Raw genomic sequence first — 922,746 nt, 5'->3', positions numbered from 1 at the left:
ACCGTCATGCTGGGCATCGCGGTGGCGCGCTTCAAGAAACGTCTGGATTGAGCGGATTCGGGGCGGTTACCTTCAAGTCATGGATTACGTCGCCGCGCCCAGCAGCTAGACTTGGCCCTTCAATACGGGGGCGTCATGGGCGAACAAGCACAAGCAGAGCGCGCGCAACGATTTCGTGCCCAACACGCCAAAGGCACATTCGTCATCGCAAACTGCTGGGACGGCGGCTCCGCGAGAATCCTGAGCTCGCTGGGTTTCCCCGCCTTGGCCACCTCGAGTGGCGCCGCCGCCGGCACGCTCGGCCGGCTCGACCATGGCATCTCCATCGAAGAATCGCTGGCGAACGCGAAACTCATCTGCAGCTCGACCACGCTGCCGGTGTCCGCGGATCTCGAGAAGGGTTTTGGCGATGCGCCGGATGCCACCGCGAAAGCCATCCGCATGGCCGCCGGCGTGGGCCTGGTCGGCGGCTCGATCGAGGATGCCACCGGGCGGAAAGAGGCGCCGATCTTCGATCTGAGCTTCGCCACCGAACGGGTTGCTGCGGCCGCCGAGGCCGCGCGCACCTTGCCGTTTCCGTTCACGCTCACCGCGCGCGCCGAGAACTATCTACACGGCCGCAACGATCTCGAAGACACGATCAAACGCCTGCAGGCTTACGAGAAGGCCGGCGCGGATGTGTTGTTCGCACCGGCGCTGCCGGATCTCGACGCGGTCCGCACGGTCTGTTCGTCGCTCGGGAAACCCGTCAATTTCATGGTCGGTATCCGCGGCAAGTCTTTTTCCGTAGCGGAACTCGCCGACGCCGGGGTGCGCAGGATAAGCCTCGCAACCTCGCTGTATCGTGCCGCCATGAGCGGCTTGATCGGCGCCGCCAAGGAGATTCGCGAGTCGGGCACCTTCGGATTTCTCGACAGCAGCGTCGCGAGCGGCGATCTCGCCAAGTACCTGCAGAGCTGAACGATGCCGAACTGGTCGCGCCGCGAAATTCTTGGGGCCGGTTTGTCGGCGGGACTCGGCGCCGTACCGTTGCGCGCCGAAGATCTCGTGTCCGAGTCCGGCGCGGACTCGCTCGAATCCCTGGCGCACGCCAAAGGCCTGCACTTCGGCGCCGCGCTCGGCGGGCGTGGCCTCGCGGATCCGCGATATCTGGAACTGGTGCGCTCGCAATGCGGCGTCATCGTTCCGGAGAACGCGTTGAAGATGCCGTCGATCCAGCCGGCGCCGGGCGACTTTCAATTCGAACGCGCCGAAACACTGCTGGCCTTCGCCGAGTCGAACAGGATGCTCACGCGTGGCCATTGCCTGCTGTGGCATCACCCGCGCTGGTTGCCGAAATGGCTTGACGATTACGACTTCGGCGCCGAGCCGGCCAAGGCCGCCGAGGCGCTGCTCACCGAACACATCACCAGGACCTGCACGTTTTTCGGCACACGCATCGTCTCGTGGGACGTCGTGAACGAAGCCGTCGACAACGTCACCGGCGAGATGCGCGAGACGATGTTGTCGAAGGCGATGGGTTCGCCTGACAAGGTTTTGCAGACGGCGTTTCGCGCCGCGCGCGCGGCGTTGCCCGGAACCGAGCTGGTCTACAACGATTACATGGGCTGGGAACCCGACAGCGCCGCGCATCGCAACGGCGTGTTGCACCTGCTCGAACGCTTCCGCAAGACCGGCGTGCCCGTCAATACGCTCGGAATCCAGGCACACATCGGCTGCGGGAACCAGGCCAACAATGCGAACCGCGTGTTCGACGCGCGCGATGAAAAGGCCTGGCGCAAGTTTCTCGAAGATGTGACGGGCATGGGTTATTCGCTCGCGATCACCGAGTTCGACGTCCACGATGCGACGCTGCCCGCGGATTTCGGCGCGCGCGACAAACAGGTCGCGGCGCTCGGCCGCGCATTTCTCGATCTCACCTTGTCGTTCAAACAGGTGAACGTGGTGATGTGCTGGGGTCTCGTCGACAGCCACTCGTGGCTGCAGGGCCGCACGCCGCGCAAGGATGGGATGCCCAAGCGCCCGACTCCCTACGACAACCACTATCTATCGAAGCCGCTGCGCGGCGCGATCGCCGCCGCGTTCCGCGCCGCACCGCTACGCAAGCCCGCGACGATCGCCGGCATTCCCGCATGAGTCATTCTCAATTGAAGATGGGCGCATGAAACTCGTCCGCTGCGAACCGCAGCGTCATTCCGCCGCCATCCTCGCGATCTTCAACGAAGCGATCGCGAATTCCACGGCGTTGTACGACTACCAGCTGCGCACCGACGCGGACATGGCCCGCTGGTTCGCCGGCAAGGCGGCGAAACTCTATCCGGTCATCGGCGCAGAGAGCGATGCAGGTGAGTTGCTGGGCTTCGCGAGTTATGGACAGTTTCGCGAGCGGCCGGCGTACAAGTACACGGTCGAGCATTCCGTGTACGTCGACACACGGTTTCGCGGCCAGGGCGTGGGGCGGGCTTTGCTCGAAGCCATCGTGGAGGCCGCGCAAGCGCAGGACTTCCACGTGCTGGTCGGCGGCATCGACGCCTCGAATGCCGTCAGCATCAGGCTGCACGAGCGGCTCGGTTTCACTCACTGCGGCACCGTCAAACAATCGGGTTTCAAGTTCGGGCGCTGGCTGGACCTCGCGTTCTATCAGCGCATACTCGCGACGCCAGCCCGGCCTGAGGATGGCTGAACACAGCGGCGACCGCGCCGGGCCCGTGTCACGCCCCCTTCGCAAGACAGGAAGAAAAATGCGTAACAGATTTCTCGCGCTCTGCGCGTTCGCCCTGATCAACTCCGCATCCGCCCAGACACCGGTGGCCAATCCGGATGCGGACAAACAGGACTGGATCGTGATGTTCAACGGCAAGGACCTCGCCGGCTGGACGCCGAAGATCGCCAAACACGAAGTCGGCGACAATTTCGCCAACACGTTCCGCGTCGAGAATGGTTTGCTCGAAGTGCGTTACGACAAGAAGAAATATCCGACCTTCGACAACCAGTTCGGACACCTCTTCTACAAGGATCCGTTCTCTTACTACCGCCTGGTGGTCGAATATCGCTTCGTCGGCGAACAGGTTCCCGGCGGCCCGGCCTGGGCGCTGCGCAACAGCGGTGCCATGCTGCATTCTCCGGATCCGCGCACCATGCCGCGCGATCAGACCTTCCCGATCTCGGTCGAAGGGCAATTGCTGGGTGGCAACAGCGACGGCAAGCCCCGCTCGACGGCCAACATGTGCAGCCCGGGCACCGAGATCGTCTTCGAGGGCGCGCTCTACAAGGATCATTGCCTCAACTCCACCTCGCCCACGTTCGATGGCGATCAATGGGTGCGCGCGGAATTCGAAGTGCATGGCTCCGGAACCATCACGCATTTCGTGAACGGCAAGGAAGTGTTGCGCTACGAGCTGCCGCAGTACGGCGGCGGCGCCGTCGATGGGTACAACTCGACCACCAAGCCCGATGGCACGCTGATCGACAGCGGCTATATCTCGCTGCAGAGCGAGTCGCACCCGATCGACTTCCGCAAGGTGGAGATCCTCAACCTCGCCGGCTGCATGGACAAGGCGGCGGCTAACTACAAGAGCTACTACATCAAGCCTGTCCCCGAGGACTGCAAGTTCGCCGACGGCGTTAAGCCGCTCATGCGCCGCGCCGGTGAATACGCGCTGACGGCCGATTCGCTGCCGCAGGAAGGCATCCCGAAGGGCCGCCTCGAAGGTCCATTCGAATTCCGCAGCAAGATCATCGCGGGCACGGTACGGCGGTACTGGATCTGGGTGCCGGCGCAGTACAACCCGAAGAAACCCGCGAACGTGCTGGTGTTCCAGGATGGCCAGCGCGCGACGAATCCGAACGGTTCGCTGCGCGTGCCGCAGGTGATGGAGAACCTCATCGGGAAGGGCCAGATGCCGGTGACGATCGGAATCTTCATCACGCCGGGGAATCTCAGCGAGACCTATCCCACCGATCTCGACATGAAGAATCCGGATCATCGCAAGGAGGAATACGACGCGCTCGACGATACGTATGCGCGGTTCCTGATCGACGAGATGCTTCCCGAGGTCGGCAAGAAATACAACCTGACCAACGACCCGGAAAAACGCGTGATCGGCGGCACGTCGAGCGGCGCGATCTGCGCGTTCACGGTGGCCTGGCAGCGGCCGGATGTGTTCCGTCGCGTGATCAGCATGATCGGCAGTTACACGTCGATCGGCTACATTCCGGCCGCCGACGGCAAACCCATGGTGCCGGGCGGCGATCTGTATCCCACGTTGATCCGCAAGAATCCGATCAAGCCGATCCGCATCTATCTACAGGATGGCGAACACGACCTGTCGAACGAACACGGCAGCTGGTTCCTGGCGAACCAGCAGATGTTGTCGGCATTCGAGTACGCGAACGCCAAGGCGGACAAGGACAAGGCGCTCGGCGCGCGTTACGAGGTGCGCCACCAGTGGGGCGACGGCGCGCATTCGGATGCCCATGGCGGCGTGTTGCTGCCCGAGATCCTCAGGTGGATCTGGACCAACGACTGAACCCGCGGCTGCAGACATTCACGCACCAGTCGTCCATCGGGCACTGGAGCGTGAGTGTCTGGCAGACCGACCCACGCCTCGCGGAAATCGTCGCGAGCATGTGGTTCGGCGAAGGCAAGACCGCCTATCAACGTGACCGCATCCTGCCCTCGGGGCAGAGCCAGCTGCTGATCAATCTCGGTCCACCGCAGTATCGCATCGAGCCCGGGCCGCCCGAGAATCGCGTGCCATTCGTGGACGTGTGGTACTCGGGCCTGCACCAGGGGCCGATCGACACCGAGGCACCGCACGGCAATGCCTTGTTAGGTGTGGCGTTCACCGCGCGCGGCACCTTTCCGTGGCTCGGCGAACGCATGGATGGCCTGTCGGATCGCATCATCGCGTTGGCCGATGCGCTCGGCGACGGCGCGTTGCGCCTGCGCGAGCGGCTGCTGAACACGCCGTCGCTCGAAGCGCGCTTCCGCTGTGTCGAGCGCTGGCTGCTCGCCCGGCTCAAGCCGCGCACCATCGTCCATCCAGCCGTGCGCTGGGCGGTTGATCGCATCGCGGCCAGCGGCGGTCGCATCTCCATCGAGGATCTCGCGACGCAGACCGGCTTCACGCGCAAACACCTCGGCAATCTATTTCAGCAGCAGGTGGGTTTGACGCCGAAGGCATTGGCGCGCGTGCATAGATTTCGCGGCGCGCTGGTTTTGCTCAATACGGCCGACGGACATGTGCCCTGGGCCGCGCTGGCCGAGCAATGCGGCTACTACGACCAGTCGCATCTCATCAACGAATTCCGCCGTTTCACCGGCTTCTCGCCCGCCGAGCTGGCACGCCGCGACCGCCCCGACTCCCAAAGCGTCGTCATCCGGTAAAGGGGACATGCCTATTTTTGGAGCTGGGGACATTCCTCATTTCCTGGCACAGGGCGAAATGAGGAATGTGTCATCTCCGAAAATAGGCATGTCCCCTTTTCCCATTTTTCCAAGACGGGCCGGCGGACGGCGGGCAGAATCTCTCCACAACAAAAGGGAGGCTCCATGCCTGAAATCAACTATCTCGCCGTCGTCGCCGCGGCCGTCGCGTGTTTCCTGCTCGGCGGTCTGTGGTATTCCCCGGTCCTGTTCGGCAAGGCCTGGCAACGCGAAGCGGGGCTCAGCGACGAACAGGTCAGAAGCGGCAGCGCCGCCGTGCGGCTGGGTGCCACGCTCGTGCTCGCACTCCTGGCCGCGTGGAATTTCGCGAATTTCCTCGGGCCGCGGCCGAACGTGATCTTCGGCACGGCCGTGGGCTTCTCCGCGGGCCTGCTGTGGGTCGCCGGCAGCTTCGGCATCAACTATCTATTCGAGCGCCGCAGCTTCAAGCTGTTCCTGATCAACGGCGGTTATCACACGCTGCAGTTCACCATCATCGGCCTGGTGCTCGCGTTGCTGCCTTGCAAGGATTGCGCGCAACTTCCCTGCCCATGAAGGTCGAACGCAAATCCGACCACGCGGTGAGCGAGGCTTCGTGCAAAGAAGCCACCGGCAAGACGCTCGCCGAGTGGTTCAAGGCGCTCGACAAGAACGGCGGTGTCGCGCCCGGCCGCCGTGCCTTGAGCGTCTGGATGCGCGACGACCAGAAGGTCGCCGACGCCTGGTGGGTGACGACCATCGTCAATGAATACGAGATCGCGCGTGGCGATCTCGCCAGGGACGGCAAGCCGAAAGGCTTCGCCATCTGCCCGACCAAGAGCATCAAGGCGAGCCCGGCGAAATGTTTCGCGGCCTTCGCGACCGCCAAGGCCCTCGACCAGTGGTTCGGTCCGAAGCACGACCTGAAACTCGTCGACGGCGGCCACTGGCGCAACGCGGACGGCAACCGCGCCACCATCAAGAAGGTCACGGCGGGCAAGAACATTCGCCTCATCGCGGAGGACGAAGGGCTCACGCTTCCCACCCCCGTCGAAATCAAATTCGACGGCACCGGCCCGAAATGCACGGTGATGGTGAGCATCGATCGTCTGCAAACCCGCGCCGAGGCCGATGGTTATCGCCGCGCCTGGAGCGAGGCTCTCGAGCGGCTCAAGGCGATCGTTGAAGCTGGCTGAACCGCCACGAGCTTCCCCGTGCAGCCGGACCTGCTATAAACCGGCCAGCCTCCATCGCTGGACCATGACAAGATGAAATACGCCTACGTGCTGCTCGCCGCCATCGCCTTGGTGGCCTGCAATTCGAAGCCACCCCACCCGGCCGCCGACATCGTGATCCTGCACGGCGATATACGCACGATGAACCCCGCCGCACCAATCGCCACGGCGCTTGCCATGTCCGCGGGCCGCATCGCCTTCGTCGGTGACGACGCCGGTGCGAAGCAGTGGATAGGCGCCGGCACCAAGGTGATAGACGCCGCGGGCGCGACGGTGCTGCCCGGCCTCATCGACAGCCACATCCACGCCGCCGAAGGCGCGCTGGCGCGCGGCGGCTGCAGTCTGGAAGACGAGCAGCTCACCATCGACAAGGCCATCGACAAGGTCCGCGGCTGCTTCGCGGCGGACAAGGACTCCAGGTGGCTGGTCGTCACCGACGTGAACGGGGCGGGATTCAAGGCGACCCGGCAGCAGCTCGACACCATCGTGCGCGACCGGCCGCTGTTCCTGTGGGGCGCCGACGGCCACACGGCCTGGGTGAACTCGCGCGCGCTGGAGCTCGCGAAGATCACGCGCAAGACACCGAACCCGGACGACGGCCGCATCGAGCGCGACGCGAAGGGCGACGCCACGGGTTTCCTGGTCGACGGAGCCGTCGGCCTCGTGACCTCTGCGATGGACCAGCCCACGCCCGAGAAACGGCTGGAGAAGCTGCGCTGGGTCCTGCCGCAGCTGCACGCGGCCGGCATCACCGCCTACCTCGAGGCGAATACCGACACTGAGACCGTCGCCGCCTACGCGAGCCTGGCGAAACTCAAACAACTCGACGCGCGCGTCACGATTGCGCTCGAGAGCAGCGGCGACAACACCCCGGCCGAATTCGCGCGGCTCGCGAGCCTGCGCGCCCAGCTGGGCGACGATCCCCTGGTGCGCGCCGACTTCATCAAACTATTCGCCGACGGCGTGCTGGAATTCCCGACGCAGACCGCCGCCGTGCTCGAGCCCTACAACAAGGCCGACGGAAGCCCGGGCACCAGCAAGGGCAAGCTGTATCTCGCGCCCGACGCGATGGCCGCGTTCATCAAGCAGGCCGATGCCAACGGCTTCAATGTGCATATCCATGCGATCGGCGACGCCGCCGTACGCGAGTCGCTCGATGCCTTCGGCGTCGCGCGTGCCGCGGGATCGAAGCGGCTCTACAGCATCGCGCACCTGCAATTGATCGACCCCGCCGATCTGCCGCGTTTCGCGGCGCTCGATGTGCTGGCGTCCCTGCAGCTGCTGTGGGCACAGCCCGACAACTACAGCATCGATGCGTTGACGCCATGGCTGGGCCCGGAGCGCATGGCCCGCCAGTATCCGGCGCGTTCGCTGGCCGACAACCACGCGGTGATCGCCGGCGGCAGCGACTGGGACGTGTCGTCTTTCAATCCTTTCGAAGCCATGGGCAACGCGATATCGCGCATGAATCCCGGCAAACCAGAGCGCGGCGCGCTCAACGCCAAGGAAGCGCTCACGCTCGATGAGATGCTGGCGGCGTACACGATCAACGCGGCCCGCCTCATCGGGCGGGATTCGGAGATCGGCTCGCTCGAGACCGGCAAGGCCGCCGACGTCGTCGTGCTCGACCGCGCGTTCACCAAGGAAACTGCGGCCGACACGGTCCGCGCCACAAAGGTGGCGCATATCTTCTTCGCGGGCCGGGAAATCCCGCAGGTCGCGAAGGCCGATTGAGCACGCGGCGAACTCTCGGGCCCGCTTTTACAATCTTGTTCGCCGGCTCCCGTCGTTCGCCAACGACTAACCAGCGCCCTGTTTCGGCTCGGGCCGCGAACCGCGATTGGCGCGCACCAGCAGGAACCGCGTGAAACGCGGAAGGTGGCGCGCCATGAACACGATGACCTTGCCGTGGAACGTGACCACGACCTCGCGCCGGCCGCTCAGGATTCCGCGCGCCATGATGCGCGCGGCTTTCGCCGTCTTCATGCGCAGCCACGCCGGGATCGGATCGCTCGCCTGCGCATGGAAGCCGCCGCGGTTGTCGACCCGGCGGATATCGGAATCCACGAAGCCGGGTGAGATCAGCGTGCAACCCACGCCCGCGGAGCGCAGATCGCCATGCAGGGATTCCGCCAGCGCACGCACCGCGAATTTGCTCATCGCATAAGGCGCGCCGCCCGGCACCGACAGGTGTCCCGACACGCTGCCCATGATGACGAAGCGGCCGCGCGTGGCGCGCAGGGCCGGAAAGGTCTCGTGCAACGTCCGCAGCACGCCGAACACATTGGTGTCGAACTGCCGCTGAAAGTCCGCGAGCTCGAGAGTCTGCGCCCGGCCCACGACGCCGAAGCCGGCATTTGCGATCACGATGTGGGGAGTGACGCCCTGCGCGGCAAGTTCAGCGACGACCCGCGCGATGTCTCCGTCGAGGGTGACGTCCGCGCGATGCGCGCTCGCCTGACCGCCGCCCGCGCGCAACTCCGCGGCCAGCGCCTCCAGTTGCTCGACGCGCCGCGCGACCAGCACGACACGTTTGCCACGGCGCACGAACTCCCGCGCCAATCCGGCGCCTATCCCCGAGGATGCGCCGGTGATGAGCACCGTATCGACTGTCATCGACACGTTCAGTCGTCTTCCCAGGCGTTGATCTCGGAATTCGCCGGAACGGAGAAAGTTTTACCGAACACGTACGCACCGGAATCTTCATTGGAGAACGGCATGTAGAACGCGACGTTGACACCCTGCCGGTGCTCCAGCAGCACCTTGATGGCAAGGACGGGCTCGCCGCCACTCTGGTTGACCGTGACTTTTTCGGCGACGCCCACCGCCTTGAGGTGAGTTTCGCTGGCCATGGTGCGCAGGCCGTCGCGCAACAGCGGCTTGATGTAGTTGGAGTCCGCAACGCCATCGGACCTGTTGCACATCGCACCTACCAGCGTGACCTTCCCTGCCTGCGTCAGGACGGCGGCGTGCGGCAGGAAATTCCCGCGTTCGCGCAGGAAGCGTCCGGACAATTCGATCAGCGGATCCGCGATCGCGCCGAGATCGGGCTCGATGTCGGCGTACAGGTCCTGGATCTTGGTCATCGGGTGTTCTCTTGGTGGAACTTGCCAAGTGCGCGCGGACTTCAACACGGGCGACCCGTACCGTCAACGACGGACGCAAATTGCGTCGATTTTGGTTGACAGTACTGTCTCCCTGCCGACATATCCGCCTCTAACCAATCGCCCCTGTTCGATCCATGAAACACTGGTATTCGCGCCCCGTCTTCTTCGTGAAGGACACGTCCGCTTCGCTGGCTTTCTTTCGTGGAAAGAGCCGGCTTCCCGCTCGACTGGAATCATGACCCGGTGAACCGACGCCTGAATGTCCTGCTCGCATCGCTCGGGTTGCTGGCCAGCGCCGCGGCTGGCGCCTGCCAGATCCATTCGGATCAGTCGATACAAGCGGCCTACGCACAGCGGCGCCTCGAATCCGCGCTGCCTGCTTCTCCGCGCTGCGAGGTCACGCTCGCGGTGGACGCAAAACTCGGCGCGGAATCCTTCTCGATCGCCGCACGCGATCGCCACGTGGTCATCACAGGCGGCGACGCACGCGGCCTCATCTACGGCGCGCTCGCGGCCCGCGAGCAACTACGCGACGGCGTCGATTTCGCGAAGCTCTCGGCCCGGCCGGTCAAACCCGCGGAGAGCTTCCGCGGCATCAAGTTCAACACACCGTGGGACACCTACCGGCCAAGCTCCGCGCTCGATCAACATTTCGACACGGTGCGCGACCTCGCGTACTGGGAAGCCTTCCTCGACATGATGGTCGACAACCGCTTCAACGCGGTGAGCCTGTGGACCATGCACCCGTTCACTTACATGATCCGGCCGAAGAACTTTCCGGAAGCCAGCAAGTGGACCGACGCCGAGTTTGCGCAATGGCAGCATCTGTATCGCGAAATATTCCGCATGGCCAAGGAGCGCGGCCTCGACACCTACGTGGTGTTCTGGAGCATCTTCGTCAGCGAGGAATTCGCCAAAGCCCACGGTGTCGCGAAGCAGAACTTCTACCCGCACTACTACGTGCCGGGCGACACCTCCGACATCACCAAGCGGTACCTGCGCGAGAGCGTGACGCAGATGCTGGAGGAGTACCCGGACCTCGATGGCATCGGGGTCTCGCACGGCGAAGGCATGGCGGAGATGACGCCGCTGCAGCGCCAGCAGTTCGTCGATGAGGTCTACATCGCCGGCGCGCTGAACGCGAAACGCAAGCAACCCGTCAAACTCATTCATCGCGTGCCGTTTTCGTCAGGGCTGTCTTCCGGCCCCGGCGTGAGCACCGATGTCGAGCAGATGACGCGCGCGGCAATGGAGAAACTCGGCAATCAGTTCGACGGGCCGATCTGGGTCGAGATGAAATTCAACTGGTCGCACGGCCACTCGACGCCGAAGCTGGTCAAGGTGCATGGCGGCAAGCTCGGCGACACGTATTTCAAACCGACGCCGTCCAACTACAAGATCGTCTGGCAGGTCCGCAACGAGGATTTCTTCGCGCTGCGTTGGGGTGTGCCGGATTTCATCCGCGAACACATCCGCCTGAATGGCGCGCAGGATTACGTCGGCGGTTATTTCATCGGCTCGGAGACGTATATCCCCGCGCTCGACTACTTCACGGCCAGCGACCAGCCCGTCGACTGGAAGTGGGCCTTCGAGCGGCAGTGGCTGTTCTACGAACTGTGGGGGCGATTGCTCTACGACCCGACGACACCCGACTCCACTTTCCAGGCGGACTTTAAGCGCCGCTACGGGCCGAAGGCCGGGAACCTGTTGCGCGCGTACGCGCTGTCTTCGAACACCCAGCTGCGGCTCGCTTCGCTGTTCGATTCGCGTTGGGACTTCACGCTCTACAGCGAGGGATTCCTGGCGCTGCAGGGTGAGGAGACGCATTACATCGGCGTCGACGCGTTGATCAAACAACCCACGATGGATCCTGCCTACGTTTCGGTAGCCGACTACGTGCAGGCGTTGCACGACAAACAGACTTTCGCGGCCGACCGCGTAACGCCACTGCAACTCAGCCAGATGCTCGAGCGCGATTGCCGCGAAGCGCTGCGGCTCGTGCAAGGCATCGATACATCGCGCAATGCCTCGCTCATGTACGAAGTGGCGGACGTGCGGACCTGGGCGTTCCTCGGCCTGCACCTGGCCGAGAAGCTGCGTGGCGCGGTCGAGCTCCAGACCTTTCGCAGCAGCGGCGGCGAGGGCCATCGCCGGGCGGCGATCGGCCATCTCGAACGGGCCTTGGCTTACTGGGACGAGGTGATCCGCATCACGCGGCCTATCTACAAGGACATGAAGCTCACGGCCTACAACGGCAATTCTTTCGATGCCAATCCGGACAACCTGTTCCACTGGGCGCGGATTCGTGACGAAGTCGCGCGAGACGTCGAAGTCGCGAACGCGGGGGCGCCGGAAAAGCCGGCCGGCAACTGAAAGTCATCGTCATCATCGATGTGCCCGGCCCGCCGCCGGCGCCATCAGGCGACGCGAGAAGGTTTCGCGTCGAGCGCGGCGAGTGCGCGCCGCGTCGCAAAATGACGGAAGCTCTCGACGACGAATTCGCGCAGCTCGCGGGAATTGGCGCCGCCCGCCAGGTCGAATGCGATCCAGCCGTTGTGGCCAAGATAGGCGGGAATCCTTAAACGCGGATCCATTTCGAGCGGCCCCTGCCGCTCGATGCCCACCCAGAATGATGTGGTGAGTCCTTTTCCGTAGTCGTACAGCATCAGGAAACTGCGCTTGCCGGTGCGCCAGGTCACCGATCCCATTTGTGTGCCTTCGTCGGCTTCGGGCAACGCGGCGCAGATTTCGCGCAGCAACTTGAGTGCTTTCTGCGCCTTCGGCGCCAGCATCCGGTCGATGTCGGCCGGTTTCATTTTCACCGCCGGCGCGGCAATCGCTGGAGTCTTCGCGACCCGGGCCACGAGTTTGGCCGGCGAGCTGTTCGCATACGCCAGACGCACGAGTTCACACACCTGCTTCCAGGACACACCCTTGTTGAGCTCGACGCCGATCCAGCCCGACGGGCCCACGTAGGGCGGCTTGAAGATGTGTTGCGACGACGCCAGCAGGCGCGCCTGCTCGAGCGCGGGCGTATTCAGCCACAGCGCCACGTGCCCGTCGCCATGGTGATTGAGCGCGAACATCGCGAAGACCCGGCTCTTCCTGGCGCGGTAGTTGGGAGCGCCATGCGATTCGAATTCCTCGGCCTCCGGAAACGCGAGGCACAACTCGCGTACCGCCTTCGGAATGGTGCGCGCGCCCTTGTCAGCCATCGCAGCCCTTCAGCTTCGCACGGTTGAAATCCTTGCCGAAGTTGAACACGAACACCGGACCCAGCTCGATGACCTGCTTCGCCGCCGCAAGGTGGATCGACACGCTGCCTTTTTTCTCCGGCAGCGTCGTGGTGGCAACGCGATGGGCGCAGTAGCTGTTCCACTCGCCCGTGATCGGCGCATTGAATTCGAGCGTGGCCGTGTACGGCGAGCTGTCGAGCTGCACCCGGGCGGTCAAGGAACTGCCACCTTCGGCCGGCTCGGCGGCACGCGCGTAGTACATGAGCATGACCACGTCGCCTTCATTGATCGCGCCCTGCACCGGCGAGCTGGCCTGCAAGTCCCACGGGTTCGCACCCTTTTCTGCCTTGATACGAAACGCGTGCTCGCCCGGAACCCCCTTGTCGACGAAGTACTTCGCCTTCGGTTTCTCGGGCTGGAAGTTCCAGGTGCCGTTCGAATCGTTGTTGATGGTTTTTTTCCAGATGTCGAAGTCTTCGGCGACAGCGCCGCCGGCCGGTGCGAAGGCCACCAGCAGAAGAGCCAGGAATCTCATGACTACCCCCTGCTATCTATTCTTCCTTTGGAATCTGCGGTTTCAGATTGGCATCGAAGAACGCAATCGTGCGGCTCCACGCAAGCCTGGCTGCCTCGTCGTTGTAACGCGCGGCGCTCGAATCGTTGTTGAAGCCGTGGTCGGTACCCGGATACATTTCGATCGTGTAGGTGGCGCCCTGCGCATCGAGCGCCGCCTTGAATTCCGGAATGCCGGCGTTGACGCGCTCGTCGTTGCCCGCGTAGTGAAGCAGGATCGGCACGCGTAGCCGCTTCGTGTCCTGCGCCGGCAACTGCTTGCCGTAATACGCCACCGCGGCATCGACGCCGATGTTTTCAACCGCGGCGCGCAACGCCAGACCGCCGCCATAACAGAACCCGACCACGCCGATCTTGCCGTTGTTGGACGCATCACCCGCCAGCCACGGCACCGCCGCGAGGATGTCCGACGCGATGCGGGCGCCGTCGGTCTTCGCGAACAGATCGCGCGCGGCTTCCTGGTCCGCCGGTGCCCCACCCGCGGACGAAAGACCGTCCGGCGCAACCGCCATGTAGCCGGCGAGCGCGACGCGCCGGGTGACGTCTTCGATGTGCTCGTTGAGGCCACGATTCTCATGGATGACGAGGATGCCGGGGATCCGGTCCCTGCGGCGCAGCTTGCGGGGTCTGGCGACATAGGCCTTGACCGGCCCGTCCGGTCCGTTGAACTGCAGCTTCTCGGTGGCGAGCCGCTTGTCGTCCGGCTCGGTCTGGCGCGCCTGCGCGTAGTTAGGCTCGATGAGCGGCAGCACCGCCAGCGCGGCGGCCGTGCCGCCCGCGATCTTGACCAGCCTGGTCATGAAATCCCGCCGCGGCAGCGCCGAGTGCACGTATTCGTTGTAGAGATCGATGATGCGCTTGTCGATTGTCATTGCTGAACTCCTGCGCCGTGCCGCGTCCGCGCCCTATTCCCAGTAGACGTGTTTCTTCATCTGCGAGAGCGGCACACAGCCGTGGTACGCGCCGGGCACCGCGACGTAATCCATGTTCTCGTCGATCCCCACCTGCGAAGTGAAGAACCCGAGCAGCGTGAGCTCGCGCGCCATGAGGATGAACGGCTTCGGCTCGCGCTCGCCCGCCAGCGCGGCTTCGAGGCTTTGTTTGACGAAGGCCGCGCGGTCGGCCGGATCGCGGTCGAGGAACGATTTGTCCGCGGCCTTGGCGGCTGCTTCGAAATCCGCGAGTCCCGCCGTGAAGCGCTGCTGCGCATCCTTGGGATAAACCGCATCGAGTACCTGGTCGATGAAGGCCGGCACGCCGGCATCCTTCGCGCCGCTCGTGGTGGTTTTCGGAATCATCGTCTCGGCTATTTCGGCGACCAGCGCGAGTTGTGCGGCGCTCAACACTTTCAATGCCACCGGCGCCGCGGTGTCCGCATCCTTCGCCGAGCAACCCTGCAGGATTGCGAGCGCCGCGGGCGCCGAAATGGCACCGCCCAGCAACCAGGCCGCGCGCTTGAGCAACTCGCGCCGCCGCAGGATTTCGGGTTCGTGCGTATTCATTTCAGGCGCGCTCACAGGTTGCCCTTCTTGAGTTCCGACACCGCGTGATCGGCCGCGCGCGCCGTGAATGCCATGTAGGTGAGCGAGGGATTCTGGCAGCCCGACGAGGGCATGAACGAGCCATCGGTGACGAACACATTCTTGCAGGCATGCACCTGGTTGAACTTGTTGAGCACGGATTTTTTCGGATCCGCGCCCATACGCGCCGTGCCCATCTCGTGGATGCTGTTGCCGACGTTGTACGAATCGCTGCGCACTTTCACGTCCTTGAAGCCTGCGGCGGTCAGCATTTCGGCCGCGTCGTTCTTCATGTCTTCTTCCATCTTGCGCTCGTTGTCGCGCACGATGGCATTCACGACCAGCAGCGGCAGTCCGTATTTGTCCTTCTTGTCGCGATCGATGCGGCAGTGGTTGTCGTGATACGGCAGGATCTCGCCGAACGCGGTCATGCTGATGTTCCACGGCCCCGGTTCCTGGAATTCCTTCTTGAGGTCTTCGCCGATCGCCGCGCTGTCGTTGAAGCGCGCGTAACCTGCGCGCGCCGCACGGCCCTGGTAGCCGAAGCCGCGTAGATAGTTGCGTTTGTCCTTGCCGACGTTGCGATAACGCGGAATGTAGAAACCATTCGGCCGCCGGCCGGTGTACGCGACGTCGAGATATCCCTCGACGCTGGCGTTCGAACTACCCGGCTTGTTGTGATCCATGATGTTGTGGCCGAGCTCGCCCGAATCGTTGCCGAAGCCGTTCGGGAAACGCGCCGAAGTGGAGTTCAGCATGATGTAGGCCGAACCGAGGGCCGAGGCGCACAGGAAGACGATCTTGGCGAAGTAGTCGGTCTGATTGCCGGTCTTGGCATCCAGCACGCGCACGCCGGTGGCCTTGCCCCGGTCGTTGTCGTAGATGAGCTCGTAGACGATCTGGTCGGCGAGCAGCGTCATGTTGCCGGTGCGCTCCGCCGACGGCAGCGTCGCGGAGACGCTGCTGAAGTAGCCGCCATACGGGCAGCCGCGAATACACAGGTTGCGCGCCTGGCAGGTGCCGCGCTGCGGGCTTTCGTTGTGTGTGAGCGGCGCGGTGAGATTGGCGCAGCGGCCGATGATCAATTTGCGGCCTAACTTGTCATCGAGCCGCCGTTTGAAATCGGTTTCGACGCAGTTGAGATCGTGCGGCGGGAGATATTTTCCGTCGGGCAGTTGATACAGGCCATCTGCGCTGCCGCTGATGCCGGCGAAGATCTCCGCCTTGTCGTACCAGGGCGCGATCTCGTCGTACGTGACCGGCCAGGGAACGCCGACGCCTTCCTTGCCGTTGGCTTCCATGTCGAGCGGACCGAAGCGATAACTCTGACGCGCCCACATGATCGAACGCCCGCCCACATGATGGCCGCGCATCCAGTCGAAGGGCGCCTCTTCGACGAAGGGATTCTCGAGGTCGTCGATCATCCAGTGTTCGTTGGCGGGCGTGGGGTATCCGGTGCGCGACCACACGTACTTGTGCTTGCGCGTTTCCTGCGTGATGCGGTTGCCGTACGGCAGATCCCAGGGATTCTTCGTGGCGGTCGGATATTCGCCGTGTTTGACCATGCGCCCGCGTTCGAGCACCAGGGTCTTCAGGCCCTTTTCGGTGAGCTCCTTGGCGGCCCATCCACCGCTCATGCCGCTCCCGACCACGATCGCATCAAACGAATTCGTTTCCATGCTCTACTTCATCCCCCGCGTAGCATGAGAGTGATGCCGTGGAAGTGGTGCCGGGGTGCAATTCTCGTAATTGAACAGACGCTGCTACTTGTTTGAACGCCTGCTCAATTACGAGAATTGCACCCCGGCACCACTTCCACGGCACGGCGCCGCATTATGGACTACTTGCGCGTTCTACTGGTTCCGTTCAGTCCGACCAGCTTGTTGCTGGTGGGTACGTTTTCCGTACTCATGACCATCCTCGGGATCGGCGGCTTGTACGGAATGATCGGGTCGCTGTTCCTGCAAATCTGGGTGCTCAAATACGGCTACGTGCTCATCGAGCACATCGCCGATGGCGCATCCGAGCCGCCGGTCATGTCGGTCGACACGCTGAGTCCGTTCGAATCGCGGCCTTGGTTGCAACTCGGGATCATCGGGCTCGGTGTCTGGCTTTGTTATCTGCTTGGCGGCAAGGCGGGCATCGTGCTCGGCATCACCCTGCTGCTGTTGCTGCCCGCATCGATCGCCGCACTCGGCATGGGCGAGCCCGCGTACCAGGCGGTGAATCCACTGATGCTGCTGCGCGTCGTGCGCGGCCTCGGCCCGTATTACCTCGCCATCCTCGTCTCCATCCCGATCTATCTCGGACTGCTCGCGCTACTCCAACGCCTCGGTGCCTGGGCCCTGTTCTCCCACGCCGCCCGCCTGCTCTGCGAAATCTCCTTCTTCAGCCTGATCGGCGGCTGCCTCTACCTGCGCCGCGCGCAGATCGGTTACGAACCGAGCCGCAGCCCCGAACGTGCCGCCGCACGCGAGGAGTACGAACGGCTCAAGGTGCGCGCGCGCATGCTCGACGAGGTGTTCCAGCTCGTTCGCATCGGCAAACACGTCGACGCGACGCGCCCGCTGGCGCGCTGGCTCGGCGATCTCGACGAAACGTTGATCGTGCGCGACAGCCTGTACGTCGCCGAGCAGGCCGCGCGCTGGGACTACACCGCCGGCCTCAACACGATCGCCAGCACCTTGATCAGGCACCTGTTGCGTGCCGGCCGCGCCGACGCCGCGCTCAGCGTGTTCGAGCTGCTGCGCACGCGGGCGCCGGGTCTCACGCTCGATTCGGCACCCGATCTGCGCACGCTCATCGACTATGCCGAAAGTGTCGGCCGCGCCGAACTGGCCCAATCCATGCGCCTCGAGACTCCGGTCTTTCAGCCGCGCAGGTGACAACTGTCAGGAGACCCGGCTGACACGCGGGACTTAAAAATCACCGCCCCTTTCGACATGCTGCCCTCCATGGGAGAAAACATGTCGCAAACCCCGCTGGCCAGCCTCGAGGCGGTCCGTAAACGCTTCGGAAAGATCACCGCGCTCGACGGACTCGATCTCGCGGTCCGGCGCGGCGAGCTGCTTGCCCTGCTCGGCCCCAATGGCGCGGGCAAGTCCACGGCGATCTCCCTGTTGCTGGGGCTGCAGCGGCCCGACGAAGGTTCCGCCACATTGTTCGACCAGGATCCCCAGGAGGTCGCCGCGCGCCGTCGCATCGGCATCATGATGCAGGAGGTCGCGTTGTCGCCCGTCATGCGGCCGCGCGAATTCCTCACCCAGGTGGCTAGCTACTATCCGACGCCCTACGAAGTGCAAGCGGTGATCAAGCGGCTCGGCCTAGAGAAGGTCGCGGACCGGACTTACAAGGATCTGTCGGGCGGGCAGAAACGGCAGGTGCAGTTCGCCATGGCCATCGTCGGCAGGCCCGAGCTGCTGTTCCTCGACGAACCCAGCGTCGGGCTCGACACGAATGCGCGCGCCGCGCTCTGGCAGGTGGTGCGCGATCTCATCCACGAAGGCTGCTCGATCGTGCTGACCACTCACTATCTGGAGGAAGCCGAGGCCCTCGCCGATCGCGTCGCCGTGGTCGCGCACGGCCGGCTGGTCGCCGGCGGCAGCGTGGATGAAATCCGCGCGCACGTCTCACGCAAGACCATCCAGTGCCGCAGCTCGCTCCCGCGCGCCGAGATCGCCGCCTGGCCCGAAGTCGTCGAGCTGAGCGACGAATCCGGCCGGCAGTCGATCGTGACGCGCGACGCCGAAGCGGTATTGCGCCGCCTGCTCGGCGGCGACGCCGGCGTGCGCGACATCGAAGTGCGGCGCGCCGGCCTCGCCGAAGCGTTCACGGAGCTCACCAACACGGCCGGCGCGCGTCCGGAGGCGGGAACATGAACACGGCCGTCCACCATTCACAGATGAGCGGCGCGCGCCTGGTAGCCGCCTATTTGGGCGACATCCGCTTCGAGCTCGTGAAGATGCTGCGCACGCCCGCCTTCGCGCTGCCGACGCTGCTGTTCCCGGCGATGTTCTATCTGCTGTTCGGCGTGTTGATGGGCAGCGCCAAGGGTAATGCCGGCGCGGCGCTGTATTCGTTCGCCGGCCTGTCGGTGTTCGGCACGATGGCGCCAGGCCTGTTCGGCTTCGGCGTCTCGCTGGCGTTCGAACGCGAGTACGGCCTGCTGGTGTTCAAGCAGGCGCTGCCGATGCCGCCCGGTGCCTATCTAGTTGCGCGCATGGCGATGGCCATGATCTTCGCGAGCATCATCTCGCTGCTGATGCTCGTGCTCGCGAAGTTCCTCGGGCACGTGCCCTTCGGCTTCGTGCAGGCCCTCGAGGTGTATGTGATCGGCGTCCTCGGCGTGTTGCCGTTCTGCGCGATCGGCCTGTGTGTGGGCGCGTTCGTCTCCGGACAGGCGGCGCCCGCCATCGTCAACGTCATCTATCTACCCATGGCGTTCCTGTCCGGCCTGTGGGTGCCGATGCCGCTCCTGCCGCATGTCGTGCAGCAGTTCGCGCCGCTGTGGCCGGCGTTTCACCTCGCGCAGTTGCAACTCGACTCGCTCGGTGCGCCCTCGATGGGCACCTTCGCGAGCCACGTCGCCTCGCTGGCCGGAATCACGATCGTGTTCTTCACCATCGCGATGCGAAAGCTCGCCAATGGCGGCTTGCGGATGTTCGGCGGCGCCGACGGCGCGCGGCGCGCCGGTGTCCCGCTACAACGGCTGCTGTCGCGCGCGGTCTTTTTCGCCGGCCTCGGACTCATCGTCGCCGGCATCATGGGCGGCAGCGTGCAGAAGACGCCGGACGATGGCGCGGGCCCGGTCGGCGTTCCCGCGCCTACCAACCCTGTAGTCGCCAGCTTCGACGACGGCACGCTGAACGCGAGTTACGGCGTCGGCTGGATGGTGGCGGACGACAAGACCCGCGGCGGCAATTCGACTTCGTCCGTGCAGGTCATCGCCGGCGGCGCGGAACACAGCCAGGGCGCGCTCGAAGCGAGCGGCACCGTTCGCGACGCGATCGAGTATCCGTTCGGCGGCACGATCTTCTTTCCCAAGGGCACCGAAGACGGCGCCTTCATGGACTACTCGAGCAAGAAGACCTTGCGCTTCCACGCGCGCGGTGACGGCCGGCAATACACCGTCCTGTTCCTGGTCGGCGCCGAGGGGCGCGCTGGCATTCCACCCATGTACGCCTTCACCGCGGGCCCGGAGTGGAAGGAAGTGCGGATCGAGCTCGACACCCTCGCCGGCATGGACCTCAAACGCGTGCATGGCGTCGTGATCGGCGCGATGGGTCCGCCCGGCGACTTCCGGTTCGCACTCGACGACGTGCGCCTCGAGTGACCGGGAGTTAGGATGGCGCGCACGTGAGGACCGCATGAACCTCAAACAGTTGATACAGAACATCCGGGAAGCGCCGCCCGATTCGATGGTCGGCTACATGACGCACGGGAACGGGCGGGCCATGCGGTTCATGCCGTTCATGATCCTGTTCAACCTAGCGTGGTTGTTTCTCTGGGCCGTTCTCGCCGATCAGTCCTTCACGCGGGTCATCCTTCCGACACTGCTGACTGTTCCGGTCTTCCTGTATTTCCATCTCTGCACGTACTTTTACGGCGGCCCACATCGCAAGCGGCTGCGTTACATCGCGGGCACTTTCACGCTGGCGTATGCGCTGGCGCCGTTCAATGTGGCCTCGCTCGGGTATCTCATCTTCGGGTTCTTTGCCCTGTCGTTCACGCTGCCGACGCGGATCGCCTGGCGGCTGATCGCGCTCTCCATCGTGTTGTTCGTCGCGGAGATGATGTTCCTCGGGCACGACCGGACGACCGTGCTGAGCGTCGGCCTGCCCGGTGTGCTGCTCGGCATTTCCGCGGTCTACACCGCGTACACCACCGAGCAACACCTGCACCTGCGCCGCAGCAACATCGAGATCATGCGGCTCGCCACGCTCGCCGAACGCGAACGGATCGGGCGCGATCTGCACGATTTGTTAGGCCACACGCTGTCGGTGGTCGCGCTGAAATCGGAGCTGGCGCGCAAGCTCATCGACCGCGATCTCGACGCCGCGCGCAACGAAATCGGCGAAGTCGAACGCGTCGCGCGCGATGCGCTGTCGCAGGTGCGTAACGCCGTCTCCGGCATTCGCAGTACCGCCCTCGCCGCCGAATTGACCGCCGCCACGGCGTTGCTGGAGGCGCAGGGCCTCAAGGTGAATTGCGAAATGGAGAACGTGAAGCTGCCGCACGATCGCGAGACGGCGCTGGCGCTGTCGTTGCGCGAGGCGACCACGAACATCCGGCGTCACTCGGGCGCCACGGGCGTCACGATTCGCGTGCGGCAAAATTCCGCGGCGGTGATCGTGGAAGTGACCGACGACGGCCGCGGCGGACGCATCGTGCCCGGCAACGGCTTGAACGGCATGCGCGAGCGGCTCGGCAGCGTGGGCGGCACGCTGCTGCTCGAGGCCGGCAAGGATGGCGGCACGTTGTTGCGCGCCACCGTTCCGATTGCCGCATGATCAAGATCCTGCTGGCCGAGGATCAGGCCATGGTGCGCGGCGCGCTCGGCGCGCTGCTCAGGCTCGAACGGGATATCGAAGTGCTGGGCGCCGCGGCGGACGGCTTGCAGGCGTTGTCGGAATGCCGGCGGCTCAAGCCTGACATCGTGGTCACGGACATCGAGATGCCCGGCATGACGGGGATTGAACTGGCGCAGAAGATCCAGGCGGAAGGGCTTCCCAGCAAGGTGGTGATCGTCACCACGTTCGCGCGCCAGGGCTACCTGCGGCGCGCGCTCGATGCCGGGGTGAAAGGCTATCTATTGAAAGATTCGCCGGCGGAGAAACTGGCGGAAGCGCTGCGCAGCGTGCATCGCGGTGGCAAGGCGATCGACCCGGCCCTGGCCGTCGAGGCGTGGAACGAATCGGACCCGCTCAACGACCGCGAACGGCAGACGCTGAGATTGTCAGGCGAAGGATTGTCCGCGCCGCAGATCGCGGAGCAGCTCGGGCTGTCGGCCGGCACGGTGCGCAATTATCTTTCCGAGGCCATCGGCAAACTCGGCGCGAGCAATCGGATCGAAGCGTATCGCCTGGCGCGCCAGAGAGGATGGCTATAGGAAAGTGGTGCCGGGGTGCAATTCTCGTAATTGCGCGAACGCTTGCGCACGAGCGGAAGTTCGCGCAATTACGAGAATTGCACCCCGGCACCACTCATCCGCGGCCTATATAGGCCATCTTCGTCGCCAGGATGGTCATGAACTGCACATTCGCCTCGAGCGGTAGTTTGGCCATCTGCAATACCGCGTTCGCCACGTGGTTCACGTCCATCATCGGCTCCATCTGCGGCAGCTTCGAAGCAAGCTCGGTCAGCGCATTGCCGATGTCGATCTGGCCGCAGGCGATGTCGTACTTGCGCCCATCGAGCGAGGTGGATTTCGTCAACCCCGTGATCGCATGTTTGGACGCGGTGTACGGCGCCGAATTTGCGCGCGGCGTATGCGCCGAGATCGAGCCGTTGTTGATGATGCGCCCGCCGCGCGGGTCCTGATCCTTCATCAACCGGAACGCCTGCTGCGTGCACAGGAACGCGCCGGTCACATTGGTATCGATCACCGCGCGCCATTGCTCGTAGCTGAGCTCCTCGAGCGGAATGAATGGCGTGCCCACGCCCGCGTTGTTGAACAACACGTCGAGCCGGCCGAACTTCTCGCGCGTGGCGTCGAACAACGCACGCACCGCGGCCGGGTCCGTGACGTCCGCCTCGAACACCAGCGACTGCCCATCGCCCGCGGACCTGGCAACCTCCTCCAGGGCATCCCGGTGCCGTCCCGACACCACCACGCGAAAGCCATCCGCCAGGAATGCCAGCGCCGTCGCCTTGCCGATCCCGCTGCCCGCGCCCGTGATGAGCGCCACCCGCTTTTCCATTTCTAACTATCTCCGCGCCGCGTCAGGACTTCGGCAAGCGCGCCGTTTTCATCCACACGAAGCTCCATCTCGATGGGCTGACAACAAATCTGACAATCTTCGACATAAACACACGGACCCGCGCTCACGTCGGCGGTAGTCTCGAACGGCTCGCCGCAATACGGGCAGCTGACAGTGACGAACTCCGCCGCAGCGGATTTGTCCGTTCCAATGGCGTCCGCGCCGATCACAGGCTCGAGCCCGTAAAGCTCGTCCACTTCGGCGTCGGTCAGCGGTTTTTCCGGAGGCACCATGTTTATTTCGGGCCGAATGATGGCACGACTCGCCTTGCTCGTCGGCGTCGTTTTCTGCACGGCGGGCGCGCAGTACAGCTGCAGCTCCGACGGCAACGGGCTCATCACCCATCGCGACATCGACAGCGGCAATGGCCCGACATTCAGCACGACGTTGGCCCTGCGCGATTCCGCCGGCACCGAGTCCTATCGCTTCGCGCGTACCGAGCTCATCACGTTCGAACTCACCGTGCGCAATCGCACGGATCACCCCGTGACGTTGCAGATGCCATCTACTGCCGCGGCCGAGTTCCTGATGTTCGCGGAAGGTGGAAACTCACCACGCTGGCGATCGAATGAAGGCCTCGCGTTTCCCACCGTCGTCAGCGAAATCACGTTCCAGGCAAGCGAAAGCAAGGTTTTCGAGCTCGACTGGACCCAGGAAATGCGCGACGGCACCTTCCTCGACCGGGGCCGCTACGAGGCGCGCGGCGTGCTGGCAAAGGTCGGTTTCCCCGCCAATCCGCTCGCACCCCATGAACTGGGCTCCAATCTGCGGGTTTTCACCATCGACTGAGCGACTGCAACCCGGCGGGGCCCCTGCTCGTATGGAAGGCAGGGACATTCAAAACAGGAGCCCGCCGTGAAATTCCCCGTCTTCCTGGCTGCCAGCGCAGCCGCCGCCGTTCTCACCCTGCCCGCGGCCTCCCTGGCCGCCACGCCCCATCTCGATATCCCGAGCTTCAATCACCTGCGGGCCAAGGCCAACGATTCGGTGAACATCACCATCGGCGGACCGTTGCTGCGATTCGCCTCCCGGATCGCCGCGAGCAGCGCCAACGAAGGCGCAGACGAAGAGGAAAAGGCTGCCCTCAGCGTCCTCCAGGAAGTCACCTCGGTGCAGGTCCGCAACTTCTCGTTCGACGAAGAAGGTGCCTACTCGATGGCCGACGTCGACAGCGTGCGCAAACAGCTCGATGCGCCGTGCTGGAACCACCTGGTGCAGCAGCACAAACGCGAGCCGCGCGAAGATACCGATGTCTACATTTGCCTCGAAGACGGCAAGATCAAAGGTATTGCCGTGATCGCCAGCGAGCCGCGCGAGTTCACCATCGTGAACGTGATCGGCAACATCGACATCGACAAGTTGTCGAAGCTCGAAGGACAATTCGGCATCCCCAAGGTGGCCCAGGAATAATCGCGCCGGTGACGACAGAACGCCGTGTTGACCCAAACGCAGCCCGTGCCTGACGACCTGCTGCTGCGTGCACGCGCCGGGGAAGCGGTGGCGTTCGCGGAGATAGTCGAAGCGCACCAGGGCTCGGTGTTCAGCATCGCGTACCGCATGCTGAACAACCGCGCCCAGGCCGAGGACCTCGCGCAGGACGTCTTCCTGCAGCTGTACCGCAAGCTCGACGGCATCGAGTCGCTCGAACACCTGGGCTTCTGGTTGCGGCGGGTGGCGTCGAACCTGGCCATCGACTGGCTGCGGCGCCTGCCCTACACCACCACGCAGCCGCTCGACGAGGGCGCGCACGTCGCAGCCGCGGCGGCCGACGACGACCCGCTCATGAGCCGTGAGCTCGCGCGATTGTTAGGTGAACTGCCACCCGCCGCGCGCGCCGTGATGGTGCTGCGTTACCAGGAAGACCGCGACATCGCGGAGATCGCCACTGCGCTCGATATGCCCGTGAATACCGTGAAGAGCCACATCAAGCGTTCGTTGACCGCGCTGCGAAGCCGGATGATCGGCGCGAAACTCATCACGGCGGAGGAATTGTCATGACCGACCACTTCGAAGACGAACTGCGCCGCGCACTGCGCCCCGTGAAAGCCCCCGCGGGCTTCGCGCAGCGCGTGATGCGGGCGCTGCCCGAACGCCGCGACAGCGTGGTGACACCCATCGCGATGAAGTCCGTGTCGGCGCGCCCGCCAAACTACTGGCAACGCCTGGGCGCGCCCGCGGCACTGGCCGCGTCGCTGGTCCTCGCGGTGGTGCTCGGCCAGCAGATGGCCTTCCACAACCAGCAACGTGAAGACGCGGCGGGCCGCGCTGCGAGCCTGGAGCTGCTGCAGGCGCTGCGCGTCACCAGCCAGAAACTCGATCTTGCCTATCAAGCCGTGAAGAGCCCGCCGGACGCGGGGACTGAGGAGAATCGCTCATGAACGCCCGCGCCGCGTTTCTTGCCGTTGCCCTGTTGTCGATGGGCTGCGCCTTCGCGCAAAGCTCCGCCCCCGCGCAGAATCGGGGCCAACTGCGGCTGCCCGAATTCGCAGGCTTGACCGAGAAGGCCAGCGAATCGGTGAACGTCACCTTCGGCCCGGAGCTGCTCGGCATGGCGTCGCGCTTCCTGAGCGGCAACGATCCCGAGGAGGCCGCCGCGAAAAAACTGGTGTCCTCGCTCACCGGCATCTACGTGCGCAACTACACTTTCGACACCGACTTCGCGTACCCCAAGGCCGATGTCGACGCCGTGCGCCGCCAGTTGAGCGCACCGGGCTGGACGCGCATGGTGGAGACGCGCAGCAAGAAAGAGAACACCGATGTCGACGTCTACATGCTCATCGAAAACGGCCGGGCGCAGGGCCTGGCCGTCATCGCGAGCGAGCCGCGCGAGTTCACCATCGTGAACATCGTCGGCAGCATCGATCTCGAGCAGCTGCACGACCTGCAGAAGCTGGGTGTGCCGGATCTCGAATTGGAAGCCGGCAAGAAGCCCGTGCCGGACAAACCCGCAGCGACGAAAGCGCCGGCAGCGAAGCCCGCGGCCGCACCGCCGGCCGGAAAGTGATCAGACCTTGTAACGCAGGATCAACGCAGCCACGGCCGGCACGCCGAACAGCAAGAGGAAGATCGGCAACTCTTCCATAAAGGAATAACCGGCGCGCGTGACGCCGATGTACATGTTCGTCGCGGTCGCGACGAACCACAGGCCGATGAACACCAGCGCCGCCAGTTTCAATCGCGGCGCGCCGCCCAGGAGCCAACCGGCTCCTGCGCATGCGCCTAACAACAAGAATCCGATGCCGAGAATGATGGCGGTGCGCATGGCGTTCCTCTAGAAATCCGCAGGAACCCGCAATATGCCACCGCAACCGCCCCGCGCAAAGGCGAACACCGGCGCGGGATGCCGAGCGCGACGTGCACGGAGGAAAGTGCCCGCCTGCCCGCGTGCCGCTGGCTACTCTTCGACTCCGAAGAGCAGGCCGATCATCACGAGCGCCCAGAACACTCCGCCCACGACGATGCCGAACCAGTTCCAGCCGCCAAAGCGTTCGTTGCGATCGTGGTCCGGTGAGGCAGCCACATTGATCTCGTTGACGACCTTTTGCGCCACGACCACCACGACGGTCGTGAGGAAACCTGCCAGCCACCAGGGATCCGGCGCGCGCCAGATGAAGTTGCAGAGGATGAACACGGTGGCCAGGGGCCCTGCGGCGAGGCCGCCCGGTACCTGGTGTTGCGCGGCATCCGAGCGGATGCGCTGAAAAAGCGGATACACGAAAATGATCGCGAAGATCGCCCGCGGGACGGGCCAGATGTCCGAGCGATCGCGAACGCGCACGAAGTTCCATTGGCGGTAGAACCAGTAAACCTGGTAGATGCCGAAAGTCACCATGTTCATGACGGCAAGCTTGACCAGGCCGACGGCGAAGTACGGATTGGACTGGTCGACGAGCCCACCGTGGCCCACGTCGGCGACGGGGGCGGTGGGCGGCGAATAAGGGTTGTTAGTCATTGTTTTTCCCCTGGGCGATCGGACATCGTTCGAAAGTCTTTGCCGCGCGGGCTGTCTCTGCCGTGTGCCGTTCAATCTTCACAAGCCGCGCGCGATGACCTCTTTCATGATCTCGTTGGTGCCGCCATAAATGCGCTGCACGCGCGAATCCGCGAACAGCCGGCAGACGAGGTATTCGTTCATGTAGCCGTAGCCGCCGTGCAGCTGCACGCATTCGTCCAGCACCTGCTGCTGCATGTCGGAGACCCACCACTTGGCCATGGACGCCGTTTCGGTGTCGAGCTTGCCGGCCACCAGGTCCATGACACAGCGGTCGGAGAACACGCGTGCGATGCGCGTGATGCTCGCCACTTCCGCCAGCTTGAAGCGCGTGTTCTGGTAGTTGAATACCGGCTGCCCGAAAGTCTTGCGTTCGCGCACGTATTTCAGCGTCTCTTCGAGCCCGCCTTCCATCGCGCCCACGGCGCCGACCGCGATGACGGTGCGTTCATACGGCAGGTCGTGCATGAGCTGGTGCATGCCCTTGCCTTCCACGCCGCCCAGCAGGCAGTCGACCGGCACGTTGACACCCTGGAAGAACAATTCTGAGGTGTCCTGCCCGTGCAGGCCCATCTTGTCGAGCACGCGGCCGACGCGATATCCCGGCAGATCCTTCGTCTCGACCATGAGGATGGAGAGGCCCTTGCTGCCTTCGGCCGGATCGGTCCGGACCACCAGCATCAGCAGCGTCGCGAGCGAGCCGTTGGTGATGAACGTCTTCGCGCCATCGACCACGTAGTGGTCACCCTGCTTCACCGCGCGCGTGCGGATGCCCTTGAGGTCCGATCCCGTGCCGGGTTCGGTCATGCAGATGGCGCCTATCAACTCGCCCGACGCCAGGCGCGGCAGCCAGCGTTGCTTCTGCACTTCCGTCCCGTGGTTGAGCACGTAGTGCGCGCACATGCTGTGCACGCCCTGGCCGAACGCGCCGATGCCGCGGCGCGCGAGCTCGGTGTACATCACCGCCTCGTGGCGAAAATCTCCACCGCCGCCGCCGTATTCGGCCGGCACATCTAACAACAGCAGCCCGGTCTCGCCGGCCTTGCGCCAGGTCTCGCGGTCGACGTGGTGCTGCTCGCGCCAGCGCGCGTCGTGCGGCACCATTTCGGATTCGATGAAGCGGACGACCGTGTCGCGAAAGACTTCGAGATCGTCATCCATCCAGGGAATGATGTAGGGATTCATGCGCCAAGGGTAACGCGCCGCTCGCCGGCCGCGCCTGCTTTTTGCGGTTCCGGCCGCTTCAGGCGAATTCGACGTTGCCTATCCAGTTGCGCTGGCGCCTCGCCAGGCGGTCCCCCTCGCTCTCGCCATCGAACGATGCCGGCTTGCGATCGAGCCGCTCGGGCGCGATATCGTGGAGGGCGTTGACGCTCACCACCGCGAAAACCCGGCCTTCGATGGCGCTGGTCACGACGGGCACGACGCCGCAATTCGTACAAACATGGAATTGCGCGGTTTTCGTGCCGAATTCATAGCGGCTCACGCGCCCGGGATCTACTACGGCGATACGCAGATGCGCCGTCGGGCAAGCCGTCCAGACCCCGCCGTGTTTGACGCAGAAGGAACAGCCGCAGGCGCGCGCGGGAATCGTCGCGGGCTCGGGTCGCCAGTCGAGGGTGAAGGCGATGTTTCGGCAATGGCAGCTGCCGGTCATCAGCATCGTCGCTCTCCGCCGCGCCCGTTCAAGGAAAAGGACAACCAACCGCCGCGCCGCGCGAGAACGAATAGGACCCGCCGCGGCTCGCCATGAACTTGCGTTTGTCCAGGGCACCTTCGGTCTTCACGCTCGCATCGAAGCCGCGAGTGAAGAGCGCTGAGCGCACATTGACCGGGCCCGCATGTCCGGTCGTGAATGAAAGTTTCACCGGACCGCAGGCATCCCATTCGATGCCGACCGTGACATCGCCACGCGCGCGAATTCCACTGACGCTGCCCTTCGGCCACGATGCAGGCAGCGCCGGCAGGATCCGGATCTCGCCGCCCTGGCTCTGCAACAGCATTTCGATCATGCCCGCCGTGGCGCCGAAGTTGCCGTCGATCTGGAACGGCGGGTGCGTGTCCCAGAGATTCGGCAGCGTGCTGTCGCGCAGCAGGCCGGCCAACAATCTGTGCGCGCGGTCGCCATCGCGCAGGCGCGCCCAGAAGTTGATCTTCCACGCGCGGCTCCAGCCGGTGCTCGCGTCGCCGCGCGCATCGAGTGTAGTGCGTGCTGCCGCCGCGAGCTCCGGGTTATTGTCCGGATCGATGGCATTCGCCGGGTGCAGCGCAAACAGATGCGAGACGTGGCGATGATCGTCTTTCATGTCGTCGATGTCGGATTTCCATTCCTGCAGCTGGCCAGACTTGCCGACACGCAGCCCCGGATCGAGATTCGCCAACGCCGCGGCGACACGTTTGCCGAAATCCCGGTCGCCAGCCAGCGGCGCCGCCGCAACCGTATTGGCGAACAGGTCCGCGACGATCTGCTGCGACATCGCGGCACCGGCGGTAAACGGCCCGTGCTCCGGCGAGTAGCTCGGGCTCACGACCAGCTTGCCGTCGTGCGGATCGATCACCAGCGCATCGAGCCAGAACTGCGCCGCGCCCTTCATGACCGGCCAGGCGCGTTGCCTGAGAAATTTCTCGTCGCGGCTGAATAGATAGTGCTCGTAGTAATGCTGCGCGAGCCACGCTGCCGCCTCGGGCTGCCAGAACGAGGTGGGCCAGTCGATGAGCCCCACGTATCCCCAGACATTGGTGTTCAGGAACATCGTCCAGCCGCCGGCACCGAAGTAACGCTGCGCGGCGATTTTTCCGGGCGGCACCAGCTGATCGACGAAATCGAACAACGGCGCTGCCGTTTCCGAAAGGTTGGCGGTTTCCGCCGGCCAATAGTTCATCTGCAGGTTGATGTTCACGTGGTAGTCGGCATTCCACGGCGGCGTGGCCTTGTCGTTCCACACGCCCTGCAGGTTGGCGGGCAAGGAGCCGCTGCGCGAGGCGCAGATCAGCAGATAACGGCCGTAGTTGAAATACAGCTGTTCGAGCGCGAGGTCGGCAGACATATTGCCGCTGCCGTACTGCGCACGCAGGCGGTCGGTGGTCATCTTTCCGGGCTGAGCGCCGCCGAGATCGAGCTTCACGCGCTGGAACAATGCCTGGTAGTCGCTGATGTGCGGGCCGTAAAGACGCGCGTGACCGGCAGTTCCCACCGCAAGGGCATCCTTCATCGCCACCCCGGCAGGCTCGACGTCGGCCGCACGATAGTCCGGGTAGTGCATGCGGTAGTTGGTACGCGCAGCGACGAGGACGGTGATGGCGCACTCGGTCTCGATGCGCAAGGCATCACCGTCACGCGTGACAGAGCCGCAGTCGGGAACCACGCGCACGTGCGCGGCATATCTGAGCCCGTTGGATTTGAGCGCACCCGAGATGGTCAGACCCTGCGCGCCGACGTCGAACTGCGCGCTGCGATTGTCCGGCACCGCGAAGCGGATCTTGAGCTTCTGCGCGCTGGTGCTGTACCAGCGCACGACCAGCAGCTGGTCGGGATAGGAGATGAAATACTCGCGACGGTAGCCGACTCCGCCCTGCTTGAAACTCACGCGCGCGATGGCGGTGTCCAGATCGAGCTCGCGGCGGTAGTCCGTGACCGGCTCGGCTTGCGGCTCGCGCTCGATCACGAGCTCGCCGAAGCTCTGGTAGTCGCCGTAGTTGTGCACCTTGCGGCCGAGTTGTTTGGCCACGTCTTCGGGCGCGAGCTGAGCGCCTTCCACCAGTTGTTTGCCGATGCTTCGCACCAGGTCGACCTGCGAGTCGGCCGGAAGACCGTAGCTGTAACCGTCCTCCGAGCCCGGCCCGCCGGTCCACAGCGATTTTTCGGAGATCTGCAGCCGCTCGGTATCGATGCTGCCGAACACCATCGCGCCGATGCGGCCGTTGCCGATGGGCAGCGCTTCTTTCTCCCAGTCGGTCGCTGGCTGGTCGTACCAGAGAATGGTGGCGGTCTTGGCCGCCTCACCTTGCGCGAGCACGACGCCGCCGCACAGCGCGAGCATGAATGGGGTCGCCAAGGCCGCGAGCGCGGACAAGGAAGTCAGGCGAAAGAGCTGGCGCATGGATCCCCCCGGAACGAAGAGATCATAACCCCAATGGACGACGCCGCTTCGGCGCCGTTTTCCACCGTGGCGCGCAGCGCCTGTCTAGGCGTTGACGGCCTTCAGCACGCGTTGCGGCTGAGCGATGCCATAACCTTGCGCGTAGTCGACGCCCAGCGAGGTGAGCATCTGGATGATCTCGGCGTTCTCGGCGAACTCGGCGATGGTCTTCTTGCCGGTGAGATGACCGATTTCGTTGATCGAACGCACCATCTCGCGATCGATCGGGTCGTGCAGGATTTCGCGCACGAAGCTGCCGTCGATCTTGAGGAAGTCGACCGGGAAATGTTTCAGGTAACCGAACGACGAGAGGCCGGTGCCGAAGTCGTCGAGCGCGAAGCGGCAACCCAGCTCCTTCAACGCCTGGATGAAGCGGTTCGCCTGGCTGAAGCTGGCGACCGCCGCGGTCTCGGTGATCTCGAAGCAGATCTTCGAGGCGTCGATGCCGCTCTTGCTGAATTGTTCGATGACGAACGGCAGGAACTTGTCGTCGCCGAAGCTCTGGCCAGATAGATTGATCGAGCACATGGCGAGCTTCTCGCGCTCGTCCGCCTCGCTGACCAGCCAGCGCAGCGCGTTCTCGACCACCCAGCGATCGATCGCCGGAGTCAGGCCGTAGCGTTCTGCCGCGGCGATGAAATTGTCGGGCGACACCATGCGGCCGGATTCGTCGCGCATGCGCAGCAGCAGCTCGTAGTGCTGGCCGGGCTCGGGGCGCTGCAACGGCTGGATCTGCATGCGATACAGCTCGAAGCGGCCCTCTTCCAGCGCCGCGTTGATACGCGCCGCCCATTGCATCTCGCGCCGGCGGCGCATGAGCTCGATGTCGTTCTCGGCGAAACTGTGCACGCGGTTGCGGCCGGCTTCCTTGGCGGCGGCGCAGGCGCTGTCCGCGGCAGAAAGAATCGACGCCACGTCTTCGTTCTCCGCCGCGATGGGCACCACGCCCACCGACGCGCCGAGCCGGAACACGCGGTCCTCCCAGGTGAACCTGAAATTGCGCACCGCTTCGCGCATGACTTCCGCCGTGCGCAGCGCTTCGTCGAGCGAGCAGGCTTCCAGAAGAATTCCGAACTCGTCTCCGCCGAGGCGCGCGAGAGTGTCACGCCAGCGGACCTTGCTCTTGAGCAGCGCGCCGACCTGGCCTAACAACACGTCGCCCGCGGAATGGCCGCAGGTGTCGTTGATGATCTTGAACTGGTCGATGTCGAGGTAACACAACGCATACGACGACTCGCGCGCCTTGGCGCTCTTGAGCGCGCGTTCGACGCGGCTTTCGAACTCGCGGCGGTTCACGAGGCCGGTCAAAAGATCGTGCGAGGCGTGGTACGACAGGCGGCGATTGAGCTCGCGGCTCTCGGTCACGTCATGGAACACGAGCACACCGCCGGACACGGCCCCGGCGCCGTCACGAATCGGCGCCGCGGTGCTTTCCACGTACAGCTCGTTGCCGTCGCGCCGGATCAGCAACATCGGGCGCACGCTCTTGATCGGCCGCGTGCGGCGGATCGACACGCTCAACGGATTCTCGAGCGGCTCGCAGGTTTCCTCGTGGAACGCGCGGTAGATTTCTTCGATCGGCCGGCCCATCGCATCTTCGAGGCGCCAGCCGGTCAGTTGTTCGGCGACCGGATTGATGTAATCCACGGTGGAATTCGCATCGGTCGTGACGACGCCGTCACCGATCGACTGCAGCGTGATCTGCGCGCTCTCCTTCTCGCGGAACAGCGCCTCTTCGTAGAGCTTGCGCTCGGTGATGTCGAGCTCGACGCCGACCAGCCGCAACAGCCGGCCATGTTCATCCACGCGCGCCTTGGCGCGGCTCACCACCCAGCGCCAGTCGCCGTTGCGGTGCTTCATGCGATGCACGCTTTCGAAAATCGGCGACTTGCCGGCCACGTGATCGCGGATCGCGCTCTGCACGCGCGACATGTCTTCGGGATGAACCAGGCTGCGCCAGTCGGGTGAATCCAGCAGCGCATCCACCGGGTAACCCAGCATCTGTTTCCAGCGCGGGGAGAAGTGGACTTCGTTGCTTTCGATGTCGAAATCCCACAGGCCATCGTTGGCGGCGCCCTGCGCGAGTTCGAGGCGTTCTTCGAGCTTGTGCAGCCGGTTCTCGACCTTGAGCTTCTCGAGGCCGCTGGCGAGGGAGTTGCCGAGCAGCTTCAACAGCAGCTGCAGGTTCACGTCCCAGGCGCCGCGCGGCAGCGCGTTCGCCAACCCGAGGATTCCGGCCGGCACACCGCTGACGCGGAACGCGATCATCAGTACCGAACCGATCTGCAATTCCGCGAGGCGCTTGGCTTCGATGGCCTGGTCCTTGCGGGCCACCGAGCTGTCGCGGATCTCGGAGAGGCGCAGATGCTCGAGGCGGCCCTTGAACCACGGGAACGCTTCGAGCGAGGTCGAGCGCCAGGCCTCGACACGGCATTGGGCCAGCGCGCCGTGAGCGGCATGGATCTCGTCGATGGTGTGGCCGTCGGCGTTGAACAGCCAGACGAAGGCGGTATCGACGCCGGAGGCGTCACGCAGGGAGTTGAGGCTCTCGCGGATGCAGCCGTCGACGGCGCCTTTCCGCATGTTCTGCAGATCGATGGAAATCTTGGTGCAGGCGATGTCGACGCCAAGCGTCTGCTTGCCACCGCGCGCCGACCATACGCCCGTGGAGAAAACGTCCGAAGCCGTCAGATCCGCAGGATGTTCAGGTGCTTGAGCCACTCTTCTCCCAATCTTTGGTCGGAGCGAAGAGCACGCTACGCCTTTGATCTGTAAGCAACGGCGAACCGCGCCACAGATTCCGGCAACTGCTTCCTCCCAAAGTTGCGAAGCATTCTGTCATAAGTTTTGAGGAACACAAGCTAAGTGCATGCTCCTCAACAGAATAGGACTCCGCCCGCGGTCAACGCTGCGTGATTACGTAACGAATCGCCCGTCGCGCGTCGCCCTTCTCCGCGCACGCATTTGCCGCCGGAGCCCGCACCAGCGACCAATCCTCGCCCGACGTGAAGCCCGCCTTCGCCACGTTTGCGACGAAGCAAGGCGCGAGCTGATCGGCCGGCACGAGCAGCACCCGATCCGGTGCCGCGTTGAGCCAGGCGGAGGCGTCGAAGGATTCCTGCGGCCCCTCGAAGACACGCCGGTGCCCGAAGTTCACGATGGGCCGGTCGAGGTAGAGCAGGAATTGCTCCTTGTAAGCGACCAGGGCGAGCTGCTCGCCGGGTTTGACCTGCGCGAGCGCGGCGCGCGTGAAATCCCCGCCCGATCGTTCGCCGTTCATCGAGGGCGCGATGAAATACGAGAACACGACCGCGAGCGAACCGATCGCCACCGGCCAGGCAGCCAGCGGCGCACGTGTGAAGGCGTAGACAAGCCCCGTGCCGCACAGCGAAAGGTAGACATAGACGGCGCCCGGACCGTCCAGGTTGGCGGCCGCGAGCGTATCGACGGCGAACTTCGCGTGCGTCGACCAGGCAATAGCGAATGCCGCCGCCACGAGGAAGAAGGCCGAGCCGAGCATGAGCCCCGCGCGCCGCACGCCAGCGCGCGCCAGTACGGCCTCGATGAACGGCAGCGACGCGAGGGCCAGCGCCGGCAAGGCCGGCGTGATGTACACGCCGCGTTTTCCCGGGCTCCACGAGAAGAACAGCAGCACGAGCAGCAACCAGCCCAGCGGCAGCCACACGCGCGCGTCGCGTTCGCGAAACGCGGTCCTGAATTTCGGCACCAGCCAGAACAGCAGCAGGCTGAACGGCAACCACAACGGCGGGATGACTTCGACGATGAAGTAGTACCAGCCCTTCACGTGATGCCACGAAGCCGCATAGCGGCCCACGGTCTGTTTGAACAGCAGCTCGTCGCGATAGGCCGCGTACTCGGGCGCGCCGCTCGCGGCGACTGCGAGCAGCATCGGAATGAACCACAGGCAGACGGCGAGCAACATCGCGGCCGGCGCGAGCCACCAGCGCCAGCCGCCCCGGCCCGCGTCGATGGCCGCGAGACCCTGCCAGCGGAACCCGCGCAGCAGGAAAAACGGAATCAACGCCAACAGCGGCAGGAAACCCACGCCCTTGGTGAAGATGCCGAGCCCCGCGACGAAGCCGCCGAGGAAATACCAGCGCCAGGCCGGTCCAAGCAACAGATGGCGCAGCAGCGCGTACAACGACAACGTCGTGAGGAAACACAACACGGGATCGATCTGCGCGCCGCGGAACACCATCACGAACTGCAGCGTGAAGCACAGCACCAGCGCCGCGGCGAATCCGGCTTCACGGCCGACGAGCCGTCGGCCCAGGTCGTAGACCAGGAACAACACGCCGCCCGCAGCGCTGAAGGCGGGAATCAGGAACGACCATTTGAGCGAGCCGGTCAGCGTGAAGCAAACCGCGAGCAGCCAGAAGAACAGCGGCGGCTTGTCCTGGTACAGATCGCCGCCGACGCGCGGGAACAGCCACTCACCCGTGGCGACCATGTCGCGCGCGACCACCGCGAATCGCGGCTCGTCCGCGGGCCAGGGGTCGCGGATGCCGAGCCCGGTGCCGATCACGACTAACAACGCGAAAGCCAGCCACAGCAGATCGCTCCAGCGGATCGGCGTCGGCATGGAGATCAGCGGCCGGGGCGCGACTGCCGCGGGCGGAACGGGCGTCGGCGGGGGCACAGGTTCGGGCGCGTATTCGCTGCTTGCGGCGGCGAGCGCGGTCTGCGCAGATGTCACGCTGGATTGAGCGGACGCCGTCGGTTCCGGCGCCAGCGACACCGGCACACTAACTATCGCGATGGGCGCCGCGGCGACCGGCGCCAGGAAGTGCGCGGCAACCGCGACTGCCTCCGCGCGCGCGAGGGGCGCGGCGGAATCCGCCGCATCGCTCGGCGGCACCGCCGGAAAAGACGGCGCAGAAACACGCGGCACTGGCGGCGGAACGACACGCGGCCCAGGCGAGCCCCCCAACAAACCGATATCAGGCATTGGCGGCCGCGCGTCCGGACTTGATGTCCATGATCAGGTTGTAGAACGCCACGGACGCGGGCAGCAGGTTGGTCAACACGCCGACCGCGTCGTTCTTACCCCAGATGAAATACGACGTGACCATCGCGCTGCCCGCGAGGCTGATGACCCAGAAGCTGCGCGGGATCGTCGGCTTGCCGTGCCGGCGCGTCGCCAGCGCCTGGATGATCCAGCGGCCCGCGAACATCAGCGCGCCGAGAAAGCCCACGAGTTTCCAGGGCGTGACCGTGATGCCAAAGGCCACGAGAATGACTTCTTTCATGCGACGCCCCTTCCTTCTCAGTCTTCCCGCACCAGCAGGCCGCTCTTGTAGCGGCGGCGCAGCCACATGACACCCGCGATGTCGACGATGCCGACCCACAGACGATTGAGCATCCCGTACTTCGACGTGCCGCGCGTGCGCGGCCGGTGGCTCACGGGCACGGAGATCACCGACGCGCCGTGCCGCTGGAACAGCGCCGGCAGGAAACGGTGCATGTGATCGAAACGCGGCAGCTCGAGGAACAGGTCGCGCGAAAAGAGCTTGATGCCGCAGCCGGTGTCGGGCGTGCCGTCGCCTAACAAGGCGCCGCGCACGCCGTTGGCGACGCTCGATTGCAGCTTGCGAAAGGCGGTGTCCTTGCGGCTGGCCTTGCGGTTGCCCATGAACAGCTGCACGCCGCGGTTGGCCGCCGCATCGCGCGCCGCGATGAGCTTCGGGATATCGGCCGGATCGTTCTGCCCGTCACCGTCGAGCGTGGCGATCCACGGCGCACGCGCCGCGCGCACGCCGCTCGCCACGGCCGCGCTCTGGCCGCTGCGAAACGAATGGCGCAGCACGCGCAGCGCCGGCAGCACGCTCTTGAGTTTGAGCAGGATGGCGGCCGTGTCGTCGGTGCTGCCGTCGTCCACGAAAATCATTTCGTAGGCGCGGCCGCCGAGCGCCGCATCGATCTCGCGCGCCAGCGGCTCGACGTTCTCGGCTTCATTGCACACCGGCACGACGACGGAGAAATCCACGCTCATGCCGCCACCCGCTCGCTCAATGCATCACGCGCGACGCCGAACAATCTTTTCAGCTCGTCCGCGAGCTCGGCCTGCAGTGCGGTGAGTGCGGCCGGCTGGATCGCGCGCGGCACCTGGCGCGGCGGCCCCACGGCAATGACGATGCGCGAGAACGGCCAGGGAATGACGAACTTGTCCCACGCGATGAGCCAGGCGCGGCTCGCGGCATAGGCCATCGGCAAAATCGGGCGCTGCGACATCTGCGACAGCAGGATCGCGCCCGGCTTGAAAATGAAGCGCGGGCCTTTCGGCCCGTCTGGCGTGATCGACGGCGAAACACCCTGCTTGGTCAATGCGTCGTAGTAGTCGCGCAGCGCGCGTGCGCCGGTGTGCGTGGTCGAACCGCGGATCGACGTGCCGCCGAAACGCGAGACGATCATCACGCCGATATCTCCGTCGACCGACGGGCTGATGAGGAAGCCGAGCTTCAATCCGCGCGCCGATTGTTCGAGCAGATATTTCGAGCAGAACAACTGGTGTTGATGCCAGTACACCGGGATCAGCGAAGGCGCCTTCGCCAGCGCCTGTGCCGTGTGTTCATCACCCACGATGCGCACGACGCGACAACTGCGCCAGAAAAGCCGGATCAACCCCACACCCACGGCCGCGACGATCCGCCAGGCGAAGCGACGCATCGGAGTCATCCGACGCTTCGACCGGGTCTCCTTCTTGTAGAGGGTATTGCGCAGTCCGCCTGCGTCTTCGGAATCGTTTGGCATCCGGTTGAGGCCGGCAAAAGAGGCGCGAATTGTCGGTGAATCCGCCGCTGGCTGCAATGAAACGTCGGCGATTGATCGAGCCCAAACCCGCCGTCTAACCGCATTGCTATATCATTCCGCGCAATGTCACCGAGCCCTGCTTCCGCGCCACTGCCGCCGCTGGCGGACATGCAATTCGACATCGGCGCCGACGATGACGCGATCCACCGCATGACCGGGCTCGCCGCCCGGCACGGCGATACTTACCGGTTTTATTCGCCCGCGCGCCGCGCCGAAATGTGGGTGATCAATCATCCGGACGACGTCAAGCGCGTGCTGGTGTCGAACCACAAGAACTACACCAAGGGTTCGGGGCTGGACCGCGTCAAGATCCTGCTCGGCCACGGCATCATGACCAGCGAAGGCGACCTGTGGAAACGGCAGCGCTACATGATGCAGCCGGCTTTCCATCGCCGTGTCATCACGGAATTCTCGAAGCTCATCGACGCCTGCAACGAGCGCTTCATCGCCAAGTGGGAAGCACAGGCCGCCCGCGGCGAGATGGTGAACATCACCGACGACATGAGCGAGCTCACGCTCGAGATCGTGCTGCTGTCGATTTTCGGCACCGACCTCGAAAGGCTGTCGAAAGAGATGGGCGGCAACCCGTTCGACATCGTCACCAAGGAACCGGCGCGCGATCTCAAATTCGCCTACAAGTTTCGCCAGCTGGCGAAGCTGGTCGGCAGTCTCGCGGTGCGGCGGCGCGCGGAAAAAACCGAACACTTCGATTTCCTGCAGATGCTCATCGATGCGCGCGACAAGGAAACCGGCGCGCCCATGTCCGAGCGCGAGCTCATCGACGAGGCGATGACATTGATCGTGGCCGGTCATGAAACGACCGCCAGCGGTCTCAACTGGACCTGGTACCTGTTGTCGCAGAATCCGGAAGCCGAGAGACTGCTGCACGCCGAAATCGATGCGGCGGCGGAGAAATCCGACCCGAGCCTCGCGGAAATGGAGGCGCTGGCCTACACAAAGAACGTGGTGGACGAGGCGTTGCGGCTGTATCCGCCCGGCTGGCTGCTGTCGCGCCGCACGATCGGGCCCGACGTGTTGTCCGGCTTCGCGGTGCCGGCCGGCACCGACGTGTTGCTCTGCCCCTATCTACTGCACCGTCACCCGCGTTACTGGAAGGACCCCGATGCATTCCGGCCCGAACGCTTCGACGCGGCGCACGAATCCGAACGTCCGCGTTTCGCCTACATGCCGTTCGCGGCCGGGCCAAGGCACTGCATAGGAGAAACCCTCGCCTTGTATGAAATGTACATGCACTTATATAAGGTGGCGCGCCGGTACCGGCTGCGCTACGTACCCGACCGGGAACTCGAGCTCGAAGCGCAGATCAATCTGCGCACCAAATACCCGTTGATGATGACGCTGGAACGCAGGAACACTCTTTGAACACGAGCGCACAAACACTGGCCGAATTGATCACCGTGAACCGCACGGTGAAACGCACCATCAGTTATCTCGAAACCGAGACCAGCGAACGGGTGGTGAGTTACGGCGAATTGTACGAGCGCGCGCTCGGCATCCTGCACCACCTGCAGAAACTCGGCGCCCGGCCCGGCGACAAGCTCATCATCTATCTCGCCAACAACGAGCAGTTCCTGGATGCGTTCTGGGCCGGCATGTTGGGCGGCATCATTCCGGTGCCCGTGGCGCTGGGCATCAGCGACGAGCACAAACACAAGCTGCTGCGCATCGCGCGGAAGCTGGGCACGCCCTTCATCTATACCGACCGCAAGACGCTCGATCGCATCGGCGCGTTCGCGGGCGGCGCCGGCGAGCAGGCGACGTTCGATTCGCTCAACACGCGTGCGTTCTTCGCCGAGCAGGTCGACGACATCTCGAAAGCCGGCCAGGTGCACGCCGTCAAACCCGGCGATACCGCGTTCATCCAGTTTTCCTCCGGTTCGACCAGCGAGCCCAAAGGCATCGTGCTCACGCACGACAACATCCTCAAGAACGCGCGCGGCGCGGGTGAGGCATCGAAATGGGGCGAACACGACACGAATCTCACGTGGATGCCGCTGACCCACGACATGGGCCTGATCGGCATGCACATCATGATGTTCGCGCATCGCATGCAGCTGAACGTGATGCCCACCGAACTATTCATCCGCCGGCCGTTGCTGTGGATGACGTTCGCATCGCGCAAGCAGGTCACGGTGACGAGTTCGCCGAACTTCGGTTTCCGGCACTACCTGAAAGTGCTCGGCGAACGCGAGCTCGGAGATCTCGATCTGTCGACCGTGCGGCTCATCTACAACGGCGCGGAACCGATCTCCGTCGAACTCGCGGACGAATTCATGACGCGGCTGGCGCCGGCGAAACTGCGGCGCGAGGCGATGTACCCGGTGTATGGCCTCGCCGAAGCCACGTTGGTAGTCAGCTTCCCGCAGCCGCCGGGCGAGATGTACGAATCCATCTCGGTGAATCGCCATGAGCTCAACGTGGGCAAACAACCTGCCCTGCTGCCGGCCGATCACGCCGATGCATTGTCGATCATGGCCGTGGGCCAGCCGGTGCCCTTCAGCAAGGTGCGCATCGCGGGCGACGACGATCGTGAACTGCCCGAGAACCACATCGGCCACATCCTCATCTCCGGCGACAACGTCACGAAGGGTTACTTCGAAAACCCGGAAGCCAATGCCAAGGGCTTCACGGCCGACGGCTGGCTGCGCACCGGCGATCTCGGAATGATGAAGGGCGGCAAACTCTTCATCACCGGCCGCGCGAAGGAGATCATCTTCGTCAACGGGCAGAACTACTACCCGCACGACATCGAGAGCATCGCGCAGCGGGCCGACGGCCTGGAGCTCGGCAAGGTGGTTGCCGCCGGCGTGCGCCCGAAGGGTGCGAGCACCGACGACCTCATCATCTTCGTGCTGCATCGCATGGACATGAAGGAGTTCATGCCCATCGCCGCGCAGGTCACGCGCCTGGTCAACGAACATACCGGTCTCGAAGTCGCGCACGTGGTGCCGGTCAAACGCGTGCCCAAGACCACCAGCGGAAAAATCCAGCGCGGCCTGCTCGCCGCGGATTACGAGAACGGCGTGTTCGCCGCGGAGATGGCCGAGATCGGTTCGCTTCGTGCACAGCTCGAAGCGGCCGGCGGTGCGAAGGCCACGAGCACGGAAATCGAACTCCGGATCAAGGACATCTGCGATGCCGCGCTGGAACGCAACATCGACGTGAACGACAACCTGTTCGAGATCGGCGCCAGCTCGCTCAAGCTCATCGAGATCCACGAGCAGATCGATCGCGTCTATCCGGGGCTGGTCGACCTCACCGAGCTGTTCGACTTCCCGACCATCGCCGAGCTGTCGCGTCACCTCGAGGGCAAATTGGCCGCGACCGTCTGATCCTGCTGCTCGTGCTGCGTCCGCGAGGCGGACTGCTTCCCCGAGGCTCCACCTGAATGGTTGGACCACAACACCGCTCCCACCAGCAGGGCGAGCGGCAGCAACACGGCGAGCGGGGAACGATCGACCAGGAACATGGTAATGACTCCTTTGCGCGGTGTGTAACCTAACCGGCGCATTGGGTTTCAAAAACCGGGCAAAACGTAATTCATTGTCCGGTCCTGCCATACAATCCAGGCCCATGGACCAACTGCTCGGAATGCGGGTTTTCGCCCGGGTCGCGGAATTCGGCTCGTTCGCGCGCGCCGCGGATGCCATGGACCTGTCGCGCGCCATGGTCAGCGCCCACGTGGCGCAGCTCGAGAAACACCTCGGCACACGCCTGCTGCACCGGACCACGCGCAAGGTTTCTGTTTCGCCCGAAGGCGCGGTCTATCTCGCGCATTGCCAGCGCATTCTCGCGGAGGTCGCGGCGGCGGATGACGAGATGCGCCTGGCGCGCGACCGCCCCCAGGGGCGCCTGCGCGTCGATGTCCCGGTCGCCTTCGGCAAACACCTGCTGACCCCCGCCCTGCCGCGCTTCACGCAGCGGTATCCGCAGGTCGCGATCGAAGTGCGTTACAACGATCGCTTCGTGGACCTCGCGGCCGAAGGCGTGGACGTGGCGGTGCGCGCCGGCACCATCCGCACTCCCGATCTGATCGCGAAGCGGATCGCAACTTCCCGGCTCGTGACCTGCGCCGCGCCGGCCTACATCGCCGCCGCAGGTGTGCCGCGTACACCGGCCGATCTCAAGCAACATCGCTGCATCGGTTACCTGCGCGCCGATGGCGCCCGGCCTGCATGGACGTTCAAGCAGGGCAACGGCGTCATGAAGCTGCGTATCCAGAGCACGCTCGCATTCAACACGACGGAGCCCATCACCTCGTCGGCGCTCGAGGGCCAGGGGATCCTGCAGAGCTCCGATCTGCTGGTGGCCGGGTATCTCGCGGAGGGCAGACTGGTGGAGATCCTGCGCGAGTTCTCGTGCGAGGGACCGGCGCTCAGCGTGGTGTATCCGCGTGCCACCCAGCATCTGGCCAAGGTGCGCGTGTTCGCCGAATTCGCCGCCGAACTACTGCGCGACTACCAGGCGCGTGTACGTCATCTGCCGGAGCGCCCGGCGCGCTGACCCGCCGGCCGCATCGCGCGCGAGGGCATCGTCTACGTCGGAGCCGCCGCCCCGCCGTCGGGCGAGCGCTGCCTGCCGCAGGCAAGGAACTCGAACGTGTCGATGTGTTCGGGTGAGCTCAGCTGAAACCCCTGCGCATAGTCCACGCCCAGCTGCGTGACCGCGCGCAGCTTGCCGGTGGAATCCACCTGGCTCGCCACGGTGCGCATGCCCAATGTGTCGGCCATGTGCACCAGGCCGTTGATCAGCGCGCGCGAGACGATGTCGTCCGATGCGCCCTGCACCAGCGAGCCGTCGATTTTGAGGATGTCAGCGTTCACTTCGCGCAGGAATTCGAAGCGTCCGCTGCCGGTGCCGGCATTGTCGACCGACACCTCGCAGCCGCGATCCGCCAGCGAACGTGCCAGCGACGCGAACTCCTGCGGCGCCAGGCTCATGTCGAGCTCGGCGATCTCGAAGCGCAGCGAGGTCAGCGGCAGGCCCGATTTGTCGAGGCAATTTTCGAGATAGTCGCGGAAATCCGGGCGCACCACCGATCGGCCGGACAGGTTCACCGAGAACACCGCGTTGACATCGGCCCAGCGCTCGCGATTGCGCTGCATCCAGACGAGCAGCGCGCGAATGACCCAGCGGTCGATGGCCGGCATGCGCCCGTGGCGTTCGGCCGTTTCGAGAAAATCATGCGAGGCCAGCACGCCGAATTCCTCCGTGGGAAGGCGGATCAGCACCTCGACGATCAGCTGTGAAGTCTCATCGCGCAGCGAGACGATCGGCTGCAGGTGCAGCGCGAATTCGTCGTCGCGCAGCGCGACATCGATGAGCGAGAGCAGCCGCTCTTCGCGTTCGAGAGTCGCCAGGTCCTCGGCCAGTTCGTCGCGTGCGCCCCCTTCCGTCGAAGCAATATTCTCGAAGCGCAGCGCCGCGATGACCGTGGTGTCGGAGGCCACACGCGACGGCGGCGGAGCCGGTTCGGGCTCTTCGGACTTGAGCATCCGCAACGCCTTGCCGAGCACCGGCAACACCGGCGCAAGTTCGGTGACCCGCTCGCCGCGTTCGCTCTCGCCCGTGGTCAGGCCCGAAAACACCACCAGCGTCACGCCGCGGAATTCCGCTCCCTCGAATATCGCAAGTGCACAACGTGCGCGAGCGGTATCCGCGCTCTCCCACCACAGGCCGTCGGAGCGCCCGCGCACGTCATGCGGATCTTCGACCACTTCCGCGATCAGCGCGCAGTCTTCCGCGAGCAGGAAGTCGCCGCTCGACCAGAGCGCATTGCCACGCGCGTCGTGGATCGACAGGGAGAGAATTTCTGGAGCGCGGCGCATGAGGCCACGCGCCAGCGGCGCGAGCAACGTAGCTGGAGTTTCATGGGAAGTGGTCGTGTTGTTCATACGTGGCCCCAGATTAAGGGCCCGTGGAAACACCGGCGCCGTCGCGACGCAGCGACGTAGGGTTCGGGAGACTAACAACCCGATCGGCGCATTAGGTCAAGTCAGTTTGGACAATAAAGCGGTTTTTTGAGCTTCCAGCGCTTGTGCGACCAGGGCCAGTCCGCGGGCGCCGCGCGGATCTGCTCCTCGACCAGGCGGGCATAACGCGCCGTGAATTCGCCGGCGGGCAGCTGTTCGCCCGCCTCGGCGAGCTTCACGAACTCCACTTCGTACCGGCCGCGCGCCTTGCGCCGCAGGCGCAGGAAAAACGCCGCGTAACGCGTCGTGCGCGTGATCTCTTCGGGCCCCAGAAAAAACGCCGTATCGCGATTGAGGAACTTGAGCCACTGCTTGCGCTCGCTCGACACCGGTTCCTGGTCCGCCACCATGGCGATGGCGCGTGGCACGCCGCGCTGCCTGATGATGTCGCCTAACAACTCCTGCGCCGGGATCAGCCGGGCGCCGAACCGGCCGCGCAGCTTGCGCATCTCGACTTCCGCCCAGTTGTCGATCAGCGGCTTGTAGGCGGCGTCGACCGGGATGCCGAGCTGCGTCGAGAGCCCGAGCAGCATCCACTCCCAGTTGCATTGATGCGCGGCCACCAGCAGCACCGGCTTGCCGAGCGCCACCTGGTCGCGCACCAGCTCGGGATTGACGAGCGTCACGCGGCGCTGCAATTCGCAGGGCGTGAGGCGCAGCGAATGCATGACCTCGACCAGCATGTCGGCAAAGCCGCGGTAGTAGTCGCGGATCACGCGTTCGCGCGTGCCCTCGTCCCATTCGGGGAAAGCCGCCTTGAGATTGGCGTCGACCACGTGACGGCGATACGGGAACACACGCCAGGCGCACCAGGCCATGAAACGCGCGATCGGGTACCACAGCGCGAGCGGGATGCGCGAGAAGACGCGGATCCACATCGAACAGCGCGCGGGCTGGTCATCGCCTGCAGGGTTTGGGCTCGCCGGCCCGTCTGGATTCACCAACAGTTTTCCTGGAACGCCTTGATGGGGTTTGCTCGAAAGCGAAGGCGTTATAACGCACGGCAGATGAAAAACAAGTGCTCAAAACGCAGATTCGGACCGGGAAAGCCCGTAGGAGCCGGGACGGCACCGGCCCCGGTCCGGCTCGACGCCTGCCGCGTCGGCCGCGAGTCGAAGGATCCGGCCGGGCTGCTCGCCCGGGGCGCGGCAGTACTAACTACCGGCCCGGCCGCCACCGTGCGGTGGCGATCGCATCGCGAAAAACTGGTGCCCTCTATCTGATTCGAACAGATGACCCCTTCATTACGAATGAAGTGCTCTACCAGCTGAGCTAAGAGGGCGAATTCGGCAGGGCGCGCATTCTAATGGCGCTGGGCTGGCGATGGAAGCCGACGATTGAGTCAGGCGACCTTGCGGCGCAGCCGGATGATGAGCTCGATGCCATCCACCTGCATCCCGGGCGGCGGCTCGGGCAGCTTCTGGAACTCCACATCTCTCAGGGAGACATCCATCAACGCGCCGGTGTCGAGGTCGTGAAAGTGATAGTGCGCGTCGGTGTTCGAATCGAACCAGCAGCGGTCGTTGCCGACCGAAAGCTGGCGGATCAGGCCGGAAGCCGCGAACAGGTTCAGCGTGTTGTAAATCGTGGCCTTTGAAACCCGCAGCCCGACGCTGCGCAGGCCGGCGAGCACCTGTTCGGCGGAGAGATGTTGTGGACGCCCCAGGAGCAGCGAGGCGATACGCAGACGCTGCGCGGTGGGTCTGACGCCGTGCCCCAGGAGCCGCTTGTTCAAGCTTTCGACCAGGGCCGGATCGAGGTCCGTCATTGGCATGGGCGCGAGTATACGCGCGAGGGCAGGCCCGGCAATGCGAAATGGCTCGAATGCAGCCCTTTTGCCGCTCCACGGACCGGTGGCGAGGAGCTCAGAATTCACGCCATGCATACGCGGAATGGAAGCCGGGGCATCACCCTCGTCGAGTTATGTTTTGGCCTCGCGGTCGTCGCCACGCTCGCCGGCCTGGCGGTGCCGGGTTTCCGGGCGGACCTGCGCGCCGGCGCGGTCCGCAGTGCCGCCTACGAGCTGCTGGCGGGGCTGCAACAGGCGCGCGCCGGTTCGATCCTGGAAGGCCGCACGGGCGTGCTGTGTCTGAGCGACGCGGCGGGCCAGTGCCTCACCGCAGGCACTCAAGCCGGACATTGGCAGGTGTTCCTCGAGGTGGATGGGCGCCCCGCCCTGCTCGCCGCGCAGTCCCTGCCTCCGGGCGTGGTGCTGCGTTCGTCGCGGCTGCGCCTCTCCTTCTGGCCCGACTCCCTCGCCGCCAGCACCGGCACTCTAACTATCTGCGATTCGCAGCGTATCGCGCGGCCGCGCGCCATCGTGGTCAGCCAGGGCGGCCGCGCGCGCGTCACCAGCCCCGCGGAAACGGCCTGCCCATGAGACATCGCGCCCGCGGTTTCACGCTGGTCGAGGCGCTGATCGCGCTCGCGGTGTTGTCGCTGGGTCTGCTCGGCGCCGCGGCCATGTTGCTCGACAGCCTGCGCTCTCAAGGGCAGTCGCTGCGCCTGGTGGCCGCGACCCATCTGCTGCGCGACATGGCGGAACGTATCAACGCCAATCCCACGGCCGCGGCGCGCTACGCCACGGCCCGCGCGGAAATGAGTGCGTCGCCGTGTGATGCCGCGGGCTGCGATGCACCGCAACTTGCCGCCGCCGATCTCGCCCACTTCGCGGAAAGGGCACTGGCCACGCTGCCGGGAGACAGCCTCGCCGTCATCGAATACGCGCCCGCCACCGGCTCAGTCGAACCCGGCCACCTCGTCATCTCGTTGCGTTGGCAGGATCCGCGCTTCGCCGATGCCGAAACGGTCTCGCTGCAAGTGCCGACACCGCCGGTGGCGGGCTGAGCGTGCCTCGTCCGCAGGGCAACCAGTGTGGCTTCAGCCTGCCGGAGATCATGATCGCCATGGTGCTCGGCCTCGTGTTGCTGGCTGCGTTCCTCGCCGTGCTGCAACGCTGCCGCGATCAGTTCGCGACCAACGAAAGCCTCGCGCGCCTGCAGGATTCCGCACGGCACGTGTTGTCGGTCGTTACCGGCGATCTCGATCACGCCGGCTTCTATGGCTTCAATCCGTCGCCGCGCGTACGCGTAGTGCGCGGCGGCTCCGTGCTCGCCGCCGGAGACGCGTTGCGCCAGCCGGATGCAGCTGGCGCCGCCGCGGTGGGTCAGATGCCAGCCGGCGCGCACGACTGCGGCGTCAACTTCGCCGTGGATCTGGAGCTTCCGGTACAGGGCTCCAACAATTCGTTCGCGCTGGGCAGCGGTGCACTCGACTGCGCTCCCACCGCGAGCGCCGGCGGCGCACGCGCAGGATCGGACACGTTGACCGTGCGTCACGTTTCCTCGAAGGCCGTTGCGCCGCATGCGGGGAGACTGCAGCTCTACTCGCAACGCCTCGCCGCGTTCGGATTCCAGGATCTGTTCTTCGACGGGCACGCGCCCGGCCCCGTGAACGAAGACAACGAAGTGCGCGATCTCGAGGTCCGTACCTATTACATCGCCAACAATTCCGTCGGACACGCCGCCTGGCCTTCCTTGCGGGTGAAGGCGCTGACCGAGGCCGGCGGCGCGGCGCAGTTTCGCGATGAAGAAGTCCTGCCCGGCGTCGAAGACCTGCAGGTGGAAATCGGCATGCTGGCAGACGGCCTCGTGCGCTTCGTGCCGCCCGACGTCGCCGCGCTGCGCGGCCAGCAGGTCATCGCCGTGCGTGTCTGGTTGCGTGTGCGCGCCGATGTCACCGAGGGGGGCTACTTCGATGGGCGCACCTTGCGCTACGCCGATGTGACGTACGTGCCCGCGGCCGCCGAGGCCGCGCAGCGCCGGCTGCTGATCGAGCGCACGGTGGCACTGCGCAACCTGCGCGACGCTCCGTTGCCAGCGCCATGAATGCGCCCCGGCAACGCGGCACGACGCTCGTCATCGGCCTCATCCTGTTGTCGCTCGTGACCCTGTTAGGGCTCGCCGGCGCGAGCACCGCCCACGTCGAGCGGTTGCTGGCGCAGAACGCGCTGTTTCGCGAGAATGCCGCGTCCGCCGCCAGTGCCGGCATCGAATCCGCCATCAGCCGTATCGTGAACCTCTCTGCTTCCCCGGCCGATCCCGCCACTGCTGCCGTCAGCGGCTCGGGTTTCATGCCGGGCTCGGCGGATCGTTACGAAACCACCACGCGTTTCGCGGGCTTCGAAGCGGCGCTGCCGCAGTTACCCGGTGCCTCATTGGCCGGCGCCCACTTCGAGATCGTGAGCACGGGGTTCGCCAGCCGCCGCGCCGTGGATCGTCAGCGAGCCGATGTCATGTGGGTCGTCGATGGAGTGGCCGGCGCAGGCGACTGTGCACCGGCCGTTCCCGTGCGCTGCTTCGAACGCGGCGACCTGGCGCGGCTGTCCTGGCAACGCGTGGCCGTGGAGTAGCGCGTTGCACTCTTCACGGCACTGTGCGCGCGGCTTCACCCTCGCGGAAATCCTCACCGCGCTCATCGTCATCGCCGTGCTCGTAGCGCTCGCGATCCCCCTGTGGCGCACGCACCAGCTGCGCGTTCACCGCGCCGACGGCCGCGCGGCGCTGATCGCCGCGCAAAGCGCGCAGGACCGGTTTTTCGGCATCCACGCGCGTTACGCACAGGGCGCCGAGATCCTTGCGCCCGCGCCCGCCGGGCTCGGGCTCGAGCCGGTCTCCGAACACGGTTTCTACACGATCGGAGTCCAGGCCAGTGCCGACGGGCTCGCCTATGTCGCGACCGCGCGCGCGTCGCAGGCCCGCGGCCAGGAAAGTGATGCGAGATGCGTCGAGTTGTCGCTCGATCAGAACGGACGGCGCAAGGCAGTTGATGCCAGCGGAGCGGATCGATCCGCCGACTGCTGGCGTTAGGCCGCTGGCCTCAGGCCGCGCTCAGCTGCGCGGCGCGCTGGTGCGCAACGCGCGCGGCAACGAGAACACGACGTGTTCTTCGCGCCCTTTCAATTCGTCGGCCTGCGTTCCGCCCCATTCGCGCAAGCGTGCCACGACCTGCTGCACCAGTTCTTCGGGCGCCGACGCGCCGGCGGTCACGCCCACGGCATTTTTGCCCTCAAACCACTCGCGCTGCAGAAACGACGCGTCGTCGATGAGATAACCCGGCCGGCCGGCGCGCTCCGCCAGCTCGCGCAGGCGATTGGAATTGGAGCTGGTGATCGAGCCCACGACGATCAACACGTCGCAGCTCGCGATCAGCTCCTTCACGGCATCCTGGCGATTCTGCGTGGCGTAACAGATGTCTTCGCGGCGCGGGCTCGCGAGCGAGGGGAACCGCTGCCGCAGCGCATTGACGATCGCGGCCGTGTCATCCACCGACAACGTGGTCTGTGTGACGAAGGCCAGCCGCTCCGCGTCGCGCACTTCGAGCTTCGCGGCCTGCTCGATGTTCTCGATGAGATGCATGCGCCCGCCGTTCGCAGTATCGAAGCGCCCCATGGTGCCTTCGACTTCCGGGTGCCCGGCGTGACCGATCAACACCACGTCGCGGCCCTCACGCGCATAACGCGCGACTTCCATGTGCACCTTGGTGACCAGCGGACAGGTGGCGTCGAACACCGTCAAGCCGCGGCGCGACGCTTCGTTTTCCACCGCCGCGGGAACGCCGTGCGCCGAGAAGATCACGGTGGCGTTGTCGGGCACCTGGTCGAGCTCGTCGACGAACACCGCCCCGAGGCGGCGCAGTCTATCCACCACGTGCACGTTGTGAACCACTTCGTGGCGTACGTAGATAGGCGCGCCGAACAACGCGATGGCGCGCTCGACGATGTCGATGGCACGATCGACGCCGGCACAGAATCCACGCGGATTGGCGAGCAGGATTTTCATGCGGTGCCGGTCACTTCCCCTGGTTTGCCTTGAGCGCCTGCTCGCGGCGCCATTCGCGCAACGCGTCGAGGACCACCAGCACGGCGCCGATGCTGATGGCCGAGTCGGCCACGTTGAACGCCGGAAAATAATGCGGCCCCCAATGCGCGTAGACGAAGTCGACCACGTATCCGTGTTCGATCCGGTCGATGACGTTGCCGATGGCGCCGCCGAGTATCAGCGCCAGGCCGGTCGCGAGCAGACCGTGCGTGGCGCGCGCGATGGTGCGCAGCCAGTAGATGAGTCCGATCGACACGCCGACCGCGAGCACCGAAAACGCCCAGCGCTGCCAGCCGCCCGCGGTCGCGAGGAAGCTGAACGCCGCCCCCGAGTTGTGCGCACGCACGATGTCGAGCACCGGCAGCACCGCGAACGCATCGCCCAGCGCCATCGTGCGTTCGATCCACAGCTTGGTCAGCTGGTCGCCGGCGATCACCAGCACGGAGATCCACAGCAGGCGGATTCCGCTCGCGCCGATCGGTAGTTTGACGGCGTCGTTCATACGTACTTCCGCGATTCGCCCGGCCCCGTGACGTTGGTCACGCACCGTTCACACAACGTCGGATGCTCAGGCAGAGAGCCCACCTCGGGCCGGTGATGCCAGCAGCGTTCGCACTTGGGCGCGCTGGTCGGCTGCACGCGGATCCACAACCCGCCTTCCTTCGCGATCTCGGCCACCTTGATGGCGCCGACCGGCGGGCCGGCCGCATTGCTCACGCGCTTCACGCGCGCCTCCGAGGTGATCAGCAGGAACCGCAGCTCCTCGCCGAGCGCCTGGAACTTCGCCAGGTAGTCGTCCTTGCAGAACACTTCGACTTCGGCGTCGAGCGGCGCGCCGATGGTGCCGGCGACGCGCAGCTTTTCCATCTCCTGCGAAACCGCGGTCTTCAACGCGATGAAGCCGTTCCAGTCGATCGGGTCTTCGGCGACCTTCGGCAGTTCGTGCCAGGTCTCGAGGAACACCGATTCGCTGCGCTTGCCGGGCAGGAACGCCCAGATCTCATCGGCCGTGAAAGACAGGATCGGCGCGAGCCAGCGCACCATGCTTTCGGCGATGTGAAATAGCGCGGTCTGCGCGGAACGCCGCGCCACGCTTTTCTTCGGCGTGGTGTAGAGGCGGTCCTTGAGGATATCCAGATAGAAGCCGCCCAGATCCACGATGCAGAAGTTGTGAATCTTCTGGTAGATCAGGTGGTACTCGTACTTGCGATACGCGTCGGCGATCTCCTCGTGCAGCGCCGCGGCACGCGCCAGCGCCCAGCGGTCGATGGCGACCATCTGGTCCGCGGGTAAGAGGTCCGCGGCCGGATCGAACCCCGCGAGATTGCCTAACAGGAACCGCACCGTATTGCGCATGCGGCGATACGAATCCGAGATGCGCTTGAGGATTTCCTCCGACAGGCTCATCTCGTTCGCGTAGTCGGTCGCGGCGATCCACAGGCGCATGATGTCGGCGCCGAGTGTGGACATGATCTTCTGCGGCGCGATCACGTTGCCCAGCGACTTGGACATCTTGCGACCCTTCTCGTCGACCGTGAAGCCGTGCGTCAGCACGCCCTTGTAAGGCGCGCGCGCGTACAGCGCTTCCGAAGTCAGCAACGAAGAGTGAAACCAGCCGCGATGCTGGTCCGAGCCTTCGAGATACAGATCGACCGGCGGCTTCACGTCGTCGGGATGGGTGTGATGCACACACTCGTGCGACAGCCCCGAGTCCATCCAGACGTCCATGACGTCGGCCACTTTCTCGTACGAGTCGGCCTCGTCGCCCAGCAACTCGCGCGGATCGAGCTCGAACCAGGCTTCGATATTGTCCTTGTCGATGCGCGCGGCCACCTGCTCGAGTAGTTCGGCCGTGCGTGGATGCAACGCCTGAGTCTGCTTGTGGACGAACAGCGCGATCGGCACACCCCAGGTACGCTGGCGCGAGATGCACCAGTCCGGGCGGTTCTCGATCATGCCCGCGAGGCGTTGCTCGCCCCAGGCCGGCGTCCACTGCACCTTCTTGATGTCGCGCAATGCGTGTTCGCGCAAATGGTTCTGGTTCATGCTGATGAACCATTGCGGCGTCGCGCGGAAGATCACCGGCGTGTGGTGGCGCCAGCAATGCGGGTAGCTGTGCTTGATCTGCTCGTGCTTGAGCAGGCGACCGCGGCTCTCGAGCTCCTTGATCAGGACCTCGCCGCCCTCGTCTATCTTCATTCCCGCGACGAACGGCGTGCCTTCGCGGAAGCGGCCGTCGCCCATCACCGGGTTGTCGACCGGCAGGCTGTACTTCTGGCCGATGATGAAATCGTCCTGGCCGTGCGCGGGCGCGGTATGCACGGCGCCGGTGCCCGCTTCGAGCGTCACGTGCTCGCCCACGATCACCGGTACGTGTTTGGGCAGGAATGGATGCTGCAGCTGCAGATGTTCGAGCGCAGCGCCTTCGAACTGCACCAGCACCTGGCCCTTGTTCAAGCCATAACGCGTCAGCGAAGCGTCCAGCAGCTCGTTTGCCAGGACTAACAACTCGGACTGCCCGTTGCGCGACACCCAGAGCAACACGTATTCGATCTTCGGCCCGAGGCTAACTGCCTCGTTCGCCGGCAGCGTCCAGGGTGTGGTCGTCCAGATCGGAATGGAAACTGGAAACGCACCGATGACATCGGGGCTCACGCCGATGCGGCGCGCCAGATCGCCGTTGTCGGCAACGCGGAACTCCACGTCGACCGCCGCGGAGATCTTGTCTTCATACTCGACTTCCGCCTCGGCGAGGGCCGAGCGGCAATCCAGGCACCAGTGAACCGGCTTGGCGCCTTTGTACAGATGCCCGTTGCGGATGATGTGGCCGAGCGCGCGGATCTGCTGCGCCTCGAAGTGCGGATCCATCGTGAGATAGGGATGTTTCCAGTCGCCCCACACGCCGAAACGCTTGAACTCGCTGCGCTGCAGCTCGACCTGTTCGGTCGCGAACTTGCGGCAGGCCGCACGGAAATCTTTCGCCGAAATCTTCGCGCCCACGCGCCCGACTTTCTTCTCGACGGCGTGTTCGATCGGCAGCCCGTGGCAGTCCCAGCCCGGCACGTACGGCGAATCGTAACCATCGAGCGAGTGCGACTTGACCACGATGTCCTTGAGCACCTTGTTCACCGCGTGACCGAGATGTAACGCGCCGTTGGCGTACGGCGGTCCATCGTGCAGCACGAAGCGCGGCCGGCCGCGCGCGATCGCGCGCAATTTGCCGTACAGGTCGCCGGCTTCCCAGGCGGCCTGCATTTTCGGTTCGCGTTGCGCGAGATCGGCCTTCATAGGAAAGCCGGTCTCGGGGAGATTGATCGTGCTCTTGTAGTCGGCCACTGCGGTCACATTCCTCTAACTAAACAGTCTTCTGCAGAATCTTGCGCGCCTCGGCTGCGTCCAGGTGCATCTGCCGCACCAGCGCATCGAGGTTCTCGAACTTCTCCTCGTCGCGGATCTTCGCGACGAACTCGATCTCTATCTCACGTCCGTACAGCGTGCCCTCGTAATCGAACACGTGCGCCTCGAGCAACGGTTCGGTGCCACCCACCGTGGGGCGAAACCCGAGACTCGCAACGCCGTTGCGCGCTGTATGTACATTGCCCTCGTCCACGCCGCGCACGCGCACCGCGAAAATCCCGCTCAACGGCAGCTTCGCGCGCCGCATGCGGATGTTGGCCGTCGGATAACCCAGCCGCCGCCCCAGCTTCTCGCCCTCCACCACGCGGCCACGCATCGAATACGCGCGGCCGAGCAAATCGCGCGCCCGGCGAAAATCTCCTGCGGCCAGCAGGGCCCGCACACCGCTCGAGCTCACCCGCGTGTCGTCGATACATACGGACGGCACCAGCTCGAGCGCGAATCTCCCGGCGTCCGCCGCCGCGCGCAGCAAGCCCACGCTGCCAGCGCCACCGCGGCCGAAGCGAAAGTCCTGGCCGACCACCACTGCCGAGGCAGCAAAGCGCTCCGACAACAGGCTCACGAACTGCTCACCGGTGAGCGACCGCAGCTTCTCGTCGAAGCGCAGCACGCACAGAAAACTCAAATCAGACCGTTCGAGGACCCGCCAGCGCTCGCGCAGGTCGGTCAACCTGGCCGGCGGATCCTGCGGCGCAAGATATTCGCGCGGCAGCGGTTCGAACGTCAGCATCATCGCGGGCCTTCCGGCCTGGGCCGCGAGCGCGCAGGCACTCGCGATCAGCGCGCCGTGTCCGAGATGAATGCCATCGAAGCTGCCCACCGTGATGGCGGCGCCGCGATGCCTCTCTTTCAGACCCTGCAATCCGCGAACGATTTCCATCGGGGATTATGCGTGGCCGCCGCGCATCTGCGCCAGACGCACACCGGAAACGTACAACGCGGCGAAGTAGGCCGCGGCAGCCCCGACGACGCAGACGGCCAGGCGTGCCGCGCGATGCAGCGGCGGCAGCGCCAGCCAGTCGGCGGTGCTGCCCGCCATCCACACCAGCAAGGCGGCCATGACCGCGTTCGCGAACACGATGCGCGCGAGCAGCACGCCCCAGCCGGGTTTTGGCTTGTACACACCGATCTTTACCAGCCCGCGCCACAGCAGCGTGGTGTTGATGGCGGCGGACACACAGGTGGCCGTGGCAAGCAGGATATGCGGCGCGGGGAATCCGAGTTTCTTGGCCGGCAGGACGACCGCGATATTGAGCGCCATATTGCACCCGAGCGCGATGAACCCCACGCGCACCGGCGTGCGCGTGTCCTGGCGCGCGAAGTAACCGGGCGCGAGCACCTTGACCAGCGAGAACCCGATCAGACCCCACGAATAGGCCATGAGCGCGTAACTCGCCATGTCGACGTCGTAGGCGCTGAACTTGCCGTAGCCGAACGTGGTCGCGGTCAGCGGGCCGGCGAACGCCAGCATCGCCACCGCCGCCGGAGACACGAGCAGGATCACGAGCTTCAGGGCCCAGTCGAGTGTGGCGGTGAAGCGCTCGGGAGAATCCGCGGCGTGGTGCTTCGACAGGCCCGGCAGGATCACGGTCGCGAGCGCGATGCTGAAGACGCCGAGCGGGAATTCCATGAGCCGGTCGGCGTAATAGAGCCACGAAACACTGCCGGTGATCAGGAACGAGGCGATCTGCGTGTCGAGCAGCAGGCTGACCTGCGCCATCGACGAACCGGCGATGCCGGGCAACATCAGCTTGCCGATGCGTTTCACGCCCTCCGCGGCCGGCCGCCACCGCGGCCAGCGGAACAGGCCCAACTTCATGACCATCGGCACCTGGAACCCGAGTTGCAGGATGCCGCTCACGAACACGCCCATCGCCAGCGCCACGCCCGGGTTCGCAGTGTGCGGCGCGATCCACAGCGCCACGACGATCATGACGATGTTCATGATCACCTGCGTGTATGCGGGCAATGCGAACTTGCCGTAGCTGTTGAGCACTCCCGAGAACAACGCGCTCAGCGAGATGAAGAATAGATAGGGAAACGTCCAGCGCAGCATCGAGACCGCGAGGTCGAACTTGTTGCCGTCGGCATGCCAGCCCGGCGCGAACGCGAGGATGATGAGCGGCGCGGCGATCACGCCGATCAGCGTGATGACGAACAACACGACGCCGAAGGTGCCCGCGACATCGTCGACCAGACCGCGCACTTCGTCCTGCGGGCGCTTGTGTTTGTACTCGCTGATGACCGGGACGAAGGATTGGGAGAACGAGCCCTCCGCAAACAGGCGGCGCAGGAAGTTCGGAATCTTGAAGGCCACCAGCCAGGCGTCCATGAAGGCGCTGGCGCCGAAGGCCTGCGCATAAATCATCTCGCGCGCCAGGCCCGTGATCCGCGACACCAGCGTCGCCACGCCGGTCACCGCCGTGCTCTTGAAAATCGCTCCGCTCACCGTGCAAGCACCCGAAAAATAAAGGAAAACCTCAAGTTGGGGCGCACTATACCGGACTCGAATGGGGTAAAAGTGGCGAGCGTTGACAAGGCGGGGGTCGCTCAGCACACTACGCGGCCTCAAAACGACCCCGTTTCTGGAGATTGCTTCGTGGCGAATACCAAGTCGGCCGAAAAAGCCGCCCGTCGAGCTGAAACCAACCGCACCCGCAACGTGGCGCTCCGTTCACGCATGCGCTCGGCCCTGCGCAAGGTCAGCGACGCCGTCACGGCCGGCAACAAGACCGATGCCTCTGCGGCACTCAAGGATGCCCAGCCGTTGATCGATTCGCTGGTCAACAAGAACGTCATTCATCGCAACAAGGCCGCGCGCCACAAGAGCGCCCTGTCGGCCCGCATCAAGGCGATGGGCAAGTAAGACCGCTCCGAACTCCGGCGCCGTTCTTCAACGAAGAATGGGCGCGACGCAAAAAAGCCGGCTCAAAGCCGGCTTTTTTGTTGGTCGCGTGTACGTGCCCGCGGCCGTTCGATCCGCTCGAGGAACGCGGGTCTCTTCTAGTGAATCGGTGTCAGCACGAAGCTGTGAAAATTGCGGCACTTCTTCGAGTAGTCGAGCAGCGGGTTGTCGTTCTCATCCCAGGTGAGCACCGGGCATTCTGCGAGCGGTTCGGCAGTCCTGAATCCGATGACGGCGATCTGGCCTTTGTGGTTCACGCCCACTGCGCGCGTCAACGTTATTCCCAGCCAGCCAGGAATCAGGCTGTTGAGATCCGTAACGCGCCGCGACTGCCAGATAACGGCTCGTTCTTCTTCGCTATAGGGCTTGTCGCAATACAGGCCGGGGCCGGATTGACCGACGACCTCGTCGTCACCGATGGCATGTGCACGGCTGGACGCCTGCCCGCGCAAATGCGGCAAGATTTGAATGCGGCCGTCACGATCCCAGCTTGCGGCAGTTGCCTGTCCGCAGAACTTGTTCTGCTGGCTGAGATAGCCGGCCACTTCACCGTCATCGTTGATGTCCTGGGCGCGTCCAAATGTCGTTGCAGTACCGGCGAACAAGACCTGCGTACGGCCCGACGGCACCTGCACTTTCACCGCTGCGCTGCCGGCATCGCCCACGGCGACGTTGCGCACATTGAGGTCCCAGGGCTGACCGCCCACCGGCCCCTCGGAGATGGCACCCCACGGCGCGCGGATCAGCCATTTGACCGAACACGCACCAGTCGCGACATCCGGCCGCAGTCCCCACGCCACGGAAAAACCAGTGAGGCTGCCGGCGACTGCGCCGTCGATGGCCCCGCAGCTCGAACCCGTGAAGTTGCGCTGATAGGCGCCATAGGGCGCCCACTGAACGCCATAAGCCTCGCCCGAGCTGGTGATTTCCCGGCCGAATACCTGGCCCCAGTCGTTGACGCTTTGAGCATGCACGCCCTGTGAGCCTGCGGGTGTGGGGATGGCCTGGGCGCCAAGAAAGCGCGACCAGATGAAGCCCTTGCCGAAACTCTGCACGACTGGCGCGTTCGCACTCACGACGTAGCAAAGATAGTCGGCGGCCACGGTGCCGAAATCGTTGATGCCCCATGCGACGGTGCGCACCGCGTGGCCGGGCAGACAGGCCGGATCCGACAGCGCCGGCGATTCGACGTTCGTAATCTGATAGCGCGACGACCGGCCGGTGGCACCCGCCTTGCTCGCAAGACTCAGAGCGATGCAAAGGCATACAAGTGTGGCGTACTTCATTGGATGAGGCTCCCCTGGTTCGGTGAACGGACGTTCCCGTTCTCCTCTGCCGCATCCCGCCGATTTGCGACAGCCATGCCTGTCGCGGAGCCCACTATGTCCGCCTTCGTCTGCCTAGCTACCGGCGACGCGGATTCCGGCGCGTGCCGGCCTTCTTCCTGGCCTTTGCTTTCACGGCCGTGGCGGCCTTGCGCTTCATTCGCGGTGCCTTCTTGACCGCCTTCTTCGCCGCCTTCTTCGCCGTTTTCTTGGTCGCCTTTTTAAACGCCACCTTGCGGGCGCGCTGGACCGGGACGGGAAGCGGCAGGTTTCCCTGCGCCGGCGCTTCGCCGGACTCGATGAAGCTCATCACCGCCTCGGTCAGGTCGGTCGTACCCGCATGCGTCGCACCCGAAATCAGGAACGCCGGCCCGCGGTATTTCAACGCCTGCGCGATCGACACCGCTTTCGCCGCGGCTTCATCCGGCAGCATCAGATCGCTCTTGTTGAGCACGAGCCAGCGCGGCTTCGCGAGCAGATCCTCACTGAACTTGCCGAGCTCGCCGACGATGGAGATCGCATCGCGGACCGGATCCGCATTCGGATCGGTCGGCGCGATGTCGACCAGGTGCAGCAACACGCGCGTGCGCTGCAGATGTTTGAGAAAGCGGATGCCGAGACCGGCGCCGTCAGCGGCGCCCTCGATGAGGCCCGGGATGTCCGCCATGACGAAGCTGCGCTGGTTGCCGCAGCTGATCACGCCGAGATTCGGATACAACGTGGTGAACGGATAGTCGGCGATCTTCGGTCGCGCGGCGGACACGGCGCTGATGAGCGTGGACTTGCCCGCATTCGGCAGGCCCAGCAAACCCACATCCGCGATCACTTTGAGCTCGAGGTCGAGCGTGCGCTGCTCGCCGGGCAGCCCCGGGCCGAACTGGCGCGGCGAACGATTCTTGCTGTTCTTGAATCTCTGGTTGCCCCAGCCGCCCTTGCCGCCCCGCGCGACCAGCAGCTCGACGTCCGCTTTCGCCAGGTCGCCCAGGACTTCGCCGGTATCCGCGTCGCGCACGATCGTGCCCACGGGCACCATCACCAGCATGTCTTCGCCGCCGCGGCCGAAGCAGTCGCGGCCGCCGCCCGGCTCGCCGTTCTTGGCGCGGAACGTCCGCTCCACGCGGAAATCGACCAACGTGTTGATGCCATCCCGCGCGCGCAGCGTGATGCTGCCGCCCATGCCGCCGTCACCGCCGTCGGGGCCGCCGAAGGGGACGAACTTCTCGCGCCGGAAGCTCACGCAGCCGCGGCCGCCATTGCCTGCCTGGACCTTTACGCGCGCTTCATCGACGAATTTCATGGAGTGGAACCTGCCCTAACAAAAAACCCGGCGCGAGGCCGGGTTCAGTGCTCGCGAATGCGAGTGTAATTACTCGGCGTCGATGTTCACGAAGGTGTGCTGCTCGGCGCCCTTCTTGCTGAACTTGACGGTGCCCGCCTTGAGCGCGAACAACGTGTGGTCCGTGCCGATGCCGACGTTGGCGCCCGCGCGCATCTGGGTGCCGCGCTGGCGGACCAGGATGTTGCCGGCGAGAACGTTTTCGCCGCCGAACTTCTTCACGCCGAGGCGTTTGCTGTGCGAATCGCGGCCGTTACGAGTACTGCCGCCTGCCTTTTTATGTGCCATGAGAGTCTGCTCCGACTAATTAGCTAGGGAACCAGCGCTCAGGCGCTGATGCCGGTGATCTTGACCTGCGTGTAGAACTGGCGATGCGTGCCCTGGCGCAGGTAATGCTTGCGGCGGCGGAATTTGACGATGACTTTCTTCTCGCCCTTGCCGTGTTTCTCGACCGTGGCCGTGACCTTGCCGCCCTTGAGCATCGGCGCGCCGATCTTGATGTCGTCGCCATTGCCAACGAGAAGGACTTCGCCGAATTCGACCGTTGCTCCCGGCTCAGCGTCGAGCTTTTCGACCTGGAGGACGGTGCCGTTTTCGACCCGATACTGTTTGCCGCCCGTGGCGATGACCGCGTACATCGTGATAACTCCGGAAACCCGTTCGAAACCAAAGCCTTAAGCCCTGTGCCATTTCGAAGGGAGGCGCATTCTACGTACGCCCCCTCCATCGGTCAAACAGGGCGGCAAAACATAAATAATCCACTAGAATCAACGCCCTAAATGAGCTCCAAGGTCACCCCTCTGCCCACCTCGCGCGCCGCGCCTCGTGCCGTCGACGCTCCCCTCATGCCTCTCGAAGAGATTCGCGGGCTGGTCCGCGCGGATCTCGCGGCCGTAGATACCATGATTCGCGCGCGTTTGAAGAGCGCCGTGCCGCTGGTGGACCAGGTTGCGGAACACATCATCGGCGGCGGCGGCAAACGTCTGCGCCCCCTGCTGTGCGTGCTCGCGGGCCGCGCCTGCGGCATCGATACGGAAAAACACGTCGAAGCCGCGGCTTTCATCGAGTTCGTACACACGGCCACGCTGTTACACGACGACGTGGTAGATGGATCGCAGAAACGCCGCGGCCGCGCCACGGCTAACAACATCTTCGGCAACCAGGCGAGTGTGCTGGTCGGCGATTTCGTCTACTCGCGCGCATTCCAGATGATGGCCACCGTCGGCTCGCAACGCGTCATGGAGATCATGGCCGACGCGACCAACGTGATCGCCGAGGGCGAAGTGCTGCAGCTCATGAACGCGCACGACCCCGAGACCACCGAGCAGCGTTATCTCGAGGTGATCTACCGCAAGACCGGCCGGCTGTTCGAGGCGGGCGCGGAAGTCGCGGCGGTTCTCGCTGGCGTTTCGGTTGCGCAGCAGGCGGCCCTGGCGCGTTACGGCAAACATCTCGGCACCGCGTACCAGCTGATCGACGACGTGCTCGATTACAAATCCGACCCGGCGACGCGCGGCAAGAATCTCGGCGACGATCTTTCCGAGGGCAAACCGACGTTGCCGCTGTTACACGCGCTGCGCCACGGCAATGATGAACAACGCGCGCTGATCCGTCTGGCAATCGAACAGGGTGGGCTCGCTCAACTCGGCCCGATCGTCGATGCCATCGAGAGCACTGGCGGGCTCGACTACGCCGTCGGCTTCGCGCAACGCGAAACGAGCCAGGCACTCGAGGCGCTCAAAGCCCTGCCCGAGACGCCGTACTCACACGCACTCGCGGCACTGGCCCGCTTCGCGCAGGAACGCACGAGCTGACTAGACATGAGATCAGCTTCCGGAGCGCATCGACGGGCGTTCACCATACGTAAATGCCCGCCACACCCATTCCGCCGGACCGTACGCATAACGCCCTAACCACCAGCGGCTGACGATCACCTGCGCGCTGAAAAACACGACGACGATACCCGCGATCGCCGTAGCGCCGATTCTTCCCGCCAGCCCCAACCCGGGGCCCACGCCGAACAGCACGAACCCGAACACCAGGCTTTGCGTCAGGTAATTGGTCAGTGCCATGCGGCCCACCGGCGCGAACCAGCCGAGCACGCGCGACGCGCGGCCGTGCAGGCCGGTAACGATCGCGGCCACGTATCCGGCCGCGAGCACGGGCACGGCCACCAGGTGAGTTGCCCAGGCGAGTAGTTCGCGATGCGCGAAATCCGTGCCGCGATCGACGTCCGCCAGCAGAACCGCGACGCCTTCCAGCACCAGCCCCGCCGGCAGCGCGACACTGCGCACACGGCGCCACAGCGGCAGGAAGCGCACCGAATGCTCGACGAACCCACGGCGGCCCACCCATGCGCCGATGAAAAAACGCCCGAGCGCGTAGGCGAGCCAACCGACCAGCATCCCCGACAGCAAGTAGTCGCCGATCATCTCGTCCTTGAAGTGACGCACGAGACTCCAGTAGTCCCCCGCGCTCGACAAAGTCTGCCGCTCGAGCACCATCGCGTCGGAATACCAATCGGTGCCGCCAGACCCCGCGGAGAACTCGAGCATCGTCTTCACGGCCGTGCGTCCGAAAATGGCCAGCAGCAGCCCCACGACCACCAGCGCGCGATCGCTCATGCGGCGAAACGCGAGCAGGAAGAAACCTGCGAGCGCGTACAGATGCAGGATGTCCCAGTTCCAGAAGAAGACCAGGTGCAGCACGCCGATGATCAAGAGCACCGTCAGCCGACGGCGATACAAACTCTGCGCATCGGCGCCGCGCGCCTCGAGGCGCGTCATCTGCAGGTAGAACCCGAGGCCGAACAGGAATGCGAACACCGTGTTCGCCTTGTCCCTGACCAGCCAGTCGAAGACGGAACCGAGTGCGAAATCGAATCCCGCGCTTGGCAGTGCCAGCAACTGCGACTCGGTGGCCATGAGGTTCGCGCCCGCGAAACCCTCGAAGTTCATCAGGAATACACCGAACAACGCGACACCGCGCAGCACGTCGAGTGCTTCGACGCGCTCCGCGGCGCTGACCGGTGCGGGATCGCTCATTAGAACGCGAACAGGTCGCCGGTCCACGGCTTCGACGCAACGTAGCTCGCAAGACGCGCCTGTTGCGAGGCCGTTTCCCAGCCCAGCTTCTGCGCCATTTTCAAAGCCTTGTTCTGATCCTTCTGCGCTTCCGGGAATTTTCCGAGCATCGCATTCGCAGCGGCCCGGATTTCGAATGCCGTCGGATCCACGTCGACGTCGTGCATCACTTCTTTCAGCACTTTCAACGCGCGTTCCGGATCGCGTTTGCCGGGATCGGCGCCCGCCGCGAGCAGCCCCGCGAGATAGAACTTGCCATCGTGATTGCCAGACGCGGCGGCGCGTTCGAGCCACGTCTGCGCCTTGCCGATCTCCTCCGGGCCAGGATCGCCTCGCAGTAGATAGTTCGCGAGCACCACTTGCGCATCCGACTGGTCCGACGCCGCGGCCTTGTGCAACCAGACGAGCCCCTTCGGCTCATCACATTCGCACCCCCATCCCTGCAGCGTGCTGTAACCCACCATGAACTGCGCCGTGGGCAAGCCGGACTGCGCCGCCTTCAGGATCCACGGCATGCCATCGCTGCGCGTCTTCTTGAGCTGGGGCAGCCCCGAGATCGCCAGCCCATAGATCAGCTGCGCCGAAGGATCGCCCGCATCGGCCTTCGTTTTGAGGCCTTTTACGTAATGTTCGAGTTCCGTGTACGCATCGTTCTCGGCGTTCTGGATTACGAATCGGACCATCGTTCCGATCGTGCAATCGACCGGCACTCCCTTGATGCGCGCCGGGCTGAATTCCGAAACCAGGATCGTTTCGCGCGCCGCTTCGTCGAACACGTCACCCGGCACCGCATACACCACGCGCGGATTACGCGCGCGGCCATCGGGCATCACCGTAAATTCGACGTACGCCTCTCCCTGGATGCCGTCTCGCAGCGCCCAATTCGGGTACGTCGCCTTCGTCGGACCCTTCGACAGCTTGCAGGGCTCACGATCGATGTAGTTCACGCCGGCGAAGATGTTGGGCAGGATCCGTTTTCGCAATGCGGGCGTGGCGAACTGCGCCCGGACCTCGTCGATGCGGATGCGCGCCTTGTCGTTCAGGTGCGGTTCGAGCTGCGAGATGATGTTCTGCGTATTTTCGTTGTTCACGCCATTGTCGCGCGCGATGCTCGCCCAGGCGTACCCGAGCACGTTGTCGCGTTTGACGCCGAGGCCTTCGACATAGAACGCGGCCACCATCTGTTGCGCATAGGGCTGCCCGAGTTCCGCGAGATCTCGATAGAGCTGGAATGCCCGCTCATAGTCTTTCTTCGCGAGCGCCTGATTGGCGGTGTAAAGATCCGCACGCGATAACGGGCTCACGAGGCAGACGACGAACAAAACCAGGACTTGGTACCAGTGTTTTGCCTTCATTCGAGATCTCTCGTCAGTAGAACGTCAACAGAGCGCCCATCCATGGTTGGCGTGTTGCGAGGGCCGCCAAGCGTGTGGTCAGTTACCCTGAACCCGGGCTTTCTCACCAAGCTCCCCTCCAGCCGACGCCCCGGGGGCGTATTTCATACTTATATATGTGACGCCGGGGAGATTTTGTGATCCTCCACCGCCGGCAAGCCTTCGATTTGAATGGCGGCGATGCCTTGAGTAGACTGCGCGGCCCGCTGTCACCCGCCCAGGCATCCACCTTGGCCGGCATCGGGTCTGCAATTTCGGGGTGTAGCTCAGCCTGGTAGAGCACTACGTTCGGGACGTAGGAGTCGAAGGTTCAAATCCTTTCACCCCGACCATTTCAAATCAGGACGATTTTCGGTTGACGCTACTTGACGCGTTCCGACACGTTGATCGAATTCCATTCCCAGGTTCTGCCCTCATCCGTTGAGAAGGCCTGACTCCAGATCGGCCGCTGAGGATTTCGCACGTCCCATCGGAAGAGCACAATGATGTTCTGTCCTTTGTACGTGTCGCGCGCAAAGAAGTGGCCCACTTTGTTCGCGAATGACCCAACGACAGGAGGGTCAAGCGCGCCCGAATTGCTGTCGGCCCAGTAGATGCTCCAGAGCTTTGTCCTGGCATTGAACAGTCGCAGCGCCACACCTTCGTAAGGCTTGCCGCTCACCGACTCGGTGTATTTGTCGATGTTGCCCATGCCGCCGAGAATCGGGTGCATCTCCACCGCTGATTCGAACGCCATCCATTCGTCCGAGTGCGTAAGGCGCGACTTCAGTTTGCGATTTCGCAATTTCCAGTCGCCGACGAGGAAATCGAAGTCGTGTTCTGAAGATGTTGCCGAAGGCTGAATAGCCAACGCGCCGGCACTGTCGAATTGCAACGGTGGAATCGGGATGGAGGTATCCGGGATCAGCTCGCGATCCGCGCCGGGAACCGGGTCCGCGAGAGCGAGCAGCGCTGCCAGAACCATGAACCCGAGAACCCACGAGTTCTTCGTCAGGACGCGACGCGCGTTGTGACTCTTGCTGGCCATCCCCACTCCCCGATTCGACAAGGAGTCCGATGATACGCAAGAAACTGCGCGGGTCGCAGGCGCTGAAGACCGGAAGCCCTATTCAGGGACACCCGACTAGCTACCACTGAGATTAGTCTTTCGTCTTGCCGTTCGGATCCTTGAAGTAGTCCTTGTCCAGCAGCGCAGTGACCCGGTCATATAGACCGTCGTAGCGCTTCTCGGCATCGAGCAGAAATTTCTTCAGGCTGGCGTCTGGCTCGGCTTCGGCCATCACCTGGCACAGATGGCGCTCGTGGTTCACGCCGTTGGCGAACCCGATCAGCACCGTGCGCTCGTATTCACGGCCGCCGTGGCCGACGATGGGCGCGAAGTACCGCGCACGGTCTTTGGCGATCGCGGCGCGCTTGCGTTTCTCCATTTCCGGCAACGGATCGAGATTGATTCGCACACCGGGATGGTCCTTCGCGATTCGCTCCAGGTCCTTCTTCATTTGACCGCCAACCTCAGCAACGGCGGTAACGACCTTGTCCACGGCATCCGATTCGACCTTCACGTAGAGGATCAACTCCGTGAGATCGAGAGTGCTCGCATCCTTGTAAAGCATGCTGTAGCCCTCGCTCAGCGCGAGCCGTTGCTTGCTCGATTCAGCGGCTTTGGTACCGTGGGTTTCAGCATTGACGGCACAGCCCGTGGCGAGACCGGTCAGCAGCAATGTGAATAAGGTCCGTCGCAACGAGTCATGCATATCCATCTCCGAAAGAAGCGGAACTGCATCGACAACGCAGCGGTGTGGTCAAGGTTCGACCTCACCGCTTTCTATACCACGCGTGTTGCTACGACGTATGTGAGCAAAAGCCTCCACCTAACCAGACTTCACCAGGGATCTGCGCCGCCAATCACCCCAGTCATTCCTGGTTGGTTTGGCCTACTTGTTCACGGCGTTGCGGATCGCGCCCACGATGGCAAGCAGAACGCCGCCACCCACGCCACCACCGGCGATGCTGCTGACGATCGAGCCCAAGTCCATGCCGCCGGCAGAATTGCCACCGATCCCGAACACGTTGAGCAGCGCACTGCCCAGGCCGCCACCCAGGATTCCGACGATCGAATTTCCCACGGTTCCAAGGCTGAGTTTTTTCAGCAATCCGCCGGCGACGTTTCCGCCGACGGCGCCGCTGATGAGTTGCACGATCAAGCTGGTGATATCCATGATTCTTCCCTTTGTTGTCGAAGCAGTGAAATTGCGGGACTTCTCCCGCCCGAGTCATGACACCTCTGACTACCGGGGCGGCTCACGGCGAATGCCGCAAGCCGCACCGGAAGTTGCCCACTATCTGGCTTCTTCGGCCTTGTTGACCTGCACGTCGCCCGGATTGTCGAGTACGTCCATCGCGACGCGGCGATTCTGCGCCCGGCCTTCGGCGGTGGTGTTGTCTGCGACCGGACGCGATTCGCCGTAGCCCCGCGCCGCGAGTTGCGCGACCGCGACGCCTCGTGCGACTAGATAGTCGCGTACCGAATCGGCCCGGCCCTGCGAGAGCTTGAGGTTGTAGGCATCGGAACCGACGCTGTCGGTGTGGCCCTGCACCTCCACTTTCAGGCGCGGATACTTCACAAGATCGGCCGCCACCGCGTCGAGCATGGCCAGCGACTGGCTCACGAGCTTGGCGGAGTTGTTCTCGAAATTCACACCCACCAGCGTGATGGTGCCCTTGCGCGGACAACCGAACTCGTCCACCGCCGTGCCGCGAGGCGTTACAGGGCATCGATCCTGCTCATCGAATACACCGTCGCCATCACTGTCGACGGGCTGCGGCGCAGCAACCACCGGAGCCGGTACAGGTGCGGAGGCAACCTGGGGAGGGGCCACCGGCTCTGGGGTTGCCGCGCGCACAGTCGGTGCGCCGAAGGCGAATTCGAACGCCACGGCGGCAATGACGTCGCGCAGTTTGCCGGCGCCACCAGCATCGTCCCAGCGCAGCTTCACCTCGGGGCGAATGTTGAAGGCGCTCGAACCGTCGGCGTTCTCCCAGGCGCGAAACAGGAGTCCGGCGCCCGCCTGCACCATGAAATCGTCGCGCTTGGCGCCGAGGTCTGGATCGTTGCGCAGCGCGCCGACTCCCGCGGTGAGATAGGGCGACACACGGCCGGCGCCGTTGAAGCTGCGCAGCACGTCGGCGGAAAACGCGGACAAATCGAGATCAGGTGCTCCATCGCCGTCGTGACCGCCGCGCAGCACGTTCAGCTCCAGCGCCCACGCGTCATTCAGATGCTTGCCGAAAGACAGTCCGGAAGCGAACGCGTCGTCGACGTTGCGGTCGCTGTCGGCGAAGGTGTATCCCAGCTTCGGCGCGATATACCAGCGACTGTCGGCGTCCTGTGAAAATGCCGGACCGGCGAGCAGTGCCAGACTTCCCAATGCGATCAATTTTTTCATGTATGCGTCTCCTTAATTCTTTGCGAGCAGATTGCGAATTTCTTCGAGCAGGATTTCCTGGCGTGGCGCAGCGGCTGGCGCCGGCGCGGCAGCGGGCTTCTTGAGCCTGTTGATGCCTTTGAGCGCCATGAAGATCACCAGCGCGACGATCAGGAAATCAAACACGGTCTGCGCGAACGCGCCGTACTTGAACAGCACCGCCTTGCCGGTGGGGTCATCGCCCAGGTGCACGGCGAGGTCGCTGAAGTTGACGCCGCCGACCACGAGGCCGATGGCCGGCATCAACAAGTCCCCCACCAGCGAGGAGACGATCTTGCCGAAGGCCGCGCCGATGATGACGCCCACCGCCATGTCGACGACGTTGCCCTTCATCGCGAATTCCTTGAACTCGGATACGAAACTCATTACCTGCTCCCGTTGAAGATGCGAATCAGAATGCGTAGACGAGATTGACCGTCTCGACGGTGTCGCGCCGTTTCACGCCCGCGGGCGGATTGCTGTTGTCCTGGATGCTCACGCCCAGGCTCAACGCGAGCGTGTCGGTCATCTTGACCTCGAGTGCAAACGTGTCGCTGAGCAGCGTGTTGCTCGAGCCGTACTCGGCCAGCAACCGGTTCGAGAGACTGGTCGTGCTCGTGAGTGCGTGCGAATAGTCGAGGCCCGCGGTCATCACTGCCTCATCCACCGTGTCGAGCGGAGTGCGCGTGATCACCGCGCCGCTGGCGTCCTTGACCAGCAGCTCCGGCCGCAGCTTGCGATAACCGGCGCCCACCTGCCCGGTGAGCTTCACCGCTTCGTTGTCGATGAACTTGTAACCGACGCCGGCCGACGCCGTCGCCTGGTACTGAAAGCCGCTGAACTTGTCGCGCGCGTAACGCAGCGCGCCGAACGCAAACGTCCTCTCGGTCAGTAGATAGTCACTCTGCCAGCCCGCGCTCCAGCGCTGCGCCGAGGTGACCTCGCCGCTCTGGCCGTAAAGCGCGGCCGCGTTGAAAGCGTGTTTCCAGGCGCCGCTGGCGCGCGCCAGCTCGAGCGCGGCATTGGCGGATTTCGCCGCGGCGTTCCCCTGCGAAAGCAGCAGGCCGGCCTGACCCTTGCCGGTCCAGAGGTCCGTGGCGCCGGGCGGCGCACTCCAGGCGGCGGCGCATGTGAGCATTGCCGCGCATAGAAACAAGGGACTCGATTTCACGTGAAGGCTCCTGCCGCCGATGGATTCGTCGCGGCAGGAGTATTGCCGGCAGGAACGTCAGAGATTGTAAAACACTGTCAAATGCCTGCCCGCGGCACGGTTGCTAACTAGCCGGAGCTTCCCGCGGCGCGGGTGCCAGCGCCAGGCAGAAAATCGCGCCGCCCGAGCCGCCGCTTTCCATCCATGCCCGCCCGCCGTGTTTCTCCGCGACCACTCGCACGAATGCCAGACCCAGTCCCGCGCCGCCGGGATCGGAGTCGCCATCGTGCAGGCGGCGCGCAAATCTGTGGAACAGCAGCGCCCGCGCTTCGGGCGCGATACCCGGGCCGCAGTCCGCGACGCGCACCAGTCCACCGCCCCCTCGCGCCTCGCAATCCACGCGGATGCTGGATCCCTCGGGCGAGAACTTGAGCGCATTGCTCAGCAGATTGCCGATTGCGCGCGCCACCAGTGAACGGTCGCCGTGGATCAGGATGCCCGACATGGCCGAGCCCATCTCGATCGGCACCGCGCGCGCCCGCGCCGCGGCCCAGATTTCGTCGTAGGCGTCCTGGACCGCGTCGCGCAGGTCGAATTCCTCGAAGACTCGCGGGTCGGCGGATTCCGCGCGCGCCAGCGCGACGAACCCGTCCACCAGCGTGAGCAGGCGTTGCGCCAACAGGTCGAGGCGCTGCGACAACTCCGCCGGCGGCAGCGCGCGTTTCGGATCACGCTGCAACTGCGCAAGTCCGAGCAGCGATGAAGCTGGCGTCTTCATGTCATGCGACAGGAAACGCAGCACGTCTTCGCGTTCGCGCTGCGCGGCACGCAGCTCGGTGATGTCGGTGATGCCGATGATGGTGCCGACGCGAGTGCGCGTGCCGTCGAAGAACGGCACGGTGCGCACCAGCACATTGCGCCCGTCATCCTGCAGCACGGCTTCGACGGTTTCGGGTGCGCTCTGCGCGAGCCGTGCGAACCGCAGGTTCACATCGCCGACACGCTGGAAGAGCTGCGAGTCCACGGCGCTGCCCTCGAGTACACCGTGTTCGGCAACCCTGAAAAGTTGCGCAGCCGCCGGGTTCGCGATGACGATTCTGCCGCTGGCATCGGCGAGCAGCGTGGCATCCGGCAAACCGTTGATCGTGTCGGAGAACAGGCGCCGGACATCGCGCGAGCGCTGCACCGCCTGCCGCACGACGTGGATGCGGCGTTCGACCACGTCCGCGAAACGCGGCGATTCGGCCAGCCGCGGCGCCGGCACGAGAAACGGGAACGGCTCGACGGTGAGGCGCGCCAGCTCCTCCTCCAGGTACGCCTGCGTGGCCTCGAGCCGCCGCCAGCTCCACAGTGGATAGATGACGAGCAGCGCGGCCAGCGCGGCCGTCGGCGGCCACCACCAGCCCGCCACGCGCAGCACCAGCAAGCTCGCGCCGAGAGTCGCGAGCCACACCAGCACCGTCAACAGCAGCGACTGGCGGGGCGTGAAGCGCAGAAAACCCAGCGCCACGATGATGATGGGGATCAATGCGAACAGCACGGCCACCGGCAACGGCAGCGGCCGTATGTACGTACCGCTGCGTATGGCCTGCAGCGCGTTGGCCGCCACTTCGACACCGGGCATGGCGACACCGTGTCCGGAGCGTGGCGTGGGGTAAGCGTCACCTACTCCCTGCGCAGTAACTCCGACCAGCACTAGTTTGTCGCGCAGCGCGTCCGACGGAACGCGGCCGCGCAACACGTCGACATACGACAGCTGTGTGAAGTGCCCCGGTGGACCGAGAAAAGGAATGTACATGCGATAGTCGCGCACCCACACCGCCGGCGCCCCGGCGAGATCCGGATGGCGCAGGCCCCGCAACACCGGCGGTTGCAGCCCCGGTGCGTGCTCGAGCAACGCCAGCATCAGATGCGAACGATGCGGAGCGCCCAGACCTTCGCGCAGGAACACGCTGCGTCCGACGCCGTCGCGATCGAGCTCCAGGTGCGCGTGACCCACGGCTGCGGCTGCATCGGCCAGTATCGGAATCGGCAGCAATTCGCGCAGCGGACTCGCCGGCCGCGGCATCTCCACCAGCAGCGGCAACACGGTAGGTGGACCCCGCCGCATCGATTCGGCCAGAGCCGCATCGCCCTGTGGCGATTGCGTGTCCGGCTCGGTGAACACGACGTCGAAAGCGACGGCGCGCGCGCCCGCCGCGCGTAGACGATCGAGCAACTGCGCGTGCCACTCGCGCGGCCAGGGCCAGCGACCCAGCGCCGCGATGCTGGCGTCATCGGCGGCTACGATCACCACATCGCCTGGCGCGGGACCCGTGGGCAAGGCCGCATCGTAGATGGCGAGATCCGCGCGCCAGAACACGTCGTAGATAGCCACGAGCGTCGTGCCGGCCAGCAAGGCGCCTAGCAACCACGCCCATTGAACCAGGACGGGCCGCGCCCAGCTCGCCGCTTTCATAAGAGGAATGGAACCAGGATCGTGGACGACAGCAGCAGTTTCATCCACCGCGGCATCGCGACATCGAATGGGCGTGCCGCGCCGAAAGGATCCGCGTTGCCGGCGGAATCGATCGCCTGCACGCGCGCGTAGTAAGTACCCGGCGCGAGTTTGGGTATGGTCAGCTCCGGCACAGTGCGACTCTGATCGATCACGATGTGTTCGAATGCCGCGTCGCGCGCCACCTGCAGGCACCAGGAGTCACCCGCGCCTCCTGCCCAGCGCAGCGCAACCGCACGCCGCTGCAGGGTCGGCGGATCCACCGTGGGCGGCGCGGGGCGCTGCACATATGACTGCGCCGCGCTCCACTCACCCGTTTCACCTTGCACGCTGTCGCTTGCCACGCGCCAGAAATACGCGCCCGGCGTCATCTGCTCGACCAGCAGCTGGTTCGTATCGAGCACGCGGCGATCCGCGACCAGGTCGGTGAACGTGGCATCACGCGCCACCTGCACGCGATAGCCGGCGGCGTTGCCGACGGCGCGCCACTCATGCGTCGCCGGGTTGACGATGCGCGCATCGGGTCCGGGCGCGAGCAATGCGGGCGACTCGGGCAAGACATGTTGTGTGATCTGCCTGACGGCATCCGCGCCTTCGATGCCATGCCGGTCGATCGCACGCGCGCGCAGCCAGTAGCCGCCATCGCCCAGTGCGGCGACGGTGAAGTCCGGCTCCGTCGACAGCGCATCCACGGAGATCGCATGGAACTGCGCGTCGGCGGAAAGCTGCAGACGATATGACGTCGCGCCCGGCACCGGCGGCAGCTGCACACGCAGTGTGGCCTGCGAATGCGCCTCGGAGATGTTAGACAGGTCCGGCGCCGGCAGCAGCGGCTCGGGGGACAGCGCCAATCCGCCCTTTTCGACTCGCGTGCCGAAACCCGCCGGCACTGTCACCTCGTTTTGCGCGGCGACCTGGACGGTGCCTTCGAGTGTTTCGGTAGTTGCATCGCCACTCACGGCATTGAAGCCGGTGCGAAACTGCGTGCCGCGAACCGCGGAGACAGCCACCGGCGTGACGATTTCGAAGCGCCCGACATCGCGCTTGGGCTTGATTGAAGTCTCGACACGACCCGATTCGAGTTTCAGCCGGGCGGCATGTCCGTCGCTGACGCCCTCGACGCGCTGCAACTGCTCCAGGCGCAGCACGCTGGATTTCTGCAGCGTCGCCAGCGATCCGTCGGCGAATTCAAGGGTTGCCGATCCGTCGTCGCCCGTGTGCAGCACGCTGCCGGACGCGAGCACTTCCCCCGCCAACACCGGCGTACCGTCGCGCGTGACGGTTCCCGACACGGTCAGCACGCGCGCGGTATCGGCGCTGAGTCTCAGCCACGAGTACGGAATCCGTACCGGTGTGTCCGGCGGAATGTTGTGCGGGTCGGCGATGTGATTGCGCGATTGGAGCTGCGGCCAGCGCTGTGGCTGCTGCAACAGGCGGCGGCTGACGCCGATCAAGGTATCGCGCGGTCGGAACCGATACACGAACTCCGCTTCGCTGGATGCCGCCTGGGCGGCGGCGAGTTGCGGCATGGCCCAGCACGCCAGGGCACAGACCAGCACGAATGACACGGCGCGAAAACCGGGCACGGTCGTCATCCAGACTCGACGCGCGTGTGCTCGAGACGGTACCCGTAACCGTAGATCGCCGTCAGCCGCAGTCCGATTGCCGCCGACAGGCCAAGCACCTGGCGCACGCGGCTCACGTGCATGTCGACGGTCCGTGTGGTCGTGGCGTCGCCGTGACCCCAGATCGCTTCCATGATGTGGCGGCGCGATAACACCTGGCCGATATTGCGGAACAGCAGCACGGCCACTTCATACTCGCGGCGCGTCATCTCGAGCGGCACGCCACGACGTTCGATCGAATGCCGCGCAAGATCGATGCGGAATGGTTCCACCTCGATGACTTCGGCCGATTCGGCGGCTCGATAACGGCGACTCAATGCGTCCACGCGCGCCAGCAGCTCCAGCTCGCGCGCCGGCTTGATCAGGAAATCGTCGGCTCCCGCCCGCAGCGCCTGCACGACGTCGGCCTCGCTGTCGCGATGCGTGAGGAACAACACCGGCGTGCGCAGATTCATGCGCGCGCGGATGGTCTGCAACACCTCGAGACCCGAGACTCCGGGCACTTCCCAATCGAGGATGATCAGCTCGTAGGTCTCGCTGCGCAGGCTGTTGAGCAGCGCCCGGCCGCGGCTGAAGGCATGCACGCCGTGGCCCGCATCCTGGAGCAGCGCCGTGATGCGCTCGGTCTGATCCAGCTCGTCGTCGAGAAACGCGACACGCATGCGGGCTGCCGGCAGGGAATTGCTGTGTGGTGCGATTTGCGAAGTACTCACCCATGAACTCCGACTGACTATCCCCGCTCAACCGCCACCGGACAACCAGCGCCTCAGCCAGCCGTCATGCCGAGAGTGCGCATCACTTCGGCGCCCTTTTCCTTCGCGGCCTGAGCCTTCGCGACCGCGTCCATCACGTTGCCGGAGGTAAACGCGCCGCTCGCCTCCGCCCAACCCGCCTTGATCGCGTCCAGACCCGACTTCGCCGACTGGAAAGCCGCCGGTGCAATGTTCGCAGGCAATTTCTTCGACTGCGAGAGGATATCAACACGGCTCTGCAGCGCCGCGATCATCTGTGGCAGCTCGCTGCCGAGCGAGTTCCACTGGCCGGTCGCCGTGGCAATGGCGGACTCCAGCGCAGCTTTCTTTTCGGCCACCGTATCGCCCAGTTTGCCGATCGCAGCGGTGACGCCCGGCACCGCGGTCACGACTCCCTGGTAGTTGCCGGCCGCGAGATCGTCCTTGAGCGTCTTGACCTGCGTCTCGACGGACGCCAGCGCTTCCGGTGCGTATCTCGCGGCCGCATCCTTCACAGCCGCGAGCGAGGACTCGGCCGTGGCGACGGCCTGGGTCGCCGGCTCCTTCAGGTTGGAGCAGCCGACAGCGAGAGCCGCCGCGCACACGGCGGCCTGCCACATAGTTTTTTTCATCATTGACTCCTTGAGAGTTGCGGACCTGCGGCTACGGAATGCGCAGTTTCTGTCCAGGTTTGATCTTGTTCGGATCGGCAAGAATCCCGCGGTTCGCCTCGAAGATTTTCGCGTAGAGCATCGCATCGCCGTAATACTGCTTGGCGATCTTCGAAAGCGTGTCGCCAGGCACAACGACGTGGAACTGCGCGTACGGATTATCCGCCCCGGGTAGTTTGGTGTCATCGCTGCTCATTCTTCCTCCCGGCACGTCGTGCGGAGAATGAGACTAACCCCTGCTGTCGGCGAAACGGCGGAGCTGCATGAAATTTTACAGTTCGATGGCGCATTGTCAGGCGCGGTGGCACGCGCAATCGGGGGTTACCATGAAAACGGCGGCCAGACAGCCGCGAGCCTGGAGGACTCCCGTGGCACCCGTCACAGGTCGAGCGCCGCCTGCATTCGTCGCTGAGCCTTGAAATTGTGCAGCACTCCGGAAGCTGGAGAGATAGGCTTTGGCATGGGTGTGCTGGATAGTCATTAGATAGTGGGGGCTTTCATATGAATCCCGGGCCGAGCTTCCGCTCCATTGCTTTTTTTGCCCTTGCGACAATGCTTTCTGCCTGTGGAGGTGGTGGTGGCGGCGGTGGCACTACGACACCGCCGGCGACGCCACAAAGCCAGACTTTGAGCTTTGCGTCCGCAAGTGTTGTCGCATACAGCGGTGAAGAGCTGAGCAACAAAGCCACTGGCCAGGGCACGGGGGCGGTCTCCTACAGATCCGCGGATTCAACAGTCGCCACGGTAGATAGCCAGGGGAAAATCACGGCGGTGGCCCCCGGAAAGACCACCATAACCGCTTCCATACTGGGCGATGCCGCGTATCTCCCGGCCAATGCCAGCTCTGCCCTCGAAGTGATTCCAAAATATATCGCGATGTCGGCGTGGATTGGACCTGACGACTCCGAACTTCATTTTGGCGATGACGCCAATACCATGGCGCTATATCGCTCCACCGACAACAACTGCAATTTGACCGATTACATTCACTGTCCTTTTGGACAAATGAACGACATCAACGGCGTACCGATCGTTGATACGTCGGCGCAGCTCGCTCGAGCGGCCTTTTTTTCGCTGCACAAGGGCAACCGGAATGCGACCCAGGTGGTCGGCGCCCTGAAATTCTCGCCACGAAAAATGCATCAGGCGGTCAGCTTCAAAAACAAGCTGTGGCTGATTGGCGGCGCCGCCAACTACCAGGAATGGCAGTTGTCCGGCAACCGGAGCGACGTGTGGTCATCCGTCGATGGAATCAGTTGGGTCCAGGAAACTGCCGCTGCAGCGTTTTCGCCCAGGCATAGCCACCGGGTTGTTTCATTCAAGGACAAGTTATGGCTCGTCGGTGGGAGCAGCGCGTCGCAGGTCATGGGCGACGTCTGGTCCACGAGCGATGGCGTGAACTGGACGCAGGTGTTGGCCAATGGACCCTTCGGATCCAGGGCGAATCACCAACTCGCCGTGATGGGAAACAAGTTGTTTCTCATCGGCGGATCGTCGGCCGGCACGGAGAAGAATGATGTCTGGTCGACGCTGGACGGCGTGGCCTGGACTAACGAGACAGGTCAGGCGGCATTCGAGCCGAGATCCGAGCACGTGGTGATCAACTTCAATGGCAAGCTCTGGCTCTACAGTGGCAAACACAATGGCGCCACCCTGGACGATGCCTGGTCCTCGGCGAACGGCGCCCTGTGGACGAGGGAAAATCTGCCGGCGCGAGTCATCGACCGAAATGGATTCCAGATCGCCGGCATCAACGGCAAGTTGGTTTTGCTGGGCGGCGAATGGCACGCCTACGACACCAATGCCTGGACGTCGACCAACGGCGTGGACTGGGTTCCCACGTATGTCGGCGGAGAATTGAGTTACCGGAGCTTCCACCAGATGCTTGCCCACAACGGCGCTCTGTATGTGTTAGGCGGGAACGGAGCCTTTGGCCTGGAAAACGATGTATGGAAGTCGAGCGACGGCCTGCAGTGGACCGAAGCCACATCGAATGGCGAATTTACCGCGCGCTACAGCAGCGCGGTTGCGGAATTCAATGGCAAGTTGTGGCTGTCAGGCGGGCGAAACAGCAGCCAGGACAACACCAACGACGTCTGGTCTTCAAAAGACGGCATTTCGTGGACTCGTGCAACCCAAAGCGCGGAGTTCCCCGTACGACTTGGCCACCAGATGATCGCCTTCAACAACAGGCTTTGGGTGATCGGCGGCTTCTTCGATAGCCATGCCACCAACGATATCTGGTCGTCTGACAACGGAGTGACCTGGACAAAAGAAGCCGACCATGCCGCCTTTCCTGCGCGCGGCAATTTCAAGGTTCTCAGTTTCAGAGGCCGATTGTGGTTAGTCGGCGGCCAGGACTATGTCGACATACGCAAGGATGTCTGGACTTCAAGCGATGGAGTGATATGGACGCTGGTCGCCGACAATCTTCCCGTACTCAACAGACAACATTTTGGTGCCGCCGCATTCCACGACAAACTTTGGATATCTGGCGGTTTCAACGGCTTCAGCCTCGATGATGTCTGGTCCTCGCCCGACGGAATAAGCTGGAACTCGGTTACCGCGGCCGCCTTCCCGGTCCGCAACGGACATCAACTGCTTTCCCACGCCGACAAACTGTGGATCATCGGTGGCATCGGCAATGGCGCGCTCAGTGACGTCTGGTCGTCACCAGATGGCGCGACCTGGACGCCAGCCACCGCCGCGGCGGCATTTGGCGACCGCCACCTGTCCAATGCCATCAGTCATGACGGCGCGCTGCTGCTGCTTGCCGGCGTGAGCGGCAACATCAATCAAAACGACATTTGGTCATCTCGAGATGGCGCCGTTTGGAAAAAGGGGTTTCACACCACGTTTGATTTTTCGCAACATTGAGCACCGCGAAATCAATCGCAACGGGATGACCCGTGCCCGATTTTCGTAAATCTGCTAGCTAGAATTTCGGCACTTCTCAGGGTTGCTGGCTTCGAGGAATGGATCCCCTCGACCCCTTCGCGGCATGTCGCGCGTAGTAAATCACCGCCGCGACCCCCACGAGCGCCGCCGTCGCAATCATTTCCTTCAACGCCAGCGTGCTCAGCAACCAGCAGATGATCGCCGCCGCCGCAATCGGCACGACCGGTCCGCCCGGCACCACGAACGGCGTTCCGCCATCCGCGATCTTCCTGGCCCGGAGCCGCAGCACGCCGAGGCAGCAGATCATGTAGAGGACCAGCGTGCCCGCCACCGCCAGCAAGGCGATCTGCCGGAACGAGCCCGACGCCGCGATCAGGATGACCGCGGTCGCGTAGAGCGCAATCGCCACCGCCGGCGTCTTGAAGCGGCGATGCTCGGCGCCGCACATGCGCGGCATCTGCCCCGAATGCGCGAGCGCGTACACGACGCGCGGCGAGCCCAGCATGTCACCCGCCATGAAGCCGAAGGCAGAGACCAGCGTCAGCAGCACCAGCGCTTGCGCGCCCGGCGCTCCCAGCACCACACGAGCCGTATCGACGAGCGGCTGTTTCGAAGAAGCCAGTGCCGCTCCCAGCACACCCTGCGTCACGGTCTGCAGCCCGATGTACAGCAGCGCGATCATGGCGATCGCCATGGCGAGTGCGCGTGGAATCGTCCGCGCCGGATTCTTCGTCTCACCCGAAATGCTGAGCGCGGACTCGATGCCGACGAACGCGAAGAAGAGGATGAGCGTGGCATCGCCGATCTTTCCGGCCGCCGGCAGCTCGGTCCACTTGAGGTTCGCCGGGATGACGAAGAACGCCCCGACGATGACCAACAGCGCCAGCGGGATGAACTTCATGAATCCGATGGCGATGGTGAGCCAGTTGCCGTCGCGCGTGCCAATGATGTTGACCAGCGCAATGCTGCCGTAGAGCACGACCATCGCCGCGAAATTCCACACCGGATCCGCGAGAAATGGCCACACGCCGGTCAACGTGTCCATGAAAAACCGCGTGATGGCAGCGGCGCTGCCGATCGAACTCGCGAAGATCATCAGCACGCCCGCGACTCCGCCCACGACGGGTCCGAACGCGGCGGAGGCGTACGCGTAAAGTCCGCCAGCGTCCGACACACGGCTGCCCGCTTCCGCGAGGCAGAGCGCGATCAAGCCGAACAGGATCAGGCAGACCACATACGCCAGGACTGCCGCCGGGCCGAGCACGCCCGCCACGATGCCGGGCAGTCCGAAGATGCCAACGCCGACGACACAGTTGAATGCGGTGAATGCGACGCCGGAAACGCCGATGACGCGCGGGAGGTTCGAAGTGGTCACGGGAGGTTGGGTCCTCTTCTGATTTACCCGGAGTGTCGCATATCCGCTCGAATCGAAGCGTACTTCTGGACACGCCGCTGCGGACTGACGGTGGACCGGAGGCGAGTCGAAGGCCAATACACGGCGGATTGAACTAACTAGCTGCCCACTGATTCGGATAGTGCCCATTCGACACCTGGGCCGATTCAACAGCGCCGGCTGGTTCCTCGAGTCCGCTCGTACCCGCTACTCTTCCCCCGCCCCCACACTGGGCGCCAACTCCACGAAGGAGTCTGCAGAGATCAGGGGCTGCGCCTGCAGACAGAACACCGCGGCGACCTGCTGCTCCATCGATGTCTGCGGATCGGCGAGCGTATAGCCCTGACAAATGCGCCGCAGATACCGGGGGAAATCCAGCAGCAGGCGCATTTGCAGTCGCTGGGCGACTGCTTCCAGCTCATCGGTGATTGACTGTGGCGGCGCCTGCTTGAACGCGAACAGCAATACATTTGCGTCGCCCGAGACCGGAACCAGCAGCAGGCTTTCACCAAACGCGGCACGCGCCTGGGCGAGATTATCGACGTAGCGCTCGCACGGGCCCCAGAAGTTCATGACGAGCACGCCGTTGTCAGTCAACTGACGTGCGGCAGCGGAGTAGAAGTCGAACTTGGCCAAAGACAGCGCGATGCCTTGCGCGTCGAATGCATCGACCAACAGGACATCCATCTGTTCGTCGAGTCGCTCCACGTATCGGGCGCCGTCATCGTGCACCACGCGAAACCGCTCGTCGTCCTTCGGGACGCAAAACTCTTCACGCAGCGCGATGACATCTTCGTTGATCTCGACGACCGTGATCCGCGATCGTGGCAGATGGCGATAGCAGAACTTGGGCAACGAGCCCCCGCCCAGCCCGATCATCACGATGTGTTCCGGGTTTGGGTTGAACAACAGGAACGCCATCATCTTGCGCATGTACTGGGCGATCAGTGCATCGGGATCGGAGAGCAGCATTGCGCTCTGCGTCGCATCGTTCGTGAAATGCATGCGGCGCTCGAACGGCGTCTCGAAGATGTATGGCTGAGTCAGTTCGTTGCGCCAGGCCCTGTTCGACAGATCTTCACGGCCGACGCCTGATTCCGGTTGCATCACCCGAACCTTGCCGGGCTGGCAAGCCCAGGGACTCGCGAATTCCGTCCAGTGAAACTTTCCTGACTTATGCACCTGCGAACACCTGCGCACCAACGGGTTATGGCCCGGGCCTAGTGTTGCAGGATGACGCTCAAATGTGAATATTATGATAATGTGATTCGCATCCATTCACTCGAGGCAATCTCCTTGGCCATGGAAGAACGCACCGCGCGCCTGACGATCCTGATCGACCCGCGCAAGAAGGCAGTGTTCGAGCGTCTTTGCGCCGAAGAGGATTCGACACCCTCCCAGGTCGTGCGAAGGCTCATGCGTTCATACATCGAATCGCGCACCGGTAAGCCCTGGTCGCCGGAAGCGGACGCCAAGGCCTCGTCGCGCCGAAAGAACGGCTAGTGCGCGCGGCAGTTTCATGAGTAGTTTGGCCAGAAGATATCGCAGCGGCGGCGCCGACCGGCCCGATCCGGGTGTGCTGATGCCGCCGAATCTGCGCACGCTCGCCGTCGCACCCTTTGGCGACCCGCAACGCGCCCGCCTGCTTGCATGGTTGGGCGAAGCCGCCTGGCCGCGTGAACACATGGAAATTGCGATGCTCGAGGGTTACCTGGTAGCGCTGATTGCGTGGCCCGTGGACATCTCCTCCGGAGCGTGGCTGCCGCCGATCTGGGGTGAGCGCGGCTGGAAAGTGCCGACAAAAATCGCGGCGCGATCGCAATACGAGGAATTCGTCGCATTGATCGTCGGTTTCATGCAAGACCTCGATCGCAAACTTTCTACCCGGCCTTCACGATTCGAATCGTCGGTGCTTCACGGTCTGAAAGAAGGCGCGCGCATCGAGGCACTTCACGGCTGGGGAAAAGGATTCATGACGGCATTGACGCTGGGCTCGCAAGGACTCAAGTGGCGCAGCGCCAGCGCAAGCGTCGCCGTTCGGGCTATCGCTGGCAGTACGTCGGCATCGGCGCCCTTCGGCCCGCATGCGATTGAAGAAGTCGTAAACGCCGTCATGGCGTTGATGGAGCAACGCGCTTCCCGGGGACCTTTAGGCCCCCTCGAGGTCGCTGCCCCGGTCGATTCGCCGATCAGGCGTGCGACACTCGCCGAGCCGGCTGCGAACTCGCGGAACGTCGCCAAACGCCCAGACTGATCAGGGCCGTCGGCGGGCCGCGTTTATTGCAAGTGCAATACGTGCCCGTCCAGCAGATGCCATTCACGCGCGTCGACCAGCATCGCAAGGTGCGCGAGGACGATGTTGGGTGTGCGCAGCTCGATCACGAGGAAGCGGTCGATGACTTCGCCCGGCGCCGCGTGCAGCTCCGGATCGAAAAGCCGCGGCTGAAAAATGCCGCGTTCAAGCCCTTCGAGGCTGTGCGGCCAGTGGAATCCGAGCGGACAGATGCCGAACACGTGCGCATCGGGCAGTCCCAGGGTCTTTGCCCATTGGTACCCCACGAAGCGCTTTGCGACCGCGGCAAACTCTTTCGGCCAGTCGCTCTCGGATTGGAGGACGGCGACATCGAGGCTCGAATTCCATCTGACGTAGCTGCCGAGCATGTCGGCTAGCGAATGCATATAGCGTCGGACGGGCAACTGGTGGCACCGCCCGGAGCATCGCGCGCGTGATCGGGAGGCATCTGGATAGTAAGACGAGCGAGAAGCGCAAATCCCTACCCGGAGACTCGCCTTTCGTCAGTGGCGCAGTCTTTCGGTCTGAAGGCGACTCTTACGACGTACCCTTCCCGCCGGTTTTCGCCGCCGTCCCCCCACAAAAATACTTCATGCGCTCGCGCACCAGCCGCAGCCCGTATTCCTGATCGAGCTGCGAGAGCCGTCCGGAGCTGCGGATCTTCTCGGCCGTCTCGAGCACCTCGCGATAATTGCCGCAGGCGAGCTGCACCTGTCCCGCATCCGAGCGCACGTCGCCCAGCATGGCGAGCGCGATCGAATAGTCGCGCGCCGCGCTCCAGTTGTCCGGTGCATCCAGCCACAGCTGTCGGCGGTGCGCCACGGAGCGCTCGAGCACCGCGATGGCTTCCGCAAAACGATGCAGCGTTGCCAACGACTGCGCGTGCGCGTTGGCGATGATGTCGAGGCCGTGCGTCAGGTCGCGATCGTCGGGCTCGAGCATGTTCAGCTGTTTGTAGAGTTCATGTCCCTGCGCGAGGATGGTTTGCGCTTCAGCGCCGCGCCGCAGCTCCAGCAGCGTCGAGCCCAATTGCCAAGCGGACAGTGCGAACGCGCGGTTGACCGACATATCCGCGGGCAACGCCGCCGCCATTTTCTCGAGCCATCCATATTCGTCGCGGTAGACGCGTTCTGCCCCGGCCGCGTCGCCGCCGTAATAGATGCTGTCGGCCATGATGTTCATCAACCGCGCGCGCTGCAGGATCAGGGCACGATTTTCGACCGTGGGGGCAATGGCTGGCGTCATCTGCGCGAGCGCGCGCTGCGCGACGGTCTCCGCTTCCTTGTACTTGCCGCCCCATTGCAGGATGGCCGACTGCTCGACGGCGATGTCGCGACGCAACGCCAGCAATTGCGCATCGGCGGCCGATTCCGGACTCAGCGAATCGAGCAGTGCCGTCGCCGCATCCAGCGCACGCTGCGCCGCAGGGAAATCCTGATCGCTGGTGCCCGCAATCCGGGCGCGCGCGAGTTCGACCCGCCCCAGGACCAGCGCGCGATTGAACGCAAACTCACGATCGGTCGGCAACATGCGCGCGAGCTGCGCCGCCAGGTCGAGATTGGCGCGCGCATGCGCCACCTGATTCAGGCTCGCCCTGCCCGGCTCGGCCTGCACCTGCGCGAGCCGGCGCAGACCTTCGATCACTTCCAGGCGCACCAGCGGCGGCGCATTGGGATCGTGCGCAAGCCGATCCAGATAACGTTGGCCGGCCTCGGCAATATCCCTGCGCAGCGCCAGTGCGCGCGGCACGCCTTCGAGCCGGTCGTAAATATCGAACAGCACGTAGTGCGAGAGCTGGCGCGCATCCGCAAAGCGCTGATCCGCGCGATCCCGCGCCGCCTCCGCGCGCCCGAACAACACGGCGAGCGCAATGGCCGCGGCAAACAACGCCGCGGCGCCCACCATCGCGGTGGTTGCCGCCAATCGATGGCGCGACAGCAGTTTGCCGAACGCATAGAACCAACCGCCTCGATAAGCCTCGACAGGCCGTCGACCGAGCCAGCGATTCAAGTCGTGGCCGAGCGCCTCCACGGACGGGTAGCGAAGCTCGGCATTCTCATCGCGCGCGCGCCGCACGATCGCATGCAGATCGGCGGGGATTTCCGGGCCGCTGCCCAGCAGCTCTTCGAGCAACACCCCGAGCGAGTACACGTCGTCGGCCGTGGTCGGCACTTCGCCGCGGCGACGCATGGGGCTGGCGTATTCGCGCGTCAAGGCGAACGGCACGGGCATCGCGTCGACGCCGGCATTCGCCATTCGCGCGACGCCGAAGTCGAGCAGCTTCACGCTGCCGTCACCGGTCACGAGGATGTTGTTCGGCTTGATGTCCGCGTGCACCACGAGACGCGAGTGCGCGTAACGCAGCGCCGCGCAGATCTGCATGAACTGCCGGATCTTCGCATTGAGATCGAGCCGCTCTTCCCGCACGTACTGCGTGATCGTGCGTCCCGCGGCGAGCTCCATCACGAAATAGGAATGACCGTCTTCGGTCACACCACCGTCGAAGAGCTGCGCGATGTTCCGGTGTTGCAGCCGCGCGAGGATCTGGCGTTCGCGCGCGAACTGCTCGGCCCCCACGCCCGCCGACACGGCGCGGCGCATGAGCTTGATGGCGACGGTCTGCTCGAACACGCCGTCGTCGCGTTCCGCGGCGAACACGCGGCCCATGCCGCCGCGTCCTAACAACTCTCCAATGCGATAGCGGCCGATCCGTTCCGGCGGCGGCCCATCGAACTCGGCAACCGCCATCGGCAGTACGGTAGGCAGATTGTGATTGACGGTCCCTGTCGCTTGCAGCAGCTCGAGCGACTCCCGCGACAGCGCCGGATCGTCGGCCGTCTTCTCCCGCAGCCAGGCTTCGCGCAGGTGCATCGGCAGATCCAGCGCGGCCTCCACCAGCTCGAGGATGAGGCGTTCGCGAACGACGTCCATTCGTTCTCGCGCGTTACCGGGATTGCGCGGTGCGCGCCGCCTGCGAGATGTCGCGCAGCAGCCAGGCGCGCGCCACATCCCACTGCCGCTTGACGGTGGCCGGTGAGATATCGAGAACGTCGGCAGTCTCCTCGATGGTCAGGCCGACGAAGAAACGCAGCTCCACGAGCCGCGCGCGTTCGGCGGACACCGTGCTCAGGCGCTGCAACGAATGATCGAGCTTCTCGAGGTCGAGATCGATCGTCGCGACGCCCTCTTCGAACAACGTGGTGAAGACCGAAGGCAATTGACGTTTCTCGGCGCGGAAGCGCCGTACTTCATCGAGCAGCGCCTGCCGCATCACGGTCGCGGCAGTCGCGAGAAAATGTGCCCGGTCCTGCCATTTCATGACATCGAGCTTGAGCACGCGGATCGCCGCCTCGTTGGCGAGCTCGGTCGGCTGCAGATGCAACGACGCGGCATCACCCGCGAGCATGCGCCGCGCGAGCCGGCGCAATTCCGCGTAACACATCTCGAGCAGGCGATCGCGGGCCGGAACGACGCCATCACGCGCCTCGCGCCACAAAACGCCTGCTTCGGATACGAGCTCGGCCTGATTCATCGGCAGTGGGAACGATCGGAATCTGCGGCGATCACGGGTTATTCTCTTGGACGCAGTCGCGTGTGAACGATATCGAAATCCCCGCGACATCGTAGCAGCGGCACCCGGTGCAGCACCGCGAACGCAGTTCAAGAAAATGACGTCCGCCGGCTTTTTCGCCGTCGCGTTCTGACAAGCGTCGAATATCTTTACAGTCCGTATGGCATCACAAACGCGTCGGGCGCTCCTCGGTACCGCACTGGTGTTTGCGTGCGGTGTGCGGCCTGCGATCGCGCGCGCCGGGAAGCCGCTGCTGGACATCCCTCTCGGCAAAGATGCCGCCGGCCGCCTGCTGGCACCCGTATATGTCAACGGCCACGGTCCGTTCCGCTTCATGCTCGACAGCGGCGCGAGCCATTGCGCCGTGCCGCGCGACCTCGCGCGGCGTCTGGCGCTTGCGCCCGCGAGCACCGGGACGATGTCGATCGACAGCACGACGGGCCGCTCGAGCACGCAGGCCGTGGCGGTCGACTCGCTCGAGGTGGGCTCGTTACGCATCGAGCGGATGTCGATGCCCGTCATCGACGCGGCCGAAGGAATCATCGGCGCCAATGCGCTCATCGGCACGCGGCTGGATGTGAACTTCGACACCCGGCGAATCGTGCTGTCGGGCGGCGCGGACCAGACCGCGCCGGACACACGGACGGCCATACCGCTGCAGCAGCGCTTCGGCGGCCTGCTGCTCGCGAGCGGGAAGATAGGAACTCTGGATTGCAGTTTCATCATCGATACCGGCGCGCAGCGCACGATCGGCAATCCCGCGCTGGCACAGCGTCTGAACATGTCCGCCGCCGCGCGCGCGTCGGATCCACTGATCGTCGCGACACCCGATGCGGCGATCGCAGCGACGCTCACGCTGCCGGCGTTGCCGATCGCCATCGGCGCCGGCGCCGCAACGACCATGCGCATCGCCTGCGCCGACCTGCCGGTCTTTGCATTGTGGCAACTCACCGAACAGCCGGCAGTCCTGCTCGGCATGGACTACTTCTCCCGCTGCGCGCGTTTCGTCATCGACTATCGGCATTCGACACTCGCCCTGCGCAGTCGCTGAAAAACTCACGGATGCGGCAGGAAGGCCGGCGAACCGACCAGCACCGCGCCCGTCTCCTGGTCGACCACCACGAACAGCACCGGCGTCGGCAGGTTCAGTCCGAGCGACCGGTACACCGAGTGGAATCCATTCGCGTACTCGATCGACGCACACAACGGTCCCGGCTCGAACAGGCATTCGGTCACGGCCGCGTGCGGTGAAGGCGTCTGGTAGACGTTCTCGAGCTCCTCGCGAATGCGTTGTTCGGCGTCGGTCAATCCGTCCAGCTGTTTCTTGCTCTTCTTGTAGAAGTCGGTGAGACCGTCGTACACGTCGTCGAGGTTCTTCGCCTTGGCCACATTCGTGGCGCTGCTGCGCAGGCCACCGAGCGCCTTGATCTTCTCGACGATGTCGGAGAACACATTGAACAGCTCGGGCCCGATGATCATGACCTTGTTGAGTGCCGGATGCGCACCGTTCAAACCGATTCCCTCCATCGTGCTGTACGGCGCCTCGAAGATGTTGATCGACAGCGACGAGGCGGTGGTGACGGTCAGATCCGCGGCGCCCGTCTCCGCCTTGATGTGGTGGGCGGCCGCCAGGATCGCCGCGCCACCGATCGCACTCGTGGCCGCGGCCTGATAGAACTTGCGCACGGTGTAGCCGTCGCCCACCGCATCCACCGCCGCCTGCACGGCCAGCGTCGTGAGCTGCTCGGCGAGCGTGGAGAACAGATAGACCTGTTCCGCGCCGGCAGCCGGCAGCGCGGCGCGCTGCGCAACCCAGACGTGGCGCGCCGCATCCGGCTGCAACGCCGCGACGCTCGCGTCGTAGTCGATCAGTCCGGGGAACGGCCGCCGCCGCGCGGGCAAACCGAACGCCGCCGCCACATCGTCGACCAGTGCATCCATCACGCGCGGAATCCGCTGCGACATGAGCTCGGCATACAGCCCTTTCGCAGCGACGATTCCATACTCGCCCGGCGTGACGGATCGCAGCCGCTCGGCACGCGCGTTGAAGGCGCGGAACGCAGCGATGATCTGCGTGTATGGCTTGTTAGGCTGGCGCAGCGCCGCCTCGAGGTCCTCGAGATCGTCCGCCGCGTCCGTGAGGATCGTTTTGTTGAGCGCATCGTCCGGCGTCTGTGTGACACCGAACGCGGCGAGATCGGCCAGCGACGGCGGGAAACCGTCTTCGGTGACCACCGGCACCGCGAGGCTCAACTGATCGATGTCGAGCGCGCGCCAGGTGTTCACCCAGTCCGTCATGCGCGCCGTCATCGTCGCGGTCTCACCAGCCAGCCGCGCGGCATTCGCCTCGGCCAGCAGGCGGTCCATCGTGAGCAGCGTGGAGTCCAGCTGCGCGAACATCGCCAGCTGCGTGGGTTTCGCTTCGGTATTCGGCTGCACGACCACGAACTCGGCCACGGCGGTGCGCCCGCTGCTGATCACCGTCAGGCGATAGCGGCCGCGTGTCGCTGTTCCGAACGAGATCGCGCCGCCGGACACCGAGGGCAAGGGACCGGATGCTGCGGACACAACGCTCACGTTGAGACTCGCCGCCGGTGTGCCGATGACATGCCCGTTCAGATCGGTTTCAGCCAGCGTGAACGCGATCGGCTCGTTGGCCGGCGTCACGATGCGCGACAGCTGCAGGTTCAGTCCGTTGCCGGACGACACGACAAGCGTGAGCGCACCGGGCGGCACTTCCGTACCCGCGACGATGGATTGCGATACGACGACGCCCGCCTCCACCGTCTCGCTGAACACGCGCGTGACCGTCGGCGTGAAGCCCAGCGAGGTCAGCGCGGCCGACGCCACGGCTTCGAAGCGGCCGACCACATTCGGCACGATCGCCGGCGCCGGGCCTTTCGATACGGTGACGAGCACCGTCGTGCCCTGCGGCTGCGAGGAACCCGCGGCCGGTGTCTGCGCGATCACCGTGCCCACCGGCTGGCCGCTGAACTGCTCCTGCAGCACGACGCCGTTGAATGCCAGCGCCCTCAGCGCCTGGATCGCCGCGGTCTTTGCACTGCCGACGACATCCGGCACGGCCGCAGGCGCGGACGTGGTGACGTTCACCACGAAGGACTGCGTGGTCTGCGCTCCGCGCGAATCCGTCGCCGCGAGCACCACCGTGACGCGGCCGTAATCACACGGCGAGCCGTACGATCCGCACGGACCGGTGTCGAAGCGCACCGCGCCCGTCGCGGCGGTGATGCTGACCCACGACGGCGCGTTGACGATCGAATACGTCACCGTGTCGCCCGCGTCAGGATCGGCGGCGGCCAGCTGATATAGATAGTCCTCCGCGCTGCTGGCCTGGATCGCCGTCGGCGGCCGCGAGGTGATGACGGGCGGCTGATTGTCCGGCGCAAGCGTGATGAACACGCGCGCCGCGTTCGACGTGCCCGAGCCATTGTTCGCTGTGTAGTCGAACGACGTGCCGCCCGCCTCGCGCGCATCGCGGATCGTGCCGAGCTGGCGCGGATTGCGGAAGCTGCGGTCGATAGCCGGGTTGTAGAACACGTGACCGCTGTCGTCGACGTCACCCACGCGGTATTGCGTCTGGTGGAACGTCTTGCCCGCCGGGAGCCAGTCGTTGTTCGCGGCGCTCAGCACGAAGGAGCCGTCGCCGCCGAGCGTGCCGTTGCCCTGGCCGAACGACACGACGTCCGCGTGCCCGTCGTTGTTCCAGTCGGCGACGAACGTCATGCGCGGCACCGCGCCGCTCGCGATGCGCTGGCCGGCCTCGAAGTTGACCTTCGCGGTGCCGTCGCGGCCGTCGAGGATGTGAACGCCGAACAGCGAGGAGACCACCACTTCCCTGACGCCGTCGCCGTCGAGGTCGTAGACCTGCACGTTGGTCTTGGTGGTCTGGCGGTATTCGCGATACGGCGCGGGATTCACCACGCTGTCGGGCAACACGAAGGTCCACTTGAGGACGCCCTCGGTGCTCATTGCGTACACCATGGAGTTGGAAGTGACGAGCAGCTCCGGCGTGACGTCGCCATCGACATCGGCGATCGTGACGTAACTCGACATGTACGCCGGATGCAGCGGGATGCGCCGCTGCTCGACACCATTGGCGTCATAGATGATGAACCCCGAGAATCCCGGCAGCGGCTCGCCGTTGTACGGTCCCATGCCTTCACGCACGTGGAAGTGCACGACCTCGGCACGGCCGTCGCCATCGAGATCGGCGACCGCGACCTGCGAAGGTTCGGCGGCGGTTTGCCAGGCCAGCGTCCACTGGCCGTTGACCAGGCGCCACACATCGCTGCCCGAAACGATTTCGACCTGGCCGTCGCCATCGAGATCGGCGGTGAACGGCGCCTGGAAATCGCTGGTGAAGGGGCCCGCGTTCGCGAGACCCGACCCGTCCAGGTAACGCGGCGGCGCGGTCAGCACCTGCTGCACGCTGCCGTCGACGGTCGACAGGATGAAGGTCGCGCGGCAGCCCTTGGCGAGATCCGCATCGTTGCCGGTGACGAGCGCACATCCATAGCTGTGATACGCGAGCGGACCTTCCGGTGTGGGCGACAACGCCGTGCCCGCGTCCGCCGTGACAGTGCGGCGGAACAGGATCACGGGCCGCGAGTTCGGCGTGAGGCGCGCCACGGACGGAGCGACCCTGCCGAACGTGTCGTACGGAACCGGCGTGGCTTCGGGCGGGCAATATCCGTTGCCATACGCGCAGAAGATCGCGAGGTAAGGCTTGGTCGCGGACGGCGCGACCCACTTGGTATGCCCGTTGTGATCCGCCGCGACGAGCCGGATCTCATTGCCGCATTGGGAGAAGTACACGTATTCCGATTGACCGTCGTCGTCGATGTCGGCCAACAGGCGGTGCAACGAAACGCCGAGCCAATCGAAGCAGCCCTGGATATTCGCGCGGTCGGCGTGCCACAGGATCGATCCGTCGCGGCCGCTGATCGCCGTGTGGTTCTGGTTGAACCAGTCGTAAACCAGATCGGGGAATCCGTCGCCGTTCAGATCGCCGATGACCGGCGCCGTGTACACATCGTTGATGAAAATGCTGCGCGTGAGCGGACGCGCCGTGACCGCGAACGGTGGGCGCGGGTTCGTCGCTGGCGCCACATACGTGAAGCTGCCGTTGGTGTTGAACGTGGTGAGCGTTCCGAGCGCCGGATCGCTGCCGCGGATCGCGCTCAGGGGCGCACCATCGGCATCGGCGTCATTGGCGAGCACGCCGGGCGCCGTCACGGAGAGCGTCTCGCCGAATTTCACGTGATAGCTGTCGTCGCGCGCCAGCGGCACGGAGACGGAACCGACGGTGAGCTTGAACACACCGGCAGCCGTTGCGTTCGCCGGATCGCGCACGCCGACCTTGACGAAGTAGGTGCCGCGCTGCGCGGCGGGCCAGCGCAGCGTGTTGCCGGCCAGGCTCATGCCCGCGGGGCCCTCGATCAACTGGAACGTCAATGCATCGCCGTCGGGATCGGTGGCGCTGAGAGTCTTCTGGTAGTTAGCTCCCGCGCCGATGGCGTCGTCGCTCAATGCGCCGAGACTCGGCGCGCGATTGGCGCTGACGACCGTCACATGGAACGTCTTCGTATCGGAGAGGCCAGCCGCATCGCGCACCGTAATCGAGAAGGTATGCGCGCCCACCTGCGTCGTGCCCGGAGTCCAGGTCAACGACTCGGGCGCGCTCAGCGTCGCGCCCGCAGGGCCTGCATCGATCGTCAACGACAACGTATCGAACGGATCGGCGTCGCTGACGCCGAGATGGAGCGACAACGTCGCGCCTAGCGCGAGGGTGCGATCTCCAATGGCAAGCAGCGTCGGCGCGGTGTTCGTCGCGGCGGCCACCACGACGCTGACATCGTCGCTGGCCGTCACGGCGCCATCGTTGGCCGTGAGGCGAAATACATAGCTGCCCGTTGCGGACAGTTGAATGGACGTAGCCAGAGACGCCGCATTGCCGATCGCGGCGACCGCCGGGCCGCCGATCTGCGACCAGCTCACCGTCAGATGCGCGGGCGTGGGCAAGCCGTCATCACTCGCGGAACCCGACAGCGCCAGCGACGCGATGGCACCGCTGTATGGCAACGTGACGAGCTGATCCGCACCGGCATTCACGTGCGGCGGCGCGTTCGACGCGCCCACGACCGTGACGGTAACCGTTGCGCTGGCTGTCAGCGCACCGTCGGTCACCACGTAACCGAACGTCGCAACGCCGGCGAATCCGGCAGCCGGCGCAAAACGCAGACCGCCGCTGACCGCCGTCACGGCGCCGCCGCTGGCGGGCTGCGTGAAGCTCGCAATCGACAAGGTCTGTCCCGCATCGGGATCGCTGTCGTTGGCCAGCACATTGATCGTCACCGCCGTTCCCGCCGGTGTCGATGCCGCGTCCGCCACGGCAACCGGCGCACGATTGACCGGCAACGGCACGGTGACGACCGCTGTATCGGGCACGCTGTTCATCAGCCCGTCGTTGACGATGAGTTGCCCGACATAGAGACCGGCCTTGTCGGGCACGAAGCCCGCCACGGGCGTATTGGTGGCACTCAACACCGACGCGCTGGCCGCCGGACGCGATTGCCACGACCACGAGAAACTCAGCGCGTCATTGTCCGCATCGCTCGAGGCGCTGCCGTCGAACTGCGCCCGCACACCGATCGCCACGGTTTGATCCGGCCCCGCATTCGCGACCGGCGCGGAATTCTCGGTGCTGATCGTGACTTCGTCGGGACTGCTGGAGAGCTGGCCGTCGGAGACGACCAGGCGGAATCGGTAACTGCCGGCGCGTTCGAGCCGCACGGTCGGGCGCACGGTGTTTGCGCCGCTGAGCACCGCGGTACTGCCCACGGGCGCAGACACGAGGGTCCACGCGAACGACAGCGCATCGATATCGGGATCCGACGAGGCGGAGCCGTCGAGCGTGACGAGACTGCCGCGCGCGACCGTACGGTCGACTCCGGCATTGGCAGTCGGCGTGGAATTGATCGTGGAGATGCGGACCTCGTCCGCGAGGCTGCTCACCCGGCCGTCTTTGACGACGAGGCTCAGCACGTAGGTGCCGCCGCGATCGGGCCTGAACGTTGGCATGCCGGCGGTGCTGGATGACAACACCGCGGTGCTGCCGGCGGGACGCGACACCATCGTCCACGCATAGGTGAGCGGGTTGCCGTCGGCATCCGTCGAGCCGGTGCCGTTCAACGCGACCAACGCGCCCGTGCGCACTGTCTGGTCCGGCCCGGCGTTCGCGATGGGACGCGTGTTGGCGGATACCGCATTGATCGTCCAGTTCAACCGGGCCGGATCGAACGCGACGCGGCGATCCTGCCGCAACGTGAACGTATCGGTGCTGACGCTGGTGCTGCCCGCGGCGAGCGTGCCGAGCACGACGTCGTTGTCGAGGAGGGTCGTGGTGGCGATGGAACTCGTCACGCTCGCGCTGGCATTCGTCAGCGCACCTCCCTGGTTCACGACGCGGATGCGGTACGTGAAGTCGCTCAGGTAGCTCGAATAACGCTGACTGGAAACCAGCACGAGCTCGGTGACGTAGGCGGACGGCGTCTGCGCGACGCCCGCGCCGGCCCAAGACAGCGACAACAGAACGAGCAGCGCATTAAGGGACCACGAACGGACGGCATCACGCATGAGCGCGGGTCTCCGCAGACGCGCGACGGCGCAGCGCGATGAAAGCCAGCAAACCGGCGCCAAACAACGCGAGCGGCGCCGGCTCGGGAACCGGCGTCGCCGCCGCTGCCAGCGACGTGAAGCCTGTGTCGATGGTCGTGAAAGACGCGGGATCGATGATGTCGAAACGCTGCGAGCCCGGCGCCCCGTCCAGCAGCCAGTCGAACAGGATCGAGAAGGAGCCGAGACTCTGCCCCGGCAGCACGCCCCCCGACAGCGCGAGCACGTCGATGAAGCCGTCGTCCGGCAGTAGCGGATCGGGTTGGGCGATGAAGCCGTCCCAGTCGCCGGGCAGGCCGAGCCCGCTGAGATTGGCGTACTGACCGAGGCCGAAGAAGATCGTGAACTCTTCTATTGGAGCGGTGAGCGTGTCGTTGTCGACGGTGTAGTCGTAGCGCCAGGTATTGCCACTTACCTGGGTGGCTTCGTACTTGATCAGCGTCGCGAAGCTCGGCGCGGAACACGCCATCGCGAGCAACCCGGCGAAAACATGCAAACGCAGCCGACGGCCGACGCCTGGCCAGAATTTCGATACGCCCATCTCTGCCTCCCCATGCCACCGGCGCGCAGCGCCTGATGGACATAACCCATGGATCCGAACCGGCAGCCGAATGGGCTGCTCTAGGATCAATAGGCGCAGTGGCGGGAAAGTCGGCTCAAAATAAAACGGCCGGGTGTTTTACCGGGATCGCGGCGCTGTCCCGGGCCCGATCCGGATCAGCAACCACAGGCCCGCGCCAATCATGGCGAACACCGATCCGCTGGCGAGCGTCGCCAGCCAGCCCAGATGATCCACCATCAGTCCAACTACCGGCGCCAGGAAACCGGCGGCATTGCCGCCCGTATTCATGACACCGGTCGCCGCCGAGGTGTTGGGACCCGCGACATACGTCGACGCCGACCAGAAGGCGCCTTCGGTGAACTGCGTGAAGCCGAAACACAGGGAGAGCAGGCCCACCGCGACATACGGATTCGATACGTCGACGCCGGCGATCAGGAAGATCGCCACGAGGATCAGCCCGGTCATCGCGGGCAACCGGCAACCCCAGGTCGCGCCGATCCGTTTGCACAACGCATCGCAGACGAAGCCGCCGAGGCCCGCGAGCACGGCGCCGGTGGCAAACGGCAACACGTACAGCCAGCCGCTCTCCAGCAGCGAGAAGCCGCGCGCGTTCACCAGGTAGGTGAACAACCATTGCGCGAACATGTAGAAGACGTAGTTCATGCAGAAGTAGCTGGCGGCGAGCAGCAGCACGTCGCGGTGCACGAGCATGCGGCGCCAGGCGCCGCGCTCGCGGGCCGCCGGTTCGCGATCCGGCCGGTCGCCCTCGATCAGCCGCACTTCTTCGGCCGTGATGTCGGGATGCTGCGCGGGGCGGTCGCGACCGTACCAGTACCACCAGGCGCCGATGACGAGGCCGAGCGGCGCGAAGACATAGAAAGATCCGCGCCAGCCGTAGTGCACGATCAGCAAGGTCACGATCGGACCGATCGCCGCCTGCCCCAGCGCAAGACCCACGCTCAACATCCCGTTCGGGAAACCCCAGCCTCCCTCGGGAAACCAGCGCGAAAAGGTGCCCGCGATGACCGGAAACAGCGGCGCGTTGGTGGCGCCGAGGATCAGTCGCGTAACCAGCATCGAGACCATCACCCCGGTGGCCGAGGCGGCAAACAGTGTCGGAATGAATCCGGTCAGGAAGGTGAGCACGCCCCAGGTCAGGGCGATGAAGGTGAGAGCCCGGCGCGGGCCGTAGACCTGTCCGAAGATGCCGCCCGGAATCTGCAGCAGCGCATAGCTGAAATTGAAGCTGCCGAGGATCCAGCCGATTTCCGCGTTGCTGAAACTGAATTCCTGCTGGATGCTCGGGATCGCGATCGACAGGTTGTTGCGCAGTAGATAGTTGACGAAACACATCACGAACAACACGCCCATGATCCGGAATCTCACCGGGATCGCGCGCGGGCTGCTCATGTGCACCTCACGCGTTCATCGCCTGGCGCAATTCGCGGTGGCGGGAGCGGTCGGACAGGATGCGGTGCGCCGCGTTGAATCCCGGCGCGCCGGTCACGCCGCCGCCCGGATGGGTGCCGGCCCCGCACAGGTACAGCGCGCGGACCGGTGTCGCGTAACGCGCATATGCCGGCACGGGCCGCATGAAGAACAATTGGTCCGGGCGCAGATCGCCATGGAAGATGTTGCCTTCGGTGATGCCGAACGTGTTTTCGAGATCCGCCGGGGTATAGAGGCGGCTCGCCACGAGCGAACGCCCGACCGCGGGGACGTGTTCGGCCAGGTGCGCGAGCAGCTGGCGCCGCAGCGGCTCACGCGCGTTTTCCCAGCCTTCGGCCGGCTTGCCCGGAAGGTACTGCACGAAACAGGTCATGACGTGTTTTCCCGGCGTCACGAGCGAAGGGTCCAACAACGAGGGCACCAGGCAATCGATCCACAGGCGCTCGTGCACTCTGCCCTGTCGCGCGCTCTCGTAACAGCGTTGCGCTCCTTCGAGCCAGGGCACGAGCGTGAATTGCGCGTTGCGCAGGGTGTCGGCGTCGGGATCGCCGCCTGACAACTTCGGTTCTTCGTCCAGCACCAGGTTGAGCTTGCCGCAGGGCCCGTCCATCTTGATGCCGCGCACGTCGGCGCGGAACTGATCGTCGAGCTCATCGGCCTCGACCAGATCGAGAAACGTCCGCTTGGGATCGGCATTGGAAACGACGATCGCGGCGTCGATCTGCGTTCCGTCCGCCAACACCACGCCTTGCGCGCGGCCCGATCGGATTGTCACGCGATGCACGGGCGACGAGGTGCGGATCTCGACACCTTGCGCCACGCATGCTGCGGCCATCGCCTGCGTGATGGCGCCCATGCCACCCATCACGTGCCCGACGAAGCCCTGCTTCGCCTCGGCACCGCCGCCTAACAAGTGGAACAGCAGCCCGAACAAGGTGCCGGCGTCGTAGGGTCCGCCATGTTTGCCGTACAGACTGTTGGACAGCACCAGCGACTTGAGGTGCGGCGACTCGAGCGAGCGATCGAGAAACTCGCCGAGGCTGCCGGTGGCGAAGGCGATGAGATCCGCGACCTGCCGGCCCTTCAGCCCGCGGAATTTCCAGCCGAAGCGCAGCAGCTCGGCCATTCCCGCGAATCCGCCGCGCTGCAGGTCGGGCGGCGCCTGCATGAACAGCGGCTCGAGATGACGCGCGAGCCCGCTCAGACGCACATCCAGCGACAGGAAACGCTCGCAGTCTTTCGGCGCAACTCGCATGAGGAGAGCACGCATGCGCTCGCGATCGCTCCACCACGGCAGGATCACGCCGTCGGGCATCACCGCCTGGACCGTGGGCTCCGCCGCGATCATCCGCAATCCGTGCCGATCCAGTTGCAGGTCGCGGATGATCTCCGGGCGCAACATGCTGGCCATGTACGACGCGGTGGACACGCGGCACCCGGGCGCCGCCGCGGCATCGATTTCCTCGGTGACGCAACAACCACCGACGATCTCGCGCCGCTCGAGCACCAGCGTGCGCAGCCCGGCGCGCGCCAGATAGAACGCGGTAGTCAGACCGTTGTGTCCTGCGCCGATGACGACGGCGTCGTATCGGGATGTCACGTGAGTCCTCAGCTCACCTTGGACAGATCGCCGAGGTGGCGCTCGAGATAACGCCGGATGTCGAGACTCGGATCCTCCATCGGCGCATAGAAGCCGCCGCGAAAGCCGCGCGACTTCATCCCGTCCTGCACCGACTCGCAGATCTGCCAGTCCTGTTTGTTGACGATGTCCCAGAAGTCGACGACATCGGCCGGGTCAAAAGATGCCTTCGCGATCTCGTCCGGATGGAACAGGAATTCGCAGGCGATGCGCGTGTGATCCGGACCCATGGGCCAGAGCGTGAATGCGGCAATGTGTTCCGCCGCGGCGCTCAGCAGCAGGTTCGGGTATGCGACTTCGCCCTTGTGATGATCCTTCTCCTTCTCGGAGAGCCCGGGAAACGGCGCGCGACTGGAAGTGCCACTCATCGTGAAAGTCCAGGCGCCTGCGCGGTGCGGAATGCCATCGTCCCACTCGAGGCCGGCACCGCCGCGCTCGCGGAATGCCGGCACCAGCGCGCACAACTCCGGGTGCACCGGACCGCAGTGATAACACTCGTTGTAGTTCTCCATGATCACTTTCCAGTTGGCGCGCACGTCGTAGACGATCTGCGCACCGCGGCGCAGCTGCGCGAGCCGGTATCGCACCAGCTTGTTCTCCGGCACCGCCAATTGCTCGTGCAGCGACTGGGCCGGCGTGGTGGAGAGATTCACGAAGATGAAGCCGCCCCAGGTGTCGAGGTGAACCGGCACAAGAGAGAAATTTTCCTTCGGGCAGGACGCATCGAACTGCACGTACGGTGCCGCGCGCAAGCCGCCGTCGAGGTTGTAGGTCCACGCGTGATACGGACAGACGACACCGGTTGGCATCGAAGTCGAACGAGTGGCTGCCGGCTGTTCCGGATCCGGCAGCGGCGCCGTGCGCACCAGCCGGCTGCCGCGATGCCGACAGACGTTGTAGAACGCCTGCAGCGAATCGTCCTTCTGCCGCAGGATCAACACGCTCTCGCCCGCCACGTGCACGTGCAGACAGTCGCCGCGCGCCGGCACCTGCTCTGCGCGGCCCACGCAGAACCACTGCGCATGGAACAGCCGCTCGCGCTCGAGCGCGAACACGCTTTCGCTCGCATAGAAACGCGCCGCCAACGCAGGTTGAAACTGCTTCGCAAACACGCCTTGTTCGGTGGGATTCACGGCAACCTTTTATCTCGTTTTGCTCAGATGGCAGGACCCGGATGTATCGGTGAGCCGTCGAAAAACCGCTGCAACCGAAAAGACCGTACCTCGTCGCCATCGGCCACACCCCGGACCATGTCGGCGATGAGTCTACCGGCGCCGGGACCAATGCCGAAACCATGTCCGCTGAATCCGCTGGCCACGAGGAACCCGTCGTGTCCGTCGACCTGCGAGATCACCGGCAACACGTCGGGCGACGACTCGATGATTCCACCCCAGGTTTCCACGAATCCGGCGGCAGCGATCTGCGGGAAACAGCGCCCGAGCGCCGCCTGCATCTGGTGCAGCACCTGCTTCTCCGGCTCCGGATGCAGCATTCGACGCCGCTCGAAGGGCGAGACCTCATCCATCGCCCAGCTCGAGGGCGTGCGCAGCGCCTCGAAGAACCCGCCGTTCAGCCGGGCGCGGATCGAGTCGTGACCCTGCAGAAAAGCCGGCCAGAACTTGCGCGCGTAGCGCAACGAGTCCGGGGTCAATGAATGCAGGAACGAGCCGCCGTGCGCGACGGTGTAGCCACCGTCCGCCCGGCGGCGGATCGCGATGGCGGGGCACCAGGCTTCGCCGGCGAGAATTTCCCGCGCCGGCGCGGTGCGGGCGACGGTGCCTAACACCGTCAATTGCGGGAAGTCGATGCCCAGCGATCGGCAGAAGCTGCGCGTCCAGGCGCCGCCGGCGCAAACAACCATGGACGCCGCGACGCGCCCTCGTTCGGTGATCACACCCTGGACGCGGCCGGCGGCGCGATCGATGCCGCGCACCGCGCAATGGCTGAAGATCTGCGCGCCGCGCCGCTGGGCGGCACGCGCGATCGCCGGCGCCGCGCGGCTGGGTTCGGCGCGTGCGTCGCTCGCGGTGTGCAACGCGCCGCTCCAGCGGCGCGCCTCGCTTCGCAGGATTGCCGCGAGCTCCCGCGCATCGAGCATGCGCGTGTCGAGCCCATGCTCGCGCGCGACGCTCAGCCATTCCGCCAGCGCCGCGAGTTGCGACTCGTCTTCGGCGAGGTAGAGCGATCCACCCTGCACGAAGCCGATGTCACCCAGTTCCTCGCGCAGCTCGAGCCACAGCTGCAGGCTGCGCATCATCAGCGGTAGTTCGATGGGTGAACGGCCTTGCTGCCGCACCCAGCCCCAGTTCCTGCCGGATTGCTCGCCGGCGATCCGGCCTTTTTCGAACAACGCGACGCGCAGGCCCGCGCGCGCGAGAAAATACGCGGCCGAGCAGCCGACGATGCCGCCGCCGATGATCGCGACGTCCACGATCCCGGGCAGCACGTGGGCATCGCTCCACGTCCACTCGTCTTTCAGAGTCGCCTGGACCTGTTGCTCGCCGGGCATGCGATTATCCGGTCATTCCTGCGGCAGCGGCGGCGGACCGTCGGGTAGATAGGCCTTGAAGACCGCCCCGCCGCGTCGCTGCTCGAACTCCGCGCGCACCGCACGCAGCGCCGGCGGCTGCTCGTACAGATCCACCATGGTCGCGGCCAGCGTCTTCGCGGCGACGATCATCCCCTTGTGGCCGATCGACATGCCGCCGGTGGCCACCACGGGCCAGGCGTGCCAGGGCGTGGCCTTCGGCGCGGTGACCACGGTGAGATTCAGCGTCGGCACGACCCAGCTGACGTCGCCCACATCGGTGGAACCACCCTCTTCGATCTGCCCGTCGAGCGACTCGATGCCGCGATCCATTCCGACCGCGGACACCTCCGTCGCGGCCTGGATCTTTTTCGCGAACGCGTCCTCGTCGGCGGTGTAGGTCGGGGTGCCGATCCAGCGCAGGTTCGCGTCGAGCAGCTGCGCGCCGGTCTTGTTCAACAGCACTTCCCAGCTGCCGCTCTGCAGTTTCACGTCGACCTTCGTCTCGGTCATCAGCGCTGCGCCTTCGGCGATCTTGCGGAGGCGCCCGTACAGCTGTTCGACTTCACTGCGCTTCTGGTCGCGCGCCCAGATCCACACCGCGGCGTGATCGGGCACGACGTTCGGCACGTCGCCGCCATCCGTGATCACGTAGTGCACGCGCGAGGACAAGGGCATGTGCTCCCGCATGAGATTCACGCCGTGCGTGAAGGCCTCGACGCCGTCGAGCGCACTGCGGCCGTTCCAGGGATCCGCCGCCGCGTGCGCGGCGCGGCCGTGGAACTCGACGCGCAGGTCGACCATGGCCTGGGCGGTCACCATGTCGGCGCGGGACGTGTCGCCCGGGTGCCACGCGAACATCACGTCGACCTCATTGAACACGCCGTCGCGCGCCATGAACGTCTTGCCGCCTACGGCTTCCTCCGCCGGCGTGCCAAAAAAGATGACGCTGCCCTTGAGCTTGCCGGCGGCAATCCGCTCTTTGATGGCAAGCGCGGCGCCGAGGCTGGCCGCACCGAACAGGTTGTGGCCGCAGCCATGGCCGGCGCCGCCCTCGACCAGCGGGCTCTTCTCGGCCTGCGCCTTCTGCGACACGCCGGGCAACGCGTCGTATTCGCCCATGATGCCGATGACGGGTTTGCCGGTGCCAAACCGCGCGACGAAGGCCGTCGGCATGCCCGACACATTGCGCGTCACGGAGAAACCCTGCGATTCGGCGTAGTCGGCCAGCAGTTTCGAGGACCGGTGTTCGCGCAGCGCGGTTTCCGCGTATTCCCAGATCTGGTCGGACAACCGGGTGAGCTCGGCGGCATGCCGGTCGACGGCGGCGACGGCGGCACGTTTGTTGGGGCTGGGTGTTGCGGCGGCGGCTGCGAGCGGCCAGACGGAGAGCGCGGCCACGGCTACGGTCACGAGACGGGTTCGCATTGTTGTTCTCCCCGGAATTGCGTCGAGTGTAACCCGCGAAACCGGCGTGCTGAATCGAGAACCCTCTTGCGAACGCCAAGCTCCCGCGTGTTCGTCCATAATCGCCCGCATGAAAGAAATCCGTCGCAGCAACGAGCGCGGCGCGGCCGATCACGGCTGGCTGCAATCGCGTCACAGCTTCTCGTTCGCTTCCTACCAGGACCCGCGGCATACGCAGTTCGGACCCTTGCGCGTGATCAATGAAGATCGCGTGCAGGCCGGCGCCGGCTTCGGCACGCACAGCCATCGCGACATGGAGATCGTGAGCTACGTGCTCGAGGGCGCGCTCGCGCACAAGGATTCGACCGGAACGAGCTCGGTGATCCGTCCGGGCGACGTGCAGCGCATGAGCGCGGGCAACGGCGTGAGCCACAGCGAGTTCAACGCGTCGAAAACCGAGCCCGTGCATTTCCTGCAGATCTGGATCATTCCCGACCGGGTGGGCATTCCTCCCAGTTACGAGGAAGCGCATTTCGCGCCGGCCGAGCGGCGCGGCCGCCTGCGGCTGATCGCCTCGCCCGACAAGGCGGACGGCTCGGTGCTGCTGCACCAGGACGTGAATATCTTCAGCGGACTGTTCGATGGCGATGAACACGCGACGCTCGCGGTCGCGGGTGGCCGGCACTCTTATATTCATGTGGCGCGCGGCTCGCTGCACGTGGCGGGGCTGCATCTGGAAGCCGGTGATGGTCTCAAGATCACGGACGCGGGCGACCTCGAGTTCAAGGAAGGCAAGGCGGCGGAAGTCATTGCATTCGATCTGCCTGGATGACGGGTCGCGCCGTCGAGCCCCCTTTTATGAGACCCCCTTTCGAAGGATAGGCGTCATCGCGCGCGAGGCTTAAGGTAGCGGCATGAATCCCGCTCTTGCCCGATCGCGAGGTGTGCGTCTCGAGCGTGTGGCCGCCTCGCCGCGCTGGGATGGCGAGCGCTTTCGCAACACGCATCCGGCACCCCGCGGCGAAGCCGGCGTCGCGATGCCGTCGCTCGGCGACTTCGTCTGCGGCGGCGACCGGCGCGTACCGCAAGGGCCGCTGCCCTCGCTCAACCCACTCGACACCTGGACCCGCACGCCACAGAGCGGACTGCGTGCCACGTGGTTAGGTCATTCCACCGTGCTGCTCGAGATCGACGGATTCCGCGTGTTGACGGACCCGGTGTGGGGTCCGCGCGCGTCGCCGTCGCGGTTCATCGGGCCGAAGCGGTTTCAGCCCGTGCCGGTTTCGATCCGCGAGCTGCCGCGGCTCGATGCGGTGCTGGTCTCGCACGATCACTACGATCACCTCGACTACACGACGATGCGGCTGATGCGCCGGATGGAGGTGCCCATCGTCACGTCGCTCGGCGTGGGCGCGCATCTGGAAGCGTTCGGGATCGCTCCCGGGCGCATCGTCGAGCTCGACTGGTGGGAGACCTGCCGCTTGCCGGGCACGGATCTGGTGTTGACCGCGGTGCCGTCGCAACATTTCTCGGGCCGCGGATTGAAGGACGGCAACCGCACGTTGTGGTCGTCGTGGGTGGTGGAATCGCAGCGGCACAAGGTGTTTTTCAGCGGCGATACCGGGCTGACGCCGGAATATGCCGGGATTCGCGAGCGGCTCGGTCCGTTCGATCTGAGTCTGCTCGAGGTGGGCGCGTTCCACCCCGCCTGGGGGAACATCCACCTGGGCCCGGCGAACGCGCTCAAGGCGCACGAGTTGTTAGGCGGCGGCGCGCTGCTGCCGGTCCACTGGGGCACGTTCAACCTGGCGCTGCATCCCTGGGACGATCCGATCGAGACGCTGCTGCGCCTCGCGCCGCACTCGGCATCGCGATTGATCCTGCCGCGGCTGGGCGAACCCGTGGAGCCCGCGCAGGACCACGCGCTCGAGACCTGGTGGCGCGGAATAGACGACACCGCGCGCAAACCGAGACGGGCGGCGAATGCGCGCATGCCCAAGGCGATGCCCTGGCCGATCGATTGAGAGCCTACCGGTACGCCGCCACCATCGACGACATCTCGCGCAGGAAGTCCTGCGAGCGCACGTGTCCCGGCGCGGACGACGCGAACGGCTCGCGGTACCAGGGCCAGGCGTATTCAACCGTGCGCTGGGGGCGATCGGCGCGCAGCAACGTGAACTTGCGCGTGCTGAAACCGCGCCGGATGGTGGTACCGACGCTCTCGGCGCTGACCGAATACACGGCGCCATCGACCAGCACGAACAAGCCGGCTTGGTAGTTAGGCTCGGCGTCGAAGCGCTCGCGCGACGCGGCGAAGTACGCGGCGAACACGGGACCCTTGACCGACTGGATCTCACAACCGACTCCCAGCACGTGGGCGGTGTTGCGCGGCTCGCTCATGGGCTCGATCTCCGCACGCGCGGAATGAATTTCGAGGCTATAGAAAATGCGGGTCCCGGCGGCCGCAGCCTGGAGTCCCGCCACGCAGACCCGACCGGAGTCGGGCAGGTGACCGGTGTCATTTACGAACATGGAGGAGTTAGTACCACGAACCGGCGGAAATGTTTTCGCACTGCGGAAATTATTGTCCCGGCAGTGGCGACAAGACAATAACCCAGGCGCGCTGTCCGTTCGATTTCGAAGTTCGATACGGCGCCGCGGCCCGGGCGAACTTCCGTGCGGTCGCCAGCCCGGCCCGATGCCACCCGCCTCCCGGCCGTCCAAGGCCGCCGGCCGGTTTCCCGAGCGGCAGCCTCAAAGCCGAAAGCCGCCCCACGAATTCCGCCGAGCAGAAAAATAGGCATGTCCCCTTTTCGTCACTTCAGCGCGGCGTCGACGATGGCGCGCGCGTCCTCCTGGATCCGGCGCAGGTGATCGGCGCCCTTGAAGCTTTCCGCATACACCTTGTAGACATTCTCGGTACCCGACGGACGCGCGGCGAACCAGCCATTCGCGGAAACCACTTTGAGCCCGCCGATCGCCGCATCGTTGCCCGGCGCGCGCGTCAGGATCGACACGATCGGATCTCCGGCGAGCGCGGCCGACTTCACGTTCTGCGGCGTCAACGCGCCTAACAACTTCTTCTGCTCGGGCGTGGCCGGCGCATCGACGCGCTGGAACACCGGCTCGCCCAGTTCCTGCGTCAGCCCGCGATACAACTCGCCCGGATCGCGCTTCAGCCGCGCGGTCATCTCGGCGGCCAGCAGCGCCGGCGCCATGCCGTCCTTGTCGGTGGTCCATACCGTACCGTCCTTGCGCAGAAACGACGCGCCGGCGCTTTCCTCGCCGCCGAACCCCAGCGTCCCCGCCAGCAATCCATCGACGAACCACTTGAACCCGACCGGCACCTCCAGCAGCTTGCGGCCGAATTTCGCGGTGACGCGCGCGATCAGGTCGCTGCTGACGATGGTCTTGCCGATCGCCGCATCCGCGGCCCAGCCCTTGCGATGCTCTAGTAGATAGGCAATCGACGCGCTCAGATAATGATTGGGCGGCAACAACCCCGCGCTGCGCGTGACGATGCCATGCCGGTCGTGGTCCGTATCGCAGGCGAACGCGATGTCGAACCGCGTCTTGAGACCGATCAGGCCCTGCATCGCATCGGGCGAGGAAGGATCCATGCGGATCTTTCCATCCCAGTCGACCGTCAGGAAGCGAAACGTGGCGTCGACTTCCTGGTTGACGACCGTCAACCGCAACCCGTACTTCTCCGCGATCGCGCCCCAGTAATGCACGCCCGCGCCACCCAGCGGGTCCACGCCCATGTTCAGGTTCGACGACCGGATCACGTCCATGTCGATGACCGAACCCAGATCGTTCACGTAGGTGTTCAGATAGTCGTGGCGATGCGTCGTCGGCGCCTTCAACGCCTGCTCGTACGCCAGGCGCTTCACGCCCGCAAGTCCGTTCAGCAGGAAATCGTTGGCGGTGTTTTCGATCCACTTCGTGGCATCGGTGTCGGCCGGCCCGCCGTGGGTCGGGTTGTATTTGAAACCGCCGTCGGCGGGCGGGTTGTGCGACGGCGTCACGAGGATGCCATCCGCGAGCCCGGTCTTGCGCCCGCGGTTGTAGCCGAGGATGGCGTGTGAAACCACCGGCGTCGGCGTGTACTCATCACGCTCGGCGATCATGACCTCGATGCCATTGGCGGCCAGCACCTCGAGCGCGCTCGCGCCGGCGGGCGCGGACAACGCATGGGTATCGAGCCCAAGGAACAGCGGTCCATCGATGCCCTGCTTCCGCCGATACAGACAGATCGCCTGCGTGATGGCGAGCACGTGGTTTTCATTGAAACTGCTGTCGAATGCGGAGCCGCGATGCCCGGAGGTGCCGAAGGCGACGCGTTGCGTCGAGATGCGCGCATCCGGCGCGAGCGTGTAATACGCGGTGATCAGCCGCGGCAAATCCACCAGCAGGGAATGCGGAGCGGGCTTGCCGGCGAGGGGATTCACAGGGGGAGTCGCGGTCATGGATTTCCTTATCTTGTTGAACTTCTTTGACGGGAATTTATAACGTCGTGGTGAACCCTGCTGTCCAATGCGACGTCAGCGATGTAAGGTCGGCGCAGAGGTTCAGCATGCAGCAACTTGGGATGATCGGGCTAGGCCGCATGGGCGGCAATATGGTGCGGCGCCTGGCCGATGCCGGCATCGAGTGCGTCATTCATGACGCCAACACGGCGGCGATGTCGGCGCTGGCGCGTCCCGGCGTCATCGGCGCGCCCACACTCACGGAGTTCGTCGCCAAATTACGCGCGCCGCGCGCGATCTGGCTGATGTTGCCGGCCGCCATCGTCGACCAGGAGCTGGCGCTGCTGCTGCCGCTGCTCGGTGCGGGCGACACGGTCATCGACGGTGGCAATTCCTACTACCACGACGACATCCGGCGCGGTTCCGAGCTCAAGGCCCGCGGTATCCACTATCTGGATGTGGGCACGAGCGGCGGCATCGCGGGGTTCGACAACGGCTATTGCCTGATGATCGGCGGGGAGAAATCGCAGTTCGACCGGCTCGAGCCGATCTTCGCGGCGCTCGCGCCGGGTGCGGATCCGGGGCTCGATCCCGCCGTGGCGAAAGGCACGCTGAGCACCGCGCAGCGCGGTTACCTGCATTGCGGGCCGCAGGGCGCGGGTCATTTCGTCAAGATGATCCACAACGGCATCGAATACGGCGTGATGGCGGCGTTCGCCGAAGGCATGAACATCCTGCGCAATGCGAACGTCGGGAAACGCACGCACGCGGCCGATGCGGAGACGACGCCGCTACGTAATCCCGAGCATTATCAATTCGACCTCGATCTGGCGCAGATCGCCGAGGTCTGGCGCCACGGCAGCGTGATCCGTTCGTGGCTGCTCGACCTGACGGCACAGTCGTTGCGCGACGATGCGAACCTCGACGCATTCGCGGGGCGGGTGTCGGATTCCGGCGAAGGCCGCTGGACGGTGACCGCGGCCGTTGAAGAAGGCGTGCCCGCTCCCGTGATCACGACCGCGCTGTTCAGCCGCTTCGAATCGCGTGGCAACGCCGACTACGCCGACCGCTTGTTGTCGGCAATGCGCAAGCAATTCGGCGGCCACGTCGAAAAGAAATAAAGGGGACATGCCTCTTTATGAAAAAGGGGACATGCCTATTTATTGACGGAATGGCCGGCCGTTCACGAGCGCATTCCATCAATAAATAGGCATGTCCCCTTTTTCATAAAGAGGCATGTCCCCTTTTGAAGCCGAAGACATCGTCGAGGTCGTGTGCGCGGCCCTCGATGCCGGCGCGGATCATGTCCCCGGCATGCACGCTGTACGTGATGCCGTTGCCGCCGTAACACAGCGCGAACTGCAGGCGCGGGTTCATTCCCGGCACGGCGCCGATAAAGGGCAGTCCGTCTTCTGTCTCCGCGAAACTGCCAGCCCACGTGTACGCCACCGGCGGCAGCTCGCTGCCGAACAATTCCTCGTATTTGGCCGACAGCCGGCGAATGTTCCGCGGCAGCAGCGCCTCGCGTGCGGCCGCGCTCTTGAACGGTACGTCCTCACCGCCGACGATGAGCCGCCCGTCGCTGGTACCGCGCACATACATATAAGGAGTCGCGTTTTCCCAGATCAGCGGCAGCCGCGTCGCACGCGCGGGCTCCGCCAGCGGCTCGGTCACCAGCGCGAAGGTGTTGTGGATTTGCGCGACATCGGATTCGAGAAAGCGCAATGACTCATAACCCGCGCACACCACCACGTGCGCGGCGCTGACCGCATGCTCCCCGACGCGCAATCGAAACACGCTGCCCGCCTCGTCGATGGCATCGACCCTCGAGCGCGCGAATACCTTCACGCCATGGCGGACGGCGCCCGCAAATATGCCGCGCGCAAGACGGAACGGGTCGACCTGCCCTCCCAGCTCCGAAAGAATGCCGCCCGGCCGATGGCAGCCGAATCGCCGCCGCAGCTCATCGTCTTCGACCCACGACACCTGCAGCCCCATCGACTGCCGCGCCGCGAGTTCGACTTTGAGCTCCGCGACCCCGAAATCGTCCGCCGCCAGATACAGACTCGCACGCCGCTCGTAATCGGAAAGCTGCAGCAACTCCGGCATCCGTTTCTCGAGCAGGGAAAAGCTGCGCGCGCAGGCGGCGTAGGCACGCACCGCTTTATCGGCGCCCACCAGCCGCGCAAGCTCCGATAGTTTGGTATCCACCTCGTACTGGAGCAGCGCGGTGGATGCGCTGGTGCTGCCCAGCGCAATGTCGCGCGCATCAAGCACCACGACCCGCAGACCCGTTTCGATCAGGGCGTCCGCAACCAGCGCACCCGTGATGCCCGCGCCAATGATCGCGACGTCGCATTCGAGCGAGCGGTCGAGCGCGGCTCCCGCCGCACCAATGCCGTTGCGCAGCAGCCAGTAGGGTTCGCGTGAGCGCACGGCGGCGGCGTTGTTTCTATGGAAAGGCCACACCGAACGACCCTAGATGGCTGGCAAACTTGCGGCTGTAAGACTCAGCCGGGTGACGGCGTGATCATCCGGACCGAGTTCAGCTCCCGCATACCGCATGGATGCGCCGCCGCGATGCAAACGAGATCACGCCTAACAACCCGACGATCACTGCGACCGCGATCCAGGGCCAGTGGGCGACTCCAGCGACGAAACCCCCACCGGGTTCACCCGCGTTCGAGACGCCCGCGAAAGACAGGCCAGCGGCAAGCAACGCCATGCCGGCAGGCCACGAGGTAATTTTGGTCGGTATCCAGCGCATGAGCGCACCGTACCCGCCAGCCTGACTCCTGTCTGTGCGGAAGGACGCTTAGGCGCGAATGGCCGCTTGGAGAGGCCCGCGGCGCGGAAACCCCACCATGCGCTGCAGATCGTCGTCCCACAGCTTCATGCGGGCGCAACGCAGGCTGCCCAGCAACGTGAGGCGCGTCGCCACGCGCAACCGCGGGCTCGATTCGAACGCCGCCCGCAGATTGTAGTTAGGGATGCCGGGCTGCAGGTGATGGATGTGGTGATACCCGATGTTGCAGGTGAACCAGCGCAACACCACCGGCAGGTCGTAGAACGAGCTGCCCTCGACCGCGGCGCGGTGCGCGTCCCAGCCCCCGCCGCGCGCGAAATACGACGCCTCGGCTCCATGCTGCACGTAGAACAACCACACGCCCAGCGCGCCGGCGATCACCACCACCGGCAGGTGCACCATCAGGACCAGGCGCCAGTCGAAAAACGCGGCGACCACCCCGGCCGCGGCCAGCAGCGCCAGGTTGTTGAGCCAGACACTCGCCCACTCCGTCTTCCAGGCGCGCGGCAGATCCACCGGCAGGCGATGTTTGGCGACGAACTGGTAGATAGGCCCGATGATCAGCATGACCGCCATGCTGCGGTAGAAGCGATAACAGAATCTCAGCCAGCGGGATTTTCCGGCATACTCGCGCAGCGTCAACACACGCACCGCGCCGAACTCACGCCGGTCGAGGTTGCCCGAGGTGGCATGATGCACCGCGTGTGTCTTGCGCCAGTAGTTGAAAGGCGAAAGTGTCAGGAAGCCCAGCGCGGCGCCCAACCACCGGTTGGCGGGTCCGTTGGCGAAGAACGAGCCGTGGCCGCAGTCATGCTGGATGATGAAAAGGCGTACGAATAGTCCTGCAACCGGGATGGCCAAAAGGAGTGTCCAGGCGTAGTTCCATCCGACACTCACGCCGTACGCCATGAGCGTCCATAGCACCACGAATGACGTCAGCGTATTGGCAAGCTGCCACAATGCCCGCGGCAGCGAAGGCTTTACGAATCGCGCACATAGAGCGCGTACAGTCGCGGCTTCGGAACGGTTCATGTTGATTCGGGCGCAATCGCGAAGGCGGCCATGGGTATAACACACGGCGCCAACGTCCCGGGTTCGAGGCAATTACTTACATAATGATTCGACGCATTCTCGAGAAGTTTTCGCACGACGCAGCCTGGGACAACGACCAGATCCTGCGGGAAGAGATCTTCAGCATCGAGCGGCTGGAGCAGCACGCGGCCAGCCTCGCGGCGGCCCAGCCCATCGCCGAACGGCCGCTGTTCGAGAGGTCGCTCAGCGCGCGGTTGCGCGACAATGAAAAGGCGCTGCTGGCTGCCTACCGGGACATCGCCAAGGCGGTGGACGCCGGCCGCAGCATCACCCCAGCCGCCGAGTGGGTGCTGGATAACTACCACCTGGTCGAAGAACAGATCCGCGAGATTCGCGAGGATCTGCCGCCGGGCTTCTACCGCCAGCTGCCCAAGCTCACGACCGGCCACTTCGCCGGACTGCCGCGCGTCTTCGGTCTCGCCTGGGGATTCGTCGCCCACACCGACAGCCGCTTCGAACCCGAGACGCTGCGCCGCTTCGTGCGCGCGTATCAGACCGTCCAGCCGCTCACGATCGGCGAACTGTGGGCCGTGGCGATCACACTGCGCGTGGTGCTGGTGGAAAACCTGCGCCGGGTCGCCACACGAATCGTGACCAGCCGCGCGGCACGGCAGCGCGCCGACGCGATCGCCGACCGGCTGCTCGGCGTCAACGGCCAGACCGCGGATCCCGATGCATTGCGCGCCTGGAAAGCGGGCGCGGAACCGCTGCCACCGGCTTTCGCCGTGCAATTGGTGCAGCGCCTGCGCGACCAGGATCCGAAGGTCACGCCCGCGTTGTTGTGGCTGGAAGAAAAACTGCATGCGCAGGGCACCACGTCCGAAGTGCTGGTGCAGGACGAACACCACCGCCAGGGTGCCTCGAACGTCACCGTGCGCAACATCATCACCAGCATGCGTCTGATGACCGACGTCGACTGGTCGGAATTCTTCGAGAGCGTGAGCCTGGTGGACGACCTGCTGATCACCGGCAGCAACTACCCGGCGATGGATTTCGCGACGCGTAACCTGTATCGCAGCGCGATCGAAGACCTCGCCCGCTTCTCACCGCACACCGAGCTGGAGGTCGCGCAACGCGCGCTCGCCGCGGCCGCCGCCGGTGGCACCGAGCGCGAACGCGAGCCCGGTTATCACCTGATCTCCGACGGCCGGCGCGTATTCGAAAAATCGCTCGGCTACCGGCCCTCGCTGGCCAATTTCCGCAGCCGCATCGCGTTCACCGTCGGGGCGCGCGACTACGTCGCCGCGATCGGCTTCGTGAGCGCGCTGCTGCTGTCGATTCCGCTGTGGATGATGCAGGACCGCGGCATCCACGACGGCCTGCTGCTGTTGTTAGGCGTGCTCGGCGCGGTGCCGGCGATGGACATGGCGGTGGCATTGATCAACCGCGCGATCACGCGCGGCGTGGGCGCGAGCCGCCTGCCCGGCCTCGCGCTGCGAGAAGGCGTCACCGAAGATCTGCGCACGCTGATCGCGGTGCCCGTGTTGCTCAGCTCGCGCGCCGCGGTCGAGGAATACCTGCATCGTCTGGAGATCCACTACCTCGCCTCTGCCGACGACCAGCTGCATTTCGCGCTGCTTTCCGACTGGGTGGACGCGGACACCGAATACCTGGGCAACGACGAGACCTTGCTCGACATCGCCATTCTCGGCATCGCGCGCCTCAACCGCCGCTACGGTGCGGCGGCCGGCGGCGAACGTTTCCTGCTGCTGCATCGCAAACGCGTGTGGAGCGACAGCGAGCAGCGCTGGATGGGCTGGGAGCGCAAGCGCGGCAAGCTGCAGGAGCTCAATCGCCTGTTGCGCGGCGCCACCGATACGACCTTCGTCACCAGCAGCGGGCGGTCGCCGTGGGTGCCGCAGGGCGTGCGTTACGTGCTCACGCTCGATGCCGATACGCGGCTGCTGCGCGAAACCCCGCGCCGGCTCATCGGCAAGATGGCACATCCGCTCAACCGCGCTCATTTCGATGCACGGCTCGGCCGCGTCGTCGAGGGCTACGCGATCCTGCAGCCGCGCGTCGCGTTCTCGTTACCCGTGAGTTCCGAAGCCACGCTGTTCCAGCGGGTTTTCTCGGGCGCGGCCGGCGTCGATCCGTATGCGGCGGCAGTTTCGGACGTCTATCAGGACTTGTTGGGTGAAGGCTCGTTCGCCGGCAAGGGCATCTACGACGTCGACGCGTTCGAGGCGGCGCTGGCGGACCGGGTGCCCGCCGGCACGTTGCTGTCGCACGATTTGTTCGAAGGCATCTTCGCGCGCGCCGGCCTCGCTTCCGACGTCGAGGTCATGGAGGAATTCCCCTCGCGTTACGACGTGGCCTCGATGCGCCAGCATCGCTGGGTGCGCGGCGACTGGCAGTTGCTGCCGTGGATCTTCGGCCGGCGCGATGCCGGCGCCGACGCGCATGGCCGCGGCCACAGCCGCCTGCCGCTGATCGGCCTGTGGAAAATGCTCGACAACCTGCGCCGCTCGCTGTCGGCGCCGGCCAGCGTCGCGGCCCTGCTCGTGGGCTGGACACTGCCGCTGCAGGCGGCGCTGCCCTGGTGTGCGTTCGTGTTGATCGCGTTGTCGCTGCCGACGCTGATGCCGATAGTCGCGGCGCTGCTGCCGCGCCGATCGACCGTCACCTTGCTCAGTCACCTGCGTGCGCTGGCGGTGGATCTGGGCCTCGCGGTGGCGCAAACCGCGTTGCTGATCACGATGCTGGCCTACCAGGCCTGGCTCATGGGCGACGCCATCGTGCGCACATGGTGGCGCCTCGCGGTCAGCCGCCGGCACATGCTCGAGTGGATCCCCGCCGATATGCTCTCGGGCACGCGCAGCGACTTCGGCAGCTTCTACCTGCGCATGAGCAAGAGCGTCTGGCTGACGCTGGGCCTCGCGGCGGTAGCGGCCGCGTTCTCGGCGGGCAAACTGCCGGGCCTCGCGTTGCCGTTCCTGCTGCTGTGGGTGGCCGCGCCGGTGATCGCCTGGCGCATCAGCCGCACGCCGCCCGCGGCGGCGAAGTCGGAGCTGTCGGGCGTCGAACAGCGCGAACTGCGCCTGATCGGCCGCCGCACCTGGCGGTTCTTCGAGACCTTCGTCGGCCGCGAAGAAAACCACCTGCCACCCGACAACTACCAGGAAGACCCCAAGGGTGTGCTCGCGCACCGCACCTCGCCCACCAATGTCGGTCTCTATCTACTCTCGATCGTCGCGGCACGCGACTTCGGCTGGTGCGGTCTGCGCGACGCGCTCGACCGCATCGACTCGACGCTCGCCACGATGGCGCGCATGCAGAAATTCCGCGGCCATCTGTACAACTGGTACGACACGCAGGATCTGCGCCCGCTCGAGCCGCGTTACGTGTCGTCGGTCGATTCGGGCAACCTGGCCGCGCACCTGATCACCCTCGCCGGTGCATTCCGCGAATGGCAGCACGACGCGGCGCCGCGCCTCGAGTCGGTGGCGGGGCTTGCCGATGCACTCGATCTGGCGCGCGAGGCATTGCGCGAATTCGAGTTCCCGCCCGGCCTGTCCATCACGCGCGGCATTCTCGAAACCGCCTTCGACGATCTCGATCTCGCGCTGCGCCCGAAGGACAAACCACTCGATCCGGCCGCCGACGCACTGGCGGCCGCCGCGGAGCGCGCCTCGACGCTGGTCGACATGGTGCGCACGCTCGCGAGCGAGACCCACCAGGACCGCAACGCGGAACTGGTCTACTGGGTCGAAGCGACGCGGCGCACCATCGACAGCTGGCGCAGCGACCTGCTCGCCCGCGACCCGGCCGGCTACATCGTCGAATATCTCGAATCGCTGGCGGGCCAGGCGCTCGAGCTGGCGAACGCGATGGAATTCGGCTTCCTGCAGGATCCGCAGCGCAAGCTGCTGTCGATCGGATTTCGCGCCAACGACGGCACGCTCGATCCTTCCTGCTACGACCTGCTGGCCTCCGAGGCGCGGCTTGCCAGTTTCATCGCAATCGCCAAGGGCGATATTCCGGCGCGCCACTGGTTCCGCCTCGGCCGCACCGTCACGCCGATCGGCGCGGGTGCCGCGCTGGTCTCGTGGTCGGGCTCGATGTTCGAGTACCTGATGCCGGACCTGGTGCTGCGCGCACCGGGCGGTAGTTTGCTCGCGCAGACCAGCCGGCTGATCGTCAAGCGGCAGATCCAGTACGGCGAGGAATTGAAGATTCCCTGGGGCGTCTCGGAATCGGCGTACAACGCGCGCGACCTGGAGCTCACCTATCAGTATTCGAACTTCGGCGTGCCGGGCCTGGGGCTCAAGCGCGGCCTGTCCGAAAACAAAGTGGTCGCGCCATACGCCACCGGCCTCGCCGCGATGGTGGATGGCAAGGCCGCGCTGACCAACTACGCAGCGCTCGCGGCGATGGGCGCGCGCGGCGCCTACGGCTTCTACGAGGCCGTCGATTTCACGCCCAGCCGCCTGCCGGAAGACGCTTCGCGCGTGTTGATCCGCGCCTACATGGCCCACCACCAGGGCATGAGCATCGTCGCCATCGCCAACGCGCTGCTCGACGGCCGCATGCGCGACCGCTTCCACTCGGATGTCTCGATCCAGGCAACCGACCTGCTGATGCAGGAACGCACGCCGCGCGATGTCTCGGTGGCACATCCGCGCGCCGAAGAAGTGGGCACGGCCGCGCGTGTGTCCGATCTGCAGGTTCCCGACGTGCGCCGGCTGCACGGCGCGCACGATTCCGCGCCGCAGACACATCTGCTTTCCAACGGCCGTTACGCGGTGATGATGACGGCCGCGGGTTCGGGTTACAGCCGCTGGAACGACCTCGCGGTCACCCGCTGGCGCGAAGACTCCACGCGCGACGACACCGGCAGCCACTTCCTGCTGCGCGACGTCGACAGCGGCCTCACGTGGTCCGCGGGTTATCAACCGAGCGCGGTGCAGCCCGACAGCTACAACGTGAGTTTCACCGAGGATCGCGCCGAGATCATCCGCAGCGACGGCGACCTCATCACCGTGCTCGAAGTGACGGTTTCGTCCGAAGACGATGCCGAGGTGCGGCGGCTGTCGATCAGCAACACGTCCGCGCATGCCAGAGAAGTCGAAATCACCTCGTACGCGGAAGTCGTGCTCGCGCCGCAGGCGGCCGATGTCGCACACCCGGCCTTCTCGAAGATGTTCGTGCGCACGGAGTTTCTCGAACGCCAGGGCGCCATCGTCGCGACGCGCCGGCGTCGCGACCCCGACGAATCCGAGGCCTGGGCTTCGCATCACGCGGTCACCGAAGGCACCGTCACCGCCGGACCGGAATTCGAAACCGATCGCGCGCGTTTCATCGGCCGCGGCCGCGAATTGCGCGCGCCGCTCGCCATGCTCGCGGGCCGCACGTTGTCCGGTGCCACGGGCACGGTGCTCGACGCCGTGTTCGCGCTGCGATATCGCCTGCTCGTGCCACCGAGTGGCACGGTGCGCATTTCATTCTGGACCTGCGTCGCGAACAGCCGCGGGCGCGTGCTCGAGCTGCTCGACAAACATCGCGATACGAATGCCCACATGCGCGCCTCGACGCTGGCGTGGACCCAGGCGCAGGTACAGCTGCGCCACCTCGGACTCGATGCCTCGCAGGCAAACCTGTTCCAGCAATTGGCTGGCCACGTCCTGTTCACCGATGCACTCGCCCGCCCCTCCAGCGAAACCATCCGCCGCGGTGCCGGCGGTCCGCATGGTTTGTGGGCGCAGGGAATCTCCGGCGATCTGCCCATCGTGATGTTGCGCATCGAGGAGATGGAAGACCTGGAAGTCGCGCGGCAGTTGCTGCAGGCGCACGAATACTGGAGCGTCAAGCGGCTGTCCGTGGATCTCGTGCTGCTGAACGAACGCGGCTCCTCGTACGTGCAGGATCTGCAGGTGGCGCTCGAAGCCGCCGCGCGCGTCAGCCTGGCGCGGCCGCGCATCAGCGGCATGGAGACGCGCGGCAAGGTGTTCGTGTTGCGCAGCGACCTGATCAGCGCGGAGACCCGTGCGTTGTTGTTGGCCGTGTCGCGCGTGGTGTTGTCCGGCCGGCGCGGCAGCCTGCGCGACCAGGTCGAGCGCATGCAGTCGGCGCCCGCTGCCGCACCGCGGCAGCCGCGGCGCGCCGCCGCCGCGGCGGTGGCCGCGGATCCGGAATTCGCGCGCGACCTCGAGCTCTACAACGGGATCGGCGGCTTCGGTGCATCGGGACGCGAGTACGTCATCAACACCGCGGGCTCGCAAACCACGCCGACGCCGTGGATCAACGTCATCGCGAATCGCGGTTTCGGCTGCCAGATTTCCGCCGAGGGCGCAGGTTACACCTGGGCGCGCAACAGCCGCGAGAATGCGCTCACGCCCTGGAGCAACGACCCGGTCACCGATCGGCCCGGTGAAGCTATCTACCTGCGCGACGAGGAAACCGGCGAGTTGTGGTCGCCGACCCCCGCGCCCATTCGCAATGAGAACGCGCACTACTCGTGCGCACACGGCCTGGGATACAGCCGCTTCGAGCAGCGCTCGCACGGCCTGGCCCTGACACTCACGGTATTCGTGCCGCTCGAAGACCCGGTCAAGATCTGTCGCCTCGTGATCCGCAACCAGTCGCCGCGCCGCCGCACGCTGTCGGTGAGCGCGTACGTCGAGTGGGTGCTGGGCCCGTCGCGCGCGCCGGGCGCGCCGCATGTCATCACCGAATCCGACAACGCCACGCGCGCGATCTTCGCGCGTAATCCCTGGAATGCGGCGTTCGCCGACACCGCGTTCGCGGACCTCGGCGGCAAACAATCGGAGTGGACCGCCGACCGGCGCGAATTTCTCGGGCGCCATGGCGCGCTCGACGCGCCCGCGGCTCTGGTCGCGGGAACGACGCTGAGCGGCCGCACCGGCGCGGCGCTCGACGCCTGTGCCGCGCTGCGCACCCAGCTCGAGCTCGACCCGGAGCAAAGCACCGAGATCGTATTCCTGTTAGGCCAGGCGGCCGGCACGGAAGCCGCGCGCGAGCTCATCAACCGGTATCGGGGCGCCGATCTGGATGCAGTCCTCGCATCGATCGGTGAGTTCTGGACCGAGCTTTCCGGCCACGTGCAGGTCAAGACTCCGGACCGGTCGTTCGACGTCATGATGAATGGCTGGCTGCTGTACCAGACGCTCGCCTGCCGCACCTGGGCGCGCGCCGCGTTCTACCAGGCGAGCGGCGCGTACGGCTTCCGCGATCAGTTGCAGGACGCGATGGCATTGGGCGTCGCGCGCCCCGCGCTGCTGCGCGAGCAGATCCTGCGCGCGGCTTCGCGCCAGTTCCCGGAGGGCGACGTGCAACACTGGTGGCTGCCGCACAGCGGCCAGGGCGTGCGTACGCACATCTCCGACGATCGCGTGTGGCTTGCCTACGTCACCGCGCACTACGTCCATCTCACCGGCGATCGCGCCATCCTCGATGAACCGGTGGCGTTCATCGAAGGGCCGGCGCTGCCGCGCGAGAAACACGACGCATTCTTCGAACCATCGGTGAGCGAACAGTCGGCGAGCTTGTTCGAGCATTGCCGGCGCGGTCTCGAAGGCGCCTTGTACATGGGCAAACACGGCCTGCCGCTCATCGGCACCGGCGACTGGAACGACGGGATGAACCGCGTCGGCGAACAAGGCAAGGGCGAGAGCGTGTGGTTAGGCTGGTTCCTGCACGCGACGTTGAGCGAATTTGCGCCGCTCGCGCACACACGCGGCGAACTGGCGCTGGCAACGGCCTGGCTCAATCACGCCGGCAAACTCAAGACCTCGCTCGAGACACATGCCTGGGATGGCGAGTGGTACCGGCGCGGCTTCTTCGATGACGGCACGCCGCTCGGCTCGAACGCCAACGACGAGTGCCGCATCGATGCCATCGCGCAGTCCTGGAGCGTGATCTCGGGCGCCGGCGATCCTGCGCGCACCGCGAAAGCAATGAGCTCGCTCGAGTCGCAGCTGCTCAAGCAGGATCCGCCGCTGGCCATTCTCTTCACGCCGCCGTTCGAGAAATCCGCGCAGGAACCCGGCTACGTGAAAGCCTATCCACGCGGCATCCGTGAAAACGGCGGGCAGTACACGCACGCGGCCATCTGGACCGTCATCGCGCTGACGATGCAGGGCAAGGCCGACAAGGCGATGGAAGTATTCGCGATGTTGAACCCGGTCCGCCGCGCGAGCACACGCGAGGACGTGCAGCGTTACAAGGTGGAGCCGTACGCCGTGGCCGCGGACGTGTATTCGGAAGCGCCGCACGCGGGCCGCGGCGGCTGGACCTGGTACACCGGCTCGGCCGGCTGGCTGTATCGCGCGGGGCTCGAATCGATCCTCGGTTTCAAACTACGCGAGAACCAGCTGACGCTGGCTCCCTGCGTGCCGTCGAACTGGCCGGGGTTCGGCATCACGTATCGCCACGGCGCGTCTATCTACGAGATCAGCGTCGAGCGGCAACCGGCACCCGGCGCCATGGCCCAGTTGACCGTCGACGGGCATGTGCAGAATCCCGGACGCAACCTCGTCGACCTGGTCGACGATGGCGGCAGGCATACCGTCCATCTGGCGTGGCTCGGCGCAAACAGCTGAGCCGGCTTACTTCTTTCCCAACCAGCGGTAGACGCCGCCGGCCAGCACCGCACCGAGAATCGGCGCGACCCAGAACAGCCACAGCTGCGAGATCGCCCACCCGCCTACCAGCAACGCCGGACCGGTGCTGCGCGCCGGGTTCACCGAGGTGTTCGTCACGGGGATGCTGATGAGGTGGATCAACGTGAGCGCGAGACCGATCGCCAGCGGCGCGAAACCCGCCGGCGCGCGCGCATCGGTGGCGCCCAGGATGATGAGCAGGAAGAAGAATGTCATGACCAGTTCGGTCAGGAACGCGGCCGCCAAGTCGTAACCGCCCGGGGAATGCTCGCCATACCCGTTCGAGGCCAGCGTGGTGGCGATGGCATCGGTGCCGTTGCCGCTGACGATGTGCATGAGCACGTACGCGGCGAGCACGCCGCCGAGCACCTGCGCGACGATGTACGGGAGGGCGTCGGCAACGGGGGTGCGGCCACCCGCGACCAGACCGAGCGTCACCGCGGGGTTGAAATGCCCGCCGGAAATGTGGCCGACGGCATAGGCCATCGTCACGACGGTGAGGCCGAACGCGAGCGCCACGCCGACGAGGCCGATGCCGACTTCCGGAAACTTCGCGGCCAGCACCGCACTGCCGCATCCGCCGAGCACGAGCCAGAAGGTCCCTAACAACTCGGCGACGGAACGCTTGAGAATGGGCATGGCAGCTCCCCTGTCCTTGTTATTCGAGCGCGCACACTAGCCGATCGTGCCGGGCCTCACAAGCGCAGGCCCGGCCGCCTCTTTGCGGACGCCCGGGGCTTTCGCCAGAGTCGATGTAGCGCTAACAACGCCCGGCGCGATCGTCGGCGGTCGACAACTTCTACTTCGCCAGACCCTCTTCGATGACGTCGAGCGCTTCCTGCGCGTCCCCCGCCATCGTCAGGTCGTCGCCGTGATAGATAGCCTCGCGGATCGTATTGCGGATCGCGCTCTGGGGATCTCCCTGGTTCAGCGCCAGATCGCGCAGCGACTGCAGCGCCAGCGGCCGATCGACCGCCGCTTCGCCGTTCATGAGTACGCGGCGCAGGATGGGCAACGCCTGCTCGACCGGCGCCCGCGACAGCGCCGTGATGGCGGCGGCTCGCTTGTCTGCGTCGCCACCGGTTGCATCGGTGGTCCAGCTCGCGACGTCATCGGGAGTGACCGCCGCGGGTGCCTTCGTCTCGACCGCAATCGCGGGAACCGCGACCGGCGCCGACACCGCAGGTGGCTGCACGATTCCAGCCGTCGTTTCCGCGGGAATCTGCGCACCGTCCGTCGCGAAAACGAAACCGAGAATTCCACCCACCGCGAGCAGCAACACGATCCCGATCACCAGTCCTTGCTTCATGGATATCACGCTAACTGAAAATCGCGGCCATACGCGCCAGCGACCAATATGCCGCGAGCGCACCGATGCCATACAGCGCCGGCACGCGCCCCAGCTGCACCACGGGGAAGCGATGCAGCAGCCGCCATGCCGCCCACGCCGCGCCGACCGCGAGCAGCTGCCCGAACTCCACGCCGAGATTGAATGTCAGCAGCGCGGTGGCGAGATGCGATTGCGGCAACCCGATTTCCTTGAGCGCACCGGCGAAACCAAGGCCGTGCACCAGGCCGAACAGGAACGCCACCATCGCCGGCAGGCGGCGCGCGAATGTCTCGCGCGTATGCAGCGCCTCGGCGGCCACCAGCACGATGGACAGGGCGATCGTCGCTTCCACCGGCGCGGAACGCAGCGTGAGCCAGCCGAGCGCCGCGCTCGCGAGCGTGAGGCTGTGCGCGAGTGTGAACGCGCTGATCGTCCAGATCAGCTTGCGCCGGAAACCCACGAGAAACAGCAGCGCGGCGACGAACATGAGGTGATCGACGCCGCTCAGGATGTGCTCGACGCCCAGCACCAGATAGGCGCGCGCGATCTCGCCGCGCCCGCGCGTGTCGTCGGCCGAGCCGTACAGGTGCACGGTGGGCTGGCGCGCGGTCAGCGTGTACACGCGGCTCTGGCCGTCGCGCCAGAACACCTTGACCAGCGCGGCCGAGTATTCCTTGCCGACGCCATCGATCGACATCACGCCGGTGAGTCCGCCTTCGCCACAACGCAGCATGTTGGTTTCCGCGGCGCAACCTTCGGGCCAGCGGGGCGTGAGCACGTCGGCGATCGGCTTGGCGCCGCTCTGGCCCCACTGCCACAGGAATTCTCCGGCGCGGGTCTCGCGCAGCTCCATTTCCGCCATCGTCATTTCATGCGCGGGCGCGGGCATCGCCGCGAACCCGATCAGACCCAGGGCGACAATACGTGCCAGCAATCTCATGGAGCCGCACCGGCGATTTCAACTTTGTACTTCTTCGTCAGCGCACGCACCGCGTCGCTGCGCTGCTCCGACAGTACGGAATCGGTCCAGTCCTGCAGCACCGCCGGGCTCACCACCTGGAAGTCGGCGGGTTTGGCCGGCGTGAACGCCTTCAGCCGGATCGCGCGCAGCCCTTCCTTGCTGGGCAGCGCCTGCCATTCGCCCGCCGGCACCGTCTCGAGCGCCGCGACGAATTCCTTGCCGTAACTCTGTTCGATGTTGTCGCGCGGCCGCGCGCTGAACACGCGCAGGCCCGCCTCCACGTCGCCCGGCGCGCCCGCGTTCAATCCCTGGACGAAGGCACGTATGGCGGCCTCCGAACGCTCGCCCGCCAGCACGCCCTCCTCGAAATCGAAACGCGGCGGCTCGTCGTACTTGTCGCGATGCTGCTCGAACCACGCGCGCAGCATCGCCTCGTCGACCTTCGGTAGTTTGACGCCGGCGTCGACCACGGACAGCGCCTTGAAGATCACGCGTTCGCGGATGGCGTTGTCGCCCTTGTCGAGGCCGAGCGCGATGCCTTCGCGATACAGCACTTCGTTGTCGAGCCATACGCGCCGCAGCGCGTACAACTCCTCGGCATTGGGCGCGTGCCCACGCGCATTCTTGAAAGTATCGATGGCATGCCGGTCGACTTCGGCGTCGACCACGATGCGGTGCGGATCGTCCGCGCGCGCCGCGAGCAGATGGTCGATCCCGAACAACAGCGCGCCGAGCACGACGAAGTGCAACAACGGTTCGCGCATCCAGGACGGCGCCTTGAAGCCCGCGCGTTCGGTTGTCGGACGATTGTCAGCAGCGGATTCGAGCACAGTGGTATTCATGAGTACTTGTTTGCAGATGTGAGAAAGCGCCGCGCGTTGCCGCGCGGCGCTCCTGAGGTCGCGATGAAGTCGCGACCGCTTACTTGACGCCGGCGACCAGCGTCGAACCCTTCACTTCGATGTAGACCGGATTGCTGTAGAACCACAGGTCCGACCACGCGGCCACGTCGTAGGCCACCATCTTCTGGCCGTTGACCACCGGCAGATGCGCCGGGCAGCCGTTGATCGCGGTACCCGTGTAAACCACCGCCGTCGCCGGAACATTGGTCCCCACCGTCTTGCACGGAATGCGCAGGTTGGCACCCGCCGGAACGCCATCCGCACCGCCCGACAGGGTCGGGTTGATGGCAGCGGCGTTGGTGGAGATGTCGGCCAGCGGATTGCCGTCGGCATCGGTCTCGTAAGGCACCGAGGCCGGCAGGTTGCTGCCGCGCAAACGCAGATACTGGGACTTGGCCACATCCTTGATGCGGAACACCATCGTCTTGTATTCCTTGTCGCCGCGCACCGTGTTCCAGTTGGACTGGTTGAACGTGCGCAGGATCGCCGCGCTCAGGTTCTTCGCACCCTCGGGAACATTGGCGAGATCCGGCGAGCTGATCCAGTTCCTCGGCCATTCGCCCGAGTAGTCAGGCGCGCCCGGGGTCTTGTAGCCCGTCACCTGGCCGCGGATCACGTCGATGTGATCCAGCACCGGCTTGTTCAGCTGCTGGCTGATCCCCACCTGCGCGAGTGAGGGATTCGGGAAGGTGTACGGCGAGTAGTTGGTACCCGACGGGTCGCGTACCGCGATCGCCACCACCACGTCCTGGCCTTTGCGCACCTGGAGCTTCTCGCCCATCGTCGCGCAGGTCCAGTCGGCGTCGACATCGGTGTTCTGCTTCGCGGCCAGCAGCGCCGCGCCTTCCACCAGGTCGTTGCCAACACGGTCGTTGAGGCGCGTATCCGCGCACACCACGAACGACAGGCGGTCGACGAGTTGACCGCTCGCCGCCCAGGCGTTGCCGGTGCGCAGACCATCGACGATGGCGTCGGGAGTCAGCACCTTGTTCTTGCCACCCTTGCCGCCCTTGTCGTTCGAGTCGAAGAAGTGGCCGCGATCGTCATCCTTCGTGCGGACCATGACTGCCGTGCGCTGGTATTCGCCCGGATAGAAATCCTGCGAGGAGCGGCGGTCGTCCGGGCCGAACATGCCGCGGTTGTGCCAGTCCGAGCTCGCGAAGAACCACCAGTTGCGGCCTTCACCGAGCAACGCATCCCATACGCCGCCGACCTGGCCGGCATACACGCCGGTGCCGCCCCACGTCGTGCCGCCGACGCTGTCGACGTTGCCGATCGTGCCGCCGAAGTTGTTGCGATGGACCGTGTATTCGCCGCGCGCGTCCGAGGCGCCGTGCCCGGGCTGCGATTCGAAGCCGAACGCCACCTTGGGCGCCACGTTGTTGAAGTCACGCAGGCTCTCGATGTTGAAGCCGTTGTTGCCGTCCGGATTGAACGGACCGGCGCGCTCGAGATGGGCGGGGACGTAGTAGCTCTCCTCGCCGTACTTCTGTTTCATCCACTTGAGCGCTTCGACGGTCTTGAGATGGCCGAGCACACCCGTGCCCGCGCCACCGGCCGGAATCAGCTTCTGCGCCGTGGCATTCCAGCTCGCGTCCGCCTCGTTGGCACTGCCACGTACCGAGCAGTTCCAGTTGTTGCCGATGCCGCTGCCGACGGTCGTGTCGCCACGGCTCGTGTCCGTGTCGCCGCGATCGAAGCAGTACGACCACTGCGCGAGCGCGGTGGCGTTGCCCAGCGGCGTGTAGCCCGCGGTCTTCGGCAGTTTTTGCTTGTAGATGGCAGCCGGCAGCTGGCCGGTCACGACGGACATCGAGCTGTGCTCGTGACCGGCGACGACGGACTCCATGCCCGAGAACGTCGGCAGGCCCTTGAGCGCGGCCAGGTATTCCATCAGCGGGTACTGGTATTCCTGCAGCGACTGCCAGCGCCACATGACCTGGTTCGGCGCGTTGCCGGACACGAGGCCCTTCGGCGTGATCGCCGGATTGCTTTTCTGCCAGCTGGTGTCCGGGCCGAGCAGCGTCGTGCCGTCGGTGGCATACACGAGTGGATAGGCAGGCGTCGCGAGCGTGGCGTCTTCGGCCAGCGTGCAATTGCGATTGCCGTTGCCGCCGTGGCCGGCCTGGACGAACCAGTCGAGACCCCAGGGCGTGTCCGATTTATCGGTCGACTTCTTCACCAGCTTCTGCATCGAGATCGAACCATCCGAGCAGGTCGTATGGTTGTGGAAATCGCCCGTCACGTAGGTGCCTTCGCCCTTGTCGACGATGGGATTGTCGAAGCCGCCGTGATCGTCATGATCATGACCGCGATTGTCGTGACCACGGTCGTCGTGACCGCGATCATCGCGACCGCGATCGTCGTGGCCGCCGTTGGCATAGGCGGCGCTCATCGCCACGGCGCCGAGCACGGCCGCCACCGCCAGCGCGATCTGCTTCTTTGCAACTTGAATCTTCATTGAACGGATTCCCCTGACTTAGGTTGAAGTACGTGGGGCGGCACCCTAGGCGTTGCATATGACCGGGAAATTAAGGCGCCATGTCCGGCGTTCGGCCGCCGGACGGATATTCCGCGCGGTCATCAATCTGTCGCACAGATGTCATTAAACTTCGCGGCTCACATGTCCGCGGCGCCAAAACCAGAAGTCATCGGACTGTTCCCCACGCCGTTCCTGCGGGCGCCGCGGATACTCGGCGCCGCCCTGGTCGAAGGCCTGGTCCAGCATTTCAGCAAGACGGTCGATCGTGCGAACAGCTCGTCGCCGAACCTCTCGCACACCGCCCTGCTCAAGCCCGGCGATTCGCCGTTGCTGGTGGAGGCCGCGGCGGTGCTCACGCCGTTGCTGCCGCAGTTCGGCGCGCTGCTGTTCGGCGAACAGCTCGGCTGGGCGCTGAAGGAGATGTGGGTCAACGTGCTCGACACCGGCGGCCGCCAGGCGATGCACAACCACGCCAACAGTTTCATCTCGGGCGTCGTCTATCTGACGGCCACCCATCCGGATGCACGCACCGTGTTCATGAAATCTCCGGGCGGCACCGACTTCACCTTCAAGAACGATCACGCCAGCGTGGCAACCGGCACCTACAACGCCGACAAGTGGATCAGCCCGCCGCCGGAACCCGGCGATGTGGTGTTGTTCCCTAGCTACTTGATGCACGCGGTGCCGGTGAACCCGGGCGCGCGGCGCATCACCCTGGCGTTCAACGCGATCCCGACACACCTCGATTCCTGGGGCTATCGCATCTCCTTCAGCGGGTGAGGCCGTGAACCCCGCGGCCGGCCGCGCGCTCCTGCTCATGATGGCTTCCGGGTTCGCCGCGCTCGGCTACCAGATCATCTGGACACACCAAGCCGTGTTGTGGCTCGGCGCGGAAGCCGCGGCGGTGCTGGCGGTGGTCGCCGCCTTCTTCGGCGGCCTGGCTCTCGGCAGTCTCGCGCTGGGCCCGCGCATCGACGCCAGCTCGCGCCCCGTGTGCTGGTACGCGGCGTGCGAGGCAGTGATCGGCCTGTGGGGCGTGGCGCTGGTTTTTCTCATGGCGCCCGTGGCGGGCTTGCTGTTCACCCTGCTCGGCACGCAACCCGGCGCGTTGTGGCACTGGTCGGTGGTGTTCTGCGGCACTTTCCTGCTGCTGCTGCCGGCGACGGCCGCGATGGGCGCAACGATGCCCGCCATGGAGCGCATCCTCGCGCGGCTGCCGTCGCGCGCTGCGCCGCTCGCCCTGCTCTACGCGGGCAATACCGCGGGCGCGGTGATAGGCGTGCTCGCCGCCGCATTTTTTCTCGTGCCGCGGTTCGGCCTCACGGCTTCAGCCGCGGTTTGCGTGTCGATCAACTTCGCATGCGCCATGGCGGCTGTTTGGGTGTTCGGCGCGCGGCAAGCCTTGCAGCCGCCTGCCGCCGCTCGCGCCGCAGACACACATTCCCAACTCGCCGTACTGACGCTGACAGGATTTCTCGGCATCGGCTACGAAGTGCTGGTAGTTCGTGTGCTGAGCCAGATCGCCGAGAACACGGTGTACACCTTCGCGCTGCTGCTCGCCGTGTACCTGATCGGCAGCACCGCCGGCGCGGCGGCCTACAGCCGGTGGGGCGCGCGTTTGCCGCAGGCGCGCGACCGCCTCCTGCAGGGGCTGTCAGTGGCGTGCCTGCTCGGCATCGTCGCGCTGGCCAATGCGGCCGCGATCAAGTCGGCGGCCCATGCGGCATTCGGGCCCGGCATGGGCGCCGCGCTCGGCGTCGAAGTATTACTCGCGGCCAGCGCGCTGCTGCTGCCGACGATTCTCATGGGCGCGCTGTTCAGCCACCTGGCAAGCGCCGCGCGCGCGGACGGCGTCTCCTTCGGCCGCGCGCTCGGGGTGAACACGCTCGGCGCCGCGCTCGCGCCGCTGATTTTCGGCGTGCTGCTGCTGCCGCGTATCGGCTCCACCTGGACGCTGCTGATGCTGGCGTTCGGCTATCTACTGCCGGTGGCGCGGCGAGCGTGGCGTTCGGCTCCGCAGTGGGGCGCCGTGGCCGCGGCCGCGGGTTTGGCCGCGTGGAGCCCGTCGCTGGCGCTCATCGAGATTCCCGCGGGCGGACGACTGGTCCACTACGCCGAAGGCGTGAGCGCGGCGGTCAGCGTCGTGGAAGACGCCGACGGCGTGGCGACGTTGCACATCAACAACCGCCAGCAGGAAGGCAGCAGCGCAACCCTGTTTGCCGACGCGCGCCAGGGGTTGTTGCCGATCCTGTTGCACCCGGCGCCGCGGCGCGCACTGTTTCTCGGGCTCGGCACCGGGCTCACCGCGAAGTCCGCCAGCGAAGCGGCTGGCCTCGACGTTGATGCGGTCGAACTGTTGCCCGAGGTGATCGCGGCGTCCGGCTACTTCGCCGCGAGCGAGCCGCAACATCCGCGCCTGCACCTGTTCGCCGCGGACGCGCGCCGCTTCGTGCGCGCCGCACCCGGGCGGTACGACGTGATCGTGGCGGACAACTACCATCCGGCGCGCAGCGGATCGGGCACCTTGTACACCACCGAACACTTCGCGGCGGTGCGCGCGCATCTGGCGCCGGGCGGGTTGTTCTGCCAGTGGCTGCCGTTGCACCAGCTCGATCTCGACACCTTGCGCAGCATCGTGCGGACCTTTCACGGCGTCTATCCACGCAGCTGGGCGATGCTCGCGACCAACAGCCTCGAGACGCCGGTACTCGGGCTCATCGCGCGCCGCGACGCTGAGCGGTTCGAACTCGCCGAGATCGACACGCGCCTCGCCAGCGTTCACCTGCCGCAACCCCTCGCGCGGTTCGGCATCGACGACGATTTCGCGCTGCTGGGCGGATTCGTCGCCGGGCCCGACGCGCTGGCGCGCTTCGCGGGCGACGCGCCGCTGAATACCGACGATCACCCGGTGGTGAGTTACCGCGCGCCGCGTATCACCTACGCGCCCGACTCCGCGCCGCGCGACCGGTTGCTGGAGCTGATTCACGCCGTCGCGATCTCACCCAGCGAACTGCTGGCTCACGAACCCGCCGCGCACGGACGCCGGTTGTCCGCGTACTGGAGCGCGCGCGACCGCTATCTAGAAGCCGGTCGCGACGTGCGGCCGACGTCCCGGCTGCACGAGATGCTCGCGCAGGTGCAGGCGCCGCTGCTCGCGGTGCTGCGGATCAGTCCCGATTTCCGGCCCGCGTACGATCCGTTGGTTCGCATGGCGGCGCAGCTGGCGCAGAGCGATGCGAATGGCGCGCGCGCACTGCTGGTGCAATTGGCGGAGATTCAGCCGGCGCGCCCGGAAGCGCGCGATGCCCTGCACGCGCTGGCGGAGGCGCCGCAGACGCGTTGAGCGTCGAACACGTACACTCGCACGATCTTCGTGGACGTGGTTCAACACATGATTCAGTCGCGCTGGTTCGTCCTTGCCCTGCTCTGTGCCCAGGCCTGCCATGCCGCATCTCCGGCACCAGTTGCCGCGGAGAACGGCATGGTCGTCACCGCCCAGCAACACGCCACGCGCATCGGCGTCGAGGTGCTCAAACGCGGCGGCACGGCGATCGACGCGGCGGTGGCGGTCGGTTACGCGCTGGCCGTGGTGTATCCGGCGGCCGGCAATCTCGGCGGCGGTGGTTTCATGACGGTGCAGTTCGCCGACGGCCGCAAGACATTCATCGATTTCCGCGAAGTCGCGCCGCTCGCCGCCACCGCTCACATGTATCTCGACGCGCAGGGCAACGTCATCCCCGATCTGAGCTCGCGTGGTTATCTCGCGGTGGGTGTTCCCGGAACGGTGTCGGGCCTCGAGTACGTGCGCGAGAAATACGGCACGTTGCCGCGCGCCGCGTTGATCGCCCCGGCGATCCAGCTTGCCGAGGCGGGCTTCGTGCTCGACCAGGGCGATGTCGACATCCTTCACGAAGCGACCGGCGATTTCCGCAAGGACGCGCCGAGCGCCGCGATCTTCCTCGCCGGCAACCAGCCGCTGGAGGCCGGCGCGAGGCTCGTGCAGAAAGACCTGGCGCGCACCTTGCGCAACATCAGCCGAGCGGGTGCGGCCGGCTTCTATCGAGGCGAGACCGCGGCGGCCCTGCTGGCAGCAAGCCGCGCGGGCAAAGGCATTCTCACGCAGGCGGACTTCGATGCGTACCGGACGCGCGAGCTGCCGCCGATCGAATGCGACTACCGCGGCTTTCACATCGTCTCCGCGCCGCCGCCCTCCTCGGGCGGAATCGCCTTGTGCGAAATCCTCAATGTGCTCGAGGGTTACCCGCTCGCCGACTATGGCTTCGGCTCCGCGCGCGCGGTGCATTTCGAAATCGAGGCGATGCGTCACGCCTACGTCGACCGCAACAACTTGTTAGGGGACCCGGCGTTCGTGCGTAATCCCGTCGAACAGCTGCTCGACAAGGACTATGCGAAACGGATCCGCGCCAGCATCGACCCCGGGCGCGCGGGCAACTCCGGCACGCTGAAACCCGGCATCGCCGCCAGCGAAGGCATTCACACCACGCACTACTCCATCGCCGATCGCTTCGGCAACGCGGTGGCCGTCACGTACACGCTGAACGACTGGTTCGGCGCGCGCGTCATGCCCGCGGGCACCGGTGTCCTGCTCAATGACGAGATGGACGATTTCACGTCGAAACCCGGCGTGCCCAACATGTACGGGCTGGTGCAGGGCGAAGCCAACAAGATCGAGCCCGGCAAGCGGCCGCTGAGCTCGATGACGCCGACCATCGTCACGCGCGAGGGAAAGCCGTGGATGATCGTCGGCACGCCGGGCGGCAGCCGCATCATCACCGCCGTGATGCTCACGATCATCAACGTGATCGACTACGGCATGGATGTGCAGGAAGCCGTGGCGGCGCCGCGTATCCACCAGCAATGGCAGCCCGAAACGACCTACGTCGAAGCGCGCGCGTTGAGCGCCGATACACGGCGCATCCTCACCGGCATGGGACACAAGCTGATCGAGCCGCAGCCGGAGAACCATGTCGCGGCCATCCTCATCGGCGCGCCGGCGTTGAACGCCGCGCCGGTGGGCCGCAATCGGTTCTACGGCGCCGTCGATCCGCGCCGCAATACCGGGCTCGCGCTGGGTTATTAGGCCAGAGACCTCTTTCTATTTGCTGCAACAGCCGATCAACGCCGGGAGGGTTGGCACTGAGGGGGTGGCTGTTGCAGCAAAAAGAAAGAGGTCTCCGTCAGTCCTTCCAGCCGCCGCCCAGGGCCTGGTACAGCTGCACGCGGTTGCTGGCTTCGGCGAGGCGCGTCTCGATCAGCGCGCGCTGCGCGGAATACAGGTCGCGCTGCGCGATCAATGCGCCGAGGTAACTATCCACTCCGCCGCGGTAACGCACATCCGCCAGCCGGTAGCTGTTCTCCGTGGCACTGGTCAACGCTTCCTGCGCCCGCACCTGCTCTTCGAGCGTGCTGCGCGCGATCAGCGCGTCCGCCACCTCGCGGAACGCCACCTGGATCGACTGCTCGTAACGCGCGATCTCGATGCGCTTGCGCACGTTGGTGAGATTCAGCGTCGCGAGATTGGCGCCGCCCGAGAAGATAGGCAGCCGCACCTGCGGCACGAAACTCCAGCTCGTGTGTCCCGTCTGGAACAATGCCGACAGGTCGTCGCTGGCGTTGCCGTAGAAGCCGGTGAGCTCGATGCTCGGGAAGAATGCCGCGCGCGCCGCGCCGATGTCCGCATTGGCGGCCTTGAGCGCGTGTTCGGCGGCGCGCACGTCGGGCCGGCGAACCAGCAACTCCGCGGGCAGCCCGGCGGGCAGCGCCTTGCTGAATGTCTGCGCCTCGAAGGCGTGGGCTCCGCCGCCGGTCTCTCCCGCAAGCGGCTCGCCGACCAGCAGGGCCAGCGCATTGCGATCCTGCGCCACACGCCGGGTTTGCGCGGCGATGTCGACCTCGGCCTGCCGCCAGGTGATCTCGGACCGATGCAGATCGATCTCGCTCGACACGCCGGAATCGAAACGCAGCTTCGTCAGGTCGAATGACTTGCGCTGGCTGTCGCGCGTGCCTTCGGCGAGCCGCAGCAGTTCGCGGTCCGCGATCAGCGTCAGCCAGGCGTTGGCGACTTCCGAGACCAGCAGCAACTGGGCCGCGGTGCGGTTCTCCTCGAGCGCGAAATAATCCTCGAGCGCCGCACGCCGCAGGCTGCGCACACGCCCGAACAGATCGAGCTCGAACGCCGGCACGCCGAGGCCCGCGGAATACGTGCGCGTGAGCTCACTCTCACCGGTGGGTGATACCGACGCCGGCGTGCGCTGGTTGTTGGCCGTGCCCTGCGCCTCGATGGACGGCACCAGGTCCGCGCGCTGGATGCGGTACTGCGCGCGCGCCGCTTCCACATTCAGCGTGGCGATGCGCAGATCGCGGTTGTTGGCGAGCGCGCGTTGGAGCAGATCCTGCAACTCGGGATCGGGGAAGAACTCGTGCCAGCCGATGTCCGCGGCGGGCACTGCGGCCGTTTCGGCAGCGGGCACCGCCGCAGCTTCGTACTCCGCCGGCACCGGCGATGCCGGCTGGTGATACCGCGGCGCGAGTGTGCAGGCGCTGAAGAGCGCAGCCACCGACAACACGACAATATTGCGCAAGAGATTCATCGTATTCACGTCGCACCCGCCCGGTCCGAATCCGAGAACGGCAAGTCCGCGGTCGCCTCCTCGACTTTCATGGTCACGGGTTTCACCTTGAACCTGCGCAGGATCACCACGAAGAACACCGGCACGAAGAACACCGCCAGGAAGGTCGACGCGAGCATGCCGCCGATGACGCCCGTGCCGACCGCGTGCTGCGCGCCGGATCCGGCGCCGCTGGCGATGGCCAACGGCAACACGCCGAACATGAACGCCAGCGAGGTCATGAGGATGGGCCGCAGGCGCTGCTTGGTGGCGTGCATCACCGAATCGACCAGGCCCATGCCACGGTCGAAATTCTCCTTGGCGAATTCCACGATCAGGATCGCGCTCTTGGCCGCAAGGCCGATGGTGACGAGCAGGCCGACCTGGAAATAGGCGTCGTTGGTGAGGCTGCGCGCCAGCGTGGCGATGACCGCGCCGAGCACGCCGAGCGGCACCACCAGGAGCACCGTGGCCGGAATCGACCAGCTTTCGTACAACGCCGCGAGGCACAGGAACACGATGGCGAGCGACAACGCATACAGCAGCGGCGCCTGCGAGCCGGATTTCTTTTCCTCGTACGACAGCCCGTTCCATTCAAAGCCGGTGCCCGCCGGTAGTTTGGCGACGATGGCTTCCATCGCGTCCATGGCCTCACCCGAGCTGCGGCCCGGCGCGGGCGCGCCCTGGATCTGGTATGCGGGCACGCCGTTGAAGCGCACGAGTTTCTGCGGACCGTAGGTCCATTCACCCGTGCCGAACGCGGAGAACGGCACCATGCCGCCGTCCTTGTTGCGCACGTACCAGCGGTTCATGTCCTCGGGCTGCATGCGCGACTGTGGGTCGCCCTGCACGTACACGCGTTTGACGCGGCCGCGATCGATGAAGTCGTTGACGTAGGTGGACGCCCAGCCGGTCTGCAGCGTCTGGTTGATGTCGGTGATCGATACGCCGAGCGCGCTCGCCTTCTCGCGGTCGATCTGCAGCTTGAACTGCGGTGCGTCCTCGACGCCGTTCGGGCGCACGCCGGCGAGCAGCGGATTCTTGGCGGCCTCGCCCAGCAACTGATTGCGCGCGGCGAGGAAGGCGTCGTGGCCGAGGCCGCCGCGGTCCTGCAGCATCATGTCGAAGCCGGCGGTGTTGCCGAGCTCGAGCACCGCCGGTGGCGGCACCGCGATCACGTTGCCTTCCTTGATGCTGGAAAAGTACTTGTTCGCGCGCGCGAGGATGGCGCCGACCTGCTGTGAGCTGTCGGTGCGCTCGTCCCAGTCGCGCAGCTTGATGAAGAGCAGGCCGGAGTTCTGGCCGGTGCCGGCGAAGTTGAATCCCGCCACCGTCAACACGCCCTCGACCGAATCCTTCTCCTGGGTAGATAGATACTCCTGCGCCTGGTCGAGCACTGCCTGGGTGCGCTCTTTCGAGGCGCCGGGTGGCGTCTGCACCTGGCCGTACATGAAGCCGGGATCTTCCTGCGGCAGGAACGAGGTCGGGATCCTGCCGAACAGCAGCGCGACCACGAGCACCATGCCGAGATACACCAGCATCGAACGGCCCGGGCGGCGCAGCATCGCGGCGAGGCCGCGTTCGTGCTGGTTGCGTCCGGCATCGAAGCGGTTGTTGAACCACTTGAAGAAGCCCTTGTGCTCGACGTGACCCGACGGCGGCAGCGGCTTCAGGATGGTGGCGCACAGCGCCGGGGTCAGCACCAGCGCCACCAGCACCGACAGGCTCATGGCCGACACCAGCGTGATCGAGAACTGCCGGTAGATGACGCCGATGGAACCGCCGAAGAACGCCATCGGCACGAACACCGCGGCGAGCACCAGCGCGATGGCGACCAGCGCGCCCGTGATCTGGTCCATGGATTTGCGCGTCGCCTCGCGCGGCGGCAGGCCTTCCTCCGCCATCACGCGTTCGACGTTTTCCACGACCACGATGGCGTCGTCGACCAGCAGGCCAATGGAAAGCGCCATGCCGAACATCGTCAGCGTGTTGATGGAGAAGCCGAACGCCGCGAGGATGCCGAACGTACCGAGCAGCACCACGGGCACCGCGATGGTCGGAATCAGCGTGGCGCGCGCGTTCTGCAGGAACAGGTACATCACGAGGAAGACCAGCACCACCGCTTCGAACAGCGTCTTGACCACTTCCTTGATCGAGGTGCGCACGAACGGCGTCGTGTCCAGTGGATAGACCACCTCGAAGCTGCGCGGGAAGAACGGCGCCAGGCGGTCGAGCGTCTCGTGGATGCCCTTGACGGTGTCGAGCGCGTTCTGCCCGATCGCGAGGCGGATGGCGACACCGGCGGCGGGTTTTCCGTTGTACTTGGTATCGCGGGTGTAACTCTCGGCGTTGAGCGAGACGCGCGCCACGTCGCCGACGCGCACCTGCGATCCGTCCGGATTCACGCGCAGCAGGATGTCGCGGAATTCTTCGGGCGTGGAGAAACGCGTCGGGCCGATGATGCTGGCGTTGATCGCCTGCCCCGCCGTCGCCGGCAGGCCGCCGAGTGCGCCGACCGAGACCTGCACGTTCTGCGCGCGGATCGCCGCGACCACGTCGCCGGTGGTGAGGCCGAAATTGTTGAGCTTGGCGGGGTCCACCCAGATGCGCATCGCGTACTGCGAGCCGAAGATCGTCACGTCGCCCACGCCCTTGGTGCGGTTGAGCGGGTCCTGCAGGTTGCTCGCGACGTAGTCGGTCAGATCCTCGTTCGACATGCTGCCGTCGTTCGAAATGAACCCGAGCACGATGAGGAAGTTGCGCGCCGGTTTGTTCACGCGGATGCCGGCCTGCTGGACTTCCTGCGGCAGCAGCGGCAGCGCCAGCTGCAGCTTGTTCTGCACCTGCACCTGCGCGGTGTCGGGCACCGTGCCCTGCGCGAACGTCAGCGTCATGACCGCCGAGCCGTCGGCGTTGCTCTCGGCGTTGATGTAGTCGAGGTTGTCGATGCCGTTCATCTGCTGCTCGATGACCTGCACCACCGTGTCCTGCACGGTCTGCGCCGAAGCACCGGCGTAGTTCAGCTGGATGCCGATCTGCGGCGGAGCGATGGCCGGGTACTGCCGGATGGGCAACGTGAACACCGCGAGCACACCGGTGATCATGATGATGATCGCGATGACCCAGGCGAAGATCGGACGGTCGATGAAGAAACGCGACAGCATGGAAAACCTCTAACTACCCCGTATTCAGCGCTTCACGACTTCGGCGGGCGTTTCCGCCTGCAGGGTCGCGTTCGCCTCGCCCGCCGGGATCGGCTTGACCTGCGAACCGGGCTTGGCCTTCTGCAGGCCGTCGACGATCACGCGTTCGCCGGCTTCGAGTCCGGCGGTGATCAGCCATTCGCCGTTGATGGCGCGATCGGCAATCACGACTTTCTCCGCGACCTTGTCTTCCTTGTCGACCACGAGCACGGTGGCATCACCTTTCGGGTTGCGCGTGACGCCGCGCTGCGGCACCAGCAGCGCGGCCGAACGTGTACCGCGCGTCAGCTGCGCGCGCACGAACATGCCGGGCAGCAGCTCTCGCTTCGGATTCGGGAACACCGCGCGCAGCACGACGGAACCGGTGCCCGGGTCTACCGAGACTTCGGACACCTTGAGTTTGCCGCGCTGGGCGTAGGCCGTGCCGTCTTCGAGCGTCAGCCCGACTTCAGCCTGGTTGTCTTCGGTCTTGACCAGCTCGCCGCTCGCCAGCTGGCGCTGCAGGCGCAGCATCTCGGTGCTCGACTGCGTGATGTCCACGTAGATAGGGTCGAGCTGCTGCACGGTCGCGAGCGGGCTCGGCTGCTCGGAGGTGACCAGCGCGCCTTCGGTCACGAGCGCGCGCCCGATGCGGCCCGTGATGGGCGACAGCACCTGCGTATAGACGACGTTGATGCGCGCATTTTCGACCTGCGCCCGGGCCGCAGCCACGTCCGCTTCGGCGCGCGCCCGCGCGGCGATGGCGTCGTCGTTCTCCTGCTTGGAAACCGCGTTCGCGGCGATCAGCGGTCCATAACGCTCCTGCAGCAGCCGGGCACTCACGGCCTGCGCTTCGGCACGTTGCAAGGCCGCTTCCGCGGAATTGAGCGTGGCGCGATAACTGCCCGGATCGATCTGGTAGAGCTGCTGCCCCGCCTGCACTTCGCCACCTTCGGTGAACAGGCGCTTCTTCACGATGCCCGTGACCTGCGGACGTACTTCGGCGACGCGGAACGCGGTGGTGCGGCCCGGCAATTGATCGGTGATCGAGATGGCGCGCGGCTGCAGCGTGATGACGGTGACTTCCGGCGGCGGTGGCGGACCGCCCGCATCCTTCGCGCAGGCGGCGAGTAATGCCGCGGCCACCAACAACCCGGCCAGCGCCGGCTTCTTATTGCTTTTCAGCATCACGTGCTCCATTGGCGATCATTCGAGCGAGAAAATCGTTTAATTGCGCGAGTTCGTCTTTCTTGAATCCGTCCAGATGTACGTGCATCCCTTCCACCACGATGGGCCAGATCTTCGAGGCGATCTTCTTGCCCTTCGGGGTCAGGTGCAGGTTCACGACGCGGCGGTCGAGTTCGCTGCGCTCGCGGCGCAGCAGTTCTTTTTCCTCGAGCCGGTCGAGCATGCGCGTCATCGCGGGGAAACCCATCTGGCTGACACGCGCCAGTCCGGCAACCGTGTCCGCACGTTTGAGCCACAACATCATCACGGGTTCCCATTGCATGCCGGTCAATTCGAGCGGCTGCATGTGTTCGTCGATGCGCCGCACCAGCGAACTCGTCACCTGCTTGATCTGCCGGCAGATCATGCGGTGCGCGTTGTCCTCGCTGGGCGGGACGGGATCGGTGTTCACACGGATCCGGCGGGCGGTGGCTGCCATGGGGGTTCGCGATACGGGGTTTCGGGGGCGCGCAGTTTTGACTGCCCATGCAATAGTTGTCAAGGCAACTATTGCATGGGCATGTGCCAGGTCACGTTCAGGCGGCCTGGCCGGAGGGCCTCGACAATGCCGCAGTGTCCTGAATCACCACGGAAAATCGGTCAGACAAAGCCGCGAGAGTGCCGGCCAGGATGATTTCCGCGGACGTGACACCGGCGCCAAAAGGGTGCGGCAGGTCACGCGTCGCGGTCGCCCCCGCCACCACGGTCGAGCGGAAGCCGTGATCCAGCGCCGAACGTGCCGTCGCGCTCACGCACATGTGGGTCGCGAAACCCGCGATCACGATTTCGGTGCGTCCCGTGGCATGAATGTGGGTTGTGAGCTCGGTGCCGGCGAAGGCGTTTGGCAGGGATTTCACCAGCGCCGTTTCTCCCGCGACCGGCTCCAGCTCCGGAATGAAACGCGCGCCGTCGCTGTCGGGCGCGAACACGGCAGCGCCGGGGCGGCTGCGATGCAGTACATGAATCACCGGCATGCCCGCAACGCGCGCGAAGGCCAGCAGGCGCGCGCCCTCTTCCACCGCCGCATCGATGCCGTGTAACGGCAGCAGCCCGGTGGTGTATTCGCGTTGCGGATCGATCATGAGCAGGACGGAGCTGGCGGGATGGCTGGGCAGCGGCGACAGGCCGCCGATCCGGGCGAGAGTCTGGGGCATGGGCTTCGCGGTCATGACTGGTTCCTCTTAACGATGGATTAGAAGAGTTGTTTGTTTGCCTGGATGCGCCCGCTCAAAGTACCGCCGCACAAAACACGACGGAATTCCACAAAAATTCACGATGACCGACAAGAAACGAACCGCCAGCCTCGATTGGGAAGACGTGCGTTTCTTCGGCGCGTTGGCGCGCCACGGCACGCTGGCCGGAACGGCTCGCAGCCTCAAGGTGACGCACGCGACCGTCGCGCGCCGGCTCGCCAACCTCGAATCGACGCTCGGACAACCGCTGTTCTCGCGTAATGCCCACGGGTTTTCGTTGAACTCGACCGGCGCCATCGCGCTCGCGGAAGCCGCGCAGATGGAAATGGCGGCCTGTGCGTTGATGGAACGTCGAGAAGCTGCAAGCACGATCGCGGGCCTGGTGCGCGTCACCATCGCGCGCGTATTCGCCGACGGATTCCTGGCGGAACGCCTGGCGCCGTTGCAGGTACTGCATCCGCAACTGCAGCTCGAGCTGGTCGCGACCTCGCGCAACCTGAGCCTGGCGCGACGCGAAGCGGAAATCGCGCTGCGCCTGGCACGCCCCGCCTCGGGCGAACTGGTCGCGCGTCGCGTCGCCACGCTCGCATACGGTTTCTACGCGTCGCCGGAATACGCGGCGAATCTCGCCACCGGCGCGCAACCGGCATTCATCGCTTTCGACGACGCGAGCGAGTACGTGCCGGAAGCTGCGTGGGCAAAACGATTCATGGCGGGCAAACGCGTGGTGTTGCATTCGAACAGCCAGACCGCGCAGGCCGCGGCGGCCCGGGCTGGCGTGGACGTGGCACTGTTGCCGGCGCTGCTGGCGCGCACCTCGGGCGGGCTCACGCCGCTGGATTTCGCCGAGCAGCCGCCGCCGCGCGAACTGTGGATGTTGATGCGCCCGGACGTCGCGCGGCTGGCGCGAGTGCGCGCGGTCGCGGATCATCTCGTCCAGGTGTTCGAGGAAACTTCATCAGGGAGTGAAGACGCATGATTCGCCGTGACTATCCGATTTTCGCGCTGGGCCTTGGAATTGGAATTGCCGCAACCGTGCTGGCAGGCCAGGCCAGGCAGCCCGAGCTCATGAACTCCGGCGTGTATGCCTGGGAATCGCTGCCGGTCGAAACCACGGCCACCGGCGAACGCCGCGCAGTGTTCGACTCCGCCACCCGCACGCTGGACAGGCTCGAGACACACGTCACCACGGTGAAGCCCGGCACCGCGTTGCATGCGCCGCACCGTCACCCGGACGAGGAGCTCATGTTCGTGCGCGAAGGCGTGCTCGAGGCCAGCATCAACGGCACGACGCAGCGGGCGCCAGCCGGTTCGGTGATCTTCTTCGCCGCTGGCGACCTGCACGGCGTGCGGAATGCGGGCGATACGCAGGCTAGCTACTTTGTGTTGCGCTGGACGTCGCCCGGCAAGGAGGGCCCCAAGCCCGGCGGGTCGAAGTGAGCGCAGCCTCCGCCGAGGCCGCGCCCGGAATGAAACGCGGCATGATCCTCATCATGGCCGCCGCGGCCGCGATCCTCATGATCACGATGGGGATGCGCCAGTCGCTCGGGCTGTACATCGCGCCGATCATCGAGACCACGGGCGTGGGTTACGCCGCGATGAGTTTCGCGTTGGCCATCGGCCAGCTCATGTGGGGCGTGGCGCAACCGGCGTTCGGCGCGATGGCGGACCGCTACGGCGCGGGCCGCGTGCTGCTGATCGGCGCGTTGCTGTTGGCCGGCGGCACGGCACTGACGCCGTTCGCCCACAATGAATTCATGTTGCTCGCGACCATTGGCGTCCTGACGGCGGCGGGCGCGGGCGCGGGCAGCTTTTCGGTGCTGATCGGCGTCGTCGCGCAACGTGTACCGGCTTCGAATCGTTCGGTGGCCGCCGGGTTCGTCAATGCGGGCGGAAGCATGGGCCAGTTCGTGTTCGCGCCGCTCAATCAGCTGCTCATCAGCACGTTTGGCTGGATGGTGGCGATGTGGACGATGGCCGTGACGGCACTCGCGACCATTCCGCTGGCGCGGCCGCTGCTGCGCAAGCGCGAGGCCGACGCCACGGCGATCCCGGGGACGGCCGGCGCGCCAATTGCAAAGACGGTCACGTTGCGCGAACAGCTCGCGATCGCCGCGCGCGACCGCAGCTACTGGTGCCTGCACGCGGGCTTCTTCACCTGCGGGTTCCACATCGCGTTCCTCGTGACGCACCTGCCGGGCGAAGTGAAATTGTGTGCACTGCCGGCGTCCGTGGCCGCAGCTTCGATCTCCATCATCGGGCTCGCGAATGTCGCCGGTAGTTTGACGGCGGGCTGGGCCGGCGGCGTGGTGCGCATGAAGTGGCTGCTGTTCGCGATGTACTTCTCGCGCGCCGTTGCCGTGGCCATCTACCTGGCCGCGCCCAAGACCGAGGTCACGTTTTACGTGTTCGCCGCCGTACTCGGCTTCACCTGGCTCGCGACGGTGCCACCGACGGCCGGGCTGATCGGCAAGTTGTTCGGCGTGCGGTATCTCGCCACGCTGTTCGGCCTTGCAACGTTGACACACCAGGTCGGCGGATTCTTCGGCGCCTGGCTCGGCGGCATCGCGCTGGTGAAGTTCGGCGACTATTCGTGGATGTGGTACGCGGACATCGCGCTGGCGCTCGCCGCCGCGTTCGTCAATCTGCCGATCCGCGAAGCGCCCGTACGAACCGTCGCCGCCCCCGCGTAAAGGGGACATGCCTATTTATTGGAAAAAGGGACCTTTTTCCAATAAATAGGCATGTCCCCTTTACCTCCGCAGCAAGCTGTCTACCCAGCGCTTCACCTGTGGCTCGACGTTCGCGGCTTCGAGCGCGTCGCTGGCGCCACCCTTCTTCATGCCGAGCAGCCGGCCGTCCGCATCGAACAACGCCAGCGTGGGGTAATTCTTCACGCGCACGCGGTCGATCAGATCGCGCGCGTCCGGAACGACCCGCCACTTCACGCCGAAACGCTGCACGAATTGCCGCGTCTCCTTCGCATCGTCGAACGTGACCGCCAGGAAATTCATCTGTGGCCGCGACGCGGCGAAACGATTGAGCGGCTCGACTTCGAGAATGCAGGGCTTGCAGGTCGAGAAGAAAAAACTGATCAACGTCGGTTTGCCGCGCAGGCTGTCGGACGTCACCCGCTTGCCGGAAAGATCCCGCAGCGCGAACGGTGGCATTTCGGTGATCGGCGGATACGGCGAAGGACACGAAACGTTACCGCGCAGCCGCACGGTCATGGTCAACGCCGCACCGTCGGGCGAGCGATCGACGTCTGCGTGTGCGCCGGGCGCATGCATCGCCTCGGCGAAGCCATCAAAGTTCACGGGCTTGCACTGAAGATCGCGGTACGCCATACGCACGTGTGGCGCGATCTTCATCGTCTCGCGGAACGCGTCCTCCGTAAGTTTCGGCGGCGCGGCGAGCGCGGCGGTGCCGCAGAGCGACAGCAGCAAGCAGGCGGTAATACGCATGCGCGCCATTATGGCGGAACGCTCAAAAAAGGGCTGCCGCGCTCCACAAAACGCAATCGCCGATGCTGATCGCGCGACAGCCCGATGCGCGTGGCGACCTGGATGTCCGGAGCCGCCCCGCGCGGGCTTTCGAGGAACAAGCGGTCGCTGGTGCACAGATCCGTGCCGCTGAGCTCGCGCCCGATGCCAAGCGCGGCGCACACACGGCCCGGGCCGCGCGCCAGGTCGGCCAGCCGCGACGCGGGCCGGTTGCGCAGCATCCGTTCGATGCCGTCGGTGGGTTCGAGCGCGCGAATCAGCACCGCCGCGCCCACGCCCTCCTCCTCCGACGCGATGTTGAGCGTGAGGCACGTGCCGTACACCATGCGCACATATCCAAAACCACGCACGCGGAACAGCGGCGCGTTGCTGGTAGTTAGTCCGGGACGCGCATAACCGGTCGGATCTCCCGGTGGATAGGCTTCGGTCTCGACGATGCGTCCGGCAATCCTTCCGGCGGGCGTCGCATGCACCAGCCGCTTGCCGATCAGAAACCGCGCCAGTGCCACGGTGGCGACGGGCAAGGCGCGGCGGCGAATCTGTGGCATGCGCGCAAGTTTCTACGAAGCGGCGCGAATTGGGTATGCTGCCCGCCGGATCACGAGGGGAAAGCCGTGAAATCGAATCGCCTGGCGCAATGGATCGGGTTCTGCACGCTGCTGACGCTGGCCGGCGGTGTACATGCGCAAGCGGCGGAACCCAACCCGCTGCTGCCGGACTGGCTGTTCCCGATCGATCCCGCTTCCCTCATCAAGCCGCGCCCCAACGCGCCGCCGCCGCCCAAACTCGATGACGTCGAGCTGCTCGGCATTCCCGACAGCACCGAAAAATACACGCTGGCGCGCATCAACGACCTGTTCAACCCGCCCGACTGGCATCCGAACGACCACATCCCGATGCCGGAGATCGTGGCGCACGGGCGCAAGCCGAATGTCACCGCCTGCGGGTTTTGCCATACCCCTACTGGCCAGGGCCGCCCGGAAAATTCCGCGCTGGCCGGCTTGCCCGAGGCCTATATAAAAGAGCAGCTGCAGGACTTCCGCAGCGGCGCACGCAAGCCGGTCGGGCCCGAAGCCTACAAACCCAGCCGCGGCATGCACGTGGTCGCGGAGCACCTGACGGACGCGGAAATCGACGAGAGCGCGAAGTACTTCGCGCAGCAGAAGTTAGGCCGGCGGGTGTGGGTGATCGAAGGCATCCGCATCCCGCGCGCGGAACCGGCCCACTGGGTCTACGAAGAGGTCGGCGGCACTGAAGACCTGGAAGATCGCATGCTCGAGGTGGCGCCCGACATCGAACGCCACGAGCGCCGTGACGACAAGATGCAATACACCGCCTACGTGCCGCCCGGCAGCATCGCGCGCGGCAAGCGGCTGGTGGCAAGCGGCGACGGCGGCAAGACGCAGGTCTGCGCCACCTGTCATCTCGGCAACCTCAAGGGTACGGACAGGATTCCACCCATCACCGGCCGCTCGCCCACCTACGTGTTGCGGCAGCTGTTGTCGTTCAAGGCGGGTGGACGGACCAACGAAGCGTCGAAACAGATGACGCCGGTGGTCGAAAAGCTCGAGCTCGCGGACATGATCGACATCGCGGCGTATCTCGCGACGCTCTATCCGCAGTAGTTCTAGGCTTTGGGCTGGCGCGAATCGCCGCCGGCCAGCGCCACGTCGAGATTGTGCATGAGCTGCAGCGTGCCGCGCTCGCGGCTGCCGCCGTCTTCGTGGCCATCGAGAAACGCGTGTTGTTCGGTGACCAGCAGCTTCGTGCCCTTGCCGGCCGCGACGAACTCGATGCTCGCAAGCGTCACCGAAAGCTTCTTGCCCTGGAAGTACATGTCGTAGACGTACACCAGCCGTTTTTCGGGAACCACCTCTAGGTACTGCGCCTCGAAGCGCGACTCGCTGCCGTCGATGAACTTGCCGATCAGCACGTCTCGTCCGCCCACGCGCACGTCCATCTGGCGCACGGACTCGGTCCATTTGTCGACCGGGCCGTTGAACCAGCGTGCCTTCGCGTCCTGCTGCGTCCAGGCGCGGTAGACCAGTTCGGGGCTGTAGTCGAGCCGGCGCTCGATGACGAACGAGCCGTGCTTGATGGACCTGGCGCTCGAGTGCATTGCGGCTCCCGGAGTTTGTTAGTCGCGGATTCTACCGCGTGCGCGCCGCAGCCGTGGCGAAACCGGGTTGAACGAAGCGGCGCAGTCTGGTAAACGAGACGGCATGGATGTCATTGATCAGCGCCGTCGCGACCTCGGCGGCTTCGAAGTCGGGCGCGTCCTGCCGTTCACGCGCCGGCACATGGTCGGCCCGTTCATCTTCTTCGATCACATCGGGCCGACCAGCTTCGCGCCTGGCATCCCGAAGACGGTCGACGTGCGCCCGCACCCACACATCGGGCTCGCCACGGTCACCTATCTATTCGCCGGCGAGATCATGCATCGCGACAGTGTCGGCGTGCAGCAGGCCATCCAGCCCAACGAAGTGAACTGGATGATCGCCGGCCGCGGCATCACGCACTCCGAACGTTTCGAGAAGGCGCGCGCGCAAGGCGGCCCCATGCACGGCATCCAGGCCTGGGTGGCGTTGCCGCGCGAACACGAGGAAACGGAGCCGTCATTCGGGCACTTCGGCGCGGAGGCCCTGCCCGTTCACGAAGATTCCGGCGTGCGCACGCGTTTGCTGGCCGGCAACGCCTTCGGCCTGACAGCCGGTGTCAAAACCCACTCGCCGCTCTTTTATGCGCACCTAGAAATCCAGCCCGGCGCGCGGGCGGCGCTGCCGCCGGGTTTCTCCGAACGCGCGTTGTACATCGCGGCCGGGGAAATCGAAGTGCGCGGGCAGCGCTATGGCGCGGGCAAGATGCTGGTCTTCGAGAACGCCGAGGACAGCAGCTTCGCCGCGACGCAGGCCGCCACGGTCATGGCGCTCGGCGGCGAACCGGTCGGCGAACGCTTCATCGAATGGAATTTCGTGTCTTCGTCGAAGGCGCGCATCGAACAGGCCAAGGCGGATTGGCGCGCCGGCCGCATGAAACTGCCCGACTACGACAACCAGGAATTCATCCCACTCGCATGAAGACACATTCAACCCTGCTGGTTTTCGCGGCCGCCGTTCTCACCGGCTGCGGCACCACGCTGACGGGCGCCCCGCTCGCGCCGACCATGACCAACCAGATCGTGATCCGCCAGGCGCCCTTCACCCCCGACAGCGGCTCGATCGCCATCCTGTGCGGCAAACTAGTCGACGGCAGCGGTGCCGCGCCGCTCGAACGCGCGCTGGTGGTCATCCGCGATGGCCGCGTCAAGAGTGTGACCGGCGACAGCAGGCGAAACGCGGCGGCGGCAACGCATCTGCCCGTGCTGGACCTCAGCGACTACAGCTGCCTGCCCGGCCTCATCGACATGCATACACACCTGACGGACCGGCCGGAGGACACGGCCGATCTCACGGTGTATTTCCGACGGACGGCTGAAGAGACGCTGCAAATTTCCAAGGAGAACGCGGCGGCCACGTTGTTGGCCGGCTTCACCAGCGTGCGCAACGTCGGCACTTATGTGCTCGGCGCGGACTTCGCGCTGCGCGACGCCATCAACGAGGGCGAAGCCGTGGGCCCGCGCATGCAGGCCAGCGGGCCGTATCTCACCATTCCGCAGGGCGGCGGCGATCTCTACGTCCCCGATTTCAAGGAGCCCGCCGACAACGCGCGTTTCCACGCGGGTGTGGCGCGTGGCCCGGATGACTTCCGCAATCGTGCCCGAGGGCTCATCGACGACGGCTCGGACCTGCTCAAGGTCATCGCCTCCGGCGCGGTGCTGGCGTTCGGCGGTGTGCCGGGCGCGCCGGAAATGTCGCAGGAGGAAATCGCGGCCGTCGTGCAGGTTGCGCACGCGGTGAACAAGAAAGTCGCGGCGCACGCACACGGCGCCGAATCCATCGCCATGGCGATCAATGCCGGCGTCGATACCGTCGAACACGCCTCTTATCTGGACGACGCGGGCATCGCGCTCGCGCTCAAACACGGCAACGTGGCGTTTGCCATGGACGTCTACAACGGCGACTACATCGACACCGAAGGCCGGCGCCTCAAGTGGCCGGAAGAATTCCTGCGCAAGAACACCGAGACCACGGAGATCCAGCGCGTGGCGTTCACCAAGGCGGTCAAGGCCGGCGTGCCGATTGTTTTTGCGACGGATTCGGGCGTGTTTCCGCACGGTCTCAACGCGCGGCAATTTCCCATCATGGTCGAGCGTGGCATGACGCCCGCGCAGGCCATCGCGTCGGCCACCACCGTCGCGGCAAAATACATGGGCTGGAGCAACGACGTGGGCGCGCTCGAGCCGGGCAAGTTCGGCGACCTCATCGCCGTTTACGGCGACCCGCTCACCGACATCAAGACTCTGCAAAGCGTCGAAGTCGTGATCAAGGGCGGGATCGTCCTCAAACTACCTGCGGCGAAGTAGTTCGGTGGATTGGGCGGCGACTTACTTGAAATAGCCCGCGTATTCGGCCGGCATCGCGGAAATCGGCCGGATCTCGATGTCCTTGTAGAACACTTCCGCCGCTTCGCTCTGGATCTGCAGCTTGCCGGCGGTCAGTGGCAAGGATTTTCCGTCCTGCCTATAGCGTGAGTTCGCGAGCGCCATCACCACCTTGCCATTGACGATGTGCACGCAGTTGGCGCCGTAACAAATGAGTTCGATCTGGTTCCAGGTGCCGGGCTTGTCTTCGTCGGAGCCGGCCAGCGCATGATTGTTGGGCCCGTCGAATACCTGCCACGGCGCCGCGGGATTCCACTTCGGCGCATCCGGGCTGCGGTCGGGACTCGGCTCCTTGGGGCCGACGCGGATGTCGAACGCGGACGTCGCCTGCCGCCAGTATTCACCGAGGCCGTGCTCGATCACCTGGAATTCCTGCGACAGCGCCCAGCTCTTCCAGTAGTCGACGCCGAAATCCCCGATGCTGTGATAGAGGATGCCGGAATCCTTGTTCTCGTTGAGCCGCGGCTCCCACTTCTTCTCCCCCCAGGTCGTCTTCGCGCGCAGGTGGTAGTTGGAGAAAGCTTCCCTGGTCACGAGGCAGCCGTAGTATTCGCCCGTGATGCGCAGTGCCAGCGCGCCGTCTTTCTGCACGACGGAGAACACGTTCTGCGACGGCGGATTGAGGCCGACCGGCGCGAGGTCCGCGGGCGCGGTGCCTTTCAGAACGCCGAGGATCTGATCGCCGCGGTAACTCAGGTAGACGTCGAACTGCGAGAGTGCTGAATCGAGCAGCGGCCGCCAGGCGACTGGCTCTTCGGCACCTGCGGAGCCCGCCGACATCACGACGAGCGCGGCAGCCAACGATATTCTTCTGGCCATCGTCGAGGACATGCAGCACCTTCCCGCCGTGAAGACCCGCGCATGATACAGACGGGCGCGTAGCGGCGGCACGGGTTTCGCCCGCGGGTGCCGCGATCAACGCGGCCGTGCGAGGTATTGCCGCCAGCCGCCGAGCTCGCTGATGTCCTCCGCGCCGGCGACACCCAACGCCTCGCACATGAAGCCGCTGACCTCGGTGCCGTCTTCGAGCTTCACCTTGCCGATGCCGAGCGGCGCGGGAATCCCCGCGACAAACGAACCGAAGTGTTCGACCGGCATGCGCCACACCTCGCAGTCGACGGCTACGCCGCCCTCCGCGACCTGGATCAGCCCCGGACGGAATGGCGGCCCGCCGGGCAACGCATAGAAGCGATATCGCGGCGCGGTGCGCGTGCTGGCCAACCGCCATGCCCCTCTATCTACCAGCTGCCAGTTGAGCGGCAGCCCGGTGAGGTGCGCGCCACAAACCATGACGTCGACGAAACCCGGAGCCGTCACGACGGGCGGAGCGGCCGGCAGCGGCAAACCGGTCGCGCCCATCGTGTTCACGCCGGCTCGCTGCAGCCGGCCGCCGAGCGCGAGCAGATCGTCGTCGCTCCAGGCCGGCCCGATCAACGAGACACCGAACGGCAGCTTATGCAGTGTGAACCCAGCGGGCACCGCGATGGCGGCCAGGTCCATGAGATTCACGAAGTTGGTGTAACGCCCGAGCGTGCTGTTGAGCCGGATCGGATCGGCGGTTTCCTCGTCGATGCGGTAGTGAGTGCCTGCGGTCGGCAACAGCAACACGTCGGCCGCGGCCCACATCGGCTCGGCCCGGCGGATCAGTTCCTTCAGGCGATACTGGGCGCGAAATGCAGCGGTCGCCCGCGGTTCAGCGCCGCCAGCGATGATCTTGCGCGTGACCTCGAACATCGCCGCGGGGTTTTCCGTCAACAAGGATTCGGTCGCGAGATATCGCTCCGCCACCCACGGCCCCTCGTACAGCAGGCGCGCGGTTTCGAGCAGCGGCTCGATGTCGACCTCCACCGCGTCACCGCCCAGGGACTTCAGCCGCTCGATCGATTCCGCAAACAAAGTGGCGTAGGCCGCGTTGCCGAAGAACTCGAGTTGTCCGGCTTTCGGAATCGCGAAGCGGAACGACGGCGCGTTTCCCCACCCGCCGCGCCGCGGCTTTCCGGCCACCCGCGACCAGGCGTCGGCCGCATCGAACCGGATCGCCACCTTGGCGATACTGGCGGCATCCTCGGCCGTGAGCGCGAAGATGGACATCGCATCCAGCGAGCGGCAGGCGGGCACGACCCCGCGCATGCTCAAACTACCCAAGGTGGGTTTGTAGCCGATCAGGTTGTTGAATGCGGCCGGTACCCGCCCGGAACCGGCGGTATCCGTACCCAGCGAAAAACTCGCGAGGCCGAGCGCCACGGCAACGGCCGACCCGCTCGACGATCCGCCGCTGATGTAGGCGGGATCGAAGCTGTTGCGGCACGCGCCATAAGGAGAGCGCGTGCCGACCAGACCGGTGGCGAACTGATCGAGATTGGTCTTGCCAAGCACGATGGCACCGGCGTCGATCAGCGCCTGTACGGCCGGCGCTGAAACCGGCGGTTGGAAACCGAAGGCGGGACAGCCGGCGGTGGTCGGCAGCCCCGCGAAATCGATGTTGTCCTTGACGGCGAACGGCACGCCGTACAGGGGCAGCGATCCCGGGCCGCGCTCCATCAAGACACGTGCCTGCGCACGCAGTGCTTCGTCATCGACCTGGCTGATCCAGATGTTGTGCGCGGCGTAGTCGCGCCGCTTCGCGATCAGCTGTTCCACCAGGGCCAGCGGCGTCAACACGCCACTCTGGTAGTCGCGCCTCAAGGCAAACAACGACAGGTCGAGAGTCATGGCTGCTCCGGTTTCAGGACCAACAAGGTATCGCCGGCATTGGCGGGCCGCCCCTCGGCGGCGCGGACTTCGAGCACGGTACCCGCGAGCGGCGCGACGATACTGATTTCCATCTTCATGGACTCCATGATCACGAGCGTTTCTCCTTTGCTCACTGCCTGATCCGCCTGCACCTTGAGTTGCCAGACGCTGCCCGACACGCCCGAGGTCACGGCAATGCAACCGTCGGGGATCGCGGTGGGTTCGGTTCGTCGCGGGGGGTCGACCGGCGCGGATTCGTCGAGCCCCGCCTGGCGCCAGCGCTCGCGTTCCGCGCTGAAAGCCGCACGCTGCTGCACTCGAAATGCTTCGATGGAGTCGCGTTCGCGCTCGAGGAACGCCAGGTACTCGCCCAGGCTGAGCGTCGATTCCTCGATCCGCAGCGGAAAACGCCCGTACGGAAAGCCGGCGCGTAATGTCAGTAGTTCGTCCGCGCTCACGGGATAGAAGCGGATCTGATCGAAGAACCGCAGCAACCATTGGCGGCCGTCACGGAAATCCGCGCTTTCGCGGAACCGGTTCCACATCTGGATGGTGCGGCCGACGAACTGGTATCCACCCGGCCCTTCCATGCCGTACACACATAGATAGGCGCCGCCGATGCCGACCGCATTCTCCGGGGTCCAGGTGCGCGCCGGGTTGTACTTGGTGGTGACGAGGCGATGGCGCGGATCCAGCGGTGTCGCCACGGGAGCGCCCAGGTAGACATCGCCCAGTCCCATCACCAGGTAACTGGCGCTGAACACCACGTCGCGAACGGCGTCGCGGCTCGCAAGTCCATTGATGCGCCGGATGAACTCGATGTTGTCAGGACACCAGGGCGCATCGGCCCGCACGGATTGTTCGTAACGGCGCGTCGCCGCCTGCGTCGCCGGATCGTCCCACGAGAGCGGCAGATGGACGATGCGGCTCGGCAGCTGCATGTCTTCGACCGCGGGGAGCCTGTCTATAGTCTCTGTCAGCCAGCCGAGCAGGGACTCGAGCGGCGCACGCGCGGAATCGAAATGCAGCTGCAGGGAACGGATGCCGGGCGTCAGATCGAGAACGCCCGGGCGCGCCGCCTGCTGAAGTGCCTCGAGCAGCGCCTGCACCTGGAAGCGCAGAACGAGATCCAGCTCCGCGTCCCCGAATTCCACGAGTACATTGCTCTCGCCCGCGCGGCGCACGCAGATCGCCGCGTGTCTCGAGGTTGCCGGCAGTTCGAGCAGGATGGACGGATTGCCCGCGCGTGCGCCGGGCTTTGCCACGCGCCGGAATCGCACGCGATCGCCGGGACGCAGTTGTCCGAGCTTCCACAATTCGCTGTCGATCAATGTGGCCGGGCAGACGAAACCGCCGAGACTCGGACCATCGGGACCCAGGATGACGGGCATGTCGCCGGTGAAGTCGACGCTGCCGATGGCGTAGGCATTGTCGTGGATGTTGGAGGGATGCAGCCCGGCTTCGCCGCCATCGGTGCGGGCCCACGTGGGTTTCGGCCCTATCAATCGCACGCCGGTGCGGCTCGAGTTGTAGTGCACTTCCCAGTCGGCGGCGTAAAACGCGTCGATGTCGGCAGGCTGGAAGAAATCCGGCGCGCCGTGCGGGCCATCCGTAACGCCCAACTCCCACGCCGATGTGTACGCCGGCCGGTCAGGCGCCGCGATACTCACGCAGCCCGCGAGATCCTTGGCCGTACCCTTCAGCCGCAACACATCGCCGGTGCGCAGCGCGCGGCCACCGTGACCGCCGAAGCGGCCGAGTGTGAACGTCGATCTGCTGCCGAGATACTCGGGGACGCCGAGTCCACCCTGCACCGCCAGATAGCTGCGTTGTCCGGCACCGACGATGCGCCCGAGGCGCAGGGTACTTCCCGCGGACACGGCGATCGGTTCCCAGAAACCAACGGGTTCGTCGTCGAGCCAGGCTTCCATCGTCGCACCGGCGAGTGCGATGACCGTATCGCTGGCGAATTTCAACGTGGCGCCGGACACCGTCATCTCGAGCGCCGCCGTGCCCTCCGGGTTTCCCACCATGCGATTGGCGAGCCGCAGCGCGAGCGCGTCCATGGGCCCGGACGGCGGAACCCCCACGTTCCACAACCCGACCCGGCCGGGCAGATCCTGCACGGTAGTTAGTGTGCCGGGGTCCAGCACCTCCGCGCCCGGCGACTGCAGGTGATGCGTGGCCAGCAGCGCGGTCGTCTGTTGCCCCGCGCGGAATACCGGCAGCCCCAGCACGGACACGAGGTACGGAAGATTCGTCTCGATGCCATCGACGTACGAACCGCTCAAACCATCCGACAACACCTCGATCGCCGCCTCGCGTGTATCGGCATGCGCGATCACCTTGGCCAGCAGCGGATCGTAGAACGCCGTGACCTCCGTACCCGTCTCGACCCAGCCATCCACGCGCAGGCCGGCCGGCAGCGCAACGCGCGTCAGCAAACCACTCGACGGGCGGAAATTGCGCGCCGGATCTTCCGCATAGATGCGCGCCTGGATCGCGTGGCCGCGCGGGCGATGCAGGTGCGCGCCAAGGTCCGGCGGCTCGCCCGCGGCCGTGCGGATCATCCATTCGACCAGGTCGATGCCGCCGACTGCCTCGGTGACGCCGTGTTCCACCTGCAGGCGCGTGTTCACCTCGAGGAAATAGAACGCGCCGCTCTCGGCATCGAACACGTATTCGACCGTGCCCGCGGAGCGATACCCCACCGTCTCACCGAGCCGCACCGCGGACTGCGCCAGTGCGGCGCGCGTCGCTTCGCTCAAACCCGGCGCCGGCGACTCCTCGATCACTTTCTGATTGCGCCGCTGCACCGAGCAGTCGCGTTCGCCGAGCGCGATGACTTTGCCGCGCCCATCTCCGAACAACTGCACTTCCACGTGCCGCGCGCGCCGGACGAATTTTTCGAGGAACACGCCGGCGTCGCTGAAATTGGTCGCGGCCAGCCGCTGCACACTGGCAAACGCCGCGCTCAACTCCTCTGCCGAATCGCAGCGGCGCATGCCGATACCGCCGCCGCCCGCGGTGCTCTTGAGCATCACCGGGTAGCCGATCTGCGTTGCTGCTTCGAGCGCATCTTCCAGCTGCACCAACAGGCCCGTGCCCGGCAACAGCGGCATACCGCACTGCCGGGCGAGCTCGCGCGCCGTGTGTTTGAGGCCGAACGCGCGCATCTGTTCCGGCGTCGGCCCAATGAACGCGATGCCCCCCGCTTCGCAGGCTGCCGCGAAGTTCGCATTTTCCGCGAGGAACCCATATCCCGGATGAATCGCCTCGGCGCCCGTCGCATGCGCGACTTCGATAATCTTCGCGGCGTTGAGATAACTCTCGGCGGCCGGAGACGGGCCTAACAAACACGCTTCGTCGGCCAGCCGCGCGTGTGCCGCCTGGGCGTCGGCTTCCGAATACACGGCGACCGAAGCGACACCCAGCTTTTTCGTGGTGCGGAGAATGCGGCACGCGATGGCGCCGCGATTCGCGATCAGGACTTTCTTGAACATTGCGCAGGTCCACCCTTCGGGGTGCTGCGCCAGGTCGTCCCGGCGGTGACGGAGATTCCAGACAGGTCGTCCCGCTGGCGGGAGCGCGCGTTCAAGCGCTCTCCCAGGTCATGACTCGGATCGGAGTCGGATTGTAGGCGTTGCAGGGATTGTTGAGTTGCGGACAATTCGAAATCAGTACCAGCGTATCCATCAACGCGCGCAACTGCACGTGGCGGCCGGCGGCGGAGACGCCGTCGGCAAAACGTAGCTGCCCTTCCGGGGTGACCGGCACGTTCATGAAGAAGTTGATGTTGGACGGCAGATCCCGTTTCGTCAGGCCTTGCTCGTGCGTGGCCAGCGCCAGCAGGAAGCTGTCGCGACAATTGTGCATGGAGCGCTTTTCGAGCGCATAGCGCACCGTGTTGCTCTCGGCCGAACAGGCGCCGCCGAGGGTGTCGTGGCGCCCGCAGGTGTCCTCTTCTATATGCAGCATGGGCCGGCCGCGATTGGACAGCAGCACCGTCCCGGTCGTGAGGTAGATGCCGCGCTGCGCCTGGATGGTGTTCTGTGCGCTGTAGTGTTCGGCGGTGTCCCGCGCGTTGTAGAAGAGCGTGTCGACCGCCTGGTTGCCTTCGAGATCGACGATGCGAAGGCGCTGGCCTCGCACCACGGTTCCCATCCACGGTTCGCCAGCCGGAACCACGGTGTCGAAGGTCGCGCCCGACGCGGTCTTCATCATGCGTACGATCTTTCCGTGTTGATGAATCCGCGCGTGTTCTCCGGACAACGCACGCGGCAGGCATCGTCCGCCGCCGGTGCTTCACCGCGACTGGCCCGCAGCGATATGGCGGAAGGCGCATACGCGCCGCCGGAGTCGAGCGGGTGCGGACCGGCGTGCAGCAACACCAGCGCGTCCATCTCGAAGCGCAGATCGACGAAGTCGCCGGCCTTCGCGTGACCGGGCACAAGACTCAGCGCGCCGCTTTCATCGGCAACTACCTTGCTGAAAAAGTTGATGTTGGCGACCAGATCGCGTTCGCCGAGGCCGAACTTGCCCAGCTCGACCAGCATCGCTTGCCGGCCGCTGACGTACCGCGCGTTGCGTTGCTCCTGGAATCGCGTGGCGCCGTACCTTGCCGCGATCAGGGCGTCGTCGGTGAGTCCGCACAGCGGATCGTGCCAGCCGCAGCTGTCGGCGACGATCGAACAGACGATCCTGCCCATGTCCGTGTAACAAACGCATCCGGTGGTCAGATGCGCCGTGTGCTGCGCCTTGAGCGTATCGGCCATGTTGTAGCGCTCGAGCGGTTGCTCGCGATTGAAGAAGAGCGCGGCGACATTGGCGTCGGCGGCGGCCGCGGTCAGGCGCAGCACCACGCCACGGCGTATGACCCCCGACCAGTGCGAGCCGCCCGCGATTTCTTCTTCCCACAACAGCGTCATGCGGATTGGCGTGGTGCAAGGTATGTACCAGCACGAGCACACACGCCCCGAACGCGGGCAAAGGATTCGGGCGCGAAGCCGCCCTCTATTCGTGCGCTTGTTAGCGCCGCTGCTTGCGCATGGTGCAGCAAAGCACCTCTTCCCGACATCGAGCAGTCCGGCGCGGCCGAAGTGCCGCGGCACATCTCTTGCAAAAACCAAGGCCAGTAATGTGCGCCTAGGGTTCCGGTCGAGTCATCGACGCTGGTCCGAGAGACGCAATCCAGTGGTACGCCAAGCTGTGCCGGGGATACACGGCGGGACAAAAGCCCGGGAGATGCCTGATGCACTAACAACACGGGAGACTCTCATGCGCCTGATCCACTCTTCGGTCGCGTCGGCACGCCTGCTGACGCGAACGCTTCTGACCTTCACGATCGTCTGCATCGCGGTTCTTGCGATGCAACCCGCCAAAGCGGCGGAAAAAACCAGTTTCAAAGTCGCCTGGAGCATCTACGTCGGCTGGATGCCATGGGACTACGCCAACCAGAGCGGCATTCTCAAGAAGTGGGCCGACAAATACGGCATCAAGATCGAACTGACGCAGATCAATGACTACGTCGAGTCGATCAACCAGTACACGGCCGGCAAGTTCGACGGCTGCGTCATGACCAACATGGACATGTTGACCATCCCGTCCGCGGGCGGCGTCGACTCCACCGCGCTGATCGTCGGCGACTACTCGAATGGCAACGACGGTGTCGTCCTCAAGGGCGCAGGCAAGAAGCTCGCCGACATCAAGGGTCAGTCGGTCAATCTCGTCGAACTATCCGTATCCCACTATCTGCTCGCGCGCGGCCTGAGTTCGGTCGGGCTGGCCGAGAAGGACATCAAGGTGGTGAATACGTCGGACGCCGATATCGTCGGCGCGTTTGCGACGCCCGGTGTCACGGCCACCGTCACCTGGAAGCCGCAGCTGGCCGAAGTCGCCGCGATGCCGAAAACCACGCTGGTGTTCGATTCGAGCAAGACTCCTGGCGAGATCCTCGATCTCATGGTCGTGAACACCGCGACGCTCAAGGCCAATCCCAAGCTGGGCAAGGCCCTGGTCGGCGCGTGGTACGAGACGCTGGCCGTGATGCAGGCAAAGGATGCGAAGGCGACCGCCGCGCTCACGTCGATGGCCAAGGCGTCCGGCACCGATCTGGCCGGCTTCAAGGGCCAGCTCGCGACTACCTACCTGTATGCGACCCCGGTCAGCGCGGTCGCGGCGACCACCAGCCCGGACCTCGTGAAGAAGATGGACCTGGTGCGCAAGTTCTCGTTCGATCACGGCTTGTTGGGTGAAGGCGCGAAGACCGTGGACGCGGTGGGAATCGAATTCCCGGCGGGTGCGTCGCTCGGCGACAAGGCCAACGTCAAGATGCGCTTCGATCCGACGTACATGAAGCTGGCGGCTGACGGCAAGCTCTGATCGCACGATTCCGTGCGGCGACTGATCAACCAGCACCCCGGGCGAGGCACGAGCATCGCCCTGGGTGTACTGCCCTTCGTGGCGTTGCTGTTCATCTACGTGATCGCATCGCACCTGCGGCTGGCCGAAAATCCCAACGACAAGTTGTTGCCCGCGCTCGGCACCATCGCCGACACGTTTCACAACTACGCCTTCGAAGCAGATAAACGCAGTGGCCATGTGCTCTTCTGGGTGGACACCTGGGCCAGCGTGCGGCGTATCGGCATCGCACTGTTGATCTCGGCCAGCAGCGCACTGGCTCTGGCGCTTGCGATCGGCGTCGTGCCGCGCCTGCGCGCGTTGCTGTCGCCGCTGCTCTCGACGGCGGCGATGATTCCGCCGCTGGCCGTGTTGCCCATCCTGTTCATCGTGCTGGGGCTCGAGGAAACGTCGAAGGTTGCGTTGATCGTGATCGGCACGGCGCCTTGCATCGCGCGGGACCTGGCATTACGCGTCGGCGAGCTGCCGAAGGAGCAGCTGATCAAGGCGCAGACGCTGGGGGCATCTACCTGGCACATCGTGCTGCGCGTGGTGTTGCCGCAGATGTGGCCGCGGCTCATCGATTCGCTGCGGCTGTCGATGGGTTCGACCTGGTTGTTCCTGATTGCGGCGGAAGCCATCGCGGCCACCGAAGGTCTCGGCTACCGGATCTTCCTGGTGCGGCGCTATCTGGCGATGGACGTGATCCTGCCATACGTGTTGTGGATCACGTTGTTAGCCGTCGGAACGGATGCGTTGTTGCGGCTGCTGCGCTCACGCGCCTTTCGCTGGGCCGAGCCGGGGCAATAGGTGGCCACGGTCTCCATTCGAAACGTCTGGAAGGAATACGGGGCCCAGGTCGTGCTCGAAAACCTGCGGCTCGAAATCGCCGATCACGAGTTCGTGACGATTGTCGGGGCGTCCGGCTGCGGCAAGACCACGTTTCTCAAGATGTTGCTCGGCATGGAGCAGCCGTCGCGCGGGCAGATCCTCATCGATGGAGTTCCGATCCGTCCCGAGCCCGATCCGGCGCGAGGCGTGGTGTTTCAACGTTACTCGTCGTTCCCGCATCTGACGGTGCTCGAGAACGTGATGCTGGGTCTCGAGCTGCAGCGCTCGAAGTTCATGGGCAGGTTGTTCGGCAGCGCGCGGCGTGCGGCACGCGACTCGGCGCTGGAAATGCTGAACTCAGTCGGACTCGCGCCCGCGCGCGATCGTTATCCCGCGCAGTTGTCCGGCGGCATGCAGCAGCGCCTGTCGATCGCGCAGGCCGTGATCTGCAAACCCAAGATCCTGCTGCTGGATGAGCCCTTCGGCGCGCTCGATCCGGGCGTCACCTCGGACATGCACGAGCTGATCCTGAAACTGTGGTCCGATAACCGCATGACGATCTTCATGGTGTCGCACGACATCCAGGAGAGCTTCATGCTGGGCACCCGTCTGCTCACCTTCGACAAGCTGCGTCACGATCCCCAGTCGCCGGAACGGTACGGGGCGAATGTCACCTACGACATGCCGCTGACGCGGCGGAGTGGTGCCGTTTAAGGTGCCGGGTGGGGAAAGTGGGGAAAGCGCGCCCGGTTCTCGCACGACCTGGCCGAACGGGCGCTTTCCCCACTTTCCCCACCCGGCACCTTAAACGGCACCTACGCCGCTTCGTCGTGCGGATCGGCGGTCACTCTTGATTCCAGATTCGAGATCAGCCACTTGCGCGCCTCGGCGGCGGACCAGCCCTTGCGCGCGGCGTAGTGCTGCATCTGGTCGAGGTCGATCGGGCCGACGGCGAAATACTTCGACTCAGGGTTCGCGAAATACCAGCCGCTCACTGCGGCGGTCGGATACATCGCGTAACTCTCGGTGATCTGGATCCCCACGGCCCGCTCGACATCCAGCATCTGCCACAACGTGCCTTTCTCCGTGTGATCCGGGCAGGCGGGATACCCCGGCGCGGGCCGGATGCCCCGATACACTTCCTGGATCAGCTGTTCGTTGGTCAGACGCTCTTCCGGCGCATAACCCCACAGTTCGCGGCGCACGCGCAGGTGCAGCGCTTCGGCTGACGCCTCGGCCAGGCGATCCGCGAGCGACTTCAACAGGATGTCGTTGTAGTCGTCATGCGCCTTGGCAAACCGTTCGAGATGTTTCTCGATGCCGACGCCGGCCGTCACCGCGAACGCGCCGATGTAGTCGACCTTGCCCGAATCCTTCGGTGCGATGAAATCCGACAACGCATAGTGCGGCTGGCCGGACGGTTTGCCCTTCTGCTGGCGCAGGTGATGCAGCCGATGCAACACACGCGAACGGGTCGCGTCGCTGTACACCTCGATCTCTTCATCGACGCTGTTGCACGGAAAGAACCCGACCACGGCGCGCGCCTGCAGCCAGTGCTCGCGCACGATGGTCGCAAGCATCTCCTGCGCATCCTTGTACAGCGAGGTCGCCGCAGGACCGCGCAGCGGATCGCTCAACACGTCCGGAAACCTGCCGGTGAACTCCCAGGCATTGAAGAACGGCATCCAGTCGATATAGGGCGTCAACGCGCTCAGCGGCACATCTTCGAACACCTTGGCGCCGAGGAAACGCGGCACCGGCGGGTTGTAGTTAGCCCAGTCGCAACTGAAACGGTTCGCGCGCGCCTGGCCGAGCGTAAGTTGCGCGCCCTTGATCTTCTTGCCGGCGTGTTGCTCGCGGCGGCGGATGTTCTCAGCCTTCACCTCGGCGACGTACGCAGGCTTCATTTCCGGCGTGACCAGCTGCCGGCACACGCCCACGGCACGCGAGGCATCCTTCACGTAGACAACCGGCCCTTCGTAGTTGGGATCGATCTTGACCGCGGTATGGGCGGGCGACGTGGTCGCGCCACCGATCAACAGCGGCACCTTGAACCCGCGCCGCTGCATCTCGCTCGCGACATGGCTCATCTCTTCCAGCGACGGCGTGATGAGGCCTGACAACCCCACCATGTCCGCGCCCAGCCTCTCCGCGGTATCGAGAATCTTGTCGCAGGAGACCATGACGCCCAGATCCACGATCGCGAAGTTGTTGCACTGGAGCACGACGCCGACGATGTTCTTGCCGATGTCGTGCACGTCTCCCTTCACGGTGGCCAACACCACCGTGCCATTGGTCTTCTGCACGCCGTCGGCCAGCGCCTCGATGAACGGAATGAGATGCGCCACCGCCTTCTTCATGACACGCGCGGATTTCACCACCTGCGGCAGGAACATTTTGCCCGACCCGAACAAGTCGCCGACCACGTTCATGCCTTCCATCAACGGGCCTTCGATGACATGCAGCGGATGCTCCGATGCCAGCCGCGCCTCTTCCGTGTCTTCGATGATGAATTGATCGTTGCCCGAAACCAGCGCGTGGCTCAGCCGCTCCTTGACCGGCAACTGCCGCCAGGCGAGATCTTCCTTGCGCTCGCGCGCACCACCGTCTTTGTAGTTGACGGCAATCTCGAGCAGGCGCTCCGACGCGTCGGGGCGCCGATTGAGGATCACGTCCTCGACGCGCTCACGCAGGTCTTTCGGAATGTCGTCGTACACGGCGAGCTGGCCGGCATTCACGATGCCGAAATCCATGCCCGCCTGGATCGCGTGATACAGGAACACCGAGTGCATGGCCTGGCGCACGGGCTCATTGCCGCGGAACGAGAACGACACGTTGCTCACACCGCCCGAGATGTGCGAATGCGGGCAACGCTTGCGGATCTCGCGCGTGGCCTCGATGAAATCCAGGCCGTAGTTGTTGTGCTCTTCGATGCCGGTGGCGATCGCAAAGATGTTCGGATCGAAAATGATGTCTTCGGGCGGAAAGTCCAGCTTCCCCACCAGTAGTTTGTAGCTGCGCTCGCAGATCTCGATCTTGCGCGTGATGGTGTCCGCCTGGCCCTTCTCGTCGAATGCCATGACGACCACCGCGGCGCCGTAGGCCTGCACCTTGCGCGCATGCAGCAGGAAGGCCTCTTCGCCCTCCTTGAGCGAAATGGAATTCACCACGCCCTTGCCCTGGATGCACTTGAGACCCGCTTCGATGACCGTCCACTTGGACGAATCGATCATCACGGGCACGCGTGCGATATCGGGCTCGGCGGCGATGAGATTCAGGAAGCGCACCATGGCCGCTTCCGAATCGAGCATGCCCTCGTCCATGTTGACGTCGATCAACTGCGCGCCGTCGACCACCTGCTGGCGCGCAATCGACAACGCCTGCGGATAGTCGTTGGCTTCGATCAGCTTGCGGAACTTGGCCGAACCCGTGACGTTGGTGCGTTCGCCCACGTTCACGAAGCGGATGTCGTCGGTCAGGTTGAACGCTTCGAGGCCGGACAATTCCAGGCGTGGCACATGTTCTTTCTTCTGGCGCACGGGCTCGCAACGCACGCGATCGGCGATCGCCTTGATGTGCGCGGGGGTCGTGCCGCAACAGCCGCCGACGAAATTCAGATGGCCGGCGTGCGCCAATTCGCCGAGCACCTTCGCGGTGTCTTCCGGCGCTTCGTCGTATTCGCCAAACGCATTGGGCAGGCCCGCGTTCGGATACACGCCCACATTCGTATCGGCGAGCCGCGAGAGCTCCTCGACGTACGGGCGCAGCTGCTTGACGCCGAGAGCGCAGTTCAGGCTGATCGTGATCGGCTTGGCATGGCGCACCGACGCCCAGAACGCTTCCACCGTCTGGCCGGATAAGGTACGGCCCGAAGCGTCGGTGATCGTGCCCGAGATGATGATCGGCAGGTCGACGCCTTCGGCATCGAGCGTCGAACGCACGGCGTAGATAGCCGCCTTGGCATTGAGCGTATCGAAGATGGTCTCGATCAGGATGGCGTCCGCGCCGCCGGCGATGAGGCCGCGCGTTGCGTCGCTGTAAGTGGCCACGAGCTGGTCGAACGTCACGGCGCGGAAACCGGGATCGTTCACGTCGGGCGAAATAGACGCCGTCCGGCTGGTCGGCCCCAGCGCACCCGCCACGTAGCAGGTACGGCCTAACTTCTCCGATTGCTGCGCGGCGACGGTGCGCGCGAGTTTCGCGGCTTCGAAATTGAGCTCGTAGACCAGCGCTTCGAGGCCATAGTCCGCCAGCGACAGTGAGGTCGCGTTGAACGTGTTGGTCGCCACGATGTCCGCGCCGGCTTCGAGGAACTCGCGATGGATGTCAGCGACCAACGCGGGTTTCGTCAGTACCAGCAGATCGTTGCAGCCTTTGAGGTCGCTCGGCCAGTCCTTGAACCGTTCGCCGCGGAACGCCGCTTCATCCAGCTTGTGCTGCTGGATCATGGTGCCCATCGCGCCGTCGAGGATGACGATGCGTTCGGCGAACAACTGGCGCAGCGCGGCGGCGCGCTGGCCTTCAGCCGCGGGCTTATTCATTCGCAGCCTTCCGCGGTTTGTCCGCATGAACGTGCGGACGCACGCCGAGCGCATGGCAGATGGCGTAGGTCAGTTCCGAGCGGTTCAGCGTGTAGAAGTGGAACTGATCCACGCCGTGCCGCTGCAGCATGTGCACCTGCTCGATGGCCACCGCGGCGGAGATCAGCTTGCGCGTCTCCGGATTCTCCTCGAGACCGTCGAAGCGGTGCTCCAGCCAGTCGGGGATCGACGCACCACAACGCTTCGCGAAACGCGTGACCTGCGGGAACCGTGTAATCGGCAGAATGCCCGGCACGATCGGCACGCTGATGCCGCGCGCCGCGCAGTTGTCGCGGAAACGCAGGTACAGCTCGGTGTCGTAGAAGAACTGCGTGATCGCGCGCGTGGCGCCGGCGTCGATCTTGCGCTTGAGGTTGTCGAGATCGAGCTCCGCGCTTTCGGCCTCGGGATGTTTCTCCGGATACGCGGCGACTGAAATTTCGAATTCGCCGACAGACTTGAGGCCCTTCACGAGATCGGCGGCGTAGGCGAAGCCGTCTTCGCGCGGCTCATACTTCACCGTGCCGGTCGGCGCGTCGCCGCGCAGCGCCACGATATGGCGGATGCCCTGGTCCCAATACATGCGCGCGATGTCGAGCACTTCACCGCGGCTCGCGCCGATGCAGGTGAGGTGCGGAACGCAATTGAGCGAGGTTTCCTTCTGCACCCGCGAGACCACGTTGTGCGTGCGTTCCCGCGTGCTGCCATCCGCGCCATAAGTCACGGACACGAAGCGCGGGCTCAGCGGTTCGAGGTAACGAATGGATTCCCACAGCGTCCTTTCCATGGCGTCGTCGCCAGGCGGAAAGAACTCGAAGGAAACAGAGACGGGGCGTGAGCGGGACATGGAATTCCTGATGACAGTCATATAGTTACGTGATGCGAACCTTATCGCACTAGCCGGAGCGCGTTAACGCCAATCCTTGACTATTTCTGGCCGCCTTTTAGCATGTTTGCCCTACTTTCAGCCGGAATCACGGTCATGGCGCCACAAAAACTGGACAAGGTCGACGCAAAGATCATGCAGATCCTCTCGGAGGACGGCCGCATCAGCTGGCGCGACCTGGCCGAGAAGATCGGACTGTCGCTGACTCCCACGCTGCGCCGAATCAGACGACTGGAGAGCGATGGCGTCATCACTGGCTACAGCGCGCAGTTCGATGAACAGAAGCTGGGCTTCGGCATCACCATGTATGTCTGGGTCTCGCTCGAACGGCAGGTCGAAGAGACGCTGAAAGTTTTCGAACGCCGCATCGCCGACGTGCCCGAGGTCATGAGCTGTTATCTGATGACCGGCGAGGCGGACTACGTGCTGCGCATCGTCGTGCCGGACCTGCCGAGTTATCAGCGATTCATGCTCGATGTGCTGACGCGTATTCCCGGCGTGTCCCGCATTCAATCGGGACTGGCGATCAAGCCGGTGTTCCAGCGCGCCGCCCCACCGATTCCGCGCTGAAATAGGAACGCGGCTCAAAACCAATCACGAGACCACTGATGCAACTCCGCCATTTTCTTTCCCGGGTTTTCGCCTCCGCCCTCGCGTTGTTTCTGGTGCACACAGCGCACGCTGCGTCGCCCGCGGGTGCCGACACCGCCCTCGCCAGTCTCGATCCCCTCTTCGAAAAGTTCATGCAGGAGAACCATGTACCCGGCCTCGTGTACGGCGTAGTCGCCAACGGCCAGTTCGTGCGCGTGAAGTCCTTTGGCGTGCAGGACCTGCAATCGAAGACGCCGGTGAGCGCCGATACGGTCTTTCGCATCGCCTCGATGTCGAAACAAATGGCGGCTCTGGCGACACTCAAACTACGCGATGCCGGCAAGGTGTCGCTCGACGCGCCGGCGGAGAACTACATCCCGGAGTTACGCGCGTTCAAATACCCGACGGCCGACAGCCCGAAGATCACGGTGCGCGACCTGTTGTCGCACGGCGCCGGTTTCGTCACCGACGATCCCTGGGGCGACCGCCAGCTCGACATGAGCGAGTCCGATTTCACGCGATTGCTCGAGCGCAGCGTTCCGTTCTCACGCGCGCCCGCCATGGCCTACGAATATTCGAACTTCGGCTACGCCCTGGTGGGGCGCCTCATCACCAACACCGCCGGGACTAACTACGCGGAATACGTCACGGATTCGCTGATCAGGCCGCTAGGCATGACCTCGACGGGCTACGACATCGCCCGCGCGCCCGCCAGCCGCCGCGCCCTCGGTTACCGCTGGGAGGACGACGCATGGCTCGAGGAACCCACCCTCGGGCCCGGCGTCTTCGGCGCCATGGGCGGCCTCACTACCACCGCGAACGACTACGCAAAATACGTACGTTGGGTCCTCGGCGCCTGGCCGCCGCGTGACGGTGCCGACGGCGACATCCTGCGCCGCGCGAGTGTGCGCGAGATCGCACGCCCCGCGAACTACTCGCTGGTCGCGCCGCCATTGATTCCCGGCGAATGCCCGCGTTCGATGGCGTACGGTTTCGGCATCGTGTCGTACAGCGATTGCCAGCTCGGCGTGCACTTCGGGCATTCCGGCGGATTGCCGGGATTCGGTTCGAACGTCCTGTTCATTCCGAATCGCGGTCTCGGTGTGTTCGCCTTCGCCAATCGCACCTACGCCCCGGCTTCGCGCGTGGTGCGCGAAGCCGCCGATGTGCTGGCCGCGTCCGGAGCCTTTCCGGAACTGCAGGCGCCGCCGGGCAGCGCGCCGCAGGAAATGTCCGCCGCGGTCGGTCGCATGTATTCGTCGGGCGACGTCCTGATCGCGCGCGCCGCGCTGGCGATGAACTTCCTGCTCGATCGCAGCGCGGCGCTCAGGAACCGCGACATCGCCGACCTCAAGCGCAAGCTCGGCGCCTGCCAGCCCGCAATTCCGGCCGACACCGACACGGCGATGTCGGCAACGCTGACCTTTGCCTGCGAGCGTGGCACGCTGAGCGCGAAGATCATCCTCGCGCCTACTTCACCGGCCACGCTTCAGACCCTTGAGTTCACTGCGCGGAACTGACGAAAAAGATCGCGCGCCATTGGTTGACTCGAACGCCACACTGTCTTCGTTAATTAGGCATGTCCCCTTTTTCTCAGCGGTCTCGGCGCAGGACGCCGATCGCCGTGGGGCCGTTGTCGGTGATGAAGAAGGTGTAGATGGAGTTGTTCTGCAACGTCACGCCGTTGCGCGTCAACACGTTCGCGGCCGTCGAGGTACTGGAGATATCGATCTGCCGGTCGGTGCCGCCGGTCAACTCGACTTCGTCGGAAATCTCACCCGTCAACGTGCCCTCGATGAGCGGCGAGAAATCCACCGACAAGGTCAAAGGCGCGGCCAGCGTCGACATGCCGTTCAACAGGCGCAGCTTGGTGCTGCCGGAGGTGGGCAGCCGGTTGTCGTCGACGATCAGGCTGACCCGTGGGCCATCGGCATTGCTCCAGGCGAGCAAGGTGTAGTCCGCGCCCGCCTGCAGGTCGATGTTGGGCATCGGCACGGCGACGCCGTTCACGGTGAGCGTCACGGGCACGGAACCCGAATCCAGCAAGGTGTACTTGCTGCCGATCACGCCGGCCGTGGCCGCCGTCACGATGCTGCGCCCCTGGACCTGGATGGAGGCGTTGGCGCCGTTGGCCACACCGACCGCGCCGCGCAGGCGTGCCTTGGTATTCGCCAGCTTCGTGGGCTGACCCTCCTGCGGTAGATAGATGGCATTGGCCAGCATGCCGCCCTGCGTGGAGGTGAGGATCAGCGATGCGACGCCGCGATCCGCGAGTGTCAGGGTCGCGATGTCGAGCCGCACGTCGGCGGTATCGCCGGCCGCGGTCACTCTGAGCCGGTAGTTGCCGCTGTCGAGCGTGACCTGCGCGATGGAACCGCCGACCGACGACAACACCGGCGTGGTGTCGTCCAGATCGACGTCCGGATCGGTCAGGTACACGTCGAGCGCGCCCGCCGAGGAGACATTGGCGATGCCGAGCTTGCTCTCGCCGGCGTCGGCCTCTTCCAGCGTGTCGTCGATGCGTAACGCGCCGAAGGCGCCCACTTCTCCATAGGCCACGTACGTGTTGATCGTGCCCTCGACCAGTTCCTCGCCGGCGAACGAACGCAGGATGCTGCCCGAACCGGTGCGGCGCAGCTTGATGGTGTAGTCATCGGAATCGAGCTCCGCGTACTGACTCACCGCGTTGAGCGCCACCGACGCCGCCTGCGTCTCATCGTCGTCGTCATCGTCGGCATCGAGGTTGGTCATCATGTCGAGCGTCGGATAACCGACGCTCAGGTTGAGCAGCCGGATCTGCGGATCGCCGCCCTCCTCTTCGTCACCCTTGCCGCCACAGGCGACCAAGGCGAATGCCGCGAACACGGCCAGTACGGGCACAGCGAGATTGCGAATGTTCATGTCTTCTCCGAGATGGTCAAAACCGGCCGTCAGAACGCCTGACCCACCGAAAACTGGAATTGCTCGAGTTCGTCGCCGAATTCGCGCCGCGTTTCCTTCTGGTAACGCAGCGGAATCGCGTAGCTGAAGCGGAACAGCCCCATGGGCGAGAGCCACTGCACCGAGATGCCGCTCGACACGCGCAGATCGCCGAGGTCGAACCGGTAGTCAGTCCGATCGCCGCGCCGATTGCGGAATTGCGTATCGCCTAAGAAATACGACTGCCCGGCATCGACGAACAGCGACAGCCGCCCGGCGCTCGCGAGCTTGCCGCCGAGCGGGATGACGGCCTCGAGCTGCGCGGCCACGCCGGCATCGCCGCCGTACGGATTGCCGAGCGAATCGCGCGGCCCGAGCGTGCCGTCGCGAAAGCCGCGCACCGTGTCGCTGCCGCCCGTGAAGATGTGGCGGTGCGGCGGTACGTCGGTGGTGTCGCCGAACGCGGTGCCCCAGCCAAGATCGGTCGAAATCGAAAAAGGGATCCGGTCGATCAGCGGCAGTGGCAGGCGGAAGAACTGCTGCGAGCGGAAGTTGGCCGTGGCGAAACTGACCGAACTGCCGGGCGGTGTCGCGGTGAGCGACAGCCGGTACGAACCGCCGCGTGTCGGGAACAGCGTGCGGTCGCGGTTTTCGTACACCCAGCCCGTGGTCAGCTCCAGCGTATCGAGCACGGTGCCGAGAATCGGATCGCGGCCGATGCGGCGGAAATAGCTGTCGCCGTTGTTGCGCACCCAGTCGCGCAATTGTGTCGACGAGCTGAAAACCGTGGCGAGGTCCTCGTGACTGAACGTCAGGCCGAAATTGATGCCCTGTCTTTCCGTGATCGGATAACCGACGCTGGCGCCCGTGCTGTAGGTCTGCGTGGTGAACTGCGAGAAGGAAGACGTGAGGCGTTCGCGCTCGATGTAGGAAGCGCTCAGGCTGCGCCACACACCGTTCGCCGTGAAATAGGGATCGGTGTGCGTGACGCTGAATACGCGGCTGTACGAACCGCCGTTCACGTCCAGCGCGAGCCGCTCGCCACTGCCTAACAGGTTGCTGTCGACGTAGTTGGCGTTCAGCAGGAACGATTGCCGCTCGGAATATCCGACACCGGCGCCGATCTGCGACGAAGGTCCTTCCTCGATGGTCACCTGGACGTCCACCTGATCGGGCGACCCTTCCACGCGCTTCGTCTCGGTCTCCACCGACTTGATGTAAGGCAGTTGCTGCAGGCGCTCCTCGGAGCGCGTCACCGCGGCGTTCGACAACACGGCGCCCTCGAGCTGGCGGAATTCCCGGCGCAAGACGTCGTCGCGCGTGCGTTTCACGCCGAGCAACTCGATGCGGCGCACGTAGGTGCGCGCGTTGGGCTCGATCTGGAAAGTCAGCGCGATGTTCCCGGCTTCATCGGTGGACGGATAACCCGTCACCTCGGCGAAGCTGAACCCTTCCTCCGACAGGCGATTGCGCAGGGCTTCCTCGGTCTGCGCGATCAAGCGCCGCGAAAAGACATCGCCCTGCCGGACGTACACGTACCGGTCGAGGACTTCACGCGGCACGACGAAGCGCCCCGCGAGTTTCACCGCGCCCACGATGAACGTGGCGCCCTCGAACACATTCACCGTGATGAACAGGTCATCTTTCTCGGGCGCCAGCGCCACCTGCGTCGAGGTGATCTCGAAGTTCGCGTAACCGCGATCCATGTAATGCGAGCGGATCTTCTCGAGATCGCCTTCGAGCGATTCGCGCGAATACTTGTCGTCGCCCTTGTAGAACGACAGCAGGTTGGTCCGCTTGAGCTCGAGGTCTCCGAGCAGTTCGCCATCGGCAAACCGATCGTTGCCGACGATGTTGATCTGGCGGATGCGCGCGCGTTTGCCCTCGGCGATCTCGATGTGTACGTCGACCAGGTTGCCGGGCTGTTCATCGACCTTGGCGTCGACCCGCACGTCGTAGCGGCCGCGCGAGAAATACTGTTCGATCAGGAACTGGCGCACGTCCTCGAGCGCGGAACGGTTGAGGATCTTGCCGTTGGCAATGCCGATGTTGCGCATCGACTTCAGGAGGTCCTCGGTCTTGACCTCCTTGTTGCCCTTGACCTCGAAGCTCCTGATCGTGGGCCGCTCCTGCACCACCAGCAGCAACACGCCGCCGTCTTCGCGCCGGAACTCGACGTCGCGGAAGAAACCCATGCCGTTCACCGCGCGCAGTGCCTCGCGCACGCGCCGCTGGTCCAGCCGGTCGCCCGGATTCACCGGCAATTGATTGAACACCGTGCCTTCGGTGATGCGTTGCAGGCCCTCGATGCGGATGGCGGTCACTTCGAACGGCTCGAAAGGTTCCGCCGTGGCGTCGCGCGGGCTAACTACTACGGCGAGCAGCGCCAGCAGCCGCGCGGTGTGTCGAATCGTTTGGATCCCTGTCATCCCGGGGTACGACCGGCGTACCCGCAACAGGTTCGGACGAAATTGTTCGAGATTGTTGACGGATGTAACGATCTGTAGCCGCCGCCGGGAAAATCTCCGCGATGGAACTTTTCGCGCTGCCCGTGGCAATGAGTCAGAAGGTGATGTCCAGACAACGGCACGTGTTGATCGTCGACGAGGACCGCGAATCGCGCACGGCGCTCGCGCATACGCTCGACGTGCGGGGGCTGCGCGTCAGCGCGGCGAACGGCGCTGCCGCCATGTATCGCGCGCTGGAGCGCACCCGCGTCGATCTGGTCGTGCTCGATGCCGCGCACCAGGACGCGCTGCGGCTGTGTCGCGCGCTGCGCGCCGCGAGCGACGTGCCGGTCATCATCCTCGCGCGGCGCGTGGACGAGGTGGATCGCATCCTGGGGCTCGAAATGGGCGCGGACGAATACCTGGAAAAGCCGGTCAATTCACGCGAATTGCTGGCGCGTATCCACAACCTGCTGCGCCGCTCGAATGACGCGGGCAGCGCCGCCACGCCGGCGCGGGCGCGCCGGTACCGCTTCAGCGGCTGGTGCCTGGACGTCGTCGCGCGCGAACTCGCAGACCCGCAGGGCAGCCCGACAACCTTGCGCAGCTCGGACTATCGCGTGCTCGCGACGCTGCTGGCGTACGGCAATCGCGTGGTGTCGCGCGAAAAACTCGTCGAACACGCGCGCGGCCGCGACGCCGCGCCGTTCGATCGCAGCATCGACGTGCGCATCAGCCGGCTGCGGCAGGTGCTGGGCGACGACGCGCGCGGTCCGCGCATCATCAAGACGGTACACGGCGAGGGTTACGTCATCGGCGTACCCGTCGAGCGGGGCTGATCGTGTCCGCGCATTTCATGACCGCCCCAAACGCGGACCGCAGGAACTTTTTTCGGCGGCGCCGCCCCAATGCCGGGTGTCGTGTGTCGCGGCACACCCGGGAAGCAGCGAACAAAATGAGAACAGCTGTCGACGATTCCACACAAATGGCGCGGCTCGCAGCGGGCGATACTACCGCCCTGCGCGAGTTGTATGAGTGTCATGGACGCGCACTGCTGCGGTTTTCCTCGGCCATGTGCCGTTCGCGCCAGGCCGCCGAGGACCTCGTGCACGACACCTTCGTGGCGTTGCTGCGCGAACCGAACCGGTTCGATCCGGCGCAGGGCAGCGTGTTCGGTTACCTGTGCGGCGTGCTGCGTCATCGCATCAGCCGCCATTTCCGGCACGAGAAGCGGCTCGTGGCACTCGATCTGGACGATGAAGGCGCGCAGGTGCAGGTGAGCTCCGGCGACAGCCCCCTCGACGAGATCGCGCGCGGCGAGCGGACCCGCGCTTTCCGGCGCGCCATCCTCGAACTGCCGTTGCAACATCGCGAAGTCATTGCCTTGTGTGATCTCGAAGAGCTGCCCTATGCCACCGTCGCGGGGATCCTCGGTTGCCCGGTCGGCACCGTGCGCTCGCGGCTGCATCGAGCGCGCGCCCTGCTCACGCTGCGCCTGGCGTCGCTCGAGCTGATCGAGCTCGCCGAAGAAACGACGCTCGTGCAGGAAGGATTGTCATGACCCACAACCTGCACCCCCAGGTGGAAACGCTGGTGCGCCGGTTCTCGCGGGAACTGGCGCAAATATCTCCCTCGGAAGACCTGGATGCGCGGATCGACCAATTGGTCGCAGGTCATCGGCCGGCGTCGCGCATTCATCCGGCCCGGCGCCTGTCGCGCTTGCCCCGGTGGGCGGCCGCGGCCGGCGTGGCGACCGTCGCCATCCTCGTGGGCGTGTTCGCCGGCGTGAACCTCGAGCGGCGCGCGCATCGCGAAGCCGCGGCGGATTCCACGCGCGAACCCGCCTGGCCACCGGCGAATTTCTCCATGTGGCCCGCGGATTCTGTCGCACTGCAGATTCCCGCGGAATATTCGCCGGCCGGCACACTGGTAGCCGTCGATCCCGAGGCGAAGGCCACCGGCAAGCGTTACTGGATCGACGTCATCGTTTCGAACGACGGCACGCTGCGCATCGAGAAGGTCGTGCCCGCCGAAGCCGCGAAGAACCCGGATAAAGGAAACCGCGATGGCATCACGCTGCAGACTCAGTAGAGCCGCCGCCGCGGTGGCGGGCATCACGCTGCTCGCCGCCGCGGCGCGCGGCCAGGAGCCGGCCACCGCCTGCACTCCTAACAACGTGCGCGTCATCACCGGCGCGCCGTATTCGGCGCTCGGCACGAGCGAAACCGTCTCCGTGTTGCCCGACGGCAATCGCATCGTGCGGCAGAACACCATCCGCCAGTGGCGCGACAGCGATGGCCGCACGCGCGCCGAATATTCGCTGTCGTCGATCGGCGGCCCGACGCCGCTCGAAGTGCACACCACCGTCACCGTCATCGACGACCCGGGCGCGCGCGAGCGCTACATGCTGCAGCCCGGCGCGAAGGTGGCCGTCACCATGCCCATCGTGCCCTGCAGGGCCGGCGCGTCCTCGCTCGAGCCGGACATCACCGTCGGTCCGCCGCGGCCGGCGCATCTGCCGATGAAGGTGTCGGCGCCCGTCAAACTCGGTGAACGCAAGCTCGACGGTGAGACTGTGGCCGGCAGCCGCATCGAGGCCACCATCCCGGCTGGCGCCATGGGCAACGAACAACCGATCCGCATGTCCGCGGAGCAGTGGTACGGAAAGGACCTGCAAGTGGTCGTGGAGGCTACCTACCAGGATCCGCGCACCGGCGAGACGAAATACAAGTTGAGCGACATCGAACGCGCAGAACCGGATGCGCAGTTGTTCAAGGTACCGGACGGCTACTCGAAGGAACCCGCGCCGGCCAACGTGCGCAAGCGGCGCTGAAGGCCCACAAGCCGGCGTGGCGACTAACCCGGCGCCGGCGGCCGCGGCGGCGCTTCCGCGAATTGCGGAATTCCATCGTGGATGTCGAACCACGACACCTTCGACGACACCCACTGGTGCGCCATCGGATGAATCTGCGGATCCGTGTCGAGCGCGCCGACCGGCACCACCGCGACTCCGCCCGCCACCGTGCGCCGCGGCAGCGCGCCGCCACAGGCCGAACAGAAAGACGTGCCGAAATACTGCGCGCCCGGCATGGCGAAGTCGGTCAACAGCGGCTCGCCCTCCGTGTAACGCAGCGCTTCGATCTTGTAGAGCACGTTGGTCGAGTGCGCGCCGCCGCGTGCATGCTGGCAGCGGCTGCAATGGCAGTGATGCATGCGGAACGGCCGGCCATCGAGCTCGAAACGCATTTGTCCGCAAGCGCAGCTGCCGCTGGTCACGCCTTCGCGCCCGGATCGCGGCGGAGTATCGATCCCCTGCGAGCCCCACTCCGGTGGAAAGGCGTCGTGTTTCGGCAGCCCGTCGTGCAGCTGGTGCAGTGCCGATTTCGAACCCACGAACAAATGCATCTGCGGGCGCATTCCAAGGTCGCCGCCGACGGCGCCCGCCGGCATGAACACCTGCTGCGACGCGTGGTCGACTCCCGGCACCTTCGAGCCGCACACCGAGCAGAAGCTGCGCCGTCCCTGCGCCGAGGATTGCCAGGTGACGATCTTTTCCGTGCCGCCGCGCCAGCGGCAGGTAGTTAGCGGGCCGGCCAGGAAGGTCGCGAACAACGTGCCGTGCTGTTTGCGGCACACCGAGCAATGGCAGTGCAGCATCGTGGTGAACGGAGCGTCGTAGGACCAGCGCACCGCGCCGCACAGGCAGTTGCCGCGAATACGCGCGGAGAAGGTTTCGGCCGGAATGACCCATGTATCCGTGTGCATGTCGATCCTCCCGAGATCCCGGCCACACTAAAGCCTGATCGACGCCCGGTCCAGATTGGCGGTCAAACTGTCGGCTGTCCGTCACGATCCCGCGGACAGTTGATCGGCCGCGCGTAGTGCGAACAGGATCAACATCAGCGTCGGATTGGCGCTGCCGCCGTTCGGAAACACCGCGGTACTGAGCACGCGCAGATTGGGAACACCGAAAACACGCAGGTCCGCGTCGACCACGCCGTTCGACCGCGTCGCCGCCAGACGCAGCGTGCCGCCGGGATGATAAATGCCACCGCCGCGCATCAGGGACTCCGCCCATTGATCACGCGGATAAAGCGCGAGGTCGCCCAGCAACGCGCGGGCATTGCCGGACCAGTACTTTGCAAAAGCCGCCAGCACGCTCTGCGCATTGCGCAGATCCGTGTCGCTCACCCGCCACTTGATGTGCGCCAGCGGCACACCGAATGCATCGCGCTGATCGGGACTCAAACTGATGCGATTCCCCGCAACCGGCACCTGCTCGATCACGAGATGAGTCTCGAAGTCGCAGCTGTCGGGCGGCAACACCCGCTGGTGCACGAACCGGGTCCACGCCGCACGCGACAGCCAGCCTGCATTGACCGCGAGTTGCCCAATGTCGGCGGCCGACGGCAGGGCGCGCCGTTGCACGGAGCGATAGATCCCGCGCAGGGCGTCGAATCCATCTGCGGTGCGCGAATTCGATGCCACGTGGACGAATGCCCCGGGCAAAGCGGCCTCGCGACGCATTCCGCCATCGAGCTCGAAGCGCACATTGCGCATCGCGGATCCTTCGAAGCGAAATCCGGTAAGCCGCGTCAACTCGCGCCGTCGCGGCCTGACTATCTGCGCGACCGGAGCAGACAGGTGATCGTGGAAATAGCGCCCGAGACAATCGCTCCCGTTCGACAATCTCCCGCCGAGGTCCGCATCCAGCTTCAGCAAGAGGCGCGTGCTTTCGATGGCGCCAGCGGCAATCACGACCTCGGATGCCGCAAGCCGCAGCGCCGCGTGCGAGCCGCGCGCTTCGAGGCCGGACACCCGGCCGTTGTCGTCGAGTTTCATCGCGGTGAGATGGGCGTTCAGCCACACCGCCGGTCCGCCCGGCGATTCCAGCGAGGTTTCCAGCAGTCGCGCAACGTTGCGGCGACGAAATCCCGGCCACTTTGCGGCGCGCACACGAAACTGCGCGGAACTCGCGCCGAGCGCCCGGTCCTCGGCGGCCAATTCGTACGGTCCATGCGGCACCGCGAACAATCTTTCCGCGCGTTCGAGCTGCGCTGCGAGCTCTGCGAAATCGAGCGGCCAATCCGGCTCGATGTCCTCGCGCTGAAAGGGAATCAGCGCGCCGCCCCAGCGGGTCGAGGTACCACCAAGGCAGCGAAAGCGCCCGTGCTCCGCACCGCGGTATTCATCGGCGCCCTGCACGACCCGATTCAGTGGATGGGTTTCGCCTTCCTGCGTGCGGCCTCCGCTCTCGAGCAGCACCACGCGGCGGCCGGTGCGGGCGAGCTCGCAGGCCAGGATCGATCCCGCGATTCCGGCGCCAACCACTGCGACATCGCAGCTCAAGGTGCAGTCCGCACTTGCCTCGTTGAGGTCGAAGATCACGCGGGTTGATGCACGGCGCCCTGTGGCGCGACGGCGGCGGCAGCGGCCGCACGGGCGAACTCCGCCAGACGTTCGATCCGGCGTGTACCCAGCAGCAAGACGGCTTCCGGGAAACTGGCGAGTGCAGCGCCGAGCGTCTTCGAAATGGGGACTTCGACATTTCTTCCGGCCAGATGCCCGTAGGTGATCTGCGCCGAACGACGCACGCCACTCAGCGCGGCGAAATCCTGTGCCGAAAGGGTGGCGCCGGTCTGGATCACGGCCGCAAGCTCACTGCCCGAATGCACGAAGGGCCAGATCCGCGCAAATTCTCCCGCCACTCCGATCGCACCGATGCGGTCGCGATCCGCCGCGAGCCAGCGGCGCCACTCGTCGGTCGCTACGAGTTCGCTGCGCGGCTCGTGCAGCAGCAGTAGTTCGACACGTTCGCGCTTCAGGCGCCGCAAGCTGTCGTGCAGGCTGCGGCGTGCACGTTCGACGGCGAAATCCACTTCTGGCCGAGACAGCGAGTGGAGTAGTTTGCCGAGGCCTTTGCGCAGCAGCATGCGTGTGTGCGACCCATGCGCACCACCGGGTGGATAGAGTCCTACCTTGGTAGCGATGGTTGCGGCGCGGCCGAGCCCGGCGAGCGCGATTTCAGCGAGTCCGTGTCCGTAGTAGGGAGAGGTGTCGAAGTGAGTGATGCCGTGGTCGAGCGCCGCGTGGACGAGGCGCTCGCGATCGGCGCGGCTGCCGAGGTGATGCAGTGCCGCGGTGCCGAATCCGATGCGGGAGAACGACAGGTTCGTACCCGCGAGAAGGATTTTCTGCATGCCCCGGCTCGCGCGGCGGGCGGATCAGGCGCCGCGATGGGCGATCAGGTGCGAGGCATCGAGCCAGCTGGTGCGAAACCCGTGGTTCTTCAGCAGAGCGACGATCGTCGCGGGCGCATGGTCGTTTCCCCGTTCGTGCAAGAGGCCGAAGTGCACTTCGACGAATACGGCGCGCACCTGCGGGCGCGACAAGACACCTTGCAAGCCCTCGATGACCTCGAGTTCATACCCTTCGACGTCGACCTTGATGACGTCGGGCACCGGCAATGAATATTCCGCCAGCGCATCGTCGCCGCGCAAAACCGGCACTTCGATCACGGCGCCGGGCCCGCTGCCGCCGAGCTTGTTCACCGGCGAGGAGCCATCCGCGACGAAATTCGCGCTGCCGCGCGTGTTGGACAGGGCCGCCGGCACGACGCGGACGCGGCGGGCCAACGACTCGTCGGAAAATCGCCGGCCAAGTTCAGCAATGGCCGCGGGGGCCGGTTCGAAACACACCACGAAACTCGCGCCGCGCTGCAGGAATTTCTCGCTGTACAACCCGACATTGGCGCCGATGTCCCACACCACGTCGTTCATACCCACCGCGGCCAACAGCGCACTGCCGAAGCGCTGTTCGTAGCCGTCGCGGCCGGCCCACAGGCGATAAACGCCGAGCAGCACCGTATTGCGGCGCAAGCGGTTGCGCCAGGCGACCATTCTCGGGTGCGCCAGCAGGGAGCCCTGGATCAATTGCATAGGCCGACGAAGGTAGGGGCGTCAGATTGCAAATTGCGCTCGAACTTGTGACATTCCTGTGACGCCCTCGCACCGCCGGCGTACTCAGATCTTCGTCAGCGCCTGTTCGAGATCGGCGATCAGATCGTCGGCATTCTCGATTCCCACCGATATGCGGATCAACGCGTCGGTCACACCCATGCGATCGCGCGTTTCTTTCGGCACACCCGAGTGCGTGGTGGACGCGGGATGCGAGATCAACGTCTCGGTGCCCCCGAGGCTCACGGCAAGTTTCATGACCTGCAATGCATCCAGCATGCGGAAGGCCTCGGCTTCACCGCCGCGAATCGAAAACGCGAAGGTGGAACCGGCACTCAGGCACTGGCGCTGGAAGACCTCCAGACGAGGATCGCCGTTCTTCAAGTGCCCGAGATAGTTCACGCTCGCGACTTTCGGATGCTGCGCGAGATAACCAGCCACGCGGCCGGCATTCTCCGCCGAAGCACGCATGCGCAATGCCAGCGTCTCCATCGACCGCATGATCATCCACGACGTGTTCGGATCGAGCTGCGTGCCCAAACTACTGCGCAGCGCGCGTACCGGCTGCACCATCGCCTTGGTGCCGACGACACCGCCGGCGACGAGATCCGAATGACCACCGACGTACTTCGTCAGCGAATACATGATGAGATCGCCGCCGTGTGCGAGCGGCTTCTGGAACACCGGCCCGAGGAAGGTGTTGTCGACCGCCACCGGCGGACGCACGCCGCCCTGCTGGCCCGCGATCCATTCCGCGGCTTCGCGCCACAGCTGCAGATCCACCAGGCTGTTGGTGGGATTGGCCGGTGTCTCGGTGACTAACAACCCGACCTTGCCACGTTTCGCCCTCGCCTTCTCGAGCGCGGCCTTCGCACCGGCCATGACCGCCTCACGGTCGATGGCATCCGCCACACGCACTGCGCCGATGCCGAACGCCGGCATCGTTTTGTCGATGAGGGTTTCCGTGCCGCCGTACAGCGGCTCGCTCATGAGCAACACATCGTTGGGCTTGAGATACGCCCACAACGTGGTCGAGATGGCCGACATGCCGCTCGAGAACACACACGCAGCTTCACCGCCTTCCCACAGCGCCAGACGATCTTCGAGCACTTCGAGATTGGGATTGTTGAAGCGCGAATACACCAGGCCCGCGGCCTGGCCCGGCGGCGGCGCGCGCCGTCCGGAGGTGTAATCGAAGAAATCCTTGCCGTCCTGCGCGTTGCGGAAGACGAAGGTGGAGGTGAGGAAGATGGGCGGCTTGAGCGAACCTTCGGAGAGTTTGGGGTCGTAGCCGTAACCCATCATCTGGGTTTCGGGCGTCAGCACCCGATTGCCCAGCTTGCGCTTGTGGTAGCTGTCGGCGCTCATGCAGCGCTCCTTAGAAATTCAAGATGCCCGATCCTATCTCGATCACGTCGCCGCCGACGAACACTTCGTTGTCGGCGTTGACCTCGAGCTTGAGAATGGAGGGACGCCCGATCAGCTCGCCCTGGGACACCTCGAAATCCAGCGGTGCCCGGCGGCCCATGGCGATGAACCACGAGCCGAGATTCGCGCAGGCGGACCCGGTGGCCGGGTCTTCGAGAATCGCGCTGCCATCGGGAAAGAAAAACCGGCTCAGGATCTTCTTCGCGCCCGTCGAGGCGAACACGTACGCCTGCCCGGCGCCGTCGCTGCTCTTGAGTTTCTCGAACAATTCCGCCTTCGGCTTCACGCGGCGCACGGCCGCTTCGCTGGTGAGCGGGATGATCAACTGCTCGCGCCCCGCCTTCACCCACAGCGGCTGGAAGCCGATGTCGGAAGCCTCCAGGCCTAACAACCTTGCCAGCTCGGGCGGCTGCACTTCGACCAGGCGCGAGGTGGCTGCCGTGGCACGCAGTGTCCAGTGATCGCCGTCGGAGGTGACCGGAATGATGCCGGCGCGCATCTCGAGGCCGAGCTGGTTGCCGCCCAGGCCCAGCGCGCGGCAGACGTGCGCCGTGCCCAGCGTGGGATGACCGGCGAACGGCATCTCGTATGCGGGCGTGAAGATGCGCACCAGCGCGGCGGCGCGTTTGGAGGGCAGGATGAACGTGCTCTCGGAGAGGTTCATCTGCCGTGCCAGCGCCTGCATTGCGGCCGGATCGAGCTGACTGCCGTCTTCGAACACGCACAACGGGTTGCCGGACAGGCGTGCGCCGCCGGCCGTGAAGACGTTCAAGATTCTGTACTTCAGTTCCATTGGCCGCGAATCGTCCTCTTAAGTAAATAATTCCGAAATATCTGCTACTTAGGCTGGAAGCCTGATGTCATTCAGGAGCTCCAATGCCGCATGCCAACGCCTCCGCAGCACCCCAATGAGGCCAGCAATCTGGCGCTGCGCCTTGGTTGCAGCGCCTGATGGCGAGGTTCGCAGGCGTCGGCGCCCTGAGAGCCATATATAAGAGTATCGGACCGACGCAAGGGCCAGTCGAGTTCGCCAAGCGTGCGCTGGCCACGATGCGTATCGAGTGCGAGCCCTCCGAACAATCCCTGGCGCGCATACCCGCCACCGGCCGGGTGATCATCGTTGCCAATCATCCCTTCGGCGCGCTCGACGGACTGGCGGCGATCCGCATCGTCGGTGCAAAACGCCCCGACGTGCGCGTGCTGGCCAATGGCGATCTGACCACCATTGCCGAACTGGCCCCGATGATCTTCGCCGTCGACCCATTCAACAATGCCGGCAGCACGGCGCGTAATGCGCGCGCCTTGCGCGAAGCCTGGCGCTGGCTCGAAGGCGAACATGCGCTGGTGATTTTCCCCGCGGGTGAGGTCGCGCGTGATCCGCCGCAAACACGGCCGCGCAGGTCTCTACACCACCACGCTCTTCAACTACCGCGACCCATTCTTTCTCATGCTCGGGCCGGCACTCGAGCTCGGCCGCTCGTTCGTTCGTCCGGAATATCAGCGCAGTTTCGCGCCGCTCATGTTGTTGTGGAAGGGCATCGCGGAGTTCGTGGCGCGTAATCCGCGCTACGCGCGGCTCATCGGACCCGTCAGTGTCAGCGGCGAATACGCCGAGACTTCACGGCATCTGATGGTGGACTTCCTGCGCGGGCAACGCTTCGATCACCTGCTCGGAGGGCTGGTCAGCGCGCGCAATCCATTTCCGCGCTCGCGCGCGCTGCGGACGCTGGCCAGCGAACTCGCCCTGTTGGGAGCGCTCGAACCGTTGTCGGCGCTGGTCGAAGACCTCGAGCCCGACGGCAAAGGTGTGCCCATCTTGCTGCGCCAGTACCTCAGGCTCGGCGGAAGCGTGTTGGGATTCAACGTGGACGCGGATTTCGGCTAAGCCATCGATTGTTTGTTGCTGGTCGACCTGCGCCAGACCGAACCGCGCGAGCTGCGCAAGTACATGAGCCGGCATGGAGCCGCGAGGTTCGAGCGCGCGCACCGCGGTTCGCGGCTCGCGACCGACACCACCGAAAAGGATCAGGACGCGGCCTGACCCCGGGGAGCTTCAGCCTCCCGGACCTGCTGGCTTCGCCGCCGGCGGCGCACCGGCCTCCGCCGGAGGGATGAGCGCTTCATCCGCACGCGCCCGGTAGTCATCCGCGAGATTCTCGAGTTGCGTGCGCTTGATGCGCGTGAACGGCTCGGCCTTCGCCATGCTGCTGAAGAAGCCCTGGTCCGCCAGCCGCGTCAGGATCTCGTCGTTCATCGTGTAGAGCTGCACGTTGCGGTCCACGCAGGACTTGAGCTCGACGGTCTTCGTTTCGAGCTGCTGTCGTGTGGTGTTGCGATCGGATTCGACCTCGCGCAGGCCGGTCACGGTTTCACGGAACTTGCCGACCAGCTCCGCCATGCGCGACTTGTACTGCTCGAGCTCGCTTTCGACCTGCTTGCGGTCGCCGGCGGCGCGAATGGCCGCGCCTTCGGCGTTGCGCAGCTTGCGATCGTTGCCGTCGCGTTCGCCCTTGAGCGCATCGCGCTCTTTTCGAATCTCGTCGAGCTCGCGCTTCATGCGCGCATTCTCCGTCTGCAGCGACGTGCGCTCCGCGGCCATCTGCTGCATCTGCTGCATGAGCTGCGCGTTGTTGCCGCCGTCCTTGCGGGCCGATTGCGCGAAGGCGACGCCACTCACGGCGACGATGCACAGGCATGCGAGCAATGTCGGGCGCATGTGGATTCCTTCAGAATGAAGCGTTCATGTCGAGCTGCAGCACGTCGATGCCGAGCGGCAGACCGTCGATCTCGTTGCCTGAGAGGTATCGCAGCCGGGCAAAGACGCGCGGTGAAAACGCGTAGTCCGCGCCGATGATGAATCCCTTGACGTCCGTGCCGCCGAGGCGGAAGTCGGAATCGGTGAAGGCATCGAGCACCGCGTCGCGTTCCACGTAGCGATAACCCACGGATGCGCGCCAGGCATGCGCTTCGTTGAAACGGGCGCTGCCGAACGCGATCTCCGCCAGGTAACCGCGCGTGCGCTCTTCGGCATCGATGCCCGATACGGCCAGCACCGTCTCGCGGTCATAGCCGACGTTCTCGACGGCATCGGCGGTGAACGTCAGCCGATGGGCCGGTGACACGCGCCAGTCGAAGACCGCGGTGAGATTGGCGATCTGGTACTCGCCCGCCAACGCCAGCAGGTTCGTGGTGTCGTCCGAGTCGAAACGGATGTCGTACAGCGTGTTGCCGCGCTGCGCGAATACCGGCGCGGTGTAGTCGAGCAGGTTGCTGCCGAACCCGTTGCGCACGCCGGTGATGTTGCGGTAGTCGTAGTACGCAGCCGCGAACCGCAGCCGGCTGCCGTTGACGGTGCGCCAGTCGAGGCCGGTCTGCCCGGCGAACAGCCATTTGTCCTTGTCCGAGAGCTCCACTTCCTGCAGCGGGAATGCGCCCGCGGTGAAAAACCAGTTGCGCACGAAGGGCTCGTCGCGCGACAGGCTGTAGCGGTAGTTCGTCGCGACGCCTTCGAACATCAGGTCCTGGTCGAACACCAGGTCGGTGGACAGGAACGGATTGCCGATGCGTCCGCCGGCCAACGCGAGCGACTGCCGGCTGCTGTGACTGGTGCCCTGCCAGCGCACGAAGGCCTGGTCGAACCCGACCGTATAGCGGCCACCGTAATTGCCGAGCGTCTGGTTGGTGGATACCGCGTCGCGCAGATTGCCGGTCGTCAGGCGCGCGCCGGCAGTCCAGCCCCAGCCGAGTTCCACGTCGAATCCGACCCGCGCGCGCAGGCGCAGGCGTTGGCGGTCTTCGGTGGTGTTGACGAACGCCGCATTGCCCGCCTTGGTGATACCGCCGCGGTCGTTGACGTTCAGCACGTCGATATAGGAATTCGGCAGGTTGTCTTCGGCGTACGTGTCGCCCTGGCCACGCACGCGGAAGTCGCCGCTCCAGCGCATGCGGCGCGCCCAGTCCGGCAGCGCGCGCGCCAACGCGTCCGTGGAACTCGCTTCGGCGACGATCTGGTCGGTCAGCGCGGGCGTCATTTCGGCGATGACCTGCTTGCGGATCTCGTCCTTCACGATCTGCGGCACGTACGGTACGCGCACCGCGCCCGCCTCCGCCTGCTCGGTCGCGGCGCGTGCCGCCGCCTCGGTGGCCGCGTCCTTCTCGGCTTTGGACTGTGCGCTCGACACCATGAGCTCGGCCTGTTCGCGGGTCAGCACGCCCTTGTCGACCAGCGCCTGCAGCAGGTTCTCGACGGTATGTCGCAGCTCGGAGAGATGTTGTTCTTCGGTGACGGCGGCTTGCGAAATCGACGCCGCGCCCATCAACAACGCCAGCAGGCGGGTACGCTTGGATGAAATCATGCTCTTGAAACGATGCGCAGACTCACGGGTTGGGGCATATCGGCGGGCGGCGTCTGCGAAACACGACCGATGCGGGATAACGCACTCTCGATGTCGCGGTCGCGTTCGCGGTCGCCGGTCGACTGGGCGAGACGGATCCGCTCCACCGAACCGTCCGGACGCACCCAGACTTTGATCGACACCGAGTAGGCGCCGCTGCGCGCGGATTTCACGCGCTGCAACTCATCGAGAATCTCGCTCTTGAGCAGCCCGGCGTACCAGGTGAACGCGCTGCCGCCGCTGCCTAACAAATCGCGGCCGCCCTTGCGGCCGAGCAGGCCGAAGCCGTCGCTGCCGGCACCGCCCTCCGCGTCGAGGCCGAGATTGCCCGGCGGTGGTTCGTTCGACGCCACCGGATCGGGCTCCGGTTGCGGCTCGTTCAGGTCGACTTTTTCTTCGGGCGGCGGCGGTGGCGGCGGTGGCAGCTCCTCCGGCGGCGGCGGACGCACGATCCGGATTTCCTGCACGACCTTCTTCGCCGCAGGAGCTTCGCTCGAGAGAAACCCGCGTATCAGCAACACGGCGCAAGCGCCCACGGCCGCGATGCCGAATCCGATGATGACGAAGGGCAGCATCGCATTTCCAGCTTGTTTGCTCACGCGCGCCTCACTTGACGATGCGCTGGGTCACGAGACCCAGCTGGGTGATTTCGAGCCGTCCGACCAGGTCGAGCACCTCGACGACTTTCTGGTATTGGATGGTCGAATCCGCCTTGATGATCACCGGCAGGTCCGGCGTCACCGCCTTGTACTGCCGCAACAGGTTCTCGAGCTCCGGCATGCTCACCGGGAATGTGTCGAGGTAGATGGTTCCATCGGCGGTGATGCTGATGGCCTTGGTCTTGTTCTCGGCCAGCGACGGCTGGGCGCTGGCCTTCGGCAGGTTGACCTTGATGCCCTGCACCGTCGCGGTGGTGAGAATGATGAAGATGATCAGCAATACATAGGCGAGATCGAGCATCGGAGTGATGTTGATCTCGTCGTATACGTCCTTGTCGCCGCCACCGCCTGCCATGTCATTCCTACGAGTAGGTTTCGGCGATGCGCGTGACGAACTCGTCGACGAACACGTGGTTGTCCGCGCCGATCTCCTTGATGCGCGTGTTCAGGTAGTTGTAGCCGAACAGGCACGGGATGGCGACTCCAAGGCCCGCGACCGTGGCAACCAGCGCGGCCGCCGTACCCGGCGCGATCGCATTGACGTTGACGTCGCCGGCGACGGCGATCGCGGCGAAGGTGATCATGACGCCGACCACCGTGCCTAACAAACCCAGGAACGGGCCACCCGCGATGGAGATGGTCAGCCACACCATCTGGCTCGACAGCTGCTGGCCCATACGTGTGTGCGTGGCGTCGAGCGTGGCGCGAATCGCCTCGATCGATTGCGCGGACAACGTCTTTACACGGGCCGCGCCGGCAGGCTGACCCTCGACGCGTTTCATGGTCTCGCGCATGCCGTGGTGGTACAGGCGCCAGAGCGTGGAGGTGCCGAAACTCGCCGGGTCTTCTTTCGAGAAGATGGACGGCAACGCCGCCTCGCCGCCCTCTTCGAACGCGTCGTCGCCGCCCACGCCTTTCGCGCCGCCGCGGCTGCGCTCGAGCGCCGCCGGATCGTCGCGCAGCTTGCGGAACTCCCGCAGGAACTGCTTGTTGCCGCGCTCGACGCGATTCAGGAACGCGAACTTCCCACCCATGATGGCGATCGAGAGGAAGAACAGCACCATGAGGATGCCGATGATGATCCAGCCGTCGACCGTGACGTTACGCAGCGACGTGCCGATGTACGACGGGCCTTCGGCGTCCTCGTTCTGCGCATCGCCGCCATATACCACGAGCGGTGCGATCACGCCCTGGCTGCGCGCCGCCGCCTTGATCCAGTCGGTGCTGCGCGCGACATTCGAGACTTCGAACTCGTCGAGCTCGCCAGCAAGGTAGTTCGCACCGGCGGCACTCGCGCCGACCGTGAGCGCACCGCCGATCTCGTTGAGAGTGACCGGCGCCTTGCCCGCGCTGTCGCCGTCGACGAACAATTCCAGCTGGCCGTTGCCGGCGGCGAGCGCGAGGTGATGCCACTCTCCGGTCGACAACGCGACCGTGGAACCGACCTGCACCGGCGTACCGTCGGTGTAGCGCGCGAAGGCCTGGGTGCCTTCGATGCCGAGGATCAGCTCGCGACCATTCTCCGCGAGTTGCGCGACGTAGCTCTGCGACTGCGCGGACTCGATACGCACCCATGCCGACAGCGTGACGCCCTGGGCCGAAACCAGCCGCAACGATCCGGACGCGGGGATCGTGAGGTTCTGCGCGCCGGCGAACTTCAAACCCGAACCGATCAGCGAGGCGGACGTCAATTCCGCGCCGAAATTGGTCGGCTCGTTCTTGTACGCCGTCGCATCCTGCGCGGCATTCGCCGCCGCGCCGAAGTGATAGACCAGCGCCTGGTTCTTGTCGTAGCTGCCCGCGACGTCCGCCGCGGCCGGTGCATCCTTGTTGCCGTAGTAGAGGAACACCTTGTCGGTGTTCGCGCCGGCCGTAAGCTGCGGGACAGTGACCCACACGAACGCGATCTGCGCCTGCGGGTCGTAGCGCTCGATGTGAAATTTGAGCGGCGTCTTGTCGTCGCTGCCGATGAACCGCAGGTCCGAGCCGTCGGGCTTCGTGTCGTTGAAATAGCCGAAATTGCCGAGGCTCAACCGGATGAGCATGGGCACTTCGCTGGCGGTGCCCGGAATGGCGGCACCGGTGGGGCTCAGGTCGAAGGTGATTTCCTTGCGGAACGACCAGTCGTCATTCCACCACGCGAAGGCGCTCGGGCTCATGAGCGCGGCGCACAGGAGCACCAGACAGGTATGGACACCGCGGAATCGTCTCATGGGCCTTCTTGCACACTCTTATTAATAGGCGTTGGCACGGTCGCCGCCGGCCCGCTGAAGCCTCGCGATTATTCAGGCGATTTATGACAGTCGTGTTGCCTGCCGGGGGCCGCGAGCCCTTGCGCGCTTGTTGCGGCCCGCACCATGGGCCGGGAAATCGTGTTAGTCATCCGGCAGCTGGCGGCCGCGCGCTTACACGGGTACGACACAAACGCTGCGTATCTTCGGCGCATGCATGTCGCTGCCGTGAAGCCTGCTCACCCATGAATTCGGCTACCGTGCGCGACGATTCCCCGATACGCGTGTTCATCGGCTTCGATTCGCGCGAGGCGGCGGCGTTTTCCGTGCTCTCGCACAGCATTCACCGCCACGCCTCGCGACCGGTGAGCATCGCTCCGCTCATGCTGTCCCAGCTGCGCGATTCGTTGTGGCGCGAGCGTCACATCTACCAGTCCACGGACTTCTCCTTTTCGCGCTTTCTCACTCCTTATCTCTGCGGCTTCGAAGGCTGGGCGATCTTCCTCGATTGCGACATGCTGGTGCGCGACGACATTGCGAAACTCTGGGACCTGCGCGACTCGAACTACGCGGTGCAAGTGGTCAAACACGATCATCGCCCGCGCGAGACGACCAAGTTTCTCGATCAGACACAGACGCGGTACGAGAAGAAAAACTGGTCGAGCGTGATGTTGTTCAACGCCGCGCGATGCCAGGCCTTGGTGCCCGACTACGTCAATCGCGCCACCGGCCTGGAGTTGCACCAATTCAAATGGCTGGGCGGCGACGAGCACATCGGCGATTTGCCCGCGCGCTGGAACCGGCTGGTCGGGTATGACCAGGACGATCCCGATGCCGCCCTGCTGCACTTCACCTCGGGCGGCCCGTATTTTCATCGCTACCGGGACTGCTCGTTCGCCGGGGAATGGTTTGCGGAACGCGACTCGATGCTCGCCGTCGAGGACGCGCTGTCGCGCCCGCTCGGAATCGCAGCGCGCTGAGGCGTGGCCAACGAACATATCGGCCGCGTACCTCTTCTTCCTGCACGTCGGGCCAGACGTGACAGGGCCCACGCTGCTGCCGTGCGTACTTTGCGCTTATGAATGCCGTAGTCCCGCAAGCCACCGATGCCGAACGTCAATATGCCATCGGGCGGCAACTGAAGGCGCGCGGCGACCTCACGGGAGCCGAGATCGCCTATCGCGCCGCGCTGGATTTGCAGTCGCGCTTCTTCGACGCCTGGCTCAGCCTCGGCGTCCTTCTCAAACAGCAGGGACGCGCGGCGGAGGCTGAAGCCTGTTATCGAAAGGCCATCGACATCGATCCGGTCAATCATCTCGGCACTGTCAATCTTGGAAACCTGTTGCAGCAGCAGGGAAATTCGGCCGCCGCCGCGGAGTGTTTCCTCGCTGCGTTGCGGCTCGATCCGGGTTGCCAGGAGGCTCATGTCAACCTTGGCTACCTGCTGCTGGCCGAGAAGCGGCGGACCGAAGCCGCAGGTCATTTCGCCGCCGCACTGTCGCAAAACCCCCGTCTATTCGAAGCCGCGGCAGGACTCGGAGAAGCGCTGCTCGACGAGGACAACTACCAGGATGCGCTCGAGCCGCTGCTCGTCGCCAACCGCCTGCGGCCTGACGTTCCCGAAGTCAAACTGCTGCTGGGCCGCGCACTGGGAGGGGCTGGCGATTACGCCGGCGCCGCCCGTCAATTCGAGGCAGCCTTGAATGCGAAACCGCAAAGCCGCGGCGCGCTGTATGGACTCGCGACATCACTCGTCTACCTCGGTCAGTTCTCGCGCCCGCGACGTCTGCTCAAGCAAGCGGTCGACGCGGCGCCCGACAATTTCGCGGCACGCTTCGCCTATGCCACCTTGTTGCTGCGCGCGGGCGAACTTCGCGAAGGCTGGACGCACTATCACGCGCGTAGCACGCTCGAAACCCTCGCGCCACGCGAGTTCGCACAGCCACGCTGGCAAGGCGAGGACCTGGCTGGCCGTACATTGCTGATTGCGCGCGAGCAGGGGCTGGGCGATGAAATCATGTTCGCCTCGCTGTTTGCGGAGCTCATCGGCGCCGCACGCCACTGCATCGTCGAGTGTGACCCTCGCCTCGTCGGGCTCTACGAGCGATCCTTTCCACAGGCCACGTTCGTGGGAGTGGCGCCCGGCGAAGTATTGCCCGGCGACCTGCCGCCATTCGATTGCTGGACCCGGCTCGGGGATCCGCCCGGATTTCTGCGCAACGATCGCGAACGGTTCCCACAGCACGCGGGTTATCTGCGCGCGGACGAATCGCGGGTGTTGGCGTGGCGCGCACGGCTGGTCGAGCAATTCGGCTCGAAGCCGGTCGTCGGCATCAGCTGGCGCGGTGGCGCTGCCCGTACGCGCTCCGGCGAGCGCTCGCTGTCGCTGGAACAACTGCAGCCTCTGCTGGAATCCACGGAGTTCGCCTGGATCAGTCTGCAATACGGCGGCTGCGCGGACGAACTCGAGGAGTTTCGCCGCCGCAGCGGAATCGAGATCGCCCACTGGCAGTACGCGATAGACGATCTCGACGAATATGCGGCGCTCGTAACGGCGCTGTCGCTGACGCTCAGCGTCTGCTCGGCCGTGGTCCACCTGAGCGGCGCGCTCGGACGGCCCGCCTGGGTGATGGCGCCGCTGGTGCCGGAGTGGCGTTATGGCCGCGAGGGGGAAACCATGCCCTGGTACCCGAAGGTGCGCATTTTTCGCCAGGAGAAAGCGCGCGAGTGGCGTCCGGTCATCGCCGGCGTGAAGCGCCAACTGCGCAGGTTCGCCGCCGCACACGGCGCGTTTGCGGAACCATCGTGAGCGAGACAACCACCGCCGGCACCGCTGCCGCGGCGGCTTCCGCACCGGCCCGTGCCGAGGCCGGCGATGCGGAGCGCGAGTACGCCCGCGGTCGCGGCGAACGCGCCGCCGGGGACGACGCGGCCGCGGAGTCGAGTTATCGACGCGCGCTCGCGGCCCGGCCGCAGTATATCGACGCGTGGATCAGCCTCGGCATCCTGCTCAAGTCCTCGGGCCGCCTCGCGGAGGCTGAGGAAGCGCAACGCCGCGCCGTCGCGCTCGATCCCGCTAACTACCTTGCGCGGCTCAACCTCGCGAACGTCCTGGTCGCGCGCGGGCGCGACGCGGACGCGATCGACGAGTACCGCGCCGCGCTCGAATACGACCCGCAATGCGCCGAAGCGCACCACGGTCTCGGCCAGCTGTTGCTGGCGCGAAACGCGCGCGCCGAAGCCGTACCGCACTTCGCCGCGGCGCTGGCGGCGCGCCCCGGGCATTTCGAGGCCGCGCTCGGCCTGGGGCAAGCGCTAGTCGATACTTATCAGTGTGAAGCGGCGATCGAGCCCCTGGCCATCGCTGCACGGCTGCGCAGTTCGGATGTGAACGCCAAGCTGTGGCTTGGCCGTGCCTGCAGCGGCGCGGGCCAATACGCATCCGCGGCGCAGGAATTCGAAGCAGCGCTGCGCGCGGATCCGCAACACCCCGACGCGTTGTGCGGCCTGGCCACCGCGCTCATTTATCTCGGTCAGTTTTCCCGTCCGCGCGCGATTCTCGATGCGCTGGTCGCCGGCGCAAGCTGCCGCCTCTACCATCGATTCGAATACGCGACGTTGCTGCTGCGCTCTGGAGAGTTCCGCGAGGGCTGGAGACATTACGAATCGCGCTCGATCCGTTTTGGAAAAGCTCCCGGCGCGCCACGCTGGCAAGGCGAGGACATCACAGGCAAGACGCTGTTCATCGCGCGTGAGCAGGGTCTCGGCGACGAGATCATGTTTGCCTCGATCATCCCCGAAATCCTGCCGCTTGCCCGGCACGCGGTCATCGAATGCGATCGCCGGCTGGCGGCAATCTACAAGCGCTCCTTTCCGTTGGCCACGATTTCCGGCGTGGACCTTGCGACGCCTCACGACGCCGAACTTCCCGACAGACCGCTGCGAGATGCAACGCAGACCGACTGCTGGATCCGGCTCGGCGACCTGCCCGCCCGACGGCGCAATACGCCGGAGGATTTTCCACGTCACGGCGGGTATCTGTCGGCCGCTGCGGATCGCGTCGCCCTGTGGCGTTCGCGGCTGTCGCAAACGTCGCTGCGCGTGGGTATTGCGTGGCACGGCGGTGTCGCGCGCACACGCACCCGCGAACGCTCCATAACCCTCGAGGAACTCGCGCCGCTGTTCGCCGTGCCGGGAGTCCAGTTCGTCAGCCTGCAGCACGGACCGCACCGCGAAGAGCTGGCCGCTTTTTGCAGCCGATCGGCGGTACGCGTGGAACATTGGCAGGAATCCATCGACGATCTCGACGAATGCGCCGCCCTCATGGGTGCGCTCGACCTCGTGATCAGCGTTTGCTCATCGGTGGTCCACCTCGGGGGCGCACTCGGTCGCCCCACCTGGTGCCTGGCGCCGCTGGTGCCGGAGTGGCGTTACGGGCACGAGGGCGAGTCGATGATCTGGTATCCCGCGGTGCGGATGTTCCGCCAGGACAAGTCGCGCGCCTGGAATCCGGTGGTGGCACGCGCGCGGCGCGCGCTGCTCAAGCTGCCACGCGCCGCAACCGCCGCTCCAGTCTAACTATTGCTTCGGCCGCTGCTGTTCGCGGTTCAGGCACTCGGTGTCGTTGGGTTTGCAGACCGCCTCGCCGAATCCTTCGAGGAATACGTCGAGCCAGCCGACCGCGCTTTCGGCGAGCGGCGCCGACTGCGACTGTGAGCCGCCGCCGATGTCCTTCGACGCCGCGCTCGACGCGCTGCTCGACACTGCCGAGACACCGGACAGCGAAGCGCCGAGATTGCTGGTCTCCGCCGGAACGCCGGTCGAGGCGCCACCGACCTGGATGTTGTCGAGGCCCACCACCTGCTGCGCGGCCACGTTGAGATTGCCTGCCGAGCCGATGCCCGCATCACCCGCATTGACGATACCCGCAGGCGCGATCAGGTCGACGTCGCCGGGCTTGACGGTTTGATCGGTGAGAATGGCGCGAATGCCGCTGCCCGCGACCGCGCCGGACAAATCGACCACCACCCTGCCAGAATCGTCGACCACCACGCGCGGCGGCGGCGCCGAGATCGAGCTCTTCGCGCCGCGGCCGGCATCGATGTCCCCGCGCGTGGACCAGATCGCGATGTCGCCTCCCAGCAGCGTGAAAACGCGCGATTGGTTCACGAGGACGTCGCCAGCCGAGTAGATCCGCACGTCGCCCGCGCGCTGCGCCACGATTCCGAGATCGGACGGAGTGCGCGTCGGGGCCCCGATCGCGGGCGGTATCGCGAGACCCACGTCGACGATGCCACCCGGCACGAGCAGCGAGATATCGCCCCCATCCAGCGTATAGATGCGGCTGAAAGCCAGCTTGAGATCGCCGGCGTAGGGATTCGTGAACGGTTTGCCGCCGCCCGGATCGCGGCTGGCCGGGAACAGGCTGTCGATGGCCGCGTAGCCGCGCTCGAAATTGCTGCCGGGAACGGTGTTCGCTTCGCGGCCCGCGAGCACCAGCTCGCGGAAGAATACGTCGAAGAGGAACGGGCGCTTCCGGTCTTCGCGGAACAAATTGAATTGCGCGCGCGCGATGTCGTACGTCAGGTCCTGCGCGCCGGACTGCGATTCGACGTACTCGACCAGCAGGTCGCGATAGACCGACGACGGCGCCACGATGTCGTCCGTGAATCCATCGGTATCGAGCGGCTGGCTGAAACCCGCCATGGCCGTGATGGCCGCGCCGCCCACGCGGCCCAGATTCGGGTTGCGCAGCGAGCCGATGGTCGAGATGCCCTTCGAGAATCCGAGATCGATGTTGCGGCCCGCGAGTACGTCGAGGCGGCCTGGTCCGCCCACCTCGATATTGGCGTTGATGGCCGCGCTCGAGATCGTGAAATCCCGTCCCGCGGCAATCAGCGTCTGGTCGGTGGCGCGCAGGTTCTGGTTGGTGAGCGTGAAATCGCGGATGTCGCGACCGGCCTGCACGCGCGCCGCCTTGGGAAGCGCGAGGTCGCCGCCCAGGATGTCGCGTCCTGCCGTGATGCGCGCGGGTGCCAGGTCGTTGACATGGTGCAGCGCCTGCGTAAAGCGCGTGAGGTCGGTGACCGCGGGCGAACCCGCGGGCCGCGTCGGGATGGGCAAGGTGTTGAATGCCGCGTCCGACATGCGGATGCTGCTGCCGCGCAAGTTGAGGTCGCGACCGGCAAACAATTCCAGGTTGGAAGCGGGCGCCGGGAACAGGATCGGCGCGGTTCCCAGGGTGATATCGCCATCGAGCGCGCGTAATGCCAGGCTCGGTGGCGCATAACGCAGCGAGGCGCCACTGTTGTTGGCGACCTGGTTGCCGATGAAGGCGCCCACGTGTGATGGACTGGTCATCATCGACAAGTCGCCGCTGACGCTGCTCGCCGAAAACCCGGCATCGTCGCCGTAGGTGAAAAAGTAGCTGCGCTGCGAGGCAGGGACCTGCGTCTGCACCAGCATGGTTGGATTGAAGATCGTTTCGATCGCGACATCGCCACGCGCGAGCACGTCGAGGCGCGCGTTCTGCATCGAAAACAATGCGCCAAGCAACTCACCGTCCACGGAAGCGATGCGGGTGCGCGCCAGGTCGCCGCCCGCGCTTACGCGGTTGGAACCGGCCGTGACATGCAGAAAGGGACTGCCGACATCCCGGCCCGCCTCGATCGACATCACACCACCCGCGTACCGCGCCACGCTGCCGTCGGGCAATCCATAACCGGAGTCCGCGGTGGCGGCCGTGAGGTCGCTCACGTCGCGGCCTGCCTGCACCGACAGATCGCCGCCGCCCAGCGTTCCGGCATTCCAGCCGAAGGCGTTGACATCGACGCCCCAGCGAACCGGCTCGACGGCGCCCGTCAAGCGGCCGCGGCGCGGCTGCCATGCCCCGACGGCCTGCACGACTTCGGAGCCCGCCACGTCGCGGCCCGCGCGAATCGCGAGAGCGCCACCGCCGGTCGGAAACTCGACCAGCGTGGTTCCGGAGATGTCGAGGTTCGGCTGGCCCGCGAGGCCAGCCGTATAGGCGCTGGCGCGTGTACCCGCGAAGACCACATCGCGCGCGGCGATCAGCGACAGCTCGCCGGTGCCAGTGCGCACGACGGCATCGATCAGACTCAGGTCGGCATTCGAAGCCGCGTTGACGGTCTGCACATTTGCCGCCGTAAAATCCGCGCCGGCGATCAGGCTCAGCGTCGCCGAGCGGCCCTCGCCGAGGACGTAGCGCGAATCGGGCAGCACGAAGCCGTCGCTCAGGTCGCCGTTGACGGTAAGCGCGCCGCCCGCGCGGAACGTGATCGCCGCGGGTTCGCCGTTGAAACGCCAGCCGCTGAAATCGGCGGTAGATAGTTGCAGGTCGCCGGTCCGGCGCAGCTCGAGGTTCGGCTGCAGCAGCAGCGAAACGCCGGGGCTCGCATTCCCGAGGCGCGCCTGGATCAGCGCGGCTGCCGTGTCGTACCACGCGTGTGCCGTGGCCGCGTAGCCATCGAGCGCGAAGGCATCGAGAAATTCAGGCACCGCATCGAAAGCCAGTGTCGGTTCGAGCGTGATGGCATTCGTGCCGCGCACGGTGGCGCCGAGACGGTCGACCGCGATGTCGTTGGCCAGCGCCGGTGCGCGCACGGTGACGCGTCCCGCCTCATGAGTGCCGGTTACGTCGAGTATGGCGCCCGGCGCGAGATCCACGCTGCCACCGCTGGCGGAAACCGTGATGACTCCGCCGCGTCCCAATGTGCCGCCGCCCGTGGCCGAGAGCCGTGCGCCGCTGCCCACTGTCACGCCGCGACCGCCAAACAACGAAATGTTGCTGCGCTCGTTGTCCGAGTCCGCACGCAGGCTGCCGTGCACCCGCACTGCCCCGCTGTCGCTGGCGAGACTGATGTGGCGCGCGTTCCAGGAAAGCCCCGCGCCGAATTCCAGGTCTCCCGTGCGCATGCGCACGTCACGGTTGCCGCGGAATCCGCCGGCTTCGACGCCCGCGGCGAGCGCTGCGAAATCGGGCAGCGAACCGGCATCGATGATCAACGCGCCTCCCGCTGCGCCAGCATCCGACCGCGCCTGCATCGCTCCGCGTAATTGAACCGTGCCGGGGCTCGAGATCGACAGGCGGCCCGCCGCTGTGCCCGTGCCGCCATTCAGAGCCAGCATCGAGCCTTCGAGGCCGATCAGTTCCGTGCCCGCGCTCAGCGTGATCCAGCCGCCGGGCGAGCTGACACGGTGATCGGCGCTGACCACGTCGACGCCGCTCACGTCAATGCGCGCATTCGCACCGAGCCGCAGCCGCTGCGTTGCGTTGAGTGTCGTAAGTCCCGACGGCAGCAGGATTTGCCCGTCGATGTCGAGATTCCGCCCGGCGAGTTGCAGCTCTCCGCCGAGGCCGGGTGCGCGGGACGAAGCAGCCTGCGTACTGCCGCGCAGCGACAGATCGCCAGTCACCTTCAGTTCGGCATTGCCGCCCGAGGCCACGGACAGCTGGCCCGCGAAGATGGAAAGATCGGCCGGCGCACGCAACGACACGGCGCCATTCGCCAGCAGCGTATCGCGGGCTTCGAAGTTCAGCATCGAGAAGCCATCGAAATCGATGAAGCCCGGCTGCAGGTCGATCTGCTCCGCCGCCAGCGAGAAGGTTGCGCCGCCCGCGGCACCCGCGGCACCCGGGGCGTTCGCGCCGCCGAGTTCGATGCGATTCGCTGCAAACGCGACGTCGACCGAATCGGCGGCACGCAGCATTCCGCCGACCAGCGCGATCGAGCCCAACGGAGCGGCGTCCGAACCGAGCTGCACGGACTGCAGAAAATCGATGACGCCGCGGCTTTCGAAACGCAGCGCGTCGGCGCTGCGGAGCTGATCGAGCACCTGCGAAGTGAAGGTCAATCCTTCGGTGGCCAGTTGCTCGCCGAAGGTCAGACGGTTCGAGACCAGATCGACTTCGGCGCCGGCCGCAACGATCTCACCATCGAGCGTACCGTCGGCCGCGTCGATGAGTAGCGAGCCCGTCGTCGTCAGGCTCGAACCCGCGGCGAGAATTGCGCGGCCACTGCCAGTCGCGGTGGAAGCGTCCGGCCGGCCGATCACCAGCCGGTTGCTGCTGGACAACGCGAGAACCGCGGGGTCGGCGCCGCTGGCCGAAGTCACGTCGATGGCGCGCTCCACGAGCGCACTGCCGCCGGCGGACGTGCCGAGCTGCGCGCCGTTCGCGACGGTGATGCTGGAGTCCGCGACCGCGATCAGCTCCGCGCCGCCGAGCGTGGCGCCGTCGTCGAACAGTATCTGGTCGGCGACCGATTCGATGGCGGTGCCATTCGACGTACGCCGGCCGCCGAACAGCACGCTCGCTGCATTCCAGCTCGAGATCCGCTCGGCGTCGATGCGTACCGCATCGGGCGAGTGACGCGTATCTCCCGGGCCGATCTCGAGGTTGTGCGCGGCAATGTCCACCAGCGCGCCGCGGCCACCCGTTGCCGCCGCGGCGCGCACGTTACCGAGCGCAGCTAGCGTGGTCGATGCGAACAGGCCCAGAGTACCCGCATCCTGGGTGCGCGCCACCGCGCCGAGATCCAGGCGCTCGGCGCGCGCCGGGAAGAACGTGGACGCGCGAAAATCCTCGTAACTCGCCAGCTTGCGGACGTCGGCATTGGACGTGACGGCAAAGCCGCTAAAGCGGGTTTCGCCCAGGCCGCTCGATGCGAAAGTGCGGTAGCCCGCGATGACCGACGTGCCATCCGGCAGGCGCGACGCGCCGCCGGGCACGATGTCGGTGAACCCCGCGACGCGACGCACCAGCACGGCACCCGGCAGCAGCGCGTAGCGGGGCGGCAGCAGTGGATAGACGCCGGCCGCCAGACCGGCGGTTCCGGATAGATAGACGCTGTCGCCGGCGCGCAGCGGCGAGCCCGCCGATTCGACCGGATCGTAGGGCGCGAATCCGCCGCGCAGCGACGGCAGGACGGCGTAATAACCATTACCCGCCGCGGCATCGAGCACGTCGACCGAACCGCCCGTGCCGGGCAGGAAGTTGTAGCCGTACAGATCGCCGCCGCCGCGCAGGTCGATGGTGGCGCCGGCGGCAATGTTCACATTGGCGGAATCAACGGCGACGCGCCGCTCCGGGATGGACTGCTGCTCGACGCCGTTGTAAAACCATTGCTCGCCCAGCTCGACCCGGCCAAACGGCACCAGCAGGTCCGTCGCGGCCACCGAGGTCACGCTGCCGTCCTGCAGGTCGACGCTCTCGGTTCCGTTGAGCGTCAGCGTTCCGAACGGCGCGAGCAACGTTCCGCCCTGCTGGATCTCGCGGGCCGACAGTGTCAGCGAGCCGCCCGCGCTGAGCGGCGTGGTTGCATCGCCGCCGCTGCGTCCGATACGCAGCACACCTTCGGCACCGGCATCCAGGCGAAAGACGCTCTGGGTCGACGGATAGATTTGCGACGCCGTCAGCGCCAACTCGCCGGCCGCCTGCAATGAGCCACGGTTGATGCCGGCCGCATCCTGCACGCCGCGCAGCCGCATATCGCCGCTGCTGTGGAGGCTTACGTGATCCGCACGCTGGAAGACGAGATCGCCGATCGCGTCGATGAAACCGGCGTTGACCTCGAGGCTGCCGCTGCCGGAAGTCGCCGCCACCACGCGAGCGGGCGCGAGCGTCGGACCGAGCGCAATGTATGGCGCATCGAGCCGCGTCGTGGCGCCCGGCGCCAGATCGATGACGGGCGATTCGAGCCGCAGTTGCCGCCCGAGTGAAAGAGTCACTCCGGCATCGAAACTCAGTATTCCATCGGTTTCGAGGTGCAGGGCGTCGAAGCCGTTTTCGGCAATGCGCTGCGATTCGATCACGGCCAGGCCGTTGCCAGGCTGGCCGGCGAAAGAATCCGGAATCACGCGGATGACGCGCGGCGTGGTCGGATAAGTCTCGGCGACTCCCGGGTCGCCCGCCGCGAATCCGCGCCGCCGCGTCAACTGCACGCTCAGCGATCCGCCCGGCGCCGCGAGTGCGCCGCCGCTGCCGGCGAAGCCGCGCATCTCTCCCCCGAGCAGGATCGATTCGGGCGCGCGCACCGTCAACGCACCGCCGGCGCTCGCGATGGTTTGGCGCACATAACCCGAATTCTCCGCACCCGAAGGCAGATCGAGGCTTGCGGACGCGCCGGACACATTCACGCTCGAACCGGAACGCAGGAATACGGAGCCACGATCGGCGAGCAGGTTCACCGAGCCGCCGGCGAGCACATCTCCCAGTTTCAGATCGATATCGCTGGGACGCAGCAGCGTGCCGCCGGACACGTCGAGCCGCGCGGTCGACGTCAACTCGAGTTGCAGCTCCGGCAGGAACCCCACGTCGAACGCCGGGGCGGCATTCGGCACCGACACATTGATGGTGCCGCCCATCGAATACACCTGCCCGGCCAGCCGCACACCACCGGGCGAGGCGAAGCTGAAAGTGGAACGCGAGGCGCCGGCGATCACCGAGTTCTGCTCGACATTCAGCCTGCCGACCGGCCGCCCGAACAAGTCACGCGGATCGACGCGCAGCGCGATGCTGACCGGCGCCTGTTGGTATTCCGGGGCGAGCACGTTGCGCGTGAATCCCTCGACCGTCGACTCCGCGCCGCGCAGGTTTTGCGCGCCATCGATCTCGAGCCTGCGGACGCGTGCGTCGATCGAAGTACCCGCGAGGACGGTCAGCGCGTCGGGAAGTTCGGCTGATCGTGCCGGGCCGGTGGCGATCAATTCGAACGTGGCGAACCCGTGATCGCGGAACAGCGCATCGCCGAGCCTCAACGAGGAATCGAGATCGGCCAGGGGATCGAAATCCTGGGCGAACGACCAGCTCTCCTGCGTGCCGATTTCCAGGCGGCGCGTCTCGAGCGTGAATCTGCCGCCACTGGCACCCTGGACACCGAACGCATCGAGGCAGACGTTTTCGCCGATGGCCAACGCGGAATCCTGTGAACCCGAACGCAGCGAAATGCGACCGCCCGCGCCTCCGGTCAATACGCCGCTCGCCGACATCGACGCGCCGCCGCTCGCCCGCAGCATCACGCCGTCGCCGAGCTGCAGGCGGCCGATACCGTCCTGGAATGAACGCACGGCCAGGTCGATGCTGCCGCCATTGCGATACACCGGGCCGAGCGGATCGACCAGGTCGTTCTGCCAGCGGCCGCGCACGTCGAGTGTCACGCCGTCGCCGATGGTGATGACGGGCGCGCTCAAACTCGCGCCGGGAATGTCCGCGGTGAAATCGGCCGCAAACTGCAGCGAGCCCGAGCTGGCCGTGATGTCGGATTGGATATCGACCGCGCGCGCCCGGATGTTGAGCGTACTGCCCGGGGAAAGTGTCAGCGGCGTGTCGGCGCGCAGCGAGACTGTGCCATTGCTGTTCAATTCGGCGGTCGTGAAACCGCCGCGGGTCAGGAATTCGACCGGCAATTCCAGTGGCACGTTGCCAGGCAGAGGCGCGTCCGGACCGACCACCACCGTCGGGCGGCTGTTGACCAGCGTGATCGACGGCGCTCGAAAATCTCCGGTGTCGCCGAACGGGCTGGAGGCGCCGATGATCAGCCGCCCTCCGGCCGGGATCGTCGCCGGATCGCGCTGAAAAATGCCGGGAGTCGCATGACCCTCGAAGTTTCCGTTGAGCAACATGGCGGGCGCCTCGATGCGCACCACTCCGGCTGCACGGCCTTCGACGTAACCCGGATCGTAGTGGCCGAGCTGCGGACCCGAGATCGTCTCGACCACGCCCCACCGGTCGAAACGCCGGGTGACCTGCGGATTTATTACACCGACGTAGCGGACGTTCGGATCGGCATGCCCGATGTCCACGGCCTGGCCATTTTCGGTCACCAGCATCGAGGTCTGGATGACGCCGGGCCGATACACGATGGCGCCGCCGGACACATCGACGCGCGACCCTTCGGTCATCACCACGTCACCCTGCGACTGCAACTCCACCGTGCCGCCGCGCGAGGTGCGCTCGGCGATGTCGCGCGGCAGGGACGCCAACGCGCCCGATACGTCGCCGAACGGAGTACCCACGCGCGCGTCGACCACCACGGCGCGGCCGCGCACCACGCCGTCGCGCTGCAGTGGCGAGTCGCGCAGTTCGTTGGCGCGCATCTCGACCGTCACCAGGTTTCGCTCCACCGCCGCCGATGCGGTACTGCCGGCGACGTCGATGACCGCCCCGCTGCCCATGCGAATCTGCGACTGCGCGTCGTTGCCAATTCCTGCGGAGGGATCGGCGCGCGCCTGCAGGGTCACCGTGCCGCCCGGAGCGACGATGCGCGCGCCGCCCGTCAGCGCGATCCGCTGCGCGCTGATCTCGACACGCGATGGGTCCTGGGCCTGGTCGTCCACCGCGGTGGCCTTGTCGGTGAGCTCGGGCAGCACCGTGGTCGAGCTGCCGGAACCCAGGGTGACGCTGCCGCCGTGGGTCGCGTTCAATGTGATGTTGCCGCCCTGCGTCTGCGTCCGCACCGTGTCGCGGCCTAACAATCTGATCGAACCGTTGGCCGACACGGTGGTGGTCGCCGAGATGCGCCCGTCCTGGTTCACGGCAAGACCGGCGATCGTGACGTTGCCGCGCGCCGCGCTGATATCACCGGTCAGCTGGTTCCAGGCCGTGCCGCCCGAATCGACTTCGACCAGCAAGCCACGCAGGGACGCATCGCTGCTCGGCACCAGGTAGACCTTCTCACCGGCGGCCACCAGCACCTGACCATCCGGAGTGTCGATGCGGCCGGCGTTCTCCACGTTGCGCGAAGCGAGAATCACGCGCCCGCCCGAGCCGGTGGTGAGCTGCGCGCCCTGCTCGACACTCAGCTTGATTTCGAGTGGTTTGCCGTCGGCGCCGCGCACCGGATTTCCCTGCGCGTCGATCACCGACGCACGGCCATCGGAGAGCAGCGCCGGCCGGCCGTTGCGCACCAGGTCGGGCGACACAATGCCGCTCGCAAACACCTCGTCCGAGATGTTGAGGGTCGACGCCAGCAGGCCGGCCGTCTTCACCTTGGCGCCCGCGCCGAAGATGATGCCGTTCTGGTTGACCAGATAGATCTGCCCGTTGGCTTCGACCGCGCCAAAGATGCGGCTCGGCGATTCCTGGTGAATCCGGTTCAGCGCGATGGAGCTGCTGTCCGGCTGCGTGAAAATCACCCGGCCGTCGGCGCTCACATTGAAACTGCGCCAGTTCAGGATGGCGCGATCGGTGGTCTGATTGATGTTCAGCGTGTTACCCACCGCCGTGGCACTGGCCTGGCCCGACTGCACGAATGCCGGAACCTGCGGGCCGCACGAACCGGCGATACAGGGAATGGGCAACTCAGCCGCCGGCACGCTGGCGAGCGTGCAGAACTGCATGAATGCCGCGGCCGCGCAGACGGTGAGCCGGCCGCCGAGGTTCGTTCCACGCATTACCACGAAGCACGCAGCATGAAATTCAACCTGGAGTCCCCGATTTCGGTACGCGAGCCGGGCACCAGTGGATAGGCCCAGGCGAATTGCCCCTGCAGGTAGCGCGAGAGCAGGAAACGCATGCCGGCGCCCCAGCTGGAAAGGTCCGCCTCGCGCGGCTCGTCGGGCAGCGGCGCGACCACCGAGATGCGGCCGGCGTCGAAGAACAGGAACCCGGTCAGCGTGGAATCGGCGAAACCGAGCGGCAAGGCCGCCGTCTCCAGCTGCAGCGAGCCGCTGAAACCGATGTCGCCGAGTTGCTCGGCTTCGAGGTAACCGCGCACGCTGTCGGCGCCGCCGATGGTGAACTGTTCGTTGCCGATCACCGGCTCGACCGTGTACTGGCCGGCCAGCCGCGCGGCGACGGCCAGACCATGCCAGGCCGGCGTACGGTAGCTCGCGCCCGCCCGCAGATAGAAATAGTTAGGCCGCCCGCGGAAGCGCTTGTCGGCGAATTCCTGTTCGGTGTTGATCCCGCCGCGCACGCCGAAATTGACGGTCGGACTGATGGAAAACTCGTGACCCGAGAAATTCCAGGTGCTGCTGCTGCCCAGCGAAAAATTCAGATAACTGATCGGCGTCGCGAAGGCACTCTCGGCATCGAGGCGGATGTTCTCCAGGAAATCCTTGTAGTCGACTCCGAGCGTGAGCGCATGGGTGGAATCCGTGCCGGACGAGAACGGCAGGATCAGCCGCGAGCCGTAGACCTTGCCGCGGCCGAGCACGCTCAAGGTTCCGAGCGCGGCCACGTCGCTGTCGGAGTCGACGAAGAACAATCCAAGGCGGCGGCCGGCCCCGAGATTGCGGGTGTAGCTCGCCACGAACACGCCGAGCTCGCCGGGTTCCTCGGGCGCCGTCTGGTATTGCAATCCCACGCTGTCCAGGCGATCGAACAGGTTGTCGTAGCTGAATCCGACCGTGGCGCGCAGGCGCGACGTGTCGGCCGTGTACTGATCATTGAGCTCGGCGGTCGCGTGCAGCGGCAGATGATCGTCCACGCGCAAGGTGAGGTTCACGGTCCCGGGCACGGAACCTGCACCCAGCACCGGCACCACGCTGCGGTCGGCTGTCTGCACGTTCAGTGTCGCGAGCTCGCGCTGCAGTTGCGGCAAATCCGGCACTTGCGCCTTGTCGGCTGCCGGAAGCGCGGCGAGGATCTTGCGGCCGGAGAAAAAACGCGCACCCTGCACGCGGATCTGCCGCAGCCGCCCTTCGGTGACCTTGAGGCGCACGATTCCTTCGTTCACATCCTGTTCGGGAATATCGACGAACACCGTGCCGCGGCCGGCGGCGCGATACGCATTCTCGAGCGCGACCCGCGCACTCTCGACGTCCTCGAGTGTTTTTTGCGGACCTAGATAGGGGTAGACGGCGGCTTCGACCGCGGTGACCGGCAACACCGTGTTGCCGAGCACGCGAAATTCGGCAACGTCGAAATGCAGCGGCGCCTGGGATGCGGGTGCACCGCCCGCTTCGGCCTGCGCGTGCAAGACCTGCGGTGCGAGCAGCACTAGCAACAATTCACCCAGCAGCACGCGCAAGCGCTTGTTGTTATGGATCATCACGCTGCAAGACCGTAGAAAAAAAGGGCCGACCCCGGTGGGTCGGCCCAGTCTATGAGGACAAGATTACAGTTCTGCTTGAGATCTTATTGCGGCTGCATCGGACGGCAAGACTGTCCGCCGCGCGACCCTTTGGCGGTCGGCTGACCGTTCGGCGAACCGAGCTCACCGGAATCGTTGTCGGACAGGCCAGGAATCGCGAACACGGCGGTGTTCACCGGGATGCGATTCACGTCTTGCGACAGCGTGATCAGGCCATTGGCCAGATCGAACGGCACGGAGCCGCTCGGCAGCACCGCATTTCCCGCCAACGTATAAGTGCTTTCGTAAGCAAACTTGTACGACAGGTCGGCCGCGCTCGTGTTCAACGGCATGACACCGTCGATGCTCAGCGTCTTCGTGTTGGAGACGGCCGAGGAGCCCGTCTTCAGGATGTTGATGCCGATCGCGTTGGCGGTCGTGGGAACCGTGCTCTCGAGTACGCTGGAAGAAGCGGCCTCGAAGACGTGGTCGCTCAGGCCCACCGCGGTGTCGGTGGCGAAGGCGAAGTTGTCACCGCAACCGGCGCGTGTGAATTCCACACCCGCGGCCACCTGCGTGCCCGAACCGGGTTCGCGGCGAACGATGTTGATCGCGGCCAGGGTACTCGGGCAACCCGCAATGGACGGCCGAATCGTGCACCAGTTCGTGATCGTCTTCGTGAAGATGCCGGTGAGCTCCGACGAGGTGAGATTCGTCAGCGCGGCATCGTCCGTGAAGCTGTCAGCGGTCGCCGGATTGTTGTTGACGATGATGCTGAACACCTGACCGAATCCCTGCGAGGCGGTGCTGCTGATCGCCTTGAGACGATCGACAACCGGCGCCGCCGCCGAGAACTTCTGCGTGGGGCCGTTCGGCTTCGCCGGGTTGTTGGTACCCGTGAACAGCTTCGGTTCGACGTCGGCCGTGCCGAGCTGCGTCTGGCGATTGGCGAGACCGGCGATTGCCGCCGCTTCGCCGTCGGTCAGGATGTCGTAGCCCGCGACCGCGCACTCGTGCACGCGCACGAGAACGCTGTCAACCGTGGTCAGGCTCGAGGTGTTGTTGCACGTCGTGCCGGTACCGAGATTGAGCTGCTTGATGCCGACGAAATCCGGGCCGATGTTGTTGCCCACGATGGAGTCGACCACCGAGCGCTGCGCGATCGAGTACGGACCCCAGGCCGAGCCGCCTTCCGAGCGGTAGTACACCAGCACGTTGGTGCTGGCGGAGCCGCCCAGAGTTTCGCCGATCGAGCCTTCGCCGGTGTCGCCCACCGTCGTGCAGCTATAGGCGCGGAAGTCCTGGTTCGAGGTGGGCGAAGCACGATACAGATCGAGCGAACCCGACGCGCACACGTCGGAGTTCATGAGCTGCAGGAACGCGGTGCGCTGCGCGGAAGCGCCAGCGACCGTCAGCACGTTCGGCTGGCCGGACGCGTTGGCCAAGCCACTGGTGGTCGCGAAATCGAGAGCCGACGCAGTGCCGGTGCCCAGCGCCATGGCGACCGCGGCCGCGATTGAAAGGGAGCGAGTGGAAATCATCTGAATATTCTCCTAACTATGTTCGATTGGAAGGCGCGCGATCAGGCGGCCTTCGCCTTCTTGCGACGCGCGACACCGGCCAGACCCGCGAACGCGGAACCGAGCAGGTACAGCGCCGGGGGCAGCGGAACGGCCGCGACCGACGACAACGTGCCGTCCATGCTCAGCTGCAGGTCGGTGGCGACGAACAGCCGCGCGCGGGCCGTGCCGCTATCGGCGGTGTTCACCAGCACGAACAGATTGGCGGTCGCACCGAGATCGTTCTCGCTCGACGTGCCGGCGCTGCCGAACCAGCCGGTCGCACCTTCGTACAGGCCGCCAGCGGAGCCCCACAGACCGTCCACCTGCGTGGAATTCTGAGGTCCGCTATCGGGCAACGCGCTGTTCAGGTCACCCAGCATGGTGTTCACCTGCGACCAGGAACCGTTCAGCGAATTGTTGTTCGGCAACTGGTTGTTGGCCGTGAACTCACGCTGCGTGGTCGTCACGTAACGCTGCGAACCGGGGCCAATGCCATTCTGGGAGGACGCCATGATCGTCCACGAGTAGGTCGCACCGGCCGCACCCGCATTGAAGAACGCGGTCAGATTGGCATCCGGACCGATGGGCGACGGAATGGTGAACGGGATCGACTGCGCGAAGGCATACGTACCGTTCGCCGCCGCCTGGGTGAGCACGCTGTCGACCGTCAGGTCGAGGCCGCGCGCATAAACCCGGTTCGGATTGGCACCCGGGGTTGTGTCACGAATGAACAGCACCAGGTTGCTGCCGGTGGGTGCGGTTGGTAGAGCGATGTCTGCCTGCGCCAGCCCGCCACTCAGGGCGAGCGCCGCGACGGCGGAAAATTTCCAGATAGCCTTCATGCAATATCTCCTGTCGATTGTTTTGAGACCCAAGTACGTCGTCGGGCCCGGTCCCCATTCACCTGAGTTACCCGACGGCTGGGTGCGAAACTAGAGTTCGCATATGACAGTTCGGCAAAGAAAACGTGAAGTGTGTCGTGTCGTTATGTCGCCCGTCGGCGTCGCAGACGAATGTATGACACTTGCAGACGGGCGCTGGCGTGCGCCGTAATCTAACTACATTGCGCCGTTTCGGCGCCAGATACCTAACTATCTTGACGCGGGGCGCGCGGGGCGCGCGCGGCGCGCGACCGCGGAAAACAGCAGCATTCCGAGCACCGCCAGCAACGTGCGCGGGTCGAGCGAGCCGCTGCCGCCGCCGGCACCACCGCCAGACGCCGGACGCACCTCGACGGTGATGGTTTTCGCGGTATCGCCGCCGCTGCCGGTGCAGGTGAGCGTGTAGGTGGCCGCCGTCGTGAGTGCCGCCGTGCGCTCGGTGCCGCTGGCCGCCTTGGCGCCCGTCCAGCCGTTGGAAGCCGTGCAGCCGGTGGCGTTGGTGGCGCTCCAGCTGAGCTCCACGGAATTGCCGGTGATTGCCGATCCGGGTGTAGCGGTAAACGTGACCACGGGCGCCGGCGGTTTCTCCGCAACCGAAATGGCGTAGGTGCCGAAACTTTCGTTGGCTTTCGGCCGGGCGATGACGTTGATGAAATAGTTGCCGGGCGTGGCGCTGAAATCGAACTTGCCCGGGCCGAAAATGAGGCCGACCCGTTCGCTGCCGCGCGTCACGGCGGCTGCGAGATCGTCAAATCCCGCAGGAAACCCCACGTCGGACAGTGTCACGTCGTAGCGCGCCGCGGCCGTGACGCTGACTTTGCGCGCGGTGAACAGCTGACCCACGCCCTGCGTGGTTTCGATGGACGTTGCGCCGCCGCCGTTCGGAACGAGGTCCACGCCGAACAAGCCGCCCGACGGAGTCGCGCGCGCGAATACCAGCAACTGTACGCGGCCGGCACCCGTCGTCACATCGAATGCGCCCGGCACCATCAGTGGCGTACCAAGCACGCTGCCGTTCTGTGTCGCGGCGATTCCCACGGAGGTGAACGCCGCCGGAAACTGATAATCGGCCAGGCGCAGCTTGTAGGTTGCCGCGACCACCGGGCCATCGAAGGTGTAAGGCGTTACGCCGCTGCCTGGCAATGCCACCGGCAACACGCCGCTCAGCACCGCGGGCTGTCCCTGCGGCTGGATTTGCGCGCGCATGCTGCCCGCGCCATCGGTCAACGTGGGCTCCAGGAAACCGAACGCCTGATGGAGCCCGGCGACCGCAGTGAAAGCAGTAGTGCCAACGGCGTTCGTCGAGGCAACGCTCTGTCCGTCGCGGAGCACATGCGCTCCCAGATGCGCGGCCGCGGCCGGAAACCCCAGGTCGCCGACGACCAGCTCGTGCGCGCCCGCTGCCAGCACCTTCTCGCCGAGCAGCGCGACTCCGGCAACGCCCACGTTGCGCTCGAACGGCACGCCGCCGCCACTCACACGCAACGAATACAAACCACCCGCGGTGGATGACAACGGCTCGGCGATCGCGAACACGTGATACTGGCGGCCCGCGACCAGCGCGATCGTCTGCTGGGCCGGATTGCCCGCCACGCCGTCGAGCGCGGCCAGCAACGGGCCACCCTCTTCCACGACGGCTGCGATCAATGTCGTCATGGCCTGCGGCCAGACCAGATCGCGCAGCACCACGTTGAAGTTGCCGCTCAGGGGGACGGTGAACGAGGCGTCGAATACATACTGCCCGGAATTCGGCGCGCCGGGAGGCGGCGCGAGAACGTCGACGAACTCGTCGATCACCGCGGTCGCGCCCGCCGCGCGTAACTGAACTCTGAACAATCCCGCCCCCGGCGCGCCGCCCGGCCGGCCCGTGACACGCACGACGTGGTCGCCGACTTCGGTCGCGGTGAAAGCCAGTACACCTGGATCGGTGCGCGGAATTCCCAGCACGGTCTTGCCACGCGTGATCGCCAATCTTATTTCCGCAAGAGGCGCGGCGGGCGCGCCCAGATCCGTCAGGACGAGTTCGTAGTTGCCAGCTGCGGGAATACTCATCACGCGTTCGACCGGCGCGGGCGCGTTGTCCGCGCCCACCGTGCGCACTTCATCGAGCAACGAGTTTTGCGCGAAGACAGTTCCGTGAGTCAGCAGCGCGAACGCCGCCAACAGCCTGATCGGGTTCTTCATTCTGGCCTCAGCTGCTGCTGCGTTTGAGATTCTCGAGCGCGGCGCGCGCGGCCTCGCGCCCCGAGAAATTCGCGTCGTCCTTCAGCACGGTTTCGAGATTGCCGCGCGCCTTCGCGTGCTGGCCGGCCTCGATCTGCGCCATGGCGAGGTGATACCGGATCACGCGCGACTCCGGTGCGCGACTTGCCGCGCGCTCCAGCAACGGCAACGCGTCGTTCACGTCTCCCGCCTTCAGGCGCACCCAGCCGCTCGTATCGAGAAAATTGCCCTGCTCCGAATTGGCGAAACCTGCCGTAAGCTGCTTGGCGCGCTCGAGACTCGCCTTGTCGGTGCGGTGGCTGACCAGCAGCATCGCCAGGTTGTTAGCCGCGATTTCCTGGCGCGGATCCCGCCGAACCACGGTGTCGTACAACGCGATGGCCGCGTCGGGTTTGCCCTGCTGCTCGTAAATGCCGGCCAGGTCGAACACCAGCTCGGGCGCATAGTCGGTCGCCTTGACCCCGGTTTCGTAGGCGGCCAATGCGCCTTTCTGGTCGCCCAGCGAACCCATCGTCAACGCCAGGTTGCGATACGGCACCGGCCATTTGGATTGGTCGACGATCGCCTGGGAAAACTGGTCCGCCGCTTCGCGGTTGGATTTTCTCGCGACCAGCAACTCGCCCAGCAGATTGCGAGCGATCACGTTGCGCGGCGATTTCTCGAGCAGCGCCCGAATGCGTTTCTCGGCATCGGCGGACTTGTCCTGCGCGAGATCGAGCCGCGTCAAGGCCACCTGCGCATCCATGGCCTCCGGCTGCAGCTCGAGCGCATGCGTGAGCTCGCGGCGCGCGTCGTCGGCACGGTTCTGCGCCAGGGCAATGACACCCGCGAGATACGGCCCGCTGGACGCTTCCGCGCGCAGCGTTTTCAGATCTTCGGCCGCGGTGCGTGCGGCGGGCAAATCGCCGGTCGCGATGTAGGCGCGCACCAGCATTTCGCGCGCGGCAGCGTCGGCCGGCTGCTGGTGCACGGTTTCCTCGAGCAGCGTCACCGCCTGGGGGGCGCGATTCGTTTGCGTGAGCAGCTGCGCGAGATCGATGCGGATCGCAGCATCGTTCGGTGTCTGCCGCAGCGCCTCGCGCAGCGCGTCCTCGGCCAGCGCCGGTTCGCCGTTCGCCAGGTGGGCGCGCGCCAGCGCGCGACGTACGATGTGCGCCTGGGGCTGCTCGCGCAGGACGGTGCGCAGGTCGGCGATCGCCGCCGCGGGATCGTTGCGCTCGAGCGCGAGGTTGCCACGCAGCGTGAGCGCGTCGAGATCGCGCGGATTTTTCTTCAGCACCTCGTCGATGGTCTGTTGCGCCTCCGCCAGTTTTCCGCTGGCGGCCTGCATCGAGGCGATGCGGTTGCGCGCGACGAGAGATTTCGGGCTCTCTGCGTCCCGATCGATCATCTGCCGATAGACGGCAACTGCTTCTTCATTGGCGCCGGTCCGCTGCAGCAGCGCACCCAGACCGAGCCGCAGGTCATCGTTGTCCTGGTCCGCGGCGATGAAATCACGCAGTGTTTTCTCGCCCTGCTCGCGCGAGCGTTGACTCGCGACGAAATCGACCAGCTGCAATTTTGCCTGGTCGTCGGTTGGCATCGCCTTGACCGCATCCGCCAGGACCTGCTGCGCGTCGTCGAGGCGCCGCGCGCGCGCCAGGTAGAGCGCGAGGCGCGTACGCCGGGCGAGCTCATTGGGCCGCAGCTTGATGACTTCGCGCATCTGCTCTTCGGCCTTGGCCCCCTGATCGGACGACGCGTACATGTTCGCCAGCACTTCGCGCAGGTCCACCGATTTCGGATTCCGTTCGACCGTCTCCCGAAGCAAGGCTTCGGCGCGCGCCGGATCGTCGGACTGCTGGTAGAGCGCCGCGAGGATGGCGACGGCATTTTCGTTTTGTGGCGCCACTTTGTGCGCCAGCTCGGCGTCCGCGAGTGCGCCTGGCTTGTCCTTCTGGACCACCCGCACGGCCGCCCGCACGGCCAGCAGATCCGCGTCCTGCGGAGTTTTCGCTAGCCCCGGCTCGAGCAGCTCGAGCGCCTGCGCCGGATCACCGGCAAACAACATGATGCGCGCTAGCGCGGCGCGCGCGGCAACGTTGTCCGCATCGTTGGCCAGCGCTCCACGAAACGCGCCCACCGCCGCCTGGTAGTCACCGCCGAGCTCGGCCACGCGCCCGGACAACACGCGCGCCTCCACGTTCTTCGGATCGATCTGCAGGGCGTTGCGGAATTCGACGCCGGCCTTCTGGTAGTTCGCATCGTCGAGGTACTGCTTGCCCTTTTCGATGTGCGAGGCCATGCGGGATTGCGCACCACCGCACGCGGTCAGTGCGGTGGCGAGGAAAACGACAGCGCAAGCGAAGCCGAGGCGCCTCAGGCAACCATGGATCATCTGTGAAAATCCCCGACTATTATTGGTCGGGCGACTCTATAAACGGGTCGTGACCAACGTGTGACACCGTACCTACATTGCGATTGCGGCAAAGCCGCGCAGCGCCACGGCCGCGAAGGTCAGCGCGAGAACGGTGCGCGGCAGAGGTCGCCGCAGCTCGACACCCAGAAGTAGTTCGACCGCGTAGAGCAGCACGACGGTTTTGGCGATTCCGCCGGTGAGCGCGGCCGGCAGCTGGACCGGCCCCGGCAGCAGCGGCACGACCACGGCGACGAACACCACCAGCATGTCGAGCGATGTGATCTCGAACCCCTGCTGCCTGGCGAATGCGAATCGCAGCAAGGCGGCGGCACCGATCGCGCCCACCACCGCCCAGCTCAAGGTGTGCCAGCCGTTGGCGGCCAGCGGCGAGGTCTGATCGAGATAGACCAGCAGCACCACCGCGACATACGCGAGCACGCGTTCGATCCAGGGGGCGGAATCGAGCCGGCGGCGCGCGCCGAATGCCAGCGCCACCAGCAAGGCGGCGCACAGGATGCCGAGATCCATGCTGATTCTGCCCGCGGCGGCGATGGCCGTGGCCGCGTATACCACGATGCCGAGCCCCATGATCCAGATCGTCAGCGCATCGAGCATGGCGGAGCGCACCCGCCGCAGGCGCGCGATCAGCGCGCTGACCAGCGGCAGCGCACGGCCCGAGTGTGCGCGCCAGGCGGTGACGCTCGCCCAGTGCAGCGCCGACAGCGCCGTGATCGCAAACAGTACGAACACACCGAAGATGACGACATCCGACTCGAAGCGCAGGAAATACGCCACCAGGAACAGCACTACTTGCAGCAGGTACACCAGCGTCACCGCCTCGGCATGTGCGAACCCCAGCCCGAGCAGCCGGTGATGCAGATGATTGCGGTCGCTCGAGAAAGGCGAGCGACCGCTGCGCACGCGATTCCACATGACAGCCGCGGTATCGAGGATCGGCAGACCTAACAACAGCAGCGGCAGGCCGGCGCTCACGGACGTGGTCTCACCCTGGGTGGCGAGAATCGCCAGCACGCCGATCGAATATCCGAGCAGCTGGCTGCCGCTGTCGCCCATGAAAACCTGCGCCGGATGCGTATTGAAGCGCAGGAAGCCGAGGATGGCGCCGCACTCGATGAGCGCGATCGTCACCACCAGCATGTTGCCGCTGACGGAGGCCAGCAATGCGACGGCGCACAGGCACAGCAGCGACATGCCGCCCGCCAGTCCATCGAGCCCGTCGGAAAGGTTGACCGCGTTGGTCACGCCGACCAGGAACAGGAACGTGAGCGCAGTGCCGACCCAGTGCGGCAGCGCCAGCCGCTCGGTGATGGTCACGCTCTCGATGCGCACCTCTCCCAGCCACATGCAGAGCACGACGGCGAGAATCTGGCCGACGAACTTCGCGCGATAGTCGAGCGAGACGCGATCGTCCCAAACGCCGAAGGCGACCAAGGTGATCGCACCCGCGAGGAATCCGGTCAACGGACCTTCGAGCGGCTGGGTAATCAACACCGGCACGAGGATGCCGACCGCCATGGCGACACCGCCCACGCGCGGGATCGGCGTGAGATGCACCTTGCGCGGCCCCGGCCGGTCGGTGAGGCCGAGGCGCGGCGCGAGCCGCACCAGCGGCGGAATACAAGCCGCCGCCAGCAACAACGCGAATATGAATTGCAGGAACACCGGCACCAGCGAATCCTCTTGAACCACGCTTCCGCGAGGCGCGCGGCAAGGTAACCCGCTCGTTACGACATTGTGATGACGCGTCTTACACCGGCAGCCCGCGCGCGCGCCGCTGCAATTCGAAGTACTTGCAATCGATCATGTATTCGTACCAGGCGCGCAGCAGGCTGAACGTCAGGCCGGCGCGGCCCTCGATGATTCCGCCGCGAAAAAAATACAGCGCAACGAATACCAGCAGCGGCCGGCCGGGCATGCGGTACAGCGTCGCCTTGAGCGCGCGGCGCCGCTGGACGGAATCCCCGGAGAACAGCTCCGCGGCTCGCCCGCCCGTGCCGCCCGCGATACGCAGCTTCGCCTCCATGGTCGAATAACGATCGTGCTTTTCGATCCAGGCTGCGAAACCCTTGTTGAAAGGAAAATGATGCAGGTGCGATTCGAGCTCTTGCACCGCGCCGTCGGCGTGATATTCCTCATTGATGGCGCGCTCGACGCGCACTTTTCCGGGCCGCACCAGCCGGCCGAACCAGGTCGGATATCCGCTGCTGCCGCGAATCCAGCGGCCGAACAAATGATCCTTGCGGCGCATGCGAAACATCGCGAGGTTTTCGGGCGCGGCGGCCGTCGCGGCGAGCATCTCGCGCTGCAGCTCCACCGGCACGCGCTCATCCGCGTCGAGCATCAACACCCAGGAGTGCCGGTAGGCGACCTCGTGCAGCGCGAAATTGCGCTGCTTCGCATAGTCGTCGAAGGCACGCCCGACTACTCGCGCGCCGTATTGCGCGGCGATGTCGGCGGTGGAGTCGACACTGAGCGAATCGACGATCACGACGTCGTCGCACCAGCGCACCGATTCGAGACAGCCGGCGAGATTCGCTTCTTCGTTGAGCGTGAGGACCAGGACCGAGATGCTCATCCGCGCGTTTCCAACGGGCGCGTGCCGATGACGCGGGCCGGGTTGCCGGCGACGATCGCGCACTCCGCCACGTCGCCGACGACCACCGCGCGTGCGCCGACCAGGGCGCCCGCCCCCACGGTCACGCCGGGGCCGATGAACGCCTCGGTACCGATCCACGCGCCGGCCATCAATTCGATCGGCGGCTTCAGCAGCGGCAGTTTCGGATCGTTGAAGTCGTGCGTACCCGCGCACAAGTGCGCGCGATACGACACGGTGCAGTGCGCGCCGATGCGTACACGGCCGAGGCAGTAGATATAGGCCTGATCCCCGATGGCAGCCCAGTCGCCAAGCTCGAGGTTCCACGGCATCGCGATGTAAGTGCCCGGATACACATGGGCCTCGGCGCCGACCCGCGCCCCGAACAGCCGCAACACGCCGCGGCGCCAGCCGAAACAAGGCCGCGGACTCAGGCGCAACAGCCAGATTCCCGCCGCCCACATGACGCGCCGCAGCTGTTCGCCACGCGAATACTTGCGCGCCGCGCGATTGCCGGCGCTGTCGAGTACGAAGGGCGGAACTGGGCTGTTCATTACTTTCTTTAAAAATTCCCCGGGCCACATGCGCCGCCCCGGCGCGTCAGCGTTCCACGCCTTTCTTGCGATTGCATGACAGGTCCTGACGGGCCGGCGAAGTTTGTAACCGGATCGTCTTACGCATCCTGCAGGATGCCGACTCCTTCCGCACCGAACTACAAGAAGATGCTGCGTCTGCGCTTCTCGCCTCTGGCCTACCTGCTCATTGCGGTTGCTGCGTTGCTCACGGTCCTGCCGTACCGTGAAGCGCTTTCGCAGTTCGTCGACATCTGGAACCTGCAGCCAGAGTACAGCCACGGCGTGCTGATCCCGTTCCTGTCGCTGTATCTCGTCTGGCGGCGCCGCGAGGAACTGCGCGACCTGCCGTTCACCGGCTCATGGCATGGCCTGTGGCTGATCGGCTCGGGTGTGCTGCTGTGGCTGCTCGGCGAGCTTTCGACTATCTACTGGCTGGTGCAGTACGGCTTCCTGCTGGCGCTGTACGGCGCGGTCCTGTCGCTGACCGGCGGCAAGGTCTTTCGCAAATTGTGGATGCCGCTGGCGATCCTCGTCTTCATGGTTCCGCTGCCGGCCTTCTTCGGCAATTCGTTGTCGCTGCAGATGCAGCTGTGGTCGTCGTGGCTCGGCGTGGCCTTCATCCGCCTGGCCGGCATCAGCGTGTTTCTCGAAGGCAATGTCATCGACCTTGGCACGATGCAACTGCAGGTGGCCGAAGCCTGCGACGGCCTGCGTTACCTGTTTCCCTTGATGACGCTCGCATTCGTCATGGCACACCTGTTCCGCGCGCCGCTGTGGAAACGCGTCCTGCTGTTCGCGTCCAGCGTCCCCATCGCCATCCTCATGAACAGCCTGCGCATCGGCGCCATCGGCATCACGGTGGAGTACTGGGGACCGAAGATGGCCGAGGGGCTGCTGCACGATTTCGAAGGCTGGGTGGTCTTCATGTTCAGCACCGCGGCACTGGTCGGCGTCGCGTGGCTGCTGGTGCGCACATCGAAACCGCGCATCGACCTGCGCGATGCCTTCGCACAGCCGCCGGAGGCGAGTCCGGCGTCCGCCGGACCCGAACGCCAGCCGCTGCCGACGCCGTTCATCGGCGCCGTCGCGTTGCTCGGCGTCGCGGCGCTCGCGGCCTTCGTCATGCCGGCGCGCCTCGAAAGCGTGCCACCCAGGCTCACGCTGGTCGAATTCCCGACGCACCTGGGTGCCTGGCGTGGAGAGCGCGGCTCGCTCGACAGCGTCTATCAGGACGCGCTGCTGCTCGACGACTATCTATTCGCAAACTACCAGGACGGCAATGGGCACCCGCTCAATTTCTATGTCGCCTGGTACAACTCGCAGCGCGCCGGGCGCTCGGTGCATTCGCCACGTGCCTGCCTGCCCGGCGGCGGATGGATCATCCGTTCCCTCGAGCAGACGAAACTCGAGGCCGGCGCGGCCGGGCAGCTGGCCGTCAACCGGGCGCTGATCGAGCTCAATGGCCGGCGCCAGGTGGTCTACTACTGGTTTGAACAGCGCGGCCGGCAGCTCACCAACGAGTACCTGGTGAAGTGGTTCATATTCTGGGACGCACTGACGCGGCAGCGCACCGACGGCGCCCTCGTGCGCCTCTCCATTCCGCTCAGCGAGACCTTCGACGAACGGCAGGCGGACCAGTCGGTGGCGCGGTTCGCGGCGCAGGCCATGCCGGAATTGCGGCGCTACGTTCCCGACTGAGCGCGCGCCAGCAGCGGCTCGCCGCTCTCCGTCTGTTCCGGCAAAGTCGCCAACAGCGCCAGCCACGACTTGAGCGCGCGCTGGCTGCCGTGGCGGTCGACGGCCTGTGCGCGCGCATTTGCCCCGAGCCGCGCGAGTAGTTCGGGATCGGAGTGTAATCGGCGCAGCTCGCGCGCCAGCGTCTCGCTGTCGCCCGGAGCGACCACTACACCGGTGTCCGCCGCGCGAATCTCGCGCGCCAGCTCGCCATCGCCGTCGCCGATGAAGATAGCCGGCCGGCCTGCGGCCAGGATGCCGTAATACTTGCTCGGCACGATCAGCCCCTCGAGCGCGGGCAGCAGGCTCACCAGGTGCACGTCGGCGGCCGCCATGCTGGCGGCGAGCCGCTCCGCGGGCTGATGCGGCTGGAACCGGAAATTGTCGAGACCGGCGGCGGCGACCGCCTGCCGCAGCGCAGGCAGCAGCGCACCTCCGCCCGTGACGAGAAAAACGAACGCGGACGACTCGCGTAGCAGCAGCGCCGCGCCGAGGAACGTCTCGAATTCGTGCGCGCGGCCGAGGTTGCCCGAATAACCGACGACAAACCGGTCGTCGAGTCCGAGCGTGACGCGAATCGGATTGCCGATCGTGGGCTGGGGCGCGATTTCGGCGGTGTCCGCCCAGTTGGGAATCACGCGGATCGTGCTGGCCGGAATGCCGCGCGCCGCGAGCCGTTCCGCCATGCGCGCGCCGATCGCGACGTTGCAGGCCGCGCGCCGCAGGCTCGCATCGCGCAGGCGCAGCAACACGCGCGCCAGGAACGCCGGACGCACGGCGATGCCGAGCTCCTGCGCCACTTCCGGAAACACGTCCTGCAACCAGTTGACGAGGATCGCGCCGCGAGCCCGCGCAGCCAATGCCACCGGCAACGACAGCAACGGCGGGTCGGTCTTTGCGATGACGACATCGCCGGCATTCAGGATCTTGCGCAACCGCCACCAGGCGCCGATGTAAAAGCTGAGGTAGTCGAGCGCCCGGCCGGCGAGCGTGCCGCGGCCGCGGCGCGCGGTGTTCACGCGATGGACGATGACCCCGTCGACTTCAGCGTGCTCCGGCAGCAGCGCCGCCGGATCGTCGTAGAGCTGCCGTGACGTGACGACCGCGACCTGTTGGCCGGCGCGTTTCAGCCGGCACGCCAGGTCCGAGACCATGCGGCTGGTGGCGGACTCGTCGGGATGAAAGTAGCGGTTGACGAACACGAGCTTGCGCGGCGCATGCTGCTCTTCGAGCAGCCCGCCCAATCGGCGCGCGAACGCCGTTGCGGTGAAACAACCGTCTGCGGTCACGTTGGCGCTGGCCGCGGTGCGCAGCCGCGCGGCAAGATCGTGGTCGGTGAGTACGCGCGTGATGGCCGCCGCCAGCGCCGTGACGTCGCCATAAGCCACGAGCATTCCGGTTTCGCCGTCGCGCACCACGTCGATGGCGCCCTTCTCGCGCGCCGCCACCACCGGTGCGCCGAAGAACATCGCCTCGAGGAACACGATTCCAAAACCTTCCTGGCCGCTCGGCAGCACGAACGCGCGGCACTCCCGGTACAACGCGACGAGCTCCTGATCGCTGACCGCGCCCGGAAAATCGACCCGGTCGGCAACACCGAGCCTGCTGGCGATGCGGCGCAGAAATTCGCGATCGTCGCCGTCGCCGGCGATCACGTAACGCAACGATCGGTCGGCCAGCTGCGAGAAGGCCTCGAGCGTCGTGATGATGCCCTTCAGCCGGTCATGGCGCGAAAGCCGCGCAACCGAAAGGATGAATGGCGCCCGTGTGCGCGCGGCCTCGTCCGCGCCGAGCCGGCCCATCTTATCCACCCACAGATCCGCCAGCGCATTGGGGAAAATCGCGAAGCGCTCCGCCGGAATCTCCGGTGCCTGCGAACGGATCGAGCCGGCGGTGTAGTCGCTCACGCAGAGGATGCGGTCGACGCCTGCCAGGTGGCGGCGCCGCGTGCCACGGATGCGATCCCACACTTCGACGCCGTGCGCCACCAGCAACATGCGCGGCCGCCGGCGACGGAACAGCCGCGCGCTCACCGCAAGCTCGAGAAAATGCACGTGGCCGATGATCACCTCATCGTATGTGCCCGTTGCGATGGCGCGCACCGCGGCCGCGGCAAACATGGGTTTGTGGCGCGCAAAGGTGCGGATGCGCAGCGGCCCGTCCGCGCGGTACCAGCGCGCGCGCGCCGCCTCGTTGTCGGCGAGCGTGTAGACGTCGCAGTCGATGCCCAGCTGCTCGCAGGCCGCGAGCAGCGTGCGATTGAAGCGCTGGATACCGCCGTGCGCAAAAACCTCCGAGAGCAGCAGCAGGACGCGGCGCCGGCTCATCTTTCAGCCTGCCGGGCGCCGAGCGCGACATCGAGAACCGTGCGCAGCCGCGCTTCATAGGTGTGTTCGCGATGCGCGCGGCGCTGACCGGCAGCCGCAATCGCCCGCGCCTTGTCCGGATTCCTGACGTAGTGGCGAATCTTGGCGACCAGTTCGTCCGGCGTGCGGAAGGTTTCTATTTCCTCGCCGGGACGGAAATGTTCGGCGAGTACCGGCTTGAAATCCACGATCTGGAACGCGCCGATTCCGGCGAGCTCGAAGGCGCGGCAATTGAGGCCATCGACCTCGGCGTAGTGCAAAGTGTTGAGCGCCACGGTGGCAGCGCGTGCCGCGTGCACCTTCTCGTCGCCGCGCACCTCGCCGCGAAACACACCGGGCGGCAGCCGATCGACCAGCCATCCCGGCTTGTTGCCATAGACGCGCAGGTCGAATTCGCCGAGCGCGCGCAGGATCTCCTGCCGGTAGTAGTAGACCGTGCCGGCGATCATCACTTCGCAGCGGTATCGGGCCTGCTCGTCGGTACTGGACGCGAGCGTGCGGTGCACGCGTGGATTGCACGCTTCGGGTAGATAGTGAAACTGCGTCGCACGCAACATGCGCCCGAACTGCTCCTGCAGGTAACGGTCCTTGACGAAGACCGCGTCGTAACCGGCGCCGAGCAGATATTGGCGGCCGATCGTCGTCATCTGGTCCTGGCACCAGCAGACGATCGGTGCGCGCGTACGGGTGCGCAGCAGCGCAACGGTTTTGGGTGACAGCTGGTTGCCCAGCAGCACCAGGATCACCTGCGGCGCGAATTGCTCCACGACGCGCGCGAGGCGTCGCTCGATGCGCCGCTCCGGCTCGCGCAGCAGCAGGTTGCCGCATTTCTGCACGGCCTTCTGCCAAGGGCCGCGCGACCCGCCGAAACCGCTGGCGGCGAAAAAGTCCACCGTGCAACCGAGCGCGCGCGCGGCGTCGACCGTGTGCCATTCCATCGTGTCGTCGAAGTACTGGCTGCCAATCACCAGCACACGCGGCGCCGGCGAGAGCGCGGCGGGTACCGGCACGGGCGCCGGCAGCCTGACGATACTGCTCACGCCGCGCGCTCCGCGGTCACCGGCACGTCGGGCAGCGTCATGCCGCGCTCGTGCCGCGCCACATGACTCACCAGCATCAGCGCGGCCCAGAGCAGAGGATGCGCGTCGCGAGCGCCGCTGCAATGCAGTCGCAGCAGCTCCAGCAACTTCGGCCGATCGAGCGGCAGGCGGTTCATGGTGGACGTGTCGTTGAACAGCTCCTGCGCCCAGGATTTGAGCGGTCCGCGCAACCAGGCTGCCACCGGCACGCCGAAGCCCTTCTTCGGCGTGTACACCAGCTCCGCCGGCAGGTATCGCGCCAGGAGCTTCTTGAGCAGGTACTTGGTCGTGGCCCGCCGCAGCTTGTACTTGAGCGGCAGGCGCATCGCCCACTCGACCAGCTGGTAATCCGTGAACGGACAGCGCGCTTCGACCGAGTACGCCATGCTCGCGACATCGACTTTCTGCAGGTAGAGATTGGGCAGCAGGAACCCGGTGTCGAGCCGCATGCCGATTTCCGCACGGCGCAGATCCACCGCGAGGGACGCCGCGAATTGCGCGAACAGCTGACGCGAATCCGTCGCGACTGCGAGCACTTGCTCATCGAGCACCGGGCCGAAGTCCTTGCCTATGCCACGCAGGAAGTGAAACTGCTCGACTGCGGTTTCCGGCTGCAGCGCGCCGGCCAGCAGCTTGAAGCGATGATTGGGCAGCCGCCCCATCGCGCGACCGAAGAAGCGGCGCGTGTCGGGGCGCCAGTCATCGGCGGAACGCAGGCGCTCGAGCAACCCATAGTAATGGTAGCCGCCGAAGGCCTCGTCGCCGCCGTCACCGCTCAGCGCGACCTTGACGTGCCGCCCGGCAAGCCGCGCTAGCGCCAGCGTCGGAAAGGCCGAGCTGTCCGCAAACGGCTCGTCGTATTCCTCGACGAATTGCGGCAGCAGCGACAACAGGCTCGTGACACTCAGCGTCTCGGTCGTCTGCTCGATTCGCAGATGCCGGGCGATGCGCGCCGACGATTCACTCTCGTCGTAGTCGCTTTCGGCGAAGCCGATGGTGAAGGCGCGCGGTGGCGCATTCCCTTCCCCGCACATGCAGGCCGCGATCAGCGCACTGTCAACGCCGCCGGAGAGGAATGCGCCGAGCGGCACGTCGCTCATGAGCCGCAGGCGCACGGCGCGTTTGACGAGCTGGTCGAGCTCATCGAGCAGATCGTCCTCGGACCGCGCGCTCCACGACGGGTCGGGAACGAGGTGGCGAAAATCCCAATAGCGCACCACGCGCACGCCGCGCTCGTCGGCCAGTAGATAGTGAGCTGGCGGCAGTTTGCGCACGCCTTCGTGCAACGCGAGCGGCGCGGGGATGTAGCCGAGCTCGAGATACACACGCAAGGCATTGCCGTCCATCGGCGAATGCAGCCGCTCATCGAGGGCACGCAGCGCGCCGGGTCGCGAGGCAAAGGCGATCAGGGAGCCGCGTTCGGCGTAATAGAGTGGTTTGACACCGAGACGGTCGCGCGCCACGAACAGGCGTTTCTCCACGCGGTCCCAGATCGCAAACGCAAACATGCCGTTGAGTCGCGCGAGGCATTCCGGACCCCAGGCCTGGTAGGCCGCGAGCAGCGTTTCAGTGTCCGAGGATCCGCGCCAGCCACCCACCGGCGCGAGCTCGTTGCGCAATTCGGCATGGTTGTATATCTCGCCGTTGAAGGTGATCACATATCGCCCTTCGGCCGAGATCATCGGTTGATGCCCGGCCGGCGACAGATCGACGATGGCGAGACGCCGGTGCCCGAACAGGACGCGATCGTCCTGCCAGGTTCCGGCGCTGTCCGGTCCGCGGCGGCGCATGAGCTCGAGCGCGGCCTGCATGCGATCCGCATCCGCCGCAAGACCCTGGCTGTCGAACAATCCGGCGATTCCGCACATATATCCAGTTCCCGAGGCAGCGCGGCAGTCTAGCGCCCGCATGTGTCGATTTTGTTCAGGCCGTCCGCGTCAACGTCACGGGGTCGCGATCGGGCGCGGCGGCGGGCACCTGGGCAAAAGCCGGCGGCAGATCCTCCGGCCACGGCTCGCGCCCGGTCCGCAACAGGTCCCGGTAGGGTGCGCCGGCCAGCAGCTCGAGCGTTGGTGACAGGCCGCCGATGAACCGCGATCCATTGGCGATCCACGACAGATGTTCGGCGGGCCGTTCAGCACGGGCGAGAGCGGCGATTTCGGCGCGCGCCCGCGCACGGTGCCACCACGCATGCGCCCGCGCGTTGAATCGCGGCGGCGCATGGGACAGTAGTTTGGCGAGTGCATTGCGCAGCGCAGCGCTGCTCACCAGGCGGGCACCGCGCCGTAACATCGCGCGCAGCGGATCTACCTGTGCCGGCTGCGGGACGATGCGCGGCACGAACGACGGCAGGCCTGCGATCGCACCTTCCGCTTCGTGCACCGCGCGCCAGCCGAGCTGCGGGTGGCTCATGAGATCGTAGATGCCCGGCGCGACGCGCGCGGACGCGATCAGGCGGATCGCCTCGAGAAGGGTCACCGTGTACACCAGATTCGAAGGTGTATCGCCCGCGGGCAGCAACACCTCGCCCGTCGCAAGCGCGCTGCGCATCTGCTCCGAAATTCCCTGCAACGCACCGCCGACATGGCCGAGCCGCAGGATGTACAGCTCCTTGCCGAGGCGGCGCGCGCGGCGCACGCCGCTGCGCTCGGTGCCGAGCTTGGCGCGCCCGTACGGACTCAGCCAGCGGACCCGACGGCCGGGATTCGCATCGCCGTACACCGACTGCGTGCTGAAGTGGATGACGCGCGCGCCGGGCGCGGATGCCGCGAGCGCGTTTTCGATGATGGCGTCCTCGGTGGCGCGGATCTGTCGCGGCGTGCCGCTCGCCAACGCCGAATTCACGATCACCTGGCAGTCGCCCAGCAAGGCACGCGCCTGCGCTGCATCCGCGCAGCTGCCGTGACGAACGGCGATGCCGTGCGCACGCAGGAATGCCGATCCGCTGCGCGTGCGGCACACCGGCACCAGCGCGACATCGGGCTCGCGCGCTAGCAGCAGGCACAGCTCCGCGCCGACCTGGCCGTTTGCCCCGATGACGGCGATCCTATTCATGGGCGCGGATACCCGTGTCCCTGATCATCTGCGCCAGTCCGGTGGTCGCGAGCGCGGAGCGGGCCGAGACGCGCGACTCGCTGCCGCTGTCGAGTCCGGCCAGAAATTCACGCCATTCGAGCGCAAAAGCCTGGTTCATAGTCGTGGCGCCCTCGACGGACGCGCCGAGTTCGAGCGCCTCGCGCGGTCGCGCGGCATCCCCGAGGAAGACGCACGCATCGGGCGCGATGCCCATCCAGACGCTCGCGTGGGCGAAGTCGAGTTGGAGGCGATTGGACTGCGGCGCCAGCCAGCTCACGGCGTAGTCGAGCTGCGTGGAAGTGGCACCGATCCGCGCGGATGCCTGCGCGTGGCGATCCACCTTGCCGTCGAACGTGATCTCGGCATGTTCGACCCGGCTGTCGCCATCGCCGGCGAACTGCAGCGCGAGATCGAGGGTGTGCGTACCGAGATCCATGAGCACCCCGCCCGCCGCGGCGAAGCGCGGATCGTCGAGGAAAGAATGTCCGCTGCCGCTGCCGCGCGAGCGCGCGCCTTCGGCGATGCGGATCGCGCGCAGATCGCCGAGCCAACCCTGCTTCAGCAAGTGATCGACGATCCGAGTCGAGCGGTAGAAGCGCCGCATGTATCCGCAGCCGAGCCGGTGGGGCGCGAACCATTCCAGGTAATTGCGGTGCTCTTCAAGCGAGAGCGCAAATGGCTTCTCGCAAAAAACCGCGGTTTCGCGGCGCGCGAATTCCTGCAGGTACGCGCCGCGCGCCGGCGCGGGCACCGCGAGCAGCACCACATCGCAGGCGGGAAGCTCCCGCGGACCTTCGGCCTCTGTGACGCGTACGCCGTAGGCGTCGCCGACCGCGCGGGCGCGCAGCGGCGCTGCGTCGTACAGCCACGCGATGCGTACGTCGTCGAGACACTGCAGCACGGGCAGGTGCAATTTGCGCACGATGTCGCCGGCGCCGACGATTCCGATCGAGCGCGTCATGCGGCACGCAACGCGCGCAACGTGGTGACGATCTCGGAGCGCAACGTACGCTGCAGCGCCGGGTGCACCACCAGCAACACTGCGGCGACCGCGACTGCGCACAACACGCCCTCTGCCGCGAGCGCCGCCCACGAAGTGGCCAGCGGCAGCAGATTGAGGAGTGCCGCGGCGGCGATGCAGGCTACGGCGCCGATGAGGGCGACTTCGCCAAGAGCGCCGCGCAGGCTGGCCACCGGGCGCGCATCCGCCGCAACCTTGCCCCACGCAAGACTTCCCCAGCACAAAGAAGAAACCACCAGGGCAAGCGGCGCACCCCACGCTCCCAGCCAGCTCAGAGCCGCGACCAGCATCACGACATGCAGCACGCTGCCGATCGCGAATATGCGCGCGATGAAGGAAAACTCGCCGCGTGCCAGCAATGCCTCGTAACCGACGTACGCCAGCGAAGTCACCCACATCGCCACCGCCATCAGGATCGTGAGCGTCGCTCCGCCATACGCGTGAGATCCCACCCACAACGAAACGAACGAGTGATTGAGCACGGCAACGCTGACTGCGCCGACCGCCGCAAGTGCCGCCACGAGCGGCAACAGGCTGCGAATGACCGAATTCAGGCGATCCAGGTTTCCAGTACCGGCCAGGTGCGCGAGCACCGGCCCGAAAGCGGAGTTGAGTTGCGCCACGACGATGAGCACCGTTTCATGCGCGCGCACGGTGAGCCCATAAACCGCCGCGACTTGTGGTCCGAGCACGCTGCCGACAAAAAGTATGTTCGCCTGGCTTTGCAGTCTCATGGCGATGGAAGTGACGAAGAAACGCGCCGAATCGCGCCACATATCGAGCGACTCGCGCCAGCGCGGCCGCCAGTCGTCCTTGGCGTGGCGAAAGATGCTCGCGAGCGAGGCGACGGCCCCGACCGCGGCGATGCCCGAGCGCGCCAGCAGCCCGTAGGCGATCGCGTACAGGTCGAGCCCGGCGTAGAGGCACACGAGCGTCACGATCACGCTGGCTACATCGGCGACCATGGTCACACTGCCCGCCGCGGCCGGACGCTGCGCGCCGCGCAGTGCGGCCAGCGCCGCCATCGAGAAGACACCGCAGGCATTGGCCGCCACCGCAATCAAATAACAATCGAGCACCCGCGTGACTTGTTCCGGCCGCAAGCCCTGCGTGGCCGGGAGCCATGCCGCGACCAGACTGCTGGCCGCCGCGAGCGCCAGCCCGAGCACGATGGCATTGGCAAGTCCCGCGCTGATCAGCGCCCGCATCGCCGCCAGATCCGCGCTGCCCGCGCGCATCGCGACCCGCTGCGTGATCACGCCGGAGAGTCCGAAATCTGTGACCAGCAACTGCACCAGCGCACCGCCGGTGGCAAGCCATGCGCCGTACTCGCCGAGGTCGATGTGCTGCAGGTACAGCGGCACCAGCAGCACGTTGCGCACCAGCGTGAAAACCAGGCCGCTGTAGCCGAACACGGCGCCCCAGAGAAATACCCGCCTGCGCCCTGTGCCTGACGCCGTCATGAGGGGGCCACCGCAGTCAATGGCAGTAGTTTGGGCACGGCAATTTCTTCGTAGACCTGCTCCATCTGCGCGGCGATGGCGTCCCAGGACAGCACGGCCTCGACGGCAGCACGGCCGCGCGCACCGCACTCACGGCGCAGCGGCCCGTCGGAGGCGATGCGATTCACCGCGGCAGCGATGTCGACGGGTGTATCCCCGCATACCAGCCCCGCCCCGTACTGCTCCACCAATGGCGCGACGCCTACCGCGCGCGTCACGATGACAGGGCAACGCATTGCCATGGCCTCGGCCACCACATTGCCGAAGTTCTCCGAATACGACGGCAACACGAAGAGCTGCGCGTTCTCGTACAGCGCCCACTTGTCGAGATCGCTCACCGGTCCGAGGAACACGACACGATCCTGCACGCCTTCGCGGCGTGCGAGTTCGGTGAGTTCCGGGATCAGCCCCTCGTAGTCATTGCCACCGATCACCAGCGGCAGGTACGGCACGTGTTTCCAGGCGCGTATGAGCCGGTCGAGGCCCTTCTTCCAGCTGATGCGGCTCAGGAACAGCGCGTACTGCCGTGTGATGCCGGCGTAAGGCCCCGAGCCGAGCGAAGGATGTGCGCGCGGCCACTCGACGCCATTCGGCACGCAGTACGCCGCCGCGAATTTGAGCCCGAGCGAGCGCACGTCCTCGATCTCGATCTCCGCGGTGGCATGTAAACCGGCCGCGCGCGCCAGCGTGCGGCGCTCGAACAGTTCGATCCACGCGCTCTTGATCCAGCGGCTCCGTCCGCGTATCACGTCGCGCACCAGCATGCCGCGTGGCGCCAGTAGATAGGGAACGCGGGCACGCCGCGCCGCTCGCGCCGCGGCCTGCAAGGGCCACACGAACACCGCGTGCAGATGCATGACGTCGAAGTCCGCGGCCGACTCGCGCAGGGCGCGGCCCATGGCAGGCGACCAGGCAAGGCGGCGCAGCGCGGGGACCGGAAAATAGTGCACGTTGACGCCGTCGCGCACCACCGGCCGGTCCAGGGGCACGTCGAGATTTTCGTCGCCGTCCATGTTGGTCGTGAATACGTGGACGTCGTGGCCGCGGCGCGCGAGCGCGCTCGCCAGCCCGTGCACCGAACGGATCGGGCCGCCGTATCGGACCGCCGGGTAGTAAGTCGGGACGACGTGCAGGATGCGCCGGCGTTGAACCGGCTGTGGCGCTTCAACGCCCTGGGTCGGCTGCGGGCAGCTCATAGAGGGACGCGACGTCAAAGGGTTTGCCGAGCAGGCGGTGGCGGGTGAGCAGCACCACCGCCTCCACGGCGTCGCGCCAGCGGCGCGCGCGGACGCCGAGCGATCGCAAGGAAAAGTTGCGCCGCAACGGCATCATGTCGAGCTCGTAGAAATCGAGCAGCGAAAATACGCCGTTCGCCACGGCGAGTTCGGCCGGCGAGCGCAGGCGTATCCGCAGCCGCTTGGAAGCGGTCCACGCCGAGAACATCCGCACGCATACGCAGTCGTTGAACACGGTCACGGGAACGTCGATCACCGGCCCGCCGGGATCGGGCTGGTCGGCGCGCCGCACGGTCGCGGTGGCGAAATCGAGCACCCAGCAGTGCGCGCCCGCCGCGTCGCTGACCCGGAATGTCAGGCGCCAGCGCGGCCGCAGCAGCGTGGGCAATGCGCGCAGGAAGCCGGCGAAATACCGATCGGCGCTGTCGTGATCGACGCGCGCCGCGGCTTCGAGGTCGTACTGCGCGGCCAGCGTACCGGCATGTTTGTCGCGCAACGCTTCGATGTGCGCGCTGCGCCCGGCGTAGTCGAATGGCACGACGTCGAAACCCGACTCGTCGCTCCAGCTGCTGCCCGGGGTCATCACGACGCACTCGCTGTCGCTGCCGGAACTGCGCGCCAGCTGCGTGTAGTAGGCACGCACATCCTCGGGCGATACGGCCGTGGCGTTGAACGCGTAGGTGTCGCGATGAAGGAAACAATGATTGCTCGCGAACGGCACCGCATGGCGCGCGCGCACGTGCAGCGCGAAACGCGAGAATTCCTCGATGTAGTCGCGTGGCGAGCGCAGGTTGGGAAACGCCTCCGTGTAACCGTCGACGCAGTAGGGAATCGGCGACGCGCTCGAGTGGCTGCGGAACACGAAATCGAAGCGCGGAAAGCGGTTCGTGATCTGGCGCAGCGGCAGGCCGAAATGTTTGCAGTCGTTCGCGTTGAGCAATACGCGGCCGCCGCCCGCGAGCACCATCGCGCTGTCCACCGCGGCTCCGAACTGAAAGGAAGAAAGCGTGAAGTCCTCGCCGAGCTGAACCGTCGCGCCGTGCGGGATTTCGCGCACGTCTTCGAAACCCAGGTAGGCCAGATCTTCGAGCATGCGGCGGGTCGGCACCTTGGGCACGAGCACTTTCACGAACGGGTTGCGCGCCAGCAGCTTGCGCAGCGACGGTCCGTGGAAGTGGTCCCAATGCAGGTGCGTGAGGTAGATGTAGTCGACCTCGAGGGAATCGGCAATGCCCGGCGGAGGTTCGGGGTAGTTCCACCAGCTGCGCCAATAACATGAACCGAGCAGCCAGGGATCGGAAACGATCCGCGTGCCGCGGTGTTCGACCAGCAAACCCGCGTGGCTCAGCACCGTGAATTTCATCTCAGTGCTCCACGCCGAATGCGAGTGCGTCGGACTCGCGCGGGACCGGCTCGCCCAGCGCCAGCAATCCACCGGCGCTGCGGTCATCGAGAACATCTGCCACGATGCCGGCATCGACCGGCGAGCGCTGCTCGCCGAAGGCATACACCAGCGCCGTGTCGCACACCTGGTTGATCAGCCGCGGTACGCCGCCGGTGCGTGCATGCACCAGTTCGACGGCCTCCGCGGCAAACAGCGCGGGATTGCCGCCCGCCACGCCGAGCCGATGGCGCACGTAGGCATGTGTTTCTTCGCGCGACAGCGCCTCCATGTGGTATTCGATCGCGATGCGCTGCGCGAATTGGCGCAGCTGCGGCTGGGCGAGAGTCGCCCGCAACTCGGGCTGGCCTATCAGGATGGTCTGCAGCAGCAGGTCCTTGCCCGTGTTGACGTTCGACAACACCCGCAACTGCTCGAGCCCTGCGGCGCCGAGGTTCTGCGCTTCGTCGATGACCAGCACGACGCGCCGTCCCGCGGCGTACTCCGCGATCAGGAAATCCACGAACTTCTCGTACAGCTCACTCTCGGACGGCGCGATGTCTTTCATGCCGATGGCGCGCGCCACCCAGGGAAGCAGGTTGCCGAACCCACTGTGGGTGTTGGAGATCAATCCGACGGTGAACTCCTGCGACGCGCGCGCCAGCACGCTGCGTATGACCGTGGTCTTGCCGCAGCCGACCCGGCCTGTCACGAGCGCGAAGCCGGTTCCGCTGCTCAGCGTGTAATCGAGCAGGATCATCGCGCGCCGATGATGGCGGCCGAGAAATAGGAATTCCGGGTCGGGCGCCAGTGCGAACGGCTTCTCACGCAAGCCGAAGAAAGTCTCGTACATGGGCGGCCTCAGTACGCGCGCGCCTCGGCTTCCGCCGAGGAGTTGAGCACGGTGCCGATGACGGGCGTGCTCCGCAGCAACTCGAACACGCGCTGCAGATCTTCGCGCCGGGTTTGTTCGGCGGTCACCACCAGCACGATTCCGTCGAGCAGCGGCGCGATCGTGAGCACGTCATCCGAAAGCAGCGCGGGGGGCAGGTCGACGAGCACGAGCGGATCCGAGCTCACGCCGCGCAGCGTCCGCACGAGTTCCCCGGCGGCGGGCCCGGCCAGGATCTCCGAGCTGTTGGACACCGGCGCCAGGGTCGGCACGACCACCAGCCGTTCCACGGATGCGAACCGCCGCCAGACTTTTTCCACCGGGTCGACGCCTGCGAAATAACTTTCCAGCCCACGTTCGGCGTCGAGCCCGAGCGTGGCGGCTACCGACGGCTTGCGCAGGTCGAGATCGACCAGGATCACGGACTGGTTAGGGTCGGCCGCGAGGCTCAGTGCCAGGTTGATCGCGGTCAGCGTCTTGCCCTCGCCGCTGGCCGGACTGACGATCCCGATGGTGCGCATTCCATGCTGGCGCGTACGCTGCAGCACCTGGGCGCGAAGCATCTTGTACGCGGCGGTCGCGAGCCCCGCATCGTCCGGGAACACGACGTAGCGTTCGCGCAGCACTTCGCGCGCCGGCAGCTCCACGGCGGGCGCATCGTCCAGACGCAACGTGGCATGTTCTTCCGCCAGCGCCTCGCTGAACGACGGCGCCGCGATGCCACTGGCCGGCACCGCCACGGATGCCGGCACCGCTACGGAGGCGGGCGCCGCGTCGCCCTGCCGGCGACGATGCAGGCGGGCGACTTCGAGCGCTCGTTCGATGCGTTCCATGGAGCTCCTAGATTCCGAGTTTGCGGATCACTGCGAACCACAGGGAATCGAGCGGCCGCAAGAAGACGTGCAGCGACGTGAGCGCCAGCGCACAGCTCAGCACGGCGGCGGCGGCCGTGGTGTAGCGGAAGCGGCGCCTGGCCGCGCCGCGCCCGGCCGCTGTGACGATGCGCGGCACGATGGCCAGCGGCGCGACGCCTAACAGCTGCAGCAGGTCCTTGCGGCCGCGCACGGTCGAATCGAATCTTTCGAGGGCAAAGACCAAGCCCGCCGCCAGCAGCGAGCTCAGTGCGATGCCGAGCACCAGCAGCGCGCCGCGATTCGGGCTCACCGGCTTCTCCGGCATCATCGGCGGCTCGATCAACGTGAAGCGCTCGCCCTTGCGATCGGTCTCGAGGTTCTGCGCGGTCTGCGCTTCCATCTGCTTGGCGCGGACGTCCTGGTACTTGGCGCGCGCGTTGTCGTAGTCGCGCGACATCTCGCGATACTGTTTCTCGATCTGCGGCGACACCGAAATCTTGCGCCGGTACTCGAGGATCTCCTTGCGCATCTGGCCGATCTGCGCATTCAGCGAGCGCCGGTCGTTGATGTTGGCGGACAACTGCGCCTGGATCTGCACGAAGGCAGGATTGTCGCCGCTCACCGGCCTGAACTCGGCGCCGGGAGCCGCCGCGGGTGCGGTCGCGGCGAGTTTCGCCTCGAGCGCCGCGACCTCGCGATCGAGCCGCACGCGATCCGGGTGTTCCGGACCGTAGCGGTTGCTCGCGGCGGCCTGCGCAGCGCGCGTCTCTTCGAGACGGCGCGTGATGTCGTTGTAGTCTTCGGCGACCGGATTGCTCTGCTCGAGCCCGGCGATCTCGCGCCGCAGGCGCGCGATGTCCGGATGGTCGGGCGCGTACAGCGCCTGCGCGCTGGCGAGCTGCGAACGCAGCGTCTTCAGCCGGTCGTTGGCGCTCAGAATGCGCTCGCCGGTCTCGGAGTACACGGCCGAGTTCGGCTTGAGCTGGGCCAGCTGGGCCTCGAGGAACACGCGCTGCTGATCGAGCGAGGACTGTTGCGCCTCGAGCGTGCGGATCTGCTGCTCGGTGCGATCGAGCAACTCGAGATTGAACTGCGCGAGTTCCGGCAACGTATCTGCATTCTCTTCCTTGAATTTCGCCAGATCCGTTTCGAGCACCGTGATGCGCGTGTTGATGCGATCGCCCTCCTCGCGCAGGAACGCCGACGCGTCTTCTGCGAGCCGTGCGCGTTGCGAGAGATTTTCGTTGAGGTACAGGCTCGTGAGATCGTTGGCGACGCGCACCGCGAGCTCCGGTTCGCGGCTGGTGTACGACACCGCGAATGCGATCGTGGCCGCCGTCGGCCGTCCGCTGCGCGGATCGATGACATCCGCGCTGATCATGTGGAAATCGATGTCCGAGCGCATGCGCGAGATGAGTTCTTCGCGGGTCTCGCTGGCACGATCCTTGGCGTACAGGTTGAACTTGTTGATGAGCTTGAGCAGCGTCTCGGTGGTCATCACGCGCTGGCTGATCACCTGGATGCGCTGGTCGGCGAACGAGGTCACCGTCGAGCGCACCAGGTCTGCGGGCAGCTCCTGCTGTTCGATGAGAATCGTGGCCGTGGATTGATAACGCGCGGGCAACAACAACGCCAGCAGCATGGCCACGACCAACCCGGTCGCAAGGCAGATGGACGCCGGAAGGCGCCGGCGTACCAGCGCCCTGAATACGTCGCGCAGGTCCGGAGTGACGGGTGGTGCGGCGGCATTCATGGGATCAGTGTCCGAACACGCGGCGTGCCGGCGACCAGTAGCTGCGCAGCGCCACACTCCAGCCGCCGAACGTCTCCGGCGCACCCAGAACCGTCGCATCGGCGTAACCGCCGGCGATGGCGGTCGACCAGGTCTCGTTGATCTGCCAGCGCAATTCGCTGTCCGCGAAACGGTAGGTGCGGCTGTCGAACGTGATGCCGAAACCGGCGTCTTCGTTGCGCGAGAAACCCACCCGTGCGGTGGCGGACAGACGCGAATTGAAATCCTGACGCAACGACAGTTCGGCGGTGTTGCGTTCGGTCAGCACGCCGGTTCCGAAGGGCACCAGCGAATGCGCGGCGGTGAAATCGACCGTGCGCGTCTCGCCGCGGTACTGCAGGCTGAAATCGCCCGTGGTTCCGTTGCTTTGCATGCCGTCGATGTCCCGCCGGCTGCCGCCGAGCGTGCCGGCCATGTTGAGCCGTTCTGTCCAGGCAAACGTGAAGCCCAGCGATATTCCCCGTTCACCGCTGCGACTGCCGCGCGTCGGGCTGTCGAAATTCGAGACGAAAGTGCCCAGGGTGAGCGCCCAACGCGGCGAGAACATGAATCTCTCGTTGGCGGAAACGGCAGCGTAGCGGTAGCCATTCAACTGCGTGGCGAAGCCACCGGAATAGCTCACATCCTGAAAGCTGGCCGACGCGCTGAACTCGCGCGAATCGGAATGCGCGAACGTCCACGCAGCGCTGGTGCCGCGCGTGGTGCGCGAAGCGTCGGCGCGGATCAGGCCGGTCTCGGCGAGCTCGGTCGTGAGCGTGCTCTCGTCGGCATACTCCGCGTCGAAATAGAGTTGTCCACGTTCGAGATCCAGGCGCAGCGCGGCCATCAGCCGCTGATCGTCGATATCGGGAATGGAATCCCCTGAAAACCTTTGCGCGTAGTAGTGAGGCAGCAGGCTGAATTCGCTGGTCTCGGTGCGGCGCACGACACCGAGATCGACACCTGCCGACAGCGACTCGCTCGATTGCCCGATTGCGCGGAAGGTGCGGTTGCTCTGGTGATCGGCGTCGAAGGTGAACAACGGGGCCACGGCCCACTCGGCCGCAAACGACGGCAGACAGCACAGGCCGAATCCGCCCGCGAACACAACTTTTGCAGCGGCCCTTGCCATTGGATCGATCTTTTCCTTCAGGGAACCACGACGGTGTCGCCACTCTGGAGCAGGAAGTTCTGCTGCAGGTTCTTGCCGCGCTCGACATCTCCGTAGCGGAAAGGCAGCGCACGCTGGCCGCTATTCTCCCGGCGTAAAATGACGATATCGTTGACCTGCGCGAAGGGAGTTGCGCCACCCGCGAGGCTGAGCGCCTGCATGACGTCGACGGAACTGCTGAACGGGAATTCTCCCGGCCGCGCGACCTTGCCGATGACATAAACCCGATTTCCACCGATCGCCTTGACCGCCACGGTGACCACCGGGTCGGGGACATAACGCTTGAGTCGATCGACCAGCTGCACGCGCAATTCCTCCACGGTCCTGCCGTCGACGTTGAATTCACCGGCGAGCGGAAAAGACAGTGCGCCGTCCGGACGCACCAACACTTCCTGTTGCAGGTCCTGCTCCTTCCAGACCGAGACCGTCACCACATCGCCGGGCTGGAGCCTGTAGGGGGGACGCATGGAAGTGGGCGCGGCCTCATCGGCGAAGGCAACCGTGCAGAAGAGGAAACCCGAGAGAAGCAGATTCGCAATTCGCATGGGGTTTCGCACGCCCTATAGTTGTTTGACAGTTGTCATACTAAGCGCCGCAGATGACGCTTTCGTTGCTCGCGCGATGGCGAGTCGGCGCGGCGCCGAGAACGATTTTCAGGCCAGGCGTTCGCCGTTGAGCGCAAAACGAAGCGCCGGCCATGCATGCCGGCGCACGCCGAACAAGCCGAGCACGGAACCGAGCAGCCACACCGCCCCCGGCAACGGCACGAGCGAAGCGGCCGACTCGAACGTCATCCGGATCGAGAACAGGCCGAGATTGAAGCGGCCCTGCGAGCTCGCGAGCACACTGGCGTAGAAGGATGCGGGCCCCGTGGAGACGAACTTCCACTCGCCGCTGCCGGCGAGACCCTCCATGAAACCATCCTTCGAAAAGATAGAGCAGTCGAGCTGGGACAGACGTTCTGGCCAGGAGATGTTCTCGAGCTTGATGGTGAGAACACCCGGCCCGTTCACATTCAGCGTGAATACCTCGGAGTAGCTACCGAACACCTGCCGCGTGTTCTGCACCTGCGAGCTGCCGACCGTGTCGGCCCTGGCATTCGGCGCGAGCAAGGCGCACAACACGAGCACGCCCGAGACGATCCGCACCACGCGCCGGAGCGGAGTTTTAGGTACCAGGCTATTCATGATTCGCTCCTGCTGCGAGTCGAAGTGGTGGGGTGTGCACGGTGCCGTTGCGGTACACGTATTTCTCGTAGAGATAACGACGCAGCGAGCTCGACAGCTCGCCGCTGCCCTGCGTCGATTCATCCTGGTGGTTGAGCTCGGAAAGCTTGAGCGCGGCAAACGGATCGTGGCCGCCGGTAAGCGCCAGCAAGGCGATGTCCTCGCGCTCCACGCGACGTTCGCTGCCGGTCGAGTCGTTGATGATCGCCTCGAGCCGCGCGGCGTCGAGGTCGAAGTAGCGCAGCAGCTCGGCGCCTGATTCGACGAACACCGGCACGAGGTTCCGTCCGCGCACCTCGGGATCACACAACGGCACCAGCCGCTGCAGCATCGTCTTGAGCGCGAATCGCACGATGTCGGAGTCGCGCACCCCGAGGCGCTGCGAGAGCCGCTTCACCTTCGACAAGTCGCCGGCGTTGATTCTGATCGAAACCGCTCTCTTCCGGCTGTCGCTCACATGCGCTCCCTTTGTTACAGAGATGTCTCCCTGTTTGCATAACATTGTCGGAAGCAAGTATTTCAATGTCTTGTCATTTCAGTGACGTTGGCGGCGCGATCGCATGCACATCGTGGTGGTGGTGGTGTTTGCGCGTCGCGTACGTTGCCTGCGAAACGCACACGCGCGCCGCCGGACGGCGCCCACGGTCTGCGCCGGACGATGACTCGCTGTGTGATGTCCGCGTCTAGCTACGCGCGCGCGGCCTCCCGCCGACAGTCGCGCGCGGGAGTTTTGCAGCCGCGACGCTTCGTGGATCTGGCGTTGCTCGCGGCATTACGCGGCAGTGGGACTTCCGAATTGCGGCACGAGAGGATCGGGGCTCGGCCGTTTCTCCGACTCGCGGATGGGGGCGATGCTGCGATTGCGATTCAGCGCCGGAATTGGCGCGTTTGCACGGAGCGCGCTCGTGAAGTCAGCTCGCGCGACAATGTGCCGGGCCGCGTTGCGCGGCTCACGGAATCAGCGGCTAGTGTCCGGCGCTGCGCCGGCCACGCGCGCTCAGCGTCGCGTCAGACGCGCTTCCGAATACGAGAGAGGCCGGTCGAGGAAGGCGCGGTACGTATCGGCGAGGCCCTGCTCGAGTGGAATCTTCGGCTGCCAGCCGAGCGCGCGGATACGCGCCACGTCCAGCAATTTGCGCGGAGTGCCGTCCGGCTTCTGCGCATCGAAACTGATCGGCGCCTCGAGGCCGACCACGCGCCGCACGATGGCGGCGAGCTCGGCGATCGTCACGTCGTCACCGGCGCCGATGTTGATCGGCAGGTCGTCCGAGTAGTTCTCGAGCACCGTGACGATCGCATCCGCGAAGTCGTCGGAATGCAGGAATTCGCGGCGCGGCGCGCCGGTGCCCCACACCTCGAATTGCTGGGCCTTCTGCAGGCGGGCTTCGTGCATGCGGCGGATCAGACCCGGAATGACGTGCGACTCACGCGCGTGATAGTTGTCGTTCGGGCCGTACAGATTGCTCGGCAGGACGGAAACCGCATCGAAGTGGTACTGGCGCCGGTAGGCCTGGCACATCTTGATGCCCGCGAGCTTGGCGACGGCATAGGCGTCGTTGGTCGGTTCGAGCGCGCCGGTCAGCAGGTATTCCTCGCGCATCGGCTGCGGCGCCAGGCGCGGATAAATGCAACTCGACCCGAGGAACACGAGCTTGCGCGCGCCGAAGCGATGCGCGGCATCGATCACGTGCGTCTGGATCTGCAGGTTGTCGCGGATGAACTCCGCCGGCCGCTCGGAATTGGCGATGATGCCGCCCACCCGTCCGGCCGCGAGAATGACCGCGCTCGGGCGCGCTTCGTCGAAGAAGCGATCCACCGCGCGCGACTGCGTCAGGTCGAGGCGGTAGTGAGGCTCGCCGACCACGTTGGTGTAACCCTGGCGTTTGAGCGCCCGCGTGATCGCCGACCCGGCCAGGCCCGTATGGCCGGCGACGTAGACGATCCCGTGCCGATTGACCGCAGGAGCGTTCATTCCCGTTCGTGCGCCACGCGGTAACCCCGTTCGGCGAGCGCCGCGTCGCGTTCGGCGAGCATCAGGTCGTGGCGCGCCATCTCCGCGACCAGCGCCGCGAAACTCACGCTCGGCTGCCAGCCGAGACGCGCGCGCGCCTTGCCCGCGTCGCCTAACAAGGTATCCACTTCGGCCGGGCGCAGGTAGCGCGCATCCAGGCGTATCACCGTGCGGCCGGTCTTCGCGTCGATGCCCTTCTCCTCCGGCCCACTGCCGGTCCAGGTGATGCGCATGCCGAGCTCGTGCCCGGCCAGCTCGACGAATTCGCGCACGCTGTGTTGTTCGCCGGTCGCGATCACGAAATCCTCGGGTTCGTCCTGCTGCAGCATCAGCCATTGGGCGCGCACGAAATCGCGCGCGTGGCCCCAGTCGCGGCGCGCGTCGAGATTGCCCAGATAGACGCAGGGTTGCAGCCCGGTGCGTACCCGCGCCAGCCCGCGCGTGATCTTGCGCGTCACGAAGGTCTCGCCGCGCAGCGGCGACTCGTGGTTGAACAGGATGCCGTTGCAGGCGTACATGCCGTACGACTCGCGGTAGTTGACCGTGATCCAGTACGCATACAGCTTGGCGACGCCATACGGCGACCGCGGGTGGAACGGCGTCGTTTCGCGCTGCGGAGTTTCAGCCACCTTGCCGAACATCTCCGACGAGGACGCCTGGTAAAAGCGTGTCTTGTGGGTGAGCCCGAGGATGCGGATCGCCTCGAGCAGGCGCAGCGTGCCGGTGGCATCCGCGTTGGCCGTGTACTCGGGCGTTTCGAACGACACCGCCACGTGGCTCTGCGCGCCGAGGTTGTAGATCTCGTCGGGTAGTACCTGCTGGACGATACGAATCAGGTTCGTCGCATCGGTCAGGTCGCCATAGTGCAGCGTGAAGCGGCCGTCGGACTCATGCGGATCGGCGTACAGATGATCGACGCGATCGGTGTTGAACGACGACGAGCGGCGCTTGATGCCGTGCACCTCGTATCCCTTGTCGAGCAACAGCTCGGCGAGATAGGCGCCGTCCTGACCGGTGATGCCGGTCAGCAATGCACGCTTGCGTGTCATGCGGCGCCACGTGGGCGTCGCGCCACCCAACAGGCCGTGTGCCAGGCGGCATGCCCACGCTGCGCGAGCAAAGCGCGGCGCCGGTGGCCCGACGTGCGAATGCCCGGCGGGGACTGGGCCGCGGCGGGTTCATCAGCGGTTCTCAGGCGCGAGCGGCAATAGGCTGCGAAGGTCAGCGCCCAGCGAGGCGTGGAATACACTTTGTTTGCTCCGTACGATTTCGCGTACGTTCTACGCGGCCAACACGACAGCGGTGTGAAAAGAGCACACCGCTGTTGGCGCCTTTATTGCGGCTTGCCGCCTCTGCGCCGGCGTGCCGCCGCAAGTACGCCGAAGCCCAGAATCAGCAGCGGCGCGGCCGCGGGCAGCGGCACGGCCGCCGGAGGCTCGACGGTGAAGTTGGTCAGGAAGGTGACCTTGTCGCCGCCCGACAGCGAAAAATTCAGGAACGTGCCGATGTTGGACACGACCGCGGGTCCGGGCAGCGTGGGGCCTGGCAGTCCGTCGTCGAAAGAAATGGTGCTGCCGCAACTCGGGCCGCTGCCGCCGCAGGTCACGCTGCCCGCGAACAGCGACAACACCGTGACGCCGTCGATGGTGCCGCGGTAGATGGACGGGCTCATGCTGTTGGTCCCGAGGAACGCCGAACCATCGCCATTCTGGTCCAGCAGGGTTGCGTGCACCGAGCCGCCGAACAGCGACGGTGAAAATGACGGCGTGATGGGCAACGACAGCGTCAGATTGAAGCTGCGGGTGTCGGTGGCGAGATTGGTCAACGTCAGCGAGCCGATGATGAACGGGTCTTCCTTGACGGTAAGGTCCCATTGCAGGTTCCAGGAGAAACCGCCGTTGAACGATCCGCCTGCTTGCGACCCGGTCAGCTGAAAAGATCCGTCGGCGTTTTCGTGCACGCTGCCGTTCAGCGGCTTGTCGCCGAGCAGGACGCGCGCGTCGGGGGCGGTTTCTTCCGGAGGGAATGGCAGCAACGACTCGGCGTGGGCAACCCACGAACCGCCAACCATGAAAATGGCGGCTCCCGCACCCACACACCTGCGAATCTTGCGCGTCAGCATTGCTGCCCACCTCACTGTCGATTCCAGCGATTGCAGCATCGCTTTATGTAAGTTGCGGGTCAGCCCGGTGACATCGCTCGAATCAGGCGGCGGCTTCGACCAGCGGCTGCTCCCGCAGGCCGTCGCGCATCTGCGCCCAGTTCCAGATCGCCAGCCGGCCGTTCATGTCCTCGACCAGCGCCGAACAGCTTTCGACCCAATCGCCGTCATTGCAGTACTGCACGCCGTCGATGTCGGTCATCTCGGGCCGGTGGATGTGGCCGCAGACCACGCCATCGACACCACGCTTGCGCGCCGCATGCGCGACGGCCTGTTCGAAGCTCGCGATGTATTGCACGGCTGTTTTCGCCTTGTGCTTGAGGTAACTGGCCAGCGACCAGTACGGATAGCCGAACATGCGGCGGATGGAATTCACGTGTGTGTTGAGGCTCAGGATGAAGTCGTACACCGAACTGCCGAGCTTCGCGAGCCATGGACTGCATTTGACCACGGTGTCGAACTCGTCGCCGTGCATGACCAGCAGCTGGCGTCCGTCCGCCGTGTCGTGCACGAATTCCCGGTGGATTTCGAGGTTGCCGAACACCGTGCCGCAGAACTCACGCATCTCCTCGTCGTGGTTTCCGGGGATGTAGATGACGCGTGTTCCACCCTTGGCCTTGCCGAGGATGGTGCGCAGCACGTTGTTGTGTTCCTGCGGCCAGTAGAAGTTCTTGCGCATGGCCCACAGGTCGACGATGTCGCCGACCAGGAATAGATAGTCCACTTCGACGGATTTGAGGAACTCGAGCAGCAGGTCTGCCCGGCAACCCTTCGAGCCCAGGTGCACGTCCGAGACAAAAACAGTCCGCAGCCGCATCGTCGTTCGGGATCCACTGGAAACCATGTCAGCCTCGCCGGGTGGGAAATGGCTGAGCGGTAGAGTGCACGATCGGCATTTCAGCTTTATGAACCCGCCACTTACAGATTTGTCTTAAGCGACAGTCGAGAGCCGTGCGGCAGTGCCGAAAACCGGTATCCCGAGCCGCGCACCGTCTGGACGTAGTCGGCGCAGCCGATGATCGCCAGCGCCAGGCGCAGACGCCGGATGTGGACGTCGACGGTGCGTTCCTCGACCCGGACACTCGACGGCCACAGCCGCTCGAGTAGTTGGGCGCGCGAAAAGACCTTGTCCGGTGCGTTCATGAAGAATTGCAGCAGCCGCGCCTCGGTGCGGCCGAGGTGCACGGCCCCTTCGCCCACCGTCGCGCGCGCACCGGCCACGTCGAGCGACAGGCTGCCGAACTCGCAACGGGGCTCGACCTCGGCATGTTTGCGCTGGGCAAGCAGGGATTCCACCTGTTCGACCACGCGCCCGAGCGAGATGGGGCGCAGCAGGGTCGCGTCGGCCAGATAGTTAGGCCGCAGGGCGAGCGCGGCGCCGCTGGTCAGCATCACGATGGCGGTGCGGGCGCGGCACTCGGGCGAGTCGAACAATTCGCCGGGCGCGCAATCGAGCAACAAGTCGGAGAGCACCATGACGTCGGCGCCGCCGGTCTGCAGCCAGCTGCGCGCGGCGAGCGTGCCGTCAGCGCCGTGAGCCTCCAGACCCACGAAACGCAGGCCCGCAATCAGCGCATCGCGCACTGCGCGATCGCCATCGACGACCAGCACCTTCGACACCTGCATGTAGGATCTCTCCCTCGAGCGCAGGCATTAAACGTTTCGCAAGTTGCAGATTCATTGTGAAGAACTGTATCGAATGTATGACAAATGTGTACGCCGGCCCGAGAACCTACAGATTCACGATCATCTTGAAGCCGCCGAACACAATGCGTTTGCCGTCGAACGGCATGGCTTTCGGATCCATCATGCATGCGAGCCTGGGGTCCTTCATGGCCCTGGCATTCACGCGATCGCGGTCCTTGCGCGTCTTGTAGACGATCCACGAGAACCACACTTCCTCGCCTTTCCTGAGCTTCACGCCCTGCGGGAACGAGGTGTGTTTGCCGACCTTCACGTCATCGGCGACACACTCGTGATAACCGAGCGCGCCGTGGTCCATCCACACCTTGCCGGCCTGCGTCGACATCTTTTTGTACGCGGCGCGATTCCTGCGCGGTACGGGAATAAGGAATCCATCGACATAAGCCATGTGAATTCTCCTCAGGCTGCGTCTTCGCGTGCGCCGAATTGTAGCGCCGCGAGTCGCGCGTACAACGCGTTGTCGCGCAGCAATTGTTCATGGTTGCCCATCCCGACGATGCGGCCGCGCTCGATGACGACGATGCGGTCGGAGTTGATGGCGGTGGCCAGCCGGTGCGCGATCACCAGCGTGGTGCGATTACGCATGAGTTTCTCGAGCGCGTTCTGCACCAGCCGCTCGCTCTCGGAATCGAGCGAGCTCGTGGCCTCATCCAGCAGCAGGATGGGCGGATTCTTGAGGATCGCGCGGGCGATGGCGATGCGCTGCTTCTGGCCGCCCGAGAGGCGCGCACCGCGTTCGCCGAGGAACGTGTCGTACCCCTCCGGCAACTTGCCGATGAATTCGTCGGCGGCCGCCGATTGCGCCGCGGCTTCGATCTCCGCGTCACTCGCGCCGGGCCGCCCGTAGCGGATGTTTTCGCGCGCGCTCGCGCCGAAGATCATGGTTTCCTGCGGCACGAGCCCGATGCGCGCGCGCACCGCGGAAGGATCCGCGGCGGCGATGTCCACGCCGTCGATGAGAATGCGGCCCGCGCCCGGGTCATAAAAACGCAGCAGCAGCTGGAACACGGTGCTCTTGCCCGCCCCCGAGGGCCCGACGAACGCCACCGTTTCCCCGGGCGCGATCCTGAGATCGAAACCGTCGAGCGCGCGCGTGTCGGGACGCGACGGATAGTTGAACGAGAGATGTTCGATCGCGATCTCGCCGCGCCCCGGCAGCAGCGCGACCGGATTGGCGGGCGTCACGATCGACGGCCGCGCCTGCAGCAGCTCCACCGTGCGCTCCATCGCGCCCGAGGCGCGCTGCAGCTCGCCCCACATCTCGGACAGCGAGGCGACGGCGGTGCCCATGAAGATGGCGTAGCTCAGGAATTTCGCCAGATCGCCGCCCGTCATCGTGCCGTGCAGCACCGAGCGCGCGCCCAGCCACAACACCAGCGTGACCGAGGAGAACATCATCATGATCGCGAACCCGATCAGCCAGGCGCGCACGCGTGTGCGCTTGATCGCGGTGTCGAAGCTGGTTTCGACCATGTCGTCGTAGCGTTTGCCCTGCAGCCCTTCGAGCGTGAAGGCCTGCACGGTCTGGATGGCATTGAGGGTTTCGCCGGCCAGGCCCGAGGTGTCGGCCACGCGGTCCTGCGAGTCGCGCGACAGCCGCCGCACCCGCCGCCCGAAGATCAGCATGGGCGCGAGCACCGTGGGGATGAGCGCGAAGATGATCAGCGCGAGTTTGAGATTGGTGAGCAGCAGCAGCACCAGCGAGCCCAGGAAACTCACCGTGGAACGCAGCAGGATCGACAGCCCGATGCCGGACAGGGACTGGATCAGCGTCGTGTCGGTAGTTAGCCGTGAGAGGATCTCGCCGGTCTTGGTGACTTCGAAGAATGCCGGATCCATGCGCAGCACGCGCTGGTACACCGCGCTGCGCAGGTCGGCCACCACGCGCTCGCCGATCCAGTTGACGAGATACATGCGCAGCGAGGCGAACGCTGCGAACACCGCCGCGGCAAGCAGCAGCAACAGGAAGTAGCGATCGACCGCGGCCGCATTGGCCTCGGTGAAACCCTCGTCGATGACGTTCTTGAGCGCCTGCGGCAGCGCCAGCATCGCGGCCGCGGCCACCAGCAGCGCCAGCAGCGCGACCAGCATGCGTGCACGGTACGGCGCGATGAACGGCAGCAGCGCGGCCAGCGGTTTTAGGGATTTGCCCTTGGGGCGTTCAGAGGTGCTCACGGAACTTGAGTTTGCCCAAGTTCAGATCCCACCACATGCGGAAATCGCCCGCGAGACTGTAAAAAGGAAACTGGAAGGTGGCCGGCTTGTTGCGCTCGAAGCGGAAATGTCCGATCCACGCGAACGTGTAGCCGCACACGAACGCACCGAGCAGCCACAGCGGCTCGGCAAGCGCGATCAACGCGACGATGCAGAGGATGACGCCCCAGGTGCCGATGTAATGCAGCACGCGCGACACCGGGTGACGGTGCTGGTTGATGTAGTACGGATAGAATTCCGCGAAACTGCGGAAACCCGAATCCTTGGGTTTTGTTCGAGAATCCATGGGACCGGATCATCCGGTACTCTGCAGCCCCTCGGCAATGCCCGCGATGCACGCCAGCAGGGATTCGAACAAATCGCGGTCCTGGCGGCCCGATTCCCTCCATCGTCTTAGTAGATCGACCTGCAGCAGATTGATCGGGTCGACGTACGGATTGCGCAGCTCGATGGAGCGCTGCATCGTCTGGTCGCGGTCGAGCAGCGCCTTGCTCTGCTTGATCGACAGCACCTGCTCGGCGACCAGCTGGAATTCCTCGCGCACTTTCGCCGCGAAATGACGGTGACGCGTTTCCGCCAGCTCCTCGTAGGCCGCCGCGATCTCGAGATCGGCGCGCGCGAGCGTGGTTTCCAGATCGTCGATGAGCAGGCTGAAATAGTTCCACTCGGCATAGGCTGAACGGGCCGTTTCGAGGCCCAGCTCTTCGATCGCGGTGCGCAAGCCGAGTCCCGCGCCATACCAGGCGGGCAACATGTGGCGCGACTGCGTCCACGCGAACACCCAGGGCACTGCGCGCAACGCATCGAAACCTTCCTTGCCCGGGCGCACGGCGGGCCGCGAACCGATCTGCATGCGCGTGATCACGTCGATCGGTGTCACCGCCTGGAACCAGACGTAGAACTCGGCATCGGCGTGAACCAAGCGGCGATAGTGCTGACGGCTCACCGAGGCAACACGCGCCGCGAACTGCACCTGCTCCGAAGCGGCTGCCGCGCCCTTCGCGGCACCCCCGATCGACAGCACCACGGCATTAAACGCCCGCTCCAGCGTCCGCATGGCGATGGGCCGCAGACCGTAACTCTGGTTGATGACCTCGCCCTGCTCGGTCAGGCGCAGCACTCCATTGACCGTACCCGCGGGCGCGGTACGTACGAGGGTGTCGATGCGCGAGCCGCCGCGCGCGACGCTGCCACCGCGCGCATGGAAGATGACGTGGCGTTCGTTGGCGGCGGCCAGCGCGGCGGACAACTCGGCCTGCGCGCGGTACGCGGCGAAGCGCGAGGCGCAGATGCCGCTCTCCTTGTTGGTGTCGGAATAACCGATCAAGGCGCACTGCGTGCGGCCGCGCGCTTCGAGATGCCGGCGATAAAGCGGATCGCCTAACAAGGTGCGCATCACGTCGCCGCAATGTTCGAGCGCATCCACCGATTCGAACAGCGGCGCGATGTCCACCGCCACCTCGCCGCTGCGCTTGTCGTAGGCCTCCGCCCAGCGCGCCAGCAGCAGCGGTGCGAGCACGTCGTCCGCGCCGCTCGTGCCGCTCACCACGTAATAACCGATCGCGTCCTGGCCGTAGCGATGCCGCGCCTGCAGGATCGCCTCGAAGACGCCCAGCGTGCGCCGGCCGAGCGCATCGAGCTCCATCTTCACGCCGGTGTCGCGTTCGATGGCCGCGACCAGCAGGTCGTGCCGCTCGGAGGCGGTGCGCACCATCCAGTTCGGATCGTCGAGCCCCTGGCCGATCACGCGGTGATGGATCTCGGCGTGCTGGCGCAGGTCGAGTGTCGCCAGGTGAAAACCGAAGGTTTCCACGCGGCGGATGAGCCGCTGGACGTTGCCCCAGCCGGCATGGAAACCCTTGTTGGCCTTGAGGCTGGCGGCGATGAGTTTGAGATCGCGCAGGAAGGCCTGGGGAGTCTCGTAACCGTTGGGCCGCCCTTCGTACGTGATGCGCAGCCGCTCGGCGATCTGGCCGAGGAACACGCGATACGGCATGCGGTCGTGGCGCATCGGCGTGATGCCGAGCGCGCCCGGGATCAGCGTCGCGTACAACTCGATGCGCTGACTCAGTTCCGGCAGCACCGCGGCGCGGCTCGCGCTCTGCGACAGTAGTTGGGCGAGCCGGCCGCACTCGCGGAAATAGGCGTTGACGATGACCTGCTGCTGACGCGCCAGGGTCTCGCGGATGGTTTTGGCGTGGACGTCGGGATTGCCGTCCATGTCGCCGCCCACCCAGGTGCCGAAGCGCACGATGTTCGGCAGCTCGAGCGAATCGGGTAACACGCCGTATAACTTGGCCAGCGCCTCGGCCAGTTCGTCGTAGAACGCGGGCAGGATGCGATAGAGGATCTCGGCCAGATAGAACACCACGTGTTCGCGCTCGTCGGCGACGGTCAGCCGCTCGCGCGGGTGGTCTTCGGTCTGCCAGGCCGTGGTCAGCTCGGTGCGTACCCGGCTCCAGTTCTTGCTCAGCTCCTGCGGCGTGAGCGTGGGGTCGAGGCGATCGAGCAGCAGCTCGGCGATGTGCTGGTTCTTGCGCAGCATCGTGCGGCGCGCGCTCTCGGTCGGATGCGCGGTGAACACCGGCTCGATGCGCATCTTCTTCAACAACTCGAGCACTTCGGCGAGACTGAGACCCCGCTCCTTCAGCGCGCTCAACGCAGCCGCCACGCCGCCCGGTTGCGGGCGATCGCTGGCTTCGAGGAAGTAACCGCGGCGGCGGCGGATCCGGTGCACCTTCTCGGCGAGATTCACCGCGCGGAACCACATGGAGAAGGCGCGCGCGAGATCGCGGGCCACCTGCGGCGCGCGCCCGCGCAACTGTACCGACAACTCGGCGGCCGCTTCCTTGTCGCCGGCGCGGCGGCGGATAGATAGACGGCGGTCCTTTTCGACCAGGTCGAACAACGCGTCGCCGCCCTGCTCCTTGAGCACGTCGCCAATGAGCACACCCAACACGTGCACGTCGTCGCGCAGCGCGGTGTGTTTTGCAGGGAACTGGATGTCGTCGCGCCTCACGAAGCGCGCCATTCTACAGACATCGCCCGATTCATTGGCGTATGTAAGCCGCCTCTGGAATCATGCACTTATGGATTCAAAGCACGATACGCGCGAGCGGCGACTGGGAATGTTCTTCGTGGCGGCCGCGGCCATCCTGTTTGCCAGCAAGGGGCTGTTCAGCAAGGCGCTGTACCAGCGCGGTGTGGGCTTCGAACTGCTGGTCGCGGTGCGCGCGGTGCTGGCCATGCCGTTGTTCGCCTGGTTTGCGTTCCGCGCCAACAAACCAGCCGCAGGCATTGGTGAGGGCGCACATGCCCGAAGGGAGATGAGCGGCCGCGCAGTCTTCGCGGCGGCGGCCGCCGGCATCATCTGCTACTACGTCGGCGCGCTGCTCGACTTCTGGGCGCTGACGCTGATCGACGCGTCCATCGAACGCGTGTTGCTGTTCAGCTATCCGGCCCTGGTGGTCACCATCAGTTCGTTCATGAGCCGGCGCGCGCCCGACGCCAAACTCGTGCTCGCCATGCTGGTCACTTACGCCGGCATTTTTTTCGTGATGGGTGGCATCGACCTGCACGAGTTGCGGCAGAACCTGTTCGGCGCGGGGCTGGTGCTGATCGCCGCGCTGACCACGGCCATCTACTTCCTGATCGGCGAGCGCTACACGCGCGAGCTCGGCAGCACGCGTTTCGCCGCGATCGGCATGAGCGCGTCCGCGGTCGTGCTCGCCATCCACTTCGCGTTGTTCCGCTCGTTCGACGAGTTCCATGCGCTGCGGGCGCACGACTGGATGTTGCTCGTGGTGTTGTCGGTGGCGTGCATGTTCCTGCCCGGGCTGATGCAGGCGGAGGGCGTGCGGCGCGTCGGTGCGCAACGCGCCGCCATCGGCAGCACCGTGGGGCCACCGACCACCATCCTGCTCGCGGCACTGTTCCTCGATGAACGTCTCAACGCCTGGCAGCTGCTCGGCACCGCCATGATCGTCGGCAGCGTGCTGGCCCTGAGCCTCGGCAAACGCCAGGAAGTCACCGAGGCGGTGGCGCGCGAGTAACACGCGCCGGCGCCGGCGCGGCGAGATTTGGCTTACGCTGCGCACGGCACACCTCACGAGGGACCCTGCATGACACCCGCCAAATCGAGTTCCTGGTTCACGCGTTTCGCCAAAGGCATCGCGCGCGCCACCGGCCAGCCCGTCACCTTCGCGCTGGCGCTGTGCGTGGTGCTGGCGTGGGCCATCAGCGGCCCGCTCTTCCACTGGAGCGATACCTGGCAGCTGGTGATCAACACCGGCACGACCATCGTCACCTTTCTCATGGTGTTCCTGATCCAGAGCACGCAGAACCGCGACTCGGAGGCCGTGCAGATCAAGCTCGACGAATTGCTGCGCATCTCGCCCGGAGCGCACAACGTGCTCATGAACCTCGAGGAGCTGGAAGAACGCGAGCTCGGACGCATCCGCGCGGTGTACGTGCGCCTGGCCGAGAACGCACGCAAGGGCGTCGACGACGGCATCAGCGACGAAGGCGTGCCGGACATCGACGACCTGGTCGAGAAGCAGAAAAAGGGCGAGCACCGCTAGCCACTGGATTGTCTTGGTCAGCCGGCGAGCAACACCGCCTCGGCATGCTCGAGCTGCTCGGGCGTGCCGTAGATCACGACGATGTCGCCGTCCTGGAATTGTGTGTCGCCGGAGGGCTCGCGCCCCATGATCCCGTGCCGGCGGATGCCCGTGAACGCCACCTGCGCGCCGGCGCTGCGCACGTCGTCCAGCGTCTTGCCGATGCACCACGAACCCGGCGGCAGCACGATGGAACGCACGGCCTCGGTGATCGCCGGGTGCACCGGAGAACTGTCGGTGCTGGCGATGATGTCGCGCAGCATCTCGTAGCGGTTGCCGCGCAACTCCGCGACAGTGCGCATCACGGTCGCGGGCGCGACCTTGAGCGACATCAGCACGTGGGAAGCCAGCATGAGGCTGGCCTCGAAGGCTTCGGGAACCACTTCGGTGGCGCCGGCCGCCTTGAGTTCCAGCAGGCGCGAATCGTCGGGCGTGCGCACCAGCACCGGCACGTCGGTGCGCAGGTCGCGCAAGCTGCGCAGGATGGCGAGCGCGGTGCTGGTATCGGAGAACGAGATCACCACGGCGTTGGCATTGGCGAGACCGACTTCTTCGAGCACCTGACTGTCCGCTGAATCGCCGTACACCACCGGATGACCGACCTGGCGCGCCGCGCGCACGCGTACCGGGTCGAGATCGATCGCGATGTATTCGAAACCCTGCGCCTCGAGCACGCGCGCGACGTTCTGGCCGACGCGGCCGAAGCCGCACAGGATGACGTGTTCGCGTTTGGCCAGCGCGAGTGTCGCGGCGTCCTCGCGTTCGATCGCCGTACGCGGCGGGCCGCGCTCCCCTAACAACAGCCGCGCGATGCGTTTGTTGTTGGCGAGGATCACCGGCGCCAGCACCATCGCGACCACCACGGCCACCAGCAGCGGCTGCGCGATCGCCGGATCGATGGCGTGGTTCTGCAGCAGCAGCGTCAGCAACGCGATGCCGAACTCGCCGCCGACGGCCAGCGTGACGCCGGTGCGGATCGCCTTGAAGTTGGAATCGACGAACAGGCGCGTGGCGAACCCGGCGATGACGCCCTTGATGAGCACCATCGCGCCCACCAGCGCGATGATCAGCCAGAACTCGCTGAGCAGCGCCTTGAAGTCGAGCAACATACCGACCGAGATGAAGAACAGGCCGAGCAGGATGTCGCGGAACGGCCGGATGACGCTTTCGACCTGGTGGCTGTATTCGGTTTCCGCCAGCATCATTCCCGCCAGGAACGCGCCGAGCGCCATCGACAGGCCCGCCATCTGCGAGGCCCAGGCCGAAGCCAGCGCCACCAGCAGGACCGCCAGCGTGAACAGCTCGCGCAGGCGGCTGTTCGCGATCACGTAAAGCAACGGCCGCAGCAGCCAGCGGCCGGCGGCCAGCACCAGCAGCACCGCGGCGGTGCCTGCGGCCACGAGGCTCAGCGCGCCGCCCACCGTGAAGGCCTCGCCCTCCGGGTTGAGCGCCGCCGCCAGCGCGAGGAATGGCACCACCGCGATGTCCTGGAACAACACCACGCTGAATGCCAGCCGGCCGTGCGTGCGGTTGAGCTCGGCGCGTTCGGTGAGCTGCTGGACGATCAATACCGTCGAGCTCATCGCGACCACGCCACCGAGCACGATGCACTGGGCCCAGCCCAGATCGAGCGTGACGCGCACCAGCAGGGCCACCGCGGTCGCGGTGCCGAAGACTTGCAGGCTGCCGAGCCCGAACACTTCGCGGCGCAGCGCCACCATGCGCGGCCAGGAGAATTCGAGGCCCAGCGTGAACAGCAGGAACACCACACCAAGCTCGGCCAGCAGGTGCGTGGTGCCCGATTCGGGAAAGATGCCGATCGCGTGGGGCCCGAGAGCCAGGCCCACCGTGACGTATCCCAGGATGGAGGGCAGCCCGAGCCGGCGCGCCAGCGTCACGACGAAGACCGAGGCAGCTAACAGGACGAGAATGAGAGACAGCGGTGATTCGAACATTCGGTTCAGAAGTTAGCAGATGCAGAAAAAGGGGACATGCCGAATATTCGGCCAAGTCGGTGTCAGGTGGGACTTGGAACGATTGAGCAAGTACTGTCGCAACGCCTACTCTAAGTCCCACCTGACACCGACTGACCTGGAAATTCGGCATGTCCCCTTTTTCGCTGACGGACACTTTCAACCGCTTCGTGAGATCCGAACAGTTCGGGGGCATCCTGCTGCTCGCCTGCACCGTTGTGTCGCTGGTGCTCGCGAACTCGCCCATCGCGGCTGAATACATCGCCTTCTGGCACACCAAAGTCGGCCCGCTCAGCATCGAACACTGGATCAACGACGCGCTGATGGCGGTGTTCTTCCTGTTGATCGGCCTCGAACTCGAGCGCGAGCTGTACGTCGGCGAGCTGTCGAAGCTGCGCAATGCGCTGCTGCCCGCCTTCGCGGCCGTCGGCGGCATGGCCGCACCGGCGCTGATCCACTACGCATTCAACGCCGGCGCCGCCACGCAGGCGGGCTTCGGCATTCCGATGGCGACCGACATCGCCTTTGCGCTTGCGGTGCTCGCCATTCTCGGCCCGCGGGTACCTGCGGCGCTCAAGGTCTTCATCGTGGCGTTCGCGGTGATCGACGACCTGGGCGCCATCGTGTTGATCGCCGCCGTTTACACCGCGGAAATTTCCGTGGCGTATCTGTCGGCAGCGCTGGCGCTGTTCGCGGTGCTGATCGCGCTCAATCGGGCTTTTCGCGTCATGGCGCTATGGCCTTATCTGCTCGGCGGCGCTGCGTTGTGGTGCTGCCTGCTGAATGCCGGCATCCATGCGTCGATTGCCGGGGTCCTGCTGGCGTTCGCGATTCCGTTTTCAGCGCGCAAGCCGGGCGAAGAATCGCCCTCGCACCGGCTCGAACACCGGCTGCACAAACCGGTCGCATTCGCGATCCTGCCGTTGTTCGCGCTGGCGAATACCGGGGTGCCCATCGATGCCGCCGCGCTCGAGCAGTTCGGCAGCCCTAACAACCTGGGGATCGCACTGGGCCTGCTGCTGGGCAAGCCGGCCGGCGTGGTGGGGCTGTGCCTGGTGGCCGTGGCGTGCGGGGTGAGCTCCTTGCCCGAGGGTGTGCGCTGGCGTCACATCGTGGGCGCCGGGATGCTGGGCGGCATCGGCTTCACCATGTCCATCTTCATCACCAACCTGGCATTCGCCGGAACACCGGCGCTGGTGAATTCCTCGAAACTCGCGGTGCTGGTGGCGTCGCTGCTCGCGGGTGCGGCGGCACTGATCTGGCTCCGAGTGGTGCCGGGAAGGGGGTTCCGGGGTTGAGCGGCTCAACCCCGGAACCCCCTTCCCGGCACCACTAACTCAGGAACACCGTCGTGTCGTAGCGCTCGAAGTTCTGCAGCGCGCGCCGGTACGCGGCGTGGATCATCCGCTCGGCCACCTTGTCGGCCCGCGCACCCAGCAGCATGCGGATCACCGCCTCGTCGTCGGGACGCGTGCGGTCGTCCCCGAGGTATTGTTCGATCAGCTTGGTGATGCGGTTGCACATCTCGTTCGTGAACCGCAGCCGGGCGGCATCGTGCACGTTGTCGAGCGTGGGGCCATACGTGGCGCGCGCCTCGACGGTGAGCTCGGACAGAAAGCTCGCCATGAGGCGCGCCTTGTCGATCGTTCCCATCTCCGCGTAGAAACTGATTTCCGACTGGAGGTTCACCGCGGCGTCTACGCGGCCGGGAAGAAGTCGATCGGCTTGCTGACCGTAAGAGGCTCGACGTCCGCAGCCTTGAAGCGGATCAGGCGCACGCGCGCCACGATCTTCTTCTCGAGCTCGGGATCCTTGAGCTCGCTCGAAACCACGCGGCACATCGTGATCTCACCCGACGGCGCGATCGTGAATTCCAGCACCAGCTTGCCCGCGAGCTCAGGAGCATCGCGCAACGCGCGGCCATACAGCGCGTACAACGCGCCCTTGTTGCGATCGAAGACGATTTCGACTTCCTCGCGCGCGCGCGACGCCTTGCCGCTGTTGCCGGTGCGCTGCACCTTGCCGCCGGCGTTCGGATCGAGCCCCGCGCCGTGCTGGACCTGCGTCGTGGTATGCGTGCCGATGGCGCCGGCGCCGCCGCCGAAGCCACGTGCCATGTTGGCGGTGTTGATGCCGCCCGAAGCCCGGCCGACGGACGAGGTGATCAGATTGCGTTCCGAACGCGCATCCTCGACCGGCGTCTTCATCTGCGGATCGGCGAGATCGAGATTCTGGTCGCGCAACGCCGCCAGCTCATCCTGCATCGCGAGCAGGCCCTGGTTGCGCACGTTGGGCTTGGGCTTCTCCACCGGTTTCTCGGTGGGTTTCGGCTTGTCTTCCGGCTTCGGCTTTTCTTCCACCGGCGGTGGCGGCGGCGGTGGCGGTTTCGGCTTCTCGATGATGAGCTGCGCCACGCGCTCTTTCAGTTCTTCGGGCTTGATGCGTTCGGCCTCGCGTTTCGGCAGCAACGCGATGAGGATCGCCAGCAGGGTGGCGATGATCAACAGAATGCGTACCAGCCTCTTGAAGCGTGATTCGCTCTCCTCGCCAGGCGCCCACGGCAGCTCGAAGCGGCGGAAATAAGGTGCCAGCATCATGCGCCGCCTACCTCGCGCTCACGCTGGATGACTGCCAGCGAAACCTTGCCGTAGTCGGCGGAGGTGGCCGTGGCCATCACGCGCTTGAGCACCGCGAACGGCGTGCCCTTGTCACCCATGATCGTCACTTCGCGATCCTTGACCGCCTCTTCCGAGGTTTGCCGCAACACGACGTCGGCCTGCGCCTTCAGCGCCTCGAGCAGCAACGGAATGATCATCTTGTCGTTCGGCATGTTCGCGACTTCGGCGACCTTGCCGACGCTGCGGCCATTCACCAGCAGATCGTCCTTGGTGACCATGATCACGACGGTCTCGTGCGGTTTGAGATCGGCAACCGACTGCGGAATGCTGATGTTCTTGGTGTTCGGCAGGATTTCGACGTCCGAGCTGTGCAACAGCAGGAACACCACGAGCATCGTCAGCATGTCGATGAACGGCACCAGCGCCATGTGGCTGTTGTGATGCGCGCGTTTGCGATGTTTCTTGATGCGATACGGGATCATTTCGCGGCTCCCGCCGGCGCAGCGGCCGCCGTCGCGGCTGCACCCGTGAGCGGAGCGTCACCGACGGAGATGTCGGGGAACAGCTCCACCTTCGTGAAATTCGGCGCGTCGTTCATCTCCCACAGGCGCACATTGTCCATCGTCTGGACCAGCACGTCGTAGGGGATGTCCGATTCCAGCAGCACGCTGGCCTCGGTGACGGTCGGATACTTCGCCTTCACGAACTGCAGGTACTCGGACAGCCCCGCGTAGTCGTACGCGTTTTCCTTCATCGGCAGCGATCGCAAAATTCCCGTGTTGCGATCGGCGATGTCGATGGAGGCCTTGCGCACGTGGATCTCGAGCTGCAGCCCTTTCGGCAATTCCGGCACCGAGGAGTTGGGCGCCGGCAGGTTGAGCTCGAGAATGTTCGTGTTGGAGAACACCGCCGTGAACAGCAGGAAGAACACCAGGATCACCATCATGTCGATCATCGGCACGATGTTGAGGTCGTTGCGCCCCTTGTACTTCGCATGGTTGCGAATTGCACGGGCGGCAAGCTTGGATGAAGACATCTGCTGTTCCTCTGCTGTGGCTAGCGGTTGCGACTAGCTATCAGGCAGGACGCGGAGCCGGAGCGCGCGGCGCCATGGCGGGCGCAGCGGGAGCCGGTTCCGAATATCTCTCCGTGATGGAGTTCAGGAACTTGACCACCGCGATTTCCAGGCTGTCGATCAGCGAAGTGGTCTTCGCCTCGAGGAACATGTGCGTGGACAGCAGCGTGATCGCGACGAACAGGCCGGAGGCGGTGTTGTTCATGGCTTCCGAGATCGCCGAAGCGAGCAGCGCGGCCTTCTCGGCCGGGTTGGCCTGCGACACCGTGGCGAACGCGTGGATCAACGCGATGATGGTGCCGAGCAGACCGACCAACATGCCGATGTTGGCGAGCGAGCTCAGGTAGTGCGTACGTTTTTCGAGACGCGGCACGATCTCGAGCAGCGACTCTTCCATCGCCTGCTGGATGTCGTCGCGGCGACGGGCGGAGGAAAGACGGGCCAGGCCGTATTTCAGCACCGTGCCGATCTGCGCCTGCGAATTGTTCGCGAGCGTGATGGCCTGTTTGAAGTTGCCGGCACCGAGGTGCGGGGCGACGTCGTCCCACAACGAACGGTTACGTGACGTCTCGAGGGTCAGATAGATCCAGCGTTCCACGCTGATCGCGACACCGACGACGAAGATGATGACGAGCGGGTACAGAAAGAACCCGCCGTCCTGGAAAAACTTGATGATTCCGGAAATAGACACGGTCGACTCTCCTCAAAAAACGGCAGCGCTTACGGGCAAGCGCGCCAAGATTGCGTTACATAAGTGACAAAAACTGTTAATCACTTCTCAGGCTTACTTTTCAGGCTTTGGGGCAGGCGTTGCCTCATTAGGCTGCAACGCTTCGAAGTAGCGGTTCTGTCGGCGAAAAACGTCACGATCGACAGGCTCCAGCACCTCGTCCAGCAGGCTGTTCACGGGACGCCCGACGAGGTCGCCGAGCTCCGCGCTGCGCCACGGGACGATGTACAGGACCTTCGGCAATTCTCTATTGCCGGTGATCTGCGTCGAATCGAGATCGAGGCGATCCTTGGCATTCCCCTTGGGAGCCGCTGCGGTGCCTGCGGCGGGCTTCGCCCCTGGCTTGTTAGCCGCGGCTGCGGCGGGCTTGGCAGCGGCGGGCACGGGGCTGGCCGCGGGCGCGCTGGTGGCCGGCGCGGCCGACTGCGGCGCCTGCGCCGATGTATTGACGCCGGGCTCCATGTCGTCGCGCGGCGCGGCCGGCGGCGGCGTCTGCGCCACGGCGGCTCCACCTAACAACAACGCGGTCACGATGAGCAGCTTGTTCATGTTCGGGCTCCTTTGGGCGCGGCCGCCTCGGGTGCTGTCTCGGGCGGCGTTTCGGGCGCCGCCTCCGGCGCCGGCGCGGATTCGGCCGCCGGTGCCTTGCCAGAGACGCGGTTGCGCGACTTGAGCTCGGCGATCCAGCCGCTCACGGGTTTGTCTTCGTTGGTGAGCGTCTTGTAGGTCTCGAACTCGGTCTGGGCGGTCAACGAATCGTCGAGGAACAGGTCGAGCAGCACTGCCAGATTGCGGTGTGCCGGCGCGTAAGAAGGATTCACCTTGACCGCGTGTTCGTATGCGGTGCGCGCCTCGGCGAACTTGCCCGCCTGGCGCAACGTGACGCCATATTCATTCCAGGTGGCGGCGTCCCAGCTGGCGCGCTCGGTCGCCTTCGCGAAGGCGGCTTCCGCCTCGGGCAGCTGGCTGGCGTTGCGATACAGCAGGCCGAGGTTGGCGTACGGCCCCGGCAGATCCGGGTACGTCTGCGTCATCAGCTGGAATTCGAGACTGGCCTGCGTCGGATCGCTGCGCATCAATTGCAACGCGCGCGTGAAATCCGCGCTGGCGCGCGCCGGCGCTTTCGGAACCACCGGGCCCGCAGGAGCGGCGGCGGGCGTCGCATTGTTAGCCACGGCAGGCTGGGTTGGGTCCGCGGGAGTCGCGATGACCGGCTCCGGCGCCTGCACGGGCGGCAGCGCGGGCACGACGGCATCGAACGACGTGCCGATCATCTCGGTCTTGCCGTAGCGGCCGGGCTTGAGCTCGGCCAGCGCGGCGAAGCTCTTCTTCACGCCCTCGTCGTACACGGCTTCGCGCGTGCGCGCCGTGTTGATCTCATGTGTCTTGATCGCCTGCTCTTCGAACGGGAACGCCTGTTCTTCGAGCAGCGAGTTGTACTCGTCCAGGCTGTCGCCGGTGAGTTTCTTCGGCCGCTCGGACTTCATGATGTCCTTGCCGAGCTGGCGGTAGATCTCCGCGATCTCGAAAGTCGCGAGCGTGGTCACTTCGGCGACGCGGTAGTCGGCCGCCGTCTTGTACGCGCCAAGCGCCGCTTCCATGGCCTTGCGTTTCTTCGCCAGCGACGCCTTCAGGGGCAGCGCCAGCGGGATGCTGCGGTATTCATCGCGAGTCGGCGATGCGAGCGCGAGCTGCGATTTGGCGGCGAGATACTGCGTGCGATCGGTGCGGTTGGGCCCCGCATTGCGATCGGCGGCGACGATCTCGCGCTGCCAGCGGCGCTGGCCTTCGATGTTGCCGGCGTTGCCCGCGATGTCCGCGAGCTTCTGGCGCGCTTCGATCGAATCGCTCACCGGCGTGGGATAGGTGACGACGAAGCGCTCGAGCATGCTCACGGCTTTCGGCGTGTTGCCGGCCTTGGTGTACAGATCCGCCGCGCTCAGGTTGGCCTCGCGCTGGATGTCCTTCGACTCCGCCGGATTCATCGCGATGCGTTCGAACTCGACCGCCGCCTGGCCGGCCTGTCCGGTCTCGCCGTAGGCGACCGCGAGCTTGCGCGTGACATCCGCGGTGTACTCGCTCTTCGGATTGTTGGTGCGGAACCGCTCGAGCACCGTGATGGCGCGCGGGAATTCCTTGAGGATGATGAGCTGCGCGCCGGCGTCGTATTCGGCCTGCGCGGCGATCTTGGAAGTGCCCGCGACCTGCGAGATGCGCAGGAAATCGTCGACCGCTCCCAGGCTGTCGCCCGCCTTCTGTTTCGCTTCGCCCTGGCGATAGACCGCCGAGGCGATGCGCTCGGTGAGATCCGCGCGCATCTTGTCGTTGGGCGGCAGCAGGTCGCGCGCAGCAACGTACCCCTGCTCGGCTTCCGGGAACTGCAGCAAATCGAAATTCGCCTGGCCGATGATGGTGTACGCGATGCGGCGTTTCGGCTGATCGGCCGGCGGCTGATGCGCCAGCACGAGGTTCGCCACTTCGATCGAACGCTGCAGATCCTGTGTGGCGAAGATGTCTTCGGCGGCGCGCGTCAACACACCCGAGCTGTCCGGATGTTCGGGGAAACTGGTGCCGAACTTCACGCCCGCATCGACCGCGAGCTTGTGCGCTTCGATTTTTTCGGCCGGCGGCAGTTTCTCTTCGTACTTGGCGTACGAACCGAGCGCGGCATACGCGGCTGCCGCCGAACGGGGATTGCGCGGGTAGTTGTACGCGGCCTTGGCGAATTCCGTGGCGGCGCCCTGATAGTCCTCGCTCGAATAGAGCGCCTCGGACAGCAGGTAGTTGGTGCCGAACGATTCCGGATCATCCGGGAAGGATTCCAGATAGGTGCGATACCAGCGCGCCGCCTCGCGGTACTGATCCACCTTCTTGGTCTTCTGCGCCTCGGCGTGGAAGTACTGCGCCACGTCCTTGAGGTTGGTCTTCAGTTCCTTGGCGATGTTCGGGTAGTCGGCCTTGTTGCGGCCCTGCCAGAACGAGGTGCCGTAGTTGTACAGCGCGACGTATTCGCGTTTGCCGTCGAGCACCAGCTCGGTGAAGCCGCCCTTGCGATACGCCTCGATGGCCTGCATCGAAAGGCCGGGCGAGTACTCGCTGTTCGGCTCGCGCTGCGCGAACGCGCGGTACACACTCGCGGCATCCTGGAAGCGCTCCTTCTCGACGTACAGGTCGCCGAGACGCGCATAGATGATGGGCGCGTACGCAGGATTGCCGCGCGCGGAGAGGAATTTGTCGATCGCGCCGATCGAGTCGTCATCGTAGGAGAACGTGACCGCCATGACGCGCAACGTGTCGTCGGCGAGCTCGCGGCTGGCGCGCGGTAGTTTGTCGATCGGGATGAGCTGGTGCGTCTGTTTGGTCAACATGGCGCGATCGAGCACGCCCGCGAACGACGGCAGGCTTTCTTCGTTCAGGCCCTGCTTGAACAGCGACCAGCCGTGTTTGTACAGGCTCTGCGAGAGGAACGCGGCCTTGTCGCCCTTGGTGACGACGAATTGATAGGCGTCCTGCGCCTGGCGGTATTCCCTGGCGGAGAACAGCAGCTCACCGCGACGGAACTGCACTTCGTCCATCTGCGGCGAGCGCGGATACTTGCGCAGCACTTCGTTGAGCGTCGCCAGCGCTTTTTCCGGCTGGCCGGTGGTTTCATAGGCGCGCGCGAGCTGGTAGAGCACCTGGTCGTTGCGCGGATAGTCGGGGTAGCTCTTGAGCAGGCTGGTGTAGAGCTTGATGGCCTCGCCACCCTGCTGGTCGATCGCGTTGGCCTCGGTCGCCATGCGATCGCCCTCGCCCGCTTCCATATTGAGGTCGGCGAGACGGCGCAGCGCTTCGGCGCGCAGCTGCGGATCGGTCTTCTGCAATTCGAGGAAGCGGCGGTAGTTGTCCATGGCGCGCGCGGCGCTGGCTTCCACCTTCAGATCCGGCTGCACGACCACGGGGCGCGCGCTGAGCTCGCCGATGGTCTTTTCTTTCTTCTTCGGCGCGGCAGAGGCGTCGAGCGCGAAACCCGCGCACAACGCGGCCACCGCCAGCGCGAGTAGTTTGTTCGGAGCGTTCACTTCGGCGCCTCGGCCGGAGGCGGCGCCGGATCGACGGGTGCAGTGGTGTCTGGAGCGGGTTGATCCGCGCGCGGCGGCGCGGCGCCATCGAGCGGCGTGGCGGAGTCCTGCGGCACTACTTCGAGCTCGCCCTGAGATTCCTGCGGCGCGCTCTCCCTGGGCACGGCGGCCGGCGGCGCGGCGGCGCGATCGTAGATGGACGCGAGCGCGAAACGCGCCTGGATCTGGTACGTGCCGATGCGCTCTTTCTGCTGTTCGAGTTCGTTGCGCGCCAGCGCTTCGAGCAGGCCGTTCTGTTGCTGCGCGACACCGGCCAGGCGCTGCTGCGCGGCCTCGAGCCGCAGGCGCAGCGCCTCGACACGCGCGGCGAACTCGCCCGTGTTGTTAGGCATGGAGCTGCGCGCCTTCTGCACGCGGACCCAGCGGTTCTGCGCTTCGCGCAGCGCCTGATCGAGATCTTTCAACGTGCGGCGTTCGTTCCAGACGCGTGCCTTGAAGGATTCCGCGAGCCGCCAGTACAGAACGCCTTTCGCGAGCCGCGTCTTCTCGCGGATCACGTTGGTTTCTTCGTCGTTGGGCGCGGCCAGCAGCGCGGCTTCGAGCCGCACGATGCGCGCCCACTGGTCGCGCTCCTCCGCAGTACCGAGCGCGGAAACGTCCTGGCTCGCTTCGACCTGGTCGAGCTGCCCGCCGGTGTTGGCGCGTTCGGCGCCGTACTTGTCGAGCCGGCCCGAGGCGAGCACGGCATCGGCCTGCGGCACACGCTCGGCGTAGGCGCGCTCGCGCGTGTCGAGCATGTCGTCGAACGCGACGATGCTGTCCTGCCACTTGGCGAGCGTGCCGCCGAGAAACGCGAGGTCGCGATAGTTCTTGAGGCCTTCCTGGAAATCGTGACCGGCCAGCAGGTGATAGAGATAACGCGACTGCGGGGCGTCCGGCACTTCGCGCAGCTGCCAGAACCAGCCGTAGTGGTCCTTCTCATCGCGCTTCAGAAGTTTGTCGAGCATCGTGCCGTCGTTGATCTCGGCGATCGAGGCGTCGAGGTTCATCGTCTCGCTGTCGAACGACTTGATGGCGATTTCGTAGTTCTCGGCAGCCTGCGCATTCGCATTGAGCTTGGCGAACGCATAGGGAATCGCGAGATAGGCTTCCTGCACGGCGGAATCGAGCAAGTTGCGGTCACGCAGCTCCATCCACGGCGTCAAGGCTTCCTGGAACTGCCCTTCCGCGGCATCCGCCCAGCCGACGCCTAACAGGGCCTTGTTGGAATACGGACCGTCGAGACGCACGCGCTCGAGTGCGGGTTTGGCGAGCACGGGCTGGTTGTTCTGCAGATAGGCGTAGCCGAGCGCGAGATTGGCGCGGTCACGCAACGAGCGCAGCTCGCGCCGGCCGGACACCAGGGTGCCGACGGTGGTGAGGAACGGATCCGCCTCGGTCACCAGGCCCTTGCGGACCAGCGCGACACCCAGGTTGTACTGCGCGTAGGCCAGCCAGTCGGATTGATCCTTGCGGCCGCGCCAGGCGTTGAGCAGAGCGATGGCTTCGTCGAAGCGCTGCTGGCGCATGAGGATGTTGCTGAGCAGGTGCAGGCGCTCGGCTTCGAGATCCGGCGTGAGCCGGCCCTGCACTTCCTTGATGGCGCGCTCGGCGCGGTCGAGATAACCGCGCGCGTACCAGATCTTGCCGAGATAGAACCAGGCGCGATTGCGCACACCCTCGGGCACGGACTGGGTCAGCAGCGTTTCAAAACGTTCGCCGGCCTCGTTGTGCAGACCCAGCGATAGATAGAGGCCGCCGAGCAGCAGGTCGGTCTCCGCGTCGTGGTGCGGCATGCGGCCCCACTGACGGTACGCCTGCAGGCGCGTGATCGCTTCGAGATCCTGCCCCTGGTAGTAATAGAACAGCGCGTCGCCGAAATGCAGGTCGCGCACCACCGTCGGCGACAACTTGTCGACCTCGGGTTCTGCGGCCATTGCCGGCAAAACCAGGACGGACGCACACACCAGCGCGGCGGCCGTCTGCAGAGCGATGCGTGCGAATGCCTTCATCGTGGACCGCGCCTGCGCTCTTATTCCCAGTCCTTGATGGCGAACTCGGGCTGCGCCTTGCGCTGCCGATCGGTGATCTTGAGCTCCAGGTATTTGGCCCCGACGCCCTTCTCGAACTTGAGGTTCGCGCCGCGTTTGTAGTCGCGCTCGTTCGGGCCCTTGCCGCTGAAGAACGCCACCAGCTGGTGTTCGCCGACCTTGAGATTGCCGAGGTACACGCGGTGTACGCCGCCCTTGAGCAGGGCCTCGGCCTCGCGCGGCGTGTATAGGTAGTTAGCCACTTCCTTGTTGTCGATCTTGAGCGAGAGCGAATCGAGCGCGAAGAACTCGCCGATGTCCATGGAGATGAATACCGCGACCTGCGTGTTGGCCGGGAACAGCAGCTCCTCTTCGAGGACGAACAATTCCTTGTTAAGGTCGACGACGTCCTTCTTGAGGCCCTGCACCGTCTCGTCCAGCGCACGGGTGTCGGCCGGCGGCTCGCCGGCGGCGGGCGGCGGCGCATCGGCTTCCGCGGGAGTGCCGACGATCGAAGCGCCGGCGGTCTCGCCCGTGGCGGCATCGGCCGGCGCGGTGGCGTCGGACGACGGCGCGGCCGGATCGATCGATGCGGGGGTGGCCGGTTGCGGGTCCTGCGCGAATGACGGCGCGGCGAACGTGGCCACGGTCAAGGCCAGGCCCAGGACGGCGGCTGCACGGACCAGGAGTTTGGATGTCGGCATAGGTTTACTCGTCTAACAATTTGCGCAGTTCGCGCACGTACTGGGCTTCGTCACGGGCCTTGAATTCGCGGTGTGCTGCGCGCAGCACACCTTCTCGATCGACAAACACCATCATCGGCAGCCGGTCGACGCGATAGTCGCGGCCGGTGGCCTCGGGCGCGGCGATCAGCAACGGGAACTTCACGTCCTGCGCACGGGCGAACTTCTCGGCGCGCGGCAGGTTGTCGTCGAGGTTGACGCCGAGCACCACCAGCCCGGCGCTGGCATAGGTCCTGGAGATGCGGTCGAGCGCCTCGAGCTGGGCGCGGCAGGTGTTGCAGCTGCCGCTCCAGAAGCTAACTACCACCACCTCGCCGCGGTGCTCCGAGACACGCACGTTTTCGCCCGTGAGGCCGCGCGCCACCAGGTCCGGCGCGGGCAGGCCGACCAGGTCGTATTTTTCAGCCGCGAGCGCTCCGGCCAGCGGCAGGAGGCAGATCGCAAGCGCAGCAAAACGCACCTGCAGGGCGGCTCGGGAACTCACTAACAAACTAGTGCTCACGGTTAAGAGACTCATGCGACACCGGACAAGCAATACCCGGTTTCCGCGCGATCGGATGCGCGAAACCTTCCCATAGCCCACTTAACAATGTCAACGAAACGCGCCGCCCTTTGAGACGCACATCCGGTTGACTGGACAGGCAAAAACGCCAAGGGAGCGTCGGCAACACGCGACATCGCGAGTACCGACGCTCCCTTGATCGATCGAAGCGAACTGCTAGACCGGGTTGCTGATCGTGCCGTTACAGATGGGCTCGAAGATCGTCAGCGCTTCACGCGAGGCGCTCGCACCCAGGCCATGCCGCGGGAAAAACGCGGGCTGGTCGAAGTTGTTCTGCTCGCCATGCAGCGCCATGTAATTGAGCAGCACGGTTTCGACCAGCAGGTTGACCGCGTTGGCCGCCGGACTGGAGGTGGTGACCACGTCGCCGGCCGCGTTGAACGAGCCGATCTGCCGGCGCGCCGCGCTCTTCAGCACCGGCCTGCCGCCGGGGCGGTACACCAGCACGAACGGGCACGCGGTCGACTGGTTGTCGCTCGCATAGTCGAGCTTGCCGCGTCCTTCGACGCTGTTGTTCACCACGCCGTTGGCCGACAGCGAACCGTCGCTGAACACGTAGATCATGAGCGGCTTGTTCTTGCGCGCGGCGTATTCGAGCGCCGCGCCGATGCAGCGGCCGGCGCGGAAATTGCGCGTCTCGGCCGTGTTGCGGCCCTGGCCGTGATAGTCGTAACCACCCATCGTCACGGTGCCCGCGCCCGCGTAGCCGCTGATCACCATCTTCATGATGGCCGCGGTCTTGCGGAATTCGTTGTCGGCGTTGTATTCCGCCTGCGTGAAGATGCTGTCCGCCTGGCCGACGATGAACGGGTCGACGTCGGGGTTGAGCGCCGCCTTGTCGCGGAACTGATCGGCGAGGTACGTCGACTTGACGTAGCCGCAGCGCACCAGCTCCTTGAGCGCGACGTCGTTGGCCGACAAGGAATTGGCGCCGAGCCTGGTCTTCGCCAGGTCCACTTTCACGTGGCCGAGGCGTGTCATCGATTCGAGCACGGCGACCGCGTCATCCGTGTTGCTGAACAAGGTACCGAGTTCGCCGGTATCGACGAGGCCGGTGACGTCGCTCGAACGGTCCACCTTGGTGGGGCGAGCCGCCGGATCCATCATCGCGATCGGCGCCATCGAGTTGCCGCCCGAGTCGGTGTTCTGCGAGCCGATCAACGTCAGCAGCTGCCCGTCCGCGCCGATGCGGTTGATGCCGTACATCGGGTTGTGCGGGTTGTTGCCGGTATCGTTTTCCGAACGCGCGGCGATCGGGAAGCCGTCGACCTTGGCGCGCGTGGCCACCTGGGTCGAACCCAGCATGCCGCGCAGGATGGCGCCGTCCGAGTGCCAGGGCGCGCCGAATTCCTCGTTGATGAAATCGGTCGTGGCGCTGGCCGGCGTCATGTTGCCGGGCAGACCCAGCTTCGCGTAACCCGCGGTTGAGAGGAAGTTGAGCGGATTGCCGCTCTGGCCCGCCAGGATTTCCGAGCCGGTCATCGCCGCGCCGCCCGCGAGGTCGAAGCAGATGAAGGGAATCTTGCCCGCACCGTCGGTGATGCCGCAGGCGTCCTTGAGTCCGCTCAGGTCCGGCGACAGCGCCGCGGCCTTGTTGGACATCAGGAGCGCGAGCAGCGATGGAGCCGCGACGATGGCGGGACCGGTGCGCAGACCCTGCGCAATGAAGTCGCGCCGCGTGCGCGGAGCCTTGTGGCTTTCGTGCCGGATAGGTTCATCGAGTCCCAGGGTACGGGGGCTCTGCTTTAGGATGTACATGACTCTCGTCTCCCTGATTACTGGATGAGCGTGCTGCCGCTGCCGAGCACGGCGCCGCACGCTGCTTTCATGACCGTACGACCGCCATTCGGGTCGGAGCCGGTAGGACCACTGACCAGGCGATTGACCAGGCCCGGGAAGTTGCTGTCGTTGGGCTGCTTGCCCGAGATTTCGTCCCGCACCTGCAGTGCGGTCGGCTGCGAGAGCAGTCCCGTACCGACGGCCTTGCTGACCAGCGCGTTCACGAGCGTGGCCCGGTTTGCGTTGGCGTTGTCGCCCACCGCACCGAACGCCGCCGTACCCGTGCCGGCGCCGGTCAGGCCGCCGAAGAAGTTACTGCGCAGTGTCGCGTCGTCGACCATCACGTTGCAGTACTGGATCGCGAGCTGCGCCAGCGCCGTCTGCTGCGCGGGGCCGAAGGCGCCGAGTTTCTCGATGGTGGGCAGCGCCTGCTTCACCGTCTGGAAGGTGTTCGACACCTTCGCGTTCGACTGCGGCACGCCGGTGATCACCGACAGCGTCGCATTGAGCTCGTCGAAGGTGCGCAGGCCGACATCCGCTTCCGGATCCGAATCGCCCGGCGGTGGCGGCTGCACGACGACGACCGGCGGCGGCGCATGCGTGCGCGTGCCGATCTTCTCGAAGGACAGGAAGAACAGGTCGTCGAGCACGCCCTTCTCGAGGCCGATGACCGTGCCGATGGGCGACATCTGCTCGCCGGTACTGGCGCTGTAGTTAGCTCCGACGTTCGCCGCGAGCGGCGAGTAGGCCTGACCGCCGTGGCGGTCCGAACCGTTCAAGCCGATGCGCACACCCTCGATGGCGAGGTTCGCGACCGAGGCGTTCGGATCGAGACTGATGAAGGTCGGCTTGGCGAACTGCAGGCCGAAGCTGTCGAGCTGGCTGGCCTCGAGCATCACGTACGCCTGCGGCACGTCGACCAGGTGGCTGACGTTGAACAACATGTAGTACTTCTCGCCGACACCGGCTTCGAAGTTCTGTTCGATCTGCGTCGCGGTCAGGGCGCGATTGTGGATCGCGACCAGGCGCAACACGCCTTCCCACTGACGGTTGGTCGAAGTCTCGTTGCCGAGCACCAGTGCGAAGGTGTCGTCCCAGTCGGCGAGCGAGCCGCCACCCTGGGCATCGACATCACCGGTGTAGATGCCGTTGACGTAGATGCGACGGCCTTCGACCGGGCTGTACGTCAGGACCACGTGCTGCAACGCGGCCTGCGCGTCCATGTCGGCGGCGCGCGTGAGCAGCACCGGGGTGCCGTTGTTGGTGGTCTTGCCACCGCCCACGCGCGTATACGCTTCGTACTGGTACATGCGCTGCGCGAGCGTGACGTTGCGCGCGTTGGCGCCCGCCGAGTAGCTCACGATGAAGGCGTTTTCCTGGGCGACGTTGGCGTTGTTGACCCACGCCTCGATCGAGAATTCGCCGGTCGACTTGATGAGGTCGGCGAGTTTCTTCGACGCGGCCGAAGTGCCCTGCGCCTTGCCACCCGGCTTCACGTTGATGCCCCAGCCGCCAACCCAGTCGACGGCGCCGGAGATCGTGAGATTCAGCGCCGGCTCGTGGCCGCTGGTGTCATAGATGATGTTGCCCATGCCGGTCTTGAACTCGTATTTGGCAATAGTCGCCGCTTCGTAGCGGTTGCCACCGGCGGCCACGGTGCCGTCGTACAAGGTCAGGCCCTTGGAGATGAGCAGATCCGCCGGGACTTCCGTCACCGGAATGCGGTCGGCGAAATTGTTGATGGCATCGAGCATGGTCTGCGCATTGGCCGCGCAACCCGCCGCGCCCCAGCAGTTGTGCGATTCGTCGCGCAGACGCACGACCAGCCGCGACTGATCGGGGTTGTCGAGATTGATCTTCGACTTGATGGCCGCGTACGCGGTGGCCGCATCGGCATCCGCAAAGAACGGCTGCTGCATCGTGGCCGAGCTCGAGGAATGGCAACGCACGCAATTGGCGGTACCCACATCGCGCACCAGGGCATACAGCGCCGAAGGCGGCGGACCCGCGAACGACGAGTTGTCGCTCGGCGGATTGACCGGCGAAGTCGGCGTCGCCGGGAACGATTTGCTGCCGCCCACTTCCTTGATGGCGGGCGCCTGCAGCTGGATCTGCGTGCCGCCCGTGGCACTGGAGCCGGCCCAGTTGCGGATCCACACGGTCAGCGTGTCGCCGCAGGCCGCGGGTGACTGCAACCAGCAGTTATGGCCGCCCGCCACTTTCAGCACCATGCGGGACTGATCGGGCTGCGTGAGATTCACGACGCCGTTGGCCGCCTGGTAGGCGAGGTTCACGTCGTCGTTGCGGGCGAACATCGGGGTCTGGCCACCGGCGTTGTGGCACGAGCCGCAACGGTTGTTAGCCTTGATGTTCTCCCACAGGTTGATGCGGAAGGCCTGCACGTCGGCGTTGGCCGAGGCGGGACCGGTGTAATCGGTGACCGGGGGCGCCGATGTGACCGGGTTTTCCGTGGTCGGCGCACCGCCGCTCGAACAGCCGGCCAGAACGGCGGCCGCCAGCGCGGCGCTGATCCAGCGGAGACTCTTTGACTGCATAAAGTTCATGTGTGTTTCCTCACTCGCCCATGCAGCGAACAGCGGCTTCGGCGAACACCGCTTTCAGGTGATGACCGTTGCCCAGGTAGAGAGTCTTCAAGGCTTCGACGTCCGCGCGGTCCGTCGCATTGCCCGGCGCACGGAAGCACACGGTCTTGTAGATCTTCTCGACCTGGCATTGAGCGAACGCATCGCTGTTGGCGAGCTCCTGACCCATGGACTTGGCGCCATCACCCGAACCGGGTAACGCGGTGTTCCAGCCCAGCAGCGAGTTCTGGCCCTTGCGCCAGCGGTTTTCCCACTTGGCATCGGGAGTGCGGAAACCCGGCGCAAAGTTGGTGTCGTTGTTGAAGTACTTCGGCTGCACGACGCCCGGCGTGTACACCAGCCGCATCGTGCCCGGCGCTTCCGCCGTGCCGTTGTCGAAGTCGTAGAACGCGAAGGCGCGCGACAGCGGATCCATGCCGCTGTGACAGCCGATGCAGTTGTTGAGGAAGATGCGGCTGTCGCCACCGGGCGAGCGGCTCACGTCCTGGCGGATCATGTCCGGCGGCAGCGAGGTGTCGTGCACCTGCTCCATGTCGCGGCACATGTGGTTGATCATGGTGAAGCGGAACATCGCGCGGTTCGTGCCGTCGATGAAGAAGGCTTCGGAGGCGGCGCGCGAGGTCAGGAAACCCGCGGTGGCGTCTTCCGGAATTCCCTGCACGGTCGATTGCTTGCCAGACTGCAGCGCGGTGAACAGATTCATCTGGTTCGCTTCCGCGTTGGCGTAGTGATCGTTGCTCGCGGCCGAGGCCGCCGGCGTCGAGCCCATCACGGTATAGGTCAGGTCGGCAGAGAGTGCGGTGCTGAAATCGGCATCGTCACGCACCATGCCGATGAAGGTGGCCACGTAATCGTTGAGCGGCGCGAACACCGTCTGGTCGCGGTTCGTCCACGGCACCGCCATGTTCTTCAACGTGACGTTGTAGAAGGAAGGCGCCTGGGTCGCGAGGTCGGCGGCGGCCCGGGCGTTTCCGCCGGCCACCAGCGCTTCCATCGCGTTGAGGGTCGCTTCGCTCGGCGGTACGCCCGCGATGCGATCGTGAATGCGCTTCGCCTTGTCGCGATCGTTCGCCGCCGCGGCGATCGCCACGACTGCGAGCAGACACGCGAGAGCGACCTGTTTCGAACTTGAAACCTTTGGGGTCTTCATATTGCTCATCCACATCCCTTTTGACGGAGGCAGTATCCCTCCCCCCGTGTCGACACTTGTTTGTCTCCGCTCCTGTACGTCTCCAAGCGGCGACAGCACCATTTATTACGTACTTCCTTTAGCCTTCTGCCCCAGGACTGCGAACCACGTCACGCCGTAAGCCTGCCTGCGGCCCTAACTACAACAGTCGACAAGAGAACCGCGTTGTCGGACTGGTTGCTGTGACGGCGTCGGCAGATCGTAGTGGCCTCAAGCGGGATGATTGCATTACGTCACATGCCTGTGCGGCAATGCACATGCAGTGACAGTGGAGGACGCAGTGAATCGACCTTTTCAAAACGCGAACCGGATCACGTTCGGCAACCTCGCCACGAGCCTGGTGATCGGCGTCTGCGGCTTGTTGGCGGCGTGCACGGAAGGTCCGGGCGGCGGCGGCATCGGCATCGGCAATGGCCAGGACCCGGATCCGGCCACCGTCGATTTCCCCATTTTCTACATCCGGCACCAGGTGCCGGAGGATCAGGACAACGTCACCCGCGTGCGCCCGTTCGTCGAAGACGACGACTACAGCGCCACGCTGTGGAAGCGCGACCGCGCCTCCCCCGGCTCGCCCGAGGTGGAGCTCACCGCGCGGCTGCGCGTCGAGCCGCTGGGTGAGCCCGAGGATCGCTACGACATCAAGGATCTTTCCGTCGCGCCCGACGGCCTGCACGTGGCGTTCGCCATGCGCGGCCCGCTGGACGACGCCGACGATGAAGACGAACCGCCGACCTGGAACATCTGGGAATACAACATCGAGACCGACACGCTGCACCGCGTGATCACCTCGGACATCATCGAGGAAGAAGGCCAGGACGTGGCTCCCGCCTATCTACCGGACGGTCGCATCCTGTTTTCCTCCACGCGCCAGCGCCAGTCGAAGGCCATCCTGCTCGACGAAGGCAAGTCGCAGTTCGAGGCGGCCACCGAAGCGCGCAACGAATCCGCGTTCGTGCTGCACGTGATGAACGCCGACGGCACGGGCATCCACCAGATCACGTTCAACCCCTCGAGCGACCTCTACAGCACCGTGCTGCAGAACGGCCGGGTGTTGTTCACGCGCTGGGACAGGGCCCCGGGCCGCAACGGCTTGCACCTGTACACCACGAATCCCGACGGCACGGACACGCAGCTCTACTACGGCGCGGTCTCACACAACACGGGCAATGACGGCGTCGTCCACACCGCCGCCAACCCGAACACCACCAACGTGGAGTTCATGCGCGCGCGCGAGATGAGCGATGGCCGCATCATGGTGCTGACCCGCGATCGGACCGACGTCGATTTCGGCGGTGCGCTCACCATCATCGACGGCAACCGGTTCGTCGAGAACAACCAGCCCCTGCTCGCCAGCGCCGGCATGCCCGGCCCCGCGCAGCAGCCGGCGACGCTCAATGACGTGCGTACCGTCGAGGGTCCCTCGCCCGGCGGACGCTTCGAGTCCGGCTTTCCGCTGTGGGACGGCTCGGGCCGCATCCTCGTGAGCTGGACGCAGTGCCGCCTGTTCGCCGAAGCCGATCCGACCCGCATCATTCCCTGCACTTCGCCCGATGCGGCCACGCCGCCGGTCACCGCGCCGCCGCTGTACAGCATCTGGATGTTCGATCCGGCGCAGAACACCATCCTGCCGGTCATGGCACCCGTCGAAGGCGTCATGGTCACCGAAGCCGTGGCCGCGCAGCCGCGCGTGCCGCTGCCCGCCGTGATTCTCGACAAGCAGGCGCCGGCCGATCTCAATGCCGACCTCGTCGCCGAAGGTGCGGGACTGCTTTCCATCCGCAGCGTCTACGACTTCATGGGAATCGACACCGCGCGTCTCACCAACAACGCGCCGAGCACGATTCAGAATCTGTCGAACGCGACGAACATCCCAGCCACTTCGCGCCTCGTCCGTTTCATCCGCATCGAGAAGCCGGTCTCTCTGCCCGACGACGACGACATCGCGGACCCTGACAACTCCGCCTTTGGTCCGAGCGGTGTGATGCGCGAGATCGTGGCGTACGCGCCGGTGGAGCCGGATGGCTCGGTGCGCATGAAGGTGCCCGCGAACATCGCGTTCCAGCTGAGTCTGCTCGACGTGAACGGGCGGCGCATCAACGCGATGAACAACCGGGAAATCCTGCATCGCGCCTGGCTCAGTGTGCGGCCGGGTGAAGTCCTCGAGTGCAACGGGTGCCATACGCGCACGCTGCCCGCAGGTTCGCCCGCAGGCACCGCACCGCCAGTACACGGGCGCAAGGGCTTGTTCGACTCCGCTTATGCCGGCGCCGCAAACACCGGCGAGGCGTTCCCGGGCACCGTGGCCACGATCTCTCCCGAGATCGGCGACACGATGGCACGGGCTCGCTCACGCGCGGGTTCGTCGTGCATCGACGCGACGACGATGACCGAACACTGCGGCCTGCAGTCGATCACGCCGAGCGCGAACGTCGTCTACGACGAGATCTGGAAACCGTCGCCGCTGCCAACGGAGTCGTTCGCCTACAGCTATCAATTCCTGTCGACCGCTCTGCCGACGAATCCGGGGTGTTTCCCGGTGTGGAGCCCGACCTGCCGCATCACCATTCACTACGCGACGATCGGAACTCGCCCGGGCCACATTCACCCGCTGTGGTCGGTGCCGCGTCCGCTCGGCGGCGTCGATGATGGAACGGGCAACGTCACTTTCCCGAAGACCTGCACGGTCTGCCACAACCGGCTGGATGCAGCCAATGCGCCGCAGTTGCCCGCGGCTTCTCTCGAGCTGACGGATGAGCCTTCGGACGAAGACGCGATGCAATTGCGCGCCTATCGCCAGCTGCTGTTCGCCCGCCCCGAGCTCTTCCTCGATGCCGGTGCCGTCGTCCCCCGACTCGTGCCGCTGGTCGAGGACGGTGTCCCGGTCGTCGACGACAACGGCAACCCGGTTCTCGTGGCCGAGACACTCACACCGCCCATGGCACAAGGCAATGCACGCGGCTCGCGGTTTTTCACCGTGATGAACAATGCGACGCATGCAGGTATGCTCTCGACCGCAGAATTGCGCTTGCTTTCGGAGTGGCTGGATATTGGAGCCCAGTATTACAACGATCCGTTCCCGCCGACTCCGCAGAACTAGTCTTGGCTTCGTCGTCCTCGCGTGTTTTCTCTCGGTCGCAGCGCTAGCGAAACAGACCGAAGCAGAAAAGGCCGCCAAGGAAGCAGCGGCCCAGGAAAAACTGCTGCAGGTGTTCGTCAGCGAGCCCTATCTCGAGCTGTCGACGGGACCCGGGCGCGGCTACCCCGTATTCCACGTGGTCGAGCGCGAGGCCTCGGTCGACGTGCTCTATCGGCGCACTGACTGGTTCAAGGTGCGCACCGAACAGGGTGTCGAAGGCTACGCGCGCGCGCGCGACATGCGCCGCACCAAACTCGCCGACGGCACGCCCTTCGTCTTCAATCTCGGCGACATGGCGGGCTTCACGACGCACGACTGGGGGATCGGCATCGGCGGCGGCAACTACGGCGGCGCCAGCCTCATCAATGCCTACGGCGCGTATTCGCTGACCGACAACATGAAGGTCGAAATCACGCTGTCGCAGTTCCTCGGCAACTTCTCGAACGGCTACAAGGCCGAAGCCGGCATCACCCACGTCATGTTTCCGGAGTGGCGCATCTCGCCGTTCCTCGAGCTCGGCACCGGCATCGTGTACGTGGAGCCGCGCGCAACGATTGTTCTGCCCGAAGACCGCACCGACCAGACCGCCTATGCGGGCGCGGGTATTCGCATGTATCTCACCCGGCGCTTTTTCCTGCGCGCCGATTATCGCTGGCATACGGTTTTCACGAGCCGCGATGACAACCAGGAGTTGGAAGAATGGAAAGTCCTAATCGCCTGCTTCTTCTAACCACTGCGCTGTGCGCGACGCTGCTGCTCTCGGGCTGCTCGTTGCTGCGCTGGCCGTGGTCCGGGAAGAACAAGAACGTCGAACAGCAGCAGACCGAGGAACAGGCTGCCGCGGAGGAAGAGGCTGAAGACGCCGATGCCACGCCGCCGCGTGTCATCGAGCCGAACGTTGCGCGTCGCAAGATCAAGACACCCAAGATCGACAACGAGAACTGGGAAATCGGCGGCGGCGCCGGTTTCGTTTCGATAGAGGACTTCGGCACCAGCTCCACCTACGCCGGGCAGATTTCCTACCATGTGACAGAAGATTTCTTTTTCCGGGCCGACGTAGGGCAATCCACGGCCGGAAAGACCAGTTTCGAGACGCTGGGTGGCGACATCGAGCTTCTGACCGGAAATCAGAGACGCTTCACGTATTACAGCCTCTCCTTGGGCTACAACTTCCTCCCAGGCGAGGTCTATCTCGGTCGCAAACTCGCCATGAACAGTGGTTTCTACACTTTGGTGGGTATCGGTAGCGTGAAGTTCGCCGGCGACAACCGGCTGACGGTAAATCTGGGCGCGGGATTCCGCGTGCTGCCGACCGACTGGCTGGCCATTCATATCGGAGTCCAGGACCGCGTGTTCAACTCCGACTTGTTAGGCGAGGACAAGGTCACCAACAACATAGAGATGCTGCTCAGCGCGACCGTCTTCTTCTGACGGAGTGAGCCTTATGTCGGTACGCACAGTGAAGGGATTTACAAAGGGGCTGGCGCTTGCGGCCGCATTCGTGTTGCCCGCGTTCGCCGCCACGTCTTCCGGTCCCGCGCCGGCCTTCCAGCTCTCGGGTCGCGGCGGCAAGGCCATCGACCTCACGCAGTTCAAGGGCCAGGTCGTGATGATCAATTTCTGGGCCACGTGGTGCGGCCCGTGCCGGCAGGAAATGCCGCTGCTCGAGGACATCTACAAGAAGTACAAACCCATGGGCTTCACGCTGCTCGGCGTCAACGTCGAGCCGGATTCGAAAGGCGCCGAGGCGTGGCTTTCGAAACAGAAGCCGGTGAGTTTCCCGATCGCTTTCGACACCGAGAGCAAGGTCAGCAAGATGTACAACGTGGCCGGCATGCCGAGCACCGTGTTCGTCGATCGCAAAGGCAACATCCGCATCATGCACAAGGGCTACAAGCCCGGTGACGAGAATCTGTACCTGACGCAGATCCGCTCGATGCTGAAAGAATAGTAAGGAGTGAAGACCATGTTCATCCGCGGTTTGTTTGTTCTGTCCCTCGCCGTCGTGTCGGTGGGCTGCAGCTCGATCGAGCCGTGGGTGAAACCTTACGATCGCGAGAACCTCGCCGATCCGATCATGGCCTTCACTCGCGCGCCGATCTCGCAGGACTTCCTCGATCACGTGTTCGAGTCGCGCGAAGGTTCGCGCGGCGCCACCGGCGGTTCCGGTGGCGGTTGCGGCTGTAACTAGTACCAGTAGTTAGTGAGCCGCTTCATGTCCAGCAAAACACACCCAGGTCTCGCCCGATTCGTCATAACCTGCCTCGCCCTGACCGGCGTCGCAGGCGTCTGCGTCGCGGGCGTATTACCCGAGGACCGCGCCGACCTGCTCTACTTCCGTTACGAAGGCGGCGGCGTCACGATCTCCGGCCCCTCGATGCTGGTGCAGAAGAGCATCGGCGAACACGTCTCGCTCTCGGCCAACTACTACATCGACATGGTGTCGTCGGCCTCGGTGGACGTCGAGACTTCGGCCAGCCCGTACGAAGACGAGCGCACGCAGTCGAGCCTGTCGGCGTCGTTCCTGCTCGGCAAGTCCACCTACAGCGTCGGCTACGTCAACAGCGACGAGAGCGACTACCAGGCCAAGACGCTGATCATGGGCGTCAGCCACGACATGTTCGGCGACCTCACCACCATTTCGTTCGGTTACAAGGAAGGCAAGAACGACGTCTTCCGCAACGTGAAGATCGACGACGTGAAGGTCAACGATCCGAATTTCGAAGAACACATGGAGTCGAAGGGTTACACCGTCGGCATCTCGCAGATCGTCACCAAGAACCTGCTGCTCTCCGGCCAGTTCGAGGTGGTGACGGACGAAGGCTTCCTGCGCAGCCCGTATCGCTCGGTGCGTTTCTTCGTCGATCCGTTCAACCAGGGACGCCAGGACGAGATCTACCCGAATACGCGTTCGAGCAACGCCGCGTCCATCCGTGCGAAATACTTCCTGCCGTATCGCGCCGCCATCGACGGCATGTACCGCTTCTACACGGACACCTGGGGCGTCATCGGCCACACCGGCGAGCTCGGCTACGTGCACCCGCTCGACCTGCCGCATTTCGGCGGCCAGTGGATCTTCGAAACCCGCGTGCGTTACTACACGCAGACCGCCGCGGATTTCTACCAGGATATTTTCCCGCGTGCGGATTTCAGCAACTTCATGGCGCGCGACAAAGAGCTGGCAACCTACAACGCGATTACCGCGGGCCTCACGGCGACCTACGAGTTCAAGATCGAGCGGTTCCCGTGGCTGTCCAAGGGCTCGCTCAACCTGCGCTACGACTACATGACGGTCAACTACGACAACTTCCGCGACGCGCGCTACAGCCTCGGCAGCTTCGGCGAGTTGCCGGAAGAGCCGCTCGCACCGGGCACCGAGCCGCTGTACAAGCTCAACGCGAACATCTTCCAGTTCTACATCTCAGCGTTCTTTTAGATGGAGCACGGAGCCGCGGAGCCAATGCCCCACGGGGCCTTGCAGGTGTCATCGCTGCGCTGCTTTGCGTGCGAGCTCGCACACGATCCCCGCGTCCTGCAAAGTGTTTGCCGGGCTTGCGGTCAGCCACTGCGCGTCGACTACGATCTCGGATCTATCCGCTTGTCACGCGCGGATTTGCGCGACCGGCCCGCCACTCTGTGGCGATATCGCGAAGTGCTGCCGCTGGCCGCGGAATACGCGGTCAGTCTCGATGAAGGCTTTACCCCACTGCTGAAGGTCTCCGAGCGGGTCTGGGTCAAGGACGAGGCGCGCAATCCCACGGCGTCGTTCAAGGCGCGCGGCATGACGACCGCGGTATCGATGGCCCGCTACCTCGGCGCCAAAGCCTTGTCGGCTCCGTCGGCGGGCAACGCGGCCGGCGCGCTGGCCGCGTATGGCGCACGTGCCGGCCTTCCCGTGACCGTCGCGATGCCCATCGATACGCCGGCGCCGTTCTTCGCGGAATGCGAGCTGTATGGCGCCACCGTCCATCGCGTCACAGGCACGATCTCCGATGCCGGCAAGCTGCTGCGCGAACTCGCACTCCCCCACACCGTCGACGTTTCAACGCTGCGGGAGCCCTATCGCATCGAGGGCAAGAAGACGATGGCGTACGAGCTGGTCGAACAATTCGACGGCGAGATTCCCGATGTCATTCTCTATCCAACCGGCGGCGGCACCGGACTGATCGGCATGTGGAAGGCATTCGGTGAGCTCGAAGCCCTCGGCTGGATCCCGCGCGGCCGCAGACCGCGCTTTGTGTCCGTGCAGGCAGACGGTTGCGCACCGGTGGTCAAGGCATTTCACGCCGGCGCGGAGCGCACCGAGCCGTGGCCCGACGCGACCACGTTTGCCTACGGCCTGCGCGTGCCCGCGCCGCTGGGCGGCGCGCTTTGCCTGCGCGCACTGCGCGAAACGAACGGCACCGCCATTGCGATTGGCGAGGAGGAGATCGAAGCCGCCACGCGCAGCCTTGCGGCGCATTCGGGACTCGATATCTGTCCGGAAGGTGGCGCCGCGTGGGCGGCGCTGACGCGCTTGCGATCAGATGGCTGGATCGGCGCTGACGAGACCGTGGTTGTCTTCAACACCGGCAGCGGGTTGAAGTATCGATGAAGCAAGCGGCTGATCGATCAGCCCGCCCGCTTCGCCAGTGCCACGCTCTTCGCCTCGATCTGTCCGAGCAGCGACTTCCACGACTTCATGAACGAATCCGCGCCCGCACGCTGCAGATCCGCGGCCAGCGCATCCTCGTCGATGCCGTGAGCGGCGAACGCGGCTAACAACTTTTTCGCTTCGCCACCGTCCCGCGGCAGCGCCGCGCCGACCGCGCCGTGTTCGGCGAACGCGATCAAGGTCTGCTCCGGCATGGTGTTGATGGTGTCGGGCGCCGCGAGCGCCTCCACGTAGAACGTATCCCTGGCTTTTGGATCCTTGGTGCCGGTGCTGGCCCACAGCAGCCGCTGCATGAGCGCACCCGCATCGCGCAATTTTTTCCAGCGCGCGGAATCCTGCAGCTCGCAGTACGCCTGGTAGGTATGCAGGCCCACGGCCACGCCGAGTTTGTTGCGCAGCTCGGCGGGCACCTTGTCCTGCACGGCGACATCCCAGCGGCTGACGAAGACGGATGCCACGGACGCCACCCGCGGATCGAGACCCGCCTCGATGCGCCGCTCGATGCCGCGCAGGTAGGCCTCGGCGGCACGCAGGTATTGCCGGCGCGAAAACAGCAGCGTGACGTTCACGGGAATACCGGCGTAGATCGATTCCTCGATGGCCGTGGCACCGGCCTCCGTGCCGGGAATCTTGATGAAGAGGTTCGGCCGCCTGGCGCGCGCGAACAGTTCCTTGGCCGCCTTGACGCTGCCATCGGAATCGTCCGCCAGCAGCGGCGACAATTCCAGCGACACCCAGCCGTCGACGCCGCCGGTCGCATCGTGCACCGCGCGGAACAGATCCGCCGCCTGCGTGAGGTCTTCGAGCGCAAGGTCGTAGAACAGGTCTTCGCCGCTGAGCCCGGCGCCGACCTTCTCGCGGATCGCGGCGTCGTAGGAATTCGCGGCCTTGATCGCATTGTCGAAAATCGTGGGGTTCGACGTGAGGCCCGTGACGGAGAAGTCCCGGATGTATTCGCGCAGCTTGCCGCTGGTGAGCAGCGCGCGCGTGATGTTGTCGAGCCAGATGCTCTGGCCGAGATCGTGCAGTTCCTGAGTGGCTCGCATGTCGTCTCCGTTTGGCAATTCGCGGGCTGGGGAAGCGGCGATATTTGCTGCCTCCACAGCATGACCGTCAAGTGCCGCAGCTGTCATTACACGCGCGTCACGATGTCCGCCCTGGACTACACGGATCGCCTGCCGGCCCGCCGCGACGGGCGGCTGCTATTCCGGCGCGGCCAGTCCCTTCGAGTAAAAAACCCGGCCGTCGGGCGAGACGGCCACCGCGTCCACATCGCTCAGGGTGTCGATGAACTTGATGCCCTCTTCCGGCCCCATGATGAAGACGCTCTTTGTTAGCGCGTCGGTGCGCGTCGCGTTCCCGCTGATGATCGTGACGCTGCGGCACTTGCGCGCCGAGTCGCCGGTCTTGGGGTCGATGATGTGGTGGAACCGCTTGCCGTCCTCGTCGAAGTACCGCTCGTAGTCCCCCGAGGTCGAGAACGCGGTGTTCTCGAGCGGCATGCGCAGGAAGGTCTTGCCCTCGTGATCCGGATCGCGGATGCCGACCACCCACGGCTTGCCGAACCGATCGCCGATGATGCGGGTATCGCCCCCGGCATTCACCATCGCGCGCGTGATGCCCTGCTTCTCGAGGATCTCGATACCGCGGTCGACCGAGTATCCCTTGGCGATACCGCCCAGATCGATCCGCATGCCGGGCCGCGTGAAGTAGACAGTGGTCTTCTTCGCGTCGAGCTTCATGTGCCGCCAGTTGATGCCCGGCAACGCCTTGTCGATGGCCTTCTGGTCCGGGTGAACGCCTTTCTTGAAATCGTATAGATAGCCCACGCTGGCGTAGGTGATGTCGAAGGCGCCCTGCGTGAGCTCGGAGTACTGCACCGAGGTCACCAGCAGGTCGAACAGTTCCTTGCTGATCTTCACGGGATGTCTGGACGCCTCGCGGTTCACCTTGGAGATTTCCGTGTCCTCCTTCCAGGTGCTCATGAGGCGATCGATGCGCTTCATGTCGTCAAAAACCGACGTTATCGCGGCCTCACCGGCGGCCTTGTCCTCGCTCCAGAGCTCCACGGCGCAGCGTGTGCCCATGATCGCCTCGCTACGCGTCATCCATTCGGCATGTGCGAGGTCAGGCGCCAGCATCAGGCCAAACACGAGGCGGAACCCGATTGCGCGAATGCGGTCGAAAATGCATGTTGGGGTTTGCATGGTGGCGATTATGCCGCATGCGTTAAGCTCCCGGCCCAGCTTGCTATCGAGGACCACCGATGAAAAAACTTCTCCTCACCTTGTTTGCGACTGCCATCGGTGCCACGTGCACCATCCAACCCGCATTTGCGAGCGCGCGCGAAGAAGCACGGCTCATCGAAGCTTCCGGCGTACTCGAAGAATTATTCGCCCAGCGTGACACCTCCATCCCCGATCGCCTCATGGCGCGCGCCTATGGCATCGCCGTCATCCCGAATGTAGTCAAGGTCGCCGCGGTAGTCGGCGGCCGGCGCGGTTCCGGCGCCATGGTCGTGCGCGATGCCAACGGCCGCTTCACCGATCCGATCATGGTCTCCATCACCGGCGGCAATGTCGGCTGGCAGATCGGCGTCCAATCCACCGACATCGTGCTGGTGTTCACCTCGCGGCAGGGCATCGAAGGCATCACCGACGGCAAGCTCACGCTCGGCGCGGATGCGTCCGTCGCGGCGGGCCCGGTCGGCCGCGCGGCCTCGGCCGGCACGGATCAAACCTTCACCGCCGAGGTGTATTCCTACTCGCGCAACCGCGGCCTGTTCGCCGGCGTCTCGCTCGACGGCAGCATCATCTCCATCGACAGCAAATCGAACCGTGGCCTGTACGGCAAGACGGCGACCGCCGCCGACATCATTGCGCGCAAGGTGACCACCGACGCCGATTCGGCCAAACGCTTCGAGCGGGCCATCCAGAACAGCACGGGCCGCAGTACGGTGGCGGGCAGCACACCCAGCAATGCCAAGGTCGCGCCGGACTCGGCCGCACCCGCCCCGGCAGATGCCGGCGCGGCACCGGCCGGTGCCACCACCTTCCCGATGGAAGACGCCCAGCCGGGCGCCGAACCACCGAAGTAGGTCCCGAATACGGGCGGTGTGACCCGGTGCATGCCGCCCGCCTTTCCGTTTCGGCCATACTCGCCTCATGTTCGCGCCCCGCAATCTCAAGCTACTGACGGTGCTGCTGTGCGCAGCCCTCTTCGTGCTGCGCATCGGCGGAACGCATCTGCATCTGTGCTTCGACGGCAGCGAAGCGCCCGTCAGTCTGCATGCCACGGATTCCGGCGTGCATCACGGCGAAGCGGTGGCGAGCCTGCCGCATTCCGACCAGGACATCTCCGTGGGCGTCGAAGCGCTGGTCAAGAAGTCCTCCGCGGCGCTCGACCTGCTCGCGCTGACGTTCGCGTTCTCGCTGCTGCTGTTCTTCCTGCCGCGTTCGCGACACCTGCCGCCCGATTTTCTCTCTCCTCCCCGCCTCTCGCCCGCCCGCATCCGGCTGCGCCCGCCCCTGCGCGGCCCGCCGCGCTGACTTCCCGCGTCGATAGTTAGACGTAGCAACCGGCATGGCTTCCGTTGAAGCCGGCCGTGGGAGGCAACCATGGTTTTCTCGAAGGCATGCGCCCTGGGCGCATGCGTATTGTTGTTGGGCGGCGCCCGGGCGTTCGCGCTGGACGATCTCACGCTGGCGCGGGCGCTGGACACCGCGCTGGCGCGCAATCCGGAACTCGCCGCAAGCGCGTTCGAGCTGACGGCCGCGCAGGCCCGGCTCACGCAGGCGCGGTTGCGGCCCAATCCGGAGGTCTCGCTCGAGCTGGAAAACTTCGGCGGCGATGGCGCGCGACGTGGCACGGAGGCTCTCGAAACCACGCTGGTATTGAGCCAGGTGGTGGAGCTCGGCGGAAAACGCAGCGCACGCATGGCGGTGGCGGATTCCGGCTTCGAGCTCGCTGACATCGAGCGCCGCGCGCATCAGCTGGACCTGCTTGCCGAGACCACGCGCCGCTTCATCGACGCGGCCGCGGCGCGCGAGCGGCTGGTGTTCTCCCGCCAGGCGGCGCGGCTTGCGGCCGAATCGTTCAGCGCCATCAGCCAGCGCGTGGACGCGGCGCGTTCGCCGGTCGCGGAACGCAGCCGCGCCCGCATCGCGGTGACACGCGCGCAGATCGATCTGCGCCAGGCGGAACGTCTGGCCCGCAGTACGCGATACGAGCTCGCCGCCACCTTCGGCGACGCCGAACCGCAGTTCGCCGAAGTGAGCGCGGACCTCTACGGCTTTGCATCGAGCCTGCCCTTCAACGCCTGGTTCGAGAAGCTGGCGCGTAATCCCGAACTACTGCGGTTCGCCAGCGATACACGGCTGCGTGACGCGCAGTTGCGTCTGGCGCAGGCACAAGCCCGGCCCGACTTGAGTGTGAGCATCGGAGTGCGGCGCTTTCAGGACAGCGGCGATGCGGCACTGGTGGCCGCCGTCTCGATGCCCATGGCCTGGGGCAATCGCAACCAGGGCGCCATCGCCGAGGCCCGCGCGCAGCGCGCGCAATCCGGCGCCGAACAGGCGGCCGCGCTCAATCGTCTGCGGTCCACCTTGTTTGCCCTGCACAGCCAGGCGGAGGCGGCACGCGAAACCGCGCTGGCGCTGCGCGACGACGCGGTGCCGCAGGCGCGCGAGGCGCTCAGCCAGACGCAGGCCGGCTACGACGTCGGCCGCTTCTCGTTCCTGGAGCTGGCCAGCGCGCAAGCCGAACTACTCGAACTGCAGGGCGCCGCGATCGACGCGGCCGCCGATCATCACCGCCTGCGGGCGGAACTCGAACGCCTCACGGGAGAGGCCACCCCATGAAAACCATCTGCCTGTTGATTCTCGCGGCATCTCTCGCGGCCTGCTCCCGCGAACCAGCCGCGGCGCCCGATGCCGCGCCGGAACACGAGCCGGCGGAATCGCTCGAACACACCGGTCCGATCTCCGGCATCGAAACCGTGGCGGCGGGACCGCGGCCATTGCGCGTAAGCGTCTCGACATACGGCACGCTGGTGCTCAACGCCGAACGCACCCGCAACGTCTCGGCACGGTTCGCCGGGCTGGTGCGGTCGGTTACCAAGTCACCGGGCGACCCGGTCGCGGCCGGCGAGACCCTGGCACTGGTTGAAAGCAACGAAAGTCTGCAGGTGTACGCGGTCAAATCGCCGATCGCCGGCGTGCTCACCGCGCGTAACGTCAGCCCCGGCGAGACGGTCGAGTCACAGAGCCTGTTCACGGTCAGCGACCTATCTACCCTGTGGGCGGAGCTGGCGGTGTTTCCGCGCCAGCTGGCACGCGTGCGGAGAGGCCAGACCGTGCTGCTGCGCTCAGGCGATGGCGCACAAAGCGCGAGCGGCAAGATCAGCCACATCGCCCCCGTGAGCACCGGCGGCTCGCAGGCGATCATGGTCCGGGTACCCGTCGACAACTCCAGTGGTTCGTGGCGGCCGGGGCTCAACCTGTCTGCGGAAATCGTGGTCGCGGAAACCCTGGTGGCGGTCGCGGTGCAGGCAACGGCGCTGCAGACCGTCGACGGACAACGCGCGGTATTCGTGCCGCACGACGGCGGCTTCGCGCCGCGCCCCGTGCAGGAAGGCCTGAGCGACGACGCGTTCGTCGAGATCACGGCCGGCCTCGCGGCCGGCGAGCTGTACGTGCCGCGCGACAGTTTTCTCATCAAGGCCGAGCTCGAGAAAGCCGGCGCCGCGCACGAGCACTGACATGATCGACTCACTGCTCAAATTCTCCGTCGAGCGTCGCTGGCTGATCGTCGCGTTGACGGCGCTGGTCGCCTGCTTCGGCATCTACGACTACCAGCGCCTGCCCATCGACGCGGTGCCCGACATCACCAACGTCCAGGTGCAGATCAACGCCTCGGCGCAGGGATTCACCCCGCTCGAAGTCGAGCAGCGCATCACCGTGCCCGTGGAAACCGCGCTCGCCGGACTGCCGCAGCTCGAATACACGCGGTCGCTGTCGCGATATGGCCTTTCGCAGGTCACGGTCGTGTTCAAGGAGGGCACGGACATCTTCTTCGCGCGCCAGCTCGTCAATGAACGTATCGGGGCCGCCGCGGACGAACTACCGCCGGGAGTCGATGTCGCGATGGGGCCGGTCGCCACGGGACTCGGGGAAATTTTCCTCTACACCGTGCACGGCGACGGCTACGACGCGACCGAGCTGCGGACGCTGCAGGACTGGGTGATCAAGCCGCAGCTGCGGCAGGTGCCCGGCATCGCCGAGGTCAACAGCATCGGCGGCTACGCGAAACAGTTTCACGTGACGCCGGATCCGCAACGCCTGATGGCGCTGGGACTGTCCTTCGATGAACTGGCCGAAGCGCTCGAACACGGCAACACGAACTTCGGCGCGGGTTACATCGAACGCAATGGCGAAGAGCTGCTGGTGCGCGCGCCGGGCCAGGCCCGCGACGCGGCGGACCTCGCCAACCTCGTGATCACCAGCCGCGCCGGCCAGCCCGTGCGTGTCAGCGACGTGGCCGAGGTCGCGATCGGCCGGGAGCTGCGCACCGGCGCCGCGACGCGCGATGGCGCGGAGACCGTGCTCGGCACCGCCATCATGCTCACGGGCGAGAACAGCCGCACGGTGAGCCTGCGCGTCGCCGAAAAACTTGCGCAGATCAACCAGACGCTGCCACGCGGCGTGCGCGCCGAGACCGTGTACGACCGCACGGTGCTGGTGAACGCGGCCATCCGCACCGTGCAGACCAACCTGCTCGAGGGCGCGATCCTCGTCACGGTCGTCCTGCTGGTGTTGTTAGGGAACGTGCGCGCGGCGCTGTTGACGGCGCTGGTGATCCCGCTGTCGTTCCTCATGCTCATCAGCGGCATGGTCGCAAGCCGCGTCAGCGCCAACCTCATGTCGCTCGGCGCGCTCGACTTCGGCCTGATCGTCGATGCGGCGCTGATCGTGGTCGAAAACTGCCTGTTGCGGCTCGCGCAGGAGCAACAACGGCTGCGGCGCGTGCTCGACCGCCCGGAACGCCTGCGCACGGTGCTCAAAGCCACGCGGGAGGTGTGGAAGCCGAGCCTGGTCAGCGTGGCCGTCGTGGTCCTCGTCAATCTACCGTTGCTCGCGCTTTCGGGCGTGGAAGGCAAGATGTTCAAGCCGATGGCGTGGGCGGTCATCATCGCATTGCTGGCAGCGCTGGTCCTGTCGCTGACGTTCGTGCCTGCCGCCTGCGCGCTGCTGTTGAAAGGCCCGATCCGCGAACACGATGGGCGCGTGCTCGCCGCGGTGAAACGCGGCTATACACGCGCGCTCGACTACGCGTTGTCGCATCGCGGGCCCGTCCTCGGCGCGGCGCTCGGCGTAACGGTGCTGGCAGCGTTCGGCGCGACCCGCCTCGGCACGGAGTTCATTCCGCATCTCGACGAGGGCGATCTCGCCATTCAGTCGATGCGGATTCCGGGCACCAGTCTGTCGCAGTCGGTGCGCATGCAGGTCTCGCTCGAGCAGGCGCTGCTGAAAGTGCCCGAAGTGAAAACGGCATTCGCCCGCGTGGGTACGGCGGAAGTCGCCACGGACCCGATGCCGCCGAGCGTGTCCGACGGCGTGGTGATGCTCAAGCCCCGCTCGGCGTGGCCCGATCCCGGCAAATCCAGGCAACAACTGCTGGCCGAAGTGGAACGTGCGATCGCGGCCGTGCCCGGCAGCAACTACGAGGTGAGCCAGCCGATCCAGCTGCGTTTCAACGAGCTCATCTCGGGCGTGCGCTCCGATGTCGGCGTCAAACTCTACGGTGACGATCCGGCCATCCTGCTGGCGCAGGGACGGCGTATTGCCGCCGCGCTCGGCACCGTGCGCGGCGCCAGCGACGTGAAGGTCGAGCAGATCGCGGGTTTGCCGGTGCTCGAGATTTTGCCGCGCCGCGAAGCGCTGGCCCGCCACGGCATCCACCTGCGCGAACTGCAGGACGTCGTCGTGACTGCGGTCGGCGGCCGCGGCGCGGGCCACCTCTACGAAGGCGACCGGCGTTTCGAAGTGATCGTGCGGCTGCCCGAGGAGCAACGGTCACGCGTGTCTTCGCTCGAACAGCTGCCCGTGCGGCTCGCCGATGGCAGCGGCTTCGTGCCGCTGTCCGAGCTCGCGGAAATCCGCGAGACGATCGGCCCCAACCAGATCGGCCGCGAGAATGGCAAACGCCGGCTGGTGATTTCCGCCAACGTCGCGGGCCGCGACCTCGGTGGCTTCGTGCGCGATGCGCGCGCCGCGATCGAACGCGACATCAAACTACCGGCGGGATACTGGCTCGCGTACGGCGGCACGTTCGAGCAGCTGGAGTCGGCGTCGGCACGGCTGGTATTGCTGGTGCCGGTCACGCTCGCGCTGATCTTCGGCCTGCTGATCATGACCTTCGGCTCGGCGCGCGACGCATTGCTGGTGTTCAGCGGCGTGCCGCTGGCGCTGGCCGGCGGAGTCGCGGCGCTGGCGCTGCGCGGAATTCCGCTCTCGATCACCGCGGGGGTCGGGTTCATCACGTTGTCCGGCGTGGCGGTGCTCACGGGCGTCATCATGGTCACTGCATTTCGCGACCTGCTCAAGGCGGGACGTGGACTGGACGCTGCGATTCGCGAAGGCGCACAGCTGCGGTTGCGGCCGGTGCTGATGATCGGCCTGGTCGCCTCGCTCGGCTTCCTGCCGATGGCGCTCAACACGGGCACCGGGGCGGAGGTGCAGCGCCCGCTCGCGACCGTGGTGATCGGCGGCATTCTCTCGGCAACCCTGTTGAGCCTGTTCGTCTTGCCGGCTTTGTATCGCCTCGCGCATCGTGCGACGGCTCCGGTCGCGTCTGTGTAACATAACTCACTCTTCTATATACGTAGAACCCGGGGGACACATGCGCGAGCAATACATCGAGTGCCGCGACAGGCCATGCGGCGCGGGAAGGCTCGTCGAACGCAAGTCGCGCCGGCTCGCGGCCGAGACCTTACGGATTCACGGAACCGAAAGTGCAGGCCGAGGTACACACGCTGCATGGCTGCGACGAAGCCGGCGAGCGCCTTTCGACAAACGCTGAACGAGTTTTTCACCGCAGTCCTCAAATAGGCGGCTATCACGCGGCTTGCGTGATAGCGTCGTCACAGCCCAGTCGGGAGCGCAACGAATGAAGAAGTTTTCCGTCATCGTGCTCGTAGCCGCGAGCCTGCTGTTCGCGGGGTTTGCCGAAGCCGCGAAGCCCAAGAAGAGAACCCGCAATGCCAATCGCGTGGGTGCCTATGGCGCGCTGTTGATCGGCCAGGCGCGATTCAGCGGCGATCAATCGGCAGTCGAACAGGATCTGATCGATTTCTTCGAGAACCGCTCAGATCCCACGCGCAACATCTCCACCTCCTCCAAAACCGAGGACATCGGTTTCCAGGCAACGTTCGGATATCGCTTCAATCGTTACTTCGCCACCGAACTCGGGCTGGTGCAGTTCGGCGAGTTGTCGTCCACCGTGCGCGGCGAGGTCGACCAGGGCCAGGGCTTCATCCCCGCCAACGTCAAGTACGCATTCAATGTCGGCGGCCCGCTGATTTCCGTGGTGGGAATCCTGCCACTCGGCGAAAAGGCCGAGTTCTACGCGCGGCTCGGCTATCTATTCGCGAGCTCCGAGCGCGAGCTGTCCGCGCGGGTGGATGGCCAGAACGGCGGTGCCAACAGCGCGAAGGGAGATTCGCAGGAACCGGTGTATGGCGTGGGTTTTGCCTGGCATATCAATCAGGTTTACTCGATCCGCGCCGAGTATCAGAAGCTCGACGGCATCGGGCAGGAAGATCGCACCGGCACCGAGGATCTGGACGTCATCGGCCTCGGTTTCGTGGTCCGCTTCTGAGAAAAGGGGACATGCCTATTTAAAAAGGGGACAGATCTATTTTTTGGCGCCCGCCTCGCAAGCGGAAAATCGGTCGGTCAAAAAATAGATCTGTCCCCTTTTTAAATAGGCATGTCCCCTTTTCTCAGACCTCGCCCTGCAGCTCTTCCAGCAATGCGGCGTCGTCGTTCTTCGGAGAATTCACCCGCCCGCTCACCTTGAACGCGCGCAGCAATTCGCCCGGAAACGGCGTGAGCACGGCGCGTGCCGCATTCGGCGTGCCGGTCAACCACGTCTCGGCGTCTTCCCTGCGCAGGATCGCCGGCATTCGTTGCTCCTCGTTGTCGATCTTCGCCATCAGATCGTTGGCAGGCAGCGTGATGATGGCGACACTTTCGATCACCAGGCCATCGCCCCGCTTCGATCGTTCCCACAGCCCGGCGAACGGCAGGATCTCCTTGTCGGCCAATCCAATGAACCAGGGTTGTTTGGGCCGGCCTAAAGGCTGATGCCACTCGTAAAAGCCGTCGGCCGGAACGATACAGCGTTGACCTTTCTTCCACGCGTCGCGAAAGGCAGGCGAGGTCTCCATGGTCTCCACGCGCGCGTTGAAGGTGGAGTACTTCGGGCTCTCGCCTTTGAGGAACGGCGGGATCAGACCCCAGCGCATCATCACGCCTTCGCGCTCGTTCTGCCCGGCTTCGCCTGAAACGACGCGGATCACCGGCACTTCGCGCGCCGGCGCGATGTTGTAGCTCGACGTCTCTAACCATCGCATCCGCTGCACACCGAAGGTCGTCGCGGCCTTGGCTTGTTGGGCAAGAATGTAGCGTCCACACATAGGGACAGCAGCTTAGGGTGCGCGCTTGACCGCGGCAATCGCGTTCGCCAGCATTCGCTCCTGATTCAGGAGAGCAACTACGATGAAAAGTTTTCTGGCGGTGCTTGCCGGCCTCGTGTTCACGATCGTGGTATCCACCGGCTTCGATCTGGTGATGCACTCGACGGGTGTGTTCCCGAAAAACGTGCCGGAAACGGTGCCCGACATGACGACGGGCCAGTGGCTCATCGCCACGTCCTATCGGCTCTTCGCGGCCATCGGCGGCGGCTGGATCACCGCGCGGCTCGCGCCCGCGCGGCCGATGTTCCTCGCGCTGTTGTTAGGCGGCATCGGCACGTTTCTCGGCTTGCTGGGTTTCATCGGCGCGTGGGTTGCCAGCCCGAAGTTGGGGCCGCTGTGGTATCCGGCCGTGCTGGTGATCACCGCGCTGCCCTGCACGTGGCTGGGTGGAAAGCTGGGTCGACCCACCGTCGTGCGCACGCCGGCCTGATCCGCAGATCGTGGCAGATCCCCGCGTCGCATCGTCGCTCGCCTGGCTCAAGAAGCATGCATCGAAATCGATTCGCGACGGGATGTTGCGGTATGGGATCCCGAACGACCATGCGCTCGGCGTGCGTATGGGCGACATCCAGAAGCTCGGCAAACAACTCGGGCGCGATCACGCGCTGACGCTCGAATTGTGGGACAGCGGCGTTTACGAGGCGCGCATGTTGTGCGCGTACGTGGACGAACTCGACAAGGTCACGCCAGCGCGTATGGATGCGCAGGCGCGCGACTTCGACAACTGGGCCATCTGCGATACGTTGTGTTTCGCATTGTGGGTGCGTTCGCCGCATGCGCTCGCGAAGATCGAAAAGTGGGCGGCGCGACGCGAAGAATTTGTGAAACGCGCGGCATTCGCGCTGCTGGCGTGCGTCGCGCTCAAGAACCGGGACGTCGAGGATGCGGCGTTCCTGAAGGCGCTGAAGCTGATCGAGAAAGCCGCCGGCGACGAGCGGAATTTCGTCAAGAAGGCGGTGAGCTGGGCGTTGCGCGGCGTGGGCGAGCGCAATCTCAAGCTCAACAAGGCGGCGGTCGCGCTGGCGAAGAAGTTAGGTGATTCGAAAGATCCGACGCCGCGCTGGATCGGAAAGGACGCATTGCGTCAGCTGGCCACCTCCGCGACGTTGAAGCGGCTGGCCCGGAAGGCGAAGTGAAGGGATGCGAAAAGGGGACATGCCTATTTAAAAAACGTCCGTTTTTTAAATAGGCATGTCCCCTTTTCGCATCCCTTTCACAGCGGCCGGCGGAAATAGACGACGCGTTCGGTTTCTTCGAATCCCAGCGCGCGATGCGCGCGTTGGCTCGCTTCGTTTTCCAGCAAGGCATCCGACGCCAGCTCACGGCAACCGCGCGCACGCGCCCAGTCGCCGATCGCCGCGAACAGCTGCCGCGCCACGCCTCTGCGGCGCCACGCCGGCACGACGTACACACCTTCGACGAACCCCACCGGCGAAGTCTCCGTGCCGTTCACGTAGTCGCCACGGATGGACCCTTCGATGAACCCGATGGGCTCGTGCTTATCGTCATACATCATCAGCTGCAGGAACCGCTCGGGCTGCGCGAGCGAGATGGCCATATAGCCGCGATGATCCTCGGGCGTCGCATCCGCCCACAACGCGATACGCATCGCGAGCCAGCCGGGCTGGTCGAGCGATGCGCAGCGTTCAATGGTTGTTTTCATGGATTTGCGATGAGATTAGCAGGCGAACCCAAGGTTCATACAGGGGGGCAGCCATACCGGGGCTGGATGGACGCGCGTCCCAGGACCGGGGAAAAATCCCGTGCATGCCGCTACCCGCCAGCTCCGTCGACAAACTTTCAGATCACTCAGGGTCTTACGTGATCTGCGTAAAGTGCCGTAAATGCGCGCACGAACGCGAAATCGATCCGCGCGCGCTAGCTAACATCCTCGGCTGGAACACCACGCTCAAGCAGGCCTGCACGCGTTTGCGCTGCTCGAAATGCGATTCACGCAGCTGCGAAGTGGAGATTGCATTCAACCGCAAACCGCGCGGGTGGAAAGCCAACCCCTCTTAAAGGGGACATGCCTAATTAACGGGAACAAAGACAACACGCGCGAACAATCGCGTGTGTTGTTTTTGTTCCCGTTAATTAGGCATGTCCCCTTTACTGCGCGGTGAAACGCAGCGTCGTCAGCACCGATCTTCCTGCGCCGCCGCAATCCACGGTGCCGCGCGTCCCGGCCTTCGCAACCTGCTCCACGTTCACCGTGCACGCGGTCACGTCGATGGGCGGCACGATGCGGCCGTTCAACACCAGATAGGGCACCACCTCTCCGGTCGCGCCACTCTCCTCCACCGGCACGCGCAACAGCAGGTACTGCGCGTCGCCGCCGCCGTATTCCAGCAACGCCGTGCGCACGCCGTTCTCATACCGGTACAACCCCGGCGCGATCGAATGCCGGCCGGCAAGATCGAGCGCCAATGTGTACTCGCGCCCGGCATACGTGAACGTCGCCGAGCCGTTCCGGTACACACCTTCCTGCCGCCGCGCGCCCTCGCCCATGCGGGTGTTGCGCATGCGCGCGCCGCCCTTCGACACGGTCGTGGAAGTCACACCATTCGGCAGCTTCGCCATCGTCAGCACCGCAACCGGCGTGCCCGAGGCGAACCCGACCCGCTGCAGGTAGATAGTCAGCTTCTGCCCGGGTGGATAGACGTCGAAGCCGAGGCCGCCCGGCAACCCGGCCAGCACCCAGTGCTTCTTTCCACCCTGCTCGAATTCGAGCTCGGGCAGCTCACCGCCGAACATCATGTCGGCGAACGAGGGATCCAGGCCGCGGCTGCTGGCCCAGGCACCGATGATCGGCCGATATCGCCCCGACGGCGCCCGCTTGCGCCCGGTGAAGTTCGCGTTGGTGGTGAACCATTGATCGGGCGGCGCGAGTTCGGCCTCATCGTTCTGCGAACGCGCCACGCCGCCCATGATCTTGGACAGCGTAGAAGGCGTATACGCGGATTCTTCCGTGTCGCCGGGGGCTTGCGCGGTTGTGACGCCCACGAAGAGCGTCACAGCCACGAACCACACACACAGACTGGCTGGGGTTCGCATCATGCGGCTGCACCATAACCAATCCCGCCGCCCTACGGCCAGCGATCTGGCGGCGCGGCCGTCGGCGCGAAAATCGCCTCGATCTCGGCCCCACCACCGGGCCGCACCACGCGACCCTGCTCCACACCCTTCTCGAGGTAGATGAGCGTCGGCCAGAGCTTGACGCGAAACGACCGCCCGAGCGGCCGGCCCTTGCCGTCTTCCACCTTGATGTGGCGCACCGTCGGATGGTTTTTCATGACGGCCGCAATGTCGGTCTGTGCCGCCTGGCAGTAGCCGCACCAGGTGGCGCCGAATTCCAGCACGGTGGGCGCGGTGAAAGCATCGACCTCGGTGCGAGTGGGTTCATCCATGGGCACGAGATTAACGCGCCGCGGCGAGGCGCGAAACCTCGTTTCCCGTTACAGGGTGCCGACCGCTGCAGGTGTCGGAATCGTCCGGCGTCCCGCATCGCCTAACAACTTGCAAAGGCGCGGCTTCCGACGCCTAAGAATTCCCCGTAACCGCGGCCAGGCATATTGTGAAGTGACCGACACTTCCGCCCCGCCTACGTATAACTACACCGCGCTGTCGCTGGACAACGACAACGCATTGCGTAAATTTCTCCGGCGGTTGCGGAGAGGTTCATGGGCACTAACAACATCGTCCTGATTCACGGTTTATGGATGACCCCGCTCAGCTGGGAATACTGGGCGCATCACTACTGCGATCGCGGTTACAGCGTGTTCGCGCCGAGCTGGCCCGGGATGGAACGCGATGTCCGGGCGCTGCGCCGTGCGCCGGAAACATACGCCCAGATCGGCATCAAGCAGATCATCGATCACTACGAACAAGTGGTGCTCGAGCTCGGAGACCCGCCCATCCTCATCGGGCATTCCTTCGGCGGGCTCGTGGTCCAGGCCTTGCTGGACCGTGGACTGGGTGCCTGCGGCGTGGCCATCGCGTCGGCGCCGATAAAGGGCATATGGAAGCTGCCCTATTCCACGATACGCGTGGTCACGCCGCAGTTGATCAACCCCCGCAACAACCATCGCTGCGTGCCGCTCACCCCCAACCAGTTTCAATACGCATTCATGAATACCTCGACGCGCGAGGAATCGTTCCGCATCTATCAACGTTATGCCGTGCCCGGACCGGACCACGTGTTGTTCCAGACCGAGCTCGCCAACTTCAATCCATTCGCCGAGACCGCGGTGAACGTGCGCCGCAATAACCGGGCGCCGCTGCTGATGATCGCCGGCAGCGCGGATCACGTGTCGCCGCCGGCAGTGGTCAAGGCCAACGTCCGGGCTTATCGCCGCTCCGCCGCGACCACGGCGTACCACGAGTTCCCGGATCGCACGCATTTCATCATCGGCCAGAGCGGCTGGCAGGAAGTGGCCAACTACGCGCTGGATTGGGTCCGCGACCAGGAATTGCTCGTCCAACGGGAAGCGCGCCGGGTGGTGCGAGCGATGCACGCACGCCAGGTGGCTTGAGCATCTTGCTAGCGCCACCCCGCCGATAGCGTGCACGACGGACTCACAGTTTAGTGCCACACTTCAGCCGCTCGCTTCCGGGCTGGCAGTCAGGCACTCCGTCTTGAACCCCCCGTCCTTTCCGATCGTCGGCATCGGCGCTTCTGCGGGCGGCATCGATGCTTTTCATGCCTTTTTCAAGAGCATGCCCGCGGACTGCGGCCTGGCCTTCGTCGTCATCCTGCATCTGCCAGCCGACCGCAAGAGCATGCTCATCGAGATCCTGGCGCGCTGGACGCCCATGCGCGTAGTCGACGGCGCGAACGGTACGAAGGTCGAGCCCAACTGCGTGTATGTGCCGCCCCCGCACAGCGTCGTGAAGCTGCACAAGGGCTATCTACGCGTCGAGCGCGCGGATACGAACGAGGTATTCCGCCCCATCGACGGTTTTTTCGACTCGTTGGGCCAGGAACTCGGCGAGCGTGCGGTCGGCATCATACTGTCGGGAACCGGCAGCGATGGTTCCCTCGGTCTCAAGGCCCTCAAGGCGAAGGGTGGATTGACGCTCGCGCAAGGCACGGATCGCACGGCGCCGCAGTACCCGGAAATGCCTCAAGGCGCGGTTTCGACCGGCGCGGTGGACCTGATTGCTCCCGTCGAAGAAATGCCGGGCCACTTGCTGCGGTTGTTTGGCTCCGCCTCGAACACGGCGGCCATGCTGTCGAACGTCGACGAAGTCGAACGCCTGCGGCTCGAGATCTGTTCGCTGCTGCGCGCGCAGCTCGGCCACGATTTCAGCGGTTATCGCAGCCAGACTTTCCTGCGTCGCGTCGAGCGGCGCATGCAGGTGCTGAACACGCCGACTCTGCCGGAGTACGTCGCCAGACTCGCCCGATCGCCCGAAGAGTGCACCATGCTGTTCCGCGATCTGCTGATCCGCGTGACCAGTTTTTTCCGCGACCAGGCAACCTTCGACACGCTGCGCGACAAGGTCGTTCCACTGCTGTTCGCCGACAAACGTGCCGACGCCACCGTGCGCGTATGGGTTCCGGGATGCGCCACCGGCGAAGAAGCGTATTCACTGGCGATCCTGCTGCGCGAACACATGGAGCAGATCGATGGCCCGCCGCGCGTGCAGATCTTCGCCACCGATATCGATGAGCCCGCCATCGCCACGGCGCGCGCGGGCCGTTATCCCACCGGGCTGCTCGACGGGTTTTCTCCCGAACGGCTCGAGCGGTTTTTCACCCGCTCACACGGCGGCTATGTGGTTTCGAAGGAAATTCGCGGTCTCTGCACCTTCTCGATCCACAACCTGGTGCGCGATCCGCCGTTTTCGATGATGAGCCTGGTGTCCTGCCGCAACTTGCTCATTTACATGAATGCCGATCTCCAGGCGCGCGTCATCCCGGTGTTCCATTACGCGCTCGTGCCGAATGGCATCCTGCTGCTCGGCGGCGCGGAATCCGTCGTACAGCATGCGGACCTGTTCGCGACGATCGACAAGACCGCGCGCATTTTTCAGCGGCGCGCGGGCCGCAGTCCCGAGCTCAACGTCAGCTGGCAACGTCCGCCACCCGGGGCTTTCCGGGCACCTCACTTCGACTCGTCTTCGTCCCCGACGGCGATTCCCCAGGTCAAGGATGGATCGCCGATGCGCGACACGAACAGCGACGCAGCGCCCAATGTCTCCATCGCCCATCTTTCGCGCGCCGCGCAATTCGAAAGGATCCTGGGTCCCGTCGAGCCGACCCCAACAGTGGTGAACGAACTGCAATCCGCGCTCCTGGGCGTCTGTGAAGAGCTGGGCTCGCTCACCGAACAGTACCAGAGCGCGCTCGAGGAACTGCGCAGCGCCAACGAGGAATTGCACTCGGTCAACGAGGAGCTGCAGTCCACCAACGAGGAACTCGAAACTTCGAAAGAAGAGCTGCAATCGCTCAACGAGGAGCTGCATACCGTCAACATCCGGCTGACGGACAAGATAGGCGAGCTCGATCACACCAACAGCGATCTGCGCAATCTGTTCGACAGCACGGAAATCGCGACCGTGTTCCTCGACCGGCACCTGATCATCCGCAGCTTCACGCCCGCGATCGCGACCTTGTACAACCTCATCCCGAGCGACCAGGGCCGGCCGCTGTCGGACATCGTGAGCCGGTTGAAGTACCACAGCCTGCGCGAAGATGTGGCCGCGGTGTTGTCGAATCGCGAACCGCTCGAGCGGCGCGTAACGCGCGTGGACACCAACGCCCACTACATCATGCGGATCCTGCCGTACCGCGACCCCGAAAGCACCGTAACCGGCGTGCTGGTCACCTTCATCGACGTCACCACCATCGTGCAGGCTGAAACGGCGCTGCTCGAGGCGGACGTACGCAAGGATGTGTTCCTGGCGACCCTGTCGCACGAACTGCGCAATCCGTTGGCGCCGATCCGCACCGCGGCGCAGATCCTGCGGTCGCCCAAACTACAGGCCGACGAATTGCAGCACGCACAGGCGATCATCGCGCGCCAGGTCGCGCACATGAGCTCGCTGCTGGACGACCTGCTCGATGTTTCGCGCATCACGCGCGGTTCGCTGCAGCTCAAAAAGGAGTACGTCGACCTTGGCAGCGTCATGGATACCGCGATCGAAGCGGCGCAGCCGGTCCTGGATCGTCGCGAACACACCTTGACTGTCGAGCGGCCGCAGATGGCTACCGTGCTCGAAGCCGACCCGGTACGCCTGACACAGATACTGACGAACCTGTTGATCAACGCCGCGAAGTACACGCCCAAGCGCGGCAAGATCGTGCTGGGGACACGTGTCGAAGATAATTTCCAGGTGCTGTTCGTGCGCGACAACGGCGTCGGCATCGCTCCCGAGATGACCGCGAAATTGTTCGACATGTTCACCCAGGCGGCTTCGCAGGTCGGGCGCTCCGAGGGCGGCCTCGGCGTCGGACTCGCGCTGGCGAAAGGGCTGGCGGAGCTGCATGGCGGCCGGATCGAAGCCCGCAGCGCCGGCGCCGACAAGGGCAGCGAATTCGTCGTGTACCTGCCGCACTCGGCCGCCGTCGATGGGGAGGCGAACGCGGCGAATGGCAATGCGTCTTCCCCGGCGCGGCGGCGCATCCTCATCGCCGACGATCACGCGGATGGCGCCGAGACGATGCGCATGTTGCTGACCCATGCGGACCACGACGTGTATGTCGCGCATTCCGGAGCGGAGGCATTGGAGTTCGCCAAGCGCCTCCGGCCGCAGATCGTCGTACTCGACATCGGGATGCATTTCATGAATGGCTACGAGGTCGCGGAACGGATTCGCGGCGAAGCCTGGGGCGGCAACATCCTGCTGATCGCCGTGACGGGCTGGGGTCAGGATGGCGACAAGCAGCGCGCGAAAGCGGCCGGTTTCGATTTTCACCTGACCAAGCCGATCGACCCCGAAGCGCTCAAGAATCTCATCGACCAGAAGAAGTAGCGCCCGGCAGGTTGCCCGGCCGGTGGCTAGTTCAACCCGAACGACAGTCCGATCAGATCCAGCAGCACGTGCGCCACGATCAGCGGCCACAACTGCCGCGTGCGCGCGTACACGTAGCCGAACAACAATCCCATCGGCGCGATCGTGAGGAACGCAAACGGGCCTTGATACAGGTGATACATGACCCGCACGGCAGTGCTCACGTTGATCGCCGTCCACAGACCACGCGCCTTTTGCAGTGTCGTGATGGCGTAACCGGCAACGAACACCTCTTCGAAAACGCCGTTCACCACCGACACGAAGAACACGATTTCCATGCTGAGATGGCCATCGGTGCGTGGAACCTGCCCGGCGATCGATTTCATGTCGATGGGCAACAGGTGGGCTGCCAGCTGGACCACGATGATCAGCGCGTAATATCCGGCCAGCAGCGCGATGCCCCACAGGGTTCCGCGCCCATCTACCCGCAGCCCCACCTTCTCGAGTGTCCAGTCGCGCACGCGCAGGAACCAGATGAGTGCGGCCGCCACCAGCAGCTCGAAAACGACCGTTCCAATCAACGCGGCGTCCGAGAATACGGCGGCGCCTTGCGGTTGGCCGATCGAGAGGATCGACGTGAAGATGGGCAGGCCGAACGCCCACATGATGACGACGAGGAACTCGACGGCCGGCGGCAGTTGCCGGATGACCTCGCGGAGGGACTTCATGAACGCACTGTAGTGCATTTGCACGCATGGCGAGCGCCGCGGCTTACACTCGTGTGGAAGCGGCTCGGCTGTTGATTGCGACCGGCGCGCGAAAACGAGGCTCTCCATGGACAACACGCTCAACGATTCCGCGGCCGGCGCGTACAAGGTCAATTCGCTGACCATCGGCGCGGACGCAGACCCGATGGCCGGCACGGTGATCTGGGATCCGGCCCGTTCGCTGTGGAACGGCGGAATGTTGCTGGCCACGCTCATCCTCGGCCCTATCTATTTCAGCTGGGGTGCATTCGGGGTTTTCCTCGTATTGCTCGAGCTGACCATGTGCACCGGTCATTCGATCGGGTTCCACCGGCGGCTCATCCACCGCACGTTTCAATGTCCGAAGTGGTTCGAACGAGTGCTCGTATGGTCAGGCACGCTGGTGGGCATGCAGGGTCCGTTCTGGGTGATCCAGTCGCATGATTTTCGCGATTGGGCGCAACGCCAGCCCGATTGCCATCCATTCCTCAAACATGGCCATGGGCTCATCAAGGACGGCTGGTGGAACCTGCATTGCAGGCTCGAGCTCGCGAAACCGCCGGGTTTCGATCCCGGAGCGGGCATCGGCGACGATCCTTTTTACCGGTTCCTGCAGCGCTACTGGATGCTGCAGCAGCTGCCCGTGGCGCTGGTGTTGTTCGCCATCGGCGGCGTCCCGTGGGTAGTTTGGGGCGTATGCGCGCGCGTGACCGCCGGCGTGTCGATGCACTGGTTCGTGGGTTATATCTGCCACACACACGGGCCGCAGAGCTGGCTGGTGGATACCGGCGCGGTGCAGGCGCACAACGTGCCGTGGGCGGCGATTCCGTCGATGGGTGAGAGCTGGCACAACAATCACCATGCGTTTCCGGCGTCCGCGCGGCATGGGCTGTATCCCGGCCAGCTCGATATCGGCTATGAGTTCCTGCGCGGACTCGAGAAGACGGGCCTGGTGTGGAACATCCAGACACCGGAGGTGCTGCCACCCCGCAAAGGCATCACCTTCGTCGGATAAAGGTGTCGGATAAAAGGGGACAGATCTATTTATTGACCAGGCGACTCGCAGCGAGATGGCGGCCGACAATAAATAGATCTGTCCCCTTTTTCTCTTCTACTTCGAAAGGTGGGTGGCGTACGACGCGTCTCCATCGCCGCTGCTGCACTGGAATTCGCGCGTCACGGTCCACAGCTGGCAATTGCCGGCTTCCCTGCTGCTGCATTCGCGCACCAGCCCGGCCACCGGGTCGGCGCGTTTGAAGCCCCAGGCTTCGCAGCGATTCTCCGCCAGCGCCGTGGCTTGCAGGTCGCTGAGATCGGGCTGGTGAGTCTCGGAGTACTGATACGAAACGCGCACCAGTCCAGCTTCCTTGTTGCCGCCGGTCGCGGTCCACTGCTTCGTGCTCACGCAGCCGGTCAGGGCGAGACCGAGCATGGCGGGAACGAGGATTGAGCGAGGCATGGGACGCTTCATGGGGCACCTGGATGACTTGAACCCCATTTTCCACTTCGCAACTTAACGCTCCCTGAATCCCACCGATTTGCCGTCGCATTTCGCAGGCTTTGGGATGCCAAGCCGCTACTCGCGCGCGATCTTCTTGTTGGCCTTGCAGTCGCTTTCGAGCAGGCCGCCACGGCAAGGCATCGAAAACGTGCCCTCGATCAGGATCGGCTTCGCTCCCGTCAGCGCTTCGCGCCCGTTGATCGTGAACGAACCCCGCACGCCCTCCATGTCGAACTTTTCGATCGTCAACGTGCCGTTGGTGGCATCGTACAGGCCCTGGTTGAACGTCAGCGCACCGGCCAGCACTTCGCCCGGCTTCACCTCGGCGCCGGATTTCCCGACGATCTGGTAGGTGCCCGGCCGGAGTGGGATGTCCTTCTCTTTCGATGAGAAGGCGGCGAGCGAAACGGATACGCCGGGTGGTCCGTCACTCGAACAGGTGATGTCGATGGGGATCGCCGTGTTCTTGTCGCGCAACGATTCCTTTTCCTCGGCGTTCGCCCAGTAGATCGAATGCACGTGGCTCGGCCCTTCGCCCGACAACGCCGCACCCTTCGGATCCCAGTAGGTAGTCCACTGGTGTTGCTCCGGGGCGGTCATCCGGATCTTGCAGGCCTCGATCAGCGTGCTCAAGGCACTTGAGGTCGCCTGCGCGATGACCGCGTCTGCGGGTGGGATCGGTTCGTCGGCGGTCGGAACCGGCTGCCTGGGTTTGCAGCCCCACAGCAGCGCGGCGATGGCGAGAAGAAGAGCTGCACGAATGGCTGATCGCATGAACGCTCCGATTGACCACAGGGCTTCCCGATGGCGGCGCATGTTCGCATCGGAAATGCACGGGAGCGAATGTCTGTCGTTGGCGACCGGCTGTCAGTCGCGCCGGGAAGCGGCTGCGAGTGGGAATTTTCTGATTCGCGCACCCACTTCGTCGCCACGTCTGACGCGATACCTAGCAAGCCTGCGTTACGATGGGCCGGTGTTTTTAGCGCGCTCCGCAAAATCCTGGCTGTTGATCGCCCTGGTCATGATCGTCATCGCCTGCTTCGTATTGGGCGTGCTGACAATGCTCGCCGGCGAGGCGGACCTCGCGCGCGTGAAAATACCGGGGTCGAACCTCACGCTGGTGTTATCCCAGGACGACAACGGCGTTCATCGCTACGACGTGCTTGCGGGTCAAGACAACGTGGCCCGCCGGGTGATCCTGGCGTCGCGCGGCGCGCTGGCCGCGCCGCCCCAGGTGGCCGTGCTCGGCGACCGCGTGATCGTCACCTTCCGCACCGTGCGCAATACCACCGCCTTCGTCGAATTCGATCTGGCAGCGTGCCGGATCGTGAGCCATTCGAACTTGGCTTCGGCACTGCCGCCGATCAGGGACTGCGGCCGGAAATGACCGGCTCCGGGCTTCAGGCCGCGTGCAACGCCGCCAGCAGCTCCTTTTCTTTCTCGGGCGGCAAACCCGCACGCAATGTCTGGCGCTCCGCCGGCCGCGTCTTCTGCCATTCCAGCGTGTCGCGGATCGTGGTTTCCAACGACCGGAATTTGAGCCCTTTCGCCACCGCCCGGTCACACCGGATGAGCGCAAACCCCGCGCTGTCGCCGGTCGGCGGACTCCAGATCGGAATCGCGTTCGGCGGCGCGGATTCCGCGTTCAAACCATTCTTGTCGATGAATTCCGCGCTGGCCCAGGCAAACCTGGTATCCGCGCCCGAGATGCGCTTGCTCTTCTCCAGCAGCTCGCCGATCGTCGCCGAGCGCGGCCGGTTGCAGAGGTTGTAGACACCGCCGATGCGCTTCTCGACGCACGTACGCGTGAAATCCGCCAGATCGCGCACGTCGATGTAACCGATCGGATCGGCCGGCGTGCCGGGCGCCAGCATCTCTCCGCCGCGCGACACACGCACCGGCCAGTACGTGAAACGATCCGTCGGATCGCCGGGCCCGGCAATGTAGGTAGGCCGGATGACGTTGGCGTTCTTGCCGTACGTCTTCTGCACGATCTGCTCGCAGAGCACTTTGAGGCCACCGTACGTTTCGCCGGTCACTTCCTCGTTGGCCGGATCCTTGAGCGTCGCGAGTTTGTAGTCCTCGTCGATGTTCGTCGAGATGTAGTCTGCATACGCGGACACACTCGAGATGAAGATGTAGTGCTTGATGTGCGGCTGCAGCAGCTCGGCGGTGAGCCGCACCTGGCTCGGCTTGTAGCCGGAATTGTCGATACACACGTCCCAGTCGCGGCCCTTGAGCGCGTCCACCTGGCCATTGCGGTCGCCTAACAATTGTTCGACGCCGGGCTTTGCTTCCGGATCGCGTTTGCCGCGATTGAACAACGTCACGGTGTGGCCGGCTTCGGTCAGCACTCGCACGAAGTGCGGGCCGATGAACCCCGTCCCGCCGAGGATCAACACCTTGAGCGGTTTCGCTTTCGCGATGGACGGGCCGGTGAGGCCCGTGGCCAACAAAGCCCCGCCCGCGATCCTGAGCGCGTCACGTCTGTTCATCTGCATGAGATTGCTCCCCGGCGAATTGTTTGAACGGAGCCTACTCCGGTTCGATGGAATGCCGCAGCCACGCGCAAGGATTTTGGCGACCACGCGAACGATTCGGGCGGCCAACGGTTGCCACAATTGATCACTACGATGGGCTGCCGCAATCGATACGATTCGCCACCCATGCCGTTCACTGTCTCCCATGCCGCCGCGGTACTGCCGCTCGGCAAACTCAGCAGACGTACGCTGCCGTTGGCCGCGCTGATGATCGGCAGCATGTCGCCGGATTTCTCCTATTTTCTGCCGGGCGAGCTCGCGGTCTTGCCGACGCACACCTTCGCGGGGCTGTTCTGGTTCTGCTGGCCGGCGGGTATGGCCGCCTGGCTGCTGTTCGTCCACGTCCTCGAAGTGCCAACGCTCGCGTTGCTGCCGGAACCATGGCGCTCGAGGATCATGCCGTCGGACCCGACAACTACATTAATTGGAATTGCGCTCGCATCGCTCGCCGTAGTGATCGGCGCGGCGACTCACGTGATCTGGGATTCGTTCACGCATCGGTACACACCGGTGGTCGATGCGCTGCCCATGCTGCGCACCGTGGTGTTCAAGATCGGCTACGAACCTATCCGCGTGTACAAGATTCTGCAGCACCTGAGCACGGTAGTTGGCTTCCTCGTGCTTACGGCCTGGGCGTGGCGGCTGCGCCGCGACCCGGAGGTGCCGGCGCCCGCCAGCGGGAAATATTCGAGACCCGTCACGAGCGGCACACGCCTGAGCGCGGCATTTTTCCTGCTGGCGACATCGGGCTCATTCGCGATAACCAACTACCTGCTCTACGCCGACCTGCGATTCGAGCGCCGCCTGTTCCATCTCGCGATCGGCGGGATGTCGGGGTGGATGCTGGCGTGGTGCGTCATCGCGCTCGGAATGCGCTGGAAGTGGCGACGTTTCACATCTGCCTGAACAGGTGCAGATAGGTGCGGCTGACGGGCAGCACTTCCGGCCGCCCTTTCAGATGGATATCGGCGGTCTCGTTGTCGCCGCGCCGGACGTGGCTGATGGCGCGGAAATTGACGACCACCGAGCGATGCACCTGCGCGAATTGCGCCGCATCGAGTTGCGGAAGCAGATCCTTGAGCGCGGTGCGGATCACCGCCTCGCAGGGCTGCCCGGCATCGTCGCGCCACGCCACCTGGGTGTACTTCTCGTCTGCGCGCAGGAAATCGATGTCCTGCACCGCGATCAACCGCACGGTAGCGCCCACCGACGCGCGCACCCACTGCAACCTTGACGAGCCGGATTCCGGATTGAGGGCCAGCGAGAGCCGTTGCAGCAGCGCTTCCGTTTCGAGCGCCGGCTGGGCGGCGCGCAGCCGCGCCTGCAGACGCTGCACGGTTTCCGCCAGGCGCTCGGGCTCCACGGGTTTGACCAGATAGTCGAGCGCGCCCTGCGCGAAGGCCTGCACCGCGTACTTGTCGAACGCGGTGACGAACACCAGGTGCGCGCGGCCGCCGATGTGCTGCGCGGCTTCGACGCCCGTCTTGCCCGGCATCTGCACATCGAGAAAACAGATGGACGGCCGGTGTTGGTCGAATAGTTCGATAGCCTCACGCCCGTTGCGCGCCTCGGCCACGATCTGCAGCTCGGGCCACGCGGCCGCGAGCATACGCGCGAGCGCCTCGCGCAGCAGCGGCTCGTCGTCGGCGATCAGCGCGGTCGCGAGCGCGTTCATGCCGGGACTTCGCGGCCGGGGAAGCTGATCTCGGCGCACACGCCGTGTGGCACCACTTCGGTCAACGTCAATTGCGCATCGCCACCGAACGCCAGCTTCAGGCGTTCACGCAGGTTCGTCAGCCCCGTGCCGAGTCCGCGGCTGACGGTCTTCAATCCCACGCCGGTGTCCTTCACGCGCAGCAGGCAGCGATCGTCGCGTATCCAGATGTCGGCATCGATGCGGCCGCCGGTTTCGCTGGGATCGATCCCGTGGCGCACCGCGTTCTCGACCAGCGTCAGCAGCGTCATGGGCGGGCAGTACAGACGCGCCGCCGAGGGATCGAGATGAATGGCGTACTGCAGCCGGTCCGGCATACGCATCTGCATGAGCTCGAGGTAGGCGCGCACCAGCTGCACTTCGTCGTCGAATGCATTCGACTGCGACTGCATGCGCGGCACGGCGGCGCGTAGATAGGCGATGAGGCTCGTCAGAACTTTGGACGCCTGGGGCGAGCCTGCGTCCACCAGCGCCTGGATGTTCGCCAGCGTATTGAACAGGAAATGCGGCTCGACCTGCGCCTGCATGAGGCTCAGGCGCGCGTCGGACACGCGGCGTTCGAATTCGCTGCGTTCGAGCTCGAATGCGAACGCCTGTTCGCGCACCAGCAGATCGCGGTGCCGCAGGATCGCGGCGACGGCGATCCAGGGCGCGAACAGGAGGGCAGCGCCTACCAGCCTGCTCAGGCTTTCGCGGTTGACCGGATCGAGCATGGCCATGATCGCCGCGCACACGGGAATCGCGAACACGATGCCGATGAGTCTCACTACCGTGCGCGGCAGCCATTTCGGCAGTCGCCGAGGCCGCGTCTCGAGCGCGCCGAACACGAACAGGAGGGCGCCTCCCATGATGACCGAGCGCAGGATGTCGATGAATATCGGCGTTCCGTTGTGCAGTCCGCCGATCACACCGAGGGCGGCCGAAACCGCGAGTACGAACCGCGCCCGCGGCCAGGCGAAGATGCGTGCGAAGCCGTGCGGGGAAGATGGGGCGGCGGATGCCATGAGCGAACTATAGAACACGGCGGGCGCACGCCCTCGTCTCGGGATGCCGGGGGCCCAGTCCCATCCGCCTTTCGTCGCCACCCGTCGTCGCCCGGCAGTGCCCGGCGTTCGGCCGTCGCATGGGCCGGTACTCCCGGCGGCAGCCGATCATATTGACGGCTCGTAAACCTTTGCAGGGGCCGTCATGAAATTGAGAACAAAGTTCCTGGGCGTCGTCGCAGCGACGCTCGTCGTCGGCGTTACTGCGTTGTTAGTGGCGTTGAGCCATGAATCGCCTTGCCCCGCGCCACCGGTGCTCGCGGCAGGCACAGAATCCATGCGGGCGATCATGCAGCGGTGTTATGGCCCTCCCGGCCGGACACTGGCGCTCGAGCGGATTGCCAAACCGGTGCCGGGCAAGGGGAAGGTCCTGATCAGGATCCGCGCCGCGAGCGTCAATCCGTACGAGTGGCACATGATCACGGGCAAACCCTATTTCATGCGGTTCGGCACCGGGCTGGGTGCGCCGGAAGGTTCGCGTGTTGGTTACGACATGGCGGGCACTATCGAAGCGGTAGGCCCGGGTGTTACGCGGTTCAAGGCCGGGGATGACGTGTTCGGCGGGGCGCGCGGAGCGCTCGCCGAATATGCGGTTGCCGGCGAAGACGGCGATGTCGTGATGAAGCCGGCCGAGGTGTCATTCGACGATGCCGCGGCGATGCTGATTGCCGGCGGGACGGCGCTGCAGGCCGTGCGGGACTATGGACACGTGGCGGCCGGACAGAAGGTGCTGATCAACGGGGCATCCGGCGGCGTCGGAACGTATGCAGTGCAACTGGCGAAGATTCTTGGCGCGGAAGTGACCGCGGTGTGCAGCACGCGCAACGTGGAGCTGGTGCGCTCGCTTGGCGCGGACCACGTCATCGACTACACGCGGGAGGATTTCACCGATGGCAAGGTGCAATACGATCTGATCGTCGACAACGTCGGCAATCGTCCGTTCCTGGATATGACGCGCGTGGTGAAACCTGCAGGCACCATCGTCACGGTCAGCGGGCCGAAAGACAATTCATTCCTCGGACCCATGACGCGGATCATCAAGCAGAAGATGCTCGCGCCGTTCGTCGATCAGAAACTCGTGTTCTTCGTCGCGGAGGTGGGCGTGCCGGACCTGGAATTCCTCGCCGGCCTCATGCGCGAGGGAAAATTGCGGACGGTGATCGACCGGCGCTATCCACTCGAGAAAGCCGGCGAGGCGCTCGACTACATCGGCAGCCAGCGCGCACGCGGCAAGGTCATCGTGACGATGGAATGACGGAGGGTGCCGGGTGGGGAAAGCGGGGAGAGGACTCCCCGCTTTCCCCACCCGGCACCCTAGGGCAGCGCGAACACCACGTACCCGCCCTTCCCCAGCGGCTCCGGCGAACCGATGCCGCTTTCGCGCGAATTCAGTCCAAACGTGTTGGGCGTGGTTGCGTTCACGACGATGTACGTGCGGCCCTTCACCTGGTACGCCGCGGGAATCCCCTCCGTGCCCATCGGCAGCGGCGCCGACCACAACACATCGCCGTTCTGCGCATCGAACGCGTAAAAGTGCCCGTCGCGCGCCGTGGAAAACACGATGCCCGTCGACGTCACGATCATGCCCTGCCGTTGCGAACCGCGCGGCACGCCGGTGTCCTTGCCACCCGCCGCTGCCACATCGCGATCCTGGCCGAGCGGCTTCCGCCACTTGATGACACCGCGATTCAGATCGTACGCCACGATCGTCGACCACGGCGGCGCGAGTAGATAGGGATAGCCGAGCCCGTAGTCGGTGAAGTACCGCTGTGCCGGCGCCGCGACACCCGCGGGATATTCCTGCATCGCCTCGGCCGCGGGACGCGCCGGCGCCTCAGGCCGCGGCACGCCGCCCGACGCGACCACCGGCCCGGCCGGCATCGTCAGCGGAGCATCGTTCGGGCGGCGGTAGGCGCCACCGCCGCCAAGGAACGCCAGGATGTCATTGATCTGATCGTCTTCAATGTGCCCGAGCGGCGGCATCCGCCCATTGCCATACAACACGATGCGGCGCAGTTGCGGAAAGCCGATCTGGCTGCCGACGGTCAGCAACGGCGGCGCGGCGGGCGTGCCCGCGCGATCCTCGCCGTGGCACGGCGCGCAGTTCTCTTTATAAGCAACCTTGCCCCGCTCGATCCGCGCCGGGTCCGGTGGTCCGAACCGTCCGCGGCCACCGGCGACATTGCGGTCCGCCTGTTCCTGCAACTTGTAGAACGACGGAAAATCCTGGTTCAGTAGATAGAGAACGCCGGCTTCCGGGTTCGCAGCCGTATTGCCCCAGTTGGTGCCGCCTACAGCCCCCGGCACCACGGCCGTCTCGACGAACGACGGCGGATTGAACAACCCGGTGCGCGCCTTGCCGATACGCTCACGCCAGGCCGCACGCTCGGCATCGCTGATCAGATACGGCGTCAGATCGTCCGCCTTCACCACCTGGCGCCCGCTCGACGGCAGCGTGGAGAACGGCTGCGTCGGCCAGGCCTTTTCGCCCGGCACGTCGCTCGGTGGCACGGCGCGTTCCTCGATCGGCCACACCGGTTTGCCCGTCACGCGATCGAACACGAACACGAAACCCTGCTTCGTCGCCTGCGCGACCGCGTCTATCTTCTTGCCATCCTTGCGGACGGTGATCAATTGCGGCGCGGCGGTCGGGTCGTAGTCCCACAGGTCGTGATGGACCATCTGGAAATGCCACAGCCGCTTGCCGGTGCGCGCATCGAGCGCCAGCAAACAATCGCTGAACAGGTTCGCACCGATGCGGTCGGCGCCGTAGTAATCGTAGGTCGGCGACGAAACGGGGAAATACGCGATGCCGCGTTTCGCATCGAGCGTGATCTCGCCCCAGACGTTTACGCCGCCGGTGTATTGCCACGCATCCTTGGGCCAGGTGTCGTAACCGAACTCACCCGGCTGCGGAATGGTGTGGAAGGTCCAGACCAGTTTGCCCGTAATCACGTCGTAGGCGCGCAGATGCCCGGGCGCTGAGAAATACGCCTCGCCCGGCGAACTGCCGAGCATGATCAGGTTCTCGAAGATGCGGCCGGGCGTGGACGAGGTGACGCGGCGGATCTGGTCCGGATCGCGCCCGAGCCCCACGCGCAGATCGACCGAGCCCTGCTTGCCGAAACCCAGAATGGATTTCCCGGTACGCGCATCGATGGCCTGCAGCGTATCTTCGATGGTGAACAGCAGGCGCCGGTCCTTGCGATCCTTGCTCTCCCAGTAGTTGATGCCGCGATTGGTGATGCCGCGCAGGTTGGCGTGGATCCACAGCTCCTTGCGTGTGACCACATCGATGGCGACCAGCGAGCTGTTTTTCGCCAGCACGTACATGACGTTGTCGACGATCACGGGATTGAACTGGTAGGCGCGTTCATCGCCGCTCGGGTACATCCACGCGATCTGAAGTTTCGCGATGTTGGCGCGCGTGAGGTCCTGAACCTCGATGAACTTCGACTGGTCGGGAGTGCCGCCGTAGTCGCGCCACTGATCCGCGTGAGCGCTAACATTCGTGGCTAACAACAACGCCGCAGCCAGCACGGCTCGAAGGAAAGTCATGGCTACTTCACTGCGCGCGGAGTGACGTCACTCACGTCGGGTGTCGGCGACTGGACACCGGCCCTGGGAATCTCGCGGCGCGCGGCCCAGGCGATGCCGTTCAGCAGGAAGCGGCGGTAGTTGTCGAGCGCGAGGTTGTCGCGGAAATCGAGCCCGCCGAACACGAAGCCACGGCCGCCGTCATCGCGCTGGTAGGCGAACGCGGCGATCTGCGGTCCGACGTTGAATTTGTCCGCCTTGGGCGTGGCTAACAACAAATCCGTACGGCGCTTGTCGTTCGGCAGCAGGAAGCGGCAGAAAATCTCGTCGCGATAGGTCCACGGTTTCACGCCGCGCAGGACCGGGTGTCTGACGAGCGGTTTCATCGCCCAGTCGTCCTGCGGGTTCTTGGAGGCGATCTGCACCCACAACCCGCCAGTCCAGTTGAGGTAGTACTCGCGCGCGCGCCAGTTCTCCGCCCAGGTGGCGTAATGCAGGATCACGATGCCGATCTTGTTCTGCTTGATCAGCTCGTCGAGCGACTTGAGATACGCGGCGGTTTCGGCATCGTAGCCGCGATGGTTGGTCGCCGGATCCTGCGGGAACAGCGGATGCACTTCGTTCTCCGCGCGATCCGAACTGCTGTCGATGACGATGACGGACACGTCCCGGTACAGCGCGAGATCGCGCGGCGCCTTGCCGACGACGACCTGCGTCGTGATGTCTTTGAGGTTCGTCGATTTTTCGAAGGATTGGGCGAGCGTGCGCAGGTCGCGTTCGTATTCGTGCCGGCCCGGCGCGCCGTGATCGCGCTCGCCGGCGAGGAACAGGACTTTGGTCGGTTCCGCGAATGCAGCGGATGCCGCGATCAGGCCGAGTGTGCATACGGCCGCCGCAAGTCTGAAGTGGGTCATCGCTATTCCGCCCCTGAACCGGAATGCCGACGAGCATAAAAGAAAAGAGGCCGGGTCTGGCCCCTTTTGCTAGGAAATGGGGAGTGTCCCCATCCTGTAGTCCACGCCGCAGCCGCCGAGGCCGCAGTAGCCGCCCGGATTCTTCGCCAGGTACTGCTGGTGATACTCCTCGGCGTAGTAGAACTCCGGCGCATCCTTGATCTCGGTGCTGATGGTGCCGCGATGTGCGCCGGTCAGCGCCGCCTGGTACGCACGTTTGCTGGCCTGCGCCTGCTTCTGCTGGGCGTCGGTGCTCGTGTAGATAGCCGAGCGGTATTGTGTGCCCACATCGCCACCCTGCCGCATGCCCTGCGTCGGATCGTGTGATTCCCAGAACGCCTTGAGCAAGGTTTCATAACTGACCTTGTCAGGATCGAACACCACGCGGACCACTTCGGTGTGGCCGGTACGGCCGGAACACACCTCGTCATACGTGGCGTTCGGCGTATATCCGCCGGCATATCCAACGGCTGTCGTGACGACGCCGGGAATCTGCCAGAACTTGCGCTCGGCACCCCAGAAGCAGCCCAGACCGAACACGGCCTCTTCCATGCCGCCCACGGCCGGTTGTTTGATGTTCGATCCATTGACGAAATGTTTGCCCGACAACGGCAGCGGGGTATTGCGGCCCGGCAGCGCCTGGTCGTGCGTGGGAATCACGGTCTTTTTGCTGAGCAATGCCATGGGGCTCCTCTTGAAGTCGGGCGATCATGGATCGGGGGCTGCGGACAGTGGGGCCGGGATGTTCCCTTCTCAACTCAATCGGGCGCGCGCGCCTATAATCCGGCCCCTTCGTCGTCAGGGGATGGGACCCGGCCAGTGAACGTTTTATTTCAATGACGGAATCCGCCAGCACCCCGCGCCTGCGCGCCACCTTCGCGATATACGTGGCTCTCGTGGCTGCGACGGCAATCTTCGGCCCGCGCGCGATTCCTGCCGGCTGGCATTACCTCGCCGGAGCGGCGGGTTTCGTCTGCGTCACGCTGGCCTGCCTCGGCCGCATCTGGTGCTCGCTGTTCATCGCCGGGCACAAGGACGAAAAACTCATCACATCCGGGCCATTCGCCCTGTGCCGCCACCCGCTGTATGCCCTGTCGATCCTCGGCGCGTTCGGGCTCGGTCTCACCAGCCGTTCCGTATTGCTGTGCGTCGCGGTCGTGGTGCTGGTCGCCGCGCTGGTCGTGTACGCGGCAGCCTGCGAAGAACAATTCCTCGCGGACTCATTTCCCGAGGAGTTCGCGGCCTATCTCGTGGCGACGCCCAACAAGTGGTGGCCACGGTTCTCGGCGCGTAAAGCGGTCGACCGTCTGGATGTGAAACCGGCCGTCTTCTGGAAGGCGCTGGCGGATGCGGGCTCGTTTTTCCTGCTGTTCCTGCTGGTCGCACTGGCGGCCGAGTATCGGATCAGTCCGACTTTCTGAACACACCTTCGGGTGTAGGCTCGGCACATGAGAGCTTTCAAAACGTTGGTGTTGGCGGCCGCGGCCATCGCGCTTGTCAGCGCCGGCTGTGCCACGGTGGGCAAGAAAGAAATCGCCCAGGCGGCGCCCACCACCCTGCTCGATACCCACTGGCGCCTGACGCAGGTGGGTGAGGTCGTGGTGCCGAATCCCGCGGGCAGCCGCGAGGTGTATTTCTCGCTGCAGTCGCAGAACGCCAACGTCGTGGGTTTCTCCGGCTGCAATCGCATGTTTGGCCACTACGTGCTGGCGGGCGCGCAGTTGAAGTTCGACCAGATGGGTGGCACCAGGATGTTCTGCGACGTGCGCATGGAGCTCGAACAGCGGTTCCTCGCGATGTTCGAGTACGTGGCGGGCTGGAAGATCGCGGGCAACAGCCTGCAGCTGCTCAATGCCGAGGGCGGCACCATCGCGGGCTTCGAGGCTTCGGCGGAAACCGCCTCGCCGTAGTTGCCGCGCGGCTATCTACCCGCAAGAACAGCTCAGCTCAGCGCAGCGGAGCCTTGAGGCAGCGATACTCGCGCGTCACGCGCCACTTCTTGCAGCTGCTTGCAAGACCGTCCGTGCAGACGCGGTCTTCGGCCTTGCGCGTGGCGCTCTTGAAACCCCACTCCTCGCAACGTTCGCGGGCCATTTCGGTGCCGGCGCGTTCGTCGACCTGCGGGCTCTCGAACTTCCGGTACTCATATGACAACTGCACCGTGCCTTCCGCCTGGTTGTAGTCGGACTCGGTCCAGAGCTTGTAGGTAGTACAGCCGGCGATGCCGGCCAAAGCGGCCAGAATGAGCGATGCGCGGTTCATTTCGATACCTTGAGTTGTGGAACCGGACTGTAGCGTTTTATTCGACCGGGAAGTCGGCTCTGCGTTCTGGCAAGTTGCGTTGCGGCAGGCTATAAAAGTGCCCATGTATCGTCCGGCCTGTTCAATCGCCTGCCTCGCCGTGTTCGTCGTGGCAGGCGTCGCGTCGGCGGGCGAGCCACGGCAGGCGCAGTCGGCCACGGCCCAATCTTCGACGATCATAGGCACGCAGAATCAGCTGCTTTCGGAAGGCTCGGTCGCGCTCGAAGCCGGCCGCTATGAAGAAGGTCTGCGATTGACGCTCGCGGCGCTGAAGCAGCCTAACAATCCGCGCGATGAAGCCGCCGGCCATTCGAACATCTGCGCCGGATATGCCGCGCTCAAGCGCTGGCAGGAGGCGCTCGAGCATTGCAATCGCGCGCTCGAGCTCGACAATGGCAACTGGCGCACCTACAACAACCGCGCCGCGGTGTTCACCGGTCTCAAGCAGTTCGAGCTGGCGATCGCGGATGTGCACAAGGGCCTGGATCTCGCGCCTTATTCGGACACGCTGCACAAGAGTCTCGAAGTCGTGAACCAGCACCGCGACGCGGCCACCCGCGATCGATGGCGCAGGCCCAACAAAGCCTGATGGCGCTGCCCGAACAGGTCCCCGGCGAAGAACGGTCCCAGTTTGCGCTGCTGAAGACGCGGCGTTTCCTGCCGTTTTTCCTGACGCAGTTTCTCGGCGCGTTCAACGACAACCTGTTCCGCAACGCGCTGGTCGTGTCCGTCACGTACGGCGCCTCGGCCGCGGCACACTCCGCGGATGCGGGGTTGCTGGCGAACGTCGCGCAGGGTCTGTTCATCCTGCCGTTTTTCCTGTTTTCGGCGCTCGCCGGCCAGCTCGCCGACAAGTATGAAAAGAGCAGGCTGATCCGCCAGACACGCCTGGCGGAGGTGCTGCTGATGTTCTGCGCCGCGGCCGCACTGTATTTCGGCGATGTACCGACGCTGCTGTGGCTGGTATTCCTGTTAGGCGTGCTGGCGACGATCTTCGGCCCGCTCAAGTATTCGCTGATGCCGCAACACCTGCGCCAGAGCGAGCTGGTGGGCGGCAACGCGCTGGTCGATGCCGGCACGTTCATCGCGATCCTGATCGGCACGATATCCGGTGGTTTGCTGGCGCCCGCCACGGCCGCGGAACACGCCGCCGGTGGCACGAGTGATGCGCATGTGGCCGCGGCGGTGACGATGGTGGTCGTCGCGGTGGGCACTTATCTGTGCTCGCGCGCCATCCCGCGTGCGGAAGCGACGGATCCGGACCTCAAGATCAATTTCAATCCGTTCACCGCGACCTGGCAGGCGATCCGCTTCGCCGCGCAGACCCGCGCGATCATGCTGTCCTTGCTGGGTATCTCGTGGTTCTGGCTGGTGGGCGCGCTGATCCTGGCGCAGCTGCCCTCCTACGCGCATGACGTGCTCGGCGGCGACAAGACCGTGTACATCCTGTTGCTGACGGCCTTTTCCATTGGCACCGCGCTCGGCTCGCTGGCCTGCGAAAAATTGTCCGGTCACAAGGTGGAAATCGGGCTGGTGCCGTTGGGATCGATCGGGCTCACCGTGTTCGTGCTCGACCTGTACTTCGCGCATCCGGCCGCGCATGCAGGCGGTGCTGCGTTGATGACATGGCGGGAATTCGTGAGCGATGCCGGCTGGCGCGTGGTGATGGACTGCGCGTTCATCGGCGTGTTCGGCGGCCTGTTCATCGTGCCGCTGTATTCGTTGATCCTGCAGCGCAGCGCCGAAAGTCATCGCGCCCGCATCATCGCCGCCAACAACATTCTCAACGCGGGTTTCATGGTGGGCGCCGCACTGCTGGCGATCCTCTGGCTGCGGTATTTCAGCATTCCGCAGCTGTTCATCCTCGCTGCGGTGCTGAATGCCGTCGTCGCCATCTATATCTACTCGCTCGTGCCCGAATTCCTCATGCGCTTCCTGTCGTGGGTTTTCGTCAACGTGATGTATCGCATCAAGGTGAAGGGCCTCGAACACATTCCCGAGACCGGCCCGGCGTTGATCGTCAGCAATCACGTGAGTTTCATGGACGCGCTGGTGATCGGGGGCAGCGTGCGCCGGCCGGTGCGGTTCGTGATGGATCACAACATCTTCAAGATTCCGGTGATGGGGTTCATCTTCCGCACGGCGCGGGCGATTCCGATCGCGTCGGCTCGCGAGGACGCCGGCGCGCTGCAGAGGGCGTTCGACCGCATCGATGCCGAACTCGCCGACGGCGAAGTGGTTTGTATTTTCCCCGAGGGCAAACTGACACGCGACGGGGAGATGAACGAGTTCAAGAAAGGTGTGGAGAAGATTTTAGAGCGGCGGCCCGTGCCCGTGATCCCGATGGCGTTGCGCGGTTTGTGGGGCAGCTTCTTCAGCCATCGCGAAGGCAAGCCGGCGATGACGCAGCCGCCGAAGCGTTTCTGGTCGCGCATTGAAGTGGTCGTGACGGCGCCCGTCCCCGGTGACGATGCCAGCGCAACCAGCCTGCAGCGGATCGTCGCCGGCCTGCGCGGCGAATGGCAGTAAAGGGGACATGCCTATTTATGAAAAAGAGGGCAGAAAAAAGGGGACAGATCTATTTATTGATCACCACCATAGAAGCGGCACAGTCCTCGCCAATAAATAGATCTGTCCCCTTTTTTCTGCCCTCTTTTTCATAAATAGGCATGTCCCCTTTAAAGAGCGATACCTTTGGGACCATCTCGCGCAGCGGCAACACCGTCATACGTGATGCCCGCGCCGCGCGACCGTGGGCGCGCTGGCTCGCGCGGCATCTGCTGCGACGCGAGCACCGCGCGTTGACGCGCCTGGCATTGAAACAGGGCATCGACGGCATTCCGCGCGTGCTCGACCTGTCGCCCGGCGTGCTCATCCGCAGCTGGATCGAGGGCGCTCCCATGCAGATCGCCCGTCCACGCGATCCCGCGTATTTTCGCGCCGCCTCGAAACTGGTCCGCCGGCTCCACGCCGCGAACGTCATCCACAACGATCTCGCCAAGGAAACCAACTGGCTGGTCACGCCCGACGGCCGCCCCGCGCTGGTCGATTTCCAGCTGGCGATGACGCTCACGCGCCGCGGCTCGTTGGCGCGCGCGCTCGGGCACGACGACATCCGGCACCTGCTCAAACACAAGCGCAGCTATCTACCGGAGGCGCTGACCGCGCGCGAACGGCGCATCCTAGCGAAACCTTCGCTGCCGTCGCGCCTGTGGATGGCCAGCGGCAAGCGAATCTATCTATTCATCACGCGGCGAATCTTCGGCTGGCGCGATCGCGAAGGCGCCGGCGACCGTGTCAGCTGACGGTTACCGCGTTGGCAGCGGGATCACACCAATTACATCGTCCCGAGGTGACTCGGGAAAAATCCACGTCCGCCTGGTCGGTTGCGCGAATCGCCGCCTTGCACCCATGCCGCGTTGCTATCAGGATGCCGCGCATGAACCGTATTTTCTGCGCCGCTTTTTTGCTCGCCGCGACCATTGCCGTCGCCGATCCGGCACCCGATCAAACGAATTCCGCCAGGCCGGAGCAGCAGGTATTGACCCTCATCAATCTCATGCGCACCGACGAACTCCTGGCGAACGCGGCCCGCGACGGCGTACGCCGCGCGCATTCCGAAAAGAAGATCAGCGATGAGGCGCGCAAGTGCGCCGAGCGGATCGATCGCTCCCGTTTCACCGCGCTCGTCGCGAAGATCTATGCGGAACGGCTCAACCCGGAGGAACTGGACAAGGCCATCGAGTTCTACCGCACGGAAGCCGGAAAAAAATATACGCGTTACATCTTCGAGCGCGCCAAGGGAAAGCCCATCGGGCAATTCACCACCGGCGAGGAAATGAGGATCAACCAGTTCGGCCAGACTTCGTACGGCCGCAAGCTGCTGACCTCCTCGATCCTCGAAGGCGCGGAAGACATTCGCATGACCACCGCCGCCGCCATCAACGAAGCCATCGCCGGGTGCAATGCCGAACCGGCGCCGGTGAAGTAGCCAGGCCCCTCACGCGGCGGCAAACCGCTGCGGCGGTGCGGGCCGCGCGAGCGCGTTCAATTCCGCGCCATCAGCATCTTCGCCGCCTCATCAAACATCCTTCGCGTAGACGATGAAACCGAAGTGCTTCGCCACCTTGTCATACAACGTGCGCCCCGGCGTGTTGGTGGTATGTGTCTGCCAGTACACACGCTTGCAGCCGTGATTCTCCGCGAGGTGATACACGGCCGTGATGAGCGCGCGGCCGATCCCATGGCCGCGCTCCTCGGGCGCCGTGAAAAGATCCTGCAGGTAACACACCGGCTCGAGACGCGAGGTGCTGCGGTGATAGAGGTAGTGGCAGATGCCAACCATCTTGCCGTCGCGTTCCGCGACGATGCAAAACACCGGCTCGCTGGCGTCGAAGAACCGCCGCCACAAGGTCTCGTGCACTTCATCGGATAACGCGGTGGGACCGGTGCGTTCGTAGAACGCGTTGTACTCGTCCCACAAGGGCTTCCAGGCATCGAAGTCCTCGGGTTTGACCGGACGTACTTTGGCGGGCGTGCGTTTCTTCGTCATTTCTTCCCTTCAGTCTTGGAGACGCCGGGTTGCCCGGCGCACAGCGGAAACTCTTCGAGCAGGTCGTTACGCGCTTTTTGCGCGAGGTAGTCGTCGAGAAAAACATTGCCGGTGTTCTGCCGCTGGATCGCCTCGCGCTTCAACCACCATTTCTGCACGACGCCGACATCCCAGACCTCGTTCATGCGCGACAACTGCAGGCCCGAGGTTTTTCCCTTCCCGGTGGCGAGCACGTAGACCTGCGCGGTGCAAGCCGGGCCCTCTTCGCACGGACATTCCGTCACGACGGGTGAAATATTGACCAGCGCACGCGGCAGAAAACGCGCCGCGATGACCTGCACTTCGCGGACTTCGCCGTCGCTGATGTTGAGATCGCGCAACGGCGTATTGCGCCGCCCGGGTCTGAGTTCCAGCGCGCGTTGCCAGACCCGGTCGTATCGTGTCTGCTGCTGCCGCCAGTACTCGAGGTCGTCCATCATCAGGCGGTACTGCGCGGCGGTCAGTGGCTTCTTGTCAGCCGACTGCGCGTGCGCGCAGGTCGCGGTGATCCACCCCAGAAGAAGAGCCAGCCACAAACGCATATCCGCTCCGATGTCGTCGTTGGATCGTATTGGCGGCCCCTGCCCGCAAGCAATGCGGCAGCCTGGTCTATCAACGTTCCAACCGGGGAAAAGAGTGCAAACCACGCCCCGCCGGGCTCAAATGGGCGCCGACGCCGCCCTTGCGGTCCCAGGCCGCGCTTCGTACCCTAGCGCCGCTTTCGGCACTCGCCGAGCGGAGAATTCATGGGTATCGCGGCTCCTCACAACCTGCGCCGTCCGGACGCGGGCATCCAGCGTCCGTTCGGCGTGCGCATCACGCTCAAGGCGGGCGATCCGTTCAAGAAGCTGCTCGGCGCGGACTGGAACAAGACGCACTGGTACGGCACCGCCGCCGAACGCGACGCCGCGCTCGTCGAGATGTCGCGCAAACACGAATACTCGCGCCCTGGCGACAAACCCGCGCTCAAGTTCGACAAGGTCGAGAAACTGCACGAGTCGCGCGGCCTGTAAAGGGGACATGCCTGTTTTTCGGTCCGCCGGAAAACAGGCATGTCCCCTTTAAAACGTTCTGCCTAGAAACAGGTAGTACGCGGACCCGCCGCCGTCATCGAACCCGGTCGCGAAGTAGACAGGGCCAAACAACGTATCCATTCCGACGAACACGCTGCCGTTGGTACGCGCGCTGCTGAAAGAGATATCCCGGCGCGAATCCCACACATTGCCCTTTTCGATCGACGCGCCGAGATACACGGGCACGTTCAGGAATCCCTGTCCGCCCTGGCCGATCTGGCGGTAAAAGATGCCGCGCGCGATGGCGAAGTGCGGGCCCACCAAGGTCTCGGGCGTGATGCCCGACAGATTGAAGAACCCGCCCAGCGAGAAGAACGAGCGGACGATGGTCACGTCGGAGTCCAGCCGCGTTCCGGCCGAGGTCCACAGGATCGCGGTGTTGCGCCCCCACGAATGCGCGTACAGCTGGTCGAACAACAACAGGTCCGCACTCTCGGCATCGCCGCGCCCTTCCCGCTCGCCCTGCCAGGCAAGCGTGAATGAGCTGCCATGCTTCGGAAAATTGACGTCGTCCAGCGAGTCGTAGCGATACTCGGCGAAGAAGTTGTGCGCGTCGAACTGCGACGGCGGCAACAACGGATCGCCGACCCGCACGCGCGCCTCCCCGACGCTGCGCCCGCCGCCGATACGGATCTCGGCGTAGTTGCCGAGCTCGCGCCCCAGGTCGATTCCGTAGTCGGTCGAACGCACGCGATATTCCGCCAGAATCCGTTCGTCCTCGTCCGCGATCGCCAGGGTGCGGATCTGGAACTGCGCATGCGGCGCGACGAACCAGCGCGAGCGGTACCCGACCGGTAGATAGATCTCGGTGGCGACGCGCGGCGTCTCGCCGATCTGCACGTCCCACAGCCACTCGCCGCCGTACTTGGTGATCTCGGCGAGCGTGCCGCGGGCCGCCGCGTTGAACGAGGAATTGCCTTCGAAATCGTTCTGCAGCGCGAGTCCGAAACGCAGGTAGTTCGGACCCCAGGAATTGCGCCGCGTGGTGAGCGCCAGCCCGTATTCGGGCGGATCGCCCGGCAGCGGATCGTTCTGCATGAGCCGGTAGTCGAAAATCTCGAGATTGCCCTGCCCGTACAACTCGCTGACGCGTTTCTCGAGCCGGTTGCCGTCGGCCACCTTGCCGATCTGGTCGCCGAACAGCGATTCGATGGCGCCGGCATACCGCTCCGAACCAGGCTCGATGCGCAGGAACTCGATGCGCGGCAGATCTTTGCGCTTGGCGGCGCGCGCATCGACGATGCGCTTGAATTCCGCGGGCGCCACCGACAGCTCCTGCAGGCGCGCCAGCGATCCGAGCGCGGCCTGCTCGCCGATGTCCATCGCCTTCTGATGTTCGGTGAAATCGAGCGAAGAGAAATCGCCGAGCGCCGGATCGATGACGATGTCGCGCCCGGTGAGCGCCTTGCGCTGCAGCTCGGTGTTGTGGCGAATGAGGATCGCCAGCATCTGGTTCGACACGGTGGCGACCGACTCGAGCTTGCTGCGATCGAGCAGCGGGAAGCCGCAATCGACCACGATCAGGATGTCCACGCCCATGGCGCGCGCCACGTCCACCGGCAGGTTGGAGGAGAGGCCGCCATCCACCAGCATGCGGCCGTCGAGATCCACGGGCGCGAACACGCCGGGCGCCGACAGGCTGGCGCGCATCGCAGTAGTCAGGTCGCCGTGATCGAGGACGACGCGCTCGCCCGTCACGATATCCGTCGCGACCGCGCGAAACGGAATGGCCAGGTCGTCGAAGCGCTGGATCTGCGCCACGGGCAGCGTCAGCGAGCGCAGGATCTGCGTGAGTTTCTGCCCCTGCACGAGACCACGCGGCAGCCGGAAGCGGCGCCCCTTGAGCCCGAGCGGGAACTTGACGAGAAAATTCTGATCCTCGAGCTTGCGGCGGAAGTTGAGGTCGGTGCGCGCCGGGCGGTCGCGAAATGCGTCCTGCCAGTCGACCGAGGTCATCACGCGCTCCACATCGAGCGCGGACAGGCCCGTGGCGTACAGCCCGCCGACCACCGCACCCATGCTGGTGCCGGCGATGGCGTCGATCGGGATGTGGTTTTCCTCGAGCACCTTGAGCACGCCGATGTGCGCGGCGCCGCGTGCGCCGCCACCCGAGAGTACGAGGCCGATGCGCGGGCGGGCGGCGCCGTCCCGCGGCGGCGCTTCCTGCGCGGGCAACGCCGCCGCGAGCCCGAGGCAGAACACGACGAACAGCGCTGTTTTTACTGCTTTCTTATTCATCGGTGACGTAGCTAAGGATAGTCGTTCGCAGTGATAATCGCTCACCCAATCATGCGTACCCTCTTCATCCTGCTGGCATTGTTGCCGCTCACCACCCTCGCTGCGACCAATCCGTCCACCTCGGAAGACAAAGAAGTCGAAGGGGTGGTCGACAAGTTCGGCCAGCCGCACGCGTACGAAACCATCGTCGTCACCGCGAATCGGGAAGCGCGCGAGGCGGCGAAAACGCCCGCCAGCATCTCGCGCATCGGCGCCGACGACATCGCGGACCTGTCGGCCAAACATCAGGACGAGATCCTCAATCGCATCGCGGGCGTGTACGTCCAGCACGGCAGCGGCCAGGAAAGCCTCGGCGCGATCCGCTCGCCGGTGCTGGCCGGCGCGGGCGCATGCGGCGCGTTTCTGATCGCCGAAGACAGCCTGCCCATCCGCCCCACCGGCTTCTGCAATCTCAACGAGATGTTCGAGCTCAACTACGAGCAGGCGGCGGCAGTCGAAGTGCTGCGCGGACCGGGTTCGGCGCTGTATGGAGCGAGCGCGGTCCATGGCATCGTGAATGTGCTCACGCCCGGCATCGAAGACATCGCCGCGTTTGCCAGTGGCGTGGAGCTCGGCGCAAATTCCTTCAAACGCGTGCGGCTCGCGCTCAGCACCGACATGTCGGACGACGTCGGCTTCGGAATGTACGGCACCGCGACGCGCGCGCCGGGCTGGCGCGATGCCTCGGGTGTCGACGAGGCCAAGCTCAATCTCGCCAGCGACGTGAACGGATTCGCCGGCGGCAAACTACGCATTCGCGCCGCCGGCACCGTCCTCAACCAGGAGACGGCGGGATTCATCCAGGGATTCAACAGTTATCGCGACGCGGCGATCGCGCGCAGCAACCCGAATCCGGAAGCGTTTCGCGACGCCTCGAGCGTACGCGTTTCAGCGCGTTACTCGCAGGACCTGTGCGAGGCCGGTGAACATACGCCCTGCTTCGAGCTGGCCGGCATCTACCGGCGCTCGCGCATGGATTTCCTGCAGCACTTCCTGGTCGGCAAGCCATTCGAACACAACGCACAGACCAGCTACATGGTCAGCGGATCGTATGCGCTGCCGCTCACCGACAGACTGCGCGCGCGTTTTGCGTTCGACGCCGAGACCGCGCAGTCGGAACTCACCGAATTCCAGCCCGGCCCCGCGACCGATGGCGCGCCTGCGGCCAACGCGATCCGTCCGGCCGGCTTCCACTACAACTACACGGTCGATTCATCCACGCTCGGCGCTTCCGCCAGCCTCGAATATCACCTGCTCGACAATCTCACCGCCTCGGCGGCGCTGCGTGCCGATCGCACTAACTACGACTACGACAACCGCATGATCGGCGGCAACACGCGCGACGACGGCACTTCCTGCGGCACGACCGGCTGCCTGTACGCGCGGCCGGACGACCGCAGCGATGCGTTCGACAACCTGGCGCCGCGTATCACGCTGTCGTGGCAGATGAATATCCAGAACCTCCTCTATGCGAGCGCGTCGAGCGGCTTCCGGCCGCCCGAGATGACCGAGGTCTACCGGCTGCAGCGGCAGCAAACCCTGGCGGATCTCGACAGTGAGCAGCTCGATGCCGCCGAGCTCGGCTGGAAATTCCTCGGCCGCAACCTGGCGGTGACGGCCGCGCTCTACGACATGAAGAAGCAGCACGTGATCCTGCGCGATTCGAACGGCTTCAACGTGAGCAACGGCTCGACCAGCCATCGCGGCTTCGAATACGAGGCGCACTGGAAGGCTAATGAATGGCTGCAGCTGTACGCCGCCGGCACGTACGCGCGCCACGAATACACGTTCTCGCGCTCCATCGAGGGCGGCGAAACCATCGTCGACGGCAACGATGTCGATACCGCGCCGCGCCACATGCACAACGCCGGCATCGAGGCGAGCATCGGGCAACAGTGGCGCGTCGCGCTCGATGGCACGTACGTCGGTGGCTACTTCCTGGACGCGGCGAACACGGCTACCTACCCGGGCCACAAGGTGGCCAATGCCCGTTTCATCTGGAATACGGACTGGACTTCCTGGGGCGAGACCCGGATGACGCTGCGCATCGACAACCTGTTCGACAAGGCCTATGCCGACCGCGCAGACTTCGCCTTCGGCAACTACCGCTATTTCCCGGCGCAGGGTCGCGCGGTGTTCGTGTCGCTCGACTACATCTCCCGTTAGAGGTTCACCGCCCGCATGGTATTCGCGATCTACATCATCTCCGGCCTGTGCTCGTTGGGGATGATCGTCCACTGCATCAAGACGGGCCGCAGCAGCATCTGGGTGTATGCCCTGGTGATGCTGATGTCGATGCCATTCGTCGGGGCGGCGGTGTACGCGGGCGTCGAAATACTTCCCGAGCTGCTGCGCACGCGCACCAGTCAGCGCGCCATGCGCGGCATCCGCAAGACGCTCAACCCCGAAGGCGACTTGCGTAAAGCCGAGAATGCCGTCCAGGTCAGCGGAACGGTGGCCGCGCGCCAGGCGCATGCCGACGAACTGGTGCGGCTCGGGCGCGCCGCGGAAGCCGTGGCTATCTATAAGACTTGTCTGACAGGAATTTTCGCCGACGATCCCAAGCTGCTGCTGGGATACGCCACCGCGCAGTTCGAGGCCGGCGACGCGACGGCCGCACGCGCCACGCTCGACGAACTGATCCAGAAGAATCCGCAGTTCAAATCGCCCGACGGGCACCTGCTGTACGCACGTGCGCTCGAAGCGGAAGGGAACCAGGAGAAGGCCTTGGAGGAATTCGCGGCGCTGTCCGAGTATTACCCGGGCGCCGAGGCCGGCGTGCGTTACGCGAAATTGTTGAAGAGTGCCGGGCAGCGGCCGCTGGCCCAACAGACGCTAAAAGCGCTGCTGGACCGGGCCAAATACGCTCCGGCGCATTACCGGAAGGCCCAGCGAGAGTGGCTGGACGAGGCGCATCGCGAACTGCAGGGCTGATTACTTCTTGCGATTGATGGAGCGGAAGGACACGCCTTCCATCATGGCCTTGTAGCGCACCGCACCGGGCGAGCGACCCAGCTTCTGCGCGGCCACACGCGCCGAAGTCTTCGCCTTGGCGAAGGCGCGCAGCTTCTTCATGTCGCCTTCCGACCATTCGCGCATGTGCCGAGCACCTTTCTTCTTGGCCATTCCGGAGTCCTCTCGAAACGTGTGGTGGGTAAATCGAGGGGCGTAGTCTAACAACAATTTCCGGCTTAGTAGTCAATCGTCGCTGGATGCCGACATGCGAGTTTTCGAGCCCCTCCTATCAACCTTCGCGACGCCTCACACCAGCTTGATAGTCTTCGGATCGAAGTTAGGAGCCGGAAACCGCAGCGGCAGCTGCTCGAATTCGTAGATAAGCAGCTGTGATACCGCGAAATCCCTGAACCATTTGCGATTTGCGGGCACTACGTACCATGGCGCGTGATCGGTGGAGCAGCGCGCAAACATCGACTCGAACGCCCGCGTGTAGGCCGCCCACTGGTGCCGCTTCTCCAGATCGCCGGTATCGAATTTCCAGTTCTTGCGCCTGTCGGACAGGCGCTCGGCGAAACGCACGCGCTGCTCTTCCTTGCTGATCTGCAGGAAAATTTTTACAACGCGGGTGCCGCAGGCATCCAGCAGGCGCTCGAATTCGTTGATCTGCTCGTAGCGCCGGCTCCAGACGTCCTCCGGCACCAGGTCGTTGACGCGCACGATGAGCACGTCTTCGTAATGCGAGCGATTGAACACCGCGATCTCGCCCCGCGGCGGTGCATGACGATGGATGCGCCACAGGTAGTCGTGACGCAGCTCGTCGGAAGTCGGGCCCTTGAACGCGGTGACCGTGCACCCTTGGGGGTTGAACGCGCCAAACACACGCCGGATGGTGCTGTCCTTGCCGCCGCCGTCGATGGCCTGCAGCGCCACCAACATCGCGAAGCGCTGGTCGGCGTACATCTTGTATTGCAGTTCTTCGAGACGCGTCAGGTTCTCGGCGGTCGCCGCGATCGCCTTGTCCTTGTCCCAGCCGAAGCAACGATCGGCTTCTCCATCGGAAAGCTTCGGCCGCGAGCCTGGCCGCACGCGCAGCCGGTCGGGAAGATCGCGTCTTGGAATCGCTCGTTCGGCCACGTTATTTCCCGGCGTCCAGCAAAGTGATCGCCATTGTAGAGACCCCGATGGGCTGTTCAATCGTCATGCAGTGGCCTGCCGGCGGGAACCTGCTGGGTGATGCAGTGGATGTTTCCGCCGCCTAACAGGATCTCGCGCGCCGCCACGCCGACGACCTGCCGGCCCGGAAATGCCCGTCGCAGTTTCGCGGCCGCGGACCGGTCGGTTTTCGGGTCGAGCAGCGGCATCACGATGCCCTTGTTCGCGATGTAGAAATTGACGTACGAACCGGCCAGCCGCGCTCCGGCGGTCCGCGTCTGCGTGTTCTCGCGCGCGAGCACGCCGGCTGCCTCCGCCGCCGTCAGTTCGAGCGGACCGGGCATCGGCAGCTTGATCACGCGGAATCGGCGCCCGCGCGCGTCACGCGCCGCCTTGAGCCGCTCGAGCGCATCCAGGGAAACCACGTGCTGAGGGTCGCGTTCGTCGTCGGTCCAGTGCAGCGCGACGACGCCCGGCTTCACGAAGCAGGCCATGTTGTCGATGTGTCCGCCCGTTTCGTCTTCGACCACGCCGTCGCCCAGCCAGACGACCGCCTGCACTCCAAGGTAAGACTTCAGATGGTCCTCGACCTGTTCGCGGGACAGCTCCGGGTTGCGATTCGGATTCAGCAGACATTGTTCGGTGACCAGCGCGGTGCCTTGCCCGTCGACGTGGATGGCCCCGCCCTCGTTGATCAGCGGCGCGCGGTAGCGGTCACATTCCTCGATCTCGAGCACCTTGCGGGCCACCGCGTCGTCCTGGTCCCAGGGAAAATACAGGCCGCCTCGCAGGCCGCCCCAGGCGTTGAAGCGCCAGTCCACTCCGCGGCGCACGCCTTTCCTGTTGGTGACGAACGTGGGCCCGACGTCGCGCATCCACGAATCGTCGTGCGAAATCTCCACCACGCGGATGTGCGGCGCGAGCTGGGCCCGCGCGAATTCGTAGTGCGCAGCCGACACACCGACGCTGACCGGTTCGAAGCGTGCGATGGCCGCTGCGACTTCGCCAAACGCGCGCTGCGCGGGCTGAGCGCCCGCGCGCCAGTTGTCAGGCCGCTCGGGCCAGAGCATCCAGCAGCCGGCGTGTGGCGCCCATTCGGCGGGCATGGAGAAGCCGTCAGCGGCCGGGGTACTGTCGATCGTTTTGGCCATGGTGCGCGGGGGATTGTAGCGAAGCCCGTGTGCTAGCATCGCGGCCCTTCCATCCCCCCGTGATTCAGCGAGAAAGACAACACGATGGCTACCACGCCCACGAGTCCTAAAGTCACGCCGCCAGTCGGCGGAGCAAAGATCTCCATCAAGAACGGCCAGCTGACGGTACCGGATCAGCCGATCATCCCGTTCATCATCGGCGACGGCACCGGGCCGGACATCTGGCATGCCAGCGTCCGTGTCATGGACGCCGCGGTCGCCAAGGCCTACGGCGGCAAGAAGAAAATCCAGTGGCTCGAGATCTACGCGGGCGAGAAGTCGTTCAAGGCCTTCAACAACTGGCTGCCCGACGAAACCGTCGAGGCCTGCCGCGAATATCTCGTGTCCATCAAAGGTCCGCTGACCACGCCGATCGGTGGTGGCATCCGTTCGTTGAACGTCGCGCTGCGGCAGATGTTGGATCTGTACGTCTGCCTGCGGCCGGTGCGCTGGTTCAAGGGCGTGCCCTCGCCCGTCAAGGCGCCCGAGAAGGTCGACATGGTGATCTTCCGCGAGAACACGGAAGACATTTACGCCGGCATCGAATTCGAACACGGCACCGAAGACGCGAAGAAGTTCAAAGCGCTATTCAAGGAAGCGTTCCCCAAGGCGTACGCCAAGATCCGCTTCCCGGATACCTCGGGCATCGGGTTCAAGCCCGTGTCGCAGGAAGGCACCGAGCGGCTGTTCAGGGCCGCGCTGCTGTACGCGATCGAGAACAAGCGCCGCAACGTCACCATCGTCCACAAGGGCAACATCCAGAAATTCACCGAGGGTGCGTTCCGCAACTGGGCGTATGCGCTGGCGGAGAAGGAATTCGGCGAGCAGTTCTACACCTGGGAACAGTGGGGCCGCACCAAGGCCGCGTCGGGCGAGAAGGCCGCGAACGATGAGCAGGCGGCGGCGCTCAAGAGCGGCAAGATTCTCGTGAAGGACGCGATCGCGGACATCGCGCTGCAGCAGGTGCTGACGCGTCCGGATGAGTTCGACGTCATCGCCACCACGAATCTGAACGGCGACTATCTATCGGATGCGCTGGCGGCGCAGGTGGGCGGCATCGGCATCGCCCCGGGCGCGAACATCAACTACATCACCGGCCACGCGGTGTTCGAAGCCACGCACGGTACGGCGCCGAAGTACGCCGACCAGGACAAGGTGAATCCGGGTTCGGTCATCCTGTCCGGCGAGATGATGCTGCGGTACCTGGGCTGGACGGAAGCCGCCGACGCGATCATCTCGGCGATGGACAAGACCATCGCGCAAAAGACGGTGACCTACGATTTCGCGCGACTGATGGAAGGCGCCAAAGAAGTGAAGTGCTCGGAATTCGGCGATGCGCTGATCCGGAACATGTAGCGGTCTAGCGGTGCCGGGAAGGGGGTTCCGGGGGTTACGCCTCGGCACCCCTTCTAGTCCACTTCGTTCTTGTGCAGGCGCATCGCCTCGCGCAACGTCGATTCGTCACGGCCCAGCTCTCGAGCAACCGCGGCGAGGGACGCGATTTTCCGATCCCGTGACTGATGTGCGATCCAGGCTCGAACCTTGGTGAGGAACCGATCGCGCCCCGGCGCGGCCAGCCGCGCGGAATCGACCTCAAAGCGGCGACATGCTTCGGCAATGAGGTCGGTCAAACTACCCGTGGCCATCGAGGGTTTCGGTGCCACAGACAGTTTTTGCGCGCGCTGACTGAACTCGTCACTACCGAGAACCGCAAGCTGATTGCCGCTCTTGTCCACGGGCGGTCGCCACAGGACATCGTCGCCGCATCCGACAAAGGCCCGATACGCGGATTGCCCCCGACGGCGATCGGCGGAGAACATCGCCAGAACGAAGTCCGTCGTAACCCAAGGTTCCTCCCGCGAGTCCAGGTAAGCGTGGTGACTCGACCAGCGGTACCCGGCTGCGTCCGCCGCAATGCGCGCCCTGACAGGATTCAAATGGATGTAGCGCAGGAGTTCGAGAAGGTATGAATCGGCGTCGACCAATGACGCATGGTAGCGGCGCTCGAAGAAGTGCCCCGTGGTCGCAAGTTTCGCCTGCATCGCACGCGCGAATTCAGCCGCGATCTGCCGCATCGGATCCGCGAGCGCAATCGCGCCCACCTGGAGCAGGAAATGCAGGTGATTAGTCATCCAGCAATAGGCATGAAGGCGAACGTCGAATCTCTCGATGGCGCGCGCAACAATGCGATTCAGCAGCAACCTGTCGTGTTCCGCGACGAACAGCGCTTGCTGGTGATTGCCGCGCAATGTGACGTGATAGAAACCGCCGGGCACGTGAATGCGCAAACGGCGTGGCATGCTGGCTCCGCGGGGAACTACGGGGCGATGAGTCTGCGGTGTGAATCTTGTGGCGCGGAACTGCGCAAAAGCGACGTAACTCGCCAGAAACCCCGGAACCCCCTTCCCGGCACCGCTAATTGTTGGCGGCGAGGAACGCCTCGAGTTTCGTCAGCAGGGTCTCGCGCCACTCGAAGCGCGACAACGAGTGGTTGCCGTCCTTGATGACGACCAGCTCGAATTTCTTTTTCTCCCTGCCGAGCGCGCGTGCCATGCGCCGGCTGTGATCGATGGCCACCTGGATGTCGTCGTCGCCGTGCACCAGCAGCACGGGCGCCTTGATCTTCTCCGGCGAACGCAGCGGTGAACCGGCCTTGAGCTCGTCCACGTCGTCACCGATCGAGTACTTCGCGCGGAACTTGCCACCGTAGAAACGCCGCTGCTCGCTGGCGAGTGCGCGCAGGTCCGATACACCGGCGATGCTGACCACGCACTTGTACAGGTCCGGTTCGCGCACCGCGCTCATGAGGGCGGCATATCCGCCGTAGCTCCAGCCGACGATGCAGGTGTGCGCCGGGTCGGCAATGCCCTCGGCAATGGCCCACTTCGTGGTGGCGGTGATGTCGTCGACCATCACCGTGCCCCAATTGCGCAGGCCGGCCTCGTACCATTCTTCGCCGTAGCCCGTGGAACCGCGGAAATTCACCTGGATGACGGCGAAGCCGCGGCTCGCCATGAACTGCACCATCGGGTCGAAGCCCCAGCTGTCGCGGTAGTAAGGCCCGCCATGCGGGTAGACGACCGTCGGGAGCTTCTTGCCGCCGGAGTTCAGCGGCAGCGTGAGATAACCGGGCAGCAGCTTTCCGTCGGCCGTCTTGATGGAGATCGGTTTCATCGGCGGAAACGGCTTGTCGGCCAGCGCCGGATTGGCACTGCCGATCTTGGAAAGTTTCTTCGCGGCGATGTCCAGCACGAAATACTGCGACGGGCGGACGTCGGATTCCGATGCGATCAACAGCCGGTTGCCGTCGCGCGACGCATCGACCACGTAGTTGTCGGCATTCGGGATGACCGTGTCGATCGCGCCATAGATGCTCTCGGCTTCGGCATCGAACAACATGCGCTTGACACGATCGGTCTCGTAGCTGAACCCGATGATGCGCCGGTCGACCGGCCAGTAGATGGGCCCACCGACGTCCACTTCCGTGTTGGCGAACAGCAGCTGGCGGTCGCTCTTTTCGTTCAGATCCATCTCGAAAATGGCGCTCCGGCCGTTGTGGTCGGCCTCGACCAGCAGCGTGCCGGGCGACGGCCCGAAGCCGACGACGCCGAAATCGTCATGGCCAAGCTCCCACTTGGCGAGCGTGCGCCACTTGTCGTCCGCGGAATCGCGCGTGAGGTAGGTGGCCTTCCTTTCATCGTAGCCGGAGCCGAATCGCACCACGCCCTTGCGGTCGGTTTTCCAGTTGAGGATGGGCGAGCGGCTGCGCTGCACGATGCTGGTCAGCCCGGAATAGACATCGAGCGCGTAGACGTTCGGAAATGGCCCGCCCTCGTCGCCGGTGAGCTGGATATAGACCTGTTTGGGATCGTCGAGCCGCCAGTCCATGATGCGGTCCTGGAACTGCGACTGGCCGTGGGTGCCGTTCTGGATCAGCACTTTCGCCTTTTCCTTGCCCGAATCGCCGATCGCCACCAGGCGCGACACGGCGTACGGCTGTCCGGCAGAGAATTCGGTGCCGGAGAAGCCGCACAGCAGCCGATCGTCGGTCTTGAACCCGCACCAGGTCAGTTCGAAGGTGTCATTGGTGGCGCGCATCAGGCCGCGGGTCTCGTGTTTGACGAGATCCATCACCACCAGCAGGCGTATGTCTTCCACGCGTTTGACGAAGGCGATCTTCTGTCCGTTCGGGGAAAGCGCTGGAAAACTGAAATCGGTGTCGGCGGCGAATTCCGCGATGGTCGGAGCCGCCTGGACCCGCGCCGACAGGCACAACGCCGCCACGAGGTTCGCGCCCAGGCGAACCGGTCTTGCGATCCTCATGAAACCCCTCCCAGGGTGGCCCAACTACTGCAGGCTGTTCGGCAGCGCTGCTATCGTGGCATCCCCGCGGAGCGCGGACAAGATGTTAGGGGCGAGCCCGAGCTCCTCGGCAGCATGTTCGATCGCGCCGGGGGCGCAGAACTGCGGGGCGGTCGCTTCGATGGCGAACAACCTCGCCAGATAGACGGTCGTGGCATCGGCGGCGGCGTCCGGAAACTCCCGCAGGCGCCGCCATTCGGCGGCCGTCGCGGCGGCCAGCGTCGGCACGGCCCAGGCGCGCACCGCCCGCTCCAGCTGCTCTCCTCCATGTTCTGCACACAGGTCGGCCTTGCTGGCGGCGTCGAGCCGCACTCGCGAAGCATGTTCGATCACGGCGATGGCCCGCAGCGTCAGGATGTCGCCGAGTCGGTGCAGCAATCCGGCGATCCCGCTGATGCGAGTGCTGCCTCCGAGGTGCGGCGCGATTCGCACCGCGTAGGCTCCGGTGAGCACCGACTCGTTCCACAGGGCGCGCAGTTCCGCGCTACGCGCCGGGGCGGTACACAGCAGCCGCGTCATCGCCGCAAGGCGCAGATCCGGCGAGATGGCGTTGCTGCCCAACGCCTGCACGGGATCGAAGGACACCCAGTCGAACGGAGTCGGCGGCAGATCCTGCAGCCGATCGCGCAGCTCCGCACCGATCGTGCGCCGCGCGTCCAGGGACTCATTCGTCAGGGGATTCAGGCGATTCAACATAAGCTCGCGAGGTTCGAAAAACGAACCAGCGTTATCGCGAGTTGCCCGAGGTGCGTCCAGCGACGGGGCGCGGAACTGAGACACCGCCGCAGAAAAAAGGGGACAGATCTATTTTTACTAGGCCAGCGCCTGATCGATATCGGCGATGAGATCGTCGATGTCCTCGAGCCCGACCGACAATCGCACCGTGTTCGGCGAAATCCCCGATTGTCTGGCCTGCTCGGCGGTGAAGTCGCGGCTGCCCATGAGCTGCGGCGCCATCACCAGCGATTCGGTGGAACCGAGGCTCGCGGTCAGCGCAAACAGTTTGAGCCTTTCACTGAAGTGACGCGCGGCCTCGCTGCCATTCTTGCACTCGAAGCTGACGACGGTGCCGGCCTCGCGCATCTGCTTTTTCGCCAGCGCCGCCTGCGGATGGCCCGGCAACCCCGGATAGTGAACCTTGCCGACCGCCGGATGTTTGTCGAGGTGTTCGGCAATCTTCTGCGCGCTCGCGGTCTGTGCGCTGTAGCGCACGAAATAGGTCTTGAGCCCGCGCTGGATCAGGAATGCCGAGTGCGGATCGAGCAACGCGCCCAGCACCGCGAAATCCGGACGCATGCTTTCGATGAGCTCGTGATGTCCGATCACCGCGCCGCCCATCACGTCGCCGGCGCCGGATGCGTACTTGGTCAGACTGTGCACGAACAGATCGATGTCGTATTCGCCGTGCTGGTGAAACCCGGCGAACGTGTTGTCGATCACCGCGAGCGCATCGTGTTTGTGCGCGAGGTCGACGATCCGCTCGATGTCCGCCACCTTCGTGATCGGATTCGTCGGACTCTCGAACAGCACCAGTCGCGTCGGACGCGTGACCAGCACGTTTTCGATGCCGGAAAGATCTTCCAACGACAACATCGTGTTTTCGACGCCGAAGCGCGCCAGCAGGCGGCGAATGATGCTGCGCGTCGGGCCATACGTCTCGATGAAGAACAACACGTGATCGCCCTGCTTCGTCAGCGCGAGCAGCGTCTGGGCGATGGCATTGACCCCCGACGCGGTGGCGAGGCAGTCGTCGCGCCCCTGCAGCGCCGCGAGTGTGAGCTCGAGCTGGCGCGTGGTCGGGTTGCTCGCGCGCATGTAAAAATAACCCGGCGATTCGCCGCGCAACATCTTCAGCGTCTCGTCGACCGTCTCGAATTCGTACTTGACGCTCTGGTAGATAGGTGCGACGACCGGGTGGTTACCCGGCGGCGGAGCCACGTTGGGCGGGTGGTTTACGAGAGTAGGCTTCTTCATGATTCCAGCATGCCCGATTACTCGAGGGAAAAGGCATCGGCATCGAGATGCGCGGGAAACTTCTCGCGCCAGGCGCGCAGTGCTTCGAGATCGACGGGTACCGTGACCACCTGCGCCCGGTCGGTGAGTTCGACCACCGGTTGCCCCATGAAATCGAGGACGGCGCTGTCGCCCACGTAGGAATTGCCGCCGCCATCCTCGCCCACGCGATTCACTCCGACGACGAAGGCCTGGTTCTCGATCGCGCGGGCGCGCAGCAATGTCGACCAGGCGTAGCGGCGCGCTGCCGGCCAGCTCGCGACGAACAAGGCGATGTCGTATTCGAGCTCCGGGCGGCGCCGGCTCCACACGGGGAAACGCAGGTCATAACAGACCAGCGGGCACAATCGCGCGCCGCGCCATTCGACGATCAGCGCGTGACCGCCCGCGCTGTAGTGGCGATGTTCGCCTCCCATGCGGAACAGGTGGCGCTTGTCGTATTGATGCAGCTCGCCGTCCGGCGTGGCCAGCATGAAGCGGTTGTAGTGGCGGCCATGCTCGCTGATCGCCACGCTGCCACCGACGGCGGCATCGAGTACCCGGGCCTGCGCGAGTAGCCAGGCCCGTGTTTCGCCATCGGCCACCTCGGCGAATTTCTCCGGCTGCATCGTGAATCCGGAGGTGAACATCTCGGGCAGCACGACCAGATCCGTGGTGCCCGCGAGTGGCCGCAGCAAGCCCGCGAAATGCGCGCGATTCGCGGCCGCGTCGTGCCAGGCCAGCGGTTGCTGCGCGATACTGATCCGGAAGCTCAAGCGTCCGCTCGCGAGCCCGCGTTCGTATACGCGCGGATACGTTCGGCGGCTTCGATGAGCGTGGCGTCCTGCTTGGCGACACAAAGCCGCACGATGCGCATGCCCGCAGGCGGCTCGCGGTAGAACGGCGACAGCGGGATCACCGCCACGCCGGCTTCGTTGATGAGCCGCTCGGTGAATTCCACGTCGCCGCAATCGGCGATCGAGCCATCCAGAGAGGAGTAATCCGCCAGCTGGAAGTAGCTGCCTTCCGCCAGCGGCAGGGACAGGCCGCTGCCCTCGAGCCGGCCGCGCAGCAGGTCGCGTTTGGCGCCGAAAAACCCCGCGACCTCGCGCCATGCATCCGGATGACGCTGTAGATAGAGGCAGATGGCCGCCTGCAACGGCGCGGCGATGCTGAAGGTATTGAACTGGTGCACCTTGCGCAGCTCGCGGGTCAGCGCCGCGGGCGCGACGCAATACCCGACGCGCCAGCCGGTGATGTGCAGGGTTTTGCCGAAGGAATACACGGCGAAGCTGCGCTCGCGCAGCTCGGCGTGGTTCATCACCGACTGGTGCACGCGGCCGTCGTACAACACGTGTTCGTACACTTCGTCCGCCAGCACGAGAATGGGCCGGTCGCGGATCAGCGCCGCCAGCGCATCCAGGTCGGTGGCGGAGGCCACCGTGCAAGCGGGGTTGTGCGGGTTGTTGACGATGATCAGCCGTGTGCGTTCGTTGACCGCGCTCCTGACGCGATCCCAGTCGTAGCGGAAATGCGGCGCGGCGAGCGGAATGTGTACACATCGCCCGCCGGCGAGCCGGATGGCCGGATCGTAGGCGTCGTAGGACGGGTCGAAGACGATGGCCTCGTCGCCCTGCCCCACGACGGCCTGGATGGCGGAGTAGATGGATTCGGTGCCGCCGCAGCTCACGGTGAGCTCGGTCTCCGGGTCGACGGCGCGGCCGCCCGCGGCGGCGATCTTGGCGACGATGGCGGTGCGCAATGCAACGCTGCCTTCCATCGGGGCGTACTGGTTGAAGCCCGCCTGCACCGCTTCGGTGACGCAGGAGGCGAGATCTGGATCTATGGGGTAGTCAGGGAAGCCCTGGCCTACATTGACCGCGCCCAGTTCGGTGGCGCGGCGCGACATCACGGTGAAGATCGTGGTGCCGACGTCCGGCAGTTTGCTCGGAAATCCTTGCGGATTGTTCATCTCTCGCTGGCGCAAAGCAGCCGCGCACCCCCGTACGCGGCGCCTGCGTAGACGCCTACTTCTTCTTCGCGCGTTTCGCCTTGCGGGCGAGTTTCAGCTGCACGCCAGCGGGCTGGTCGATGAAGCGGAAGCGGATGCCTTCGACCATCGCTTTGTACTTGACCGCGCCAGTGGAGCGGCCGAGTTCTTTCGCGGCGAGTCGAGCGGACAGCTTGGCTTTCGCCAACGCGCGCATCTTCTTCAGATCCGCGGGCGTCCAGGGGGCATTGTGTTTACGGGCTGATTTGGCCATTGATCGAATCCTCTACAGAGTCTATTGGTGGAAGTTTAGCAGTAGTTAGCCGGAAGCGGCCATCTGTTCCTCGCGTTTGCGACGCTGTTCCTGCCTGCGCATGAGAAACGCCGACAGGATCACGCCCAATGCCACTATCAGGACCATTATGGTTGCCAGTGCATTGACGACCGGGCTAACACCTAGTCGAACACGAGAAAAGATGACCATGGGGAGGGTATTCGACCCAGGTCCGGAGACGAACTGCGTAACAACGAGATCGTCCCACGAAAGCGTGAAAGCCAGCAGCCAGCCCGACAGGATGGCGGGCAGGATCAGCGGCACGGTGATCCTGAAGAAAACCCTGGCCGGGCGCGCGCCCAGGTCGAGCGCGGCCTCTTCCAGAGAATCGTCGAAGCTAGCTAGCCGCGACTGCACGACGACGGTGACATAAGCCATCGTGAAGGTGATGTGGGCGATGGTGATGGTGGCGACGCCGCGATCGAACTGCCAGCCGAACATGAACTGCATCAATTGCTCGAGCGACACGAACAGCAGCAGCATCGACAGGCCGGTGATCACCTCGGGCATGACCAGCGGCGCGGTAGTGAGGCCCTGCAGCAGCGCACGGCCCTTGAACGGGCCGAAACGCGACAACACCAGCCCGGCGAGGGTGCCGAGGATCACAGCTCCCGTGGCCGTCATCGCCGCGACCTGGATAGACAGCCAGGCGGCCGACAGGATGGCGTCGTCGCTGAACAACCGGCCGTACCACTTGAGGGTCGGCGAATTCGCCGGATCCCACACGGTGACCAGGCGCGAGTTGTTGAAGGAGAAGAACACCATCGACAGGATCGGGACGTACAGGAACACGAAACCCAGCGCGAGCATCGTCTTGCTGAACAGCCCGTGCGACTTCATGGTTGCGTGCTCATCGCTGCCTGCTCATTTCTTCTGCGCCTGCAGTTCTTTGTTCTGGAAGTACTGGAAGATCATGATCGGCACGACCAGCAGCAGCAGCATCGCGATCGCCACTGCGCTCGCCTTCGGCCAGTCGCGGTTCAGGAAGAACTCGTCCGAGAGCAGCTTGGCCACCATGAGCTGGTCGGTGCGCCCGAGCAACGAGGGAATCACGTATTCGCCTACCGCCGGGATGAACACCAGCAGCGAACCTGCGACCACGCCCGGCATCGACAGTGGCAGCGTGATGCGCATGAAGGATTTGACCGGACCGGCGCCGAGGTCCTGCGCGGCTTCGAGCAACGTGAGGTCGTGTTTCTCGAGATTCGAATACAGCGGCAGGATCATGAACGGCAGGTAGGAGTACACGATGCCGATGTACACCGCGAAGCTGGTGTTCATCATCGCGAGCGGCTCGTCGATGACACCCAGGAATTGCAACACGTTGTTGATGACGCCGTCGGTCTTGAGCAGGCCTATCCACGCATACACGCGCAGCAGGAACGACGTCCAGAACGGCAGGATGATCAACATCAGGAAGATGTTGCGCTGCGTGGGCGGCGCGCGGGATATGGCGTAGGCCATCGGGTAGCCGAGCGCCAGGCAGAAGATCGTCGAGAAAAACGCCACCTTGACCGAGTAAATCCACGCGCTGACGTACAACGGCTCGTTGAATAGATAGACATAGCTGCCGACCAGCAGCTTGATCTGCAGCGCACCTTCGTCGAGCCACTGGAAAACCGGTTCGTACGGCGGCCGCCCGAGCGGCGAAAACTCCGCGAAGGATATCTTGAGGACGATGAGGAACGGGATCAGGAAGAACAGCACCAACCACAGATACGGAATGGCGATGACCAGCCGCTGTCCCGACCAGTTGCGCAGCACGTATTCCGTCCAGCGCGGCGGACCGTAGCGAAACAGGAACGTCCACACGGGACCGAGACGCCCCTGCGAATCTCGCGAACCTAGTCGGGCGCTGGTGATTGGCACGGTCAGTTCTCGGGGAGCTGGGGGCTCTCGGGCCGTTTCATTGCGTCACGACGACGGGGCTCGAGCCATGCCAGCTCAGCCACACGGTTTCTTCCCAGCCGATGCGCTCGTCATCGGACATGCGCTCCACGTTCGGCAGCGTCACGCGGACCATCTTGCCGGTGTCGATCTTCACCAGGTAGATGGACACGTCGCCCATGTAGGCGATTTCCTTGACGACGCCCTTGACGCAGTTTTCGCTGGTGTCGGCCGGCGGCGTGCGCAGGATGTTGATCTTCTCGGGACGCACGGCCGTGTACACGATGGCGCCTGGCGCCGCGCTGATGCCGTGATCGACGTAGATCACGCCACCCAGTTCATCGGACTTGATGCGCACGTGGTCCGGCAGGTCTTCGATCATCGTGCCTTCGAACATGTTCACCGAACCGATGAAATCGGCGACGAACTTGTTCTGCGGGAATTCGTAGATCTCCGTCGGTGTGCCGATCTGCACGATCTCGCCGCGATTCATGACGCCGATGCGCGAGGCCAGCGTCATGGATTCTTCCTGGTCGTGGGTCACGACGATGAAGGTGACGCCGAGCTGCTCCTGGATGTTGATGAGCTCGAACTGCGTGGCTTCGCGCAGTTTCTTGTCGAGCGCGCCCAGCGGTTCGTCGAGCAGCAGCAGCTTGGGCCGTTTCACCAGCGCGCGCGCCAGCGCCACGCGTTGCCGCTGGCCGCCGGAGAGCTGGTGCGGCTTGCGGGCCGCGAAGGTGCCGAGCTTGACGATGTCGAGGATGTCGGTGACGCGCGTGGCGATATCGGCGCGACTCAGCCCCTTTTCCTGCTCGAGACCGAAGGCGATGTTCTTCTCGACCGTCATGTGCGGGAACAGCGCATAAGACTGGAACATCATGTTGACCGGACGGTTGTAGGGCGGCACACCCGCCATGTCCTGGCCGTCGAGGTAGATGGCGCCGGAGCTCGGCGATTCGAAGCCGGCCATCATGCGCAGCAGCGTCGACTTGCCGCAGCCGGAACCGCCCAGCAGGCAGAAGATCTCGCCCTTGAAGATCTTCAATGAAACGTTGTTGACCGCGACGAAGTCGCCGAAACGCTTGGTGACGTTTTCGATGCGCACGTAGGCTTCGGCGTGCGGATCACGCCAAGGCTCGTTCTTGGTTTTGCTCTTATCTACGCGTCGTTCCGCCGCTTGCATGGCAGACCCCCGTTGCAATGAGAACCCTCTGCGGGAAAGCGCTTACTTTCGAAGTACCCTTCCTGAAGGACCAAGGAGGCGCCGCTCCCTAAGCGGCGCCTCCCAGAATCATTTGCCGGTACGGAAGCGCGTCCAGGTGCGCGTCAGGGTTCGAGTGAACTCCGCACTCTCCGGAAGATCGGGTACCAGCTTCGGCATCATTTCCGGCGTCGGGAAAATCCCCGGATTGTTCTTGATTTCCGGGTTCACCAATGGCCAGGAAGCAGCATTGCTGTTGGCGAAACTGATGAAGTTGCTGTTCTTCGCCGCCACATCGGCGCGCAGCATGTAATCGATGAACAGGTGGGCATTCTTCACGTGCGAGGCATCGCCCGGGATGGCCATGTTGTCGAAGAACATGACCGCGCCTTCCTTCGGAATGTTGTACTTGATCGTGAACGGCTTCTTGGTTTCCTCGGCGCGGCTCTTGGCCTGCAGCACGTCACCCGACCAGCCGAGCGCGAGGCAGATTTCGCCGTTCGCCAGCTGTTCGATGTAGGCCGAGGAATTGATGTTGCGGATGTACGGGCGGACCGAAAGCAGCACTTTCTCGGCCGCCTTGAGGTCTTCCGGATCTTCGGAGTTCGCGTCCTTGCCCAGGTAGATGAGCACGGTGCCGACCACTTCGGACGGGGCATCGAGGATCGACACGCCGCACTTGGCGAACTTCGAGATGACCTTCGGATCCCAGAACATCGCGAAGCTATCTACCGGCGCGTCCGGCATGGCCGCCTTGATCGCCTCTTCGTTGTAGGCCACGCCCGAGGTGCCCCACATGTAGTTCACGGCGTGTTCGTTGTTCGGATCGAACACCTGCAGGCGCTTGGTGATGTCCGGATCGAGGTTCTTGAGATTCGGCAGCTTGGCCGGATCGAGTTTCTGGTAGATGCCGGCCTTGATCTGGCGGGCGAGGAACGAGGCGGACGGGACGACTACGTCGTAACCGGTGCGGCCCGCGACGAGCTTCGTCTCGAGCAGCTCGTTGGAGTCCATGACCTCGTAGTTGACCTTGACGCCGGTCTCCTTGGTGAACTCCTCGAGCACGGTGGGCTCGATGTAGTCCGACCAGTTGTAGACGTTGACGACCTTCTCTTCATCGGTGTCCACGACTGGAGCCGCGGGCCCGGCGGCGGGAGGCGGAGCCTCTTCCTTCTTGCCGCAGGCGATGAGCAGAAAAAGACAGGAAGCCGAAACCAGAGCCGACAGGCTGCGTGTGGACATTTCTATGACCCCTAGAGTTGTCGCGGCGTGAGACCCACACGTCCGCGTCTTTGGACACGTTATATAACAGCGACCGCGTCTATAGCCAGCCCTCGGCTCGCGCCCACACGGCGGTTTCATCCAAAGACCGCACTACTTTGGACAGTAGTTCGTCGATTTCGGCAATCGAAATTACCAATGGCGGCGCGACGAACAAGGTATCGCGCGTCGCCCGCATCACCAGCCCGTTGCGCGTGCAGTTATCCCGCATCCGCAGTCCCACCTCGCCGCGCGGCTCGAAAAACCGGCGGGAGCTCTTGTCGGGGACGAGTTCGATGGCCGCCAGGAGGCCCAGGGAGCGCGCTTCCCCCACCAAGGGATGCGCCGCCAGCTCGCGCCAGCGGGTTGCTAGATAGGGAGCGGCCTCCTCCCGCACCCGTTCGACCACCCGTTCGCGGCGGAAGATCTCGAGATTGGCGATGGCGACGGCGCAGGCGGCCGGGTGCCCGGAATAGGTGAATCCATGGAAAAACTCGCCCCCGCGCTCGATCAGCACGTCCGCCACGCGGTCCCCCACCATGAGCCCGCCGATGGGTAGATAGCCGCTGGACAGGGCCTTGGCCATGGTCATGAAGTCCGGGCGGGTGCCGTAGTGTTCGCAGCCAAACCACTGTCCCGTGCGCCCGAAACCGCAGATCACCTCGTCCGAGGCGAACAGGATTCCGTATTTGTCGACGATTCTCTGGATCTCGGGCCAGTAAGTCTCGGGAGGAATAACGAGACCACCCGCGCCCTGCACCGGTTCGCCGATGAATGCCGCGACGCGCTCGGGGCCGATCTCCAGGATCCTGGCCTCGAGCTCACGCGCGCACTTGAGCCCGAACTCGGCGGGTGACAGATCGCCGCCCTCGCCGAACCAGTACGGCTGATTTATGTGCACGATTCCGGGAACGGCACCATCGCGGCCCAATTGCTCGTGCATCGGCTTCATGCCGCCGAGCGAGGCGCCCGCGACCGTGCTGCCGTGGTAACCGTTCCAGCGCGAAATGATTACATTCCGCTCCGGCTGATCGAGCAGCTGCCAGTAGCGGCGCACGAGCCGCAGCAGCGTGTCGTTCGCCTCGCTGCCGGAGCCGGTATAGAACACGTGATTGAACTGCGGCGGCGTGACTTCCTTGAGGAGCCGTGCCAGCTCGATGGCCGGCGTCGTGCTGCTCTGGAAGAAGCTGTTGTAGTACGGCAGCTCCATCATCTGCCGGTACGCGGCATCCGCCAGCTCCTTGCGGCCGTAGCCGAGCGCCACGCACCACAGGCCCGACATGCCGTCGAGGATCTTGTCGCCTTCGGACGTATAGATGTAGACGCCGTCCGCCCGCGTGACGATGCGCGCGCCCTTGGCAGCGAGCTGTTTGTAGTCCGTGAACGGATGCAGGTAGTGGGCCGAGTCCAGGCTCTGCCATTCGCGGGTTGTCAGTACGGCCACGGGCGGTTTCCTAGACGTTCAACAGCAGATGCTCGCGTTCCCAGGAGCTGATCACCTGCAGGAACACTTCGTACTCGGCTTCCTTGACGATGGTGTACGCAGAGATGAACGGGTCGCCGAGGATCCGCACCAGCGGTTCGCACTCGCGCAGCTCGCGGATGGCGTCGTCGAGCGACCGCGGCAGCGAGAACGGCAGCAGGTGCGCCGAACCCGAGATGGGTTCGGAGGGCTGCAGTCCCTCGACCATGCCGAGGTAGCCGCAGGCGAGCGAGGTGGCGATCGCGATGTAGGGATTCGCATCGGCTCCCGCCAGGCGGTTTTCCACGCGGCGCGCCTCGGACTCGGAGGCCGGCACGCGCAGCCCGGCGGTGCGATTGTCATAACCCCACTGCACGTTGATCGGCGCGAGCTGGAAACGCGAGATGCGGCGGTACGAATTGACGTTCGGCGCCAGCAGGGCCATGGCCGCCGGCAGGTATTTCTGCAGGCCCGCGATATGCGAGAAGAACAACGGCGTCGGCGTGCCATCGGCGCTCGAGAAGATGTTCTTGCGCGTCTTGGTGTCCACGATGCTCTGGTGGATGTGCATCGCGCTGCCGGGCTCCTTCGCGTGCGGCTTGGCCATGAACGTCGCGTACATCTTGTGGCGCAGCGCCGCTTCGCGCGCGGTGCGCTTGAAGAGGAAGGCCTGATCGGCGAGATCGAGGGCGTTGCCATGCAGCAGGTTGATTTCCATCTGCGCCGCGCCGTCCTCGTGGATCAGCGTGTCGATCTCGATGTCCTGGTCTTCGCAGAACTGGTACATGTCGTCGAACAGCGGATCGAATTCGTTGACCGCGGCGATGCTGTAGCTCTGGCGGCCGGGTTCGGCGCGGCCCGAGCGGCCCACCGGTGGCTTGAGCGGATAGTCCGCGTCGATGTTGGGTTCGACCAGGTAGAACTCGAGCTCCGGCGCGACCACCGGTTCCCAGCCGCGCTGTGCGTACATCTCGAGGATGTGGCGCAACACGCCGCGCGGCGCCATGCCGACGCGCCGGCCGTCCGCATAGAAGCAGTCGTGGATCACCTGCGCGGTCGGCTCGGCCGCCCAGGGCACGCGCCGCACGGTGCGCGGGTCGGCCTTGAGGATGATGTCGATCTCGGCCGGGCTCATCGCCTTGTCGGTGTCGGGCGGGTAATCGCCGGTCACCGTCTGCAGGAAAATGCTTTCCGGCAGGCGCATGCCCTCTTCCTCGCCGAATTTCTCGGCGGGCATGATCTTGCCGCGCGCGATGCCGGCCATGTCCGGGATGATGGCCTCGACTTCGGAGATGCCGTGGTCGCGCAGGAACTGTCTGATTTCGTTTGCCATGGGCTCTATCCTGATTTTCCTGGCCTGATTTCTCGGCCTAACTAGTCTTTTTACGCGCCGCCTTGCCGAACTCGGCAAACAGCGCCTTCGAAAATTCGTTGCTCATCACCTTCCACTCGGGGTGCCACTGCACCGCGAGCGCAAAACTCGGGCTGCCCTTCACGCTGAAGGCTTCGATCAAACCGTCGGGCGCCCGCGCCTCGACAGCCAGATCCGGCGCGAGCACATCGACGCCCTGCGCGTGCAGCGAATTCACCTGCACGCGCTCCGTGCCGGCCAGCCGGCGCAACCACGAGCCCGGCTCGAGCGTCACTTCGTGCGCCGGGGCGTACTGCACGTCGAGCGGCTGTTCCTTGTCCTCGCGATGGTCGTTGAGCCCGGGCACTTCCTGCACGCGCTGGTGCAGCGTGCCGCCCATGGCGACGTTCATCTCCTGAAATCCGCGGCACACGCCGAACACCGGAATCCCGCTCGCCACCGCGCGCGGAATCAACGACAGCGTAGTCGCGTCGCGATGCGGGTCGTGCAATGTGCCCGGCACACTGGCCGGCCCAGCGTAACGCGCGGGCTCCACGTTCGACGGGCTGCCCGGGAAAAAAATACCGTCGACGCGCGCCAGGATCTCGGTGACGTCGAGCGGCGTTTCGAGCACCGGGATCAGCAGCGGCAGGCAGTCTGCCGCCTGTACGACCGCGGTGATGTACTTCTCGCCGACGGCATGAAACGGATGCGGCCCGATCATGCGTCTGTCCGCCGGGATGCCAATGACAGGTCTGCTTTTCATAAACACGACGCTTTCACGCGGATGGCCCTCATGGGCCGATACGTGCGCTGTCTATTATCTTTTACGGACTCGCACCTGCGGTCAGGGCGAGGGCGGTCATTAGACCACAGCCGGGGGTACGAAGGCTTGAGCCAATGCAGGCCGCGCTGCGGCCATTGCAGGCACTAAATCGGCCTCGCAGCCTGTTTGCCTGCCCTCCGGGGGCGGGCATATGCTGCGGCGCTTGGACGTCAGTCGGCGTCTAGAATAATAAACACTGGACCTCTCATGACCCGCGCCGCCGAATCGATGCTCGAGCGCTTTCTGGCCGATCACCCGGAGATCCGGTTCTTCGATGCCTTCGTCAACGACCTGAACACGATCGAGCGCGGCAAACGTATCGATCGGGCCGGCATTGCCGGCGTCTTCAAACGCGGCATGCCCCTGCCCGGCTCGATGTTCGCGCTCGACATCGAAGGGGGCACCGTCGAGGCATCGGGCCTGGGGTTCGCGGACGGCGACGCGGATCGCCCCTGCATGCCCATCCCCGGGACACTGGTACCGGTGCCGTGGGCCGCCGCGGATGGCGTCGCGCAGCTGCAGCTGACGATGCATGACCATGACGGCACGCCGTTCTTCGGCGATCCGCGCCACCTGTTGGCGGGCGTGCTCGGGCGTTTCACGCGGCTCGGCCTCACGCCCGTCGTGGCGATGGAATACGAGTTCTATCTGGTCGACGCGGAGCGCGACGCGCAGGGACAGCCGCAGCCGCCGCGCGGCCCGCTGACCGGCCGGCGCGAATACCGCACGCAGATCAACTCGATGACGGATCTCAACGAGTATTCGAACCTGCTGGCCGAGATCGACCGCGTGGCGCGCCTGCAGGACGTACCGGCCACCTCCGCGCTCGCCGAATACGGCCCCGGCCAGTACGAAGTGAACCTGCAGCACGCGCCCGATGCGCTGCGCGTCTGCGACGAGGCGTTGCGCTTCAAGCGCGTCGTCAAGAGCGTGGCGCGCGCGCACGGCTGCGAGGCGACGTTCCTGCCGAAACCCTATCGCGACATGGCCGGCAGCGGATTACACATCCACGTCAGCCTGCTCGACGCGGCTGGCAAGAACATTTTCGCCGCGGCGAATCCGCTCGACAGTCCGCGGCTGCGGCACGTGATCGCCGGCACGCTCGTGACACTCGCCGAAGGGATGGCTTTGTGCGCACCGGGACCGAACTCCTATCGGCGTTTCCGCAGTGAAGCGTACGTCCCGCTGCATCCCACCTGGTCGATCAACAATCGCGGTTCGGCGATTCGCGTCCCGGCCTCCGATCCGGACAACCTGCGAATCGAACACCGGCTCGCGGGCGCGGATGCGAACCCCTATCTCGTGCTCGCCTGGGTGCTGGCCGGCATGTTGCACGGGCTCGAACACGAGCTCGAACCACCCGCGGTACTCACCGGCAACGCCTACGTCCAGGATGGAGAACCGCTGCCTACGAACTGGTCGCAGGCCATCGAAAAATTTTCCACCAGCGAGTTCGCGCGCGCAGCGCTCGGCGCACCGTTCGTCAACCTCTTTTCGGTGGTGAAACGCGCCGAGATGGAAGAGTTCAATTCGTTCGTCACGCCGCTCGAGATCGCGCGTTACCTCGGGCCTCTTTGACGCCATGACCGCGGACGCCCGGAATTTCTACTATGCGTTGACGCCCGCGCCACCGCCGCACGCGCCGCTCGCGGGCGACCACACCTTCGATGTGTGCGTGGTCGGCGGCGGCATTTCCGGCGTTTCGGCCGCCCTGCACCTGGCGCAGCGCGGTCTGCGCGTGGCGCTGCTCGAAGCCAGACATGTCGGTTACGGCGGTTCCGGGCGCAGCGGCGGCCAATCGATCATGGGGTACGCCTGCGAGCAGTCCACGCTGGAAAAGGCGGTCGGCGCGGCCGACGCGCGCCGCATGTGGGATGTGTCCATCGAAGGCCTGCAGCTGCAACGCGAGCTGATCGCGAAACATTCGATCGACTGCGACTATGTGCCCGGCCACATGATTCTCGGGATGAAGCGCCGTCACGACGACACGCTGCGCGAGGAAGTCGAGACCCTGCGTTCGCGCTACGACTACCACAGCATCCGCTTGGTGGAACGTGAGGAATTGCGCACGTTGATCGCGAGCGATCGTTACACCAGCGCCCTGCACGATTCCAACGGCGGACACCTGCACCCCTACCGCTACACGCTCGGCCTGGCCCGCGCCGCGGCCGACGCCGGGGTCCGCATCTTCGAGAACTCCTGGGTCACGAAGCTCGACGTCTCCCAGAACGCCACCGCCGACAGCATCGTGCACACGGCGCATGGCAGCGTGCGCGCGCGGCACCTGGTGATCGCGGGAGGCGCCTTGTTAGGCCGGCTGGTGCCCTCGCTGGCGCGCAAACTGATGGATATCGGCACGTATGTCGCCGCCACGCAGCCGCTCGGCGCGCAGCGCGCGCGCGCGCTGATCGCCAACAACGCCGCGGCCGCCGACATGAACTGGATCCTCGACTACTTTCGCCTGTCGGCCGATCACCGGCTGCTGTTCGGCGGCCGCGTCAGTTATTCCGGCATCGAGGGTTTCGATTCCGCGCGTGTGCTGCGCAAACGCATCGCCAAGGTGTTTCCGCAACTCGACGACGTACGTATCGAATACGCTTGGGGCGGATTTCTCGACATCACGATGAATCGCGCGCCGCATTTCGGGCGTCTCGGGCCGAACGCGCTCTTCGTGCAGGGCTTGTCCGGGCATGGCATGGTCATCTCCGGCATGGCCGGCAAACTGGTGAGCGAAGTGGTCGCGGGCACCGCGGAGCGATTCGACATGTACGGCCGCATTCCGCACATGGATTTCCCCGGCGGCACCTACTTCCGGCGGCCCGCGCTGGTGCTGGCCATGCTCTGGTTCCGCATCCTGGACCTGCTTTGAGCGGCGCGGCCTTCGACTTCCACGTCTGGGTGTCGGCTTTGCCGGTGCTGGTGGTCGCGGCCACCCTCACCTGGCTGCTCTCGCTGCCGCTGCGCAACGTCGCCATCGTCGATTCGCTGTGGAGCCTGTTGTTCTTCGCGGCGGGCGTGATCTACGGCCTCGGTGCCGATCCGCGCGCGCCGCGGCTCGCGTTCGAGTTGTGGCTGCTCGCCATCTGGGCCGCGCGGCTGTCGTTCTACATCACGGCGCGCAACATCGGCAAAGGTGAGGATCACCGCTACCAGGAGATTCGCGCGCGCAACCAGCCCCGTTTCGCGCTCAAGAGTCTGTGGCTGGTGTTCTGGCTGCAGGCCTTGCTCGCCTGGGTCATCTCGCTGCCGCTGCTCGGGGCTTTCGCCAGCAATGCGCCGATCGGCTGGCTCGACTACGCCGGGATCTTCCTGTGGCTCACCGGCATGATTTTCGAAGCCGTCGGCGACCGGCAGCTGGCGCGGTTCAAGCGCGATCCGGTCAATGCCGGCAAGGTCATGGATCGGGGCCTGTGGCGCTACACCCGCCACCCTAACTACTTTGGCGAGTTCTGCATCTGGTGGGGCTTCTATCTCATCGCGCTGGCCGCCGGCGCCTGGTGGGCGATTGCCGGCCCGCTGCTGATGACCTTCCTGCTGCTGCGCGTTTCGGGTGTCTCGCTGCTGGAAAAGGACATCGGCAAACGGCGGCCGCAGTATGCCGACTACGTCTTGAAAACGAACGCATTTTTCCCCGGCCCGGCGCGGAAATAGCCTAAAGCGTGCCCTGTTATGGGCCGATAAAGCCGGGAGACAACCGGAGTCGGCACCAGGAAACAGCAGGGAATATCGTGATCGAACTGGATTCAACGCAGCGCGCGGCTCGTGCCCGTGAAGTGCGTCACGATGTCGTGGCGCAACTCACCGTGGGCATCCATGCGACGTTCCGGCTGCTGTTCGCGATCCAGTGGGTGGCCGCCGTCGCGCTCGCCTGGAGAACGGCGCTGCCCGGGGAGTCGAGCGTTGCCTTCACCTTCATCCTGGGCGGAATGTTGTGTGTACCGCCGATCCTGTTCGCCCGCGCCGCCCCGTACGCCTGGTGGTCGCGGCATTTCGTGGCGCTGTGCCAGATGGCCTGGTCGGCGCTGTTCATGTGGTTGCTCGAAGGCCGCCCCGAAGCGCAGTTCCACATGTTCGTGTCGCTCGCCTTCCTTGCTTTCTATCGCGATCGCATGGTGCTGGTGACCGCCACGCTGGCCGGCATCGCCTATCCTCTGATTCGCATCCTGTTGCTGCCCGACTCCTTTGCGATCGGAGCCACTGCCTGGTGGCGCGTCTTCGATCACTCCGTCTGGATCGCAGCCGAGGCGTTGATCCTCATGTTCGTCGTCTACCAGAACCTCAAGACCGTGCGCAATTTCGCGGACGTCATCGCCGACCTGCAGCTCACCAACGAACTGACGGCCGCGAACATGGACTCCCGCACCGCCGAGCTCAAACGCAGCCGCGAGCAGTACCGGCTGATCGCCGAGACGACGCGCGCCATTCCGTTCGAGCTCGATCTCGCCCACGGCCGCTTCACCTACGTGGGGCCGCAGGCCGAAAAGATGCTGGGCATTCCGGAGGCGAGCTGGAAGCAGAGCGGGTTCCTCGATGCGCTGTTGCCGCGCGAGCGTGAGGCGCAGGCGCGCCGCGAGCTCGACGAATGTGTGCCGGGCACGTTCGAGACCCTGTGCTCCGTGGTGACGGCTGACGATCGCGTCGTGGAGCTGCGCTGGACGATTTCCTGCGAGCTGGTCGACGACATGCGTTTTCTGCGCGGCCTGATGATCGACGTCACCGAAGCGCGCCACATGGTGCGCGAGCAGGCGCAGGGGCAGAAACTCGAATCCGTCGGCCGCATCGCCGCCGGCGTCGCGCACGAGATCAACACCTCCGTGCAATTCATCTCCGACAGCGTGCGATTCGTGCGCCACGCGTTGAAGGACGTGCCGCACGCCCTGGCCGATTACCGCGCGCTCGCTGCCGGCGCCCTGTCCGGCAAGGACGTGGTCGGCGCGGCCAAGAAGGCGCATGACACCGACGAAGCGGCCGACGTCGATTATTTCCTCGAGAACGCGCCCGACGCGCTGGACCGAGCGCTCGAAGGCATCGCGCGCGTCGGCTCGATCGTCAAATCGATGACCGAGTTCGCGCATCCGGATACGCGCAACATGGCCGACGTCGATCTGAACCGCGCCATCAAGACGACCCTCAACATGGCGCGCAACGAATACAAGACGGTCGCGGAAGTCGAAACGGATTTCGGCGAGATCCCGACCGTGCATTGCCACGCCGGCGACTTCAACCAGGTGGTGCTCAACCTGCTGCTCAACGCCGCGCACGCGATCGAAGAAGTGGTCGAAGGCACGAGCAAGAAGGGCCGCATCACGGTGCGCACCTGCACCATCGGAGACTTCGTCCAGGTCTCGATCGGCGACACCGGCGACGGCATCCCCGAAGCGGTGCGCAGTCGCATCTTCGAACCCTTCGTCACGACCAAGGAAGTCGGTCGTGGCACGGGCCAGGGTCTCGCGTTGTCGCGCGGGCTCGTGGTCGAGAAACTCAAAGGATCGCTTCACTTCGAAACCGAGACGGGCAAAGGGACGACGTTCTTCATCCGGCTACCCGTGTCGGATGCGGGCTCGACGGCCCTTTCTTCCCACCAAGAGACCACCCACAAGCAGGCTGCCGCATGACCTCGTTACACGTGTTATTCGTCGATGATGAACAGGCCATTCTCGATGGCCTGCGAAATTCCCTGCGCAAGGAACGCAAACGCTGGGAAATGACCTTCGCACTCGGCGGCCAACAGGCGCTCGAGGAGATGAAAAAGACTCCCGCGGACGTCGTCATCACCGACATGCGCATGCCGGGCATGGACGGCGCCGAACTGCTGCGTCATATCCAGCGCGACTTCCCGGCCGCGGCCCGCATCGTGTTGTCGGGCCAGGCCGAGCGTGAATCCATCATGCGCGCGCTGCCCGTCACGCATCAGTTCCTGCACAAGCCCTGCGACGGCGAAACGCTGCGCGCGGTGATCGAACAGACCCATGCGCTGCACAAGCTCATGCAGAACCCCGCGTTGACCGCGTTGGTGGGCAAACTCGAGCGGATTCCGGCCGTGCCGTCGACCTACAACGAACTGGCGCGGCTCGCCGCGGACCCGAAGGCCGACAGCGCGCAATTCACCAAGGTCATCGAGATGGATGCGGCGGTCTGCGCCAAGGTGCTGCAGCTGGTGAACTCCGCGTACTTCGGCCTGGGGCAGAAGATCGTCAGCATCCGGCCCGCGGTCACCTATCTCGGCGTCGAGATCATCAAGTCGCTGGTGCTCGGCAGCACCTCGTTCTCCGACAAGGCCATCAGCGAGGTCAAGGGGTTCTCTCCGGATCGCCTGCAACATCATTCGATGCTGACGGCCATCCTCGCCAAGAAGATCGTCTCGAACCCGGCACTGGCGGACGCGGCCTTCACCGCCGGCCTGCTGCACGACATCGGCGCGCTGGTGCTGCTGCACGCCGCCCCGCCCGATTACGTGCGCGCGCTGGAACGCAAGAAACAGCTCAACGGCGACAGCGCCACCGCCGAGCGCGAGATCTTCGGCGTCACACATGCCGAGGTCGGGGCCTATCTACTCGGGTTGTGGGGTATCCCGTTCCCGATCGTCGAGGCCGTGGCTTTCCATCACCGGCCGAACGATGTCGCCCCGGAATCGCGTGCGCTGGTGGCCGCGGTACACATCGCGAGCGGCCTGGTCGAGGAGATGACCGAGGCGGGCGCGCAGGCGCGCCCCGCCGGCGCCGGCATCGACAGCTCGGCGCGGATCGACGCCAGCTTCCTGCGCGAAGCGGGCCTCGAGGACGTATTCAAGAAGGGCCGCGTGGAAGCCGAGAAGCTGATCAGCAACCAGTCGGCGAACGGCTGATCGCCGGACGGTCCGCCAGCTACCAAGGTCTGATTGTCGGGCGGTCCGCGACCGCCTAGCATGTCGCCCTTCTTCCCCGGGGGCGACGATGCACATGGCTACTGGTACCGCAAGGATCGCGGCAATTGCACTGTCACTGGGCGCGGGGATCGCGGGCGCCCTGTTCCTCCCGCCCGATGCCGGCGCCGGCCGCGCGGGCCAGGACGGCGGCGCGGAACTTGCGGCCAATACCTTCCTGAAATCGCTGCCGGCGGACCTGCGCAAGCAGGCCGCCTACCCGCTCGATTCGCCCGAACGCACGCACTGGAATTTCGTGCCGATGACGCGCGGCGGTGTTTCGCTGCTGCAGCTCGACGACCGGCAGAGCGAGTTGTTAGGTCCGCTGCTCGCGACCGCGCTCGGTCCGGAAGGGCTGCTCGAAGCGCGCGGCGTGATGAAACACGAGAACATCCTGCGGCGCGTCGAAACCGAAGCCGGGGTGGCCGACGTCACCCGCCGCGATCCGGGCAACTACTACACGGCGGTGTTCGGCCAACCCTCGGGCGCGGCGCCCTGGGCGTGGCGTTTCGAGGGGCATCACCTTTCCATCAATGTCACGCAGCTGCCGGGGCAGGCGCCGATCGTCGCGCCGGTGTTCGTAGGCGCGAATCCGGCGCGCGTGTTGTCCGGTCCCCAGACCGGCTTCCGGTTGCTGGCGCAGGAAGAAGACCTCGGCCGTGAATTGATGACGAGCCTGTCCGCCGAAAAGCGCAAGGCCGCGATGATCCGCGACACGGCGTTTCCGGAGATCGTCTCGGGCAACGATCCGAAGGTCCGGCCGCTCGAACTCGAGGGCCTCGCCGCGGGGTCCATGTCGGACGCAGAAAAGGCGCAGTTGCGCACGTTGATAGAGCTCTACGTCGGGCGCGTGAATCCCGCGGCGGCCAAAGACGCGCTGGCGCGTCTCGATCGTGCGGGCTTCGACCAGGTGCGCTTTGGCTGGGCAGGCAGCATCGAGAGCGGCGAAAAACATTACTACCGCGTACATGGTCCAACGCTGCTGATCGAGTACGACAACACCCAGAACGACGCCAACCACATCCACACCGTGTATCGCGATCTCGATCGCGACTTCGGCGGCGATGTGTTGCGCGCTCATCTATCGCATCCATAGGCAAATTCGAATGGCCGCGCGCACGCGCGCTGGCTAGACTGCCCGCAATCGCGTGAGGAGAGACGACATGGCCAAGAAAAACACCGCCGCCCTGGTTCCGCATCAGGCCGCCCCGCTCATCGACATCGGCATCAAGGGCAAGGATCGCGAAAAGATCGTACAGAGCCTGTCGCGCGTGCTCGCCGACACCTACACGCTCTATCTCAAGACTCACAACTTCCACTGGAACGTGGAAGGCCCGATGTTCAACACGCTGCATCTCATGTTCATGGACCAGTACACCGAGCTGTGGAACGCGCTCGACCTGATCGCCGAACGCATCCGCGCGCTCGGGTATCCGGCGCCGGCGACCTACAAGGAATTCTCCAGGCTCACCTCGATCGAGGAGACCGAAGGTGTGCCCGAGGCGCTCGACATGGTGCGGTTGCTGGTGGCCGGCCATGAAGCGGTCACGCGCACGGCTCGCGCCGCGTTCCCGGGCGCGGAGAAGGCCGGTGATGAATCCAGCTGCGACCTGCTCACGCAGCGCTTGCAGATCCACGAGAAGACGGCCTGGATGTTGCGCAGCCTGCTGAAGTGAGCGGCGCGAAAGTCGTTGCAAACACGGCGGCCTTTTTGGCCGCCGTTTCATTTGGATACGCCGCGGCCTGCCTGGCCGCGCTGCTTTTCGCGGCGCCCGCTGGCGCCACCGACAAAGCGGCGAAACTGAAGGTGGCGCTCACCTTCGACGATCTGCCCATCAACGGCACGCTCGCCACGGGCTTCAAGCCATCGGACTACGCGCGCGACACCGTGGCGGTGCTGCGGAAACATCACATTCCGCCTTCGTACGGCTTCATCAACGCGGGGAAACTCGAGCGCGATCCCGACGGCGCCGTGGCGCTCAGGATCTGGGCGGCGGGCGGCAACCCCTTGGGCAACCACACCTACACCCACCTCGATCTCACCAAGAACAGCGCGGAAGATTTTCAGCGCGAAGTGCTGCGCAACGAGCCGGTGCTCGAGCTGCTGATGCCCGAGAGCGGCAAGAGCACGTGGCGCTGGTTCCGGTACCCGTACCTGCACGAAGGCGACACGCTCGAGAAGCGCCGCGCCGTCCGCGCATTCCTCGCGAGCAGCGGTTATCGCGTCGCCCAGACCACGCTCGACTGGGAGGACTACCAGTGGAACAGCGCGCACGCCGCGTGCGTGATGAAGAAGGACGAGAAGTCCATTGCCTGGCTGCGCGAAAGTTATCTCACGATCGCGAAGGAATACATACGTGTGCAGCGCGAACTCGCGCGCCAGGTGTTCGGCCGCGACATCAACCACGTGGTACTGCTGCACCTGGGCTCGTTCAGTTCGCACATCCTGCCGGGGCTGTTCAAACTACTCGATGACGAGGGTTTCGAGATCGTGACTCTCGAAGAGGCGCAAAGCGATCCGGCCTATGACTACGACCCGGATGTCGCGTCGAGACGAGGCGGCACGTTAACCGAGCTCGGCATGCAGGCAAAACAGATCCCCTGGCCCGCGATCTCCGACCAGCCGCGGGAGCGGCTCGCCAGCATTTGCCGGTAGGCGGTCGCCGGAAAGCAGGCCACCGCTGATCCCTACAGGGTCACCGGTTTACCCGTGGCGGCCGAATCGTAGACGGCCCTGACCAGTGCCACCGCCTTGCGTGCCTCCTTGCCTTCGATGAAGAACGGCCGCTTCTCCCGGATGCCGTCGATGAAGTCCTGGATCTGACGCAGGTGGCCTTCGTTCGTGATGGCCATGGGCGCGGCGGCGCCGGAACCCATCGAACCGCTTTCACGCGTGGCGCGCAATTTTTCATCGCCTGGCAACGCGACGCGGAATTCCCAGCTCGCGATGTCGTCATCCTCCATGACCGCCGAACCGTTCTCGCCGCAGATCTCGATGCGGCGCGAGAAGCCCGGCCACAGCGCGGTGCTGGCTTCGATCGTGCCGAATGCGCCGCTGCCGAACTTCAGCGCCGCCACACAGGTGTCTTCGGATTCGATCTTGTGAACGCGTTGCGTCGTCCACGCAAATACTTCCACCGGCATGCCGGCAAACCACTGCAGCAGATCGACGCCGTGGATCGCCTGGTTGATCAAAGCACCTCCGCCGTCTTCGGAGAGCTTTCCCTTCCATCCTGTGTAGTAGTCCGCGGTGCGGTTCCACTTCACGTAACAACTGGCCAGCACCATGCGGCCGAACCGGCCAGCATCCACTGCTGCCTTCAGGGCGCGCGCCGCGTCGCCGAAACGCGCCTGGAAAATGGAGCCGACGCGTACACCGGCCTTTTCCGCTTCGCGCAGGATGTGATCCGTGCCTTCGACCGTGGCGTCGAGCGGCTTCTCGATCATCAGGTGTTTACCGGCGCGGATCGCCTGCAACGCCGGCTCGAGATGCAGCGCGGACGGCGTGGTGATGCACACCGCGTCGAGGCCCGGTTGCCGGAGCAATTCGTTGACGTTGTCGCCCGCGAAGCCGATGCCGTGCAGCTGCGCGAATACCTCGGCGCTGACGCGCCGCCGGCTGACAACTCCAATCAGCCGGCCGCCCTTCGAGGCAGCCACGGCCTGCGCGTGGAAATTGGCGATGGCGCCGGCACCGATGAAACCGAATCCCAGGTTTTCCATGTTCAGTGAGCGTGCGCGACGGGGTCGTTCTTGTACACCGCGTCGCGGAACGCCTTGTGCAGCTTGATCTTGTCGAACGGGCGCATCTGCGTGAACAACACGGCGGCGACATGATTCTGGGGATCCGCCCAGAACAGCGTGCTCGCCGCGCCATCCCAGAAGAACTCTCCCACCGCGCCCGACGCCTCGGCGGCGTCCTTGGGCGGCGCGGTACGCACCGCGAAGTCGATGCCGAAGCCGACCGTCCCCTTCGAAGGCAGCCAGGATTTGTCGGTCACTTCCGCCGGCATCGCGTCGGTCGCCATCAGCTTCACGGTCTCGGGCTTGAGGATACGCGCGCGTCCTAACTTGCCGCCGTTCACGAGCATACGCGCGAACTTCATGTAGTCGTCGATGTTGGAGACGAAGCCATAACTGCCGGGTTTGAGCGGCCAGGCGGCGTTGTTGAACTTGTACGCCTCTTCTTCACCCTGGCGCGTGAAGCTGCCGTCCTCGTTGCGCGTGTAGATAGCCGCGAGGTTCGGCCGGTCCGCATCCGTCGGCAGGATGGTGTAACGGATCGTGGTCATGCCGAGCGGCTTGAAGATGTGCAGCTTCACGAATTCGTCGAACGGCACGCCCGACAGCTTCTGCACCAGGTAGGCCTGCACGTCGACCGAATCCGAATACAGCCAGCGCGTGCCGGGCTGGTAGGCCAGCGGCACCTGCCCGAGCTTCTGTGCGAACTCCGGCAGCGTATTCATGATGGCGCGCGGATCGATCTGCCGGTAGATAGCTCCCACCGCCGTGGTGTCGCCGTCGCCGGCGGTCAGACCCGCGGTATGACGCAGGATGTCGCGCACCGTCGGCTTGCGTTTCGGCGGTTCGTATTTCGGCTGGCCGGCGTCATCCAGGCCCGCGTACACGCGCAGATTGGCGAACTCCGGCGCGTAGACCTCGAGCGGCGCATCGAGCTCGAATTTGCCGCGCTCGTAGAGCTGCATCAGCGCGACGCCGGTGATCGCCTTGGTCATGGAGAAGATCTGCACGATCGTGTCGCGCGTGATCGGCTTGTGGTTCTCGCGATCCGCCAGGCCGAACGCACCGAAGTAGACCTCCTGGTCGTTCTGGAAGACGAGCCCCGAAACGCCGATGAGGGTCTGGTTGTCGATGAACGCCTTGAGCGCGGCGTCGATCGCCGCGGGTTCGATGACGAGCGGCACCGCTGGAACGGGTGCGGGCGCCGCGGCAGGCGCCGGCTTCGGCTTGGAGGCGGCGCTCGATGGCGCGCACCAGATCGCAATGGCTGCCGCAACGGCAACGGTGAACAATTTCATCGAACCCCCTTCACTGTTTGGCCGGACATCGCACGCGTTGCTTCGACAGGACGACATCGTCCCACCAAAGGTTCTGGTCGTTGGCGGAATCCGCGTACCGCTCGAGACCTAGATAGAGACTGTTGAACTTCGGCGGCGCCCGCCACTCGCCCTGCAGGTCGTTGCCGCGGCAGGCGCCGGCCGCGCGCGCGCGGCCTTTCACGTGGGCGACCTTGCGGCCGTCGAGCCAGAACTGCATTTCATCGGAGGCGACTTCCATGTGCCATTCGACGCAGGCCCAGCGGCCCACCGGAAGAGTGACGTTCGATTGCTGCTTGCAGTCGGTGGTGACGGGCGGAGTCGTTTCGAAGTTCGCCATGAGCTGCGTGCCGCCGCGCTGCTCGACGCCGAGGCGGTAGATGGAATTGTAGGTGTCGTCGGCCGAGCGGCCTTCGCCCTGCAACAGGGTCCAGTGCACCGGTGGCGCTCCGGGCAACGCAGCGGGCGCGGCGTCGAGCCACGTCATCGCGCGGCCGTACATGCCGGGCATGGCTTGTGGCACGGGAGTCTGGAGATGAATGGCGACATAGCCGCGGCGATACTTCGCGCCACGCGGGGTGAAGATATGCAGGGATTGCCTGCCGCTGAAGGCATGTTCGGAATCGACCTTGACCACGGCGCCGGATCGGTAGGTCTCTTCTTTCCAGGGGGCGCCGGGAATTTCGTTGGCCGGATGGGATTCGAAATCGTCGGAAAAGAGTGCGTCAGGCGGAGCGGCGGCGGCAACTCCGGAGAAAAAAACCCAGACAGTCGCGGCTGCGCAGAAAGTCTCCTTCACGGGTGCGCCACCGAGATGATGCGATAACACGTGTCGAGCGTCGGCATCGGGACATTGTGCTCGCGCGCCAGGCGTAGTGCGTGACCCAGCGTCTCTTCGTACTCGAGCCGGCTGCCGCGCAGTACGTCCTGCTGCGCGGACATGCGGTGCTCGGGCGAGGTGTCGTGGAATTTCTGTCCGATGCCACGAACGATCTCGATCGCGTCCGCGTCGCTGCCGTGCACGATGCTGGGCACTGGAAACGGTGGCATGTCGAGCAGATCTATCTGCAGCGCGGCGGCGAGCGCCGCGGCCTCCCGCACGATGCGGACGATCACCATCGCGCTACGTTCGTCGACGAGATATTTCCAGGTGATCTGCCGCGTCAGAACTGCAAGCGGGAACTGCGCTATCCAGCCCGCGTATTTCGACCATTCACGGGTACGAATATTCGACGCAGCCGTGCAACGCACACCGGCCGCATCGATGGCGGCCGCCAGTGCCTCGGCGCGCGGACTCACGCCGCCCTTCTCTTCGCCGATGTGCAGGCAGACGTTGCGCGTGAACTTCACTTCGCCGTTGGCGAGCAGCTCGCCGCTGAAATCCGCCATCGCGCCCAGCACACGCGAATAACCGAACACGCGCGCGAGCAATTCGTTCTTGAGCACGCCGTTCTGCACGGACAATGCGTTCTCGAGCCGCAGGTGTTTGAGCGAATCGAGCGCCTGCACGGAGTCGATGGCCTTGGTGGCGATGATCAACGTGCCGGTGTCGAGCAACTTCTTCGGATCGTCGATGACCTGCGGCCGCGCCTTGATATCCGACAGGCCGTTGAGCACCAGGCCCTGACGCTGCAGGGTGCGCGCGCGTTCGCCGCGCGCGATCATCACGACTTCATGGCCGGCGCGCGACAGGTGCGCACCGAGAATCGTGCCGAGCGCACCCGCGCCGAGGATGGCGAACTTCATGGGCGTCCTTAGCTCCCTTGTTTCTTCCGGTACCGCTCGAACCACGCGAGGATGTTGTCGACCTTCGCGATCAGGTTCGACGGGCGCGCGACCATGCCACCATGCGAAGCCTCGGGGATACGCACCATCAAGGTGTCGATATTGCGCAGCTTGAGCGCCTGGTAGTACTGCTCGGATTCCTCGATCGGCGTGCGGTAATCGGCCTCGCCCGTGATCAGCATCGTCGGCGTCTTCACGTTCCCAACCAGCGACAACGGCGAGCGCCGCCAATATTCCTCGGGCTTCTCCCAGGGCTGCGCCCCGAACCAGTACTTGTAGAAGAAATTGCTCGCATCCGAAGTGAGCACGAAGCTCGACCAGTTGATCACCGGTTTGGCGACCACCGCGGCGCGGAATCGATCTGTCTTGCCCACGATCCAGGCGGTCAGCACGCCGCCGCCCGAGCCACCTGTGACGAACAGGTTGTTGGCGTCGACGTTGCCCTGCGCGATCAACGCGTCCACGCCCGACATCAGGTCGTCGTAATCGTCGCCCGGATAGGCGTGGTGGATCAGGTTGCCGAATTCCTCGCCATAACTCGTGCTGCCGCGCGGATTGGCGTACAGCACGACATAACCGGCGGCCGCGTACAGCTGCAGCTCGGTCGCGTAGTTAGGCCCATAGGCGGCGAACGGCCCGCCATGGATCTCGAGGATCAGCGGATATTTCTTCGCTGCATCGAAATCGGGTGGATAAATCACCCAGCCCTGCACGGCGCGCTGGTCCTTCGAGGATTTCCAGTCGAGTTCGCGCACCGCGCCGAGCGTCTTGTTGCCGAGTGCATCGTCGTTGAGCGCCGTGAGCACGCGCAGCGGCGAACCGCTCGCGGCGGTTCCCACGTCGGCCGGCCGCGACGGGGTGTTGTGTGAGAACGCCGCGCGGCCGTTACGCGCGACGCTGTAGCCTCCGGAGGTGTACGGGCGCCCGAGGTCGGTGCCGCCCAACCCTTCCGCCAACGTGCGGATCTTGCCCTCGAGCGTCGTGAGCCCAAGTTTTTTCACGCCGCGTTCGTCATACGAGAAGAAGATGCCGCGGCCGTCGGCGGCCCAGCGCGGGTTTTCGACGTCGCGATCGAACGCCCCGCTGACTTCGCGGGCATTCGACCCGTCGATATCCATCACATAAAGATGAGTGACCTGATACCCCTGGTATTTGTCGTCGAATCCGAGGTAAGCGATTTTCCGGCCGTCGGGCGAGACCACCGGCGAATTGTCCGGCCCCTGACGGCTGGTGAGCACCGCGAGTTTCTGCGTCGCGATGTCGACACTGAAGACCTCGCTGTTCTGCGGTTCCCGCTCCCAATCCTTGCCGCGATTGGCGGAGAACACGATGTGTGTGCCGTCGGGCGTGAACGACAGCGGCCCGGCGTCGAAGAAATCGCCCTCGGTGAGCTGGCGCGCCGTGCCGCCCTCCGCCGAGACGACGAAGATATGATCGAAGCCGGATTCGAGGTACCCGGCGCCATCGGCGCGGTAGGTAACCGTGTCGATCACCTTGACGGGCGGCGCCCACACGGCGCCCTCGGGTTTCGGCGGCGGCGTGGCGAGCGGTGGCTTGTTAGCCGGCACCAGCTGCGTGAAAGCGAGGTACTTGCCGTCCGGCGACCAGGTGATGGAATCCGGCGATTTGGTGAGATTGGTCAGCAATGCGGTCTGGCCCGAATCCAGCCAGCGTACGTACAGCTGCGGGCTGCCCTCGGCCGCCGAGACATAGGCGATGCGGGTGCCGTCGGGCGACCAGCGCGGCGAGCTGAAGCTGCGGATTCCCGACAGCAGCGGCCGGTTGTTAGTGCCGTCGGCGTTCACCAGCCAGAGGTTGCGGCGGGCGCGATCGGTCATGACGTCGTAGCTGACGCGCACGTAGGCGATGCGACTGCCGTCCGGGGAGATCTGCGTGTCGTCGGCGTATTCGAGCTGGAAGACGTCGATCGAATGCAAGCGCCGGGACTCGGGCGGCGCGGCAGCGCTGGCGGCTGAGGCGAGGAATGCCAGGGCCGTGCCAAGCGCGGCGGAGCGAACGGTTCTCATGGAAAATCCTCTGCGGGATGTAGGCGTACTGTACCCGACGCGCGGCGCATCCGGTGCCGGCACCGCCACTTTTGGCCTAAGAGGCGAAAAATCGCGCCCGGACGTGTGTCCAGCCGCGCGCCGCCCTCCGCCGGGTGGCGGGCGCCAGCCCCGGATCCCGCATGGATGCCGCCTGCCGGCGGTAGTTAGCCGAGCTTGGCAACCAGCGAGATCTTCGCGTTCAGCACCTTCGACACCGGGCAGCCTGACTTGGTGATCTCGGCGATCTCCGCGAACTTCGCTTCGGAAATGTTGGGCACCTTGGCAATGCAGATGAGATCGCTGTGCGTGATGGCGAAGCCGTCACCCACCTTCTCCAGCCGCACGGCGGCCGAGGTCTCGATGGAATCGGCCGTGAAGCCATCCTTGCCGAGGCCGGCCGACAGCGCCATCGTGAAACACGCGGCGTGCGCGGCGGCGATGAGCTCCTCGGGATTCGTACCCGGGCCGTCCTCGAAACGCGCCTTGAAACCATAGGGCGCGTTCTTGAGCACGCCGGTTTCCGTGGAGACCGCGCCGACGCCATCTTTCAATCCACCCTTCCAGCTGGCGGAACCCTTCTTGATCATGATCGTGACTCCAGTTCGTAACACTGATGAATGCGCGGATTGCGTTCGAAATCCTTCGGCAGCGTCGCGCGCGAAATGTCGGTGACTTTGTAGCGCTCGCCGAGCATCCCGTCCAGCTTGAACTTCTGCGCGTTGTTCGAGAAGACCAGCTTCCCGCCGGGGGCCAGCAAGGCCATGCAGCGATCTATCAACAGCGCGTGATCGCGCTGCACATCGAGGATGTCCTCCATGCGTTTGCTGTTGGAAAACGTGGGCGGATCGAGAAAAACCAGGTCGAACAGATAGCGCTCTTCCACGGCGTGTTCCAGCCAGGCGATGCAGTCGCCCTGGATGAATTCATGCTGGTCGCCGGAGAAGCCGTTGACTGCCAGATTGCGCTGGGCCCAATCGAGGTAAGTCGCTGACATGTCGATGGTGGTGGTGGAGCGCGCCCGGCCCGCGGCCGCGTACACCGTGGCGCTGCCGGTGTAGGCGAACAGATTCAGGAAACGTTTGCCTTGCGCAGCCGCACCCAGCCGCTGCCGCGTGATGCGATGATCCAGAAACAGCCCCGTGTCGAGATAGTCGGAAAAGTTGACCCAGAACTTCAGGCCGCCTTCCTCGACCAGATGGTAATCCTCGTCGCTGCCTAACTTCTCGTACTGCTCGCCGCGCACGGTGCGGCGCCGCTGGCGCAGGTGGATGCGGTCGTTCGGAACTCCGGTCGCGGCCGGCAACGCGGCCAGCGCTTCACTGCGCCGCCGCTGCACGGCCTCGGCCTCGATCGTTTTCGGCGCCGCGTATTCCTGCACGTACAGCCAGACTTCGCCGCTGCCGGATTCGGCGTAGCGGTCGATGGCGAAGGAGTACTCGGGCATGTCGGCGTCGTAGAGACGGTAACAACCGACCTGCTCGCGCTGCGCCCAGCTTTTCAACTGCTTGATGTTCTTGGCGAGGCGATTGCCGAACATCTTCGAGCCAGGCGATTCCGCCAGCGATTCATCGATGCGCGCATTGCGGCCGGTGTGCAGCATCTGCTTTTCGCTCGCCGCCGAGACATGCAGCCGCAGCAGCCGGCATTCGATCGCGCCGTTCAATACCGTGTGGACGCGCTCGGCGCGCAGTCCCAGCTCGAGGCCCGCGTCGGGCGAACCCGCCAGCACTGCCGCGTCCCAGCCGCCGAAGTGGGCGCGCAACACTTCGCCTAACTGCTTCATCAGGGCCCGCGCCGTATCGCGATCTTCGAGGCGTACACCGTACGGCGGATTGGTGGCTAGGAAACCCGCGCCCTCGCCGGCCGGCGCGGCGTCGGCCAGCTGGCCACTCGTGAACGTGATGAGCTCGCCCAATCCCGCGCGCGCGGCGTTCTCACGCGCCGCGGCGAGAACACGCGCATCCGCATCGACGCCGCGCAGCCGCAGCGTGGGTTTCACTTCGCGCGCCAGCACGTCGCCTTTGGCGGCTTCCCACGCGGCCCGGTCGTGCCCGACCCAGCCGAAGAAGCCGAAATACTGCCGGCGCGCGTTCGGCGCCACACGAGCCGCGATCATCGCGGCTTCGATGACCAGCGTGCCGGAGCCGCACATCGGGTCGAGAAACTCCGCCGCGGTTTTCGATTTCTCGGGCCATCCGGCGCGCAGCAGGATCCCCGCGGCGAGGTTTTCGCGCAACGGCGCTTCGCCGGCCTGCGCGCGATATCCGCGGCGATGCAGGCCTTCGCCGGACAGGTCGATGGATACCGTCACCTTCGGCCCGTTTGCGTGCGCGTGCACGCGCACTGCCGGACGATCGGTGGCGATGTCGGGCCGCGATCCCGTGGCATCGCGCAGTTGATCGCAGATGCCGTCCTTGAGGCGCAGCGTGCCAAAACGCGTGTGCGTGATCTCGGGATGTTTGCCGGTGAAGTCGCAGGCCAGCGTGCGCGCGGGGTCGATGTGCGCGCGCCAGTCGATCGCGCGAATCGCGTCGTAGAACGTGGCGTCGGTCGGCGCGTTGAACTCGGAGACCACCAGGAACACCCGGCTCGCTACGCGCGATTCCAGGCAGGCGCGATAGGCCACCGAAAGCGGCGCGGAGAACTCCACGCCCAGCGCCCGTTCGCGCACGTCGGCGGCGCCGAAGGTGCGCAGCTCGGCCGCGAGCAGATCGCCGAACCCGCGCGGGCTCGAAGCCACGAAACGATACGTGGTGGGGTTTACGTCCACGAGTCGTCCGCGCGCGGCAGTGGCATCAGCCGCGCATCCGCCAGGTGTCGCGTGAGAATCCGGTAGCCGTCCATGTTGAAATCCAGCCGCTCCGCCACACGCTGCCAGTCGCGAGCGGACGGCAACGCGGCAGCGTCATCGGCATCGAACGTGGCGAGATGCTGCCAGCCGTCTATGACGTGGTATTGCGTACGTTCCGCGGCGCCTTCCCGCAGCACCATCGGGCCCGCGTACGGCCATTGTTTGAGGCGCAGCGGCATGAGGCCCAGCTTCACGCGCGCCAGATGCACGGCAAGTGATTCCTTGCCCACGCAGGCGCCCTTGCATCGGCCCGTCTGAAAACCGAGGCACGACCCCTCGCCGCTCTCCAGGCCTAACAACCTGAAGCACCACTGGTGTTCGCGCGCGAGGCCTTCGAGCGCCCGGCGTGCGTCGCGTTCGCTGCGGTACATGCCGAATGCATCGCCAGAGCGCAGCACCCGCGCATCCAGTTCGACCAGCTGCGGGGGCCCGGCATCGGCGAACGACCACGTGAGCCGCTCGCCGCCGCGCAGCGGCCGGTTGTATGCAGGCTGCATCTGGCGGATCTCGCGCGCCTCGAGCAGCAGTGCACCCAGTTCCCCGGCCGTTTGCGTCCAGTCCACCCGGCGCACCTGCGCGGCAAACTTCGATGCCCTGGCAGCGCCGCCGCGGAAATGATCGAGCACCCGTTCCCGCAGGTTATTGGCCTTGCCTATATATAAGAGTGACTCGCCCTGCTCCCGCACGCCGTAAAACCGGTACACGCCGGGTGTTTCCGGCAGGTCGTCCGCCAGATCGGCAGGCAGCGCCGCCGGCAGCATGGCGCGCAACGACGCGCGATCCATGGCCGCCTGCAATTCGTCCGTGCTCCAAGCCGCGCGTAGTTTGGCCCAGAACAGGCGCAGGACCTGCGCATCGGGCATGGCACGGTGGCGGCTCTCCATCGCGATGCCATGGTGTTCCATCACTGCATCCAGGTTGTGCCGCGGCATCTGCGGATACAACGCGCGGGACAATCGCACCGTGCACATCGACGGGCTGCGCCACTGCGTTTCCATGCGGGCGAATTCACGGCGGATGAATCCGTAGTCGAAGCGCACGTTGTGCGCGACGAACACGCGGCCGGAGAGGCGTTTGCGAATCTCCGCGGCGATGTCCTCGAAGCGCGGCGCGTCGACGAGCATGTCGTTATCGATGCCGGTGAGCGCGGTGATGCCGGCGGGTACATACACGCCCGGATTCACCAGGCTCTGCCATTCGAAGTCCACGGCATCGCCGGTCATGCCGATGACGGCGACATCGATGATGCGATGAACCCCCGCATGGCCGCCCGTCGTTTCGATGTCGACGAAGGCCAGCGGCGTAGCGGGAGAAATAGTCAGCTCAGCTCGATCCACGTCGTCTTGAGCTCGGTGTATTTGTCGAACGCGTGCAGCGATTTGTCGCGCCCGATACCCGACTGCTTGAAGCCGCCGAACGGCACGGTGATGTCGTCGGCGTCGTAGCAGTTCACGTAGACCGTGCCGGCACGCAACGCCCGCGCGGTGCGGTGTGCGACGTTGATGTCGCGCGTCCACACGGCCGCGGCCAGCCCGTACTCGACGTCGTTGGCGATCTGGATCGCCTCTTCCACAGTCTTGAAGGAGATAGTCGCCAGCACCGGCCCGAAGATCTCTTCGCGCGCGATACGCATGGCCGGCTTCACGCCGTCGAACACCGTGGGCTCAACGAAAAACCCGCCGCTGTCGCTGCGCACGCGTTTGCCGCCGAGCGCAACCTGCGCGCCATCGTCACGGCCCGCGTCGATGAACGACAGCACGCGTTTCATCTGCGTTTCATCGACGATGGCGCCGAGCTTCGTGGCCGGGTCGAGCGGGTCGCCCGGGACCATCGTGCGTCCAACTACCGCGATTTTTTCCAGCATCGCGTCCTTGATCGACGCTTCGACCAGCAGGCGCGAACCGGCCGAACACATCTCGCCCTGGTTGAAGAAAATCGCGTAGGCCGCCGCGGTGGCCGCCTTGTCGATGTCCGGGCAATCGGCCAGCACGATGTTGGGTGACTTGCCGCCGCACTCGAGCCCGACCTTCTTGAGGTTCGACTGCGCGGCGTATTGCATGACCGCCTTGCCGGTGGCGGTGGAGCCCGTGAACGCGATGCAGTCGACGTCCATCGACAGTGCCAGCGCCTTGCCGGCGGTGTGCCCGAAGCCCGGCACCACGTTGAACACGCCTGGCGGAATACCCGCTTCAACCGCGAGCTCGGCGACACGCAGCGCGGTCAGCGGCGATTTCTCAGAAGGCTTGAGCACCAGCGAATTGCCGCTGGCCAGCACCGGGCCGATTTTCCACGAGGCCATCAACAGCGGGAAATTCCACGGCACGATGGCGCCGACCACACCCATCGGCTCGCGCGTGATCGTGGCGAGCGCATTCGGCCCGGTGGGCGCGACTTCGTCGTAGATCTTGTCGACCGCTTCGGCATACCAGCGGATGCAGTTGGCGGCGGAAGGGATGTCGACGGCGAGACTGTCGGAGATGGGTTTGCCCATGTCCAATGTCTCTAACAATGCCAGTTCGTCCTTGTGGACCAGCATGAGATCGGCCAACTTCGCGAGTACCTTCTTGCGCGTCTTGGGCGGCTGCTGCGACCAGCTGCCGCGTTTGAACGCGGCGCGTGCGCTGGCCACCGCGCGGTCGATGTCGACCTGCTCGCCGGCCGCGACCTGCCCCAGCGATTTACCCGTGGCCGGATTGATGTTGTCGAACGTGGCGCCGCTCGCGGCCGGCACGAAGCGGCCGTCGATGAACACCTGCGAGCGCGGCTGCAGCGCGGCGGCGCGTTGCTGCCAATCGGCGGCGGAAAGACCGGGAGTTGCGGACATACGTGTCTTCAGAACGTCGGCGGGGTGGAGGCCGAGATGATCTCACACACCTCGCGGCCGACATTGCGAAAACGATGCGGCGTCGCACTGGCGAAGTAGTACGCGTCGCCCGCCGCCAACACACGCGTCTGGCCGCCAACCGTGAGCTCCACGGTGCCGCGGACCACCACGCCTCCCTCCTCGCCGCGGTGGGACAACATGTCCTCACCCGTCGCGGCACCCGGCTCATAACGCTCGTGCAGCACCGTGAGCTGCCGGCCCGGTCGCTGCGCGGCCACGAGCCGCAGGGATGCGCCCTCACCGCCGATCTCGACCAGCTCTTCGGCGCCGTAGAACACCTGCTGGGCGCTGGTCACGTCGAGCGTGAAGAATTCGGCCATCGACAGTGGCACGCCATCGAGCACTTTCTTGAGCGAGCCCACCGACGGGCTGACGCGGTTCTGTTCTATCAGCGAAATGAGGCCATTCGTGACGCCCGCGCGGCGCGCCAGTTCGCGTTGCGACAGGCCGTGCACTTCGCGTACGTGTTTGAGGCGCGCTCCGACGTCGATGCTCATAAGTTTAAGGATTATGATCCCGGGCAACTTCCGGAGTCGACAAAATGGCCGCGAATCCTACGTCTACAGCATCCGATCTCGACGCCTACTGGATGCCGTTCACGGCGAACCGCCAGTTCAAGGGCAAGCCGCGCATGTTGGCGAAGGCTGCCGGCATGTACTACGAAACGCCCGACGGCCGCCGCATTCTCGACGGCGTCGCGGGACTGTGGTGCGTGAACGCGGGCCATGGCCGCAAGGAGATCACCCAGGCCGTCGCGCGCCAGCTCGAGGTCATGGATTACGCGCCGCCCTTCCAGATGGGGCATCCGGGGGCGTTCGATCTCGCCAACGCCATCGTGAAGATCGCGCCGCCGGGGCTCGATCATGTGTTCTTCACCAACTCGGGTTCGGAGTCGGTCGACACCGCGCTCAAGATCGCGCTGGCCTGGCACCGCGTGAAGGGTGACGCCGCGCGCGTGCGGTTGTTAGGCCGCGAGCGCGGCTACCATGGCGTGGGTTTCGGTGGCATCAGCGTCGGCGGCATGGTGGCGAATCGCAAGGCCTGGCCGGGCGCGATGATCCCGGGCGTCGACCATCTGCCGCACACACACGATCTCAAGCGCAACGCGTTCTCGCGCGGCTTGCCGGCGCACGGCGCCGAACTGGCGGACGATCTGGAGCGGCTGGTCGCGCTGCACGATGCCTCGACCATTGCTGCCGTCATCGTCGAACCGATCGCCGGGTCCACGGGCGTCGTGTTGCCGCCGCAGGGGTATCTGCAGCGGCTGCGCCAGATCTGCGACAAACACGGCATCCTGCTCATCTTCGACGAAGTGATCACAGGCTTCGGGCGTACCGGCTCGCCGTTCGCCGCGCAGGAATTCGGCGTCACGCCCGACCTGATCACCTGCGCGAAGGGGCTGACCAATGGCGCCATTCCCATGGGCGCGGTGCTGGCGTCGAAGAAGATCTACGACACGTTCATGCAGGGGCCGCCGGGCGCCATCGAGCTGTTCCACGGCTACACGTATTCGGCGCATCCGGTGGCCTGCGCCGCCGGCCTGGCCACGCTGTCTATCTACGAGAACGAGAAGCTGCTGACCCGCGCCAGGCAGACCGGCGTCGTGTTCGAGCAGGCGTTGCACGCGCTGCGCGGTCTGCCGCATGTCATCGACATCCGCAATTACGGGCTGGTCGCCGGCATCGAACTGGATCCGATCGCGGGCAGCCCGGGTGCGCGCGCCTTCGGCATCTATCTCAAGTGCTTCGAGCGCGGCCTGCTGATTCGCACGACCGGCGACATCATTGCGCTCTCGCCCGCGCTCATCATCGAGCCGAAACACATCGAGGAGCTGTTCGGAATCCTGTCGCAGGTATTGAAAGACTCCGCCTGAGAAAAAGGGGACAGATCTATTTATGAATAAAGGGGACAGATCTATTTATCGAGCCACGGTTTCCCCGTACTGGGCGCCGACGCCGATAAATAGATCTGTCCCCTTTATTCATAAATAGATCTGTCCCCTTTTTCTCAGGCTGCCAGGGCGGGCGCCACCACCAGCTTCTTCCGGAACTCCCTGCGCAGCAGCGCGAAGCTGACGATGGCCTGCAGGAACATGCTGGCCACCGACAGGTGCCACACGTCCACCAGCCTGAAATCCGCCCGGGTAGATAGCCACACCACGGGCACGATGAACACGAACACCCGGATCACGCTCGAGCTGATCGTCGGCCAGGTATTTCCCAATCCCTGGAACATCGACGAGCAGCTGAAGATGATCCCGTTCGCCGCGAAGTTCCACGACGTGATCATGAGCATCGTCGCGCCCACGCTCACCACCGCCTCTTCGTGCGTGAAGATGTTCATGAGCAGGTGCGAGCCGAACTGGCAGAACAGCGTGAGCGTCAGCATGATTCCGACGCTCAATCCCACGGTCCAGTTGAACGTCTCGCGCACCCGTTCCGGCTTGCGCGCGCCGAAATTCTGACCTGCGATCGGCGCCGCCGCGAAAGCAACCGCCATCGCGGGCAACATGATCAGCCGCAAGGCGCCCTGCCCTTCGGCCAATCCCGCCTGCGCGTCCGCGCCGAACTTGCGGATGGCCCAGTACATGACGGCCATGACGAGCGACATGAACATGAACTCGAGGCCGATGGGTAGCCCGATGAAGAACAACCTTTTCCACACCTCCGACCTGGGCTTGAGTTGCTCGCGGTGGAACGACACGTATTTCTCGTGGCGATGGAAGTAGTACGCGCTGATGATCACACCGACGATGGTCGCGAGCGTGGTGGCGAGGCCCGCGCCGAACGGACCGTACGGCTTGCCGGTCAGCCAGCCGATCGTGAGCACGGCGGCGAACAGGATGTTCAGCCCGACCGTGATGAACTGGATGATCATCGTCGGCTTCACGATGCCGGTGCCGCGCAGCGTTGCGAACATCGAGATCATCAGGAACTGGATCCCGAGTCCCGGCGTCACGCCCAGCAGATAGTCGATGCCCGCCTGCGCGACGACGGCATCGGCCGCTTCGAGGTGCATGTACGGAGTCGCCACCGCGTACAGCAGCACGACGACGAAGATTCCCATGAACACCGACAACATCAACGACTGGTTGAAGACCAGGTTCGCGCGTTCGTGCTGCTGCGCACCGACGGCATGCGAAACCATCGCGGCGGTGCCGACGTTCAGGATCTGCGTGAGCGCCAGCACGGCGAACCAGAGATTGCCGGCGGCGCTGAACCCCGCGGCCATTTCGTTGCCGAGCATGGAGACGAACTTCAGGTCGGTGACGAAGTACGCCACCTGCACGACCATGCCGATGAACATCTGGATGGACATCGCCGCCACGTGTCCCGGAATCGAACCAACGCTCAAGTTTTTCATCGCGCGAACCGAAATGGGGGTTGTCTAGATGACAGGCGGGAGATGACTCGTCAACTTCCCGTTCGAGAGAGCAAAAGAAAAGGCCGGTCTCGCGACCGGCCCTTTCCGTCAGCTCAGAAGCTGATTCTTCTTGATTGGATCAATCGCCCCAGGGGAACGTCGTCATGACGCCCACGAGAACGCGCGGCTCGTTGTTGTTCGCGTCGCTGGTGATCTTCTGTTCGCCACTGGCATCGGTGCCCGTGAACTTGCCGAACAACGTGAAGTGGCCCGCCGTGTAGTTGAGCTGCACCGCGTAGTCGACCAGCTCGGCGTTGTCCCAGGCATCACCCCAGGCGTAACCGGCATGGAAAGCCAGCGACAACGTGTCGCCGAGCGGTTGCGTGTAGTTCGCTTCGGTGTATTGCGCGCTGCTGCCCGCATCGAACAGGCTGTCCGTGAACCACTGCTTGAAGCCGAAGTTGCCAGCCGTCAGGCCCGCGTAATACTCGAAGTACTCACCGCCGGTCGAACTCGGGTAGCCGTAGTGCACGAAGCCCGCGTTCCAGGAAAAGCTGTCGTTGATCTTGCCGGTGTAACCACCGTACAGATCGAGTTCGATGTCGGAATCCGTACCGGGTCCGAAGTCGACGTTCGACGCCCAGGCGCCGACCGCAAATCCGCTTTCGCCAAACGCGTAGTCGGCGCTGGCCTGCAAGGCCGGGTCTTTCGCGCTTTGAGAGAAGCCGCGAAAGTCGTAATCGCTCACCGCAGTCCAGGTCGAACTGAATTGAGCTTGGGAGACACCGCTTAAGGCCAGGAGGCCGGTCACGAGCGCCAGAGTTTTAATCGATTTCATTTTGCTCCTCCGAGGGCTATAGGGCCCATGTTCTTAAGCAAGGGTTGTGCCATTCCAGCTTCACTTGACCCTTCATGCCTAAAATTTCAACGAGTTACGTGTAGCTTAAAAAGTTACAACCGTCCCGAAGGTGCGGATTATGCCGTCAATGCGTGGTCCATTGCACTTATTAAGTGCGCGCTTCAAAGATGGCGTAGAACTTGGTGCAGTCCTCGATCACTTGCCAGGTTCCCTCGAACCCGGCCGGCACGACGAAGCCCTCGCCGACCCCGAATTCCCAGCGCTGACCGGTGAGATTCTCGAGCGCGACGCGGCCGCGAGTCAGGCAGCAGAACTCCGACTCCGAATAACGGATGCGCCAGGTGCCGACCGTGCTCGACCAGGTCCCGCTGTGAAACTGTTGGGTCGCGTCGCTGAAGTAGTTGCTGACGCTTTGCTGCGGGTTGCCCGCCAGGAGCCGATCGGCGGCGGGAGTCGAAGTCTCGCCTGGGACCTTCGTCCTGAAATCGATGATCTGCTGCGTCATGAGAGTGCCGGGTGTGGAGGGAAGCTGAGTATTCCCCACATTCCCCACCCGGCACCATGTGGGCTCCATTCAGTTATTGCTGGCCAGCGACGCGCTGGTGGATTCGAAGCGGATTTCCACGCAGCGCTCGAAGGCCTGGTCGTCCGAGGCGGCTTCGACGCTGGCGAAACGTTCGCCCATGCCTTCGATGACCATGCGCTCCTTGGGGACGCCGGCCTTCTCGAGTTCGCGCGCCACCATCTCGGCGCGTTCCTGCGACAACGACTGGTTCAGTGCGTCGTCGCCGCGCGCATCCGCGAATCCGGACACGTGCACGCGGACATCGTCGAGGCCGGCGACCAGCGCGCCGAGTCTTGCCAGACGTGCGCGATCGTTGTCGCGGACGCTGGTTTCGCCGGTGCGGAATTGCACGGTCGAACCGACCTGCCCGGCCTTTCCTTCGATGCTGGTCAACGTGCCGTTCAGCGCTTCGACCTGACTGGCGAGCAACGCGGCCTCGGCCTTGCGCGCGGCGAGCGTCTCGCTCTTCTTCTGGCTGCGATCGCCCATGAGGCCGCCCACCGTCGCGCCGATGACCATGCCGATTGGCCCGCCGGCCGCGGCTCCGATCACCGCGCCGCCGGCGAAGCCCGCGCCGCCGCGTTTGCCGTCGCTCTTCTGCTGCTCGACCGGCTGGGTGGCGAACGCCGGACTCACCGCGAGATTGATTGCCAACACGCCCGCGATGATCGCGGGTTTACGAAACTTGGTTGTCCAGGTGCCCATGTACCCTCTCCAGTTGTTAGAACTTGCGAGAGCGGTTTGCTCTCGAGGTTCATTTCAACGCGGACTCAGGATGCCGCGCGGGCGGGAGCCGGGCGTTCTGCCGACGAATCGTGGCGGATCGTGGCATTAAAGGGGACATGCCTAATTAATTGGAAAACTGATGCGTCCGCGCATCGGATTTCCAATTAATTAGGCATGTCCCCTTTAATGCTTAATTAGGCATGTCCCCTTTAATGCACTCTAGAAGGTGGTGCGGGATTCGCTCTCTTCGTGCAGGCGCGTGAGGAACAGGCGCACTTGCGCCTCGGCCTCCTGCGCGGACATCAGCCGCTGCTCCACCAGCACGCGCGCCATGTCGCGCATCGACCGTTCGCCGTTGATGAGCGCCAGCAGGAATGCGTGCACCCGGCTCGAGATCGCCTGCATTTCAAACGCCGGCGTGCGCGGCACGGGCTTGTCCGCCTGCAGCAGCCATTCGGGGATGGCGCGCGCGCGCGGTGCTTCCGCCGCGGGTGCGATCTTGTCGGTCACCCAGGTGACGGTGGTTTCGAGGCGCGAATGCCGGCTCGCGGGCGAGCGCATGTAAGGCAGCGTGTTCTCGCGCACGGCCGGCGCCGCGAAGCCGGCGGGGCCCATCGTCTCGAGCACCTCCTCGAGACCGAAACGTTCGGCATGTGCCGCACGCGAGAACGCCAGCGATCCGAAGTTGATCCAGCGGCCGCCGGGCTTCAGCAGCAGGTTGACGCGCGCCGCGACGCGCGCAAACGGCTCGCCGATGATGTCGACGAACCACGGCGTCACGACCGTATCGAACACGCCCGCGGCGAATGGTGGCTGCAACGCATCGGCGGCGACCAGTTCGAGCCCGGCGCGGGCCGGCGCGGGCGCCGCGAGCCGCCGCAACACGGCATGGTCTTCGATGCGCCGCGGCGCGATCGGGAATTCATACAACTCGACGCCGCGCCCCGCGAGCAGCTCGCGCGCGGCGAACAGCAGCAGCGGATTGAAATCCGTCGCGACCGTCAGCGGCGCATCACCCGCGGCGTGCAGGTCGTACGCGAGCCGGCAGGCGCCGGCGCCCTGCACCAGCGTGTTTCCGAGCCCCTTTACGCCGCCGCCCAGCAGCGCGGCGATCTCCGCCAGCGAGGCGGCATTTTCCTCCTCGCCCCACGCCCAATCGCGATGCAGGTTGACGTAGTAGTTAGACAAGCCTTGCTGGATCGGCAGCCGCGTGCCGAGACCCTGGTGCGTGGCTTCCGTGATGCTGCCCTGCTCGAGCCCGAGCGGCGCCAGCAAGGCGCGCAGCCGCGCGACCTGGTCTTCATGTGCAGCCGCGGTGCTGGCGAGCCGCCGGCCGGTGGCCGCCAGCAGCGGTCCTTGCGCCGCGCGCATCGCCGCGGCCTCCGACAGCAGGTGCTGCGACAACAATGCGAGCCGCCCGCGCCATTCGGCCAGCGCCTGGCGCGGATCGGCGAACAGCCACGGAATCTCTCCGATCACCGGATACCCGCTGCTGCAGGCACCGCACATCCAGCCGGCGCGTTCGAGTGATACCGGCCCACGGCCGCAGCGTGGACAGGCGAACACGCCCGACAGTGAATCCGACTTGGACAAAGGCACCCCGCCAGCGCGGGACGCCCCGCGCGGCAATGCTGGCCGCGAGGCGCCCGGACGTCAATGCGGGGCGACAACTCCATTGTGGTTAGGGGAGAATCGGCGCGGCGATGCACACCCCAGGTCTCTACACATCGTGCTGGATTCGGTAGTCGCGGCGGAAACGCCCGAAGGCATCATGCTGGAGATGCGCCCCGCCGGTATCTCGGCGCGTTGCTGCGCGTTCGTCATCGACTGGTTGATCCGGCTCGCCATCCTGTGGGTGGCCGCCATCGTGGCCGGCGTGCTCGGCGGCATCGGCGCCGCGTTCTGGTTCGTTTTGATATTCGCGCTCGAGTGGTTCTATCCGGTGGTATTCGAACTCGGGCGCGCGGGCGCGACGCCGGGCAAACGCACGATGGGGCTCAAGGTCGTCATGGACAACGGGCTGCCGGTCACGCCGGCCGCCTCGTTCCTGCGCAACCTGTTGCGCGGCGCGGACTTCCTGCCGTTCGGATTCGGCGCCGCCATCGTGAGCATGATGGTGCGCGGCGATAACAAGCGGCTCGGCGATCTGGCCGCCTCGACGCTGGTCGTGCATCTGCCGCGGCCGGCGGCCAAAGCGACGCTCGACATGGTGACGCCCCTCGCGCCGGCTTATGCCTTGCCGGCGCGCGATCAGTCGGCGCTCATCGCGCTGGCGGCGCGCGCGCCGACACTCACGCTGGAACGGCTCGAGGAACTCGCCGCGCTCGCCGCGCCGGTGCAAGGCACGCAGCCGCGTCCGGCCGACGAGGTGGCGCGGCGCGTGCTCGGCGTGGCGCAATGGTTGTTAGGCAGGCGCGCATGACGCCGCTGCATTTCGAAACCCTCTACCAGCCCGAATGGGACGAGCTTGAGGCACAGGTCAAGGCCGTCCTCGGCGGCAAGGCGCGGCGCGCGAAAGCCGCCGATCCCGTCCGTGGCGAACGCGTGGCGCTGCTGTATCGCCGCGCCTGCGAACACCTGGCGCTGGCGCGGGCGCGCGCCTATCCGCGTTACCTGCTCGATCGGCTCGACCGGCTGACGGCCGATGCGCACCAGGTCATCTATCAACGCAGCGAATTTGGGCTGGCGAGGCTCAAACGCGCGGCGAGTGTCGATTTCCCACGCGCGGTCCGGGCGCATGCGGCGTACGTGTGGATGTCGGCCGCGCTGTTCGTGGTCCCCACGCTGCTGGTGGGCTGGCTGGTCTACCAGCGTCCCGATCTCATCCTCTCGGTGGTCGATACGCAGACTGCCGCGCAATTCGAGCAGATGTACTCCGACTCGGCCGATTCGATCGGCAGCCTGCGCACCAGCGACGACGACTGGCAGATGTTCGGCTACTACATCTGGAACAACATCTCGATCGCGTTCCAGTGTTTCGCCGCGGGCATCTTCGGCGGCGTCGGCAGCATGTTCTATCTGGTGTTCAACGGCGTGATGGGCGGCGCGGTCGCCGGTTACCTCACCGAACGCGGCCTGGGATCCACCTTCTATTCCTTCGTCGTCACGCATGCGGCCTTCGAGTTGACCGCCATCGTGTTGTCCGGCGGCGTGGGACTGCGGCTCGGACATTCACTGATCTCGCCCGGCCGCCGTTCGCGGCTGCAGAGCCTGGTGGTCGCCGCCCGCGAATGCACCGTGATCCTCTACGGCGTCACGGTGATGCTGCTGATCGCCGCTGCGATCGAAGCCTTCTGGTCATCGTCGCGGTGGTTGCCGCTCACGGCCAAATATTCCGTCGCCGCACTGTGCTGGCTGGCGGTGTTCGCCTATCTGACGTTCCAGGGCCGCCGTGCAGATTGATTCGCTCGCACTGCAGATGCGACCGCGCGCGCCGCACGAGGCCGCGGACCTGGGCGTGCGTCTGTGCCAGGCGAACGCCGCGGCGGTCTATCGCTGTTATTTCGTGGCCGCCATTCCGATCGCGCTCGTGGCGTTGTCGTTGTTCGAATTCGCGCCCTGGGCACCGACGCTGTTTTTATGGTGGGCGAAGCCCTGGCTCGACCGCACCGTGCTGTTCGTCCTGTCGCGCGCGGCATTCGGCCAGCGCACCACCGTCGGCGATTTGTGGCGCGAGCAGCGTTCGGTCTGGTGGCAGCAGCTGATCCTCACCTGGACGTGGCGGCGTCTGTCCCCGTGGCGTTCTTTCACCCAGGCGGCATACCAGCTCGAAGGTCACTCCTTTTTCGCGTTGCGCAGGCGGGTGTCCCAGCTGCGCAACCGTTACAGCACGCCGGCGTTCTTCATGACGTTCGCGTTCGGGCTGGCTGAAAGCGGGCTCACCGCGGCGGTGCTCTCGCTCGCCTTCTGGCTCGTGCCGCCCGAGCAAGGATTCGACTTCTGGAGTTTCTTCACCGGCGATTCGCACCTCGCCGCGCAGTTCATCAGCGCATTGGCCTACGCTTCGGCCGTATTGTTCCTCGAGCCGTTCTACGTGGCGGCCGGTTTCGGGATGTACCTCAACCGGCGCGCCGAACTCGAGGCCTGGGACATCGAACAGGAATTCCGCCGTGCGTTCGCGACCTGACCTGCGTCTGTGCGCGTTGCTCGCGCTGCTGGCAGCGGCGCCCGCGCTGCCCGCCGCGCGCGCGGCCGAACCACCGACGAACGCCGAGATCGAGCGCGCGATCGCGCAGACCAAGGCCGATCCGGAGCTCGCCACCGAGAAAAAGGCCACCCGACTCGTCTGGGATGGCGATCGAAATCCGCGCGAACGCGATCGCCTGCACACGCCCGGCTGGCTCAAGTGGTTAGGCAGCCTGTTCAGCTGGATTGCGCAGGGCTCGGGCCTGCTGGTGTGGGTGTTGCTGGCCTGCCTGGCCGCCTTGTCAGGCGTGTTCCTGGTGAGGTTGTTTGCCGCCGGCGGCTTGCCGGAGCGCAACCGCCGCTTCATCGCGCCGACCCACGTGCAGGATCTCGACATCCGCCCGGAAAGCCTGCCGGCCGACATCGGCGCCGCGGCACGCGCCTTGTGGGACGGCGGCGCGCAACGCGCCGCGCTCGCGCTGCTGTATCGCGGTCTGTTGTCCCGGCTGGCACACACCTACGAGGTGCCCATCCGGGACTCGAGCACCGAAGGCGATTGCCTGGTGCTCGCGGCGCGCACGCTCGATGCGGCGCGCGTCGCCTACGCCTCGCAGCTGGTGCGCACCTGGCAGCGTGCGATCTACGGCGGCCTCAGCATCGACACCGCGCAGGTCTGGGACCTGTGCGCGAATTTCGCGACGCATCTCGATGGACCGGCGCAGGGCGCCGCGCGCGGACACGAGCCGGTCTCACACGGTGCGCCCGCGTGAAACGGAACATCATCGGCATCGTCCTCATGGCGGGCATGATCGCGCTGATCGCGTGGCTGGCGATGCACATGTCGTTCAAGGAAGTGACCGTGCCCGCTGCGCTCGAGGGCGAGGCGCTGCGCAATCCCTATTACGCAGCGATCCGGTTCAGCGAGGCGCTGGGCGCCGACGCCGAATGGGAGCGGGTGTTCACGGCTCCGGCCAAAGACTCGATCGTCATGTTGTCGGCCTGGAACTGGACGCTGAGCCGCAATCGTCGCGAACACATCGAGCGATGGGTGGAGTCGGGCGGCAGGCTCGTGGTCGACACTTCGCTGATCGGTGATCTCAATGTATTCACGCGCTGGTCCGGGATCGATGAGATATCGCACCAGGTCGAGCCTCATCAGGAAAGCGAAGATCAGTCCGAGTCGCCCGTTGCGTTCTTTGCCCCGGAGTGCCGCAAGCTGACCGAGGACGGGTCACGCGCGGAAATCGAAGTGTGCGGGGTCGATCCATCGCGTTCGCTGACCAGCACGCGCAAGGCCGAATGGGCCCTGCGCGACGGCAAGCAGATCCACGCACTACGCACGCGTGTCGGGCGCGGCAGCGTCACCGTCGTCAATGCGCTCCCCTTCCAGCGGCGCGGATTTTTTCTCGGCGATCATCCGCGGCTGTTCGTCCGCGCCACACAACTGCATCGCGGCGATTCGCTGCGGCTGTTCACCGAAGAGGAACACGCCTCGCTGCTCACGCTGGTGTGGCGCTTCGGCGCACCGGTGGTGTTGCTGATGTTGGGCGCCATCGCGTTGTCGCTGTGGCGGGCAACGGCGCGGTTCGGTCCGCCGGTCGCGGCCGCCGACACCGCGCGGCGCTCGCTGGCGGAACAGATTCGCGGCACCGGGCAATTCACGCTGCGATTCGGCGGCGGCCAGTCGCTGCACGCCGCGCAGCTGCGCGCGTTGCGGGATGCAGCGATCCGCCGCGTGCCCCACTTCGACCGCCTGTCGAGCGAGGAGCGCGTCGCCGCGCTGTCCAGGCTTGGCGCCGTGCCGGCCCAGGAGCTCGGCCCCGCGATGAACTACACCGGCACGCGCAGCTCGCACGAACTGCGCAACGCGATCGCGGTTCTCGAAACCGTGCGCCGCAGAATCTTGATGAACGACAAAAGGGCAGGACATGGAAACTGAATCGGCCACTCTCGAAAAAGCCGCCGGACTGCTCGGCACACTGCGCGCCGCAATCGCCGAGGCGGTGGTGGGGCAGCCGCGCGTCGTCGAGGAAGTGGTGCTCGCGCTGGTGGCTTCGGGTCACGTGCTCATCGAGGGCGTCCCCGGCCTCGGCAAGACGCTGCTGGTACGCGCGTTGTCGCAGGCGCTGCAGCTATCTACCGGCCGTGTGCAGTTCACGCCCGACATGATGCCCTCCGACATCACCGGCCACGCCGTGCTCGATCCGAAGACCATGGACATGCGCATCGTGCGCGGGCCGGTCTTCACACATCTGCTGCTGGCCGACGAGATCAACCGCGCCCCGGCAAAGACGCAGAGCGCGTTGCTCGAGGTGATGCAGGAATACCAGGTGACGCTCGAAGGCCAGACCCATGCACTGCCCAAACCCTTCATGGTGCTGGCGACGCAGAACCCGGTCGAAACCGAAGGCACCTATCCACTGCCGGAGGCGCAGCTGGACCGTTTCCTGTTCAAGATCGAAATCGGCTATCCGACACTCGATGACGAAGTGGGCGTGGTGATCCGCGCGACCTCCGGCCAGGCGGGCGACGAACTGCCGTTGTCGAAAGTCGTGCCGGTGCTCAACGAGCGCGCGGTGTTGAGCCTGCAGCAGATCGCGGCGCGCCAGCGCGTCGACCCGCAGGTCATCGATTACGCCGTGCGGCTGACGCGCGCCACGCGCGAGTGGCCCGGGCTCGCACAGGGCGCGGGCTCGCGCGGCGCACTGGCGCTGGTGCGCGGTGCGCGCGCCGCCGCGCTGGTCGAAGGGCGCAATTTCGTCGTCCCCGACGACATCAAACGCATCGCGCTGCCGGCGCTGCGGCATCGCATCGCACTCGCTCCGGATGCGTTGCTCGAAGGCCGCAAGCCCGACGATCTGCTGGCGGCGGTGGTCGACAGCGTGGCGGCGCCGCGGGTCTGAAGCGATGCGGGTACGTTTCATCCCGAGCGGCCTCTGCATCGCACTCGCCTTCGCGGGCGTGGGCGCGGCTGCGGTCGCGTCGTTCGCGGGTGCCGGGCTTGCGCTCGTCGCGCAAACGACCGCCTTGTTCGCGCTGCTGTTGCTGACCGCGATCGCGGCGGACTACCTCGTCTCGCGCCGCGCCTGGCTGAGATCGGAGGTGCGCGTGACGCGTCGCCTGCCGTCCGCCTTCGCGATCGGCGTGCGCAAGCCGGTGCAGCTGGAATTCGAAACCGCGGGCGCGCAGCACTGGCGCTGCGAGGTCTTCGATCACTGCGATCCCAGCCTCGAAATCGCCGGCCTGCCCGCCCGCCTCGAACTCGCGGCCGCAAAGCGCACCACGCTGGTCTACGACGTGACGCCCACACGACGCGGCGAGATCGTGTTTGCCGCCGCGGACCTGCGCATCCGGTCGCTGTTCGGCCTGTGCGATCTGCTCGAACGCATAGGCGGCGGCGATACGCGCCGCTCGTATCCGGATTTCGCGCAGGTGGCGCGTTACGCATGGCTCGCCGGCGATCGGCGCCTGCAGGAAATCGGCATCAAGACCTACCAGCAACGCGGCGAAGGCACCGACTTCAAACAGCTCGCCGAGTATCGCCACGGCGACCCGGTGCGCCACATCGACTGGAAAGCCACGTTGCGCCAGAACAAGCCGGTGCTGCGCGAGTTCCAGGACGAGCGCGATCAATGCGTGATGCTGCTGGTGGACTGCGGCCGCCGCATGCGCGCCTATGACACCGAGAACGGCATCGGCAGCGGGCATTTCGACCAGGTGCTCAACGCCGTGATGTTGCTGTCGTATGTGGCGCTCAAACAGGGCGACGCGGTCGGCGCCCTCACTTTTGGCACGCCGGCAGGCGACGAACGCAGCTTCGCGCCACGCAAGGGCGCGCAGGCGTTGAACGCCTTGATGGGCGAGTTGTATTCCGTGCAGCCCTCGCCCACGCACTCCGATTACGTCTCGGTCGCCCAGACGCTGCTGCGCCGCCATCACAAGCGTTCGCTGGTCATCGTGATCACGAACTTCCGCGACGAGGATGCGAGCGAGCTGGCGCACGCGCTCAAACTACTGCGCTCGCGGCACCTCGTGCTGGTGGCGTCGCTGCGCGAACGCGTGGTCAACGAGCTGATCTCCCAGACGCTGGATTCGGGCGAGGCGGCACTCGAGATCGGCAGCGCGCATCAATACGAGCAGTCGCGCCGAGATGCCTTCAACAAGCTGGCCGCGCGGGACGGTTTGATGGTCGATTCGGAGCCACAGATGCTCGGCATCGAGCTCGTGAACCGCTATCACGCGGTGAAACGCGCCGGGCTCATCTGAATCGCGAAGGATCCTGGTTATGTTCAGGCCGCGTTGCCGCCGGAATGAACCCGATCACGGATTGCCGCCTCCATGCGCCGCTATGCTGGGGCCATGAACGACCTTTCGGCCATTGGTGGAATCCCCGGCGCGCTGCAAAGCGCCAAGGGCGCCATCCATCGGGCCGCGCGCGCCGTCGAGAAGGACGCCAACGTGGTGGCGAGATCTTCCGCGGTCGAAGCGCGCGACACGGTCCACGCCCTGGTCGATTCGCGCGAGCAGGTTCTTTATACGCGGGCGGCCGCGAAGATCATCAAGGCATCCCACGCGATGCTGCAGAGCCTCATCGACATCCGCGCCTGACCCCGGCCTCTGCGGCTAGTCTCGCCGCGAAAACGTCGCGCACAACTCGCGCAACACTTCGAAATCGACCGGTTTGACCAGGTGGGCGTCGAAACCCGCGGCCTCCGATCGGCGCTGGTCTTCGGCCTGTCCCCAGCCGGTCAACGCGACCAGGTGGATAGCCGCGCCCCAGGGTTGTTTGCGGATCTCCGCGGCGGCCTCGTAGCCGTTCTTGCCGGGCATTCCGATGTCGAGCAACGCAATGTCGGGGCGAAACTCCGCGCTGGCCGCGATCGCCGCGGCGCCGTCGTAAACCACGCGGACCTCGTGGCCTTCCAGCTTCAACAGCAGCTCGAGACTTTCGCCGGCGTCGCGGTTGTCATCCGCCAGCAGGATGCGCACCGCTGCGCGGGCAGGTGAATCGATCGTAGGCACCGGCTCTCCCAGGCTTGGCGGCGCCTGCTGTTCCTTGGCCGCCACTGCCAGCCTGACAATGAATTCACTGCCTTTTCCAGCACCCTCGCTGCGGCCTTCGAGTGTGCCGCCATGCAGCTCCACCAGTGCCCTGGACAAGGCCAGGCCAATGCCGAGCCCCGCCTCCTTGCGGTCCAGGGTCGGCCTGACCTGCGAAAACATCTGGAAGATGCGCGGCAGATCGTCCGCCGCGAGTCCGATGCCGTTGTCGATGACGCGCACCAGCACGTCGCCGCCTTCGCGTGCCGCTGCCAGCCGGATGAGCCCCTGCGCGGGAGTGTACTTCGCGGCATTCGTCAGAAGGTTTGCCAGCACCTGCGCGATACGCAACGCATCGACGTCGAGCAGCACCGGTTCCGCGGGTAGTTCGAGGCGCAGCACATGTTTGCCGGCGTCGATCGCCGGCCTCGCGGTCTCGACCGCCGTATCGACGATCGACCGCAGTGTGACGTGCGAGCGGCGGACCTCGAGACGTCCACGCGTGATGCGCGAGACGTCGAGCAGATCGTCGAGCAATCGCGCCATGTGCGCGGTCTGGCGTTCGATCACGCCGTGGCTCCATTTGATCTGTTCCGCGGACGCATTCGCGTGCGAGGCGAGACTCGCCGCCTGGCGGATGGGCGCGAGCGGATTGCGCAATTCGTGTGCGAGCGTCGCGAGGAATTCGTCCTTGCGGCGATCCGCGGTGAGCAAGGCGTTCTGCGCCTCGCGTTCCTTCGTCGCATCGCGGAACACCAGGACCACGCCGGTGATTTCACCGGCCTTGTCGTGGATCGGCGCGCCGCTGTCTTCGATTGCGGTTTCGTGCCCGGCCTTGTGCAACAGCATGGTGTGATTGGCGAGGCCGACGACACCGCCCTCGCGCAGAACCTTGGTCACCGGGCTCTCGACCGGCGCCCGCGTCTGTTCGTTGACGATGTTGAAGACGACGTCGAGCGGCTGGCCGCGCGCGGCCGCGATGTTCCAGCCCGTCAACGATTCCGCCACCGGGTTGGCCATGGTCACACGGCCCTGCGCGTCGGTGGCGATGACGGCGTCGCCGATGCTGCGCAAGGTGGTCGCTAGCTGCTCTTCGCTCTGCCGCACACGCGCCGAATCGCGCCGCACGATGTACGTCAGCAGGATCAGCAACATGATCGCGAGTACGCTGACCGAAATGCTGGCGCGCGTGGTCGCGCGCAGCGCGTCGCGTTCGGAGCCGAGCAAGCGTTCGACGCGTTGCCGCCCGGCATCAGCGCGTTCGCCTACGAAGGCGCGAATCGCATCCATCGCCTGCCGGCCTTCGTCGGTGTTCACGACCGCCAGTGCCTCGGCTTTTCGTCCGGCGCGGAACAGATCGATGGTGCGTGCGAGCTCCTGCAACTTGCGCGCGACGAGGCCGCGCAGGCGCGTCATGTCTTCCGCTGTTCCACCAGCCGCCTGGATGCGCGCCTCGGTGGTGTTCAGTCTGCCGTCGAGTTCGTGCAGTGCCTCGTCGTAAGGCGCGAGATATTCCTCGCTGCCGCTCAGCAGGTAACCGCGTTGTCCCGTTTCGGCATCGCGCACGGTCGACAACAACCGCTCCAGGCTGAGTTCGAGCTCCTTGGCGCGCAATACCTCGTCGCTGGTCCGCCCCAGTTGCGCGACCGCGCGATAGGACATGACACCCGCGACCGCGAGCACGAGGCTGGCGACACCGACGGCAAGACCGACGATGGATCTGGACTTCTGCATCGAAATACCCGTCGAGACCCGGGATGCGGGGCGACGGATACTTTATTAGATCGGTTGCACCTGCGGTACGGGTTGCTGTCCTACAAAATGCCGCCGGACTGTATAGTTCACCGACAAGTCGCAATCACCGTGAAGAGTGAGGCTCAACATGCAGCGCCGGCATTTCCTGAATTCTTCGCTGTTCGCCGCCGCCATATCCATCCCGGGTTTCCGCGCCGCCTATGCGGTCGTCGGCAGCGGCACCGTCGCGGACATCCCGGCCATCACCGGTGACGGCCGCGAGATCACGCTGCGCGGGATCGATATTCGCGACCTCGCCGCCCGCCTGCGCGGGCAGTTGCTGATCGCCGGCGACAGCGGGTACGACAAGGCCCGCCAGATCCTGAACCCCTCATTCGACAAACATCCCGCCCTGATCGCGCAACCCAGCGGGGCCGCGGACGTGCAGGCGGCAGTCGCCTTCGCGCGCGCCAACAACCTGCTGGTCGCGGTGAAATGCGGCGGGCACAGCGCCTCCGGCCAGTCGACCTGTGAGCGCGGCATGATGATCGACCTGTCGGCCTTCCGCGGCGTGCGCGTGGATCCGCGGGCGCGGCGCGCCTTCGTGGACGGCGGCACGTTGTTAGGAGAGGTCGATCACGAAGGCGCTGCGCACGGGCTCGTGACGCCGCTCGGCACGGTATCGCACACGGGAGTGGGCGGCCTCACGCTCGGCGGGGGATTCGGTCGCCTCGCGCGGCGGTTCGGCATGGCGATCGACAATGTCGAATCGGTGGACGTCGTCACCGCCGACGGCACACTGCGGCACGCCAGCGCCAGTGAGAATCCGGACCTCTTCTGGGCGGTGCGCGGCGGCGGTGGCAACTTCGGCGTCGTGACGAATTTCGAATTCAGGCTGCACCCGATGCAGCGCGAAGTCGTCGCGGGCACGCTCAGTTTTCCCATCGCGCGCGCGAAGGACGTGCTTGGCATGTACGCAGACCACGTCGCGACTGCGCCCGACGAACTCTACATGGACCCGGCCATGGTCCTGCCGCCGGGCGGCGCCCCGGGCGTCATCGAAGTCGAGGTCTGTTACAGCGGCCCGCAGGACAAAGCCGAGGCCGCGCTGGCACCGCTGCGCAAGCTGGGCAAGCCGGAGCGCGACACCATCAAGGTGAACGACTATCTACATGTCCAGCGCTGGAACGACACCGGCGACTCGCGCGCGATTGCCTCCTACCTCAAGGGCGGCTTCATCACGCAGATGCCCGGCAAACTGGTCTCGGCCATCATCGACAATTTCCCGGGCCATGCCAACCGGACCACCGTGTTGTTCTTCCAGCATTGTGGTGGCGCGGCGTCGCGGCAGGACGAAAGCGCGACTGCGTTTGCGCATCGGGATTCCGTCGCCAACATGATGACTGTGGTGGCGTGGCGGCAGGGCGCTGAAGACACCGCCGCGCACATGCAGGCGGCGCGCAAGTATTGGGCGACTCTCGAGCCGTTCACGCGCGGCTTCTACATCAACGACCTGGCGCGCGAAGTCACCTCGAAAGACATCAATGAAAACTTCCGCGGCAACTATTCGCGGCTCGTGGCGATCAAGCAGACTTACGACCCGACCAACCTGTTCCGACTGAACGCCAACGTTCAGCCGCCGGCGCAGTAACAGAGTTACCGGCCGGCGGCTTTTACGCCGGTCATTTCACGTCGTATCGATCTAGGTTCATCACCTTGCTCCAGGCGGCGACGAAGTCGGTCACGAATTGTTTGTTTGCATCCGAACTCGCGTACACCTCGGCCAGCGCGCGCAGCTGCGAGTTCGAACCGAACACGAGGTCCACACGGGTGCCAGTCCACTCGACTTTGCCGGTCGCGGCATTCTTCGCCTCGAAGAGATCCTTCTCCTCCGACGTAGCCTTCCACGAAGTGCGCATGTCGAGCAGATTCACGAAGAAGTCATTGGTCAGCGTTCCACTGCGCTTCGTGAACACGCCGTGTTTCGAGCCGCCGAAGTTCGCGCCCAGCACGCGCAATCCACCCACCAGCACCGTCAGCTGCGGCGCGGTCAGCGTCAGCAGTTGCGCCTTGTCCAGCAGCAACGCCTCGGCCGGAATGGAAAAATTTCCCTTCAGATAGTTGCGGAATCCGTCGGCGACCGGCTCGAGCGCCGCGAAGGAATCGACGTCGGTCTGTTCCTGTGAGGCATCGTTGCGGCCGGGTGTGAACGCGATCTTCACCTTGAAGCCGGCCTTTTTCGCCGCCTGCTCGATCGCCGCGTCACCACCGAGCACGATCAGATCCGCCAGCGAGACTTTGCGGCCACCCTTCGCCTTTTTGTTGAAAGCGGCCTGGATGCCTTCGAGTTCCTTGAGCACTTTCGCGAGCTGGGCGGGTTGATTGACCTCCCAATCCTTCATCGGCGCGAGGCGGATGCGGGCACCATTGGCGCCGCCGCGTTTGTCCGAACCGCGGAACGTGGACGCCGAAGCCCAGGCCGTCGACACCAGCTCGGATACGGACAACTTCGAGGCGAGAATCTTCGCCTTGAGGTAGCTGACTTCCTTGTCGCCGATTAGTTTGTGAGTGACCTTCGGAATCGGGTCCTGCCAGATCAGTTCTTCCTTCGGCACTTCGGGCCCGAGGTAACGCACGCGCGGTCCCATGTCGCGGTGCGTGAGCTTGAACCAGGCGCGCGCGAACGCGTCGGCGAACTGTTCCGGATGCTCGTGGAAGCGGCGCGAGATTTTTTCGTAGGCCGGATCGAAACGCAGTGCGAGATCGGTGGTCAGCATGTTGGGCGCGATGCGCTTCGATTTGTCATGCGCATTCGGCACCGTGCCCTCGCCGGCCCCGTTCTTCGGCTTCCACTGATGCGCGCCGGCCGGGCTCTTGGTGAGTTCCCACTCGAACTCGAACAGGTGCTTGAAGAAATCGTTGCTGAACTTCGTCGGCGTGCGTGTCCACGTGACCTCGAGGCCGCTCGTGATCGCATCGCCGGCAATGCCGGTGCCGTATTTGCTGCTCCAGCCGAGGCCTTGTGCTTCCAGATCGGCGGCCTCGGGATCCGAGCCGACGTGCGCGGCATCACCCGCGCCATGGGTCTTGCCGAAGCTGTGGCCGCCGGCGATCAGCGCGACGGTTTCTTCGTCGTTCATCGCCATGCGGGAGAACGTCTCGCGGATGTCGCGCGCCGCGGCCACGGGGTCCGGCTTGCCGTCGGGGCCTTCCGGGTTCACGTAGATGAGGCCCATCTGCACGGCAGCCAGCGGGTTCGCGAGATCGCGTTCGCCCGAGTACCGCTTGTCGGCGCCTAACCACTTGGATTCGGCACCCCAGTAGACGTCGTGATCGGGTTCCCAGACATCCTTGCGGCCGCCACCGAAGCCGAAGGTCTTGAAGCCCATCGACTCGAGCGCGACATTGCCGGTCAGGATCATGAGATCGGCCCAGGAGATCCGGCGGCCGTACTTCTGTTTGACCGGCCACAACAGACGGCGCGCCTTGTCGAGACTGGCGTTGTCGGGCCAGCTGTTGAGCGGCGCGAAGCGCTGCTGTCCGCGCCCACCGCCGCCGCGTCCGTCGCCCACGCGATAGGTGCCGGCGCTGTGCCAGGCCATACGGATGAAGAGCGGTCCGTAGTGTCCGAAGTCCGCGGGCCACCAGGGTTTGGAATCCGTCATGGCCTTCAGCAGGTCTTTCTTGAGTGCCTTGAAGTCGAGGCTCTTGAATTCCTTCGCGTAGTCGAAGTCCTCACCCATCGGGTCGGATTTCGAGGAATGCTGGTGCAGCAGTTCGAGCGGCAGCTGATTCGGCCACCAGTCGCGATTCGACGTGCCTCTGCCTGAATGATTGAACGGACACTTAGCTTCGGTAGCCATATTCACGTCTCCCCTGTTTGCGGCGATTGGCCGGCACTGTAGCCCCCTCTTCTGACTCCAAGAAGTCGGTTGTTCCGATCATTTCCATAGACACCATCAATCGCTTGCGCAGCGATCGGCTTGCCGGCCATTTGCCAACCATCCGTCCGCATCATTCAGATGCCCGGTAAACGTCGACTACGGCATTCGCGAACTCGAGCGGGGCTTCCTGCGGCAGATTGTGGCCGATGCCCCCGGTGATCTGTCGATGCTCATACGGTCCGGTGAACCGCTTCGCATAAGCCCCGGGATCCGGATGCGGCGCCCCATTCGCGTCGCCTTCGAGCGTGATGGCCGGCACACCAATACCAGGAAGCGTCGCCAGCTTCGTCTCCACCGCGTCGTATCGCGATTCGCCGGCTGCAAGCCCGAGGCGCCATCGATAGTTGTGGATCGTAATGGCGACATGGTCGGCATTGTCGAACGCGGCCGCGGACCGTTCGAAGGTCGCATCGTCGAAATTCCATTTCGGCGAAGCGAGTGCCCAGATCAATCGAGCGAAATCGCGCGTGTACTTCCGGTAGCCCGCCTCGCCCCGTGCCGTGGCGAAATAGTATTGGTACCACCACTGCCGCTCCGCCTCCGGCGGCAGCGGCGCCCGGTTCACCTCCTGGCTCCCGATCAGGTAACCGCTCACCGATACGAGTGCCTTGCAGCGCTGTGGCCACAATGCAGCCAGGATGTTCGCAGTGCGCGCGCCCCAATCGCATCCGGCCACGATCGCGCTGTCGATTCGCAGCGCATCCAGCAATGCGATGGCGTCCTCCGCGAGCGCCGCCTGCTGGCCATTGCGCGGTGTGTCCGCGGACAGGAAGTGTGTCCCACCATAGCCGCGCAGATACGGAACGATGACTCGAAATCCTGCGGCGGCGAGGATCGGAGCGACATCGACGTAGGTGTGGATGTCGTAGGGCCAGCCGTGCAGCAGCAGCACCGGCGTTCCGTTCGCGGGACCCGCTTCCGCATACGACACGTCGAGCACACCCGCTTCGATGCGCTGCTGCGATGCGAACGATGTACTGCCCGTGCGCCTGACACGCGGGGCGACGTTCGATGGAGTTTCGGCGGAGCGAGCGACAGCAGCCTGCGCAAGTGCCACGCCAGCGGCCGTTGCGCTGATCAGCTCGCGCCTGCGCAGATTGATCGGATCGTTCATACATCGACTCCTCGCGAAAAAACGAGTGAAGCACGTGCGCATGTGCGAGTCAGCTGTACAAAGGTGTCAGTGCGCGGCGCGCATGGCGATATTTCTGCAGAACGACATAAAAGTATCGATTGATACCTTGGCGTCATCGTTTCAATGCGTCACCCCTGCTGACATGAGATTCCGAGAAGCGGACTTGAGCATCTACACCCCGAGCTCATCCACTTCGAGGAACTCAACGAGGTCGATCCCCCGGTCCCCGCGTTGATGGTGCGGCGGACGGCGTCACTCCCTCCCGGGGCGTCGTCCGCCATTTTTTTCAACGATTTCGTTTCAAAAATCAGGAGAACCAGATGACGACCGAAAGCAAGGGAACCGCATTGATCACCGGTGCCTCTTCCGGTATCGGCGCGGTATATGCCGACCGGTTGGCCCGGCGCGGCTACGACCTCATCCTGGTCGCCCGCAACCGCGAGCGGCTCGAGAGGCTCGCCGCACGCATCGAATGGGAAACGGAGGTGATGGTCGGAATATTGCCGGCAGATCTTTCGGAACCCTCCGATCTGCACCGCGTCGAGAATGCGTTCGGCCTCGACTCGAGCATCTCACTGCTCGTGAACAACGCGGGCATCGGGATGTACGCATCCACACTCGATTCCGATATCGAAAAGATGCAGCAGATGATCACACTCAACGTCACGGCCCTCACGCGGCTGACGTATGCCGCGGCCGCCCGCTTCGTCGATCGCGGCGCCGGTGCCATCATCAACATCAGCTCCGCGGTCGCAATCGCGCCCGAGTTGTTGAACGGGGTCTATGGCGGCACCAAGGCGTTCGTGCTGGCGTTCAGCCAGGCGCTTCACCAGGAGCTCGCCCATACGGGTGTTCGTGTCCAGGTGGTGCTGCCCGGCGCGGTCGCGACCGGGTTCTGGAACAACGCGGGCAAGTCGGTCGACCAGCTTCCCCCACAGATCGTCATGTCGAGCGAGGATCTCGTGGATGCTGCGCTTGCCGGATTCGATCTCGGCGAGTTCGCGACCATTCCCTCGCTACCCGACGCCCGTGAATGGGAGGCTTACGAATCCGCGCGCCTCGCGTTCCGGCCCAACCTTTCGCTGGCCCGACCCGCGTCGCGCTACATTTCTGCGGCCCCGCCTTCGTGGACCTGGAGGACGCCGACATGATTCACCCCTTCGGATGAACTGCCTCACACCCGCTGGTGCGTCCAGGTTTTATGAGCCGCTTTTCGCCGATCACGGAGTTCGGCTTCCGAGATCGCCCTGCTGCTGCGTGAGTCCGTGGTCACATGCGCCTGCGCGATCGTGTTGGCGCCGGAACCAAGCATCTTCTCGATTACATCCCCGGCGACCGGCTTGCTGAAAAGAAAACCCTGCATCTGATCGCATCTGAGCAGGCGCAGAAATTTTCGCTGCTCCTCGGTCTCCACGCCTTCCGCGATCACGTCGAGGTTCAAGCCGTGCGCCAGCACGATGATGGCGGACACGATGGCGAGATCGTTCGGGCTCTCGGTGACCATGCTGACGAACGACCGATCGATCTTGAGCGCATCGATGGGCAGACAGGCGAGATAACGAAGCGATGAGTAACCCGTGCCGAAGTCATCGATGGCCACTCGCACTCCGAGCTCGCGCACGCTGTGCAATTTCTGAATGCACATGGCGAGGTCCTCCATCAGAACGCCTTCGGTGACTTCGATGTCTATTCCGGCGTGACCCACTTCTCCCATACGCAGCGCCTTCTCCAGCTCCGCGATGAAATTCTTCTGCTTCAACTGGTGAGGCGAGACATTGACCGCGATGCGCAGCGGCGCGAGGCCCTGGCGAGTCCAGCGGCAGAAATCGTCAGCGGCCTGCCTGAGCACCCAACTGCCGACGTCGAGGATCATCCCCGATTCTTCCAACAGGGGGATGAAGACCGAGGGCGCGACGATGCCGCGCTGAGGATGCTTCCAGCGGATCAATGCTTCCACGCCGACGATGCGGCCGTCGCGGGAATTGACCTTGGGCTGGTAGTGCAGAACGAACTGCTGGTCGTCCAAGGCACGCCGCAGATCTTTTGCATCCCGCTCGCGTTGCCGCTTGCCCAGAACGGAATCGACTGCCGGCGCTGCCGGATGACAGGTAACGCCGACCGAATGGTTAGATGCCTTGCGTGCCACGCGACAATGTGAACCTATGACGCAACTGGTGCAGGACGTATGTCATGGAATCCGACCAGTAACCAGGGAGTTTGCCGAAACAAGTTAGAAATGCGGGTTTGGCAACAGGGCGTCTGCGCGATCCCGCGAATCGCGCCTAAGGGCTGCACATCTCGTTGCCGGACCTCGCGTGCCCCTCTTCCTCACGGCCGGACAATGAAACCGCCGCGTTTGTCGAACCCCGGAGATCCGATCGAGAACAGCTCCAGCACCGAATCGAAGACGTCCGATTGTTGATACACCGACCGTTTGGCGATGGACACCGGCACCGACGACTTCACGATCAAGGGAATACCGGCTTGTTCAGGCGGCAGCGCCATGCCCGGCGGCATGCCATGGAACATCACGCCGTTCTCGAGCAGGGATTCACCGTGATCCGATAGATAGATGAAGACGTACGGCACGCCCGATGCATCCAGCGTTCGAATGGCCTGCGCCACCACGTGGTCCACGTAGAGAATGGTGTTGTCGTACGAGTTGTACAGCTGCTCGATCGAGCACTGGTTCGCGACGTCGGCATCCTTACACCCCGGTTCGAACCGCAGGAACTCGGGCGGATGACGATCCGCGTAGGCGGGCCCGTGACTGCCGCCGCCGAAATGCAACACGACGAAGCGGAAACCCGACGAGTAGTTTGCCAGGTCCACCTTCAGCAACGGAAGGACGTCCTCGTCATAACACTTGCCGCCGTGACCGCAGTCGTGGACTTTCGTTTCGCCCACCGCCGCGCAGTTGTCGTACAACGTGTAGTTCACGTAGCAGCTCGTCGGGATACCTGCCTTCGACACGACGGTTGTGAGCTTGAGGCCGTTCTTCTCCAGGATTTTCGGCAACGCGTACAGTGTGGAGGCGCGCGTCGCAACGGCGTCGAGCAGATGCAGTCCGTCTATCTTCCGCAGTTCGGGATTGGTATCGCGGCGTTGGTAGCCGAACAAGCTGAAATTCTTTCGCCGCGATGACTCGCCCACCGCGAGAACGACCACGAGATTGCCAGGCGTGGTGACCCTGGCGACGAAGTCGATATCCTTCTGTGCCTTCGTGAAGTGCGGTTTCAGCGCTCGAGTCGTCGCGTTGATCGAGCCGGAGATGACGTTGATCGGCACCAGCATGTACACGATGTATTTGTTGGACACGTTTCCCGCGCGAAAGATCGCGTTGTACTCCGCGCCGAGCGCCACCAGCAGCAGACACAGCGCGACGGCGAACACCTTGAAAGAGCCCCACAAGTATCGACCCGAAGCCTCGAACGTAATGTCGACCGCGAGGATGAGTGCGACCGGTGCGACCATCCCGAACAGGACGTATGGAATCATCTGCACCGACAGCAGCTGCGCGACCTCCGTGTGATCGGTGTGCACCGCATTGCGGATCATGGAGCTGTCGATGGCCACGCCGTACTTCGCAATGAAGTAAGTCGCCGCCGCGCTCGCGACCGTGAGCAACACCGCCACGGGCTTGATCGTGAAGCGATGCGCCAACAGCGTGAAGACCATGACGAACAGGCACAGGCCCGCGAGCAGGTAGGCGAGCAGTGCCGGGAGATCGAGCGCGCCTCCGGCGCGGAACCAGTGTGCCAGCCGATCGAGATTCGCCGCGTTGCAGACGATGTAGAGCGCCAGCGAATACGCGACGACGAAGCGGGTATGTGACAAGCGCAATCGCGGCATCAAAGGCATGCCGCAACTATAGCCCGCATTGTCAGCGGCCAATATCGACGCGCTCCTGTGCGGAACAGCGATCCACTTTTTTCACGCGCCAACGCGATTGATTGTCCGGCGGCACCCCGTCCAACTCCCAGCGACATGTCACGACGACCGGGTGCCCGCTCCTTCGCGGGAATCGCACGTGCGGATGTCGAAAGCCGTTCGGGAGGCGGCCGACGACATGTCTTATTTCAAATTGAGGCGCAGCCGCGTCATCCTCGGCTCGTTCCTGCTGTTCAGCGCGATCATGGTGGCGTTTCCAAGCATCGATCTTTCGATCTCGGGGTTTTTTTTCGACGGCCGGTCATTTCCGCGGGGCCGCTGGTGGCAAGACCTGCAGCAAACCGGACTCACGCTTTTCTTGTGTTTGTCGGTCTCCGCCGTACTCGCGCTGTACGTGTGGAATCGCGCGCGTGCGCAGAAGCTCGGAGGAATCGATGGCCGCCGTGTGCTGTACCTGCTGCTGGTCCTCGGCATCGGACCCGGTCTCATCGTCAATACGACACTCAAGGACAATTTCGGACGTGCACGTCCGCGCAACGTCACGGAATTCGGAGGAACGAAGGAGTTCACGGCGCCGTTCGTCGTCAGCCGTGAATGCAACACCAATTGCTCGTTTTCATCCGGCGATGCGGCCGGTGGATTCTTCGCGCTGGCCCTGGCGCTGGCGCTCAGCCGCCGGCGCTCGGTGTTCGTGGCGGGGCTGGCCTTTGGCACGTTGATTTCGTTGTCGCGAATTGCGAGCGGCGCTCACTTCTTCTCGGATACCGTGGTCTCTTTCTTCGTCATGCTGAGCCTGGCGGACGTCTTGTATCACTACGTGGTGCTGAGCCAGGTTGAACGCACCGAACAGCCCGTGGTGGCGGTTCGGGCTCAAACCTGATCGACGCGGCGTTCTCGGCCACTGCAGAGCGTCTGAATTCCTTCGCCCGGCTGAATCACCGTTTCGGCAGCACGAACGGTTTGTGCGCATACATGAGCATGGCATCGATGTCCGCGATCGGTGCCGGCCGGCAGTGCAGATATCCTTGCGACTGGTCGCATCCCAGCTGTTCGAGCAACCCGAATTGCTCGACGGTCTCGACACCTTCGGCAACCGTGGTCATGCCCAGCGTACGGCCGAGCGCCACGATGGTTTCAACGATGGTCCTTCCCTCGTTGAGAGCGGCCATTTCGTTGATGAACGTGCGGTCGATCTTGAGCAGATCGATGGGAAGCTTCGCGAGACGGCTCAACGATGAGTAGCCCGTGCCGAAATCATCGATTGCCACACGCACACCTTTCTGGCGAAGCGATCTCAGTTTGGAAACGACCGTACCCACGTCATCGAGCAGTGCACCTTCGGTGATTTCGATGTCGATACCCCACTGCTCGTCAGGCCATTCGCCGATCGATTCGAGAAACTGGTCCACAAACGAACGCCGCCGCAGTTGTACCGGCGATATGTTGACCGCCACACGCACCGGCGGGAATCCATTTTCCTTCCAGTGCCGCACATCCCCCGCCGCGCGGCGCTGAATCCACTCGCCGAGCGTGACGATCATTCCGCTCGACTCCAGCAACGGTAGGAATTCGGCCGGGCTGACCAGCCCGGCGTCGGGGTCGCGCCAACGCACCAGCGCTTCCAGGCCGCGAATCATCCGCGTCCGGATATCCACCTTGGGTTGATAAAAAAGATCGAACTCCTGGCGTTCGATCGCGCCGCGCAATCTATGTTCCATCGCGAGCCGCGAGACACCCTTTGAGCTCAGTTCGAGCCGGTGGTGCATGTATTGCTCGCCGGAAGCCTTCGCCGCCTGGAGTGCGGCTTCGGCGTTCTGCACCAGTGTGTTGGCGTCCGCGCCGTTGGCGGGGTAACTCGCGATGCCAAGTTTTACAGCCACTGGAATGCTGTGGCCTTCGACAGTGAACGGCGCGCGCAGCAACTCCGACAAGTGCTGCTGAACCCAGTGCGTCGCTTCCGCCTCCCGGTCTTCGGGTTGCAAGGTCAGCGCGAAAGTGCCGCCGCCAAAATGAGCGAGACGATCGGTGTTCTCAAAATAACGCTTGGCGCGATCGGCGACCATCTGCAGCAGCTGATCGCCGCCATGCCGGCCGAACGAATCGTTGATGGAGCTCAGCTTCTCGATATCGAACACCACCACCGTCGTATTGCCGCTGTGATCGACGCCCGGTTGCAGCAGGCGCATCACGCGCTCGCAGTAGAGCGCGCGCTTGGCAAGCCCGGTGAGCGGATCGAAGTAGGAAAGAAACCGGACTTCGTCCTCTTTGTGCAAATACTGGAGGGCGAAAGAAAGATTCGCGCACAGCTCGCGCAACAGCTGCGTTTCTTCCGCGCTTACGGCGACTGCGTCGTGCGAAGTGAGGACGAAAACACCGATCGCGGTTCCATCGACGATCAGCGGGATACCGATCGCGCACCGGAAGTCCGCTTCGAGCAGCGCGGAACGTGCTTCGCGCGGAACGTCGTCTATCGCGAGATCGTTGAGTACCACCGGCGCGCCGGAACGCAGCGCTCCAGAGACCACACTCGGCCCCGCCGAGCCCGCATCGCCGAGGTCATAGACTTCACTTTCTAGATAGCCCTGGTCGACGCTTCCAGACCACGCCTCCGGTTTCGCCGTACGTGTCCCCGGCACGATCAGAGACACGACGGCGGTGACATATCCACCAATGACGGTTGCGAGGCGGCAGGCCTCGGCCAGCAATTCGTGGCGCTCATTGATGCGCAGTACGCTGGAGTTGATGCCACTCAGCATTCGCAAGACGCGAGTCAGCCTGGCTATATGCGCCTCTTGCTGCCGTCGTTGCGTGACGTCGCGTTCCGTGCCGCGCAAGCCGGCGATCGTGCCCCGCGAATCGAATAGTGCGAATGCATTGCGTTCGAGAAAGCGAAAGCTGCCGTCCTTGTGGCGCCATCGCGCCGACAGGTTGTTGATCGAAGGATCGTTCGGGACGAGAGCCCGGGTCGCTCGCTCCAGTGCATCGACGTCGTCCGGATGAACGAACTTCGCGGCAGGCTCACCGAGCAGCGATTCGGGGGTGTAACCGAGGATATGGCGCACCGAAGCGCTGCAAAATGTAAACCGCCCTTCGCGGTCCTGTTCCCAGATCCAGTCCTGCGAGGTGGCGACGATTTCGTGCAAGCGCCGCTCGAGCACGCGCCGCGAGCGCTTCGCGGCGGCGTCGGCCAACGCGCGCCGTACCGCAGGCGCGAGCCGTGCCATGTTGGTCTTGAGCACGTAATCGACGGCGCCACGTTGCAACGCTTCGATGGCGCGCTCTTCGCCGATGGTTCCGGAAAGAAAGATGAACGGGACGTGCGGCGCCATGGCGCGCGCGATCTCGAGCGCGGACAAACCGTCGAACTCCGGCAACGTGAAGTCGGACAGGATCAAATCCGGCCGGCTCCGTGTCAGCACAACTCGAAAGCTGGGCTCCGTGTCGACACGCTCCCATTTGCATTTGATGCCGGCGGCCTCGAGTTGGCGGACGGCGATTTCCGCCTCGAGGGGCCTGTCTTCCACTATCAGCAGGCGAACAGAATCACGATTCACTTAAACCCCGATCACGCGCAGTCGAATCATTTTGAGCCTGCCAATCGCAGACATGGTCGCTGCGCGTCAATCTTCGCCGCGAGTGCGGCATTCGTTCTGTAGGCAAACATGAGGAGCAGCTTCGCGGAAATGTTGCCGCGCAATCGCGATTTTTGCCACCGTTCTTCGCTCGATCGCTCGAGCGGCGTGCAACCGGTCGTTTCGCCTAACAAAATCCCCGCCATACGGCTCGCCTGTCAGGGGCGCGCGCTCGCGAGTAGCGAAAATATAACTGGTGAAGCTGCAGCGGCCGAAGTTCTACGACGAAGCCTTAAGATGGCTGTCGTTCGGCGCAGACATCCGCGGGTCTGTTACAGAAGTACGGTTTCACCCGGCACGCGTGCATCGCGCATCAAATAGACCGTATCGGGACGCCGGCCATGCTCGTCGAAGATGGCGATCCGATTCACGGGCTGCAACCAGGACTGCGGGACATACAGCGCGTGTTGCGGACCGATCTCCCAATAGCGCCCCAGAGCGCGCCCGTTCAGATAGGCCTGCCCCTTGCTCAATCCTTCCGTCACGAGAAAATACGGCCCCGCGAACGCGGGCTTGCCGATCTCCGTCGTCCACCACGTGGGCTCATCTTGCAGCGCCTCGCCGGCAAGTGAGGGATCCACCCAGGCCCGGAAGCCCCAGTCGACAAGCTCGCCCTGCTTCGCGACGCTGTACAGCCTGAAGTGAGCCTGCAGATCGGGGGGCGGCTCTCCGTAGAAGACGATGTCCAGGCGCGCGTTGCGTCCGGAAAAATGCGGATCGAGCTTGAACGTGGAGTAGCTCCTGCCATCGGCGATGGACAGATCGCCCGAATGTTCACCGACAACCTTGCCGTCGACGAGGACCCACGCGTAGGCCGGAAATGCCAGCAACGAAAACACGAGGCCCTCGCTCGCATCCCGCTCGAGCTCGTAGGTCACCGTATGCAACTCCGACAGATCGACCGGCGGCGGTGCATCCGAGCCCAGCGAGAGCGACCAGGCCTTGGAGAAATAATGATATGTCTGAAATCTCCAGCTCTTGCTGGGTAGCGAGGCCGGTTGCGAGTGATGCGGTGCCGGCAGGTCGCGCACACCCGCATCGATGCAGGCGGGGCCGCGGATTCCTTTTCGATCCGGCGTCGAGCCTTCCGAGAAGCGGCCCATGTTGTCGCACAGCATGACAATCTCGTTCTTGCCGGCGGCGAGCTCGATTGGCAACGGATCGCGCGTTGCACCCGGTCCGTGTCCCCAGACACCGGCGCGTTTCGCGTTCACGTACACGGTGACGCGGTCCGATGTATCCGTAAAGAATAGCCCGGTTGAGCGCGCGGAAGCGGATTGCACCGTGGCCCGGTACCACGTGTAGCCATAGTAGGCGCGCAGCTTTTCCACGCAGACAGGGCCGTCGATCTGGCGCCACGCGTTTGCGGGAAGGCGCGGTTCCGGCAGCGGTCTTGCGGTCCAGCTCGTCAACGGAATTCTCGCGGTGAGCGTCGCAGGCACCGTCACCTGCACGGCGTCGATCTCGCCATGCGCAGAAATCATGTGCACACGATCGACCTCGCCATCCAGCAGGCACACGTGCCGGGTGCCCTGCGCCTCGCCCACGTAGTGCGGGCCGATGATCACGCGCTCGTCGACGAACCAGGTGCGATCGGCGAGCGTGCGGGCGAGACCAACCACGCTCACGCCTTCGAGCTCGAGGCGCGCAGGCGCATCGGCGCGGAACACGAACTCCGCGTGCTTGCCGTTGATCGACACGATGCCCTTGCGGCCGGCTTCGCCGCGCAACAACAACACCCGCGTTCCCGGTTTGCCCGCGAGGCCTAACAAGGTTGCATTGGAATGATCGATGCGGGTTCCCGGATCGATCTCGAGCTGATAAGGCAGCATCGAAGGATAAGAAGACGGCTCGGCGACGTCGAACTCCTCGCCGGAAGGCAGCCGCAGCGAGCCCGGCTGGGTGGCGATTTCGGCCAGCGGCCAGTCGTCGGCCGTCTGGATCACGGGCCCGCTGTTGCCGTCCATGTGATAAACCGACGACGTGCGGTCCGGATACTGCGGATGCACGAAGAGCAGATAACCCCGTGGCCCACGCATTGCCGTGCCGCGCACCGGGCCCGAAAGGGACGCCGGAAACGGGGCGGGCTCGCTCGACGTCATGAAGGGCTCGGCCACGCGCGCCAGGTAGTTGGCCGCCTTGGTGACCCAGAACGCATCGGTGAGCGCGCCGCCCTCGGCTACCGGTCCGCGCGAGTAGTAGCGGGTGGTCACGAAAGACTCATCCGACTTCCACGTGGAAGCGGCCCAGAAACCGAAGCTGGTGCCGCCGTAGAACATGAAATAGTTGAACATTCCGCCGACCGAAAGCGTGTCGACGGTCTGCTGATAAACACCCGCCGCGGTCGGCCACGACGTCACAGGCCAGCCCCAGGTGTTCGAGTAGTCGGTGTAGAGCTCGGAGATGATGGCGGGCTTCTGCGGCTGTACTTTGCGAATTCTGGCGATGGCGTCGGCGCCGCCGGAGTTCTGCGTCATGAACGATTCGGCGATGCGGGTATCGGCGCGCCCGCCGTTGCAGTCCGTCACCGGCACCTCGATGCCGAATTCACGAATCATGCTCACCAGCTTCGCCTGGTAATCCTTCACGTTCGGCCGGCCGGCGAAGTAATACTCGTTCTCCTGCTGAACCAGCAGGACGGGGCCGCCGCGTGTCACCTGCCGCTGCGCGAGGATCGGTATCAGCTTGCCGAACCACTTGCGCACGCAGGCGAGCGTGGTCGGGTGAGCGGAGCGCAGCTCGACGTCGTCCTTCGCGTACAACCAGGCGGGGTGACCGGCAGCTTCCCACTCGCCGCAGATGAACGGTCCCACGCGCGGGAAAACATACAGGCCGAGCTCGCCGCACAGATCGATGAAGGCGCCGATATCGGCGTCGCCTTCGAAGGTGAAGACACCCTCTTCGCGCTCGTGGAAATTCCACGCGACGTAGAAAGCAATTGCATTGAGGCCCGAGCGCTTCGCGCGCATCAGCTGCGCGCGCCACTCGCCGTGGGGACAGCGGAAATAGTCCATGCTGCCGATGCGCAGGAATACCGGCTTGCCGTCGACTACAAATGCGCAAGGACGAAACTCGAGGGTATGGCGCTGGCTCGCCGCCCAAGCCGGCGCGCCGATCAGTTGCCAGGCGGCGCCCGCGAGGGGCGCAAGCGCCACCGACTTGACGAGCTCACGGCGCGAAACGCTCATGTCGCAGACTCCTTGTTCAAACGCTTCACCGGTCCTCACGCCTCCTCCCGATCAGAGCACGGGCGCGAAAGGCGCCTCGACGAGACCGCATACGCCAGCATCGATGGCAAACACATGGCCCGCGGCCGGACTCGCCGCCAACTGCGACTCGCTCAGTCCATAACGCGCGGTGGTGACATACAACGTCTCCAGCCGCTCGCCGCCGAAGGCCACACTGGTCACGCGCGGCACCGGTAGTTCGATGACGGCCAGCCGCGAGCCGTCGGCGGCGAATCGGGTCACGCGCGCACCATCCCAGTGAGCGCACCACAGGCAACCTTCCGCATCGACTGTGAGGCCATCGGGCATTCCCTCTTCCGCAGTCATCTGGGCGAAGACTTTGCGTGAAACCAGCCATGGCGCACATTCGCGAACTTCGAACGAGAGGATTCGCCGCGCGATCGAGTCGCTGACGTAGACGATGTCGCCGCGCGGCGAGAAGGCCGGCCCGTTGACGACGGCGAGCCCGGCTTCGGCCAGCACCGGCGCATCCATGCCGTCGAGCATCCAGAGTGCGCCCCGCGGCTCGGCTTCGGCCAGATCGAAGCTGCCGGCCCACAGTCTGCCGCGACGATCCACTTTCGCATCGTTGTAGCCGATGTCCGCGCGGCTCTTTTCGGGGTGCGCAATGCACTGTAGCGAGCGCGAGACGAGATTGAAGGTGCACAAGCCGTCCGGTTGCGCGAGCAGCAGGATGGCGGGGCTGCCGGTCTGCGCAATCATGCCGAGCGGCGCGGCGCAGGGAACATCGATGGTCTCGTGGAAGCCGCTGTCGGGCTCGAAGCGATGAATGCGCGGCGCGGTGGCCTCCACCCAATAGATAGACTTGCGCGTGGGCGACCACAGCATCGACTCGCCGAGGATGTTCGCGGATTCGAAGACGACTCGCGGCTGCATCGGAACCTCTCAGACCATCGCCGCGGCGGCGGCCGACGCGCGGACGCTCATTCCGGCAGCTCGGTGGCGAGCTTGGCGAGCAACCCGCCATCGACTTTGAAATCGGCCCCGGTGCAGAAGGCCGCGCGCGGACCGCACAGGAAGGCGATCAATGCGCCCACTTCGTCGGGGAGACCGACACGCCCCAGTGGATGGGCGCGTCCCCACTTGTCGATCAACTGCTGCTGCGTTTCGGTGCCCGCGTACAAAGATGCCTCGTCACGCAACATGGGCGTATCGATTGCGCCCGGAGAGACCGAGTTCACGCGGATGCCGTCGGCGGCGTGATCCAGCGCCATGGCGCGCGTCAATGCGAGCACGGCGCCTTTCGAGGCGGCGTAAGCGGCAACTCCTTTCTGGCACGCGCTGGCCTGAACGGACGCGACGTTGACGATCGCGCCCGCGCCACGCGCGCGCATGACCGGGATCACGTAACGGCCCGATAGATAGACGCCCTTGAGGTTCACCGCGAGAACGCGGTCCCAATCGGCTTCTGCCGTGGTCTCGACCGTTCCATAGGGCTGGATGGCCGCGCTGTTCACGAGCATGTCTATGCGGCCGAATTTCGCGCGGGTTTCTTCGACCAGCCGGCGGACGGATTCATCCTTCGAAACATCGCCCGAAATCGCGCACGCCGCGAAGCCGTCGCCGCGCAGCTGCGCGACCGCGGCATCCAGCACGTCGCCATCCGGGCCAAACAGTACGACCGTCGCGCCATCGCGTGCCAGGCAGCGAGCGGCCGCGAGCCCGATGCCGCTTCCGCCGCCCGTCACGACCGCGACCTGTCCGGTCAGGATGGCTTTCGCGTCGTTCAAGGTGCGCCCGAGGATTTCTCTTGCACCCGGACCACCACGCTCTTGATCTCGTAGCGCCCCATGTCGAGCGTCACTTCGCGCGAATTGCCGGCCAGGGCGGCCACCCGATCTCCGGCCGGGGAGGCGAGGTAGGACTCCCGGATCGCGACCGACGGGAATTTCAACGTGGCCGTGACCGCGTTCGCCGTGGTGTTCTGCACGCGCAGTAGATAGGCATCGCCGCCTTCCAGCGGCCGGATCGTCAGGACGGTGACTCCCTGCGGCGTCGCTTGCAGGAATCCACCGCCCGCTTCCGGCAGGCCCTGCTCCCATCCCATGTTGTAGCGGCGAATGGCGGGCAGCGTTGCGCGTTGCTCGCTCGTGAGCATCATCGCCTCGGCGCCCGACACGTTGGCACCGCTGGTCAGCGCATAACGGAATGTGAACCGTCCGCCCTGCTTCGCGGGCGCGTCGGTATACCAGTAGTTGTTCATCGCGTACGAGAACACGTTGCCGTTGGTGATCTTGATCGTCTCGGGCCACAGGCCGCGGTTGATGTCCTGCAGCGTGACCAGCGGTGCGTCCACCGAGGTCCATGCCACACCCGCGTCGGTGCCCTGCCCCCACACTCCACCCTGTGTTGCGAACCACTGGCGATTTGCCCCGGCCAGCATGTCGAACTCCGGATCCACCCACGCGGTGGCGCCCTGGTACTTCACGCGCGGCGCATTCAACTTGAAGGGGAATGCGAAGTACACGCCTTCCTTTTTGATCGTCGCGATCTTCTCCACCTCGTTGCGGATGTTGATCTGCTTCTTGAAGTCGAGCAGCGTGAGCGTCGAGACGATTTCCGGCGTGTTCTCGGACTTCGAACGGATGGTGAGCACGGTGCCCCAGGGGAAGCGGCGCGCCGTCGGCGGCGCCGTGAGCTGTGCACGATGGATCTGCAGCTTGGGCAACGGCAGCGTGATGTCCGCGGCGAGGATGCGGTTGTCATCGTTGTGCCCCGCCAGGAATGCGCCCGGGTCGCCACCCGTCACATAAAGATATTCGTTGAGGCCATAGCCGCTGTCCGCGTCGACGAGATTGCGTCCCGTCGATTTGTCGAGCAAGCGCGACACCGCGCCGGTGTGCGCGTCGAGCTCGAGCTGGTAATACGCGTTTTCGATCCGCGGCGCGGCAGCGTCGAGAACCAGCGGCACTCCAGCGTCCGCACTCCCCTTCACCGCGGCGTAAAACTTGTAGCCCACCGCCGGCACGTCGGTGGCCCAACAGCGAACCTCCTGGTACGCGTTGCCGATCTCCGTGAATCCGGACTTCGAGATATCGGCGAACGAGCGCATGACGCCGCAAGGAATCACCCGCCCCGTGGCGGGATCCGTCAGCACTTCATCCAGCTCCATGTCGAAGTCGAAAAACTCGCTGCGCGGCCAGCTCTCAGAATTGAACACCACGACGCCCTGCTTGGAAGTCGCGACCTGGTCGGCGATCTTGTCCATCGCAACCAGTCGCAGGTCGCTGCTTTGCTGCAACGCCGCCTCGGCCCAGGCACGATGCGCAGCTTCACCCCCGCGTGTACGTTGGCTCTCGGGACGCGTGAAGGAGTTGGCATCGCTCCATACATATGAGTCCGCCAGCAGGATGTTCTTCCAGGCCGCGTCGAACTGCGGCCGTTCGAATTTCAGATGCGGCTGCAGCCAGGCCGCAGTGCTCTCGAACTTCTCGGCCGCGGTGATCTGCCACTGCGCGGTGCGAATGATCGCCGCGATACGCGCGTCGGCGCCGGCTTCATCCTCCCAATACGCCCCGGCATCGCCGCGGTGTGTCTGGATCTGGTTCGGGAATTTGTCGAGTATGTAAGTGAAGAAGTCGCGCTGCGTGGACGCGTGGATCTTCGGATACGCGTACTCGCGGTTCCACGCCTCGATCACGTCGGCGTCTCCCCAGTGACGCATGGGGATCTCGTCGTTGTGCAGCCCGAAGAGCAGCACCGCGTCGAACGGGTGGTCTTCGCGTTCGAACTGCGACAGGTACATGGGCAGCGATCGCGAGAGGCCGAACGTCGATGGCGAATATTTTCCGCTGCGCGCGGCCTCGAGGCTCCATCCAGCCCAGGTCATGTCGTCGACCGCCGTATACGATACGCCGCTCCACATGAGCACCTTCGCGCCCGATGCAGCCTCCCAGTAGAACGGGGACTTGAAGTTCCAATGCCCGATCGAATTGAGGACGCCGCGGATCGGATCGCTGCCGTTGACGAAATAACGGATGCCAGCGTCGGCGAGTACCTGGGGCAGCGCCCAGGTCACCGAGGGTTCGTCGGTCTGCGAAGCCGAATCGAGGGTCAGCCCGTGGTCGCGCCGCGCGCGCAGCGCGACATCGAGCGTGCGATACAGCTCCTCCGGAGTAGATAGCCCGGTGAAGAAGTTGGCGAACAACGCGTTCATGCCCCACTTGCCGCTGCGCAGGTGACTCAGCAGCTGCTCTCCATGCGCCGCGTCGCGCGTGGCCAGATAGGATTCGAGATTCGCCGACGCATCGAGCGTGAACGCGTAGTCCGGATATTTCTTCTGGATCTGCAAGGTCTTGTCGATGAAGCGGTTCTCCCACTCCAGCGTGCGCGCCGGCAAATCGTTGTAGCCGAAATCGGCCTGCTCCATCGGCAGCGCATGTACCTGCCAGCGGCGCTTGGGCGTGAACACGCCCTCGTAGATGGCCGTTTTGCTTTCGCCGAGATACAGCGCGACGGGAACCGGTCCTTCCACGGCGGGGACTTCGATCGTCGTCTCGAGGTCGCCGCGCTCGCGCTGCTGGACCTCGGTTTCCACGACCGCGGCGCCCAGCTTCACCTTCAATTTGACGCGGCCCAATGGCTCGCTGGTGCGCACCCGAATCCTGGCGAGCTCGACCAGCTGCTCGGCGCGCTGCTTATAGAGCACGGTCGGCTGCACGACCGCACTGGTTACCTTGTCGAGACGTTGCGCCGGTTCGTTGGTCAGCACCAGGTCGTCGTAGTAAAAGCCGAAGCCGTCCCGCGCTGCGATCGAAAGCGTATTCCGCCCCTTCGCAAAGAGCGCGGCGGGCAGCTGCACTTCGAGCGACTCATATCCGAAGTACTGCTTGTTGCCTTCGGCCGAGCCGCCGTTCGGCCACCACAGTTCCGGCGCGGGATGCGGATCGAGCCGGTAACTCGCGACCCGCTTGCCGTTGAGGTTCAGAACCAGCAGCGGCGCGGCGGGCCGACGCTGGCGCACGATGGCGTCGAGGCGCAGCGTAAACACGCCGCTGGGCGCGGCGGCAAGATCGAAGCGCACCTGGAACGGGTCGGGCTCGGCGCCCGGTTTCATGTCCACCCAGTCGTACTTCATCGTGCTGGGGCTCACCTGCCGGTCGAAGGAGCCTTCCTGAAAATACGGCCAGTCAGCTTGCGGAGTGCTGCGCCCCACGTCGTAGATGACGGCGCGCTCACCGTCCACCGACAGGTGCCGCAGGAACTCGGTGAACAATCCATCCTGTTTCCCGAGGCGGAAGATTTCAGCGGCGCGCACGTCGGCCCCGGCGAGCGCAACAATCGCCGCGGCGACACATCCACCCATGCGTTTGACCGTTCTCATTTGTTCATCCTTTTTTCCATTTGCGTCACGGCCAACACGGCTCATGCCACGCGGAAGGCGCGCAGCGCATCGAGATTCAGTTCCGCGCCGAGACCCGGCCGGCTGGGTAGTTCGATCACGCCGTTGCGGAAGGTGAAGCCTTCGACGGCCAGCTCCCGGCGCAATGGCTCGGTGCACAACTGCGGCGGCAGGTACTCGACAAAAGCGCAGTGCGGCGTGTTGAACGCCAGGTGCACGGTCGCGGTCAGCGAGATGGCGGTTTTCCAGCAGTGCGGCACGATGGTGAGGCCGCGCGCCGCCGCCATGTCGCACACCGCCCGCGCCTCGCCGAGACCGCCGACGCGGCCGACGTCGGGTTGCGCGACCTTGATGCGGCCACGGTCCATGAGCTCCTCGAATTCATAACGCGTCGCCTGCCACTCGCCCGCCGCAATCGGCATGGGCGCGAGCGCGCTCAGCTTTGCGTATTCGTCGAGCCGGTCGATCCACAGCGGCGTCTCGAGGAAAAAGAGATTGAACTCCTTCCAGTCGCGCACGGTTTGCAGCGCCGTATCGGCGTCGGGCCACATGTACTGCACGTCCACCATCAATGCGATGTCGGGGCCGAGCGTCTTGCGGACGGCCTCGACGACCCGTGTGTGGTTTTCATACGGCTCGCACATTCCGTGGTGCGCGTAAGGACCGTTCATGGTGACCTCGGCCTTCACCGCCTTGAACCCGAGGCTCTTGGCACGCTCGGCCCATTCGCACAACGAATCGCGATATTCCTGCCAGCCGGCACCGGCGGGCTGCAGCGACGCGTAGGGAACGACGTGAGGCTGCTTTGCGCCGCCCAACAGCTCGTACACCGGCTTGCCAAGCACCTTGCCCTTGATGTCCCACAACGCCATCTCGATGGCGCCGAGCGCGTGGATCAGCGCGCCGCGGCGACCATTCATCGCGGTGCCGACGTAGAGTCGCTGCCATAACTCCTCGATCGCCAGGGGGTCGCTGCCTAACAACGTTTCCTTGACGCCGAGCCCCATGGTGTGGGTGCCTGGTGCTTCGATGCAGGCCCTGGCGATCCAGGGATTCACATCCGACTCGCCGATTCCGCTGACACCTTCATCCGTGCGCACGATGACGACGAAGCTGTCCTGTGCCGACGAGGTGCTGCTGGTGCTCATGGTGGGCGCCAACAGGACATGGCATTCGATGTCGGTGATTTTCAACTCAATAGCCTCTTCGTGGGTGTGACGTTTGAATCTCTGCCGCAGCGCGCGGCTCGCCCGGATCCAGCAGCGGCGCGGTCTCGCGAAACCCGCGTGTCTTCCAGGCGAGGTAGGCGATACCGACTAACAACCAGGCGCCGCCCGCAAGTTTCGAGGGGGTCGGCACCGCCAACCAGAAGATCAGGCAGAGGAGAAAACCGCTCGCAGGCAGCAACAGGTCGCGCACCAGACTCCGATGGTAGTTAGCTGGCGGGCGCAGGTAGTAACTCCACGCCGCCGCCGCGTTCACGCCCATGAAACCCAGGAAGGCGCCGAAATTGAGCAGGTCGCAGGCGCGCTCGAAGGAAATGCACAGGCTCGCGACGTAGGCCAGCGCGCCGACGAACACGATGTTGAACGCCGGGTTGCCGCGCACGCTCAGGCGCCCGAAGAAGCGCCGCGGCAAGGCGCCGTCGCGCCCCATGCCGAACAGCAGCCGCGCCACGGCGCCCTGCACGCTGAATCCGGCGCCGATCTGGCTGACACTCATGATGACCAGGAAAGTGGAGAACAGCAGCGTGCCGCCCACGATCCGCATGACGTCCAGATAGGAGGTGTTCGGATCGGAGGTCCGCCAGTCCGGCAGCACGGCGTGCAGGAAATACAGCTCGATGGCGCTCAACACGCCGGTGATTGCGACGACCAGCACGGTGGCGAGCACCATGTCACGGCGCGGATGGATGGAATCCTCCGCGTAGGTAGTCAGGCCATCGAAGCCGATGTAGGTGAGCGCGGCGAGTGAGATGCCGGAGAGCACCGCACGCGGTTCGAACGTGGCCGGGTCGTAGAGCGGCTGCAGTGAAACGACGGCACTCCACCCGCCGTGCACGAACAAATGCCGCACGGCAAACGCGAGAAACGCGCAGACCGCGAGGCTGGTCACCAGCAGGAGAACCTTGTTCGCGAACAGCGTGGTGCGGATGCCGAGCAGATTCAGTCCCGTCATGAGCACCACGACCGCGAACGTCAGTGCGGGTAGCGGCACCTCCGGCAGCAGCCGCTGGGTTGCCAGCGCCGGTATCAGCGCGCTGAGCAGCAGGATCATGGCGTAGTCGAGCAGCAACGCCCAGCCGACCAGGAAGCCGAGATTCGCGTGCAGGCTGCGTCCGACATAGGTGTAGGCCGATCCGGCCAGTGGATAGAGCGGCGCCATGCGCCCGTAACTCACCGCGGTGATGAGCATGGCCAGCATCGCGACCAGCACGGCCAAAACCGCGTGGCCGTCGGAGCGTTGCTCCAGCAGACCGAAGACCGGAATCGGCGCGACCACCTGCATGATGATCATGCCGTAGACCAGCAGCGCTCCGAGGCCCAGCACCGGCTTCAGGCGCTGGGGCGCGGCACTCCCACCGGCGTATTGCGCGGGCTCGGGCAGCAAGGTGGTTCTCCAGAATTTTCCTGTTGACGCGTCACCGCGCGGACAACACCCATACGTGTCGTCCGGCGGCGCCGTTGCCCCATCAGAACCTGGCGCGAACTCCCAGCGTGAATATCCGCGGCAGCGGGTTGTACTGAGTCAGCAGCTTGGCCGGCCCGATGAAGGCGATCTGCTCGGCGTTGGTGAGATTCGTCCCGGTGGCGATCACTTCGAAGTGATCGTCGAGGAATCGCTTGCTCAGGCTCAGATCGATCGTCTCGTAACCCTTGATGTAACCATCGTCGATCAGGTGCCCTTCGTAGCTAGTGCCGCCGGGGGACGTCGTCGTGTCGCCGCGGTAGTTGAAAGCCAGGCGGACTGCGAAGCCGTACTTCTCGTAGTAGAGCTGCGCATTCACGTTGTCCTTGGCGGTGCCCGGGAGTTCTCCGCTGATCGTGCCGTTCGCGGTTTCGAGGGTCTGCTGGCTGGACACGCGGGTGTAGTTGGCAGTGACGCCCAAGCCATCCCACGGTGAAGGCAGGAAGGTGAAGGGCTGGTTCGTTCCAACCTCCACGCCCGACGAGTGGCCGCTCCCGCCGTTGATGGTCGTGCCCGAGTTGAACAACCCGTCGAGTCCGGGGACGGGGACGCCCAGCTGCGTCAGCCCGACGTTGAAGTCGCTGAGGTTCTTGCGAAACGCACTGACGATGATCGCGCCGCCGTACGAGGTGTAGTACTCCGCGGTCAGATCGAAATTGTCGGCCTCGGTCGGCTTGAGATAGAGATTTCCGCCGTAGAACGTGTTCGGATACTGCACGCCGTTGAACGATTGATAGTAGGTAGCCGTGCCGGACGGCGCCATGGCCGTGTAGCTCGGCAGCGTGATCGTCCGCGCGAAGCCGAACCGCAGGTTGATGTTGGCGCGCGGCTTGAACAACACGTTCAGCGAAGGCAGGTAGTTCCAGTAGCTGGTCTCGCCTTCGCCCGGCTGGCTGGTGGTGCTGATGACACTGCCACCCGGATCGGAGATGGCTTCGTTGACGAACTGCAGGCCGGAGGCACTTTCCTCCACGCGCAGCGCGCGCACGCCGACGTTGGCGGACCAGTCACGCTGGCCGATCGTCCCCTTGTAATCGACCTGCACGTACGCCGCGCTGGTCTTCTCCTTCAGGCAATACACCGCGCCGCTGCCGGTGATCGGCTGCAGCGAAATGGGATCGGAAGTGGTGATCGGCGAAGGGCAGTCGTAGAAGCTGCCGCCGCGTCCGAAATTCGTGAGGCTCGCGGCGAATGGATTGGTGCTCGCGAATCCCGCGCGAGTCGCCAGAGGAACATCGGGAGCGCCCGGAAGATTCGCGGACTTGCCGCTGAGCAGCCCATCGGTGGTGTAGTAGCCCGTGGAGGGATCTCCGGGCGTCGAAAACAGCGTGAACGAATTGACGCCGTTGTACGGATTCACGCCGGTTGTTCCGAAGCCGGAAGCGGTTCTGACGTTGGTGGTCTCGAACCGTACGCCGCCCTTGAGCGTGAAGGCATCGCTCAAGTTCCACGACAAGTCGGCGCGAGCCTGGTCGCGATCCGTGTGCCAGTACGTTTGCTGGGCGTAATAACCCAGGCCATTCGAAGCGTCCTCCGCCGTGCTCCACAAGGCGGGATTCGACGGCAGATTGTCCCCGTAGTAATGCGCCGTGTACTTGAAGCCGGTGAAGTCGTAGGCGCCGTCGATGGCCGTCTCGTCCGTGCCGGACGAGGGCCAATACGCGTTGTTGAAGTCCTGCGCGTAGGTCAACGTGTTGTGCGCGTAGTCCACCGACAGCGTGTAGCTGTCGCCGCGCCACTTGATGTTGCCGCCGAGCATGCGGTTCGCGTTGGTGTTGTCGACGAATCCGCCGACCAGACCCGCGCTGCGGCCGCTGAACAGGCCGGTGGGGAAACCATCCACGGTCTTTGTCGTATCGAAACCCGTCATCTGGCCGTCGACGATGGTCGCGCCGCCCGGCAGGAACGTCACCGGGGCGAAAATGCCGAAGCCGGTGTAGTTCTGGAAAGTCGATTGCTCGATCAGCGTGGAGAATCTGCTGTACAGGGCGTCGACGTTCACTTCCAGGCGACTGTCCGCCGGCCGCCACTGCAGGCCCACGGAGGTGCCGCGGCGGATGTAGTGATAGTTGTCGAGCAGCGAATCCGCTTCACCAGGAAACAGAATGTTCTCGTAGTTAGTCGTGCCGCCGCCCGCATTCTGGACGGCGACGTTGCCGAGGTACCAGAAGACGTAGTTCTGTTTGGATTGCTGATATTCATCGGACGCCAGCGCGGCCACGTACACACCGAGCGTGTCGTCGAGCAGCTTCGCACCGAGCACGCCGCTGTAGCGCGGACCGGTCTTCGACCGTTCGCTCTGATAGATGCCCTGCGCTTGCACCGAGCCGAAGAAGTTTTCACCGTCCGGCGTACGGTAGTCGAGTGGCTTCAGGGTCTGGATGTCCACTTCGCCCGCGAGACCCGGCTCCACCAATTCAGCCGTGGGCGATTTGTAGACCAGGATTCCGGAGACGACTTCGGGCGAGAGGGAGTCGAAATCGAAGTTGCGCCCGGTGCCGCCGCCACGCGATTCCGGCTGGCCCAGCACGTTGCGCCCGTTGACCGTCGTCGCGACGAAGTCGGGACCGAGACCGCGGATGGAAACGCCGGATCCGCCGCCGTATTGCGGCTGTGCGTTCTGATACACCTGCAGGCCGGGCACTCGCGTCAGCGACTGGCTCAGTGCCGCATCGGTGAACTGACCAAGATCTTTCGGAGTCACGGCCTCCACGACCGACGGCGCATCGCGTTTCAGCTCCTGCGCCGACTCGAGCGATGCACGAATGCCGATCACCACGACTTCCTGCAGGTCGGTGGCATCCGTTTCACCTGCTGGCGCGGTGGGCTGCTGCGCCATGACGGCGGGCGCCGAGCCCAGCCCCAGGGTGAGCGCGGTGACGCCGGTGAAAATGGTGCTGTTTCGAATGCTTCGCATGAGCTTTCCCTCTGGATGTGCCTGTGTTCTGTGCACAGTGTCTACGCGGACAATATCCCACGCCGATATTCGTTCGTCAACAATTGTCTGAGTACTAAAACTCACACTGGATTGCCGCGATTCACGGCGCCCGTCGCGCAAATCACGAAGTTATCGCGCCTGCGTCTGCAATCTGTCGAATAATTAACATTCGATCGAAGAGTCCGAGAAAACATTCATTAGTCGGACAAAACTTGTTCCACCCATGTTGACTGGCCATTTGCGCAGCGACACACTCGGAACGATTGGCGCGTCCGGCTCGTCTTGCCACCCACCACCGACGCGCAAGACACTGCAGGCACAAAAATGCTCGTCGACAGGATCGGGATTGCCACAACGTTGTTAGTCATCTCGCTGGCGGGCGCCTGCCACGCGGCGCCTGCCGCCGCCGAAAACTGGCGATCGCTGTTCGATGGCAAGACGCTGAGTGGCTGGGAGCGGGCCGGCGGCAATGCGCAATACCGCGTGGAGAAAGGAGAAATCGTCGGCACACTCACCGACACTTCCCCGCTCAACACCTGGTTGGTCACGCAGCGCTCGTACGGCGACTTCATCGTCGAGCTGGAGATCAAGCTCGACGATGACCGCGGCAACTCGGGCGTGCTGGTCCGCGCCCACGTCGATCCCTACAGCGGCGCGGCCTACGGGCAACAGGTCGAAGCGGATCCGAGCGAGCGCGCCTGGACGGGCGGCATCTACGATGAAGAGCGCCGTGGCTGGCTCTACCAGCTGCAATTGAACGAGCCTGCGCGTCGTGCATACAAGAAGAACGACTACAACCGCCTGCGCATCGAATGCATCGGCCATGAAACCCGCACCTGGGTGAACGACATTCCCACGGCGTACGTGGTGGACGATGTGGACACCGACGGTTTCATCGGGCTGCAGCTGCACACGGCTTACGACAAGAGCTGGATCGGCGGGCATGTGCGCTTTCGCAATATCCGCATCCAGACCGGGAATCTGCAGCCGCGGCCGATGGCGCCGGGTGTGTATGCGCTCAACCTGCTGCCCAACACCCTCACCGACTACGAGCGGCGCGAGGGGTATCGCTTGTTGTTCGACGGAGTGACGTCGGCGGGATGGAAAGGCGCGCGCCTCGATGGCTTTCCTGCGACGGGCTGGCGCATCGCGGGCGGTGCCCTGTCGGTCGAAGCCGCCGACGGTAAAGAAGGCGCGAACGGCGGCGATCTCGCGTCCGAGCAAACGTACCAGGCGTTCGACCTGTCGTTCGAATTCCGCTTCACGGACGGTGCGGAGGGCGGAGTGAAATATCTGGTGCCGTCCGCGGCGCCACAGGCGGCCGCGGTGCCGGCCCTGGAATACCGGATTGCCGATGACGCGCAACCCGAGGCTACACAACGCGACCGTGACGTCCGCCTTTCCGTCGCCTCACTACTCGGCCTGCTACCCGCACAGAAACAACCCGACTTCGTCTACCCGGCGAAGACCTGGAATCGCGGCCGCATCGTCGTGTCGCGGGACGGCACAGTGGCTCACTACTTGAATGGAATGCGCGTGCTCGAGTACGACCGGAATTCGGCCGCGTTCCGTCAACTCCTGACGGCGAGCGGCCTTCAAGGCATCGAGGGCTCAGGCCAAAACGCAGGCGGCCACATCCTGCTCGAAGAACACGGCCGGCCGGTGAGTTTCCGCAGCATCAAGCTCAAGCCGTTGTAACCGGCCGGAGTACATCGCTCATGCGTCACCGCAATCTGGCCTGTCTCCTCGCATCTGGTCTGCTCGGCGCATATCAGGCTCCGGCAGCCACCGCACGACAAGCCGCGCCCGAACCCGTACGCACACCGGCGGATTCTCCAGCACTGTCCGCCGAGGAATCGCTGTCCCGCATGCAGGTGCAGGACGGATTCAAAGTGGAGCTGGTCGCCGCGGAACCGCTGGTGAGCGCACCGGTGGCGCTGAGCTTCGATGCCCGCGGCCGCATCTGGGTGGTGGAGATGACCGCCTTCATGCCTGACTACTCAGGCAGCGGGGAAGACGCGCCCAACGGCAAGATCGTCATCCTCGAAGACGGCAACGGCGATGGCCGCATCGACAGGAGAACGGTGTTCCTGGATGGCCTGGTGCTGCCGCGAGCCCTCGCGCTCGTGGGCGATGGCATTCTGGTCGCCGAACCGCCGAACCTCTGGTACTACGGCATCGAAGACGACAAACCCACGAACAAAGTCCTGATCGATGCTGCCTACACGGCCGCGGGCAATCCCGAGCATCAACCCAACGGCCTGTACCGGGCCCTCGACAACTGGATCTACAGCGCCAAGTCGAGCAAACGTTACCGCCGCCGCGGTGACGCGTGGCTGACCGAGACCACACACTTCCGCGGCCAGTGGGGTCTGAGCCAGGACGACCAGGGACGGCTGTACTACAACAACAATTCCGACAATCTGCTGGGTGACTATTTCGCGCCGGGTCTCGGCGCCGGCAACAGGAATCAAGATGGCGTGGCCGGCTATTCCGAGACCATCGTCGCCGACACGCGGGTGTTCCCGGCGCACGACACGCCGGGTGTGAATCGCGGCTACGTGCCCGGCATTCTCGACGCGCGGCAGCGGCTGTCGAATTTCACCGCCGCCTGCGGTCCGCTGATTTACCGCGGCGGCCGGTTCGGTCCCGCATACGCCTTCAATGCATTCGTCGCCGAGCCCGCGGGCAACCTGGTAAAGCGCGATGTTCTCGAGGCGCAGGGAAATCTTGTCAGTGGCGCTCTCGCCTATCAGGAACACGAGTTCCTCGCGAGCACGGACGAGCGCTTCCGGCCGGTGAACCTGTACGACGGTCCGGACGGCGCGTTGTACATCGTGGACATGTATCGCGGCATCATCCAGCACAAGACGTACCTGACCTCTTACCTCAAGGAACAGATAGACCAGAGGCAGCTGGCGAGTCCCCTATCTCTGGGAAGGATCTACAAGGTCGTTCCCGCGCAGCATGGCGCGGCACGTTGGCAGACACCGCTGCCGGGCAATGCGATCCGACTGGCAACGCTGCTCGGTGACGAAAACGGCTGGGTGCGCGACAAGGCACAGCAGCTGCTGGTCGATGGCCAGCTCACTGCGGCCGTTCCCGCGCTGCGCGCCGCGCTCCGGCAGCGGAACAATGTGCGCATGGCGATTCATGCGTTGTGGACGCTGGAAGGACTCGCCGCGTTGCGTCCTGCGGATGTGCTGGTGGCACTGCGGCATCCGGACGTTGCCGTGCGAACGCAGGCGCTGAGCGTGTTGCCGCAGACTCTCGACGCGGCCGCTTTCCGCCGCTATCGGCCGGCGCTGGAAGGGTTGATCGTCAACCGGGATTCCTTGGCCGCTCCTTATCTGGCGCAAACGGTCGCCACGGTACGGCGGTTCGATGCCGCGGCGGCAAAGCGCCTGCTGCAGGAACTAGTTAGCGCCTTTCCAGACGACCGCTACGTGGCCGACGCCATCGTCAGCGGAGTGCCGGATCGCGAGGTCGAACTGCTATCGCAACTCGAGAGCTGGCAGCCGTCCGGGATTACCGCACTGCGCACGCGCCTGCAGCAGGCGGTGGCTAACAAGGAGGAAACGCGGCTTGTTGCCCATTCGCCCGCGCTGGCGCGCGTCTACCCGAGGGGAGCGGCAATCTTCAACTCCGTTTGCCAGACCTGCCATGGCGACGACGGCAATGGCATAAAGGGCCTGGGGCCGCCGTTGAATCGTTCGGAATGGGTGAACGATGACGCGAACCGATTGATCACCGTTGTGCTGTACGGCCTGACGGGCCCGGTCACCGTCAGGGAACGGCTCTATCAACCTCCGGAGGTCAGCGGCGAAATGCCGGGAATCGCCGCCAATGCGGAATTCACGGACGACGACATCGCGCAGGTGCTGAGTTTCGTCCGGCAGTCGTGGGGTAACGCCGCCGGACGCATCGACACCGCGGATGTGGCGCGCGTGCGGGCCAAGTGGAAGGACCGGCAGAACGCGTTCACCGTCCAGGAACTGATCGACCAGCCTTGAACGCTGCCGCCGGCCCCGCAGGGGGTGGTTAGAGCACCTTGACCGCGACCGCCGGTGCCGGCAGCCGCTTGATCGGATTACGCACGGGCAGCGTGAAAGGCCTGGCCTGAATCTCGAAGACATCGCCGTCCCGGGTCTGCACGCCATCGCTGAACGACAACGTGGAAGTGCCGAAGAAATGTATGTGAACGTCGCCGGGACGCCGGAACGATGCGTACTTGAAATGATGATGCTCGAGATTGGCGAAGCTGTGAGACATGTTCGACTCGCCCGAAACGAAAGGCTTTTCCCAGAGCACCTCGCCATCACGAAGGATGCGGCTGGTGCCGTGGATGTCACCGGGCAGCTCGCCGAGCAGCAGCTCGGGTCCGAGCGCAGCGGCGCGCAGCTTCGAATGCGCGAGCCACAGGTAGTTTTTCCGCTCGGTCACGTGGTCGGAGAACTCGTTCGCGAGCGCAAAGCCGAGCCGAACGGGCGTGCCATCGTCGTCGATCAGATAGATGCCCGCAATTTCAGGTTCTTCGCCCGCATCCAGCGCGAACTCGGGCGACAGCAGCGGCGCACCCGGCGCGACCAAACAAGAGCCATCTCCTTTGTAAAACCATTCGGGCTGCACTCCCTTGCCGATGCCGGCGGTCTTGCCGCCTTCGACGCCCATGAGAAACATCTTCATAGAGTCGGTCTGCTGCGCGGCGTCCGACATCGCGCGGTGCATCTTGTCGCGTCCTTCCGCGGAGCCCAGATGCGTGAGGCCCGTCCCCGTGAGCAACAAATGGGCCGGATCGACGTGATTGACGGGCGCAAGCAACGCGACAGAAGCGAGGTCCAGCGCTTCCCCTTCTCCACATGCCTGCACGACCGCCGCGAGCGTGCCTTTCCCGAGCAGCGCACGGCGCGCAAGCTCGAGCGTGGTGGCTGCGCCGGGAACGACGGTTGCCGGCAGGCCGTCGCGCAGCGCCGCGACACCGCGTTTTCCATCGGAGCCCCGGTATTGAATCAAGGAAAGTGTCATTCGCTGATCCGCCGATCGACCTCGATGGATTCCGTGCCGGAGGCGGCCGGACGGCAACCCCACAGCGCATAAAAGAGTACGTAGAGCTCGCATGCCGCGGTCAGCAGAAAAGAGAGCTGGAGGCCGAATCGGTCGGCAAGCCAGCCCTGCACGATGACGAGCGCTCCGCCGGCGATCGCCATGATCAGCAGCCCCGAGCCCTCTTCGGTCAGCGGCCCGAGGCCGCGGATTCCCAGCGTGAAAATCGTGGGAAACATGATCGAATGAAAGAGCCCGACGGAGATCAGCGACCACATCGCCAGCTGGCCGCTGGCGAATGAAGTGATCAGCATGATGATGAATGCGCCGGCGGCAAACCATGCCAGCACGCGCTCCCCGGGAATGGTGCGCATGAGGAAGCTGCCGGCGAAGCGGCCCACCATCATGCCGGCCCACAACAGGAACAGGTAGTGAGACGCCTGCTCGTGAGTGACATTCGCGATGGTCGGCTGCGAAACGAAGTTGATGAAGAGATTCGCGACGCCGATCTCCGCGATCAGATAGATGAAGATTGCCGGAACGCCGAACACCAGATTGCGGTGCCGCCACAAGGAGTGGCGTTTGCGCTGCTCGACCGAGAAGCGGCGCGTTTCGGCACTCATGTCGGGCAGGCGGAACCGCGCGATGACGATGGCGAGCACGATCAGCGTCGCGGCCACGATCAGGTAGGGCAATTGCACGGCCTGCGCGTCGGCGAGGCGCGTGGCCGAACTCAAGGCGGTATCGGCCTCCGCCGTGCCCGAAGCCGAGCGTCCCAGGATCAGGTAACCGCCAAAAAGCGGCGCCAGGGTCGTGCCGAGTGAGTTGAACGCCTGCACGAGATTGAGCCGCGCCGGCGCGGTCGCCGGCGGACCCACGACGGCGACGTATGGATTCGCGGCCACCTGCAGCAACGTGATGCCGCTCGCGATCACGAACAGTGCCGCCAGCGTCACGCCGTACGAAGGAATACGTGCCGCGGGGATCATGCCGAGCGCGCCAATCGCCATGACGGCAAGCCCGATCACCATCGAGCGTTTGTAACCCACGCGTTCGATGAGTTTGGCCGACGGAATCGACGCGACGAAGTAGGCGATGAACCACACTGATTCGATCAGCGTCGTCCTGGTGTAGTCGAGCTCGAACACGCTGCGCAGATGCGGCAGCAACGTGTTGTTGATGACGGTGATGAAGCCCCAGATGAAGAACAGGCTGGCCAGCAGTCTGAGCGCCGGCGTGTAGTGAGCCGGTGCCGCGCCGGACAAGTTGTGCGTTGCGTTGGGGACTGCGGGCATTCGAAAGGGTCCCATCGTTGCGGCGCCGGAGCGCGGATTGTTCTTTCCACGGAATACACCGCCATACGCCGGAATTCTCGACATACAAGCGGCGAATCCGTATATTTATATTGTACGAGTATTAAATAACCAAAGGCAATTCACGATGACAGCAGCAGCCAGGCAGATTTTCGTGTCGGTCGCAGCGGCGTTTATTGCCGTCGTGATCCCGCGGTTCGCCGCGGCCGCCACACCCGCCGAAGCCGGGTTCACGAATGCGCAGCCGCTGAACGTCATCATCGATCCCGCCGGAGCGGGCCGGCGCTTCGACGGCATCGGCGCGACCAGCGGCGGCGGCGCGACTTCGCGCCTGCTGTTCGACTACCCCGAGCCGCAACGCAGCCGGATCCTGGATCTGCTCTTCAAGCCGCGCGTCGGCGCTTCGCTGCAGACCTTGAAAGTCGAGATCGGCAGCGACGGCAACTCCACCGAAGGCGCCGAGCCCTCGCACAAGCGCAGCGCCGACGACGCCAACTACGAGCGCGGCTACGAGTGGTGGATGATGAAAGAGGCCAGGAAACGCAATCCGCGCATCACACTCATCGCCCTCGCCTGGAACTACCCCGCATGGGTGGAAAAGACCGATTCGCAGGCGGCCGCCAACTACCTGGTGAGCTTCGTCACTGGGGCGAAGGCTGCGCACGGCCTGACTATCGACTACCTGGGCCTGTGGAACGAGACGCCCATGCCGCGCGACTTCACCAAGATCCTGCGGGCGAGTCTCGACGCAAAAGGGTTGAAGACGCGGATCATTTCCGACGACTCGGTCAATTCCTGGGACATCGTCGATGCGATGTCCGCCGACCGCGCCCTGCGCGACGTGGTGGACGTGATTGCCACCCACTATCCGCGCTTTCAGAGCACCGCGAAGGCACGGGAGTTGTCCGCCGAGTGGAACAAACCTTTGTGGTCCAGCGAAGACGGCCCGTGGGGCGATGAATGGGGCATTGCGGGACAGCAGTCACCGCCGCTCGCCGAATTGCTGAACCGGAACTACATCCTCGGGCGCATGACCTCGACCAACGTGTGGAATCTGGTCACGGCCTATTACGATATCTTCGAGTTGCCGAACGCAGGCCTGTTGCGCGCCAAGTCTCCGTGGTCCGGCAACTACCAAGTCACATCGCCGCTGTGGATCGTTGCGCACACCACGCAATTCGCACAGCCGGGCTGGAAATATCTCGATGCGGCGTCCGCCCTCATTCCAGGCGGCGGCAGCTACGTGACGCTGCACTCCGGCCGCGATTTCAGCACCGTCGTGGAAACGCTGGCGGCGACGCAAAGTCACGAAGCGACATTCGAATTGCGCGGCAAGCTGAAGAAGACCGTTTACGTGTGGCGCACGACCGCCGATCGTCCCTTCGCGCGCATCGCGACCATTCCGGTGAAAGGCAACCGCTTCACCGTCACGCTGGAGCCGAACAGCGTCTACACGCTTACGAGCACGCGCGGCCAGACGAGCCACGCGGCGGTGAATCCCATCGTGGACGATCCGTTCCCGCTCCCCTACTCCGAGAGCTTCGAGAACATGCAGCCGGGCCGCTCCTCCGCTCCCTATCTATTCGAGGCCAATGGCGCGTTCGAAGTCAACGAATGCGTGGGCGGCCGGTCCGGACATTGTCTCGAACAGGTCGCCCCTCGTGCGCCGATCGGCTGGACGTTTTATGCCAGCTGGCCCCAGTCGGGAACGCTGGCCACCTGGGGCGACGCCCGGTGGAATCACTACCGGGTGGCGGCGGATGTACACGTCGAAGGCGCTGACTACGCGGCGCTCTTCGGACGAGTTACGTCGGCTTCCTCGGCGGGCGATATCGTCGGCTATCAAATGCGCGTCTATGGCACCGGCCGATGGGAACTGCGTTCGGGCAGCTCCGAGCGAATCCTCACTTCCGGAGACAGCGGGCCGCCCACCCAGGCGTGGAGACGCGCCGAGTTCATCATGGATGGGCACACGCTGCGCGGGCGAATCGACGGCCGCCAGCTGTTCGAAATCACCGACGAGGAGCACCTCAACGGCCTCGCGGGCATCGGTTCCAGCTGGAACCCCGTGAGTTTCGACAATCTCGAAGTAACGCCGGTCGACGCGCGGCGGCCAGTAATCGACGCCGAGTTCCTGCGGTCGCGCCCGGTGGCGCTGCCGGCCGCGCCGGAGCTGCTGGTGCCCGTGGCGTTGAGCCACACGGTGAAATTGACTTGGAAAACCGTGCCCGGCGCGACGGGATACCGGGTCAGCATCGGCCGGCAGAAGGACAACTTCGACAAGACGGAATCGGTGGGTGCGGTAAACAGCTTCACTTTCCGTACTTTGACCAATGGGGTGGAGTACTACTTCGCCGTGTCCGCCGTGAACGCACTCGGCGAGGGCAGCCCGTCTACCCAATACGCAGTGCCCACCGAGGGTCCGTGACCGCCTGATATGTATGCGTATATGAAATGCCCCGGCCGGTTATTCGCGGCCGGCGTCGTGGTTGTCGGACTCGGCTGTCAATTCCGATAGAATGGCGTCCGCGCGCAGGCAGTGGCCTGTTCCGACGCGTCACTCAAGGGAAATTCATGGCTGTTCGATCGAAGCCGGCGGCAGGCTCGGCCCCTAACAACCCGACACGCCTGCTGCGTATTCACGGCAAGGTCGCGCGGGAGCTGGGCACGGCGATCGTTTCCGGGCGTTATCGCCCCGGCGACATTCTCCACGGCGAGATCGACGCCAGCGACCGGCTCAAGGTGTCGCGCACCGCGTATCGCGAAGCGATCCGCATCCTCGCCGCCAAAGGGCTGGTGGGATCGCGTCCCAAGGTGGGCACACGCGTCAACCCCGAAGCGGAATGGCACCTGCTCGATCCCGATGTGCTGGGCTGGATGTTCGACGTCAATCCCAACGAATCCTTCCTCGAAAGCCTGTTCGAGTTGCGCAAGATCATCGAGCCGGAAGCGGCGGCGCTGGCGGCGAAGCGGCGCACGGACAAACACCTGGCGGCGATGGCGGACGGTCTGCGCGGCATGGCCACGCACACGCTGTACACGGAAGCCGGCCGCAACGCCGACCGCGATTTTCATGCTGCGCTGCTCAGCGCTTCCGCAAATGCTTTCCTGATCTCGCTGACCAGCGGCGTCAGCGCGGCCATTTCGTGGACCACGGTTTTCAAACAGCGTGCGATGCCGAAGCAGCGCGACCCGGTGCCGGATCACGAACGTGTGTATGACGCCATTTCCGCTGGCGATGCCAATGCCGCACGCAAGGCGATGGCCGACCTCGTGGACATGGCCTTCCTCGACGCCAGCAAGGCGCACAAACCGAAGCGGCGGCGCGCAGGCCGCAGCTAGCGGCAACGCCGCCTCCTCAACTCAATGATTGTGGCGCGGCACGCCGAAGGTCTGCGCGATGCGTTGATAGTCGACGGCGCGCTCGATGATGCCGCCGGTGCCCAGCTGCCCCACGGTCGCGCGATGGATCTCCTGCCACGGCGTCTGATTGACCGGCGAGCGATACCCGCCAGCCGCCGCGAGCGCGGCACGCCGCTCCTCGAGCTCTGCGGCACTGATCAACACGTTCACCTCGCGGCGATTGAGATCCACTCGCACACGATCGCCGGTGCGAAGCACGGCGAGCCCGCCTCCGGCCGCGGCTTCGGGCGTCGCGTTCAGAATGGAAGGTGAGCCCGAGGTGCCGGATTGCCGGCCGTCGCCGATGCAGGGCATGGAGTGAACACCGGCTTCGATGAGATAACGCGGCGGACGCATGTTCACGACCTCGGCCGAGCCGGGGTAACCCAGCGGCCCGACACCCCGCATCACGAGGATGGATCGCTCGCCGATGGCCAGCGCCGGATCGTCGATGCGCGCGTGGTAATCCTCCGGACCGTCGAACACCACCGCCGCGCCTTCGAAGGCCTGGGGATCGTCGGGGTTGGATAGATAGCGCTCGCGGAATTCCGGCGAGATGACGCTGGTCTTCATCACCGCCGAATCAAACAGATTGCCGCTGAGCACGGACAGGCCAGCGGCGAGTTTCAGCGGACGTTCGAACGGGCGGATCACCGCTTCGTCTGCGATGCGCGCATCGCGGTAGATTTCGCCGATGGAGCGGCCATCGACCGTGCCCGCTCCGTCTTCCAGCAAGCCCTGCCGCAGGAGCTCGCCGATGACGGCGCCGACTCCGCCCGCGCGATGGAAATCCTCGCCGAGGTACTCCCCGGCCGGCTGCATGTTCACCAGCAGCGGAATGTCGCGCCCGTACTTCTCCCAGTCGACGAGATTCAGCTCGACGCCCACGTGGCGCGCCAGCGCCAGCAGGTGGATAGGGGCGTTGGTCGAGCCGCCGATGGCCGAATTGACGCGAATCGCATTGAGGAATGACGCACGCGTCAGGATGTCCGAAGGTTTGCGATCGGCCGCCACCATCTCCACGATGCGACGGCCGGTGTGATACGCGCATTCCTGACGGTCGCGATGGGTGGCGGGAATCGCGGCGGAGCCCGGCAGCGCCATGCCGAGCGTTTCGGTGAGCGAGCTCATCGTCGTGGCGGTGCCCATCGTGTTGCAGTAACCCGTCGACGGGGCGGCCGAGGCCACCAGCTTGATGAACTCGTCATACCCGATCGCGCCCGTGGCAAGCTCCTGTCGCGCCTCCCACACGACCACGCCCGAACCGACGCGCCGGCCGCGATGCCATGCGCTCGACATCGGCCCCACCGACAACGCGATGGCGGGAATGTTCACCGTGGCCGCCGCCATGAGACAGGCCGGCGTCGTCTTGTCGCAGCCAATGGTCAGCACCACCCCATCCAGTGGATAGCCGAACAGCACTTCGACCAGTCCGAGATAGGCGAGGTTTCGGTCGAGCGCAGCTGTCGGCCGCTTGCCCGTTTCCTGGATGGGATGAACCGGGAACTGCAGCGGAATGCCGCCCGCGGCACGGATGCCGTCGCGCAGGCGTTCGGCGAGCACCAGGTGATGGCGATTGCAGGGGCTCAGGTCCGAGCCGGTCTGCGCGATGCCGATGATCGGCATGCCCGACTGCAGCTCCTCGAGCGACAACCCGTAGTTCATGTATCGCTCTAGATAGAGCGCCGTCATGTCCGGATTGGTGGGATCGTCGAACCACGCCCGCGAGCGCAATTTCCGCACCGTACTCATCGCATGATCCGTGTTTGGGAGCGGCGGCGGGCGACGGAGGATTGAGGGGCGGTACTTGGCATGCTGGCGCGTCCGGCGATATTTAATACTCAGAGTATATAGCGAACCCGCCAAAGCGGAAGTCCGGTGCCTCCCGGGCACAGGAGCGGCGCGATCAGACCGATCGTGCGACGCTCAACAGCAGCCGGTAGTCGCGCGTTTCGCCGGCTTGCAGGAAGTGCGCGCCGTGCGGTTCCTGGTCGTGGGCCGGAAGCGAACTGTGGGGCTCGATGCCCAGGGCATAGATCCCGGACTGCCATGCACGCCACAGGCCCAGCGCAGGCAGCGTCGCGGCGGAATATGCAATCTCGAGTGCCAGTCCACCCTCCAGCCTGGGGTTGCGCACTCCGGCTCGCGCCAGGCCGTTGGCATCGCCCTCGACTGGATGCGAGTCGACGCGCTCGCTGACATCGTCCGCGGCAACGGGCGGCGACGAAACAAAATCGGCGCGCAGCTGCGACTCGAAGTCGCCAATCAATTCGGATTCCTCGTCGAGCAGCGGATAGCCCACGTTGCAGTGATAAAGAATGCCGTGGCGTGTTGGACGGAAACCGACGTTCGTCACGCGGTCGTTCAGGTCGAGCCGCGGCTCGAATAGCGGAATCTCGATGCGGCGTCTGAGCGTCAGTACTTCGCCGAAAAGCGCGGCCTGCCGCACTTCCGCCTCGCACCACAAACAGGGTATGGCCCTCTCCGTATCGATTCCATAGCCGCGCAGCGTCGCGCCGATTCCGGAAATGCGCCCATGCAACGGCCAGTGCGCGCGCGTGCGCTCGGGATAGATGAAATTCTGCGCCGAGCCGACGGCGGGAATTCCGTAGTGGTCCAGGCCGCAGGTGACGAGGAATCCGTCGAAGCTGCGTAGCCGGCCGAGACCTTCCTCTGAATCGAATTCGCGCGCCGGTGCGGACCCTACCGGGCCATTCCAGCCGAGATTGATTCCGCGCCATCGCAAGGCGGAAATATCGAAGCCGCGGTCCACCGCAATCTCGCATTCCAGGCCGGCGGCGTTGCGGCAAAAAAGCAGCCGCTGGCCGCGCGCCGGGCCATCCTCGAGCGCAACGAGGCGAACTTCTCCGATCCCGCGAAGATCCGTCTTGCGTCGCAGCTCGCTCAGCGCGGGTGCCGTCGCGGAATAAACGCGCGTCATCAGAGGCTCATTCCGCCGTCGATGATCACGTTTGCGCCGGTCAGGAAACCTGCCTCATCGGATGCGAGCATCACGGCAACCGCGGCAATTTCTTCGGGCCTGCCTAACCTGCCCATCGGCTGCCTCTCGACGAGCGCCCGCAGCGCCGCGTGTGCGTCGCTGCCCGCTTCAGCGCGGCCACGTAGAGAAGGTGTATCGGTGGTCCCCGGGCTGATGGCATTGCAACGCACGCCGTCGCGGATGAAGTCGCGCGCCACCGCCATCGTGAGGCCGATCACCGCGGCCTTGCTCGTCGCATACGCAAACCGGTTCGGGGCGGCCATCACTGAAGAGACCACGGAAGCGATGTTCACGATGGCTCCGCGCTTGCGTTCGACCATCGGCGGCAGGAATGCCGCGATGGTCGCAGCCATCGAAAGTACATTGATCCTGAGGCTTTTCTCGAGCGCCGCGTAACCGTCGTCGAGAACGGTTCCCGTTGCCACGTAGCCGGCGCAGTTCACCAGCACGTCGACGTCGCGAAAAAGGATTGCCGCGTCGGCCGCGGCGGCGCAATCCGCGGCATCCAGGGTCGCGAACCGTAGCCGCACGTGTGGCGGCATCGATTGCAGCCCCGCCTCATTCAGATCGGTCGCGATGACACTTGCGCCTTCCGCGAGGAACGCGGCAACGATGGCGCGGCCGATGCCCTGCCCGGCCGCCGTCACGAAACACGTCTTCTCCGCCAGCCGCTCGCCCATCCTTCCCCCATACCGCCGAACGCGAAACGGCGCCGCAACGCTTTCGCAAGTTGTATGAGTATTATAATAGCAGCGAACGGGTCCCGCGCACTGCCAGGGCGCGCATGATCACGATGGGCGTCCGCTTCGACTTATGACTAGACGCCGCTTTTCCAGTGAGGACTCGCGGGCGTGTGACCGATGCCCGGATTGAAGCAGTTGCACGGATCCAGGCCGCGGTAAAACTCCGCCAGAGCCGGCTTGGCGACGTACAAATGACCGACATTGTGTTCGGCGGGATACTCTGCCCCGCGCGCGTCGAGCAATTTCCACAGCCGGTGCTCGAGAGCCGTCGTGTCCACGCCCTTGCGCACGATGTAGTCCTGGTGAAAGACATGGCAGAAGAAATGTCCGTAGTAGAGCGCCACGTGTAGCTGCGCGCGGACGTCTTCTGGCAGCACTTCGAACCAGTCTCGATCGTTCTGTTTGAGCGCGACGTCGAGCGCCACGATGTCCTCGACCTCCTTCGCGTGAATCGCTCTGTAGCGAATGGCAGCACCCGCGGCGACGAAGCGATGCAACAGCGCCTTGTTAGCCTCCGCTGCCGTGCACTCGAAGAAACTTCCGGTTGCGGACGGAAAAATGGAGTTGAGATGGCTGGCCGCTTCCGCAATGCCGGGGCCCGCCATCTTCAGGATCAGGTGATGCTCGAACCGGTCGCGGAAATCATTCAGCCGTGCCGGCAGGTGGCCTGGAAACAGACGGCTCAGCAGCTGAAGCAACCGGTCGCTGGGCGCGCGGATGCGCAACCCGAGGCGTGAGACCAGCGCGTCGAACTTGCGCTTGAGTTCAAAGAAAGCCGGCAGCCGCTTCGTGCCGAAGTGTTGAATGCTGAGGAACGCGTCTTTGCCGTAGAGCTCCGCGATGTCGAACATCTGCCGGTGGAGGTACTCGCCGGCCAGCGGAAGGTTGTCGAAGCGAGAGAGGATGTGCCGGCGCAGTGCAGTCAGCTCCGCCGGATCGGATGTGCCGATGTAGAAAACCCGAGTCTCATCGTCCGTCGGAAACGTATCCACCCGCACGGCAAAGACCATCATCTTGCCCGCGCAGCCCGAGGCTTCGTACAGACGCCGGCTGTCCGCGTTGAAACGCGCCGGGTGATCGGAATCCACCTCCCGCACGCGCCGGGCGTAGTCGCGGTCCGAGCCCCATCGGGACGGATCGTCTTCGACGTCGGCTTCGCCGAATTTTCCCTGCTCCAGGCGGTCGAGTATCTGCTCGGGATCCTGACCCAGAGTCACACCGAGATGATTGACGAGCTCCAGTCGGCCGTCTTCATGCAGCCGCGCGAATAACGCCATCTGCGTATACGCAGGCCCGCGCCGGACCAGTGCGCCGCCGGAGTTGTTGCAGATACCGCCGATCACCGATGCGCCGATGCAGGATGAGCCGATGACGGAATGTGGCTCCCTGCGAAACGGCTTGAGTGCGTCTTCCAGCTGATAGAGCGTGGTGCCCGGCAGGCAAATAGCCTGCTGACCCTCACGAATCACAAACAACTTGGTGATGTGCATCGTGTTGACGATCACCACGTCGCGATAGTCATTGCGATCCGAAGGCGTCGATCCGCCAGTCAGCCCCGTATTGGCAGCTTGCATGAGAACGACTTTGTTCGCGGTCACGCAGGCTTTGAGAATCCGCCACTGCTCGACGAGTGAGCGCGGCCGGACTACCGCAAGCGCCTGCCCTTCACCACAGCGAAAGCCCGTGCGATAACTCTGCGTCTGCTTGGCGCCCGTCAATACCTGGGCACGTCCGACGATCGATACGAGGCCGGCGATAAATTCTGCGTTCATCTCATCTGACATAGGTTCTCGACGGATTGTTGTGCGGTTTCGCGCCATCTTCAGGTCCGGGACGTTAACATCCCTCCTCGCTTTTGACGCACGGGAACCGATGAACGATGCGCAGGTATTCTCCAGCACGTATGAGCAGCGTTCTATCGGCTGCGACGCTATCGGTCTTTCTGGCTTCGTGCGCCGCGATGCTCGCGGATGATGGCAAATCCACGGTGTGGCTGCTGCGGGATGTCACTCGAGTGGGCGGTCATGCCACTGAAGTGGTCGGCACCCCCACCGTTGGCGGCGCTGGCACCGATGCCGCCATTGTTTTTGACGGCAAAGGTGACGCCGTCTTCGTCCCCGCCATTCCCGTCGCCGGCTGGCGGGCGTTCACGATCGAAGTTCGCTTCAAACCCGACGGCTCCGGGAGCGAAGAGCAGCGCTTCCTGCATCTCGAGGACGATCTGAAACATCGCGTGCTGATGGAGACCCGGGTGCGCGACGGATTATGGTCGCTCGATACATTCCTGTTTCAGGATGCCGAGCACAAACTCACCTTGCTCGACCGGACGAAGCTGCATCCGACAGATCGCTGGTTCTGGGTCGCGCTGGTCTACGACGGATCGAAGATGTCCCACTACGTGAACGGTGAGCTCGAGCTCGCGGGTGACGTGGAGTTCACGCCGATGACGACGGGACGCAGTTCCATCGGCGTGCGGCAGAATCGCGTGTCGTGGTTCAAGGGCGCGATCGCCGAGGTGCGATTCACGCCAGCCGCGTTGTCGGCCGATCGATTGCGGCGCGATGGCGATCGTTGATGGTGGAACAACGATCTCTCAACCTGCCTAACCCGATTTTCGCACCACTACGCGTGTAGGAACAACGGAACTAACTACAGGTTTTCCCAGAATCTTGCCAAGCAGCGTCTCGACGAGAAGTTCGCCTCCACGACGCGTGTCTTGAAGTACCGTGGTCAGCGGCGGATTTGTAAGGCGCGCCGCCGGCATGTCGTCGAATCCGACGATCGACACATCGCGAGGTACGTCAAGTCCGCTGGCCTGGATCGCCCGCAGTGCGCCGATCGCAATGAGATCGCTCGCGGCGACGATGGCATCGAACTCGATTCGTCTTTTCATCAGCGATTTGGCAGCCAGGAAGCCTGCCTCTTCGGTCGCAATCGCGTCGACTTGCAGAGCAGATAGCGCCGGCAGGCGAGCCTCCGTCAGCGCGCGCTCGTACCCACGATAGCGATCGAAATATTCCGGATAATGATGGGTAACGTGTCCGAGGAAGGCCATGCGCCGCCGCCCCCGCGCCAGCAGGTGGCGGGTGACTTCGTAACCTCCCTGAAGATTGTCCGAGCCGATGGAGATCACGGGTTCATTCTCCAGAATCGGGCCCCAGCGAACAAAGTTCGCTCCTGCCTCGACCAATTTCCTCAATCGAGGTTGGTAGTTTCCGTAGTCGCCATAACCGAGCAGGATCACTCCATCTGCCTTGCGAGTGCATTCGAAGTCCTGAGTTGAGTCTTCGGGAAACTGCTGGAAGGAGATCAGCAGGTCGTAACCCTCGCTGGCGGAAGCCTTAGTAATCGACTCCAGCATCGCCAGAAAAAGCGGGTTGATCTGCGGATTGTCGGCGGCTGGATCCTGGAAGAAAAGTACCGCAATTGTGTTGGTCAGCTGCAAACGCAAGTTGGAAGCGTTCTTGTCAATTCGATAATTGAGATCGCGCGCGATCTTCTCGATTCGCTTGCGAGTGAGTTCGTTGACCTCCGGGTGGCCGCTGAGTGCGCGCGAAACCGTCGGCTGGCTGACACCGGCCAGAATTGCAATGTCGATCGATGTCGGCCTAACACCCATGAACTGTAATGCGCGGTGCGCACTCCCCACCCGATACGGCACCCTCATGATCAAGCCGCGTTTTGCAGTGAAGTTTTCTAACGATCATCGAATTCGAAGAAAGCCACCGAGTCCTTGTCGCGCGCATCGGCCGAGACGCACCAGTCCGCCTTCGAATAAACCATCCGTCCGCGGGACCAGGCGATCGAAATCCACGAGAGATCCACAAATCGAATCGACAGCCTGAAATCGGCGATGTCATAGCCGAAATCCGCCATGGGAGATCTGAAGAACGGCGAGATCCACGCCGCATCGACACCAAGGCTCGAAATGTAGTCGAGCCGGGCAACGGTCCTTGGGAGAACCCCGATTCCATCGCCAGCGGCGTCGAGAAAACTTCGCAAGTGCACTTGCTGGACGGTCGCGCCAAGCCACCAGGCATTTGCATCGCAGGCGTACGACGGTGACTGCGGCGATTGCGGAAGTTCTTCGAATGCGAAACTCATGCATGAAGTGAAAATAAACTTTCGACGCGCCGACGATACCTCGGGACATACGTATTCGGCTGTCGAATACGTATGCGGCCCGTTGTTGCCACGAGCGCGGCGCGCATAGGCTGTGTCCAACGAACCTTTCGGCTACGAAGCAGGGTTCGCAAAGCCCCGCCGTTGGAGCCCCCTCTGTCAGCGGGGCTTTTTTTCTGCCAAATGCACTCACGCAACGCTCAATAACGTTCAGGATGAGTAGTTTGATGTGACGAGTCACGTGAATATTGCGTAGCCGTTTTCTTCCGGCCGCATACGTATTCAGTTGGGAACCGGCGACGCCGCTGTTATCGTATCGCCACATCACGCGCACTGCCGTGAATTCCGGGTACGATTGAATCTAACTAGTTAAATACGATAACCGGCGAGAGATTACGTGCCGACATCACGGGGCATGAGCCTGGCCGGCCGGCCTTATTCAGAAGAAAGACATCGGAGCCTCGTCGCACTACTTCAAACGGACTCCGGTCAGCAGGTCGATCAAGAGCACCCGTCGACAGGGAAGTTGGCGGGTGCTTTTTTCTTCAGCGCTTGTCTGAAAGCTCCCGATTCTCATGGCGCTCGCACTTCATCCGGACTTCCAGTTCCACAAACTCAGAATCGGGCGCGAGCGGGCGCCGCTGCTGCTCATCGACAACTTGGTCGCCGACCCTGCCTTGCGCACGCTGCCTTCCAGCAGGTGAGCCACGCCTAACTGCTTGCCGATGAGACGCAGGTCCTCGTTCTTTCCCCTGAAAGAGAAGCTGGAGGAGCGGCCCACCACCCGCAGCGCGGGAACCTGCGCCAACTGGTTGAGGATTTCTTCCGCCAGGCCGTCGGCCAGATATTCCTGGTCGTGCGCCTGTGAAAGATCGACGAATGGCAACACCGCCAATGATGGGAGTGTCCGGCTGGCAGCCGCGCCGACCGGCATGGAGGTCGGTGCGCCTGCATGGCTGCGCAGCCAGATAGCACCCGCAATCGACAACAGCACGGCCGCGACGATGACAGCGGGCCAGAGCCAGCGCGGCATCGGCGGCGATGGCGGCGGACTCGCCACGGCTGCGGTCGTGGGCAGCTCGAAGCGGTAGCCCACACCGTGCACCGTATGCAGGACGCGGGGATTCTGCGCGTCCTCACCTAGCGCCTGCCGCAGCAGGCTCATGATCCGGTTCAGCACGCTGGGCGTGACGTGCTGGTGGCCCCAGATCGCGTCGAGAATTTCTTCGCGCGTGAACACCTTGCCGGGCGCGCCCACCAGCAGCGCGAGCACCGCGAAGGCCTTGGGTTCCAGCAGCTGTTCGACGCCGCCGCGCGTCAGCCGGTGGGCGACGAAGTCGATGACCACGTCGTCGAAGGCAAGGCGTTCCGGTCCGGGCTGCGGCATGAGGTTGCAAGTATATGTACATGGTCGCCGCGGCCGGACAAACGTCCCCTGAGCTTTTCCTCACAAACCCTGAGGTTTGCCTGCGTCTTTCCTCCAGATTCCCGTGCGCGGCTGCGGAAAGCTGGCGATGGAGAACGCAACACCATGAACGCAATCCCCGAAGATCGCCTGTTCCGCTGGACGGGCCGGATGTTCTATTTCACCGCCTTCGCCGGCCTGGCAATTTTCGGCACTTATGTTGTGCTGCGCGGGACCGGCGCGACCTTCAAGAATTTCGACCAGTGGCGGGACCTGATATCCGGCCTGCCGATGCGAAGCGCCGCGGACTGGATCGCCAACATTGGCATCGGCGCGCACTTCCTGATGGGGACCATCCTGGTGCTGGCGTGGCCCATCCTTTTCTCGGCGCGCATTCGTGTCCGCCACCGCGCCGTGCACCGCTGGACCGGCCGTGTGTACGTGAGCGCCGGCTTTCTTGCGGGCGTCGGCGGCATGTCGTACATCCTCACCCACGGCGCGTTCAACCGGTCCGCGTCCATCGCGTTCGGCATCTGGGGCGCGATCATGATGCTGAGCGCGGTGATGGCCTACTGGCACGCGCGCGCCCGGCGCATCGACCAACATCGCGCGTGGGCGATCCGCCTGTTCGCAATGGTGCTCGGTTCATGGATTTTCGATCTGGAGATTCGCGCCTGGATCGATCTGACCGGCGGCATCGGCGTCAGCGATTCCGATCTGGCCCCCGGCATGTTCGACTACGCCATCCTGTACCTGTTCTTCGTGCCGAACATGCTGGTGGCGGAGTTTTTCATCCGCAACAAACACAAGCACATCTCTCTGCCCCGCAACCTGAAATGGCCGGCGTGGACGGCGCTGTCCTTGGGCGGGTTGGTTTTCGTTTACACCGTCGTGGTGATGAGCGGGACGGAGTCGGGTAAGTACGGCAGGCACTTGCTCAGGATCTTTACGGGCTGAACTGCTCATTCGGATTGATGGGTGACGGTTCATTCCGGACACTCACGAAAGTTCCGCCCTCCGACGCGACTCGGACACGTCCTCCGCATAGGCAACGTCGATTCAGCGACGCCTCACATCTGAGCCGCTCGTTCAAGCACGCGTTTGGCATTTCGCCGCAGGATTTTCGGGCGCGCTCCCTTCCAGGCTGAAGGTCGCTTGCGCTTCTACCGGGTCGTGCGCAGCGTGAAAATGGCGAGCACATAGTTAGAGGAATCGCCGGTGCTCTCACCAGACCACACATGGTAGAACTCCACCGTGCTTCGGCGCCCGAGCTCGAGCCCGAAGCCCGCAGCCACGTTGTTGCGAATTATCTGAAAGTGCTCGAGATCGACATACAACTCATCGAAGGCGCGGATACTCAGCTTCATCTTGGCGGAGAGATCGGGAGTGACTACGCGAAGTCGGGAGCGGTAGCGAGCCGGCGATTGGGTGCCAAGTGAAATGAGGTTCCGGCTTTCGAGCGTCCATTCCTGTGGATCCACAGCAATGGTTGCATGCAGGCGTAACTGGGCCTCCTGAAATCGATCGTTTGCTTCCACCAGGGCAAGCGCGCCGCCGATCGCCATCGTCGCGCCAAGAGTTGTTCTGGCCTCCAGCAACGCAACTTTCGATTCCGCGTCGTCCAGAGTCATCGCGGCAACCGCAAAAGAAGACCACGGCTTGGAAAAACTGGAATCTGCGCGGCACGGAATCGTGATCTGTGACAGCCACGTGCCAAGTAGCGAGAGAAAGAGAATCGAACGACTCATTTTCTGCGCACTCTGTTTGCAGCTCGCGCCCAACTCAACCAGCAGGTTCCTGCAATAGCCTTCAATACGGCGCGTGCCTTAGGTTCCAGAAAAGAGCATCACCGGGAGATCATGATGAAGATCGGTTTGATCATTGGCAGCACGCGCCCGAACCGATTTGCCGACACCGCGGCGAACTGGGTACGCGAGGGTGCCATCACTCGCATGGACATCGAGCTGGAAGTTCTGGATCTGAGAGATCAAGATCTCCCCTTCTTCGCGGAGCCGGTGAGTCCGTCGTTCACGAATGGTGTCTACTCGCATCCGGCCGCTGAGGCGTGGCGAAGGAAGATCGGCGGCTGTGACGGATTCATCGCCACCGTCGCCGAGTACAACCACGGACCGACCGCGGTTTTGAAGAATGCGCTCGACAGCGCGTTTGTCGAATGGCGGCGCAAACCGTTCGCGTTCGTGGGATACGGTGGCGTCGGGGCCGCACGAGCCATCGAGCAGCTTCGCCAGATCGTCGCCGAGCTCCAGATGGCGCCGATCAAGTACGAGGTAAACGTAGGCCTCGAGCCATTCCTCGGCGTGTTGCGCGGCGAAAAAGCTCTCTCCGACTTCGACTTTCTGAACAACTCCCGCGCAGCCATGTTCGATGACCTGATCTGGTGGGCGCGCGCCCTGAAATCCGCCCGCGATCGTCCTCACCAATCTCAGGCAGCAGCGTAAACCGGAAATCCATCGGCCTTCGCGTGCAATCGAAATTTGTGTTTGCTAGCCTCGACGCATGGCTGGCATTCGAGTCTTGGTTGTCGACGATCATCCGATGATGCGCGATGGGATCGCCTCGGCATTACGCGCGCAGCCGGACATGGAGTTCGCAGGCGAAGCAAACGACGGTCGGGAAGCTCTGGAGAAATTCCGTCGCCTGCGTCCCGATGTCACCCTTCTCGATCTGAACATGCCGGAGATGAACGGCCTGGACGCCTTGCATCGGATTCGCGCGGAATTCCCGGATGCTCGTGTCGTCGTGCTCACGACTTACAAAGGCGATGTACTCGCCAACCGGGCGCTCAAAGCCGGCGCCCTCGGGTATCTCCTGAAGAGCTCGCTGCGCACCGACATGGTAGGTGCGATTCGCGCTGCCAACGATGGCCGCCGCTATGTGCCCGCGGAAGTCGCGGTCGCGCTCGCCGAACACATGGGAACCGAGGACTTAAGCCCGCGGGAAGTCGAAATTCTGCGGCACATTGCCGCGGGTTTGAGCAACAAGGAGATCGCCAATGAGCTCGGTATCTCCGACGAGACGGTGAAGACGCATCTGAAAAGCGTATTTTCCAAGTTGAACGTCAGCGATCGCTCGCATGCGATCGCCATCGCGATCGAACGCGGGATCCTGCAGCTGTAGGTCGACTACTGAATCCGGTCCTGCTGCTGCTCGGAGCACAGCGGCTGCATCTGCTCGCGGATCTGCCGGAGACGTTTGTCGGCATTCTCGAGTGCGTGTTCGATTCGCTGGCGAACCCGATCCTCCCGATCGAGGTCGTTCAAGATTCCCTGCACGTTCAGCACGGTTCCCTGAAAGTGCTGCAGTATCGTGTCGGCGTAATCCTCGAGTTGCCGAAAGCAGGACTTCACGAAATTCAAACGTCGTTGGGCGAGCACGTAGATCGTTCCAATGACGAGTGCGTTGCCAAAGATCCACGGCAGTAGTTCGCTGGGCATCTGATCCACTCCTGTGAGCGTTGTTGCGAAGTCCGCCTGCGCAACTTACCCGCGGAGATTTCCGGCCTGCATCACCTGATCGGGGGAGGCCGCAGTCACCGTGTCCGGGCTCCTGACTTCCACATGAGAGGAACCATCATGCGGGCACCGTTGCAACGGCTGTACCGATGGATTCCTCATCACCCAACGTTTGTCCGTCTTGCCAAACAGCGGCAGCGCCGGTTGTGCTCATCGCCAATAGCGACCGCTTCGCCCGCGCCTGGATCGAGACAACTGTAAACACTGCCGGCCTGTGCGCAATTGCCTGTGACTCGGCGCGCGAACTGCTGGCACGAGTCGCGAGCGTGGATCCCATGTGCGTGATCCTGGATGTCAGTCTTCCCGATGCCAACGGCCTCGACATTCAGGACCGGCTCACACGCGCGGGTGCAGCCATTGTGTTTCTCACCCACGAGCGCTGCATTCCTACCTGCGTCCGTGCAATCCAGGCCGGTGCCATCGATTTCCTGACGTTGCCGTGCGAAGCCGCGCGGCTGGTACATGCCCTGCGAAACGCCCTGCAAAAGGCGCTGTTTACGCGCGCACAGATCAAATTACGCGACGAGCTGCGCAACAGGTTCGAACGACTCACGCAGCGCGAACGCCAGGTGTTTGCGCTGGTGAGCAGCGGCATGTTGAACAAGCAGATCGCGGATCGGCTTTCGATCACCGAGTTCACGGTGCAGGCTCATCGCGGCCGCGTGGTGAGAAAGATGCGCGCACGGTCGATTGCCGACCTGGTTCGCATGGCCGACGCCGTGAAAGCCATCTCGTCGATCTGTTGGCCCTGCGACTAGCAGGAACTTGTACTTGTCACCGGTCTCGACGCAGATCATTTTTCGATCAACGGAAGGACGACTGCCCCGCGTGCTGTCGACACCCTCCTCCCTGGGCCGGCGGCACGCTTCCCCTGGCCGGCAACTTCGGTTGCCGGCCTTTCTTGAAAAATCTCGAGAGGCCATGAAGGTGCGCCCGAAAATCCATCCGTCGATTGCAGCCAACTCGATGATGTTTGTTCTCGCGCTCACGGCCGTGCCGGCTTGCGCGCAGGAAGGAATGTACTTCGGACTGCTGCGCGCGCGCGACCTCACGCCGTTCGGCTTCGTCCGTCTCGACATGCGGCCGGCGCACGCGGTGTCGATCGAACCCGGCAGCTGGGCTTTCGAGGCGGAGCTCGCCTATCAGAACACCTGGGCGTTGAGCCCTGCGGTCGAACACTACCTGGAAGGCCTCGAAGGTACGGGGCGCCGCACGATAGGCGTGGATGAACTTGCGGAGATCCGCGCGCTGCCCGGGGAAAACTACTTGCTCGACCTCGAACAGGCAGTCGCCGACTTCACCGTCCACTACAAGTTCGCGCCCGATTGGGCGGCCTACACGACGTTCAGCGTGCTGTCTTTCCAGGGCGGATTCATGGATAGCACCATCGAAAGTTTTCACGAGACTTTTGGCTTCAGTACGTTCGGGCGGCCTGCCGTCGCCCGCAATGACATGAATGTCATCTACGACCTCAAGGGCGCGCAGGTAACGATGCTGGGCAATCTGTCTACGGATGGTGGATTGATGGATCCTGTTGTTGGAGTCCGGTACGCCGGCTTTGCCCTTTCGCCTCGCTGGCACCTCACGCTGGAGGGTGCGACGAAAATTCCGCTGCAGGGACGCCGGCCACTTCTTTCGACCGGCCGCGTCGATCACGGTCTCCAGACGTCGCTACAGTGGCTCGGCCGGCGCAATGCGTTTCACGCATCGGCGTCCGCGGTGTACTACGCGGGCGTACGCGCACCGGCAGCTCAAGACAGGCAGATCATTCCGACGATCGTGCTCGGCTATGAATTTCGCCTCACCGGATACACCAATATCAGTGTGCAGGGCTACTACAGCGAAAGCGTGTATTCCCGCCGGCAAACGGACCTCGACGAACTACTCGCGAACAAATACCAATACAGTCTCGGCCTGCGCCATCGTCACGACAACTTCGTGTACACCGTTGCGTTCACCGAGAATCTGCAGAACGTGAACAACACGCCCGATGTCGGGTTCCATCTGGGCCTGGCCTATGTACCGTTTCGCCGGTAGACGCTGTGACGCCCCGATCAGTCACGCCCTGGAATCCGCATCACTCGACCGGTCGCCGTGGAACAATGCCCTGCCGGCATCGACGCCACCGGCCAGTTCGAGCTGGAAACGCCGCTGATCGCGATCGCGGATAAACGCGCAGGTCTCTGCAATCTGCGCCTCCGACTCCCCTAACTTCTCGAGCGCCGCGGCACCCAGCACCAGGGCAGATTCGAACGTCTCACGCACCTGCAGGTCCGCCCCCGCCTTCATGAGCGCGATGCTGTGCCGCCGATCCGTCGCGCGTGCGATGACCGGCAGGCGGGGATGCTCGATCTTGAGCAATTGCACGATGCGGGTCGCATCCTCGGCCTTCTCGACACAAACCAATACGACCCGTGCCTCGGCAACACCGGCGGCGCGCAGGATGTCGAGCCGCGTGCCATCGCCGTAGTACACGTCGAAATCGAATTTCCTCGCCTGGTCGATCATCTCCACGTCGGTGTCGATGATCGAGACGTCGTAGTTGCGAGCCCAGAGGAACTGGCTGGCGATCTGCCCTACCCGGCCGAACCCTATGACCAGGCCGCTACCGGTCAGCCCCTCGGGGCGGTCTCGACTCTCCGCAGACCTGGAAGCGTGACGGCGCAGGAAGCCGAGCCCCGCGATCGCCAGCGGCGTAAGAACCATCGACAGGATGACGATCGCGGTCAACACCGCATTCTGATGCGCATCGAAGATTCGGGCGTTTGCCGCCGCCGCGTACAACACGAAGGCGAACTCGCCCCCTTGCGCCATGACAACTGCCCTATCGACCGCGTCCCGGTGACATGACCTGAACAGGCGCGCGATGCCATAAACCGCAACGCCTTTGATCAGCATATATATGAGTACGTAAAGAAGGATCGTGCACCACGCGCCGGCCACCACCTCGAGATCGAGCGACATTCCGACGGCGGTGAAAAACAGCCCGAGCAGAATCCCGCGAAAAGGCTCGACATCGACCTCGAGCTGATGCCGATAACTCGATTCGGACAACAACACGCCGGCGAGGAAGGCGCCCATGGCCATGGACAATCCACCGGATTGCATGGCCGACGCCGAACCCAGCACGACCAACAAGGCCGCCGCGGTCATGACTTCACGCGAGCGGGCCGCCGCCAATACTCCGAAGAGCGGATTGAGCAAGAAGCGTCCCGCCAGAAGCAACGCGATGATGGAGCCGACTCCGATGCCAACATCGGTCCAGTTGATACTCGGGTTGCCGGGCGAACTGCCAGGCTCAGGCGGCGCAAGAAACGAGACCATTGCCAGCAGCGGCACGATCATCAGGTCTTCGAGCAACAGGATCGACATGATGCGCTGACCGGCCGGCGAGGCGAGCTCACGACGATCATCGAGCAGCTGCATCACGGTCGCCGTGGACGTGAGCACAAAGCCGGCACCTGCGACAAACGACGGTGCAAACGAAACGCCGTTTGCGACACCGACTCCGGTCAGCAGCAGCGCGCATGCGACGACCTGCAGGAGGCCGACACCGAAGATCTGCCGCCGCAATCCCCATAACCTCGAAGGGCGTATTTCCAGTCCGATGATGAACAGGAACATGACGACGCCGAGCTCGGCGATTTTCAGCATGAACTCCGGCTGCGTGAACACGCCGATCCCGAAAGGACCGATGAGAAGCCCACCGGCGAGATAACCGAGCACGGATCCAAGCCCCAGACGTTTGAACAAGGGCGCCGCTATCACGGCAACACAAAGCAGCGTGATGACGGGAAGCAGATCGATTCCGTGATGTTCGCCCGACATGTCGACGACGCGCCTCGCTCATGCGCGCCGTCTGGAGCGCGTGCGCCAGGGTAATGCGTCGCGATCGCGCCGCCTATTAGAGGTTCCTGCAAGTCGTGCGAGCAGCAGGGCTCATTACAACAACATGGAATGTACAGGCGGAAGCGCCGCCATTAGCGTCTATCTACACCTACTCATGGAAATGCGCAGATGCATATTCTCGCTCATCAAGCTCAAATGGTCGTCGAGGGCGCCGAAATCCGGGCGCATGAACTCGGCCTCTCCGTCATCATCGCCGTGGTCGATGCGGGCACACACTTGAAGGCGTTCCATCGCATGGACGGTGCCGTGCTCGGATCGATCGACATTGCCACACGCAAGGCAATCACCGCCGCCCTGTTCCAATGCAATAGCGAAGATGTGTGGGAGTACTGCAAGCCAGGTGCTCCGGCTCCCGGCCTCGAGTTCACCAACGGAGGACTCGCCCCCTACGGCGGCGGCATCGCGCTGAAGCTGCCCGGCGGCATCTGCGTCGGCGCAGTCGGAGTGTCCGGCGGCACGATCGCTCAAGACACCGAGATTGCCCGGGCAGGGCTCGCCGCGTTTCCAGCCACGTCAGATTGATCCACCTTCACTCAGCAACTCAGCCAGGAAATCATCATGAGCAAGACGATTCTCATCACCGGGGCGGGATCCGGCTTCGGCAAGGGTGCGGCCATCGGCATGGCCAAGAACGGACACAAGATCATCGCCACTACACAGGTCTCATCGCAGGTCACGCCGCTGCGCGAAGAAGTCGCGAGACTTGGCCTCAGGAATTTTCGCGTCGAGCGTCTCGATCTGACCGATCACTTCGACATCGCGCAGGCGCAGTCCTGGGATTTCGACGTCCTGTGGAACAACGCCGGCATGGGCGAAGCCGGGCCGGTGTGGGAGATTCCGGTTGAGCTCGTGCGCAAGAATTTCGAAGTGAACGTCTTCCTGCCGCTCACGCTGACGCAAGGCGTGGCGCGCCGCTGGATCGACCAGGGCAAGAAAGGCAAGGTTGTATTCACCTCGTCGATGGGCGGCCTCTTCACGCCCGCCAACTGGGGCACGTACGTGTCGACCAAACACGCGCTGGAATCGATCGCGGAAGCCCTTCAGCAGGAACTCGCCGCGTACGGCATCAAGATCCAGACCATCAATCCGGGCGCCTACTACACCGGCTACAACGAGACGATGGCCGACAATCCGATGCGCTGGCTCGATGACAAAAAGAACATCACCAGGCGCGCCGACCTGCGCAAGGGGTTCGACGATTTCTTCGCGACGCCTGAGGGCAAGATGGATCCCCAGGAGATGATCGATCGCATGATCGAAGTGGTTCCATCGGACAGCGGCAAATTCCGCAACGTGATGCCGAAGAAAATCGAAGACATGCTTCGCACGCATCAGCTGCAGGCGTGGGAAAACACCATCTAACCAGGAGGGCGCGCCCATGCGTCGGACTATCTTGAATTCATTGTTGCTGGGGTTGATCTCACTTTCGGGAAGTTATGCCATGGCCGATGCCGCAGACAGTGTCGAAGCGCGAAACAAGGCGGCGATTGTGAGCAGTTTCGACGCATGGGGCGGGGGCACCGGCGGCCCGTTCGAATTGCTGGCGGACGACGCGACCTGGACGATCGTCGGACGTTCCGTTGTGTCGAAGACTTATCCGAGTCGTGAGGCGTTCATGAGCGAAGTGATCCGCCCCTTCAACGCGCGCATGCGCGGCGGATTGAAACCCGCGATCAGGAACATCTATGCCGACGGGAACACCGTCATCGTCTTCTTCGATGCGCGCGGCACCGCACTCGACGGCAAGCCCTACGAGAACACGTATTCCTGGTTCCTCAAGATGGACGATGGCCGGATCACCGAGGCGTTCGCATTCTTCGACAGCATCGAGTTCAATGATTACTGGCGACGTGTGGCACCCAAAAAATCCTGAGGCAAACGCGGCTCGCGAGCGATCAACGGCACCGCAGGGAATTCGAATCGATCTGACGATCGCGATGAGGCTCGCCCACGTGGGTCGAAACCACCACGGCAGTCATTCCGGGCTGGAGGACGTCGAGTACGGATCGATCGGCATCAAGGGCTATCTTCACCGGCATGCAGCGATTCTCGGGCGCCGTACTCTCACTGGTGTCGTCAGTGATCTGGCTGACGACGCGGCCCTTGAGTCTGCTTCCCGGCACGGCATCGACCAGGATTTCGACGGCATCGCCGATCCGTAGCCGGGAGACCTGCGCTTCAGAAAAGGTGGCGACTATCCACAATTCTCGACTGGTCGGGGTGATGTAGCCTTGCACGTAGGCGTTGGCGGTCGAAGTGGAACGCCATCCCAGTAGCGATCTCCCGGGCGTAACCGCATCCGTGTCGGCGCTCCAGGCCGCTCCAGTCATGAGTGCACTGCTGAGTCCGGCCACCAGGTAGTTCATGGCGGGAGCGTAGACAGCCTTGCCGTGCCGAACTATTGCGACATCCTGTCAGTTCGTCCCCGTTATGCATCGGTACGATCCGATCGCAGCCTCTTCATGAACCAGGTCGGCTGGTTTCGGTAAGCGGCGCCGCCCGGGATCGTCAGCGCGATCTCGGTCCCGGCATGTTCGCGCCGGGTTACTTCGAGGCGCCCGCCGATACGCTTCGCCCGCTCGCGCATTCCGATGAGTCCGTAGTGACCGCCTTTCTCGCCATTCAGAATGGTTTGCGCGATTCCCGCGCCGTCATCGCGGATTCTCATCTGCAGCTCGTGAGTGCCATAAATGAGGATGGCCTGCAAGGTTTGGGCTTTCGAGTGCTGAGCCGCATTGCGGATCGCTTCCGCGGCGACGCCGAGCACTTCATCGTTCACGAGTGCATGCATTACACGCGGCGTGCCTTCCACGATCATGGCGAACCGCGGCGACTCGCCCTGGATGATTTCCCGCGCCGTGTTGACGATCGACTGGGCAAGGTCGACTTTCATCGTCGTGCGCAGCTCGCGCACGCGGTCGCGCCCCTCGGCGACGACCGTGTCGGCGCGGCCAATCGCCTCGTGCATCGGCGCCAGCAGATCGCTGTCGGCGGGCACGCGACTCAGGATGGAGTGGAAGCGCAGGATCAGGCCCTGCACGCTCTGCAACAAGGTGTCGTGCAGCTCGCGCGCGATGCGTTCGCGCTCGGCGATCCGGATTTCGAAGCGCCGCTGCAAACGCGCCGTCTCCTGTCGCAAACGCAGCCGGTATGCCGCCCAAACAAGGCCGGCGGCGGCCAGCACGACCAGTAGTTTGAACCAGATCGACTGAACGAAAGTTGGTGCGATCGTGAAGCTGAACGCCGTGCCATCCTCATTCCACACACCGTCATTGTTCGCCGCAATCACCTGGAAGCGGCGCTCGCCCGGTGGCACGTTGGTGTAGAACGCCTGCCGGCGGCTCCCGGCATCCACCCAATCCTCATCCACGCCCGTGAGTCGGTAGCGGAAACGTACGCGTTCCGGGATCGCGAGGCTGAGCGCCGTGTAGTCGATCTCGAGCTGCGAGACACCCGCCGGCAGCGCCAGACTTTGCGGCATGTCGTAGTGCCGCCCGTTCGCCGCGATGGAGGTGATGACGACGGGCGGCGGCTGCGGATTGCGGTAAAGGCGCGCCGGATCGATCCAGCCCGTGCCGGTGTTCATGAAAAACCAGATTCGGCCGTCGGGGCCGGCAATCATCTTGCCATTGAACATGTCGTTGGTGACTCCACCCGTGAAACCGTCGCCGGCGTCGAAGAGCTGCAAATCCAGGCGCGCGGCAGGATCCGCAAACGCTTTCAGCAGGCCGGCTTTTTCGATGCGGATGATCCCGGGGCGAGTGCCTATCCAGACGCCACCATCGGCCGACTGCGCAATGCCGTACCCATTCGCCAGCCAGGGCGCTCGCGAAATTGGAATAGACAGGAATTTGCGTCCGTCGAATCTCGCAAGGCCGGCGGGCCCGAGGATTACGATGCCATCGCGATCCGCCAAACTCGAACGGACTGGACCCACGGGCGATCGAAATTCTGTCGTCCGGCCTCCCTCGACACGAACGATCAATTCGCTGGGCGCGTGGAACATCCAGACTGCGCGTGCCGCATCGACGGCAACAATTACTTCCTCCTGGTTCGCAGAAGCTGGAGAGATGCGGGTCCATCGTCCACCGGAAAGCTGGTAGGCACCTCTCTCGTGGAAGGAAACGATGAGAGCCGTGTCTGTTTCGACCAGGTTGATGACATGACCATTCACGAGTTCGGCTGGCAACTTCATGGTTGTGACGACACCGTCGTGCCAGCGCAGCAATTCTCCTTCGCGAGAGAACACGATGCTGCCATCCGGCGCGGCTGCGAGACTGGTGACCTGACCTGCGTCTGCATCGATGAGCTCGGGCGCAGCGCCCGGCCGGATGCGGAACAGACGTCGACCCTTCTCACCATCGGGGTCTGCGACTCTCGCGCCCATGCCGCTGTAAACGAACACGGCCTCGCGGGTCGCAACCATCGCGGACGCCTGATCTCTGATCGGCACGCCCGGTTCGATCACAATGTTTGCGTGGCGGAAGCGATCCATGCCGAGCGCAGTGGGAATCCAGATACTTCCCTCCCGGTCCTCGAACACCTCCATCGGGAACTCGGCCGACAGACCGTCCTTCACAGTGAACCGATCCAGGATTCCCGGCGACTCGAACGAAGTCGCCCGATACAGAAAGCCGGTATTGCGATTGGCGTTCCACAAGGTGCCGTCGCGATCCGCGCGTACGATTCCCGTCATATTGTCAGGGACGGCCGCACTAAGGCGCGGCGACGGAACGGCGTGGCCTGCAACAAGATCTGGCAGAGGATAAAAACGCCGCGCGGTGAAGTCGGAAGTCCACAGCTTCCCTTGCGGATCGCGTGCAAACCCGATCAGGCCGCCCGCGTAGCCAGGAGCCTGTTCGAACGCGTGGGCGCCGCGCCGCAAGCAGTAGAGCGCCAGCAGATTCTTGGCCCACACCGTCCCATCCGGCGCGAGATCGAGCGTCCAGACTCCGCCGGCATCGGACCAGGTCGCGGCGCGAGACCATGGCCCCTCGAACGTCCGCCAATTCTGCCCGTCGAAGTTGAGCACCGAATCGCGCAACCCGACCCAGACCGAGCCGTCGCGATCCGGAACCACAGAGAACACGCCCGATCTGGTCGCAGGCGTCGGCACGTCGAAGACCGTCAACGCCCCGCGACTGACTCTGCCGATCCGCGTCCCCGTGAAACCAACCCAGAGATCGCCGTTGTTCGCGGTCGCCAGTGCGAGCACAGACCGACTGTACGGCTGCTGCTCCAGCGCGAATGGTTCGGCCCGAACGCCGTCGAAGCGATAGAGCCCGATACCGGACCCGAGCCACAAGAAGCCGTCCGGGGTTTGCGCCACGACATTGATGCCCGAAGGCATGCCCTCGCGCACCGTCCAGGCGGTGTGATGGAACTGCGCCAGCGTCCGCTCGGGGTCGAGCGCCCACGCGCGGGCGCACATGAGAAATTCTGCAGCAGCCAGCAAGGCAACCGCGAACACACGTGGAGGAATGTTCGAACCTGCAAAGAACGATCGCATGTGGCTTCCTTGAGCCCCTCACATCATGAGTACGCCCAGCGCGTCTTCGAACTGATGATGCCGAAAGCGGCACTAATCCGAAACTGCGGTGCTTTCGGAAGGGAGGAAATCTTGAGGCCTGCGGCGAGCCTCGAATGATCGCCAATGTTCTCGCTGAGAAACCGGATTACCGGTTGCCGCTCACGCGCACGGCGCGCCCCGGGCTCGTTGCCGGCGGATGCTCCGATAAATGGCCGCCGTCAGGAAAAGGATCAGATACCCCGCCACGACCAGCAGCATCCCGGAAACACCGCCAAGCGGTTGCTCGTCACCGCCGATCAGGCACAACGACAGCAGCACGAACGCGATGTGGGCGACAAAAACCCACAACGAAGCCTGCCCCAAAGCTTCCACGCGAGGAATACGCAGCCGCCGAGAGACGCTCGCGCCGAAACCGATGATCACGAGCAGCAGCGCCGCGAAGTTGATCACCCGTACGGGCGACAACGTCCACTTGTCGATCCAGAACAGGTGGCGCGCCAGATCAGTGAAGCCCATGGGTCCGCTCGAGTAGCGCCACGCGAGCAACGCGCAAGATATCGCGAGCGCAATGTTCAGCATGCCGCTGGTGGATGCAACGATCTGCCGCGTCTGGCCAAAGCCGATGGCGCCAAACCACAGACCTAACATCCATAGAAACTGCCACGCGTACAGATCGAACGAGCCGCTCGCGTTCAGCGGTATGTCCCATCCCGTCACGCCTTCCAAAAACACGTGAATCCACGCGCGCAGGCCGAACTGCGCGGCGACCCAGACTGCCGTGCTGATGCCCAGAGCCCATCGCCATCCCCAGCGGGATGCGGCACTCATGACCACGGGTGTGCCAAGAAAGAACAGCACGTACATCGGCAGAATGTCGAGCAATGGCGGTCGATACATCAAGGCGACGCCGCCCACTACCGCCCTTTGCGGCGACTGTAGATAGAAGTCGAGAAGGTTTCGCGCCGCCGGCCGATTGAACGTCGTGGCAATCCAGGCGACGACGGTGAACGCGAGGATCAGGAGCAACAGATGCAAGAGATACAGACGCAGCGCGCGGCCGAGCATCCAGCGGCTCGCGGCGCCGACGCCGTCGCGCTCCTGGTGCTCGATGAAAATCTTGCCGGCCATGAAGGCCGACAGAAAGACGAAACCCTCAGCGGCGGATATGAAACCCAACGGTTCGCCGACGGCGGTCGACCACACCGTGGGCAGATGCGTCATGGTCATGAGCAGCAAAAGGACGCCCCGCAGGACATCGATCGCTGGGTTGCGTGGCACGATGCGGGCCCCCGTTCGTGAATCCGCCGCATGATGCTCCGCTGTGCCGATTCACGCCAGCGTTGCGGCGGTCTCGGGATGCGAACTCGCGACGCTGTGCCGCGGCCAGCGCGCCGCCCACGGCAGCGCGGCTTCCAGCTCGAACGCGAGCGCCAGCAACATGTCTTCCTGGCCCCGATCGGCGGCGAACATGCTGCCGATCGGCAGGCCTTCGGCGCTCTCGAACAGCGGCAGCGACATCGCGGCCGTGCCGGCCAGATTGTGGAGCGGCGTGTAATCGACCCACTCGAACATCGATTTCAAGAGCTGCTCGGCAGGGACCGCGGGACCGAAGGTGCCGAGCGGCGGCGGCGGCGCGCTCACCACCGGCGTCAACAGCACGTCGTACTCGCCGAAGAACCGCGCGAGCTGCGCCGGCAGCTGCGCGAACTGCGAGTAGATGCGCTCGAGCGCGGCGGTCGGCAATCGTTCGGCTCGCGTCGCGAGCGCGAGCGTCCATGGCTCGAGCAAATCTTCGAGCGGTGCCTCGCCGTGCTGCGCGCGCGCGGCATCGACACAATCGGCGGCGACATGCGACCAGAGATTCTCGAAATCGGCGAGCACCGCGGAGCCGTCGACGGGCCATGAAGCACGCTGCACGCGATGCCCGAGCGAGCGGCACAAACCAGCGGTGCCTTCGAGCGCGCGCAGCACGTCGGCGGTCGGCGGTTTGCCGCCAAGGCCGTTTTCGATGATGGCAATGGACAGCCGGCGCGGTGCGGCCGCCTTGATCGCGACACGCGCGGGGTCGCGATGTGCGGCCGCGAAGCCCCACGCGACATCGCGCACGCTGCGTGCCATCAGCCCATCGCCGACCAGCAGATCCTCGATCGCGTTGCGTGAGCGCACGCGCACCGTGCTGTCCCGCCCCGGCTTGAGCCCTACCACACCGCAACAGGATGCTGGCAGCCGGATCGAACCACCTCCGTCGCTGCCATGCGCGAGCGGCACGAGACCCGCGGCGACGGCCGCGGCCGCGCCGCCGCTGGAGCCGCCCGGCGAATGCGCGAGCGACCACGGGTTGCGCGTGAGCGGCCCCGCGAGCGGTTCGGTGGAGGCTAACAACCCGAATTCCGGCATCGCCGATTTGCCTACGGCGACGAGCCCGGTATTGCGCAATCGCCTCGCGTATTCATGGCCGCGCGCGACGGGTTTGCGACTGCGGCTGCGCGAACCGGACGTGGTCGGCATGCCGGGGTAATCGAGCGAGTCCTTCGGCAGCCACGGCACGCCGCAGAAGGATCCGGCCTCGGGCGGCGCCGCGAGTAGTTCGGTGCGCACGGCCGCGGGCGCAATTTCACTGAGCGCACCCAGCGCGGGATCGAGTGCTTCGATACGCAGCAGCGCCGCTTCGACCAATGCTTCAGGCGGCAGCTCGCGTGTGTGTACCAGACGCGCCTGGTCATGCGCGTCGAGACGCCCGAGCGCCAGCGCGTCGGACAGCGAGACCGCGCGCGGTTTCATCTTTCGGAAACGCTGGAGGCTGCAATCGCCGGCATGCGCCACGAGGCGGAGACGCGCGCGCGTCCATAGAAGGTGTAAATCGCGATTCCGATCGCCAGGTACGAAAGCATCAGGCACGTCGGCAGCCACTCACCGCGCCGCGCCTGGCCGATGAGATCCAGCGTCACCGGCAGCGTCATCGCGATGCTCACGACGATCGCCAGCACCGGCACTGTGCCGAACCAGATGCCGCGAATCCACACGCCGCCCAGCGGCACGCGGAATCGGCCGACGAGTTCGGGCCGCGTGGTGCGCATGTGGATGAGGCTGATGCCGATGCACACGAACGTCAGCGCCACGCCGAACGAAATCAGGTCCGCCAGCACCGCCATGGGCAGCAGCGCCGCATTCACGGCCGCGATTCCGGCCAACAGCAGGTTGGCCTTCCACAGGCTGTTGCGGCGCGGGTGCAGGCTCGAGAACAACGGCGGCAGCAACCCATCGCGCGACATCGCGTAACACATGCGCGAATGCCCGAACGCGTTCGCCAGCAACACGGAGCCGAGCCCCGCAAGCGCACCGATCTTGATGACGATCGCAATCCATGGCCAGCCGATGCGGTTGACGGCGACCGCGATGGGGTCGGGCACACCCAACTCCCGGAACGGCACGATGCCCGTCAGCACCACGGCGACGAGCACGTACAGCGATGCGCACACCGCGAGCGATCCCAAGATGCCGATCGGCATGTCGCGTTGCGGATCGCGCGCTTCGGCGGCGGCCGTCGAAACCGTTTCGAACCCGAGGAACGCGAAGTACAGCAGCGACGCTCCGCGCGCCACTCCTTCCCAGCCGTATCTGAACCCGCCCTCGTTCGCGGGCACGTAGGGATGCCAGTTGGCGGGATCCACCGCCCGCACGCCGACGACCAGGAATGCGAGCAACACGGCGATTTTGACAACCACCAGCAAGGCGCTGAGCGATGCGGAGCGTGAAATGCCGAGCGCGAGGATGCCACCGACACACAGGACGCTCAGCGCCGCAATCAGATTGACGCCGTTGCCGATGCCGAATTCGGTGCCGCCGTTCGGGCCGTTGGTGGCCGTGATCAACGCGGTCGAAACGGTGGCGGGCACGTGGATGCCGAAGTCCGCGAGCAGGCTCAGTAGATAGCCCGAGAATCCGACGGCCACGAGCGAAGCGGCCACGCTGAATTCCAGAAACAACAGCCAGCCGAGCGACCAGCCGGGCACGTTGCCGAGGATTCGCCGGCAGTACGTATAAGAAGAGCCGGACTCGGGCAGGCAGGAGGCCAGCTCCGTGTAACACAGCGCCACCAGCAGGACGGCAAAGCCGGCGAGCAGGAACGAAATCGTGACCGCGGGACCGGAGAAAAATGCCGCGGCCGTTCCCGTCATCACAAAGACGCCGGCGCCGAGAATGTTCGAGATACCGAGCACGAGCAGGCCGCCCCAGCCAAGCGAGGGACGCAATGTCTGCGTAGAAGAAGTGTTCAGGGGGCTGCTCACGGGATTGGCAATTCGACGTAGCTCGCAGCCGGGCCGGCGACGATCACTTTTTGCGTTGCCTTCACGTAGTCCGCGGGTTTGGCAACAAAGATGTTAGGCACGAAGGTCTGCGGATTGCGATCGTAGAGCCCGAACCAGCTCGACTGCACCTGCACCATGATGCGGTGGCCCGGCAGGAACACGTGGTTCGCCTGCGGCAGCGCGAACCGGTACGCGAGCGGTGCATTCGGTTTGAGCGGCTTGGGCTGAGACAACGATTCGCGATAGCGCCCGCGAAAAATTTGCATCGCGATGGGCAGCTGGTAGCCGCCCATGTCGGCCTCGCCTGCCACCTGGTCCGGGTACACGTCGATGAGCTTCACCACCCAATCACTGTCGGTGCCGCTGGTCGACGCGGTGAGATTCACGAACGGCTCGCCGGCGATCGTCACCGCATCGGCGAGCACGTCGGACGAGAAGGTAAGCACGTCGGGACGCGAGCCCGCGTGGCGCTGATCGGAGGTGAGCCAGGACTGCCACTGCTTGAGATCGTCATCGACGCGAATCGGCCGCGGGACGAACGGCACCGGCTTGGCGGGGTCCGAAACATACTCGACGCTCTGCGCGCGACCGCGCACCGGCTCGAATCCGAGCGCCATCCCGGGCTTTAGATAGAGCTTCGCTTTCGAAGGCCCGGGCGGCCACTGCGCGAGATGCTGCCAACGCTGCGTGCCGGACTGGAAAGCCGTGACCGGCGAGGTGTCTTGAGCCGCACCCTTCAGATAGTGCGCGAGGAACGGCGCGAGCACGTTCGTGCGCCACCATTTCGCCGTGTCGTGATCGAAGCGCAGGTTGCCGATCTTGCTGCCCTCTTCCCGCGATTGGCCATGCGCCCACGGACCGATCGTGAGATACACCTGACGATTGTCCTTGTCCTGCGGCTCGAGCGCGCGGTACACCGCCGGCGCGCCGTAGATATCTTCCTGGTCCCACAGCGAGCTGACCAGCATCACCGGCACGGTCAACGAGCGCGCCGCGAGTAGTTTGTCCACCGCCTGTGGCTCCCAGAACTCGTCGTACGCGGGATGGTCGGTGATGTTCTTCCAGAAGCTCGTCGTCTCCATGCCGTGTTGACGCGCCAGCTCGCCGACGGAACCGGCGCGCATGAAGACATCGTAGATATCCGTGGCGTTCCAGGGAAACGAGCCGGAGTTGTCACGCTCGTCGCTGCCGTACAGCGCGGCGATCGTGAGCTGACGGAACGCGCCATTGTGAAACCAGTCGTCACCCATCCATCCGTCGACCATCGGATCCATGGGCACCGCCACTTTCAGCGCCGGGTGCGGATCGACGAGCGCCATCAATGCGAGGAAGCCGTCGTAGGAAACACCGATGATGCCCACCTTGCCATTCGACTCGGGCACGTTCTTCACGAGCCACTCGATAGTGTCGTATGCGTCGGTGGATTCGTCGGTGGTACTCGTGTTGAGCGCGGTTCCCTTGAGCGGGCGCGTGATGGTGAAATCGCCGCCGGAGCCGTTCTTGCCGCGGATGTCCTGCACGACGCGGATGTAACCGCCATCGACGATGACATCGTTGACGTTGTCGAAGCCCTGCAGCAGCACACGCAGATCGTTCGTCACCGCATGCGACGTCATGTACTCGGCGCCGTAGGGCGTACGTGTGAGCAGCAGCGGCGCGTCCTTCGCCCCGTTCGGCACGACGATCACCGTGTGCAGCGTGACGCCGTCGCGCATGGGGATCTCGACCGCGCGGCGTTCGTAGTTCGGCGTTTCACTGGCGCCGTGCACGGCCGGCAGCAGGACCAGCGCCAGCAGCAGTGACGACGCGAGACGGCGCACGACCCTCACACTTCCTGCGCCCATCGACGTCATTCCGACCTCCCGATCAGAAGTTGTAGCTGATCCCGAAACGCACCGAGCGCGGAGCTTGCCGCAAGACGGCGGCGCCATACAGCGGGCTCGGCAGTCCCGGCGCATAGGCCGAATACGGCGAGCGCCAGATCGGCGCCTGCTGGTCGAACACGTTGAACACGTCGATTCCCACCTTGAAACCGCCGTCGGCGAATGCCGGCCGCCAGCTCACACCGAGGTCGAGCTGGGTCATCCACGGCATGCGGCCGAGGCTGCCGAGCGGCGCCGGTTGCCCGTCGACGAAGCGATAGAACGGGAAGCCGTAACCCGCCGGATCGGTGTTCTCCGGATCATCGGGATCCACGTACACGCCGAGCCCGCCTTTCGGTGCGCCGGAGATGGCGCTGAAGTTTGCCGACACCAGCCACTGCGGATTGATCTCGTAGTAACCGTACAGCTTGAGCTGATGTGTATGGTCGTTGTTCTGCGGGCCGTTCGCGTTCGCCATGAGGGAGGCGTAGTCCCAGTCGAGCGTCACCGCCGCGCCGCTTTGCTGGATGGTCGAGAGCACCTGGCCTTCGGTGGTGCCGTAGCTGCGCGAGAAGGTGTAGTCCAGCTTGCCGAACCAGCGGTCCGCGAAGCGGTGCTCGAGCGTGAAATTCACCGCGTAGTAGTCGCGCTTGAACTCCGGGAAACCTATCTCGTCGTTCGTGAGCGTGACCGGCGCGTAGTCGCCGTTCGCGTCGATGAGGTTGAAGGTGTTGGTCTCGCCGGGGTTGAACAGCCAGCAGCTGCCGCGATAGTTAGCCACGTCGATGTCGTAGCCGAGCGCCGCGGCCTTGTCGAACAACGTGCCGCGATCGCAGAAATCGTCGATGCCTGCCTTGAGCGTGCGATAGGTCGCCTTCACGCCGTACGCCCAGTTCTCGCCGAGCAGCTTGCTGAATCCGAGGATGAACTCGTCCTGGTAGGACGGCTCGATTCCCTTCGACGCCACGGACTTCGGATCCGGCAGGTTGCCGAAGAAGTTGAGGAACGAAACCGCATCCGACATCTGCGTGAGATCGGTCGGATAACCGTTCGCGTCGATGCCGCCATACGTGTAGTACGTGTCGGTCTGGGTTACCGCGCCCGCGGCACCGAACGCCGGGAACAGCGGCAGCGCGAGGTAGTAACGGCCCGCATTGCCGAACACCTTGAAGCTCGAATCGTCTTTCACATCCCAGCTGAAGCCGATACGCGGCGCCCACTGCCCGCTCGATTGCTTGATGTACGCGTCACCTTCGCTGTTGTAGTTGGTGAACTGATCGAGCCGCACGCCGAGACTCAGCAGGAATTTGTCGCTTACCTGCCAGTTGTCCTCGATGTACTGCGCGGTCTGCTTCGACTCGACGTTGGTGTTCCACGAGTAGTTGTACAAAGAGACGTAATACCCTTCCTCACCATTGGCGAAGTCGCCGGTCGCGGGCACGCCGAGCACTTCGTTGATGGGCAAGGTCGGATCGGCCTGGCCGTAGACCCAGCTCAGGTGATCCGGTCCCGACGCGGCTTCACCGTAGTGTTTTGCCTTCGAAGTCAGATTGTCGATGCCGACGGTCAGGTTGTGATTTCCCAGGATCCAGTTCACGTCGAAACGCAGGCTCGAGCTCGAGTTGCCGCGCCGCGGATCCGTGATCACCGCCGTGGTCTGCGGGCTGCGGACCGGCTCACCCCCGGTGTACGCCGGGTTCTGGAAAAAGAGCCCGTCCACGTAGGAGAACTGATCGTCGTAACCCGGCGTTGCCAGCACATCGTCGATGTCCGAGCGGCCGTACAGCGCGCTGACGGTGAGGCTGTCGGTGAGATAGCCGGTGTACTTGGCGCTCCACAACGTGCCGCCGCTACGCGTGTTGTTGGCAGGGCCTAACAAGTCGCTGCGCTCGATCGCTTCGTAGTCGTAGGCGTAGAGAGTGCCGCGGGTCTTGAGCTCGCTCGAAGCGCCGGTGAATTCGAGGCGATGGCTGTCGCTGATGTTCCAGTCGAGCTTGGCGTACCAGCGCGGCTGCTCGCGTCGATAGCTGGTGAACGAGTCCTGGTCCTCGATGCTGCCGATGGCTTCGCCGTCTTCGCGGTCGAATTGATAGGCCGCGAAGAAGAACAACCGGTCCTTCACGATGGGGCCGCCGGCGGAGAACGTGGCCACTGTGCTGCTCGATGCGCTGCGGCTCGCCGGTTCGTAGAGCGTGCCGTCGGCGGGATAGTAGATGTCGCGTTCGCTCGAGCGCGTGCCATCCGGTTCGGTGGTGAACTCGGCGCCGAACTTCCATTCGTTGGTGCCGCGCTTGCCCACCGCATTGATCACGCCGCCGGCGGAGCGTCCGTACTTCGCGCTGAATCCGCCGGTGTAGATTTCCTGCTGGTCGATCGCCGCGTACGGCAGCGACAATCCGCCGAGACCGTTCAACGGGTCTGTCGTGTTGAAGCCGTTGATGTAGTACGCGTTCTCGGCCGCCGAGGCGCCGCCGAAGCTGACCACCGATTCGCCCGTAGGCCCGGTGAATCCCGCCGCGTTGCCCACCACGCCCGGCGCGAGTTTCGCGATCGCCTCCGCCGAATATTGCAGCGGCAGGCGCTCGAGTTCGGCCGCCGTGACCACCGTGCGTGAGTCGACGCTCTTCACGTCGATGAGGCCGGGTGCGCGCGCGCCGGTGACGATGATCGTCTCCAGTTCCGCGGCGGCGCCCGTGAACGAGACATCGGTATTCGCGTTCACGGTGAGCAGGATGTTCTTGCGCGAATCGACCGTCGCGCCATCCCGCTTGAGCTCCACCTGGTAGGTGCCGAGCGGCAGCTGCGAAAACTGATAACGCCCGCGTTCGTCGACTTCGACTTCGCGCGCGACACCCGTGTCGCTCTGGATGGAGACCGTGGCACCCGGTGGCGCGGCGCCTGACAGCGAGCCCGTGGTGGCCTGCGCGTGCACTTCGGTCGACGCGAATGCAAACAACGCGACCGATACCGACAACAGACGTGCGATGGATATTGTTTTCATCTTGTAGCGACCCCTGCGACCCGGTTCGGAATATCGCCATGCCGATGATGCGAGTCCACCGGCTTGGCGCGTGCTGCCTGAGCTCCGCGAGCCTTGATACACAAGGTATTTATGATCCCGGGGCGCAAGAATGCGCGCGGCGCGCGGCCGGAAATACGCAGGATCGCTTCGGGCATGCGACGCAGATTGATAGGATCTGGCGCACCGAAACCACGCGCGGCACGGTGATTCACCCGCGCGGCACGCGCAGGCGATTCGAGGCCTTCACCTCCTCCATCACGAAGTACGTATGCGTCTGGTGCACGCCGCGCACGCTGGCGATATCGCCGCTCAGGATCTTGCGGTACTCGTGCATGTCGCGGACACGGATCTTCAGGATGTAATCGAAGCCGCCCGCCACCATGTGGCACTCCTGCACCGCGTCGAGCGCTTCCATGGCGGATTTGAAACGCTCGAAGACTTCGGGCGTCGTCCGGTCGAGCCCCACCTGCACGTAGGCGAGCAGATGTTGTCCCAGCTGCAGCGGTGACAGCAGCGCGTGATAACCCAGGATGTAGCCGTCGGCTTCGAGGCGCCGCACGCGCTCTAGGCACGGCGTGACGCTCAGCTGCAGCTCGCGCGCGAGTTTCGCGACCGGCACACGGCCGTCCTCCTGCAGCCGCGCGAGCAGCCGTCGATCCGTCCGGTCGAGCACGCGTGCCGCCGCCTTTTCCGTCGATTTCACGTTCGTCTCCGATGTTTTCAGGCGATTCGACGCCCGCTGACTCTTCACAGTGCCGCGTCATGAACCCAGGATTCGACGCCCTCATGCGGCCTCCCGCCCCACGCAACGAACGCGTGCGGGAATATCTGCCGGGCTCCGCCGAGCGCGCATCGCTCGCGCGCGAGCTGTCGCGCCGTTCAAGCGAGCGCATCGATTTGCCGCTGGTCATCGACGGGCGCGAGGTACGCACCGGGCGCACGCTCCCATCTACCCTGCCGCACGACCATGCGCGCGTCGTCGCAGACGCGCACCTCGCGGCGGAGCCCGAGATCGCGGCCGCCATCGCGGCGGCGAAGCGCGCGGCGCCCGCGTGGGGCGCGTGTCACTGGAGCGAGCGCGCCGCGGTGTTCCTGAAAGCCGCCGAGTTGCTCGCGGGACCGTGGCGCGACGCGCTCAATGCCGCAACGATGCTGGGCCAGTCGAAGACCCTGCACCAGGCCGAAATCGATGCGGCGGCCGAGCTCATCGATTTCTGGCGCTTCAATGTGGAATTCCTGCACCGGATGTATTCGGAGCAGCCACTTTCGGCGGATGGCACGTGGAACCGGCTCGACTACCGGCCGCTCGAGGGCTTCGTGTTCGCGATCACGCCGTTCAACTTCACGGCCATCGCGGGCAACCTGCCGACGGCGCCCGCGTTGATGGGCAACACCGTCGTGTGGAAGCCGGCCGCGACGGCGATGTACTCGGCGCACTTCGTCATGGCGCTGCTGCGCGCCGCCGGTCTGCCGGAGGGCGTGATCAATCTCGTGTACGGCGATCCTGCCGGGATCACCGCGCGGGTGCTGGCCGACCGCGATCTCGCGGGTGTTCACTTCACCGGTTCGACTGGCGTGTTCAACGGCATCCTGAAGGAAGTCGCGGCACACCCGACACGTTATCGCGCCTATCCACGCGTGGTCGGCGAGACCGGTGGCAAGAACTTTCTCGTCGCCCATGCGAGCGCCGACGATGCCGCCGTGGTCACCGCGATCATCCGCGGCGCATTCGAGTACCAGGGGCAGAAGTGCTCCGCGGCATCGCGCCTCTACCTGCCGCGCTCGCGCTGGCTGCGGCTGCGGGAGGCGCTGTGCGATGAAATGGCGACCATCCGCGTCGGTGATGTGGCCGACTTCGGCAACTTCATGGGGGCGGTCATCGATGCAAAAGCCTGGACTCGCCACGATGCAGCCATCGCCGAAGCGCGGCATACGGGTGGCCTGGAGATCGTCGCCGGCGGACGCACCGATCGCACGCGCGGATACTTCGTCGATCCGACGCTCGTGCTCACCGGCGATCCGGGCACGCGCCTGATGCGCGAGGAGTTGTTCGGCCCCATCGCGATGGTCTACGTGTACGACGATGCGCGTTATGACGAAGTTCTCCATGAAATCGACACCCACAGTGACTACGGCCTGACGGGCGCGGTGTTCGCGCGCGAGCGCGCGGCCGTCGCGCTGGCGTTGACGACGCTGCGCAACGCCGCCGGCAATTTCTACATCAACGACAAACCCACCGGCGCGGTCGTCGGGCAACAGCCCTTTGGCGGCGCGCGCGCCTCCGGCACGAACGACAAGGCCGGATCGATGTGGAACCTCATGCGCTGGGTATCCCCGCGCGTCGTCAAGGAAACCTTCGTGTCGCCAACTAACTATCGTTATCCCTTCCTTGCATCGGGCCTGTGACCCGCGGCGAACGCCGCCAGGGCCCGCTTCGCTTCGGCGCTCGTGAACGCCAGCTGTCCGAGCTCGGCTTCGCGGCGAAACGCGTCCTGCAATGGCAGATCGCGCAGTTCCCGGACCGATTGTTTGATGACCTTGAGCGCGGTGGGACTCATCCGCGCGAGGCGCTCCGCCAATTGCGCGACGGTCTCCGAGAGGCGCTCGGGTGCAACCACGCGGTTGAGGACGCCGACTCGCAGCAGGTGTTCGCTGCCGAAGCGTTCGCCCGTCATCAGGATTTCCATCGCCGCAGCGAAACCGATCTGTCGCACGAGCCGCACCAGCGTGCCGCCCGCAGGCACGATGCCGAGAGTGACCTCGGGCAGGCAGAACTCGGCCGTGCTCGCGGCGATGCGCAGGTCGGTCGCGAGCATGATCTCGAAGCCGCCACCCATGCACAGCCCGTTGACCGCGCAGATGACGGGCTTGTCGATGTTCACGCTCTTGAGATGCGCGGCGTCCCACGCGGAGATGTCGATGTCGTTACGCGCCAGGGCCGGGATGGATTCCTTGAGGTCGGCGCCCACACAAAACGCGCGCTCGCCCGCACCGGTGAGAACGACCACCCGCACGTCATCGTCTGCGGCTGCAGCTGCGAATACTCGACCCAGTTCGTCGTACATCGCCAACGTCAAGGCATTGAGCTTCGCCGGCCGGTCGATGCAGATGCGGGCAATGCCGTCCTGGCGGTCATAAATGATGGACATCGGTCAGATCACCTTGCTCTCGCACAGCGAGTCGAATGCATTCCGGTCCAGGCCGAGCCAGTCCATGAAAACGGCCTCGTTGTGCTGACCTAACAAGGGCACCTGCGGCTCGCCGGCGGCGGGCACTCCGGACAAATGAACGGCCGATCCGAAGACTTTGACCTTGGCGGCTCCGTACGCCACGTCGACCAGCATGTCGCGCGACACCATGTGCGGGTCTTCGGCGGCCTCCGCGATGTTCTTAATCGGGCTCAACGGAAAACGGTCGGACGCGATGGCCTCGAGCTCCTGCTTGGTCTTGCCGGCAAACCAGCCGCGAACGATCGGCTCGACACGGCGCGCGTAGACGTCGAGGTCGAAACGCTTCGCCATGGTGTCGATCTCGGGATCCGCCGCGAACTCCGGCGTGCCGAAGGCAGCGCACGCCTCCTGCCAGAACTTGTCCGTGTACGCGCCGAAGAACACGTGGCCGTCCTTGCACGCGTACCGTCCGTAAGGCCGCACGAACGGATGGTCGTTGCCGAGCGGCTCGGCAATCTTCCGATGCGCCGTGAAGTTGACGACCGCGTTCTCGGTCAGCGTGAACACCGCGTCCTGCTGCGAGATGTCCACGAGCCGGCCCACGCCGCTGCTCTCGGCCTCGCGCAGTGCCGCGACGGTGCCTAGCGCCGCGTACAACGATGCGGCCAGATCGCCAATGATCGTTCCGACGCGCTGCGGTTCGCCGGGCGCGCCGTTCATCGACCACAGTCCGCCGCTCGCCTGCGCGGAGTTGTCGTAGGCGGGGCGTGAGGAGTTCGGGCCGCTTTGCCCGAAGCCGCTGATGCCGGTGTAGATGAGCCGTGGATTCACCTTGCTCAGCGCATCGAACCCCAGACCCAGCTTGCTCATCGTGCCGGGCCGAAAGTTTTCGACGACGACGTGCGCCTGCCTGACCATGTCCAGGAACAGCTCGCGTCCGCGCGGAGTTTTCAGATCCAGGGTCACACCGAGTTTGTGCCGGTTGTATTGGGCGAAAAATCCGCTGAATCGTTCCTCGCCCTGCTCCACCATCGGCGGAAATGTGCGTACGTAGTCGGGGTCGCGCGGATTCTCGATCTTGATGACGGTGGCCCCGAGGTCGGCCAGCATCATCGTGCAATACGGGCCGGCGACCACGCGCGTCAGATCGAGCACCAGTACGCCGCGCAGCGGCCCCGTCACGGGAGCGGTTGGAGCTTCGCTCGCCGCGCTACGCCGGGTTTCGGCGTTCACGGCGGGAATCTCACTTGCGCGCCCGCGCCAGTAGTTCGACGGCCAGGTCCATCCGGACGTCGCGCTTCTCGACCATGCTTTTGACGATTGAATCCACCTCGGTGCCGACCGCGCCCGCCGCCACGACGATGTTGCGGGCATGCAGCGCCATGTGCCCGCGCTGGATTCCTTCGGTGGCCAGCGCCCGCATCGCGCCCATGTTCTGCGCGAGCCCGACGGCCACGATGATCTCGGCCAGCTCCTGCGCCGTCTTCACCTGCAGGATCCGCAACGCCACGCGCGCCAGCGGATGGGTTTTGGTCGCGCCGCCCACCAGCCCGACCGGCATCGGCATCTCGATGGTGCCGACCAGGTCACCGTTGCCGGCTCGCTCCCAGGTAGTTAGTGACGTGTAGCGGCCCCCGCGCGCCGCGTAGGCATGCGCGCCCGCCTCGACCGCCCGCCAGTCGTTGCCGGTGGCAACGACCACCGGATCGATGCCGTTCATGATCCCCTTGTTGTGCGTGGCGGCGCGATAGGGATCCACGAGGGCGAACGTGTAGGCATCGAGCATTCCGTCGATCACGCGTTCACCGGAAAATTCTGACGTGGCGAGAACCGCGGGCGATGCGCGCACACTCGCCCTGGCGAGCCTGAGGTCGGCAAGGTTGGACAGGATGCGCAGGCGAACCGAACCTCCCGTGAGGCTCTCGATCCTCGTGGCGACGGCTTCCGCCATCGTGTTCACGGTGTTCGCACCCATCGCGTCACGCACGTCCACGATCAGGTGCGTGACGACCATCGGACCGCGCGGCGTCGCAGGAAAGACATGGACTTCGATGTCCCTGCAGCCACCACCGAGACCGATGAGGACTTTGTCTCGGCTGTTTGCCAGCTCGATCAACTCGGCCCGCGCGCGCAGGATCGCCTGCCGCGCGCCGTACGGATCCGTCACGCCGACCAGCTGAATCTGCGATCGCATCAACGGCAGCGAGCTCGACGTGAAGAATCCCCCGGACTCGCGCGCAAGTTTCGCCATGAAGGACGCCGCGGCGACAATCGACGGTTCCTCCACCACCATCGGCACGACGACATCCTTGCCATTGATGCGGAAGTTGCTGGCCACCGCCAGCGGCAGTTCGAAGGTACCGATGACGTTCTCGATCATCCCATCCGCGGCGGCGCCCGGCAGCGCGCCGGGACTCGCGAGTAGTTCGACGTCGGCGGCCGACACGAAGCCAGACTCCGCGAGCGCATGCAGGCGCTGTGCAGGGCTCAGCGAGCGGAAATTTGGCAGCCGGGAATCGTTCATGATGTTTCCGGCCTCAAGCAACTTGCACGCGCGCGACCCGGTCCTGCAGCAGCACCGAGCGCAGGAAGGCGACCCCATCGTCGATCGCCTCATTGGCGATCCGCGAGACGGCAACCGCCTCGATGAAACTGTGCGGCGCTCCCGGGTACACCTTCGCCTTGATCTGCACGCCTGCTTCGAGCAAACGACCCGCCATCAGCAGATTCTGTTCCGCCAGGATGTCGCACTCGGCGATCACCAGGAACACGGGCGGCAATCCCTGCAGCGGCGCGAGCGCGGTCACGGCGTACGGATCGCGCCGGTCGCCGACGGCGCCGATGTAGTTGTCCCAGAAAGTGTCGACTTCCGTGGCGGTCAGCATGTCCTGCTCGGTACCGTATCGTTGCCGTGACACGGGCGAGCAGTCCGGCGTTGAACCTCCGTACATGCTCAAGACGGCCTTCACCAGATTTGCGTGACCCGAATCGCGCAGCCGCAGCGCGGCACCCATCGAAAGATTGGCACCCGCGGAGTCGCCGCCGAGGGCGATTCGATTGCCGTCGAGCCCGAGCGTACCGCCCGTCTCGTACAGCCAATGCAGCACGGCGACGACTTGATTCAGCGCGGCCGGATACCGCGCTTCGGGCGAGAGCGCGTAGTCGACGCCGATCACGGCCATGCCGCTGCGATGCGCGAATTCGCGCATGACGCGATCGTGTGTGTCGAGGCTGAACATCGACCAGCCACCGCCATGCAGGAAAACAAAAACCGGTTTGGCTTGACCCGGAGCCGGATCGTGGATGCGCAGAGCGACGGGACCGGCCGTGGTTTCGGCGACCACATTGCGAGTCTCGGCGATCACCGGGCCGCCGCGTGTCCAGGGCGCACGCGTCTGCTCGCAGATTTCGCGACGCTGCGGCCATGTGAGCGTCCGGCCCGCGGTGAGTTCGCGCCCCTTGGCGATCACGTCATCGATGAATAGTTTGATTTCCCGATCGAGCGGTCGCGGCGGCGGCTGACTCGCGGGCATCGCGGTAGCCGGGCGGGATTCGCCGAAGGCGCGCATCCAGTCAGCCAGCGGCTTCTCGCCCGCGATATCCAGCGCCCGCAGGATGTCTGCGAACTCGCTGTCACGTTCGTCCTGGCCCAGCTTGAAACAACTGCGCGTCGCCAGGATGCGCGCCTCGAAGCCGACGATGCCTGTCGCCAGTTGCTCGTAGCGCGCTCCCAATTCTTCGCTACGCCACGCACCGGGGCGATTCTCTTCCATTTGCGTGACCAATCCGGCGAGCAGCCGATCGGCAGCGCCGCGCTCGTCGTGGAACTCGATTTCGACATCGAAGACCACGGACGCGTAATTCCAGGTCGGCGCGCGCGTGCGGTCGCGAAACCACGATGGGGAAATGTAGCCGTGCGGGCCGATCAGCAGGACCGTGGCCCGGGCGCCCGCGGCGAGCGCGCGCACCTGCGGATTCCTGCGGGCGAAATGGCCTAACAACTTCCGGGGTGCGCCGTCGTCATCACATTCCAGCTGCACCGGCAGCGGCGTCGCATGCTGCGAGCCCGGCGCGCCGGAAACGACCCATGCCAGCGGCTGCTGCTTCACCAGCGCACGAATGTCGTCGGAGTTGCGGGGTTCGAATCGTTCGCTCATGAAGGATCGCGCGGTGAAAGCCGTGGTTGCATTTGGCGCGAGCGAATATGGATACCGCGTTGGCCGACGTCCAGCCGGGGTCAACGGCCTCGCGCGGGCACACGGGCATTGATGCGCAAGGAGTTTCCGCCGGAGCCACGCAACAATCGGCGCGGCCGACGGGTAAAAAGAAGCAGATCCTTTACCCGCGAGTCCGCGAGATTGATAGGATCGTTCCATGATCGGCCCGCAAGACAAGAAGGCCACGACGACGAGTTTCGAAGAGGTCGATCAGATCGACCTCAAGATCATGGAGGTGCTGCAGCAGGATGCGCGCATCACCAATCAGGCGCTCGCGGATCGGGTGGCGCTGTCACCCAGCGCCTGCCTGCGGCGCGTGCGGGATCTCGAGACGCGCGGTCTCATCAGCGCGTACCGCGCGCAGATCCAGGTGGACCGAATCAGCAGCGTCATGGCCGTGATCGCGCAGATCTCCTTCTCACAACATTCGATCAAGAACCTGCAGGAGTTCGACGACTGCATCGAGGCGATTCCCGAGATCGTCGAGTCCTTCCGGGTGAGCGGCAACATCGACTACATGCTGCGGGTGGTCGTGCCGGACATCCACGCCTGGAAAAGAATCATGACCGTGCTGGTGAACGGCGGGTTCGGCGTGGAAAAAATCACCTCGCACTTCCTGCTGGACCAGATCAAGACGTTCAAGGGATACAAGCTGCTGCGCAAATCCGGCCAGAGCAGCTGACGAGGTGATGCGTGGCCCGACCTCCCGGTCGGCGCGCGCATTCCTATCAAACTGCGCGCCACACCCGCGCGCTTCTGCGTTTTTTCGGCCGCAGCGCACGCTGGTTCTTGCGCCGCTCGAACGGAATTTCCTTGATTCTCAAGGCTTGTGTGCGCTCGTGACTTCCGACGCGGCGTGTGGACTGCGCTCCTCCATTTGCCCAGATTGCGGCCACCAGAACACCCGATGCCGGGTGCTCATTGACGCCGCGTCCTGACTGCCTTCGGAGGAACCATGAAATCTGTACTCGTCTGCATCGTGCTGGCGCTCGGCTCGACCAGCGCCATCGCCGCACCGCCGGCCGATGACGGCAAACCCTGGCCCGAAGCCTGGTTCGAAATTTTCAAGCTCGCGCCCGGCAAACACGAGGCGTTCATGCGCCTGGTCGCGCGAGGCGACGAGGTGCTCGCGGCCGGTGGCCAGCCGCCGGTGCAGCTGTTCGTACACCAGGATGGCGCCGACTGGGACATCCTCGTGTTCAAGCCCGAGCAGAAGGTGAAACCCACCGCGGCACAACAGGCTGCGATGGATGCGAAGAGCCGCGAGCTCGAAGTCGAAACGGGTCCGGCGTATTTCATCCAGATCCGTTCGATGATCGCCGAACACACCGACACGGTGACTCAGGGACCCATCAGCGCCGGACAATGGCTGGCGCGACTCGACGCCTGGCGCGCCGCGCATCCGGATGTCGCAAAGGCGGCGAAGACGGGAGCAACGGGACCGGCGACGACGAAGACGTCACCGTAGCCATCCGCAAACCGGATCGATATCCTCCCGCCTCGGCCGCCAAGGGCAACCATGCAACAGATTTCACATCCTGCGGCACGCGCCGCGATCGGACTTTTCCTCGGGCTAACATGCTGCTCGCAGGCATGGTCCCAGACCGCCGACGTGTCGTCGCAGATTGCCGAGCTGCGCGCCGAGCAGGCGCAGATCGCCGAATTGCAGCGACGCAACGAGGAGAAGCTGCAGCGGTTGGAAGCGTTGCTGGCGGCGCAGGCCCCTTCGATTGCGGCCAAGGCGCCAAACGCTCCGCTAGTAACCGCGGCGCCTTCCGCCGCCGACACCCAACCTCGGCTGGCAGTGGGCGGCGACCTTCGCCTGCGTACGCAAGGTGACTATGCCAACAGCGCGAGGGATCGTGAAAGCGGACAGCTGCGTGCACGCCTGGGCGCGACGTTCGCGCTGAACGATACGGTCTCGCTCGGAGCGCGACTCGTCACCGGCGATGCCGACGATCCCAACAGCACCGATGTGCAGTTGTCGAACTTCGACGACGACCTGCAGGTCAGCTTCGACCTCGCGTACGCGCAATTGAATTTCGGCGACCTCAAGATCTACGGCGGAAAGATTCCGCAACCGTTCGCGCGGAGCGATCTGGTGTGGGACGGCGATGTGAATCCACAGGGCGCGAGCGCCACCTATCGTCACGCCTTCGCGAATGGCAGTGCGTTCCGCACCAACGGGCTGCTGTTCATCGTGGATGAACGCGCAGCGGCGTCGGACAGCACGATGGTCGGCGCGCAGGTCGGATACGACACCGCGGTCTTCGGACATTGGAAATTCGACGCCTCGGCGGCGTACTACGACTATCGGCTCGGAAGTATTGCCGGGGGCGACAGCGGAGACTTCCGCTCGAACCTGCTGGACGCCAACGGCAACTATCTATCCGATTTCAACCTGGCGGATTTGTTGGTCGGCGCCACATGGGCGGGTGCCGGGCCGCGCTGGCCGTTGAGGATCCTGGGCGACTACGTCCGCAACACCGGCGCGCGCACCGACGAGGACAGCGGCTTCGGAGTCGACCTCACCGTCGGTCGCGCCAGCCAGCCGCGCGACTGGCGCGTGACGTATGGATATTCGGTGGCGGAGACCGATTCGGTGCTCGCGGCCTTCTCCAACGACAACATCGCACTCGGCACGAACTACCGGCTGCAGGCGCTGACCTTCGACTTCGTTCCGAGCCCGAAGACATTGCTGAGCGCCATCTGGTACCACTACCAGCCGTATCACGTCGCGAGCACCGCCGACGATTCGTGGATCGATCGCTTGCGCCTCATGTTCCTGATGAATTTCTGAGCGAACGTTGCAACCGGGTCAGCTCCTTTTCCCGATCAATACTTCTTCGAGCAGCGCGGCGATGGCAACCGGATTGGCCACATAGACCGCATGGCTGCCGGCGATTTCGCGAATCGTCGCGTGTGCGCGCCCGGCCATGCCACGTTGCGCGGCGGGCGGAATGACCCTGTCGTCCTGCGGAATCAGGTACCAGCTCGGCTTGGTCTTCCACGCCGGACTGCTGATCTTGCCCTCGAGTGCCTGCACGCTCCATGGAACCTGCGAGTCCGCCATGAAACGCGCGACGTCCGGTGCCACGTCCGCCGCGAACACCGCCGGGAACTTCGTCTTGTCGAGAAGCAGATAGCCGTCGATCGGTGGAAGGATCGGCAGAGCCGGCGCACCGGGCGGCGCATTGGCGTTCAACGCCGAAACCGATTCGCCCTGATCGGGCGCAAACGCGGCGACATAAACGAGTGCCGAAACCTTGGGATCGTTGCCCGCCTCGGTGATGACCACTCCACCATACGAATGGCCCACGAGGATGACATCGCCTTCGGCAGCGGCGATGGCTCTTCGCGTGACGGCGACGTCATCCGCCAGCGAAGTCGTCGGGTTCTGGACGACGATCACCTGATAACCATCGTTGCGCAGGATGCGATGTACGCCGGCCCATCCGGATCCATCGACGAACGCGCCGTGGACCAGAACCACGGTCGTCCGCTTGTCTCCAGGGCCGGCGGTGACGACTGCAGATCCGGCACCCATTGCCAGCGCGGCCAGCGAAGTCATGGTCGTATTCACGATCTGTCTCCAGTGAGGTTGCCCAGGATTTCCATGCGCACGACCTTCACTCCACCGTCGGCGAGCTCGGGCAGCTTGGCGAACCAGGCCTGTACATGAGGAGTCGCGTTGTGCGCTTCGAAATCCGCCTGGCTGGCGAAAATTTCGTAGAACACGAAGTGTCCCGGCGCCTCGCGATCTTCGTGCAGGAAATACAGCAGGTTGTTAGGCTCGGCGCGGACCTTCGCAACCAGCGAGAGCGTGGCATCACGCAGCTCCCGCTCCTTGCCTGGCTTGGCGCGAACTTCGGCGACCACCGCATACGCGCCGCCCGGGATTTCGGCATAACGAATACCAGTACCCGCCTTCGTCGCGGCTGGCGCAGCAAGGACAGCGGCCGCCATCATCGCGACCGGCACCGACAGGACCACAGATAGAAGACGCATTGCATACCTCCGGTTTTCATCTCTGACTCAAGCGTCCTGCAGCCAGTTGCCATGAAAGCCCGGCGGCACGACGTGCGGAATACGGATGCTGGCCTGCGGCGCGCCTTCGAAATTGCGTGCATCGAGAATGACGAGATCCGTGGTTCGTTCCTTCGCATCGATGACGAAGCCGAACAGCCAGCCCTCGTCCTCTTCAGCACCCGCATGCGCAGGTACGAACATGAATTCGCAGGGATGCCGATGCGAGCCGAAGTCGTGGAACTGCCGCGTGCGTTTTTCCAGGTCGTGCTTGAACAGGCCTGAGCCCAGGAACCAGCCGGTCATCGCCATCGTGTATGCGTAGCGATAGGGCTGACCCAGACGCCGTTCATCGGGACGCGGAAACTCCTGCGGAGTGGGATCTATGACCGTGCGTTCGACTTTCTGCGTCGCCGGATCGAGGACCCAGCGTTCGAAGCCGGCGCGTTGCGAGTCCGGTCCCGCCTTGATCCTGGAGAACATCCGGTCGTGAACGATGACATCCAGGACGACGGTGCCATCAGCCGCGTCGTAGCTGTTGACGGCATGGAACACGTAACACGGATCGATCGGGCACCAGATGATGTCGCGTGCCTCGCCTTCGCGCGGCAACAGCCCGACCCGCGCGGCATGCGATGCCTTCCAGCGATACGGAAACGGGTAACGCGTGATCGCCGACAGCAGAGAGAACGTGACCGGCAGATCGAGAATGATCGCGAAGCGCTGCGTGAAGGCGCAGTCGTGGATCATCGGACCGTGTTTGATCGGGATGTCGACCTCGCGCCGGACCTTGCCGTCGGGTTTCACTACCACGTAACGGATCGAACGGCGGCGGCTCACGTCATAACAGACGCCATGCATCTCGCCGGTCAGAGGATCGACGTGCGGGTGCGCGGCAAAGCTGCCGTCGAGCGTGCCGCCGAAATCCGAGTAACGCAGCGTTTCGAGCGTTTCACCGATCTCGACCGGCGTGCTGCCGGCTTCGACCAGCCCGAGCGTCTTCCCCGCAAACTGCACGACATTGGTATTGACCGTGTCGAACGCATGACGAGGGCCATCGACGCGTGGTTCACTCAGCGCGTTGCTCACCTTCTCCGAGCGGATCCAGCGATTGCGATACCAGAGCGCCCGGCCGTTTTCGATGCGGATTCCATGGATCATTCCGTCGCCCGAGAACCAGTGGTACTTCGCCGGATTCGGCGTCATCGGATTCGGGCCCATGCGCAAGTACCGGCCGTCGAGCGCGGCAGGTATGGTGCCAGTGACGGGCAGATCCTCCAGCGTCAGCTCCTGACGCATCGGCGCGTGAACGCCGGCTAGATAGGGATTTGCGGAGTCGAGCATCGGGATCTCCTGGTTATTTTGCAGCAGCGGCCGCGAGCTTCTGACGCGCCTTGAGCGCGTCATCGAACGTCCGCTTCACCGGCCCGAGCGCCTGCACGAACTCGAGCTGCTCACCTTCGGGTCCCTTGCAATAGATCAGCCGCCAGCCGTTCGATTTGCCTTCGGTGATGCCGTTGCTGTTGGCGTCGAGCGGTGCGGCCAGCCGCTCCTGCTCGGTGGTCACCGTGAGCACGCGATTGGCCCGGACCTGCGGCATGCCGCGCCGCGCGGATTCGGCTTCGAGGTCGGCGATGAATTTGTTGAAGTCGACGTCATCGCGGATGTGGAAGCAGATGTGCATCATTCGCGGAAATGCGGGACTCATGTGGTCGAGCGGCTCGGCGAAGGCGGCGCCGCTGCCGGCCGACTGCGTGGCGTCGCGGTACTGCAGTAGTTCGATCACCACGTTGTCGAACTGGATGAAGCGCACGTCGAGGCGCTGCGCGCCGCCTTTGAGGTCCGGAATACCCAGCGTGCGCGGATTGACCCGGCGCACGCGCGCCTCGATCTCCTGGTCGGTCAGCAGCGTGTTGTGGATGCGCTCGCCCTGGAAATCGCCATCGCGCATCACTTCCGTGCCGCCGAGCACGTCGGTGTAGAACGCATAGGCACGGTCCATGCTCTGCACGGTGAGCCCGAAATGCTGCACGCCCTGCAACCGCGCACCGAGCGGCGCGCCATCCGTCGCAGCGTTACCCGGCGCACGCCCATACGGTGCGGCGTCCGCGGTGGTACTGGTCGCGGCCGCCAGCCCGCCGACCATCGCGAATCCGGCAGCCTGGAGTACCACCCGGCGCTGGTGATCGGTGTCGTCAGTAGTTTGATGCTCTGGCATGTCTGGTCTCCTCTCGTTCATTGGTGTGCTCTCCTCCACAACCGGATCGTGGCGATCGACGCCTGTGTGTAGCCGGGTGGGTTCGATTCGCCGCCGAAGCGGGCGGCACTGGTGATCGTGTTGGTCGTCAGAAGTCCGCCGACGTACGGTGCCGGCAGGCCGCTCAGGACGAGCTGACAACGAACGGGAAACAGGCCGGGCTCGGGGAAGTCGGTCATGAGCGCGAGGCATTCGCCGCTGCCGCGAAACGAGACCTCGCCGAGCTGGATCTCGGCATAGAAGTACTGCCGCGCGCGTTCGGGCGTTGCGCCGAAGCAGGCGCGCAGTTCCGCGACGCGAGTCTGTTTCACGTCCACGACGCGGCCGTCTTCCGGCTGCGAGCGAATGCTCCAGAACGAAAAGAATCGCTCGGCGTCGGTGGCGAACGGCTCGAAGCCGGTTCTCGAAGCCGCACACCAGTCGACTTCGGGTGCCTTCACTTCCCGGATGCTGCGCAGGACGTAGATATCTTCCGATGCCGGGCGCGGCAGCCATCCGATCTTTGGCGCGTTCAAGCTGTGGATGTAGAGACGATCCGCGGTTTCCGTGACACCCGTGGTCTGCGGATAGACGCCAGCGGGATCCTGCAGGTCTTCGACGACCCGGCCATCCTCGGTGAATGCAAAGACGTGCCCATATGGATCGCCGACCGGCAACAGCGAGCTGGGCAGGCGCAACAAGATTTTTCTCATCGCGGGCTTCTGCGACAGTCCATCCGCCGCCGGATTGCGTGGCCGGAACAGGCCGGCCCAGATGCGGCCATCGCGGCCACGCATGAGGTTGTCCGGATAACCAGGCAAGTTGTCGATTAGCACACTCGCCTGCAGCGAACCGCTGCGCACGTCGAGATCGCGCGCCGCATGGTCGACTTTCCAGATCCGGTAGCGGCCCGTCTCGGACACGAACAACGTCTGCTCGTCGGCGGACAGCGCGATGCCGTTGGCAAACGAGAACCCATGCGCCACGATGCGGGTGAGCCCGGTCGCGGGATCATGCGCAAGCACCCGGCCGGTCGCCGCCTGCTCGAGGATGTCGAGCACGCTCGCCTCGAGCGTGCCGCCCCAGTCGCTGGGTGCGAAACGTCCGGAAGCGTCGGTGAAGTAGATAGTTCCGTCGCGCGCGACGACGATGGAATTGGCGTAGCGGATCGGATCGTCCGCACTCACGCGGTCAGCCAGCACGCGAATGGATCCATCGGGTGCAATGGCGAGCAGACCCTTCATGGCGTCCGCCGCGATCATCCGGCCCTGTGCGTCGAAGTCGAACCCCAGCACCCGTCCGCCCGTGTTCGCAAACGTCTCGCGATTCGCGCCGTCGGGCTGCATGCGCAGCAGCGCGCCACCGTTCATCGCGGCGTAGAGCTTGCCATCCGGGCCGATCGCGATGTGCTCGGGCCCGGAGTCGGCGCCGAGATCGATCGTGCGCAGATCCGCGAGGCGTGTATTGGGTGCAAACGCGCCGACGTAACCCGGTGGCACCGGCGCGATCCACGACCGCGGTTCCGCGGGCACGGGCCAAGCGCATAGATACGCCACGACGCCCACCAGCACGATTCCCGTTGCCGCGGCCACTCTCCAATAGATAGGCGATCGCACCCTGACCCCCAATTCGCGTCGGTCATCCACGAAGCCCGGCGGCTCCATCCCTGGCGCTCATCGTTGCACCTCAAGGATTCCGGCGCGGCTCCCCAAAGCAGGCATTTGCAATACCCCTTTCGAGTACACGATCGAGCGTTGCGCTACCCCGGTTGTGCACTCGCTGCTAGAGTCTCGGCGCCTCCAGTCAGTTCAGTGCGCCAAACAACCCATGGGATTTGCCGCTCGCTTCGCATTGGCCTTCCTGATGGTCGTCACTTCGACCGGTGTTCTGGCGGCACCTCCCCGTGCGCGGATCGATCCGCGCATCGTCCCGATCGGCGTGACCGACGCGGAGGATCTTCGTTTCGTGCGCCTGTCCCGCTCGCAGGGCCTCTCGCAGCAGCGCGTGACGGATATCGTTCAGGACCAGCGCGGATTTCTCTGGTTCGGTACGCAGTACGGTCTCAATCGCTACGACGGTTATCGGTTCCGGGTTTTCAAGAACGATCCCGACGATCCACAGAGCGTCTGCGACGTCCACATCACGGCGTTATTCAGCGACCGCGAAGGACGGATCTGGGTGGGCTGCGCCTATTCGGTCGATCGCTACGATCCGGTCACGGAAAAGTTCGTGCACTACCAGCTAGAGCAATCGCCCGCCGCCCAGACTAGTGGCGCGGTCAGGCACATCAGCCAGGATCGTGAAGGCCGCCTGTGGTTGTCCACGCGCAACGGCTTGTATGGCCTCGATCCGCAGACCGGTACCGTGCAACGCTTCGCGCACGAGAGCACCAACCCCTTCAGCCTCAGCAGCAGTGTAGTCAGGTCCAGTGGCGAGGACCGATCCGGCGCCTTCTGGGTGACGAGCTCCGCGGGACTCGATCGGTTCGATCGGGAAAGCGGTCGCGTCACGCTGCACGTGTCTTTGCATGAGCCGGACGAACCCACGTTCTATGAAGACCGCGCCGGCACCTTCTGGATCATGCAGGAGTCGGGCAATGGTCTCGCAATCCTGGACCGTCGCACGCAGCGCCTCCTGCGCTACTCCTTCGCCAGCAAGGACTCACCACGGCTCGCTCAGACGGGTGTCAGCTCGATGCTCGAAGACCGGAATGGCACGTTGTGGGTGGGAACCCTCTCCAACGGCATCCTGAAGTTCGACCGCGCGCGGCAGCAATTTACGCGTTATCGCCACGATCCCGCGAACCTGGAGAGCCTCTCCGAGAATCGCATCACCACGCTGTTCGAGGATCGCGAAGGCCTCATCTGGACCGGGTTCCACGCGACCGAGCCTGGCTTTTTCATGACGACGGCCCTGCCGTTCACCAGGCTGCCATTCGACGCGCGCAATCCTAACAATCTGGGCGAGAAGTTGATCAACGTCCTGTACGAGGATCGCCACGGCATCCTCTGGATGGGAACGTCCGGCGCACTCAACCGGCTCGATCGCAAGAGCGGCCAACTCACGCACCTCGATGTCCCGGGAAGCGGGATCGCGAGTGAAGTGCTGTCGGTCGTCGAAGATCCGTCCACTGGGGCAATGTGGATCGGCACTGGAGGCCAGGGACTGTACCGGCTCGAGACTACCGGGCAACTACAGGCGTTCCGCCATGACAACGGCAATCCAGCCAGTCTGAGTGACGACTGGGTCATTCGACTCTTTTATGACGCGCACGGACGGCTCTGGATCGGCACCCTCGACGGGTTGAACCGATTCGATTCCGCCACAGGCGGATTCACCACCTATCGGCACGGCAAGCCGAATACTCCGCACGTGTACCGGTCGATCGTGGAAGACGCGCGCGGCGCGCTCTGGCTGGATGCCGACGGCGATGGCGTGCAGCGCTTCGATCCCGAAACCGCGCGATTCACACCGGTCCGCCTGCAGCACGCGAGCGCGCGCCTGTACAAACGTGTGCAGACCCTGCACGTGGATCACACCGGAGCCGTATGGGCTGGAACAGGCAATGGCCTCTTTCGCTACGACGTGGAAACGGGGGAGAGCAGGTACTACAGCGAACGAGACGGCCTGCCCAGCAACACGGTGAGCTGCGTGTTCGAGGACAGCCACGGCGATCTGTGGATGGGAACGAGTGAAGGACTGTCGCGCCTTGACCGCTCGCGCAAGATTTTCAAGAACTATTCGCTCGCGGATGGCCTGCCCGGGCTCGATTTCACGGGCTGGAGCGCGTGTTATCGCGGCGCTTCGGGAGAGATGTTCTTCGGTGGTTTTGCGGGCGGCGTCGTATTCAAACCGGAAGACGTGCGCGATCTCGACTACGCGCCGCCCATGGCGCTCACCGGTTTCCAGCTGGCCGGTGTACCGGTCGCGCCCGGCCCGGCTGCGCCGTTGTCCCGCGCGCTCGACTACTCACGAGCGGTCACGCTGCTCCACGATCAGAACAGTTTCTCGATCGCGTTCACCAGCTTGAGTTTCCGCAGCCCGTCGACGAATCGCTTTCGTTATCGTCTCGAAGGAATCGAGGACCAATGGCAAGAAGTGGGCGGCGATCGGCGCTTCGCCAACTACACCGCCCTGCGCCCAGGTCACTATCTATTTCGCGTTCAGGGCGCGACCAGCCGCGGTCCCTGGGGCGAGCCGGGTCTCGCAGTTGCCATCGAGATACAGCCACCCTGGTGGGAAACCTGGTGGTTCAGGACGCTGCTCGTACTCATCGTGTTGGCGGCGATCTTCGTGGCGTACATTTTGCGCATCCGGCAGATCTCGCAACAGTTCAGCCTGCGGCTGGATGAGCGCGTGAGTGAGCGGACACGCATCGCGCGCGAGCTGCACGACTCGCTGCTGCAGGGCTTTCAGGGGCTGATGTTCCGGATTCAAGCCGTGCGTACGCTGCTGCCGGACAGAGCTCCCGAGGCCGCGGTGCTCCTCGAAACCGCGCTCGACGGTGGCGACCGCGCCATCGCGGAGGGCCGCGCGGCCGTGCACGACCTGCGATCTAACGTGCTGCTCGTCAGCGATCTTGCCGATTCACTGGCGGCGCTCGGAGCGGAGCTCACTGCGAGCACCGGGCCTGCGCCTTCCTTCCGCGTCATCGTGGAAGGCAAGCCCCGGCCCATCGCGCCGCTCATCCGCGACGATGTGTACCGCATCGCGCGCGAAGCCTTGCGAAACGCGGTTCAGCATTCCAAGTCGCGGCAAATCGAGGTGGCGCTGCACTACGCGGAGGGCGCGCTCATACTGCGAATCCGCGACGATGGAATCGGCATCGACACGAATGTGGCGCGTGCCGGACAGCGAGCCGGCCATTGGGGGCTACAAGGTATGCGCGAACGAGCTGAATCTTTCGGCGGCCGCCTCGCGGTCTGGAGCGACCGCGGCGCGGGAACCGAGATCGAACTATCGGTGCCGGCGCGGGTGGCCTACGACGGCGCGATGAAGCGGCGCCTGCTGGCCGGTTTCTTCGCGCGCCGGAGACATCCTTGAAATCCACTACGCCAATCCGGGTGCTGGCGGCGGACGATCATCCGCTGCTGCGCGAGGGAATCGCGGCGCTCATTGGAACGCAAAGCGACATGCAGCTCGTGGCAGAAGCGGCGACCGGGCGCGAAACGGTCGAGCGGTTTCGCGCAGTTCGCCCCGACGTGACGCTGCTCGACATACAAATGCCCGAGATGAGCGGCATCGACGCATTGATTGCCATCCGCAGCGAGTTTCCGAACGCGAAGGTCATCATCTTGACCACCTACGGCGGCGATGTGCTCGCGGAGCGCGCGCTCAAGGCGGGCGCATACGCCTATGTCCTCAAGGGGCTGGTACGCAAGGAACTGCTCGAAACCATTCGCGCGGTGCATCTCGGCCAGAAGCGGGTTCATCCGGACGTGGCGAATGAGCTCGCCTCGCATGTGGGCGAAGAGGCGCTTTCGGAGCGCGAGATCGAGGTACTGAAACTCGTGGCTGCCGGCAACTCCAACAAGGAGATTGGAGCGCGTCTCTTCATCACGGAGCAGACCGCCAAGGCACATATGAAGCGCATCATCGCGAAGCTCGGCGCCAACGACCGCACACACGCCGTGACATTGGCGATGAACCGCGGATTTCTGGAGAGCGGCGTTCCCTCGAAGGGGTAACTGGCGAACTACTGGTTCGAGGGTCTTCCCTGGCGGCCGACTTCCGTAGGCTCGTGAGAGCCCATGCAACGATTGTTCTCCACGTTTCCAAACGGATGGCCGGGATACGGCCTGCTGACGCTGCGCCTGACCTGTGGCGCGCCGTTATTGGTCATGGGACTCGCAAAACTGTCGGGATCGCCCGTCGATTCGATCGGCTGGTTCAGCATGCTCAGCTGTCTGACGGGCGTAATGATTCTTGCAGGACTGTGGACTCCTTTTGCCGCGTCGTGCCACGCGATCCTTCAGGGCGTAATGGCATGCGCGGGCGGAACTTTCGCGGCGACCCATCTGATACTCGCATTAATTGGCGTGAGTCTCGTGATGCTCGGCCCGGGGTACTGGTCGATCGACGCGCGCCTCTATGGACGCAAGCGCATCGATCTAGAACGATGAGTCCTCGCAAGTCGACTTCAGTTACCCGTACGCGATGACGGTCGAGTCTGATGTATTTTGGGCATGGTCTCGGCTATCGAACCACAAAGGTATCGGCCAAGCGCCGCGCCTCTCTAACTATATCCGGCGGAAATCCCACCTTCTCCAAAAGCTTGATCGCATTCTTGGTTGTGGAGATCCCTGAATGTAACCGGTAGTCAAAGACCTCTGGCAGATCCGGATTCTCGACAAAATGAAACGCAAGAAAGCTTGGTCCCAGCAGGTTCTGCAACTCGACGTCGTGTGTCGTTACAAGCACCTGCGCGTGCGCCCCGAGGGACTCGAGCACTGCCTTGCCGGCAGCGATCCTCTCAGGTGTATTGGTACCACGAAAGAGCTCATCGATTAGAAACACGTCTCGACCATCGCGCTCCGCGCCTTGCACAAAGGCCAGGATTCTTTCGAGCTCGGCGAAGAAGTGACTCTTGCCAGACTCGATCGAATGCTCAGCCCGAATCGAGGCCATGACTTTCGATCGCGGGATAACGGCCGCCGAAGCAAAACACATGCCGAGGGTGCGGCCCAAAATGATGTTCGCGCCAACCATCTTGATGAAGGTTGTCTTGCCCGCCATATTCGTGCCGACAACGAGCGCCGATTGCCCACGCAGAGCGACCGAATTGGCGACCGGGGCGGCAAGTAGCGGGTGGAAACCATCGATGAACTCGATCGTCTTCTCGCTCGTAATCGCAGGCAGGCAATGGGCGGGAATCCGCTGCAGCCACGAGGCAATCGCAATATCAGCATCGAGGGAGCCAACTTGCAGAAATACTTGAGAGAGCGTGTCGCGATGACGCCGCATACTTCGCGCAACCAATACCCCCGCCACTTGGTCAGCTAGGAAAAGTAGATTGAGCCAGAAGTAGAACGATGCAACAAAATCGTTGCTACGGTCAGCAAGAAACCACCGGAATGACCGGCGCAGATCTGCAGTGTTGCTGAGAATCATGCTCAATCTTGTCGGTTGGGAAACTGGTCCTGGCGCGGCCAGTTTCGCGACACGCGCGGCGGCAGAAATCATCCTGCCGAGCCTTTCGGTCGCCAGGAAAGTTTCATGGATGTCGTGGCGTACGAATACCACGATGCCCATGTTGCACAGGACCATCGTACCCAATAGCCACACCAGTGCAGGATTCAGGATCGTGGCTGCGATCACCAACAGCGATACGACTGACATCGCCAGAACCAAGCCCGTCAAGCGCGGATTGTCGGGCAGTTTGCCGAACAGGCTCCCGCATGTAAGGGCATCGGAGTCTTTTCGCAGTGGCCACAGGCTCAGCTGCAACTGCTCGCGTAACACAGTGTTCTGCCTGAGTACTTGGTACGCAGCGTAGTCCTTCTCGAGCTCGCCTGGATCATCCCGATAGATACGCAGCTTGCGATAGAGGCACTGGCTGCCCAAAGGGGTCAGTGTCGAATCCATGGACGAGAACAACCGGCCAAACTCCAGGTCGGTCCAAGTCCCGTCGTCGACTGATTCCGTCGCGGCGTCTCGCGTTAGATCGAAGAGCGTCGTCGAAAGCCAAGGCTCCTTGCGGGCTTCCCGACCCCAACTCTCCCGGATCCGATCAATCGGACGGTGTTTCCGAAAAAGCCCGAACCGAAACCAGGCCTGTATGAGTTGGAAGCGGATTCGCCAGTGGAACGGTGGCATGAGGCTTTCTCTTGTAATCGCGGCCGAACCTTGACGTGAGCAAGCACACGGAAGGGAATCGAACCCTCGATCCCGGCTTTATGAGAGCGGCTGACCAGTCAATTGAACTTGAATACTCAACCGCTTGCTGCGGATGCGGGTGCATCGGTTGCGATTTCGACGACCGGAAACCCCTGCGCACGCCAGGCGCTGATGCCGCCTGCCAGCGGACGCACGTGTTTGAATCCCATCGCCTTCAATTTGCGTGCAACCACCGCCGCCGACGCATCGTTCGGGCAATCGCAGTAGACGACAATGGCGTTGTTCGTGTCGATCTTGAGCTCGGAGACGTCGCGCACGCTGATGCTGCCGGCAATCCATCCACTGCGCGCGCGGCTTTCAGCGCTGCGCACGTCGATGAGCATCAGTCCGGGCATGGCTTGCATTTCTGCACGCAGTTGTTCGGACGAGATACGCGTCATGCGGATCTCGCGCAGGAAGCGATGGCGCTGCCACAGCTTGTAGGCGACGAACAGCAAGAGGGCTAACAACAACATCGCCACGGCGATGTGGCCCAGATCTTCGAGCGTGTTCAGCAACGCCTCCACCGCCTCGTGGAAGGTCGCGCCCAGAATCAGCGCGCCACTCACCCAGAGCACGGCGCCGAGGAAATCGAATATCAGGAAACGCATCCAGCCCGTGCCCGCCTGGCCGGCCAGCGTGGTGGACACGGCCGCGAAGCCGGGGATGTATTTGGCCAGCATGAGCGAGGGCGCACCGAACTTCTCGTAGATGCGCCGCGTGGTTCCGACGCAGGAATCCGGCGAGAGCGAGATGCGGCACATCAGGCGCAACAACTGCGCACCGTAGCGGCGGCCGCCCGCGAACCAGCTGACGTCGGCCACCAGTGCGGCCACGGAGCCCACGAGCAGAATGGGCCACAGCGGCTCGCCCGCATCGGTGGCCAGCGCCGCCGTGACGATCATCGGTGCATAAGAAGGAGTCGGCAGCCCGCCCTGGTCGAGCAGCACGCTGATGAAGACCACCCAGAGTCCGTAGGTTTCGATGACGTGGATCAGCGCTTCCATGGCGCGATCATGCGGGCGTTCGGGTCAACCGAACAACTTTTTCGCGACGGCCGCGCCAAGCGCATGGCGCGATCGGATGGTGAATTGGCGCCTGTTGCCACTGTGCGGGCGATCGTTCCGCCCTACCTTGCTGGCCAGGAGGAACGAATCATGAACCAGACGATACTCATCACCGGCGCATCCAGCGGCCTCGGCCGCGCCACCGCCAGGCATTTCCACGCGCAGGGCTGGAACGTCATCGCGACGATGCGCGCGCCCGAACGCGAAACCGAGCTCACCCAGCTGCCACGCGTGCTCGTGACGCGGCTCGACGTGCAGGATGCGGTTTCCATCAAGGCCGCCGTCGACGCCGGCATCGCGCGCTTCGGACGCATCGACGCCCTGGTGAACAATGCGGGCTACGGCGCGTACGGACCGCTCGAAGCCACGCCCTTCGATAAAATCCGCCGGCAGTTCGAAGTCAACGTGTTCGGCCTGCTGGCTACCACGCAGGCGCTGCTGCCGCACTTTCGCGCGAATCGCAGCGGTGTCATCGCCAACGTCTCCTCGATCGGCGGGAAGATCACGTTTCCGCTCGGCACGCTTTATCACGGCACGAAGTTCGCCGTGGAAGGCCTGTCCGAATCGTTGCACTACGAGCTCGCGCCACTTGGCATCCGGGTGAAGGTCATCGAGCCCGGTGGCATCAGGACGGATTTCGGCGGCCGCTCGCTCGACTTCAGCAATGATCCGGCGCTGCTCGAGTACCAGCCGCTCGTTCAGGGCGTGCTGGCCGCGCTCGGCCCGATGGTCGCGCAGGGTTCCGAACCCGGGCAGATCGCGGAAGTCGTGTGGCGCGCGGTGACGGATGGCTCGAATCAGCTGCGTTACGAGGCGGGCGCCGATGCCGCGCCATTACTCGCCGCGCGACGCGCCACCGACGATGCGACGTTCTTCGCGGGCTTGAAGGCGCAGCTCGGACTTCCCGCATAATCCGGGCTCATCGTGATCACGCCTGCCCGCACCTACGCGCTCGATACGACCTGGCGGACGCTGCTGAAAGATCTCGGCGTGCGGCCGGCCAACGTGCTGCGACGCGCCGGCCTCGCCGACGATCTGCTGCAGCAGCCGTCGGTGCGGCTGCCGCCCGAGCAGTACTACCGGCTGTGGGACGGCATCGAGGCGGAGTGCGGCGATCCGCTGTTTCCGATCAGCTTGTGCGAGTCGGTGCGCAGCGAATCCTTTTCGCCGCCGATGTTCGCGGCGCTCTGCAGCCCCAACCTGATCGTCGCCGCGCAACGCATCGCGAAGTACAAGGCGTTGATCGCGCCGATTCGTTTCGGCGTGACGAAATCGCGCGAGGTCGTGACGCTGGAGTTCGCCTGGCGCGATGCTCCGCTGACGCCGCCGCTGTCGATGGTGATGTTCGAGTTGTTGGTCGGTGTCGCGCTGGCGCGGATCGGCACGCGCGAAGACGTGCGGCCCATCGAAGTGACCACCGCGGTGCTGCCCTCGCCGCTTGCGCCGTACGAGAAATTCCTCGGTGCGCGCGTGAAGCGCGGACCGAAGAATCGCGTCGTGTTCACAGCGGCGGATGCGATGCGTCCGTTCCTCACGTCGAACGAGCCGTTGTGGTCGGCCTTCGAGCCGTCGCTGCGGCAGCGGCTCGCCGATCTAGACGAATCGGTGCCGACTTCGCAGCGTATACGCGCCGCGCTGCTGGAAGGATTGCCGAGCGGATTGGCGACGATGGAGGCGATCGCGTCAAAGCTTGCACTCAGCAAGCGGACCATGCAGCGCAGGATCGAAACCGAAAACACCAGCTTCCAGCAGATCCTGCGCGAGACGCGCGAGTCGCTGGCTCGCCACTACCTCGAGAAGACCAAACTACCGGCCGCCGAGATTGCGTTCCTGCTCGGGTTTGGTGAGGCGAATTCGTTCTACCGCGCGTTTCGCGCCTGGACCGGGAAGACGCCGGAAGCGGTGCGGGAAGCGCGACGAAAGGATTGAGGGAAGCGAATCGCTACGCCTTTTTCGTCACCGTCCAATGCTGCGCGACGCTGCTCGCGAGTTTCTGCTCGTTCACGGTGACACCGAGGCCGGGCCCCAGCGGCACGACGAGCTCGCCATCGATGACCTGCATGGCCGGCTCCACGAAGCGGTTCGTGATCTCGAAGCTCGGCGGCTGATGCTCCTGCACGCGAAAGTTGGGAATCGCCGCGGACAGATGCCAGGTCGCCGCCGTGCCCGTTCCGAGGAAAATGCTGGAATGCGGAGCGATCGTGCGGTGATGCGCGTGGACGATGTCGGCGATCTTCTTGCCTTCGGTGATTCCGGTGCGAAGGATGTCGGGCTGTGCGATATCGAGTGCCTCCTGCCGGCACCAGTCGAGAAATTGCCGCGTCGTGCGCAGCGGCTCGCCCACGGCGATCGGCGTATCGAGGGCCTGCGCCAGCGCGGCGTGCCCGGCGATATCCTCGGGGTCGAGCGGAGACTCGATCCACGTGAGGCGCAACTCGTCCGCGATGCGGCCGAGACGCAGGGCATCCGAGCGGTCGTACTTCCAGAACCAGTCGGTCTCGATGTCGGTGGCCGCGTCGAGCCCGGCGCGCAAGGCGCGGATCTCCGCTTCATCGCGCGCCACTCCACGGCCTAGATAGGCCTTCACGCCGCTGAATCCGGCGGTGGCTGCCTTGCGCGACACCTGCACCCGGTCCTCTGTGGAGGCGCCGCGGATTCCCGAAATGTAGGCCGGCAAACGCGTGCGGAACGGCCCGCCGAGCACCTCACACACCGGTGCGTTGTACGCGCGGCCTTTGATATCCCACAAGGCGAGATCGATGCCGGCCATGGCGTCCAGCATGAAGCCCGTCGTGTGCCCGCGCACGTTCATGCTGTGATACAGCCGGTCGAAGACGACTTCCGGTTGGCGCGGATCCATGCCCAGCACGATGGGGCCCAGCAACTCTCGCACCAGCGAGCCCGCCACTTCGGGCACCAGGGGCGCCTGCGCCTCACCCCAACCTACCAGGCCATTGTCCGTTTCGATGCGGATGAAGCAGCTCTGACTCTGCGTGCTGTAGGCCTCGCGCCATTCGCTTTCGAAATAGTAGCTGCTGGTGCCGAGCGTCTGCGGCTTGTTGGCCTGCGCGCCGAAGCGGTCGTGCTGATCCACCTTGATGACATAGACATCGAGTCGCTCGATTTTCAAGACACACCCTCCAGAGAACTTTCACGCATGACTCGTTCATGCAGACGCCGCGCGGCTAACCACACGCCGATGCCCAGCAACAGCACTGCGGCACCGAAGGCGCCGAGACTCGTGCGATAACCGGGATCGAAAGGCACCAGGGCCAAAATCACGGCGCCGCTGACGGAAAGCGAAATGCCCAGCGCGCGCGCGGGCAAGGTGTCGATGGGGCCATGGCTGCGAATCGCCGCGCTGGCGGCCTCCTGCGTTCGCCGCCATCCGGGTGCTTCACCGCGCGACACGAAGTGCGCCACGCTCAGCACGATCACCGGCAGGATCACGCCGACCGTCACGTCCACCATTCCCTCCGGTATGAGAGCCCATCCCATCTGCGCTCCAACCTTGAACAACACTCCGGCGGCAAACGAGATGGCCACGGTCATCCACAAGGCGCGCGTGGTCACTCGCGGGCTCAGCAGGCCCCAGATCGTCGGCGCCATCAGCGGGCCGACGATCAACGTGGCCCAGAGAATCACGATGTGCTCGACGCCACCCGCCTGCGGCACCACCACCGCCAGCACGACGAGTACCACACCGATGATGCCCGAGAACATCCGCCCCGCCTTGACGAGTTCGCGTTCGCCAGCGGCCGGCCGGAACAGGCGCCGATACACATCGTTGGTCAGCACGCCCGCAAAGACATTCAGATAGCCGCTCACGGTGCTGGCGGTGGCCGAGAACATCGCCGCCACCATGAGGCCGATCATGCCGGCCGGCAGCACGGCCTGCCCCGCCAGGATATAGGCCTGCTCTGGATTCGCGCCCGGATGCGTGAGCCGGAACAGCAGCGGCGGCGCCAGCCAGATCAGCGGGCTCACGAAGTACAGGCAGCCGAATAGATAGGTGGCCTTGCGCGCATCGCGCGGACTGCGCACGCTCAGGAAGCGCTGCGCGAAAGCCCAATCGGCGCCGATGATGAAGAACTGCGTGGTGCACCAGCCGGCGAGGAACAGCCAGCCATAACCACCGCCCGTCGGTTCGAAGAAGCCGGCCGGCGCGGCCGCGGCGAGATCGTGCAACGACGGCACGCCGATCAACGTGAGCAGGACCACGAAGATCACCGACAGGTTCAGGATCACGAACTGCAGGACGTCGGTCATGAGCACCGCCCACAAGCCACCGAACATCGTGTACACGATGACGATGGCGCCGAAGCCGCAGGTGAGCAGCGCAATGGAAATGTGCCCGGTCTGCGGATCTCGCAGCCAGTTGCCGACCGACAGGGGCATCAACGTGGCCAGCACCACGGCCAGCGCGTACAGCGTGATGGACACGTCGACCACGCGAAATCCGATCAGCGTCCAGGTGTAGAAGCGGATCGCCCTTTCGCCGAAGCGCAGCTCGATGAACTCGGCCGGTGTGCGCACGCCGAGCGCGTTCCACTTGCCCGCCACCCAATATCCCGCGGCCAGCGCGGCGACGCCGTAGGAGATGTTGATGAGGATGGCTACGACGCCATATTTGTAGGCAATGCCGCCCCAGACCACGAAGGTTCCGGCGGAGAACATCGTCATGAAACTGCTGAGCCCGGCCACCCACCACGGCGATGCTCCACCCGCCGCGAACATGTCGCGCACCGAGCGGTTGCGGCGCGCGAACAGCAACCCGAATGCCAGCGTGCCGCCTAGATAGCCGAACAGGATCACGTAGTCGAGCGTTGCCATGTATTACGAACCGCCCGCATTCGCGAGTGAACATTCCATGAGCAGCAGCGCGCCCTGCCCCCACGGGTAGACACCGAAAGGTCGCGTCGCGTATGTCGAGAGCTGGCCCACCGGTGTGGCACTGCTCACCAGGCCGAGCGAGCCGTCGGCATCGACATGGCGGCGGACGGCCGCCACCGCGCTGGCGCGCGCCGTCCCAATTCGGGATGGGAGCGAAACGCCCGCCTGCTCGAGCTGGTTCGTGGCACGCACGAACATCGCAGCGAGCGTGGTCTCCTCGTAGGTTTCCGCGGCATCGATCACGGTGCTCCACAGGCCGCTCGGACGCTGCGTACTAACAAGGGCATTCACCAGTCTCAAACTACGTTCGCGCAACTGCGCGGCGCCTTCGATATCCATCGCGGACAACGAACTGCAAACCTTCAGCACGTCGGCCATGCCCAGCAGCGCCCAGCCCTGCCCGCGCGCCCAGGCGTGGCCGTTCGCGCCTGCGTACATGTCGTAGCCGTGCATGAAGAGGCCGTCCGGCCGCTGCAGGTGATTCGCGTAGCCGAGCATCAGTTCCACGGCACGATGCAACCAGGATGACTCACCACTTGCGGCCGCGAACCTTGCATACAGCGGGCCGACCAGATCCATCGAATCGACCCAGATCTGCCAGGCCCAGCCCGGCTGGTGCGCACGCACCTGCAGCGCGCCGTGCGAAGTCCGTGGCAGCTTTTCGTGTGCGGAAACCAGCGCGCGCGCCGCTTCCAGCCAGCGAGCGTCACCCGTCAACGAATGAAGCTCTAACAACACGGCGCCGGGTGCGAGGAGATCTTCGGCGGTGCCCGCGGCGCGTTCCAAGGTTGAGCGGCACAGGGCTTCCACTTGCTCCCGATACCCCGCCTGGCCAGTGACCACCGCCGCTTCGAGCAGGCCTTCGAGCGCAATCGCCTCACCGAATGCCCACTTGCGAAACGGCCACTGCAAGGTCCGATCGGCAATGCGGGAAATTGTCGCACTCATGCCGGCAGATCCACGGCGATGAGCGAGCCCGACCACGGCGCTTCCGCCAGCTCGGCCTCGCTCAACCGGAATCGGGAAGTGGTCACGTAGAGCGTGTCCGGTTTCCCCGGGATGAAGCAGCCATTGCTGGCGTGTTTCGCCGGGATGACGATCTGCCGCGAAATGCTCCCGTCGCGCTCGACGCGCACCACTCTCGATCCGCCCCACATCGCCACCCACACCGCGCCGTCTTCCGCGACTGCGAGGCCGTCCGGCTTGCCCGGCACGTGCAGGAAATCCGTGACGATACGCGGCGGGCTCACTTGCGCCGACTCGATGTCGCAATCGAATGAGAGCAAGGTCCGGTGCAACGTATCGACGAGGAACAACTTGCGGTGATCGGAGCTGAAGCCGATGCCGTTGCACACGCCGAACCCACCCGCCAGCTGGCGCGTAGCGCCCTTCGTGTCCGTCACGAACAACGCACCGTGACCCGAGATGAGTGCGTAACTCATCGAGCCGCTCCAGATGCGCCCGAGCGGATCCATGGTGGCGTCGTTGAGCCGCGTGTTCGCAAATGGCAGCGCGACCGTCGCCCAATGGCGGGTCTTGCCGGATTCGATGTCCACTTCGCGAATCGAATCCGCGGCAACACCCAGCACGCGCCCATCAGGCGCGGGCATCACCACCGACAGCGTGGTGTCGAGCGGTGCGGACGTGGGCTCGCGAACGCCGGCGCCGTCGACCGCACAGCGAACGATGGCGGGCGCGGCGAAGTCCACCCACACGATCTCGCGTGTCCTCTCGTTCCAGAACGGGCTCTCGCCCACGCGAACCTGCGCGGTGCTGAGCTGGCGAACCCGCGTACCCAGCGCGCGCAGCAACCGCTTCGCACGTTCGCCCGCTTCCGCCGCGGCAAGCCCCGGCTTGTAGACGTCACTGCCGGTGCCTACGCCAGCGCATCCCGCTGCGATGAACTCGGCGGCATTGCGGGACGTGAGCCCGCCCACGGCGATGAGCCGCACATGTTTCGGCAATACAGAGAGCAGCGACTTCACCGTCGACGTTCCGAGTGCATCGGCGGGGAACAACTTCAGAAACGTCGCGCCCTCCTCGACCGCGGAAAACGCTTCACTCGCGGTCGCGACTCCGGGCAAGGGCACCACGCCCTGCGCGATGGCCCGGCGAATCACGCGCGGATCGCAATTCGGTGCCACGCAGATCTGACCGCCCGCCTGCGCGACGGCGTCGACATCCTGCTCCGTGAGTACTGTGCCGGCGCCCACGACCACGCGATCGCCGAAATGCGCGCGCAACTTCCGCACGCTGGTCAACGGGTCCGGAGAGTTGAGCGGCACTTCGACTATCCGGAAGCCGCTGGAAACCAGTGCCTCTGCAACCTCGACACACTCGGTTGGCGTGACTCCCCGGAGGATCGCCACGGCGGGACATTGCGCGAACGCAGCTTCGAAGGCAGACGAGTGATTGCTCACGGCCGCGCTCCCACCACGTTGTGATGAAGGATGCGGTAAGCCTCGAGCAGGCAGCTCGCGCCGTCGACGAGGTGTGCGCCCACGCCGAATTGCGCCAGCGCGCCCCGATACAGCTCGCACAACGCCGGATTCCCCACCAGCGGAATCGAAGCTTGGCTGCGAATCTGCGGCTGCATCCGTATCGCATCTTCGATTTCGGCGCCGATCAACAGCCCTCTCGCATACGAGGCGGCGTGGGCCTTGGGGAGTCTTGCGCGCAGCACCTGCGCGCGCACGCCAAACAACAGACGTCCCAGCCCCGTGCCTTCCGCGGCGCCACGCTCCACGCCCCGCGCAAACCATTCGTCGGAGATCGCGGACTGTTCTTTGTCGAGCACGCTGCTCAACAGGCTTTTCTCCGCCAGCCGGTCGAACAGCTCGCCGCCCATCGAGGTGAAGAATTCGCTCACGGACCCATCGCTGACACGCACCCATTTCGTGTGTGTGCCCGGCAGCACCGCGTGCAACGTCGGGGTGGCCGCGCCCTGCAACGCGACCAGGCCGAAAATCTCCATCTCCTCGCCACGCAGTACGTCCGGATCGCCGTTGGGCAGAATCGCTGCGAGCCCCGGCACGATGCTGCAATTCACGTCGCCGATACGCGTCTGTGTCAGCGACCGGCTCACCTCGAGCAGCGTGGCCGGGCAATCGAGATGCGGCACTTCGACCCAGCCGGCGCTGGAACCGATCATCCCGGAACAGTAAATGTGCTCGGTCTTCGGCCAGCCAACCACCGCTTCGGCGAGCGCGGCCGGCAGCGCGTCCCGGTCGAGTCGCGTGACACCGTTTGCCGTCCGATGCCGATCCACGATGCCGCTCGCCGGTTCGATTAGATAGGCCGCGAAGGTGCTGCTGCCCCAATTCACGGCGATGAAGGCGGTGGCGCTCAAGTTTTGTGATCCGGCAGTCTTCAGCGCCGCGCGAGATGCGCTCCGCCATCGAGCGGGTAGATAGCGCCGGTGACCCACGACGCCTCGTCCGACGCCAGAAAGGCAAGCAGCTGCGCGACATCGCGCGGCGTTCCGAGCCGGTCGAGCGGATGGCGTTTGATGTTCGCCGCGCGCGCCGAGCCGGGATCCGGATTCCGGTCGAACGATGCCTGCAGCAGCGGCGTGTCGATCGAAGCCGGCGCCACGCCATTCACACGGATACCGCTGGGCGCAAGCTCCAGCGCCAGCGAACGCAGCAGCGCATCGAGCCCGCCTTTTGAAGCTGCGTAGGCCGCCAGGCCCGGCGCACCCATCGCTCCATTGATGGAGCTCACCAAGACGATGGATCCGCGCCGCGCCGTACGCATTGCCGGAGCGAACGCGAGCACCATGCGCACCGCACCGATCACATTCACGTTGTAGAGCCGCGCAAAGGCCTCGGTCGAGGAATCGAGCGTCGGCAGGTTCTCGCTGATCGCCGCCGCGTGTACGACGACGCCCGGGTCCCCGAGATGCGCGCGGACTTCTTCCGCCGCGCGCGTGACCGCGAGATCGCTACCTACATCGCAAACGATGGACCGGTCGGCTGCCGGGCTCGCTTTCAGGTCGAGCCCCGCAACTTTCGCGCCTTCGGCCTTGAGCTGCGCGCAGACCGCCTGCCCGATCCCGCCCGCCGCGCCAGTGACAACCGCAACAATCCCTTGGAAACGCATCGTCCACCTTCACTGCAGAGATCCCGACTCAGCCTCTACGCGTTTCAGAATCGCGCGGCAACCGTGAATTTGAAGATCCGTCCGTATTCGGTATTCGTGCGCAGTGCCTCGGGAAACGCATTGTAGGTGCGGAGCTGGCTGTCGAGCAGGTTGATGCCCTCCAGGGTCACCGACAGCGACTTGCTGAACTCCCAGCGTGCCGTGGCGGCGAAATCCTTGTACTCGTCGAAGAACACACCGGTATCGCTGGGCCCGATGCCCTGCAGGTAGCGGTCGCGCCAGTTATAGGCGAGGCGGATGCTGGCCGGCCCCTTCTCGTAATACGCCACCAGGTTGACGTTGTTCTTGGAAAGCCCCGGCAGCGTGAGCGCGTTGCCGTTGCGATCCTCCACGGGCGTGTTGCTGTCGATGAATGAGTACGTCGCGACGACTCCGAAGCCATCGAAAGGCGCGGGCAGGAACGTGAAGGGCTGCTGGTACAGCACCTCGACGCCCTTGACCTTGGCCGCCTCGCCGTTGATCTGGCGCACCACCGTGACCGGCGTGCTGTGGCCAGGCAGATCTTCCTGTTGCGCGGACTGCACGATGAAAGTGTCGATGTCCTTGTAGAAGAGTCCCAGCGACAGCAGCGAGCCGGGCGCGAAGTACCACTCCGCCGACGCATCGAACTGGTTCGCGCGGAACGGATCGAGATCCGGGCTACCGCCGACCGCCGTGCCGTCGTCGAAATCCTGCAGGCCGTTGTTGAGCGCCTCGGTGTTCGGATACGCCACCACACGTGCGGCACCGAAGCGCAGGACGACGCTGTCGCTGGCGTCGTAGCGGACCACGGCGGACGGCAACACGTCGTCGTCGGTGCGCTCGAACACGTTCGGAATCACGCCGCCGTTCGAAACGAGCGAACCTGTGGAGGTGAGGTCGCGGTGCAGGAACCGCACGCCGACGTTGCCGGCCAACTTGTGATCCCCGAGCGATCCCTCGAAGTCGAGCTTCGCGTACGCCGCGGTGAACTTCTCCTCGATCTGGAAACTGCCCAGCGGCGTGACGGTGGTTTCGCAGATCGCCTGCTGATCGGCATTCCAGATCTCCGCGAACGATTCGCAGTTCTCGAACACGCTTTTGCTGCCCGTCAGGTAGGAGCGCGGCAGTCCCGGGGCGCCGCCGGGGAGAAAGTCGGGATTGCTGAATACCGTGGTGAATGCGGACAGATCGGTGGCGGGAGTTCCCGGCTCGATGTCACGCAGGCGTTGCAGCGTGTCCGTGTCGATCTCGTTGTAACGCGCGCCGACTTCGACGGATTTCAACCAGCTCGAGTCGAATGTCCAGGTGGAATCCCCGCTCACGCTCTTGTTCTTCGATTCGGAGGCGAACAGGTTGTCGTAGAGGATGGCGAGATTGAGCCCGGAAGGATCCGTGAGGTCCGTGGGAAACGTGAACGAGCCGAAATCCCCGACGCGCAGGTCGTAGGAAATCGGCACGCCGGCATTCGATTGCAGCCGGAAGAATCGCTGCGCGTAAGACGACGTCGAATCGGAGTAGTCCACTGCGCCGTGAATCTTCCAGGATTCGCTCACGCTCCAGTCCGCCGTGAGCGCCGTGGACTTGATGTCGGACTCGGTGTCGGCGAACTCTGCGTTCGTGTTGATGGGCCGCGTCACGATGCCGGCGAGCAGGTTCTCGTGCGGCGAGAACACCACGTCGGTGTGCGGGCCGAAGCCGGCGAAGTAGCCGATCCAGTAGCGGTCGCGATCCGAATCGAGGCGCGAATAGAACCCATCGAGCGTCAGCTCGAAGTTCTCGCTCGGGCGCCATTGCGCGAGCGCGGTGAGGCCCACCCGCTCGCGGGTTTCGGCTATCTGTTGCAGACGCGCGTCCAGGTCGAACAGGCCGGATTTGCCGTCGCCGTTGGGATCGTTCGAGACCGGATTTCCATTTGCGTCGAACAGCGGTGCGTCGTTGTCGGCGATCACGCCCCAGCCCGAGAAGGTGTTGACACCCTGCTCGGCCAGATCGCGTTTGCCAGCGACGGCGCTCACGAGAATGCCGAATGTGTCGTCCGCAAATGTGTTGGACGCGAGGCCGAAGAACTCGTATCCGCCCTTGCCCGGCAGATCGTCGTAGCTGGCGGTGCCACTCACCGCGAACTGCGGACCGTGCACGTCGAGCGGTTTGCGCGTCACGATGTCCACCACACCGCCGAGGCCGCCTTCGATCTGATCGGCGCCGGAAAGCTTGGTGACTTCGAGCCGCGAGATGAGCTCCGACGGCACGAGGCTCAGGAGGCCGTACGTCGAGGTGTTGAGCTGATCGAGTCCATTGCCGCCGCGACCGGTGGAATCGAAGATCTGCCGGCCGTTGAACAGGATCACGTTTTCGTGCTGGCCACGAATGGTGATGTCCGTGCCCTCGCCGATACCGCGATCGATCTGCACGCCCGACACACGCGCCAGCGATTCGGCGACGTTGGTGTCCGGTAGTTTGCCGATGTCGCTCGCCACGATGGCGTCGACGAACTGGATCTGGTTGCGCTTGAGGTCGCGCGCCTGGTCGAGGCTCTCGCGCACGCCCGTGACGACGACTTCGTCCAGGTCACCGTCGGCGCCCGGGGGTTGCTGCGCAAACGCCGCGGGAATCCAGAGCTGAGTCGCCACGACCCACAGGAACACTCTCTTCTTATTAGTCATCGATCCCCCGATCCATCCCAGTGGATGATCTTCTTGGTGATTGGGACACTCCGACCGCGCGTTCGCCTGCATCGGTGTCGCTATAATAGCGACATTAATGGCGTTTGCAACCCTCTTCGGGTCCATTTGGCAATTTAAGTTGCTATAGTAGCAACGTTACAACCCAAAAAGAGGCGAGGCATCGGACCCTCATGACGATCGAACAGCAAACCTTCCAAGGCGTATTTCCTGTGCTGCCGGCCATCTTCGACCGGCACGGCGCGGTGGATGAGGGCGGTCTTCGCAAGGTGCTCGAGTACGCAATTGGTGCAGGGGCGGATGGCATCGTGTTTCCTGGCCTGGCGAGTGAATACGAGCAGCTCACCGCCGATGAGCGTCACGCGCTCGTGGCGCTGCTCGGCACCTGGATCGGAGGCCGCGTGCATTTTGTGGTCGGCGCGAGCGCAGGTTCGCTGGATGCCATTGCGTCTTTCGCATCGCACGGCGCGCAACATGGCGCCAGCGCGGCAATGATCATGACGCCGCACGCCCTCGCCGATGATCTTCCCCGGATGGCGACTTTTCTGGATGACGTCGCGCGCAATTCACGGCTGCCCATCATTCTGCAGAACGCACCGAAGCCGATGGGCATCGGGCTGTCGGTCGACGCGTTGTCCGCGCTGGTGCGCGGCGCGCCCGGTATCGAGCTCGTAAAAGAGGAAACGCCCCCGTGTGGCCAGCGCATCACCACCCTGCTGCGCGAACACGTGCCTCATCTTCGTGGTGTGTTCGGCGGAGCCGGCGGACGTTACATCATCGATGAAATGAACCGGGGTGCCGCCGGGACGATGCCGGCCTGCGAGATCGTCGAGGCCCACGTGCAGATGCTCGCGGCGCATCGCGCGGGTGATGTCGAGCGTGCGCGCGATCTGTTCGAACACTGCCTGCCGCTGCTCAGCATGCAGGCCATCTTTCGCTGGCGGCTCACGAAAGAGGTGCTGCTCAGGCGCGGCCTCATCGAAAGCCCGTACACGCGCGCACCCGGACCCGTGCTGGATGCGGACGACCTCAAAGAGCTGGACGCCCTGCTCCTGCGGCTGCGGGATTTGATCGGCGGGATGAAGTGAGTGCTAGTATCCCGCGCGCCATGGCCTCCCGTCAGAAGAGCGCTCAGCCTAACCAGAGCCTGATCGATGGAATCGCGACGTTGCAGGCGCTCGCCACGTCCGAGGCGCCTGTGGGTGGCCGCGAGCTCGCACGCCGGCTCGGGTTCGACCCGACGCGGGTCAATCGCCTGCTGAAGACTCTCGCGTCACTGGGCATCGCCCGTCAGACCGCCGATCGCAAATACACCGCCGGCCCCGGCATGCACGTGCTCGCTGCGCAGAGTCTGTTCGCGTCGGGTCTGATTCGCCGCGCGCTGCCGGCGCTCGAGTCGCTGCGGCGGTTCAATCATACGGTCGCAATGGGCGTGCTCTGGCGCGACAACGTGAGTTATCTCTATCACGCCCCGCCAGGATTCTCTTCATCGGAGGCGCTCGGCCGCATCGGCCTGTATCCGGCGACTCGCGGTGGTATCGGCCTGGCGTTGCTCGCCGAGCTGGACGATGACGAAGTCACCGATATCTACAGCGGGCAGGAGATCCCGAATTTTCCTGCGGGGATCGAATCGCTTCGCGACACGCTCGCAGAGATCCGGGCGCAGGGATACGTTCGGATTCTGGTGAAGCCGGAAGTGGATCAGCACACGGTTGCGGTCACCGTGGGTGAGCCCATTCACGCAGCCATCGGCATGTCGGGCTGGATTCCGCCGGAAACTACGGAAGCGGTGGTGGAGGCGCTGCGCGCGGCTGCCGTGCTCGTCGAGCCGACGCACAACTCACATCTCGTGGCGGCCCATCCCGACGATCCGCTCGCCGCTGCGCTCAATACCCGTACCGCCGTGTAGTTGGCTGGCGCCGCTTCGTTCGCGTGCCACTGCGCCTGACGAGTCCTCTGTGGGAGCGTACGTGCGGGGAGCCCACAAACGTCCGCATGCTCAGCCGCCAAGTAACTCAGCGGGCGTCCATCGCTTCAGCAGCAAAGTGCCTAAGACGGAGCGCGCTGCCCAAGTGGTCGTATTACTGTGCGGCAGGGTTTTCGCACCGAGTTTCGTGGACCACGGGCTTGGCAACTCACTGACTGACTAACTACATACAACGGCGTATGGTCCTTACGTTCTTGCACTTCTTGAGCAGATCCGCGAGCGCATTGCAGGCCGATGGCTCGAGGCCGCGGAAAGAGGTATTACCTAATGTTGTCGGCTTAAAACGCTAACGATGTGACCGGGATTCACCGACCAAAAACAATTGGTGGAAAGGAAATCGAACCCCCTGTCCCGGCATTATGAGAAGTGCCGCCGTCATGTCCTCTATCCATTCAACAACTTACGACGCGCTTCGTTCAGCATCCAGGCCGATTTAAGCTCTCTTGCTCCGCTGATATGGCGGAGCACCAGCGCGAAAATCGGAGCGCTCTATTCACAAAACGCCGTCACCTTTTCCTCTTGAGCGACACATAATAAACGGGGAACAAAAAATGAATGAATTAACTGATCGCCAGCGTCGCGAGCTTGAATATCACAACGCCAAACACGCCGAGACCTATCGCGATGTGGCGATGCGGATCGACTACTCGCTCGTGACCAGCTCCAAGCGCAAATGGTGGAACCAAGTCTGGCAGATGTATTCGGAAGTGTTGCGCGCGAATCTCAAGGGCAAGCGTGTGCTCGTGATTGGCTGCGGCTTCGGCGTCGACTGCTGCCTTCTGGCCGCCATAGGCGCCGAGGTCTACGGCTTCGATCTGAGCCCGGACTCGATCCGCATCGCGCGGGAAGTCGCCGAGCGCGACGGCCTTGTGATCGACCTGCGGGTGATGCCAGCCGAATCGCTCGACTATCCGTCGGCGTTCTTCGATGCCGTGATCGCGCGCGACATCCTGCACCATGTCGACATTCCGGCAACGATGACCGAGGTCGCACGTGTCTGCAAACCCGGCGCGGTCGCAATCATCAACGAGGTCTACACGCATTCGCTGGCCGATCGCATTCGGAATTCGTGGCTAGTACGCGAGGTGCTCTACAAGCGCCTCGTCGGAATCGTCTACGGTGGCCGCAAGCCATACATAACGGAAGACGAACGCAAGATGAGCGAGCGCGATATAGCTCAGGTGCAGGAACGCGTGACGCCGACTCGCACGCGCTTCTTCGACATGGCGATCAATCGGGTCTTGCCGTCAACATGGACTCCGGTCAACGTGCTCGACTATCTCTCGCTGAGCGTAGCGCGGCCGCTCGGCCGCCTGCTCGGCGGACGTATCCTCATCACGGGGTGCATCCGATAAACGAGGTCATCCTCGGTGAACGCGGCTATTTCTAAAGCCCGTTGCGCTGCCTCCAGCGCTCGAATTCCACGGGCGACGTGCAGGTATACGACGCGCCGCCGTTGGGGCTCAGCCACACGCCGGTGCAGGGCGGCATTTTGGCGACCGCCACTCTGTACGGGCGAACCGCACAACCCATTGAGAGAAGCGACATGCCAAACATGAGCAGCATCGCAACCGTCTGGAGTTTCATGGCGTCGCCCCAACGCGTCCGAGTTGATTGCCACTGAAGGCCTGGGGCGATTCCGGAACAAGCTCGCTGCCAGCTGTTGGTGAGCAACACACCGCAATCGGGTTTTGCACGATCGTTCTCCTTGAACTTCGCGAACGCGACCGACCGCCGAAGGAGTTCGTCGGCAAAGGCCTTGACGTTGCGGACAAGCTCGACAACCTCTTCAGGCGTGTTGCCGAGCGCCACCTGATAGATAGGCGCCGTGTTTGAACGGTGGGTGACCTCGCCGTTTCGAATGAAACTGCGCCGGTTGCATACGCAAATTCGAAGAATGGCGGCGCGCGCGTCGTGCCTTGCGGCGACGACGTGATCGCCGCGATCGGGAAGTGGAAGCAGCCGCGGCGAAGGCTGCAGCTAGTGGTTTTTCACGCCGATCAAGGCTGCCAGTACACCCGCAACGCCTTCGTCAAGCGATGTCTGGAGATGAACGTCATGCCCTCGATGGGCTCGGGCGGAGATGTGCTCGCCCTCGACTCCCGGAATGCGGAACTTTCGCACATTGGTAGCAGGAGCCGCCGCCGACGGTATCGCCATCCACTACTCGCATCGGGATAATTGTTTCGCTTCGCGGTCGGAGTGAAGGTTCGCAGGCCAACAAGAAATGCCTAACCACTTGAAGGGGGAGCAGGCAATGCAAACGAGCACGTTTTGCTGTCGAATGATGGGTTTCGCCGCCGCAGCCATGCTGCTGCAAGCCTGCGCTCCAAAGAGCAGTTCCAAGAGCGGCGCTGCCGGCGGACCCGTCCCGACCAGCGCGATGACCCTCAACTTCTCGGTTGACTCCAACGAACTGGGAATCGCGGTGGCGCGTGCGAACGTGTACAACGACCGCGGGGCTGGTGAGTCGTTCCGGCTGGATGGCGGCGACTTCTTTCGCACCTGTGTGAACGGTGTGTGCAAGACCATGGACGGCGACAATTCACTCCTCACACCCGCGTATATCGCGCGCTTCGACTATCAGCAAGGCGCCGACTACGTCGTGTCGTTCAATCGCAAGAAGGGCGGAAACGCTCCGGACTCGCGTGTCGCCGTTCCCGCTCCCTTCGTCTTCGTAACGCCAGCCGACCACCAACAAGTCACCAACGGCGATACGGTGGTGGTCGAATGGTCGCCGACCGGCGCGCCCGCACGAGTGGACTTGAGCTACAACTCCGATTGCACCATGGCTTCGGGGCCGCACGCGTATTCGTCCGGCTTGCTGAGCACCGACGACAACGCCGACGGCCGCGAATCCGTCAACATCGATCCCCTCGTGGCTTTCCCGAACTCGTTTCCTGCCGTCACCCGCTGCAGCATCGACGTGACCGTAAGGCAGGAAATGCGCGGACAAATCGACCCGGCATTCGACGGCGGACTCGCGCGTGGCACCGTGTCGCGCAAGATCAATCTGGATTACATCCCGCACTAGCTCTGATGGAGAGCTTCTTTGGATTCTAAAGATTTCCCGATAGCGTCAGCATCCACCACTTCCCTGGCCGACGTTCCCCACTCTCGATCGAGGAAACTGCGCCGGTGCGGTCGGGCGCAAAGAAGGTCCGCTCGCGCAACTCCGTGTCGAGAACCGACAAGGCGCTCAGGCGCACCTTCAGCGCCTCGATCGCCGTGGTCTCGACAAACAGATTGAGCGACGGGCTGCCGCGGTGCGTGTCGATCTCGGCGAAACGGAATCTTTGCGTCTGAGCATTCTTCGAATAGTTGATGCCCCACGCGAAACGTTGCGCCGCGAGATCCTGGCGAAATTCCGCCCTGAGCTGTGCGGTCTGGAAATCCGAGATCGTGCGTTGCGCACCGGTGATCGGATCCGCAATCTCGGACTCCTGCAAGGTTGCAACGACGTCGATGACGCCGCCGGGAAAGATCGTCCGCAAGGGCAAGCTGCCCGTGAGGTCGATCCCCGTGACCTTGCCATCGCCGATGTTGGCAGGCGCGTCGATCTGCATTCCCGGCGCCCCGATCGGCACCAGGTCGATGGCATCGGCGAGCCGGTAGTGAAACCCTTTGATGCCGAATGCCGAGTCGGCGCCAATCCGCACATCGGCCACGAACTCCGCGCGCCAGGAGGTTTCCGGCCGCAGCGCGGGATTGCCGCCGTTCACCACATCGTCGGCCAGCGAAGGGGCGGAGACGAAGTCATTGAAATCGAGTTGGCCGATGTCACGAAACATGCGGAATTGCAGCTGGTTGCGCTCGCCGAACAGCCGGCCGATCTGCAGCAACGGTTTCCAGTAAACGAGATCCACCGAGCGATTGACGTCTCCCGCAAAATGCAGGCGGGACATATCGGCCGTCAGCCGGGCTTCCATCGACCACGGACTGCCCGGCCGCCATATGTACCCAGCGAAGGCTTCCTGGCGTCCTTCCTCGACGCGCACGTTGGCATTCGGAACGTAGACTTCAGTCCACCCGCCGCCGAGGTCTTGCGACTGAATCGTGCCTGCATCGAGCGTGTTGACGGTGCTTTCGATACCGGCCTCGATCCGATGGGCGGCGAAATTGCGCGATGCCGTGAGGCGCGCGACTGATTCGCCGCTGTTGCGCGCCAGCGCTTGAACGGACACAGAATCGATGACGACCGAACTGTTGCGATGCGTCGAGCTGACATCGCTTTCCGAGCGCCGGCGGGTCAGCAATGCGGCCAGAGTCAGGTCCCACGAGCCGGCGCTGCGCCCGAAGTTCAGGCCGCCTTCATAAGTGTGTGTGACCCCGGCGTAAGGATTGGCTTCGTCCTCGAGCCGATCGCCGCTGGGTGTAGTGGTCAGCAGTGTCGAGTCCTCGTCATAACGCGAATAGGAAACTTCACCGGTCAGCGCGAGACGTCCACCGAGTGCTGCGCGTACCAGCTCTGCATTGACCGCATGCTCGACGTATTCGCGCGGCGATGCATCGATGCGCACCGCGGTCACGTTGCCCAACGCATCCAGAACGTGACGCCTGCCCGGCAGGTCGCGCTGGAAACTGTTGGAGGACGCGCCGATGGCATAGTCCGTAGGCCCGGCCCGCCCGCTCCATGACAGATAGCCGTTGGGTGCCAAATCCTGCCGCGGCGCGTACTCGAATCCGGCGGACCAGGTTCCTGCACCCGCCGAACTTGCGCGAACCACATTGGCCAATACGGCCGCGCCCGAAGGATCGCCGGCCACTTCGGCGCCACGCAGAAGTTCGACGCGCACGACCTGCTTCGCGGGAATGCGTTGCAGGATATCGGCGAGCGTCTGACTCTTGGCGCTCGGACGTTCACCGTCGATCAGCACGTTGCCGGCCGCGCCGGACAAGCCGCGCCGATTCCCACCCGCCCGCCAGTCCGGCGCAAAACCCGGTGTTTGATTCACCATGTCGAGCGCGGTGCGTGGGGCGAACTGCAGATACCAGGACGCCTCGTAGTGCACGCGCTCAGGAACCTCTCCGGTTCCCGGCGGAGAAACCGGCTCCTGCGCGTGAAGCGCGCCCATCGATGCCAACGTCGAGGCAATGACAATGGCTTTCGCCAGCGTTCTGATCGCAAGACATCCCATCATTAGGGTGTGTCCGGCTCCTTGTACCTTTCGAGCGCTATCTCGATGAGGCTTGCCGCCGACCAGCTGTAGTCAGGTGACGAACTGGAGTGGGCGTAGAGTCCGCGCGTCTCGGTGCCGGTTTCGACGGGGCGCGCCGCGCGCGCCATTTCGCTGATGAGCTTGGGATCGCCGGGATAATTTTCCTGCAGCCAGGGAGTGGTCTTGAACAGACGCATCATCTTGTCGGCGAGGAGATCGGCTTCTTTTTCATATCCGTGCCGCCACAAGGTCTCCATCATCCAATAGTTGATGTGCGGCCAGATGCGGCCGCGCCAGTAGGCGGTGGGATTGAAGCTTGGATTGTCGAGCGACAGGCTCGGCACGGGCATGTCGGGGCTGAAGAACTCCGCGGGATTCAGCAGGTGCCGTTCGATGACACGTTTTGCCTCGCTGGCAGGCAACGGCACTCCCGCCCACAGCGGCAGGAACATGTTGGGATTCTTCACGCCGCTGAATTTCTCGTGGGTGCCTTCCTTGACGTCGTAGAACATCGCCTCTTCGGGGAAATACATTGCCTCGACGATCAGCTTGCCCAGCTTGTCGCGCCTCGCGTTCCATTCGCGACTCTCGTCCCGCAATCCGAGTTCCGCGGATATGAGCCCCAGGAACTTCATTTCGTTGAACACGAAAGCATTGACGTCCGGCGACTCGATCCCCTTCAAGGGCGGACAGGACATGCCATACATATACTGTTTGCCGCCGAACGCGGGATCCCAGCGGGCGTCGTTGTCGGCGATTTCACCGGTGTTGCTGAACTTGAGCAGGCCGCGCGAACTGCTGCGGTATTTCAGCCAGAAATTCACGTAGCTGCGCATACGTGGATAGGCGCGTGCCAGCCACGCGCGATCGTGACTGCGCGCGTAGGTCCGCCATGCGGCCCAGGCCAGGATCGGCGCCTGGCCTTCGCCGGCGCGATGGGTATCCGACAAGTTGAATGGGAGGCTGCCGCGTGGCGTGGCATTGCGCAGAAACGCTTCAATGGTTTCCTGCGACATCTTCGGATCGAACTCGCGCGCGCCGACCGCGCTGACCATCGAGTCCCAGAAGTAAGGCATGGCAACCCCGAACTTCGTCGTGTAAGGAACACGGTTGCCTTCGAAGTACCCGCCCTGCCCGTAGACGAACAGGCCATTCAACGCGGTGATCGCGTGCGCATAGAGTCGCCTGGAAGCTTCGTCGGCATACTTCGGCGGCAGTGGGGGCGCCGAGGAAATGAGCCGTGCGATGCGTTCCGATTCCACCGACGGCGTCCAACCGGACTTGATGAGCGCCGTCGCCTTGTCGAAACCATCCTGCGCGATACCCTGATTGCGGCCGAATGCCAGCGCAACGGTGAACCTGGATGTCGATCCAGGCTCGAGCCTCACCTGCCGGCTCGTCAGATCGGAAATGCACACGAGTTCCAGCGGCGTTCCCTCGATCATTCCCGCGACGAACTGGGACACCCCGTAGACGTTGCGGCCATGTTCGCGGTGTTGAAACAACGTCGTCCATGAGCCCGGAGCAGCGCCGTCGATGCTGGTGATCAACCCGATGGGGAAAGCACCTTCCCAGTCGGGCGCGACTCCCTTCCCCGGATGATCGAACGACACCTCGAGCGTGCGGGTCCGCGAGCCGGGATTGCGGAGAATGAATTCGACCGCCAGCACGTTGTGCTCGGGAAACGCGATGGTCGACGTGAGATCGATGTCGTCGATGGAGTCACTTTCGATGACTTTGTCGGGCCGGAAATTCCTGGAGCGGAACGTGACCGCGAGAGGCCGCCCGTTTTCCTGCACGCTCCAGCTGAGCAACTGGTCCGAGATCGACGAACCCCACCAGCCGACGAAGGTAGTTAGCTGCTGTATCCCGCCCTTGGTTTCCTGGGGCCAGGTGATACCGATATCCGAATGACGATCACTCCACGCTGCGGCTGGCAGCGTGTAGGGGGCCAGATTGTCCAGGTTGGGGACCTGCCACGAGGGCTGCCCGGCTCGCCCGGCGGCGGATGTCGGTATCGAGCTCGCAGATACCATCAGCCCGAACACAAGCAATACGACGCGATGATGTAGCGACATACGCGATCTCCTTTCTTCCGGGCGTCGCTTATTTACTGATATGCAGCCGGTACGGGGTGCGCGGTCGCAAGTCGATCGTCACCGACGATGACTGCGCGGCGCGCTGTACGACGACTGACCTGGACGGCGCCTCGACCTCGGTGAGGATCAGTCTCTTGCCAGCCCATGCGCCCGGTACGCGCACCTCTGCGCGACGTCCGGTCACCGAATACAGCAGGATTTCGGAATCACCTCGCGGTATGGCGCGGTAGTCGCCATCCACCGTGGTGGCGCCGTTGTCGATCACCGTCCAGCGTCCGGAAGAGGAAACCCTCGAGACGGTGCCATCCTCGAATCGCCCCACGTAGGCAGGCGGAGGTGCATCCGCCTTCGCCGCATCGGCTGCTACACCCGGCTCGCGCACGTCTTCACCGAGCCACACGAGGTGTTTGTTGGTGAGATAACCCTGCGTCAGATTGCCGAGGTAATAGATGTCCCGAAGTTCGTCGTCCGTGACGGGATTCCAACGCATGTGAATGTTGAATTTGGGCTCACGCCATTCGATCGGACGCATGACGAGGTCCTGGTTGTGTGCCCACCCCAGCACCTGTCCCGGGCCTTTCGAATGTTTGCCGCCGCCGTGAATCTTTCCGTACGTCATCAGGATGTGAAAGGGATCCGATTGCGCAAACAGGTGATAGGTTGCGTCGAGCACGCCGTACAGCGCATCGACAGGCCCTTCCGACGACACGGCAATGCCCCGCTTGTGAAACCACTCCACGATTCGAGCCGAGCTCACCGCCTCGTCAACCATGCCGATGTTCTCGCCGGGTCCGAAGCTGATGCTGAACGGCCGGAACGTATCGAGCTGGACCGAGTTGGTCTTCGGGACCATGTTCAAGAACGCCATCACGCGCTCTTCAAAGAATCCCGACTCCAGATCCTTTGTATGGTTGATGCGATAGACCTGCGGCCCGCCGGTGAAGTAGATGCTCCACGGATAGGGTTTGCCGTCGTGCCCTGCCGCCAATACCGGGATGCTGCGCTCGAAACCCGGCGTGTTCTCATTCGAATCGTCGAGATTGAGGTGATAACTGAGCGTCGCGTTGTACTTCCTGGCCTCGCGCGCCAGCCATTGGAGCTTTGGCAATCCACCCAGTGCTTCGTTTACCTTGTTGAAATAGGGCCAACCTGAGTCGTGCCCCTTGTTCTGCCATCCGGTCAGCGCGGCGACCTGCCTGGTGTTGCCCGTGATGATCGATATTCTCTTGATCAGCTGCAGCGTCTCCTCGAAGGTCGTTGCTGGCTCGTTGCCAGGCTGATCCAACCAGTCGTTCATGACCTTGTAGGAGAATCCGGTAGCCGGGTCGAAGACCGGGCTTGGATTGCGCAACAGGTCTCGATGCCACAGCGCGGCCTCCATCCAGTCGAGCCGGCCGTCGCCGTTTGCGTCCTTCGTGATCAGCGCGACCCGCGCCTCGAGCAGGGGCTGCACGGCGCCGCGCAGCCGGTAGTTATAGGTGCCGAGCCAGAACGCGAAGTCCGTGGCGCGCGCGTCGTAGCCGAGGAACTGGCTGCGGATCTTCCAGTATGGAATGTTGCTCGCGAGCGTAGCGGTAATGCCATCCACGCTCGCGGACGCCCAGTTCCCCATCTGCGCATTCAGCTCGCCGTCTTCTTCGCCGATGGCCGAACTGAAGAACGCCTTGGGCTGGTCGTAGCCAGACATGTATTCCTGATCCTTCCACGTGCGCCGGTAGTACTCGCTCCGATACATGCTGGCGGTCGAATTGCCGGCCGGAACGCGCACGAGTTGATGATCGGGAAACGCCAGGGTAGTTAGCTTGACTCCGCCCTGCTCCTCGACAGTCGTGAGCTTCAGGGACAACTCATCCGCCAGCGCCTGAAAGCGAAAGCCGAGCCGCAGGCCGAGCGGCTTCACGGCAACCGTGTATTCGACGGTCGAAGCGTCGGCCGTCACGCATGCGACCGTGAAATCCCCGGCGCTATAAATCTTGTCATTGAGCTCGATGAGGGCCTGACTTTCCGCGCTGGCTCCCAGCAGGCGGCCGCGCTGTTCAACTTCGTAGGCCAGTACGCGAGGAAATTTCGGGTCGAGCGTGACTTTCAGCGCGCCCTGACGAATCTGGACCTCTTGGCCCTGGCACGCGGTGTTTGCCGGATCGGCAAAGGTGGGCGCGGCGAAGCTCACGAGCAATACCAGCATCCAGATCAACGGCCGCGTGCCCGACTTCCCTGCCATGCAGGCGACGAGTCTCATGATTTGGCTACGCGGCGATGTCTGCGAGCGCCATATATGGAAACCAGAAGACCAACTCGAGTGGCTGATCCAATTCAATCCGCCTTCGACGGTGATTTGCATATCCCCTCCTTCCGATCTCCAGGACTCACTTCAGCGCGAGTGCTCGACGTGGAAGTCCATCGGCAACTTTAGTTCTCCAGCATGCTCCGCGAAAATATATGATAACGATACCATTCGCGCAACACATTTTCTGTTTCCGCCGCAGCAACGTTTCCGCGGATTTTCCCGCAATTTGGCTGCCCGGAGAGTTGTGGACGAACAGTCGACCGCCGACAATGGGAACGTTATCAGCTACTTACCACTTGGCAAGGGGAGTCAGACCTTCACGCTGCGATGAATGGCTCTAGCTAGACCAGCGGCGCACCCGACTTCTCTTCTATCATTTGGCAACGACGCCACCTTGGCGCGATCGCATATTGTCAGCATGACCAAGACCATTCTCATCACCGGCGCCACCGGCAGCATCGGCACCAAGTTGCGCCGGCATTTCGAAATGGACGGCAAATATGATTTGCGTCTGTTGTGCCTCAACAAGGCCTCTGATCCAGGCGTCTTCACCGCGGATCTGGCGGAGTACGACAAAGTTTGGGCAAGGCTGTTCGAAGGAGTGCACGCCGTAATCCACCTGGCGGGAAATCCGTATCCCACCGCAAGCTGGGATTCCGTGCAGCGGGACAACATCGACCTGACTCTGAATGTCTTCAGGGCGGCAGAAGAATTCGCTGCGAAACGCGTGGTCTTTGCGAGCTCGAATTGGGTGATGGCGGGTTATCGCTTCCAAGAGCAGCGGCTGACGACTTCGCTGCCGCCGTGGCCGGTGAATCCCTACGGCAGCGGAAAACTGTTTGGCGAGCGCGCAGGGCACGATCTTTCGCGGCGTACCGGGATCTCGTTCATCGCATTGCGCATCGGCGATTGCCAACATGCCGCCGGCAATATTCCCGGTCCTCACATGGAAAATGGCGCCTGGGGACAGCGCATGTGGCTGAGCGATCGCGACCTCTGCCACGGTGTAGAACGGGCGATCGTTGCAGAGAACGTGCCCTTCGCAATATTGAATCTCATGTCTGACAATCCCGGCATGCGTTGGGACATCGACGAAACCCACCGCATCATCGGTTACCAGCCACAGGACGGGCACGTTGCGGTGAGTTCTAGCCTCGTACCCGTCGCTCGAGATTCATCTGATTGAGGATGCGGCTCGCGATTTCCTCGACATTGCATTCCGATACATCCAGGTGAGGAATGCCCTGCCGCTCGAACAGCGCCAGAGCGGTTCGCACCTCGTACCGCACCTGCTGCGGCGATGCATAACGACTGCCTGGCCGACGCTCTTCCCGGATCCGCTGCAGTCGTTCCGCTTCAATCGTGAGTCCATACAGCTTGCCCAGGTAAGGCTGCAGTACCTTCGGCAGCTTTCCCGTCTCGAGGTCCTCGTCAGTGAGTGGGTAGTTGGCGGTGAAGACGCCGTACTGCAGCGCTAGATAGAGCGAGGTCGGCGTCTTGCTGGTGCGCGAAACACCAACGAGGATCAGGTCAGCGCTGCGGTAGTCCCGTGCACCGGAACCGTCGTCATTCGAGAGCGCGAAATTCGTCGCGTCGATGCGCGCCGAGCGCGCGGGATCCGCAGCCGCTCCCGGAGCAGCATGCCCGGTGACGTGCGCGGAACGCACTTCCAGCTCCGCCTCGAGCGGGGCGAGGAAGGCGTCGAAGAAATCGAGGAAGAAGCCATCGGCTTCCTTCACCACCGCGCGGACATCGTCATCGACAAGCGTGGAAAAGATGATCGGCCGGGCTTTTTCAGCACGTGCGATCGCATTGATCCTCTCTACTACTCCGCGTGCTTCCTGCAGTGTCACCACGAATGGCATGGTCACCGTGCGCGTCTCAACCCCCTCGAATTGGGCCAGCAATGCCTGCCCCAATGTTTCGGAGGTGATGCCCGTGCGATCAGAGACGAAGCAGACGGTGCGTGGAATCACGACGCATTGTGGCTCGCGAGCAGCGTCCAGGTCTCCATGACGGTGTCCGGATTGAGCGAGATACTTTCGATCCCTTGATCGACGAGCCAGGCTGCAAAGTCAGGGTGGTCGGAGGGACCCTGGCCGCAGATACCGATGTAGGCCCCTTTTCTGCGGCACGCCTGGATCGCCATCGACAACAGCGCCTTCACCGCCGCGTCGCGTTCGTCGAACAGCGACGCGACGATGGCGGAGTCACGGTCCACTCCCAGAGTCAGCTGCGTCATGTCATTGGAGCCGATGGACATCCCGTCGAAATACTCGAGGAACTGATCTGCCAGCAGCGCATTGGTCGGCAGTTCGCACATCATCACGACCTTGAGGGAATTCTCGCCGCGCACCAGGCCATTGGCCGCGAGCAACTCTTCCACCCTGCGCGCCTCGCCGACATTGCGAACGAAGGGCACCATGATCCAGACATTTTCCAGGCCCATGACGTCGCGAACGTATTTCAACGCACGGCACTCGAGTTCGAAGCAAGGTCGAAAGGTCGGATCGATATAGCGGGAGGCACCGCGAAATCCGAGCATCGGATTTTCCTCGCGCGGCTCGTAGTTCGACCCGCCGATGAGGTTTGCATATTCGTTCGATTTGAAGTCCGACAGGCGAACGATGACCGGCTGAGGTGTAAAGGCCGCCGCAATCTGCGAAATTCCCTCGGCAAGCTTGTCTACGAAAAACTGCACGGGATCGGCGTAACCGGCCATCTGTTCACGGATCGTCGCCTGCAGCCTGGAATCCAGAGAATCGAATTCGAGCAGCGCCCGGGGGTGCACACCGATCATGCGGTTGATGATGAACTCGAGCCGTGCCAGGCCCACACCGCGGTTCGGTAGTTGGGCGAAGGTAAACGCGCGGTCCGGATTGCCGACGTTCATCATGATTTTCACGGCAAGGTCTGGAGGCGCCTCGAGCTCTACCTGCCGCTGATCGAACTCGAGCAATCCTTTGAATACATAGCCCGTATCGCCCTCGGCGCAGGACACGGTGACCGCTGCACCTTCCTCGATCACCTGGGTCGCATCGCCGCAACCCACTACCGCCGGCACGCCGAGCTCGCGCGCGATGATGGCCGCGTGACAGGTGCGCCCACCGCGGTTGGTGACAATGGCCGAGGCGCGTTTCATCACCGGCTCCCAGTCCGGATCCGTCATGTCGGCGACCAACACGTCGCCAGGTCTGACGCGCTCAATGTCTTTGACGCTGGCGATGATGCGCGCAGTTCCCGCACCGATGCGCTGTCCGATGCTTCGCCCCTGCGCGAGCACGGTGCCGGGGCTTTTGAGCGTGAAGCGCTGGACGGTGCGACCCGAGCGGCTCTGCACGGTTTCAGGCCGCGCCTGCAGGATATACAGCTCGCCGGTTGCGCCGTCCTTCCCCCATTCGATGTCCATCGGGCAGCCGTAGTGCTGCTCGATAGTTAGTGCCTGCTGCGCCAGCGCGGTCGCATCCGCGTCGCTGATCGAAAATCTCTCACGATCCGCGCGCGGCACGTCGACTGTCTGCACGCGTTCGGGAGACCCGGCCGGCGCGTAGACCATCTTGATCGCCTTCGCGCCCAGGTTTCGCCGCAATACGGCGGGCCGGCCGGCGCGGACCCCGGCTTTGTGGAGGTAGAACTCGTCCGGATTGACGGCGCCTTGAACGATGGTCTCGCCGAGTCCATAGGACGCCGTGATGAACACGACCTCCCGGAATCCCGAATCGGTGTCGAGCGTGAACATCACGCCGCTGGCCCCGAGGTCACTGCGCACCATGTGCTGTATTCCCACCGACAACGAGACCAGCGAATGGTCGAAGCCCTGGTGCACCCGATAGGCAATCGCCCGGTCGTTGAAGAGCGAGGCATACACCTCGTGCACCGCCATCAGCAGCGCTGCCTCACCCTGCACATTGAGAAATGTTTCCTGTTGACCTGCAAAAGAAGCTTCGGGCAGGTCTTCCGCGGTCGCCGACGAACGCACGGCTACTGCAATTCCGCGGCCGCGGTCCATCGTGCGCCACGACGCAAGAATTTCGTCCTGCAACTCCTGAGGCAGAGGAGTCGTCCGGATTTCGTCACGGATGCTGGCGCCGACCCGGGCAAGTTCTGCCACGTCATCGACGTCGAGCGCGGCGAGACGGGCATGGATGCGGGCAGCAAGCCCGCCCTGATTCAGGAAATCTCGAAATGCCGCGGCGGTTGTCGCGAATCCGTCCGGCACCTGGATGCCAAGCGTCGTCAGTTCACGCAGCATCTCGCCCAGCGAGGAGTTCTTGCCGCCCACTGTTTCAACATCGTGGCGACCGAGCTGGTTCAGCGGAAGTACACGGGTCATCGCAGGGATCGATTTGGCGGGCGGATGTTACGTGCGACGGCGCGTCCTGTTAGCCATTGGCTAAGCGACGGCGTCGATCAGCACGATTTCCGAGGCGCCCGCCAACGTGAGCTCGACCAGCAGCCCCGCTTTCATGAGCTCGGCCCCGGACACCTTCTCTTCGGTATTCGCATCCACGCGCCGGATCCGATAGTTAGTGTCCGGCTTGAGCCGCCCGAGCTTCAGGACCGACTGCGTCTGGGTGCTGGCGCCGCGGAAGCAGAGCAGAACCGACTCGGCGCCATCCGCCTTCGTGAATTGCACGGCATCCCAGCCCTGGGGACTGCGGCCGTACGGCTGGAACGGAAAGCTCACCGGCTGCGAAAGCAGGTGGCGGTACTGCTTGTAGACGCCGACGCTCGCCTTGAGTCGTTCGAGGATGGGTGCTGGATATAGAGAGACCCGCTGTGACATCTGGCCGTTCAGCGTACCCACGCCGAACATGCCCAGCATCCGGCTGCGGATGCCGGCGTCGATCTGGTGTTTCTCTTTATAAGAGAAGAACTCCTGGTCCTCTCTGACGATCCAGGCCGCATTCCAGGCGGACGGGAACACGGTGGCGCAGGCCATCGCATTCGACCGCACGCTCTCGGATGGGAAAGTCTTGTCGCTGCACCAGTTGGCGCGGACGTATTCGGCGCGACCGTAATCGATGCGGCTGCCATAACCGCACTGCTCCAGCGTGAGCTTCGGAAAGGTTTCGTGCAGGTGCTTGAAGATGGCGTATTCGTTCGCGAGCGCCGCCGAACTACCGTCACCGGGTGCGTGACCGTGATCGCCGCGCGTGCAGACGGCGGGGATACCCGGCAGTCCGGAGTTGTCCCACTTGAGCCAATCGAGATCGTAGTCGCGGATGAGCCGCGTCAATTCTTTCTTCAGATGCTCGGCGTAGTCCGGAGAGCCGAGGCAGACCTGCAGGCACTTGTGCTCCCAGCTCGGGATGGCGAGCTCGCGCGGCTTGCCGTTCTCCTGGGCCAGCCACTGCGGCGGAATGTCGCGCCCGACCAGTTCGATATCGACGATGTTGGGCCCCACCCAGAGGCCGAACTTCATGCCCGCGGCATGCACTGTGTCGGAGAGATGGCGCAGCCCTTGTGGAAACTTGAGGCGATCTTCTTCGTAAGACCCGAGGCCCTTGCCCCAGTCACCCGTTCCGCGGCGCGAGGAGTTCTTGTACCAGGACGCATCCAGATAGAAAAGATCGATGCCGAGGTCCGCTGCGAACTTCACCTCGTCGAGAATGTTCTTCTCGACGTTGGCGCCGTCCGTGGACCAGATGTCGTAGCCGATCCACGGCGTGTTTTCGAGGGTGCTCGGCAGTACGTGGCCACGCAGATGCGCGAGCGACAGATTGACGGCGTCGTCGAGCGTGCCGCGCACCGCGCCAATGTAGATAGGCGGCGCTGCGAGCGCCTGCCCCGCGGGCAGGGGATGTTCGAGATTGGAGAGTGTCACCGCGAGCCTGGTGCCGTCGGTGGTGGTATCGAGAGTCAGGGTCCAGTCGCGTTCGTGCTGAACGCCGAGAACCAGGAATTCACCGTGATCGGCGGCTTCGACGAAAAACAACCCTGCGTGGCTGGGTGCGTTCCAGCCGCCGCCCTTGACGGCGAGATGGTTTCTGAAGGGCAACGCTTCGCGGAAATAATCCGAGTCGCGACGTACACAGTGCACGACGAGCGGTCCGATATCCGCGCGCAACGTGAGATCGATGGCGCCGTACTCGCTCACTGATCCAATGGCGCCCTCGCCCGAGTTGCGATACGCCTGCTGCCAGCGGAACGCACCGCTATCCGCATACGCCGAGATCGCAAGCGTGGATTCGAGCCCGGCATCGTTGCGCGCCTGAAAAGCCAGCGAAGAATCCTTCGACTCGCCGCTGGCCGCATTCCAGGCGCCTTGCGGCTGGCCACCGACGACGACCGCGGGGGCGATCGCTTGTGTCCGGGCCAGCCATTCAAACTTCGAAGCACTGCTCTGCAGCGATGCCAGGCGCAGCGCACCGCCACCCGAATCACTCGCCCCCAGGAGGGAGGTCTGATTGGCGAGCCGGATGGCGGCCGCCGCGGAGTCGTGCGTTGAGGGCTTGCAGCCCGCAACGGCGATGGCGGACGCCGCGAGGCCGATGGCCTCGCGGCGATTCCAGGTCCCTTTTCGCTCAGGCATTACTCTGGTACTCAGAACCGCACGACCACGGAGGCGCGCAACGTCCGCGGCGCGGCCAGCTGGAAGCCACCCGAGAAGCCGTAGTAGAACTTGTCATCCAGCGCGTTCTCGAGCAGCAGGCGCAAGCGGACATCGTTGTCGCTCCACGCAGTGTCGTAGGTCGCACCCAGGTCGACACGCGTGAATCCGTCGAGGCGGTACGTGTTCTGCGGGTTGAGGAACATGTTGCTCTGGTAGTAGACGCCGCCGTCGACCGACAGGCCGCCGACATCGCCCGCATCCCAGATCACATTGAGCACACCGGATTGACGGGCGACGCCAGCCGTCTTGTTTCCCTCGAGCGACTCATCCTCCGTCGTCTTCTGCACCGGATCCACCGACGTGAAGCCACCCTGCAACTCGATGCTGTGCGTCAGCTTGCCGCGGAAGTCGAGGCTGAAGCCGGTGTACTCGCTGAGGCCACCCGAATAACGCTTGTAGCGGGGCGGAATCTCCTGCACCAGCTCGTTGATGACGAATGGCTGCGTCATCTTGAAGACGGCGACATTGAGCTGCATCCGCTCGGCAAGCGTCCACTTGCCGCCCACTTCGTACGATTTGGAATGTACGGCGGGAATCAGCGTGCCCGGATTGACGATGGTCGGGTCGCTGGTGCCGACCACATCGGCGCGCGACACACCTTCGGCATAACTGACGTAGTAGTTGCTCGAGCTGTTCGCCTTGAACACGATGCCGCCACTCGGCACGACCACGTGTGTCAGCGGCAGCTGGTTCTCCACCATGGTCGGCCCATGGCTGCCGTCGTTTTCGACGTAGCCGACGCCGGCCCAGATGTCGACCTTGGATCCGGCCGAGATCTTGTCCTGGAAGTAATACACCTTGTCGTCGAAGGTGCTGCGGTACTTGTTCGGCGCTTCCGTGAAGCTCGTGGGCTTGGGATACGTGCGCGGCTCGAAGATGTTCTGCGTGAGATACATCGGATCGTCGAAGACGTGCGACGTGGTCAGCTGCTTCCAGTCCTGGCCGGACTGCCGAAAGCCCATCGCCATGTAGTGATCGAGGCCGAGGAAGCGCGCCTTGCCCGTGAGGTCGAAGCGGATCTGCTTGTCCCACAGCGGGCCGAACGTGCTCTCGCGGCAGTCGTAGCTGGCCTCGCCCGTCACGAAGTTCGGATTGTTGATGTTGCAGGCGTTGTTGTAGTACGTCGTGCGGTCGTAGGCCACGGCCGCCAGCGCGCGCCACTCGCCGAACTCCTTGCTCATCTTGAAGCCGATCTGGTGGCCCTTGCGTTCCGCATGCTCCGACCAGGACTGCGCGTAGTTAGTCCGCGGATCCAGTTCGGGAATCGGCACGGTCGGCACGGTACCGACGGGGATGAACTTGTTGTTCGGATCGTTCTTGATGTCCCAGGCCGAGAGGTCCAGGTCCATCTGGATGCCCGCGAGGCCCGAGTAGCGCCACATGAAGACGCCCTTGTTGCCTTCCCGGCGCGGAAAGTCGCGGACATAGCTCTGATCGCGGTCGGCGACGGCGACGAAGCGCACGCCATCGGTATCGCCCGGCCCCACGTGGTAGTTGCCATCGAGGACCAGCTTCGCGCCGCCCCAGTTGTTGCCCTGCAGTTCGGTCTGCAGGAAATTCTCGCCGGTGGGCCGCTTCAGGAAGTAGTTCACCGATCCGCCGCCGGTATCGACGGCGAACTGCAGCGAGTTGAAACCCTGCAGCACTTCGGCGCCGCCGATGGCTTCCGGAATGCTCGTGGCGATACCCGCGCTGTACTGTCCCTCGAAGTACTGCGTGGCGCCGATGCCGCGGATGATGGGTGTCTGGTAACCCGCGAGATTGTTGTCCGGCAGGATCTGCACGCCGGGAACATTCTTGATGATGTCCTTGGTGGTCGACACGAACTGCCGCTGCAGCACTTCCTCGTCGACGATCATGACGGTACGCGGCAGCTCGGGCAGCGGCGTCGGCAGCCAGCCGCCGATCGAGCCTTCCTGTGTTTTCTGTGCGGTGATGATGACTTCATCCATCGGATCTTCGGCGCTGATGGCCACCGTCGAGACGGCCAGAATCACGGCCGCGGACAAAGCTCGCATTGAGACGTTGTTCATGGAATCCCCCTTGTATTATTGGCTTGCAGCCCTGCTATGTGTTCAGAATATGATAACGATATCATCAATGCAACTATTTTGTAGGAAGGGTCCGGTACTTCGAAATCAATAAGAAAGATGCGCCAATTCGGCACAAAAATGCCGCAGACGCGAGCAATCGCCTGTGCCCCGGCGGCTCAGTTCCGGGGCTGACTGCTATCGTTACCATCTAGGGTGGCGAATTCGCGACCCCTTGCGTCTGCGCGCCGAGCCCGTCGATTCCGAGCGTCACGCGGTCGCCCGCCCGCAGAAATCGCGGCGGAGTCCGTCCCATGCCGACGCCGGGCGGAGTTCCGGTCGTGATCACGTCGCCCGGCTGCAGCTTCATGAAGCGCGAGATGTATGACACCAGGAAATTGATGCTGAAAATCATCCGTTCCGTGGATCCGCTCTGCATGCGCTCGCCGTTCACCTCGAGCCACAAGGCCAGGCGCTGCACATCGGCGATCTCGTCCGGCGTCACCAGCCACGGACCCAGCGGGCCAAAGCTCGGACAGCCCTTCCCTTTCATCCATTGCCCGCCGTGATCGAGCTGGAAGGCGCGTTCCGAAACGTCGTGGCAGATCGTGTAACCCGCAATCACGTCGGGGACTTCGCTCTCCGCAACGTACGACGCGTTTTCACCGACGACGACGGCCAGTTCCACTTCCCAATCGGTCTTCTGCGATCCCCGTGGAATGACGATCGGGTCATTCGGTCCGACGATGCATGACGGCGCCTTGTTGAAGAGGATCGGCTCGGCGGGAACCTTCGAGTTCGTCTCCGCCGCGTGGTCCGCGTAATTGAGGCCGACCGCGATGAAGTTACGCACGTTGCCCACCGGCGGGCCGAGCCTCGCGACGGTGACGCGCGGCAAGCTCTTGCGATCGGCAGCGGCGATACGCGCCAGGCTGGCCTTCGACAGGTGCTCGCCCGCGAGATCCGGAACGATCGAAGAAAGATCGCGGATACCGCCGTCGACATCGATCAGCCCCGGCCGTTCCCAACCACTCTCTCCGAATCTCACGAGTCTCATCTCTAACTACTCCCGGAATGTATCGAACTGGCACGCCCGTGCAGGCACGGGCGCAGGTGTTTCAGGTCGGCGCGTGGATGGAAGCGCGCAGCACGCGGTCTTCTCCACCTTCGCCACGCGCGAACGTGTCGACGATGCGGCCGCCCGACACGACCAGGCAGCGGTCGGCGATGCCGATGACTTCTTCGAGCTCGGAGGACGCCACGATCAGGCCGACGCCCGCGTCGGCGAGTTCGCCGAGCAGGCGATAGATTTCCTGCCGCGTCGCGGCGTCCACGCCCTTGGTGGGTTCGTCCAGCAACAGCAGCCGCGGCTTGCTGAGCAAGGCGCGCGCGAACAGCAGCTTCTGCTGGTTGCCGCCGGACAGATGCGCCACGGCGGCGGCGGGCGAAGGCGATTTCACGTTCAACGCGCGCATGCGCTCGAGCATGACGCCCGTCTCGCGACCCCGGTTGATCACGCCGTGCCGGCTGACCGCCGCGAGATTTCCGATGGTGATGTTCTGCCCGACCGGAAGATTGAAGAGCAGCCCCGCATGTTTGCGATCTTCGGTCAGGAATTCGATTCCCAGCGCGCGCGCGTCGGCCGGGGAACGAACCCGGACGGCCTCGCCGTCGATGGACAGGCTGGCCACCTTCGGCAGCGAACCGTAGATCGCGCCGAGGATTTCGCTGCGTCCGGAGCCTAGCAGACCTGCAAGTCCGACGATTTCTCCCGGCTGCACGCTGAAACTCACGTCGTGCAGCGCGCGGTTTATGCCGAAACGTCGTGGCATCGACAAGCCTGCGACCGTGAGCAGCGGCGGCTTTTGCGGGGAGGATGGCGACGGCGCCGATCGCACCGGATACAACGCCTGCGATTTGCGCCCGGACATGCGCTCGATGAACCGCTCCTGCGTGAATTCTTCGCGCGCCATCTCGCTCGCGACGCTGCCGTCCTTGAGGACGGTCGCGCGGTCGCAGATCGCCAGCACTTCCGCGAGACGGTGCGAGATATAAAGAATGGTGGCGCCGCGTTGTTTCAGACCCGAGAGCAACTCGAGCAGCTTGTCGACTTCCGTATTCGACAAGGAGGCCGTGGGCTCATCCAGCATCAGGACCCGCGGCCGGGTAGATAGCGCGCGCGCGATCATCACCAGGTGCCGCTGCGCCGCGCTGAGATGCGCGAGGTGCGCGGCGGGATCGATCGAGAGGCCGAGCTCGGCGAGCAGCGCTTCGGCGCGAACGTGTAATACGCGCCGATCGACGAACATCTTCCCGTTTGCACCGGTCTGACCGGCAAAGATGTTTTCGGCCACGGAGAGCTGCGCCAACACCTCGATTTCCTGCGGCACATACGCCACGCCCTTGCGGCGGGCGTCGGCAGGTGAGTCGAACTGCACCTCGGAACCATCTAGATAGAGCGCGCCACCATAACTGCCGGCGGGATACACGCCGTTCAGGATCTTGATGAGCGTCGACTTGCCCGCGCCATTCTGCCCCAACAACGCGTGCGTTTCGCCGCGCCGCACCTTGAGACTGACGTCGCGCAGCGCCCGGACTCCACCGAAGTTCTTGGTGACAGCCCGTGCTTCGATGGCGATCTGCGGTGCAGCCGTGTCGTCCATCGTTCTCGTCCCGCCTATTGGCCGGCGGCCGACAGGATCTGGTAGTAAGGATCGAGGCCCGCTGCGGTCACGATCTTCGCGGGCAACACGTTGCGCAGCGGCACTGTCTCGTGACGCGCGAGTTTTGCCCCGAGGTCGGCGACGGCGGCGCCCTCCTCGTACAACGGTTGAGCGACGATCGCGTACACCGCACCCGACTTCACCAGGTCGAGGTTCTGTCGCGTGTAATCCATGCTGATGATCTTCACGTCACGATGCGTGGTGCGCGCCGCGCCGGCCCAGGTCTCGGCGCCGTTGCCGGTCGTCGAAAACGCGCCGGTCAGCTGCGGATTGCCCTGCAGCAGCGCGATGGCCTTGGCCTTCGCGCCGGACGGCTCGAAGCCTTCGAGCTGGGGATCGAGCAGCGTGATCGCCGGAAAATTCTTGTGTACCTGCGCCGCGAAGTCCGCCGCCATGCGGTTCTCGAGCGCATTGAAACTTCCCTGCGTCACCGCGATCGCGCCGGCTCCGTCGAGTGCTTTGCCCATCGCGAGCGCCGCGTCGGTCGCAGCCTGCGTCACGTCATGGCCCGCGGCCGCGCTGAGACCAGGCACTTCGCCCGCGTCGGGCAGCCGATGCCAGGTGACGACCGGAAAACCTTCGCGCGCGCGTTTCGCGATGTACGGGTAGATCGCCGGGTCGGGTGAGTAGATAGCCAGCGCGGAATACTGGCGGCGGGCGAGCGCGGCGTCGGCGAGCACGATGGTCGCGGACACATCGAAGTTCGTGGCGCTGGGGTTGCCGACGATGTCGCAGGTGTACCCGGCTTCCTTGCAGCGTTGGAGGAAGCCGGCCTGCATGAGCTTGTGGACCGGATGGTCGCGCAGCGGCTGAACCCAGAGAATGGAAACACCCGCCTGCTCCGTGCGCTTCTGTTCGCAACCGGTGAGCAACAGCAAGGCCGCGAAGATCAGTGCTCGACGCATCACGAGCTCCGCGAGTCCGCGCGGGACGTGTCGGGCGGCGCCTGGCCCAGCGTCGCGGCGGCTGGCGGCGGCGCCGGTTCGGCGCGCGCGCCTTCGACGAACATCCGGCGACGCAGCACGTCGAGACCGACCGCGGCGACCATGATCACGCCGACCGCGATCTGCTGCCAGTTGGCGGAGACGCCACTGATCACGAGCCCGCTTTGCACCACCTGCAGCAGCAACATGCCGAGCAATCCGCCCGCGATCGACCCGGTTCCCCCGAACAGGCTGACGCCGCCGACGACCACGCTCGCGATGACGATCAGCTCCCAGCCGTTGCCGATGGACGTCGTGCCACTCGCGAGATCCGCCATCACGAACATGCCGGCGATCGCGGCGAGCATGCCGACGAACACGAAGGCGCCGATCTTGTAGCGGGTGGTGTCGATGCCGACGAGGCGTGCCACCTCGACGTTGCCGCCGACCGCATAACAATTGCGGCCGAGTGACGTGCGCCGCAGGACGAAGTCCGCCACCAGCGCCAGCACCGCGAAGAACACGAAGCTCCAGCCGAGACCGAAAAAGATGGACGCCTGACCGATCTCGCCGATGACGGGCGGCAGTGGATAGACGGGGTAGCCGAGCGTGACGACCTGGATGAGTCCCTGGCCGATGAACAACATGCCGAGCGTCTGGATGAACGCCGGGATGTGCAGCCGCACGACGACCAGCCCGTTGATCAAACCGACCAGGCCTCCGACCAGCACGCCGCACATGAGCGCAACCGGTACGGGCAGCGCCATCGCGGTCATCGTTTTGCCCGCCACGACGGCCGCGAGTCCAGCCACCGACCCCACTGACAGATCGAACTCGCCGCAGACCAGCAACACGATCTGCCCGATGGCGATGATCCCTACGAACGACACGATGATGAGGATGGCGCGCAGGTTTCGTTCCGCGAGGAACGCGGGCTCGAGCGCGGAGAACAACGCCACGGCCAGCACCAGGGCGCACAACACGCCGACTTCGCTCACCGCGAAGAGGCTGAAGGTCCGGGCCGCTGCGGTTCGGGGCGGCATCAGCTGCGCCGTGTTGCCTGGGCGCCCGCTTCGACCAGGTGCCGCGTGGAGATGCCGTAGCGATCCTGCAGACTGCTGACGACACCGCATTCGATGAATTTGTCCGGCAGCCCGATACGCGTGAGCGGTTTGACCACGTCCGCGTCGAACAACGCTTCCGCGACCATGGTCCCGAGCCCGCCGCGCGTGACGTGATTCTCCGCCGTCACCACGCGCTTCACGCGCGCGGCGAAATCGGCAATCGCGTCGGTGTCGAGCGGCTTCAGCGTCGGGACGTGCAACACGCCGGCGGAGATTCCGCGCTTCGCAAGCTCGGCGGCCGCATCGAGCGCGCGCTCGGTCATGAAACCGGTGGAGATGAATCCGACGTCCGTTCCGCTCGCCAGCAGCCGCGCCTTGCCGATCTGGAATGGCTGCGCCGGGTCCAGTACGACGGGCACCTTGCCGCGCGGCAGTCGCATGTAGACGGGACCATGGTAGTCCGCGATGGCGCGCGTCGCCGCCATCGTTTCGACCGCATCGCAGGGATCGATCACGACCAGATCCGGGATCAAACACATCAACCCGGTATCTTCGATCGCCTGGTGCGTGCCGCCGTAGCCGGTAGTTAGTCCGGGGAGACCGGCCATGATCTTCACGTTCAGGCGCGAGTGCGCCAGACCGATCGCGATGAAATCGAGGGCGCGGCGCGAGGCGAACACGCCATAGGTGGTCGCGAACGGCACGTACCCGGTGCGCGCCAGTCCCGCCGCGATTCCGACCAGGTTCTGCTCGGCCATGCCGACGTTCATGAAGCGGTCCGGGAATGCGTCGCGGAACGGCAGGATGTCCGTGTATTTGCCGAGATCGGCGGTGAGCCCGACGATCTCGCGGCGTTTCGCACCGAGCTCGACGAGTGCGGCGCCGAACGGGGCGTCGATCGTGCGGCGCGGGCCGGCGCCTTCGTCCTGCCCCATCGCCTTGGTGAACTGCGGCTGGTTCATGTGGACTCCGTTGCGTCTAGTTCCGCCGTGAGCGCATCCCATTCGGAAGGCTCGACGCGGATGAAATGCGCCTTCTCGCGCGCGACCAGCGACGGGATTCCGGAGCCTGGTTTCGTGCGCAATACGATCGCGAATGGCCGCTTCACGCCGCTGCGTGTCGCCGCCAGCGCTTCGACGACGCTGCGCATGTCGTTGCCGTCGATCTCCTGCGTATCCCAGCCGAACGCGCGCCACTTGTCGGCGACCGGCTCCATGTCGAGGACCATCGGCCCGTCGGCCTGGATGCCGTTGCAGTCGATGAGGGCGATCAGATTGTCCAGCCCGAAGTGGCTCGCCGCCATCGCGGCTTCCCAAGTGGAACCTTCCTGCATTTCGCCGTCGGAGAGTTCGCAATAGACGCGCGCCGTCGAACCGCGCATGCGATCGCCGATCGCCATGCCGATCGCCTGCCCCAGGCCGTGTCCCAACGACCCGCCGATCATCTCCACTCCGGGCGTGGTATCGATCGTGGACATCGCGAGGCGGCTGTCATCGGCGCCGTAGGTGGGCAACTCAGACAGCGGGAAGACTCCGGCCTCGGCGAGCGCTGCCCAGAGCGCGATCGAGTAATGGCCGGTCGAGAGCACGAAGCGATCGCGGTGCTCGGCCAGCAGGTTCTTCGGGTCCCACCGCATCTCGTGAAAATAGAGCGCGGCAAGCACGTCGGCGATGCCCATGCCCTGGCCCACGTAGCCCTGCCCGGGGCCGCGTGCCATCACCAGCATGTGGCGACGCATGTTTTTCGCGCGGCGGCGCAGTGCATCGATATCCGCCGACTGTGCGGCGATGTTCGGAACAGCATTCATTAGTTCGTTAGTCCTTATCCAACCCACCGCTGGCGTTCAGTCTTGCGGCCGTGACGTATGCCGGCGCATCCAGCAGCAGCCACAACACGACGTCAGCGACTTCGGCAATTTCGGCACGACGGCCCAACGGCACCCGGCGCGTTCGCTCCTCGAGGAATTCGTCGACATCGGGCCGGTTCTCGACTTCGGCGAGCCGCGCTTCCGTGATCCGCTGCATGTCCGTGTTCATCATTCCCGGCGAGACGCTGTTCACCAGCACGCCATACGGCGCGAGCGCGATCGCGGCAGCACGCGTCACGGAATCGACGGCGGCCTTGCTGGCCGCATAGGCGGCGTAGTTAGGCAGCGCCATACGCGCGGCGGGCGACGTGAGATTGACGATGCGCCCGCTGCGCCGGTCGCGCATGCCGCGACCGGCGGTCACGGTGAGCATCAACAGCGCGGTGACGTTGATGTCGAGCGTGCGCTTCCACATCGCCGCGGTGCTTTCGAAAAACGGCTCGATGCCGCCGTAGGCCGCATTGTTCACCAGCAGATCGATGTGGCCCCACTTGGCGCTGCACTGACCGATCACCCGCTCCGCGGCGCCATCGCTCGTGAGGTCGATCGCGATCGGCAGATGTGTCGGCGCGCCGCCAATCTCCGCGATGGTCTCGTGCAGTTTTTTCTCGTCGAAGTCCGCCACGGCGACGGCGACACCGCGCGCGGCGAGACGGATGGCGACTTCGCGGCCGAGTCCGGTCGCGCCTCCCGTCACCAATGCAGTTTTTGTCATGGAGTTCCCACTCGTGCTGATAACGTTATCATAGAGATCGATCGGCGCAATCGCAACTGTCGGATTGCGCCGAGGTCCGTCAGACCTTCGGGCCGTAGCCCGGCATCGGTAGTTGGGAAGCGCGCGGCGTTATGTCGACCACGCGGTTACCCGACCATTCGAGCTGGAATTTGAGATCGGGCCTTCCTGCGAACGCGAAGTCCACTTGCTGGCGGAATTCCGCGAGCGGATAACTGATGCTGAGCTCCTCGCCGACGCGCACCGCATCGAACCGCGCATACGCCAGCGCCGGTCCGGCCCATTGCAGGTCGATTCGTTTGCCGTTCCGGTACGCGGCCGCCTGGGCGCGATCGCTCCAGGAAGGAACGCGAACCAGGAAGTTGCCCGCGCGCTTTGCAACCACGGCGAGCCGCGGCTGCGTCGGCAGGAAGGAAACCACTTTCGCGTCATCGGTTTCGCAACCCAGCGACGTGTTGACCCGCGTTTCGTGTTCGGTGCGCTCGACGACCGTGGACCATGCGGTATGCAGCGCGCGCATGCCTTCCGGCGCGCAGCAGCCGAAGATCTGCATGCGTTCACCATTGCCCTGCGCCGTCGGCGGCATCCAGTTGATCCAGCTGTTAGGCGCTGGCGCGGCGACAAATCCGCCGGCGAAGTCCTGCATGCGCGCGAGACCACGCTCGACTTCGCGCTTTCCCTTGGCGGCGTTCGTCTGGCGATACAGCGCCACGTATTCCGGCGTCAGCGAGAACTGCGTGGGCGCGATCATGTTGCGCACGTAGCGCTCGACGTGATCCCAATAGTCGGGATAACCACCGCGCGCCAGCCACGAGGCGATCGACACGAGATCGGACGTGGCGCACATCTCGGAGAGCAGCCGCACTTGCTGGTCCCAGGTGGCCGCGGCCAACCAGCCCGTGCCGAGTCCCTGCGTGGTCGCGTAATCGTAGATGCGCCTGGCCCACTCGACGTAGCGCGGCTGGTTCTGCACGACGCCGAGATGCGCCACACCCCACACGCCGTGCAGGGTCGAATGCATGTGCCCGTTGAATTTTCCGCTCGGCTCGATCTTGAGGCTCGGGCCCTGCTCGATCAGGCCTTCCGTGACCGCGATTGCGAACTGCAATGCTTCGTCGTCGCCGCTGACTTCCCAGTAACGAACCAGTTGCTCGACCGCGGCGACCGGCTGCTGCGCCTTGAACAACTTGCCATCGCGCCAGCCACCGGATCCGCCTTGATAGACAGCCCGGCCCTGATCCCAGTCGGCCAGCTTCCTCAAGCCCACGAACATCCGGCGCGCCTGCTGAATCGCGGCCTTGTCGCCCGTGCGTGCATACGTTTCGGACAGACTGCGGATGATCTTCGCGGTGGCCCAGGTGCTGGCGATCTCGCCTTGCGGCGTCGCGCCGGCGTACACATCGCCTTCCATGTAGTGACCGGGCGGCACCCACGCCAGCCCGTCGTCGCGGACGTAGCCGAGAATGCGTTTGCGCAAACCGCGCTCGACGTCGAGTCCTTCGCGGCTGCCGCTCATCTCGCGCATGAAGATGTATTCCCAGTCCATGCGGCAGTCGGTGTCCCCCGGCACGATCGGATCGTGGCCGTGCGGCGCGGGCGGACACGCGAGCGGCTTGATCTGGAACACCGGCTCGAAGTCGAGCGCCGGGCGCGGATTGTGGATCAGGTAGTTCATGGCCTTGCCGGCCATCGCGACCAGATCGACGTCGACAGAGGGTGGGCTCTGCGCGAGCAGCGGCACGTTGTCTGCGGTCGGTGCGCTGGTGAATCGCACGGGAGAAATCGTGCCCGTGATTCCCGACACCGCGCTCAGCGGCAAACCTTCGGGAGCCGTGAGAGTCGTGGCCGGAATCGCCGTCGCAGCCGCGACCAGCGCGGACTGGCTCGCGGCCGGCACCAGGGCCACCGCTGGCGCCGCACCCAGCGACGCGATGAAATTTCGTCTACGCATTGTCAGTTCTCCGTCTCGAGTCAGCCGGCGAAAGGCACCGCGGGTAATCCGCGCGCGCCCACGTCGAGCGCGAACACCGCGCCCGCGTATGGTTGTTGAGTCAATTCCTGCGGGGTCCGGTGCAAGGCGGCCGACGTGACGTACAACACGTCGAGATTTTTTCCGCCGAATTCGCAGCAGGTCGGGATGTCGCAGGGCAGATCGATCGACCGCATCAACACGCCCGCGGGATCGAAGCGCAGCAACTTGCTCTTGAACGGGATCGTGACCCAGTAACACCCTTCGGCATCGACGGTGGCGCCATCGGCGATGCCATCCATGAAGGTGAGGTCGACGAACGTGCGGACGTTGTCGAGGTCGCCGCTGGCGGAATCGAAATCCCAGGCCCGCACCAGCGGCGTATGGCTGTCCGAGTGGTACATGACGCGGCTGTCGGGGCTCCACGCGAGGCCATTCGCGCAGCCGATGCCGTCGAGTTTTTTCTCGCAGCGCAGGTCGGTGCCCAGGCAGTACAGCCCGGCGATCTTGCGCGGCTCTGCCTTGGCATCGACGACCATGGTGCCGGCCCAGAACCGGCCCTGCCGATCCGTGCGACCGTCGTTGAAGCGCGTGGACTCGAGGTCGCTCTCGGGATCGACGATGGGGTCGAACCGCCCGGACGCCGGATCGAAGAAAAAGAAGCCGCTGCGCATGGAGATCACCAGACCGCCCTGCGTGCGCGTCGCGAGGCAACCGGGATCTTCCGGAGTGGACCAGCTGCCCTGCTCGCCCGTGACGGGGTCGAAGCGGTAGATAGTCCGATCGAAGATGTCGAGCCACCACAGCGCTTGGTCGCGGCAATCCCAGAAAGTGCCTTCACCGAGTTTCGCGCCCGGCGGAATCACGCATTGAATGTCGGTGCTCGTTGCTGACATCGTGTTTTGGATGATAACGATATCATCGACGGATGAGCAAGACGTGTTTTTGGTGAGCACCGGCTTGATGCTCAAGTGCGCTTGACGAGACTCGCGCCGCCATCCACCAGCAGCGTCGCGCCGGTCATGTAATCGGAGTCAGGCGAGCACAGAAAGAAGAACGCGCCGGCCACGGACTCCGCGCTTTGCATAATTCCGAGCGGGATCGCCTCCGAGACTCGCGAGCGGAAGGCGGGATCTTCCGCATGAATGCGCGCGCTCAGTCCGGCCATCACGATGCCCGGCGCGAGCACGTTCACCGTCACGCCCTGCGTGGCAAGTTCCTGCGCCATGACTTTGGCCAGCATCTTGAGGCCCGACTTGCTGGTCGCGTACGCCGCGCCCTCGGGCCAGGGCATGTCCTGCACCCAGCTGCTGGTGAACAGGATTTTTCCGCGCAGAACGCCGCGCGGCGTCTGCGCCACCATCAACCGCGCCGCCGCCTGTGCGCAGTGGAAAGCGCCCGTGAGATTGATGCGCAAGGTGTCATCCCAGGACTTGGCATCCACGTCGAGGAACCGCTGGTTCGCGACCATGCCCGCGTTGGCGATCAGTACGTCGAGACGACCGAAGTGGCGCACGACGGCGACGAGTGCACCATCGATCTGCGCGCGGTCCGACACGTCCGCCGGCGCGTACAAGACCTCACCGGGATGGGCCGCGAGCCAGGGATGATCGCCACGGCCGGCGAGGTCGAGCAGCGCAACTTTTGCGCCTTCGGCGAGCAGACGTTCGGCGGTCGCGCGCGCAATATCGCCGAGCCCACCGGTGATCGCCACGACCTGTCCATCCAGCCGATTCACAACACGTTCCCCCACTTCCGGCCCCATCGTCCGCATCCGTATGATATCGTAATCATAAACCAACAACGCCAACCGACACTGCAAAAAATGAAAATCGTCCGCGTCGAAACCATTCGCTACCAGCCGCAGCCGAACATCCTCTGGGTCCGCCTGCACACCGACACCGGTCTGATCGGCCTCGGTGAAACCTACTACCTTCCGGCCGCCTGCGAAGCCGTCGTTCACGACATGATCGCCGACTTCGTGCTCGGCCAGTCACCGCACGACCGCGAGAGCATCTGGGAACAGGTGTTCAGCTGGGCCAACTTTTTCGGCTTCGCGGGCGCGGAGATGCGCGCGCTGTCGGCGATCGACATTGCCTTGTGGGACATCGTTGGCCAGGCGCTCGGGCAACCCATCCACAAGCTGCTAGGCGGCACGGGCCGCGAGCGCATCCGCGTCTACAACACCTGCGTCAACGCCGGTAACTATCAGGATACCGACGGTTTTTTGAACCGGCCCGCCGAGCTCGCGAAGGACCTGCTCTCCCGCGGAGTCACCGCGTTGAAGATGTGGCCGTGGGACCAGTTCGCGCCGCAGATCCGCGGCCGCATCCCGATGGGCCCTGCCGGCTGGGGCGCGGCGGGGCCGTCGGGTGCGTACATCAGCGCGCGCGACGTGCAAAAAGGCCTGGCCAGCGTGCAGAAGATCCGCGACGCCGTCGGCGCCGACATGGAGATCCTGATCGAGGGACACAGCCGTTGGGACCTGAACTGCGCATTGCGTATCGCCCGCGCGCTCGAACCCTTCGATGTGCTCTGGATGGAAGACATGATCAAGCCGGACAACGCCGGCGACCTGCGCCGGTTGGCCCAGGAATCGCGCGTTCCGCACAGCGTCAGCGAGCGCCTGATCACCCGCTACGCCTTTCGCGACGTGCTCGAGGCCGGGGCGGCGCACGTGGTCATGCCCGACATCATCTGGACGGGCGGCATCACCGAGAGCAAGAAGATCGCCGTCCTCGCCGAGACCTATCACCTGCCCGTCGCGCCTCACGACTGCACCGGATTGGTGACGCTCTATGCCAACCTGCATCTGTGCGCCTCGACCAACAGCGCGATGATCCTGGAAACGGTGCGGGGATTTTATGACGGTGGCTGGTACGGGCCTGTCTATTCCGACAATATCGACATCCAGAACGGCGAAGCGCTCATCCCGCAGCGACCGGGTCTCGGCACTAGTTTGCGCGCATCCCTCCTCGAGAGCGGCGCCGTGCAGACCAGGAACAGCATTTGAGGGGAGAACTTTTCTGAGAGCACGAGGCCGGGATGTCCACACGTAGACGAAAAAAAGAAAGCGAGACAGTCGGTCTGAAGTCGATCGCGCGATTGTCGGGCGTGGCGCCGATGACCGTGAGCCGCGCGCTGCGCACCCCGAACCTGGTCGCCTCCGACACGCTCGCGCGGATCATGAAGGTGATCGACGACGTCGGCTTCGTGCCCGACCAACGCGCGTCGGCGCTGCGCGGCACGCAGTCCGTGATCGGCACCGTCGTGCCGCCGTTGATCAACTCCGGCATCGCCGAGCAGGTGCAGGGAATGTCGGACGCCTGCCACGAGCGCGACATGCAACTACTGCTCGTGCAGGGCGATTTCTCCGCCGAGGCCGAAGAGCAGGCGATCCGCACGCTCATGGGCTGGCGGCCGGCGGGCCTGATCCTGCAGGCCTTCGTGCAGAGCGAGACCACCAGGACGCAACTGCGCACGCAGAAGATTCCCGTCGTCGAGATCAGCGAGATTCGCGGGCGCGAGCCCATCGACCTGCTGGTCGGCGTCTCCAATTTCGAGACGGCGTATGCGATGACCACGCGGCTCATCGACATCGGTTACAAGCGCATCGGGTTCGTCTCGACTCCGGCGCACGGCAACGATCGCCTGCAGCAGCGCAAGATCGGTTATCGCGCCGCGCTCAAGGATCGGGGCATCGTCGGTTCGGATCGCCTCGAGATCGAAATGCCGATCACCTCGCGAGGCGGTTCGGAAGCCGTCAGCACGCTCAAGACGCGCGACCCATCGATCGACGCGGTCTTCTTCTCGAGCGACACGCTCGCGATCGGCGCAGTCCAGGAATGTCATCGCCGCGGCTGGAAGATTCCCAAGGATCTGGCGATCGCCGGCTACGGTGACACCGATCTCGCGGCAGAGCTGTATCCGAAGCTCACCACGTTGCGCGTGCCGCGGTACCAGATGGGCCGCAAGGCGGTCGAGCACCTGGCGCGGCGCATCGCCGGCGAGCGCAATGTCGCGCCCTGCATCACGATCAATTTCGACATCGTCGAGCGAGAGTCGACCTGAGCTTTGTCGGGTCACTTCGATCCGGTTCCCGGCCGGGGTGTTAACGTTACCTAACGCGTCGCACCGGCCTACTGTCCGGCCTTGTCGAGCAGCGCGTAGTAGGGATCGAGATCCCGGGCCGTCACGACCGCGGCCGGCAATACGTTCGTGAATTCGACCTGCTCTTTCTTCCCCAGACGCAGGCCCACATCGACGGCCGCGGCGCTTTCCTCGTAGAGCGGTTGGGCGGCGACCGCGTGTACGGCGCCCGACTTGATCAGGTCGAGATTCTGTCGCGTCGCACTCATCGCGATGATCGCGACCTCGCGACCCGCCGCGCGGCTCGCGTTCGCCCAGGTCTCCGCGCCCGCGCCCGTGGTGGAGAACGCGCCGTTGATCCGCGCATTGCCCTGCAGGATCGCAACCGCCTTCGATTTCGCGGCGGTGGGTTCGAAGCCCTCGAGCTGCGCGTCGATGACGGTGATGCCTGGGAAGCGCTCGCGCAGCGTCGCGGCGAACACCTGCGCCATCGCGTTCTCCGTTTTGTTGAAACTGCCCTGCGTTACAGCCACTTCGCCGCGTCCGCCGAGTTTCTCGCCCATCGAAATGGCGCAGTCCCGCGCAGTGATCTGGATGTCCTGGCCAAGCGCCGCGCGGAGCCCGGGAATCTCTCCCGGCGCGGGCAGTAGATGGACGATCATGACCGGAAATCCGTCGCGCGTGAGACGCGCCACGTAGGGATTCAATGACGGGTCGACGGCGTAAACCATGACCGCCGCGTAGTCCCGGCGCGCGAGCGCCGCGTCCGCCAGCGTGATCGTCGCACCGACGTCGAATGCCGTGGCGCTCGGGTTGCCGACGATGTCGCAGGTCACGCCGAGTTCGCGGCAGCGGTTCAGGAACCCGGCCTGCATCAGCCGGTGCACCGGGTGATCGCGCATGGGCTGCACCCAGAGCAACGCCGCGGAAGCGGTGCCCGGGAGCTCGGTCTGCCGGTTGCAGCCGGTCAGCGCGATGAGCGCGGCTACGAGAATCGACGGAACTTTGGCGCGATATTGCATTCTAAAAAGATAACGTTAACATCGGCGTCAGTGCAAGGGTTTTCAGCACGGGGGAATGTTTCGTGAAGCACGCGCGCCGCTGGGCTCTCACGCTCGCGATTGCGACCGGACTGTCGGTGCCGACGTTCTGGATGCTTCACTCCGCGCAGTCGTCGCAAGCGAAGGTCGATTTCAACCGCGACGTCCGCCCCATCCTCAACCGCAGTTGCATCGGTTGCCACGGCGGCGTGCGCCAGCTCGGCGACTTCAGCGTCCAGTTTCGTGAAGAAGCGCTGAAGCCAGCACGCTCGGGCCTGCTCGCGATCGTGCCGGGGTCTCCCGGCAAGAGCGAGCTGGTGCGCCGCGTGAACCTGCCGGCGACGAATGGCGAACACATGCCGAAGCGCGGGGTCGCGCTGACGGACGCCGAAAAGGCACTGCTGACGCGCTGGATCTCCGAGGGCGCGGTCTGGCAGGACTACTGGGCCTACGTCGCACCCGTGAAGCCCGCGGTGCCCGCGACGACGCGCACCGACTGGCCCCAGGGCCCCGTGGATTCATTCGTGCTCGCGCGCCTGGAACACGCCGGACGCACGCCGTCACCGCGCGCCGATTGCGCCCGCTTGTTGCGACGGGTGAGCCTGGATCTCGTCGGACTACCGGCGACTTACCAGGATGCGCAACGCTTCTGCGCCGACCCGAGCCAGGCGAGTTACCTGCGCGAAGTCGACCGCCTGCTCTCCTCTCCCCAGTTCGGCGAGCGCTGGGCGAGCATGTGGCTGGACCTGGCCCGCTACGCGGACTCCATCGGCTACGAGGACAACACCGAACGCGTGATGTTCGAATATCGCGACTGGGTGATCCGTGCGTTCAATCGCGACCTGCCCTTCGATCGCTTCACCGTCGAACAACTCGCGGGTGACCTGCTGCCGCAGCCGACGCGCGACCAGTTGATCGCCACCGCGTATCACCGCAACACACCCACCCGCAACGACGAAGAGGAGTTCCGGATCGAAGCGGTGATGGACCGCGTGGCGAACACCTGGGAGGTGTGGCAGGGGCAGACGATTTCCTGCGCGCGCTGTCACAGCCACACCTACGATCCGTTCCGCCAGAGCGATTTCTACAAGCTCACCGCGTTCTTCAACAACACCGAAGACGCCGACAACAAGGGCAACAGGCCGCAGCCCGGCATTCCAAAGGGACGCGCCATCGAATGGCCGGTGTATTACGACTTCGCGGAGCCGGACGCCGCACGCGGCGCGGCGCTGGTCACGCAGCGCGATGCGATTCGCCTCGAACTACTCGCGGCGCGTGACCGGCCCGACGTCGTAGCCTCGCGTAACGAGTGGGAGGCGGCGCACCGCAAGTTCCGCATGGACAAGCCGGGCTTCGACACCGCGGGTTATCTGAGCGACATGACCGGCTTCGACTTCCGCGAAATCGACAAGATCATCGTGACGGGAGAAGCCACTCGCACACCGAACGATCGCAGCCGGCTGGCGGATTTCTACGCGCTCGAAGTCGCGCCAGAGCTGGCGCCGGTACGCAAGCGCTGGAAGGAACTCACGGGCCAGATCCTGCTCCTCAAGCCCGTCCAGACGCCGATCATGCGCGAGCGTCCCGAGGCCGCGCGACGGCCCACGCATCTGCTGGTGCGCGGCGTGTGGCGCAAGCCGGACCTCAAACAACCCGAAAGCGCCGACGTCCCCGGTTCCATGCCGCCCATGTCGGGCGAACGACACGATCGGCTCGCGCTAGCGGAATGGCTGGTGAGCCGGAAAAACCCGTTGACCGCGCGCGTCACGGTCAATCGCTTCTGGGCCGAGTTGTGGGGTTACGGCATCGTGCCGAGCGTCGGCAACTTCGGCACGCAGGGCGAGATGCCCTCGAATCCCGAACTACTCGACTGGCTGGCCGTCGAATTCTCGACCGACATGGGATGGAGCATGAAGCGCCTGCTGCGCACGATGGTCGCGTCGGCCACGTATCAGCAGAGCTCGATGACGACGCCGGGCGCGTTCGAGGACGATCCGCGCAATCAGTGGCTGGCGCGCGGGCCGCGCAGCCGCCTGAGCGCCGAAGCGCTGCGCGACCAGGCGCTCGCCGCGACGAACCTCTTGAATCTCGAGCAGTTTGGACCGGCGGTGCTGCCCGCGTACGTCGAACCGAAGAAACCGGAGCCCGACAAAAACAAGCCGCCCGAGAAGATCGAGAAGGATCGCGCGTCTCCCATCGTCGAAGCGCACCGGCGGTCTATCTACCTGCGCGTCGAGCGAAAGAACATCAATCCGACGTTCGAGACCTTCGATCACGCCGCCCGATTCATCGCCTCCTCGCAACGCGGCCGCACGAACACGCCGCTGCAGGCGCTCGCGGTGATGAATGAGACCGAGTTCGTCGAGGCCACCAACGCACTGGCGAACGGGATGGCGGCGGTGAGCGGCGGTTCCGCGGAGCAGTTGCGCTGGGCGTTCCGGACGATGCTGGCCCGCGACCCTTCCGACGCCGAGTTCGCCGCGCTGAGCGATTACTACCGCGCGACGGTGGCCGCGCACCCGGACGGCGACCTCACCGCGCGCCAATTGACCGCGAACGTCATCCTGAATCTCGATGCCGCGCTGACCAAGGAGTAGCCCGATGAACCGGAAAGAAATCCAGTCGCGACGCCGTTTCCTGCGCGAGTCCATCGCCGGATTCGGTGCCCTCGCCGTCGCCGGCTCGATGAGCCGCGATCTGTGGGCGAATGCCGCACCCCTGGAGCGCGCCGCCGCCGGGCAGGATCTGCTGCCGCACTTCGCGCCACGGATCAAACGCGTCATCCACATCAATCTGCCGGGCGCGCCCTCGCAGCTCGAGCTGTATGACTACAAGCCGATGCTCGAGAAGCTGCACGGCGAGGCCTGTCCCGATTCCTTCCTCAAGGGAAAAGTGTTCCTCGCCGTCTCTCCCGAATCGCGGCCGCGCTGCCTGGGCCCGCAGTTCAAGTTCGCGCAGCATGGACAGTCCGGCGCGTGGGTCTCGGAGCTGCTGCCGCACTTCAGCAAGGTCGTCGATGACGTCACCTTCCTCAAGGCCGTGAAGACCGACGAATTCAATCATGGCCCTGCGGAGCTGATGATGCTGAGCGGCCATGCGCGCGCGGGACGACCCACGCTCGGCGCCTGGTCCGTGTTCGCGCTCGGCACCGAAAACCAGAACTTGCCCGGCTACGTCGTGCTGACCTCCGGCGACACGAATGGCGTGCTCGCGAAGGATGCGTACGGCGCAGGTTTTCTGCCGTCGGCCAACCAGGGTGTGCGACTGCGCGCTTCCGGCGACCCGGTGCTGAACCTGTCGAATCCCGATGGCTTCACGCCTGCCGATCGCGAGGCGTCGGTCGCGGCGATCAATCGCCTCAACGCACTCAATCACGGCGCGTTCGGCGATCCGGAGATCCTGGCGCGCATCTCGCAATACCAGCTCGCGAACCGCATGCAGGCGGCGGTGCCGGAGGCTGTGGACGTCTGGAACGAACCGCAGCACGTGCACGCGCTTTACGGCACGACGCCGAACGAAGCATCGTTCGCCAACAATTGTCTGCTGGCGCGCCGGCTCATCGAGCGCGGCGTGCGCTACGTGCAGCTCAACGACAACGCCGGCTGGGATCACCACAGCAAGATCCGCTCGGGTCTCACCAAGTTGTGCCCGAAGATCGATCAGCCGATGGCCGCGCTGGTCTTCGATCTCAAGCAGCGCGGGTTGTTAGAGGACACGCTGGTCCTGTGGGCTGGCGAGTTCGGACGCACGCCCGTCAGCGAGGGCGGAAACTTCGACCTGGAGCTCGTCGGGCGCGATCACCACTCCTACGCCAACACCATCTGGATGGCGGGCGGCGGGCTCAAAGCCGGCACGAGCTACGGCGAGACCGATGAGCTCGGCTTCGACCCCGTGAGCGGCGCGGTCCACGTGCACGACGTGCACGCGACCGTGCTGCGCTTGCTCGGCTTCGATCACGAGCGGCTCACGTTCGCTTTCCAGGGTCGCGATTACCGGCTGACCGATGTCGCTGGCAAGATCATCAAGCCCGTCCTTGTCTGAAGCTGTCTCACGCTACTCACGCTCGACGATCGCCATCCACTGGTTGACGGCGGCTGGCCTGACGCTGGCCGTCGCGCTGGGATGGCGAATGTCGGAAGCGGGCGGCTCTGAACGCGCGAGTCTCTTGGCGTGGCATATGTCGGCGGGGATCGGCATCTTGCTGCTCACGATCGCGCGCATCGCCACGCGTGCGCGGAGCCTGCGACCGCTACCTACCGGAGCGCGCTGGGAGCAATATGCGGCGTCGGTTACGCATAGGGCGTTCTACTTCGCCCTGATCGTCATTCCCCTGCTGGGGTGGTTGATCGTCAGCACCTCGCCGGGTACGTCGAACCAGGTGTTCGGGTTCCTGCCACTGCCCGCGCTGCCCGGCGTCGCGGGCCGCAGCACCTTCGGCGCGTTTGTAGAGAACACGCATCGCCTGTTGGCATATGGCCTGTGCGTCGTCGTCGTGCTGCACACCGCGGCTGCGGTAAAACATCACCTCGCGAATCCTTCGTCGGGTCTGATGCGCATCCTGCCCGGCGCACGGCGCCTGTGGGGATGGCGCATGGTCAGTCTGGCGGCGGTCCTGACGCTGACGTTCACGTTCGCCAGTGGAATTGCCGATGCATGGTTGCCGGATTCGCTGCGCCTCGCGCACGCGCCCGAGGCGTCGCGCAACGCCGGCATCGATCCGCGCAGGGCGCACGTGTTTGCCACCGTCCAACCGATCTTCATGGACAAATGCAGCAACTGCCATGGCTCGCGCTCGAGTAAAGGCGGCCTGCGCCTGGATACATTTGCGGCGCTGATGCAGGGCGGCGAAGGCGGCAAGGTCATAGTCCCGGGCAAGGCGGACGAGAGCGAACTCATTCGCCGCATCATGCTGTCTCCGTCTCACAAGGATGCCATGCCGCCCGCTGGCAAGCTGCCGCTGACGCCGGCCGAAGGCCAGTTGTTGTTGTGGTGGGTCGGGAGCGGTGCCGACGACTCCACCACGATCCTGGCGGCCAATCCACCTTCGCTCATCCAGTCGATCCTCACGGAACTCGGCGTCAGTTCCGAATCGCCGGCGCTGGCAAAAAAAGTGGCTCGCCCGGACCCGCACGTACTCGACGCCCTGCGCGACACCTTCCGCGTTCAGTTCTTGTATTCGGGCAACGGGCTGGTGCAGGCGGAAGCACGGTTCGACCAGAAAGGATTGCAGCCACTATCGCTCGAACCGTTGGCGGCCATCGCGGAACAACTCGTGCGGCTCGACCTCTCGGGAGCGCGGATTTCCGTACGGCAGATTGGCGACCTCTCGAAGCTGCGCAATCTGCAGCGGCTCAATCTGGCCAAGACGCTGACCGACGACGTCAGCCTGAAGGCGCTTGGAGATCTGCCTCATCTCGAGGTGTTGAACCTCTACGAGACGAAAGTGACGGATGCGTCGTTCGCCACGATCGCGCGCTTGCCGTCGTTGGCGACGGTCTATCTCGCTCACACGCAGGTGACGGCGGCGGGGGTGGAAAAATTTCGCCAGTCCCAGCCGGGCATCAGCGTGGTCTGGGCGATACCAGACGAGCAAGAAGGAGCGGCTTCTGCGGTCAATCTGCTGAAGCGCCAGGACCCAAAAGTACAATCACAACGGCGCGACCAAGCGAAACGGCATGAGGCGCCATGATGTCGGAACATGCGGAGATTCAAGCGAAAATCCGATTTCCGGGACAGCCTGAGCTGTCGTGAGAAGAGCGGAAAGGATGCGTCTTGCCGGTGCCGTCCGTGCCGCCGACGATCGCCAGTCAACTTCGAGGAGTCACCATGTCGCCATCCGCTCGTCACCCGTCGTTCGCCGCCGCCGGTCTGCTCTTTGCGATCAGCAGTTCGCCGACCCTGCCCGCGACTAACGCTTCGAGCCTTTCAGTTTCGGCTTCCTTCCCCAAGGACCGCAGCGCAGAGTCACTCGACGGCCGGTTGTTCCTGCTGCTCTCGACCGACCCCGCGGCCGAGCCTCGAATGCAGATCGCCCTGTCGGAGAAAACGCAGATCGCCTTCGGCATGGACGTGGAGGGAATGCGGCCCGGCCAGTCCATCACGATTGACGACTCCGCCTTCGGCTACCCGATCCGCCATCTGCACGACCTGAAGCCCGGTGAATACTTCGTTCAGATTCTGCTGCATCGCTACGAGACGTTCCGCCGTTCCGATGGCCACACGGTCAAGCTGCCGATGGACCGCGGCGAAGGACAGCAGTGGAACCTCGCTCCCGGCAATCTCTACAGCAAGCCGGCAAAGATCACCGTCGGCACCGCACCGCAAAACATCTCCGTCGTCCTCGATCAGCAAATACCCGCGATCGAGCCCCCGAAGGACACCCGCTACATCCGCCATATCCAGATCCAGTCGAAGCTCCTTACTCAATTCTGGGGCCGCCCCGTCACTCTTGGCGCGACCGTACTCGTGCCGGAGGGCTTTGACGACCATCCGCGGTCCCGCTATCCCGTGATGATTTTCCAAGACCATTTCGTCGACACCTTCGACGGCTTCCGCACGGAGCCGCCCGATCCGGATCTCAAGCCGGACTACAGCGAGCGATTCCGCATATCCGGATACAACCGCATCCAGCAGGAGGAGGCCTACAAGTTTTACCGCCAGTGGATTTCGCCGAGCTTCCCGCGCTATCTCATCGTCAAGCTGAAACACGCGAATCCCTACTACGATGATTCGTACTCCGTAAACTCCGCGAATCTCGGGCCCTATGGCGATGCGCTCGAAACCGAGCTCATACCGGCGATTGAAAAACACTTTCGTGGCATCGGCCAAGGATGGGCTCGCTTCACGTATGGCGGTTCCACGGGCGGTTGGGCCGCATTCGCCGCGCAAGTCTTCTATCCCGACCACTACAACGGCGCCTTCATCGCCTGCCCCGATCCAGTGGACTTCCGCGCCTACACGCACATCAACATCTACGAAGACAGGAATGCCTTCTACAAGGAAGGTCCGCACACTCGAATCGCTCAACCGGGCCTGCGTGACTACCTCGGCCGCACTCTCGTCAGCGCCGAGGCGATCAATCAATATGAGCTCGCTCTCGGCTCACGCGGGCGCTCAGGTGGCCAGTTCGATATATGGCAAGCCGTCTTTTCCCCGGTCGGCCCTGATGGTTACCCCGCACCCATCCTCGACAAGGAAACCGGCGAGATCGATCGCACGACCGCCGCTTACTGGAAGGAGCACTACGACCTGAGCGCCATCCTGCAGCGGGACTGGAAAACCCTGGGCCCTCGGTTGCGGGGCAAGCTGCACATTTATGTCGGCAGCGCCGACAACTACTTCCTGAACGACGCCGTGTATCTCATCGAGGATTTTCTCATATCAACGACGAATCCACCCTACGAGGGCGAAGTGAAGTACGGCGACCGCGCCGAGCATTGCTGGAACGGCGACCCGAACCTGCCCAACCATCTGTCGCGCCTCCATTACAACGTGCAGTACCTGCCGAAGATTCTCGACCGTATCGAAAAGACGGCGCCGCGCGGCGCGGATCTCACCTCCTGGCGTTATTAGCGCACGGCTGTCTGGTGCGCCAACGGATCGGCGCACTCAGTTCTTGGGGAATCGATGCAACGTGTAGTAGGCGTCGAGTTGCTCGGGCGCATTCGCCTCGAACAACTTCTGTGCCGACAGCGTGACGTGGTAGACCCGCGCGGTCTGGAGCGGAAGCGCCCCCACGCTATCCGGTAAGGCAGTTCACGCCGAGGTGTATTCGAGCCCGTCTTTGGTTCGTGACTCGCCCTTCGTCGAGCCGATTGAGCAATGCAGGCACATAGTTCTCCCTAACTATTGTCGGGATGCCAGCCGCGGGACTAGCGCGACTTGCCTGACAGCGCACTGTTGCGGGCGGCTTCTTCGATCACATCAGCGATGGTTTTCGGCTGCGTAATGAACAGCGCATGGCTGGCGCTGACTATAGTGATTCGCGCACGGATTCTGTTGGCCACGAGTGCGCTGCCGGCCCCTTCGCCGCTAAGGTGTTTTTTTCCCGGGCCTGACCCGCCCCGTCCGAATCAGCCGGGCTGTCTCGCGCCGGCAACGACGATGGGTTCGCTGAGCGCTTGCCTGTATTCCTCCTCGCTGATCGCCTGCACCGACCGCAACTTCGCCAGCAGGTTGTCGATCAACAAACGCAGACCAGGACCGGGCGTGCCACGCGCAAACGACCGCTGGTATTTGATCGGCCCTGGGATGATCGCGACCAGGAAGGCCATCTGGGCCGGCGTCAGCGCCTGGGGTTCGCAATCGAAATAGTGGCGGGCCGCGGGCCGCAGGCCACGCAGGTCCGGTCCCCACTCGATGATGTTCAGGTAAATTTCGAGAATACGATCCTTACCGAGCGCCGACTCGAGCAGAAACGTAATCGCCAGTTCCTGCAGCTTGCGTCCGACCTCCTTGTCACGCGAGAGGAACAGGTTCTTGGCCAACTGCTGGGTGATGGTCGACGCGCCGCGCGCCGCGCCCCCGCGAGACCAGTTCGTGAGCAGCGCGGAGGGTAGTTCGCGAAGGTCGATGCCGCTGTGCCCGTAGAAGCCCGCGTCTTCGGAGATCAGCAGGGTGCGCACGAACAGCGGCGGAACGTCGCGCAGGGCGATGAAGTCCGGGGATGAGGCCGAGACATCGATGGGGCGGTGCGGGCCCGGTCCATCGCCTGCGGCAAAGACGAAGTCGCGGCGCAATCGCGAGATCGCCGGTGGCATCTTGCCAGGTGGGCTGAAGTCGATCTTCTGGCGGACTGCTAAATCGGCGGGCGCCGACGAACGTCCGCGTATACCCACTTCTATAGAGGCTGATCCAAGATCACGGCTACCGCCGGGCGTTAACCCTAAGCTTTCGGGCACCGCCAGGCCGGCTGCGCCGAGCAGTCGCCCGAAATCCAGCTGCCGCACGCCGAGCACGAGATCGACACTCGGATCGGTATCCACGTCGCGCAACGTCATCGACCCCGACAGGTCCGCACCGGCCCATGTCCCGTGGACCTCGGGGATTTCGATCGCGCCCTCGGCACGCTGCCAGACGCCGTCGAGTCGCAGGGTCACGTCCGTCGCATCGCCGAGCGGTGGATCGCCGCCGTCGTTGTCCGCCAGCGCCCCGAAGCGCGCACCGCGCGCGCCGATGTCCACATTGAAACGAATCGCGTCGGCGCTCGTCCGAAGATTCACCCGGCCGTCCGCGATGCCACCATCGAGGAACGGCGAGCCTTCGCGCCGCACGTCGAACAGATGGCCGATGTCGAGCCCGCGAGCCTCGACGTTCCACCCGCTGCCTTCCGAATCTTTCAGCTGACGAATCGAAAGGCCGGCCTGTGGCTCGATCAACGTGAGTTGGAGATGCTCACCGCGAATGCCCGCCATATACCAGGCAGAGGCTGCCGAGCTCACCGTCAAGCCCGCCGGGCCCGAAAGATTGGCAGCGCGAACCGCGAGTCGCACGCGGCCGGGATACGTGGCTGCGATCATGTCGGCGTGCAGTCGCGCTCCGTGGCCAAGATCGAGATCGACGCCCGCAAGGCGCACGAACGGCCACAGACCGACGCGCACCGAACCGATTCGGGCGATCATTCCCTGACGCACGGCTGCGGACTCGATCCGCTTAACGATCGCGCGCTCGAGCATCGGTTTCAGCAACACCACGGCCAGGCTTGCGACCAGCGCTGCGGCGATCGCTCCTCCGAGCCACCACCGTCGTCGGCGGGTTCGAAGCGTAGTCATCGAAGCAGAATGCCACAGCCGGATCGGCGCTCCGGGTGGCGGGCACTTCGTCGCTTGAAGATTGGTGGAAAGGGAGGGAATCGAACCCTCGACCCCGGCATTATGAGTGCCGTGCTCTAACCGGCTGAGCTACCTTTCCACGCCGGCCATCTTAGAAAGAATGGCCCCTCATCGAGGGGGCCGCGATTCTCGCGGCGCCACCTGCGGCTGTCAAGCAATTCCCACAAAAACAACCACTTAGCAGGCGCGTGTCCAATGCGCTGCGATATTCCCTGTCAATCGGTGTCATCCCCAATTTCGCGGGTTGCGATCCAGCTCTCAAATCCCCTTAGGCCAATCAAGAGTTAGCGCAAACAAGCCGATACGCCTCATTGGGACGCTCTCGGTCGGGCGTCAGGACTAGTACCGTCAATGAACAGGCTAGATTTTTCGCACCTGCCGTTACGCACGAAGCTCATCGCGGCCAGCGCGCTGACGGCTTCCATTGCGTTGTTGATCGCTGCGCTCACGCAGGGCGTGTCTTCGTATTTCTTCAGCCATAGCGAGGCGTATGAGCACCTGCACTCCGTGGCGCGCGTCATCGCGGGCCGCAGCACCGCGGCCATCCAGAGCCAGGACTTCGGCCAGGCCGAAGCGCTGGTAAGTGCGCTGCGAGTCGAACCCAACGTCGAAGAAGCGCTGCTCATCGATGGCCAGAAACGCGTGCTCATGCACTACGCGGGTAGCAAGACGATGTTGATCCCGAGCGCCTCGGGAGAATTGACGCCCATCCAGAAATGGCAGCAGGAGGCGATCGAGAGCAACGATCACCAGCACCGCTTCGACGGATTGACGGCACTGCATCTGGTCTACCCGATCCGGGACGATGGCAAGGTCATCGGCCATCTCTACGTGCGCGCCAACCTCTCCGAGCTGCAGCAGGCCATCATCGTGCAGCTGGCGATCCTGCTCGGCAGCTCGGTCATCGCCTTCGCGCTGGCCTATCTACTGGCGCGGCGCGTGCAGCGGCAGATCGCGGCGCCACTGCTGAACCTGGTAGACACCATGCAGGCAGCGGAGCGTGGCGACTATTCGAAGCGTGCGCAGGTGACCTCCGACGATGAAATCGGCCACCTGATGCGCGGCTTCAACGTGATGCTCGAGCAGGTCGAGAGCCGCGAGCAGGAGCTCGGCAAGCAGCACGAATACCTCGAGGCGCAGGTCATCGAGCGCACCAAGAGCCTCGCGGAGGCGAACAAGACGCTGCGCCAGGCGATGAACGATTCCGTCGAGGCGTGCCGCACTGCCGAAGCGGCCAGCAAGGCCAAGAGCGAGTTCCTCGCGCGCATGTCGCACGAGATCCGCACACCTATGAACGGCGTGTTGGGCATGACCGAGCTGCTGCTCGATTCGAAGCTCGATCCACGCCAGCGCCGCTTCGCGGCCACGATCCAAAGTTCGGCCGACGCGCTGCTCGCCATCATCAACGACATCCTCGACTTCTCGAAGATCGAAGCCGGCAAGCTGCGCCTCGAAGCGCAGGACCTCGACATCCGCCAGGTGGTGGAAGAAGTCATCGATCTGTTCGCGCAACGCGCGCATCAGAAGGGCATCGAGCTGCTGCTCGACATCGACCCCTATCTGCACCGCTGGGCCAAGGGCGATGAGCTGCGCATCCGCCAGATCCTCATGAACCTTGTCTCGAATGCGCTCAAGTTCACCGCCAGCGGTCACGTGTTGATGCGGCTGCGCGGCATCAACCCTTCGGAGACGCACGTCTCGCTGGTCATCGATGTCGTGGATACCGGCACTGGCATCCTCCCCGAGAATCAAGCGGCGATTTTCGACGCGTTCGTGCAGGAAGACGGCTCGACGACGCGCCGCTTCGGTGGCACGGGACTCGGACTCGCGATCAGCCGTCAGCTCGCCACGCTCATGGGCGGCGACATCACGATGGTCAGCCAGCCCGGCGTCGGCTCTACTTTCTCGCTGGCCATCACGCTGCCGGCGGCGCCGGCCATCGCCTCGGATACTTCGCAGGGCCTGATGCTCGCCCCCGGCACGCGCGTGCTGGTGGTGGACGACAGCGCCATCAACGTCGAAATCCTCGGCTCGCAGCTCGAAGCCTGGGGCTTCGTCGTCTCTACTGCGTTCAGCGCGATGGAAGCGCAGGCGCATCTCAACAAGATGCAGGCGTCGAACACGCTGCCCAAGATCATCGTGCTCGACTGGCACATGCCCGAGCAGAACGGCGTTGACTGGTTGTTAGGTGTACGCCGCAATTCGCAGTGGAAGTCCATCCCCGCGATCATGGTGAGCTCGGTGGCGGACGACATCGAAGCGGGGCTCGTCACGCAGCTCGCGCCGATGCGCCGTCTCTCCAAACCCGTCCGGCAGAGCATGTTGCGGCGTGCGCTGCACGAAGCGCTGCAGGCCGTGCCTTTCCACGAAGTCAGTTCGGCGCCTGCCATGCGCGCACCGGAAAACGAACCCATCCTCGATCACCTGTCGGTGCTGCTGGTCGAGGACAACATGGTCAATCGCACGCTCGCGCTCGAAATGCTCCAGCGTCTCGGCTGCGATGCGATGCACGCCGGCAACGGCGTCGAGGCTCTCGACGCGCTCGAGAAGCAGGAATTCGACGTGGTGTTGATGGATTGCCAGATGCCCGTCATGGACGGCTTCATCGCCACACGCAAGCTGCGCGAGCGCGAAATGATGAAGAAGCTCGAGCCGACGCGCGTGGTGGCGCTCACGGCGAACGCTCTGGCCGGCGACCGCGAAGCCTGCCTCGCCGCGGGCATGAACGACTATCTGGCCAAACCGTTCACGCTGGCGCAGCTGCGCAACATCCTGCTGCCTAGCAAGGTCTCGCGCTCGGCGGCCAACAAGGTGACGCTCGACCATTCGGCCATCGAGGCCGTGCGCCAGCTCGACCCGGACGGCGCGGACCGCCTGCTCTCCCGGCTGATCGCGCTCTATAGAGACGATTCCTCGCAGCTGCTGGCCGACATCGAGAATGGCATGAAGGTCGGCGACGCCGATGCGGTGGCGCGCGCGGCGCACACGCTGAAGAGCTCGAGCGCGAACCTCGGCGCGACCAACGTCGCAGCCATCGCGCGCAAGATCGAGACTTCGGCGCGCCAGGGCGACATCGCCGGCCTGCCCGCGACGATGACGCAGTTGCGCGCGCAGCGCACCGTCGCGTTGTCCGAGCTCGAAGCGCTCGAACACTCGGCCAAGGTCGCCTGACCATGCAGCCGACGGGGGGCATACCTATCCACGTCCTCATCGTCGACGACGATGGGGGCTCGCGCCTGTTGATGCGCCGCGCGCTCGAGCGCAGCGGCTTCGTGGTTTCGGAAGCGGCCGACGGCATGGCGGCGGTGGCCGCCGTGGAAACGGGCGAATGCAACGCCGTGCTCATGGACGTCGAAATGCCGTCGATGAACGGCTACGACGCCTGCAAGGCCATCCGCTCGCGCGAAGGTGGCGCCCACCTGCCCATCATGATGGTCACGGGCCGCGACGACGTGGCCTCGATCAACCAGGCTTATCATGTGGGCGCGACAGACTTCCTCGCCAAGCCCATCAACTGGAACTTGTTAGGCCACCGGGTGCAGTACCTGGTGCGCGGCGGCCGCCTGGTGCAGGAGCTCGAAGAGAGCGAAGGCCGGCAGCGCGCGATGCTGGATGCCCTGCCCGACCTGCTGCTGGTGGTCGATCTCCAGGGACGTATCGTCGACCGGCTCGGCGCGACCGACAACCATCCCTTCCTGGCCGGCGGCATGCGGGCCGATCAGAAGGTTACGGAGCTCGTGACCGGCGACGCGGCGCGCGCCATTGCCCACGCGCTCGACGATTGCCGCGTGCGCAACGAGCGCACCGAGGTCGAATTCGAGTGCCTGCGCGAGGGCATCGAACGGCGCTTCGAAACCCGCATCGTGCCCTACGATCGCGGCCGCCTGCTGCTGGTGTTGCGCGACGTGACCGAGCGTCACCGCGCCGCCAATCGCATCCGCGAGCTGGCGTTCTTCGATCCACTCACGCAGCTGCCCAATCGGCAGTACTTGCTGCAGCTGCTGGAAGAAGCGCGCCGCGAGGCTGCCACGACCGGCGAACGTTTCGCGGTGGTCCGGGTGAACCTCGACCAGTTCAAGCGCATCAATGACAGCATCGGCCACGGCGCCGGCGACGCGTTGTTGCAGGCCGTCGCCTCGCGCCTCGGCACCTTCCTCAAGCTAGAACAGGATGGCGCGGTGACCATGCCGCTCGCGCGTCTCGCGGGCGACGAGTTCGCGGTGGCGATCCGTCACCTGCAGTCCGATGCCGACGTGCAGAACGTCATTACCAACATCACGGCGGCGTTTGCATCGCCGTTCCTGATCCGGCATCGCGATTTCTTCGTCACGTGCACGATCGGCATCGCCATCTTCCCCGATCACGGCAGCTTTGCGGACGAACTACTGCGTACCGCCGGGCTCGCGCTGCACGAAGCCAAGACTTCGGGTGGCAATCGCGGCGTCATCTACAGCGAACACATGCGCGCACGCTCGGTCGCGCGGCTGGAGCTCGAGACGGAGCTGCGCCATGCGCTCGAGGCGAACGAGCTGTTCCTCGTCTATCAACCGCAGATCGAAGTCGCGACGGGACGCATTGCGAGCGTGGAAGCGCTGGTGCGCTGGCGCCATCCGACCCGCGGCATCGTGCCGCCGGATGAATTCATTCCGATCGCAGAGGAATCGGGCCTGATCGTTCCGCTGTCGGATCTCGTGATGCGCCAGGCGCTGAAACAGATCGCGGAATGGTGGAAAGCCGGTTGCCGCGATCTGCGTGTGGCCGTGAACGTGTCGGGCGCGCAGTTCGAAGCGCCGGGATTCCCGGACTGGGTGTTCGCGCACCTGGATGAAGCGGGACTGCCGGGCGCGTGCCTCGAGCTCGAAATCACCGAAAGTCTGTTGATGGTGGACGAGACCGCCGCGGCGCTGGCCGTGCGTGCGGTGCGAGAGCTTGGCGTGCACGTCGCAATCGACGATTTCGGCACGGGTTATTCTTCGCTCGCCTATCTGAAACACTTCCCGATCGAAGCGCTCAAGATCGACCGCTCGTTCGTGGCGGACCTGGGCCGCGACTCGAACGACGCGGCCATCTGCGCGGCCATCATCGCGATGGGCCGGCAGTTAGGCCTCAAGATTGTCGCCGAAGGCGTCGAAACGAAGGAGCAGCTGGAGTTTCTCGCCACGCATGGCTGCACGCTGGCGCAGGGCTTCTACATCGCGCGGCCGGTCGAAGCACCGGAGATGGCGAAGCTGCTGCGGATTGGCGAGAGCGACACGATGTCGATGCCGATGCTCGTGCCGCAGAAAAAGAGCTTGAACGTGCCGCTCGCGGACTACGAAGCGGAACACCTGCTCAAAGTGTCGAAGCAGAAGAAACGCTAGTCGGGCGGCAAATCGACTGCCCAGCGGCGCGCTCAGGTCCGGCGCGTCGCCAACAAGGTTTGAATCTTCGCCGCGGATGTCCAATCCGTGCGGTCGGCTGCGTATTCCTTGTTATGGGGCCACGTCCTCGATCAGGGAAGCGATCATGAAGAGTCTCGTAGCGCGTGTTTTCGTCGGCCTGATCACCTTCAGCACCATGGGCTGGTCTCAATCTCCGACTGTGCGCGCCCGCACGACGACGACCGTGGTTCAGCCCGCGCAGGCCACGCCCGCCCTGCCGCCTGCGACCAGCGCTACGCCGCCCGGCAAGCGTCTGCAACCGAGCGACACGGTGCGCGAGGTGACTCCCATCCCCCGCGTGACGCCCGCGCGCGATCGCATTCCCGTCGATCGCCCGCGCTTCCGGTTGCCGACCGCACCGGCGCTCGCGGCGGTTTACCAGCCCATCAACGAGCAAGTCGAAGTTTTCGGCATCGATCCCCAGGGCAGGCTCAAGGACGTTTGGAAACAGCACAACGGCTACTGGGAAGCCGCATTCGCCCTGTCCGCTCCGGGACTCGCGCCGGCCGGCGCGCCCCTGGCTGCGATCTGGCAGCCGCTGAACGAACAGCTCGAAGTATTCACGGTCGCGATGAACGGCGCATTGACGGTCACTTACAAGGCACACAACGGCCGCTGGGCTGCGCCTAGCTACATCACGCCGCCCAACTTCGCGCCGCCCGGCGCGCATGTCGCCGCGGTGTTCCAGCCGCTGAACAACCAGCTCGAGGTATTCGCGATCGATGCCAGCGGCACGGTCAAGCTCACATGGAAGGCGCAGAACGGACGTTGGCAGGGGCCGGTCGCGCTGTCGCCACCCGGAATCGCACCGGCCGGTGCGCCACTCGCCGCCGTCTGGCAGCCGCTCAACGAGCAGCTCGAAGTGTTCTGGGTCGACACCACCGGCGCGTTGCGCGGCGTGTGGAAACAGCACAACGGCCGCTGGGCGCCACCGTTCAACCTCTCCCCCGCGGGCTTTGCGTATCCGCACGCGAAGGTCGCGGCGATCTGGCAGCCGCTCAACGAGCAGCTGGAAGTCTTCGCGGTGAACCGCGTGGGCGCGATCAACGTCGCCTGGAAGGCGCACAACGGACGCTGGAATGGTCCCGTGGTCATCGGCGGACCTGCGATCGCGAAGCAAGGCACGGATATCCTGGCGTTGTGGGATCCGCAGGCCGCGCGGCTCGAAGTCGTCACGGTCGGGGTCCGCGATCGGCTCATCATGGCCTGGAAAATCAACAACGGCGCATGGAAGCCGGGCCCGGGCGCGTTCTCCTACGAGATCACGGAGCCCGGAACGTCGGGATCGTGGCCGCTGGGCGCGGCACTCGCGGGAGTAGTTCGGCCGGCGCCGGACAATGCCCGGCGCGAGATATTCACGCTCGACGACTCCCAGGTGATGCGCGCCGTGATCGACGATCACAGCCACACTGGCGCCACGATCACGACCGCCAATTTTGGCCCTATCTACGGCGCACATGCCGCCGCCTGCTCCAACGCGTTTCGCAGCTGGAGCAACGGCAATCAGGGCATCGAGAGCCAGGTCGACGAATGCGTCCATTTCATGGGCATCTGGCAGCACTGCGAGGACCGGAGGGCGTACGTCTCGGTCGGTTACCCGCCGCAATCCGAATCGCATCGCTTCTTCCAGTGCACGGCGAAGAATGATCGCAACAACGTGGTCGATCAGTTCGTGCACATCTGGACGGGCATCGGGCAAGGGCTCGGAGAAGCGGCCGTCGCGACGATCGTCTACTCGCCCGAAATCGCGCAGGCCTACGCCTGCCTCGATGGCGTGGCATTCGCCTGTGCGGCGCTCGCCGTCGACCTCGCCGCCCGCGCGATCGAGCTGCCGCCCGAAATCAGGGATGCGGTGGATCTGGCCACCGACGCGTCGGGTTGCGTGAATGGCGATGTGGTGTCGTGTGCCAAGTTAGGCGCTGCCGGGGCGCGGGCCGCCGGCGTGGAGATTCCCGGGGAAACCGCGGGCGAAGTGGCCTTGCTGACGAAGCAATGTTTCGAGAAGGACTACGGGGCCTGCGTGCGTCTCGGGGAAAAAGCGGCAATGGCCGCGGGCGTGCCCGTGGTGGCGATCAATCAGGCCGCGAAGAACGCGCAGGATTGCTACGCGGGCGACATGGATGCCTGCATTGCACTCGGTCATCAGGCCGCCGACGTGGGCATCCCCGTGGGCGGCATCGCCAACGGCGCCGACAACCTGGCCCAGTGCAGCTACGGAAGGCTGGACAACTGCGAGGCTCTCGGCAAAGCGATCGCGGCGATCCCGCGCTGAGCCGCGCTCCGTTTCCCAGCCTGTTCGAAGGAGCCGGGTGGCCTGCCCCAACTACACGTTAAAGCGGAAGTGCATGACGTCGCCTTCCTTGACGAGGTATTCCTTGCCCTCGAGGCGCAGCTTGCCGGCATCCTTTGCGCCCGCCTCGCCTTTGTATTTGATGAAGTCGTCGTACGCGATCACTTCGGCACGGATGAAGCCGCGCTCGAAATCCGTGTGGATGACGCCCGCGGCCTGCGGCGCGGTCGAGCCACCGCGCACGGTCCAGGCACGGACCTCTTTCACGCCGGCGGTGAAATAGGTCTGCAGGCCTAACAAGTCGTAGCCGGCGCGGATCACGCGATTCAATCCCGGCTCCGTGAGCCCGAGGTCCTTGAGGAAATCCGCGCGATCGGCTTCCTCGAGCTGCGATATCTCGGCTTCGATGGCGGCGCAGACGGCCACCACCACCGCGCCTTCCGCCTTGGCGCGCGCGGTCACCGTATCGAGATGGGGGTTACCGGTGAACCCGTCTTCCTTCACGTTCGCCACGTACATGACCGGCTTCGCGGTCAGCAGGTGCAGCTCCTGGCTGTCGGCTTTCTCTTCTTTCGTCAGGCCCATCGAACGCACCGGCTTGCCGTCGTCGAGGTGTTTCTGCATGCGCTCGAACAGTTCCTTCTTGCGCGCGGCATCCTTGTCGCCGCCCTTGGCCGCCTTGGTGTTCCGGTCCACGGCCTTCTCCACGGACTGAAGATCCGTCAGCGCGAGTTCGGTGTCGATGATGTCGATGTCGGAGAGCGGATTGACGCGGCCCGACACGTGCACGATGTCCGCATCCTCGAAGCAGCGCACGACGTGCGCGATCGCGTCCGTCTCGCGGATGTGCGAGAGGAACTTGTTGCCCAGGCCTTCGCCCTGCGACGCGCCGGCGACCAGGCCCGCGATGTCGACGAACTCCACCGTGGTCGGCACGACCTTCTCGGGCTCCACGATCTTCGACAACGCGTCGAGCCGCAGGTCCGGCACCGGCACGATGCCGACGTTCGGATCGATCGTGCAGAACGGATAGTTCTCCGCCGCGATCTGCGCGCGTGTCAGCGCGTTGAACAGCGTGGACTTGCCGACGTTGGGAAGCCCGACGATGCCGCACTTGATGCCCATTCAATTCTCCGTGTTCGTCAGCTGGCGGCGGGCTTCGGGACCGCACGCATATGTAGTTTGTTCATGGCGATCTGCGCGCCCGAGCGCAGCATCTCCTCTATCGCGTCCGCCCCGGCCACGATCGTTTCGTCGATCGCGCGCTGTTCGTCCGCGCCGGCGCGCGTCAGCACGAAATCCACGACGTCGTCCTTGGCGCCGGGATGGCTCACGCCGATGCGCAAGCGCCAGAAAACATCTCCCTGCGCGGCGATGATGTCGCGCAGTCCGTTGTGGCCGCCGTGGCCGCCACTTTCCTTCAACCGCACCGTGCCGCTCGGCAGATCGATTTCATCGTGCGCCACCAGCATCTGCGTGGGCGCGATCTTGTAGAAACCGAGAATGCTCGAGACCGGTCCGCCGCTGCGGTTCATGAAGCTCATGGGTTTGGCCAGCCAGACTTCCTCGCCGCCGATGCGCACGCGCGCCAATTCGGCCTGGTGTTTGCCTTCGCTGCGGAAGGTGCCGCCGTGACGGCGCGCCAGCTCATCCACCAGCCAGAAGCCGGCATTGTGCCGCGTGCGCGCGTACTCGGACCCGGGATTGCCCAGCCCGACGATGAGTTTGAGAACGTTGCCGGCCATCGATTTGTCGTCGTAGAAGCGGCAGCGGCGCGCCGTTTGAAGTGCGCGCCGCTGCCAATATCGACGAAGTAGTTAGTAAGGAGGGGGCGGACCTGCGCCCGCCCCGTCCCAAACAGCTTACTTCTTTCCGCCTTCCTTCTTCGCGGGGGCAGCGGCAGCGGGAGCCGCCTTGGCATCGCCCGCCTTCGCACCGGCGGCAGCCGCACCTTCGGCCGGAGCAGCGGCGGCGCCTTCGGCAGGCGTCGCGGCAGCGGCTTCGGCGGTCGGCTCCGGCTCTTCCGCACGCGGCGGATGGATCGTGACGACCACGGCGTCTCCCTTGGAGATCGACGGGATGCTCACGCCTTCCGGCAGCGGCAGATCGGACAGATGTTTCGACTGGTTCATCTCCATCTTCGAAAGATCGAGCTCGATGAACTCGGGCAGATCCTTCGGCAGGCAGGAGATCTCGACGTCGGCAACGCGGTGCGAGACCACGCCGCCCTGCGACTTCACGCCCGGGGAAGCGGCTTCACCCTTGAAGTGAATCGGGATGTGGATGCGGATCTTCTCCGTCTCCACGACGCGCTGCATGTCGAGGTGCTGAATGGCGTTGCGCGCCGGATGCATCTGCAGATCCTTGACGATCGCAGCCTGCGTCTTGTCGCCCACCCTCAGGTTGATGATCGAAGAGTAGAACTTCTCGTTGTCCACCAGCGTCATCAGCTTCTGGTGATTGAGAGTGATGGCACGGGGTTCCTGATGGCCCCCGTACAGGATTGCCGGCACTCGTCCCTCGTGACGCAGGCGGCGGCTCGCACCTTTGCCCTGGCCATCGCGGAACTCGGCGGCGAGTTCGAATGAAATACGCATTTGTAAAACTCCAGTTACATCTAACAACCGGCGGACACCGCGACCAGTGCCGCCACCTAAGATAGTGGTGCCGGGGAGGAGTGGTGCCGGGGTGCAATTCTCGTAATTAAGCCAACGTCGCGACCTGCGCGAATGTCGGCTTAATTACGAGAATTGCACCCCGGCACCACTCCTCCCCGGCACCACTCAGTCCAAATACAAGCTACTGACCGAATCCTCGTCGCGGATGCGACGGATGGTCTCGGCCAGCAACCCCGCAACCGACATCTGCCGGATGCGTCCACATTGTTTCGCCGCGGCCGACAACGGGATGGTGTCGGTCACCACCAGTTCGTCGATCGCCGACTTCGTGATCTTCTCGATGGCATTGCCGGAGAGGATCGCGTGCGTGATGTACGCCACCACCTTCACCGCGCCCTCGTCCTTCAAAGCCTGCGCGCCCGCTGCCAGCGTGCCCGCCGTATCCACCATGTCATCGACCAGCACGCAGGTCTTGCCCGCGACATCGCCGATGATGTTCATCACCTTCGACTCGTTCGGCCGCGGCCGGCGTTTGTCGATGATCGCGAGGTCCGCGTCATCGAGCCGCTTCGCCAGCGCCCGTGCGCGCACCACGCCGCCGACATCCGGCGACACCACGATCATGTTCTCGTACCGCTGCCGGTACGCATCGCCTAACAACACCGGCGACGCGTACACATTGTCCACCGGGATGTCGAAAAATCCCTGGATCTGATCCGAGTGCAGGTCGATCGTCAGCAGACGATTCACCCCCGCGCTCTGGATCATGTTCGCCACCAGCTTCGCGGTGATCGCGCTGCGCGTGGCGCGCGGCCGGCGATCCTGGCGCGAGTACCCGAAGTACGGCACCACCGCGGTGATCCGCGCTGCCGACGCACGCCGGCAGGCATCGACCATCACCAGCAGTTCCATCAGGTGATCATTGGCCGGCGGACAGGTGGGCTGCACGATGAACACATCGCGACCGCGCACGTTTTCCATCAGCTCGATGTTCACTTCGCCGTCGGAGAACCTGCCGACGTAGACGCGACCGAGCGGCGTCGTCAGATGACGCGCGATGTCGTGAGCCAGCGCCGGATTGGCATTGCCCGCGAACAGTGTCAGCGTCTCCGAATCCACCGCTCAACCTCCACGATATTCAGGTCCCGAATCAAATCTTGGCTGGGGTGGAAGGATTCGAACCTCCGAATGGCGGGATCAAAACCCGCTGCCTTACCACTTGGCGACACCCCAACGGCCTAACTCTTCGAGCGGCGGCCCAGCTCTTCTAACAAAGGAGAGCTGTCGAGCCCGCGCGCCACGTACGCGCGCCACGTGTCGGGCACTCGCGCCGCGACGCGTTCGGCGTCCGCCGCGCGCGAAAATTCCGCGAACACGCAGGAACCCGTACCCGTCAATCGCGCCGTCGCGTGCCGGCCCAGCCAGTCCAACGCCTCACCCACCGCGGGAAACCGCGCGCGCACGACTGCCTCGCAATCGTTCCGCCCGCCCGTTTCCAAAAAGCCGCGCATTGTGGTTGGGGGTGAATTCCGTGTCAATTCAGCAGCCTGGAATACCGTGGCCGTGGGAACCGCCACGCCCGGAAAGATGACCAGGTACCAGGCATCGACGCCCAATTGCACCGGCGTGAGCCTTTCGCCGATCCCCTCAGCCCAGGCGGACCGTCCAGAGACGAAAACCGGCACATCGGCGCCCAACGTGGCGCCAATGGCCGCGATCTGCGCCGAATCGAGGCCTGTACGCCACATTTGGTTGAGCGCCATCAGCGTCGTCGCGGCATCTGAACTGCCGCCCCCGAGCCCGCCACCCATCGGAATGCTCTTCTTTATGGCAATTTGCGCGCCCAGCCGGGTTCCCGTCGCCGCCTGCAATGCCCGAGCTGCGCGCACCGTCAAATCGTCAGTTTCGGCGACGCTGGCGGGACCCGACAGCCGGTTGATGACGCCGTCGTCGCGAACTTCGATCTCGATGCGATCGCACAGATCGATCAACCGGAACACCGTCTGCAGCTCGTGATACCCGTCGGCGCGCCGGCCCAGGATATGCAGCATCAGGTTGAGCTTGGCCGGTGCCGGCCAGGACGAGGCGCTCACGGCCGCCAGGTTTCGGCCAGGAGTTTCATACGCGCGCCCTCACGCTCGGCGGTGAGCCGCTTCGGCAACGCAAACCCGAGGCCCGGGGCGCGCGATTCGATGCGCACCTGCCAGCCGTTCTGCTCGAACGCGTGGATCTCGCCGCCCTCCGCCTCCTGTATGACGCTGGAGGTGCCGGTGCCAGGCATCGGCACTCCTAACAACCACCAGCGCAGCTCGGCCAGCGGCAAAACAAACCCGAGCCGCCGCTCCAGTTCGGTACGCGCCGCGACCCCGTCGAGTTGCTCGCCGCGGCTGGTGAAGATCCGGAGGTCATCGCCTTCGAGCTCGACACGCAACCCGCCGATGCCGAGCGGCCCATCGAGCGCGAGATCGGAGCGTTTCGGTTGCTGTGTGTATCTCAAGCCGGCCGAAAAGCCCTGCCCGTTCGCCGCGACCGCCACGCGACCGGTGAGGTGATAGCTGGCAAAATCTTCGAGCGCCGCGCGCTGCTCGGCCCAGGGAGCGTCCGCACCCGGCCCGATGACCGCGGCGGGAGGTGGCGCGGTCCGGCAACCCGCCAGCAACGCGGCGACGCCCAGGACAGCCAACGCGGTTCGCGCGGCGGCGCGGAGCACGGGCGTGTGCCTAACTACTCGTGGCGGTGGGAGCCGGGGAAAGCTCGGGTTGCGGCGTCTCGTCCGGGTCCGGCGCCTTCTCGTCCGCCTTGGGCTTGTCCGGCGACTCCATCTTGGTGCCCGTGAGCCGTTCGATGGTCGCGCGCAGCGGCTTGGAATCCGGCTGCCGCGCCAGCGACCGCGCCCACAACGCGCGCGCCTCGGTTTGTTTGCCGCTCACCCACAACAATTCGCCCCAGTGCGAGGCGATCTCCGCATCCGGAAAGATGCGATACGCGCGTTCGAGATGCGGCAGCGCGCCCGGGATATCGCCGCGCCGGAACATCACCCATCCCAGGCTGTCGAGAAATGCCGGGTTGTCAGGCGAGACGCTGAGCGCCTTGCGGATCATGGATTCGGCGCGCGGCAGTTTCTGGTTGCGATCCGCCAGCGAATAACCGAGCGCGTTGAGCAGGCTGGCATCTTCGGGGCGCTCGCGCAGCAGACTCTCGAAGCTCTTCACCGAATCCCTGGTGAGGCCCGCTTTTTCCTGCGTGAGCGCGATCTGGTAACGCACGCCGGGATGATCGGGGAAACGTTCCAGCGCCAGTTGCAGCAGCGCGATGGCCTCGGTGATGTGCCCGGTGTCGTCGAGCAGCGCGGCCTTGGCGAATTCCACGTCGAGCGATTCGGAGCGTTCCTTGGCGGCGAATTCATCGAGCAGCTGGAAGGCGGCCACGCGATTGTCGCGCTGCATGAGCAGGCGCGCGGCGCGGCCGCGCACGATGAGCCCGGCGCCCGCTTCGGCGAGCTTGGTGTAACCCTCGAGCGCCAGATCCGTGCGGCCTTCGCGTTCCGCGATGGACGATAGATAGAAGAAGGCTTCGGGTGCGGCAGCCTGCGAACTGATCAGCCCACCGAAGCGCCGGCCGGCTTCCGTCATGTCCCCCGCCTGGTACGCGAGCTTGCCGAGCCGCAGATCCGCCTCGTCGCGCACGGATGCATCCGTGCGCATGCTTTCGAGTTCCTGACGCGCCTCGTCGAGACGGTCGAGCCGCAGCAAGGTATCCGCATACGCGAAGCGCTCCGTATCGGGTTCGAGCGCCGCGGCTTCCTGAGAAATGGCGATGGCGCCGACGGAATCCCCCTCGGCCGTGAGCACGCGCGCGAGCTGCGCACGCGCGGCGCCCGAGGCGGGCTCGTTGTCCAACATGCGATCCGCGAGTTTGTGCGCGGTCTTGAAGTCGAACGCTTCGAGCGCGAGGTCGATGCCGGACGAGAGCACGCGATCCGAGACTTCTTTCGATTCGAGCAGCGGACGCAGCGTGTCGAGCGCGATGGCCGTCCCACCCGAATCGCTGACTTCGCCGATGAGTTTGACCAGCGCCTCGTCGCCGCCGAGTTCGTGGGTGCGCAGGATGGCCGCACTCGCCTCCTGCACTTCGTACAGACGAGTCGCCGCCAGCGCGACAGCCGCCGCCGCGCCGGCATTGCCGGGATCGAGCTTCTGCCAGCGCCGCGCGGCGCGTGCCGCCGCGCCGATCTGCTGGCATTCGGCCGCGACCTTGTTGGCGCGCTCCGAAATCTTCGCGTCGCTGGTGCCGAGCGCGGCCTTGAGATAACGGTCCGAACCACCGCGGCAATCGCCGCGCGACAACGCCATGTCCGCGAGGACCAGGTCGGCGTTATCGGAATTGGTGGTGGACAGCGCACCCGCGCTGACGGGGATGAGCGCGGCCAGGGCTAGCGCAAGAGCGCGGAAACCGGCCGGAAGAAACGCGTTTCGTTGCATGGAGGGCACTATAACTGGACCTTCGCCCCTTACAATGGTTCGCGTGAAAGACACGATACGACTGCGGCTCGAAAAAATGGTCGACCGCTATGAAGAAATAGGCCGGATGCTGGCGGACCCCGCTGTCATCGGCCGACAACGCGAGTTCCGCGATCTGTCGGTGGAATATGCCCGCCTGACGCCGGTCGCCGAGAAGTTCGGTGCATTCCAGGCGCTCGAGCGCGAGCTGAAATCGGCGCGCGAAATGCAGGACGATTCCGATGCCGGTATGCGCGAGATGGGCAGCGAGGAGATCAAGCGCCTCGACCCCGATCTCGCGCACTCCGAAGAGGCGCTCAAGGCCCTGCTGATTCCGCGCGACCCGCGCGACGATAAGAACATCTATCTCGAAGTGCGCGCCGGCACCGGCGGCGACGAGGCCGCGATCTTCGCCGGCGACCTGTTCCGCATGTACGCGCGTTACGCCGAGACGCACGGTTTCACGGTGGAAACGCTGTCGGAAAGCCCGGGCGAACACGGCGGTTATCGCGAGATCATCAGCCGCATCGCGGGCAACGGCGCGTTCGCACGCTTCAAGTTCGAATCCGGAGTGCACCGCGTGCAACGCGTGCCGGCCACCGAAGCGCAGGGCCGCATTCACACCTCGGCCTGCACCGTCGCCATTCTTCCCGAGCCCGACGAAGTCGAAGCCACGGATCTGAATCCTGCCGAACTGCGCGTCGATACGTTTCGCGCCTCGGGCGCCGGCGGCCAGCACGTCAACAAGACCGACTCCGCCATTCGTATCACGCACCTGCCTTCCGGCCTCGTGGTCGAGTGCCAGGACGAACGTTCGCAGCACAAGAACCGCTCGCGCGCGATGGCCCTGATGAAGGCGAAGTTGTTAGCTGCCGAACAGCAGAAGCGCGACAGCGAGATCGCGCAGAATCGCAAGCTGCAGGTCGGCACCGGCGACCGCTCCGAGCGCATCCGCACGTACAACTTCCCGCAGGGGCGCGTGACCGATCACCGCATCAACCTCACGCTCTACAAACTCGCCGACATCATGCAGGGCCGGATCGACGAACTGCTCGACGCCCTGCAACACGAGCACCAGGCGGAGCAGCTCGCGGAGGAAGAGCAGCGAGGCGCGGCGTGAGCTCCCCGGCAGTGCCGGCCGCCGCCCGTGGAACGGGCGGCCTCGCGGCGCCACCGGCCATCGATGTGCCCAGCGCGACGGGCATCGATGCGCGCATCGTGCTCGCGGGCCCCGGCGCACGCACCATCGCCTTCATCCTCGACTGGATCATCCGCTTCGCGCTCGCGGTGACGTATTTCCTGCTGGCCGCGTGGGCGATCCTCGGCAATCTCGATTTCGAAGTGCCCGCCGCCGATGAAACTCTGTGGAGACTGGCCGGCGTGCTGCCGGCCACGATCATCTACTTCTGTTATCACCTGATTCTCGAGCCGCTGATGGCGGGGCGCACGCCGGGCAAGCGCCTCACGGGCATCCGCGTGCTCACCGTCGAAGGGCGCGTGCCGACGCTCGGCCCGCTGGTCACGCGCAATATCTTCCGCCTGGTGGACTCACTACCCGTGTTGTACATCGTCGGCCTGCTGTTCGTGATGTTCGGACGCCGTCATCTGCGGCTGGGCGATATCGCCGCCGGCACGGTGCTCGCGGTGGAACGCGCCCCGTTTCTGAAAAAGCTCGACGCGTTGCGCGGCACGCCTGACAAACACGCCCGGTGGAACGAAGCCGGCGAGCGCGCCGCCGCGTTGGGCCGAAGGCGCGGCAGCGACGTGCCGGATGCGCTGGCGGTAGTTGAAGACTACCGGCGCGCCGCACGCGAGCTCGGCGTCGCGCGGCTTGCGGAGGATCCATCCGGGGCGCGCTCCGCGGAATATCTCGAAGCGGTGTATGCGGACCTGCACGATGTCATCACCCGCCCCGCGACCCGCTTCTGGCAGGCCGCGCACTCGCTCATGCGCGAGCGGATCCCGGCGGCGATGGGGCGCATGCGTATCCACGTGCTCGGTGTCGCGCTGCTGTTCGTGGTATCCGCGGTCACGGGCGCGTGGCTGATCTTCACCTACCCGGACCTCATCGCGATGTTCGCGAGTCCGCGTCTCATCGCCACCGTCGAACGCGGCGAGCTGTGGACCGATGGCCTGCTCAATGTCACGCCGTCCGCGGTCCTGTCGATCGACATCCTGACCAACAACATCATCGTCGCGCTGTTCGCGTTCTGTTCGGGCGTGGTGTTCGGTCTTGGCACGTTCTACATCATCGGCCTGAACGGCCTGTCGCTGGGCGCGGTGTTCGCCTTCACGGGTCAGCACGATCTCGCGGGACGACTGTTCGACTTCGTGATCGCGCATGGCTGCGTGGAGTTGTCGTGTATCTGCCTGGCCGGCGCCGCCGGCGCGTACATGGGCGAGGCGCTGGTGCGCCCTGGCGCGCTCACGCGCAGCGAGGCATTCCGTGCGGCCGCCGCCGAAAGCGTGCGCGTGATGTTCGCGCTGGTGTTGCTGCTGCTCGTATGCGGTTTCATCGAGGGATACGTATCGCCAGATCCGGAAGTGCCGCGCTGGGCGCGTATCACCATCGGCGTCGGCTACTGGCTGTTCATGGTCTCGCTGCTGCGCGGCTACGTATTCGGGCGCAGCCGCAACCGGGCGCGAACTCGCGGCAGGATTTCTGGTCTCTAGTGTCAACCGGCGGTGAGTTGCGGCGTTGAAGTCTCGAGGAGACCTGTATGCACGTGAAATGGATCATGGCCGCCTGCGCGGCGTCTGCCCTCAGCGCGGGTTGCGCAATTGCTGAGCCGGCCGCGGCACCCCCGGCAGAACCCACTGTGGCGAGCACGGCCGTACCGGCCGACGCCGAGGTGTTCGTCTACCCGTCGAAGGGGCAGGACGACAAGCGGCTCGATCGCGACCGTTACGAATGTCACAACTGGGCCGTCGCGCAGTCGCACTACAATCCGAGCGAGCCGCACCTGGCGCCGCATCAGCGCATCCAGGTGGTGGCGATGCCGCCGCCGGGCCAGTCGACGGTTGCGGGAGCGGTGACCGGGGCGGTCATCGGTGCCGCCATCGGCTCTCCGCGCGATACGGGTGAAGGCGCGGTGGCCGGCGCCATCGTGGGTGCAATCGCCGGGGCGTCGTCCGACGCGGCACGCCGCAACGAGCGCGAACAGATCAACCAGCGTGTCGGCGCGGACCAGCAGGCGGAACGCGCGCGGCTCGAGCGGCAGGCTGCCGACTATCGACGGGCGATATCGGCCTGTCTCGAAGGCCGCGGGTACACAGTCAAATGAATCGAGGTGAACGAGTCATGCACGCGCACGGAAAATTGAGCCGCATTGCGATCGTCCTGCTGGCACTGGGCGCATCCGCCGCGTTCGCCGCCGGCAATCCCGATCGTCATCGCAACGACGACAACCGGCGTTCGCAGCCGCGTGTTTCATCGCAGATCGGTGCGCGGGTCGAATCGCGCATCGACGACCGCTACCGCCACAATCGCAGCTATCCGTCGCGCGGTTATGTCGCGCCCGCGTTGCCGCTCGGCTATTACCCGGTGCGTTACCGCGGCTCGCCTTACTACTATTCGCGCGGCGCCTGGTACCGCCCGTATGGGCCGCGCTTCGTGGTGGTCGCGCCGCCGATCGGAATCGGTGTCGGTTTCCTGCCGCCCTACTACACGCGCGTCTGGTTCGGCGGCATGCCTTACTACTACGCCGACGACACGTACTACCAGTGGCGGCCCGAGCGGCGTGAATACGTGGTGAGCCAACCGCCCGGCGGCGAGCCGCGCGTCGACGACAGCGCCAGCCAGGGCAGCGACGAGATCTTCGTTTATCCCAAGAACGGCCAGAGCGAAGAACAGCAGGCCACCGATCGTTACGAATGCCATGCCTGGGCGGTCGGGAAAACCGGCTTCGATCCAACGCGTCCGTCAGGCAATGTCGATGATTCCGAGATCACCTCCAAGAACGCGGACTATCGGCGCGCAGAAGGCGCCTGCCTCGAGGCGCGCGGCTACAGCGTCAAGTAGGAAGTGGTGCCGGGGAAAGGTGGTGCCGGGGTGCAATTCTCGTAATTGAGCGGACGGTTGCTCTAAGTGCGTACGCCGGCTCAATTACGAGAATTGCACCCCGGCACCACCTTTCCCCGGCACCACTCAAGGTAGATACGCATCCACCGCGTCGTCGTCGATCGACATCGGGTGGAAGGTCCTGAGCAGCCACGCCGACATCTCCTGATCGTCGATGAGGATGGTCGGTTTGGGCAGGAACGCGGTGAAACACTCCGCCAACCCGAGCTCGGTGACGATGCGCTGCGCATAATCCGCCCCGCCGGTGCTCCAGCAGTACAACGGAAAGCCGCGCGCATGCAACCGCCGCACCTGTTCGATGACCTGTGTGATCGGCACCGGGCTGGTGCTCGCGTGCCGGACCAGCGTGTCGTCGACATCGACATAGATCGCCGGGCCGCGTTTGTACGGATCGCTCATACCCGGCGCCTCCGCCGCAGCTGTAGATAGGCGTCGAGCACCGCGCGATCGAGCCGGTCGTCGGATTCATCGAGCACGACGACGCCCTTGCCACGCAACGCCGCCACCTGCAGCTGCGCCGCGTGGAGGTGCTCGCGGGCCGCGAGCGCCACGCCGGGGTCGCGCCAGTCGCGGGCCGGCGCCGCGGCCAGCCGCGCGATCTCTGCGGCTTGCGGCGAGGCCACGATGGGCTGATGGCGCGGCACCAGCGCCTTCAACGCCTGCATCAGCTCCTCGTTGCGCGCAGGTTCGGCGAGATCGGTCAGCCACACCACGAGTCCGCGATGCCGCAGCATGCGACGCACCTGCATCGCAGCCGCCACCGGATCCGATTCCCCGCGCGCGGTGTCCAGCGTCTCGAGCGCCCGCCGCAGCCGCGTCACGGCGCGCGTGCCGCGATCCGGCAGACAGGCCGTCAATGGCCGCTGCGCGTACACCAGCAGCCCGATGCGATCCTCGATCGACACCGCATGTTCGGCGAGCCGCGCGGCGACGTTCGCATACAAACCGAGTCGATCGAGGTCGCCGGCGCGCACGCGGCTGGCGCGCCCGGCATCGATGACGACCAGGATCTCCAGGTGCTGCGCCTCGCTGTACTCGCGCGCCACCAGCGAGCCGCGCCGCGCGGTCGCCTTCCAGTCGATGCGCGACAACGCGTCGCCGGTCGCATAGTCGCGCAGCTGCAGCAACTCGACCCCGGTACCCGGCAGCCGCCGCGGCGTGTCTCCCGCCGATTCGCCGGCGATCGCGCGCGCGCCGCGCGGCAGGCTGTCCGGCGCAACCGTGAACGGCTGATCCTGCGGCACATCGCGGCTCCACCAAGCCAGCCGGAACCGGCCTAACAACCGCGCCGGTACCGCGCCGAACCGCGCCGCGCCGAGCCGCAGCGGCAACAGCTCCACGGGATCGGCGGTCTCGGCGTCGGGCGCCATCGCGATCGTATGGACGTCGGCCGACTGGCGCAGCGCCGGAGGCAATACGCGCGCGTACTGCAGCGTGAGCTCGCGGCCGCGGTTGTGCGCGAACGCGAACGCGCCGCCGATGCGTAATCCGAGCTTGAGACGTGAATCCACGCGCATGCGCAGATCGAGACGCGTGCCGCGCAGGTACGACGCTTCGAGCACGAGCCCCGTGAGCAGCAGGAACGCGGGAAACAACCAGGCGCTCGCGAATCCCGGCTCATCCGACCAGGTGCCGGCCACGCCTAACAAGGCAGTCAGCGCGACGAACAGGTATCCGCGGATGGCGAGATGCATGGCGGCGCAGTCCCCCTAACGCGGCACCGGCGTGGCATCGAGGATGGCGCCGACCACGCCCGAGTCGGTATCGCCGTCGAGCGCCGCTTCGGGTTTGAGCACCAGGCGATGCGCCATGACCCAGCGCGCGACCGCCTGCACGTCGTCCGCCGCCACGAAATCGCCCTGGCGCAGTCCCGCGTGCACGCGCGCGGCGCGGATCAACGCCAGCGCGCCGCGCGTGGACAGGCCCAGCGCCACGCGCGGATGTTCGCGCGTCGCGCGGGCCAGATCGAGCACGTAATCGGACAACGCCTCGGACACATGCAGCGCGCTGGCCGCGGCGCGCGCCGCGTGCAGCTGTCCGCGGTCGATGCGCCCAAGGTCGGCGGGAATCGCCTCGCGCGCCTCGAGCTCCGTACCGTACCGCCTGAGGATCTCGCCCTCGGCCGCGCGTTCCGGATAACTCATGTCGATGCGCAGCATGAAACGGTCGAGCTGCGACTCCGGCAGTGGATAGGTGCCCTCGAACTCGCGCGGATTCTGCGTCGCCAGCACCAGGAAATCTTCCGGCAGCGCGTAATGGTCGCGCTCCGAGGACACCTGCCGCTCCTCCATCGCCTCGAGCAGCGCCGATTGCGTCTTGGGTCCGGTGCGATTGATCTCGTCGACCAGCAAAACTTCCGCGAACAACGGGCCGCGCCGGAACACGAACTCGTTCTTCGACGCATCGAAGATGTGTGTACCGACGATGTCGCTGGGCATGAGATCCGCGGTGCCCTGCACGCGTTTGAATTCGCCGCCCAGCACGCGCGCCAGCGTCTTGGCCAATAGAGTCTTGCCGAGGCCGGGCGGCCCCTGCACCAGCACGTGGCCGCGCGCGATCAGCGCGATACACAACGCACGGATGACGTCCTCCGCGCCGACGATGACGCGCGCCAGCTCGCGTTGTACGGTTTGTTCGAAAGTCGCGACTACGGTGTTCATGTGTTCAGCCGTTTTTCCAGGGTGTCGAGGAGATTCTGCAGCGGCGCGAGCGGCAGATTGCGCTCCGCATGGGCATCCGCATACCAGTTTTTCAGTTGATCGAGTTCCTGCGGCAGGATGGCCGCGTGCCGCTCGAGCCAGTGCCACAACTCGCCGCGTTCGGGTGTCACGCCGCTCGAACCGCGTGCCGCGCGGGCGACGCGCGCGAAGAAGTGATCGAACAGCCGGAGCGCGGTGTGATATGAGGCGACCGTGCGCGCCACCAGGCCACCGGCGCGCCGCACCAGCTCCGCTTCGGACGGGTCGTGCGCCACGATCGGCGGTGCGCGCAGACGAGTCGATCCCAGCACCCACACCAGCCACAGGGCCAGCGCGATGAGGATCGTCTTGTACAACCGCGGATCCCGGTAGAAACGCGCGGGATCGTAGTTGGCTGACAAGCCCTGCCGCAGGTCGTCGAACAACACCGTCCCGTCGCGCGACACGCTCGAACTCACGATGTTCGCGAACAGCCGCGCGTTGTCGTCGTTGCCGAGCGCGCGATTGGTGAACAGCGAACCGCTGGCGGACAACAGGATGCGGCCCTGCCCGAGGCGCTGTTCGAAAAACGCGCCCTCGCCCTTGTCGGTGCGCGCCAACGTGAGCACGAAGCTGTCGTAGGGGATGCGCAGCGACCATTCCTCTGCTTCGTAGTCGGTTTCGGCACCCAGCTTGTGCACGCCGACCAGGAGCGCATGCGGTCCCGTGGGCAACAAGGGAATCCTGGGCGGCACGATGAATCCGTGCTTGAGCGGTTGCACTTCCGAAAGCTCGTCGTCTTCATCCTCATCCTTGGCGGCATCCTTCGCATCCGCTTCGCGCACGCGTTGCGCGAGCGGCGTGTCGTCGAGCCGCAGTTCGCGCGCGGCGCGCGTCTCGAATTCGATCGCGGTCAGCGATTCGATTTCGCCGACGGCGCCCGAGGAACGGCCGGCCGCCCAGCCCGGCTGATCCAGCAATCCGGCGTTGATCAACAAGGTGTTTCCCGCGCGCACCCACCGATCGAGCGCACTGAACTCGTCGCTGCGGAACACTTCGACACCGGGCAGCGACAACACCAGCAGGTTGCCGCGCGGCGGCAGGTCGCTCGCCTGCAGCGCGGTGTACCGCTCGCGCCACGAGCGCACGTGGACGCCGGAACGCTGCAACCACTCGAAGAGTCCGGCGTACCCATTGCCGCGGCGCTCCGCCGAGGTCGGGCGCGCGGTATCGGCATCGGGGTCGAGATCGGACGCCGGTCGCAGCCACAGGCCATAGAAGGCCGCGAATGCCGCCACTGCCAACAGCAACGTGACGCCGCGCTCGCGCATCAGCGTTTCTCCGGGCGTGTGAATTTCTGCAGCAGCGCCTTCGCGCTGCTCACGGCGCCTTCCAGGTTTTGCTCGCCCACCCGGCGTCCGGCGTACCGCACCTCCTCGGCCGTCGCGGCGACGTGTTCGAGCGCGGCGCGGTCTTCGGCCGAATCGAGCTCGGCGCGGCGCGCGATGGCACGCGCGGTCAACCCTTGCGGCGCAGGCAGACGATGCGAACGCGTCAGCGCCTCGCCTAACAACCGCAGCAACATGCCCGGCCGGTCGGCGAGCGGCGCCGCGTTCACGTCGGCCAGCATCAGGCGCCGCCGCCACTCGGCCGCAGGATTCACGCGCCGCGCCGCGCGCCGCATGCCGCCCAGCAGGCCCGCGGCGCGTAATTCGCCCCAGACGACGAACAACACCAGCGCCGCCAGCACCGCATAACCGGCGTAGGTGAGCGCGCGCGCCACGCCTTCGCTGGTGTGGAACTGGCGCGACCACTTCTCGAGCCAGCCGGTTTCGTCGTCGTCCGGGCGGCTCTCGAACTTCTGCTTGAGCCAGCGCTTGAAACGTTCCCAGCGCGTCACGCCGGTCCGGCCCTGTTCGCCGAGTTCCGCCAGCACGGGTGCGAGCAGTTCCTGTCGCGGAGCGGCACGCGCCGGCGTTTCCGCGGTCGCATGCCGCAGCAGATCGGCCATCGCGCGCAGCGATTCGGCGGTGATTTCCTCCCGCCGCTCGCGCAACGTGTGCGGCAACAACTCGCGGTACGGCGAATGTTCGAGTGCCGGCAGCAGCTCGGGGCAACGCCGCTGCACGCGCTCGATGCCCACGTCGACACGCGGGTCGAGCCGCTCGCGGCAGGCCTCGACCGCCCGCAGCGCGCCGTCCTCCGCGGCGGCGAACGACGCCGCGGCGCACAGACCTAACAAAGGCAGCCAGCATTTCAAGTACCGGCCGTTCATCGGAGCAGGTCCTGCCGCTCCCGTTCGCGCAGTTTCAGGTCTTCGTACGCGACGATGAGCACCGCCAGCGCGAATGGCACGCCGAGCGCGCCGACCACCAGCGCCAGCATCGAACGCACCGCCGCGATCAGGAACAGATCGGCCCGCCCCAGCATCGGGGACAACATGCCGACGACGATCGCCGAGACAGCATAGAAAACCGCCACCATGCATCCCGTGGCGAGCAGCGCGCCGAACATGCGCCATGAACGCCGCCGCGAGATACGCAAGGCCTGGGCGATCGCCGCGAATGGGCCGAGACCATCGCACCAGAATGCCGGCAGCGCGACGACGAACAACGCCGCCGGCCACAGCAGCGGCACACCGATGAGCGCGAGTCCCGCGCCGGGCAGGATGTTGGTGAGCGCCGCACTCATCGAATAGAGCAGCAGGGGAAACCCGAACGCACCGAGCGTCGCCAGCAGCGCCGCGGGCCAGCGCTTCAGCACGGCCGCAAGCTCGATGCGAAAGCGCGGCCGCACTCCGAGCGAGATCGCCCGCAGGCGCAGCGTGATCACGCCGAGCAGCGCCGTCGCCAGCAGCGCCGCGATGACCCAGCTCACCGGCCGCAAACGCCCGATCGCGAGCAGCCCGGCTGCGCCCGACGGTGCCATGAATGTGGCGTAGGCCGTCGGCAATTCGAACACCAGCACCGCAAGACCCGAATACGGCAGGCATCGCAGCAGCCCGGCGCGAAACAGCCGGAACGCCGCGTCGAGGACTTCACCCGTCATGAGCGGCCGCGGCAGCGGCAAGAGGCTGCCCGGAGCTTCAAAGGGTAACGCGCGGCTCATGCGGGCATGATACCGATGCCCCACGGAACTCGTGCATCATCGCCGCCCCATGTTCGAAGTGTCCGACAGCGAAAGGTTGCTGGCCGAAGCGGCCGGTCTCATCACGCGCCGCGATGCGGAAATCCTGCTCGCGCACGCGTGGAGCATGACCCGCAGTCAGCTGCTCGCGCGCGACGGCGAGCCCGTGCCGGCCGCGGTCATCGCGCGTTTCACCGATTTGTGCGCGCGACGCGCGCGGGGATCGCCGGTCGCCTATCTTCTGGGCCGGCGCGAGTTCTGGTCGCTCGACTTCGAAGTGAATGCCGCCGTGCTGGTGCCACGCCCCGAAACCGAGCTGCTGGTGCAACGCGCACTGGACCACATCGGCACGCGCGCGGCGCGCGTGGTGGATCTCGGCACCGGTTCGGGGGCGATCGCCATCGCGCTCGCGCACGAACGCGTGAACTGGCAGGTGACCGGCACCGACCTCTCTGCCGATGCACTCGCCGTGGCGCGCCGCAACGGCGAGCGCCTCGCGCCCGGCCGCATCGAATGGCTGCAAGGCGACTGGCTCGAGCCGCTCGCCGGGCGCCGCTTCGATGCCATCGTCAGCAACCCGCCCTATATCGCGGCCGACGACCCGGTACTTGACCAGGACGGCCTCGCACACGAGCCGCGCGCCGCGCTCACGCCGGAAGGCGACGGCAGCGCCGCCCTCGCCACTCTTATTAATGGATCGCCCGACCATCTCGCCGCCGGCGGCTGGTTGGCGCTCGAACACGGCAATTCGCAGGGTGAATGGAGCCGCGCCGCGCTTGTCGCCCGTGGCTTCACTCACGTAACCTCGCACCGCGATCTCGCCGGCCACGAGCGCGTCACCGAAGCCACCTGGCCCAAAAGGTAAATATCCCGTGTCAGTCGTGTTTGAAACCTCGCTCGGCAATTTCGAAGTCGAGCTGTTCGAGAAAGAAGCCCCGCTCTCCGCCGCGAATTTCCAGGAGTACGTCGACGACGGCTTCTTCGATGGCGTCATTTTCCATCGCGTGATCCCGGGCTTCATGATCCAGGGCGGCGGCTTCGAGCCCGGCATGAAGCAGAAAAAGGTCAGGGCGCCGATCAAGAACGAGGCGACCAACGGGTTGAAGAACTCCCGCGGCACGCTCTCGATGGCGCGCACCAACGACATCAACAGCGCCACGGCGCAGTTCTTCGTCAACCTGGTCGACAACGAGTTCCTCGACCACACCGGCCAGTCTAACTACGGCTATGCCGTGTTCGGCAAGGTCACCGCCGGCATGGACGTCATCGACAAGATCGCCAAGGTCGCCACCACCACCCGCTCCGGCCACCAGAACGTGCCGGCCGCCGACGTGGTGATCACCAAGGCATCCACCAAGGCAGAGTGAAGAAGAACTGGCGACGGCGGCTGGCGCGAGGGGTTCTCATCGCGGCCGTCGCCGTGTTCCTGATCACCGCCCTGCCGGTGGTGGCCATGCGCTGGATAGACCCGTGGTACAGCGCCTTCATGCTGGACGCGGCGCTCGATGCCAGCCGCGCGGGCAAGAGCAGCTACCACACCGATTACCGCTGGGCGGATCTCGAACAGATTTCGCCGCACGCGGCGGTCGCCGTCATCGCGGCGGAGGATCAGTTCTTCCCGTTCCACATGGGCTTCGACTTCAAGTCGATCCGCGAAGCGGTGCGTTCGAACGAAAAGCAGGCGAAGCGCAAGCGGCCGAAGGTGCGCGGCGCGAGCACCATCTCGCAGCAGGTGGCGAAGAACCTGTTCCTGTGGCCGGGCCGCAGTTATTTCCGCAAGGGTTGTGAGGCGTATTTCACGCTGCTCATCGAACTCACGTGGCCCAAGGAACGGATCATCGAGGTGTACCTGAACATCGCGCAATTCGGGGACGGCATCTACGGAGTCGAGGCCGCGTCGCAGCGTTTCTACAAGATACCCGCGGCGAGACTGGGGCGTTACGAGGCGGCGACCCTGGCCGCGGTGCTGCCCAATCCGATCACCTTCAAGGCGAATGCCCCGTCCAACTACGTGGTGAAACGCCGCGACTGGATCCTCGCGCAGATGCGCGGCCTGGGCGGCGCCAGTTACCTCGAAGAACTGGAGAATCCAACCGCACCGCCGAAGGCGGGCGCGCGCTCGCGGCTCGAAGCGAAACGAAAATAGGCGCGCTCGCCGCGCAGCTCAGTTGATCGAGTTGCTGCCCTTCGGCGCGCCCTCGGTGAACAACTGCTCGACGTCGATGGCGTCGAACCGGTAAGGCTTCTGGCAGAACTCGCAGGTCACGGTGCACGCACCCTGCTCCGCGATCACCGAGCGCACCTCCTCCACGCCGAGCGACCGCAGCACGTTCGCCACGCGCTCGCGCGAGCAGCGGCATTCGAATTTCACGTCGCTGCCCGAGAACACCCGCACCTCGTCGACACCGAACATGTCGACCAGCCGTTGCTCGACGTCATCTTCCAGCAGCGCGGCCGGCACGAGCGAAGACATCGCGTCGTCCGCCTTCTGCCACGCCGCATCGAGCGCCGGCAGATCCATCTGTTCCTGCGTACCGCCCTCGCCCGGAATGCGCTGCACCAGCATCCCGGCGATCGAACCCGCGCTGCCCGCCAGCAGCACACGTGTCGGCAGCTGCTCGGACTGGCGGAAATAGGCTTCCAGCGATTCGGCCAGCGAACTACCGGTGATGGGCACGACGCCCTGGTAACTCGACGCGCGATCGGTGGATTCCACGGTCACGACGATCTGGCCCTGGCCGGCCAGCGAGCGGAAATCGGTGTCACCCTCGACGCGATCGAACCGCGCCATGCCGCGCACGCGGAAGTCGTGAGTAGATTGCGCCACCAGCAGGCTCACCAATCCCTTGCCCTGCAATTGCAGCGTCAGCGTGCCGGCGAACTTGAGCGTCGCCGCCAGCAACACCACCGCGGCAACCGCCTCGCCGAGCAGCTGCTGCACGGCGGGTGGATAGTCCTGGTGTTCGCGCAGCTCCAGCCACGACTGCGACAGCCGCACCGCGTGGCCTCGAATCGGATGTCGTTCGAGGACGAAGCGGCGGACGCGATCCGGTTCGCTCACTGCCTAACCAGCAAGCTTCTTTTTCAACAGGTCGTTGAGCTGCGCGGGATTCGCCTTGCCAGCCGTGGCCTTCATGACCTGGCCGACGAAGAAGCCGAACAGCTTGTCCTTGCCCGAACGATAATCGGCGAGTTGCCCGGGATTTTTCGCCATGACGTCGTCGATGGCTTTCTCGATCGCGCCGGTATCGGTGATCTGCTTCAGGCCCTTCGACTCGATGATGGCGTCGGCATCCTTGTCTTCGGCCCACATGGCCTCGAACACATCCTTGGCGATCTTGCCGGAGATGGTGTTGTCGGCGATGCGGCCCAGCAGCCCGGCGAGGCGCGCCGCGTCGATGCGGCTCGCGCCGATCTCGAGGTTGTGCTCGTTCAACGCGGCCGCGAGCGAACCGGCCACCCAGTTGGCGGCGAGTTTGGCCTGTTCCTTCGACGGCTCTTTACCGCTCGCCAGTAGTTTGGCGACTTCCTCGTAGTAGGCGCCCAGCTCCTTCGACGAAGTGAGCACGCCCGCATCGTATTCCGACAGGCCGAACTGCGACGCGAAACGCGCGGCTTTCTGATCCGGCAGCTCGGGCAGCGTGGCCTTCACGGTCGCGATGTAGGCGGCGTCGATCTCCACCGGCAGCAGGTCCGGATCCGGGAAGTAGCGGTAATCGTTGGCTTCTTCCTTCGAACGCATGCTGCGCGTTTCGCCCTTGTCGGGGTCGTACAGGCGCGTTTCCTGCACCACCTTGCCGCCGCTTTCGAGCACGTCGATCTGGCGCGCCACTTCGTAGTTGATCGCCTTCTCGACGTAGCGGAACGAATTGATGTTCTTGATCTCGGCGCGCGTGCCGAATTTCTCCGCGCCCACCTTGCGCACCGAAACGTTCGCATCGCAGCGGAACGAGCCTTCCTGCATGTTGCCGTCGCAGATCTCGAGGTAACGCACCAGCGTGTGCACCTTCTTGAGATAGGCCACCGCTTCCTTGGCCGAACGCATGTCGGGTTCGGAGACGATCTCCACCAGGGGCGTGCCGGCGCGGTTCAGATCGATGCCCGACTGTTTCGGCAGTCCTTCGTGCAGCGATTTGCCGGCGTCTTCCTCGAGATGCGCGCGCGTGATGCCGATGCGCTTCTTCGTACCGTCATCGAGCACGATGTCCATGTGGCCCTTGGCGACCACCGGCAGTTCGTACTGGCTGATCTGGTAACCCTTCGGCAGATCCGGATAGAAGTAATTCTTGCGCGCGAACACCGAGCGCGTGGCGATGGTGGCATCGACCGCCAGGCCGAATTTCACCGCCATACGCACGGCCTCACCATTGAGCACGGGCAACACGCCCGGGTACGCGAGGTCGACGAGATTGGCCTGCGAATTCGGCGGCGCTCCGTAAGCGGTTGGGCTGCCGGAGAAGATCTTGGTCTTGGTCGACAGCTGCGCGTGGATCTCGAGGCCGATGACGGTTTCCCAGGTCATGACAGCTTCTCCGCGTTGAACGCGGCAGGAATGCGGCGATGCCAGTCGGTTTCCTTCTGGTACGCATGCGCGACGTTGAGCAACTTCGCTTCGGCGAAATGCGCGCCGCAGATCTGCAGGCCCACCGGCAGATCGCGCACGAAGCCGCAGGGAATCGACAGCGCGGGAACACCGGCGAGGTTCGCACCGATGGTGTAGATGTCGTTCAGGTACATCTGGATCGGGTCGGAGCTCTTGGAACCGATCGCGAACGCCACGTCCGGCGCGGTCGGCCCGATCAACACGTCGACCTCGGCGAACGCGCGTTTGAAATCCTGGTTGATGAGCTGCCGCACGCGCTGCGCCTTGAGGTAGTAAGCGTCGTAGTAACCGGCCGACAACACGTACGTGCCGGTCATGATGCGGCGCTTCACCTCGGCGCCGAAACCTTCGCCGCGCGAGCGTTTGTAGAGGTCCATCAGGTCTTTCGGATCTTTCGCGCGATAGCCGTACCGCACGCCGTCGAAGCGTGCCAGGTTCGACGAACACTCGGCCGGCGCCACCACGTAGTAGGTGGGCACCGACAGCGGCAGCGCCGGTAGTTTGACTTCGACCAGCGTGGCCCCGAGCTTCTCGTAGACGCGCAACGCATCGCGGATCAGTTTCTCGACGTTCGCGTCGAGACCTTTCTCGAAGAACTCCTTGATGAGTCCGATCCTGAGGCCCGCCAGCGGCGAGTTCAGTGTCTCGACGTAGTTAGGCACCGGCGCATCGACGCTGGTCGAGTCGCGCGGGTCGAAACCCGCCATCGCCTGCAGCACGAGCGCCGCGTCTTCGGCCGACTGCGAGATGAGCCCGCCCTGGTCGAGGCTCGAGGCGAACGCGATCATGCCGTAACGCGAAACGCGGCCGTACGTGGGCTTGATGCCGGTGACGCCGCACAGCGACGCCGGCTGGCGGATCGAACCGCCCGTGTCGGTGGCGGTGGCGATCGGCGCGATCCGGGCGGCGACGGCCGCGGCCGAACCGCCCGAGGACCCGCCCGGCACCAGTTTGACGTCCCACGGGTTCCTGACCGGCCCGTAGAAGCTGGTCTCGTTCGACGAACCCATGGCGAATTCGTCCATGTTCGTCTTGCCGAGCGTGACCATGCCCGCGGCATTGAGCTTTTCGACCACGGTGGCGTCATACGGCGACACGAAGTTGTCGAGCATCTTCGAGCCGCAGCTGGTCTTCACGCCCTGAGTGCAGAAGATGTCCTTGTGCGCGAGCGGCAAACCCGTCAATGGACCGGCGCTGCCGGCGGCAAACTGACCGTCCGCAGCCTTGGCTTGCGCCAAAGCCGACTCGGCCGTCACGGTGATGAACGCGTTGAGCGTGGGCTGCGAGGCGTCAATACGCGAAAGCAGGCTCCGGGTGAGCTCGGTCACGGAAAATTCTTTGGCTCGCAGCTTCTTTGCGAGCTCGGTAAGCGTCAGCTGATGCAATGGAAATCCCCTTACTCGATGACTTTAGGCACGAGATACAGCGCCGCTTCGACTTGCGGAGCGTTGCGTTGGTAGAGCTCGTGTTGATCCTTTTCGGTCACGACATCGGGGCGCAAACGCTGCGAAACACCCGGCAATGGGTGCGCCATCGGCTCGATGCCCGCGGTCTGCGCAGCGTCGAGCTCGCCCACCAGTGCCACGATCTTCGACAGGCTGTCCTGGTAGACGGGGATCTCGGCATCGGTGAGTGAAAGGCGTGCGAGATGCGCGATGGAGTTGATCTGATCGCGATTGAGGCTCATCGGAAACTCAAGCAAAAGATGTTGGAAATGTGCGCGGAATCATACCTGTTGCCTTGTAGAGCGTCCTGCAGATTGTTAAATTGCCGCCACTTTTTCGCGCTTCGGTCGTTACCCAATGTTCAAACGCTTGCGCGGCTACTTCTCGAGCGATCTCTCCATCGACTTGGGAACTGCCAATACCCTCATTTACGTCCGTGACAAGGGCATCGTGCTCAATGAGCCGTCCGTTGTCGCGGTGCAGGACGATCAGGGCGGTCGCGGCAAGGTCATCGTCGCCGTAGGCGCGGAGGCCAAGAACATGCTCGGCCGCACGCCGGGCCACATCAACGCGGTGCGCCCGATGAAGGACGGCGTCATCGCCGACTTCACCTACACCGAGAAGATGCTGCAGTACTTCATCGGCAAGGTGCACGGCAATCGCATGATCAAGCCGTCACCGCGCGTGCTGGTGTGCGTGCCGATCGGCTCGACGCAGGTCGAGCGCCGCGCCATCAAGGAATCCGCCGAAGGCGCCGGCGCGCGCAGCGTGCAAATAGTTAGTGAACCGATGGCGGCCGCGGTCGGCGCGGGCCTGCCCGTGAACGAAGCGCGCGGTTCGATGGTGCTCGACATCGGCGGCGGCACTTCCGAAGTCGCCGTGCTCTCGTTGAACGGCATCGTGTACGCGGCCTCGGCGCGTATCGGCGGCGACCGCTTCGACGAAGCCATCATGAACTACGTGCGCCGCAACTACGGCATCCTCATCGGTGAAGCCACCGCGGAACGCATCAAGATCGAAATCGGCGCGGCCTATCCGGGCCAGCAGGTGCGGGAGCTGTCGGTGAAGGGCCGCAATCTCTCCGAAGGTGTGCCGCGCAGCTTCACGCTCAACTCGAACGAAATTCTCGAAGCGCTGCAGGAACCGCTGCAGGGTATCGTGGGCGCCGTGAAGCAGGCGCTCGAACAGACTCCTCCGGAACTTGGCGCCGATGTCGCCGAACGCGGCATCGTCCTCACGGGCGGCGGCGCGCTGCTGCGCGACATCGACAAACTACTGATGGAAGAGACGGGTCTGCCCGTCGTCATCGCCGAAGATCCGCTCACCTGCGTGGCGCGCGGCGGCGGCCGCATTCTCGAGCTCCAGGACGAGGTCGGGCCGGGAAGCTTCGGCCTGGAGTAAGCCCGCCATGGCCGTATTCGGCAGCGGCAGCAGCCGCATCGGAGGCGGACGCGGCCCGTCGTTTGGTGTCCGGTACTTCTGTTACGCCGTCTTCTCGGTCGTGCTCATGTTCTACGACCGGCAGGGCGGCTGGCTCGACACGGCGCGTTACGGCCTGCAGGCCGCGGTCTATCCACTGCAACTCGCCGTCAACTCGCCTTCCGCCGCGTGGCGCTGGCTGCAGGAAAGTTTCGCCACCCGCGAGACGCTGCAGAAACAAGTGGACGCCTTGCGTAACCAGCTGCGCGATCAGCAGCTCATCACCATGCGCCAGGCGGCGCTGCAGACAGAAAACACGACGCTGCGCGGCCTCAACGGCATGCTTCCCGAAGTCATCGAGAAGCGGCTCGTCGGCGAGGTGATCAACGTCGAAACCTCGACGATTCGCCAGCGGCTGCTGGTCAATCGCGGCGGCAATGCGGGCGTGTACCGTTCCCAGCCGGTGATCACCGGCAACGGCGTCATCGGGCAGGTGTTCCGCATCGGCCCGTTCAGCTCCGAAATCATCCTGATCACAGACGCCGAACACGCCTTGCCCGTACAGGTGCTGCGCTCCGGCGTGCGCACCATTGCGCTCGGCACCGGGCGCAGTACTTCGCTCGAACTACCCTACGTGCCGCAGAACTACGATGTGAAGGTCGGCGACATCCTGGTCACTTCGGGCCTCGGCCGCGTGTTTCCCTACGGCCTGCCGGTGGCGCGCGTGACGCGCGTCGAGCGCGATCCGGCGCAACCGCTGGCGCAGATCCACGCGGTGCCGCTGGCCAGCATCGATTCCGATCGCGAAGTGCTGTTCATCTGGGCGCGCCCGGGCCATCCCGCCGCGCCCGCCGGCGCCGAGGCATTGGCGGTCGGTGCAACTCCGGTCGAAGCACCGAAGCCTGCTACGCCGAAGCCGAAATCCAAACCGAAACCCGCCGTGCCGGCGCCAGGCGCGGCCGACGCGTCGGCGGAAATACCGGTCGAAGTACCGGATCCCGCGCCGCCCGCCGAATCACCGGCGCCCGCAACGGCAACCCCCGAGGCACCGGCCACATGAACATGTCGCGCCGCGAACCGCGCTGGGCCGTAACCTTCACGCTGCTGATCGGTTTGATCCTGCAGACGCTGCCGTTCCCGCAATGGATCGAGGTCGTGCGGCCGTCGTTCATCGCGCTGGTCATCATCTACTGGAGCATTTTCGCGCCGCATGCCGGCGGAATTTTCGCCCCGTTCATCGCCGGCCTCGCCTTCGACGTGTTCAAGGCCAACGTACTCGGCCAGAACGCGCTGGCGTGTATCACCGTGGCGTACATCGCGATGAGCCTGCACCAGCGGCTGCGCAACCAGACGCTGGTCCAGCAATCGCTGTTCGTGTTCGCGGTGCTGACGCTCAACGAATTCATCGTCTGGTGCATCCAGGGATGGAGCGGCCACGCGGTCGCGACGCCGTGGCGCTGGATCCAGCCCATGATCGGCGCCATGTTGTGGCCGTTCGTCGCGCTGCTGCTGGGCCGCACGCACTCGCGTAGTTAGGACGGCATGGGCACCGTCCGCATCAAGGATCACTGGGGCGAGCAGCGGCTGTTCGAGCGGCGCGCGCTGGCGGCGGCATTCATCGTCGTCGGCCTCACGCTGGTGCTCATCGGCCGCCTGGTGGTGCTGCAGGTGATGCGCTACGACTACTACGCCGAGCTTTCCCAGGGCAATCGCGTGCGGGTCGAACCCCTGCCCGCGCAACGCGGCCTCATCCTCGATCGCAACCTCGCGGTGCTGGCCGAGAATCGCCCCGCGTTCCAGCTCGAGCTGGTGCGCGAGCGTGTGCCCGACATCGACGCGACTCTCGAAGGGCTGGTCGAAATCGGCGTCCTTCCGGAAGACGACCTGGAAGAAACCGCCCGGCTGGTGCGTTCGCGCCGCAGCTTCGAGAGCGTGCCGATCCGGCTGCGGCTCACCGACGAGGAGATCGCGCGCTTCGCAGTGCATCGCTTCGAATTTCCGGGCGTGGACATCGCCACGCGGCTCACGCGTTTCTACCCGCACGGCGAACATGCGGTGCATGCGCTCGGCTATGTCGCCGCCATCAGCGAAAGCGACGTCAAGAAACTCGAGAAGGAACAGCAGCTCTCGAAATACGCCGGCACCACCCTGATGGGCAAGCTCGGCATCGAGGCGTCCTACGAGAAGGAGCTGCACGGCAGCGACGGCTCGCGGCAGATCCTCGTCAACGCGGCCGGCCGCTCGGTGCAGCGCCAGGGGGCACTCACGCCGGAACTGCAGGAACTGAAGCCGCTGCCCGGTCGCGACGTGATCACCAGCATCGATCTGCCGACGGAGTTGGTCGCCGAGCAAGGCCTCATCGGCCGCCGCGGCGCGGTGGTCGCCATCGATCCGAACAACGGCGACATCATCGCGCTCGTGTCGGCGCCGGGCTTTGATCCGAACCCGTTCGGCCGCGGACTGACGCGCGCCGAATACGCGGCGCTGCGCGACAACATCGACGTGCCGCTGCTCAATCGCGCGTTGCGCGGGCAGTATCCGTCGGGCTCTACCATCAAGCCCGGGCTTGCGCTCGCGGGGCTCGTGTACCACGACGTCAACCCCAACGCGACGAAGTTCTGCCCAGGCATATGGCGCCTGCCCGGCAGCAGCCTCGCCTTCCGCGAAGGGAGAACCGGCCGTCATGGCGCGATGGACCTGCGCCATGCCATCGCCAAGTCCTGCGACGTTTACTTCTACGGTCTCGCCAGCGACATCGGCGTGGATCACATCGCCGAGTTCCTCGGGCAGTTCGGCTTCGGCAGCCTCACCGGTATCGACATCGGCGGCGAGAAACCGGGCCTGCTGCCGTCGAAGGAATGGAAGCGCAAGTACTTCAAGCGTCCCGCGGACCAGGTCTGGTTTCCCGGCGAAACGGTGAACTTCGGGATCGGCCAGGGCTACTTCCTCGTCACGCCGCTGCAGCTCGCGCACTACACGTCGATCATCGCGAATCGCGGCACGTCTTATAAGCCGCGCCTCGTGATTGGCGTGCGCGATCCGGGCACCGGTGAAGTGAAGCGCTTCCCGGCCGTGAAGAACGAAGAGATCAAGACCGTCAGCGCCGAGCAGTGGCAGATCGTCACGGAAGGCATGGCCGGCACACTCCGCTACGGCACGGCCGCATCCTTCGCCGGCAAGAACATGACCTACACGATAGCCGGCAAGACCGGCACCGCGCAGGTGTTCACGGTCGCGCGCAACCAGAGCCTCGACAACCAGAAGACCGTGTCCGATCGCTTGCGCGACCACTCGTGGTTCATCGCGTTCGCGCCGGCCGAGCATCCGCGCATCGCCGTCGCGGTGATCGTGGAGAACGGCGGCTTCGGTTCGTCGCTCGCCTCGCCGATCGCGCGCCAGGTGATGGACACGTACCTGCTCGATGCCAACGGCCAGCTCAAAGTGCCGTTGCCACCAGGCACGGTGCCGCTGACACCAGGCCCGGGCTACGGACCCATCATTCCGGGCAAAGGCGCAGCCGCGGCTACCGCGGCACTTCCAAAAGAGGACGCCCCGGGCACCGAGACGGGGGACTGACCTCATGATCTGCCAAGAAGTCATCGTGCCGCGTGTCATCAACGACGGCTCGGCGAAGTCGCCCGCCGCGTCTGGAGTCGAGTAATGGGAATCTACGAACCGATTGAAACGGGCTCGCGCAGTCAACGCACCTTCACCGCCGCGGGCCGTATTCTCGGGGCGCTCAAACTCGACGGCCCGTTGTTGATCGGCCTCGGGTTGATCACGCTCTATGGTTTCGTCGTGCTGTACAGCGCTTCGGGCCAGAGCTGGAACCGCGTGGCCGACGCCGCCGTCCGCGCCGCGCTCGGCGGCACCGCGATGTGCGTGCTGGCACAGGTGAAGCCGGCTTTCCTGCGCCGCATCGCGCCGTTCCTGTTCGTCGTCGGCGTGGTGCTGCTGATCGTCGTCGACATCACGGGCCACATCGGCAAGGGCGCCCAGCGCTGGTTGAGCCTCGGATTCTTTCGCTTTCAACCCTCCGAGATCATGAAGCTCGCGGTCCCGATGGCCTGCGCCTGGTGGTTGCACGACCGTCCGCTGCCACCGAGCCTGGGAACGCTGCTGATGCTCGCCATCATCATCTGCATTCCCACGGGGTTGACGATTTTGCAGCCCGACCTCGGCACCGGCGGATTGATCCTCATCGGCGGCATGATGGTCGTGATCATGGCGGGCCTGCAGTTCCGCGTGATCTTCGGTCTCGCGGCCGTGGGTGCAACCGCCGCCTGGCTCGCCTGGCAATACGTGTTGTACGACTACCAGAAGCAGCGCGTCTTCATGCTGTTCGACCCCGAGGCGGACAAACTCGGCGCGGGTTATCACATCATCCAGTCGCAGATCGCGATCGGCTCCGGCGGGGTTTTCGGCAAGGGTCTGCTCAACGGCTCGCAGGGCCAGCTCGAGTTCCTGCCCGAGCGCACCACCGACTTCATCTTCGCGATGGTCGGCGAGGAGCTCGGTCTGCTGGGAGCGACAATCCTGCTGCTGCTCTATCTGTTCGTCGTAGGACGCGCGCTGTATCTCGCTGTCGAAACACAGGACACCTTCGCGCGGCTGCTCGCCGGCAGCATCGCGCTCACCTTCTTCGTCTACGTGTTCATCAACACGGGCATGGTCAGCGGACTCTTACCGGTTGTCGGCGTTCCGCTACCACTGGTCAGTTACGGCGGCACATCGATGGTGACCCTGCTGGCGAGCTTCGGTATCCTCATGTCCCTCTACTCGCATCGGAAGCTCGTTGCCTCGTGATGCGCCATGCGCCTGCACTGACAGCACTCATCGTTTTATCTTCGGGTTCCGCACTGGCGGACGGCTCGTTCGCCGGCCGCACCCGCCTCGATCTCGACCGGCCTGAAATCCAGGCCTTCGTCGAGAAAACCGCCGCCGCGCAGAAGATGGAGCCGCTCGACGTGTACCGGCTGCTCGCCAAGGCCGAGCCGCAGCCGAAGATCATCGAGCTGATCAGCAAACCGGCGGAAAAAGTTTCGCCCTGGTACGAATACCGCGCGCGTTTCATGACCGAGCAGCGCATCGCCGAAGGCGCGCAGTTCATGCAGGAACATCGCGCGCGGCTCGAGAAGGCGCACAGGGACACCGGCGTCGCGCCCGAATACGTGGTCGCGATCATCGGCGTCGAGACGTTTTACGGCCGGATCACCGGCAAGTACCGCGTGCTCGATGCGCTCGTCACGCTGGCCTTCGACTATCCACCGCGCGCGACGTTCTTCACCGACGAGCTGGCGCAGTTCATCGCGCTGACGCGCGAAGAACAGATCGATCCGCTGACGGCGCTCGGCTCGTACGCCGGCGCGATGGGCGCGGGCCAGTTCATGCCCTCGAGTTACCGGCGCTACGCGGTCGACGGCAGCAACGACAAACAACGCAACCTGTTCGCCGACTGGGACGACATCATCGCCAGCGTCGCTAACTACTTCAAGGCAAGCGGCTGGGTGACCGACGGCCCGGTGCTCTCCGACGCCGTGTTGCAGCCCGACGCGCCGGTCACCGCCGACCCGGGCAATCTCACGCTCAATGAGACGATCGCCGGCCTCAAGGCCAAGGGTGTCGACTTCGACAACGCCGCGCAGCCTTTGAGCACGCCGGTGCTGCTCATTCCCGCGGAGCAGCTCGCGGGCCCGTCGTATCGCGTCGGGTTCAAGAATTTCGAAGTGATCACGCGGTATAACCGCAGCATCCGTTACGCCATGGCCGTGCACGACCTGGCGACGACGATTGCCGGGCGCGTTGCCGCGGCATCTCCCCCCGCAAAAGAGACTCCGGCAAAAGGCGCTCTCGCAGAAGGGGCGCCCGCGGCAAAGACCACCAAGCTCGCCACGCGGTCCGCCGGCTCCGAGACAGCAGCGCGTTGATGCGGGCGGCGCTCGCTGTCGTCTGCGTTGCGCTCGCGCTGGGCGGCTGCAGCCTCACGCGGCGCCATCCGGAAAAGCCGCGCGCCAGCGTTCCGGCGAGCATTCCCTCGGGTTCGGCCGTGCCCTCGGTGCCGCCCGACGTGCTCAACATTCCCGATGCCGTGCCGAAGCCGGAGCCGCGCGGCACACGTGGCAATCCGCCGTTCTACGAAGTGTTCGGCAAGCGTTACTACGTGCTGGCGTCTTCCGTGGGCTGGGTCGAGCGCGGCACGGCTTCGTGGTACGGGCCCGGCTTTCACGCCGCGTCGACGTCGCTCGGCGAGCCCTATGACATGTATGCCATGACCGCCGCGCACAAGACGCTGCCGCTGCCCGCGTACGCGGAGGTCACGAACCTGCGCAACGGCAGGAAAGTCGTCGTGCGCATCAACGATCGCGGGCCCTTCGTCGGCGATCGCATCATCGACCTCTCCTACACCGCGGCGGCCAAGCTCGACATGTTGCTGCAGGGCACGGCGCCGGTCGAAGTGCGCGTCCTCACGCCGGGTCTATCTGCGGCGCCGCCGGGCGCGGGTTCGTCTTTGCCCGCGGCCGCGCCGCCGGTGGCACCGCCCGTGACGGTGGTGAACGCGCCGGCCGTGAAAGCGCCAGGTGCCGCGGCGATGTTCATCCAGGCGGGTGTGTTCGCCGACCACGAAAATGCGCGGCGCCGCGTCGAGATGTTGCTGGCCGCGGGCGTCGAGCTCGCGAGCCTCGACGAGATCCCGCGCAACGACAAGGCGCTGCATCGCGTGCGCGTCGGTCCGTTCGCGAGCGTCGAGGAATTCGACCTCAACATGAAGCGGCTGCGCGATCTCGGCGTGGCCGACGCACGTCTGCTCACCGACTGAGAGCCCAGCCCGCTTGGCTCTGGGCGTACAATCGCGGCCCTGACCCCTGCTCCGGAGCCTCGCGCGATGCCGTCATCCCGGCTGATTTCGTTTCTCGCCTTCTGTGCCCTCTCTTCCGCCGCGTTTGCCGCGGTGCCCGTTCCCAAGCCTCCCGCGATCGATGCCCGCGCCTACGTGCTCATCGACTTCCAGAGCGGCCGCGTGCTGGCCGCCGACAAGGCGGAAGCGCAGATGGAACCGGCCAGCATCACCAAGCTCATGACCGGCTACGTCGTGTTCCGCGCGCTCAAGGAGAAGCGGCTGAGTCTCTCCGACAACGTCGTCATCAGCGAACGCGCCTGGAAGGCCGAAGGCTCGCGCACCTTCGCGCAGGTCGGGACGCAGATCCCGGTCGACGTGCTCATCAAGGGCATGATCGTGCAGTCGGGCAACGATGCGACCATCGCGCTGGCCGAGAAGGTGGGCGGCACGGAAGACGGCTTCGTGCAGATGATGAACACCTACGCCGCCGCGCTCGGCCTCAAGAACTCGCACTTCAACGACAGCTCGGGGCTGCCGGGGCCGACTCACTACATGAGCGCGCACGACATCGCGTCGCTGTCGCGCGTGCTGATCCGCGATTACCCGGAGGAGTACAAGTGGTACTCGCTGCGCGAGTTCGAATACGGCGGCATCAAGCAGCAGAACCGCAACGGGCTGCTGGCGCGCGATCCGACGGTCGACGGCATCAAGACCGGCCACACGGAAAGCGCGGGGTATTGTCTCGCGAGCTCGGCGAAACGCGGCGATACGCGGCTGATCTCGGTGGTGCTCGGCACCAAGTCGTTCAAGGCGCGCGAAGACGCCAGCGCCGCGCTGCTCAACTATGGCTTCACGTTCTTCGAGACCGTGAAGGTCAAGGGCGCGGGCGACGTCATCCTCAAGCCCGAGGTTTACAAGGGCGAGACGGATCGCGTGACGGTGGTGCCGGCGAACGATGTGTGGGTGACGATCGGGCGCGGCTCCGGCGGTTCGCTCACGACCGCCGCGACGGTGAAAGAACCGGTGATCGCGCCGATCAAGGCCGGCCAGGCCCTGGGCGAACTCACCATCAGCGACGGCAAGGACGTGATCGCGCGCGTGCCGCTGGTGGCGCAGGCTGCCGTGCCCGAGGGCGGCTGGTGGACGCGTCTGGTGGACGGGATTTCCCTCTGGATGAGGTAGATAGATGGGCGAACCGCTGCCGGTCTGTTTCCTGAACGGTGAGTTCCTGCCGCTGCGCGAGGCGCGTATCTCGCCGCTCGATCGCGGCTTCCTGTACTCGGATGGCGCGTACGAAGTCACGCCGGTGTACGGCGGGCGGCCGTTCCGGTTTCAGCAGCATCACGACCGCCTCACGCGCAGTCTGAAAGAGATCCGCATGGAGGATCCGCTGGCGCGCGACGCCTGGCGCGATCTTTACCGGGAGTTGATCGAGCGCAACGGCGGCACGCGCTCGGACCTTTATATCTATGTGCAGGTCACGCGCGGCGCCGAGCTCGGGCGCAACCATGCGCCGCTGCCCGACGTGCCGCGCACGGTGTTCGCATTCGCGTCGCCCTGGCCGACGGCGCGCGCGAGCTGGCAGGACAATGGTTTGCCCGCCGTCACGGCCGATGACACGCGCTGGTCGCGTTGCGACATCAAGTCCGTGTCGCTGCTGGCGAACGTGCTGCTGCGGCAGCTTGCAGTGGATCATGAGGCGACGGAGACGATCCTGCTGCGCGATGGACTGCTGACGGACGCCAGCGCGTCGAGCGTGCACGTCGTCATCGGCGGCGAACTGCGCACGCCACCGAATTCGTGGCGGCTGCTGCCCGGCACGACACGCGGTGTCATCGAAGAAGTGGCGTTGAAGGCCGGAGTGCAATGGCGTTCGACGGCGGTGACCGAGGCGCAACTGCGTGGCGCGGACGAGATCCTGATCGGTGCGGCGACACGCGAGGTACAGCCCGTCACCACGCTCGACGGAAAACCCGTCGGCAATGGCAAGCCCGGCCCGGTGTGGCGCAAGTTGTTCGATGCCTACCAGGCGTACAAGCGCGGAGTTGCGGACCAGCCGTGGTAGACGAACCGCCCGCCGAAGAACTGCTCAAGTTTCCGACACCGTGGCCCATCAAGGTCGTCGGGCGCCGCGCGGAGATGCAGCGCGCCGATATCGACGCCATCGTCCGCCTGTTCGCGCCGGATCTGACCGACGAGCAGATCAAGGAACGCGAGAGCAATCAGCATCATTTCCTGTCGATCACCTACACCATCAACGCGCAGAGCAAGGAGCAGGTCGTCGGTCTCGCCAATGCCCTGCAAGTTGCGAAGGGCGTGATCATGCTGATCTAAGTCGGTGCCGGGTCGGACTTGCGGGAATTAGCCGCCACCGATGCGAGGTGACTGCGGAATGGGAGGGCGGCTAGTTCCCGCAAGTCCGACCCGGCACCGACTTAGCCGCGACGCGTTTGAGTACCAGTACGGCCACCACAAACGCCGCGCACGCCGCCAACGAAATCGCGATCTCGCGTACGTCCGGCGGAAACACCAGCACGAAACCCCGGCCCTTGATGAGCTGCGAAAAACTCGACACGCAGAATGGCATGATGAACAGCCGCAACGTGGTCCAGCGCTCCGGCGGCGGCTTGCCGGGTTCCCGCACGGATAGATAGAGCGCGACGCCGATGATGGCGCTGATGCCGAGCGCGTTGAGCCAGATGGCCGGCGCGGCATCGAAATGATGAAAAACCGTGGTGAAGTACCAGATCAGGAAACACCACAGCACGATCTTGCCGGGCGCCAGGTGGGCAAAGTAGCGCAAGCGCCCGCTACTGAACGATGGCCAGCGCCAGCACTTCGGCGGTCTGGTGGACGGCGTCGAGCAGCGCTTCGGTATCGCCGGTGGCGCCCTCGAATTTCCCCGCCAGTTTCACACGCGGCGAATACACAACGCGGGCGTTCACCGGCTTGCCGCCGAAGGTGCCACTGAATTCAGAGATGAGCGGGAAATACTGCGTCGTGACCTCGCCCGCCAGGTACCAGCCGCCCGCGGATTCCCGCTGCGAGCACTTGCTGCCGGGCCGCTTTTCCTTCGCCTTGCCGGGCAACGAATATCCCTGGATGCCGACGCCGCCCAGCGACGGCCCGCCACCCGAAACCTGCCTGTTGTAGTAGATGGACCAGTTGAGCACGGTCAACGTTTTTCCATCGCCGGCCAGGCCCAACTGCTCCGCGAGATCGGTCTTGAGCACGTCGACCTTGAGCGGATCGGAGGCGACGTCGGCGATGCGAAAGACATCCTTGTTGCATTTGCCGTTCAACTCGGCGAGGCCCATGCCTTCCCGTTCGCTGGCCGGACGCAGGTCGATGACGACCATCTCGCCGGCCGGCGCCGCATCCTGCGCCAGCGCGGGACCGAAAAACACGAGCAGACACAGCGGGGCAACGAAGCGGGAAATTCGTCTGGTCATGAAACCTCCGGCGGAACGCGCGGATCAGCCCTTCGCGCGCAATCTCGCCAACGCCGCGGTCAGAAACGGCGCGAATGCGCGGCCCACGGATTCCACGGTGAGATTCTTCTGTCCGAGATCGGCGAGCTGCGTCATCCGCAATCCCGCATATCCACAAGGATTGATGCGCTGGAACGGCTCGAGTTCCATATCGACGTTGAACGCCAGGCCGTGGTAACTCGAACCGCGGCGAATGCGGATACCCACGCTGCCGATCTTGCTGGCACCGACGTAAACACCGGGCGCCCCTTTGCGGCACTCCGCTTCGATGCCGAGGCTCGCGCAATATTCGATGACCGCGCGCTCCATCGCAGTGACCAGATCGCGCACACCAAGACCGGCGCGGCGGATGTCGATCAGTGGATAGACGACCAGCTGGCCCGGCCCGTGATACGTGACCTGGCCGCCGCGGTCGATCTTGACGACCGGAATGTCACCCGCGGCGAGCACGTGGCCCGCATCGGCGTTCAAACCGAGCGTGAACACGGGCGGATGTTCTAGCAGCCAGATCTCGTCGGGCGTGTCCGCATCGCGCGTATCCGTGATGCGCTGCATTTCGCGCCAGGTCGGCTCGTAGTCCACCTGGCCTAACCACCGTACGGTTGGCGCCGGGAATAGCGGTGCCGGGAAGGGGGTTCCGGGGTTTGCTGCGGGGACGGTAGAAACAGGCGTGACGGCGGCAAACCCCGGAACCCCCTTCCCGGCACCGCTATTCGAGATCCCGGCGTTGTTGCCGGCCAGCGCCTGTTCGGCGCGATAACTCGAGCGCACCAGCGGGCCGGACACACACTCGCGGAAACCTTTAGCCAGCGCCCATTGGCGATACTCGTCGAACTGCGCGGGGGTCACGAAGCGCTGCACTTCGAGATGATGCTTCGTGGGGCGCAGATACTGGCCCAGCGTCAGCAGATCCACGTTCGCGGCGCGCAGATCGTCCATCGTCTGCGCGATCTCCTCATCGGTCTCGCCGAGGCCCAGCATCAGGCTCGTCTTGGTCAACACCTGCGGCTTGTAGCGCTTCGCATGCGCGAGCACGGCGAGGGTCTGTTCGTACGACGCGCGCGGATCGCGCACCGGGTGCGTCAGCCGCTTCACCGTCTCGACGTTCTGCGCGAACACTTCGAGGCCCGAATCCACCACGGTTTCGACATCGCGCATCACGCCCTGGAAATCCGGCGTCAGCGCCTCCACCGCCACCTGCGGCGTGCGCCGCTTGATCGCGCGAATGGCCGCGGCGTAGTGGCCGGCCCCGCCGTCCGGTAGATCGTCCCGGTTCACCGACGTCAGCACAATGTACTTGAGCTTCATGAGCTCGACGCTGCGCGCGGTGTTCTCGGGCTCCTCCGCGTCTAACCACCCGCGCGGGTTGCCGGTATCCACCGAGCAGAACCGGCAGGCGCGCGTACACACGGCGCCCATCAACATGATCGTGGCCGTGCCCGCGTTCCAGCACTCACCGATGTTCGGGCACTTGGCCTCTTCACACACCGTCGCGAGGCGGTGCTCGTGCACGATGCCCTTCACCGCACCGAAACCCGCGCCGGCCGCGAGCGGCGCGCGGATCCACGCGGGCTTGCGGCCCGTGGCCGGCGCTTCGGCCGCGCGCGACTTCTGGCCGTCCTTGATGGCGGTGAAGCCCTGCGCCGTCACGTACTTCTCGCCGCTGCGCGGCGCGCGGGTTTCGGTGACGACCGGAATGTTCTTGAGGCTGGACATGGAAGGGTGCGAATTCTACTCCGGCTGCGGCGTGGGCTCGGATTCGAAGCCCACCTTGGGTGGCCCAAGTCCCGGAATTCCCTGCTCTTTCCCGTTGATCTTGAGCACGCCTTGCTTGAATTCGATGCGGCTCACGATCTGCTCCCGCTCGCGCTTGATGTAACCCTGCTCGAGCGCCGTCGCCACCGCGCCGGGCCCGCCCGGCAACTTCCCGACCAGCTTTTGCGCCATCTCGATCCGGATGTCGGCCTCGAGTTTGCCCAGCATCCCCATCACTCCGGCGGAAAGATCGCCCTCATTCACGCCCTTGAGCTTGATGATGCCCTTGATGTATCCGTCACCGTCGGGAGTCGCCACGCCGATCCGGTCGATGACCAGTTCCGGATCGTGTTTGAGCAGCGCGAGACCGTATTCCTTCATGGGTTGCGTGATCGCCGCGTCGAGCTCGGCGGCGGTAGTCACCGGTGTCGCATACGAAGCCTTGATGGCCTTCGTCATCTTCACCAGCGTGTCGACATGCAGGCGTCGCACGGTGAAGTCGTAATGCACTTCGTCGAATGAAACACCGAGCTGCTCGATCTCCTTGGCCTTGACCGCCCCGGAACCGATCTTGAGCGCGATGTCCATGAAGTCGTCGTCAATGGTGGTGTCGACGGCGTAATGCAAGTCGGCCACCTCGGTGACCTGCTTGTCGGCTCCCGTCACGCGTGAGGTCTCGATCGACAGGTCGAAGTCGCCGTCGTACAGGTCGCCGCGCACACGGTGGCTCGTGCCGGTGATGGCCGCGCCTTCCATCAGGATGCGGGCGCCCTTTTCGTTGTCGACGATTTCGAGACGCGGCCAGCTCCCATCGACTTCCACATCGTCGACGTGCGCCGAGTACCCGATGTTGACCTTGAAGGCGTCGTACGACAGCGAATGCCCTTTGCCGGCCAGCTCGAGTTTCCGTGCATCGCCGGAGAATGTCGTGGTGCCGCCGCCAAAGAAATGCACCCGCGTGCTGACCTGCAGCGGGGATTTTTCACCGAACACTTTCTGCAGTTCGGCGCGAACGGTCTCGGGAAGCACGAGCTGCGAATCGATGCGCGCGATTCCGAAACCCGAGAACCACAGCACCGGGCCGTGCAGGATGTGATTGCGCACGGTGAACCTGATCGGTGCGATTTCCGCGGCGGCGGGTTCCGCGGGCGGCGCTTCGCTCGCGGCCGCATCCGGTGCGCTGGCTGCAGCCTCTCCTGGTGCGGGAGTCTCGACCGGCGTGCTCTCGTCCGCCTGCGGAGAAGGCGGCGGAAGCTGCGCCTGTGCCTTGCCGAGTTCGTCCATCACCGTTTTCGAATTCAAGGCCCGCAGCCACGGCCCGAGCACTTCGAAGGTGACTTCCTGTTCGGAGGTGAACCAGCCGCGCTGCCACTTCCGCTCGACGATGGCGAGATACGGCGCGGTTTCTACGAGTTCATCGAGCCCGCCGTTGACGCGCTTCTCGGCCAACACGCCGATGCCCCACGGTGCGGCCACCAGCAGGAGAATCAGAACGACGGCGGCAATCAGGTAATTCTTCATCTTCGGACTCCCGGTGAAACCTCGGCGCCGCGCGACAACTCGGCGTCGAGCGCGGCCAGCCTTTCGACGGTGCCGATGTCGAACCAGCGGCCGGTGTGTAGTTCGCCGCTCAGCGCGCGCTGCGCGATCGCCCGGCGCAGCAGCGGCAACAGCGGGAATTTCCCCGGCGCACAGCCCGCGAAAAACTCGGCGCGGTAGATACCGACACCGGAATAGGTGTGGCGAGTGCCCTCACCTTCTGCGACCAGGCCCTGCTCGAGCAGGAAATCGCCGCGCGCGTGTTGCGGGGGATTTCGCACCAGCACGAGATGCGCGAGCGCCTGCGCGGGCGGATCGCGGCGCAGCGCGCCGAAGTCGATATCCGTCCAAACATCGCCGTTGACGAGCAGGAACGGGGCCGGACCTAACAACGGCAATGCATTGAAGATGCCACCGCCGGTTTCGAGCGCTTCGGGACGCTCATGGCTATACACAATCTCGAGCCCGTAACGCGTCCCGTCGCCGAGCGACTTCTCGACCAGATCGCCCAGCCACGCGGTATTGATGACGACCTCGCGGAAACCGCCGGCCGCGAGCCCTTCGAGGTGATATTCGATGAGCCGCTTTCCACCGACGCGCAGCAGCGGTTTGGGCTCGCGATCGGTGAGCGGCCGCATCCGTTCGCCGCGCCCCGCGGCCAGGACCATGGCCTTCACGGCGCGCTCACTTGTGGGCGCGCCGCACACGGCGCTTGGGTTTTTGCGGCTTCGATTTGCGCCTGACTACCTTGCGCTTCGGCGCGGCGGCGCGCTTGGGCCGCACGCTGCGTTTGAGCTTGCGCGCGACCTTGCGCTTGACCTTGCGGCGCGGCGCCTGCGGCCGTGCGCGGGCCTTCGCCGGCTTCTGCTTCACGCGCGGCTTCTTCTTCGCCCGCCGCGGTTTCTTCTTCGGCGGCTCGAGTTGCCGCGCATTCGCCGCGGCCAGACCCGGCGCAACCCGCCACGCGAGCCAGCGTTCGAACTCGACCAGTTCGGGATAACGGCGGCAAGCGTCACGCACATGTTCGAACGTGAGCGGCAGGTCGGCGAGATAACCGATCTTGCCGTCGCGATGCCAGAGGCGCGCGAAGATGCCGAGCACCTTGATGTGCCGCTGCACGCCGATGAGATCGAACCAGCGCATGAACTGGTATTCGCTGTCGCCGACGTTGGCGCCGAGATTGCCCAGCACCCGGCGGTAGCCGCGCACCCAGCGTTCGACCCGTTCGCGCGACCAGCCGATGTAGCAATCCTTGAGCAGCGACACGAGGTCGTAACCGACAGGACCGCGCAGCGCGTCCTGGAAGTCGATGACGCCCGGGCCGCCCTTCTCCATCGAAGCGGCAGGCAACACCATCAGATTGCGCGAGTGGAAATCGCGATGCACGAACACCTGCGGCTGCAGCAGCGCTTCGTTGATGAGGAACTCGAACGTCACCGTAAGCAGCCCTCGCTCCTCGGGCGACAGTTCGAGCCGCAGATGTTTTTCGAGAAACCACTCCGGCATCAGGTTGAGCTCGCGCGCCAGCGGCGTGCGGTCGTAGGGTTCGAGCATCTGCGCGGCTCTGAGGCCGCGCACCTGGATGTTCGCGAGCGCGGTCAGCGCATCGCCATAGAGCTTGTCGACTCCGCGGCCGGTCTTGAGCAGCCCAAGATATTGTGTGTCGCCCAGATCTTCCATCACGATCAAACCGCGCTTCGCGTCCGCGCCATACACATGGGGCACGTGCGCGCCGGCCTGCTCGAGCAGCGAGGTCACCTTGAGATAGGGAGCGATGTCTTCCTTGCCGGGCGGCGCGTCCATGACGATGAGCGTGTCGGCCCGGGGCGCCCAGGCCGCCGGGTCGACATCCCCGCGGGAGACGCGGAAATAGCGGCGAAAGCTTGCGTCGGCGGAGGCGACGCTGATTTGTCCGATGCGCCACTGCAGGTCGCGTGTCAGCCAGGTCCGGATGAGGTTTGCGCGCGGGTCGTTCTTGAGCATTCGTATAAGTATAGTGCGCAACACTGTGCCATTGACCTCGAGAAAGGCCGCAACTTGCGGCCTCGGACTGATGCTGCTACTCGCGTTCGGAGCGCGCGCGGACGAGCCGGTCTGCCCGAGGCCCGCGGAACCGACCGGCGCTCCACTTCCGGCACCGGTTCGCACCGATCCATCCGGTGAGCCGGTCACCATCGAAAGCGACGACGACAATTTCACGGCCGACGTGAATGGCAACGTCGTGGTGTCGGGCAACGTCGTGATGCGCCAGGGCGACCGCAGCATTCGCGCCGACCACCTCGAGTACGACGCCGCGCAGGGCAAGGCCAAACTCGAGGGCGGGGTCGAATACCACGACCCGCAGCTCACCGTGCGCGGCAATTCCGGCAGCTACTCACCGACGCTCGGCACGGAATTCGAAGGCACCGAGTTCGAGCTGCCGGAGCGGAATGCGCGCGGCGCCGCCCGCACCATGCAGATGGACGCCGACGGCAAGGTGACGCTCGAGGGGGTGTCCTTCACCACCTGCCCGGTCGAAGACGTGGCCTGGCAGATGAAAGCCCGGCGCATGGAGCTCGACACGCACGCGCAGATCGGCACGGGCCGCGGCACCAGCGTCGAATTCAAGGGCGTGCCCATCGTCTATCTACCCTGGGTGTCGTTCCCGATCGGCACGCAGCGCAAGAGCGGCTTCCTGTTCCCCGGCATCGGCGCCTCCTCGCGCAGCGGCCTGCAGATCGACGAGCCTTACTACTGGAACATCCGCCCCAACTTCGACCTCACGGCGCAACCGGTGTACTACGGAAAACGCGGTCTCGACCTGTCCGGCGAGATGCGTTTCCTGACCCGCCGGCAGCGCGGCACGTTGTCCTGGAACTACCTGCCCAGCGACGACCTCACCGGCACCGACCGCAGCCGCATCCAGCTCGTGCACGTCGCGGAGCTGCCGGGCGAATGGCGGTTCCGCATCGACGCCACGGACGTGAGCGACAGCGACTATTTCGAGGACTTCGCCCAGGGGCCGGAGGGCACGAGCGTCGCCTTCGCCGAACGGCTGGCGGAGGCCAGCTACCGCGACGAGCACCTGAACGTGCGCGCGCAGCTGCAGCAGTTCCAGACCATCGACGACCAGCTGCCCGACGTCGATCGCCCGTACGCGCGCACGCCGCGCGTGCTGGCCTCGGGCGACTGGGACGCGGGGCTCGGCGCGCTCGAATACGGCTTCGATGCGGAGTACGTGAACTTCGATCGCAACGTCGGCGTCACGGGCTGGCGGCTCGATGTCGCGCCGCGCCTGGGGCTGGATTGGTCTGCGCCCGGATACTTCGTGCGCCCGTCAGCCGGTTACCGCTACACGCAATACGCATTGCAAAACGAGGCGCCGGGCACCGATGCTTCGCCCACGCGCAGCCTGCCGTTCGCCTCGCTCGACGCGGGCCTGGTGTTCGAACGCCAGGCCGGCTCGCACGGCCAGCGCCGCATGACGCTCGAACCGCGCGCGCTGTACCTGTACACGCCATTTCGCGAACAGAGCGACCTGCCGCTGTTCGACACCGGCCTGCCGGACCTGAACCTGGTCGAGCTCTACCGCACCAACCGCTACGTCGGCGCGGACCGCGTCAACGATGCCAACCAGATCTCGTTCGGTCTCACCAGCCGCCTGTTCAATGCCAACACCGGCGCGCAATACCTCGCGGTCAGCGTGGGCCAGGCTTACTACTTCGAAAAGCCGCGCGTCGTATTGCCCGACGAGCCACCGGCGACGCGCGACACGTCGGACTTCATCGCGCAGGTATCGCTCACGGCGTACAAGAACTGGAATCTCGAGGCCGGCATCCAGTGGAATCCGGAAGATTCGCGCAGCGAGCGATCGCAGTTCCGGCTGCAGTACCGCCCCGATGGCGATCGCGTGGTGAACCTCGCCTACCGCGCCCAGCGCGACCGGCTCGAGCAGGCGGACATCTCCTCCGCCTGGCCCATCGGCAAGCGCTGGAACGCCTACGGCCGCATCGTCTACAGCCTGCGCGACAGCGAGACGCTCGATCGCTTTGCCGGCTTCGAATACAAGGCCTGCTGCTACCGGCTGCGCGCGGTCGCGCGCCGCTTCATTTCCAGCCGCACGGGTGAACAGGACACGGGCTTCTACCTGCAGCTGGAACTGAACGGACTAGCCAGTGTCGGAAAAGCAGACGCTTTCCTGGAACGCACAATTCGAGGATACTCGCCGGAAAGTTCCGCCCGGTGAAAAACAACTACATGATTTCCAAAGCATTTCCGCGTGCCTGCGGCATTCTCGCCGCCACCCTTCTCGCCTCCGCCGCCTTCGCGCAGACCCGCGAAGCGTCGAGCTCCGGCGTCCTGCTGGATCGCGTCGCCGCCACCGTCAACGAAGGCGTGGTGCTGTCGAGCGAGCTCGACGAACAGATTCTCGTCATCGCCGAACGCATGCGGCAGCAGAAGCTCGATCTGCCGCCCACCAACGTGCTGCGCCAGCAGGTGCTCGACCGTCTGGTGCTGCAGGAACTGCAGATGCAACGCGCGAACCGTGCCGGCATCAAGGTGGCCGACGAACAACTCAACAACGCGCTGGCGGATGTCGCCGAGACCAACAATCTCAAGCTCGCCGATCTGCCGGCAGCGCTCGCGAGCCAGGGCATCGACTACGCGGGCTATCGCGAAGGCATCCGCAAGGAGATCGCGCTGCAGATCCTCAAGCAACGCGACGTCATCGCGCGCATCAACGTGAGCCCGCGCGAGATCGATCAGTTTCTCGAACGGCAGCGCAAGATGCCGTCCGAATCCAACGAGTACAACGTCTCGCACATCCTGGTGGCGGTACCGCAGGCGGCAACACCGGAAGAGCTCGACGAAGCGCAGAAGAAGGCCGACGAGGTCTATCAGAAGGCGACCGGCGGAGAAGATTTTGCGCGCCTCGCGGTGGCCTACTCGAATGCGCAGACGGCGCTCGAGGGCGGCTCGCTGGGCTGGCGCAAGGGTTCGGAGCTGCCTACCTTCCTCGGCGAAGCGATCGCAGGCATGAAGGCCGGCGATGTCACCAAGCCGATCCGCACGCCGTCGGGCTTTCACATCGCAAAGCTCAACGAGATGCGCGGCAACACGCAGGTCATCGTCAACCAGGTGCACGCGCGCCACATCCTCATCAAGCCGAACGAGCTGCAGGACGACGCCACCGTGCAGCAGAAGCTCGCCTCGATCCGCGACCGCATCCTCAACAAGGGCGAGAATTTCGCGGCCGTGGCGTCGGTCGTTTCCGAGGACCCGGGTTCAGCCGCCGAAGGCGGCGACCTGGGCTGGGCCGGTCCCGGCACCTACGTGCCGGAGTTCGAAAAGACCCTCGCGCAGCTGCAGCCCGACGAAATCAGCCAGCCGTTCCGCACGCAGTTCGGCTGGCACATCATCCAGTTGTTAGGCCGGCGCCAGTTCGACACCACCGATGACGTGCGCCGCCAGCGCGCTTTCGCCGCGCTGCGCGAGGCGAAAGCCGACGAAGAAACCGAGCTGTGGCTGCGACGGCTGCGCGACGAGGCGTACGTCGAGTACAAGCTCTGATTCCGGTAAAGATCGCCGTCACCGCGGGCGAACCCGCCGGCATCGGCCCGGATCTCTGCCTTGCATTGTCCCAGGAAGACTTCGCCGCCGATCTCGTGATCCTCGGCAGCCGCGCGTTGCTCGCCGAGCGCGCGCAGATGCTCGGCCTGGACGTGGCCTTCGACGACTATCTACCCGGCACGGCAATGGCGCGTCGGCCGGGCCACCTCGCCGTCCTCGACATCCCGCTGGCCAGCCCCTGCGTGGCGGGCCGGCTCGACCGCGCCAATTCCCGGCACGTGATGGCCATGCTCGACCGCGCCATCGACGGCGCGACGCAGCGCGAATTCGCCGCCATCGTGACCGCGCCGGTGCAGAAGAGCGTGATCGCCGATGCCGGCGTGCCATTCATGGGCCACACCGAATATCTTGCCGCGCGCACCGGCGCCGCCCACCCCGTCATGCTGCTGGCCGCCGATTCATTGCGCGTGGCGCTCGCTACGACGCACCTGCCGCTGCGCGCCGTCAGCGATGCGATCACGCCGGCTTTGCTCGATGTCACGCTCGGGATCCTGGATGCCGACTTGCGCCGGCTGTGGGGCATGGCGCGGCCGCGCATCGCGGTCTGCGGCCTGAACCCGCACGCGGGCGAGAGCGGCCATCTCGGCACCGAGGACCGTGACGTGATCGCCCCCGCCATCGAACGCGCGCGCGCCGCGGGCCTGCTGGTAGATGGCCCCATCCCCGCGGATACCGTGTTCGTGCCGCGCGCGCTGTCTAACTACGATGTGGTGCTGGCCATGTACCATGATCAGGGCCTGCCGGTGCTCAAACATGCCGGTTTCGGGCACGCGGTCAACGTCACGCTGGGCCTGCCCATCGTGCGCACGTCGGTGGATCACGGTACGGCGCTGGATCTGGCCGGCACCGGCCGCGCCGATGCGGGCAGCCTGATCGCCGCGACGCGGCTCGCCATCGAGTTCGTGGGCAGGCACTAGTTGGTCTTCGCCCGCAAGCGTTTCGGCCAGCACTTCCTGCATGACCGCGGCGTGCTGGAGCGCATCGTGCGCGAGATCGCGCCCACGCCCGACCAGGCCTTGCTCGAGATCGGCCCCGGCCGCGGCGCGCTGACCGAGCTGCTGCTCGGCAAATCGCGCACGCTCGATGCGATCGAGATCGACCGCGATCTCGCGCAGCAACTGCGCGCGCGCTGGGGCGCGCCGCAGGGTTTCGAGATTCACGTGGCGGACGCGCTCGATTTCGATCTGGCGGCGCTGGCGCGCACGCGCGGCGCGCGGCTGCGCGTGATCGGCAACCTGCCCTACAACATCTCGACGCCGCTGCTGTTCCACATCGCCGCGGCGCACGAACACATCGACGACGTGCACGTGATGCTGCAGAAGGAAGTCATCGATCGCATCGCGGCCGCGCCCGGCAGCGGCGAGTACGGCCGCCTGACGGTGATGCTGGCGCCGTGGTTCGAGGCCCGGCATCTGTTCGACGTGGGCCCGGGCGCGTTCACGCCAGCGCCGCGGGTGTGGTCGGCGGTGGCACGCCTGGCCGTGCGGCGCGAACCGGCGTTCGTGGTCCCGCCGGCTTTCGCGCGCACCGTTTCGGCCGCCTTCTCGCAACGGCGCAAGACGCTGCGCAACGCGCTCAAGGCCCTCGTGGGTGTCGAGGCCATCCTCGCCGCGGGAGTGGACCCGACCTTGCGTCCGGAAATGCTGACACCCGCGCAGTTCGCCGCGATCGCGGCGCATGTGCCCGAAGCTTGATCCGGTATCATCAGGATCGCATGGAGCAGAGCCAGCACAAGATCCGCGTCGACGTCGACACGACCTATCTCGAAGATCAATCCGATCCCAAGGAACGGCGCTACGTGTTCTCGTACACGATCACCATCCGCAACGAAGGCAATGTGCCCGCGCGGCTTCTGACGCGTCACTGGATCATCACGGATTCGAACGGCAAGGTGCAGGAAGTGCGCGGTGAAGGAGTCGTGGGCGAGCAGCCCTATCTCAAGCCCGGCCAGGGGTTTCGTTATTCCAGCGGCGCGGTGCTCGAGACTCCGGTCGGCGCCATGCAGGGCAGCTACCAGATGGTGGATGACGACGGCGAGCAGTTCGATGCGCCCATCTCGCCGTTCCGCCTGGCCATGCCGGGCCTGCTGCATTGAGCTCCTGACAAACCATGGCCCGTTACGCCATCGGCGACATCCAGGGCTGCTGCGACGATCTGAAGGCGCTGCTCGAGCGCTGCAACTACTCCGCCGATCGCGACCAGCTCTGGTTCGTGGGCGACCTCGTCAATCGCGGTCCGCAATCGCTGGAAACCTTGCGCTTCGTGCGTGCGCTCGGCGCGAACGCCACCGTCGTGCTCGGCAATCACGACCTGCATCTGCTGGCGCTCGCGTATGGCTCGAGGCGCAAGCAGAAAGAAGGCGACACGTTGGCGGCGGTGCTCGACGCTCCCGACCGCGATCAGCTGCTGGAGTGGTTGTCAGGCCGGCCGCTCGCGGTGTTCGACGAGCCGCGCGGCGACTTCCTGGTCCACGCAGGCCTCGTCCCCGAGTGGACGCCGCGCCAGGCCGCGAAATACGCGCGCGAGGTCGAAGCCGTGCTGCGCGACGACGGACGCACCCTGTTCGACGCCATGTACGGCAACAAGCCCGACAAGTGGAGCGAAGCCCTGCGCGGCATGGATCGCCTGCGCTTCGTCATCAATGTGTTCACGCGCATGCGTTTCTGCCAGCGCGACGGCACCGTCGATCTCAAGATGAAAGGCGCGCCCGGCGATCAGCCCGACGGCTACTACCCCTGGTTCGACGTACCGGGCCGCGCCAGCCGCGACGTGCGTGTCATCTGCGGACACTGGTCCACGCTCGGCCTCGTCCGCCGCAAGGATCTGCTCGCGTTGGATACCGGCTGTGTATGGGGCGGCGCGCTCACCGCAGTCAATCTCGACGCCGACGCCGAAGCGATCCAGCTCGACTGCAAGTCACATCAAGCCCCGGGCGGCAGCGAAGCCTGAGGAATTAAAGGGGACATGCCTATTTTTCGGGCCGGTCTTTTCTCGGGCGCATCAGGATGCGCCCGAGAAAAGACCGGCCCGAAAAATAGGCATGTCCCCTTTAATTCCTCGGGACCACTTCGGCAGGCGGCACGATGTCGCTGGCGGTGGGTGCGGCCGGGTCGCCGGCCGTGTCGATCGACGGCGCAGGCGCCTCGGGTGCTGGCGCGGTCTTCGGCACTTCGGTCGGCGAAACGAACGCCGGCGATTCGGGCGCCACCGCCACTTCGGCGAACACCGGCATCGAACCCCAAGAAATGTAGATAGCCGCGGTGCGGGGCCGATAGACACTGGGCGCGAATTCCAGATCGATGGGCAACGCGCCCTCGGGTGCCACGGGCAGCACATTACGTTCCTCGCCCTGGATCTCGAGCTGCTGGACGCTGCCGGGACGCACGCGTACCGCAACACGAACCGGCCAGGTGGTTTCCTCCGGCAGGCGCGCGGCAAACCCACCCGTGCCGCTCACGCCGGACAGGTCGATGACCAGCGTGTTGCGTTTCCAGTACTGCGGATAGGTCGCGGCCGAACCATCGGCATTGACCAGGTTCAGTTCGTTGACCGCCTGCGGGCCGACCTTGGGCTTCTTGTAGAACGGCCAGACGTGCGGCATGCGCATCGAGCAGGCGCTGAGCACGAGGCTGCAGGCAACCATTGCCGCCAGGGGCACCAAACGGAATTTCACGGGGCGGCCACTCCGGACACTGTTAGTGGCGCAAACATAACACGGCCCCGAGGGCTCGAAGTCGGGGCCCGCTGACGCCGGCAGGCGACAGGAAGCGCAATTGTGGAGGGGGTCACATCGCAGGGCCGTCAGCGAATAACATACCGCCCCATGCGGCAACTGAAGGCCTTCAATTTCAAGCGCTGGATCGACGAGCACCGGCACCTGCTGAAGCCGCCCGTGGGCAACAAACTGGTCTTCACCGACAGCGAGTTCATCATCATGGTGGTGGGCGGGCCTAACGCCCGCCGCGATTTCCACGTCGATCCGGGCGAGGAATTCTTCTACCAGCTCGAAGGCGGCATCACGCTGGCGACGATTCAGGACGGCAAACGCGTCGACGTCCCGATCGGCGAAGGCGAAATCTTCCTGCTGCCGCCTGACATGCCGCACTCACCGCGCCGCCCCGCCAACACCGTCGGGCTGGTGATCGAACGTACGCGCCACGCGGGCGAACGCGACGGCTTCCAGTGGTACTGCGAGAACTGCGGTCACAAGCTCTACGAGGAATTCGTCGCGGTCACCGACATAGAAACCCAGCTTCCCCCGGTGTTCGACCGGTTCTTCGGCAGCGTCGCGAATCGCACCTGCCGCAACTGCGGCACGATCATGAACCCGCCGGCATGATCGCCGAGCTGACTTTCGGCGGACAGAAGCTCCGCGCGGCGCTCGACCGCGGCGTGAGCCTGGCGATCGCCGTGGAGTTCGGCACTCCGGGCCCGCGGCATTTCGGCGCCGGCGCTCCGACCTCGACGCCGTTCGCGATCGGCAGTTTCACCGGCAGTGTCGCCACCGGCGCCTCCGTGAACTGCGCGTCGATCACGCTCACCCCGCATTGCCAGATGACACACACGGAAAGCGTCGCCCACCTGACGCGCGAATCCGGCGACGCCTGGCGCGTCGTGCCGCGCGGCCTGCTGCCCGCGGTGGTAGTTAGTGTCATGCCGGAACCGGCGCGCGAATCGAGCGAAAGCACCGACCCGCAACCTTGGGGCACGGACACGTTGATCACCCGCCGCCGCCTGCGCGCCGCCTGGCCGATGGGCCGCATGGCCGACCCGGTTGCCGCCATCATCCGCACGCTGCCGAACGACGCCGGCAAACGCAGCCGCGACTACACCGACCTCGTGCCGCCCTATCTCACGCGCGAAGCAGTCGAATGGCTGGTCGAGAAACGCATCGAGCACCTGGTGCTGGACGTGCCTTCGGTCGACCGTACACACGATGACGGCCACCTGGTCGGGCATCGCCTGTTTTTCGGCTTGCCGCCCGGCAGCAGCGCGCGCGGTGACGCGGCGCGCTCGCGCGCCACGATCACCGAGCTCGCGTTCATCCCCGACGAAGTGGCCGACGGGCCCTGCGTGCTGTCGCTGGCGGTGCCTGCCATCGGCGGTGACGCCGTCCCCAGCCAGCCGATTGTGTATCCTCTTTTGCCATGAATGCCTCGCCAAGCTCCGTCACGAGCGACGAATTGCTGCCGCAATTCTCGGCCTCGCGGGACTTCGCGCAGGATTGCGATGCCGCGGACATCCTGGCGCCGTACCGCCGGCAGTTCGAGCTGCCGGTGAACACGAGCGGCCTCCCCCTCATCTATCTATGCGGCCACTCGCTCGGGCTCGCGCCGCGCGCCGCGCTCGACTACGTCAGCGAGGAGCTCGCCGACTGGGCGGCGCTCGGCGTCGGCGGTCATCACACCGCGACGCGGCCGTGGATCGACTACGCGCAAAATTTCTCCCGCGGCCTGATGCACGTGACCGGCGGCCTCGCCAGCGAAGTCGTCGCGATGAACTCGCTGACGATCAACCTGCACCTGATGATGGCGTCGTTTTATCGCCCGGTCGGCATGCGCGACAAGGTGCTGATCGAAGCCGGCGCGTTTTCGTCCGACCGGCACGCGATCCTCGGGCAACTGTCCTGGCACAAACTCGATGAAGCCGAAGCACTGATCGAACTCGCGCCACGCCCGGGCGAAGAGACGCTGCGCGTCGAGGACATCGAGGCGAAGATCGAAGAGCTGGGCAGCGAACTGGCGCTGGTGTTGTGGCCCGGGGTGCAATACCGCACCGGCCAGGCATTCGACTGCGCGCGGATCGCACGCGCCGCGCATGACCAGGGCGCCATCGCCGGGTTCGATCTGGCGCACGCCATCGGCAACCTGCCGCTGCGGCTGCACGACTGGGACGTCGATTTCGCGGTGTGGTGTTCCTACAAGTACCTGAACGCCGGCCCCGGCGCGATCGGCGGCGCGTTCATCCACGAGCGGCACTTCGGCCACTCGCCGTCACGGCTGTCGGGCTGGTGGGGCCACGAACCGCAGACCCGCTTCCAGATGGCGCCCGAGTTCCGCGCCGCTCCGGGCGCCGCCGGCTGGGCGGTCAGCAATCCGCCTATCTTCTCGGCCGCGCCGTTGCTTGCTTCGCTCGAGATGTTCCGCTCCGCAGGCATGGACGAATTGCGCGCCAAATCCATGCGCCTCACCGCCTATGCGGACCGGCTCATCCGCGAGCTGGCGCGTGACGTGTTGATCCTCACGCCCGAATCGCCCGATGAACGCGGCAACATGTTGTCGCTGCGTATCGTGGGTGGCCCGCGGCGCGGCCGGCGCATCTTCGACGCATTGGCGGACCGGGGCATCGTCTGCGACTGGCGCGAGCCGGACATCATCCGCATCGCGCCGGCGCCGCTGTACAACCGCTTCATCGACATCTTCGAGCTGGTCGACACCCTCGCCGCCGCGCTCAAGGAGATTGCTTGAGCCTCAAGTCGGTACCCGGCGTCAACGTCATCGGCGCCGGACTGGCGGGTAGTTTGCTGGCCATCCTGCTGGCGAAGCGCGGCTTCAATGTCACCGTGTACGAACGCCGTTCCGATCCCCGGCTGGCGGAAACCGATGGCGGCCGCTCGATCAACCTCGCCCTGGCGGCGCGCGGCATCCGCGGCCTCACGCTTGCCGGGGTGCTCGATCGCGTGATGCCGCTGGCCACGGTGATGCGCGGCCGCATGGTGCACGAATACGACGGCAATGCCGCGCTGCAGGTGTATGGCGTGCGGCCGGACGAAGTGATCCACTCGGTCTCGCGCGCCGGACTGAACCGTGTGCTCATCGAAGCCGCCGCGGCACTGCCGAACGTGACGCTGAATTTCGGCCAGCTCTGCCTTGGGCTCGCGCACGAAAAGACCGTGCTGGAAATGCGCGACGAAGCCACCGGGCGCATCTATCACACGGCGCCGCAACCCAGCATCGCCGCCGACGGCGCGGGCTCGGAGGTCCGCGACAGCCTGCTGGAGCGGCAGGTCGCGACCGTGCACGAAGCACCGCTCGATCACGGCTACAAGGAACTGACGATCCCCGCGCGCGACGGCAAACACGTGATGGACCCGAACGCGCTGCACATCTGGCCGCGCGGCGGATTCATGCTGATCGCGCTGCCGAATCTCGATGGCACGTTCACCGCCACGCTGTTCCTCGCCCAGCACGGGCAGAACAGCTTCGACGAATTGAATTCGGCAGGCGCGGTCGAGGGATTTTTCAGCCGCGAGTTCCCGAGCGCGCGAGTATTGATGCCCGACCTGGCGCGCGAGTTCTTCGAACATCCGCAGGGCTCGCTCGGCACCGTCTATACGCAGGGCTGGCACCTCGACGGCGACCTGTTGTTGTTAGGCGATGCGGCGCACGCCATCGTGCCGTTTCACGGCCAGGGCATGAACTGCGCTTTCGAAGATTGCGCCGAACTGATCCGCCTGATGGACCGGCATGACACCTGGCCCGGGTTGTTCGAAGCGTTCGAAGTCGAGCGCAAGCCCAACACCGATGCGATCGCGCAGATGGCGCTGGAGAACTATGTCGAGATGCGCGAGGCGGTATTGAGCGAGGAATACCGCCGGAAGAAGCATGAAGAGGAAGAGCGGGAACGGAAGGATCCGAACTACATTCCGCGCTACTCGAAGGTGATGTTTCATCCGGAGATCCCGTTCCGGGATATCCGCGCCGTCAGTTGATCAGCACCCGGAACTGCAATTCAAACCACGTGTTGCCGCCGCCGTTGCCGGCCATCGTGCCCTTCGGCCGCAGGCGCACCGCGTTGACCGCGGCGTCGGTACCGTCGCCACCCGGCACCGGCACGTAGGTCCACGTCGCGCCGCCATTGTTGGAGAAATCCACGTCGTCAGTGACGCTGTTGAGCGCGGTGTAGGTCCAGGTCAGCGCGCTGCTCGGCGTGCCCTGCACGAACGCCACCGGGCCCGAACCGGGCGTGCCGAGATCCGCAACGTACAGGCGCGTGTTCGCCGGCAGCGGGTCGACGATCGCCAGCGCGTTGCTGTCGACCACGCCGCTGCCCTGGTTGGTGACACGCACGGCGTAGAGCTTGGCCGCTCCGGGAATGCTCTTCGGATTGGTGGTGTTGTTCACCGGATCGGAAAAGGTCTGCGCGGTCTTCGTCACGACGAGCGTGGGACCTGCGCTCGCCATGACGTTGCCGCCGAACTCGGAAGTCTCTCCACCGAGCGTCGCCGTGGCGCTGAGACGCGTGCCGATCGCAACCGGGCCCGGCGCCGCGATGCGAAACGCGAAGCGATTGGTCGTGTCGGTGCCCTGCGCGAGTCCGTTGACGTTGCCCGGGCCGTAGGTACCCGTCGTCGCATCGAGATCCGCGCCGGAACCTTCGGTGAACGTGCCGAGATACGTGAGTCCCTCGCCGAAGCCGCTCGGATCGGCCTGCGCGACATACAACTCGATGGCGCTGCCCGGCCGGGCAAACCCGTTGAACGATAGTTCGGTGCCGATCAGCGCGGCCGCGGCCACCACCGGGTAGTTGCGCAGGCCGTTGGGGCCGGCATCCGCGTCGCCGTTGTCGTTGATCGTCACTCCCTGCGGACTGCCCAGGCTGTTCGGATCGAGGGAGCGCGGATCGAGATCGATCGAGAGCCCGCCGTTGCTGTCGAAGCTGTTCTGCGAAATCGTCGTGCCGCTGGCGTTCATGACCAGCACGCCGGCGCCGGCGTTGTCGCGTATGAGATTGCGGCTGAAGGTCACGGCCGAGCCGCTGTAGTCGTAGGCCGCCATGCCGATGGGTTCGGCCGATGCGGCGCCGCCCCCGACGCTGGCGAAACCGTTGCCGCGCACGGTGTTGTTCGTGATGGTGATGCTGCTTGCCGAGGCGCCGCCGCCGAAACCCAGCTCGATGCCGCCGCCGCGCTGGTCGCGCGTGAGATTCGCGGTGACCTGGATGGACAACACAGTGCCCACCAGCAGGATGCCGTCGAAGGTATCGGTGTGGCCGGAAGTCGGGCGCGCCACTTCGTTCAAGGTGACCAGCGAGCCGGTGCCGCCGCCCTGCGTGCGGATGCCGGAGTTGTTAACTGTCACGAAGTTGTTGCGCACGGTGGCATTCGAACCCGCGAATTCGATGCCGTAGGTGGTGCCGCTGTTGTCGCTGCTGTCACCCGAGGCGGTCATTCCGACCAGCATGTTGCGCACCAGGCAGCCGCTGCCGGCGAGCTGTAGATAGCCCTGGCGCAACGCCAGCCCGAGCACCGCGGTGTTGTTGCCGCTCAGGACCAGGACGTTGTTGCCCGCCGCGAGCTGCACTTCCGGGCGTGGAAACGTGGGTAGTGAGACCGCATCCACGCCCACGCTTCCGCCGCTGCCGAGCGAGCCCGCGTTGGTGTTGCCGATATTCACGGTCTGCGTGGTTCCATCGAGGCGTGTGCCGCCGCCCGAGATCGCGGGCAGCGCGGCCGCCAACGTGATGACGGCGACGCCGCCGGTCAGCGCGCCGCTCGGAATCATGAAGATGCTCGACTCCGAACCGCCCGGCAGAAACGACGTCGAACCATCGATCTGGCCGCTGCCCGACTGCGCCAGCGCGCCCTCGCCACCCAGCGCGTTCGCGTTGATGACGAATTGCCGCAGCGAACCCTGGCAGGGGTAGCTGGAATTGGCCGGGGTACAGGTGGCGGCGTCGCGCATGTTCACGACGGTGTCGAAGTTGAAACCGAAATCGAGGCCACTGACGGTGGTACCCGCAGCCGCCGGTGTCGCCGTGGTGATGGACTGCGGCACCCGCGTGCCGGCGGTCAGCGTCGAGTAGTTCGATGAGCCGGGATTCACCACCGCATCGCTGACGCCGGGCGATTCTCCGCCGACGCGATTGGTCACGTCGACCGCCGTGCCGCCGGTGGCGTCGGTGCGAAACGTCTGCACCGGAACACAGGTCGTGCACGCGGTGCCGCCGGTGCGCGCCGAACGCACCGAGCCATTCACCACGCGGACACGCATCGCGACGGCCGTATTGCCGGAAGTCAGCGAGTAGACGCCGCTGGCATTGGTGGTCGTGGAGGCGATGAAGGCGCCGTCGCTGACTCGATAGAGCTCCACGACGACGTTCTGCAGCACCGTGCCGCCGGACGCGGTGCGGGTGCGGCCCGCGCCGCCGCCGTAATTCGCATCTTCGAAGACCGTGCCGGAAAAGGTCGCGGCCTGCGCCAGAGGAGCGCAGAGCGCGGCCAGCAGCAATGCCACTCCTTTTATTGTGCGCAGCGGGTCGAACATGCCCGGCAGTCTACGGGGGGCTTCTCAGGCTTTCCCCTAGCGGATCACAGTTTGAGGCCCAATCTGGCGCCCGGATGCCGGGCGGAGGCCTGAATTGCGCGTGCGTTCACGTTGCCGGGTTGTTCACCGGGCATGAAAAAGGGCGCGGCAACTTTCGTCGCCGCGCCCCGTTTTCAAAGAACTTCGTCGGGCCGGTTTACTTGACGATGTCCAGCAGCTCGACGTCGAACACCAGCGTCGACTGCGGCGGAATGGTCGGCGGCGAACCGCGCTCGCCGTAGGCCAGGCTGGCCGGGCAGATGAACTGCGCCTTGCCACCGACCTTCATGGTCTGCACGCCTTCGGTCCAGCACGGGATCACGCCGTTGAGCGGGAACGTGGCCGGCTCGCCGCGCGCGATCGAACTATCGAATTCCTTGCCGTCGATGAGGCGGCCGGCGTAGTGCACCTTCACCTGGTCCGTCGCGGCCGGGGACGCGCCCGTGCCGACCTTCGTGTGTTTGATGACGATGCCGCTCGCGGTCTTGGTGACGCCGGCTTCCTTCGAAGCCTTGTCGAGGAAGGCGACGCCGGCAGCGGCAGCCTTCTCACCGGCGACGGCGAGGCGCGCCTGCTGCAGCGCCTGCACCTTCGGGCCGTATTCTTCCGCCTTGATCTCCGTCTTCACGCCCGTGACGCCGTCGTTGATGCCCTTCTGCACCAGCGCGAGTTCTTCAGGCTTGAGCTCGAAGCTCGACAGCGACTGGCTGATGAGCAACCCAAGCGAGTACAGGGTTTTCTGTTCCTCGGTGGTGGGCACCGGCACGGCCGGTGCCTTGGCGGCGTCCGCGCTGCAGGCGGTGAGGGACAGGGTGCAAAGCAGTGCCGCGAGGGCGGTGAGTTTTTTCATAGGGCCGCGAGCTTAGCGTGCCGGGATGCCCGCATACAGCCTTTTTTGCGATCGACTAGCGCTTTTCCCACACCTCGAAGGACATTGCATGGGCGTGACGATCATCGGCCGCGTGCGTTTCGCGCCCGGTCACCGACCACTCGCGTTCGTCGAGCGCCGGCCACCTCACGTCGCCTTCGATGTCGGCGTGCACACGCGTGAGATGGATGCGGTCGGCTCGCGGCATGAACAACCGGAACAGGTCCGACCCGCCGATGATCATGACCTCGCCCGCCTCACCTGCCGCGCGCAGCGCCGCGTCCGCGTCGTGCACTACGGTGACGCCCTCGCGCCGATAGTTAGGCTCGCGGGTGAGCACGATGTTCCGCCGGCCCGGCAACGGCTTGCCGATCGACTCGAATGTCTTGCGGCCCATCACGATGGGTTTGCCCAGGGTCAGGCGTTTGAAACGCTTGAGATCCTCGGGCAGATGCCAGGGCAGCGTGTTGTTGCGGCCGATCACGCCCGAATCCGCGACCGCGACTATCAACGTGATGAGGGGCGTGCTCACACGAAACCCTCGATCGGCCGGCGACGGAACCAGCCAGTGAAACTCAGGCGCTCGCGCCGCGCCGGCAACACCTCGTGTTCGAAGCGGTCGGACTGGAACAGCACGAGGCGCCCGCCCTGCGGCAACACGTCCTCGCTCTCTCCGCCGCCGGTATACAGGCGCAGTTGCCCCCCGTCCTCCGGCTGCCAGCGGTCGTTGAGGTAGAGCGCGGCCGAAATCGCGCGCATGTCGTTGCCGACGAGCCGGTCGAAGTGACGCGCGTAGACGGCGCCGGCCGGGTACATCGCAAAGTGTCCCTGGAAGTCCTCGAGACCGGTCATGAGCCCACGGTTGAGCGCCGCGCGCAGCTCCTCGAGCTTGCCCAGCAACAGCTGCTCGGCATCGCGCTCCGGCTGCGACAGCCACGCGATGAAATCGCCGCGCACTTCGGGCACGAGTTTCTGTTGCGCGCCGCCGCCGATACGCGCCGGACGCAGCGCGCCTGCTTCACGCAGCTCGATGCAGCGCGCGCGCAGATCCGCGAGCAGGCCGGGGTCGACGAAATCGTCAACGACGGCGAAGCTGCGCGCCGCGAGCTGGTCGATCAGGCGCGCCGGCGTGACCGTTCGCCGCGACGTTTCGCCGCCGGACGGCGGCTCTTGCGAGCCTTCGTCTTCTTGCGCCGCTTCACGGGCTCCTTCTTCGCGGGCTCGAGCATCGAACCGCGGCACTTGGGCGTTCCGCAGCGGCAGGCGTAGATCTCATCCACGTTGGGCGGATCGTCCTTGTCGCGGCCGATCTCGTAGTCGTAACCAAGCTCATCGCCTGGCTTGATGTCGCGGATGGCATCGATGAACACGCGGCGATTCTCGATGGCGGATTCGCAGTTGCCCGAGCATTGATGATTGATGAAGCGCGCGTCGTTGCCGCCCACGGCCGCGTCGATCACCGTGTTCCTGTCCACGATGAACAGGAACGTGTGGTTGTCGTTCTCGTCGTGGTCTTCGTAACGCTTGTCGGCGGCGTCATGCGAGACGCGGTCGCCCAGGTATTCGAGGATGCGCGTGCCTTTCTTGATGGGCGCGACGGCGAATACGCCGCGGCCGTGCACGTCGGAATTGCGCACCTCTATCAGTGGCGAACTCACGATCGGCGGTCCGCCGCGCTTGGGCTGGCTCTGGTCGAAAGGTTTACGTCGGGTCTTCTTCTTCGTCATATGGCAACGGGCGCCTTGATCGCTGGGTGGTGTTGGTAGTTCACGATCTGGAAATCTTCGAAGGTGTAGTCGAACAGCGTCGGCGGCCGGCGCGTCAGCACCAGTTTGGGCAGCGCGAGCGGCACACGCGCGAGTTGTTCGTCCACCTGGTCGAGATGGTTGAGATACAGATGGCAATCGCCGCCGGTCCAGACGAACTCGCCCACCTCGAGGTCGCACTGCTGCGCCAGCATGTGCACGAGCAACGCATACGAGGCGATATTGAACGGCACGCCGAGAAAAATATCGGCGCTGCGTTGGTAGAGCTGGCAACTCAGGCGTTTGTCCGACACGTAGAACTGGAAAAACGCGTGGCAGGGCATGAGCTTCATCTGGTCGAGTTCGCCCACGTTCCAGGCACTCACGATGAGGCGGCGTGAATCCGGATTCGTGCGCAGCTGCTGCACCACCTGCGACATCTGGTCGATCTCGCGGCCATCGCGCGTGGGCCACGAACGCCATTGTTTGCCATACACGGGGCCGAGCTCGCCATTGGCGTCGGCCCATTCGTCCCAGATCGACACGCCGTGTTCGCGCAGGAACTTCGTGTTGGTCTCGCCGCGCAGGAACCACAGCAGCTCATAGGCGATGGACTTGAAGTGCACGCGCTTCGTGGTGACCAGCGGAAAACCCGCGGCCAGGTCGAAGCGCATCTGGTGCCCGAACACCGACAAGGTGCCCGTGCCGGTACGGTCGGCCTTCTGCGCGCCGTTGCGGCGCACGTGGCGCATGAAGTCGAGGTATTGCTTCATTTCTCGGGGTTCATGCCTGGGTCTTCATGCGCTCAGGCCGCCACCGTGGCGGAGAAATTGCCCGACGGCTCACGCCGCCGATACCCCATGAACAACAACGTGAGGCCGATCAGCAGCATCGGCAGGCTCAGCAACATGCCCATGGTGACCCAGCCGCCGGCTAGATAGCTGAGGTGCTCATCGGGCAACCGCCAGAACTCGACCGTGATGCGCGCCAGCGAATACAGCGTGAGGAACAGTCCGGCCGGCGCCATGCGCGGCCGCGGCTTCGACGTGTACCACCAGAGGATCACGAACAGCAGCACGCCTTCGAGCGCGGCTTCGTAGAGCTGCGTCGCGTGGCGCGGCACGCCGTCCACCACGAAGGCCCAGGAGACGTCCGTGGGTTTGCCCCACAACTCGCCGTTGATGAAATTGCCGATACGCACCGCGCAGATGCCGATGCCAGGCAGTGCCGCGGCGAAATCGAACACGTCGGCGATGCGGCGCCCGCGGCGCACCGCAAAGATGGCGAAGGCGATCATCACGCCTAACAACCCGCCGTGGAATGACATGCCGCCGTCCCACACCTTGATCGGATACCACGGGTCCTTCGCCCAGAACGACAGGCCGTAGAACAGCACATAGCCGAGCCGGCCGCCGAGAATGGTGCCGAGCATGCCGAAGAACATGAAATCGTCGATGTCGACCGGCTTCCAGGTGGAACCGGGACGGCTCGCGCGCAGGCGCCCGAGCGACCAGGCCGCGGCGAACGCAACCAGGTACATGATTCCGTACCAGTGCACCTTGAGCGGACCGAAACTGCCGAACGGGCCAATCTCGAAAGCAATTTTGTCGAAGCCGGGGTACGGAATCATGAGGCGCTTATTTTAGCCTTCAGTCCCGCGTGACCCGGCAGAAAAATGACTTGAGGTATCGAGTCTCGGGAATCGCGGGATGCACGGGATGGTCGGGCGATTGCCCACCCAGCTCCAGGACCTGGACGAAGCGGCTGCTGTGGCGCGCCGCGCCCTGAATGGCCGTTAGAAGCTCATCCGCGCCCATGTGATACGAACAGGAGCAGGACACGAGCAATCCGTCGCGCTCGATGAGCGGCAATGCCAGCTGGTTGAGCTTGCGATAGGCCGCGTGCGCCTGCGGCGCGTCCTTCTTGCGCTTGGCGAAAGCCGGCGGATCGAGGATCACCACGTCGAACCGGGCGCCGCTTTCCTGCAAGGCCTTCAACGCATCGAAGGCATCGTCCTTGATCGTCTCGACCATCACACCGTTGGCCGCGGCATTACGCGCGACGTAGTCGAGCGCGGTCTGAGAAGAATCCACACAGGTGGCGCTACCGGCACCGCCCTTGAGCGCGGTGATGGCCCAGGCGCCCACGTAGCTGCATACATCGAGCACGCGCGCGCCGGCCGGCAGATACCGGCGCAGGCGCTCGCGATTGGCGGCCTGATCGTAGAACCAACCCGTCTTCTGGCCGTCGGCGAGTGGCGCCACGAAATCGACGCCCTGCTCGCGGAGAGATACCTCGGCCGGACAGGCGGTCCATTCGCCATCGGCGTAGATGCCGGCGTGTTTGTCCAGACCTTCCAGCTCGCGTGCGCCGGAATCGTTTTTCCACACGAACGTTTTCGCGTGGATTACTTTGTCGACCGCCGCTTCGACCTCGGCGCGCAGCCGGTCGATGCCGGCGGTGCCGCTCTGCGCGACGATGACGTCGCCGAAGCGATCGAGCACCAGGCCCGGCAACCCATCGGACTCGCCATACACCAGCCGGTAGTACGGCTCGCGGTAGAGTTTCTCGCGCAACGCCAGCGCGACGCGCAGGCGGTGCACCAGCAACGACGCGTCGAGTGGATAGGCCGGGTCGCGCCCGACGATACGCGCCGCGATCAGCGTGCGCGGATTCACATAGGCATGGCCGAGAAACTGATCCTTGTCGGACAACACCTGCACGGCGGCGCCCGGCTCGAACTGCGTGAGCGGCGTGGCGGCGGTGTCGACTTCGTTGCTGAAAATCCAGAGATGTCCGGCGCGCAGGCGACGGTCTTCACCGCGTTTGAGTTTGAGTACGGGGATGGTCATCGGGCGCTATTCTAGCCGCCTATGGATTCATCCCCGCAGCAGAACAACCGGTTAAGCCGGGAGACCAGTCCTTACCTGCGGCAACACGCGACGAATCCCGTCGACTGGTTTCCCTGGGGCAGCGAGGCACTCGAGCTCGCGCGCTCGTCCGGCAAGCCGATCCTGCTGTCGATCGGTTACTCCGCCTGCCACTGGTGCCATGTCATGGCGCATGAATCCTTCGAGGATGCGGCGACGGCGGCGTTGATGAACGAACTGTTCGTGAACATCAAGGTGGATCGCGAAGAGCGGCCCGACATCGACAAGATCTACCAGTTCGCGCACCAGGTGCTCACGCAGCGCGGCGGCGGCTGGCCACTCACGATGTTCCTCGCGCACGACGACCAGAAGCCGTTTTTCGGCGGCACGTATTTCCCAGACAAGGCACGTTACGGCATGCCGGCGTTCAGCACGCTGCTGAAACGCGTGTCCGGGTATTACCGCGAGCAGCACGACGAGCTGCGCGCGCAGAACGATACGTTGATGGGCGTGTTCGGCGAGCTGACCCCCACGCCGGTGGAAGCTTCCCACGTGCTCGATCGCGCGCCGCTCGACGCCGCGCGCGAGCAACTGAATGCCACCTTCGACAAGCGTTACGGCGGTTTCGGCGACGCGCCGAAATTTCCGCACCCGGGTTCGATCGACCGGCTGATGCGCCATTGGCACTCGACCGCGGTGACCCAGGCGCCGGATCTGCACGCGCTCTACATGGCGACATTGACGCTGACGCGCATGGGGGAAGGCGGCCTGTACGACCAGCTCGGCGGCGGGTTCTCGCGCTACTCGGTCGATCAGTTCTGGATGATCCCGCACTTCGAAAAGATGCTGTACGACAACGGCGCGTTGCTCGCGACGTACGCCGAAGCCGCGCTCGCCACCGGCGACGAATTCTTCCGGCGTATAGCCGGCGAAACGGGCGAGTGGCTGCTGCGCGAGATGCAGGATGACGCCGGCGGCTTTTACTGCGCGTACGACGCGGATTCCGAAGGCCACGAAGGCAAGTTCTACGTCTGGACGCGCACCGAGGTACACGCCGCGCTGACGCCGCTCGAGTGGAGCGTGTTCAGCCGCCGCTTTGGATTCGACGAGGAACCGAACTTCGAGGGCGCGTGGCACACGCACGTGTTCGTGTCGGTCGATGAGATCGCCAAGGAGCTGCAGCTCGAGGTGGCCGAGGTCGCGAAACAGGTCGACAGCGCGCGCGCCAAGCTACTTGCGATCCGCAACCAGCGCGTCTGGCCGGGGCTCGACGACAAGATCCTCACCAGCTGGAATGCGCTGGCCATCCGCGGGCTCGCGATCGCCGCGCGCGCGCTCGGGCGCGAGGAATTCGGCGCCGCGGCCGAACGCGCGCTGGCCTTCATCCGGGCGAACCTGTGGAAGGCTGGCCCCGGCGGCGGCCGGTTGCTCGCCACGTCCAAGGATGGCGTCTCGCACCTCAACGCCTATCTGGACGACTACGCCTATCTCGCCAATGCGCTGCTCGAGATGCTGCAGCTGCGCTGGCGCAACGAGGACGCCGCGTGGTTGCGCGAGATCCTCGATGCGATGCTCGCTCATTTCGAGGATACGCAGCTCGGTGGGTTCTTCTTCACTTCGGACGACCACGAGGCGTTGATCCACCGCAGCAAGAGTTTCAGTGACGATGCCATCCCTGCGGGCAACGGCATCGCGGCGCGCATACTGCTGCGCGCCGGCTACTTGTTAGGGGAGACGCGCTGGCTGACGGCGGCGGAACGCACGCTGCGCGCCGCGTCGCTGCCGATGAACCGTTTTCCGCACGGGCACGTCAGCCTGCTGGAGGCGCTGGCGGAGTATCTCGAGGCACCGGAAATCGTCATCGTGCGCGAACCGGAAAACGCCGCGGGCCGGTGGCAACGCGAGCTCGGAAAGCTGTACGCGCCGCATCGGCTGGTTTTTTCGATTGCCGCGAATCTCGATGGGCTCGATGCGGCCATCGCGGACAAGAAGGCCGGGCCGGCAGCGCGCGCCTATGTGTGCCGCGGCTCGACCTGTTCGGCGCCGATCGAGACGCTCGGCGATCTGGTGCGCATCGCGCAGTCGCGCGTGTGAAAGGCCAGCGCAGTCGCGCGTCTAGCCGCGTGACTTCCGCCGCCGCGCGCGCGGCGCCGCCTTCTTTTTCTTTGCGACCCGGGTGGTTTTCTTGCGCCGCATGCGATGGCTCTTCGCGGCATGCGACGTGAGCGCGACGGCCACGGACTTGCGCGCCCACGCGGCCAGCGACTCGGCGTCTTCGAGGATGTCCGCGGGCACCTGGTAATACGCCATCACGGCCTCGGGCCGGTCGGGAAAAGGCATGAACCGCGGCATGTTCCGCGCCGTGTAATCCGCGCTGTTGCTGGCGTCGGATTTGAAGAACACCGTGTCGTCGTCGATGAGGCCGAAGAACAAATCGCCGCTGTACAGCCCCACGCCGCCGAACATGCGGCGCGAGCGCAGACGGCCGATCGCACCCAGCTGCTCGAGGATGTACGCGAGAAATCTCGGCTGCACCGCCATCAGGGTGTGCGCAGCGCACCCAGGTGCGCCAGCTCCACGCGCAACGCCTTCAGGAGGGGCGCCGCGGCATTGACGTCGAATGGCGGCGCGGCGTTCCAGTCGTAGGCCCAGGGCTGCTGAGTCTGCATGTTTTCCGGTTCGCTGCGATAACGCGGAATGATGTGGGCGTGTAACGCCGGCTCGACATTGCCGAAGATCGCATAGTTTATGCGGATCGGCGCGGTGGTGCGCAGCAGCGCATCGCCGAGCCGCGACATGTCGAGCAGGAACTGCGAGCGCCGCTCGGGCGTGAGCGCGTTCAGATCGGGCACCACGGGATCGGGCAACAACAAAAGGTATCCCTGTACAAATTGCTGGTGACCGAACACGGCCCACCCTGATGCGCAACGTCCGAGCACGGTATTGTCGCGACCGGCGCGCGCGTCGTTGACACGACGATGAATGGCGGTTTCGAGAGGCAAGGAATTCTCTGGTTTTTGAAGTTCCATACTAAGTGTCATCAGTGCTGAAAATCTCCCACATGAAATTCGTCCTCGGCTTCGCTCTCGTGAGCCTGTGCGCAGCTCCCGTAGTGGCAGCCCCGGCTAATGATGCTCCGCCTGCAACCGCGATGTTATGGGTAAGCGAAGGCAAACTCAGCGCAAGCGCGGACACCTTGCTGATGGAGATGCGTGACGCGGAAAAATACGGGTTACGCGCAAGGGATTACGCCGCGGACACATTGCTGGCCCGCGCGCAGGCAGGCACGCCGAACGCCGCGCTCGACGCGGATATCAGCCGCGCGGTGGCACGTTTCGTCACGCATGTTCACAGCGGCCGCATCAGTCCGCGTGCCGTCGGCCACGATCTGGACCTGCCGAATGCGGCGGTGGACACCGCCGTCGCGGTCCATGCGCTGGCGGCGAGCTCCGAGCCGCTCGCGGTGCTTGCCGATTACGAGCCCGCGTTTCATCACTACGATCTGTTACGAGCGGCGCTGCAGCGTTATCGCGCACTCGCGGCGGCGGGCGAGCCGTCACCACTGCCCTCCACGGGCCGTGCCAGTGTGAAACCTGGAGAACCCTATGCCGGCATGCTCGCCTTGCGCGCCCGGCTCGTGCAGCTCGGCGACCTGGAAAAGTCGGCGCTCGGGATTCAGGATGAAACGCTCGACGCCGTGACTTCGATGGCGCTGGTGCGGTTCCAGGTGCGGCATCGCCTCGATATCGATGGCGCGCTCGGACGCGCCACACTCGACGCGCTCAACGTGCCGCTCGCCAGGCGCGTGCAGCAGATCGAGTTCGCCATCGAGCGCTCGCGCTGGCTGCCTTCGCGGCTGGCGAGCCCGCCGATCATCGTGAACATCCCGCAGTTCGAGTTGTTCGCGTTTCGAACTACCGAGGACCGCGAGTCGGACATCCTCATCATGGACGTGGTGGTGGGAAAGACTTTTCCGCAGAACAACACACCGGTGTTCGTGTCGGACATGAAGCAGGTGGTGTTGCGGCCGTTCTGGGATGTGCCGCGCAGCATCCTGCTGAACGAGTTGCTGCCGCAGATCAAGGCGAATGCCAACTGGGTGGCGGCGAGCGGCTTCGAGATCGTGCGCGGCCAGGGAGATGACGGCACGGTGGTGCCGCAGTCGGCCGAGAGCGTGGCCGCGCTCGAGCGCGGCGCGTTGCGGCTGCGGCAGAAGCCGGGTCCGCGCAATGCGCTCGGCAACGCGAAATTCCTGTTCCCGAACCGCTACAACGTCTATCTACACGACACGCCGTCGCAGGGCGCGTTCGCGCAGGCGCGGCGCGCGGCCAGCCACGGCTGCGTACGTGTGATCGACCCGCCGGCACTGGCGCGCCACGTGTTGCGCAAGAACCCGGAGTGGACCGCGGAACGCATCGCCGCGGCGATGAATGCCGAGACCGGCACCCGCATCACGCTGGCGGAACCGATCCGCGTGTTCCTGATCTATGCGACCGCGCTGGCGCTCGAACACGGGCGCGTGTTGTTCTTCGAGGATATCTATCACCACGACGAGAAGCTCGCGAAGTCGTGGTAGGAAGAAGTGGTGCCGGGGTGCAATTCTCGTAATTGAGCGTGCGTTTGCGCGTGCGCGAACGGCCACTCAATTACGAGAATTGCACCCCGGCACCACTTTCCCCGGCACCACTTCCTCAGCCCACCCAGGTGCGGAACGCGCCGGTGTCGATGTGCACGAAGTTCGAGCGCTGGTAGTAACCGACGCCGCCCTTCGCCGCGGCGATTGCCAGGTCGCGCAACATGTCGCAGGAACAATTTTTGAGCCGCACATCCATCGCGCGGCCTTGCATGTGCAGCGACTTCTTCGCCACGCCGCTGCCCGGCTTCGCGGACATCTTGTCGTTGCTCTCGGGCGATCGATAACCCGAAATGATTTCATAGTGCGGCGCGCAGCCGGCGGCAATCGCGAGGTCGTGGAGCTGGTCGTAAAGCGCCGGGTCCATGTCGTGGGCCTCGCCGTTGCGATGATCGCGCAGCACGTTCCTGAGTGCCGCGAGCGCGTCATCTTGATACTGCTCGCCGCGTCTGAAGACCACCTTCGCGGTTTCATTCGTGTGCGTGTTGAACAGCTCGATCTGCCGCTCCGGGAGTTCGGCCTCGGACGCCGCCTGCGCAAAACCCACACGCGCGAGCGACACTCCGGCGCTTCCTGCGAGCACGGTGCTCAACCAGCGGCGGCGTGTCCAGATTCTGTTCACTGAGCTCCAACAAACAAGATGGCGACGTAGCCTTTCGTTGGAGCGCCGGCAAGGCGATCTGGTTCCAGCCGCCGTAGTTCGAGCGTGAAATCGGTAATTTTTGCACTCGTGTTGAAACGGGTGCTGGTGTTTAGCTCGTAACGCTTCGCCGCGGAATCGCTGGCTTTGATGGCGATGCGTGCATTGCCTTCCCAGAAGCAGCGCGCGTTCATCGGACAGCGCGAATCTTCGAGCACCTTTTCGAACTTGAGGACGATGCCTTTCCGCTCGATGCCCACCGACTCGCCCAGCGCGAGCGGGAACTCCTCGCCAATCTTCACCGGCGGACGGGCCGGTGGCGCCGCCGCACAAGCCGTGAGCAGCAACACGCAACCGGCGATCAGTACGCGCATGGCTGAATTCAGAACGGCAGCGGGACTACCGCGCCGGCATCGCCCGCTTTGCGATTCACCGAAACCACCGTCGCCTTCGGGAAGAAATTGAACTCCGAAGCGCTCGCCCAGGTGTAGGCACCCATCGCCCGCCCGACGATCAGGTCGCCCGCCTTCAGCTGCGGCAGCATGAGGTTCTCCGCGATCACGTCGATGCTGTCGCAGGTCGGGCCCGCGAGCACCGACGGGAATTTCTCGCCGCCTTCCTTGAGCGACTCCACCGGATACTTGGCGTGATCGAACAACTGCCCGCTGTACGAACCGTACAGCCCGTCGTCGAGGTAGTACCACCAGTGCCCTTCGCGTTTGGCGCGCCCCATGACCGAGGCCACGCCGATCGCCGCGGGCCCGCACAGGTAACGGCCGGGCTCGGCGATGACGCGGATACGTGCCGGTAGTTTGGCGAGCTGCGCCCGGATCGGCGCACAGAACCGGCCGATATCCGCAACCTTCTGCCCGTATTCGATCGGGTAACCGCCGCCGATGTCGAGCGTGTCGAACAGCCCGAGCTTCTCGCGCCGTGCCTGCGCCATGAGACCCGCGCATACCTGGATGGCCTCGACGTGTTTGGCCGGGTCCGCAGCTTGGGAGCCCACGTGGAACGACAGCCCCTTCACGGTGATGCCGAGCTTGCGCGCGAGCCGCGCCAGCTCCAGCAGATCCTCCGGGTCGCAGCCGAACTTGCGCGACAGGTCGACGACCGCGCCCGGCGAACGGAACGACACGCGCAGCAGCAATTCGCACTGGTCGCGATACGACTCGAACTTGCGCACCTCGTCCGGATTATCCGCGACGAAAATCTTCACGCCGAGATGCAGCGCGTTGCGAATGTCGATGTCGCGCTTGATCGGGTGCGTATGGATGCAGCGCGCCGGGTCGATGCCGAGCTGCGTGACCAGCTGCGTCTCGCCCGTCGTGGCGAGGTCTAACCAGCCGCCGAGTTCGACGATGGTCTCGACGACCGCAGGGTGCGGCAGTGGTTTGAGCGCGTAGTGCAGGTCGACGCCGGGCAATGCCTTGTGCAGCTTGCGGTACTGCTCGCGCACGCGCTGGCAGTCGATGATCAGCAGCGGCGAGCCGAACTCCCCCACCAGCCGCTTGATCTCGGCCGTCTTGAAGGGATCGATGAACCCGCGCTTCGCGTTTTTGGCTTTCGGCACCGCTGTCGGCCTTTGCAGAAAAGGGGGCGAATTGTAGGGAAGCCGCGTGAAGGTGTCATGAGAATCGCGGCCTCGCAATGGGGCTCTGAATGAGCCCCAAAATAGACAAACTGCTAAAGTGCGCCGCCCATGAAATCCCTCGCCGCCGACCCCTCGCCCGCCGGAGAGCTGCAGACCCTGCTCGCTTCCCGCGTGGCGCTGGTCACCATCGAAAGCCGGGAGGAAGCGCGCGCGATCGAACTGGTGCGCGAAGCCGCCCTGAAGGCGCAGCGCGGCAAGAACTGGGGCGTATTCCAGTGGAGCATTACCGAAGGTCTGCTGCGTATCGACGTCGATCTCGGTGGCGCCCAGCGGACCCTCTCCGAGCCCGATCAACTGCTGCGCCATATCAAGGCGACGACGATGGCGGGCATCTACGTGTTGCTCGACTTTCACCCCTATCTGTCCGAGCCGAAATTCGTTCGCGCCCTCAAGGACATCGCGCTCGAATACAACAAGTGCGCGCGCACCATTGTGCTGCTCAGTTCCGAAGTGAAACTGCCCGTCGATCTCGATCACCTCGCGGCGCGCTTCGCGGTGAAACTGCCCGACAGGAACGAGCGCCACCTGCTCGTCATGCGTGTAGCGCGTGAATGGGGGCAGGCGCATGGCGCCCTGCCGAACATCGACGTGAAAATCGTCGAGAAGCTGGTCGACAATCTGGCCGGCCTCACGCTGCGTGACTGCGAGCGCCTGACCCGCACCGCCATCTTCAACGATGGCGCGCTGACCGAAGCAGATATCACGCCGCTGCTGGCGGCCAAATACCAGTTGCTCAATCGCGGCGGCACACTGTCGTTCGAGCCCGACACGGCGAAGTTCGCCGAAGTCGGCGGCATGAAAAACCTGCGCCGCTGGATACTGCAGCGCAAGGCGGCATTCGATGGCAGCGCACCCGGGCTCGATGCGCCCAAGGGCGTGTTGTTGTTAGGCGTGCAGGGCTGCGGCAAGAGCCTCGCGGCGCGCGCCGCCGCCGGCGTGCTCGGCGTGCCATTGGTGCGGCTCGATTTCGGCGCGTTGTATTCCAAGTGGCACGGCGAATCGGAAAAGAATCTGCGCGAATCGCTCACCTCCGCCGAAGCGCTGGCGCCCTGCGTGTTGTGGCTCGATGAGATCGAAAAGGCGCTTTCGTCCGGCGACAACGATGGCGGCACGTCGCGCCGCGTGTTGGGCGCCTTCCTCACCTGGCTTGCCGAGCAGCGCGCGCGCGTGTTCATCGTCGCCACCGCAAACGACATCACCGCGCTGCCGCCCGAGCTCGTGCGCAAGGGCCGCTTCGACGAGATCTTCTTCGTCGACCTGCCGACGCCCGCGGCGCGGCTGGATATTCTCGGCATCCATTGCAAGAAACGCGGCGTGACGATTTCGGAGCCCGACATGAAGGCGCTGGCCGTGCGCAGCGACGGATTCTCCGGCGCGGAGCTCGAGCAGGCGGTGGTCTCCGCGCTGTACACCGCCCACGCCAGCGATCAGACCGTGAACGCGCGCCTCATCGCCGCGGAATTCGAAGCGACGAAGCCGTTGTCCATAGTGATGGCCGAGAAGATCGCGGAACTGCGTGAATGGGCCAGGGAACGCACCGTCCCGGCGGACTAAAAAAAGCGCGCCTGATTGCAGGCGCGCCCATTTCATCCGCAACGCGGATCCGTCAGCTCAACTACTTCCGGTCATGTCCATTCGCCGGCGGAAGTGCAGCGGCATTGGCATCGCCGAGGAACTTGGGCAGATCCAATCCCGCCATTGCCGCGACGTCGTGCAGCGGCGGCAGGCTCTTCACCATGCCGGCCAGGAAGTTGGACGTCGTGGTGCCGCCATTGGCGCTGGCGCCACCGTCCCATACCGTGACCTTGTCGATCTTGATGGCCTTGATCGCCTCGACCTGCAACGTGACGAGCTGCTCGAGCTTCTCGGTGAGCAGCAAGGTCGCCGCCGCGCGTGCGTCGTTGTTCGCACTCGCCACCAGCGCCTGGTAACCCTGCGCCTTCGCTTCGAGCACCTGCCGGATACCCTTCGCCTCGGCCTCGTACTTGAGCAGCGTGGCATCGGCGTGACCCTGCGCCTCGCGCCGGGTCTTTTCAGCTTCGGCTTCGGCCGCGATGGTGATCTTGGTTTTCTCAACCTGTGAACGCACCACTTCGGCCGCCGTCAGCCGCTGCAGCTCCGCCTTCGCCTGCGCTCTCTGGATCTCCGCCTCCGCATCGAACTGCGCGACCTGGCCGCGCTGCGACGCCTGCGCGGACTGCACGAACAGCTCCGCGTTGGAGGCTGCGATCAATGCCTTCGCGCGGTTCTCACCCGCGACGGCTTCGGCTTCCTGCGATTCGATGTAGATGCGTTTCTCGGCTTCGGCCTTCTTCTGGCCCTGCACGGAAGTCGCCTCGTTCTGCGCAACCTTGATCTGGATGTCGCGATTCGCCTCGGCTTCGCCGATGGTGGCCAGCGCTTCCTGCTGCTGCACGTAGATGCGGCGATCGGCCTCGGCCTGCTTCTTGCCTTTCTCGGATTCGGCGACGTTCTGCGCCACCTTGATGGTGCGCTCGCGCACCTGCTCGGCTTCGCCGACCGAACCCTTGCGATCCTGGTCCGACACGTCGACCTTCGCCTGGTTGATGGCCTCGGACGCCGCCTTCTTGCCGATGCTCTCGATGTACCCCGACTCGTCCGTGATGTCGGTGATGTTCACGTTGATCAGGTAGAGACCGATCTTGTTGAGCTCGGGCGCCACGTTGCGCCGGATCGCATCGAGGAATTTCTCGCGGTCCTGGTTGATCTGCTCGATGGTCAGCGACGCGACCGTGAGGCGCAGCTGGCCGAAGATGATCTCGCGCGCCATGCTCTCGACGTCGTCCTGCGCCAGATTGAGCAGCCGCTCGGCGGCGTTGTTCATGATCACTTCTTCGGTGCTGACACCCACCGTGAACGTGCTCGGCACGTTGACGCGGATGTTCTGCAGCGACAACGCCTTGGTCAGCGGGATCGGAAGGGTGAGCGGCGTCAGGCTCATGTACGTGTAGTCCTGGATCAGCGGCCAGATGAACGCGCCGCCGCCGTGGATACACAGGGCCGACTGGCCCTTGCCTACCTTGCCGTACACCACGAGGATCTTGTCCGAGGGGCAACGTTTGTAACGCGTGGCGAGAAACACGATGGTGAAGAACACCACCAGTACGAACACCACTATCGGGATGAAAGCCGTCGTGAGATCCATGCGAGACCCTCCGGGCGATGCCGCGCCCTGACTAACCAGTGACTCGGAAAAACTAACGATCCGCGGCCGCGACGATCAGCGTGTTGGCCGAAACGCCCTGCACCCGGATCGCCGTGCCGGTGGGCAGCGTCGCGCCGTCGGCCGACACCGCTTCGAACTCCCGCAGGCGATTGGCGAAATTGATCTGCACGCTGCCGCCTTCCTTCGTCACGGTAAGGTAGACGGAGCCTTCGCTGCCGACCGCGGCGAACAGGCTGACGGTGCCGCTCGACTGCAGCCTGAGCATGGAGCGGAAAATTTTCTGGATGACCCAGAGCGAGAAAGCGCCCGCGGCGAGCGCGCTGACGATCGACAACACCAGCCCGAGCGCGGCGCTGTGATAGAGCATGTAGCCCACCACGCCGAACATCGCGAAGAAAGACGAGATGCCCTGGATGGTGAGCGCCTGGAAACCCGCATCGCTGTCGACGTGGACTGCATCAAAGCCGCCATGGTGGTCGAGGCCCGCGATGGTGAGGATGAGTCGCAGGACAAGGATCAGTCCGCCGACGATTCCAGAGAGCAAGAACAGCTGTTCGACGCCGTTGTGTGAAGAAAACCATTCCATCATGGCCAATCCCCCCGCCGGATTTTTCGATGTGTTGTCCCGGCAGGAGACTATAGCGGGGAATTCAGGAATCGATAACTGCTGACGGTGAGTCCGCCGAGAAAATCCTGCTCGTGATATGTCAGTTCCGCCTTGTCGTCTCCGGCGGCTCCCGCGGCCACCATCAGCGGAATCAAGTGCTCTTCGCGTGGATGCGCCGCGCGTGCCGCAGGAGCAGCCTCCCAGGCGGTCAGTAGTTTGTCGCGATCGTTTGGGCTGCCGCCCAGCAGAACGCCGTTCAGCCAGCCGTCAAATTCGCGGGACGGGCCCCATCCGCGGGGACTGAAGAACTGCCGCAGGTTGTGGTAGCTGAGCCCGCTGCCGACGATGAGCACGTTCTCATCGCGCAGCGGCGCGATCGCGCGGCCGAGCGCCAGGTGCGCCGCCGGATCGAGCCCTTCCTTCAGTGACAGCTGTATCACCGGCACGTTGGCCTGTGGGTACATCACGTGCAGCGGCGTGAACGCGCCGTGATCGAAACCGCGCTCGGGATCGAGACGCGCCGGCATGCCCGCCGCTTCGATCAGCGCCCTGACTCGTGCCGCGAGCGCGGGATCACCCGGCGCGTCGTAGTGGATGTGATACGTGAATTCCGGGAATCCGCCGTAGTCGTAGATCATCGGCGGTCTCGGGTGCGAGGTGAGCGTGAACTCGGGCTCCTCCCAATGCGCGGAGATCATGAGGATCGCCGACGGCGTTACGCCGATCTGTTCGGGCATCTGCGCGAGTGCGGCTTCGAGCTTCGCGTAAGCGGCGCGCGAGGGATCTTCCATGAACGACCACGGACCACCGCCGTGAGAAATGAAGTAGACCGGCAGGCGCGAACTCATGCGCGCCAGTGTACGCTCGCGCCGACTCCGCGCGGATCGGGGTGCGAGGGGGAAGCCGAGAATGCGTATGAATATCTGGCTGGCGATGGGCGCATTGGCGCTCTGTGCGTGCGAGGGCGCTTCCGCCTTCGCGTCGGGCGCGCGCATCAGTGCCGACCCCACGTCGGCGCGGGAAACATTCGCCGCGGACGACATCGAAGCCGCGCTGCGCGCGCGCCGCCTCAGTGTCGCGCGCGACGATTCGCGCCGGCCGGATTCCTTCCCGTTTCGTGCGCGCGCCTTCGTCTTCTTCGAATCCGCCAGCCGCTACGACGCAGGCATCGGCCTGCGCAGTGCAGCCGGCGCGAACATCGACAGCGCCGCGATCGGGGCGGAAGGGTTTGCGTTGCGTCATTCGATTCGCGACGGGCGCCACATCTTCTCCATAGTCAGCCGGGATGCGGGCGGCGCGATGTACGGCGGCCTCGAACTCGCCGAACAGATCCGCACGCGCGGCATCGAAGACGTCGTCGACACCGACCGCAATCCCTACATGTCCCTGCGCGGCACCAAGTTCAACCTGCCCCTCGACCTGCGCACGCCCAGCTACTCGGACATGAGCGATTCCGCGCAGCAGAACATCGCGACGGTCTGGGACTTCGATTTCTGGCGCGCGTATCTCGATGCGCTGGCGCGCGACCGCTACAACATGCTGTCGCTGTGGAACCTGCATCCGTTTCCGTCGATGGTGAAGGTGCCGGAGTTTCCGGACGTGGCGCTGAACGATGTGTGGCGCTCGAAGATCCAGTTCGACGAGGACTATTCGACACGCACCATCGGCCTCGTCACGCCGGCCATGCTCGCAAACAAGGAAGCGCTGAAGAAGCTGACCATCGACGAGAAGATCGACTTCTGGCGGCGCGTCATGGCATACGCACACGACCGCAACATCGCGGTCCACGTCGTTACCTGGAATGTGTACACCTACGGCGTCGACGGCAAGTACGGCATCACCGACGCCATCGACAATCCGGCGACGCGCGACTATTTCCGCGCCAGCGTGCGCGAGATGTTCCGCACCTATCCGCTGCTCGCGGGCATGGGCCTCACCGTCGGTGAAAACATGGGTGAGGCTTCGTTCCAGGCGAAGGAAGACTGGGCGCTCGCGACGTACGGCCAGGGTGTGCTCGATGCAGCGCGCGCGGAGCCGCAGCGCCAGTTCCGCCTCATTCACCGTCAACACGAAGCCGGCGCCGCGGACATCGCCGCGACGTTCGCGCCCGTCATCGCACAGCCAAACGTGGAATTCGTCTTCAGCTTCAAGTACGCGCAGGCGCACGTGTTGTCCTCCACGAAGCAGACCTTTCATGGCGACTTCGTCGCGTCGCTCGGCAATCTGAAAACCCTGTGGACGCTGCGCAACGACGACGCGTTGATGTTCCGCTGGGCCGCGCCGGATTTCGTGCGCGAATTCGTGCGCAACATCCCGTATGAAAAATCATGCGGCTTTTACTACGGCTCGGACATGTGGGTGTGGGGCCGCGAGTTCCTGAGCAAGACCCCGGCTACTCCGCGCCAGCTCGAAATCGACAAGCACTGGCTGCCGTTCCTGCTGTGGGGACGCCTGGGTTACGACCCGTCGCTCGACGACGAGCGCATCGCCGCGCTCGTCGCGCAGCGTTTCCCGCGCGTGGACGCGGCGAAATTGCTCGCGGCCTGGCAGGACGCGTCCATGGTCTATCCACTCGTCACCGGCTTTCACTGGGGCGCGCTCGACTTCCAGTGGTACATCGAGGGGAGCCGCAGCCGCCCAGCTCCCGCGAAGACCGCCAGTGGCTTCCATAACGTGGAGACCTTCATCAACCAGCCGGTGCACCCGGGTACGGACAACATCACGATTCCCGACTTCGTCGCGGGGACCGCCAAAGGCGAGCTGCCGCCGGGCACGACGCCACCGCAAGTTGCACAGAAGATAGACGCGCGCGCGGATGCCGCCCTGGCCGGAATCGCGCAGCTATTGCGCGGACCGCTGGCGCGAAAGAATCCCGAATTATCCGCGACGCTCGAAGACATCCGTGCCATGGCGCTGCTCGGCAAGTACTACGCGGCCAAGATCCGCGGGGCAACGGCGCTGGCGCTGTATCGAAAGACGAAGCTGGCCGTGCATCAGTCCGAAGCGGTGAAGCAGCTGAGCTTCGCCGCCGGGTTCTGGACGGACTACACGGCGCGCACCGGCGCGCGTTACCGAAATCCGCTGTGGACCAATCGCGTCGGCCTCGTGGACTGGCGCGAGCTCGATGCGGAAGTCGCCCACGACATCGCGATTGCGCGCGCGCCGTTGCCCTGAAAGCGCGGGTTTTCAAAGCCCCGGCGACGCTGCCAACCTGAAACGAACCTGAACGGGAACGTTCAGGAGCCGCTCAGGTGCGCCTGCGCATACTGGCATCGTACGGATCGCAAGTGATCCGCAAGGAGATGCAGATGAAACGCCCCGCTACCTTTGCCCCCGCTTCGTTCCTGGTGTTCGCCTCGCTACTGGCCAGTGCTTCGGCACTCGCGGCCGGCAATCCCTACGCCGCCCGGGAGCGCTCGGAAAAAATCGGCCAGAAAATCGAAGCGCAGAATTCGCGCAACGACCGCGGCCATGACAACCGAGGCAACGACAATCGTGGCCACGATCGCGGCAACCCCCAGCGCAACAACAACGAGCGCGATCGCGGCAACCATGCGCCGCCGGTCGTGGTCCATCGCGACAACCGCGACAACCATCGCAACGACCGTCCCGGCAACGATCGCCGCGACTGGAACGACCGCAATCGCAATGACCGCCCGGACCACAATCGCAACGACTGGAACGGCCGCAACGACCGGAACGATCGCTGGGATCGTTATCGCAACGACTGGAACCGTCACCCGCACTACAACGACAACCGCCGCAACGACCGTCGTGACTATGCGCGGTATCGCTTCAACTTCGGCTTCTATCACCCGCCGCGTGGTTACTCGTATCGCATGTGGCACCGCGGAGACAGATTGCCGCACGCGTACTACGGCAGCTCGTACATCGTGTACGACTGGCGCCCGTATCGCCTCTATGAGCCGCCGTACGGTTACCACTGGGTGCGCGTCGGCAGCGACGTGGTGCTGACGGCCATCGCCACCGGCATCGTGCTGGATGTGCTCTACAACATCTGGCTGTAGCCGAATCGATCCAAAGAACCCGAGCTAGCGGGCAGTCGCCGGCGCCCAGGAAAGGATTCCTGGGCGCCGATGTTTGTTCTTGGCTACCCTGCGCCCCATGACTGAACGCCTCGACGCCGTCGAAGAAAAGCTCGCGCACCTGGAGCGCGCCGTCACGGAGATCAGTGACGTGGTAGCGCGTCAACAGAAAGAACTCGACCGCGCGCTCGATCGCAATCAGCAGCTCATGGACAAGCTGGCCGCGCTGGAATCGGAACAGGGCGCGAGCGCCACGGCGCACGAGAAGCCGCCGCACTACTGATTCAGCGGCAGCGGCTCATTCAGGGCAGGACGCTGTACCCGCCGGTCTCCGCGAACTGCTCATGTTCGCCGGCGCTGGCCGCGCCCACGGCGGCGCCGCGGCTCAGCCGGTCGCGAATCGCGGTCCATTTTTCTTCGCTCGGCACATCCTGCACGAGGATCTGTTCGCACCCGGCCTTGTCGAGCGCGCGCAGGTTCGAATACAGGTCGTGCGCGTAGGCATCGGGCCGCCGGCCGGCGTTGATCCAGGTGACGGATGGATAGGTCTTGAGCGGCAGCCGCATCGCCAGCACGGCCACGCGGCGCCCGCCTTCCGACAGGGTTTCAGCGCGCTTGTCGATCTCATCGACAGGAACGAGGGTCATGGGCGTCAGCGGCGCGTAGTGAGACACCTTCGAACCCGGCACACGCGGCGTGCTCGCCCCGGCCCCGACGATCACGTCGCCGACGATCTCTTTGAGTTGCGAGTAGGTGACGAATCCGGGCCGCAACAACCGTACCTGCTCGCCGTCGAAACCGACGATGGTGGATTCGAGACCGATCTGGCTTTCACCGCCATCGAGAACGACGCGCACCGCGTCGCCGAATTCCTCGCGCACGTGTTCCGCGCGTGTCGGGCTCACGCGGCCGAAGCGATTGGCGGACGGCGCGGCGATGCCACCGCCGAACGCGGTCAGCAGCTGCTGCGCCATGGGGTGCGACGGAACGCGGATCGCGACGGTGTCCTGCCCGCCCGTGACGACGTCGTGCACGCCCTCGGAGCGCGGCAATACCATCGTCAGCGGCCCGGGCCAGAAACGCGCCGCCAGCTTGCGCGCGTTCTCGGGCACTTCGCGCGCCCAGCGATGCAGGTACTTCGGGTTGTCCAGGTGGACGATCACCGGGTGGTCCGCGGGACGCTCCTTCAGCTCGAAGATGCGCCGTACTGCGGCGGGGTTCTGGGCGTTCGCCCCGAGCCCATAGACCGTTTCGGTCGGGAATACGACCAGCTCGCCGTCCCGCAACGCGGTGACGGCCTGTTCCAGCTCTACGAGGGTGGCACGAACGACACGAACCATATGACGGTAAGTTTACTCAAGATCGCGACGCTCCCAGCCTGCATCGGTGCGTCGCAGCTCGTAAGTAGGCCAATAGTGTCGATCAAGTTTCAAAGTGATCACTTCGGGCGCGTTATTCCAGGTAATTGTGCGCAGGCGGATGGCGGAACGGTCCGGCCGCCCCGACACGACCTTGAGGAAGGCGTCGAGATCAGGCGTGGGGATGCCATCGACTTCGACGATGCGGCGCCCCGGGAACAGCCCATATCGCGTCGCAGGCGATCCATACGCGAAATAACCCACGTACACCCCCTCGGGCGGGATGCCGCGCTGCGCGATCATCGCGCGGTGGGGCGCCTGCAAGGTCGCGCCGGCCCACATCACGATGCGATCGATGTCGTTGCCGGTCAGCGCGGCGGTGGGCAGCGGCACCTGCTTTTCTTCACCATCGCGCCAGACGGTGACGTTCACCTCGGGCTTGTCCGCCACCGCCAGCTCCACTTCGCGGAAACGCGTCACCACCTTGTCGTTGATGGCCAGCAGGATGTCGCCCTGCTTCAAGCGCCCGACGGCCGGCGAGCCGCCGACCAGGCGCACGATGGACATGACCTGCCGCTGATTCGGGCTGGCGAGTTCCAGCTTGCGCAGCCACGCATCCGAGAGGCCGAGACGGCGCGCGCCGGCCAGCGGCTGCGGCACCAGTTCGGCTTCGAGCGAGAAGACGGCCTGCTTTTCCTGCACGCGGCGCAGCATGTCCTGCACGACGCCGATGGCCACGCCGCGATTCTCCTGCTGCTGCTCGCGGCCGCTCTCCCAGGCGAAGCTCGACCACAAGGCGACCACGCTGCCGGCGGTGTCCGTGAGCGCACCGTCGAAATCGGCGGGGCCGTTCACCAGCTGGATGGTCTCGAGATTGCTTTCGCGGAACTGCATGGTGCGCGACAGCGGCAGCGAGATCGGCGTGAGATTCGCAACCTGGGTGGCGCGCGAATTGAGCTCGCTGTCGGCGCCCATACCGACGGCCCACAACGTTTCACCGGGCACGATGCGCCGGTCTAACAACTTCGCGGCGCGTACCGGTGTGTTGCCGATGAGTTTGGGGTCGTAACTCACGATGGCGAGGTTGTGCAGCGGGTGCACGAACTCGACCTTGCCGGGAATCTCGAGCGTACCGGCGAAGATGATGCGCACGTCGCCCATCGACACGGGAACGGTGTTGCGATCGACGACCACCAGGCCACGCGCCGCGTCGACTACGAGGCCGGTGCCCCGGTAGTTGCGCTCGGTGATGCCGGAGATCGAGTACGGCATGTCGAAGCCGACCCCGACCAGCGACGGCGCCAGAGCCGCGGCGCGCGGGTCGTCGGGCTTCGAGAAGCGGGTGCTGCCGCCGACTTCCGGCTTCGGCGAACCCAGCGCCGGCAGCGCCACGCATTGCCACAACCCGGCCGCGTCGTCGCGCAGGCAATGATTGGCGGGGAACCAGCGGCGGTCCATGCGCGCGCTGCGCACGCTGGAGCCGTTCGGATCGTCAACCGTCGAATACCGCACGGTGAAACGTTCGCCGTCGGCGAGCCCCGCCACCACCGCCTCGAAGGCCGCCAGGTCCGGGGTTGGTTTGCCGTTGGCGCTCGCGATGACGCCGCCGCGCGGCACGCCGGCGGCGCCGAAGATGTAGCCGGGGTTGGCGACGTACACGCCGCTCACCGCGATGTTGAAATGGCGCGCCATCTGGTACGACACGGTGTGCACGACGGTGTCGCCAAACTCTAGATACGCCGAGGGCGTGATCGCGTGCAGATCGCCCACGTTGAGCTTGGCGCTGATCGGCTTGCCGCCGCGTTCGAGGTCGAGGTCGACGGTGCCGCCGACGGATTCGTCGGTGACCTGTTCGAGCGGCTCGAATTCGGAGACGAGTTTGCCGTTCACGCGCACCAGCACGTCGCCGGGCTGCAGCGTGCCGTCGCCAGGTCCGCCGGGCAGCACTTCATTGACCACCAGCATGCCGGTGAGCGCCGGGAACGCCTTGCGCGCCGCCTCCTCGGTTTTCTCCCCGAGGCCGAGACGGCGCAGTTCATCGTACGGCGTGTAGTGGAACACCACCTGCAACGCGCCGCGCGAGACGGCCTTGCCGGCCTGGATGAGCTCCAGCGCACGCTTCACGCGCCCCAGCGGTAGATAGAAGCTGGAGGCATTGCCGGTGGCGCCGCCGGCATTCAGCGCGATGACGCGGCCCTGGATGTCGATGACGGGTGAACCCGACGAGCCGCCCGAGGTGCCCGAGGCCGCCTGCAGGTAGAAGGTATTGAAATCGTTGTACTTGCCGATGCCGTATTCCGGCGCATCGCGATCGAGCTTGGCGAGTGTGCCGGCGAGAATGGACAGCTGCTCGCCGGCGTTGTTGCCGATGACGCGGATCTCGCGGCCGATCTGCGCGCCGTCCGGGAACAGCGGCAGCGAACGCGGCCGGATGAAACGCAGCTTCTTCGGGTCGTAGCGATAGATGCCGAAGTCGTGGATCGGATCGCGATACACGGGATAGAGCTGCACTTCTTCGCGATTGAGGAAGGTCGCTTCGGAGGTGACCGGGCCGGGAGTGACCACGTGGCGATTGGTGAGGATGAGGCCGCGTTCGGCATCCACCACGAAGCCGGTGGCCTGCGCGGAGGAATTCCACTCGGTGTCGAAGGCGCGCGTCTGGTCGATCTCGATGGCCACCACGCTCTCGGCGACCCGCGCCAGTGTGCCGCGCCACGCCGCGCTTTCGCCCTCGCTCTGCGGCAGCGCCGCCTGCGTCGAGCTCGATTGCGAGGCCAGCTGCGGCTGCGCGTTCTGCGCGAACGTGGGAGCAACGAGGACCAGGCCGAAGAGGCAGAGCCGGCTGAAACGCATGCAGAAGCCCTCTAGATTGTTAGGCGCTCAGCGCCACAGGATCAGTACCCAAACGACGGCAAGCAGCGTCAGCGACAGGAACACGGCGGCGGAGCCGATGTCCTTGGCGAGGCCCGAGAGCGAGTGCCGCTCGAGGCCGATGCGGTCGACCGTGGCCTCGATGGCGCTGTTGAGCAGCTCCACGATGAGCACGATGAACATCGGCGCGATCAGCAGCACGCGCTCGATACCACTGCGCCCTAACCACAGGCCCAAGGGGATGACAAAGACCGCCAGGACGAGTTCCTGGCGGAAGGCTGCCTCTTCGCGGTAGGCGCCCGAGAAACCCTTCATGCTCGCGCCGAAGGCGCGGAACATGCGGGTGAAGCCGGTGGGTTTCTGACGGTCGCCGAGGTCGTTCATCCGGTCGATATTAACAGGGGATTGTCAGGGGCTTGCGCCCCACGACCGGAAAACGCCGTGGATGCGACGGCGTCCGTCAGAAAACGTGAACTCTTTCGTGTGTAATTCTCAGGCCGCCGCAGGTTTCCATGTGAGATCGAGCTGACGCGCGGCGCGGACGTCATCGAGCCGGCGCACCGTCATGGTGTAAGGCGCTGCCTTGACGAAGTCCGCATTCGTCTCGGCCTCCTTCTGGATGGCGATCATCGCATCGATGAAACCATCCAGCGCTTCCTTGCTCTCCGTCTCGGTGGGCTCGATCAGCAGGCATTCCGGCACCAGCAGCGGGAAGTATGTGGTCGGCGCATGGAAGCCGTAGTCGAGCAGGCGCTTCGCGAAATCCATCGCCGTCACGCCGAGATCGCGTGCCTGTTTCTTGGCGGTGATGATGAATTCGTGGCTGGCCCGGCGGGTGGGATAGGCGGGGTCGAAGCCCGCCTGCGCGAGCCGCGCCATCAGGTAGTTCGCGTTGAGCGTGGCGTACTCGCCGACCCGGTGCATGCCCTCGCGGCCCAGCATGCGCATGTAGATGTAGGCGCGCAGCAGCACGCCGGCATTTCCCATGAAGGCCGACAGACGGCCGATGGACTGGGGCAGGTCTTTCTCGGTGAGCCAGCGGTACTTGTCGCCCTCCTTGCCCACGACGGGAATGGGCATGAACGGCAGCAGTCGTGCGCTCACGCCAACGGCACCCGCACCCGGACCGCCACCGCCGTGCGGCGTGGAGAAGGTCTTGTGCAGGTTCATGTGGATGACGTCAAAGCCCATGTCGCCCGGACGCACCTTGCCGAGGATGGCGTTGAGGTTGGCGCCGTCGTAATACAGCAGGCCACCCGCGTCGTGGACGATCTTCGCGACTTCCTTGATGCGCCGTTCGAACACGCCGCAGGTGGACGGGTTGGTGAGCATGATGCCGGCCGTGTTGGGACCGACCGCGGCCTTCAACGCTTCGACGTCGACGTCGCCTTCGTCGTTGACCGGGATCTCCTTCACCACGCAGCCGCACATCGTGGCGGTGGCGGGATTGGTGCCGTGTGCCGCGATCGGCACGATGATCTCGTTGCGCGCGAGATCCCCGCGCGCGCGGTGATAGGCGCGGATCATCGCAACGCCGGCGAACTCGCCGTGCGCCCCAGCCATCGGCGACAGCGCCACACCCTGCATGCCCGTCACTTCCTTGAGCATCTCCTGCAGCTCGAACATGCAGGCCAGGAACCCCTGCCCGAGCGACTCCGGCGCCAGAGGGTGCCGGGTGAGGAAACCGGGGAGCATCGCGTACTGGTTACAGGCCTTCGGGTTGTACTTCATCGTGCACGATCCCAGCGGATAGAAATGCGTGTCGATGGAGAAGTTGAGCTGCGACAGGCGCGTGAAGTGGCGCACGACTTCGAGCTCGCTGACCTCGGGCAACATCGCGGGCTGCTTGCGGCGCAGGTGTTCGGGAATGTCGGCGGCGACGTTGTCAGGCGTGCCGCGCTCGGTGGGCCATTGGCCGAAGGCGCCGCGCCCGGGACGCGAGTATTCGAAGATGATCTTTTCGGGATGTTTGAGCATTGCCATGTGCCAGTCCTTGAAAAAATAGTCCTCAGGCCGCGCGCACGGCGGCTTTGAGAGTCTCGGTGAGCGCATCGGCGTACGTCTGGATGTCGGCGGTCGTGCGCGTTTCGGTGGCGCAGACCAGCAGCGCGTTGCCGAGCTCCGGGTAGTCGACGCTCAGATCGAACCCGCCGACGATGCCGCGCGTTGCAAGCTCCGCGAGCACGGGGGCAACCGGGCGGTCGAGCAGCAGCACGGCTTCGTGGAACCGCGGCCCTTCGAACGCCACCTTCACGCCCTTGACGCGGCCCAGCGCCGCGACGAGTTCGTTGGCGCGCTGATGGGACGTGTTGGCCACGCGCGCCAGACCCTCGGGGCCTAACAAGCTCAGGTAGATCGTCGCGGCCGTGACCAGCAGCCCCTGGTTCGTGCAGATGTTCGAGGTCGCCTTGCCGCGGCGGATGTGTTGTTCGCGCGCCTGCAGCGTGAGCGCAAAACCCTGCTTGCCGTTGGCGTCGACGGTGCGCCCGACGATGCGCCCCGGCATCTGGCGCACGTATTCCATGCGCGTGGTCATGAAGCCCGCGTACGGTCCGCCCGAGGACAGCGGCACGCCGAGGGGCTGGCAATCGCCACAGGCGATGTCGACGCCCTTGGCGCCCCACTGACCCGGCGGCTTGAGGATGGCGAGCGCGGTGGGATTCACCGAACCGATGACGAAAATGCCGTTGGCATGCGCCCAGTCGGTGATGGCGTCCACGTCCTCGAGCTGGCCGAAGAAATTCGGCTGCTGGATGACGATGGCGGTGATGTCCTCGCCCTGGTACTTGGCCAGATCCGCGACCGACAGCTGCCCCCTGGGGCACGGGATCTCCTCGAAGCGCAGCCCCTGGCCGCTGGCCGTCGCCACCGCCACCTTGCGGTAGTTAGGGTGCACGGTGGTCGGCACGAGGATGCGCTGCGACCTGGACTTGCGATGCGCGCGCACCGCCATGAGCGACGCTTCCGCAACCGCCGAGCCGCCGTCGTACATCGACGCGTTCGATACTTCCATGCCGGTCAGCGAGGTGATCATCGTCTGGTATTCGTAGATCAGCTGCAGCGTGCCCTGCGACGCTTCCGCCTGGTATGGCGTGTAGGCGCTGTAGAACTCGCCGCGCGTGGTCACCGCCCACACCGCCGACGGAATGTGATGCTCGTAGGCGCCGGCGCCGATGAAATTGAGCGGCAGCCCGTCCTGGGCGGCGCGCGCCATCATCAGACGGCCGATCTGCATTTCATTCAGCGCGTCGGGGATACCGGCCAGCGCTTCAATACGCAGCTCTTTCGGGATCTCGTCGAACAGGTCGTCGACTTTTTTGGCGCCGATCGCGGCCAGCATCTGCTGGACGTCATCGGGAGTGTGCGGATTGAACGGCATGACTAACCCTCCGCGGCAAGATGCGCCTGGTATTCGGCCGCGGACAGCAAACCGGCGGGCGCGCCGCCCGGCTTGAGCCGCATGATCCAGCCGGCGCCGTAGGGTTCGGAATTGATGAGCTCGGGCTGGCTGCCGAGCGCGGCGTTGCCTTCGATCACGGCGCCTGCAACCGGCGCGTACACGTCGGAAGCTGCCTTGACCGACTCGACCACCGCGAACGTGTCGCCGACCTTGAGCGCCTTGCCGGCGTCGGGCACTTCGACGAACACCAGATCGCCGAGCGCGCCCTGTGCGTGATCGGTGATGCCGACTTCGACGTTGCCATCGGCCAACGTGCGGACCCACTCGTGTGACTTGGTGTACTTGAGATCGGCGGGGATTTCGCTCATGTCATTTGCTCCGGAGTGGGACCTGGCTGATCAGCTGACTAGAATCTTGCCGTGACGGACGAACGGCGCTTTCACGACGCGCGCGTTCAGCAGCTTGCCGCGGATGTCTACTTGCACCGTGGCGCCGGCGGCGCGCGGGACGCGGGCGAGCGCGATGGATTTTTCCATGGTGGGGGAGAAGGTGCCGCTGGTGATCTCACCCACGTCCTGGCCGTCGGGTTGCCCGGCGACGACCACTTTCTGGTGGCCGCGCAACACGCCGCGGTCTTCCAGCAGCAGCGCGACGAACTTTTTCGTGAGGCCGGCGGCCTTGAGCGACTCCAGCGCCTTGCGGCCGATGAAATCGCGCGACGGATTCTCGAAAGACACGGTCCACGAGAGCCCCGACTCGAGCGGATTCTGCGCTTCGTCCATGTCGTTGCCGTACAGGTTCATCGCGGCTTCGAGACGCAAAGTGTCGCGCGCACCGAGACCTGCGGACTTCACGCCCTTGTCGTTGAGCGCGCGCCACAGGCGCACCGCTTCGTTGGCCGGAACCATGATCTCGAAGCCGTCCTCACCGGTATAACCGGTGCGGGCGACGAACCATGGCCCCATCTCGCGGCCGAAGAACACGTCGAGCGCGAGCGCGGCATCGCGATGCTCGGCGGGCAGCAATTCCGCGACCTTGGCGCGCGCGTTCGGACCCTGCACGGCAAGCATGGCGAGATCGGTGCGCTCGGTGAGCTCGACGCCGAAGGCGGGCGCCAGTTTCCGCATCCACTCGAGATCTTTATCGCGCGTGCCGGCGTTCACGACGACGCGGAACCAGCTCGCGGTCAGAAAGTAGACGATGAGGTCGTCGATGACCCCGCCCTGCTCGTTCAGCATGCAGCTGTACAGGGCCTTTCCCGGAGTAGTTAGCTTGGCGACGTCGTTGGCGAGCAGCTTCGAGAAGAACTCGCGCACCTGCGTGCCGCGCGCGTCGATCACACACATGTGCGAGACGTCGAAGACACCGGCGTCGCGGCGTACCGCGTGGTGCTCTTCGATCTGCGAACCGTAGTTGACCGGCATGTCCCAGCCGCCGAAATCGACCATGCGGGCGTTGAGTTCGACATGCAGGTCGTAAAGCGGTGTGCGTCTGCCCAAGAATTTCTCCTGCGGCACACCGCGAGTGCCAAAAAAAAGAGCGGCGGGAAGAAGCGGTGCCGGGAAGGGGGTTCCGGGGGTTTGTATGCGAGTCAACGCGAGTGCGCTGCGCTACACACAAACCCCCGGAACCCCCTTCCCGGCACCACTTCTTCCCGCCGCCCCTCTGTCCTTGAACCTGAGAGATCGGGCTCGTGGTCAACACGTGCCGCACCCCTTCGGTGGATGGTCCCGGGCCGCAGCCCAAGCCATCGCTCTCCAGAGCCCGCCTTCAAACCCCGCCGTTCTTTTGCCTGAGCGTTTCCGGGCGGAAACTTGCGCCTTCGGCGCCCTCATTAAAGAGGGTCTCTCGGACTGAGTCTGGTCAATTGGCGAACGGGTGGCATGATAGCAGCCCCTTCCCGCAGCTTCGAGCCGGACTTTCATGAAATCGCGCCGCATCGCCGCCGTATTCGCATTTATCGCTGCCGCGACAATGCAGTCCGCGCCTTCCTTCGCGAAGGACGAAGCTCGCGAAGCAGCCGTCAAAACCGCCGAGCTCGCGCGCTTCAAGGCCAACGTGGACGCGGACGTGAAGGCGCTCGGTCTGCTGCTCGCCGACGACCTCGACTACGTGCACTCGAACGGGGACATCGACACGAAGGCCTCGTTCATCGAGTCGTTGACCAGCGGTCGGCGCGATTACATCTCGATGACCGCGGACATCCAGAAGGTGCGCCTGTACGGCGACGTGGCGGTCATTCGTGGCCTCGCCAAGGTCACCGTGGCCACCAATGGCAAGTCCCAGGATCTCGAGATCGGCTATAGCGACACCTGGATCTGGAAAGACAAGCGCTGGCAGATGACGGGCTGGCATTCATCGCGTTATCCGTCGCCCGCGCCGGCCAAGTAGTTAGATGAGCCAGCCACGCCGCAAAGCCCTGCCCGTTCGCGTCGGCCGCGTGACCGTCGGCGGCACCGCGCCCATCGTGGTCCAGTCCATGACCAATACGGACACCGCCGACATCGAAGGCACCGCGCAGCAGATCAAGGCGCTGGCGCGCGCCGGCTCCGAGCTGGTGCGCATCACGGTCAACGAAGCCGAAGCCGCGGCCGCGGTGCCCAGGATCCGCGACCGCCTCGCGCAGATGGGTGTGAACGTACCCATCATCGGCGACTTCCATTTCAACGGTCACAAGCTGCTGCGCGAGCATCCGGCCTGCGCCGAGGCGCTGGCCAAGTACCGCATCAACCCCGGCAACGTCGGCCGCGGCAGCAAGCGCGATCCGCAGTTCGCGGAGATGATCGAGTTCGCCATCCAGTACCAGAAGCCGGTGCGCATCGGCGTGAACTGGGGCAGCCTCGACCAGGAACTGCTCACGCGCATGATGGACGAGAACAATGCGCGCGACACGCCGCTGTCCGCGCAGGAAATCATGCGCGAAGCCGTGGTGGCCTCGGCGCTGCAGAGCGCCGCGCGTGCCGTGGAGATCGGCCTGCCGCGCGAACGCATCATCCTGTCAGCGAAGGTTTCGGGCGTGCAGGACCTGATCGCTATCTACCGCCGCCTGGGCGAGCGCTGCGATTACCCGCTGCATCTGGGCCTCACCGAGGCTGGCATGGGTAGCAAGGGAATCGTCGCGTCCACCGCCGGCATGTCGGTGCTGCTGCAGGAAGGCATCGGCGACACGATCCGTGTCTCGCTCACACCCGAGCCCAATGGCGACCGCACCAATGAGGTGATCGTCGCGCAGGAGATCCTGCAGACCATGGGGCTGCGTTCCTTCGTTCCGATGGTCGTCGCCTGCCCCGGCTGTGGCCGCACGACCAGCACGTATTTCCAGGAGCTGGCGCAGTCCATCCAGTCGCACATCCGGCATCGCATGCCGGAGTGGCGCAAGTCCTACGAAGGCGTCGAGGACATGACCGTCGCCGTAATGGGCTGTGTGGTGAACGGCCCCGGCGAAAGCAAACACGCCAACATCGGCATCTCGCTGCCGGGCACCGGCGAGCGGCCGGTGGCGCCGGTGTACGAAGACGGCGAAAAAACCGTGACGCTCAAGGGCGACCGGATCGCCGCAGAATTCCAGGAGCTGGTCGAGAAATACGTGGCACGCAGCTTCACGCGCAAGGAAAGCACCACGTCAGCGCAGGAGATACCGGCATGAGCAGCACCGACGACACTCTCGTCAACAAACAATGCGTGCCTTGCCACGGCGGCATCGCCGCGCTCACGCCGGCCGAGGCGCAAAAGATGCTGGCGCGTCTGCTCGTGTCGAATGACGGCGGCTGGCAGTTAGTCGAAGACGGCAAAGCGCTGAGGCGCGAATTCAAGTTCGCGGATTTCTACCGTGCGATGAGCTTCGTCAATGCCGTGGCGCACATCGCCAACCTGCAGGATCATCACCCCGACATCGAATGCGGCTGGGGTTATTGCCGCATCCGTTATCAGACCCACGCCATCGGCGGGCTGCACGAAAACGATTTCATCTGCGCTGCGAAGATCGACGCGCTCGGCGCGTCGTAAGACAAGTATCGACGCGCTCGGCGCGGCGTAAGACAAGATTCGACGCCCCCGGCGCGCAATAGCTAGTTGCGCGCGAACGTGCCGCCGCTGCCGCGAACCCGCGGATAGTTGCCGACGTGGACGCGCGATGCCATCGCCGTCGTCACCATGCCGCGCCGCGGATTCCAGGAGTAGATGGCCCCATCAGGCTCGCTGTAAAACGCGTAGTAGCAGACGAGATTCCGGTTGCGATACGCGCCGAGCACATCCTGCTCCGACAAGGGCGCCTCTCCGTTGCGCGGATGCGTATGCCACTCGCCCAGGATCACGGCGCCGGCGGGAATCATGGCCGCCGCGCGCGCGACGTCGATCACGCAGCTGCGGGCGACGCAGCGCGAACCGCGCACCACCGCGCTGTCCACTGTCCGCCCCAGCCGGTAGATGAATCCGAAATATTCATAGTTGACCGACAGCGGCCCGAACGTCGCGAACTGCTGACGAACGTGGGCTTCGACTGAATCGGAAAGGCATCGCGGCGCGTCGTTGGCTGTCACGTGCATGGACACAACCAGCAGCAGCGCCGCGAGCGATGCGCGGCTTGCAGAAAACATGACTCCTTCCCCCCGGAAGAGTGGCGACACACGCCAATGGCCAAAGTATAGGAGCGCCCGCGTGCGCTGCTGACAGAATTTCTACGTAGTTGTTAAGCAAATCCCATTTCAGATGTCACGGCCTAACGATTCCCGGCTCGCGCGACGGGGCGAAACATCGATTTCACGCGCCCCCATCCCCTCAACGCGTCGACCCAGTCAAGCGAAGCCGAGGCGGCGAACGCCTCGTGCACACCACCCGCGCCGAGGAAGATGCGGTAGTGATGCAGCGACTGCGCGTCCTTCTGCGGCAATTGGTATTTGTTCACATGGGCCTTGAGGGCCGGCGAACCTTTTATCTCCGCGACCGCCAGATGGCAGCCTTCGGTGATGGTGGAGTTGCACTGTTCGAACGGTGTAACGCGGTGCCAGCACAGCCGGCCGAAGAACACGACGAAGGGATCGAGATCCCTCATGTAGATCGTCATGGTCGCCTTGCGCTCCTCGAGCGCGAACGTGCAACGCTCGAACCGGCTCGCATCCATGGTCGGCAACAGGATTACCGGAACGATCTCGATCGCCATCCGGCAAGTATTCCCGAAAGGCGCGCAGAACCTGTGACCGACCCTGCAGAAAAGGCCGCCGGGCCGGAAATAGTCAGGCCGCGCGCCGCGCCTCGAACCGCAACAAGTAAAGTCCGCTGCCGATGATGACCGCCGCGCCGGCCAGCGTCTGCCATTCCGGCGTCACCGACCACACGATCAAGTCGATCAGGATCACCCAGGCAAGCCCCGAATATTCGAGCGGTGCCACGCTGGCCGCCGGGGCACGCTTGAACGCCTCCGTGATACCCCACTGGCCGACCGCTCCAGTGAACGCGACGCACGCGATCAGCAAAAGGTGTTCGCGCCGGATGGGCTGCCATTGTGGCAAGGCGATCAACGTCGCGCCGATGGCGAGCATGCAGGTCATCCAGAAAATCATCGACTGCGTGCTGTCGGTGCGGCCGATGATCTTCACGAGTACCGAAGACAGCGCATAACAAAACGCGGTACCGAGCACGGCCACCGTGCCGGCCAGACCAAAACCCACCGCGCCCGGGCGCAGCACGATCAATACGCCGGCGAACCCGATGACGATCGCCACCCACTGCGTGCGTTGCACGCGCTCGCCCAACATGAAGATCGAAAACACCGCGATCAGCAGCGGCGCCACGAAGAACAGCGCATACGCCTTGGCGAGCGACAGCTCCTTCAGCGCGAACGTGAAGGCGATCATCATGAAAACCGACAACACCCCGCGGACCAGGTGCAACGGCCAGCGGATACGCGTGAGCTGGCCCGCGCCCCCGGCATACAGCGCCCAGACGAACACCACGGGCAATGCGGCGAGGCCGCGCACCGCGGCCACCTGCGCCGCTGGATAGGACGCGGTGAGCCACTTGAGGCTGGCATCCATGAACGCGAACGCCGCAACGCCGGTGAGCATGTAGGCCATGCCGGCCACGCGCGGGTTCTTCATGGCGAACAAAAAATCTACCGCGCCGCGAGCGGCAATTCGCCCGACAAGCCCATCGCGCGTTCGAGAAACAGGCGCTTGGCCAGCGTCGAACTACCCACCCAGGGCATGCCACGTTGCGCGAGTTCCGCGACGCGGCCGCTGCCGCGCGCCAGCAGGCGGTCGAAGGCATCGATGGCGCCGCCCATCAGATCGTTCTCGCTGCGCCGCCAGCGTTCGTAGCGACGCAGGATCCGTTCGGCACCCGGGTCCTCACCGGTCCGCAATGCTTCGCCCAGCACATCGGCCAGCGCCGCCGCGTCCAGCAATCCGAGGTTCGCGCCCTGCCCCGCCAACGGGTGCACCACGTGCGCCGCGTCGCCGACCAGCGCGACGCGCGAGCTGATGTAGCTGGCGGCCGAGAGGCGCCACAACGAAAATTTCAGCCGCGCGCTTTCGAGCTTCACCTTGCCGAGCGCGGCGTCGAAATCCTTCTCGAGCTCGCGTTCGAAATCCTGCGGCGCCGTCGCCAGCAGCTGTTCGGCCCGCGCCGTCGGGATGGACCAGACGATCGAACTCTGTCCGTCGGCGAGTGGCAGGAACGCCAGCGTGCCGTCGCCCAGAAACCTCTGCCAGGCGGTGTGCCGGTGTGATCGCGCCGTGCTCACGTTTGCCACCAGCGCGGTCTGTCCGTAGTCGGTTCGCGAGACGGCGAGGCCGGCCAACTCGCGCACGCGCGATAACGCGCCATCGGCGCCGATCACCACGCGTACGCGCACCTCGCGCTCGCCCGCGCGCAGGCGCACCGCATCGCGCTCGTGCCCGAGCGCGGTGATTTCACCGTCCGCCAGGACAATGCCGAGGCGCCGCGCCGCGCCCGCCAGCGCCGCCTGCAGCACGCCGTTCTCCACGATGGTGCCGAGATCGCGTTCGCCCATTTCAGCGGCGTCGAACACCAGCGCGTCGCCGCCATGCGGCGGCACGTCGGCGTGCCACACCTGCATGCGTTCGTAGGCGGCCGCGCGCGTCGCTGCGATGTCGGTCCACGCGCCCGCCGCGCGCAGGATTTTTTCACTGGCGCGCGACAGCGCGAACACGCGCAGGTCCACGGGCGGAACACGCGCGGCGTCGAACGAGTCGGGAATGCGCCGATCGAAGACGACGATACGTTCGGCCGGAAGGCCCGCAATCCGCGCCAGCAGGATGGCGGTGGCGAGTCCGATCGGTCCCGCGCCGACCACCGCTACGTCGTAGTCGTGCTTCATTCCAGCGGCAGGCCGCGCGCCAGGCGCGGCATGCGGCCGGCGAATCCCCAGCTCACGCGCGACAACGCGCGCTTGGCCGCGGGGCTCATGTCGAACAGCAGCAGGCCGAAGTTGCGTACCAGGCCGACGCCCGGCGTGTCGTTGCCGAACAGCTTCACCAGCCCATCCGTGAAGCGGGTGACACCCTGGCGATCTTCCGCGCGCCAGGCGGAGAACCGGGCTAACAACTCGCTGTAATCGGCCTCGCTGCTGCCGGAGTCGGCGGCCGCGCCGGCCAGCATTTCCGCCAGCGTCGCCGCATCGCGCAACCCGAGGTTGAAACCCTGGCCCGCCACCGGATGCAGTGCCTGCGCCGCATTGCCGATGAGCACCACGCGCCCCGCGACGGTTTCCGCGGCGCGCGACAGCGTCAGCGGATAGGTGTTGCGGCGGCCGATCTTGGTCCAGCGGCCGGCGCGCCAGCCGAAAGCCGCCAGCAATTCGGCAGCAAAGGCATTTTCATCGAGCGCGACGAGTTTCGCCGCGCGCGCGGGCGCCACCGCCCACACCACGGTGTAGCCGCCACCGGTCACCGGCAACACGGCCAGCGGACCGGAGGGCGTAAAACGCTCGAATGCCTCGCCGTTGTTAGGCCGTTCGGTGGCGGCGTTCACCACGATGGCGACCTGCTCGTAGTCCTCGACCGACGCGTCGATGCCGGCGCTGGCGCGCAGCACCGAGCCGGCGCCGTCCGCGGCCACCGCGACCGCCGCGCGCACACGCTCGGTCACCTTCTCGACGCCACGTTCCGTGGCCATCTCGGTGACGATATCGAGCACGACGCCATCGTCGCGCAGCGTGGCGCTCCGGACCTGCGCGGGCACCGCGAGCGTCACGTTGGGCGCGTCGCGCAGCGCCTGCCACAGCGCGCGCCCGATCGCCCGATTGGGCACGACGTAACCGAAGGCATGTACACCCTGCTCGCGCGCGTCGAGGCGCGCGACGCCGAAGCGCCCCGCGTCGGAAACATGGATCGCCCGAATCGGCGAGGATTCGGCGGCCAACGCCGGCCACACGCCGAGCGATTCGAAGATCTGTTTCGAGCCGTTGCCGAGCGCCGTGGTGCGTTCGTCGAAACTCGGCTGCGCGGCGGAATCGGGCGACACGCTTTCGACCAGCAGCACCCGCAGGCGGGTCGCCCGCAGCGCCAGCGCGAAACTCGCGCCGACCATGCCACCGCCGACGATGACGACGTCCCACTCTTTCATGGGCCGGGCTTCATGCCACCGACGCCATCAGCCGCTCGATCGCGACCGCATCCTTGGGAACTCCGTCGGTCAACACCTCGCAACCATCGCGCGTGACCACCACGTCGTCTTCGATGCGAATGCCGATGCCGTGGAATTTCTTCGGCGCGCCCGGGGTTCCGGGCGCGACATAGATGCCAGGTTCGATGGTGAGCGCCATGCCCGGTTCGAATACCCGCCACTCGTTGCCGAGCTTGTAGTCGCCCACGTCGTGCACGTCCATGCCGAGCCAGTGGCCGGTGCGATGCATGAAGTACTTGCGATACGCCCCTGCCTCTTCGAGCTTGGCGGCACGGCCCTTCAGCAAGCCGACTTTTATCAGGCCTTGCGTGATCACCTTCACCGCGGCCTCGTGCGGTTCGTTCCAGTGATTGCCGGGTTTCACGCGCTCGATGGCTGCGTAGTTAGCCTCGAGCACGATTTCATACAACGCGAGTTGCTCCGGCGAGAACCGGCCATTCACCGGGAATGTGCGCGTGATGTCGGAGGCGTAACAATCGACTTCGCATCCGGCATCTATCAACAGCAGATCACCCGCGCGCAACACGGCATCGTTCTCGCGGTAATGCAGGATGCAGCCGTTGGCGCCGCCGCCAACGATGGGCAGGTAGGAAGTGTCCGCGTTGTGCAGCCGGAACTCATGCAGCACATCGGCGGCGATTTCGTACTCGTGTTTGCCGGGCGCGCAGGCCTGCATCGCCCGCACGTGTGCCCGCGCCGCGATACGCGCGGCTTCGCGCATGGTGTCGACTTCGCCGCGGCTCTTGTACAGGCGCATGTCGTGCAACACGTGATCGAGCGCCACCATCTCGAGCGGCGGAAGGCGTCCGTTGCGCGCCTGCGTGCGCAGGCCGTTGACCCAGCCGACGACGCGCTGATCGAATTCCGGATGCGTGCCCATCGCGTAGAAAACCTTGCCGCGGTTTTCCATGAGCCCCGGCAGGATCTCGTCGATGTCGGCGATGGGGAATGCATCGTCGGCGCCAAAGTCGCGGGTCGCGCCAGCGGGACCGGCGCGACGCCCATCCCAGGTTTCGCGCGCCGGATCGCGATCGCGCACGAACAGGATGTATTCGCCCTGCGGACGTCCCGGCACCAGCACGGCCACGGACTCCGGTTCGTTGAACCCCGTGAGATAGAAGAAATCGCTGTCGGGCCGGTACGCGTATTCGACGTCGTTGTTGCGCAGCCGCACGGGCGCGGTGGGCACGATGGCGATGGTGTCGCGGCCCATCTGTTTCATCAGCGCGCGGCGGCGGCGGCGAAATTCCTCGCGCCCGATCGCGACACGCGGCGCGCCGGCGGCCGCGGGTTTCCGACGGGGACTCATGGACGGCGTATTAATGAATGGACGCGGCGCCCGGCGCCGGCTCCTCGCCGCGCGCGGGCGCCAGCTCGACGAACAACAACTGCACGCCGACGCGCACGAACTCGACCACCTCGGCGAAGGCCGCTTCGTTTTCTTCGTTCTGCTCGTCCGCTTCGACACCGACGTGCGTGATCTCGGTGAAGTCGCGGATGATCTCGCCCGCCTCGACGGACACGCGGCCGGGATCGGCGGTGGTGCCGGAGCCGAGTCCGTACAGGAAGCCCTGGCACCACAGACTCAATGCGTCGGCCCGCTCCGACAGCGGCGCCTCGTCGTCCGGCAGCAGCGGTTCGAAATCCGCGTCGTTGCCGAGCAGCGTTCTGACCATGGCGTTGTAGACGTTCTGCAGCACCGAGTTCTGCAGCGCCGCGTCGTCGGGAGAGTCGTCGGGGAGGATCTCGCGCAGCCACTCCATGAGGCCGTAATCGCGCGAACTACACAGCGCGCCGGCCAGCGTTCCGTGCGCTTCGGCGGGCTCCGGCAACGCGCGCGCGGCCCGGAGCACGTGCTCGAACTCATCGTAAGTGGCGGCCAACATGGAGGAATTATGCCCGAGTGGATAACTAATTGACCCCCCTCGGAGGTGCGCCCTATAGTCCCGCGCCATGACAGACAACAACAAATCCGGCTTCGACGCGGAATTCGCCCGTCTCGAACGCCGCGTCGAAGAACTTCTCGTCGCCGTCGACACTCTCAAGGAAGAGAACCGCGCCCTGCGCCAACGCCAGGAATCGCTCGCCGCCGAACGCTCCGCGTTCGCGCAGCGCAACGACCAGGTACGCGCGCGCGTCGAAGCAATGATCGGCCGGCTGAAGACGATGGAGCACACTGCGTGAGCGACAAGGAACCGGCGCAAGTCACGGTACGTATTCTCGAAAAGGAATACTTCATCTCCTGCCCGCAGGATGAACGCGCCGCCCTGCTCGACTCCGCCGAATACCTCAACAAGAAGATGCGCGAAGTGCGCGACACCGGCAAGGTCGTCGGCGCCGATCGCATCGCCGTCATCGCCGCGCTCAACATGGCGAACGAACTGCTGCGCCTGCGCAAGCAGGACACCGAGCTGCAGGGCAACGTCAGCGGCCGCGTGAAGCACATGCGCGAGCGTGTCGAGACCGCGCTCCAGCGCACGCGCCAGCTGGATCTGTAAGACAAGAATCTACCGACTTGCGTCGCATTCCTGCAGGTCGGTTGTAGTAGAGTGACTCCTGCGCTGCCTGTGGTGTTCGACAGTAAGTCGGGTTACCTCTCGACCGTAATGTAAACGCCCGGGACCAACGCTATCTGACAGCATTGTGCAGGTCCGCTTCTGGCGGAAAGCCTTAAATGTCGGGGCAGGTCCCACCTTGTTGCTCTGGTTCGAGAGCAATGACTTACACCGGCACTTTCGGGTAGCGCTTTATTCTTCGTGATTACGAAGCAAACACTCCGCAAAGAACTCCTCGCCGCGCGTCGCGCGGTGCGGCCGTTGGCGCGTCGCAAAGCCGCGGTCGCCGTCGCGCAGGCGATCGCTCGCACTCCCTGGCTTGCACCCGGCAAACGCATCGGCATCTACGCGTCGATGCCGCAGGAGCTCGGCACCGCACCCCTGATCGAACTCGCCCGCGCGCGTGGCTGCGAGATCTTCCTGCCGCGCATCACCAGCATGCGCGCGCGCCGCATGCGCTTCGTGCGGCTCAATCCGCGGGCGCGGCAGCATTCCTTCGGGATGATCGAACCCGAGGGGCACGAATGGCTGGGCGCGCGCTTTCTCGACACCATTTTCTGCGCCGGCGTGGGGTTCGATCGCCGCGGCGCGCGGCTCGGCCATGGCGCGGGCTTCTACGATCGAGCGCTCGCCTTTCGCCACGTGCGCCATCGCTGGAGCGGGCCGCGGCTCGTCGGTCTCGCCTATTCATTCCAGGTCGTGCCGCTCGTTCCGGTGACGGCGACCGACGTATTCATGGACTACATCGTCACCGACAGGGGAATCGATGAACTACTGGCTGATGAAAACGGAGCCGTCGACGTTCGGAGTCGATGACCTGGCCGCGAAGCCGAAGAAAACGGCGATGTGGGACGGCGTGCGCAATTACCAGGCGCGCAACATGCTGCGCGACGACTTCAGGAAGGGCGATCAGGCGCTGCTGTATCACTCGAGCGCGGACCTGGTCGGTGTCGCGGGTGTCATGCAGGTGGTGCGCACCGCGTATCCCGATCCGACCGCCTTCGACAAGAAGCACGATCACTACGATGAAGGCAGCGATCCGAAAAATCCGCGCTGGTATGTGGTCGACGTACAACTCAAACGGCGCTTGAAGCGCATCATCACGCTCGATGAACTGCGCAAGCACGAGGCGCGTGAACTAGATGGGATGCTGTTGTTGAAACGTGGCAACCGGCTCTCGATCACACCCGTGAGCGCCGCTCACTGGAAGTTCATCCTCTCGCTCGAGTGATGGCCGAGAGTTGACGATCGATGCGTGTCGATGTCGTCGATGCGTTCACTCCGATGACACTCTCTTGAATTTTGTCAACGCCTGCGTATACTCGCCCTCGGACTAACCCGTAACTACTGGAGAGCTGCCATGGCGAAAGCCAAGAAGAAAGCCAAGAAAAAAGCCAAGAAGAAATAGTTCTGGCCTTGGTTAATTCGGCGGGCGAGGTTTTTATCTCGCTCGCCGGTTCCAAATTCGAAGACAGTGCCCGCTAACAAGCGGGCACTGTCGTTTCTGCAGTACGCAAATCGGAATCTTGCGATGAGTGCGCAAAACACTGGAAAACAAGCTGCGGCACGCGCAGCGCTGGAATTCGTCACCGCGGGCAAAGTGCTCGGCGTCGGCACCGGCAGCACCGTGAATTTTCTCATCGACGCACTTGCGGCGACCTCCATCAAGATCGCCGGCGCGGTGTCGAGCTCCCATGGATCGACCGAGCGCCTCGAGGCAGCAGGCATCCCGGTGCTCGACCTGAACGACGTCGGCGAGATCGAAACCTACATCGATGGGGCGGATGAGACCAATCACCGGCGCCAGCTCATCAAGGGCGGCGGCGGGGCCCTCACGCGCGAGAAGATCATCGCCGCCGCCTCGCGCCGCTTCGTCTGCATTGCTGACGAGGGCAAGCTCGTCGATACCCTGGGTGCGTTCCCGCTGCCGGTGGAAGTGATCCCGATGGCGCGCGAATACGCGAGCCGCGCGCTCGCCCGCCTCGGCGGCCGGCCCGTATGGCGCGAGAAGGTGATCACCGACAACGGCAATCACATCGTCGACCTGCACGGCATGCACATCGCCGATCCGGTCTCGCTCGAGAGCGCAATCAATCAGATCGCCGGCGTGGTGACGGTGGGATTGTTCGCCGCGCGCCCCGCGGACGTGGTGATCCTCGGCGGTCCAAACGGGATTCGTCGTCTCTAAAGGGGACATGCCTATTTTTCGGACCGGGATTTTTTCAGGCGCGGGTTTTGATGCTTCGCTCGCACTCAAGGGAGCGCGCCCTTCGGGTTCCGGAAAACGAGGCTACGAAAAGCTACATTTTCAGAATTGGAGCGCTGAGGGGCACTAGGGGCTTTTCGCTTCACGCCTCGTTTTCCGCGCGCTCCATTCGCGCGAGCGAAGCATCAAAACCCGCGCCTGAAAAAATCCCGGTCCGAAAAATAGGCATGTCCCCTTTAAGATCTTGGCTCCGAGCGTGGACGTCCGCGACGCTGTCCGGTGTCCGGATACGGACACCCCGGAAACATCGGGGGCCATCGCTTCCCGCGCGGTAATTCAACCAGTTAGATAAACGCGTCGCGGTTGGCACGCTAAGTGCTCTATCGCTGGCATGACCATGCTTTTGCGCGATATCTCGATGCGCGGTACTCAGTCGCAGGACAAGACCGTCGCCGATCCCCAGAGCCGCCGTGTGCTGTTGAGGCGCTACGGCTACATCGCGGGCGCGGCGTTCGTCTTGCTGGTGCTCATCATATGGAGCGCGCGCGCGTGGCTGTCATCCGAACAGGTGATCGCGCGCGATCGCATGCGGACCGCCGTCGTTACGCGCGGGCCGTTCGTGCGTGATGTCGCCGCCACGGGACTCGTGGTCGCGGCGGTCAGTCCCACCCTCTTCGCCGAAGCGCCCGGCACCATCATCTATAAGGTGCGCGCCGGCGACCCGGTGAAGGCCGGCGATGTGCTGGGCATCGTCGACAGCGCCGCGCTCACCAATGAATACGAGCAGGAGCGCGCCGCGCTCGCCAGCGCCGACGCCGCGCTCAATCGCCAGACCATCGAAGTCCGCCGCCAGATCCTCAAGAGCAGCCAGGACAGCGACCTCGCCAAGGTGCAGATCACGGCGGCCGAGCGAGAGTTCAAGCGCGCGGAAGACGCCTGGGGCATCCACGTGATCCCGCAGCGCGACTTCGAACGCGCCCGCGACGATCTCGAGACGGCCAAGCTCAACTACGCACACGCCATCGAAACCGGCGGCCTCGAGAAGGACAGCCTGCAGCTCGAACTGCGCAGCCAGCGCCTCACGCGCGACGCGCAGTCGCTCAAGGTAGCCCGGCTGCGCGAACGTGTGGATGCACTGACGCTCAAGTCGCCCGTGCCCGGCATCGTCGCGACGCTCTCCCAGCAGGAGCGCGCCCAAGTCGCCGAGAACGCGCCGCTGGTCATGGTCGTCGACCTCACGGCGCTCGAAATCGAATTCCAGGTCGCCGAGAGCTACGCCAACGAGATCCGCGCCGGCATGAATGCCGAGGTCACGCTCGATGGCCGCAAGCTCATCGGCACCGTGGCAGGCATCTCGCCCGACGTGCGCAATTCCCAGGTCACGGGCCGGGTGCGCTTCTCCGACCAGCCCAAGGGCCTACGCCAGAACCAGCGCGCCTCCGTGCGCATCGTGCTCGATGAGCGCAACGACGTGCTCAAGGTGGCGCGCAGCCCGTTCAACGACTCCGACACCCGCTTCGTCTACGTGGTGCGCGACGGCGACGCCGTGCGCATCCCGGTGGAGTTCGGCGCCGAGGCCATCGGCGAAATCGAGATCCGCAATGGACTCGAGGTCGGCGACACCGTGGTGCTCGCCGACATGCGCGAATACAAGGATGCGCCCAGCGTCCTCATCGGTAACTAGAAGGAATCCCCAATGCTTTCCATGAACGACGTCAGCAAAGTTTTCCGCACCGACCTGATCGAGACGCACGCGCTGCGCAATTTCTCGCTGGAAGTGAAGGCGGGCGAGTTCCTCGCGGTGACCGGCCCCTCGGGCTCGGGCAAGACCACGTTTCTCAACATCGCCGGCCTGCTCGAGCCGTACGAATCCGGCAGCTACAAGCTCGACAACATCGAAGTCACTTCCCTGTCCGACGATGCGCGCTCGCGCCTGCGCAACGAAAAGATCGGCTTCATCTTCCAGAGCTTCAACCTGATGCCCGACCTCAATGTCTACGACAACGTGGACGTGCCGCTGCGCTACCGGCGCATGAAATCGGCGGAGCGCCACCAGCGCATCACCAACGCGCTCGAGATCGTCGGCCTGGCCGCGCGTATGAAACACATCCCCGCGCAGCTGTCGGGCGGCCAGCAGCAGCGCGTCGCGATCGCGCGCGCCATCGCCGGCGATCCGAAGCTGGTGCTGGCGGACGAACCCACGGGCAACCTCGATTCGCTGATGGCGCGCCAGGTCATGGACCTGCTCGAGCGCATCAATGAGATGGGCACCACCATCATCATGGTCACGCACGACCCGGAGCTCGCACGCCGCGCCCACCGCAACGTGCAGGTGGTCGACGGGCAGATCTCGGACTTCAAGCCGTATGAACCCCACGCCTCGCAAACTTCACCGGCCACGAGCGCAGCAGCTCGCGGCAGCGCCACCGTGGGGGCCTGAGCAATGTTCGCCTACTACCTGCGCCTCGCGCTTTCGAGCTTCAGGCGTAACCCCGGCCTCACGGCGCTGATGGTGTTCGCCATCGCGCTGGGCATTTCCGTCTGCATGATCACGCTGACGAGTTTCCGTGCCGCGTCGCAAAACCCGGCCGGCGATCGGGCCGGCATCCTGTTCGCGCCTTCGATCGACAGCTGGGATCCGAACGACGGCTACGATTCCCCGCAGACCGACGCGGACACCGGCCGGCCGGTCGCGCCGACGATGCTCACCTATCGCGATGCGCGCGCGCTCTACGCCTCCAACATCCCCGACCGCAAGGTGATCATGTACAAGGCCGGCGGCATCTTCAGCCGCAACGACAAGGGCATGGAGCCCGAGTACATCTCCACGCGCATGACGACGGCGGACTTCTTCGCGATGTTCGACGTGCCGTTCCTGTACGGCGGTCCGTGGGATGCCAAGGCGGACGCCGGTCCCGACCCGGTGGTCGTGCTGAGCAAGGAATCGAATCAGAAAGCATTCGGCGGCGCCAACAGCATCGGCAAGACCATCATGTGGCACGACCGCGAATTCCGCGTCGTCGGCGTGCTCAACGATTTCGAACCCGTGCCCAAGTATTTCGACGTGAGCAATGGCTCGTTCAACGACATGGAGGGCGCCTACATCCCGTTCTCCTGGGGCCAGGTCCTCGAGCTCGGCAGTGACGGCAACACCAATTGCTGGAAGACCGAGACGATCGAGAGCTACCTGGATTTCCTCAATTCCGAGTGCATCTTCTTCCACGGCTGGTTCGAGCTACGCACCGCCGGCCAGCAGCTCGCCTTCCGCGAAATGCTCGACAACTACGTGACAGAGCAGAAGAAACACGGCCGCTTCCCACGCCCTCTCAACAATTACCTGTACGACGTCAAGGGCTGGATGAAGCGCAACAAGGTCGTCGATGACGACAACAAGGCCATGGTGATCATGGCGTTCGCGTTCCTCGCGGTGTGCCTGGTGAACACGGTCGGATTGCTGCTCGCGAAATTCCTCAATGCCGCCCCGGCCTCGGGCGTGCGCCGCGCGCTCGGCGCGAGCCGCCGCGACATCTTCTGGCAGCACCTGACGGAATCCGGCGTCGTGGCGCTGGCCGGCGGCCTCGTCGGCGGGTTGTTAGGCATGGCGGGCATCTGGGCGATGCGTGCCTGGTACGGCCAGTTCATCGACCAGGTGCCGCGCATCCTGCCGTTCGATTCCATGACCTTCGTCATCGTCGTGTCCATCGCGGTGTGCGCCGGTGTCATCGCCGGCCTGTATCCCGCCTGGCGTATCGGGCGCGCCGCGCCCGCCTCCTATCTCAAGGTGCAATAACCATGGAAGTGCGACCCATCCTCTCGGCACTGCTGCGCAACCGCGCCGGCGCCATCCTGGTGGCGGTGCAGATCGCCATCACGCTCGCCATCGTCGTCAACGCCGTGTTCCTCACGCAGCAACGCGTGGAAAAGATCGGCCGTCCGACCGGCATCGACGACCAGAACATCTTTTCGTTCAACTCGACCGGCTTCGAGAAGGGCTTCGATTTCCATGCGATGGTGCGCGAGGATCTCGCCCTGATGCGGCGCATGCCGGGCGTGATCGACGTGACGCCCATGTCGCACATTCCGCTGTCCGGCAGCGGCAGTTCGTCCGGGTTCTATTCGCTGCCCGACAAGAAGGGCAAGAACGAGCCCGCCAACATCTATCGCACCGACGATCACGCGGTGCACGCGCTGGGCGTCACGCTCGCCTCGGGCAAGACCTTCGAGCCGGACACCGTCGAATACGTCTCCAAGGAATCGCAGGGCTGGCCGCCCACTGCGGTCATCACCCAGGATCTCGCCGACGCGCTGTTCCCGAAGGAGAATGCGCTCGGCAAGGTTTTCTACGACGATCAGAGCAAGCCGATCAAGATCGTCGGCGTGATGTCGCACATGCACGGCTCGTGGGTGGGCTGGGACAAGGTGGGCCAGGTCATCCTGGCGCCGCGCGTCGGACCCGGCCCCAGCACCAGTTACATGGTGCGCACCGCGCCCGGCGAGCTAGACCGGCTCATGAAGGACACCGAGATCGCGCTGCGCGCACGCGACCCGAACCGTGTGCTCAACAACTTCAAGAAGATGTCCGACGACAAGCGCAAGAGTTACGGCGGCGATTCGCTGGTGGCGATCACCCTGTCGGTGGTCACAGGCCTCGTGCTGATCTTCAGCTCGCTCGGCATCTTCGGCCTCGCCACGTTCAACGTGAATACGCGCACGCGCCAGATCGGCACCCGCCGTGCAGTCGGCGCGCGCAAGCGCGACATCGTGCGGCACTTCATGACCGAGAACTGGTTCGTCACCTCGTTCGGTGTCGTGACCGGGTGTGCACTGGCGCTCGGCGTCGGGTACTGGCTGTCTAACCAGTTTGGCCTGCCGCGCCTCGACCTCTACTACCTCGTCGGCGGCGTGCTCGGCCTGTGGATCGTGGGCCAGCTGGCCGCCTGGCAGCCATCCCTCAAGGCGGCCAAGGTGTCCCCGGCCATGGCCACGAGATCGGTTTAACCCACGCAACGTGCAAATGTGTCCGGCGCTTGCAACCTCAGGCTCTTCCCGAGCGTCTTACGAATGACCTCAGTCATTTCGAACGCAGAGGATCGCCTGGCGCACCGCACTGTACTGGTTGCTGACGATAGCGAGGCCGTGCGTACGGCCTTCCAGGTCCTGTTGTCCCTGCACGGTGCGCGAGTGCTCGGCGCTGCATCTCCAGCCGAGGCGCTCGCCACCGTGCGATCTCAAGAGGTGGACCTGGTCATCCAGGACATGAATTTCCGTCGCGAGGCCACTTCGGGCGAAGAAGGTGTCGCCCTGTTTCGCGAACTGCGCTCGCTGCATCCGGACGTGCCGGTGATCCTGCTCACGGCCTGGACGCATCTCGAGACTGCCGTCGACCTCGTGAAGGCCGGCGCCGCCGATTACATCGCCAAGCCCTGGGATGACGCGCGCCTGCTGACCACGGTGCGAAACCTGCTGGAGCTGCGTGCCGCGGTCGAGGAAAACATTGCGACCCGCGCCACGCGCGCCGAAGCGCGCGCCCAGCTCGCGGAGCGCTACGACCTGCGCGGCCTGATCTATGAAAGCGACGCGTTGCACACCGTGGCTTCGATGGCGGCGCAGGTGGCGCATGCCGACGTCCCCGTACTCATCACCGGGCCGAATGGTGCCGGCAAGGAAGTGCTGGCCGACATCGTGCACGCGAATTCTGCGCGCCGGAATCAGCCGTACATCAAGGTGAATGCCGGCGCCCTGCCCGACCAGCTGATCGAAGCGGAATTGTTCGGCACCGAGGCTGGCGCATTCACCGGCGCGAAAGCCCGCGTCGGGCGTTTCGAGGCGGCCGACGGCGGCACGCTGTTCCTCGACGAGATCGGCAACCTGCCGCTGGCCGGGCAGGCCAAACTACTGCGCGTGTTGCAGACCGGCGAATACGAACGCCTCGGGTCGAACACCACGCGGCGCGCGAATGTGCGCATCGTCGCGGCCACCAACATGCCGCTGCGCGATGCGCTGCGCGAAGGCCGCTTCCGCGAGGATCTCTACTACCGCTTGAGCGTCATCGAGCTGGCGTTGCCGCCGCTGGCCGAGCGTCGCGACGACGTGCTGCCGTTGACGCGCGCGTTCCTGCCGCCCACCGCGAAGCTGACGGGCGACGCCGAACGCGCGCTGCTCAATCATCCCTGGCCGGGCAATGTCCGCGAGCTGCGCAACGTGCTGCAACGCGCCGCGCTGCTGGCGGGCGCCGCGCCCATCACGGCGGCCACGCTGAACCTGCCCGCGGTGTTGCCGGCGCGCTCCGATGAGCCGGTGCTCGATCGCGTGACCATCGAGCGGGTGCTCGCCGAGAACGGCCATATCGTGGCGCAGGCCTCGCGCCAGCTCGGCATGAGCCGCCAGGCGCTCTATCGCCGCATGGAAAAACTCGGTATCAAGGAAACCCCGGGGCGCCTGCCCCAGTAGTTGCGAGTTCCACCGGCCCATATGCGCTGGCGTTCTCTTTCCATGGCCGGCCGGGCGACGCTGTGGCTCGGCGGAATCGCGCTGCTCGCGGTGCTGGTCACCATCTCGCTGCGATCCCTCATCGACATTCCGTGGCTCGCGGCGACCCTGTCCGCTTTATTGCTCGTTCCGGTGGTCGCCTGGGCGGGTGCGCGGCTCACCTCGCGCTGGAGCCGCACGGCGCGCGCGCTGAACGACGGGGTGCTGAGCCTCAAGGATCGCGACTTCAGCGTGAGCGTGACGCGCGCCACGGAGGATGAGCTCGGCGAGCTCGTTTCCAGCTACAACGGCCTGGGCGACCGGCTGCGCGTCGAGCGGCAGAGCCTGTATCAACGCGAGCTCATGCTCGACACGGTGATCCAGACCACGCCGCTGGCGCTGGTGCTCACCAATGAAGCCGACGCCGTCATCTACAGCAATACCAGCGCGCGCCAGTTGTTCGGCGGCGGGCGCAAGCTCGAAGGAGAAAGGTTTGCGCGTTATCTGGAACACGCGCCGGCGCCGCTCAGCGAGGCGATCGAACGCGGCGGCGACACCTTGTTCACGCTGGAACTGGCCGGCGAGCCGCAGGTGTATCACGTCTCGCAGCGGCGTTTCCTGCTGAACGCGCTGCCGCACCGGCTGCTGCTGCTCAAGCAGCTCACGCGCGAGATCAATTCGCAGGAAGTGGCCACGTGGAAGAAAGTGATCCGCGTGATCGCGCACGAGCTGAACAATTCGCTCGCGCCCATCTCGTCGCTCGCGCACTCGGGCCAGATCCTGGCGCGTTCGCCGCCGAACCCCGAACAGCTGCAGCGCGTGTTTTCGACCATCGAAGACCGCGCCAAACATCTGGCCGGGTTCATCGAAGGTTATTCGCGGTTCGCCAAGCTGCCCCATCCGCGCCTCGCGCCGGTGGCATGGGAGGTGCTGCTGGAACGATTGCAGGCGGTCGTTGCGTTCCGGCTGGCGGGTGCACCGCCGGCGCGTATGGCCAGCTTCGACACCGCCCAGATCGAACAGGCGTTGATCAACCTGCTCAAGAACGCGCGCGAGTCGGGCTCCGGGCTCGATGCGATCGAGCTCGAAGTGCAGGCTTCCGCGCAGGGGTTCGCGATCGAGGTGCGTGACCGGGGACCGGGCTTCACCGCCGCGGCACTCGAGAACGCCCTGGTGCCGTTCTACTCGACCAAGGAGACGGGCACCGGCCTCGGGCTCACGTTGTGCCGCGAAATCGTCGAGGCGCACGGTGGGCGGTTACGCATCGCCAATCGCGACGGCGGCGGTGCCGTGGTGACTTTATGGCTGCCGGATGTTAGTTAGCGTACCCGTGGCTGAAGACTTCCATATCCGGCTCGCCGTGCCGCGCGACAGCGCCGCGCTGGTGCCGCTGGTCGAGCAGTACTGGCGCTTCGAAGCCATCGAAGGCTTCGACGCCGTTCGCGTGACGTCGCTGCTCGAGCAGGTGCTCAAGGACGCTGCGCTGGGCCGCGCCTGGATCGCCGCGGTCGATGGGAAACCCGCGGGCTACCTGCTGGCCGTCTTCGTGTTCAGCCTCGAGTTCCAGGGGCTCACCGCCGAGATCGACGAGTTGTTCGTCGTGGAGCGCCATCGCAGCCTGGGACTGGGCGGCCAGCTGCTGGACGCCGCCGAGGCGCACTTCCGCGCCGCCGGCTGCACGCACGTGGCGCTGCAGATCGGCCGCGACAACGAGGCGGCGCGGGCGTTTTATCAGCGGCGCGGCTTTGCCGGCCGCAGTGGCTTCGAATTGGTGAGCAAGCCGCTCACGGGTAGCTGACACATGTTCGATCTGTACATCGCCAACAAGAACTACTCCTCCTGGTCGCTGCGCCCCTGGGTGCTGATGAGCGAGCTCAGGATTCCATTTCGCGAAGTGGTCGTGCCATTCGGCGGCCCCGCGAATCCGCACGCCTTCCGCAGTTTCTCGCCGACCGGCAAGGTGCCTTGCCTGGTCGACGGCACGGTGACGGTGTGGGACTCGTTGTCGATCATCGAGTACGTCGGCGAACGTCATCCGGGGGTCTGGCCGGCCGAGGCCGCGCCGCGCGCCTGGGCGCGCTCCGCGGCCGCCGAGATGCATTCCGGATTCCAGGCGCTGCGCAATGTCTGTGGCATGAACTGCGGCATTCGCGTGAAGCTGCATTCGGTCGATGCGCCGCTCCAACGCGATCTCGGTCGCATCGAAGAGCTGTGGGCCGACGGCATCAACCGCTTCGGCGGCCCGTTCCTGACCGGCAACCGCTTCTGCGCCGCGGATGCATTCTTTGCGCCGGTGGCGTTCCGCATCCAGACCTACGACCCGCCCATCGGCGCCGCGGCGCGCCGTTATGCCGCCCAGTTGCTCGCGCTGCCTTCGATGCAGCAGTGGTATACATCCGCTCTCGCCGAGACCTGGCGCGACGAGGAACACGATGCCGAAGCGCGCGCCGTTGGCGGCTGGCTCTCCGACGCCCCGCTCCAGTAGTTAGTTTGCATTCGAATCGAAGGGGGAAATCTTGAACTGCAGAATCGCGCATCTTTTTGCCGCCGCCGCACTGGCTGCGTTCTCGGCGCTGCCGGCGCACCCGGCCGACACGCTCAAGGTCGGCTTTTCCACCGAGCGTCTCGCGCGCGTCGACGCGCTGCTCGACGGCTACGTCAATGACGGCCGTATCGGCGGCATCGTGGCGCTGGTCCTGCGCGACGGCAAACCCGTGTACCAACACGCGGTGGGCTGGGCCGACAAGGAAGCCGGCCGCAAGATGGCGATGGACACCGAGTTCCGCATCGCCTCGCAATCGAAGGCGCTGACCAGCGTCGCCGTGCTGCAGTTGATGGAAGAAGGCAAACTCACCGTGAATGAGCGCGCCGGAAAATACATTCCGACGTTCGAGAAAACCACGGTGGGCGTCAAGAACGAGAACGGCACGGGACTCACGATCACTGCGGCCAAGCGGCCGATCACGATCCGCGATCTGCTGACACACACCGCCGGCATCTCGTACGCCCAGAGCGGGGAGCTCGCGCCGGTGTACGAGCCCCAGGGCCTGGGCCCCGCCGCCGGTTTCGGCTGGTACTTCGCCGACAAGGACGAACCGGTCTGCACGACGATCGAAAGGCTCGGCACGCTGCCGTTCGCGTCGCAACCGGGTGAGGCGTTCGTCTACGGCTACAACACCGACATCCTCGGCTGCATCGTGGAGAAGGCATCGGGTGTGCCGCTGGATGAATACATCCGCGCGCACATCACCGGCCCGCTCGGCATGCAGGACACGTACTTCTATCTACCACCCGGGAAAGCGGCGCGCCTGGCGGCGGTATACGGCAGCGACGCGGACGGCAAGGCGGTGCGCCAGCCCGACGGTGCGCGCGGCCAGGGGCACTACGCCGAAGGTCCGCGCAAGAGTTTCTCCGGCGGTGCCGGCCTCGTCTCCACCGCGCGTGACTACGCCACCTTCCTCGAGGCGCTGCGCAACGGCGGCGTGCTCGGCAAGGCGCGCATCCTGTCTCCGCACGCGGTGCGGTTGATGACGACCAACCAGGTGGGCGATCTCAGGAATCCAAAAGGCATGGGGTTCGGGTTCGGCTTCGAGACCACGGACAAGTACGGCGTCATCGGCATGGAATCGGTGGGCTCGTGGGGCTGGGGCGGCGCCTACGGCACGTATTACCGCGTGGATCCGGTCGAGCGGCTCACGACCGTGCTGATGATCCAGATGATCCCGAACAACACGGATATCAGGGACAAGTTCACCGCGTCGATCTATCAGGCGCTGCTCGACTGAATGGCGACATTCCCGCGCGCTATCTAACTACTCCACCCAAAAAGAAACCCGCCGCTTCCTGGAAGGAAGGGCGGGTTTCCTGACTGGTTGGGAGACTAGGATTCGAACCTAGGTAAACGGAGTCAGAGTCCGTTGTCCTACCGCTAGACGATCTCCCAAGAAAACCGAACCGTCTGCGCGAACAGTACCAGTGGATTAACGCTTCGAGTACTGCGGTCCACGACGCGCCTTCCGGCGGCCGACCTTCTTGCGCTCGACTTCGCGCGCATCGCGCGTGACGAAGCCGGCGACGCGTAATGCCTTGCGCAGCTCACCGTCGTACTCCATGAGCGCGCGGGTGATGCCGTGACGAATGGCGCCGGCCTGGCCGGTGATGCCACCGCCCGCAACCGTCACCGTGAAATCGAACTTGTCGGCCATCTGCACGAGCTCGAGCGGCTGGCGCACGATCATGCGGCCGGTCTCGCGACCGAAGAATTCGTCGAGCGGACGATCGTTGACCGTGATCTTGCCGGTACCGGCTTTCATGTAGACGCGCGCGGCGGCGGTCTTGCGACGGCCGGTGCCGTAGTGCGGCTTTGCTGCTTGGGCGGGCATTCTTCTATTCCTTAAATTTCGAGTTGCTTCGGCTGCTGGGCGGCGTGCGGATGTTTGTCGCCCGCGAACACGTGCAGCTTTTTATACATCTTGCGACCGAGCGGGCCCTTGGGGAGCATGCCCTTCACGGCGAATTCGATGGCGCGCTCAGGATGTTCCTTGAGCAGCTTGCCGAGGGCGATCGACTTGATGCCGCCGATGGCGCCGGTGTGGTGGTAATAGATCTTGTCGTCGAGCTTGTTGCCCGTGACTTTGATCTTCTCCGCGTTCAACACGACGATGTGATCGCCCATGTCCACGTGCGGGCTGAAGATCGCCTTGTGCTTGCCCTTGAGGCGCATCGCGATCTGGGTGGAGAGGCGGCCCAGGACCTTGTCCGTGGCATCCACCACGAACCAGTCGCCACGCACGCTTTCGGAATTCGCAAAAACAGTACTCATCACTAAGACTCCAAACCGGAAGAACCCGCCGTCGCTACCACTCCCGACTGAAAATATCAGCCGCGTTAAAGTGCTGGTGGGCCCCTGGAAAAAGGGGCGCAAGTGTACTCAACGCCCTATGCCTTTGCAAAACTCCTGATGCCTTCGTGGGTTAGCGTCCTATAATCCCGCCCCATGGCGAAGGGCCCCTCCCTCGACACCTTTATCTCCGCGGCGGACCGCGCCCTGCGTGCGCTGCTTGCCCCGCCGGCCGCCGGACGGCCGACCCCCGTGCCGGCCCCAGTCCCTGCCCGCGAGGCCCAAAGGGCCGATTCGGCCCCGACCCCCCGCCTTACCGACGAGGACAAGCGCGAATCCGCCGCCCTTATGCGGGTCAATCATGCCGGTGAAGTGGCCGCCCAGGCGCTGTACCACGCACAGGCCATGCTCGCCCGCGACCCGGACGTCCGGGAATTCATGCTGCGCGCCGCCCGCGAGGAGACCGACCACCTGGCCTGGTGTGAGACCCGCCTCCATGAGCTGGGCGCGCGACCCAGCCTGCTCAACCCGCTCTGGTACGCCGGGTCCTTCGGCATCGGAGCGCTGGCCGCACTACTCGGCGATCGCGCCAGCCTGGGGTTCGTGGCCGAGACCGAACGCCAGGTCGAAGGACATCTGAAGGGGCACCTGGACAAATTGCCGCGCGACGATGTTCGCAGCCGCGCCATCGTCGAGGCCATGTGTCACGACGAGGCCGGTCATGGCCGCGAGGCGCGGAATGCGGGTGGAGCATCGCTCCCCGGACCCGTGCGCGAATTGATGCGGCGAACTGCGCAGGTGATGACGCATACTTCGTACCGGTTTTAAGCATCGCGCCTGTGACACGGATCACTGTTGATCCGTGTTCTTTTGCGCGCTGTGGCATTAAGTTATGTAATACGACTTAATAACGCAGCCAAAAAGAGGCGCGATGCAAACAGCAGCAAGGGAGAGTCAGATGGAAGAGGCGGTCAAACCCCTCAGCGACATTCCGGCAATCAACCGATTCCTGAGTTATTGCCGCATTCGCACTGTTCCGTCCAAAACGGTCGTGATCCATGCGGGCGATCTGCCCGACGTCCTCTACTACATCATCAGCGGCTCGGTCGAAGTGATGGTCGAGGACGAGGAAGGCAACGAGATGGTGCTCGCCTACCTCAACAAGGGTCAGTTCTTCGGTGAGATGGGACTGTTCCACGAGTCGCCGCTGCGCAGCGCCTGGGTGCGCACGCGCAACCATTGCGAGCTCGCGGAAATGACCTATCCCCGCTTCCGCCAGATCGCGGCGGAAAGCCCGGGCCTGGTGTTCGAGCTCGCCACGCAGCTTGCGACGCGCCTCGATCGCACCAATCGCAAGTTGTCCGATTTGGCCTTCGTCGATGTGACCGGCCGTGTGGCGCACGCCATCATGGACCTGTGCGGCGAACCCGATGCGATGACGCATCCGGAAGGCATGCAGATCAAGGTGTCCCGCCAGGAGCTGTCGCGCCTGGTCGGCTGCTCGCGCGAAATGGCGGGCCGCGTCCTCAAGGTGCTGGAAGACCAGGGCCTGTTGCGCGCCACCGGCAAGACTATTGTGGTCTTCAACGCGCGCCCGAAGATGAAAACCCGTCCGGTCGTGGTCCCCGTGCAGGGCGGCAAGGGCGGCGCCGCCGTGCGCAGCGCCCGCGTCGAAGATGACGACGACGAGGATGACGAGGACGACGACGAATAGTGGGGACACTCCCCATCTCCTAGCAACAGGGGTCAGGCCTCATTGCGAACGCCGGCTTGAAAGCCGGCGTTCTCGTTTCAACGCTTCATCGACAGGAAGTATCGAATGCGCATGTTGATCACGTCGCTTGCCGCGGCACTCTTCACCGGCGTCTGCGCCCTCGCTCAGCAGGCGCCCGCGCCTGCCTCGCTCGTGCGGGCAGGCGTCACCGAGAAGCTCACCTCGCACGTCTGGGCGATCCCGGACGGCTCGGCTTCCCTCGTCCCCAATGTCGGCATCATCGTCGGGAAGAAGGCCGTACTCGTCGTCGACACGGGCATGGGCACGCGCAACGGCCAAACCGTGCTGGCGGAAGTCGCCAAGGTCGGCGCGGGCAAGCCTATCTACATTGTCACCACACACGTCCATCCCGAACACGACATGGGCGCGCATGTGTTTCCGAAGGATTCGAAGCTGATCCGCTCGAAGGAGCAGATCGAAGACATCGCGGCGGGCGCCGGCATGAATCTCGTGCCGGTGTTCGAGGCGCGTTCCGAGCTCAACAAGGAACTGCTGCAGGACGCGCACCATCGCGATGCGGACATCATCTTCGAGAGCCAATACAGCCTCGATCTCGGTGGCGTGAAAGTGCGGATGTATTCCATGGGAACGAACCACACACACGGCGACACGGTCGTGTTCGTGGACGGGGTGTTGTTCTCGGGTGATGTCGCGATGAAGCCGCAGCCCGCCTTTGCCAACGCCTCCGCGAAGATCAGCCACTGGCTCGCGAGCCTCGACAAACTCGAGGCGATGAAACCCGTGCATGTCGTGCCGAGCCATGGGCCTTTCGGCGACGCGTCGATCATCGCCGGCTATCGCACGTATCTGACCCGCGTCCGCGACCGCAGCGCCGAACTCAAGAAGGCCGGCAAGACGCAGGACGAAGCAATCCAGATCATCACGGATGAGATGGTTGCGCAGTACCCGGACAAAAACCGGCTGGCGGGCGCGATCCGCGCGGGCTACGCGGAGGCGCCGTAGCGCCGCTACACCTGCGTCGTTCTAGCGGTTGATCGCGGCGCGCATCGCGCGGATGGTCGCCTTGTAGTCCTGCGCGCCGAAGATCGCCGAACCCGCGACGAACATGTCGGCGCCGGCACGCGCGATCTCGCCAATGTTGTCGATCTTCACGCCGCCGTCGATCTCCAGGCGGATCGGCTTACCTGTCGCATCGATGAGCTTGCGCACCGCGCGCACCTTGTCGAGCACGTCCGGGATGAACTTCTGGCCGCCGAATCCCGGGTTCACCGACATGAGCAGCACGAGATCGAGCTTGTGCAGCGTGTAGTCGAGATAGTCGATCGGCGTCGCCGGATTGAATACGAGCCCAGGCTTGCAACCGTGTTCGCGGATGAGCCCGATGGTGCGATCGATGTGATCGCTGGCCTCGGGATGGAATGAAATGTACGTGGCACCGGCCTGCGCGAAATCCGGGATGATGCGATCGACCGGCTTCACCATCAGGTGCACGTCGATCGGCGCGGTGACGCCGTGTTTGCGCAGCGCCTCGCAGACCAGCGGCCCGATCGTGAGATTGGGGACGTAGTGATTGTCCATCACGTCGAAATGGATCACATCGGCCCCGGCGGCGATGACCGCGTTCACTTCGTCGCCGAGCTTGGCGAAGTTCGCGGACAGAATCGACGGCGCGATCCAGGGAGTCATGCTCACAGTCTACCTCTGCCGCGCAGACTTGATGGATTCGTACGCCTCGATGATCTGCTGCGTACGTTGTTTGGCGTGTTCGAGCATCGAGTCGGGCAGGCCGTTGGCCTTGAGCTTGTCCGGATGATGTTTGCTGAGTTGCCGCCGGTAGGCTTTGGCAACCTCGTCGTCCGACGCCTTCGGGTCGACCTCGAGGATCTGGTATGCCGCCGCGGGCTGCATGCCGCCCTGCTTCGGCGGCGGCTGGGAGCCGCTCTGGCCGCCCGCGCGGCCTCCTCCGGTCTTGAACTGTTCGCGGCGAATGCGCAGCACGGCTTCCATGTGCGCGAGCTCCAGCCGCGAAACATCGAGCAGCTCGGCTACACGCTGGACCGCGGTGCGCGCGGGGCCCTGCATGTCGACGCCCTCGAGCGCGGCGCGCACCTGCAGTTCGAGGAACACGCGCAGCAGATCGGGGCGCTGGGCGCAGGCAGCCGACAGCTGCTGCATGGTGGTGTCCAGGTCGAAGTCCGGATTCTTGCCGCGCGTGAAATGCGCGATCGCGGCGTGGATCTGCACGCCATCGAGGCGCAGCTCCGCCATCACCTTGCGCGCGGCCGCGATCTCGGCTTCGGAAACGCGCCCGTCCGCCTTGGCGACGAAGCCCATGACTTCGAATGTGGCGGAGAAGAACCGCTCGCCGATCTCGAGCGGGCCCGCTCCGCCGCTGGCGCGGCGCGGAGTTACGCTCTGATCGTAGAAGTGTCCGAGGATGGCGCCGATCAAGAGGCCCCAGGGGCTGCGCAGCAGCAGGAGACCGACCAACGCGCCGATGACTTTTCCGGTGATGCTCATCGGCGCCCGTTGCTACTATTCATGGCAACTATGCTACCAGCGACCAGCCCAGCCTCGCCCGTCCACACGACTTCGTTGCGTGGCCTCAAGAAAATCCACACGGGGAAGGTGCGCGACATCTATGAGATAGATGCGGATTCCATGCTGATCGTGACCACCGACCGGATTTCGGCGTTCGACGTGGTCATGCCCGATCCGATTCCGGAAAAGGGGCGCGTGCTCAATTCGATTTCGAATTTCTGGTTCGGGCGCACGCAGCACATCGTGCCTAACCATCTCACCGGGCGTGCGATCGAAGAGGTGGTCGCCGATCCGGCGGACCGGGCGCAGATCAAGGACCGGGCGGTCATCGTCAAGCGGCTCAAGACCGTGCCGCTGGAGGCCGTGGTGCGCGGCTACGTCATCGGTTCGGGGTGGAAGGATTATCAGAAGACCGGCGCGATCTCGGGCATCAAACTACCGGCGGGGCTACGGCAGGCCGCGAAACTGCCGCAGACGCTGTTCACGCCTTCCACCAAGGCTGCACTCGGCGAACACGACGAGACGATCAGCTTCGATGAAGCGGTGAAGATCGTCGGCGCGGACGTGGCCGCGCGCGTGCGCGACACCGCGATCGCGCTGTACGAATTCGCGGCCGCGCATGCGCGCGCGCGCGGCATCATCATCGCGGACACCAAGTTTGAATTCGCGCACGGACCGGATGGTGGTCTCGTGCTCATCGACGAAGTCCTGACACCGGATTCCTCGCGCTTCTGGCCCGCGGATACCTGGCGCGAAGGAATCAGCCCCCCGTCGTTCGACAAACAGTTCGTGCGCGACTATCTGGAGACGCTCGACTGGGGCAAGAAAGCGCCGGGCCCGAAGCTGCCGGCCGAAGTGATCGCGAAAACCAGCGCGAACTACCAGGAAGCCCTGAAACGCCTCACGGAATAGTGGTGCCGGGGTGCAATTCTCGTAATTAAGCCGGCGCCGGCGCGCACGAGGACGGCGACTTAATTACGAGAATTGCACCCCGGCACCACTATTCTCCGCACCATCAGCCCAGATAGATAGGCAGCGGTGGATCTCCGCCAGTCCGTCCGTCAGCGCTGCCGGTCCTGGTTGCAGGATGATTGAAGACTTCACCTCGTACAGATGCCCGTCGCGCACTGCGGGCACATCGATCCACCCTGCTCTCGCAGCCACGTTCTCCGGCCGGAACTTCTTCCCGCACCAGGAGCCGAGAATCACGTCGGGTGAGCGCCGTGGCACTTCGAGCGGATCCGCGATGATGCGGTTCTTGCCCAGCGATTCCCGCGCGAGCTCGGGGAACACATCGTCGCCGCCCGCAATGCCGACGAGCTCCGACACCCAGCGGATCCCCGAGATCTGTGGCTCGTCCCATTCTTCGAAATAAACCCGCGGCCGGCGCGTGAACTTCGCGGCGCTTTGCCGCACCTTCTCGACACCCACCTCGAGCTGCGCGATCAGCGCCGCCGCCTTTCCCTCGCACCCCACCATGCCACCCAGCGTCGCGATCATGCGCAGGATCTCCGCCACGCTGCGGTGATTGAACACGTGCACCTCGATGCCGGCGCGAATCAGTTCGGCCGCGATGTCCGCCTGCAAGTCGGAGAAGCCCAGCACCAGATCCGGCTGCAGCGCGACGATCTTGTCGATCTTCGCGCTGGTGAACGCGGACACCTTGGGTTTTTCACGGCGCGCGCGCGGCGGCCGCACGGTAAACCCCGAAATACCCACGATGCGCCGATCCTCACCCAGCAGGTACAGCGTCTCCGTGGTCTCCTCGGTGAGACAGACGATGCGTGAAGGAAAACTGGCCGGCATGCGCGGCAATCTAATCGAGTGACACCGGGGTGTCAGCCAATTACTCTTCCGCCCCCATGTATCTCGCGTTCTGGAACTGGCTCGACCGATACCTGTTCGGCGAGTATTCCGAAGGAACAACTCCCGGGGCGCTCACGCTGCGCCTGCTGCGTTATCCGTACGCGCTGCTGCGCGATCTATCGCGCGGCCAGATCAATCTATATGCCATGGGTCTCGTGTACGCGACGCTGCTGTCGCTGGTGCCGCTCATCGCCTTCGCGTTCGCCGTGCTCAAGGCGTTCGGGGCGCATCGCGAGCTCGGCCCGATCATCTACGAATTCTTCAAACCGATGGGCGAGGCGAGCGCGACCCAGTTCACCGCGAAGGTGATGCAGTTTGCGGACAGTGTCAGCACCGGGGTGGTCGGCTCGCTGGGTCTCGCCCTGCTGCTCTGGACCTTGTTAGGCACCATCAAGAAAGTGGAGGACGGCTTCAATTTCCTGTGGCGCGTGGAACATGCGCGCAGCTTCGCGCGCCGCGTCACCGAATACGTCGCGCTGCTGATCGTCGGCCCGATCGTGGTGGTGAGTTTCATCGGCCTGTCGCACAACGCACTCGATACCGCGTCGGCGGGTTTTGGACGATTCGTGCCGTTCTGGGATCGCATGACTTCCTGGGGCCTCGAGGTCTCGCCGTATTTCATGGTCGCGGCGATCTTCACCGCGGTTTACATGTTCGTGCCGAACACGAAGGTGAAGTGGAAACCCGCGCTGATCGGCGGGGTCACGGCTGGAGTCCTGTGGGCTGCCGTCGGCAAACTGTTCACCGCGCTGGTGGTGTTCTCGACACGCCTCACCATCGTCTATGCCGGCTTCGCCATCATCGTCGCCGCGCTGCTGTGGACCTACTTCGGCTGGCTCATCCTGCTGGTCGGCGCGCAGCTGTCGTTCTACGTGCAGAACCGCAACTACCTGCGGCTCGGGCTCACCGAGCTGCGGATGTCCGCGGTACAGCGCGAAACACTCACGCTCAAGGTGATGTACCTGATCGCGCGGTCGTATCACGACGGCAAGAACCGCTGGTCGGTGGACAGCATCTCACACGAACTCGGCATGCCGGGCATCGCGATCTCGCGCATCGTGAATGCGCTCGAAGGCGCGCACCTGCTCACGCTGGCGGATGACGAACGGCTGCTGCCGGCACGCGATCTCGGCAACATCTCGATCCAGGAAATCATGGATATCGCGCGCAACGAAAAAGCCGGCCAGGTGTCTTCGCGCACGATCAAGATACCGGCGGTCGACGCCATCGCAGGCACCATGGATGCCGCCTGGCGCAAGAGCTGCGGCGAGATGACGCTGCGGGATCTGATCGAAGAGTAGGTTGCGGTGTTGTAAGTCGGTGCCGGGTCGGACTTAGCTTGGATGGCGTAGGTGCGCTGCGGGGCCGCGCGCGCTAAGTCCGACCCGGCACCGACTTACCGCACCGACTTAGCCCCACAGCTTGCGGCTGGCGATCCGCGCCCCTTCCGCCATCGCCGCAAGCTTCATGTAGACGATGTCCGGGTCTACCGCGCCGAAGCCGGCGAAGGTGCTGAAGCCGCAGTCCGAGCCCGCCATGACGCGTTCGCGACCGACGATGTCCGCGAATCTCAACAACCGCTCGGCGACGAGCTCCGGGTGCTCGACGTAGTTGGTCGTCGAGCTCAACACTCCCGGAATCAGGATCTTGTCATCGGGCAGCTTCGTATCTCGAAACACCGTCCACTCATGCGCGTGGCGCGGATTGGCCGCTTCGAAGAGCAGCGCCTGTGGCTTGGCCTTGAGCAGCACCGGCAGCAGATCGCGCATCGGCACGTCGTGGTGATGCGGCCCTTCGTAGTTGCCCCAGCAGCAGTGCATGCGCACCCGCGCGGCCGGCACATTGCGCAGCGCGTGGTTCAGCACTTCGACATGCCGTGCGGCGTGCGCGAGGTATTCGGCCACCGTCGCATTGCGATACATCGTGTGGCGGCCCATGCCGAGGTCCGGCGCGTCGATCTGCACCAGGAACCCCGCGGCGACGATGGCCTCGTATTCGCCGCGTAGTGCTTCCGCGACCGCCTCGAGGTACTCATCGGCAGTCTTGTAAAAATCATTGGGCTGAAAGATCGCAATCACGCCCGGCGAAGCCGCATTGAGAAACGCATCGACCGGACTGCCCGCCGCGACACCGCGGCCGAAATTCCGCAGGTCTTCCTGCAGCGGCTCGAAGGTCTTGTTGCGAATCTCGCCCACGCATTTCGGCCGGCGGTATTTCGCCGTCGACCCCAGCTTCGCCAGCTTCTCGAGCAGCCGCGGAAACTCGACCAGGTCCTGCCCCGGATCGCGCGGCGTATCGCCATCGAAACCCGTGAACCGGTCCGCGATGTAGGTGGCGTAGGAGATCTTGCTCATCTCGCCGTCGCTCACCACATCGACGCCGGCCGCCACCTGCCGCTTCACCACCGCTTCCACCGCGTCCGCGATGATCTTGCCGGCCGCCGCCGCGTCCGTGATCGTGTGGTGTTCGCGCCCGAACAACACGTCCGTGACCGCCTGCGACCGCGGCAGGCTGCCGACATGAGTAGTGAGAATGCGGTCGGTACTGGTCCGCATCAGCGGAACGTATTGTTCGAGGTGTGATCGCCTGCGAGCCAGCGCTTGAGCTCGCTGTGCGCGCGGCCGAGCGCGATCTTGTTGATGTTCTCGACGTCCGGATGATCGTGCGTGAATTCCACGATCATGCCGTTCGGGTCGGTGACGTACACCGAACGGCAGTACCCGTGTTCGAGCACGAACGACTGCGGCTCCTTGAATCCCGCATCCTTGAGCCGCTTCTCGATGCCGTCCTGGGTTTCCTTGTCGACGTGCAGCGCGATGTGATGGAACGGCGAGAACGGCATCTTCGGCCCGAACAGCTCCTGGTCGGCGGGATCCGCGAACTGGAAGAACGCCAGCGCGCCGCCGTCGGCCAGCCCGAAAAACAGGTGGCAATAAGTGCGCTCGGCCCCGAACAGCATGTCCTTCTCGCACCACGTGGCGAGCAACGGCAGTCCGATGACTTCTTCGTAGAACTTGCGCGTCGCCTCCAGATCCCGCGACACGTACGCGGTGTGGTGCAGACGAGTAGGCAGGGATGCTTTCGTGGCCATTGCTAACTACTCCAGGCTAGAACGAATAACTGAACTCGACGCCGTAACGGCGCGGCAACGCGCGGAACAAGAACCCGCCCGGCGAGAACTCGGCGTTGTATTTCTCGTCACCGAGATTCTTCGACCAGGCCGTGACCGACCAGTTCTTGGCTTCCAGCCCGATGCGCGCATCGATGAGGTCGATCGGATCGCGCGAGGTCAGGTTGTACGGCTCCCACCAGGTCTCGCCGATGTGCTGGAGGTCGGCACGGAAGGTCAGGTTCAGATCGCCGCTCAGCGGCTGACGATACTGCCCACCGGCGTTGTATGTCACCTTCGACACCAGCGGGGCCTGGTTGCCGATCACGCTCGGATCTTCCATGCCGGTGATCTCGCTATCGGTATATCCGGCACTGGCGAACAATTCCAGCCGGTCGCCGATCTTGCCGCTGATCTCGAATTCCGCACCCTTGAAGTCGGCGTCGAGATTGCCGAGGTTCTGGGTCGAGTTGGCGGCCAGGAACACGAAGAAATAACCGTTGGTCGACTTGGTCTTGTAGACGCTCAGTCCGAGGTTGAGCCGGTGATCGAGGAACTGGCCCTTGAAGCCCACTTCCGTCGTGTCGGCCACTTCGGCTTCGAACCGGTCGTTCACGCCCGCGATTCCATTCTCATCGGCAACCGCACCAACGCCGGATTGGTTGAATCCGCCGCTGCGGAAGCCGCGGCTCCAGCCACCGTAGAACGTGATGTCATCCGACGGCTTGTAACGCAACGTCACCTTGGGCTGTGTTTCGCTCCAGGTATGTGACTGCACCTCGCCCTCAAAACCGGTGGAGCCCAGAGGCAGGAAAGCAGTCGGCGTATCCGTGGTGTTCTCGCGTTTGTCCTCGTCGTAACGCACAGCCATGTCGAGTTCGAGCTGATCGGTGAGCTCGACGGTGGCATCGCCGAACAAGGCCCATGCGTCGTTGTCCTGTGTATCCGCGAGGAACGACGCGCTGGGGTTGCTCCCCGTGAGCCGTGGCGAGTGATAGACGGGCCGCACGCCGGTGCCGTCATTCACATTGTTGCCGGTCGAGATGAAGCGATCGGTGTGCACGAAGTACGCACCCGTGATCCAGCGGAACCGCCCTTCATCGTCGGACGTGAAGCGGATTTCCTGGCTGTACGATTTGACGTCGAGGAACTGGCTCTGGTTGAGGTCCGTGCCCAGCAACGCCATGAAAATGGAATTGGCCGCCGGACGGAAGTCGTACGCATCGCCGGTGATGGTCTCCTTCGTCTTGTTGTACGCGCTCACCGACGACAAGGTGCCGCCGCCCAGGTCGAAGTTGAGGCGCAGTGCCCCGGTGAACAGGTCGCGATTGTCCTCGCCGGCGTCGTCGATCTGGATGGGGCTCGTGACGTCGTTGGCGTTCGGCGGCGTCGTGAACGTGGAGAAAGGATTCGCCTCGTCGTCCCGCGGGATCACGAAGTAGAATCCACGCGTTTCGAGCTTGCTGTACGAAACGCGGAAGTCACCGGAAAAGGTGTCGCTGGGCGCGAAGCTCATGCGGAACCGGCCGGAGATGTCCTTGGAAGGATCGGCCTTGCCACCGAGGTACGTGCTCGGTAGATAGCCGTCGGTGTCGTTGTAACTCACCGAGGCCCGGTACTTGAGCGAAGTGTCGCCGATCGGCCCACTGAGGCCGGCCTGCACGAGTTTGCTCGAGCCGTTGCCCGCGCCCACCTTGACGCGGCCTTCGAACTCATCCCCCGGATCGCGCGTGCGGATGATGATGGCGCCGCCGATGGCGCTGCGGCCGTAGAGCGCGCCCTGCGGTCCCTTCAGGACTTCGATCTGCTCGATGTCGAACAGCTCCTGGCTGAATTCCGCCGGGTTGGTTTCGAGCACGCCGTCGACCAGCACCGCCACCGATGGCTCGCTGTTGCGCGCCTGCGAGATGCCGCGCACCACGACGAACGAGTTGCCCGCGTTCTGCGTTTCGACCAGCGTCATGTTCGGCACGCGCGCGATGAAATCCGCGGGCTTGGTGATGCCGGCCGATTCGATCTGCTCGCGCGTGAACACGTTGATGGTGACGGGTACGTCCTGCGACGACTCGCTGCGTTTGCGCGCGGTGACGAGGACTTCTTCGATCTCCTCGGATTGTTGCGCCATGACGGGAGGTGCCCCGAGTGCCGCGGCGACCGCGACTGCAATCAGGCCGAGCGAAGACAATTTTCCTGGAAGGTGCATGAGAAAACTCCTACGCGGCGCGTGATAGTTCTGTACGCATGATCGCAGCGCCTGCGACCATGGCTTTCAGTTTTCCAACGGCAATGTCACGCGGCAGATATTTCATGCCGCAATCGGGAGCGAGAATGATGTTTTCGGCGGGCACGTACGGCAGCGCGCGCCGGATACGGGCGGCCACGAGCTCGGGTGTCTCGATGTCGGGATTCGCGAGATCGAGCACGCCTAACAAGATCTTCTTGCCGGCGAGCGGCGCGAGCGTGCTGCAGTCGAGGTTCGACTGCGCGGTCTCGATCGACACCTGGCGGCAGCTGCAGCCCGCGAGCTCGGAGAGGAACGAATATCCCGACGGCCGCGCGTGGATGATCGCAGCGTAACCGAAGCAGATGTGGACGGCGGTCGTGCCGGTCACGCCGTCGAGCGCCTGGTTGAGCGCGTTCAAGCCGAACGCGCGCGCCTCGTCGGGTCGCGCCTGCATGTAGGGCTCGTCGATCTGCACGACGTCGGCGCCGGCCGCGAACAGGTCGCGGATCTCTTCGTTGACGGCTTTCGCGTAGTCCATCGCGGCCGCTTCGCGGCTGCCGCCGTAGGCGTCGATCTGCGCCTGCTGTGCCATGGTGAACGGCCCGGGCACGGTGACCTTCACCTGCCGGTCGGTGTGCGCACGCAGGAATTTCAGATCTTCGACCTGCACGGCATGTTTGCGGCGGATCTTGCCGACGACGCGCGGGACGGGATTCGGATGGCCGCTGCGATCGAGCGCGCTGCCGGGATTGTCGAGGTCCACGCCTTCGAGCGCGGTGGCGAAGCGATTCGAATAACTCTCGCGGCGGATTTCGCCGTCGGTGACGATGTCGAGGCCGGCCTGTTCCTGGGCGCGGATCGCGAGCAGCGTGGCGTCGTTCTGCGCTTCATCCAGATAGGCTTCCGGGATGCGCCACAGTTCGCGCGCCCGCACGCGCGGCGGAAAACGCCCGGCGAGTTTCGCGCGATCGATGAGCCACTCCGGCTGCGGCATGCTGCCGACCACGGTGGTGGGAAACAACTTGCGATCCGCCATGTTCACCCCGCTGCGCGGCGCAACGCCGCGTCCTGGTCGTTGACCTGCCAAGCCGAAGAGGCGAGCGCGGCGGCACGTATGGCCGCGCCGTGTTGATCGAGCAGCGGCGCGGCGGTCACCGCCTGCGCGCGCTGACCGTCGAATTGCAACGCGGGCCGTACCGCTTCGCGGCCGCCCTCCTGCGCGCCATCGACCGGCACGATCAAGCCCAGGTGCGCGACCTGCGGATCCGCCACCACCTGGTCGATGCCGTTGATCGGCGCGAACGGCACGTCGCTCGCATTCAGTTTTTCCGACAGCTCGGCGAGTGTGCGGCGGCTGAAGCGCTTGTCGAGCTCTTCACCCAGCGCTTCGTAGTTCTTGATGCGCGACAGGCGTTCGCTGAAACGCGGGTCGCGGTTGAGCTCATCGGCGTCGAGTGCCTTGCACAGGCCGAGCCAGAATTTCTCGAGCGACGACAGGTGGATCGCCATCAGTCGCGCGTCGGAGGTGCGCAGGATGTAGGCCTGCGCGAGCCGCGGACGATCGGAGGATTTGGGCGAAACCCCGAGCGCAAAGAACGCGGCGAACGGCTCGACCGCGAAATGCGCCATTGCTTCGAGCATCGAGACTTCGACGAGTTTGCCGCGGCCGGTGGTCGCGCGTTCGAGCAGCGCGCCCAATACACCGAAGGCGGCATAGATGCCGGTGATCGCGTCCGCGAGCGCCGGGCCGAGGAACCGCGGCCGGTCCTGGTCGACGACCACGCTCAGGAAACCCGACAACGCCTGCGCCACCGAGTCGTAGCTCGGCCGCTCGACGTACGGGCCGTCGCCACCGAACCCGCTGATGGAGCAGTACACGAGGCGCGGATTGAGCTCGCGCAGCCGCGCGGGCCCCGCGCCTAACTTCTCGGCGGTGCCGGGGCGGAAATTCTGGATGTAGACGTCTGCGTCCACGATCAGCTTCTCGAACAATTCGCGGTCGCCGTTCTGCTTGAGATCGCAGACCAGGCTGCGCTTGTTGCGGTTGTAGGCCTGGAAGTGCGGCGAATACAGGCCGCCCTGATAGGCGCGGTACGGATCGCCGCCGGGGCTTTCGATCTTGATCACATCGGCACCGAGGTCCGCGAGCATCATGCCGGCGCAGGGGCCGGTGATGAACGTGCCCTGTTCGACGATCCGGACTCCGCGCAATACCGATTGCATGGCTTTCATGGCGCTCAACCTTCGCCCGGCACGAAGCCGTCGGGCCGCACGCCGTCGTAGTCGATGGCGGATGCGCCGCCGTCCGCCAACACGAAGCCGATCGGGCGTTGCTGCTCTTCCAGCAGGTGCGCGATGAGGCTGGCGGTGCGGGCCAGCATCGGCACGCCCTTGATCGCGAGCAGTGGATAGCCGGCGTCGAGCAACACGGCTGCGATCGCGCCGGAGACGTTCATCGCAAGCTGTTTGCCCCAGATCTGCGGCACGAGTTTCTCTACGATGCCCGCGACCTCGACGTGGCGCCCGCTCAGACCCGACTCGGTGCTCACCGCCAGCAGTCGCGTCACGCGCGGATCCTGGCGTTTGTGCAACGGATGTCCGTAGCCGGCGACCGGTGCGCGCGCCGCGCGCAGTTCACCGAGCACCGTGCGTGCCGCCGCTTCCAGTGGCTCGTTCGCGGCGCGCGCGAGGATGGCGGTGAACAACCGCCCCGCGGCGTCCGCCGAACCGAGGATGACCGAACCGCAGCCGAGAATCCCCGCGGCGACGGCGCCCTGCAGCGCCTCGGGCGCGGCGGCCAGCGTCATGCGGCTGGCGGCGACACTGGGAACGAGGCCGTGTTCGGCGATGGCGACCAGCGTGGCGTCGAGCATGCGGCGCTGCGCCGCGTTCGGCAGGTCGCCGGTGACCAGCAACCAGGCGTGATCGGTGAACGTGATCACGCCGACGAGTTCGCCGCACAGGTCGCGGCCACGCACGACGATCGTGTCCGCATTGGATGCGGAAATGGCGGACGAACGCTGCGCCTGCGAGCCGATCTTCATGAACCCCCTCTCCCGCCAACTCTGCAGTTTTTCGCATATCGAAACGAAGTTCGATTAACGAATTGGCCGCGGCATGCTGAACCCGCGCGCCGCTTGCCGTCAAGTCAGTCATTCCCACGCTTCCCATTTGTTCGCATACCGAAATAGACTGGCGCCGATGCCGCAGAAGAATTCCGCTCGCCGCGAAGTGATGGGGGGTCTCGCCAAGGGACTGGCGGTCATCAAGACGTTCTCCCGCGATCACTCCTCGCTCACGCTGTCCGAGATCGCCGCGGCCGCGAAGATGCCTCCGGCTACCGCGCGCCGCTGTCTGCTGACGCTGGAAGAACTCGGGTATGTCACGCAGCGCGGACGCGCTTTCTTGCTGCGGCCGAAAGTGCTCGAGCTCGGCGCCGCGTATCTCGAATCGATGGACATCGAGCACCTGACGAAGACGCACCTCGAGGAACTGGCGCGCCTCACCGGAGATTCCGCCGCGCTCTCGGTGCTCGACGGCCACGACATCGTGTACGTCGCGCGCACCTCGGTGCGCACGCTGGTGCGTCTCGAAGCGCACGTCGGGAGCCGTTTTCCCGCGCACGTCACCTCGATGGGCCGCGTGTTGCTCGCCGGACTCACGCCCGAACACCTGGAGCAATATTTCCGCACGCAGAAGTTCGTCGCGCTCACCACGCAGACGGTGACCGAGCCGAAGAAACTCCAGGCGTTGATCGCCGAGTGCCGGCGCGCCGGCTACTCCGCGGTCGAGGACGAGCTCGCGTATGGCGTCGTGGCCGTTGCGGTGCCGGTGTTCGACCAGTCCGGGCGCGTGGTGGCCGCGTTGAACAGCTCCAGTCATTCGCGCCGCGTCTCCAAGGCTTCGCTGGTGCGCCAGCGTTTCGCCATGTTGCGCAAGGCGAGCCGCGAAATTTCCGTCGAGCTGGCCCGGCTGCCGGGCATCGCACTCAGCGCGCAGATCTGAACGCGGCGCCCCGTGCTTGACGCTGCGGGTCTGCACTCGTAGCCTGATTGCGAAATCTTTTTCGGTATCCGAATTCTCATGAACGCCGCGGACCGCCACCTTGCAGTGCCCGGCGCCCGTCTGCGTTACCGCGACGAGGGCGCGGGCCCCGCCGTCGTGCTGGTGCACGGCTGGACGCTGGATCTCGATGTGTGGCAGCCGCAGGCGGCGCTCGCCGCCAGCCAGCGCGTGGTGCGTTACGACCGGCGCGGCTTCGGCCTATCTACCGGCAAACCTTCGTTGATGGACGACGTCGTCGACCTGCACACGCTGCTCGGCACGCTCGGGATCGACCACCCGCTGCTGGTCGGCACGTCGCAGGGAGCGCGGGTGGTGCTGGAGTTCGCGGCACGCCATCCTGGCGCCGCGCGGGGACTGGTGCTCGACGGCGCACCGCCGCTGGCGGACGCCGACCTGCCAATGACCCTGTTCCGCGAGCTCGCTGCGCGCAGCGGCATGGCCGCATTCCGTGCGGCCTGGCGCGCCCATCCGCTGACCCAGCTGCTGACCGCCGATCCGCGGTTGCACGAGCTGCTCGCCGAAATCCTCGCCCGGTATCCGGGCCACGACCTGCTCGCCCCGCCCGCGGATCCGCACCCGGGGATCGGCGAGGCGCCGCTGGGCCGCATCCGTACGCCGTCGCTGGTGGTGAACGGTGCGCGCGATCTCGACAGCCGCCAGCGCGCCGGTCTGCGCTTGCAAGCGCTGCTGCCGGACGCCGAACATGTGTTCGTGCAGGAGGCCGCGCACCTGCCGAATCTCGATGCGCCGCAGCGCTACAACCAGATCCTGGCCGAGTTCGCGCGCCGGCATGTGCCGGCCGCCGCCTGACAATCCTGTTCGAATTCTTTTGAGGGGAAATTCATGACGAAGATGCTCGTGCTCTATTACAGCAGTTACGGTCACGTGGAGCAGATGGCGCAGGCGCAGGCCGAAGGCGCGCGCCGGGTCGCCGGCGCGGAGGTGGTCGTGAAACGCGTGCCCGAGCTCGTGAACGAGGAACTCGCGCGTGCGTCATTCTTCAAGATGGATCAGGCCGCGCCGATCGCCGACCCGAACGAGCTCGATCAATACGACGGCATCATCTTCGGCACGCCGACGCGTTTTGGAAACATGGCGTCCCAGATGCGCAATTTCCTCGATCGCACCGGGGCGTTGTGGTTCAAACACGCGATGGTAGGAAAAGTCGGCAGCGTCTTCTGCTGCACGGCGAGCCAGCATGGCGGCCAGGAAACGACGATCACTTCATTCCACACCACGCTGTTGCATTTCGGCATGGTGATCATCGGGTTGCCGTACACCTACAAGGACCTCAGCACGATGCGCGAGGTCACCGGCGGCACACCCTACGGCGCGAGCTCGATCACCGGCGCCGGCACCGAGATGCGCATGCCGAGCGCGCTCGAGCTCGACATGTGCATGTACCAGGGCGAACACGTCACGCGGATCACACGCGACCTGGTCGCGGGGCGCGCAACCGCGAAGTAGCTAGGCGGAGGATGTCATGACCGATCCAGCACGCGTGGAAAAGATGGCCGACGCGGCCAACACGCCATTCCGGTTCTACGACAACCGCCAGAAGTACCTGGCCTTCGTCAACACCTGCAACGAGAAGCAGAAGGTCGCCGATCGCGCTGCCGACGAGTTGCGCGAGATCCGCCCCACGCCTCCAGCGCTGCACCTGTTCGACGCCGGCATGGGAGATGCCACCGTGCTGGCGCGCATCATGCGCAGCGCGCATGCGTCGTGGCCGAACGTGCCGCACCTCGTGGTTGCGAAGGAGATTAGCCGCGAGGACGTGCGGCTCGGGCTCGAGAAGATGCCGGATCGCTTTCGCGAACACCCGACCACCGTGCTGGTCGTGACCAACCTGCAATATGCCGACGCGCCGGCGCTGCGGCCGCGCGCCAGCGAAGACCTCACGCGGCTCAACTGGCAGGTGCTGCGGTTGAAGGGCAGCTCGTCGCACGACTACGCGCACCAGATCGACGGATTGTCCGGCGTGCTCGACTACGGCTGGGCGACGCGGCCGAGCGAATCGTCCGGCAACCCGGTGTACGTGCGGCCCTCGGTGCTGGTCATCTACCGCGAAGATCACGCGTTCATGCTCGACGGCGTCGTGCCGCGGCCGGAGTCGCCGCCGGTCGACTACGATTTCATCCTCGCCTCGCAGCCGTGGCGCGCGCGTATGTCGGCGGAGTTCAAGGTGGGCAAGGTGCTGCTGCCGCTGACGCGCCGGCTCGCGCCGCGCGGCCGGTTGCTCGTGATCCAGTCGCGCGGCGACGATCCGGGCCTCGAGATCGTGCGCTCCTTGTGGCCGGGCGAAGCGCCGTTCCAGGTGGACCGGCACCGGCTGCTGTCCGTGCTCGGTGACGCGCTCGGCGCCGACTCGGCGAAATATTCGCTGCCCGACCCGCCCGACAGCGAATCCATCTTTCGATATGAAATGCACACCTTGCCGGCCGAGGTCGGCGACCGCATCGGCACGTCGATGTTGTTCGCCGCATGGAATGCCGCGATCTACGTGAACCAGATCGAGGACGAACGCCTCGGCGAGGTGGTCGGCAACGGCACCTATCTACCCGCGACGCAGGCGGTGCTGCGCAAACACGGCGGCCTGTGGTTCAACGACGAATCATTCGTGGTGAGCCGCAAATAAAGGGGACATGCCTATTTTCCGGGCCGGTCTTTTTCCGGCGCGGATCTTGACCCTTCGCTCGCGCTCGAGGGAGCGCGCCCTTCGAGTTCCGGAAAAAGACCGGCCCGGAAAATAGGCATGTCCCCTTTATTCGCCGGCGATGGTCATTTCTTCGAGCAGCACCGAGCCTACCCGCACGCCGCCGCGCAGATCCACGTCGCTGCCGATGGCGGCGATGTTGCGGTACATCTGCTTGAGATTCCCCGCGATGGTGATTTCGTGCACCGGATACGCCTGCACGCCGTTCTCGATCCAGTAGCCCGATGCGCCGCGCGAATAATCGCCGGTGACGCCGTTCACGCCCTGCCCCATCAGTTCGGTGACTAACAACCCGGTGCCGAGCTGGCGCAGCAACGCACCGATCTCCACGCCGCCCGTGGTCGATTCCACCAGCAGGTTGTGTGTACCGCCGGCATTGCCGGTGGTCTTCAATCCCAGCTTGCGCGCGGAGTAACTGCCCAGCACGTAACCCTGCAGAACGCCCCGGCTCACCAGCTCGCGGTCGCGCGTGGCCACGCCTTCGCCATCGAACGGACTGCTGCCCAGCGCCTTGAGGATATGCGGCCGCTCGCGCAACTCGAGAAACGACGGAAATACCTGCTCGCCCGCCGCGCCCAGCAGGAACGAACTCTTGCGGTACTGGCTGCTGCCGCGGATCGCGCCGAGAAAATGGCCGATCAATCCGCGCGCGACTTCTGGCGCATACAACACGCGCGCCTTTTGCGTGGCGATCTTGCGCGCGCCGAGCCGCGCTACCGCACGAATGCCCGCCTTGCGCCCGATGCTCTCGGCGTTCTCGAGATCGCGCGCGTCGCGCGCCGAGCCGTACCAGTAATCGCGCTGCATGTCCTCGCCCACCTGCGCCAGCAGCGCACAGCTCACGCTATGGCTGGTCGATGGAAACCCGGCAAGAAAGCCATGTGAATTGCCGTACACGCGCACGCCGCGATGGCTGCTCACGCTGGCGCCTTCGGAATTGGTGATACGCGCGTCGACCGCGCGTCCGGCCGCTTCGCAGGCACGCGCACATTCGACCGCCTCTTCCGGGGAAATGTCCCAGGGATGGTCGAGATCGAGGTCCGGGATGTCGCGCGCGAGCTCTTCGGGGTCGGCCAGGCCGGCACATGCGTCCTCGGCGGTGTACCGGGCGATGTCGCAGGCTTTCTCGACGATTTCACTCACCGACTGCGGCGACAGGTCGGCCGTGCTCGCCGACCCCTTGCGCTTGCCGAAGTACACGGTGATCCCCATGCCGCGATCGCGCTGATATTCGACGGTTTCGACCTCGCCGAGCCGCACCGTGGTAGTCAGACCCTTCTGCAGGCTCACATCGGCTTCCGACTGGCTGGCACCCAGCGCCTTGGCGCGCTGCAGGGCTTCGGAAACGATGCTCTCGAGCTCGGGAATTCGCGATCCATCGACTTCTTGGCGGGGCTGAACGATTGCTTGCATGGCAGAATTGTACGATGCAGGAAGACGACGATTTCGGTGAATTCCGCGGCCCGAGCAAAAGCGCGCGCAAGCGCGACGCCAAGGCCGCCCAGAGCCTCGGCACCAGGCTCATCGCGCTCAAGGAATCAGAGCTCGGCGCGCTCGAACTGCCTGAAACGCTGTTCGACGCCATCATGCTCGCCAAGCGCATAACCAGCCGCGGCGGGCTCGCACGGCAGCGCCAGTACATCGGCAAACTGATGCGCGACATCGACCCGGCGCCCATCGAGGCGGCGCTCGAGGCCGAATCGCACGGTCACGCGCAGGATGCCGAAAAGCACAAACGCATCGAGGCGTGGCGGCTGCGCCTGCTCAGCGAAGGTCCCGACGCGCTCGACGAACTCATGCAGTGGCGGCCCGCTGCGGACCGCAAATCCCTGCAGGCGTTGATCGTCAAGGCGACGGGCGACCGTGTGGATTCCGGCAGCAAGGCAACCGCGTCGCGCGAGCTGTTCCGCACCCTGCGCGGGTTGTTTGAAGCGGCCTCGTAAACACGCGCCCCTTGTGGCTGGCGCGTCGCTTCCCTAGTATTTCGCGATGAAACCACTGGTCGGCATCATCATGGGCTCGACTTCCGATTGGGAGACGATGCGCGCCGCGGCCGAAGCTCTCGACAAGCTCGGCATCCCCTACGAAACCAAAGTCGTCTCCGCGCACCGCACGCCGGACCTGTTGTTCGAATACGCGGCCAGCGCGCAAGGCCGCGGCATCGAAGTCATCATCGCCGGAGCCGGCGGCGCCGCCCATCTACCCGGCATGACGGCCGCCAAGACCACGTTGCCGGTGCTCGGCGTGCCGGTGCAGTCGAAGACGCTCAATGGTCTCGACTCGCTGCTCTCCATCGTGCAGATGCCGGCGGGTATTCCGGTGGCGACCTTCGCCATCGGCGTCGCCGGCGCCACCAACGCGGGGCTCGCGGCCGCCGCCATCCTCGCCAACAAACGTCCCGAGTTCGATGCGGCTCTCAAGAAATTCCGCGCCGAGCAGACCGCGAAGGTGCTGGCCAACGGCGATCCCGCGGTCGCGAAATGAAATGACCATAGGCATCGTCGGCGCCGGCCAGTTGGGCCGCATGATGGCGCTCGCCGGCTATCCACTCGGGCTGGACTTCCTGTTCCTCGACCGCGATGCGCAGACTCCCGGCGGCCAGGTCGGCCCGATCCTGGCCGGCGAATTCACCGACGCGAAATTGTTGGCGCAGCTCTCGCAGCGTTGCGAGGTGGTCACGTTCGACTGGGAGAACATCCCGGTCGAGTCGCTGGAAAACCTGCCCGGCAAGGCGCGCATTTCCCCGCCGCTGCGCGCGCTCGCGGCGGCCCAGGATCGCCTCAGTGAGAAGCGCACCTTCGAACTGCTCGGGATTCCGACCACGCGTTATGCGGCGGTGGATTCCCGCGCGTCGCTCGAAACGGCCGTCCAGACCATCGGCCTGCCCGGCGTGCTCAAGACCCGCCGCATGGGTTACGACGGCAAGGGTCAGTTCGTGCTGCGCAAACCCGCGCACCTCGACGCCGCGTGGGACGCGCTCGGCAAGGCGCCGTTGCTGTACGAAAACCTCGTGCCGTTCGACGCCGAAGTCTCCGTCATCGCGGTCCGCGGCGCCGACGGCGCCGTGGCCTTCTATCCACTGAACCTCAACGTGCACCGCGAGGGCATCCTGCGGCTGACGCGTGCGCCCTATGGGAACGCGGTATTGACCCGCCAGGCACAACGCGCCGCGCGCAAACTACTGGAGCATTTCAACTACGTCGGCGTGCTGACCATCGAGTTCTTCGTGAAGAAGGGCAAACTTCTCGCCAATGAGATGGCGCCGCGCGTGCACAATTCCGGGCACTGGACGATCGAGGGCGCGGACACCAGCCAGTTCGAGAACCACGTGCGCGCCATCGCCGGGCTGCCGCTCGGCAGCACCCGCGCCCGCGGGCACTCGGCCATGATCAACCTGGTGGGCGAACTACCCGCGCGCGAGCCCCTGCTGCGTGAAGCCGGCCTGCACTGGCATGACTACGGCAAAACCGCCCGTCCGGGACGCAAGCTGGGCCACCTGACGCTGACCGAAACCAGCCCCAAGTCCCGGGATTTGCGTACCTTTAAACTGTTGTCCCGCGTCGATCGCGCGACCTGGCTCGCAATTCGGTAAGACAGCGCCCAGGGTTTCCTTGATGGGGGCGGGCTTTACCGTAATATCGGCCGGCACCCATGTATTCCGAGAACTTCAAGCTGCGCGAATTGCCATTCCGCTTAAGCCCGGATCCGCAATTCCTGTTTCTTTCCCGGGCCCATGCCCGCGCCAAGGCGTACATGGAATCCACCATCTGGTTCACCGACGGTTTCGTCGTGATCACGGGTGAAATCGGCGCCGGCAAGACCACGCTGATCGAAAGTTTCCTGCGTCAGCTCGATTCCGACGTGGTCATCGCGCAGATCAACCAGACCCAGGTGAATGCGGTCGAATTCCTGCAGACCGTGCTGGTCCAGTTCGGCTTCTCGCCCTTCAAGATGAAGAAGGCCGAGTTGATCGCGACCCTCAACAGTTTCCTCATCGAGCAGTACGCCGCCGGCCGAAAAGTGCTGCTCATCATCGACGAGGCGCAGAACCTCGCGCTGAAGGTGCTCGAAGAGATCCGCATGTTGTCCGGCATCGAGGCGACCAAGGAGAAAGTGCTGCGCATCATTCTCGCCGGCCAGCCCGAACTCAACGAGACGCTGGATTCTCCGGAACTGGTGCAGCTGGCGCAGCGCGTGCGGCTACGTTTCCATCTTGGCGCCCTGTCGCGCGAAGACCTGCGGCTCTACGTCCTGCATCGTCTGGATGTGGCCGGAGCCGAGGGCCGCGAGATCTTCGCCGAAGACACCTACCCCGAGATCGTGCGTTATTCCGGCGGTATCCCGCGCCTGGTCAACACGTTGTGCGACACGGCGATGATGGCCGCCTTCAACGAAGACCGCGACCACGTGACGCTCGCGGACATTGCCTCCGCGGTGAACGAGCTGCAGTGGGTCGAGTTCGCGGCGCGCGTCCATGCGATCCAGGCGCGGCAGGGGCTCAACGAAAAGACACCGCCCGGCGATCGCGCCACACGCATCATCTCAAAAGTGTTGTTGTCGACCGACGGCAAGGCCGCCGGCGAATTGCACCTCGTGCCCGGCCGCAAGGTCGTGGGCCGCACGCCCGACAACGACCTGCAGATCGACAGCAAATTCATCAGCCGGCATCACTGCCAGCTGATCACCGGCAGCGACGGCGTCACGGTGATCGAAGACCTCAACAGCACCAATGGCATCGTGATTCGCGGCAAACGCGTGCGCCGGCACACACTGCGTGACGGCGATGTTATCAGCATGGGTCAGCACGAGATGTTGTACGTCGACGAGAATGCCGCGCGGCACCTGGCCGACACACACGACAATCTGCCGGTGGTCGACGATGCGGCGAACGAAGAGGCCGAAGAAGAAGGCCGCGAAGACGCGGCTGGCGCAGGCTGAAGAAACCCGGCGGGTCGCTGGACGTCCGGAGCTGCCCCCGGATCGTCCTTCACATATCGCCGCCTGCAGCGGCGGAGCCGATCAGCGGCGGCGGCCCGTTACCAGATCCATCAAACGGCCCAGAATGCCGGGACGAAACCCATCGACCTGCATCGTGCCGCGGGCACTGCCAGTCTGACGGCGCATTTCCGCCAGAACATCGGGCGGAAGGTTGATTCGAAATTCGCCGCTGGCCGCTGTGTCGTTACGCATGTTCGAAGGACTCCGCTCGGTGTCGTGAGGTTGAAACGCATGTGCAGTTTGCTGGGCCATCTGGCGGTCATGATGTGCCGGGATTCACAAACTTTCCAATGTCGCAAAACGCGCACGCGCTTATGTCCGCGTCTGATTCATGCGTAGGCGCGGAGCGAATCCTTTCGCTCAAAAGTCTTACGACTTTCCCGACATCCGTGTCGTGCGCGCGCGTTGATAGTGCTCGCGAGTAAGGCGTTCCCGGCAGCTGCATTCGATGTGATTTAGCGCAAATTCATGGCATGAGGCGTCGATGAAGAAAATCCTCGCGTTGTTGCTGCTGCTCGGCGTGGGCATTTATGGAGCGGGCCCGGTAAAACTGTCCGAAAGCGGTGCGACTCGATTTCTGGACGAACTCGAGTCGCTCTCGTTGCGAGGCGAATCCGCAGCGTACTGCGCGCTGCTCCACGACGATCTGGTCGTCGCGATTCGCGATCACACCGCGCCGGATCAGCCGCGTGACATCGATGGTGGCAAGGCCGAGTTCTGCGACTACGTCAGCATGGCCGCGAAGGGAATGTCGATCATCCGGCCGGAAACACGTGCGACTCGTGCCAATTTCACCGTGACGCGCAACTGGCTGCATCCCTGGACGGCGCATGTCAGTTATCACGAGACACGCACCACGCACATGAAACTGGCGAACGTCACGCTCAACACCGTGAGCGATGACCAGTGGATCCTGGTGAATACCTTCGCCGGACTGAAAGTACTGCGCCTCGAGAGCGAATCGAGGCTCGCGGATTAGCCGGTGCCGCCCACTGTCAGCCCATCGATGCGCAGCGTGGGCTGGCCGACGCCGACTGGCACACTCTGCCCTTCCTTGCCGCAGGTACCGACGCCATCGTCGAGTTTCAGATCGTTGCCGACCATCGACACGCGCGTGAGCACGTCGGGACCGTTGCCGATGAGCGTGGCACCCTTGATGGGCGCGCCTATCTTCCCGTTCTCGATGAGATAAGCCTCGCTGGCCGAGAACACGAACTTGCCCGAGGTGATGTCCACCTGGCCGCCGCCGAAATTCACCGCGTAGATGCCCTTCTCGACCGACGCGAGGATTTCCTCGGGCGGCGTCTTGCCGGGGCGCATGTAGGTGTTGGTCATGCGCGGCAGCGTGATGTGTGCGAACGATTCGCGCCGGCCATTACCCGTGGACGCGGTGCCGGTGAGGCGCGCATTCATCTTGTCCTGCAGATAACCCTTGAGCACGCCGTTTTCGATGAGCGTGGTGCACTGGGTCGGCGTGCCCTCGTCGTCGATGTTGAGCGAGCCGCGGCGCTTCGAGAGCGTGCCGTCATCGACGATCGTGCACAGTTCGGACGCGACACGTTCGCCAACCCGTCCCGCGAACGCCGAAGTCCCCTTGCGATTGAAATCACCCTCGAGCCCGTGGCCGATCGCCTCGTGCAGCAGGATGCCGGGCCAGCCCGGGCCCAATACCACCGTCATCGAGCCCGCCGGCGCCGGCACGGCATCGAGATTCACCAGCGCCTGGCGCACCGCTTCGCGCGCGAGCTGCAGCGGCTTGTCGGCGGCCACGAGCTCGGGCAGCGTGATGCGCCCACCGGCGCCCGCATAACCCTGTTCGCGCCGGCCATTCTGTTCGACGATCACCGACACGTTGAAACGCACCAGCGGACGGACATCCGCGGCGAGATGCCCTTCGCTGTTGGCGACCAGCACCACCTCGTGAACGGCGACCACACTGGCCATCACCTGCTGCACGCGCGGATCCATCTTGCGGGTCTCGCGGTCGACCCGCTCGAGCCAGGCGACCTTTTCGCTCGACGTGAAACTGCTGACCGGGTCGATGGGTAGATAGAGCTTGTGGCCGGACAGCGGCAGGACGGCGTGCGCGGGCCGTTCGGTGCCGCGTACCGCGATCGCGCGCGCCGCGCGCGAGGCTTCCTCGAGCGCCGGCAACACGATTTCATCCGAATAGGCGAAGCCGGTCTTCTCGCCTGCCACGGCGCGTACGCCGACGCCCTGTTCGATGCTGGCGCTGCCTTCCTTGACGATGCCGTCTTCCAGCGCCCAGCTCTCCTCGCGGGAGAACTGGAAATAGAGGTCGGCTGAGTCCACCGAGCTCGACATGACCTGCGCGAGCGCCAGGTCGAGGCGCGCATCGTCGAGGCCGCCCGGCCGCAGGATCAGGTCGCGGGCGATGTCGAGCGGTTCGGATCTGGTCACTGCGTTCAAGAGTTCACCTTGGCCATGTTCAAGTGTTGTAGATGACGCGATGCTCGAGCGCCGGGAAACGCGTGCGGGCATCCATCCGTCCCGCGGTATCGAGGTCGGCCACCACGCAGCCCGTGCCGCTGGGCATCCGCGCCAGAACCTTTCCCCAGTGATCGACGATCATCGAATCTCCAAAAGTCTCCCGTCCGCTCGGATGCACGCCCCATTGCGCTGGCGCGATCAACGCGCACAGGTTTTCGATCGCGCGGGCGCGCAGCAGCGTCTCCCAGTGCGCCTTGCCGGTCGGCACCGTGAACGCGGAGGGGACCGCGAACAACTCCGCACCCTGGCGCGACAACACCCGGAACAGCTCGGGGAAACGCATGTCGTAACAGACAGCAAGCCCGAGTTTGCCCGCCGGAGTATCGACCAGCTTCGCGTCCTGCCCGGGGACCGTATGCGCCGATTCGCGATGCGATTCGGTGCTGCCCGGCACATCCACGTCGAACAGGTGAATCTTGTCGTAGCGCGCGGCCCGTTGGCCCTGTGCGTCGTATACCAGGCACGAAGCGCTTACCCGTCCGTCCGAATCCTGCCGCAGCGGCACCGTGCCGCCGACGATCCATATCTTGAGGCGGCGCGCCGTGTCTGCAAGGAAGTTCTGGATGCGTCCGGCACCATCCGGTTCGGCGATGGCGCGTTTGTCGCCGCTGTTCAGGCCCATGAAGGCGAAGTTTTCCGGCAGGGCGGCCAACACGGCATTGAGCCGGGCGGCGTCGGTCAGGAATCGTCCGGCGGCCTCGAGGTTGGCATCGATGTCATGCCCGGAAGTCATCTGGATCGCCGCAACTCGCATGGCGGTCAATCTATCACTTCGCCGGCAGGGCCAAGTCAGCGCGGTCATTTTCCCAGGAGCCGTGCCATTGCACGCGGCGGGTCTCCGGGGCGGCGGCGAGACCGCGTTTCGCGGCCGACCCGCGCAACACATTCCAGGCGCGCGTGAGGCGCGCGCGCGCGGGTGTCGGCACCGCGGTGGCGGCGAGCGCCACCTGTTCGTAGTCGACCGTGAGATCGTAGTTGCGCGCCACGAGACTCACGCGCCCGGAACCCCGGAACACCTGGTCGGCGGCCGGCCCGCTGCCTTGAACGTTGTCCAGCTGGATCTGGCCGTCAACGAGCGTGGCATTGGCCACCAGCTGGTGATTGCTGTCCGCGCCCTGGGTTTCCAGATCGAAGCGGCCCGTCAACACGGGGGTCAAATCGCCGGCCTGTACCGGCCAGTCGAGCTCGCCCGCGGCATGTAGCGTTTCGGTGGGCCATTCAGGCGGCAGCTGCACGCCGCGCAGCAGCGCGGCCAGATGGCCGGTATCGGCGGTGAATTGCGCGCGACAGGAGTCGGCGACGCAGCGGCCGCGCGCGCTCAACTGGTGGAGCGCCGCCTGCGGCGACTCGAGCGAGAATTCTGTGCCGTCATCGCGCCGCGCGATGGCCGCGTGCAGGGCACCCAGGCTGCGCTCGGAATAACGCAGATCGCCGATGGACAACGCAAGCTCGCTGTTTGCCGGCAGCAATGCGCCGGCCACGGCCAGCAGCAACGGCGCGCGCCGCAGTTCCAGCGTGCCGACTTCGAGCTGCGGATCGGCGTTGGCCGCGCGCCGCAGTTCACCGGCGACGCCCTGTACTTCGAAATGCGCGGCGGTCACCTTGCCCGTGACCTCGCCACGCACCACGACGCGATCGCCGTCGATCTCGAAGGCTCGCACGCCCTGCGCATCGACGCGCATTTGCGCGCTGACGGGCAATGAACGCGCGCGCGGCTTGTCGAACGGCGCGGGCAGGCGGCTTTCGATGCCGTTCAGGCTGCTCTCGAGCGAGATCTGCCAGGCATCGTTGCCCGCCATGCGCTGCGCTGCGCCGCGCCAGGCAAGCTGGCCGTCGACGCGGTCGGCGGCATCTGCATGGCCTAACAACTTGAGCAGCGGTGCGGCATCCGCGACACCGCTCACAGCGAGATTGAGGCCACGCGCCATGCCCGCGGACGCCGGGACGCGGCGCGCTTCGATCTCCACGGGCCCGCCGAGCCAGCTGCCCTCCAGAGCCAGCGCGCGCAGCTGCCGGTTTGAATAACGCAGCGTGCCGTTGAGTTTGCCGACGGCGGGCAGACCGCCCGCGAGCGGCACCGTCGCGTCGCTGATATGCGCCGCCACGCGCCACAGATCGGCCTGACGCAATTCCCGCAGCCCGCGCGCGTCCGCTTCGAGCGCAATCCTGCCGGTCAATCGTTCCAGACCCTGGTCCGCGAGAACGCCGCGAATCAACGGTGAGTCCAGCGCGCCTTCGAGCGTGGCGTGCAAACGCGGATCACCGCTGCGCGGCCAGTCGAGACGCGCGCCGGTGAGCTCGAGATCGTCGATCTGCCCCGCGGCCAGGCGCAGCTGCGCGCCGCCGCGCGCGAATTCGAGTGCGCCACTGCCGGCCGTGAGCCTGGGCATGTCCTTGCCCGCGGTCGCAAGCCCGGCCAGCGTGAGTTTGCCGCTCGATCGCTGCCAGTTGATCGCGGGATCTCCGCCGGCAGCGCGCGTCCTGACGAGCTGCAGCGTGCCTTCGACCACGTTGCCCCCGGCAACCTCGGCTAACAACTTCGGCGGCGTTGCGTCACGAGCGATCAGTATCCATGTGTCGCCCAGCAGGGCGCGATCGAGGTTTGCGACATGGATGGTCAGTGGCGCGGCGGCATTGCCGTCATCATTCCAGCTGCCATTCACCGACACAGTGGCGGCATTGCTGCGCAGGCCGAATTGATCGAAGCGAAAGCCGGGAGTTTCCAGCTTCGTCTCGACAACCAGGTTGCCCGAGAACGCGAACGGCCGCGGTTCCTGCAGCCGGCCCAGGCGCAACGACAGGGCGTTGGCCGGATCAAAAATGAGCTCGAGCTGCCGTGCGTCGAAGCGCAGCCGCGCGCTCAACCCTGAAACCTGCGCCTTGTCCGCGTCGCGCATGAAATCGCCGCCTGAAAGCTGCGCGCTGGCGGTCCATGCATCGCGGGATTCCAGCCGCGCGCCCGAATCGAAACGCAGCGAGCGCAGTTCGCCCGCGGTGGGAATCCAGCCGCCCGGCGCCGCGGGCAGCGCGGCATTCAACTGCGGCGCGAGCACGCCGGCGAGGAACTGCGTGGCCAGGAACGGCAGGCGCTCGGCCCGCACGTTGGTGCGTGCAACACGCGTCGAACCCGGCGCGAAACTGAGCCGCGCCGATATCCGCGGCGCGCGCTCCAGCCGCGCGCCGCGCGTGACCTGCAGATCGGTGAAATCCAGCAACACGTCGGAGGCGTCGCGCGCCAGCGTACCGCTGACACTGAGATGGTCAAAGCGCCGGTTCGCGTCGTCTGCGTCGACTTCGCCGAGCTCGAATTCGCGCGCGCTCGCCTGCCACGTGCCTGAATCGATGCGCCCCTCGTGTAAATGGAGTTTGGCGTCGAGTGTGCCGCGGCCGCGGATCTTAGGCAGCGGCAGCCGGTCGAGAAATACGCGCCGCGCGATCAGGCGCAGGTCGCCCGACGGCTTGCCGGCGGGCCCCAGCCCTTCGAGTTTGGCCGAGACGAACAGCGACTGACCCACGTCCTGCGCCAGCAGCATGGTGCCGTACGCGCTGAAAGTGGACGCGCCGCGGCTCACCACCGCCTGGCTCAGCGTGAAGCTGCTGCGCGCGGCGCGTTCGCCGCGGCGGATCAGGTGCACCCTGGCGGCTTCGACTTCGATACGGCCGGTGGGCATCAGCTCGGCCCAGGACAGGTAGCGGCGCACCAGCGCGGCTTCATCGTCACGCACGGCGCGCGCCACGGATTTCGGACTGACCACCGCGCTGCCGAACAGCGGTTCCTCGGGCTCGCCGATGATCTCGATGTCGGGCGACGACAACGTCACGTGGCCGAGCGAGAACTGGTGGTGGCGCAGAAAATCCCAGGTGTCGAACTCCACGCGCAGTTCGGGCGCCACGACGCGCACGCGGCCGGCGGCGTTGTCCGTGAGCTCGACCCGCGTGAAGACGGCGCTCGTGCCATCGATGCCCCAGGAGAAATGCACGTTGTCGAAACGCACCGCGAGGCCGGTGCGTTCGGTGATCAGTTTTTCGAGGGTGGCGCGTTGCTCGGGAACACGCATCGCGACGGAGCGCGTGAAGACCACGCCGAGCGCGCCGAGCAGCAGTACACAAAAGCCGACCAGCACCGTGCGTCTCGCCCAATGCGAGCCGCTTGCGCCCCCCGTTGCGTCGAGGGTTGGGTCGGTCATCTCTTCAAGCCAGCACCACGTCGTATTGATCGAAACCGTACAGGGCTTCGACCTGCAAGCGTATCGGCCGGCCCACCTGGTGCTCCAGTTCCGCGAGCACTGCCGATTCGTCATCGAGCAGGCGGTCGATCACGTTCTGATGGGCCAAAATTAGCAGCTCGCGGCTCTGGAACTGCCTGCTCTGGCGCACAATTTCACGGAATATCTCGTGGCATACCGTTTCAGGCGTGCGCACGAAGCCGCGACCTTCACAACTGGGACACGCTGCACAAAGCAAATGTTCCAGGCTGTCGCGCGTCCTTTTGCGCGTCATTTCCACCAGGCCCAGCGAGGAGACGCTGGCGATGTGGGTCTGGGCGTGATCGCCCGCCAACGCGCGCTGCAGCGCCTCGAGCACCTGCGTACGGTGCGCCGGGTCGGTCATGTCGATGAAATCGATGATGATGATGCCGCCGAGATTGCGCAGCCGCAGCTGACGCGCGATGGCCACCGCCGCTTCGAGGTTGGTGCGGAAAATCGTGTCCTCGAGATTGCGGTGGCCGACGAACGCGCCGGTGTTCACGTCGATGGTGGTCATCGATTCGGTCTGGTCGATGACGAGGTGCCCACCGGATTTGAGATTGACGCTGCGTTCCAGCGCCTTGCCGATTTCCTCTTCGATGCCGTGCAGATCGAAGATCGGCCGCTGGCCGTTATAAAGGTCGAGACTGGTCGTGCTGCCGGGCATGAAGGCCGCGGCAAATTCCAGCATGCGGGTATGCGCGTCGGCATTGTCGACCAGCACGCGATCGACGCCGCGCGCGAGCTCATCGCGCAGGATGCGGGTGGGCAGCGGCAGATCTTCGTACACCAGATCGCCCGCGGAGGAGCGCAGCCCCCGGTCTTTCACGTGTTGCCACAGGCGGGCGAGATAACAGATGTCCTCGCGGATCTGCTCGACGCTGGCACCTTGCGCGGCGGTGCGCACGATGTAGCCGCCATTGGTGTCCTGCGGAATGGCGCCGGCCACCAGCGCCTTGAGACGGGCGCGTTCGGACTCGTCCTCGATACGCGCCGATACGCCGATGCCCTCGCCGCGCGGCATGTACACCATGAGCCGCGACGGCAGCGCCACGAAGGTAGTTAGTCTCGCACCCTTGGTGCCCATCGGGTCCTTGACCACCTGCACCAGGATGTCGTCGCCCTCGTTGACCAGCCGGCGGATGTCGATCACTTCGGGCTGGCCGATCAGCGTGCTCGCGGAGATGGGCGTCGCGATGTCGGCCGCATGCAGGAAGGCGGTGCGCTCGAGGCCGACGTCGATGAACGCGGCCTGCATGCCGGGCAACACGCGCTGCACGCGGCCCTTGTAGAGGTTGCTGACGATGCCGCGGCGGCTTTGCCGCTCGACGAACAGTTCGGTCAACACGCCGTTTTCGATGAGCGCCGCGCGGTTCTCGCGCGGCGCCACGTTGATCAGGATTTCCGTCGTCACTCCGCCCCCTCAATCTGCGTCGATCATGCCCCACCACACGGGCACGCCGTGCGCCCTCAGGATGTTCGCCGTCTCGAACAGCGGCAATCCCATCACGCCCGTGTAGCTGCCGTTGATCTTTTCCACGAACACCGCGCCCAGCCCCTGGATCGCGTAGGCGCCGGCCTTGCCCTGCGGCTCGCCGCTCGCCCAGTACGCGCGCATCTCGCCCGGTGTGATCCGGCGGAACCGGACCTGCGTGGACGAAACCAGCACGCTGGACGATGCAGCGCCGATCGCGCACAGGCCGGTGTGAACCTGGTGCTCACGGCCGGACAACAGGCTCAGCATGCGGATCGCATCATCTTCGGACAGCGGCTTCTCGAGGATCTCTGCGCCGACTTCGACCGTGGTGTCGGCGGCGAGCACGGGCAGGTCGGCGTGCAGCCTGCGAACCGCGGCCGCCTTCTCGGCCGCGAGCCGCGCCACATAGGTGGGGCCCGATTCGTCCGCACGGCGAGTCTCGTCGATGTCGGCCGGCGTCACCACGTGCGGCACGCCGATCAGCTCTAACAACTGGCGGCGGCGTGGCGAGGCGGAGGCCAGCCGCAGGACTGGCCGGGCGGCTGAAGCCGTTTCTTGTTGTTTGATATCGGCCATACCCTGCAGGCCTTGTCGTTCACTCGCGATGGTACGGGTGATTCTGCAACACCGAGTGCGCGCGATACAGCTGTTCCGCCAGCAGCACCCTCACCATCGCGTGCGGGAAGGTCAGTGACGACAGGGACCAGCGAAAACTTGCTTTCTCGAGGATTCCGCGGCCGAGGCCGTCGGGGCCGCCGATGATGAAACTCAGATCCCTGCCATCCTGCAACCGCTCGCCTAACCACTTGGCGATCTCGAGGGTGGTCCTGGACTTGCCGTGTTCGTCGAGTGCGACGAGGTAGTCGTCGCCGACGCGGTCGAGGAAGCGTTTCTCTTCTTCCGCCTTGCTTTTGCCGACGGGCAGTTCTTCGAGCGTTACGCGCAGCGAACTACGCAGCCGGTGGGTGTAGTCCTCGTAAGCGATCCTCACCCACTCGGGCATCCGCGTGCCGACCGCAAGGATGCGAACACGCACGCGCGGGGGGCGCGCTTCAGCGCGCGGCGCGGGCTCGCGCGGAAGTCTTGCGGCGCGGCGGCACCGTTCTCGACGGAGCGGGGCGCGCCGGCTTGGGCGCGGCGGAGATGGCGCGCTCGAGCACCTCGTTTTCATCCGGCGGCGGCGCGACATCGTCCCAGAGCTTCTCGAGCCCGTAGAACTCGCGCACGCGCGGCAGCATCACGTGGCAGACCACGTCGTTCAGGTCGACCAGCACCCACTCGCCTTCGCGCGCGCCTTCGACGCCGATGGGGCGAAAGTCGTTCTGCTTCGCGAACTGCAACACACGGTCGGCGATGGATTTGACGTGGCGGTCGGAATTGCCGGAGGCGATGACGACGATGTCGGTGATGTCGGTCAGATGCCGGACGTCCATGACCTTGACGTTGACGGCTTTCATGTCATCGAGCGCGGCGTTGACGATACGCAGCAGGGTCTGCGGGACGGAACTCTTGGCCTGCGCGGGAGCGCGGCGGGAACGGGTTTTGGTGGCCATTTCTCTCCGTAGGTTACTTGGGGCGAGCATAACACCCGGACTCGCGAATGAGCTCGCGCACGGCGTCCGGAACCAGGAACCGCGGGTCGCGGCCCGCATCGATGATCTGCCGCAATTCGGTCGAGGATATTTCCAGCTGCGTCACCGCGTGGACGTAGATGCGTCCGGCGACCGATTTATGCAACTCGCTCACTGCGCCGGTGCCGCGATCGACCATCAATTCTCCGAGCGGGCCCTGCGTGGGCGCTTTCCAGCCCGGGCGATGCGCGACCACCACATGGGCGAGGTCGAATAGCTCGCGCCAGCGGTGCCAATTGGGGAGACCCAGGAATGCGTCCATGCCAAGCAACAGACACAACGAACGATGGGGGAATTCCCCGCGCAGTTCGGTCAACGTGTCGACCGTGTAGGAAGCGCCGCTGCGGCGCACTTCGCGGTCGTCGACGGTGAACGGCGGCTGATCCGCGACCGCCGCCCGGACCATCGCCACGCGCAGCTGCGCGTCCGCGAGCGTGCGTTCGCGATGCGGGGGATTGCCGGTGGGCAGGAAGCGGACCTCGGTGAGCTTCAGCGACTGCCACAACTCGAAGGCGGTTCGCAGGTGCCCGTAGTGGATGGGATCGAACGTCCCGCCAAAGATGCCGATGGGGCCTTCCGGTGTATTCACGCGGCGCGCGCCCCGGCCATGGGCAGCGTCTTGCGGCCCGCGAACTCCACGATCATCAACGCCATTTCGTCCCAGGCGTCGCCCCGCAGTTGGCCCTTGATCATGCGATCTGCGCGCGACACACGGGCGGACAGACGCGCGTACGGAAGCTTCGAGGCACGGCGCTTGGCGTTTTCGAGCGCCGCCGACGGGCGCTGCCAGCTGCGCGCATTCATGCCATCGTTCTGCGTGGTGCCCCATGTGTTGCGGATCTCTCGCGAGATCGACCACAGGACGAGCGTCGGCTCCACGCCTTCGCTGCGCAGCCCACCGAGTATCCGCAGCGCGCGCGGCACGTCGGCGCCGAGCGCTGCCTCGCCGAGCTGGAAGACGTCGAAGCGCGCGCTGTCGCCGAGTGATGCCTGCACCTGGGCAAGATCGACGCGATTGCCGCTGGCCAACAACCGCAGTTTCTCGAGCTCCTGTTGCGCGGCCAGCAGATTGCCCTCGGTGCGGTCGACGATGAACTGCACGGCGGTATCGTCGAGCTCGAGTCCGAGCACGGTGGCGCGCGCGCGCAGCCACTGCGGCAGCCGCGCGACTTCGATGGGCCGCGTCGCCAGCCACGCACCCGTGGATTCGAACGCCTTCACCCAGGCCGAATTGTTCTGTTCGCGTTCGAGTTTGCCGGTGATCATCAGGTAGACGTAGTCCGCGCTGGCGTTCGCCAGCAGCTCGACGATGGAATTGGAGCCACCGGTGCCGGGTTTGCCCGACGGCAGGCGCAGCTCGATGAGTTTGCGCGAGCCGAACAGCGAAAGGTTGTTAGAGGACGCGCGCACCGCGTCCCAGTCGGCGACACGCTCGATGAAATGGACTTCGCGTTCCTCGAAGCCGGCGCGCCTGGCGCGCGCGCGGATCGCGTCCGCGGCCTCGCCCACGAGCAGCGCTTCGTCGCCGGAGAGGAGGTAGGCCCTGGCCGGCTCACCCGAGAGGTGTGCGGTCAGGCTTTCGAGGGTGAGTTTCAAGGGCCTCGATTATGGGCGAGGTCTGTCCCCGGAAGCCACCCCGCGAAAGGGGGATTTCGCCGGTCTTTGGCCACTGGATGGGGCCGGTGGGCGGGTGACGGGGTGCGCGCGGTCCGCGTATTCTTCCGCACATGCCTACCCTTTTCGAGAAAATCGTCGCCGGCGAGATTCCGGCCACCATTGTCTTCAAGGACGACCGCGTCACCGCCTTTCGCGACATCAGCCCGCAGGCGCCGGTGCACGTGCTCATCATTCCTAACAAGCCGATCCCGACCGTGAACGACGTGAGCGAAGAGGACGAGCGCACGCTCGGCCACATGTTCGTCGTGGCGCGCGACATCGCGAAGCAGGAAGGCATCGCCGCGGACGGCTTCCGGCTGATCGTCAATTGCAACAAACATGGCGGGCAGGTCGTCTATCACCTGCACATGCACCTGGTGGGCGGCGCGCCGCTCGGGCCGATGCTCTCCGGAGGAACTCATGGCTAACAAGAAGAAGAAAGTGAAGACGGCTCCGAAACGCAAGCTCGCGAAGGCGGTGCCGGCACGCAAGCCCGGCGACTTCTATCCACCGGTCAAGGCGTACAAGACGGGGTTCCTGCGCGTCTCGGACGTCCACGAGCTGTACTACGAGGAAAGCGGGAATCCGGACGGCAAGCCGGTGGTATTCCTGCACGGCGGCCCCGGCGGCGGCACGGATCCGAAGATGCGCCAGTTCTTCGACCCGAAGCGTTACCGCATCGTGCTGTTCGACCAGCGCGGCTCCGGCAAGAGCAAACCCTCCGCGAGCCTCATCGACAACACCACCTGGCACCTGGTCGAAGACATCGAAACGCTGCGCAAACATCTCGGCATCGAGCGCTGGCAGGTATTCGGCGGATCGTGGGGCTCGACGCTGGCACTCGCCTATGCGCAGAAACACGCCGAGCGCTGCACGGAGCTCGTGCTGCGCGGCATCTTCCTGCTGCGCCGCTTCGAGCTCGAATGGTTCTACCAGAACGATCTTGGCGCGGCGGCGATGTTCCCGGATCTGTGGGAACACTATCTCGCGCCGCTGTCGGCCGACGAGCGCAAGGACTGCATGCAGTCCTACTACAAACGGCTGACCAACGACGATCGCGAGGTGCTGCTCGAAGCCGCGCGCGCCTGGTCCATCTGGGAAGGCGCGCTGGCCTACATGAAGTTCAACCAGAACTACGTCAAGCAGTTCGCCGACCCCAGGTTTGCCGCCGCGTTCGCGCGCATCGAGTGTCACTATTTCGTGAATGGCGGTTTTCTCGAGCGGCCGAACCAGTTGCTCGAAGACGTGCACAAGATCCGCCACATCCCGGCAGTCATCGTGCAGGGCCGGTTCGACGTGGTGTGCCCGGCGCGCAGCGCCTGGGACCTGTACAACGCCTGGCCGGAATCGGACCTGCGCATCGTGCCCGACGCCGGCCACTCCGCGTTCGAACCCGGCATCGCCCGCGAGCTGGTCAAGGCGACGGATCGCTTCGCGCGGCGGTAGTTAGGGGCGGCGCAGGGCGCGGCCCATCGCCGCATCCAGCCCGGATTCTGTAAAACCCGCCGGGATCGGACTCACAATTCGATCGAGGGCCCTAAAGTCCGACAGCTTCCGGCCGATACAGCTGCTACCGGGGCTTGCGCCTGCTCAGCGCGGGTTCCGTCGGTCGACATGGTCGGGCAGGTGGAGGCGGAAGCTCAATTCCGAAACGACTCCTCTTCTTTTCAGGCGGTGCCCCGCCTCCATCCCCCGACGATCCCGCGCCGCCCGGCGAGGCAGATCTCGATACGCATCGACGCTGCGGATTTCATTTCATTGCCTGACGCGAAAAGTCGGCCGCTGGTGCTCGTCTATCACGTCATTCCGGCGCAACCAGATGCGGGCATCCGTTGCATCTGCCTCGAACCAGGCGCGCGCCGACCCGAGCCGGAAGCTGTAACCCCACGCATCCATGTCGAGCAACATGCGTTCGCGCCCGAGCATGGGCAGCTCGCCGGCGAGCAGGATCTGCAGGTAACACACCGCACACTCTTCCGCGTCGTCGCCGCCCGCATCGCGATCGAGACCGGCACGGCGATCCTTCGACATGCAGACGTAATGGCTGAGCTCGTGCAGCAGTGAATGCAGCGGCGTGTCGGCGCGAACGTGGAGTTCATTTCCCTGGAGTCCGGCTTCGCTCTCGCCCCAGTAGGAGCCCGGCACCTCGTCCGCCGCGGCGAGCTGACGCAGCGTGACCCCGTAGCGTCGCAGCAGCGTACGAATGGATTCGTGCGCTTCGTCGCCGACGCGCAGGACGTCCATGGATCTAGAGAGACGCGAGGCGGCGCATCACCAGCGCCACGAGATCGCGCGCCAGCGCCTCGCGCAGGATTTCCTGTTCGCGTTCCTTGGCTAGCAGCTGCGACTCTTCGAAGCTCAGATCGCGCGTGGCGGTGATCTCTTCGTTGTCGATGAGCGTCTTGCCGCCGGCGGTGACCGAGAACTTCACCTGGTAGGTGAGTTCGTACTCGGTGGGAATGTTGCGCGCGGAGACCGACAGGATGCGCTCGGTCAATTCGTCCTCGTGCACGCTGACGGTGGCGCCCGACGAACCCTTCGTGCGGATCACCTTCGAACCCGAGGCGATCAACGCCTTGCGCAGGTCCTGCACGAAATCGGTCTGTTCGTCCTTCGTGTCGATGTAGGTGTAGGCGAAGGCCTCGGGCATGGGCTGGCGGCCCTGCAGGTGAAAGCCACAGCCGCCGATTCCGCCGGCGAGCAGCAACAACGAGGCGCCAATGCGTTTCATGCGACCCATCTCATACGACGATATTGACCAGTTTGCCAGGCACGTAGATGGCCTTCCTGATCGGCTTGCCGTCGACGAATTTCTGCACGTTCGCGTCCGCCAGCGCCGCCGCCACCGCGACGTCCTGGTTCGCGTCCGCGGCGATGGTGACGCGCGCGCGCATCTTGCCGCTCACCTGCACGGAGATCTCGATGGAATCCTGCACCAGCGCATCGGGATCCGGCGCCCACCAGCGCTCCTGCGCCAGCGCGGTCGAGTGGCCGAGCTGCGTCCACAATTCGTGCGTGACATGCGGAATCATCGGCGACAGGCACATCACCGCCACTTCCAGCGCCTCGTGCGCCACGACGCGGCCCGCGAGCGTGCTGCTGTCATGTTTGCCGATGGCGTTGAGCAGTTCCATCACGGCCGCGACGGCCGTGTTGAAGCTGCGGCGGCGGCCGATGTCGTCGGTGACTTTCGCGAGCGTCGAATGCGCGATGCGCCGCAGATCTTTCTGCGCCGCGTTCAGCGTGGTCTTGTCGAACTTGGTCGTGGTGACGGCATCCGCGGGTGCCGGCGCGTTCACGTGGTCGTATACCGCCTTCCACAGGCGGCGGATGAAGCGGAACGAACCCTGCACGCCCTCTTCCGACCATTCGAGCGTCTGCTCCGGCGGCGCCGTGAACATCATGAACATGCGCGCGGTATCCGCGCCGAACTGTTCGACCAGGCTGCTCGGGTCGACGCCGTTGTTCTTCGACTTGGACATCGTGCCGAGCCCGTCCCATTCCACCGGCTGGTTGTCGGTGAGCAGGATGGCGCCGGTGCGCTGATTATCCGCGTCCATCATCACTTCGACGTCGGCCGGATTGAAATAGTCGCGCCGTCCGGGTGCCGGCTCGCGGTAGTAGATGTGGTGCAGCACCATGCCCTGCGTGAGCAGATTCTTGAAAGGCTCGTCGACCTCGACGAGTTTCATGTCGCGCATCACCTTGGTCCAGAACCGCGAGTACAGCAGGTGCAGGATCGCGTGTTCGATGCCGCCGATGTACTGGTCCACGGGCATCCAGTATTTCGCACGCGCGTCGACCATGGTGTTCGCATCCGCGCCCGTGAAGCGCAGGAAATACCAGGATGAATCCACGAAGGTATCCATCGTGTCCGTCTCGCGGCGCGCATCGGCGCCGCATTGCGGACATTTGCATTCGTAGAACGACGGCGTCTTGTTGAGCGGGTTGCCCGAGCCATCAGGCACCAGGCCTTCGGGCAGCACGACGGGTAGTTGGTCGTCCGGCACGGGCACGACGCCGCACTTGGGGCAGTGGATGAGCGGCACCGGGCATCCCCAGTAACGCTGGCGCGAGATGCCCCAATCTCGCAGGCGCCATTGCACGCGCTTGCGGCCGAGGCCTTTCTTTTCGAGTGCCGCGGCGATCGCGTCGATCGCCGGCTGGAACTCGAGTCCGTTGAACTCGCCGGAATTGATGGTGATGCCGTGATCGGTGTACGCGTCCTGCCACGGCGGATCGACGTTCGCATACGCGCCGGTCTTCGACTCGATGACCTGCACGATCGACAGCTGGTTCTTCAGTGCGAACTCGTAGTCACGCGCATCGTGCGCCGGCACGCCCATGACGGCGCCCTCGCCGTACGCCATGAGCACGTAGTTGGCCACCCATACTTCGACGGGATTGCCGGTGAACGGATGCAGCACCGAGAAACCGGTGCGCATGCCCTTCTTTTCCTGCGTCGCGATGTCGGCTTCCATCGTGCTGCCGCGGCGGCATTCGTCGATGAAAGCCTGCAGCGCGGGGTTACGCGCGCCGGCCGCGGTGGCCAGCGGATGCTCGGCGGCGATCGCCATGAAGGTGACGCCAAACAAGGTGTCCGCACGCGTGGTGAAGACTTTGAGCGCGCCTTGCGCGCCCATCAGCGCCTGCGTGTTGGCCGAATACGGGAACGAGATCTCGCAGCCCTCCGACTTGCCAATCCAGTTGGCCTGCATCGTCTTGACGCGTTCCGGCCAGTCGGGCAGCTGCTCGAGGTCGCCTAACAACTCGTCGGCATACTTCGTGATGCCGAGGTAGTACATCGGGATCTCGCGCTTCTCGACGATGGCGCCGGTGCGCCAGCCACGGCCGTCGATCACCTGCTCGTTGGCGAGCACGGTCTGGTCGACCGGATCCCAGTTCACGACGCCGGTCTTGCGGTACGCGATGCCCTTCTCGAGCATGCGCAGGAACAGCCACTGGTTCCAGCGGTAGTAAGACGGGTCGCAGGTGGCGATCTCGCGCGACCAGTCGAAGGCGAAGCCCAGCGACTTCAGCTGGCCCTTCATGTACGCGATGTTGTCGCGCGTCCACTTCGCGGGCGGCACGCCGTTCTTGATCGCCGCGTTCTCGGCCGGCAGGCCGAACGCGTCCCAGCCCATGGGCTGCAACACGCTCTTGCCCTGCATCATCGCGAAACGCGTGAGCACGTCGCCGATGGTGTAGTTGCGCACGTGGCCCATGTGCAAGCGGCCCGATGGATACGGGAACATGGAGAGGCAGTAGAACTTGCCGGCATTGCCGTCGGCGTTTTCACGCGCCTCGAAGACGCGCTGCTCGTCCCAGAAAGTCTGTGCGGCACGCTCGACGGCGGCCGGCTCGTATCGTTCTTGCATCGGGAAAACTTTACTTTTCAGAGGCTTGAGAAGGCGGGCAAGAATACACGAGCACGCCTGCACAAGCGAAATCGGCATTGCCCCTGCGGCGGTCGTATTCGACCTGCAATTCCAGGAGGCAAAAAACGAAAAAGGCGTCCGCAGTTGCCCGCGGACGCCCTTGGTTTCGTTTCGGGAGGAACTAGCTGCCGCGCACGGCCACGAACACCTGCGTGCCCTCGCGCTCGAGCAGCAGCGCCACGGTCTTGGAGCTGCTGGCGGTGGCATTCTTGAGCTCGGTCAGCGATTTCACCGGCTTGCCGTTGACGCCAAGGATGACGTCGCCGGGACGCACGCCGGCCTGCGCCGCGGGACCCGTGACGTCCTCGACCAGTAGATAGCCTTCGGTCTCGGCGCTCTTGCGTTCGTCGGCGCCCAGCGGCCGCACGGACAGGCCCAGCTTGTCGGCCTTCGCGGGCTCATCCGCGTCGCGATTGGAAACCTTCTGCGCCTTTTCTTCCTGCAGTTCTTCGATCTTGACGGTCAGCATCTTCGAAGCATGGTCGCGCCACACTTCGAGCTTCGCGTCGTTGCCGGGCTTGATCGACGAGATGACGCCCGGCAGCTGCGCCGAACGCTCGACCGTCTTGCCGTCGACACTGAGGATGACATCACCGACCTTCACGCCCGCCTTCTGCGCCGGGCCGTCCGCGATGACCTGACCCACCAGCGCGCCGCGCGGGCGGTCGAGCTCGAAGGCATCGGCCATCTGCGCATTCACTTCCTGGATCTGCACGCCGATGCGGCCGCGGATCACCTTGCCGGTGCTGACCAGCTGCTGGCGCACGTTGTTGGCCAGGTCGATCGGGATGGCGAACGACAGGCCCATGTAGCCGCCGCTGCGGCTGTAGATCTGCGAGTTGATGCCCACCACCTCGCCGTTGAGATTGAACAGCGGGCCGCCGGAATTGCCCGGGTTCACCGCGACGTCCGTCTGGATGAAGCCGACCAGATCTTCGCCCGGCATGGAGCGGCCGGTGGCGCTGACGATGCCCGCGGTCACGCTGTTGTCGAACGTGAACGGCGAACCGATCGCGAGCACCCATTCGCCCGGACGCAGCTTCGACGGGTCGCCTAGTTTGACCACCGGCAACTGCTTGGCGTCGATCTTGAGCACCGCGACATCGGTCTTCTTGTCGAGGCCGATGACCTTGGCGGGATATTCACGACGATCGGTCATGCGCACCGTGACTTCATCCGCGTCGGCAACGACGTGCGCGTTGGTGAGGATGTATCCATCGGCGCTCACGATGAAGCCCGAGCCTTCACCCTGGCGCTGCGGTGTTTCGAAATTGCGGCCGCCCCCGCCCTGCTGACCGGGATTCGGAATGCCGAAACGCTTGAAGAATTCCTGGAACGGATCGTCCGCGCCGCTGTCGTCGTCCGACTGGCGATTGCGCGCGACGCGCGCCTTTTCGACCACCGACACGTTGACCACGGCAGGACCCACCTGCTCTACGAGCGTGGCGAAATCCGGCAGCACGCGGCCGTTGAGCATGCCAACGGGCTGCGGCGATGACGCCGGCTGGGAAGGGGCGGCAACGGGCGCCGGTTGATCGGCGGCCGACGCGGCGGCGACAGAAGACTGCGGGGAACAGGCACCCACGGCGATGGCAACGACCGCGACCAGCCCCAAGCGTCTCGCAACGAATAGCGACATATCAGCGAACCCTCGGACTTGTGAAAATGGGGAAAACAGTGCCGGAGTAGACCGGACGGATTTGGCGAAGTTCAGCAATGGAATCTGCATGTACCTCTCCTCGGCGGATCTCAAACGGGTTTCGGGTGACGCCTCACATATGCGCTGGCGCAGCCTAAAACAAGGGCCAGGCCGATCACAGCCCAATTTCCGGTGCGCGCATAGGGCGTCAAACCGATACGGGGCTGCAATTCGCCGCGCATTACATTCGCTTCATATTCGGGGGCGCGGGTGATTATCTCGCCACGGTGGCCGATGACCGCCGAGACGCCGTCGTTGGCGGCCCGGATGGTGGGCCGCCCTGCTTCCATGGAGCGCATGCGGCTGATCTGCAGATGCTGGTAACGCGCGCTCGACTTACGGAACCACGCATCGTTGGTGACGTTTACCAGCAACGTGGCCGTGCGCAGGGCCGGTAGCTGGCTCGATCCATATCCGTCTTCGTAGCAGACGCTGGCGGCGATGCGCTGACCGGCCGCCTCGAGCGGCGGCTGCTCGTCGGCGCCGCGCATGAAGTCCTGATAGGGCAATGCCATCAGTCTCAACCACTGCCGTGCGAAACCGGGCACGGGAATGAACTCGACGAATGGCACCAGGTGGCGCTTGTCGTGCCACGCCACACCCGGGGTGGATCGATCCATCGCGAGGACCGAGTTGTATGCGGTCTCATTCCCGGTCTTCTCGTCGACGTCGATGCGCAATGTACCCATGATGAGCGACGAACCGTGCGCACTCGCATCGGCGTACACGTCACGGTAGTAAGCGATGTGGTTGTTCGCGATGTCCGGGATGGCAGACTCCGGCCACACGATGATCTTCGCGCCATGCGCCTCGCGCGTGAGCTCCTGGTAACGATCGAGCGTCGACTGCAGGTTTTCTGCGATCCACTTTTCATCCTGCGGGATGGCGCCTTGCACGACGGCCACCGTGATCGGGCGGCTGTAGGGCTGCGTCCATTCGACGCCGCGCAACGCGAACCCGAGACCCCAGATGACAATGACGATGACGCCCGCGGCGATGCGCTCGCGTTGGTTGCCCGAAAGCAGCGTCATCATTGCGCCCGCGACCAGCAATACCAGCAGGCCGAGACCGTACTGGCCGACGACCGGCGCCAGGCTGCCGAGCCAGGTATCAGTCTGCGAATAACCGAGCGCCAGCCAGCCGAAGCCCGTGAGGAACCAGCTGCGCCACCACTCGAGGAACAACCACATCGACGGGATGCCCACGAGCCAGCGCCAGGCCCCACGCTCGGGCAGATATTTCGCGATCAGCCAGCCTAACAAGGCGTGATAGGCGCCCATGATGGAGACCAGCCCCGCCATCAGCAGCAATGCCAGCGGAATCGGGGCGTGGTACACGACGTGGGTGCTGATGTAGATCCAGTACGTGCCCGCTGCGAAAGTGCCGGCGTTGAACCAGAAGCCGAGCACGGCGGCGCGGCGTGGCGTTGCGCCCTGCCACAACCACATCAGCGCGGCGGGCATGAAAAAGGCCAGTGGCCACCACGCCAGCGGTGCGAACGACATGGTCAACAACATGCCGGCGACGAGCGCGGCCGCGCTGCCGACGTAGCGCCGTTCGACCAGTTGGCGCGGCCTCAACTGCGCTTCACTCGTCTACCAGGGGGCGGTCTTCGGGCGCCACGATGTCGCGCGGCGCCGTGAGCCGCAGACTGTCGATGCGGCGGCGGTCGAAGCGCAGCACCTTGAGCTCGCAATCCGCCAGCTGCAGCGTTTCGCCGCGGCGCGGCAGGCGGCCTAACTGCTTCATCGCCAAGCCCGCCACGGTGTCGAACTCGTCGTCCGACAGCTCGGTCTGGAAATATTCGTTGAACTCGTCGATCGGAGTCTGGCCGCGCACGATGTACTGGCGCTCGCCGTCCTTGCGGATATTCACGTCCTCATCGACGTCATGTTCGTCGTCGATGTCGCCGACGATCTGCTCGATGACGTCTTCGATGGTCACCAGGCCCGCGACACCGCCGTATTCATCGGCGACGATGGCCATGTGCACGCGCGAGCGGCGAAATTCCCGCAGCAACACATTGAGGCGCTTCGATTCCGGCACGAACACCGTCGGCCGCATGAATTCCTTGATGTCGAACGGCGCGCCCTCTTCGCCGCGAGCGTCCTGCGCGGCGAGCCGCAGCAGGTCCTTGGCCAGCAGGATGCCGACGATCTTCTCGCGGTTTTCATCCATCACCGGGAAACGCGAGTGACCGCTCTCGACCACCGTCTTCAGCAGCACCTCGGACTCATCATCGCGGTTCAGCACTGTCATCTGCGCACGCGGCACCATAATGTCGCGCACCTGGATGTCGGCCACGCCGAGCACACCTTCGAGCATGGCAAGCGCGTCGCCTTCGACGATGCCCCGCTCGGCCGCATCGCGCAGGTATTCGACCACTTCGCCTCGATCCTGGGCCTCGCCCGCGATCTTGCGCGACAACTTGCGCAGCCACTTGCCGCTGGCACCGATGTCCTTCTCGTGGTCTTTCTCTTTTTCTTTGGCGCTCATGTGTAGGGATTTCCGATACCGAAACTCTTGAGCACCGCGATTTCGCGGCGTTCCATGCGTTGTTGTTCGCGGCGCCCGGACTCGTGGTCGTAGCCGGCAAGATGCAGCGCGCCGTGCACGACCATGTGGGCCCAGTGCGCCTCGAGCGCCTTGCCGTCGCGCAGCGCCTCGCGGCGCACGACCTCGGCGCAGATCACGAGATCGCCGAACGGGATGTGTTCGTTGCGCGGCATCCCGCGACGGCCCTGTTCGGGCGCGGGGAACGACAACACGTTGGTCGGTTTGTCCTTGCCTCGCCACAGCTTGTTCAGCGCGCGGCTTTCGCGCGCCGCGACCACGCGCACCGCGATCTCGCGGCCCTCGCCACGGCGGCCGAGCGCGCGTGCCGCCCAACTACTCATGCGCACCCGCGAAGGCGCCCAGGCTCGTGTACCCCGGGCGAGGGACAAGGCGAGCCCGCGCGCCGGGTTCATAAACGATCGGGTGGCGTGTGCGCTTCATACGCCTTGACGATGCGCTGCACGAGCGGGTGACGCACCACGTCCGCGGCTTCGAAGAATGTGAACGCCACCCCTTCGATGTCGCGCAGGATATTGATGACGTGCCTGAGACCGGACATCTTTCCTTGCGGCAGATCGGTCTGCGTCACGTCGCCGGTCACCACCGCGCGCGAGCCGAAGCCGATACGCGTCAGGAACATCTTCATCTGCTCGGGCGTGGTGTTCTGCGCCTCGTCGAGGATGATGAAGGAATCGTTGAGCGAGCGGCCGCGCATGAACGCCAGTGGCGCCACCTCGATCACGTTGCGTTCGATGAAACGCGCGACGCGGTCGAACCCCAGCATCTCGTACAACGCGTCGTACATCGGACGTAGATAAGGATCGACCTTCTGCGTGAGGTCGCCCGGCAGGAACCCGAGACGTTCGCCCGCTTCGACCGCCGGTCTCACCAGGATGATGCGGCGGATCTTGTCGGCGGTCAGCGCCTCGACCGCGCAGGCCACGGCGAGATAGGTCTTGCCCGTGCCCGCGGGCCCGATGCCGAAAGCCAGGTCCTTCGAATGGATGTTCGCGAGGTAGTCGCGCTGGTTTTTTCCGCGCGCGCGGATCGTGCCGCGCAGCACGCGCACCGCGCCTTCGTCGCGCGCGTCGTCGTCGATCGCGCCGGGCATGTCGCGCCCGTCGCGCAGCGCCAGGTGCACGCGCTCGAGCGATACGTCCTCGCTCGCCGTCGACTCGAACAGATTGCGCAGCACCTCTTCCGCGGCGCGCGCCCGCGGGCCCGTGACGCGGAATGTGGCGCCGCGGCGTTTGATGGTGACGCCCATGCGGTCTTCGACCAGGCGCAGGTTTTCGTCGAGCGGACCGCACAGATTCGCGAGCCGCGCATTGTCGGGCGGGACCAGATCGAATTCGCGCGCGGGTTCTACGGGTGCAGGAGTCGACATTTATTGATTCGCGGCCAGGCGGCGTTCGCCCGGCATGCTGACGAAGCGGCCGCGCAACGATTGCGGGCGGGCTTCGACGATGACCACGTCGACGAAATGTCCGATGAGGTTGGCGGGGCCTGCGAAGTTCACCCAGCGGCCATTCTCGGTACGGCCGGCGAGTTCGCGCGCGTCTTTCTTCGAGGGACGCGAGACCAGCACACGCTGCGTCGACCCCACCATCGAATCGCTGATGGCGCGCGCCTGCGCGTTGAGCTGCGACTGCAGGCGTGACAGGCGTTCCTGCTTCACTTCGAGCGTGACGTCGTCCGGCAGCGAGGCCGCGGGCGTACCCGGACGCTGGCTGTAGATGAACGAGAAAGACTGGTCGAAATTCGCTTCGCGCACGAGTTTCAGTGTGGCCTCGAAGTCGCGCTCCGTCTCGCCCGGAAAACCCACGATGATGTCAGTGGATACCGATATGTCGGGCCGAACCGCACGCAGGCGCCGCAGCTTCTCCTTGAACTCGAGCCCCGTATATCCGCGCTTCATGGCGGCGAGGATGCGGTCCGATCCCGACTGCACCGCCAGGTGCAGTTGATTCGCGAGTTTGGGGATGCTGGCGTAGGCCTCGATCAGCGAATCGCCGAACTCCACCGGATGCGAGGTCGTGAAGCGGATGCGCTGCACGCCGTCGACTTCCGCCACGTAGTGAATGAGCGTCGCAAGATCGACCACGGTGCCGTCGGCCATCGCGCCCGCGTAAGCGTTGACGTTCTGGCCTAACAAGTGGACCTCGCCGACGCCCTGGCCGGCGAGCGAACGCACTTCGTCGAGCACCGATTCGAAGCCGCGGCTCACTTCGTCGCCACGCGTGTAGGGCACCACGCAGAAAGTGCAGTACTTGCTGCAGCCTTCCATGACCGACACGTAGGCGCTCGAGCCTTCCGCACGCGGCGCCGGCAGGTGATCGAACTTCTCGATCTCGGGGAAGGACACGTCGACCACGGCGCGGCCGCCGCGCATACGCTCGCCGATCATGTCGGGCAGGCGGTGCAAAGTCTGCGGACCGAACACGAGGTCCACGAACGGTGCGCGCCTGGTGATGCCCTCGCCTTCCTGGCTGGCCACGCAGCCACCGACGCCTATCAATACAGACGGCTTGAGCTTCTTGAGCTGGCGCCATTCACCCAGCAGCGAATACACCTTGTCCTCGGCCTTCTCGCGCACCGAGCAGGTGTTCATGAGGAGGACGTCGGCTTCGGCCGGATCGTCGGTGGGAGTCAGATCTGCGCCAGCCGCGAGGACATCGCCCATGCGGGTCGAGTCGTACTCGTTCATCTGGCAGCCGAAAGTCTTGATGTAGTAGCGGCCGGGCATCGAGGGAGGTGCGGGGAAAGCGGGCGCTAGGGTATCGCACTTACCCGGCTGGCTATATTTCCTTTACGGAACAAATACTTGAACGTCTCTGGGCGGAGCGGGAGCGCTGCGCGCAGTGGCGATCAGAACGGAATGTCGTCGTCGAACTCGCCGCCGCCCTTGTCGCTGCCGCCGCCGGCCGGCGGACCGCCTTGATCGAAATCATCCGGAGGCGCGGACCCACCGCCACCACCGCCGCGACGGGCACTACCGCCGCCGCCACCGCCACCGAATTCACTTCCACCGCCGCCCATGCCGCCGCCACCGCGGCTATCGAGCATCTGCATTTCGTTGGCGATGATCTCCGTGGTGTAACGGTCGTTACCGGATTTGTCCTGCCATTTCCTCGTCCGCAGGCTGCCTTCGATGTAGACCTTGGAGCCCTTCTTGAGGTACTCGCCGGCGATTTCTCCGAGGCGGCCGAACATCGCGACGTTGTGCCACTCGGTGCGTTCCTTGTTCTCGCCCGACTGCTTGTCTTTCCAGTTCTCGCTCGTGGCGATGCGGATGTTCGCGACCGTCATGCCGGACGGCATGGCGCGGGTTTCCGGGTCTGCGCCCAGATTGCCGATCAGGATGACTTTGTTGATTCCCCGCGCCATGGCGAATGCCCTTCATCGAAAGTACTTGAGGGGCGGGATTGTACGCAGCGGCAGCGCGTAGATGTAGCGCGTGTAATTGCCGCGAATCGGGCTGTACGAATCTTGACCAGCTCGCCGCGGATTCACGATCTTCCTCGATCACAGCTTGTGCGCGTAACCTGCGGAAATCTCGCGACACGTGCCGGGTATTACATGCACCGCGTTCTCGTTCTGGGTGGATACGGATTTTTCGGCAGCCGCATCTGCACGGCCCTCGCGCGAAACCCCGGCATCCACCTGCTGATCGCCGGACGCGACGCGGCCAAGGCCACCGCGCTCGCGTACCAGCTCGGGCGCAGCGCCGATCACGCCAAGGTAGTCGATGCGAGCAGCCCGAAACTGGCGCAGACCCTGCGCAAGCTGCAGGTGGGCACGGTCATTCACACCGCCGGGCCGTTTCAGGATCAGGACTATGCCGTCGCTCGATCCTGCATCCAGGCGGGCTGCAACTATCTCGATCTCGCCGACGGCCGCGAGTTCGTCGGCGGCATCGCCAGACTCGACGCGGCCGCGCGCGCCGCAAATGTCTGCGTCGTGAGCGGCGTCAGTACGCTGCCGGGCTTGTCGTCCGCGGTGATCGACCGATATGCCGGCGAATATTCCCGCCTCGATGCGATCCGCATCGGCATCACCTCGGGGGCGCTGGTGCCAGGCCTCGCCACGGTCAAAGCGGTATTCAGTTACTGCGGGCAGCCGTTCACCGTGCTGGAAAAAGGCGCTCGCGTCACCGTGCGCGGCTGGGTCGATTCACTGAGCTACGAATTTCCCAAACCGGTGGGGACGCGGCTGCTGTCGCGCTGCGACGTGCCCGATCTCGATCTTCTGCCGATGCGTTACGCGGGCGTGAAGACGGTGAGTTTCCACGCCGGCTTCGCGAGCGCCACGGGACATCGCGCCATCGAAAAACTGGCGCGGCTGGTGCGCGCCGGCAAGCTCAGGAGCGCGCTGCCATTTGCGCGGATATTCAATACCGTGGCGCGCTGGATCGCGCCCTTGCTGAGCGGCAGCGGCGCGATGTTCGTGCGGCTCGAGGGGCTGGACGAAGAAGGCCAACCCCAGACGATGACCTGGCGTCTGCTGGCGCACGACAATGACGGCCCGAACATTCCTTGCGCCCCGTCGATCGCGCTGGCTAACAAGATCGCCGCGGGCCGCGGGCCCGCCGTGGGCGCGACGGCATGCCTGGGGCTCCTGACGGTGGAGGAAATCCTCGAGCCGCTGAAGAGTTTCAGCATCCGCGAGTTTCCGGCGTAGCGTCAGAATTCGTGCTGGAGGCCGAACGGCGGGAGTCAGATCTCCGACCACATCCGCAACAGGTTGTGATAGTGCCCCGCGAGCGCCACCGTTTCGTCGTTCTCGCCATGTTTGCCGCGGATTTTCTGGATGGTTTGATCCAGCTGGTACAGCGTTTCGCGTTGCTGGGGGTCGCGCACCATGCTCTGCGTCCAGAAAAACGACGACACCCGCGCGCCGCTTGTCACGGGATTCACGCGATGCAAACTACCGGACGTGTACAGGATCAGATCTCCCGCCGGTAGTTTGACGGACTGCTGGCCGAACGTATCGACCACGACCAGTTCCCCGCCGTCGTAGTCCGCGGGATCGGTCAGGAACAGCGTCGAGGAAAGATCCGTCCGGATGAAATGCGAAGTACCCGGCACGGCACGCACGGCGCCGTCGATGTGCATGCCGTACTGCTCGCCGCCTTCATAGCGATTGAACAGCGGCGGCACGGTCTTCAACGGCAGCGCGGCGGAGAAAAACAGCGGATTGCGCGACAGCGCGGTGAGGATCAACTCGCCCAGCTGCCGCCCGACGGGCGACAACTCGGGCAACTGTCGGTTCTTCTTCACCAGCGCGCCCTGCTCGCCGGCCGTGGCCTTGCCGTCGGTCCAGTCGGCGGCCGCGAGCAGGCGGCGGCATTCCGCCACCTGCTCGACCGTCAGCACCTTCGGCACATGAATCATCATGGGCCGAATGCTCGCACAGCGGACCTCAGAACGTGAAGTTCACGGTCAACAGCGCCGAGCGCGGCGAACCCGGGTTGTAACGCGCACCGCTGTTGTTCAGCGACGCGATGTACAGCTCGTCGGTCAGGTTGTAGCCATTGAGCTGCAGCGAGACCTTGTCATTGATCGCATAGGACGCCATGGCATCCACCACCCAGTAGTCAGGCGCCTGGTACAGGTTGGTAGTTGCCGGAATCGCCGCGTTGTTGATCGATCGCGCGACGGTGTCGACGTAACGCACTCCACCGCCAAACGAGAGGCCGAACGGCGTGTGATACGTGGTCCAGCTCGAGAATGTGAGCTCCGGCGACCAGTTGATCTGCGATCCCGTCTGCGTGGCCGAACCCCGCGAGACCTCGGTATCCATCTTCGCAAGACCCGCGCTGATCTCCCAGTTGTCGGTGATCTTGCCCACCAGTCCGAGCTCGATGCCTTTGACTTCGCGCTTGCCGACCTGCACGAACAGCGTCGGATCGACGGCGTCGGGGATCAGCTCGTCCTTGTTCGCGCTGCTGAACAACGCGGCGGTGACGGCCAGCGCGCCATCGCGCAGCTCCCACTTCGTGCCGAGTTCGATGTTGGACCCTTCGGTCGGCTTCAGGTCGGAACGGTTGGCATTGTTAGCCGCGGTGCTGAGCTGGAAATTGGCGCCGCCCGGAGGCTGCTGGGACGTCGCGTACGACAGGTAGATGCTGCCGTTCTCGAGCGGCTTGAACACCAGCCCCGTCTTGTACGAGAACAGGGTGTCATCCGCCTGCAGCGAAACCGGCACCAGCGTGCCGACCGGCAACGTCGGATGACTAGTCGCGGTGGACAACGCGGCGCTGTCGAAATCCGTGTCGAAGCTGTCGACGCGGAAACCTGCGGTGAACTGCCACTGTTCGGTGAAGCTCACGGTGTCGAACACGTAGACGCCGGCGGTCTGGGTTTCGCCGCGCGTGTACACGCCATTGCGCACCGGTGCATAACCGGGCTGCACGTCGTTGCGATTCGGGTGGTACAGATTGGCCGGCGTGATCGGCGTTCCGAGGCCGACATACACCGGGTTGTACTGCTCTTCATCGATGAACTCGAAACCGCCGGTGATGTTGTGCTGCATGCCGCCCAGCAGCAGGTTCGCCGTGACGTTGGTCTGGTTGGTCAGCAGCGTGTTTTCCTGGAACTTGGATTGCCGCGTGCGTGCAACGGTCCACAGGTCCGGATTCGGGTTGGTCACGGTCAATGCGTTGACGCCCGTGAGCACGTAGAACTGGCGCAGCTTGCCGTAACGCGACGTATTGCGGATCGAGACGTTGTCGCTGAAATCGTGTTCGATGCGGGCCGTGAACATCGTGCCCTTGACCTCTTCGAAATCGCTGACGAGGCCGTACCAGTTGTCGCGGTCGACACGGGCCGGATCCACGCCGGCATTCGCGCCGCCGGTATCGAACGCGGCGTTGTAAAAGCCGTCGAGACCGATGGTCGGTACGCCGCCGTCCGGCGTGTTGTCGCTCTCGGTGTGGAGTAGATAGAAGTACGCGCGCGTGTCGCTTTCGAGACCGAACGCCAGCGACGGGGCCAATGCCCAGCCCTTGCGTTCGATGTAGTCGCGGCCGTCGACGTCGCCGTCCTGACCCATCACGTTGAGGCGGAACGCCGTGCCGGTGCCGTCGACGCGATGATTCACGTCACCCGTGATACGGCCGTTGGAGCTCGTACCGTAACTGGCGGTGCCGGAAGCGAAGTTCTCCACGCCGGGCACCTTGCTGGCGAGGTTCACGTAACCCGACGCGGCACTGCGGCCGTAGTCAGGGCCCGCCGGGCCCTTGGCGATCTCGACCTGCTCCGTGTTGAACGTGTCGCGTGTGACCGAACCCAGATCGCGGATGCCGTCGATGAAGATGCTTCCTTGCGTATCGAAGCCGCGCATGAAGATGGAATCGCCGGTGGCGGTGTTGCCGTTCTCGCCTAACAAGAACGTGACTCCGGGGGTATTACGCAGCGCCTGCGACAGCGAAGTCGCGCCCTGCTGACTCAACACCTGCGAGCTGACGATCGAGATCGTCTGCGGCGTGTCGACCAGGGCTTGCGTGAATTTCGGCGAGGAGACGCGATCGACCTTCGGGGTCGGCTCTTCCTCGGCTGCCTGCACGGAAACTTTCGGCAGTGTTTTTGCTTCTTCGGCGGTCTGCGCCTGGGCGTTTGAGGCTGCGGCGGCGAGCGCGAGGCTCACGGCGAGGGCGATACGGCGGCGCGAAGAACCTTCGCACCCAAAGGCGGAATCAATGAACGACACGGTTGGCTCCCGAACGAAATGTTGTTTCGAGCAGCTCTGGCTATCCGGTGGGAGTGGCTGGCTGGTCAGCAGGTGCTGAAACGGCGGTTGCCGCCATCAGCGTCGGCCAGCATCGTATTGCGAATCATTCCTGTTTGCAATCGAGAATGAATGCTATCCCGGCCACTCTTATTAATGGCTTTGGGGCAGAAGGTTGTTTGACTCGGCCCGCGGCCAGCCGGCCGGGGGTCGTGCCCGGTGGAAGTTACTTCTTCTTTTTCTTCAGCGGCTTCACGCGGTACCCGCCGTCCTGCAGGTTGTGATCCGCGCGCATGGCATAGGGCTTGAGAATCTCGTTGAGCAGATTGTCGATGCGCGTGGATTTCGGCCGTTCGAGCAGGGTCATGGTGGGCAACACCTCTTCGGGGCTCCACTTGATCTTGAAACCCTTTTCGGTGAGTGCCGTGAGGATGTCGGAGATCTGAGCGCCCGCGTACAAGGGAATTTCTGCCGACTTCGGGTCCTGGACCGTGCTCCGGACGTCCGAAGCCGTGCCCTGCCCCGAAGACATTCCGGGCCCGGGCGACGACGCGCCTTGCTGCGCACTACAAGCCCCAGCGACGCATAACAGCGCGATTCCGTACCAGATACGTGACATAACCCCTCCTTGATCCCCTTCAAGAGACCGAGGATTTTGCCCGCATCGAGGAAACGGCGCTAGCTGCCCTGCTTGTTAGGGTCGCGCCATGTGCGCTCGAACGGCAGCCGCCATGCGTGCGGCGCGATCAGTTGGTGGATCGCATTGGGTCCCCAGGAACCCGCCGAGTACGAACGCACCGGCGGTGGGGCTTCCAGCAACGGCACCGAGACTTCCCACAGGCGCTCGATGCCTTCCGCCGTCGTGAACAGCGTGTGGTCGCCGCGCATCGCGTCGAGGATCAGGCGCTCGTACGCCTCGAGCACATCGCTGATCTGGCCGGTGTCGTTCATCGCGAACTGCAGGCTGTGTTTGTCGAGCCGCATGCCGGGCCCGGGCCGTTTGCCGTAAAAAGACAGCGACGTGCGCGCGGCGTCGGCCAGGTCGAATGTGAGGTGATCGGGTCCATGCGCGCCGATGCCGGATCCTTCGGGGAACATGCTCTTCGGCGGCTCGCGGAACGCGATCGAGATGATGCGTTGCCCTTCGGCCAGCTTCTTGCCGGTGCGTAGATAGAACGGCACGCCGGCCCAGCGCCAGTTGTCGATCGAACACTTCATCGCGATGAAGGTCTCGGTGTCGGACTCGGCGCTGACGCCTTGCTCGCCGCGATAACCGATGTACTGCCCGCGCACCACATCGGCGGGCTGGATCGGCAACATGCTGCGAAACACCTTGTTTTTCTCTTCGCTGATGGGCTTGGGCGCGAGGTGCGTGGGCGGCTCCATCGCCATGAACCCCAGGATCTGGAACAGGTGCGTGACCACCATGTCGCGATAGGCACCGGTGGATTCGTAGAAGGCCGAGCGTTTGCCGAGACCCAGCGTTTCGGGTACGTCTATCTGCACGTGGTCGATGAAATTGCGATTCCAGATCGGTTCGAACAAACCGTTCGCGAACCGGAACGCGAGGATGTTCTGTGCGGGCTCCTTGCCGAGGAAATGATCGATGCGGAAGATCTGCTCCTCCGCGAACACTTCGTGCAGTTTGGCGTTCAGCGCGACCGCGCTGGTCAGATCGGTGCCGAACGGCTTCTCCATGATGACGCGCGAGTTCTGCACCAGTCCCGCGTCGCCCAGCATGCGCACCGCGGAGAGCGCGGCGTTGGGCGGAACGCTCAGGTAATGCAAACGCCGGCTTTCCGTGCCGATCGACTTCTCCGCGCGCGCCACGGCGTCGGCCAACACGGCGGGGCCGGCGGCGAGCGAAACGTAGTCGAGGGAACCTGCGAACGTGCTCCAGTCGGCATCACCGACCTTGCGCGCGGAAAATTCGTTGAGCGCCTCGCGCGCGAAGCCGCGAAACGCCTCGGCATCGAATTCGTCGAGCGACACGCCGATGATGCGGCAGCCGGGGATGAATCCCGCGCTCGCGAGGTGAAACAACCCCGGAATCAGCTTGCGGCGCGCGAGATCGCCAGTCGCTCCCACGAGCACGACGACTTGTGGAAAGCGCGGACCCACACCCGCTGGAACCTTCGCCACGGCGCACTCCCTTTCTTATTAGTAGAGAACACCCCCCGTGGCGGAAGTTTTACCACAGCGGTGGCGCAGAGAGTGGTGCCGGGGTGCAATTCTCGTAATTGCGCTGACCAAAGCTCGAGACCAAGCGATGGCGCAATTACGAGAATTGCACCCCGGCACCTCTTCCTAGTTCACCGTCACGGGGGTGCCCATGTACTGGATCGTCGCATCGGGCTTCGCATCGAGATCAGCCGGTGGAGCGGCGCCTGCCTTTATCCAGCGCACATTGAAGGTGCGCGCTTCGGCCATGCCGGGGTAACTGCCGGCACGATAGCCGATCGTCAACGTGCCCTGCGCCGCGTCATACCGCATCGGAAGGCGCGAAAACTCGCCCCTCTCATACCCATAGCTCACGCCGTCGTCTTCGTACAGTTCGAAGCTGCCATCGGCACCGGTGAACACGAACAACGTGAGCGGCGCGCCGGGCTTTTCGGCGGTGTGCTGGATGTCCGGGCCCACCGGCACAATCGACCCCGCGCGCACGAACAGTGGCATGCGATCGAGAGGCGCCGCGGCAGTCAACGTCTGCCCGCCCCTGCTCAGCGTCCCGGTATGAAAGTCGTACCAGTCGGCGCCGGCGGGTAGATAGACAGCGCGGGCACGCGCGCGGAATTCGTGCACCGGCGCCACCAGGAAAGCCTTGCCGAACAAATATTCGTCGCGCACTTCGCGCGCCCGCCTGTCGTTCATGAAGTCCATCGTCAGGCCGCGCATGATGGTGCCGTCGCGATGGAAAGTATCCGCGGCCGAGGTGTACGTATATGGCAGCAGGCGATAACGCAGCTTGTCGTGCCACACGAGGCTGTCGTAAACCTCCGACCCTTGCGGCGCAAGATTGAAGATCTCGCGGAACGGATACTCGCCGTGCGAGCGGAACAGGGGCGCAAATGCGCCGAACTGGAACCAACGCAGATTGATCTCGCGCCATTCTTCCAGATCCGCCGCCGTCGGCTGGCGTGCGCTGTAGCGCGCCTCGTTCGCGAAGCCGCCGATGTCGAACGTCCAGTTGGGCAAGCCCGAATATCCGATGCTCACACCGGCGGATATCTGGTTGTAAAGATCGTCCCAACGGGACGCGATGTCGCCGCTCCACACCGCGGATGCATTGCGCTGGATTCCGGCATTGCCCGAGCGCGTGAGGATGAACAGGCGTTTGTCCGGGTCCGATTCGCGCGAGCCGCGGTACACGCCTTCGGTGTGGACTAGCGCATAGGTGTTGAAGTACTGGTCCGCCGGCCCCTGCGCCGTCGGACCGATTCGCGCCTTGATCGAATCGATGTCGAGATTCGAATGCGGATCGGGTTCGGTAGCATCCATCCACCACGCGTCGACGCCGAGCACGTTCAGCTTCCGGTCGATCTGGCGCCAGTACAGGTCGCGTGCGCGCTTGGAATACGGATCGTAGAACGACGAGGCATAACCCGGACCTACCCAGTCCTTCGCGCCCGCCTCGATGTTGCCGTGGTACATGAAACCCGCGGCATCCAGCTCCTTGTAGTTAGCCGTAGCCGGATAGAACTTCGGCCACACCGAAATCATGAAACGCACGTTCTGTGCGTGCAGCCTGTCTATCATCCCCTTCGGATCTGGAAACCGCGCCGGATCGAATTCGTGCGAACCCCACTGGTCCTCTTTCCAGTAAAACCAGTCCAACACGATGTTGTCGAGCGGAATCCTGCGCTTGCGGTATTCCGCCGCCACATCCAGCAACTCTGTCTGCGTCGTGTAACGCTGGCGGCTCTGCCAGAAGCCGTACGCCCAGCGCGGCAGCATCACCGCCTTGCCGGTGATCGTCCGATAACCTGCTATCACTTCGTCCGGCGAATTGCCGACGATGAAGTAGTAGTCGATCGCGGCGCCGGTTTCCGACGTGAACGTCAGCGAGTGCCTCTCCGCATCCGGCAACGGATCGTTGTGCAGCAACGCGATGTAGCCGTCATTCGGAATCCACTCGATCCTCACTTTCGCGGGTTTGCCGGCTGAAAGCTCGATGGCGAAGTTGTGATACCAGGCGGCCCAGTTCTGGCGCCAGCGATCGAGCACCAGCTTGTCGTCGACGAACACCTTGAAGTAGCTGCTGCCGTAGAGCTGGAACTTGTGGTGGCCGCCGATCGCGGATTCGACCGTGCCTTCCCACGTCACCGACTGGTCGGGAAGAATGCTGGCCGGCGCGCCGACCCGCGGTTCCTTGCCCGTCAGCAGCTCCTTCGGCCACGCCGCCCGATCGCGGATGTACTGATAGTTGACGTCCTTCTCGACGCGCTCAAGCTGCTGCATGCCGCCGATGGAATATCTCGCAGTGAAGCCGCCCTCCTTGCCCGTCGCGTCGCGAATGATCAGGTCGCGCGACGCGAGACCGTAGGGCTTCGGATTGCCAAAGCGCGTGATCGAATTGTTGTCCCACAACACGCCGTAGTTGCGGCTCGAAACCACGAATGGCACACCGATATCCATGTTGTGCTGCGCGATCTCGACGTCTTCACCGTTGAGGTTCATCTGCGCGTTCTGATGCTGACCCAGGCCGAAGAACGCTTCGTCGGAGCCCGGATTGAAACGCTGCGACACACCAGAGCCCAACGTGCGCACGGGCACCTCTTCGAGCAGCGGCTCGCCGTCGGGACCGGTGAATGTCACCGCGCCGGTCACGAGCGAGACGTGTGCGATCAGCTTTGCGGTTGCGAGCGTGATCTCTCCGTCGTACCTGGCCACTCTGAAGTCGGGTTTGCCGGCCGGCGCTTTCGTCACCATCACGCTCACCGGCAGGACGATATCCTCGCCGGGCACCGCGGTGACCTCCACGATACCGGCGGAAATCACCAGCAGCTGCACGCGTTTTGCGGCGCCTGACGACGGCGTGACGATCACACCGCGTTCGTACTGGGCATACGTGCCCTCGCTCGTGCTGACCGTGCACGCGGCAAGCAGCACTGCAGCGAACAGTGTCGTCAGAAATTTCATCGATTCCTCGTACTGGCTCGTCGTTGCGGGGCAGTCGTCAGGCCCCGGCAAAGATTGCCAACGGCTCGATTCCGGTTATGATTTTTCGAGTAAAAGAACAATGCTGTAATGAAAAGCCAGGATCAAGCGGTTTCTAGTGAGCGCGTCGATGCGACGGCGCTCAACGGGCAACCGGCTATGAGCAGAGTCCCTCGCCGGTCAGTACCAATAGAAAAAAGCAAACAATGACCACCAAATCGGGCCCACCGTACAGCGCCGCCGACCCCAACTCCCGCATCAGTCGTTACCGCGCGCCGGCGCTCGAGAAAGGTCTCGACGTCATCGAGCTGCTCGCCGCTGACAAGTCCCCGCTGAACCTCTCCACCATCTCGCAACGCCTGGGCCGCTCATCGGGCGAATTGTTCCGCATGCTGCAGGTGCTGGAATTCAAGGGATTCATCACCACGGCCGAAAACGGCTCCGGCTACGTGCTGACCAACAAGTTGTTCGCCCTCGCGATGGCGCAGGCGCCGGTGCGATCGCTGGTCGAAACCGCGCTGCCGATCATGCGCAAACTCGCGCATGACATCGGTCAGTCCTGTCACGTTGCGGTGGCATCGGAAGACCAGATCGTCGTGATCACGCGCATCGAACGTCCCGGCGATCTGGGTTTCTCGGTGCGCATCGGCTATCGGCGCGAAATCGTGCGCGCCGCCTCGGGTCTGGTGTTGTTTGCCTATCAAAATGACGACGTGCGCCACGCCTGGCTCAAGCGCTGCCGGCTGAAGGGTGAAGAAGCCGACAATTTCGTGGCGCGCGCGAATGCCGTGCGCGAACGCGGCCACCACGAAGCGGACTCGGATTTCGTGCGCGGCATCGTCGATCTGTCTGCACCCATCCTGCGCGGCGACATCGCCGTCGCCGCGTTGACCGTGCCGTTCGTGCACTGCAACCCGTTGGTCATGGAGATGCAGCCGTCGGTGGAGTACGTGCGTGCCGCGGCACTTCAGATCTCGAATGAAGTCGTACACGGAGATCTGCCATGAGTGAACCCGCGAAACGCGCACTGATCACGCCGGGGTACCTGACGGGAACGGTACTCATCGTCGGACTGTTCTTCATGTGGGGTGTCGCGAACAGCCTCAATGACGTGCTCATCCCGCAGTTCCGCAAGGCGTTCCAGCTCGATGACCTCGGCTCGAGCCTCGTGCAATCGGCGTTCTACTTCGGCTACTTCTGCTTCGCGATTCCTGCCTCGCTGTTCATGCGGCGCTTCGGATATCGCGCGGCGGTATTGCTGGGTTTGTGCCTGTACGGCGCGGGCGCCCTGCTTTTCCTGCCCGCGACACACGCCAGCGAGTACTACGGCTTTCTCATCGCGCTCTACATCATCGCGAGCGGCTGCGCGTTCCTGGAAACCTCCGCGAACCCACTGATCGCGGTCATGGGGCCGGCGGCGACTGCCGATCAGCGCCTGAACTTCGCGCAGATGTTCAACCCGGTCGGCACGATGTCCGGCTCGTTCATCGGCGGCCTGCTCATCTTTTCGGACGTGTTTTTCACGCCGGAACAGCTGCAGGCCATGACAACGGATGCGCTGGCGGCTTTCCGTACATCCGAGCTCGCCGCGGTCAAACTACCCTACATCATCATCGCGGCGATCGTGTTGTCCTGGGCGGCGCTGGTTGCCGTCGTGAAGTTCCCGCCGGTCGACCAGCCACGCGGTTCCGAAGGAGGCTTCGGCGGCCTGACGAAATTCCCGCGTTACTGGCTCGGCGTGTTCGCCCAGTTCGCGTATGTCGGCGCGCAGGTCGGCGTCTGGAGTTTTCTGATCCGATACACCCAGTTCAACTTCCCGGGAACGCTGGAAAAACAGGCGGTGCACTGGCTGCCTATCTCTTTCGCGATCTTCTTCGCCGGCCGATTCATCGGCACAGCGTTGATGTCGCGGCTGAACCCCGCGAAGTTGCTGGCGGCGTTCGCCGCGATCAACGTGGTGTTGTGCCTGGCAGCGGCCGGTTTGGGCGGGCACGCCGGCCTCACCGCCCTGATCGCTTCCAGCTTCTTCATGTCGATCATGTTTCCGACCATCTTCACGATGAGCCTGCGCGGCCTCGGCGAACACACGAAGTCCGGCTCCGCGTTTCTCGTCATGGCCATCATCGGCGGCGCCGTGTTCACGGCCATCATGGGCTGGATCTCGCGCGAGACGTCGATCAACGCGGCGTATGTCGTTCCGGCGTTCTGCTTCGCCATCGTGTTCGTGTTCGCGTGGGTTTCGCGCCGCGATCGGGACAGCAGGCGCGTGAGCGCGGCATCGTGAAGGGTGGGCTGGCAAAACGCGGGATCGGCCGAACCGGCCTCGAAGTCAGCGTGCTCGGCTTCGGTGGCGCCGGTATCGGCAATTTGTATCGCGAGCTCCCTGAAAAAGACGCCCTCGACGCCGTGCACGAATCCTTCGCCTCCGGCGTGCGTTATTTCGACACGGCGCCGTTTTACGGCTTTGGATTGAGCGAACTACGTGTCGGCAATGCCCTGAGCGGCGCTCTGCCCCCGCCCGTGATCTCCACCAAGGTCGGGCGCCGACTCGTGCCCACCGGGCCACAGAATGCCGGTGTAGGGCGCGAAGGATATTTCTCCGCGCGCCCGTTCGCGCCCGTGTTCGATTACAGCTACGAAGCGGTGATGGATTCGCACGCCCAAAGCCTCGAGCGTCTCGGCGTCGCGCGCCTGGACATTCTGCTGTGCCACGACATCGGCCGCCTCACGCACGGCGATGCGCATGCAACGCGCGTCAGCGAATTCCTGACGGGCGGTTATCGCGCCATGCAGGACTTGCGCGCCGCCGGCACGGTCCGCGCCATCGGATTGGGCGTGAACGAAGCGGAAGTCTGCGTGGAGCTACTACAACACTGCGAGCTCGATTGCATCCTGCTCGCGGGCCGCTACACGTTGCTGGAGCAGCCGGCGCTCACGGAATTACTGCCGTTGTGCGCCGCGCGCGGGGTGTCGATCATCTGCGGCGGACCTTTCAACTCGGGAATTCTCGCGGCGGGCTCTCGAGCCGGCAACAACGCACATTACAACTATGCGGCGGTGCCCGAGGCGGTCCTCGAGCGCGTGCGCAAGCTCGAAGCCGTGTGTGGGGAGTTCTCCGTGCCCTTGCAGGCGGCCGCGCTGCAATTCCCGCTCGCGCATCCGAGTGTCGTCAGTGTGGTGGCCGGCTGCGTCAATGGCGCAGAGGCGCGCAACTGCGCGGCGATGTTCGCCCATGAGATTCCAGCCGGGTTCTGGCGCGCCCTGCGCGATCGCGGTCTGGTCGATGCTCGCGCGCCACTGCCAGTGTGAATCCCATCGTCGACAGCCATCAGCACTTCTGGCGCCTGGACCGCGGCGACTATGGCTGGCTGACGCCCGCGTTGCGGCCTATCTACAAGGACTACTTGCCCGCGGATCTCGCCCCAAAACTCGCACGCGCCGGCGTCGGCTCGACCATCGTCGTGCAGGCGGCGCCGACCGCCGCGGAGACCCGTTTCCTGCAGCAACTCGCGCGCGAACATTCGTTCATCGCGGGAGTCGTGGGATGGGTGGATTTCGAGAACCCCAACGCCGTCGATGCGATCGGCGAGCTCGCGGCCGACTTGAACGTCGTCGGCTTGCGGCCGATGCTCCAGGACATTCCCGACACCGGATGGATGCTGCGCCAGGAGTTCGACCCGGTGTTCGAGGCCATCATCGACCACGGTCTCGTGTTCGATGCGCTGATCAAACAGCAGCACCTGCCCGCACTGCGCGAACTTACCGCGCGTTATCCCGATCTCACCACCGTGCTGGATCACGCGGCCAAACCACCGCTCGCCACCGGCGACATCGAAACCTGGAAACGCGAGATCGCCGCGCTGGCTGCGCAAAGCGAAGTCGTGTGCAAGATATCCGGCCTCGTCACCGAGGCCGGAAAGGCCGATGCGCCAACCTTCGTCGAATGTCTGGATCACCTGTTCGAAAACTTCGGACCGAAGCGCCTCATGTGGGGCAGCGACTGGCCCGTATGCGAGCTGGTGTGTTCATATGAAGACTGGCACAGCGTGAGTGGCATCCTCATCAACCGCCTGAGCTTCGCGGAACGCGAGCAGGTTCAATCGGCGGTGGCACGGAGAACTTATGGAATCTAAGCGGCTCTCCGGGAAAATCGCCGTGGTTACGGCGGCCGGCTCCGGCATCGGTCGTGCGAGCGCGGAGGCGTTTGCGCGCGCGGGGGCGCGCGTGGTCGCCGCGGACATCGATGCGAAGGCGCTGCAATCGGTCGCGGGTTGTGAGGCACAGGTGCTGGATGTGCGCAACCCAGCCGCGATTGCCGTGTTCGCCAAGAACGTCGGCCGCATCGATGTGTTGTTCAACTGCGCGGGCTCCGTGCCCGGCGGAACCGTGCTTACGGTGGATCCTGACAAGTGGAGCGCCGCCTTCGATCTCAACGTGAACTCGATGTATCACATGATCCGCGCCTTCCTGCCGGGCATGATCGAGGCACGCAAGGGTTCGATCATCAACATGTCATCGGTGGCGAGCTCGATCACCGGCGTGCCGGATCGCTGCGCGTATGGCACCACGAAGGCCGCCGTGATCGGGCTAACTAAATCGGTGGCGGCGGATTTCGTCGCGCAGGGAGTACGATGCAATGCCATCTGCCCCGGTACCGTGGACACCCCATCCCTGCAATCGCGCCTGCATGCGTCTGGCGACTATGCGAAGGCGCGCGCGGAATTCGAAGCGCGACAACCGATGGGGCGTCTTGGCAGGCCGGACGAGATAGCAGCGCTCGCGTTGCACCTGGCGAGCGATGAATCAGGATTCACGACGGGCCAGATTCACGTGATCGACGGCGGCTGGATGATCTGAGTACGTTGATGCGGGTGCTCACTGGTTTCCGGTTACGGAGATCGACAACACCACGCCACCCAACTGCTCATCCTCCTTCAATGCGACGCCCACGAGACTGCCGCGCAAATCCGTCTCCACGGTCATCTGGAACGAGATGGCACCGAGCTTGGTCCCCGCGGCAAATCGTGTCTTCGGGGAAACGCAGCTGATGACCGCCTTGGCGTTGAATCCGGGGGAATCGACGGATCCGGAATCCATGAGGTACTTGCAGACCGACTTCGCCAGTTCGTAGTCGCCGAAATCGCAGCGTTTCGCGCCGGCTGCCTGTCCATCCCGATCCTTGAAATTGCTGCCCCAGATCGTATGGAACTTGAGCACCCGGGTTTCGCCCGGCTTCACCGATGCGACGAATTCCTGTAGCGGCGGGCATAACCCATCGGCCGCGGCAGCCGGCAAGCTCGCCCGCAAGGCGATGAATCCCAGCAATACGCCTGACAAGCGAACTCTATTGCGTCGTAGTGGCACTTTAATTCCTCGCGGATGCACTTCGGCATTTAGTTAGATCACTTTTGGAAAGAGCGATTCGCAAGCCAACACCAACTGTTCGATGTGACGATGATCAGTTCCGCAACAGCCGCCCAGCACGTTGAGGTGGGTCAGCTTTTCACTTCGCAGGTTCACGTAGTCTCGCCCGAACTCGATCGGATTCCCCGCGTCGAGCTGGAGCGCATCGTTCAACTCGGCATGGCTCATTCTCGAAGCGTTTGCCCGGACACCGCGAATTCGTTCCGTCCATGGCTCATCCCCGCGTATCGCGTGATCGAAATGACTGGGATGAGCGCAGTTGATCATGTAGTAAGCCGGAAACGCCCCCGTCGAATCATCGATCTGCTGAATTGCGTCTCCCAAGGGCTGCCCGGTGGGCAGCTTGCCGTCTGTCTCCACGGTGAAGGAAACCACCACGGGCATATCGGCGCTTTTCGCGGCCTGGGCGATGCCCTCGGCTTCCTCGACGTAATTCATCGTGAGTACAGTGACCAGATCTGCCGCAGTCTCGGCGAAAGTTTCGATTTGTGGCCGGTGATATTCCGCTGCGTGGGCCGCAGACATGGCCGAATCTGGTACATACCCGTCCCCTCGTGGCCCGAGGCAGCCGCTGATCACGATAGGCGTTTGGTCGGATTCATGCGCGGTGCGGATTTCTTCCAGCATGCGAACTGCCTGTCTGTCGACTTCCTGCAGACGCTGAGCGGTATAGCCAAGCCGGCCTCCCCAATCCGGGCTTGCCCTCCACGTCGCCGTTTCCAGGATCAGTCCCGTGTTGAACCTTCGCGCCAGAGCACCGTAAGTATGGAAGTAGCGGTAAAGCGCTTCCACGCCCTGAGGTGTCCCGAAAAGCGGGAAAGAAGCGAAATGCGGTAGTTCGATGCCGTCGAGGAAAATGAGCGTGGTCTCAATGCCACCGTCGGTCACGAACAGCTGCCCACCCAGTTGAGGTAGTGAGTGCCGATACTTCGCCATAACCGACTCCTAAGTGTGTTGGTCTTGCTTGCGATCTAATGTGACGTTGGTGGAATACCGAAGGGATGTATGTGTCTCAGTATTTACTAGGCAATTCACTTGGCAGCCAAGGACAGCAGGCCAGCCAGCTCGCGCGCCTGGTCTTTAGAGAGTCGGTACGGCGTCATGCTTGCGGCGAGAGGCGCCTTCGCAGTGATAACAAGACCCACAAACGCCTGGCCGTTGCCGTCCCTGAGTTCCACGACTTTAAGCACCTGCGAGCTGGCGACACCCCGTGAAAGCAGAACCTCGCCGTAGGTCTGCTCGATGCTGCCCTTCAAGAATGCCCCGGTCCAGCTGCCGTACTTGAGCCGACCGAACAAAAAGCTCCCTGCGATCAAGGCGAATACAGTGAAGAAGATGAGTTGAAAGTAGTCCATGTGAATACCCCGGGTCCTCTAACTATTTAGCAAAGCGCCGCGCACGCTTCAGCGATTTGTCAGGCGCCTATCGGCCTTTCTTAGAATCGAGAATTGGAATTGGGCTGCCCATCGCGAGGTGGTCCAACCACATCCCAGTGCTCGACGATAACGCAATTGTCAACGCGGAATATATCTGCGATGGCGTAGGGTGGAGAACCAGGCGCGGGAGTAAATCGAGCATGCAGAAAAACCAGATCTTCTTCTGCGACCGTGCGAAGAATCTCCCACCGTGCGTCCGGCAGTTCCTTGATCAGGTCCTCGAGAAAATCCGCAACAGCCGCGACTCCTCCGTTGGGAACGTCCGGCTTGTGCTCGACAAAACCGGCGGACACGTACTGCGTAAACGCAGCCCGGGGCTGCTTCTCAATCAAGGCCTTCTTGTAGAAAGACAGAACCAGGTTTCGGCTCGCTTCAGCCGACGGTTTGCAGGCGGATTCGGATCCTGCCGCCGCGCAAGCGCCCACCCAACAAATCATTGTCAGCATCAGCATCGAACTTGTTGTCTTGACCACACGACCTCCGATACATGGGGTTATAGCGCCTAGCCGTTGAGCTGACCGCCGCGCGCGCCGCTGCATGGGCTTGGGATTCTATCTTCCACGCGTGCGCTTCAGTGATTTGTTAGGCCGCAATACTGCGAAGTTGATTTATGCATTGAGCGGCTTGAACGGCAGTGAGACCGGGGGACCTGCCTGACTCCAACAGGCGCAACAAGTCTGCCACGCTCGAAATGCGTCCTAGCGCAGGCAGACCAAACTGATGAAGTGCATCAATCATGTCTTGCGCTACCGCCTCCGCCTCGCGAGACGAGGAGATATTCCACCATCGATCCCTAGGATCTGGCATCACAGCTCCGATGCGTTCTCGCCACTGAGCGGACGAAACCTCGTGTATTGGGCCGCGCAGCTTCGGCACCGTGACAGCGAGATTGACGGTAAGCCGAAGCGTCCAAGCTGTGCTGGATTGACTGCTCTGCAGCGCCACCAGATGGACGACGTCCCCTGCCTCCTTCCAAAACGTGGGGCCAGTTTCTTGAGCCCAGCGTGGCCTAAAGCACCCTGCAGAGATTTCAAAACGGTGGCCTTGAACGTCACTGCCGACATTGATGCGGTCTAACGATTGAGCTGGGTGGCGCGCACGCCGACGTTTGAACTTAGCACTTTATCCCTCACGCGTCCGCTCCAGCGATTTGTTAGGCCTGATCGGCTGCGCGGTGAAAGCAGCGTCTTACCGTATGAGCGCTCCAAGTTGTGACGCCCACAAACACAACAAGTGCGGTGATCGAATATAGCTCGTACGTAGACCCACCAGCCTGCATCGACCAAATGAGCCTATAGAGCCATAAGGCCACTACTAAGATTGACAGGCAGTACAGAAGCCATTGAGACAATTGCCAGCGCACTAGTACACCTGCAGCACCAAATAATTCAAAGACACCGATGGCCGCGACAAACCAATTGTGGAATCCAAACCCCGCATACGCCAACAGGCACCCACAAATGGCAAACCACCCGGTGGCAAGGGCAATCTTGAAGTTGAGTGGCGCCATCCCGAGCATGCCTAACGGTTGAGCCGAGCGGCGCGGCCGCTGTTGTGTGAGCTTGGCACTTTTATCTATCACGCGTCCGCTCCAGCGATTTGTTAGGCCGCGCCATCAGGTGACCACCCCACTATCGTCCGAACGACGGTCAGATCCGAGCTGTAGCGCTCCGCAGCATCCAACAAGTGGCTCTTAACAGCCTCAATTAGGCGCTCACGAGTCGCGTCTTGCCCCACGGCCTCTCGGGGATCCCACGAACGCTTCAGGTGCACATTGCAGTGCCGGCAAGCTAGCGCAAGGTTGTCGAAGTCCAGAGGATCACCACCTTTAGATGTGGGCACAATGTGATCGACCTCAAACCGCTTGTAGGCGTCGAGGGAGGCCAGCAGGTCACAGGAGCAGTACTCGCATCGATAGCGAGCGCGCTCGGCAAGCCTCGCTGTAGGTTCCGACCATTTTCCCGTTGCGCAAAGAGCTTTTACGACGTCGTCCCGAATCATCGCTGACCTCCAAAGCGGCCTAACGTTTGAGCTGAGCGGCGCGCGCGCCGATGTAAGAGCTTGGCACTTTATCCTTCGCGCGTCCGCTCCAGCGATTTGTTAGGCGCCCGTTCAAGGTGTGAAACGCTCGCCTGTGCGTGCATTCTCGAAGTCACGCATCTCCGAGACCAGAATATTCCCGTACTCGGACTTCTTGGACGGCTTAAGAATACCTACCACCGTGACAACCGGGCCGTTGTTGTTTCCGCCAGGGCATCCAAACTCCTGTGCGAGGCGCTCCGGGGTGCAGAGCGTGACATCTGGCCCTCCGCTTACCCCCTCGAGCGACAGCATATAGCCAGGGCAACGCTCATCTTTAAGGAAGACGCCGTGCGCGTGCACATCGAAACGGCCGCGAATCTGAGCTCGCTTCCCGTCGTGCTCCGCGTGGATGGCTGGAAGGGCGCAAACGCTTTGCGCAACGTTGGAACTAATTGCCGCGACATCCGATTCCTTCGTGCATGCAACCGCAGCGGTAGCAAGCGCGAGAGCAATTGGGAGTCGGCTACGCATGGCGCCTAACTGTAAGTAGGCCGCAGAAATGCGGCATTACAAAGCCGCAAAAGTGCGGCATAACATTTGCCAGTCTTCGTAACCATTTGATTTGACTTCATCACGTGTCGCCTAACCAGTCAACCTGCCAAATGGCAAAAGCCGCTCACCCACCGGCGCCTTCAACTACCCCGCAACCCTCTCCTTCGGCCAGTCCAGATCACATTTCACGTTTAACTCATCATCGTCCGATCCCCGTCTAGGACACTCCTTCCCGCCCATTTTCCATGCGCATAGATGCCGTCCTCGGCGCATTCGCATATGTGCTCCTTCGCTTTGCGGCCTTCACCCAATCCGATCGCGCCCCGCGCCTTCGCGGCAAAAACCAGTCGCGCCCTCGCCAAGGCTTTCAGACCCGACAGCCGATTCGCGGCGACCGGGTACGAATGGCTTCTTCAATCTTCAGCGCGTTGCCAAACGTCGCGATGCCGCCGCCCACGCATCCGGCTTTCATTCGTACGAGCACCATCGCATCATTCAACCCTCTGAACGATGGGGGTCGATGAATGAACACATTCCGCTGGCGCGGCGCCTCGGCAGCGCTGCTCCTCTCGACGTGTTTAGTCGCAACGAGCGGCGAGAAAGAAACCTCCCGCAAATCCGTACTCAAACTCGCGGCACGCGTGGCCGATTGGCAGCTTGCGCGCATGGACGCCTCCGACCAGGGCATCACCAGTTTCGTCGAAGAAACGCGCAGTGCCCGCAGCTGGCAGCAAGGCGCGTTCTGGGTGGGCATGACGCGTTTCGCGGATGCCAGTGGGGAGCCGCGCTTTCGCGACGCCATCCTGACGATGGGCCGTGCAAATCAATGGACGCTTGGCCCGCGCCGCTATCACGCGGACGATCACGTGATCGGCCAGGGTTACCTGTGGGCGGCGCATAACGGAGCCGGCGCGGAAGCATTCGCGCCGTTGCGCGCCACGTTCGACGCGATCCTCGCGGCGCCCGCGATCGTGCACCTGAGCTTCGTCCCGGCCACCGACTACGAATCCACCGAGTGCCTGCGCCGTTGGTGCTGGTGCGACGCATTGTTCATGTCACCGCCTGCCTGGGTGGAACTCTCGCAGCTGTCTGGCGATCCGCGTTATGCGGAGTTCGCGTTGCAGGAATTCTGGGCTACCACCGATTTCCTGTACGACCCGGCGGAGAAACTCTATTTCCGCGACAGCCGTTTTTTCGGCCGGCGCGACGATCAGGGTCGCAAGTTGTTCTGGAGCCGCGGCAACGGCTGGGTGTTCGCCGGTATCGCCAACATCCTCGATGTTTTGCCCGCCAACAGCGCACATCGCCCGCGGCTCGAGGCGTTGTTCCGCGACATGGCGGTGAAATTGAAGTCGCTGCAGAAGCCAGATGGCTACTGGCCACCCTCTTTGTTAGGCCCGGAGAATTCTCCGCCCGAGACCAGCGGCACGGGCTTCTACGTCTACGGCCTCGCCTGGGGCGTCAAGCACGGCCTGCTCGACGCCGCCGAGTACCGCCCCGCCATCGACAGCGGCTGGAGGGCGCTGACGCGCGCCGTCGCCAAAGACGGCCGGCTCGGCTGGGTGCAGCAGGTCAGCGATCAGCCCGACAAGGTCGCCGAGACCGATACGCAGTATTACGGCACCGGTGCATTCCTGCTCGCCGCGAGCGCGTTCGCCTCACTACCTGCGGGCAAGTAAGCTGCCAGATCGAGCCGGCCTTCATCCGCGAGACAGGTCACGCCCCCCCCTCGAACGACGATCAAACGGCTGCCGCGGTGTTAGTCGCTTTTCTACTCGTTTTTCAGCGCGCCGCGAACGTTGAGTGCAAACAACCCCGCCTGCAGCGCGATCAATGCCCAGGCGTGTGTGTGCCACCCCCAGACGATCCACAGGGCGTTGCTCAGGATGAACCACCAGAAGCCGGCCTCCCGCCGCGCCTTGTGGCGCGAAGCGACCAGCCAGGCGGCAAACAGCGTCACCGCCATGGCTGGCCACTGGGTCGCATCGAGCACGGCGTCGATCGACACCGGTAGTTAGCCGTTGTAGGCGCGTTCGAGCGCCGCGATGTCGAGTTTTCCCATCTTCATCATGGCGGCAAATGCACGCTCGGATTTTTCGCTGGGCTTCTCCCACCAGTCGATCAGCTTCCTGGGCACTACTTGCCATGAAAGACCGTACTTGTCCTTGAGCCAGCCGCACACCTGCCCCTTCGGGTCGCCGCCCGCCGTCAGTTTGTCCCAGTAGTAGTCGAGCTCTTTCTGGTCGTCGACGAAGATCTGCAGCGAGATCGCTTCGCTGAACTTGAAGACAGGGCCGCCGTTCAGTGCGGTGAACGGGCATCCGTCCAGTTCGAACGCGACCGTCAGGACGGCGCCTTCGGGCTGGTGATGGACTTCCTTGCCGGCCTTGGGATACCGCGAGATCGAAACGATGCGCGAATTCCTGAAGATACCGACGTAGTACTTGGCGGCGTCTTCGCCTTCCTTGTCGAACCACAGGCAGGGAGCGATTTTCTGGCTGAATTGCATGTCGGACTCCGTATATTTCGGGTGTTCACTGCATGGCCGAACGGCCGCTGCGCAGATCGACACTTCGAGGTACGCTTTTTCAGCAAACTAGGGAAGGCCGGCCACCAGCGCAATCGGACGATGCCGACGTCGACGGCTCGAATCAGGGACGGCGCACCAGCGACTCCTCGATCTCCTCGAGGCTGCGACCGCGGGTTTCGGGGACGACGCGCCACATCAATACCGCACCTATCAACCCGAATGCGCCGTAGATGAAAAACGTCCGCGCGCCACCGAGCGTCGCCATCTCCCACGGAAACACGAATTGCACGATGACGCAGATGACGGAATTCACGACGCCGACGCAGGAGATCGCCAGGCCGCGGATCCTGTTGGGGAATATCTCCGAGAACAGCACCCACATGCCCGGGCCGATCGAGAAGGCAAAACTCGCGACGAAACCGAGCGTGCCGATGAGCACGAGCAGCGGCCCCTGCTCCGTCCGTTCGACATGAAAACCGTAGGCCGCGAGCATGAGGAAACCGCCGATGCCGAGGCATCCGAGCATGAGCAGCGGACGGCGTCCCACACGGTCGACCAGCAGTAGCGCAAGCACGGTGAACAACACGTTCACCACGCCCACGAGCACTGTGTGCATGAAAGACGCATTGGCGCCCGCGCCGGCGCGTTCGAAGATCACGACGGCATACGACAGCACGGAGCCGATGCCGGTGATCTGCTGCAGCACGCCGACCACCAATCCGATGAACAACACGCGCCGTAACGCCGGATCGAAGATCTCCGACACCTTGGGCTTCTCGCGCCGTGCTTCGTGCTCGAGCGAATGAATGACCGACTCGAGTTCGCGATCGGCGCGCTCGTCGCCGATGAGCCGCTCGAACACGCGGCGTGCGGCCGGCATCCGCCCGTGCATGGCGAGCCAGCGCGGACTTTCCGGCACGAACCACAATGCGAAGAAATACGGAATCGCCGGCAACGCTCCGACCCCCAGCATCCAGCGCCAGTTCCAGTCGACCAGGTGCAGGCCCGCCAGCAGGCTGGCGCCGCCGAAGCGCACGATGAGGTAGTTGCTGGAAAACGCCGCCAGCGTGCCGAGCACGATGAACAACTGGCTCAGCGACACCATGCGGCCGCGCCATGCCGACGGCGAAAGCTCGGCGATGTACATGGGCCCGGTGATGAGGACTGCGCCGACGCCGAACCCGCTCAACAGGCGCGCGGCGATCAGCGTCGAGAAATTCTCCGAGAACGCCGCCAGCAGCGCGGACACCGCGAAGACGGACGTGGCGAGACGCAACACGGCACGGCGCCCGAAGCGATCGGCCAGCGGACCGGAGACGAAAATGGAAACGGTTGCCGCCACCGCCATCGAGGTGACGGCCCACCCCAGCGCGAATTCATTGAGATCGAACTCGCTCTGGATGAACCCGACGGCACCGGTGAACAGCGAGCCGTCGAAGCCGCACAGGAAACCGCTCAGGGCGACGATCAGGATGGTGCCGATCGTGCGCCGGCGCATGCGGGTCACGCAGGCCGGGCGATGGAGTCGCGCTCGACGACCCTGGGCTCGAAGACCTGCTGCACGACCTGGTCGAGCTCGTACACGTTGTGCAGCACCCAACGCGCCGCCATGCGCCCCATGTCCGCGATCGGATAGTGCACGGTGGTCAGCTTCGGGTAGACGTAACGCGAGATGGGCGCGTCGTCGAAGCCGACGATCGACAGTTCGTCCGGCAACGAGAGCCCGCGCTCGTGCGCGGCGGCCATGGCGCCCGCGGCCATTTCATCGTTGGCGCAGACCACCGCGGTAAACGGGATTTCCTTCGCGAACAACGCGTTCAACGCATCCTGACCGCCGGTCTCGTGGTAGTCGCCTTCGTGCAGCAGGCGATCGTCGAATTTGACACCGGCCTCACTCAACGCGCGCTTGTGGCCCGCGAAGCGCTGCTTGGCATCCACCCAGTCGAGCGGACCGGAAATGTAGGCGATACGTTTGTGTTTGCGCCTGATCAACGCCTGCGTGGCGAGAAAGCCGCCGAGCTCGTTGTTGAGACTGAAGCAATGACTGGAGAGCCCACGCACTTTGCGGTTCATGACCACCAGCGGCGTCGTGGTGTGGTCGTGGTCGACGAGGAACTTGTCGGACAGCCGCTCGGCGTGGACGATGAGCGCGTCGCAATTGCGGCTGACGAGGAAGCGGATCGCGTCGCGCTCCTGGTTTTCGTTGCTGTGGCCGGCTGCGACCATCACGAACTTGCCGGCCGCTTTCAGCGTCTGTTCGATGGCGCTCAGCATGGCACCGAAGAACGGGCCGTGGAGCTCCGAAACCAGCACGCCGACGGCGTTCGAACTGCGGGTGGCGAGCGACTGGGCGATGGAGTTCGGCTGGTAGCCGAGCTCGCGCATGGCCGACAGCACCTTCTCGCGGGTCTTGTCGCTGACCTTGGCGCCCGGGTTGATGACCCTCGAAACCGTCGCGAGCGAAACGCCGGCCAGCTCCGCGACTTCATAGATATTCGCCATCGTCCGCTATCTACCCCGCCGACGCGCCCATGGGCGATGCCTTGCAGTATTGCTCGACATACGCCTGGTGCGACGGTAGCTGGGCCACGGTTCTATCGACTTGCGATTTGATGCCGTTCAAGAAACCGGACAACTCTTCATCTCCCATGAGATCGGCCACCGGATGATGCTGCTGCGGCTCGATTCCCTGCCCCAACATAACCTGAATCCAGGAGTTTTCGGCGAATAGTTCGTTCGGCACGCGGAATACGCGACCCGTTTCGCGGAACAGTTCGATGCGATGTCGCAACGAGCCAGGAATGTCCATCGCGCGACAAGCGCGCCAGAACGGCGTGTCCTGGCGATTCGTCACGTGATAGTGCAACACGATGAAATCGCGGATGTGCTCGATCTCGTCGTTGGTCTGTTGGTTGAATTCATCGATGTCCGATTGACGTATTCCATCGCGCGGGAACATCTGCAACAGGCGCAGCGTGCAGCGCTGGATGAGGTGGATGCTGGTCGATTCCAACGGCTCGATGAAGCCGCTGGATAGTCCGATGGCGACGCAATTGCGCTTCCAGGTCTGCCGCCGCTGGCCCGGGCGGAACTTGATGACCCGGGGCTCCGTCAGCACCTTGCCCTCGATATTGGCTAACAAGGCCTGTTTGGCCTGCTCGTCGCCCAGGTAACGGCTGCAAAACACCATGCCGTTGCCGACGCGGTGTTGCAGCGGAATGCGCCACTGCCAGCCGGCGTCGCGCGCGATCGAACGCGTGTACGGGAGCGCGGGCCCGACGGATTCGGTCTGCAGTGCCACGGCGCTGTCGCAGAACAGGTAGTGGGACCAGTCCTCGTAACCGACGTGCAGCGCGTTGCCGATGAGCAGGCCGCGGAAACCCGTGCAGTCGATGAACAGGTCGCCCTCGATCACGTCGCCGTTATCGAGCTTGAGTGAATGGATGAAGCCAGATTGCTCGTCGGTCTTCACTTCTGCGATCTTCCCCTCGATGCGTTTGACGCCGAAACCTTCCGCGAACTTGCGCAGGAATTTCGCGTACAGACCCGCGTCGAGATGGAAAGCGTAATTCATGCCGTTGCGCGGCAGGTGCGCAAACTTGCTCTCGAGCGAGGCGCGCAGCTCCAGGCAGTAGTCGCCGTAGTCGCTTGCCAGGTTGCGCGCACGGCCCTTCAACCAGAAATGCTGGAAACCCGCCGTCCAGTGGTCCTTGCCGGTGATGCCGAAGGAATGCACGTAGTTCCGGCCCAGGTCGCGCCAGTTCTCGAAGCCGATGCCGAGCTTGAACGTGGCCTGCGTCGCGGCCATGAACTCCTGCTCGTTGATCTCGAGCAGGCGGTTGTAGAGCAGCAGCGTCGGGATCGTCGCCTCGCCCACCCCGACCGTGCCGATCTCGTCGGATTCGATCAGCTTGATGTCGAGCAGCTTGCCCAGGGTCTTCGAGATGGCGGCGGCTACCATCCAGCCGGCGGTGCCACCCCCGGCGATCACGATCCTGCGTACGGGTTTGTGTTCCACGGGCACCTCTATCTATTCAGCCGGTTCAACAGGAAGGCGCGGATCTCGCGCGTGCGCTCCGCATCGAGCGGCGACAACATGCGGCGCGCACCGGGCGGGATGTGATCGGCCGTGGCCTCGCCCGGTTCGAACACATAGTGACGAAACAGCGTCTCCATCGTCTGGCGCTGCGCGGGGGGCAGATCGCGCACGGTCATCATTGCGTGGAACAACGCGTTCAGCGGTGAGTCCATGAATGCCGGTGACTGCCGCCACCAGTAGTTGACCAGCACGTTGAACGAATCGAGGGATTCGATGTGATGCCACCACAAGCTGGGGATGAACAATGCGTCGCCCGGCGCGAGCTCGGCCACACGCGCGGCCTTCAGCGCGTCGGCGAATCGCGGAAAGCGCCCGAAGTCCGGCGCCGCGAAATCCACCAGGCTGATCGCCTGCCCCGCCGGCGTGAAGTCGACCGGACCGATGTAGAGGTTCGGCAGTTCATCCGGCGGGAATAACGTGAAACGCCGGTGCCCCGCGACCACGCAGGCCAGATTGTCGGGCAGATCGTGATGCGCGGCGATGCGCGTGCGATTGCCTATCCAGATGCTGGCGAGCGGATCTCGCGTACCGAACGCGAAATCGTTCTCGGCGCGGAAACCCGGCAGGCAGGTGTCGATGGTGGTCGACCCCATGTAGATGGACGGCGGGTTGGCGTCGTCGAGCAGGCGTTCGAGCTCGAGCAACACGGTGTCGAACTTGATCTTGACCGGCCGGAAATTGAAGCCGGTCAGGTCCTCGTTGTAGAAAAACCGGCCCTTGATGGCGGGAGCGCCGAGAAACGCGCCGACGGTTGCGTCCTGGTAAAACCTGCGCAGGTAGGCATCCGCGGCGCGCGGCGATTCGCGCGCGGCGCGCACCATCGGCCAATCCGCCGCCAGCCCGCGCAGCACCAGTGGCTCGGTGGATTCGAGCACCTCGTCCGGCAAATCACACGGATCGACACCGGCGACTTCGCGAATCTTGTCAGCGGTCGGCGGCATTCAGCTTGCTGGCGCGTTCGATCAGGTCGCGGAACCTGGCGAACGACGCGATCGTCATGTAGATAGCGGAGAGGAATCCCTTCCGATGCAGCGACTCGAGCGCCGTACCGTCGAGCGCGTTGAGGCGTTCCTCCTGGATCGCATGGAAGCCGGTGAAACGATTTTGCGTCTGGTCGGAAAACTGGATGTCGAGCGCGAAGGATTCGAGCAGCTTGTGTTCGAGCAGCGCGGCGACGAACGGCGCATTGAGCGCGAGGCCCGCGTCGATGTTGGCGAGCAGATTGCCGACACGATCGAGGAACGGGCTGTTGCCGCCGTGTTCGAGAAACACCGGTTGACCTTCGGTGCGGCTCACCCGCGGGTGATCGAGGTCGATGTGGATCACCTTGCCGTTCGGCGCGCTGCCGATGAGAAACGGCTGCCGTTCCATCATCAACGGCTGGTAGGTTGCGTCCCACTTGTCGCCCTTGAGGAAGAGGTTCTGCTTCTCGCGGAAACCGAACAGCGCGATGGGCGCGTAGTTCTCTTCACGGTCCTTCGCGAACACGATCGGGTAGTGCGCCTGGATGGTGCGAAATTCACTGGGGAATGTGATCGCCGCCATGACGTCGTCGCCATACTGGGCGCCGTTCGCGGTGATGATACGAACGTCGCGGTGCTGGATGTTGTTCAGAAGCGCATGTTGAGTCACGTGTTTCGCCTCACGGGCTCGGCAGCCCGTTTTTCCTGATGTGTTCTAGAAGATCGCGGTTGGCAGGCAGCGCACCGAGCATCCGGCGCGTCAGCTGGGCAGCTTCACGGAAGTAGTCGTCGGCACGATCGGGATCGTCTGCCCGGCGCGAGAACCCTTCGGCCTCGGGCCTGAAGCCCATGCCGTAGAGCACGTACTGGTAACTCGCCGACGGAAACACTTCCTCCACCCGGTGCAGATCGTAGCGCGAAGGTGGCTGGTGCCGCCAAAGCAACAGCAGTTCCTGCAGCCGGTTGGGGATGGATTCCGCGCGACGGTGATCGCGCCAGTAGCCGCTATCCTCTCTCTGACTCAACACATAGTGCAATTTCAGGAAATCGATGACCCGCTCCCAGCGATAAGTGAAGAAGTCGTTGAAGCGGCGCGCGACGATGTCCATGGCCGCGCGATTCGCCGGCATTTCGTCGCTCAGCATTGCCGCCGAGAGCTCGACCAGCGCCAGGGCGGAGGCCTCGAGCGGCTCGATGAACCCGGCCGACAGACCGATGGCCACGCAGTTGCGGTGCCAGAATTCACGCCGGTAGCCGGGCTTGAACGTCAATTTGCGCGGCTGCGCGCCGGACACCGCGGCGGACGTGCGCTCGGCGTAGGCCAGCAGCTCGCGCTCCGCGGACTCCACCGAGGTGTGGCTGCTCGAGAACACGTGCCCGATGCCGCGGCGAGTCGGCAGCCCGATGTCCCAGATCCAGCCATTGCTCTGCGCGGTCGAGATGGTGTGCGAGGCGATGGGGGCATCCGGGGTCGCGTACGGCACCTGCAGCGCGAGCGCGGTGTCGTTGAACAGCACGTGATCCTGCGGCACGAACGGGATGCCGAAATGCCCGCCTAACAACCAGGAGTTGAGGCCGGTGCAGTCGACGAACAGGTCACCCGCCAACGAGCCGTTGTTGCGCGTCACGATGGCGGCGAGGTCGCCATTTGGCATGGATTCGACGCCCGTCATGTGATCGGCCACGTGGCGCACGCCGAGATTCGCGACGCAATGGTCGCGCAGGAACACGCCGAATTTTCCGGCATCGAGGTGATACGCGTAGTTGGCGACCGCGGCGTATTCGGGCGTGACAGCCTGCTTCGGCGCTTTGCCCTGCGCGCACAGGTGCGGCTGGAAACTCACGAGGTCGGCGAACGGCGTGGTCCCATGCCGCTTGAGCCAGCCGGCGACCAGGTTGGTCTCGAGATATCCCTGCGGCAATACGAAGGGATGGAAGTAATAATCGTGCTCGCGCCCGCTGACCCAGCAGTCGAACTTCGAACCTTGTTTGAAGGAGGCATCGCAGCTGCGCAGGAAATCGGCCTCAGAGACGCCGATCTTGCGCAGCGTGTCGCGCATGGTGGGCCAGGTCCCCTCGCCCACTCCGATGGGCGCCACGTCCGGGGATTCGAGCAACGTCACGCTGAGCCCCGCGCCTTCTTTGGCGCGATGCTCGGCCGCGATGAGGCCGGCGGTCAGCCATCCGGCCGAACCACCACCGACGATCACCAGTCGTTTCACCATATCGCTCTCGAGTCCGCCTCAAAAAAGGAAAAGCCGCTGTCGTCCAGCGGCTTTCCCAGCTCGGCGATGTGCCAATCGCCTGGAGCTTACTGCCCGAACTTGTACCGGGCGCCAATCATGTACCGCGCGCCCGTCTGCGTCACGAACAACGCCTCGTGCTTGTCGCGGCCGTGCAAACGCTGGGTCTCGTTCGTCAGATTGATGGCTTCGAGCGCCACTGAGAAGTTGTCAGTGATGTTGTAGCCCACGTTGAGGTCGAGCTGACCATACGCTTCTACATACGCGGGATTGGAGCCCGCGCCGTCTGCCAGACCTGCCAGGAACTCATCGCGCCAGTTGTACGCAGCACGAACCGACCAGCCGTGCTTCTCGTAGAACGCGACCACGTTGGCCGAGTCGCTGAGACCCACGATCGCGAACTGGTTGTTGCGGTCGAAGTTGTTGTACGCGAGGTTCGAATCGACCTTCGTGTAGTTGGCCGATGCGCCGAAGCCCGAGTCGCCGAACATGTGCTGGATCGCCAGTTCCCAGCCGTCCAGCTTCGCGGAGCGCTGGTTGGTCGGAATCTGGATTTCGAACTCGGCGAGCGGATCGCCCGGAATGCCGGTAATGGTGCCAGTTTGATCGCCTGCATCATTGTCCAAACCCCGCACCACACCCGGATCGCCGTCGTGGTTCAGGAAGATGAAGTTGCGAATGCAGGTGATTTCGCCCGCTTGGCCATTCTCGGCACAATCCGCCGCCGCTTCGTCGTAGTAGCCAGCGCCAATACCGGGATGCGGCAGGTTGAACTCGGTCGTCGTGAACGTCGTGGCGCCGATGTAGTTGTCGATGTCCTTCTTGAAGTAGCCGATCGACATGTAGCTCGCGTCGGCGTAATACCATTCGACCGACAAATCGTAGTTCTTCGATTCGAGCGGCTTCAGGTTCGGATCGCCCTGAGATGCATCGCCGCCGTCTGCGCGTGCGAGACCGTTCAGTATCTGTCCGCCCTGGATATCGCCCCAACCCGGACGGCCGATGCTCTGGCCGTAACTGGCGCGCAGCTTGAGGCTGCTCGTCAGGTCGATCGAGAAATCGACGCTTGGCAACACGTAGTCATAACTACCCGTGAGCGTAGTGAACCCCGGCGACTTCTCGAACTGGATCGGGAACTCGTTGTTGCCAGTCCAGCTGATCGCGATTGGAATCGGCACGAGCGCTGTCGAAGTCACGTCCGTTTTTTCGTATCGGACGCCCACGCCGACGTTGATCGGCAACGCGGTATCGAAGCCCACGCTGTACTGCAGGTACGCGCTCTTCGATTTTTCCTGCGTGCGGCGATCGGTACCCCACTGATTCGACGCTTCGTAGCAGGGAACCCGGATGCTCTCGTTGCCGTTGAGGGCGCACGTGGCTGTATTGCCCAGCTGCAGTCCGCGCGCATCGGCCACGAGCTGACGTACATCGCGGAAATTCCACGAGAAGAACTCGTTGAACAGGTTCGGATTGCTGCTGCCCGAGATCTGGTCGAAATAGCCGCGGACGTTCTGCAACTGCCAGACATCATCCGGGTAGTCATCCGGACTCACGCCAGGAATGCCGCCCCAGGTGTTGTCGGACTGCACGTTGGCGAATGCGGAACGGTTGTTCACTTCCGTGAACGCCAGTCCGAAGTCGAGCTTCGAGGAATCGTTGAGGGCAAACTTGCCTTTCAACTGTTCCTGCTGAACCTCGGCCTTGGTATAGCTGTTGCGGAAGCTCGAACCCGTGACCTGGGCCAGTGCCGGATTGATGCTGGTGCGGCCGTTGGGCAACACCACGCTCATCACCGGGAAGTCCTGGCTGAAGTCGGCGGTGGTCGTGCCACGGTCAAACGTCGCAACACCGAGAGTGGCATTGCTTCCGAACGGACTGTCCGAGCCAGAGGTGGCGGTTGAATTGTGGAAATCGAACTCGAAGCCCAGCCGATCGCTGGCTTCCCACGCGAGGTTGAAGCCCGTCGAATTGTTCACGTTCTTGGTCGCGAACTCGGCGCCGCCCATCGACAAGTCGCTGAAGCCAGGACCATTGATGGTTTCCGAATAACTCAGCGGCGCTGCGACTGGACCGTCGGTCCAGGTGGACACCGACGGACCGAAGTTGAACCACACCGACAGTTCGTTGCGGCGGGTGTGAACCTTGTTTTCCGAGTAGGTGTAATCGAGAGTCGCGGTCATCGTGTCGATCGGCTTGAACTGGAACGTCAACTGACCGTTGGTGCGTTTGCGTTCGATGCCGTTGACGCTGTACCCGAGGTTCTGCGGCACGGAATAGATGTCGTCCGGACCCGGATGGTTGGTGATGTTCTGCGAGCCCGGCGCGCCTTCGTTCGGAATGGTGCCCCAGTTGTTCTCATCGCCCGCGAACGGACGCCAGCCATTGCCCACGGCCGCCTGGTTGAAGCCCAGGTCGCGTTCCTGGTAGCTAGCCGTGGCTGCGATACCGAACGTGCCGTCTTCGGACGTCATGCTGAAGATGCCCGAGACTTCCGGAGTGAAGTCGCTGCCCTTCAAGTTGTCCGGCAGGTTGCTCGCCGACGTGTCGTTGACACCCTTCACGCCGAAGCTGACGCGCGTGCCGGGAGCATCGAGCGGTCGCGTGGTCTTGATGTTGACCGTGGCGCCTATGCCGCCGGTCGAGGAAGACGCACGGCTGGTCTTGTAGACCTCGACTCCGGAGATCGCTTCGGACGCAAGGTTTGCGAAGTCGAACGAACGGGAGTTCGAAGCACTGGTATCCGCGATGCTCGAGCCGGGCATCTGGCGGCCATTCAACAACACCAGGTTGTAGTCAGGGCCGACGCCGCGCACCGTGATCCTGGAGCCTTCACCGATGGACCGGTCGATCGATACGCCGGAGATGCGTTGCAGCGATTCGGCGAGATTGGTATCCGGAAATTTGCCGATGTCTTCGGCGACGATTCCATCCACGACACCCATCGCTTCGCGCTTCAGGTTCATCGATGACGTCAAACTTCCGCGGATACCGGTGACGACGATCTCGTCGAGATTGGTTGCCTCCGGGTTCGCATCTTGTGCAAAGGCGGGTGCCAGGAAAGTGGACCCGAGTATTAATGAGACCGCCTGTGCAACAGGCGTGCGTTTAAACGCGCGTGTATTCATGTTCCCCCACTGAAAAAATGTAAGCGCTTACAATTTTTACGCTAGCATGCGTCCCGCACTCACGGCAAGCAAACTAGTGATGACAAAAAAGATGTCTCGCATGTCGCCGCCGATGTCTCGAATCTCACGCGTTTTTGCGCGCTTTTTTCCAGCTTTGAGCGATCGCGCGCCATTGTTAGCGCTAGCAGTCGCAACGCTCTCGTCGGCTTGCGGAGGCGGAGAATCCGGCAGTCCCCCTGTCTCCTCTCCTCCACCTCCGCAGCCGACGGGTCCTGGAATTGCCGCCATCAGCGAGAGCGGCGGAATTCCTGGCGGTTATCGCCTCGTGTGGTCCGACGAATTCGAGGTCGCGGGTTTGCCCGACGCTGCGCGCTGGAATTACGACACCGAACGCAACGCCGCCGGCTGGTTCAACAACGAGCTGCAGTACTACGCGAATGCGCGCCTGGAGAATTCGCGCGTCGAGAACGGCTTCCTGACGATCACGGCGCGCAAGGAAGACCTATCTACCATCGGGGTGAACGACTGGAGCGGCCAGCGTTATTCGTCGGCGCGCCTGCTCACGCGCGACAAGGCGAGCTGGCGGTACGGATTCATGGAAGTCCGTGCCAAACTACCCTGCGGCACCGGCAGCTGGCCGGCGATCTGGACCTTGTCGACACCCCCGGAGACCCGCTGGCCCAACGACGGCGAGATCGACATCATGGAACACGTGGGCTTCGACCAGGGCGTGGTGCATGGAACCGTGCACACCGGCGCCTACAACCACACACGCGGCAATCAACGCAGCGCTTCCATCACCATTCCGGACCTGTGCGCCGAGTTCCACCGCTACCAGCTGACCTGGACGGCAGCGCGCATCGCGGTCGGCGTCGACGACCGCAACTACTACCAGTATTCGAACGACAACTCGGGCAATGCCGAGTGGCCGTTCGACAGCCCGCAGTACCTGATCCTCAACATCGCCGTCGGCGGCGACTGGGGTGGGCAGATGGGCGTCGATGACACCATCTTCCCTGTGCAGATGCAGGTCGATTACGTGCGGGTTTACCAGCCCTGAGCGCGTCAGGGATACGCCGGCCCCTATTCCTGCTGGAACGCGAGTTTGCGTGCGAAGAACGGCAACACCTCGGTGTACACGCGGCCGTCGTCCATCCAGTACTTGTCCCAGGGGAGACCGCGATATTCGTCCGCCTCGTGTTCGATCCCGAGCTCGTCCAGCTTTCGCGTGAACGCCTGATTGGCGTAGACGTGATCCTGGTTGGGATCGTAGCGCCCCCAGTCAAACTTGATCCCGCGCAGCTTGCCGAGCTTTGCGAGATTGTCGGCCGCTGTGTTGTCGAGGAAGAAGCGCGACTTGAGCAGCTGGAGGTTCGCCACGTTGAGCTTCGGCTGCCCATCCACCAGGTCGACGATCATGTCGCAGTAGAACGGCGGCTTGTCCGGGTTGGGCAGAAACGTCTGCGCCATCGCGACGAAGATGGGCGTATACGGATCGCCGGCGAGATCGGCGAAAGTTCTGGCGCCGTTCACCTTGTTCCAGTCGGGCCGCGTGTACATCGGCGCGAGACCGGAACCCGTGCCCACCGGATGCATCGCGTACACCACGCTGAATATCTCCGGATGTCGGAACGCATAGTGCAACGCGCCGAACGCTCCCATGCCGTCGCCCATGATGCCGCGGCTGCCGGGTTTCGCGATCGTGCGGTAGTTGGAGTCGATGAACGGGATGACCTCCTGCAGCGTGAAATCCTCCCAGCGTCCGGCGGTGGAGGAATTCGCGTAGAACGGCCCCACCGCGGGCGAGGTGTAGTCGGCGGCCACGACGATGAACGGCTGGATGACGCCTTTGGCAATCGCACGATCGAAGGTCGGCTGCGCGGCGGTGCCGGGCGCGAGGCTGCGATCGTTGCTCCAGTTGATGTTGTGCAACTGGTAGATGACCGGATAACGCGCCTTTCCGCCAACGTAGCCCGGTGGCAGATAAACCTTCACGCTGCGATGCAGGTTGAGTCCGACCCGGTTGTCCGCAAGGACGGTCGACTCGATGTATTTCGTTTCGACGACACTGGCCGCGGGCGCGCACAGAGCGGTCGAGGCGAACAGCAATGCCGTGAACGGAATCGCCAGGTTGCGCAGAATCATGGGGGTCTCCTTGGTAAGAAGCCCCGAGATTCACTCGTTCAATGACTCCTGGCGTCCGGACTGATCGGCAAGGACCTGAATCTGGCCGGAGTCGTGCCGGTGCAGCGCCGGAACGCCGCGTGAAACGCGGATTTCGAGTTGAAACCGACGTCCATGGCGATCGACAGCACGGTTTCCTCGGGCGCCTCGCGCAATCGCCGCTTCGCATGTTCGATGCGGTATCGATTGATCAGCTCGTAGAAGCTGGTATCGAGTTCCTGGTTGATCACCTGCGACACGTAGTGCGGACTTTCCCGCAACTCCGTCGCCAGCGCCTGCAGACTCAGATCGCTCCTCTTGTAGATGGCCTGCTCGTGCAGCATCGCCTCGAGTTTTCGGCGAATTCGCTGCCTGATGGGCGCACCTAGCGGCGACTTGGCGTATGAATCGGGCGCGCGCGGCGGCGCGGATTCCTGGCGTGGGCTGAATTGTCTTAGCAGCAGGTACAACGCGCCGACCGTCACACCGACACTCACGGCCGCCACGATCAGCGAGAACAACGGCGGCCACTTGATGAATGCGCAGTCGAGGGTGCGCACGATCGCCAGCGCCCAGGTCGTGAACACGATGGCGAGCGGCAGCTGCGCCCACTGGCTGCCCTGCCCGGCGAGACGTTCCAGCAAGATGCGCCGGCAGCGCAGGAGATACCACGGCACCTGCACGACGAAGATGGCGACACACATCAGCATCGTGGTGTGAATGAAGCGCGAATACGACGCGCTCGACGGCTGCAACGGATTTGCAAACGTCGTCCCGAGATGTGCGGACGACAGCAGCGGTAATGTGAGCAGGAGCCCGGCGCCAATGGCCAGCCAGTGTCCGCACCGCAGATCCTTCAGCACCGGCCGCGACCCCGCGACGCTTTCGCGGAAGGCAAGCCACAAGGCGGGCGCCACGCACAGCGAACTCACCATCAGCAGCGCCAGCCACAGCGACTTCAACGGCGTCGCCGGATGCGCGATGAGCAGCTCGAACACGAATGCGGCGGACTGGATCAGCAGATACCAGGTGAAGAATGTGAGCCGCTGGCGGGGTGCCGCCTCGCGCGTGGTCAACGCCGTGGAAAAAATGCACAGGGCTACCGCGATGAGATAGAGAGCCGCCGGGAGAGTGCTCATGTCAGCCGACCGCCGTGTTACAGGTAGAGAGGGCATGCGGCCCCGCCCGATGCGGACTGCCGATGCCGGCGATCATGCCGCACGGATGCGCGCGCTGGTAGGGGCGCAGGCGTCGGCGGAATCGCAGCGCCACCCGCCGACCCTCCGACAAACCATCGGGTTTTACAATTTATCCGCGCCAGCGCAGTGCACGCGTGCGATCGCGGATCGCTTGCAGTGCACGCCGGTACTGGGGCGACCATTTCTCATCGGCCTCCTGGTTCACGTCGTGCCAGAAGAATTTGAATTCGTAACCACCATCGTCCATGCACAGGTGAGTCCAGCGCTCCGGCAAGGTCGGCGAAAAGGTGCAGAGATGGAACGACCAGACATGCCCCTTGTGCCCCGAATGCCAGGTTCCCAGATCCTCAGCGATGGCGGTTTGCGCGATGCCGGCCTCTTCCTGCAATTCGCGCAGCGCGGCGGCGCGCGCGTCCTCACCCGGCTCGATACGGCCCTTCACCAATTGAAGCCCGGCCTCCGGATGTTCGAAGGCAAGAATCTGTCGCATCGATGCATCGCGAAACACCACGGGGCAGGCCTTGTCTGCAAAGTTCATTTCATCGTCTCCTTGATGCGGGTCCACCTGTCTAACTTCTTTGCAAACGTCATGCCTGCGTGCGCCGGGCTGGTAGATGGCAGGCACTCAAAATGAATGCCGGCAAACTCCTGGCCGAGCGCGGGCAATACGCGGCGCTGAAACAGTCCATGCGCCTTTTGCCCGTTGAAGTACACGCGACGGATGCGCGGATGAGCGCGGAAGAATTCTGCGAAGTCGTTCGGCACCGCTGAATGGGGCACGATCGCACTGTCGAGACTGCCGGGCCGCTCGGCCGCGGCGAGAACATCCCATAACGCGATGCGGTTGGCCGTCAGGGTTTTCAGGCGTTGCGTGTAGGGCAGCGACGACGCGCCGCCGAACAGCTCCGCCATGATTTTCCAGAACGCGTTTTGCGGGTGCGCGTAGTACTGCCGCAGCTCGAGCGATTTTCGCCCGGGCAGCGATCCGAGGATCAGCACGGTGGCGTCGGGCTGTGCGACCGGCGGGAAGCCGCGGTCGTGGGCAGCCGCAGTCACGGGTTTGTTATCGACCGTCACTGGCTTCAACCATTCCCCTATTCGCGCAAGTACCTGATCCGATTGGTCGCGCGACGTTTATACAGCCTCTGAGCGAACTGACCCCTGGTTATGCACGGGCCCGGGTCGTTGCTTACACTCCTTGGTTCTTCTTCCTTCGCGCCAATTATGGCGCTCGACAAATGCAAACCATAAAGATCCGCGGCGCCCGCACTCACAACCTCAAGAACATCGACGTCGATCTGCCGCGCGACAAGCTCATCGTCATCACGGGCCTGTCGGGTTCGGGCAAGTCCTCGCTCGCCTTCGACACGCTGTATGCCGAGGGTCAGCGCCGCTACGTGGAATCCTTGTCGGCGTACGCCCGGCAGTTCCTCTCGATGATGGACAAACCCGATGTCGACAGCATCGAAGGATTGTCGCCCGCGATCGCGATCGAGCAGAAGGCCACCTCGCACAATCCGCGCTCGACCGTCGGCACGGTCACCGAGATCTACGACTATCTACGCCTGCTGTTCGCGCGCGCCGGCATCGCGCGCTGTCCCGACCACGGCATCGACTTGGCGGCGCAGACCGTGAGCCAGATGGTCGATCAGATCGTAAAACTTCCGGAAGGACTCGCGATCCTGCTGCTGGCGCCGGTGGTCGTCGATCGCAAGGGTGAACACGCGGAGGTCTTCGAACAGATGCGCGGCCAGGGATTCGTGCGTGCGCGTGTCGATGGGCGCGTGTACGAACTGGATGCGCTGCCGAAGATCGATGCCAAGAAGAAACACACTGTCGAAGTGGTGGTGGACAGGCTGCGCATCCGGCCGGACGCCGCGCAGCGCCTGTCGGAATCGCTCGAGACCGCATTGAAGCTGTCGGGCGGCACCGCACGCCTCGCGCCTTACGAGACGGACAAAGCCGGCAAGCCCGAAGACGAGACGCTGTTCTCTTCACGCCAGGCGTGCCCGGTATGCGGCTACAGCGTGGCCGCGCTCGAGCCGAAGATGTTTTCGTTCAACAGCCCGGCCGGTGCCTGCCCCAGCTGCGATGGCATCGGTCTCAAGGATTTTTTCGACCCGCTGCGTGTCGTCGCCTATCCGCACCTCTCGCTCGCGGGAGGCGCGATCAAGAGCTGGGACCGCAAGAACTCCTATTACTTCGCGCTGATCACGGCGATGGCGAAACACTACAAGTTCGACCCGGAAACTCCGTGGGAGGACCTGACGAAAAAAGCGCAGTCCGTCATGTTGTTCGGCAGCGGCAACGAGGAAATCGAGTTCCGTTACACCGCCGGTAACGGCCGGACCTCGAAGAAAAAACACCGCTTCGAGGGAATCATTCCGAATCTCGAGCGGCGCTACAAGGAAACGGACTCGCTACCGGTGCGCGAAGAACTGGCGAAGTATCTCGGCTCGCAGCCCTGCCCCGATTGCCACGGTACACGCCTCAATCGCACGGCGCGCAACGTGTTCGTGGGCTCGCACAGTCTCCCGGAGATTGCGCATCTGACCGTGGGCGACGCGAAGAAGATGTTCGGTTCGCTCGATGCCGTCGGCTGGCGCGCGGAGGTGGCGGACAAGATCGTCAAGGAGGTTGCGTCGCGCCTCAAGTTCCTCGTGGACGTGGGCCTCGATTACCTGACGCTCGATCGCAGCGCCGAATCGCTGTCCGGTGGCGAAGCGCAGCGCATCCGGCTCGCGAGCCAGGTGGGCTCGGGGCTCACCGGCGTGATGTACATCCTCGATGAACCGTCCATCGGCCTGCATCAGCGTGACAACCAGCGCCTGTTGGGAACGCTCAAACATCTGCGCGATCTGGGCAACACGGTGCTGGTGGTCGAACACGACGAAGAAGCCATCCGCGCAGCCGACGCGGTGCTCGACATCGGTCCGGGTGCCGGCGTTCATGGCGGTGAAATCGTGGCACAGGGAACTCCCGCGGACATCCTCGCGGATCCCAATTCGCTGACCGGAAAATATCTCTCCGGCCGCCTCAAGATCGCGTTGCCGGGTTTGCGCACGCCGCGCGATCCCAAACGCGTCATCAAGGTCGTCGGTGCGCGCGGCAACAATCTCAAGAACGTCAGCGCGGAATTCCCGCTCGGGCTCTTCACCTGCGTCACCGGAGTGTCGGGCTCGGGAAAGTCCACGCTCGTGAACGACACGTTGTTCACGCACGCCAACCACAAGCTCAATGGCACCGTGATGGACATGGCGCCCTGCGATTCGATCGCCGGCCTCGACGAGATCGATCGCATCATCGATATCGACCAGAGTCCGATCGGCCGCACGCCGCGTTCGAACCCCGCGACGTACACGGGGTTATTCGGCCCGTTGCGCGAGTTGTTTGCCGAAGTGCCGGAAGCGCGCACCCGCGGCTACGATGCCGGCCGCTTCAGCTTCAACGTGAAGGGTGGCCGCTGCGAGGCCTGCCAGGGTGACGGCCTGATCAAGGTCGAAATGCACTTCCTGCCGGATGTGTACGTGCCCTGCGATGTCTGCAAGGGCCAGCGCTACAACCGCGAGACGCTCGACATCCGCTGGCGCGGCAAGAACATCCACGAAGTGCTGGAGATGAACGTCGAGGAGGCGCTGCGGCTGTTCCAGAACGTGCCGGGTGTCGGCTCGCGGCTGCAGACCCTGCTGGACGTGGGGCTCTCCTATCTACAGCTCGGCCAGAGCGCGACGACGCTGTCCGGGGGCGAGGCGCAACGCGTGAAACTGGCACGCGAGCTCGCCAAACGCGCAACCGGCCGGACGCTCTACATCCTGGACGAGCCGACCACCGGCCTGCATTTTCACGACGTGGCGCAGTTGCTCGACGTGTTGCACCGGCTGCGCGACGAGGGCAATACCGTGGTCGTGATCGAGCACAATCTGGACGTGATCAAGACCGCGGACTGGCTGATCGATCTGGGACCGGAAGGCGGCGCCGGCGGCGGCACGGTTCTCGCCACCGGCACACCCGAGGAAGTCGCCCAACATCCGAAGTCGTATACCGCGCAGTATCTGAAGCCGCTGGTCGCGCTCGCCCGGAGAAGCTGATGACGGAACAAGTGAAGTGTCTGCTGGTCGGCGACGTCGAGGAGAATCTGGCGACGCTCGGCGCGCTGCTGGGGGGCGACGATCGCGAGATCTTCACCGCGACCTCCGGCTCCGCGGCGCTCGAGTTGTTGTCAGTGCACGATTTCGCTCTCGCGCTGCTCGACATCCACACGCCGGCAACGGCGGGGCTCGAGCTCGCCGAATCGATGCGCGGCACCGAGCGCACGATACACATCCCGATCGTCTTCATCACCGCGGCGAGCCCGAGCGAGCCGCTGCCGACGTTCCGCGGCCACCAGTCTGCCCCGGTCGACGTTCTGTTCAGGCCGATCAATCCGCAGTTCCTGAAGCAGAAGGCCGCGATCCTTTTGCAGTTGCACCGGCAACGCATGCAGCTCGAACTGGCGGTGCAGTCGCGCGATGACGTGCTGGCCATCGCCTCGCACGACCTGCGAACTCCGCTTTCCGTGATCCACACCACGGCGTCGATGCTGCTCAATCCGAAATACCAGCTCACGCCGCAACAGATACGCGAGCAGCACGAACGCATCCGCCGCAACGTCGAGCAGATGAACCGCATGATCGGGGACCTGATGGACATGGTCGCCCTGCGCGGCGGCAAACTGACCATCGATCCCAAACCGGTGATCGTCGACGATCTGATGCGCGAAGCCGTCTCCGCGCACGAATCGCCCGCGCGCGACAAGGGGCTCACTCTGACCTGCGACACCGGCAACGAGGTGATGAAAGCCGATGCGGACCGCGGCCGGCTCCTGCAGTTGTTTCACAACCTGCTCGGGAACGCGGTCAAGTTCTGCAAGGCCGGCGACCGCATCACGGTGACGAGCCGGGCGCGCGGCAATAACGCGCAGATCGAAATCGCGGACAGCGGTCCCGGGATCGCGGCGGACGACCTGCTGCATATCTTCGACCCGTATCACCCGGCTGGCAAAAAGCAGCCTAAAACCCGCACCGGCCTCGGGCTGTACATCGGTAAAGGCATCGTCGATGCACACGGCGGCCAGATTCGTTGCGAATCGGAGTCGGGACTCGGCACTACGTTCAGCATCTCCCTGCCGCTCCTGCCGTAAACAGATGAATCATTGGGCGCGAGCGATCGCCGTCACCGCGATCTCATGGATGTCCGGCGCCGTTGCCGCCCCGCAAAGGGCCACGTTCGCGAGTGACGTGTCGACCGCGCAATGGCCGCTGGCCGACTTCGACCCGCTGCTGCCGGCCGACTGGACCGACTTCCAGTTCCTCGTGGTGGAATTCCGCGCCTCCTTGAGCCAGCGCTTCGAACTCGGTTTGATCGGCGAGGAGGGCAATGTCTCGAAGCGCATCCATCCCTTCGCCGAGGTCTGGGTCCGGGCATCCATACCGCTGCGTTTCTACCGCGAGGGAGCCGGTGACGCCGATGAACTGGCCTCCAGCGCCAACCGGCCGCGCAACAGCTACTGGATCAATATCGAGGCCGGCGGTCACAGCGCCTTGCAACACGTGCGCGCGCTCAGCGTGACCATGCGTTACCCGGCGCAGCTCGCCACCGTCGAGATCCGCAAGGTGAGCTTGTCGAAAACCGATCCGGGCGATGCGGTGCTCGACGGCGGCACACCGCTCATCGACGACTTCGGCCAGTACATTCACGCCGACTGGCCCGACAAGGTGCGATCGCCCGAAGCCCTGAAACGCGAGTGGCAGACCGAGCAGCGTTTGTTGATTGCGAGGGCGCCGCCGGCCTGCCGATTCGGCGGCTACGCCCGCGACAAACGCCGCGCGACGGGATTTTTCCGCGTGGAGAAGATCGCCGAGCGCTGGTGGCTGGTCGATCCCGAGGGCTGCCGCTTCTGGTCCGCCGGAGTGAACGGCGCGGGCGGCGAGCCGCCGCGCACGCCCATCGTCGGCCGCGACAAGTTGTTTGCCAGCATCCCCACCATCGCGCAGATTCCCGCGCCAAATGCCGATCCCGATCCGCTGCGCGATCCGGTGTCGTTTTACGCCGGAAATCTCATCCAGCGTTTCGGCCGCGACTGGACCACCCCGAGCGCGCAACTCACCGCCCGCCGCATGCGCGCGTGGGGCCTGAACACTGCGTATGGCTCCGCGCTCAACGATGCGCTTGCGCCCACGCCGACTCTGCGCCAGCCCTATGTGTACACGCTGCGCGGCTGGCAGCGCGTCGAGGGCGCGATCATGGGTTTGCCCGATGTCTACTCGCCCGCTTTTGCGAAGCGCGTGGACCTCGAGGCTGCGCAACAGCTGGCCGCTCACAAGGACGATCCGTGGATGATCGGCTACTTCATCGGCAACGAGCCGACGTGGCCCGGCCGCGAGAGCCAGCTCGTCGATCTCGTGCTGAAGGGCCCGGCGACCGCGCTGCAGGCGAAGTTCACGGCGGAGCTGGCGAAGGGTGACACCGCGGCCGCGCGCAAGGCGCTGGTCCACGCGGCGTTCGCACGTTATCTCGAGATCGTGAACGCCGCAGTGAAACGCCACGACCCTGACCACTTGAACCTGGGCATTCGCTTCGGCGGCGCCTGGCCCGACGATCTCATCGCGCTCGCGCGCGGCTTCGACGTCTACAGCGTGAACGAGTATCGCTGGGCGCCGCGCAAGGATCTCATCGACCGGGTGAACGCAATCACCAAACTACCCGTCCTCATCGGCGAATTTCATTTCGGCGCGCCCGGGCACGGCATGGCGCCGGGCCTCGCGCAGGTGATGAACCAGACCGAGCGCGGCGTGGCGTATTCCTACTACGTCGAGCACGCGGCCGCGCACCCGGCGATCGTCGGCACACATTGGTATCAGTGGATCGACCAGCCCGTCACCGGCCGGCGCGACGGCGAGAACTACAACGTCGGCTGGATCGACGTCACCGATCGCCCCTACCCGGAGCTGGTGGCAGCTGCGAAGGCCACGCACGCGAAGCTCGACGACATTCATTCGGGACGGCTGCTGCCGACCACTCGCAAGGCCAAGGCTTCGGAGTTCGGAACGCCCGAGGATTCCAGCCAGCTGGGGCTTCCCGCAATCCCGTGACTGCGGTGCGGGCCAGGCCTGCGCGCCTAGTAACCCTGCGCCGCACCGTCCTTGCGCGATTCCGAAGCACCGAAGTACACGCCCTCGGCATTTCGCATGACCGCCTGGTAGCCGCCGAAGTCGCCATCGTTGGCGACCGTCACCTTGTGTCCGCGTGCTTCGAGGGCCCGCACCGTCGCGGGCGAGACGCCCACTTCGAGCACGACTTCGCCGCCATCGTGCATCTGCTCGTCCGTCGGCTCGCTGGAGCCGTCGTGCCGTGCGCGCGGCGCGTCGCCCGCTTCCTGCAGGTTCATCCCGAAATCGATGAGGTTCACGAGAATCTGCACGTGCCCCTGCGGCTGCATGCCGCCGCCCATGACGCCGAAGCTGAGCCATGGTTTTCCATCTTTCGTCACGAACGCCGGGATGATGGTCTGGAACGGGCGTTTGCCCGGCGCGTACACGTTGGCGTGGCCGTCGATAAGCGAAAACAATTCGCCGCGATCCTGCAGGATGAAGCCGCAACCGTCGGGCGTCATGCCGGAACCCATGCCGCGATAGTTGCTCTGGATCAGCGAGACCATGTTTCCGGCTGCATCGGCGACGCTCATGTAGATAGTATCGGCCTGGTCGAGCGCCTTCGTATCTGCCGGATATTCGAGCGCGGCTCTATCCATGCGGATCAGAGCGCGGCGCTGCGCGGCATATTCCTTGGACAACAGGCCCTTGAGCGGAATCTTCGCGAAGGCGGGATCCGCGTAGTAACGCGCCCGGTCTTCGAACGCGAGCTTCTTGGCCTCGACAAACACGTGCAGATAGTCTGCGCTGCCGAAACCCATCTTCTTCAAATCATAGGCTTCCAGGATGTTGAGCATCTGCAGCGCCGCGACGCCCTGCGTATTCGGCGGCAACTCCCAGACGTCATATCCACGGTAGTTGGTGGACACGGGCTCCACCCACTCCGAGGTGTGCGCCGCCATATCCGCCGCCGTGAGATACCCGCCATTGGCGCGCAGGTATTTCTCGATGCGCCGCGCGATGTCGCCCCGGTAGAACGCATCGCGGCCGCCGTTCGCGATGGCAGTCAGCGTGTCCGCCAGCTGCGGGTTGCGGAACACTTCGCCCTTGGCTGGCGCGCGCCCCTTCGGCATATACACGTCCGCGAAATTCGGATACTTCGAAAGCACGCGCGCATTACGGGCCCAGCCTTCGGCGATCACCTCGCTGACCGGAAACCCATTGCGCGCGTACGCGATCGCAGGCGCGAGCAGATCCTTCATCGGCAATTTGCCGAACCTGCGATGCAGCTCGAACCAGCCGTCGACCGCCCCCGGAACCGACACCGGCAACGGGCCGGTGCGCGGAATGGTGCTCGAAGCCAGTTTCGCGAGCTCGCCGCGCAGCGTCGCGAGTGTCAGCGATCGAGGGGATCGGCCGCTGCCGTTCAAACCGTGGAGCCGCTGCGTCTTCGCATCCCAGACGATCGCGAAGATATCGCCGCCGACGCCATTGCCGGTCGGCTCCATCAGTCCCAACGCGGCATTGGCGGCGATCGCCGCATCCACCGCGGTGCCGCCGCGCTTGAGGATGTCGAGCGCGACCTGGCTGGCGAGCGGCTGGCTCGTGGCGGCCATGCCGTGCGTGGCGATGACTTCGGAGCGCGTCGGCACGAGGGAACCGCTGGGACGCGGACCCGCGTACGAGCCCTCCATCGTCATGAGAAGAATTGCCGCAACGGCCAGTGCGCGGCGCTGGTCAGGCCGGCTTCTGCGCGCGAGCCAGGCCCGATTCGAAAACCTGCCGCACTTCGCCATTGGTGACGCGCTCCTGGAAACGGCCCTGCGTGTAGTTAGCCACCACGCGCCGCCAGAAGGCGACCGCGACGGGGTTGCGCAGGTACTCGACGATTTCCCAACGCCCGGCGAACCGGTTGAGGATGAGCTCGACCGCGAGGCGTCCTACGCCGCGCCGGCGGAACGTGCGCGCGACGAAGAATTCGGCCATGCGATAGTCGACCGGCGGTTTGCCGGTCGTGGTGCTGCCGCGGGCAACCATCGCGAACCCGACCGGTTCGCTGCCACGGACGATGACCAGTGGATTGACGGTGGAGTCGCCGAACCAGCGCGCGAGCTGATCGGACTCGCTGTAGCCGATTTCGCCGAGCGAAGTCGCGCTGAACACGCCGGTGTTCAACGGCGAGAGGTCGTCGAGGTAATCGCGGTAGACGCTTTCTATCCACTCGCGATCGCGGACTGCGCCGCGTGCATCCCGGACACTGACTGTCACGCTACCCCCTGAAAGACAAAGCCCGGGCAGACGTTGTTACGCACTGCCCGGGCCGTCATGAGCCTGCTGGCTCGAAACAGTAATCGGATCGATTACTGCTTCGGGGCTTCAGCCGGAGCGGCCGGAGCAGCAGCGTCAGCAGCCGGAGCGGCAGCGTCAGCGGCCGGCGCCATCGCACCGTCAGCAGCGGGAGCAGCAGCGTCGGCAGCGGCGCCGGCAGCGGCGTCAGCCGGAGCAGCTTCAGCAGGAGCAGCAGCGTCAGCAGCCGGAGCAGCCGTTTCAGCGGCTTCCTGCTTGCTGCAGCCCATCAGCGCGAAAGCCGCGATCGAGGCGGCGAGAGCAACGTTCAATTTCATGTAGGGGTACCCCAAAAATATCTAGTGGTAAGTGAGACCAAACAAACGTTTGTTACGCGATTCACATCGCGGCGCGCGATTTTATCGATTTGCCGATGCATTTGAAACAAGTGCAATTTTTGTCCGTTGATGGCGACAGCTCGCCGGCGTCATTGCGCGCGCCGCGGCGCAGGTTCAGTCGTTCGAAGAGCGGCCGACCCCGAAATCGGTCGATTTGTTGCGTCGCATCAATACGTTGCGACGAGTCGGCACGCATAGAATCGAGCCATGAATTCGCCAGCTACCAGACAAAATACGGACTCCTGGGCCGCGCTCTTTGCCGACCACATCCAGCGAGTGAAGAAACGCAGCGGTTCGGCGCTCGAATCGACCGGATTTGACACGCTGCTGGTTCACTCCGGCACCCCGCCCTTGCTGTTCCTGGACGACCATCACCTGCCTTTTCGCGTGCAGGCGCCGTTCAAGGTCTGGGCGCCGCTCACCGACGCGCCCGATTCGTTCGTCCATTTCACGCCGGGCAAGAAGCCGCTGCTGCTGATCCACCAGCCGGTCGACTACTGGCACAAATCGCCCGAACTGCCCGACTCATACTGGACGGACGCGTTCGACATCGTGAGCTGCGCCGATCGCGCCGCCGCGCGCGCCGCGTTGCCGGAGGATTTGTCGCGTACCGCGTTCATCGGCGCGCCCTTCTCCGAGCTCGTGGGCTGGGGCGTGAAGGGCATCAATCCGGAGCACCTCATCGCGCAGCTCGACTTCGGGCGTGCGAGCAAGTCGGCGTACGAAATCGCCTGCCTGCGCGAGGCGAACCGGCTCGGCGCGCGTGGCCACGCCGCCGCGGAACGCGCGTTTCGCGCCGGCGCGAGCGAATTCGAGATTGCGCTGGCCTTCATGGCCGCCTGCAGCCAGCGCGAATGCGAACTGCCTTACAACCCGATCATCGCGCTCAACGAAGGCGGCGCGGTGCTGCACTACCAGAACCAGCAACGCGAGAAGCCGGCCAAACTGCATTCATTGCTGATCGATGCCGGCGCGGAATTCGGCGGCTACTCCTCCGACATCACGCGCACCCACTCGCATCACGACGCGGAATTCGCCGCGCTCATCGCGCGATTCGACGAACTGCAGCTGAAACTCTGCGCGCAGGCGCGCGTGGGAGTCGACTGGCGCGATTTTCACCAGGCCTCGTACCGTGCGATCAGCGAATTCCTCGGCGAGGCCGGAGTCATCACGGTGAGCGCCGATGAAGCCGTCGACAATGCACTCACGTCGGTGTTCTACCCGCACGGCATCGGACACTTGTTAGGGCTGCAGGTACACGACGTGGGCGGCCAGCAGGCCAGCCCCGATGGCCAGCAGATCGATCGCCCTTACAACCATCCGTTCCTGCGGCTGACGCGCAAGCTCGAAGACGGATTCGTGGTGACGGTGGAGCCCGGGTTCTACTTCATCGACCAGTTGCTGAACGAAGCGAAAGCGAAGCCGATCGGCAAGATGATCGACTGGAATCGCGTTGCGCAGCTCAAGCCGTTTGGCGGCGTGCGCATCGAAGACAACGTCGTGGCGCGCGCCGGCACCCCGGAAAATCTCACGCGGCAGGCGTTCGCGAGCGCCTGAGCGCGTTCAGCTGCGTGGGCCGAACAACACGCGAAACGACAGCGCCGCGTACAGGCCGCCGGCAACCGCGAGCCCGATGAGAAACAGGATTCCCGGGCCGCTCGCGCTCGGTACGAACAACATGGCGCTCACGGCGACGACCACCGCCGCCAGTGCTGAAATGGCGATCGCGGCTTTCGCGCGCCGCAACAGGAACACACCGGTGAGGAACGCCAGCAGGCCGAGCGCCAGCCCGTAGAGCCGTTGGTCCGGTCGATAGTCGGTCAGACCGAAGCGCCACAACCAGGACAAACCCAACACCAGGAAGACGACGGCCGCGATCCGGAACATCCAGATGTAACGAATCACGGCCATCGTTTATCGATTCACTCTTGGGATCACTGCTTCTTGGCGAGCAGGTCGCGGATTTCCGTCAACAGCACTTCCTGCTTCGCCGGCGGTGGCGGCGGCGCGGCGGGGTCGGGCTTCTTGAGCTTGTTGATCGTGCGGATCAGCATGAACAGCACGAACGCGACGATCAGGAACTGGAAGCTGATCTGCAGGAAATTGCCGTATTTCCACAGCACTTCCTTGCCGGTCGGGTCCGCTCCGAGACTGACCGCGAGATCCGAGAAATTCACGCCGCCAATGACCTTGCCGAGCGGCGGCATGATGATGTCCTCGACCAGCGATGACACGATCTTGCCGAACGCCGCGCCGATGATCACGCCGATGGCCAGGTCGACGACGCTGCCCTTCATGGCAAATTCTTTGAATTCCTTCCCGAGACTCATGGCGGACTCCTGAAAAAGGGGACAGATCTATTTTTCTAGATATGCAGGCGATTCGCCTGCCGACCCTCGTCCCCGGGAGTCCTACGCTATCCGCGTACTTCCAAGGAGGCAAGGATGCCGAGAAAATCCCGCATTGCGGTAGCCAATCTTCCGCATCACATCGTCCAGCGAGGTCACCGTCGGAATGCGGTGTTCTTCAACGACGTCGATCGCAATGACTATCTCGGCACATTGGCCGAATGTCGCGCAGCGCTGCAACTCAAGATCTATGCGTACTGCCTGATGAGCAACCACGTTCATCTCGTCGTCGACCCTGGAGACGATGCGACGAACATCAGCACATTGATGAAGCGCGCAGCTGGGCGACACTCGCGTCGATTGAATTCGCGCAATGCGTGGAGCGGTTCGTTGTGGGAAAGCCGCTTCAAATGCAGCCCTATCGATTCGGATCGTTACCTGCTCGCCTGCTGTCGATATGTGGATCAGAACCCGGTGCGCGCGAAGCTCGTGTCCCGGCCACAGGAATATCGGTGGTCGAGTTATCGCGCGCGTGCGGGGCTGACAAGCTGCGCCTTTCTCGATATCGATCCTGTGCTGTTCGCCCTGGCTGCCACGCCCGAGCGTCGTCATGAACTGTATAAGAAATTGGCGGCCGCGCCGGTCGATGACAGTGAACTACAAATGATTCGCGGGTCTGTTCAACGGAACCAACTGACCGGCGAGGAGGACTTTGTCGAGGCAGTCGATCGGAAATTCGGAATGCGCGTATCAAATCGAATGCGCGGGCGGCCCCGAAAGAAGCGCTAGCTACATGGCCCGAAGAATCCGTTCCCCATAACAAAACAGGCGCCTTGCGGCGCCTGTTTCGGGGAAAATAGATCTGTCCCCTTTTTGTTTACTTCGACGACTTCTTTTTCTTCTTGGCAGCAGTTTTCTTCTTCGGCGCCGCGGCCTTCTTGGCAGACTTGGCGGCAGCGGCCTTCGCCGTCTTCTCCGCCTTCACGGCCTTGGCGGCCTTCTCGCGCACTTTCTTGGCTTCGGCCTTCGCCTTCTTGTCGTCCTTGCTGACGGCCTCGACCTTCGGCTTGTCGGCCTTCTTCGCCTTCTTGTCTTCGGGCGCGGCATCGACGGCTTCAGGGGCCGAACGCTCCACCAGCTGCATCAGCGCCATCGGGGCGTTGTCGCCCGGACGGGGAGCCATGTGCAGGATGCGCGTGTAGCCACCCGGACGCGCCTTGAAGCGCGGGCCGATGGTCTCGAACAGCTTGGTCACGATCTCGGAATCGCGCAGGCGCGCGAACGCGAGACGGCGATTCGGCTCGCTGTCTTCCTTGCCGAGTGTGATCAACGGCTCGACCACCCGACGCAGTTCCTTGGCCTTCGGCACCGTGGTGCGGATGGTCTCGAAACGCAGCAACGACACCGACAGGCTGCGCAGCAACGCATGACGATGCGGTGCATTACGCGAGAGCTGGCGGCCGGAAAGATGATGACGCATGAAGCTTGTTCCTAACTATTGTCGATCGACTCAGATCATGCCGCGGTCGGCATCGTGCTTGAGACCGGCCGGCGGCCAGCCATCGAGACGCATGCCGAGCATGAGGCCGTGGCTCTGCAGCACTTCCTTGATCTCGGTCAGCGATTTCTTGCCGAGGTTCGGGGTGCGCAGCAGCTCGACTTCCGTGCGCTGCACGAGATCGCCGATGTAATGGATGTTCTCGGCCTTCAAGCAGTTGGCCGAACGGACGGTGAGCTCGAGCTCGTCGACCGGACGCAGCAGCAACGGATCGAACTGCATCTCGGAGACCTTGGTCGAGGCTTCTTCCTCGCCCTGCAGATCCACGAACACGCTCAGCTGATCCTTGAGGATGCCGCCGGCGCGACGGATGGCTTCTTCCGCGTCGATCGTGCCGTTGGTCTCGATGTCGATCACGAGCTTGTCCAGGTCGGTACGCTGTTCGACGCGCGCGGCATCGACCATGTACGTCACGCGACGCACGGGCGAGAACGAGGCATCGAGCTGCAGGCGGCCGATCGGACGACTCTGCTCTTCGAACGCGGCGCGGTTGGCAGCCGGGCGGTAGCCACGGCCACGCTCGACGCGCAGCGTCATCGTCAGTTCGCCGGCCTTCGTGAGGTTGGCGAGCACCAGCTCCGGGTTCACGACTTCGATGTCATGGTCCGTGTGGATGTCGCCGGCCGTCACCGGGCCCGGGCCCTTCTTCGACAGGCGCAGCTCGGCGCTGTCGCGCGTGTGCATCTTGAGAGCAACTTGCTTCAGGTTGAGCAGGATGTCGACGACGTCTTCCTGCACGCCTTCGATGGAGGTGTACTCATGGAGCACGCCTTCGATCTCGACTTCCGTGATCGCCGCGCCCGGCATGGACGACAGCAATACACGACGCAGCGCGTTGCCGAGGGTATGGCCGAAGCCACGCTCGAACGGCTCGATGACGACGCGCGCCTGGCGCGGGGCCGTGGGCTGCACCTTGACGACTCGGGGCTTGAGAAACTCGCTGACTGAACCTTGCATTCGATTCACCTTCCCCGCGGCAACGCGGGCTAACGCACCAGCCCGCTCCAAATGGAGCGGACCAAACTAAAACTTCTTACTTGCTGTAAAGCTCGACGACCAGGTTCTCGTTGATGTCCGGCAGGATCTCGTCCCGGCCCGGCACCGACTTGAACACGCCACGGAATTCCGTGCCGTTCACGTCCACCCAGTCGGGCAGACCCACCTGCGTCGCGATCTGCATCGCGCCCTGGATGCGCAGCTGCTTCTTGGCCTTCTCGCGCACGGTGATCACGTCACCGGCCTTGCACTGGTACGAGGCGATCGTGACCACGCCATCGTTCACCTGGATCGACTTGTGCGACACCAGCTGGCGCGCTTCCGAGCGCGTCGAGGCGAAGCCCATGCGGTACACGACGTTGTCGAGGCGGCACTCGAGCAGCTTCAGCAGGTTTTCACCCGAGGAGCCGGTGCGGCGGGCCGCTTCGACGTAGTAATTGGAGAACTGGCGTTCCAGGACCCCGTACATGCGGCGCAATTTCTGTTTTTCACGCAGCTGCAGGCCGTAATCGGACAGACGCTGCTTGCGCTCGCCCTTGATGCCGCCCGGCGGCACCTGGAACTTGCACTTGCTCTCGAGGGGCTTCACGCCGCTCTTCAGGAAGAGATCCGTGCCCTCGCGACGCGAGAGTTTGCACTTGGGACCGGTGTACTTTGCCATCTGTAGTTGTCCTGCTTAAACGCGACGCTTTTTGGGCGGGCGGCAGCCGTTATGCGGAATCGGCGTGATGTCGGAAATGCTGGTGATCTTCAAGCCGCAGGCGTTCAGGGCACGCACCGCGGATTCACGACCGGGGCCGGGGCCGCCGACGCGGACTTCGACGTTCTTCACGCCGTGTTCCTGCGCTGCGTTGCCGGCCTTTTCAGCGGCCACCTGGGCTGCGAACGGCGTGGACTTGCGCGAACCGCGGAAGCCACAACCGCCCGAGGTCGCCCAGGAAAGCGTGTTTCCCTGGCGATCGGTGATCGTGATGATCGTGTTGTTGAACGACGCGTGCACGTGCGCAATGCCGTCGAGCACGTTCTTGCGTGCCTTCTTCGGCTTTTTCGGGCCACCGGTCTGGGCGTTGTTGGCAACGCCTGCGTCAGCTTTTTTATCGTCAGCCATCTAACTAACCTCTTAAACCTTGCCCGGAGGAGCGTTCAACTTCACTGCCTGCTTGCGCGGGCCCTTGCGCGTGCGCGCATTGGTGCGCGTGCGCTGTCCACGGACCGGAAGGCCCTTGCGATGACGGATGCCGCGATACGCGCCGAGATCCATCAGCCGCTTGATGTTCATGGAATTCTCGCGGCGCAGGTCGCCTTCGACCGCGGTCTTCGCGAGCGCCGAACGGATCGCGTTCACTTCGACTTCGGTGAGATCTTTCACCTTGGTCGTCGGAGCGATTCCGGTCGATGCGCAGATGTCCTTCGCGCGTGAGCGGCCCACACCGAAGATGTGGGTGAGCCCGATCACCACGTGTTTGTTCATCGGGATGTTTACGCCAGCAATACGTGCCATGTGCTTTTCCTGCTAAATCCGGAGTTCTCTGCTCTCAACCCTGGCGCTGTTTATGGCGCGGGTCGGCACAGATGACGTACACAACGCCACGACGGCGCACGACCTTGCAGTTCTTGCAGATCTTTTTGACCGAGGGACGTACTTTCATGATCTCTTTCCTTACTTACTGAGGCGCGCCCGAGCGGCCGTAACCCATGAGATTCGCTTTCTTCAACAGCTGCGGGTAGTGATGCGACATCAGGTGCGCCTGAAGCTGCGAGAAGAAATCCATGGCGACCACGACGACGATCAGCAGCGAAGTGCCGCCGAACACGAAGGGCACACCACCCTTGACCACCAGCAGCTCGGGCAACAGACACACCGCGGTGATGTAGACGGCGCCCCAGAGGGTGAGCCGCGTCAGCACCTTGTCGATGTAGTCGCCGGTCTGCTGACCGGGGCGGATGCCGCGAATGAAGGCGCCCGACTTCTTGAGGTTGTCGGCCGTCTCGCGCGCGTTGAACACCAGCGCCGTATAGAAGAAGCAGAAGAAGATGATCAGCACGGCATAGGCCGCGATGTGCGCCGGCTGGCCGTAGCCGAGCGTGGCGGAGAACGTGGCGAGCGCATTGCCCCACCAGGTGTTGGTGTTCTGGCCCGCAAAGCCGGCAATCGTGGCCGGAAACAGCAGCAGCGACGAGGCAAAGATCGGCGGGATCACGCCCGACATGTTGAGCTTGAACGGCAAATGCGTGGTCTGACCCGCGTACATGCGGCGGCCGACCTGGCGCTTGGCGTAATCCACCGGGATGCGGCGCTGCGCGCGTTCGACGAACACGCAGAAGGCCGTGACTCCGAGCACCACGATGATCAACACGATCGCCAGCAGGCCCGACATCGTGCCGTCGTTGATCTGTTCGACGGTGCGGCCGATGGCGCCCGGAAAGCCGGCCACGATGCCGCCCAGGATGATCATCGAAATGCCGTTGCCGACGCCGCGCTCGGTGATCTGCTCGCCGAGCCACATGAGGAACATCGCGCCCGTGGTCATCGTGATGACCGCGGTGAACAGGAACTGCGGCCCCGGCGCGATCACCATGCCCTGCTGCTGCAGGCCGCTCGCGGTGACGAACGACTGGAACAGCGCCAGGCCCAGCGTGCCGTAACGGGTGATCTCGGTCAGCTTGCGCCGGCCGGACTCGCCTTCCTTGCGGTACTCCATCCACTGCGGCACCACCATGGCCATCATCTGCACGATGATCGAGGCGGAGATGTAGGGCATCACGCCCATGGTGAAGATGGACAGGCGCTCGAGCGCACCGCCCGAGAACATGTTGACGATGCCGAAAATGGTCTCGGCGTTGTCGCGGAAGAATCCGGCCACACGTTCGGGGTCGATGCCGGGCACGGGAATGTACGTGCCGATGCGATAGACGATCAGTCCGCCGATCAGGAACAGCAGCCGCGTGCGTACGTCGCCGAAACGCGCCGCGTCGCCGATGATCGATCCCGGATTTGAGACTGAGTTGTCTGCCACTGGATGCTTTGCCTTGTTTCCTTAGGCCTGCTTCTTGGCCTTGAGCTTGCTGGGCTTCGGCGGCTCCGGCAGAGCCTCGACCGAACCGCCAGCCTTCTCGATGGCTTCCTTGGCGCCCTTGGTGGCGCCGATGCCCTTGAGCGAGTACGCCTTCGTGATCTCGCCCGACAGCACGACCTTCGCGCGATCGGCGAATGTCGGGATGATGTTGGCCTTCTTCAAGGCTTCGATATCGACGACGGTGCCGTCGAGCTTGGCCAACTCGTCGAGCCGCACTTCAGCCATTTCCATCTTCGAGCGGAACCCGACTTTCGGCATCCGGCGCTGAATGGGCATCTGGCCGCCTTCGAAGCCGACCTTGTGGTAGCCGCCCTTGCGGGCGCGCTGGCCCTTCACGCCACGGCCGCAGGTCTTGCCCTGGCCGGCGGAAGCGCCGCGTCCAACCCGCAGGCGCGTCTTGCGGGCGCCGTGGGCGGGTTTCATGTCGTTGAGTCGCATCGTCATGGAATTACTCCGATACCTTCAAAAGGTGCGAAGCCACGTAGATCATGCCGCGGTTCTGCGGCGTGTCCGTGACCTGCACCGTCTGGTGCGGACGGCGAAGACCCAGGCCACGTACCGACGCCTGGATGTTCTTCAGCTGACCGGCCAGGCTTTTCTTGAGCGTGACGTTGATCTGTTTAGTAGCCATGGTGCCTCTCTACCGCGCTCAGGCCAGGATTTCGTCGAGCGACTTGCCACGCTTGGCGGCGATCTGCTCGGGCGAATTCACGTTCGCCAGCGCCATGACGGTGGCGCGCACGACGTTGATCGGGTTGCGCGAGCCGTAACTCTTGGCGAGCACGTTGCGCACGCCGGCGCATTCCAGCACCGCGCGCATGCCGCCGCCGGCGATGACGCCGGTACCGTCGGATGCGGGCTGCATGTACACGTGCGTCGCGCCGTGGCTGCCCTTAATCGCAAAGTGCAGCGTGTCGTTCTTGAGCGCCACGTTGACCATGTTCTTGCGCGCCTGCGCCATGGCCTTCGAGATCGCGACCGGCACTTCGCGCGCCTTGCCGAACCCGAAGCCCACGCGGCCTGCGCCGTCACCGACCACGGTCAATGCGGTAAAGCCGAACTGACGTCCGCCCTTGACCACCTTGGCCGTGCGATTGACTGCAACCAGCTTCTCGAGGAACTCGTCCTGCGCCTGGTTCTTGTTATCCGGTCGTGCCATGTTGTTAGGTCCTGTTAAAACTCTAAGCCGGCTTCACGCGCGGCATCGGCCAGCGCTTTGACGCGGCCGTGATACATGAAGCCCGCGCGATCGAAGGCGACCTTGGTGACGCCGGCGGCCTTCGCGGCCTCCGCGATCGCGGTGCCCACGGCCTTGGCGGCATCGACGTTGCCGGTGCCCTTGAGGCCCTTGGCGACTTTTTCCTGCAGCGTGGACGCTGTGGCCAGCACCTTGGCGCCCGAGGAGTCGAACACCTGCGCGTAGATGTGCTGCGGGGTCCGATGAATCGTGAGACGGGCAACGCCCAGCTCGCGGATCTTCATGCGGGTCTTGATGGCTCGGCGCTGACGCCGTTCTTTCTTGGTGATCTGCATATGAGTGCCGAAGAATTACTTCTTCTTGCCCTCCTTCAGGGTGATCTGCTCGCCGGCATAACGCACGCCCTTGCCCTTGTAAGGCTCCGGCGGGCGAATGGCGCGGATCTTCGCGCACACCTGACCGATCTTCTGGCGGTCGATGCCCTTGATGATGATTTCGGTCTGCGTCGGCGTCTCCATCGAGATGCCATCCGGAATCGGGAAATTGACGGCGTGCGAGAAGCCGAGCGTGAGGCCCAGCACCTTGCCCTGCACGGCGGCGCGATAACCGACGCCGACCAGCTCGAGCTTGCGCTCGTAGCCCTTCGACACACCCGTCACCATGTTGGCGATGAGCGCGCGCGTGGCACCCGCGGTAACGCGGCTGTCGGGCGACGCGAAGCCGATCTGCAGCTTCTTGTCCTGGGTCTCGACGGTCACGCCGTCGGCGACGGTCAGCGACAGCTCGCCCTTGGCGCCCTTCACCTTGACCAGGTTCGCCGCCACGGTGGCGGTGACGCCCTGGGGCAGATCGACGGGTCGTTTTGCAACTCGACTCATATGCTTCTTCTCTAGTTAGGCGACGATGCAGAGCACTTCGCCGCCCTGACCGATGGCCCGCGCCTGTTTGTCCGTCATCACGCCCTTCGGCGTGCTGACGATGGCGGTTCCGAGACCACCCTGGATCTTCGGCAGTTCGCTCTTGCTGCGGTAAATGCGCAGGCCGGGACGCGAGACACGCTCGAGGCGGTCGATCACGGGGCGGCCTTCGTAGTACTTCAGCTCGATCGTCAGGGTCTGTTTGACGCCTTCGCTCGCGGTGTGGAAGTCGCCGACATAGCCTTCGTCCTTCAACACCTTGACCAGGGCCGTCTTCAGTTTCGACGACGACACCGACACGTCCGGCTTGCGCGCCAGCTGCGCGTTGCGGATGCGGGTCAGGAGGTCGGCAATGGGATCAGTCATGCTCATGCCATTCGCTCCTACCAGCTCGCCTTGGAAACGCCCGGCAACTCGCCGCGCGAAACCGCTTCACGGACCTTCACTCGCGCAAGGCCGAAGCGGCGATACACGCCGCGGGAGCGGCCGGTAATCGCGCAACGGTTGCGGCCGCGGCTCGGGCTCGCGTCGCGCGGCAGCTTCTGCAGCTTCGCCTGCGCGTCGGCACGCACCTCGGGGGAAGAACGGGGGCTGCGAATGAGCTCTTTCAACTGAGCGCGCTTCGCCGCGTATTTCTTCACGATCTTGGCGCGACGCTTCTCGCGCTCGACCATGTTTGTCTTGGCCATACCCTGTGGTTCCTTACTTGCGGAACGGGAAATTGAAGGCGTCGAGCAGGGCTTTGCCCTGCTTGTTGTCCTTCGCCGTCGTGGTAATCGTGATGTCCATTCCCCGGAGCTGATCGATCTGGTCGTACTGGATTTCCGGGAAAATGATCTGTTCCTTGATGCCGAGGCTGAAGTTGCCGCGGCCGTCGAACGAGCGCGGGTTGATGCCGCGGAAGTCACGGATGCGGGGAATCGCGATCGTCACGAGACGATCGAAGAACTCCCACATGCGCTCGCCGCGCAGCGTCACCATGGTGCCGATCGCGAGGTTCTCGCGCACCTTGAAGGACGCGATCGACTTCTTCGACATGCACAGCTTGGGCTTCTGGCCCGTGATCTTGGTGAGGTCGGCGACCGCGGCGTCCATGACCTTGCGGTCGGCCACTGCCTCGCCCACGCCCATGTTCACCGTGATCTTGGTGAGCTTCGGAACCTGCATGGCGTTCTTCACGCCGAGTTCCTTGGTGAGCTTGGGCACCACCGTCTCTTTGTAGAAATCTTTCAACCTGGCCATTACTAACTATTCCTTACGATGATATCGACGCTCAGGCGTCGATCACTTCGCCGTTGGACTTGAAGAAACGCACGCGTTTGCCGTCGTTCAGCTGCTTGATACCGACGCGATCGGCCTTCTTGGCGCCGACGTTCCAGATCGCCACCTTCGAAATGTGCAGCGGCATCGCCTTGTCGACGATGGCGGCCGCGACATTGCGCTGCGGGTTCGGCTTCTGGTGTTTCTTCGCCTTGTTGATGTTCTCGACCGTGACCTTCTCGCCGTCGACGTCCAGCACGGTGCCCTGACGGCCCTTGTCCTTGCCCGACAACACGACGACGGTGTCACCCTTGCGAATCTTGTTCATGTCACAGCACCTCGGGAGCGAGCGACACGATCTTCATGAACCGCTCGGTGCGCAGCTCGCGCGTGACGGGTCCGAAGATGCGCGTGCCGACCGGCTCGAGCTTGTTGGTCAGGAGCACCGCCGCGTTGGTGTCGAACTTGAGCAGCGAGCCATCGGCGCGGCGCACGCCACGCTTGGTGCGCACGACGACGGCGTCGTACACCTCGCCCTTCTTGACCTTGCCGCGCGGGATCGCGTCCTTGATGGAAACCTTGATGACGTCGCCGACCTGCGCATAACGACGGCGCGTGCCGCCGAGCACCTTGATGCACATCAGTGTGCGGGCGCCGCTGTTGTCGGCGGCATTGAGCATGGTTTGTAACTGGATCATTAGGCGCTCGCTTTCTCGACGACCGAGACCAGCTTGTACGACTTGCGGCGCGACAGCGGACGGCACGGAACGATCGAGACGGTGTCGCCTTCGGAGGCTTCGCTGTTCTCGTCGTGCGCCAGCAGCTTCGTGGTGCGGCGGATGAACTTGCCGTAACGCGGGTGCTTGATCAGGCGCTCGATCTCGACAGCGATGGTCTTATCCATCTTGCTGCTGACGACGATGCCCACGAGCGCGCGGCTCGGCTTCTTGTCTTCGACGTTGCTTGTTTCAGTGGCGCTCATTTCTTCGCTCCGGCCGCAGCCTTCGGCTTCTCGTTCATCACCGTCTTCACGCGCGCGATGTTCTTCTTGACCTTGCTGAAGTCCGAGGACTTCACGGTCTGACCGCTCGCCGACTGCATGCGCAGGCTGAACTGCTCGCGGCGCAGCTTGATCAGTTCCGACTGCAATTCGCCCGCGGCCTTGCCGCGTAAATCTTTGGCGCTCATCAACGCACCTGCCGTTTCACGAACATGGTGGACACCGAGAGCTTGGCGCCGGCCAGGCGGAACGCTTCGCGCGCCGTGGCTTCATCGACACCTTCGATCTCGAACAGAACCTTGCCGGGCAGCACCTTGGCCACCCAGTACTCGACGTTGCCCTTGCCCGAGCCCATGCGGACTTCGAGGGGCTTCTTGCTGACCGGCACGTCGGGGAACACGCGGTTCCACACCTGGCCGCCGCGTTTGACGTAGCGGGTCATGGCGCGGCGCGCGGCTTCGATCTCGCGCGCCGTCATGCGGGCGCGGCTGGTCGCCTTCAAGCCGAATTCACCGAAGGACACCTTGCTGCCGCGCTGGGCGAAGCCGGTGTTCTTTCCCTTGAACTGCTTGCGGTACTTGGTGCGCTTGGGCTGGAGCATGGACATAAATATGGGACCTTAGTTAGGCAGCCGGCGTCGTCGGCGCGGCGGCAGCAGCAGCTGCCGCATTCGCGGCGGCGCCCTGCGCAGCCTGCGCGGCTTCGACGTTCTCCGCCTGTTGCGCGAGCTCGGCCTTGTCGAACACTTCGCCCTTGAAGATCCACACCTTGACGCCGATGACGCCGTAGGTAGTGCGGGCTTCGCCCAGGCCGTAGTCGATGTCGGCACGGAAGGTATGCAGCGGCACGCGGCCTTCACGGGCCCATTCCGTACGCGCGATTTCCGAACCGTTGAGGCGGCCCGAGAGGCGCACTTTGACGCCCAGGGCACCGGAACGCATCGTGCTCATCACGGCGCGCTTCATGGCGCGGCGGAACATCACGCGCTTCTCGATCTGCTGCGCGATGCCGTCGGCGACCAGCTGCGCATCGAGCTCGGGCTTTCTGATCTCGGCGATGTTCAGGCGCACGTCGGTCGGCGGCAGCTTGAGCATCTTGGCCGTCTCGGCGCGCAGCTTCTCGATGTCCTCACCCTTCTTGCCGATCACGATGCCCGGACGCGCGGTCTGGATCGTGATGTTGACGCGCTTGGCCGCGCGATCGATGAGGATGCGGCTGACGGAGGCGTCGGCGAGCTTGGTCTTGAGGAACTGGCGCACGCGGAAATCCGTGTGCACTTGGATCGGGAACTGCTTCTTGTTGGCGTACCACTTGGACACCCAGTCACGGGTGATGCCTAAGCGAATGGCAACCGGATTTACCTTTTGACCCATGACTTACTCGTCCTTCTTGCCATCGCCGACGGCGACGGTGATGTGACTGTTGCGTTTGACGATGCGCGTGCCGCGGCCCTTGGCGCGCGCGCCGAAGCGCTTGAGCACCGGGGCGGCGTCGACGTGGATCAGCGTGACCTTGAGGTCATCGACGTCGGCGCCCTGGTTGTTCTGCGCGTTTTCCACGGCCGACCACAACACCTTGTAGACGAGGTCCGCGCCTTTCTTCGGCATGAACTTCAGGATGTTGAGCGCCTTGGACACGTCCGACCCGCGCACGGTGTCGGCCACGAGCCGGACCTTCTGCGGCGAGATGCGCGCGTACTTGAGCTTTGCGGTTGCTTGCATGATCTATCTACCGCGACTAAGCGGAGGCCTCGACTTTCTTGTCGCCCGAGTGCGCCTTGAAGGTGCGCGTCGGCGAGAACTCACCCAGCTTGTGACCGACCATGTTCTCGGTGATCAGCACCGGAATGTGCTGGCGGCCGTTATGCACGGCGATCGTGAGACCCACCATGTCGGGAATGACCATCGAGCGGCGCGACCAGGTCTTGATCGGTTTGCGGTCGCTCTTGGCAGCGGCGGTCTCCACCTTCTTCAGAAGGTGCAGATCGACGAACGGACCTTTTTTCAGTGAACGAGGCATGTCAGATCCTCTTAACGAATTCGATTCTGGCGACGCTGCACGATCATGTTGGTCGTGCGTTTATTGCGGCGCGTCTTGAGACCCTTGGCGTTCTGGCCCCACGGGCTGACCGGGTGCGGGTTGCCCTGTCCGGATTTACCTTCACCACCACCGTGCGGGTGATCGACCGGGTTCATCGCCTGGCCGCGAACGGTCGGGCGGATGCCGAGCCAGCGCTTCGCGCCGGCCTTGCCGTACACCTTGAGGTTGTGTTCGTCGTTCGACACTTCGCCGATCGTGGCGCGGCAGTCGACGTGCACCTTGCGGCTCTCGCCCGACTTCAGGCGCAGCGTGGCGTAGATGCCTTCGCGCGCGGTGAAGCTGGCCGAGTTGCCGGCGCTGCGCGCCATCTGGCCGCCCTTGCCGGGCTTGAGTTCGATGTTGTGCACGATCGAGCCGACCGGGATGTGGCGCAGCTGCATGGCGTTGCCGGCCTTGATCGGCGAATCGGCACCCGAGCGGATTTCGTCGCCGGGGGCCATGCCCTTGGTGGCGAGGATGTAACGGCGCTCGCCATCGGAGTACTTGATCAGCGCGATGTGGCTGGTGCGGTTCGGATCGTGCTCGATGCGCTCGACCACGCCCTTGATGCCGTCCTTGTCGCGACGGAAATCGATGACACGGTATTTGTGCGAATGCCCGCTGCCCTGGTGGCGCGTGGTGATCCGGCCGACGTTGTTGCGGCCCGAGTGGCTCTGCTTCGGTTTCGTCAGCGGCTCGTACGGGCCGCCCTTGTGCAGGTGCGACTTGTCGAGCTTGACGACGAAGCGCGTGCCCGGCGACGTCGGTTTCATCTTGATGACTGGCATGTCTATCTACCTTCCGTCAGGCTTTGAGCTTGGCTTCGTAGTCGATCGTCTGGCCCGGGGCCAGGCGAACATAGGCCTTCTTGAGGTCCTGCGTGCGGCCCAGGGTCTTGCCGAACCGACGCGTCTTGCCAATCTCGTTGACCAGATTCACTTTCGCGACCTTCACGCCGAACATGAGCTCGACCGCGGCCTTGATGTCCGGCTTGGTCGAATCGCGGCGCACGCGGAACGCGTAGGAATTGTTGTTCTGCATCGCGAGCGAGGTCTTCTCGGTGATGTGCGGGGCGAGCAGCACGTTGATGAGCTTTTCCTGGCTCGTCTTGCGCTCGGCGACCACCGCCTTCACTTTCGCCTTCTTGGCGGCTTTCTTCTCGCCGGCGACCTTCACTTCGTCGACGGCTTTGATTTCTGTCCTGGCGTCGGTCTTGGCTTCCGCCTTCGGGGCGGCTTTCTTGGCGGGGCTCACTGCAGTTTCTCCTCGATGAGCTTCACGGCAGGAACGGTGATCAACACCTTGTCGTAGCTCACCAGCGACAACGGATTGAGCAGCGACACCGGCAGCACCTGCACGTGCATGAGGTTGCGCGCGGCCATGAACAGCTTCTCGTCGATGCCTTCGACGATGATCAGCACTTTCGCGAGGCCGAGCTTCTTGAGCTCCGCGGCGACCAGCTTCGTCTTCGGCTCATTGACCGTGAACGCCTGCGTGACGATCAGACGATCCTGGCGGACGAGCTCCGACAGCATCGACTGGATCGCGCCGCGATACATCTTCTTGTTCACTTTCTGCGCGAAATCGCGCGGCTTCGCGGCGAATGCACGGCCACCGCCGACCCAGATGGGCGAGCGGATCGAGCCGGCGCGCGACGTGCCGCCACCCTTCTGCGGACGCGGCTTGCGACCACCGCCACGCACTTCGGCCTTGGTCAGCTGGGCCTTCGTGCCCGCGCGACCGCCGTTGCGATAGGCCGTGACTACCTGGTGCACCAGCGCCTGGTTGAATTCCTTGCCGAAGGTCTCCTCGGAAACCTTCAACGCGGCGCCACCATTGATGACTTTGAGTTCCATGTGTGCCGCCAATTACTTCTTGTTGGACGTGCCGGCGTTGATCTTGGCCGGCGCGATCTTCTTGCGCAGCTTCTGGCGCGCAGCCTTGGTCGACGGACGCACGATGACCTGGCCGCCTTCAGCGCCCGGGACCGCGCCGCGGATCAGCAGCAGATTGCGTTCGGCATCGATCTCGACGACTTTCAGATTCTCGATCGTGCGGCGCATGACACCCATGTGGCCCGACATGCGCTTGCCCTGGAACACGCGGCCTGGCGTCTGGCGCTGGCCGATCGAGCCCGGGGTTCTGTGCGACACGGAGACACCGTGTGACGCATGGTGGCCCGCGAAGTTGTGACGCTTCATCGTGCCCGCGAAGCCCTTGCCGATCGTGGTGCCGGTGACATCGACAATAGCACCGACTTCGAAGATGCCGGCCTTGAGCTCACTGCCGACGGCGAGGTCCGTGCCCTCTTTGTCCGTCAGGCGGAATTCCACCAGCGAGCGGCCCGGCTCGACATTCGCTTTCGCGTAATGACCGGCGGCGGCCTTCGACAGCAGCTGCGGGCGCTTCTTGCCGTAGCTGACCTGAATGGAGCGGTAGCCGTCCTTGTCGACGGACTTCACCTGAGTGATGCGGTTCGGCAGCACTTCGATGACGGTTACGGGAACCGTCTCGCCTGCATCGGTGAAGATGCGGGTCATGCCGGCCTTGCGGCCAATAAGAGCAACGCTCATGACTATCCTCTCGTTCCTGCCAGTGCTTCGATTGGCACTCGCGGTGTAGCTAGGTCGAACGAGGGAACACTGGAGAGACGCGGCCGCAGAACAGGGCCGCGAAGCTCGAGTGGTCTTGGATTTGAGCCCGAAGGCCCGCCCAACCTCGCCCGATTTCGCTGATATTCAATCGCTTGGCCACAAAGCAGACGCTTGGGGACCCCGCGAAAGGGCGCGCAGTATAGGCAGGGGCGTTTTGCATCGCAAGCCCGAGTTCCGGCTGGATGGATCGGAGCCGGCCGGCCATTCACCGTCCCAATCGAATGCCTTTCCGATCAATGAGTTATGTGAAACCGCACTCTATATATATGCCCCGCGGGTGCCGGGTGAGGAAAGTGGGGAAAGCGGCTTTCCCCACTTTCCTCACCCGGCACCCGCCAGCAGCACCACGATCACGATCGCCAGGATCAGCGACACGCCCTTCCAGAACGCTGCGGGATTGCGTTCGAGCAGCGGCGGGCGCGTACGCGTGAGATATGCCGCGCTCGGGTGCCGCAGATCGTGCACGAACTCCGACAGCTCCTGGTAGCGCTTGAGCGGATCCGGATGTGTGGCCTTCCTGAGCACGTCATCGATCCACGCAGGGATCTCGCGTTCGTCATGGAGCACCGAGCGGTACGTGAGACGCCGCTGGGCGGCCCGCGTGCGTGAACGGGACACCTCCGCGCCGTACGGCAATCGACCCGACAACATCTGGTACGCGATGACGCCGAGCGAGAACTGATCCGAAGCCGGTGTGCCCGGCTCGCCCAGGAAGTACTCCGGCGCGGTGTACTGGGCGGTGCCTAACAAGTGGGCGTTCGCCGCGGCACGTGATGATTCCACGATGCCGGCGACCCGCGTGGAACCAAAATCCACGATCTTCACCGTGCCGCTGCGGTCGATCATGACATTCGCGGGCCGCAGATCCTGGTGCAGCATTTCGAGCCGGTGAAATGCAGTGACGCCCTTTGCGATCTGCTCGACGATGCCGCGCACCGTTTCGAGGTCTGGCTTCGGGTTGTCGATCATCCACTGCGACAGGGTCTGCCCGTCGATGTACTCGCTCACCGTGTAGATGAAGCTGCGCGGACGCGTGGCCTCGATCGGCCGCATCACGTGCGCGTTGTTGATACGCCGCGCGATCCAGTCCTCCATGAGAAACCGGTCGACCTGCGCCGGATCCTGCTGCAGCTCCGTGGAAAGCGTCTTGATCACCACCGGCGGATGCGCGTCGTCATCCGACGCAAGATAGACATGACTGCGCGCACTGGCGTGGATCTCGCGCACGATGCGATAACCGTCGAACAACTCCCGCGGTACCAGCAGCGGCGGGAAAGGCAGCTGGCTCAGATTGCGCAGAATCTCGTCGGCATTCTGGTCGGGCAATTCCTCGATCCGCACGATCTGCGCGGTCAGGTTGTCGATGCTGCCGCGTTCGAGCGCTTCCGCGACGATGGCGCGCGCCGCCGCATCGAGGTCCTGCGCATTCGCCGTGATTGCCTGCGCGATGAACCTCGCGTCGACGAACTCATGGACGCCATCGGTGGCGCAGAAGAATACGTCCCCAACTACCAGCTGCAGCGCCTGGTAGTCGATGTCGATCTCGCCCTGCATGCCGAACGCGCGGCTCAGATGGCTTTGCTCCTGCGACACCCAGACACGATGATCCTGCGTGAGCTGCTCGAGCGTCTCGCCGCGCACGCGGCAGATCCGCGAATCGCCGACATGAAACAGATAGGCGGTGTTGGACTTGAGCACCAGCGCGCTCAGTGTGCAGACGTAGCCGTGCTCGATCTCATAACGGAACTGGCTCTGGCGTGTCTGCGCCCACAGCCAGGAGTTGATGGCGGTCAGCACCTGCTGCACGGACCTGCGCACCGACCAGGCGTGCGACGTGCAGTAGTAGTCCTCGAGCAGGCTCTTGACCGTCGCCTGGCTCGCGGCCTGGCTCACGCTGCTCGTGCTGATACCGTCGGCAAGCGCGATCGCGATGCCCTTCGCCGTGAGTTGCGGCTCCTGCGGAATGCAGACGCCGTGAAAATCCTGGTTGGATTCCTTACGGCCCTTGTCGGAGTGTTGCCCGAGCGAGATTTTGAGTTGTCGAGGCACACCGACCCGCGTTGAGACGCCCCGGCCGCACCTGCGGCCGGGGAATCATCGAATGTCAGGCGGCGAGTTTAAACGCCCGTTTGGGCGCCGTCTTGATGTGCGTCGAATAAAGCGTGAGTCCGGTGAACGACAGTCCACCGACGATATTGCCGACCAGCGTGGGGATTTCGTTCCAGATGAAGTAATCGGCCCAGTTGAAGTTCGCGCCCATCAGGATGCCCGAGGGGAACAGGAACATGTTGACCACCGAGTGCTCGAAGGTCATCGCGAAGAACACCATGATCGGCATCCACATCGCGATCACCTTGCCGCTCACGGAGGTGGAGATCATCGCGCCGACCACGCCGGTCGATACCATCCAGTTGCACAACATGCCGCGGATGAAAAGCGTGAGCATGCCGGCCGCGCCGTGTTCCTTGTAGCCCAGGGTTCGCGCCTCGCCGATGTGCGCGATGGCCTTGCCGACGGCATTCGGCTCTTCGGTAAAAGCGAAGGTGTAGGTGATGGACATCAGCACCGCGACGGTGAACGCGCCGGCGAAGTTGCCGCAGAACACCAGCCCCCAGTTGCGCAGCACGCCGCCGAGCGTCACGCCCGGGCGTTTGTCGAACAGCGCCAGCGGCGCCAGCACGAATACGCCGGTGACCAGGTCGAAGCCGAGCAGGTAGAGGATGCAGAACCCCACCGGGAAAAGGATTGCCCCAATGATGGGATAACCCGTCTGCTGGCTCACCATGACCGCAAACGCCGCCGCGAGACAGAGGATGGCGCCCGCCATGTAGGCGCGGATCAGCGTGTCGCGCGTCGCCATGAAGATCTTCGACTCGCCAGCATCCACCATTTTGACGACGAACTCGGCCGGGGCCAGGTATGACATCTAACTTCTCTCCCTTGGTTGAGTGGTGCCGGGGTGCAATTGTCGTAATTAGACGATGGTGCCCGCTTTCTAATTACGACAATTGCACCCCGGCACCGCTTGATTGGCTACAAGATGAATTCCACTTGCGCCCATAGTTTGTCGGTGGTGCGCGCGACGCCGGGCACGCCTTGTGCGTAGTCGGCGTACTTGAGCAGCAGGTTCGCGCGCTTGTACTTCGCGGCGATCGAGGCGTCCCATTCGTGGCCGTAGTCGGCCGAGATGTGTTCGGCGGCGAAGTCGTGATAGCTCACGACGAACCCGAGCGTGTCGAGCTTCGACACGCCCTTGAAGGTGGCGCTGAGATTGACGTACTTGTCTTCGATGCCATTCGGCGGCGTGCCGGTGAACTTGTCCGCCCAGCCCTGGAACTTGTGCAGCGACGCGAGCGGTGTGGTGAATCCTTTCACGCCATTGCCTTCGAGCGTTTCCTGCCCCACGCCCACGCCGAACTGCCGGAACGTGACGTTGCCTTCGACCGTCCAGTAGGCGAGATCGAAGTCGAGCGGGTTGTCCGCGTAGTCGGTCTGCTGCGCATACGAGCCGAGGTATCCGATCTTGACCTTGCCCGCCGGCCGTTCGCCCGCGAATCGCAGGCCGTACGTCGAGGTCGAATCACGCACCGCCGCCGGCACGCCCACGATGTTCTCGAAGTCCAGTAGATAGCCGAAGGCGGTGATCTTGCCCGCCTTGGTCTGGTACGCTGCATTGAGCAGCGCGCTGTCGCCTTTGTATGCGCCCTGCGGCGAATCCGGACCGTTGACGCGATTCACGCGGTCGAGGTACGTCACGTCGAGCGTGAGATTGGCCACCGACTTGTTCACCACGCGTAACGCGTCGAATGTCTGCTCGTTCTGCCGCCAGCCGGAATTGCCGACGAAACGCTGGTCGTCGAGCAGGATGCGCTGGCGGCCGAGCGTGATCGTCGTCCCTGGCAGGCTCGTGTTCACGAACTGGAAGCGGTTGATCTCGTACGCCTCGGCGTCCGCCACCACCGGATACGTCGTCATGGTCGGAATCGCCGGGTCGGGGCGATAGTCGTTCCGGATCGGAACCACGCCCTCGCCTTCGATCAGCAGTGCGGTATTCCAGGCCTTGCCGGTTTCAAATCCGAGCCGCGCGCGCAACGTGAGCGCCTCGGCATCCTCCGGCAGCGGCTCCTGGTCGACGTTTTCCATGCGTAGCCGCGCATCCACGATCGGCTTCGTCGCCGCCAATGCGCTGCGTAGCGGATCCACTCCATCCGCGTACGCTGCACCCTGCGCAATACATGCCACGGCCATCACGGCCAGCAAATTCTTCATATTGACCCCCCAGACATTTTTATTAGGCGACGCGGCGATCCACGCCTGGGCGCACTGTTCCAGAAAGCTCCATAGAGATTCTCTATGCGCCTGGCGAATCCGGCGCTCGACCGGCGGGCTGGGTGATCGACTGGAGCGCAACTAACTTCCCCGGCATGCGCGAAAGGCCGCGCACGCGAGCAGAAGCAATCCGCATGCCAGCGCTTTTTTTGGAGGATATCTGGCGTGCGGCGGCCTGTTTTGCGTGCTCTGCACCGAAACACGGCGGAGGGGTGCACGCGCTCGCGCAAACCAGTGCAGAAAATCACGCCGTCCTCCGCGCTCTCACCGGACGCCGCTCCGGTGATATTGTCCGACCCCGATGATCGAGTGGAATCTCAAGGGCAAGCGGATTGCCGTGCCGGAAATGCGCGAGCTGGAAGTGCTCAGCGCGTTGCTGGAGCGCCGTGGCGCCGAGGTGCTGCGTTGTCCGCTGGTCAACATCTACGATTCGCCGCATAGCGCACAGGTGCTGGCGTTCGCCGTGCGCCTCGCCGACGGAGGTTTCGAGGATTTCATCCTGATCACGGGTGAAGGCCTGACGCGCATCCTGAGCTGCATCGACAAACACGATCCGCCACTGCGAACACGCTTCGTGGAGGGGTTGAGCAAACTACGCACGGTGACGCGCGGCCCGAAGCCGGCGCGGGCGCTGCGCGCGCTCGGTCTCAAGCCCGGCATCGAAGCGACCGAGCCCACGACGGATGGCGTAATCCGCTCGCTGTCAGCGCAAGATCTCTCCGCGCGTCGCGTCGCCGTACAGCTCTACGGCAACGATCCCAACCTCACGCTGATGCGCTTCCTGCGCGAAAGGAACGCCGCGGTCACCACCGTCGCGCCGTACGTCTATGGAAACGCTGCCGACGATGCGAGCGTGCAGGCTTTGCTCGAGAAGATGGCCGCGGGCCAGGTGGACGCGATCGCGTTCACCAGCAAACTGCAGATCGAGCGCCTGATGACGCAGCATCCCGCCGCGCTGGTGCGCAAGGCGTTGACGCGCACCATGATCGCGGCCGTTGGGCCGATCGTGGCCGAATCCATCCGTTCGTATGGATTCGAAGTGTCGTCGAGCCCCGAGCATTCCTGGTTCATGAAACCGCTGGTCGTCGCGCTCGGCGAAGCGCTGCAGACCAAGAAAGGCGGCGATCAGACCGGCACTGCGTAAGCCGAAAAGGGGACAGATCTATTTATTGGTGCCGCGCGACGCGGCACCAATAAATAGATCTGTCCCCTTTTCGGCAGGTCACCTTTTAATCTGGGTCAGGGGCCTCTGATCTGAATCGCGGCGCCGCCAGAGGGTGCCAGCGTCAACTGGAGCGAATCCGCCGCGGTCACGTTGCGCGTCATCTCTTTCAACGTCGTCGGTGTCGCGCCGTCCTCATAGATCTTCGCCTTGAATTTCCCCGCGCCGAGAAAATCCAGCGGCAGCGAAATCGAATGCGCCTTCTCATTGCCCATCGCGCCCACGTACCAGTGCTGCCCTTTGCGGCGAGCCACGACGACGTAGTCGTCGATCTCGCCCTGCAGAAAGCGCGTTTCATCCCACGCCGTCGGCACGGCCTTCACGAAATCGAAGCCGGCCGCGTTTTCATACACGTCCGGACTGTCGGCCACCATCTGGAACGGGCTCTCATACACCACGAACATCCCGAGTCCGTGGCCGCGCGTGGTCTGCACCTGCGGCGGGCTGTTGATCGCCTGGAACGTGCCGGGCGTTGCATTGCGGAAACCACCCGGCGTGTAGTCGAGCGGCCCTAACAACATGCGTGTGAATGCGAGGCTCACGTTGTGCGTGGCGGTGACGCGCCGGCTCCACTTGTTGTACTCCGCACCCATGACCCCTTCCTGCGTCAGGTAGTTTGGGTATGTTCTATTGAGACCCGTGGGCGGATACGCGCCATGCATGTCGACCAGCAGCTTGTGCTCCGCCGCCTTGCCCATCAGCTTGTGGTAATAATCGACCATCTGCTGATCGTTGCGGTCCATGAAATCGACCTTGATGCCCGCGATGCCCCACTTCTCGTACTGAGCGAGCGCGGCATCCATCTGACGGTCGAGCAGCGACCACTGCACCCACAACCACAGCCTCACTTTCTTCTTCGCCGCGTAAGCCACCAGCGCAGGCATGTCGAGGTCGGGCTTCGTCTTCGTGACGTCGGCATCCCCGCGCGCGCCGCCGCCGGTCCCGGAATTCAGGCACCAGCCCTCGTCGATCATCATGTATTCGAAGCCGGATCGGCCCGCGAAGTCGATGTAACGCCGGATAGTCGGCATGTCGGTGCCACCCTTGTCCGGCGGCGGTAGATAGGGTCCGGACCACCAGTCCCACGCTGTCTTGCCCGGCTTGATCCAGGCGGTATCGAATGCCGCCGGCGGATTCAGGTTGCCGATGAGGTTGGACTCGATGAGGTTCCCGAGCCGATCGCCCAGCAGGATGACGCGCCACGGCGACCCCGTGCCGTGTCCGCCGACCTCCGCCCGCGCGACCAGGGTCTTGTCGTCGAGCCGGCGCGAGACGCGTGCCTGCACGCCCGGTTTGCCATCGCCGCGCCCGCCGAGATACAGCCCGCCGTAATCGATGAGGTTTGCCTCGCCGATGGCGAATGCACTACCGGCCGCGCGGCACACCAGCGGCAAGTCGTAGAGATTGTGCTCGCGGATGCGGCTCGCCTGGATCGCGTCGAACTCGCCCTCGTGACTCGAATCCACCCGTGCGACGTTGAATCCATGGCACGTGTAGTCGCCGCCGAACGTGAATTCGGTTTCCTCCGCGAGCACCCCGAGTGTCTCGAGTCCCGCATCGGCGGGGACCAGGAACCGGAACGCCACGCCATCGTCGTACGCGCGGAAGATCCACTGCAGCGAGCGCATGGCACGGGAGCGAGGCACGGCCGTGATGGTCAACTCATTGAAGCGGTCGCGCGCCTCGGCAGCCTTCGTCGCCACCAATTTCTGCACCTGGTCGACGCTGCGCGGGTGCACCGTCCGCACGTCGACGCCCGAGACGTCGCCCTCCACCAGTCGCACGCGCAAAGCCGAGGGCGCAAACAACGTCTCCCCGTTGCGTGTGATGCTGTAGCTGAGTTGACCTGCGTCGTTCTGCGCGATCGTGACCGAGATGCGCGTGTCGGGGGAGCGGACTGTCGCCGGCAACTGTGCGTACGCCGGCGCGATCGGGCACGCGCACAGCGCGGCCAGGTACCATCTGAATTTCATGAATCCCTCGTGCGACGATCTGGCAGCGCCGGACAATACCCAAAATATCAGCAGAAGGTGGCGCGATCGGACGGGAGCGGTACCAATCAAGCGGCCACGGGCGAATCGAGCAGCAGCTGATCGCGGATCGGCCCGACGTCTATCTGGTCGGCGATCAGATCGCGCAAGCGTGCGGCATCGCGCACGTCACCGTACAGCACTGCTCCACATACCTTGTTGCCCTCGAGCACGATGCGTTTGTACACGCCGCGGCGCTGGTCCGAATGCACCAGCGACTCGCGATTCGCGTTTTCCGAAAAATCGCCGGCCGAAAACACTTCGATGCCGGAGACTTTCAACTGCGTCGCATTGATGGCGCCCGAGAACCGCGACACGCCGATCTCGGCGATGTGCTGCGCGCAGATGCGCGCCTGCTCCCACAGCGGCGCCACCAGTCCGAACGTCTGCCGGCGATGCTGCACGCATTCTCCCACCGCGTAGATGGACGGGTCGTAAGTCTGCAGCGTGTCGTCGACCAGGATGCCGCGGTCGCAGGCCAGGCAGGCGGACTTGGCCAGGTCCATGTTGGGCCGCACGCCGACCGCCATGACGACCAGGTCCGCGGGCACGGCTTCGCCGCTCTCGAACTCCACGGCGGTAACACGTTCCGGGCCGACGATACCCCGCGTCTTCGCGCGCATGCGGAATTCGATGCCGCGCTTTTCGAGCGCGGCCTTGAGCAAAGCGCTGGCGGGGGCGTCGAGCTGGCGCTCCATCAACGTATCCATCAGGTGCACTACCGTGACGTGCATGCCGCGCAAGGCGAGACCGTGCGCCGCCTCCAGCCCTAACAACCCGCCGCCGATGACCACGGCACGACGCCCGGCGCCGCTGCGCTCGAGCATCTGGTTTACATCGTCGAGATCGCGAAACGTCACGACTCCCGGCAGGTCGTTGCCCGGCAACGGCAGCACCACCGGGTCCGATCCCGTGGCGATCAGCAGCCGGTCATAGGACGCGATGACGCCGCTGCGCGAACGCACCACGCGCCTCTTGCGATCGATCTCCACAACAGGGTCGCCGGATCGCAGCGTGATGCCGCGCTTGGTGTACCAGCCCGGCCGGTGCAGCATGATGTCATCGGCCTGCCGCTCTCCGGAAAGCACCGGCGACAACAGGATGCGGTTGTAGTTGCCGCGCGGTTCGGCGCCAAACACGGTGATCTGAAACCGGTCCGCGACGCCGAGCTTGAGCAGCTCCTCCACCGTGCGCATGCCCGCCATGCCATTGCCCGCCACGACCAGGCGCGTGCGGCGCGCGGCACGCGGTGTTTCCACCTGCACCACGCCATCGGCGATACGTGTGGCGTACGTGCTGACGCTGAAAGTAGGATCTTCGAGACAACGGCCGCTCGACAACGCGAAGTGATGCTTGTAGATAGGCGAAGCGACTACGCGTTCGTTCTGCAGGTCGCCGGTCAGGCCTCGCGACAACACATTGGCCCGGCTGCCCGGGTCGAAGTTGTCGAGCGCGTACACCCGCCCTTCGACCTGGAACACGGCAATCTGGCGGCCGTTCAACAGCGCGCAGACGCCCGTGCCTTCGACCAGGTCATCGACAGCACAAACGCTTTGCCATCGTTCGGTCTCGTTTGCGCCTCGAGCCGTGCTCACGCCGCCACCTCGGCGGCCCGCGCGCGTTCGGCCTCGTTTGCCGGGCGGATCTGCCCGCGCTCCTCGACGAACAAGACATTCCTGTCGCCGGTGTCCGCGTTCACGAAATGCCTGAAGCGCTTGAGCGTCTGGGGATCTTCGATTGCCACCTTCCATTCACAGGCGTAGTTGGCGATGACGCGCGCCATGTCGGCTTCGAGCTCCGCACCGATGCCGAGCGAGTCCTCACAAACCACCTTGCGCACGTATTCGATGCCACCTTCGAGGTTTTCCAGCCAGGTCGAGGTGCGCTGCAGCCGGTCGCCGGTGCGGATGTAGAACATCAGGTAACGATCGATGTACCTGACGAGCGTGGCGGTATCGAGATCGCGCGCCAGCAGGTCCGCGTGGCGCGGCTTCATGCCGCCGTTACCGGAGACGTACAGGTTCCAGCCGCCTTCCGTGGCGATGATGCCGACGTCCTTGCTCTGCGCCTCGGCGCATTCGCGCGTGCAGCCGGAGACCGCGAACTTGATCTTGTGAGGCGCGCGCAACCCCTTGTAACGATTCTCGAGATCGATCGCGAGGCCGACGCTGTCCTGCACGCCGTAGCGGCACCAGGTCGAACCCACGCAGCTTTTGACCGTGCGCAGCGCCTTCCCATAGGCGTGGCCGGATTCGAAGCCGGCATCTATCAACTCGCGCCAGATCAGCGGCAGCTGGTGCACCTGCGCGCCGAACATGTCGATGCGCTGCCCGCCGGTGATCTTGGTGTACAGCCCGTACTTCTTCGCCACCGCGCCGATGACGATCAGCTTGTCGGGCGTGATTTCCCCACCCGGCACCCGGGGGACGACGGAATACGTGCCGTCCTTCTGCATGTTGGCGAGGAAGTAGTCGTTGGTGTCCTGCAGCGGCGCGTGAAGTTTCTTGAGAACGAACTCGTTCCAGCAGGACGCCAGTATCGACGCGAGCGCAGGCTTGCAGATGTCGCAGCCCAGGCCCTTGCCGTGTTTGGTGAGCACGTCCTCGAACTGCTTGAGCTCGCCGATGCGCACCAGGTGGAACAATTGCTGGCGCGTGTACGGGAAGTGCTCGCACATCGACGTGTTGACGTTGACGCCGCGCTTGCGCAGCTCCGCATTGAGGATCTGCGTGACCAGCGGAGTGCAGCCGCCACACGTCGTGCCGGCCTTGGTCTTCGTCTTCAATGCGCCGACCGTGGTGCAGCCGGCTTCGATCGCCGAACACAACCCGCCCTTCGATACGTTGTTGCAGGAGCAGACTTGCGCGGTCAAAGGCAGCGCGGCCAGCGCATTGGCCGGGGGTGCACCCGCGCCGGCCGCCGCCGCGGGAAACAACATGGTTTCGGGATTTTCTGGAAGCGGCAGCGCATTGCTGACCGTCTGATGCCACATCGAGTAGTCAGACGTGTCACCCACCAGCACCGCGCCGATGAGCTTCTTGCCCTCGGCGTCCACGACGAGTTTCTTGTAGACCTCGCGCCGCTGGTCAAAGAAGGAATACACCCGCGCACCGGCGGTGGCCGCGTGCGCATCGCCGATCGAGCCGACCTCGACACCCAGCAGCTTGAGCTTGGTGCTCATGTCGGCGCCGGTAAAGATCTCGCCTTCGACTCCGAGCACCCGCGACGCGGCGACGCGCGCCATCTGGTAGCCGGGCGCCACGAGGCCGAACACGCGGCCTTCGTGCGCGGCGCATTCGCCGATGGCATAGATCGAATCGTCCGATGTGCGGCAGTCGCCATCGATGGCGATACCGCCGCGTGGCGCCACGTCGATGCCGCAGGCGCGCGCCAGTTCGTCGCGCGGCCGGATGCCGGCGGAAATGACCACGACGTCGGTTTCCAGCGTGCCGCCGTCCGCGAAACACATGCGATGCCGCGCGGTTTCACCGTCTTCGATGCGTATGGTGTTCTTGCCGGTGTGGACCGCGACACCCAGGCCTTCGATTCGCGAACGCAGCAGCCCGCCGCCGCCCTCGTCCACCTGCACCGCCATGAGCCGCGGCGCGAACTCGACCACGTTGGTAGTGAGGCCCAGATCCTTCAGCGCCTTCGCCGCCTCGAGGCCGAGCAGACCGCCGCCGATCACGACTCCGCGCGTGGAATTCTTGCCGGCTTCACTGATCGCTTCGAGGTCTTCGATGGTCCGATAGACGAACACGCCGGGACGATCGCGCCCCGGAATCGGCGGCACGAACGGGCTCGATCCGGTCGCGAGAATGAGCACGTCGTATTCGTATTCCGCGCCGCTCCGCGTGATGACACATTTGCCGGCGCGATCGATCGACGCCACCGGATCGCCTGAATATAGTTCGATGCCGTTCTTGTCGAAAAACTCGCGGCTGGTGAGCGTGAGGTCTTCCGCGGTCGAGCCAGCGAAAAACTTCGTGAGATTCACGCGGTCGTACGCCAGGCGCGGCTCTTCCGCGAGCATGGTGATCGCAAGATCGGCAGGAGAATCCTGCGTCAGCGATTCGAGAAATCGCTGGCCGACCATACCGTGCCCCACCACGACGACACGTTTTGTCATTGCCTTCTCGCCCTCGTCCGACTGCAGAATGAGCCGGATAAGCAACCCCTGTGCCAGCGCGCAAAATCGGGAAGTTTGAGCAGCCGGGCACCCGGCTCGCCGCCGCTGCTTCAGTCCAGTGCAGAGGGTGCCGCCGGCCGCACCAGTTGGTGCCAGGTGGGACTTGCGGGAACTAGATGGGTAAAGCCGGCCACGATTGACGTGGCGGGTGTGGAGATCAACGCAGACGTGTGTACAGAACCGCGTCGATGATCTGCCCGTCCTTCTCGATACTCTTGCGCAGCACACCTTCCCGGACGAAACCGCATTTCTCGAGCACCCGCATCGACGCCGGGTTCCACTCGAACACCGGTGCCTCGAGCCGCACCAGGTCGAAACGGCTGAAGACGTGATCGACGACCGCGCGCACCGCGGCCGTCGTGATGCCGCGGCCCCAGTACGGCTCGCATAACCAGTAGCCGAACCGCGCGCCCTTCGCGTACACACCCTCGCCCCGGTCCGTGCCGATGCCACCGACAGCCAGCTGGTCGACTTCGATCGCCCAGTTGAACTGCCCCGCCCTCCCCGCGAGCCGGGAAAACCAGGAGTCCGCATCAGCCTCGGTGTACGGATGCGGAAACCGATGCGTGAGATTGCGCCAGATCTTGCGGTTATTCGCGAAGCGCAGCAGCGACGGCTTGTCGGCAAGATCCCAATCCCTGACCACGCAGGATCCACAATCGAGGCGCATGCTCAATCCGGAATATCGGGCTCGACCAGATGCGCGAGCTGCACCAGCGATTCCTGCCAGCCGAGGTAACACATCTCGGTGGGAATGACGTCCGGAATGCCTTCCTGGACGATCGACACATCCGTGCCGCACGACACCGCCTTCAGCGACACCGTCACCTGCATGGCGCCAGGCAGATTCGGATCGTCGAACTTGTCCGTGTAACGGATCAGCGCTCCCGGCACGAGCTCGAGATATTCGCCACCGAAGGAATGGCCGTTTCCGGTCGAGAAGTTGTGGAACGACATCTTGAACGTGCCGCCCACCTTTGCATCGAGGTGATGCACCTTGCAGGTGAAACCGAACGGCGGCAGCCACTTGGCCAGACCGTCGGCATGAGTGAATGCCTTGAATACTTTCTCGGGCTTGGTGCGAAGCACGCGATGTAAACGAACGGTACCTGGCATGTCATTTCCTCTCTATGTCCATCGGAACAGCTCGAGCACGAATTCTTTCACGTTCAGCCCGTGATCGGCAGCCCACGGGATGAATTGGCTGTAGGGAATGACCGCGCCCGCGACCGCCAGGATTGCGTAGAGGATTTTCACCGGGACAATGCCAAGGAAAAAAACTTCGTACCAGGAAGATGTTTTTCACCGTACGGATGGATGTCGACGAACCCGAGCCGCCGATACAGCGCCTGCGCCGCCGCCATGTCCGGCAAGGTGTCCAGCCGCAGCTCCCGATAGTCCGCACGGCGCGCCGCGTCAACGACCGCCTCGACCAGGATCCTGCCAAGCCCCGAACCACGGTACCCGGCGCGCACGTACAAGCGCTTCATTTCGCCAGTGCTGCCATCCAGCGGCCGCATGGCAACGCAGCCTGCCAACTCCGGGCCATCCTGCGCGATGAGCAACGCGCCCGCCGGAGGCGCATAAGGCGCCGGCGACGAGGCGAGCTCCGCTGAAAACCCCTGGTACTCGAGGTCGGTGCCGATCGCCTCGGCATATTCGCGGAACAGTTCGCGCGCTCGCGCAACCAGTTGCGCACCTTCGACCTGGCGGAGCTCGAAATTGTGTGGATCGCCAACCATTCAAACTACCCAGCCCGAACGAGCAACTCGTACATGTCCTGCCTGGCACAGCGCTTCGACATCTCGAGCGCAGATTCGCCGTACTTGTTGGCCGTTGCAACCCGTGCGCCGGCTTCGATGAGCGCGCGCGCAGCGGCCACCTGCCCGCCCTTGTCCTGGGTCCCTCGCGGGCCATATCCGTGCACGGCCCAGAACAGGGGCGTCGCCCCGAATTCGGAACACCGTTCTTCCATCGCGGCGCCGCGCCCGAGCAGCAGTTCGACGGTCGGCACGGCGCCGGTCCAGGCCGCCCAGTGCAACGCCCGCGCGCCGAAGATGGATGTGAGTTCGAGATTCGCGCCCGCATCGATGAGCACCTTCGCCACGCGGCTGGCGCCGAGCGATGCAGCCGCGATCAGCGGAGATTCCCGGCCGGGAGTGCCATCGATCTGCGCGCCGTGCTCGACGAGCAGTTGCGCGATCTCGCCCTCCGTGCCGTTGGTCAGCCACGTGTTGCCGACGCAGTCCGAAACGTAGTGCAGCGGAGCGGATTCGTTCTGCTGTTTGAGATACCAGCGGATGGTGCGGTTGGCGAGTCCCGGGTCGGACTGCAGCGCCGCTTCCACCGCGCGCGGATCGCCACGCTCGATGGCGAGACGAAAAGACTCTGCTTGCGCCTGCGCCGGCACGTTCAACCGCGCGACTTCACGCTCGAAGGCATGACGACGAAATCGCCCGTTCGCTCGAGCGAATTCATCGCGGCCAGCAATGCCGGCGGCGGCGCGATGAGTTTGCGTTCGTTGAGATCCAGCCACCCGCCCGCGCTCGTGACGCGTGCGCTGAGTTTGCCGTCGGAGCGAAAGATCTCGTGGCGCAAGAGGAAGCGGCTGCCGTCATCGGACTGGCCCGCCAGCACATACGTGACGGTGATCTGCTGTTGCAGACCCACTTCCCTGAAGTACTCGACCTCGTCTTTCATGACGACCGGACCTATCTTCAGGCGGACGAATTCCTCCATCGGGAAACCGTGTTCCATCAGGAACATCTGGCGCACGTCGGCCGACTTGTCCAGATAGGCCGTGTTGCGCATGTGGGAGTTGAAATCCATGTCGCTCCAGCCGGCGTACAGAGTCTTCGAATACATCTATCTATTCCGCGTCACTGCTTGTCGAAAACGAGAACCTGCGAAAACCTGGCGCCTTTTCTGTTCACGCCCTCGTCGGTGATCGTCAGAACCTTTCCATCTGCAGAAACTTTGCGCAGGGCAATACCGACTGTCTTGCCGGCGCGTTTTTCTTCCGATCTCACGGTCCACGCATCGATGCGCACGGCGTTCAATGTATCGTAATTTCCCGATCCATCCATCGGCTTGTCCTTGCCGTCGTACTTATATGTGTAAGTGACCCGCATCGCCTCGCCCTTGGCGCCAACGCCAGTCCAGACGACCGAAACTCCGGCGGGGGTTTCACGATACACGCGAACCTGGCTCTGCCAGCCCGGGCCGGGGATGAAAGTGGATTTCTCGACGTTCAGTATCCAGGTCCCGAGGACGGGATCTTCCGGCGGAGCCGCCTGCGCCAGGGAAAGCGCGATTCCCAGGACGGCGCCAAGCAGGCGAGCTCGAAAACGCGCCCCACTGCACTTGGTGATCTCATTCATGCGTCGCTTCACGCGCGCGTTCCAGCAGCTTGTTAGAGAGCAGGAAGGGTTTCATGTGGATTTCCAGCGGACGAATGTGAAGACCATTCCCGCCACGAATAGAGTTCCGAAGATTTCCTTGTTGTAGCGGGCGATCCATGTGGGTAGATAGATATCGAAGTTTGGACGACGATCACTTGTGTAACGCGCTGCCATGGCGGTCAAGGGGCACCGAAACCGGTTGAAGACGAGCACTGTCACCTCAACGAGTACGACCGCGATCAGGGTCGCTGCGAGCGTGAAGTGCTCGAGGTATGCCGCAATTGGCAGCGCCACGATACAACCCGCAATCAGCGACCATGCCAGCGTGTGCGCGATCTTTATAACCCGCAATGCCGAAGGAACGGTAGCTCGGCGCTCGTGGATCATGCCGTCTGACAGACGAGAAAAACACCGCTGGGGTGGCGACTTGGGATTGGCATTTTATCTCCCCGGCGAAGGCTCCAGCGATTCTCTGGACCGCACCCACCGACCGACGCCAAATGTGAACGCCGCCGGGAAAAGCACAACCCAGCAAAACATGGCGACCGCAAACACCGGAAATTCCATGCTCCAGAGGACGTACCCAAGCATTGGTGTTAGCAGAGCAAAGGCGGCCCCACCCACGTATCCAAGCACAGGTGCGGCCGAACCGATGTCGCGAAACGACCAAGCGCTTCCAGCCGCAACCAGGTATGACCAGATAAACGTTCCCGCGGAGAGTATTGCTGCCGTCATCCCAAACGGCGGCAACGCGAATTGTTGGTGAGTCGAATCTTCGATGAGCTCCGAGACCAGAGTTCCAATGGCGACCACCGCTGAAGCGGCAACAGCGAAATGAACTGCGAATCTGGTCGACGGGGGCATCATTGGCGGTCTAACGATTGAGCCGAGCGGCGCGACCGTCGTCGCATGAACCTGGCACTTTATCTTGCCCGCGCCCGCTCGAGCGATTTGTTAGGCGTCATCGTGATCCCTGCGGCAGAAACATACACCAAAGGGTTGCGCTGCCGAGTCTGCCGCGGCCGGTCTCTGCAAATCCGGCGCGCTCATAGAACTCGAGGTTCGACTCCTCCGCCGTCTCCAGGTACACGCCGCAGGACAGCGGATCGCTCCTCGAAAAGTCACAAAACGACCTGAGCAGTTGCGTCCCGACACCGCGGCCATGCATGTCGGGGTGAACTCCGACCACACCAAGATAATAGTGCGGAGCTGGCGGCTTGCCCTTGGCGGCGATCTCATCGTAGATCGCCATGCGTTCAGTCAATTCGGGAATGGCGCTCTCGAAGCGATCCCACTCTTCCGCCAAATCTTTTGGCCATGCGGGGTGCGCAGTCGCATAGCCCATTGCTGCTCCATGAATACCAGAGGTGCCTCGGGCCACAACGACCGGCATCTCGAGAGTGATGCGTGCTCGCATAAGCAGCGAGAAGAATTGCGCCAAGCGTTCTTGGTAGCCCGGACCGGGCTGCAACAGAAATCCAGTAATCGGATCCTGCGCGAACGCCGCGACCAAGCAGCCGACGGATTCGTCGAGTTCGGAGAGGGACGCGGCGGTGATATTCATGAATCCTAACTGTTTAGCTAAGCGGCGCGTGCGTCGGCGTTTGAGCTTGACCCTTTATCTTGCACGCGTCGGCTCCCGCGATTTGTTAGACGACAGCTACTTTCGGGCACGCGCGTACGCCTCTTTGATCTGCGGAAGTACGAAGCGAAAGTTGTTTACCAGGTCTTGGATAGTCCGAGTCGGACTAGGGAACCAGATTGCGTATACGCCCCAGCGCTCCGAATCAGGCGCCATGATCTCCTGGAGCGGCTCATCACCTACTTCCCACACCAACCCGGCCCTACTGCCATCAGGAGCAATCACAAATGCGTCACCGCCCGTGCATCCGGCTGGATCTTCGAACTCAGTGATCGATCCCAGGCACCAGCCCTCTGTGCAGGTCTCAGGGATAACTACATAGCCGTGGTACACAGGACTATCAGTGGGCTTGGAGAGGAAGTAAGCGTCCGGTCTGGGCACACTCTTGAGATCGATCGCGTCGACGCATGATGGGGCGATGAGTGGCACGGAGGTCGTGTCCACTTGGAGCCCAGATGGACACTTCGAGCAAGAGTGAGCAAGGCGGCAAGCGTCAGTTTCGATCAGTGCAAGAGAAGCTGCGGATTGTCGAAGAAGCGAGCCGGCCTGGTGCGTCGGTTGCGGCGGTGGCGCTTCGTAACGGCGTGAACGCCAACCTGGTGTTTGGATGGCGACGACTGCACCGGCGCGGATTGCTCGAGCGCCAGCGCGAGATGGGGCCGCGGCTGCTGCCGGTGAAGGTGACGATGCCGACGCTGACGCCGAGCGAGCGGGCAACGGCACCGGCGACGACGCGCGCCAAGGTTCCCGCAGCGCAGACTCCCATCTGTGTCGAGATCGCGTTCGCGGGCGCCGTGAGCGTGCGATTACACGGCGAGATCCCGCCCGCGACGCTCACCCACATCCTCGAGTGGGCTTCTCGTCGATGATCGCGCTGCCGGCGGGAGTGAAGGTGTGGCTGGCCGCCGGCGCCACTGACATGCGTAAAGGGTTCGACGGCCTTGCTGCAAGCGTGCAGGAGCAACTCGCCGAGGATCCGTTCTCCGGACAGCTGTTTGTGTTTCGTGGCCGAGCGGGCGATCGGGTGAAGATCCTGTGGTGGAGCGGTGATGGGATGTGTCTTTTTGCCAAACGACTTGAGCGCGGCCGGTTCGTATGGCCGCAGGCAACCCATGGCTCGGTCAACTTGACCGGCGCGCAGCTGTCGATGCTGCTGGAAGGGATCGACTGGCGGCGTATCGAGCGCACGTACGAGCCGACGCTGGCGGTGTGATAAGTAGTTAGCCACTGTCGATCGGGTGCGGTATCATGCGCACCCATGGCGCTCACACGCGAGCAACTGCCGAAGGATCTCGAGACTCTCACGACCTTCGCGCTCACCCAGGCACTCGAGCTCGAGAAGCTGCGCTTCGAGATCGCGGTGCTCAAGCGCCAGAAGTACGGCCGATCCTCAGAACAAGCCGACCGGGAGCTCTTGCAGATGCAGCTTCGGCTCGAGGATCTGGAGTCGCAGCTCGCCGCCCGTCCCGCGCACACGCAACCGCCCCCGAAGGAGCCGGCGGTCAAGCCCGTGCGCCGGCCGCTTCCCGAGCATCTGCCGCGCGAGTCGATCGTGCACGAGAGCGCCTGCGCCTGCCCGGAGTGCGGCGGCGCGCTGCGCCCCGCAGGCGAAGACGTCGCCGAGATGATCGAGTGGATCTCGGAGCGCTACAAAGTCATCCGTCACGTGCGGCCGAAGTTCTCGTGCGTGAAGTGCGAGAAGCTCGTGCAGGCACCGGCTCCTGCTCGTCCGATTGCCCGAGGCCTTGCCGGTCCCGGGATGCTCGCACACGTCCTGGTATCCAAGTATGCCGATCATCTGCCGCTGTATCGGCAGAGCCAGATCTTTGCCCGCGATGGGATCGATCTGGACCGTTCAACGCTCGCCGACTGGGTCGGAGGCGCAAGCGAGTTGCTCTCGCCGCTCCTCGAGGCACTGGGCCGCTACGTGTTGTCGGCCGAGAAGCTGCACGCCGACGACACGCCGGTGCCGGTTCTGGCCCCTGGTCGTGGCACGACCAAGCAAGGACGGCTGTGGACTTACGTGCGCGATGATCGGCCTGCCGGATCCACAGAGCCGCCAGCGGTGCTCATGCGCTACTCGCCGGATCGTAAAGCCGAGCGGCCCAACGCTCACCTAACTACGTTCGTCGGAGTCCTGCAGGCCGACGGATATGCCGGGTTCAAGGGACTGTACGACCGACCCAAAGATCCGCTGATCGAGGCGGCTTGCTGGGCGCACGCGCGGCGCAAGTTCTTCGACTTGCACGCCGCGAACGGCTCTCCCGTCGCCGCCGAAGCGCTCGCGCGCATCGGCGAACTCTACGCAATCGAGGATGAGATCCGAGGCTCGCCGCCCGATCAACGTCGAGAAGTACGCCAGGCCCGCGCCGGTCCCGCACTCCACGCCTTGCACGCCTGGCTGCACGAGCAGTTGTCGAAGGTCGCCCAGAAGAGCCAGTTCGCGCTCGCGATCCGTTACACGCTCTCGCGCTGGACGGCGCTCACGCGTTATCGCGACGACGGGCGCATCGAGATCGACAACAACGCGGCGGAGCGATCCTTGCGCACGGTCGCGCTCGGGCGCAAGAACTGGCTCTTTGCCGGCTGCGATGATGGCGGCGAGCGTGCTGCCGGGATCTACTCGCTCATCGCGACCGCGCAGCTCAACAGCTTGAACATCGAGGCGTATCTGCGCTACCTGTTCGAACGCCTGCCCGAGCATCCGATCAACCACGTCGATGAACTCCTGCCATGGGCCATCGCCGCCGAACTACCTGAGCTCAAGCTCGCCGCCTGATCGCGTGTCAATGCGCCCAGACCGGACGCTTACGAGAGGAACGCAGGAAGACTTGGATCGCTCGACGGAGCGTCAGGATCGGTAGTGATGCGACGGCCGTTCATGTCGTCTAGCGGTTGAGCTGAGCGCCGCGTATGCAGACGCTTGGGCTTGAGCTTAGGCTTGGCACTTTATCTCTCACGCGTGCGCTCGAGCGAGGAATTAGGCGGCAACGCCACCTGCTCCGCGACTAGCGAGGCGACATGCCTCGACAACGCTTGCTTCATTGCAAGCATGGAAAGCGGGATCGAGACGGCATACGTGCCCACTACTCCATAGATCTGCGCCGCCTCCGCCATGCCCATTCGTCGACCTATCGCTGCCGCTACGGCTCCAAACATCAGTCCAGCGGGAAACGAGTAGAGGAACCCTCGCCAAGCGGCACTCCACCATACAGCGAGAGCACTGCGCCATCGCACATCAAGTCCATTCTGTTCACTTAACTGTGCTGTGGTCGCTGTGTAGTGGTTCTGGTCCACAGGTTACCGCCTAACGGTTGAGCTGCGCGGCGCGCACGCCGATGTATGAGCTTTGCACTTTATCCCTCACGCGTCCGCTCGAGCGATTTGTTAGGTTGCTCTAGCGCGTCTTAGTAAGACGGTCGGCCATGCGCGTTTGCCAGCCAGGGCCAGTGGCCTTCCAGCGTTCGATGACCTCGACCGGAAGGCGCAATGTCAGAAGCCTTCGTGCATTGCCAGAAATTGGGCGCCCGCGCTTCTTCACTACCATGCGACCAAGCAATTCAGGCGTCAGGCGTGGGCCATCCACGTACTCGTGCGGCTTGATCCGGTGTTCGTCGACGCGCTTGAGATCAGATCCCAAGGAGCGGCGCGAGACGCGCTTTTTCGCGGCCATTGGCTTTCCTCATACTGATGATGTGACGCCCAGCGTCACGCGGCGTATAGACGATCTGCACAAGCCGGCCTCGCAGCAGGCCGAAACAAATGATTCTCGTCTCTCCGTAGTCTTTGCGCGTGTCCTCCGCTTCGGCCGTGATTCCATCGAAAACCTCGGCGGCATCCGCGAAATCGAGGCCTCGCTCTTCCAGCGTGGCGGCTCGCTTGGCTGGATCGAAGGTAATGCGCACGAATTAGTGTAACTACAGTAAATAGGGGATTGCAACCCCAGCCGCTGAGGGGAGAATTCGGAGCAACCTAACGGGTGAGCTGAGCGGCGCGCACGCCGCAGCATGAGCTTGGCACTTTATCCCTCACGCGTCCGCTCCAGCGATGTGTTAGGCGCTCAAGCATAGTTCTCACAATTGAGTCCATTTGCACAGAACACCAAATCAATTTTGGCCCTCCATCAGGAAAGCCCCATTGCTTATATCGACGAGCCCAAACTGGGAAGAGTCGAAATGGATTCTTATGAATCCATGCGAGGGGTCCATGCCTCTCTTGCGGAAGGCGGAGAGCCAGATCTCGTTTCCAGGTGCATCGGCGTCTAGTGGTGAATCCGCTTCTTCAATCCGATAAATGATCGGCCTCGGCGTCCTATAAGGGCAAAGCTTGGAATCTTCAAAGGGATTTCGAACCCACAAGATCTTTCCCTGTGAATCGATTGCTGCCAAATGCCGGCCATCGCTTTCCACGTAAAAAGTCACTTGAGTGCGTAGATCTTTAAACGTGAGTGGCTTGGCGACAGAGGGATCCCACTCCACGTAGTCTGGCACCGGCTTTGTTGAGCGCGTTATTCCGCCGGGAAGCGATGGGATGCCCAGGAGAAAATATGCCGATTTGCACTCGGGCGCGATGAGAACTCGAGTCTTGGATGGGGGGTTTTCGGCCGCTGCAATCACCAGTGGCACAACTGACAGGGCGAGACCCATCTTGAATCTGCCACTTGTAAGCACAGCCCCTCCCGTCATCGGTCTGATCAAACGACGAAGTAATTGCACAACTGGCGCCTAACGGTTGAGCTGAGCGGCGCGCACGCCGATGTGTGAGCTTGGCACTTTATCTCTCACGCGTCCGCTCCAGCGATTTGTTAGGCGTCACAACCGCCCAGTGCTCGTCGCGACATTCCAGAGGGATAGCCCCTGCATATTCCACAATTGGAATGTCGGTCCAAAACTCTTTTCCGCATCCTGTCAACTTGCCCGACGGCCACAATGTATCGTTGTTTCCAAGGCAAAGCCCAGCTCGGCTGAGCGCCATCGAAAATGCGAGTTGCTCAGGGCCTTTGAACTGAACCACGGCGTACTTGGAGCCCTCCGTCAGGCGGACCTCCACAACATTCGCGGTTGTGCGGCGCGCGAATTCTGCATAGAGGTTTTTGTGAGACCCCTGGCGCTTTGCACATTCGCGAATCCAGAATTCATGAACGTCAAAGCTTTTCAGTCCCAGTACGCAGTCGTCGGCCAGGACAACCTTCTCAACAAAGCTCTGTGCCGTCACACGTGCAGCGGCGTCTTCGCAAGCATCTACGCGAACCGCTAGCACTGCCAACAACGCGGCGGGGAGGATGGCGAGTCTGTGACACTTCATGTGACGCCTAACGGTTGAGCTGAGCGGCGCGCACGCCGACGTATGAACTTGGCACTTTATCCCTCACGCGGGGACTTCCTTCGCAAAAGTGGACACCCGTGGGTTAGGACTTCTGTTGTTCGAACTCGATCGGTGAACGATAGCCGAGCGACGAATGAAGTCGCTCGGTGTTGTAGAACTCGACGTAGCTTCGGATTGCGCACCGCAGCTGCTGGTCGCTCTGGAACGTCTGCCGGTGATACAGATCCGACTTCATGCTTTTGTGCCACGATTCCATATGAGCGTTGTCGGTCATCCTCATCGGGCGGTTCACGGACTGACTGATTCCGACTTTGGCAAGGGTACGCCGGAAGCTGTCGGCAAGGAACTCCACACCGCGATCACTATGGAACATCGCGCCACTCGCAGGTCGGCGTGTCTTCAGCGCCGCGGCGAGCGCACGTCTGGTGAGCGAAGGCGTCCTGCGATGACCCAACGACCAGCCCAGCAGTCTGCGCGAGTGCCGATCCATGATCGTGGCTAGATAGCGCCACCGTGATCCGACCTTCAGATACGTCACATCACCCACCCACACTTGATCGGTGCGACAGATAGGGATGGCATGGGCCGAGCTCGGCAAGTTGCCGTAGAACCGCGCCAGTCCAGGCAGCCGCCGGTAAAGAGTAGTCGAACAGCCTTGCAGGCCACGTTCGCGCATCAGGCGTTCCACGCGACGGCGCCCGACTTGCTCTCCGGTCCGAACGAGCGAGGCGTGAACGCGCGGGCTGCCGTAGGTCTGGCGGCTGGCGCGATGGACCTGGACGATCCTCGCTACCAGTCGATCATCCTCGATCGATCTTGTACTGCGAGCTCGCGCTCTCCAAGCGTAGTACCCGGCCGGACTCACCTTGTGCAATCGACACATCACTCTCACCGGGAACGTCGCTTCACAGTGCGCGATGAAGGCGAAGATCTGGCTTTTCGAGCGGAGGTGAACTCGATGGCTTTTTTTAGAATCTCATGCTCGAGCTTGAGTCGCTCGTGCTCCTTCTTCAACTGGCGCAGCTCCTTCAGCTCAGCCAGCACCTCTTTATCCACTGCAACACCCTTGGTCACGATCAGTCCCTCGCGCGCCTGTTTGCGCCAACGAGACAACATGAACAGATGGATGTAAAGCGACTGCGCAACATCGCCCACTTCAACGCCAGGAAGCTGGCTCAGGCGAACGGCTGTCGCCTTGAAGTGATCGCTGTACTTGTAGGTCGTTCTCGGCCCGGGCTTCGGCATCTCGACACTCCTGATCGTTAGATCAGGGTGTCCACTAAACCGAAGGAACTATCGCGTCCGCTCCAGCGATTTGTTAGGCATCACGCCACTCCACGGAAAGCTGTTCAGACGAACTCGGCAACCACGCGTTGATCCTGCGACCGAGTTCATTTAGGTCGGCAGGATTGCAACATAGGAAGAAATTGCTCGTCGCCCGGTTTGGCGGCTCGCCACGAATGTCCATTAGCACCTCGACAACAGAATGCCCGCTTCCGTCGAGCACGTGAGCACGCAGCAACATATGCCCATAGCACTTTGGATCGGGGCCGCCGGATTCCCAAGAGACTTGGTCCTCTGGGCTAGAAGGGAACGCTTCCAAGCGAGTGGCGAAGGATTCAACGTCGTCAGGATAGGAATAAACTTCCATCGAAGCCGAAGCACATCCATTTGTGGCGCCCACGAGGATCTGGAGCATTCCGTCGTCGTCGGTCCAAAGAGTCTTGAGTTCAACGCGCGACATTGATCGTGATGCCTAACGGTTGAGCTGAGCGGCGCGCACGCCGATGTATGAGCTTGGCACTTTATCCCTCACGCGTCCGCTCCAGCGAGTTGTTAGGCCTCGTTAAGCAGACCATAAGCCACTTCGTCGGTGGGACGCTCCCCTCGATGAACCACTGTGCGGCGCGCACCCGCTCTCTCGGAGAGGTTGAGCAAGACCGAGTCCTCGACTGGACCCAGCGCGTTCGCACGGTCTCGAGGCACAAAGAGCACAACGCTTGGAGCTGGCTTGATCCATTGGTTCGACCCGACCTTTGAAAAAGCGTACTGCATAAGCAACTCCGCCATTCGGCCGTTTTTCTCCAGTGCGGCAGAGTTGGCAAAAGGTTCGAATGTTTGAACAGCAGCTGACGAAACGGGGCGGCCGATAGAGGAGACGCGACTCGAGGCGTCGAGGCTCAGAACTGGAGAGAACTCGTGCTGCTGCCCTGTAATAAGGTCGCGGACAAGGACGCGCTGCGGGCTCAACTCCACGACGCACGAAGAACTGAAAAGCGACCTAAGCCAGGTGAACATGAGCGAGGCCTAACGTTTGAGCTCAGCGGCGCGCACGCCAAGGCCGGAGCTTGGCACTTGATTTTGAACGCGTCCGCTGCAGCGAGTTGTTAGAGCGCACATGTCATTCCTCGACGAAGACGATTGAGCCACTAGCCACTGACTTCTCAGGCGAATGCCCGGCTTCCGCAGCGCCCGATCGAAGGGCTCCCACCGAAGCTGAGGCGAAGAATGCCCCCGACAAACCAGCGGCGCAACCACGCTTACCTTAACCCCTTGATCGTGCGGCCCGCGATCTAGATGGGACTTGCGATTGATCTCCGGGGCTCGGTCGAACATTGCTTCCGACCAGCGGACCTGGCCGGTTGATTCCGTGCGCCACCGCGATGATTGGGCGCCGCGGAACCGAAGGGTAGATTCTCGCGATGAGTTCCGAGCAGCAGAAACGATTTGTGCGGTCTAACGGTTGAGCTGAGCGACGCGCGCGCAGACGTTTGAGCTTGGCACTTTATCTTTCACGCGTTCGCTCCAGCGATTGGTTAGCAGGCGTCGTGCCATGGGTGAAGGTCCGGAAGGAGCTGACATGCGGGTAAGCGTACCGCTCGAACTACCTTCGAGCAAAGGGCGAGCTGACCGAAGCCGAGGCCATTTCAGGAACCAAAGCCCACAGCGGCCGCTTGACGCCCTCGCCCGCCTGGATTTGCGCGACTTGGTGGACTGGCGCTGCTGCGACGTCGACGGCCGCGGAAGCGGAGAGATCTTTCTCTGGGTTGCGGCTCGCTCGATTCACTTCGCGAACCCGCCTGCTAACGGTTGAGTTGAGCGGCGCGCACGCCGACGGTTGGCCTTGGCACTTTATCTTTCACGCGTCCGCTCCAACGATTTGTTAGGTGGCAGCACGCTTTTGGAGGACTACGAATCTAGTACGTTCAATCGGATGTGACTCTGACGCATTCGGCGTGAGCTTAAGCTGCAGGGATGGACCCACAACGAAGCCGTTGACCATTGCCCCATCCGGCAGTCGAAACGAGGTTAGTCTCTTATACACGGTCAACACGTAGCACTCGCCCGTCCAGAATGTAGTTCCCCCATCTAGCAGCTGCGGAAACGCCGGACTCTTGGAATGAATGGGTTCTTGGCCCGAAAGCGCGCGGTTGAAGTCCTCCAGAGCGTTCGAAAGGCATCGAGTGGACTCAGGGCCATAGATCGCAGGCGCCTGAGACTCCTCTACACCAAAAAGGTCCGCGAATGACGGAAGCGCGGTTGGCGGGTTCGCAAACCCGACACTCGAGATGAGCGTGGTCGTCAATGCAAGGAGTGCAGATTGAAGGTGCCGCATGACTGCCACCTAACGATTGAGCTGAGCGGCGCGCACACCGACGAATGAGCTTGGCACTTTATCGTTCACGCGTCCGCTCCAGCGATTTGTTAGGCGATATGCGGTGCGCCGGCATTTCGTGCGCGATAGAACTGCAAGCTGTTCTGCCCTGGGTCTCTCAGATGAAATTCCCTCGTTCCCCACGGAGTGTCCGCGGGCTTAGTCCACGGACTCTCGTGTCTCGTTCCTTCAGTGATTCCGCCTCGGTCCAACAAATCCAAATACAGCGCGTCAACGTCGGTCACTTTAAAGCGATAGGCGGGTCTGTCTATTGGGTAGGACCACTGCTCAGAGGCTTGCCATTGAAAGTGCAGCTCGGCGCCGTCGCGTTTCATGACCGCATATTTAGGGTTGCTCGAGTTATCTTGGAACAGGAGTTCGAACCCAAGGCGAGCATAAAACTGCACGCTGATTCCAATGTCTTTCGACATCAGCACCGGATGCACACTTTCAAGCGAAGCGGTCATAGGGCTTACCTCGAACGGCTCTCATGTCGCCTAACGTTTGAGCTGAGCGGCGCGCACGCCGCTGCATGAGCTGGGCACTTTATCGTGCACGCGTCCGCTCAAGCGATTGGTTAGCAGGCGTCGCGCTGTGAGTGACATTCTGGAAGGAGCTGACATGCGGGCAAGCGTACCGCTCGAACTACTTAGAACAAAGGGCGACTTAACCGAAGCCAATGCCGCTTCGGAAGCCAAAGCCCACAGCGGCCGCTCGATGCCCTCGCTCGCCTGGATTTTCGCGTCGGAATGCACTGGCGTTTCCGCAACTTTGGCGGCTGCGGGAGCGGAGAAATCTTTCACTTGGTTGCGCTGCGCTTGAGACACTTCGCGAACCAGCCTGCTAACGGTTGAGCTGAGCGGCGCGCGCGCCGATGTATGAACTTGGCACTTTATCCCTCACGCGTCCGCTCGAGCGATTTGTTAGGCGACTCCAGACGACGCTGCACATTCTAGTCCTTGGGATCGGCGGCAACATTCACAGAACCCATTTTCAACTTTAGTTTCGACTTTTGAAGCTGCTCCATGAGCTTCGCTGTAGCAGCGTAACTTGAAGTCTTGTCCGGCAGGACTCGAATGTAGGTGCCCTCTGCCACTTTTAAGACGTCACGAAGGTGAGCCACTACGCCGGCACATGGCAGTCGTGCTTCCCCCACGAGGCAGTCGGTGTCGTCGGTAACCCGAATAGTTACCACTTCGCGAGGCTGCTCTCCCAGAGCCTTCTCTACACATGCCGGCGAAAGCACGGAGAGTGTAAGCAACAGGAACTTGCGAGTGAGAAGGTGACGCATAGAGTCGCCTAACTCTTATTAATGGTCGGTAACGGAGTTTCTGGACATTTACCGTTGGATAACATGACCACCCCAGCCGCCCGGATGCTGCAGTTTGCAGCCACGACGATATCTCTGCTGCAGCGCGGCCCACAATGACAATTCGTATCCCGGTTCACATACCGGCCAATGGGCGCCCAGAGCCTGACGAGCCGCTCAAACGACGCCTGACACCGCCTCGACACGAGTATCCCGGCGCCAACGGATCAAGCCGATCGCATAAGTGACGTAATACCCCGCCAGCAGCCCGAACACCGCAAGCGTCAACGGACTGCTCGCGAAGCTGGCCTGGGGCGCAGGCATCGCGCCATCGAGCAAATACAACTCGAGAATGCGATAGATCACGCGTCCGGTGAACAAGACTGACAACGCGATGCCAAGATGCGCATTCGGCGTGTAAAACAAACCCTGCGGTGTCGCCTCGAAGCGCGTCTTGCTCAATCCATAGACACCGAGACCCGTGCCCACGCACAGACCACCCACGAGGCATAGCAAATTCATCGCCTGAGACCTGGCGCCGAAAGCCAGCAGCGCGATGATCAGCGGAAACACGGACACGGTAACCCACGGCCGCACTTTCGAGAGCTTCTGCCGGCCGATCGCGCTGCGCACGCGCCGGTACAGGCGCCAGCCAATCAGCGGCAGCGCGATCAGAAACGGAAGGACGGACGTCGCGGGATGCGCCATCGACCCGACTAGGCAGATTCGCCGGCGGCAACCCGCCGCCCAAACCACTGCAATTCGGCTGCGGTCGACGCGACGTTGCCAATGATCAGCATGGAGGGCGCCTTGATCTGCTGCATGACGGCGTCCCGATGCATACCCTCGACCGTGGTAACGACCACGCGTTGCTCGGCGCGGCTCGCGTTCTCGATGAACGCGACGGGCATGGCGCCCGCGACACCCGAAGCGAGTAGTTTGTCTCGCAATCCTGCGAGCCGCCCGACGCTCATGTAGAACGCCAGTGTCTCGCGTCCCGCCGCGAGATCCGAATAGTTGAACAACGCGAGCTGCTCATCGCTATTGCCGGTCAGGAAACGCACGGCCTGCGCATGGCGGCGGTCGGTCAGCGGAATCCCGGAATACGCGCCGGCCGCGAGCGCGGCGGTGATTCCGGGGACGACTTCGAACGACACGCCATGCCGGCGCAGGAAATCGATCTCTTCCCCGCCCCGTCCATAAACGAACGGATCGCCGCCCTTGAGCCGCACGACGTACTCGCCGCGCTGCGCATGCTCGACCAATAGTTTGTTGATTTCTTCCTGGGTAGCGCCACCGCCGCCGACGAATTTTCCGACGTCGAAGCGGGCCGCGTCGCGACGTGCCAGGTCGAGCACCTCGGCGGATACGAGGCGGTCGTGCACGATGACATCCGCTTCCTGCAGCGCACGTAATCCCTGCAGAGTCATCAAGCCGGAATTGCCAGGACCGGCACCGACCAGCACTACGTGCCCATTGGGAATGCCATCAACCGCATCGAGCGCCTTGCGCGTGAGTTCGTCGGCCTGGGCCTCGCGACCCGCGCGCAGCGACGCAGATACCGGGCCCGTGAGCATCCACGACAAGAACCGGCGCCGCGCACCGATATCCGAAAATCTCGCGCGCACCGCGCTGCGCCAACGGTCGGCGAAGGCCGCCAATGGCCCGAGCGAACTATCGAGCAGCGTCTCGAGCCGCTCGCGAATCAACCGCGCCAGCACCGGCGACGCGCCGCCGGTCGATACGGCGATCTGCACCGGCGAGCGATCGATGATCGCCGGCATGATGAAACTGGACAGCTCGCGGTCGTCCACGACGTTGCAAGGGATCCGCGCGGCATTGGCCGCTGCAGCCACGGCCGCATTCACGGCGCGATCATCCGTGGCGGCGACGACCAGCCACACGCCCGCGGTATCGGCATCCGCAAACTCACGTGCCAGGTGCGTGAAAACGCCACGCGCCAGGGCGGAAGTCAGCTCGTCCCCGAGCCGCGGCGCCACGACCGTGATGCTCGCCCCGGCATCGACCAACAAGGAAAATTTGCGCGCCGCCACTTCCCCGCCGCCGACCAGCAGCACGGGCTTTCCCTTCAAATCGAGGAACAGCGGAAAATATTGCATCAGGCCGGCAACCCCAGACCCTTCGCGAGGCGCGCGCCGTACGTGATGATGTATGCCGCACCGGCACGCCGCAGGTTGTGCCAGCTCTCGATCAGTGCGGAGTCGAAGTTCACGAACTTCTCCTTCGCGAGCAACACGAGCGAGGTGTATTCGCCGCTGACTTGATAGGCGCCCACTGGCAGACCGGTCTGTTCGTTGATGGGCCGGATCAGATCCGCCGAGGGCTGCCCGGGCTTCACCATCAGGAGGTCCGCGCCTTCCTCGGCGCAGCGCCGGCTGGAAGCAAGCGCATCGCTGCGATTGCGCACGTCGAGCTGATAACCCTTGCGATCGCCGTACTGCGGCGCGGAGTCCGCGGCTTCGCGGAACGGCCCGTAGAAGTTGCTGGCGAACTTGGTGCTGTAGCTCATGATGGGCGCGATGTCGTGGCCGGCCGCATCGAGCGCCGCGCGCAGATGTGCGACGCGGCCGTCGTTCATGTCCGAGGGCGAGATGCCATCAGCGCCGGCTTTCACGTAGGCCACGCCTAACAACCCGAGCGCATTCAGGGTGGCGGGCAAGTCCTGCTTGCCGCGCGCGTCATGCACGTGGCAGTGGCCGCTCTCGGTGAAGCTGCACAGGCACGTGTCCACCCAGATGGCGGCATCGCTGCCCGCGCGTTGGCGCATCTGCTGGAGCGCGGTGCTGGTGAAATCCGAACCGAAGTTGCGGTTGGATTTATGCGCGGGCACGGGGAACAGCAGGAACTGGCGCACGCCGGCCGCGAGATCCTTCTCGAATTGCGCGAGCAGCGAGGTGAGCGTGTGTCGCGAAGTGCCAGGCAGCCCGCTGATGGGCTCCTCGCCCGTGCCGCCCTCGCTCAGGAACAGCGGCTGGATCAGCTGGCTCTGGCCAAAGCCGATCTCCGAAACCATGTCGCGCAGCGCCTGCGTGGCGCGCAATCTCTGCAGTCTCTTCATTGCTCAACTTCCTGGCGAAATCCGTCCGCGGTGAGAAAGGCGCGGACGCGCTCTTCTCCTATGGCCGCGCGGATCATACTGAATGTATTGCCAGGTCCGCAGCCGTGCCAGGCGCCACGAATTTCAGGGTTCGCCTGCAGATAGTCGTAAAACTGTGCCCCGCTGCGCCAGTAGAAGTGGGTATGCCCGCTCAAATCGGCCAGCGGCGCGCAGCGTTCGAGCCGGTAGGTGGCGATCCGCTCGCTGAACGGGGAGTCGTAGCCGTTCTCGTGGCTGAACTTCACCCAGCTCTGGACGCGCGGAAACAGCGCCTCGACGCCCCGGCTGGCGGTCTCGCCCAGGCTCTCATCGCTGCCGTGAACCCAGATTCCGCGCGCCGCGAGCCGGCGCCAGGTGTCGATACCCGCGCTCCAGACGATCTGGCCGGGCCGGGCGGTGTATCCATCCGGCCACGCCTCGGAGCGAGCGACAAACAAACCCACGCGCGCGTCCGCGAACTGGTCGTGACGCACCTGCAGCGCGACGCGCCGGTAGCGATCGCCGCTGCCCGGCTCACCGGTCCACACCGCGAGCTCGCTACGCGCTGGCGGTAGCGGCGTGTCATGACGGCGCAGCTCGGCGCTTTGAATCCATTGACCGGCTTTCTGGCCGCGCGTGAATTCGATTTCGCCGCAGTGCACGGGGACGATCGAAATACCGAGTGGGTGATCCTCGTCGCCGGTCGGCGCAAGCCGCGCGCGCTCGGCGATGACGCGACCGAAGGTCGCCGGATCGTTGATAGGCGCTAACAACTCCGCCAGGTCGGCACGGTTGCGGCAGATCTCGATGGCCAGCGCGCCCTGCCCCGGCGCGGTCGGATTCAGCGCCAGCGGCAGCACCATGATCTCGCAGGCGTCGAGCACGGCGCGCAGCCGCACGCGTGCGGCTTCGAATTCCGGCGCCGTCGATTCGAGAATGCGATCGATGTTCGCCTTGGCAACGACCAGCGCAGACGCGTCCCCCGCCATCAATTGCTCGAGGCGCGCCTCGCAGTCCCCGCGCGCCAGCACGAAAGTGATACGTGGCGGCTTCGTCGGCAGCGCCCATTGCAGGAAGCCGGACAGGTTCGTCCTGCGCCGGGCGGAAGACGACAACACGCGCAGGTCGTTCGCGCGCCCGTTAGGCCATTCGCGCTTCACCAGCAGCAGGTCGCGCGCATCGGCGCGCGGCAGTGTGGCCGCGATCTGCGTGTGTGGGTTCGTGGCGAACGGGAGGTCCTTCCACAGATGAACGGCGAGATCGATGGAGCCGGCTCGCAACGCAACGCCCAGATCGCCGGTGAAACCGCCGCGCCGCAGCAGTTCTGGCAGCGGCGTATCGAGCTCGCGATCGGCGGGGCTCGTGAGAAAGCGGTAGTCGATCGAGAGATGCGGGTGCTTGGCGATGAGCGCCGCGCCGACCGCGCGCGCCTGCACCTGCGCGACAATGCTGGCACGCGCGCCTAACACGATGGGTCGATCGAAAGTCATATCCGTTGCCGCAGAGGTAGCAATCGCTGTGCCATGGATTGTGGCGCGCCGGTCAGCCGTGTGCCGGGTTCTCGCGCCGTAGCAGTGCGGCGGGGGCTGGCGGTTGCGCGGCCGCGGTGCAGCCGCACGCGGCTACCCTTCGAGCCCGTGGATGCCGCACTCTCGCTTGAGACCGGCAAATCGCAGCTCTTCCGCCGAATCCACTTCATGCAGCGCCTTGGTGGAATGCCAGTCGCCGATGGACACGTATCCCTTGTCCCACAGCGGGTGATACGGCAGCGAGTGCGCCTTGAGGTACAGATACACGTCGCGATCCGACCAGTCGAAGATCGGATGCAGCTTGAAGCGGCCGTCGCGCACTTCGAGTGGATTCAGCGCGGCGCGGCTCACAGCCTGGCTGCGGCGCAGGCCGGCAAACCAGGTCGCGGTGCCGAGCGTCGCGAGCGCGCGGCGCATCGGTTCGACCTTGCGCAGCTCGAGATATTTGTCGAGACCCTCGCGGCCCTGTTCCCAGAGCTTGCCGTACTGGGCCTCGAACTCCTGCACCGATTGCCGGCCCCCAAAGGTCTTGATGTTCAGCGACAGTTGCCGCGTAAGCTGCTCGATGAACTCATAGGTCTCTGGGAATAGATAGCCGGTGTCGACGACGATCACGGGAATCTGCGGCGCTTCCTGCGTGACCAGGTGCAACATCACCGCCGCCTGCGCGCCGAAGCTCGACGAGACGGCGTGCGGCCCGGGCAGGTTGTCGAGCGCCCAGCGCACGCGCGCCGGCGCATCGACGGAAGCCAGCCACTCGTTGACGTCATTCGCGGCTGCCGTGTCCACACCGAACTCCAGCGCGGACAACGTAAGGCGCGGCCCCACGGTTTCGCCCGGTAGTTCGATGGCGGCGCTCACGCACGCGTCTCCGGTTTGAGTACGTTTGCGCGCCACAGGAAGTCGCCGAAGCGTTCATCGGTGTGACGTTCGGCGGCGTATCGCGCGAAGAGTTCGTCCAGCGCGCTGACGATGGATGCCTCGTCGATGTTGTCGCGGTACACGACGTTCAACCGCGAGCCGACGGCGTCCGCGCCGAGACGCAAGGTATAACGCCCGGGCGCGCGGCCGATCAACGCGATTTCCGCGAGGTATGGACGCGCACAACCGTTCGGGCACCCGGTGATGCGCACCGTGAGCGGAATATTGCGCATGCCATGTTTTGCCAGCAGCGCGTCGACGCGATCGATGAAGCTGGGTAGATAGCGCTCGGCTTCGGCCATGGCCAGCGCGCAAGTGGGCAGCGCCACGCAGGCCAGTGCATCGCGGCGCACCGGCGAGGTGAACAGCGCCTTGCCCAGGCCGTGATCGGCCACGATTCGGTCGATGTTCATGCACTCGCTGGCCGGCACGTTCGCGATGATGAGGTTCTGATTCGCCGTGAGCCGGAAATCGCCCTGGTGAATGGCGGCGATCTTTTCGAGCCCCGTGAGGAACGGAGCACCCGGGCGATCGACGACACGGCCGGATTCGATGCGCAGCGTCAGATGCCAGCGGCCATCGTGGCCGCGCAACCAGCCGAAACGATCGCCCTGCGTCGTGAATTGGTAGGCGCGCGGCGGCTCGAGCGTGTAGCCCAGCCGCTTGAACAATTCGGCCTTGAACCAGTCCACGCCGCGATCGGCAATGGTGTACTTGAAACGCGCGTGTTTGCGGTCGGTGCGGTCGCCGAAGTCACGCTGGATCATCACCACGGTCTCGGCGACCTTGAGGACCTGATCCGGCGTGAGGAAACCGATCACATCCGCGATGCGCGGAAAGGTCTGCGGCTCGCCGTGCGTGGCGCCGAGGCCCCCACCTACCGTGAGGTTGAAGCCGAGGAGCTTTCCTTCGTCGAGAATGGCGATGAACCCCAGATCCTGCGAGAAGATGTCGACGTCGTTGTGCGGCGGCACCACCACGGCGGTCTTGAACTTGCGCGGTAGATAGAGCTGGCCGAGGATCGGCTCTTCTTCGGCGGGCCCCACCAGTTTCTCGCCGTTCAGCCAGATCTCGTGATAGGCACGCGTACGCGGCTTGAGATGCTCGGAGAGCTTGACGGACCAGTCGTAGACTTCCTGGTGGGCCCAGCTCTCGACCGGATTGGCGGCCGCCATGACGTTGCGATTCACGTCGCCGCAGGCGGCGATGGAATCGATGAGCAGCGCATTCATGCCCTGCATGGTCTGCTTGAGGTCTTTCTTGATCACGCCGTGCAGCTGGAACGCCTGCCGCGTCGTCAGGCGCAGCGAGCCTGTGCCGTACGTGCGCGCCAGCTTGCTCAAACCCAGCCACTGTGCGGGCGTGCAGATGCCGCCCGGCAGACGCGTGCGGATCATGAAGCTGTACGCGGGTTCCAGCTTCTGATGCTCGCGTTCCGCGCGCAGATCGCGGTCGTCCTGCATGTAGCTGCCGTGGAACTTGATCAGCTGCGTGTCGGCATCGCGAATCGCGCCGGTCAGCGGGTCGGCCAGGCTTTCGACCAGTGTGCCGCGCAACCCGCGCGACGCCTTCTTGATGATCTCGACGGGCGAAGGCGGATCGGTCTTGGCGGCCAAACTATTGGATGAAGACGTCGCGGGAGGATCGAGAACTTCAGTAGACATCGCGTAGATACCGTCCATCAGCGGTGAGATCGGACACCCAGGCCTGGGCGTCATCGGCATCGAGGTTGCCCTGCTCGCGCGCCACGTCCAGCAACGCGGCATTCACGTCGGGCGCCATGGCCGAGGCGTCTCCGCATACGTAGAAATAAGCGCCGTTCGACAGCCAGGCGAACAATTCCTTGCCGGCCTGTCGGATGCGATGTTGCACGTAGATCTTTTCCGCCTGGTCGCGCGAGAACGCGACGTCGAGGCGATGTAATGCCTTGCGCTTCAACGCCTGCTGCCACTCGAGCTGGTACAGGAAATCGTGATACAGCGAGCGGCCGCCGAAGAACAACCAGTTGCGCCCGGAGGCGCCGGTGGCTTCGCGTTCCTGCAGGAAGCCGCGGAACGGGGCCACGCCGGTGCCGGGGCCGATCATGATGATGTCGCGCGAGCCGTCCGCGGGAACGCGGAAGCGATCGTTACGCTCGATCCACACCTGGACATTGCTGTCCGCCGGCGTGTTCACCACGAAACTGGACGCGGCGCCTGCGAGCAGACGGCGATCCGTATCGCTGCCGACCACGGCGACCGTCAAATGAGCTTCATCGCCCACCGCCGTCGGGCTGGAGGCGATCGAGTACACGCGCCCGCTCACGGGACGCAGCGCCGCAACCAGCGCCGCGGGTGTCCATTCCGCCGGGTAGCTAGCCAGCACGTCGGACACCTGGCAGGAGGCGGTCAACTTCGCCATCGCCGGCGCGTTGCCGAGCAGTTCGGAGATGTCCACCTTCGCCTGGGCGGCGACGCTCACCAGCAGCGGACGGGCGATGCGCGTGAGCTCGCGTTCGTCGCGCAGCCATTCGAGCAGCGAGTGCGTCTTGCCCTCGTGGGCCACGGTCGCGCCCGCATCGAGCCGGGTCGCTTTCAGCACCGCGTCGATGGCGGAGTCGGGGTTGCGATGCGCGATGCCGAGCGCATCGCCGGCCTTGTAGAGATTGCCGAGGCCCGGGAATGCCACTTCGACGTGCCGCACTTCGCGTAACGCGCTGCGACCGACGATGCGCTGGTTGGCGAGCACTTCGGCCGTGGCCGGATTGGCGCGCGTGAGCTCCGGCATGGCGGGAGCGACCGGCGCAGTGCTGGCAACCACCGGCGCGGCGGGCGCAGATTTTTCCTTGAATTCGCGCATGCGCGCGAGTGCGTCGTCGGCCCAGGTCTGCGCGAGCTTTTCGAAATCCACGTCGCAGTCGACGCGTGGCAGCAGGCGTTTCGCGCCGAGCTTCGCGAGACGTTCATCGACGACCCGGCCAGCCTCGCAGAACTTGGGATAGCTGCTGTCACCCAGCGCCAGCACCGAGAACTGCAGCTCGGGCAGCTGCGGCGCGCGCTTGGACCCCAGGTATTCGTACAACGCGCGCGCCTCATCCGGCGGATCGCCATCGCCGTGGGTGCTGATCACGACGTACAGCAGTTTTTCCTTCGCGATCTCGCGCGGCTGGAAATCGCCGGCTTTGACGACGCGCGCCTGGACGCCCGCGGCCTGCACGGCGGCAGCCAGCTTCTCGCAGATCTTGCGGCCGTTGCCGGTGTGCGAGGCGGAGATGATGGTGAGTGTGGGCGCCGCGACGGCTGCCGCGACCGGCGCTGGCGTGGCGCCAGCCGCAGCGGGCGCGAGCTGCGCGCGCGCTTGCGCGCCGAGCATGTTGCCTTGAAATCCCGGAATGCTGGACGGCGCGGCCGCAGCGGCGCCGGCGAAGTACCCCGACAGCCACATGAGCTGCTCGCGGTTCAGCTCGGTGGCGAGCTGCTGCAGTTGATCGCGGCGATCCTCCGGGATCGGAAAGTTACCCTGCAGAATGACAGCGCCGCTCACTTGTTAATCCTCATAGACCCGGATCCGCCTGGTGCAGAAAGCCTTTGTTTTCCAGATAACGCAGGATCTGGTCGACCGCGGCGCCAATCTCGAGTTTCGATGTATCGATCGTCAGCTGCGGCGCGACCGGCGGCTCATACGGCGAATCGATGCCGGTGAACTCGCGGATCTGCCCGCTGCGCGCCTTCACGTACAGCCCCTTCGGGTCGCGACGCTCGCATTCTTCCAGCGACGTCGAAAGATAAACCTCGACGAACTTGTCGTCACCCAGGCGCTCGCGGATGTTATTGCGATCCGAGCGGAATGGCGAGATGAACGCGGTGATGACGATGAGACCGGCATCGACGAACAACGCCGACACTTCGCCGATGCGGCGGATGTTTTCGTTGCGGCCCGCTTCGGAGAAATCCAGATCCTTGTTGAGACCGTGACGAACATTGTCGCCGTCGAGCAGGTAGCTGTGATGGCCGCGCTGCACGAGAGCCTGTTCGAGCGCATTCGCAATGGTCGACTTGCCCGACCCCGACAGCCCCGTGAACCACACCACGGCCGGACGCTGGCTCTTCTGGTTGGCGCGGATCGCGGCGGTGACGCGCGTGGGTTGCCAGACGACATCGCTGCTGGTGCGCGCGGTCTGTGTGGGCGCGATGACCATGCCGGCGCCCACGGTGCCGAAATGCAGCAGATCGATGATGATGAACGAACCGGTGGCGCGTGAGAGCTTGTAGTCGTCGACCGCGACCGGCTCTTCCAGCGCGATGCGCACGCGCGCCAGGCCGTTGAGGTCGAGGGCCTCGGCCTCGCGCGTGGATAAATCGTTGACGTCGATGCGATGCTGGATCGAATCGACCAGGCCCTTCACATAACGATGGCCGATCTTGAATTCATAACGTTTGCCGGGCAGCAGCGGCGCCTCACCCATCCAGATGAGGTTGGCATCGAAGGTGCGCGCCAGCGTGGGACGGTGGTCGGGGTGCACCAGCACGTCGCCGCGCGACAGGTCGATTTCGTCCTCGAGCACCACCGTCACCGCCTGGTGCGTATAGGCCTTGTCGAGCGGGCCATCGGCCGTGGTGATCTCGCGCACCTTGCTCGTGCGGCGCGAAGGCAGCGCGAGCACGGAATCTCCGACGGAGATTTCGCCGCTGGCGACGGTGCCGGCATAACCGCGGAAGTTCGCGTCCGGCCGGCTGACGAGCTGGATGGGAAATCGCAGTTCCTTCAATCCTTCGGCGCGGCCTACTTCGATGCCTTCGAGGGCTTCGAGCAGCGTGCGGCCGGTGTACCAGGGAGTCTGAGCGCCGCGGTTGACCACGTTCACTCCGAGCAAGGCCGCGCAGGGTATGACTTCGACATTGTTGACGCCGAGCCGGTGGGCGTAGGCGACGAACTCGCCGGCGATCGCTTCGAAACGGGCCTTGTCGAAATTGATGCGGTCCATCTTGTTGACCGCGAGGATCACGTTCTGCACACCCAGCAACGAGACGATGTGTGTGTGGCGGCGTGTCTGGATGCGCACGCCCTTTTCCGCATCCACCAGCACCACGGCCGCGTCGGCGGTGGAGGCGCCGGTGGCCATGTTGCGCGTGTACTGCTCGTGGCCCGGGCAGTCGGCGACGATGAACTTGCGGCGCGGCGTCTGGAAATATCGATACGCGACGTCGATGGTGATGCCCTGCTCGCGCTCGGCCTGCAGGCCGTCGACGAGCAACGCCAGGTCCGGCACTTCGCCGGTGGTGCCCCAGCGGCGGCTGTCGGTGGCGACGGCCGATAACTGGTCGTCGAATACCTGGCGTGTGTCGTGCAGCAGGCGTCCGATCAGCGTGCTCTTGCCATCGTCGACCGAACCGCAGGTGATGAAACGCAGCAGGTCGATCTCGCGTTGCTGCGCGAGGAACTGCTCGAGCGTGCGTGGCGCTTCGACCGGGTCCTTGGACGCGGCCGGCGTGACCGGGACGGCGGCCATCTAGAAGTACCCTTCGCGCTTGCGATTTTCCATCGCGCCCGCGGATTCGGCGTCGATCGCGCGGCTCTGGCGCTCGGAGGTGGTGGTGCGCAGCATCTCCTCGATGATCTCCGGCACGCTCGCGGCCTTCGACACCTGCGCGCCGGTCAGCGGGTAGCAGCCGAGCGAACGGAAACGCACGTTTTCGAGATGCGGCTTTTCGCCGGGGTTCAACGGCAGACGGTCGTCGTCCACCATGATCTTCATGCCGTCCCTATCTACCACCGGCCGCGGCTTCGAGAAGTACAACGGCACGACCGGGATGTTCTCGGTGTGGATGTACGTCCAGATGTCGACCTCGGTCCAGTTCGACAGCGGGAATACGCGGATGCTGTCGCCGCGGCGCAGGCGACCGTTGTAGAGGTTCCACAGCTCGGGGCGCTGGTTCTTCGGGTCCCAGCGGTGCTGCGCATCGCGGAACGAGAACACGCGTTCTTTCGCGCGGGACTTTTCCTCGTCGCGACGCGCACCGCCGATGGCCGCATCGCAGCCGTATTTGTCGAGCGCCTGTTTGAGCGCCTCGGTCTTCATGATGTCCGTGTAACGCGCGCCGTGCGTGAAGGGTGTGACGCCCGCGGCCTTGCCGGCTTCGTTCGTGTGGACGATCAGTTCGGCGTTGAGGCGCTTCGCCGTCTCGTCGCGGAACTGGATCATCTCCTTGAATTTCCAGCCCGTGTCGATGTGCAACAGCGGGAACGGGATGCGGCCCGGGAAGAAAGCCTTGCGCGCCAGGTGCAACAGCACCGAGGAATCCTTGCCGATCGAATACATGAGCAGCGGCTTGGCGAACTCGGCCGCCACCTCGCGCATGATGTGGATGCTTTCCGCTTCGAGCCGGGCCAGGTGCGTCAGCCTCACCGGCGCGGCGCCGACGCCACGACGCGCAGCCGTGGCGGGTTTGAGGGTCGTAACTGCTTGAACCTGGGCGTGCATGAACCTTTCCGGGAAGCGTAAAAAGCCGGCCAATGGCCGGCATGACGAAGTGCGGGGGACTCTATCGATCCCAAGCCCCCGCCCGGAAAGCATTTTTGGTTATGCAGCAATAACACCCCGGTTACAGGCGGTAAAAGGGGACATGCCTATTTATTGGCCGCCCAGCCGATCACCCCCTGGCCTCTCAATAAATAGGCATGTCCCCTTTATTTGAGGCCGAGGGCTTTGCGCAGTTCGGGAGCTGTCATTCCACGTACGTAAACGGGCGTTCCGTAGTCGAATTCGCGCGCCTGGGCGAGGCTGCCCACGGGTACGGGGTCGAATCCGGCATCGGAGACCAGCTGCGAAGCGATTTTCATCGCCTCGGGGTCATCGGCGGCCAACGGGATTCCGAGGCGTTCCGGCTTGCGAAAGCCCTCACGGGCGAGGGGACCTGAGTTGATGGCATTGAACGCCCGGACCAGGCGTGTCCCCGGCAAGTATTCCGCGGATGCCACCCCGGTGCCGCGCTTGCGATCCCGCACGGCCATGTCGCCATCCCGGCTGGGGTAAGGATTGCCGGTATCGAGCACCACCTTGCCCTTGAGCTCGGCGGCATAGTCACGCCCCACCTCGGGAGTGGCGCCATAGGGCACGGAAATCAGGACGACCTCGCCGAAAGCCGCTGCCTCGCGGGGCGTGCCAACTTTGACGTTGGGACCGATTTCCTTCGCGAGCGCCTGCAGTTGTTCGGGATGCCGCGAGGAGATCAGCAGTTGATGACCGGCGGCGCCCCAATGACGGGCCAGCGCCCCGCCGATCTCGCCCGTGCCGATGATGCCGATCTTGAGAGGATGTGCGGTTTTCGGGACTGGAGCGTCTCCCGCGAAGGCGGCGATCGGCAGCAAGCCGAACAACAGGGACGTTACAAACGCTTTCATGACGGCCTCCCGGGAAATGGTTTGAGCCCGTTCGACCGCGCGGCCCGGAAAAAGGTTCGTATCCGGACCGGCGCGTTTGTCTCTAGCTACAAAGCGGCGTCGCCGACCGGGCCGGTCACGCGCTCTCGTTGCCCGACAACGCGCGTAGCCGCGCGGTCGGCGTTACGGGCTCCGTCGCCAACCGCAGGTTCGCTCGCCGCGTCGGCCGCGTGGCACCAGGCGCCCGCGAAGATTCGGAACCAATCGCGAGCATCTGTACCTGGCCGTCCCGATCGTAGGCGAGCGCGTTGCCGCGCTGCGCCTTGGCCACGCTTTTGCATCGCTGCAGACTCGCCAGAACCTCGTCCTGGGTTTTCAGGCGTTCCGGATCGACGAGCACCGCGCCGATCGAAAGGCTCGCGAGCGGAAAATGCCGTTCCTTGCCGTCACGATCGGGACAGGTGAAACCGCCGCTGGCGCGATGCGCGTCTGAATAGAAATTGACGATCGACGCGTCGAAGCTTTCGAACAGACCTTTGAGCCGCGCGTGCCAGTCGACGTTGCGCAGCATGAGGATGAAATCGTCGCCGCCGACATGCCCCACGAAATCCGTGCCGGAGCAGACCACGTCCCGGAACAGGTCCGCCACGTGCAACAGGACCTGGTCGCCCGCGCGATACCCGTATTCGTCGTTGAAGGCCTTGAAGTAGTCGAGGTCCCCGTGACAGACAACGAATGGCGTCCGCAGCGCCAGCAGACGGAACAGCTCTTCACCGATCTCGCGATTGCCGGGCAACTGCGTCAGCGGGTTGCATTGTTTGGCTGCTTCGAGCTGGTGAGCCGTGATTTGCCGCAGCAGGTCGATCGTGCGTCCGACGCCTAGATAATTGCCGTGCCGCGCGATGATGAAATCTTCGTTGACGCGTGATTGCGCGGAATCCGTCACGAGCCGGCTCACCTGGTCGAGGCGCGCGCGCGCGTCGACCACCACGGGGTCCGCCTCCATGACGCGCGACACCGGCTTGCGGTTGTAGATCTCGGGATACAGCGGCTTGCTCAACAACGTGAGCAGCTTGTCCCGGCGCACGATGCCGAGCGGGCGCTCGTTTTCGACGACCACGATGCAATCCCAATCGCGGTTTTCCTGAAAGTAGCCGAGCACCTCTTCGACCCGCGTGTTGGGACCGACGGCGACGCGCGTGATGGCCAGCTCCTCCGCGCAGTTCGGGGCGGCAGCGGCCTTGCGTGCAACGGCCGCCATTACGGGTATGAACTCCCGCAGCGGCTCGGGTTGCGGCCGGCCCAGCAGGTATCCCTGTAGATAGTCGACGCCCATGTTCCGCAGCAGCTCGCACTGGCGCGGGCGTTCCACCGCCTCGGCGATCACGCGGCTGCCCATCACGTGCGCCATGTCGAGCAGCGAGCGCATCATCTCCGCGGCCACGGTATCGGTATCGATGCGGTCGACGAAGTAGTGATCGACCTTGACGAATTCGGGGCGCAACTCGGACCAGATCTTGAGCCCGGACGTGCCGGCGCCGAGATCGTCGATCGCGATCCGGCAGCCCAGCGCGCGCAGTGGATCGATGGCCGCCAACACCGCGGCGGGTTCGGTGGTCGTGCCGTGTTCGGTGATCTCGAGCACGATGTCGCTCGCCGCCATGTTGACGGCGCCGAGCACCGCTTTGAGCGCATCGACCAGCCGGCGCCCCGCGAACAGCGTGGCCGGCATGATGTTCACGAACAACTTTCCAGGCGCGCGACTCGCGCGGAAACGCTGGATCGCCAGTTCGATCAGCAACAGGTCGAGCTCGACCGTGCGGCCCTTGGCAGCCGCATGTTCGAAAATTTCGAGCGGCGACCCGAACGGGCTGCCGGGCGGGGCACGCACCAGCGCTTCGTGTCCGACGACACTTTCGCCCGCTGCGTCGAGTATCGGCTGGAAGTGGGTGACGAAGAGCCGCCCTTCGATGAGCCCGAGCAGCTCTCCCGGCGGTATGCGGTTGATGGACATTTGCGGCGATCGTAAGGTCGCGCGGCAGTGACGAGTGTGAAACGGGTCGCACGGGATCGCCGTGTCACACAAGATTTTTGGATCGCCACGACGCGGACCAACGAGCCGCCCGGTTTCGATGCGTCACAAATCTGCAGCAATCGGGGCGCGCTTGATGACGCCCGGGATGTCAGTCGTAGCGTGGCAACTCGATCGCGGCGATGAGCCGTTCGCGCTGTGCAGGCGTTGCGCCGAGAATTCTCTCGATACGCTCGCGCGTCAGATGCGGCGCCAGCAACTGGATGAAGTCGTATGTAAAGCCGCGCAGCAAGGCGCCGGCGCGGAAACCGATCCAGGTGATGTGGCTGGGAAACAGATGCCCCGCTTCCACCACCGCCAGGTCTTTTTCGTCTTCGGGCTCGATCGCCATGCTGGCCACCACGCCCACACCCAGCCCCAGCCGTACGTACGTCTTGATGACGTCCGCATCGCGCGCGGTCAGCGACACGTTGGGCTCGAGCCCCGCGCGCGCGAACTGCTGATGCAGCGACGACGGCCCCGTGAAGCTGAACACGTACGTGACCAGCGGATATTCGGCCAGCTGCTGCAGCGTGGGCTTCGCAATCTGCGCCAGCGGATGATCCTTCGGCACGATGATCTGCCGGTGCCACGAGTAGCAAGGCAGCAGCACGAAGTCGGGGAATTTGTCCTGGCTGCCGGTGTTGATCGCGAAGTCGATGCGATCTAGCGACGCCATCTCGGCGATCTGGTCGGAGGTGCCCTGGTGCAGGTGCAACTGCACGTCGGGATACTTCTGGCGGAAATCGCGGATCACGCGCGGCAACACGTAACGGGCCTGCGTGTGCGTGGTGCCGATCGACAGCGAACCGCGATCGGATTGCTTCAGATCCTTGGCCAGCGACTTGAGCGCCTGCGCCTCGCGCAACATGCGCAGCGCGCGCGCCGCCACTTCTTCGCCGGCGGGCGTGAGGCGTTTGAGGGCGCGGCCGTCACGCACGAACAGCGTGAGGCCGAGCTCCTCTTCAAGCAGACGGATCTGCTTGCTGACGCCCGGCTGGGAAGTGTGCAGCGCCTGGGCGGCAGTCGTGACGTTGAGGCCGTTCTGCACGACGGCCGCCAGATATCGAAGTTGCTGCAGCTTCATCGAATGCTCCGCAGCGAATTGACGTTGTTGTTAGTTCAGCTTGAGCTGGACGTCGACGCCGGCCGGCAGCTCGAGCTTCATGAGCGCGTCCACGGTCTTATCCGTCGGGTTCATGATGTCCATGATGCGCTTGTGCGTGCGCAGCTCGAACTGGTCGCGCGCGTCCTTGTCGCCGTGCGGCGAGACCAGCAGCGTGAACTTTTCCATCTTCGTCGGCAGCGGGATCGGGCCTTTGACCGTGGCGCCGGTGCGCTTGGCGGTCTCGACGATTTCGCGGGCCGAGGTGTCGATCAGGCGATGATCGAACGCTTTGAGACGGATGCGGATGTTCTGATTGGCCATGTTCGTATTCCTTCTAAAGAGCACCCGGCTCGCGAAGAGCCGGGTAGATGTTTAATTTCTTACTTCAAAATCTTCGCGACGACGCCGGCGCCGACGGTACGGCCACCTTCACGGATGGCGAAGCGCAGGCCTTCCTCCATCGCGATCGGGTTGATCAGCTCCACCGTCATTTTGATGTTGTCGCCCGGCATCACCATCTCGGTGTTGCCCGGCAGCTCGATCATTCCGGTCACGTCCGTGGTGCGGAAGTAGAACTGCGGACGATATCCCTTGAAGAACGGCGTGTGACGGCCGCCTTCTTCCTTCGTCAGCACGTACACCTCGCACTCGAAGTGCGTGTGCGGGGTGATCGAACCGGGCTTCGCCAGCACCTGCCCGCGCTGCACTTCTTCGCGCTTGGTGCCACGCAGCAGCACGCCCACGTTGTCGCCGGCCTCGCCCTGGTCGAGCAGCTTGCGGAACATCTCCACACCCGTGCAGATCGTCTTCTGCGTCGGAGCAATGCCGATGATCTCGATTTCGTCGTTCACCTTGACGATGCCGCGCTCGATGCGGCCCGTGACCACGGTGCCGCGGCCGGAGATCGAGAACACGTCCTCGACCGGCATCAGGAACGGCTTTTCCACTTCGCGCTTGGGGATCGGGATGTACTTGTCCATCTCCTCCACCAGCTTGATCACGGCCTTCACGCCGATGTCCGAGGCATCACCCTCGAGCGCCTTCAGGGCGCTGCCGATGATGATCGGGGTCTTGTCGCCGGGGAATTTATAGACCGACAGCAACTCGCGCACTTCGAGCTCCACCAGCTCCAGAAGCTCCTTGTCGTCGACCATGTCCGCCTTGTTCATGAACACCACGATGTACGGCACACCGACCTGGCGGGCCAGCAGGATGTGCTCGCGCGTCTGGGGCATCGGGCCGTCGGCGGCCGACACCACGAGGATCGCGCCGTCCATCTGGGCGGCTCCCGTGATCATGTTCTTCACGTAGTCGGCATGCCCCGGGCAGTCCACGTGCGCGTAATGGCGCTCCTTGGACTGGTACTCCACGTGCGCCGTCGAGATCGTGATCCCGCGCGCCTTCTCTTCCGGCGCCTTGTCGATCTGGTCATACGCCATGTACGAACCACCGTTCGTCTCGGCCATCACCTTCGTCAACGCCGCCGTCAGCGTCGTCTTGCCATGGTCCACGTGGCCAATCGTGCCTACGTTGACGTGGGGTTTGTTGCGTTCGAACTTTTCCTTCGACATGACGACGAGCTCCTGAAGAGTTTTTTCTGACTAGCAGTTGAAATTAACGGTTGATGATTCCATCGGCGATGTTCGGCGGCACTTCCATGTACTTGGCAAATTCCATGGTGAACGTGGCGCGGCCCTGGCTCATCGAGCGCACGGTGGTCGCGTAACCGAACATTTCCGAAAGCGGTACTTCCGCCGTGACCGTCTTGCCGGCCGGCGTGTCTTCCATGCCTTGGATCTGGCCGCGGCGGCGATTCAGATCGCCGATCACGTCGCCCATGTAATCCTCGGGAGTCACGACCTCGACCTTCATGATGGGTTCGAGGATCACCGGCTTCGCTTTGCGGAAGCCATCCTTGAATCCGAAGATCGCGGCCATGCGGAAGGAAATCTCGTCCGAATCGACGTCGTGGTACGAACCGTCGAACAACGTGACCTTGGTATCGACGACGGGATAACCCGCCATCACGCCCGTCTCGAGAGCTTCCTTGATGCCCTTCTCGACGGCGGGAATGAATTCGCGCGGCACCGAGCCGCCCTGGATTCCATTGATGAATTCGTTGCCCTTGCCCTGGGCGTTGGGCTCGATCTTGAGCCACACGTGACCGAACTGGCCGCGGCCACCCGATTGCTTGACGTGTTTGCCTTCGCTCTCGATCTGGGCGCGAATCGTTTCGCGATACGCGACCTGCGGCTTGCCGACGTTGGCCTCGACCTTGAACTCGCGCCGCATGCGGTCGACGATGATTTCGAGGTGCAGTTCGCCCATGCCGCTGATGATGGTCTGCGCGGATTCTTCATCCGTCGACACGCGGAACGAAGGATCTTCCTTCGCCAGGCGCTGCAGCGCGATGCCCATCTTCTCCTGGTCGGCCTGGGTCTTCGGCTCCACGGCCACCGAGATGACGGGGATCGGGATGTTCATCTTCTCGAGCGTGATGACTTTTTCGAGATCGGACAGCGTGTCGCCCGTGTAGACATCCTTGAGTCCCACGGCCGCGGCGATGTCGCCCGCGCGCACTTCCTTGATCTCGCTGCGCTCGTTGGCGTGCATCTGAAGCAGGCGACCGATGCGCTCTTTCTTCGACTTGGTCGGCACGAACACCGTGTCGCCCGAATTCAACGTGCCGGAATACACACGGAAGAACGTGAGGTTGCCGACGAACGGATCGTTGAGGATCTTGAATGCCAGCGCCGAGAACGGCTCCTCGTCGCGCGCGGTGCGCGTGATGGCTTCGCCGCGCTCCGAGAGGCCCTTGGTCGGCGGCATCTCGATCGGCGACGGCATGAATTCGATGACGGCGTCGAGCAGCGCCTGCACACCCTTGTTCTTGAAGGCGGTGCCGCACATGCACAACACGATGTCGTTCTTGAGCGCGCGTTCCTTCAGGCCCTTCTTGATCTCGTCGTCGGAGAGCGTGCCGCCGTTCAGATACTTGTCGGTGAGCACGTCGTCGCCCTCGGCGGCGGCTTCGATCATGAGCTGGCGGTATTTCTCCGCTTCCGCCCGCAGCTCGGCCGGGATCTCGCGGTACTCGAACTTCATCCCCTGGGTTTCCATGTCCCAGTAGATAGCTTTCATCTTGATGAGGTCGATGACCCCCTCGAAGGAATCCTCGGCGCCGATGGGCAGCTGGATGGGCACCGGGTTCGCGCGCAGACGCGCGCGGATCATGTCGCACACGCGCAGGAAATCCGCGCCGGCGCGGTCCATCTTGTTGACGAACGCGATGCGCGGCACGTTGTAGCGGTTCATCTGCCGCCACACCGTCTCCGACTGCGGCTGCACGCCCGCGACCGAATCGAACAGCGCAACCGCGCTGTCGAGCACACGCAGGCTGCGCTCGACTTCGATCGTGAAGTCGACGTGCCCGGGCGTGTCGATGATGTTGATGCGGTGTTCGGGGAAGGATTTATCCATCCCCTTCCAGAAGCAGGTGGTCGCGGCCGACGTGATCGTGATGCCGCGTTCCTGTTCCTGCTCCATGTAGTCCATGACGGCCGCGCCGTCGTGAACCTCGCCGATCTTGTGCGATACGCCCGTGTAAAAAAGAATGCGCTCGGTCGTGGTCGTCTTCCCGGCGTCGATGTGCGCCGAGATGCCGATGTTCCGATAGTGCTCTATGGGCGTGATTCGAGGCATGAACTAACTGAAGGCGGTCGTCTGCCTACCAGCGGTAGTGGGCGAACGCCTTGTTGGCTTCCGCCATGCGATGCGTGTCTTCGCGCTTGCGCACGGCGGCGCCGCGGTTCTCGGCGGCATCCATGAGCTCGTGCGCCAGGCGGAACGCCATCGATTTCTCGCTGCGGTCACGCGCGGCTTCGATGAGCCAGCGCATGGCGAGCGTCTGACGGCGCTGCGAACGGACTTCGACGGGCACCTGGTAGGTGGCGCCACCGACGCGGCGCGACTTCACTTCGACGACCGGCTTCACGTTGTCGAGCGCGGTGGTCAGCATGGCCACGGCATCCGGACCCGGCTTGCCGGTCTTCTCGACGATGCGGTCGATCGCACCGTAAATGATGCGTTCGGCGGCGGACTTCTTGCCGCTCTGCATGACCACGTTCATGAACTTGGCCAACATGTCGTTGTTGAATTTCGGGTCCGGCAGGATGTGACGGACGGGCGCTGCTGTGCGACGTGACATTAGTTAGTCCTCTTACTTCTTCGCGCGCTTGGCGCCGTACTTGCTGCGGCCCTGCTTGCGATTGCCCACTCCGGCGCAATCGAGCGTGCCACGCACGGTGTGATAACGAACGCCCGGGAGGTCTTTGACGCGACCGCCGCGGATGAGCACCACCGAGTGCTCCTGGAGGTTGTGGCCTTCGCCGCCGATGTACGAAGAGACTTCGTAACCGTTGACGAGGCGAACACGCGCCACTTTGCGCATGGCCGAGTTCGGCTTCTTCGGTGTCGTCGCGTACACGCGCGTGCAGACGCCGCGCTTCTGCGGTGAGGCGCCGAGCGCGGGGACTTTCGTCTTCTCTTTGTTGACGCGACGCGGGTTCGCGATCAACTGGCTCGTTGTGGCCATGCTTACTCCAAGTTCTTGATTCGACACTGCGGGATTTGAATCCCGGCGGACGAGAAAACACCGGGCCAGTCTCTTTTGGAGAATGGCCCGGTGGATTTAGTCCGCTATTTACGCCCCGCCCGGTTTGGGGGTGGAGCGACAAAGGCCGGCGATTCTAGGTTCGTGACCGGGGGGTGTCAACGCATTGTTGCGCCGCACCAACGAATACAGGCCCCTCTTCTTATATGCCCCACGTCTGGATGAGAAAAGGCCGGCGTTTCCGCCGGCCTCTTCCAATCGACTCACTGAAGATCAGCCTTCGACGGCCGCGCCCTCACCAACCGCGCCGCCGTCATCGATGTCGGCGACGCCGCCGCCCACATCCATGAAGCTGCCACGATCGTTGGCGTCCGCCTTGATGCGGCGATGCTCATGGGCAGCAAAGCCGGTACCGGCCGGGATCAGGCGACCCACGATGACGTTCTCCTTCAGACCGCGCAGATCGTCCTTGAGGCCACGCACCGCCGCTTCCGTGAGGACGCGGGTGGTTTCCTGGAACGACGCCGCCGAGATGAACGACTCGGTGGCCAGCGACGCCTTGGTGATGCCGAGCAGCACGGGCTGCAGGGTCGCCGCGGTCTTGCTGTCCTTGGTCAGCCGCTCGTTGATCATGTTGGCGCGGCCGCGATCGAGCTGCTCGCCCTTCAGGAAGGTCGAATCGCCGATCTCGAGCACCTCGGTCTTGCGCAGCATCTGGCGGATGATCACTTCGATGTGTTTGTCGTTGATCTTCACGCCCTGCAGACGATAGACGTCCTGGATCTCGCGCACGAGGTAGTTGGCCAGCGACTCGACGCCTTGCAGGCGCAGGATGTCGTGCGGGTTCAACTCGCCGTCGGCGATCACTTCGCCGCGCGTCACGCCTTCGCCTTCGAAGACGTTCAGCTGGCGCCACTTCGGGATCAGCTCTTCGTACTTCTCCGCATCCTCACCGGTGATGACCAGACGGCGCTTGCCCTTGGTCTCCTTGCCGAAGCTCACGGTGCCGCTCTTCTCGGCGAGGATCGCCGGGTCCTTCGGTTTGCGGGCTTCGAACAAGTCGGCGACGCGCGGCAGACCGCCGGTGATGTCGCGGGTCTTCGACGATTCCTGCGGAATGCGTGCGATGACATCGCCCACGGACAGCTTGGCGCCGTCCTCGAGCGCGATCAACGCGCCCGCGGGCAGGTTGTACACGGCCGGGATCTCGGTGTTCGCGAAGGTCGCTTCCTTGCCCTTGGCGTTCAGGAGCTTCACCGTCGGGCGAAGATCCTTGCCACCGCGCTGCTTGGAATCGAGCACCACGGTCGAGGAAAGACCCGTGACTTCGTCCACCTGCGTCGTGACGGTCATGCCGTCGACGAAGTCGGTGAACTTGATGAAGCCCGCCACCTCGGTGATGACCGGATGGGTGTGCGGATCCCAGGTCGAGACGGTCTGGCCGCCGACGACCTTGTCGCCTTCCTTCGAGTTGATCTGCGCGCCGTACGGAATCTTGTAACGCTCGCGCTCGCGGCCGTATTCGTCGACCACGCCGATCTCGCCCGAACGCGACACCGCGACCAGGTGACCCTTCTCGTGCTGCACGGTCTTCACGTTGTGGAACCGCAGCGTGCCCTTGTTGCGCACTTCGAGCGACGAAGCGGCGGCCGCTCGTGATGCCGCGCCACCGATGTGGAACGTGCGCATCGTGAGCTGCGTGCCCGGCTCGCCGATCGACTGCGCGGCCATGACGCCGACCGCTTCGCCGATGTTGATCTGGCGGCCACGCGCGAGGTCGCGTCCGTAGCAGGTGGCGCACACGCCGTAACGCGTCTTACAGGTGATGGGCGAGCGCACTTGCACCACGTCCACGCCTTCCTGCTCGATGAGACGCACCATCTTTTCGTCGATGAGCGTGCCCACCGGCAGCAGCACGGTGTCCGTGCCCGGCTTGAGGATGTCTTCGATGACGGTGCGGCCCAGGACGCGTTCGCCCAGGGCTTCGACCACGTCACCGCCTTCAACCAGCGGCATCATGGTGAGACCGACGGTCGCGCCGCAATCCGGCTCGGTGACCACGAGATCCTGCGCGACGTCGACCAGACGGCGCGTGAGGTAACCCGAGTTCGCCGTCTTCAATGCCGTGTCGGCCAGACCCTTGCGGGCGCCGTGCGTCGAGATGAAGTACTGCTGGGCGTTGAGACCTTCGCGGAAGTTGGCCGTGATCGGTGTCTCGATGATCGAGCCGTCGGGCTTGGCCATGAGACCGCGCATGCCGGCGAGCTGGCGGATCTGCGCCGCGCTGCCGCGGGCGCCGGAGTCGGCCATCATGAAGATCGAGTTGAACGACTTCTGCTTCTGCATCTTGCCGTAGGAGTCCATCGCGTCTTCGACGCCGAGCTTCTCCATCATGGCCTTGGCGACCTGATCGTTCGCGCGCGACCAGATGTCGACCACCTTGTTGTAACGCTCGCCATTCGTGACGAGACCCGAGGAATACTGCTCCTGGATTTCCTTCACGTCGGCGTCGGCGGCCGCGACGATCTTGGTCTTCTGCTCCGGGATGATGATGTCATCGATACCGAACGAGACCGCCGAACGCGTGGCGTACTGGAAGCCGGTGTACATGAGCTGGTCGGCGAAAATGACCGTGTCCTTGAGTCCCAGCGCCCGGTAACAGGCGTTGATCGTCGCGGAGATGATCTTCTTCGTCATGTCCTGGTTGACGAGATCGAAGGACAGTCCCTTCGGCAGGATCTCGGACAGCAGCGAACGACCCACGGTGGTGTTCACCACGCGGATTTTCTCGGTGTAGACGCCTTCGAGGCTCTTCGACCATTCCTTCACGCGCACTTTGACCTTGGCCTGCAGTTCGATCTGCCGGCCTTCATAGGCGCGATGCACTTCCTGCGTATCCGAGAACATCATGCCTTCGCCCTTGGCGCCGACTTTCTCGCGGGTCATGAAGTACAGACCGAGCACCACGTCCTGCGACGGAACGATGATCGGGTCGCCGTTGGCGGGCGACAGGATGTTATTGGTGGACATCATGAGCGCGCGCGCTTCGAGCTGCGCTTCGAGCGACAGCGGCACGTGCACGGCCATCTGGTCACCGTCGAAGTCGGCGTTGAACGCCGTGCAGACCAACGGGTGCAGCTGGATCGCCTTGCCTTCGATCAGCACGGGCTCGAACGCCTGGATGCCGAGACGATGCAATGTCGGTGCGCGGTTGAGCAGCACCGGATGTTCGCGGATGACTTCTTCGAGGATGTCCCAGACTTCCGGACCTTCACGCTCGACCAGGCGCTTCGCGGCCTTGATGGTCGAGGCGTCGCCACGGATCTGCAGCTTCTGGAAGATGAAGGGCTTGAAGAGCTCGAGCGCCATCTTCTTCGGCAGACCGCACTGGTGCAGTCGCAACGTCGGACCGACCACAATGACCGAACGGCCGGAGTAGTCGACGCGCTTGCCCAGCAAGTTCTGGCGGAAGCGACCCTGCTTGCCCTTGATCATGTCGGCGAGCGACTTGAGCGGGCGCTTGTTGGTGCCGGTGATCGCGCGGCCGCGGCGGCCGTTGTCGAGCAACGCGTCCACTGCCTCTTGCAGCATGCGCTTTTCGTTACGCACGATGATGTCCGGAGCGTTGAGCTCCAGCAGGCGGCGCAGGCGGTTGTTGCGGTTGATGACGCGGCGATACAGATCGTTCAGATCCGAGGTCGCGAAGCGGCCGCCATCGAGCGGCACCAGCGGACGCAGGTCCGGCGGCAGCACGGGCAGAACCGTCATGACCATCCACTCGGGCTTGTTGCCCGAATCGATGAACGCTTCGACCAGCTTGAGGCGCTTCGACAGACGCTTGAGCTTCGTCTCGGACGAAGTCTGCGTCATCTCTTCGCGCACTTTCAGCAGCTCGGCGGCGAGGTCGATGCTCTTCAGCAGCTCCCACACGGCCTCGGCGCCCATGCGCGCGTCGAACTCGTCGCCATGTTCTTCGATGGCCTCGAGATACATTTCATCCGTGAGCAGCTGGCCGCGCGTGAGCGGGGTCATGCCCGGATCGATGACGACGAAGGCTTCGAAATAGAGCACGCGCTCGATCTCGCGCAGCGTCATGTCGAGCATCAAACCGATGCGCGACGGCAGCGACTTCAGGAACCAGATGTGCGCGGTCGGGCTCGCCAGCTCGATGTGGCCCATGCGCTCGCGGCGCACCTTGGCCTGCGTGACTTCCACGCCGCACTTCTCGCAGACCACGCCGCGATGTTTGAGGCGCTTGTACTTGCCGCAAAGACATTCGTAATCCTTCACGGGTCCGAAGATCTTGGCGCAGAACAGGCCGTCACGTTCCGGCTTGAACGTGCGGTAGTTGATGGTCTCGGGCTTCTTTACTTCACCGTACGACCAGGCCCGGATCATGTCCGGCGAGGCCAGACCGATCTTGATGGAATCGAAGTGTTCGACCGGGGCGTGCTGTTTGAAGAGCTTGAGAAGGTCTTTCATCTGTTCTCCTGCCGGCGCGCAGCGCCGTTACTCGGACGGCGGTGCATCACCGACGTTGAATTCCGGGCGCGAGCCCGTGGGAATTCTTTCATTTAGTCCTGCTCCAGTTCCATGTTGATTCCGAGCGAACGTATCTCTTTGACGAGCACGTTGAAGGATTCGGGCATTCCCGCGTCCATCTGGTGATTGCCGTCGACGATGTTCTTGTACATCTTCGTGCGGCCGTTCACGTCGTCCGACTTGACCGTCAGCATTTCCTGCAGCGTGTACGAGGCGCCGTAGGCCTCGAGTGCCCACACTTCCATCTCGCCGAAGCGCTGGCCGCCGAACTGCGCCTTGCCACCGAGCGGCTGCTGCGTGACGAGCGAGTACGGACCGGTCGAACGCGCGTGCATTTTGTCGTCGACCAGGTGGTTCAACTTCAGCATGTACATGTAGCCGACCGTGACCTGGCGTTCGAATTTCTCGCCGGTACGTCCGTCGAACAGATGCATCTGGCCGGACAGCGGCAGATCCGCGAGCGCCAGCAGCTGCTTGATCTCGACTTCGGAAGCGCCGTCGAACACCGGGGTGGCGATCGGCACACCCTTCGACAGGTTCTTCGCGAGCGAAGTGATTTCCGCGTCGCTGAAGGAATCGAGGTCTTCCTTCTGGCCACCGGTCTGGTTGTAGATCTGGTCGAGGAATTTACGGAGGTCGACCATCGCGGCCTGCGCCTCGAGCATCTTGCCGATCTTGAGACCGAGACCCTTTGCGGCCCAGCCGAGATGGGTTTCGAGCACCTGACCGATGTTCATGCGCGATGGCACGCCCAGCGGGTTCAACACGATATCGACCGGCGTACCGTCGGCCAGATATGGCATGTCTTCGACCGGCGTGATCGAGCTGATGACGCCCTTGTTGCCGTGACGGCCGGCCATCTTGTCGCCGGGCTGCACGCGCCGCTTCACGGCCAGATACACCTTGACCATCTTGAGCACGCCCGGGGCGAGATCGTCGCCGGCCGTGATCTTGGCTTTCTTCTCGTCGAGACGTTTCTCGAGCGCCTTGCGCTGCAGCTTCAGGCGCTCCGAGGCCTGCTCGAGCTGGCTGTTGGCATCTTCGTCTTCGAGGCGGATCTCGAACCACGACTCACGCGCGATCTCATCGAGGTACTGAACTTCGATCTTGCCCTTGAGGCGGTTGGGCCCGCCCGCGGCAATCTTGCCGACGAGCATGTCGCGCACGCGCGAGAACAAGTCGTCTTCGAGGATGCGCTGCTGATCGCCCAGATCCTTGCGGACCTTCTCGATCTCGGCCTTCTCGATGGACAGCGCGCGCGAGTCCTTGTCGACGCCGTCGCGCGTGAACACGCGCACGTCGATGACCGTGCCGTCCATGCCCGGGGGAACGCGCAGTGACGTGTCTTTCACGTCGCTGGCTTTCTCGCCGAAGATGGCGCGCAGCAGTTTTTCTTCCGGCGTCAGCTGGGTCTCGCCCTTCGGCGTGACCTTGCCCACGAGGATGTCGCCGGCGCGCACTTCGGCGCCGATGAACGCGATGCCCGCTTCGTCCAGTTTCGCCAGCGCCGCGTCACCCACGTTCGGGATGTCGGCGGTGATTTCTTCCGGGCCGAGCTTCGTGTCGCGCGCGACGCAGGTCAGCTCTTCGATGTGGATCGTCGTGAAACGATCTTCCTGCACCACGCGTTCGCTGATGAGGATGGAGTCTTCGAAGTTGTAGCCGTTCCACGGCATGAACGCGACCAGCAGGTTCTGGCCGAGCGCGAGCTCGCCGAGATCCGTGGACGGTCCGTCCGCCAGTACGTCGCCGCGTGCGATCGAATCGCCCGCGTGCACCAGCGGACGCTGGTTGATGCAGGTGTTCTGGTTCGAGCGCGTGTACTTGGTGAGGCCGTAGATGTCGACGCCGGCTTCGTTCGCGTTCGTCTCGTTGTCGTTCACGCGGATCACGATGCGCGACGCGTCGACCGAGTCGACGATGCCGCCGCGGGTCGCGACCACCGTCACGCCCGAGTCGATGGCCACCGGACGTTCCATGCCGGTGCCCACCAGCGGCGTATCGGCACGCAGCGTCGGCACTGCCTGGCGCTGCATGTTCGAGCCCATCAACGCGCGGTTCGCGTCGTCGTGCTCGAGGAAGGGAATCAGCGAAGCGGCAACCGACACGATCTGCTTCGGCGACACATCCATGAAGTTGATGCGATCGACCGGCATCAGCGTGAATTCATTCTCGAAACGGCAGGAGATGAGCGCGTCGGAAAGGTTGCCCTTCGCGTCGATGCCGGAATTGGCCTGCGCGATGGCGTACTTGCCCTCTTCGATCGCCGACAGGTATTCGATCTTGTCGGTGACGTGACCCGCTTCCACGCGGCGATACGGCGTCTCGAGGAAGCCGTACTGGTTGGTGCGCGCGTAGACCGACAACGAATTGATCAATCCGATGTTCGGACCTTCAGGCGTCTCGATCGGGCACACGCGGCCGTAGTGCGTCGGATGCACGTCGCGGACTTCGAAGCCGGCGCGTTCGCGCGTGAGGCCGCCCGGTCCAAGCGCCGAAACGCGGCGTTTGTGTGTCACTTCGGAGAGCGGATTGTTCTGGTCCATGAACTGCGACAGCTGCGAGCTGCCGAAGAATTCCTTCACCGCGGCCGCCACCGGCTTCGCGTTGATCATTTCCTGCGGCATGAGCGGTTCGCTTTCGGCGATCGTCAGGCGCTCTTTGACAGCGCGCTCGACACGCACGAGGCCGACGCGGAAGGCGTTCTCCGCCATCTCGCCGACCGAACGCACGCGGCGGTTGCCGAGGTGGTCGATGTCGTCCACGCCGCCTTCGCCGTTACGGATGCTGATGAGCACCTTGAGCACGTCCAGCACGTCTTCCTTGGAGAGCACGGAGGAACCCGTGATCTCGCTGCGGCCGACGCGGCGGTTGAACTTCATGCGGCCGACGGCCGACAGGTCGTAACGTTCCTGGTTGAAGAACAGGTTGTTGAACAGGTTTTCCGCGGCGTCCTTGGTCGGCGGTTCGCCGGGACGCATCATGCGGTAGATCTCGACCAGCGCTTCGAGTCGCGTCTTGGCCGGATCGATGCGAAGCGTGTCGGAGATGTACGGGCCCCGATCGAGATCGTTCGTGTACAGCGTCATCACTTCGGTGATGTTGGCTTCGATCAGCTTCTCCATGGAAGCCGCGGTCAGCACTTCGTTGGCCTTGGCGAGCACTTCACCGGTGCTCGTGTCGACCACGTCGTGCGAAAGAATCTTGCCGTAGATGTACTCGCGCGGGACGGTGAGTTTCTTCACACCCGCGTCTTCGAGCTGTCGCACGTGACGTGCGGTAATGCGGCGGCCTTCTTCCACGATGACCTGGTCACCGATGCGGATTTCGAACGTCGCGGTCTCACCACGCAGGCGCGCGGGCACCAGCTCGAGCGACACTTCATCGCGGCCGATGAAGAAATGGTTCTTGTCGAAGAAGGTATCGAGGATCTCGCCTTCGTTCATGCCGAGCGCGCGCAGGATGATCGAGACCGGGAGCTTGCGGCGGCGGTCGATGCGGGCGAACACGGCGTCCTTCGGGTCGAATTCGAAATCGAGCCACGAGCCGCGATACGGGATGATGCGGGCGGAGAACAGCAACTTGCCCGAGCTGTGGCTCTTGCCACGGTCGTGGTCGAAGAACACGCCGGGGGAGCGATGCAGCTGCGAGACGATGACGCGCTCGGTGCCGTTGATCACGAACGTGCCGTTGTCGGTCATGAGCGGCAGTTCGCCCAGGTAGACCTCCTGTTCACGCACGTCCTTGATGGGCTTCTTGGCGCCCGCGGCTTCCTTGTCGAGCACGATCAGACGAACCTTGACGCGCAGCGGCGCGGCATAGGTGAGGCCACGGAGCTGGCACTCTTTCACGTCGAAAACGGGGTCACCGAGGCGGTAGCTGACGTATTCCAGGATCGCGTTGCCCGAATAACTCGAGATCGGGAACACAGTCTTGAAAGCCGCATGCAGGCCGATGTCCTCGCGCTTCTCTTCGGCCTTGTCGGCCTGGAGGAAGGTGCGGTAGGAATCGAGCTGGATGGCGAGCAGGTAGGGCGTCTCTAAGATGCTGCCCTGCTTGCCAAAATTCTTGCGGATGCGCTTTTTCTCGGTGAAGGAATAAGCCATCGGTCGTGCTCCTGTGCCGCGACGCGCGCGCGGCCAATAATCAATTTCGGACGATCTTCATCATCAAATCGGCGGGGGGCGCCCTTTATGGGGACGCCCCCGCCTTTTTCTATCGACGCAGAACGAGATCCCTTACTTGATCTCGACCTTGGCGCCAGCTTCTTCGAGCTTCTTCTTCATGGTCTCGGAATCGGCCTTGTTCACGCCTTCCTTGACGAGACTCGGCACGCCCTCGACGAGGTCCTTCGCTTCCTTGAGGCCGAGGCCCGTCAGTTCGCGGATGACCTTGATGACGCCGACTTTCTTGTCGGCCGGATATTCCTTGAGGGTGACCGTGAACTCGGTCTGGGCCTCAACCGGGGCAGCGGCCGCGGCGGGGCCCGCAGCAGCAGCAGCAACCGGGGCGGCGGCAGTCACGCCGAACTTCTTCTCCATATCGGAGATCAGCTCGACCACCTGCATCACGCTCATGTTGGAAATCGCTTCGAGGATTTCGTCTTTTGAAACAGCCATTTCAGTACTCCAAAAAAATTTCAGCTAGCAAATACGACAAGTTATGCGGCGGCCTGCTTCGCATCGCGGACGGCCGCGATGGTTCGCACCAGCTTCTGATTCGGCGCGGCCAGCGTGCTGACGAACTTCTGGATGGGCGCCTTGAGCACGCCGAGAAGTTGCGACAGCGCTTGCGCGCGCGTGGGCAGACTCGCGACCTTGTCGAGTTCCTTCGCGGAGAACACTTCTCCACCGATGGAAACGAGCGTCGCGACCAGCTTTTCGTGGTCCTTCGAGAAGGCCTTGACCACGCGCGCAGCGGCGCCCGGATCATCCTTCGAGAAAGCCAGAATCAGCGGACCCTTCAATTTGGGTCCGACCGGTTCGAAAGCCGTGCCAGCGAACGCCTTGCGTGCCAGCGTGTTTTTTACGACACGCATAAACACGCCGGAGGCGCGCGCCTTGGCGCGAAGATCGGTCATCTGCGAAACCGTGAGGCCACGGTATTCGGCAGCGACCACCGAAAGCGCGGTTTTCGCGACTTCGGTTACTTCGGCTACCAGCACTTTCTTGTCTTCGAGGTTAAGTGCCATACCCAACCCTCCTGGACAAAAGTCACCAAATTCCGGCCACCCCGTGGGCAGATAACCGGTCCAATCGACAGCGACCTTCATCCAGTGCAGCTTCGGCCGCCTCTTGCGGGGCGGCCGGAAAAACACCGGTGAGCGGTACACCATCTGCGCAGGCCGTTTGCGATTAAGAAGCCGCGAGGTAGTTAGCCTCCGTCTCCGCCTGCGGTCTTAGATGGAACCCGCCCATCCTTCGTGGGCCAGGGCGGGTCCGCATCAAACCTTCAATTCAAATCGTCAGAGGCCGAGGGATCCCTGGTCGACCACCACACCCGGACCCATGGTCGAGGAGACGGTGATCTTCTTGAGGTAAATGCCCTTGGACGTCGCCGGTTTCGCCTTGTTGAGGTCGTTGATCAGCGCAATCAGGTTGTCCTTGAGTTGCGCGGCCTCGAACTTCGACTTGCCGATGATGCAGTGAATGATTCCAGCCTTGTCCACGCGGTACGTGACCTGGCCGGCCTTGGCGTTCTTCACGGCCGTGGCGACATCAGGCGTCACGGTGCCGACTTTCGGGTTCGGCATGAGCCCGCGGGGACCCAGGATCTGACCGAGCTGACCCACGACGCGCATCGCATCGGGGCTCGCGATCACGCGGTCGAAATTGATGACGCCGGCCTTCACCTGTGCAGCGAGGTCTTCCATGCCGACGATATCGGCACCGGCGGCCTTCGCGAGTTCGACGTTCTTGCCGGCGGTGAACACCGCGACGCGCAGCGTCTTGCCCGTGCCATGCGGCATCACGGTCGAGCCGCGCACCTGCTGGTCGGACTTGGCGGCGTCGATGCCGAGGTTCACGGCGCAATCGACGGTTTCATTGAACTTCGCCGTGGCGAATTCCTTGACCATCTTGAGCGCGTCGTCGATCGAGTACTGCTTGCCCGGCTGAATCTTGTTCTTCCAGGTCTTTTCGCGTTTTGTCTCAGCCATGACTTACTCCACCACGTCCACGCCCATCGAACGGGCACTGCCGGCGATGGTGCGCACCGCCGCGTCGAGATCGGCCGCCGTCAAATCCGGCGTCTTCGTCTTCGCGATCTCTTCGAGCTGTTTACGCGTGATCTTGCCCACCTTCGAGGTGTTGGGCGTGCCGCTGCCCTTTTCGATGCCGATCGCCTTGCGAATGAGCACCGACGCCGGCGGCGTCTTCATGATGAAAGTGAAGCTGCGATCCGAGTACACGGTGATGATCACCGGGATCGGCAGGTTTTTTTCCACCTTCTGCGTGGCAGCGTTGAACTGCTTGCAGAATTCCATGATGTTCACGCCCTGCTGACCGAGCGCGGGCCCGATCGGGGGCGCCGGGTTCGCAGCGCCTGCAGGTACCTGCAGCTTTACGTAGCCGTTTACCTTCTTTGCCATGTCCAATTCCTCCTGGGTGCAAACGTCGCCGTAGAACTAACTACTGCAACTCCCCATGCGCGTCCGTGCCGTTGCACCCGGGCTTCCTGCCCGGGCGTAAAAAACTCTAGGCCTTCTCGACCTGCGAGAACTCCAGCTCGACCGGGGTCGAGCGGCCGAGAATCTGCACGGCCACCTGCAGCCGGCTCTTCTCGTAGTTCACGTTCTCGACCACGCCGTTGAAGTCGTTGAACGGACCGTTGGTGACACGCACCACTTCGCCCGGCTCGAACAGCACTTTCGGACGCGGTTTATCCACGCCCTCTTCGACGCGACGCAGGATCTGATTGGCTTCTTTCTCGGTGATGGGCGCCGGTTTGTCGGGCGTGCCGCCGATGAAGCCGAGCACCTTGGGCACATCGCGCACCAGGTGCCAGGTCTGCTCGTCCATGTCCATCTGCACCAGGACATAGCCGGGATAAAACTTGCGCTCGCTCTTGCGGCGCTGGCCGTCGCGCATCTCGACCACCTCTTCGGTGGGCACGAGGATCTCGCCGAACTTGTGTTCGAGGCCGTCGCGCTTGATGCGCTCCGCGAGTGCTTCACGGACGCGATGCTCGAAGTTCGAATAGGCGTGAACCACGTACCAGCGTAATGCCATGTCTGTCCTCAACTTCCCTGACTGGTGAAGAATTTGGTCAAGTACGCCAATCCGAGATCGAGCAACCAGAAGAACGCGCTCGCGAAGATCACGAAAACCAGCACGACCATCGTGGTCGTGAGGGTTTCCTGCCGCGAGGGCCAGAACACCTTGCGCAACTCGACCCGCGACTCGAGGAAAAACTGCCAGAAGTTGCGACCGTATTGCGACAGGGCAAACACCACGACTCCAACCAGCAAGCCACCGAATAGCGCGACCCAGCTGATCCAGGCCTCCGGCCGGCTCTTGAAGAGGTAGAAAGCCACGATACCGCCCAGCCCGAGGCAGATGGCGGCGATCAATTTAGCGGTGTCGGTTGTTGCCGGCACCGCTGATGGTAGTTTTGCTTCGTCGTTCATATTCAACAGGTGGCAGGCCAGGAGGGAATCGAACCCCCAACCTGCGGTTTTGGAGACCGCCGCTCTGCCAATTGAGCTACTGGCCTGTGGTTATTTCAGGATCTTCGCGACGACGCCGGCGCCGACGGTGCGGCCACCTTCACGGATGGCGAAGCGCAGGCCTTCCTCCATCGCGATCGGGTTGATCAGCTCCACCGTCATTTTGATGTTGTCGCCCGGCATCACCATCTCGGTGTTGCCCGGCAGCTCGATCATTCCGGTCACATCCGTGGTGCGGAAGTAGAACTGCGGACGATAACCCTTGAAGAACGGCGTGTGACGGCCGCCCTCTTCCTTCGTCAGCACGTACACCTCGCACTCGAAGTGCGTGTGCGGGGTGATCGAACCGGGCTTCGCCAGCACCTGCCCGCGCTGCACTTCTTCGCGCTTGGTGCCACGCAGCAACACGCCCACGTTATCCCCCGCCTCGCCCTGATCGAGCAGCTTTCTGAACATCTCCACGCCCGTGCAGATCGTCTTCTGCGTCGGGGCAATGCCGATGATCTCGATTTCGTCGTTCACCTTGACGATGCCGCGCTCGATGCGGCCCGTGACCACCGTTCCACGACCCGAGATCGAGAACACGTCTTCGACCGGCATCAGGAAGGGCTTTTCCACTTCGCGCTTGGGGATCGGGATGTACTTGTCCATCTCCTCCACCAGCTTGATCACGGCCTTCACGCCGATGTCCGAGGCGTCGCCTTCGAGCGCCTTGAGCGCCGATCCAATGATGATCGGGGTCTTGTCGCCGGGGAATTTATAGACCGACAGCAACTCGCGCACTTCGAGCTCCACCAGCTCCAGAAGCTCCTTGTCGTCGACCATGTCCGCCTTGTTCATGAACACCACGATGTACGGCACACCGACCTGGCGGGCCAGCAGGATGTGCTCGCGCGTCTGGGGCATCGGGCCGTCGGCGGCCGACACCACGAGGATCGCGCCGTCCATCTGGGCGGCTCCCGTGATCATGTTCTTCACATAGTCGGCGTGCCCGGGGCAGTCCACGTGCGCGTAATGACGCTCCTTGGACTGGTACTCCACGTGCGCCGTCGAGATCGTGATCCCGCGCGCCTTCTCTTCCGGCGCCTTGTCGATCTGGTCATACGCCATGTACGAACCACCGTTCGTCTCGGCCATCACCTTCGTCAACGCCGCCGTCAGCGTCGTCTTGCCATGGTCCACGTGGCCAATCGTGCCTACGTTGACGTGGGGTTTGTTGCGTTCGAATTTCTCTTTTGACACGGCGATAACCTCTGAACCTGATGCCTGACTAACTACTACTACCGAGATACCCAGCCGAACTGGAGCTCACGAGCGGGATTGAACCGCTGACCTCGTCCTTACCAAGGACGTGCTCTACCAACTGAGCTACGTGAGCATTCACTGGAGCGGGTGGTGGGAATCGAACCCACGCCATCAGCTTGGAAGGCTGAGGTTCTACCATTGAACTACACCCGCCGATGACGCCGAGGCTTAACGCCCACAACCTTGCTCGCAATCCCCGACTAGCTACCTACCTGAAACGATTCCACCCAATCCAATGGTGGAGGGGGAAGGATTCGAACCTTCGAAGGCGTAAGCCGGCAGATTTACAGTCTGCTCCCGTTGGCCGCTTGGGTACCCCTCCCAGGAAAATCGAGCCGCGTATTCTCGTTTCGACCCCCCGGAGTGTCAACGGCATTGGCTCGTATTTTGCTGTGACTCGAAGGCTCAATACCCGGCCCCCGCACGCCGGCCGGCAGCCCGACACATCTATATAGATGTGCGCGGGACTGAAACAGGGCAACCGGGGCTTCGAATGCCCGATACGCCGGCCAATGGCTTCGTTCGGTCTTTTGAAGGCACTGTCCCCAAGCACCAGGACACAACAAGCCACTGCCGTTTTCATGCGGCGACAGGCTAAACCGGCGCGCGACTCAACCGCCCGGCGCGGGGGGCGATGCCAGCCGCCTCAGACCCTCGATGCTGGCCGCATTGAGGTGAATGAACGCGCCGCCGGGTAAATCGCGCGGTAATTCGATTGAACCGTATCGCAGACGGCTCAATCGGCTGACCACGAAGCCCTCGTGCTCGAACAGGCGCCGCACCTCGCGGTTACGTCCTTCGTGCAGGCCAACCCGGTACCAGGAGTGGCTGCCTTCAGTGGATTCCGGTTCGATCGAATCGAAGTTGGCACGCCCGTCTTCGAGCTCGACGCCGCGGCGCAGCCGGTCGAGGACGTCGGCACCCGGCGTGCCGCGCAGGCGCACGAGGTATTCGCGCCGCACTTCGCTCGAGGGGTGCATGAGTCGGTGCGCCAGTTCGCCGTCGTTGGTGAACAGCAGCAGCCCGGAGGTATTCACATCGAGGCGGCCCACGACGATCCAGCGCCCGCTGCGCGGCTGCGGCAGCCGTTCGAAAACGGTGGGGCGGTTTTCCGGATCGCTGCGCGTCGTCACCTCGCCGACGGGCTTGTGATACAGCAGCACTTCGACGCTTTCGGCGCTGCCACCGAGATCGAGCGGTTTGCCGTCGAGGCAGATGCGATCGCTGTCGGTTGCGCGATCGCCGAGCGCGGCGACCCGATCGTTGACGGTCACGCGCCCGGCACGGATCCATTCTTCGATGCCGCGGCGAGATCCGTGCCCCGCCCCCGCCAGCAACTTTTGCAATCGTTCACTCATATTCGTGGGGCAGCATAACCAACCGTTATATGGGTATGCCAAGCCCAGTCTCGTCTCCTCAAAGGCCCCAGCCTAGAGTCGCCGCACCATGCTCTACGACAACATCCTCGGCACTATCGGCCGCACTCCCATCGTCAAGATCAACCGTCTCGCCCCCGCGGGCACGACGATTTACGTGAAGTGCGAATTCTTCAATCCCCTGTCATCGGTGAAGGATCGCCTCGCGATCGCGATCATTGAAGACGCGGAGCGCTCGGGGGCGTTGAAGCCCGGCCAGACCGTGGTCGAAGCCACGTCCGGCAACACCGGCATCGCGTTGGCCATGGTGTGCGCCGCCAAGGGTTATCCCTTCGTCGCCGTCATGGTCGAAACCTTCTCGATCGAGCGCCGCAAGATCATGCGCATGCTCGGCGCGAAGGTGATCCTCACGCCGGCCGCCGAACGCGGCCAGGGCATGGTGCGCAAGGCCGCCGAGCTGGCGCAGAAACATGGCTGGTTCCTGACGAGCCAGTTCGACAACCCGGCGAATCCCGCCTATCACCGCAACACCACGGGGCCGGAAATCATCCAGGACTTCGTCGGCAAGCGCCTCGATTACTTCGTCTCAGGCTGGGGTACGGGCGGCACGCTCACCGGCGTCGGCGAGGTGCTCAAGCTCACGCGTCCCGACGTCAAGATCATCGCCACCGAACCAGAAGCCGCGCAATTGTTGGGCGGCAAGCCGTTCGCGCCGCACAAGATCCAGGGCTGGACGCCGGATTTCGTGCCGTCGGTGCTCAACCGCAATGTTCCGGACCGCATCGTGCCGGTTTCGGATGCCGAATCGATCGAAGCGTCGCGCGCGCTGGCGCGCAGCGAAGGCATCTTCGTCGGCATTTCGAGCGGCGCCACGTTCGCCGCGGCGCTCAAGGTGGCGCGCGAGGCGGGCGCCGGTTCCGTCACTCTCGCCATGCTGCCCGACACCGGCGAACGTTATCTATCTACCGCGTTGTTCGAGGGCATCCCCGACGGCGGCGATCCTGAACCGACGTGAACGCGCTGCCGCGCCGCAAAATCCAGCATGTTTCGCGCGCGACGGCGGCACCGGACCGGCTTGAGATGAGCTTGGGCCCGTCCACTCAGCTGCTGCAGCTGCCAGACCCGTTTCCGTTCTGGCGCGGCGGTCATCTGCGCGATGGCCGCGTCGCGTATGAAACCTGGGGCGCGCTGAACGACGCCCGCGACAATGCGGTGCTGCTGTTCACCGGGCTTTCACCCTCGGCGCATGCCGCCTCCTCGCCCGCCGATCCCACCCCGGGCTGGTGGGAGAAGATGGTTGGGCCCGGCAAGGCGCTCGATACCAGCCGCTACTTCGTCGTGTGCGTCAATTCGCTGGGCAGCTGCTTCGGATCGAGCGGTCCAGCTTCGATCGATCCGGCCACCGGGAACGCTTACCGGCTGAATTTCCCGGACCTGTCGGTCGAGGACATCGCGCGCGGAGGTTATGAAGTCGCGCGTTCGCTCAAAATCGAAAAACTCTCGGCCGTCGTCGGCGCTTCGCTAGGTGGCATGGTCGTGCTGGCGTTCGCTGCGCAATTCCCGGCGTTCGCGCGCCGCGTGGTGAGCATCTCCGGAAGTCCGGCGGCTTCACCCTTCGCGATTGCACTGCGTTCGCTGCAGCGCGACGCCATCCTCACCGATCCCGATTGGCAGGACGGCCAATACGCCGGCGGCGTGCGTCCAACTACCGGCATGCGTCTCGCGCGCAAACTCGGCACCATCACGTATCGCTCCGCCGCGGAATGGAAACATCGTTTCGGGCGACGTCCCGCGGCCGAGCGCAAACTCGACAACCTGCCGCCGGGCCGCGCGCATTTTCCCGCCGAGTTCGCGGTGCAGGATTACCTGAATGCGCAGGCCGACAAGTTCGTGTCGGTGTTCGATCCCAATTGCTACCTGTACCTGTCGCGCGCCATGGACCGGTTCGATCTGTCCGCGCACGGCGGCACGCCGGCGGGCGCGCTCGAACGGGCGGCCGCGGAACGGGCGCTCGTGATCGGCGTCGAATCCGACATCCTGTTCACCATCAGCGAACAGGGGGTCATCGCGGAGGCTTTCGAAGCCGCGGGCACCGCCACCGAGTTCGTGCCGCTGGCTTCGCTGGAAGGACATGACGCCTTCCTGGTGGACATCGAACCGTTCGCGGCGGCTATCGGAAGATTCCTCGCCGACAATTGATTGCCCCGCCCGGCGTCGGGCCTTCACCCTCGGGCAGACTCCAAATTCCGCCGCACGTTCCACGCGTCGCAATCTAACTACAGTGCGTCGGCGGGTTTAACCACGCCGTAGCCTGGTCTTAACCCAGCCGCAAGATCGCGCCGTTAACTTGCGCGCCGAACGCATCGCTTGGCGTTCGTCACGTAAGGAAACGTCATGAAGTCTTCAAATCTCGCGCTGCGGGCCGGGCCGGCCGAGGACCAGCCGGCACCGCCGTTCGAGCGCACGGAAATTGACCGGGCGGCCGCGCCTGCCGTATCGCGGGTGCGGCCGCGGCCACGCCGGCCGCTGGCATTCCGCACCATCGTGATCCGCGACCAGGGTCTGCCGCTGTTCCGCTGCAATTGAGTATCTAACTACCGCCATCGTCGCGCGCCTGCGCGACGATGGGCGGCAACGGGCAATGTATTACGGCGCATACGGTGCGCAACAGCTCGCTTTCCCCGATCGAGAGCTTCTGGTCGTGCGCCACGCAGCGCACCATCCCTTCGATCAGCACCTTCTTTGCGAACGGGCGCAAGGAGGCGAGCCGCGTCAGCGCGGCCGCGAGCTGCCGCGGCCAGTCCGGCAAGTCGCGGAATGCGGGCCGCGGTTCCGGCAACACGGCGGCGATGCCGGCGGCGTAGGCGCGACGCGCCTGCGTCTCGTCTTCCGACCCTTGTGCCGCCAGGATGGCGAACATCACCGCGACCGCCTCGCTCTCCTGCAACAACGATGCGCTGCCATGGAGCGCACCACCGTCGAGATTGTCCAGGCTCGCCGACAACAGCAGCGAGAGACAACATTCGAATACGTCGATGCGGGCATCAGCGCGCGCGAGCTTGTCGACGGTCACACGCAGTTGCGCGCGTTCGTTCAGCGACAGCCGGCGCAGCGCGGGAAACAGCTGTTGCACCACCGGCAGCCGCAGCGCCGGCGCCAGCGTGTCCACCAGGGCGCGCATGCCGAACACCCGCGCCGTGAAATCCTCGCCGTAACCAGCGACCAGCACGCGGCGTTGCTCGGCCAGCACTTCCGGCACTTTGCTCAGCAACGTCAGCAAGGTGAGTGCCCGCGCATGATCGGGCGATTCGACAAAACTGCGCAGCGCCTCGGGAATCGCGACGCGCGCATCTGCGGCGTAACGCACCTGTTCGCTGCCGATGGTTCCGGCGAGCGCTGCAATGTCGTGCGCCGACGGCGCGTCGACTCTGGTTTCCGCGAGTTGCGCGCTCGGCGCGAATCCCACGGCCGTATCGGCGTTGGTCTGCGCCGAACGCGGCGCCTGCGCGGCGTCCTCCGCCAGCAGCCGCTCGGAATCGCGCACTGCCGCTGCCGCCAGCGCGGGCAACTCGCTGGCGCGAAACTGCGGATTGAGCTCCTTCAGGCGCTCCTCGATCGGCGGATGCGTGGCCAGCAGGCGCGCGAAACCGGGCGCAAACAACATGTGCGCCACCTGCTCGCCTTCGGGCGCCACCAGGCGTGAACCGGCGGCGAGCCCCGCGATCTTGAGCAGCGCGCCGGTGAGGCCCTGGGGATCGCGCGTGAACTGCACCGCCGATGCGTCGGCGAGCCGCTCCCGGTGCCGCGCCACCGCCGCCTGCAACAGCCGTCCGAAAAACACACCGATATAGCCCAGTACCATCACGGCGAGGGCCGCCAGTATCAGCGCGCCCGCGCCATCCTTGCGATCTCGGCCACCGCTGCGCGGTGAGGCCTGCATCACGATCCGCGCGACGATCGCGATGGCGAGCAGGCCGAACGTCCAGCCCAGCAAACGCAGGTTGAGCCGCATGTCGCCGTTGAGGATGTGGCTGAATTCGTGCGCGACCACACCCTGCAGTTCGTCGCGCTTGAGCCGCGTCGCGGCGCCGCGCGTGACCGCGATCGCTGCATCGGCGGGCGAATTCCCGGCGGCAAATGCGTTGATGCCGTCTTCGTTCTCGAGTACGTATACCTCGGGCAGTGTCACGCCCGAAGCGATCGCCATTTCTTCCACCACGTTGTGCAGCCGGCGCAGCGCCGGATCGCCAGTGTTGCGATCGATGCGCACGCCGCCGAGCGAACGCGCCACCACGCCGCCACCGGCACGCAGACTCAGAGTCTTGAAGAGGCTCGCACCGCAGATGACGGCGAGCGACACGACGCTGGTCGCGACGACAGCGCCGGCGGGTGAATGGCCCGGTTCGGTCAATCCGAACAACACGACCACTACGACGTCGATGGCCAGCACGACCAAAACCACCGACACGAGGAATGCGAGCAGGAGCCACCGCGTCGTGCGACGCGCGGCTTCCTGACGAGCGTAGAAATCCACGCCTGCTTGTTAGGTGAAGCTGACCTTCGGCGCTTCTTTCATCTCGGGCTTGGCCAGCTCGAGCAGCTGCGCCGGAGTGAAATTGAACATGCCGGCGATCACGCTGCCGGGAAACATTTCGCGCTGGTTGTTGTAGCTCATCACCGCGTCGTTGTACGCCTGGCGCGCGAACGCGACCTTGTTCTCCGTGGACGTGAGCTCCTCGGACAACTGCATCATGTTCTGGTTGGCCTTGAGGTCGGGGTAGGCCTCGGCCAATGCAAACAACCGGCCGAGCGCGCCGCCCAATTGCCCTTCGGCGCCGGACAGCGCGGTCATCGCGGCGGCATCGCCCGGGTTCGCGGCGGCGGCCTTCAGGCCGCTCATGGCCGAATTGCGCGCCGTGATCACGGCCTCGAGCGTTTCGCGCTCGTGCTTGATGTATCCCTTGACGGTCTCGACCAGATTCGGAATCAGGTCGTAGCGGCGGGTGAGCTGCACGTCGATCTGGGCGAAGGCATTCTTGTAGCCGTTACGCGCACCGACCAGGCGGTTGTACAAGGAGACGACGAACCAGATCGCGGCGATGACTACCGCAAGAAGAATCCAAGCACTCATTTAAGAGACTCCCTAATAAGCGCCCGCGGCGCGCGTGAAATATGAGTGTGAGCCCGGGGCAATGCAAGGACGCCGCCGCAGCCGCTGGCCGGCACGCCTGTGCGTCAGCGGCGATTATGTACTCCCGTGCTGAGAACTGGTTCACGCTTTGCGGCCACTCATCGGCCGCGTCAAACCACTCGTCGGTGGGTCCACACGGTCGCTTGCCGGTGCCGCAGCATTGCGACCCATGAAACGACGCAGCAGCGGATTTACATTGATGGAGCTGATGGTGGTGCTGGCAATCGCGGCAACGATCATCGCGATCGGAGCGCCAAACTTCAACGCGTTCCGGCTCAATGGCCGTCTCACCAATACCGCCAATGACGTGCTCGCATCACTGGTCACTGCGCGCACCGATGCAATCAAGGCGCAGGTCAATGTGTCGATGTGCGCAAGCGCAAATCCTGGCGCCACCGACGCCACCTGTGCCGACGGCTCGACCGTCGGCTGGATCGCGTTTCGGGACCCCGACGGCGATTGCACACGCGCAACGTCGGAGCCCATCGTGAGCAGCGGTGTTTTCGATCACTCGTTCAATTCCCAACCCATGCACATCAACAAGAACGGGAACTGCGTGTCGTTCAGTCCGACGGGATTCACGCGCACGGTGAGCGGAGTGACGATGCTGGACCATCTGCTTTTATGCGACGGTCGTGGCATTGCCCCCATCGCCGGCAGCAATAGCCTCTCGGCTGGACGCGGCCTCGTCATCGACCGGACTGGCCGCTCGCGCATCACGCGCACGATCAGTGGCGGACTCGCCGACGATCTCAACACCTGGGACGCCACTGCGGGAGTGGAATTGTCATGTCCGTGAAATCCATCGATTCCGCTCTGCATCGCCAGTCTGGCGTAAGCATCGTCGAAGCGCTGGTGGCGCTCGTGGTTCTTTCGGTCGGCATGCTCGGCATTGCCGGCTTGTATCTTCAGAGCCTGCAATCGAACCGTACCGCTCAAACGCGCACTTCGGCCGTGCACCTCATCAACGACATGGGCGATCGGATTCGCGCCAATCATTCCGCCAGCGCATCCTATGCTTCGGCGCTCGGCGCGATTCCCGCGGTGGCAGCTGTCGATTGCGGCACCCTCACCTGCACGCCCGTGCAGCTCGCCGCTTTTGACCTGCGTGCGTGGTACGACAACGCCATGATCACGTTGCCCGTGGGCCCGGACGGCAGCGTGCCCCAAGTCGGTGTCGAATACTTCGCTGGTGCAAGCTCGGCGGACCCGGCGCGTCTCGTCGTCACCACTGCCTGGAAAGAACCGGGCAGTACGGATTACCTGACTTCCAGAGTCGAACTCGTCCAATTGGGTGGCGCATGATCAATCGCAGCCGTGGCTTGTCGATGATCGAGCTCCTGGTGGGCCTGGCCATCGGCTCATTCATCATCGTAGGCGCGGTCATGGTCTATTCCCAGACGCGCACCACGTATTCCATCAATGAGACACAGGCGCGCCTGCAGGAAAATGGCCGCTATGCGCTAGCAATACTGGAGCCCGATCTGCAGCTCGCGGGGTACTACGGCTTCTCGAACAACGCGTCCGACTTCAGGTACAAGGCCGGTGCCACCGAGACTCCGATCTCGCAGCTGGAGCAGGCGGACGCGGCGCTGCCCTCGCCTCCTGCTGGTGTCACGACCTGCGGCAACAATTTCGCGATTGATCTGCTCATGACCGTGCAGGGATCGAACAACGCAGCGGGCCCGCTCACGACCTGCGCGCCACCGACCGCGACCGGCCTCAACGCTGGCGCGTACCAGGCGGGTACCGATACGGTGACCATCCGCCGTTCGTCTACGGCCGATGCTCCTGCGGCCACGACGAGCCGCATTCAGCTCTACCTGAATTCGCTCAAGCGCAGCAACCAGTATGTATTCTCGGCCATCCCGGCGAATGCGCCAGGCGCAATCGACGCCACCCACAAGATCCGCAACCTCATCGTGCGAACCTACTACGTGGCGACAAATTCTCGCGCGCGCACCAACTTCCCGACGTTGTGGCGCAAATCGCTCGATACGGACGGCACGAATCCGGTAATCCTCGACGAAGAAATCCTTCCGGGCGTGGAAGATTTCCAGGTCCAGTTCGGTCTCGACACTGGCGATCACGACGGCATAGCAGGCGTCGACATCGACCTCGATAACAATACAGTGCCTGACAATCCCAACGGACTGATTTCCCGCTGGGTAGCCCCGAACAGTGCGTTGATCAACTCGCCGACTGCCATTCCCGCCGGCATCAGCGCGCAGATCGTCGCGGTGCGCGTCTGGCTGCGAATTCGTGCCGACGCTCCCGAAGTTAGTTTCACGGACACCCGCACGTACAACTACGCGGGTGTCAGCTACACCCCGTCGGGCGCCGCCGCTGGCGTGCGCCGTACGCTGGTTTCCAGAACGATCTATCTGCGCAACGCGCGGACACTGTGAGCACGTCATGAGAGCTATCTACTTTCGCAAGAATCGCCAGAAAGGCGCAGCCCTGGTAATCGGCCTGATGTTGCTGGTGATCATCACGGTGCTCGCCGTCAGCGCCGTGAATACCGCCAGCACCGAGCTCGTGATGGCGGGTAACGAGCAGTATCGCGAACGCGCATTCCAGGCCGCGGAAATCGGTGTTGAACGTGCGATTCGCGCGCTCGCGACCGTTCCCCAGGATTTCGTGACGCACACGAACGCGGCCGAGGCGGTCACTGCGCTGCCGCAGGATAACTACACGATCGCTTCGACTTATCTGGGAGAAGACAACGACATTCCGGGGTACAGCGCCGGCAAATTCGTCGGTCTTCACTATCGCATCGACAGTACCGGCGTCTCCCAGCGCAATGCGCAGTCCGTGCACGAGCAGGGCGCGTATGTGCTGGGTTCGGGCGGCGGTGAACTCGTTACTTGGCTGCCAGGCGCTTCCGCGCCCTAAACAGCTGGAGATCGCACATGTACAAGAAATTTGCCACAGCACTCCTGGCCGCCACATTGGCCCAATCCGTTGCACCAGCGGCCGACCTGGGTGACGTCGCGCAGGAAGTGAAAGCGGAATCGATAACGCTTCCGAAGAAGGATCTGGGCGACGTCGCCGTGCAGATCTGCAGCTCGTGTCCCACGCGTGAGTTCGGCACTACCGCAGAGACCACCTACGAAATCGGTGGAATTCCGGTGCGCCTGGAAGACATGCGGCGCGAACTCGCTTTACGGCCGCGAGCGTTGCTGCTGCTGCAGCTCACCCCGGATCGCAAACACGTCGCGCGAATCAACATTCCCGCAGCGACGTCCTGAGATTCTAAGGAGTTAGACCATGCGGACCATGAAAAAACGCGTCTCCAGCATTCTTCTCGGGCTCGGCCTGGCCTTGAGCTCGCTGACGCCGGCGTTTGCGGATGACAGTGAAATCTACGTCGGCGCAATCACAACCGTTAAGCCGAACATCCTGTTCATCATCGATACGTCGATGAGCATGGACGCGAGCGACGTGAACGATGACCACGCCACCTTCAGTCCCACCGGGAGCTACGGCAGCAATTCCGGCAATTGCAATGGCAGTTACAACCGGATCTTTTTCACGACGGGCACCGGCGCGACTCCGCCGACCTGCGCGTCCACCAATTACATTCGCACCGACGCCGGATGGCAGACTTGCGACAAGCTCGCAAAAGCTACAGCCAGTGCCGCGAGCGCCCCGTCCGGACGCTGGACCGGCAAGGCGGCCCAATACAATGCAACCAACAAGGCCTGGGAAGATCTGAAGACAGGCGGCCAGGCGCAATACGTGGAGTGCGCCGCCGACAACGGCATCCATGGCATCGACGCGGCGAATGCCTCCAAATATCCGCGCAACGGTCAGGCCACGGCTTCGGCGGCCTGGAGCGGGTCGGCCTCGGCAATCAACTGGTCGCAGTACACCACCTACACTTTCTACAGCGAACGCTGGGTGCGATGGAACGCACAGCCCGCCACTACGGTGAATCTGAAACGCCTGCGCGCCGTGCAGAACTCGGTGCTCGACATGGTCTCGTCCATCGATGACGTCAACATTGGCGTCATGCGCTTCAATGGAGAAAACACCGGGGCTTCGAACAACACCGACCCGGAATACCAGGGCGGCGTCATCACGAACGCTGTTGCGGACGTCACGACTGAACGCGCCAACATCATCGACAAGGTGAATGGTTTCACCGTGAACAGCGGTACGCCCCTTTCGGAAACGCTGCGCGAAGCTGGCCGATATTGGGCCGGCCAGAAAATCAAATGGGGCAAGACCACCGGGCTCGACACCAATGCAACTTCGAGTAGCGACACCTACAAAAGCCCAATCACCGAATCCTGTCAGCGCAACTTCAATATTCTGCTGACCGACGGCCGCCCCACGTGGGACAACCAGGACGACGCTGACATCACGGCTTTGTACGGCGGTGCATGCACGGGCCAGCCCGGTGACACCACGCTAGGCCCATCGACTGGCACCCCTGCCTCGCGAGCAAATGCGGGGCGCTGTCTGGATGAAATGTCGAGCTACCTGGCTCGCGATACCACCGACCTCCTGGATTCAATGACAGGCAAGCAGCGCGTGAAAACCTTCACGATCGGCTTCGGTCCGACCAGCGATCAGCCGGCCCTCAACTTTCTAACGGAAGTCGCCACGGACGGCGGTGGCGTCCGTTACCTCGCGTCGAACACCGACCAGTTGTCGGCGGCACTCACGGCCATTGCGACGGAAATCTCGAACATCAGTTCGACGTTTGCGACTGCGTCCATCGGCGTCAACTCCTTCAACCGCGCCGCGAGTCGAGACGATCTGTACTTCGCCGTATTCAACTCGGACGACCATCTGCGCTGGGACGGCAACCTCAAGAAGTACAAGCTCGCGACGACCGAAGATCCGGACGGTACGGGACCGCTCCAGCCCAAACTGATCATCAGCGGCGATACAGGCGGTGCGGCGGTCGACGCAGTCGACAGTACGACGGGATTCTTCAAGGATGGAACCAAGAGCTTCTGGTCGGCCAGCGCCGATGGCAACAAGGTGACGGAAGGTGGTGCGGCCAACAAGCTGCCCACCACTCGCAAGGTGCTGACTCACATCGGCGCAAATCCGGCCGGATCATTCGAAGACATGGTTGCGATCGACGCGACCGCCGTGACCAGCACGATTCTCGACACTGTCTCGGGGACGCCGACACGTGCCGACGTGCTCGCTTTCGCCAAGAGCACTTCGCCCAAGCGCATGGGCGACCCACTGCATTCACAGCCTTCGGTCGTCACTTATGGCGGCACGGCCACCGACCCGACAGACGTCGTGTTCGTCGGAACCAATGATGGCTACCTGCACGCGGTAGACGCGAAGACCGGTGTGGAGAAATGGGCTTTCGTGCCGCAGGAATTGCTCCCGCGCCTCAAGACCCTGGTAGTCGATCCCTCGGCAACTCAGCGTAGCTACGGCTTGGACGGCGACGTGCGCATCCTGCGCCTCGACAAGGACAGCGACGGCATCATCGAGAGCGCCGATGGCGATCTCGTGTGGCTGTTCATGGGCATGCGTCGCGGCGGCAAGTATTACTACGCACTCGACGTCACCAACCCCGACACTCCCAAACTCATGTGGAAGGACGGCCCTGGCGTGCTCGCCGACGTCGGCGAAACTTGGTCGCCACCCACTGTTGCTCGCGTCGCGGTCAGTGACAAGACGCAGAACAATCAGAAGCTGGTACTGATTTTTGGCGGCGGTTATGACTCGGTGCAGGAAAACTACGTACAGGTAAACGATACCTCCGGAAACAACATTTTCATGGTTGACGCCAAGAGCGGCGCGTTGCTCTGGTCCGCAGGCAATAACACGTCGCATGACCTCAACCTGGCCGCGATGGGCAACTCGATTCCGGGTCGTATCTCCGTGCTTGATACCAATAGCGATGGCTTTGCCGATCGCATGTACGCCGCAGATCTGGGCGGTCGAATCTTCCGCTTCGACATCTTCTCGGGCAAAGACTCGACTGCACTGGTCACGGGCAGCGTATTCGCGAAACTGGGCAACGGGCTGGTGACCGGTGCCTCCGCGTCGCCAGCGGCGGCCGCGAATACGCGCCGGTTCTACAACGCTCCGGACGTGGCATTGATCCAGCGACGTGGCTCGGATCCTTACTACAACATCGCCATTGGATCGGGCTACCGCGGCCATCCGCTGCATAAACCCGCACTTGACCGCTTCTATTCGCTGCGTGATAAGCAGCCGTTTGCCAAGTTCTCGGCTAACAACGCACTGACGCCGATCACGGAAGCGACAACCGGCCTGGTCACACTCAACGCCACTAATGCGGCCACATCAACCGTGGCGACGAGCGCTCCTGGCTGGATGTTCGTGTTCGATCCCACCGGTACCGCCACCACCGCTACGGGCGAAAAGGTGCTCAACGAGGCGACCACCGTAAACGGCGTTGTCCTGTTCACTTCGTACATCCCACAGGCCGCGAGCAGCGACGAACCCTGCCGCCCGACCAGCATCAACCGCGTGTACGCCCTGCGCGTCGACAATGGACGCCCCGCACTCGACTTGAACAACGACGGTTTATTCACCAACGCCGATTTGTACGAGTCGGTGATTCACGAGGGAATTCTGGGCGGCGTCAATGTCGGCGTCTTGCGTGGAACCATTGCGGATGCGCTCGGCGGAACATCGACCGTATGTCTGGCGGGTATGCACGTTCTCGGCAAGTGCGTGAATGTCTCCGACTCGGTGCGTACATATTGGCGCAGAGACGTCGACCAGCCGTGAGACAGCACGAGGCAAATCATGAACAATTCTTCGAGTGATCTTCGAATATTGGAGCGACCGATGCGAAGCCGTCAGCAGGGTTTGACTCTCATGGAGCTGCTCACCGTCGTCGCGGTTATCGGCATCCTCGCCTCCATCGCCGTGCCAAGCTATCGGCGGTATCTCCAGCGCGCACAGCGCTCCGATGCCACGACCGCGCTGCTGCGACTCCAGGCTACGCAGGAAAAACATTTTCTGCAGTACGGGACCTACGTGACCGTCACTGCGAATCTTCCGAATTCGCACGCCACCGGAGGACTCGGCCTTCCGACGACTTCGGAACGCGGTTTCTACAATCTTGCGGTGGCCAGTACCGCTACGGGTTATACGGCCACGGCCACGCCTGTCAGTGGCGGTGGCCAGGCGGATGACACGATGTGCGCGCAGTTCACGATCACGGAATCGGGAACCAGGCAGGCTCTGGACAGCAGCAGCGCCGATCACACGACGGCCTGCTTCCGCTAACACCGTCTCGTTCCAGCGGGCGCACGCGCGCTGCCCCGACGGCCTCGCGGCGGGCATACTCGCGTGAATGCTCCCACTCAATGTATTTGGTCTCGTCGTGCTGCTCGTCGCCACGAGCTCTGCCAATGCCGCGGACGGCGGTACAACACTCAAGCTCGCAACCTGGAACCTCGAATGGTTCATGGCGCCGGAGACAGTACGGGCACTGACCCCCGCCTGCACAGCGCGCGATGCTCAACGCGACGGCGCGCGCCGCGCGATCCCCTGCGACGTTGCGCATGAACTCAGCCGCAGCGGCGAAGACATCGCGGCGCTACGCAAACACGCGCGTCTCCTCGACGCCGACATCATCTCCCTGCAGGAAGTGGACGGCGCCGATGCCGCCCGGCTGATATTCCCGGACTACCAGTTCTGCTTCTCTGGCCGCGTCGCCGTTCAGAACAACGGCTTTGCGATTCGCCGCGGCATCCCGTTTGCCTGCGCCGCCGATCTCGTCGAGCTGTCTCTCGACGACGATGTGCGCAGGGGCACGGAGATGCACGTGTTCCCGGGAACGCCGCAGGAGCTCACGCTGCTGTCCGTGCACCTGAAGTCCGGTTGCGCGCGAGAGCCGCTCGATTCGACAAAACCCAGCTGCGCCGAGCTCGCCCGCCAGCTCCCTGCCCTCGAGCGCTGGATCGACGCACGGGCCGCGGAACATAAGCCCTTCGCCGTGTTAGGCGATTTCAACCGGGATCTGCGCCGCGAACCGTCCGGAATGTCGATGTGGGGCGAGATCGACGACGCGGACCCGCCTGGCGCCGACCTTGTCAACACGGCCGAAGGGCAATCCTTTGAAAACTGCATGCCTTCCCAGACCTTCACCGGCTTCATCGACTACATCGTTCTCAGCCGCCAGATGGCACGCGGACTGGTCGAAAACTCCTTCGGCCGTGCTGTTTTCCGGCCGCGGGACGCCCAGCGACGCAAGTTGTCGGACCATTGCCCGGTGTTCATCAGGCTGAAGGTGGCAGACGCGACCCGTCCCGCGCCGTAAACCTGAAAACGTGAAATTTTTCGTGAAACCCATTAAGTTGAGTTCCGATCAAATCGCCCATCTTGCAAGGCAATAATCCCCTTCAGGAGAGCCGATGAGCAAAATGACGACAGCGGGGATTCAATCGGTAGAGCGCCGGTTGCACACGAGACATCGTGCGCGGACCACGGTCTACATTACGACGCCGACCGGCCGCAAGAAACTTTGCCGCGCGATCAACCTCTCCGCTACTGGCGTGTTCGTCGAAACCACCAACCTCGGCCTGCGCAAAGGCCAGCAGGTCGAGCTCGCATTTGCCATCAACCTGGGCGCGGTGACCAAACTACATCGGCGTACCGCAGTCGTCGCGCACGTCTCGCGCGGCGGCACGGGCCTCATGATGGACGCCTACACCGCCCGCTAAGAAGTGCGGACTTTCCCGGTTTCAGCCCACTTGCCCTGAGGCCGGGGCCAGCAGCGAATCCAGGGCCACCGGCGGCGACACTTCGAAGCTCTGCACGAAATCGACTCCGAGCGCGGTGAGCCAGTTGCTGTGATCGCCACCTAACACGCGCTTCGCAACGGTCTGCAATCCGATGACCTTCGCCGTCTGCACGAGGCCCACCACCCGCGCCTGCGTGAGGCGATGCTGCAGGGCATTGGTCGTGAGCTCGGCATCGATCTTGAGCAACCGGATCGCGGGATGATCGAGGATCGGCATGCCGGCGCCGACCACGTTGAAATCGTCGATGGCCACCGGAACGCCGATGCGCGCAAACACGTCGAGCGCCGGCACGACCTGCTCCGTATGCGTGAGACAGACACGTTCGGAAAATTCCACGCCGATGAGTCCCGGCGGCAGCGCCGCCTTGCGCAGGCAGTTCTCCACGAAACTGATGAAATGCGGTTCGATCACGGCCGCGTCGGACAGATTCACCGAGAACGACGGCGGATCCTTTTTCCACACCGCGGGATTGCGATGCAGCCAGGCAATGAGTTCGCCGATCACGCGCCGGTCGATCATCGAGGCGAGCCCGTGATTGGCCGCCGTCTGCATGACGCGTTCGGGCGAGGTCTCTTCGCCGTCCACCATGTGCCGCAGCAACACTTCGAAGCGCCGCACACCTTCGGCTTTGCGCAGGCGGACGAGTTGCTGCACGCGCAACACGACCTCCTGCTGGCGGATCTGCGCGTACACCGCTTCGAGCGGTAACGGCACCGGTGGCTTCGGTTTGGAAGGTTTGACACGCGGCATCGCGTGCAGCGTCTGCGCAACTTCGGAGGCGATGTCGGCCAGGATCGTCGTGACCGCGGGCGTCAGGAAACGCGCGGCCGGGTCTTCGTCCTCGAGCGGTGAATCTTCGACGACCAGCAGGCATACACCCTGCAGCGCCGAAGTCAGGTCGCGCAGCGCCAGCATGACGGCGGCGCGAGTGCCTTCGCCGCGCAGGAAGCGCGACTCGCGCGCGGCGCCCAGCACGAAAGCATCCAGCGCATCGTTCAGCGCCTGCCGGAATTCGATCCCGAAATCGGTGGAGGTGCAGTGCAGCACCTCGCCGCGGGCGTCATACAGCGCGATGGCGCGGTAACGCGCGTGCGGCAGTGCCTGCTCCAGATTGGCAACCCAGCCCGGCGCGACTTCGATGACTTGTTCATTGAGCACAGATGCACGAATAGTGGTCTGGCCCGTATCCATCGAAGATGTGGCCAATGTGGACTGGCGGTGGTCCATTCCCTGCTTTTCTCGAAGAGCTTCCCGAACGGGAGGGTTACAGAATCCCGGCGGAACCGACGTGATGCGGCTCGCGGTCTCACCCAAGTGTTAAACGCCACACAATTTGACATATCCCTTTCGTCAGCCGATGGAGCGATCCGCTGGCGGCAGCCGGCTGGCAACATCGCTCGACGGCCGCGCCGCATAGGGATTCACGCGCCGCACCTCCGCATCCCATCCGCGACGCTTCTGCCACGGCGCGGGACGCGCGTCGAAGCCGGCGGGCACCGCGAACTCCACCATTCGGCCGGCGCGCTCCACGGGATGTTCGGGCGGCGCGATGTTCAACAACCAGCGCGACGCGCGATACAGGAAGCGCCCGAGCGTGATCGTCAGCAGTGCTTCGCCGAACGTCACCATGAAAGCCACCAGCGGATTGCCGAGCGCGGCACGTGCGGCCAGCTTGAGCTTGAAGCGTTCGCGCGAGATCTCGATGCTGTCGTAGAAGCTCGGCACCACCAGCAACGTGAGCATGGTCGAGACGATGGTTCCGCCGATGATGGCCACCGCCATCGGGCTGTAGAACTCTCCACCCTCGCCCATGCCGACAGCCACCGGCATCATGCCGGCGATCAATGCGAACGTCGTCATGAGGATGGGCCGCAGACGCACGCGGCCGGCGTGCATCAATGCCTCTTCGCGATCGATGCCCTGCCGCTCCTCCTCGCGCGCGCAGTCGAGCAGCAGGATGGCGTTCTTCGCCACCAGGCCCATCAACATGATGACGCCGATGAGGCTCATGAGATTGAGCGAACCGTGAGTCACGGTCAGCGCGAGTACCACGCCGATAAGCGACAGCGGCAGCGAGAGCATGATCGGCAGCGGCGCGGTGAACGAACCGAACTGCATCACGAGCACCAGGTACATGACGCCGATACCCATGAGCAACGCGATGCCCATTTCGGCGAACAGCTCGGCCTGATCGCGTGACGCGCCGCCCAGTCCGAGGCCGTAACCCTGCGGGAATTCGATGGTCTCCGCGAGCGTCATCGCCTGCTTGGTGACCGTGCCCGCGTCCACGTTCTGCACGTTGGCCGACACCGTCACGGTGCGTTTGCCGTTGTAGTGCTGGATGCGCGCCGGGCCTTTGTCGATGGTGATCGTCGCGATCTGCTCGAGCGGCACCATCATGTCGGTGCCGGCCACCGAGATCGGCAGATGCTCGATGTTGGACGCATCGACACGATCCTCGGGCGCGAGGCGCACGGCGACATCGCGCGATTCGCCGGTGGGATCGACCCAGTCGCCGACTTCGACGCCGGCGAATGCCACGCGCAAGGTCTGCGCCGCATCGTTCACCGAGATGCCGAGCTGGTTGGCAAGCCCGCGATCGAGCTCGATGCGCAGCTCATCCTTGGGATCCTGCTCCGAAAGACCCACGTCAACGGCACCGGGAATGCCGCGCATGCGCTCCATGAAATCGTTGGTGATCTCCATGAGCCGGCGCGAGTCCGTGCCGTAGAACTGAATCTGGATCGGCTTGCGCGCGCCGTTGTTCAGATCGTCGAGCACGACGTATTCGGCGCCGACCAGGCTCGCGAGCTTGCCGCGCAGATCCGCCGCGAGATCGGTGAGCGAACGGTCGCGATCCGTCTTCTTGCCCACGTCGACCCACACCCGTCCGCCGGTGGCATTGACGCGGCTGTCGGTGTTCTTCGTCTCCGGCATGAGGCGCGCGAGCTCGGCGGCCTTCTCCACCTTGTTGCGCGCGTATTCGAGACTGGTGCTCGAAGGCGTGCGCACCTCGATGGCGAGCGTGCCGTAGTCGGACTTCGGCAGGAACTCGCTGCGGCCCTTCGTCAGCTGGAATCCCATGAACGCGACCAGCAACGCAAATGCGCCCCAGGTCATGTAGCGGCGATGATGCAGCGCCCACTCGATTACCTTGCCGTAACGATTGGCCTGGTGGTCGAACCACGTGTTGAAGCGCGCGAACACCTTGCCGAGGCCGCGCCGCTCCGCGGTGCCGTGGCCCGGCGGATCGCCCCAGTACGCCGACAACATCGGATCGAGCGTGAAGGAGATGAACAGACTGACCAGCACCGACGAGACGACTGTCACCGCGAAGGGGCGGAACCATTCGCCCGCGCCGCCGCCCATGAATGCCACCGGCACGAACACCGCGACGATGGAGAACGTGGTGGCGGTGACCGCCAGGCCGATCTCCGCGGTGCCATTACGCGCGGCGGTGATGCGGTCCTCGCCGCGCTCCATGTGCCGCACTATGTTTTCACGCACGACGATGGCGTCATCGATCAACACGCCGATGGCCAGCGACAGGCCTAACAAGGTCATGAAATTGAGCGTGAAGCCGCACAGCCACACGGCGATGAACGCGGCGACCGCCGAGGTCGGCAGCGACAGGCCGGTGATCAGCGTCGAGCGCCACGAATTGAGGAACGCGTACACCACGAAAATGGTGAGACCCGCACCGAAGATCAGCGCGTGGATGACATTGTTGAGGTTGTCCGACGCCTCCTCGCCCCCGTCGCGCGTGACCTCGAGCTTGGTGCCCTCGGGCAGCGTCTTGTTGAGCTCTTCGATCTTGTCGCGCACGCGCGCCGCGACGGTGACCGTGCTCGCCTCGCGCGAACGGATCACCGACAGACCCACGTTGGGCTGGCCGCTGCGCAGCGAGTAGCTCTCCGGCTCCGCGAAACCGTCTTCGACCCGCGCGACCTGCCCGAGGCGAACGATCTCGCTGCCCTGGCGCTTGACGACGATGTCGTTGAAATCGCGCGGGGATTCGATGCGCCCGACCAGCCGGATGTTCTGCTCGTCGAGCTCGCCCTTCACGCGGCCCACCGGCGCGTTGGTGTTCTGCGCGCGCAGCGCATTCACCACATCCCCGGCGGACACGTTGTACTCGCGCAGCTTCTGCGCGTGCAGCAGCACCGACAATTCGCGATGCAGCGCGCCGTCGACATTGACCACGGACACACCTTCGATGGTGCGCAGATCGTCCGCGAGCGTGTCCTCGGCCAGCCGCGAAATCTCCGCGTGCGTCTGCTTGGTCGACGACAGCCCGATGTTCATGATCGGATCCGCGGACGGGTCGCGCCGGTACAGCACCGGCTCGCGCATCTCGATCGGCATCTTGTAGCGCACCGACGCGATCGCATTGCGGATCTCGTCGCCGGCCTCGGACATGTCCTTCTTGAAGTCGAAGATGATCGTGAAGCTGGCGTTGCTCTCCGAGGCGGTCGAGTACATCTCGTAGACCTGCGGAATGCTCTGCAGCGACTTCTCGACGCGATTGATGATCTCGCGCTCGACCGTTTCGGGCGACGCACCCGGATACGGGAAGTTGACCGACATCACCGGGTTTTCGACGTCCGGGATCTGGTTGACGCGCAGGTTCTTCAGCGCGAGCAACCCGAGGCACATCAGCACGATGACGATGGCGATCGTGGTGACCGGCTGCTTGATGCTGAAGTTGGAGAGGAACATGGACTATTTCTCCGCGACGACAGTCGGCTTTTCCGGATTGCCGGACTGCACCACCTGGTCTTCCTTCAGCGCCGAATTCGGGAACCGCAGGACCTGGTCGCCTTCGTTGAGCCCCGACTTGAGCGCGAACGCGCCGCTGCGCGCATCGCGCTCGCCGAGCGCCAACTTCACTTTCTGCAACTTGCCGTCGTTCACGCGCCAGGCGAAAGCGTTGTCGCCTTCGCGCACGATGGATGCGCTGGAAAGACTCAGCGTTGCGACGCTGTGAGTTTCGACGTGGCCTTCGGCGTACAGGCCCGCGACGTTGGGCTGCTGCCGCGCGTCGTCGAATTTGACCAGCACTTCGACCTGGCGCGTCGTGGTGTTCGCGGCCGGATTCACGCGCGTGATCACGCCCGCGAATTCCTTGTCGAGGAAGCCGTGAATCTTGAACCAGACTTTCTGGCCCGCTTCCACTTCACCGACGCTGTCGGCGGACACGAAACCCTCGAAGCGCAGACTGGTCGGGTCGATGACCTTGAGCAATTCCTTGCCGATCTGCGTGGTGTCGCCGGCCGACACTTTTCTGTCGCTCACGATGCCGTCGAACGGCGCGCGCACTTCGGTGCGCTCGAGCTGCTGGCGCGCCGTCACGAGGCGCGAGCGCGAAGCTTCGCGCTCGCTCTGCGCCGAGTTGCGCGCGATTTCGACGTCTTCGAGCTGCTGCATGGAGACCACGCCCGTCTCGCGCAGCTTCGCCATGCGCTCGTACTGGCGCTGCGATTGATCGAAGGCCTGCGACGCCGCGCGCGCGGATGCTTCCGCTGAATTGAGGCTGTCGCGGATCGAGGTCTGGTCGAGGCGCACGAGCAGATCGCCGCGTTTCACCGGGTCGCCGTTTTCCTTGAGCACCGCCAGCACGACGGCGGGCACCTCGGCGCGCAGATCCGCGCGACGTTCGGGTTCGACCGAGCCCGTGATCGAAGGACCAGAGGTCAACGAGTTGTTTGCCAGCGTGATCACGTCCTCCGACGAGATCAGCAGCGGAACCGGCGCGGGTTTGTCTGCCGTTGCCCCCGCGCCCTTGCCGCAGCCGGCGAGCGCCAGCGCGGAAACCGAAAGGATGGAGAGCAGCAGAGCGTTGCGGGTCGTTCTGATTCTGGCGGTCACGCGATCTTCCTTTGACAAATCTGGGCAGGTCGGCCTAATTGGTGTTGTATATAACTACAACACTCAATCACATTCAAGCGGGAGGCTGTAAATCCTTGGTGTGCTTATCAATTCTGGAGACGCGCCCTGTATCGACAGGGCCGATTTTCCATTGAACCCGGCATAAGACGCGCAGCAGCCCGCCGGGTTGCATGCCCTTGAGACTGGCCCACGTTTTGGTTTCCCTTCCCACCGCCGGCGTTATTTCCCGGGGTCACCGATGTACGACGTTCCAGCAGCCCTTCGGGTTGCACGGCTTCCCTACAAAAAGTGGCCAACGCCGCCAGCCGCCGGATCTACCGATGACTGCATCCTTGAAAGCGCGCGAGTTTAGGAAGTCGCGGTTTCGATTAAAAGGATCACGCGACGAAATCGCGTTGAAGCGAATTTTTGTCGAGCGCCCGGGATGTTCGACGATGCCGCGGTGCGGCGAACGTCTCAGCGGGCTTCGATTCCGGCCGCCCACGCGCCTGCCTCTGGACCGAGTATCAAATGCACGCTGTTGACCGATGGACGCGCTACGGCGCGCGCCCACCCGCGTAATGCCGCTTCGTCGATTCCATCCGGATCGCGCAACGACACGCACAGGCGCGAGGCATTCACGTGAATGGATGTGATGTTCGCCCGCCCACCCAGCGCAGCGACGATCCGCTCGCGTGTCGCCGGGTCGGGTTCGACCCGCGGCATGATCGCGGCGGCCGCATCAGACCTAAGCGCGGCAACGCTCGAGATTTCCGGGTTGCGCAATGCCGCGCGGATTTCTGAGGCCAGTTGATCCGCGATCGGCCCAACCACCACCTGCACCGCACCGTCCGCCAGTCGCAGGACGCCGCGCGAACCGAGCCGCGTCAATGCCGGTTCGTCCAGCAACGAGGCATCGGCGACGATGAGGCGCAGGCGCGTCGTGCAGGCTTCGACCGCGCGCAAGTTGCCGGCGCTGCCGAGCGCCCTGATCCAGCCCGCCGCGGGCGTGGCCGCGCCATCCTCACCGCCGGGCTCGAGCGCGGCCGCTTCCGTTTCACGTCCCGGCGTTTTCAAGCCGAAGCGCACGATGCACCAGCGGAACAGGCCGTAATACAGCGCGAAATAGCCAAGCCCGACCGGAACCAGCATCCAGGGCCGGGTAGATAGGGAGAAATTGAGCACGTAGTCGAACAATCCGGCCGAAAAGCCGAACCCGAGGTGCACACCGAGCGCATTCATCAGCGCCATCGCGATACCGGTCAGCACGGCATGAATGACGTACAGCAGCGGCGCGAGGAACATGAACGAGAACTCGATCGGCTCGGTGACTCCGGTCAGGAACGAGGTCAGCGCCATCGAGGCCAGCAATCCGCCGACCGCCTTGCGCCGCTCGGGCAACGCCGTCCGGTACATGGCAAGGCAGGCGCCCGGCAGGCCGAACATCATCACGGGGAAAAAGCCCGACATGAAGGCGCCGGCGGTCGGATCGCCGGCGAAGAAACGTTTCAGGTCGCCGGTGACTCCGTGATAGTCGCCTAACAGGAACCACGCGATGTTGTTGATGATGTGGTGCAGGCCCGTGACGATCAGCACGCGATTGAGCACGCCGTAGGTGAAAATGCCGGCCGAACCCGAATCGAGCACCGCCTGGCTGCCCGCATCCATGCCGTGTTCGAGCGTCTGCCAGCCGAAGCCGAAACACAGCGCGAGCACGATGCCGGCGCAGCCGCTGACGATGGGCACGAAACGCCGGCCGCCGAAGAAGGCGAGGTAGCTAGGCAGGCGGATGTCGCTGAAGCGGTTGTAGGCCCAGCCGGCGACCAGTCCGGAAATGAGCCCGACCGGCACGCTGAGTTTCGACAGCTCCTTGGCGCGAAAGGCGCCGGCGGCGAGGTCGCTCATCTGGCCGGTGAGACCCGCGGTCACCTCCGGCGGCACGTCGATGAGCACCTTCGCGCCATGCGTGGCGACCAGGTAACCGACCACACTCGCGAGGCCCGCGGCGCCGTGGTTCTCGCGCGCCAGGCCCACCGCGACGCCGACGGCAAACAACAACCCGAGGTTCGAAAAGATCGCATCGCCGGCCGCCGCGATGGCCGGCACATCCAGCAGGTCCGGCTGGCCGAGCCGCAACAGCAGCGCCGCCACCGGCAGGACCGCGATGGGCAACATGAGCGCGCGGCCCATCGGCTGAAGTTTCGCGATGAGGTTTTTCACGGAATCGCTCCAGTTGAAATGAGTGCGCGCACGTCGGCGGCGGAGCTGAGTTTGAGCGCGCGGGCAGCGAGCTCGCGGCACCGTTCGAGAGTCAGCCCGCGAATCAACGCCTTCGACTGCGGAATGAGTTTCGGCACGACGGACAACTCGGTAACGCCGAGCCCGATCAACACCGGAACCGCCTGCGCGTCGGAGGCCAGCCCTCCGCAGACCGCGACCGGGCGGCAATGCCGCGCGGCGCCGCGCGTGGTTGCTTCGATCAATCGCAGCACCGCCGGATGCAGACCATCGATGCGCGCCGCCAGTTCGGCGTGGCCGCGATCCATTGCCAGCGTGTACTGCGCCAGGTCGTTCGTGCCGATCGACAGGAAGTCGACCTCGGCGGAAATCTGGTCGGCGAGCACGGCCGCTGCCGGAGTTTCTATCATGGCTCCGAGCGGTGGGCGGGTGCGCCCGAGCTCCGCGCACAACAGATCGAGTTTGCCGCGCACGGCGCGGATCTCGGCCACGTCCGTGATCATGGGCAGCAGGATGCGCAACTGCGCCGCGGGCTCCGCGCCTAACAAGGCGCGGAGCTGCACTTCGAGCAGGTCCGGGCGCCACAGGCTGGTGCGTATGCCGCGTAGTCCGAGCGCGGGGTTGTCCTCGGGTGGCAGCGGTAGATAGGGAATGGGCTTGTCGCCGCCGATGTCGAGCGTGCGGATGACCAACGGCCGGCCGGCCAGCGCCGCGGCTATCTCACTGTAGCGGGTGCGCTGCTCGCGCTCGTCGGGCGCGGTTTCGCGCTCGAGGAACAGGAACTCCGTGCGCAGCAGGCCGCAGCCCTCCGCGCCCTGCGCCACCGCCAGCTGCACGTCCGCGAGTGTGCCCGCGAGGTTGGCGAATACTTCGATGCGCTCGCCGCTGGCGAGCCGGCAGTCGGCTTGCGCGGCGGCCAGCTCCTGGCCGCGTCGCGCCTGCCGCTGCGCGTGCAACTCACGCGCGGCATCGAGCTCCTCTTTGGTGGGCGCGATGCGCACAGTGCCGGTTTCCGCGTCGAGGATCACCGCGGCTCCCGCCACGGCATCGAGCAATGCGGCACCCACGGCCACGACCATGGGCACGCCCAGCGTACCGGCGAGAATCGCGACGTGCGACGTGGGCCCGCCGCCGGCCAGCGCGATGCCGCCGAGTCTGGCCGTATCGAGATCGATCAATTGCGACGGTGTGAGATCGCGCGCCAGCAGGATGGCGCCGGGCGGAATGGCCGCTGCCTTCGCGGGCGCACCTGCGATGTGTGTCAGAACCTGGCGTTCGAGGTCGCGCAGATCGTCGACGCGTTCGGCCAGGCGCGCGTCGCCCGTGGCCGCAAGCGCAGCCCCGCTCGCGCGCAAGGCGGCGCGCCACGCGAAGCCCGCGCTCTTGCCGGCGGCCAGCGCGGCGCGCGCGGAGTCGAGCAGCTGTGGGTCGTCCAGCAACTCGAGATGCGCGGCCATGATGTCGCGCACCGTCGGCGCTGCCGTCGCGGCGAGTCGCGTCAGGCGCGTGCGGACCGCATCGCGCGCGCGGTCGAATGCCGCGTTTTCATGGGCGACGCCGGCGCCCGCTTCCGCGACCAGCAGCTCCGCGGCATCCAGGTAGAACGCCGGTCCCAGCGCCAGTCCCTGGCTCGCGATCACCGCACGCAGCACACCGGGCTCGGCCGGCGCGGCGGATGCCACGGCTGCCGTGGCGATGTGTGGTGCTTCGCTCGCGAGGTTTCGAATCAGCTTCGAAATTTGCGCGATGCCGGCCGCCGCCGTGGCGTCGAAGCCGCTGATGACCAGTTCATCGCCACCACGCACGCCAAGACTCATCAGCGCGACCGCGCTGCGGGCGCTGGCTGCACGTCCGCGCGCACGGATCTCGATCTCGTATGGCAGCGTCTTCGCGAGCCGCGCGATCAGCGCGGCGGGGCGCGCATGAATGCCATGCGCGTGCGAGACGACGACGGCTTCGCTGATCAGCGGCGCGGCCGCGGCGCCAACTTCCGGCCCGCCCGCTGTCGCGGCGATCTCCTCATATTCGAACAGGACATCGCCGATGGCGACGAGCCGCCCGGTGTTGGCGCGTGCCATGCGGAAGCGCTCGCCATTCGTGACGATGACGGGCGTCATGAGGCTCGGCGCCCGCCGCGAGAGCAGCTCGAGATCGAAAGTCATCAGCAGATCGCCGACGCGAACGCGATCGCCGTTGCGCGCCATGACGGTGAATCCGGCGCCGGCCAACGTGACGGTATCGATGCCCACGTGGATCAGTATCTCGACACCGGCCGCCGTGCGCAGCGCCACCGCGTGCCGCGCGGCGGCGATCGAAATCACCTCGCCATCGCAGGGTGCGCGCAACTCGTGGCCGGTCGGGTCGATGGCTACGCCCTCGCCCAGCATCCCCTGCGCGAAGGCCGCATCGGGAATTTCCGCCAGCGGCGCGCACCAGCCGGCGAGCGGAGCGAGGATCTTCAAACCCACGCTCAGTTTCCGACCAGCTCGATGCTGCTGATGACCCAGATCGGGTCCACCTTCGAACGCGTGAACCGGAAACAGATGTCGTGAATGCCCTTGTGCTGGCCCAGGTTGAGCGTGGGCAGGCGCGTCAGATCGTTGTTGGGCACCGCGGTTTCGAGCGAGATCGTATCGAGCGCCGGCCCGTCGCATTTGTCGAGCCGGATCTCGAGCTCGCCGCTCGCGGTCGCAGGCTTCGGCAGTGGAATCTTCGCCGCGTCCTTGCCGATCTGGAAGTTGAACGGAATCTGCCCGACCACGGCGCGCAGCGAATGCACGTTGGTGAGGTCGGCGGCTTTCCAGATCCAGCACGGATTCGTGATGTTCACCAGGAACACGGCGCGTTCGCCCTGGATCGGCGCATCGTCCTCGAGCGACAGTAGATAGCCGCCGTCGCCGCATTGCGCGAGATCGTGGCTGACGCGCCGGCGCGGACCGGGCTCGACCTTCACCTCGCGGCCGTAGTTGATGCCGAGCATGTCGTAACGCGCGAGCTGCGGCGCCAGGCGCCGCTGAAAATCCGCCCAGTCGAGCTTGTCGGGCTGCGACCAGGCCACCTCGGCGAGTGCAGCGACGCGCGGGAACGCCATGTACCAGACGCGCGCATCCGATCGCATGAACTCCGCCCAGAGGTTCGCCTGTAAACCCAGGATGTGTTTGCGCTGTTCCGCGCCGATCGCGGCCGGCTCCGGATTGAAGCGATAGACGTCTTCGAGCGACAGCGTGTTGCTGCGGCCCGGCGACAGATCGCCCGCGCTCTGCCAGTGATCGAAATACAGGTCCGGCGCGGGCGACAACACCGTGTCATGACCGGCCTTGGCGGCGGCGATGGCGCCATCGATGCCGCGCCACGACATCACGGTCGCATTTGGCGCCAGGCCGCCTTCGAGAATCTCGTCCCAGCCGATGAGCTTGCGCCCTTTCGAACTGACGAACTTCTCCATGCGCTGGATGAAGTAGCTCTGCAGCGCATGTTCGTCGGCGACCTTCAGCTCTTTCATGCGTGCCTGGATCTTCGCGCTCGCCTGCCACTCATCTTTCACGGCTTCATCGCCGCCGACGTGGATGTATTGGCCCGGAAAGATCTCGATGACTTCTGCGAGCACGTCCTCCAGGAAACCGAACGTGGCCTCGTCGGCGTTGAACAACGTCGGGAACACGCCCCACTCCTCCGGCACTTCCGTGGGCGGGTCGTTGGTCACGCCGAGCTGTGGATAGGCGACCACGGCGGCGCTGGCGTGCCCCGGCATTTCGATCTCGGGCACGATGGTGATGTGACGTGCGGCGGCGTACGCCACGATGTCCTTCGCCTGCTGCTGCGTGTAGAAGCCGCCGTATAAACGCGGCTTGCCCGTTTTCTCGTCGATGTCGGCGCGCGCGGCCGGGCCCGCCGGCACGCGCCACGCCCCCACCGACGTGAGCCGCGGATACTTCTTGATCTCGAGACGCCATCCCTGGTCGTCGGTCAGATGCCAGTGCAGCACGTTGAGCTTGTGCAGCGCCATCGCATCGATGAATTTCTTGATGAACTCCGGCGATTGATAGTGGCGCACGGAATCGAGCATCAATCCGCGCCAGCCGAAACGCGGCGCGTCGTTGATGACGACCGCGGGTAGTTCGATCGTGAGATCGTGCCCGGTGCGCGCCGTCATCAGCTGCCACAGAGTGACCGCGCCGTAGAACAAACCTGCATCGGTCGACGCCTTGATGTCCACGCCCTTGCCGCCGATCGCGAGCGAATACGCCTCCGGCGCCAAGCCATCCTTCTCGAGGATGAAGTTGATGCCGCCGCTCGTGGCACCTTCCTTCGGCGCGCGCAGCTCCAGCAACAGATCGCGCTTCACCGTCTCGACCAGGAAACGCGCGACGCCGGCGGTGCCCGCACCGCCCGTGTACGTCACGGGCGTGGTTGCCTCGACCAGGAATCTTCCGGCCACGGCATCGATCTGGCGCGGCGCCGGTACCAGCCCCATCCAGGCGGTATCCACCTTCGCCGGCGGCGCTTGCTGCGGCTGCGGCGCGGGGCCGCCACAGGCGGCAACCAACACACACGCGCAAGCCGACGCGAGACGCGAAAGACGTGAGTTCATCATGGGATTACTCGTTGACCGGTTATTCACTATCTTGTTCCCCTCTCGCCTGTTTGCTCCGCTGTACCATCACGCGATGAGTTCGACGCTCTCTTCCACGCAGGAACGCTACGCCGCGCAGCGCCGCCAGGGCGAGTTGAGCGCCGCAACCGACACTCTCAAACAGGCCCTCAAAGACGATCCGCGCGCCGACTGGGCTTACAACGAGCTTATAGAATTGTGGTTCGCGCTTGGGAAGCGCGCCGATGCCGAGGCGCTGGCGCGCGTGGCCCTGCGCGTCAATCCGCGCAATGCCCAGGCCCATCAGCTGTTCGGGAAAGTCCTGTCCGAGGCCAACGATCTTCCGGCCGGCGAGTGGCATTTCCGCCGCGCACAGGCTTTGGGCGTGGAACCCGCTCCGCTGCTCGCCAACCTGGCGCTCAACCTCCTGCAGCAGGGCCGCACCGAGGAAGCGGAAACATGCTTCGCGCAATCCGACGCGCTCGCGCCGAACGAGCTGCGAACGCTGGCCCACTGGTCGAAGCTTTGCGAGGTGCGCGGCGACATGCCACGTGCGCTCGAGCTGCTCGAGCGCGCTGCCAAAGCCAACCCGCAGGCCGACATCGACCTGCTGCGCGCGAATCACCTGGCACGTACCGGCAAACCTGCCGACGCACTGGCGCTGATCGACTCGGCGAAGTCGCTCACAGGTGATGCCATGCTCGAGCGCGGACGGCTGCTCGACCGGCTGGGCCGCTACGAGCAGGCGTGGACCCAGCTCGCGGCCGGCAAGCGGCAACTGGCGATCGAGGCAGGCAATCTCACGTATCCGGCCGCCGCCGTGGAAACCTTCTTTGCGCGCATGAAGCGCTTCTTCACGAAGCAGAACATCGCGCTGCTGCCGACCGCGGCGCGCCGGGCCGACGTGCCGCAGCCGTGTTTCATCGTCGGCTTCCCGCGCTCGGGCACGACGCTGGTCGAACAGGTACTCACCAGCCACCCGGCCATTCGCGCCGGCGGCGAACTTTCGTTCATGACCGAGCTGCGCCGCCTCGCCGTCCAGCAGTTCGCGGGCGCCGAAGGTTTTCCCGACAACCTCGGGCAGACCTGGACCGCGGACCAGCGCTACGCCGCCAGCCTGTTTCGCGACTACTACTTCGCGCGCTGCGAACAATATGGCCTCACGGGTGCGGGCAAGGCTTTCTTCACCGACAAGATGCCTTTCAACGAGATCTGGCTGCCCATCATCCGCATGGCATTTCCCGATGCGAAGATCGTGCGCGTGCTGCGGCATCCGCTCGATGTGTGCGTGTCCATGCTGTCCAACAACATGACGCATGGTTTCAATTGCGGATACCGGATCGAGGACATCGTTCATCACCTGCTCGCGGTCTCCGATCTCGATGCGCACTACGCGGCCGAGACGCGCGGCAGTGGAATCTGGCCAGACGAGTTCGTGCTGCGGTATGAGGATTTCATCGCCGATCAACACACACACACGGAGGCGCTGCTGAAATTCCTCGGCCTCGAGTTCGAAGCGGCCTGCCTCGATTTCCATCGCAATCCCCGCTACGCGCCCACGCCGAGTTATGCGCAGGTGACCGAGAAGCTCAACGACCGCTCCATCGGCCGTTACCGGCATTACGCGGCGCAGCTCGCGCCGTACCTGGCACAGCTGCAGCCGCTGCTGCGGGCGCGCGGTTATTAGGCCGCGCACCCGCAACGTGGGTGCCCTCAGAACTTGAAGCGCGCGCCGGCGTAGAACACCCGGCCGTTGTCGTAGATCGCGCGCGGACGGAAGGTGTCGCCCGCGTACTGCTCGATTTTCTCGTCCGTGATGTTGATCGCGTCGAAGGTCGCCGCGATCGTCGGCGTGATATTCCAGGCGAACGACGCGTCCAGTTCGGTCAGTTCCTTCTGGTTGAGCTGCGTCGAACGGTCGAAGGTCACGAAGAAGTCGGAACGGTACGTGTACGCCAGGCGCGTGCTGAAGGTCGGATTCTCGAAGTACGCCGCGAGGTTCCAGGTGCGTTTGGAGTTGCCCGGGATCGGATCGCCGTTGTCCGCCGCGGCGTCCGAATACGTGTAGTTGCCGGTGAATCCGAAGCCTGCGCCCACCGCCTTGTTGAACGACAACTCGGCGCCCTTGATCTCGCCACCACCGCCATTGGAACGGCGATTGATCGTGAACGGACAGATGAAGGTGTTCGGGGCGGGGCCCGCCGAACAGGCCAGCGACGGTGAGGTCGCCGACTGGACCTGCACGTCCTCGACGCCCGGAGCATCGGTGATGAACGATTTGATGTCCTTGTAGTAGATAGCCAGCGCGAGGAAGGAATCCTCGTCCGGATACCACTCGGCCGACACGTCGGCCTGCGAGGCGCGATACGGATCGAGGTTGGGATTGCCGCCCGTGCCGGTGAGCGAGCCGGGATTCAGGGACAGGCGCGGCGCCACATCGGTGTAGTCGGGACGCGCCATCACCTTGCCGGCAGCCACACGGATGACGACATCCGAGCTCACGTCGAAGGCGAAGCTCGCCGACGGCAACACGTCGCTGTAGGTGTGTTCGACCGAGATCGGATCGTAGGGGCTGAAGAGATTCGGGATGCTGCCCAGCGGAGACGTGACGTAGCCACGCGAGGTCTGCTTCGTTTCGACGTAACGCACGCCGACGTTGCCGCGCCAGGCTTCACCCTCGAGGTTGCCCATGAGGTACCCGGCGGTCGCCTTCTCCGTGACCGAAAAACTCTGCTGCGGATACAGGATGCGGCCGGGTCCGCTCGCGAGATTGTCGAACAGGATGTCGTTGACGGCCTGCTTGTCGATCTGCCAATACGCATCGAGCGTGCCCGGCGCCGAGATGTGATCGAGGAAGTCGCCCGGCGTGGGGCCACCGGCAAACGCCGACGCCGGCGTGGTGTTGATCGGCACGTGGAAGCCGCCGTACGTGGTGCCGTTGAAAACCAGGTCGCGATCGTGGTCGCTGTACTTCGCGCCGAACTTGATCGACTTGAGCACGCCCGCGTCGAGCTCGTCGGTGAAATCGAGGTAGGCGTAGTCCTCGCTGTCGTCGTTCAGGATCTGGTGCAGCGAGCTGAAGATGAACTGCATGTCGTTCGGATCGGTGGGATCCACGTTCAGGAAATTCACCTGCGGCGACTTGCCGCGCAGGTCGTACGTGTAGGTAGCCGGCGCGCCGAATTCGACGAACGGCTGGCTGTTCGTGTCGCCCGACGCGTCGGTCGTGCCGAGGCGCAGTTCCGCCTTCCAGCTGTCCGTGAAGTGGTAGCTGGTCAGCAGGTCGATGGACTTGGTATCCGCCGCCGCGAACCGGTTGATGGCGTCGTACACCACGCCGAAATCGCTGGTGCCGTTGTTGAGCGAGCTGATCGTGCCCGCAACCGCCGTGTCTCCCACGATGGTGGTGTTGGTCAGCGTGCCGCCGTTGTTGATGGCGCGGCTGCCCCAGGCCAGATAGTTCTCGTTGGTGTTGTCGGCATCGAATTTCGAATACAGGCCGGCCAGCGTGAATTCCAGCGCGTCGGAAGGCTTGAATTGCGCTTCGAAATTGAAGCTCTTGCGCACGCGCTCCTGCGTGAACAATGCGGAGCCGATCAATGACGGGAACAACCCGGTGTTCACGCCGGCGCCCGGGTCGAGATCGATCTCCTGGTAACCCAGCACCTCGACGCCGTCGCGACGGATCTGGCGCTTCTCGTATTTGCCGGCGACCATGATGCCGAAGGTTTCGGCATCGTTCTTGTAGTTGTACAAGGCCGAGACATTCGGATCGAACTTGTCGGACAGCTCGGAGTACGCGGCCTGGGCCGACACCGCGCCCGACATCGAAGGCAGCTCGAGCGGATGGCGCGTCTTGACGTTGATCGTGCCGCCGATGCCGCCCTCTTCGTAATCGGCCTGCGGCGACTTCAGCACTTCCACCTGGCCGATGACATCGGCCGGCAGCATCAGGTAGTTGAAGCTGCGCGTAGAGTTGAGCTGGTCGAGGATGAACCAGTCCGCCGTGGCGAGACTGTGTCCGTTGAGTATGGTGCGCGTCAGCGTGGCGCTCGTGCCGCGCAGGTTGACGCGTTCGCCGTCGCCGAAGTCGCGGCTGATGACGATACCGGGAACGCGCTGCAGCGCCTCGGCGAGATTCTTGTCGGGAAATTTGCCGACGTCTTCCGAGGTCAGCGCTTCGATCACACCGGTGGCCTTGCGCTTGGTCTCGATCGATTGACGCAGGCTGCCGCGAATTCCGGTGACGACGACTTCGTCGAGGTTCTCGGCCGCCGGCTGATCGGCGGCGAATGCGGCACCGGTGGGCTTGAACAGCGCCATCGCGATGGCGGCGCCGAGCAGAGTTGAACGACTGTTGAGCATTTGGCGACCCTTCCCCATTTATGTTTTCAAAAGACCACTTGCGTGCCACTGTAGTACCACTTGAGTACCGCTGACAAGCCCTTTCAGGCGCTCGATTACCGCGAAACAGCAACAAATCTCAAATGCGCGGTGATGTTGCGGCCACACATCGGGCCATTGGTATTGTATTGGTCCTGTTCTGGTGTCATTGTTCGGGCTCTGTGCAGCCGCGAGGATGCGTGTGGCGAGGGGAGTCGAAGTGCCGTTGTCTAACTACTTGCAGAAACTCGATGAATCGAGCTCGTTGCCGCTGTATCAGCAGTTGCAGCGCGCGCTGCGCGAAGCCATCGAAAACGGTGCGATCGCGCCGGAAGATGCGCTGCCGCCGGAACGGGATCTGGCGGAAATGCTCGGCGTTTCGCGCATCACCGTGCGCAAGGCGATCGACGAACTCGCCGAGGAAGGCCTGCTGGTCCGCAAGCAGGGCTCGGGCACTTTCGTCAGCAATCGCGTCGAGAAGAATTTCGCCAAGCTGACCTCGTTCTCGGAAGACATGCGGGCGCGCGGCCGCGAGCCGCGCAGCGTGTGGCTCACCAAGGCGGCCGGCACCGTCACCCCCGAAGAATCGCTGACGCTGCGCTCCAGCCCTGGCACGCCGGTATTCCGTTTCCATCGCATCCGTTATGCCGACGACGCGCCGATGGCGATCGAGTACGCGACCGTGCTCGCCAACTGCCTGCCCTCGCTCGATGCGGTGGAATCTTCGCTGTACGAAGCGCTCGAGCAGGCGGGCAACCGCCCGGTGCGCGCGCTGCAGCGCCTGCGCGCCGTATTGTTCACGGCCGAACAGGCCAAGCTGCTCAAGGCGCAGGAGCGCGACGCAGGGTTGCTGGTCGCACGCGTCGGTTATCTCAAGGACGGCAGCGCGGTCGAGTTCTCGCAGTCTTACTACCGCGGCGACATCTACGACTTCGTGGCGGAGCTCAGCGCATCATCGTGAGCGAGGAAAGCCGGATGTTCCTCGAGGCGGCGGCGGCGGGCCCGGCCGTGCGCGCCCAGCTCGCGGCCAATGCGCCGCAGCTGCGCGAGCTCGGTTTCAGGCTGCGCGAAAAGCCGCCGCGCGCCGTGGTCACCTGCGCGCGCGGCAGCTCGGATCATGCGGCGACCTATGCGCGCTACCTCATCGAGGCGCACACGCAGGTGCTCACCTCCTCTGCCGCGCCGTCGGTGAGCTCCATCTACGATGCGAACACGGACCTGCGCGGCGTGTTGTTCATCGCCATCTCGCAGTCGGGCAGGAGCCCGGATCTGCTGGCGGCGACGGAAAGTGCGCGCGCCGGTGGCGCGTTGTGTGTCGCGCTGTGCAACACCGCGGACTCGCCGTTGATGCAGCTGGTGGACGTGGCCGTGCCATTACATGCGGGCACGGAACGCAGCGTCGCGGCCACCAAGTCGTACATCGCCTCGCTGAGCTGCATCGTGCAGCTGCTCGCCAACTGGCGGGACGACGCGGCGTTGTCGGCGTCGCTGCATCAGCTGCCGGACCAGCTCGCGCGCGCCTGGGAATGCGACTGGACCGCCGGCGTGGAAACGCTGCGCTACGCCGTGAACCTGTTCGTCGTCGCGCGCGGTTTCGGCCTCGGCATCGCGCAGGAAGCCGCGCTCAAGCTCAAGGAGACCTGCGGCCTGCATGCCGAGGCGTTCAGCTCCGCCGAAGTCCGGCATGGACCGATGGCGCTGGTGCGCGCCGGCTTTCCACTGCTTATGTTCGCGCAGGCCGACGACACACGTGCCGGTCTCGAGGAGCTGGCGGCGGAATTCGCCGCCCGCGGCGCGCGCGTATTGCTGACCGGCGCCACCGCGCGTGGCGCTACGCCGCTGCCGTCGCTGGCCGCGCATCCCGTGATCGAACCGATCCTGCAGATCCAGTCGTTCTACCGCATGGCCAATGCACTCGCGCTCGCGCGCGGACTCGACCCCGACCGCCCACCGCATCTCCACAAGGTCACGGAGACCGTCTGATGCTGCTGGCGTTCACGAATGGAAGGCTGCTGACTGACGCGGGAATCGAAAGCAACCGCGGACTGCTGGTGCGCGACGGCCGCATCGAGGCGATCGTCGGCACCAAAGATATCGTCGGCGCCGACCGGACCATCGATCTTGCCGGCCGCCTGCTGGCGCCGGGGTTCATCGACGTACAGGTCAACGGCGGCGGCGGCGTGTTGTTCAACGACGATCCGAGCGTCGCCTCCATCGCGGCGATCGGCAGGGCGCACCGGCGCTTCGGCACCACGGGTTTTCTGCCGACGCTGATCAGCGACGATCTCGACGTCGTCGCGCGCGCCATCGACGCGACCCGCGCCGCGATCGAAAGCCGCGTGCCGGGTGTGCTCGGCATCCACATCGAAGGTCCGTTCCTCAACACGAATCGCCGCGGCGTACACGACGCCGGCAAACTGCGCCGCCTGGATGCCGCCGCGGTCGAACTACTGAGCACGCCGCACGGTGGTCTGACGATGGTCACGCTCGCGCCCGAGCGCACGACGCCCGAATTGATCCGCGCCCTGAGCGACGCCGGCGTCATCGTCTCCGCCGGTCATACCAACGCGACCTTCGACGAGCTGCAACCCGCGCTCGCGGCCGGCCTGCGCGGGTTCACGCACCTGTTCAACGCCATGTCGCCGCTGACTTCGCGCGAGCCGGGCGCCGTCGGCGCCGCGCTCGCCGACAGCGAATCCTGGTGCGGGCTCATCGTCGACGGCCACCACGTGCATCCCGAAGTCATGAAATTCGCACTGCGCGCCAAACGCCACGAGCGCTTCATGCTCGTGACCGATGCGATGCCGAGCGTCGGCTCCGATCTCAAGTCGTTCCGCATCCAGGGAAGGCTCATCACGGTCACCGGCGACAAGATCATGGACGATGCCGGCGGCTTGGCCGGCGCGCATCTCGACATGGCATCCGCGGTGCGCAACGCGGTCAAACTACTCGGACTCGACCTGGCCACGGCGCTGCGCATGGGCAGCCGCAATCCGGCCGAATTCCTCAAGCTCGAAACCGCCGGGCGCCTCGCGCCGGGCCGGCGCGCCAATCTCGTGTTGCTCGACGACGAGTTGCAGGTGCAGGGCACCTGGATCGACGGAAACGACGCTTGATGTCGCCCGATCCCGCGATCCGGCCATCGCGCCGGCCGCATTATACTTTTGTGTAATTTCCGCTTTCCCGCGCATCTGGTGTGATCGGGCTCGACGATCGGGCACACCCATTCGCGAGGAACCATGGCGGCGCTCAACGACGGCGGCGGTGAATATTCGGCCACGGGCGGCACACTCGCGTCACCGGGCAGCCGCGTATCGTCCCCGGAGCCCGTGCGCGCGCCGCCACCGCGCGGCGGCCTCGCGCCCTGGCAGGCGAAACGCATCGCCGCCTACGTGCGCGAGAACATCAGCAGCCGCCTGCGCGCCTCGGAACTCGCGGCGCTGGCGAAATTGAGCGACAGCCATTTCAGCCGCGCCTTCAAGGCCAGCTTCGCAATGCCGCCCGTGGTCTACATCCTCAAGCAGCGCATGTCCGTGGCACAGCAAAAAATGCTCACCACCGGCCATTCGCTGGCGCGCATCGCGCTCGAGTGCGGACTGTGCGACCAGGCGCATTTCAGCCGCAGCTTTCGCCGCATCGTCGGGCAGACCCCCAGCGACTGGCGGCGACGGTATGCACCCGGCCCGATCCGCCGGCACGGCGAATATTCCGCGCTGTAGTTAGGCGGCGCACTCGCACGGGCCGCCCGGCCGGCGTATGATCGGCCCCCAAGGAGATCAATCGTCATGAATACATCGAGCGAACGCGCCATTCTAGCGGGCGGCTGTTTCTGGGGCGTGCAGGATCTGCTGCGCAAGTATCCGGGCGTCATCTCGACGCGGGTCGGTTATTCCGGCGGCGAGGTGCGCAACGCCACCTATCGCAATCACGGCACCCACGCCGAAGCCGTCGAGATCATCTTCGATCCGAAGGTCATGAGTTTCCGCTCGCTGCTCGAGTTCTTTTTCCAGATCCACGATCCGACCACGAAGAACCGCCAGGGCAACGATCTGGGTGCCAGCTACCGCTCCGCCATCTTCTATACGAGCGATGAGCAGAAACGCGTCGCCGAAGACACCATCGCCGACGTCGAGGCTTCCGGGTTATGGCCCGGCAAGGTGGTGACGGAGATCGAACCGGCCGGCGATTTCTGGGAAGCCGAGCCGGAGCACCAGGATTACCTGGAGCGTTATCCCGACGGCTACACCTGCCACTTCATCCGGCCGGGCTGGAAACTGCCGGTGCGCGCGCAGGCGCGGCAGGCGTAGCGGCCAGGATCCGGCGCGCAACGCGCGCCGGCCTAACTACGCTTGCGTTCCGAGATCAGCACCGTCCAGCTGCGTTCGCCGATGCGCACCAGCACTTCGAGCGGCAGCGCGCCGGCCGGAATATCCTTCGCCGCGAACGCCTTTTCGCCGGGCACGTAGCGCAGCCACGACGGCAATGCCGCGCCGTTGCTGAGCGTCACCCGCACCGGTGCCGCGCCGGCAGCCTGTGAAACTTCCGCCGGCAGCGGGAAGCCAAATGACATCCCCGGCGCCGCGAATTGTTCGGGGACCTCGACCGAGACCATGCCCGCGCTGCCGTTCGACGGTGCGCGGACGAACGACACGATCACGTGGGCGCCGGGCGCTGCGGGCGTCGTGTTCACGGTGCCGTCGACACGGGTGGCGGTCGCATCGGCGCCCGACGTTGCCGGCACCGTATTCACGGTGCCGCTGACAGGAGCGGCGATCGCATCGGCACCGGACGCTGCGGGCGCCGCATTCGGCGGGCCTTCGACAGGGGCGACGAGCCCGCTGCCAAAAGTCGCCGGCAAGGTGACATCCAGCAATTCCTCCGGTACTACCGGCGCGACCACCGGCAACGGCTGCGGCAACACCGGCGGCAGCGACCAGGTGCTGCTCGATCCCGTCGCGAGCGGGCCGGTGATATCGGCGGTCGTCGCGGCAGCGCTGCTGGCCAACACGTAGTTGCCGCTGTCGGCGCCGCCGGCGATCTGGATTCCGCTGACGGCAACCGGCTTGTCGTTGCCCACCGCCGGATCGGCGAATGCAGCGTCCGTCGCCATGAGCGACAGCTCATCGCCCGCGATGCGATCGTCCGTGAGAGTCACGTGCGCGGCCGTCGTCCCGTCGTACGGTTTCGATTCACCCACCGCGCCCACGGTCAACGTCGCCGGCGTGATGTCGGCCGTCGTCGCCGTCGTCGAAACGATGGCGTAGTTGCCCGCATCGGCACCGCTGGCGCGAATTCCGCTGACGTTCACGGCTTTGTCCGTCCCCGCATTCTTGTCGCCGAACGCCGCCGACTCGAAGCTCAACGTGACGGCGTCGCCGCCGAGCGGCGCGCCCGAGATGACGACGTTCGCCACGGTGTTGCCGTCATAAACCTTGTCGGCGCCGGTGGCGGTGACCGCCAGCGTGGCCTGCGTGATATTGGCGAACGTGCTGGCGCTGCTGTTTGCGATGTAGTTGCCCGCGTCGGTGCCGCTGATCGCGATACCGGACACGTCGACGAATTTGCCCGCGCCCACGTTCTTGTCCAGGAACGAACTATTCGAAGTGATCGAAACCGCATCGCCGGCGATGCGATTGTCCGTGAGGTTCACCGTGACGCCGGTGGTTGCGTCGTACACGCGGCTCTGCGCGGTAGCCGCCACGAGCAGTGCGCGTGGCGTGATGCTCGCCGTGAGGCCGGTCGGCTGCACCAGCAGATAGTCGCCGGCGTCCGCGCCGCTCAACACCACCGTGCCCGCGCCGATGGACTTGTCCGCGCCGACGTTCTTGTCGAGGAACGTGCCGGTGATCGAACCGATGCGCACGTCGTCCGAACCGAACACGCCGGTCACGCCCGCGGACCGGGTATCGAGCGTTGCAATCGTGGTGCCGTCATACACCTTGTCCAGCGCGACGACGCCCGCGACCTGCAGCGAAGCCGCGGTGATGTCCGCGCTGCTGATGGCGCTGGTCGGCGCCAGGTAGTTTGATGCCAGACCGCCGTTCGTGCCGTTCAGCAGCACGATGCCGGTGATCGTGATCCCCTTGTCGGTGCCGACGTGTTTGTCGGAAAACTGCGCGCTGCCGGTGAATACGCCGGTGACGGTCTCCGCCCCGACGAAACCAGACAGCCCGTAGTTCTGTACCAGCGCATTGGTCGTTCCGTCGTACACGCGGTCCGCGACCGTGGCGCTCAGCGTCAGCAGTTTCGGATCGATGGTGCCCGTCGCCGTGGCGGTTGGCGCCACGAAGTAGTTGGACGCGAGGCCGCCGTTCGTGCCGTCGGACAGCGCGATTCCGCTCAGGTTCACGGTCTTGCCCGTGCCCGCGTTGCGGTCGGCGAACGCCGCGCTGGCCGCGGACGCATTCACGGTCTCGCTGCCGACGAAACCGGTCAGCGTGTAGCCGGAGAGAGTCGCGGCAGTCGAGCCGTCGTAGGTCTTAGTGGTTATCGTGCCGCTGAATCCGAGCGCGGCACGGTCGATGGTGCTCGTGGTGTTGTTCACGTACGTGACCTGGTAGTTCCCGCCGGCGTTGCCGTCGTTCACCGTCACGCCGCTCGCGCTGACCGTCTTGTTGCCAGCGCCCGCATTCGCATTGGTGAACGCGAAGCTGCCGCCGCTGAGCGTATCCAGCGCGTTGCCGTTGCTCGCATTGCTGAACAGCGACCCGGCGACCAGCGTCGCCGCGCCGTTCGCGCTCAAGGTGCCATCGTAGGTTTTCGTCACGTTGCCCGACGCAACCGAAATATTCGCGCGATTGATGGTGCTGGCAGTGTTGTCTAGATAGCTGACGGTGTAATTGTTGCCGCCATTGCCGTCGTTGACGGTGGCGCCGGTCAAGGAGACGGTGCGGTTGCCGCTGCCCGCATTGGCGTTCGCGAACACATAGGTGCCGCCCGTGACACTGTCGCCACCGAACAACTGCGTGCCGCCCGCGGCCGACGCGGTGCCCGTCGCGAGCAGCGTGCCGTCATAGGTCTTGGTCACGGCGTTCGGCGTCAGCGTGAGATTCGCCCGGCCAATCGCCAGCGTGCCGTCGACGTAGTTGATCGTGTAGTTGCCGGAAGTGAGCCCCGAGCCCGAAATGCTGTAGCTGCCCGCATTGCGCGCGCCCTGGGCGGTGCCGCCGTAGACCAGCGAGCCGCCGAGCACGCCCGCGCCTTCGCTGTTCGCAAAGCCACTGTAGGCGACGCCCGCTCCACCGCTGTACGACGTGCCGTCGTAGGTGCGCGCATCGCCATTGATCGTGACGGTGAGCCCGGCGCGCGTGACGTTGAACGCCGTGGCGTTGCCCGCCGCCTGCCCGAACGTGTAGTTGGACGCGGTATAACCCGCGCCGTTGATGGCGTACTGCCCGACGTTGCTGCCCGCGATCGCGGTGGTCGTCCAGGTGGCACTGCCGCCCAGCACCGAGCTGTCCTGGCCGAGCTTGAAGCCGCCGATCGTCCCGCCGAGGGAGGGATTGGCCGCGCCATAGGCGCGTGAGGCCGTATTCGCCGTGTACGTCAGCAGGGCCTGCGTCACGGTGTAGGCGGCGCCGGTGGGGTCGCCCACCAGCGTGTAGTTGGACGTGAGGCCGCCGGTGTAACCGATGCTGTAGATGCCGGCGTTCATCGCGCTGCTCAGCGCGCTGCTGAACGTGGCCGTGCCGCCCGTGATGACGTTGCCGGCATTGTCTTCGCTGTCGAGCAGGCCCGCGCTGATCGCGTAGGTCAAACTACCCGTGGGCGTATCGCCGTAGACGTGTGTGGGCGATCCGGCGATGGCGGCGCTCACGGTCAGTGTCGGCGCGGCGTCGCGATAGATGAAGCCGTTGCCGCTCTCGGTGACGCTGCCCGGCGCATAACTGCCGTAGGTCGCGCCATAGTGGCGGAACGAGGACGTCAATCCGTCTTTGTCCGTGTGCGGGCCCGTGGCCAGGTCCGGCGTGTTGCTGTACACCAGCCAGCGCTTGCCGCTGCCCACGATCAGCGCGGTGGAGCCGGCGTCGTTGTTGAAATTGCCCGCGGCTTCGGTGGATACGAGTACGTCGCCGGCGTCGCCCTGCAGGCGGCTGCCGGTGCTCAGCGTGAGATCTCCCGAGGTACGCAAGGTCAGATCGCCGCTCACCGTGCGCACGAGACCCGTGACCGCAAGGCCGCCGGTATCCAGCAGTTGGAAGCCCGTTCCTGCCGCCGAAGCGCCGAGCGAACCCACCGCATTGCCCGCGTGATTGAGCGTTACTGCACCGCCGGCATTTGCGTTCAGCGTGCCCACGTTCGACAGCGCACCGGTCTGCGTGAGATTGCCGGCACCGCCGGCCGTGAGGCTGACATTGCCGCCGCCCGCATCGAGCGCAGTCACGGACACACCATTCGCGTCGACGTAGCTGATCGCGCCGCCGCCCGAGGTCACCGAAAGCGAGGTCGCGTCGTTCGCGGCATGGTTGAGCGTCACCGCACCGGCCGAATTGATCGAGAGGACCGGTGCGCTGATCGAGCCGTTCTGCGCGAGCGCGCCGGCGGTGGTCAGCGTGAGGCTGGTAGTGGCCGCGGCGTTCTCGATGGTAGTGAGGCCGGCCGCGGAATTGCGGACGTCGACCGTGGTGCCCGAGACCTGCAGGCGGCCGAAATTGTTGCCTGCATTCGTGAGGTTGATTCCGAGGCTGCCCGCGCTGGAATCTTCCGCGGTGAAGCTCGCGAGACCCGCGACCGTGATCGACGTGCCCGCGGTCTGGCTGATACCCGTCTGCACGTCCGCGCCGGTCACGATGGTGGCCGGGCTCGCGCTCATGGAGAGCGTGCCGCCGATATTGTTGGCCGCGTTGTTCAGCACGATGGCGTCGCCGGCGACCTGCGCACTGCCGAACGAGCGGTTGGTGCGCTCGCTGATCACGGTCAGGTTGCCGGTGTCGTTGCGGTTGCCGAGCGTGATGGCGCCGGAGGCGCGCAGTTCCACGGTGTTGGTGGCCGGCAGCGTGGTCGTGCCGCCCACGAGATTGCCGGCGCCGCCGAGCACGATGCTCGCGCCGGTGACGGTCAGGTCGCCGCGCACCTGCAGGCTCGAGCCCGCAGCCTGGGAGACCGGCTTGCCCGTCGCGGTCAGCACGTAGTTGCCGCCGACCAATGTGTTGCCGATGCTGGTCGCAGCCGCGCCGGAATTGTTGATCGTCACGTCACCGGCGTTGACCGAGGTGACCACGGAAAGATTGCCGCCGATCGTGAGCGGCGCGGATTGACTGACCACACCGCCGGCGGTCAGCGAGACGTTGCCGGTGGTCGCGAGCGCGCCGTTGATGGCGATGGCACCGCTCGAATCGAGCACCAGGTTCTTCGACACGCTCGAAACTCCGAGCGTGGTATCCGCGGCTTCCGTCACGTGCACTTCACCGCCCGTGAGCGACAAGGTGCCGAACGTGTTGCCGACATTGTTCAGCGTGATGTCGTGCGTACCGGCATTCAACGTGACCGGTGCGGTGCCGAGGCTCCAGGCGGCGGCGCCGAGCTGGGTGATGTCCCGCGTATTCGTGAGGCTGAGCGCCGTCGGCGTGCCGGTGATACCCACCGCGCCGAACGCATTGCCGGCACTGGTGAGGCTGATGCCGGCTCCCGCCGCGTACAGCGACAGGTTGCCCGAGGTCAAACTACCGCCGCTCTGCGTGATGCCGCCGCCGCCGTTCAGCGTGACCGGTGTACCGGGCGCGTTGAGCACGCCCGCCAGGTCGAGCGTACCCGTACCGGCCGCATTGCCGATGGTAAGGCTGCTCAGCGTGCCGATGGGCAGCCAGGCCAGTTCCGCCGCGGTGAGATTGAGGCCCGCGATCGGCGCGCCAGCGCCGCCGACTGCAGTATTGCGGCTGCCGGTGAATGTGCGCAGCGCGAGGCTGCCCGAACCCGTCACCGCGCGCGCGAAATTGATCTCGTCGCCGATCAGGTTCATGTCCGTGGCGTTGAAGCTCACGAGGTTGGTGAAGTTCAGCGTTCCCGTGCCAGCATTCATGGTCAGCGACGTGCCCGACGCCGGGACGACGTCCACCAGGTTGTTGAACGCGATGCCCGTGCCGACCAGATTTCCGGTCACGGTGATGGCGCCGGTGTTGTAGACCTGCGGACCATTGATCGTGAGCGCCGGCAGTGTGATGCCGGAGGTGCTGTTCACCGTGAGCCCGGTCAACGCGCTCTGCAGCTGCGACAGGCCGGCGACCGAGCCGCCACCCAGATTCAACGTGAGCGTACGGTTGCTGCCAACCGCGCCGCCGAACGTGAGCACGCCATTGCCCGTGGTGAGCGTCAGGTCGTTGTCGACCGCCAGCGTGTTGTCGAAACTGATGTTGCCGCCGCCGCTCGAGATCGTCGACGCGCCGGATACCGACACGGGCGTCACGAATTCGATCGGATCGTTGGTGGTAGTCAGGTTGACGCCCACGTTGATCGTGCCGCCGGTAGCCGCGACGCGCAGCGCGTTGAACGTGGACGCGCCGGTGAGGAAACTCACTTCACCTGTGCCCTGCGCGTTGAGGCCGAGCGTGCCGGTGATGTTCTGGCTCTGCGTGGCGGTGATGCCGTCGACGTGGATCCAGCCCGTGCCCGTGGTGTTGAGATTGAGTCCGCTCGAACTACTGATACGCGCGAGCTCGCTGCCGGAGATCGTCATCTGCCCGGCCGCATCCGCGCCGCCGAGCGCAAGATTGCGCCCGTTGCTGGCGGTAATCGTCATCAATCCGCTGCCGGAGGACATCGTGCTGTTGCCCTGCAGATCGAGATCGGCTGCCTGGATGGACAACGTGTTGTTGGACGCCGTCAGCGAGACGGTATCCAGCAGGATGAAGGAGCCGGCGCCGTTGCTGTCCGAATCCGCCGTGAAGCTGATCGGAGCGTTCACGTTGCGGCTCTGGTTCAGCGAGATGTTGTTGAGCGCGGTGTAGGTCTGGTTCAGGTCGCCGACGGTGCTGATGCCCGGCAGCGTGAGATTGTTGCCCGAGGCATTGAGACCGGTGAGTCGCACCAATCCGCCCACGACGCCACCGAGCACCACGTCGCCCGCGCCCGCGGTCAACGTGAGGAAGTGGGCGCCGTTCACGGTGCTGGGTGCGCCCGAGAACACGATGTTGCCGCCGGTGCTGGCGAGCGTCGCATCCGCGCCGAGCGTCGTCTGCCCGGTGATGGTGATGTTGCTGCCGGTGGTAGTCAGGTTGCCATTGAGCGTGACGCCGCCGCTGGCCGTGTACGCCTGCGTGCCGCTGGTGGTCGCGGCCGCGACCGAGATCGCGTTGCCAGTGGCGACGATCGACGTGAGCGGCGTGTTCGCGCCGAGCGCGCCGTTGAAACGCGCGGTGCCACTGCCCGCGGCGACGTTCAGGCTGTGCGCGCCATCGATGCCGGCGAAGGTCAGGCCGATGCCGTTGAACGCGGCGTTGGCGCCCAACGTCATGTTCTCGTTGTACGTCTGCGAACCGCTGGTGGTGACCGCGGTGGTGTTCACGACCACGGTGCCCGGCGCATCCGTGGTGATGCTGGTGAGTGCGGTGTTGCCGCCGACCAGGCCGCCGAACACAGTGGCGCCCGAGTCGTTGACGGTGAGTGTGCGCGCACCGTTCAGGGTGCCGAGGAATTGCACGTTGACACCGGTCAGCGTGCTGTCCGCGCCGAGTGTCACCGCGTCGTTGTAGGTCTGCGCGCCGCTCGTGCGGATGCTGCCGCCGTTCATGACGGTGGAGCCGCCCGCGTCGGTAGTCAGGCTGGCGAGCGCCGTCCCTGCGCCGACTGTGCCGCCGAACGTGGTTACGCCGGAGCCGGCGTTGACGGCCAGCGCCTGCGCGCCATTCACGGTGCCGTTGAAGTTGACGGCCGCGTTGTTGGTCGAGACCGTGATGAGCCCGGTGGCGAGATTCACCGGCCCGTTGAAGTTGATCGCACCGGTCGCGGGTCCACTGGTCGCGCCTACGGCGCCGTTGAGCGTGATGCCGCCCGCCGCCGTGAAGTTCATCGGCCCCGCAACCGCGAGGCCGCTGCCCGGCAGATTGAGCGTCTGGGCGGTGGCGTTCAGCCCGGTGAGCGTGGAGGCGAAGCCAATCTGGTCGAGCCCCGTGATGGTGCCGACGCTGCCAGCGAGCGCGTTGAGCGTCAGGATCTGCGCGCCGCTGACCGGCCCGCCCAGGTGCAGCGTGCTGCCGTTCGAGGCGACGCTGACCGCGCCGCCCGTGAGCGCGAGGCCGCCGTTGAAGGCCAGCCCGTCGAATCCGCTGATGCTGTTGCCGCTGCTGCCGCCGCTGGTGGCGAGGCCCGCGAAGGACGAACCCACGGTGCCGTCGCCGAGCGTGACGTTGTTGTTGAAGTTCACCGCGCCGCCGGTCGTGATGCCGGAGCGGGTAGCTAGAGTGTTGCCGAAGGTTGTCGCTCCCGTGCCCGACACGGTCAGCGCGGCGCCGGTGCCGTCGCCCAATGCCGCGACGCCGCCGACCACGCCGCTGAAGGTGGTCGTGCCGGTGCCGGCGCTCACGGTCAGATCGTTGTTGCCATCGACCGTGCCCGCGAACAACACGTTGGAATCGACGCTGGTGACGACCGCGCTCGCGCCGACCGTCACCGGACTGTTGAAGCTGATCGCGCCAGCGGCCGTGCTGGTCACGTTGCCGCTCAAGGTGATGAAGCTGCCGGCCGTGGCCGTGTACGACTGCGGTCCGGCTATCGTCACGCCGCCCGTGGGAATGGTCGGCGAGAGCGCCGTGACGCTCAGGCTGGTCAGATTGCTGCCCATGCGGTTCAGGCCGATGAGCGACGCGGTGCCGGAATTCAATGTGAGCGCATACGGGCCCGAGACGGATCCCGCAGTCTGGAAGGCCAGCGCCGAATTGTTGGAGTTGATCGTGGCGGCGCCGTTCTGCAGCAGCACGCCACCATTGAAGGTCATGCCGTCGTAGCCGGAGAGGTTCATGCCGCCGACCTTGCCGAGCGTCACGAGGCCGGTGAATACCGAGGCTGCGTTGCCGTCGGACATCGTCACCGTATCGCTGAACACGACGGGGCCGGTGATCGCGAGGCCATTGTTGGCGCTCAGCGTGCTGTCGAATGTCGCGCCGCTCGAAGTGATCTGCAGTGCCGCGCTCGCGTCGCCGGTGTTGCCGACATCGCTGACGGCGCCATGAAAGGCCACCGCACCGTTGCCGGCATTGACGGTCAGCTGGTTGGTTCCACCGGCCAGTGTGCCGGCGAAGTTGATCGCCGAGTTCGTCGACTGGATGCTCAGGTCCGCGGCCAGCGTGACCGGGCTCATGAAGTTGATCGCGCCGCTGGCGGTGCTGGTGACGCTGGCGCCGAGCGTGATGCCGCCCGCGCTGGTGTAAGTCTGCGCACCGGCGATGCTCATCTGCGGCAGCGTGAGCGCAGTGCCGGCAACGACGGCGAGCGAAGTGCTGCTGGCGTTGATGTTGGAAAGCCCGGTCACTGTGCCGTTGACCGAGGTCAGCGTCACGTCGTTGGCGCCGATCGTCACGCCCGAAGTACCGCCGACTACACCGATAGCTAGATTGCCCGCGTTGGTGAATAGGAGGTCGCCGCCCGAGAAACCGGCTGCCAGCGTGCCGACATTGTTGGCGACGTTGGCGAGCGTGGCGCTGCCCGTGCCGATGAGGCGCAGCGACGGCGCGGTGATGGCGCCGGTCTGCGTGATCGCACCGCCGGCCGAGACGGTCAGCGTTCCGCCGGCCGAGATGGTCGACGTACCGAAATTGATGGCGTTCACGTCGGCGATGTCCGCGTTCGACGCGGACACGATGCTGACGGTGCCGAAGTCGCTGGCGGGATTCGCGTTGAGGACGATCGCATTCGCGGCGCCCGCGGTGAGCACCGTGTTCCCGGCAATGGTCCAGGCGCCACCGTCGGTGATGCCGGCCGAGTGGCTTTCCGTGACGGTCGCGTTCTGCGCCGTGAGTGTCAGGTCGCCGAGCTGGTTGCCCGCCTGGGACAACACGATGTCGTGCGAACCGGCGACCAGCGTGATGGCCGACGTGCCCTGGTTCCAGGCCGAGGCCTGCGTGATGTCGTCGTTCTCGGTGATGCCCACGGTCGTCGGCGCGCCGCCGATCGCGAGTGCGCCGAGCACGTTGCCCGCATGGTTCAGCGTGATCGCATTGGTGGTCGCGTTCAGCGTGGTCGTGCCGGTGGTCGTCCAGGCGGTGGCACCCTGCGTGATCGTGTCGTTCTCGGTGATGCTGACCGCGCCGCCCGTCAGCGTCAGATTGCCGAGGATGTTGGAGGCGTTCGTCAGCGTGATGGCGTTGCCGTTCTCGGCCACCAGTGTGACCGGCACGCCGCTCATCACCCACGCGGCGCCCTGCGTGATCGCATCGTTCTCGCTGATCGCCACCGACGTCGGCATGCCGTTGGTCGTGTTGATGGTGATCGCGCCCAGCACGTTGCCGCTGCTGGTCAGGTTGATCAGGTGATTGCGCGCATCGAGCGTCACCGGCGCGGCGCCGACATTCCACACCGAAGCCTGCGTGAGATCCGTGTTGTCGGTGATCAGCACCGTGCTCAGCGTGCCGGCGGTACCCGTCATGTTGAGGCCGAGCGGGCCGATCTGGTTCGACAGGTTGTCTAGGTAGATAGACTTGCTGCCAGGATTGGCGACGATCAGGTTGGTGGTGCCGGTGGTCATCCAGCCGGTGTCGTTGTTGGCGTTCCAGATGGTGCTGGCGCCGTCGGTGATGCTGTCGTTCTCGGTGATCGTGACGTTGGTCGCCTTGACGTACAGGTCGCCGAGGACGTTGCCCACATTGGCCAGGTTGATGTTGCCGCCGCCCGCGGTGGTGCCGCCCTGGTTGTAGGCGATGAGTTTGACCACGCCGGTGCCGGTGTTCCACGCGCCGCTACCGTCGCGGATGGCGTCGTTGCTGGCGGTGTTCTGCGCGTAGATGGTCACCGTCGAGGGCACGCCGTTGGTGCTGCCGGTCGCGCCGATCACCTGCAGCGGCCCGAACACGTTGGTCGGCGTCGGGAGGTTGATCGAATAGGCGCCGGAGTTGAGCGTGGTGACGCCGTGCAGCGTCCACGCCCCGCCCTGCGTCATGCCGTTGACGTTGTCGCCCGTCTCCGTAACCTGCACCGCGCCCGCGCTGCCAGCGCCGTTGTTGAGCTGGGTCAGCGTCAGGTTGCCGAAGTAGTTGGCCTGCGTGAGCGTGATCGCCTGGTCGTTGAAAGTGGTGAGATTGATCGCGCTGTTGGTGACGGCGCTCCAGGCCGAGGCCTGCGTGATCGCATCGTTTTCGCGAATGGTGACGGACGGCGCGTTGTAGATGGAGAGTGCGCCGAGCACGTTGCCGTTCTGGCCCAGCGTGATGCCCTGGTTGAAATCGTTGAACGTGGTGTTGCCGCCGGCCTGCAACGCGGTGGACGCGAGCTGCGTCAGCGAGCCGCCGTCGCGCGAGTCGAAGTACACCGTGCCGTTCGCCGTGACGTTGCCCAGCACGAGGTTGTTGCGCGGGTTCACGACCAGGTTCCTGGCCGAATTGACCACCAGCGTCTGCCAGATGTTGATGTCGTTATCGAGGATGACGTCGTTGGCGGTGCCGGCGGTGAACGTGGCGGTGCCCGAACCCCCGCTGCCGATGTTCATCCAGTAACCGAGGTTGCCGTCCTGCGAGCTGTCGATGATCGCGCCGCCTGCCGTCACGGTCAGGTTGCGGGTCACGTTGAAGAACACGCTGCTCGTGTAGAGATCGAGCGCGTTTGCATCGACGATGCTCGCGTCGCGCGTGGCGCGGATGGTGACACGATTGAAGTCGTTGCCCGCGTTGGTGAGCACCAGATCCGCGCCGGTCGACGTGCGGAACGTGCTGATGCCGGAGCCGACGGTGGCGTTATTGACCACCAGCGCACCGGTCTGCGTGATGCCGCCATTCGGCGCGTCGACCACCAGATTGCCGCTCAGCGTCATCGCCGGCACGCTGATCGAAGATGCGTTGTCGAACCAGAACAACACGTCACGCAATCCGGCGCCCAGGCCGTTGATCACTCCCGCGCTGGCGTTGATGTTCTTGACGGAGATGTCGCGCCAGGTGCCCGCGCCCGAGGTGGAAATCGTGATCGCGCCTGCGAAGGAGTTCTGCGCGCCGGGATAGTTGGCGATGTAGTGCGCCTGGATCGGTCCCATGCCGAGGTCGCTGTTGGCCGCCGTCGTGGTGAAACTCGAAGTGCCGCCCACCGTGATGGGGGCGTAGTTGTCGAAGCTGTTGTACTGGCCGATCGACCCGCCCGCGGTGACGGCGAGGTTGCCGCTGATGGTGCTGCCGCCGGTGCCGAACACGATCGAGTTGGTGTCCGCCAGCGTGACGTTCTTGCCCGACAGGATCTGGATGAGGTTGAAGTTGTTGGTCGCGGTGTCGAGCGTGATGTCGTTGGCCGCGCCGGCCGTCAGATAGGTGTAATTGACCACCGTGACGGCACCGCTGTCGGTGATCGCGCCGGTGGTATTGATGCCCATGTTGTTGCCGTTGACCGTCGTGGTCGACAGATCCACCGCGCCCAGGCCGACGATGGCGAGGCTGCCACCGACCGTGGTGGTGCCCTGCAGGCTGACCGCGCCGCCGCTGTTGATCGACGCGTCGCTTCCCACCGTCGTGACGCCGGTGGTGCCGAGCGTGATGGCGCCGGCGCCGGAGCTGATGGCGCTCAGCGTCGTGCCCACCGTGAGCGAACCGGCCGTGATCCCGCCGACGGCGGTCATGTTCAGGTATCGGCTGACGTTCGCGCTGGCGATCGACAGCGTGTTGATGTCGGAAATCTGGACGTAGCCGCCGGTGCCGGTCGTGCCGGTCGTCGCCGCGGAAATCGTGACGGCGCCGCCGAAGTTGTTGGCTCCAGTAGCCAGATTGATGTACGGGTCTGCATAACCGAAGCCGCCGTCGGTGACGGTGAGATTGGTCGTGCCGGCCACCACGAGGTTGCCGGTCTGCGCGATCGGACCCTGCGCGGACTCGATGAGATTGCCGGACAGGTTGGTGCTGGTGAAACGCATCGCGTTGGTGTCGGCGAGCGTCGCGTTGCGGGCGGTCAGGCCGATGAAATTGAAGTCGGTGGTCGCGCGATTGATGGTGACGTCGCCGGCGCCCACGCCAATGGTGGCGGTGCCGCGCACGATCACGCTGCCGAGCGTGTTGGTGACGTTGCGCGCCACGGCCGAGGTGATCCCCATGTTGCCGGTCACGGTCACTTCGCCGAGGTCGATCGCGCCGCTCGCGGCCGTGCCGGAGAGACTGTTCTGCGCGATGTTGAATGTGCCGGCGGTCACCTGCCCGGTATTGATGATGCCCGACTGGTCCTTCGTGCCCATGGTGATGGTGAGCACGCCGTCGCCGGCATCGATCAAGCTGTTGTTCAGGAACACCGCGTCGGTCGCGGCGATGCGGTTGCCATCCGCGGCGGCGTCGTTGACGGTGAAACTGATGTTGCCGTCGTCCGAGCTCACGCTGCCGTTCAGCGTGATGCTGCGGCCGGCGCGGAAGGTGAGCGCGCCGCCGTTGCCGCTCGGGTTGATGGTCACGATGGAGCTGTTGATCGTGATGTCGTTGTTGGCCTGCAAGACGACCGCGGTGCCCGCATTCGTCATCGCGGTGATGGTGTTCGGAGCGATCGTGCTGTCGAGCGCGGGCGTGTCGGAGAACTGATCGACGTTCGCGAGTGTCGCCACGCCGAGCGCATCGACGATGATGTTGAGCGGATCGAGAAGCAGCGTGCCCGCCGCGCCGTGTTCGGCGCCGGCATCCACCAGGCCGCGGAAATCGAGGTTGCCCTTGCCCGAGACTTCGACGAAGCCGCCGGCGCCGGCATCCGCGCCGCCGCGCGCGGCGATGTGGCCGCCGTAAGTAGTTTGACCGTCCGACCAGATGGCGACGTTGCCGCCGGCTCCCGCCTGCGTGGCGCTGGCGTCGATGCTGGCATGGGTGCCCACGACGACCAGGTTCGCGTTGTCGATGGACGGATCTTTCCCGTGAAAGCCGCCGCCCACGAACACATCGCCGCCACCGGCGGCGCCGGTCGCATCGATGGAGCTCACGTCGAAGAGACCGACGCGATCGCCGGTCAACGTGACGCTGCCGCCGCGGCCGCGCCGGCTCGAAGTGCGCAATTGGGTTCCGCCGATCAAGGCGGCGGTGGGCCGCTCGTTGAACGGATCCGAAGGCGCCGGATCACCGCCCGCCGCGACGAGAATCCGTCCGCCGCCCGCGCCTCCCGATGCGTCGATGACGGCGTCCTGCAAGGTCACGTTGTGACCGGCGGCGAGCTCGATGGCGCCGCCCGTGCCGGAGGCGATTGCGGAATCTTCGATAGCCGAGGCGGAGATCGCGCCGGCGATCGCGATGTCGCCGCTGGCGATGAGTTTCACCTGGCCGCCGTCGACGCCGGAGACGTCGAGCGAACCGGTGGTTGTCTGCGTGATGTCGTCGGCAGTCAACGTGACATTGCCGCCGCCCACGGGCCACGCCGCAGCCGCGGCGCTGATGACTCCGCTGTTGACGATCTCGAGCGCAGTCACTTCGACACTGCCCGCGGGGCTGCCGTCGGCGCCCGCATTCGCGTTGATCGTGCCGCTGTTGTCGACCAGATCGCTGGCCTCGAGCACGATGCGGCCGCCCTTTGTCGACAAACCGGTCGCCTCGAGCACTCCCGAGTTGTTGACCACTCCGCCCTGCAGGCGATCGAGCGCTTTCGCAGAAAGAATGATGAGACCGCCGGGCGCGAGCACCGCACCCTTGTTCTCGACCAATGCGGCAATCGCCGACGGCTCGACGGTGATGCCCGCCAGATGATTGCCGTCGAGATTCAGGGTGATCGATTCACCGGAGGCCAGGGCGACGGTGCCCAGGCGCGCGACGATGATGCCGCTGTTGCGCACGTCGGGCGCGAGCAGCGCGATGTATCCGCCGAGCGCGGCGCGCAGTTCGCCTTCGTTGACCACGGCGCCGGTGGCGCCGTTGCGGTTGAACGTGGTCTTGCCGGCCATGAAATCGGCGTTGTCGATGCCGTGCGTGGTGGCGACGAGGCTGCCCACGTCCGCCGTCGCGCTCTTGCCGAAATAGACGCCGTTGGCGTTGGTGAGGAAGACCTGCCCGGTGGAAGTGATCTTGCCGAAAATCTGGCTCGGATTGCTGTCGAGCACGCGGTTGAGCGTGGCCGCGTCGCGGCCGGGCTGGTTGAAATTGACCTGCGCTTCGCTGCCGACGTTGAAGGTATTCCAGTCGATGATCGCGCGCAGCGTGCTCTGGTCGATATTGAGCGTCGACGTGCCGGCAACGTTGCCGGTTGTGAGGATGGCGGAACCTGCGACTACGTTGCCGCCGGTAGGTAGTTCGTGGACGGGCGGCGCGATGGCAACTCCCTGTGCCAGCGCCTGCGCGCCCACCATGGCGAGCAACACGGCGAGAAGCCCCGCGGGGCGGTTGCTGCGCTTGCGGCGCCCGCGCGATATTTCGGCGACCGGCACCCAGCAATCGAGAGCTTCATTGCGGACGAGGCGGAAGGCGCGGTTGATGCTGCCGTGTTTGTACATGTAATAGTTCTCTTAGAAAGGCATGCTGGCTTGCAGCCAGAACCGGTTCATCGTGAGCGAGCCGTCCTGGTCTTCGCCGGTGCTCGTCGGATTCGGATTGCGGCCGATGCGCCGCGAAACCGTGGCCTGCAGAGTCAGGCCAAAACTCGCCGTCCAGCTGGCGCTCAGTCCCCCGCCCTTGAGATCGGCCGTGTTGTCGGCGACCCCTCCGAGGATGTCGTTGTCCTTGTTGATGCGGACCCGGCCTGCGTCGACGAAGGCTGTCATGCCGAAGTTCGCGGGCAGGCGCGCGCGCACTTCGAGATTCAGCAGCATTCCCTCGGAACCGCTGCCCTCGTCCTGTGGATAGGCACGCACGCCGGCGGGACCGCCTAGATAGAACTTCTCCGAGGAGTCGAGATTCTTCGAGGCGGTCTGGCCGGAAAGATTGGCGTACATCGAAAAGCGATCGGTCAGCACCTGCAGGCGCGACAGGGAGTAACGCACCTTGTTGAAGCTGCCGGCGGTGCGCGTGGTCAACGCGTCGATCGATTCGTTGGGTGAACCGCCGAGATCGATGCGACCGCGTACCAGTGCAAGGCTCGCGGTGTTCGAACCGCCGCCCAGCCACGAGTCGAACGAATTGGCATACAGGCCGAGCGTCGCCGTCTGTGCCGAGTACTTGGTCGTCGTGATGCCGGCCGAAGAGTTGTCGAATTGCTTGTCGTCGGCGTTCAATCCGAGATAGACGTTCTTGAGCCGCGATCGCAACAGTGGATAGCTGGCCTCGAGGCCGACGGTGTCCGAAGTTCCGTGCGCGTCGAGCGCTGTGAAGTCGCTCGTGACGATGTCGTAGGTGAGATGCGAGGCATTGGCGCCGACGCGGATGCCGCGGCTGCCGACCGGCAGCGAATATCCGACACGCTGGTAATCGCTGCCCTCGCTATGGAGCAACAGGCCGTCGGCCCGATCGCCAATGTGCAGCGGACCATTCAGGCTGGCCGCCGCGATGAGGCGTTCCTCGCCGGTGAAACGCGAGCCGGCATCGTCGACGGTCACATTGCCGCTCACGGCCGGACCGTCTTCGAGCGCGATCACGAGGTCGGATTCCGCTTGATATCGGCCCGGGGCCAGGCGGCCGGTCGCAAGCACGCCGGGCAGATCGTTGATCAGCAACAGTCCGCGATCGAGTGCGCGCACGTTGAGCGGCGCCCCCGCGGTCTGCGCGGTCGTGATGATGTTCGTCAGGCGCGCGGCGGAGACGCGCGTTCCTCCGCCTTCCACGTGCACCGCGCCGAAGGTCGCCTCGATGATCTGGATCGTGACCGACCCGTCGGTAATCTCCTGCTTGGGCAGATAGGCGCGCACTACCCAGCCCGCCTGCCGGTATGCGTCGGCCACCGCGACGGCGGCGTCCTGCAATTCCGAAAAGCCGATCGGACGACCGACGAACTTCGCGACGGAAAGCGCGAGCTGCGGGCTCGCCAGCAGCGTGTTGCCCGCGAAGCGGAATTCGGTGACCGTGACCGTAGCGCCGCCGAGCGATTGCATCGGCGCCGGCGGCACGAACATCGGCGCGGCTTGCTGTGGCAGCGGTTTACGTTGCTGCTGCTCTATCTGCTGCAGCACCGAGCCGGCATCCGGCGCAGTTTGCGCGACTAGATAGCCAGGACACAGCAACACGGCTGCGATGACCAAACAGAATTGTCGGCGCAGGTAATGCGAGGCGAGGCGCGTGCACATGTCGATCTCTCCGCCGCGAATGACGAATTCGCGTTGCGCCTGTTGCGCAGGTTTGGGCCGATCCCGAGCCCATACTGTTAGCGACACCCCGATTTCCGGCGGCGGGCCTTAGATCAACGGCCATGAGCCCCCGTACATGAAACATGTACGGGGACCTGCCCGGATCGTATCGACCGACATGGCGGCGCCGCGCATGAGTACTTCACGCATTGACAAATTCGATTTACCTTAGGGGATTGCCTAGTTAGACGCCCGGCGAGCAGAAGCGTCGAGTCGGCACGTATTCGTCGGCGAGCGCGGCAAGACCTTGCCGCAGCGGGGCGATTTTCAGAAGTCCTGCGCCGCCTGCAGCAAGGCGACCATCAACGCGTTCATCGGCGCCTCGATGCCGTGTCTGCGTCCGAGGCGGACGATCACGTCGTTGCGCGCGTCGATTTCCATCGGCCGACCCGCGCGGCGGTCGGCGAGCATGGAATTCGCCGCGTCGCGCGGCCCGCGCCGCATGCGTTCGATGATTTCTTCCGCGATCGCGTCATCGAGCGTCGCGCCCTGCGCGCGGCCGACCGCGATGCACTCGCGCACGATCGCCCGCATCACGTCCGCCACCGCTTCGTGATGCACAATCCCGGCTGGTTTTAGCAACGCGGCGCAGACGGCGCCCGCGCTGTTGAGGCAGAGCTTCTTCCAGGCAGCGGTCGTGAAGTCGGGCGACTCGACGACATCGAGATTGAGCCCGCCGAACAGGCCGACGAAAGCCGCGCCATTTTCGCCCGCCGGCACCACGATGTGGATCGGTCCGCGCTGCGTCACCTTGCCCGGCGCGGTGCGGTCGGCCGGCACGTCGATCATGACGGGCAGGATGCGTTCGCGCGGCAACCACGCCAAAAAGCGCTCGACGTGTTCGACGCCGTTCTGGATCACGGCGACGCGCGTCTGTGGCCCGCAGGCAGTCTCGAACCAGGTGGCCGCCGCCGCGCTGTCGTACGCCTTGGTGGCGACAAGCACCCAGTCCGCGGGCTGCGCGTGCGATTTGTCCGTGAGCACTCTCGGTGACGCGACAACGACGCGATCCGGCGTCGTGACTTCAAGCGTCTCGAACCGCGTACGCGCGGCGACCGAGACTTCATTGCGCGGATTCTGGGAAAGCCAGGCGGCCAGCGTGGCGCCGATCGCGCCCGGACCAATCAAAGTGATCGACGGCATGCGCGAATGATATTCGCTGCCGCCAGACTCGACTGGATATTTTCAGCCGGTGGCGTCGCTGGCGCGATCCGCCACGATGCTGGTGGCGCTCCTCGCGCCTGGCCCGGTTTCGCTGGCCGGCTTTGCATGGCGCCCGCCATCCGCGCGTGCGTAGCGAATCGAAGTCACTGTCGCGCCCCATCCAGATGAGCAGGCTTGCGGAGTAGTTAGCTATCCGATTTTTCGGCGAGCTCGAGCACCGTCCCCAGCTTTTCGTGCGGGGCACGTCCCCGAGATACGCCAGTGCCGCGACGCCCCAGCCGAGCGCATCGGACCCGCGCTCCACCCGACGGACAGCCGGTGCCGCCCGCGGGGATCGCGGATTTCAGCACTGACGACATGCCCTTCGGGAATGTCTGCATGACGAGCGGTGATTTCCACGCGCTGCGCAATACGCGGAAAGTCGCGCGCTGCAACATTCCCCCACCCGGAGTTTCCCGCCCATGCCTGCCGTTCGAAGTTCGTCGTTGTTCCAAAGCGCTGCTGCCGTCCTGTCTATCGCGTTGTTGTTGAGTCACCCAGCCAGCGCGGCCGAAAGCCCGCTGCGCACACATTTGCAGGCCAAAGCCGCCGCCATCGAAGCGCAGAAGGCCACTGCCCAACAGCCGCAGGCCATCCACGCCACCGTGACGGCCGAAAGCCGTTCCGGCGTGCGCCGCCTGCGCCTCGGCGACAACGGCAAATTCCAGTACCTCAGCGACAGTGGACGTGGTTACGCCGGTTACAACCTGGGTGCGGGTTCCTGGGATTCACTGGTCGGCACGCTGGCCAGCGCGGTGGCCGACGAATATCTGGTGCAGGCCGCGGTGCGCAAAGTGCCGCTGGATTCGCTGGATATCGTGTTCACCAGCATTCCCGAACGCAAGAGCGCAACCCTCAGCTACCCCAACAATCTTTCCTACGTGGCCTACATCGACTCGCCCGCAAGCGATGCCGATCTCGAAGCGTTGAAGAAGGCCGTGCACGAAAATTCGTCGGCCATCGATCTGGTGACGAAGGCGCAGAACGTCAGCCACGCCACGGTGGAATACAAGCACACGTCCATCGTGCGCGACCGGAATCTGCCGCCGGGCCTGCGCGATTTCATCGTCGAGGAAAAAATTCCCGCGGTGCAAGGGCGCCGTCAGCAGCCGCGCGAAACCAACGCACCGGCCACACCACCCGCGCAGCCGCGTGGTCTCGTGGCGCACACGCACGTGGAACCGCAAACCGGATTGCGCCAGACGTTTCTGGGCGAAGACGGCTATCACCTGCAATTGCATGACAGCGCTCCCGGTCTGCTCGGTTACGGTCTCGCGCCCACGGTGGAAGAGCATCTGATCGGTGTCACCGGCACCTGCCTGACACACATCTTCGAAGTGCAGGCCGCCACGCGCAATGTGCTGATCGATTCGCTGGAACTCACCGTGGATGCGGACCTCACGCCGCGCTTCGGCAAGGGCGTCACCTCACCGGCCCGCTACAAGAACATCCGCTACAACGTGAAGATCGAATCGCCGGAAAGCGAAGCAACCATCGACGGGCTGCGCCAGGCGGTGGAAGCCACCTGCCCGTTGTACAACCTGGTCAAGGACGAACAGAAGCTGGAGGGAAAGATCGTCCACTCCGCCTACAAAGAGGTGAAGTGAGATGAGCGCGCCTCCTTCACGCACGTCGTTGGCTTTGTACGCCTTGTTGATAGGCGGTGCGGCGCACGCAGCCGACGTCGACGACGGCAGCGCCGAAGAACCGCTGGAAGAAATCACGGTCGTCGGCTCGCACATCGCGAACGGCGGCGCCGCCGAGGCGCTGTCGGTCGCGACGGTGGACAAGGCGGAGATCGAGTCCATCGGCGCAACCAACGGCAACGAACTGTTCCGCAGCCTGCCGCAATTCGGCGATGTCGCCTTCACCGAGAAGTCGTCGACCAACCAGGGGCGCAATTCAAACGCGCCGCGTGGAGATGTCGGCTCCATCAACCTGCGCAATCTCGGTTCGGTGTACAGCCTGCTGCTGGTCAATGGCCGCCGCACGGTGCAACACCCCATCAGTTCCGGCGCAACGACTTCCTACAATGCGAATGCGATTCCCACTTTCGGCCTGAAGAGCATCGACTTGCTGCTGGATGGTGGCGCGGCCGTGTACGGCTCCGATGCCGTCGCGGGCGTCGTCAATCTGGTGACCCAGAGCAATCTGGAAGGTGGCGGCGTCAAACTGGAGTTTGGCTCGGTGGAGTCCGGCCACCGTGAAGATGCTTCGCTGGAAGGTTTCTTCGGCAAGGACTTCGCCGATGGCCGCGGCAACATCTCGGTGCAGTACGAATTTGCGAATCGAACCGCCCAACTGAACTCCGACCAGTGGTTCACCGCGACGGACGGTCGTCGTCAATTGGAAGACGGCACGTTCGTCCTCGATCCGACCGCCACGCCGTTCGTGCAGACCTTCGGCAATACCGCGTGGGGCACCTTCCAGAGATTCAACAATGGCGTGGCGGTGGGCCCTACCTACTACGTGAACCAGGCCGGACAGCTGGTGACGGGTACGCCGCCCACGTCCCTGCGACCGGATACCCGTGCCGAGCCGGGCGTCACCGAAACGCCGGCGGTCAAGCGCGGCAATCTTTTTGCCACCGCCCGTTACGATCTGACCGACAAGCTGCAGTTGTTTGGCGAGCTCGCCTACTACAAGTCGGAATCCGAAGCGAAACTCAGCGGTGAATTCGTCACGCTGGGAGGCGTCAACAATTTCATCTACGTCCGGCCGGATGCGTATTGGGTACCCGAGACGCTCCGCGACGGCGCGGACGCGATCCGTCTGACTAACTACTATGTCGGGGACTACGGGCTGCGCAGCCTCGACGTGGATAACGACCAGTCGCGCGCGTTGGCGGGATTACGCGGCAGGACCGACGGTGGCTGGCGCTGGGAGAGCGCGTTGCTGTATTCGCGCGCCCGCACCTCCGACGTGCAGGAAGGTGGACTCGCGACGGCTTTCGAGGAAGCGGTCAATCGCACGGATGCGAGCGCCTATAACCCGTTCAACGGCGGCAACCCGGACAACCCGCGCATCGGCGATGCCACGCCTTCGGATCCCGATTCGTTCATCCAGCCCACGACGCGCGAAGGCACCAGTGAACTGGCGCTGTGGGATTTCAAGGTCGACCGGCCGGACGTGCTTCACTGGTATGCGGGCGATATCGGCGCGGCGGCGGGCGTGGAATACCGCTACGAGAGCCGTTTCGACAATCGCGACGAGAACGTCGACGGAACGGTTCAGTACATCGATTGGTACACCGGCAAAGTGGCCGAGAGCAATTTCCTCACCCACAGTGCGTCGCCGGACATCCGCGGCAGCCGCAACGTGAAGTCGCTGTTCGCCGAGCTCGCGGTGCCGCTGGTGTCGCCGGAGCATGGCATTCCGCTGGTCAAGTCATTCGACGTGCAACTGGCGGGCCGCTACGAGGATTACAGCGATGCGGGTCACATCGCCAAGCCGAAACTGGCCGCCGCGTGGAGAGTGATCGACAGCTTGTTGCTTCGCGGTTCGGTGAGCGGCGGGTTTCGTGCCCCGGGCCTGGAGCTCGCGAACTCCGGCACGATCTGGCGCTTCGGCGGCAGTGCCGATCCGGTCCGCTGCGTCGCGCTGGTGAGACGCGGCGTCTTCACCAACTACAACACCTGCATCAGCAACGCGCTGGTGTCGTACCAGACCAATACCGCCACCACGTACGGTGACGACGTCAAACCGGAAACCACCAAACAATCTTCGTATGGATTCGTGTTCGAGCCGGAATTCCTGCCCGAAGGTGCGGGGCGCTTCAGCCTGGGCGTCGACTTCTGGAAAGTGGAAGTGGAAAACCCGATCGGCGCCATCGGTTCGGGCAACGAGCTGTTGTACGACGCCTATCTACGTGTGGTGCAAGGCACCAGCAATCCGTTGGTGGTCCGCTCTGCGCCGACGGCGGCGGACATCGCGCAGTTCGCGGGATCGGGTATCGACCCCGTGGGGGCATTCGAGTACGTGGAGACGACCTACGGAAACCTGCAGCCTCTGACGGTCTCGGGCGTGGATTACAACCTCAGCTGGCGTTCCCAGGATGGCGCGTGGGGGAAATTCGCGGTGCTGTTCAACGTCAGCCAGCTGAAGGACTACACCCAGGAGAAATCCCTCGCGGAGCAGGCTATTGCTGCCGCCATCGCCAGCGGCGAGCTCGCCATCGTGGCGCAGGGCCTGGGCGCCGCGAACGAAGTGGGCCTCAATGGCCAGAAGCCGGAATGGCGTGCCAGCGCGGCGCTGATCTGGAATCGCAAGGACTGGACCGTACGTCTGCGCGACAACTACATCGGCAGCGTCTACTCCGGTGCCTACAGCGACGGCACGCCTTACAAGGTGGACGCGACACATCGCTGGGCGTTGTCGGTGAAAAAGGCGTTCAGCGAAGGATGGTTCGAGGGCACCGCGGTGGAAGTGGGCTCGCGCAACCTGTTCGACGAAGAGCCGCCGCTCGGAGCAACGCCTGCCAGCACCGGCAGCAACTATCTATCCTCGCTGCACGAATCCTTCGGCCGCTATCTCTATCTAGACGTCAGCAAAAACTGGTGAGCTTGATGAAAACGAATGCACTTGAATTGAAACTATCCAGACTCGTTGCTGCGTTGCTGTTCGCAGCAGTGCTGTCTGCCAGCGGCGGTGCGGCTACGCAGACGCCGGGTGTTTCCGACTTCAAAAGCCAACATGCGGCCTGGGTGAAGGAACGTGAAGCCGAACTGACGCAGCCCGATGGCTGGACGAGCTTGATCGGTCTGCATTGGGTGGAAGGCAAGCAGCAAACCGTGGGCGGCGCCGAAGGCAGCGGCATTCGTTTGCGCATTGCTCCGGACAAGCTGGGCAAGGTGGAACAGCGAGATGGAGCGCTGTTCTTCACGGCAGAGCCTGGAGCCGGCGTCACAGTGGATGGCAAACCGTTGCAAGATGAAGTGCAACTGACACCCGAGGGGCGAGCCGGAGGTACGAAGCTGGGGTACGACGGTGGCAAGGGTCAGATCACCGTCATTGATCGCAAGGGCAAACTCGCGTTGCGCGTTCGTCACGCGGATTCGCCGGACCGGCTGCATTTCAAAGGGCTGGAAGTTTTCACGCCGGATGAACAATGGCAGGTGAAAGCGGCGTTTGTCGCGCATCCGCCGGGTACGACCATTGCCATTGCCAACATCATCGGCGACGTCAATGAAAGCCCGAATCCCGGCTACATCGAGTTCGAGAGAAACGGAAAAAAGTGGCGACTCGAAGCCACTGGCGATCCGTCCAAGGGACTGAGCTTCGTATTCAAGGATGGGACCAGCGGTAAGGAAACCTATGGCATCGGACGGTTCCTCAAGACCGGGCCGGTGGCGGCGGACGGCACGGTGGTGGTGGATTTCAACCGCGCGTACAACCCGCCCTGCGCGTTCACTGAATACGCGACTTGCCCGCTTCCGCCGAAGGAAAACTATTTCGCGCTGAAGGACGAAAAGGGTGAAACGGTTCGTCTGGCGGTGCTGGCCGGCGAGAAGAAATACGGCGCGGGGCATTGAATGGAAAGCACTGCAGCGTCTGTGGCGAGGCACGCCGTTGAGTAGATTGGCGCTTTGTTTATGCCTGGTGCTGACGGCTGGCGCTTCAGCTCATGCCGCCACTGCGCAGACGCCGTCTTTGCAGGTGACGACGCTCGAAGGGAAATCGTTCGACCTCGCCGAGCATCGCGGCAAGTGGGTCGTCGTGAACTGGTGGGCGACGTGGTGCGTGCCGTGCATCAAGGAATTGCCGGAGATCTCCACCTTTGTCGCGGCACACAAGGACAAGGTCGTCGCCATTGGCCTTGCGTTCGAGGACAGCGACAAGGCGGACATCGTGGAATTCTTGAAGAAGCGCCCGATTGCGTTTCCGGTCGCGCAGGTTGATCCGCTTGGTCCGGCCAGGAGTTTCGGTCCACCGCTGGGTTTGCCTAACACGTACGTGATTGCGCCGGACGGCCGTGTTGCAAAGGAGTTCCTGGGACCTATCACGGCCAAGGATCTGGACGCGGTCATCGCCGCAACGCCGTGACTGTTCGGTTGTTCTGAGCGTCCAAGATGTGCACACAGCCATGGGCCATGGCAGCAGTCTGGACCGTTGTGAGCTAATCGGCGAGCGTTGCCCCTCGTGTGCCACAGCTTGGGCAGACCATCACAGTCTTCTTGCCGCCGACTGAGCCGAGTAGCACGCCGAACACCATGAGCAGAAGGCCGGGAATAACACCAAACGGCAAGGCGCATAGACCGATGACAAAGAGCATTGCGCCTAACACGCCACCTACGCTTGCGAACTTCCTAACCTGAGTCGCTACCAGCGCAACATTGCACTTTGGACATGCGGCCACACCCGGCGCGGGTCTCGGTGTTGCAACCTCGGCCCGAGGTTTCCCGGTAAGGTCGCTTCCGCAGAACCGGCACTTTATCGCCTCTGCGCGTATGGTCTCGGCACAGTACGGGCATTTCTTTTCGTCGTTCATGCTACCTCCTCCCAGAGGCGGTCCGGCAAAGCTGCCGGCCTAACATCCTTGTGTCACGAGCCGCCCAGTTCTCTCACCTTGGCAATCAATATAGTGAAGCGAGGAAATGGCTTGTTTATGGTGCCGGCTGCAGGGATCGAACCCGCGACCCCCTGATTACAAAATGGAGGGGGTGAAAAGGGCGGGCGGAGCGAAGAACGTAGACGATTGATTTTGTTGGATGGATTTGACGTCAACAATCGCGAGCTCACATGGCATCCGTTGCATTTGTCACGACTGAGCACGACGAGGCAGGCCTAAGTCCCGCAAAACTCCCGCGAGCACCTGTCTTTTTGTGGCGCCCCTGCGACGCCATCAAGGATCTTGGCATTTCTTAAATTTCTTTCCAGAGCCGCAAGGACAAAATTCATTGGCAGAGCGTCGCATGCGCTTGTGGAACAGTGAAGAAGTACTTCATGTGTGGCCGGGGTCCGCTTCGTCGTCCCTTGCGATGTGCGACTTTGTTAGCCTCTCAAGGCTGACCTTTTCTACAACAAGATGCTCGATTTGCAGGCCCAGATTCACGTAGGCGGCGCTGTAGTCCTCCCATGTAAGGGGGCGCGAGTCTAGGCCCGTTATTCCTCGTGCATAATCGAACAGCCGGTGCACGCTGGCATAGAGTTGGCCGTCGAGGCGCAAGCCGCGCAGTGCGTCAAGCTGCCTCAACGGGATGGTGTGGGCGGGATGGTGGTAGAAGCGCTCTAACCGTGCGGCCCGGACTTGCAGCCACATCAGCGTCTCAGACAGTTGTTCTCCGGCTGCATCGTCAGCGTGGCGGATGCAGTTCGCAAACACCTCCCTGTACTCATCTGGTGGCGCAGGGAGCGCGCCCTGCGGCAAATTGTTCCAACCCTTCATGTGAACGGCGGCGCTCGCACTCAAATAGCTAGTGAGCTTGCTAAGCGTGTCGGGGAGGAACGCCCGCGCAGCCCTGAAGTCTCGCGCGCTCTGCCTGTTCTCTTTGTACCGGGTGATCTGGAATGCGATCACGCTGGCAATCAGCGCGAGCATACCGACGTTCAAACTCTGCCAGCGGTCCCAAATGCCTTGTACGGCGTTCCACTCGAATCCGCTTTGGATCACCGGGATCACGACCATGCACAAGAAGTACGTGGCGATGGCAGGCCAGCCAATCCAGTACAGCAGAGTTATGAGCCTGTCCGCTTTGAGCAGGTCGAGACGATTCATCTTCGGCATTGTCGACAGACCCCCGGATTATTCAGACTTGCACCCACTCAATACTGCTCAGCAATTCTCTTGATTGTGAACGGGCGCCGCATTTTCACCAGCTCTGTCATGTATTTGCTCCCGAGAATCACCGTGATGCAGCGCCGGCCAGCGTCCGCGCAGCACGCCTGTTCACAGACTTATCCATGGCTTGCATGATAATCATCCACGGCGTGAATGAGCATCACAGGGTCGGTGCAGCCTAGCGTCCCATTCTCGGGATCTCAGCAGCGACCCAGTCCATCGATCTGGACTCAACTCCCTAACACGAACCTCGCCTGTTCACGCCGCAGCATCTCGTACGGCGTGACGAAATGAATTCCCAACCCCAGACAGGCGTTCGGTATCTTGATCTTCCGAGCGCTCTCGGCCGGCACTTCATGCGTCACAACGGTGAAGCTATGTGCCAAGGCATGCGCGACCAACCAATAGTCTGCGACCTGCAAGAACGTAGCGACTGCAGCTGGTTCGTACCTCTGCGTAGTGGCCCATGTACTCACCGTAGTCAACGCAGGAATGACCGAATTATCGGGTGGAACAAAGAACCCATCGCCCTGCAGATCTGCCCATACCGACAACGTGTCCGTGCCCGCCAACAGTTCGCCGCCGACTTTCTCGATACTGAATAGTGTGCCGGTCCCGTTTGCTTTCTGGAGCCAGTCCCAAAACGCCGGACAGAAGTCGAACCCGTAGTGCAGGTTCTTGGCCTGTATGAAGACGTTTGCGTCCAGCAAGTACGGCATTAGAGAGGGAAATTCAGGCTGCGGCCAAATTCATTGAAGGTTTCTGTTTTCGCGATCCCCAGCATTCGGAAGGCATCGCGGTAGAGAGTTCGACCCTCCAAGGTGCTTTCGATCAAGGCGCGAGCGAAACGCCTGCTGACTCTGGCGATGGTGGTTCGATAGAAATCGCCGCCGCTACCGCGCACGATCTCAGCGATGCGCGCGATCTCTTCGCGGTATGCCGCGAAGAAGGCCGCATTCGTCAATCGCCCAACGTCCAACAGCCGACGAAGAATAACGAGAGTGCTGACCTTGAAGCGTCGCGCGAGCCGATCCAAGGTCTGCCGCAATTCTTCGCCGGCGACAAGCTCCGCTCGGAACACATCGAGAGGCACTAGCAATTCGGCAGCGACTTGATTGCACCACGTCTCAACTTCGTTTTGATTCGTCGCAGCAGGAATCGAAGCTGCCGTGCTATCCGACAACGCAGAGGCCTTCAGCCAGATGTGGGCAAGCTCGTGAGCCAGCGTGAACATCTGCGCTGCCTTGGAGTCGGCGCCGTTGATGAACACTAGCGGCGCCTGGTCGTCAGCGAGTGCGAACCCCCGAAATTCATCAGGATCAAGATGGCGTCGATTGTTGTTGAGGACCACACCGCTGACCATCACGAGCACACCCGTGCGGTCAGCCTGATCGATAAAGCGCCTAAGCGCCTCCGTCCACGTCGGACAATCGCGACGTTCGTCGATATTGAATCCTAGAGTGGCGCGCAGCTGCGCGGCAGCTTCCCTGGTTGGCGTCCGCGTCGTGACAGTCCCAACGAAAGGCAGCACTGGTTGGCCCGTGACCTGAGCGAACTCTCGATACCAAGACTGACGTTCCTGGCAGACATAGATAGTGTCGAGGAGATTCGGACTAGGCCGCACAACGGAACGTCCCGCCATAGTGCGGAAATCTGGAATAGGCAGCGGTTCAGCGGGTGGCTCCGAAAGAAAGAAATAGCCGATCGGTGCGTGGGTTGCCCGCGCGAAATTCTCCAACTGTTTAAGCGTCGGCTCGACCTCTCGGCTCTCCCATTGGCTCAGCTTGGGAAAGCGAGCTTCGAGCTCTGGAACCTCGAGCTGAGCGCGCGTTCGCGCCCAGCGAAGAAGATCCGGATTGACAGCTACGCGCATGATGGGTGGCATTTAACCACGGGACGCCAACGCAGCCGAATTGCTTGGCGCTGAGACCTGTCGCACGTCGATTTGACCGGTCACAGCAGCGGAAATCAATGTGGCGCGGCGTTCTTTGGAGCAACGCGATAACGGGTTGCGCTTCATTGACGAGGCCATCGAACCTAGTGCAGTGCTCATTGACGTAGTTCACGATTAATTCGCGCGTCTGGTTCGAAGCCTCATGATTTACACCAGTACGCGTGCGAGTTACAGGTGTCCGAGTATTTCCTTGCGCTGCGCTTCGTACTCTGTCGGAGTGATCAATCCGGCCTCAAAAGCCTCTTTGAGCTGTTCGAGCCGAAGCTTTAGCGAAGCTGTTCCGGTGCCGCGCGAGTCAGCCACCGCGTTCGATGTTGCAGCCGCGGCGACCGCGAGTGGACGTTCGAGCAAGATGCTTTTCTCGAGATACAAGCCCATCAGCACGTTGTACAGATTCGGGTAGATCTTGATTGAGCTCACGTCGCGCCGATCCTCGAGAGCATCCAAGCCCGACGCAATCGCGGAAATGCGCGCTTGCGGCTCCGGATGCGTTGAAGTCAGTTTGTTCAACTGGTCTTGGGATTGACTGATCGCATATTGGGAATTGAAGTTGTTGTATGCCAAGCGCTTCCGCTCGGCATCAGCGCACGTGCTATTCACAACATTTTGATTGTTGGTGCTCTGCTCAATTTGCCCCGCCTTCCAGGAGCCGACGAGTTGAGTGCACTTGGTTCGGGCCTGCAAGGCGTCCGCCTCCATTGTCTTCAGCTGAGCGCTCGCGTCCGCCCACATGTCATCCGAGGCGCGCACCGCGCGTGTGAAAAAATTTGCGCCACGGATTGCGTTGTATCCGGCGCGCCAGGCGATCGCCGTGCCAATGGCGTCGGCTTCGAGTTCGTCCGCCTGGCTGTGCGTTGCCTGCAGGCCTGCGCCGATCGCGCTCCAGGTCGAGCCTGAGCCTTTCGCGGCGCCGATGACTGTCACGATTTTGGCGAGCTGGGCCCACGGGTCCTCCTCTTCTCGCAATATGTGCTTGAGCATGGAATGGCCAATCTCGTGGCCGAGCACAAGCGCGATCTCATCATCGCTCTGCGCCTCGGCGAGGAAGCCGGTGAAAACGTAGATGTATCTGCCTCCGGTCACAAAGGCGTTGGACACAGCGGGCTTCGTGTCGAGCACGCGCACCTGCCACTGGCCGCGCTCCTGACCCATAGCTGTAAGGAGCCTGTTTACGATCTCATTGACGTGCTGGAGTCGAACGTCTGTGACCAGGTAGACCCGGGTGTCGCCTACCATGCCTTGCTGCATGATTTGATCGTCGGCCTCACGAGCGCGATCCAGCGCCTTGGTGGGAATCGGTTCGCGCAGTACCGCCTGTATGACTTGTGGAGTCCGAGATGTTTGTGCCGCGGCGGCCAGCGGCAGCAGCAGGGATATCAGGACGGCGACTAAAGGTTGTCTAAGCATTGCTTGCATTCCTGGCAATCATGTGAAGAACACTCTAGCGAACTCCGCCGTTGGCCATTGTGACCCCAGTCACCTATCTATTGCCCTTAGGGCCGCCCGGGCGCATGGATCTCAACAAGTTGACGGCTTTCTCTGCGTGAAGCTGAACGGCGGGTGAATCCCCGCCAAGAGACACGAGATCGTCCGCCAAGAACTTCAGCCCTTGCACTCCACGACCGGCTACTGGCCCCTGGCGGTCGAGCCGGAAAAGCTGCGGAGCTAATGCGGACCATGGCCATCCATTTGGCCGGCGTGGAGTTGCCCGTGTCCGTGGAGTTATGAGATCACGATGGAGGGAGAGGGCCTTCTTGGTCCTTCCCTTGCTTTTCCATTGGCTGCTCTGCTTGCGAACTTCAGCGAGCCCATCGGCTACTTCCTGACTGCCGAAGGCAGGGATTCTTGGCACCGGTGTTGAATTTTCCTGACCTCCGTGTTCAAGTGCGCGAGCTGTAGCTCACTTCGAGTGCAGCCCGGTCCGACGCGACCGGTCATCTGCTGGTCTGACAAGGCCGAGGAAAATCTCATGGCTTATCCATTGCGTGTTGTTCACGACCTTCGGCCTGCGTTGCCGTGGACCATCTACTCTTTGCCAATCAAGATCGAGCGCGGCCCTGACATTGGGGTGTACGAGCATCGGTTCGCTATTCTTTGGGATGAGGACAATGACGAGCGGATTCACGCGGCCGTCCTGGATGTGTACTTTCGACGCCCAGAAACCTTATTGAGTCTCTACGCCGCCGGTGAGCGGAAGGGCAGCCTGACCATTTGGGCGGCGGTCTTTCCGGTCGCCGACCAGAATGCGTGGGCGGCAGCTTCGAGAATTCCGGCCATCCTTGACGATTGGCCTGTAAGCCCGATCAATCTCAATTCAGAGATCAAGCGCACAGGCGGACTCCAGAACCTTGACCCGATGGACTGGGACAAGGTCCACCGGAGGTTTCCGCCGGACCATGACCAGCTAAATTCGCTCATCAGCCTTTTCAATCTGGGGCCGACTGGGCCGCGCCTGCCGTGGAGCTGACCATGGCGACCGAGAAGGAAAATAACGCAGCCCGGCTCCATCTGGAATTGATGCATGAGGCGCGCATCCGCACCGAGATTGTTAGCCACGCCTTCAAGAACGAAGCTGGGTTTCCGCCGCAGATGGTGCGGGAGATTTGCTACCTACAGTTCCGGCTGCTGTGCGAGACCATCGCGCTTTGCTGCCTTGTCGCCCATGGGATTGAATCGCGACGCCTCAGGGACACCTATGAGGCAAACAAGATCATTAACGAGCTGAGCAAGCTGAATCCCGAATTCTTCCCCGTGCCGATGGTCACGGGGACCAATGGGAACGCCACGACGATGGGCCAGAGGCCGGCCGACCAGCCCGCGCTCACGAAGGCGGACCTCATCAAGTTGTGGGGTCTGTCGGGTGATGTGCTCCATCGGGCGCCGCTGTCGAAGCTTGAGAAGCCCCGCAAGACTGACCCTGCGGACTTCTCGGATGTTCTCGATTGGAGCGCGAAGCTGGCGGGACTGCTGAGTTGCTACCTGATCAAGCTAACCGAGACGAAGGCGATGCTGGTGTCGGCGAAGCATGTCGAGACGGACAAGCCGCTAATCGAGATTCTTGACGCGAACCTTGAGACCAACACGATGAACGTGGAGCGGTTCAGGGCCGTCTGAAACTACCGGCACTCTCGGCGCTCGGGGCCGGGGCGCACACTCATCCCGAGTTCATCTACTCGCGCCGCCCATGGTGAGTGGAGCTGACGATGCGGTCTAATAGACGCTGGAGGTGATCAACATGAAGGTGCTCCGCTATCCCAAGACTGCGCCGGTCTGCCCGGCGCGCGGCTGCGGCGAAGTGATGCAGGTTGAGTTTGTTACTGGCCCGCCAGAGTTCACCGTCTGGATGCGAATTCATTGTGGCTGCGGTCGCACGGATGAGAACGGCGAGCTGCATGAGGACGATGTGCTGTTGCTAGTCGGCGCACTTGCCATCAAGAGCCACAACCGGAAGGGCTGAGTGGTCGGTGCTCTGAGGAACGGCACGCCACTTGGGTAGGCAGGTCGCGTGCTTGCCGATTCATGGCCGTGAGGTTCGCGCGATGCGAAACCACATCATCTCGGACCCATCGCGATTCCTACCATCGCCCGGGGGTCTGTGGTTATCCCTTTCTCAGGGGGTGTTCCGGTTGCTTCAAAAGTTTGGTCATAGGAACCTCCCCTTGAATTGCCGGCGAGTATGCCACGCACGCGCTCGTTACAGCGAGCCGTTCCAACTTTGAAAGGACGCATTGAAGACTTGGATTTGATCGCCCGGAGAAAGCGACCATCCTTCCATGTGGCCAATCTCTTTGGTTTCTTTGGCCTTGAGCGTGAGTTGGAACGACTTGGAGAGCTGCGTCGAAGGGTTGGACAGTGTCACGGCGGCGGCGAGCGGCGCGTCCGAAGTATTCGTCACCTGAAGAACTTGACCCGAGCCGAGCAACGCCGCGCGATGGTGGATCGCCACTGGAATTGGTGGAAGCGTCTGCTCCTTGTACTCCCGCGTTTGGGTGTACCAAACACCGGCACCAATCAATAGGACGAGCGCTGCCCAAGCGACAGGGCTGGTCTTTCGCTTTGTTTTTTCTTCCGGACGCGCTGGAGCCATTGCGGCAGGTTTCGCGGGCGCGCCGCATCCTGGGCACGTTGGCGCCTTCTCAGAAATTTCCTTGCCACACTCAGAACATGCAATCAGGGCCATGGTGCTCTCCAATTCTCATGGCCGAAGTCTGAACCCACCACAGCTAGCTAACTGCGGAAGAGATCACATCAAATCGGATTAGTTAGCTGGCAATTGTGATGCAGGCCACGCAATTAGTGACAGCTTGACGGGCGTATCGGCTCGGGCAAAGCCGGAGCTAGACAGTAGAACATGATGCTTTCGGAAGCGTCCGCCATCGGCACGAGCTTGATGATTCTGCCCCGCAGTGATTCAGCTGCCTTCGAATTGAAGGTCAGGGTTATCACGCCTTCCGCACCAAGTTTTGCGTCTGCATACGAAATTTGAATCGGGCCGGACATTCCCGCGTCGCTGTACTTGTCAGGGAAGCGCCCTGACTGCGCGAAAGCCTCCGCGATGGACGCCTTCATTCCCGAGACCATCGACAGCGCCCCCGCGACCTGCGCGCGCGTTTCAGCCCCAGATGTCTGCGCCATTGTCGCAGTGCAAGAAGCTAGGCTGATGGCTAGCAGTCGCCAGCTCAACGAAGTCACTCTCATTTGAAATCCTTCCTGCGCTCATAGTGCCGCAAGTCTAACGCAGATAGGCACATTGGCGTCTTATTCGGGAGCCAAACTTCGGCAGGCGTGGTGTCGCGGGTGCCCCTGGCATTTTGAACACTATCAGGATCGTCGCCGGGATCTTCGCGGGCTGCGCACCATTCGGCAGGCCGACGAGATAGCGGTCCATCGCGCCTCTCTTCAGGACGTATCTCAGGGCTTCATTCTCGCAGATTTTAGTAAGACCACCCCCGGGCCGCCGTCGAACCCACGCCAATCACATGCGCAAACCCGTGCGCGAGCCTCACCGACTCATATTTGTCGTCATCCTCGGCTGATGAATGCGTTGCAATAGCCCAAGAGCAATCTGCTCCTTCTCTGTTCGCGGAACTGGCATCTCTTCGATGAACCGCCTGACATCGGCCGCAAGTTTTTGTTGACCCTCACTCTTCAAGATTTCGCTCAGTGCGCGCCACCCGCGTTCCACTTCCTTCCTAGTTCGATGCAGAACCTGTCGGCCAGGCTCGGGCCGCAGATCGCCCGTTGCAAGCTCGATGGCGGTTCGCTCAACTCGATTGCGGGTCCGATTCGACGCCCCACGCTGATCAGTGCGAAAGACTCCGTCGATCTTGTTGACTCTGCCCGCGCCGCGCACGGCGCGCTCGGTAGCATTCGCTGAGACACCCAACAGTCGTAGGTTGCGGGCGAACTCCGACCGCCAATGCCGCAGGGTCGCCTTCTTGATGTTTAGTCGTTCCCCCTCTTCGCTCACGGCTTTCAGGACAAGGTGGACGTGCGGGTGTGCTTCATCGGTATGCAGAACGAACGCATAGCGATGTTGCAAGGCGAACTCCTCCCTCGCGAAAATTCGAACGGCAGCCAGTACCTTGTCAGGCGGCGTGCCAGGCGGCATCGAGAACATGAGTTTGTGAACCAGCTTCGGCGGCTTCCGACCGTTGGTCGCCTTGAGATCGCCTTGTCGACGCGCATCGTCGATGTCGAGATCCCAGTCCTCGATCAGCGATTGGCCCACTCGGCCCTGCAGCCGCTCACCGTCGTCTGTCTCGATCTCCAATTCCCCCTTTCTCCCGATGTAGTCGAAATGCTTGGCTGCCGCCTTGAGGTCGCTGCTGTTGCGCCCAAGCACCTTCACCATCACTTCTGGTGCCCGCTGGACCGTCCGACGAATCTGTTCGACCTGCTCCGTGGTTAGCCGCGCGCCTGCCTCCTGCGGACCACCGCGACCGTGGCTCACGATGTCGAGCAACGGGATTCCTTCCCCTGGAAGCCTAAAGGTTCGCTTCGGCATGCCCGATCCTCCAGCTGGTGACGTTCGCTTTGAGCAGCGCCTTGGTGTTGTCCCGAAGCGCTTCGCAGATCCTGAGCATCGCCCGGAACTCCTCGCGCACCGTGCCGGGTAACCCGCCGCCGTCGTTCGCGACCTTGGCAATCTGGTTGATGTTGCGACCGATGGACGCTAGCTCCGCAATGCTGCCCTTGAGCGCCAGCAGTTCCCCTTTCGGCAATGGCGACAACGACCGCAGATGCGCGCGCACTAGGACGGAGACATAGGTTGCCGCCGGCATCGACCGCGCCCCCGCGCGTTCGCGCAGCAGCAGATGGTCGCCAGCCTGTAGACGAATGGTCAGGCGGGCCTCCCGATTTGCGCTTTCATCCGGCCCCCTGTCGGCGGGCGCCTCATCGCCGACGCCTCGAAGCATGACGCCGAGCAACTGCTTGAGCAGTGCCGACTCGGACTGGTTCTCGCGCTGCGCAAGCGCGCGAAGCTGCGACTTCGTCTCCTGAGTCACCCGCAAGTGGATGAACGCTTCTGCCGCCATGCGTGTGATCGTGAGACAAGAGCCGCCGCGAGGCTATCCGGCATATCGCGCAAAATTCGGCCGAAACCTCACGCCATCGCAGTCTGCGCATTCACAGCCGCTTCCGAAAAGAACGATCGTTGGCTATCGACTGACTCTGCTTTGCCGCGCTCGTCACCAATTCGATCTGCAATCTAGCTACCGACCTGCATGCCAGGGCGCCTGAGCTTTCGCCCGAATTTCCCGCGAAACCCAAACTGACAATGAGTTCAGTGCATGGAAACATCAGTCATGAGTGACAACTTGTCACTGGGCGATCAGAACCGCACATAGAGATCACTAAGCATGGGAACGGAGTCTCCGGTTCGCGAACTGCAGCTGTCTCTATTTCCCTGCGGCGGCCGTGCATCCGAGATGAGCACACCAGCCTCCAGCCCTCCCTCGCATACGGCGCCGCCGCCCCGCCTCATCCGCATGCGCGACGCCCCCGCCTATCTCGGCATGGACAAGAACCGCTTCAACCGAGAAGTGCGCCCGAGCGTCCTCGCCCTACGCATCGGCATTCAAGGAATCGCCTTTGACCGCGTTGACCTCGATGCATGGGCGGACGACTATAAGAGCCGCAACGGGTGCCATGCGGCTCGCTCACACAGGAGCAAGTTATGGGAACCCAGAAAATGTCAGGCCTCACCAAGCGCGGTGGGATCTGGCACATCGACAAGGTGTTCAGAGGAACGCGCATTCGCGAAAGCAGTGGCACAGGCGAGATCGTCAAAGCCCAGGAGCTGCTAGCTAAACGAATTGACGGGATTCGTTTGGTGAAGATCTACGGGGTCCGACCAGATCGCCCGTTTCGGGTCGCCGCGACCAAGTTCCTCGAAGAGAACCAGCACAAGAGGAGTATCAACGACGATGCTGCGCACTTGGAAAGACTCGACTCCTTCATTGGGAGCCTGTTTCTCAGGCAGGTGCACATGGACAGTCTGCAGCCATTCATCGCCAGCCGGCGCGCCGATGGTGTCAAGACAGCAACCATCAACCTGTCGCTGGCGGTCGTGAGACGGATCGTGAACCTCGCGGCTTCGGAATGGAGAGATGTGCAGGGCATGACCTGGCTGGAGCATGCGGCCAAGATCAAGCTGATTCCGGTCAAGGACGCACGCCCGGCCTATCCACTTTCGCGTGAAGAGCAGGCGGCTCATTTTCAAGAGCTGCCCGACCACCTGGCGCGCATGTCGCTCTTCAAGGTCAATACCGGCACGCGAGAGCAGGAAGTCTGCGGGCTCAAGTGGTCGGACGAGGTTCAAGTGCCGGAGCTCGACACGTCGGTCTTCATCATCGAAGGCGACAAGGTGAAGAACGAACAGGATCGTCTGATCGTTCTCAACCGCGTCGCACGTTCGGTGGTCGACAGCATCAGGGGTCAGCACCCGGAGTACGTCTTCGTCCGGTATCCAAAACCGAAAGAGGCGAAGCCCGTGCCCTTGGACAGCATGAACACGACGGCGTGGAAGAATGCTCGCAAGCGAGCTGCGGATAAGTGGGAAGAGCGGACTGGTGAACCGGCGCCGGACGGGTTTCGCAGAGTCAGGGTCCACGACCTGAAGCACACGTTTGGCCGGCGGCTTCGCGCGGCGGGCGTGTCGTTCGAGGATCGGCAGGACTTACTCGGTCACAAGAGTGGACGGATCACGACGCACTACTCGGCGGCCGAGCTTGCAAACCTCGTTGCTGCGGCGGAAAAGGTCTGCGAAGACAACTCCCACAAATCCCCCGCAATCACCTTGTTGCGGCGGAAGGCGAGATAGCCGGATGGACGCTAACTTCTTGTTTAATCGAACAGGAATTGGTGCCGGCTGCAGGGATCGAACCCGCGACCCCCTGATTACAAATCAGGTGCTCTACCAACTGAGCTAAGCCGGCCTTTGATGGCCCGGCATTTTAGGCCGGCCCTCGACGGGACGCTAATTTGCGGCCGGAACAGCCGCCGGCGCACCTGCCGCACCGGTCCCCGCCGGGCAGGTTTTGAATTCGAGCTCGGTCTCACCCGCCGCGAATTTCTGCCCCTCGAGCGGCGGCGCATCGGACTTCAACGTGAGATCGAGCCACAGCGCCGTACCAGGTTTCTCGCGCGCCACGATCTGCGGCAGCAACCCGAGCTTGGCCACTCTTTCAGACTGCGCGGCAGCGCGAGCTTCGTCCGAGAACACACCCAACGAAATGCGGCGCGACGCGCCGAGATCGCCGACCGCGGCGGCATCGGTGACGCCACCATTCTTCAACCGTTCGAGCAGCCGGCGCTCGCCGGACTCGGTCGGCGGGCTCTCGAGATAGACCCAAAAACCCTCGAACACATTCGTCGTGACTTCGCGCGGCAGCGACGTATAGCCGCTGTCGCTCAGCGTCTGCCTCGCACGCGCAGCGAGCTCATTGCTGGTAAACGGACCGACCGTGACGCAGCGGCCGTTTCCCGACGCGGCAGCGGGCAAATTCTCGGCCACGAGCTGCAGCCGCGGAGCATCGACCTTCGGGGATACAGGCAGCGCGGCCTGCTTCGGCGCAAGCCAGTGCGACCACGCGAAAAACGCGAGGTTCGCCAACAAGAGAAGGAGTAGAGCTGCACGCACGCGAGGCGCGAGTGTAGCAAATGCGCCGCGCGGCTAATCCTGGCCCGCGGCCAGCGCAAATACCGCAAGACCGCGCAAAACCAGGTCCGGCGCCATCCGCGCCTTACTCTTTATATAGGTGTGCAGAGCGGGCGCCGCCCCGCCGGTCAGGATGAGCACCGGGCGCGCGCCCATCACCGCGCCCGCCTCGCGCACCGCGCGATCGATGAAAGCCGCGGCCGCGTACGTCGCGCCGGCACTGAGTGCGCTCGCGGTGTCCGCGGCGAACAGCGAACGCGCGGACGCTTTCCCGCCCGCCCGCTTGCGGATGCCATGGGTACCTGCCAGCAGGCTATCGATCATGGCCGACGGCCCGGGCACGATGGCGCCGCCCAGATGTTTACCCTTGGCGTTCACGGCATCGATCGTGAGCGCGGTGCCGACGTTGGCGACCACGACGGCGCGCCCGCCCAGCAGGTGAAACGCGCCGACGGCGCCCACCCATCGATCGGCGCCGAGCCGCCAGGTCTCGCGATAACCACTCAGGACGCCGAGCGCCTCGCGCGTCGAACGGATGAACTGCGGAGCGAATCCGAAGCGCTGCTTCAAGGCGGCAGTCAACGCACGTTCGAGATGTGTGCCCGCCACGCAGACCGCAACGACATGGCTGATGCCGCGCGAACCGCGCACCAGTGCGCGCAACGCCGCCGGCTCGCCCCGGTGCAGCGCGGCCTGCATGCCGCTCATCTTCGAGCCGCGCAGCACGGCCCACTTCACGCGCGTGTTGCCGATATCCACCAGCAACGTGCTCATCGATCTACTCGCACGGTCACCTCACCAGATATGAATCGCTGCACGCCGGCCGGTGTTTCCACCAGCAAGGCACCGTGCGCGTCGATGCCGCGCGCCATGCCGCGTGAAATCTCGCCGGCATTCTCGATGCGCACTTCACGATCGAACAGCGCGTCGCATTCATGCCAGTTCGCGAGATGCGGCGCGAGGCCGTGGCGCGGAAAACCGTCGAGCGCCGGCACCAGCCGCGCCAACAGCGCAGCGACGATGGTATTGCGATCCGGCACCGGCGAATGATGGGCGCGCAGGTCATCCGCGACATTGCCGGTGGCCTGCACCGCTGCGCGCGCGGCTTCGTCGAGCAACACATTCAATCCGATGCCGACCACGACGTGCACCGGCCCGCCGGCCTCCGCGCGCATCTCGATGAGAATGCCGCCGAGTTTGCCGCGTGGCGTGACGAGGTCGTTAGGCCACTTGAGCCGCACGTCTTCGATACCCAGCTCTCGCAGCGCATTCACGACGCACAGCCCCACGACGAGACTGAGCGCCGACAGATCCGCCGGCATGTCGGCGTATTGCCAGCCCAGCGACAGGCAGATCGCCCCGCCCGGCGGCGCGATCCAGCCGCGTCCGCGCCGGCCGCGGCCACCGGTCTGGTGTTCCGCCAGCACGACGGCGGCGCTGTTCGCCGCCGGCGGAAATGCCTCGAGCAACCGGGTGTTGGTGGACTCGATCGTCCATTCAATCAGCAACGTTTCGATACGCGCGCGTACGTCCGCGGGCAGCAGCGCCTCGATCCGCCGCGCAGACAACGCGCTGACACCGGACCCAAGCCGATAACCTTTGTTAGTGGAAGCATCCAGCGCGACACCGAGTTCGCGCAATTGCTCGACGGCCTTCCACACGGCGGCGCGCGTCACCGACAGATCCGCGGCCAACGCTTCACCGGACTGGAATGAACGGTCGTCGAGGCGCTGGAATACCCGCTGTTGCAGCGGCCCTTCGCCCGCCGACCCGCTCACGCCTGACCCCGCCCGAACAGCCACAGCTTGCGGGCGCGCGGCTCCGTGCCCTGCTGCATGCGACGGACGTTGCCGCGGTGCGTGTAGATGACGAGCGCGGCGCAGGCCAGCGAAAAACTCAAGGCCGGCGTCAGGTGCGCGCCGTCACGCATCAGTAGATAGACCGGGAGCGCGACGGAGGCGGCGATCGACGCCAGCCCCACGAAGCCCGAGACCAGAACCACCGCGAGCCAGCTACCGAACAGCGGCACCAGCAGGAACAGCTCGATGCCCGCGTACGCCCCCACCAGCGTGGCCACGCCCTTGCCGCCGCGGAACCCGTGCCACACTGGAAACACGTGGCCGATGATGGCGGCGAATCCGCACGCAGCCGGCAGCCAGGCAGCCAGCGCGTCCGCCGAGGGAACCACGCCGGGCAGCACAAGCGCAGGCAGAAGCCCTGCGGCAATCCAGCCCTTCGCGACGTCGATGACGATGACCCAGATCGCAAACGCCGGGCCCTGCGTGCGCAGCGCATTGGTGCTGCCCGCGTTGCCGCTGCCAAGCGTGCGGATGTCGACGCCGCCCCACACGCGACCGACCACGAGACTGCCGACGACTGAACCGAGAAGATAGGCGACGAGTACTTTGAGCAGGATATCCATGATGTTCAACGCAGAAAAACTTCCGCGAGCATACATCGAACGCTTCCGCCTCCGTGGCGTTCGATTACATCGATGGGCACTGCGAGCACGGTGTCCACCGCTGCGGACAACCGAGCGAACTTCCGTGCGTGCAGCCCCTGTCGCGCGGTTCGCGACATCACCAGGATCCGGAAGTCGCCGAGATGTTCGTCCCAGCTGCCGAGCTCGAGCATGTTGCCGGCAAACGCGCACATCTCGGCATTGTCGATGGGCACCACGTCGCGGCCGGAAGCCGTGAGCCGCGCCTCGATGCGCGCGCGATCCGCGACGTCGATGTTGTCGAGCGCCACCGCGGCAAAACGCGTGCCCACACTCATCACGACGTTGGTGTGGTAGATGGGCGTGCCGGCCGCGTCACGGGCGATGAACAGTTCGAGCTCGTATCCCAGCGCACGTGCCCACTCACCTGCAACCAGCGCGTCGGTGCGCGGCGAGAGGCAGGCATAGGCCACCCGCTCGCGATGATCGAGCACCAGGCTGCCGGTGCCCTCGAGGAAAACGCCCTGTTTCTCGTGCGCGGTGAAATCGAACCTGCGACTCTCGACGAACCCGGTATCACGGATCACCGCGTCGATGACTTCCTGCCGGCGCTCTATGCGGCGGTTCTCGGCCTGCATCGGGTACAGGACCACCGTCCCATCCGCGTGAAAGCTCACCCAGTTGTTCGGGAACACGGCGTCGGGCTTGCGCGGCTGATCCGAATCCTGCGCGACGCACACGGTCACGCCCTCGGCTTCAAGCGCCGCAGCAAACGCATCGAACTCGGCCACTGCCTGGGCCGCGATATCTTCTGAACCGCCCGGCGCCTGAAAACGATTCGTGCCAGCAGTTTCAGCGTTGTAGCCGAAGTGTCTGGGTCGAACCATCAGCACTGCGCCAGCGCATTGAGACTGCTCGGACATGTGGAACTTCTACAACGCGAGACCGGTAGGCACAATAGCCCACACATGTCTGACGCAGTACCCACACTGGACGCAGGATCCGCTGAAACGGCGCAATTCGCGCAAGACATCGCGGCGGCGTACGCGGAGTACGGCTTCGTCATCATCGAGAACCACGGCATCGACAAGGCGCTGATCGAACGCTGCCTGGAATGTTTCCGCCGCTTCTTCGCGCTGCCGGTGGAGGAAAAGCTGCGTTACCGGATTCCGAACGGCGGCGGCGCGCGTGGCTACACGGCGTTCGGCATCGAAACCGCCAAGGGCGCGCAGCACTCCGACCTCAAGGAATTCTGGCACGTGGGCCGCGAGCTGCCGCCCGGCCATCCGTTCAACGAAGTCATGGCGCCGAATATCTGGGTGGAGTCGATTCCCGGGTTCCGCGAAACCACGCTCGCGTTATACAAGGCGTTCGACGATCTCGGCCTGCGGCTGCTTGCGGCGATCGCACGTTCGGTGGCCCTGCCGGCCAACTTTTTCGACGACAAGGTCGATCTCGGCAACAGCGTGCTGCGCATCATCCACTACCCGCCGCTGCCGCCGGAGCCGACGCCCTCGGTGCGCGCCGGCGCGCACGAGGACATCAACGTGATCACGTTGTTGTTAGGTGCGGAGGAGCCCGGCCTCGAGGTGTTGTCGCGCCGGGGCGAATGGCTGCCGATCAATCCCCCGCCCGGCTCGCTGGTCTGCAACGTCGGCGACATGCTGCAGCGCCTGACCAACAGGCACCTGCGCTCGACCACCCACCGCGTGACGAATCCTCCGCGCGAGCGCGCCAGCAATGCGCGGTACTCGCTGCCGTTCTTCCTGCATTTCAACCCGGATTTCCTCATCAAGACGCTGCCGCAATACATCGACGCGCAGCACCCCGACCAGTTTCCGACCCCGATCAACGCACACGATTTCCTGCAGGAACGCCTGCGCGAAATAAGACTCATCTAACTAGAACAACAAAAGGGACTCCCATGATGCTCGTCCTCCAGGCCGTGTTGGGCATTGCGGCGTTCGTCGGCATCGCCATGCTGTTCAGCAGCAACTGGCGGCGCGTCAACTGGAAGCTGGTCGCCTTCGCGATCGCGCTGCAGTTCATCATCTGCCTGCTGCTGCTCAAGGCGCCGGGCATCCGCGAAGCGCTGCAGTACGTGAACAACGCGGTCGGTGCGCTCGGCGCGGCGACGCAAAAAGGCACTTCTTTCGTCTACGGGTACATGGGCGGCGGACCGCCGCCCTTCGAGGTGACGAACCCGGGCTTCCTCACCACCTTCGCGTTCCAGGTGCTGCCGCTGGTCATCGTGATGTCGGCGCTCTCGGCCTTGCTGTGGTACTGGAAAATCCTGCCGATCATCATCAGCGGCATTTCCTATCTGTTCGAGCGCGCGCTCGGCACACGCGGCCCGGCGGGGCTGGTGGCGACCGCGAACATCTTCATGGGCCAGATCGAGGCGCCGCTGCTGGTGCGGCCGTATCTCGCGCGCATGTCGCAGTACGAGCTGCTGCTCATCATGACCGCGGGTATGGCGACGATCGCGGGCTCGGTCATGGTCATCTACTCGGCGATGCTGGGCGCGCAGATCCAGGGCGTGCTCGGGCAGTTGATCACGAAATCCATCATGTCCGTTCCCGCGGCCATCCTGTTCGCGCACGTGATGCTGCCGGAGAACAACGACAGCTCGCAGGAGCTCGAAAAACCGCCGCGCGTCTACGAAAGCTCCATGGACGCGATCACCCGCGGCACCTCCGACGGCCTCAACATCTACCTCAACATCCTCGCCATCCTCATCGTCGCCATCGCGCTGGTCGCGCTGCTGAACGGCATCATCGGCCTGCTGCCCGACGTCGCCGGCGCGCCGCTGACGATGGAGCGCCTCGCCGGCTGGGTGTTCTCGCCTATCGCCTGGCTGATGGGTATTCCGTGGGCGGAGTCGCAAACCGCCGGTTCGCTGCTCGGCATCAAGACCGTGCTCAATGAATTCATCGCCTATCTCAAGATGCAGGACCTGCAGCCCGGCGAACTATCCGAGCACAGCAAGCTGATCACGCTGTACGCGGTCTGCGGCTTCGCGAATCTCTCGAGCGTCGGCATCCAGATATCCGGCATCGGCGCGATGTGTCCGGAGCGCCGCAACGATCTCGCCAAACTCGGCTTCCGCGCGTTGATCGCGGCGACGCTGGCCTCGTGCATGTGCGGCGCGGTCGTAGGCATCGTCGCCTAAGGAGCGCGAACGTGGCCAAGCTGTATTTCTACTACTCGACCATGAACGCAGGCAAATCGACCGCGTTGCTGCAAGCGAGTCACAACTACGAAGAGCGCGGCATGCGCACGCTTCTATACACGGCGCAGATCGATTCGCGCGACGGCGGACGCATCCACTCGCGTATCGGCATCGAGCGCGAGGCACTGCATTTTCATCCGGCGCTCGACCTGCACGCGCAGATTTCGGCGGAGCATGCGAAATCCGCGCTGGCCTGCGTGCTGGTCGACGAATCGCAGTTCCTCACGCCGGCGCAGGTCAAACAACTCGGCGCGGTCGTCGACGAGCTGAACATCCCGGTACTCTGCTACGGCCTGCGCACCGACTTCCGCGGCGAGTTGTTCCCCGGCAGCGCGCAGTTGCTCGCGTGGGCCGACAACCTGGTCGAGCTCAAGACCATCTGCCATTGCGGCCGCAAGGCAATCATGGTGGTCCGTGTCAAGGCCGATGGCACCGCCGAACGCGAGGGTGCGCAGATCGAAATCGGCGGCAACGAGCGGTACGTGCCACTGTGCCGCAGGCATTTTTCGCAAGCTCTTGCGGGCGCAAAGATTCCTGGCTGAGATCTCCGCGCAGGTTGCGCAAGATTCGTACAACCGCCTCGCGTTCTATCAGACGATCCCTGATGGGGCGGCGGAAATCATGTTGCGCTGACGCATCCGGTGAGGAATTTTCAGTTGTAACTGCGTCGTCATCTCATTAACGTGTACTCCAATAAAGCGCGCAGGGTCACAGAGATGGCCGCGCAAATAACCGGAGAATCCCATGCGTAACGTCAACGGAGCGATGTTGCTCCGATTCCACAAGTGTTCCCTCGCCGTCGCCGCTTTGTTAGGTGTTGGCTTCGCGCAAAACGCGCTGGCGCAATCCACCGGCACCGACGCGATCGAAGAGAGCATGGAGGAAGTGGTGGTGAGCGCGACCCGCGTTCGCAGCATCGGCCTCGTCGGCGAACAAACCGCGCCGAAGTCGAGGATCACGTTGAGCGGCGACTTCCTGGAATCCCAGACTCCGGGCAACACCCTGTTCCAGGCGCTCAACCAGTTGCCGGGCGTCAATTTCGCCAACAACGATCCATACGGCAATTCCGGCGGCAACCTGCGCCTGCGCAGCTTCGACGGCTCGCGCGTGTCGGTCACGTTCGACGGCGTGCCGCTCAACGATTCCGGCAACTACGCGCTGTATACGAACCAGCAGCTCGATCCCGAGCTCGTCGATCGCGTGGACGTAAACCTCGGCACCACCGACGTCGACAGCCCCACCGCCTCGGCCACCGGCGGCACGATCGCCTACCGCACGCGCAAGCCGAGCGACGAAATGGGCGGCCAGGCCACATTGTCGGGGGGCGACTTCAACTACAAGCGCATTTTCGGCCGCTTCGACACCGGGCAGTTCGGTCCGATGGGCACGAAGGCGTTCGTCGCCGCGTCGTACACCGACTACGACAAGTTCAAGGGGCCGGGCACGCTCGAGAAGAAGCAGTTCAACGCCGGTGTGCGCCAGGATTTCGACGACGGCAGCTTCGTCAATGTGTACTTCCACTACAACGAAAACCGGAACGCGTTCTATCGCACGACCAGCGCCGCAAATTTCGCGCAGTATGGATACGATTACGACAACGTTGCGACCTGCACGCGCGACGCGCCGACTGCAGGCGTAGCCGACAACGACAACGACTCCTCGATCGCGCCCACCACTCCGGACCTTCTGAACAGCGACAACCCGCTGAATCCGTCGAGTTGTGCCAACTTTTACGGGGTGCGCATCAACCCTTCGGATACCGGCAACATCCGCGTGCAGTCGCTGTGGAATCTCACCGACAGTCTCAAGCTCACGTTCGACCCGTCGTGGCAGTACACCATGGCGAACGGCGGCGGTTCGACGGTACTCGCGGAAACTCCCGCGGCGACGGCGGTGGACAAACGCGCGCTGGGTGCGCGCACCGACATCGCCGGATTCGATCTGAACGGCGACGGCGATGCCCTCGACCAAGTGCGTTTCTATTCGCCCAACACGACGAACACGCGCCGCTGGGGCGCCACTGCCTCACTCATCTGGGACATCAACGACGACAACCGCGTTCGCTTCGCTTACACGTGGGATCGCGCGCGCCATCGGCAGACGGCGCAATGGGGCTACATCGAAGGAAACGGGGTCGAAGACGTATTCGCGGGTCGCACGGGCGAGCGTGTCTACGCGGCCGACGGTGAGATCATCCGCGGGCGCGACCGTTTCTCCATCGCCGAGCTCAAGCAGTACGCGCTCGAGTACCGTGGGCAGTTCCTGGACGACAGGTTCACCGCCACGGTCGGTCTCCGTGCGCCCTACTTCACGCGCGAGCTCAACCAGTATTGCTACACGCCGAACGGCGGCAACGGCAATTCGGGCACCATTACGAGCGGCGGGCTGTACTGCACGGCGCGGGCGCCAGTACAGACCTTCGCAAACGGCAATGTCGGCTTCGTGCCAGGCGCGACGGCGCAGCAGTTCATCGCGCCCTACAGCAAGGAAGTGAAATTCGACGACATCCTGCCGAACCTCGGCCTGTCATTCGAACCCTGGGACAAGCACCAGTTCTACCTGTCCTATGCACAGGGTCTGTCCGCGCCGCGCACCGACAACCTGTACTCCGCGATCCGCCTGGCCGACGGCAGCGTCGGCCAGCCGATTCCCGAATCCGAAACCACGAAGTCGATCGACCTCGGCTGGCGCCTGAACGGCCAGAACGTGCGGGCATCCGTGGCCCTGTGGCAGACCGACTACACCGATCGGATCGTGGCGTCGTTCGATCCGGACCTCGGGTTCAGCGTCGATCGCAACGTCGGCGACGTGGATCTCTACGGCGTGGACGCCCAACTCGGTGTGCAGCTCGGTCCCAAGGTGGCATTGAGCGCTTCGGCGTCCTTCATGAGCAGCGAACTGCAGGAGAACATCATCCAGAGCGTCAACCCGATGACGGGTGAAATTCTCTATCTACCGCTCAAGGGCAAGGAACTGGTGGAAACGCCGGAGTGGACGCTTGCGTTGCGCGGCGACTTCGAAATCCTCGAGGGCTGGCATGCGGGCATCCAGGGCAAGTGGGCCGACGACCGCTTCTCGACCGACCTCAATGACGAAATCTCGCCCGGATACACCGTCGTCGATCTCGACACCGACTACAAGTTCAGCATCCCGGGCTTCGAATCGGCGCAGATCCAGTTGACCATCTCGAACCTCTTGGACGAGAAATACTTCGGCACGATCAGCTCGGGCGTCGGCGGCATTCCGCCCGCGCAGATCCAGTGCCTCAGTTCCATCGATCCCGGCCTCAAGAATTGCGGCAATTCGGGCGTGGGATTCTTCGGTGTCGGCGCGCCGCGCACGGTGGTGGCAGCCTTCAAAGTCAACTTCTGACGCGCCGCGCGCGATGCGCGGCTTGCTGATAACGCTGCTGGCGGCGGGTGGTTTGCCCGCCGCCGGCGCCGCGGCTGGTTCGCCCGCGATCGTCCGCATCGCCACCTTCAACTCGAGTCTCAACCGCAGCGTCGACGGCGGCCTGCGCCACGACCTCGACACCGCCGACGACCCGCAGGCGCGCAACGTCGCCGAGATCATCCAGCGCGTGCGGCCCGACATCCTGCTGCTGCAGGAGTTCGATTTCGACGTCGATGGCGCGGCACTGCGCGACTTCCAGACCAACTACCTCGCGCATCCACAAAGCGGCACCGCCGCCATTTCCTACGAATTCAGTTTCAGTGCACCTTCGAACACCGGCGTGCGCTCGGGCTTCGACCTCGATCACGACGGCAAGGTCGGCGGTGGCGCCGATGCGCTCGGCTTCGGCGAATTCCCCGGCCAGTACGGCATGGCGCTGCTGTCGCGCTTCCCCATCGAACACGACAAGGTACGCACCTTCCGCCGTTTCCTGTGGCGCGACATGCCCGGCGCCTTGCTTCCGGACGATCCAGCGACCGCGTATCCGGCGGACTGGTATTCGCCCGAGGCGCTCGCATTGCTGCCGCTGTCCTCCAAGAGCCACTGGGATGTTCCCGTGCACATCGGCCGCGTGACGCTGCATCTGCTCGCGAGCCACCCCACTCCGCCGGCGTTCGACGGGCCGGAGGATCGCAACGGGCTGCGCAATCACGACGAGATCCGCTTCTGGAACGACTACCTGACACCGCGCGGCGCGCAGTACATCCGCGACGATCACGGACGAGGCGGCGGCTTCGCGGGAAAATCGTTCGTGATCATGGGCGACCAGAACTCGGACCCGGTGGACGGCGGCAGCCGCAGTGACGCGATCCGCGCACTGCTCGCGAACCCGCGCGTGGATTCGTCGTTCACACCGCAAAGCGCGGGCGCCATCGAAGCCTCCGCGGCCCAGCACGGCGCGAATGCCACGCAGAAAGGCGAGCCGCGTTTCGACACCGCGGATTTCAACGACCGCGTGGCCGGCAATCTGCGCGTCGACTATCTACTTCCGTCGAAGGGCCTGAAAGTGTGCGGCGGCGGCGTGTTCTGGCCGGCGCAGGCGGAGCCGGCCGCGAAACTGGTCTGGGGCGACCGGCCCCCGCCGAGCTCCGATCACCGCCTGGTGTGGATCGACGTCAGTGCAGACGGATCTCGGTGCCCACCGGGCAGTGATCCGACAACCAGTGCGTCTTCGCATCCTGGTCGTTGAACACCACACGCACGAAGGATTTCTTCAGCAGGTCTTTCGCCAGATCACGGCCGATCAGGATGTTGTCGATGAATTCCTTGTACTCGCTGTCGGTGGTGCAGGGTGAAAAGCGCGCCTGGGTGGTGACGAGCGTGAGCTTCGAGGCCGGCGGATCGCCGTCGTCGATCTCCTTGTAGACGTTGAGCTGGCGGCCCTCGGCGTCGCGCGCCGGGCCCTGCTCGATGCTGAACCGGCGGTTGAAGTCGCCTAACAAGCCGAAGCGGCGGCCGGCGCGCGCCTCGGCTTCGATCCACGCCTCGAGCGGCGCCACCTGCTTCGACAGCAGCTCGCAGTTGCGGCCCGCGGCCGTCAGCGGCCCTGCCGGGCAACCCGACTTCAGGTGCACCGACATCAGGCGGAACTCGTTGACGGTGCCGGGAAAAAACGTGACCACGACGCCGCGCCGCACGGCGTTTTCGAGCGACAGCGGTTCGTACTCCGGCTCGCAGCGATGCGGCAGGCCACGGCGGATGGCGAAGCCGTTCTTCTGAGTGTGCGCGCGTTTGCTGAAGCAGAAGTCGTAGCCCGGGAACACCAGCTCCGCCGCGTCGGGACCATCCACCTCCTGCAGCGCCACGATGTCGGCGTTGAGCTCGGCCGCGTAGCGGCGCAGGCTGGCGTAATCATCCGGCGTGCGCAGCGCGTGCCGGGTGATGGCGCAGGGCAGCGTGCGATCGTCGCCGCCGACCAGGCCGCCGTTCTCGGCGCAGGTATTGCGCAGCGCCGCGTGTGTCTCCGGAGTCACCAGGTATTCGACGTTCCAGCTGCCAATGCGCACCTTGGTTGCGCCGTCACGCCACGGTCCACCGCCCGGCAGTTCGAGCACCGCGGCTTCCGTGCGCAGGCCGGCGTACTTTTCTTCGAGCGTGTCGTAGGAGTTCGTCCAGGAGCCGTAGATAGGATTCGGCAGCAGGAACCAGTCGACGCCGAAATGCGGCTCGAGCCGTTCGCGATCGGCCACGAATGTCTGCGGATCGACGAAATCGCCGAGGTCGTCGCCCACCATCGCCACGATGCGGTAGCTGGCCGCGATGAACTTGCGGCGCGTCGACTTGCCGGAAACCCAGTCGGGCTTTTCCGCGCGCAGCAGCAGGCGCTCGGGGTCGGGTTTCGCATCGATTCCCAGCGTGATCAGGTTGCGTATCGTCGCGGTCTTCGCCGGGCACGGGTCGTCGGGCGTCGGCTGCGGGGTCGAGCAATCGCGGTTCGTGATGTAGAACACCGTGAGGCCGAGCCTGCGAGCCGCCGCGATGAATTCGCGCGCGCCCGGCAGCGCCTCCGCCTCGCCGGCGCGCACCCATTCGCCCCAGCTCGCGTTGTTGTAGGTAGTGCGGTCGCGCAGGAGGCGCGCCTGGTAGACGGTGTTGTCGAGCACCGTTTCGTCGAGGTCGAGCACGACCGCGGCCGGCAGACGCGCCAGCTGTTCCGCGGGGATACCCGCCTGCTCGAGCGCGGCACTACCCGGCGTCGGAGCGAAAAGTTTTTCCGTGGCAAGGCGATACACCTGCGCGACGATGGCGCGGTACTCGGGAGCGCGCTGCATCCACAGCGTGGAGTGCAGTTGCTCGCGGCTGGTAGCGTCGTCTGCGTTCGCCGCGCAGGCGAACAAGATGGCGAGCGAACAAAACCAGATCCGCACCATGAAACCTCCCTGCCCCGGTGAGTCCCGGCAAGGCGTGGAGTATTTCAGAATCCGCGAATTTCCTCATTCCCGGCGGATCAAGAAGTCAGTCGGCTTGCGGGGTTTGTATGCCGGAAAAGGCGGGTGGCGAGGCCTGTCCCCACTAACCCGTTTCGGCGAGGGAGTTGGAGGCTTCCCAGTTGGATTCGAGCAGGTCGAGTGGTTCGACGCGCAGGAAACGCAGCGCCTCGGCGGCGCCGCAAGGTTTCGCGAACAGGAAACCCTGGGCGAGAGTGCAACCCATGCTGCGCAGGATCTCCAGCTGCTGCCAGGTTTCGATCCCCTCGGCGACCACCTGGATGTTCAAACTTCTGGCCATGGCGACGATCGCGCTGACGATGGCGTGATCCGACGGATCGGTGGCGATGTCGCGCACGAAGCTGCGATCGATCTTGAGCGAGTCCACGCGCCAGCGTTTGAGATACGACAAGCTCGAATAACCCGTGCCGAAATCGTCGATGGCGATCTTCACGCCCAGGTCGCGCAGCGTGGCCAGCGCGTCTTCGCGGAATTCGCCGGTGCGCTTCTCGAACAACGAACCCTCCGTGAGCTCGAGCGCGATCAGCTGCGGGCCGATGCGATATCTCTCCATGGCTTGCTGGATGAGCTCGCGCAGCTTGGTGCGTTCCAGCTGCACCGCCGACACGTTCATGCTGACCGGCACCAGGTGCGAGCCCTGATCGCGCCATGCGCTGATGTCGCGGCCGATCCGGTCGAGCACGAACTGGCCGATCGGAATGATGAGGCCGGTTTCCTCGGCCACTTCGATGAAACGTTCCGGCGAAACATATCCCTGCGTGGGATGTTTCCAGCGCAGCAGCGCCTCGAGGCCTGCGACCCGGCGCGAATGGATGTCGATGATGGGCTGGTAATGCACGTCGAACTGGTTGAGCTTGAGCCCGGCGCGCAGGGAAGATTCGATCGCCACGCGCTCCTTGAGCGAGCGGTCCATCTGCAGGCTGAACACCTGGAAGGTATTCCGGCCGGCATCCTTCGCCTGGTACATCGCGGTGTCGGAATGTTTGAGCAGCTCGCCCATCGTGGCGCCGTCGCGCGGAAACATGCTGACGCCGATGCTCACCGTGGCGACCAGCGCCCGTCCGTCGATCATCACCGGCGCGCTCAGCACCTCGTTGATGCGAGTCGCGGCAATGGCCACTTCGTCCGGCGCGTTGACCTTGTGCAGCACGACGACGAATTCGTCGCCGCCCATGCGCACGACAATATCCGAGGGGCGCACCGCGGCACGCACGCGCTTGGCGATCTCCTGCAGCAGCTTGTCGCCGACTTCGTGGCCGCGCGAGTCGTTGATGTGTTTGAACCGGTCGAGGTCGAGGAACAACACCGCCAGCATCGTGCCGTTTTCCTGCGCCCGCGCGATGGCTTCGGGCAGATGTGCCTGCAGGAACAGCCGGTTCGGCAGCCCCGTCAGGTGATCGTGATTGGCGAGTTTGTCGAGCCGCTGCTGGTTGGCCAGCAACTGGCTCTGCGCTTTCTTTCGTTCGGACAGATCGCGCATCAGGTACGACACGAGGCGCCGGTCGCGCGACTCGATGGGAACGCAGCTGACTTCGACGTCCATCTGCCGGCCGTCCTTGAGCCACTGGACGAGCTCGATGCCGCGGCTGGGCTCGACGCGCGCCAGCGTCGCGATCACCGGGTCCTGCGAATCGTTGGGTCCACGCAGCACCGACAGGACCGAGCGGCCGCGCAGTTCGTCCAGCGTGAATCCGAGCTGCTCCTGCACCGCCGGATTCGCATCGACGATCTCGCCGGTGCGCGCGTCGGCTACCAGCAGGCCGTCCTGCGCCTGCTCGATGATGGCGCGGTAACGCGACTCGAGCGAGAGGCGATCGGCGTTGATGCGGCGCGAACGCGCCACCAGCAGGATGGCGACCAGCGTGAAGCCGCCGACCAGCAGGCCTAACAAGATGGTCTGGTAGAGCGTGGTGCGCGTCGCCTGGGCGAAGGCGCTGCGCGGCATTTCGAGCTCCACCAGCCACACGGGCGTGCCCACCTGGTCGCGCAGGATCAGATAGCCATTGATGGAGCTGCGCCCCGCGACGCGCGTCATGAGATTCGCGGTGAGCGGCGAACGCCGTACCCACTCGCGCACCTCCTCGGGCACGCCGGAGCGTTCCAGGTTCGCCACCGGGTAACCCACCACCGGCCAGGGCGAGAAGTGCCCGATCCGCTCGACGACGGTCGGCGAGAACGAGCGCGCGAATGCCATCCAGCCTTCCGGCTGCATGTGCGTCGTGCTCGCGAAGATGGGCCGCACCACGAACAGGGCCGGGCCGCGGGCGCGCTGCACGATGCCGCGGACGCTGTCGGCCTGACCGTTCAACCGCCCCGAGGTGACGCCCTGCTTGATGGCGGCCAGCAATTCCGGGTCGGGCGGAATCTCGTATTCCTGCATCGCCGTGTGATCGACGGCCAGCGACGCGCGCGTCTCGAGGTTGCGGTCGAGCACCAGGAAGGTGTCGACATCGAAACGCACCAGCGAACCTGCACCCACCGACAGGTGGAAATAGTCCGGCCGGTTGCCTTCGACGAATTCCGCCGTCTCGTGCCAGATGGAATAGTCGCCGACCGCGGCGAACAGGTCCTGCAGCTCGGCTTCGTAGCCGCGTTCGAGCTGGCGGCTCTGCATGTCCACGTCGCGCGATTCGATGTCCGCCACGTTCGACAACCAGCCGCGCTGCGACCAGCCGTAGAACGCCACCAGGACGATCGCGATGGCCGCGCCAATAACTGGCAGCGGCGAGCGACGCAGCACTTTGGCCTTCTGGGTGGTGGCGTTGTCGGTCATACCGTGAACTGCGTCACGTGCTCTTTCAGGGTCACTCTAAAGTGTGCCGCCCCCCGGGGGTGGGGGGCACCGAACCGCGCACAGTTCCCGCAAAAGTGCGCTCCGGCAGCGGCACCCAGTGGCGCCGAAGTCCGCCGCGGCTTCCCGGCGCGGTATGACACCGGTTACCATTGCGAAGGAACGTGGGATTTGCCGGCCGTGGATCGCGGCAGCGCCACAGGGGCGCGAAATCTCGACATTCGATTGCGGCGGTAGAGGCCGGCCCTTGAAAATGCGGCAGGCTCGAGCCGACTAACCTGGCGCTTCGCCACATCTCCCGGAGACCGTTGATGAACAAGGATCGAATGAGCGTGCTGGCCGCGATGATGGACCAGGGTGTGATCCCGGTTTTCTATCACCCCGACGCAGAGGTTTGTAAGAAGGTCATCCAGGCCTGCGCCAACGGCGGCGCGAAGTGCATCGAGTTCACCAACCGCGGCGATTTCGCCTCGCACGTGTTCTTCGAAGTCACGAAGCACTTCGACAAGGCGGATCCTTCCGTGATCATGGGTGTGGGCTCGATCGTCGATGCACCCACCGCCGGCATCTATATCGCCAATGGCGCGAAGTTCGTCGTCGGGCCGATCCTCAACGCCGACGTGGCGAAGGTGTGCAACCGGCGCTGCATCCCCTACTCGCCCGGCTGCGGCTCGGCCAGCGAGATCTCGTACGCACACGAGCTCGGCTGCGAGATCGTCAAGGTATTCCCGGGTAGTTCGGTCGGGGGACCGGAGTTCGTGAAGAACGTGCTCGGCCCGATGCCGTGGACACGCATCATGCCCACCGGCGGCGTCGAACCCACCGAGGAATCCCTGCGCAAATGGTATGGCGCGGGCATCGTCGCCTGCGGCATCGGTAGCAACCTCATCACCAAGGAACTGCTCGCGAAGGCCGACTACGCGGGCATCGAAGCGCGCGTGCGCGACACCGTAAAGCTCATCAAGACGATTCGCCAGAAATAATAGAGAGAGAAGCAAGAAGTCATGACTGACAATGTTCTAAAGGTTCGCCCGGCATCGGAAACGCGTTGGGACTGCGCCTCGTTCGGCGAGATCATGCTGCGGTTCGATCCCGGCTTCGGCCGCGTGCGCAACGCGCGCACGTTCCAGGTGTGGGAAGGCGGCGGCGAGTACAACGTCGCCCGGGCCATGCGCAAATGTTGGGGCAAACGCTCCACGGCCGTGACCGCGCTGCCCGTCAACGATCTCGGCTGGCTGGTCGAAGACCTCATGATGCAGGGCGGCGTCGACACCTCGAAGATCATCTGGCGGGACTTCGACGGCCTCGGGCGCAACACGCGCGTCGGCCTGAATTTCACCGAGAAAGGCTTCGGCATCCGCGCGGCGCTGGGCTGTTCGGATCGCGGGCATTCCGCCGCCTCGCAGATCAAGCCCGGTGAAGTGAACTGGGAAAAGTTGTTTGGTGAGGAAGGCGTTCGCTGGTTCCACACCGGCGGCATTTTTGCCGCGCTCGCGCCCAACACCTCGGAGGCGGTGATCGAAGCCGTCGAGATCGCGCGCAAGTACGGCACGATCGTTTCCTACGACCTCAACTACCGCGCTTCGCTCTGGAAGAGCCAGGGCGGCAAGGAAGGCGCGCAGAAGATCAACCGCAACATCGCCAAGTACGTCGACGTGATGATCGGCAATGAAGAAGATTTCACGGCGTGCCTCGGGTTCGAAGTGGAAGGCCTCGACGAACACATCTCGGCGATCGATCCGGCGAACTTCAAGAAGATGATCCAGACGGCGGTGAAGCAGTTCCCGAACTTCAAGGTCGCGGCGACGACGCTGCGCAACGCGAAGACGGCGACGTTCAACGACTGGTCGGCCATCCTCTATGCGGGTGGCCAGTTCTATCAGTCGATGATGCGCGAGAACCTCGAGATCTATGACCGCGTCGGCGGCGGCGATGGTTTCGCCTCAGGTCTCGCGTATGGATTCATGGAGGGCAAAGGCCCGCAGGCGGCCGTGGAATACGGCGCGGCGCATGGCGCGCTGGCCATGACGACGCCGGGCGATACGTCCATGGTGAACGTGAAGGAAGTCGAGGCCGTGATGAAGGGCAAGGGAGCGCGCGTCATCCGCTGAGACGCGCCTGCCGTTCGCAGGGCGAGTTACGCGCATAAAAAAAGGGAGGCGGTTTGCACCGCCTCCCTTTCTCACATCCAGCCCTCAGAATTGCCCGCGCAATCCGAGGATGAAGGTCCGGCCGGGCGCGTTGAACACGTACGCGCGGTTGTCGTACCCGGCGAACGTATATTCCACTTCGTCAGTCAGGTTGAGCACTTCGAAGCTCAAGGTGAGCTTCTGCCCGAACGTTTCGAAGTTCACGCTCGAGTTGAAGTCCAGGTAACCCGCCTCGGCGCGGGAGGCGGCTTCAGGCGAAGTCGAATTGCAGTTGTTGGTGCACTCCACGTAGTCGCCGCGCACGTTGTACGAAAGGCGCGTCGCGAAACGCGGCGTCTCGTAGTACACGATGGCGTTGTAGTTCTTCTTCGCGAGACCCAGGACCACGCGATCACCCGAATCGAGATACGTGTAGTTGAGGTTCACGCCAAGGCCGTTCAGGAGGAAGTCCAGGCGCTGCTGGTAGAACAGCTCCGCGCCCTGCATCTTCGTGATGCCCGGGATGTTCTGCGCCTGGTTGAACAACAACGGGGTGTCGTAACCCTGCACTTCCACCAGCGCGCGCAGCGTCGGATCCAGTCCTTCGATCGGAATACCCGCGTCGCGGAACGGCCGCACCGTGTTCGAACGCTGCGTGAAGCCATCGATGTTCTTCTGGAACAGCGTCGTCGAGAGCACGGCGCCTTCCTGGAAGTACCACTCGAGGCCCAGGTCCGCCTGCTCCGAGAAGTAAGGCTGCAGGTCCGGATTGCCCGCCGTCACGACACCGGCCGTGGACAGGCTGACGAACGGCATCATGTCGCCCGGATTCGGACGCGTCATCGTCTTCGCCAGACTGAGGCGCGAGATGAGCTTGTCCGTGATGTCGAACGCCATGTTGAACGACGGCAACGCGACGTCGTATTCGCCGTTGGTCGTGTTCGAGCCGTACTGGTCCTCACGAATGTTGAACAGGTACGGAATCTGCTGGATCGCGTTCGAGCCCGGCGGCGGGCGGGGCGTCGATTGCAACTGCACGAAGCCGGTGAGGTCCTGCTCGGTCTTCACCCAGCGGACGCCGGTGTTGAAGCGCAGACCATGACCACCCAGCTCGAGCTTCTTGTTCAGCTCGACGTACGCGGAGGTGCTCGTCTCCTTGAAGGTGCCGGAGTTCTGGTAATCCAGGTTGGCTGCCGCATCGAGCTCGGCCGGGCTCAGCATCTCGTTGAACGCGCCGAGATCGGCGACGGTCCAGCGGCGATAGCCCGGATCGGCATCGAAGAACTCGCCGAAATTCACCGGAACGACGCTCGCGAACGGCGTGATGTCCCAGGTGTTCATCGCCGCGGGGCCGGTGTAACCGAACGGAGTCAACGCGGCACCCTGGGTCACACCCACCGAAGTGCTGTACTGGTTACGCAGACGCTCGAACGTGTTGCGCACGGCGCCGAACTTGACGTTCATCTCCTCGTCACCGTAGGTGCCTTCGAGCCAGAACGTGTCGTTGGTTTCACGGCGCTTGCGCGGCTGGACGCGAACCGTGTCCATCTGCCAGTTGGCGACATCCGCAATATCCAGGACCGGATTGATCGTCGGGATGTTGTCGCCGTTGATCTCGAGATTGACCGTGCCCGGATCCGACAGGAACAGGTACGTGTTCATGCGGAAATCCCAATCCGACTTCGCCGTGTTGACCTTCGCGGTCAGCTTGAACTTGTCGGTGGCCTGCCAGTTGCCGGTGAGCGTGTAGCTCGCGAACGTGGTCGAGTTGTCGTTGTCGCGATTCTCGGACCAGAACTTGGCGTTCTCGAGCTGGCCACTGACGACGTTGTTGTGCTCGTCGAGCACGAAGTTGCGCGGCGTGATGAAACCGAAGCCGGTCGCATTGTTCGTGCCGGCGTTCGTGTTGCGCACCAGCAGGTTGTCGGTGTAGCGATCGAATGATGCGTCGAGCTTGGCGTACAAGGCATCGAACGCGAAATCGAGCTTATCGGTGGCACGGAACTGCGCCGCGAACGACGCGCCAACGCGGTCGCGATCGCCCACCTGCACCTCGGGACGGCCGAGGCGCGGTACTTGCGCATTCGCAAGCTGCGCGTTCGTGAGGCCGGACTCGTTCACGAAATTCGGATCACGCGTCGTCGCATTGTTCGGCGCGAGGGTCGGCAGGTTCCAGTCGAAGCCTGCGGAGTAACCCGCGGACGGGGCACTCGAGACTTGAGTAGTAGTACCCACCAGCGCGCCTACGCGGCCGGACGTCCAGCCCTGGGCGCTCCAGCCGTCGGTGCGGAACGTGCGCTTCGTTGCGGCGACATTGAGCAGCAGACCGAACTTGTCGTCCCAGTTCTTGCTGATCAGGAAGCTGGCGCGCGGATCGACTTCTTCGGAGCTCGATTGATACGTGCCTTCGAGCTTGTACGACACGGTGAGTCCGTCGTAGTCGAATGGGCGCGACGGGCGCAGGTTGACCGTGCCGGCCAGACCACCTTCGACGATGCTCGCCTGCGGCGACTTCGACACTTCGAGCGCCGAGAACAGATCGGAAGGCAGCAGATCGAAATCGAACTCGCGATTACGCGCGGCCTGGTCGACGCTGCCTTCGGACGAGACCGAGATCGGCATTCCATCGAGCGTGACGCGCGTGAAACTCGGGCCGAGACCGCGCAGGTTGATCTGCTGGCCTTCGCCGTTGGTGCGCGAGATCTGCACGCCCGGGATGCGGGCGATGGCTTCGGCGAGATTGTTGTCGGGCAGCTTGCCGACGTCTTCGGACGAGATGGAGTCCGTGAAATTGATCGACGCGCGTTTGACCTCGAGCGATTTCTCGAGACTGCTGCGGAAACCGGAGACCACGACCTCTTCCATCGAATCCGCATCTTCGGTTGCCGGCGCGTTCTGCGCCGCGGCACCCGCCGAGAAAAAGCCGACGGCAGCGGAACAACCCGCCAACGTCAGACGGAATAACGGTGATTTCTTACTCATGAATGTCGCCCCTCCAGGCCATTTCGTACGACGCGATGAGCGCATCGTCCCCTATTGTAGTTAGATCATCCGGCGGGCCCCCGCCCGCCGCGCTTCGAATGTGTGGCGGCGATGGTAGCGAGCACATCTCCGCCGCACAACACCTCATTCGCACAAAAATCGCTGAAAACTGTCGCGGTGTCGCTTCCGTACAACGCCTCGTGGCTGATCTCGACGCCTTCCGGGCACGACAGACTAACTACTCGCGCCAGAACACGACGGATGCAGCCGGTCTTCCAGAGCCGCCGAAGCGAATCCGGAAGTGCCGAACTGACGAAGCAGAGGGAGGCCGCGACGGACCGAAGGAGTGACGCGGCCCCCACCGCGTTGGCGACACCGTAGCAAATTGGTCAGGCCAAATGCAATAACCCCCCTGACCACTATGACCTGCTGGACAAGCCGCCAATGGCCCGACAATGCGAAATTCCACGCTTTCAGCTCTTGTTGCCCGCGGGGGGGACACGGATACTCGGCCCCATGCCTGAACCCCGCCGCCTTTACGAACAGATTTCGCAGAAGCTCGCGAAGGCGATCGCCGACGGCAAGTACGAAATCGGCCAGCGCCTGCCCTCCGAACGCGAACTTGCGCAGGCCTTCGGCGTCTCGCGCCCGACCGTGCGCGAGGCGATCATCGCGCTCGAGCTGGACGGCCTCGTGGAGGTGCGGCTCGGCTCCGGCGTTTACGTCACCAACCGGCACCCGCCGAGCGGCACCGAAGGGGCGAAGGACATCGGCCCCTTCGAACTACTCGAAGCGCGGCGCGTCATCGAGGGTGAGATCTGCGCCCTCGCCGCACTGCGAATCGACGAGGCGCAGCTCAAGGAGTTGTCAGAGCTCATCGCGGAAATGCGCGACGACAACAAGCACAATGAAATCATCATGAGCGAGGATGCGGATCGCCGCTTCCACGAGCTGATCGCCACCTCGACGCAGAACAGCGGCCTCATCGCAGCCGTGCAGATGATGTGGGACGCACGCGCCCGGTCTCCGCAGAGCCATTCGATGGACGACAAGGGGCGCGCGCGCGGGCTCAAGCCGCCGATCGAGGAACACACGGCGATCGTACGGGCATTGAAAAAGCGCGACCCCGAGGCCGCGCGTGCCGCCATGCACGAGCACATCTCGCGCGTCATCGACGACATGCTCAAGGTCACCGAGGTCAAGGAGCTCGAGCGGGCCCGGGCCGTGGCCGCCGAGAAACGGCGCCGCTATTCGTCCGTGCCGCGCAAGATCGGCGCCCGCTGATCTCGCGCTCCGGGACGTGCACATGCAACACGTCGTCGAGCCCGGCCAGTTCCCTATCTTCGCGGGCACGAACTCGGTCGAGCTCGAGCCCGCGACCTTGTGGGTTCAGGCCGTCAGCTGACGCCGTTTCGGCATGCCCGCGTAGATCAGGCCGAGGCCGATGATCACGAAGCCGCCTGCGACCACCGCGGCGCCGGCGGCGCCCGTGACCTTGACCACCTGCAGGATCAGCGTGAGGTTGTTGTATTCCCAGGCGCAGAGGATTGCACCGAACACCACCAGCGCGAGGCCGCTGAATACCAGCCCGCGGTGCGCCTTCGATTCGTCGACGTCGGTGTCGACATTGACCTGAACGAACCGGCCCTTGAACCAGAACCAGAACAACGCGAGCGCCGCCAGATGCATGCCGCCGGCCCAGACGAAGACGATCTGCTGGGTTCCGGTCCACTGCACCGCGAGCGCGGCCAGCAAGGTCATGAACATGCCGCCGATGCCACCCGCCGTCGCGCCGAGGCCGACGACCGAAGCGGCCACCTTCTGCGGAAACATGTCGGTGGCGTTCGTGAACAGGTTGGCCGACCAGGCCTGATGGCACGCAGTGGCGAGCGTGATGAATGCCACGCAGACCACGAAGCTGTCGGCGTAGTACGCGAGGATCGAGCCCGGCATGAAGATCGCGGCCAGCAACATGGTCGTCATGCGCGCCTTGCCGACCGGCCAGCCACGCTTGATCAGCGCGCCCGACAGCCAGCCGCCCAGGATCGACCCGATGCTCGAACCGGTGTAGATGAGGCCTATCCACCCCGCGCTCGCGAGCGGATTCTGGCCGCGTTCCTTTTCGAGATAGGACGGCAACCAGAACAGGAAGAACCACCACACCGGGTCGGTGATGAACTTGCCGATGATGAACGGCCAGATCTCCCGATATCGCAGCAGCGCCGTCCACGGCACCTTCACCGCTTTTTCGGTAGCGGGCTGCCCCGCCTGGATGAACTCGAGTTCCGCGGCGTTGACGCCTTTGTGCTTTTCGGGAAGGTCGAAATACTTCTGCCAGAAGATCAGCCAGACGAGGCCCATCACGCCGATGAACACGAACGCGGCCTGCCAGCCCCAGTGCGTCGCCACGTACACCGTGCCGAACGACACCATCACGCCGACGCTGGTGCCCGAATTGAAGATGCCCGTGGCGAAGGCGCGTTCCTTTTGCGGAAACCACATTCCCACCGCCTTGATCGACGCCGGGAAGTTAGCCGCTTCGGCGATGCCGAGCACGAAGCGCACGATGACGAAGCCGAGCACGGTGCCGACCAGGCCATGCGCGGCGGCGGCCAGCGACCAGAGCACCAGCGCACCGGCCAGTGCCCGCTTGACGCCGAAGCGGTCGACGAACACACCGATCAGCGAGGGGAACGCCGCGTAGGCGAACGTGAACGCGAAGGTGATCCAGCCGTAGTCGACATCGGTCCAGCCGAGCGCGCCCTGCAGCGTGGTCTTCAACACCGACAGCGAGTTGCGGTCGATGTAGTTGATGGTCGTCGAAAAGAACAACAACGCGCAGATGATCCAGCGGTAGTTGGTCGGGCGGCCCTGCGCCGGGATGCTACCGGTGTCATTCGACAAGTTGCGACTATTCATGCAGCTGACCCCTCGGGAATGCGTCGTTCAAAGTTTGTAGGCTTTTTTCGGAAATTCGTACGCGAGCTGCGGCGCGAGCACGGCCGCCTCGTCTTCCGGCAGCCGATGCTCGGCCACCAGGCGCGCGAGAAACGAGCAATCGATGCGGCGCGCCACGTCGTGGCGCGACGGAATCGACAGGAAGGCGCGCGTATCGTCGTTGAAGCCGACGGTGTTGTAGAAACCCGCGGTCTCGGTGGTTTGTTCGCGGAAACGCATCATGCCTTCCGGACTGTCATGGAACCACCAAGCGGGCCCGAGCTTGAGCGCCGGATAGTGGCCCGCCAGCGGCGCGAGCTCGCGCGCGTAGGTGCTTTCATCGAGCGTGAACACGATGATGCTGAGCGATGCGTCATTGCCGAAACGATTGAGCAGCGGCCGCAATGCGCCGACGTAATCGGTGGCCATCGGAATGTCGGCGCCGACGTTCGGTCCGAAGCGATCGAATACCGGCGCGTTGTGATTGCGCCAGGAGCCCGGGTGGATCTGCAGCACGAGTTTGTCGTCGAGGCTCATGCGCGCCATCTCGGTGAGCATCTGGCCGCGGAACAGATCCGCGTCGCCAGGGTTCTGCGCGCCTTTCACGATACGGCCGAACAGCGCCTCGGCATCCGCCGGGCTCAGGTCCGCGGTGCGCGCGGAGGGATGCCCGTGGTCGGTAGAGGTCGCGCCCATGACGGCGAAAAATGCGCGGCGCTTGCGATGCGCCGCCAGGTAACCGCGCCAGGAAAGCGCATCTTCGCCGGTGAGCTCGCTGAATTTCTTGAGGTTATCGAGGAATCCGATCGCGTCCGGATCGACCACAGGATCGGGCCGATACGCGGTGACTACGCGCCCCGACCAGCCGCTCTTGCGAATGCTGACGTGATGCGCGAGATCGTCGAGCGGAGATTCCGTGGTGGCGAGCGCCTCGATGTTGAACCGCTCGAACAACGCGCGCGGCCGGAACTCAGGCTTCTGCAGCCACTCGGCGATGCGGTCATAAGTCGCATCGGCATTTTCCGGCGTCAGCGGCACGGGAGCATCGAAAATGCTCGCCAGCACCCAGTCGAACCACATGCGCGACGGCGTGCCGCGGAACAGGTAATAGTGTTTGGCGAAGATCCGCCAGATCTTGCGTGCATCTCGTTCGGTGACGCCGCCGTCGATGCGCGCCACGCCGAAGTCTTCCAGCTTGACGCCCTGGCTGTAGAGCATGCGGAAAACATAATGGTCCGGCGTGAGCAGCAGGCTGGCCGGATCGGCGAACGGCATGTTGTCCGCGAACCACTTGGGGTCGGTATGGCCGTGGGGGCTGATGATCGGCAGGTCTTTGACGAGCTGGTACAGCGTCCGTGCGATGGCTCTCGTATTGGGATCGGCCGGAAAGAGCCGATCGGGATTGAGTTTGTCCATATTGGTAGTATTCGGGCCCCGTTGGACGGTCGGCAAATGCCGGCCGCGGCGGGCGACACTAATTCTTAATCTTTTGGGGAGCAATGGGCGTGAGCACTCAGGCCGCGAATAATTCAAACGCAGGCACGCACCGCGAACGCGAGATCGTGTCGGCGGAAGTGATCGTCACCTGCCCGGCGCGCAACTTCGTGACTTTGAAAATCGTCACGCGCTCGGGTGTTAGCGGTATCGGCGATGCGACGCTGAACGGCCGCGAACTCGCGGTTGCTTCATATCTGAAAGACCACGTGGTGCCGAATCTGATCGGCCGCGACGCGGGGCGCATAGAAGATGCCTGGCAGTTCTTCTATCGCGGCGCCTACTGGCGGCGCGGTCCCGTGACGATGACGGCGATCGCGGCGGTCGACGTCGCGTTGTGGGACATCCTCGGCAAGATGACGAATCAGCCGTTGTATCAGCTGCTCGGCGGGCGTTCGCGCGAAGGCGCGCTGGTGTATGGCCATGCGAATGGCAAGGACATCGACGAGGCCAGCGACGAAGTCGGCAAGTACATCGCGCAGGGTTACAAGGCCGTGCGCGCACAGTGCGGCGTGCCCGGCGTCAAGAAGGCGTACGGAATTTCGAATCTGAAAAACGCCTACGAACCTGCCGAGAGTGAATTGCCGGCGGAGTCGGTGTGGGCTACGCCCAAGTACCTCGCGGTCGTGCCGCAGTTGTTCGAGCGTCTGCGCAAGGATCACGGATCCGACATCGAGTTGCTGCACGACGTGCATCACCGCCTGTCGCCGATCGAAGCGGCGCGACTGGCGCGCGACCTCGAACCGTACCGGTTGTTCTGGCTGGAGGATTGCACGCCGGCGGAAAACCAGAAGAGCTTCGAGCTGGTTCGCAAACATTCGGTGACGCCGCTCGCGGTGGGCGAGATCTTCAATTCGATCTGGGACTGCAAACACCTGATCGAGAACCAGCTCATCGACTACATCCGCACCACCATCGTCCACGGCGGCGGCATCACGCATCTGCGGCGCATCGCGGATTTCGCGGCGCTGCATGGAGTGCGCACGGGATTCCACGGCGCGACCGATCTGTCGCCCGTGTGTATGGGAGCGGCGCTGCACTTCGATACCTGGGTGCCCAATTTCGGCATCCAGGAATACATGAAACATGCGGACGTCACCGACGAGGTGTTCCCGCACGACTACACGTTCCGGGAAGGCCGGCTGTACTGCGGCGAGAGCGCCGGACACGGCGTCTCGATCGACGAGAAACTGGCCGCGAAGTATCCCTACAACCCGAAACAGCTGCCGATCGCGCGTCTGGAAGACGGCACGATGTGGGACTGGTAGTTAGTGGTGCCGGGGTGCAATTCTCGTAATTGAGTCGGCGCATGCGCGTCAGTCCAACGCTGACTCAATTACGAGAATTGCACCCCGGCACCACTCAGAAGTAGCGCTCCGCGAACTCCAGGAAGGTCGGCCAGTTGGGGCCCGACGTATGTCCGCCGGCGTGCTGGCGGTAGGCGAGATCGCCCTCGTCGAGTGCGGTTTCCATCGGCGGGAATTCCGTCGTGCCGAGATCGCGCTTGCCTAACAACCGGTAAACGGGCCCGGCGGCCGCTGCGGCCATGAACATGCCCTTCGGGTCGACCCAGCCGTCGCCCTGCGCCGGGTTGCCGGCGCCGATGAAGACGGGCCGCGGCGCGCACAACGCGATCAACTCGTGCGCATCCACCGGCAGATCGTTCACCGTCAACGGGCCGGCGTACTTGATGTAGTTGCCGGCCATCCAGTGGTATTCGCCGCTGCCCGCGACGTTCTCGAGCATTTCGCCCCAGTGCCGCCGCGCGAGCGCGGCACCCCCGGCGCCCGAAGAACCGATGAACCCCACCGCGAATCGCGGCTCGTACGCGAGTGTCACGAGCGACGCCTTGCCGTAACGCGAAACCCCTTCGATCACCACGCGTTTCGCGTCGACATCCGGATTGGTCTCGAGATAGTCGAGCGCGCGCGACGCACCCCAGGCCCACGCCTTGAGCGCGCCCCAGTCGTCGACCTTGCGCGGCTGGCCCTTGTTGACGAGTCCGATGATGCCGCGCGTGAGCCCCGCGCCGTTGTCGGCCTGGATGCTGGAGGGCGAGAGGATCGCGTACCCCCAGCCGCGCGCGATGACCTGTTCCTGCCAGGTCGGCGACGGCTGCGGCGGAATACGCGCCGCCCACTCGACCGGGAAGAATTCCATGATCACCGGCCGGTTCTTCGCGCCGGCCACGGTAGTTAGCGTGAGATCGATGTCGACCGCGATCGCCGGGTAGCTGCTGTTGTCGACGTGTCCGATGAGCTTGCGCACCACGACCGCGGCACCGCCGACGGTTTCGTTGGTGGTCGACTTCACTTCCCAGCTCACGGACGGGGTGCGCCGCGGCGTGCGCCCGTAGATCTCGCGATCGAACAGTTCCACCAGCTCCGGGCGCCGGCGCCGCGTCCAGTCGCGCGCGGTCAGGACCGGCTTGCCGTTCGCCATCACGAGCGGGTCCGGCAGCACCGGGTAGGGATTGGCCTTCGACTCATCGTAGTTGGCTGCATTGGGCGCATTCGGATCGCGCCCGTTGGCGCCCTGGCGGATCTCCTTGATGCCGAGTTTTTCCAGCATCAGCTTGTGATCCTGCTCGGCGGTCAGGACCAGAGGCGTGGGGTCGGCCGCGCGCGCCAGCGAGGCGCAGGACATCATTCCGCAGATCAGCCATGCAGCACGCATCTTCTTTCCCTCTCGATTGTTCAGCCGCGCCCGGGCGCGTATGGAAACTTCAACGACTGGTAGTACTCGAGCGGATGCGCCGGCGCGGCCACTCCCGCCGGCAGTGGCCGCCGCGACAACGACTGGAAGTACGCGATGCAGGCATCGCGCCACCATTTCGCTTCCTGCTCCTGGATCGCGAGGAACGCCGCCACCTGGGCGTATCGTTCCGCATCGACCCGCCCCTGCTGCGCTGCCCAGGTGCCGCGCATCTGACTAACTACTTCGACGCCGTGCGTGTAATGCAGCACCAGTTCGTCCCAGAGCGGGCGGCCGGAAGTCATCCGGTAGTCCCACGGCACGTGGTGGAACCACAGCAGCAGGTTCTCCGGCGTCTTCTTCAGATCCGAGAACCGCGCCGCGGCTTTGGGCGAATACTGGCCCGTGGCATCGCTGCCCTTGGGTCCGCGTTCGAAGCCGATGCCGTTCGCATCGGCTCGATGGTAGTAAGTCGGGTTCCAGTCGGCGCGCGACAGATTGCTCACCCAGGGCCCCGGGCCGTAGTGATGCCCCGTGTCCATCAGGTGATGCAGCCCGAGCGGAGTCATGTAGTCGACCACCGCTTCGCGCGAGCCCATCATCATCGCCAGCACCGGCTGCACGAACTGCGCATCGTTCGAGAACGTCATGCGCAGCCACTCTTCGGCGACGTCCCGTGAATTCGCCTCTGGATCCCATGCGAAACGCCCGAAGGCATACCAGTTCGCCTGATCGAAATGCGAACCGCTCCAGTTGCGGTCGGCGCCGATATTGGCGACGCCCGCCATGCCGGTGAGTTTGTAACCGTGCAACTGGCCGTCGATCACCTTCGCGACCGTCGAGCCTTTGCCCCTGACGAGGGTGTCCGATTCGAGCGCTTCCTCGAACAAGGGCCCTAGATAGGCAAGATGCGTGGCGAAGCCCAGGTATTCCTTGGTGATCTGGAACTCCATCATCAGCGGCGTCTTCGGCATCGCGCCGAACAGGGGATGGAAAGGTTCACGCGGCTGGAAATCGATCGGTCCGTTCTTGACCTGCACGAGCACGTTGGTGGCGAACTTCCCGTCGAGCGGCACGAACTCGTCGTAGGCCTGCTTCGCCCGGTCGGTCGGCGTCTCGTTCGAATAGACGAACGCGCGCCACATCACGATGCCGTCATGCGGCGCCAGCGCTTCGGCCAGCATGTTGGCGCCATCGGCATGGGTGCGTTTGTAGTCCTGCGGACCCGGCTGCCCTTCCGAATTGGCCTTCACGAGGAAACCGCCGAAGTCCGGTATGTACCGGTAGATCTCGTCGACCTTGTCCTTCCACCAGGCGCGTACCGAAGGATCGAGCGGGTCCGCGGTCTTCAAACCACCGAGCTCGATGGGTGCGCTGAAGCGCGCCGTCAGATACACGCGCACGCCGTAAGGGCGCATGACGCCGGCGAGCGCGGCGGCTTTTTCTAGATAGGCGGGCGTGAGACTGGTCGCATTTGCATTGACGTTCGTCAACACGCTGCCATTGATACCCACCGACGCGCAGGCGCGCGCGTAGTCGGTGTAACGCGGGTCGAGCCACAGCGGCAGTTTGTGCCAGTCCCAGATGGACTGACCGGCGTATCCACGCTCGACATGACCGTCGAGATTGTCCCAGTGGTTGAGCACCCGGATCTGCGTGCGCGGCCGCGAGACGATGTCGAGCGCCTGCAGCGGCGCGCGCGTCTGAATGAGTCGCAGGAAATGGAAGGCGCCGTAGAGCACGCCCACGTCGCTGTTCGCGGCAATCACGGTGGCGGCCCGGCCATTCACCGCAATGCTGCGAATCACGTATCCCTCGGGACCCGCCCTGACGAGATCGAGTGGCAGCGCGGCAATCGCGGGCGAACTGCGCGGTGTGCCGAACAGCAGGGCACCGTCCCGCTGCGCTGCCGCGACCACCGGAATGGCAGCGCCGGATGATCCGCTCAACCCGCGCAAAAGCTCGCGTTCGGCGGCCGCCAGCGTGGGTGTCCCGGAGCCGGAGACGAGCTCCCGGACGGTGGTCGCGAATTCCGGGTACGCCGCGGCGTCGGCCGCGCGATAACGCAGCCATAAGTCATATCCGTCCTCTGCCGAAACCGGCATCGGCAGCGCGAAAGCCGCGAGGCAAACCAACAACAAGCGGTGCTTCATGGGGACATTGGGCTTCGATGACGCGTAGAATCCATTGTCATCGCTAATGCAAGCGTTGCGCCAGTATTCGGGCAGCCGCGGGGGGATTGATTGAGCGAATCAGGTGATCGCACCAACGACGGCCCACCGCGTCTTGCAGAAAGGACCGGCCGTCGCAAGGGCGGCGCAGTCACCATTCACGAAGTTGCACGTCACGCTGGCGTTTCGCCGATGACGGTGTCGCGCGTCATCAATGGCGAAAGCAACGTGCGCGATTCGACCCGCGAGACCGTGATGGCCGCGGTCCGCGAGCTCAACTACCGGCCGAATCCGGCGGCGCGCGTACTCGCCGGTGCGCGCGATACACGTATCGCGTTGATCTATTCCAATCCCAGCGCCTCCTATCTGAGCGAAATGCTGGTCGGCGCGCTCGATGGCTCCCATCGCACGGCGGCCCAGCTGGTGCTCGATCGCTGGGACAATCTCAAACCCGCGCAGGAAAAGGCCGCGGCGCAGCGCCTTTCCGAGGGCATCGCCGGCGTGATCCTGCCGCCGCCGCTGTGTGAATCGAAGGCGATCGCCGCCGCGTTCGCCGCCGAAGGCGTGCCCGCGGTCGCCCTAGCTACCGGCAAGGCGCGCGAAGACGTTTCCTGCGTGCGCATCGACGACTTCAATGCCGCACGCGAAATGACGGCGCACCTGATCGCGCATGGCCACACGCGCATCGCCTTCATCGTCGGGCAACCTGCCCAGACCGCGAGCGGACAACGGCAGGCCGGTTTCGAGGCCGCCATGGAGGAAGCCGGTTACGAAGTCGATCCCACGCTCGTCGTGCAGGGTTTCTTCTCGTACAAGTCCGGTCTCGAGGCGGCGGAGAAGCTGCTGGCGCGCAAGCGTATGCCGACCGCCATCTTCGCCAGCAACGATGACATGGCCGCCGCCGCCATCTCGGTTGCGCACCGGCGCGGCCTCGACGTCCCGCGCGATCTGTCGGTGGTCGGTTTCGACGACACGCCGATCGCGACCACGGTCTGGCCCGAAATGACGACGATCCGCCAGCCCATCGCGGCCATGGCCGAGGCGGCGATCAACCTGCTGCTGCACAAGATCCGGCGGCCGAAAGACCGCCACATCAACGTGGCGGTCGATCACCTCGTGCCCTATGTTCTGGTGAAGAGAGACTCTGTCGCACCGCCGCGAAAACCCTGAGCGATCTGGCAGGTTTCCCGGGCCATTGCCCGGGCGTAACTTGCTATCTGATACCGCTATCACTACGCTTCCGCGACCGCTGAACGGGGGGCGCGTGACGCGCACGCCAGCGGGGTCGAAAAACATAATCCAGTCAAGGAGATAGCGCGTGTCTCAAGCCTCAGGTACGACCCCGGGTGCAAGCACCCACACGGGTCTTCTCATCACCCTCACGATCATCGCTGCACTGGGCGGCCTCCTCTTCGGATACGACACCGCCGTGATCTCCGGCGCGACGGATTCGATCAAGGCGAATTTCGTCGCTCCGCTCGGTCTCGCCGAGAGCGCGCGCATCAGCCTCGAAGGCTGGACCATCTCCTGCGCGCTCGCGGGCTGCATCATCGGCGGCGCGCTCGGTGGCGTCATCGCCAGCTGGCTCGGCCGCCGCGGCGGCCTCATCGTCGCCGGCGCATTGTTCTTCATGTCGTCGCTGGGTTCGGCCTGGCCGGAGTCGGCCATCGGTACGGTCGGTTCCCTGCTGACGCCGCTCATCGACCTCATCGCGATGCTCCTCAACCCCTTCGGCGCCGAGCTGCCTAACTACACCTTCGGTGAGGTGATCACCAACTTCACCGGCCACCGCATCTTCGGCGGCATCGGCATTGGCCTGGCGTCGATGCTCGCGCCGATGTACATCGCGGAGATCGCCCCGCCGTCCAAGCGCGGCGCGCTCGTCACCTACCAGCAGATCGCGATCGTCAGCGGCATCTCGCTGGTGTACTTCGTGAACTGGGGCATCGCCTCGCTCGGCGACGCGACCTGGCTGCATGACAAGGGCTGGCGCTGGATGCTGGCCTCGTGCGCGATCCCGGCCGGCCTGTTCGTGCTGCTGCTGCTGTTCGTTCCGGAGACGCCGCGCGGCCTCATGCTCAAGGGCAAGAACGCGAAGGCGCTCGAGGTGCTGAACAAACTCGCGAGCCCCGAAGAAGCCAAGATCGTGCTCGCCGAGATCGACGCCTCGCTCAAGGAAACCAGCGGCAAGTTGTTCGCGTACGGCGGGTTGCTCGTGTTCGTCGGCATCATGTTGTCGCTGTTCCAGCAGTTCGTCGGCATCAACGCGGTGCTCTACTACGGCCCGCAGATGTTCAAGAACATGGGCTTCGAGGCGAACGCATCGCTCATGCAGACCGTCATCATGGGCATCGTCATGGTGGTGTTCACGCTGGTCGCGACCGCCACCGTCGACAAGTGGGGCCGCAAGCCACTCTTGATCCTCGGCGCGTTGATCATGGCGGTGTCGATGATCGCGCTCGGCTTCCTGTTCTACTCGGGCCACGTCGGCCTCGCCGCGCTGATCGTGGTCTGCATCTACATCGCGGGCTTCTCGTTGTCGTGGGGTCCGGTCGTCTGGGTGCTGCTCGCGGAGATCTTCCCGAACAACATCCGCAACAAGGCCATGGCGCTGGCGGTTGCCGCGCAGTGGCTGGCGAACCTGTTCGTGTCGTGGACGTTCAACATTCTCGACAGCCACTCGGGCCTGACCGCGACGTTCAACCACGGTTTTGCCTACTGGTTGTATGGCGGCGCGAGCCTGGTGGCCGCGGCGTTCGTCTGGAAGTTCGTGCCGGAGACCAAGGGCCGCACGCTCGAGACCATGCAGCATTTGTGGAAAAAGGCGCCCGCTTCGGCTGGCTAACTGTCAATGGCCGGGCCCGCGGCCCCACGCTTGTGGCCGCGGGCTCGCCTTCAATCTTATGAATGAATATCTTCCCTCTGACTGGCGGCAGGCGGTACTCGTCGGCCGCATGTTGACGCGCGAAGGCCCGACTCCGATCGTGGTGTTCGAAGGCCGCGTACGCGACGTCTCGAAACACGCCGCCACCGTGTCGCAGCTGCTCAACGGCTGGAACGGCACGATTCCGGACGGCGCGGATCTCGGGCCGCTGGAATCGTTCGCCTTCACCTGCGAGTTCTCGGGCAAGAAAGAGATCCGGCTGCTCTCGCCGTTCGATCTGCAATGCATCAAGGCGAGCGGCGTGACCTTCGCGATTTCCGCGATGGAACGCGTGATCGAAGAGCGCTGCCGCGGCGACGCGAGCCAGGCCGACGCGTTGCGCAGCAGCCTGCGCGAGCGCATCGGCGCGGATATCCGCGCGGTCAAGCCCGGTTCCGAGCAGGCGCAGAAGCTCAAGGCCGCGCTGATCGCCGACGGTTTGTGGTCGCAGTACCTCGAGGTCGCGATCGGCCCCGACGCCGAGATCTTCACCAAGGCGCCGACGCTGTCGTCGATGGGCTGGGGCGACTGGATAGGTGTGCGCTCGGACTCGGCCTGGAACAATCCCGAGCCCGAGATCGTGCTCGCGGTAGATAGCGCCGGCCGCATCCTCGGCGCCTCGCTCGGCAACGACGTGAACCTGCGCGACATCGAGGGCCGCAGCGCGCTGTTGTTGGGCAAGGCCAAGGACAACAACGCCTCGTGTGCCATCGGTCCGTTCATCCGGCTGTTCGACGGCAGGTTCACTCTGGACGACGTGCGCCAGTGCACCGTGCGCCTCGAGATCAGGGGCGACGAAGGTTTTCAGCTCGAAGGTGCGAGTTCGATGTCGCAGATCAGCCGCGACCCGACCGAACTCGTCGGCCAGACCATCGGCAAACACCATTGTTATCCGGATGGCTTCGCATTGTTCCTGGGGACGATGTTCGCGCCGATCGTGGATCGCGGCAGCGCCGGCCAGGGCTTCACGCACAAGAGCGGTGATGTCGTCCGCGTCTCCACGGAAAAACTCGGTGTGCTGGAAAACAGGGTGACCACGTGTGATCAGGCCCCACCGTGGTCGATGGGTATTGCCGAACTCATGCGCAACCTCGCGCGCCGCGGCCTGCTGAACAACTGAGCGTCAAAAAATGAGCGATACAAAACAACTTTCCCACTACATCGACGGGCAATGGGTGGCGGGTCCCGCCGCGTCGGACAGCCTCAACCCGTCCGACACGCGTGACATCGTCGCCAAGGTTCCTGGCGGCGACAAGACCACGGTGCATGCCGCCGTTTCGGCCGCGAAGGCGGCTTTTCCGGCGTGGGCGAATGCCAGCCCGGAAGTGCGTTCGGACCTGCTGGACAAGGTCGGCACGCTCATCATGGCGCGTGCGGACGATCTCGGCCGCCTGCTGTCGCGTGAGGAAGGAAAGACGCTGCCCGAGGGCAAGGGCGAAGTCATGCGCGCCGCGCGCATCTTCAAGTTCTTCGCGGGTGAGGCGTTGCGCCGCCACGGTGTCACGGTGGATTCCACACGCCCCGGCGTCGCGGTGGAAACCTATCGCGAACCGCTCGGCGTGTTCGGGCTGATAACGCCGTGGAACTTCCCGATCGCAATTCCGGCGTGGAAAGCGGCGCCGGCTCTGGCCTTCGGCAACACCGTGGTGATGAAGCCCGCCTCGCTCACGCCGGCCACCGCGCACGCACTCACGGAGATCATCCACGAGGCGGGTTTCCCGAAAGGCGTGTTCAATCTCATCCTCGGCGGTGGCTCGATGGGCGGCGCGCTCGTCGAACATCCGGATGTCGCCGGCGTTTCGTTCACGGGTGGCCAGGGCACCGGTGCAACCGTGGCGAAGGGCGCGATGTCGCACAACGCGCGCGTGCAGCTCGAGATGGGCGGCAAGAACCCGCTGGTGGTGCTCGACGACTGCGATCTCGATCGCGCCGTGCAATGCGCGCTCGACGGCGGCTTCTTCGCCACCGGCCAGCGCTGCACGGCGTCGAGCCGCATCATCGTCACGCAGAACATCCACGACAAATTCGTGGAAGCGCTGGCGGCACGCGTGAAGGCGCTGAAAGTCGGCAATGCGCTCGCCGCCGACACGCAGATGGGCCCGCTCGCGAGTGACGCGCAGCTCGCGACCACACTCTCTTATATCGATATCGCGACCAAGGAAGGCGGCCGCAAGGTCGTCGGTGGCGAGGCGCTGAAACTCGACCAGCCCGGCTACTACGTTTCGCCGGCGCTGATCGTCGACACGCAGCTCGACATGCGCATCAATTGCGAAGAAGTCTTCGGCCCGGTCGCCTCGACCCTGCGGGTCAAGGATTACGACGAGGCACTCGCCGCGGCCAATGCCGGCGAATTCGGCCTCTCGGCCGGCATCATGACCAGCTCGCTCAAGTACGCGCGCCACTTCGTGCGCAACGTGCGCGCGGGCATGACCATGACCAACCTGCCGACGGCGGGTGTCGACTATCACGTGCCGTTCGGCGGCACGCGCAAATCGAGCTTCGGTCCGCGCGAGCAGGGGTTCGCCGCCGTCGAGTTCTACACCCAAGTCAAGACCAGCTACACCTGGGCCTAGGTCGCAAGAAAAATATGACGCACGCTGTTTATCCATCGCTCGCCCACAAGACCGTCGTGATCACCGGAGGCGGCTCGGGCATCGGCGAAGTGATGGTCGAGGGATTCGCGCGGCAGAAATCGAAGGTGTTCTTCCTCGACGTGGCGGAAAGCGAATCGAATGCCCTGGCCGCACGGCTGGGCGGCGCGGCACAGTTCCTGAAGTGCGACCTCACGGACATCGATGCGCTGCGCGCGTGTTTCGCGGCGATCGAAGCCAAGGCCGGCCCGGTATCCGTACTGGTCAACAACGCGGCGAACGACGACCGGCACAAATTCGAGCAGGTCACGCCCGCATATTGGGATCAGCGCATTGCGGTGAACCTGCGGCACATCTTTTTCAGTGCCCAGTGTGTGACCGCGGGCATGAAGAAAAATGGCGGCGGATCAATCATCAACCTGGGCTCGGTGTCGTGGCATGCGGCGATTCCCGACCTGCCGATCTACGAGACGGCAAAGGCCGGCATCGAAGGCCTCACGCGCGCGTTGGCCCGCGATCTCGGCGAGGCGAATATCCGCGTCAATTGCGTGGTGCCCGGCGCGATCCGCACGCCGCGGCAGATGAAGCTCTGGCATACGCCCGAAGAAGAAGCCAAGATTCTCGCCCAGCAGTGCCTCAAGTCGCGCGTGGACCCGGTTCACGTGACGGCGATGGTGCTGTTCCTGGCCTCCGACGACGCGCGCATGTGTACGGCGCACAATTACTGGGTCGACGGCGGATATCAATAACGAGGGCGGAATGTCCGAAGTCGAGTGCGTTTGGCCCGTGGGTGCGTTGCTCGGCGAAGGACCCGTCTGGTCCGCGAGCGAACGAGCCGTCTGGTTCGTCGACATCAAGGCGCCCGCCATCCACCGTTTCGATCCAGCCAGCGGCGAGCAACGCACGTGGCCCGCGCCGGCACGTGTCGGGTTCGTACTGCCGACCGACAAGGGCTGGCTGATCGCCGGCCTCAAGACCGGGTTGCACCGCTTCAATCCGGAAACCGGCAATTTCACCCTGCTGCACGTGGTCGAGCCGCACGCTCCCAACAACCGGCTCAACGACGGGTTCGTCGACGCCGAAGGTTTTCTGTGGTTCGGTTCGATGGACGACAACGAAGAAGAGCCGAGCGGCGCGCTCTACCAGCTCGGCGACACCGGCTGCGTGACCCGCGATCCCGGTTACGTCGTCTCGAACGGACCAGCGCAGAGTCCCGACGGGCGCGTGCTGTATCACACGGATACGCTGGCCGGCATCATCTATGCCTTCGATCGCGCGCGCGCCGGTGCGCTGACGAACAAGCGTGTATTCGCGCGTCTGCCGCAGGGCGGCGGATATCCCGATGGCCCGTGCGTCGACGCCGAAGGGTGCCTCTGGACCGGAATATTTGGCGGGTGGGGCCTGCAGCGTTATTCACCCACGGGTGAACTGCTGCACACGCTGCGCCTGCCCTGCTCCGCCGTCACCAAGGCCGCTTTCGGCGGCGACGATCTCAGGACTTTGTACATCACCACGGCGCACGTCGCGCTCAACGCGGCGGAACGCCAGCAGCAGCCGCTCGCGGGCGGGCTGTTCCGCACGCGCGTCGACGTTCCCGGACTGCCTCAAGGAATCGTTTCTCATGGGATCTGACTCCACCACGCGGATCCAGCCGCAGCGCCGTTTTCGTTCGCGCGACTGGTTCGACGATCCGAAGCACCTCGACATGGTCGCGCTGTATCTCGAGCGCTTCATGAACTACGGCCTCACGGCCGAAGAACTGCTGTCGGGCAAACCCATCATCGGCATCGCGCAAACCGGCGGCGATCTCACGCCCTGCAATCGCATCCACATGGACACCGTGAAGCGCGTGCGCGAGGGCATCCGCGATGCCGGCGGCGTGCCGATGGAATTCCCGTTGCACCCGATCTTCGAGAACTGCCGCCGTCCGACCGCGGCGCTCGACCGCAACCTCGCCTATCTCGGGCTGGTCGAGATCCTGCATGGTTATCCGATCGACGCGGTCGTGCTAACTACCGGCTGCGACAAGACCACGCCGGCGCAGATCATGGCCGCCTCGACCGTCGACATCCCGGCGATCGTCCTGTCGGGTGGCCCGATGCTCGACGGCTGGAACGAGGGCGAACTGGTCGGTTCCGGCACGGTCATCTGGCGTTCCCGGCGCAAACTCGCCGCGGGCCAGATCGACGAAAAGCAGTTTCTCGCCGCCGCCGCCGCCTCGGCGCCGTCGCTCGGCCACTGCAACACCATGGGTACCGCGTCGACGATGAACGCGGTCGCGGAGGTGCTCGGGCTGTCTCTGCCGGGTTGCGCGGCGATTCCCGCGCCGTATCGCGAGCGCGGCCAGATCTCGTATGAAACCGGGCGACGCATCGTCGAGCTGGCCTACGAAGACCTGCGGCCTTCGAAAATCCTCACGCGCCAGTCGTTTCTCAATGCGATCACGGCGATCGCGGCCATTGGTGGTTCTACCAATGCGCAGCCGCACCTGGTCGCGATGGCGCGCCACGCGGGCATCGAAATCACTCCCGACGACTGGATGAAATATGGGCGTGACATACCGCTGATCGTGAACATGCAGCCGGCCGGCAAGTACCTGGGCGAACGTTTTCATCGCGCGGGCGGCGTCCCCGCCGTGCTGACCGAGTTGTTGCGGGTCGGAAAGATCGATGGACAGGCTCTGACCGTGACCGGCCGTTCGCTGGCGGAAAACGTCGCCGGGCGCATCGCGAGCGACCGCGACGTGATCACGACCTATGAAAAGCCGGTACAGGAAAAGGCCGGGTTCCTGGTACTGAAGGGAAACCTGTTCGATTTCGCGATCATGAAGACCAGCGTCATCTCCCCGGAATTCCGCCAGCGTTACCTCGGCAACGGCGACAGCTTCGAATGCCGCGCCGTGGTATTCGACGGCTCGACCGACTATCACGAGCGCATCAACGACCCGGCGCTCGGCATCGACGAGAACACGATCCTGGTGATCCGCGGCTCGGGGCCGCTGGGCTGGCCGGGCTCCGCCGAGGTCGTCAACATGCAACCGCCGGACGCGCTGATCAAACGCGGCATCATGAGCCTGCCGACCCTGGGCGACGGCCGGCAATCCGGAACTTCCGACAGCCCGTCGATTCTCAATTGTTCTCCGGAAAGCGCGGCGGGCGGCGGACTCGCCTGGTTGCGCACCGGCGACCGGATCCGCATCGATCTGGCCGCGGGTAGTTGTGACATGCTGGTGGCCGCCGATGAGATCGCGCGACGCAAGAGCGAAGGGCTGCCACCCGTGCCGGAGAGCGCGACCCCGTGGCAGGAGCTGTATCGCTCGACCGTCGGGCAGCTCGACAGCGGAGCCGTCATGGAAATGGCGGTGAAGTATCGTGGCGTCGCGAAAAAGACGCCCCGCCACAACCACTAGATAGACATCGAGGTTCTGATGAGTCCGCCGCGCCTCAGTGAGGCGAGCCTGCATTCCGCCCGCTCGGGCACCATTTTGCCGACTTACGATCGCGGCGCGACGCGCATCGGGATCGTGCACATCGGCCCGGGCGCGTTTCATCGCGCGCACCAGGCGTTTTACGTCGACACGCTGCTGCACTCCGACAAACGCTGGGCGATTTCGGCGCTGTCGTTGAAGAGCACGACCTTGCGCGATGCGCTCAGGGAACAGCAGGGCCTGTACACGCTGATCGAGCTCGGCGCCGCACCACGTGCACGCGTGATCGGCGCGATCCGTGAACTGCTGGTGGGCGCCACCGACACCGACGCGGCGTTTGCGCGCCTCGCGGCGCGCGATACGCGCATCGTGTCGCTGACCGTGACGGAGAAGGGGTATTGCCTCGACGCGCGTAATACGCTCGATCCTTCCAATCCGGACATCGTCCACGACCTGGCGAACCCGGCGCAGCCGCGCAGCACCATCGGCTGGATCGTCGAAGCGTTGCGCCGGCGTCATGCGCAGGGAGTGCCGCCATTCGCGGTGCTGAGCTGCGACAACCTGCCGGACAACGGCCAGGTCCTGCATCGCGCGCTGGTGGCGTTCGCCCGCCAATCCGACGCGGATCTCGCCGCCTGGATCGAAGCCGAAGTCGTTTGTCCGCGCACGATGGTCGACAGCATCACGCCCGCCACCGACGATGCCCTGCGCAAGCGGGCCATCGAAATCACCGGCATCATCGATGCATGGCCCATTCAACGTGAACCGTTCACGCAGTGGGTCGTCGAAGACCTGCCGGTCATGCGCGACGCGGATTGGCAGTCAGTCGGCGTCACGCTCGCGCCGGATGTGGGCGTGTACGACCGCGCCAAGTTGCGCCTCGTCAACGGACCGCATTCCACGCTCACGTATCTCGGGCTGCTGCGCGGCCACGAGTCGGTCGCCGATGCGATGCGTGACGAGCAGCTGGCGCAGTTCGTCGAGCTGCTGATGACGGAAGACTTGGGTCCCAGTCTCGGCTCCCCGCCGGGCTTCGACGCCGAACACTACATCTCCGCGGTGCTGGCGCGTTTTCGAAATCCCGGCATCCGGCACCTGCTGAGCCAGATCGCCTGGGACGGCTCGAAGAAATTGCCGGTGCGCATCAGCGTCACCATTGCCGAAGCGCTGCGCGCCGGCCGGCCGATCCATCGGCTGGTCATGCCGCTCGCGGCGTGGATGCGGTTCATCGCGCGCCAGGCCAAGGCCGGTGTGGCGATCGTCGATCCGGACGCGGTACGCCTCACGGCGATCGGCAGCGCCTGCACAGGAGACGCGCGCGCGGATGTCGCCCGTTTCGCGGTGTGCGAGTCGGTGGTGCCGCCCGCATTGTTCGGCGAGAAGGCCTTCCGCGCGGCGCTCGAAGCCGCCTACGCGAAACTCGCCGACCCGCATTCCGCCCTTACGCCGGAGTTGTCTCCATGAGCACTTCCCGCCGGACCTTCATCTCGGCAACCGCCGCCGTGGCAGTTGCTTCCAAAGCCGGAGCATCCGCAGCCGTGACTACCTATCCCAAACTGATTCACCACGTGTTCTTCTGGCTCAAGAATCCGCAGTCGAAGGATGATCTTGCGAAGCTGCTCGCGGGGCTGCGCACGCTCACCAGGATCGAGAGTGTCCGCGGCGCGCATTTCGGGGTGCCGGCCAGCACCGAGAAACGCGAAGTGGTCGACAACAGTTACAGCGCCTCCGAGGTGCTGTTCTTCGACGACACCGCCGGCCAGAAGATTTACCAGGACCACGAGATCCACAAGAAATTCGTGGCCGACTGCTCCCACCTGTGGGAGCGCGTGGTGGTCTATGACGCCGTGTCGGCCTGACGCGCGCGCCGGCGATGTTTGAGGTCGATGAGCTTCCTGACGTTGTTCAGCGAAGCGGCGACCAGAAATGCGCCCTGTAGAAACCCGGCGCGATTGAGTTTCTCGAGCGTCGCGCCGTCGAGTCCACGTAGCTTTTCGTCGCTGATGGTATGCAGGCCGAGCAGGTTGTACTGCTCCGCATCGCTGAACTTGACCTCGACCTTGACCGGCTCGATGAGCCCGGCGGCGCTGAACGCCGCGAACATGGCCTTGCTCGCCGCCATGCCTTCGCCAATGCCATTGAGAATCGCCGACACTCTTTCGATATAGCGGCTGTTGCCGCCCTTCGGCAGGAATACGGGTTCGCCCTCGGTCTGGCTCACGCGCGGATCGTCCAGGTTGACGTGAATGACCGGCTTCGGTTTGCCGTCTCCCTGCTGATCCTGAAAGCCGATCAGGAAAGGTCCACGCGCCACGATGCCCGGGATGTAGCTGGCATTCCAGCGGCCTTCGTCGAGAAATACGTTTTCATCCTTCGAGAAGCCCAGCAGGGCGATCGACAGGTACTCGCCACTGTCGGGGTCCTTGCGAAAGAAGATCGGATATTCGCGCTGTATGTCGGCGTATTCGGTGGGATACGTGAGCACGGTGCCGACGTTGTCGCCGAACTCCGCGCCGTGACGCGTGATCACACGCAAATCCTTGTGCTCGATGTTGTTCAGCAATACGTGTCTGGTCATCTCGGATTCCCGGTTTTTGCCCATTGTGCCGCAGAAAAGAAGAAGGCCGCTGTGTAACAGCGGCCTTCCTCGTATCAACAATCACCCGTTGAGATTCCAGCCGTTTGCGCTTGCGCACATCCGGTTAGAACCCAGTTCCTCAGAACTTGTAACGGGCTCCCAGGCTGTAACGTGCACCTTGGTCTTCCAGGCGCCACAGCTGGTTGTCCGAACGGCCGTGCCAGCGAATGTCCTCGCCCGTGAGGTTGACGGCTTCGAACGACACAGCGATGTGGTCGTTCACGTCGTAGCCGACGCTCAGGTCGATCTGGTCATACGGCTCCACGAAGATCGGGTTTCTGAACCCACCCTGGTTGATGTTCTGCAGGAACTCATCGCGCCAGTTGTAGGCCAGGCGCGCCGAGATGCCGAACTTCTCGAACATCAGCACCGCGTTCGCCGAGTCGGAAAGACCCGTGAGCGCGAACTGATTTTCGTTCGGGTCGCTGGTGACGTCGTAGCCAACATCTCCGCGGACGACGGTGTAGTTGGCAAGAATGCCAAAGCCGCTGTCGCCGAAGAAGTACTGACCACCGAACTCGAAGCCATGGATCTTGGCTTCTTTGTTGTTCACCGGCTGGTTCACGGCGAACTCCCAGAGCGGATCATCGGCAGTCGGCAGCAGGTCGAACCCTGTCGCAAATGCGATGTGCTGGTTGTTGTCGTTGGTGTAGTTGACCTGGCCACCCGGATAGAACGTGCCTTGATAGGTCGTGCCTTCCGGATGTTCGATCATGGCCATCATGGTGAACAGCTGCGAGTCGTTCGGCGCGCTGACGCCGGCGGCCTGCAACGCGGCATATGCCGCCTGAGCACGCGGACCACCCGTCTCGTCGCGGATACCGAACAGGTTCTGGTTGACGACTTCGTTACCGATGAAGTTCTTGACACGTTTGTCGAAGAACCCCGCCGAAACATAACCGCTGTCGGAGAAGTAGTACTCCAACGAGACGTCGATGTTGTCGGACTGCAGCGGCAGGATGCCCGGATTGTTCGCGGTGCCCGTCGGCACGAAGCCGTTGAGCGTCGAACCACCGGGACCATTCGGGCTCGCGCCCGCAGACAACGTACCGTAACCCGCACGAGCGATCGTCTCGCTGTACGAGAAGCGCGCCTTCAACGAGTCGGTGATGGACACGTCGAAGTCGAGGTTTGGCAGCAGGTTGTCGTAGTCGGCACTCTGGGTGAACGCGGTGGACGTGGTCGGACGAACGACCGCGAAGTCGTTATCGTCTTCCCAACGAACCGCGGTCGGCACCAGGATGACGGACGACGAAGAGACGTCTGTCTGCTCATAACGCGCACCGAGGACGATGTTCGCCGGCATGTCGCCCAGCTCCGCCTTGAGTGCCACCTGGAAGTAGAACGACTTGGTGTCTTCCTGCACGGTGCTGTCGGTACCGAAACCCGGGTTGTAGCGCAGCTCACCATCGGGAGAAGTTGCTTCGTCCCAGTTCGCATACTTCCAGATCGCCGGATTGCTCGGATCGCTGTTGCCGCGATCGATGGACCATTGACCCAGCGTGTTCGCATTGCCCTTCCAGCCGCCCGTGGGGGCACCGACCGGATTGAAGTCGTCGAACGCGCCCGTGAGGCTGAACGGCGTCAACAAGGCCACGAGATCGGGAACCGTGCCCGAGTCGCCGACACCCCAGTCGCCCATGTGAATGGTGTTGTTTGAGGAACGCTGACGGGACTCCATTTCGCGAGTTTCGACACCGAAACTGATCGAGCCGTTCTCGAACTTGAGCTTGCCATCCAGGCGAGCCTGCGTGATGTCGGTCGTCTGATCCTGGTAGCCGATGCGCAACACCTGCGATCCCAGGCTCGACTGGTTGAAGTCGTAGTCGGAGACGCCACCGGTGCCCGCGTGTGCGGCATTCTGGTCAGCGAACAACGTGCGTGCGGCAATCGGCAACCCGTTGTTGAACTGAAACTCCTGGTTCCAGAAATTCGAGCTGTTGATGCACGCATTTTCCTGGCCCGCAGTCGGGTTCGGGATCGTCGTGCGTTCGAGGCACGTGCTCGGCACCTTGCCGGCGAGACTGAACGCAGTCTGGCCGCCACCGGTAACCGGGTCATCCGGCAAGCTGGTCGCTTCCGAATCGTGATAGTCGAAGTTCACGCTGAACTTCTCGGTCGCATCCCAGGCGGCATTGAAACCCGCCGACTTGAGCTGGTTTTCCTGCTCACGATGCTGCTGCTCGTAACCGAAATCCTTGCCCGAACCGGTGAATTCGCGCAGCACGAGAGGCGTCGCGACTTCATGACCCGTGTCGAACTCGATGTAGTTGAAGCCGTTACGGTTCATCCACACGGTCTGCTCGCCACGATCTTCCTTCAGGTTCTGCTGCGCAAACGTGTAGTCGGCAGTCAACGTGAGGGAGTCGATCGGCGCGAACTGCACCGTCACCTGGCCGTTGAGGCGCTCACGCTCCGTGTCGGAGAACGCATAACGGATGTCGTTCGGGATGCCGTACAGCTGGCCATCGGCCGGCGCATTGACGATCGTCGCCTGGACGACGTCGTCACTGGTGATGTACGGGTTCGCACCCGGGTTGACGTACAGCGGCGCGCCGCCCTGGTTGGCTGCAATGCTCGAAGCATCCCAAGGCTGGATGTGCCAGTCGTTGACCGTTGCGGTCGACGAGCCGGCATCGCGTTTCTGGTAGCTGGCGGACACGCCAACGCCGAACACCTTGCTGTCACTGGCCCAGCTGAAGATGCCCGAAACTTCAGGCGTGTAGTCATCGCCGACACGATTGGTGGTGTCGTTGACGACCTTCGCGCCGACGTTGAGCACCAGACCATCGTTGTCGAGCGGACGAGCCGTTCTGACGTTGATCGTGGCACCGATGCCGCCGGTCGCGATGTCAGCGCGGCTGGTCTTGTAGACCTCGACCGCGTTGATCGCTTCGGCAGCGAGGTTCGAGAAGTTGAACGAACGCGAATTGCCGCCGAAGCCGCCGGTGACGAGTTCGCCGCCTGCGTATGCGTCGGCCGTGGGCATCTGGCGACCGTTCAACGTGACCATGTTGAACTGCGGACCGAAGCCGCGAGCCGTGACGGTCGCGCCTTCGCCGTTGCGACGGTCGATCGACACGCCGGTGATGCGCTGCAGAGCTTCGGACAGGTTGGTGTCCGGGAACTTGCCGATGTCTTCCGCGTTGATCGCGTCGACGACGCCGACCGCTTCACGCTTGGTTTCCATCGAAGCTTTCAAGCTTCCGCGCAGACCTGTAACGACCACTTCTTCGAGTTCTTCGCTCGATTGATCTTGGGCGAAAACAGGGTTGATGAGCACTGCACCACCGACGATGGTGAACAGGGCCTTTGAGGTTAATTTGGGATTGAATTTCATATTGAGATGTCTCCTCCGCACTCGTACATCTATTCGTTGTGAAAAACCGGGATCAACTGTGGAACAGAAAAACGGACCTAACTAAAGGTCGATAAGAAAGGATTGGTCGACAACGGCGACAAAACGGAGGGGGATCTGCCAAGACCGCAGATACAAAGGCGCAACTGAACGGCGCCCGAATGGCTTGAAATAGCTATGCGCAAATCGCGCGTCCCCCTCGACACTGCAGCGGAGGATATTCACCCTGTGTACAAAAGTCCACGGCTAAATCAGCAGGTTGCGAAGACATTCACAGAGACAATCTAAATGTCTTTCATCTTTAAATTCATGTGGTTATGAATGGGCGACGGACAACCGACAAATTCGCGCCGATTTTTGTTGCGCCAGTATTGACGCGAAAAACAACAACTTTTGCGAGCGCTACCGTAAATTCGGAGCGGCCGGTTCCGGCGACCGCCCGGATCAGGCCATGAAGCCATTTATGGAAAGCCGGCCGCTGCGCGGATTCGGGTCCACGGCCGTCCCGGTGGCGATGCTGCCGGAATGCAGGGAATTCCGGCGATACACCAGCATGCGATTGAAGACGCCCGCTTCGCTGCGCAGCTGCTCGTAAAGCGCAGTGCTGCCGCCGATGTAGCCCACCGCCGGTTTGTTGGCGCCGGTCTTTTCCGCCTCGACTGTCTCGAAGTACTGGATTTTGCGTTCCTGCGTGATCACCTCGAAGCCCGTACTGCGATGCCGGTAGAACGCGGTGCCCCCGTGATCGCGTTTGAACAGGTAGTGAACGAATGCGAGCTCCGTCCCGAGCACCGAATCGATGTGCGGAATACATTGCAGGTGCGAAAGTTTCTCGGGCGGCGTGGTCACGAGTGAGAAGTAACACGCGGTGAATCGCAGCGCCTTGCCTTGGAGGCCGAAGGTTTCGCTGAACAAGCTGCGCATCTGCTCCAGGACGAATTGCTGGTAGCTGAGCGGCGCCTTCGCGCGAATGCCCGGATAGTAGCTAGTGACATCGCCGAACAACTTGCCCGCGGCCAGGTCGACCAGCCCTTCGGCGCCGGCCACCAGGTTGTCGATGACCAGCAGCGGCGCGCACTCGCGGCCAATGGTCAATTTCTGCACGGCGAGGCCGGGATGAGGTACGAGGATCACGAACGCCGCCGCGGATTCAGTTCCAGACGCTGCTGCTCGCCTTGCAATACTGGTTCACGAAATCCTGGTGAACCGGCATGCGCGCGACGGTCTGCAAGATCGATGATCGATAGTCGGCGAGAAATTTCTTCAGTTCCTCCTCGCCCAGAATCCGCGCGGCGTGGTGATAGGTCTCTGGCTTGATGCGTTGACCCAGCATCACCTGCGTCCATGAATCGACGCGGAACAGCTCTCCATCGCCCTGGAACGCGTACGCGGTCTGCTTGAACAGCTCGACCCGGTGTGCAAGTGAATCGGGGATCGGCATGTCGCGGCAGTGCCGCCAGAACGGCGTGTCGTCACGTTGTGTCGCGTGATAGTGCAGCACGACGAAGTCGCGGGTTTTCTCCATCTCGATACGAGCTGCTTCGTTGTATTGATCGATCTGCGGCTGCTTCACGCCGTCGAACGGGAACAGGTGCAGCAGACGCGTCACGCCGACCATCATCAGATGAATGCTCGTGGACTCCAGTGGCTCGATGAATCCACTCGAGAGTCCGAGCGCAACCACATTCTTGTTCCATACCTGGCGTCGCCGGCCGGTCTGAAACTTGAGGACGCGCGGCATGGTCAGCGGCTTGCCGTCGATCGCGGCGACGAGTTCTTCTTTCGCGGCATCGTCGGACTGGAACTGGCTGCTGAAAACCAGGCCGTTGCCGACGCGATGCTGCAGCGGAATACACCAGCGCCAGCCGGAACCGTGGGCGATGGAGCGAGTCATCGGCAGCGCGGGGGCAATGAGTTCGGTCTGCACGGCGGCGGCACTGTCGCAAGGCAACCAGCTCGACCAGTCCTCGTACCCGGTCTTCAACGTCTGTTCGATCAGCAAGCCGCGAAAGCCGGTGCAATCGATGAAAAGATCGCCTTCGATCACCTCGCCCGAATGCAGCACGAGTGACTCGATGAACCCGGATTCCGAGTCCTGCTTTACTTCCTTGATCTTGCCTTCCACGCGTTTGATGCCGAAACCCTCGGCAAAGCGCCGCAGGAATTTGCCGTACTGGCCAGCATCGAAGTGGTATGCGTAGTTGACGTCCGCTTGCTGCGACAAACCAAACTTCCCCGCCTTCGCTGCCTGAAGCTCGAAGCAGTAATCACCGAGCTCCGAATCCACGCCGAGCTCGAGGCTGCGCAGCCAGAAATTGTGGAATTCGCACATCCAGGTCGGCTTGCCGTTGCGGCCGAATGAGTGAATGTAGCGATCGCCTTTCTGACCCCAGTTGTCGAACAGGATGCCCAGCTTGAACGTCGCCGCGGTCGCGCGCATGAACTCCTGCTCGTCGATCTGCAGCAGTTTGTGAAATACGCGAATCGGCGGAATGGTCGCTTCACCGACGCCGATCGTGCCGATTTCGTCCGACTCGATCAGTGTGATTTCGAGAAGTTTGCCGAGCTGGTTGGAGATAGCCGCGGCTGCAAGCCAGCCCGCGGTCCCGCCGCCCGCGATCACCAGTCTCTTCACTGCGCTCATTTTCAATTTCCGCTCCGTTTGCCGCGCGCCGCACGATATTGCGGCACGCGAGCCGCGCTCAACGATTCAGCTTGTTTATCAGCATGGCCCGGATAAATCGCGCTTGCTGATCGTTCATCGGACCCAGCACGCCGCGCGCCTGTTCCGGAATGTGCTCACCTGCGCGAGATGACGGCCCGAAAACGTAGTACTCGAACACCGCGCGCCAGGCATCTTTTTCAGCGGCAGGACGGTCTCGAATAGCCCACATCGCGTGATACAACGCATTTTGCGGCGTCGGAATGAAGTCCGGCGACGTGCCCCACCAGTAGTTCACGAGAGTATTGAACGAACTCAACCCTTCGACGTGATGCCACCACATGGACGGAATGAAGATGGCATCGCCGGGCTCGAGCACCGCGGTACATCCGGCTGCGATGGCGTCGCGAAATCCGGGAAACTGGTCGAAATCGGGATTTGCGAAATCTACCAGGCTGATGGCCTGTCCACCGGGCGTCGGATCCAGCGGCCCCGGGTAAAGATTGGCCACCTGTTCGGGCGGGAACATCGTGAACCGGCGCCGGCCGACGGCGCAACAGGCGATGTTGTTGGGCGCGTCGTAGTGACACGAAGCGATCGTGCGATTGCCGATCCAGATCGCCGGTGGCGCCTCGACGCCGAGGGCGGCAAAGCCGAGGTCGTTATCCTTTCGGAAACCGGGCAGATGACTGTCGACGACCGCGGAAGCTATATAGATGGTGGGTGCGGGATCCTCATCTATATGTGCGCGGATCTGATCGAGCACGTCGGCCATCCTGACGCGCCGGGCATCCAGGTTGAGCTTCGTGAAATCGTCGCTGTAGAAGAGTCGGCCGCGCGCTTCCCGGCCGGCAAACGATGCCGAGAGAAGCTTTCCATTGTCGAAGGAACGCAAATAGCTCATCGCGTCGTCCATCGAACGCTGCCCCGCATGAACCAGCGCCCAGTCGCGCACAAGCCCCTTGAGCACCGTCGGTCTTCGATCCGACAACAACTGCTCGAGCGGCAAACGACCGGGCTCACATCCCTCGAGCACCCGCGCTTCGTTGCTGACCTTGTTCATGGCGGGGAATTTTATGCCACCCGGCGCTTCTCGGCTTGGGCGTGCTGAAAAGGGCGATCGACGCAGCCCACTGGGAGCCGAAGCCCGCGCTTGGGGAGGCAGTCACCGGGGGATGGGACGTCCGCCGCCCCGCGCAAAGAGACCGCCGTGTCGAAGCAAAAAAGAAAAAGCCCCCGCCACTTTCGTGACGGGGGCTTTCTTTGTTAGGACCCTGGCAGTGACCTACTCTCGCATGGCAGCTGCCACACTATCATCGGCGCGGAGCGTTTTCACTTCCGAGTTCGAAATGGGATCGGGTGGTTCCCGCTCGCTATAGCCGCCAGGGAATTCTGTTTAGCGATCCGTCCAGGCTAACAACCCGAACCAATCGCCCAATCCGATAGTTTTTTGAATTGACGCCCAAGTCGCACGACTTGCTTTGCAGAGTCAGGACCATGTCGCATTCACCATGTGAATGCTCCAATGACATCACTTCGCAGCAGCGCGTCTGAAACGCGTGGCCAGCAACAGCCAAACTGCTTGAAGTTATATGGTCAAGTCTCACGGGCAATTAGTACTGGTTAGCTAAAGGCATTACTGCCTGTACACACCCAGCCTATCAACGTCGTAGTCTTCGACGGCCCTTTAGGGGAATCAAGTTCCCAGGGAGATCTAATCTTGGGGGGGGCTTCCCGCTTAGATGCTTTCAGCGGTTATCCCGTCCGTACATAGCTACCCGGCAGTGCCACTGTAGTGACAACCGGAACACCAGAGGTACGTCCATCCCGGTCCTCTCGTACTAAGGACAGCTCACCCTCAAATCTCCAACGGCTACGGAAGATAGGGACCAAACTGTCTCACGACGTTTTGAACCCAGCTCGCGTACCACTTTAATCGGCGAACAGCCGAACCCTTGGGACCTGCTACAGCCCCAGGATGTGATGAGCCGACATCGAGGTGCCAAACTCCTCCGTCGATGTGGACTCTTGGGAGGAATAAGCCTGTTATCCCCGGAGTACCTTTTATCCGTTGAGCGATGGCCCTTCCATACAGAACCACCGGATCACTATGACCTGCTTTCGCACCTGCTCGACATGTACGTCTCACAGTTAAGCACGCTTGTGCCATTGCACTCTGTGCGCGATGACCGACCGCGCTGAGCGTACCGTTGCACTCCTCCGTTACTCTTTGGGAGGAGACCGCCCCAGTCAAACTACCCACCATACATTGTTCCCAGCCCGGATAACGGGCCGAGGTTAGAACTCCGAAATTGTCAGGGTGGTATTTCAACGTTCCCTCCATGAGAGCTAGCGCCCCCACTTCAAAGGGTCCCACCTATCCTACACAAACAAGTTCAAAGTTCAGTGTAAAGCTGTAGTAAAGGTTCACGGGGTCTTTCCGTCTTTCCGCAGCTACGCCGCATCTTCACAGCGATTTCAACTTCACTGAGTCTCGGGTCGAGACAGTGTGGCCAGCGTTACGCTTTTCGTGCAGGTCGGAACTTACCCGACAAGGAATTTCGCTACCTTAGGACCGTTATAGTTACGGCCGCCGTTTACCGGGGCTTCGATCAGGAGCTTCGCCTTGCGGCTGACCCCATCAATTAACCTTCCGGCACCGGGCAAGCGTCAGACCCTATACATCCACTTTCGTGTTCGCAGAGTCCTGTGTTTTTGGTAAACAGTCGCAGCCACCGATTTCGTGCCTCCTCTAGCTGCTTTGTGGAGCAAGTCCACTAACAACCAAAGGAATACCTTCTCCCGAAGTTACGGTATCAATTTGCAGAGTTCCTTAACCCGAGTTCTCTCAAGCGCCTAAGCAGATTATCTGCTCACCCACCAGTGTCGGTTTACGGTACGGTCAGTTATCACCTGAAGCTTAGAGGCTTTTCCTGGAAGCGTGGCATCAGCTATCTCGGGAACCGAAGTTCCCTCGTGCTCGGATCTCTGGATAAATGTCAGCGGATTTTCCAACCGACAATCCCTACGACCTTGAACGGTGCATGCACCGCATAACCTAGCCTTCTCCGTCACCCCATCGCAGTGATACCTGGTGCTGGAATATTGACCAGCTTTCCATCGACTACGCCTTTCGGCCTCGCCTTAGGAACCGACTCACCCTGCGCCGATTAACGTGGCGCAGGAAACCTTGGGTTTTCGGCGAACGGGTTTTTCACCCGTTTTAACGTTACTCATGTCAGCATTCGCACTTCTCATACCTCCAGCGGACCTCACAGTCCACCTTCGCAGGCTTAGAGAACGCTCCCCTACCGCTTGCACCCCGAAGGATGCAAACCCATAGCTTCGGTACTCGGCTTGAGCCCCGTTAAATCTTCCGCGCGAGCCGACTAGACCAGTGAGCTATTACGCTTTCTTTAAAGGATGGCTGCTTCTAAGCCAACCTCCTGGCTGTCTATGCCTTCTCACATCGTTTACCACTTAGCCGAAATTTTGGGACCTTAGCTGATGGTCTGGGTTGTTTCCCTTTTCACGATGGACGTTAGCACCCACCGTGTGTCTCCCGAGTATTACTTCTGGGTATTCGGAGTTTGCATGGAGTTGGTAGACCGAGATGGTCCCCTTCTCCAAACAGTGCTCTACCCCCCAGAGTATTCGCTCGAGGCACTACCTAAATAGCTTTCGGGGAGAACCAGCTATCGCCAGCCTTGATTAGCCTTTCACTCCTATCCACACATCATCGACGCACTATTGCAACAGTGGTTCGTTCGGACCTCCAGCCAGTGTTACCTGGCCTTCATCCTGCACATGGATAGATCGACTGGCTTCGGGTCTATTCCCAGCGACTGTTCGCCCGATTAAGACTCGGTTTCCCTACGGCTCCCCTATTCGGTTAGCCTTGCCACTGAAAATAACTCGCTGACCCATTATACAAAAGGTACGCAGTCACCCCTTGCGGGGCTCCTACTGCTTGTACGCATACGGTTTCAGGTTCTATTTCACTCCCCTCGCCGGGGTTCTTTTCGCCTTTCCCTCACGGTACTAGTTCACTATCGGTCGGCACAGAGTATTTAGCCTTGGAGGATGGTCCCCCCATGTTCAGACAGGATTTCACGTGTCCCGTCCTACTCTTCGTTGGTCATCGATTTGAGTTTTCGTGTACGGGGCTATCACCCACTATGGCCAGACTTTCCAGACTGTTCCACTAACTCTCGTCGACTTACCCCAACTGGGCTGGTCCCCGTTCGCTCGCCACTACTAGGGGAATCTCGGTTGATGTCTTTTCCTCCGGTTACTGAGATGTTTCAATTCACCGGGTTCGCTTCCCACACCTATGTATTCAGTGTGGGATAGAGCCGAAGCTCTGGGTTGCCCCATT

772 protein-coding genes, 11 tRNA genes, 2 rRNA genes, 1 other RNA gene, 7 pseudogenes and 2 riboswitches (2 of these 795 cut by a window edge) are annotated in these 922,746 nt (G+C 64.4%); of the genes and pseudogenes, 282 read left to right on the top strand and 511 right to left on the bottom strand.

Features of this window, described 5'->3' with window-relative positions:
• The 9 genes from WDO72_18110 to WDO72_18070 form a co-directional block, all read left to right on the top strand.
• Nucleotides 1-51, top strand: the final stretch of a protein-coding gene (locus tag WDO72_18110) for an ABC transporter permease (GenBank protein ID MEJ0087592.1). The gene continues 1,083 nt to the left of window position 1, outside the view; 51 of the gene's 1,134 nt are visible here — the last part of the coding sequence; the start codon falls outside the window, past its left edge; it ends in the stop codon at nt 49-51.
• Nucleotides 52-135: 84 nt separating this feature from the next.
• Nucleotides 136-960 carry an isocitrate lyase/phosphoenolpyruvate mutase family protein gene (locus WDO72_18105; GenBank protein ID MEJ0087591.1) on the top strand — a complete coding sequence of 275 codons (825 nt, stop codon included), beginning with the start codon at nt 136-138 and terminating at the stop codon, nt 958-960.
• 3 nt (nt 961-963) lie between these two features.
• Nucleotides 964-2,136, top strand: a complete 1,173-nt coding sequence (locus WDO72_18100) for an endo-1,4-beta-xylanase (protein MEJ0087590.1) — start codon at nt 964-966, stop codon at nt 2,134-2,136.
• A gap of 25 nt (nt 2,137-2,161) precedes the next feature.
• The gene (locus WDO72_18095) at nt 2,162-2,683 is read left to right on the top strand and encodes an N-acetyltransferase family protein (GenBank protein ID MEJ0087589.1); all 522 of its coding nucleotides are present in this window, start codon (nt 2,162-2,164) and stop codon (nt 2,681-2,683) included.
• 58 nt (nt 2,684-2,741) lie between these two features.
• A complete protein-coding gene (locus WDO72_18090) occupies nt 2,742-4,529 on the top strand; it encodes a family 16 glycoside hydrolase (protein MEJ0087588.1) in 1,788 nt (595 codons plus the stop codon).
• Nucleotides 4,508-5,389 carry an AraC family transcriptional regulator gene (locus tag WDO72_18085; protein ID MEJ0087587.1) on the top strand — a complete coding sequence of 294 codons (882 nt, stop codon included), beginning with the start codon at nt 4,508-4,510 and terminating at the stop codon, nt 5,387-5,389. Before WDO72_18090 ends, WDO72_18085 begins: the two co-directional genes overlap by 22 nt.
• 165 nt (nt 5,390-5,554) lie before the next feature.
• Nucleotides 5,555-5,983 (top strand): DUF1761 domain-containing protein, encoded by a 429-nt coding sequence (locus WDO72_18080; GenBank protein ID MEJ0087586.1) that lies wholly within the window; start codon nt 5,555-5,557, stop codon nt 5,981-5,983.
• Nucleotides 5,980-6,603, top strand: coding sequence for an SRPBCC domain-containing protein (locus WDO72_18075; GenBank protein MEJ0087585.1), 624 nt, complete (start codon nt 5,980-5,982; stop codon nt 6,601-6,603). Before WDO72_18080 ends, WDO72_18075 begins: the two co-directional genes overlap by 4 nt.
• 72 nt (nt 6,604-6,675) lie before the next feature.
• Nucleotides 6,676-8,376, top strand: coding sequence for an amidohydrolase (locus tag WDO72_18070; GenBank protein MEJ0087584.1), 1,701 nt, complete (start codon nt 6,676-6,678; stop codon nt 8,374-8,376).
• Between the two features lie 66 nt (nt 8,377-8,442).
• Here WDO72_18070 and WDO72_18065 read toward each other — a convergent pair whose 3' ends face one another.
• Nucleotides 8,443-9,258, bottom strand: coding sequence for an SDR family NAD(P)-dependent oxidoreductase (locus WDO72_18065; protein MEJ0087583.1), 816 nt, complete (start codon nt 9,256-9,258; stop codon nt 8,443-8,445).
• An 8-nt stretch (nt 9,259-9,266) separates the two neighbouring features.
• Nucleotides 9,267-9,728 carry a hypothetical protein gene (locus WDO72_18060; GenBank protein MEJ0087582.1) on the bottom strand — a complete coding sequence of 154 codons (462 nt, stop codon included), beginning with the start codon at nt 9,726-9,728 and terminating at the stop codon, nt 9,267-9,269.
• A 222-nt stretch (nt 9,729-9,950) separates the two neighbouring features.
• Between WDO72_18060 and WDO72_18055 the strand changes: the two genes are divergently transcribed.
• The gene (locus WDO72_18055) at nt 9,951-12,122 is read left to right on the top strand and encodes a hypothetical protein (protein ID MEJ0087581.1); all 2,172 of its coding nucleotides are present in this window, start codon (nt 9,951-9,953) and stop codon (nt 12,120-12,122) included.
• Nucleotides 12,123-12,166: 44 nt separating this feature from the next.
• Here WDO72_18055 and WDO72_18050 read toward each other — a convergent pair whose 3' ends face one another.
• Genes WDO72_18050 through WDO72_18030 form a run of 5 tightly spaced genes read right to left on the bottom strand, consistent with a single transcriptional unit; the run spans nt 12,167 to nt 16,757 of the window.
• Nucleotides 12,167-12,964, bottom strand: coding sequence for an MmcQ/YjbR family DNA-binding protein (locus WDO72_18050; protein MEJ0087580.1), 798 nt, complete (start codon nt 12,962-12,964; stop codon nt 12,167-12,169).
• A complete protein-coding gene (locus tag WDO72_18045) occupies nt 12,957-13,520 on the bottom strand; it encodes a hypothetical protein (GenBank protein ID MEJ0087579.1) in 564 nt (187 codons plus the stop codon). The genes WDO72_18050 and WDO72_18045 overlap by 8 nt, the downstream gene beginning before the upstream one ends.
• A gap of 16 nt (nt 13,521-13,536) precedes the next feature.
• Nucleotides 13,537-14,430 carry a dienelactone hydrolase family protein gene (locus WDO72_18040; GenBank protein ID MEJ0087578.1) on the bottom strand — a complete coding sequence of 298 codons (894 nt, stop codon included), beginning with the start codon at nt 14,428-14,430 and terminating at the stop codon, nt 13,537-13,539.
• 33 nt (nt 14,431-14,463) lie between these two features.
• On the bottom strand, nt 14,464-15,075 hold the full coding sequence (locus WDO72_18035; GenBank protein ID MEJ0087577.1) for a gluconate 2-dehydrogenase subunit 3 family protein: 612 nt from the start codon (nt 15,073-15,075) through the stop codon (nt 14,464-14,466).
• On the bottom strand, nt 15,072-16,757 hold the full coding sequence (locus tag WDO72_18030) for a GMC family oxidoreductase (protein MEJ0087576.1): 1,686 nt from the start codon (nt 16,755-16,757) through the stop codon (nt 15,072-15,074). The genes WDO72_18035 and WDO72_18030 overlap by 4 nt, the downstream gene beginning before the upstream one ends.
• 156 nt (nt 16,758-16,913) lie before the next feature.
• On the opposite strand from WDO72_18030, the gene WDO72_18025 reads away from it, so the two are divergent.
• The 5 genes from WDO72_18025 to WDO72_18005 all read left to right on the top strand — a co-directional run bounded on the left by WDO72_18025 (nt 16,914) and on the right by WDO72_18005 (nt 22,186).
• Complete coding sequence (locus tag WDO72_18025; GenBank protein ID MEJ0087575.1) at nt 16,914-17,963, top strand: hypothetical protein; 1,050 nt, start codon at nt 16,914-16,916, stop codon at nt 17,961-17,963.
• Nucleotides 17,964-18,044: 81 nt separating this feature from the next.
• Nucleotides 18,045-18,956 (top strand): ABC transporter ATP-binding protein, encoded by a 912-nt coding sequence (locus tag WDO72_18020; GenBank protein ID MEJ0087574.1) that lies wholly within the window; start codon nt 18,045-18,047, stop codon nt 18,954-18,956.
• The gene (locus WDO72_18015) at nt 18,953-20,410 is read left to right on the top strand and encodes a CIA30 family protein (protein ID MEJ0087573.1); all 1,458 of its coding nucleotides are present in this window, start codon (nt 18,953-18,955) and stop codon (nt 20,408-20,410) included. Before WDO72_18020 ends, WDO72_18015 begins: the two co-directional genes overlap by 4 nt.
• A 34-nt stretch (nt 20,411-20,444) precedes the next feature.
• Entirely contained in the window at nt 20,445-21,587 is a 1,143-nt protein-coding gene (locus WDO72_18010; GenBank protein ID MEJ0087572.1) for a sensor histidine kinase, read from the top strand.
• Complete coding sequence (locus WDO72_18005; protein ID MEJ0087571.1) at nt 21,584-22,186, top strand: response regulator transcription factor; 603 nt, start codon at nt 21,584-21,586, stop codon at nt 22,184-22,186. The genes WDO72_18010 and WDO72_18005 overlap by 4 nt, the downstream gene beginning before the upstream one ends.
• 94 nt (nt 22,187-22,280) lie before the next feature.
• Here WDO72_18005 and WDO72_18000 read toward each other — a convergent pair whose 3' ends face one another.
• Both WDO72_18000 and WDO72_17995 read right to left on the bottom strand, forming a co-directional pair.
• Nucleotides 22,281-22,997, bottom strand: a complete 717-nt coding sequence (locus tag WDO72_18000) for an SDR family oxidoreductase (protein MEJ0087570.1) — start codon at nt 22,995-22,997, stop codon at nt 22,281-22,283.
• Nucleotides 22,998-22,999: 2 nt separating this feature from the next.
• Nucleotides 23,000-23,350 carry a CPXCG motif-containing cysteine-rich protein gene (locus WDO72_17995; protein ID MEJ0087569.1) on the bottom strand — a complete coding sequence of 117 codons (351 nt, stop codon included), beginning with the start codon at nt 23,348-23,350 and terminating at the stop codon, nt 23,000-23,002.
• Here WDO72_17995 and WDO72_17990 point away from each other — a divergent pair.
• The 5 genes from WDO72_17990 (at nt 23,325) to WDO72_17970 (ending at nt 26,061) form a co-directional block, all read left to right on the top strand.
• On the top strand, nt 23,325-23,846 hold the full coding sequence (locus tag WDO72_17990) for a BsuPI-related putative proteinase inhibitor (GenBank protein MEJ0087568.1): 522 nt from the start codon (nt 23,325-23,327) through the stop codon (nt 23,844-23,846). The genes WDO72_17995 and WDO72_17990 overlap by 26 nt on opposite strands.
• A gap of 66 nt (nt 23,847-23,912) precedes the next feature.
• On the top strand, nt 23,913-24,467 hold the full coding sequence (locus WDO72_17985) for a DUF4252 domain-containing protein (protein ID MEJ0087567.1): 555 nt from the start codon (nt 23,913-23,915) through the stop codon (nt 24,465-24,467).
• Between the two features lie 24 nt (nt 24,468-24,491).
• Nucleotides 24,492-25,055, top strand: a complete 564-nt coding sequence (locus WDO72_17980) for a sigma-70 family RNA polymerase sigma factor (protein MEJ0087566.1) — start codon at nt 24,492-24,494, stop codon at nt 25,053-25,055.
• On the top strand, nt 25,052-25,435 hold the full coding sequence (locus tag WDO72_17975; protein ID MEJ0087565.1) for a hypothetical protein: 384 nt from the start codon (nt 25,052-25,054) through the stop codon (nt 25,433-25,435). The genes WDO72_17980 and WDO72_17975 overlap by 4 nt, the downstream gene beginning before the upstream one ends.
• Nucleotides 25,432-26,061, top strand: a complete 630-nt coding sequence (locus tag WDO72_17970; GenBank protein ID MEJ0087564.1) for a DUF4252 domain-containing protein — start codon at nt 25,432-25,434, stop codon at nt 26,059-26,061. The genes WDO72_17975 and WDO72_17970 overlap by 4 nt, the downstream gene beginning before the upstream one ends.
• Here the strand turns inward: WDO72_17970 and WDO72_17965 are convergent, their stop codons facing one another.
• The 10 genes from WDO72_17965 to WDO72_17920 all read right to left on the bottom strand — a co-directional run bounded on the left by WDO72_17965 (nt 26,062) and on the right by WDO72_17920 (nt 37,883).
• Complete coding sequence (locus WDO72_17965; protein MEJ0087563.1) at nt 26,062-26,319, bottom strand: hypothetical protein; 258 nt, start codon at nt 26,317-26,319, stop codon at nt 26,062-26,064.
• 132 nt (nt 26,320-26,451) lie between these two features.
• Nucleotides 26,452-27,009: a hypothetical protein gene (locus tag WDO72_17960; protein ID MEJ0087562.1), complete on the bottom strand. Its 558-nt coding sequence runs from the start codon at nt 27,007-27,009 to the stop codon at nt 26,452-26,454.
• 78 nt (nt 27,010-27,087) lie between these two features.
• Nucleotides 27,088-28,233: an acyl-CoA dehydrogenase family protein gene (locus WDO72_17955; protein ID MEJ0087561.1), complete on the bottom strand. Its 1,146-nt coding sequence runs from the start codon at nt 28,231-28,233 to the stop codon at nt 27,088-27,090.
• A 58-nt stretch (nt 28,234-28,291) separates the two neighbouring features.
• A complete protein-coding gene (locus WDO72_17950) occupies nt 28,292-28,711 on the bottom strand; it encodes a hypothetical protein (GenBank protein ID MEJ0087560.1) in 420 nt (139 codons plus the stop codon).
• A 22-nt stretch (nt 28,712-28,733) separates the two neighbouring features.
• A complete protein-coding gene (locus WDO72_17945; GenBank protein ID MEJ0087559.1) occupies nt 28,734-31,148 on the bottom strand; it encodes a glycoside hydrolase family 95 protein in 2,415 nt (804 codons plus the stop codon).
• Between the two features lie 84 nt (nt 31,149-31,232).
• The gene (locus WDO72_17940; protein MEJ0087558.1) at nt 31,233-33,908 is read right to left on the bottom strand and encodes an EAL domain-containing protein; all 2,676 of its coding nucleotides are present in this window, start codon (nt 33,906-33,908) and stop codon (nt 31,233-31,235) included.
• 181 nt (nt 33,909-34,089) lie between these two features.
• Nucleotides 34,090-36,099, bottom strand: coding sequence for a glycosyltransferase family 39 protein (locus WDO72_17935; GenBank protein ID MEJ0087557.1), 2,010 nt, complete (start codon nt 36,097-36,099; stop codon nt 34,090-34,092).
• 49 nt (nt 36,100-36,148) lie between these two features.
• Complete coding sequence (locus WDO72_17930) at nt 36,149-36,457, bottom strand: lipid-A-disaccharide synthase N-terminal domain-containing protein (GenBank protein MEJ0087556.1); 309 nt, start codon at nt 36,455-36,457, stop codon at nt 36,149-36,151.
• Nucleotides 36,458-36,474: 17 nt separating this feature from the next.
• Nucleotides 36,475-37,200, bottom strand: a complete 726-nt coding sequence (locus WDO72_17925; protein ID MEJ0087555.1) for a glycosyltransferase family 2 protein — start codon at nt 37,198-37,200, stop codon at nt 36,475-36,477.
• The gene (locus WDO72_17920) at nt 37,197-37,883 is read right to left on the bottom strand and encodes a lysophospholipid acyltransferase family protein (protein MEJ0087554.1); all 687 of its coding nucleotides are present in this window, start codon (nt 37,881-37,883) and stop codon (nt 37,197-37,199) included. Before WDO72_17920 ends, WDO72_17925 begins: the two co-directional genes overlap by 4 nt.
• A 198-nt stretch (nt 37,884-38,081) precedes the next feature.
• On the opposite strand from WDO72_17920, the gene WDO72_17915 reads away from it, so the two are divergent.
• Both WDO72_17915 and WDO72_17910 read left to right on the top strand, forming a co-directional pair.
• A complete protein-coding gene (locus WDO72_17915; GenBank protein MEJ0087553.1) occupies nt 38,082-39,401 on the top strand; it encodes a cytochrome P450 in 1,320 nt (439 codons plus the stop codon).
• Nucleotides 39,398-41,371 (top strand): non-ribosomal peptide synthetase, encoded by a 1,974-nt coding sequence (locus WDO72_17910; GenBank protein ID MEJ0087552.1) that lies wholly within the window; start codon nt 39,398-39,400, stop codon nt 41,369-41,371. The genes WDO72_17915 and WDO72_17910 overlap by 4 nt, the downstream gene beginning before the upstream one ends.
• Here WDO72_17910 and WDO72_17905 read toward each other — a convergent pair.
• The gene (locus tag WDO72_17905; protein ID MEJ0087551.1) at nt 41,338-41,508 is read right to left on the bottom strand and encodes a hypothetical protein; all 171 of its coding nucleotides are present in this window, start codon (nt 41,506-41,508) and stop codon (nt 41,338-41,340) included. The two genes, WDO72_17910 and WDO72_17905, sit on opposite strands and share 34 nt — an antisense overlap.
• A gap of 104 nt (nt 41,509-41,612) precedes the next feature.
• On the opposite strand from WDO72_17905, the gene WDO72_17900 reads away from it, so the two are divergent.
• On the top strand, nt 41,613-42,542 hold the full coding sequence (locus WDO72_17900) for a LysR substrate-binding domain-containing protein (protein MEJ0087550.1): 930 nt from the start codon (nt 41,613-41,615) through the stop codon (nt 42,540-42,542).
• 32 nt (nt 42,543-42,574) lie between these two features.
• Here the strand turns inward: WDO72_17900 and WDO72_17895 are convergent, their stop codons facing one another.
• The 4 genes from WDO72_17895 to WDO72_17880 form a co-directional block, all read right to left on the bottom strand.
• Complete coding sequence (locus WDO72_17895) at nt 42,575-43,933, bottom strand: EAL domain-containing protein (protein MEJ0087549.1); 1,359 nt, start codon at nt 43,931-43,933, stop codon at nt 42,575-42,577.
• A gap of 101 nt (nt 43,934-44,034) precedes the next feature.
• Nucleotides 44,035-44,889: a lysophospholipid acyltransferase family protein gene (locus WDO72_17890; protein ID MEJ0087548.1), complete on the bottom strand. Its 855-nt coding sequence runs from the start codon at nt 44,887-44,889 to the stop codon at nt 44,035-44,037.
• A 328-nt stretch (nt 44,890-45,217) separates the two neighbouring features.
• Nucleotides 45,218-45,293: transfer RNA gene (locus WDO72_17885), tRNA-Thr, on the bottom strand.
• Nucleotides 45,294-45,353: 60 nt separating this feature from the next.
• Entirely contained in the window at nt 45,354-45,785 is a 432-nt protein-coding gene (locus tag WDO72_17880; GenBank protein MEJ0087547.1) for a Fur family transcriptional regulator, read from the bottom strand.
• 105 nt (nt 45,786-45,890) lie between these two features.
• On the opposite strand from WDO72_17880, the gene WDO72_17875 reads away from it, so the two are divergent.
• Genes WDO72_17875 through WDO72_17855 form a run of 5 tightly spaced genes read left to right on the top strand, consistent with a single transcriptional unit; the run spans nt 45,891 to nt 48,879 of the window.
• A complete protein-coding gene (locus tag WDO72_17875; protein ID MEJ0087546.1) occupies nt 45,891-46,391 on the top strand; it encodes a GspH/FimT family pseudopilin in 501 nt (166 codons plus the stop codon).
• Complete coding sequence (gene pilV, locus WDO72_17870) at nt 46,388-46,858, top strand: type IV pilus modification protein PilV (GenBank protein MEJ0087545.1); 471 nt, start codon at nt 46,388-46,390, stop codon at nt 46,856-46,858. Before WDO72_17875 ends, pilV (WDO72_17870) begins: the two co-directional genes overlap by 4 nt.
• Nucleotides 46,859-46,860: 2 nt before the next feature.
• A complete protein-coding gene (locus tag WDO72_17865; protein MEJ0087544.1) occupies nt 46,861-47,898 on the top strand; it encodes a PilW family protein in 1,038 nt (345 codons plus the stop codon).
• On the top strand, nt 47,895-48,422 hold the full coding sequence (locus WDO72_17860; protein ID MEJ0087543.1) for a hypothetical protein: 528 nt from the start codon (nt 47,895-47,897) through the stop codon (nt 48,420-48,422). The genes WDO72_17865 and WDO72_17860 overlap by 4 nt, the downstream gene beginning before the upstream one ends.
• 4 nt (nt 48,423-48,426) lie before the next feature.
• A complete protein-coding gene (locus WDO72_17855) occupies nt 48,427-48,879 on the top strand; it encodes a type IV pilin protein (GenBank protein MEJ0087542.1) in 453 nt (150 codons plus the stop codon).
• Nucleotides 48,880-48,900: 21 nt separating this feature from the next.
• On the opposite strand, the gene ispH is transcribed toward WDO72_17855, so the two are convergent.
• Genes ispH through murJ form a run of 5 tightly spaced genes read right to left on the bottom strand, consistent with a single transcriptional unit; the run spans nt 48,901 to nt 55,756 of the window.
• Nucleotides 48,901-49,851: a 4-hydroxy-3-methylbut-2-enyl diphosphate reductase gene (gene ispH / locus WDO72_17850; GenBank protein MEJ0087541.1), complete on the bottom strand. Its 951-nt coding sequence runs from the start codon at nt 49,849-49,851 to the stop codon at nt 48,901-48,903.
• A 10-nt stretch (nt 49,852-49,861) separates the two neighbouring features.
• Nucleotides 49,862-50,392: a signal peptidase II gene (lspA, locus tag WDO72_17845; GenBank protein MEJ0087540.1), complete on the bottom strand. Its 531-nt coding sequence runs from the start codon at nt 50,390-50,392 to the stop codon at nt 49,862-49,864.
• Complete coding sequence (ileS, locus tag WDO72_17840; GenBank protein ID MEJ0087539.1) at nt 50,389-53,226, bottom strand: isoleucine--tRNA ligase; 2,838 nt, start codon at nt 53,224-53,226, stop codon at nt 50,389-50,391. Before ileS ends, lspA begins: the two co-directional genes overlap by 4 nt.
• Nucleotides 53,227-53,245: 19 nt before the next feature.
• Nucleotides 53,246-54,187 (bottom strand): bifunctional riboflavin kinase/FAD synthetase, encoded by a 942-nt coding sequence (locus WDO72_17835; protein ID MEJ0087538.1) that lies wholly within the window; start codon nt 54,185-54,187, stop codon nt 53,246-53,248.
• Between the two features lie 6 nt (nt 54,188-54,193).
• Nucleotides 54,194-55,756, bottom strand: coding sequence for a murein biosynthesis integral membrane protein MurJ (murJ, locus tag WDO72_17830; GenBank protein MEJ0087537.1), 1,563 nt, complete (start codon nt 55,754-55,756; stop codon nt 54,194-54,196).
• 150 nt (nt 55,757-55,906) lie between these two features.
• Here murJ and rpsT point away from each other — a divergent pair, with 150 nt between their 5' ends.
• Nucleotides 55,907-56,173, top strand: coding sequence for a 30S ribosomal protein S20 (rpsT, locus tag WDO72_17825; GenBank protein MEJ0087536.1), 267 nt, complete (start codon nt 55,907-55,909; stop codon nt 56,171-56,173).
• 137 nt (nt 56,174-56,310) lie between these two features.
• On the opposite strand, the gene WDO72_17820 is transcribed toward rpsT, so the two are convergent.
• The 4 genes from WDO72_17820 to rplU form a co-directional block, all read right to left on the bottom strand.
• Nucleotides 56,311-57,498: a hypothetical protein gene (locus WDO72_17820; GenBank protein ID MEJ0087535.1), complete on the bottom strand. Its 1,188-nt coding sequence runs from the start codon at nt 57,496-57,498 to the stop codon at nt 56,311-56,313.
• Between the two features lie 118 nt (nt 57,499-57,616).
• Complete coding sequence (obgE, locus tag WDO72_17815) at nt 57,617-58,834, bottom strand: GTPase ObgE (GenBank protein MEJ0087534.1); 1,218 nt, start codon at nt 58,832-58,834, stop codon at nt 57,617-57,619.
• A gap of 69 nt (nt 58,835-58,903) precedes the next feature.
• A complete protein-coding gene (gene rpmA, locus WDO72_17810) occupies nt 58,904-59,161 on the bottom strand; it encodes a 50S ribosomal protein L27 (protein MEJ0087533.1) in 258 nt (85 codons plus the stop codon).
• A 38-nt stretch (nt 59,162-59,199) separates the two neighbouring features.
• Complete coding sequence (gene rplU / locus WDO72_17805) at nt 59,200-59,511, bottom strand: 50S ribosomal protein L21 (protein ID MEJ0087532.1); 312 nt, start codon at nt 59,509-59,511, stop codon at nt 59,200-59,202.
• A gap of 207 nt (nt 59,512-59,718) precedes the next feature.
• On the opposite strand from rplU, the gene ispB reads away from it, so the two are divergent.
• Nucleotides 59,719-60,687 carry an octaprenyl diphosphate synthase gene (ispB, locus tag WDO72_17800; GenBank protein ID MEJ0087531.1) on the top strand — a complete coding sequence of 323 codons (969 nt, stop codon included), beginning with the start codon at nt 59,719-59,721 and terminating at the stop codon, nt 60,685-60,687.
• A 12-nt stretch (nt 60,688-60,699) separates the two neighbouring features.
• Here ispB and WDO72_17795 read toward each other — a convergent pair whose 3' ends face one another.
• Nucleotides 60,700-61,917 (bottom strand): DUF418 domain-containing protein, encoded by a 1,218-nt coding sequence (locus tag WDO72_17795; GenBank protein ID MEJ0087530.1) that lies wholly within the window; start codon nt 61,915-61,917, stop codon nt 60,700-60,702.
• The gene (locus tag WDO72_17790; protein ID MEJ0087529.1) at nt 61,917-63,311 is read right to left on the bottom strand and encodes a TonB family protein; all 1,395 of its coding nucleotides are present in this window, start codon (nt 63,309-63,311) and stop codon (nt 61,917-61,919) included. The genes WDO72_17795 and WDO72_17790 overlap by 1 nt, the downstream gene beginning before the upstream one ends.
• A gap of 294 nt (nt 63,312-63,605) precedes the next feature.
• Between WDO72_17790 and WDO72_17785 the strand changes: the two genes are divergently transcribed.
• Nucleotides 63,606-63,682 (top strand) — tRNA-Pro (locus WDO72_17785).
• 29 nt (nt 63,683-63,711) lie between these two features.
• Here WDO72_17785 and WDO72_17780 read toward each other — a convergent pair.
• The 11 genes and pseudogenes from WDO72_17780 to WDO72_17730 form a co-directional block, all read right to left on the bottom strand.
• On the bottom strand, nt 63,712-64,377 hold the full coding sequence (locus tag WDO72_17780; protein MEJ0087528.1) for a hypothetical protein: 666 nt from the start codon (nt 64,375-64,377) through the stop codon (nt 63,712-63,714).
• 112 nt (nt 64,378-64,489) lie between these two features.
• Nucleotides 64,490-65,104 (bottom strand): hypothetical protein, encoded by a 615-nt coding sequence (locus WDO72_17775; protein MEJ0087527.1) that lies wholly within the window; start codon nt 65,102-65,104, stop codon nt 64,490-64,492.
• A gap of 180 nt (nt 65,105-65,284) precedes the next feature.
• On the bottom strand, nt 65,285-65,569 hold the full coding sequence (locus WDO72_17770) for a hypothetical protein (protein ID MEJ0087526.1): 285 nt from the start codon (nt 65,567-65,569) through the stop codon (nt 65,285-65,287).
• A 120-nt stretch (nt 65,570-65,689) separates the two neighbouring features.
• Nucleotides 65,690-66,796, bottom strand: a complete 1,107-nt coding sequence (locus WDO72_17765) for an OmpA family protein (protein ID MEJ0087525.1) — start codon at nt 66,794-66,796, stop codon at nt 65,690-65,692.
• Nucleotides 66,797-66,808: 12 nt separating this feature from the next.
• Complete coding sequence (gene mscL, locus WDO72_17760; protein ID MEJ0087524.1) at nt 66,809-67,201, bottom strand: large-conductance mechanosensitive channel protein MscL; 393 nt, start codon at nt 67,199-67,201, stop codon at nt 66,809-66,811.
• 25 nt (nt 67,202-67,226) lie between these two features.
• Complete coding sequence (locus WDO72_17755; protein ID MEJ0087523.1) at nt 67,227-67,952, bottom strand: DUF481 domain-containing protein; 726 nt, start codon at nt 67,950-67,952, stop codon at nt 67,227-67,229.
• Between the two features lie 136 nt (nt 67,953-68,088).
• Nucleotides 68,089-70,422, bottom strand: coding sequence for a CHASE2 domain-containing protein (locus WDO72_17750; protein ID MEJ0087522.1), 2,334 nt, complete (start codon nt 70,420-70,422; stop codon nt 68,089-68,091).
• Nucleotides 70,419-72,056 (bottom strand): FecR domain-containing protein, encoded by a 1,638-nt coding sequence (locus WDO72_17745; GenBank protein ID MEJ0087521.1) that lies wholly within the window; start codon nt 72,054-72,056, stop codon nt 70,419-70,421. The genes WDO72_17750 and WDO72_17745 overlap by 4 nt, the downstream gene beginning before the upstream one ends.
• The gene (locus WDO72_17740) at nt 72,053-72,799 is read right to left on the bottom strand and encodes a response regulator transcription factor (protein ID MEJ0087520.1); all 747 of its coding nucleotides are present in this window, start codon (nt 72,797-72,799) and stop codon (nt 72,053-72,055) included. Before WDO72_17740 ends, WDO72_17745 begins: the two co-directional genes overlap by 4 nt.
• A 53-nt stretch (nt 72,800-72,852) precedes the next feature.
• Nucleotides 72,853-73,449 carry a hypothetical protein gene (locus WDO72_17735; protein ID MEJ0087519.1) on the bottom strand — a complete coding sequence of 199 codons (597 nt, stop codon included), beginning with the start codon at nt 73,447-73,449 and terminating at the stop codon, nt 72,853-72,855.
• 31 nt (nt 73,450-73,480) lie between these two features.
• Nucleotides 73,481-73,645, bottom strand: a pseudogene (locus tag WDO72_17730) (LysM peptidoglycan-binding domain-containing protein).
• A 344-nt stretch (nt 73,646-73,989) separates the two neighbouring features.
• On the opposite strand from WDO72_17730, the gene WDO72_17725 reads away from it, so the two are divergent.
• The gene (locus WDO72_17725; protein MEJ0087518.1) at nt 73,990-76,365 is read left to right on the top strand and encodes an Ig-like domain-containing protein; all 2,376 of its coding nucleotides are present in this window, start codon (nt 73,990-73,992) and stop codon (nt 76,363-76,365) included.
• 76 nt (nt 76,366-76,441) lie between these two features.
• Here WDO72_17725 and WDO72_17720 read toward each other — a convergent pair whose 3' ends face one another.
• Nucleotides 76,442-77,761 (bottom strand): APC family permease, encoded by a 1,320-nt coding sequence (locus tag WDO72_17720; GenBank protein MEJ0087517.1) that lies wholly within the window; start codon nt 77,759-77,761, stop codon nt 76,442-76,444.
• A gap of 225 nt (nt 77,762-77,986) precedes the next feature.
• The gene (locus WDO72_17715; GenBank protein ID MEJ0087516.1) at nt 77,987-78,886 is read right to left on the bottom strand and encodes a fused MFS/spermidine synthase; all 900 of its coding nucleotides are present in this window, start codon (nt 78,884-78,886) and stop codon (nt 77,987-77,989) included.
• Between the two features lie 195 nt (nt 78,887-79,081).
• Between WDO72_17715 and WDO72_17710 the strand changes: the two genes are divergently transcribed.
• Together WDO72_17710 and WDO72_17705 are read left to right on the top strand one after the other, a co-directional pair.
• Nucleotides 79,082-79,282: a CopG family transcriptional regulator gene (locus tag WDO72_17710; protein ID MEJ0087515.1), complete on the top strand. Its 201-nt coding sequence runs from the start codon at nt 79,082-79,084 to the stop codon at nt 79,280-79,282.
• Nucleotides 79,283-79,298: 16 nt separating this feature from the next.
• Entirely contained in the window at nt 79,299-80,033 is a 735-nt protein-coding gene (locus WDO72_17705; protein MEJ0087514.1) for a YecA family protein, read from the top strand.
• A 23-nt stretch (nt 80,034-80,056) separates the two neighbouring features.
• On the opposite strand, the gene WDO72_17700 is transcribed toward WDO72_17705, so the two are convergent.
• From WDO72_17700 to WDO72_17690, 3 genes are all read right to left on the bottom strand, one after another.
• Complete coding sequence (locus tag WDO72_17700) at nt 80,057-80,458, bottom strand: hypothetical protein (GenBank protein MEJ0087513.1); 402 nt, start codon at nt 80,456-80,458, stop codon at nt 80,057-80,059.
• Nucleotides 80,459-80,609: 151 nt separating this feature from the next.
• Nucleotides 80,610-83,003, bottom strand: a complete 2,394-nt coding sequence (locus WDO72_17695) for a protein kinase (protein MEJ0087512.1) — start codon at nt 83,001-83,003, stop codon at nt 80,610-80,612.
• Nucleotides 83,004-83,016: 13 nt separating this feature from the next.
• On the bottom strand, nt 83,017-83,604 hold the full coding sequence (locus WDO72_17690; GenBank protein MEJ0087511.1) for an ECF-type sigma factor: 588 nt from the start codon (nt 83,602-83,604) through the stop codon (nt 83,017-83,019).
• Between the two features lie 199 nt (nt 83,605-83,803).
• Here WDO72_17690 and WDO72_17685 point away from each other — a divergent pair, with 199 nt between their 5' ends.
• The gene (locus WDO72_17685; protein MEJ0087510.1) at nt 83,804-84,694 is read left to right on the top strand and encodes an aspartyl protease family protein; all 891 of its coding nucleotides are present in this window, start codon (nt 83,804-83,806) and stop codon (nt 84,692-84,694) included.
• Between the two features lie 5 nt (nt 84,695-84,699).
• Here the strand turns inward: WDO72_17685 and WDO72_17680 are convergent, their stop codons facing one another.
• From WDO72_17680 to WDO72_17650, 7 genes are all read right to left on the bottom strand, one after another.
• Complete coding sequence (locus WDO72_17680; GenBank protein ID MEJ0087509.1) at nt 84,700-91,299, bottom strand: Ig-like domain-containing protein; 6,600 nt, start codon at nt 91,297-91,299, stop codon at nt 84,700-84,702.
• Nucleotides 91,292-91,879, bottom strand: coding sequence for a PEP-CTERM sorting domain-containing protein (locus tag WDO72_17675; protein ID MEJ0087508.1), 588 nt, complete (start codon nt 91,877-91,879; stop codon nt 91,292-91,294). Before WDO72_17675 ends, WDO72_17680 begins: the two co-directional genes overlap by 8 nt.
• Nucleotides 91,880-92,017: 138 nt before the next feature.
• Nucleotides 92,018-93,310 carry an MFS transporter gene (locus tag WDO72_17670; protein ID MEJ0087507.1) on the bottom strand — a complete coding sequence of 431 codons (1,293 nt, stop codon included), beginning with the start codon at nt 93,308-93,310 and terminating at the stop codon, nt 92,018-92,020.
• A gap of 7 nt (nt 93,311-93,317) precedes the next feature.
• Nucleotides 93,318-94,949, bottom strand: coding sequence for an NAD(P)/FAD-dependent oxidoreductase (locus WDO72_17665; protein ID MEJ0087506.1), 1,632 nt, complete (start codon nt 94,947-94,949; stop codon nt 93,318-93,320).
• A gap of 8 nt (nt 94,950-94,957) precedes the next feature.
• Nucleotides 94,958-96,121, bottom strand: coding sequence for an aromatic ring-hydroxylating dioxygenase subunit alpha (locus tag WDO72_17660; GenBank protein MEJ0087505.1), 1,164 nt, complete (start codon nt 96,119-96,121; stop codon nt 94,958-94,960).
• A gap of 23 nt (nt 96,122-96,144) precedes the next feature.
• On the bottom strand, nt 96,145-97,497 hold the full coding sequence (locus tag WDO72_17655; protein MEJ0087504.1) for an FAD-binding oxidoreductase: 1,353 nt from the start codon (nt 97,495-97,497) through the stop codon (nt 96,145-96,147).
• A 12-nt stretch (nt 97,498-97,509) separates the two neighbouring features.
• Nucleotides 97,510-98,943 (bottom strand): amidohydrolase, encoded by a 1,434-nt coding sequence (locus WDO72_17650; GenBank protein MEJ0087503.1) that lies wholly within the window; start codon nt 98,941-98,943, stop codon nt 97,510-97,512.
• A 109-nt stretch (nt 98,944-99,052) separates the two neighbouring features.
• Here WDO72_17650 and WDO72_17645 point away from each other — a divergent pair, with 109 nt between their 5' ends.
• On the top strand, nt 99,053-99,754 hold the full coding sequence (locus tag WDO72_17645; protein MEJ0087502.1) for a pirin family protein: 702 nt from the start codon (nt 99,053-99,055) through the stop codon (nt 99,752-99,754).
• Between the two features lie 82 nt (nt 99,755-99,836).
• Complete coding sequence (locus WDO72_17640; protein MEJ0087501.1) at nt 99,837-100,946, top strand: MBL fold metallo-hydrolase; 1,110 nt, start codon at nt 99,837-99,839, stop codon at nt 100,944-100,946.
• A gap of 4 nt (nt 100,947-100,950) precedes the next feature.
• Here the strand turns inward: WDO72_17640 and WDO72_17635 are convergent, their stop codons facing one another.
• Both WDO72_17635 and pgm read right to left on the bottom strand, forming a co-directional pair.
• Nucleotides 100,951-101,322 (bottom strand): hypothetical protein, encoded by a 372-nt coding sequence (locus WDO72_17635; GenBank protein MEJ0087500.1) that lies wholly within the window; start codon nt 101,320-101,322, stop codon nt 100,951-100,953.
• Between the two features lie 416 nt (nt 101,323-101,738).
• A complete protein-coding gene (gene pgm, locus WDO72_17630) occupies nt 101,739-103,391 on the bottom strand; it encodes a phosphoglucomutase (alpha-D-glucose-1,6-bisphosphate-dependent) (protein MEJ0087499.1) in 1,653 nt (550 codons plus the stop codon).
• A gap of 107 nt (nt 103,392-103,498) precedes the next feature.
• On the opposite strand from pgm, the gene gnd reads away from it, so the two are divergent.
• Nucleotides 103,499-104,512 carry a decarboxylating 6-phosphogluconate dehydrogenase gene (gnd, locus tag WDO72_17625; GenBank protein MEJ0087498.1) on the top strand — a complete coding sequence of 338 codons (1,014 nt, stop codon included), beginning with the start codon at nt 103,499-103,501 and terminating at the stop codon, nt 104,510-104,512.
• A 103-nt stretch (nt 104,513-104,615) separates the two neighbouring features.
• On the opposite strand, the gene WDO72_17620 is transcribed toward gnd, so the two are convergent.
• From WDO72_17620 to WDO72_17610, 3 genes are all read right to left on the bottom strand, one after another.
• A complete protein-coding gene (locus WDO72_17620) occupies nt 104,616-105,827 on the bottom strand; it encodes an FAD-dependent oxidoreductase (protein ID MEJ0087497.1) in 1,212 nt (403 codons plus the stop codon).
• A 109-nt stretch (nt 105,828-105,936) separates the two neighbouring features.
• The gene (locus WDO72_17615) at nt 105,937-106,158 is read right to left on the bottom strand and encodes a hypothetical protein (protein ID MEJ0087496.1); all 222 of its coding nucleotides are present in this window, start codon (nt 106,156-106,158) and stop codon (nt 105,937-105,939) included.
• Between the two features lie 48 nt (nt 106,159-106,206).
• A complete protein-coding gene (locus WDO72_17610) occupies nt 106,207-107,229 on the bottom strand; it encodes a fatty acid desaturase (GenBank protein ID MEJ0087495.1) in 1,023 nt (340 codons plus the stop codon).
• Nucleotides 107,230-107,312: 83 nt separating this feature from the next.
• Between WDO72_17610 and WDO72_17605 the strand changes: the two genes are divergently transcribed.
• On the top strand, nt 107,313-115,850 hold the full coding sequence (locus WDO72_17605; GenBank protein MEJ0087494.1) for a glucoamylase family protein: 8,538 nt from the start codon (nt 107,313-107,315) through the stop codon (nt 115,848-115,850).
• 6 nt (nt 115,851-115,856) lie between these two features.
• Here the strand turns inward: WDO72_17605 and aqpZ are convergent, their stop codons facing one another.
• From aqpZ to WDO72_17580, 5 genes are all read right to left on the bottom strand, one after another.
• Complete coding sequence (gene aqpZ / locus WDO72_17600) at nt 115,857-116,549, bottom strand: aquaporin Z (GenBank protein ID MEJ0087493.1); 693 nt, start codon at nt 116,547-116,549, stop codon at nt 115,857-115,859.
• A 160-nt stretch (nt 116,550-116,709) separates the two neighbouring features.
• Nucleotides 116,710-117,219: a hypothetical protein gene (locus WDO72_17595; GenBank protein MEJ0087492.1), complete on the bottom strand. Its 510-nt coding sequence runs from the start codon at nt 117,217-117,219 to the stop codon at nt 116,710-116,712.
• Between the two features lie 10 nt (nt 117,220-117,229).
• Nucleotides 117,230-118,180, bottom strand: coding sequence for a HupE/UreJ family protein (locus WDO72_17590; protein ID MEJ0087491.1), 951 nt, complete (start codon nt 118,178-118,180; stop codon nt 117,230-117,232).
• On the bottom strand, nt 118,177-119,043 hold the full coding sequence (locus WDO72_17585) for a peptidylprolyl isomerase (GenBank protein ID MEJ0087490.1): 867 nt from the start codon (nt 119,041-119,043) through the stop codon (nt 118,177-118,179). Before WDO72_17585 ends, WDO72_17590 begins: the two co-directional genes overlap by 4 nt.
• Before the next feature lie 79 nt (nt 119,044-119,122).
• Entirely contained in the window at nt 119,123-121,564 is a 2,442-nt protein-coding gene (locus WDO72_17580; GenBank protein ID MEJ0087489.1) for a hypothetical protein, read from the bottom strand.
• A 162-nt stretch (nt 121,565-121,726) separates the two neighbouring features.
• On the opposite strand from WDO72_17580, the gene WDO72_17575 reads away from it, so the two are divergent.
• Genes WDO72_17575 through ggt (WDO72_17565) form a run of 3 tightly spaced genes read left to right on the top strand, consistent with a single transcriptional unit; the run spans nt 121,727 to nt 126,686 of the window.
• Complete coding sequence (locus WDO72_17575; protein ID MEJ0087488.1) at nt 121,727-122,365, top strand: putative 2OG-Fe(II) oxygenase; 639 nt, start codon at nt 121,727-121,729, stop codon at nt 122,363-122,365.
• Between the two features lie 4 nt (nt 122,366-122,369).
• Nucleotides 122,370-124,928 carry a fused MFS/spermidine synthase gene (locus tag WDO72_17570; protein MEJ0087487.1) on the top strand — a complete coding sequence of 853 codons (2,559 nt, stop codon included), beginning with the start codon at nt 122,370-122,372 and terminating at the stop codon, nt 124,926-124,928.
• A 48-nt stretch (nt 124,929-124,976) separates the two neighbouring features.
• Entirely contained in the window at nt 124,977-126,686 is a 1,710-nt protein-coding gene (gene ggt / locus WDO72_17565) for a gamma-glutamyltransferase (protein ID MEJ0087486.1), read from the top strand.
• A 97-nt stretch (nt 126,687-126,783) separates the two neighbouring features.
• On the opposite strand, the gene WDO72_17560 is transcribed toward ggt (WDO72_17565), so the two are convergent.
• The 5 genes from WDO72_17560 to WDO72_17540 form a co-directional block, all read right to left on the bottom strand.
• Nucleotides 126,784-128,196 carry an efflux transporter outer membrane subunit gene (locus WDO72_17560; protein MEJ0087485.1) on the bottom strand — a complete coding sequence of 471 codons (1,413 nt, stop codon included), beginning with the start codon at nt 128,194-128,196 and terminating at the stop codon, nt 126,784-126,786.
• A gap of 5 nt (nt 128,197-128,201) precedes the next feature.
• Nucleotides 128,202-131,375 carry an efflux RND transporter permease subunit gene (locus tag WDO72_17555; GenBank protein MEJ0087484.1) on the bottom strand — a complete coding sequence of 1,058 codons (3,174 nt, stop codon included), beginning with the start codon at nt 131,373-131,375 and terminating at the stop codon, nt 128,202-128,204.
• 27 nt (nt 131,376-131,402) lie between these two features.
• Complete coding sequence (locus WDO72_17550; GenBank protein ID MEJ0087483.1) at nt 131,403-132,584, bottom strand: efflux RND transporter periplasmic adaptor subunit; 1,182 nt, start codon at nt 132,582-132,584, stop codon at nt 131,403-131,405.
• The gene (locus WDO72_17545) at nt 132,568-133,062 is read right to left on the bottom strand and encodes a MarR family transcriptional regulator (GenBank protein MEJ0087482.1); all 495 of its coding nucleotides are present in this window, start codon (nt 133,060-133,062) and stop codon (nt 132,568-132,570) included. The genes WDO72_17550 and WDO72_17545 overlap by 17 nt, the downstream gene beginning before the upstream one ends.
• Before the next feature lie 97 nt (nt 133,063-133,159).
• Complete coding sequence (locus WDO72_17540) at nt 133,160-133,792, bottom strand: cysteine hydrolase family protein (GenBank protein ID MEJ0087481.1); 633 nt, start codon at nt 133,790-133,792, stop codon at nt 133,160-133,162.
• A 106-nt stretch (nt 133,793-133,898) separates the two neighbouring features.
• On the opposite strand from WDO72_17540, the gene WDO72_17535 reads away from it, so the two are divergent.
• The 3 genes from WDO72_17535 to WDO72_17525 are packed head-to-tail and all read left to right on the top strand — an operon-like array spanning nt 133,899 to nt 136,509.
• Nucleotides 133,899-134,795, top strand: coding sequence for a LysR family transcriptional regulator (locus tag WDO72_17535; protein MEJ0087480.1), 897 nt, complete (start codon nt 133,899-133,901; stop codon nt 134,793-134,795).
• Nucleotides 134,792-135,256: a cupin domain-containing protein gene (locus WDO72_17530; GenBank protein ID MEJ0087479.1), complete on the top strand. Its 465-nt coding sequence runs from the start codon at nt 134,792-134,794 to the stop codon at nt 135,254-135,256. The genes WDO72_17535 and WDO72_17530 overlap by 4 nt, the downstream gene beginning before the upstream one ends.
• 29 nt (nt 135,257-135,285) lie before the next feature.
• Nucleotides 135,286-136,509, top strand: a complete 1,224-nt coding sequence (locus WDO72_17525) for an MFS transporter (protein ID MEJ0087478.1) — start codon at nt 135,286-135,288, stop codon at nt 136,507-136,509.
• Between the two features lie 60 nt (nt 136,510-136,569).
• Here WDO72_17525 and WDO72_17520 read toward each other — a convergent pair whose 3' ends face one another.
• Together WDO72_17520 and WDO72_17515 are read right to left on the bottom strand one after the other, a co-directional pair.
• Complete coding sequence (locus WDO72_17520) at nt 136,570-137,280, bottom strand: TlpA disulfide reductase family protein (protein ID MEJ0087477.1); 711 nt, start codon at nt 137,278-137,280, stop codon at nt 136,570-136,572.
• A gap of 8 nt (nt 137,281-137,288) precedes the next feature.
• Nucleotides 137,289-137,867: a DNA-3-methyladenine glycosylase gene (locus tag WDO72_17515; protein MEJ0087476.1), complete on the bottom strand. Its 579-nt coding sequence runs from the start codon at nt 137,865-137,867 to the stop codon at nt 137,289-137,291.
• A 66-nt stretch (nt 137,868-137,933) separates the two neighbouring features.
• Here WDO72_17515 and WDO72_17510 point away from each other — a divergent pair, with 66 nt between their 5' ends.
• The gene (locus WDO72_17510) at nt 137,934-138,944 is read left to right on the top strand and encodes a c-type cytochrome (GenBank protein MEJ0087475.1); all 1,011 of its coding nucleotides are present in this window, start codon (nt 137,934-137,936) and stop codon (nt 138,942-138,944) included.
• Between the two features lie 2 nt (nt 138,945-138,946).
• On the opposite strand, the gene WDO72_17505 is transcribed toward WDO72_17510, so the two are convergent.
• The gene (locus tag WDO72_17505; GenBank protein ID MEJ0087474.1) at nt 138,947-139,438 is read right to left on the bottom strand and encodes an SRPBCC domain-containing protein; all 492 of its coding nucleotides are present in this window, start codon (nt 139,436-139,438) and stop codon (nt 138,947-138,949) included.
• A 103-nt stretch (nt 139,439-139,541) separates the two neighbouring features.
• On the opposite strand from WDO72_17505, the gene WDO72_17500 reads away from it, so the two are divergent.
• Together WDO72_17500 and WDO72_17495 are read left to right on the top strand one after the other, a co-directional pair.
• Entirely contained in the window at nt 139,542-140,396 is an 855-nt protein-coding gene (locus WDO72_17500) for a pirin family protein (protein ID MEJ0087473.1), read from the top strand.
• Complete coding sequence (locus WDO72_17495; GenBank protein ID MEJ0087472.1) at nt 140,393-141,781, top strand: amidohydrolase family protein; 1,389 nt, start codon at nt 140,393-140,395, stop codon at nt 141,779-141,781. The genes WDO72_17500 and WDO72_17495 overlap by 4 nt, the downstream gene beginning before the upstream one ends.
• 21 nt (nt 141,782-141,802) lie before the next feature.
• Here WDO72_17495 and WDO72_17490 read toward each other — a convergent pair whose 3' ends face one another.
• The 5 genes from WDO72_17490 to WDO72_17470 all read right to left on the bottom strand — a co-directional run bounded on the left by WDO72_17490 (nt 141,803) and on the right by WDO72_17470 (nt 149,520).
• Nucleotides 141,803-142,660, bottom strand: a complete 858-nt coding sequence (locus tag WDO72_17490; GenBank protein ID MEJ0087471.1) for a DUF1080 domain-containing protein — start codon at nt 142,658-142,660, stop codon at nt 141,803-141,805.
• 114 nt (nt 142,661-142,774) lie between these two features.
• Nucleotides 142,775-144,571, bottom strand: a complete 1,797-nt coding sequence (atzF, locus tag WDO72_17485; protein ID MEJ0087470.1) for an allophanate hydrolase — start codon at nt 144,569-144,571, stop codon at nt 142,775-142,777.
• Nucleotides 144,568-148,095, bottom strand: coding sequence for a 5-oxoprolinase/urea amidolyase family protein (locus WDO72_17480; GenBank protein MEJ0087469.1), 3,528 nt, complete (start codon nt 148,093-148,095; stop codon nt 144,568-144,570). Before WDO72_17480 ends, atzF begins: the two co-directional genes overlap by 4 nt.
• Before the next feature lie 91 nt (nt 148,096-148,186).
• A complete protein-coding gene (locus WDO72_17475; protein ID MEJ0087468.1) occupies nt 148,187-148,816 on the bottom strand; it encodes an urea amidolyase associated protein UAAP2 in 630 nt (209 codons plus the stop codon).
• Nucleotides 148,813-149,520: an urea amidolyase associated protein UAAP1 gene (locus WDO72_17470; GenBank protein MEJ0087467.1), complete on the bottom strand. Its 708-nt coding sequence runs from the start codon at nt 149,518-149,520 to the stop codon at nt 148,813-148,815. The genes WDO72_17475 and WDO72_17470 overlap by 4 nt, the downstream gene beginning before the upstream one ends.
• 206 nt (nt 149,521-149,726) lie before the next feature.
• Nucleotides 149,727-149,838, top strand: a riboswitch (guanidine-I (ykkC/yxkD leader).
• A 121-nt stretch (nt 149,839-149,959) separates the two neighbouring features.
• Here WDO72_17470 and WDO72_17465 point away from each other — a divergent pair.
• Genes WDO72_17465 through WDO72_17455 form a run of 3 tightly spaced genes read left to right on the top strand, consistent with a single transcriptional unit; the run spans nt 149,960 to nt 152,536 of the window.
• A complete protein-coding gene (locus tag WDO72_17465) occupies nt 149,960-150,973 on the top strand; it encodes a putative urea ABC transporter substrate-binding protein (GenBank protein ID MEJ0087466.1) in 1,014 nt (337 codons plus the stop codon).
• 12 nt (nt 150,974-150,985) lie between these two features.
• A complete protein-coding gene (locus tag WDO72_17460; protein ID MEJ0087465.1) occupies nt 150,986-151,801 on the top strand; it encodes an ABC transporter permease subunit in 816 nt (271 codons plus the stop codon).
• Nucleotides 151,802-152,536 (top strand): ABC transporter ATP-binding protein, encoded by a 735-nt coding sequence (locus tag WDO72_17455; protein ID MEJ0087464.1) that lies wholly within the window; start codon nt 151,802-151,804, stop codon nt 152,534-152,536.
• Between the two features lie 101 nt (nt 152,537-152,637).
• Here the strand turns inward: WDO72_17455 and metH are convergent, their stop codons facing one another.
• Nucleotides 152,638-156,363 (bottom strand): methionine synthase, encoded by a 3,726-nt coding sequence (gene metH / locus WDO72_17450; GenBank protein MEJ0087463.1) that lies wholly within the window; start codon nt 156,361-156,363, stop codon nt 152,638-152,640.
• Nucleotides 156,356-157,270, bottom strand: coding sequence for a methylenetetrahydrofolate reductase (gene metF / locus WDO72_17445; protein MEJ0087462.1), 915 nt, complete (start codon nt 157,268-157,270; stop codon nt 156,356-156,358). The genes metH and metF overlap by 8 nt, the downstream gene beginning before the upstream one ends.
• Nucleotides 157,271-157,384: 114 nt before the next feature.
• Here metF and WDO72_17440 point away from each other — a divergent pair, with 114 nt between their 5' ends.
• Together WDO72_17440 and WDO72_17435 are read left to right on the top strand one after the other, a co-directional pair.
• Entirely contained in the window at nt 157,385-157,858 is a 474-nt protein-coding gene (locus WDO72_17440; protein ID MEJ0087461.1) for an Lrp/AsnC family transcriptional regulator, read from the top strand.
• Between the two features lie 38 nt (nt 157,859-157,896).
• Complete coding sequence (locus tag WDO72_17435; protein ID MEJ0087460.1) at nt 157,897-159,399, top strand: serine hydrolase domain-containing protein; 1,503 nt, start codon at nt 157,897-157,899, stop codon at nt 159,397-159,399.
• Nucleotides 159,400-159,472: 73 nt separating this feature from the next.
• Here WDO72_17435 and WDO72_17430 read toward each other — a convergent pair whose 3' ends face one another.
• Nucleotides 159,473-160,780 (bottom strand): DUF4397 domain-containing protein, encoded by a 1,308-nt coding sequence (locus WDO72_17430; protein MEJ0087459.1) that lies wholly within the window; start codon nt 160,778-160,780, stop codon nt 159,473-159,475.
• 29 nt (nt 160,781-160,809) lie between these two features.
• The gene (bamA, locus tag WDO72_17425) at nt 160,810-163,227 is read right to left on the bottom strand and encodes an outer membrane protein assembly factor BamA (GenBank protein ID MEJ0087458.1); all 2,418 of its coding nucleotides are present in this window, start codon (nt 163,225-163,227) and stop codon (nt 160,810-160,812) included.
• Nucleotides 163,228-163,328: 101 nt separating this feature from the next.
• On the opposite strand from bamA, the gene WDO72_17420 reads away from it, so the two are divergent.
• The 4 genes from WDO72_17420 (at nt 163,329) to WDO72_17405 (ending at nt 166,078) form a co-directional block, all read left to right on the top strand.
• Nucleotides 163,329-164,084: a winged helix-turn-helix domain-containing protein gene (locus WDO72_17420; GenBank protein ID MEJ0087457.1), complete on the top strand. Its 756-nt coding sequence runs from the start codon at nt 163,329-163,331 to the stop codon at nt 164,082-164,084.
• A 116-nt stretch (nt 164,085-164,200) separates the two neighbouring features.
• Nucleotides 164,201-164,806: an RNA polymerase sigma factor gene (locus WDO72_17415; protein MEJ0087456.1), complete on the top strand. Its 606-nt coding sequence runs from the start codon at nt 164,201-164,203 to the stop codon at nt 164,804-164,806.
• The gene (locus tag WDO72_17410; GenBank protein MEJ0087455.1) at nt 164,803-165,336 is read left to right on the top strand and encodes a hypothetical protein; all 534 of its coding nucleotides are present in this window, start codon (nt 164,803-164,805) and stop codon (nt 165,334-165,336) included. The genes WDO72_17415 and WDO72_17410 overlap by 4 nt, the downstream gene beginning before the upstream one ends.
• The gene (locus WDO72_17405) at nt 165,311-166,078 is read left to right on the top strand and encodes a hypothetical protein (GenBank protein ID MEJ0087454.1); all 768 of its coding nucleotides are present in this window, start codon (nt 165,311-165,313) and stop codon (nt 166,076-166,078) included. The genes WDO72_17410 and WDO72_17405 overlap by 26 nt, the downstream gene beginning before the upstream one ends.
• A gap of 23 nt (nt 166,079-166,101) precedes the next feature.
• Here the strand turns inward: WDO72_17405 and WDO72_17400 are convergent, their stop codons facing one another.
• The 7 genes from WDO72_17400 to WDO72_17370 form a co-directional block, all read right to left on the bottom strand.
• Complete coding sequence (locus WDO72_17400; GenBank protein ID MEJ0087453.1) at nt 166,102-167,010, bottom strand: GFA family protein; 909 nt, start codon at nt 167,008-167,010, stop codon at nt 166,102-166,104.
• Nucleotides 167,011-167,091: 81 nt separating this feature from the next.
• A complete protein-coding gene (locus WDO72_17395) occupies nt 167,092-168,633 on the bottom strand; it encodes a GMC family oxidoreductase (GenBank protein ID MEJ0087452.1) in 1,542 nt (513 codons plus the stop codon).
• The gene (locus WDO72_17390; GenBank protein MEJ0087451.1) at nt 168,630-169,445 is read right to left on the bottom strand and encodes an aldo/keto reductase; all 816 of its coding nucleotides are present in this window, start codon (nt 169,443-169,445) and stop codon (nt 168,630-168,632) included. Before WDO72_17390 ends, WDO72_17395 begins: the two co-directional genes overlap by 4 nt.
• Nucleotides 169,446-169,469: 24 nt before the next feature.
• A complete protein-coding gene (locus WDO72_17385) occupies nt 169,470-170,183 on the bottom strand; it encodes an FkbM family methyltransferase (protein ID MEJ0087450.1) in 714 nt (237 codons plus the stop codon).
• Nucleotides 170,184-170,267: 84 nt separating this feature from the next.
• Complete coding sequence (locus tag WDO72_17380; protein MEJ0087449.1) at nt 170,268-171,569, bottom strand: cystathionine gamma-synthase family protein; 1,302 nt, start codon at nt 171,567-171,569, stop codon at nt 170,268-170,270.
• A gap of 10 nt (nt 171,570-171,579) precedes the next feature.
• A complete protein-coding gene (locus WDO72_17375) occupies nt 171,580-172,422 on the bottom strand; it encodes a PhzF family phenazine biosynthesis protein (GenBank protein ID MEJ0087448.1) in 843 nt (280 codons plus the stop codon).
• Nucleotides 172,423-172,493: 71 nt separating this feature from the next.
• On the bottom strand, nt 172,494-172,967 hold the full coding sequence (locus tag WDO72_17370) for a hypothetical protein (protein ID MEJ0087447.1): 474 nt from the start codon (nt 172,965-172,967) through the stop codon (nt 172,494-172,496).
• A gap of 34 nt (nt 172,968-173,001) precedes the next feature.
• On the opposite strand from WDO72_17370, the gene WDO72_17365 reads away from it, so the two are divergent.
• Nucleotides 173,002-173,514 carry a GNAT family N-acyltransferase gene (locus WDO72_17365; protein MEJ0087446.1) on the top strand — a complete coding sequence of 171 codons (513 nt, stop codon included), beginning with the start codon at nt 173,002-173,004 and terminating at the stop codon, nt 173,512-173,514.
• A 15-nt stretch (nt 173,515-173,529) separates the two neighbouring features.
• Nucleotides 173,530-173,670: a hypothetical protein gene (locus tag WDO72_17360; GenBank protein ID MEJ0087445.1), complete on the top strand. Its 141-nt coding sequence runs from the start codon at nt 173,530-173,532 to the stop codon at nt 173,668-173,670.
• A gap of 12 nt (nt 173,671-173,682) precedes the next feature.
• Here WDO72_17360 and WDO72_17355 read toward each other — a convergent pair whose 3' ends face one another.
• The 5 genes from WDO72_17355 to WDO72_17335 are packed head-to-tail and all read right to left on the bottom strand — an operon-like array spanning nt 173,683 to nt 178,895.
• Nucleotides 173,683-174,345, bottom strand: coding sequence for a hypothetical protein (locus tag WDO72_17355; GenBank protein MEJ0087444.1), 663 nt, complete (start codon nt 174,343-174,345; stop codon nt 173,683-173,685).
• A 10-nt stretch (nt 174,346-174,355) separates the two neighbouring features.
• Nucleotides 174,356-175,984 carry a putative porin gene (locus tag WDO72_17350; protein ID MEJ0087443.1) on the bottom strand — a complete coding sequence of 543 codons (1,629 nt, stop codon included), beginning with the start codon at nt 175,982-175,984 and terminating at the stop codon, nt 174,356-174,358.
• Nucleotides 175,981-176,622: an energy transducer TonB gene (locus tag WDO72_17345; GenBank protein ID MEJ0087442.1), complete on the bottom strand. Its 642-nt coding sequence runs from the start codon at nt 176,620-176,622 to the stop codon at nt 175,981-175,983. The genes WDO72_17350 and WDO72_17345 overlap by 4 nt, the downstream gene beginning before the upstream one ends.
• 7 nt (nt 176,623-176,629) lie before the next feature.
• Nucleotides 176,630-177,037 (bottom strand): biopolymer transporter ExbD, encoded by a 408-nt coding sequence (locus tag WDO72_17340; protein ID MEJ0087441.1) that lies wholly within the window; start codon nt 177,035-177,037, stop codon nt 176,630-176,632.
• 7 nt (nt 177,038-177,044) lie between these two features.
• The gene (locus tag WDO72_17335) at nt 177,045-178,895 is read right to left on the bottom strand and encodes a DUF2341 domain-containing protein (protein ID MEJ0087440.1); all 1,851 of its coding nucleotides are present in this window, start codon (nt 178,893-178,895) and stop codon (nt 177,045-177,047) included.
• A 263-nt stretch (nt 178,896-179,158) separates the two neighbouring features.
• Here WDO72_17335 and WDO72_17330 point away from each other — a divergent pair, with 263 nt between their 5' ends.
• The 3 genes from WDO72_17330 to WDO72_17320 all read left to right on the top strand — a co-directional run bounded on the left by WDO72_17330 (nt 179,159) and on the right by WDO72_17320 (nt 183,491).
• Nucleotides 179,159-179,893, top strand: a complete 735-nt coding sequence (locus tag WDO72_17330; protein ID MEJ0087439.1) for a glycosyltransferase — start codon at nt 179,159-179,161, stop codon at nt 179,891-179,893.
• A gap of 98 nt (nt 179,894-179,991) precedes the next feature.
• The gene (locus WDO72_17325; protein ID MEJ0087438.1) at nt 179,992-181,722 is read left to right on the top strand and encodes a tetratricopeptide repeat protein; all 1,731 of its coding nucleotides are present in this window, start codon (nt 179,992-179,994) and stop codon (nt 181,720-181,722) included.
• The gene (locus tag WDO72_17320; protein ID MEJ0087437.1) at nt 181,719-183,491 is read left to right on the top strand and encodes a tetratricopeptide repeat protein; all 1,773 of its coding nucleotides are present in this window, start codon (nt 181,719-181,721) and stop codon (nt 183,489-183,491) included. Before WDO72_17325 ends, WDO72_17320 begins: the two co-directional genes overlap by 4 nt.
• Here the strand turns inward: WDO72_17320 and WDO72_17315 are convergent, their stop codons facing one another.
• The 9 genes from WDO72_17315 to WDO72_17275 form a co-directional block, all read right to left on the bottom strand.
• A complete protein-coding gene (locus tag WDO72_17315) occupies nt 183,492-193,325 on the bottom strand; it encodes a filamentous hemagglutinin family protein (GenBank protein ID MEJ0087436.1) in 9,834 nt (3,277 codons plus the stop codon).
• Nucleotides 193,325-194,926 carry a ShlB/FhaC/HecB family hemolysin secretion/activation protein gene (locus WDO72_17310; GenBank protein ID MEJ0087435.1) on the bottom strand — a complete coding sequence of 534 codons (1,602 nt, stop codon included), beginning with the start codon at nt 194,924-194,926 and terminating at the stop codon, nt 193,325-193,327. The genes WDO72_17315 and WDO72_17310 overlap by 1 nt, the downstream gene beginning before the upstream one ends.
• An 86-nt stretch (nt 194,927-195,012) precedes the next feature.
• The gene (locus WDO72_17305) at nt 195,013-196,488 is read right to left on the bottom strand and encodes a hypothetical protein (GenBank protein MEJ0087434.1); all 1,476 of its coding nucleotides are present in this window, start codon (nt 196,486-196,488) and stop codon (nt 195,013-195,015) included.
• Nucleotides 196,489-196,529: 41 nt separating this feature from the next.
• Nucleotides 196,530-197,351, bottom strand: a complete 822-nt coding sequence (locus WDO72_17300) for a VPLPA-CTERM sorting domain-containing protein (GenBank protein ID MEJ0087433.1) — start codon at nt 197,349-197,351, stop codon at nt 196,530-196,532.
• A gap of 249 nt (nt 197,352-197,600) precedes the next feature.
• Nucleotides 197,601-199,574, bottom strand: a complete 1,974-nt coding sequence (locus WDO72_17295; GenBank protein MEJ0087432.1) for a hypothetical protein — start codon at nt 199,572-199,574, stop codon at nt 197,601-197,603.
• A gap of 7 nt (nt 199,575-199,581) precedes the next feature.
• Nucleotides 199,582-201,897, bottom strand: a complete 2,316-nt coding sequence (locus WDO72_17290; protein MEJ0087431.1) for a tetratricopeptide repeat protein — start codon at nt 201,895-201,897, stop codon at nt 199,582-199,584.
• 165 nt (nt 201,898-202,062) lie between these two features.
• Entirely contained in the window at nt 202,063-203,721 is a 1,659-nt protein-coding gene (locus tag WDO72_17285; GenBank protein ID MEJ0087430.1) for an MraY family glycosyltransferase, read from the bottom strand.
• Between the two features lie 58 nt (nt 203,722-203,779).
• On the bottom strand, nt 203,780-204,607 hold the full coding sequence (locus WDO72_17280) for a glycosyltransferase family 2 protein (GenBank protein MEJ0087429.1): 828 nt from the start codon (nt 204,605-204,607) through the stop codon (nt 203,780-203,782).
• Nucleotides 204,604-205,179 carry a putative colanic acid biosynthesis acetyltransferase gene (locus tag WDO72_17275; GenBank protein ID MEJ0087428.1) on the bottom strand — a complete coding sequence of 192 codons (576 nt, stop codon included), beginning with the start codon at nt 205,177-205,179 and terminating at the stop codon, nt 204,604-204,606. Before WDO72_17275 ends, WDO72_17280 begins: the two co-directional genes overlap by 4 nt.
• Nucleotides 205,180-205,314: 135 nt before the next feature.
• On the opposite strand from WDO72_17275, the gene xrtD reads away from it, so the two are divergent.
• Complete coding sequence (gene xrtD / locus WDO72_17270; GenBank protein MEJ0087427.1) at nt 205,315-206,898, top strand: VPLPA-CTERM-specific exosortase XrtD; 1,584 nt, start codon at nt 205,315-205,317, stop codon at nt 206,896-206,898.
• Here xrtD and WDO72_17265 read toward each other — a convergent pair.
• The 24 genes from WDO72_17265 to WDO72_17150 form a co-directional block, all read right to left on the bottom strand.
• A complete protein-coding gene (locus tag WDO72_17265; protein ID MEJ0087426.1) occupies nt 206,883-209,261 on the bottom strand; it encodes a glycosyltransferase in 2,379 nt (792 codons plus the stop codon). The two genes, xrtD and WDO72_17265, sit on opposite strands and share 16 nt — an antisense overlap.
• A complete protein-coding gene (locus WDO72_17260) occupies nt 209,258-210,340 on the bottom strand; it encodes a glycosyltransferase (GenBank protein MEJ0087425.1) in 1,083 nt (360 codons plus the stop codon). The genes WDO72_17265 and WDO72_17260 overlap by 4 nt, the downstream gene beginning before the upstream one ends.
• On the bottom strand, nt 210,337-212,247 hold the full coding sequence (gene asnB / locus WDO72_17255; protein ID MEJ0087424.1) for an asparagine synthase (glutamine-hydrolyzing): 1,911 nt from the start codon (nt 212,245-212,247) through the stop codon (nt 210,337-210,339). Before asnB ends, WDO72_17260 begins: the two co-directional genes overlap by 4 nt.
• Nucleotides 212,248-212,302: 55 nt before the next feature.
• Nucleotides 212,303-213,433: an NAD-dependent epimerase/dehydratase family protein gene (locus WDO72_17250; protein MEJ0087423.1), complete on the bottom strand. Its 1,131-nt coding sequence runs from the start codon at nt 213,431-213,433 to the stop codon at nt 212,303-212,305.
• Entirely contained in the window at nt 213,426-214,415 is a 990-nt protein-coding gene (locus WDO72_17245; GenBank protein ID MEJ0087422.1) for a Gfo/Idh/MocA family oxidoreductase, read from the bottom strand. Before WDO72_17245 ends, WDO72_17250 begins: the two co-directional genes overlap by 8 nt.
• Nucleotides 214,412-215,890, bottom strand: a complete 1,479-nt coding sequence (locus WDO72_17240) for a hypothetical protein (GenBank protein ID MEJ0087421.1) — start codon at nt 215,888-215,890, stop codon at nt 214,412-214,414. Before WDO72_17240 ends, WDO72_17245 begins: the two co-directional genes overlap by 4 nt.
• 44 nt (nt 215,891-215,934) lie before the next feature.
• A complete protein-coding gene (locus tag WDO72_17235; GenBank protein MEJ0087420.1) occupies nt 215,935-217,173 on the bottom strand; it encodes a glycosyltransferase in 1,239 nt (412 codons plus the stop codon).
• Complete coding sequence (locus WDO72_17230; GenBank protein ID MEJ0087419.1) at nt 217,142-218,575, bottom strand: MBL fold metallo-hydrolase; 1,434 nt, start codon at nt 218,573-218,575, stop codon at nt 217,142-217,144. The genes WDO72_17235 and WDO72_17230 overlap by 32 nt, the downstream gene beginning before the upstream one ends.
• 1 nt (nt 218,576) lies before the next feature.
• Nucleotides 218,577-219,446, bottom strand: coding sequence for an AAA family ATPase (locus WDO72_17225; protein ID MEJ0087418.1), 870 nt, complete (start codon nt 219,444-219,446; stop codon nt 218,577-218,579).
• 8 nt (nt 219,447-219,454) lie between these two features.
• Nucleotides 219,455-220,318, bottom strand: coding sequence for a CpsD/CapB family tyrosine-protein kinase (locus tag WDO72_17220; protein MEJ0087417.1), 864 nt, complete (start codon nt 220,316-220,318; stop codon nt 219,455-219,457).
• A gap of 7 nt (nt 220,319-220,325) precedes the next feature.
• On the bottom strand, nt 220,326-222,092 hold the full coding sequence (locus WDO72_17215; GenBank protein ID MEJ0087416.1) for a Wzz/FepE/Etk N-terminal domain-containing protein: 1,767 nt from the start codon (nt 222,090-222,092) through the stop codon (nt 220,326-220,328).
• A gap of 4 nt (nt 222,093-222,096) precedes the next feature.
• Nucleotides 222,097-223,242: a hypothetical protein gene (locus WDO72_17210; protein ID MEJ0087415.1), complete on the bottom strand. Its 1,146-nt coding sequence runs from the start codon at nt 223,240-223,242 to the stop codon at nt 222,097-222,099.
• 17 nt (nt 223,243-223,259) lie between these two features.
• Nucleotides 223,260-223,826 (bottom strand): polysaccharide biosynthesis/export family protein, encoded by a 567-nt coding sequence (locus WDO72_17205; GenBank protein ID MEJ0087414.1) that lies wholly within the window; start codon nt 223,824-223,826, stop codon nt 223,260-223,262.
• Nucleotides 223,827-223,934: 108 nt separating this feature from the next.
• Nucleotides 223,935-224,468 (bottom strand): hypothetical protein, encoded by a 534-nt coding sequence (locus tag WDO72_17200; protein MEJ0087413.1) that lies wholly within the window; start codon nt 224,466-224,468, stop codon nt 223,935-223,937.
• On the bottom strand, nt 224,461-224,964 hold the full coding sequence (locus WDO72_17195; protein MEJ0087412.1) for a hypothetical protein: 504 nt from the start codon (nt 224,962-224,964) through the stop codon (nt 224,461-224,463). Before WDO72_17195 ends, WDO72_17200 begins: the two co-directional genes overlap by 8 nt.
• 540 nt (nt 224,965-225,504) lie before the next feature.
• Entirely contained in the window at nt 225,505-226,479 is a 975-nt protein-coding gene (locus WDO72_17190) for a GDP-L-fucose synthase (GenBank protein MEJ0087411.1), read from the bottom strand.
• The gene (gmd, locus tag WDO72_17185) at nt 226,476-227,567 is read right to left on the bottom strand and encodes a GDP-mannose 4,6-dehydratase (GenBank protein ID MEJ0087410.1); all 1,092 of its coding nucleotides are present in this window, start codon (nt 227,565-227,567) and stop codon (nt 226,476-226,478) included. Before gmd ends, WDO72_17190 begins: the two co-directional genes overlap by 4 nt.
• A 284-nt stretch (nt 227,568-227,851) precedes the next feature.
• Nucleotides 227,852-228,589 carry a VPLPA-CTERM sorting domain-containing protein gene (locus WDO72_17180; GenBank protein ID MEJ0087409.1) on the bottom strand — a complete coding sequence of 246 codons (738 nt, stop codon included), beginning with the start codon at nt 228,587-228,589 and terminating at the stop codon, nt 227,852-227,854.
• A 133-nt stretch (nt 228,590-228,722) separates the two neighbouring features.
• On the bottom strand, nt 228,723-229,496 hold the full coding sequence (locus WDO72_17175; protein MEJ0087408.1) for a UDP-2,3-diacylglucosamine diphosphatase: 774 nt from the start codon (nt 229,494-229,496) through the stop codon (nt 228,723-228,725).
• A 101-nt stretch (nt 229,497-229,597) separates the two neighbouring features.
• Complete coding sequence (locus WDO72_17170; GenBank protein ID MEJ0087407.1) at nt 229,598-230,305, bottom strand: winged helix-turn-helix domain-containing protein; 708 nt, start codon at nt 230,303-230,305, stop codon at nt 229,598-229,600.
• Nucleotides 230,306-230,411: 106 nt separating this feature from the next.
• Nucleotides 230,412-230,771: a DUF1428 domain-containing protein gene (locus WDO72_17165; protein ID MEJ0087406.1), complete on the bottom strand. Its 360-nt coding sequence runs from the start codon at nt 230,769-230,771 to the stop codon at nt 230,412-230,414.
• Between the two features lie 11 nt (nt 230,772-230,782).
• Entirely contained in the window at nt 230,783-232,558 is a 1,776-nt protein-coding gene (locus WDO72_17160; protein MEJ0087405.1) for an ABC transporter transmembrane domain-containing protein, read from the bottom strand.
• Complete coding sequence (locus WDO72_17155; protein MEJ0087404.1) at nt 232,545-232,883, bottom strand: DUF962 domain-containing protein; 339 nt, start codon at nt 232,881-232,883, stop codon at nt 232,545-232,547. The genes WDO72_17160 and WDO72_17155 overlap by 14 nt, the downstream gene beginning before the upstream one ends.
• 9 nt (nt 232,884-232,892) lie before the next feature.
• Nucleotides 232,893-235,628, bottom strand: coding sequence for a phosphoenolpyruvate carboxylase (locus WDO72_17150; protein MEJ0087403.1), 2,736 nt, complete (start codon nt 235,626-235,628; stop codon nt 232,893-232,895).
• 58 nt (nt 235,629-235,686) lie between these two features.
• On the opposite strand from WDO72_17150, the gene WDO72_17145 reads away from it, so the two are divergent.
• Both WDO72_17145 and WDO72_17140 read left to right on the top strand, forming a co-directional pair.
• On the top strand, nt 235,687-236,649 hold the full coding sequence (locus WDO72_17145) for a DMT family transporter (GenBank protein ID MEJ0087402.1): 963 nt from the start codon (nt 235,687-235,689) through the stop codon (nt 236,647-236,649).
• Between the two features lie 69 nt (nt 236,650-236,718).
• Entirely contained in the window at nt 236,719-237,177 is a 459-nt protein-coding gene (locus WDO72_17140; protein MEJ0087401.1) for a low affinity iron permease family protein, read from the top strand.
• A 17-nt stretch (nt 237,178-237,194) separates the two neighbouring features.
• On the opposite strand, the gene WDO72_17135 is transcribed toward WDO72_17140, so the two are convergent.
• Complete coding sequence (locus WDO72_17135) at nt 237,195-239,171, bottom strand: cation:proton antiporter (GenBank protein MEJ0087400.1); 1,977 nt, start codon at nt 239,169-239,171, stop codon at nt 237,195-237,197.
• Between the two features lie 149 nt (nt 239,172-239,320).
• Here WDO72_17135 and nhaA point away from each other — a divergent pair, with 149 nt between their 5' ends.
• The gene (gene nhaA / locus WDO72_17130) at nt 239,321-240,487 is read left to right on the top strand and encodes a Na+/H+ antiporter NhaA (protein MEJ0087399.1); all 1,167 of its coding nucleotides are present in this window, start codon (nt 239,321-239,323) and stop codon (nt 240,485-240,487) included.
• A 34-nt stretch (nt 240,488-240,521) separates the two neighbouring features.
• Here nhaA and WDO72_17125 read toward each other — a convergent pair whose 3' ends face one another.
• The 13 genes from WDO72_17125 to WDO72_17065 all read right to left on the bottom strand — a co-directional run bounded on the left by WDO72_17125 (nt 240,522) and on the right by WDO72_17065 (nt 256,579).
• The gene (locus WDO72_17125; GenBank protein ID MEJ0087398.1) at nt 240,522-240,878 is read right to left on the bottom strand and encodes a hypothetical protein; all 357 of its coding nucleotides are present in this window, start codon (nt 240,876-240,878) and stop codon (nt 240,522-240,524) included.
• An 8-nt stretch (nt 240,879-240,886) separates the two neighbouring features.
• Nucleotides 240,887-241,786 carry an AgmX/PglI C-terminal domain-containing protein gene (locus tag WDO72_17120; protein ID MEJ0087397.1) on the bottom strand — a complete coding sequence of 300 codons (900 nt, stop codon included), beginning with the start codon at nt 241,784-241,786 and terminating at the stop codon, nt 240,887-240,889.
• On the bottom strand, nt 241,783-242,289 hold the full coding sequence (locus tag WDO72_17115; protein MEJ0087396.1) for a biopolymer transporter ExbD: 507 nt from the start codon (nt 242,287-242,289) through the stop codon (nt 241,783-241,785). Before WDO72_17115 ends, WDO72_17120 begins: the two co-directional genes overlap by 4 nt.
• Nucleotides 242,286-242,843, bottom strand: coding sequence for a biopolymer transporter ExbD (locus WDO72_17110; protein MEJ0087395.1), 558 nt, complete (start codon nt 242,841-242,843; stop codon nt 242,286-242,288). The genes WDO72_17115 and WDO72_17110 overlap by 4 nt, the downstream gene beginning before the upstream one ends.
• A gap of 40 nt (nt 242,844-242,883) precedes the next feature.
• On the bottom strand, nt 242,884-243,573 hold the full coding sequence (locus WDO72_17105; GenBank protein MEJ0087394.1) for a MotA/TolQ/ExbB proton channel family protein: 690 nt from the start codon (nt 243,571-243,573) through the stop codon (nt 242,884-242,886).
• A gap of 93 nt (nt 243,574-243,666) precedes the next feature.
• Nucleotides 243,667-244,161, bottom strand: coding sequence for a hypothetical protein (locus tag WDO72_17100; GenBank protein MEJ0087393.1), 495 nt, complete (start codon nt 244,159-244,161; stop codon nt 243,667-243,669).
• Nucleotides 244,158-247,673, bottom strand: coding sequence for a tetratricopeptide repeat protein (locus WDO72_17095; protein ID MEJ0087392.1), 3,516 nt, complete (start codon nt 247,671-247,673; stop codon nt 244,158-244,160). Before WDO72_17095 ends, WDO72_17100 begins: the two co-directional genes overlap by 4 nt.
• Nucleotides 247,670-249,724: a hypothetical protein gene (locus tag WDO72_17090; protein MEJ0087391.1), complete on the bottom strand. Its 2,055-nt coding sequence runs from the start codon at nt 249,722-249,724 to the stop codon at nt 247,670-247,672. The genes WDO72_17095 and WDO72_17090 overlap by 4 nt, the downstream gene beginning before the upstream one ends.
• A 20-nt stretch (nt 249,725-249,744) precedes the next feature.
• Nucleotides 249,745-250,446, bottom strand: coding sequence for an AraC family transcriptional regulator (locus WDO72_17085; GenBank protein MEJ0087390.1), 702 nt, complete (start codon nt 250,444-250,446; stop codon nt 249,745-249,747).
• Between the two features lie 4 nt (nt 250,447-250,450).
• Nucleotides 250,451-250,969: a TlpA disulfide reductase family protein gene (locus tag WDO72_17080; protein ID MEJ0087389.1), complete on the bottom strand. Its 519-nt coding sequence runs from the start codon at nt 250,967-250,969 to the stop codon at nt 250,451-250,453.
• 234 nt (nt 250,970-251,203) lie between these two features.
• Nucleotides 251,204-252,805, bottom strand: coding sequence for a hypothetical protein (locus tag WDO72_17075; GenBank protein ID MEJ0087388.1), 1,602 nt, complete (start codon nt 252,803-252,805; stop codon nt 251,204-251,206).
• Between the two features lie 17 nt (nt 252,806-252,822).
• Entirely contained in the window at nt 252,823-255,390 is a 2,568-nt protein-coding gene (locus WDO72_17070; GenBank protein MEJ0087387.1) for a LamG domain-containing protein, read from the bottom strand.
• 10 nt (nt 255,391-255,400) lie between these two features.
• The gene (locus WDO72_17065) at nt 255,401-256,579 is read right to left on the bottom strand and encodes a hypothetical protein (protein ID MEJ0087386.1); all 1,179 of its coding nucleotides are present in this window, start codon (nt 256,577-256,579) and stop codon (nt 255,401-255,403) included.
• A 319-nt stretch (nt 256,580-256,898) separates the two neighbouring features.
• Between WDO72_17065 and WDO72_17060 the strand changes: the two genes are divergently transcribed.
• The 7 genes from WDO72_17060 (at nt 256,899) to WDO72_17030 (ending at nt 264,348) form a co-directional block, all read left to right on the top strand.
• The gene (locus WDO72_17060; protein ID MEJ0087385.1) at nt 256,899-259,715 is read left to right on the top strand and encodes a hypothetical protein; all 2,817 of its coding nucleotides are present in this window, start codon (nt 256,899-256,901) and stop codon (nt 259,713-259,715) included.
• Nucleotides 259,716-259,824: 109 nt separating this feature from the next.
• Nucleotides 259,825-260,484: an SH3 domain-containing protein gene (locus WDO72_17055; protein MEJ0087384.1), complete on the top strand. Its 660-nt coding sequence runs from the start codon at nt 259,825-259,827 to the stop codon at nt 260,482-260,484.
• A complete protein-coding gene (locus WDO72_17050; protein MEJ0087383.1) occupies nt 260,454-261,185 on the top strand; it encodes an outer membrane beta-barrel domain-containing protein in 732 nt (243 codons plus the stop codon). Before WDO72_17055 ends, WDO72_17050 begins: the two co-directional genes overlap by 31 nt.
• Before the next feature lie 13 nt (nt 261,186-261,198).
• Entirely contained in the window at nt 261,199-261,705 is a 507-nt protein-coding gene (locus tag WDO72_17045; protein ID MEJ0087382.1) for a TlpA disulfide reductase family protein, read from the top strand.
• 15 nt (nt 261,706-261,720) lie between these two features.
• Nucleotides 261,721-261,945 (top strand): DUF4266 domain-containing protein, encoded by a 225-nt coding sequence (locus tag WDO72_17040; GenBank protein MEJ0087381.1) that lies wholly within the window; start codon nt 261,721-261,723, stop codon nt 261,943-261,945.
• Nucleotides 261,946-261,969: 24 nt separating this feature from the next.
• Nucleotides 261,970-263,190 carry a DUF3570 domain-containing protein gene (locus tag WDO72_17035; protein ID MEJ0087380.1) on the top strand — a complete coding sequence of 407 codons (1,221 nt, stop codon included), beginning with the start codon at nt 261,970-261,972 and terminating at the stop codon, nt 263,188-263,190.
• Entirely contained in the window at nt 263,191-264,348 is a 1,158-nt protein-coding gene (locus tag WDO72_17030) for a threonine synthase (protein MEJ0087379.1), read from the top strand.
• Between the two features lie 17 nt (nt 264,349-264,365).
• On the opposite strand, the gene tal is transcribed toward WDO72_17030, so the two are convergent.
• A complete protein-coding gene (tal, locus tag WDO72_17025; GenBank protein MEJ0087378.1) occupies nt 264,366-265,454 on the bottom strand; it encodes a transaldolase in 1,089 nt (362 codons plus the stop codon).
• A 156-nt stretch (nt 265,455-265,610) separates the two neighbouring features.
• On the bottom strand, nt 265,611-266,615 hold the full coding sequence (locus WDO72_17020) for an FAD:protein FMN transferase (protein ID MEJ0087377.1): 1,005 nt from the start codon (nt 266,613-266,615) through the stop codon (nt 265,611-265,613).
• A 59-nt stretch (nt 266,616-266,674) separates the two neighbouring features.
• Between WDO72_17020 and WDO72_17015 the strand changes: the two genes are divergently transcribed.
• From WDO72_17015 to WDO72_16990, 6 genes are all read left to right on the top strand, one after another.
• Nucleotides 266,675-267,505 (top strand): lipid-binding SYLF domain-containing protein, encoded by an 831-nt coding sequence (locus tag WDO72_17015; GenBank protein MEJ0087376.1) that lies wholly within the window; start codon nt 266,675-266,677, stop codon nt 267,503-267,505.
• A gap of 67 nt (nt 267,506-267,572) precedes the next feature.
• The gene (locus WDO72_17010) at nt 267,573-267,956 is read left to right on the top strand and encodes a hypothetical protein (GenBank protein ID MEJ0087375.1); all 384 of its coding nucleotides are present in this window, start codon (nt 267,573-267,575) and stop codon (nt 267,954-267,956) included.
• A 69-nt stretch (nt 267,957-268,025) separates the two neighbouring features.
• Entirely contained in the window at nt 268,026-269,267 is a 1,242-nt protein-coding gene (locus WDO72_17005; protein MEJ0087374.1) for a TolC family protein, read from the top strand.
• Complete coding sequence (locus WDO72_17000) at nt 269,264-270,166, top strand: efflux RND transporter periplasmic adaptor subunit (GenBank protein ID MEJ0087373.1); 903 nt, start codon at nt 269,264-269,266, stop codon at nt 270,164-270,166. The genes WDO72_17005 and WDO72_17000 overlap by 4 nt, the downstream gene beginning before the upstream one ends.
• A 1-nt stretch (nt 270,167) precedes the next feature.
• Nucleotides 270,168-273,266, top strand: a complete 3,099-nt coding sequence (locus WDO72_16995) for a CusA/CzcA family heavy metal efflux RND transporter (protein MEJ0087372.1) — start codon at nt 270,168-270,170, stop codon at nt 273,264-273,266.
• A 307-nt stretch (nt 273,267-273,573) separates the two neighbouring features.
• The gene (locus WDO72_16990; GenBank protein ID MEJ0087371.1) at nt 273,574-274,284 is read left to right on the top strand and encodes an outer membrane beta-barrel protein; all 711 of its coding nucleotides are present in this window, start codon (nt 273,574-273,576) and stop codon (nt 274,282-274,284) included.
• A 124-nt stretch (nt 274,285-274,408) separates the two neighbouring features.
• Here WDO72_16990 and WDO72_16985 read toward each other — a convergent pair whose 3' ends face one another.
• Nucleotides 274,409-275,104 (bottom strand): SOS response-associated peptidase, encoded by a 696-nt coding sequence (locus WDO72_16985; GenBank protein ID MEJ0087370.1) that lies wholly within the window; start codon nt 275,102-275,104, stop codon nt 274,409-274,411.
• An 82-nt stretch (nt 275,105-275,186) separates the two neighbouring features.
• Between WDO72_16985 and WDO72_16980 the strand changes: the two genes are divergently transcribed.
• Together WDO72_16980 and WDO72_16975 are read left to right on the top strand one after the other, a co-directional pair.
• Entirely contained in the window at nt 275,187-275,594 is a 408-nt protein-coding gene (locus tag WDO72_16980; GenBank protein MEJ0087369.1) for a hypothetical protein, read from the top strand.
• A gap of 10 nt (nt 275,595-275,604) precedes the next feature.
• A complete protein-coding gene (locus tag WDO72_16975; protein ID MEJ0087368.1) occupies nt 275,605-276,300 on the top strand; it encodes a DNA alkylation repair protein in 696 nt (231 codons plus the stop codon).
• 77 nt (nt 276,301-276,377) lie between these two features.
• Here the strand turns inward: WDO72_16975 and aac(6') are convergent, their stop codons facing one another.
• From aac(6') to WDO72_16960, 3 genes are all read right to left on the bottom strand, one after another.
• Nucleotides 276,378-276,827: an aminoglycoside 6'-N-acetyltransferase gene (aac(6'), locus tag WDO72_16970; protein MEJ0087367.1), complete on the bottom strand. Its 450-nt coding sequence runs from the start codon at nt 276,825-276,827 to the stop codon at nt 276,378-276,380.
• Nucleotides 276,828-277,273: 446 nt separating this feature from the next.
• Nucleotides 277,274-278,221: a hypothetical protein gene (locus WDO72_16965; GenBank protein MEJ0087366.1), complete on the bottom strand. Its 948-nt coding sequence runs from the start codon at nt 278,219-278,221 to the stop codon at nt 277,274-277,276.
• Between the two features lie 29 nt (nt 278,222-278,250).
• Nucleotides 278,251-278,571 carry a thioredoxin family protein gene (locus WDO72_16960; GenBank protein ID MEJ0087365.1) on the bottom strand — a complete coding sequence of 107 codons (321 nt, stop codon included), beginning with the start codon at nt 278,569-278,571 and terminating at the stop codon, nt 278,251-278,253.
• A 273-nt stretch (nt 278,572-278,844) separates the two neighbouring features.
• On the opposite strand from WDO72_16960, the gene WDO72_16955 reads away from it, so the two are divergent.
• Together WDO72_16955 and WDO72_16950 are read left to right on the top strand one after the other, a co-directional pair.
• A complete protein-coding gene (locus tag WDO72_16955; GenBank protein ID MEJ0087364.1) occupies nt 278,845-279,696 on the top strand; it encodes an alpha/beta fold hydrolase in 852 nt (283 codons plus the stop codon).
• Between the two features lie 103 nt (nt 279,697-279,799).
• The gene (locus WDO72_16950) at nt 279,800-283,141 is read left to right on the top strand and encodes a CheR family methyltransferase (GenBank protein ID MEJ0087363.1); all 3,342 of its coding nucleotides are present in this window, start codon (nt 279,800-279,802) and stop codon (nt 283,139-283,141) included.
• Between the two features lie 26 nt (nt 283,142-283,167).
• On the opposite strand, the gene WDO72_16945 is transcribed toward WDO72_16950, so the two are convergent.
• A complete protein-coding gene (locus WDO72_16945; protein ID MEJ0087362.1) occupies nt 283,168-283,848 on the bottom strand; it encodes a type II CAAX endopeptidase family protein in 681 nt (226 codons plus the stop codon).
• A gap of 106 nt (nt 283,849-283,954) precedes the next feature.
• Between WDO72_16945 and WDO72_16940 the strand changes: the two genes are divergently transcribed.
• Nucleotides 283,955-284,881 carry an acyl-CoA desaturase gene (locus WDO72_16940; protein MEJ0087361.1) on the top strand — a complete coding sequence of 309 codons (927 nt, stop codon included), beginning with the start codon at nt 283,955-283,957 and terminating at the stop codon, nt 284,879-284,881.
• A 96-nt stretch (nt 284,882-284,977) separates the two neighbouring features.
• Here WDO72_16940 and yecR (WDO72_16935) read toward each other — a convergent pair whose 3' ends face one another.
• Both yecR (WDO72_16935) and WDO72_16930 read right to left on the bottom strand, forming a co-directional pair.
• Nucleotides 284,978-285,325, bottom strand: a complete 348-nt coding sequence (gene yecR, locus WDO72_16935) for a YecR family lipoprotein (GenBank protein MEJ0087360.1) — start codon at nt 285,323-285,325, stop codon at nt 284,978-284,980.
• Between the two features lie 117 nt (nt 285,326-285,442).
• The gene (locus tag WDO72_16930; protein MEJ0087359.1) at nt 285,443-286,141 is read right to left on the bottom strand and encodes a hypothetical protein; all 699 of its coding nucleotides are present in this window, start codon (nt 286,139-286,141) and stop codon (nt 285,443-285,445) included.
• Between WDO72_16930 and WDO72_16925 the strand changes: the two genes are divergently transcribed.
• On the top strand, nt 286,128-286,754 hold the full coding sequence (locus tag WDO72_16925) for a hypothetical protein (GenBank protein ID MEJ0087358.1): 627 nt from the start codon (nt 286,128-286,130) through the stop codon (nt 286,752-286,754). The genes WDO72_16930 and WDO72_16925 overlap by 14 nt on opposite strands.
• 13 nt (nt 286,755-286,767) lie before the next feature.
• On the opposite strand, the gene WDO72_16920 is transcribed toward WDO72_16925, so the two are convergent.
• Nucleotides 286,768-287,868 carry an NAD-dependent epimerase/dehydratase family protein gene (locus WDO72_16920; protein ID MEJ0087357.1) on the bottom strand — a complete coding sequence of 367 codons (1,101 nt, stop codon included), beginning with the start codon at nt 287,866-287,868 and terminating at the stop codon, nt 286,768-286,770.
• Nucleotides 287,869-288,033: 165 nt separating this feature from the next.
• Here WDO72_16920 and WDO72_16915 point away from each other — a divergent pair, with 165 nt between their 5' ends.
• The gene (locus WDO72_16915) at nt 288,034-288,813 is read left to right on the top strand and encodes a DUF4184 family protein (GenBank protein MEJ0087356.1); all 780 of its coding nucleotides are present in this window, start codon (nt 288,034-288,036) and stop codon (nt 288,811-288,813) included.
• Here WDO72_16915 and WDO72_16910 read toward each other — a convergent pair.
• Both WDO72_16910 and WDO72_16905 read right to left on the bottom strand, forming a co-directional pair.
• A complete protein-coding gene (locus WDO72_16910; protein MEJ0087355.1) occupies nt 288,800-289,582 on the bottom strand; it encodes a LytTR family DNA-binding domain-containing protein in 783 nt (260 codons plus the stop codon). The two genes, WDO72_16915 and WDO72_16910, sit on opposite strands and share 14 nt — an antisense overlap.
• Nucleotides 289,579-290,625 (bottom strand): histidine kinase, encoded by a 1,047-nt coding sequence (locus WDO72_16905; GenBank protein ID MEJ0087354.1) that lies wholly within the window; start codon nt 290,623-290,625, stop codon nt 289,579-289,581. Before WDO72_16905 ends, WDO72_16910 begins: the two co-directional genes overlap by 4 nt.
• A 184-nt stretch (nt 290,626-290,809) precedes the next feature.
• On the opposite strand from WDO72_16905, the gene WDO72_16900 reads away from it, so the two are divergent.
• Nucleotides 290,810-291,919: an NAD(P)-dependent alcohol dehydrogenase gene (locus WDO72_16900; protein ID MEJ0087353.1), complete on the top strand. Its 1,110-nt coding sequence runs from the start codon at nt 290,810-290,812 to the stop codon at nt 291,917-291,919.
• Between the two features lie 59 nt (nt 291,920-291,978).
• Here the strand turns inward: WDO72_16900 and WDO72_16895 are convergent, their stop codons facing one another.
• The 3 genes from WDO72_16895 to msrA (WDO72_16885) all read right to left on the bottom strand — a co-directional run bounded on the left by WDO72_16895 (nt 291,979) and on the right by msrA (WDO72_16885) (nt 295,838).
• Complete coding sequence (locus WDO72_16895) at nt 291,979-294,222, bottom strand: PQQ-binding-like beta-propeller repeat protein (GenBank protein ID MEJ0087352.1); 2,244 nt, start codon at nt 294,220-294,222, stop codon at nt 291,979-291,981.
• Nucleotides 294,223-294,224: 2 nt separating this feature from the next.
• Nucleotides 294,225-295,115, bottom strand: coding sequence for a hypothetical protein (locus WDO72_16890; protein MEJ0087351.1), 891 nt, complete (start codon nt 295,113-295,115; stop codon nt 294,225-294,227).
• Between the two features lie 69 nt (nt 295,116-295,184).
• The gene (gene msrA, locus WDO72_16885; protein MEJ0087350.1) at nt 295,185-295,838 is read right to left on the bottom strand and encodes a peptide-methionine (S)-S-oxide reductase MsrA; all 654 of its coding nucleotides are present in this window, start codon (nt 295,836-295,838) and stop codon (nt 295,185-295,187) included.
• 212 nt (nt 295,839-296,050) lie between these two features.
• Between msrA (WDO72_16885) and WDO72_16880 the strand changes: the two genes are divergently transcribed.
• Together WDO72_16880 and WDO72_16875 are read left to right on the top strand one after the other, a co-directional pair.
• Nucleotides 296,051-296,575 carry a methyltransferase gene (locus tag WDO72_16880; GenBank protein MEJ0087349.1) on the top strand — a complete coding sequence of 175 codons (525 nt, stop codon included), beginning with the start codon at nt 296,051-296,053 and terminating at the stop codon, nt 296,573-296,575.
• 27 nt (nt 296,576-296,602) lie between these two features.
• Nucleotides 296,603-297,064, top strand: a complete 462-nt coding sequence (locus WDO72_16875; GenBank protein MEJ0087348.1) for an META domain-containing protein — start codon at nt 296,603-296,605, stop codon at nt 297,062-297,064.
• Nucleotides 297,065-297,101: 37 nt separating this feature from the next.
• On the opposite strand, the gene yecR (WDO72_16870) is transcribed toward WDO72_16875, so the two are convergent.
• The gene (gene yecR, locus WDO72_16870; GenBank protein MEJ0087347.1) at nt 297,102-297,416 is read right to left on the bottom strand and encodes a YecR family lipoprotein; all 315 of its coding nucleotides are present in this window, start codon (nt 297,414-297,416) and stop codon (nt 297,102-297,104) included.
• A 103-nt stretch (nt 297,417-297,519) separates the two neighbouring features.
• On the opposite strand from yecR (WDO72_16870), the gene WDO72_16865 reads away from it, so the two are divergent.
• From WDO72_16865 to WDO72_16850, 4 genes are all read left to right on the top strand, one after another.
• The gene (locus tag WDO72_16865) at nt 297,520-298,044 is read left to right on the top strand and encodes a tetratricopeptide repeat protein (protein ID MEJ0087346.1); all 525 of its coding nucleotides are present in this window, start codon (nt 297,520-297,522) and stop codon (nt 298,042-298,044) included.
• Nucleotides 298,044-299,984, top strand: coding sequence for an MFS transporter (locus WDO72_16860; protein MEJ0087345.1), 1,941 nt, complete (start codon nt 298,044-298,046; stop codon nt 299,982-299,984). The genes WDO72_16865 and WDO72_16860 overlap by 1 nt, the downstream gene beginning before the upstream one ends.
• Before the next feature lie 140 nt (nt 299,985-300,124).
• Nucleotides 300,125-300,760: an RIO1 family regulatory kinase/ATPase gene (locus WDO72_16855; GenBank protein MEJ0087344.1), complete on the top strand. Its 636-nt coding sequence runs from the start codon at nt 300,125-300,127 to the stop codon at nt 300,758-300,760.
• Between the two features lie 134 nt (nt 300,761-300,894).
• The gene (locus WDO72_16850) at nt 300,895-301,446 is read left to right on the top strand and encodes a DUF2059 domain-containing protein (GenBank protein MEJ0087343.1); all 552 of its coding nucleotides are present in this window, start codon (nt 300,895-300,897) and stop codon (nt 301,444-301,446) included.
• A 90-nt stretch (nt 301,447-301,536) separates the two neighbouring features.
• Here WDO72_16850 and WDO72_16845 read toward each other — a convergent pair whose 3' ends face one another.
• A complete protein-coding gene (locus WDO72_16845; GenBank protein MEJ0087342.1) occupies nt 301,537-302,007 on the bottom strand; it encodes a GNAT family N-acetyltransferase in 471 nt (156 codons plus the stop codon).
• Nucleotides 302,004-302,588 (bottom strand): hypothetical protein, encoded by a 585-nt coding sequence (locus WDO72_16840; GenBank protein MEJ0087341.1) that lies wholly within the window; start codon nt 302,586-302,588, stop codon nt 302,004-302,006. Before WDO72_16840 ends, WDO72_16845 begins: the two co-directional genes overlap by 4 nt.
• Before the next feature lie 204 nt (nt 302,589-302,792).
• Between WDO72_16840 and WDO72_16835 the strand changes: the two genes are divergently transcribed.
• Nucleotides 302,793-303,059 carry a hypothetical protein gene (locus WDO72_16835; GenBank protein MEJ0087340.1) on the top strand — a complete coding sequence of 89 codons (267 nt, stop codon included), beginning with the start codon at nt 302,793-302,795 and terminating at the stop codon, nt 303,057-303,059.
• A 48-nt stretch (nt 303,060-303,107) separates the two neighbouring features.
• On the opposite strand, the gene WDO72_16830 is transcribed toward WDO72_16835, so the two are convergent.
• Nucleotides 303,108-305,357 (bottom strand): patatin-like phospholipase family protein, encoded by a 2,250-nt coding sequence (locus WDO72_16830; GenBank protein MEJ0087339.1) that lies wholly within the window; start codon nt 305,355-305,357, stop codon nt 303,108-303,110.
• 51 nt (nt 305,358-305,408) lie between these two features.
• Here WDO72_16830 and WDO72_16825 point away from each other — a divergent pair, with 51 nt between their 5' ends.
• The gene (locus tag WDO72_16825; GenBank protein ID MEJ0087338.1) at nt 305,409-307,562 is read left to right on the top strand and encodes a TonB-dependent receptor; all 2,154 of its coding nucleotides are present in this window, start codon (nt 305,409-305,411) and stop codon (nt 307,560-307,562) included.
• A gap of 15 nt (nt 307,563-307,577) precedes the next feature.
• The gene (locus WDO72_16820) at nt 307,578-308,330 is read left to right on the top strand and encodes a tetratricopeptide repeat protein (GenBank protein ID MEJ0087337.1); all 753 of its coding nucleotides are present in this window, start codon (nt 307,578-307,580) and stop codon (nt 308,328-308,330) included.
• Here WDO72_16820 and WDO72_16815 read toward each other — a convergent pair whose 3' ends face one another.
• From WDO72_16815 to aguA, 3 genes are all read right to left on the bottom strand, one after another.
• Nucleotides 308,331-308,522 (bottom strand): hypothetical protein, encoded by a 192-nt coding sequence (locus WDO72_16815; protein ID MEJ0087336.1) that lies wholly within the window; start codon nt 308,520-308,522, stop codon nt 308,331-308,333. It abuts the gene before it with no gap.
• A gap of 135 nt (nt 308,523-308,657) precedes the next feature.
• Complete coding sequence (locus WDO72_16810) at nt 308,658-309,488, bottom strand: PPK2 family polyphosphate kinase (GenBank protein MEJ0087335.1); 831 nt, start codon at nt 309,486-309,488, stop codon at nt 308,658-308,660.
• 56 nt (nt 309,489-309,544) lie between these two features.
• Nucleotides 309,545-310,657 carry an agmatine deiminase gene (gene aguA / locus WDO72_16805; protein MEJ0087334.1) on the bottom strand — a complete coding sequence of 371 codons (1,113 nt, stop codon included), beginning with the start codon at nt 310,655-310,657 and terminating at the stop codon, nt 309,545-309,547.
• A gap of 84 nt (nt 310,658-310,741) precedes the next feature.
• On the opposite strand from aguA, the gene icd reads away from it, so the two are divergent.
• Nucleotides 310,742-312,052 (top strand): NADP-dependent isocitrate dehydrogenase, encoded by a 1,311-nt coding sequence (gene icd / locus WDO72_16800; protein MEJ0087333.1) that lies wholly within the window; start codon nt 310,742-310,744, stop codon nt 312,050-312,052.
• A gap of 53 nt (nt 312,053-312,105) precedes the next feature.
• On the opposite strand, the gene WDO72_16795 is transcribed toward icd, so the two are convergent.
• The 14 genes from WDO72_16795 to WDO72_16730 all read right to left on the bottom strand — a co-directional run bounded on the left by WDO72_16795 (nt 312,106) and on the right by WDO72_16730 (nt 327,301).
• Nucleotides 312,106-312,984 carry a transposase gene (locus tag WDO72_16795; protein ID MEJ0087332.1) on the bottom strand — a complete coding sequence of 293 codons (879 nt, stop codon included), beginning with the start codon at nt 312,982-312,984 and terminating at the stop codon, nt 312,106-312,108.
• 127 nt (nt 312,985-313,111) lie between these two features.
• Nucleotides 313,112-315,019: a S9 family peptidase gene (locus WDO72_16790; protein ID MEJ0087331.1), complete on the bottom strand. Its 1,908-nt coding sequence runs from the start codon at nt 315,017-315,019 to the stop codon at nt 313,112-313,114.
• 24 nt (nt 315,020-315,043) lie between these two features.
• Nucleotides 315,044-315,754: an HDOD domain-containing protein gene (locus WDO72_16785; protein MEJ0087330.1), complete on the bottom strand. Its 711-nt coding sequence runs from the start codon at nt 315,752-315,754 to the stop codon at nt 315,044-315,046.
• Between the two features lie 117 nt (nt 315,755-315,871).
• The gene (locus WDO72_16780; protein ID MEJ0087329.1) at nt 315,872-317,032 is read right to left on the bottom strand and encodes an aminotransferase class I/II-fold pyridoxal phosphate-dependent enzyme; all 1,161 of its coding nucleotides are present in this window, start codon (nt 317,030-317,032) and stop codon (nt 315,872-315,874) included.
• A 17-nt stretch (nt 317,033-317,049) separates the two neighbouring features.
• Nucleotides 317,050-317,826: an amidohydrolase gene (locus WDO72_16775; GenBank protein MEJ0087328.1), complete on the bottom strand. Its 777-nt coding sequence runs from the start codon at nt 317,824-317,826 to the stop codon at nt 317,050-317,052.
• Nucleotides 317,823-319,022, bottom strand: coding sequence for a methionine aminotransferase (locus tag WDO72_16770; GenBank protein MEJ0087327.1), 1,200 nt, complete (start codon nt 319,020-319,022; stop codon nt 317,823-317,825). The genes WDO72_16775 and WDO72_16770 overlap by 4 nt, the downstream gene beginning before the upstream one ends.
• Before the next feature lie 55 nt (nt 319,023-319,077).
• Complete coding sequence (locus tag WDO72_16765) at nt 319,078-319,314, bottom strand: hypothetical protein (protein MEJ0087326.1); 237 nt, start codon at nt 319,312-319,314, stop codon at nt 319,078-319,080.
• A gap of 45 nt (nt 319,315-319,359) precedes the next feature.
• Complete coding sequence (locus WDO72_16760) at nt 319,360-320,214, bottom strand: ABC transporter permease subunit (GenBank protein ID MEJ0087325.1); 855 nt, start codon at nt 320,212-320,214, stop codon at nt 319,360-319,362.
• Nucleotides 320,215-320,238: 24 nt separating this feature from the next.
• Complete coding sequence (locus tag WDO72_16755; GenBank protein MEJ0087324.1) at nt 320,239-321,174, bottom strand: ABC transporter permease subunit; 936 nt, start codon at nt 321,172-321,174, stop codon at nt 320,239-320,241.
• 106 nt (nt 321,175-321,280) lie between these two features.
• A complete protein-coding gene (gene potA / locus WDO72_16750) occupies nt 321,281-322,444 on the bottom strand; it encodes a polyamine ABC transporter ATP-binding protein (GenBank protein MEJ0087323.1) in 1,164 nt (387 codons plus the stop codon).
• 108 nt (nt 322,445-322,552) lie between these two features.
• A complete protein-coding gene (locus WDO72_16745) occupies nt 322,553-323,704 on the bottom strand; it encodes a polyamine ABC transporter substrate-binding protein (GenBank protein ID MEJ0087322.1) in 1,152 nt (383 codons plus the stop codon).
• Nucleotides 323,705-323,783: 79 nt separating this feature from the next.
• Entirely contained in the window at nt 323,784-325,166 is a 1,383-nt protein-coding gene (locus tag WDO72_16740; GenBank protein ID MEJ0087321.1) for an aspartate aminotransferase family protein, read from the bottom strand.
• A 10-nt stretch (nt 325,167-325,176) separates the two neighbouring features.
• Entirely contained in the window at nt 325,177-326,517 is a 1,341-nt protein-coding gene (locus tag WDO72_16735) for a glutamine synthetase family protein (GenBank protein ID MEJ0087320.1), read from the bottom strand.
• Between the two features lie 37 nt (nt 326,518-326,554).
• Nucleotides 326,555-327,301: a gamma-glutamyl-gamma-aminobutyrate hydrolase family protein gene (locus WDO72_16730; GenBank protein ID MEJ0087319.1), complete on the bottom strand. Its 747-nt coding sequence runs from the start codon at nt 327,299-327,301 to the stop codon at nt 326,555-326,557.
• 267 nt (nt 327,302-327,568) lie between these two features.
• Here WDO72_16730 and WDO72_16725 point away from each other — a divergent pair, with 267 nt between their 5' ends.
• The 8 genes from WDO72_16725 to WDO72_16690 all read left to right on the top strand — a co-directional run bounded on the left by WDO72_16725 (nt 327,569) and on the right by WDO72_16690 (nt 336,918).
• Complete coding sequence (locus WDO72_16725; GenBank protein ID MEJ0087318.1) at nt 327,569-328,939, top strand: glutamine synthetase family protein; 1,371 nt, start codon at nt 327,569-327,571, stop codon at nt 328,937-328,939.
• Nucleotides 328,940-328,943: 4 nt separating this feature from the next.
• Nucleotides 328,944-330,230, top strand: a complete 1,287-nt coding sequence (locus tag WDO72_16720; protein ID MEJ0087317.1) for an FAD-binding oxidoreductase — start codon at nt 328,944-328,946, stop codon at nt 330,228-330,230.
• 29 nt (nt 330,231-330,259) lie between these two features.
• Entirely contained in the window at nt 330,260-331,012 is a 753-nt protein-coding gene (locus WDO72_16715) for a DUF1295 domain-containing protein (GenBank protein MEJ0087316.1), read from the top strand.
• A 77-nt stretch (nt 331,013-331,089) separates the two neighbouring features.
• Nucleotides 331,090-332,976 (top strand): ATP-binding protein, encoded by a 1,887-nt coding sequence (locus WDO72_16710; GenBank protein MEJ0087315.1) that lies wholly within the window; start codon nt 331,090-331,092, stop codon nt 332,974-332,976.
• Nucleotides 332,977-332,987: 11 nt separating this feature from the next.
• On the top strand, nt 332,988-334,205 hold the full coding sequence (locus WDO72_16705) for a response regulator (protein MEJ0087314.1): 1,218 nt from the start codon (nt 332,988-332,990) through the stop codon (nt 334,203-334,205).
• Between the two features lie 94 nt (nt 334,206-334,299).
• Nucleotides 334,300-335,358, top strand: a complete 1,059-nt coding sequence (locus tag WDO72_16700; GenBank protein MEJ0087313.1) for a DUF3500 domain-containing protein — start codon at nt 334,300-334,302, stop codon at nt 335,356-335,358.
• A 67-nt stretch (nt 335,359-335,425) separates the two neighbouring features.
• Entirely contained in the window at nt 335,426-335,938 is a 513-nt protein-coding gene (locus WDO72_16695; GenBank protein ID MEJ0087312.1) for a Dps family protein, read from the top strand.
• The gene (locus WDO72_16690) at nt 335,935-336,918 is read left to right on the top strand and encodes a polysaccharide deacetylase family protein (protein ID MEJ0087311.1); all 984 of its coding nucleotides are present in this window, start codon (nt 335,935-335,937) and stop codon (nt 336,916-336,918) included. Before WDO72_16695 ends, WDO72_16690 begins: the two co-directional genes overlap by 4 nt.
• Nucleotides 336,919-336,950: 32 nt before the next feature.
• Here the strand turns inward: WDO72_16690 and WDO72_16685 are convergent, their stop codons facing one another.
• The 10 genes from WDO72_16685 to WDO72_16640 all read right to left on the bottom strand — a co-directional run bounded on the left by WDO72_16685 (nt 336,951) and on the right by WDO72_16640 (nt 349,384).
• Nucleotides 336,951-337,985, bottom strand: coding sequence for a Gfo/Idh/MocA family oxidoreductase (locus tag WDO72_16685; GenBank protein ID MEJ0087310.1), 1,035 nt, complete (start codon nt 337,983-337,985; stop codon nt 336,951-336,953).
• A gap of 2 nt (nt 337,986-337,987) precedes the next feature.
• A complete protein-coding gene (locus WDO72_16680) occupies nt 337,988-339,301 on the bottom strand; it encodes a serine hydrolase domain-containing protein (protein MEJ0087309.1) in 1,314 nt (437 codons plus the stop codon).
• Nucleotides 339,302-339,311: 10 nt separating this feature from the next.
• Nucleotides 339,312-340,118 carry a hypothetical protein gene (locus WDO72_16675; GenBank protein MEJ0087308.1) on the bottom strand — a complete coding sequence of 269 codons (807 nt, stop codon included), beginning with the start codon at nt 340,116-340,118 and terminating at the stop codon, nt 339,312-339,314.
• A complete protein-coding gene (locus WDO72_16670) occupies nt 340,115-341,065 on the bottom strand; it encodes a 2-dehydropantoate 2-reductase (GenBank protein ID MEJ0087307.1) in 951 nt (316 codons plus the stop codon). Before WDO72_16670 ends, WDO72_16675 begins: the two co-directional genes overlap by 4 nt.
• An 8-nt stretch (nt 341,066-341,073) precedes the next feature.
• Nucleotides 341,074-343,131 (bottom strand): S9 family peptidase, encoded by a 2,058-nt coding sequence (locus WDO72_16665; protein MEJ0087306.1) that lies wholly within the window; start codon nt 343,129-343,131, stop codon nt 341,074-341,076.
• Between the two features lie 185 nt (nt 343,132-343,316).
• Nucleotides 343,317-343,739 carry an OsmC family protein gene (locus WDO72_16660; GenBank protein ID MEJ0087305.1) on the bottom strand — a complete coding sequence of 141 codons (423 nt, stop codon included), beginning with the start codon at nt 343,737-343,739 and terminating at the stop codon, nt 343,317-343,319.
• On the bottom strand, nt 343,736-345,922 hold the full coding sequence (gene rlmKL, locus WDO72_16655; GenBank protein MEJ0087304.1) for a bifunctional 23S rRNA (guanine(2069)-N(7))-methyltransferase RlmK/23S rRNA (guanine(2445)-N(2))-methyltransferase RlmL: 2,187 nt from the start codon (nt 345,920-345,922) through the stop codon (nt 343,736-343,738). The genes WDO72_16660 and rlmKL overlap by 4 nt, the downstream gene beginning before the upstream one ends.
• Nucleotides 345,913-347,340, bottom strand: coding sequence for an exonuclease domain-containing protein (locus WDO72_16650; protein ID MEJ0087303.1), 1,428 nt, complete (start codon nt 347,338-347,340; stop codon nt 345,913-345,915). Before WDO72_16650 ends, rlmKL begins: the two co-directional genes overlap by 10 nt.
• Nucleotides 347,322-348,827, bottom strand: coding sequence for an aldehyde dehydrogenase (locus WDO72_16645; protein ID MEJ0087302.1), 1,506 nt, complete (start codon nt 348,825-348,827; stop codon nt 347,322-347,324). Before WDO72_16645 ends, WDO72_16650 begins: the two co-directional genes overlap by 19 nt.
• Nucleotides 348,828-348,835: 8 nt before the next feature.
• Complete coding sequence (locus tag WDO72_16640; protein ID MEJ0087301.1) at nt 348,836-349,384, bottom strand: cupin domain-containing protein; 549 nt, start codon at nt 349,382-349,384, stop codon at nt 348,836-348,838.
• A 44-nt stretch (nt 349,385-349,428) separates the two neighbouring features.
• Between WDO72_16640 and WDO72_16635 the strand changes: the two genes are divergently transcribed.
• Nucleotides 349,429-350,760, top strand: coding sequence for an aspartate aminotransferase family protein (locus WDO72_16635; GenBank protein ID MEJ0087300.1), 1,332 nt, complete (start codon nt 349,429-349,431; stop codon nt 350,758-350,760).
• A 134-nt stretch (nt 350,761-350,894) separates the two neighbouring features.
• Here the strand turns inward: WDO72_16635 and WDO72_16630 are convergent, their stop codons facing one another.
• The 5 genes from WDO72_16630 to WDO72_16610 form a co-directional block, all read right to left on the bottom strand.
• Nucleotides 350,895-352,250 carry an MATE family efflux transporter gene (locus WDO72_16630; GenBank protein MEJ0087299.1) on the bottom strand — a complete coding sequence of 452 codons (1,356 nt, stop codon included), beginning with the start codon at nt 352,248-352,250 and terminating at the stop codon, nt 350,895-350,897.
• A gap of 139 nt (nt 352,251-352,389) precedes the next feature.
• Nucleotides 352,390-353,088, bottom strand: coding sequence for a TorF family putative porin (locus WDO72_16625; GenBank protein MEJ0087298.1), 699 nt, complete (start codon nt 353,086-353,088; stop codon nt 352,390-352,392).
• Nucleotides 353,089-353,257: 169 nt separating this feature from the next.
• Nucleotides 353,258-353,614 (bottom strand): cupin domain-containing protein, encoded by a 357-nt coding sequence (locus WDO72_16620; GenBank protein ID MEJ0087297.1) that lies wholly within the window; start codon nt 353,612-353,614, stop codon nt 353,258-353,260.
• Nucleotides 353,615-353,683: 69 nt separating this feature from the next.
• Entirely contained in the window at nt 353,684-354,379 is a 696-nt protein-coding gene (locus WDO72_16615; GenBank protein ID MEJ0087296.1) for an OmpA family protein, read from the bottom strand.
• 240 nt (nt 354,380-354,619) lie between these two features.
• The gene (locus WDO72_16610) at nt 354,620-355,993 is read right to left on the bottom strand and encodes a hypothetical protein (protein ID MEJ0087295.1); all 1,374 of its coding nucleotides are present in this window, start codon (nt 355,991-355,993) and stop codon (nt 354,620-354,622) included.
• 136 nt (nt 355,994-356,129) lie between these two features.
• On the opposite strand from WDO72_16610, the gene WDO72_16605 reads away from it, so the two are divergent.
• The 8 genes from WDO72_16605 to WDO72_16570 all read left to right on the top strand — a co-directional run bounded on the left by WDO72_16605 (nt 356,130) and on the right by WDO72_16570 (nt 363,133).
• Nucleotides 356,130-356,822 carry an RDD family protein gene (locus WDO72_16605; protein MEJ0087294.1) on the top strand — a complete coding sequence of 231 codons (693 nt, stop codon included), beginning with the start codon at nt 356,130-356,132 and terminating at the stop codon, nt 356,820-356,822.
• Entirely contained in the window at nt 356,819-357,802 is a 984-nt protein-coding gene (locus WDO72_16600; protein ID MEJ0087293.1) for a stage II sporulation protein M, read from the top strand. The genes WDO72_16605 and WDO72_16600 overlap by 4 nt, the downstream gene beginning before the upstream one ends.
• On the top strand, nt 357,792-358,526 hold the full coding sequence (locus WDO72_16595; GenBank protein MEJ0087292.1) for a hypothetical protein: 735 nt from the start codon (nt 357,792-357,794) through the stop codon (nt 358,524-358,526). The genes WDO72_16600 and WDO72_16595 overlap by 11 nt, the downstream gene beginning before the upstream one ends.
• Nucleotides 358,510-359,295, top strand: a complete 786-nt coding sequence (locus WDO72_16590; GenBank protein MEJ0087291.1) for a DUF4129 domain-containing protein — start codon at nt 358,510-358,512, stop codon at nt 359,293-359,295. Before WDO72_16595 ends, WDO72_16590 begins: the two co-directional genes overlap by 17 nt.
• Nucleotides 359,292-360,464, top strand: coding sequence for a DUF4350 domain-containing protein (locus WDO72_16585; protein ID MEJ0087290.1), 1,173 nt, complete (start codon nt 359,292-359,294; stop codon nt 360,462-360,464). The genes WDO72_16590 and WDO72_16585 overlap by 4 nt, the downstream gene beginning before the upstream one ends.
• Complete coding sequence (locus tag WDO72_16580; GenBank protein ID MEJ0087289.1) at nt 360,454-361,428, top strand: MoxR family ATPase; 975 nt, start codon at nt 360,454-360,456, stop codon at nt 361,426-361,428. Before WDO72_16585 ends, WDO72_16580 begins: the two co-directional genes overlap by 11 nt.
• A gap of 4 nt (nt 361,429-361,432) precedes the next feature.
• Nucleotides 361,433-362,791, top strand: coding sequence for a DUF58 domain-containing protein (locus WDO72_16575; GenBank protein MEJ0087288.1), 1,359 nt, complete (start codon nt 361,433-361,435; stop codon nt 362,789-362,791).
• A gap of 93 nt (nt 362,792-362,884) precedes the next feature.
• Nucleotides 362,885-363,133: a hypothetical protein gene (locus tag WDO72_16570; GenBank protein MEJ0087287.1), complete on the top strand. Its 249-nt coding sequence runs from the start codon at nt 362,885-362,887 to the stop codon at nt 363,131-363,133.
• Between the two features lie 15 nt (nt 363,134-363,148).
• Here the strand turns inward: WDO72_16570 and WDO72_16565 are convergent, their stop codons facing one another.
• Nucleotides 363,149-365,299 (bottom strand): CHASE3 domain-containing protein, encoded by a 2,151-nt coding sequence (locus WDO72_16565; protein ID MEJ0087286.1) that lies wholly within the window; start codon nt 365,297-365,299, stop codon nt 363,149-363,151.
• 148 nt (nt 365,300-365,447) lie between these two features.
• Between WDO72_16565 and WDO72_16560 the strand changes: the two genes are divergently transcribed.
• Entirely contained in the window at nt 365,448-366,950 is a 1,503-nt protein-coding gene (locus WDO72_16560; protein MEJ0087285.1) for an FAD-binding oxidoreductase, read from the top strand.
• 31 nt (nt 366,951-366,981) lie between these two features.
• Here the strand turns inward: WDO72_16560 and katG are convergent, their stop codons facing one another.
• Nucleotides 366,982-369,162, bottom strand: a complete 2,181-nt coding sequence (gene katG / locus WDO72_16555; protein ID MEJ0087284.1) for a catalase/peroxidase HPI — start codon at nt 369,160-369,162, stop codon at nt 366,982-366,984.
• Nucleotides 369,163-369,313: 151 nt separating this feature from the next.
• The gene (locus WDO72_16550) at nt 369,314-370,357 is read right to left on the bottom strand and encodes an alpha/beta hydrolase (protein ID MEJ0087283.1); all 1,044 of its coding nucleotides are present in this window, start codon (nt 370,355-370,357) and stop codon (nt 369,314-369,316) included.
• A gap of 341 nt (nt 370,358-370,698) precedes the next feature.
• Between WDO72_16550 and WDO72_16545 the strand changes: the two genes are divergently transcribed.
• Nucleotides 370,699-371,529: an SDR family oxidoreductase gene (locus tag WDO72_16545; GenBank protein MEJ0087282.1), complete on the top strand. Its 831-nt coding sequence runs from the start codon at nt 370,699-370,701 to the stop codon at nt 371,527-371,529.
• Between the two features lie 23 nt (nt 371,530-371,552).
• Here the strand turns inward: WDO72_16545 and WDO72_16540 are convergent, their stop codons facing one another.
• Nucleotides 371,553-372,524, bottom strand: a complete 972-nt coding sequence (locus tag WDO72_16540) for an EAL domain-containing protein (protein MEJ0087281.1) — start codon at nt 372,522-372,524, stop codon at nt 371,553-371,555.
• 182 nt (nt 372,525-372,706) lie between these two features.
• Nucleotides 372,707-374,215 (bottom strand): phosphoethanolamine transferase domain-containing protein, encoded by a 1,509-nt coding sequence (locus WDO72_16535; GenBank protein MEJ0087280.1) that lies wholly within the window; start codon nt 374,213-374,215, stop codon nt 372,707-372,709.
• Between the two features lie 232 nt (nt 374,216-374,447).
• Here WDO72_16535 and WDO72_16530 point away from each other — a divergent pair, with 232 nt between their 5' ends.
• The gene (locus WDO72_16530) at nt 374,448-375,149 is read left to right on the top strand and encodes a phosphatase PAP2 family protein (GenBank protein MEJ0087279.1); all 702 of its coding nucleotides are present in this window, start codon (nt 374,448-374,450) and stop codon (nt 375,147-375,149) included.
• A gap of 55 nt (nt 375,150-375,204) precedes the next feature.
• Here the strand turns inward: WDO72_16530 and WDO72_16525 are convergent, their stop codons facing one another.
• From WDO72_16525 to WDO72_16490, 8 genes are all read right to left on the bottom strand, one after another.
• Entirely contained in the window at nt 375,205-377,793 is a 2,589-nt protein-coding gene (locus WDO72_16525) for an EAL domain-containing protein (protein MEJ0087278.1), read from the bottom strand.
• A 380-nt stretch (nt 377,794-378,173) separates the two neighbouring features.
• Nucleotides 378,174-381,089, bottom strand: coding sequence for a beta-galactosidase (locus WDO72_16520; protein ID MEJ0087277.1), 2,916 nt, complete (start codon nt 381,087-381,089; stop codon nt 378,174-378,176).
• Nucleotides 381,090-381,140: 51 nt separating this feature from the next.
• Complete coding sequence (locus WDO72_16515; protein ID MEJ0087276.1) at nt 381,141-382,025, bottom strand: SMP-30/gluconolactonase/LRE family protein; 885 nt, start codon at nt 382,023-382,025, stop codon at nt 381,141-381,143.
• A gap of 47 nt (nt 382,026-382,072) precedes the next feature.
• A complete protein-coding gene (locus WDO72_16510; protein MEJ0087275.1) occupies nt 382,073-382,879 on the bottom strand; it encodes a glucose 1-dehydrogenase in 807 nt (268 codons plus the stop codon).
• Entirely contained in the window at nt 382,876-386,472 is a 3,597-nt protein-coding gene (locus WDO72_16505; protein MEJ0087274.1) for a polysaccharide lyase family protein, read from the bottom strand. Before WDO72_16505 ends, WDO72_16510 begins: the two co-directional genes overlap by 4 nt.
• A gap of 41 nt (nt 386,473-386,513) precedes the next feature.
• Nucleotides 386,514-387,683, bottom strand: coding sequence for a mandelate racemase/muconate lactonizing enzyme family protein (locus WDO72_16500; protein ID MEJ0087273.1), 1,170 nt, complete (start codon nt 387,681-387,683; stop codon nt 386,514-386,516).
• Nucleotide 387,684: 1 nt separating this feature from the next.
• Complete coding sequence (locus WDO72_16495; GenBank protein MEJ0087272.1) at nt 387,685-389,100, bottom strand: APC family permease; 1,416 nt, start codon at nt 389,098-389,100, stop codon at nt 387,685-387,687.
• 82 nt (nt 389,101-389,182) lie between these two features.
• Nucleotides 389,183-392,095, bottom strand: coding sequence for a TonB-dependent receptor (locus tag WDO72_16490; GenBank protein MEJ0087271.1), 2,913 nt, complete (start codon nt 392,093-392,095; stop codon nt 389,183-389,185).
• A 345-nt stretch (nt 392,096-392,440) separates the two neighbouring features.
• Between WDO72_16490 and WDO72_16485 the strand changes: the two genes are divergently transcribed.
• Both WDO72_16485 and WDO72_16480 read left to right on the top strand, forming a co-directional pair.
• Nucleotides 392,441-393,814 (top strand): DUF1080 domain-containing protein, encoded by a 1,374-nt coding sequence (locus WDO72_16485; GenBank protein MEJ0087270.1) that lies wholly within the window; start codon nt 392,441-392,443, stop codon nt 393,812-393,814.
• A gap of 20 nt (nt 393,815-393,834) precedes the next feature.
• Complete coding sequence (locus WDO72_16480) at nt 393,835-396,129, top strand: c-type cytochrome (protein ID MEJ0087269.1); 2,295 nt, start codon at nt 393,835-393,837, stop codon at nt 396,127-396,129.
• Between the two features lie 28 nt (nt 396,130-396,157).
• Here the strand turns inward: WDO72_16480 and araD1 are convergent, their stop codons facing one another.
• Both araD1 and WDO72_16470 read right to left on the bottom strand, forming a co-directional pair.
• Complete coding sequence (gene araD1, locus WDO72_16475) at nt 396,158-397,141, bottom strand: AraD1 family protein (protein MEJ0087268.1); 984 nt, start codon at nt 397,139-397,141, stop codon at nt 396,158-396,160.
• The gene (locus WDO72_16470; GenBank protein MEJ0087267.1) at nt 397,138-398,454 is read right to left on the bottom strand and encodes a sugar MFS transporter; all 1,317 of its coding nucleotides are present in this window, start codon (nt 398,452-398,454) and stop codon (nt 397,138-397,140) included. Before WDO72_16470 ends, araD1 begins: the two co-directional genes overlap by 4 nt.
• Nucleotides 398,455-398,599: 145 nt before the next feature.
• Between WDO72_16470 and WDO72_16465 the strand changes: the two genes are divergently transcribed.
• Nucleotides 398,600-400,900, top strand: coding sequence for a fibronectin type III domain-containing protein (locus WDO72_16465; GenBank protein MEJ0087266.1), 2,301 nt, complete (start codon nt 398,600-398,602; stop codon nt 400,898-400,900).
• A 146-nt stretch (nt 400,901-401,046) separates the two neighbouring features.
• Nucleotides 401,047-401,814, top strand: a complete 768-nt coding sequence (locus WDO72_16460; GenBank protein MEJ0087265.1) for a FadR/GntR family transcriptional regulator — start codon at nt 401,047-401,049, stop codon at nt 401,812-401,814.
• 21 nt (nt 401,815-401,835) lie between these two features.
• Here WDO72_16460 and WDO72_16455 read toward each other — a convergent pair whose 3' ends face one another.
• The 4 genes from WDO72_16455 to dld form a co-directional block, all read right to left on the bottom strand.
• Nucleotides 401,836-403,626, bottom strand: coding sequence for an IlvD/Edd family dehydratase (locus WDO72_16455; protein ID MEJ0087264.1), 1,791 nt, complete (start codon nt 403,624-403,626; stop codon nt 401,836-401,838).
• 154 nt (nt 403,627-403,780) lie between these two features.
• Nucleotides 403,781-404,815, bottom strand: a complete 1,035-nt coding sequence (locus tag WDO72_16450; GenBank protein MEJ0087263.1) for an aldose 1-epimerase family protein — start codon at nt 404,813-404,815, stop codon at nt 403,781-403,783.
• Nucleotides 404,815-405,555: an SDR family oxidoreductase gene (locus tag WDO72_16445; GenBank protein MEJ0087262.1), complete on the bottom strand. Its 741-nt coding sequence runs from the start codon at nt 405,553-405,555 to the stop codon at nt 404,815-404,817. Before WDO72_16445 ends, WDO72_16450 begins: the two co-directional genes overlap by 1 nt.
• Nucleotides 405,556-405,692: 137 nt before the next feature.
• Nucleotides 405,693-407,402 carry a D-lactate dehydrogenase gene (gene dld, locus WDO72_16440; protein ID MEJ0087261.1) on the bottom strand — a complete coding sequence of 570 codons (1,710 nt, stop codon included), beginning with the start codon at nt 407,400-407,402 and terminating at the stop codon, nt 405,693-405,695.
• Between the two features lie 176 nt (nt 407,403-407,578).
• Here dld and WDO72_16435 point away from each other — a divergent pair, with 176 nt between their 5' ends.
• On the top strand, nt 407,579-408,193 hold the full coding sequence (locus WDO72_16435; GenBank protein ID MEJ0087260.1) for a LamG domain-containing protein: 615 nt from the start codon (nt 407,579-407,581) through the stop codon (nt 408,191-408,193).
• Between the two features lie 27 nt (nt 408,194-408,220).
• Here the strand turns inward: WDO72_16435 and WDO72_16430 are convergent, their stop codons facing one another.
• The 3 genes and pseudogenes from WDO72_16430 to WDO72_16420 form a co-directional block, all read right to left on the bottom strand.
• Nucleotides 408,221-409,237 (bottom strand): substrate-binding domain-containing protein, encoded by a 1,017-nt coding sequence (locus WDO72_16430; GenBank protein ID MEJ0087259.1) that lies wholly within the window; start codon nt 409,235-409,237, stop codon nt 408,221-408,223.
• Between the two features lie 174 nt (nt 409,238-409,411).
• Nucleotides 409,412-409,722: pseudogene (locus WDO72_16425) on the bottom strand (alpha-amylase family glycosyl hydrolase).
• Between the two features lie 607 nt (nt 409,723-410,329).
• Nucleotides 410,330-411,127 carry a winged helix-turn-helix domain-containing protein gene (locus tag WDO72_16420; protein MEJ0087258.1) on the bottom strand — a complete coding sequence of 266 codons (798 nt, stop codon included), beginning with the start codon at nt 411,125-411,127 and terminating at the stop codon, nt 410,330-410,332.
• Here WDO72_16420 and WDO72_16415 point away from each other — a divergent pair.
• The gene (locus WDO72_16415) at nt 411,065-412,102 is read left to right on the top strand and encodes a DUF2306 domain-containing protein (GenBank protein ID MEJ0087257.1); all 1,038 of its coding nucleotides are present in this window, start codon (nt 411,065-411,067) and stop codon (nt 412,100-412,102) included. The genes WDO72_16420 and WDO72_16415 overlap by 63 nt on opposite strands.
• 206 nt (nt 412,103-412,308) lie before the next feature.
• Here WDO72_16415 and WDO72_16410 read toward each other — a convergent pair whose 3' ends face one another.
• On the bottom strand, nt 412,309-412,893 hold the full coding sequence (locus WDO72_16410) for a hypothetical protein (protein ID MEJ0087256.1): 585 nt from the start codon (nt 412,891-412,893) through the stop codon (nt 412,309-412,311).
• Nucleotides 412,894-413,007: 114 nt separating this feature from the next.
• Here WDO72_16410 and WDO72_16405 point away from each other — a divergent pair, with 114 nt between their 5' ends.
• Nucleotides 413,008-413,604, top strand: coding sequence for an NAD(P)H-dependent oxidoreductase (locus WDO72_16405; GenBank protein MEJ0087255.1), 597 nt, complete (start codon nt 413,008-413,010; stop codon nt 413,602-413,604).
• 58 nt (nt 413,605-413,662) lie between these two features.
• Nucleotides 413,663-414,283, top strand: a complete 621-nt coding sequence (locus WDO72_16400; protein ID MEJ0087254.1) for a response regulator transcription factor — start codon at nt 413,663-413,665, stop codon at nt 414,281-414,283.
• Nucleotides 414,284-414,288: 5 nt separating this feature from the next.
• Here WDO72_16400 and WDO72_16395 read toward each other — a convergent pair whose 3' ends face one another.
• On the bottom strand, nt 414,289-414,600 hold the full coding sequence (locus WDO72_16395) for a hypothetical protein (protein MEJ0087253.1): 312 nt from the start codon (nt 414,598-414,600) through the stop codon (nt 414,289-414,291).
• Nucleotides 414,601-414,824: 224 nt separating this feature from the next.
• On the opposite strand from WDO72_16395, the gene WDO72_16390 reads away from it, so the two are divergent.
• On the top strand, nt 414,825-415,436 hold the full coding sequence (locus WDO72_16390) for a LuxR C-terminal-related transcriptional regulator (GenBank protein MEJ0087252.1): 612 nt from the start codon (nt 414,825-414,827) through the stop codon (nt 415,434-415,436).
• 163 nt (nt 415,437-415,599) lie between these two features.
• The gene (locus tag WDO72_16385) at nt 415,600-416,715 is read left to right on the top strand and encodes a DUF3187 family protein (GenBank protein MEJ0087251.1); all 1,116 of its coding nucleotides are present in this window, start codon (nt 415,600-415,602) and stop codon (nt 416,713-416,715) included.
• Between the two features lie 21 nt (nt 416,716-416,736).
• On the opposite strand, the gene WDO72_16380 is transcribed toward WDO72_16385, so the two are convergent.
• Nucleotides 416,737-418,506 (bottom strand): monovalent cation:proton antiporter-2 (CPA2) family protein, encoded by a 1,770-nt coding sequence (locus WDO72_16380; protein MEJ0087250.1) that lies wholly within the window; start codon nt 418,504-418,506, stop codon nt 416,737-416,739.
• Nucleotides 418,507-418,695: 189 nt separating this feature from the next.
• Here WDO72_16380 and WDO72_16375 point away from each other — a divergent pair, with 189 nt between their 5' ends.
• From WDO72_16375 to WDO72_16365, 3 genes are read left to right on the top strand one after another with little or no spacing between them, the layout of a single operon-like run.
• A complete protein-coding gene (locus WDO72_16375; protein ID MEJ0087249.1) occupies nt 418,696-419,109 on the top strand; it encodes a heme-binding protein in 414 nt (137 codons plus the stop codon).
• A 36-nt stretch (nt 419,110-419,145) separates the two neighbouring features.
• Nucleotides 419,146-419,949: an SDR family oxidoreductase gene (locus WDO72_16370; GenBank protein MEJ0087248.1), complete on the top strand. Its 804-nt coding sequence runs from the start codon at nt 419,146-419,148 to the stop codon at nt 419,947-419,949.
• 16 nt (nt 419,950-419,965) lie between these two features.
• The gene (locus tag WDO72_16365) at nt 419,966-420,460 is read left to right on the top strand and encodes a nuclear transport factor 2 family protein (protein ID MEJ0087247.1); all 495 of its coding nucleotides are present in this window, start codon (nt 419,966-419,968) and stop codon (nt 420,458-420,460) included.
• Between the two features lie 22 nt (nt 420,461-420,482).
• Here WDO72_16365 and WDO72_16360 read toward each other — a convergent pair whose 3' ends face one another.
• The 8 genes from WDO72_16360 to WDO72_16325 all read right to left on the bottom strand — a co-directional run bounded on the left by WDO72_16360 (nt 420,483) and on the right by WDO72_16325 (nt 434,014).
• Nucleotides 420,483-420,953 carry an HlyD family efflux transporter periplasmic adaptor subunit gene (locus WDO72_16360; protein MEJ0087246.1) on the bottom strand — a complete coding sequence of 157 codons (471 nt, stop codon included), beginning with the start codon at nt 420,951-420,953 and terminating at the stop codon, nt 420,483-420,485.
• A gap of 62 nt (nt 420,954-421,015) precedes the next feature.
• Nucleotides 421,016-424,096, bottom strand: coding sequence for a triple tyrosine motif-containing protein (locus WDO72_16355; protein MEJ0087245.1), 3,081 nt, complete (start codon nt 424,094-424,096; stop codon nt 421,016-421,018).
• 180 nt (nt 424,097-424,276) lie between these two features.
• Entirely contained in the window at nt 424,277-425,395 is a 1,119-nt protein-coding gene (gene opgC / locus WDO72_16350) for an OpgC domain-containing protein (protein MEJ0087244.1), read from the bottom strand.
• 51 nt (nt 425,396-425,446) lie between these two features.
• Nucleotides 425,447-426,898: an amidase family protein gene (locus tag WDO72_16345; GenBank protein ID MEJ0087243.1), complete on the bottom strand. Its 1,452-nt coding sequence runs from the start codon at nt 426,896-426,898 to the stop codon at nt 425,447-425,449.
• Entirely contained in the window at nt 426,895-428,406 is a 1,512-nt protein-coding gene (locus WDO72_16340; protein ID MEJ0087242.1) for an amino acid permease, read from the bottom strand. The genes WDO72_16345 and WDO72_16340 overlap by 4 nt, the downstream gene beginning before the upstream one ends.
• The gene (locus WDO72_16335) at nt 428,403-430,271 is read right to left on the bottom strand and encodes a CocE/NonD family hydrolase (GenBank protein MEJ0087241.1); all 1,869 of its coding nucleotides are present in this window, start codon (nt 430,269-430,271) and stop codon (nt 428,403-428,405) included. The genes WDO72_16340 and WDO72_16335 overlap by 4 nt, the downstream gene beginning before the upstream one ends.
• A 22-nt stretch (nt 430,272-430,293) precedes the next feature.
• Complete coding sequence (locus tag WDO72_16330) at nt 430,294-433,290, bottom strand: TonB-dependent receptor (GenBank protein ID MEJ0087240.1); 2,997 nt, start codon at nt 433,288-433,290, stop codon at nt 430,294-430,296.
• 229 nt (nt 433,291-433,519) lie between these two features.
• Entirely contained in the window at nt 433,520-434,014 is a 495-nt protein-coding gene (locus WDO72_16325; protein MEJ0087239.1) for an Lrp/AsnC ligand binding domain-containing protein, read from the bottom strand.
• A gap of 83 nt (nt 434,015-434,097) precedes the next feature.
• Here WDO72_16325 and pruA point away from each other — a divergent pair, with 83 nt between their 5' ends.
• Entirely contained in the window at nt 434,098-435,717 is a 1,620-nt protein-coding gene (gene pruA, locus WDO72_16320) for an L-glutamate gamma-semialdehyde dehydrogenase (protein ID MEJ0087238.1), read from the top strand.
• Here the strand turns inward: pruA and WDO72_16315 are convergent.
• The 4 genes from WDO72_16315 to WDO72_16300 are packed head-to-tail and all read right to left on the bottom strand — an operon-like array spanning nt 435,690 to nt 440,638.
• On the bottom strand, nt 435,690-436,460 hold the full coding sequence (locus WDO72_16315; protein ID MEJ0087237.1) for an enoyl-CoA hydratase/isomerase family protein: 771 nt from the start codon (nt 436,458-436,460) through the stop codon (nt 435,690-435,692). The genes pruA and WDO72_16315 overlap by 28 nt on opposite strands.
• A 3-nt stretch (nt 436,461-436,463) precedes the next feature.
• Nucleotides 436,464-437,714: a CoA transferase gene (locus tag WDO72_16310; GenBank protein ID MEJ0087236.1), complete on the bottom strand. Its 1,251-nt coding sequence runs from the start codon at nt 437,712-437,714 to the stop codon at nt 436,464-436,466.
• Nucleotides 437,715-437,724: 10 nt separating this feature from the next.
• Nucleotides 437,725-439,008 carry a hydroxymethylglutaryl-CoA reductase, degradative gene (locus WDO72_16305; protein MEJ0087235.1) on the bottom strand — a complete coding sequence of 428 codons (1,284 nt, stop codon included), beginning with the start codon at nt 439,006-439,008 and terminating at the stop codon, nt 437,725-437,727.
• A 10-nt stretch (nt 439,009-439,018) separates the two neighbouring features.
• Nucleotides 439,019-440,638, bottom strand: coding sequence for an alpha/beta hydrolase fold domain-containing protein (locus WDO72_16300; GenBank protein MEJ0087234.1), 1,620 nt, complete (start codon nt 440,636-440,638; stop codon nt 439,019-439,021).
• A 217-nt stretch (nt 440,639-440,855) separates the two neighbouring features.
• Here WDO72_16300 and WDO72_16295 point away from each other — a divergent pair, with 217 nt between their 5' ends.
• The 3 genes from WDO72_16295 (at nt 440,856) to WDO72_16285 (ending at nt 443,498) form a co-directional block, all read left to right on the top strand.
• The gene (locus WDO72_16295; protein MEJ0087233.1) at nt 440,856-441,380 is read left to right on the top strand and encodes an Lrp/AsnC family transcriptional regulator; all 525 of its coding nucleotides are present in this window, start codon (nt 440,856-440,858) and stop codon (nt 441,378-441,380) included.
• Nucleotides 441,381-441,653: 273 nt separating this feature from the next.
• Complete coding sequence (locus WDO72_16290) at nt 441,654-442,166, top strand: hypothetical protein (GenBank protein MEJ0087232.1); 513 nt, start codon at nt 441,654-441,656, stop codon at nt 442,164-442,166.
• Between the two features lie 51 nt (nt 442,167-442,217).
• Nucleotides 442,218-443,498 (top strand): putative porin, encoded by a 1,281-nt coding sequence (locus tag WDO72_16285; GenBank protein MEJ0087231.1) that lies wholly within the window; start codon nt 442,218-442,220, stop codon nt 443,496-443,498.
• Nucleotides 443,499-443,516: 18 nt separating this feature from the next.
• On the opposite strand, the gene WDO72_16280 is transcribed toward WDO72_16285, so the two are convergent.
• The 5 genes from WDO72_16280 to WDO72_16260 are packed head-to-tail and all read right to left on the bottom strand — an operon-like array spanning nt 443,517 to nt 448,552.
• Nucleotides 443,517-444,245: an alpha/beta hydrolase gene (locus WDO72_16280; protein MEJ0087230.1), complete on the bottom strand. Its 729-nt coding sequence runs from the start codon at nt 444,243-444,245 to the stop codon at nt 443,517-443,519.
• 32 nt (nt 444,246-444,277) lie between these two features.
• A complete protein-coding gene (locus WDO72_16275; GenBank protein MEJ0087229.1) occupies nt 444,278-444,706 on the bottom strand; it encodes a putative quinol monooxygenase in 429 nt (142 codons plus the stop codon).
• Between the two features lie 27 nt (nt 444,707-444,733).
• Entirely contained in the window at nt 444,734-446,068 is a 1,335-nt protein-coding gene (locus tag WDO72_16270; protein MEJ0087228.1) for a carotenoid oxygenase family protein, read from the bottom strand.
• 13 nt (nt 446,069-446,081) lie between these two features.
• Nucleotides 446,082-446,942, bottom strand: coding sequence for a VOC family protein (locus WDO72_16265; GenBank protein ID MEJ0087227.1), 861 nt, complete (start codon nt 446,940-446,942; stop codon nt 446,082-446,084).
• A 17-nt stretch (nt 446,943-446,959) separates the two neighbouring features.
• Complete coding sequence (locus WDO72_16260) at nt 446,960-448,552, bottom strand: SMP-30/gluconolactonase/LRE family protein (GenBank protein MEJ0087226.1); 1,593 nt, start codon at nt 448,550-448,552, stop codon at nt 446,960-446,962.
• 235 nt (nt 448,553-448,787) lie between these two features.
• Between WDO72_16260 and WDO72_16255 the strand changes: the two genes are divergently transcribed.
• The 3 genes from WDO72_16255 to WDO72_16245 all read left to right on the top strand — a co-directional run bounded on the left by WDO72_16255 (nt 448,788) and on the right by WDO72_16245 (nt 453,082).
• On the top strand, nt 448,788-452,003 hold the full coding sequence (locus WDO72_16255; protein ID MEJ0087225.1) for a two-component regulator propeller domain-containing protein: 3,216 nt from the start codon (nt 448,788-448,790) through the stop codon (nt 452,001-452,003).
• Nucleotides 452,000-452,647 carry a response regulator transcription factor gene (locus tag WDO72_16250; protein MEJ0087224.1) on the top strand — a complete coding sequence of 216 codons (648 nt, stop codon included), beginning with the start codon at nt 452,000-452,002 and terminating at the stop codon, nt 452,645-452,647. Before WDO72_16255 ends, WDO72_16250 begins: the two co-directional genes overlap by 4 nt.
• 63 nt (nt 452,648-452,710) lie before the next feature.
• Complete coding sequence (locus WDO72_16245) at nt 452,711-453,082, top strand: DoxX family protein (protein ID MEJ0087223.1); 372 nt, start codon at nt 452,711-452,713, stop codon at nt 453,080-453,082.
• A gap of 73 nt (nt 453,083-453,155) precedes the next feature.
• Here WDO72_16245 and WDO72_16240 read toward each other — a convergent pair whose 3' ends face one another.
• The 3 genes from WDO72_16240 to WDO72_16230 form a co-directional block, all read right to left on the bottom strand.
• Nucleotides 453,156-454,775, bottom strand: a complete 1,620-nt coding sequence (locus WDO72_16240) for a hypothetical protein (GenBank protein ID MEJ0087222.1) — start codon at nt 454,773-454,775, stop codon at nt 453,156-453,158.
• A gap of 42 nt (nt 454,776-454,817) precedes the next feature.
• A tRNA-Ser gene (locus tag WDO72_16235) sits at nt 454,818-454,903 on the bottom strand.
• Complete coding sequence (locus WDO72_16230; GenBank protein MEJ0087221.1) at nt 454,892-455,842, bottom strand: rhodanese-like domain-containing protein; 951 nt, start codon at nt 455,840-455,842, stop codon at nt 454,892-454,894. The genes WDO72_16235 and WDO72_16230 overlap by 12 nt, the downstream gene beginning before the upstream one ends.
• 150 nt (nt 455,843-455,992) lie before the next feature.
• Between WDO72_16230 and WDO72_16225 the strand changes: the two genes are divergently transcribed.
• Both WDO72_16225 and WDO72_16220 read left to right on the top strand, forming a co-directional pair.
• Nucleotides 455,993-456,814 (top strand): SDR family oxidoreductase, encoded by an 822-nt coding sequence (locus WDO72_16225; GenBank protein MEJ0087220.1) that lies wholly within the window; start codon nt 455,993-455,995, stop codon nt 456,812-456,814.
• Nucleotides 456,815-456,826: 12 nt separating this feature from the next.
• A complete protein-coding gene (locus WDO72_16220) occupies nt 456,827-457,831 on the top strand; it encodes an AraC family transcriptional regulator ligand-binding domain-containing protein (GenBank protein ID MEJ0087219.1) in 1,005 nt (334 codons plus the stop codon).
• 13 nt (nt 457,832-457,844) lie between these two features.
• Here WDO72_16220 and WDO72_16215 read toward each other — a convergent pair whose 3' ends face one another.
• Genes WDO72_16215 through WDO72_16185 form a run of 7 tightly spaced genes read right to left on the bottom strand, consistent with a single transcriptional unit; the run spans nt 457,845 to nt 467,580 of the window.
• Nucleotides 457,845-459,032, bottom strand: a complete 1,188-nt coding sequence (locus tag WDO72_16215) for a mandelate racemase/muconate lactonizing enzyme family protein (protein ID MEJ0087218.1) — start codon at nt 459,030-459,032, stop codon at nt 457,845-457,847.
• Nucleotides 459,029-460,735, bottom strand: coding sequence for a Na+:solute symporter (locus WDO72_16210; protein MEJ0087217.1), 1,707 nt, complete (start codon nt 460,733-460,735; stop codon nt 459,029-459,031). Before WDO72_16210 ends, WDO72_16215 begins: the two co-directional genes overlap by 4 nt.
• A gap of 3 nt (nt 460,736-460,738) precedes the next feature.
• Nucleotides 460,739-461,743 (bottom strand): glycoside hydrolase family 88 protein, encoded by a 1,005-nt coding sequence (locus WDO72_16205; protein ID MEJ0087216.1) that lies wholly within the window; start codon nt 461,741-461,743, stop codon nt 460,739-460,741.
• Entirely contained in the window at nt 461,740-463,215 is a 1,476-nt protein-coding gene (locus tag WDO72_16200) for a 2-dehydro-3-deoxy-6-phosphogalactonate aldolase (protein ID MEJ0087215.1), read from the bottom strand. The genes WDO72_16205 and WDO72_16200 overlap by 4 nt, the downstream gene beginning before the upstream one ends.
• The gene (locus tag WDO72_16195; protein ID MEJ0087214.1) at nt 463,212-464,144 is read right to left on the bottom strand and encodes a 2-dehydro-3-deoxygalactonokinase; all 933 of its coding nucleotides are present in this window, start codon (nt 464,142-464,144) and stop codon (nt 463,212-463,214) included. The genes WDO72_16200 and WDO72_16195 overlap by 4 nt, the downstream gene beginning before the upstream one ends.
• A gap of 20 nt (nt 464,145-464,164) precedes the next feature.
• Nucleotides 464,165-464,896 (bottom strand): SDR family oxidoreductase, encoded by a 732-nt coding sequence (locus WDO72_16190; protein ID MEJ0087213.1) that lies wholly within the window; start codon nt 464,894-464,896, stop codon nt 464,165-464,167.
• A gap of 44 nt (nt 464,897-464,940) precedes the next feature.
• Nucleotides 464,941-467,580 carry a TonB-dependent receptor gene (locus tag WDO72_16185; protein ID MEJ0087212.1) on the bottom strand — a complete coding sequence of 880 codons (2,640 nt, stop codon included), beginning with the start codon at nt 467,578-467,580 and terminating at the stop codon, nt 464,941-464,943.
• A gap of 191 nt (nt 467,581-467,771) precedes the next feature.
• Here WDO72_16185 and WDO72_16180 point away from each other — a divergent pair, with 191 nt between their 5' ends.
• From WDO72_16180 to WDO72_16170, 3 genes are all read left to right on the top strand, one after another.
• On the top strand, nt 467,772-468,686 hold the full coding sequence (locus tag WDO72_16180) for a dihydrodipicolinate synthase family protein (GenBank protein MEJ0087211.1): 915 nt from the start codon (nt 467,772-467,774) through the stop codon (nt 468,684-468,686).
• A gap of 20 nt (nt 468,687-468,706) precedes the next feature.
• Nucleotides 468,707-469,507 carry a helix-turn-helix domain-containing protein gene (locus WDO72_16175; protein ID MEJ0087210.1) on the top strand — a complete coding sequence of 267 codons (801 nt, stop codon included), beginning with the start codon at nt 468,707-468,709 and terminating at the stop codon, nt 469,505-469,507.
• Nucleotides 469,508-470,136: 629 nt separating this feature from the next.
• Nucleotides 470,137-470,940: a class I SAM-dependent methyltransferase gene (locus WDO72_16170; protein MEJ0087209.1), complete on the top strand. Its 804-nt coding sequence runs from the start codon at nt 470,137-470,139 to the stop codon at nt 470,938-470,940.
• A gap of 31 nt (nt 470,941-470,971) precedes the next feature.
• Here the strand turns inward: WDO72_16170 and WDO72_16165 are convergent, their stop codons facing one another.
• The gene (locus tag WDO72_16165) at nt 470,972-471,397 is read right to left on the bottom strand and encodes a hypothetical protein (protein ID MEJ0087208.1); all 426 of its coding nucleotides are present in this window, start codon (nt 471,395-471,397) and stop codon (nt 470,972-470,974) included.
• Between the two features lie 153 nt (nt 471,398-471,550).
• Here WDO72_16165 and WDO72_16160 point away from each other — a divergent pair.
• A pseudogene (locus WDO72_16160) lies at nt 471,551-471,700 on the top strand (IS3 family transposase).
• A 142-nt stretch (nt 471,701-471,842) separates the two neighbouring features.
• Nucleotides 471,843-472,619 (top strand): hypothetical protein, encoded by a 777-nt coding sequence (locus WDO72_16155; GenBank protein ID MEJ0087207.1) that lies wholly within the window; start codon nt 471,843-471,845, stop codon nt 472,617-472,619.
• A 25-nt stretch (nt 472,620-472,644) separates the two neighbouring features.
• On the opposite strand, the gene WDO72_16150 is transcribed toward WDO72_16155, so the two are convergent.
• The 3 genes from WDO72_16150 to WDO72_16140 form a co-directional block, all read right to left on the bottom strand.
• On the bottom strand, nt 472,645-474,597 hold the full coding sequence (locus WDO72_16150) for a TonB-dependent receptor (protein MEJ0087206.1): 1,953 nt from the start codon (nt 474,595-474,597) through the stop codon (nt 472,645-472,647).
• Between the two features lie 128 nt (nt 474,598-474,725).
• Nucleotides 474,726-476,822, bottom strand: coding sequence for a trehalase family glycosidase (locus tag WDO72_16145; protein ID MEJ0087205.1), 2,097 nt, complete (start codon nt 476,820-476,822; stop codon nt 474,726-474,728).
• Nucleotides 476,823-476,850: 28 nt separating this feature from the next.
• The gene (locus WDO72_16140; protein ID MEJ0087204.1) at nt 476,851-479,082 is read right to left on the bottom strand and encodes an endo-alpha-N-acetylgalactosaminidase family protein; all 2,232 of its coding nucleotides are present in this window, start codon (nt 479,080-479,082) and stop codon (nt 476,851-476,853) included.
• 466 nt (nt 479,083-479,548) lie between these two features.
• On the opposite strand from WDO72_16140, the gene WDO72_16135 reads away from it, so the two are divergent.
• Nucleotides 479,549-480,316, top strand: a complete 768-nt coding sequence (locus WDO72_16135) for an NAD(P)-dependent oxidoreductase (GenBank protein ID MEJ0087203.1) — start codon at nt 479,549-479,551, stop codon at nt 480,314-480,316.
• On the opposite strand, the gene WDO72_16130 is transcribed toward WDO72_16135, so the two are convergent.
• The 14 genes from WDO72_16130 to WDO72_16065 all read right to left on the bottom strand — a co-directional run bounded on the left by WDO72_16130 (nt 480,279) and on the right by WDO72_16065 (nt 498,769).
• Nucleotides 480,279-481,103 (bottom strand): pyruvate, water dikinase regulatory protein, encoded by an 825-nt coding sequence (locus tag WDO72_16130; GenBank protein MEJ0087202.1) that lies wholly within the window; start codon nt 481,101-481,103, stop codon nt 480,279-480,281. The genes WDO72_16135 and WDO72_16130 overlap by 38 nt on opposite strands.
• Nucleotides 481,103-483,463 carry a phosphoenolpyruvate synthase gene (ppsA, locus tag WDO72_16125; protein MEJ0087201.1) on the bottom strand — a complete coding sequence of 787 codons (2,361 nt, stop codon included), beginning with the start codon at nt 483,461-483,463 and terminating at the stop codon, nt 481,103-481,105. Before ppsA ends, WDO72_16130 begins: the two co-directional genes overlap by 1 nt.
• A 60-nt stretch (nt 483,464-483,523) precedes the next feature.
• The gene (locus tag WDO72_16120; GenBank protein MEJ0087200.1) at nt 483,524-485,665 is read right to left on the bottom strand and encodes an alpha-galactosidase; all 2,142 of its coding nucleotides are present in this window, start codon (nt 485,663-485,665) and stop codon (nt 483,524-483,526) included.
• An 11-nt stretch (nt 485,666-485,676) separates the two neighbouring features.
• Nucleotides 485,677-487,779 carry a TonB-dependent receptor gene (locus tag WDO72_16115; GenBank protein ID MEJ0087199.1) on the bottom strand — a complete coding sequence of 701 codons (2,103 nt, stop codon included), beginning with the start codon at nt 487,777-487,779 and terminating at the stop codon, nt 485,677-485,679.
• Between the two features lie 208 nt (nt 487,780-487,987).
• The gene (locus tag WDO72_16110; protein MEJ0087198.1) at nt 487,988-488,833 is read right to left on the bottom strand and encodes a fumarylacetoacetate hydrolase family protein; all 846 of its coding nucleotides are present in this window, start codon (nt 488,831-488,833) and stop codon (nt 487,988-487,990) included.
• 61 nt (nt 488,834-488,894) lie between these two features.
• The gene (locus WDO72_16105; protein MEJ0087197.1) at nt 488,895-490,439 is read right to left on the bottom strand and encodes a sugar ABC transporter ATP-binding protein; all 1,545 of its coding nucleotides are present in this window, start codon (nt 490,437-490,439) and stop codon (nt 488,895-488,897) included.
• A 14-nt stretch (nt 490,440-490,453) separates the two neighbouring features.
• Nucleotides 490,454-491,404, bottom strand: coding sequence for a sugar ABC transporter substrate-binding protein (locus WDO72_16100; protein ID MEJ0087196.1), 951 nt, complete (start codon nt 491,402-491,404; stop codon nt 490,454-490,456).
• The gene (locus WDO72_16095) at nt 491,404-492,465 is read right to left on the bottom strand and encodes an ABC transporter permease (GenBank protein ID MEJ0087195.1); all 1,062 of its coding nucleotides are present in this window, start codon (nt 492,463-492,465) and stop codon (nt 491,404-491,406) included. The genes WDO72_16100 and WDO72_16095 overlap by 1 nt, the downstream gene beginning before the upstream one ends.
• Entirely contained in the window at nt 492,465-493,448 is a 984-nt protein-coding gene (locus tag WDO72_16090; protein MEJ0087194.1) for a transketolase C-terminal domain-containing protein, read from the bottom strand. The genes WDO72_16095 and WDO72_16090 overlap by 1 nt, the downstream gene beginning before the upstream one ends.
• The gene (locus WDO72_16085; GenBank protein MEJ0087193.1) at nt 493,445-494,293 is read right to left on the bottom strand and encodes a transketolase; all 849 of its coding nucleotides are present in this window, start codon (nt 494,291-494,293) and stop codon (nt 493,445-493,447) included. Before WDO72_16085 ends, WDO72_16090 begins: the two co-directional genes overlap by 4 nt.
• A gap of 7 nt (nt 494,294-494,300) precedes the next feature.
• The gene (locus WDO72_16080; GenBank protein MEJ0087192.1) at nt 494,301-495,068 is read right to left on the bottom strand and encodes an SDR family oxidoreductase; all 768 of its coding nucleotides are present in this window, start codon (nt 495,066-495,068) and stop codon (nt 494,301-494,303) included.
• Between the two features lie 79 nt (nt 495,069-495,147).
• Complete coding sequence (locus tag WDO72_16075; GenBank protein ID MEJ0087191.1) at nt 495,148-497,037, bottom strand: hypothetical protein; 1,890 nt, start codon at nt 497,035-497,037, stop codon at nt 495,148-495,150.
• A gap of 20 nt (nt 497,038-497,057) precedes the next feature.
• The gene (locus WDO72_16070) at nt 497,058-497,951 is read right to left on the bottom strand and encodes an SMP-30/gluconolactonase/LRE family protein (protein ID MEJ0087190.1); all 894 of its coding nucleotides are present in this window, start codon (nt 497,949-497,951) and stop codon (nt 497,058-497,060) included.
• Between the two features lie 71 nt (nt 497,952-498,022).
• The gene (locus WDO72_16065; protein ID MEJ0087189.1) at nt 498,023-498,769 is read right to left on the bottom strand and encodes an SDR family oxidoreductase; all 747 of its coding nucleotides are present in this window, start codon (nt 498,767-498,769) and stop codon (nt 498,023-498,025) included.
• Between WDO72_16065 and WDO72_16060 the strand changes: the two genes are divergently transcribed.
• Nucleotides 498,662-500,068 carry a mandelate racemase/muconate lactonizing enzyme family protein gene (locus tag WDO72_16060; protein MEJ0087188.1) on the top strand — a complete coding sequence of 469 codons (1,407 nt, stop codon included), beginning with the start codon at nt 498,662-498,664 and terminating at the stop codon, nt 500,066-500,068. The genes WDO72_16065 and WDO72_16060 overlap by 108 nt on opposite strands.
• 32 nt (nt 500,069-500,100) lie before the next feature.
• Nucleotides 500,101-501,126: a LacI family DNA-binding transcriptional regulator gene (locus WDO72_16055; protein ID MEJ0087187.1), complete on the top strand. Its 1,026-nt coding sequence runs from the start codon at nt 500,101-500,103 to the stop codon at nt 501,124-501,126.
• Nucleotides 501,127-501,194: 68 nt separating this feature from the next.
• Here WDO72_16055 and WDO72_16050 read toward each other — a convergent pair whose 3' ends face one another.
• Nucleotides 501,195-502,166, bottom strand: coding sequence for a substrate-binding domain-containing protein (locus tag WDO72_16050; GenBank protein ID MEJ0087186.1), 972 nt, complete (start codon nt 502,164-502,166; stop codon nt 501,195-501,197).
• A 62-nt stretch (nt 502,167-502,228) separates the two neighbouring features.
• Here WDO72_16050 and WDO72_16045 point away from each other — a divergent pair, with 62 nt between their 5' ends.
• The 4 genes from WDO72_16045 to WDO72_16030 all read left to right on the top strand — a co-directional run bounded on the left by WDO72_16045 (nt 502,229) and on the right by WDO72_16030 (nt 509,756).
• On the top strand, nt 502,229-504,781 hold the full coding sequence (locus WDO72_16045) for a PSD1 and planctomycete cytochrome C domain-containing protein (protein ID MEJ0087185.1): 2,553 nt from the start codon (nt 502,229-502,231) through the stop codon (nt 504,779-504,781).
• Nucleotides 504,782-504,785: 4 nt separating this feature from the next.
• On the top strand, nt 504,786-506,225 hold the full coding sequence (locus WDO72_16040) for a DUF1501 domain-containing protein (protein ID MEJ0087184.1): 1,440 nt from the start codon (nt 504,786-504,788) through the stop codon (nt 506,223-506,225).
• A complete protein-coding gene (locus tag WDO72_16035) occupies nt 506,188-507,873 on the top strand; it encodes a cytochrome b/b6 domain-containing protein (protein ID MEJ0087183.1) in 1,686 nt (561 codons plus the stop codon). The genes WDO72_16040 and WDO72_16035 overlap by 38 nt, the downstream gene beginning before the upstream one ends.
• Before the next feature lie 137 nt (nt 507,874-508,010).
• A complete protein-coding gene (locus WDO72_16030; protein ID MEJ0087182.1) occupies nt 508,011-509,756 on the top strand; it encodes a hypothetical protein in 1,746 nt (581 codons plus the stop codon).
• A 36-nt stretch (nt 509,757-509,792) separates the two neighbouring features.
• Here the strand turns inward: WDO72_16030 and WDO72_16025 are convergent, their stop codons facing one another.
• The 4 genes and pseudogenes from WDO72_16025 to WDO72_16010 all read right to left on the bottom strand — a co-directional run bounded on the left by WDO72_16025 (nt 509,793) and on the right by WDO72_16010 (nt 512,093).
• Nucleotides 509,793-509,921, bottom strand: coding sequence for a hypothetical protein (locus WDO72_16025; GenBank protein ID MEJ0087181.1), 129 nt, complete (start codon nt 509,919-509,921; stop codon nt 509,793-509,795).
• Nucleotides 509,922-510,055: 134 nt separating this feature from the next.
• Nucleotides 510,056-510,190: pseudogene (locus tag WDO72_16020) on the bottom strand (alpha/beta hydrolase).
• 66 nt (nt 510,191-510,256) lie between these two features.
• Nucleotides 510,257-511,954 (bottom strand): transglycosylase domain-containing protein, encoded by a 1,698-nt coding sequence (locus WDO72_16015; protein MEJ0087180.1) that lies wholly within the window; start codon nt 511,952-511,954, stop codon nt 510,257-510,259.
• A 62-nt stretch (nt 511,955-512,016) separates the two neighbouring features.
• Nucleotides 512,017-512,093: transfer RNA gene (locus WDO72_16010), tRNA-Met, on the bottom strand.
• A 272-nt stretch (nt 512,094-512,365) separates the two neighbouring features.
• Here WDO72_16010 and WDO72_16005 point away from each other — a divergent pair.
• The 3 genes from WDO72_16005 (at nt 512,366) to WDO72_15995 (ending at nt 519,706) form a co-directional block, all read left to right on the top strand.
• The gene (locus WDO72_16005) at nt 512,366-515,185 is read left to right on the top strand and encodes a response regulator (protein ID MEJ0087179.1); all 2,820 of its coding nucleotides are present in this window, start codon (nt 512,366-512,368) and stop codon (nt 515,183-515,185) included.
• 2 nt (nt 515,186-515,187) lie between these two features.
• Nucleotides 515,188-517,374, top strand: a complete 2,187-nt coding sequence (locus WDO72_16000) for an EAL domain-containing protein (protein ID MEJ0087178.1) — start codon at nt 515,188-515,190, stop codon at nt 517,372-517,374.
• A gap of 145 nt (nt 517,375-517,519) precedes the next feature.
• Nucleotides 517,520-519,706 (top strand): hypothetical protein, encoded by a 2,187-nt coding sequence (locus WDO72_15995; GenBank protein ID MEJ0087177.1) that lies wholly within the window; start codon nt 517,520-517,522, stop codon nt 519,704-519,706.
• Nucleotides 519,707-519,757: 51 nt separating this feature from the next.
• Here the strand turns inward: WDO72_15995 and ychF are convergent, their stop codons facing one another.
• The 8 genes from ychF to WDO72_15955 form a co-directional block, all read right to left on the bottom strand.
• Entirely contained in the window at nt 519,758-520,849 is a 1,092-nt protein-coding gene (gene ychF / locus WDO72_15990) for a redox-regulated ATPase YchF (GenBank protein ID MEJ0087176.1), read from the bottom strand.
• A 17-nt stretch (nt 520,850-520,866) separates the two neighbouring features.
• Nucleotides 520,867-521,469 carry an aminoacyl-tRNA hydrolase gene (pth, locus tag WDO72_15985; protein ID MEJ0087175.1) on the bottom strand — a complete coding sequence of 201 codons (603 nt, stop codon included), beginning with the start codon at nt 521,467-521,469 and terminating at the stop codon, nt 520,867-520,869.
• Nucleotides 521,470-521,586: 117 nt separating this feature from the next.
• Nucleotides 521,587-522,321 carry a 50S ribosomal protein L25/general stress protein Ctc gene (locus WDO72_15980; GenBank protein ID MEJ0087174.1) on the bottom strand — a complete coding sequence of 245 codons (735 nt, stop codon included), beginning with the start codon at nt 522,319-522,321 and terminating at the stop codon, nt 521,587-521,589.
• A 186-nt stretch (nt 522,322-522,507) separates the two neighbouring features.
• Nucleotides 522,508-523,461, bottom strand: coding sequence for a ribose-phosphate pyrophosphokinase (locus WDO72_15975; protein ID MEJ0087173.1), 954 nt, complete (start codon nt 523,459-523,461; stop codon nt 522,508-522,510).
• Nucleotides 523,462-523,500: 39 nt separating this feature from the next.
• A tRNA-Gln gene (locus WDO72_15970) sits at nt 523,501-523,575 on the bottom strand.
• A 5-nt stretch (nt 523,576-523,580) separates the two neighbouring features.
• Nucleotides 523,581-524,435 (bottom strand): 4-(cytidine 5'-diphospho)-2-C-methyl-D-erythritol kinase, encoded by an 855-nt coding sequence (gene ispE, locus WDO72_15965; protein ID MEJ0087172.1) that lies wholly within the window; start codon nt 524,433-524,435, stop codon nt 523,581-523,583.
• Nucleotides 524,432-525,052, bottom strand: coding sequence for a lipoprotein insertase outer membrane protein LolB (gene lolB / locus WDO72_15960; GenBank protein MEJ0087171.1), 621 nt, complete (start codon nt 525,050-525,052; stop codon nt 524,432-524,434). Before lolB ends, ispE begins: the two co-directional genes overlap by 4 nt.
• A 10-nt stretch (nt 525,053-525,062) precedes the next feature.
• The gene (locus WDO72_15955) at nt 525,063-526,823 is read right to left on the bottom strand and encodes a tetratricopeptide repeat protein (GenBank protein ID MEJ0087170.1); all 1,761 of its coding nucleotides are present in this window, start codon (nt 526,821-526,823) and stop codon (nt 525,063-525,065) included.
• Between the two features lie 43 nt (nt 526,824-526,866).
• On the opposite strand from WDO72_15955, the gene prfA reads away from it, so the two are divergent.
• The 4 genes from prfA (at nt 526,867) to WDO72_15935 (ending at nt 530,862) form a co-directional block, all read left to right on the top strand.
• Nucleotides 526,867-527,961 (top strand): peptide chain release factor 1, encoded by a 1,095-nt coding sequence (gene prfA, locus WDO72_15950; protein MEJ0087169.1) that lies wholly within the window; start codon nt 526,867-526,869, stop codon nt 527,959-527,961.
• The gene (locus WDO72_15945; protein MEJ0087168.1) at nt 527,958-529,514 is read left to right on the top strand and encodes a stage II sporulation protein M; all 1,557 of its coding nucleotides are present in this window, start codon (nt 527,958-527,960) and stop codon (nt 529,512-529,514) included. Before prfA ends, WDO72_15945 begins: the two co-directional genes overlap by 4 nt.
• A gap of 146 nt (nt 529,515-529,660) precedes the next feature.
• Nucleotides 529,661-530,125, top strand: a complete 465-nt coding sequence (locus WDO72_15940) for a glycine zipper 2TM domain-containing protein (GenBank protein ID MEJ0087167.1) — start codon at nt 529,661-529,663, stop codon at nt 530,123-530,125.
• A 17-nt stretch (nt 530,126-530,142) separates the two neighbouring features.
• Nucleotides 530,143-530,862 carry a DUF6515 family protein gene (locus WDO72_15935; GenBank protein MEJ0087166.1) on the top strand — a complete coding sequence of 240 codons (720 nt, stop codon included), beginning with the start codon at nt 530,143-530,145 and terminating at the stop codon, nt 530,860-530,862.
• A gap of 126 nt (nt 530,863-530,988) precedes the next feature.
• On the opposite strand, the gene WDO72_15930 is transcribed toward WDO72_15935, so the two are convergent.
• Genes WDO72_15930 through WDO72_15905 form a run of 6 tightly spaced genes read right to left on the bottom strand, consistent with a single transcriptional unit; the run spans nt 530,989 to nt 536,708 of the window.
• Nucleotides 530,989-531,321, bottom strand: a complete 333-nt coding sequence (locus tag WDO72_15930; protein ID MEJ0087165.1) for a hydrolase — start codon at nt 531,319-531,321, stop codon at nt 530,989-530,991.
• Complete coding sequence (locus WDO72_15925; protein MEJ0087164.1) at nt 531,318-532,616, bottom strand: DUF58 domain-containing protein; 1,299 nt, start codon at nt 532,614-532,616, stop codon at nt 531,318-531,320. The genes WDO72_15930 and WDO72_15925 overlap by 4 nt, the downstream gene beginning before the upstream one ends.
• 15 nt (nt 532,617-532,631) lie before the next feature.
• Entirely contained in the window at nt 532,632-533,582 is a 951-nt protein-coding gene (locus tag WDO72_15920) for a MoxR family ATPase (GenBank protein ID MEJ0087163.1), read from the bottom strand.
• Nucleotides 533,579-534,931 carry a DUF4350 domain-containing protein gene (locus WDO72_15915; protein ID MEJ0087162.1) on the bottom strand — a complete coding sequence of 451 codons (1,353 nt, stop codon included), beginning with the start codon at nt 534,929-534,931 and terminating at the stop codon, nt 533,579-533,581. The genes WDO72_15920 and WDO72_15915 overlap by 4 nt, the downstream gene beginning before the upstream one ends.
• Nucleotides 534,931-535,875: a hypothetical protein gene (locus WDO72_15910; protein ID MEJ0087161.1), complete on the bottom strand. Its 945-nt coding sequence runs from the start codon at nt 535,873-535,875 to the stop codon at nt 534,931-534,933. The genes WDO72_15915 and WDO72_15910 overlap by 1 nt, the downstream gene beginning before the upstream one ends.
• Nucleotides 535,872-536,708 (bottom strand): hypothetical protein, encoded by an 837-nt coding sequence (locus tag WDO72_15905; protein MEJ0087160.1) that lies wholly within the window; start codon nt 536,706-536,708, stop codon nt 535,872-535,874. The genes WDO72_15910 and WDO72_15905 overlap by 4 nt, the downstream gene beginning before the upstream one ends.
• A gap of 49 nt (nt 536,709-536,757) precedes the next feature.
• Between WDO72_15905 and prmC the strand changes: the two genes are divergently transcribed.
• The 3 genes from prmC to mtgA are packed head-to-tail and all read left to right on the top strand — an operon-like array spanning nt 536,758 to nt 538,872.
• Nucleotides 536,758-537,591: a peptide chain release factor N(5)-glutamine methyltransferase gene (prmC, locus tag WDO72_15900; GenBank protein MEJ0087159.1), complete on the top strand. Its 834-nt coding sequence runs from the start codon at nt 536,758-536,760 to the stop codon at nt 537,589-537,591.
• A 7-nt stretch (nt 537,592-537,598) separates the two neighbouring features.
• Nucleotides 537,599-538,093, top strand: a complete 495-nt coding sequence (locus WDO72_15895; GenBank protein MEJ0087158.1) for a peptidylprolyl isomerase — start codon at nt 537,599-537,601, stop codon at nt 538,091-538,093.
• Entirely contained in the window at nt 538,090-538,872 is a 783-nt protein-coding gene (mtgA, locus tag WDO72_15890) for a monofunctional biosynthetic peptidoglycan transglycosylase (protein MEJ0087157.1), read from the top strand. The genes WDO72_15895 and mtgA overlap by 4 nt, the downstream gene beginning before the upstream one ends.
• 18 nt (nt 538,873-538,890) lie before the next feature.
• On the opposite strand, the gene WDO72_15885 is transcribed toward mtgA, so the two are convergent.
• From WDO72_15885 to gatC, 4 genes are read right to left on the bottom strand one after another with little or no spacing between them, the layout of a single operon-like run.
• Nucleotides 538,891-539,787 carry an Hsp33 family molecular chaperone HslO gene (locus WDO72_15885; GenBank protein ID MEJ0087156.1) on the bottom strand — a complete coding sequence of 299 codons (897 nt, stop codon included), beginning with the start codon at nt 539,785-539,787 and terminating at the stop codon, nt 538,891-538,893.
• A gap of 3 nt (nt 539,788-539,790) precedes the next feature.
• Nucleotides 539,791-541,248: an Asp-tRNA(Asn)/Glu-tRNA(Gln) amidotransferase subunit GatB gene (gatB, locus tag WDO72_15880; GenBank protein MEJ0087155.1), complete on the bottom strand. Its 1,458-nt coding sequence runs from the start codon at nt 541,246-541,248 to the stop codon at nt 539,791-539,793.
• The gene (gene gatA / locus WDO72_15875) at nt 541,245-542,714 is read right to left on the bottom strand and encodes an Asp-tRNA(Asn)/Glu-tRNA(Gln) amidotransferase subunit GatA (protein MEJ0087154.1); all 1,470 of its coding nucleotides are present in this window, start codon (nt 542,712-542,714) and stop codon (nt 541,245-541,247) included. Before gatA ends, gatB begins: the two co-directional genes overlap by 4 nt.
• A gap of 11 nt (nt 542,715-542,725) precedes the next feature.
• On the bottom strand, nt 542,726-543,016 hold the full coding sequence (gene gatC / locus WDO72_15870; protein MEJ0087153.1) for an Asp-tRNA(Asn)/Glu-tRNA(Gln) amidotransferase subunit GatC: 291 nt from the start codon (nt 543,014-543,016) through the stop codon (nt 542,726-542,728).
• 115 nt (nt 543,017-543,131) lie between these two features.
• Between gatC and WDO72_15865 the strand changes: the two genes are divergently transcribed.
• The 10 genes from WDO72_15865 to WDO72_15820 all read left to right on the top strand — a co-directional run bounded on the left by WDO72_15865 (nt 543,132) and on the right by WDO72_15820 (nt 553,365).
• Entirely contained in the window at nt 543,132-544,175 is a 1,044-nt protein-coding gene (locus WDO72_15865) for a rod shape-determining protein (protein ID MEJ0087152.1), read from the top strand.
• Nucleotides 544,176-544,182: 7 nt separating this feature from the next.
• Entirely contained in the window at nt 544,183-545,253 is a 1,071-nt protein-coding gene (gene mreC / locus WDO72_15860) for a rod shape-determining protein MreC (protein ID MEJ0087151.1), read from the top strand.
• Nucleotides 545,250-545,729, top strand: coding sequence for a rod shape-determining protein MreD (mreD, locus tag WDO72_15855; GenBank protein ID MEJ0087150.1), 480 nt, complete (start codon nt 545,250-545,252; stop codon nt 545,727-545,729). Before mreC ends, mreD begins: the two co-directional genes overlap by 4 nt.
• Before the next feature lie 6 nt (nt 545,730-545,735).
• Complete coding sequence (mrdA, locus tag WDO72_15850; GenBank protein MEJ0087149.1) at nt 545,736-547,769, top strand: penicillin-binding protein 2; 2,034 nt, start codon at nt 545,736-545,738, stop codon at nt 547,767-547,769.
• Between the two features lie 84 nt (nt 547,770-547,853).
• Nucleotides 547,854-548,999, top strand: a complete 1,146-nt coding sequence (rodA, locus tag WDO72_15845; protein MEJ0087148.1) for a rod shape-determining protein RodA — start codon at nt 547,854-547,856, stop codon at nt 548,997-548,999.
• On the top strand, nt 548,999-550,120 hold the full coding sequence (gene mltB / locus WDO72_15840; protein ID MEJ0087147.1) for a lytic murein transglycosylase B: 1,122 nt from the start codon (nt 548,999-549,001) through the stop codon (nt 550,118-550,120). Before rodA ends, mltB begins: the two co-directional genes overlap by 1 nt.
• Nucleotides 550,120-551,010, top strand: a complete 891-nt coding sequence (locus WDO72_15835) for a septal ring lytic transglycosylase RlpA family protein (protein ID MEJ0087146.1) — start codon at nt 550,120-550,122, stop codon at nt 551,008-551,010. Before mltB ends, WDO72_15835 begins: the two co-directional genes overlap by 1 nt.
• 66 nt (nt 551,011-551,076) lie before the next feature.
• Nucleotides 551,077-552,213, top strand: coding sequence for a D-alanyl-D-alanine carboxypeptidase family protein (locus WDO72_15830; GenBank protein MEJ0087145.1), 1,137 nt, complete (start codon nt 551,077-551,079; stop codon nt 552,211-552,213).
• Between the two features lie 4 nt (nt 552,214-552,217).
• On the top strand, nt 552,218-553,096 hold the full coding sequence (locus WDO72_15825) for a D-amino acid aminotransferase (protein ID MEJ0087144.1): 879 nt from the start codon (nt 552,218-552,220) through the stop codon (nt 553,094-553,096).
• Nucleotides 553,090-553,365, top strand: coding sequence for a DUF493 domain-containing protein (locus WDO72_15820; GenBank protein MEJ0087143.1), 276 nt, complete (start codon nt 553,090-553,092; stop codon nt 553,363-553,365). Before WDO72_15825 ends, WDO72_15820 begins: the two co-directional genes overlap by 7 nt.
• Nucleotides 553,366-553,435: 70 nt before the next feature.
• On the opposite strand, the gene WDO72_15815 is transcribed toward WDO72_15820, so the two are convergent.
• The 7 genes and pseudogenes from WDO72_15815 to WDO72_15785 form a co-directional block, all read right to left on the bottom strand.
• Nucleotides 553,436-553,834, bottom strand: a complete 399-nt coding sequence (locus WDO72_15815; protein ID MEJ0087142.1) for a hypothetical protein — start codon at nt 553,832-553,834, stop codon at nt 553,436-553,438.
• A 7-nt stretch (nt 553,835-553,841) separates the two neighbouring features.
• The gene (locus tag WDO72_15810; GenBank protein ID MEJ0087141.1) at nt 553,842-554,483 is read right to left on the bottom strand and encodes a hypothetical protein; all 642 of its coding nucleotides are present in this window, start codon (nt 554,481-554,483) and stop codon (nt 553,842-553,844) included.
• Between the two features lie 24 nt (nt 554,484-554,507).
• Nucleotides 554,508-555,242, bottom strand: a complete 735-nt coding sequence (lipB, locus tag WDO72_15805; GenBank protein ID MEJ0087140.1) for a lipoyl(octanoyl) transferase LipB — start codon at nt 555,240-555,242, stop codon at nt 554,508-554,510.
• Nucleotides 555,237-556,238: pseudogene (gene lipA, locus WDO72_15800) on the bottom strand (lipoyl synthase). The gene lipB and the pseudogene lipA overlap by 6 nt, the downstream one beginning before the upstream one ends.
• A gap of 15 nt (nt 556,239-556,253) precedes the next feature.
• Complete coding sequence (locus WDO72_15795) at nt 556,254-557,798, bottom strand: YdgA family protein (GenBank protein MEJ0087139.1); 1,545 nt, start codon at nt 557,796-557,798, stop codon at nt 556,254-556,256.
• Nucleotides 557,795-558,493: a nucleotidyltransferase family protein gene (locus tag WDO72_15790; protein ID MEJ0087138.1), complete on the bottom strand. Its 699-nt coding sequence runs from the start codon at nt 558,491-558,493 to the stop codon at nt 557,795-557,797. The genes WDO72_15795 and WDO72_15790 overlap by 4 nt, the downstream gene beginning before the upstream one ends.
• A gap of 7 nt (nt 558,494-558,500) precedes the next feature.
• Nucleotides 558,501-559,799: a phosphotransferase gene (locus WDO72_15785; protein ID MEJ0087137.1), complete on the bottom strand. Its 1,299-nt coding sequence runs from the start codon at nt 559,797-559,799 to the stop codon at nt 558,501-558,503.
• Nucleotides 559,800-559,869: 70 nt separating this feature from the next.
• Between WDO72_15785 and lptD the strand changes: the two genes are divergently transcribed.
• From lptD to WDO72_15755, 6 genes are read left to right on the top strand one after another with little or no spacing between them, the layout of a single operon-like run.
• Nucleotides 559,870-562,041, top strand: coding sequence for an LPS assembly protein LptD (gene lptD / locus WDO72_15780; protein MEJ0087136.1), 2,172 nt, complete (start codon nt 559,870-559,872; stop codon nt 562,039-562,041).
• A gap of 11 nt (nt 562,042-562,052) precedes the next feature.
• The gene (locus WDO72_15775) at nt 562,053-563,366 is read left to right on the top strand and encodes a peptidylprolyl isomerase (protein ID MEJ0087135.1); all 1,314 of its coding nucleotides are present in this window, start codon (nt 562,053-562,055) and stop codon (nt 563,364-563,366) included.
• Nucleotides 563,363-564,343, top strand: a complete 981-nt coding sequence (gene pdxA, locus WDO72_15770) for a 4-hydroxythreonine-4-phosphate dehydrogenase PdxA (protein MEJ0087134.1) — start codon at nt 563,363-563,365, stop codon at nt 564,341-564,343. The genes WDO72_15775 and pdxA overlap by 4 nt, the downstream gene beginning before the upstream one ends.
• Nucleotides 564,344-565,120, top strand: coding sequence for a 16S rRNA (adenine(1518)-N(6)/adenine(1519)-N(6))-dimethyltransferase RsmA (gene rsmA / locus WDO72_15765; protein ID MEJ0087133.1), 777 nt, complete (start codon nt 564,344-564,346; stop codon nt 565,118-565,120).
• A gap of 20 nt (nt 565,121-565,140) precedes the next feature.
• Nucleotides 565,141-565,521: a Co2+/Mg2+ efflux protein ApaG gene (apaG, locus tag WDO72_15760; GenBank protein MEJ0087132.1), complete on the top strand. Its 381-nt coding sequence runs from the start codon at nt 565,141-565,143 to the stop codon at nt 565,519-565,521.
• 14 nt (nt 565,522-565,535) lie between these two features.
• Entirely contained in the window at nt 565,536-566,375 is an 840-nt protein-coding gene (locus tag WDO72_15755; protein ID MEJ0087131.1) for a symmetrical bis(5'-nucleosyl)-tetraphosphatase, read from the top strand.
• Between the two features lie 100 nt (nt 566,376-566,475).
• Here the strand turns inward: WDO72_15755 and WDO72_15750 are convergent, their stop codons facing one another.
• Nucleotides 566,476-567,099, bottom strand: a complete 624-nt coding sequence (locus tag WDO72_15750; GenBank protein ID MEJ0087130.1) for a hypothetical protein — start codon at nt 567,097-567,099, stop codon at nt 566,476-566,478.
• Between the two features lie 150 nt (nt 567,100-567,249).
• Here WDO72_15750 and WDO72_15745 point away from each other — a divergent pair, with 150 nt between their 5' ends.
• The 4 genes from WDO72_15745 to WDO72_15730 are packed head-to-tail and all read left to right on the top strand — an operon-like array spanning nt 567,250 to nt 571,137.
• The gene (locus WDO72_15745) at nt 567,250-567,765 is read left to right on the top strand and encodes a 3-hydroxyanthranilate 3,4-dioxygenase (protein ID MEJ0087129.1); all 516 of its coding nucleotides are present in this window, start codon (nt 567,250-567,252) and stop codon (nt 567,763-567,765) included.
• Entirely contained in the window at nt 567,762-568,577 is an 816-nt protein-coding gene (locus WDO72_15740) for a cyclase family protein (GenBank protein ID MEJ0087128.1), read from the top strand. The genes WDO72_15745 and WDO72_15740 overlap by 4 nt, the downstream gene beginning before the upstream one ends.
• Nucleotides 568,574-569,893: a kynureninase gene (kynU, locus tag WDO72_15735; GenBank protein MEJ0087127.1), complete on the top strand. Its 1,320-nt coding sequence runs from the start codon at nt 568,574-568,576 to the stop codon at nt 569,891-569,893. Before WDO72_15740 ends, kynU begins: the two co-directional genes overlap by 4 nt.
• Nucleotides 569,890-571,137: an NAD(P)/FAD-dependent oxidoreductase gene (locus WDO72_15730; GenBank protein MEJ0087126.1), complete on the top strand. Its 1,248-nt coding sequence runs from the start codon at nt 569,890-569,892 to the stop codon at nt 571,135-571,137. Before kynU ends, WDO72_15730 begins: the two co-directional genes overlap by 4 nt.
• On the opposite strand, the gene WDO72_15725 is transcribed toward WDO72_15730, so the two are convergent.
• From WDO72_15725 to WDO72_15690, 8 genes are all read right to left on the bottom strand, one after another.
• Nucleotides 571,130-573,691 (bottom strand): right-handed parallel beta-helix repeat-containing protein, encoded by a 2,562-nt coding sequence (locus WDO72_15725; protein ID MEJ0087125.1) that lies wholly within the window; start codon nt 573,689-573,691, stop codon nt 571,130-571,132. The genes WDO72_15730 and WDO72_15725 overlap by 8 nt on opposite strands.
• Nucleotides 573,692-573,887: 196 nt before the next feature.
• A complete protein-coding gene (locus tag WDO72_15720; GenBank protein MEJ0087124.1) occupies nt 573,888-574,580 on the bottom strand; it encodes an FKBP-type peptidyl-prolyl cis-trans isomerase in 693 nt (230 codons plus the stop codon).
• A gap of 55 nt (nt 574,581-574,635) precedes the next feature.
• Nucleotides 574,636-575,130 carry a type 3 dihydrofolate reductase gene (gene folA, locus WDO72_15715; GenBank protein ID MEJ0087123.1) on the bottom strand — a complete coding sequence of 165 codons (495 nt, stop codon included), beginning with the start codon at nt 575,128-575,130 and terminating at the stop codon, nt 574,636-574,638.
• Complete coding sequence (locus tag WDO72_15710; protein ID MEJ0087122.1) at nt 575,127-575,714, bottom strand: 2OG-Fe(II) oxygenase; 588 nt, start codon at nt 575,712-575,714, stop codon at nt 575,127-575,129. Before WDO72_15710 ends, folA begins: the two co-directional genes overlap by 4 nt.
• Nucleotides 575,714-576,325 carry an SET domain-containing protein-lysine N-methyltransferase gene (locus WDO72_15705; GenBank protein MEJ0087121.1) on the bottom strand — a complete coding sequence of 204 codons (612 nt, stop codon included), beginning with the start codon at nt 576,323-576,325 and terminating at the stop codon, nt 575,714-575,716. The genes WDO72_15710 and WDO72_15705 overlap by 1 nt, the downstream gene beginning before the upstream one ends.
• Nucleotides 576,322-577,116, bottom strand: coding sequence for a thymidylate synthase (thyA, locus tag WDO72_15700; GenBank protein MEJ0087120.1), 795 nt, complete (start codon nt 577,114-577,116; stop codon nt 576,322-576,324). The genes WDO72_15705 and thyA overlap by 4 nt, the downstream gene beginning before the upstream one ends.
• Before the next feature lie 32 nt (nt 577,117-577,148).
• Nucleotides 577,149-577,973 (bottom strand): prolipoprotein diacylglyceryl transferase, encoded by an 825-nt coding sequence (gene lgt, locus WDO72_15695; GenBank protein ID MEJ0087119.1) that lies wholly within the window; start codon nt 577,971-577,973, stop codon nt 577,149-577,151.
• A 19-nt stretch (nt 577,974-577,992) separates the two neighbouring features.
• Entirely contained in the window at nt 577,993-579,195 is a 1,203-nt protein-coding gene (locus WDO72_15690) for a class I SAM-dependent rRNA methyltransferase (protein MEJ0087118.1), read from the bottom strand.
• A gap of 21 nt (nt 579,196-579,216) precedes the next feature.
• Between WDO72_15690 and WDO72_15685 the strand changes: the two genes are divergently transcribed.
• A complete protein-coding gene (locus WDO72_15685) occupies nt 579,217-581,307 on the top strand; it encodes a thioredoxin domain-containing protein (GenBank protein MEJ0087117.1) in 2,091 nt (696 codons plus the stop codon).
• A gap of 21 nt (nt 581,308-581,328) precedes the next feature.
• Here WDO72_15685 and WDO72_15680 read toward each other — a convergent pair whose 3' ends face one another.
• Together WDO72_15680 and WDO72_15675 are read right to left on the bottom strand one after the other, a co-directional pair.
• Nucleotides 581,329-581,748, bottom strand: coding sequence for a TfoX/Sxy family protein (locus tag WDO72_15680; protein ID MEJ0087116.1), 420 nt, complete (start codon nt 581,746-581,748; stop codon nt 581,329-581,331).
• Between the two features lie 5 nt (nt 581,749-581,753).
• Nucleotides 581,754-582,215 (bottom strand): HIT domain-containing protein, encoded by a 462-nt coding sequence (locus WDO72_15675; protein MEJ0087115.1) that lies wholly within the window; start codon nt 582,213-582,215, stop codon nt 581,754-581,756.
• A 149-nt stretch (nt 582,216-582,364) separates the two neighbouring features.
• On the opposite strand from WDO72_15675, the gene WDO72_15670 reads away from it, so the two are divergent.
• The gene (locus WDO72_15670; protein ID MEJ0087114.1) at nt 582,365-583,789 is read left to right on the top strand and encodes a L,D-transpeptidase family protein; all 1,425 of its coding nucleotides are present in this window, start codon (nt 582,365-582,367) and stop codon (nt 583,787-583,789) included.
• A 115-nt stretch (nt 583,790-583,904) separates the two neighbouring features.
• On the opposite strand, the gene WDO72_15665 is transcribed toward WDO72_15670, so the two are convergent.
• From WDO72_15665 to WDO72_15655, 3 genes are read right to left on the bottom strand one after another with little or no spacing between them, the layout of a single operon-like run.
• Nucleotides 583,905-584,468 (bottom strand): DUF882 domain-containing protein, encoded by a 564-nt coding sequence (locus tag WDO72_15665; GenBank protein ID MEJ0087113.1) that lies wholly within the window; start codon nt 584,466-584,468, stop codon nt 583,905-583,907.
• The gene (locus tag WDO72_15660) at nt 584,465-584,836 is read right to left on the bottom strand and encodes a hypothetical protein (GenBank protein ID MEJ0087112.1); all 372 of its coding nucleotides are present in this window, start codon (nt 584,834-584,836) and stop codon (nt 584,465-584,467) included. The genes WDO72_15665 and WDO72_15660 overlap by 4 nt, the downstream gene beginning before the upstream one ends.
• Before the next feature lie 32 nt (nt 584,837-584,868).
• Nucleotides 584,869-586,059, bottom strand: a complete 1,191-nt coding sequence (locus WDO72_15655) for a type III PLP-dependent enzyme (GenBank protein MEJ0087111.1) — start codon at nt 586,057-586,059, stop codon at nt 584,869-584,871.
• A 129-nt stretch (nt 586,060-586,188) separates the two neighbouring features.
• Between WDO72_15655 and WDO72_15650 the strand changes: the two genes are divergently transcribed.
• Complete coding sequence (locus WDO72_15650; protein ID MEJ0087110.1) at nt 586,189-587,694, top strand: AAA family ATPase; 1,506 nt, start codon at nt 586,189-586,191, stop codon at nt 587,692-587,694.
• Nucleotides 587,695-587,755: 61 nt separating this feature from the next.
• Here WDO72_15650 and WDO72_15645 read toward each other — a convergent pair whose 3' ends face one another.
• From WDO72_15645 to WDO72_15635, 3 genes are read right to left on the bottom strand one after another with little or no spacing between them, the layout of a single operon-like run.
• Nucleotides 587,756-589,306: an SPFH domain-containing protein gene (locus WDO72_15645; GenBank protein MEJ0087109.1), complete on the bottom strand. Its 1,551-nt coding sequence runs from the start codon at nt 589,304-589,306 to the stop codon at nt 587,756-587,758.
• A 52-nt stretch (nt 589,307-589,358) separates the two neighbouring features.
• Nucleotides 589,359-589,916 carry an NfeD family protein gene (locus tag WDO72_15640; GenBank protein MEJ0087108.1) on the bottom strand — a complete coding sequence of 186 codons (558 nt, stop codon included), beginning with the start codon at nt 589,914-589,916 and terminating at the stop codon, nt 589,359-589,361.
• A gap of 47 nt (nt 589,917-589,963) precedes the next feature.
• Nucleotides 589,964-590,782, bottom strand: a complete 819-nt coding sequence (locus WDO72_15635; GenBank protein ID MEJ0087107.1) for a class III extradiol ring-cleavage dioxygenase — start codon at nt 590,780-590,782, stop codon at nt 589,964-589,966.
• Nucleotides 590,783-590,843: 61 nt separating this feature from the next.
• Between WDO72_15635 and WDO72_15630 the strand changes: the two genes are divergently transcribed.
• The 3 genes from WDO72_15630 to WDO72_15620 all read left to right on the top strand — a co-directional run bounded on the left by WDO72_15630 (nt 590,844) and on the right by WDO72_15620 (nt 594,263).
• On the top strand, nt 590,844-593,108 hold the full coding sequence (locus tag WDO72_15630) for a carbohydrate-binding family 6 protein (protein MEJ0087106.1): 2,265 nt from the start codon (nt 590,844-590,846) through the stop codon (nt 593,106-593,108).
• A 134-nt stretch (nt 593,109-593,242) separates the two neighbouring features.
• On the top strand, nt 593,243-593,962 hold the full coding sequence (locus WDO72_15625; protein MEJ0087105.1) for an RcnB family protein: 720 nt from the start codon (nt 593,243-593,245) through the stop codon (nt 593,960-593,962).
• Between the two features lie 97 nt (nt 593,963-594,059).
• On the top strand, nt 594,060-594,263 hold the full coding sequence (locus WDO72_15620; GenBank protein MEJ0087104.1) for a SlyX family protein: 204 nt from the start codon (nt 594,060-594,062) through the stop codon (nt 594,261-594,263).
• A gap of 19 nt (nt 594,264-594,282) precedes the next feature.
• Here WDO72_15620 and WDO72_15615 read toward each other — a convergent pair whose 3' ends face one another.
• The 7 genes from WDO72_15615 to gcvT form a co-directional block, all read right to left on the bottom strand.
• A complete protein-coding gene (locus WDO72_15615; GenBank protein ID MEJ0087103.1) occupies nt 594,283-595,320 on the bottom strand; it encodes an L-threonylcarbamoyladenylate synthase in 1,038 nt (345 codons plus the stop codon).
• A 12-nt stretch (nt 595,321-595,332) separates the two neighbouring features.
• The gene (locus WDO72_15610; GenBank protein MEJ0087102.1) at nt 595,333-598,191 is read right to left on the bottom strand and encodes a trypsin-like peptidase domain-containing protein; all 2,859 of its coding nucleotides are present in this window, start codon (nt 598,189-598,191) and stop codon (nt 595,333-595,335) included.
• Nucleotides 598,192-598,218: 27 nt separating this feature from the next.
• A complete protein-coding gene (locus WDO72_15605; protein ID MEJ0087101.1) occupies nt 598,219-598,593 on the bottom strand; it encodes a diacylglycerol kinase in 375 nt (124 codons plus the stop codon).
• A 108-nt stretch (nt 598,594-598,701) separates the two neighbouring features.
• Nucleotides 598,702-600,192, bottom strand: a complete 1,491-nt coding sequence (gcvPB, locus tag WDO72_15600) for an aminomethyl-transferring glycine dehydrogenase subunit GcvPB (GenBank protein MEJ0087100.1) — start codon at nt 600,190-600,192, stop codon at nt 598,702-598,704.
• A gap of 25 nt (nt 600,193-600,217) precedes the next feature.
• Nucleotides 600,218-601,588 carry an aminomethyl-transferring glycine dehydrogenase subunit GcvPA gene (gene gcvPA, locus WDO72_15595; protein MEJ0087099.1) on the bottom strand — a complete coding sequence of 457 codons (1,371 nt, stop codon included), beginning with the start codon at nt 601,586-601,588 and terminating at the stop codon, nt 600,218-600,220.
• 2 nt (nt 601,589-601,590) lie between these two features.
• Nucleotides 601,591-601,977, bottom strand: a complete 387-nt coding sequence (gcvH, locus tag WDO72_15590; protein MEJ0087098.1) for a glycine cleavage system protein GcvH — start codon at nt 601,975-601,977, stop codon at nt 601,591-601,593.
• A 30-nt stretch (nt 601,978-602,007) separates the two neighbouring features.
• The gene (gene gcvT / locus WDO72_15585) at nt 602,008-603,108 is read right to left on the bottom strand and encodes a glycine cleavage system aminomethyltransferase GcvT (GenBank protein ID MEJ0087097.1); all 1,101 of its coding nucleotides are present in this window, start codon (nt 603,106-603,108) and stop codon (nt 602,008-602,010) included.
• Nucleotides 603,109-603,379: 271 nt separating this feature from the next.
• A riboswitch (glycine riboswitch) is annotated at nt 603,380-603,472 on the bottom strand.
• Nucleotides 603,473-603,532: 60 nt separating this feature from the next.
• Here gcvT and WDO72_15580 point away from each other — a divergent pair.
• The 3 genes from WDO72_15580 to WDO72_15570 are packed head-to-tail and all read left to right on the top strand — an operon-like array spanning nt 603,533 to nt 605,614.
• Nucleotides 603,533-604,000, top strand: a complete 468-nt coding sequence (locus tag WDO72_15580; GenBank protein ID MEJ0087096.1) for a nuclear transport factor 2 family protein — start codon at nt 603,533-603,535, stop codon at nt 603,998-604,000.
• A 4-nt stretch (nt 604,001-604,004) separates the two neighbouring features.
• The gene (gene ispG / locus WDO72_15575) at nt 604,005-605,255 is read left to right on the top strand and encodes a flavodoxin-dependent (E)-4-hydroxy-3-methylbut-2-enyl-diphosphate synthase (GenBank protein ID MEJ0087095.1); all 1,251 of its coding nucleotides are present in this window, start codon (nt 604,005-604,007) and stop codon (nt 605,253-605,255) included.
• Nucleotides 605,252-605,614: a 4a-hydroxytetrahydrobiopterin dehydratase gene (locus WDO72_15570; protein MEJ0087094.1), complete on the top strand. Its 363-nt coding sequence runs from the start codon at nt 605,252-605,254 to the stop codon at nt 605,612-605,614. Before ispG ends, WDO72_15570 begins: the two co-directional genes overlap by 4 nt.
• Before the next feature lie 62 nt (nt 605,615-605,676).
• Here WDO72_15570 and WDO72_15565 read toward each other — a convergent pair whose 3' ends face one another.
• The 7 genes from WDO72_15565 to WDO72_15535 form a co-directional block, all read right to left on the bottom strand.
• Nucleotides 605,677-606,204: a hypothetical protein gene (locus tag WDO72_15565; protein ID MEJ0087093.1), complete on the bottom strand. Its 528-nt coding sequence runs from the start codon at nt 606,202-606,204 to the stop codon at nt 605,677-605,679.
• Nucleotides 606,205-606,326: 122 nt separating this feature from the next.
• Nucleotides 606,327-606,767 (bottom strand): hypothetical protein, encoded by a 441-nt coding sequence (locus WDO72_15560; protein ID MEJ0087092.1) that lies wholly within the window; start codon nt 606,765-606,767, stop codon nt 606,327-606,329.
• Between the two features lie 73 nt (nt 606,768-606,840).
• Nucleotides 606,841-607,704, bottom strand: a complete 864-nt coding sequence (locus WDO72_15555) for a DMT family transporter (GenBank protein MEJ0087091.1) — start codon at nt 607,702-607,704, stop codon at nt 606,841-606,843.
• 14 nt (nt 607,705-607,718) lie between these two features.
• Nucleotides 607,719-608,945, bottom strand: coding sequence for an FAD-dependent monooxygenase (locus WDO72_15550; GenBank protein MEJ0087090.1), 1,227 nt, complete (start codon nt 608,943-608,945; stop codon nt 607,719-607,721).
• Nucleotides 608,942-610,192: a 2-octaprenyl-6-methoxyphenyl hydroxylase gene (gene ubiH / locus WDO72_15545; GenBank protein ID MEJ0087089.1), complete on the bottom strand. Its 1,251-nt coding sequence runs from the start codon at nt 610,190-610,192 to the stop codon at nt 608,942-608,944. The genes WDO72_15550 and ubiH overlap by 4 nt, the downstream gene beginning before the upstream one ends.
• A 10-nt stretch (nt 610,193-610,202) precedes the next feature.
• Complete coding sequence (locus WDO72_15540; protein MEJ0087088.1) at nt 610,203-611,561, bottom strand: aminopeptidase P N-terminal domain-containing protein; 1,359 nt, start codon at nt 611,559-611,561, stop codon at nt 610,203-610,205.
• Between the two features lie 10 nt (nt 611,562-611,571).
• On the bottom strand, nt 611,572-612,138 hold the full coding sequence (locus WDO72_15535; GenBank protein MEJ0087087.1) for a UPF0149 family protein: 567 nt from the start codon (nt 612,136-612,138) through the stop codon (nt 611,572-611,574).
• A 67-nt stretch (nt 612,139-612,205) separates the two neighbouring features.
• Here WDO72_15535 and WDO72_15530 point away from each other — a divergent pair, with 67 nt between their 5' ends.
• The 15 genes from WDO72_15530 to WDO72_15460 all read left to right on the top strand — a co-directional run bounded on the left by WDO72_15530 (nt 612,206) and on the right by WDO72_15460 (nt 625,266).
• Nucleotides 612,206-612,436 carry a TIGR02449 family protein gene (locus WDO72_15530; protein ID MEJ0087086.1) on the top strand — a complete coding sequence of 77 codons (231 nt, stop codon included), beginning with the start codon at nt 612,206-612,208 and terminating at the stop codon, nt 612,434-612,436.
• On the top strand, nt 612,433-612,750 hold the full coding sequence (locus tag WDO72_15525; protein ID MEJ0087085.1) for a cell division protein ZapA: 318 nt from the start codon (nt 612,433-612,435) through the stop codon (nt 612,748-612,750). Before WDO72_15530 ends, WDO72_15525 begins: the two co-directional genes overlap by 4 nt.
• Before the next feature lie 61 nt (nt 612,751-612,811).
• A non-coding RNA gene (ssrS, locus tag WDO72_15520) (6S RNA) lies at nt 612,812-612,998 on the top strand.
• Between the two features lie 10 nt (nt 612,999-613,008).
• The gene (locus WDO72_15515) at nt 613,009-613,623 is read left to right on the top strand and encodes a 5-formyltetrahydrofolate cyclo-ligase (protein MEJ0087084.1); all 615 of its coding nucleotides are present in this window, start codon (nt 613,009-613,011) and stop codon (nt 613,621-613,623) included.
• Complete coding sequence (locus tag WDO72_15510) at nt 613,574-614,038, top strand: EVE domain-containing protein (protein ID MEJ0087083.1); 465 nt, start codon at nt 613,574-613,576, stop codon at nt 614,036-614,038. Before WDO72_15515 ends, WDO72_15510 begins: the two co-directional genes overlap by 50 nt.
• Before the next feature lie 300 nt (nt 614,039-614,338).
• Nucleotides 614,339-614,995 (top strand): ribose-5-phosphate isomerase RpiA, encoded by a 657-nt coding sequence (gene rpiA, locus WDO72_15505; protein ID MEJ0087082.1) that lies wholly within the window; start codon nt 614,339-614,341, stop codon nt 614,993-614,995.
• Between the two features lie 409 nt (nt 614,996-615,404).
• Complete coding sequence (locus WDO72_15500) at nt 615,405-616,697, top strand: HlyD family efflux transporter periplasmic adaptor subunit (GenBank protein ID MEJ0087081.1); 1,293 nt, start codon at nt 615,405-615,407, stop codon at nt 616,695-616,697.
• A gap of 12 nt (nt 616,698-616,709) precedes the next feature.
• Nucleotides 616,710-617,453 carry an ABC transporter ATP-binding protein gene (locus WDO72_15495; protein MEJ0087080.1) on the top strand — a complete coding sequence of 248 codons (744 nt, stop codon included), beginning with the start codon at nt 616,710-616,712 and terminating at the stop codon, nt 617,451-617,453.
• A 3-nt stretch (nt 617,454-617,456) separates the two neighbouring features.
• A complete protein-coding gene (locus tag WDO72_15490; GenBank protein MEJ0087079.1) occupies nt 617,457-618,803 on the top strand; it encodes an ABC transporter permease in 1,347 nt (448 codons plus the stop codon).
• Nucleotides 618,804-618,805: 2 nt separating this feature from the next.
• On the top strand, nt 618,806-620,011 hold the full coding sequence (locus WDO72_15485) for an FtsX-like permease family protein (GenBank protein MEJ0087078.1): 1,206 nt from the start codon (nt 618,806-618,808) through the stop codon (nt 620,009-620,011).
• Between the two features lie 63 nt (nt 620,012-620,074).
• Nucleotides 620,075-621,463 carry a sigma-54 dependent transcriptional regulator gene (locus tag WDO72_15480; GenBank protein ID MEJ0087077.1) on the top strand — a complete coding sequence of 463 codons (1,389 nt, stop codon included), beginning with the start codon at nt 620,075-620,077 and terminating at the stop codon, nt 621,461-621,463.
• Nucleotides 621,464-621,505: 42 nt separating this feature from the next.
• Nucleotides 621,506-622,804: an ATP-binding protein gene (locus WDO72_15475; GenBank protein ID MEJ0087076.1), complete on the top strand. Its 1,299-nt coding sequence runs from the start codon at nt 621,506-621,508 to the stop codon at nt 622,802-622,804.
• 7 nt (nt 622,805-622,811) lie between these two features.
• Entirely contained in the window at nt 622,812-623,279 is a 468-nt protein-coding gene (locus WDO72_15470; GenBank protein ID MEJ0087075.1) for a GNAT family N-acetyltransferase, read from the top strand.
• A 3-nt stretch (nt 623,280-623,282) separates the two neighbouring features.
• Complete coding sequence (locus WDO72_15465) at nt 623,283-623,966, top strand: glutathione S-transferase family protein (protein MEJ0087074.1); 684 nt, start codon at nt 623,283-623,285, stop codon at nt 623,964-623,966.
• A 31-nt stretch (nt 623,967-623,997) separates the two neighbouring features.
• Entirely contained in the window at nt 623,998-625,266 is a 1,269-nt protein-coding gene (locus WDO72_15460) for a serine hydrolase domain-containing protein (protein ID MEJ0087073.1), read from the top strand.
• Nucleotides 625,267-625,350: 84 nt separating this feature from the next.
• Here the strand turns inward: WDO72_15460 and WDO72_15455 are convergent.
• From WDO72_15455 to rplM, 3 genes are all read right to left on the bottom strand, one after another.
• Nucleotides 625,351-625,424, bottom strand: a tRNA-Gln gene (locus tag WDO72_15455).
• Nucleotides 625,425-625,461: 37 nt separating this feature from the next.
• Nucleotides 625,462-625,863, bottom strand: a complete 402-nt coding sequence (rpsI, locus tag WDO72_15450) for a 30S ribosomal protein S9 (GenBank protein MEJ0087072.1) — start codon at nt 625,861-625,863, stop codon at nt 625,462-625,464.
• 11 nt (nt 625,864-625,874) lie between these two features.
• The gene (rplM, locus tag WDO72_15445; protein ID MEJ0087071.1) at nt 625,875-626,303 is read right to left on the bottom strand and encodes a 50S ribosomal protein L13; all 429 of its coding nucleotides are present in this window, start codon (nt 626,301-626,303) and stop codon (nt 625,875-625,877) included.
• A 174-nt stretch (nt 626,304-626,477) separates the two neighbouring features.
• Here rplM and coq7 point away from each other — a divergent pair, with 174 nt between their 5' ends.
• The 3 genes and pseudogenes from coq7 to WDO72_15430 all read left to right on the top strand — a co-directional run bounded on the left by coq7 (nt 626,478) and on the right by WDO72_15430 (nt 629,058).
• Nucleotides 626,478-627,149 carry a 2-polyprenyl-3-methyl-6-methoxy-1,4-benzoquinone monooxygenase gene (gene coq7, locus WDO72_15440; protein ID MEJ0087070.1) on the top strand — a complete coding sequence of 224 codons (672 nt, stop codon included), beginning with the start codon at nt 626,478-626,480 and terminating at the stop codon, nt 627,147-627,149.
• A gap of 130 nt (nt 627,150-627,279) precedes the next feature.
• Nucleotides 627,280-627,915 (top strand): annotated as a pseudogene (gene crp / locus WDO72_15435) (cAMP-activated global transcriptional regulator CRP).
• 225 nt (nt 627,916-628,140) lie between these two features.
• Nucleotides 628,141-629,058, top strand: coding sequence for an MBL fold metallo-hydrolase (locus tag WDO72_15430; protein MEJ0087069.1), 918 nt, complete (start codon nt 628,141-628,143; stop codon nt 629,056-629,058).
• Nucleotides 629,059-629,079: 21 nt separating this feature from the next.
• Here WDO72_15430 and rpe read toward each other — a convergent pair whose 3' ends face one another.
• Nucleotides 629,080-629,742, bottom strand: coding sequence for a ribulose-phosphate 3-epimerase (rpe, locus tag WDO72_15425; GenBank protein MEJ0087068.1), 663 nt, complete (start codon nt 629,740-629,742; stop codon nt 629,080-629,082).
• 9 nt (nt 629,743-629,751) lie between these two features.
• Nucleotides 629,752-630,576: a co-chaperone DjlA gene (gene djlA / locus WDO72_15420; protein ID MEJ0087067.1), complete on the bottom strand. Its 825-nt coding sequence runs from the start codon at nt 630,574-630,576 to the stop codon at nt 629,752-629,754.
• A 21-nt stretch (nt 630,577-630,597) separates the two neighbouring features.
• Here djlA and WDO72_15415 point away from each other — a divergent pair, with 21 nt between their 5' ends.
• Nucleotides 630,598-631,509 carry a phosphoribosylaminoimidazolesuccinocarboxamide synthase gene (locus tag WDO72_15415; GenBank protein MEJ0087066.1) on the top strand — a complete coding sequence of 304 codons (912 nt, stop codon included), beginning with the start codon at nt 630,598-630,600 and terminating at the stop codon, nt 631,507-631,509.
• A 63-nt stretch (nt 631,510-631,572) separates the two neighbouring features.
• Here the strand turns inward: WDO72_15415 and WDO72_15410 are convergent, their stop codons facing one another.
• A complete protein-coding gene (locus tag WDO72_15410; GenBank protein ID MEJ0087065.1) occupies nt 631,573-632,403 on the bottom strand; it encodes a cobalamin-binding protein in 831 nt (276 codons plus the stop codon).
• 56 nt (nt 632,404-632,459) lie between these two features.
• On the opposite strand from WDO72_15410, the gene WDO72_15405 reads away from it, so the two are divergent.
• The gene (locus WDO72_15405) at nt 632,460-633,764 is read left to right on the top strand and encodes a YihY/virulence factor BrkB family protein (GenBank protein ID MEJ0087064.1); all 1,305 of its coding nucleotides are present in this window, start codon (nt 632,460-632,462) and stop codon (nt 633,762-633,764) included.
• Between the two features lie 108 nt (nt 633,765-633,872).
• Here WDO72_15405 and WDO72_15400 read toward each other — a convergent pair whose 3' ends face one another.
• Genes WDO72_15400 through WDO72_15375 form a run of 6 tightly spaced genes read right to left on the bottom strand, consistent with a single transcriptional unit; the run spans nt 633,873 to nt 640,840 of the window.
• Complete coding sequence (locus WDO72_15400; protein ID MEJ0087063.1) at nt 633,873-635,018, bottom strand: cobalamin-independent methionine synthase II family protein; 1,146 nt, start codon at nt 635,016-635,018, stop codon at nt 633,873-633,875.
• Entirely contained in the window at nt 635,018-635,554 is a 537-nt protein-coding gene (locus WDO72_15395; GenBank protein ID MEJ0087062.1) for a VOC family protein, read from the bottom strand. The genes WDO72_15400 and WDO72_15395 overlap by 1 nt, the downstream gene beginning before the upstream one ends.
• A 16-nt stretch (nt 635,555-635,570) precedes the next feature.
• Nucleotides 635,571-637,775 (bottom strand): TonB-dependent receptor, encoded by a 2,205-nt coding sequence (locus tag WDO72_15390; GenBank protein MEJ0087061.1) that lies wholly within the window; start codon nt 637,773-637,775, stop codon nt 635,571-635,573.
• A 10-nt stretch (nt 637,776-637,785) separates the two neighbouring features.
• Nucleotides 637,786-638,832 carry a uroporphyrinogen decarboxylase family protein gene (locus WDO72_15385; protein ID MEJ0087060.1) on the bottom strand — a complete coding sequence of 349 codons (1,047 nt, stop codon included), beginning with the start codon at nt 638,830-638,832 and terminating at the stop codon, nt 637,786-637,788.
• 2 nt (nt 638,833-638,834) lie between these two features.
• Nucleotides 638,835-640,028, bottom strand: coding sequence for a CoA transferase (locus tag WDO72_15380; GenBank protein ID MEJ0087059.1), 1,194 nt, complete (start codon nt 640,026-640,028; stop codon nt 638,835-638,837).
• Nucleotides 640,029-640,033: 5 nt separating this feature from the next.
• Entirely contained in the window at nt 640,034-640,840 is an 807-nt protein-coding gene (locus WDO72_15375; protein ID MEJ0087058.1) for a citryl-CoA lyase, read from the bottom strand.
• 157 nt (nt 640,841-640,997) lie between these two features.
• Here WDO72_15375 and WDO72_15370 point away from each other — a divergent pair, with 157 nt between their 5' ends.
• The 4 genes from WDO72_15370 (at nt 640,998) to WDO72_15355 (ending at nt 644,499) form a co-directional block, all read left to right on the top strand.
• A complete protein-coding gene (locus WDO72_15370; GenBank protein MEJ0087057.1) occupies nt 640,998-641,801 on the top strand; it encodes an IclR family transcriptional regulator C-terminal domain-containing protein in 804 nt (267 codons plus the stop codon).
• A gap of 78 nt (nt 641,802-641,879) precedes the next feature.
• Complete coding sequence (locus WDO72_15365) at nt 641,880-642,671, top strand: alpha/beta hydrolase (protein ID MEJ0087056.1); 792 nt, start codon at nt 641,880-641,882, stop codon at nt 642,669-642,671.
• Between the two features lie 33 nt (nt 642,672-642,704).
• A complete protein-coding gene (wrbA, locus tag WDO72_15360) occupies nt 642,705-643,328 on the top strand; it encodes an NAD(P)H:quinone oxidoreductase (protein MEJ0087055.1) in 624 nt (207 codons plus the stop codon).
• Between the two features lie 16 nt (nt 643,329-643,344).
• A complete protein-coding gene (locus WDO72_15355; protein MEJ0087054.1) occupies nt 643,345-644,499 on the top strand; it encodes a hypothetical protein in 1,155 nt (384 codons plus the stop codon).
• Nucleotides 644,500-644,625: 126 nt separating this feature from the next.
• Here the strand turns inward: WDO72_15355 and pmbA are convergent, their stop codons facing one another.
• Nucleotides 644,626-645,990 carry a metalloprotease PmbA gene (gene pmbA / locus WDO72_15350; protein MEJ0087053.1) on the bottom strand — a complete coding sequence of 455 codons (1,365 nt, stop codon included), beginning with the start codon at nt 645,988-645,990 and terminating at the stop codon, nt 644,626-644,628.
• A 14-nt stretch (nt 645,991-646,004) separates the two neighbouring features.
• Between pmbA and yjgA the strand changes: the two genes are divergently transcribed.
• From yjgA to WDO72_15330, 4 genes are read left to right on the top strand one after another with little or no spacing between them, the layout of a single operon-like run.
• Entirely contained in the window at nt 646,005-646,520 is a 516-nt protein-coding gene (yjgA, locus tag WDO72_15345) for a ribosome biogenesis factor YjgA (protein MEJ0087052.1), read from the top strand.
• A gap of 46 nt (nt 646,521-646,566) precedes the next feature.
• Nucleotides 646,567-647,061, top strand: a complete 495-nt coding sequence (gene purE, locus WDO72_15340) for a 5-(carboxyamino)imidazole ribonucleotide mutase (protein MEJ0087051.1) — start codon at nt 646,567-646,569, stop codon at nt 647,059-647,061.
• Nucleotide 647,062: 1 nt separating this feature from the next.
• Nucleotides 647,063-648,169, top strand: coding sequence for a 5-(carboxyamino)imidazole ribonucleotide synthase (locus WDO72_15335; GenBank protein MEJ0087050.1), 1,107 nt, complete (start codon nt 647,063-647,065; stop codon nt 648,167-648,169).
• A gap of 59 nt (nt 648,170-648,228) precedes the next feature.
• Nucleotides 648,229-649,515, top strand: a complete 1,287-nt coding sequence (locus tag WDO72_15330) for an AAA family ATPase (protein ID MEJ0087049.1) — start codon at nt 648,229-648,231, stop codon at nt 649,513-649,515.
• An 81-nt stretch (nt 649,516-649,596) separates the two neighbouring features.
• On the opposite strand, the gene WDO72_15325 is transcribed toward WDO72_15330, so the two are convergent.
• The gene (locus WDO72_15325) at nt 649,597-649,767 is read right to left on the bottom strand and encodes a hypothetical protein (protein MEJ0087048.1); all 171 of its coding nucleotides are present in this window, start codon (nt 649,765-649,767) and stop codon (nt 649,597-649,599) included.
• A 292-nt stretch (nt 649,768-650,059) separates the two neighbouring features.
• Here WDO72_15325 and WDO72_15320 point away from each other — a divergent pair, with 292 nt between their 5' ends.
• A complete protein-coding gene (locus WDO72_15320) occupies nt 650,060-650,554 on the top strand; it encodes a hypothetical protein (protein ID MEJ0087047.1) in 495 nt (164 codons plus the stop codon).
• Here the strand turns inward: WDO72_15320 and tldD are convergent.
• From tldD to holA, 9 genes are read right to left on the bottom strand one after another with little or no spacing between them, the layout of a single operon-like run.
• Nucleotides 650,551-652,005 (bottom strand): metalloprotease TldD, encoded by a 1,455-nt coding sequence (gene tldD, locus WDO72_15315; protein MEJ0087046.1) that lies wholly within the window; start codon nt 652,003-652,005, stop codon nt 650,551-650,553. The genes WDO72_15320 and tldD overlap by 4 nt on opposite strands.
• A gap of 19 nt (nt 652,006-652,024) precedes the next feature.
• A complete protein-coding gene (locus WDO72_15310; protein ID MEJ0087045.1) occupies nt 652,025-652,840 on the bottom strand; it encodes a carbon-nitrogen hydrolase family protein in 816 nt (271 codons plus the stop codon).
• Nucleotides 652,841-652,853: 13 nt separating this feature from the next.
• A complete protein-coding gene (locus WDO72_15305; protein MEJ0087044.1) occupies nt 652,854-656,273 on the bottom strand; it encodes a DUF3971 domain-containing protein in 3,420 nt (1,139 codons plus the stop codon).
• Nucleotides 656,274-656,277: 4 nt separating this feature from the next.
• Complete coding sequence (rng, locus tag WDO72_15300) at nt 656,278-657,747, bottom strand: ribonuclease G (GenBank protein MEJ0087043.1); 1,470 nt, start codon at nt 657,745-657,747, stop codon at nt 656,278-656,280.
• Between the two features lie 9 nt (nt 657,748-657,756).
• Nucleotides 657,757-658,386: a Maf family protein gene (locus WDO72_15295; GenBank protein ID MEJ0087042.1), complete on the bottom strand. Its 630-nt coding sequence runs from the start codon at nt 658,384-658,386 to the stop codon at nt 657,757-657,759.
• Between the two features lie 19 nt (nt 658,387-658,405).
• Nucleotides 658,406-658,846: a 23S rRNA (pseudouridine(1915)-N(3))-methyltransferase RlmH gene (gene rlmH / locus WDO72_15290; protein MEJ0087041.1), complete on the bottom strand. Its 441-nt coding sequence runs from the start codon at nt 658,844-658,846 to the stop codon at nt 658,406-658,408.
• A 16-nt stretch (nt 658,847-658,862) separates the two neighbouring features.
• Nucleotides 658,863-659,363, bottom strand: a complete 501-nt coding sequence (gene rsfS, locus WDO72_15285) for a ribosome silencing factor (GenBank protein ID MEJ0087040.1) — start codon at nt 659,361-659,363, stop codon at nt 658,863-658,865.
• A gap of 13 nt (nt 659,364-659,376) precedes the next feature.
• Nucleotides 659,377-660,030, bottom strand: coding sequence for a nicotinate-nucleotide adenylyltransferase (nadD, locus tag WDO72_15280; protein MEJ0087039.1), 654 nt, complete (start codon nt 660,028-660,030; stop codon nt 659,377-659,379).
• On the bottom strand, nt 660,027-661,037 hold the full coding sequence (holA, locus tag WDO72_15275) for a DNA polymerase III subunit delta (GenBank protein ID MEJ0087038.1): 1,011 nt from the start codon (nt 661,035-661,037) through the stop codon (nt 660,027-660,029). Before holA ends, nadD begins: the two co-directional genes overlap by 4 nt.
• A gap of 131 nt (nt 661,038-661,168) precedes the next feature.
• Between holA and WDO72_15270 the strand changes: the two genes are divergently transcribed.
• On the top strand, nt 661,169-661,525 hold the full coding sequence (locus tag WDO72_15270) for an HIT domain-containing protein (GenBank protein ID MEJ0087037.1): 357 nt from the start codon (nt 661,169-661,171) through the stop codon (nt 661,523-661,525).
• Entirely contained in the window at nt 661,518-662,543 is a 1,026-nt protein-coding gene (gene pip, locus WDO72_15265; protein ID MEJ0087036.1) for a prolyl aminopeptidase, read from the top strand. Before WDO72_15270 ends, pip begins: the two co-directional genes overlap by 8 nt.
• Nucleotides 662,544-662,852: 309 nt before the next feature.
• On the opposite strand, the gene WDO72_15260 is transcribed toward pip, so the two are convergent.
• The 10 genes from WDO72_15260 to ssb all read right to left on the bottom strand — a co-directional run bounded on the left by WDO72_15260 (nt 662,853) and on the right by ssb (nt 674,177).
• Entirely contained in the window at nt 662,853-663,341 is a 489-nt protein-coding gene (locus WDO72_15260) for a hypothetical protein (protein MEJ0087035.1), read from the bottom strand.
• A gap of 4 nt (nt 663,342-663,345) precedes the next feature.
• Complete coding sequence (gene lptE, locus WDO72_15255) at nt 663,346-663,828, bottom strand: LPS assembly lipoprotein LptE (GenBank protein ID MEJ0087034.1); 483 nt, start codon at nt 663,826-663,828, stop codon at nt 663,346-663,348.
• Between the two features lie 10 nt (nt 663,829-663,838).
• A complete protein-coding gene (gene leuS / locus WDO72_15250; GenBank protein MEJ0087033.1) occupies nt 663,839-666,475 on the bottom strand; it encodes a leucine--tRNA ligase in 2,637 nt (878 codons plus the stop codon).
• A gap of 181 nt (nt 666,476-666,656) precedes the next feature.
• Entirely contained in the window at nt 666,657-668,174 is a 1,518-nt protein-coding gene (locus tag WDO72_15245; GenBank protein MEJ0087032.1) for a DegQ family serine endoprotease, read from the bottom strand.
• Between the two features lie 110 nt (nt 668,175-668,284).
• On the bottom strand, nt 668,285-669,814 hold the full coding sequence (gene lnt, locus WDO72_15240; GenBank protein ID MEJ0087031.1) for an apolipoprotein N-acyltransferase: 1,530 nt from the start codon (nt 669,812-669,814) through the stop codon (nt 668,285-668,287).
• Nucleotides 669,815-669,821: 7 nt separating this feature from the next.
• Complete coding sequence (locus WDO72_15235) at nt 669,822-670,730, bottom strand: transporter associated domain-containing protein (GenBank protein MEJ0087030.1); 909 nt, start codon at nt 670,728-670,730, stop codon at nt 669,822-669,824.
• Entirely contained in the window at nt 670,727-671,131 is a 405-nt protein-coding gene (gene ybeY / locus WDO72_15230) for an rRNA maturation RNase YbeY (GenBank protein ID MEJ0087029.1), read from the bottom strand. Before ybeY ends, WDO72_15235 begins: the two co-directional genes overlap by 4 nt.
• 68 nt (nt 671,132-671,199) lie before the next feature.
• On the bottom strand, nt 671,200-672,177 hold the full coding sequence (locus WDO72_15225; protein ID MEJ0087028.1) for a PhoH family protein: 978 nt from the start codon (nt 672,175-672,177) through the stop codon (nt 671,200-671,202).
• A complete protein-coding gene (miaB, locus tag WDO72_15220; protein ID MEJ0087027.1) occupies nt 672,178-673,536 on the bottom strand; it encodes a tRNA (N6-isopentenyl adenosine(37)-C2)-methylthiotransferase MiaB in 1,359 nt (452 codons plus the stop codon).
• Between the two features lie 122 nt (nt 673,537-673,658).
• Nucleotides 673,659-674,177, bottom strand: coding sequence for a single-stranded DNA-binding protein (ssb, locus tag WDO72_15215; protein ID MEJ0087026.1), 519 nt, complete (start codon nt 674,175-674,177; stop codon nt 673,659-673,661).
• Nucleotides 674,178-674,369: 192 nt separating this feature from the next.
• Between ssb and WDO72_15210 the strand changes: the two genes are divergently transcribed.
• Nucleotides 674,370-675,470 (top strand): saccharopine dehydrogenase NADP-binding domain-containing protein, encoded by a 1,101-nt coding sequence (locus WDO72_15210; GenBank protein MEJ0087025.1) that lies wholly within the window; start codon nt 674,370-674,372, stop codon nt 675,468-675,470.
• A 35-nt stretch (nt 675,471-675,505) separates the two neighbouring features.
• Here the strand turns inward: WDO72_15210 and WDO72_15205 are convergent, their stop codons facing one another.
• The 5 genes from WDO72_15205 to WDO72_15185 all read right to left on the bottom strand — a co-directional run bounded on the left by WDO72_15205 (nt 675,506) and on the right by WDO72_15185 (nt 683,657).
• Nucleotides 675,506-676,186, bottom strand: a complete 681-nt coding sequence (locus WDO72_15205; protein MEJ0087024.1) for a Fe2+-dependent dioxygenase — start codon at nt 676,184-676,186, stop codon at nt 675,506-675,508.
• A gap of 25 nt (nt 676,187-676,211) precedes the next feature.
• Entirely contained in the window at nt 676,212-678,500 is a 2,289-nt protein-coding gene (locus WDO72_15200; protein MEJ0087023.1) for a catecholate siderophore receptor Fiu, read from the bottom strand.
• Between the two features lie 244 nt (nt 678,501-678,744).
• Nucleotides 678,745-678,978 carry a hypothetical protein gene (locus WDO72_15195; protein MEJ0087022.1) on the bottom strand — a complete coding sequence of 78 codons (234 nt, stop codon included), beginning with the start codon at nt 678,976-678,978 and terminating at the stop codon, nt 678,745-678,747.
• A 218-nt stretch (nt 678,979-679,196) separates the two neighbouring features.
• On the bottom strand, nt 679,197-680,660 hold the full coding sequence (gene zwf / locus WDO72_15190; GenBank protein MEJ0087021.1) for a glucose-6-phosphate dehydrogenase: 1,464 nt from the start codon (nt 680,658-680,660) through the stop codon (nt 679,197-679,199).
• 165 nt (nt 680,661-680,825) lie between these two features.
• The gene (locus WDO72_15185; protein ID MEJ0087020.1) at nt 680,826-683,657 is read right to left on the bottom strand and encodes a TIM-barrel domain-containing protein; all 2,832 of its coding nucleotides are present in this window, start codon (nt 683,655-683,657) and stop codon (nt 680,826-680,828) included.
• A 224-nt stretch (nt 683,658-683,881) separates the two neighbouring features.
• Between WDO72_15185 and WDO72_15180 the strand changes: the two genes are divergently transcribed.
• Genes WDO72_15180 through WDO72_15160 form a run of 5 tightly spaced genes read left to right on the top strand, consistent with a single transcriptional unit; the run spans nt 683,882 to nt 688,532 of the window.
• Nucleotides 683,882-684,682, top strand: a complete 801-nt coding sequence (locus tag WDO72_15180; protein ID MEJ0087019.1) for a helix-turn-helix domain-containing protein — start codon at nt 683,882-683,884, stop codon at nt 684,680-684,682.
• On the top strand, nt 684,679-685,959 hold the full coding sequence (fucP, locus tag WDO72_15175) for an L-fucose:H+ symporter permease (protein MEJ0087018.1): 1,281 nt from the start codon (nt 684,679-684,681) through the stop codon (nt 685,957-685,959). The genes WDO72_15180 and fucP overlap by 4 nt, the downstream gene beginning before the upstream one ends.
• On the top strand, nt 685,908-686,984 hold the full coding sequence (locus WDO72_15170) for an aldo/keto reductase (protein MEJ0087017.1): 1,077 nt from the start codon (nt 685,908-685,910) through the stop codon (nt 686,982-686,984). Before fucP ends, WDO72_15170 begins: the two co-directional genes overlap by 52 nt.
• The gene (locus WDO72_15165; GenBank protein MEJ0087016.1) at nt 686,981-687,808 is read left to right on the top strand and encodes an amidohydrolase family protein; all 828 of its coding nucleotides are present in this window, start codon (nt 686,981-686,983) and stop codon (nt 687,806-687,808) included. Before WDO72_15170 ends, WDO72_15165 begins: the two co-directional genes overlap by 4 nt.
• A complete protein-coding gene (locus WDO72_15160; protein ID MEJ0087015.1) occupies nt 687,798-688,532 on the top strand; it encodes an SDR family oxidoreductase in 735 nt (244 codons plus the stop codon). The genes WDO72_15165 and WDO72_15160 overlap by 11 nt, the downstream gene beginning before the upstream one ends.
• Nucleotides 688,533-688,550: 18 nt before the next feature.
• Here WDO72_15160 and WDO72_15155 read toward each other — a convergent pair whose 3' ends face one another.
• The 6 genes from WDO72_15155 to WDO72_15130 all read right to left on the bottom strand — a co-directional run bounded on the left by WDO72_15155 (nt 688,551) and on the right by WDO72_15130 (nt 693,088).
• Entirely contained in the window at nt 688,551-689,012 is a 462-nt protein-coding gene (locus tag WDO72_15155; GenBank protein MEJ0087014.1) for a hypothetical protein, read from the bottom strand.
• Nucleotides 689,013-689,072: 60 nt separating this feature from the next.
• Nucleotides 689,073-690,035 carry a homocysteine S-methyltransferase family protein gene (locus WDO72_15150; protein MEJ0087013.1) on the bottom strand — a complete coding sequence of 321 codons (963 nt, stop codon included), beginning with the start codon at nt 690,033-690,035 and terminating at the stop codon, nt 689,073-689,075.
• Between the two features lie 95 nt (nt 690,036-690,130).
• Nucleotides 690,131-690,454, bottom strand: a complete 324-nt coding sequence (locus tag WDO72_15145) for a hypothetical protein (GenBank protein MEJ0087012.1) — start codon at nt 690,452-690,454, stop codon at nt 690,131-690,133.
• 80 nt (nt 690,455-690,534) lie between these two features.
• Nucleotides 690,535-690,987 (bottom strand): nuclear transport factor 2 family protein, encoded by a 453-nt coding sequence (locus tag WDO72_15140; protein MEJ0087011.1) that lies wholly within the window; start codon nt 690,985-690,987, stop codon nt 690,535-690,537.
• A 1,150-nt stretch (nt 690,988-692,137) separates the two neighbouring features.
• Nucleotides 692,138-692,536 (bottom strand): HNH endonuclease signature motif containing protein, encoded by a 399-nt coding sequence (locus WDO72_15135; protein ID MEJ0087010.1) that lies wholly within the window; start codon nt 692,534-692,536, stop codon nt 692,138-692,140.
• 111 nt (nt 692,537-692,647) lie between these two features.
• The gene (locus WDO72_15130) at nt 692,648-693,088 is read right to left on the bottom strand and encodes a hypothetical protein (protein MEJ0087009.1); all 441 of its coding nucleotides are present in this window, start codon (nt 693,086-693,088) and stop codon (nt 692,648-692,650) included.
• 545 nt (nt 693,089-693,633) lie between these two features.
• Here WDO72_15130 and WDO72_15125 point away from each other — a divergent pair.
• A complete protein-coding gene (locus WDO72_15125) occupies nt 693,634-694,788 on the top strand; it encodes a glycoside hydrolase family 88 protein (GenBank protein MEJ0087008.1) in 1,155 nt (384 codons plus the stop codon).
• Nucleotides 694,789-694,880: 92 nt separating this feature from the next.
• Here WDO72_15125 and WDO72_15120 read toward each other — a convergent pair whose 3' ends face one another.
• The 9 genes from WDO72_15120 to WDO72_15080 all read right to left on the bottom strand — a co-directional run bounded on the left by WDO72_15120 (nt 694,881) and on the right by WDO72_15080 (nt 706,068).
• Nucleotides 694,881-695,111, bottom strand: a complete 231-nt coding sequence (locus WDO72_15120; GenBank protein ID MEJ0087007.1) for a hypothetical protein — start codon at nt 695,109-695,111, stop codon at nt 694,881-694,883.
• Nucleotides 695,112-695,123: 12 nt separating this feature from the next.
• Nucleotides 695,124-695,618, bottom strand: coding sequence for a VOC family protein (locus tag WDO72_15115; GenBank protein ID MEJ0087006.1), 495 nt, complete (start codon nt 695,616-695,618; stop codon nt 695,124-695,126).
• A gap of 142 nt (nt 695,619-695,760) precedes the next feature.
• The gene (locus WDO72_15110; protein MEJ0087005.1) at nt 695,761-697,137 is read right to left on the bottom strand and encodes a sugar porter family MFS transporter; all 1,377 of its coding nucleotides are present in this window, start codon (nt 697,135-697,137) and stop codon (nt 695,761-695,763) included.
• A 5-nt stretch (nt 697,138-697,142) separates the two neighbouring features.
• Nucleotides 697,143-698,141 carry a LacI family DNA-binding transcriptional regulator gene (locus WDO72_15105; GenBank protein ID MEJ0087004.1) on the bottom strand — a complete coding sequence of 333 codons (999 nt, stop codon included), beginning with the start codon at nt 698,139-698,141 and terminating at the stop codon, nt 697,143-697,145.
• A gap of 10 nt (nt 698,142-698,151) precedes the next feature.
• Nucleotides 698,152-699,657, bottom strand: a complete 1,506-nt coding sequence (locus tag WDO72_15100) for a tryptophan halogenase family protein (GenBank protein MEJ0087003.1) — start codon at nt 699,655-699,657, stop codon at nt 698,152-698,154.
• A gap of 8 nt (nt 699,658-699,665) precedes the next feature.
• The gene (locus WDO72_15095; protein MEJ0087002.1) at nt 699,666-700,679 is read right to left on the bottom strand and encodes a cupin-like domain-containing protein; all 1,014 of its coding nucleotides are present in this window, start codon (nt 700,677-700,679) and stop codon (nt 699,666-699,668) included.
• Nucleotides 700,663-701,370 (bottom strand): SapC family protein, encoded by a 708-nt coding sequence (locus tag WDO72_15090; GenBank protein ID MEJ0087001.1) that lies wholly within the window; start codon nt 701,368-701,370, stop codon nt 700,663-700,665. Before WDO72_15090 ends, WDO72_15095 begins: the two co-directional genes overlap by 17 nt.
• A gap of 10 nt (nt 701,371-701,380) precedes the next feature.
• The gene (locus WDO72_15085; GenBank protein MEJ0087000.1) at nt 701,381-702,925 is read right to left on the bottom strand and encodes a tryptophan halogenase family protein; all 1,545 of its coding nucleotides are present in this window, start codon (nt 702,923-702,925) and stop codon (nt 701,381-701,383) included.
• Between the two features lie 86 nt (nt 702,926-703,011).
• Nucleotides 703,012-706,068, bottom strand: a complete 3,057-nt coding sequence (locus WDO72_15080) for a TonB-dependent receptor (GenBank protein MEJ0086999.1) — start codon at nt 706,066-706,068, stop codon at nt 703,012-703,014.
• A 325-nt stretch (nt 706,069-706,393) separates the two neighbouring features.
• Here WDO72_15080 and WDO72_15075 point away from each other — a divergent pair, with 325 nt between their 5' ends.
• Nucleotides 706,394-707,128: a glycoside hydrolase family 16 protein gene (locus WDO72_15075; GenBank protein ID MEJ0086998.1), complete on the top strand. Its 735-nt coding sequence runs from the start codon at nt 706,394-706,396 to the stop codon at nt 707,126-707,128.
• A 23-nt stretch (nt 707,129-707,151) separates the two neighbouring features.
• Here the strand turns inward: WDO72_15075 and WDO72_15070 are convergent, their stop codons facing one another.
• The 4 genes from WDO72_15070 to WDO72_15055 all read right to left on the bottom strand — a co-directional run bounded on the left by WDO72_15070 (nt 707,152) and on the right by WDO72_15055 (nt 710,486).
• Nucleotides 707,152-708,213 carry an alpha/beta hydrolase-fold protein gene (locus WDO72_15070; protein ID MEJ0086997.1) on the bottom strand — a complete coding sequence of 354 codons (1,062 nt, stop codon included), beginning with the start codon at nt 708,211-708,213 and terminating at the stop codon, nt 707,152-707,154.
• A 38-nt stretch (nt 708,214-708,251) separates the two neighbouring features.
• Nucleotides 708,252-709,370, bottom strand: a complete 1,119-nt coding sequence (locus tag WDO72_15065; protein ID MEJ0086996.1) for a helix-turn-helix domain-containing protein — start codon at nt 709,368-709,370, stop codon at nt 708,252-708,254.
• Between the two features lie 169 nt (nt 709,371-709,539).
• On the bottom strand, nt 709,540-709,968 hold the full coding sequence (locus WDO72_15060) for an NUDIX domain-containing protein (GenBank protein MEJ0086995.1): 429 nt from the start codon (nt 709,966-709,968) through the stop codon (nt 709,540-709,542).
• Nucleotides 709,965-710,486 (bottom strand): DNA-deoxyinosine glycosylase, encoded by a 522-nt coding sequence (locus WDO72_15055; protein ID MEJ0086994.1) that lies wholly within the window; start codon nt 710,484-710,486, stop codon nt 709,965-709,967. The genes WDO72_15060 and WDO72_15055 overlap by 4 nt, the downstream gene beginning before the upstream one ends.
• A 182-nt stretch (nt 710,487-710,668) precedes the next feature.
• On the opposite strand from WDO72_15055, the gene uvrA reads away from it, so the two are divergent.
• The 3 genes from uvrA to WDO72_15040 are packed head-to-tail and all read left to right on the top strand — an operon-like array spanning nt 710,669 to nt 716,560.
• A complete protein-coding gene (uvrA, locus tag WDO72_15050) occupies nt 710,669-713,518 on the top strand; it encodes an excinuclease ABC subunit UvrA (GenBank protein MEJ0086993.1) in 2,850 nt (949 codons plus the stop codon).
• Nucleotides 713,518-714,609: a hybrid sensor histidine kinase/response regulator gene (locus tag WDO72_15045; GenBank protein MEJ0086992.1), complete on the top strand. Its 1,092-nt coding sequence runs from the start codon at nt 713,518-713,520 to the stop codon at nt 714,607-714,609. Before uvrA ends, WDO72_15045 begins: the two co-directional genes overlap by 1 nt.
• 49 nt (nt 714,610-714,658) lie before the next feature.
• Complete coding sequence (locus WDO72_15040) at nt 714,659-716,560, top strand: hypothetical protein (protein MEJ0086991.1); 1,902 nt, start codon at nt 714,659-714,661, stop codon at nt 716,558-716,560.
• 26 nt (nt 716,561-716,586) lie between these two features.
• Here the strand turns inward: WDO72_15040 and ggt (WDO72_15035) are convergent, their stop codons facing one another.
• The 3 genes from ggt (WDO72_15035) to WDO72_15025 all read right to left on the bottom strand — a co-directional run bounded on the left by ggt (WDO72_15035) (nt 716,587) and on the right by WDO72_15025 (nt 719,184).
• Nucleotides 716,587-718,260 (bottom strand): gamma-glutamyltransferase, encoded by a 1,674-nt coding sequence (gene ggt, locus WDO72_15035; GenBank protein MEJ0086990.1) that lies wholly within the window; start codon nt 718,258-718,260, stop codon nt 716,587-716,589.
• Between the two features lie 37 nt (nt 718,261-718,297).
• Nucleotides 718,298-718,828, bottom strand: coding sequence for a GNAT family N-acetyltransferase (locus WDO72_15030; protein MEJ0086989.1), 531 nt, complete (start codon nt 718,826-718,828; stop codon nt 718,298-718,300).
• Nucleotides 718,829-718,920: 92 nt separating this feature from the next.
• Nucleotides 718,921-719,184, bottom strand: coding sequence for a hypothetical protein (locus WDO72_15025; protein MEJ0086988.1), 264 nt, complete (start codon nt 719,182-719,184; stop codon nt 718,921-718,923).
• Between the two features lie 267 nt (nt 719,185-719,451).
• Here WDO72_15025 and pepQ point away from each other — a divergent pair, with 267 nt between their 5' ends.
• Nucleotides 719,452-720,801 (top strand): Xaa-Pro dipeptidase, encoded by a 1,350-nt coding sequence (gene pepQ, locus WDO72_15020; GenBank protein ID MEJ0086987.1) that lies wholly within the window; start codon nt 719,452-719,454, stop codon nt 720,799-720,801.
• Between the two features lie 6 nt (nt 720,802-720,807).
• Here pepQ and WDO72_15015 read toward each other — a convergent pair whose 3' ends face one another.
• On the bottom strand, nt 720,808-721,155 hold the full coding sequence (locus tag WDO72_15015; protein ID MEJ0086986.1) for a hypothetical protein: 348 nt from the start codon (nt 721,153-721,155) through the stop codon (nt 720,808-720,810).
• A 23-nt stretch (nt 721,156-721,178) separates the two neighbouring features.
• On the bottom strand, nt 721,179-721,574 hold the full coding sequence (gene mscL / locus WDO72_15010; protein MEJ0086985.1) for a large-conductance mechanosensitive channel protein MscL: 396 nt from the start codon (nt 721,572-721,574) through the stop codon (nt 721,179-721,181).
• Nucleotides 721,575-721,688: 114 nt separating this feature from the next.
• Between mscL (WDO72_15010) and WDO72_15005 the strand changes: the two genes are divergently transcribed.
• On the top strand, nt 721,689-722,381 hold the full coding sequence (locus WDO72_15005) for a transposase (GenBank protein ID MEJ0086984.1): 693 nt from the start codon (nt 721,689-721,691) through the stop codon (nt 722,379-722,381).
• 304 nt (nt 722,382-722,685) lie between these two features.
• Here the strand turns inward: WDO72_15005 and rplQ are convergent.
• From rplQ to WDO72_14855, 30 genes and pseudogenes are all read right to left on the bottom strand, one after another.
• Nucleotides 722,686-723,072, bottom strand: a pseudogene (gene rplQ, locus WDO72_15000) (50S ribosomal protein L17).
• 30 nt (nt 723,073-723,102) lie between these two features.
• Nucleotides 723,103-724,107, bottom strand: coding sequence for a DNA-directed RNA polymerase subunit alpha (gene rpoA / locus WDO72_14995; GenBank protein ID MEJ0086983.1), 1,005 nt, complete (start codon nt 724,105-724,107; stop codon nt 723,103-723,105).
• Between the two features lie 76 nt (nt 724,108-724,183).
• A complete protein-coding gene (gene rpsD / locus WDO72_14990; GenBank protein ID MEJ0086982.1) occupies nt 724,184-724,807 on the bottom strand; it encodes a 30S ribosomal protein S4 in 624 nt (207 codons plus the stop codon).
• A 15-nt stretch (nt 724,808-724,822) separates the two neighbouring features.
• Nucleotides 724,823-725,254, bottom strand: a complete 432-nt coding sequence (gene rpsK, locus WDO72_14985) for a 30S ribosomal protein S11 (protein ID MEJ0086981.1) — start codon at nt 725,252-725,254, stop codon at nt 724,823-724,825.
• A gap of 12 nt (nt 725,255-725,266) precedes the next feature.
• Complete coding sequence (gene rpsM / locus WDO72_14980) at nt 725,267-725,647, bottom strand: 30S ribosomal protein S13 (GenBank protein ID MEJ0086980.1); 381 nt, start codon at nt 725,645-725,647, stop codon at nt 725,267-725,269.
• A gap of 34 nt (nt 725,648-725,681) precedes the next feature.
• A complete protein-coding gene (gene rpmJ / locus WDO72_14975; GenBank protein ID MEJ0086979.1) occupies nt 725,682-725,795 on the bottom strand; it encodes a 50S ribosomal protein L36 in 114 nt (37 codons plus the stop codon).
• A gap of 15 nt (nt 725,796-725,810) precedes the next feature.
• Complete coding sequence (secY, locus tag WDO72_14970; GenBank protein ID MEJ0086978.1) at nt 725,811-727,163, bottom strand: preprotein translocase subunit SecY; 1,353 nt, start codon at nt 727,161-727,163, stop codon at nt 725,811-725,813.
• A 21-nt stretch (nt 727,164-727,184) separates the two neighbouring features.
• Nucleotides 727,185-727,661 (bottom strand): 50S ribosomal protein L15, encoded by a 477-nt coding sequence (gene rplO, locus WDO72_14965; GenBank protein ID MEJ0086977.1) that lies wholly within the window; start codon nt 727,659-727,661, stop codon nt 727,185-727,187.
• Nucleotides 727,662-727,671: 10 nt separating this feature from the next.
• A complete protein-coding gene (gene rpmD / locus WDO72_14960; protein MEJ0086976.1) occupies nt 727,672-727,854 on the bottom strand; it encodes a 50S ribosomal protein L30 in 183 nt (60 codons plus the stop codon).
• Nucleotides 727,855-727,872: 18 nt separating this feature from the next.
• On the bottom strand, nt 727,873-728,382 hold the full coding sequence (gene rpsE / locus WDO72_14955; protein ID MEJ0086975.1) for a 30S ribosomal protein S5: 510 nt from the start codon (nt 728,380-728,382) through the stop codon (nt 727,873-727,875).
• Between the two features lie 14 nt (nt 728,383-728,396).
• Complete coding sequence (gene rplR / locus WDO72_14950) at nt 728,397-728,756, bottom strand: 50S ribosomal protein L18 (protein ID MEJ0086974.1); 360 nt, start codon at nt 728,754-728,756, stop codon at nt 728,397-728,399.
• Nucleotides 728,757-728,771: 15 nt separating this feature from the next.
• Nucleotides 728,772-729,299, bottom strand: a complete 528-nt coding sequence (gene rplF, locus WDO72_14945; protein MEJ0086973.1) for a 50S ribosomal protein L6 — start codon at nt 729,297-729,299, stop codon at nt 728,772-728,774.
• Nucleotides 729,300-729,314: 15 nt separating this feature from the next.
• The gene (rpsH, locus tag WDO72_14940) at nt 729,315-729,710 is read right to left on the bottom strand and encodes a 30S ribosomal protein S8 (GenBank protein ID MEJ0086972.1); all 396 of its coding nucleotides are present in this window, start codon (nt 729,708-729,710) and stop codon (nt 729,315-729,317) included.
• 11 nt (nt 729,711-729,721) lie between these two features.
• Nucleotides 729,722-730,027 carry a 30S ribosomal protein S14 gene (rpsN, locus tag WDO72_14935; GenBank protein MEJ0086971.1) on the bottom strand — a complete coding sequence of 102 codons (306 nt, stop codon included), beginning with the start codon at nt 730,025-730,027 and terminating at the stop codon, nt 729,722-729,724.
• Nucleotides 730,028-730,040: 13 nt separating this feature from the next.
• Nucleotides 730,041-730,580, bottom strand: a complete 540-nt coding sequence (gene rplE, locus WDO72_14930; GenBank protein ID MEJ0086970.1) for a 50S ribosomal protein L5 — start codon at nt 730,578-730,580, stop codon at nt 730,041-730,043.
• Between the two features lie 31 nt (nt 730,581-730,611).
• The gene (rplX, locus tag WDO72_14925; GenBank protein ID MEJ0086969.1) at nt 730,612-730,926 is read right to left on the bottom strand and encodes a 50S ribosomal protein L24; all 315 of its coding nucleotides are present in this window, start codon (nt 730,924-730,926) and stop codon (nt 730,612-730,614) included.
• Between the two features lies 1 nt (nt 730,927).
• Entirely contained in the window at nt 730,928-731,296 is a 369-nt protein-coding gene (gene rplN / locus WDO72_14920; GenBank protein MEJ0086968.1) for a 50S ribosomal protein L14, read from the bottom strand.
• Complete coding sequence (gene rpsQ, locus WDO72_14915) at nt 731,296-731,580, bottom strand: 30S ribosomal protein S17 (GenBank protein MEJ0086967.1); 285 nt, start codon at nt 731,578-731,580, stop codon at nt 731,296-731,298. Before rpsQ ends, rplN begins: the two co-directional genes overlap by 1 nt.
• Nucleotides 731,577-731,786 carry a 50S ribosomal protein L29 gene (gene rpmC / locus WDO72_14910; GenBank protein ID MEJ0086966.1) on the bottom strand — a complete coding sequence of 70 codons (210 nt, stop codon included), beginning with the start codon at nt 731,784-731,786 and terminating at the stop codon, nt 731,577-731,579. Before rpmC ends, rpsQ begins: the two co-directional genes overlap by 4 nt.
• The gene (gene rplP / locus WDO72_14905) at nt 731,786-732,199 is read right to left on the bottom strand and encodes a 50S ribosomal protein L16 (GenBank protein MEJ0086965.1); all 414 of its coding nucleotides are present in this window, start codon (nt 732,197-732,199) and stop codon (nt 731,786-731,788) included. Before rplP ends, rpmC begins: the two co-directional genes overlap by 1 nt.
• A 22-nt stretch (nt 732,200-732,221) precedes the next feature.
• Nucleotides 732,222-732,971 (bottom strand): 30S ribosomal protein S3, encoded by a 750-nt coding sequence (gene rpsC, locus WDO72_14900; protein MEJ0086964.1) that lies wholly within the window; start codon nt 732,969-732,971, stop codon nt 732,222-732,224.
• A gap of 3 nt (nt 732,972-732,974) precedes the next feature.
• Complete coding sequence (gene rplV, locus WDO72_14895) at nt 732,975-733,319, bottom strand: 50S ribosomal protein L22 (protein ID MEJ0086963.1); 345 nt, start codon at nt 733,317-733,319, stop codon at nt 732,975-732,977.
• Between the two features lie 16 nt (nt 733,320-733,335).
• The gene (gene rpsS / locus WDO72_14890; GenBank protein MEJ0086962.1) at nt 733,336-733,617 is read right to left on the bottom strand and encodes a 30S ribosomal protein S19; all 282 of its coding nucleotides are present in this window, start codon (nt 733,615-733,617) and stop codon (nt 733,336-733,338) included.
• Between the two features lie 11 nt (nt 733,618-733,628).
• Nucleotides 733,629-734,465, bottom strand: coding sequence for a 50S ribosomal protein L2 (rplB, locus tag WDO72_14885; protein MEJ0086961.1), 837 nt, complete (start codon nt 734,463-734,465; stop codon nt 733,629-733,631).
• A gap of 16 nt (nt 734,466-734,481) precedes the next feature.
• On the bottom strand, nt 734,482-734,802 hold the full coding sequence (gene rplW, locus WDO72_14880; protein ID MEJ0086960.1) for a 50S ribosomal protein L23: 321 nt from the start codon (nt 734,800-734,802) through the stop codon (nt 734,482-734,484).
• A gap of 125 nt (nt 734,803-734,927) precedes the next feature.
• On the bottom strand, nt 734,928-735,533 hold the full coding sequence (rplD, locus tag WDO72_14875) for a 50S ribosomal protein L4 (protein ID MEJ0086959.1): 606 nt from the start codon (nt 735,531-735,533) through the stop codon (nt 734,928-734,930).
• 12 nt (nt 735,534-735,545) lie between these two features.
• On the bottom strand, nt 735,546-736,250 hold the full coding sequence (rplC, locus tag WDO72_14870) for a 50S ribosomal protein L3 (protein ID MEJ0086958.1): 705 nt from the start codon (nt 736,248-736,250) through the stop codon (nt 735,546-735,548).
• A 402-nt stretch (nt 736,251-736,652) separates the two neighbouring features.
• On the bottom strand, nt 736,653-738,380 hold the full coding sequence (locus tag WDO72_14865; GenBank protein MEJ0086957.1) for a bifunctional protein-serine/threonine kinase/phosphatase: 1,728 nt from the start codon (nt 738,378-738,380) through the stop codon (nt 736,653-736,655).
• Between the two features lie 55 nt (nt 738,381-738,435).
• Complete coding sequence (locus tag WDO72_14860) at nt 738,436-739,257, bottom strand: formate/nitrite transporter family protein (GenBank protein MEJ0086956.1); 822 nt, start codon at nt 739,255-739,257, stop codon at nt 738,436-738,438.
• Between the two features lie 107 nt (nt 739,258-739,364).
• Nucleotides 739,365-740,600, bottom strand: a complete 1,236-nt coding sequence (locus WDO72_14855; GenBank protein MEJ0086955.1) for an alginate export family protein — start codon at nt 740,598-740,600, stop codon at nt 739,365-739,367.
• 361 nt (nt 740,601-740,961) lie between these two features.
• On the opposite strand from WDO72_14855, the gene WDO72_14850 reads away from it, so the two are divergent.
• Nucleotides 740,962-741,804, top strand: coding sequence for a uroporphyrinogen-III synthase (locus tag WDO72_14850; protein MEJ0086954.1), 843 nt, complete (start codon nt 740,962-740,964; stop codon nt 741,802-741,804).
• 95 nt (nt 741,805-741,899) lie between these two features.
• Here the strand turns inward: WDO72_14850 and WDO72_14845 are convergent, their stop codons facing one another.
• From WDO72_14845 to WDO72_14790, 12 genes are all read right to left on the bottom strand, one after another.
• Entirely contained in the window at nt 741,900-743,855 is a 1,956-nt protein-coding gene (locus tag WDO72_14845) for a glycoside hydrolase family 97 protein (protein MEJ0086953.1), read from the bottom strand.
• Nucleotides 743,856-743,941: 86 nt separating this feature from the next.
• Complete coding sequence (gene nirD, locus WDO72_14840) at nt 743,942-745,507, bottom strand: nitrite reductase small subunit NirD (GenBank protein ID MEJ0086952.1); 1,566 nt, start codon at nt 745,505-745,507, stop codon at nt 743,942-743,944.
• Nucleotides 745,504-748,041, bottom strand: a complete 2,538-nt coding sequence (gene nirB, locus WDO72_14835; GenBank protein ID MEJ0086951.1) for a nitrite reductase large subunit NirB — start codon at nt 748,039-748,041, stop codon at nt 745,504-745,506. The genes nirD and nirB overlap by 4 nt, the downstream gene beginning before the upstream one ends.
• A 217-nt stretch (nt 748,042-748,258) precedes the next feature.
• On the bottom strand, nt 748,259-748,771 hold the full coding sequence (locus WDO72_14830; GenBank protein ID MEJ0086950.1) for a GNAT family N-acetyltransferase: 513 nt from the start codon (nt 748,769-748,771) through the stop codon (nt 748,259-748,261).
• A gap of 2 nt (nt 748,772-748,773) precedes the next feature.
• On the bottom strand, nt 748,774-749,217 hold the full coding sequence (locus WDO72_14825; protein MEJ0086949.1) for an SRPBCC family protein: 444 nt from the start codon (nt 749,215-749,217) through the stop codon (nt 748,774-748,776).
• A gap of 12 nt (nt 749,218-749,229) precedes the next feature.
• Nucleotides 749,230-749,358 carry a DUF2834 domain-containing protein gene (locus WDO72_14820; protein ID MEJ0086948.1) on the bottom strand — a complete coding sequence of 43 codons (129 nt, stop codon included), beginning with the start codon at nt 749,356-749,358 and terminating at the stop codon, nt 749,230-749,232.
• Complete coding sequence (locus WDO72_14815; protein ID MEJ0086947.1) at nt 749,355-749,843, bottom strand: GNAT family N-acetyltransferase; 489 nt, start codon at nt 749,841-749,843, stop codon at nt 749,355-749,357. The genes WDO72_14820 and WDO72_14815 overlap by 4 nt, the downstream gene beginning before the upstream one ends.
• Nucleotides 749,844-749,848: 5 nt before the next feature.
• Nucleotides 749,849-750,511: an ankyrin repeat domain-containing protein gene (locus WDO72_14810; GenBank protein MEJ0086946.1), complete on the bottom strand. Its 663-nt coding sequence runs from the start codon at nt 750,509-750,511 to the stop codon at nt 749,849-749,851.
• Between the two features lie 2 nt (nt 750,512-750,513).
• Nucleotides 750,514-750,966 (bottom strand): thioesterase family protein, encoded by a 453-nt coding sequence (locus WDO72_14805; GenBank protein ID MEJ0086945.1) that lies wholly within the window; start codon nt 750,964-750,966, stop codon nt 750,514-750,516.
• A 14-nt stretch (nt 750,967-750,980) separates the two neighbouring features.
• Entirely contained in the window at nt 750,981-751,481 is a 501-nt protein-coding gene (locus tag WDO72_14800) for a hypothetical protein (protein ID MEJ0086944.1), read from the bottom strand.
• Between the two features lie 51 nt (nt 751,482-751,532).
• Complete coding sequence (locus tag WDO72_14795) at nt 751,533-751,889, bottom strand: hypothetical protein (protein MEJ0086943.1); 357 nt, start codon at nt 751,887-751,889, stop codon at nt 751,533-751,535.
• Between the two features lie 574 nt (nt 751,890-752,463).
• The gene (locus WDO72_14790; protein MEJ0086942.1) at nt 752,464-753,066 is read right to left on the bottom strand and encodes a GNAT family N-acetyltransferase; all 603 of its coding nucleotides are present in this window, start codon (nt 753,064-753,066) and stop codon (nt 752,464-752,466) included.
• 533 nt (nt 753,067-753,599) lie between these two features.
• Here WDO72_14790 and WDO72_14785 point away from each other — a divergent pair.
• Genes WDO72_14785 through WDO72_14775 form a run of 3 tightly spaced genes read left to right on the top strand, consistent with a single transcriptional unit; the run spans nt 753,600 to nt 755,923 of the window.
• Nucleotides 753,600-754,013: a transposase gene (locus tag WDO72_14785; GenBank protein MEJ0086941.1), complete on the top strand. Its 414-nt coding sequence runs from the start codon at nt 753,600-753,602 to the stop codon at nt 754,011-754,013.
• Nucleotides 754,010-754,357 carry an IS66 family insertion sequence element accessory protein TnpB gene (tnpB, locus tag WDO72_14780; GenBank protein ID MEJ0086940.1) on the top strand — a complete coding sequence of 116 codons (348 nt, stop codon included), beginning with the start codon at nt 754,010-754,012 and terminating at the stop codon, nt 754,355-754,357. The genes WDO72_14785 and tnpB overlap by 4 nt, the downstream gene beginning before the upstream one ends.
• A 45-nt stretch (nt 754,358-754,402) precedes the next feature.
• Nucleotides 754,403-755,923, top strand: a complete 1,521-nt coding sequence (locus tag WDO72_14775) for an IS66 family transposase (protein ID MEJ0086939.1) — start codon at nt 754,403-754,405, stop codon at nt 755,921-755,923.
• Nucleotides 755,924-756,541: 618 nt separating this feature from the next.
• Here WDO72_14775 and WDO72_14770 read toward each other — a convergent pair.
• From WDO72_14770 to WDO72_14580, 39 genes are all read right to left on the bottom strand, one after another.
• On the bottom strand, nt 756,542-756,817 hold the full coding sequence (locus WDO72_14770; GenBank protein MEJ0086938.1) for a BrnA antitoxin family protein: 276 nt from the start codon (nt 756,815-756,817) through the stop codon (nt 756,542-756,544).
• Nucleotides 756,774-757,049: a BrnT family toxin gene (locus WDO72_14765; GenBank protein MEJ0086937.1), complete on the bottom strand. Its 276-nt coding sequence runs from the start codon at nt 757,047-757,049 to the stop codon at nt 756,774-756,776. The genes WDO72_14770 and WDO72_14765 overlap by 44 nt, the downstream gene beginning before the upstream one ends.
• Before the next feature lie 201 nt (nt 757,050-757,250).
• On the bottom strand, nt 757,251-757,790 hold the full coding sequence (locus WDO72_14760; GenBank protein ID MEJ0086936.1) for a hypothetical protein: 540 nt from the start codon (nt 757,788-757,790) through the stop codon (nt 757,251-757,253).
• A 127-nt stretch (nt 757,791-757,917) separates the two neighbouring features.
• Nucleotides 757,918-758,358: a hypothetical protein gene (locus tag WDO72_14755; protein ID MEJ0086935.1), complete on the bottom strand. Its 441-nt coding sequence runs from the start codon at nt 758,356-758,358 to the stop codon at nt 757,918-757,920.
• Between the two features lie 193 nt (nt 758,359-758,551).
• The gene (locus WDO72_14750; GenBank protein MEJ0086934.1) at nt 758,552-759,388 is read right to left on the bottom strand and encodes an IS3 family transposase; all 837 of its coding nucleotides are present in this window, start codon (nt 759,386-759,388) and stop codon (nt 758,552-758,554) included.
• A complete protein-coding gene (locus WDO72_14745) occupies nt 759,358-759,714 on the bottom strand; it encodes a transposase (protein ID MEJ0086933.1) in 357 nt (118 codons plus the stop codon). Before WDO72_14745 ends, WDO72_14750 begins: the two co-directional genes overlap by 31 nt.
• 73 nt (nt 759,715-759,787) lie before the next feature.
• Nucleotides 759,788-760,213 (bottom strand): hypothetical protein, encoded by a 426-nt coding sequence (locus tag WDO72_14740; GenBank protein MEJ0086932.1) that lies wholly within the window; start codon nt 760,211-760,213, stop codon nt 759,788-759,790.
• Nucleotides 760,214-762,174: 1,961 nt separating this feature from the next.
• Nucleotides 762,175-762,591 (bottom strand): VOC family protein, encoded by a 417-nt coding sequence (locus tag WDO72_14735; GenBank protein ID MEJ0086931.1) that lies wholly within the window; start codon nt 762,589-762,591, stop codon nt 762,175-762,177.
• A gap of 1,019 nt (nt 762,592-763,610) precedes the next feature.
• Nucleotides 763,611-764,141 (bottom strand): hypothetical protein, encoded by a 531-nt coding sequence (locus tag WDO72_14730; GenBank protein MEJ0086930.1) that lies wholly within the window; start codon nt 764,139-764,141, stop codon nt 763,611-763,613.
• 8 nt (nt 764,142-764,149) lie between these two features.
• Entirely contained in the window at nt 764,150-765,553 is a 1,404-nt protein-coding gene (gene cysG, locus WDO72_14725; GenBank protein MEJ0086929.1) for a siroheme synthase CysG, read from the bottom strand.
• On the bottom strand, nt 765,553-766,512 hold the full coding sequence (gene hemB, locus WDO72_14720; protein ID MEJ0086928.1) for a porphobilinogen synthase: 960 nt from the start codon (nt 766,510-766,512) through the stop codon (nt 765,553-765,555). Before hemB ends, cysG begins: the two co-directional genes overlap by 1 nt.
• Complete coding sequence (locus tag WDO72_14715) at nt 766,509-768,020, bottom strand: hypothetical protein (protein ID MEJ0086927.1); 1,512 nt, start codon at nt 768,018-768,020, stop codon at nt 766,509-766,511. The genes hemB and WDO72_14715 overlap by 4 nt, the downstream gene beginning before the upstream one ends.
• 132 nt (nt 768,021-768,152) lie before the next feature.
• On the bottom strand, nt 768,153-768,860 hold the full coding sequence (locus tag WDO72_14710; GenBank protein MEJ0086926.1) for a phosphoadenylyl-sulfate reductase: 708 nt from the start codon (nt 768,858-768,860) through the stop codon (nt 768,153-768,155).
• Between the two features lie 56 nt (nt 768,861-768,916).
• Complete coding sequence (gene cysI / locus WDO72_14705) at nt 768,917-770,596, bottom strand: assimilatory sulfite reductase (NADPH) hemoprotein subunit (protein ID MEJ0086925.1); 1,680 nt, start codon at nt 770,594-770,596, stop codon at nt 768,917-768,919.
• Between the two features lie 37 nt (nt 770,597-770,633).
• The gene (locus WDO72_14700) at nt 770,634-772,502 is read right to left on the bottom strand and encodes an assimilatory sulfite reductase (NADPH) flavoprotein subunit (GenBank protein MEJ0086924.1); all 1,869 of its coding nucleotides are present in this window, start codon (nt 772,500-772,502) and stop codon (nt 770,634-770,636) included.
• A 10-nt stretch (nt 772,503-772,512) separates the two neighbouring features.
• Nucleotides 772,513-774,468 (bottom strand): sulfate adenylyltransferase subunit CysN, encoded by a 1,956-nt coding sequence (cysN, locus tag WDO72_14695; protein ID MEJ0086923.1) that lies wholly within the window; start codon nt 774,466-774,468, stop codon nt 772,513-772,515.
• Complete coding sequence (cysD, locus tag WDO72_14690; GenBank protein ID MEJ0086922.1) at nt 774,469-775,440, bottom strand: sulfate adenylyltransferase subunit CysD; 972 nt, start codon at nt 775,438-775,440, stop codon at nt 774,469-774,471. It abuts the gene before it with no gap.
• A 206-nt stretch (nt 775,441-775,646) separates the two neighbouring features.
• Nucleotides 775,647-776,360: an NADPH-dependent F420 reductase gene (locus WDO72_14685; GenBank protein MEJ0086921.1), complete on the bottom strand. Its 714-nt coding sequence runs from the start codon at nt 776,358-776,360 to the stop codon at nt 775,647-775,649.
• 115 nt (nt 776,361-776,475) lie between these two features.
• Complete coding sequence (locus WDO72_14680) at nt 776,476-778,353, bottom strand: bifunctional diguanylate cyclase/phosphodiesterase (GenBank protein MEJ0086920.1); 1,878 nt, start codon at nt 778,351-778,353, stop codon at nt 776,476-776,478.
• 169 nt (nt 778,354-778,522) lie between these two features.
• Nucleotides 778,523-779,497, bottom strand: a complete 975-nt coding sequence (cysB, locus tag WDO72_14675) for an HTH-type transcriptional regulator CysB (protein MEJ0086919.1) — start codon at nt 779,495-779,497, stop codon at nt 778,523-778,525.
• Nucleotides 779,498-779,527: 30 nt separating this feature from the next.
• Nucleotides 779,528-779,839, bottom strand: coding sequence for a 30S ribosomal protein S10 (gene rpsJ, locus WDO72_14670; GenBank protein ID MEJ0086918.1), 312 nt, complete (start codon nt 779,837-779,839; stop codon nt 779,528-779,530).
• Nucleotides 779,840-779,898: 59 nt separating this feature from the next.
• On the bottom strand, nt 779,899-781,089 hold the full coding sequence (gene tuf / locus WDO72_14665; GenBank protein MEJ0086917.1) for an elongation factor Tu: 1,191 nt from the start codon (nt 781,087-781,089) through the stop codon (nt 779,899-779,901).
• A 43-nt stretch (nt 781,090-781,132) separates the two neighbouring features.
• Nucleotides 781,133-783,220, bottom strand: coding sequence for an elongation factor G (gene fusA, locus WDO72_14660; GenBank protein ID MEJ0086916.1), 2,088 nt, complete (start codon nt 783,218-783,220; stop codon nt 781,133-781,135).
• Between the two features lie 25 nt (nt 783,221-783,245).
• Nucleotides 783,246-783,725, bottom strand: a complete 480-nt coding sequence (gene rpsG, locus WDO72_14655) for a 30S ribosomal protein S7 (GenBank protein ID MEJ0086915.1) — start codon at nt 783,723-783,725, stop codon at nt 783,246-783,248.
• Nucleotides 783,726-783,737: 12 nt separating this feature from the next.
• Nucleotides 783,738-784,112: a 30S ribosomal protein S12 gene (rpsL, locus tag WDO72_14650; protein ID MEJ0086914.1), complete on the bottom strand. Its 375-nt coding sequence runs from the start codon at nt 784,110-784,112 to the stop codon at nt 783,738-783,740.
• Nucleotides 784,113-784,403: 291 nt separating this feature from the next.
• A complete protein-coding gene (gene rpoC / locus WDO72_14645) occupies nt 784,404-788,612 on the bottom strand; it encodes a DNA-directed RNA polymerase subunit beta' (protein MEJ0086913.1) in 4,209 nt (1,402 codons plus the stop codon).
• 92 nt (nt 788,613-788,704) lie between these two features.
• Nucleotides 788,705-792,778, bottom strand: a complete 4,074-nt coding sequence (gene rpoB, locus WDO72_14640) for a DNA-directed RNA polymerase subunit beta (GenBank protein ID MEJ0086912.1) — start codon at nt 792,776-792,778, stop codon at nt 788,705-788,707.
• Between the two features lie 132 nt (nt 792,779-792,910).
• Complete coding sequence (gene rplL, locus WDO72_14635) at nt 792,911-793,291, bottom strand: 50S ribosomal protein L7/L12 (GenBank protein MEJ0086911.1); 381 nt, start codon at nt 793,289-793,291, stop codon at nt 792,911-792,913.
• A 41-nt stretch (nt 793,292-793,332) separates the two neighbouring features.
• The gene (gene rplJ / locus WDO72_14630) at nt 793,333-793,863 is read right to left on the bottom strand and encodes a 50S ribosomal protein L10 (protein MEJ0086910.1); all 531 of its coding nucleotides are present in this window, start codon (nt 793,861-793,863) and stop codon (nt 793,333-793,335) included.
• 273 nt (nt 793,864-794,136) lie between these two features.
• Nucleotides 794,137-794,829 (bottom strand): 50S ribosomal protein L1, encoded by a 693-nt coding sequence (gene rplA, locus WDO72_14625; protein MEJ0086909.1) that lies wholly within the window; start codon nt 794,827-794,829, stop codon nt 794,137-794,139.
• A gap of 3 nt (nt 794,830-794,832) precedes the next feature.
• The gene (rplK, locus tag WDO72_14620) at nt 794,833-795,261 is read right to left on the bottom strand and encodes a 50S ribosomal protein L11 (GenBank protein ID MEJ0086908.1); all 429 of its coding nucleotides are present in this window, start codon (nt 795,259-795,261) and stop codon (nt 794,833-794,835) included.
• A 106-nt stretch (nt 795,262-795,367) separates the two neighbouring features.
• The gene (nusG, locus tag WDO72_14615; GenBank protein MEJ0086907.1) at nt 795,368-795,901 is read right to left on the bottom strand and encodes a transcription termination/antitermination protein NusG; all 534 of its coding nucleotides are present in this window, start codon (nt 795,899-795,901) and stop codon (nt 795,368-795,370) included.
• An 8-nt stretch (nt 795,902-795,909) separates the two neighbouring features.
• The gene (gene secE / locus WDO72_14610; GenBank protein MEJ0086906.1) at nt 795,910-796,299 is read right to left on the bottom strand and encodes a preprotein translocase subunit SecE; all 390 of its coding nucleotides are present in this window, start codon (nt 796,297-796,299) and stop codon (nt 795,910-795,912) included.
• 10 nt (nt 796,300-796,309) lie between these two features.
• A tRNA-Trp gene (locus WDO72_14605) sits at nt 796,310-796,385 on the bottom strand.
• A gap of 4 nt (nt 796,386-796,389) precedes the next feature.
• On the bottom strand, nt 796,390-797,580 hold the full coding sequence (gene tuf, locus WDO72_14600; protein ID MEJ0086905.1) for an elongation factor Tu: 1,191 nt from the start codon (nt 797,578-797,580) through the stop codon (nt 796,390-796,392).
• Nucleotides 797,581-797,640: 60 nt separating this feature from the next.
• Nucleotides 797,641-797,716, bottom strand: a tRNA-Thr gene (locus WDO72_14595).
• A 6-nt stretch (nt 797,717-797,722) separates the two neighbouring features.
• Nucleotides 797,723-797,796, bottom strand: a tRNA-Gly gene (locus WDO72_14590).
• An 83-nt stretch (nt 797,797-797,879) separates the two neighbouring features.
• Nucleotides 797,880-797,965 (bottom strand) — tRNA-Tyr (locus WDO72_14585).
• Between the two features lie 289 nt (nt 797,966-798,254).
• Nucleotides 798,255-798,989, bottom strand: coding sequence for a pseudouridine synthase (locus tag WDO72_14580; protein ID MEJ0086904.1), 735 nt, complete (start codon nt 798,987-798,989; stop codon nt 798,255-798,257).
• 100 nt (nt 798,990-799,089) lie between these two features.
• Here WDO72_14580 and cysK point away from each other — a divergent pair, with 100 nt between their 5' ends.
• From cysK to WDO72_14565, 3 genes are all read left to right on the top strand, one after another.
• Nucleotides 799,090-800,034 carry a cysteine synthase A gene (cysK, locus tag WDO72_14575; GenBank protein MEJ0086903.1) on the top strand — a complete coding sequence of 315 codons (945 nt, stop codon included), beginning with the start codon at nt 799,090-799,092 and terminating at the stop codon, nt 800,032-800,034.
• A gap of 65 nt (nt 800,035-800,099) precedes the next feature.
• Entirely contained in the window at nt 800,100-801,218 is a 1,119-nt protein-coding gene (locus tag WDO72_14570; GenBank protein ID MEJ0086902.1) for a homoserine O-acetyltransferase, read from the top strand.
• A 195-nt stretch (nt 801,219-801,413) separates the two neighbouring features.
• Nucleotides 801,414-801,605, top strand: coding sequence for a hypothetical protein (locus WDO72_14565; protein MEJ0086901.1), 192 nt, complete (start codon nt 801,414-801,416; stop codon nt 801,603-801,605).
• Nucleotides 801,606-801,609: 4 nt separating this feature from the next.
• Here WDO72_14565 and WDO72_14560 read toward each other — a convergent pair whose 3' ends face one another.
• Complete coding sequence (locus tag WDO72_14560) at nt 801,610-803,553, bottom strand: M48 family metallopeptidase (protein ID MEJ0086900.1); 1,944 nt, start codon at nt 803,551-803,553, stop codon at nt 801,610-801,612.
• 9 nt (nt 803,554-803,562) lie between these two features.
• Nucleotides 803,563-804,150 carry a LemA family protein gene (locus WDO72_14555; GenBank protein ID MEJ0086899.1) on the bottom strand — a complete coding sequence of 196 codons (588 nt, stop codon included), beginning with the start codon at nt 804,148-804,150 and terminating at the stop codon, nt 803,563-803,565.
• A 229-nt stretch (nt 804,151-804,379) separates the two neighbouring features.
• On the opposite strand from WDO72_14555, the gene WDO72_14550 reads away from it, so the two are divergent.
• The 9 genes from WDO72_14550 to WDO72_14510 all read left to right on the top strand — a co-directional run bounded on the left by WDO72_14550 (nt 804,380) and on the right by WDO72_14510 (nt 812,894).
• Nucleotides 804,380-805,009, top strand: a complete 630-nt coding sequence (locus WDO72_14550) for a GspH/FimT family pseudopilin (protein MEJ0086898.1) — start codon at nt 804,380-804,382, stop codon at nt 805,007-805,009.
• Complete coding sequence (pilV, locus tag WDO72_14545) at nt 805,006-805,515, top strand: type IV pilus modification protein PilV (protein ID MEJ0086897.1); 510 nt, start codon at nt 805,006-805,008, stop codon at nt 805,513-805,515. Before WDO72_14550 ends, pilV (WDO72_14545) begins: the two co-directional genes overlap by 4 nt.
• Nucleotides 805,512-806,618: a PilW family protein gene (locus tag WDO72_14540; GenBank protein MEJ0086896.1), complete on the top strand. Its 1,107-nt coding sequence runs from the start codon at nt 805,512-805,514 to the stop codon at nt 806,616-806,618. Before pilV (WDO72_14545) ends, WDO72_14540 begins: the two co-directional genes overlap by 4 nt.
• 7 nt (nt 806,619-806,625) lie before the next feature.
• On the top strand, nt 806,626-807,105 hold the full coding sequence (locus WDO72_14535) for a PilX N-terminal domain-containing pilus assembly protein (GenBank protein ID MEJ0086895.1): 480 nt from the start codon (nt 806,626-806,628) through the stop codon (nt 807,103-807,105).
• 17 nt (nt 807,106-807,122) lie between these two features.
• Nucleotides 807,123-807,461 carry a hypothetical protein gene (locus WDO72_14530; GenBank protein ID MEJ0086894.1) on the top strand — a complete coding sequence of 113 codons (339 nt, stop codon included), beginning with the start codon at nt 807,123-807,125 and terminating at the stop codon, nt 807,459-807,461.
• A gap of 19 nt (nt 807,462-807,480) precedes the next feature.
• Complete coding sequence (locus WDO72_14525; protein MEJ0086893.1) at nt 807,481-810,951, top strand: PilC/PilY family type IV pilus protein; 3,471 nt, start codon at nt 807,481-807,483, stop codon at nt 810,949-810,951.
• 60 nt (nt 810,952-811,011) lie between these two features.
• A complete protein-coding gene (locus WDO72_14520; protein MEJ0086892.1) occupies nt 811,012-811,455 on the top strand; it encodes a type IV pilin protein in 444 nt (147 codons plus the stop codon).
• A 97-nt stretch (nt 811,456-811,552) separates the two neighbouring features.
• The gene (locus WDO72_14515; GenBank protein ID MEJ0086891.1) at nt 811,553-812,491 is read left to right on the top strand and encodes an endonuclease/exonuclease/phosphatase family protein; all 939 of its coding nucleotides are present in this window, start codon (nt 811,553-811,555) and stop codon (nt 812,489-812,491) included.
• Nucleotides 812,492-812,585: 94 nt separating this feature from the next.
• Entirely contained in the window at nt 812,586-812,894 is a 309-nt protein-coding gene (locus WDO72_14510) for a PilZ domain-containing protein (GenBank protein MEJ0086890.1), read from the top strand.
• 21 nt (nt 812,895-812,915) lie between these two features.
• Here WDO72_14510 and WDO72_14505 read toward each other — a convergent pair whose 3' ends face one another.
• From WDO72_14505 to WDO72_14480, 6 genes are all read right to left on the bottom strand, one after another.
• Nucleotides 812,916-814,133: an EAL domain-containing protein gene (locus tag WDO72_14505; protein ID MEJ0086889.1), complete on the bottom strand. Its 1,218-nt coding sequence runs from the start codon at nt 814,131-814,133 to the stop codon at nt 812,916-812,918.
• Nucleotides 814,134-814,325: 192 nt separating this feature from the next.
• Entirely contained in the window at nt 814,326-817,694 is a 3,369-nt protein-coding gene (locus WDO72_14500) for an efflux RND transporter permease subunit (protein ID MEJ0086888.1), read from the bottom strand.
• Nucleotides 817,695-817,697: 3 nt separating this feature from the next.
• Nucleotides 817,698-818,843: an efflux RND transporter periplasmic adaptor subunit gene (locus tag WDO72_14495; protein ID MEJ0086887.1), complete on the bottom strand. Its 1,146-nt coding sequence runs from the start codon at nt 818,841-818,843 to the stop codon at nt 817,698-817,700.
• A gap of 477 nt (nt 818,844-819,320) precedes the next feature.
• Nucleotides 819,321-821,033 carry an N-acetylglucosamine-specific PTS transporter subunit IIBC gene (gene nagE, locus WDO72_14490; GenBank protein ID MEJ0086886.1) on the bottom strand — a complete coding sequence of 571 codons (1,713 nt, stop codon included), beginning with the start codon at nt 821,031-821,033 and terminating at the stop codon, nt 819,321-819,323.
• A gap of 26 nt (nt 821,034-821,059) precedes the next feature.
• A complete protein-coding gene (gene ptsP, locus WDO72_14485) occupies nt 821,060-823,549 on the bottom strand; it encodes a phosphoenolpyruvate--protein phosphotransferase (protein MEJ0086885.1) in 2,490 nt (829 codons plus the stop codon).
• Between the two features lie 2 nt (nt 823,550-823,551).
• Nucleotides 823,552-825,675 carry a family 20 glycosylhydrolase gene (locus WDO72_14480; protein ID MEJ0086884.1) on the bottom strand — a complete coding sequence of 708 codons (2,124 nt, stop codon included), beginning with the start codon at nt 825,673-825,675 and terminating at the stop codon, nt 823,552-823,554.
• Between the two features lie 73 nt (nt 825,676-825,748).
• Here WDO72_14480 and WDO72_14475 point away from each other — a divergent pair, with 73 nt between their 5' ends.
• Entirely contained in the window at nt 825,749-827,359 is a 1,611-nt protein-coding gene (locus tag WDO72_14475; GenBank protein ID MEJ0086883.1) for a sulfotransferase, read from the top strand.
• 26 nt (nt 827,360-827,385) lie between these two features.
• Here the strand turns inward: WDO72_14475 and WDO72_14470 are convergent, their stop codons facing one another.
• A complete protein-coding gene (locus WDO72_14470; protein ID MEJ0086882.1) occupies nt 827,386-830,037 on the bottom strand; it encodes a TonB-dependent receptor in 2,652 nt (883 codons plus the stop codon).
• Nucleotides 830,038-830,251: 214 nt separating this feature from the next.
• On the opposite strand from WDO72_14470, the gene WDO72_14465 reads away from it, so the two are divergent.
• The 5 genes from WDO72_14465 (at nt 830,252) to msrA (WDO72_14445) (ending at nt 834,362) form a co-directional block, all read left to right on the top strand.
• A complete protein-coding gene (locus tag WDO72_14465; GenBank protein ID MEJ0086881.1) occupies nt 830,252-831,016 on the top strand; it encodes a GntR family transcriptional regulator in 765 nt (254 codons plus the stop codon).
• A gap of 14 nt (nt 831,017-831,030) precedes the next feature.
• Nucleotides 831,031-832,038: an SIS domain-containing protein gene (locus tag WDO72_14460; GenBank protein MEJ0086880.1), complete on the top strand. Its 1,008-nt coding sequence runs from the start codon at nt 831,031-831,033 to the stop codon at nt 832,036-832,038.
• Nucleotides 832,038-833,171, top strand: a complete 1,134-nt coding sequence (nagA, locus tag WDO72_14455) for an N-acetylglucosamine-6-phosphate deacetylase (GenBank protein ID MEJ0086879.1) — start codon at nt 832,038-832,040, stop codon at nt 833,169-833,171. Before WDO72_14460 ends, nagA begins: the two co-directional genes overlap by 1 nt.
• Nucleotides 833,172-833,294: 123 nt before the next feature.
• Nucleotides 833,295-833,774 (top strand): AraC family transcriptional regulator, encoded by a 480-nt coding sequence (locus WDO72_14450; protein ID MEJ0086878.1) that lies wholly within the window; start codon nt 833,295-833,297, stop codon nt 833,772-833,774.
• Between the two features lie 66 nt (nt 833,775-833,840).
• Nucleotides 833,841-834,362, top strand: coding sequence for a peptide-methionine (S)-S-oxide reductase MsrA (gene msrA, locus WDO72_14445; protein MEJ0086877.1), 522 nt, complete (start codon nt 833,841-833,843; stop codon nt 834,360-834,362).
• Between the two features lie 32 nt (nt 834,363-834,394).
• Here the strand turns inward: msrA (WDO72_14445) and WDO72_14440 are convergent, their stop codons facing one another.
• The 4 genes from WDO72_14440 to WDO72_14425 all read right to left on the bottom strand — a co-directional run bounded on the left by WDO72_14440 (nt 834,395) and on the right by WDO72_14425 (nt 852,712).
• Nucleotides 834,395-849,619 carry a YDG domain-containing protein gene (locus WDO72_14440; GenBank protein ID MEJ0086876.1) on the bottom strand — a complete coding sequence of 5,075 codons (15,225 nt, stop codon included), beginning with the start codon at nt 849,617-849,619 and terminating at the stop codon, nt 834,395-834,397.
• Nucleotides 849,620-849,631: 12 nt separating this feature from the next.
• Nucleotides 849,632-851,341, bottom strand: a complete 1,710-nt coding sequence (locus WDO72_14435) for a ShlB/FhaC/HecB family hemolysin secretion/activation protein (GenBank protein MEJ0086875.1) — start codon at nt 851,339-851,341, stop codon at nt 849,632-849,634.
• A 327-nt stretch (nt 851,342-851,668) separates the two neighbouring features.
• Complete coding sequence (locus WDO72_14430; protein ID MEJ0086874.1) at nt 851,669-852,544, bottom strand: 2-dehydropantoate 2-reductase; 876 nt, start codon at nt 852,542-852,544, stop codon at nt 851,669-851,671.
• Nucleotides 852,545-852,586: 42 nt separating this feature from the next.
• Nucleotides 852,587-852,712 carry a hypothetical protein gene (locus tag WDO72_14425; protein MEJ0086873.1) on the bottom strand — a complete coding sequence of 42 codons (126 nt, stop codon included), beginning with the start codon at nt 852,710-852,712 and terminating at the stop codon, nt 852,587-852,589.
• Between the two features lie 314 nt (nt 852,713-853,026).
• Here WDO72_14425 and WDO72_14420 point away from each other — a divergent pair, with 314 nt between their 5' ends.
• From WDO72_14420 to WDO72_14405, 4 genes are read left to right on the top strand one after another with little or no spacing between them, the layout of a single operon-like run.
• Nucleotides 853,027-854,211 carry an OsmC family protein gene (locus WDO72_14420; GenBank protein MEJ0086872.1) on the top strand — a complete coding sequence of 395 codons (1,185 nt, stop codon included), beginning with the start codon at nt 853,027-853,029 and terminating at the stop codon, nt 854,209-854,211.
• A gap of 1 nt (nt 854,212) precedes the next feature.
• Nucleotides 854,213-857,164 carry a TonB-dependent receptor gene (locus WDO72_14415; protein ID MEJ0086871.1) on the top strand — a complete coding sequence of 984 codons (2,952 nt, stop codon included), beginning with the start codon at nt 854,213-854,215 and terminating at the stop codon, nt 857,162-857,164.
• A gap of 5 nt (nt 857,165-857,169) precedes the next feature.
• Nucleotides 857,170-858,135, top strand: a complete 966-nt coding sequence (locus WDO72_14410; GenBank protein ID MEJ0086870.1) for a DUF1684 domain-containing protein — start codon at nt 857,170-857,172, stop codon at nt 858,133-858,135.
• Nucleotides 858,077-858,646, top strand: coding sequence for a TlpA disulfide reductase family protein (locus tag WDO72_14405; protein ID MEJ0086869.1), 570 nt, complete (start codon nt 858,077-858,079; stop codon nt 858,644-858,646). Before WDO72_14410 ends, WDO72_14405 begins: the two co-directional genes overlap by 59 nt.
• Nucleotides 858,647-858,719: 73 nt before the next feature.
• On the opposite strand, the gene WDO72_14400 is transcribed toward WDO72_14405, so the two are convergent.
• The 5 genes from WDO72_14400 to WDO72_14380 form a co-directional block, all read right to left on the bottom strand.
• Nucleotides 858,720-859,091 carry a hypothetical protein gene (locus WDO72_14400; GenBank protein ID MEJ0086868.1) on the bottom strand — a complete coding sequence of 124 codons (372 nt, stop codon included), beginning with the start codon at nt 859,089-859,091 and terminating at the stop codon, nt 858,720-858,722.
• Between the two features lie 453 nt (nt 859,092-859,544).
• On the bottom strand, nt 859,545-860,318 hold the full coding sequence (locus WDO72_14395; GenBank protein ID MEJ0086867.1) for a hypothetical protein: 774 nt from the start codon (nt 860,316-860,318) through the stop codon (nt 859,545-859,547).
• A 293-nt stretch (nt 860,319-860,611) separates the two neighbouring features.
• Nucleotides 860,612-861,100 carry a DUF4411 family protein gene (locus tag WDO72_14390; protein MEJ0086866.1) on the bottom strand — a complete coding sequence of 163 codons (489 nt, stop codon included), beginning with the start codon at nt 861,098-861,100 and terminating at the stop codon, nt 860,612-860,614.
• Complete coding sequence (locus WDO72_14385) at nt 861,100-862,266, bottom strand: ImmA/IrrE family metallo-endopeptidase (protein ID MEJ0086865.1); 1,167 nt, start codon at nt 862,264-862,266, stop codon at nt 861,100-861,102. The genes WDO72_14390 and WDO72_14385 overlap by 1 nt, the downstream gene beginning before the upstream one ends.
• A gap of 237 nt (nt 862,267-862,503) precedes the next feature.
• Entirely contained in the window at nt 862,504-863,751 is a 1,248-nt protein-coding gene (locus tag WDO72_14380; GenBank protein ID MEJ0086864.1) for a M48 family metalloprotease, read from the bottom strand.
• 553 nt (nt 863,752-864,304) lie between these two features.
• Here WDO72_14380 and WDO72_14375 point away from each other — a divergent pair.
• From WDO72_14375 to WDO72_14365, 3 genes are all read left to right on the top strand, one after another.
• Nucleotides 864,305-864,802: a hypothetical protein gene (locus WDO72_14375; GenBank protein ID MEJ0086863.1), complete on the top strand. Its 498-nt coding sequence runs from the start codon at nt 864,305-864,307 to the stop codon at nt 864,800-864,802.
• Nucleotides 864,803-864,804: 2 nt separating this feature from the next.
• The gene (locus WDO72_14370; protein MEJ0086862.1) at nt 864,805-865,449 is read left to right on the top strand and encodes a hypothetical protein; all 645 of its coding nucleotides are present in this window, start codon (nt 864,805-864,807) and stop codon (nt 865,447-865,449) included.
• Between the two features lie 121 nt (nt 865,450-865,570).
• Entirely contained in the window at nt 865,571-865,792 is a 222-nt protein-coding gene (locus tag WDO72_14365) for a hypothetical protein (protein ID MEJ0086861.1), read from the top strand.
• 237 nt (nt 865,793-866,029) lie between these two features.
• Here the strand turns inward: WDO72_14365 and WDO72_14360 are convergent, their stop codons facing one another.
• The 4 genes from WDO72_14360 to mobC all read right to left on the bottom strand — a co-directional run bounded on the left by WDO72_14360 (nt 866,030) and on the right by mobC (nt 868,874).
• On the bottom strand, nt 866,030-866,515 hold the full coding sequence (locus WDO72_14360; protein ID MEJ0086860.1) for a zinc ribbon domain-containing protein: 486 nt from the start codon (nt 866,513-866,515) through the stop codon (nt 866,030-866,032).
• 113 nt (nt 866,516-866,628) lie between these two features.
• On the bottom strand, nt 866,629-866,970 hold the full coding sequence (locus tag WDO72_14355; protein ID MEJ0086859.1) for a pilin: 342 nt from the start codon (nt 866,968-866,970) through the stop codon (nt 866,629-866,631).
• A gap of 367 nt (nt 866,971-867,337) precedes the next feature.
• Nucleotides 867,338-868,300 carry a relaxase/mobilization nuclease domain-containing protein gene (locus WDO72_14350; GenBank protein ID MEJ0086858.1) on the bottom strand — a complete coding sequence of 321 codons (963 nt, stop codon included), beginning with the start codon at nt 868,298-868,300 and terminating at the stop codon, nt 867,338-867,340.
• A 22-nt stretch (nt 868,301-868,322) separates the two neighbouring features.
• On the bottom strand, nt 868,323-868,874 hold the full coding sequence (gene mobC, locus WDO72_14345; GenBank protein ID MEJ0086857.1) for a plasmid mobilization relaxosome protein MobC: 552 nt from the start codon (nt 868,872-868,874) through the stop codon (nt 868,323-868,325).
• A 641-nt stretch (nt 868,875-869,515) separates the two neighbouring features.
• Here mobC and WDO72_14340 point away from each other — a divergent pair.
• Nucleotides 869,516-870,661, top strand: a complete 1,146-nt coding sequence (locus WDO72_14340) for a tyrosine-type recombinase/integrase (protein ID MEJ0086856.1) — start codon at nt 869,516-869,518, stop codon at nt 870,659-870,661.
• A gap of 39 nt (nt 870,662-870,700) precedes the next feature.
• On the opposite strand, the gene WDO72_14335 is transcribed toward WDO72_14340, so the two are convergent.
• The 6 genes from WDO72_14335 to WDO72_14310 form a co-directional block, all read right to left on the bottom strand.
• Nucleotides 870,701-870,776: transfer RNA gene (locus WDO72_14335), tRNA-Thr, on the bottom strand.
• A 41-nt stretch (nt 870,777-870,817) separates the two neighbouring features.
• A complete protein-coding gene (locus tag WDO72_14330; protein MEJ0086855.1) occupies nt 870,818-871,456 on the bottom strand; it encodes a hypothetical protein in 639 nt (212 codons plus the stop codon).
• A gap of 57 nt (nt 871,457-871,513) precedes the next feature.
• Nucleotides 871,514-872,272 (bottom strand): type III pantothenate kinase, encoded by a 759-nt coding sequence (locus tag WDO72_14325; GenBank protein ID MEJ0086854.1) that lies wholly within the window; start codon nt 872,270-872,272, stop codon nt 871,514-871,516.
• A complete protein-coding gene (locus tag WDO72_14320) occupies nt 872,269-873,276 on the bottom strand; it encodes a biotin--[acetyl-CoA-carboxylase] ligase (protein ID MEJ0086853.1) in 1,008 nt (335 codons plus the stop codon). The genes WDO72_14325 and WDO72_14320 overlap by 4 nt, the downstream gene beginning before the upstream one ends.
• Nucleotides 873,273-873,920 (bottom strand): glycerol-3-phosphate 1-O-acyltransferase PlsY, encoded by a 648-nt coding sequence (gene plsY, locus WDO72_14315; protein ID MEJ0086852.1) that lies wholly within the window; start codon nt 873,918-873,920, stop codon nt 873,273-873,275. The genes WDO72_14320 and plsY overlap by 4 nt, the downstream gene beginning before the upstream one ends.
• Before the next feature lie 5 nt (nt 873,921-873,925).
• Nucleotides 873,926-874,861 (bottom strand): arginine deiminase-related protein, encoded by a 936-nt coding sequence (locus tag WDO72_14310; GenBank protein ID MEJ0086851.1) that lies wholly within the window; start codon nt 874,859-874,861, stop codon nt 873,926-873,928.
• Between the two features lie 45 nt (nt 874,862-874,906).
• Here WDO72_14310 and WDO72_14305 point away from each other — a divergent pair, with 45 nt between their 5' ends.
• The 5 genes from WDO72_14305 (at nt 874,907) to WDO72_14285 (ending at nt 881,812) form a co-directional block, all read left to right on the top strand.
• Nucleotides 874,907-875,839, top strand: coding sequence for a 2-oxoglutarate and iron-dependent oxygenase domain-containing protein (locus WDO72_14305; protein MEJ0086850.1), 933 nt, complete (start codon nt 874,907-874,909; stop codon nt 875,837-875,839).
• A gap of 26 nt (nt 875,840-875,865) precedes the next feature.
• Nucleotides 875,866-877,110 carry a nucleoside transporter C-terminal domain-containing protein gene (locus WDO72_14300; GenBank protein ID MEJ0086849.1) on the top strand — a complete coding sequence of 415 codons (1,245 nt, stop codon included), beginning with the start codon at nt 875,866-875,868 and terminating at the stop codon, nt 877,108-877,110.
• 11 nt (nt 877,111-877,121) lie between these two features.
• A complete protein-coding gene (locus WDO72_14295) occupies nt 877,122-877,712 on the top strand; it encodes a thymidine kinase (GenBank protein ID MEJ0086848.1) in 591 nt (196 codons plus the stop codon).
• 202 nt (nt 877,713-877,914) lie between these two features.
• On the top strand, nt 877,915-880,542 hold the full coding sequence (locus WDO72_14290) for a TonB-dependent receptor (GenBank protein ID MEJ0086847.1): 2,628 nt from the start codon (nt 877,915-877,917) through the stop codon (nt 880,540-880,542).
• A gap of 13 nt (nt 880,543-880,555) precedes the next feature.
• A complete protein-coding gene (locus WDO72_14285) occupies nt 880,556-881,812 on the top strand; it encodes an endonuclease/exonuclease/phosphatase family protein (GenBank protein MEJ0086846.1) in 1,257 nt (418 codons plus the stop codon).
• Here WDO72_14285 and WDO72_14280 read toward each other — a convergent pair.
• Together WDO72_14280 and WDO72_14275 are read right to left on the bottom strand one after the other, a co-directional pair.
• A complete protein-coding gene (locus tag WDO72_14280; protein MEJ0086845.1) occupies nt 881,739-883,493 on the bottom strand; it encodes an HAD family acid phosphatase in 1,755 nt (584 codons plus the stop codon). The two genes, WDO72_14285 and WDO72_14280, sit on opposite strands and share 74 nt — an antisense overlap.
• 142 nt (nt 883,494-883,635) lie before the next feature.
• Nucleotides 883,636-886,344 (bottom strand): EAL domain-containing protein, encoded by a 2,709-nt coding sequence (locus WDO72_14275; GenBank protein MEJ0086844.1) that lies wholly within the window; start codon nt 886,342-886,344, stop codon nt 883,636-883,638.
• Nucleotides 886,345-886,673: 329 nt separating this feature from the next.
• Between WDO72_14275 and WDO72_14270 the strand changes: the two genes are divergently transcribed.
• Entirely contained in the window at nt 886,674-887,345 is a 672-nt protein-coding gene (locus WDO72_14270; GenBank protein ID MEJ0086843.1) for a bifunctional 4-hydroxy-2-oxoglutarate aldolase/2-dehydro-3-deoxy-phosphogluconate aldolase, read from the top strand.
• 21 nt (nt 887,346-887,366) lie between these two features.
• Nucleotides 887,367-888,473 carry a sugar kinase gene (locus WDO72_14265; GenBank protein MEJ0086842.1) on the top strand — a complete coding sequence of 369 codons (1,107 nt, stop codon included), beginning with the start codon at nt 887,367-887,369 and terminating at the stop codon, nt 888,471-888,473.
• A gap of 84 nt (nt 888,474-888,557) precedes the next feature.
• On the opposite strand, the gene WDO72_14260 is transcribed toward WDO72_14265, so the two are convergent.
• On the bottom strand, nt 888,558-891,473 hold the full coding sequence (locus tag WDO72_14260; GenBank protein MEJ0086841.1) for a TonB-dependent receptor: 2,916 nt from the start codon (nt 891,471-891,473) through the stop codon (nt 888,558-888,560).
• Nucleotides 891,474-891,989: 516 nt separating this feature from the next.
• Between WDO72_14260 and WDO72_14255 the strand changes: the two genes are divergently transcribed.
• Nucleotides 891,990-892,757, top strand: coding sequence for a FadR/GntR family transcriptional regulator (locus WDO72_14255; protein ID MEJ0086840.1), 768 nt, complete (start codon nt 891,990-891,992; stop codon nt 892,755-892,757).
• A gap of 105 nt (nt 892,758-892,862) precedes the next feature.
• Here WDO72_14255 and WDO72_14250 read toward each other — a convergent pair whose 3' ends face one another.
• The gene (locus tag WDO72_14250; protein MEJ0086839.1) at nt 892,863-894,392 is read right to left on the bottom strand and encodes an MFS transporter; all 1,530 of its coding nucleotides are present in this window, start codon (nt 894,390-894,392) and stop codon (nt 892,863-892,865) included.
• A gap of 27 nt (nt 894,393-894,419) precedes the next feature.
• The gene (gene uxaC, locus WDO72_14245; GenBank protein ID MEJ0086838.1) at nt 894,420-895,826 is read right to left on the bottom strand and encodes a glucuronate isomerase; all 1,407 of its coding nucleotides are present in this window, start codon (nt 895,824-895,826) and stop codon (nt 894,420-894,422) included.
• 89 nt (nt 895,827-895,915) lie between these two features.
• On the opposite strand from uxaC, the gene manD reads away from it, so the two are divergent.
• The gene (gene manD / locus WDO72_14240; GenBank protein ID MEJ0086837.1) at nt 895,916-897,172 is read left to right on the top strand and encodes a D-mannonate dehydratase ManD; all 1,257 of its coding nucleotides are present in this window, start codon (nt 895,916-895,918) and stop codon (nt 897,170-897,172) included.
• Nucleotides 897,173-897,266: 94 nt separating this feature from the next.
• Here manD and WDO72_14235 read toward each other — a convergent pair whose 3' ends face one another.
• Together WDO72_14235 and WDO72_14230 are read right to left on the bottom strand one after the other, a co-directional pair.
• Entirely contained in the window at nt 897,267-898,580 is a 1,314-nt protein-coding gene (locus WDO72_14235; GenBank protein ID MEJ0086836.1) for an acetylxylan esterase, read from the bottom strand.
• A 20-nt stretch (nt 898,581-898,600) separates the two neighbouring features.
• Nucleotides 898,601-900,751 carry an alpha-glucuronidase family glycosyl hydrolase gene (locus tag WDO72_14230; protein MEJ0086835.1) on the bottom strand — a complete coding sequence of 717 codons (2,151 nt, stop codon included), beginning with the start codon at nt 900,749-900,751 and terminating at the stop codon, nt 898,601-898,603.
• A gap of 90 nt (nt 900,752-900,841) precedes the next feature.
• Here WDO72_14230 and WDO72_14225 point away from each other — a divergent pair, with 90 nt between their 5' ends.
• The 9 genes from WDO72_14225 to WDO72_14185 all read left to right on the top strand — a co-directional run bounded on the left by WDO72_14225 (nt 900,842) and on the right by WDO72_14185 (nt 911,569).
• Nucleotides 900,842-901,939, top strand: a complete 1,098-nt coding sequence (locus WDO72_14225; GenBank protein ID MEJ0086834.1) for a LacI family DNA-binding transcriptional regulator — start codon at nt 900,842-900,844, stop codon at nt 901,937-901,939.
• Nucleotides 901,940-902,087: 148 nt separating this feature from the next.
• Nucleotides 902,088-903,614, top strand: coding sequence for a D-xylose transporter XylE (xylE, locus tag WDO72_14220; GenBank protein ID MEJ0086833.1), 1,527 nt, complete (start codon nt 902,088-902,090; stop codon nt 903,612-903,614).
• A gap of 58 nt (nt 903,615-903,672) precedes the next feature.
• A complete protein-coding gene (locus WDO72_14215) occupies nt 903,673-904,812 on the top strand; it encodes a fumarylacetoacetate hydrolase family protein (GenBank protein MEJ0086832.1) in 1,140 nt (379 codons plus the stop codon).
• A 10-nt stretch (nt 904,813-904,822) separates the two neighbouring features.
• Entirely contained in the window at nt 904,823-906,265 is a 1,443-nt protein-coding gene (locus WDO72_14210) for an aldehyde dehydrogenase family protein (GenBank protein ID MEJ0086831.1), read from the top strand.
• Nucleotides 906,266-906,279: 14 nt separating this feature from the next.
• The gene (locus WDO72_14205; GenBank protein ID MEJ0086830.1) at nt 906,280-907,032 is read left to right on the top strand and encodes an SDR family oxidoreductase; all 753 of its coding nucleotides are present in this window, start codon (nt 906,280-906,282) and stop codon (nt 907,030-907,032) included.
• A gap of 10 nt (nt 907,033-907,042) precedes the next feature.
• Nucleotides 907,043-907,915 (top strand): SMP-30/gluconolactonase/LRE family protein, encoded by an 873-nt coding sequence (locus WDO72_14200; GenBank protein MEJ0086829.1) that lies wholly within the window; start codon nt 907,043-907,045, stop codon nt 907,913-907,915.
• Nucleotides 907,905-909,692, top strand: a complete 1,788-nt coding sequence (locus tag WDO72_14195) for an IlvD/Edd family dehydratase (GenBank protein ID MEJ0086828.1) — start codon at nt 907,905-907,907, stop codon at nt 909,690-909,692. The genes WDO72_14200 and WDO72_14195 overlap by 11 nt, the downstream gene beginning before the upstream one ends.
• 18 nt (nt 909,693-909,710) lie before the next feature.
• On the top strand, nt 909,711-911,174 hold the full coding sequence (locus WDO72_14190; protein ID MEJ0086827.1) for a mannitol dehydrogenase family protein: 1,464 nt from the start codon (nt 909,711-909,713) through the stop codon (nt 911,172-911,174).
• Nucleotides 911,171-911,569 (top strand): Dabb family protein, encoded by a 399-nt coding sequence (locus WDO72_14185; protein ID MEJ0086826.1) that lies wholly within the window; start codon nt 911,171-911,173, stop codon nt 911,567-911,569. The genes WDO72_14190 and WDO72_14185 overlap by 4 nt, the downstream gene beginning before the upstream one ends.
• Here WDO72_14185 and WDO72_14180 read toward each other — a convergent pair.
• The 7 genes from WDO72_14180 to WDO72_14150 form a co-directional block, all read right to left on the bottom strand.
• Nucleotides 911,548-912,288, bottom strand: coding sequence for a SapC family protein (locus tag WDO72_14180; protein ID MEJ0086825.1), 741 nt, complete (start codon nt 912,286-912,288; stop codon nt 911,548-911,550). The two genes, WDO72_14185 and WDO72_14180, sit on opposite strands and share 22 nt — an antisense overlap.
• A 139-nt stretch (nt 912,289-912,427) precedes the next feature.
• Nucleotides 912,428-915,688: a TonB-dependent receptor gene (locus WDO72_14175; GenBank protein MEJ0086824.1), complete on the bottom strand. Its 3,261-nt coding sequence runs from the start codon at nt 915,686-915,688 to the stop codon at nt 912,428-912,430.
• A 462-nt stretch (nt 915,689-916,150) separates the two neighbouring features.
• Nucleotides 916,151-916,840 carry a DUF6445 family protein gene (locus WDO72_14170; protein MEJ0086823.1) on the bottom strand — a complete coding sequence of 230 codons (690 nt, stop codon included), beginning with the start codon at nt 916,838-916,840 and terminating at the stop codon, nt 916,151-916,153.
• Nucleotides 916,841-916,856: 16 nt separating this feature from the next.
• Nucleotides 916,857-918,350, bottom strand: coding sequence for a tryptophan halogenase family protein (locus tag WDO72_14165; GenBank protein ID MEJ0086822.1), 1,494 nt, complete (start codon nt 918,348-918,350; stop codon nt 916,857-916,859).
• A gap of 58 nt (nt 918,351-918,408) precedes the next feature.
• Complete coding sequence (locus WDO72_14160; GenBank protein MEJ0086821.1) at nt 918,409-919,431, bottom strand: cupin-like domain-containing protein; 1,023 nt, start codon at nt 919,429-919,431, stop codon at nt 918,409-918,411.
• A 209-nt stretch (nt 919,432-919,640) separates the two neighbouring features.
• Nucleotides 919,641-919,755 (bottom strand): 5S ribosomal RNA (gene rrf, locus WDO72_14155).
• Between the two features lie 205 nt (nt 919,756-919,960).
• Nucleotides 919,961-922,746, bottom strand: a 23S ribosomal RNA gene (locus tag WDO72_14150) (it continues 117 nt past the right edge of the window).

It is taken from the genome of Pseudomonadota bacterium, from assembly GCA_037200975.1.
GTDB lineage: Bacteria > Pseudomonadota > Gammaproteobacteria > Steroidobacterales > Steroidobacteraceae > CADEED01.
The sequence above is the reverse complement of the archived record's forward strand: the minus strand, read 5'-3'. Positions and strand labels throughout refer to the sequence as shown.

Coding starts and splice junctions, on each gene's coding strand:
- WDO72_18105 (MEJ0087591.1), top strand. CDS start 136: ATGGGCGAACAAGCACAAGCAGAGCGCGCGCAACGATTTCGTGCCCAA.
- WDO72_18100 (MEJ0087590.1), top strand. CDS start 964: ATGCCGAACTGGTCGCGCCGCGAAATTCTTGGGGCCGGTTTGTCGGCG.
- WDO72_18095 (MEJ0087589.1), top strand. CDS start 2,162: ATGAAACTCGTCCGCTGCGAACCGCAGCGTCATTCCGCCGCCATCCTC.
- WDO72_18090 (MEJ0087588.1), top strand. CDS start 2,742: ATGCGTAACAGATTTCTCGCGCTCTGCGCGTTCGCCCTGATCAACTCC.
- WDO72_18080 (MEJ0087586.1), top strand. CDS start 5,555: ATGCCTGAAATCAACTATCTCGCCGTCGTCGCCGCGGCCGTCGCGTGT.
- WDO72_18075 (MEJ0087585.1), top strand. CDS start 5,980: ATGAAGGTCGAACGCAAATCCGACCACGCGGTGAGCGAGGCTTCGTGC.
- WDO72_18070 (MEJ0087584.1), top strand. CDS start 6,676: ATGAAATACGCCTACGTGCTGCTCGCCGCCATCGCCTTGGTGGCCTGC.
- WDO72_18065 (MEJ0087583.1), bottom strand. CDS start 9,258: ATGACAGTCGATACGGTGCTCATCACCGGCGCATCCTCGGGGATAGGC.
- WDO72_18060 (MEJ0087582.1), bottom strand. CDS start 9,728: ATGACCAAGATCCAGGACCTGTACGCCGACATCGAGCCCGATCTCGGC.
- WDO72_18050 (MEJ0087580.1), bottom strand. CDS start 12,964: ATGGCTGACAAGGGCGCGCGCACCATTCCGAAGGCGGTACGCGAGTTG.
- WDO72_18045 (MEJ0087579.1), bottom strand. CDS start 13,520: ATGAGATTCCTGGCTCTTCTGCTGGTGGCCTTCGCACCGGCCGGCGGC.
- WDO72_18040 (MEJ0087578.1), bottom strand. CDS start 14,430: ATGACAATCGACAAGCGCATCATCGATCTCTACAACGAATACGTGCAC.
- WDO72_18030 (MEJ0087576.1), bottom strand. CDS start 16,757: ATGGAAACGAATTCGTTTGATGCGATCGTGGTCGGGAGCGGCATGAGC.
- WDO72_18025 (MEJ0087575.1), top strand. CDS start 16,914: ATGGACTACTTGCGCGTTCTACTGGTTCCGTTCAGTCCGACCAGCTTG.
- WDO72_18020 (MEJ0087574.1), top strand. CDS start 18,045: ATGTCGCAAACCCCGCTGGCCAGCCTCGAGGCGGTCCGTAAACGCTTC.
- WDO72_18015 (MEJ0087573.1), top strand. CDS start 18,953: ATGAACACGGCCGTCCACCATTCACAGATGAGCGGCGCGCGCCTGGTA.
- WDO72_18010 (MEJ0087572.1), top strand. CDS start 20,445: ATGAACCTCAAACAGTTGATACAGAACATCCGGGAAGCGCCGCCCGAT.
- WDO72_18005 (MEJ0087571.1), top strand. CDS start 21,584: ATGATCAAGATCCTGCTGGCCGAGGATCAGGCCATGGTGCGCGGCGCG.
- WDO72_18000 (MEJ0087570.1), bottom strand. CDS start 22,997: ATGGAAAAGCGGGTGGCGCTCATCACGGGCGCGGGCAGCGGGATCGGC.
- WDO72_17975 (MEJ0087565.1), top strand. CDS start 25,052: ATGACCGACCACTTCGAAGACGAACTGCGCCGCGCACTGCGCCCCGTG.
- WDO72_17970 (MEJ0087564.1), top strand. CDS start 25,432: ATGAACGCCCGCGCCGCGTTTCTTGCCGTTGCCCTGTTGTCGATGGGC.
- WDO72_17965 (MEJ0087563.1), bottom strand. CDS start 26,319: ATGCGCACCGCCATCATTCTCGGCATCGGATTCTTGTTGTTAGGCGCA.
- WDO72_17960 (MEJ0087562.1), bottom strand. CDS start 27,009: ATGACTAACAACCCTTATTCGCCGCCCACCGCCCCCGTCGCCGACGTG.
- WDO72_17955 (MEJ0087561.1), bottom strand. CDS start 28,233: ATGAATCCCTACATCATTCCCTGGATGGATGACGATCTCGAAGTCTTT.
- WDO72_17950 (MEJ0087560.1), bottom strand. CDS start 28,711: ATGCTGATGACCGGCAGCTGCCATTGCCGAAACATCGCCTTCACCCTC.
- WDO72_17945 (MEJ0087559.1), bottom strand. CDS start 31,148: ATGCGCCAGCTCTTTCGCCTGACTTCCTTGTCCGCGCTCGCGGCCTTG.
- WDO72_17930 (MEJ0087556.1), bottom strand. CDS start 36,457: ATGAAAGAAGTCATTCTCGTGGCCTTTGGCATCACGGTCACGCCCTGG.
- WDO72_17925 (MEJ0087555.1), bottom strand. CDS start 37,200: ATGAGCGTGGATTTCTCCGTCGTCGTGCCGGTGTGCAATGAAGCCGAG.
- WDO72_17920 (MEJ0087554.1), bottom strand. CDS start 37,883: ATGACTCCGATGCGTCGCTTCGCCTGGCGGATCGTCGCGGCCGTGGGT.
- WDO72_17915 (MEJ0087553.1), top strand. CDS start 38,082: ATGTCACCGAGCCCTGCTTCCGCGCCACTGCCGCCGCTGGCGGACATG.
- WDO72_17905 (MEJ0087551.1), bottom strand. CDS start 41,508: ATGTTCCTGGTCGATCGTTCCCCGCTCGCCGTGTTGCTGCCGCTCGCC.
- WDO72_17900 (MEJ0087550.1), top strand. CDS start 41,613: ATGGACCAACTGCTCGGAATGCGGGTTTTCGCCCGGGTCGCGGAATTC.
- WDO72_17895 (MEJ0087549.1), bottom strand. CDS start 43,933: ATGAACAACACGACCACTTCCCATGAAACTCCAGCTACGTTGCTCGCG.
- WDO72_17890 (MEJ0087548.1), bottom strand. CDS start 44,889: ATGTGGATCCGCGTCTTCTCGCGCATCCCGCTCGCGCTGTGGTACCCG.
- WDO72_17880 (MEJ0087547.1), bottom strand. CDS start 45,785: ATGCCAATGACGGACCTCGATCCGGCCCTGGTCGAAAGCTTGAACAAG.
- WDO72_17875 (MEJ0087546.1), top strand. CDS start 45,891: ATGCATACGCGGAATGGAAGCCGGGGCATCACCCTCGTCGAGTTATGT.
- pilV (MEJ0087545.1), top strand. CDS start 46,388: ATGAGACATCGCGCCCGCGGTTTCACGCTGGTCGAGGCGCTGATCGCG.
- WDO72_17860 (MEJ0087543.1), top strand. CDS start 47,895: ATGAATGCGCCCCGGCAACGCGGCACGACGCTCGTCATCGGCCTCATC.
- ispH (MEJ0087541.1), bottom strand. CDS start 49,851: ATGAAAATCCTGCTCGCCAATCCGCGTGGATTCTGTGCCGGCGTCGAT.
- lspA (MEJ0087540.1), bottom strand. CDS start 50,392: ATGAACGACGCCGTCAAACTACCGATCGGCGCGAGCGGAATCCGCCTG.
- WDO72_17835 (MEJ0087538.1), bottom strand. CDS start 54,187: ATGGAAATCGTTCGCGGATTGCAGGGTCTGAAAGAGAGGCATCGCGGC.
- WDO72_17820 (MEJ0087535.1), bottom strand. CDS start 57,498: ATGAAGTACGCCACACTTGTATGCCTTTGCATCGCTCTGAGTCTTGCG.
- obgE (MEJ0087534.1), bottom strand. CDS start 58,834: ATGAAATTCGTCGATGAAGCGCGCGTAAAGGTCCAGGCAGGCAATGGC.
- rpmA (MEJ0087533.1), bottom strand. CDS start 59,161: ATGGCACATAAAAAGGCAGGCGGCAGTACTCGTAACGGCCGCGATTCG.
- rplU (MEJ0087532.1), bottom strand. CDS start 59,511: ATGTACGCGGTCATCGCCACGGGCGGCAAACAGTATCGGGTCGAAAAC.
- ispB (MEJ0087531.1), top strand. CDS start 59,719: ATGCCTCTCGAAGAGATTCGCGGGCTGGTCCGCGCGGATCTCGCGGCC.
- WDO72_17795 (MEJ0087530.1), bottom strand. CDS start 61,917: ATGAGCGATCCCGCACCGGTCAGCGCCGCGGAGCGCGTCGAAGCACTC.
- WDO72_17790 (MEJ0087529.1), bottom strand. CDS start 63,311: ATGAAGGCAAAACACTGGTACCAAGTCCTGGTTTTGTTCGTCGTCTGC.
- WDO72_17780 (MEJ0087528.1), bottom strand. CDS start 64,377: ATGGCCAGCAAGAGTCACAACGCGCGTCGCGTCCTGACGAAGAACTCG.
- WDO72_17775 (MEJ0087527.1), bottom strand. CDS start 65,104: ATGCATGACTCGTTGCGACGGACCTTATTCACATTGCTGCTGACCGGT.
- WDO72_17770 (MEJ0087526.1), bottom strand. CDS start 65,569: ATGGATATCACCAGCTTGATCGTGCAACTCATCAGCGGCGCCGTCGGC.
- WDO72_17765 (MEJ0087525.1), bottom strand. CDS start 66,796: ATGAAAAAATTGATCGCATTGGGAAGTCTGGCACTGCTCGCCGGTCCG.
- mscL (MEJ0087524.1), bottom strand. CDS start 67,201: ATGAGTTTCGTATCCGAGTTCAAGGAATTCGCGATGAAGGGCAACGTC.
- WDO72_17755 (MEJ0087523.1), bottom strand. CDS start 67,952: ATGCTCACATGCGCCGCCGCCTGGAGTGCGCCGCCCGGCGCCACGGAC.
- WDO72_17750 (MEJ0087522.1), bottom strand. CDS start 70,422: ATGAAAGCGGCGAGCTGGGCGCGGCCCGTCCTGGTTCAATGGGCGTGG.
- WDO72_17745 (MEJ0087521.1), bottom strand. CDS start 72,056: ATGACGACCGTGCCCGGTTTTCGCGCCGTGTCATTCGTGCTGGTCTGT.
- WDO72_17735 (MEJ0087519.1), bottom strand. CDS start 73,449: ATGAAAAAAACTATGTGGCAGGCCGCCGTGTGCGCGGCGGCTCTCGCT.
- WDO72_17725 (MEJ0087518.1), top strand. CDS start 73,990: ATGAATCCCGGGCCGAGCTTCCGCTCCATTGCTTTTTTTGCCCTTGCG.
- WDO72_17715 (MEJ0087516.1), bottom strand. CDS start 78,886: ATGCAACCGGAATCAGGCGTCGGCCGTGAAGATCTGTCGAACAGGGCC.
- WDO72_17710 (MEJ0087515.1), top strand. CDS start 79,082: ATGGAAGAACGCACCGCGCGCCTGACGATCCTGATCGACCCGCGCAAG.
- WDO72_17705 (MEJ0087514.1), top strand. CDS start 79,299: ATGAGTAGTTTGGCCAGAAGATATCGCAGCGGCGGCGCCGACCGGCCC.
- WDO72_17700 (MEJ0087513.1), bottom strand. CDS start 80,458: ATGCATTCGCTAGCCGACATGCTCGGCAGCTACGTCAGATGGAATTCG.
- WDO72_17695 (MEJ0087512.1), bottom strand. CDS start 83,003: ATGGACGTCGTTCGCGAACGCCTCATCCTCGAGCTGGTGGAGGCCGCG.
- WDO72_17690 (MEJ0087511.1), bottom strand. CDS start 83,604: ATGAATCAGGCCGAGCTCGTATCCGAAGCAGGCGTTTTGTGGCGCGAG.
- WDO72_17685 (MEJ0087510.1), top strand. CDS start 83,804: ATGGCATCACAAACGCGTCGGGCGCTCCTCGGTACCGCACTGGTGTTT.
- WDO72_17680 (MEJ0087509.1), bottom strand. CDS start 91,299: ATGCGTGATGCCGTCCGTTCGTGGTCCCTTAATGCGCTGCTCGTTCTG.
- WDO72_17675 (MEJ0087508.1), bottom strand. CDS start 91,879: ATGGGCGTATCGAAATTCTGGCCAGGCGTCGGCCGTCGGCTGCGTTTG.
- WDO72_17670 (MEJ0087507.1), bottom strand. CDS start 93,310: ATGAGCAGCCCGCGCGCGATCCCGGTGAGATTCCGGATCATGGGCGTG.
- WDO72_17655 (MEJ0087504.1), bottom strand. CDS start 97,497: ATGCCCGGCGAGCAACAGGTCCAGGCGACTCTGAAAGACGAGTGGACG.
- WDO72_17650 (MEJ0087503.1), bottom strand. CDS start 98,943: ATGCGAACCCGTCTCGTGACCGTAGCCGTGGCCGCGCTCTCCGTCTGG.
- WDO72_17645 (MEJ0087502.1), top strand. CDS start 99,053: ATGAAAGAAATCCGTCGCAGCAACGAGCGCGGCGCGGCCGATCACGGC.
- WDO72_17640 (MEJ0087501.1), top strand. CDS start 99,837: ATGAATCCCGCTCTTGCCCGATCGCGAGGTGTGCGTCTCGAGCGTGTG.
- WDO72_17635 (MEJ0087500.1), bottom strand. CDS start 101,322: ATGAGCGAGCCGCGCAACACCGCCCACGTGCTGGGAGTCGGTTGTGAG.
- pgm (MEJ0087499.1), bottom strand. CDS start 103,391: ATGACCGCGACTCCCCCTGTGAATCCCCTCGCCGGCAAGCCCGCTCCG.
- gnd (MEJ0087498.1), top strand. CDS start 103,499: ATGCAGCAACTTGGGATGATCGGGCTAGGCCGCATGGGCGGCAATATG.
- WDO72_17615 (MEJ0087496.1), bottom strand. CDS start 106,158: ATGCGCTGGATACCGACCAAAATTACCTCGTGGCCTGCCGGCATGGCG.
- WDO72_17610 (MEJ0087495.1), bottom strand. CDS start 107,229: ATGAACCGTTCCGAAGCCGCGACTGTACGCGCTCTATGTGCGCGATTC.
- WDO72_17605 (MEJ0087494.1), top strand. CDS start 107,313: ATGATTCGACGCATTCTCGAGAAGTTTTCGCACGACGCAGCCTGGGAC.
- aqpZ (MEJ0087493.1), bottom strand. CDS start 116,549: ATGCCCATTCTCAAGCGTTCCGTCGCCGAGTTGTTAGGGACCTTCTGG.
- WDO72_17595 (MEJ0087492.1), bottom strand. CDS start 117,219: ATGAAGCAAGGACTGGTGATCGGGATCGTGTTGCTGCTCGCGGTGGGT.
- WDO72_17590 (MEJ0087491.1), bottom strand. CDS start 118,180: ATGAGATTGCTGGCACGTATTGTCGCCCTGGGTCTGATCGGGTTCGCG.
- WDO72_17585 (MEJ0087490.1), bottom strand. CDS start 119,043: ATGAATACCACTGTGCTCGAATCCGCTGCTGACAATCGTCCGACAACC.
- WDO72_17580 (MEJ0087489.1), bottom strand. CDS start 121,564: ATGAAGATTCAAGTTGCAAAGAAGCAGATCGCGCTGGCGGTGGCGGCC.
- WDO72_17575 (MEJ0087488.1), top strand. CDS start 121,727: ATGTCCGCGGCGCCAAAACCAGAAGTCATCGGACTGTTCCCCACGCCG.
- ggt (MEJ0087486.1), top strand. CDS start 124,977: ATGATTCAGTCGCGCTGGTTCGTCCTTGCCCTGCTCTGTGCCCAGGCC.
- WDO72_17560 (MEJ0087485.1), bottom strand. CDS start 128,196: ATGAATCTCTTGCGCAATATTGTCGTGTTGTCGGTGGCTGCGCTCTTC.
- WDO72_17550 (MEJ0087483.1), bottom strand. CDS start 132,584: ATGCTGAAAAGCAATAAGAAGCCGGCGCTGGCCGGGTTGTTGGTGGCC.
- WDO72_17545 (MEJ0087482.1), bottom strand. CDS start 133,062: ATGGCAGCCACCGCCCGCCGGATCCGTGTGAACACCGATCCCGTCCCG.
- WDO72_17540 (MEJ0087481.1), bottom strand. CDS start 133,792: ATGACCGCGAAGCCCATGCCCCAGACTCTCGCCCGGATCGGCGGCCTG.
- WDO72_17535 (MEJ0087480.1), top strand. CDS start 133,899: ATGACCGACAAGAAACGAACCGCCAGCCTCGATTGGGAAGACGTGCGT.
- WDO72_17530 (MEJ0087479.1), top strand. CDS start 134,792: ATGATTCGCCGTGACTATCCGATTTTCGCGCTGGGCCTTGGAATTGGA.
- WDO72_17525 (MEJ0087478.1), top strand. CDS start 135,286: ATGAAACGCGGCATGATCCTCATCATGGCCGCCGCGGCCGCGATCCTC.
- WDO72_17520 (MEJ0087477.1), bottom strand. CDS start 137,280: ATGCGTATTACCGCCTGCTTGCTGCTGTCGCTCTGCGGCACCGCCGCG.
- WDO72_17515 (MEJ0087476.1), bottom strand. CDS start 137,867: ATGCCACAGATTCGCCGCCGCGCCTTGCCCGTCGCCACCGTGGCACTG.
- WDO72_17505 (MEJ0087474.1), bottom strand. CDS start 139,438: ATGCACTCGAGCGCCAGGTCCATCAAGCACGGCTCGTTCGTCATCGAG.
- WDO72_17500 (MEJ0087473.1), top strand. CDS start 139,542: ATGGATGTCATTGATCAGCGCCGTCGCGACCTCGGCGGCTTCGAAGTC.
- WDO72_17495 (MEJ0087472.1), top strand. CDS start 140,393: ATGAAGACACATTCAACCCTGCTGGTTTTCGCGGCCGCCGTTCTCACC.
- atzF (MEJ0087470.1), bottom strand. CDS start 144,571: ATGACTCTCGACCTGTCGTTGTTTGCCTTGAGGCGCGACTACCAGAGT.
- WDO72_17480 (MEJ0087469.1), bottom strand. CDS start 148,095: ATGTTCAAGAAAGTCCTGATCGCGAATCGCGGCGCCATCGCGTGCCGC.
- WDO72_17475 (MEJ0087468.1), bottom strand. CDS start 148,816: ATGATGAAGACCGCGTCGGGCGCGACCTTCGACACCGTGGTTCCGGCT.
- WDO72_17470 (MEJ0087467.1), bottom strand. CDS start 149,520: ATGACGCTGTTGTGGGAAGAAGAAATCGCGGGCGGCTCGCACTGGTCG.
- WDO72_17465 (MEJ0087466.1), top strand. CDS start 149,960: ATGCAACCCGCCAAAGCGGCGGAAAAAACCAGTTTCAAAGTCGCCTGG.
- metH (MEJ0087463.1), bottom strand. CDS start 156,363: ATGAATAAGCCCGCGGCTGAAGGCCAGCGCGCCGCCGCGCTGCGCCAG.
- metF (MEJ0087462.1), bottom strand. CDS start 157,270: ATGACTGTCATCAGGAATTCCATGTCCCGCTCACGCCCCGTCTCTGTT.
- WDO72_17440 (MEJ0087461.1), top strand. CDS start 157,385: ATGGCGCCACAAAAACTGGACAAGGTCGACGCAAAGATCATGCAGATC.
- WDO72_17435 (MEJ0087460.1), top strand. CDS start 157,897: ATGCAACTCCGCCATTTTCTTTCCCGGGTTTTCGCCTCCGCCCTCGCG.
- WDO72_17430 (MEJ0087459.1), bottom strand. CDS start 160,780: ATGAACATTCGCAATCTCGCTGTGCCCGTACTGGCCGTGTTCGCGGCA.
- bamA (MEJ0087458.1), bottom strand. CDS start 163,227: ATGACAGGGATCCAAACGATTCGACACACCGCGCGGCTGCTGGCGCTG.
- WDO72_17420 (MEJ0087457.1), top strand. CDS start 163,329: ATGGAACTTTTCGCGCTGCCCGTGGCAATGAGTCAGAAGGTGATGTCC.
- WDO72_17415 (MEJ0087456.1), top strand. CDS start 164,201: ATGAGAACAGCTGTCGACGATTCCACACAAATGGCGCGGCTCGCAGCG.
- WDO72_17410 (MEJ0087455.1), top strand. CDS start 164,803: ATGACCCACAACCTGCACCCCCAGGTGGAAACGCTGGTGCGCCGGTTC.
- WDO72_17405 (MEJ0087454.1), top strand. CDS start 165,311: ATGGCATCACGCTGCAGACTCAGTAGAGCCGCCGCCGCGGTGGCGGGC.
- WDO72_17400 (MEJ0087453.1), bottom strand. CDS start 167,010: ATGCACACGGATACATGGGTCATTCCGGCCGAAACCTTCTCCGCGCGT.
- WDO72_17390 (MEJ0087451.1), bottom strand. CDS start 169,445: ATGCAGAAAATCCTTCTCGCGGGTACGAACCTGTCGTTCTCCCGCATC.
- WDO72_17385 (MEJ0087450.1), bottom strand. CDS start 170,183: ATGCAATTGATCCAGGGCTCCCTGCTGGCGCACCCGAGAATGGTCGCC.
- WDO72_17380 (MEJ0087449.1), bottom strand. CDS start 171,569: ATGAGCGCCGACAGCTACCACAAGCGCAAGCTGGGCAATCGGGTGCTG.
- WDO72_17375 (MEJ0087448.1), bottom strand. CDS start 172,422: ATGGAACTGAAGTACAGAATCTTGAACGTCTTCACGGCCGGCGGCGCA.
- WDO72_17370 (MEJ0087447.1), bottom strand. CDS start 172,967: ATGTTCGCCTTCGAGCCAGCGCCAGGCTTCGCGCAAGGCGCGCGCATT.
- WDO72_17355 (MEJ0087444.1), bottom strand. CDS start 174,345: ATGCGCCCGACATTGCTCGCATGCCTGTGCATCGTCGCCGTGAGTGGC.
- WDO72_17350 (MEJ0087443.1), bottom strand. CDS start 175,984: ATGATTTCATCCAAGCGTACCCGCCTGCTGGCGTTGTTGATGGGCGCG.
- WDO72_17340 (MEJ0087441.1), bottom strand. CDS start 177,037: ATGGCAGGCGGTGGCGGCGACAAGGACGTATACGACGAGATCAACATC.
- WDO72_17335 (MEJ0087440.1), bottom strand. CDS start 178,895: ATGAGACGATTCCGCGGTGTCCATACCTGTCTGGTGCTCCTGTGCGCC.
- WDO72_17330 (MEJ0087439.1), top strand. CDS start 179,159: ATGAATTCGGCTACCGTGCGCGACGATTCCCCGATACGCGTGTTCATC.
- WDO72_17325 (MEJ0087438.1), top strand. CDS start 179,992: ATGAATGCCGTAGTCCCGCAAGCCACCGATGCCGAACGTCAATATGCC.
- WDO72_17315 (MEJ0087436.1), bottom strand. CDS start 193,325: ATGCGTGGAACGAACCTCGGCGGCCGGCTCACCGTCTGCGCGGCCGCG.
- WDO72_17310 (MEJ0087435.1), bottom strand. CDS start 194,926: ATGATCCATAACAACAAGCGCTTGCGCGTGCTGCTGGGTGAATTGTTG.
- WDO72_17305 (MEJ0087434.1), bottom strand. CDS start 196,488: ATGATTTCCACTCGCTCCCTTTCAATCGCGGCCGCGGTCGCCATGGCG.
- WDO72_17300 (MEJ0087433.1), bottom strand. CDS start 197,351: ATGAAGGCTATCTGGAAATTTTCCGCCGTCGCGGCGCTCGCCCTGAGT.
- WDO72_17295 (MEJ0087432.1), bottom strand. CDS start 199,574: ATGAAGAACCCGATCAGGCTGTTGGCGGCGTTCGCGCTGCTGACTCAC.
- WDO72_17290 (MEJ0087431.1), bottom strand. CDS start 201,897: ATGGCCTCGCACATCGAAAAGGGCAAGCAGTACCTCGACGATGCGAAC.
- WDO72_17280 (MEJ0087429.1), bottom strand. CDS start 204,607: ATGAGCATCTCGGTCCTGGTCCTCACGCTCAACGAAGAAGCGAATCTC.
- WDO72_17275 (MEJ0087428.1), bottom strand. CDS start 205,179: ATGAACAGCCCAGTTCCGCCCTTCGTACTCGACAGCGCCGGCAATCGC.
- xrtD (MEJ0087427.1), top strand. CDS start 205,315: ATGCCGACTCCTTCCGCACCGAACTACAAGAAGATGCTGCGTCTGCGC.
- WDO72_17265 (MEJ0087426.1), bottom strand. CDS start 209,261: ATGAGCCGGCGCCGCGTCCTGCTGCTGCTCTCGGAGGTTTTTGCGCAC.
- asnB (MEJ0087424.1), bottom strand. CDS start 212,247: ATGTGCGGAATCGCCGGATTGTTCGACAGCCAGGGTCTTGCGGCGGAT.
- WDO72_17250 (MEJ0087423.1), bottom strand. CDS start 213,433: ATGAATAGGATCGCCGTCATCGGGGCAAACGGCCAGGTCGGCGCGGAG.
- WDO72_17245 (MEJ0087422.1), bottom strand. CDS start 214,415: ATGACGCGCTCGATCGGAATCGTCGGCGCCGGCGACATCGTGCGCAAA.
- WDO72_17235 (MEJ0087420.1), bottom strand. CDS start 217,173: ATGAGCTGCCCGCAGCCGACCCAGGGCGTTGAAGCGCCACAGCCGGTT.
- WDO72_17230 (MEJ0087419.1), bottom strand. CDS start 218,575: ATGAAATTCACGGTGCTGAGCCACGCGGGTTTGCTGGTCGAACACCGC.
- WDO72_17225 (MEJ0087418.1), bottom strand. CDS start 219,446: ATGTACGAGACTTTCTTCGGCTTGCGTGAGAAGCCGTTCGCACTGGCG.
- WDO72_17220 (MEJ0087417.1), bottom strand. CDS start 220,318: ATGGAACGCATCGAACGAGCGCTCGAAGTCGCCCGCCTGCATCGTCGC.
- WDO72_17215 (MEJ0087416.1), bottom strand. CDS start 222,092: ATGAATGCCGCCGCACCACCCGTCACTCCGGACCTGCGCGACGTATTC.
- WDO72_17210 (MEJ0087415.1), bottom strand. CDS start 223,242: ATGGCAAGGGCCGCTGCAAAAGTTGTGTTCGCGGGCGGATTCGGCCTG.
- WDO72_17205 (MEJ0087414.1), bottom strand. CDS start 223,826: ATGCGAATTGCGAATCTGCTTCTCTCGGGTTTCCTCTTCTGCACGGTT.
- WDO72_17200 (MEJ0087413.1), bottom strand. CDS start 224,468: ATGAATAGCCTGGTACCTAAAACTCCGCTCCGGCGCGTGGTGCGGATC.
- WDO72_17190 (MEJ0087411.1), bottom strand. CDS start 226,479: ATGAACGCTCCTGCGGTCAATCGGCACGGGATCGTCTACGTCGCCGGC.
- gmd (MEJ0087410.1), bottom strand. CDS start 227,567: ATGACACGCAAGCGTGCATTGCTGACCGGCATCACCGGTCAGGACGGC.
- WDO72_17180 (MEJ0087409.1), bottom strand. CDS start 228,589: ATGGTTGGCGGTTCGTGGGTTGCCCACGCCGAGTCGTTGCTGCCATTC.
- WDO72_17175 (MEJ0087408.1), bottom strand. CDS start 229,496: ATGCGGCTGCGGACTGTTTTTGTCTCGGACGTGCACCTGGGCTCGAAG.
- WDO72_17170 (MEJ0087407.1), bottom strand. CDS start 230,305: ATGCAGGTGTCGAAGGTGCTGGTCGTCGATGGCGATCGCGCAGTGCGC.
- WDO72_17165 (MEJ0087406.1), bottom strand. CDS start 230,771: ATGGCTTATGTCGATGGATTCCTTATTCCCGTACCGCGCAGGAATCGC.
- WDO72_17155 (MEJ0087404.1), bottom strand. CDS start 232,883: ATGGATTCTCGAACAAAACCCAAGGATTCGGGTTTCCGCAGTTTCGCG.
- WDO72_17150 (MEJ0087403.1), bottom strand. CDS start 235,628: ATGGCGCGCTTCGTGAGGCGCGACGACATCCAGTTCCCTGCAAAACAC.
- WDO72_17145 (MEJ0087402.1), top strand. CDS start 235,687: ATGGATTCAAAGCACGATACGCGCGAGCGGCGACTGGGAATGTTCTTC.
- WDO72_17140 (MEJ0087401.1), top strand. CDS start 236,719: ATGACACCCGCCAAATCGAGTTCCTGGTTCACGCGTTTCGCCAAAGGC.
- WDO72_17135 (MEJ0087400.1), bottom strand. CDS start 239,171: ATGTTCGAATCACCGCTGTCTCTCATTCTCGTCCTGTTAGCTGCCTCG.
- nhaA (MEJ0087399.1), top strand. CDS start 239,321: ATGTCCCCTTTTTCGCTGACGGACACTTTCAACCGCTTCGTGAGATCC.
- WDO72_17120 (MEJ0087397.1), bottom strand. CDS start 241,786: ATGATGCTGGCACCTTATTTCCGCCGCTTCGAGCTGCCGTGGGCGCCT.
- WDO72_17115 (MEJ0087396.1), bottom strand. CDS start 242,289: ATGATCCCGTATCGCATCAAGAAACATCGCAAACGCGCGCATCACAAC.
- WDO72_17110 (MEJ0087395.1), bottom strand. CDS start 242,843: ATGTCTTCATCCAAGCTTGCCGCCCGTGCAATTCGCAACCATGCGAAG.
- WDO72_17100 (MEJ0087393.1), bottom strand. CDS start 244,161: ATGAACAAGCTGCTCATCGTGACCGCGTTGTTGTTAGGTGGAGCCGCC.
- WDO72_17090 (MEJ0087391.1), bottom strand. CDS start 249,724: ATGAAGGCATTCGCACGCATCGCTCTGCAGACGGCCGCCGCGCTGGTG.
- WDO72_17085 (MEJ0087390.1), bottom strand. CDS start 250,446: ATGCCGACATCCAAACTCCTGGTCCGTGCAGCCGCCGTCCTGGGCCTG.
- WDO72_17075 (MEJ0087388.1), bottom strand. CDS start 252,805: ATGTACATCCTAAAGCAGAGCCCCCGTACCCTGGGACTCGATGAACCT.
- WDO72_17070 (MEJ0087387.1), bottom strand. CDS start 255,390: ATGAACTTTATGCAGTCAAAGAGTCTCCGCTGGATCAGCGCCGCGCTG.
- WDO72_17065 (MEJ0087386.1), bottom strand. CDS start 256,579: ATGAAGACCCCAAAGGTTTCAAGTTCGAAACAGGTCGCTCTCGCGTGT.
- WDO72_17050 (MEJ0087383.1), top strand. CDS start 260,454: ATGGAAAGTCCTAATCGCCTGCTTCTTCTAACCACTGCGCTGTGCGCG.
- WDO72_17045 (MEJ0087382.1), top strand. CDS start 261,199: ATGTCGGTACGCACAGTGAAGGGATTTACAAAGGGGCTGGCGCTTGCG.
- WDO72_17040 (MEJ0087381.1), top strand. CDS start 261,721: ATGTTCATCCGCGGTTTGTTTGTTCTGTCCCTCGCCGTCGTGTCGGTG.
- WDO72_17035 (MEJ0087380.1), top strand. CDS start 261,970: ATGTCCAGCAAAACACACCCAGGTCTCGCCCGATTCGTCATAACCTGC.
- WDO72_17030 (MEJ0087379.1), top strand. CDS start 263,191: ATGGAGCACGGAGCCGCGGAGCCAATGCCCCACGGGGCCTTGCAGGTG.
- tal (MEJ0087378.1), bottom strand. CDS start 265,454: ATGCGAGCCACTCAGGAACTGCACGATCTCGGCCAGAGCATCTGGCTC.
- WDO72_17020 (MEJ0087377.1), bottom strand. CDS start 266,615: ATGCAAACCCCAACATGCATTTTCGACCGCATTCGCGCAATCGGGTTC.
- WDO72_17015 (MEJ0087376.1), top strand. CDS start 266,675: ATGAAAAAACTTCTCCTCACCTTGTTTGCGACTGCCATCGGTGCCACG.
- WDO72_17010 (MEJ0087375.1), top strand. CDS start 267,573: ATGTTCGCGCCCCGCAATCTCAAGCTACTGACGGTGCTGCTGTGCGCA.
- WDO72_17005 (MEJ0087374.1), top strand. CDS start 268,026: ATGGTTTTCTCGAAGGCATGCGCCCTGGGCGCATGCGTATTGTTGTTG.
- WDO72_17000 (MEJ0087373.1), top strand. CDS start 269,264: ATGAAAACCATCTGCCTGTTGATTCTCGCGGCATCTCTCGCGGCCTGC.
- WDO72_16995 (MEJ0087372.1), top strand. CDS start 270,168: ATGATCGACTCACTGCTCAAATTCTCCGTCGAGCGTCGCTGGCTGATC.
- WDO72_16990 (MEJ0087371.1), top strand. CDS start 273,574: ATGAAGAAGTTTTCCGTCATCGTGCTCGTAGCCGCGAGCCTGCTGTTC.
- WDO72_16985 (MEJ0087370.1), bottom strand. CDS start 275,104: ATGTGTGGACGCTACATTCTTGCCCAACAAGCCAAGGCCGCGACGACC.
- WDO72_16980 (MEJ0087369.1), top strand. CDS start 275,187: ATGAAAAGTTTTCTGGCGGTGCTTGCCGGCCTCGTGTTCACGATCGTG.
- WDO72_16965 (MEJ0087366.1), bottom strand. CDS start 278,221: ATGATGCGAACCCCAGCCAGTCTGTGTGTGTGGTTCGTGGCTGTGACG.
- WDO72_16960 (MEJ0087365.1), bottom strand. CDS start 278,571: ATGGATGAACCCACTCGCACCGAGGTCGATGCTTTCACCGCGCCCACC.
- WDO72_16955 (MEJ0087364.1), top strand. CDS start 278,845: ATGGGCACTAACAACATCGTCCTGATTCACGGTTTATGGATGACCCCG.
- WDO72_16945 (MEJ0087362.1), bottom strand. CDS start 283,848: ATGAAGTCCCTCCGCGAGGTCATCCGGCAACTGCCGCCGGCCGTCGAG.
- WDO72_16940 (MEJ0087361.1), top strand. CDS start 283,955: ATGGACAACACGCTCAACGATTCCGCGGCCGGCGCGTACAAGGTCAAT.
- yecR (MEJ0087360.1), bottom strand. CDS start 285,325: ATGCCTCGCTCAATCCTCGTTCCCGCCATGCTCGGTCTCGCCCTGACC.
- WDO72_16925 (MEJ0087358.1), top strand. CDS start 286,128: ATGGCTGATCGCATGAACGCTCCGATTGACCACAGGGCTTCCCGATGG.
- WDO72_16930 (MEJ0087359.1), bottom strand. CDS start 286,141: ATGCGATCAGCCATTCGTGCAGCTCTTCTTCTCGCCATCGCCGCGCTG.
- WDO72_16920 (MEJ0087357.1), bottom strand. CDS start 287,868: ATGCAGATGAACAGACGTGACGCGCTCAGGATCGCGGGCGGGGCTTTG.
- WDO72_16915 (MEJ0087356.1), top strand. CDS start 288,034: ATGCCGTTCACTGTCTCCCATGCCGCCGCGGTACTGCCGCTCGGCAAA.
- WDO72_16910 (MEJ0087355.1), bottom strand. CDS start 289,582: ATGAACGCGCTCGCGACCGCGCTGATCGCCGACGACGAGCCGCTGCTG.
- WDO72_16905 (MEJ0087354.1), bottom strand. CDS start 290,625: ATGGCATCCGCCGCCCCATCTTCCCCGCACGGCTTCGCACGCATCTTC.
- WDO72_16900 (MEJ0087353.1), top strand. CDS start 290,810: ATGAAATTGAGAACAAAGTTCCTGGGCGTCGTCGCAGCGACGCTCGTC.
- WDO72_16895 (MEJ0087352.1), bottom strand. CDS start 294,222: ATGACTTTCCTTCGAGCCGTGCTGGCTGCGGCGTTGTTGTTAGCCACG.
- WDO72_16890 (MEJ0087351.1), bottom strand. CDS start 295,115: ATGACCCACTTCAGACTTGCGGCGGCCGTATGCACACTCGGCCTGATC.
- msrA (MEJ0087350.1), bottom strand. CDS start 295,838: ATGGCATTGCTCAGCAAAAAGACCGTGATTCCCACGCACGACCAGGCG.
- WDO72_16875 (MEJ0087348.1), top strand. CDS start 296,603: ATGAGAGCTTTCAAAACGTTGGTGTTGGCGGCCGCGGCCATCGCGCTT.
- yecR (MEJ0087347.1), bottom strand. CDS start 297,416: ATGAACCGCGCATCGCTCATTCTGGCCGCTTTGGCCGGCATCGCCGGC.
- WDO72_16865 (MEJ0087346.1), top strand. CDS start 297,520: ATGTATCGTCCGGCCTGTTCAATCGCCTGCCTCGCCGTGTTCGTCGTG.
- WDO72_16860 (MEJ0087345.1), top strand. CDS start 298,044: ATGGCGCTGCCCGAACAGGTCCCCGGCGAAGAACGGTCCCAGTTTGCG.
- WDO72_16855 (MEJ0087344.1), top strand. CDS start 300,125: ATGTCCCCTTTAAAGAGCGATACCTTTGGGACCATCTCGCGCAGCGGC.
- WDO72_16850 (MEJ0087343.1), top strand. CDS start 300,895: ATGAACCGTATTTTCTGCGCCGCTTTTTTGCTCGCCGCGACCATTGCC.
- WDO72_16845 (MEJ0087342.1), bottom strand. CDS start 302,007: ATGACGAAGAAACGCACGCCCGCCAAAGTACGTCCGGTCAAACCCGAG.
- WDO72_16840 (MEJ0087341.1), bottom strand. CDS start 302,588: ATGCGTTTGTGGCTGGCTCTTCTTCTGGGGTGGATCACCGCGACCTGC.
- WDO72_16835 (MEJ0087340.1), top strand. CDS start 302,793: ATGGGTATCGCGGCTCCTCACAACCTGCGCCGTCCGGACGCGGGCATC.
- WDO72_16830 (MEJ0087339.1), bottom strand. CDS start 305,357: ATGAATAAGAAAGCAGTAAAAACAGCGCTGTTCGTCGTGTTCTGCCTC.
- WDO72_16825 (MEJ0087338.1), top strand. CDS start 305,409: ATGCGTACCCTCTTCATCCTGCTGGCATTGTTGCCGCTCACCACCCTC.
- WDO72_16820 (MEJ0087337.1), top strand. CDS start 307,578: ATGGTATTCGCGATCTACATCATCTCCGGCCTGTGCTCGTTGGGGATG.
- WDO72_16815 (MEJ0087336.1), bottom strand. CDS start 308,522: ATGGCCAAGAAGAAAGGTGCTCGGCACATGCGCGAATGGTCGGAAGGC.
- aguA (MEJ0087334.1), bottom strand. CDS start 310,657: ATGGCCAAAACGATCGACAGTACCCCGGCCGCTGACGGCTTCTCCATG.
- icd (MEJ0087333.1), top strand. CDS start 310,742: ATGGCTACCACGCCCACGAGTCCTAAAGTCACGCCGCCAGTCGGCGGA.
- WDO72_16790 (MEJ0087331.1), bottom strand. CDS start 315,019: ATGAGGATCGCAAGACCGGTTCGCCTGGGCGCGAACCTCGTGGCGGCG.
- WDO72_16785 (MEJ0087330.1), bottom strand. CDS start 315,754: ATGTTGAATCGCCTGAATCCCCTGACGAATGAGTCCCTGGACGCGCGG.
- WDO72_16780 (MEJ0087329.1), bottom strand. CDS start 317,032: ATGAAGAAGCCTACTCTCGTAAACCACCCGCCCAACGTGGCTCCGCCG.
- WDO72_16770 (MEJ0087327.1), bottom strand. CDS start 319,022: ATGAACAATCCGCAAGGATTTCCGAGCAAACTGCCGGACGTCGGCACC.
- WDO72_16765 (MEJ0087326.1), bottom strand. CDS start 319,314: ATGGCCAAATCAGCCCGTAAACACAATGCCCCCTGGACGCCCGCGGAT.
- WDO72_16760 (MEJ0087325.1), bottom strand. CDS start 320,214: ATGAAGTCGCACGGGCTGTTCAGCAAGACGATGCTCGCGCTGGGTTTC.
- potA (MEJ0087323.1), bottom strand. CDS start 322,444: ATGCAAGCGGCGGAACGACGCGTAGATAAGAGCAAAACCAAGAACGAG.
- WDO72_16745 (MEJ0087322.1), bottom strand. CDS start 323,704: ATGTCCACACGCAGCCTGTCGGCTCTGGTTTCGGCTTCCTGTCTTTTT.
- WDO72_16735 (MEJ0087320.1), bottom strand. CDS start 326,517: ATGGCAAACGAAATCAGACAGTTCCTGCGCGACCACGGCATCTCCGAA.
- WDO72_16730 (MEJ0087319.1), bottom strand. CDS start 327,301: ATGAAAAGCAGACCTGTCATTGGCATCCCGGCGGACAGACGCATGATC.
- WDO72_16725 (MEJ0087318.1), top strand. CDS start 327,569: ATGACCCGCGCCGCCGAATCGATGCTCGAGCGCTTTCTGGCCGATCAC.
- WDO72_16720 (MEJ0087317.1), top strand. CDS start 328,944: ATGACCGCGGACGCCCGGAATTTCTACTATGCGTTGACGCCCGCGCCA.
- WDO72_16700 (MEJ0087313.1), top strand. CDS start 334,300: ATGGCTACTGGTACCGCAAGGATCGCGGCAATTGCACTGTCACTGGGC.
- WDO72_16695 (MEJ0087312.1), top strand. CDS start 335,426: ATGGCCAAGAAAAACACCGCCGCCCTGGTTCCGCATCAGGCCGCCCCG.
- WDO72_16685 (MEJ0087310.1), bottom strand. CDS start 337,985: ATGGAAAACCTGGGATTCGGTTTCATCGGTGCCGGCGCCATCGCCAAT.
- WDO72_16680 (MEJ0087309.1), bottom strand. CDS start 339,301: ATGAAATTGTTCACCGTTGCCGTTGCGGCAGCCATTGCGATCTGGTGC.
- WDO72_16670 (MEJ0087307.1), bottom strand. CDS start 341,065: ATGAAGTTCGCCATCCTCGGCGCGGGTGCGCTCGGCACGATTCTCGGT.
- WDO72_16665 (MEJ0087306.1), bottom strand. CDS start 343,131: ATGAGAACCGTTCGCTCCGCCGCGCTTGGCACGGCCCTGGCATTCCTC.
- WDO72_16660 (MEJ0087305.1), bottom strand. CDS start 343,739: ATGATCAAGAAGGGTTCCGCCAGCTGGAAGGGTGGATTGAAAGATGGC.
- WDO72_16645 (MEJ0087302.1), bottom strand. CDS start 348,827: ATGTCCGCAACTCCCGGTCTTTCCGCCGCCGATTGGCAGCAACGCGCC.
- WDO72_16640 (MEJ0087301.1), bottom strand. CDS start 349,384: ATGAGCATCGACGTCGGAGCGCGCCTCAAACACGTACGCGAAGTGCAC.
- WDO72_16635 (MEJ0087300.1), top strand. CDS start 349,429: ATGGCCGCGAATCCTACGTCTACAGCATCCGATCTCGACGCCTACTGG.
- WDO72_16630 (MEJ0087299.1), bottom strand. CDS start 352,250: ATGAAAAACTTGAGCGTTGGTTCGATTCCGGGACACGTGGCGGCGATG.
- WDO72_16625 (MEJ0087298.1), bottom strand. CDS start 353,088: ATGAAATCGATTAAAACTCTGGCGCTCGTGACCGGCCTCCTGGCCTTA.
- WDO72_16620 (MEJ0087297.1), bottom strand. CDS start 353,614: ATGACGCAGCAGATCATCGATTTCAGGACGAAGGTCCCAGGCGAGACT.
- WDO72_16615 (MEJ0087296.1), bottom strand. CDS start 354,379: ATGGGCACCTGGACAACCAAGTTTCGTAAACCCGCGATCATCGCGGGC.
- WDO72_16600 (MEJ0087293.1), top strand. CDS start 356,819: ATGACGCCGCTGCATTTCGAAACCCTCTACCAGCCCGAATGGGACGAG.
- WDO72_16580 (MEJ0087289.1), top strand. CDS start 360,454: ATGGAAACTGAATCGGCCACTCTCGAAAAAGCCGCCGGACTGCTCGGC.
- WDO72_16575 (MEJ0087288.1), top strand. CDS start 361,433: ATGCGGGTACGTTTCATCCCGAGCGGCCTCTGCATCGCACTCGCCTTC.
- WDO72_16570 (MEJ0087287.1), top strand. CDS start 362,885: ATGAACGACCTTTCGGCCATTGGTGGAATCCCCGGCGCGCTGCAAAGC.
- WDO72_16565 (MEJ0087286.1), bottom strand. CDS start 365,299: ATGCAGAAGTCCAGATCCATCGTCGGTCTTGCCGTCGGTGTCGCCAGC.
- WDO72_16560 (MEJ0087285.1), top strand. CDS start 365,448: ATGCAGCGCCGGCATTTCCTGAATTCTTCGCTGTTCGCCGCCGCCATA.
- katG (MEJ0087284.1), bottom strand. CDS start 369,162: ATGGCTACCGAAGCTAAGTGTCCGTTCAATCATTCAGGCAGAGGCACG.
- WDO72_16550 (MEJ0087283.1), bottom strand. CDS start 370,357: ATGAACGATCCGATCAATCTGCGCAGGCGCGAGCTGATCAGCGCAACG.
- WDO72_16545 (MEJ0087282.1), top strand. CDS start 370,699: ATGACGACCGAAAGCAAGGGAACCGCATTGATCACCGGTGCCTCTTCC.
- WDO72_16530 (MEJ0087279.1), top strand. CDS start 374,448: ATGTCTTATTTCAAATTGAGGCGCAGCCGCGTCATCCTCGGCTCGTTC.
- WDO72_16520 (MEJ0087277.1), bottom strand. CDS start 381,089: ATGAGCGTTTCGCGCCGTGAGCTCGTCAAGTCGGTGGCGCTTGCGCCC.
- WDO72_16515 (MEJ0087276.1), bottom strand. CDS start 382,025: ATGCAGCCGCGAGTCGTCTTCGAATCCGCGAACATCCTCGGCGAGTCG.
- WDO72_16505 (MEJ0087274.1), bottom strand. CDS start 386,472: ATGAGAACGGTCAAACGCATGGGTGGATGTGTCGCCGCGGCGATTGTT.
- WDO72_16490 (MEJ0087271.1), bottom strand. CDS start 392,095: ATGCGAAGCATTCGAAACAGCACCATTTTCACCGGCGTCACCGCGCTC.
- WDO72_16485 (MEJ0087270.1), top strand. CDS start 392,441: ATGCTCGTCGACAGGATCGGGATTGCCACAACGTTGTTAGTCATCTCG.
- WDO72_16480 (MEJ0087269.1), top strand. CDS start 393,835: ATGCGTCACCGCAATCTGGCCTGTCTCCTCGCATCTGGTCTGCTCGGC.
- araD1 (MEJ0087268.1), bottom strand. CDS start 397,141: ATGACACTTTCCTTGATTCAATACCGGGGCTCCGATGGAAAACGCGGT.
- WDO72_16470 (MEJ0087267.1), bottom strand. CDS start 398,454: ATGCCCGCAGTCCCCAACGCAACGCACAACTTGTCCGGCGCGGCACCG.
- WDO72_16465 (MEJ0087266.1), top strand. CDS start 398,600: ATGACAGCAGCAGCCAGGCAGATTTTCGTGTCGGTCGCAGCGGCGTTT.
- WDO72_16460 (MEJ0087265.1), top strand. CDS start 401,047: ATGGCTGTTCGATCGAAGCCGGCGGCAGGCTCGGCCCCTAACAACCCG.
- WDO72_16455 (MEJ0087264.1), bottom strand. CDS start 403,626: ATGAGTACGGTGCGGAAATTGCGCTCGCGGGCGTGGTTCGACGATCCC.
- WDO72_16450 (MEJ0087263.1), bottom strand. CDS start 404,815: ATGACGCGCGTTTATTCCGCGACGGCACCCGCGCTGAGCGAGCTGCGA.
- WDO72_16445 (MEJ0087262.1), bottom strand. CDS start 405,555: ATGGGCGAGCGGCTGGCGGAGAAGACGTGTTTCGTGACGGCGGCCGGG.
- dld (MEJ0087261.1), bottom strand. CDS start 407,402: ATGTCAGATGAGATGAACGCAGAATTTATCGCCGGCCTCGTATCGATC.
- WDO72_16435 (MEJ0087260.1), top strand. CDS start 407,579: ATGCTCGCGGATGATGGCAAATCCACGGTGTGGCTGCTGCGGGATGTC.
- WDO72_16430 (MEJ0087259.1), bottom strand. CDS start 409,237: ATGGGTGTTAGGCCGACATCGATCGACATTGCAATTCTGGCCGGTGTC.
- WDO72_16420 (MEJ0087258.1), bottom strand. CDS start 411,127: ATGCCGCAGCCCGGACCGGAACGCCTTGCCTTCGACGACGTGGTCATC.
- WDO72_16410 (MEJ0087256.1), bottom strand. CDS start 412,893: ATGAGTCGTTCGATTCTCTTTCTCTCGCTACTTGGCACGTGGCTGTCA.
- WDO72_16405 (MEJ0087255.1), top strand. CDS start 413,008: ATGAAGATCGGTTTGATCATTGGCAGCACGCGCCCGAACCGATTTGCC.
- WDO72_16400 (MEJ0087254.1), top strand. CDS start 413,663: ATGGCTGGCATTCGAGTCTTGGTTGTCGACGATCATCCGATGATGCGC.
- WDO72_16395 (MEJ0087253.1), bottom strand. CDS start 414,600: ATGCCCAGCGAACTACTGCCGTGGATCTTTGGCAACGCACTCGTCATT.
- WDO72_16385 (MEJ0087251.1), top strand. CDS start 415,600: ATGAAGGTGCGCCCGAAAATCCATCCGTCGATTGCAGCCAACTCGATG.
- WDO72_16380 (MEJ0087250.1), bottom strand. CDS start 418,506: ATGTCGGGCGAACATCACGGAATCGATCTGCTTCCCGTCATCACGCTG.
- WDO72_16375 (MEJ0087249.1), top strand. CDS start 418,696: ATGCATATTCTCGCTCATCAAGCTCAAATGGTCGTCGAGGGCGCCGAA.
- WDO72_16370 (MEJ0087248.1), top strand. CDS start 419,146: ATGAGCAAGACGATTCTCATCACCGGGGCGGGATCCGGCTTCGGCAAG.
- WDO72_16365 (MEJ0087247.1), top strand. CDS start 419,966: ATGCGTCGGACTATCTTGAATTCATTGTTGCTGGGGTTGATCTCACTT.
- WDO72_16360 (MEJ0087246.1), bottom strand. CDS start 420,953: ATGAACTACCTGGTGGCCGGACTCAGCAGTGCACTCATGACTGGAGCG.
- WDO72_16355 (MEJ0087245.1), bottom strand. CDS start 424,096: ATGCGATCGTTCTTTGCAGGTTCGAACATTCCTCCACGTGTGTTCGCG.
- WDO72_16345 (MEJ0087243.1), bottom strand. CDS start 426,898: ATGAAACCGCGCGCGGTCTCGCTGTCCGACGCGCTGGCGCTCGGGCGT.
- WDO72_16335 (MEJ0087241.1), bottom strand. CDS start 430,271: ATGGGCGCAGGAAGTGTGAGGGTCGTGCGCCGTCTCGCGTCGTCACTG.
- WDO72_16330 (MEJ0087240.1), bottom strand. CDS start 433,290: ATGAAAACAATATCCATCGCACGTCTGTTGTCGGTATCGGTCGCGTTG.
- pruA (MEJ0087238.1), top strand. CDS start 434,098: ATGCGGCCTCCCGCCCCACGCAACGAACGCGTGCGGGAATATCTGCCG.
- WDO72_16315 (MEJ0087237.1), bottom strand. CDS start 436,460: ATGTCCATCATTTATGACCGCCAGGACGGCATTGCCCGCATCTGCATC.
- WDO72_16300 (MEJ0087234.1), bottom strand. CDS start 440,638: ATGAGCGAACGATTCGAACCCCGCAACTCCGACGACATTCGTGCGCTG.
- WDO72_16295 (MEJ0087233.1), top strand. CDS start 440,856: ATGATCGGCCCGCAAGACAAGAAGGCCACGACGACGAGTTTCGAAGAG.
- WDO72_16290 (MEJ0087232.1), top strand. CDS start 441,654: ATGAAATCTGTACTCGTCTGCATCGTGCTGGCGCTCGGCTCGACCAGC.
- WDO72_16285 (MEJ0087231.1), top strand. CDS start 442,218: ATGCAACAGATTTCACATCCTGCGGCACGCGCCGCGATCGGACTTTTC.
- WDO72_16280 (MEJ0087230.1), bottom strand. CDS start 444,245: ATGGGTGCCGGATCTGCAGTCGTCACCGCCGGCCCTGGAGACAAGCGG.
- WDO72_16275 (MEJ0087229.1), bottom strand. CDS start 444,706: ATGCGTCTTCTATCTGTGGTCCTGTCGGTGCCGGTCGCGATGATGGCG.
- WDO72_16270 (MEJ0087228.1), bottom strand. CDS start 446,068: ATGCTCGACTCCGCAAATCCCTATCTAGCCGGCGTTCACGCGCCGATG.
- WDO72_16265 (MEJ0087227.1), bottom strand. CDS start 446,942: ATGCCAGAGCATCAAACTACTGACGACACCGATCACCAGCGCCGGGTG.
- WDO72_16255 (MEJ0087225.1), top strand. CDS start 448,788: ATGGGATTTGCCGCTCGCTTCGCATTGGCCTTCCTGATGGTCGTCACT.
- WDO72_16245 (MEJ0087223.1), top strand. CDS start 452,711: ATGCAACGATTGTTCTCCACGTTTCCAAACGGATGGCCGGGATACGGC.
- WDO72_16240 (MEJ0087222.1), bottom strand. CDS start 454,775: ATGCCACCGTTCCACTGGCGAATCCGCTTCCAACTCATACAGGCCTGG.
- WDO72_16230 (MEJ0087221.1), bottom strand. CDS start 455,842: ATGGAAGCGCTGATCCACGTCATCGAAACCTACGGACTCTGGGTGGTC.
- WDO72_16225 (MEJ0087220.1), top strand. CDS start 455,993: ATGAACCAGACGATACTCATCACCGGCGCATCCAGCGGCCTCGGCCGC.
- WDO72_16210 (MEJ0087217.1), bottom strand. CDS start 460,735: ATGGCAACGCTCGACTACGTGATCCTGTTCGGCTATCTAGGCGGCACG.
- WDO72_16205 (MEJ0087216.1), bottom strand. CDS start 461,743: ATGAGTGCGACAATTTCCCGCATTGCCGATCGGACCTTGCAGTGGCCG.
- WDO72_16190 (MEJ0087213.1), bottom strand. CDS start 464,896: ATGCGTTTCCAAGGGATTGTTGCGGTTGTCACTGGCGCGGCGGGCGGG.
- WDO72_16185 (MEJ0087212.1), bottom strand. CDS start 467,580: ATGACTAATAAGAAGAGAGTGTTCCTGTGGGTCGTGGCGACTCAGCTC.
- WDO72_16180 (MEJ0087211.1), top strand. CDS start 467,772: ATGACGATCGAACAGCAAACCTTCCAAGGCGTATTTCCTGTGCTGCCG.
- WDO72_16175 (MEJ0087210.1), top strand. CDS start 468,707: ATGGCCTCCCGTCAGAAGAGCGCTCAGCCTAACCAGAGCCTGATCGAT.
- WDO72_16170 (MEJ0087209.1), top strand. CDS start 470,137: ATGAATGAATTAACTGATCGCCAGCGTCGCGAGCTTGAATATCACAAC.
- WDO72_16155 (MEJ0087207.1), top strand. CDS start 471,843: ATGCAAACGAGCACGTTTTGCTGTCGAATGATGGGTTTCGCCGCCGCA.
- WDO72_16145 (MEJ0087205.1), bottom strand. CDS start 476,822: ATGTCGCTACATCATCGCGTCGTATTGCTTGTGTTCGGGCTGATGGTA.
- WDO72_16140 (MEJ0087204.1), bottom strand. CDS start 479,082: ATGAGACTCGTCGCCTGCATGGCAGGGAAGTCGGGCACGCGGCCGTTG.
- WDO72_16135 (MEJ0087203.1), top strand. CDS start 479,549: ATGACCAAGACCATTCTCATCACCGGCGCCACCGGCAGCATCGGCACC.
- ppsA (MEJ0087201.1), bottom strand. CDS start 483,463: ATGACCCGTGTACTTCCGCTGAACCAGCTCGGTCGCCACGATGTTGAA.
- WDO72_16120 (MEJ0087200.1), bottom strand. CDS start 485,665: ATGCCTGAGCGAAAAGGGACCTGGAATCGCCGCGAGGCCATCGGCCTC.
- WDO72_16115 (MEJ0087199.1), bottom strand. CDS start 487,779: ATGAACAACGTCTCAATGCGAGCTTTGTCCGCGGCCGTGATTCTGGCC.
- WDO72_16110 (MEJ0087198.1), bottom strand. CDS start 488,833: ATGAGACTCGTGAGATTCGGAGAGAGTGGTTGGGAACGGCCGGGGCTG.
- WDO72_16105 (MEJ0087197.1), bottom strand. CDS start 490,439: ATGGACGACACGGCTGCACCGCAGATCGCCATCGAAGCACGGGCTGTC.
- WDO72_16100 (MEJ0087196.1), bottom strand. CDS start 491,404: ATGCGTCGAGCACTGATCTTCGCGGCCTTGCTGTTGCTCACCGGTTGC.
- WDO72_16095 (MEJ0087195.1), bottom strand. CDS start 492,465: ATGCCGCCCCGAACCGCAGCGGCCCGGACCTTCAGCCTCTTCGCGGTG.
- WDO72_16090 (MEJ0087194.1), bottom strand. CDS start 493,448: ATGAACCAGCCGCAGTTCACCAAGGCGATGGGGCAGGACGAAGGCGCC.
- WDO72_16085 (MEJ0087193.1), bottom strand. CDS start 494,293: ATGAATGCTGTTCCGAACATCGCCGCACAGTCGGCGGATATCGATGCA.
- WDO72_16080 (MEJ0087192.1), bottom strand. CDS start 495,068: ATGACAAAAACTGCATTGGTGACGGGAGGCGCGACCGGACTCGGCCGC.
- WDO72_16075 (MEJ0087191.1), bottom strand. CDS start 497,037: ATGCGTAGACGAAATTTCATCGCGTCGCTGGGTGCGGCGCCAGCGGTG.
- WDO72_16070 (MEJ0087190.1), bottom strand. CDS start 497,951: ATGTCAGCAACGAGCACCGACATTCAATGCGTGATTCCGCCGGGCGCG.
- WDO72_16060 (MEJ0087188.1), top strand. CDS start 498,662: ATGATCGCCACGGCCGGCGAGGTCGAGCAGCGCAACTTTTGCGCCTTC.
- WDO72_16055 (MEJ0087187.1), top strand. CDS start 500,101: ATGTCCACACGTAGACGAAAAAAAGAAAGCGAGACAGTCGGTCTGAAG.
- WDO72_16050 (MEJ0087186.1), bottom strand. CDS start 502,166: ATGCAATATCGCGCCAAAGTTCCGTCGATTCTCGTAGCCGCGCTCATC.
- WDO72_16040 (MEJ0087184.1), top strand. CDS start 504,786: ATGAACCGGAAAGAAATCCAGTCGCGACGCCGTTTCCTGCGCGAGTCC.
- WDO72_16035 (MEJ0087183.1), top strand. CDS start 506,188: ATGTCGCTGGCAAGATCATCAAGCCCGTCCTTGTCTGAAGCTGTCTCA.
- WDO72_16030 (MEJ0087182.1), top strand. CDS start 508,011: ATGTCGCCATCCGCTCGTCACCCGTCGTTCGCCGCCGCCGGTCTGCTC.
- WDO72_16015 (MEJ0087180.1), bottom strand. CDS start 511,954: ATGACTACGCTTCGAACCCGCCGACGACGGTGGTGGCTCGGAGGAGCG.
- WDO72_16005 (MEJ0087179.1), top strand. CDS start 512,366: ATGAACAGGCTAGATTTTTCGCACCTGCCGTTACGCACGAAGCTCATC.
- WDO72_16000 (MEJ0087178.1), top strand. CDS start 515,188: ATGCAGCCGACGGGGGGCATACCTATCCACGTCCTCATCGTCGACGAC.
- WDO72_15995 (MEJ0087177.1), top strand. CDS start 517,520: ATGAAGAGTCTCGTAGCGCGTGTTTTCGTCGGCCTGATCACCTTCAGC.
- ychF (MEJ0087176.1), bottom strand. CDS start 520,849: ATGGGCATCAAGTGCGGCATCGTCGGGCTTCCCAACGTCGGCAAGTCC.
- pth (MEJ0087175.1), bottom strand. CDS start 521,469: ATGGCCGGCAACGTTCTCAAACTCATCGTCGGGCTGGGCAATCCCGGG.
- WDO72_15980 (MEJ0087174.1), bottom strand. CDS start 522,321: ATGCGTATTTCATTCGAACTCGCCGCCGAGTTCCGCGATGGCCAGGGC.
- WDO72_15955 (MEJ0087170.1), bottom strand. CDS start 526,823: ATGCAACGAAACGCGTTTCTTCCGGCCGGTTTCCGCGCTCTTGCGCTA.
- WDO72_15935 (MEJ0087166.1), top strand. CDS start 530,143: ATGCACGCGCACGGAAAATTGAGCCGCATTGCGATCGTCCTGCTGGCA.
- WDO72_15930 (MEJ0087165.1), bottom strand. CDS start 531,321: ATGAGCGATCCGTACAAACGCGGCCCGGCGATCTATGTCGATGTCGAC.
- WDO72_15925 (MEJ0087164.1), bottom strand. CDS start 532,616: ATGCATCTCGCCATCCGCGGATACCTGTTCGTCGCGCTGACTGCCTTG.
- WDO72_15920 (MEJ0087163.1), bottom strand. CDS start 533,582: ATGAACACCGTAGTCGCGACTTTCGAACAAACCGTACAACGCGAGCTG.
- WDO72_15915 (MEJ0087162.1), bottom strand. CDS start 534,931: ATGCGCGAGCGCGGCGTCACGTTGCTGTTGGCAGTGGCGGCATTCGCG.
- WDO72_15910 (MEJ0087161.1), bottom strand. CDS start 535,875: ATGAACGGCCGGTACTTGAAATGCTGGCTGCCTTTGTTAGGTCTGTGC.
- WDO72_15905 (MEJ0087160.1), bottom strand. CDS start 536,708: ATGAGCCGCGCGTTACCCTTTGAAGCTCCGGGCAGCCTCTTGCCGCTG.
- prmC (MEJ0087159.1), top strand. CDS start 536,758: ATGTTCGAAGTGTCCGACAGCGAAAGGTTGCTGGCCGAAGCGGCCGGT.
- gatB (MEJ0087155.1), bottom strand. CDS start 541,248: ATGACCTGGGAAACCGTCATCGGCCTCGAGATCCACGCGCAGCTGTCG.
- gatC (MEJ0087153.1), bottom strand. CDS start 543,016: ATGAGCCTCAATCGCGATCAGATCAACTCCATCGCGCATCTCGCACGC.
- WDO72_15865 (MEJ0087152.1), top strand. CDS start 543,132: ATGTTCAAACGCTTGCGCGGCTACTTCTCGAGCGATCTCTCCATCGAC.
- mreC (MEJ0087151.1), top strand. CDS start 544,183: ATGGCCGTATTCGGCAGCGGCAGCAGCCGCATCGGAGGCGGACGCGGC.
- mreD (MEJ0087150.1), top strand. CDS start 545,250: ATGAACATGTCGCGCCGCGAACCGCGCTGGGCCGTAACCTTCACGCTG.
- mrdA (MEJ0087149.1), top strand. CDS start 545,736: ATGGGCACCGTCCGCATCAAGGATCACTGGGGCGAGCAGCGGCTGTTC.
- rodA (MEJ0087148.1), top strand. CDS start 547,854: ATGGGAATCTACGAACCGATTGAAACGGGCTCGCGCAGTCAACGCACC.
- mltB (MEJ0087147.1), top strand. CDS start 548,999: ATGCGCCATGCGCCTGCACTGACAGCACTCATCGTTTTATCTTCGGGT.
- WDO72_15835 (MEJ0087146.1), top strand. CDS start 550,120: ATGCGGGCGGCGCTCGCTGTCGTCTGCGTTGCGCTCGCGCTGGGCGGC.
- WDO72_15830 (MEJ0087145.1), top strand. CDS start 551,077: ATGCCGTCATCCCGGCTGATTTCGTTTCTCGCCTTCTGTGCCCTCTCT.
- WDO72_15825 (MEJ0087144.1), top strand. CDS start 552,218: ATGGGCGAACCGCTGCCGGTCTGTTTCCTGAACGGTGAGTTCCTGCCG.
- WDO72_15810 (MEJ0087141.1), bottom strand. CDS start 554,483: ATGACCAGACGAATTTCCCGCTTCGTTGCCCCGCTGTGTCTGCTCGTG.
- WDO72_15795 (MEJ0087139.1), bottom strand. CDS start 557,798: ATGAAGAATTACCTGATTGCCGCCGTCGTTCTGATTCTCCTGCTGGTG.
- WDO72_15785 (MEJ0087137.1), bottom strand. CDS start 559,799: ATGCTCAAGAACGACCCGCGCGCAAACCTCATCCGGACCTGGCTGACA.
- lptD (MEJ0087136.1), top strand. CDS start 559,870: ATGCTGCTACTCGCGTTCGGAGCGCGCGCGGACGAGCCGGTCTGCCCG.
- WDO72_15775 (MEJ0087135.1), top strand. CDS start 562,053: ATGATTTCCAAAGCATTTCCGCGTGCCTGCGGCATTCTCGCCGCCACC.
- apaG (MEJ0087132.1), top strand. CDS start 565,141: ATGGAGCAGAGCCAGCACAAGATCCGCGTCGACGTCGACACGACCTAT.
- WDO72_15755 (MEJ0087131.1), top strand. CDS start 565,536: ATGGCCCGTTACGCCATCGGCGACATCCAGGGCTGCTGCGACGATCTG.
- WDO72_15745 (MEJ0087129.1), top strand. CDS start 567,250: ATGCGGCAACTGAAGGCCTTCAATTTCAAGCGCTGGATCGACGAGCAC.
- WDO72_15740 (MEJ0087128.1), top strand. CDS start 567,762: ATGATCGCCGAGCTGACTTTCGGCGGACAGAAGCTCCGCGCGGCGCTC.
- kynU (MEJ0087127.1), top strand. CDS start 568,574: ATGAATGCCTCGCCAAGCTCCGTCACGAGCGACGAATTGCTGCCGCAA.
- WDO72_15725 (MEJ0087125.1), bottom strand. CDS start 573,691: ATGTTCGACCCGCTGCGCACAATAAAAGGAGTGGCATTGCTGCTGGCC.
- WDO72_15720 (MEJ0087124.1), bottom strand. CDS start 574,580: ATGAAAAAACTCACCGCCCTCGCGGCACTGCTTTGCACCCTGTCCCTC.
- WDO72_15705 (MEJ0087121.1), bottom strand. CDS start 576,325: ATGACGAAGAAGAAGACCCGACGTAAACCTTTCGACCAGAGCCAGCCC.
- thyA (MEJ0087120.1), bottom strand. CDS start 577,116: ATGAAGCAATACCTCGACTTCATGCGCCACGTGCGCCGCAACGGCGCG.
- lgt (MEJ0087119.1), bottom strand. CDS start 577,973: ATGATTCCGTACCCCGGCTTCGACAAAATTGCTTTCGAGATTGGCCCG.
- WDO72_15690 (MEJ0087118.1), bottom strand. CDS start 579,195: ATGACCATCCCCGTACTCAAACTCAAACGCGGTGAAGACCGTCGCCTG.
- WDO72_15685 (MEJ0087117.1), top strand. CDS start 579,217: ATGGATTCATCCCCGCAGCAGAACAACCGGTTAAGCCGGGAGACCAGT.
- WDO72_15670 (MEJ0087114.1), top strand. CDS start 582,365: ATGTTATGGGTAAGCGAAGGCAAACTCAGCGCAAGCGCGGACACCTTG.
- WDO72_15650 (MEJ0087110.1), top strand. CDS start 586,189: ATGAAATCCCTCGCCGCCGACCCCTCGCCCGCCGGAGAGCTGCAGACC.
- WDO72_15645 (MEJ0087109.1), bottom strand. CDS start 589,306: ATGGATCTCACGACGGCTTTCATCCCGATAGTGGTGTTCGTACTGGTG.
- WDO72_15640 (MEJ0087108.1), bottom strand. CDS start 589,916: ATGATGGAATGGTTTTCTTCACACAACGGCGTCGAACAGCTGTTCTTG.
- WDO72_15635 (MEJ0087107.1), bottom strand. CDS start 590,782: ATGAGTTCGCGCCTGCCGGTCTACTTCATTTCTCACGGCGGTGGTCCG.
- WDO72_15630 (MEJ0087106.1), top strand. CDS start 590,844: ATGCGTATGAATATCTGGCTGGCGATGGGCGCATTGGCGCTCTGTGCG.
- WDO72_15625 (MEJ0087105.1), top strand. CDS start 593,243: ATGAAACGCCCCGCTACCTTTGCCCCCGCTTCGTTCCTGGTGTTCGCC.
- WDO72_15620 (MEJ0087104.1), top strand. CDS start 594,060: ATGACTGAACGCCTCGACGCCGTCGAAGAAAAGCTCGCGCACCTGGAG.
- WDO72_15615 (MEJ0087103.1), bottom strand. CDS start 595,320: ATGGTTCGTGTCGTTCGTGCCACCCTCGTAGAGCTGGAACAGGCCGTC.
- WDO72_15610 (MEJ0087102.1), bottom strand. CDS start 598,191: ATGCGTTTCAGCCGGCTCTGCCTCTTCGGCCTGGTCCTCGTTGCTCCC.
- WDO72_15605 (MEJ0087101.1), bottom strand. CDS start 598,593: ATGAACGACCTCGGCGACCGTCAGAAACCCACCGGCTTCACCCGCATG.
- gcvPB (MEJ0087100.1), bottom strand. CDS start 600,192: ATGGCAATGCTCAAACATCCCGAAAAGATCATCTTCGAATACTCGCGT.
- gcvPA (MEJ0087099.1), bottom strand. CDS start 601,588: ATGCCGTTCAATCCGCACACTCCCGATGACGTCCAGCAGATGCTGGCC.
- gcvH (MEJ0087098.1), bottom strand. CDS start 601,977: ATGAGCGAAATCCCCGCCGATCTCAAGTACACCAAGTCACACGAGTGG.
- WDO72_15580 (MEJ0087096.1), top strand. CDS start 603,533: ATGAAATCGCGCCGCATCGCCGCCGTATTCGCATTTATCGCTGCCGCG.
- ispG (MEJ0087095.1), top strand. CDS start 604,005: ATGAGCCAGCCACGCCGCAAAGCCCTGCCCGTTCGCGTCGGCCGCGTG.
- WDO72_15570 (MEJ0087094.1), top strand. CDS start 605,252: ATGAGCAGCACCGACGACACTCTCGTCAACAAACAATGCGTGCCTTGC.
- WDO72_15565 (MEJ0087093.1), bottom strand. CDS start 606,204: ATGTTTTCTGCAAGCCGCGCATCGCTCGCGGCGCTGCTGCTGGTTGTG.
- WDO72_15560 (MEJ0087092.1), bottom strand. CDS start 606,767: ATGGCGATCGAGATCGTTCCGGTAATCCTGTTGCCGACCATGGATGCG.
- WDO72_15555 (MEJ0087091.1), bottom strand. CDS start 607,704: ATGAAGAACCCGCGCGTGGCCGGCATGGCCTACATGCTCACCGGCGTT.
- WDO72_15550 (MEJ0087090.1), bottom strand. CDS start 608,945: ATGAAGCACGACTACGACGTAGCGGTGGTCGGCGCGGGACCGATCGGA.
- ubiH (MEJ0087089.1), bottom strand. CDS start 610,192: ATGAAAGAGTGGGACGTCGTCATCGTCGGCGGTGGCATGGTCGGCGCG.
- WDO72_15540 (MEJ0087088.1), bottom strand. CDS start 611,561: ATGAGTCCCCGTCGGAAACCCGCGGCCGCCGGCGCGCCGCGTGTCGCG.
- WDO72_15535 (MEJ0087087.1), bottom strand. CDS start 612,138: ATGTTGGCCGCCACTTACGATGAGTTCGAGCACGTGCTCCGGGCCGCG.
- WDO72_15530 (MEJ0087086.1), top strand. CDS start 612,206: ATGACAGACAACAACAAATCCGGCTTCGACGCGGAATTCGCCCGTCTC.
- WDO72_15510 (MEJ0087083.1), top strand. CDS start 613,574: ATGAACTACTGGCTGATGAAAACGGAGCCGTCGACGTTCGGAGTCGAT.
- rpiA (MEJ0087082.1), top strand. CDS start 614,339: ATGAGTGCGCAAAACACTGGAAAACAAGCTGCGGCACGCGCAGCGCTG.
- WDO72_15500 (MEJ0087081.1), top strand. CDS start 615,405: ATGACCATGCTTTTGCGCGATATCTCGATGCGCGGTACTCAGTCGCAG.
- WDO72_15495 (MEJ0087080.1), top strand. CDS start 616,710: ATGCTTTCCATGAACGACGTCAGCAAAGTTTTCCGCACCGACCTGATC.
- WDO72_15490 (MEJ0087079.1), top strand. CDS start 617,457: ATGTTCGCCTACTACCTGCGCCTCGCGCTTTCGAGCTTCAGGCGTAAC.
- WDO72_15485 (MEJ0087078.1), top strand. CDS start 618,806: ATGGAAGTGCGACCCATCCTCTCGGCACTGCTGCGCAACCGCGCCGGC.
- WDO72_15480 (MEJ0087077.1), top strand. CDS start 620,075: ATGACCTCAGTCATTTCGAACGCAGAGGATCGCCTGGCGCACCGCACT.
- WDO72_15475 (MEJ0087076.1), top strand. CDS start 621,506: ATGGCCGGCCGGGCGACGCTGTGGCTCGGCGGAATCGCGCTGCTCGCG.
- WDO72_15465 (MEJ0087074.1), top strand. CDS start 623,283: ATGTTCGATCTGTACATCGCCAACAAGAACTACTCCTCCTGGTCGCTG.
- rpsI (MEJ0087072.1), bottom strand. CDS start 625,863: ATGCCCGCCCAAGCAGCAAAGCCGCACTACGGCACCGGCCGTCGCAAG.
- rplM (MEJ0087071.1), bottom strand. CDS start 626,303: ATGAGTACTGTTTTTGCGAATTCCGAAAGCGTGCGTGGCGACTGGTTC.
- coq7 (MEJ0087070.1), top strand. CDS start 626,478: ATGGCGAAGGGCCCCTCCCTCGACACCTTTATCTCCGCGGCGGACCGC.
- WDO72_15430 (MEJ0087069.1), top strand. CDS start 628,141: ATGCGCATGTTGATCACGTCGCTTGCCGCGGCACTCTTCACCGGCGTC.
- rpe (MEJ0087068.1), bottom strand. CDS start 629,742: ATGACTCCCTGGATCGCGCCGTCGATTCTGTCCGCGAACTTCGCCAAG.
- djlA (MEJ0087067.1), bottom strand. CDS start 630,576: ATGAGCATCACCGGAAAAGTCATCGGCGCGTTGGTCGGTCTCCTGCTG.
- WDO72_15415 (MEJ0087066.1), top strand. CDS start 630,598: ATGGCAACTATGCTACCAGCGACCAGCCCAGCCTCGCCCGTCCACACG.
- WDO72_15410 (MEJ0087065.1), bottom strand. CDS start 632,403: ATGCCGGCCAGTTTTCCTTCACGCATCGTCTGTCTCACCGAGGAGACC.
- WDO72_15405 (MEJ0087064.1), top strand. CDS start 632,460: ATGTATCTCGCGTTCTGGAACTGGCTCGACCGATACCTGTTCGGCGAG.
- WDO72_15400 (MEJ0087063.1), bottom strand. CDS start 635,018: ATGCGGACCAGTACCGACCGCATTCTCACTACTCATGTCGGCAGCCTG.
- WDO72_15395 (MEJ0087062.1), bottom strand. CDS start 635,554: ATGGCCACGAAAGCATCCCTGCCTACTCGTCTGCACCACACCGCGTAC.
- WDO72_15390 (MEJ0087061.1), bottom strand. CDS start 637,775: ATGCACCTTCCAGGAAAATTGTCTTCGCTCGGCCTGATTGCAGTCGCG.
- WDO72_15385 (MEJ0087060.1), bottom strand. CDS start 638,832: ATGGCGGATCGCAAGTTGTTTCCCACCACCGTGGTCGGCAGCATGCCG.
- WDO72_15380 (MEJ0087059.1), bottom strand. CDS start 640,028: ATGAAAGCCATGCAATCGGTATTGCGCGGAGTCCGGATCGTCGAACAG.
- WDO72_15375 (MEJ0087058.1), bottom strand. CDS start 640,840: ATGAAGATCGGCTCGCAGGCGCAGCGTTCGTCCGCCATTTCCGCATCC.
- WDO72_15370 (MEJ0087057.1), top strand. CDS start 640,998: ATGCCGCAGAAGAATTCCGCTCGCCGCGAAGTGATGGGGGGTCTCGCC.
- WDO72_15365 (MEJ0087056.1), top strand. CDS start 641,880: ATGAACGCCGCGGACCGCCACCTTGCAGTGCCCGGCGCCCGTCTGCGT.
- wrbA (MEJ0087055.1), top strand. CDS start 642,705: ATGACGAAGATGCTCGTGCTCTATTACAGCAGTTACGGTCACGTGGAG.
- WDO72_15355 (MEJ0087054.1), top strand. CDS start 643,345: ATGACCGATCCAGCACGCGTGGAAAAGATGGCCGACGCGGCCAACACG.
- pmbA (MEJ0087053.1), bottom strand. CDS start 645,990: ATGCAAGCAATCGTTCAGCCCCGCCAAGAAGTCGATGGATCGCGAATT.
- yjgA (MEJ0087052.1), top strand. CDS start 646,005: ATGCAGGAAGACGACGATTTCGGTGAATTCCGCGGCCCGAGCAAAAGC.
- purE (MEJ0087051.1), top strand. CDS start 646,567: ATGAAACCACTGGTCGGCATCATCATGGGCTCGACTTCCGATTGGGAG.
- WDO72_15335 (MEJ0087050.1), top strand. CDS start 647,063: ATGACCATAGGCATCGTCGGCGCCGGCCAGTTGGGCCGCATGATGGCG.
- WDO72_15330 (MEJ0087049.1), top strand. CDS start 648,229: ATGTATTCCGAGAACTTCAAGCTGCGCGAATTGCCATTCCGCTTAAGC.
- WDO72_15325 (MEJ0087048.1), bottom strand. CDS start 649,767: ATGCGTAACGACACAGCGGCCAGCGGCGAATTTCGAATCAACCTTCCG.
- WDO72_15320 (MEJ0087047.1), top strand. CDS start 650,060: ATGAAGAAAATCCTCGCGTTGTTGCTGCTGCTCGGCGTGGGCATTTAT.
- WDO72_15310 (MEJ0087045.1), bottom strand. CDS start 652,840: ATGCGAGTTGCGGCGATCCAGATGACTTCCGGGCATGACATCGATGCC.
- WDO72_15305 (MEJ0087044.1), bottom strand. CDS start 656,273: ATGACCGACCCAACCCTCGACGCAACGGGGGGCGCAAGCGGCTCGCAT.
- WDO72_15295 (MEJ0087042.1), bottom strand. CDS start 658,386: ATGGCCGATATCAAACAACAAGAAACGGCTTCAGCCGCCCGGCCAGTC.
- rsfS (MEJ0087040.1), bottom strand. CDS start 659,363: ATGGCCACCAAAACCCGTTCCCGCCGCGCTCCCGCGCAGGCCAAGAGT.
- WDO72_15270 (MEJ0087037.1), top strand. CDS start 661,169: ATGCCTACCCTTTTCGAGAAAATCGTCGCCGGCGAGATTCCGGCCACC.
- pip (MEJ0087036.1), top strand. CDS start 661,518: ATGGCTAACAAGAAGAAGAAAGTGAAGACGGCTCCGAAACGCAAGCTC.
- WDO72_15260 (MEJ0087035.1), bottom strand. CDS start 663,341: ATGGACGTCCTGCGCGTCGGCGACGAAGCGCACGAATCCATTCGTACG.
- lptE (MEJ0087034.1), bottom strand. CDS start 663,828: ATGAAACGCATTGGCGCCTCGTTGTTGCTGCTCGCCGGCGGAATCGGC.
- leuS (MEJ0087033.1), bottom strand. CDS start 666,475: ATGCAAGAACGATACGAGCCGGCCGCCGTCGAGCGTGCCGCACAGACT.
- WDO72_15245 (MEJ0087032.1), bottom strand. CDS start 668,174: ATGTCGCTATTCGTTGCGAGACGCTTGGGGCTGGTCGCGGTCGTTGCC.
- WDO72_15235 (MEJ0087030.1), bottom strand. CDS start 670,730: ATGAGCGCCAAAGAAAAAGAGAAAGACCACGAGAAGGACATCGGTGCC.
- ybeY (MEJ0087029.1), bottom strand. CDS start 671,131: ATGAGTAGTTGGGCGGCACGCGCGCTCGGCCGCCGTGGCGAGGGCCGC.
- WDO72_15225 (MEJ0087028.1), bottom strand. CDS start 672,177: ATGTCGACTCCTGCACCCGTAGAACCCGCGCGCGAATTCGATCTGGTC.
- miaB (MEJ0087027.1), bottom strand. CDS start 673,536: ATGCCCGGCCGCTACTACATCAAGACTTTCGGCTGCCAGATGAACGAG.
- ssb (MEJ0087026.1), bottom strand. CDS start 674,177: ATGGCGCGGGGAATCAACAAAGTCATCCTGATCGGCAATCTGGGCGCA.
- WDO72_15210 (MEJ0087025.1), top strand. CDS start 674,370: ATGCACCGCGTTCTCGTTCTGGGTGGATACGGATTTTTCGGCAGCCGC.
- WDO72_15205 (MEJ0087024.1), bottom strand. CDS start 676,186: ATGATGATTCATGTGCCGAAGGTGCTGACGGTCGAGCAGGTGGCGGAA.
- WDO72_15185 (MEJ0087020.1), bottom strand. CDS start 683,657: ATGAAATTTCTGACGACACTGTTCGCTGCAGTGCTGCTTGCCGCGTGC.
- WDO72_15180 (MEJ0087019.1), top strand. CDS start 683,882: ATGACCACCAAATCGGGCCCACCGTACAGCGCCGCCGACCCCAACTCC.
- fucP (MEJ0087018.1), top strand. CDS start 684,679: ATGAGTGAACCCGCGAAACGCGCACTGATCACGCCGGGGTACCTGACG.
- WDO72_15160 (MEJ0087015.1), top strand. CDS start 687,798: ATGGAATCTAAGCGGCTCTCCGGGAAAATCGCCGTGGTTACGGCGGCC.
- WDO72_15150 (MEJ0087013.1), bottom strand. CDS start 690,035: ATGGCGAAGTATCGGCACTCACTACCTCAACTGGGTGGGCAGCTGTTC.
- WDO72_15145 (MEJ0087012.1), bottom strand. CDS start 690,454: ATGGACTACTTTCAACTCATCTTCTTCACTGTATTCGCCTTGATCGCA.
- WDO72_15140 (MEJ0087011.1), bottom strand. CDS start 690,987: ATGCTGATGCTGACAATGATTTGTTGGGTGGGCGCTTGCGCGGCGGCA.
- WDO72_15135 (MEJ0087010.1), bottom strand. CDS start 692,536: ATGATTCGGGACGACGTCGTAAAAGCTCTTTGCGCAACGGGAAAATGG.
- WDO72_15130 (MEJ0087009.1), bottom strand. CDS start 693,088: ATGCGTAGCCGACTCCCAATTGCTCTCGCGCTTGCTACCGCTGCGGTT.
- WDO72_15125 (MEJ0087008.1), top strand. CDS start 693,634: ATGAACACATTCCGCTGGCGCGGCGCCTCGGCAGCGCTGCTCCTCTCG.
- WDO72_15115 (MEJ0087006.1), bottom strand. CDS start 695,618: ATGCAATTCAGCCAGAAAATCGCTCCCTGCCTGTGGTTCGACAAGGAA.
- WDO72_15110 (MEJ0087005.1), bottom strand. CDS start 697,137: ATGCGCCGGCGCACGATCGGCACCATCCTGATCGTCGCCCTGAGCGGT.
- WDO72_15105 (MEJ0087004.1), bottom strand. CDS start 698,141: ATGGCGAATATCTATGAAGTCGCGGAGCTGGCCGGCGTTTCGCTCGCG.
- WDO72_15095 (MEJ0087002.1), bottom strand. CDS start 700,679: ATGCCGCCGACCGCTGACAAGATTCGCGAAGTCGCCGGTGTCGATCCG.
- WDO72_15085 (MEJ0087000.1), bottom strand. CDS start 702,925: ATGGTGAAACGACTGGTGATCGTCGGTGGTGGTTCGGCCGGATGGCTG.
- WDO72_15080 (MEJ0086999.1), bottom strand. CDS start 706,068: ATGAATACACGCGCGTTTAAACGCACGCCTGTTGCACAGGCGGTCTCA.
- WDO72_15070 (MEJ0086997.1), bottom strand. CDS start 708,213: ATGATTCTGCGCAACCTGGCGATTCCGTTCACGGCATTGCTGTTCGCC.
- WDO72_15065 (MEJ0086996.1), bottom strand. CDS start 709,370: ATGAGCACTCTCCCGGCGGCTCTCTATCTCATCGCGGTAGCCCTGTGC.
- WDO72_15060 (MEJ0086995.1), bottom strand. CDS start 709,968: ATGAACTTTGCAGACAAGGCCTGCCCCGTGGTGTTTCGCGATGCATCG.
- uvrA (MEJ0086993.1), top strand. CDS start 710,669: ATGCAAACCATAAAGATCCGCGGCGCCCGCACTCACAACCTCAAGAAC.
- WDO72_15045 (MEJ0086992.1), top strand. CDS start 713,518: ATGACGGAACAAGTGAAGTGTCTGCTGGTCGGCGACGTCGAGGAGAAT.
- WDO72_15040 (MEJ0086991.1), top strand. CDS start 714,659: ATGTCCGGCGCCGTTGCCGCCCCGCAAAGGGCCACGTTCGCGAGTGAC.
- ggt (MEJ0086990.1), bottom strand. CDS start 718,260: ATGACGATGGAGGGCTCGTACGCGGGTCCGCGTCCCAGCGGTTCCCTC.
- WDO72_15025 (MEJ0086988.1), bottom strand. CDS start 719,184: ATGAAATTGAACGTTGCTCTCGCCGCCTCGATCGCGGCTTTCGCGCTG.
- pepQ (MEJ0086987.1), top strand. CDS start 719,452: ATGAATTCGCCAGCTACCAGACAAAATACGGACTCCTGGGCCGCGCTC.
- WDO72_15015 (MEJ0086986.1), bottom strand. CDS start 721,155: ATGGCCGTGATTCGTTACATCTGGATGTTCCGGATCGCGGCCGTCGTC.
- mscL (MEJ0086985.1), bottom strand. CDS start 721,574: ATGAGTCTCGGGAAGGAATTCAAAGAATTTGCCATGAAGGGCAGCGTC.
- WDO72_15005 (MEJ0086984.1), top strand. CDS start 721,689: ATGCCGAGAAAATCCCGCATTGCGGTAGCCAATCTTCCGCATCACATC.
- rpoA (MEJ0086983.1), bottom strand. CDS start 724,107: ATGCAAGGTTCAGTCAGCGAGTTTCTCAAGCCCCGAGTCGTCAAGGTG.
- rpsD (MEJ0086982.1), bottom strand. CDS start 724,807: ATGGCAAAGTACACCGGTCCCAAGTGCAAACTCTCGCGTCGCGAGGGC.
- rpsK (MEJ0086981.1), bottom strand. CDS start 725,254: ATGGCTGACGATAAAAAAGCTGACGCAGGCGTTGCCAACAACGCCCAG.
- rpsM (MEJ0086980.1), bottom strand. CDS start 725,647: ATGGCACGTATTGCTGGCGTAAACATCCCGATGAACAAACACGTGGTG.
- rpmJ (MEJ0086979.1), bottom strand. CDS start 725,795: ATGAAAGTACGTCCCTCGGTCAAAAAGATCTGCAAGAACTGCAAGGTC.
- rplO (MEJ0086977.1), bottom strand. CDS start 727,661: ATGCGACTCAACGACATGAAACCCGCCCACGGCGCCCGCAAGACGCGC.
- rpmD (MEJ0086976.1), bottom strand. CDS start 727,854: ATGGCTACTAAACAGATCAACGTCACGCTCAAGAAAAGCCTGGCCGGT.
- rpsE (MEJ0086975.1), bottom strand. CDS start 728,382: ATGGCACGACCGGATAACAAGAACCAGGCGCAGGACGAGTTCCTCGAG.
- rplR (MEJ0086974.1), bottom strand. CDS start 728,756: ATGCAGATCACCAAGAAAGAACGGCGTCAGCGCCGAGCCATCAAGACC.
- rplF (MEJ0086973.1), bottom strand. CDS start 729,299: ATGAGTCGAGTTGCAAAACGACCCGTCGATCTGCCCCAGGGCGTCACC.
- rpsH (MEJ0086972.1), bottom strand. CDS start 729,710: ATGAGCATGACTGATCCCATTGCCGACCTCCTGACCCGCATCCGCAAC.
- rpsN (MEJ0086971.1), bottom strand. CDS start 730,027: ATGGCCAAGACAAACATGGTCGAGCGCGAGAAGCGTCGCGCCAAGATC.
- rplE (MEJ0086970.1), bottom strand. CDS start 730,580: ATGGCCAGGTTGAAAGATTTCTACAAAGAGACGGTGGTGCCCAAGCTC.
- rplX (MEJ0086969.1), bottom strand. CDS start 730,926: ATGAACAAGATTCGCAAGGGTGACACCGTCGTCGTGTTGTCGGGCAAG.
- rplN (MEJ0086968.1), bottom strand. CDS start 731,296: ATGATCCAGTTACAAACCATGCTCAATGCCGCCGACAACAGCGGCGCC.
- rpsQ (MEJ0086967.1), bottom strand. CDS start 731,580: ATGAGCGCCACTGAAACAAGCAACGTCGAAGACAAGAAGCCGAGCCGC.
- rpmC (MEJ0086966.1), bottom strand. CDS start 731,786: ATGAGCGCCAAAGATTTACGCGGCAAGGCCGCGGGCGAATTGCAGTCG.
- rplP (MEJ0086965.1), bottom strand. CDS start 732,199: ATGCTCCAGCCCAAGCGCACCAAGTACCGCAAGCAGTTCAAGGGAAAG.
- rpsC (MEJ0086964.1), bottom strand. CDS start 732,971: ATGGGTCAAAAGGTAAATCCGGTTGCCATTCGCTTAGGCATCACCCGT.
- rplV (MEJ0086963.1), bottom strand. CDS start 733,319: ATGCAAGCAACCGCAAAGCTCAAGTACGCGCGCATCTCGCCGCAGAAG.
- rpsS (MEJ0086962.1), bottom strand. CDS start 733,617: ATGCCTCGTTCACTGAAAAAAGGTCCGTTCGTCGATCTGCACCTTCTG.
- rplB (MEJ0086961.1), bottom strand. CDS start 734,465: ATGCCAGTCATCAAGATGAAACCGACGTCGCCGGGCACGCGCTTCGTC.
- rplD (MEJ0086959.1), bottom strand. CDS start 735,533: ATGGAACTCAAAGTCATCAATGGTGGCGCCGCGTTGAAGGTTTCCGAG.
- rplC (MEJ0086958.1), bottom strand. CDS start 736,250: ATGAGCGTTGCTCTTATTGGCCGCAAGGCCGGCATGACCCGCATCTTC.
- WDO72_14860 (MEJ0086956.1), bottom strand. CDS start 739,257: ATGTCATACCTGGCCCCGGCCGAGTTCGTCGTCAAAATGGTGGATGCT.
- WDO72_14855 (MEJ0086955.1), bottom strand. CDS start 740,600: ATGAAGAATTTGCTGGCCGTGATGGCCGTGGCATGTATTGCGCAGGGT.
- WDO72_14850 (MEJ0086954.1), top strand. CDS start 740,962: ATGATCGAGTGGAATCTCAAGGGCAAGCGGATTGCCGTGCCGGAAATG.
- WDO72_14845 (MEJ0086953.1), bottom strand. CDS start 743,855: ATGAAATTCAGATGGTACCTGGCCGCGCTGTGCGCGTGCCCGATCGCG.
- nirB (MEJ0086951.1), bottom strand. CDS start 748,041: ATGACAAAACGTGTCGTCGTGGTGGGGCACGGTATGGTCGGCCAGCGA.
- WDO72_14830 (MEJ0086950.1), bottom strand. CDS start 748,771: ATGCGCCTCGATTGTGGATCCTGCGTGGTCAGGGATTGGGATCTTGCC.
- WDO72_14825 (MEJ0086949.1), bottom strand. CDS start 749,217: ATGCCAGGTACCGTTCGTTTACATCGCGTGCTTCGCACCAAGCCCGAG.
- WDO72_14815 (MEJ0086947.1), bottom strand. CDS start 749,843: ATGGTTGGCGATCCACACAATTTCGAGCTCCGCCAGGTCGAAGGTGCG.
- WDO72_14805 (MEJ0086945.1), bottom strand. CDS start 750,966: ATGTATTCGAAGACTCTGTACGCCGGCTGGAGCGACATGGATTTCAAC.
- WDO72_14800 (MEJ0086944.1), bottom strand. CDS start 751,481: ATGAATGAGATCACCAAGTGCAGTGGGGCGCGTTTTCGAGCTCGCCTG.
- WDO72_14795 (MEJ0086943.1), bottom strand. CDS start 751,889: ATGATCCACGAGCGCCGAGCTACCGTTCCTTCGGCATTGCGGGTTATA.
- WDO72_14790 (MEJ0086942.1), bottom strand. CDS start 753,066: ATGAATATCACCGCCGCGTCCCTCTCCGAACTCGACGAATCCGTCGGC.
- WDO72_14785 (MEJ0086941.1), top strand. CDS start 753,600: ATGGACACTTCGAGCAAGAGTGAGCAAGGCGGCAAGCGTCAGTTTCGA.
- tnpB (MEJ0086940.1), top strand. CDS start 754,010: ATGATCGCGCTGCCGGCGGGAGTGAAGGTGTGGCTGGCCGCCGGCGCC.
- WDO72_14775 (MEJ0086939.1), top strand. CDS start 754,403: ATGGCGCTCACACGCGAGCAACTGCCGAAGGATCTCGAGACTCTCACG.
- WDO72_14770 (MEJ0086938.1), bottom strand. CDS start 756,817: ATGGCCGCGAAAAAGCGCGTCTCGCGCCGCTCCTTGGGATCTGATCTC.
- WDO72_14760 (MEJ0086936.1), bottom strand. CDS start 757,790: ATGGGTCTCGCCCTGTCAGTTGTGCCACTGGTGATTGCAGCGGCCGAA.
- WDO72_14745 (MEJ0086933.1), bottom strand. CDS start 759,714: ATGCCGAAGCCCGGGCCGAGAACGACCTACAAGTACAGCGATCACTTC.
- WDO72_14740 (MEJ0086932.1), bottom strand. CDS start 760,213: ATGTCGCGCGTTGAACTCAAGACTCTTTGGACCGACGACGACGGAATG.
- WDO72_14735 (MEJ0086931.1), bottom strand. CDS start 762,591: ATGACCGCTTCGCTTGAAAGTGTGCATCCGGTGCTGATGTCGAAAGAC.
- WDO72_14730 (MEJ0086930.1), bottom strand. CDS start 764,141: ATGGCGCATCCCGCGACGTCCGTCCTTCCGTTTCTGATCGCGCTGCCG.
- cysG (MEJ0086929.1), bottom strand. CDS start 765,553: ATGCAATATTTTCCGCTGTTCCTCGATTTGAAGGGAAAGCCCGTGCTG.
- hemB (MEJ0086928.1), bottom strand. CDS start 766,512: ATGAAGAGACTGCAGAGATTGCGCGCCACGCAGGCGCTGCGCGACATG.
- WDO72_14715 (MEJ0086927.1), bottom strand. CDS start 768,020: ATGACTTTCGATCGACCCATCGTGTTAGGCGCGCGTGCCAGCATTGTC.
- cysN (MEJ0086923.1), bottom strand. CDS start 774,468: ATGGCCGCCGTCCCGGTCACGCCGGCCGCGTCCAAGGACCCGGTCGAA.
- cysD (MEJ0086922.1), bottom strand. CDS start 775,440: ATGCACGCCCAGGTTCAAGCAGTTACGACCCTCAAACCCGCCACGGCT.
- WDO72_14685 (MEJ0086921.1), bottom strand. CDS start 776,360: ATGAAAGCGTTTGTAACGTCCCTGTTGTTCGGCTTGCTGCCGATCGCC.
- WDO72_14680 (MEJ0086920.1), bottom strand. CDS start 778,353: ATGTCCATCAACCGCATACCGCCGGGAGAGCTGCTCGGGCTCATCGAA.
- cysB (MEJ0086919.1), bottom strand. CDS start 779,497: ATGAAGCTGCAGCAACTTCGATATCTGGCGGCCGTCGTGCAGAACGGC.
- rpsJ (MEJ0086918.1), bottom strand. CDS start 779,839: ATGGCCAATCAGAACATCCGCATCCGTCTCAAAGCGTTCGATCATCGC.
- tuf (MEJ0086917.1), bottom strand. CDS start 781,089: ATGTCGAAGGAAAAGTTCGAACGCAACAAACCCCACGTCAACGTAGGC.
- fusA (MEJ0086916.1), bottom strand. CDS start 783,220: ATGCCTCGAATCACGCCCATAGAGCACTATCGGAACATCGGCATCTCG.
- rpsG (MEJ0086915.1), bottom strand. CDS start 783,725: ATGTCACGTCGCACAGCAGCGCCCGTCCGTCACATCCTGCCGGACCCG.
- rpsL (MEJ0086914.1), bottom strand. CDS start 784,112: ATGGCCACAACGAGCCAGTTGATCGCGAACCCGCGTCGCGTCAACAAA.
- rpoC (MEJ0086913.1), bottom strand. CDS start 788,612: ATGAAAGACCTTCTCAAGCTCTTCAAACAGCACGCCCCGGTCGAACAC.
- rpoB (MEJ0086912.1), bottom strand. CDS start 792,778: ATGGCTTATTCCTTCACCGAGAAAAAGCGCATCCGCAAGAATTTTGGC.
- rplL (MEJ0086911.1), bottom strand. CDS start 793,291: ATGGCTGTTTCAAAAGACGAAATCCTCGAAGCGATTTCCAACATGAGC.
- rplJ (MEJ0086910.1), bottom strand. CDS start 793,863: ATGGCACTTAACCTCGAAGACAAGAAAGTGCTGGTAGCCGAAGTAACC.
- rplA (MEJ0086909.1), bottom strand. CDS start 794,829: ATGGCTGAGACAAAACGCGAAAAGACCTGGAAGAACAAGATTCAGCCG.
- rplK (MEJ0086908.1), bottom strand. CDS start 795,261: ATGGCAAAGAAGGTAAACGGCTACGTAAAGCTGCAGGTACCTGCAGGC.
- nusG (MEJ0086907.1), bottom strand. CDS start 795,901: ATGGCATTACGCTGGTACGTGGTTCACGCCTATTCGAACTTCGAGCAT.
- secE (MEJ0086906.1), bottom strand. CDS start 796,299: ATGAACGACGAAGCAAAACTACCATCAGCGGTGCCGGCAACAACCGAC.
- cysK (MEJ0086903.1), top strand. CDS start 799,090: ATGCTCTACGACAACATCCTCGGCACTATCGGCCGCACTCCCATCGTC.
- WDO72_14570 (MEJ0086902.1), top strand. CDS start 800,100: ATGAGCTTGGGCCCGTCCACTCAGCTGCTGCAGCTGCCAGACCCGTTT.
- WDO72_14565 (MEJ0086901.1), top strand. CDS start 801,414: ATGAAGTCTTCAAATCTCGCGCTGCGGGCCGGGCCGGCCGAGGACCAG.
- WDO72_14555 (MEJ0086899.1), bottom strand. CDS start 804,150: ATGAGTGCTTGGATTCTTCTTGCGGTAGTCATCGCCGCGATCTGGTTC.
- WDO72_14550 (MEJ0086898.1), top strand. CDS start 804,380: ATGAAACGACGCAGCAGCGGATTTACATTGATGGAGCTGATGGTGGTG.
- WDO72_14540 (MEJ0086896.1), top strand. CDS start 805,512: ATGATCAATCGCAGCCGTGGCTTGTCGATGATCGAGCTCCTGGTGGGC.
- WDO72_14535 (MEJ0086895.1), top strand. CDS start 806,626: ATGAGAGCTATCTACTTTCGCAAGAATCGCCAGAAAGGCGCAGCCCTG.
- WDO72_14530 (MEJ0086894.1), top strand. CDS start 807,123: ATGTACAAGAAATTTGCCACAGCACTCCTGGCCGCCACATTGGCCCAA.
- WDO72_14525 (MEJ0086893.1), top strand. CDS start 807,481: ATGCGGACCATGAAAAAACGCGTCTCCAGCATTCTTCTCGGGCTCGGC.
- WDO72_14520 (MEJ0086892.1), top strand. CDS start 811,012: ATGCGAAGCCGTCAGCAGGGTTTGACTCTCATGGAGCTGCTCACCGTC.
- WDO72_14510 (MEJ0086890.1), top strand. CDS start 812,586: ATGAGCAAAATGACGACAGCGGGGATTCAATCGGTAGAGCGCCGGTTG.
- WDO72_14500 (MEJ0086888.1), bottom strand. CDS start 817,694: ATGTTCCTCTCCAACTTCAGCATCAAGCAGCCGGTCACCACGATCGCC.
- nagE (MEJ0086886.1), bottom strand. CDS start 821,033: ATGGGCCGCGCGCTCATGTTGCCCATCGCGGTCCTGCCGGTGGCGGCG.
- WDO72_14480 (MEJ0086884.1), bottom strand. CDS start 825,675: ATGATGAACTCACGTCTTTCGCGTCTCGCGTCGGCTTGCGCGTGTGTG.
- WDO72_14475 (MEJ0086883.1), top strand. CDS start 825,749: ATGAGTTCGACGCTCTCTTCCACGCAGGAACGCTACGCCGCGCAGCGC.
- WDO72_14470 (MEJ0086882.1), bottom strand. CDS start 830,037: ATGCTCAACAGTCGTTCAACTCTGCTCGGCGCCGCCATCGCGATGGCG.
- WDO72_14465 (MEJ0086881.1), top strand. CDS start 830,252: ATGCGTGTGGCGAGGGGAGTCGAAGTGCCGTTGTCTAACTACTTGCAG.
- WDO72_14460 (MEJ0086880.1), top strand. CDS start 831,031: ATGTTCCTCGAGGCGGCGGCGGCGGGCCCGGCCGTGCGCGCCCAGCTC.
- nagA (MEJ0086879.1), top strand. CDS start 832,038: ATGCTGCTGGCGTTCACGAATGGAAGGCTGCTGACTGACGCGGGAATC.
- WDO72_14450 (MEJ0086878.1), top strand. CDS start 833,295: ATGGCGGCGCTCAACGACGGCGGCGGTGAATATTCGGCCACGGGCGGC.
- msrA (MEJ0086877.1), top strand. CDS start 833,841: ATGAATACATCGAGCGAACGCGCCATTCTAGCGGGCGGCTGTTTCTGG.
- WDO72_14440 (MEJ0086876.1), bottom strand. CDS start 849,619: ATGTACAAACACGGCAGCATCAACCGCGCCTTCCGCCTCGTCCGCAAT.
- WDO72_14435 (MEJ0086875.1), bottom strand. CDS start 851,341: ATGTGCACGCGCCTCGCCTCGCATTACCTGCGCCGACAATTCTGTTTG.
- WDO72_14430 (MEJ0086874.1), bottom strand. CDS start 852,544: ATGCCGTCGATCACTTTGATTGGTCCGGGCGCGATCGGCGCCACGCTG.
- WDO72_14420 (MEJ0086872.1), top strand. CDS start 853,027: ATGCCTGCCGTTCGAAGTTCGTCGTTGTTCCAAAGCGCTGCTGCCGTC.
- WDO72_14415 (MEJ0086871.1), top strand. CDS start 854,213: ATGAGCGCGCCTCCTTCACGCACGTCGTTGGCTTTGTACGCCTTGTTG.
- WDO72_14410 (MEJ0086870.1), top strand. CDS start 857,170: ATGAAAACGAATGCACTTGAATTGAAACTATCCAGACTCGTTGCTGCG.
- WDO72_14400 (MEJ0086868.1), bottom strand. CDS start 859,091: ATGAACGACGAAAAGAAATGCCCGTACTGTGCCGAGACCATACGCGCA.
- WDO72_14395 (MEJ0086867.1), bottom strand. CDS start 860,318: ATGAATCGTCTCGACCTGCTCAAAGCGGACAGGCTCATAACTCTGCTG.
- WDO72_14390 (MEJ0086866.1), bottom strand. CDS start 861,100: ATGCCGTACTTGCTGGACGCAAACGTCTTCATACAGGCCAAGAACCTG.
- WDO72_14385 (MEJ0086865.1), bottom strand. CDS start 862,266: ATGCCACCCATCATGCGCGTAGCTGTCAATCCGGATCTTCTTCGCTGG.
- WDO72_14380 (MEJ0086864.1), bottom strand. CDS start 863,751: ATGCAAGCAATGCTTAGACAACCTTTAGTCGCCGTCCTGATATCCCTG.
- WDO72_14375 (MEJ0086863.1), top strand. CDS start 864,305: ATGGCTTATCCATTGCGTGTTGTTCACGACCTTCGGCCTGCGTTGCCG.
- WDO72_14370 (MEJ0086862.1), top strand. CDS start 864,805: ATGGCGACCGAGAAGGAAAATAACGCAGCCCGGCTCCATCTGGAATTG.
- WDO72_14365 (MEJ0086861.1), top strand. CDS start 865,571: ATGAAGGTGCTCCGCTATCCCAAGACTGCGCCGGTCTGCCCGGCGCGC.
- WDO72_14360 (MEJ0086860.1), bottom strand. CDS start 866,515: ATGGCCCTGATTGCATGTTCTGAGTGTGGCAAGGAAATTTCTGAGAAG.
- WDO72_14355 (MEJ0086859.1), bottom strand. CDS start 866,970: ATGGCGCAGACATCTGGGGCTGAAACGCGCGCGCAGGTCGCGGGGGCG.
- mobC (MEJ0086857.1), bottom strand. CDS start 868,874: ATGGCGGCAGAAGCGTTCATCCACTTGCGGGTGACTCAGGAGACGAAG.
- WDO72_14340 (MEJ0086856.1), top strand. CDS start 869,516: ATGGGAACCCAGAAAATGTCAGGCCTCACCAAGCGCGGTGGGATCTGG.
- WDO72_14325 (MEJ0086854.1), bottom strand. CDS start 872,272: ATGAGCACGTTGCTGGTGGATATCGGCAACACGCGCGTGAAGTGGGCC.
- plsY (MEJ0086852.1), bottom strand. CDS start 873,920: ATGGATATCCTGCTCAAAGTACTCGTCGCCTATCTTCTCGGTTCAGTC.
- WDO72_14310 (MEJ0086851.1), bottom strand. CDS start 874,861: ATGTCCGAGCAGTCTCAATGCGCTGGCGCAGTGCTGATGGTTCGACCC.
- WDO72_14305 (MEJ0086850.1), top strand. CDS start 874,907: ATGTCTGACGCAGTACCCACACTGGACGCAGGATCCGCTGAAACGGCG.
- WDO72_14300 (MEJ0086849.1), top strand. CDS start 875,866: ATGCTCGTCCTCCAGGCCGTGTTGGGCATTGCGGCGTTCGTCGGCATC.
- WDO72_14290 (MEJ0086847.1), top strand. CDS start 877,915: ATGCGTAACGTCAACGGAGCGATGTTGCTCCGATTCCACAAGTGTTCC.
- WDO72_14285 (MEJ0086846.1), top strand. CDS start 880,556: ATGCGCGGCTTGCTGATAACGCTGCTGGCGGCGGGTGGTTTGCCCGCC.
- WDO72_14280 (MEJ0086845.1), bottom strand. CDS start 883,493: ATGGTGCGGATCTGGTTTTGTTCGCTCGCCATCTTGTTCGCCTGCGCG.
- WDO72_14275 (MEJ0086844.1), bottom strand. CDS start 886,344: ATGACCGACAACGCCACCACCCAGAAGGCCAAAGTGCTGCGTCGCTCG.
- WDO72_14270 (MEJ0086843.1), top strand. CDS start 886,674: ATGAACAAGGATCGAATGAGCGTGCTGGCCGCGATGATGGACCAGGGT.
- WDO72_14265 (MEJ0086842.1), top strand. CDS start 887,367: ATGACTGACAATGTTCTAAAGGTTCGCCCGGCATCGGAAACGCGTTGG.
- WDO72_14260 (MEJ0086841.1), bottom strand. CDS start 891,473: ATGAGTAAGAAATCACCGTTATTCCGTCTGACGTTGGCGGGTTGTTCC.
- WDO72_14255 (MEJ0086840.1), top strand. CDS start 891,990: ATGCCTGAACCCCGCCGCCTTTACGAACAGATTTCGCAGAAGCTCGCG.
- WDO72_14250 (MEJ0086839.1), bottom strand. CDS start 894,392: ATGAATAGTCGCAACTTGTCGAATGACACCGGTAGCATCCCGGCGCAG.
- uxaC (MEJ0086838.1), bottom strand. CDS start 895,826: ATGGACAAACTCAATCCCGATCGGCTCTTTCCGGCCGATCCCAATACG.
- WDO72_14235 (MEJ0086836.1), bottom strand. CDS start 898,580: ATGCGTGCTGCATGGCTGATCTGCGGAATGATGTCCTGCGCCTCGCTG.
- WDO72_14230 (MEJ0086835.1), bottom strand. CDS start 900,751: ATGAAGCACCGCTTGTTGTTGGTTTGCCTCGCGGCTTTCGCGCTGCCG.
- WDO72_14215 (MEJ0086832.1), top strand. CDS start 903,673: ATGAATGAATATCTTCCCTCTGACTGGCGGCAGGCGGTACTCGTCGGC.
- WDO72_14210 (MEJ0086831.1), top strand. CDS start 904,823: ATGAGCGATACAAAACAACTTTCCCACTACATCGACGGGCAATGGGTG.
- WDO72_14205 (MEJ0086830.1), top strand. CDS start 906,280: ATGACGCACGCTGTTTATCCATCGCTCGCCCACAAGACCGTCGTGATC.
- WDO72_14200 (MEJ0086829.1), top strand. CDS start 907,043: ATGTCCGAAGTCGAGTGCGTTTGGCCCGTGGGTGCGTTGCTCGGCGAA.
- WDO72_14195 (MEJ0086828.1), top strand. CDS start 907,905: ATGGGATCTGACTCCACCACGCGGATCCAGCCGCAGCGCCGTTTTCGT.
- WDO72_14190 (MEJ0086827.1), top strand. CDS start 909,711: ATGAGTCCGCCGCGCCTCAGTGAGGCGAGCCTGCATTCCGCCCGCTCG.
- WDO72_14185 (MEJ0086826.1), top strand. CDS start 911,171: ATGAGCACTTCCCGCCGGACCTTCATCTCGGCAACCGCCGCCGTGGCA.
- WDO72_14180 (MEJ0086825.1), bottom strand. CDS start 912,288: ATGACCAGACACGTATTGCTGAACAACATCGAGCACAAGGATTTGCGT.
- WDO72_14175 (MEJ0086824.1), bottom strand. CDS start 915,688: ATGAAATTCAATCCCAAATTAACCTCAAAGGCCCTGTTCACCATCGTC.
- WDO72_14165 (MEJ0086822.1), bottom strand. CDS start 918,350: ATGAGCGCAGTGAAGAGACTGGTGATCGCGGGCGGCGGGACCGCGGGC.
- WDO72_14160 (MEJ0086821.1), bottom strand. CDS start 919,431: ATGAACAAGGTCAGCAACGAAGCGCGGGTGCTCGAGGGATGTGAGCCC.